The organism is Kribbella sp. NPDC048928 (assembly GCF_043197975.1).
Taxonomy (GTDB): domain Bacteria; phylum Actinomycetota; class Actinomycetes; order Propionibacteriales; family Kribbellaceae; genus Kribbella.
This window is the reverse complement of sequence record NZ_JBICUC010000003.1, coordinates 283,281-937,756: the sequence shown is the minus strand read 5'-3', so window position 1 is coordinate 937,756 and position 654,476 is coordinate 283,281. Positions and strand designations below refer to the sequence as shown.

Genomic DNA, 654,476 nt, shown 5'->3' with positions numbered 1-654,476 from the left:
GGACGATTGGCGCAGCGGTAGCGCGCTTCCCTGACACGGAAGAGGTCACTGGTTCGATCCCAGTATCGTCCACGAGAGTCGACAGGCGACGTGTGTCGCAAAGCGTTCCGCTTTGCAACCACGTCGCCTTCGTCATTTGTGCGGCTTCGCTTCGCTCGCCGCGAGCGGGGGCTCCGCCACCCGCACCCCCTTGCGCCTTCGCTCCGCTCGGCTCCTGGGTTGGGTTGGGCAGTCAGCTCACCTGCGTGGGCTGGGTTGGGCGGTCGGCTCACCTGCTGGGTTGGGTTGGTTGTCTCGCTGCCGACAGGGGCATCCCCGTTTGGGTGGTTCACCAGTCAAAGCCACCTGCCACACCGGGCAAGGGCCGGGCACCCCACGGCCCCACGCGGCTCCACAACCCCAGGTCCCACAACCCCACGGCTCGGCGGCTTGCTCGTATCGCCGTGCACCGCGGCGGCTAGCGGCGGAGGCTCGACAGTTGGACAGGTAGTGCACCGGTGAGACGGTGTACACGCTGGCGCGTTCACGCTCAACCGCACTACCCGACCACCACACACCTCCTGTCGAACTGCACACCGGACCCCGCCGCCGGCACCCCGACGACGACTCGCCACTGCTCGCAACGCTGCGAACTACACCCTCGATCGTGAAGAGCGGGTTTGGGTTGTTATGGCTGCTAGGAGGATTGCTGCGCCTGCTAGGGCTGTCTTGGTTAGGTGTTCTCGGAAGACGAGGAGGCCGATTGTGGTGGCTACTACTGGTTCCAGTAGGGCTATTAGGGCGGCTGTTGAGGCTTTGAGGGTTTTCAGGCCTGCGTAGTAGAGCGTGTAGGCGAGGGCTGTGGGGATCAGGCCGAAGTAGGCGATCAGGAGCCAGCCGGTGAGGGTGGTGGGGAGGGCTGCGAACGGCGCCAGGAAGATGGCGCCGGTGGTGAAGCCCAGGAGTGCTGTGGTGAGTGGGTCTGGTGTGTTGCGGCTGACCAGGGTGGTCAGGGAGTAGCCGGCTGCGGAGGTTATGGCGGCGGCCAGACCGGTGAGGTTGGTGGTGCCGGTGGTTGCGCTCAGGAGGATGAGGCCGGCCAGGGCGGCGAAGAGTGCGGGTGTGAAGCGTTCGCGGGCGAAGAGCGTGATCAGGATCGGGGCCGCGCCCAGGGCTACCACTGTGGCGATGCCGACGCCTACGCGTGGGATGGCGGTGAAGTACCCGAGTTGGCAGACGGCGAGACCCAGGCCGCAGAGGAGGTGGCGTAGTGGGTTCGCCGCCAGTTGAGGACGTACAGGGCTCCTGCGGAAGGCTACGGCGGGCGCTAGCCAGAGTGCGGCGGCGGCCAGCCGCCAGAAGGACGTGGCGAGCGGCGTGAGACCGCCGTACTGCGTCAGTAGTGCGCCGGTCGGGCCGCCGGTGCCCCAGGCGAGGGCGGCGAGTAGTACGAAGACGAGGGCACGCCTCGTCGATGCGCGGTGCTGCATCGGAAACTCCGGGAGGTGTTCGCAACGAGTGGTCGGAGCGTCTGCGAACAGCCCGAAGATGCCCAGGCCGGGACCGGCCTGAGCGCGTGGGGAACCGTCCGCCTAAGCGGCGGTCGGCGGAGTGATGATGCGATGCACGGGACAGACTGTAATCAGTCTCCCGGCCACCGCGCGAACGGGTTACATCCGCAGGTACGAGCCGCCGTTGAAGTCGAGCACCGTACCGGTCGCGAACTCGGCCTCGGCCGACGCCAGGTACAGGATCGCGGCCGCCACCTCGGACGGGTCCGCCACCCGCTCGAGCGGACTCTCCAGGCGCCGCCGGTCGTAGCCTTCGCCGGCCAGGTTGACCGCGGCCATGTCCGTCACGGTCCAGCCCGGTGCGATCGCCGTGACCGCGATCCCTTCCGGCCCGAGCGCCCGCGCCAACGACTGCGTGAACGACACGATCGCGGCCTTCGAGGCACCGTACGCGGGCTGGTTCGGCTCGCCGCGGAACGCTCCCCGCGACGACACGTTCACGATCCGGCCGCCGCGCGTCATGTGCTGGACAGCGCACCACGTGACGTTGGACGGGCCAACGAGATTGACCGCGAGTGTGTCCGTCCAGGCCTGCTGCCATTCGGCGTACGTCGTCTCCCGGATCCGGTGTGGGTGGTAGACGCCCGCGTTGTTAACCAGTACGTCGATACTGCCCAGCGCAGCCGCCGCATCCGACACCATCGCCTCGATCGCGACCGGATCCGCCAGGTCCGCCTGCACCGCGAGGTGCCCGGAGCCGGGCAGCTCCTTCACCACCTGGGCGGCGGCGTCGCCCGACGCGCTGTAATGCACCGCCACCCGATCCCCCGCGGCGGCGAACGCACGCGCCGTCGCCGCGCCGATCCCCCGTGAAGCCCCTGTCACCAGCACCGATCGGTTCATACGACCGATCCTTTCATCCCCGCCTCAGTGCCGCGGGTTCCAGTCGCGGCGGTACGACTTCGACGCCCGGGCCCACTCCTTCTTCGCCTCGTTCCGCAGCCGTACGTCCGCCCTCCGCGCCATGTACGCGGCCTCACGCTGCAGCTTCACCCAGCTCTCGTACCGCCGGTGCGGCAGCGTCCCGTCCTCGAGCCCGGCCCGGACAGCACAGCCAGGCTCCATCTCATGAGAGCAGTCCTTGAACTTGCACTGCTCCGCCAGCTCCGTGACGTCCGGGAACGCCGCGGCCAGCCCCTCGCCGCTCTCCTGCAGACCGATGCCCCGCAGCCCGGGCGTGTCGATGACGACACCACCTGCAGGCAGCACGATCAGCTCACGCCGTACTGACGTATGCCTTCCCTTGCCGTCCTCACGGATGTCCTGCACGTCCAGCAACTCCACGCCGGCCAGTGCGTTCACCAGTGACGACTTGCCGGCACCACTGGACCCCAGCAACGCCAGCGTCGCGTTCCCGTCCAGCAACGCGCGTACGCCGTCCAGCCCGGCACCTGTGGTCGCACTACACACCAGCACCTCAGCACCAGGTGCGGCCGCAGCCACGTCCTCGGCCAGCAGGTCGGCGTCACCGACCAGGTCGGCTTTGGTCAGTACGACGACCGGACGCGCACCGCTCTCCCAGGCCAGCGCCATGAACCGCTCGATACGCACGATGTTCGGCTCCGGCACCAGACCGACCACGATCGCGATCACATCGACGTTCGAAGCGAGCACCTGCCCGCGTGACGACCCGCCGACCTCCGCGCGGATGATCGACGTCCTTCTGGGCAGTACGGACTCGACCGTGATCCGGTCGTCGGGCCAGTACCGCAGGACGACCCAGTCTCCCGTGCACGGGCCGGCCTGGGCGTCCGCCGCGATCTCGGCGAGCAGCGCCCCGGACCAGCTGGCGCGAACCGGCCCGTCCTCGGTGAAAACCGTCGCCAGGCCTTTGTCGACCCGGGCGACTCGTCCCGGGACCAGGTCCTCGGGAACGGATTGCAAAGCTTCGGCCGTGGAACTGTCGAGTCCCAGGCCCTGGAGTGTGGCTGACATGCGGCGAACCTTTCGAAGGGCCCGGCCGCGGGATCAGCTCCGCGGACGGACGGTCTGAGAGACAACTGGCCGTTCGGCCTCTTGCGAGCTCATGGCGGGTTGCCTCCCTTCCTGTCCTTGCGGTCCAGCCAGGACCGTGTTGCGCATGCCGTCAGCCTAGGTCGTCGGTCTCCCCCGGCGCACCGGGTTTTCCGACCTTGGCCGTCTTCTGTACCGGCTTCTCGGGTGTGTCCGCCGCGGACTTCTCGGCAGGCTTCTCCACGGTCTTGTGGACTGCCTTCCGGACCGCCTTCTTGACCGCCGGCGCGACCTCCCCCGGCTGCTCCGAGAACTCCTCGAGCTTGCGTGCCACCTCGATCTCCGGGCGTTCCCCGGACGCGACCGGTGTCAGCGAGTGCTCGTGGTGCCGCTCCGGCTCCGCCTTCATCACCGGCTCGACCTCGTCGTCACTCGGGCTCGACTCGGGCTCCGCCTCCGAAGCCTCCGTCTTGACCTCGGCCACATGCGCCTTGTGCGGCCACAGCCGGTCGACGACGGCGTTCAGCGCCGCGCCGATCAGCACCGCGATCGCGGTCATGTAGAGCCACATCAGTACGGCGATGGGCGCCGCGAGCGGTCCGTAGATCGACGTACCACCCACCGTGCTCTGCAGGACCCAGCGCAGTACGAAGCTGCCCAGGATCCAGATCGACAACGCCAGGAACGACCCCGGAAGGTCCGAGACCCACGGCGTCCGGATCGGCACCGAGAGGTGGTACAGGGTGTTCAGGAAGCCCGCGGACAGGATCGTCACGACCGGCCAGTACAGCTGGTTCAGGAAGTCGAGGTTGTGCGGCAGCAGGGCATTCACCGCGTCCGGGCCGGCCAGCACCAGCGGCAGCACGATCACGCCGATGATCAGCGCCGCGCAGTAGAGGCTGAACGACAGTGCGCGGGTCCGGACGATGCCGCGTTTGCCGCCCATCCCGTACATGATCGTGATGGTGTCCACGAACACGTTCAGCGCCCGGCTGCCGGACCACAGCGCCAGCACGAAACCGATCGAGATGACGTCCGGCCGGCCGCCGTTCAGCACCTGGTCGAGCGTCGGCTCGATGACGTTGCGGATCGAGTCGTCGGTCAGCGCCCGGGCGGCCAGGTCGACGATCTGCTGCTTGACGTCGTTGATCGTCTCGACCTCGAACCAGCGGCTCGCGATGTAACCGAGCGATCCGGCCAGCCCGAAGATCAGCGGCGGCAGCGACAGGATGGCGTAGAACGCCCCCTCGGCCGCGAGACCGGTGACCCGGTAGCGCAGACAGACCCCGATGGTCTGCGTGAGCAGCTTCCAGGTCGTCGCGGGGACCCTGCGAACCCATGCCAATGAGAGGGAGCTCCCACCAGTGGGTCCTGCCCCAGAACGTGCCATACCGCTTACCGTACTGACATGGCGGACCCATTCGCGGTAACGAACCAGGCTCCCCCACTGCGGGGCGTGAACTTCTTCACCCAGGACACAGCGCTCGGTGACGCCTTGCGTCCGTACGCAGCCGCCGCTGAGGACCTCACCGACGACCCCGGTCTGCGCCGGATCGGGGAGCTGGCGGGCTCGGAGGAGGCCCTCGCGCACGCGCTCCCGGCGAACCAGAACCCGCCGGTTCTGCGCACCCACGACCGGTACGGCAACCGCATCGACGAGGTCGACTTCCACCCGTCCTGGCACTGGCTGATGGAGCAGGCCGTCGGCTTCGGGCTGCAGGCGGCACCGTGGACCAGCGACCGCCCCGCGCCGCATCTGAGGCGCGCGGCGGGTTTCTACGTGTGGTCCCAGGTCGAGCCCGGCCACGGCTGCCCGATCTCCATGTCGTACGCCGCCGTACCGGCGTTGAAGGCCGACGAGCGGCTCGCGAAGGAGTGGATCCCGCAGCTCGCGTCGACGCAGTACGACGGACGCCGGCTGCCGGCCGCGGAGAAGCTCGGCGCACTGGCCGGGATGGGGATGACAGAGAAGCAGGGCGGCTCGGACGTACGGGCGAACCTCACCACGGCGACCCCCGCGGGCGACATGTACCTGCTGGACGGGCACAAGTGGTTCTGCTCGGCGCCGCAGGTCGACGTGTTCCTGGTCCTGGCGCAGGCGCCGGACGGGCTGAGCTGCTTCGTCGTACCGCGGGTCTTTGCTGACGGCAACCGCAATCCGTTCGCACTGCAGCGGCTCAAGGACAAGCTCGGGAACCGGTCGAACGCGTCCAGCGAGGTCGAGTTCCACGGCACGGTCGGGTATCGGCTGGGCGAGGAAGGGGCCGGCGTCCGGACGATCATCGAGATGGTCGCCGCGACCCGGCTGGACTGCGTCCTGGGCTCGTCCGCACTTCAGCGCCGAGCGCTCGTGGAGGCTGTCTGGCACACGCGGCATCGGTCGGCGTTCGGCGGGCTGCTGGCCGACAAGCCCGCGATGCAGAACGTACTGGCGGATCTGGCCGTCGAATCCGAGGCGGCGACCGCCCTGGCGATGCGGTTGGGGGCGGCGGTCGATGCGGCCCTCACCGGCGACGCGCGGGAGGCAGCGTTCCGCAGGATCGCGCTGCCGCTGGCGAAGTTCTGGGTCTGCAAGCGGACGCCGTTCATGGTCGCGGAGGCGCTGGAGTGTCTCGGCGGGAACGGGTACGTCGAGGAGTCCGGGCTGCCGCTGCTCTACCGCGAGTCGCCGCTGAACTCGATCTGGGAAGGGTCCGGGAACGTCAACGCGCTCGACGTCCTGCGGGCGCTGCGCAAACCCGAGTCGCTCGACGCCTGGCTGACCGAGCTGGCCGCGGTCCAGGGCGCCGATGCGCGGCTCGACGCGGCCGTGAACGACGTACTGCAAGCGCTTGCTGACGCTGCGAACGCCGAGGCCGGCGCCCGCCGGCTGGCCGCGCGGATGGCCCTGTGCCTGCAGGCTTCCTTGCTGATCCGGCACTCGACCCCCGCGGTCGCGGACGCGTTCGTCGCGTCCCGGTTGGCGGGCGACTGGGGTGGCGTCTTCGGGACGTTGCCGCGGACCACTCCCTTCGAGCAGATCCTCGAGCGCACGATAGGGTGAGCGGGTCGCGACTGGCGCGCTGAAGGTGGAGAACCACCGGGGAGCGAAACCCGTCGGCACCGTGCGCCTGGGTGCCTTCGACCCACTGCAACCGCAGGAGAGACAACGATGCCTCAACCCATCGACAACGCCGCATCCTTCGACGCCGCCGCCGCGTCGGCCGCGTACAACAACGCGCTGCAGGTGATCGCCGCGGTGGAGCCCACCATCGCCGGCGCGATCAAGTCCGAGCTGGCCGACCAGCGCTCCTCGCTGAAGCTGATCGCCAGTGAGAACTACGCCTCCCCCGCCACGCTGCTCACGATGGGCAACTGGCTGTCGGACAAGTACGCCGAGGGCACCGTCGGGCACCGCTTCTACGCCGGCTGCCAGAACGTCGACATCGTCGAGCAGACCGCCGCCGACCACGCCCGCGCGCTGTTCGGCGCCCCGCACGCGTACGTCCAGCCGCACTCGGGCATCGACGCGAACCTGGTCGCCTTCTGGGCGATCCTCGCGCAGCGGATCGAGTCGCCGACGCTCGCCGAGGCCGGCGCGAAGCACGTCAACGACCTCTCCGAGGACGACTGGACCAAGCTCCGGAAGGCGCTCGGCGACCAGAAGATGCTCGGCATGTCGCTGGACGCCGGCGGCCACCTGACGCACGGTTTCCGGCCGAACATCTCCGGCAAGATGTTCAATCAGCACTCGTACGGCACGAACCCGGAGACCGGGCTGCTCGACTACGACGAGGTCGCCCGGAAGGCCCGCGAGTTCAAGCCGCTGATCCTGATCGCCGGCTACTCGGCGTACCCGCGCAAGGTCGACTTCGCGAAGATGCGTGAGATCGCCGACGAGGTCGGCGCCACGCTGATGGTCGACATGGCGCACTTCGCCGGCCTGGTCGCGGGCAAGGTCTTCACCGGCGACTTCGACCCGGTCCCGCACGCGCACGTCACCACGACCACGACGCACAAGTCGCTGCGTGGCCCGCGCGGCGGCATGGTGCTCTGCCAGCCGGAGTACGCAGAGTCCGTCGACCGCGGCTGCCCGATGGTTCTCGGCGGTCCACTGAGCCAGACCATGGCCGCGAAGGCGGTCGCCCTGGCCGAGGCGCGGCAGCCGTCGTTCCAGGTGTACGCCCAGAACGTCGCGGACAACGCGGTCACGCTGGCCGAGGGCCTGATGAAGCGCGGCGTCAAGCTCGTGACGGACGGTACCGAGAACCACCTCGTCCTGCTCGACGTCTCGTCGTACGGCATCACCGGGCGGCAGGCCGAGTCCGCGCTGCTCGACGCGGGCATCGTCACCAACCGCAACGCCGTTCCGCGCGACCCGAACGGCGCCTGGTACACCTCGGGCGTCCGGATCGGTACGCCGGCGCTGACGACGCGGGGCTTCGGCGGCGACGAGTTCGACCGGGTCGCCGGGCTGATCGTGGACGTACTGTCCGCGACGACGCCGACGACCACCGCCGCGGGCGCTCCGTCGAAGGCGAAGTACGTGCTTGCCGACGGCGTCGCCGACAAGACCAAGGCCGCCTCGGCCGAGATGCTCGACAAGTTCCCGCTGTACCCGGGCCTCGAGCTCAACTGAACACCAGGACGGCGCCCGCTCCCCCTCTGGAGCGGGCGCCGTCGCCTGTGGTCGGCCCGGGCGGCCTGCTAGTGATCAGCTGTCCTGCGGGATGCCCATCAGTGCGTCCTGCGACGCCTTCTCGGCGCGCTTCGGCATCAGGACCGCCGCGAGGACGGCGCCGACGACGGCGATCCCGGCCGACACCCACATCGTGGTGTTGAGGCTGCTCAGGAAGGCGTCCCGGACGTTCGCCAACAGCTCCGGCGAACCGGTCTTGGCGGCGACCGCGAGCCCGCCGCCGAGGCTCTTCTCGACCGCGTCGACGACCTGCGCCGGCAGTCCGCCGGTGTCGACGTTGTGCCGGTAGACCGAGTTCAGTACGGTGCCGAGCACGGCGACGCCGACCGTACCGCCGACCTGGCGGAACGCCTGCAGCAGACCGGATCCGGTCCCGGCCCGCTCCGGGTCGAGCACCCCGAGCGCCGCGTTCATTGCCTGCGGCATCGAGCAGCCGAGGCCGAATCCGACCACCACGAACCAGATCGCGGTGTATCCGTACCCGGTTCCGAGCTCGGTGAAGGCGCCGACACCGAACCCGACCGCCATCACCACGAACCCGGCCATCACCACGATCCGCGTACCCAGCTTCGCCTCCACCGGCTCGGCCAGCTTCGCGCCGATCGTCATGCCGCCGATGAACGGGAGCAGCTTCAGGCCGGTGTGCAGCGCATCGGAGTGGTTGATGCCCTGGAAGTACTGCGGCATCGTGAACAGCAACCCGAAGATCGCGAACACCGACACCGTCAGCAGCACGGCGCCGCCGGTGAAGACCCGCTCGCGGAACAGTCGCAGCTCGATCAGCGGCTCGCTGTTGCGGCGCTGCCAGATCAGGAAGCCGGCGATCAGGACGACGGCGAGCGCGAGGAAGGCGATCGTCGCGCCGTCGGTCCAGGACGCCTCGCCGGCCTTTGTCACACCGTACACGAGGGCGGCGAGTCCCGCGCTGGACAAGATGATGCCGAGCCAGTCGATGGCCGGGCGCCGCGAGCTGCGGGTCTCCGGTACGAGCAGCGTGACCGCCACTGCCGCGATCAGCGCGATCGGGACGTTCATGAAGAAGATCCACTGCCAGCCGGCGTGGTCGAGCAGCAGGCCGCCGACGATCGGGCCGAGCGGCATCCCGATGCTGTTGGCAACGACGAAGAAGCCGATCGCCTTCTTGCGCTCCACCTCGGTCCGGAACAGCACCGTGATCAGCGAGAGCGCGACCGGGACGATCATCGCCGCACCGATTCCGAGGAATGCCCGGGCGGCGATCAGCTGACCGGCCGTGTCGGCGAGCGCGCAGGCCAGCGACGCCAGCCCGAACAGGGTGAGCGCGATCGCGATGATCCGGCGCCGCCCGTAGCGGTCGCCGAGCAGGCCGGCCGGCAGCAGCAGCGCGGCGAGCACCAGGTTGTAGCTGTTCGCCATCCATTGCAGCTGGCTGGTGGACGCGTCCAGGTCCTGCGCGAGGGTCGGCAGCGCGACGTTGAGCACGGTGGTGTCCAGGCCGAGCACGAGCACGGCGAGACACAGCGCGATGAGCACACCGAAACGGCGAGCGCCGGTGAGCGTCGGCGTAGAGGTGTCGATGGTCGAGGTCATGGATTTAAAGTATCAGAAGTTTGTGATAGTTGCGATTAATCAAATCACTGTAAGCTTCAACCATGGCGGAGGAACCCAGCCGGGAGGCAGTCAGCCAGTACGTCGAGCGGTTCGCGGGCGTACTGGCCAACAGCGGCGTACCGACGATGTCGGCCCGCGTGATGGGCGCGATGCTGGTCAGCCCCGACGGCACGATGACCGCGGCTGAGCTGGCCGACCTGCTCAAGATCAGTCAGCCGGCGGTGTCCGGTGCGGTCCGGCAGTTGCTGCAGGTCTCGTTCATCTCGCGCGAGCGCCAGCCCGGGTCCCGCAAGGACCACTACCGGATCCGCGACGACGTCTTCGCCGCGATCCTGGAGCGCCGCAACCTCGCCCTCAGCGAATGGGAGTCCACCAGCCGCTCGGGCGCCTCGCTGTTCGGCGAGGACACCGCCGTAGGCCACCGCCTCACCGAAGCCGCCGACTTCTTCGCCTTCATCCACGCCGACATGGATCAGATGATCAAGAACTGGCGCGCCGAACAGTCCCACTAACGCATCAGCGGAGGTGTTGGGCGTGGTGGGTGTCGCGGTGGAGGGTGGGCAGTTCGACAGGAGGTGCCGGCCGGTGCGGGATTGGTGGGTAGTACACCTGAGCGTGAAAGTGCCGCGCGCGTACGGTGTATCCGGGTGTACTACCTGTCGACCTGGCCGCCGCCGGCAGGGTGGATGGAGGGTAGGGGCAGCGGTGCGTACAGGTGTCGGGCAACGGCCAGGGCAAGGTGGTCTTCGCCGTACGGGGCGACTACTTGCGCGCCCACCGGTAGGCCGTCGTGCAGTCCGGCGGGGACGCTGACTGCCGGGTGGCCGGTCACGTTGAAGATCCAGCACGGGTCGCCGGTGACGATGCTCTCCTCGTGCTGGTCGTAGCCGTGGGCAACGGTCAGCGTTGTCGGCGTCACCAGTACGTCCACCTCGTCGAACAGGTCGGCCAGCGCGGTGTTGTTGTGGTCCCGTACCGCCCGCGCCCGGCTCACCGCAACCGAGTCCACACCGCGCCCGTTGTCGAGCGCGGACAGCACCGGCCATGCCTCGTCGGTCGGCGCAAGCTCCAGCCGTACGTCAACCACGTCCACCCCGCACACCGCCAGCCGCTCGCGAATCACCCGATCCACCCCCGCATCCGCCGGCCACTCACCAAGCGTCGACCGATACCCAACCCGCAGCCGCCCCACCGCAGCGGTGGGGTCCCAGGCGGTGGGGCTCGAGGCGGTGGGGTTCGGGGCGGTTGGCCATGGGGGTAGGGATGTGGGGTCGAGGCGGTGGGGGCCGCTGGCGATGCTGGTGGCGAGGATGACGTCGTCAAGGTCGGCGCCGATGACGCCGGCGGTCGTCAAGCCGCCGAGACCACGTCCGCCGGGTCGTGGGACCCGCCCGTACGTCCCTTTGAAGCCGACGATGCCGCAGAACGACGCCGGGATCCGCAGCGAGCCGCCGCTGTCTCCACCGGTGGCGAGCGGTACGACTCCTGCCGCCACCGCGGCTGCTCCACCCGCGGTCGAACCACCTGGCGAGCGCGTGAGGTCCCATGGATTGCGGGTGTAGTCACGCCCGTTCCACCCGAACGTCAACGAAACGGCGCCTGGACGAGCCCGCGTCGCCCATCCGATCGGGACCGCACCGGCCGCGACCAACCGGTGCAGGATCGGCGATTCCGGCGGCGTTCGCGCCTTGATCAGGAACGGCACGCCCGCCAAGACCCCAGCGGGATCCACCTGTTGCGCCGCTCGACGGGCGCCCTCTGCATCCAGCTCCTCGACGAAGTGCAGCACCGGATCCAGCCGCCGCGCCGCGTCCAGCGCCTGCTCAACAACCTCCAGCGGGGTCACGGCTCCCGACCGCACCCGCTCGGCAATCAGCCGTGCAGACATCCGGCCGGGCTCGGTCATCGGATCACGAGGGCGTAGGCGAAGGCCAACCGACGATCCAGCCAGCTGGAGCTGACCGTGATCGACTCGACCCCTCGTGAGCGCATGACGACCCTGTCACCGGCCCGCCACTCGAGAACGCGCGGCTTGGTCGGCTGATCACCGCCCTCGGCGCCCAGGTCGCCGATCGACTGGAGGACGCCGCCGAGCACCGCTCCGAGCGCCTTCCCTGCCACCTCCGACGCACTGCCGCTCAGCCACTCGGTGCGCCCGATCACCTCCGGCCGGCCGGGCTGGTCGATCCGCCAGTTCGGCCGGGCCAAGGGCCGACCGGACCCGAGCCGGGCCAGAGCTCCCACGCTCGCACCGTGCGCGTCGACGACATCCCACGAGTACTCCCCCGTCGCGACCACCGAGCACAGGAGCCGCGTCAACCCGGCGTCCAGGTACAGGGTGCGCTCCGGACCGACGTACACGCAGGCCTCGAAGGAGCGGCGTTGCCTCCCGCCGCGCGGAGTCCGGATCGCTGCCGGGCCCCACTTCGCGGTCTTCCGCGTCTTGGTCCGGGGCTCCTCGATCGACCCGACCGTGAACTCCAGGACATCCTCCCAATGCGGCACGCGCCGGAGTCTACGTCGGCTCGTCGACAGTCTCCGGGGAGCCGATTCGCAGTGCCGACCACATCATCAGGGCCGCGAACACCACACCGAACAATGCGCAGGTAGCCGCCACGGTGGTCAGGGAGATCAGCGCGCCGAAAGCTGTCATGGCTACCGGCATGAGGGCCTCGTCGGACAGGCTCACGATGCTCGAGGTCCTGCCGAGGTAGGCCGGTTCGATGGTCTGCTGGAAGGCGCCGGACAGGTAGGCCGACGCGAGTCCGGCGGTGAAGCCGATCATCCCCATCGCGACGAAGACCGCGAGCCGCGGCACCGAGCCGACCATCACGCATCCGGCCGCCTGCAGGATGAGCGCGAGCAGACCGGTCCTGGCCGGCCGCCGCGGCTTCCAGCGCATTGCCGTGATTGCGCCGACGGCCGCGCAGATCCCGGAACACGCCTGGAACCAACCGAGCGCCGCCGATCCCCAGCCGTCCAGATGCGTGCGCTGGACCAGGCCGACGGCGAGGACCGGACCGACGCAGAGGTTCAGCCCGAAGAACGCGATGACGAGTGTGCGCGCGACCCGGTCGCGACGGAGGTAGCCGAAGCCGGCAACGAGGTCGCGGCGGATCGAGTGACCGCTCGGCGCCGGGCGCGGGAACCGCGGACGCACCACCAGCGCGAGGGCGAGCGCGATCGCGCCGAACGAGATCGCGTCGGCGATCATCACCGTACCGAGCCCGCCGTGCGCGACCAGCAGCCCGCCGAGTGGAGCGCCGGCGAAGACCGCGAGCCGGTTCGCCAACTGGCGACCCGCGGCCAGCGAGACGAGGTCGTCGGAGCGTACGAGGCGGCGAGGCAGCGTGCCTGCGGCTGGATTGTACAGGGCGTCGACCGCGCCGAAGAGGACGGCAACGGTCAGCAGCAGCGGCAGCGATACGCCACGGGAGGCGACGACGAGGGCAGCCGCGACCAGGACAACGATCCGGCCGAAGTTCGCCACGATCATCGTCCGGCGGGCGTCGAGGCGATCGGCGAGCGCGCCGCCGAACAGCAGGAAGAGCGCCCGCGGCAGGGCACCGATGCCCATCACGAGGCCGGCACCGGCCGGGGAGGCGATCTGCGCGGCGCTCCACGCGAGCCCGACGTACCAGGCGACGTCGCCGGCCTCGGACAGCGCGCCCGACAGGATCCACGCCTGGACGCGCCGATCGCGGCTGAGCGGCGGCAACTCGGGGACCTCTGCTGCGGCCGTCGCGGGCGGGCCGTCCGGGGCGGTCGTCATGGCCGCGCAGGCACGCCGTGGCTGAATACGTATACAGGCCGGGCCGACTCCTCGTCCGACGGGTTCTCGTAGTACTCCTGGACCAGATCGCGAACGCGTTCGGACAACTCCGTGAGCCGCTCCGGCGTCAGCACCAGCCAACTGTCCGTCGCGAAGGCAGCGCGTACCCAGTCCTCGCCGTACTCCTGGCGGAGCTCGAACCACTGCCGGACCTTGTCCGCGTGGTACGTGACGTTCCTCTCCTCGGACACGGTTGCAATCAGCTCACCGGCGGGTTCCCCGTCGGCGTCGGCGACCGACCAGGTGTACGAGGCGCGGGCGCTGCGCCACCAGCGTTCGCGCCGATTCCTGGCCAACTCGGGCGCCTCCTCGATCACCTCGGCGGCGGCGAGGACCTTCAGGTGATGGCTGATGTTGCCGACCAGTTCGCCGGTCCGTTCGGCGAGTTGTGAGGCGGTGGCGGGGCCGTCGACGCCCAGCAGGTCGATCAGCCGGCGGCGCAGCGGATGGTGGATCGCGGCGATCACCGACGGGCCCGCCGGGCGCCTGTTCGCAGGGCTCATACCCGGCACCGTACAACCCACAAGAATTCTTGTGCAAGAGCTCTTGTGGAATTCACACTCCTCCGGAATCAATCTCCAGCAGGCTGCTAGACATAGCCACATCGTGAGATCGGGTCTCACGATGTAGGAATGGGAGTTGATTTGTCAGCGGTTGGCGCTGACGCTTGTGGACATGCTCGCTGCCCGTTCCACCCACCTCGTAGGTCGCATTCATGTCGACCTCGGGCGGATGCGCAGCGCCATCTGTTGTCCTTCGATGTTCTGACAGCCACCCTGCCAGGGCCAATGACGGCCCCTGATCAGCCCCGATCACCGCTGGGTGCGCACCGCGCGGAACGCATCGAACCGACGACGCTTCGATCTCCCCCGCCTGCCGGTGAGCACCTGTCACGAGGACAAGGACACGCCTCCGATGACTGCCGGCGTCACCACTCCCGCTCGCAAGCCCGCCCGCCCCCGCAAGGGCAAGGGCGAAGGCCAGTGGGCACTCGGATACCGCGAGCCGCTGAACAAGAACGAAGAGAACAAGAAGAACGACGACGGCCTGAACGTCCGGGCCCGGATCGAGAACGTCTATGCACACGGCGGCTTCGACTCGATCGACCCGGCCGACCTGCGCGGCCGCTTCCGCTGGTGGGGGCTGTACACCCAGCGCAAGCCCGGGATCGACGGCGGCAAGACCGCGACGCTCGAGCCGGAGGAGCTCGACGACCGCTACTTCATGATGCGGGTACGGGTCGAGGGCGGTCAGCTGACCGCCGAGCAGCTGCGCGTGATCGCCGAGGTCTCGACGCAGTACGCCCGGAACACCGCGGACATCACCGACCGGCAGAACATCCAGCTGCACTGGATCGCGATCGAGGACGTACCGGCGATCTGGCAGAAGCTCGAGGCCGTCGGGCTGTACACCACGGAGGCCTGCGGCGACGTACCGCGCGTCGTGATCGCCAGCCCGGTCGCGGGCATCGCGGCCGACGAGATCATCGACCCGTCGCCGGCCATCGACGAGATCGTCACGAAGTACATCGGGTCGGACGAGTTCTCCAACCTGCCGCGGAAGTTCAAGACCGCGCTCACCGGGCACCCGTCGCACGACGTCGTACCGGAGGTCAACGACATCGCGTTCGTCGGTGTCGTGCACCCGGAGTACGGCCCCGGCTTCGACCTGTGGGTCGGCGGCGGACTGTCGACGAACCCGATGCTCGCGCAGCGGCTCGGCACCTGGATCCCGCGCGACGAGGTCGCCGAGGCGTGGTGGGGCGTGACGAGCATCTTCCGCGACTACGGCTACCGCCGGCTGCGGAACCGGGCCCGGCTGAAGTTCCTGGTAGCGGACTGGGGCGTCGAGAAGTTCCGCGAGATCCTCGAGACGAAGTACCTCAAGCGGAAGCTCGTCGACGGCCCGGCGCCCGAGGTCCCGGCGGTCCAGGGCGACCACGTCGGCGTCCACAAGCAGAACGACGGCCGGTACTTCGTCGGCGTCGCGCCGGTGGTCGGCCGGGTCTCCGGTACGTCGCTGGCGCAGGTCGCCGACGTCGTCGCGCGGCACGGCTCCAACCGGATCCGTACCACCGCACAACAGAAGCTGCTGGTCCTGGACGTCGAGGAGTCGCAGGTCGACTCGCTCGTCGCCGAGCTGGACGCGCTCGGGTACCAGGCGAACCCGTCGGCGTGGCGGCGGAACACGATGGCCTGCACGGGCATCGAGTTCTGCAAGCTCGCGATCGTCGAGACCAAGGCGAAGGCGGCCCGACTGATCGAGGAGCTCGAGGAGCGGATCCCGGAGCTCGACGTACCGATCACGGTGAACCTGAACGGCTGCCCGAACTCGTGCGCCCGGATCCAGACCGCCGACATCGGGCTCAAGGGCCAGCTGGTGATGGATGCCAGCGGCAACCAGGTGCCGGGATACCAGGTGCACCTGGGCGGCAGCCTCGGGCTGGACGCCGGCTTCGGCCGGAAGCTCCGCGGGCACAAGGTGATCGCGGACGACCTGACCGACTACGTGGAGCGGATCACGCAGACGTATCTGAAGGAGCGCAACCCAGGCGAGCGCTTCGCCCAGTGGGTCACCCGGGCCGACGAGGAGGCACTCCAGTGAGCGAACGCGCTGCGCCTCTCTACTGCCCGTACTGCGGGGACGAGGACTTGAGGCCCTCCGAAGAAGGCCATGGCGCGTGGGAGTGCCGGCCGTGTGCACGGGTGTTCCAGCTCAAGATGATCGGGTTGCGGGTGACGGTGGAATGAGTGACTTGAAGACGATCGCCTCGGAGGCGAACGAGCGGCTCGCGGACGCGTCGGCGGTCGAGGTGCTCGCGTGGGCCCGGGAGACGTTCGGCGACGAGCTCGTCGTGACCGCCTCGATGGCCGACGGTGCACTCCCCCATCTGGCCGCACAGGCCGCGCCTGGTGTCGACGTACTGTTCCTCGACACCGGCTACCACTTCGCCGAGACGATCGGGACCCGGGACGCGGTGGCGGCGACGCTGCCGATCCACCTGATCAACGCGCTGCCTCAGCAGACCGTGGCCGAGCAGGACGCGGAGTACGGCGAGAAGCTGCACGACCGCGACCCGAACAAGTGCTGCGCGATGCGCAAGGTCGAGCCGCTGAACCGGTACCTGTCCGGCTACAAGGCATGGGTCACCGGCATCCGCCGCGAGGAGGCGCCGACCCGCGCCAACACGCCGCTGGTCGAGTACGACGAGAAGCGCGACATGGTGAAGCTCAACCCGATCGCACCGTGGACGCAGGACGACCTGGACAGCTACATCCAGGACAACGGCGTACTGGTCAACCTCCTGCAGTACGACGGCTACCCGTCGATCGGCTGCGAGCCGTGCACCCAACGCGTCGCCCCGGGCGAAGACCCGCGCAGCGGCCGCTGGGCCGGCACCGGCAAGGTCGAATGCGGGTTGCACACATGAGCACGACGGCGACAGAGCTGGACGCTCTGGAGAGTGAATCGATCTTCGTGTTCCGTGAGGTGGCGGCGGAGTTCGAGCGGCCGGTGATCCTGTTCTCCGGTGGCAAGGACTCGATCGTGATGCTGCACCTGGCCCGGAAGGCGTTCGCGCCGGCGGGGGTGCCGTTCACGCTGCTGCACGTCGACACCGGACACAACTTCCCCGAGGTACTGGCGTACCGCGACCGGGTGGTCGAGCAGCTCGGGCTGCGCCTCGAGGTCGCGCGCGTCGAGGAGTACCTGGCCGACGGCCGCCTCCGCGAGCGCGCGGACGGCACCCGGAACCAGCTGCAGACGATTCCGTTGCTGGATGCAATCAACGCGCACCGCTTCGACGCGGTGTTCGGCGGCGGCCGGCGCGACGAGGAACGGGCCCGGGCGAAGGAGCGGATCTTCAGCCTCCGCGACGAGTTCGGCCAGTGGGACCCGCGCAACCAGCGGCCCGAGCTGTGGTCGCTGTACAACGGGCGGCACCGCCCGGGCGAGCACGTACGGGTGTTCCCGCTGTCCAACTGGACCGAGCTGGACGTCTGGAACTACATCGAGCGCGAAGGCATCGACCTGCCGAGCATCTACTACTCGCACGAGCGGGACGTGTACGAGCGCGACAACATGTTGCTTGCCGTCGGCCCCTACTCACCGCCGCGCGAAGGCGAGACGGTGAGCAAGCGTCTGGTGCGCTACCGCACGGTCGGCGACATGTCCTGCACCGGCGCGGTGGCCAGCGTCGCGGCGTCCGCGGCCGAGGTGGTCGTCGAGGTCGCAGCCAGCGAACTGACCGAGCGCGGCGCCACCCGCGCCGACGACCGGGCCAGCGAGGCCGCGATGGAAGACCGGAAGCGAGAGGGGTACTTCTGATGAGCACTCCGACCGAGAAGCTCGCCCAACGGGGTCTGCTGCGACTCGCGACGGCCGGCTCGGTGGACGACGGCAAGTCGACGCTGGTGGGACGCCTGCTGCACGACTGCAAGGCGATCCTCGCCGACCAGATCGCGCACGTGAAGACGGTCTCCGAGGCCCGTGGTGGTGACTTTGACTTCGCTCTGCTCACCGACGGCCTGCGCGCCGAGCGCGAGCAGGGCATCACGATCGACGTCGCCTACCGGTACTTCGCCACCGACAAGCGCTCGTTCATCCTGGCCGACTGCCCCGGGCACGTGCAGTACACCCGCAACACCGTGACCGGCGCATCGACGGCGGACGTGGTGATCATCCTGGTCGACGCGCGGCACGGCGTACTCGAGCAGACCCGCCGGCACCTCGCCGTCGCCGGCCTGCTCCGGGTCCCGCACGTGGTCCTCGCGGTGAACAAGATCGACCTGGTCGGCTACGACGAGGCCGTGTTCACCAAGATCGCGAAGGACGTCGGCGAGGTCGCCGACCAGCTCGGGATCGCCGACCTGCAGGCAATCCCGGTCTCCGCGCTCGTCGGGGACAACATCGTCGAACGGTCCGATCGGACCTCTTGGTACGACGGCCCGACCCTCCTCGAAGTACTGGAGAACGCCAACGGCCGTACGGACACCTCCGCGCGGCCGCTGCGGTTCCCGGTGCAGTACGTGATCCGGCCGCAGACCGACGAGTACCGCGACTACCGCGGCTACACCGGAACCGTTGCCTCCGGCACCGTTTCGGTCGGCGACCAGGTGATCGTGCTTCCCGCCGGCCGGCGGACGTCGGTCTCCGGGATCGACCGCGCCGTCATCACCGCGACCGGTACCGCAGTGGCCGAGCGGCCGTCCGCGGTCGCCGGCGAAGCGGTCACGGTCCGGCTCGCGGACGACCTCGACGTCGCCCGCGGCTCGGTGATCGTCGCCGCCGAGGCCTCCCCCGGCACCCGCCGGGAGCTGGCCGCCACCGTGAGCTGGTTGTCCGACCGGCCACTGACCGTCGGGGCCCGGGTGCTGATCAAGCACACCACCACCACCGCGCAGGCGATCGTCACCAAGATCACCGGCGCGCTGGACCTCGACACGCTCGGCGTCATCGATGCCGCCGAGCTCGACCTGAACGACATCGGCAAGGTGCAACTCAAGATCGCCGCACCGCTGGCTGCCGACCCGTACTCCAGCAACACCATCACCGGATCGTTCCTGCTGATCGACGCCCACGACGGGTGGACGCTGGCGGCCGGCATGATCGACGACGAAGAAGGGGAACTGCTGTGACTGCTCCAGCGCTCGTGATCCTCGCCCACGGCAGCCGCGATCCGCGCTCGGCCGCCACCGTCCACTCGCTCGTGACCTGCCTGCGCGAGACGCGTGACGACCTGCGGATCGAAGCCTCCTTCCTCGACCACTGCCCGCCGACGCCGTTCCAGGTGCTCGGGAAGCTCGCCGCCGAGGGCGTCGAGGAGGTCGTCGTCCTGCCGCTGCTGCTGTCGGCCGCGTACCACGCGCGCATCGACGTGCCGGCCGTCGTCGACGAGGCCCGGACGCGGTTCCCGCAGTTGCGGATCATCGCCTCCGATGTCCTCGGGTACGACGACACGCTGCTCGACGTCCTGGACCGGCGGATGCGCGCCGAGCTCAAGGACGGCCGCGTACGTGAGCTCGACGCGCTCGTTCTGGCGTGCGCCGGCTCGAGCGACTCGCACGCGAACGCGAGCGTCACCCGGCTCGCGCGGCTGTGGGGCCAGCGGCACAAGCTCCCGGTCACGGCCGCGTTCGTCTGCGCCGCGTCCCCGTCGCCCGCCGAGGCCGTACTCCAGTGGCGCCTGGAGGGTCGCCGGCACGTCGCGGTCGGCTCGCTCTTCCTGGCCCCCGGCGTCCTGCCGGACCGCGCCGAGTCCACGTCCCGCCGCGCCGGCGCAGTCGCCGTCTCGCGCCCCCTCGGCGTCAGCACCGAGGTAGCCCGGCTGGTCCTCCTCCGCTACGGCGTAGCCGGCCTGGACCTCCTGACCCTCGACCCCGCTCCCCGGCCGGTCATCGCCCGCCCCGAACTGGTCCGGACCGCGTAGGACGCCCACGCAGGCAGAACCCCTGTTTACGCGGCTCAGGCCGCCCATTCAGCGGGGTTCTGCCTGCCTGGCCGACCACATGTCAGCAGTGCGTGGGCAACCCAGCCCTCGTCCAGCACGACGTCCTCCCAGGAGAACCTCAGCAGGGTCCACCGAGGCGTCGATCGGCAGCGCGTACAAGCCCTTCGCGATCCGTTTGATGCGCCCCTCCACCAGAGCGCTGCGCAGGTCGCGTCCGTGGACATACGCCCGCAGTTGCGAGTAGGTCGCGCCTGTCTGGACGGCCAAGCTACCGTGATATCTTGATATCTATGGAGAAGACGAAGAACATCCTCTTGCGGTTGGAGCCCGAGTTGGCGGAGCGGTTGCAGACGGTGGCTTCGGTGGAGGGGCGGTCGGTGTCGGACGTGGCGCGGGAGGCGATTGCGGCGTTGGTGGATCAGCGGCGGCAGGACGCGGAGTTCAGCCGGCTGCTCGAGGAGAACCTGAGCCGCCACGAGCAGTCGTTGCGCCGGATGCGTGGAGACGGCTGATGCGTTACCTCGGGCGGTACGACGTGCTCGCCGTCGCCGCGCGGGTGCTGCGGTGCGCGTCGGACGACGTCGTGCGTAGGTCGGATCTGGACGCGATCGACCGCGTGCTCGCGGACGTCCGGCGGACGAGCGGGCTCGCGGAGTCGGCCGGCGTCCTGCTCGCCGGCCTGGTGCGGGAGCGCCCGTTCGACGGCGCCAACCGGGTGGTGGCGGTCGCCGTCGTCCTGCAGTACGTCTCGCTGAACCGGGCCGACCTGCAACTCGAGCCGGTCGCGGATGTGGACGACCTGCTGGACCGGATCAGCGCCGGTGACGCCGGCCCCGATGACGCGGCCAAGTTCGTCCGGAGCCGCCTCGAGCATCACCCGGTGACGGCCGACGACCTGCAGGAAGACCTGAAGATCGAACTGCTGCTCGATCTCGACGACGCAGTCCAGGAGTGGTGGAGGGGAGACCCCATGTACGAACAGTTCAGCGAACCGGCCAGGCAGGTCATCGTGCTGGCACAGGAGGAGGCCCGCGGCCTCGACCACGTGTACGTCGGCACCGAGCACCTACTGCTCGGCGTGATCGCCCTCGGGACGGGCGTCGCGTCGCGGGTGCTGGCGGACCTCGGCATCACCGGCCCGGCGGTGCGGGATCTCGTGGTGGAGATCATCGGGCGCGGGAAGAGCGGTGCGGGTACGGGTGCGATCCCGTTCACGCCGCGCGCGAAGAGTACGTTCGAGTTCGCGTGGGGCGAGGCGCGGGCGCGGGGTGCGGAGCAGGTCGCGCCGGAGCACATGCTCCTCGGCGTACTGCACGACGGCGACGGGGTCGGCGGTCAGATCATCACCAAACTCGCCGAGGACGTCGACAAGGTACGCCGCAAGCTCGAGAAGCGCATGAACTGGCGGCAGCGCTCCGAGGACCTGGTCACCGGGATGCTCGCCAGTGACCCGCCCGAGAAGTGGACGACGTACGGCCGCCGGCATCACCTGGTCGCCGAGCTGAACTCGGTCCTCGACGAGAACGAACGCCTCCACGAGCAGGTCGCCAACCTCCGCAACCTCCTCCGCCGGCACGGCATCAACCCCGACGACTGATCCTCACACCGCCCGCTGCCGCGCCTTGTGCCGTCGCCGCCACCACAGCAGCAGCTCGATCACCACGATCAGCACCGGACTCGCGACGAACGCGGCCGCGCCCCACACCAGCCCGCCCAGCGCCGCCAGGCATCCCTCTTCCTCGTCGCCGGTGCAGGTGCTCCCGTAGTAGGACGCCGTGACCGCCGCGACGGCGACGGCCAGAACGAACATGCCGATCAAGTAGGCCGGGATGCGCAACAGCCATCGCCGGCCACCCAACGCGACACCGGCCGTCGTGAGCAGCACGGAGGACAGCAGGAACAGGACGACCTCGAAGGTCCAGAACTCGCCCTCCCAGCTCCCCCAGACGAACCGGAAGTCTTCGTTGACCGCGCCCTGCCAGCCGATCAGCAGCATCAGCACGGCGAGTACGATCCCGAGCCACAACCGCGCCGGCGGATCCGGCCAGGCGACGATCAGCGACGCCACCGCGGGCAGCACCGCCAGCAGGCCGAGCGGAAACAGCCAGTCGAGTCCGTCGTCCGATTCGCCGAACGCCACGAACCGTCCGGCGAACAGCAAGGCGAGCGCCACGGCGACGAGCACCAGGGCGACAGTTCGTCGGCGTTCCTCGATCATCATCGGCCGGCCTCAGGTTGCCGCGAGGCGCTTCTTCTCTTTGGCGACGTCGTAGTCCGCGGCCGGCCACTCCGGGTTCAGCTCCTTGAGCGTCTCCAGCAGGATCGTGGTGACGGCCCAGTTGCGGTACCACTTGCGGTCGCTCGGGATCACGTACCAGGGCGCGTCCGGCGTGTTGCAGTGCTCGAGCGCCGCGTGGTACGCGTCCATGTAGTCCGGCCACAGCTGCCGCTCGTCGACGTCGCCCGGGTTGTACTTCCAGTGCTTGGTCGGGTCGTCGAGCCGCGCCTCGAGCCGGGCCCGCTGCTCGTCCGGCGAGATGTGCAGGTAGCACTTCACGATTGTCACGCCGCTCGCGGTCAGCTCGGCCTCGAACTCGTTGATCTGGTCGTAGCGCCGGGTCCACACGTTCGGCGTCACCAGTTCGCGCACCCGGGCGATCAGTACGTCCTCGTAGTGCGACCGGTCGAAGATGCCGATCATCCCGGCGCCGGGCACCGCCTGCCGGATCCGCCACAGGAACCCGCGGCGCTTCTCGGCCGGCGTCGGCGCCTTGAACGAGGTGATCTTCAGGCCCTGCGGGTCCATCAGCCCCGCGCCGTGCCGGATCACGCCGCCCTTGCCGGAGGTGTCCATCCCCTGCAGCACGAGCAGGATGCTCCGCTCGCCACCGGTGCGCCCCTCGGCGAACAGCCGTTCCTGCCAGTCCGGCACCTCGGCACCGAGGTCCTCCAGCGCGGCCTTGCCGTCGTCCTTGTTGCCGCTGAACCCGGCCGTCGACCGCGTGTCGTACGTCGTCAGGTCCACCTCACCGGCCGGCACCCGCAGCAACTCCCGCAGTCCCCCGCCGGCTGCCTTCTCGCCCTTCTTCTGCTTCGCCATCCACTCATCCTGCCTCATCCCCTCCCGACTTCGCTGGAGGTCAAGTGCGACGGGACGTCCCTATCGGCCCTCGAGTTCGGCGCGCCTGTTGATTCGCTTGCTCCAGAGGATCGACTCGATCGTCACGACCAGCACGACGCAGACGCCGACCGCCGCGGCGCCCCAGACCAGGCCGCCGAGGGCTGCGTCGCAGTCGGCGTCCAGGTCAGGATGCGGGCACTCGCGGGCGTCGTAGTAGCCGACTCCGATCGACGTGACGACGTAGGCCGCCACCAGCGTGACCACGAGGTAGCCGGCGAGGCGCAGTGGCCAGCGGCCGTAGGTTCCCATCCGTTCACGAAAGCACAGCACAGGATCGTTCGGGGCGAGCTTGCACCCGGTTCGAAATGTCGGCTCAGGATGCGCGAGCGAGCGCGATCAGGCGGGACAGGGCGCGGAGGTACTTCTTGCGGTAGCCGCCCTTGAGCATCTCGGGCGAGAAGAGTTGATCCAGCGGCACACCGCCGGCGAGCAGCGGGAGGCTGCGGTCGTACATGCGGTCGGCGAGAACGACCATCCGGAGCGCGATGTTCTCGTCGGTGAGGGGACGTACGTCGGTGATGCCGACCGTCTCTACTCCGTCGAGCAGGGCGCCGTACTTGCTCGGGTGCAACTCGGCGAGGTGGCGGTGGAGGTCGACGAAATGGTCGCAGGACGCGTTCGGGCGTACGGCCGCCTCCTGCTCGACTTTCTCGTCCGGCCACGGGTCGGGCGTGACCGGGAGTCCGCGATGGCGGTAGTCCGGTCCGTCCACCCGCCGTACGTCGAAGCGGGCCGCGAGGCTCTGGATCTCGCGGAGGAAGTCGACCGCCTGGAACCTGCCCTCGCCGAGCTTGTCCGGCAACGTGTTCGAGGTCGCGGCGAACTCGACCCCCGCGTCCACCAACTGGCCGAGCAGCCGCGAGATCAGCATGGTGTCGCCGGGATCGTCCAACTCGAACTCGTCGACGCAGATCAGCCGGTACGCCGACAGTTGGTCGACTGCGGTCCGCAACCCGAGCGCGCCGACCAGGTTGGTGAGCTCGACGAAGGTGCAGTACATCTTCGGCGCGGCCGCTTCGTGCCAGAGCGAGGCAAGCAGGTGGGTCTTGCCGACGCCGAATCCCCCGTCCAGGTAGATCCCCGGTTTACCGACGGTTGGGGGTGCAGGGCGGAGCCGGGACCAGAGCGACCGGGTTGGACGCTCGCCGGACAGGTGGGTGGCGCGCTGGGTCAGCGCGGTCAGTGCCTCGGACTGGGTGGGCTCATCGGGATCGGGGCGGTACGTACTGAACCGGACTGCTGCGAACCGTGGCGGCGGTACGCACTCGGACAGCAAGCGATCCGGGCTCACCTCGGGCCACCGCTCGCTCAACCGCACCACCATGAGCCCAACCCTAAGCCAGGAAAAGAATGGAAAGGCTGCTGTGGCCTTGACCACTTTCTTACTTTCAGTTAGGAAGTTGGGTGTGGGTTCGTGAGGCGATCGAACGAGGAGTCTCCGATGGGCGAACAGCACGTGCGGCGGCGGACAGTTCTCAAGTCGGCGGTGGGTGCGCTGGGCCTCGGGTCCGCGCTGGCCGCCTGCGGTGGCAGTGACAGCGGCGGCGGCACCACGAGCGGCGGGAAGGCCGTGGTCCGGATGTGGTCCTGGTACAACGACCAGGAGGACCAGTTCCCCAAGCTGATCAGCGCCTTCGAAGCGGCGCACAGCAACATCAAGATCGAGAACCGGATCTTCGGTACGCCCGACCAGTACCTGCCCGCGCTGCAGGCCGCGGTCGCGGGCGGCGACGTACCGGAGATCTTCGCGCCGCACACGCGGGCGCTGACGTACGGCACCGGCGGGATCTCGGCCGACCTGAAGAAGGACCTCGGCGACGATTTCCTGAAGGACTTCTTCGACTCGGCGAACCAGGAGTACACCCTGGACGGCAAGCAGTACGCCGTCGGCTGGATGGCGCAGACGTTCGGGATCTTCTACAACCCGGACATGCTCAAGAAGGCCGGCGTCGCGGAGGACGGCATCGAGACCTGGGACGACCTGATCGCGGCGGCCGCGAAGCTCAAGGCCACCGGCAAGTTCCCGGTCGCGCTCAGCTGCAACCCGACCACGAGCTCGCTGGACTTCTTCCTGCCGCTGATCACGCAGGTCGCCGACGACCCGACGTACTACCTGAAGCTCGACCAGCTCAAGGACGGTGCGACGTACGAGGATCCGAAGGTGATCCAGGCGATCGAGTTGCAGCAGAAGATCGTCAAGGCCGGCGTCTTCCAGCCGGGGACGACCGGTACCAGCGGCGATCAGGCGCCGCAGATCTTCTACACCGGCAAGTCCGCGATGCTGTTCAACGGCAGCTGGACGCCGCAGGGCCTGAGCAAGGACGCCTCACCGGCGTTCAACAAGCTCTACAAGGTGATGAAGACCCCCGCGATCGCGCCCGGCAAGCGGCACTGGACCGCGAACCAGGCGGGCGCCGGCTGGGCGGTCTCGGAGACCAGCAAGAACAAGGACGCCGCGCTGGAGTTCCTGAAGTTCATGTACTCCGCCGACCAGTACTCCCCCACGATGAACGGCTCGAACTCGATGCCGGCCACGAAGAGCGCGGCCGGCCGGATCGAGCTGCCGATCATGAAGCAGATGACGTCCTGGCTGCTCGACGGCGACGGGTGCCCGCACATCCCGTTCGGTCCCGGCTCGGTCGCGGCCGGCGATCCGCTGGCCAAGATCTTCGACGGCAGCGGCGAGCCGGCGGCGGTCGCGAAGGCGATGCAGCAAGCGGTCCAGAACGCCAAGGGCGGCTGATCGGATGGCGACTGCCCTGTCGAGGGAGGACGTCGTAAGCCGGTCGGGCCCGCGGACGTCCTCCCGCTTCGGTTCACCGCTGCGGAAGTCTCAGCGGGTCGCGGGCTACCTGTTCGTGCTGCCGACGTTCGCGCTGTTCCTGGCGTTCGTGCTCTGGCCGATCCTCTACACGGCGTACCTGAGCCTGACCTCGTGGGGCGGATTCGGGGCGCCGCGGTTCGTCCAGTTCGACAACTACAGCCGGATGCTGCACGACCCGATCGCGCGCCGGGCGCTGATCGTCACGCTCGTCCTGACCGGCGTGACGACCGCGATCCTGACGTTCCTCGGCCTGGTCACGGCGGTCCTGGTGAACGTCGTCTGGCGGAAGGTCGGCGTCCTCGTCCGGACCATCCTGTTCATCCCGGGCATCGTCTCGTTCGTCGTCTCCGCGGTGCTCTGGCGGCTGATCTACGACCCGAACATCGGCACCCTCAACCGGTTGCTCGGGGCAATCGGTCTGGACAGCCTGCAGCACCCGTGGCTGGCCGACCACAAGACCGTACTGCCGGCGATCGTCGTCGTGACCGTCTGGGGCGGCCTCGGCTTCAACATGCTGATCTACTTCGCCGGCCTGCAGGGCATCGACCCCAACCTGTACGAGGCGGCCGCGATGGACGGCGCGAACGTGGTGCAGCAGTTCCGGCACATCACCGTCCCGAGCCTGCGGGTCGTCACCGGCCTGATCGTGAGCCTCGGGCTGCTCAACGGGTTCAAGGCGTTCGACGTGATCTTCGTGATGACCGGCGGCGGCCCCAACCACGGCAGTGAGGTACTGGGGACGTACCTCTACTCACTCGCGTTCGGTTCGACGTCCGGCTCGATCCCGCAGCTCGGGTACGCCAGCGCGTTCAGCGTCGTGACGATGGTGCTCTGTACGCTCGCGGTGATCGCGCAGCTCTGGCTGACCCGGAGGGCCGACCAGTGAGCGGCCGGTGGCCCGGCAAGGCCTTCGCGACGTTCGTCCTGCTGCCGTTCTGCGTCCTGATGGCGTTCCCGTTCGCCTGGATGCTGCTCACCTCGTTGCGCGAGCAGAACACGATCTTCAACGGTCCGGTCATCCCGCGGAAGTTCACCGGTACGGCCTACAAGGACGCGTGGACCTCGATCGAGTTCCCGCTGCACTTCTGGAACAGCGTCTGGATCACGTCGGTGACGGTGATCGGGGTACTGATCTTCGCGACGCTCAGCGGGTACGCGTTCGCGAAGCTGGACTTCCCGTTCCGGAACACGTTGTTCGTGCTGCTGCTGACCACGCTGATGATGCCGTCGACCGCGCTGATCATCCCGCTGTACCTCGAGCTGAAGTCGTTCGGCCTGCTCGACAGCCAGGCCGGGCTGCTCGTGCTGTACATCTCCGGGTCGGCGCCGTTCGCGATGTTCCTGATGCGGGCGTTCTTCCAGACGTTGCCGGACGAGCTGATCGAGGCCGCGCGGGTGGACGGCGGCAGCGAGCTGACGATCTTCCGGCGGGTGATCCTGCCGCTGGCCCGGCCCGGGATCGCGACCGTGGTGATCTTCCAGTTCCTCTCCACCTGGAACGAGTTCCTGATCGCCAACACGGTGCTGCGCAACACCGACTCGCTCCCGCTGCAGCCGGTGCTGTTCACGCTGATGGGTCAGTACTCCACGAACTGGCCGGCGCTGACCGCCGGCCTCACGCTGTCCGTCGTGCCGGTCGTGATCGTGTACGTCCGGATGCAGCGCCAGTTCGTAGCCGGGATGATGCTCGGCGCCGTCAAAAACTGAAAGGGACTCATGCCGATCAAGAACGTCGTGGTCAACTGCACCGACGTGCAGCGCTCGGTCGAGTACTACACGAAGTTCCTCGAGCTCCGGGTGGTCGGTGAGCCGACGCCCGAGCGCGCCGTGCTCGACGCGGTCACCGCGACCGTCGAGTTACGGGCCGTGGGCAACGGCCGGGAGCAGAGCACCTGGTCGCCGGACGACCTGCAGAGGGGCTTCCGGCACATCGGCTTCAAGGTGGACCGGATCGACGAGCGGGCCGCGGTCCTCAAGGCCGGCGGGGTCGAGTTCAAACTCGACCCGCTGGACGCCGAGGGGCAGGTCCGGATCTGCTTCTTCTACGACCCGGACGGCACGCTGCTCGAGCTCATCCAGGGCGACCTGCAGTACGCCGAGATCCTGGACGCCGACGGCGTGGCGCGGGAGCGGGCACTCGGCGTACCCGAGCGGCCACGGTTCGACCACGTCGCGGTGACGATCCAGGACCGGGACGCGACCAGCGCGTTCTACTCCGAACACCACGGGTTCGAGTTCATCGGCACGATCGAGCAGCCGCACGACCAGCGCGGGTTCCACATCGGGTACCTCAAGGGCGGCGACACCGTGCTCGAGGTCTTCACGTACGACGTGCACACGACCGATCGCGAACCGCAACCGGACGTGGCCGGCTTCGCGTACGCCGAACTGGACGGCGACGTACCGGAACTGGCCACCGTTGCCTCACCTGATGGGACGAAGGTGTACGTCGACCCCGACGGGTTCACGTTCGCCGTAAGCTCCGGCGCATGACTGACGACATCGCCGGCAACTGGCTCCGCCCGCTCGGATCCACCGGTCTGACCGTCTCGGCCGTCTGTGCGGGCGGGAGCGGGATCGCGGGCATGCCCGCCGTCTTCGGGTACGACGTGACCGCGCAGGAGGCGGTCGACCTGGTGCTGCGGGTCTTCGACAGCCCGCTCAGCTGGATCGACACCTCCAACGGGTACGGCGACGGCGCCAGCGAGACGCGGATCGGGCAGGCGATCCGGGAGTACGGCGGCCTTCCGGACGGTTTCCTGGTGGCGACGAAGGTCGACGCCAAGGACGGCGACTACTCCGGTGCGCGGGTCCGCGCGAGTGTTGCCGAGAGCAAGGAACGGCTCGGCCTGGACAACCTGCCGCTGGTCTACCTGCACGATCCCGAGGCGCACGACTTCGAGACGATGCGGGACGCCGTCGACACCTTGATGCAACTGCGCGCGGACGGTGAGATCGGGCATGTCGGCCTCGCGGGCGGCGACACCCGTGAGCTGTCCCGGTACCTCGACCTCGGCGGCTTCGAAGTACTGCTCGTCCACAACCGCTGGAGCCTGGTCGACCACTCCGCCGGCGGCATCTTCGAGCGGGCGCGGTCCGAGGGCATCGCGGTGGTGAACGCTGCCATCTACGGCGGCGGCATCCTGGCGAACCCGGACGGTGTCACGAAGTACGCGTACCGCGAGGCGCCGCCGGCGCTGCTGTCGGCGATCAAGGAGATGGCCGCGGCCTGCCGCGAGTACGGCGTCGATCTCGCCACGGCTGCCCTGCGGCACTCGCTGGACGACCCCGGGATCGCCGGGACGGTCGTCGGCATCACCAAGCCGGCCCGCGTCGACGCACTCCTGGCCGCCCGCGATGCGGACCTCCCGGATGAGCTGCTTAACCGGTTAGGTAGCCTGCTTCCGGACAGGCAGTACTGGGTCGAGAAGGAGACGACGTGACGAACGGCTTCCCGAGCGGGTTCACCTGGGGCGCGGCGACCGCGTCGTACCAGGTCGAGGGCGCGGTCGCGACGGACGGGCGCGGCCCGAGTATCTGGGACACGTTCGCGCACACGCCGGGACGGATCGCGGACGGTACGAACGGTGACGTCGCCGACGACCACTACCACCGGTTCGCCGACGACGTCCGGCTGCTCGCGAACCTCGGGCTGAACTCGTACCGGTTCTCGATCGCCTGGCCGCGGATCGTGCCGACCGGCTCCGGCGCGGTGAACACGGCCGGCGTCGACTTCTACCGGCGGCTCGCCGAGACCTGCCTGGAGAACGGCGTCACGCCGTACGCCACGCTCTACCACTGGGACCTGCCGCAGCCGCTCGAGGACGCCGGCGGCTGGCTGGTCCGCGACACCGCCGAGCGGTTCCGCGACTACGCGGCCGTTGTCCACGAGGCGCTGATCGACGTCGTCAAGCACTGGATGACGCTGAACGAGCCGTGGTGCTCGGCCTTCCTGGGGTACGGGAACGGAGAGCACGCTCCGGGTCGTACCGAGGGCGCCGGCGCGTTGAAGGCGGTGCACCACCTGCTGCTCGGTCACGGTCTCGCGCTCGACGCGATCCGTACCGAGGGTTCGACGTACGGCATCGCGCTGAACCCGGCGCCGATCCACGCCGCGACCGACTCCCCCGCCGACCGCGACGCCGCGCGGCGGATCGACGGCCTGCGGAACCGGCTGTTCCTGGAGCCACTGCTGTCCGGGCAGTACCCGGCGGACGTCCTCGAGGACACCGGGATGACGTCCTGGTTCGCCGCGCAGGAGGCCGATCTGCCGCTGATCGGGGCGCCGCTCGACTTCATCGGCGTGAACTACTACTGCCCGACCACGGTCGCCGCCCCGGACGGCCCGATCTCGGCACCGGTCGCGTCCACACAGCCCGGCAGCGAGAACGTCGTTGCCGTCGACACCGGTCTGCCGAAGACGCAGATGGGCTGGCCGATCCAGGCCGCCGGGCTGCGCGACATCCTGGTCAGCATCAACAAGCTCGCGCCTGAACTGCCCTTGTACGTGACCGAGAACGGATCGGCGTACCCGGACGTGGTGACCGCGGACGGGACTGTCGAGGACGACGAGCGGCTCGACTACCTCCAGCAACACGTTGCCGTATGCAAGGACCTGGTCGCCGAGGGCTTCCCGCTCAAGGGGTACTTCGCCTGGTCGCTGATGGACAACTACGAGTGGGCGTGGGGTTACAGCCGGCGCTTCGGCATCGTGTACGTCGACTACACCACCCAGCAACGCATCCCGAAGAAGAGCGCCCGCTGGCTGCAGGACTTCCTGAGTTAGGCGCGGGCGTTGTGGTGGGGGGTGAGTTGGCTGTGGAGGACGAGTGAGGCGGCGCCCAGGGCCGCTGCGCTCGGGCCCAGCTTGGAGAGCTCGACGCGGGTCGGGTGCATGGCGCGGACGAACGACAGCCGGTTGAGCTCCTGGGATGCGACCCGTACGTAGATGTCGCCGGCCTCGCTGAAGCCGGGACCGGCCAGGATGATCTGGTCGAGGTCGAGCAGGTTGGTGATCGAGAGCAGCGCCTTGGCCAGGTACGTGGCGGACTGCTCGATCAGCGTCAGGCAGCGCTCGTCGCCGCCGGCCGCGAGCCGGGCGATCTTGGCGAAGTCGGAGCGGACCGCAGAACGCCGACCGCGGAGCGCGAGCTCTCCGGCCAGGGCGTCGTCCTGCTCGGCCCGCGCCACCACCGCCGCGGGCGCCGCCAGACCCTCCAGGCAGCCCTGCCCGCCGCACCAGCACATCGGGCCGTCCACGTCGAGCACCATGTGCCCGATCTCGCCGACGTTCGACGACGAACCGCGGTAGACGTCGCCGTTCGTGACCAGGCCGAGCCCGAAGCCGGCGGCCATGTACACAGTGGCGAAGTCGTTCGCCGACGGGATCTTCCCGGCCCAGAACTCACCGATCGCGGCGCAGGTCGAGTCGTTCTCCACGACGATCGGATGATCGATCGCGGCCTGCAGCGTGTCCCGGACCGCGAACGGCTCCCAGGCGTACTTCTCCGAGTCCGTGCGGAGCAGCCTGGTGCCGCCGCGCCCCTGCCGACCGGCCAGCGCAACCCCGACGCCGACCAGCGTCGAGGGCTCGATCCCCGCCTTGACGATCAGGGCCTCGAGCTCGGCGGTGATCCGGCGGACGGCCGTGGCCGGGGCGTCCTTCCCGATCCCGCGCGCCGACAGCTGTTCGATCACGCGTCCGCTCATGTCGGTGACGACGTACGTCGTGCTCGGGGTGTCGACCGCGATGCCGACGGCGTGCCGGGCGCGCGGGTTGAACTGGAGCAGCGTGGCGCGCTTGCCGCCGGTCGGATCGCCGTACCCGGTCTCGATGATCAGGCCGTCGGCGAGCAGCCGCTTCACCACCCGGGAGATCGACGCACCGGTCAGGCCGGAACGGTCGGCCAGGTCGACGCGCGTCACCGTCCCGCTGGAGCGGATCAGGTCAAGGATCGCGCTGTGGGTCTCCTGCGCGGTCGCGCCCCTCAGAATCTTCGCCACGTCACCCTCCCTCGAGGCGCACTTTAGTACACAACGTAAGGAAGTGGCAGTGGTTGACCTCAAGCATTATTGAGGTTCTAGCGTTGCGAAGGTGAAAGCGATCAGATTGCATGCCTTCGGTCCGGCCGAGAACCTCGTCCACGAGGAGGTCCCGGACCCTGTTCCGAGCGCCGGTACGGTGCTTGTCGACGTCGAGGCGGCCGGGGTGCACCTGGTCGACACGATGATCCGCGCGGGGTCGACGGGCGACAGCCCGATTCCGGTGCCGGACCTGCCGACGATCCCCGGTCGCGAGGTCGCGGGACGGGTCAGCGCCGTCGGACCCGACGTCTACCCGTCGTGGATCGGCAAGCGCGTCGTCGTCCATCTCGGCATGGTGCCAGGCGGGTACGCCGAACGCGCGGTGGCGAAGGTGGAGTCGCTGTACGAACTCCCCGACCACGTCGACGCCGCCCAGGCAGTCGCCGCGATCGGCACCGGGCGGACCACGGCCGGCATCCTGCAGCAGGCACGGTTGACGATGGAGGACGTCGTACTGATCACGGCCGCTGCTGGTGGAATCGGCAGCTACCTGGTCCAAGCCGCACGCAACGTCGGCGCGGTCACGATCGGCCTCGCCGGTGGCCCGAACAAGGTCGAGACCGTCCGCTCCCTCGGAGCCCAGTACGCGATCGACTACCGAGACCCCGACTGGGCCACCACCTTGAAGGGCGAGCTCGGCGACCAGGAGATCACCGTCCTGCTCGACGGCGTCGGCGGCACCAGTGGGCAGCAGGCGTTCAATCTCCTGGGCAACGGCGGCCGCGCGCTGCTGTTCGGCTGGTCCGGCGGCGGCGCCATCGAATTCACCCACGAAGACCTGATGGCGCGCGGCCTCACGGTCGGCTGGGCCCTCGGCGCGAAAATGGCGCGTCAACTCCGCGCCCTCGAATCAGCCGCCCTCACCGAGACCATCGAAGGCCGCTGGCACGCGCTCACGACAGCCTTCCCCCTCTCGGAAGCCGCAGCCGCCCACCGCGCCCTCGAGAATCGCGAGACAACCGGCAAGGTCGTCCTCACCACCTGAGCGAACGCCGGGAACCCCGGAGCCGCCCTGGTGGGTGCGGCCCCGAGGTCGGGGTACTGCGGTGTCAGCCGGCGAAGTCGCTGTAGAGATCGCGCACGGGACCGTTCCTCTCGTCGATGGGCGGGGCGACGGAGGAAGCGGGCACCTTGACTCCCGCGGTACTCCGTGCCAAGAACATTGACACCGGTACGTGATGGCTGTGATATCCCAGCAGGGCATAACGTTCCCGCTATGGAGCTCGAACTACGGCATCTGCGGACCGTCTGCCGGCTCGCCGACACCGGCAGCGTCTCCAAGGCCGCGGCGACGCTCGGCGTCTCCCAGCCGTCGCTGACCGCACAGCTGCGGCGGATCGAGAACGCCATCGGCGGTGCGCTGTTCGAGCGCGGGGTTCACGGTGTGGTGGCGACGGCGCTCGGGCGGCACGTACTCACCCGGGCGCGCGCGATGCTCGCCGACATGGACGAGCTGATCGGCTCGAGCCGGCGCTACACCTCCGGATCCGGGCCGCTCCGGCTCGGATCGGTGCGGACGGTGATGTTCGGGGACTGGTTGTCCCGGGTCGAGGAGGCTCTCCCGGCGCGGGAGATCAGCACGCAGGTCGATCCGTCGTGCGCGGTCCTCACGGACCTGCTGGCTGCCGACGTACTGGACATCGTGCTGCTCGGCCGCTGCGACGAAGCGCACGCACCGCCCTGCCCGCAGGGGGTTCGGGAGCAGACGATGGTGTTCCCGGAGCCGTTCGCGGTCGTACTCCCGGCCGATCACCGGCTGGCCGCCGCCGACGAGGTCTCACTCGCGGACCTCGCAGACGACGTCTGGATCTCGCCGCCCGCCGGGAAGGAGGACGGCGACCTCGCCTACCTCCGGGACGCGTGCGAGCAGGCCGGCTTCGTCCCGGACTTCCGGTACGCCAACCTCGACACCACCGAGATCGAGCAGCTGATCGGCGCCGGTCGCGGCGTGAGCCTGTGCGCGCCGACGGTCCGCGACCTCCCCCGTACGGTCGTGAAGCCGCTGACCGGTAGGCCCTTGCTGTGGCGCAGGGCCCTCCGCTACCGCTCCGACACCGTGGACCAGCAGACCGTCGACGCCGTCCACCAGGCCTTCGTCACCACATACCGCGAGACCATCAGCACCAACGCGGCCCCGCGTCCGTGGTGGTCGGCCCGGCCCGAAGCCCACCCCGCAGTCATTGACCCGGGCCTTCCGATGTCGAGCTGAGGCGGTCCCGTCAGGTACCACGCGGGGCGTACATGATGACGGCGACGCCGAGGAGGCAGAGCGCGGCGCCGGTCAGGTCGTACCGGTCGGGGCGGAACTTGTCGACGAGCACACCCCAGGCCAGAGAGCCGGCGACGAAGATTCCGCCGTAGGCGGCGAGGATCCGGCCGAAGTTGGGGTCGGGCTGGAAGGTGGCGACGAAGCCGTAGGCGCCGAGGGCAACTATCCCGCCGGCGATCCACAGCACGCCCCGGTGTTCGCGCCAGCCCTGCCAGACCAGCCACGCTCCCCCGATCTCCGCCAAGGCGGCGAGAACGAACAGCAGGACCGAACGCAGCGCCGTCACCGAACGATCTCCGCGAACGGGAGCGGACAGTCGGGATCGCCGGCGCAGGTCTCCAGGTCGTCGCAGCCGGCTGCGATGCCGGCGCGAAGGGTCTGGGCGATGACCGTGAGGTCGGCGATCTTGGCTTCCACGTCCGCCAGTTTGTCGCGAGCGCGGGCCTGGAGCCCGGATCCCTCGCCGCGGCGGTGCCGGTGTCTCGCGCTGTCGAGCAGATCAGAAACCTCGCCGAGCGTGAAGTCGCTGGGTCTCATCGGGGTAGGCGGGCGGTTAGGGCGTCCAGTACGGCGGTGTGCGCCGGCGGGACCGTGATGCGGAGCTGCAGGGCGCCCGTCAGTGTGAAGGTGAAGAACGAGCAGCACTCGGACTCCCGTGCGATCAGGTCGTCCGCCGTCGCGCGAGCGGCCGGGTCGAGGGTCAGTACGGCGGTCTGCGCATCCACCCGGTCGGTGGACCGCAGGTACTCGGCGAACAACTGGTCGAACTCCGCGACGCGGAACGGCTGCTCCGCGGTCGGCAGCGTGCAGGCTTCCGGCACCCAGCTGAGGTTCTCGGTCATGCCATCGACGGTAAACCCGTACCGAAGTACCGAATGCAACTACGGCTGGTGGGTGAGCGTGAAGCTGACCGCACCGAAGGTGACCCGGTCCCCCGGGCGGACGTGGACCGTGGTGGTGATCCGCTGGTCGTTGACGCAGGTGCCGTTCATCGAGCCGAGGTCGCGGAGCAGCCAGCCGTCCCCGACGTACCGGAGCTCGGCATGGAACCGCGAGACGGTGACGTCCGCGAGCCGCAGGGTCGCACCAGGTCCGCGTCCGACCCGTACGGTCGGCGAGCCCGGAGCCGGAAGGGCCAGGGCAGGGAGCGGGGCGACCGGCGCCCGGCGGATCAGGGCCAGGCGAGGCAGTAGGTCGCTCCAGGACCGTCGAGACGACGGGCGAGGGGACGAGCGAGCGGACGAGCGACGAGGCGTACGTGGCGACGGGTGGCCCACGGTGAGTTGCGGGAGTTTTGCGCGGACGTCCCGCGTCCACGCCACGAACCGCGATTCGCGGCGTGGGAGGTCGCGCAGTACGTCGTCGAGCTCGCCATGGGTGCGGGCGCCCAGAACCACGTTCATCCGGCGGACGAACGTGTCGTGGGACAACCGTCCAGAGCCGGCGCCCTCGCGCAGGACCGCGAGCGCACGGTCGCGCTCGGCGTCCGACGGACGCGTCCAGCCCACCCCGACCGTACTCATACCGACATTGTCCGTGGCGCCCCGGTTCACTGTCCACCACTGCCTACTACTGCCCTGTGACAGTACGTTCCTGGTGGGTGTCGGTGGGTTGGGTCAGAATGACGGGATGCGACTGCCTGTGATGCCTCCGGTCAAGCCGATGCTCGCCAAGCCGGTGAAGGAGATTCCGCGCGGGGAGATGTCCTACGAGCCGAAGTGGGACGGCTTCCGGTCGATCATCTTCCGCGACGGCGACGAGGTGGAGATCGGCAGCCGGAACGAGAAGCCGATGACGCGGTACTTCCCCGAGCTCGTCGAGGCGGTGAAGGCCAACCTCCCGGAGCGCTGCGCCGTGGACGGCGAGATCATCGTGATCGGCGACTCCGGCGACCGGCTCGACTTCGAGGTGCTGCAGCAGCGGATCCACCCGGCCGCGAGCCGGGTGAACATGCTGTCCGAGAAGACTCCGGCCCGGTTCGTCGCGTTCGACCTGCTCGCGCTCGGTGACGACGACTACACCGAACGCCCCTTCGCCGAGCGCCGCGCCGCGCTGCTCGACGCGCTGGCCGACGTCAAGGAGCCGATCCACGTCACGCCCGCGACCGCGGACCACGACACGGCCGCGCGGTGGTTCGAGCAGTTCGAGGGCGCCGGCCTGGACGGCCTGATCGCCAAGCCGCTGGACGGCCTGTACGTCCCGGACAAGCGGACGATGTTCAAGATCAAGCCGGAGCGGACGGCCGACTGCGTCGTCGCCGGGTACCGCCTGCACAAGAGCGGCCCGGACCGGATCGGCTCGCTGCTCCTCGGGCTGCACAACAGCGACGGCACGCTGGCGAGCGTCGGCGTGATCGGAGCGTTCCCGATGGAGCGCCGCAAGGAGCTGTTCCAGGAGCTGCAGCCGCTCGTCACGACGTTCGACGACCACCCGTGGGCGTGGGCGAAGCAAGAGGAGGGCGTCCGTACGCCGCGCAACGCCGAAGGCAGCCGCTGGCAGGCCGGCAAGGACCTGTCGTTCACACCGCTGCGGCCCGAGCTGGTCGTCGAGGTGCGCTACGACCACATGGAAGGCATCCGCTTCCGGCACACCGCGCAGTTCGTCCGCTGGCGCCCGGACCGGACGCCGGAGTCCTGCACCTACGAGCAGCTGGAGGAGCCGGTGAAGTTCGACCTCGCCGACGTCCTCTCCAGCGCCCAACGCTGATGCTCTACGGCCTGTACACGCGCCGCCTGCGCCATCAGCTCGCCGGTCTGCCGAAGCCGGACCATGTCGCGATCGTGATGGACGGCAACCGGCGCTGGGCCCGCGGCGCCGGCTACGACGACGTACGGATCGGGCATCGGTTCGGGGCGAAGCACCTCGAGCAGTTCCTGCAGTGGAGCGCGGACGCCGGGATCACCTGTGTCACCGCCTGGGTCGCGTCCGCCGACAACATGCGCAAGCGCGACTCGGCCGAGGTCGGGTACCTGATGGAGCTGACCGAGAGCGTGCTCGCGGAGCACGTACGCAGGGACCATCGCTGGCGGCTGCACGTCGCGGGCCGGCTGGATCTGTTGCCCGACTCAACGGCGCGCGCGCTGAAGGAGGCGGTCGAGCTGAGCCGCGATCGCGACGCCGGGGATCTGACGCTGGCGATCGGCTACTCCGGCCGGCTCGAGGTGCTGGACGCCGTCCGGTCGATGCTCGACGACGCGGCTGCCGACGGGCGCTCGCTGGACGACGTCGCCGACGCGCTGAGCGAGGACGAGATCGGCCGGCACCTGTACGTCCCCGGCCTCCCGGACCCGGATCTGGTCATCAGGACGAGCGGCGAGCTGCGGATGTCGGACTTCCTGCTCTGGCAGGCGACCGGCTCGGACATCGAATTCTGCGACCTGTACTGGCCCGCGTTCCGTGAGATCGACCTGCTCCGCGCACTCCGAACGTACGGAAGGCGAAGACTGCAACGATTCAGTTGAATACTCTGCTGAATGCCGTGCCTCCGGCACGGCGAGTCACGCGGCTGGAACTCCCGGTCTTCCCTCGTCGCTCTGGTCGCTTCGCTCCCGGCGCTCCTCAGTCCAGACCGGGAGGCCGCGTGACTAGACCCTCGTTCTGGGGGCACTATGGGGATACCGACTGGTAAGCACGGAGGTGGCACGATGTACGAGGTCGTACTACTTGTCGAACAGGAACTCTCCGAACCCGACGCGAAGCGCGTCGTCGAACTCCATCAGGACATGCCCGAGCCGGTCAGGTACCACGTGCTGGTGCCCTGCCACAACGCCGAGGCCGGCGTCGAGGCGTCGATCAGCGCGCTCGGTACGGCGGACCTCTACGGCCCGGGTCTCGCGGGTCAGCGGGAGGACCTCGCGGAGGCGCAGAAGGCGATCGACTCCGAGGCGAAGGGCTGCAGCGGCCGCAGTGTGCAGCGGCTCCGCGACCTGGGGCAGGCCGCCGAGGGCGGCATCTCCCACGACCGGCCGATCGACGCGCTGGTCGCGACCGTCCAGCACGCCCAGGGTCAGGAGGTCATCATCCTCACCCGGCCGCACATCGTGGCGGAGTTCTTCCACCTGGACTGGACCAACTCGGCCCGCCGGCACCTGGGCGTCCCCGTCCTGCACCTGCTGGAGCACGACGCGAAGCCTGCTAATGCTGGAGCAGAACCGCGTAAGTGACGCCGCCGGCGAGGCTCGCGATCAGCAGCGACAGCGTGGTCCTGATCGCGCGCTCGCCGGTGCGGCCGTAGTGCCGGCCGTCCTCGGAGTGGTACGCGACCTTGTAGCCGGCGTAGCCGGCCGCGAGAACGAGCCCAAGTTTGATCATCAGACACCCGCCGCCGTACCTGATTGCGCGAACTGCGTGCTGTACAGCTCAGCGTACTCGCCGCCGGCCGCGAGCAGTTGCTCGTGCGTACCGCGCTCGATGATGTTGCCGTGGTCAACGACCAGGATCTGGTCCGCGTTCCGTACCGTCGAGAGCCGGTGCGCGATCACCAGCGACGTCCGGCCTTCGAGCGCGGTGTCCAGCGCCCGCTGAACGGCGACCTCGGACTCCGAGTCCAGGTGCGCGGTCGCCTCGTCCAGGACGACGATCTTCGGCGCCTTCAGCAACAACCGGGCGATCGCGAGTCGTTGCCGCTCGCCACCGGAGAGCCGGTGCCCGCGGTCGCCGACAACCGTGTCGAGCCCGTCCGGCAACGCCGACACCAGCTCCCAGATCTGCGCGGCCCGGAGCGCGGCAACCATCTCGTCCTCGGTGGCATCAGGCTTCGCGTACAGCAGGTTCGCGCGGATCGTGTCGTGGAACATGTGCGCGTCCTGGGTGACGTACCCGATCGTGTCGTGCAGGGACTGCAGGGTCACCTCGCGGACGTCCTGCCCGCCGACCCGCACCGCTCCCCCGGTCACGTCGTACAGCCGGGCGACCAGGTTGGTGATGGTGGTCTTGCCGGCGCCGGACGGGCCGACCAGAGCGATCATCTGGCCGGGCCGTACCGCGAAACTCACGTCCTCGAGGACCTGCGCCGACACCCGCTTGTCGAGGACGGCAACAGATTCCAGGCTCGCGAGCGAGACCTGATCGGCCGTCGGGTACGCGAACGCGACGTGGTCGAACTCGACGGATGCCGCGTCGTCCGGCAGATCGCGCGCGTCCGCCGCGTCCTTGATCATCGGCTCCAGGTCGAGCACCTCGAAGACTCGCTCGAACGACACGAGTGCCGTCATCACGTCGACGCGCACGTTCGACAGTGCGGTCAGCGGGCCGTAGAGCCTGCCGAGCAGCGCGACGAGCGCGAGCAGCGTCCCGATGGACAGTGATTGACGTACGGCCAGGTTGCCGCCGACCCCGTACACCAAAGCGGTCGCGAGCGCCGCGACGAGCGTCAGCGCGGTGAAGAACACCCGGCCGAGCATCGCGATCCGGATGCCCAGGTCACGCACCCGCCCCGCACGCTCACCGAAGTCGCGCTCCTCCAGGGCCGGGTGCCCGAACAGCGTCACGAGCAGGGCGCCGCCGACGCTGAACCGCTCGGTCATCGCGGTCGACATCTCGGCGTTCAGGTTCATCTGCTCGCGGGTCATCGCGGCCAGGCGCCGGCCGAGGACGCGGGCCGGGATCAGGAAGATCGGCAGCATCAGGATCGCGACCAGGGTCAGCTGCCAGCTCAGCGCGAGCATCGCGGCGACCACCAGGATCAGGCTGATGATGTTCGAGACCACGCCGGACAGCGTGGTGGTGAAGGCCTGCTGGGCGCCGATGACGTCGTTGTTCAGCCGGGAGACGAGCGCGCCGGTCTGCGTACGGGTGAAGAACGCGACCGGCATCCGCTGCACGTGCCCGAACACCCTGGTACGCAGGTCGTAGATCAGGCCCTCGCCGATCCGGGCCGAGAACGAGCGCTGCACCAGGCCGAGCGCGGCCTCCACGAGCGCCAGCCCGGCGACCACCAGCGCGAGCCCGGTGACCAGGCCCGCGTTCCCCTTGGAGATCCCGTCGTCGACGATCTTCTTGAACAGCAGCGGCGACGCGATCACCAGGACCGCGGACACGATCACGAGGATCAGGAACGCCGTGATGTGCCACCGGAACGGCCGCGCGAACTTCAGGATCCGCCGCAGCGTGCCCTTGGTCAGCTTCCGATCGACCACGGACGCGTCCTGCCGGCGCCAGCCGAACGCACCCATCCCGCCGCCCATCATCGACATCCGGCACCCTCCCTTTCCACAGATCTTCTCAACATCCGGGGCCCGGGAACACTTCCCGCAACTCATGGTTGCGCATTGCGCCTCCATGCTCTAGATTGATGAGCAACCAAAGGTTGCGAAAGGATGAGCGGAATGAGCAGGAGCATCGAGCGGGAGATTCGGATCGAGGCCACGCCGGAAGTGGTGTACCAGGTGGTCAGCTCGCCCGAGCATCTGCGCGAGTGGTGGCCGGACGAGGTCGACCTGGAGGCCGTCCCCGGTGCGACCGGGACCGTCGGTTTCCAGCAGGCCGACGGGACGAAGTACGAGTCGGTCACCGTGATCGAGGCGGACCCGCCGCGCCGATTCTCGTTCCGCTGGACCCACGAAGGCAGCACGGCCACCGCGGAGAACTCGGTGCTGGCTACCTTCGACCTGGTCCCGCAGGACGGCGGCACGCTGCTGCGGTTCGCGGAGACCGGGTTCGACGAGGCGAACCGCTCCGACGCCCAGTTCCAGGACCACACCAACGGCTGGAACTACTTCCTCCCGCGGCTGGCGGCGTACGTCGAGCGGCTGGTCGCGCGGCCGTGATCGACGACGAGCTCTGGTCGGCCATCGGGGATCCCACCCGGCGCCGGATGCTCGACCTGCTGCTCGCCGCCGGGGGCGGTACGGCGACCAGTCTCAGCGAGCAACTGCCGGTCACCCGGCAGGCGGTCGCGAAACACCTCGGCGTCCTCGACCGGGCCGGCCTCGTGCACTCCACGCCGTCCGGACGCGAACGCCGCTACATCGTGGACGAGCTCCGGCTCGCCCGCGCCATCGACCAGCTGTCCGACGTCACCCGTTCCTGGGATCGGCGACTGCAGCGCATCAAGCGGATCGCCGAGGCGATCCAACAAGCAGAAGGGCCAGAGGCATGAACGAAATTTTGCACAGGGTCGGCGTGATCGCGCCGCAGAAGGACGTGTACGCAGCACTCACCACCATCGACGGCCTGGCCGGCTGGTGGACCGAGGACACCACCGGCGACCCGGACGGCGTGCTCGAGTTCCGCTTCGCCACCGCGGGCGGCGACGGGTTCGACATGAAGGTTCTGGAGACGAGCCCGGAGCTGGTCCGCTGGGAGGTCGTCGGCGGCCCGGAGGAGTGGATCGGTACCGAGGTCAGCTTCGAGCTCTCCCAGGTCGACGAGTTCACCATCGTGTTGTTCAAGCAGGCCGGCTGGCGGGAGCCGGTCGAGTTCATGTATCACTGCAGCACCAAGTGGGCGACGTTCCTGATGAGCCTCAAGCAGTACGTCGAAACCGGCAAGGGCGAGCCTGCCCCCAACGACGTACTGGTGAGCAACTGGCACTAGCCAAAAGCGGCGATGAGCTCCTTGAGGCGGCGTTGTTGCGCCTCGCGCTCGGCCTTGAGCTGGTCGTCGTACGAGCGGTCCGCGGCACCGAGGAGGAGTGCCTTGGTCTCGCGGATCGCTCCGGGCAGCGGGCCGAGTACCGCGTCGGTCAGATCCTTGACCGTCGCCTCCAGCTGATCGGCCGGTACGACGATGTTCGCCAGGCCGAGCTCCTTCGCCTCGACGGCCTCCACCCAGCGCGTCGTCGTACAGATCTCGAGCGCCCGGGAGTAGCCGATCAGCTCGACGAGCGGCTTCGTACCACCCAGGTCCGGGACCAGACCGAGGGACGGCTCGCGCATGCTGAAGCGGGCGTCGGGCGTGACGACCCTCAGGTCGCAGGCCAGCGCGAGCTGGAACCCGGCACCGACCGCGTGCCCCTGGACGGCGGCGATGCTGATGATCTCCGGGCGCCGCAGCCAGGAGAACCCGGACTGGAAGCGCGCGATCAGCTCCAGGACCTCGTCGGTCGGCTTGGCGCCGAGGTTCAGCAGCGGCTCCTCGCCCAGGTCGTTCTCGCCCATGATCAACCGCCGGTCGAGACCCGCCGAGAACGACGGCCCCTCCCCCGACACGACCACCACGCGGACGTCGGCCGGCAACGACGTACCGAAGTTCGCCAGCTCACTCCACATCGCAGGCGTCTGGGCGTTGCGCACCTCGGGCCGATCCAGCACCACCCGGGCCACAGGCCCGTCCACACTCAGTCGCAGACCAGTCATGGAACGGATATTACTCAGAAGTAATCAGGCGAGCGAGACCAGGTCGGCGTACTCGTTCGTCCAGAGGTCCTCGACGCCGTCCGGGAGCAGGACGACCCGCTCCGGCTCGAGCGCCTCGACGGCGCCCTCGTCGTGGGTGACCAGGACGATCGCGCCGGTGTACGAGCGGATCGCGTTCAGCACCTCGGCGCGAGAAGCCGGGTCGAGGTTGTTGGTGGGCTCGTCGAGGAGCAGGACGTTCGCCGCGGAGACCACCAGGGTCGCCAGCGCGAGGCGGGTCTTCTCGCCACCGGACAGCACCCGCGCGGGCTTGTCCGCGTCGTCGCCGGTGAACAGGAACGAGCCGAGCACGCTGCGGGCCTGGGTCTCGTTCAGGTCCGGGGCGGCAGACTTCATGTTCTCCAGGACGGTCCGGTTCACGTCGAGGGTCTCGTGCTCCTGCGCGTAGTACCCGAGCTTGAGGCCGTGGCCGTCGATCACCTGCCCGGTGTCGGCCTTCTCGATGCCGCCGAGGATCCGCAGCAGGGTCGTCTTGCCGGCGCCGTTCAGCCCGAGGACGACGACCCGCGAGCCCTTGTCGATCGCCAGGTCGACGTCGGTGAAGATCTCCAGCGAGCCGTACGACTTCGAGAGCTCGCGCGCCATCAGCGGGGTCTTGCCGCACGGCGCCGGCGTCGGGAACGCGATCTTCGCGACCCGGTCCGCCTGGCGGGTGTCCTCGAGCGACGACATCAACTGCTCGGCGCGGCGGAGCATCTGCTGGGCGGCGGTCGCCTTGGTCGCCTTGGCGCGCATCTTGTTCGCCTGGTCGACGAGCTGGGTGGCCTTCTTCTCCGCGTTCGCCCGCTCGCGCTTGCGGCGCCGCTCGTCGGTCTCCCGCTGGTTCAGGTACGCCTTCCAGCCGACGTTGTAGATGTCGATCTCCGCGCGGTTCGCGTCCAGGTGGAAGACCCGGGTGACGGTCTGCTCGAGCAGGTTCACGTCGTGACTGATCATGATGACGCCACCGGCGTACGACTTCAGGAAGTCGCGCAGCCAGATGATCGAGTCGGCGTCCAGGTGGTTGGTCGGCTCGTCCAGCAGCAGCGTCTCGGCCTGCGCGAACAGGATCCGGGCCAGCTCGACCCGGCGGCGCTGACCGCCGGACAGGGTCGCCAGCGGCTGGCCGAGGACACGGTCCGGGAGGCCGAGGTTGGCCGCGATCCGGGCCGCCTCGGACTCGGCCGCGTACCCGCCGGCGGCGTGCAGGTCCGCCTCGGCCCGCTCGTAGCGCCGCATGCCCTTGGCGCGGGTCTTCTCGTCCGCGCTGGCCATCGACTTCTCGGCGCTGCGCAGCCGGCGAACGACCTCGTCCAGGCCGCGGGCGGACAGGATCCGGTCCCGGGCGAGCACCTCGAGGTCGCCGGTGCGCGGGTCCTGCGGCAGATAGCCGATCTCGCCCGAGGACGTTGCGGAACCGGCGGCCGGCAGGCCCTCACCGGCGAGGATCTTGGTCAGCGTGGTCTTGCCGGCCCCGTTCCGGCCGACCAGCCCGACCTTGTCGCCCGGGCCGACCCGGAACGACGCGGGCGCGAGCAGCTGGCGGGCACCGACGCGAACCTCGAGATTGGAGACAGTGATCATCGGGGTTCGCAGGCGTCCTTAGAGTCGGTTCAAGCCGGGTTTGCTGCTCTAGTGTAGGTGGCGTGAAATTCAATCCGGACGCGGATCTCGACACCAGCGGTGTCGAGGACACCCGCGGTAGTGGCGGCGGTGGCCGCGGCGGTGGGCTGCCGGGCGGAATGATCCCGGTCGGTGGCGGCATCGGCGGCATCATCTTGCTGATCGTGATCCTGCTGCTGAACGGCGGCCTGCCAGGCGGAGGTGGCAGTGAACAGCCGGAGGCGCAGAACACGGCGGTGGGCAATCTCAGCTCCTGCAAGAAGGGCACCGACCTGCAGTCGAACTCGGACTGCCGGTTCGTCTTCTACCAGAACTCGATCGAGAGCTTCTGGGCCGCGGAGCTCCCCCGGCGCGGGAAGAAGTACACCCGCGCCCCGCTGCGGGTCTTCGACGGCTCGGTGAACACCGGCTGCGGCCCGGCGACCAGCGCGGTCGGCCCGTTCTACTGCCCGCCGGACCAGCGGGTGTACCTGGACATCGGGTTCTTCCAGACCCTGGAGCAGGACCTCGGCGCGCGGGGCGGCGAGTTCGCGGAGGCGTACGTCGTCGCGCACGAGTACGGCCACCACGTCCAGAACCTGTACGGCATCCTCGACCGGATCAAGAGCCGGAACGGTCCGACGTCGGACTCGGTCCGCTCCGAACTGCAGGCCGACTGCCTGGCCGGCGTCTGGACCAACCACGCGACGACCGTGCCCGGCAAGAGCGGCAAGCCGCTGATCACCGAGCTCAGCGAGGACGACATCTCCCGCGGCCTGGATGCCGCCGCGTCCGTCGGCGACGACCGCATCCAGCAGAAGACCCAGGGCCAGGTCACCCCGGAGAGCTTCAGCCACGGCACCGCCGAACAGCGCATGAAGTGGTTCAAGACCGGCATGGACTCCGGCGACCTGACAGCCTGCGACACCTGGTCCGCCCGCTCCCTCTGAGAGGTTGACCTCTCAGCTGGAGGGTTCGCCTACTGAGATTTCAGCAGGCAACCCTCCAGCTCGGAGGTTCTCCCCTGAGCTGGAGGGTTGTGCTACCAACGCGAGTGGTTGTCAGGCGACCTGGGCGGGGCGGTGGTAGCCCGGGAGGAGTTCGTCGACCAGGGCGTCGGTTTCGGCTTCGGCGCCGCGGGGGCCGCCGTGCTTGATGAGGGCCGCGTACATCTGGCCGGCCACGTTGGTGACGTCTCCGGTGGTGCCGAAGTGGGCTGCCAGGCGGAGCGTGGCGCGCCACAGCTCCTCCGAGGCCGGCGAGAAGCTGAGGCCGGTCTGCAGCGCGGTCCGGGCCAGGTTGCCGTCGTTGTGGCTGAGGGCCGACTCGGCCAGCCGCAGGGCGGCGTCCACCACGGCCTCGACCATCCGCCGCTCGATCCCGGACGCGGCGAGCCACGAGTAGCGGCCGCCGGGCAGGTTCGACCAGGCCGGGCCGTGCACCAGGCTCAGCGCCGTCGAGAGCGGGCCACGCGGGTCGTCCACCATCGTCGCCTGCTTCGCGAGCGTACGGAACACGTCCCAGTCGACGCGGACCACGCTGCGGTTCAGCATCCAGCGGCCCGACTCGTCGGCGTACATCGCGTCCACACCGACCCAGCGGCGGGTGTGGTCCAGCGCCGCGTCCCGGAGCTCCTGGCTGATGCCGCGCGGCCAGATCGCACCGGCGAGCACGTTCGGGTGTACGCCGTAGTCCTGGCTGGCCAGGAACGCGATGATCTCCGTCGACAGCGCGATCCGGCCGTCGTCGATCGCCCCGCGGGCGTCCACCTCGACCGGGCCGAGCAGGTCGACCTCGACCGGCGCCGCCTGGCTCAGGTCGGTGGTCGAGAACTCGTACGCCGGCATGTCCTGCTCGGAGCGGCGCTTGTCGCGGGCATCCGCCTCGGCCGCGTCGAAGAGCTGGACCAGGTCCGCGAACTGCTCCGGGCTGACGCTGTGCGCGTCGACCTCGAGACCGAGCAGCCGGCAGACGGCCTGGTTCTTCTCGTCCACGACGAACCGCCACGGCGAGTTCATCACGTCGCCGACCACGACCACCGCGATGCTGCGCTTGGTGTCCGCGGCCAGCCGGTTCAGCTGGTCCTGCTCCTCCGGTGACGGCGGCGCGGACACGAAGATGATCTCCGCGCCCCACAGGGCCGCGTCCGGATGCGTCATCCGGGCCTCGGCGACCGAGCCGGAGTCCCGCCGCTGGCAGGCCTGGACCTGCGCCTCGGTCCGGCGGACCACCTCCCCCATCGCGTCGTCCAGCCGGATCCAGTAGCTCAGCCGGCTCGGCGACAGCGAGGACAGGTCGTCACCGAATCCGACCATGCTGATGTGCGCGCCCTCGGACCACAGGTTGGTCGCGAGCTCCACTGCCAGCGAGCCGACCACGTCGCGGGACGCGTCGCCGACGCCGCCGAACGCGACGATCCCGTTCGCGGTGTCGAGGTCGATGAGGACCGTCGCACCGTCGGCGTTCTGACCGACCGTCACCAGCGTCGGGTACGGAGCGGGCGCGTTGACGTCGGCCGTGGGGCCGTACGCACGGCGCAGCGTCCAGCGGGTGCCCTCGGCAATGGCCTGCCACGGACCGGGCGGGTCGGGCTGCGACTCGTACGGGTCCAGGACCAGGGTCAGCGCCCGGTCGGTCACCAGCGCGGCAACGACCTTCGGCATCGGCCGGCTGAGCTGCGTCATGTCGGAGCCCAGCTTGCGCAGCGAGTTGTCCACGAACTGCGCGGTCGGCACGTCCGACGCCAGCCGCAGGCCGATCTCGGTCTGCCGGTGGCCGGCAGCCTTCGGTCCCGGGCCCTGCGCCCAACCACGGCGGCGCTTCAGCGCCAATGCCAGGCCGGCCGCGAGCACAGTCGCACCGAAGCCGAAGATGCCGGCCTCCTTCAGACCGATGCCGTTGCCGTCGGCCTCGACCGGTACCGCGACCGGCACCTGCGTACCGCCGCCGGCCGGCTCGCCCTGCTCGTTCGACCCGATGCCCGGAATGTGCGGCTCGGCGATCACGTTCGGACCGCCCGGCTTCACGTTCTTCGCGCCCGGGTCGGACTGCGAGGTGCCGATCGACAGCGACGAGCCGTGCTCGACGCCCTTCTCCGAGTAGCGCCCGGGACTGCTCGACTCGGTCGTGTGACCGACCGTCGTTTTCGTCGGCTTCGTCGCGTTCGTCTCGGTGGTCGTCTTGGTCGACGTGTTCGTGGTGGTGGCCGTCGTGGTGGTCGTGGTGGTGTGGTTGCCCACGGTCACCCGGACCGTGTGCACGCCCGGGCCCTTGGCATCGGCCGGCAGCCGCACCTGCCAGCCCGGCATGATCAGGTCCGGGTTGGTCAGCCGGCGGCCGTCCGGCTGCAGCTTGTTCTTGTTGAGGTCGTAGATCTCCTTGTAGCGGCGGCCGTCGCCCAGGTGCCGCTCGGCGATGTCCCACAGGCAGTCGTAGTTCCGGCCTTGCGGCGGACGGACCTCGGTGTACTTGACGACCTGACCCTTGTGGTCCTGGTTCGTCCGGACACCGGTGGTGGTCTTGTTCGTGTGCTGGGAGCTGCCGCTGAGGAGCGTGCTGGCCGCCTCGGTCTGGCGGTACTGCGACGTCGCGGACTGCTCGTTGCCGTGCCGCGCGCTGACCGAGGTCGGAGCGGCAGGGCCACTCGCTGTCACCGCACTGGCGACCGGCATGCCGACACCCGCGCCGGCGGCGATCAGGACCACGGCACCGATCAGCCGGCGGGCCAGCGCCTGCGAGCCGCCACCGAGCGGGACCCGTGGCGACAGGCCATGACCGCGGATCTCCGAGACCGCCTCGGCGATCAGGCAGACCACGAAGTGCAGCCAGGCGACCCAGATGAAGAACGCGATGATGCCGAGCACGGTCCGGATGCTCAGCTCGCTGAGCAGCATGCTCTTGGTGGGCATCTCGTCCGGCCACGGCGTACCGAAGAAGCGCAGCAGCACGTACGGCACGCCGACGACGATCGCCAGGATCGCGAGCAACGCGACGAAGCCCTTCAGCCGGTCCGCGCCCGGACTCCCCGCCCGCCGCTGCGGCAGCCGCGCCGCCCGCACCGGATCATTGGTCCTTACCATCGCTCCTCCATACCCCCGCCATGTGCCGTCCCGTCAGCCACCTTGTCAGCCGCTGTGTCAGCCACCGATGGCCTCCACTTCCTGCACCGGCAACCGCTGTACCGCGTTGACGTTCGCCTGACCGATCGGGTGCCAGCCACCCTGGTCCTTGCCGATCCAGTACGCGACTTCCCACGTGATCGTCAGCTTCACGGTGTACATGCCGTCCGGCTGCGTCGCGCTCGACCGCTTGTAGACGTGCTTGCACGGGTTGAGCTGGTGCTCCGGATCCTTGGTCTGGTCGTACCCGTCCGGGTCGTCCACAGGCGTCAGGCCGGCCTTGCAGTTGAACGGCGCCGTCCCGTCCCCCGGATCGACCTTCATGTTCACGACCATGCCGCGCATCGTCAGGTTGTGCCCCGGGCTGTAGTAGCTGCTCGTCGTACCGTCGAGCTCGTAGATCTCCGACGTCTCCGGGGTGAGCGTGAAGAAGGCCGGGATGTTCACCCGCGGGGTGAAGGTCGGCATGATCTGCAGGGCCGGCGACGGATAGTTGGTCTGGAAGCGGTACCAGAACTGCTCCATGTACGGCGGGAACGGGCACTGCGCCTCCTCCGCCGCGTCGACCGGCATGTAGGCGCGCTCGAGATGCGCCTTCGGGCCACCGTTGTAGGTGTCGAGGTTGTAGTCGGTGATCGTCACCCGGAGGACCCACTTCTTGCCGTCCGGGGCCTTCGGCAGCCGGATGCCCGTCGGGATCTCGAAGTTCCGGCAGGGCACGAACGGCTTGCCGTCGAGGCGGTCCCGCCAGGTCGGCGGCGGCGGCCCGTCGCCGACGTACGCCTTGCCGGAGCTGCAGTACGAGCCGAATCCGACCGAGTTCACGTACATGCTGCAGACCGAGTTGCCGGTCTGGATGGTGTCCGCTGCCGCCGTGGTGGCGGGGACGACCATGAGCAGGGCGAGTACGGCGCTCAGGACGAGCAGTCCTCGGCTCAGCCGGTTGTGCATCCTCACTCCCCAGACTCGTCTTCCCGCAGATTATCTTCGACCAGGGGCATCATGCCCGGTGCCCAGTGCCCCGTCACCTCTTCGCAACCTGAAATCCGGTGCCCAGGTCTAGGCCGGATAATGCACTCCCGCGCAGTTCACGCCCTTGCTCGTGGCCAGCCGGTACGGCATCCAGCCGACTCCTGTCTTGGCCATCTGGATCACCTCCGGCGAGCCGTGCGGGGTCACGACCGTCCACTTGCGGCCCTTCGGGTCCCAGTACTGGGTGGTCTGCGAACGGCAGGTCCGGACGGTGATCGTGCCGTCCGAGCCATCCTGCACACCGACCACGACGACGCTGCCCGGCGGCTTCATCACCCAGCCGTTGCGCTTCGCATCCTGGATGCCCTGCGCGACGTCGGCGTAGAAGAACGACGGGAACCGCTGCTTCAGGATCGTGTCGTCGCGGTCGACGAGCGCCTTGAAGTAGAGCGGGTAGCTGGTCACGAGGCCTTGGACGGCGGCGTTCGACCCGAAGCTCCCCGTTTGGACGATGACTTGCTTCGCCGCCGGAGCGGTCGGCTTCGCGGTGGCGGGCTTGCTCGGCGCGCTGCTGGTGGCCTTGGTCGGCTCCGCGGACGGCGTGCTCGAGGTCGCCGTACCGGAGTCGACGCCGGCCGGGACCGGACGACCGCCGTCGGTCGAGTCCTTGCCACAGGCACTCAAGAGCAGAACGCCGGCCAGTACCGCGGCCGGAACGGCATACCTACGCACGAAGACAGTCCTCCGGTCTCTATCGCCTGCTGGTCGGCGTGCTTGTGGGGCCCGACGGTGTGCCGGGCGGGGGCGTGCCGGTCGGTGGGGTGTCGGTCGGGTTGGGCGTCGGTGTCACGTTCGGCTTGCAGGTCGGCGGGAACGGGAACGGCGACAGCGTCCAGGTCGGGGTCGGTGAGCCGACAGTCCAGGTCGGGCACGGCAGGTCGATCGTCGGCGGGCGGGCGGTGGTGACAGGCGCGCCCGGGCCGTCGGTCGTCGGGTTCACGACGAGCGGCGGGATGCTCGGGCTGTCGTCGGCTTTTTCGACGCCTTGCTCGGCGTGGGCCTGGCCGGCGCCGATCGCCTTCAGGGACTGTTTGCCGATCAGGCCCAGGAAGGTGGTCTTGTTCGAGATGTCGACCTGGATGTCGACCTCTTTCTCGGTCAAAGTGGTCGGACCGCAGGCGGTCACGGTGGGGTCGTTCGCCCGCACCTGGCCGCAGAACCCGGAGATCGCGGTCGCCGCCTTGGTGGTGTCGATCTTCGCCTCGGCCGAGTTCAGGTCGATGGCCGCGGCGCCGACCCGGGCCGCCTCCTGCGCGTAGCCGACCGCGCGGGACCGCGCACCCAACTGCCGGCCGCCGTCGATCACCAGGCCGGCCAGCGTGAAGATCATCACCGCGAGGATCGCGACCGCGGGGCTCAGCGCGCCGCGGTGGAACAGCCGATGGTTGCGCGGCGCATCGATCCGGAAGAACTCGACCAGCCGGGACCTGTGGCGCTCAGGAGCCGTCACCGCGCACCCCCCGGTACGGGTCCAGAGAGGACGTGAAGCGTTTGGTGATCGTAGTGTCGCCCCCGAGGCCGAGCAGCCCCAGGTCGCGGTAGTTGATCGTGCAGGTGACCTCGACGGACAGCGGCTGACCGGCCACGAATCCGGTGGTGATCGAGCCGGCGCCGGATTCCTTGCAGGACTTGACCGCCTGGCTCAGCGTTCCGGTGACCGCCTCGTCGACCCGGCCCTGCGCTGCCTGCAGCGACCGCGACTGGCTGGCCCCGCGGGCGCCGTCGCGGGCCGCGCTCTCGAGCAGCGACGAGGTCTGGAAGTACCGGCCGCAGGCGAGCAGGAACATGAACAGCGCGAGCAGCACCGGCGCCAGGATCACCATCTCCAGCGCCATCGTGCCGCGCTCACGGCGCCGCCCGCGAACCACCGGCATCGTCCGCACCCTCACTTGTCTGCTTCGAACTGCTCGATAGGTCCGGTGGCGGTCCGGCTCACCTTCAGCTTCAGGCCGGGCACCAGCGACACGGTGTCACCGGTGACAGTGAACGAGACCATGCCTTCCGGGGTGTTGTACGACGGGAAGGGGACGTCGGTGTTCCGCAGCGTGGTCCCGCCGAGCTGCTGGGCGTACGACTGGATGTCCGACCGCACCTTCTCCCCCACCGCGTCGGTGTAGACCGGTGGCTGTACGAGCCGCAGCCGGGACACGCCCTCCTGCGCGGCGTTCAGCGCGACGGACCGTCCGTACAGCCAGAGCGCCGTCTGGATGGAGAGGAAGATCAGCGCGAGGATGGCCGGTGCCAGGATCGCCAGCTCCAGCGTGCTGACCCCCCGCTCCGACCGTCTCCGCCGTCTGCTCCGCCCCAGCCGCATGGATCTGGCCGTCAGCCCTGGTCGATCTCGGCGGTGCGCTTGCTGATCACGCGCTTCACGACCACGCCGATCGCCAGCGCGGCGGCGACCAGGATCGCCGAGATGATCGCCCATTCGAGTGCGGAGGCGCCCAGCTCGGTCTGTCCTGCCTTGGCGCGGGCGCGCTGCGCCTGGGCGCGCGCCACCGCGTAGCCGGCCATCGCCCGCCAGAACATCAACTCCGAGGTCATCGGTATGCCTTCCAGATCGTGAGGCCGAAGCAGGCCTCAGTATGACGTGTTCGACGGGCTACCCCGCCGAACGGATCCCGTGCCCGCATCACTGTTCTGCCTAACTTCCGAGGATGGCCACGCCGGCCGGGAAGGCCAGGAACAAGAAGAAGGCCGCGATCATCACCAACTGGGCGACGAGCATCGACTGCGACCGTTCACCGGCCTTGCCCTCGACGTCGGCCAGTTCCTTGCGCCGCAGGGACGCCGCCCGGGCCAGCAGCGACGAACGGATCTTCGCGCCCTCGTCACCGGCCAGCGCGAGCGCCGACGCCAGGTCCCGCAGTTCCTCGACGCCAAGGTCCTCGCCGAGCCGGGCCATCGCGTCCCACGGCGTGATGCCGATCAGCCGGGCGTTCGCCAGCGCCTGGCGGATCCGGGCCATCGCCCAGTGCTCGCCGATCGTGGACGCGGTCATCAGCGCCTCCGGCAGACCGCGGCCGCCGGCCAGGTTCATCGCGACCAGGTCCAGGAAGCTGCCGACGACGTGCCGGAAGTCCCGGCGCCGCTTCTCCGCCTCCTGGCGCAGCGCCAGGTCGGGCAGGAAGAACGCCAGCGCCATGAACGCGAGCGTGACGACCGCCGGCGTTGCGCCCGGGGCCGCGAGCCCGATCGCGGAGAACAGGAACAGCACGATCGGGATGAACAGCATCGCGCCGAGCGCGAAGAACACCTTGGTGGCAAGCATCGCCGCGAACGGCTGGTTCATCACCGCGAGGTCCCGGCGGAGCTTGCCGAACGCCCAGCCGCGTGAGTTCGCCTCCAGTTCGAGGCGCCGGCCCAGCGACTCGCGGGCCCGGTCCACGCCGCCCAGCACGCGCTCGCCGGCGGCGCTTGCGGTCGCGCCACCCGCGTAGCCGCCACGGCCCGCGTCGATCCGGGCGATCGTCGACAGCACGTTGGCGCGCGGCCTGATGAACATCCGTACCAGCACGTACACGCCGAGCCCGGCGATACCGCCGGCGATGAAGGCCCAGGTCATCCGTTCACGACCTCCATCCGCTCGTCACCCGGACGGTTCAGCCCGCGGTCCTTGGTGACGCCGATCAGGAACCGTTCCGGCACCTCGATCTTCGCCAGCCGGCGCAGCCAGAGCAGGCCGAGCGCGTACAGGCCGATGACCACGGCCAGCACGACCTGCCCGATGAAGCTCGTGTACGGCTTCATGTACGTCGGGTTGAACAGCACCAGCCCCGCGGCCATGATCAGCGTGATCGCGACGACCACCTGCACGCTGCGCCGGGTGGACCGCCGCTCGGCCGCGACCTTCCGCCGTACGTCGAGCTCCTCCCGCGCCGAGTCGGCGAGCGCACTGAGGACCTCGCGCAGACCGGGTCCGCGCAGCCGGGCGTTCAGCACCAGGGCCGCGACGATCAGGTCCGCGGACGGGTCGTCCAGGTCGTCGGCGAACCGCATCAGGGCCGACGGCAACGGTTCGCGGATCCGGAGCCGGTCGACGAGCAGGTTCAGGCCGGGCTTGATCGCCGGCGCCGCGTTCACGGCGGTGGCCGGGATCGCCTGCTCGAGGCCGACCGCGCCGGCGATCGTGTCGCGCAGCGCCTCGGTCCAGGTCGCCAGCGCCTCCAGGCGGTCGATCGCCCGGCGCTCCTCGCCGCTGCCGCCGAAGAACCGGTCGGCCATCGCTGCCAGCAGGCCCAGGGCGACCGCGAGCACCAGCCAGCGCGTCACCACCAGGACGAGCAGGCCGACCGCGACACCGACACCCAGTCGGATCAGGTTCCGGCGGTTCTCGGCGCTGCGGTTGCGGAACAGCGACGGCGTCTCGTCCTTCGGCTCCGTACCGCGGATCGCGACGATGAGCAGCAGTACCGCGCCACCGACCACCGCGCCGCACAGCAGCGCACCGAGAGTTCTGTCGTTCATCGACGTCCTCGCTTCGCTCCGGGCGCCGACGAAGTATGCGTCGTGCTGTGCTTGATGGTGACCTCGCTGCGCTCGCTCACGGCCTCACGCCCAGGTTCCGTGCACGAGCGGCTGGTACCCGAAGTGCTCGAGCTCATCCATGCAGGCGATCGGCGCGTGCGCCGCCGCCCGGCCGTCCGGACCGGGCGCGAACACCTCGCCGGACAGCACCCGGCCGTCCCAGCCGGTGACCTCACGGATGCTCTGGATGTACCGGCTGACGCCGCCGCCACGCTGGTAGTCGTTGTGCCGGCGGACGAACACCACGAAGTCGAGCGCGCCCGAGATCAGCATCTGGGTGGCGTCCATCGGCAGCCGTTCGCTGGCCTGGATCGCGTAGGTGCTGATCCGGTTGAACACCTCCATCGAGCTGTTCGAGTGGATCGTCGAGAGCGAGCCGTCGTTGCCCTGGCTCATCGCGTTCAGCATCGTGACGATCTCGTCGCCGAGCACCTCACCGACGATCACCCGGGACGGGTTCATCCGCAGCGACCGCCGGACCAGGTCGGCCATCGTCACCTCGCCGACGCCTTCGGAGTTCGGCAGCCGCTCCTCGAACGAGACCACGTTCGGGTGCAGGTCCTTGAACTCGCCGAGGCCGAGCTCCAGCGAGCGCTCGACCGTGATCAGCCGCTCGTGTGGCTGGATCTCGTTGGCGAGCGCGCGCAGCAGCGTGGTCTTCCCGGAGTTCGTCGCGCCCGCGATCATGATGTTCTTCCGCGCCGAGACCGCCGCCCGCAGGAACGAGCCGACGTCGTCGGACATGGTGCCGTTGGCCACCAGGTCGCGCAGGAACACCTTGCCGAGCCGGGCGCGCCGGATCGAGACCACGGGTCGTGCGGTCACACCCATTACCGCGGACAACCGGGAGCCGTCCGGCAGCCGCAGGTCCAGCTGCGGGTTCGCCGAGTCGAACGGCCGGCTGGTGAGACCGGCGTGTGCCGCGAGCACCTGGATCAGCTCGACCAGCTCGTCGTCGCTCTCGGCCACCGGGCCGGGCGTCTCCTCGCGACCGTCGCCGTACTGGACGAAGACCTGGTCGCACCCGTTGATGTCGATGTTCTCGACCTCGGGGTCGTCGATCAGCGGCTGCAGCCGGCCGACCCCGAACAGCGCGGAGTGGATCGCGCCGGCGATCTGCGCGTCGTCGTCCGGCGTCGGCGGCGTCCTGCCCTCGGCGAGCTCGTACCGGGCGTGGTCCTCGAGCACCTGCACGATCAGCGACCGCGCGTACTCCCGCTCGTCCTCCGCGCTCATCGGAGGCACGCCGTTCACCTGGTCACGGCGGCGCTGTTCGTTCAGTCGTTCCGCGACCTGCACCCGCAGCCGACGGACCAGCTCCTGGTCAGCGCTCATCGATAATCACCAGGCGGGAAGGCCGCGTTCGCCATGTCGAAGTCCTGCGGCGGCGGTGCGCCGACCAGCGAGGCCATCTCCGCGGTGATCGACGTCGCGGAGCGGATCAGCTGGGTCTTCTCCAGCCGGCCGTGGCCGCGGCCGTCGAAGAACGCCGCACCGACCGGGTCGTACGCGAGATGCCACCGGTGCCGTACCGGCAGCGACATCGCGTCGAGAACGCTCCAGACCTGCTTCACGCCGTCCCGCTGCTTGGGGTCGGCCACCACGACCACACCGAGCTGGGCGTCCACGTGGTGCACGAGCGTCGACAGCCGCTCGCGAAGGTGCGCCACCGACGAGCCGGTGGCCTCACACACCAGTACGACGAGTCGCGCGGACTGGACGATCGGCAGCTGCGGCGACGACGCGCCGATCCGCCCACAGTCCGCCAGTACGTCGCTGTGCTGCATCTGGTTGAACGTGATGCCGAGCGGGTGCCACAGCCCGCCCATGCCGCCCACCTGCTCCGGCGAGCGAACACCGAGCAGCACGTCGAGGCCGCCGTCGAGCTGCTGGCTGTGCGCGAGGATCACCTCGTCGCCGAGCCCCTTGCGGCTCGCGGCCGCGAGGCTGACCAGGCCGCGGTCGGAGTTGAGCGCTGTGCCGGCCGGTCCGGTCATCCGGATCGCCACGTCGCTGCCGGCCGCGTCGCACTCGGCCAGCAGCACCTGCCGCGGCCAGAGCGCGCCGAACACCAGGCTGGCTGTGGTCACCCCGGGCGAGCCCTTCGCGCTCGCCAATGCCACCAGCGCCATCAGTTGGCCCCGCCGAGCGAGACTTCCGGCGGGGTGCCCGGGGCCTGCTTCGCCACGGTGACGGTCTTGGCCACGGCGGCCGCCGAGACCTGGTTGACCTTGCCCACGGGAACCAGAACGGTCACGTTCAGCGAACTGTTCGCACTCGTCTTGCTGTCGGTGATCGCCCCCGCGGTCGCCGTCACCACCGCGGCGGAGACGAGCGTGGTCGGGGACCCGCCGTCGTTCGCGGCCGGCACGCGGGTCACCGAGACGATGTCACCGACGCTCAGCCCGTCGGACGGCGCGTGACCCGCGTCCAGGCTGAGGCCGACCAGGGCGCCGTCCTTCGGGATCGGCTGCTGGCCCTCCTTGGTGAAGTTGGCCGGCGTCACGAACTGGTCCTTGTACAGCCAGCTGGTGGTGTAGCGGCCGACGTACTTGCTCGCCTGGGACCACGGGATCAGGCTCCCGGTGGCACCGGCCAGGTCACCGCGGGAGAAGTCCTTTGGATCGATCCGGTGCCCCGGTGGCAGCGAGTCGGCGGAGATCGCCACGAAGTCGGAGCGGTTGCCGCTGTTCAGCGCGATCAGCGCGGACCCGGCGGCACCGAGCAGGATCAGGATGACCGCGAGCGCGGCCAGTGCCGGACGGCGTTCCCGGCCGCTCGGGAGGCGGGTCGAGCCGCCACCCGACGATCGGCCCGCTGCCCGGGTCCCTTGGGAAGAACTACGCGTGGAGGACGAGAGACTCACCCGCCTACCGTAATGGCAGCGAGGTACCACTCGCGCCAGCAGGCCAATGCCGTTACCGCGCCGCGACTCGCTGCCGCTCGCGCGGGGTGAGCAGCTGGTTGAAAGTGGCCGGACCGCCGTACAACTGGTCTAGATAGGCATAGAGCGCTCGCAGGCTCAGACCGAGCTGCCGTTCCCATCCGGAACGGGCTTCCAGCCAGTCGATCAGCTCCCGTCCCTCGGCCAGCGTGACGGCCGCGTTCACGGGTTGGTCGAGCCGGTAGGACTCCGGGTCCCACGCCGTGTCCGGTCCGCGCTCAGTCTGTACGGCGGCGGTCAGCTCCTCGAGCTGAGCACCGCTGTAGAAGCTGTCGAACCCGTACCGGCCGCGCGCCCGGTCGAATCCGTGCAGCTCCTCCACGTACTCGCTGAGTGCCAGGAACAGCTCGATGCCGTCGTACTCCCGGCCGCCCGCAACGACGCGCCGTAGCTCGTGGACCTGCGCACGGCCCTCGCTGACGGTCCAGTCCGAGTCACCGAGTCGCTCAGTCATGGAACGGATCCTAAAGGGACCTTCGGCGGTAAATTGTTAACAGCACGTGTGTTCTATGTGGCTGGCAAGTAACCGGATCTTTGCTACATTCCGGAACTAGAGGGTCCTGGTGACGACTGGTGAGCACCTGGGCACGGAACGAAGGGGGTGATCGGCCTGTCCACACCCACGGCGGCCGCGCAACCCGCTACGGACGCGAAGACCCGCGCCCGGACAGCGGTTGGAAGAGCTCTCGGAATCCTGCACCCGGGCGCAATGCCGCTCCGGGACGGCCGCGTCTGGCTGACCAGCAGGAAGGACGCGCTGGCAGCAGGTGTGCTGCGGTCGCTCGAGGACTACCTCGCCCGCCGCGCCGCCGGCCGGGTCGCTGACGCACGTCTGGTGGCCGAAGGCGTCGCAATGCTCGGCGCCGAGGTCGCCCGCGCCCGCGGTCAGTCGCCGTCCGGCGGGGCCACGCAGGCGCTCGACCGCTACCTGGGTGGACCCGGTCTCGACCAGCCGCACCGCGCCGAGGCCGAAGCGATGCTGCAGGTCGCGCTGCGCAGCGCCGCGGTCCACGACCCGGCCGCCGCCGAACGCCTCGAGCAACTGAATGCGCCGGTGCAGACTCCCCCGGCGTCCACCATCATCTCTGCTTCGGCTGCCATCGACCGCGAGGCGGAACTCCTCGACATCCGTACGGCCGCGGCACCACAGCCGCAGCAACAGCAGCCGCGGCAGCGCGGAACGGTCGGCAGCCGGCACCGGAAGGCCACCGGCCGCCGGCTCTGGACCTCGCAGATGCGCGGTACCGGACTCGCCCTCGGCGAACGCCCGAGCACGGAGCCCACCCTGACCGACGCGCACGCGCTGAGCGTGCTGCAGTCGATGGACCGGCGCGATCTCGAGGCCTCTCTCACCGGCCCGCCGGACGTGCAGTCCCAGCTCGCCGTACTGCAGTTGACGGGCGCCGATGACCCGCAGCACGTCCGCGTCGAGATCGGCAAGGTCCCGCTGGGCGCACTGGCCTGCGCGACGGTGGGCTCCGGCGAGCCGGACGACCCGCACGTACTGCGGATCGCCTCGGGCCTCAGTGACGCGCAGATCCGGCACGTCTGGACCCAGCAGCTGTCCCAGATCACGCAGGAGGTCGCCGCCGGACAGGCCGAGCAGCCGCGGGGCGTCCTGGGCAGGCTCAAGTCGGCCTTCGGGCACGAACGCCGTGACCGGCGGATGCAGGCCGACCAGGCCGCGTTCCAGGTCATGCTCCGCGACTGGCACGACGCGCAGGCATCCGAACAGCCCGGCGCCCAGCACCCCGGGCAGGCGCCCGGACAGGCGGCTGGGCGGCGCAGCGCTGCTGATCTTGAGCACGATCTGGAGATCCTGGCGCGGCGGATCCGGAGCCGTGGGGGTGCCGAGCCGGCCCTGCCCTGGACCGCGGGCGCCGTCGTCGACCCGCAGGCGGCCGGCTTCGGCGTCGCGGCCGAGAAGGCCGCCACCGCGAAGGTCGCCGCACCGAACACACCCGGCCATCTGCGGACCCAGGTCGCCGAACAGATCGCCGCCCTCGAGGCCGCCGTCACGGACCTGGACGCGAAGGCAACCACCAAGCGGAACAGCTCTCGCGGAGCGACCGACGAGGCCGAAGACAAGGAACGTGAGGCCGCGCTCGAGGACCAGCAACGCGACCACGGCGCGCCCGAGCGAGCCCGGAAGCTGCGCGTCACCGCCGAGTTCGCACAGAGCAAGGCCGCTCGCCACGCCGAGATCGCCGGCGCGTACGAACAGGCCGCCGGTACGGCGCGGAAAGCGCTGGCCGGCTACCAGAACCTGCTGACCGAGATCGACAACGGCGCCCCGCCGGCCCGGATCGCCCAGCTGGCCGGTACGGCGAAGCAGCAGGTGCAGGCGTACGAACGCAGCCTCGACCGCGCGATGCCGGTCAAGGACCTGCTGATGACCGGCGTACCGGAAGGCAAGCAGCTCGACCTTCCGGTCGACGACATCAAGCGGGTTCTGGCCGCCAACAACCTCGGCCGACTGTCGGAGCGCGGTTCGCTGCCGGTGCCCTCGGCGGAGTACCGCCGACTGCTGGCCGCCGACGGCATGGTGTTCAACGTCGGCAACGACCCGGACGACGAGCTGTCCGAGGCGGCCCAGGTCAGGTTGCGGTTGAAGCCGCGCGCCATCCCTGACCTCACCGAGATCGTCACGCGGGACTTCGAGCTGGCCGAGCAGATGTCCGGCAGCCTCGGCGAGGGCGGCATCAGCGTCGGCACCACCAACACGCACTCGACCAGCATCAACGTCGGCGTGAATCTGCAGCCGCTGCTGGCCCTGGCCGCGCCCGGTACGCCGCTGCACGCCGCCGCACAGCTCACGTCGCCACGCGTGGACGCCACCGTCGCCCGCTCCCTCGCCGACGAGGATGACGTGACGGCCAGCCACCAGCTCGGCTCGGTCGGGGACCACCGTGGCGAATCGCTGCTGTACGAGTGGTCCGGCGAATGGGAGATCGAGGTACGGAAGTCCCCGCTCGACCCTTGGTCGCCGATCGACACCGTGGACGCCGGGCGGCAGCAGACCTGGGTGTCGAGCCCGTACACGGTGCAGGCGCCGACCGACACCGTGACGCTGGACGAGCTCGGCCGCGGGCAGGACGTCACCGGCGAGTTCCCCCGGCACGCGGTGACCAGCTTCACCGGGGCGCACGACCTCACCGACCGCATGCTCCGGCAGGCCGCGCAGCAGAAGTTCAAACTCGACCGGGTCTCGTACGACCACATCGCCGGCCTGATGACGAACGACCCGCACCGCCTGCTCGGTGACCTGACCGCACCGGGCGGCATCACCCGGCGGATCCCCTCGCGCGGCGATACCGCGTACGAGCTCAAGTGGGAGCTCAAGCCGATCTGGGGCAACGCTCAGCTGGTCGGTGAGGCCGGCAGCATGGACACCCGCCGGGAACGGGTGATCGTGGACTTCGCCGGGATCAACGCGAGCCAGACCTACACCACCGCTGCCACCGCAACGGCGACGCTGGCCTTCCCGGGCAAGCCGGACGCCCTGAACCCGCTGGCCGCCGCGACCGTGCTCAACAACGTCGGCGGATCGGGTGTGAACGTCGGGCCGAACGCGGCGGCCGGACGCAACGTCTCGCGGTCCGGCGGCCAGTCGGTCAGCATGACCGCGATCTCGCCGGCCGTGCATCGCGAGAACGACCCGGAGCAGGGCGTCCTGCTCGGCTTCGAGGCCGTCGGGACCCTCCGCAACCTCCGCGATCCGAAGAGCAAGCCGGTCGTCGTCAAGGGCGAATGCCAGGCGCTGCTGCGGGCCCCTGAGAACGACCTGCTGCGGGCGGGCTGCCGCGCGCACCGGGACGCCGTGCCACTGGACGCCGACGGCAATCCCAAGCTGGACGCGCAGGGACGGGTGGTCCTCCGCGGCGACGCCCTCCCGTCGCCCGTTCCGCAGACGGTGCCGCCGATCATGGGCGTCGGCGAGAACCAGCTGCGCGGCGCCGGCAGCGGCCTGCCACAGAATCTCACGGGCGCCGAGCCGGCCCAGGAACAGGCGCTGGCTCGCCTGGCCAAGATCGGATTGGTCCCGCCGCCCGGTACACCGCTCGCGCCAGGGGGTCTGGACAGCGACGACCTGCGGAGCCGGAACTACTCGCGCATCGTCCAGGCCATCAGCGCACCACGGATGGAAGCGGGTTTCAACCAGGCCTGCCAGAGCGGCCTGATCGTGATGCTCGAGGATCGTGGGCCCCTCGGTACGCCGCGTTGGCGGCCGTTCCGGCTCTCGGTGGCGCAGGACCACGACGAGTCGACCGGCCGCTTCGAGGCCGAGGGCGCCGGCGTCAAGCCGAACGACAGCGGGATCGGCCTCGGCATCAGCTCCCGCGGCACCGGGCGGACGTCCGGCCGGTCCAAGGGCCTACCGCTGTCGGCCGGCGTCGACGGCAAACACAGCCCGGCTTCCGGCATCAGCGGCCTGATGGGCCGGCTGGGCCTGAAGGGGACCCGGACAGCGCTCGGCAAGACCTACAGCACGACCAGCGGGCAACGGATCAACCGGGTCACGCTAGCCGAGTCCACCGAGCCGATGGACCGGCTCAAGCAGGGCATCCGGATCACCTTCGCCGAGATCACCGATCACGGCGACGCGGAGCCGATCGCCGACGTTCGGGGCACCGTCGAGATCGCGTACGACAGCTCGATCTCGCGCGCTTCCGCTCCGGTGTTCGAGAAGTCCCCGAAGCCGCCGCACAACGACGCCGTCCAGCAGGCCTTCCCGGTCGCGGTCGACGCCGGCCGGGTGATCGGTGCCGACGGCAAACGTCATGACCCGGCCGATCTGATCTGCGCGGCGATCCCCGCGCTCCGCGCCGACTCGACGGCGCTGCCGGCGCTGCACGCGGCCCTGTCCCCCAGCAGCCTGGTCGCGAACCGCGAGTGGCTGAACGGTGAGTATCGGCTGCCGTTCACGGTGGTCAAGGCTCCCGGCAATCCGGTGCACATGCTCCAGGAGCGCACGGTGCTCCCGGAGGAGTACCAGATCGTGGTCCGGGGCAAGGCGGTCGCGCTCACGCATTTCGCGATGAGCCAGAAGAACAGCGTCGACATCAACTTCACCATGGGCAACGTCGGCTCGACCACGGGCACGTCGTCGTCCGGCGGGGTCAGCGGCAGCGCCGGCGGCGGCCACGTCGGCGCCGACGGAACCGGCACCAGCGGTGGCTTGTCGGTCGGCCGTACCGGCGGCAAGTCGCAGTCCACGACGATCAGCGAGACCGCCGGCGACGAGCGGCTGCTGATCAATCCCGGCACCCACCACGAGTTCATCGAGCGGTTCGAGATGACCGCCGACATCGTGCACAACGGCAAGGTGATCGGTTCCGTCCCGCTGCCGGACGCCAGGGCACACAAGACGATGGCCGAGCGGCGGGCGCTGGAGCTGTACGCCGCCAACAAGCTGGACCTGCCGCTGTGGGTGGTCGCCGATGCCGCCGAGCGGTACCTGAACGACAAGCTCCCGATCAGCCACGGGACCGCGTCCGGTGTCCTGGGGCGGTACCAGCGCGAAAGGCAGGGAGCCACCACCGGTCTCGCGGCGGAGCACACCACCGAGCAGCTGACCGCGAAGCTCCGGAAACGGACCAAGCAGCCCGCTGCCCCGGACGCACCCGCCCGGTCCGCGGAACAGGACCTCGCCGACGCCCGGCAGCGCACCGAGGCGCGCTCCCAGCGGCGCCGGGAGGCATATACCTCGGAGGTGTACGAGGACAGCCTCGGAGTCTCGGCGACGGAAGCTGTCGAGGTCCCGGTCCTGGTCGACGGCCAACCACTCCTCGAGGACGGCCAGCCGGTGATGCAGAAGCTCGACCTGCGTGAGCTGGTCGAGCCGCAGATCGACGAACTGGCACCGGGGCTCCGGACCGCGAGCCTCCAGCTCCAGAACGACGTCGACGTCAACCTGGACAAGGACAGTTTCCAGGTTCACCTCGAAGACATGCTCGGCGCGGGGGCGTTCGAGGTGCCGATCGAGGTTCCGATCCAGGGGCAGCAGCGCCCGGACGTCCTGTTCGTCCAGGTCGAGGCCGAGTTCGTCGGCCCGCGCACCATCGAGGACGGCCCCGACAAGCCTGACGGCACTCCGGACATCCCGGAGGAGGCCGCCGGCATTGTCGGTCAGAACTACAACTACCGGACCGTCGATCAGCAGACCGGGCACACCGTCGACGTGTCGGGCGGCCTCGACGGCAGGACCGGCGCAGGCCCCGGTGACCTCACCGGTGGAGTCGCGACCGATCTGACACACGCGAACACCGCCGGCGGCAGCAGGACCGGCGTCGGGATCTCCCGGGTGGGTCACTTCGACCCGGTCAAGACCCATCGGGACGTGGTGTTCACCACCCGGGTGGTCCGGGTCCGGAACGCCGGTGCGGCAGCTCAGGCGAGCGCTCGCTGGAAGCTCCGCCAGATCAACCCCGCCGACGTCACCAGCGTGTCCGAGCCACGCCAGATCCGGGCGCGGCTGGTCCAGTGGCTCCCCCGCGGCGACGTGCTGGACACGCCGCTGCCGACCGTGCCGCAGACTGCCGAACAGCGCTACGACCATCGTCCGATCGAGCTTCCGGACGGCGCGGTCCCGGTCCGGGTCGCGCTGCACGGCGCCGGTGACAAGCGGCAGCACGAACTGCTGGCGAACCTCACCCACTACCTGGAGCAGCCCGGCGTGCTGGGCGCGGGCGGTGCCGCCGAGTACCGGGGCCTCCTCCACGAGAATCTGACGCCGAGGTCGCTCAAGGCGAAGGCCGGGCTGCTCCTCGGCCCCGGCATCGACCTGCAACCGATGGCCAAGCCGGGCAACGGCCGGACGATGGTGCACGTCACGCTGAACGCGACCGCGGTCGGGTGGGAGCTGCACGGACCGGAGCTCGAAGGCCAGGAAGGCACCGTCTGGCGCGAGGAGAAGACGTACCGGTCGTCCAGTTCCAGCAACCGTCTGACCCCGCTGACGGCGACCGGCGGATTCGACGCCGGTGTGGTTGCCGTCAGCGGCACGATCGGTGAACAGGTCAAGGAGCAGTCGTCGGAGGCGCACGGCACGCGTCTGGAGACGAGCAGGTTCGTCGAGGGCTCCATGGTCACCGTCCGGATCCCCATCCAGTACGAGGCGACCGTCCGGACCACGACCGCCAAGGGCCACGGCGACCCGGTGACGCGCAACACGACCAAGCTGCCGAACGTGGCGCGTGGCGAGATGTACGTCCGGATGCTCAGGCACCAGTACCTCGACGTCATGCAGCAGATGGAGCAGGGCGTATCGCTCGACGCCGCGCTGGCCGATGCGCGACTGCAGTCGGCGCCGAAGGACTTCGGGCCGCCGGACGTCGTCGCCACCGAGTACCGGGCGGGAGATTCCGGTGCGGTCTTCATGCCGTACGAGCCGCTGCTGGACGTCATCAGGCAGGCCAAGGCCGAGGAACGGTCGCTGGTCCTGCTCGTGCGGCAGGGCGACGGTACCGAGGAGAAGTACCGGGCGACGAAGGACGGACTGCTCGAGTGCAACGGTGACGGCGGGTTCGCGGACGCGTTCCGGCGGCTGCATCCGACGGTGGTCCGGATGGCTCAGAGCCACGACGTCGATCTCCGTGACCTGTTCAACACGTCGCCGCCGGACGGTTTCAACAAGCATGTGGCTGATGCACTGGTGGACAAGGGCGTGGAGCTGGGCACGCTGAAGGGCCTCGACGCCACGACGACGGCGCAGGCGATGAGACCCGCACAACAGCACCGGGCCCAAACGCATCCCGTTAGTGCTGGACGAGGCATCGCACCGACTGGGCACGGGCCGTCGCTGAGTGGGCTGTGAGGCTGATGACGGATCCGTACGGGCCGCAGGAACGAGAGGGACTTGATGGCATTCGCGGTGGCGCGGACGCGGGACGAGGCGCAGCTGTACCTGGAGCTGCATCCGTGCCCGGACTGCGGGGCGGACGAGGCGCCCTGGGAGCAGGCGCTCGTCCAGGTCGACGGTGAGCTGGCCTCCAGCTACGCCGCGATCTGCCCGGGTTGTTCGGCCGAACGTGAATACCTGTTCGGGCTGCCGGAGCGTGAGACACCGGTGCGGGGCTGGCCGACGTTCGGCGGTCCGGAGCCGTCCGACATCATCGACGCGGGTCAGTGGCTGGACGTGGCCGAGCGCGCCGCGGCCGCCGTGCCCACGGATCCCGTCGAGGCCGGTAGGGTGCTCGCGATCGTGCAGGCCGCCGTCGCCGAGGTGATCAAGTTCGTCCCGGCCGGCGCCGACGCCGTACCGGAGGACGAGTTCTGGACGCCGGAAGGACAGGCGGCCCGGGCTGCCGAGCCCGGGCGGTTCCGGCTGGACAGACTGCTGGTGACGCGGGACACGTACTCCGACCTGGCCAGGGAAATGGGAGCGAGATAACCGATGTTGATGGCGAGAACCCTCTGGGAGGCCGACGTCTATGTCGCCCTGACACGCGCGGAGCGCGGACCGGAGCCGGGTCAGCGACTGACACCGGCCGCGCCGATCGCGCGCGGCGAGAACCTCACCGAGGGCCCGGACGCGTGGACGTACTCGTCGCCGGTCGGCGACATCACCATCCCGTACGTCTCCGAGAAGACCGCCAACCAGACCGGGATGCACTTCGGGCTCGGCCGGTCCCGGCTGGTCGACCCCGCGCAGTGGGTGATTGTCGCGCATCAGTACGCCGACGACGCGCTCGTGGACGCCATGAACTACGACGGCGAGCCGGGCGACAAGCGCGCCGGCATCGAGCTCTCCTGGGAACTTGCCGCCGAGGCGATCAACCAAGCCGTGCAGTTCCTGCCCGCGGATGCCGTCGAGGTCCCGGACTCGGAGATCTGGACCGAGTTCGGCGCGGCCTCCAAGGCCGCGCATCCCGGCATGCTGCACCGGGCCCGGCTGGAAGAGGACCTGGAGTACTTCACCGAGGCCCTGGCCAACTTCCGGGCCCTGCACGGCCCACACTTCCGCTGACCCGGGCGTCCAACCTGGCCCGAGATCCTACTGGGTCGGCGTGTCCTGGGTCAGCTCGATCCGGATGGCCAGGGCGTCGGCGCCGGCCTGCTCGAGGACCCGCTGCTTCGGATCCGGTACGCCGAGGAACGGCGGCCGCACCAGCCCGGCGACCTCCTTCAGGCGCGGATCGTCCAGCACGGTGTCAACGGCCCGCCGGTCTCCCCCGCAGACCAGTACGTCCAGCTTCGCCGCGGCCAGGATCCGCACCGCTACCTCGGTCGCGGCGGCGAACGCCTCCCGCGCCTGGTTGTCCCGGCGGCGCGCATACCGCTGCTGCGACCAGCCACCCGCCTTCGTCGTCCCCTGCACATGCCGCGACCCAACCTTCGAGTCCAGAAGCTTGCCCCCGGCAAACACCCCCGCGCCGTACCCACCCCGGCGAACCAGCAGAACCCCCAGCCGCCGCGCCTGCAGCACATGCGCAACAAGCCCCTCGCGAGACAATTCCACGAGGGGCCCGAAGGGCACGGCAACGACAGCACTGGAGCCGTCCTCAGCAGCCAACCTGACCACCGTCGACGTCACGTCGTACCGCACCGCGCCATGGCGCTCACCGAAGCCGTCCAGCCACCTGTCCAGTCGGCCCGGCGCCACCGAAACAGTTCGCGTCACACGTTGAAGCCGAGGGCGCGGAGTTGGTCGCGGCCGTCGTCGGTGATCTTTTCGGGGCCCCACGGCGGCATCCAGACCCAGTTGATCCGGAAGTCGTTGACGAGGCCGTCCAGCGCCATCCGGGTCTGGTCCTCGATCACGTCGGTCAGCGGGCAGGCCGCGGACGTCAGCGTCATGTCGATGATCGCCGTACTGGTGTCGTCGACCGTGATGCCGTAGATGAGGCCGAGGTCGACGACGTTGATGCCGAGCTCGGGGTCCACGACGTCCTTGAGCGCCTCGGTCACGTCCTCGACCTTGGCCGGCGTCGTGCCGGGTCCGCCGGCCTGAGCAGCCTGCGCGGCCTCCAGGTCGACCTCAGGCAGCTCGATCTTCTCGTCGGTCTGGTCAGGCATTGCTCACTCCTTGGTTGGCAGCCCCTTGCTCGGCCAGGGCCTGGGCGGTGGCGTCCCGCCAGGCGGACCAGCCGAGCAGTGCACACTTCACGCGGGCGGGGAACTGCGCGACGCCCGCGAACGCCACACCGTCCTCCAGAACCTCTTCGTCCGGTTCGACATTCCCGCGGCCCTGCATCAGTTCCAGGAACTTCTCGTACGTCGCCATGCCCTCGGACACCGGCTTGCCGATCACCAGGTCCGACATCACCGACGTCGCCGCCTGGCTGATCGAGCAGCCGACGCTGTCGTGCGTGACGCCCTTCACGGTGTCGCCGTCGAGCTCGACCCGGAGCGTGACCTCGTCCCCGCAGGACGGGTTCACGTGGTGCACCTCCACGTCGTACGGGTCCACGAGCCCCGCGTGGTGCGGGGTCCGGTAGTGGTCCAGGATGATCTCCTGGTACAGGCTGTCGAGCTGCATGATCAGTCCACCTTGAAGAAGCTACGGACGAACCCGAGACCGTCGACGAGCGCGTCGATCTCCTCGGGAGTTGTGTACAGGTAGAAAGACGCTCTGGTCGACGATTGCATTCCGAACCGCTCGTGCACCGGCCGCGCGCAGTGGTGCCCGGCCCGGACCGCGATCCCGCGGGTGTCCAGTACGGTCGACACGTCGTGCGGGTGCACGCCGTCCAGCGCGAAGCTGATCGCGCCGCCGTGGTCCTCGGCGTCGGTCGGCCCGAGCAGCGTCAGGCCCGGAACCGTCTTCAGTCCCTCCAGCGCGTACTCGACGATCGCGTGCTCGTGCGCCGCGATCTTGTCCATCCCGATCCCGGACAGGTAGTCGATCGCCGCACCGAGCCCGACCGCCTGCGCGATCGGCGGCGTACCGGCCTCGAACCTGGCCGGCGGCGGCGCGTACGTCGAACCGGTCATCCGGACGATCTCGATCATCTCGCCGCCACCGAGGAACGGCGGCAGCGACGCGAGCAGCTCGTACCGGCCCCAGAGGACGCCGATGCCGGTCGGTCCGACGACCTTGTGGCCGGTGAACGCGAGCAGGTCCGCGCCGAGCGTCGAGACGTCGACCGGGAACTGCGGGACCGCCTGCGACGCGTCGACCACCACGGTCGCGCCGACCGCGTGCGCCTTCGCAGCGATGTCGGTGATCGGGTTGATCGTGCCGAGCGCGTTCGAGACCCAGGTCAGCGCGACCACCTTGGTGCGCTCGGTCAGCAGCTCCTCGATGTTGCTCAGGTCGAGCCGGCCGTCCTCGGTGACGCCGAACCACTTCAGCGTCGCGCCGGTCCGCTCACAGGCCAGCTGCCACGGGACGATGTTGCTGTGGTGCTCCATCTCGGAGACCACGACGACATCGCCCGGCTTCAGCGACGCACCCAGGGTGTGCGCGGCCAGGTTGAGCGCCTCGGAGGCGTTCTTGGTGAACACGACCTCGTCCCGCGACGGGGCGCCGATGAACTCGGCAACCTTGTCCCGGCCACCCTCGTACGCCGCGGTCGCCTCGGCACCGAGCTGGTGCATCGCCCGGGCCACGTTCGCGTTGTGCTTGAGGTAGTGGTCCTCGAGCGCCTGGACGACCTGGCGCGGCTTCTGCGAGGAGTTCGCCGAGTCGAGGTACACCAGCGGGAACCCACCGGCCAGCTCGCGCGACAGGATGGGGAAGTCCGCCCGGACCGATTGCAGGTCCAAGGGACTGCTGAACGTCCGGGCGCTCGTCACTTCGCGACGGCCTTCACGAACCGCTCGTAGCCGTTGGCCTCGAGCTCCTCGGCCAGCTCCGGGCCGCCCTCTTCGGCGACGCGGCCGTCGACGAACACGTGCACGAAGTCCGGCTTGATGTAGCGCAGGATCCGCGTGTAATGGGTGATCAGCAGTACGCCCTTGTCGCCCTGCGCCGCGAACCGGTTGACGCCCTCGGAGACGATCCGGAGCGCGTCGATGTCGAGGCCGGAGTCGGTCTCGTCGAGGATCGCGACCTTCGGGTTCAGCAGCTCCAGCTGGACGATCTCGTGGCGCTTCTTCTCACCGCCGGAGAAGCCCTCGTTGACGTTGCGCTGCGCGAACTCGGCGTCCATCTCGAGCGCCGACAGCGCGCCGTTGACGTCCTTGACCCAGGTCCGCAGCTTCGGGGCCTCGCCGTCGATCGCGGTCTTCGCGGTCCGCAGGAAGTTCGCCACCGAGACGCCGGGCACCTCGACCGGGTACTGCATGGCCAGGAACAGGCCGGCCCGGGCGCGCTCGTCGACGGTCATGTCCAGCACGTTCTCGCCGTCCAGCGTCACCGAGCCACCGATGATGTTGTACTTAGGGTGGCCGGCGATCGAGTACGCCAGCGTCGACTTGCCGGAGCCGTTCGGGCCCATGATCGCGTGCGTCTGGCCGCTGCCGATGGTCAGGTCGACGCCGCGCAGGATCTGCTTCGGGCCGGCCTCGGTGTCCACCGACACCTGCAGGTCGCGAATCTCGAGTGTCGCCATGAGTATCTCTGATCTCCGTTGTTTTACAGGGATTGCTGGTTCAGGGGGTTCTTCACGTCGACGAGCACGTCGTCGCCGTCGAGGCGTACGGGGTAGATCGGCACCGGGTCGTAGGCCGGCAGGCTGGTCGGCTCGCCGGTCCGCAGGTCGAAGCGGGACCCGTGCAGCCAGCACTCGATCTCGCACTCGCCGACGTCGCCCTCGGACAGCTGGATCTGCGCGTGCGAGCATTCGTCCCGGACGGCGAAGTACTGTCCTTCGCTCTTCACCACCGCGACCTCCACGCCACCGACCTCGACCGGGATCACTCCCTCGTCGGGTACGTCGGTGGCGGCGCAGGCGCGCTCGAACGTGTCGCTCACTTGCCGACGACCGCCTTGGCGGACTCGCTCAGCTCGGCGGTGCGGGCGAGCTTCTCCTCGATCACCTCGTGCAGGTGCTCGCTGACCTCGGCGACGCCGATCTTGCCGATGATGTCGTTGAAGAAGCCCGACACGACCAGCCGGCGGGCCGCGTCCTCGGGGATGCCGCGAGCCTGCAGGTAGAACAGCTGCTCGTCGTCGAAGCGGCCGGTCGCGGACGCGTGCCCCGCGCCCTCGATCTCGCCGGTCTCGATCTCCAGGTTCGGCACCGAGTCGGCGCGGGCGCCGTCGGTGAGCACCAGGTTCCGGTTCAGTTCGAAGGTGTCGGTGCCCTCGGCCGCGGCCCGGATCAGCACGTCGCCGATCCATACCGAGCGGGCGTTGTCACCGGCCAGCGCACCCTTGTAGAGCACGTTGCTCTTGCAGTGGGTGGCCTCGTGGTCGACGAAGAGCCGGTTCTCGTGGTGCTGACCGGACTCGGCGAAGTACACCCCGAGGAGCTCGGCGTCGCCGCCGGGCCCGGCGTACCGGACGTTGGTCGCGATCCGCACGACCTTGCCGCCGAGCGTGACCACGACGTGGTGCAGCTTGGCGTCCCGGCCGACCAGCGCGTCGTGCTGGCCGAGGTGGATCGACTCGTGGTCGCCCTGCTGGATCGAGACGACCCGCAGCTCGGCGCCGTCACCGACGACGATCTCGACGTTGCTGCTCAGCTCGCCGGCGCCGCTGTGATCGATGATCACGGTCGCCCTGCTGTGCCGGCCGGACTCGACGATCAGGTGGCTGAAGCCGCGGGCACCGAGGCTCGCGACGTTCACGTGCACCGGGTCGGTCAGCTCGGCCTCGACCGGGATCCGGACCGCGAACGCGTCATCGGCGTGGTTCCAGGCGACGGCCGCGGAACGGTCCTGCGGCTTGCCGACCTTGAGCGAGTCGGCGGCGACGGTCTCGAAGACGACTCCCTCCGGGCCGGCGGCGTCGATCTTCGGGGTCTCGGTGCCGGCCGCGTCCTCGAACAAAGCCTTGAGCTGCTTGACCGGGGTGAAGCGCCACTCCTCCTCGCGGCCGTTCGGCACCGCGAAGTCGGCGACGTCGTACGACGTCGGCCGCTCGCTGCGGGCCTGCAGCGGGACCGGGGAGCCCGGCCCGTGGGAGTGCGCCTTGTTGCCGGTAGCAACAAGGGTTTCTGCGGACGACATCAGCCGACGGCCCCTTCCATCTGCAGCTCGATGAGCCGGTTCAGTTCCAGCGCGTACTCCATCGGGAGCTCGCGGGCGATCGGCTCGATGAAGCCGCGGACGATCATCGCCATCGCCTCGTCCTCGGCCATCCCGCGGCTCATCAGGTAGAAGAGCTGGTCGTCGCTGACCTTGGAGACGGTCGCCTCGTGCCCCATCGCCACGTCGTCCTCGCGGACGTCGACGTACGGGTAGGTGTCCGAACGGCTGATGGTGTCGACGAGCAGCGCGTCGCAGCGGACCGTGGACTTGCTGTGGTGCGAGCCCGGCGCGACCTCGACCAGACCGCGGTACGACGTCCGGCCGCCACCGCGGGCCACCGACTTCGAGACGATCGAGCTGGAGGTGTACGGCGCGTTGTGCACCATCTTCGAGCCGGCGTCCTGGTGCTGGCCCTCGCCCGCGAACGCGACCGACAGGGTCTCGCCCTTGGCGTGCTCACCCATCAGGTAGACCGCCGGGTACTTCATCGTCACCTTGGAGCCGATGTTGCCGTCGATCCACTCCATGGTCGCGCCCTCTTCACAGGTGGCGCGCTTGGTGACCAGGTTGTAGACGTTGTTCGACCAGTTCTGGATCGTCGTGTAGCGGCAGCGGGCGCCCTTCTTCACGATGATCTCGACGACCGCCGAGTGCAGCGAGTCCGACTTGTAGATCGGCGCGGTGCAGCCCTCGACGTAGTGCACGTAGGCACCCTCGTCGACGATGATCAGGGTCCGCTCGAACTGGCCCATGTTCTCGGTGTTGATCCGGAAGTACGCCTGCAGTGGGATGTCCACCTTGACGCCCTTGGGGACGTAGATGAACGAGCCGCCGGACCAGACCGCCGTGTTCAGCGAGGCGAACTTGTTGTCGCCGACCGGGATCACGGAGCCGAAGTACTCCTTGAAGAGCTCCGGGTGCTCCTTCAGGCCGGTGTCGGTGTCCAGGAAGATGACACCCTGCTCCTCCAGGTCCTCGCGGATCTGGTGGTAGACGACCTCGGACTCGTACTGCGCGGCGACGCCGGCGACCAGGCGCTGCTTCTCCGCCTCCGGGATGCCGAGCTTGTCGTAGGTGTTCTTGATGTCCGGCGGCAGCTCCTCCCACGAGGTGGCCTGCTTCTCGGTGGACCGGACGAAGTACTTGATGTTGTCGAAGTCGATCCCGGACAGGTCGGCGCCCCAGGAGGGCATCGGCTTGCGGCCGAAGAGCTTCAGGCCCTTCAGGCGCAGCTCGAGCATCCACTCCGGCTCGTTCTTGAGGGTGGAGATGCCTCTCACCACGTCCTCGCTCAAGCCGCGCTGAGCAACCGCGCCGGCGGCGTCGGAGTCGGACCAGCCGTACTGGTAGTTGCCGAGGCCTTCCAGTTCGGGGTGAGCGGTTTGCGTCATCGTGCAGTCCTCGCAGATTCGCCGTCGGATACAGGGGCAACCGGTTCCTTGACCGCAGGAGTGCCGGGGATGTGCGTCGTACAGACACCGTCGCCGTGGGCAATGGTGGCCAGGCGCTGTACGTGCTTGCCGAGGAGTCTCGAGAACACCTCGGTCTCGGCCTCGCACAGCTGGGGGAACTGCTCGGCCACGTGCGCGACCGGGCAGTGGTGCTGACAGAGCTGGGCGCCGTGGCCCGCCTCCGCCGTGGAGGCGGCGTACCCGTCGGCCGTCAGGGCCTGCGCGAGCACCTCCGCCTTCTTGCCCTCCGGAGCCTGCGCCAGCAGGTCCCGGTAGCGCTCCTCGACCTCGGCGACCCGGTGCCGCGCGAACTCCGTCACCGCGTCGTCGCCGCCGGCCTCGGCGATGAACCGCATCGCGGTCGTCGCAAGGTCGTCGTAGGCCGTGTGGAACGCGTGCCGTCCGTGGTCGGTCAGCACGAACACCTTCGCGGGGCGGCCGCGGCCACGCGGGCCGTAGACCCGCTCCTCGCGCGACTCCACCAGGCCCTCGTCGAGCAGGTGGTCCAGGTGCCGGCGGACCGCCGCCGGGGTCAGCTCGAGCCGCTCCGCCAGCACCGCGGCGCTGGACGGCCCGTTGGTCAGGATCGAGCGGGCGACCCGGTCCCGGGTGGACTCGTCCCGCGCGCCGGCGGTGCCCTGGGGCACAACTCGGTCGGTCGCAGGAGTTTTCACAACATCAGTGTCGCGTAATTCGCCGGGGCCTTCAAATAAGGCTCCCCTTACCGGTTCCCAGGCTCAGGCGGGGCCCAGGGGGAGGCGTGAGCGAGGTCACTTCGCCCCGTTCTCTATGCTGCGGTTTGTGCCAGTCGCGGTGGAGATCGACAACCTCGTCGTGCGGTACGGAGAGAAGACCGCGGTCGACGGCCTCAGTCTCACCGTAACCGCAGGCACGGTGACGGCCGTACTCGGCCCGAACGGTGCCGGCAAGACCACGACCGTGGAGACCTGTGAGGGCTTCCGGCGCCCGGACTCGGGCCGCGTCCGGGTCCTCGGCCTGGACCCGCTCGCCGACCACGACGAGCTGATGCCGAAGATCGGCGTCATGCTCCAGGAGGGCGGCGCCTGGTCGGGCGTCCGGGCGGTCGAGATGCTGCGGTACGTCGCGAAGCTGCACACGCATCCGCTCGACGTCCCCGCCCTGGTCGAGCGCCTGGACCTCGGCAGCTGTGGGCGGACGCCGTACCGCAGGCTCTCCGGCGGGCAGAAGCAGCGGCTCTCGTTCGCGCTGGCGATCATCGGGCGCCCGGAGCTCGCGTTCCTCGACGAGCCGACGACCGGGCTCGACCCGCACGGCCGGCGCGAGATCTGGCAGCTGATCCGCGATCTGCGCGGCGACGGCGTCACGGTCGTACTGACCACGCACGCGATGGACGAGGCCGAGCAGCTGTCCGACCAGGTGCACGTTGTGTCGGCCGGCAAGCTGATCGCCTCCGGCACCCCCGACGCCCTCACCGAACACCACACGAAGTCGCTCGAGGACGTGTTCCTCGAGCTCACCAAACCGGACCGCTGATGACTACCTATGCACCGCAGCCGGGGAGTGCGCCCTGGCCGCAGAAGGTGATCGCGCACACGCGGATGGAGTTCAGGCTGCTCGTCCGCAACGGCGAGCAGTTGCTGCTCGCACTGGTCATCCCGCTCGGGGTGCTCCTGTTGCTCGGCGGGACGGGTCTGGGCGACCGGCTGCCGCTGGGCAGTGGCCGGCCGATCGACGAGGCGGTCCCCCGCGTCCTCGCACTCGCGGTGCTGTCGTCGTCCTTCACCTCGCTGGCGATCGCGACCGGCTTCGAGCGCCGGTACGGAGTCATCAAACGGCTCGGTGCCTCTCCCCTGTCGCGCACCGGCCTGCTCGCCGGGAAGATCGGCGCGGTCCTGATCGTCCAGCTGATCCAGCTCGCCGTTCTGATCGGGACCGGCTTCGCACTCGGCTGGAAGCCCGTCGGTGGAGCCGACGCGGTGTTCGGTGTGATCCTCACCGTTCTCTGCGGTACGGCCGCCTTCGCGTCCCTGGGTCTGCTGATGGCCGGCGTACTGCGCGCGGAGGCAACCCTCGCCGCGGCCAACCTGCTGTACCTGTTGCTGCTTGTCGGCGGCGCGATCATGACGCCCGTCGACGAGTACCCGGCCGGCATGCAAGGTGTCGTACGGCTGCTGCCGAGCGCCGCGCTGGCGAGCGGAATCTCGAACTCGACCGTCGAGGGAGTGATCCCGTGGGCCGCCGCACTGTCGCTTGCGCTCTGGGCGGCTGTCCTCGGTTACCTGGTCTCACGGACCTTCAAATGGGACTGACCTTTAGAGTGTGCCGGTGATGACGACGGAGACCGCGCCCCGATCCAGCGAGCCAGTCAGCGGATTCTGGCGATTGGTGCCCGAGCCGAGCCTGGACGTCGTCCGGCGCTGGGGCTGGGCGTCGGTGGTGGTGAACATCGGCATCGTGGTGACCGGCGGCCTGGTCCGGCTGACCGGCTCCGGCCTCGGCTGCCCGACCTGGCCGTCCTGCACCGACGACTCGTACGTACCGCACGCGGCGCTCGGCTATCACGGCGCGATCGAGTTCACGAACCGGATGCTCGGGTTCGTGGTCGCGATCGTCGCGATCCTCACCTGGCTGGTCGTCATGCGGTACCGGCCGATCCGGCGGGACCTGCGCCGGCTCGCGACCGCGGCCGCCCTCGGCGTCCCGCTGCAGGGCGTGATCGGCGGCATCAGCGTGCTGACCGGGCTGAATCCGTGGATCGTCTCGGCACACTTCCTGGTCTCGCCGGTGATCATCACGCTGACGGTCTCGATGATGCGCCGCTCGCGCACCAGCCCGTACCCGCACACTCCCCCGGTGGTCCGCGCGCTCGCCACCGTCTGCGTGATAGCGGTCTGGCTGACCGTTGCCCTCGGCACCGTTGTCACCGGCGCCGGTCCGCACTCCGGCGACCCGGAGACCGGCCGCAACGGGTTCGACCCGGAGCTGGTCAGCCAGTTGCATGCCGACGTGGTGTTCGGCCTGCTCGGGATCTCGATCGCGCTGGTGATCGCGACCCGGGTGACCGCCACCTCGCGAACCCTGCGCAAGCTCGCCGCCTGGCTGCTCGCCGTCGAACTGCTGCAGGGCGCCGTCGGCTTCACCCAGTACTTCACCGGCCTGCCCTGGGGCGTCGTCCTGGTACACATGCTGCTGGCCGGCCTACTGATCGCCCTGGTCACCGCCGTCTACGGCGAACGCGGAACGCCCGCGACGTAGGTCCGGCAACTTTCGCCGGACCTACGTCGCGTCCGAGGTGGTGCGTCAGCGTCGCGTGAGCGCGATCGCGACCGGCGTGACGTCGTACGGCGTGTCAGTCGTGAACGCCAGACGGGCTTCGTACTTTCCGGCCGTGGACGTGGCCGCAGCGTCGAACCGCAGCTGCACCTTCACCGAACGTCCCGGCGGAACGGTGAGCTGCGTACGGTCGGCCGACAACCAGCCCACGTCCGCACCGAGAACGCACGCGTCCTGACCGGACAGGTACTCGGCGAACGGCGTCGCGGTGAACCCGCCGATGGAGCCACCGATCCTGCTCAGCCCGCAGGCCGCGCCGCCACGGAACATGCTGTACGCCGCGTTCGGAAGCGCCGACCAGGCACCGGTCGCCGGATCGAACTCGATCGCCTGGTTGGTGACTTCACCACCGGTGATACCGCCGGCCAACTGGAGCTTGCCACCGCTGCCGGAGTACGCCATGCCCCAGGCGGGGTACGGCATGTTGGCGATCGGCGTCCAGCTGTCCGAATCTGGCTTGTACTGGTACGCGCTCGCGACCGGGAACTCGTGCCACGGGTCGTCGAGCACCGGCACGAGCCCACCGGCACAGATCAGTCCGTCCCCCGACCCCGTACATCCCGGCATCACCACGTGCTCCGGGTAGGCCGCGATCCGCGCCCAGGTGTTGCTACCGACGTCGTACCGGTAGGTGGGAGTCGTCTCCGTGCAGGCATCCGACTCACAACCGGCGACCACGTAGAAAGCACCGCCGACGACCGCCCCGGCCGCCGTACTGCTCGGCATCGGGAGGTCGGCCACGCGAGACCACATGTTCTTCGCCGGATCGTAGACGTAGGTCGTCGAGGTCAGCTTGCCTTGCGCGTCCCAGCCGCCGGCCACGTACAACTTGCCGCCGACGAAGCCGCCGACCGCACTCTCCCGCGACTCGGGCAGGTCGGCGATCCGCCGCCACGACCCGACCGTCCGGTCGTAGGCGTACCCAGCACCGGTCAGGCCTTCGTCGGTCGCGCCGCTGACCGAATAGACCACCGAGTCGTTCGACGCGACGACATTGTCCATGATCGGCGTCGGGTAGTCCGGCAGGTTCGACCAGGCCGGGTTCGTCGATGCGTCGCGTGACGGTACGGGGTCGTGCCCGCCCGGCTTCCGCTTCGTGAACGACAACGCGGACGCATCCACCTTTGCCCGCCGCAGCGGCGCACCTGGTGCTGTCGTCCGGTGATGCCCGTCGGCCGCCGTGAACCCACGGTCCTGCTCGACGAGCGACACCTGAGCCGGCTTGGTGCCGTGGTTGGTGAGCGTGATCGACCGGGGGCCGATCGGACCCTTGCCGGCGTTGACCGAGATCGGCGCCGAGGTTGCGGTCACCTGGCCGGCCTCCAGCGACCAGTCGAGCCGGGTCGTTCGGTGCGCGAGCACCCGGGTCTTCTTCGTCGCCTCGGCGTACCGCCGTCCGGTGGCGCTGAGCGAAAGGTCGCCGGTGGGTGCGAACAGCCAGTAGTAGCCGTCGTCGACCTGCGCGTCGTCGGAGGTCGACCCGCTCACCGCCGGAGTCGTACCACCGGCGAGCTGCACACCGGTCAGCGCGGCACCGGTGTTGTGATCGCGGACGAGGCCTGCCACGAGCCCACCCGGTGTCGGCTCGCACGACCGGCTGCCGACGTACACCTCGTCGAGCTCCCAGAAGTTGTCGAACGCCCCGGTGAAGCGGAACCGCACCCGGACATCGGACTTGTTCGCGGCCTGCGGGATCGGTACCTCGACGTGTCCCTGGACGAAGGCGTCCGGCGCCCGCCAGACGTTCTGCCAGGTCGCTCCGCCGTCGAGGCTCAGGTCCACGACGCCGTCCTGCTCGCCGAATCCGTAGTCGTAGTAGTATGTGTCGAAGCCGACAACCGGCTCGGCGACGTCCGACAGGTCCGCAGCCGGGCCGACCAGGCTCGTGTCATGACGATTGACCGGCGATGCCCAGTTGTCGACGATGGCGAACTGCCCGCCGGCGCCGGTGAGGTTGCCCTTGGCACCGGGATCGTCGAACGTCCAGGTCTTGCCGCTGCCGTCGTCGTCGGTCACCTGCCAGCCGTTCTGCGCCGCCGACCAGCCCTCGAAGTCGGTGCCGGCGCCGTGATACGCGTTCCCGTACCCGGCGGCCGTGCAGGTCGACGCGTCCACGTTCAGCGCGACGTCGCGCTGCAACGAACCCTTTCCGTTGCCGACGACAACCTTTGTGTCGGCGGTCTGGTAGCCGGGCCGGCCGGCTGCCTCGACGTGCAGCTGATAGGTCGCGCCGACCGGGAGCTCCACGCTGTAACGGCCGGTGAACGGGTCCGTGTGCACAGCACCGTCCGGGTACCCGTCGATGGAGATCTTGGCGTACATCGGCCAGCCCTGACCGGAGCCGTCGGTGACGGCGCCACTGACCGTACGCCTGGCCAACGCTGTCAGCGTGAAGTTCCTGGACACCGACGCGCCTGCAGCCACGGTGACCCGGTCAAGCGTCACGTCGGCGTACCCGAACTTCGATGCGACGACCTGGTAGGTCCCCGCGGCCACCGCGACGCGGTACCGGCCGGACTTGTCGACGACCGCGCGGGTGCGATAGCCCGTCTGGTCGGTGAACGTGACGGTCGCACCGTCGAGCGCGTGGCTCCGGGTCTGCACCGAGCCCGAGGCCCAGCCGTGGGATCCGAGCGTCAAGGCCGACACACCGTTGGGCGTACCAACACCAGTCGGCCCGTCCCAGCCGGCGCCCGCCGTGCAGCGTACGTCGCCACACGAACCGTCGGTGCCTTCGCTGACGTCGTTCAGCGAGGCGCCCTTGCGATACAAATACGTGACCGGATCACTTCCCGGAACGGGAGTGCCGGCCAGCGCGTACATCGCGGCCACCAGCGGCGAGGACAGTGAGGTGCCGCCGTACTGCGCCCAGCCGTCCTGTCCGAGGGTGTTGTAGACCGCGAGCCCGGTGTCCGGGTCGGCGACCGCGGCCACATCGGCGGTCGCCCGCGTGTCGGGACAGCCGGTGTCGAGGCCGTCCTGGTAATCGGGGCGCGGCTCGTAGAGCGAGCAACCGCTGCCGCCGTCGACCCACGCCGCTTCGTGCCAGCCGCGCGCGGTGGAGTCGTCCCGGGTCAGCTTCGTACCTCCGACGGAGACCACGTTCGGCGAGGTGGCCGGGTAGCTCTGTACGTTGCCGAGGTCACCGGACGACACGGTGACGGCGATCCCTGGGTGGTCGTAGTAGTGGTCGTAGTACGTCTCGAACGGGAGTTCACCGTCGATGCCGTACGAGTTGGAGATCGCCACGGCGCCCAGGGACGCAGCGGTGTCGACAGCCTGGCCTAGATTCGGCGAACTGTTGCTGTCGGCCTGGACGAGCAGGATGTGGCAGTCCGGGCAGGCCGAGGACACTGCATCCAGGTCGAGGGCCGTCTCGATGGACCAGCCGGCATCTTCTTGCGGGTAGTCCGTTCCGCCGCGCTGGTCGACCTTCCGGAAGCAGCCGTTGTCCGTCGTGCACGGCGACAGGCCGTAGTGCGCCCGGAACACGGCCAGGTCGGATTCGGCGTTCTGGTAGCCGTACGCATCGACGATCGCCACCGTCCGCCCGTCGCCACCGTCGGGCAGGGCGTACGCCGACTTGATCTCGCTCGGCCCCAGCGATCCCGGGAGCGGCCCGGCCGTGCGCTGCGCCAGCCCGCCGTGATCGGCGGCCCGCCCGACCGCGTAGCAGCGCGCCAGCGGCGTGGAGCCGTCGGCGGCCGTCGCTGCAACGTTGCAACCGGCCGGTACCGTGCGACTTCCACGCGGACCGCCCGTCGTCGGGCTGCCGGTCGTTTGGTTGCTCGGCGTTGAACTGCCGGTCGTTGGGTTGCCGGCCGCGACTGCCTCGGGGGCCGCCACGGTCGATACCGCCACTGTGGACGTCACCAGGGCAGTGATCGTGGTCAGGGCCACCGCGATGGTCCGGACGGTTCGGCCACGTCTTGTCATCCCACCTCTAGGTCTTCTCGTGCGTTGCACGCCTCACCCCTCACTCAATCTCCGACGGGACAGTCCCGTCGGATCGTCCTGCTCACAACCAGCCCGCCCGCGCGGCGTGCAGACCGGCCTGGAAGCGCGTCTCAGCCCCCGAGGCCGCCATCAGCGCCGCGATCCGCCGCCGCGTGGTTCGGTGACTCCAGCCGAGGTGCCGCGCGATCGCCTGGTCCTTCATGCCGCTGGCGAGCAGCACCAGGACGCGCCGATCGTTCTCGGTCGGTTCGAACGTGCCGTCCTCCTGGGCGGCCCGCAGCGAGCCGGGCGCGGTCAGCGGCGTCGCCTGCTGCCACAGCTGATCGAAGACCAGCAGCAGGACATCGAGCAGGCTGCACGGGTGCACGACGATCGCACTCGCGATGTCGCCCTGGTCGATGGCCAGCGGCATGAACGCGGTCCGGCGATCGAAGGTCGCCAGTTTCAGCGGCAGTTCGGACGTGACGCGGGCCTGCTCGCCCGCGGCCACGTACCGCAGGATTGCGGTCACCGCGTTCGGCGCCTGTTCCAGTGCGGCCCGGTCGTAGATCGCCTTGCAGCTCACGCCCCTGGCCAGCACCTCGAACTCGAGGTCGTTGGTGTCCGGGCCCGTCGCTGCCACGTACGGCGGTGTGTCCAGGACCTGGACCTCTTCAGTGGCGGCGCGCTGGAGCTGGTCGAAGCGGCTCAGCACGGCGTCGGCGCCGCTGACGATCTCGATCAGCTCGGTCGGACCCGTACTGCGGCCCGAGCGGAAGTCGGCGACCCAGGCCGTCGCGAGTGCCCGGATCCGCTCGAGTTCGGACTCCTGGCGCCGTACCAGCGCCTCGATCGCCGCATCCGGTGCCACCGGCAACAACTGCGGCGTGGCCGTCGGTGGCCGTGTGATGAGCTCGGACTGCATCCGCTGCGAGGACACCGCGTCGCCTCCCTGATGGTGCGCCAGGACTCACCGCCCGGGCTCGGCCCGTAGCAGTCTCGTCAGCGCCGCATCAGGGTGTCCAGCACCTTGTCTGGCCTACGTAGGCCACGGCCAGAACTGGCCACTCGGTGCCCGCACGACATCGGGGCGCCACGGCGTGGCGCCCCGATGGTGACAACCTGCTGTTACCTCAGTACCGAACTCGATAGACCGCGCCCGGGCCGAAGACCGGGCCCGCTACGTACAGTTGGCCCCAGCGGTTGAAGGCTGCGCCGCCCGGCAGGTTCAGCTGGTTCTTGACCAGTTCGCGCTTGTACCCGGCGGTGTGGTGCTTGCCCGGGTACTGCAGGAACAGGCCGCCGATGGTCGAGCCACCGGACTCGAACGCGAGCCAGCTCGCCTTGGCCAGTTCCACCACCGCGAGGGTCCCGTGCGGTCCGCCGGCCAGGTCGACGATCGACGTGTAGCCGTCGGCGTACCGCTTGCAGTTGCCCTTGGTCGGCTTGACCGGGTCGCACACCGCGCCCACCGAGCCCGGCTTGATCCGCCAGATCTGCGAGGTGCCCGGTGTCGCGGGGAAGCCGCGGAGCTCCCCGACGTACCAGTAGCCGTCCGAACCGACCGTCACCGAGGTGGCGACCGCCTCGGCCACGAACGGCGTGCCGGCCGGCGGAGCCTCGTTACCGAGACCGGCCGGGACCTTGACCGTCCGCGGCTTGAGCCGGGCAACGGTCTTCACGTGACCGTTCGGCCAGACCCGCAACAGGTCGTTGTTGGCCGCGTCGGACACCAGCACCGTGCCGTCGCTCAGCGCCGCGACGCCGAACGGGTTGGACTCGGTCGGCGAATCGGCCTGGTTGTACGGGTCCGGATCGTGCGACTGGTACTTGCCGATGTCGGCGACCTTGACCGGCGCCTTGCCGTACCGCATCCGGTACAGCGTCGCGCCGCCCGGAACCGGTGGCTGTCCCGGCTCACCGCCCGCGCCGGTCAGCGCGTACGTCGTACCCCACTTGTTGGTGTCGATCGCGGGCGGGAAACCACCCGTGCCCGGTACGGTGCCGAGCTTCAGCGTCCGGCGCCCGTCGGTCACGTACACCGATCCGTCGGTGACGCTGTAGATGACCTTGTTCGCCCACGTCGAGACGCCGCGCGGACCGTTCAGTCCGGACGCTACCGGCTTCAGACTCGAATGGTTGCCACCGGCCTCTGCCTGTCCGGCGACGAGCACCGAGCCGGCCAGTGCGAGCGCCGCGAGTGCGGCAATGCGTGTTCGTACCCCCATGCGTAACTCCCCCTGCGGCTACGTCTCCCCAGCCGTGGATCCCCCTCCACAGACGACCCCATCGCAACACGAGGTCACGATTTGGTCAACGGGAACGCAGGAAATCAGCGCAGCAGCGGGTCGATCGCCGCGGCGATGAACAGCAACGCCAGGTAGATGTTGGAGAAGTGGAACAGCCGCATCGGGCGCAGCGCGGCACCGTCGGCACCGGTGTGGGCCCGGAGCAACAGCCGGCGCGCCTCGCGGAGGAACACGAAGCCGAGCACGATGGCGGCCAACGGGTACACGAAGCCGGTACCGGCGACCGGCCAGAGCGCGATCGAGGTCAGCACCATGATCACCGAGTACGCCATGATCTGCCGCGCGGTCTGCACCGGCGTCGCGACCACGGGCAGCATCGGGACGTCGACGGACGCGTAGTCCTCGCGGTACCGCATGGCCAGCGACCAGGTGTGCGGCGGCGTCCAGAAGAACACCACACCGAACAGCACGACCGGGGTCCAGGCGAGCTTGCCGGTGACCGAGGTCCAGCCGATCAGGGTCGGGAAGCAACCGGCGATACCGCCCCAGACGATGTTCTGCACGGTGCGGCGCTTGAGCACCATCGTGTAGCCGAAGACGTAGAACAGGTTCGCCGCGAGGGCCAGGCCGGACGACAGCCAGTTCACGAAGAAGCCGAGCTCCAGGGTGGCCAGCACGCCGAGCGCCACGCCGAAGATCGTCGCCGAGCGCGGGCTGACCGCGTGCCGCGGCAGCGGGCGGCGCCGGGTGCGGCGCATCTGCTCGTCGATGTCGCGGTCGAACACGCAGTTGATCGTGTTCGCGCTGCCGGAGGCGAGGATGCCGCCGATCAGCGTCGCCACCACGATCCGGAGGCCCGGCACGCCGTCGGCGGCCAGGAACATCACCGGCACCGTGGTGACCAGCAGCAGCTCGATGATGCGCGGCTTGGTCAGCCCGACGTACGCCTTCACCACGTCGCGCACCGACGGACGCACTGTTGCAGCTGACACAGCGGCAGCGTCCGGCAGCGGCGTCGGGTACGACGTCGTCGCGGCGGGACGCGGGTCGACGGCGGTCACGAACACCTCGAACAATCTGGGTTGACGCCGGATGACCGGCGCTGACGATTCAGCAGTCTACGACGACCCGTAGGAGGGCTTGATGCACCCCCCTCGCATGCGGCGTGTGCATCGGGGAACAGACACTGTGGCCCGAACGGTTGACAAACAGTAGAGCGGTACGCAACGGACCGAGTCGGCCACAGTAGGCTCATCCTGAGTGGTACCAGCAGACCATCGAGAGGAGCGCCGCCGGCGTGACGGAGAAGACCAGCACCAAGCTTGAATGGACAGACCTCGACCAGCGCGCGGTCGACACCGTGCGGGTGCTCGCGATGGATGCGGTCGAGAAGGTCGGCAACGGACACCCCGGTACGGCGATGAGCCTGGCGCCGGCGGCGTACCTGCTCTTCCAGAAGGTGATGCGGCACAACCCGGCGGACCCGCACTGGGCCGGCCGCGACCGCTTCGTGCTGTCCGCGGGACACTCGAGCCTGACCCTGTACATCCAGCTGTACCTGGCCGGCTTCGGCCTCGAGCTGGACGACCTGAAGGCGCTGCGCACCTGGGGCAGCAGGACCCCCGGCCACCCGGAGTACCGCCACACCCCCGGCGTCGAGACCACCACCGGTCCGCTCGGCCAGGGTGTCGGCAACGCGGTCGGCATGGCGATGGCGGCCCGCCGCGAGCGCGGCCTGCTGGACCCGGAGGCGCCGAAGGGCGAAAGCCTGTTCGACCACCACGTCTACGCGATCGCGTCCGACGGTGACCTGGAGGAAGGCGTCTCGGCCGAGTCCTCGTCGCTGGCCGGCCACCAGAAGCTCGGCAACCTGACGGTGATCTACGACGCGAACAAGATCTCCATCGAGGACGACACCGACATCGCGTTCTCCGAGGACGTCGCCGCCCGCTACGCGGCGTACGGCTGGCACGTCCAGGACGTCGACTGGACCAACGGCGGCACCGGGTACGAGGAGAACGTGCAGGCGCTGTACGACGCCATCGAGGCGGCGAACGCGGTGACCGACAAGCCGAGCTTCATCCGGCTGCACACGATCATCGGCTGGCCCGCCCCGAACAAGCAGAACACCGGCAAGATCCACGGCTCCGCACTCGGCGCCGACGAGGTCGCCGCCACCAAGAAGGTGCTCGGCTGGGACCCGGAGCAGAGCTTCCAGGTCGCCGACGACGTGATCGCGCACACCCGCAAGGCGCAGGAGCGCGGCAAGGCCCTCGAGGACGAGTGGAACACCGGTTTCGAGGGCTGGAAGGCGGCCAACGGCGAGCGCGCCGAGCTGCTCGCCCGGCTGTCGAAGCGGGAGCTGCCGGCCGGCTGGAAGGACGCGCTGCCGAGCTGGGACGCCGACGCGAAGGGCATCGCGACCCGCGCCGCCTCCGGCGAGGTGCTGACCAAGCTGGCGCCGGAACTGCCGGAGCTGTGGGGCGGCTCGGCCGACCTGGCCGGCTCGAACAACACCACCCCGAAGGGCCAGCCGTCCTTCATCCCGCCGGAGTACGCCACCAAGGAGTTCCAGGGCGACGAGTACGGCCGCGTCCTGCACTTCGGCATCCGCGAGCACGCGATGGGCGCGGTGCTGAACGGCATCACCCTGCACGGCCTGACCCGTCCGTACGGCGGCACGTTCCTGGTCTTCTCCGACTACATGCGCCCGTCGGTGCGGCTGGCCGCGCTGATGAAGCTGCCGGTCACGTACGTCTGGACGCACGACTCGATCGGCCTCGGCGAGGACGGCCCGACGCACCAGCCGATCGAGCACCTCTCGGCGCTCCGCGCGATCCCGGGCCTGGACGTCGTCCGCCCCGGTGACGCGAACGAGACGGCGGCCGCCTGGGCCACCGTTCTCGAGCACACCGACCGCCCGGCCGGTCTGGTGCTGACCCGGCAGAACGTGCCGACCTTCCCGCGGGGCACCGACGGCTTCGCGACCACGGAGAACGTGCACAAGGGCGGCTACGTGCTGCTCGACGCCGACGGCGGCACGCCGGACGTCGTCCTGATCGGCACTGGCTCCGAGGTCCAGCTCGCGGTCGAGGCGCGCACGAAGCTCGCCGAGGAAGGCATCAAGGCACGCGTGGTCTCGATGGTCTCCCGCGAGTGGTTCGACGAGCAGGACGACGCCTACCGCGAGTCCGTGATCCCGGCCGGGGTGCGGGCCCGGGTCTCGGTCGAGGCCGGGATCGCCCAGAGCTGGCACGACATCGTCGGCGACGCCGGCCGCTCGGTCAGCCTGGAGCACTACGGCGCCTCGGCGGCGTACCAGACGCTGTACGACGAGTTCGGCATCACCACCGACGCCGTCGTCCAGGCCGCGAAGGACAGCATCGCGGTCGCCGCGCAGATCAGTGGACCGGGCGTGCCGCCCGGCCGCGCCGCCGCCGGACCGGTCGGCCCGGCCGATGTCGACACGGCCAGCTGAAGACACCCACACCAACAGAACCTTCCGGAAGAAGGCATCGGAAAATGAACGATCGCTTGAAAGCACTCGCCGACGCGGGTGTCTCCATCTGGCTCGACGACCTGTCGCGGGAGCGGCTGACCAGCGGCAGCCTGCAGGCCCTGATCGAGGACAAGCACGTGGTCGGCGTGACCACGAACCCGACGATCTTCGCCAAGGCCATCTCGGACGCCGACGCGTACGCCGAGACCATCGGCCGGCTGGCCGCGCAGGGTGTCTCGACCGACGAGGCGATCCGGGTGATCACCACCAGCGACGTCCGGGACGCCGCCGACGTGTTCAAGCCCGCCTACGACGACTCCGAGGGCCAGGACGGCCGGGTGTCGATCGAGGTCGAGCCGACGCTCGCGCACGACACCGCGAAGACCGTCGAGCAGGCCAAGCAGCTGTGGGACATCGTCGGCCGCGAGAACATCTTCGTGAAGATCCCGGCGACCAAGGCAGGGTTGCCGGCGATCACCCAGACGCTGGCCGCCGGGGTCAGCGTGAACGTGACGCTGATCTTCTCCCTGGAGCGCTACAAGGCGGTCGCCGCCGCGTTCCTGGACGGCCTCGAGCAGGCCGCCGAGAACGGCCACGACGTGACCAAGATGGCCAGCGTCGCGTCGTTCTTCGTCAGCCGCGTCGACACCGAGGTGGACAAGCGGCTGGACGCGATCGGCACCGACGAGGCGAAGGCGCTGAAGGGCAAGGCAGGCATCGCCAACGCGCGGCTCGCCTTCCAGGCGTACGAGGAGATCTTCGACACCGACCGCTGGCGCGAGCTGGAGACCGGCGGCGCCAAGCCGCAGCGGCCGCTGTGGGCGTCGACCGGTACCAAGGACCCGTCGTACTCCCCCACCCTGTACGTCGACAACCTGGTCACCCGGGGTGTCGTCAACACGATGCCCGAGGCAACGATCAAGGCCGCCGAGGAGCACAGCGAGTTCTCCGGTGACACCGTTCGCGGCGACTACGCGGGCGACCGCAAGGTGATCGACGACCTGGAGAAGCTGGGCATCTCCTACGACGAGGTCGTCCAGCTGCTCGAGGACGAGGGCGTCGCGAAGTTCGAGGCCTCCTGGTCGGAGCTGCAGAACACGGTCACCGCGGCCCTGAAGGGTGCTGCCAAGTGAGCACTCCGAAGGTGAGCACGACCAACGGCGACTGGGCCGAGGTCGTCGACAAGCTGGTGGCCGAGAAGATCGCCTCCCGGATCGCCGCGAAGGACGCGACGATCTGGGGCCCGGAGGCCGAGCACGAGGCGTCCATCCGGCTCGGCTGGGTGGACCTGCACGAGACCTCGCGGCCGCTGCTGGCCGAGATCGAGGCGCTGCAGGCCGACCTGCGGTCCGAGGGTCTGGACCGGATCGTGCTGTCCGGCATGGGCGGCTCGTCGCTGGCACCCGAGGTCATCACCCGTACGGCGGGTGTCGAGCTCGTCGTACTGGACTCGACCGACCCGAGCGTCGTGAAGCGCGCGCTCGACGGCGACCTGTCGAAGACCGTGATCGTGGTGTCGAGCAAGTCCGGCGGCACGGTCGAGACCGACAGCCACCGGCGGACGTTCGCGAAGGCGTTCACCGACGCCGGCATCGACGCGGCCTCGCGGATCGTCGTGGTGACGGACCCGGGCTCGCCGTTCGAGAAGCTGTCGGCCGACGAGGGCTACCGCAAGACGTTCCTCGCCGACCCGAACATCGGCGGCCGATACAGCGCGCTGACCGCGTTCGGCCTGGTGCCGTCCGGTCTGGCCGGCGCCGACGTCGCCGAGCTGCTCGACCAGGCGGCCGAGGCCGCGCCGGCCGTGCAGGCCGACTCGACCGACAACCCGGCCCTGTGGCTGGGCGCCGTGCTCGCGGCGAGCGCCGGGCGGGACAAGGCGATCATCACGGCGGACGGTTCGAGCATCGTCGGCTTCCCGGACTGGGCCGAGCAGCTGATCGCGGAGAGCACCGGCAAGAACGGCACCGGTGTCCTGCCGGTGGCGGTCGAGGTCGGCGCGCCGGAGCTGTCCAGCGACGCGGCAGACCTGACCAACGCGCTCCTCGCCGAGAAGGCGACCAGTGGCGTACCGACCGCGCTGACGTCGGGTTCGCTCGGCGGACAGATGCTGCTGTGGGAGACGGCGACGGCGGTGGCGGGCTACCTGCTCGGCATCAACCCGTTCGACCAGCCCGACGTGGAGAGCGCGAAGAAGGCCGCTCGCGGTCTGCTGGACGCGCAGCCGGAGCCTGAGACGGCGGCGTTCACCGAGGGTGCTGTCGAGGTTCGTGGTTCCGAGGGTCTGCTCGACGGTGTCGACTCGCTGCAGGCTGCGGTGAACGCGTTGCTCGGCAAGCTCGACGACAAGGGTTACGTCGCAGTGATGGCGTACCTGGACTCCGAGCGCGACGCCGACCTGCTCGCGATCCGTCCGGCGGTGGCCACCAAGACCGGCCGCCCGACGACCTTCGGCTGGGGTCCGCGATTCCTGCATTCGACCGGTCAGTACCACAAGGGCGGCCATCCGGAGGGCGTGTACCTGCAGGTCACCGGCGCGCACCCGACCGACGTGGAGATCCCAGACCGTCCGTTCAGCTTCGGCACGCTGATCTCGGCGCAGGCGGCCGGTGACGCGAACGTACTGGCCGAGCGCGGGCGTCCGGTGCTGCGGTTGCACCTGACGGATGTCGCCGGCGGCGTGCAGCAACTGTTGTCCCTGTTCAAGTAAAGCCACCTGACACGGGAGGAAGGCGGCTCATGACCGCTGAGCTCGACGAAGAGCCGACAGGTCCGGTCAACCCCTTACGGGATCCGCAGGATCGGCGACTGCCGAGGATCGCCGGGCCGTGCGGCCTGGTGATCTTCGGGGTCACCGGCGACCTGGCCCGGAAGAAACTGATGCCGGCGGTCTACGATCTGGCGAACCGGGGGCTGCTGCCCCCGGGCTTCGCCCTGGTCGGGTTCGCCCGCCGGGACTACACCAACCAGGACTTCGCGCAGATCGTGCACGACTCGGTGAAGGAGCACGCGCGGACGCCGTTCCGCGAGGAGGTCTGGCAGCAGCTTGCCGAGGGCTTCCGGTTCGTACCGGGCGATCTCACCGACGACGAGGCGTTCGAGCGGCTGCGGGCGACCGTTGACGAGCTCGACGTCACCCGTGGTACGGGTGGCAACCACGCGTTCTACCTGTCGATCCCGCCGGGGCTGTTCCCGGAGGTGGTCCGGCAGCTGTCCGAGCACGGGCTGACCGACGAGAAGCCGGGCTCCTGGCGGCGGGTGGTGATCGAGAAGCCGTTCGGTCACGACCTGAAGAGCGCCCGCGAGCTGAACCACGTGGTCGAGTCGGTCTTCCCGCCGGAGGCGGTCTTCCGGATCGACCACTACCTGGGCAAGGAGACGGTCCAGAACATCCTCGCGCTGCGGTTCGCGAACGCGATGTTCGAACCGATCTGGAACAGCAACTACGTCGACCACGTCCAGATCACGATGGCCGAGGACATCGGCATCGGCGGCCGCGCCGGGTACTACGACGGCATCGGCGCCGCCCGGGACGTGATCCAGAACCACCTGCTCCAACTGCTCGCGCTGGTCGCGATGGAGGAGCCGGTCAGCTTCGACGCCTGGTCGTTGCGCCAGGAGAAGAAGAAGGTGCTGAACGCCGTCCAGCTGCCGGAGCGGCTGGACCTGCACACCGCCCGCGGTCAGTACGCGGCCGGCTGGGCCGGTGGCACGAAGGTGAAGGGCTACCTGCAGGAGGACGGCATCCCCGCGTCGTCCGCGACCGAGACGTTCGCGGCGTTGCGGGTCGACGTCGACACCCGGCGCTGGGCGGGCGTCCCGTTCTACCTGCGCACCGGTAAGCGGCTCGGCCGCCGTGTCACCGAGGTCGCGGTGATGTTCAAGCGCGCGCCGCACCTGCCGTTCACCAAGACGGAGACCGAGGAGCTCGGCCAGAACGCGCTGGTCCTGCGGATCCAGCCCGACGAGGGCATCACCATCCGGTTCGGCGCCAAGGTGCCCGGGACGACGATGGAGATCCGCGACGTGAACATGGACTTCCAGTACGGCGGTTCGTTCACGGAGTCCTCCCCGGAGGCGTACGAGCGGCTGATCCTCGACGTACTACTCGGTGATCCGCCGCTGTTCCCGCAGCACACCGAGGTGGAGCTGGGCTGGAAGATCCTCGACCCGGTGCTCGACTACTGGGCCCGGCACGGCAAGCCGGAGCAGTACGAGTCCGGCGACTGGGGCCCGGACTCGGCGCACGAGATGCTCGCCCGCGACGGACGTGCCTGGAGGCGGCCATGATCATCGACCTGACCGACACCACGTCGAGCGAGATCGCGTCGGCGCTGCTGAAGGCCCGCCGGAACGCCGGCTCGCCCGCGATGGGCATGGTCGGCACGATCGTGGTGGTCGTCGACGAGTCGTCCCACCACGACGCGATGAAGGCCGCGAACGAGGCCGGCCGGGAGCACCCGTCCCGGGTCCTGGTCGCCATCCTGCGGCCCGGCAAGGGCGCGCCCGGGCTGGACGCCGAGGTGCGTGTCGGCGAAGGCATTCCGGGCGAGGCGGTGCTGCTGCGGCTGCACGGCCCGCTGGCGAAGGTGCCCGAGTCCGTGATCACGCCGCTGCTGCTGCCGGACTCCCCCGTGATCGTGTGGTGGCCGGGTGGCGGGCCGCGCGTTCCGGCCGAGGACCCGCTGGGCAAGCTCGGCCGGCGCCGGGTGACCGACGCCGCGGCAACCCGGCGCGCGTCGATCGACTACTCGGCACGGGCCGAGGGGTACGCGCCCGGCGACACCGACTTCGCGTGGACGCGGTTGACGCCGTGGCGCGCGTTGATGGCGGCCGCCCTGGACCAGTACCCGACGAAGGTGACCGGGGCCGAGGTCGCGGCGGCGCGGGGTAACCCGAGCGCGGATCTGATGGCGGCGTGGCTGCAGTCCCGGCTGAAGGTGCCGGTGGAGCAGCGGAACACGCGCGGTCCGGGCGTGACCGCCGTACGGCTGTTCACGCCGTCGGGACCGATCGCGCTGACGCGGCCGGACGGCGCGGTCGCGACGTTCAGCGTGCCGGGTCAGCCGGATCGTCCGGTGGCGCTGAAGCGGCGGACGACGTCCGAACTGCTGAGCGAGGAGCTGCGGCGGCTCGACCCGGACGACGTGTACGCGAAGACGCTCGCGTGCATGGTCGAGCGGGACGCGATGCCGGACGACGCCAAGACCGTTGGCGCGACGGCTCGCAAGTCGACCGCCGCGAAGGTGACGGCGGCCGGCAAGAAGGTCGCCCAGCAGGCCGCCGGTCCCAAGAAGTCCGCAGCTGCTGCGAAGGCGACTGCTGCAAAGAAGGCCTCCGCCAAGAAGACCACGGCGAAGAAGTCTGCTGCGAAGAAATCCGCGGCGAAGAAGCCCTCGGTGAAGAAGGCGGCGGTGCGGCGATGACGACGGTCGATCCGGAGTTGCTGATTCACTCCGACGCCTCGGATCTCGCGTTCTCGGCCGCGTCCCGGTTGATCACGGCGATCGCCGACGCCCAGAGCACCGGGGGGATCGCGCAGGTCGTCCTCACCGGCGGCCGGGTGGCGTCGGCGGTGTACGGGGCGGTCGCGGAGTCGCCGGCGCGGGTCGAGGTCGACTGGCAGCGGGTCGAGTTCTGGTGGGGTGACGAGCGGTTCCTGCCGTCCGGCGACCCCGAGCGGAACGAGACCCAGGCGCGCGACGCGATGTTGTCCGCGCTCGACGTCGACCCGGCGCGGGTGCATCCGATGGCGGCCGACACCGGGCAGGGCGCGGAGGCGGCGGCAGCTGCGTACGCGGCCGAGCTCGAGGCGGCCGGTTCGCCGACGTTCGACGTACTGATGCTCGGCGTCGGTCCCGACGGGCATGTGGCCTCGCTGTTCCCGGGCTACCCGCAGCTCGCGGTGACGGATGCGGCCGCGGTCGCCGTCCACGACTCGCCGAAGCCGCCCCCGACCCGGCTGACGCTGACCTTGCCGACGCTCGCCCGGGCCCGTGAGATCTGGTTCGTGGTCTCCGGCGAGGACAAGGCCGACGCGGTCGCGAAGGCGCTGGCCGAGGACGACATCCCCGCAGCCCGCCCCAAGGGCGAGAACCGCACTCTCTGGCTCCTGGACGAGGCCTCCGCCTCCAAGGTGTCGTAGCTTCACCCGGGCTGACGGTTCGGTCTCCGGCGAACGGTCGGGGTGCCAGACTCGGGGTATGACGACGTTCCGCGAGTTGCACTCCGACCGCTTCGTGATGCCGAACGCCTGGGACGCCGGGAGCGCGGTGATCCTTGCCGCAGCAGGGTTTCCGGCGATCGCGACCACCAGCGCGGGCATTGCGTTCTCGCTGGCGAAGGGCGATCACACGCTGCCGGACGGCGCGCCGGCGGTGTCCCGGGAGGAGATGTTCGCGCGGGTCCGGGAGATCACGGCGGCCAGTGACGTACCGGTGAACGGCGATCTCGAGGACGGGTACGGCTCCGCGCCGGAGCGGGTCGCGGAGACGATCACGCTGTCCCGCGAGGCCGGGCTCGCGGGCGGGAACATCGAGGACTTCGACGGACGGGACCTGTACGACGCCGAGCTCGCCGTGGAGCGGATCGTCGCGGCGCGGGAGGCGGCCGGGTCCGGCTTCGTACTGACGGCGCGCACCGACGGGCAACTGCTCCGGACGCCGACGGCGCTGGCCGACTCGATCGAGCGCGCGAACCGCTTCCGCGCGGCCGGGGCGGACTGCCTGTACGTCCCTGGGGTGAACGACCTTGCGACGATCCGCACGCTCGTCGAGGAGATCGACGGGCCGCTGAACGTGGTGATCGGCCTCGGTACGTCGACGCTCACCGTGCCCGCCCTGCAGGACGTCGGTGTGACCCGGATCAGCCTCGGCGGCAGCATCGCGCGGGCCGCGCTCGGCTTCATCCGCCGCAGCGCCGAGGAACTCGCCACCCGAGGCACGATGACATTCGCCGAAGGCCAGATCCCACAGGCTGACCTGAACCAACTCTTCGCCCGATCATCCAAGGGAGACCACTAACCGCCATGCCATCTCAGGGGTTCACCCTTGAGATGGCCTGTTTGCCGTGTGTATGCCGGGTGCGAAGGGGCCATCTGAGAGGTTAACCGGCTCTCCTGCTGCTTCCATGGGTTGAGGGCGCACCGTGCCGAATGCGTCAGCTACGGCCGGAAACATCCCGCGCACATCTCCCCCACCGACCCAGATCCCGATCGCCAGCGCGGCGGTTGCCTCCAGCAACTTCGCCCGTACGAGACCGCCGGCCAGCACCGGCACGCATCCCAAGTCCCGTACCAGCTCGGACGCCACCGGCACCGCGACCGGGTCGCCGCAGAGTGGGACACCCAGCCCGCGTGGCGGGTTTCGCCAGACTGTGTCGGCCGCCAGGTTGAACGCCTTGACCACGCTCACCCCAGGACCAGCCGCCACGCTCACAGCCTCCGCGACTGAGTCCTGCGTCAGCGTGAAATCCCGATGATCCAGCGCGTTGGTGCAGTCGATCAGGATCCGCGCATCCGGCACCACACCGGCAACCGCCACTGCGACCTCCGCCGGCACCGCCAGCAGCACAACCTCGCCGTACGCCGCGGCCTCCTCCAACGACCCTGCGACCGCTCCGACCCGCTCAGCCACCTCGGCGGCGCGCTCCGCGGTACGACCGCCGATCATCACGTCGTGCCCTGCCTTGACCCATTGCCCGGCGAGCGCCTCGGCCATCAGACCGTTGCCCAGTGTTCCTATTTTCATGGCTTCGACGGTAGTCAGGTCGATGCGCACCTCCAGGTGCCCAACGGGCGACGCACAATGGACCGGTGGAGCCGCGATTCTTCTCAGACTGCCAGGCGCGGGTCGCCGCCGACCTGATCAGCGGCCGCTGGCCGATGGTCGTCCTGTACTCATTGGCGGGTGGTGCCGCGCGACCCGGCGAGCTCCGCCGTCAGATCGGCGGCATCAGCCAGAAGGTCCTGACCGAGACGCTGCGCCGCCTCGAACACAACGGCCTCGTCGAGCGCCACCGGTACGCGGAGGCACCACCACGCGTCGAGTACTCCCTGACGACCGCAGGCAAGGACCTCCTGGTCCCGATCCGCGCCCTCGGCGACTGGGCCGACGTCTACGCCAACCAACTCCCCACCGACAACGGACCCACACCACTCACCAACCCACGCGATGGGCAACCAGCCACACGCAACTGAGCGCGCGACCACCCGCCCGGCGTGACTTGGTGAGTGCCACAGGTCCACACCCACCAGCAGACGCGCCGTTGCAGACCCTGGCGCGTTGAGCGAGGCCACCCGCCAGCCGGTTAAGCCTTGTAAACGCCCGGCATTGGTCCGCCTCGCCTCGCAGGGCCTGGCGCTGCGCCTGGTGGAGCGATGCCTGGTGTGGCTGGCTCCCCGTGAGTGGTACCGGTGTCTTGGTGTTCGTCGGCGGTTGTTGCGCCGAGGAGGCGGCGGGTCAGGGCGTCGCGGGACGACAACAGGTCGGCGACCGCGGCCCGTAGATGATCCGCGCCCGGCGCCTGAGCCGCCTCGGCCGCCAGCAGCACGGTCCGCCGTACGAGCTCCTTCATGAACGACGCCGTCGTACCCTCCGTCTGCTCGACGACCTCGTCGACCAGTTCGTCGGACAGCTCCAGCCCAGGCCCGTACAGCCGCAGCAGCCGCGCCCGCCCGTCGTTGTCCGGCAGCGGCACCTCGACCGCCATGTCCACCCGCCCCGGCCGCTGCATCAGAGCGGGCTCCAGCAGGTCCGCCCGGTTCGTCGTCAGCAGGAACGCGACGTCGGCGTCCTGCGCCAGCCCGTCCATCTCGTTCAGCACCTGGAACAGCAGCGGATTCTCTGCGCCCAGCGAGAAGTCGCGCGCCTCCGCAACGAGATCACAGTCCTCGAGAACCACAAGTGCCGGCTGCAGCATCCGCGCCAGCGCACATGCCTGCGAGATGAAGTGAATGCTCGTACCGGCGAGCAGCACGACCGTGAAGTCCGGCAACTGGGACAGCAGGTACCGAATGGTGTGCGTCTTCCCCGTCCCCGGCGGCCCGTAGAGCAGAACACCACGCCGCAGGTGCTGGCCCGCCGCGAGCAGGGTCTCGCGGTGCGCGGCGATCCCGACAACCTCCCGCTCGACCCGCTCGAGAACGCCCTCAGGCAGTACGACGTCCGCACGCGCCAGCCCCGGCCGCGGATGCAACCGGAACGGTCCCACCCCCTGCCCGAACTCGTGCCCCTCGAACGACACCACCTTCCGGCGGAACACGTTGTGCTCCCGGATCAGCTCCGGCAGCGCGCTCAGGAACCGATCGCCCGCCTCCTTCGCCACCGCGAGGATCTCCAGATCGACGCTCGACCGCCCGTACTGCGGATTCGCCGCCCGCAGCAGCGCGACGTACGGATCCGCGCCCCGCATCCCGAGATAGAACCCGAAGGCGACGCAGTCCATCTCCTCGTCGACGTCGACCTGCAGCCGCTGGTAGTCGACCGCCCCGATCCCGAACCGGGCGTACTCCGCCACCTCCAGCAGCTCCCCCAGCGAGTGGTGGCTCCGGTTCGAGCCCGCGAGCCCGAGCACCTCGTACGAGTCGAACCACGCCTCGATCGCGCGCTGCACGTTCGGCAGGTCGTACGCCGGGTACGACGACGCGACCACCGGCACCTGCTCGGGCTCCACGCCCAGATGGTCGCGGAGCCGCTCCCGCAGACTCTCCCGCTCGGGCCGGGATCCACCGCTGCGCTGCATCCGCTCCAGGAAGCGCGTGAACAGCTGCGCGAACTCGTCGACCTCGCTGTCGTCCGGCATACCGTAAACCTTACGTAATGGCCGGATTCCGGCCTATCCGGAGGAGCCTCCGTAAGGCTGGTTAAGATTCAACCATGACAGCTTCCGAATCCACCGACCGGCCGTACGCGGCGTTCCCCGCGCGGATCGGTCTGCAGGTTCAGCCCCAGCACGCCCAGTACGCCGACATCCGGCGGACCGTCGCCGCCGCCGAGGAGATCGGCGTCGACGTGATCTTCAACTGGGACCACTTCTACCCGCTCAGCGGTGAGCCCGAGGGTCTGCACTTCGAGTGCTGGACCATGCTGGCGGCCTGGGCCGAGGCGACCGAGCGGGTCGAGTTCGGCGCCCTGGTCACCTGCAACTCGTACCGCAACCCCGAACTGCTCGCCGACATGGCGCGCACGGTCGACCACATCAGCGACGGCCGGCTGATCTTCGGCATCGGCTCCGGCTGGTTCCAGAAGGACTACGACGAGTACGGCTACGACTTCGGTACGGCAGGCGGCCGGCTGGACGCGCTGGCCGAGGCGCTGCCGCGGATCGAGCAGCGCTGGACCAAGCTCAACCCGAAGCCGACCCGGGACATCCCGGTGCTGATCGGCGGCGGCGGCGAGAAGAAGACGCTAAAGCTCGTCGCCAAGCACGCGAACATCTGGCACGGGTTCGGCGACGCGGAGACGCTCGCCCACAAGCACTCCGTACTGGACGAGCACTGCAAGACCCTCGGCCGCGACCCGGGCGAGATCGAGCGCTCCGCGGGCGTCGGCGACAAGTCGCCCGAGGACATCGGCAAGGCCCTGCTGGACGTCGGCACCCGGCTGTTCACGGTGTCGTCCTCCGGCCCTGACTACGACCTGGGCCTGCTCCGCGAATGGGTCTCCTGGCGCGACGAGGTCAACGCCAAGTAACTCCCCCACCCCTCGCTTGCGTCCGAAGATCCGAGGCCCAGAGGCCACCGTTCTTCGGACGCAGCGTGGGTGGATAGGATTTCCGGCATGTCTACGTTGCCTCAGGACGGTTCGGTGCGGCCTATCACCCGGTGGGGTGCGGACGTGATGCATCGGGTCAATCAGCCTGTCACCGACTTCGGGGACGAGCTCCAGACGCTGGTCGCCGACATGGTCGCGACGATGAACGCGGCCGAGGGCGTCGGCCTGGCCGCGAACCAGGTCGGGGTCGACCTGCAGCTGTTCGTGTTCGACTGTCCTGACAAAGAGGGAAAGCACGTCCAGGGCGTGGTCTGCAACCCGACGCTGGAACTGCCCGAGGGCAAGGACCGCAACCTCGACGAGGGCGACGAGGGCTGCCTGTCGCTGCCCGGCGCCTTCACCAAGTGCGCCCGGCCCGACTACGCGAAGGTCGTCGGCGTCGACCAGCACAACAAGCCGGTCAGCTACGAGGGCAACGGCCTGCTGGCCCGCTGCCTGCAGCACGAGACCGACCACACCCAGGGCATGGTCTTCGGCGATCGACTGTCCCGCAAGTACCGCAAGCGGCTGTTCGCCGAGGCCGAGGAGTTCGCTCCGGACTACCCGGGCGAGTGGCCGGTCGTCCCGATGATCGACCATGACCCCGACCACGACGAGGACCACGAGGACACCCCCGCGACCTGAGCTACCAGCGAGCCTTCTCCAGGTCGATCGCCGCGGCTGTCTCGGCCGGGGTCTGGTCGGTGGTGTCGATCCAGAGACCGCGGCGCGGGATCTTGTCCAGGTCGACCTGGAGGGCGCGGACGGCGTCGGCGAGCGAGCCGCCCGGTTCCTGCCAGTCGCGGTACGAGTTGCCGCCGCCGCGCCCGAGCTCGCGGGCCACGATCGACTCCACCGACGGCACAAGCACGACGAGGTACGTCTCGACGCCCCGCAGCCGCGCGAACCAGCGCTCGACATCCGCGGCCAGGATGATGTCGCTGCACACGAAGTCGAACCCGGCATCGGCGTAGTGCTGTGCGACCAGCGCGCTCGCCTCGTACCGCAACTCCAACTGCCGCAACGCCTCAGCCGACGGCTCCGGCGTCATCACCTCAGCCCCCGCAACCACCCCGCGATAGAACACGTCCCCATCAAGCGTCGCCGCCGGCGGCCCCATCCGCGCGGCCAGCAACGGCGCGATCGTGGACTTGCCGGCTGCTTGCATTCCGGTGACCAGGACGACCTTTGGCATGCCGCCATCAGATCATCGCCGTCCAGCGAGTTACGGGCGAGTGGTGTAGAAGGCGACTGCTGCTGAGGAGGCTACGTTCAGGGAGTCGACGGCGCCGGACATCGGGATGCGGACGGTGAGGTCGGTCTCGCGGAGGACGTTCGGTTTGAGGCCGTGGCCTTCGGTGCCGAAGATCAGGGCCAGCTTCTCGTCCTTGCGGGCCGCGAGTTCGTCGAGGGTGATCGAGTCGTCGGCGAGCGCCATCGCGGCGGCGACGTACCCGTGGTCCTGGAGCAGCTTCAGGTCGCCCGGCCAGCTCTGCAGGCGCGTCCACGGGACCTGGAAGACGGTGCCCATCGACACCTTGATCGACCGTCGGTACAGCGGATCCGCGCAGGTCGGCGTGATCAGGACGAGCCCGACACCGAGCGCGGCCGCGGCCCGGAACCCGGCACCGACGTTGGTGTGGTCAACGATGTCGTCGAAGATCGCGATTCGCCGTACGTCCGGGGTCAGCAGCTCCGGCAGCGGTACGGCAGGCTGCCGCTTGTACGACGCCAGAGCGCCACGGTGCACGTGGAACCCGGTGACCTGCTCGGCCAGCTCCTCGGAGACGACATACACGGGCTTGTCCGGCCACTTCTCCAGGACGTCCTGCAACGAGTCGAGCCAGCGCGGCGCGAGCAGGAACGACCGCGGCTCGTACCCGGCGTCGGCCGCCCGCCGGATCACCTTGTCGCCCTCCGCGATGAACAGCCCGTGCTCCTCCTCGAGCAACCGCCGCAGACTGACCTCCCGCAGCCGCACGTAATCAGCAAGCCGCGCATCCGAGGCGTCGTCGACGGCAACCAGAGTCACGCCGGCCACGCCCCGGCCGCGAGCTGTCCGGCTACTTCCACCACGTTGCCGATGACAATGATCGCGGGGGCGCCGACTCCTTCGGCCTGCATCGCGCCGGCGATCCCGGCAAGGTCGGACGTCACCATCCGCTGCCCGGGAAGGGTGCCGTCGGCAATCGCCGCCGCGGGCGTGTCCGCGGGCCGGCCGCGCTCGATCAGCCGGGTCGCGATCGCGGGCAGGTTCTCGACCGCCATCAGAAGCACCAGCGTCCCGCGCAGTTGCGCCAGGGCATCCCAGTTCACCAGGGAGTCCGGATGCGACGGCGGGATATGCCCGGACACCACCGTGAACTCGTGCGTCACCCCACGATGCGTGACCGGGATCCCCGACACCGCCGGCACCGAGATCGAGCTCGTGATCCCAGGCACCACGGTCCACGGCACCCCGGCCGCGGCGCACGCCAGCGCCTCCTCGAACCCGCGGCCGAAGACGTACGGATCGCCACCCTTCAGCCGTACGACGACCTTCCCCTGCTGCCCGCGTTCGACGAGGATCCGGTTGATCTCCTCCTGCTGCGCCGCCCGCCCGCGGGGCAGCTTCGCCGCGTCGTACAGCTCGACGTCGGGATGCAACTCGTCCAGCAACTGCTGCGGCGCGAGCCGGTCCGCGACCACCACATCGGCCTCGGCCAGCAGCCGCCGGCCGCGGACCGTGATCAGATCCGGATCGCCCGGTCCCCCGCCGACGAGGTACACCCCCGGCTGCCGATCGACCTCTCGTGCCGCCAGTTCGCCGGTCCGCAGACCCTCGAGGATCGAGTCCCGTACGGCAGCCGACCGCCGGTGATCGCCCCCACCGAGGACACCGATCGTCACGTTGTCGTGCTGCCCGGACGCCGGCGTCCATGCGGTCGCGCGGGACCGGTCGTCGGACCGTACGCAGAAGATCCGCCGTTCCTCCGCCTCCGCGGACACCTGGTCGTTGACCGCGGCGTCATCGGTAGCCACGACGACGTACCAGGCACCGTCCAGGTCACCCTCGACGTACCCGCGCTTGATCCAGGTCAGCGATTCGTTGCCGAGCAGGCCCTCGATCGTCGGCGTGACCGACGGCGAGATCAGGTCGATCCGCGCGCCGGACTCGAGCAGCCGCGGCAGCCGCCGTTGCGCGACCCCGCCACCGCCGACGACCACCACGCGGCGGCCGTCGAGCACGAGGCCGGACAGGTACTGATGCGTCACGAACTGATCCCCGCGTCCTCGAACGTGGCCATCTCGGCGAGCGCCCGGGCCGCGCAGGTCAGGATCGGGTAGGCGAGCACCGCGCCGGTGCCCTCACCGAGTCGCAGGTCCAGGTCGACGAGCGGCTGCAGGCCGAGCTGTTTGAGCGCGACCGCATGCCCCGGCTCGGCCGACCGGTGACCGGCGACGCAGTAGTCGATGACGGCCGGGTGGAACGCCTGTGCGACGAGCGCCGCCGCGCCCGCGATCACGCCGTCGAGGACGACCGGTACCTTGTTCGCCGCGGCGCCGAGGATGTAGCCGGCGAGTGCGGCGTGCTCCAGGCCGCCGTACGCCTGCAGGGCCTTGAGCGGCTCGGTCGCCGGTACTTCGTGCAGCGCGAGCGCCTCTCGTACGACGGAGGTCTTGTGGGCGAGCGCCGCGTCGTCGATCCCGGTGCCGCGTCCTGTGACCGCGTCGGCCGTGGCGCCCGTGAACGTGGCAATGAGGGCGGCGGAGGCGGTGGTGTTGGCGATGCCCATGTCACCGGTGAGCAGGCAGCGGTACCCGTCCTGCACCAGCTTGTCCGCGAGGTCGAAGCCGACCGCGAGCGCCTTGAGCGCCTCGTCTTCCGTCAGCGCAGCGGTTTGCGAGAGGTCGCAGGTGCCGGGGCGGACCTTGGCATGCACGATGTCGAGCTGCTCGACCGGGGTCGCGACGCCGACGTCTACCACCCGTACGTCGACGCCGTTGTTCTTGGCGAAGGCGTTCACGGCGGCACCGTGCGCGGCGAAGTTCGCCAGCATGGCGGCGGTCACCTCCTGCGGCCACGGCGAGACGTTCTGCGCGTGGACGCCGTGGTCGGCGGCGAAGACCGTGACGACCGCGGGCCCCGGTACCGCGGGGGCGCCGGTCATGCCGGCGAGCTTCACCGACAGTTCCTCGAGGACGCCGAGCGAGCCGGCCGGCTTGGTCAGCCGTGCCTGCCGCTCCGCGGCCGCCCGCATCGCCGCCTGATCAGCGGCAACGATCCGCTCCAGGTACTCCTCCACCAGATCCTCCGCTCGCCGATGCCGGCTCCAGCCGTACTTTCCCGTAGTTCTCCCCGTACTTTCACCGATCTTCGCATCCCGGACCGGATGCCCCCGGACGGACCGCCCGCCGTGGACAGTAATGTCGGGATCACCACACGTCGCTCGATGCTGGAGGTTCACAGATGTCGCTCGATCGTCCCGTCGCACCGGACCCGTACAAGCTGCTCCCCGAGGTCGGCTCGTTCACCGTCACCAGCACCGACGTCGCCGACGGCGAACCGCTCTCCGACGACCACGCGTTCGCCGGCGGCAACACGTCGCCGCAGCTCAGCTGGTCCGGGTTCCCGGCGGAGACCAAGGCCTTCGTCGTGACCTGCTTCGACCCCGACGCCCCGATCGTCTCCGGCTTCTGGCACTGGGTGCTCGTCAACCTCCCGGCCACCGTGACCGACCTCGAGACCGGGGCCGGCACCACGGAACGCCTCGACAACGGCGCCTTCCACGTCCGCAACGACTTCGGCACCAAGTCCTTCGGCGGCGCCGCCCCACCCGCGGGCGACCAGGTCCACCGCTACTACTTCGCCGTCCACGCCATCGACGTAGAAGCCCTCGACGTGGACGCCGACGCAACCCCCGCCGTAGTCAGCTTCAACCTCGCCTTCCACACCCTCGCCCGAGCCCTAATCACCCCCACCTACCAGGTCCCGGAGTAGCGCGGTCAGAGGGCGGCGGTGTAGACCCAGTGGCCGGCCTCGCGGGTGAAGGTGCTGTTTTCCTGTTGTACGCCGGGGCGGCCGTTGCGGGTGTAATGGGCGCGGAACTCGACGGTGCCTTCGGTGTGGAACGGACTGCCGCCGGTCGTGCCGACGATCTCCAGACCGGTCCACTCCTGCCCCGGAGTGAAGTCGATCGCCGCCGGCCGAGTCGCCAACGCCCACGTACGTCGCAGGTACGCCGCATCGTGCATGACGAACGCGGTGTACCTGGAACGCATCAACTCCTCCGCGGTTGCAGCCGACACCGTGGCGCGGTGCAGCCGGCCGCAACACGCGTCGTACGACAGACCAAGACCACAAGGACAGGCAGAAGGAGCTGGCATGCGGCCCAGTTAACCGCATCCGTCAGAAGTCGGCCTGGGCGGTGATCTTGTCGTAGGAGCCCTTCTTCAGCGGCTTCTGTACGTCAGACATGTTGAAGCATTCGATGTCCTCGGACTGATGCGGCTGCAGCTCGCTGCTGCTGGTGCACTGGAAGTTCGCGACCAAGTTGTTGCCCTTGAGGAACCGGACCGTGAAGAACGCCGTGCTCGGCTCGTCGGAGACGTTGCTGAGCTTGCCGATCAGCTTGGTCCCGACGTACTCCTCGGTCTTGAGCTTCCAGCCGCCCTCGAGCTTGTGCTTGCCGACCGTGAACCCGACGCCGAGCGTGACCGGGCACGGGTCGTTCCGCGAGCCCTCGCAGGCCGTGTTCGCGGGCGCCTGAGATGCCGCAGGCGCCTTGGTGGCCGGCTTGGCGTTGGCAGACGGCTTGGTGCTCGCCGGAGCCTTCGCGGAGGGGGCGGACGCAGCCGGTGCCGATGGCTTCGTGTCAGTCGTCGACGCCGCGTTGTTGCTGCCACCGCCGCCACCGGCGATCCCGATCACGACAAACAGCGCGATCACGCTGCCGGTCACGATCACCCAGACCCGCTTGAAGAACGGCTTCTTCGGCGGCTTGGCTGCACCCGGCTGATACCCGTGCTGTTGCCACCCCTGCTGCGGTCCGCCTGGTCCGCCGCCCGGGTACTGCGGCTGCTGGACGTCCTGCGGATACTGCTGAGACATGGGTCGTTCCCCCCTAGAAGTGATGGTGCGGGTGACTCGGTCCCTCCCCGGACCGATCCACTCGGCCCCCCTATCGCTTCAGGAACACGGAGCGTTACTTTTTCGGCATAACAAGTCGGTTACTGCACTGAGAGTCGTGGATTCCTGGTCGGGAGCGAGGCGACCTCTACTTCCAGGGCGGTGTGTTGTGCCGGGGTGAGGGGCTTGGCGAGGACGACCGTGACGTGGCCCGACTTCCGGCCCCAGGCGCCGACTAGGTCGCCGTCGATCAGGAGGCCGTGGGGGTGGAACCAGTCGGCGGTGGGGATGAGTTGGCGGAGGCCGGGGGCTATGAAGCGGGCGTCTCGGTCGCGGCCGAAGAGGCGTAGGTCGGACGACACGAGCAACCGCACTCCGCGGGGTGGGGGTGCGGTGTGCAGGTTGTGCTCGGCAGTCTGTAGTACCCAGGCCGGTACGCCGTCGAAGTCGACCTCGACCAGCTCGGACGCGAGCTGGTCCCACACCGCGCGGGCGTCGGCGGGCGAGAGGCCGGACCACCACGCGTACGTCTTCGGTGTGGTGGGTCCGAAGTACTCGATGTGGCGGCGGCAGAGCTCCAGACGAGCCTCGTGTACGTCGAGAGCGGGCCGCGGGACCTCCCGGGCGTAGAGCGAGGTCGTGTCCCACCGCACCGCGATCCGGCCAGTCGCACAAGCCGCCCGCAGCCCCTCAACCCCAGCACCCCGGACCCCACCACCACCGCCGTCACCACCGCCGCTGCTGCCGGCCGCGTTGCGGCTTTGGCGGTCGGCGAGGGTTTTGCATACGCGGTCTGCTAGTGCGTTGATCCGTCGCACGGCTGTCGGATCGAGCGGCAGCCGGCCGAGCGTGAATACGCCGAAGTCGCGGGCGGGCAGTACGTACACCGCGGCTCGCGGGCTGTACGTCTGGAGTAGCGCGGGATGCTCCCAGTCGCCCGGCGTACATCCAGCCATCCGCGCGTGCAGCCCGAGCAGCGCGTCCCGCGGGCCGGTGTCCTGCAAGCCGGCGTACGCCGCCTGCTCGTAGGACCCGGTCGGCAGCCGATCGACGAGGTTGTTGACCCGCAAGCGGTAGGCGATGGCCTGTTCCCGCGTCACAATCCGCATGGACCGAACGTACGCAGAAATCACGTCACCCGATGACCTGATTGGGAGGCCGGATGCTGTCCACCACACGAGTCGATCTGGAGCCGTTCGAGCTGGAACGGGACCTGGCGGCGCTGCACGCGATGTTCTCGGACCCGGACTGGGCGCGGGGCGGCAACATGTCGCCGACTGTCTCGGAAGCCGCAACGCGAGAGCGATTGGGGCAGGAGTTCGGGGACAACGGTGGCTGGACGTGGCATCGGTTGGTACCTGCGCCGTACGTCGTGGGGCAGCGGGCTGATGAGCGAGGTCGCGCGGGCGGCTGATCCGACGACGTTCGGGATCTCGCCGGTGCTGTACGTCCAGGACCTCGAGGGCACGGTCCGGCTGCTGTGCTCGCTGCTCGGTATGCAGGTTCGGTTCCAGCTCGGCGATCTGGCGCACCTCGGTTGCACGATCTGGAACGGCCAGGGTGGTCTCGAGGTAAAACGCACACCGGGGCCCGTCGCGCCCGCGACGATCAGCGTCGACGTGGGAGTACTGGTTGATCCGCTGTGCGAGGCTGCGCTCGCTGCCGGACTGAGTGAGTCGACGGCGCCGGAGGACATGCCGTGGGTGCGCCGTACGTTCACGCTGGTTCTGCCGGACGGGCACCGGTTGGCTGTGTCGGGTCCGGTCAGGGTTTGAGGTCGTAGTTGTAGACCATGATCGCGCCGACCGCGAGTGCGAGGAAGGCGATCATCATGCCGATCGCGGCGGCGGGCTTGCCGCGGCGGGGGGTTGCGAGGGTGAGGATCGCGAGGGCCAGGGCTGGTACGGCGAAGGGAAACGCGAGGTACTGGCGGACCGGGAAGCGGTCGATCAGGTTCGAGAACGGCAGGAACGGCGCGACCAGGCCGGCGATCGCGAGCAACAACGCGAGCACGCCCGTCGCGGCCGAGCCCTTCGGCCGCTGAGGCGCGACGGGCTGGACGGGAACCGGCGGCTGCGCATGCTCCGGCCAAAGGTGCTGCGGATAACCACCTGCAGGCGCCTGCGAATAACCCGAAGCGGGATGCGGCGGGTAGCCGGGCGCCGGGGGTTGGGGATATGCGGCGCTTTGCGGGTGGGGCGGGGATTGGGGGTAGCCCGGGTTGTTGGGGTCGGGCGGGTTCGTCATGGGGGCTCCACACTCGGGGCCAGGCGCGGGGGCGTCTGGTGGGAAGGGCGTCTTCTGCGCTGACGCACCGGCACCTACCCCGGTTCCCGCTATTCCTCACGCAATGGGAACGCCCGGATGATCACCGCGGTCGGCGTCCCCGAGTCCGCCGCCGGCTCCGAGTCCACGAAGTCGCGGAGGACCCGATGCAGCCGGGCGCGGAGCTCGGCCAGATCGCCGTCGGCCAGCATCACGACCTCGCTGAACGCGAAGTCTTCGTCGCCGGAGGTCTTCGCGGCCAGCCAGCTCGCGTACGCGGTGTCCTCGAGCTCGCGGTTCAGCGTCGCCTGCTCGGCGACCACCCGCCGCCACGGCTTCACCCGGCCGGCCGCGCCGCGCACCGGCTCGATGACCCCGAGCGCCTCCAGCCGGCGCAGGTGGAACGAGCACGAACCCGTACTCTCCCCCAACTCCCGCGCCGCGATGGTCGACGTCGTCGTGCCGTCCCGGTCGATCAGCGTCAGCAGCGCCTCGCGGAGCGGGTGTGCGCGTACGACGTCGCGGCGGTTCGGCGTACTGCGCTCGGCGTTCATGCACGCATCCTAGTCGCTTTGCAAAGCCTATAGTTTGCATAGTACGTTCTTTGTATGCCGACGTATGTTCAAGGCCGTCTGAGTCGCCGCCTGCCCGAGGTGCTGGACGAGGTGCGCCGGGGCAAGCCGTTGCGGATCACGGAGTACGGCGAGGAGATCCTGCACCGCCCGTGCCGAGCCGTCACCGAGTTCGGGGCGGCGCGCTGGGGACGGCTGATCGACGACATGTTCACGACGATGTGGATCGCCGAGGGCTGTGGTCTCGCGGCGAACCAGGTCGACGTGGACGCGCAACTGTTCGTCTACGACCTCACCGACGAGCACGGCGACCGCCACGTCGGCCATGCGTTCAACCCGCGGGTCGAGGCGAGCGTCGCACTCCTCGGTACGCAACCGGGCAGCGAGGGCTGCCTCTCCGTCCCCGGCGCGAACGCCGAGCTCGCCCGCCCGGCCCGCGCCGTCCTGCATGCGTACGACCTCGACGGCCACCCGTTCACGGTCGAGTCGTCGGGGTACTTCGCCCGCTGCCTCGTCCACGAAACCCAGCATCTGGCCGGCACCGTCTACGTCGACCACCTCTCCCCCGCATCACGCACCGACGCCCTCAACGACTCCGCCGACGAGCGCCCGTCGGTGTTCGCCCGGCGTACCTCCCGCGGAAATCTGCTCGCCGACGCCCACTGAAGGCGTTAGCGTCGCCGGTGTGGAGGATCCGAAGGAGGTCGTTCGGCGCGGGTACAACGTGCTCTCGCGCCGGTACGACGCCGCGACCGGCGCCGACTCGAAGTACGGGCCGTGGATCGACGAGCTGATCGCCCGGCTAACACCCGGCAGTCGTGTGCTCGACGTGGGCTGCGGCAGCGGGGTGCCCATGGCGCGCGTGTTGAGCGCCGCAGGACATCACGTCACCGGCGTGGACCTCAGCGACGTCCAGATCGCCCGTGCCCGCGAACTCGTCCCAGAGGCCGAATTCGTCAACGCCGACGCGATGTCACTCGACTTCGCACCCGGGTCCTTCGACGCGGTCGTCTCGCTCTACGCGCTGATCCATCTGCCCCTGGACGAGCAGCCGCAACTGCTCGCGCGCATCGCGACCTGGCTACGTCCCGGCGGGTGCTTCGTCTGTACGACAGGCCACCGGGCCTGGACCGGCACCGAGGACAACTGGCTCGAGGGCGGCGCGACGATGTGGTGGAGCCACAGCAACGTCGAGACGTACCGCAGCTGGCTCGCCGAGGCCGGCCTGACGATCGACACCGAATCCTTCGTCCCCGAAGGATCCGGCGGCCACGCACTGTTCTGGACACACTGCGAGGGCTGACGGCGGGGAGCCTGGTGGACTCCCCGCCAGATCGGGTCAGTCCTTGATGCCGGACTGCGTGACGCCCTGGATCAGGTAGCGCTGCAGGAACGCGAAGATCAGGACGAGTGGGAGGATCGACACCGCGACCGCCATGAACAGCTCGTGGATGTTGATGGTCTGCGCGGTGATGAACGTCGACATCGCGACCTGGATGGTCCACGACGACGAGTCCTGCCCGATCACCAGCGGCCACAGGAACGAGTTCCAGTTGCCGATGAACGTGATCGCCGCGATCGCCGCGAAGAACGGCAGCGAGTTCGGGACCACGATCCGCCAGAACACCCCGAAGTACCCGGCGCCGTCGACCCGGGCCGCCTCCTCCAGCTCCCGCGGGAACCCGAGGAAGTACTGCCGGAACAGGAACGCCGCGAACCCGCTGAACAGCGTCGGGATGATCAGACCGCGCAGCGTCGACACCCAGCCGAGCGACGAGACCACGATGAACGACGGGATGAAGGTGACCGCACCCGGGATCATCAGCGTCGCGACGATCGCGTAGAAGATCTTGTCCGCGTGCCGGTACGGGATCCGGGCCAGCCCGTACCCCGCCATCGATGCCAGCAGCAACTGTCCCCCGGTGCCCAGGATCCCGACGACCGCGGAGTTGTAGAGCGCCCGCGCCATCGGGACCTGGGTGTCCTTGAACAGCTCGCCGATGTTCCCCCACTGCAGATGCGACGGGAACAGCGTCCAGGTCTGCGCCGTGATGTCGTTCTCGGTGGACAGCGCGTTGCGCAGGATCAGGTAGAACGGCAGCAGGAACAGCACCACCGCGATGAACAGCGCGACCCAGCGCAGCACCATCCCGACCCGGCCCAGCGTGCTCCGCTGGAACCCGATCGGCTGCGGGGTTCCGGTCGTACGTTCGGCAACAGCCATCAGTCGCCCGCCTTTCCGAAGCCGAACAGCCGGCTCTGCAGCAGCGTCACGATCATGATGATGACCGCCAGGATCAGCGCGCCGGCCGAACCGTGCCCGAGGTCCTGGATCGATCCGAGCGAGATGCCGTACAGGTAGACCAGCGGCGGCCGTGCGTAGTTCACGTTGCCGATCAGGTTGTAGAACTCGTCGAACGCCTGGTACGCCGCGATCAGGTTCAGGATCAGTACGGCCACCGAGGTCGCCCGCAGCTGCGGCAGCGTGATGTAGCGGAACACCTGCCACCCGGGCTTGGCACCGTCCACGTACGCGGCCTCGTACAGGGTCGGCGAGATCCGTTGCAGGCCGGCGATGAACAGGATCATGTAGAACCCGAGCTGCAGCCACAACCGGACCGTGACCAGCGGCAGCCAGTACCACGGCGGTGAGACCGTCGAGAGCCATGCGATCGTGTCGTGGCCGAACCAGCCGAGCACCGTGTTCGCGAGGCCGAACCGGACGCCGTTGAAGATCGACAGCTTCCAGATCAGCGACGCGACGACGTACGAGCACGCGGTCGGCAGGAAGAACACCGACCGGAAGAACGCCCGCGCGATCTTCACCTGGTTGACCAGCAGCGCCAGCAGCAGCGAGAGCACGAACGTCAGCGGCACGATGAACACCGCGAAGATCGTGAACGTGCCCAGGCTGGACAAGAAGTTGTGGTCGGTGAGCATGTCGACGTAGTTGCGGAGCCCGACGAACTTCGACGGCGTCGCGGTGTTGTACGCCTCGAAGAAGCTGAGGACGAAGCTCCAGATGATCGGCAGGTAGGAGAAGATCAGCAGTCCGACCACGAACGGCCCGACGAACACCCAGAACCACAGGGTGGTCCCCTTGATCCCTTTCTGCCCCTTCTTGCTCGCCCGGGCGCCCCGCCGCTCACCAGCGGCAGCGGGGTCCACGGACGTTTTGGCGGTAGCGCTCATCCGAACAACCGCGAGAGCTCGTCGTTGACGGTCTTCTCGGCCTTGGCAATCTCGGCGGCTGGGTCGGCTCCCTTCTTGATGACATTGGTCAGCACGTCGGTGAGGGCCGAGGCCATCTTCGGCGTCCAGGCCGGGTCGTCGGTGAAGCCGTGCTCCTGGGTCAGCTTCACGGTGTCGGCGGCGACACCGCTCTGCAGCTTGGCCGCCTTCGCGGCGAGGCTCTTCCGCGGCGGGATGTGGAAGCCGTAGTTCAGCGACCAGTCCTCCTGGAAGTCTTCCTTGTCGATCCACAGCCACTTGACGAACTTCTTCGCGGCCTCGACGTTCGGGCTCTTCGCGGACACGAACTGCGTCCAGCCGCCCGAGTACACGGCGGGCTTGTTCGACGCGTCCAGCGCCGGGAACGGCATCACGCCGATGTCGTCGTTGAGCGCCTTCTGCATGCCGGGCACCGCCCACATCCCGATCCACTGCATGGCGGTGAGCCCCTGGTTGAGCGCGCCCGGATCGGTCCAGTCGGTCGGCGAACCGAGCAGCACGCTCTTGCTCGCGTACAGCTCGTGCAGCTTCCCGAGCGCCTTGGCGGGACCGTCACCCCCGAAGCCGAATTTGTGGTCGTCGGTCAGCAGCTTGCCGCCACCGGCACGGATCGCAGGCCCACCGAGCGCGTTGCCGCCGTCGTTGCCGACGAAGATGCCCTTCACCTTCTTGGTGGTGAGCTCCTTGGCGGCGGCGATCAGGTCGTCGATGGTCTCCGGCGGCTTGATGCCGGCCTTCTCCAGCAGGGACTTGCGGTAGTAGATGACCTGCGGGTCGACGATCATCCGGATGCCGTAGATCTTGCCGTCCACGGTGTTCGTGGCCAGGTCGCCCGGCAGGAAGTCGTCCTTGACGTCGGCCATGATGTCGTCGAGCGCGACCACCTGGTTGCTCTTCACCATGCCGATGTTCAGCTGGCTCTCGAAGACGTCGGGGCCCTTGTTCGACAGCAGGCCCGAGGAGAGCTTGGTGCCGTAGTCACCCGGTGTCCACTGGACGCTGACGTTCGCGTCGGTGTACGCCTTCGCGTACTTCTGGGCCGCCTGCTGCGTGCCGGTTTCACCGTACTGGTGGTACCACTGCGACAGGTTGACTTTCGAACCACCGCCTCCGCCTCCGGACGACGGGCGGCCGGTATTGCCGCCGCAGGCGGCGGTCAGCGCGGCGAGCGCAGCGAGTCCACCGGTCCGCTTGAGCAGATCGCGCCGGGACAGGCCGGCGATCGGAACATGAGCAGGCATGTATTCCACCTTCCCTACAGGGAACGTCGCAGGGGTACGACGCACGGTTCCGAGGTACTTAACGGCGTTAAGCATCTCCGAGTTCTGGCACACGGTACTGCAGGTCAATCGTTGTAGAAGTGCCAGCACAATGTCTCAAAAGCGCGCCCGGCGCAAGACCGGACGCGCTGTTCTTTGTTTGAACGTGTGTAGTTGGTACCGGCTCGTGATCAGCTGAACAGCTCGCCCGCGGCGGTCTTGCGGAGCAGCAACGCCGGCGGTTCGAAGCGTTCGCCGTAGTTCGTTGCCAGTTCGCGCGACCGTTCCACGAACGCATTCGGTCCGTACGCGTTGACGTACTGCAAGGCACCGCCGTGCAGCGGCGGGAAGCCGATGCCGAAGATCGAGCCGATGTTGGCGTCCGGCACCGAACGCAACACGCCTTCGTCCAGGCATTTCACGGTCTCGAGCGCCATCGCGAACAGCATCCGTTCCTGTACGTCGATCAGCGGAACCGTGCCGCCCTGCGGGAAGTGTTCCCACAATCCGGGCCAGAGCCGCTTCGGCCCGTCGCCCGGATAGTCGTAGAACCCTGCGCCTGCAGCCTTCCCGCGGCGGCCGAACTCGTTCACCATCCGATCGGCGACCGCCATGCCCGGGTGCTCGTCGAACGCCCCGGCGCTGTCGCCGACCGCCCGGGCGGCGTCCCGGATCTTCTGCGGCAGCGTCAACGTGATCTCGTCCAGCATCGCCAGCGGCGGTGCCGGGAACCCGGCCTGGGTCGCGGCGCGCTCGATCAGCACCGGATCGACGCCCTCGGCCACCATCGCCGCGGCCTCCATGATCAGCGTGCCGAACACCCGCGACGTGAAGAACCCACGACTGTCCCCGACCACGATCGGCGTCTTCTTGAGCTGCCGTACGACGTCGTACGCCTGCGCGACCGCGCGATCCGAGGTCTTGCCGCCGACGATCAGCTCGACCAGCGGCATCTTGTCGACCGGCGAGAAGAAGTGCATGCCGACGAAGTCATCCGGGCGGTCGATGCCGTCGGCGAGCGCCGTGATCGGCAGCGTGGAGGTGTTCGAGCAGAGCAGCGCGTCGGGCTCGACGACGCCGGCGATCTCGGCGAACACCTTCTGCTTCAGGCCACCGTCCTCGAAGACCGCCTCGATCACCAGATCGCAACCGGCAAGATCGTTCGGGTCGCCGGTCGGAGTGATCCGGGACAGGAATTGCTCGACGTCTCCGGCCGACAGCCGCCCCTTCGCGACCTGCTTGGCGAGCAGCTTCTCGGAGTACTCCTTACCGCGCGCAGCGGCCTCCAGCGAAACATCTTTGAGCACGACGTCGATCCCGGCCTTCGCACACACGTACGCGATCCCGGCGCCCATCATGCCCGCACCGAGCACGCCGGCCTTCCGGGCCTTGAACGCCGGTACGTCGGCAGGGCGCGACCCGCCCGCGTTGATCGACTGCAGGTCGAAGAAGAACGCCTGGATCATGTTCTTCGCGATCTGCCCGGTGGCGAGTGAGACGAAGTACCGGGACTCGATCCGGGACGCGGTCGCGAAGTCCACCTGACTGCCCTCGACCGCGGCGCTCATGATCGCCCGCGGCGCCGGGTACGGTGCGCCCTTGAGCTGCTTGCGCAGGTTCGCCGGGAAGGCCGGCAGGAACGCGGCCAGCTTCGGCGAGGCCGGCGTACCGCCCGGGATCTTGTAGCCGTCCCGGTCCCAGGGCTGCTTGGCGTCGCCGTCGTAGGTCGTGATCCACCGGCGCGCCGCATCCAGCAGTTCTTCCGCCGGGACCACCTCGTCCACGATCCCGACCGACAACGCGTGCGCGGGCTTCATCCGCTGGCCCTGCAGGAGCACCTTCATCAGCGCGTCCTGCAGACCGAGCATCCGCACCGTACGGGTCACTCCCCCGCCGCCGGGCAGCAGGCCGAGCGTCACCTCGGGCACACCGAGCTCGATACGGTGGTTGTCGGCAACGATCCGGTGATGGCAGGCGAGCGCGATCTCCAGCCCACCGCCGAGCGCCGACCCGTTGATCGCGGCAACGACCGGTACGCCGAGGGTCTCCAGCGTCCGCAGCTGACGCTTGACCTCCTCGACCGTCTCGAACACCTGCGCGGCGTCCGACGGCTGGATCTGCGACAGTTGCTGCAGGTTCCCGCCGGCGAAGAACGTGGACTTCGCGCTGGTCACGATGACGCCCTTGATCAGCGCCTTCTCGGCGGTCAGGCGCTCAACGGTCCGGCCCATCGCCTCGACGTACGCGTCGTTCATCGTGTTCGCCGACGCATCGGGATCGTTCAGCGTCAGCGTGACCACGCCCGCGTCGTTCTTCCACTCGATCATGCCGCAAGCCTCTCGATGATCGTCGCGACGCCCATCCCGCCGCCGACGCACAGGGTGGCCAGTCCGTACCGGAGCTCGCGCCGCTCCAGCTCGTCCAGCAGGGTTCCGATCAGCATCGCGCCGGTCGCGCCGAGCGGGTGCCCGAGCGCGATCGCGCCGCCGTTCACGTTCACCTTCTCGTGCGGTACGCCGAGATCGGACATGAAATGCAGAACCGCGGCCGCGAACGCCTCGTTCATCTCGAAGAGATCGATGTCCGAAGCATCCAGGCCGGCCCGCGCCAGCGCCTTCCGGGCGGCCGGTGCCGGACCGGTCAGCATGATCGTCGGATCGGCGCCGCTGACACCGACCGAGACCACCCGGCCGCGCGGCGCCCGGCCGAGCGCCTCGCCGGCCTTCTCGTTGCCGACAGCAACCAGCGCGGCGCCGTCCACGATCCCGGACGAGTTGCCGGCGTGGTGCACGTGCTCGATCCGCTCGACGGTCAGGTACTTCTCGAGGGCGACCGAGTCGAACCCGCCGTGCTCCCCGATCGCCGCGAAGGACAGCGGCAGACCGGCGAGCGTCTCCACCGACGTACCAGGACGGACCAGCTCGTCGTGGTCCAGGAGCTGCAGCCCGTTGCGATCCCGTACGGGGACGACGGAGCGTCCGAAGTACCCGTTCGCCCATGCCTTCGCGGCGCGGGCGTGCGACTCCGCGGCGTACGCGTCGACGTCGGTCCGGGAGAGTCCGTCGATGGTCGCGATCAGGTCCGCGCTGATGCCCTGCGGGATGAAGCCGGTGTCCAGCGCGGTCTCCGGGTCCATCGCCCAGGCGCCGCCGTCGGAGCCCATCTTGACCCGCGACATCGACTCGACGCCGCCGGCCAGGATGAAGTCCTCCCAGCCGGAACGGACCCGTTGCGCGGCCTGGTTCACGGCTTCCAGACCCGAGGCGCAGAACCGGTTCAGCTGCAGGCCGCCGGTGGTCTCGGGGTAGCCGGCCATCAGTACGGCGGTGCGCGCGATGTCCATGCCCTGGTCGCCGATCGGCGTCACCACCCCGAGCACGACGTCGTCGATGGCGGCCGGATCCAGTTCGGGGTGCCGGGCGCGCAGTTCGGTCAGCAGGCCGGTGATCAGCTGGATCGGCTTGACCTCGTGCAGCGCGCCGGTCGGTTTCCCCTTACCGCGCGGTGTCCGAATCGCGTCGTACAGAAAGGCTTCGGTCATACGGCGATTGTGACAGTTGTGGTGTCACGGTGGTCAAGGGGGACTCGTTATGATCTCCGCCATGTCGGAAGTGGCGGGGGACGCAACACCGGAAGGCGCGGCACTGACGGTCGACGAGCTGTCGGCGCGGGTCGGGATGTCGGTGCGCACGTTGCGCTTCTACGCGGGCCGGGGGCTGATCCCGCCGCCGACGCGGCGCGGGCGCGTCGGGTACTACGGGCCCGAGCACATCGCCCGGCTGGACCTGGTGCGGGAGCTGCAGGCGCACGGGTTCCGGCTGCAGGCGATCGAGGGGTACCTGGACCGGATCCCGACCGACGCGACGCCGCAGGACATCGCGCTGCACCGCACGCTGCTGACACCGTGGATGCGCGATCTGCCGGAGACGCTCGATCGGGCGGCTCTGGTACTGCGTACCGGGCGTGAGCTGAGCGACGACGACATCGAGATGCTCGTCGCGCTCGGAGTGGTCGAGCCGACCCCGGACGAGGACGTGTTCCAGGTGGCGACCGCGCATCTCAGCCTCGGCGTCGAGCTGCTCGACCTGGACCTCCCGGTCGAGGCCGTACAGGACGCGGGCCGGATCTTCACCGAGCACGGCCGCGCGATCGCCGAAGAGCTGACCGAGGTGTTCCGCACCAAGGTCTGGCCGCACTACCGCGACTCCGGCGGCCCGCCCGAGCACATCCAGCAACTCGTCGAACGCTTCAAGCCGGTCACGATCCAGGGCCTCGTGATCGCCTACGAACGAGCCGTCGGCGAAACCCAGCGCGACACCATCCGCCGCACCCAGAACAAGCCGCGTTAGCCGGTCGGGCCGAAGCGCTCCGTCTTCACGGTGGCTGGGTCGTGGCCGGCTGCGACCAGGAGGTCCGCGACCGCCTCGACGAACGGCGTCGGGCCGCATACGTACGTCGTTGCGCCGTCGGCGGGCTTGAACGCGTGCTGCTCGATCACGTCCGCGTCGATCCGGCCTACCCGTGGCTCCCCCGCCGGCGCCTCCCGCGTGTACACGAGTCGTACGTCGACGTCGTCCGACGCGGCGAGCTCCTTGAGGTCCCCGACGTAGATCACCGACTCCGGCCGGCGGACCGAGTACAGCAAGCGCATCGGCGTCGACGTCCCCGCGGACGCCTGCAGCATCGCACGCAGCGGCACGATGCCCGAGCCGCCACCGATCAACTGCACCGGCCCCTGCTGCTCGGGCTGCCACACGAACCAGCCGCCGACCGGCCCGCGGATCTCCAGCGGGTCACCGGCCTTGAGCACGTCGACCAGGTACGGCGAGACCTCGCCCTGCGGGACCTGCTCCACGGTCAGCTCGATCCCGTCACCGCCCCAGGCGGAGGCGACCGAGTACGACCGGGAGGCGCGGTACCCGTCGTCGGCCGTCAGCCGGACGTCGAGGTGCTGACCCGCCAGGTGCCCCGGCCAGTCAGGCACGTCGAGCACGATGGTGCGCGCCGTCTCGGTCTCCCGCCGTACGTCGACGACGGTCGCGACCTGCCAACTCAGTCGCCGGCGTAGCGCTGTTCTTTCCATGGGTCTCCGTACTCGTGGTAGCCGGCGGTCTCCCAGAAACCGAGGTCCTCGGTGTCGGACAGCACCAGGCCGCGGACCCACTTGGCGCTCTTCCAGAAGTAGAGATGCGGGACGAGCAGCCGGGCCGGGCCGCCGTGCTCAGGGTCCAGCGGCTCACCGTCGTACGAGTACGCGATCCAGGACTGCCCGTCGAGCAGGTCCTCGAGCGGCACGTTCGTGGTGTAGCCGCCGTAGCTGTGCGCCATCGCGAAGTCGGCGCCGGTCTCCACGTCGGCGAGCAGCGTGTCCAGCGAGACGCCCTTCCAGGTCGTCTCGAACTTGGACCACCGCGTGACACAGTGGATGTCCTTGGTGATCTCCTCGGCCGGCAACGCCATCAGCGCCGCCCAGTCCCACTTGTGCTTCTCGCCCGTCTCCGTGGTGACCGTGAACTCCCAGTGCTCGGGCAGCACCCGCGGCGTCGGACCCGCCGACAAGACCGGGAACTCGTGCGTCACGTACTGCCCCGGGGGCAGGTTCACGCCGCCCCCGCGCCGCCCGGTGAATCCCGGAGAAACGATACCCATGACGACCTCCCTCACTCCTCAGGGCAGTCAACCACGGAACGCTCAGATTCCCATCGTCCGGCCGATGATTTCCTTCATGATCTCGGTGGTGCCGCCGTAGATGGTCTGGATGCGGGTGTCGAGGTACGCCTTCGCGATCGGGTACTCGGTCATGAACCCGTAGCCGCCGTGCAACTGCAGGCAACGGTCGACGACCTTCTTCTGCAGTTCGGTCGTCCACCACTTCGCCATCGCGGCCTCGGCGACGCTCAGCGTGCCGGCGTTCAGCTCCGCGATGCACCGGTCCACGAACACCCGCGCGATCTGGGTCTCGGTGGCGAGCTCCGCGAGCACGAAGCGGCTGTTCTGGAACGAGCCGATCGGGCGGCCGAACGCCTTGCGGTCCTTCACGTAGCGCAGTGTCTCGTCGAGCATGTTCTCGCACGCGGCCGCGGCGACGACCGCGATCGTGAGCCGCTCCTGCGGGAGTTTCTCCATCAGATAGACGAAGCCCTTGCCTTCCTCGCCGAGCAGGTTCTCCGCAGGGACGCGGACGTCGTCGAAGAACAACTCCGCGGTGTCCTGCGCCTTCAGCCCGATCTTGTCCAGGTTCCGGCCGCGGTCGAAGCCGGGCATCCCGCGTTCGACGACGATCAGCGAGATCCCCTGGGCGCCTGCGTCCGGGTCGGTCTTGGCGACCACGATCACCAGGTCGGCGAGGATCCCGTTCGAGATGAACGTCTTCTGCCCGTTCAGTACGTAGTGGTCACCGTCGCGCCGCGCCGTGGTCTGGATGCCCTGCAGGTCACTGCCGGCGCCGGGCTCGGTCATCGCGATCGCGGTGATCGTCTCCCCCGAACAGAACGCGGGCAGCCAGCGCTTCTGCTGCTCGTCGCTCGCATAATCCAGCAGGTACGCCGAGTTGATGTCGGTGTGGATCGTGAACCCGACGCCGCTCGCCCGGACCTTGGTGAGTTCCTCGATCAGTACGGTGTTGAACCGGAAGTCCCGCGCCCCGCCACCGCCGTACTCCTCCGGCATCATGAACCCGAGCAGCCCCGCGGTACCGGCCGCCGTCCACAACGAGCGCGGGACGATGCCGGCCTCCTCCCAGCTGTCGTGGTGCGGGACGATCTCCTTCGCGCAGAACGCCCGGGCGGTCTCCCGGAAGGCGTCGTGATCGGCGTCGAAGAGCTGACGTTCCACGGGCGGTACCTCTCTCAGATCTGGATGGCGGCGCCGGACGCGAGCAAGGCGTCGAGGTCGGTGATGCCCCAGTCGGCGAGCGCCTCCCGGGTGTGTTCTCCCGGCCCCGCGGGCGGCCGGCCGAGGCTGGTCGGCGTCCGGCCGAAGCGCGGCGCTGGTGCCGCCTGCCGGACGCCGTGGTGCTCGACAAAGGTGCCGCGGGCAACGAGATGCGGATGGTCGCCGGCCAGCGGCAGCACCGGCTCGACGCAGGCGTCCGACCCGTCGAACAGCTCGGTCCACTCGGCCTGCGTACGCTGCCGGAACGTCTCGGTCAGCACCTTGCGCAGCTCCGGCCACTGCGCCGGGTCGTTGCGATCCGGTACGTCGACGCCGAGCTTCTCGACCAGTTCCGCGTAGAACTGCGGCTCGATCGCTCCGACCGCGACGTGTTTGCCGTCCGCGGTCTCGTACACGTCGTAGAACGGCGCTCCGGTGTCGAGGAGGTTCGTGCCGCGCTCCTGACGCCAGGAACCGGCCGCGAGCGCGCCGAGCAGCATCGTCGTCAGGTGCGCCGAGCCGTCCACGATCGCCGCGTCGACGACCTGGCCCTGACCGCTGCGCTGCGCCTCGTTGAGCGCCGCGAGGACGCCGATGACGAGGTACAGCGAGCCGCCCGCGAAGTCGCCGAGCAGATTCGCCGGCACCTGTGGCGGCCCACCCGCGCGTCCGATCAGGTGCAGCGCGCCCGACACTGCCAGGTAGTCGATGTCGTGCCCCGCCGCCTGCGCCAGCGGTCCGTCCTGCCCCCAGCCGGTCATCCGCCCGTACACGAGCCGCGGGTTGACCGCGTGGCAGTCCTCAGGCCCTAACCCGAGCCGCTCCGCCACCCCGGGCCGGAATCCTTCCACCAGTACGTCGGCCTGCTCAACGAGCCGGCGTACGACGTCAACGGCCGCGGGCTGCTTGAGGTCCAGCGCCGTACTCCGGCGGCCGCGGTTGACCAGGTCGAGTTCGGGCGGACCCATCGAGAGCCCGCCGCCGGGACGGTCGATCCGGAGCACGTCGGCGCCGAGCTCCGCGAGCAGCATGCAGGCGAACGGCGCCGGGCCGATCCCGGCCAGCTCGACCACCTTCACACCCTCGAGTGGACCCATGCCGCCCATTGTGACAGTTTCACTGTCACAATGGTCAACTTCGGCCTCAAGTGAGCTTGCGCACCCCAGCCAATGCGGTCAGCGGCAGCACCACCAGGAGCGCGAGCACCACGGCCAGGCCGGTCGAGAGCAGCGCCTCGTCACCCTCCAGGTGGCCGAGGTGGAAGAAGAAGTGCGGCCCGGCGTACGCGAGGAACGCCACCAGCGCGATCACCGTCAGGAACCGGTCCAGCCGGATCGCGGCCGCCGTCAGGACGATCCCGAGCCCGAGGCTCGCGCCGCCGAAGTCGTGGAACAGGTGGTCGCTGTACGGGGGCGTCCAGTTCACCGTCGGCACGTGGTCGTAGAACGTCTTCGGCACGATCGACAGCCACAACCCGAGCAGCACCTCGAATGCGGCGAGGATGATCAGCACGGTCCGTACGTACGTCCTCATCGCAGGTACTCCGCGAAGGTGCTCCGCCCGTACTCCGGCCCGTCGACCGTCAACGCACCGGCGGCCAAGGCACCGAACATCTTGCCCGGCAGGCGGACCGGCAGCACCGCGCGGTGCGTCGACCTGGCCTGCTTCCACAGCCGCGCCAGCTCGACAGCGGGCGTACGTTCCGGACCGCCGATGTCGTCGACGCGGCCGTTCACCGGCGGCCGGCCCACGAGCTCGGCGAGCCGGACCGCGACGTCCTCGACCGCGATCGGCTGCAGCATGATCGCCGGGGCGAGCAGCGCCGGCAGGAAGCGCTGCGCGCCGAAGACCTGGTCGACGAGATTGTGGAACTGGGTCGCGCGCAGGATCGTGTACGGCACGCCCGACTCGGCGACCAACTGTTCGCCCTCGAGCTTGGACCGGTAGTACGACAGCGAAATGCGGTCGATGCCCGCGATCGACATCACGATCAGGTGCCGTACGCCCGCGCCGGCCGCGAGCAGGTTGCGGGTCTGGGCGACGTCCCCGCGTCCGCCGCTGGTGGCCAGATGCACGACGACGTCGGACCCGTCGACGGCCGCGGCGAGCCCTTCGCCGGTGCTGAGGTCGGCGACGGCGCGGCCGGGGCCGGGCTTGCGGCTGAGTACCCGGACCTGATGGTCATCGGCCCGGAGCCGGGTCACGGTCGGTTTGCCGAGGGTGCCGGTTCCGCCGGTGACGAGGATGGAGGTCATTCGCTGGTTTCCTTTCGGTCACCAACTCAGATCGGACAGCCCGTCGATGTGTGACAACTGCTCGGTCGCGAACGCCAACTTGTCCGGGTTCATCACGAACTGGACGTCGGTCACGCCGTCCGGACCGATCCCCAGGAAGCAGATCGCGACCACCACACCGTCGGGTCCGGCCGCCACGAGCGCCGGGCCACCGTTCGCCTCCGCCGGGTACATGTCGAGGTCGCCGCCGAACCGTTCGAGCCCGCCGGACAGGTAGCGCGCGACCCGGTTCCGGCCGGTCAGTACGTTGCGCGCCGCCGACACCTTGCCGCCGCTGTCGGCGCGCGACACCACGTCCGCGGCGAGCAGTTGCTCCAGCTCCTCGATCTCCCCCAGTCGTGCGGCCGCGAGGAACCGTTCGACCAGCTTGCGCCAGCCTGCCCGGTCGACCGGCTGCTCACGATGCGGCCCGCTGTCCCGCTCGGGTGCCAGCTTCTTCCCGGCCCGCGACGACAGTTGCCGTGCGTTCGCCTCCGAGGTCCCGATCAGTTCGGCCACCTCGCGGTACCCGTACGCGAAGGCCTCGTGCAGCACGTACGCGGCCCGCTCGGCCGGGGTGAGCCGCTCGAGCATCAGCAGCAGCGCGAACGAGACCGACTCCCGCTCCGCGACCACGTCCAACGGGCCCAGCGCATCGAACTCGGAGCGCCCGGTCAGTACGGGCTCCGGCAGCCACTCCCCGACGTACGTCTCGCGCCGCGCCCGCGCCGAGGTGAGCTGCTTGATCGAGAGGTTCGTGACGATCTTCGCCAGATAGGCGTCCGGGTTCCGCACCGTCGTCTTGTCGGCCTCCTGCCAGCGCAGCCAGGTGTCCTGGAGGATCTCCTCGGCGTCGGTCGCGGTGCCCATCATCCGGTACGCGATCCCGAACAGCCGGCCGCGCAGCCGCTCGAAGTCCTCGAGATCAGCCGTGTCATTCATGCCGGAACGTCTCCGCCGCGCGCTGGATCTGCGTGAAGTACTCCGACCAGCCGGCATCGTCGAGCATGCCCGCGTCCTGGCCACCCTGCCCGTCGATCAACTCCCGGACGATGTCCGCGTGACCGGCGTGGTGCGCGGTCTCGTCGACGACGCGGACGAGCAGCGCGCCGAACGTCGTACTGCGCTTGCCCTCGGGCCAGTGCGGCACCTCGGCCGGGTGCTCCAGGTCCAGCTCGGCGATCGAGCGATCGCTGTGCGCGCAGGCCTCGCGATAGAGACCGGTGACGTACTCGGTCGACTCCTCCGGCTTCGCCCACATGTCGGCGCCTTCCCACACCGAACCGTCCGCCTCCCACGGCAGTACGTCGGCCGGCGGGCGACCCACGCTCGTCCCGAGGTAGACGTACTCGATGCCGGTCAGGTGCTTGACCAGCCCGAGCAGGTTCGTCCCGGACGGCACGAGCGGCCGGCGCCGGTCGTACTCGCCGAGGCCGTCGAGCTTCGCGAGCAGCAACGCCCGGGTCGCCTGGAGATACTCCTGCAGCACGGTCTTCACGGCGCTCCCGGTGGGACGAAGGGGACGGTCGGTGCGCCGTGCTCGATGATCTGCAGCAGCGCGGCGGTGTCGGCGTACTCGTCGATCATGTCGGCCAGCCGGTCCAGCCGGTCCTCGCGCAGCCCCGCGAACGACACCGACCCGTCCGGCGCCGGCTTCCCGGTCAGCCCGGCGACCTCACGCAGAAACGCATGCCGCGCAGCATCGTCATCCAGCAACCCGTGCCAGATCGTCCCCCACACATTTCGTACCTGGCAGCCGCCCGGAAACTCCCCGGCATCGCCGGTGACCGTGACGACGCCGTGGTGGATCTCGTACGCGGTCCGCGTGGGCCGCGCCAGCACCTTCTCCCTGGCGAAGGTCGTTGCGACGGGCAACAACCCGAGACCTGGGTGATCGCCCCCCGTCTCGACCCCGTCCGGATCGGAGACCAGCGATCCGAGCGCCTGGTATCCGCCACAAATTCCCAGTACCGGAAGGCCGTTGGCAACCCGAGCCTGCAGGGCGTCGGCCAGGCCGTTGGCGCGCAGCCAGGCGAGGTCGGCGACCGTGGCGCGTGAACCGGGAAGAACGACCAGGTCCGCGTCGCGCACTTCGGCCGGGCTGGTGGTGAAGAAGACGCTGTTCGTCGGTTCGGCCGCCAGCGCGTCCAGATCGGTGAAGTTGCTGATCCGCGGGAACCGCACCACCGCGATCGTCAGCACCTCGTCCGACGACGCCCGCCGTACGGGGATGTCGAGCGCGTCCTCGGAGTCCAGCCACAGCTCCGGAAGCCACGGCAGCACGCCGTACGTGGGCCGGCCGGTCACCTTGGCGAGCATGTCGATGCCGGGCTGCAGCAACGACACGTCACCGCGGAACTTGTTCACCAGGAACCCGCTGATCAGCGCCTGGTCCGCCGCGTCCAGCAGCGCGACCGTACCGAACATCGACGCGAACACTCCCCCGCGGTCGATGTCGCCGACCACGACCACCGGCGCCCTCGTGTGCTGCGCGAGGCCCATGTTCACGTAGTCGGACTGCCGCAGGTTGATCTCCGCGGGGCTGCCCGCACCCTCGCTGATCACCACGTCGTACCGGGACGCGAGATCGTCGTACGCCGCGAACGCCGCCTTCGCCAGCTCCACACGCTCGGTGAGGAAGCCGCGGGCCGACAGCTCGCCCCACGGCTCCCCCATCAGCACGACGTGGCTGCGCCGATCGCTGCCCGGCTTGAGCAGCACCGGATTCATCGCGGCCTCGGGTTCGGCGCCCGCGGCAACAGCCTGGATCCACTGCGCGCGGCCGATCTCGGTGCCGTCGCCGCAGACCATCGAGTTGTTCGACATGTTCTGCGCCTTGTACGGCGCGACCCTGACGCCCTGCCGCGCCAGCCAGCGGCACAGCCCGGTGACGACGGTCGTCTTGCCGGCGTCGGACGTCGTACCGGCGATCAGCAGAGAGCCCACGCAGTGATCTTAGGGTTCGTTCTGCTGATCGGGCTGCTCGCCCTGCTCCGCCTCCGGCTTGACCGGGGTGATCCGCCGCCCCTGCGCGTCGGTGCTCGGCAGTCGCGGCGCGGTCCCCTGGAAGCGGGTGCTGCCGATCTTGCCGGTCGCCGACAACGGCTTGGCGACGTTCTCCAGCGACTGTCCTTCCGCGTCCACGCCGAAGAACCACGCGATCACACCACCGGCCAGCATCACGGCAGCGCCGATGATGTAGCCGACCGTCAGCGGGCCGCGGGCCGGGTTGTCACCCTCACCGATCAGCGACGCGAACAGGTACGGCGCGATCACGCCACCGGTCAGCTGCGAGATCGCGAAGAAGAACGAGATCGCCTGGCCGCGGAGCTCGATCGGGAAGATCTCGCTCACCGTCAGGTACGCCGACGATGCGCCCGCCGAGGCGAAGAAGAACACCACGCACCACATCAGCGTCAGCGTCGCCGCGTTCAGCGAGCCGGCGTTGAACAGCAGCGCCGTGATGAACAGCACCACCGCCGAGACGGAGTACGTCGCGAGGATCATCCGGCGCCGGCCGATGGTGTCGAAGAAGTGCCCGAGCAGCAGCGGGCCGGCCAGGTTGCCGATCGCGAACGGGAAGAAGTAGATAGCGATGCTCGAGTCGTTCAGGCCGAAGTACGACTTCAGCACCAGTGCGTAGGTGAAGAAGATCGCGTTGTACAGGAACGCCTGGGTGACCATCATCGAGAAGCCGAGGAACGAGCGGCTGCGGTAGTCGCGGAGCATCACCCGGGCGATCTCGCGGTACGTCACCGGCGGGTAGTCGACCAGCTCGATCGCCTCGTCGTCGCGGACCTCGCGCAGTTCGCCGCCCTGCCGCCGGACGGTCTCCTCGATCTCGTCGACGGTCCGCTCGGCCTCCTCGACCCGGCCGTGGGTCATCAGCCAGCGCGGGCTCTCCGGGATGTGCCGACGCAGGTAGATGATGAACAGGCCCATCACCGGACCGATCAGGAAGCACAGCCGCCAGCCCCACTCGATCGGGACGATGTCCTTGTTCAGGAAGACCAGCGCGACGGCCGACCCGATCAGCGCGCCGCCCCAGTACGTGCCGTTCACGCCGATGTCGACGCGGCCGCGGTACTTCGACGGGATCAGCTCGTCGATCGCGGAGTTGATCGCGGCGTACTCACCGCCGATTCCCATCCCGGCGATGAACCGGAAGACGAGCAGCGAGCCGATGTCCCAGGACAGGCCGGCCGCGCCGGATGCGATCAGGTAGACGAGCAGCGTGACGATGAACAGGTTGCGCCGTCCGAGCCGGTCGGTCAGTCGGCCGAACACGAGCGCGCCGACGACCTCACCACCCAGGTAGATCGAGGCCATCAGCCCGACCTGCGCGGTCGTGAGATGCAGGGTCTCGGGTTCCTTCAGCACGTTCCCGACCAGCGAGACGAGCTGGATCTCCAGGCCGTCGAGGATCCAGGAGACCCCGAGGCCGACGACGATCATCCAATGGAACCTGGTCCACGGCAGCCGGTCCATCCTGGCCGGCACCAGACTCGGTATCGCCTTGCCGTGCTCCAGCGCGTGCTCGTTGCTCATCGGTGCTCCTCCCGGCCGGTGCTCTCGAAAGCCCCAACGCCGGTACCCCAGGAGTGAGGAAGTCAAAACCCTGCGTCACGCTCGCTAGAGTGGCGGGCATGGAGAATGAGATCACTGTCGTCGATGTCAAGGAGCGCAGCCGGTACGAGGCGCACGACGCGGACGGCACCTTGATGGGCTTCGTCGACTACCGCCTGCACCCGGACGTGATCACGTTCCTGCACGCCGAGACGCTGCCCGAGTTCCGCGGCCGTGGCGTGGCCGGGACGATCGCCACCAGGTCCCTGGACGACGCCCGCGACGCGGGTCTCCAGGTGCAGCCGGCCTGCCCGTTCTACCAGAGCTTCCTCGAGGAGCACACCGAGTACGCCGACCTGGTGAAGGCGGCGCGGCAGTGACCGCCCCGATCATGGGCAAGCTCGAGTGGAAGGCCGCGGCCGACGTACCGGAGCTGCTCGCCGCGCCGGTACGGGACGCCCTCGGCGACCTGGACGCGTACGCGGCCCCGATCGACGCGGAGCTCGCCGACACCGCAGCGTTCTGCGCGGAGTACGACGTACCGATGGCGGCCTCGGCGAACTGTGTGATCGTGCTCGGCAAGCGCGCGGGCGAGGAGTCGCACGCCGCCGTACTGGTGCTCGCCACCGACCGCGCCGACGTGAACGGCGTGATCCGCAAGCACCTCGGCGTCCGGAAGATCTCGTTCGCCGCCCAGGACGACGCGGTCGGCCGTACCGGCATGGAGTACGGCGGCATCACGCCGATCGGTCTGCCCGCCGACTGGCCGGTCCTCGTCGACGAGGCGGTCGTCCGCGCCGGCCAGGTGGTGATCGGCAGCGGCATCCGCGGCTCGAAGATCGTCGTCGACGCCGACGAGCTGGCCAAGTTGCCATCAGCAACGGTCCTGGACCTCGCCCAGCACTGAGCCGGGCCGGCGGTCACCGCCTTGTCAAGCATCTCGGCGCGCCGAGCGCCGAACGGGCGGTAATGGTGGACAAGCGGTAGGCTCACCCGCTGAAATGGGTGCGTGGTGGGTTGTGGGTCAAGGTGAGTGAGCAGGCAACGGTGAGCGGCGGCGAGGGCGGTCCGACCGCGCTCCGGATCATGCTCGGTGGGCAGCTGCGGCGGATGCGCGAGTCCGCCGGGTTCAGTCGTGCCGACGCGGGCTGGCGGATCCGCGCGTCGGAGTCCAAGGTCAGCCGGATGGAGCTCGGCCGGGTCGGGTTCAAGGAGCGCGACGTCAGCGACCTGCTCGAGCTGTACGGGATGGGCGACGAGGACGAGCGCGCCCGCCTGATGGAGCTGGCCACCGCCGCGAACAACCCCGGCTGGTGGTCCCGGTACGGCGATGTCCTGCCGTCCTGGTTCGCGAACTACGTCGGCCTCGAGCTCGCCGCCGCCCTGATCCGGACGTACGAGCTGATGTTCGTCCCCGGGCTGTTGCAGACCGAGGACTACGCGCGCGCCGTCGTCCAGCAGGGCAAGGCGTTCCTCCCCGAGGAGGAGGTCGAGCAGCGGGTCGCGATGCGGATGGACCGGCAGCAGATCCTCACCCGGCCGAATCCGGCCAAGCTCTGGGTGGTCATCGACGAGGCCGTGCTGCACCGGCCGCTCGGGGGCCCGGCCGTGATGCAGGCCCAGATCGAGCACCTGATCGAGTGGTCCCGGCGGCCGAACGTCACGCTCCAGGTGATGCCGTTCGCCGCCGCCGGCGGCTGCTCCGGCGCGAGCGGCGCGTTCACGCTGATGCGGTTCGCGGACAAGGACCTGCCGGACGTCGTCTACATCGAGCACGCGTCCAGCGCGCTGTACCTGGACAAGTCCGAAGAGGTCGACGAGTACGTCGCGATCATGGAGACCCTGACCATCTCGGCCGACCCGATCTCCACCACCGAGACCCTCCTCCGAGAGGCCCTCGCCCGCGTCTAGTCAGCCGTTCAGGCGACCTTGAGGTCGACCTTGATGTTGCCGCGGGTGGCGTTGGAGTACGGGCAGACCTCGTGCGCCTTCGCGACCAGGTCCTCGGCGGCGGCGCGGTCGTCGATGCCCGGCAGGGTGACGACCAGGGCGACCTCGAGGCCGAAGCCGGCGCCGCCGTTGATCGGGCCGATGCCGACCTCGGCGGTGACCGTCGAGCCGTCCGCGTCCTGACGGGTCTTGCGCGCCACGAGCTTCAGCGCGCTGTGGAAGCAGGCCGCGTACCCGGCCGCGAACAGCTGCTCCGGGTTGGTGCCGTTGCCGTCGCCGCCCATCTCGGCCGGCGGCGCGACGGTCACGTCGAGCCTGCCGTCGTCGGTGGCAACCTTGCCGTCCCGGCCGCCGTTCGCGGTGGCGCGGGCGGTGTAAACAACCTTCTCAACAGGAATCGTCATAGCTGGTATCTCCTCAGCGGGTGGGGTCGAGCAGGAGCTTGCCGACGGTGCGGCGGGCTCGCATGTCTTCATGGGCGGTCGCCACGCCGGACAGCGGGTACTCACCGCCGACGATCGGGCGGAGCTTTCCGCTCGCGGTCAGGTCGAACAGCTCGGCGAGCGGTCCGCCGAGCGACTGCGGGTCCGCGAAGCAGTCGGCGAGCCAGAACCCGGCGACCGTCTTCGAACCCTTCATCAGCCGGCTCGGGTCGAGCGGCGCGGCCGCCTGCCGGGACGCCGCACCGAACGTGACCAGCCGGCCGAAGCGGGCCAGGGCATCGAACGACTCGTCGAACGTCGGACCGCCGACCATCTCGAGCACGACGTCGACACGCTTGCCGCCGTTCGCCTCGAGGATCCGGTCCTTCAGGCCTTCCGGCGTACCGTCGATGGCCGCGTCCGCGCCGAGCTCGAGCACCTGCTGGCGCTTCTCCTCGGTGGAGGCGGTCGCGATCACCCGGCCGGCGCCCCAGAGCTTCGCGAGCTGCACGGCGAGCGATCCGACACCGCCGGCGCCGGCATGCACGAGCACCGACTCCCCCGGCTGCAGGTGCGTCGACGTCTTCAGCAGGTGCCACGCGGTGGTCCCCTGCAGTACGAGAGCGAGCGCCTGACCGTCGGTGACACCTTCCGGAACATCCCAGGCGTACGGCGCGTGGGCCACGGCCTGCTCGGCGTACCCACCGGAACCGACCAGGGCGACCACGCGGCGGCCGTCCGCGGTTCGTCCGACGACCTCACCGCCCGGAATCAGCGGCAGCTCGGTCTTCGACAGGTAGCTGTTCTCGACCTGGTGCGTGTCCGCGTAGTTGATACCCGCGCGGTCGACCGTGATCAGGACCTGGCCGTCGCCGGCGACCGGCTCCGCGACGTCGCTGACCTTGAGGACCTCGGGTCCGCCGAACTCGGTGATCTGAATGGCTCGCATACCTCGTACTATACCCCGTACTGTACGCTGTACGTTAGGAACATCGGAGGGAGGTGGGTCACAGATGGCGCGGACACCGCGGAACACCTTGAGCGCCGATCTGATCGTGCGGACCGCGCTCGACCTGATGGAGGCCAAGGGCACCGACGCGTTCAGCCTGCGCGGCGTCGCGGCCGAGCTGGGCGTCGGCCCGATGGCCCTCTACACCTACTTCCGGAACAAGGACGACCTGTACGACGCGGTCCGCGATCACCTGATGTCGCTGCTGCCCGTCGTACCGCCGGATGCGTCGTGGCAGGACCAGGTGCGGTCGGTATGCCGTTCGCTGCGGCTGCTGATGCTCCAGCACCCTTGCCTTGCGCAACTACTTGCCGGCCGCCCGTTGAGCGGGCACGAAACGGCGCGGGTCGCGGAGGGTCTGCTCGGCGTACTGCGATCGGCCGGGTTCGACGCGGAGACGGCGGCGCGGACCCACACGACGCTGTTCACGTACGCACTCGGGTCGACCTCGTGGGAGATCCAGATGGCGGCCGAGCGGCGCGATCCCGAGGCGTGGCGGCGGTTGCGGGCCTCGATGGAGTCGTTGTCGGCGCGCGAGTTCCCGTCGGTCGTGGAACTGGCGCCGGAGCTGGCCCGCACCACAGGCGGAGACGAGCAGTTCGACTACGGCCTGGACCTCTTGCTAGCCGGCCTGACCCAACGCTGACCCTTCGAACACCGACTTCGCCTCTATCTTCTTTTCTTTCCCTCAGAACACCATGGTGACGATGGCAACGACGCCTATGCAGACGATCAGCGCACGGAGAGCGATCGGGGGAAGCCGACGGCCGTAGCGGGCGCCGAGGAAGCCGCCGATCGTGGAGCCGACCGCGATCAGCACCGCGACCAGCCAGTCGATGTCGTGCACGATCACGAACAGGATCGCGGCGACCGTGTTCACGGCCGTCGCCAGCACGTTCTTCAGCCCGTTCATCCGCTGCAGGTTCGAGTCCATGCCGAGACCGAGGACCGCCATCAGCAGCACGCCTTGCGCGGCCCCGAAGTACCCGCCGTAGACACCGGTCGCGAAGACGGCCGGGATCACCCACCAGGCGCCCCGGTGCAGATGTGACGGCGCGCTGATCCACTTCGAAAGCCACGGCTGGAGTGCGACCAGCAGACAGCCGAGCAGGATCAGCACCGGCACCACGGCATGGAACGCGGAGTCCGGCGTGGTGAGCAGCAGTACTCCCCCGAGGATGCCGCCGATCACCGAGGCCGGTACCAGGCGCAGCATCCGGCCGCGCTGTCCTTCGAGCTCCCGGCGGTACCCGATCGCACCCGCCGCGGCCCCCGGCGCCAGGCCGACCGTGTTGCTGACGTTCGCCAGGACCGGCGGAACGCCGATGGCAAGCAGGGCGGGGAACGTGAGCAGCGTGCCCGACCCCACCACAGCGTTGATCGTTCCCGCGCCCATCCCCGCCAGCAGGACGAACACCGCCTCGAACCATGTCATCGCTAAGAGACTTTACGCATCGCTCCCAACGACCGCAGAACTGTCCGGCGGTTGAACATCCCGACCTTGTGCATGAGATCCGTACGCCGAGCGTTCGGCGGCCCGGATCTGGTGCACAAAGTGGCCTGCAAGCAAACAGCCCGCCCGGGTTCCCGGGCGGGCTGTGCATGGTGCTGGCCGCGTGGTGCTGGCCGCGTGGTGCTGGCCGCGTGGTGTGGGCCGCGTGGTGCGGTTACCGCTGCGGCGGTTCCGGCGCCGGCGGCTCGGCGGCCGGCGGCTGCTGCTGGCTCGTCGGTGCCGGCGGCGGGACCGACGGCATGCTCGGAGCGGCTTGACCGCGAGTGCTGACCGCGGCGGACTCGGCGGCAGCGATCGCCTCGCGGACCGCGTTGTCGGCCTCGGCGACGGCGGCCGGTGCGGCGGCGCTGTCGATCTCCGGGACCTGGCCGTTGTCGAGCTGCGGCGCCTCCCAGTTGCCCTCGGCCTGCTGCGCGATGCCGGCCACCTGGCCGACCGCGGAGCCGAGACCCTTGAGCGCGTCGCCGATCTCGCTCGGCACGATCCAGAGCTTGTTCGCGTCGCCCTGGGCGATCGACGGCAGCATCTGCAGGTACTGGTAGGCGAGCAGACCCTGGTCGGGCTTGCCGGCGTGGATCGCGTTGAAGACCGTGGTGATGGCCTGCGCCTCACCCTGTGCCTTCAGGATCCGGGCCTGCCGCTCGGCCTCGGCACGCAGGATGCGGGACTGCTTGTCACCCTCGGCGGTCAGGATCGCGGACTGCTTCTGGCCCTCGGCGGAAAGGACGGCCGACTGCCGCATACCTTCCGCGGTGAGGATCGCGGCGCGCTTGTCGCGGTCCGCGCGCATCTGCTTCTCCATCGAGTCCTGGATCGAGGGCGGCGGGTCGATCGAGCGGAGCTCGACCCGGTTGACCCGGATGCCCCACTTGCCGGTCGCCTCGTCCAGTACGTACCGGAGCTTCTCGTTGATCTCCTCGCGGGAGGTCAGCGTCTGCTCCAGGTCCATGCCACCGATGATGTTCCGCAGCGTGGTCATGGTCAGCTGCTCGATGGCCTGGATGTAGTTGGAGATCTCGTACGTCGCCCGCACCGGGTCGTTCACCTGGAAGTAGATGACGGAGTCGATCGACACCATCAGGTTGTCCTCGGTGATGACACCCTGCGGCGGGAACGCGACCACCTGCTCGCGCATGTCGATGGTGTAACGGACCTTGTCGACGAACGGGGTCAGCAGGTTCAGGCCCGGCTGCAGGCCGGTCTTGAACTTCCCGAACCGCTCGACGATGCCGACGGTCTGCTGCTGCACCACCCGGACGGACTTCACCAAGGTCACGATCACCACCAGGGCGACCAGTGCCAGGACTATGAGGAACGCGGTCACTCGACCCTCCACTCGAACGATCGGACGGACAATCTGCCGCCGTACTCCGACACTACTGCGAGTAGGGGACCACTCAACGCTCAGGACTGCGGCGGGTCCTGCGGTTTCGGCGGCTCGGAGCCCTCGAGCTCGTGGTGCAGCGGGTCGCTGACCGGATACACGACCGCGGTCGCGCCGTCGATCTTCATCACCTCGACGCGGGTCCCGGGCGCGATCGTCGACACCTCGTCGTACGGACTGGCGGTCCAGAGCTCACCGCCGAGCCGGATCGAGCCGCCGCCGTCGGGATGGATCTCCTTGACCACGACGCCGGTCCGGCCGATCACATGCGCCGAACCGGTCTTCAGCTCCTGGCCGTGATGGATCTTGCGGACGATCATCGGCCGGATCGCGCCGAGCATCGCGGCCGCGGTGATCAGCGCGACGACGATCTGCAGCCAGAGCAGTCCCGGCAAGAACGCCGCCACCCCGGCCGCGGTGAGCGCGCCGGCGGCCAGCATCAGCAACGTGAAGTCGAGGGAGGCCAACTCGGCCAGACCGAGGACGGCGGCGATCGTCAGCCACGCCGCCCACATGTTGTCCCGCAGCCAATCCATCATTTCCCAAGCCTATCCACCTTCGGAGGTCCCAGCAGATGTTCGACGCGTCACCACCCCCGCCGGATCCCCCACCCACCCATCTCCCACCCCCACCAACTCCCCCACCCGGCCACACTCCCCAACCACTCCCGCACTCCCCAACCAACCCCGCGCTCCCCGGCCACCGCCCCACTCCCCGGGCACCGCCGCGCCCCGCACCACCCGCGCCCCGCACCACCCGCGGCCCCGCACCACCCGCGGCCCCGCACCACCCCGCACTCCCCAGCCACCGCCCCACTCCCCGGCCGCCGCCGCGCCCGACCTCCCCGCTCCGGCCCCGCGGCCCCAACCCCATTTCCCTGGCAGACCCATCAAAACCGGGGTTCTACACCGTGGTTACGAGTGCAGAACCCCGCATTTGATGGGTCTGCCAGCCAAATTCCTGGGTCTGCCAGGCAAATGAGGGCGGCGCCGCGGAGCGGGCGAGCGCGGGGGTGGTGCGGGGCGCGGATGGTGCCGGGCACGGGCGGCGCGGGGCGCGGGGGTGTGGGGTGGGTTAGAGGGCTCGGGCTGTGTAGCGGGCGTCTTCGTGGGTGAGGGTCAGGGCCAGGTCGAAGGTTTCGCTGAGGGTTTCGGCGGTGAGGGCCTGGTCCATCGGGCCGGCGGCGACGACACGGCCCTGCTTGAGCAGCAGGGCGTGGGTGAAGCCGGGCGGGATCTCCTCGACATGGTGGGTGACGAGCACCATCGCGGGCGCTCCGGCGGCGGTCGCGATCGAGCTCAGCGAGCGGACCAACTGTTCGCGACCCGTAAGGTCCAGGCCTGCGGCGGGCTCGTCCATCAGCATCAGCTCGGGGTCGGTCATCAGCGCACGGGCGATCTGCACCCGCTTGCGCTCCCCCTCGGACAGGGTGCCGAACGTACGGTCCGCGAGGTGGGCGATACCGAGCTCGCTCAGCAGTGCGGCGGCCCGCTCGTGGTCGAGCTCGTCGTACTCCTCGATCCAGCGACCGAGGACCGCGTACGAGGCCGACACGACGACGTCGGAGACCCGCTCGCTCTTCGGTAGCCGGTCCGCGAGCGCGGCACTGGTCAGCCCGATCCGCGGCCGCAGCTCGAACACGTCGACCGCGCCGAGCACGTCACCGAGCAGCCCGGCAACGCCGGCCGTCGGATGCACCTGGGCGGCGAGGATCTGCAGCAGCGTGGTCTTGCCGGCACCGTTCGGCCCGATGACCACCCAGCGATCGGCCTCGTCGATCGTCCAGTCGATCCCGTCGAGCAGGCGCGCGTCTCCCCGGACGACCGTCACCCCGGCCAGCTCCACCACTGCAGTCATGGACAAAACCTAAGGGGTCGCCGTTCGCGACCGGCTGCCGGGTGGTGCGAGAATCACGGTCGTGCTGACGACCTCCGCCTCGGTCCGGTTCACGGTCTGGACCAACGCGATGCTGACCGGCGCCTGCGATCCCGACACCGCCGCGGAGAAGATCCTCGGCGACGACGTCGGTCACCACATCGCGGGCCTGGCCGGGCATCCCGAGCCGGCCACGCTGCCGGTCGCCCTCAACCTGCTCCGCGCCGCGGGCACCCGGCAGGCGCACCTCGCGCTGCCCGTCCCCGGCGACCCGATCGGTCTGGCCGGTCCACCCACGTTCAACGAGGCCGCGCTGGAGATCGGCGAGGCGGTCGTCCTGACCGGGCCTGAGCTCGGACTGGTTCCGTCGTACGTCGGTCCGTCGGTGCAATGGTCCGTACTGCCGGCGGCGAGCCCGCGGCCGGCCGACTTCGGAGAGGCGGATCGTGGTCTGCGGATGGCGCTGATCGATGCGGCCGAGTCGCTGGCCGCTCTCGAGGTGGCGAAGTGGAAGCCGGAGGTCGCGGATGCGCTGATCGACATCCGCAAGATCGGGCGCGGGTCCGGCGACGAGCTTGCCCCCGGCTACGAGCCGCGCGCGGTGAAGGCCGCCGCGACCGCGCGGCGCTGCCTGGCGATCGCCGACGCCGCGCTCGAGGACGACGGTGCCGCGGTCACCGGCGCCGAGGCCGACGCCCGCCGCCGAGCCCTCCTGGACCTGGCCACCGCCGCCCGCCGAGCCCTAGTCGCAGCCTGCGCCCCACCCATCCACGCCTGAGCAGCAGCGTCCTGCCCCACCCGACCACCCCTAAGTAGCAGCCCGCCCCACCGACCACGCTTAAGTGGCAGCCGGGCCCTGCCCGGCCGGGGCTCAGCGGTGCCGCCGGGGCGCGCCGTGCACGGTGGGTCAGGACATCGTCCGGGGGCGGTGCACACGAAATAACCTGTGCACACCCGCTGGAACCTGTGCACACCCGCCGGGCCCTGTGTTTGCCCTCAAGATCTGGACCGGCGCACCGGGCGGCGGGTGCTTTGGGTAGCGTTCGGTGCGAGATGACTGGACTCGGTGAGGTTGAGGCGGCCGAACGGCCGACGTTGCTCGTGACGCTGACCGGGACCGACCGTCCGGGGCTGACGTCCGCGGTGCTGTCCACGCTCGCGACCCGCGGGCTCGAGGTGATCGACGCCGAGCAGGTCGTGCTCCGGGGGCGCCTGGTGCTCGGCGTCCTGCTGTCCGCGCCCCGCGACCACAAGGACCTGAAGGAAGAGCTCAAGTCGCTCGCGAACGTTCTCGACGTCGACATCTCGGTCAAGAAGGGTGTCGGCGACAACGAGCCGCGGCGCAAGGGCCGCAGCCAGGTGACGATCATCGGCCACCCGCTGTCGGCCGCCGGTCTCGCCGCGGTCGCCGGGCGGATCGCGGACACCGGCGCGAACATCGACCGGATCAGCCGGATGGCGCGGTACCCGGTGACCGCGATGGAGATCGCCGTCTCCGGTGTGGAGCCGGAGTCCCTGCGGACCGTCCTCGCCCAGGAAGGCGTGCGGCAGGGGCTCGACATCGCCGTACAGGACGGTGGACTGTACCGGCGCGCGAAGCGGCTGATCGTGATGGACGTCGACTCGACGCTGATCCAGGGCGAGGTCATCGAGATGCTCGCCGCGCACGCCGGCCGGCTGGAAGAGGTGGCCGCGGTCACCGAGCAGGCGATGCGCGGCGAGCTGGACTTCGCGGAATCCCTGCGGCACCGGGTCGCCGCGCTCGAAGGGCTGCCGGTCTCGGCGCTCGACGAGGTGTACGCCGCGATCGAGCTGGCGCCGGGAGCGCGGACGCTGGTCCGGACGCTCAAGCGGCTCGGGTACCAGTTCGCGATCGTCAGCGGCGGCTTCAGCCAGATCACCGGCAAACTCGCGGCCGAGCTCGGCATCGACTACGCGAAGGCGAACGAGCTCGAGATCGCCGACGGCAAGCTCACCGGCCGGGTCGTCGGCGAGATCGTCGACCGGCCGGGCAAGGCAACAGCACTGCGCCAGTTCGCCGCGGAGTCCGGGACGCCGTTGACCCAGACCGTCGCGATCGGTGACGGCGCCAACGATCTCGACATGCTCGCCGCCGCGGGCCTCGGGGTCGCGTTCAACGCCAAGCCGGTGGTCCGCGCGGCCGCCGACACCCACCTGAGCGTGCCGTACCTGGACACCATCTTGTACCTGCTCGGCATCACCCGCGAGGAAGTCGAGAACGCGGACGCCGACAACCCGGCCTGACCACGGCCGGCGTCCGGCCGTACGGCAAGATCGGCGCATGGACTTCCGCACCCGCCCCGCCACCCTTGCCGACGCCCCGGCGATCCACGCCATCATCGCCGCCAACGAGCAGGCCTGGCACGCCCAGGTGCAGTCGGTCCCGGACGCGGTGGCCGCCGATCTGCAGCGTCCGCTGATCACGCTCGACCTCGACACCCGGGTGGTCACGACTCCGGACGGCGACATCGCTGCCTGGGCGTGGGTCCACGGTGGACGGCGTTCACAGGTCGACGTCCATCCGTCGTACGCCGGCCGTGGTCTCGGGACCGAGCTGGTCGGCTGGGTCGAGGACCGTTCCCGCGAGCACCACAGCGAACGGGTCGCGCAGACCGTCGACGACGCGGACGAGGCCGGTACGACGCTGCTCCGCTCCCGTGGGTACGAGGTGCTCGCCACCAACTGGTTGCTCGAGCGGCCGGTCGACGGGGATGCGCCGGTGCTGCCCCAGGGCGTGACGCTGCGGCCGTTCGCGGAGGACGACGCGCAGGCGGTGTACAAGGTCGTGCAGGACGCGTTCGACGACTGGCAGCCCCGGCGGCACCCGTACGAGGAATGGGCCGGGACGTCCATCGAACGCTCGAGCTTCAACGCAGCGCTGTCCCCGGTCGCGGTCGCGGGTGACGAGGTCGTCGGCGCCGTGATCAGTCTGGACCTCCCGGACTCCCCCGACGGGTACGTCGACCAGCTCGCCGTACGGAGTGACTTCCGCGGCCGCGGACTGGCCCGCGCGCTGCTGACCTACGCGGCGCTCGAAATGGGCCGGCAGGGCAGGCAGACGCTGACGCTCTGGACGCACTCCGGCACCGGCGCGCTCGCCATGTACGAACGCCTCGGCATGAAGGTCCGGCGCAGCTCGACCGTGTACCGAACGGAGCTGTGACTAGGTCCTGTCTGGACCACCAGACAGGGCCTGGCTGTTGACAGGGTGCGTGAGAGCGCTCACATTGGCCTCATCCACCGCCCCTGGAGGTCAGCATGCGTGTCCGCCCCATCGCAATCGCCCTGATCGCCCCACTCCTCGCCGTCGTCTCTCTCGGCGTCGCCGCGGAGGCGAACGTTCCCACCCCACCCGCCGACTGGACGACGGTGTGGAGCGACGACTTCAACGGAGCCAACGGCACCCTGCCGTCGGGTTCCAACTGGATCATCGACACCGGCCACGGCTACCCGGGCGGCCCCGGGAACTGGGGTACCGGCGAGATCCAGAACTACACCAACAGCACGAACAACCTGTCCCTCGACGGCGCCGGGAACCTCAAGATCACGCCCCGCCGGGACGCATCCGGCAACTGGACGTCGGGCCGGATCGAGTCCCAGCGCTCGAACTTCAAACCGCCGGCCGGAGGGGTGCTGGCGATCGAGAGCCGGATCCAGATGCCGAACGTCACCGGCGACGCCGCGCTCGGGTACTGGCCGGCGTTCTGGGCGCTCGGTGCGCCGTACCGCGGCAACTACTGGAACTGGCCGGGCATCGGCGAGTTCGACATCATGGAGAACGTCAACGGGATCAACTCGGTCTGGGGCGTGCTGCACTGCGGCGTGAACCCGGGCGGCCCGTGCAACGAGACCACCGGCCTCGGCGCGAACCGTGCCTGCCCCGGCTCGACCTGCCAGTCGGCGTTCCACACTTACCGGTTCGAGTGGGACACCTCCGTCGCACCGAATCAGCTCCGGTGGTACGTCGACGGGCAGCAGTTCCACTCGCTCAGCCAGAGCCAGTTCCCGGCCGACACGTGGGCGAACATGACCTCGCACGCGGGGTACTTCGTCCTGCTGAACCTCGCGATCGGCGGCGCGTTCCCGGACGCGCTGAACGGGCCGACCCCGCGCGCCTCGACGATCCCGGACAAGCCGATGGTCGTCGACTACGTGGCCGTGTCGACGAAGGGCGATGGCGGTACGACGACTCCCCCGCCCGGCGGCTCCTCCGCGTACGGAACGCTGCAGGCGGAGGCGTCCAGCCAGCAGTCCGGGATGGGCGTGGAGACCACGACCGACACCGGCGGCGGCCAGAACCTGATGCAGATCGGCAACGGCGACTGGGCGCTGTACCGCGGGATCGACTTCGGCAGCACGCCGGCGACGCAGTTCGTGGCCCGGGTCGCGTCCGGCGCCGCGGGCGGGGTCAGCGGCCTGGTCGAGGTACGCCTGGACAGTAGGTCGAACGCTCCGATCGGCAGCTTCGCGATCGGCAACACCGGCGGCTGGCAGTCCTGGCGAACCGTCCCCGCGAATATGTCCACCGTCACCGGCACCCACGATGTCTACATCACGTTCACGAGCGGCCAGCCGGCCGACTTCGTCAACCTGAACTGGTTCACGTTCGGTCACTGAGGTAGGTAGCACCTACCATTCCGCTTATGTCAGAACTGCAGGGTGGGCCGGGTGCCCTGTTCGCCATCGGCGGCGCCGAGGACAAGCTGAAGAAGCGCACGGTGCTGCAGGAGTTCGTCGCGGCCGCCGGTGGGTCGAAGGCGCGGATCGTCGTGGTGCCCACGGCGTCCGCGCTCGGCCCCGACGTCATCGACGTGTACCGGGCGCTGTTCGCGGCGCTCGGCGCCGAGAGTGTGGTCGGCGTCCGCCCGGAGACCCGGGAGGACGCCGACGACCCAGCCGTGATCGCCGCGCTGAACGACGCGACCGGGATCTTCATGACCGGAGGCAACCAGCTCAAGCTCGCGGGGGTCGTGACCGGTACTGCGTTCGGCCGTGCGGTGACGGCCGCGCACGCGCGCGGGGCAGCCGTCGGCGGTACGTCGGCCGGCGCCAGCATCCTCGCGGAGCACATGATCGCGTTCGGCCGCTCCGGTGCGACCCCGCGGCAGCGGATGAGCCAGCTGTCCGGCGGCCTCGGCCTGGTGCAGGGCGCGATCGTCGACCAGCACTTCGCCCAGCGGAACCGGTACGGCCGCCTGCTGTCGCTGGTCGCGCAGTCCCCCGGCCTGCTCGGCATCGGCGTCGACGAGGACACCGCGGCGGTTGTCCGCGGCACCCATCTCGAGGTCGTCGGCCGCGGCGCGGTGACGATCTTCGACGGCACCCACATCACGTCGAACGCCCACAACGCCAAGCGATCGGAGCCGATCCTCGCCTCCGGTGTCGTCCTGCACGTGCTGCCGGCCACCGCGACGTTCGATCTGCAGAACCGGGTGCTGCTGTCGTACGGTCCGCAGCCGCCGGCCGAGGAGATCGCCGAACTGGCGGCCGCCGAGGCCGACCTGCGCAAGCTGGCCAAGGAGATCGCCGCCGAGGGCGTGTCGCCGCGCTACTACGCGGAGCGCAAGCGGCGGGCGGGACGCCGGACGGCGAAGCGCCCCGCCGTATCGCCAATGGCCGAGGAGTCCAGACCGGAGGCGACCGAGCCCCTGAGCAGACCAGCACAGGCGGCCGGCGCCGGACCCGAACTCCCCGACCGCTTGCAACCAGAACAGTGACACTCCATGACCGACAGCACCACACCTTCGCCTGCCCCTGACCTGAAGATCATCGAGACCCGCGTCTATCGCGGGCCGAACGTCTGGAGCTACGAACCCGCGATCCATCTGGTCGTCGATCTCGGCTCGCTGGAGCAGTTCCCGTCGAACACCATCCCCGGCTTCACCGAGCGACTGCTCGCCGACCTCCCGCGCCTCGACCAGCACCACTGCTCGCGCGGCCGCCGCGGCGGCTTCATCGAGCGGCTCCACGAGGGCACCTGGCTCGGCCACATCGCCGAGCACGTCTCGCTGCAGCTCCAGCAGGAGGCCGGTCACGACATGCGCCGCGGCAAGACGCGGCAGGTGAAGGGCTCGCCGGGCATCTACAACATCACCTACGCGTACGCCGACGAAGCGGTCGGGCTGGCCGCGGGCGAGCTGGCCGTACGGTTCGTGAACAACCTCGTCGAGCCCCAAACGAAGAACGGACCGTCGGCGTTCGACTTCACGCAGGAGCTGGAGCGGTTCATCAAGCAGGCCGAGCGGACCGCGTTCGGCCCGTCGACGCAGGCGATCGTCGACGAGGCGGTCTCCCGGGACATCCCGTGGATCCGGCTGAACAAGGCGAGCCTGGTGCAGCTCGGGCAGGGCGTGCACGCGAAGCGGATCCGGGCCACGATGACGTCCGAGACCGGATCGATCGCGGTCGACGTCGCGAGCGACAAGGACCTGACCACGCGGCTGCTCGCCTCGGCCGGGCTGCCGGTGCCGCGGTCGGAGTCGATCCGTACGGTCGACGAGGCCGTCACCATCGCGAACAAGATCGGTTATCCCGTGGTGTGCAAGCCGCTCGACGGCAACCACGGGCGCGGCGTCTGCCTGAACCTGCTGGACGCCGACGCGGTCCGCGAGGCGTTCCCGATCGCGGCCGAGCAGTCCCGGCGCGGGTACGTGATCGTGGAGAACTTCGTCACCGGCAAGGACTACCGGTGCCTGATCATCAACGGCCGGATGGAGGCGATCGCCGAGCGCGTGCCCGCGCACGTGGTCGGCGACGGCGTCCACACCGTCGCCGAACTCGTTGACATCACCAACGCCGATCCGCGCCGCGGCGTCGGGCACGAGAAGATCCTGACCCGGATCACGATCAACAATGCGGCACGAGCTCTGGTTCGCGACCAGGGGTTCGAGCTGGACGACGTACCGCCCGAGGACGTGATGGTGAAGCTCACCCTCACCGGCAACATGTCCACCGGCGGCATCTCCATCGACCGGACCTGGGAGGCGCACCCGGAGAACGTCGAGATCGCCGAGGAAGCCGCCCGGATGATCGGGCTCGACATCGCCGGCATCGACTTCATCTGCCCCGACATCACCCAGCCGGTGCGTGAGACCGGCGGCGCGATCTGCGAGGTGAACGCGGCGCCCGGCTTCCGGATGCACACGAACCCGACGATCGGCGAACCGCAGTACATCGCGAAACCCGTGGTGGACATGCTGTTCCCGCCCGGCGCGACCAGCCGGATCCCGATCGTCGCGGTCACCGGGACCAACGGCAAGACCACCACGTCGCGGATGATCAGCCATGTCTTCAAGGGCATGGGCCGCAAGGTCGGGATGACGTCCACCGACGGCATCGTGATCGACGAACGGCTGGTGATCCGGCAGGATGCGTCCGGGCCGAAGTCCGCGCGGATGGTGCTGCAGAACCCGCGGGTCGACTTCGCGGTGTTCGAAGTGGCGCGCGGCGGGATCCTGCGCGAGGGGCTCGGGTACGAGCGCAACGACGTCGCGGTCGTCCTGAACGTCCAGCCGGACCACCTCGGGCTGCGCGGGATCGACACGCTCGAGCAGCTCGCTGACGTGAAGTCCGTGCTCGTCGAGGCGGTCCCGCGGACGGGGTACGCCGTACTCAACGCCGACGACCCGCTGGTCCGGAAGATGCGCCGGAAGTGCTCGGGGCAGGTCGTCTGGTTCAGCATGGCCGAACCGGGCAGCGAGGTCCGCGACTACATCGAGGGGCACTGCCGCCGCGGTGGCCGGGCTGTGGTGCTGGAGCGCTCGGACCTCGGCGACATGATCGTGGTAAAGCACGGCCGGCGGGCGATGCAGCTCGCCTGGACACACTTGCTCCCGGCAACGTTCGGCGGGCGGGCGATGATGAACGTACAGAACACGATGGCAGCGGCCGCGGCGGCGTTCGCGGCCGGCGCGCCGCTGCACGACATCCGGCAGGGGCTGCGGACGTTCAGCACGTCGTACTACCTGTCGCCCGGCCGGCTCAACGAGATCGACGTCGACGGCCGCAGCGTGATCGTCGACTACTGCCACAACGCACCCGCGATGCGGATGCTCGGCGACTTCGTCGACCGGCTCGGCGAGAGTCTGAACGCGTCCTCGGAGGCCGGTCGGCCGTCCCGGATCGGTGTGGTGGCGACCGCGGGCGACCGTCGCGACGACGACATCCGCGAGCTCGGTGAGGTCGCGGCGCAGCACTTCGACGTGGTGGTCGTCCGGGAGGACGCCCGGCTGCGTGGCCGCAAGCGCGGCGAGCTGGCCAAGCTCGTCGAGGTCGGAGTCCGCCAGGCGATGGCGGCCGGGGCGCGGTGCCGGCAGGTCGATCTCGTGCTCGACGAACTGGACGCCGTACGGCATGCGCTGAACCGCTCGAACCCGGGCGATCTCGTGGTCCTGTGCGTCGACCAGCACCAGTCGGTACTGGCCGAGCTCGAGTCGGTCTCGCACCTCGCCCAGGCCGGCGCGCGCTCCGGTGACGAGGGCGGCGACCCCGACTTCGTCCAGCCGGACGAGGAGGCCGAACCCACCGAACCCGCGCCGGCCTGACCGCTAGGCGACCAGCGCCTCGACCGGCGGGGTCCAGAGCGTGCGCACGGTGGTCGGCAGCGTGGCGAGGAACGCGAGGACAAAGGCCCCGGCGACCACGGTCAGGTAGATCCAGACCGAGCCGTGCGGCAGCAGTCCCCCGGTCCGCACCATGCTGTACGGCGCGATCGTGGCTGCGGCCGCGACCGTACCGAGGACCGTGGAGAGCCCGCCGGTCAGCAGCGTCTCGGCGATCACCATCCGGATCACCTGGCTCCGTGTCGCAGCGGTCAGTCGCAGCAGGCCGAATTCGCGGCGTCGGCGCCGGGTGGCCGCGATCAGCGTGTTCAGGACGAGGATCGAGCAGAACGCCACGATCATCGCGACGATCAGGTAGTTCACCGACGACAACGACGCCACGTCGCCAGGCTCGTGGACGCCTTGGTGCACGCTGTCCTCGGTGGTCTGCTGGTAAAGGGTTCCGGTCGCGATCCCGATCAGCAGCACCAGGGGCGCCACCACGACCGCCGCGCGACCTGGCTGCGTCAGCAGGGTGCGTCCGGCGAGCTGCAGCGGCGCGTCGAACAGTCGACCGGCGATCCGCCCGAGCGCGGGAATCATCGCAGGGCTCAGCAGCGCGAGGCCGACCGCGACCGCCACACCGGCCGGTCCCGCAGTGCTCGACAGCATCGGGCCGTTCGGCATGAAGAACGTCGTGATGCTCAGCGCGGCGCCGACGCCGGCCACCACCAGGCCTGCGCGCCGGCGGATCCGGCCGAGCGCAGGACCACGAGTCAGTGCGGCATCAGCCAGGGCACGGACCGGCGGTACGGCGCCCGCACGCCGGCTGGCGACGATCGCCGCAACGACCGCGGTCACAGCGGCAAGTGCCGACCCGCCGCCGAGGGTCAGGCCGCCGATCTGCGGGCCCAGTCCGTCCGGCGCGATGCCAACGGCAGTCAGCCGGGACAGCACCAGCGCGCCGAGCCCGAGACCCGGAACGATGCCGACGGCAATCATCGGTACCGCGACCACGAGGATCTCGGTGATGACGACGCCACGCACCTGACCGCTGGTCGCCGCGAGCGAACGCAGCAGGGCGAGTTCGCGCTCGCGTTGCTGGACCGTCAGAGCGATCGTCGACACCACGCCGAATCCGACGATCAGGACGGTCCAGCTGCCGAGGATCACCGGCAACAGCACGAGGGTGTCGGAGCCCTGCGCGGCCGGGGACAGACCCGTCTCGAGCAGCAACGCGAACGCGGTCAGCAGAGCGGTCCCTGCGAGCAGCACAGCACCGGAGGCGAGGTACGACGTCCAGCGCCGGCGCACCGTGCGTACAGCCAGGCGAATCATCGGTGCGCACCTCCAGCCACCCGCGCGCGGGCGCCGAGCTGGGTCATCCGGGTGGCGACTGCCTCGGCGACCGGTTCCTCCATCACGTCCGCGATCCGGCCGTCGGCGAAGAACACCACGCGGTCGGCGTACGACGCCGCGACCGGGTCGTGGGTGACCATCACGATCGTCTGGCGTGCCGCGGACTCCCGCAGCAGTGCGAGCACTTCGGCCGCGGCGTTGGTGTCCAGTGCGCCGGTCGGCTCGTCGGCGAAGATCACCGCCGGGCCGGCGAGCACCGCGCGGGCGATCGCGACGCGCTGTTGCTGACCACCGGACAGCTCGCTCGGGTAGTGCGTGGTCCGTTCCCCGAGCCCGAGCCGGGCCAGCAACTGATCCACGGCCGCGGAGTCGACGCGACGGCGGCCGAGTTCGAGCGGCAGGACGACGTTCTGCCGGACGGTCAGCGTCGGCAGCAGGTTGAACGCCTGGAACACGAAACCGAGACGCTCGCGGCGCAGCTTGGTGAGCGTGCGGTCGTCGAGTCCGGTCAGTTCGGTCCCGTCGACGGTGACGGTCCCGGAGGTCGGGCGGTCGAGGCCGGCGGCGCACTGCAGCAGGCTGCTCTTGCCGGAGCCGGACGGGCCCATCACGGCGGTGAAGCTCTGCGCGGGGAACGCGATCGAGACGTGGTCGAGTGCGGTCACCGCGCCGGCGCCCTCGCCGTACGTCTTGACGACATCGTCGAGCTCGACGGCGGGTGCGTATGGTGTACGAATCATGCTTACACCGTACGCAACAGAGCGTGACGAAACTGGTGTGGCACGCCTACTTTCACCGGTGGAGATAACTCCACCATCCGATGAGATGGCGGAACGAAATTAAGCTCGACTAGTATTTCGTCACGAAGGGTGGTGGGGTGTGGAGACGTGTCAGGTGTGCGCCAAGGTACTTCCGGTCAGGGCCTCCGGCCGCGGCCGGCCGCGCCGGTACTGCAGCCAGGCGTGCCGGTCGAAGGCGCACCGGCAGCGGTCCGCCGAGGTGCCCGCTCCCCAGACGTTCGGCCGCACCTCCGACTCCGGGCCCGACTCCGGGCCCGACTCGGGGTCCGGGCTTGCGACCGGTGCGATCGTCGACGCGGCGATCGCGCTGGGCGACCGCGGCGGCGCCGACGCGGTCTCGATGCGCGCCGTGGCGGTCGCACTGGATTCGAGCGTCATGTCGCTCTACCGGCATGTCCCCGGACGCGAGGCACTGATCAACCTGATGGTCGACAAAGTGTTCGGCGAACAGCCGTTGCCCGAGCCGGGACCGGACGGCTGGCGCGCGAAACTGGAGCTGTCGGTACGCATCGAGTGGTCGGTGTATCTGCGTCATCCATGGGTCGCCCGCCTGGTCGCCAACACCACCCGCCCGCCGCTCGCACCCAACCTGTTCCGCTACACCGACTGGCGGATTCGGGCACTCGACGGTCTCGGGCTGCCGTTCGAGGTGATGACCCAGACCGCGATCGTGCTGAGCACGCAACTGCAGGGCGCCGCGCTCGGCCTGCACGCGGAGCATGAGGCGATCCGGCGCAGCACCCGCGACGACTGGACGAAGGCCAGGCAGGAGGCGATCAACGACGTCCTGACCACGCAGGACCTCCCAATGATCGCCCGCTTCGGACCGGCCGAGTACGCGGCGTCCGCACCCGATCGGATCGTCGAGTTCGGTCTCGCCCGGCTCCTCGACGGGATCGAGGCGATGGTCAGCTGACCGGGTCGCGGCGCGGCAGCAGCCGGCGGCGGGGCTCCACCTGGTCGATCCAGTCGAGGTCGTCGGACAGTACGGCGTCGTTGGAGCGTTCGGCGTACGGGTCCGGAGCCGGCGGGGGTGGCGGCAGGGCGCGGAGCTTGAGCACAACCATCGGGATCGCCAGCAGCACGCCGACCACCATCCACGGCCAGTACTCGCGCAGCATCGGCGCGAACGACTGGAAGAACGCCTCGGTCGACGCGTCGCCAACCGCGTCCATCGGCTTGCCGGACGATTGGCTGACCAGCCGTACGGACTCGACCGCGGCGAAACACACCAGGTAGAACCCGGTCAGCGGGATCCACGACCCGGCCGAACGCCAGCCGCGCTTCCAGCACGCGATGTAGAGCAGCAACGCGAGCCCGGCGCCGACCAGCAGACCGTTCAGCTGCCACAACCAGCGCCAGTCCCCCAGCTGCTCGGCCGGACGCATCGCGGTCCAAGCGACCGGCAGCGCCAGGGCGAACGCCGCGAGCACCGAGCTTCTGGTGCCGAGGGCACCGAAGAACGCACCGAGAGCGCTTGCCACGAGCAACGTGATCAGCAGGTCCCGCTGGCCGAACGAGGTCCCGGTCGCCCACCACATGCCCGCGGCAACGACCAGAACCAGCGGTACAGCGATCCGGACGCGCCCGATCAGCAGCCCCGCGAGCACACCGCCGGCGAAGCCTCCGAGTACCAGCAGGTCGATCCGCGCCGGCACGAACGCCGTCGTACCCTCCGGGAGCCCCTTCAGGTACGTCGCGGAGAAGCCGCCCACGAACCAGGCGACCACCGCGGCCGGAATCGACCACAGGTAGCGCATCACAACCCCGTTCCACCCCAACCATCCCGGCCAAGGGGGCGGATGGAGCTAGTGCTGGGCTCTTTCGACCTTGCTCTTCAAGATCTCCGGTGTGTCGACAGTAGCTCCCTCGGACCGCAACCAGGCGTCAAGACTCGCCCGATCCTGCAGAGACATCACTGCCACCACATCGCCCGGCCGGGCCTCCGAGACCAGTGCCTGCGTCGCCTCCAGCTCGGTCGGGAACGCCGGTACGTCGTCCACGCCGACCGACGCGGCACCCTCCCGGAACACCGCCTCGAGCTCCGCCGGCGGCCGCCCGCGCAGGTAGTCGCTCTTGTGCCCGATCGTCACCCGATCGGCCGCCCGGGCGCCCATCGCGCCGAGCGTCGCGACCATGTCGTCGGACCGGTCGCCCGGCGAGCCCATCGCGAGCAGCAGCCGGCCGTCCGTGGGCCGGACGCCGTTCATGATCTCGAGCAGCGCCTCCAGCCCGGCCTCGTTGTGCGCGAGGTCGATGATCACCGTGAAGTCGCGCAGCGAGTACATGTTCATCCGGCCGGGGTTGTTCTCGTTCGGCGCGAACGTACTCAGCCCTTCGATCACCGCGGCCCGCGGCAACCCGAGCCCGAGCGCGGCCGAGGCCGCCGCCAGCGTGTTCTCGACGTTGTAGTGCGACAGCCCGGACAGCGTCATCGGCACGTCGACCACCTTGAGCAACGGCTCCGGGTCACGCGCGTTGTCCAGCACGGTGACGAAGCCGTCGAGCACGGCCGTCGCCCGGCCGCCCTCGTCGAGCACGCTCCGGATCGACGGCGAGTCGGGGTCCCGCGAGAACACCCAGCACTTGGCCGGCGAACCGAGCCGCATCGCGAAGGTCCGCGGGTCGTCGCCGTTCACGACGCACCAGCCGCGCGGCCGGGTGATCTGCGTGATCACCGCCTTCACCTCGGCGAGCTGGTCGACGGTGTCGATCCCGCCCAGGCCGAGGTGGTCCGCGGTGACGTTGGTGACCACCGACACGTCGTTGTACGCGATGCCGATGCCGCGGCGCAGGATCCCGCCGCGGGCGGTCTCGGTGACCGCGAGCTCGATGCCCGGCTGGGACAGCACCTGTCCGGCGCCGCTCGGCCCGGAGAAGTCGCCGTACTTCACCAGCTCGCCGTCGAAGTACACGCCGTCGGTGCTCGACCAGCCGACGTGCAGCCCGGCGGCCCGGCCGATGTGCGCGATCATCCGCGAGGTGGTGGTCTTGCCGTTCGTGCCGGTGACCGCGACGACCGGCACCTTCGGCCGCAGCGTCGGCGGCGGGTTGCCCGGCGGCTCGTCCCGCACTCGCTCGCCCACCGTCCCCATCAGGCCGGACAGCTCGTCGGCACCGAACGCATCCAGGACCTCGACGATCGCCGCGCCGAGCGCCCGCGCGCGTCCCTCGTGCGCCCACGGGAACGCGACCACGAGCCGCCGTACGTCGGACTCCGGGCGCACCCGGACACCGATCCGTCCGATGCCCGCCTCGCGCGCGATCCGCCGGACGACGTGACCGACGACCCGGATCGCGAACCGCTGCCGGAAACCGGACCCGATCCGGCCCGGACGGGTCGCACCGAGACCGATCGCCTGCGCGTACGCCTTCGCGGCCGGTGCCGGCGCGTCCACGAGCGCCGACAGGTCCAGCGTCAGCTTCACCGCGGCACGACTGAAGTACAGGTTGGCGCCGTCGAGAACGCGGAGCTCTACCAGGGACGTTGCCACTACGCTCCCATCGCGTGGTAGCCGCCGTCGACGTGCACGATCTCGCCGGTGGTCGCCGGGAAGAAGTCACTGAGCAGCGCCACGATGGTGCGGCCGGTCGGCTCCAGGTCGGACGGGTCCCAGCCCAGCGGGGCCTTGTCCAGCCACGGCTCCTCGAACTTCTCGAAGCCCGGAATCGCCTTCGCGGCCAGCGTCTTCAGCGGGCCGGCCGAGACCAGGTTGCACCGGATGCCCTGCGCGCCGAGATCGCGCGCCAGGTACCGGCTGGTGGACTCGAGCGCCGCCTTGGCGACCCCCATCCAGTCGTATCCGGGCCAGGCCACGGTCGCGTCGAACGTCATCCCGACCACGCTGCCGCCGCGGCTCATCAGCGGCGCGCAGGTCACCGCGAGCGACTTCAGGCTGTACGCCGACACGTGCACGGCCTGCGCCACGTCGTCCCACGGTCCGTCCAGGAACTTGCCGCCGAGGATCGTCTCCGGGTTCCCGTACGCGATCGAGTGCACGACGCCGTCCAGCCCGTCGACGTGCTCGCGGACCGCGTCCGGCAGCGCCGCCAGGTGCTCGGGATCGGTGACGTCCAGCTCGAGCACCGGCGGCTCGACGGGAAGGCGTTTCGCGATCCGCTTGGTGATGCTCAGCGCGCGGCCGAAGTTCGAGATGAGCACGGTCGCGCCCTGCTCCTGCGCCACTTTCGCGGTCGCGAAACCGATCGAGGTGTCGAGCGTGACGCCCGCGACCAGGATGCGCTTGCCGTCGAGGATGCCCACCGGCCTGTCCCTTTCCAGAAAAGTGCCAGATGAAGTTTCAGTTACCCATGCCGATGCCGCCGTCGACCGGAAGCACCGCGCCGGTGATGTAGCCGGCCTCCTCGGACGCCAGCCAGCGGACCGCGTTCGCGATCTCCTCGGTGAGCCCGAAGCGGCCGAGCGGGATCTGGCCGAGGTACTGCTTCTGGGTCTCCTCCGGCAGCACCGCGGTCATGTCGGTCTCGACGAAGCCCGGCGCGACCACGTTCGCGGTGATGCCACGGCTGCCCAGCTCGCGGGCGATCGAGCGCGCCATCCCGATCAGGCCGGACTTGCTGGCCGCGTAGTTCACCTGTCCCGGCGAGCCGAGCAGGCCGACCACCGAGGAGATGAACACGATCCGGCCCTTGCGCAGCCGCAGCATGCCCTTCGCCGCCCGGCGGGCGACCCGGAACGAACCGGTCAGGTTGGTCTGCAGGACCTGGTCCCAGTCGTCGTCGGACATCCGCAGCAGCAGCGTGTCGCGGGTGATGCCGGCGTTCGCCACCAGCACCTCGACCGGCCCGTGCTGCTCCGCGATCGTGTCGAACGCCGCGTCGACCTGCTCCTGGTCGGTGATGTCGCACTTCACCCCGAGGAAGCCGTCCGGCGGCGGGCTGGAGTTGTAGGTCACGGCGACCTCGTCACCGGCCTCCTTGAACGCGGTCGCGATCGCCAGCCCGATGCCCCGGTTGCCTCCGGTCACCAGCACAGACCTGCCCACAAGCCCTCCTCACGTCGTCGGTCGGAGGAACGCTATCCCACCAGGGCGTGGGTTTCCGACTTAGGAGTCTTCGAGGCGGAAGCCGACCTTCATCCCGACCTGGTAGTGGTCGACCTGGTTGTCGACGAGGTGCCCGCGGATCTCGGTGACCTCGAACCAGTCGAGGTGCCGCAGGGTCTCGCCGGCCCGCTCCAGCCCGTTGGTGATCGCCTGGTTCAAGCCCTCTTTGGAGGTGCCCACAATCTCGGTGACCCGATAGGTCCGATCGCTCATGACATTCCTCTCTTCTGCAGCCTGGATGCGCCGGGGCGGGCGGCGCGGCGTACCGTTGTTCTTGGTGAGGAGGATAGATGTCGAGACGCCATGAGCGGAGCGGCGCGGCGGTTATTTCGGTGACGAGTGCACAACGCGGCCACTCCGAGGATCTGGACAGCCGGATCGCGAAGTACGCCTGGACGATGTCGATCCGGGTGGTCTGCTTCATCCTTGCCGTCGTCACGCCGTCGCCGTGGCGCTGGGGGTTCGTGGTCGGGGCGATCGTGCTGCCGTACGTCGCCGTGGTGCTGGCGAACTCCCACGGGTCCACGAAACAGACCAACGACAACGCCTACATCGCCCCCGCACGACCGGCGATCGGGGACCGTCCGGCGGTCGTCGTACCGGCCGCCGACGAGCCGATTCAGGACCGTTCCACCGACACCGAAAAGTGATCTTGGCCGGGACTGGAAAATTTGGACTGATTCGTGTCAGAATCTCCCGCGTGCTCTGAAGTTCGTAGTGGAATTCAGGGACTTGATGCGGCGTCGGACGGCTCCCCCCGTGGCTGTCCGACGTCGCTTCATTTTGCCCCGGTTATTGATTGTTGAGACATCAGGAATGCAGAGGAATGGCAGCCGCGGATGACCGATGACAACGTTCCGGAGGCGCCGACCACCTGCTCAGCCAGGGGGTGTGGCAACGCTGCGACCTGGGCGTTGCGCTGGAACAACCCGAAGATCCACACCCCGGACCGGCGCAAGACCTGGCTGGCCTGTGACGAACACAAGGCGAGCTTGTCCGACTTCCTGGAGCGCCGGTCATTCCTGCGCGAGGTCGAACCATTCACTCGGTGAATGTCGAGCGCACACGCCCACCGGATTGCGAAAAACTATATTTCCGGATTAGGCCGGTGTGAGAGCGTCGCCGCCGATCAACCGCCGATGGCAGACATCGGCCGGGACGGTTGCAGGAAGCTCGGGTCGTTGATGCCGTGGCCCGGCAGTTTGCCGGCCATCGCGCGCCGCCAGCGGCCCGCCAGTTCGTCGTCGTCGGCGCCGGCCCGCAGGGCCGTCCGCAGGTCGGACTCGGTGCGCGCGAACAGGCAGTCCCGGACCTGACCGTCGGCGGTCAGCCGGACCCGGTCGCAGTCGCCGCAGAACGGCCGCGTGACCGAGGCGATGATGCCGACCGTCTGCGGACCGCCCGCGACCAGGAACGACTCCGCCGGGGCGCTCCCGCGCTTGGACGCGTCGTCCGGCGTCAGGTGGAACCGCTCGGTGAGCCGGTCGAGGATCTCCTCGGCGGTGATCATCGTCGCGCGGTCCCAGCCGTGCTGGGCGTCCAGCGGCATCTGCTCGATGAACCGCAGTTCGTAACCGCGTTCGAGGCAGAACTCCAGCAATTGCGGCGCTTGTGCGTCGTTCACGCCGCGCATGAGGACCGCATTCACCTTCACCGGGGTCAGACCCGCCTCGTGTGCGGCCTCGAGCCCCGCGATCACGTCCTTCAGCCGGTCCCGCCGGGTCAGCGTCTTGAACGTGTCCGCATCGACGGTGTCGAGGCTCACATTCACCCGGTCCAGACCGGCTTCCTTCAGCGCTTTCGCCTGCCGGGCAAGGCCGATCCCGTTCGTGGTCAGTGACACCTCGGGGCGGGGCGTGAGCCGCGTCGTCCGGCCGACGATGTCGACCAGGCCGCGGCGCAGCAGCGGTTCGCCGCCGGTGAAGCGGATCTCGTGCACGCCCAGCTGCGTCACGGCCACCGACACCAGGCGGACGACCTCGTCGTCGGTGAGCAGCTCCGGCTTCGCGAGCCAGTCCAGGCCTTCCTCGGGCATGCAGTACGTGCAGCGCAGGTTGCAGCGATCCGTGAGGGACACCCTGAGGTCGGTGGCAACCCGGCCGTACCGGTCCGCCAGGCCCGTCCGCGTCGCTTGCTGGATCGCCGTCATCCCCCCAGCGTACGTGCCGGGCGTCGGCGGTTTCAGGCGATGGCTTAAGTTCGAGACGTGGGTCGTCTGATGAACATCCGCTGGATCACCGCCGCGCTGGCGGTCCTGCTGCTCGCTGCCGCCTGTGTAGCCCTCGGCCGCTGGCAGCTGCACCGGCTCGACGAGCGCAAGGCGCGCAACGAGGTGACCCGGACGAACCTGGCCGCGCAGCCGGCGCCGATCGACCGGATCGTCGGCGCACCGGGCGTGGTCGGCGACCAGCACGCATGGCGGACCGCGATCGCCACCGGGCGGTACGACGCCTCGAAGCAGATCGTGCTGAAGTACCGCAACGTCGAGGACAAGCCGGGGTTCGAGATCGTCACGCCGCTGGTGCTCGCGGACGGGAAGGCGGTGCTCGTCGACCGCGGGTTCATCGCCCGTCAGGACTCCGAGCTGATGCCGCTGCACGTTCCTGCCGTACCGACAGGTGAGGTGACCGTGACCGGCCGCCTGCAGCGCAGCGAGCGCGGCGGCCACACGAACGGCGGTGTTCCCGACGGCGGTACGGCACGACTCATCAACGGACCCGACTACGCGAAGGTCCTCGGGCTCGACCTGTACGACGGCTACCTGCAGGTGACGAAGCAGGATCCCGCCAACGACCCGGCGTTCAGCGGGTTCCCGGGTCCGGAGATCGACGACGGTCCCCACTTCTTCTACGCGCTGCAGTGGTTCTTCTTCGCGCTGCTCGCGCTCGGTGGTCTCGTCTACTTCACCAAACAGGGAGGGCCGAATGGCAGCTCGGGAGACACGCCGGCCGACAGCGAACTCGTCGAGCGACCCGCGGCCCGTGCCGGAGCGCCGGATTGAGGACTATGCGCTGATCGGTGACCTGCAGACCGCCGCACTGGTGTCGAAGCAGGGATCGATCGACTGGCTGTGCTTCCCGCGGTTCGACTCCCCCGCGTGCTTCGCCGCGCTGCTCGGCACCGACGACAACGGACACTGGCGGATCGCGCCCCGGGACGCCGACGCGGTCAGCAGCCGGCACTACCGCGGCGACACGCTGGTCCTGGAGACCGAGTGGTCGACGCCGACCGGTTCGGTGCGGGTCATCGACTTCATGCCGCCGCGCGATGCCGCACCGGACGTCGTCCGGATCGTCGAAGGCATCAGCGGTTCCGTGGAGATGCGCTCCGAGTTGAAGCTGCGGTTCGACTACGGTCACGTCGTTCCGTGGGTACGCCGCTCCGACGGGCAGATCGACGCGATCGCCGGACCGGATGCGGTCTCGTTGCGGTCCGACGTCCACCAGTACGGGCGCGATCTCACGACGTACGGCGACTTCCGGGTCTCCACCGGCGACCGTGCCTGGTTCGTGCTGACCTGGCATCCGTCGCACCACCCGGTACCGAAGGCCACGGACGCGCTGGCCGCGCTCCAGCCGACGGAGACGTTCTGGACGGACTGGATCGGCCGCAGTACGAGCACCACCGAGCTCAGCGAGGAGGTCACGCGTTCGATCCTGACGCTGAAGGCGCTGACCTACGCACCGTCCGGCGGCATCGTCGCGGCGCCGACCACCTCGCTCCCGGAAGCACTGGGCGGCGCGCGGAACTGGGACTACCGGTACTGCTGGTTGCGCGATGCAACGATGACGCTGTCCGCGATGCTGCGCGCCGGCTACACCGACGAGGCGGAGGCCTGGCGGGACTGGCTGCTGCGCGCGATCGCGGGCTCCCCGCAGGACCTGCAGATCATGTACGGCGTGACCGGCGAACGGCGGCTCACCGAGTTCGAGGCGGGCTGGCTGCCCGGGTTCGCCGGGTCGGCCCCGGTACGGATCGGGAACGCGGCCGCCGAACAGCTGCAGATCGACGTGTTCGGCGAGGTGATGGACGTACTCGCGCTCGCCCGGGAGGCGCAGATCGGCGCGACCGACGAGGCGTGGCAGGTGCAGCGCGGTCTGATGCGGCACCTGGACGACGTGTGGGACCAGCCCGACGAAGGGATCTGGGAGGTTCGCGGCGGGCGCCAGCACTTCACGTACTCGAAGGTGATGGCGTGGGTCGCGTTCGACCGGGCCGCGCGGGCGGTCGAGCGGTTCGGGCTGAGCGGACCGGCCAAACAGTGGCGGGCCCGCGCGGACGAGATTCACCGGGCAGTCTGCGAGCAGGCGTACGACGCGGACCGGAACACGTTCACGCAGGCGTACGGGAGCAAGGCGCTGGACGCCGCGGTGCTGCTGATCCCGCAGGTGGGCTTCCTGCCTGCGGACGACCCGCGGGTGATCGGTACCGTCGACGCGGTGCAGCGCGAGCTGGCGTCGGACGGGTTCGTCCGGCGGTACCTGACCGAGCACACCGACGACGGGCTGAACGACGAGGAGGGCACGTTCCTGATCTGCTCGTTCTGGCTGGCCGACGCGCTCGCGATGACCGGGCGGGTCGGCGAGGCCCGCGACCTGTACGAGAAGCTCGTTGCCCTGCGCAACGACGTCGGGCTGCTCGCGGAGGAGTACGACGTGAAGTCCGGACGGATGCTCGGGAATTTCCCGCAGGCGTTCTCGCATCTGGGCCTGGTGAACACCGCATGGCACCTCACCACGGCCGAGTCCCCGGTCCGCAGGTCCGCCTACTGAGTCCTGCCGCCTGATTCTTGCCGTCGGCCACGGTCGAGGTGCGCGGCCGGGTGTGGTGCGGCAGGATGGTGGTGTGGACCTAGGACTTCGCGATCGCACCTACATCGTCACCGGCGCCAGCGCCGGGCTGGGCTTCGCCACCGCGAAGGCCCTCGCCGCCGAAGGCGCCCGGCTGGTGATCTCCAGCCGGAACGAGGAGTCGATCACGCGCGCCGCGGCCGAGCTGTCGGCCCTCGGCGGGAACGTGGTCGGGATCCCGGTCGACAACGCCGACCCGGACAGCGCGGAGCGGCTGGCCGCGACCGCGATCGCCAAGTGGGGCGAGCTGCACGGCGCCCTGATCAGCGTCGGCGGGCCGCGGGCCGGGACCGCGCTGGACACCGACGAGGAGCACTGGCGCGCGGCGTTCGACAGCGTCTTCCTGGGCGGGCTGCGGATCGCCCGCGCGGTCGCGCGGGCCGGCGCCGAGGACACCTCGATCGCCTTCGTGCTGTCGTCGTCGGTGAAGTCGCCGATCAGCGGCCTGGCGATCTCGAACGGTCTGCGTCCCGGGCTGGCGATGGTCGCGAAGACGCTCGCCGACGAGCTCGGCCCGAACGGCACCCGGGTGAACGGCCTGATGCCGGGCCGGATCTCCACAGACCGCCTGAAGGAGCTGGACGGCAAGTCCGGCGACCCCGAGGCCGTCCGGCGCGCCTCGGAGAAGACGATCCCGCTGCGCCGCTACGGCGACCCGGACGAGTTCGGCCGGGTCGCCGCCTTCGTACTCTCCCCCGCCGCCTCGTACCTGACCGGCGCAATCATCCCAATCGACGGCGGCGCCCTCCGCACCCTCTAACCCACCCCGCCCGACCCGCGCCGCGCCGCGCCACCCACCCCGCGCCGTCCGGCGCGCCCGAGGGCGCGCGCATTTGAGTGGTTAACCCCTGAAGTTGCCCCTTCACCCCACACATGCGGCAGGGGAACGGGCAACCTGCGAGGTGAACCACTCAAATGGTGCGAGCCGCGGGGGCGTGCCGGGGTGGTGGGGTTAGCCCCATTGGCCGGGGACGTAGTCGCCGGCTGGTTGCTGGGTGATGATGTTGATGCGGTTCCAGGTGTTGATGCCGCCGATCGCCGCGATCAGGCCGGCCAACTGCTCCTCGTTGTAGTGCTTGGCGGCGTTCAGCCACACCTCGTCGGAGACGCCACCGGCGGCGTCGGCGATCCGGGTGCTCTCCTCGGCGAGGGCGAGCGCGGCGCGTTCGGCGTCGGTGTAGACGGTCGCCTCGCGCCAGGTCGCGACCAGGTTGATCCGGACCGGCGTCTCGCCGTGGTGCGCGAGGTCCTTCGAGTGCATGTCGACGCAGACCGCGCAGCCGTTGATCTGGCTGACCCGCAGCTCGAGCAGCTCGAGCGTGCTCTTCGGGATCCCGACCGACGTGGCGACCATGGCCGCCGAGTTGAGGTGCTTGATGAACTTGCCGATCACCGGGTTGTTGAACAGATCCAGACGTGCGTCCATAACGGGTGTCTCTCCTTGCGAATGAACATGTTGACACCCATCCGACGAGACAGCCGCACCAAGTGTCAGACAACCTCAGTCGGGGATCCGGTTCCCGTCCTCGTCCCAGTGCTCGGCGACCTTCTTGCTCGGCTGCACGCGGGGCGGCTCGCCCGGCATCTTCGGGTAGTCGGGCGGGAAGTTCAGCTCGCCGCCGGGCAGCTCATCCCACAGCCGCAGCAGCGGATCGAGCGCGTACGCCGTATCGTCCATGTCGGCCCACGGGTCGCCGTCGGCGAGGTACTCCGGGACGGTGTGCAGGTTGAACGCGCGCGGGTCGTCGACCTCGGCGAGCCGCTCCCAGGTCATCGGAGTACTGACCGGGGCGCCCGGGCGCGGACGCAGCGACCAGGCTCCGGCGACGGTCCGGTCGCGGAGGTTCTGGTTGAAGTCCAGGAAGATCGAGGCGTCGCCGCGCTCCTCCTTCCACCAGGCGGTGGTGACGCCGTCGTCGCGGCGCTCGAGCTCGCGGCCGAGGCCGATGACGGCGTGCCGCACCTCGTCGAAGGACCACTCCGGGCGGATCCGGACGTAGATGTGGATGCCCCGGTTGCCGCTCGTCTTCGGGTAGCCGCGCAGGCCCAGCTCCTCGAGCAGCTCGCGGGCGACGGCGGCCACCCGGCGGGCGTCGGTGAAGGTCGCGCCGGGCTGCGGATCGAGGTCGAGGCGCAGCTCGTCGGGCCGGTCGAGATCGGTCTTGCGGACCGCCCACGGGTGGAACGTCAGCGTGCCCATCTGCGCCGCCCAGACCGCGGCGGCCGGCTCCGACAGGCAGAGCTCGTCGATCGGGCGCGCGTTCGGCGTCAGTACCCGGCAGGTCTCGAGCCAGTCGGGCGCGCCCTTCGGGAGGCGCTTGGAGTAGAACCCGTCACCGGTCTGACGCCCGACCGCGTCCACCGACAGCGTCATGCCCTCGCGCCAGCCGCCGGGCCAGCGCTCCAGGGCCACCGGGCGATCGCCGGACGCGTGCATGAACGCCGGTGCCACGGCGACGAAGTACTCACAGACCTGGAGCTTCGTGACCTCCGCAGCCCAGTCGGTCGCCTCGTACACAACACGTTCAGGAGTGGAGACCCGAACGTCCCGGTCCCCCACGGTGAGCATCACCGGTGTGCTCTTCGCCATGCCGAGACGCTATCGCCCCGGGCCGACCAAAACCCGTCACGCGCTGTGCGGATCGGGCGGAAAGGCAACTTTTCTCGACCCCTGGCCACCGAAGGTGACTGGGCGGTAACGTTCCAGCACCTCGTTCCTGGGGCGTGAGGCCCCGGGACACCTGACAAGGAGCGCGAGGATGAACAGATCCGCCCTGTTCGCCGCTGCGACTGCAGTGGCGACCACCACCGCCCTCGGACTGACCAGCGCATCTACCGCCACCGGCGCGCCGACGGCATCTCCTGTCCCCACACCCGCCGCGGCCGTCGCGAAGGCCAAGGCCGCCGTCTCCAGCCACCTGACCGCGTTGCGGGCCTCGACGGCCGACGCGTTCGTGGTCAAGGACGTCATCGTCGACAAGGACGGCTCCAGCCACGTCCGGATGGACCGCACGATCGGGGGTCTCCCGGTTCTCGGCGGTGACGTCGTCGTGCATCAGGCGAAGAACGGTGCCTTCAAGGGCGCCACCCTGACGCTGAGCAGGAGCGCGAACATCAGCCGTACGCCCAAGCTCGGGGCCGCGACCGCGACCGCCAAGGCGCTCGCCAAGGGCCTGAAGGCCGACGGCAAGCCGAGTCTGGTGATCGAGGCCCGCAAGGGCGCGCCGCGGCTGGCCTACCTGGTCACCACGGTCGGCACCCAGAAGGACGGCACGCCGAGCCGCATCACCACCACGGTCGACGCCCTGACCGGCGCGAAGCTGATCAGCGAGCAGCACATCGAGACCGCCACCGGTGACGGCAAGAGCCTGTACTCCGGGACCGTGCCGCTCGAGACCAGTACGGCGACGGGCGGCTTCACGCTGACCGACGCGACCCGCGGTGGCGGCTGGACCGGCGACGCGAAGAACCAGACCGACTCGATCCTGTGCCAGATCCTGCAGCTCGGGTGCCCGACGCCGACCAAGTTCACCGACGCGGACAACCACTGGGGCACCGGCACGAACGCGGACCGGGCGAGTGCGGCGGTCGACGCGCACTACGGTGCCGCGACGACGTACGACTACTACAAGAACGTGCACGGGCGGAACGGGATCTTCGGCGACGGCAAGGGCGTCCCGAGCCGCGTGCACTACGGCACCAATTACGTGAACGCGTTCTGGGACGGCAAGCAGATGACGTACGGGGACGGTGACAACGTCGCCGCCGGCCCGCTCGTGTCGATCGACGTGGCCGGCCACGAGATGTCCCACGGCGTCACCGAGCACACCGCGAACCTCACGTACTCCGGTGAGTCCGGCGGCCTGAACGAGGCCACCAGCGACATCCTGGGCACGATGGTGGAGTTCTACGCGAACAACCCCACCGACCCGGGCGACTACTACATCGGCGAGAAGATCATGAAGGACCGCCCGGCGCTGCGGTTCATGGACAAGCCGAGCAAGGACGGCACGTCGCCGGACTGCTACACCTCCGACGTCGGCAACCTGGACGTGCACTACTCGTCCGCGATCGCCAACCACTTCGCGTACCTGCTCGCCGAAGGCTCCGGCGCGAAGACGATCGGCGGCCTGCCGCACAACTCGCCGACCTGCAACGGGTCGACGCTGACGGGCATCGGCCATGACAAGCTCGGCAAGATCTGGTTCCGGGCGCTGACCACGTACATGACCAGCGGTACGACGTACGCACAGGCCCGGACCGCGACGCTGAACGCGGCCACCGACCTGTACGGCGCGGACAGCGCGGAGAAGGCTGCGGTCGCCGCGGCCTGGTCGGCCGTCAGCGTCGGCTGACAGTTGGAGTTTCACCGGTCCTGTCCCACTGGGGCGGGCAGGACCGGTGATCAAATAGGCCCATGGCACATTCCCGGGCGACCGGTACCGGACGGGGCTCGCTGGGCATCGACCTGCACCTCGCCGTCGACGCAGGCGGCGGTGTGGGTAGCGGTGTGGGCCGGTCGATCGAGTCCGCGCTGCGCGAGGCAGTTGCTTCCGGCCGGTTGCCAGCGGGCACTCGCCTCCCCGGCACCCGGAGTCTTGCCGACGATCTGGGCCTGGCGCGCGGCACGGTGGTCGAGGCGTACGCGCAACTGACCGCCGAGGGCTACCTCGTCACCGCGACCGGCGCCGGGACTTGGGTCGCCGAAACCCGGCGGCCGGCAGCGAACCTCGTCGCCGGCACACCGGCGACGGCCGGGACAGCCCGCCGGATCATCGATCTGCGACCCGGCCGTCCGGACCTCAGCCTGTTCCCCGTTGCCGTCTGGGCAGCGAGCGTCAAGCGTTCACTTGCTGCCGCGCCGCACGCGAGCCTGGATTACAGCGATCCGGCCGGGCTGCCCGAACTGCGGAAGGCGATCGCGGCGTACGTCTCCCGGACCCGCGGCGTCCGGGCGGACGCGTCCGCAGTGGTGATCACGAGCGGTTTCACCCACGGGCTGGCGATGGTGTCCCGCGCTCTGCACGGCGCCGGTGTCCGCATGATCGCCACGGAGGATCCAGGTCTGCCCCATCATCGGCGACTGATCCACGGAGCTGGGCTCGCAACCTCACCACTGACCGTCGGTCCGCAGGGCGCGGATCCGGCCGGCCTCGTCGCGGACGCGGGCGCCGTACTGCTGACACCGAGCCACCAGCATCCGCGCGGGGTCGTGCTCGATCCAGCGTTGCGCACCGTGTTCGTCGACTGGGCGAACGACCGCGACGGCTTCGTCATCGAGGACGACTACGACGGCGAGTTCCGGTACGACAAGCAGCCGGTCGGCGCTCTGCAGGCGCTGGCACCTGACCGCGTGGTCTTCGCGGGCAGCACCAGCAAGGCGCTGGCGCCCGGGCTGCGGATCGGCTGGCTCGTACTGCCCGAGCCGCTGCGCATCCCGGTACTGGACGCGATCGCGGACACCGGGGCGACCGTTGGTGCGCCCGATCAACTCGCCCTCGCCGACCTCGTGGATCGCGGCGACTACGACCGGCACGTGCGCCGTGCGCGGCAGAGCTACCAGAAGCGCCGCGCCGAGCTTGCCGAACGAGTCGCCACGTTGACCGATGTGCCGTTCGACGGCGTACCGGCAGGGCTGCACGCGCTGCTGCCACTGGCCTCGCCGCAGGAGGAGAAGCGCATCGTCGAGGACGCGCTAGCGGCCGGACTCCGCCTGATCGGTCTGCACGGCGCCGGCTACTGGCACTCCCCCACGCGCGGCGGCGGCGGGGTTGTCATCGGGTACGCGACGCCGCCGCCGCACTTGTGGCGTTCCGCGCTCGACACCTTGGCCGAAGTCCTGGACGGAGCCGACTTCGCCCGGTGGCGCTAGAAACCTTCGCGCCAGGAGAGGTGGTGGGGTGTCCAGCCGAGTTCCTTTCGGGCCTTGGTGTTGTCCGCGCCTCGCGCCCAGCCGGTCCGCTCGGTCTGCGACGGCTCCGGTTGCGGCGCGCCGACCGCCGCGCAGAACACCGGGACCCACACGTCGCCGGCGGCAGGCTCGTCGTCGCAGATGTTGACTGCGCCCGACGGCCACGACAGCGCCTCGACCGCAGCTGAGGCAGCGTCCTCGACGTGCAGGAAGCTCGACACGTCCGCGGTGGCCGGAAGCTTGCCTGCCTCAGCGGCCTGGGCCATCAGCCCGCCACGCTCGTACCAGGTGCCTGGCCCGTACAGCGTCCCGTACCGCAGGACGACCCACTCCGGCAGCTCGGCGACCGCGCTCTCCAGCGTCGCGACCGCCTCGACCGTCCCGTGCCGGCCGGGTGCGCTGTCGGGGTCGAGTGGTGTGTCCTCGGCGGCCGGATCGGTACCGGGCGCGTAGACCCACGAGATGCTCTGGGCAACCATTCGCCGGACGCCGGCCGCCTGCGCGGCGTCGACCAGGTTGCGGGTCCCGACCATGCGCAGCCGCGCGTTCGCGGTTCGGTCGCCGGCGCCGAGATCGGTCAACTGGTGCATCACGACGTCAGGTCGTGCGGCGCGGACGAGCTCGGCCAGGCCGTCGGCGTCGTACACGTCACCGATGACCGGTTCCGCGCCCAGGGCAGCGATCGTGTCGCAGGACTGCTGCCCGCGACCGAGGCCGACCACGTCGTGCCCGGCGGCGAGCAGGGCCGGAATCGCCTGCCTGCCGACCACCCCCGAGGCGCCTGCCAAGAAGATCCGCATCCCCATCCTCATTTCCCCGCCGGCCGCGGCGCCCGCCGGTCCGCGCGCTCAGTCAGCTCTTCGTCGCTCAGGTACGTCAGCATGTCCTGCCCGGGCGCGCAGATCATCACCACCACGAACCGGCTCCAGGAGTCGGCCAGGTTGTTCGCCGCCTGGTAGTGCACGACGTCGCCGCCCGGCTCCCAGAACGCCTCGCCGGCCTTGATCACGTACTCCGGCTCGCCCTCGAGCTCGAAGATCATCTCGCCTTCGACCATGTACCCGAACACCGGCCCGGAGTGCCGGTGCGGCGGCGACCCGGCGTCACCGGGCGGCAGCTCGACCGTCGCCGTCATCACGTGGGCACCGTCCGGAATCGACGGCGTCTGGGAACCCAGCATCGACAGTACGGAGTTGGTCTTCGGGGTCTCGGTCATGTCTTCACGCTAGGCAGCATCCGCACGGTCGGTGTAGTCCACTTGGCGGTCGCAACTCTGGACCGGTCAAACGCTTTGTCCATTGCGGGTCCGGACCCGCGGCCCTACCGTCACAATCATGGGTGGGGAACTCGGGGGTGGGCCCAGGCTGCGTACGGCCAGGCCGGTGCTGCTCGTCGTCGACGCTGACCCGGAGCGTCTGGAGCGGTGCGAGACGGAGCTGGATCGCGGCTTCGGAGCGGACTTCCGGGTCCGCGGCGAGCTGACGGCGGCGGCCGCGCTGGACTGCTTGCAGCGGGCACACGACTGGGAACAGCGGGTTGCCGTGGTGCTCGTCGACCACGCCCTCCCGGACGACGAACGGGCGCAGATCCTCGCCGCGTCGCGGACGTTGCACCCGGATGCCCGCCGGGCGCTGCTGATCGAGTGGGGCGCGTGGGCGGACCGGACCACGGCGTCCGCGATCCTGTCCGCGATGTCGGTCGGCGACATCAACTACTACGTACTGAAGCCGTGGATCCGGCACGACGAGCTGTTCCACCGGACGGTCGCGGAGTTCGTCCAGGAATGGTCGCGGTTCGAGGTCGCGAACCTGCGCGAGGTGGTGGTGATCGCGGGCGCCGCGTCGGTCCGCGGTCAGGCGATCCGCAGCCTGCTGGCCCGCAACGGCATCCCGAGTGCGTTCCGGGAGAGCGGTACGGCGCTGGCGAACGACGCGCTCGCGTACATCGGCGAACCGGATCCGGGTGCCGGCGTGCTCGTCTGGATGCCGGCCGTCGGCGGTGCGGTACTGCACGATCCGAGTGACGCGGCGATCGCCGAAGCGTGGGGCGTCCCAACGAATCTCGCCGACGACGCGGACCGTTCTTTCGACCTGCTTGTGATCGGCGCCGGCCCGGGTGGGCTGGCGGCGGCCGTCTACGGGTCGTCGGAGGGTCTGCGAACGCTGGTCGTGGAGCGCGAGTCGATCGGTGGACAGGCCGGGACCAGTTCGCTGATCCGGAACTACCTGGGCTTCTCGCGCGGCATCCGCGGGTCGGAGCTGGCGCAGCGCGGCTACCAGCAGGCGTGGGTGTTCGGGGCGCATTTCGTACTGATGCGCAGCGTCGAGCAGCTGGAGCGGCGCGGCGACCGGTTCGTCGCGAGGATCGGTGCGGTCGGTGAGGTGACGGCGCGTGCGGTCGTTCTCGCGACCGGCGTGGCGTACCGGCGGCTCGACGTAGCGTCGCTGGAGAAGCTCGTCGGAGCCGGGGTGTACTACGGCGCGAGCGTCTCGGAGGCGCACGGCTTGCAGGACCGGGACGCATGCGTGGTCGGCGGCGGCAACTCGGCCGGGCAGGCCGTCCTGCATCTGGCCCGGTACTGCCGGCACGTGCTGCTGGTGATCCGCGGCGAGGACCTCGCGGCGACCATGTCGCAGTACCTGATCGACGCGATCGATGCCGCGGACAACGTCACCGTGCGGGCGTCGAGCGAGGTGATCGGCGGCGGTGGCGACGGCCGGCTGCAGGAGGTCGTACTGCGTGATCGGCGGACCGGGGACGAGGAGACGGTTCCGGCCGACGGGCTGTTCGTGATGATCGGTGCAGTGCCGGGAACCGGGTGGCTGCCGGCGGAGCTGGGGCGGGACGCGCACGGGTTCGTACTGACCGGGTCGGACGCCGCCGCGGATCCGGAGTGGCACGAGGACCGGCCGCCACAGCCGTACGAGACAACCGTGCCCGGGCTGTTCGCGGTCGGAGACGTGCGCTGTGGATCGGTGAAACGGGTCGCCTCGGCGGTCGGTGAAGGCTCCGTCGTGGTCTCGCAGGTCCACACCCATCTCAAGGTCTCGGCGGATGCCTGAGAGGCGGTTCATCTACACGCCGGCCATGGTCGGTCTGACCGCCCTGGTGTTGCTGATACCGCTTGCCGGCCTGGTGCTGCTCCTGCGGGCTCCGCGCCTCGACGTGCACTGGGAGCATCACCCCGCGCACTTCTGGTTGGTACTTCTTACTGCGGCGCTGAGCGCAGTACTCGCCTACGCGACCGGAGCGGCAGCGGTACGGCGAGGTGACGCCCGGGTGCTGTTCGTGTCGCTGGCGTTCCTGTCCGCGGCGGGCTTCCTCGGACTGCATGCGCTCGCGACCCCGAAGGTCTTGCTGGACACGCCGAACGCCGGTTTCACCCTCGCGACACCGGTCGGCGTCGCGCTGGCGTCGGTGTTCGCGTTCCTGTCGAGTCTCACCCTGTCCGGCGTCAGGCTCGGCCGCCAACTGCGGGCTGCATTGCTGGCGCTGATGGCATTGTGGGCGGTTGCTTCCGTCCTCCGGCTGCCTCCGCTGCACGGCACCGCCGTACCAGAAGTTGCCGACGGCATCCTCACGACGCTCGCCGTACCGGCCGTGCTGCTGTACGCCGTCGCCGCGGGACGCTACCTGCGGACGTGGTGGGCGCGGCCGTCGCTGATGGTGCTGTCGATGGTCTCCGCGTTCGTCCTGCTCGCCGAGGCGATGGTCGCGCTGGTGTTCGCGCGGAACTGGGCGCTGTCGTGGTGGGAGTGGCATGTGCTGATGCTCGCCGCGTTCGTCCTGGTCGTCGCCGGGGTGCGGATCCAGTGGTACGAGGAGCGGTTCGCGGACCTGTACCAGGAGGACACCGTGTCCGGGCGGCGCGAGCTGAGCGTGCTGTTCGCGGACCTGCAGGGCTTCACCACGTTCTCCGAGCAGCACGACCCGGCCGAAGTCACCACCATGCTCAACACATACTTCGAGGTCGTGGTGCCACCCGTCGTCCGGCGGCACGGCGGGGATGTCGACCGGATCATCGGGGACGCACTGATGGTCACGTTCAACAAGCGTGGGGACCAGCCGGACCACGCCGCGCGGGCCGCCGCGGCCGGGCTCTCGCTGCAGGAGGCGGCGGCCGCCGTACGGGAGTCGCACCCCAACTGGCCGCAGTTCCGGGTCGGGATCAACAGCGGGATCGCATCGGTCAGCCTGCTCGGGACGGAGGGCGGGCGGACCCACACGGTGATCGGGGACACGGTCAACGTGGCGTCCCGGATCGAGGGGGCCGCGCCCGGCGGCGGGGTCGCGATCGGGCCGCGGACCAGGGAACTGCTGCCGCAGGCACGCACGGAGTCCCTCGGCCCGGTCAGCCTGAAGGGCAAGGCCGACCCCGTCGAGGTGTACCGGCTGCTCGAGCTGCGTGCATGATCACCCGTGCCTTTCGGGTGCGTACCTGGTGTTCACGTGTTGGACCTTGGACAGTCCGCGTGCTGGTGTGAGAATCCGGCCATGTCTGCCCTGATCCGATCACGGCGCCGCCTGGGCGCACTCGTGGTCACCTCCAGTCTCGCCATCGCCGGCGCCGCCGCCTTCGTGGCGCGACCCGCCGACGCCGCGTCCACCGATGTGGTCATCACCGAGGTGTACGGCGGTGGCGGCAACTCCGGCGCCCCGTACACGAACGACTTCGTGGAGCTGACCAACAACAGTTCGGCCCCGGTCGACGTGAGCGGCTGGTCGGTGCAGTACGCGTCGGCGGCCGGTACGTCGTGGCAGGTCACGAAGCTGTCCGGGAGCATCGCGCCGGGCGCGGCGTACCTGGTCCAGGAAGGCGCCGGCGCCGGGAACGGGCAGCCGATGCCGACGCCGGACGCGACCGGGTCGATCCCGATGTCCGCGTCCGCCGGCAAGGTCGCCCTGGTCACCAACCAGACCGCGCTGGCCTGTGGCTCCGCCTGCCACGCCGACCCCGCGGTCCGCGACTACGTCGGCTTCGGTACGGCGAACGACTCCGAGACCACGCCCGCGCCCGGCCTGTCGAACACGACCTCGGCCGCGCGGACGGATCCGAAGCAGGACACCGACAACAACAGCGCCGACTTCGTCGCGGGCAACCCGTCGCCGGGCGCGCTGACCGGCGGGCCGGCCGAGCCGCCGGTGGACGCGAAGATCCACGACGTCCAGGGCGCCGCGCACCGCTCACCGCTGGAGGGCAAGCGGGTCAGCAACGTCACCGGTGTGGTGACCGCGAAGAGCACCAACGGGTTCTGGTTCCAGGACACCCAGCCGGACAGCAACCCCGCGACCAGCGAGGGCCTGTTCGTCTTCACCAGCACCGCGCCGACCGTCGCCGTCGGGGACGCGGTCACCGTCGAAGGTTCGGTCGCGGAGTTCCGCCCTGGCGGTTCGGGCGGTACGACGAACCTCACCACCACCGAGCTGACCAACCCGAAGATCACCGTGACCGGCCCCGGTACGGTTCCGGCGCCGACGATCGTCGGAAAGGGCGGACGGGTGCCGCCGTCGACCGTGATCGACGACGACTCGAACGGTGACGTCGAGAAGACGAGCACCGCCTTCGACCCAGCGAACGACGGCCTGGACTTCTGGGAGTCGCTCGAGGGCATGTGGCTGGGCATCAACAAGCCCGAGGTCACCGGTCCGACCAGTTCCTTCCGCGAGCTGTCCGTCGTACCGGCCGGAGCCAGCGTCCGAACGGTGCGCGGCGGGATCCTGCTGCAGAAGACCGACAGCAACCCGGAGCGGGTGCTGCTCGACGACGTACTGACACCGATCCCGGACGCCAAGACCGGCGACAAGCTGGCGGGCACCGTCACCGGCGTCCTCGACTACTCGTTCGGGAACTTCAAGTTCCTGCCGACCACGACCCCGGCCGTGATCGACGGCGGCGTCAAGCGCGAGACGACCCGGGCGTCGTCGCCGGTGCAACTGTCGGTGGCGACGTTCAATGTGGAAAACCTTGACCCGTCCGACGGTGACGCCAAGTTCGACGGGCTCGCGCAGGCCGTCGTCCACAACCTCGCGGCGCCGGACATCCTCGGGCTCGAGGAGGTCCAGGACAACGACGGCGCGGTCAACTCCGGGACGACGGCCGCGGACAAGACGCTCAACCTGCTCGCCGCCGCGATCGTGAAGGCCGGCGGCCCGAAGTACGCGTGGCGGGAGATCGACCCGGTGAACAACGCCGAGGGCGGCGAGCCGGGCGGCAACATCCGGGTCGCGTTCCTGTACCGCACCGACAAGCCGCTGAAGTTCGTCGACACCCCCGGCGGTGGCTCGACGACCGCGACCACGATCGTCACCGACCACGCCGGCCGTCCGCACCTGAGCTCGTCGCCGGGCCGGGTCGATCCGGCGAACCCCGCGTGGGAGGCGACGCGGGTGCCGCTGGCGGGCGAGTTCAAGTGGCACGGGCAGAGCGTGTTCGTGGTCGTGAACCACTTCAGTTCCAAGGGCGGCGATGACCCGCTCTGGGGCCGGTTCCAGCCGCCGGTGCAGTCCAGCGCCCCGAAGCGGCACGAGCAGGCCGCCGCGGTCCGTGGGTTCGTGGACCAGATCCTCGCCAAGGACAAGGGCACGAACATCGTCGTACTGGGTGACCTGAACGACTTCGACTGGTCGCAGACCGCGGACATCCTGGTCGGATCGGGCCAGAGCGCGCTCGTCGACCTGCCGCGGACGCTGCCGCTGAAGGAGCGCTACAGCTACGTGTTCGAGGGAAACAGCCAGATCCTGGACCAGATCCTGGTCTCGCAGAACCTGCGCCCGACGGCGGCGTACGACGTCGTGCACATGAACGCGGAGTTCCCGGACCAGATCTCCGACCACGACCCGCAGGTGGTCAAGCTCATCCCGCTGCCCTCCTGGGTGCGCTAACCGCAGTGTTACGTCGGTCGCCTGGGCGGGGTTTTCGCGTCCGGGCGGCCGATACTGGTGTGGTGACAGATGACACCAAGCAGTACACGGTCCAGAAGTCCGACGCGGAGTGGAAGGCGCAGCTGTCCCCCGCGGAGTTCCACGTGCTGCGCAAGGCCGGGACCGAGCGGCCGTTCGTCGGTGAGTACACCGACACCAAGACGGTCGGGGTGTACAAGTGCCGGGCGTGTGACGCGGAACTGTTCCGCAGCGAGACCAAGTTCGACTCGCACTGCGGCTGGCCGTCGTTCTTCGCGCCGCTCGCCGAGGAGCGTGTCGAGTACATCGAGGACCACGACCTCGGCATGAAGCGGGTCGAGGTCCGTTGCGCCAACTGCGGCTCGCACCTCGGGCACGTGTTCGAGGGCGAGGGGTACGGCACCCCGACCGATCTGCGCTACTGCATCAACAGCATCAGCCTCACCCTGTCCCCGGCCTGACCTGCGCACCGGTCGCCCGCAGGAGAACTAGACTGGGGCGGCCGGTGAATGCTGGGGAAGGAAATTGGTGGCTGACGACGTCCGTAGACCGCGGGTCCTCGATGTGCTGGCGGCGTCGGAGCCCTGGGAGGTTCCGAGCGCCTGGATCGAACGGGTCCGCGCTCAACTGAGGATCTGGGCGGACGATCCGGAGGCACTGCGGCCGCTGCGCCCGGAGGCCTTCCCGGACTTCGTGAAAGGCACTCCGGCGGCGGTCTGGTTCACCCACCAGGTGGCACCGCAGCTGACCGGATGGATCCCGGTCCTGCACGGTGAGTACGCCGATCTGTCGACCGAGCTCACCCACGACTGCTACCGGCCGTCGTCGCGGCTCGGCGGGAACGGGCACGTGATCTACATCGCGCCCACCGACTGGCACCTGCAGGCGATCGCCGGCTCTCGCGGTTTCCGCGAGCACGGCCGCAAGCAGGCGCTGCAGCTGTCCCGCGACGTGGTCCGGCTGTTCCTCGACGCTCCCCCGATGGCCGCCCGCGCCGAGGCACTGACCGCCGCGTTCGACCGGGTGCTGGCCGACCGCGAGGCGACGCACCTGCACATCACCGGCGAGTACGACGAGATCGCCAAGTACTGGCGGACCGACGCGCTCAAGCCCGCCGAGCGGACCGCGCTTCCGGAGCTGGCCGGCCCGACCGCCGCCCTGCGGTTCTCGATCAACTCGATCCGCGACACGCACGCGCGGATGCTGATGGCGGTCCCGGACGAGTACGCCGGCGACTTCGCCCAGGTGCTGGCCGAGCTGATCCTGGCCGCCGGTCTGCGCGGCATCCCGCAGCCGGTGGCGACCATCCTCGGCGACGCCGCGATCGACGTCCACAAGGCGCTCGAGGACATCCACCAGACGTTCACCCTGCCGACCTGGCACGGCCACGTGAACCAGTGGATGTCGCGCGCGATCCGCGGCGGGCAGTCGACGCTCGCGCGGACCTGGGGCGCTTCGGCCGCCCGGGTCGGCGTCCACCTGTCCGGCGTACTCACGAAGGCACCGTGGCCGGAGCCCGAGATCCCCGACCTCACGACGTTGTTCCGGATGCTCGACCGGGAGCGCTGGAGCGCCCTCGAGACCGCCGCCGCGGCGGAGCAGGACAACTCGCTATCGGCCGCCTGGAGCGGGCTCAAGAAGGATGCGGCCGAGAAGGAGGACGCCGAGAGCAGTGGTGGTACTGGCGGCGTCGACGAGCCGCTGCCTCCGAAGCCGGTCGACCTGAGCGACAACCCGCTCGCCGAGCTGGACTCGCTGATCGGCCTGGACTCGGTGAAGGACGCGGTCCGCAAGATGGTCGCCGAGGTGAAGACGAACCTGCGCCGCACCGAGCTCGGGCTGCCCAGCCACGAGCGTGCGCGGCACATGGTGTTCGTCGGCAAGCCCGGTACGGCGAAGACGACGATCGCCCGGCTGCTGAGCCGGATCTACCACCAGCTCGGCGTCCTGGAGAAGGGCCACGTGGTCGAGGTCGACCGCTCGGACCTGGTCGGTGCCGGGCTCGGCTCGACGGCACCGATGACGGCGGGCAAGTTCCGCGAAGCACTCGGCGGCGTGCTGTTCATCGACGAGGCGTACAGCCTGACGCCGGAGAACACGCCGGGCGACTACGGCCTGGAAGCGGTCGCCACGATCCTGAAGCTGATGGAAGACCACCGCAACGACTGCATCGTGATCGTCGCCGGGTACCACCGCGAGATGCAGCGCTTCATGGAGTCGAACACCGGTCTGGCGTCACGTTTCCCGAAGCTGCTGTCGTTCAGCGAGTACGACACCGACCAGCTGGTCGCGATCTTCGAGCTGCAGGCCCGCCAGAAGGGCATGATCTACGGCGAGGAAGTGCTTGACAAGGTCCGCAGCGTGATCCCGCCGGCGCCGCGTGGGCACAGCTTCGGTAACGGTCGTTTCATCCGGAACGTCCTCGAGGAGGCCGTCTCCAACCAGGCCACCCGGCTGTCGGCCAGCGACCCGGACAAGCTCACCGAGCGCGACCTCCGCGAACTCATCCCCGCCGACGTCCGCCCCCCAACCTCCATGCGCGCCGAGGACTACCTCCTCCAAAAGCCCGGCACCTGACTCTTACGTCCGAAGATCCGAGGCCCCTGACCCTCGCTCCTTCGGACGCAACGGATCAGATCGGGGTTGCGAGCGCCACTGGGTTGCCTTCGGGGTCGGCTAGGTAGGCCTGGCGTTCGCCCCAGGGCATGGTGGCCGGCTCTTGCAGGATCGTGTGGCCGGCGGCGCGGAAGCGTTCCACCTCGGCCTCGACGTCGTCGACGTACACGAACAGCTCGAAGCGCGGCGCCGTACCGACCGTGATGCCGAGCTGGGCCTCCGGCCAGCCGGCGTCGGACAGGCCGAGCGACGACTCGCCGCGCTCGAGGCCGACGTAGTGCGGGTCGCCCTCGAGCGGGAACTGGTACGTCGGCTCGTACCCGAGGAGCGTGTAGAACTCGACACAGCGGCGGACGTCGGTGACGTAGACCACCGGGAACGCCTTGCCGGCCACGCCTTAGACCAGGTTCGCGATCAGGTCGGAGACCTCGGTCCGCTTGCCGGTGTAGAACGGGACCTCCTCGCGGGTGTGCCGCCGTGCGGTCGCGGCACGCAGCTCACGCATCAGGTCGACGATCCGGTGCAGCTCGTCGGCCTCGAACGCCAGCATCCACTCGTAGTCGCCGAGCGCGAACGCCGCCACGGTGTTCGCCCGTACGTCCGGGAAGGCCCGCGCCATCTTGCCGTGCTCCGCGAGCATGAACCGGCGCTCCTCGTCGGGCAGCAGGTACCACTCGTAGGACCGGACGAACGGGTACACGCAGACGTACGCCCGCGGCTCCTCGTCGGCCAGGAACGCCGGGATGTGGCTCTTGTTGAACTCCGCTGGCCGGTGCAGCGCGAACTGCGACCAGACCGGGACCAGGTGCCGGCCGAGCCGCGAGTGGCGCAGTGCGTGGTACGCCTGCTGGAGCGCGTCCGACGTCGGCGCGTGCCACCAGATCATGAAGTCCGCGTCCGCGCGGAAACCCTCGACGTCGTAGATCCCGCGGATCACCACGTCGTCGGCCGCGAGCTTGCCGACCAGCTCGTTCAGCTCGGCGGTCAACTCGTCGCGGTACGCCTGGGATTCTGGGCCGCCGAGCGGCGTCTCGACCTTGAACACCGACCAGAGGGTGTAGCGGATGACATCGTTCAGCTCACGGGCCTTCGGCTTACCAGTCACGACTTCATTGTCTCCAATGCGTTCAGGTGCTCCCGCACCCGGGTGGCCGCCTTGCCACCCGATGCCACACACGCGGCGATCCCGACACCCCGGTACGCCGCGCCGCAGACCGCCAGCCCCGGTACGCCGGCCACCGCCGCCTCGACCCGGTCCACCCGATCCAGATGCCCCACGGCGTACTGCGGAAGTCCTCCGCCCCAGCGGGTCACGAGCGATCCGACGATGCCGTCCAGCCCGATGGCCTGCCGCAGATCGGCCGCCGCGAGCTGGACCAGCTCCTCGTCGGAGCGCTGCAGCACGTACTCCTCGCCGAGCCGGCCGACCGAGGTCCGCAGCACAGCTAGCTCTCCCCCGGCCTCCGCGGACCAGGCCCACTTGGCGTGCGAGTACGTCGCCGCCTTGATCGTCCGGCCCTCCACGGACGGCACCAGGAATCCGGACCCGATCGCGGCCGCGGGCCAGTCCCGTTTGCGGACCGCGAGCGTGACGATCGCCATGCTCGCGTACTCGATCGAAGCCAGCTCGGTCGCGGCCGCGGGCACCACCTCGGCCAGCATCCGCGAGGCGGGGGTGGCCGGAACGGCGACCACGATCGCGTCCGCGGTGAGGTACGTCGGCGCGGGCACCGGTCCCGCTTCCAGCTCGAAGCCGTCGGCGGTGCGGGTGATCCGGCGTACGGCGAGCTTGGTCCGGATCTGGACCCCGCGGGCGATGAGATCCTGCTCGAGCGCGGCGATGACCCGGTTGATGCCTCCGCTGATGCCGGCGAAGACCGGTTGCCCGGCACGCTTCTGGCCGAGCTCGCGAAGCTCGGCGGTGGCGGCGAGCAGGCTGGGAGCGGTACGCAGCTTCGCGTACAGGTCCGGGACCGCCGCAGCGAGCGAGATCTCGTCGGCCTTCCCGGCATACACCCCGCCGAGCAGCGGGTCGACCAGCTTGTCGGTGACCGCGGACCCCATCCGCTCGGCAACGAACCGCCCGATCGCCACGTCCTCGGTCAACGCGGGCGCCGGCAGCGCGGACTCGTGCGCGACATGGTCGGCTGCGGCCTCCCCCAGTACGTCGGCGGTTGCGGACGGATCGACCGGTACGCCCATCACGGTCGGCGGGATCGCACGGATCCGGTCGCCGACCCACAGGCCGGCCGAGGCCGTCGCGGGGTGCACGATGTCGTCGCCGAGCCCGACCGCGCGGATCAGGTCCACGCCTTCGGGCCGGCGCGCAAGCACCGACTCGGCGCCCAGGTCCACCGGGACGCCTTCGATCGCGTCGCCGGCGAGCTTCCCGCCGAGGCGCGGCGACCCTTCGAGCACCGTGACCTCAGGTGGGTTCGGGCCGGTCATCAGCGCGTGCGCCGCCGCCAGTCCGCTGATCCCGCCGCCGACGACGACAACCCGGCTCACACGCCCTCCAGACTCAGCTCGTACTTCTTCCCCGGCCCGAGGTCGGTGCTCGACACACCGATCGGGCGGAAACCGGCGCGGGTCAGCACGGTCTGCGACGCCACATTGTGGTCCGACGCCCCGGCCCACAGCGCTGTCAGCCCGTAGTCGGCCGCGGCGATCTGGACGACCGCGCGTACGGCGGCGGTCGCGAGGCCCTTCCCTGCCCATTTCTCCGCGATCCGGTAGCCCAGCTCGGCGCGACCGTGCTCGAGGTCGACCAGGTTCACCCGGCCGGCCACCGCGCCGGCGTCATCGACCAGCACGTGGAAGCGGCAGATCCCGGCCTCCTGCTCGGCCAGCCGCGCATCCAGGCCGGCCGCGAAGTTCGCGAAGTACTCGTCACCGCGGTCCCAGATCCACGAGGCGAAGTACCTACGGTTCTCCAGCTCGAAGGTGCGGAGGGCGTCCGCGTGGTCCGCCCGGAGCGGCTCCAGCGTCAACTGGTGGTCAGGCAGGTACATGAGCCGCCTGCACGTACTTCGCGATCCGGTGCAGCACGTCCGGGTCCGCGTTCGGCGGGACACCGTGGCCGAGGTTGAAGATGTGCCCGGGGGCCGACGCGCCTTCGGCGAGGATCCGGTCCAGCTCGGGCTCGATCGCGTCCCAGCCGGCGAACAGCAGCGCGGGATCGAGGTTGCCCTGCACCGGCTTCGGCACGCCGCCGGCGGCAGTTACCCGGCGTACGGCCTCGTCCAGCGGGACGCGCCAGTCGACACCGATGACGTCCGCGCCGGCCGCACTCATCAGCCCGAGCAGCTCACCGGTGTTGACGCCGAAGTGCACCCGCGGGACGTCGTACGGCTTGATCGCGTCGAAGACCTTCGCCGAGTGCGGCAGCACGAACCGCTCGTAGTCCCGCGGCGACAGCCCGCCCGCCCAGGAGTCGAACAACTGGACCGCGGACGCGCCGGCCTCGACCTGGACCGCGAGGTACGCGATCGCGACGTCGGCCAGCCGGTCCGCCAGGGCGTGCCACAGTGACGGGTTGCCGTACATCAAGGCCTTGGTCCGGGCGAAGTCCTTGCTGGGCCCGCCCTCGATCAGGTACGACGCGAGGGTGAACGGGGCGCCGGCGAACCCGATCAGCGGCGTACCGCCCAGCTCCTTGACCAACTGCTGCACTGCCTCGATCGTGTACGGCACGTCCGCCGGGGTGACCGGCCGGACCCGTCCGATCCCCTCGGCGTCCCGGATCGGCTCGCCGACCACCGGCCCGACACCGGGCTTGATGTCGATGTCGAAACCGGCCGATTTGAGCGGGGCCACGATGTCGGAGTAGAAGACCGCCGCGTCGACGCCGTAACGGCGGACGGGCTGCAGCGTTATCTCGACGACGAGGTCGGGCCGGGTGAAGGACTCGAGCATCGGGATGCCTTCCCGCACCTTGCGGTACTCGGGCAGGGCGCGCCCGGCCTGGCGCTGGAACCACACCGGGGTGTGCGGCGGCCGCTCCCCCCGGGCAGCAAGCAGATACGCGGAACGGTCGGCGGGCGGTAGCGTCGATGGCACACAGCGATGATCCCACGCTGTGATCGGCGCCCGTGACCCGGTCGCATGCTGTCACCGGCGCGTCTTAACACGCGGCCGTGAGTAATCAGTCGTAGGCTGCCGATATGGGTGCCCGCAAGCAGGTCGACGCGCCACCCGCGGAGTTCGCCGAGGCAGTCTCGCAGTTACGGGGTGCCCGGTTCCGGCCCGAGGTTTTCGTCGAGGAGATGCCCGCACCGCAGCGGATCGCACCGCATGCGGCCGCGGTCAGCGCCGACGTGACGGTCGACGGTGACGATGTCGCCACCGGCCGTCTGGTCGTCCTCTACGACCCGGCCGGGAACGACGCCTGGCAGTCGACCTTCCGCTGTGTCGCGTACGTGCGTGCCGCCGTCGAACCGGAGATGGTGACCGACGCGCTGCTCGGCGGCGTGGGCTGGACCTGGCTGATGGAGGCGCTGGCGGACCGTGGCGCGGACTTCCTGGCACCGAGCGGTACCGTGACCAGGGTGGTATCGGAGAGCTTCGGCGGTATGGCCGACGACGAGGCGACGGCGGAGATCGAGATCCGCGCGTCGTGGAGTCCTGTGCCCGGCCCCGGAGGACTCGTGGATGTGACCCAGCACGCGGAGGCGTGGGGCGAGGTGCTGTGTACGGCGGCCGGACTGCCGCCCGTTCCGCCGGGAGTGGTCGCGATGCCGACCCGGCGCGGTCAGCGGGGCAGATGAGCCCAACCGACCAGCAGCCGTCCGCCCCCACGGACGACCCGACCACCAACCTGCCCCTGCTCGAGCTCAGGGACGGGCTGTCCGACGTCATCGACACCGATCCCGCGCTCGCCGAGGCCGTCGAGGCGTTCCGCGCCGGCTCCGGTCCGGTGGCCGTCGACGCCGAGCGCGCGTCCGGCTACCGCTACTCGCACCGTGCGTACCTGGTCCAGTTGCGGCGTGAAGGCTCCGGCTCCGCGCTCGTCGACCCCATCCCGTTCGGCGACCTCTCCGCGCTCGGCGACGCGATCGTCGACACCGAGTGGATCATCCACGCCGCGAACCAGGACCTGGCCTGCCTGGCCGAGGTCGGGATGGTGCCGCGGCAGGTCTTCGACACCGAGCTCGCCGGCCGCCTGCTCGGGTACCCGAAGGTCGGCCTCGCCTCGCTGGTGAGCGAGGTGCTCGGCTACCGGATGCGCAAGGAACACTCCGCGGCCGACTGGTCGACCCGGCCGCTGCCGGCTCCCTGGCTGGTGTACGCGGCGCTGGACGTCGAGATGCTGATCGAGCTGCGGAACGCGATCGAGCAGGAACTCCGGCACGCGGGCAAGTGGGAGTGGGCCGAGCAGGAGTTCGCCGCGATCCTGGAGGCTCCCCCGCGGGAGCCGAAGCCGGACCCCTGGCGCCGCACGTCGGGCATGCACCGCGTCCGGAACCGGCGCAGCCTGGCCGTCGTCCGCGCGCTGTGGGAGGCCCGTGATCAGATCGCGGAGTCCGCGGACATCTCCCCCGGCCGGGTGCTGCCGGACGCCGCGATCGTCGAGGCGGCGTCCGCGATGCCGGCCGACCGCGACACCCTGCAGAAGCTGACGGCCTTCAAGGGCCGCGGCGCGCACCGGCACATGCGGGTCTGGTGGGAGGCGATCGACCACGCCCGCCGGCTCCCCGACTCCGAGCTTCCCAAGCAGGGCCCGCGGTACGACGGTCCGCCGCCGGCCCGCGCCTGGGCCGACCGGGACCCGGACGCCGCCGCCCGGCTCTCCACCGCCCGAAGCGCGGTCGCCGAGATCGCGGAGGCGCACCGCCTCCCGACCGAGAACCTGCTCGCCCCGGACACGATCCGCCGCCTCGCCTGGGCCCCACCAAGCGACGTGAACCTCGACGTGGTCACCACCTTCCTCCGCGACCACCACGCCCGCCCCTGGCAGATCGCCCTCACCGCCGACGTCCTCACCGACGCCATGACCACCGAAGCTCCAGCCAAGCCCCTCGACTGATTGCGCTCCGGATTACTGCATTGCGTTGAGGAACTTTTCGTCGGTCAGTCGGTGAGTGATCTCCCCCTGGGTCACCTCTTCGACCCGGGACTGCAGCCAGTAGAGGTTGCAGTACGGTCGTGGACGCGGGCGACGATGTCGCCCCAGAACAGATGGGTGGGCTCAGTGACGTCCGAGCCGCCGATCCGCATCTCCGCGTGGCCGATCCGGCCGAGTTCGTCATCTGCTGCTTCTCGAGTTCGTCGCGGGCGCCGGCCTCCTGCGCATAACCGTCGGCGTCGAGGCCGGCTGACAGGTGGAGACAACGCACCTGGAGACGGGCGATCTCAGCGTGAGCCGCGTCGAGAGCGGACAGCTTCTCGCCGCCGCTCATCGACCAGACCGGCCGCTCGTCCAAGATCGCCATATCCCAGACCCTAGACACACCCACAGACAGGTCAGGGCAGGTCGGCTGCGGAGGTCGGGGCGTCGGCCGCGGGCGGTGGCTGGTCGACACCGTGGCTCGGCGCCTTGCGGAGTTGGTCGCGGAGGGTGAGGACGATTTGCAGGGCGCCGAGGAGGATCACGGTGGCGATGATGGTGAAGATCTGGCGGTAGTCCAGGAGACTGACGAGCAGGCTGCCGAGGGCCAGCGAGATCGCTTGTGGGGTCGAGAGCAGCACCTCGACCGCGGTTGAGACCCGGCCGATCAGGTGCCCCGGTGAGCGGCGCTGCATCAGGGTTGTGAAGGCCACGAAGGTCCACGGCAGGCCGAGACCGCAGATTGCCGCGCCGATCAGGACCACGACGATGGTGGGTGCGACGGCGCAGACGACGGTCGCCACGGCCAGCGTGACGAGGCCGAGCACACAGGTCGTCACCTCGCCGACGCGGCGCACGGCGCGGCTCGCGGTGAGGCCGCCGGTGATGGCGCCGACTCCTTGGGCAGTGACGAACACGCCGGCGTACGTCGCGGGCTTGTCGAAGGCGTCCAGCAGGGCGTAGATCGAGGACTCGAAGAAGCCGATCACGAGGATCGAGATCGCCAGACCGGCGAGGACGTGGCGCAGGACGCGGTCGCCGACCAGGAACCGGACGCCGGCCAGAACGTCCTCGCGAAAGGTGTTCCGTACCGACGCCGGGGTCTCGGTGACCTTGATCGTCGCGATCAGCAACCCGGCGATCGCGAACGTGGCCGCGTCGACGACCGCGACCAGCCAGCCGCCCGCGGTCGCGAAGATGGCCGCCCCGACGAGCGGCCCGAACAGCCGGTAGCCCTCCTTGATCGTGGCGAGGCTGGAGTTGGCGTCCACGAGCAGTTCGTCCGGCAGCAGCTCCTTGAGCAACCCGTTGAGGGCCGCCGGCAGTACGACGAACGAGACCCCGTACAGGAAGGCGACCAACCAGATCAGCCAGACGTCGCTCGCGTCGCGCACCAGTACGAGCGGGAGTACCGCGGCCGCGCTGGCGAAGTTGCCCCAGACAAGGATCGCCTTGCGTGGCAGCCGGTCCACCCAGACGCCGAGCAGCGGCGCACCGAGCGCGGGCAGCACCATGAAGAAGAACGTCAGCCCGGCGAGCGCGTTCGAGCCGGTGAGCGTCTTCACCCACATGCTCAGTACGAGCAGCATCACCGAGTCGCCGAGCATCGACGTACTCAGACCACCGAACAGCCAGGGGAATCCGGGCTGCCTGAACAGCTTCCTCATGCCGGATCAACGCCCGGGAAGTACGTCGGCACACCCCAGGACACGAACTCGCACAGCCGCGCGTCCGGCGGGCGCTGCGCAGGGTCGGTCAAGCGCTCGACGTGGCGGTCGAGCACCGCGTTGATCGCGGAGTTCATCTCCTCCAGCTCGGCCGCCGTCAGCCAGGCGACCATCTCGGTGTTGCTCCGCGCGGCCCGCCACTCCTCGGCGTCCTCCGGGGCGCGCTCCTGCGACTCCCGGAGCCGGTCGACCGCCCGGCCCATCATCACGTCCGAGAGTGCCTGCGCCGCGCGCCGCTCCTCGAGAGACGCCGCCCCGTGCTCCTCGTCCCAGCGGAAGCCGAGTCCCGGAACCTTCCACGGCCGTTGCCGGCCTGTGCCGCCCTCGGCCTCAACGACGAACCCGTGCTGGGCGAGCTTCCGCAGGTGCCACGAGCAGTTGGCCGGCGTCTCGTCGAGCCGGTCGGCCAGCTCGGTCGCGGTCAGCGGCCCACTCAGCGACAGCAGTTCGACGATCGCCATCCGGACCGGATGGGCCAGGGCGTTGAGCTCGCGCGGGTCACTGAGGCGGCGATGCGGCGTCGGCATGCATGGAAAGTACTCTTTCGAAAGAGTTGTTGCAATAGCTGGGTCTCACCACGGAACCGGCCCACTGTCGTCGAAGAAGCCGCCGCGCGGTCCGTCGTCCGGCAGGGTCGCGAGCCGGATCACGACCGCGGCTCCCTCCGCGGGCGTCCGCGGGCCGTCGAAGCCGTTGAAGTCGGTGGCGACGTAGCCGGGGCAGGCGGCGTTCACGATCACGTTGGTGTCCGCGAGCCGGCGCGCGTACTGCGCCGTGATGCTGTTCAGCATCGTCTTCGACGGTGCGTACGCCGCCAGGATCGGGCCAGCCTGCAAGGTCAGCGAGCCCATGGTGCTGGACAGGTTGACGATCCGGGGTGCCGCCGAGCGGCGGAGCAGGTAGAGCATCGTGTTCGTCACCCGGACGACGCCGAACACGTTCGTGTCCAGGACGGTCCGGACGACGTCGAGGTCGAGCGTCGTCGGGTCCTGGGCGCCGTCCTCGAACCGGCCGGCGACGCCCGCGTTGTTGATCAGTACGTCGAGGCGTCCGGACGTCTGATCGATGACAGCGGCCGCCGCGGTGACGCTCTCGTCGGACGTCACGTCGAGGGCGACCCCGTAGGCGTCGACGCCGGCGGCGAGCAGCCGTTCGACCGCCTCCTTCCGCCGGATGTCGTCCCGGGCGCCGACCACGATCGTGAAGCCGAGCGCCCCGAGGCCCTGGGCGATGGCGAAGCCGATTCCCTTGTTCGCGCCGGTGACCAGCGCAGTCTTCGATGCATTCACGCGTTCCATGCTGCGTGGACCCGCGCTCGGCGTCCAAGATCGATCAGGTGAGCTGTGATACCCAGCAGGTATCAGTCAGTAGGCTGTCGGTGTGGACGATCTCGAGACCCGCGAACTCCGGTACTTCGTCGCCGTCGCGCAGGAACTGCACTTCGGACGGGCCGCCGAGCGCCTCGGGATCGCTCAGCCACCGCTCTCCCGCGCGATCCGCCAACTCGAACACCGGCTCGGTGTCCAACTCCTCGACCGGGACCGCCGCGGTGTGGCACTCACCGACGCCGGCACCGTGCTGCTCCGTGAGGGCGCGACCGCACTCGACGCGGTCGCTGCGGCGGCTCGCCGGACCCGACGGGCCGCGGCCCCGGGACGGTCATTGATGCTCGCGACGAAGGCCGGGGCCTCGCACGAGCTGCTGCAGCGCCTGCTCGACGCGCAGGCAGCCGATCCGGACGCGGTGGCCCTGGAGGTCCTGTTCTGCGAGATCGGCGAACAGGCCGGGCTGCTCCGGGACGGGAGTGCCGACGTCGCGCTCATGCATCGTCCGTACGACGACCTGGCCGGCTTCGACACCGAGGATCTTCAGACCGAGGGCCAGGTCGCGATCCTGCCCGCGGCGCATCCGCTCGCGGCGCGGGATCGGCTCACGCTGGCAGAGGTGCGCAACGTACCGGGGCTGCCGATCGCCCGGTGGCCGCGGCTGGACGGGACCTATCCGGACGGCCCGGGACCAGAGGCACGCACGCAGTCGCAGCTCGCTCAGCTGGTCGCGCTCGGCAAGACCTTGCTCGTCATCCCGGCCTCCAGCCGCTCGTGGAAGTGGCCCGAGCACGTCGCGGTCCCGGTCGTCGACGCACCGGACGTCACCACGGTCATCGCCTGGCCGCCGAACAGCCGTTCCCAAGCGGTCGCCGGGCTGATCCGTACGGCGACCAGCCTGACGACCGCTACCTGATCGGCTACTTGACCGGCAGCTGGGCCTCGATCGCGGCGACGACCTCGTCCGACTCCGGCTCGGTGCGCGGACGGAAGCGGGCCGCGACCGTACCGTCGGTACCGATCAGGAACTTCTCGAAGTTCCACTGGATGTCCCCGGCCTCGCCGTCGGCGTCCGCCGTCGCGGTCAGCTCGGAGTACAGCGGGTGCCGCCCGTCGCCGTTCACCTCGAGCTTGCCGAGCATCGGGAACGTCACGCCGTACGTCGTGGAGCAGAAGGTCTCGATCTCCTCGGCGGACCCGGGCTCCTGGCCGCCGAACTGGTTGCACGGCGCGCCGAGCACGGTGAAGCCGCGCGACTCGTACTTGTTCTGCAGGTTCTCCAGGCCCTCGTACTGCGGCGTCAGACCACACTTCGACGCCACGTTCACGACCAGAACAGCCTTGCCCTTGTACTCACCGAGGGAGGTCGGTGCGCCGGACAGAGTGGTCAGCGGGATGTCGTACAGGCTCATGCTCATCCTTGCGTTGTCGGGAGATACCGGGCGAGAAAGTCTTCGGTACGTCGCCAGGCCAGCGCGGACGCGGCGGCGTTGTGGAACATCGGCAGCGGGTTGTCGAACGCGTGACCGGCGCCGTCGTACCGGTACACGTCCGCACCGTCGAGTGCCGGCGCGATCGCGTCGACGTCCAGGAACGCGTCGTCGTTGCCGAAGTGGTGCAGGCTGGGCGCCTGCGGCTTGAGGTCGAGGAGACGCGGCAGCGCGGACCCGTAGTAGCTCACCAGCAGGTCCGGCGGCGACACCGCGGCGACGTTGTAGCCCAGCCCGCCGCCGAAGCAGAAGCCGAGCACGCCGACGCCCTTACCGCGGGCGCGGAGCCGGTCGAGGCCGGCGCCCGCATCCGCCACGGCCTGGTCCCAGTCGAGGCGGTGCGCGATGCCCATCGCCCGCTCCATCAGGTCGGGCGCGGACTCGTCCAGCTCGGTGCCGTCCAGCCGCCAGTAGATCTCCGGCGCGAGCACGTAGTACCCGAGGGCGTGCAGGTCCGCCGCGCGCTGCTTGATGTACCCGGAGACCCCGAAGATCTCCTGCAGGAGCAGGACTCCGGGCGCATCACTGTCCGCGGATCCCCACTCGTGGGTCGGTATCTCCAAGGTCACACCGTGAAGCGTACGACCTCCGGCACAACGGGCTCCGGCGCGGGTGCGGGCTGCCACGACCTGGTCTCGGCGATCGCGTCCAGCAGCAGCTGGTACAGCCGGTCGTCCGGGTTCGGTACGCAGGCCTGCGAGATGCCCTCGACCGCACACGAGACCGCCCGTGGCGCCGTCCGGCGGGCGAAGTCCGGGCTCGCGCGGCGCGCCCGGGAGGTGAACGACCGCGCCCACTTGGTCGCCGACGGCACCGCCTCCAGTACGGCCAGCGAGTCGGGCTCGATGTCGTCCGGCGGCCGCCCGTCGAGTACGGCGAGCTGCCGCTCCCCCACCAGCAACGCGACGGCCAGGATGTACTGGCGCTCCTGCGAGACGACCGGCAGCGCGTGCTGGATGCAGCGCGCGGTGACCCGCGGTACGACGTGCAGGTCGTCCGGGATCAGCCCGATCACCGACGGGATCAGTGGCGCGAGCCGGGATCGCCCGGCATCGGTGGTGCAGTCGTTCACGTCGCGCGCGACGCCGGCCAGCAGCGGATGCGTACAGGCCGGATGATCCGACCACGGCTCGCCGGCCAGATACGACGCGAACTCCATGAAGCAGGCGCCCTTGCGCGGACTACGGTGTTTCCCCCGGCTGAGGACCGGTACGGCCAGTTCAAGATTGTTCATGGAACAACTCCAGTAACGCGGACCCTTGAGCACCAGCATGCGCTCATTCGCGCCGCATTGCCACGGCTCGACCTCCTGTGAGCGGCCCCACACGCGTGGCCACCTTGGCGGTTCTGTTACTCACGGGTAGCATCGGGGTAGATTTCCCCACCTTCAGAGGAGGGCCCCCGTGCCCCGTGAGATCCGCGATGTCGTGTACGTCGACGGCGTTCGCACCCCGTTCGGCAAGGCCAAGGGTCAGTACGCCGAGACCCGCGCCGACGACCTGGTGATCAAGTGCATCCGGGAGCTGCTGCGGCGGAACCCGGAGCTCCCGCCGGAGCGGGTGGACGAGGTCGCGATCGCGGCCACCACCCAGATCGGCGACCAGGGCCTGACCATCGGCCGGACCGCCGCCCTGCTGGCCGGCCTGCCGAACACCACGCCCGGCTACGCGATCGACCGGATGTGCGCCGGCGCGATGACCGCCGTCACCACCACCGCCGCGGGTGTCGCCTTCGGTGCGTACGACGTGGTGATCGCCGGCGGTGTCGAGCACATGGGCCGGCACCCGATGGGCGAGGGCGTCGACCCGAACCCGCGGATCATCTCGGAGAAGCTCGTCGACACGTCCGCACTCGTGATGGGCTCCACCGCCGAGAACCTGCACGACCGGTTCCCGGGCATCACCAAGGAGCGCTCGGACGCGTACGCCGTGGCGTCCCAGGAGAAGGCCGCGAAGGCGTACGCGAACGACCTGATCCAGCCGGACCTGGTGCCCGTCGCGACCCGCTCCGCGGAGCAGGGCTGGGGCTACGCCACCACCGACGAGCCGATGCGTCCAGGGACCACGGCCGAGGACCTCGCCGGGCTGAAGACCCCGTTCCGTCCGCACGGCCGGGTGACCGCGGGCAACTCCGCCGGCATCAACGACGGCGCGACCGCCTGCGTCCTGACCTCGGCGGAGACCGCCGAGGAGCTGGGCCTGACCCCGAAGATGAAGCTGGTCTCGTACGGCTTCGCCGGCGTCGAGCCCGAGGTGATGGGCGTCGGCCCGATCCCGGCGACCCAGAAAGCACTGCGCCTCGCCGGCCTGACCATCGACGACATCCAGGCGTTCGAGGTGAACGAGGCGTTCGCCGTCCAGGTGATCGCGTTCCTCGAGCACTACGGCATCGCCGACGACGACCCGCGGGTCAACCCGTACGGCGGCGCGATCGCGTACGGCCACCCGCTCGCCTCGTCCGGCGTCCGGCTGATGAACCAGCTGGCCAAGCAGTTCGAGCAGCGCCCCGAGGTCCGCTACGGCCTCACCACCATGTGCGTCGGCCTCGGCATGGGCGGGACCGTCATCTGGGAGAACCCGAACTGGGAAGGTGCGAAGTGACCAGCCTGCAGGAACTGATCGACTCCGCGTCGGCCCTGTCGACCGACGAGGTCGTCACGCTCGCCCACTCGCGGGACGTCAAACTCCCCGGGGACGCAGGCCTGATGGCGCTCATCACGCTGGACAACGGCCATGACCACACCAAGCCGAACACCTTCGGGCCGAAGGGCCTGGGCTCGCTGAACGCCGCGATCGACGCGGCGCTGGCCCGCGACGAGATCGTCGCGATCGGCGTCACCGGGAAGCCGTTCATCCTCGCCGCGGGCGCGGACCTGACCGGCGTGCCGAAGCTGACCGACCGGGAACAGGCACTGGCGCTCGGCAAGATCGGGCACGGCGTGATGCGCAAGCTCGTCGACGGCGGCAAGCCGTCGTTCGGGTTCGTGAACGGGGTCGCCCTCGGCGGCGGTCTCGAGGTCGCGCTGCACGCCACCTACCGGACCGTGTCGGTGGCCGCGGGCATGCTGTCGACGCCGGAGGTCTTCCTCGGGCTGCTCCCCGGCTGGGGCGGCAACTTCCTGCTGCCGAACCTGATCGGCGCGGACAACGCCGTCAAGGTCGTCGTCGAGAACGCCCTGAACCAGAACAAGATGCTCAGCGGGCCGGAGGCCGTCAAGCTCGGCATCGGCGACGTACTGCTGGAGTCGGCTGACTTCCTGGAGCAGTCGCTGCTGTGGGCGTCGAAGGTCCTCACCGGCGCCGTTGTCGTCGAGCGGCCTGCGATCGACCGTGGTGACGCGTGGGACGCGGCGGTTGCCCGGGGCAAGGCTTTCGCGGACGTCAAGGTCAGCGGTGCCGCTCCGGCGCCGTACCGGGCTCTCGAGCTGATCGCGGCCGCCAAGGACAGTGACAAGTGGGATCGCGACCGTGGGTTCGCCGCCGAGGACGAGGCGCTCGCCGACCTGATCATGAGCGAGGAGCTGCGCAGCGGGCTGTACGCGTTCGACCTCGTGAACAAGCGGGCCAAGCGCCCCGCCGGTGCGCCGGACAAGTCGCTGGCGCGTCCGGTGAACAAGGTCGGTGTCGTCGGTGCGGGCCTGATGGCGGGTCAGTTGGCGCTGCTGTTCGCGCGCCGGCTCGAGGTTCCGGTCGTACTGACCGACCTCGACCAGGAGCGGGTGGACCGCGGCGTCGGGTACGTGCACGGCGAGATCGACAAGCTGCTCGGCAAGAAGCGGATCCGGCCGGACAAGGCGAACCAGCTGAAGGCGCTCGTCACCGGCTCGGTGGACAAGGGTGCGTTCGCGGACGCGGACTTCGTGATCGAGGCCGTCTTCGAGGAGCTGCAACTGAAGAAGACGATCTTCGCCGACCTGGAGAAGATCGTCCGGCCGGACGCGATCCTGGCGACCAACACGTCGTCGTTGCCGGTGACCGAGATGGCCGCGGACCTGGCGCACCCGGAGCGGGTCGTCGGGTTCCACTTCTTCAACCCGGTCGCGGTGCTGCCGCTGCTCGAGATCATCCGGGCGGACCGGACCGACGACGCCTCGCTGGCGACCGCGTTCGCGGTCGGCAAGAAGCTCAAGAAGTCCTGCGTCCTGGTGAAGGACGCGCCGGCGTTCGTCGTGAACCGGCTGCTGACCCGCTTCCTCGGCGAGGTCAGCGCGGCGGTGGACGAGGGTACGCCGATCCTGGAGGCCGATCGTGCGCTGTCCGCGCTCGGGCTGCCGATGCCGCCGTTCGTACTCCTGCAGCTCGTCGGCCTGCCGGTCGCGCTGCACGTCGCGGAGACGATGCACCGGGCGTACCCGGAGCGGTACGCGGTCTCCGAGAACCTTGCGAAGGTCGTTGCCGCAGGCAAGCGCTCGTTCTATGTCTGGCCGGAGGGCAAGCCGGTCGTGGATCCGGAGGTCGAGGCGCTCGTCACGGTCGGCGACAAGCCGTCCACCCCCGACGAGCTCCGTACGCGGGTGCTGACGGCGCTCGCTGAAGAAATCAAGATCATGCTCGACGAGGGCGTGGTCGCCGAGGCGCAGGACATCGACCTGTGTCTGCTGCTCGGCGCCGGCTGGCCGTTCCACCTCGGCGGCATCACGCCGTATCTGGACCGCAGCGGCATCTCCGAGAAGGTCAACGGCACCCGCTTCCTCCCGGAGGGAACAGCCAGCCTCCCGAAGGGCGTCGCAAGCCCCGCCTGACAACCCGCTGGGGGCCGGCGCAACCCGCGCCGTCCCCCAGCCAGGTCAGCCTTTGAACTTTTTGGCCTGTGCGACGAGTTGGGCTGTGGTCAGGCCGGTGTCCTTCTTCAGGATCGACTCGCCGTTCTGGGAGAGGTCTGTGTAGAGCGTGGCCAGCTTCTTCTCACCCAGCTTGTCGGCCAGGTACTCCATGATCCACCAACTGCTGCCGTAGGCCAGGTCGGCGTTGGTGTCGAAGGTGGCCGAGCTGGGCAGTGCCTTCAGCTTCGGCAGGTACTTCGTCTTGACCTGCTTGCGGTACGGGTCGACCGTCCAGTGCGGATCGTCCTCGATCGAGCGGCAGCGCACGTACTCCGCCAGCCCCTCGACGGCCCAGATCGGCGCCTTCAGCCCGAGGGTCGCCGTCGCCACGTGCGTCATCTCGTGCACGAGCAGGTCCTTGTCGAGCCGCTTGCGCAGCGCCGGGTTCACCACGATCCGGCTGCCGATCGGCCGTCCGACCGGCCTGCCCAGCTGCTCGCCCTCGAACAGCGTCACGGCCTTCGCCGCGATCGTCCACCCGTCCCCCGTGCCGGTCGTCCAGAGCGTCGACATCACGTCGCCCTGCGGCATCGCGACGACCAGTACGGCGCCGTTCCACGGCCGGGCCCAGTGCTTGCGGACCGACTTGACCGCCTTCTCCGCGACCTGCGCCACCTTCGTCCCGAGGCCCGCCTCCTTCTTGTCCACCACCACGACCACAGCACCGCGCCGGACGACAGAGATCTCGGTGAAGTCCCACGGCTGGTGATGCCCGTCGCCGCTCAGGTACTCGTCGGCCGCCGTGTCGTCGATCAGCACCCAGCCGGCCGGGCGGTGCATGAACGTGTACCCGAGATCGGTGTGCACCGGCCGCGGGTCCAGCCCGCGGATCTGGTAGCTCATCATCACCCGGGTCGAGAACGTCGACGAGCCGAACTTCTCGGCCAGCGACGGCACCGGCCGGAAGGCGTCGGCGGTGGCGTACTTGAGCGACGTGAACCCGAACTTCCGCAGGTTCGTGAACAGCAGCCGCTGCCGGGCGACCAGAGCCGCCTGCTTCGGGTCGACCGCGGCCATGAAGCCCTTCAGATCGCCCTTGAGCAGCGCCGCGGACCGTTGCGCCAGCAGCCCGTCGATCGCCTTCTTGCGGGCCGCTTCCTGCGAAGTGCTGAGCTGACCCGGCGTGGTCGTCGGCGTCGCCTCCGCGGCGACCGCGCTGCTGCCGGGTGCCTCGCCGCCCGGCCAGACCCGGACGGCGAGAACCGCGCCGGACGCAACGAGCGCCAGCGCGGCAACGCCTGCGTACAGGCGTTTCGGGTGGTTCATTGGTGGCCCCCTCGGACAGTCGGCCGATCCTACCGCCGACCGGCCGCCCGAAGGACCACACCTCAGACCGTCAGGCCTTCTGGACCTCGCCGGTTGCCTGCTCGATCCCGACGCGGCTCTTGCGGTAGCCGTAGAGCGCGTAGATCACGAAGCCGAGCACCATCCAGATCGCGAACCGCAGCCAGGTCTCCAGCGACAGGTTCAGCATCAGGTAGATGCAGATGACCGCGGACACGATCGGGATCACCGGGCTCAGCGGCACCCGGAACGAGCGCTCGATGTCCGGGCGGCTCTTGCGCAGCAGCGGCACCGCGATCGAGACCAGCGTGAACGCCGCCAGCGTGCCGATGTTCACCATCTCCTCGAGCTTCCCGATCGGGGTGACCCCGGCGATGATCGCGACCGCGATGCCGATGCCGATCGTCAGCCGGTACGGCGTGCCCCACTTCGGGTGCGTCTTGCCCAGCTGCCGCGGCATCAGGTGGTCGCGGCTCATCGCGAACACGACCCGGGCCGCACCGATCATCAGGGTCAGGACGACGGTGGTCAGACCGGCGACCGCACCCGCGGAGATCAGCGTCGCGAAACCGCCCCGGCCGACCGACCGGAACGCCTCGGCGAGCGCGGCCTCACCGTTGATGTCGGGGTACTTGACCATGCCGGTGATCACGATGCAGACCAGCACGTACAGCACGGTGCAGATCGCCAGCGAACCGATGATGCCGCGCGGCAGGTCGCGCTGCGGGTTCTTGGCCTCTTCGGCCGTGGTCGCGACCACGTCGAACCCGATGAACGCGAAGAACACCAGCGACGCGCCGGACACCAGCCCCATGATCCCGAACGTCGACGGCGTGAAGCCGAAGACCGCCTGGAACAGCGGCGTGGTCAGCTCGACGCCACCTCCCGGCGACGGAACGCTCGGCGGCACGAACGGCGTCAGGTTCGAGCTCTTGATGTAGAACAGGCCCGCGATGATCACGAACAGCACGACGAACAGCTTGATCGCGACCAGCACCAGGTTGACCCGCAGCGACTCCTTGATGCCGATCGTCGCCAGCGTCGCCAGCACCAGGACGAGCACCATCGCGAGGACGTTCACATGACTGTCGGGCCCGATCGAGTCCGGCCAGCCGAGCCCTATCTGGTCCAGGAACAACTTCGCGTACGTCGACCAGCCCTGCGACACCACGCTTGCCCCGAGCATCAACTCCAGCAGCAGGTCCCAGCCGATGATCCACGCGAAGATCTCACCGAGGGAGAAGTACGAGAACGTGTACGCCGAACCCGACACCGGGACCGTGGACGAGAACTCGGCGTAGCAGAGTGCGGCCAGCGCACAGCAGATGGCCGCGAAGACGAACGACAGTGCGATACCCGGACCGGCGTACAGCTTGGCGGCGCGCCCGGTCAGGGTGAAGATGCCGGCACCGATGATGACACCGATGCCGAAGACGGTCAGGTCTATCGCGGTGAGGCGTTTCTTGAGCTGGTACTCCGGCTCGTCCGTGTCGGCGATCGACTGCTCGATCGTCTTCTTCCGCACAAGACTCATCTGCGCCTCCTCGACGGTGCCTACCAAAAGACAGGACGGAACCCTTCGAGACTGCCTCTCTGACTCGATGAGGTCAAACCGCCACTCAGCGTTGCGGCCGGTATGTTGCCAGTGACGTCCAGAGCGTCGCCTCGGTGAGGCCGGTACGGCTCAGCAGGATGCGGTCGCGGGCCGCCTGGTCGGTGCCGTTCATCGCCTCGTCGGTGTACAGCTGCTCGACCGCGGCGAGCCCGACCCGCTGCACGAGATACCGAACGGCGAGCCAGCTGACGCCGTACACGTCCGCGGAGTTCTCGTAGAAGCCGGCGTCGGTGGGCAACGCGGTCAGCTGCGGCAGGGCGTCGTCGATGACCTCCTGCTCCCACTTGCCGACCTCGCCCGGTCCGCTGATCGCCTCGATGCCGCTCCAGGACACGTACTCCGCGGCGCCCTCGGCCAGCCAGAGTGGTTCGTACCCGCCGAGGGCCGCGGTCGCGACGTGGGTGAGCTCGTGCGACAGCAGGATCTCGTCGACGCGGTCGCGCTCGTTCGGGTTGATGACGACGTACCCACCGGCGACCGTACCGTCGGCGGTGTCCTGGCCGGGCAGCGACGAGAACGTCGAGCCGGTACTGGCCGCGGACTCGATGTCCTCGTCGGCGAAGCGCGCGTCCCGGACCTCGGTCTCGTCGAGCGCAATCACCAGGACGGCACCGGCCCACTTCAGCGGCCAGTACCGGGTGACCTCGGCGAGGCCCTCGTTCGCCTCACGGACGATCGACCGGCCGCGTTTGGTGTCGCCCTTCTCGACGATCACCATCACCCGCGGCGCGCGCTGCACCTCGATCCGGCCGAGGTCCCAGGCCTCCCGGTGCGCGCCCGGCCCGAGGTCGCTGTCGAGCTCGTTGTCCGCGGTCAGCAGCCAGTGCCCGCCGCGGGCGACGAACGTGTAGCCGAGCTCGGTCGTCACCGGCGTGAAGTCGACCTTCGGAATCTGGTACCGCATCAGGACGCGGACCAGGTACGTCGTACTCCCGTGGGCCTTGAGCACCGCGGGGTTGAAGCGCTCCTCGGCCTGGCTGTAGCCGATCTCGCCGAAGCCGATCTCGACCAGATTCGCGAACAGGACCTTCTGCGCGGCCACGAGCTTCTTGTTGGCCGGATCGACGTCGGCCAGGAACAGCTGCTCGTTGCCGAGCTGCACGGCCTTGGCCCGGCGCAGCAGGATGGTGTCGACCGCGACCCGTCGAGCCGCCACGGCCGCGGCGACCCTGGACGGTCGCGTGGCCTTCGGAGGCGGCGGTGTGGTCCGCGACGCGGTGACCCGTTCGCGGGCGTCCTGCTCGCGTTGTTCAACGGTGTAGACGACGCCGCCCGACACCAGAGCCACCGCGAGCAGCAGCCCCAGCCAGCGGCGCGGGCCGGTGTTGGGCGTCGTTGCACTCACTTCGGGTCGTTCCCCTCCGAGTACCCGATGGGTCGCAGCTGGGTCACCCTACTCGACAGCCGCGGCCTTACGCTGCCGCGGCGGCCTTGAGCGCGCGGAAAAGTCCCGCCTCGGTCATGCCGACGTGCTCGAGCATGATCCGGTCGCGATCCTTCTGGGTCACACCGAGCGACGCCAGCTCGCGGTACAGCGTGCCGACCTCGGTGCCGCCGAACCGGTTGAACAGGTAGTCGAGCGCCAGCCAGGACAGCGGGTACGAGCTGTCAGCCTGGTCGAAGAACGTCGCGTCGGCCGGCAGAGCCTTCGCCTTCGCCAGGTACTTCGTCCGGACGTCCAGCCGGTACTGCGAGATCGCCAGGTCCTTCTGCCCGTCCATCGGCAGGAACTCCACGTACGTCGCGGCGCCCTCCACCAGCCAGCGTGGGGCATACGACCCGTACGGCGCAGTGGCGACGTGGGTGAACTCGTGGGCGAGCGTGCGGGCGTCGACCTTGGTGCGGTTGTGCGGGTTGATCACGACGTACGAGTCGGCCCGCTGCCCCTCCCCTGTCGCCTCACCGGGCAGCGTTCGGTACACGAAGGTCGCCATCGCGAGCGCGTCCTCGGCGTTCTTCGGCTGGCTGTAGTCGGCGCCGCGGACCACCTTGTCGTCGAGCGCGATCACCACGCCGGAGCCGTTCCAGCCGCCGGGCCAGCTCTTCGAGACGGCCTTCACCGCGCTCTGGGACATCGTGACCAGGCTGTCCGCCAGCGCGTCCTGCCCCTGCTCGACGACCACGAGGACCCGCGGCGCGCGCTTCACCAGCACCGGGCCGGTGTCCCACGCCTCCTGGTGCGAGCCGCGCGGCAGGCGCTTGTCGAGATCGGAGTCGGACACGAGCATCCAGGTCCCGTTGGGGCGGCGGCTGAACGTGTAGCCGAGCATCGCGCGCACCGGCACCAGGTCGATGCCGCTGATCTGGTACTGCATCGCGACCGCGACCAGGTACGTCGAGGGGCCGTACTTCTGCGCGATGGTGTCGTCGTACTGCTGGGCGAGCTGCTGATAGGCGAGCTTGGCGAACCCGAACTGGCGCAGGTTCGTGAACAGGGTCCGCTGGCGCGCGACCAGCCCGGTGTCGGCGGGGTCGACGTCGGCGACGAACTCCTGCTCGTTGCCGCTGAGGACGGCCTGCGCGCGCCGCTTCAGCACCTGGTCGACGGCCGCCGAGCGGGCCGCCAGATCGATCGCGGTCGTGCCGCCGTCACCGTCCGCGGCGTTCTGGTCGTCCTGGCTCGAACGGTGCAGCGCGAGACCGCCCGCGACCGCCGCCGCGACCAGCGCGAGCGACAGCAGGATCGGCCAGACCCGCGACCGCCGCCGGTCGGCCGCGTGCCGGCTGTGCCGACTGCGCCGGTCAGGCCGTCCCGCCTCAGTCACAGTGCCAGCTAGGCGTTACGGCCGCCGGCCGGATCCGGCTCGGTGAGCGCGGCGCCGTCGTGCCTGGTCAGCTGCTCCGTGATCTCCCGGGCCACTTCCTGGCCGGTCAGTCCGATCTCCTGCAGTACGGCGGCGCGCTTGGCGTGCTCCAGGAACCGCTGCGGCACACCGAAGTCGCGCAGCGGCGTCTGCACCCCGCCGTCCCGCAACGCCTGGGCGATCATTGAACCGCAGCCACCCGCGCGGCCGTTGTCCTCGATCGTGACGAGCAGCTTGAAGTCCGCGGCGAGCTCGACGAGCTTCGGGTCGACGGGCTTCACCCACCGGGGGTCGACGACAGTGACGCCGAAGCCGTGGGCCTCCAGGCGCTGCGCGACGTCGATCGCGGTCGCGGCCATCGCCCCGATCCCGACCAGGAGCACGTCGTTGCCGGAGCGATGCAGCACGTCGATCGGCCCGATGCGGTCGATCGCCTCGATGTCCGGGAACACCTCGCCCTTCGCGTATCGCAGGACGGTCGGGGCGTCGTCCACCTCGATCGCCTCGTTCAGCAGTTCCTGCACGCGTTTACCGTCCCGTGGCGCGGCGAGCCGCAGGCCCGGGACGATCTGCAGCAGGGACATGTCCCACATGCCGTTGTGGCTCGGGCCGTCGTCACCGGTCACACCGGCGCGGTCGAGCACGAACGTGACGCCGCACTTGTGCAGGGCGACGTCCAGCAGCAGCTGGTCGAAGGCGCGGTTCAGGAACGTGGAGTACAGCGCGATGACCGGGTGCATGCCGCCGAGCGCGAGACCGGCAGCGCTCGTCACCGCGTGCTGCTCCGCGATCCCGACGTCGAAGAACCGGTCCGGGAACTCCTCGGCGAACGCGGCCAGGCCGACCGGGTGCTCCATGGCGGCGGTGATCGCGACCACGTCCGGCCGGTGGTGGCCGATCTTCACCAGCTCGTCGGAGAACACGTCCGTCCAGCCACGCGGCTTGTTGGCCGGGCGGATCTGGTGGAGGTTGTCCTCCTCGTCCTCCTCCGCGGCCGCGTACCCATAGCCCTTCTTGGTGACCGCGTGCACGATCACCGGACCGCCGAACGCCTTCGCGTTGCGCAGCGCGTCCTCGAGCGCCTGCCGGTCGTGCCCGTCCACCGGGCCGACGTACTTCAGGCCGAGGTCCTCGAACATGCCCTGCGGGGCGAGCATGTCCTTGAGGCCCTTCTTCACCCCGTGCAGCACCTCGTACATCGGAGCGCCGACGTACGGCGTCCGGCCGAGGTTCTTCTTGATCAGGTCGAGGATCTTCTCGTACCGCGGGTTCGTGCGCAGGCTGGTCAGGTGGGTCGCGAGACCGCCGACGGTCGGGCTGTACGAACGGCCGTTGTCGTTCACGATGATGACCAGCTTCAGGTCCTGGGCGGCGGCGATGTTGTTCAGCGCCTCCCAGGCCATGCCGCCGGTCAGGCCGCCGTCACCGATCAGCGCGACCACGTACCGGTCCTCGTGCCGGATCCGGAACGCCTTCGCCAGGCCGTCGGCGTACGAGAGCGCGGTCGAGGCGTGGCTGTTCTCGACGATGTCGTGGTCGGACTCCGCCTGGCTCGGGTACCCCGACAGGCCGCCCTGCTGGCGGAGGGTGTCGAACTTCGGCGCGCGGCCGGTCAGCAGCTTGTGGACGTACGTCTGGTGGCCGGTGTCATAGACCAGGCGGTCGCGTGGCGAGTCGAACACGCGGTGCATCGCCAGCGTGATCTCGACCATGCCGAGGTTCGGTCCGAGGTGGCCGCCGGTCCGGGTCACGGTCTCGACCAGCACGTCGCGGATCTCCGACGCGAGTTCGGTCAGCTGTTGATCGGTCAGCTCCTTGAGGTCCTCCGGACCCCCCACCGTCTCCAGCACGCGCATCGAGCTCCTCCCGCGGGTCGTTCTCGAATGCTTGAGTCTATGCACACTCCAAGACGCTACCTGGGAGTGGCTGGTTCGAAGGTGTGTCAGGTCTCACTTAGGGTGATCAGGTGGAGATGGTGACGACGTTGTTCCGCAAGTACGACGGGCAGCCGCACCGCCTGCTCGAGGCGATCCGGCTGGGCGAGGACGAGCACGGCCTCTGGGTCGGATCGCTGCCCGGGAGCCAGGGTCAGCGCGCCGACGGGAACTGGCAGACGATCGACCACTACCGGGTCCGGCTGTTCCCCCGCGGGCAGTGGTGGAGCGCCCTGTTCAACGACACCCCGCACCAGACCGCGATCTACTGCGACATCACCATGCCGGCCGAGTTCGGCGTCGACTCGGTGACCGCGGTCGACCTGGACCTCGACATCCGCCTGCTCCGCGACGGCTCTGTGCACGTGGTGGACGAGGACGAGTTCCACGAGCACCAGATCCGCTACGGCTACCCGCCCCAGGTGATCGCCACCGCCCAGGCCGTCTGCAACCACCTGGCCACCACCATCACCACCGCAGAACCCTTCCTGACCGCCTACAAGCCCTACCTGGAGCAACTCCGCGCCCTCGGCAGCTGACTATGCTGCGCGGGTGGGGATCACTGTGCAGATCATTGACGTGTCGGGGACCGGGCGGGTGGGCACGACCACGGTCCTGGAGGGCATTCCTGACGAGATCACCCTGCGCGATCTCGTCCGGACCAGGGTGCGCGAGGAGGTCGCCCGGTCGAACGCGGCGCCGGAGCAGCGCCGGGTCGACTGGGAGCCGCAGGCCGACCGGGCGATCGAGGCGTTCGAACGCAACGGGTTCTTCGTGCTGATCGACGACCGGCAGGTCACCGAGCTCGACGAGGAGCTGACGCTGACCGCGGACTCCGACATCCGGTTCGTCCGCCTGGTCCAGCTGGCCGGGGGCTGAGCCGTGCAGGACACAGCCGCGTCGCTGGTGGCGGCGGCGCTCCGGTCGATCGGTGGCCGCTCGTGGACGACCGAGCCGGAAGCCCGGGCGCTGCCGCAGCTCCAGGCGATCCTGCAGGCGCCAGACGAGCTTCGGCGGGAGTGCATCCTCGCCGCCTCCGACCAGGTCGACAGTTACCACTACGCCAGGCTGCTCTCGGTGATCGCACGGAAGCGCCTCGCGCTGTCGGCGGAGCAGCTCGAGCGGTTGCTGACACCGCGGGCAGCGAAACTCGAGCGACCGCAGTCCTGGTACAGCAGTCAGGCGCTCAGCGCGGTCAGCCGCCAGGTCGAACATGCGTACGCCGCGCTGCCTGCCGCCGAGCAGGAACGGCTGCGGCCGTTGATCGGGCGGGCGATCGACGGCCTCCAGGACCCGCCGACGGCGACCCGGTTGCGGAAGCTGATCGGCCCCGAGGACGGGATCCGGTTCGACCTGATCGACGAGGGTGACGACATCGGCCCTCGGCTCCGCGCCGTCTTCGAGACGGCCGGCGAGTCGAGCGCGACCGCTGCCGCGGTGCTCGACCTGCTCGCGGCGTTCCCGGCCAAGGGCAAGCCGTCGAAGAAGTGGACGGCCGAGGCCGTGCGGGTGATCGGCCTGTTGTCCGCGCCCGGAGCTCTCGCCGGGGCGCTGCTCGATGCTCCACTCGACGCCGCCGACACGGAGAGGCAGTACGAGCGCCATACCTGGACGAGCTACGTCACCCCGGCCAACGAGTCCTTCCTGTGCGGCGCGGTCGCACTGGCGGGCATGGTGCGGGACCCGTCCACGCTGTCCCAGCTCCGTCGTCTCGCCGTGAAGACGGTGACCGTGATCGGCGGCCAGTTCGGCCAGCCGCGCAGTCTCCGGCTCGCGAACGCGTCGGCGCAGGCGATGGTCGAGATCGGCCACCCGCCGTCGATCACCGAACTGCTCGCGCTCGAACGCACCGTGCGGCACGGCACGCTCCTGAAGCAGATCCGCAAGGCGATCGACGTACTGGCCGCCGCGCAGGGCCTGACCCGGGACCAACTGCTGGAGCGAGCCGTCGAGACCCACGACCTGGACGACAACGGCACGCGGACGACACCACTGTCTCGCGGCTCGGCAGTGGTCGTCGTGGACGGCCGTACGGCGTCACTCGAGTACGTCGACGAGAACGGAAAAGCGCGCAAATCAGTCCCGCCGGACGTGAAGGCGGCCGACGCCGACGTACTCGCCGGCATCCGTGACCAGCTGAAGGCGATCCGCAAGACGATCGCCGGTGAGCGGCTGCGGCTCGACGGGCTGATGACCGTCGACCGCAACTGGCCGGTGGAGGATTGGCTCCGGTGGTACCTGAACCATCCGGTCACGGGCCGGCTGACCCGCACGCTCGTGTGGGTCTTCGGCAAAGACGTCGTCGGCATCCCGGTGGATGCACGGACCGCGGTCACGAGTTCGGGCGCCGAGGTCGAGATTCCGGCGGAGGCCGAGGTGCGGCTGTGGCACCCGATCCACGCGACCGCCGAGGAGGTCCGCGGCTGGCGGCAGTACCTTCTGGAGCAGCAGATCGTGCAGCCGTTCAAGCAGGCGTACCGCGAGCTCTACGTGCTGACACCCGCCGAGGAACAGACCCGTGCCTACTCGAACCGCTTCGCCGGGCACATCTTCGGGCAGGTCCAGGCGCGGGCGCTGATGAAGGGCCGTGGGTGGTCGCCGGTCGCGGTCGCGTGGTGGGACGACGGGATCGACAACGGCGTCGCCCGGCGTACCTTCGACGCGGCCGGGATCCGGGCCGAGTTCTACTTCGACCCCATCCACGACCAGGAGCCGACGGCGACCGATCTCTACCCGTACTGCACCAGCGACCAGGTGCGATTCGTCGACGTCCGGACCGACGAGGCGCTGGAACTCGCCCAGGTGCCGGCGCTCGTCCTGACCGAGGTGCTGCGCGACGTCGACCTGTTCGTGGGGGTCACCTCGATCGGGGCCGATCCGGAATGGCTCGACCGCGGCGCCGATCGCCGCTTCGACGGCTACTGGCAGTCGTACGGTTTCGGCGACCTGTCGGCGGCCGGGCAACTCCGTCGCGAGGTGCTCGAACAGCTCGTCCCGCGGCTGGCGATCGCCGACCGGTGCGAGCTCGGCGACCGGTTCCTGACCGTCCGCGGCGACCTCCGGACGTACCGGATCCATCTGGGCAGCGGCAACATCCTGATGTCGCCGAACGACCAGTACCTGTGTATCGTCGCGGCCCGCGACGGCCGGGCGCAGAAGCTGTTCCTGCCGTTCGACGACGACCCCGTCCTGAGCCTGGTCCTCAGCAAGGCGTTCCTGCTCGCGAACGACACCGCGATCAAGGACCCGACGATCACCGCCCAGATCAACCGCCGCTGACCCGCCGCCCGATAAGTTTGGCGTTATGCGTGATGTTCGGGTGGTTTACCGCAAGTACGACGAGAAGCTGCACTGGCATCAGTGGATGCGGCACCTCGGCGAGGACGAGTACGGGGTGTGGCTGGGGGCGCCGGCCGGGTCCGTGTCGCAGCGCGGGGACGAGCTGACGGTGACGCAGGAGCAGGCGCATGTGCAGTTGTTCCCGCGGGACAAGTGGTTCACGGCGATCTTCAACGACGCGCCGCGGTACACCGAGATCTACGCCGATATCACCACGCCGGTCGAGTTCTCCGACGACAAGGTCACGATGATCGACCTCGACCTGGACGTCATCAAGCGCCGCGACGGGACGGTGTTCGTGGACGACGAGGACGAGTTCGCGGAGCACCAGATCAAGTACTCGTACCCGCCGGACGTGATCGCGACCGCGCAGCAGACCTGCGACTGGCTGGTCCAGGCCGTGTCGACCGACGAGCCGTTCCTGACCGTCTACAAGACCCACCTGGACAAGATCCGCTAGCGCACCTGATGGACGCTGAGGGATCCGTTCTTGAGCATCATCACGCCCGGGAGCGGGCCGCGCTGGCCGGCGTACATGTCCGCGACCGGGGCGACCGTCAGGTAGAGGTTCTGCCCGGCCGGGACGTCGACCGCGATCGCGGGTAGCTCGAACGTTCGCCGTACGCCGCGTGCGGTGTGCTTCTCGCGCAGCGGCATGGTGTTGTTCTGTACGACCTTCGCGGTCAGTGGGTTCTTGCCGACGCTGAGTGCGAAGTACGCCGCCGACTGTGGGACGACCGTGTACACGTTCGCGGTCACCGTGGGCGTACCGGCGACCGTGATCGGGCCCTTCGCGATCGGCAGGCTGACGGGCAGGCCGACGCCGGTCGGTACGACGATCTTGCCCAGCGGGTAGCGCTTGTTCGGCGTCAGGCTCCGTTGCGTGAGGCAACGCCCGGCGGCGGTCGAGAGGTGGTACGCGCCGAAGCCGGACAGCCCGGTCGGCTTGTGCAGCAACTGCAGCTGCATGAACCGGATCGACAGGCTGGAGAAGTTCGGTGAGCCGAGGGCGATCGAGCACGGGTCGCCCGCGGTCGCGTAGCCGGGCGGTACGACGCTGGGCAACGTGTGGCCGCCGTTGTAGCCGACGAAGATCGAACGCGCCCGGGCCCGCGACGTCAGCGCGCGGTCGAAGTTCGCCAGGCCCTGGTTGAGGTTGAACAGGTTGTCGGAGATGCCCTGCCCGAACAGCACCGGGATGTCGAGCTTGCGGCCCTGCTGCACGTGCCATGCCGGGCCGTTGTGGGCGAAGAACGCGTCCAGCTCACGCCCTGCCTTCCCACTCGGCCAGGTACCGGTCGCGATCAGCGCGACGAACGCGGCCGAGACCGCCGGCGGCAGGTGCGTACCGCCGCCGGCGAACAGGATCGACAGCCACAGCGTCCGGGCCGCCTCCTGCGGCGCGAGGCTCTGCTTGAGATCCCACCAGGTGATCTCCGGCGCGAGTGCGTCGAACCGGGTCGCGCCGCGGTCGCGGAGCTCGGTGAAGGCGCCGGCGAACTGGTACCCGCCGCCGTACGAACCGCCGATCGCGCCGATCAGCGGGTCACCGGGTCGTTGCTTCGTCACCCAGTCCAGGCCGGCGACCAGGTCGACGAGCCTGACCACGTCGCGGCCCTCGTAGTCCGGGTTCATCACGTGCGCGACGCCGGTCGACTGCCCGAAGCTCCGCTGGTCGAAGCTCAGCACGCCGAACCCGGCATCCAGCCAGGCCTTGAACGCCGCCGGGTCCGTGGTCCGGCTGCCGCCCCACCCGTGGCTGTGGAAGATCAGCGGCACGGTGTGCTGGGCGGAGGCGGTCGCGGGCTTGAACAACGAGTAGCAGATCTTCACCGGTGTCGACGTGCCGGGCTCCGGCACCGACGCGACACATCCGTTGCTGACCGTACTCGACGCCGCCGTACTCGATGCTGCCGCCGGGACCACCGGCGACAGGAGCAGCGCGACCACAGCGGCCAGGGCAAGCACACGACGACGCATCAAGTCACTCCTGGTGATCGACGGATCCCGCTCCGCACACGCTAGAGGACGGCTCGGGTACTGACCAGACCCCGTACCGGATCCTGCACTGGATCCCGTACCAGACCCTGGGCTCAGCCGTCGGCGAACCGATGGGTGGAAACCGCGGCCGCGCTGCGACACTGTGCCCGTGCATATCGCGATCGAGGTCGTAGCCCTTGTCGCCGTCGTCGCGGCCGGGGCGGCGCTGGCCCGGCGGACCGGTATCTCGGCTCGGCTGCTGCTCGTGGTCGTCGGGATCGCCGCGTCGTACCTGCCGTTCATCCCGCGCGTCGAGCTTGCGCCCGAAGTGGTGCTCGTCGGTTTCCTGCCGCCGTTGCTGTACTCGGCCGCCATCAAGACCAGCCTGATCGACTTCACCAAGCACCGGCGGTCGATCGGGCTGCTGTCGGTCGGCCTGGTGGCGTTCACCGCACTCGGCGTCGGTGTGGTCGTGTGGTGGCTGCTCGGTGCGGTCGCGGACTCGATCGGTCAGAAGCCGGTACCGTTCTGGGCCGCGTTCGCGATCGGCGCCGTCGTCGCGCCGCCCGACGCGGTCGCCGCAACCGCGATCGCCAAGCGCGTCGGCCTGCCCCGCCGGATCGTCACGATCCTCGAGGGCGAGAGCCTGATGAACGACGCGACCGCCCTGGTCTGCCTGCGGACCGCGATCGGCGCGGCGCTGGTCGCCCCGACCTGGTGGCACGTCGGCCTGGACTTCCTGCGCGCGGCCGGTGGCGGCGTCGTGATCGGCATCATCGTCACGTTCGTGCTGGCGAAGATCCGCCGCCGGTTCACCGATCCGGTGCTCGACACCACGCTCAGCCTGACCGCGCCGTTCGTCGCCTACATCGCGGCGGAGAACCACTACATCCACGCGTCCGGCGTCCTCGCGGTCGTCGTCACCGGCTTGCTGCTCGGCCACAAGGCGCCGATCATCCAGTCGGCCAAGTCGCGGATGTCGGAGCGGACGAACTGGCGGACGTTCCAGTTCCTGCTGGAGAACACGGTCTTCCTGCTGATCGGCCTGCAGACCCGGTGGATCCTCGACGACCTGAGCGCGAGCCCCTTGCCTGCTTGGCTGATCGCCACCACCACGATCGCGGTCTTCGTCGCGGTCGTGCTGCTGCGCCCGATCTGGATCATCCCGACCACGCTGCTGTCGCGGCGCTTCCTCGGGCCGTCGCGCCCGGGTCCGGTGTCCCGGCGGGCGCTGATCGTGGTGTCGTGGGCCGGGATGCGCGGCGTCGTCACGCTCGCGGCGGTCTTCACGCTGCCCGAGAACACGCCGCATCGCGAAGTACTCGTGTTCATCGCGCTGGCCGTCACCGCGGGCACCCTGCTCGTCCAAGGCTCCACGCTCCCCTGGCTCGTACGCCGCCTGGGCCTGCCCGGCCCGGATCCGGCGGAGGACGCGCTGCAGGAGGCCGCCGTACTGCAGGGAGCCCATCGGGCCGCGATCGCGAAGCTCGACGAGCTCTCGGCGCCGACCGATCCGCCGGCGGTGCTCGACGTACTGCGGCAGCGGGGCGAGGCGCGCGCCCAAGCCGCCTGGGAGCGGCTCGGGCGGCCGGAGACCGAGTACGAGACGCCGAGCGAGGCGTACCGGCGGCTGCGGATCGCGATGCTCGACGCGGAACGTACGCACATCCTGAAGGTCCGCGATGCCGGGCTGGTCGCGGACGAGGTGCTGCAGCGGGCGCAGAACGCGCTCGACATCGAGGAGTCGATCCTGGACCGCGACGAGGACGACGACGTCGGCGGGCGCTCCGAGGACCTGCGGCCGAAGGTGCCGCCGGGCGGGGCCTGTGACCATCTCGAGCAGGCGCCGCTCGTGGTCACGCCGAACACGCCCGACGGTTGCGAGGAGTGCCTGGCCGACGGCGGCAGCTGGGTCCATCTGCGGCTGTGCCTCGGCTGCGGTCACGTCGGCTGCTGCGACTCGTCGGTGATGAAGCACGCCAGCAAGCACCACGACGCGACCCAGCACCCGGTGATGCGCAGCTTCGAGCCCGGCGAAACTTGGCGCTGGTGCTTCGTTGACGAGAAGCTGGGCTAATGGCGGATTGTCTGTTCTGTTCCATCATCGCGGGCACGACCCCGGCGCAGATCGTGCTGGACACACCGGACGTGGTCGGGTTCCTCGACGTCCGGCCGGTGTTCAAGGGTCATACGCTGATCGTGCCGCGCACCCACGTACCGACGCTCGTCGAACTGCCGGACGAGCTGACGGTGCCGCTGTTCGGCGCGGCGCGCTCGGTCGCGGACGCGGTCCGGACGGCGTTCGGCGCGCAGGGCTCGTTCGTTGCCGTGAACAACGTCGTGTCCCAGTCGGTGCCGCACCTCCACGTCCATGTCGTGCCGCGCACCAAGGGCGACGGCCTGCGCGGCTTCTTCTGGCCGCGCACCAAGTACACCGACACCGCAGAGGCCGAGGAGTACGCGGGCAAACTACGCGCAGCTCTGGACGCCTGACCGCAACCCCACCCACCCACCCCACCGACGGCCACCTGCCGGCGGCTTGAACAGGAACGCGGGGGGGGCGGTACAGAAAACAACGGCCCTTGTGTCCGATGCGTGGGTGCCGACCCTGGCCGGATATCCACTCGCGTAGAGGGTTCTGCGCTGGTGTAGGAGCAGAGAATCCACATCAGGAGTGGATAACCGGCTCTGCTGCCTTGTGTGCGGGTGGCAGGGTGGCGGGGTGGACAGTTCGACAGGACGTGTCGGTCGGTATCTGGCCGGTGGGTAGTGCACCTGAGCGTCGAAGTGTGCTGCGCGTACGGTGTCTCGGGGTGCACTACCTGTCGAAATGTCGCTGCCGGCCCGGTCGGTTACCTGTCCGAGCCTCCAGTTTCGTCCCGGAACCCCACGCCCGCCTGCGGTCGGTTCACCCACACATACGGCAGGAGAGCCGAAATAGCCTGTGCTGACCCCAGGTTCTGTGTAAGGCACCTGCTTGTGCCCGGTCGGCGCGGGCGTGGTCAGTGCGTGGGGCGTTCGTATTCGACCTGCGGGAGCGGGTTGCCGTCGCCGAAGTCGCGGGTCTGGGTCGCGCCGGTCTCGGTGAAGCCGCACTTGGTGTAGAACCGGCGGGACTGCGGGGTGTCGCGGAGCGTCCACAGGTGGACGCGGTCGTAGCTGTCCGCCTGCAACTGCTGGAGTGTGGCGTCCATCAGGGCCGCGGAGACGCCGCTCCCCCAGCCGTCGGGGTGGGTGTAGAAGCTGTGAATCTCCGCGAACCCCGTACGGCTCTCCGACGCGGACGACCATGACATCGCCAGCGGGCGGGCGCCGACGTACCCGATCATGACCAGCCCGTTGCCGTCGCGTAGCCGGTCGTGCCAGCGGGTCAGTCGGCTCGCGATCCCTTCCTGCGCGACGTCCTCGGAGAACAGTGGTGCGTACGCCGCGCCCCAGGACGCGGCGTGGATCTCCCCCACGGCGGCGCCGTCGGCCGGCGTTGCGAGGCGGGCGGAGATCTCAGTGAACGGATCGGTCAAGGCGGTTCTCCAGGTTCGTGAGAGCTCGATCCACGGCGGCGCGGACCGCCTGATCAGGATCGGCGGCCAGCGGTCCGATCGCGGCGGCGTGCTCGTACTCCCCTGCGGCGCCGACTGCGCGAACAGCCGCGGCGCGGACGCGTGGCAGCTCGTGGTCGAGCATCGGGAGCAGGGCGTCGACCAGCTGACCCAGCTCGCGTTGTGCGGTGATCTTCGCGACGTGCTCCCGCACCCGCCAGGCCGGATCGCTCGCAGCTTGGCGCAGTACGTCCACAAGGTCATCGCGCCATACGTACAGGAACACACGGGCCGCCCACACCCGGATCCAGTAGTAGTTGACCGGATCGACCGGCAACTTCCACCCACCCGGATTCGCCGACCCCGTAATCGCCACCAACCGCGGCAGCGCACCCCCGTACGCCTCCTCGCCGGCGACCTCCCCGGTCAGAAACGCGACGCACCAGTCGATCACCACATCCTCGCCATGCGCAGCACACGCAGCCCGCACAACCTCCCGAGGCGACTCCCGCAAGCTCATCCCCTCAGTAAACCCCGCCCCACCGACACCCCCCACCCACAACCCCGGCCGACTACCGCCCGCCGAGTCGTGGATCCCGGCTCCGAACACGCTGTTCTGAGCACTCAAATCCACGACTCGCAGTTCCGGGCCCGAGCCAATCGCTACGACTCGGCGGCCGGTGGCGGGTCAGCTCGTGATCAGGGAGCGGAGGACGTACTGGAGGATGCCGCCGTTGCGGTAGTAGTCGGCTTCGCCGGGGGTGTCGATGCGGACGACTGCGTCGAACTCCTGGACCGCACCGTCGGGCGCGGTTGCCTTGACGTGGACCGTGCGTGGGATCGAGCCGTCGTTCAGCGCGGTCACGCCGGTGATGTCGAAGGTCTCCTCGCCGGTCAGGCCGAGCGACTCCGCGGTCTCACCCTCCGGGTACTGCAGCGGCAGCACGCCCATGCCGATCAGGTTCGACCGGTGGATGCGCTCGAAGGACTCGGTGATGACGGCCTTCGCGCCGAGCAGCGCGGTGCCCTTGGCGGCCCAGTCCCGCGACGAGCCCGAGCCGTACTCCTTGCCGGCCAGGATCACCAGCGGCGTACCGGCCGCGGCGTACGCCTCGGACGCCTCGTAGATGCTCGTCACCGGCGCGTCGTCCTTGGTGAAGTCACGCGTGAAGCCACCCTCGGTGCCCGGTGCGATCTGGTTGCGCAGCCGGATGTTCGCGAACGTGCCGCGGATCATCACCTCGTGGTTGCCCCGGCGGGAGCCGTACGAGTTGAAGTCCTTGCGGTCCACGCCGTGCTCGGCCAGGTACGTACCGGCCGGGCTGTCGGCCTTGATCGAGCCGGCCGGCGAGATGTGGTCGGTGGTGACCGAGTCGCCCAGCTTGGCCAGGACGCGAGCGCCCGCGATGTCGGTGACCGGCGACGGGTCCTTCGCCATACCGTCGAAGTACGGAGGCTTCCGGACGTACGTCGACTCGCTGTCCCACGCGAACGTCTTGCCCTCGGGCGTCGGCAGCGACTGCCAGCGCTCGTCACCGGCGAACACGTCGGCGTAGTCCTTCGCGAACATCTCCTTGTTGATCGAGGTCGCGATCGTCGCCTCGACCTCGTCCGCGCTCGGCCAGATGTCGGACAGGAACACGTCGTTCCCGTCCGTGTCCTTGCCCAGGGCATCGCTGGAGAAGTCGAAGTCCATGGTGCCGGCGAGCGCGTACGCGATCACCAGCGGCGGCGAGGCGAGGTAGTTCATCTTCACGTCCGGGTTGATCCGGCCCTCGAAGTTCCGGTTGCCGGACAGCACACTCACGACCGCGAGGTCCGCCTCCTGCACGCCCGCCGAGACCGCCTCGGGCAGCGGGCCGGAGTTGCCGATGCAGGTGGTGCAGCCGTACCCGACGAGGTGGAAGCCGAGCTTCTCCAGGTACGGAGTGACGCCGGCCTTCTCGTAGTAGTCGGTGACGACCTTCGACCCCGGCGCGAGCGACGTCTTGACCCACGGCTTCGACGCGAGGCCCTTGTCGACCGCGTTCTTCGCGAGCAGCGCGGCGGCCATCATGACCGACGGGTTCGAGGTGTTGGTGCAGGAGGTGATGCTGGCGATCACGACGTGGCCGTGGTCGAGCTCGACCTCCTGGCCCTCCAGGCTGATCCGGGTCTTCTTCGACGGACGGTCCTTGCCACCGGCAACCTCGTGCGGGTTGTCGTCGGGGTGACCGTGACCGTTCGGCGCGTCGCTGGCCGGGAAGCTCCCGGTCTCCGACGGGTCGACCTCGGTCTCCTCGGTCGCGTAGTCCGGCAGCACGCCGCGGAACGACTCCTTGGCCTTGCTCAGCTCGATCCGGTCCTGCGGGCGCTTCGGGCCGGCGATCGACGGGACGACCGTCGACAGGTCGAGCTCGAGGTACTCGGAGAACCGCGGCTCGACGGCCGGGTTGTGCCAGAGGCCCTGCTCCTTCGCGTACGCCTCGACGAGCGCGACGTCGTCGTCGGAGCGGCCGGTCAGCCGCAGGTAGTCCAGCGTCACGTCGTCGATCGGGAAGATCGCGCAGGTGGAGCCGAACTCCGGGCTCATGTTGCCGATGGTGGCGCGGTTCGCCAGCGGGACCGCCGCGACGCCGTCGCCGTAGAACTCGACGAACTTGCCGACCACACCGTGCTTGCGCAGCATCTGGGTGATCGTCAGCACCACGTCGGTCGCGGTCGCGCCGGCCGGGACGGCGCCGGTCAGCTTGAAGCCGACGACCTTCGGGATCAGCATGCTGACCGGCTGGCCGAGCATCGCGGCCTCGGCCTCGATGCCGCCGACGCCCCAGCCGAGGACGCCGAGGCCGTTCACCATCGTGGTGTGGCTGTCGGTGCCGACGCAGGTGTCCGGGTACGCCTGGCCGTTGCGGACCATCACCGTCCGGGCCAGGTGCTCGATGTTCACCTGGTGCACGATGCCGGTGCCCGGGGGGACGACCTTGAACTCGTCGAACGCGGTCTGGCCCCAGCGCAGGAACTGGTACCGCTCCTTGTTCCGCCCGTACTCGAACTCGACGTTGCGCTCGAAGGCGTCCGGCGTGCCGAACACGTCGATGATGACGGAGTGGTCGATGACCAGCTCGGCCGGCGCCAGCGGGTTGATCTTGGTCGGGTCGCCGCCGAGCTCACCGACCGCCTCGCGCATCGTGGCCAGGTCGACCACGCACGGCACGCCGGTGAAGTCCTGCATGATCACCCGCGCCGGGGTGAACTGGATCTCGGTGTCCGGGGCCGCGTTCTGGTCCCAGTTGCCGAGCTTGCCGATGTGCTCGGCGGTGATGTTCGCGCCGTCCTCGGTGCGCAGCAGGTTCTCCAGCAGGACCTTCAGCGAGTACGGCAGCGTGTCCGCACCCTCGATGCCCGCCAACCTGAAGATCTCGTACGACTGTCCGTTGACCTCGAGTGCCCCCTTGGCACCGAAGCTGTCGACGCTCGCCATCAACCTGCTCCTCTGTCCAGTCCGTGTCCGCTACGGCCCATCCTGCCGACCGCGTTGCCTGCCCACGAGGTCAGGTTCACCTAACCTCGGAGCAGCAAACTCTCTCGACATCAAGATACACGACATCGAGCCAACTTCGAGAGGCCTCAGGAAACCTGTGGAAGGACCTCGGCGGCGATCAGGTCGAGGTGGTCGAGGTCTTGCAGGTCCATGATCTGCACGTACTGACGCTGCGATCCGACCGCCGCGAACTGGCCGAGCCGGTCGACGACCTCGGCCGGCGTACCGGCGATCGCGTTCGCCTTGAGGTCCTCGACGTCGCGACCGATGGCCTCGGCGCGCTGCTTCACCTCGGCGTCGTCCTTGCCGACGACGACGGTGTGGGCCGTCGACAGGGCGAGCGTCTTCGGGTCGCGGCCGGCTGCGGTGCAGGCCGCCTGGACGCGCTTGAACAGGGTCTCCGTGAGCTCGACGCCGCGGAAGCCGGCGTTGAACTCGGCGGCGTACTTCGCGGCGAGCTCCGGCGTCCGCTTCTTGCCCGCACCACCGACGACGATCGGCGGATGCGGCTGCTGGACCGGCTTCGGCAGCGCGGGCGAGTCCGAGATTTGGTAGTGCTTGCCCTGGAAGTCGTACTTCTCGCCCAGCGGCGTGTCCCACAGCCCGGTGATCAGCTCGAGCTGCTCGGTCAGCAGGTCGAAGCGGCCCGGGGTGTCGGGGAAGTCCAGCCCGTACGCCTTGTGCTCCGCCTCGTACCAGCCGGCACCCAGCCCGAGCTCGGCGCGGCCGCCGCTCATCTGGTCGACCTGCGCGACCGAGATCGCGAGCACACCCGGGCTGCGGAACGTGGCCGAGCTGACCAGCGTGCCGAGCTTGATCCGCTTGGTCTCGCGGGCCAGCCCGGCGAGCGTGATCCACGAGTCGGACGGGCCCGGAAGCCCGTCGCCGTCGCCCATCACGAGATAGTGGTCGGACCGGAAGAACGCGTCGAACCCGTTCTCCTCGGTCTTGCGCGCGACGGCGAGAAGGTCGTCGTACGAGGCGCCCTGCTGAGGTTCGGTGAAGATCCTGAGAAGCATGGCGCCAACGCTATCTCGCGCTGGTGTACAGCTTCTCCAGGTACGTCGGTTGCCATTGCGGACCGCGGCTGTACAACCGGCGTACCAGACCGTTGACGTCGAGGCGCTCCTCGACCGGGTTGTCCCACCAGTCCGGGACCTGGTCGTACCAGCGGTCGATCCGTACGGTCCGGCCCGCGGCGTCGATCCGTGCGAACAACCAGCCGCCCGGGTCGCTCTGTGCCTCGGTCAGCCAGAGATCGCCGAGCAGTTCGCTGAGCTTGCCGGTCGCATACTCCGGATCGTCCACCTCCGGCGGCTCGAGATCGAAGCGGTAGGAGGGCGCGTTCGGATCCAGGACCTGCACCTGGATGGTGAATCCGGACGGCACGATCTTCGTCCGCGCCCGGCACCAGTCCCGCAGTGCCTGCTCGGCATCGGACTCCTCGGGCCGAGGCCGCGGCCGCTCCACCTCGGACCGCATAGCTTCCTCGATCGACCCCGCCTCCGGAACCACCCGTGGCTCCCCAGCCCCGACCAGCCCCAACCCCACCATCCCCGCAACCGCACCCACCCCAGCCCCACCAAACACCTCGTGGGCAGGGAACTCCTCGCCCGCACCGAGCTCCGCGTCGTCCGGCAGGTGCGGCGCGTCCTCCGGTGCGACGTCGTACCCGACCGCCTCGATCACACCGGTCGGCTCGTCATCCTCCACCACCGGCACGAACCCAGTGGGCACCTCGTCGTCCGGGTCACCATCAAAGCCGTCAGCGTCACCGCCTCGCACCCCAAGCAACGCGTCGGACCGGCCAGGCAGCCCAGGAACCATCTCCCAGCCACCCTCAAGTTGCTCCCCCTCACCCACGTACTCCGACCGGGACTCAGCCGCATACCCGTAGTGGGGGGCGGCTGTGGGGGTTGTGGGTTCGGGGGTGGGGAGCTGGTCGGGGTCCGGGGCCGGTTGCGGCTCGGGAGCCGGGAGCGGTTCCGGTTCGGGCTCTGGGTGTGGCTGGGGTTCGGGGTCTGGGAGCGGCTCGGGGGCGGGGGCCGGTTCGGGGTCCGGTACTGGGTGAGGTGTTGGTTCTGGGAACGGCTCGGGACTCGGTACCGGGTCGGGTGTTGGCTCCGGGAACGGGTCGGGAAGTGGGCTTGGGGCAGGAGTGGGCTCTGGGGTGGGAACAGGGCCGGGTGTCGGCTCCGGGCGGCCTGGGAACGGGCTGGGGTCCGGTTCGGGGGTTGGCGGCGTGGGCTGGGGCCACGGGGCCGGGTGGGGCTCCGGCTGGGGCCATGGTTCCGGTTGCGGTTGGGGCCATGGCTGGGGTTCGGGGTGAGGCTCAACTTGAGCCTCAGCCTCGTAGTCGTCTCGTACGCCCGATGGCTGGGCCTCGCTCAGATCGTCGACGACCGCCGGGATCTCAGCGGTCTGGTCGTCCTCGTCAACCACCGCATACCCGAGACCACCCGCCTGCTGATCAACTTCCTGCGGCGCGGCCCAGAACTCCTCCACCCCAGGACCCGCCTGCTCGCTCCGCGCCCACTGATACCGAACCTGCTCACCCTGCGCCGGCTCGTAGCCAACCTGCTCACCCTGCGCCGCGTCCTCGTGGCGGGTCGGGTTGGGGTGTGCCAATTCCGGCTGCGCGGCCTCGAGGCCAGTCGGGTCGGGGTGTACCGGCTCCGGCTGCGTCACCTCGGAGCGAGTTGGGTCTGGGTGTGCCTGGTCGGGGTGTGCTGGGTGGGGCTGGTGCGGTTCGGGGGCGGTTACGGGGGCGAAGGGGGATGGGCCGGTGAAGGAGGCTGGTTCTTCTTCGTCGGGTGGGGTGGGGTCTAGTACGGCGGCGATCTCTGCGGTGGGGGCGTCGTCGTCTTCGAGGTCTGCATCCGCGACGTACTGCGAGTCCGCTCCAGCTTCCCGAGCCGACGGGGGCGGTGCGAACGGGGAGCTAGCTGACGGGGGCGGTGCGAACGGGGAGTCAGCGGGCGCTGCGTCGGCGGGTGATGCGGGCGACTGGTTCGAGGGGGTGGCGGGCGGGTGTTCTACCCATTCGCCGTTGATCCAGGCTGGGCCGTTCCAGTCTTCTTCGGCGGCCGGCGCCGGGGCGCCGGCGGTGTCGGCGGTGTCGGTGCTTCCGGGGGCGGTGCTTCCGGGGGCGGTGGTGCCGGTGGCGAAGGGGTTGTACTCGCTGGTGGCTTCCTGGTCGGCCCAGGACTGCTGTTCTGCGGTTTCCCAGTCCTGGTCAGGAGTTGTGGCGGCCGGGGCGGGGGCGTCGGCGAACAGGCTGTTGTAGAAGTCGTCCCCCTCGTAGACACCGCCTCCGACGCGCGGGGGTTCGGCGGAGGGCAGCCTCGGGTCGTACGCCGGATGCTGGAAGCCGGCCGAGTACGCACCGGCCGACGACTGCTGCGCCGCCGAGCCGGGATGCGCCTGGTCGGGGTGTGCCGAGCCGGAGTTCGCCTGGTGGAGGTTCGCCCGGTCGAGGTGCGGCTCGTCCTGGGTTGAAGGGTTGGGGGCCGCGGCGGGGTGTGGGTCTGGGGCTCGGGTTGGGAGCCATGCGCTGGGGGTGTCGTCGGGGAGGTATGTGCCGGGGGCTGCGAGGTCCCTGCTCGGTGGAGTGGGCTCGGGGTCGGGGTCGGGGGCTGCGTCGTGTTTGCGGCGGCGCAGCCAGCCCTGCTTCCGTGGGGTGTCGGCGTGGTCGGAGGGGCGCTCGAACGGGAGACCCATGATCTCCGCGTGACCAGCACCACCATCGGCATCCGCACCAGCACCCACACCACCGCCGGCAGCAGCACCCACACCGCCGGCTCCAGCACCGGCGCCCGCTCCCGCACCGCCCGGTCCCACACCCGCACCGGCACCAGCGCCTGGGCCGGCGGTGGGGGCAGTTGTTGGGGTGGTGGGGTGGGGAGCGGTGATGGGTTGGCCGGTGAAGGGGCTGATGCCGGGTGGGACTACGTACGAGGCCTCGTCCTCCGGCGGGGGGTTGTCTCCGATCACGGGAGCTTCAACGACCGAGACCTCGGCTGTGTCAGGGTCTGTGACAAAACTTGCCGGTTCTGCAAAGTTCCGGGTGAAATCCTCGGCGGCGGCGACGCCCTCGGTGATGTCGGGCTGCAGCGGTGACCGCGGGTCGATGCCGAACGGCGCGAAGAACGCCCCGAGCGCCTCGGCCGTGATCCCCGGCCCGGCCGCGGATCGGATCAGCTGGATGCCGTACGGCCGGAGCTCGTCGAGCCCGCCGAGATAGTCCGCCCACTCCGCGACCCACTCGACCATCTCGTCCGCGGTGGCCTCGTCCGAGGTGATCCACTGCCCGATCGGGGCGAATCCGTCGTCGACCGGCTGCCACGGGTCCCCTGGGTACGACGCGCGCGCCCACGTCGAGTTGAACGCGCCGTACACGAAGCCGAGCTCGCCCGCGGACTGCCGCTGCCGTACCTCCGGCTGCCCGATCCAGTCCGGCGATCCGGCCAGCAGGTCCTCACCGGCGGTCTGGCTGTGCTGGGTGTGGAAACCCCACAGCACCGCCCGCCCGTCCTCGAGCCGGGCCATCCGCAGGATCGACGCGCTCTCGTCCTGGTGGTGGTACCCGTCGGCGTCGGCGTACCACCGGCGGTCGAAGCCCGTGGCATGGGCGACCGCGGCGAGTGCGGACCAGCGGGCGCGCAACTCCTCCGGGTCGTCCAGGTCAACGAGCGGCATCAGGTCTCCAAGCGCATTTGGAATCCAGCCCCAGACGCTACCCGAGCCCTCCCAGACTCACCAGTTAACTGTCCACAGGCTCCAGTACGGCGACGCATTCGATGTGGTGGGTCATGCCGAACAGGTCGAAGGCTCGCAGCGACGCGATGCCGTAGCCGAGGCGTCCGAACGTCTTCAGGTCCCGCGCCAGCGCTGCCGGATCGCAGGCGACGTACGCGACCCGCCGCGGCCGGAGCGCCGCGATCCGCCGGACAACGTCCTTGCCGGCGCCCGTACGGGGTGGGTCCAGGACCACGAGGTCCACATGCTCCAGCCCCTGCCCGGCCGCCGCGTTCAGGACGCGGTCGACGTCGCCGTTCTCCAGCGTCACGCCGTTCAGGTCGCGGAGGTTGCGCCGGGCGTTCCGGACCGCGTCCTTGTCACCCTCGATCGCCAGCACCGCACAGCCGGCCTCGGCGAGGAACGCCGCGAACAGCCCGACCCCCGAGTACAGATCAAGCGCGGTCTCACCCTCAGCAGGCTCCAGCCCACTCAGTACGGCGTCCACCAGCGTCTCCGGCGCCGCCGGGTGCACCTGCCAGAACCCACCGGCCTCCACCAGGAACCGCCGGTCCCGCACCACCTCGACCAGCCGCTCCCCCGGATCCTTACCGGTCTGTACGGCGGTCTTGCCCTCCGACGACACCACGGCCAGCACCGACGACGAGTCGGGCCAGCGCTCGCCCAGTACGGCCGGGGCGTCGGGATGTGCGATCAGGCACCGGTCGATCTGCACCAGGTCGTGCGAGCGGTGCGCGTACATCCCGGGCCGCCCGTCCACGACGGCGTACCGCATCCGGGTCCGCCAGCCGAGGCCGTCGTCGCCCGGCGACTCCATCACGATGGTCCGCTCGATGCCGCCGATCCGCCGCAGCGTGTCCGACACGACGGTCGCCTTCAGCCGCCGCTGCTCGACGATGTTCGCGTGCTGGAAGTCACAGCCGCCGCACAACCCCGGCCCGGCGTACGGGCAGGGCGGCTCGATCCGCTGCGGCGACGGTGTCAGTACGGAAACCGCGTCGGCCCTCAGGTACTTCGCGGTCTGTTCGGTGATCCTGGCGTGCACCAGCTCGCCCGGCAGCGCGTGCCGGACGAACACCACCTGCCCCTCGTACCGGGCGACGCAGTGTCCCCCGTGCGCGACGGGCCCCACCTCCAGCTCGACTACGGCCCCGACCAAGCTGTCTGCCTCTGTCACCGATCTCCTGACGTCTTGCGGGCGCCGCGCCGTACCTGGCCGGCCACCCGTTCCACCCGGTCCTGCCGTTCCTCGGCCCCCTGCGACGAGAGCAGTTGGTAAGGAACCGACGTAACCATGACACCAGGTGTGAACAAGAGCCGCCCCTTGAGCCGCAGTGCACTCTGGTTGTGCAGGATGTGCTCCCACCAGTGACCGACGACATATTCAGGGATGTAGACCATCACCACGTCCCGCGGCGACTGCCTCCTGATGTCGCGGACGTACTGCAGGATCGGCCGGGTGATCTCGCGGTACGGCGACGCGAGCCGCTTGAGCGGGATCGGGATGCCGCGGTTGTCCCAATCGGTCTGCAACGCGTCCGACTCGTCCCGGTCGACGTCGACGGTGACCGCCTCGAGCGTGTACGGGCGGGCCGCCTTGGCGAACGCCAGCGCCCGCAGCGTCGGCTTGTGCAGCTTGGACACCAGCACGATCGAGTGCACCCGGGACGGCAGCATCAGCGGCTCGGCGTCCTCGGCGGACATCTGCCGGCGGACCGTCTCGTAGTGCCGGTGGATGCCCTTCATCAGCAGGAACAGCGCGGCCATCGCGATGATCGCGATGTAGGCGCCGTGGGTGAACTTGGTCAGCAGCACGATCACCAGCACCACACCGGTCAGCGTCAGGCCGATCGTGTTGATCACCCGGGAGCGGAACATGTGCCGCCGCTTGGCCGCCTCGGTCTCGGTCTTCAGCAATCGCGTCCAGTGCCGGATCATCCCGAACTGACTGAGCGTGAAGCTGACGAACACCCCGATGATGTACAGCTGGATCAGCTTGGTCACCTGGGCGTCGAACGCGATGATCAGCGCCGCCGCACAGAGCGCCAGCAGGACGATGCCGTTGCTGTACGCGAGCCGGTCGCCGCGGGTGTGCAACTGCCGCGGCAGGTACCCGTCCCGCGCCAGGATCGACGCCAGTACGGGGAATCCGTTGAACGCGGTGTTCGCGGCCAGCACCAGGATCAGCATGGTCGCGCCGATCACCAGGTAGAAGGCCGGCTCGAAGTTCGAGAACACCGAGTCGCCGATCTGGCCGATCACGGTCTTCTGGGTGTAGCTGTCCCCGACCGGGTGGCCGTTCTGGTACAGCTGGGTCGCGGGATCCTCCGCGTACCGGAGCTTGATCTTGCTGGCCAGGAACAGGATGCTCATCAGCATCGTGATCGCGATCGTGCCGAGCAGCAGCAGCGTGGTCGCCGCGTTCCGGCTCTTCGGCTTCCGGAACGCCGGTACGCCGTTGCTGATCGCCTCCACACCGGTCAGCGCCGCGCAGCCCGACGAGAACGCCCGGGCCAGCAGGAAGACCGCCGCGACCCCCGAGAACAGCTCGCTGCCGGGCTCGGGCCGGACCTCGAAGCCCGAGCTCTCCGCCATCGGAAGGTTGCCGGCGCTGAGCCGGATCAGCCCCCAGATCGCCATCCCGATGATCGAGAACATGAAGATGTACGTCGGGACCGCGAACACCGCCCCGGACTCGCGGACGCCGCGCAGGTTCATCGCGGTCAGCACGATCACCAGGCCGACCGCCAGCGGGACCTCGTGGCCCTCGAGGAACGGCAGCGCGGACTTCGCGTTCTGGACGCCGGACGAGATCGACACCGCGACCGTCAGCACGTAGTCGACCATCAGCGCGCTGGCCACGGTCAGGCCTGCGGTCGGGCCGATGTTGACCGTCGCGACCTCGTAGTCACCGCCGCCCGACGGGTACGCGTGCACGTTCTGCCGGTACGACGCGACCACGACCAGCATCACGAACGCGACCAGCAGGCCGATCTTCCACGAGTAGCCGTACGCCGCCAGCCCGGCGATCGACAGCGTGAGGAAGACCTCGTCAGGGGCGTACGCGACCGACGACAGCGCGTCGCTCGCGAACACCGGGAGGGCGATGCGCTTCGGCAGCAGGGTCTCACCCAGCTGGGTGCTGCGCAGTTTGCGCCCGAGCAGCAGCCGTTTGCCGATATCGCCTAGAGCGGGAGTCACACCGGTGATGTTAGAGGGAGGCCGGGACCGTGTAGCGTCTACCTCTGCCGAAACCGACCCGAAACTCGGATAGGCCCCACCGGGCAGGGAGTGATCACGGAGTGCACGTCGTCATCATGGGCTGCGGCCGCGTCGGGTCGATGCTCGCACGTGGCCTGGAGAAACGCGGCCACACAGTAGCGATCATCGACCAGTCCGCCGACGCGTTCCGCCGGCTGAGCCCCGCGTTCACCGGCCGGACCATCGTCGGGATGGGCTTCGACCGCGAGATCCTGATCGAGGCCGGGATCGAGGACGCCGAGGCGTTCGCCGCGGTCTCGAACGGTGACAACTCGAACATCCTCGCCGCCCGGGTGGCGCGCGAGACGTTCGGGATCGGCAACGTGGTCGCCCGGATCTACGACCCGGGCCGCGCCGAGGTGTACCAGCGGCTCGGTATCCCCACGGTCGGCACCGTCCGCTGGACCGTCGACCAGATGATGCGCCGGCTGCTCCCGGAGGGCTCCGAGCCGGAGTGGCGGGATCCGTCCGGCACCGTCCGGCTGGCCGAGGTGCACGTGCACGCCGGCTGGATCGGGCGGCTGGCGTTCGACATCGAGACGGCCACCGGTGCCCGGGTCGCGTTCCTGACCCGGCTCGGCGAGGGCATCCTGCCGAAGGCCGACACGGTCATCCAAGAGGGTGACCTGGTGCACGTCGTGATGCTGGAGCGGGACGCCGCCGCGATCGAGTCCCAGCTCGGCGCGAAGCCTGAGGAGCTGTGATGCGGGTCGCCATCGCCGGAGCCGGAAACGTCGGTCGTTCGATCGCCGGCGAACTGCTCGAGAACGGCCACGAGGTGCTGCTGATCGACAAGGACCCGCGGGCGATCAAGGCCGAGTCGGTGCCGCGCGCCGAGTGGCTGCTCGCGGACGCGTGCGAGCTGTCCTCGCTCGAGGAGGCGGCGCTGCAGCGGTGCCAGGTCGCGATCGCCAGTACGGGTGACGACAAGGTGAACCTGGTCGTCTCGCTGCTCGCCAAGACCGAGTTCGGCGTCCCGCGGACCGTTGCCCGGGTCAACCATCCGCGCAACGAGTGGATGTTCAACGAGGCCTGGGGTGTGGACGTGTCGGTGTCCACGCCGCGGATCATGTCCGCGCTCGTCGAGGAGGCGGTGTCGGTCGGCGACCTGGTCCGGCTGTTCACCTTCCGGCAGGGCGACGCGAACCTGGTCGAGCTGACCCTGCCCGAGGACTCCCCGATGATCGGTCAGCGGGTCGGCGACGTCGACTGGCCGCTGGACACCGCCCTGGTCGTCATCCTCCGCGAGGGCCGCGTGCTGCGCCCGGACCCCGAGGGGACCCTCGAGCTCAACGACGAACTGCTGTTCGTCGCTGCGGACGAGACCGAGGAGCAGCTCGAGGTCATGCTGTCTCCGCACCACAACCGCGCCGAGTAACCCCGGCGGCTTCAGGCAGGCAGCGGTCAGGCGCGGTTCTCGGGCTGCTGCTCCGGCTGCTTGTCCGGGTCGGGCTTGGTGCCGCGGAGCATGTGGGCGAAGTTGTCCTTGACCTCGTCCCACTTCTCCGGCGGCATCGAGTTCCGCAACACGGCGTACGCGGCCCACAGGGTGACGGCGTAGAACGGCAGGCCGAGGCCGATCTTGGCGATGCCGAGCGCGTCGACGTTGTGCGCGAGGTACAGCGGGACCATCACGATCAGCCGGATCGCGACCTGGCTGGCGAACACGATGGTCACCCGGTTCAGGCCGCGGAACAGGTCCGGGTCGCTCCGCCAGGAGAGCCAGGTCTGGGTGATCACGCCGTACAGCAGGCCGAACAGCGGGTACCGGGTCACGATCGTCACCAGGTACACCAGCCCGTACCCGGCGTTCAGCAGGATGCCGGGCAGGAACGCGTCCTGCGCCTGGCCGGTGTGGTGCGCGGTCCACGCGGAGATCAGGACGCCGATGAAGCCGGCGATCACGCTCGCGATCGGCTTGCGCCGGACCAGCCGGAACACCGCCACCACGGCCGCGGCCGAGATCGCGACGATCAGCGCGAGCTTCAGGTTGTGGTCACTGAACCCGTACACCAGCGTGAACGCGATCCAGGGCAGGCCGACGTCGACCATCATGCCGACCCAGCTGCCGATTCCTTGCGGGGTGCCCGCCTTGGCGGCGGGCTTGGCCTCCGGCTCAGCCATGAGCTGCCTGGGGACGCAGTTCGTACCGCGGGTTGAACATCACCCGGTCGCCGTCGACGACGCCGATCCGCCCGGAGGCGATCAGCTCCGAGCCGGCGTGGATGCCGCCGATCTTGCGGCGGCCGAGCCAGATCAGCTTGACCGTGCCGGTTCCGTCGTACAACTCACCCTCCAGTGCCGGTACGCCGCCGCGCGGGCTGAACGTGATGGTGCGCAGCGTGCCGTACAGCGTGACGAGCTCCCGGTCGTGGCAGCCGGTGATGGAGCGCGCTCCACAGTCCTGCGCGAAGTCCTGGAGGACCTCCGCGTCCTGCTGATCGCGGTCCCCGGCCAGACCGCGGAAGGCACGCTTCCACAGCCCCGCGGGTTTGTTGCTACCCATGATGTCGAGTGTAGTCCGGTCGTGGGGCCTCCCGGTCTGGACTGAGGAGCGCAGGGAGCGGAGCGACTGGAGCGACGAGGGAAGACCGGGAGTCACAGCCCCACGACCCGCCGCGCCGGAGGCGTGGCATCAGCACCGCTCAGGCTTCTTCGGTTTCGTTCGGCTGGGCGCCCGGCGGGAGCTGCAGCGGCAGGCCCTCGCGGACCGCCATCGGCTCGTTCCCGCGGACGACGACCACGTTGCGCAGCGTCTCCTCCATCGGCACCGCGGCGTCCGGCTCGACCGCGGCGCGGCCCAGGACGGTCGCGCGGAGCAGCCAGCGCGGTCCGTCGACACCGATCACCCGCGACGTCTGGCTGAAGACCTGTCCCTCCGGGTCCTCGACCGGGACGACGAGCACCAGCTCGGTGCCGAACGGGCCGTCGGTCTCGGTCGCCGTGCCACCCATCCGGGCGGCCTCGTCCATGATCTCCTGCCGTACCTCGTCCCAGATGCCGCTGGTCTTCGGCGCCGCGAACGCGCGCAGTTCGAGCGCGGAGTCGTCGAGCATCAGCAGCACCGCCTGCACGACACCGCTGCCCTCGTCGACCTGCAGCCCCAGCTCCATGCCCGGCATCCCGGCCACCTTCAGCGCGCCGAGGTCGATCCGGTCGTCCGCCTCCAGGTCGAGGTCCTCGACCTCGCTCGCGTCGAACGGACCCGCGGCCCGGGCGTCCGGCGCGGCCTCTTCGACGCTTTCGCTCGTCTCGGGCTCGTCGTTCTTGCCCTTGCGGCGGAAGATCACAGCTGTTGCCTACTTCCTTGGTGTTGATACGGCGGCGGTAGTCTCGCGCATCCGGCAGGTCAAGCGGTGTACCTGCTCAGCGTGTCACATCGCCGAAACCCCCGGTCGACCCATGCCCGCCGTCGCCACGCGCGGAACCGGGCAGTGAACCGACCTCGACGAACCGCACCTTCTCGACCTGCTGGATCACCAGCTGCGCGATCCGGTCGCCGCGCCGCACCGTCACCTCGGTGCTCGGGTCGAGGTTGATCAGACAGACCTTGATCTCACCGCGATACCCGGCGTCGACGGTTCCGGGCGCGTTGACGATCGAGACGCCGTGCTTGGCGGCCAGCCCGGAGCGCGGGTGTACGAACGCCGCGTACCCGTCCTGCAGGGCGATCGCGATCCCGGTGCCGACCAGGCCGCGCTCCCCCGGCTTCAGCGTCAGGTCGGCGGCCGCCACCAGGTCGGCGCCGGCGTCGCCGGGATGCGCGTACGACGGGATCGGCAGGTCGGGGTCGAGTCGCTGGATCAGTACCTCGGTCACGAGAGGTGACCCTATCGAGCCGTCCGGGCGGACCACGTGCCAGGCTGGTGCTGTGGTCCTGAAGGAAAGCATGTACCGGGAGAGTCTGCGGGTGCCGGTGTCGTGGTGGCTGATCGCCGTCGCATCGGTCGTCACGCTGTTCGTCATCGTCGCCGTCCCGGTCGGGGTGATCGCGGGTGCGATCGTCGCCGGGGTCGCCGCGCTGCTGCTCGTGTCGACGTTCGTCCGGTACGGCGGTGCGCGCGTCGAGGTCGACGAGCAGCGGCTGACGGCCGGCCGTGCGCAGATCGACCGGGCGCATCTCGGCGCGGTCGAGGCGCTCACCGGCGACGCGGCGCGGAACGCGTTCGGGCGCGACTGCGACGCGAAGGCGTACCTCGTGCTGCGCAGCTACCTGCCGGGCGCGGTCCGGGTACAGATCACGGACCCGGGCGACCCGGCGCCGTACTGGCTGATCGCCACGCGGCACCCCGATCGGCTGGCTGCGGCACTGAGCGGGCACACCGTGGGAAGATCCTAGAGAGCAGCAGTCGTTCGAGGAGGTTTGCAGTGGTGGGAGCGAAGATCGGCTGGAAGCTGGTGCAGGCCGCGTTCACGATCGTGGTGGGTCTGGCCGCGAGCAAGGCGGTCAGCACGGCCTGGAAGCTCGGCTCCGGCGGGAAGCCGCCGAAACACGGCCAGGGCAGCGGGTATGCCGAGGTCGCCACCTGGGCCGCCGTCAGCGCCGGTGCGGCCGCCGCCGCGCGGCTCTTCGCCGAGCGCCGCGCCGCCGCGTACTGGCTGAAGTCCACCGGCTACGCCCCGCCCGGCTACGAGACCGACGCCACCCAGGGGCTCATCAAGGGCACCGACACCGGGCTGGCCAAGAAAGAGGACTAGCAACAAACGGCAACAGCGGGGCCGACCCACGTGGTGTGGGTCGGTCCCGCTGTTGTTCGTACGGCGAAGAAGGGCGCTGGTGTCAGGCTGCGCAGTCGCGGCAGATCAGCTGCCCGTTCTTCGTATCGGCGAGCTGGCTGCGGTGGTGAACCAGGAAGCAGCTCGAACAGGTGAACTCGTCGGCCTGGCGCGGGAGCACCCGGACCGCCAGCTCCTCGTGACTCAGGTCCGCGCCGGGCAGCTCGAAGCTCTCCGCGGCCTCGGCCTCGTCCTCGTCGACCTTGCCGGAGTTCTTGTCGTGACGCCGAGTCTTCAGCTCCTCGATCGACTCTTCGGAAGCGTCCTCGTCCGTCTTGCGCGGGGCGTCGTAATCAGTCGCCATGGTGTTTCCCTGCCCTCTTCGTACCCGTGGTGTTGCCTGCTGAGCCCTGAACGGGTGGAGCGGCCGAGAAATTCCGCGTCGGAGCCACCGCGCTGAATCTTCGTCCCCCGAAACCCTTGACAGCCAGGCCGGGATCGGCAATCACCGTTCCCGAGGACGGGATTGTGCCCTATAACGCCCCGCAATGCACGACTGGGTCCATGGTGTGGCCCGCGTGTCGCAACAAATGTCAGTACCGAACACGCGAATGCTCGTTACTGCTCGGTACTGCGCAGAAACGAGCACTCAGAAGACTCTAAGCGCGCAACGGGTCGGCTGCGGCCAACAAGTCGTGGAACGGCTGGAACAGTGCCGGGGCCGCCGCGATGGACATCTCAGGCGACACCGGGGCACCGTTCAGCCCGCCCACGGTGGCTCCCGCCTCGGACGCGATCAGCGCGCCGGCGCCGTAGTCCCACGGGTTCAGCCCGCGCTCGAACACCACGTCCAGCCGGCCGCACGCGACATAGCACAGGTCGATCGCGCCGACCCCGATCCGGCGGATGTCGCGGACCTTGGTGATCAGGTGCTGGACGACCTCGCCCTGCACCTGACGGCGCGCGGGGTCGTACCCGAAGCCGGTCCCGACCAGCGCCTTGGCCAGCTCGGTCTCCCCGGACACCTGGATCGGCTTGCCGTCGGCGAACGCGCCGCCACCGAGCGTCGCGGTGAACAGCTCGCCCTTCGGGGCGTCGACGACAACGCCGGCGACCGTCTGCCCGTCCACCTCGACGGCGATCGAGACGGCGTACGTCGGGATGTCGTAGAGGTAGTTGACCGTGCCGTCGATCGGGTCCACGACCCAGCGCACACCGCTGGTGCCGACCACGTCGTCGCCCTCCTCGCCGAGGAACGAGTCGTCCGGCCGGGCCTGCAGCACCCGGGCGCGGATCAGCTCCTCGGACTCGCGGTCGACGGCGGTCACCACGTCGGTGACGGTGCTCTTGGTGTCGGCGACGGTGATCGTGCCGCGGCGCCGTTCGACGATCAGCCGCGCCGCCTCCTCCGCCACGCTCACCGCAAGCTTCAGCAACTCTTCAGGAGAGGTCATACGGCTTCCTTAGCTCGGGTTGGTCGGCGCAGGGGTGGGCAGCAGTCGTGGCGGCAGTCGTCCCAGGCCGGGCCGAGCCTGCCGACACACGGCCGGTCCGGCTGCTCGCCGCGCTCGGCCGCGGCCCGCTCGACGACCAGGTCGCGGAGCATGGTGACGAACCTCTCGTCGGTTCCGGGCGTAGCGGCCCGCGCCATCGGCAGGCCGAGCTTCTCGGCGGTCTTCGCGGCCTCGGTGTCGAGGTCGTAGATGACCTCCATGTGGTCGCTCACGAACCCGATCGGTACGACGGCCACGCCGGGCTGTCCCTCGGCGGCAAGCGCCTCGAGGTGGTCGTTGACGTCCGGCTCCAGCCACGGCACCTGTGGCGGCCCGGACCGCGAGCAGTAGACCAGGTCGGTCCGCCGCTGCTGTCCCGTACGGCGCTCCAGCTCCGCCGTGATCGAGGCGGCGACGTCGTTGTGCCAGTCGACGTACCCGTTGCCATCCGGGCCGCTGGTGGCGTTCATCGCGGTCGGGATCGAGTGCGTCACGTACGCGATCGCGGAGCCCTCCGGCAGCGCGCTCAGCGCCGCGGCGGTCGACTCGACGAACGACGAGACGAAGCCCGGATGGTTCGCGTAGTGCCGGAGCTTGTCGATCCGCGGCGCGTCCGGGACCTCGCGGGCAGCGTCCTCCAGGTTCTCCCGGTACTGGCGGCAGCCGGAGTACGACGGGTAGGCGGACGTGACGATCACCACGGCCCGGCGGATCCCGTCGGCGGCCATCTCGCGCATCGTGTCGGTCAGGTACGGCGCCCAGTTGCGGTTGCCCCAGTAGATCGGCAGGTCCAGCCCGATCTCGTCGAACGACGCCCGCAGCGCCTTCAGCAGCGCCCGGTTCTGGTCGTTGATCGGGCTCTTGCCGCCGAACGAGTAGTAGTGCTCGCCGACCTCCTTCAACCGCTCGTCCGGGATACCGCGGCCGCGGGTCACGTTCTGCAGGAAGGGGAGCACGTCGTCGGGTTTCTCCGGGCCTCCGAAGGAGAGCAGCAGGACGGCGTCGTACGGGGTGGTGTCGATCGGAGTCGGAGCAGGCGACATATTCCAAGCTTCTCAGACGGCGATGTCCTAAGCTTCTCCCGGTCTCTCATGCTCAAGCCCTACTTCCATCTCATCCGCCGTCCCGGCGCCGGCGCGTTCTTCGCGGCCGGCATTCTCGGACGGATGCCGATCTCGATGATCGGCCTCGGGATCGTCATCCTGATCGCCCAGGAGAGCGGCTCGTACGGTCTGGCCGGCGCAGTCTCCGGTGTGGCCGTGATCGCGGGCGCACTGACCGGCCCGATCCAGGGCCGGCTGGTCGACCGGTTCGGGCAGCGCGGGCTGATCCTGATCGGCTCGGTCGCCTGCACGGTCGGTCTGGCCGGGTTGCTGGTCGCCGTGCGTGGCGGCGCGGCTACCTGGGTGCTGTACGTCCTGTCGTTCGTTGCCGGCGGCACCCGTCCGCAGGTCGGTTCGTTCGTCCGGGCGCGCTGGACGTACCTGCTCGGCCGCGGCCGGGCGCTGCAGACCGCGTTCGCGCTGGAGGCCGTCGGCGACGAGGTGGTCTTCATCGTCGGCCCGGTCCTGGTCACCACCCTCGCGACCCAGGCCAGCCCGTACGCCGCCTTGACCGCGGCCGGCGTACTGGGACTGATCGGCGGCATCTGGCTGGCCTCGTTGCGCGCCTCCGACCCGCCCGGGCGCGGCAAGCCGGACGGGAGCGAACAGGCACCTCTCCCCTGGTTGTCGATCCTTCTGCTCAGCCTGATCGGTCTCGGGCTCGGCGCGACGCTCGGTGGCGCCGAGGTGATCACGGTCGCCTTCACGACCTCGAAGGGCAAGGCCGGGCTGGCCGGCGTCGTCCTGGCGATCTGGGCGTTCGGCAGCCTGCTGGCCGGGCTCTGGTACGGCTCGGTGCACTGGCGCGCTCCGGTCGAGCGCCGGCTGCTGTTCGGCACGATCGCGCTCGCGATCACGTTGGCGCCACTCCCCTGGGTGAACAGCATCCCGCTGCTCGGTGTGGTGCTGTTCTGCTGCGGGATGACCATCGCGCCGACGATGGTCGCGGTCACCGCCTGCGTCGAGGAGTGGGTGCCGCCGGAACGCCTGACCGAGGCGATCACCTGGACGGTCACCGGCATCCTGCTCGGCGTCGCCCCCGGCAACGCAGCCGCCGGTCACGCCGTCGACGTCTGGGGCCCGTCGGACGCGTACTGGGTCCCCTTCGGCGTCGGCATCGCCTGCGCAATCGTCGCCGCCATCTCCATCACCTTCGCCCGCCCCAAAGAACGCTTCGCCCACAACTGACCCACCCCATAAGCGGCGATTAGGCTTGCATCTCCTGTTACGGGAGGTGTGAGGGTCGTGGCCATGGACCACTCGATCGGTGCGGCGGCGCGACTTGCCGGTGTCTCGGTGAAGACCGTTCGGCACTACTCCGATCTTGGGCTGCTGACGGCTGTGCGTACGTCGGCCGGGCATCGGCGGTACGACGACGCTGCGGTGGCGCGGTTGCGGCTGATCCGTACGTTGCGAGCCCTGGATCTGGATCTGCCGACGATCCGGGCCGTGCTGCTGGAGGAGCGTTCGCTCGCGGAGGTGGCGGCGACGCATGCGGATGCGGTCGCGATTCAGCTGCGTACGTTGCAACGGCAGCATGCCCTGCTCGTGGTCCTGGCCACGCATCCCGACCTGGAGGAGCTTCATCTCATGACCGAACAGTCCGAGCAGGAACGCCGCGCGCTGATCGCGGACTTCCTCGACGCAACGCTGCCCGACGTCCCCCCTGCGGTCCACCAGAACCTCACGCCCGTACTCTCCGAGGACGCCGGGCCCGCACAACTCGAGGCCTGGCTGGAGCTGACCGAGCTGATGGCCTCCGAGGATTTCCGTACGGCGATACGCCGCCTCGCCGCCGGCTTCCACGCGCTCGCCGGCGGGGACCCACTCCGCGCCGACCCGAAGTACCGCGCTCAGCTGATCGCGCTGCGCCGGACGGCGGACCCGCGCTGGGAGCGCTACAACGAACTGGTTGCCGTGGTCAACGGCTGGGCACCGCCGGTACAGGTGGCCTAGGGCCGTACGAAACGGTCAGGATCCACGCCGAGCAGCCGGCGGTACGCCGCCTCGGTGCCGTCGTACGGTGCGCCGAGCGCGATCGCGGATGCCTGATCGAGGCGGGCGAACTGTGCGTCGTCGAGCTCGACGTCCAACGAGCCGAGTTGTTCGTCGAGCTGGCCAACGGTCCGCGGCCCGATGATCGGGATCGACGGCGTACCCGACCTCCGGCCGAGCGTTCTGAGCCACGCCAACGCCACCTGGCCGGGAGCGGCACCGATCTCCACTGCGACCCCGATCAGAGCGTCCAGCGTGGCGACCTTGGTCGGCGTGTCCTCGCGATGAATCCGTCGCGGCTGCCCCATCCGGCCGGTCTCGCCGCGCCGGTACTTGCCGGTCAGCAGGCCGCCGCCGAGCGGCGACCACATCGTCAGACCGAGACCGAGCGCGTTCGCCATTGGCAGCAGTTCGCGATCGCCGGAGCGCTCGACCAGGCTGTACTCGAGCTGGATGCCGGCCAGCGGCGCCCAGCCCCGGAGCTCGGCGAGGGTCGCGGACCGCGCGACCTGCCAGGCCGGGAAGTTCGACAGGCCGACGTGCAACACCTTGCCCGCGGCAACCAGGTGGTCGAAGGCGAGCATCATCTCGTCGAGCGGCGTGATCGAGTCGGGATGGTGCGCCCAGTAGAGGTCGAGGTAGTCGGTCCGCAGCCGGCGCAAGCTGTCCTCGACCGAGCGGATCATGTTCTTCCGGCCGTTGCCCAGTCGCTGCATGTCCGGATCGGCCGACGCACCGTTGGTGTACTTGCTGGAGATGACGAAGTGGTCGCGGTCCCCGGCCACGAGATCGCCGACGAACCTCTCGGACTGGCCGTGGTTGTAACCGTCGGCGGTATCGATCAGCGTGCCACCGGCGTCCGCGAACGCCTTCAGGATCAACGGCGCCTCGTCGAGGTCCGCGGCCGCGGCGAAGACGGTCCCGAAGTTGCCGGTACCGAGCGCGAACTCGGACACCCGCAGCCCGGTCCGCCGGCCGAACGTGCTGTAGCGCATCGGCATGGAAGTACGTCCTAGGTTCCGGTGACTGCTGCGCGATGGGACGACAGCGCCGCGGTCGCCGCGCTGCGGATCAGGCCGGTGTCGTTGCCGACCATCAGGAATCCGCAGCCTTGTTCGGCCCGTCGACGCGCGTCCTCCGGGCTCGACACCACCGTGCCGACCGGTACGCCCGCAGCAACAGCGGCCGTGATGACGGTGTCCACGGCTGCGCCGAGAGCAGGATCGCCCGCCGCAACCCCAAGGCTGAGCGACAGATCGCCCGGCCCGACGAAGGCCGCGTCCAGTCCGTCGGTCGTGAGGATCTCCGCGATGTTCTCGACGGCCTGGGCGTCCTCGATCATCGCCATCCGAACCGCGTCCTGCTGCCCGTACCTGACGTACTCGGAACGCCCGCCCGGCAGACCGCCCCAACGGCCGGCACGACCGGCGAACCCCATCCCCCGGGTGCCCGCCGGCGGGAAGAGCAGTTGCCGGGTGACCTGCTGTGCCTGATCGACGTTCGAGACGTGCGGCACCAGGATGCCGGCCGCTCCGGCGTCGAGATAGCGCTGCGCGTCGCCGTAGCCGTGGTCGCTCACCCGAACGAGCGGGAGTACGCCCAGACCGCTGTAGACGACGATCATCGAGTACACGTCGCGGACCGACAGCAACGCGTGTTCGGTGTCGATGACGACGAAGTCGAATCCGCTCCGGGCGATGATCTCGCTGACCTCCGGCGCCGGAACCTTCACGAACGTACCGAGCGCGGGGCCGTTCGCGGCCTCGATCGCGGCCCGCAACGACGCGGCCATCAGCTCACCCGCTCGAAGACCGCGGCCATGCCCTGACCGCCGCCGATGCACATCGTCACGAGTCCGTACCGGCCTTGCCGACGGGTGAGTTCCCGCGCCAGCGAGCCGACCATGCGCGCACCGGTCGCGCCGACGGGGTGCCCGAGTGAGATGCCCGAGCCGTGGATGTTCGTCCGCTCGAGGTCGGTGGTGGTGAACTTCCATTCCCGCAGTACGGCGAGCGTCTGCGCGGCGAACGCCTCGTTCAGCTCGATGACATCCAGGTCCGCGAGGTCGAGATCCGCCCGTTGCAGGGCCGCTCGGGTGGCCGGCACCGGGCCGATCCCCATCACCTTCGGCGGTACGCCGGCGACCGCCCAGCTGACCAGTCGCACCAGCGGCCGCAGCCCGAGCCCGTCGGCGCGCTCCGGAGAGGTGACCAGACACAGCGCGGCCGCATCGTTCTGACCGCTGGCGTTTCCGGCCGTGACCGTCGCCTCCGGATCGGTGGCGCCCAGGATCGGCTTGAGCGCGGCCAGCGACTCCAGCGAGGTCTCCGGGCGCGGGTGTTCGTCCGTACTGACCTGCTGATCACCGCGCTTCGACGGCACGGTGACCGGGACGATCTCCTCGTCGAACACTCCGGAACGCTGCGCCGCCACAGCCCGCTGATGCGAGACGAGGGCGAGCTGGTCCTGTTCCTCGCGACTGATCGAGTACTCCCGGCGCAGGTTCTCCGCGGTCTCGATCATTCCGCCGGGGACCGGATGCGATCGCCCGCCGGCGGTGATCCTGGCCCGCACCAGGCTGTCCCACATCCGTACGCCGGTGGCGCCCGCACCCCACCGCATGTCGGTCGAGTAGAACGGCGCGTTGCTCATACTTTCGGTGCCCCCGGCAACAATCACCTGGTGGACGCCGGTCTGCACCTGCATCGCCGCGTTGACGACGGCCTGCAGACCGGAGCCGCACCGACGGTCGACATGCTGACCAGGAACGGTGACCGGCAGCCCGGCGTCGAGTGCAACCACGCGGCCGATCGCTGGTGCGTCGCTGGTCGCGGTCGCGTGCCCGAGGATGACGTCGTCGACGATCTCCGGATCGATGCCGGTGCGTTCGATCAGGCCGGTCAGGGCCGCGACCCCGAGCTCGACGGCGGTCCGGCTCCGCAACGTACCGCCGTACCGGCCGATCGGCGTCCGGACCGGCTCACAGACAACTGCTTCACGCACGAGAACAGCCTTTCCTCAAGGGGTTCAGATGGCGCGGGCGTCGGCGTTCTGCGCCGGTGACCAGAAGACCAGCCGGCGGTTGACCAGCACGACGACCGCGTGGAAGGTCATGCCGATCACCGACAGCATCACGACGATGGCGAACGTGGTCGCGGTGTCCAGGTTGAAGTTCGTGGCCTGGATCGCGTACCCGAGTCCTTCGGAGCTGCCGACGAACTCGGCGACGATCGCCCCGGTGACCGAGAGGATCACCGCGACGTCCAGCCCGGCGAAGATGTGCGGCAACGCGGACGGCAACTGCAGCCGGCGCAGGATCTGGAACTTGCCCGCGCCGAACGACTTCAGCATGTCGATCTGCTCGGGCTCGGCCGACCGCAGGCCGAGGATCGCGTTGATCAGCAACGGGAAGTACGCGATCAGCGCGATCGTCCACACCTTCGACTGCAGGCCGATGCCGAACCACATCACCAGCAGCGGCGCCATCGCCACCTTGGGAATCGTCTGCACGATCACCAGGATCGGGAAGAACGCCTTGTCCATCGTGCGGAACTGGGTGACCAGCGCCGCGGAGACCAGCGCCAGGCAGACCGCGAGACCGAAGCCCAGCAGGACCTCCTTCAGCGTGATCCAGGTCTGCTTCGGCAGGTAGCCGCTCTGGAACCCGTCCACCAGCGCGCGGGCCACGGCGGTCGGTCCGGGAACGAGCACGCTCGACACGTGGAAGACGCTGACCGCGAGCTGCCAGAGCCCGATCAGGACGATCAGCAGCGCCCAGCTCAGTACGAAACCCGGGACCGGACGGCGGGGCCGCGCGGACCTTCGGAAGATGTCGCCCTTGGCATTCGTCGTAACCGTCATAGCCGTCCTCACAGGGTGCTGGTCAGTGCGCGCTGTTCTCGGAGTTGAGGAGTCCGCGGATCCGGCCGGCGATCGCACCGAACTCCGGGGTGTTGATCTGCTCGAGCCGTCGTGGGCGTTCCAGCGGGACCTCGATGACATCGGCGACCCGGCCCGGTCGCGGCGTCATCACGACCACCAGGTCGGACAGCAGGACCGCCTCGGGGATCGAGTGCGTGACGAACAGGACCGTCTTGCGGTCGCGCTCCCAGATGTCCAGCAGGTCCAGGCCCATCTGGTCGCGGGTCATCGCGTCGAGGGCGCCGAACGGCTCGTCCATCAGCAGGATCTGCGGATCGTGCAGGAGCGCGCGGCCGATCCCGACCCGCTGCTGCATCCCGCCGGACAGTTCGTTCGGGTACTGCTGGGCGAAGTCGGTCAGCCCGAGCATCGCGAGCAGCTCCGCAACCCGGTCCTTGACTTCGCCGGCGTCTCGCCCGCCGCGCGGCTGCAGGTCGTGGGAGATCATCAGGTTCTGCTCGACGGTGCGCCACGGGAGCAGCAACGCCTGCTGGAACACCATGCCGAGCTTGTTCTTCCGGGTCGTCGGGCCGGCGCCGAAGTGGATCTCACCGGCGGACTGCCGGACGAGCCCCATGATGATCTTCAGCAGCGTGCTCTTGCCGCAGCCGCTCGGTCCGACGATCGAGACGAACTCCCCCTGCGGGATCCGCAGGCTGACGTCCTCGACGGCTCTGACGGTGCGACCCCGCTTCGCGTTGTAGAGCATCGTGATCTCGTGCAACTCGACCGCCGCATCGGTGGCGGCCGGGTTGCCGGCGCTGCCGGCAGGGTGGTGGTGCGTGCGGGTTGGCATCTGTGCGGTCCTGACTGTCGGTACGGGTCGCTCAGGGCTCGGGCCAGAGACCGGCCATCTCGGCCGTCAGTGCGACGGCGATCTCCTTGACTGCGACGGCGGCGGTCGAGTCCGCCGCCGAGGACGGGAGCATCCGGTCGGTGCCGACGGCGGCCACCGTCGCGCAGATCCCGGACTCGTCGAAGACCGGCGCCGAGATCACGCTGATCCCGCGCGGGTTCGCGACATAGATGCTCACGCCGGTACGGCGGGTCTCGGCGATCCGCTCGTTCAGGTCGTCACGCTGCGGCTTGGGCAGTGAACCGAGCAGCCGGTCGGCCTGGAGCTGGTCGGGCAGGTGGGCCAGGAACGCGATCGCCTGCGAGGTGTCCAGCGACAGCTGCGATCCGACCCGGACGGTGACGATCGCGTTGTGCGCCGGGTCCTCCTCGACCATCGAGACGACCGGGCCCGACTGCGCCCAGAGCGACAGCACCGCGGTCACGCCGACCTGCTGGGACAGCTCCCGCAGGAACGCCGGCGCGATCTGGATGATGCGCCGCTGACCGATCGCGAACGCGCCGAGCTGCAGCATCAGCCCGCCCGGTGCGTACGCGGCCGGCCGGCTGCCGTGCGTGAGCAGCCCGGCCGCGGCCATCGAGCTCAGGTACCGATGGACGGTGGTGCGGTTGAGACCGAGCCGCTCGGTCGCGTCCGACACGGTGATCTCCGGTGTCTCCAGCCCGAACAGGGCAACGATCTGCGCCACCCGGCTGACGGCCTGGATGTCGGGCTGGCTCTCGGTCGGCATCTGATCTGTCCCCTTGCTCAGTTCGTGAACTTGTCGTTCACATCATGCACATATCGGCACCGTAACCGAGGGATCAACACCCTGCAAGACCTTGATTCGGAGCTATTGACGACCGATATGTGAACTCCTAATCTGCATCGTGAACATCAAGGAGATGGATGCGCATGCCGAGTCCTGACGCGATGACAAAAATCCTCCGTGGCTCCGTCGACCTGCACTGTCATTCGGGTCCGAGCCCTTTCCCCCGCCGGTTCAACCACGTGGAAGCGGCCCTCGACGCCGAGCGGCTGCAGATGCGGGGAATCCTGGTCAAGTCACATCACCACAACACCGTGATGGATCTGCTCGCGATGGCAGATCGCCTGGCCGGCAGCAAGACCGCCGTGTTCGGCGGCATCGCACTGAACAGCCAGGTGGGCGGGATCAACCCGTACGCCGTGGCGATGTGCCTGCGGATGGGCGGCCGGGCCGTGTGGTTCCCGACCTTCTCGTCCGGCCGGCACATCGAGTGCCACCCCGAGGGCGGCGGCTTCCCGAGCGCGACCGTCGACGTACCGTCCGACCGCGTCGACGTCCGGACGCCGAGCGGTGACCTGGTACCGGAGGCGCTCGAGGTGCTCGACCTGATCAGCGAGAGCGGGGCGATGCTCAGCGGCGGCCACCTCGAGGCCGGCACGATCGCCCAGCTGTTCGCCGAGGGCAAGGCCCGCGGTGTCACCCGGATGGTGATCAACCATCCGAACTTCGTGATCGGTGCCGAGCCCGAGCAGTGCCTGGAGCTGGTCGGCTTCGGCGCGTACGTCGAGCACGAGGTCGGGATGTACGACCCCGAAGGCCACCGCAAGTGGGACCCCAAGGACCTGTTGACCTGGATCGAGCGGATCGGGCCGGAGCACACCGTGCTCGCCTCCGACCTCGGCCAGCAGAACCGGCCGCTGCCGGTCGACGCCTTCATCCGGGTCGGCGCGGCGCTGCTGGACCTCGGGCTGCCCGAAAAGGCGCTCCGGCAGATCACCTGCGACAACCCCGCGTTCCTCCTCGGTCTCGACGACTGACCCGCGGACGCCCAGCAGACAGGAGCTTCCATGCCTACTTCGACAACTGATTCGCGCGCCGATGCGCGCCCCGATGCGCGCACTGACAGCAGACGCGCCGAGTTCATCGAGTTCGCGGGCACCGAGCCGGACGAACGTACCGGCGCCGGTACCCGGACCTGGTTCGCCCGCGGGCAGAACTTCGTGGTTGCGTACTCGACCGCTGTCACCGGCGACGTACTGACCCGGACCGGACAGCCCGACGAGTACGTCGTGATCCTGCCCGACGAGGCGTGCGCCGCAACCGTACGGACGGCCGACGGCGAGCAGACTGTCAGCGGTCAGGCGGTGATCGTGATGCCGCCCGGCGAGTCGTCCATCGTCGCCGGCGCTGACTGCGATCTGGTCCGGCTGTTCACGGTGCGCTCCGAGGATGTCGCCGGGGCCAGCGTGAACCGGGACAGCTACGCGACGGCGAACCCGAAGGTGCCGGCGTTCACGCCCTGGCCGGATCCGCCGGCCGGGCACCGGATCCGGGTCTACCCGCTCGCCGAGGTCCCCGAGGACCCGAAGCGGTTCGGGCGGATCTTCCGGTGCAGCACGTTCATGGTGAACTTCCTGAACCCGCGGATCGGTCCCCGGGACCCGGACGCGCTCTCACCACACGCCCACGACGACTTCGAGCAGTGCTCGCTGGCGGTGAACGGCGACTTCGTGCACCACATCCGGACGCCGTGGACCACCCGCAAGCGTGACTGGCTCGACGACGACCACCGCACCTGCGGAAGCCCATCGGTGACCGTCATCCCGCCCCAGGCAGTGCACACGACCGAGGCCATCGGCTCCGGCCGCAACCAGTTGATCGACATCTTCTGCCCGCCCCGCGCCGACTTCTCGGCCCGGCCCGGCGCGGTGCTGAATGCCGACGACTACCCGACACCATGATGCGAAGAGGGGCCCACCCATGAAGCACCCACCGAGAAGGCGCGCCCTTGCCGCGCTGGTCCTGCTCGTCGCCGCAGCACCTGGCCTGGTGGGCTGCGGCGGTTCGGGGGACGACGCAAGCTCCGGCGACAGCGCAGAGATCCGGCTGGCGATCGGGACACCGAGCTGGAACGCGGGGTTCGCCCCGCTCGCGGTCGCGGAGGCCGAGAAGTACTTCGAGCAGGAGAACCTGAAGGTCACGGTCCAGCTCTTCCCGTCCGGTACGCAGATCGCTCAGCAGGTCGTTTCCGGGCAGGCAGACATCGGTCTGGTCACCCCGGAGCCGGTCGCGATCGGCCAGTCCAAGAACGCCGGCCTGGTGTACTTCGCGCAGTACTGGACGCACTGGATCTACAGCCTCGCGGTGCCGGACGGATCGAGCGTCGCGGCGCTCGGCGACCTGCAGGGCAAGCGGGTCGGTGTGACCGCGGTCGCGAGTTCGGGGTCGACGTTCATGAACACCGCGATGAAGTCGCAGGGGCTGGACCCGTCGGCGGTGAAGCTGGTCCCGATCGGTGGTGGTCCGCAGCAGATCAGCGCGGTCAAGGACGGCCAGGTGGATGCGCTCGCGATGTGGGACACCCAGTACCAGATCATCGAGAACGCCGGCGTCAAGCTGAAGCCGCTCGCCGCACCGGGCACCGAGAACCTGTTCGGCGGCGGCTTCGCGGTGAAGGCCTCGACGCTGAAGGACAAGAAGGACGTGCTGGTCCGGTTCGGACGGGCGCTGGCCAAGTCGATGGTGTTCACGCAGGCCAGTCCGGAGGGCGCGGTGAAGGACCTGTGGAAGGTCCGCCCGGAGACGAAGGGCAACGCGTCGACACCGGAGAAGCAGGCGCTCGCCGAGCAGGTCAGTGTGCTGAAGGTCCGGATGGACGGGCAGCAGGTCGGTCCGGCGGACGGCACCCGCTGGGGGTACATGGAGCCGGACTCGGTCGCGCGCACCGTGCAGTTCATGGTCAAGTCGGGGCTGATCGCGAAGGAGTTCCCGCCGACGGCGATCTACACCGACGATCTGATCGAGCCGATGAACAAGTTCTCGTACGACGACATCCGGACCGCGGCCGGGAAAGCTTCCTGACGTGCGACTCGGGGTTGCGCTCGATCTGGGGTCGACGGCAGCGGTGCGGCCTCAGCTGGATGCCGCCGCGCGACTGCTGGAAGTGGCCGAGGGCAACGGGTTGTCCTCGGCCTGGATCGGTGAGAGCTACCACCAGCGGCCCGAGGTGTTCCATCTCCCGGGCTCGCTGCTGGTGCTCTCGCACCTGGCGGGACGCACCGACCTTCGGCTCGGTACGGCGGTGTTGCTGGCGCGGGCGTACCACCCGCGCCGGCTCGCGTACGAGACCGCTCTGCTGGACCAGCTGTGCCGCGGCCGGCTGAGCGTCGGAATCGCACTGGGTGCGCCGGAGCTCGCCGAACGGCTCGGTGTAGCAGGTCCGACCTCGTCGGCTGCGGCGTGGTTCGAGTCGTTCGTCGACTCGTTGCGGACTGCCTGGACGGATGGTTCGATCGCGCCGTCTCCTGTGCAGGCGAGCGGTCCGGCGCTGCTGCTCGGTGGGCGGACTCCGGCCGCGGCGACACGTGCCGCACGGCTGGGCGACGGCTACTACGCCGCCACCAACTACGGCGACAGCTTGCTCGCCGAAAGGGCAGCCGGCTACTGGGCGGCTCGTGGCGAGCGGCCTGGCCAGGTCGCCGTCACGCGGTTCTGCCTCATCGCCCCCGACACGCGGACAGCTCGAGAGCAGGCCGCGGCGTATTTCTCGCCCGCGATCGCGTACTACACCGAGCGACAGGTCTGGCAGGGCGATGCGCTGGTGGGCTCGCCGGCCGACGTCGTCGCTGAGCTCAGGCAGTACGCCAATGCGGGAGTGACCGCGGTGCAGCTGCGTGTGGCGCCGTACGGGACACCGCCCGAGGTCGCGCGACGAACCCTGGACCTCGTCGGCTCCGAGGTCTTGCCGTCCCTCGTCAACGAAGGAGCAGCATGAGCTACCCCACGTACCAGGAACTGCTCGACCGTGATGACGCGCCACCGGGATCGTCGTGGGGCGTGTTCGGCAGCGGCAACCAACTCGGGACGCTGAACTTCATCGGGCCCGAACAGATCCTCGATGCCGTCGGACTGGTTCGGCGTGGTGCCGTGTTCAACCTGGACTACCCGGTGAACGCGTTCGTGCCCGCTCCGTCCGGGACCCGGCCCGCCGCGGTCCACCACGTGTTCTCGAACAACCCGAACCACCGCGACGACTGGCTCGACTCGTTCTACCTGCAGTCGACGTCCCAGATCGACTCGCTGCGCCACATCCGGCACCCGACGCACGGCTTCTACGCGGGCGTACCCGACGACGCGATCGACACGAACACACCGGACCTGGGCATCCAACTCGTCGCCGAGCGCGGGATCCTGACCCGCGGCGTGCTGCTCGACGTGGCCCGGTACTTCGACGGCATCGGCCGGCCGATCGACCTCGACAGCAACCAGATGATCACGCCCGAGGACCTCGACGCGGTGGCGCGGGCGCAGGGCGTGGAGTTCCGGCAGGGTGACGTCCTGCTGATCCGGACCGGCTGGGCGCCGTACTTCCTGTCGCTCAGCGCCGAGGACCGGAAGAACTTCCCGTCCCGGTTGCGGCATCCGGGGCTCATCCAGTCCGCGGAGATGATCGAGTGGCTCTGGGACCACCGGTTCGCGATGGTCGCGTCCGACGACTCCGGCGTCGAGGCGCATCCGGTCCGCGCCGAGTCCGGTCTCGTCGATCCGGACGAACCGCCGGCCGAGCGTGGCGTCCAGCACAACGGGATGCTGCACCGGCCGCTGATCGCGCTGCTCGGGCTGTTCCTAGGTGAGCTGTGGAACCTGGATGCGTTGGCCGCCGACTGCGCCGCGGACGGGACGTACGAGTTCCTGCTCAGCGCGAAACCGTTGAACGTGGTTGGTGGCGTCGGATCGCCACCGAACGCGATGGCCGTCAAGTAGGTCACCGAAGTCAGGGAGCGTGAGTGGATGGCAGCGACGAGGGTGACGGCCGAGCAGGCGGTGCACGATGTCGCCGACGGCTCGACCGTCCTGATCGGCGGGTTCGGCGCGGTCGGAGTTCCGCTGACATTGATCGACGCGTTGCGCCGTACGGGCGTCCGGGAGCTGACGCTGGTGGGAAACAACGCCGGCAACGGTACGGACGGGGTGGCGTCGTTGCTCGCAGCCGGCATGGTGCGCAAGGTGATCTGCTCGTTCCCGCGGCAGAGCGACTCGTTCGTCTTCGACAAGCTGTACCGGGCCGGCTCGGTCGAGCTTGAACTCGTACCGCAAGGCAGCCTCGCCGAACGGATCCGCGCCGCCGGGGCCGGCATCGGCGCGTTCTACACGCCGACCGGCGCCGGTACGCGGCTCGCGGACGGCAAGGAGACGCGGACCATCGACGGCCGCGACTACCTGCTCGAGTATCCGATCCGCGCCGACGTCGCACTGCTGCGGGCCCACTGCGCCGACGAGCTCGGCAACCTGGTGTACCGCAAGACCGCTCGCAACTTCGGCCCGATCATGGCGACCGCCGCGACGCTGACCATCGCGGAGGTGGACGACGTGGTTCCGGTCGGTGGTCTGGATCCGGAGGCGATCGTCACGCCGTCGATCTACGTGGACCGGCTCGTCTGCACGGGAGGGACGGCATGATCGTCGAGCATCAGCACCCGTTGGACGCCGGCGAGGTCGCCGCCCGGATCGCGGCCGACATCCCGGACGGCGCGTACGTCAATCTCGGGATCGGCCGGCCGACCCTGGTCGCGGACTTCCTCCGCCCGGAGCAGCAGGTCGTGCTGCACACCGAGAACGGGATGCTCGGCATGGGCCCGGCCGCGTCCGGCGACGCCATCGATCCGGACCTGATCAACGCCGGCAAGGTACCGATCACGGAGCTGCCCGGCGCCGCGTACTTCGGGCACGCCGAGTCGTTCGCGATGATCCGCGGCGGTCACCTGGACGTCTGCGTACTGGGCGCGTTCCAGGTCTCGGCCGACGGCGATCTCGCCAACTGGCACACCGACCTGCCGGATGCCGTGCCGGCCGTCGGCGGTGCGATGGATCTCGCCGTCGGGGCCGAGGCCGTGTACGTCACGATGACGTTGTTCGACAAGTTGGGCCGCCCCAAGCTGGTGCCGTCGTGCAGCTATCCGGTCACCGCTCGCGGGTGTGTGCGCCGCGTCTACACCGACCACGCGATCTTCGCGATCGGGCCGGGCGGTCCGGAGATCCTGGAGACCTTCGGTCTCTCGGCGGCGGAGCTCGCCCACCATCTAGGGTCAGGGATTGCGGGCTAGTGGGGCGTTCCAACCGCGGCGGATCGCGATCAGGCGGATCACGAAGCAGACCGCCGCGGCGGTGATCGGGACCCACACCGCGTGGTACTCGAGCGCCGCCGCGACGACCACGATGCCGGCGCCGAGCAGCGCCGGAATGGCGTAGATCTCGGACCGCAGGACGACCGGTACGCGGCCGCTCAGCACGTCCCGCAGCACGCCCCCGCCGATGCCGGAGAGCGTGCCGAGCAGTGCGGCCGAGATCGGCGACAGGCCGAAGTCGATCGCCTTCAGTGCACCGGTCACGCAGAACAGGGCCAGACCGGCGGCGTCGAAGATGTTCACCAGGCGTTCGACGCGGCCGATCCCGGGATGCAGGAAGAACGTCAGTAGGCCGGCCACGACCGGCACCACCAGATACCGCCAGTCCCGGAGCGCGGCGGGCGGCGTCTGCCCGATCAGGACATCCCGGATGAACCCGCCGCCGAGGCCGGTGACGAGCGCCAGCACCTGGATCCCGAACACGTCCAGCTTCTTCCGTACGCCGACCAGCGCGCCGGTGATCCCGAACACGAAGATCCCGACGAGGTCGAGCACCTGCAACACCATGTCCTGAACGCTAGGGCATGTCGGCCTTGTGCCTTCTATCGTGGGTGGGCATGAGCAGCGCTCCGGATGTCGACTACTCCGCCACCTCGCTACGCCCGGACTGGAACTCCCTCGCGCCCGAGCTGCACGAGGCCCTCGCCGTTGCCCTCGGCACGCGGATCGCCGACGTCTCGCGGCCGGTGTCCTCAGGCTTCACCGGTGGTTTCGCTGCCCGCGCGCAGTTGGCGGACGGACGGTGGGTCTTCATCAAGGCAGCGCCGGAAGGCGAGCACGCGTACGAGGCGTACCAGCGCGAGGCCGAGGTCGTCCCACAACTGCCTGGCACAGTTCGGGCCCCGGCGATCGTTGCCACCGCAGCCGTCGATGGGTGGTTCGCGGTCGCCTCCGAGTGGGTCGACGGTCGAATGCCTGGAAGTCCGTGGACCGCGCAGGACTTCGAACGGGTGACGGCCGCGTGCGAGGGAATGGCCGACGCGCTGCAGCCGAGTCCGTTGGACGGGCTCAGTCCGTTCGCGGAGCTGTTCGAGGACGACCTCCGCATACCGTCCGAGATCATGGCCGGTGAACGGCCGATGCCGCCGGGGCTGCAGCCGTGGGTGCCGCGGATCCTGCCCGAGCTCGCGGAGCTGGTCGCATTGGCACCCGAGGCGCTGGCCGGCGACACCGCGCTGCACTCCGACCTCCGCCCCGACAACATCGTCATCGACGGCCAGGGCACCTGCTGGACGGTCGACTGGAACTGGCTGACCCTCGGCGCCCGCTGGGTGGACTGGGTCTGCCTGCTGCCGGTCGCGCAGCATCAGGGGATCGACACGTTCACCGCGATCACCCACAACCCGCTCACGGCCGACATACCGAAGGAGCACCTCGACTGCCTCGCCGGCCTGATCGCGGCGTACATGATGAAGAACACCGAGGCTCCCCCGCCGCCCGGCTGCACACCGGCGCTGCGCGCGCACCAGCGGCTCTATGCGTGGACATTCCTGGACTGGCTGGCCGTACGGCGAAACTGGCCTACCGTGGAGGTATGACGAAGGCGCCCACCAGCAGGTTCAAGGTCGAGGTCCTCGACGGGGACCACACGTCGCGGCGCGAGGACGTGGTCAGCACCGAGGAGCCGCTCGAGCTGCGGCTGGAGTGGCCGGGGCGTCCGCCCGAGCCGCTCGTGGTCACGATGCGCACGCCCGGCTCCGACTTCGAGCTGGCCGCCGGGTTCTGCCTCGGTGAGGGGTTCGCGGTGCGGCCGGACGCGATCCGGACCGTTGCCTACTGCACCGATGTGACGCTGACCCGCGAGCAGCAGTTCAACACGGTCACGGTCACCTTCGACGGCCCCCCGGATCGCGAGCCTCCCCAGCGGTACGGGGTCACGTCCGCGGCCTGCGGGGTGTGCGGGCAGCAGAGCCTGGACGAGCTCGCCGAGCGCGAGTACGACCCAGTGGATCCGGTCGAGGCACCAGTGGATGTCGTACGGCGGCTGCCCGACCTGCTGCGCGAGGCCCAGCCGATGTTCGGCCGTACCGGCGGACTGCACGCGGCCGGGCTGTTCACCACCGACGGCCGCAAGGTCGTGGTGAAGGAGGACATCGGCCGGCACAACGCCGTCGACAAGGTTGTCGGCTGGACCGTCCTCAACCAGCACAGTCGCAAAGGCCTCGTACTGGCGGTCAGCGGCCGCGCCGGGTACGAGATCGTACAGAAAGCCGTCGCCGCCGGGATCGGCATGATCGTCGCGGTCGGCGCGCCGACCAGCCTCGCGGTCGACCTGGCCCGGCGCTTCAACATCACGCTGGCCGGCTTCGCCCGCGGCGAGCGATGCGTCGTCTACTCGGCGGCGGAGCGCATCATCCGTCCAGCTTGATGAACGTCGCCTTCGGGACGTACTCGTAGCGGTCCGGCATGCAGGTCAGGATGATCACCTGACCGTGGTCGCCGGCCCGGCCGAGCAGCGCGCCCATGTCGCGCAGGCGGGCCTTGTCGGACCAGCCGAGCGCGTCGTCGAAGATCACCGGCACGCTGCCCTCACCGGTGCTGACCAGGTGGCTGATCGCCAGCCGGGTGATGATCGCGAGCTGTTCCTGGGCACCCGTCGACAACGCCTCCACCTGCAGCCGCACGCCGTCCAACTCACGCTCGGCGACCGCGAGATCGTCGTCGAGCCAGATCCGGAACGACGGCCCGTACACACTGCGCCCGAGCGCCTCGATCCGGCTCTGCAGCGGCTCCGAGTACTTCGTCTGCGCCTCGGCCCGGTGCCGGCTCAACGTCTCGTACACGCGTCGCGCAGCGGCCGCCCGCCGCTCCAGGCTGTCGTGTTCGGTCCGTACGGCGGCCAGCTCCAGCTCCGCCACATCACGCCGCGTCGCGAGCCCGTCCCGCCCGGACTGCTCCAGCCGGCCTTCCGTCGTACGCAACGCATCGCGCAACGTGTCCCGCTCGCCTTGCAGCCGGGTCGCCACGGCCAGCGCGTGCGTCAACTCGCCCGCCACCTCGTCCGCCCCGGCCGCGTCGGCCTGCTCCTGAACGGCGGTCAGCTCGTCGACGATCGACTCGACCTCGGCCATCGCCTCGGACTCCGCCCCCGACACCGCGTCATCGTCGAGGACGGCCCGCACGGCCTCCAGCGACTCGACCGCGGACGCCAGCCGCTCTCCCGCGAGCTCAGACCGCGCCCGAGCGTTCTGCGCCTCGGACCGGTCCTCGTCGGCGGCCTTGCGGGCTTGCGCCGCGGCGAACTCCGCGTCCGCCAGCAGCCGCTCCGCCTCGGCCAGTCCGTGCCGCGCGCCCTCCAAGGCACGCTGCGCGCCGGACAGGTCGTCCGGCTCCGGCTCGTCGACCTCGAACAGGGTGTCGTGCGGCGACACGAACTCCTCGAACAGCGACATCTGCCCCGGCACGCCCTCGACGGCAGCCTTGCCATCGGACTCCTCGGCGTCATCAGCAGGACCGAGGCGCGCCGTGAGGACGGCGATCCGCTCGCCCGGATCGCCTCCGGTGGTCAGCGACTTCTCGGTCCGGCGGGCCTCGTTCAGCTCGGCATTCGCCGTGTCCGCCTTGCGCAGCAGCTCGCGCGCCGCGGCGACGTCCCGCACGCCGGCCTTCTTCAGCAGGTCCTTCTCACGCCGTACGGCATCGTCGACCCGCGACCGCAGGGTCGCCGCCTCGCCACCGGCGCGGACGATCACCTCGACCTGGCCCGGTACGCCGACGACCAGCTCGCCGGACACCAGCACCTCGGCCGACTCGTCGAAGCCCAGCTCGGCCGGTACGTCGCCTTCCAGACCGGTGCCGGACAGCTCGACCGCTTCCGCGCCGAGCCGTCGTACGGTCACCTCGGGCACACCGGCCGCGAGCGCCGCACGAGCCTCGACCACCGCCGCGCGAGCGTCCTCGAGGGCCGCGACCAGCGCGTCGTCGACCTTGATCCGGTCCAGGATCGTACCGGCGGCGGCGATCCGGGCCCGGACGTCGATCAGCTCGGTCTGCTGACCGATCAGCCGGTCCAGCTCCGCGCGATCCATCAGGTCCGAGACCTTGCGCTCGGCCGCCTGTACGTCCGTACGCCGCAGGTCCTTGAGCTCCACGACCTCCGCGAGCGCCGCCTCCGCCGCCTGCACCATCTCGGCGGCCGTCTTCGCGACCAGCTCCGCATCGGACCGGCGTGCGGCCAGCTCGGCCTCGGCCTTGGTGAACCGCTCCACCTCGTCGAGCAGGCGTTCGCGCTCGAGCCGCGTACGGGTGTGGTTCTCCAGCCGGGCCCGCGCGGTCTCGGCGCGCGAACGGACCGAATCGCGCCGGAGCAGGATCTCGTCGGTCGCCTGCTTGCGTTCGCGGAGCGCCTCGACAACGGTCAGGTGCTCGGCCAGGCGAACGGTCACGTCGTCGAGGTCGAGGTTGAGCCGCTCGGCGCGGCGGATGTCGGACCGGACCTCCTCCATCGCCTGCAACGCCTGCCGGGAGCCGAGCTCGGCGGCAGCGACCGCCTTCGCGGAGCGGGCGAAGTCGCCGGTCGGCTTGCCGCGCGGCGTCCAGTACCGCAGGTACTCGTGCTCGACCGCTGTCACCAGCGGCATCGACGCACCGTCGACCGGCGTCCCCGACTCCGCGGTCACCGCGGTGATCAACGGCTCCGCATCGGCCGGCGTTGGCAGCACCAACGACTGGCCCTGGCTGACCATCAACGTCTGCCAGAGCACGGGGTCGACGTTCTCGTCGAACAGCCGCTTCGCCTCGTCGTGCGCCTCACGGCCGGTCCAGGACTGCCGGCGGCCGTCGGACTCGACGATGGTGAGCTCGGTGGACCGGTTCTTCAACCAGGTCTTGGAGTACGTCAGCTCGCGCCCGCCGAGGCTCAACTCGGCCGTCACCTGCGGGCCGACGTCCTGGCCGACCGGCTGGATGTCGCGGATCCGCGTCGACTTCGAGTCGTCCGGGAGATCGAAGACCAGCCCGAACGCCTCCACCAGGCTGGACTTGCCGACCTCGTTGTCGCCGACCACGACCGTCGTGCCGAGCGCGCGGAACCGGACAATGCGGTCCTTGACGCCACGGAAGTCCCGTAGCGTCAAGCTGTGTAATCTCATCCCGCGTCCCGCGCCAATCGGTGCATCAGCGAGAGCGCGGCGCCGGCACCCTCGTCCCCACCGGCCAGGGCCTGCCGCAGTTCCTCCATCGCGGCCCGGGCGGGACCGCTCAGTTGCAGCGACTCCAGGTCGGCGGCATCGGGGGCGGGCCGTACGGTCCAGAACTTCGCCCAGCGCTCGACGCTCGCGAACACCTCGCCCTGCGCGTCGATGATGGTGTCCAGCCGGGCCAGCAGCGGCAGCGCCAACGAGCCGTCGCCGGCCAGCCGTACGTACGTCCGCTCCTTGTCCGGGAGCTCCGCGAACCATTCCTCGAGCGCGTCGATCGACTCCTCGTCGAACAACTCGACGCGATGGTCGACCATGTGCCAGGCGCCGACCCGCACCGGCTCCACGTCGATGCCGTCGCCGCCCTGAGCAATGGTCACCTTCAGCACGTTGCCCGGCTGGTCCTCCTCCGGAGACGTGACCTCCTGCGTCCCGGAGAACCAGATCCGGTCCGTGACGCGGGTGGTCGAGTGCCGGTCGCCGAGGCCGACGTACTGCAGGCGGCCGTCCGAGACCGCGGCCTCGAGCGCGGCCTGGTCGATCGTCGGCACGTCGGACATGCCGCCGGACAGGCTCGTCAGTTGCCCGTGCGCGAGCAGGATCCGGATCGTGTCCGGCGACGCTTCGAGGTCGGCGTAGCCGGGCGCTGCCGGGTCGGACAGCGGGCGCCGCGAGCGCCACGGTGCGCCGACGATCTCGACACCGGGCAGAATCCGGAACGGCGTCGTTTCGGTCAGCACCGTCACGTGCTCCGGCGCGTGCGCGAGCCACTGGCTCGACGTCCACAGCGAGCCCGGCTCCAGCGCGTCGTGGTTGCCCGGCAGCAGCACCACCGGCACCGGGATCCGTTTGAGCGCTTCACAAGCGCGCAAGATGGTCTGCCGTTCGACCTGGTTGTGCTCGAAGACGTCGCCGGTGACGACCACGAACGCCGCCCCGGTGCGCTCCGCGACCTCGCCGATCCGTGCGACAGCATCCAGCCGCGCCTGACCCCACCGGGCCTGACCGTCCGGCCCCAGGAACCGGCGCATCATCCCCAGCTGCCAGTCCGAGCTGTGCAGAAACGTGATCGCGTCCATTGCGTTGAGAACGCTAACCCGAGCCACCGACAGTCGCACACTCAACACACAGAATCGCCGCACACCGCCCACACTCCGGACACCTCTTGCCGGGCATTTGATCCGGATGAGTCCTACGATCCCGGGATGACGGCGTACCTCGAAACCGAACGTTTGACGCTGCGGCGGTTCACGCCGGGGGACGTCGAGTTGCTTGTCGAGCTGGACTCTGACCCCGAGGTGATGCGGTTCCTTACCGGGCAGCCGACGACGCGGGACGAGGTCGAGCGGGAGATCCTGCCGGGGTTCCTGAAGGTGTACGCGGCACATGAGCAGCTGGGGACCTTCGCGGCGTACGAGAAGGCCGGCGGTGCGTTCGCCGGCTGGTTCGGGATGCAGCCGACCGCGGATCCGGCGGCTGTCGGCGTCGGGTACCGGCTGCTGCGCCCGGTCTGGGGCAAGGGGTACGCGACCGAAGGAACCAAGGCGCTGATCGCGCGGGCGTTCACCGAGCTCGGCATGGAACGGGTCGAGGCCGACACGATGGCGGTCAACCACCGTTCGCGCGCCGTCATGCGCCGCTCGGGCCTGCGCTTCGTGAAAATCTGGCACGAACACTTCGACGACCCGCTCCCCGGCACCGAGTTCGGCGAGGTCCTGTACGCCGTCGACCGCACAACCTGGGAAGCTGGTTCGCATGAGTGACGCCCAGGACCCGGTGATGCCGTACGCCGTGCTCGACATCGACGCGACGCTGTCCGACACCAGCAAGCGGATCCACTTCATCGAGAAGAAGCCGAAGGACTGGGACTCGTTCTTCGCGCACGCCAAGGACGACGCGGTTCTCGAGGAGGGCCTCGCGGTCGCGACGACGCTGGCGGCCGACCACATGATCGTCTACCTGACCGGCCGCCCGGAGCGGATCCGGCGGGAGACCGAGAAGTGGCTGAAGGACAACGGCTTCCCGGACGGCAAGGTGTACATGCGCGGCAACACCGACCGCCGCCCGTCGATGCTGATGAAGCTCGGCCGGCTCGAACGCCTCGCCGAGCAACGCCCCGTCGCCGTCCTGGTCGACGACGACGCCAAGGTCATCACCGCCGCCCGCAAAGCCGGCTACACGGTGCTGAGGGCCGACTGGGGACTCGATCCCGAGTCCCAGCCGACCCTCTTCGAAGCCCAAGAATCCGAAGGCCGAACCTGAGCTACTTGCCCGTGCCTACTTGCTCAGCCCGACGATCAGTTGGTTCGGGTACGGCGGGTAGGACGACAGGTAGAAGTTCTGGACCTTCGAGCCGTGCAGGAAGGCGTTGCGCGCGTAGACGAGCGGGACGATCGGAGCGTCCTGCATGATCTGCTTGTCGACGGCGCCCCACAGACCGGCCGCCTTGGTGCGGTCGGACTCGGCGGTTGCGGCGGCGATCGCCGAATCCACGGCCGGGTTCGAGTAGCGGGAAATGTTGTACCCGCCGTTGCCGATCTCCGACGATGCGAACAGCGGCTGGATGTTGCCGATCGCGCTCGGGAAGTCCGGCAGCCAGCTGGACACCGTCAGGTCGAAGTCCGGCTTGTTCCCGGTGATCAGATCGGTCAGCGGCTCGGAGTCGAGCGGCTTGATCGTGACCGTGATGCCGGCCCGCTTCAGACCCTGCTGGATCGCCTGCGCGACACCGAGACCGGTCGTGTTGTCGGCGGCCAGCACCAGGTTCAGGTTGCTGACGCCGGCGGCCGCGAGCATCTGCTTGGCCTTGTCGGGGTCACCGGCCGGCGGCGCCTGGTACAGGTCGTACTTGTTGTAGCCGTCGATGCCCGGCGTGATCAGCGTCGACGCGATCTCACCGCCGTACTCCGGTCCGCCTTCGGCCACCTGGACGGCCTGCTTGTCGACGGCGTACTCGATCGCCTTACGGACCGCCGGGTTGGCGAGCGCCGGGCGCTTGGTGTTCATCGCGAGGTACTCGAGGGCGCCGGACGGTGACGTGGCCACGCGGGCCTTCACCGCCGGGTTCCCGGTGATCGTCGGGATCAGCGCGGCCGGGACCGACGTACCGGTGGTGGCGGCGAACTTGTCGTCACCGGCATCCGCGATCAGCCGCTGGTTCACGACGTCGGGCTGCAGGCCCATGTCCATCACGATCGCGTCCGGCAGGCCGGTACGGGCCTCGTCGGTCGACTTGTCCCAGTTCGGGTTGCGCTCCAGCTCGAGCTTCGAGCCGGGCGTGTAGCTCTTCACCTGGTACGGGCCGCTGGCGGCCGGCTTCTCACCGTAGTGCGCCGGGTCGGTGTCGGCCTTCTTCGGGACCGGCGAGAACGCCGGCATGCTGACGATCCACGGCCAGTCGCCGTACGGCTTGTTCAGCTTGAAGATCACCGTGGTGTCGTCCGGCGTCTCGATCGACGCCAGCTCGCCGCCCTTGTACGGGCCCTGGTACTTGTCGCCGCCGACGAGCAGCGACTTGTGGTACCCGAGGCCGCCGGACAGCTCCGGTGCGAACGAGCGCTCCACGCCGTACTTGATGTCGGCGGCAACGATCGGCGAACCGTCGGCGTACTTCAGGCCGGACTTCAGCTTGTACGTCCAGGTCTTGCCGTCGTCGCTCACCTTGCCGGTGTCGGTGGCCAGGTCAGGGACCACCTCGGCGGCCTTGTCCGGCGAGGTCTTCCACGACGTCAGGCCGCGCAGCACCAGGTGGATCGAGCTGATCCCCAGGTTCTGGCTCTTGGCCGGGTCGAGGCTGATCTCCTTGCTGGTGGTGAGGATGTGCCAGGTGCCACCCTGCTCGGCGGCCGCGGTGCTCGCACCGCCGGGGGTGGCGGACTTGTCGTTGGCGTTGCAAGCGGCCGCCGCCAGCGCCAGCACGGCCGCTACCGCGACCGCTCGGGTGATGCGTTTCATGATGTCCTCTCAAGGGGTGGGGGCTCAGGGAAGTAGCAGGCGGCCCGGTGTTCGGTCGAACCCTGGACAGATTCGAGCACCGGTCGTACGGTCGCGCACACGTCCTGGACCTTGTAGCACCGGGTCCGGAAGGGGCATCCGGACGGCGGCGAGATGGGGGTCGGTACGTCGCCGGTGAGCACGATCCGCTCCCGGACCACGCCCGGCTCGGGCACCGGTACGGCGGACAGCAGCGCCTTCGTGTACGGATGCGCGGGCGCCTCGTACACCTGTGCGGCAGGGCCTTCCTCGACGATCGTGCCGAGATACATGACCGCGATCCGGTCCGCGACCTGCCGTACGACGGCCAGGTCGTGCGCCACCAGTACGTACGACAGGCCGAGCTCGTCGCGGAGGTCGGCGAGCAGGTTCAGCACCTGGGCCTGCACGGAGACGTCCAGCGCGGACACCGGCTCGTCGCAGACGAGCAGCTCAGGCTTCACCGAGAGCGCCCGGGCGATCCCGATCCGCTGCCGCTGACCGCCGGAGAACTCGTGCGGGTACCGCTCCAGGTGCTGCTCGGCCAGGCCGACCTGCTCCAGCAGCTCGACCAGCTGGCCGCGCGTCGGGCGCAGGCCTTGGGCGCGGAACGGCGTACTGAGAATGGTGCCGACCGACTGCCGTGGATTCAGTGACGCCTGCGGGTCCTGGAAGACCATCTGGATCTGCCGGCGGATCGGGCGCAGCCGGCGGCCCTTGATCGTGGTGACGTCCTTGCCGCCGATCTCGACCCGGCCCTCGGTCGGGTCGAGCAGCCGGGTCGCGACGCGCGCCAGGGTGGACTTGCCGGACCCGGATTCGCCCACGAGGCCGAGCGTTTCGCCCTTGCGTACGACGATGTTGACGCCGTCGACCGCGCGGACAGCCTGGGCCTTCTTCCACGGAGTGCCGCGCAGGCCGAAGTACTTCTTGACGTCCTTGAGGTGCAGCAGCTCGGTCATTTCAGCACCTCCGGGCGCCGACCGAGATGGCACGCGGCCTCGTGGTCGCCCTCGCCGGGCCGCGGGGTGAGCTCGGGGCGCTCGGTGACGCACCGCTCCCCCACCAGATGCGCGTACGCACAGCGCGGCTGGAAGGCGCACCCGGTCGTGATGGATCCCGGAGTGGGCGGGCTGCCCGGGATCGTCGTCAGCCGCCCCGTCGGCGGTACGTCGACCCGCGGCATCGCGCCCAGCAGCCCTAGGCTGTACGGGTGGGCCGCCCGCGCGAACAGGTCGCGCACGCTACCGCGCTCGGCCGCGCGCCCCGCGTACATCACCAGGACGTCGTCCGCGACCTCCGCAACCACGCCCAGGTCGTGCGAGATCAGCACCAGGGCCGTACCGAACTCCTCCTGGACGTCGTCGAGCAGGCGCATGATCTGTGCCTGCACGGTTACGTCGAGTGCGGTCGTCGGCTCGTCCGCGATCAGCACTCTGGGGTCGTTCACGAGAGCCATAGCAATCACGACCCGCTGCCGCATTCCCCCGGAGAACTCGTGCGGGAAGCTCTCGGCGCGGCGGGCCGCGTCCGGGATGCCGACCTTGTCGAGCATCTCGATCGCCCGGGTGCGGGCGACCTTCTTCGAGACGTCGTGGTGCAGCCGGTACGCCTCGGCGACCTGCCAGCCGACGGAGTAGTACGGATTCAGCGCCGACAGGGCGTCCTGGAACACCATCGCGATGTCGTTGCCGCGGATCTTGCGGAGCTCGTCGTTCGGCAGGCCGTTCAGCTCGCGGCCGTCCAGCAGCACCTCGCCGGTGACCGCAGCGTTCGACGGCAGCAGACCCATCACCGCGGCCGAACTGACGCTCTTGCCGGACCCGGACTCGCCGACGATCGCCAGCGTCTGCCCGGGCGCGACCGCGAAGTCGATGCCGTCGACGGCCGGCACCGGACCGCCCTCGGTGCTGAAGGTCACGTGCAGGTCATGGACTTCGAGAACTGGGTCAGCCATGGCTCACCCTCGGGTCGAGCACACCGTGCACTATGTCCACCACCAGGTTCGCGAGGATGATCAGGAACGCCGAGAACAGCGTCACGCCGACGACCACGGCCACGTCGAGCGTCCCGACCGCGCTGATCAGGAGATCGCCGAGGCCCTGCATGCTGAAGACCTTCTCGGTCAGGATCGCACCGCCGAGCAGACCGCCGAGGTCGAGGCCGAACAGCGTCACCACCGGCACCAGCACGCCGCGCAGACCGTGGGTGACGACCACACGGGCCTCGCTGGCGCCCTTTGCACGGGCCGTGGTGATGTAGTCGAGGTTCAGCTCCTCGAGCATCTGGGAGCGGGTCAGCCGGATGTACGAGGCCGCCTGCAGGATCGCGAGCACGATCCACGGCGTGACCAGGTGCCAGGCCCAGTCGACCGGGCTGTCGGTGAGCGGGATGTAGCCGCTGACCGGGACCATGTTCAGCCAGAACCCGAAGACCAGGATCGCCAGCAGACCGAGCAGGAACGACGGTGTCGAGACCCCGATCAGCGCGACGCCGACAGACAGCCTGTCGAGGAGGCGGCCACGGTTCAGCGCTGCGATCACGCCGAGCGAGACACCGAGCAGCAGCCACAGTACGGCCGCGCCGAGCGCGATCGAGGCGGTGATCGGCAGCCGGTTCATGATCAGCGTGGTGACCGGGCGGGCCAGGGGGAACGAGTACCCGAAGCAGGGCGCGTTGCAGTGCACCGCGGCCGCACCGTCACCGAACGTACGGCCGGCGAAGATCCCCTTGAGGAAGCTCAGGTACTGCTGGATGGTGCTCTGGTCGAGCTGCATGAAATGCCGCGCCTGCTCCAGGCGGTCCGGCGTACAGGGCTTGCCGCACGCGAGGTGCGCCGGGTCGGCCGGGATCGCGTAGAAGACCAGGTAGACGGCCAGGCTCAGCGCGAGCATGACGAGGAACGCTGCGAACAGCCGGCGAATGATGAACCAGACGAGATCGGGCATCAGTTCGTCCTCCGCAGCCGCACGTCGAACGCGTCCCGGACGCCGTCACCGAGCAGCGTGAACCCCAGTACGGCGATGAACAGCATCGCGCCCGGGAACAGCAGGAACCACGGGTCCGCGCCGGTGTAGACCCACGCGATCGAGTCCGAGATCGAACGGCCGAGGCTCGGTGTCGGCGGTGGTACACCGACGCCCAGGAAGGACAGCGCCGCCTCCGCACCGACGTACCCGGGAATAGCCAGCGTGGCGATCACCAGGACCGGGCCGAGCAGGTTCGGCAGGAGCTCGCGGGTGATCACCATCCAGCCGGTCGAGCCGACGCTGCGGGCCGCCTCGACGAACTCGCGGGTGACCAGCGAACGGGCCTGGTTGCGGATCAGCCGGGCCAGGCCGGCCCAGCCGAAGACGCTCAGCACGCCGACCAGCAGCAGGGTCCGGGACACCTTCGCCGGGACAATGATGCCGAGGGCAATCATGAAGACGAGCTGCGGGAACCCGAACAGGAAGTCCAGCAGCCGGGACACGATCGCGTCGTACCAGCCGCCGAAGTACGCCGCGCTGATGCCGAGCAACGTGCCGATCACCGTGGTGATGGCCGTCACCGTGATCGCGATCACCAGCGACGTCCGCAGGCCGAGCACGACGATCGAGAACATGTCCCGGCCGGTCAGCGGCTCGACACCGAACCAGTGGTCGCCGCTGATCCCGCCGAGCGCACCGCGCGGCGCATTGCCGCGGGCCGGATCGAGCAGATCGATGTGGTAGGTCGTCGCGTCCTGACCGGCCAGGCGCACCAGCAGCGGCGCCACGGCGGCGATCAGGATCAGCAGCGCGACCAGGAACACCCCGATGCGCGCACTGCGGTCCCGCCGGACCCGGCGCAGAGCTTGCCGGGTGGGCGATACGGTCCCGGCGACCGAGGAACTCACAAGCACTCCCGACTGGTCAGATTCTTACCGCCAACAAAAGCTAGGCCGCATCCTTCCACCACCCGCGTTGCATCTCGAATCCCGAGAATCTCGGGTTGGTAACTGCGGATTGGGTTAGCTGGGGCCGGATGGTTACGCTCCGCTGCGTGGAAGGTTCTGTGCGGGTCGACGAGCGGGTCGTTTTCTACAACATGTACGGCACCGAGGACGGCGTACCCGTGATCTCGTTCGGCGGTTCGCCGAGCACGCGGTGGAAGCGGCCGGACGCGGTCGCAGGAATCGTCGAGTCGGGCGTGTGGATGGCTCAGACGGACCGGCCCGGGTACGGCGGGTCGACGCGACTGCCCGGGCGTACGGTCGCGTCCGTCGTACCGGATGTGGTGGCGCTGGCCGACGCGCTCGGGTGGGAACGGTTCACGGTCTCGGGCGGCTCCGGGGGCGGACCACATGCGCTGGCGTGTGCTGCGCTGCTGCCGGATCGCGTCACTCGCTGTGCGGTCACCGGGAGTATCGCGCCGCCGATCGTCGACGGGCCCGAGCCGACCGAGGAGGAGGAAGCGGCGGATCCGCGGCGCAACCGCACCTCGTGGCTGGCTGTGCACGGCGACCTGCGGCCGGGGCTCGAGGAGACCGCGCAGACGATCATGAACTTGGTCGGGGAAGGTGGGCCCGAGATCCCGCCGGACCCAGGTACGGAGCCCGGACCGCCGGCCCGCGAGGATCCGGCGGCAATGGCCCGGCTGACCGCCACCTTCGTCACCAGCCACGACGGCTGGCTGGATGACCTCGTCGCGTTCGCGAACCCGTGGGGCTTCGACCTCGGAGACATCCACATCCCGGTCAGCCTCTGGCACGGCTCGGCCGACGAACGGTCCGGCAAGTACGCCGACCACCTGGCCGCGGCGATCCCGCATGCCGAACGCAAGTACTACATCGGTGGCCACATCCCGCCGGCAAATGCCTATCGCGAACAGTTGCACTGGCTGACACTGTCCTGATGGATCTCGCACGCCCGATCGATCTCGCTCGGCAATTGGTGTCGGAGTTGTACCCGGACGCGCGCGCCGCCTGGCTCGGCGGCAGCGTGGCACGTGGCGATGCGACTCCGACGTCCGACCTGGACATCACGGTTTTGCAGGACGGGCCGGCGCTGCGGAAGTCGATCGAGTACGGCGGCTGGCCGGTCGAACTGTTCGTCCACACCGAGAAGTCGCTGCGGTACTTCGCCGACAAGGACCAGGCGCGGCGGCAGCCGACGATGATGCGGCTCGTCGGTGAGTCCGTCGTACTGCTCGACACCGACGGGTCAGGCGCCCGGCTGCAGCAGGACTTCCTGGCCGAGGTCGCGGCCGGCCCCCGCCCGCTGACTGCCGATGAGCTGAGCCTGCTGCGCTACACGATCACCGACCTCCTGGAAGACCTGGCCAGCGCTGTCGGCGACGTACAGCTGGCAATCAAGTCGGTGCTGTGGCAGGAGGCGGCCCGGTTGTTGCTGACCGGCTCAGGCCACTGGTCCGGCACCGGCAAGGGCCTCCTCCGCGAGCTGACCACCTACGACGTTGCCCACGGCACCAACCACGCTGGAGCGCTCCTGGACGGCGTACGGGCGTCGGACGCCCGCCTGGTCACCGCAGTTGACAACATCCTCGCCTCCCACGGCGGCCGCCTGTTCGCCGGCTTCGAACTCACCGCAGACATCTAACCGAGCAGTTCCCAGCGGCGTTTGGGATAGAGGCGTAGGGCCAGGGCTGTGGCTGCGGCGCCTAGGAGGATGCCGGGGAGGATCCAGCGCCAGCCGGTGAAGGCGTTGGGGGTTGTGGAGACCTGTGTTTGGGCTGGAGGGGCGGGGGTTGGTTCTGCGGTTTGCAGCGGCTGTGTGGATTGTGGGAGTGCGAAGCCGTCTTGCAGGGCGGGGCCTCCCTGGAACTCGCCGCTGAGCAGTTTGAGGTCTTTGAGGAGTTGGATGAGCTTGGCGGGGTTGGAAGATCGGTGCCAGGTGGCTTTGGCTGGGCCTGCTTCGGCCAGGGTGTTTGCGGTGAGGATCCAGGGGCCACCTGGTGCGTTGGGGTAGATCATGTCGATGCGCCACACCGACATGTCGTGGATGAGCCAGGTGGCGCGGACGAACCGGCCGATGTCGTGGGGCCCGGGTGTGGCGGCTCCCGCCGGTTCGGTGAGGGCTTGGAACTCGGCGTACCGCGGGTCGTCGTAGCCGAACGCGGCGATCGACGGGGGTGCGCTGAGTAGGACGCTGGTTGGGCCGCCTGCTTGAGCAGGGACGGCGGTTGTTAAGAGTGCGATGACAGTTGCCGCTGCGAGTGCTGCGACCAGTGCGAGAGTGCGGCGGACCATGGCTGCTCCTTTCGCGACTGGTACACCGCTCGTGGTCAGGGGGTTCCCTTCGCCAGCTGGATGGCGCGGGCGCGGTCCACGCCCTCCAGACGGAACGTGACACCGGCGCGCTCCCAGACCAGTGTGGGTCCGGCGATCCGTACGACCCGCTTGTCGACCAGCACCAGCTCGTGCGGCGTGCTGAACCAGAACGCGTTGATCTCGGGCACGTACTCCAACTCGTTGTAGTACTGCTTGATGTACATCGGCTCGATACCGGAGCGGAATTGCTCGAGCCGTACGCCGACCCAGCTGGTTGCCACGAAGCCAGGTGAAGCCTCAACGCCTGTTGGTGTGCCGAGAGTCTTGGGGAGCTGCGGTGTGAAGCCGGCGACGCGTGCGGCGTCCGCCAGCGATAGGTGGGTCGTGACTGACGGTGGAGGCGGCGCGGTACTCGGGCCGGTGCCGACTGGTTGCGCCTGCACTCCCCCGATCCGCAGCCACTCCGCGACGGTTGCGCGGACAGGTGGCGTCAGTACGGCACCGGCCAGCAACACGAGGAAGCCGGCAAGGAACGCCCGCCACCTGTCCCGCAGGCGCTTCCGGGGCTTCACACCTGCCACACGGGTCAGTACGGCGGCGGTCAGGTCGTCAGGTGGCGGAGGTACGGCGGCTGAGCGCCCGACTGCTCGCAGTTCGTCGTCGAGGTTCATCGCTGCACCTCCTTGTCGGGTAGTGCGTCACGGAGACGGCCCAGTGCACGGTGCAGGCGGGACTTGACCGTGCCACGCGGACAGCCGAGTACTACTGCGGTCTCCTGCTCGTCCAGGTCCAGCAGGTACCGGCAGGTGACCACCCGGCGCAGCTGGTCTGGCAATGCGCGTACGGCGGCCAGCAACTCCGTACGGCGCTCTAGCGACACCGCTTGGTCAGCCGGGTCGAGTACTACGTCCAGGGGTACAGCCAGGTGCTCACGGCGCTCGCGGCGACCACGTGCTCTTACGGCGTTCTTGGTCTCGTTGGCAACGATCCGCAACAGCCACGGCCGGAACGCTGCGCCCTCCCGGAAGCCGCCCAGCGCCTTGTACGCCTTGACGAACGCCTCCTGCACTACGTCGTCCGCGTCGGCCCCTGCCCCGAGGAAGACAGCGGTCCGTTTGGCCACCGGGGCGTGCGTCTCCAACAGCTCGCCGTACGCAGCCGAATCTCCACTGCGCGCCCGAGCCGCCAGCTCACCGTCGTCAGCCCCGCCGATCACGCCTCCCTCGACTTCCCGTCATTGTGCCTACACCGCGGCCGCCGCCCGGGTTCCCCTGAAATTGTCCGGCTCGCTGTATAGGGTCTGTTTCGTGCCTGATATCGACGCAGCGTTTCTCGCCCTCCCCCGGCAGGATCTGGCCACGGCCGCCCTGCAGCGGGCCAGTGACCTCGGAGCCACCTTCGCCGAGTTCCGGCTGGAGCGGATCCGGTCCGAGTCCATCTCCTTGCGCGACAGCGTGCTGGAGAGTGCGAAGGACGACGAGGATCTCGGCCTCGCCGTCCGCGTCATCCACGACGGCACGTGGGGTTTCGCGGCCGGCGTCGCGCTCACGGTCGACGAGGCGGTCCTGGTCGCGGAGCAGGCGGTGAACATGGCGCAGGTCTCGCGGCCGATCAACGCCGAGACGATCGAGCTCGCCGACGAGCCGACCTACGACGACGTCACCTGGACCTCGTCGTACGAGATCGACCCGTTCAGCGTGCCGCGCGCCGAGAAGGTCGCCCTGCTCACCGACTACAGCGACCGGCTGCTCAAGGCCGAGGGCGTCGCGCACGTCAGCGTCCACGTCGCGACGGTCCACGAGTGCAAGTACTACGCGAACACGGCCGGCACGTCGTACACCCAGCAACGTGTCCGGATCGGTCCCGACATCACCGCGCACGCGGTCGCCGGCGACCGCATCGACTCGATGTCGTCCACCGCGCCGCCCGCCGGCCGCGGCTGGGAGTACCTGACCGGCACCGGGTGGGACTGGGACACCGAGCTCGCGCAGATCCCCGGCTGGCTGGCCGAGAAGCTCGCCGCCCCGACCGTCGAGCCGGGCACGTACGACGTCGTCGTCGACCCGTCCAACCTGTGGCTCACGATCCACGAGTCGATCGGCCACGCGACCGAGCTCGACCGCGCGCTCGGCTACGAGGCGAACTACGCGGGCACCAGCTTCGCGACCCTCGACCAGCTCGGCACGCTGAAGTACGGCTCCCCGGTCATGCACGTCACCGGCGACCGCACCGCGGAGAACGGCCTGTCCACCGTCGGGTACGACGACGAGGGCGTGGCCGGCCAGCAGTGGGACCTGGTCAAGGACGGCATCCTGGTCGGGTACCAGGTGGACCGCCGGATGGCGAAGAAGAACGAGGACGTGCTCGGCACCGCACGCTCCAACGGATGCGCGTACGCCGACTCCTCCGGCCACATCCCGATCCAGCGGATGGCGAACGTCTCGCTGCAGCCGGCCGCCGACGGCCCCTCCACCGAGGAGCTGATCAGCCGGGTGCAGAACGGGATCTACATCGTCGGCGACAAGTCCTGGTCGATCGACATGCAGCGGTACAACTTCCAGTTCACCGGCCAGCGGTTCTACAAGATCACCGACGGCAAGCTCGACGGCCAGCTCCGCGACGTCGCGTACCAGGCCACCACCACGGACTTCTGGGGCTCGATGGAGGCGGTCGGCGGCCCCCAGACGTACGTCCTCGGCGGCGCGCTGAACTGCGGCAAGGCCGAGCCGGCGCAGTCCGGCGCGGTCAGCCACGGTTGCCCGTCCGCCCTGTTCCGCGGAGTCCGCATTCTCAACACCACCCAGGAGGCCGGCCGGTGACCGCCGTACAGCTCACCCCGCAGGACACCGTCGAGCGGGGCCTGGCCCTGGCCGCGGCCGAAGGCGCCGACGGCTGCGTCGTGCTCGTCGCGGAGACGTCCAGCGCCAACCTCCGCTGGGCGAACAACACTCTGACCACGAACGGCGCGATGCGCGGCTCGAGCGTCACCGTCATCGCGACCGTCGGCTCCGGCGAGGGGACCGCGGCGGGCGTCATCGGCCGCTCGTCGGTCACCGAGGACGCACTCCGCGAGGTCGTCTCCGCCGCGATCGCGACCGCTCGCGCCGCGGGTCCGGCCGAGGACGCGCGGCCGCTCGTCGACGGTGCGGCCGACGCGGACTGGGATCTCGAGCCGGAGGAGACCACGGTCGGCGTCTACGAGAAGTTCGCGCCGTCGCTCGGCGAGTCGCTACGCCGGGCCACCAACGAGAAGCGCCGGCTGTACGGCTTCGCGAACCACGAGGTCACCACGCTGTACGCGGGCTCGTCGACCGGGCTCCGCCTCCGCCAGGCGCTCCCCCGCGGGTACGTGTCCTCCACCGGCAAGAACACCGACCTGAGCCACTCGGCCTGGGTCGGCACGGCCACCCGCGACTTCACCGACGTCGACGCGCACGCGCTCGACAGCGAGCTGACCCGGCGCCTCGGCTGGGCGAACCGTACGGTCTCCGTCGACGCCGGCCGGCACCCGACGATCCTGCCGCCGACCGCCGTCGCAGACCTGATGACGTACCTGTACTGGCAGCTCGACGGCCGGGACGCGTTCGAGGGCCAGACCGTGTTCTCGCGGACCGGCGGCGGCACCCGGATCGGCGATACGCTGTCGTCACAGCCGGTCAACCTGAGCTCGGACCCGGCCCTCGCGGGGCTCGAGGCGTTCACGTTCGCCGTGGCCCGGTCGTCCGGCGGCTCGTCGAGCGTGTTCGACAACGGTCTCGCGCTCGCGGCGACCGATTGGATCCGCGGCGGCAAGCTCGAGCACCTGATGACGAGCCGGTACACCGCGGACCTCATCGACGTACCGAAAGCCACGCCCGGCATCGAGAACTACGCCCTCTCGGTCGACGGCGGCTCCGGAGCGACGGATGACCTGGTGGCTGGTCTCGACAACGGTCTGCTGGTGACCTGCCTGTGGTACATCCGGATGGTCGACCCGCAGACCCTGCTGCTCACGGGCCTGACCCGCGACGGCGTCTACCTGGTCGAGAACGGCGAGGTCACCGGTGCGGTGAACAACTTCCGGTTCAACGAGAGCCCGGTCGACCTGCTGGCCCGCTTCACCGCGGCCGGGGCGACCGTGCCGTCGTTCTCCCGCGAGTGGGGCGACTTCTTCTCGCGTACCGCGACGCCGCCGCTACTCATCCCCGACTACAACATGTCAAGCGTCAGCCAGGCGAACTGATCACTGTTTGGTGAGCGCGACCTGCCAGAGGAGGCGTTGGCCCTCCTGATACGGAGTGAGCTCGTCGAGCTGCCACTGCTCGGCGAGCTCACTGATCAGGTCCTCGCCGAAGAACCGGCCGACGAACCCGTCGTGGACGGACAACCCGTCACTCAGCCGCTGCCAGTTCTGCGAGCACGGGTCGTCCGTGGACCACACCGCGTACACGAAGAGGCCGCCCGGGCGCAGCACCCGGTGGACCTCGCCGACCAGTGACCGCAGCTCGGACGGCGAGAATGCCATGTTGAGCAGGAGGTTCGCGAACACGGCGTTCACGGTCGCGTCGGCCGGCGGCAGCGGATCCCGTACGTCGTGCAGCGCGGCCGTGACGCGATCGTCGAGCCCCTCGCGCTGTGCCGCGTGCCGCAGCTGGTCGAGCGCCGTCTCGCTGAAGTCGGTCGCGTGCACGCTGAATCCCTGCCCGGCCAGGAAAAGCGCGTCCCGCCCGTGGCCGGAGCCGAGCTCCAGTACGTCATCGATGCCTGCGGCACCGAACAGCTCGGCCGCCCGGCGCACCGCGGCCGACGGCTCCGCACTGTGCAGCTGCGGCCGGCCCGCGTACGCGGAATCCCAACGTTCTTGCTGAGCTCTGGCAAGCTCTACATGTCCAGTGTTCCGTGTGTGCATTGTGGTGCTCCCCGTGTTCGTCACGCCGGTCTGGACGATCGGCAGACCGCAGCAGCCTACGTCAGAACTTTGAGTAGACGTACTCAAGCGGCCAACCGTTCCTCCTCGCAACAGTGGTACCAACCCGAGGAGGCTCCGATGCAAACCGCCGCCATCACCTGCCCCACCTGCCGCACCCACCTGGTACTGACCGTTGTCCCAGCCCCTTATCCACACCCTTACCCACAACCCCAACCCCCCACCAACTACTCCCCTCCCACCCCACCCCAACCCGCCGCCCCACCGCCTGCTCCCATGGCCGCCCCGCCGCCTGTTGCTGGAGCGTCTGTTGCCGTGCCGCCCCTTGCCCCGCCGCCGCTCATGCCGCCGCCGCTTGGGCCGTCTGGGGGTCTCCCGCGGTACCCGGCGCACTTCGGTGCCCCGCGCCCGCTTCCTCCGCCGCCCAGACAGCCCGCGCCCCCGAAGGTCCACCGGCTCAGCCCGCAGAACACCCTCCTGGCCCTCGGCGTACTCCTGATCCTGGCCGCAGGCGCAACCTTCCTCGCCGTCAACTGGCGCAGCCTCCCGGTCACCGCCCAGGCCGGCATCATCGCCACTCTCGCCGCCCTCGCGTTCACCGCCTCCATCCCCGCGAGCCGACGCACCCTCACCGGCACCGCCGAAGCCCTCGCCCTCCTCGGCACCGGCCTGCTCACGGTCGACCTGTACGGCGCCCGCGCCCTCGGCCTGATCTCACCGACCGCGATCAACACCCCGACCTACAGCGCGATCATCGCCGCCACCATCGCCGTACTCACCCTCCTGATGACCCGCGCCGCCCCCAAGGTCGTCACGTACGGTGTCATCACCGTCATCGCCGGCCAACTCGCCCTGCCGCTGCTCCTCCTCCATCGAACAACTCTCCCGATCATCCTCGCCGCCCTCCTCGCGCAGGTGCTCCTCACGCTCTTCCTGTCCGCAAAGGGCACCCCGGCCATCCGCCGTACGGGCTCCATCACCGCAGCCACCGTCCTGGTCTGCATCCTCCTCACCGGCACCGCGAACACACTCTGGGGCCTGCTGACCGAGAGCACCACCTACCAGACCGCGGCCGTGACCTGCCTGGCCGCCGCCACCGGCATCGCGATCCTCCACAAGCGCCCCCTACCAACCACGATCCCGTCCGGCATCGGTGAGGCCGTCTGCGCCGCCGCGGCCGCCTTCGCGATCGCCACAACCCTTCCCCAGTACGCCGACTGGCTCACCACAGCCTTCGCCACCGCCCTCGCCATCACAGGACTCCTCGCACCCCGCCGTACCGGGAAATTCGCCGTCGTCCTGCACACCGCAACCATCACCGCCGCAGCCGTCGACATCGTGTACTGCATGGCACGCGAGGACCTCCGCCAACTCGGCTACCTCGCCGCAATCGCCGCCGTACTCGCCGTCTACGCCGCACTCCGCCGCGTGTTCGACCCGGTCCCCACCACAGCCGTCGCCAGCCTGAGCGCCCAGCTCGCCATCGTCCTGTTCGCCTCCGACGGCTACATCAACGCCTGGCCCGCAGCCATAGCCCTCGCCGCCCTCGCCACGACCGGCATAGCCATCGCCTGTGCATACGCCCCACCCCGTGCCGATCTCAACGCCGTCGTCGGCGGCGTCGGCATCAGTGGCGGTGGTGTCGGCGTCGGTGGCGGCGGTGCGCCGGGGCCTGCGCCGGTCCGCCTCGGTTCGTACCGGCCGCTCGAACTCGTACTGCTCATCACAGCCGCCTGCGCCGCCGTACTCGCCGAGGTCGCCGCCGCAACCACCGCCACCTTCACCGCAACCGGCGTGGTCCTGACCCTCACAGCCGCCCCATTAGTTGCCTACGGCATGAACCCGCGCCGCCGCCCCGCCCTGCCGATCGCGGCACTCCTGTTCACCGGCGCCAACACCGCCTTCATGCTGGCCGCAAACGCCCACAAGCTCGAGTGGTACACACTCCCACCCGCCATCCTCCTGCTCACCCTAGGAATCCTTGCCTGGCGCAACCGTTCCAGCTGGATCTCCCTAGGCCCCGGCCTCCTCGTCGGCCTCGCCCCCTCCACCTTCGCCGCCAGCACCCTCACCGCCGACCCCCTCACCACCGGCACCGCCGACTGGCTCCGCGCCACCCTCGTAGTAGCCGCCGCCGTCGCCCTCATCCTCCTAGGCGTCCGCCGATCCCTCCAAGCCCCCTTCCTCATCGGCGCCGCCGCCACAGCCAAGATCGCCATCGCCCAACTCCTCGACCTAACCCCCCTCCTCCCCCGCTGGATCACCCTCGCCACCGCCGGCCTCATCCTCCTCACCACCGGCGCCACCTACGAACGCCGCCTAACCCAAACCAAACAAGCCACCCGCTGGATATCAAACCTCCGCTAAGTCAATCGCTTGGACGGCGTTCGCTCGGCAATCCATTGCATAATGGGGATATCAGCTCACTGCGTTGGGGGACGCATGACCGATCGCCTGGTCCAAGGACCGCTTGACGGCTCGTACCTCGTACCTGTCCTCGGCTCGCTCCGGCGACACGACGGGCTCACCGTCAAGCGCCTCACCACGGTGCCGGGAGGCCAGGTTCTGCTCCGCCTCCCGGTCATCCAGAACCACGCTGTTCAGACTGGCCTCAAGCCGGCCGAGGCCGCGGTCGAGGTGATCGTTCAGCAGGTCGCGGCACTCGAGTCACCGACCGACCGCATCATCGCCGACGCAGTCCTAAGGCTCGGCCTCTATGTGGAGCGATACCGGGCGCACCGCATCTCCCGCCGCGCGTTGCACCAGCTCACCGCCGGCGGTCTGGGCGACCGGCGGACCGCCCTCCTGGAGAACTGGAGCGAACTGCACGCAGCGCTGGACGAGCGACCACCTACAGGCCAACTCGCGGGCGAACACACACTCCGCGCGCGCCTGGAACGGGAAGTCTTCGAGCGTCTCGGCGCAGCACTGGTCAATCCGGAACCAGCCGCGCCGTCTGCCGCGGCGAGCCGGCCGGTCCCGTCGTCGAGAGCTCAGACCGTCGATGCCACAGCGGCCGGAACAGTCATCGTGGTCGGCGGCGCCGCGATGGACCACACTTGGCGGATCGGCACGCTGCCGGCCGCAGGACGTTCCACGGTAGCGATGGAATTCACCCGCGCCCCTGGCGGCAAGGGCGTCAGCCAGGCCGTCGCGGCCGCTCACCTCGACCTCGACGTGGCACTGATCGCCGCGGTCGCGACCGACGACGACGGCCGTGAGATCGAGGATCATCTCGCCCGCGAAGGTGTCGACATCTCGTTGCTCCATCGCGTCGACCGGCGCGGCGCCAGGACTCCAGCCACGGGAATCTTCGAACTGCCGTACGGCAACAGTTCCGCCGCGGTCTGGCGTGACGACGTCGAGCTGGACACCGCAGCGATCGAGCAACACGCGGACGTACTCGCGACCTGCGATGTTCTGCTCCTCACATTCGAGCTACCGCAGTCGGTGCTGCGACGCGTCCTCGATCTGGTGGCGAGCGCGTCGGACCCACCCGTCGTCATCGTGACTCCCGGCCAGCCCTACCCCAACCCGCACCAGGTCAGTCCCCTCCTCAAACAGATCGACTACCTGGTCGCGCACTCGTGGGAACTCGAAGGATTCGCGTTCTCCGACGAGGCGAAGTACGACCCGGAGTTGCTCAGCGACGACCTTCTGAGCCGCGGTCTGCGGTCCCTCTGCCTTCTCAGCGTGCCCGACGGCGGCAGCATCTACGAACGCGGCAAGGCAACGGCTCAGATCCCCAGACTCCCCGGGCGGGTCCGGGAAGGGTCGATCACGCGAGACGCGTTCTGCGCCGCGCTGGCGGCCCGCCTGATCGAGGACCGCTCCCGTACCGAGGACACCTTCCTGTGGGCAGCTGCAGCGATGGCGAGCTTCGCCGCCAGCTACCACGAGACGCCGACCGCCCGGCCATCACGGGCAACCGTGGACAAGCAATTCGACGAGATGCCGCGGCATGCGGCCGGCTGATTGCCAACTGGCAGCCGCCGACTCCGTATGTCATGACAAAACTGGCACTGGTGGCAGCAACTGTTCTTGCCACGATCGAAGAAGGGCAGCACCAGCGCCCAGAAGGATCGAGGGATGCCATGTCCGCCAACCAGGTTCTCGCATTGCTGATGATCTTCGGCTTCTGTTACGCGATCGCCAAGAACTGGAGAAAGGTCGCCGTCTTCCTCGGCGCGCTGGCGATGACGGCCGTCTGTTTCGGTGTCTACTCCATCGTCGAGACGGTCCGGAGCGACCTCGGGCCGGCAGGCGTGCACGGCGACCGGACCGGAGCACCTGCACGGTCCGCCGGGCCCCTGTCAGAATGACAAGGACGCATCGTGATCGTCCGACTACAACAGCCGTGAAGGAGGTGGCAGGACCTGATGTCCGACAACGGCGACAACGGCGGTGAACGGCACTCGGAGCACGTGCGAGTACTGGCCAACGCACTCGAGAAGCTCCGCACCCATGGTGGCCTCACCGCCGACCGCCTCCGAGCCGACCGGACCGGCGTCTCCGAGCCGCTGCTGGAGCTCGCCGTAACGCGCCGGTACGCGGACGTCCACGAGCTGGACCTGCCCGAGGCTGCAGTCGCGTTGGTGCATGACTGCGTTCGCGAGGATCTCGCCGAATCCGCGCAGCTCGTCGCGGATGCAGTCCTGGCACTGCGCGTCCTTGAAGACGCTCTGAGCGTCGCCGGTATCGACGCCCATCTGACACGGGCTCTGTACAGCTTGGCGCTCGGCCGTCGCCGGGAGACGCTCCTGGACCACTGGCACCCGCTGCATGCGGCCCTCTCCGTGCGTCCGCTCGCCGCGCCGAGTGACCGTTACCTGCGCGGTACGACGGAACTCGCCGTACTGCGCGAGCTCGCGTATCAACTGACGCGGCGCAACACGTACTCCGTCGGGGTGAAGAACGTGGTGGGCGCCAGCGGGCCGGCGCCGTCGGACGAGCCGTCGCCAGGCCGAGTCGTCGTGATCGGCGGCGCCGTCATGGACGCGACGTTCCGGACCAAACACATGCCCGCGCCGGAGACGTCGACCGAGGCTTTCGGCTTCAGCCTGTCGCCTGGCGGGAAGGGCCTCACTCAGGCCGTGGCGGCAGCCCGCCTCGGCCTGCGAACCTCTCTGCTCGCCGCGGTTGCCACCGACCACTTCGGTGACGAGATCATCGAGTACCTCGAGGCGGAGCACGTGGACACGTCGCTGATCCGGCGCGTTCCGAACGCCACGACACCGTTCACCGGGATCTTCGAGCACCAACTCGGCGACAGCATCGCAGTCAACTGGCGCAACGAGAAGCAGATCCATCTCGAATCCAGCGACGTCCTCGAGCATCGCGACACACTGCTGGCCTGCGACGCGCTCCTGGTGACATTCGAGGTCCCGCGGGACACCGTCGAGGATTCGCTCGCCCTGGTCCACGACAGCACCGGCGAACGTCCGGTCGTGATCGTCACGCCGGGTCAGCCGTACAGCGACGACCACGTCTCGGCAGACACCCTTGCGCAGATCGACTACCTGGTCGCGCATGCCTGGGAGCTGGAGCCGTTCGCGCGCCAGAACGCCCCGTTCGATCCCGATGCCGTCGCCCGTACTCTGCTCGCGCACGGGGTCAGAACGCTGTGCTTGCTCGTCAGAGGCGGCTGCAACGCGTACTCCCGGCAGATAGGCGACGTCCTGCAAGTCGCGGCACCACCGGCGATCTACAAAGAGTCCTCGGTCGCACGCGACGCCTTCTGCGCGGCCCTCGCCGCACAGCTCATCGTCCCCAACCAGAAATTCTCCGAAGACGTCGCCCGCTGGGCTGCGGCCGCGATGTCCTGTGCGGCCTCCGACTTCCCACGCCGAAACTCGCTGCCGACGCGCCGGCGCATCGACGACCTGCTGGAAGGCATCCAGCAGTAGGGCTCAGCGCAGGATGCGGTACTGGTCCTCCGGCAGCACCCTTTCGGTCGCCCCGCGGACGCGGCAGCAGAAGATCAACGAGTCCTTGAGCTCGGCGGTGCTCTTGGTCGCATGCCGATTCGCCGCGCAGAACTCGTCGATACTGCGCACCGCCGGGAAGCTCGCCCACATCTCACGCAGGCTCATGTGCCGACCACGGTAGTACAGGTACGGGCGGGCCCGGACGGTCATCCAGCGTTGCCAGTTCGACGCCAGATAGCTCGAACCGGTGAACCCCAGGTTCGGATCGACGACGGTCGTCAGCAGTTCGGCGTCGCCCTGCTTCTGGAAGTGTTTGCGCACCTGAGCCAGCAGAACGGACACCGCGTTGGCCGGTGCACCGTCGAACGAGTAGACCCGCGAGAGGTCCCAGACTGCTTCCCGCCGGATCCCGAACTGCGCGTCCAACTGGTCGGCGACCCGTCTCCACTCGAGCGGGGACGCGCTGCACAGCGTGAGCGGCGTGCCTGTGACCTTGTCGACCAGCGCGAAGTTGAGTGAACCACGGCGGGCGTTGCGCAGGTAGTGCAGGCTTCCGAAGACCCGATCGGCCGCGTCACCGATCTGCTGGAACTCCAGGTCCGACAGCGCATACTCCCGCCGCGGGATCAGATCGCGCACAGCTCGCTGGTCCTTGCGCAGGCGTGCCGCGTTGCTGATGACGACCGAGACCGCCGCCGGATAGCTCACCCGGCCGGAGTCGTCCTTGTAACGCTGCAGGTGGAGGCGTGTCCGCACGGCGAGTGCGCGTCGGTCCACCCCCCACAGGCGAGCCAGCCCCAGCAGCCGTTCGTCAGCAATCGTCTGCACGCCTGGATGCTAGCGGATGGTTGCTCCGGCGTAGCAACTTCACAAACGTACATCTTTTGGCACGCCGGCACCGGGCTTCGTGCCATTTGGCACGAAGCCCGGCGGCAAATGGCGCATCGCGCATTCGTCAACGCGCCACAAAGCATCTGGCCAATGCTCTGGTCCGCCTTTTGGCAGGACCAGGAACACCAATATCCGCATTGCCGCCCGATTGTCGTGCGGTGAAATAGAGATAAGACAGGCGCACCGCGGAAGGAGAACTCCGATGCAAATCCTTGCGATGTTGGTCGCGCTGGCTGGGACGATTCTGGTGACGTCGTTCTGGCGGCAACTGCTCACCTTGATGCTGGTCAGCGTGGTGCTGGTCTTCTGCTTCGGGCTCTACAGCCTCGTCAGCGTAATGGCGCGCTGACGCCACCAGGTCAGTCGCCGGTGAACCACCGCGACATCCCTTCGGCCAGGACCTGGGCGCGGGCCCAGACCGGGTCGGAGCGGAGTTGCCGGGTGGAGTGCCGGCGCACCGAGCGGTACTCGATCGAGCGTTCGGACAGGCTGCTGTGCCGATCACAGACGAAGGCGTGGTCGGCCAGCAGCTCGAACTGATCGCAGGTCACGTCGATGATCCAGCGGCCGGGCGCGGTCGCGCGGCCGATCTCGATCCAGCAATGGAACTCCAGCGCCTCGCCGTCGACGACGATGTCCCCGACGCAGTACCGGGCGCGCAGGCGCAGCATCCAGGGCAGTTCCTGGAGCAGCCACGCCGAGCTCACCCCGCACTGGCCGGCCGAGGGCGGCAGGTCCGGACGTTCGCTGAAGTCGGGATGCACGGTGGAGTCGGACCACTCCAGCGACAGCGCCGCCCGGTACGCGTGCAGGCGGCGCCGGAAGCGGCTGGAGAAGAACGGCCCGGTCTCCGGACGGGCCGGCGCCAAGGCGAGATGCGGCACGATGGTCCCCCAATTCTGCTCGGCCGCCGCACCCCCGTGCGACGGTCACAGGTTCATTGGGCATTGTCCAAGCGCGCGGAATCACTTGGCAAGATCATTTCGGAATACACCGGAGTGACACTGTTCAGGGGATTAGGGATGGTGCCTGTTACTGGGATTGGTGGGCGGGTGTCGAGGTCGGTGTAGCCGAGCGTTAGGCGGTATCCGTTGAGGGGGTAGCGGAGGAAGGTGGGGGCGGTCAATGCGGTTGCTTTTAGGCGGTCGGTGTATTCGGGGTGTTGTTCGGTGTAGTGGTGTACTTCGCCGGCGGTGAGGGACCAGAAGGTTGGTTCGGGGATCAGGTTCTGGGCGGACAGTGGATTGAGGACGCCGAGGAGGAGGGCGTCGACCACGTACTGGCGGAGGATCGGCCAGGGTTTTCTGGGGAGGACTCTGGTGTGCGAGTCGGGTTCGGGGCCGCGGGCAACGATGGGGGTGGTGGAGAGGTTGATGTCGTCGACGAGGTCCTTGATGACCAGGCGGGCGGGGAGGCCCTCGGGGGTGCAGATGACGGCGAGGTTCTCGCCGTGCGGATTGACCGTGATGCCGTAGTGGTGCAGGAGATGCAGGAGCGGGCGGAGCAGGGTGGCGAGCAGGGCGCTGAGCCACGTCTGTGGGTCGCTGCCGCCGCGCGCGATCGCCGCCTCGGTGAAGCCGGGATGCAGTACTGCGGCCAGCGGCCAGACCGTCTCGCCGTCTCGGAGGCGGGGGTCGAGTGGGTCGCGCCAGATGCAGCCGAGGGTCTCGGTCCACTGGTAGGGGATGCCGGGGTGGGTGGAGAGTTGCGGATGCGGGACGGTGACCGAGGCGACTTCACCGAGGAGTTCGGTGCCGAGGCGGGAGAAGACTTCGTCTCGGGACCAGAGACCGCGGAGCCATTGGGTGATCATCGGGGCGGCGAGCGTGCAGTGCTCCGGGATGCCGCGGTAGACCGAGGTGTTGAGGATCTTCAGCGGTAGTTTGACCTGGTACCGGTCCGTACGGCTGACGTTGACCATGGTCCGGATCGACTGCGTCGGCAGGTACTCGTCGGGGCTCTCCCCCAGGACGACGATCTCGCCACGAGCCAGTTCCCGCGCCCATTCCGTACGGATCACGTGGTCCAACTGCCACGGATGACACGGCAGCCACACGTACGCGTCCGGATCGTCCAGCAACGCACGGAACTCCTGTACGGTCGCCGGATCCAACTCCCGCTCGATGACAGCGTGCTCCGAGAGGTCCGGCGTACCGCGGAACTCGGCGAGACCGCGCCGTACGGCCAGCCAGACCAGGTGCAGCGGCGTACGGGCCTCTGGTGCATAGCGCTCGCTGTCAGCGGCGGAGAAGCCCAGACGGCCCTTGTTGGCGACCAGGAGCGGGTGCCCGGTCAGGTGCCCTTCGAGGCGGCTGTGGTGCAGCTCGAGCAGGTCAGTGGCAGGCAGTGCGCTCGATGCCATCCGTACGTCAGCAACCAGCGTGCTCGTCAGCTCGGCAACGTACCCGGCCGCCGTGGAGCCGTCCACGCCCAGTACGTCGGCGGCGTCGACGAAGAACTGGATCGGGTCGGTGGCGACCTCGCTCTCGTCGTTGCCGAGGATGCCTGCGGTGGTACGGCGAACCGATGCCGGATCGACCTGCCAGGTACCGAACCCTCCGCGCTCCGCCTCGAACACGTACGACACCGCTCCGAGGTCCAGGCGGTTCTCGTCCGGTACCAGCAACCCCTCCGCGCAGAACTGGGAGATGAGCTTCGCCAGCAGCTCCGACGAGCAGCGTTCCCAGGCGTTCATCCGGGGATCGCAAACGTCGTGTACGCCGTGGACTTGGGCAGCCGGTACACCTCTCGACCGACCACACTGTTCAAGATCGTGGCGTTGCGGATCGCCCCGATCCCGAGGTCCGGCGCGGCGACGCCGTGGCTGTGCAGGTCGGCGTTGGCGACGAAGATGCGTCCCTCCAGGGCGCCCCGGACACTGTGGTCGCGGTTGATGACCCAGCGACCGGACGCGTCGTGCTCGAGCTGATCCTGCACCGACTCCAGGAACGGCAACGGGCGGTTCCGGTACCCGGTCGCGGCCACGACCGCATCCGTCGTGTGCTGAAACGTCTGCCCGCTGTCGGCATGCAGCATGGTCAGCTCCACCCCGTCGGCGCGCGCCACCGCCGACACCACCGCGACGCCACACATGAGCTCTGCGCCTAGATCCCTTCTGTACAAGGCGTCATGGATGTCGTCCAGCGTCTCCGAGGAGATGCCCTTGTAGTGCCGCCACTGCTCATTCACGAGCCGATCACGGACCGGCTCGTCCAGGCTGTGGAAGTAGTCGACGTACGACGGCGTGGTCATCTCCAGCACGAGCTTGGAGTAGTCCAGCGGCGCGAACGACGGCGTACGGGTCAGCCACGACACAGCGGGGCCGTCAGCGCGCAGCAGGTCCAGTGCGCACTCGGCACCTGATTGACCGGAGCCAACGACAGTCACCCGACCTGTACGCAACAGGTCGTCCCGACGGAACAAGTAGTCCGCTGAGTGCAGGAAGCGCTCAGCAGGGAGACCAGCCAACGCGGCAGGTACGGACTGCTCCGTACCAACGCCAACCACGAGGTGCCGCGCCTCGTAGTGCTCGACGGCCTCGCCGCGCTCAACAGTCAGCTCGAACGCGGACCCGTTCCAGACAGCCGACCGGACGTGGTGCCCGAAGTGCAGTGAGTCCAGCTGCGCGGCACACCATCGCAGGTACGACTCGTACTCCCGGCGGGTCGGGTGGAACTTCTCCCGTACGTAGAACTGGTAGAGCCGGTCGCTGTCGCGCAGGTACGACAGGAACGACAGGCGGTGCGCCGGCTCGACCAACGACACCAGGTCCGCCAGGAACGACACTTGCAGCATCGCGTCCTCGAACATCAGCCCGCGGTGCCAGGTGAACTCGGGCCGACTGTCGAACACCGCCAGCCGTACGTCGTCCACACCGTCAGCCAGAGCGGCGAGCCCCAGGTTGAAGGGCCCGCAGCCGATGGCGATCACGTCGTACATCTCATGCCTCCTGCACGGTCCGGGTACGGACCATCAGTACTGCTGTCTTCTCGGGCAGCTGTAGCTCCCCGTGCTGGACGAAACCCGCTGCCGCGAACGCACGGACGGACGGGGTGTTCTCGATGTCCGGCTCGGCCACGACCCGCGTACAGGCCGGCTCGGACCGCAGCACCGTGTCGGCGACTGTGCGCAGCAGCCGGCGTCCCAGCCCCCTGCCGACGCGGGTGCTGTCACCGATCGCTACGTGGACGCCCCAGTCCTCGTCGTCGTACGCGTAGTACTCAGCCAGCCGGTCTTGCCGTACGCGGTACAGCTCGACGTACGCGAACTCCTCCGCGTCCAGCGTGATGACACAGGGCCTGGAGTGCTCCCCCGCGGCCTGCTGCTCGATCTCCTGCGCCCAGCGCTCCACAGACCAGCCCTGATGCCACCAACGGCGCACGTGCGGCTGAGCCATCCACAACGCGATCAGCGGGGCGTCGGGGGGAGCTGCCCGCCGCAGTTGGAACGACGTCACCGCAGCGGGTTCGGGATGTCGAGGTAGACCGACTGTGCGTCCAGTGGGGCCACTACCTCGTCGATACCGCGCAGCCGGGTCAGCATGTTCGCCTTGCACGGCAGTGTGTCCGCCTCGAGCCACCTGCGCGCCAGGCGATCGCCGTCGGGACCAGCTGACTTCAGCAGCGGCAGGGCGAGGGTCAGGCGATCCCGCACCACACTCAGCAGGTCGCTCTCGTCCGCGATCCCGTCCGCGGCCAGACAGCCCACCACCGCCAGCGCCTGGTTGTGCAGCAGGTAGTAGGTCAGTCGATCGTCGACAATCGGATCGTCCACGACCGCGAGCGTCGAGTCGTGCAGTCCGGTGACGGCCAGCAGGCCGCGCAGGTACGACGACGCGAGGTAGTACCCCTGGTTGTCGCGGTACGCACCGCCCCTGATCCGGCCCGCGCCGTCCAGCCGTACGAGCGTGTTCTGCTGATGCGCCTCGAGCCCGATGCCCGTCTCGGCGTACAGGTGCAGCATCGGAACCAGGACGTGGTCGATGTACGACGCCGTCCAGCCGAGCGGATCCTCGGCGGCGTACGTACTCAACCGGCTGACGCCACCGGGTCGTGGCGCGACCAGACCGGCGAGGCAGGCATAACTGTTGACGTCCGCCGGCACCTCCCGGACCGCGACGTCGAGACCGGTCAACGTCGGTCCACCTTCGTCAAGAGCAACCCACGCCGGGTCCCGGACGATCGTGAACCGCGGATGCGCGGTCGCCGTCCCAGCGTTGTACGCCGCATCGAGCAATCGATTGATCTCGAGGCCGCGGCGCAGCTCGGTCGGCGTCGACTCGCGCCGCGAGTTCGTGATCCGCAGCCCGAGCGACAGCTTCAGCATCACCGGCAGATCGGGATGGAACACGGTCCGCAGACTCGACGTCGGGTACCACTGCGCGCCGTGCGGGCCCAACGACTTCACCCGCCCCGCATCGACCAGCTCGGCGACCCGGGGCCGCTGCAGCACCGACGCGGCCTGCCACGGATGGGCTGGGATCAGCACCCGGCCGGCGGACGGGGTGATACCGGCCAGCGCGCCCATCAGCTGCACAACGTCCAGTCCCTGCAGCGAGGGCGCGCCGGCCACCTGGTCCGACGACACCAGCTCGGCATCGGCTTCGAACCAGTGCACAGCGAAACGGCCGCCGAGTTCCGGCGAGTACGCCGCCAGCTCGTCGCCGCTCAGTCCGTCCCGGCTCTTGGGGGCCGGGTGGTTCAGGTGCCCGAACAGCAACGCCTGCTCGAGCTCGAGGAAGCGCCCAGGACCGCGCTGCCCCTCGGCCTGGTCCACAAAGAGCGCGACGTTCCGTACCGACTCCGCCGTCCGGGCGGCAAGGTCCTCGACCTCCGCAGGATCGGCGTCCGCAGACAGCGCCCGCACCAACGCCTCAGGCGCCGGCGACACACCGTCCAGCAGTACGTCGGTGAACTGGTGCAACCCGGTCCGTGACGCATGCTCGGCCCGCGCCGTGACCGTCGAACCGCCGATGTCGAATGTCAACAATCCGGCAATGACCGGCACGGCCGCCTCCCGCGTGTAACACCGCAGGATCGCGTTCAGATGCGCCTCGACTGCAATGCTCACGCTGCTCCTTCGCCGGTCAGGACGTCGAGGCCGGTGGCCACGACCTGGTCGAGCAGGTCCTCGATGTCCGTCGCGGTGGCGTTCGGGTTCAGCAGCGTCAGCTTCAACGCGACCGCGGCCTGGTGCCCCGGAGCGTCGCCGCGGGCCGGCAGCTTGGTCCGGCCGATCAGCACCCTCCCGGACGTCAGCAACCGGCGCCGGACCTCGCCCTGGAGCGCATCCCTCGCGGCCGCGTCCAGGCCCTGCCCCGCGACCCGGAACAGCACCGTGGTCAGGGTCACCGGCGCCAGCAACTCGAGGTTGCTGTCGGCAACGACCCGGGCCGCGGCGGCGTGCGCGAGCTCGTGGCAGGTGTCGAGCATCCTGCCCAGCCCGGCCCGGCCGTATGCCGTCAGCGTGGTGGCAACCTTGACCGCATCCGGACGGCGCGTGGTCTGCAGGCTGCGTCCGAGCAGCCCGTCCAGGCCGGAGTCGATGTCGTCCGCCGGATTCAGGTAGTCGACCGACCGGTCGAAGGCCGCGAACCGGCTCCGGTCCGCCACCAGCAGCACGCTGGTCGCGGCCGGCTGCCAGCCGATCTTGTGCAGGTCCAGCGTCACCGAGTCCGCCAGCGACACGTCCGCGAGCAACGGCGCCAGCCGCTCGGAGAACAGCGCCCCGAACCCGTACGCCGCGTCGACGTGCAGCCAGGCCCCGTACTCCCGGGCCAGATCCGCGATCGGCGCAATCGGGTCGATCGATCCGAAGTCGGTCGTACCGGCAGTGGCGACCACAGCGACCGGCGTCCGACCCGGCTTGGCGAACTCGTCGGCGAGTACGTCCGTACGCATCCGGAAGTTCTCGTCCGAGGCGATCGTGATCGCGGCCTCCTCACCGAGCCCGAGCGCGGCGCAGGCCCGCTGGACCGAGAAGTGCGCAAGCTCGGAGCAGAACACCACGGGCCGTTCGAGCCCCTGCAGCCCGTTGCGCCGTACGTCGATGCCGGCCGCGGCCGCCGCGCTGTCGCGGGCGATCAGGACTGCGAGCAGGTTCGAGATCGAGCCGCCAGGCGTCAGTACGCCGTCCGCCTGCGGGCCGAAACCGGCCAGCGTCGCCAGTGCGCGCACCACCCACTGCTCGATCGCCAGCGTCGCGGGACCGGAGTCGTACGTGTCCATCGAGGCATTCGAAGCCGACGCCAGTGCGTCCGCGTCGACCGCGACCTGGAGCACCGGCGGCTGCAGGTGCGCCGCGGCGTGCGGGTGGCTCAGATCGATCCCCTGCTCGTCGAGCAGGCCGGCGATCAGGTCGAGCGCTGCAGACTCCCCCACACCGGTCGACGGCACCCGCGGCTCACCGAGCGCGTCGGCGGCGCGGCGCAGTACTGCTCCCGGAGAACCGTGCGGCAACGGTCCACGCTCCCGGTTCGACACCGTCGAGGCCAACGGCCACCGCGCGGCGAAGGGATCGTGGATGGGGACGGGCGAAGCGGTCACGGCGGTCAGACGCACGGGCTGCGACATCCAGTTTCTCCCGGAGATGTTGTTGAGTAAGGCAACCCTTACTAAGGCAGCCCTAACTTTTACCCGGCTCACTCACCGTGTCAACTCGGCCACGTCCGAAGTGGCCATCCTCACGATCGACGCGCAGCGGTCAGGTGAGGGACGGTAGGCACCAGTGCGGGCCGGCGCTCCAGCCGAGGAGCCGGCGGCCGCCGTTCGAAGTGTGGCCGCGGGAGTCGAAGCGCTCCCCTGCCGCGACGTCCAGCAGGCCCCGGACGGCCGGCTTGAAGCGAGGGCTGAGCACCCGTGCGCGCTCCTCCACCCGCGTGAGGACCTCGGTCGGGTCGCAGTAGCTGAGAAAGAAGATCCCCTGGCGCCAGGCGTACGCGGTGTTCTTCACGCCCTGGTACGACGGTGTCTGGGTCTGGCGCTGGATCGCCCACCCGAACGCACGGTCGGCGAGATCGGGAGCGGCCTCGCGGAGCCAGTCGGTCAGGTCGAGCGCATCGATCAGTACGGCGAGGTTGTGGGTGGTGAGGATCTGGCTCTGCTCGAGCACGGTCCCGTTCTCGGCGACATACGGGGGGTTCTCCGATGTCCGCGCCTCCGCCGCCCGGCGGCCGCACGCCTCGGCGAAGTCGTCGGCCGTCACCTTGCGCCAGTGCAGCAGCGAACGATGCTCGGCTGCGGGCCACGCCGCGGGCAGGTCGTAGTACCGCGCGTACAACGTTCCGGACAGCACCCGGCCGGCGATCGCCGCCGCTTCGCGCCACTTCGCCGTGAAGGTCCCCATGAAGATGTCGGCGGCAACCTCCTCGACGAACGGCAACCGGTGGCCCGCCTGTGCGGCCAGCGCGCCGAACTCGCGGACCAGCGGATTCGGCAGGATCGTCTGCGGGAACGCGCCGAGCGCGACGGTCGTCGTCTCGCGCAACGTCTGGTTCGCGGCGCGCGTCGCCTGCTCGCTCTGGTCGCGGTAGAGCGCGACGGCGGCGATCCACGGCAGCTCCTCGAACCGCACCTGATGCTCGAGGTTGAGCAGCAGCAGGCTCCGCCGGCGCCGGAACGCCGCGTAGGTCTGCGCGTACGCCGAGGCCAATGCCTGATCCGCGAACCTCGCAGCGAGCAGCTGCGAGGTGACCTGCGGCAGTACTTCGGCGAGCACCTCGCCGGATCCGATGACGCCACGCTCCACCAGCTCACCGATGGGCGCCTCGAGTGCGCGGGCCGCCTTCGCCATCAGGTGCGCCGGCATCTCCGCACCGGCCGCCGCAGGCGCCTCCGTACAGTCGACGGGCCCCGCGACCGGACCGAGCTCGGGCAGGCCGCCCTCGCGCGGAAAGACGTCGAGCCGGGTGCTCAGTACGTGCGCCAACGTCGCGTACGTCGGCTGCGCGACCACCTCGCCCTGCATGGCCCGCAACGTCGCGCGCGCCTCCGATCCAGGTGCGCCGTGGGCGTTGATCGTGTTCGCGAGTGCGCGCCGGATCCAGCCGACATCACGTCCGGTCAGCGCCGAACTGCCGTCAGGGCAGTCCTCCAGCAGCGCCTGCAGCCGCGCGAAGTTGCTCCGCGGATGCCGCGCGCGGTTGAGCTCGGCGGCGCTCTTGAAATCGTCCATCCACAGCCGGCGCCGCTCGGCCCAGTCGTCAGGCCAAATGCGACACGGCCATCCGCCGCTGACCGTCCCGTCGATGAGGTACGGGAGGTCGCCGTCGACCGTGTCGCACCAGAGCGCCACCAGCCGGTCGTACAGCGGATTCCAAACCTCGAGGGTCTCGCGCATCGCGGCGATCTGCGGGCGGACCTTCGCCTGCCGAAGCTGGGCACGGATCTCGCCCACCGCGTTTCGCCGGACCACCGCCCCGGAAGGCGCCGCCGAGACCGTCGGCGTGAACCGCAGCCGATGCATCAACGGACGCAGCTCCGCGACCAGATCGAGCGCCGCGGCGAAATGCCCGTGCTCGAGCAGCCAGGCGACCACCAGCATCGCCGACTCCTCGGGTACGTCGACGCGATAGCAACCGGTCCGCAACGCCTGTCCGAGCTCCGCGAGACCCTCGTCGCCGAGATACCACAGGTTGAGCCGCTCCCGATCGGTCTCCCCCGGCGCATCGGCGGGCAGCCGCGCGAGCTCGTCGTCCCGCAGCGGGGCCTCTGCCAGGTACCGCCCGGTCGCGAACCCGCCGGTCACCACCTCGAGCGTGACCCACACCGGCGTGTCGGCGACCGGCGTCCGCGAACCCACCGCGAGCCGGCCGGAAGCCATCCCGTCCAGGACGTTCCGCCAGGCGTCGACCCGGACCGCCGCACGCCGGCGTACCGCCGGATCGTCCGCAACCAGCGCCCGCTCGAGCGCGTGCCGCAGCCGGCCCGTCGCGTACCCCTCCGACATCCGGAACCCCCGTTCGCTGGACCGTCGCAGACATGGAGGCAGGACTCGAACCTGCGCCCTCCCGGTAACGAGCCGGGTGATCTACCCCTGATCTACTCCATGCAGTTTCGCTACAGCCTAACGACCGTACGGTGTTCTGGTAAGGACAAATGTGGCTACGGTGAGTTGCTTGATGGTTCCGTTGGCGCGGATCACGTGGAGTTTTTCGCCCGCGAGGTAGCCGTCGCGGCCCTCGTACAGGTCCGGTCCGAGCGGCGTGAGGCGGGTCGTGAGGCCACCGGTCAGTTGGAGGATCCCGGCGCAGACCGAGATGGTGAGCGGCGTGTTGCCCCAGTACCAGTGGCCGAGCAGGTCGGTGCCCTGGGCAAGCGGTGGCTCCGGCACCCACTCCTGCGTGATCGGCGGTTCGTACGTGTTCACGATCCGGATCAGGTCCGGCGCCAGCGACGCCACCCGCCCGTACGTCGCGTTACCGAGCGTCACCGCGCCGACCCGGCGGACCCGGTCGACGAACAGCCCGGCGAGGAAGCCCGGCATCGACCCGGTGTGACCGATCAGCAGCTGCGGATCGTCCGCGATCAGCCGCAGCCCGAGGCCGTACGACGCGTTCAGCCCCTCGCGCGGATCGGACGCGACCGGCGTCGCCATCTCCTCGACGGTGTCCCGGCACAGCACCTCGTGCACCGGGTCGATCCAGAACGCCGCGTACCGCGCCAGGTCCTCGATCGTGCTCCACAGCTGTCCCGCCGGCGCCATCGCCCGCGAGTCGTACGCCGGCTCCGGGTCAAGTTGCCGACTGAACGGGTGCACCGAGAACCCCTGCGCGGCCGGCGCCTCCGGGAAGTACGTCGTACGCCGCAGCTCCAACGGACCGAGAATGCGATCCTGAACCAGCTCCAGCCAGGACGCCGCACGCAGCCGCGCGACGATCTCGCCGAGCAGCCCGAACCCTAGGTTCGAGTAGTGGTGCCTGCGATCCGCCGGACCGGCTGCCTGCGACTCGCTCATCGCCGCGGTCAGCTCGTCGAACGACACGCCCGGGTTCCGCTCCCACCACGGCCCCTCGGGCTCCGCGTTCATCCCGCCGCTGTGCGCGAGCAGGTGCCGGATCGTCAGGTCCCCGAACGCGACCCCCGGCAGATGCTTGCCGACGGCATCGTTCAGCGACAGCAGCCCGTCGTCCCGGCACTGCAGCACCAGGATCGCCGTCATCGTCTTGGTGATCGACCCGATCCGGTACTGCACGTCCGGCCCCGGCAACCCGCCGTCCGCGGTCGCGAACCGGCCCCGCGCCCCGGTCCACGCCAGGGCGCCGTCCTGCAGCACACCGGCGTTGACCGAAGGCAACCGCGAATCCCCCTGCGCCGCCGCGATCTCCGTGAACAGAGCAGCAGCGGTATCAGAGCGCAGCGACATTACTCGAAGGCCTCCGGGGACGGGCAGGAGCAGATCAGGTTGCGGTCGCCGTACGCGCCGTCGATGCGGCGGACGGGCGGCCAGTACTTCGACGCGCGGTCCACCGAGCGCGGGAACGCGGCGTCCTCGCGGGTGTAGGCGTGCTCCCACTTGTCGTTGATCACCGACTCCGCGGTGTGCGGCGCGTTCACCAGCGGGTTGTCGGCGGCCGGCCACTCCCCGGCCGCGACCCGGTCGATCTCGTGCCGGATCGCGATCATCGCGTCGCAGAACCGGTCCAGCTCGCCCAGGTCCTCGGACTCGGTCGGCTCGACCATCAACGTGCCGGCCACCGGGAACGACATCGTCGGCGCGTGGAAGCCGTAGTCGATCAGCCGCTTCGCGACGTCGTCGACGGTGATCCCGGTCTCCTTGGTCATCGGCCGCAGGTCGAGGATGCACTCGTGCGCGACCAGGCCGTTCTCACCGGTGTACAGCACCGGGAAGGCGCCCTCGAGCCGCTTCGCGACATAGTTCGCGGTCAGTACGGCGGCCTTCGTCGCCTCGGTCAGCCCGGACGCACCCATCATCCGGATGTACGCCCACGAGATCGCGAGCACGCCCGCGGATCCGAACGGGGCCGCGCTGATCGGGCCGACGCCGGACTCGGGACCGGCCTGGTCGAGCAGCGGGTGGCTCGGAAGGTACGGAGCGAGGTGCTCAGCGACCGCGACCGGGCCGACGCCCGGACCGCCACCGCCGTGCGGGATGCAGAACGTCTTGTGCAGGTTCAGGTGGCTGACGTCGCCGCCGAACTCGCCCGGCTTCGCCAGCCCGAGCAGAGCGTTCAGGTTCGCGCCGTCGACGTACACCTGGCCGCCGTGGTCGTGGACGAGCCGGCAGACCTCGCGGACGCTCTCCTCGTACACCCCGTGCGTGGACGGGTACGTGATCATGATCGCGGCCAGCCGGTCGGCGTGCTCGGCCGCCTTCGCCCGCAGGTCGTCCAGGTTGATCGTGCCGTCGTCGTTGCCCTTGACAACGACAACCTTCATCCCGGCCATCACCGCCGACGCAGCGTTCGTACCGTGTGCCGATGCCGGGATCAGGCAGACGTTGCGGTCCAGGTTGCCCTGCGCGCGGTGGTAGCCACGGATCGCGAGCAGGCCGGCCAGCTCACCCTGCGAGCCCGCGTTCGGCTGGATCGACACCTTCGCGTACCCGGTCACCTCGGCCAGCCAGCGCTCCAGCTGGCCGATCAGCTTCACGTACCCGGCCGCGTCCTCGACGGGCGCGAACGGATGCAGGTCCGCGAACTCCGGCCAGGTCACCGGCTCCATCTCGGTGGTCGCGTTCAGCTTCATCGTGCAGGACCCGAGCGGGATCATCCCGCGGTCGAGCGCGTAGTCCTTGTCGGACAGCTTCCGCAGGTACCGCAGCATCGCGGTCTCGGACCGGTGCGTGTTGAAGACCGGGTGCGTCAGGTACTCCGTCGTCCGCGACACTGCGATGGCCGCCGCGCCGAGCGTGTCGTCGTACTGCCCGCCGAAGGACTGGCAGACCCGGGTCAGCGTCGCGACGTCGGTCTTCTCGTCACAGGAGATGCCGACGTGGTCCGCGTCGACGAGGCGCAGCCAGATGCCGTTCTGCCGGGCGGCGTCCACGACGTCGGCGGCGCGGCCCGGCACCCGGGCGAGCACGGTGTCGAAGAAGTCGTCGTGCACCACCTCGACGTCGCTGGCCCGCAGCGAGGCGGCGAGCTTGCCGGCGTACGCGTGCACGCGCTCCGCGATCGCGCGCAGACCCGCCGGCCCGTGGTAGACCGCGTACATCGAGGCGACCACCGCGAGCAGGACCTGCGCCGTACAGATGTTCGACGTCGCCTTCTCGCGACGGATGTGCTGCTCGCGCGTCTGCAGCGCCAGCCGGTACGCCGGGGCGCCGTCCGCGTCGACGGAGACGCCGACCAGTCGACCGGGCAAGGACCGCTCGAGGCCGGTCCGGACCGACATGAAGCCGGCGTGCGGACCGCCGTAGAACAGCGGTACGCCGAAGCGCTGCGAGGACCCGATGACGATGTCGGCGCCCGCCTCACCCGGCGCCTCGAGCACCGTCAGCGCAAGCAGATCGGAGGCGACGGCGACGAGCGTGTCGCGGTCGTGGGCCGCCGAGATCAGCGGCTTCAGGTCGCGGACGGCGCCGTTCGAGCCCGGGTACTGCACCAGGACGCCGAAGAAGTCGCCCTCGGGCAGCCCCTCGGTGGTGTCGTCGACGACAACCTCGATCCCGAGCGCCTGGGCGCGGGTCTGCACGACCGCGATCGTCTGCGCGAAGCAGTCGGCATCGACCAGGAAGCGGTCGGACTTACTCTTCCTGTTCGAGCGGTGCGCCAGCGTCATCGCCTCGGCGGCCGCGGTGCCCTCGTCGAGCAGCGACGCGTTCGCGGTCGGCAGACCGGTCAGGTCGGAGACGACGGTCTGGAAGTTCAGCAGGGCCTCGAGGCGGCCCTGGGAGATCTCCGGCTGGTACGGCGTGTAGGCGGTGTACCAGGCGGGACTCTCGACCACGCGGCGGACGATGACGGACGGCGTGAAGGTGCCGTAGTACCCCTGGCCGATCATCGAGGTGGCGATCGTGTTGCGGCCGGCGAGCTGGCGCAGCTCGGTCAGCGCGTCCACCTCGGAGGCCGGTTCGGGCAGCCGCAACGCCTCCGCGGAACGGATCGAGGCCGGGACCGCGGCGTCGACGAGCGCGTCCACGTCGTCGTACCCGAGGAGCTCGACCATCCGGGCGATCTCGTCCGGGCGCGGTCCGATGTGCCGGTCGGCGAAGGTCGCCGAAAGCTGCGGGGTGTCGTTCACTAGAGGCTCCGATGCTGACTGGATGCTGACTGTCGCTGCCGGGGGCCTCCCCCTCTGTCACGCGTCTGCGCTCCAGAGTCGCCTGCGACACTCGGTCCATGGGCCTGAGAGGTTCCGGGGAGGAATTGCCCCTTCGGCGCCCGATGACACGGGTCTCTCCCGAGTGCTGTGAACGGCTGCCTTGAGGCTACCAGGAATGTCAGGACAGTTCAGAACAGGTCAGAACAGCTCGGGCAGCAGGCTCCGGGCCGCGGGACGCGCCGCCGCGACCTGCTCGGCCGTTGCCGCCTGCATCGGCCAGCGCACCCGGGTGCCGACGTCGGCCCAGTCACCCACCGCGGCGAGGAACTTGTCCAGCGCCGGGTTCGAGAGGCCGGCCTTCTGCAGCGGTGCGACGTGCGCGGCGAAGAACTCCGCGATCCGGCGCTCGACGTCGAGGTCCTGAGCGGTGGCGACCGCGCCGTCGGGTGACAGCGCCGCCACGTTGGAGTAGCTGCCGTGTGCGCCGAGCAACGACATACTCGCCAGGAAATGCCCGGGCACGAAGATCGCCAGACCGGAGCGCACGGTCTCGTCGAACCAGGTCTTGTCGCCGCCTGCAGTCTTCAGCCCGATCAGACTCGGCACGGCCGCGGCGAGCTCGGCCAACTGCCGCGGCGCAACCGTCGTCTTCGCATGCGGCGGGTTGTACAACACGAGGGGCACATCTCCCGCCATCTCAGCCACCCGTCGCAGGAAGTCGAGCAGCTCGCCCGGGTTCAAAGGCAGCCAGTCCGGGACGATCAACTGGATCGCTCCGGGCGCCAGCTTCGCGGCCCGCTCGACACGGGACAGCTGCACCTGGGCGGACGGATGGCTGGCCCCGATCTGGAACGGCTTACCGGTCGCGGCCAGTACGTCGTTGATCCGATCGAACTCGTCCTCGGTCAGCGTCTGGAACTCCCCCGCCGTCCCGTGGGCGTACAGGCCGGCGACCTCGGACCGGCTCAGGACGTCCGCCTGAGCGGACAACCGGGCGAAGTCGATCGAGTCGTCGGCGTCCAGGGGTAACAACAAAGTCGCCCACACACCGCGGAGCGAGTCAGCAGTGAGTGGGCGCACAGGAAGAAACTAGATCACACCTGGCTCAGCCCGTCATGCGGGCACGACGGCGGGCGGCGAGTTCGTCCGTAGCGTGGTCGTCGGCCTCGTCCTCGCCGTGGCCGTCCGCACGCTCGGTCGGCAGCTCGGACAGCGAGCCCTCAACCTCCCGCCAGACACCGCCGAGCGCGATGCCGAACACGCCCTGGCCGCCGGCCAGCAGGTCGATGACCTCGTCCGGCGAGGTGCACATGTACACCGAGGCGCCGTCGCTCATCAGGGTGATCTGGGTCAGGTCGTCGAAGCCGCGCTTGCTCAGGTGCGCAATCGCGGTCCGGATCTGCTGCAGCGAGATCCCGGCGTCCAGCAGCCGCTTGATCACCTTCAGCAACAGTACGTCGCGGAACCCGTACAGCCGCTGCGTCCCGGAGCCGGTCGCCGGCCGGACCGACGGGGAGACCAGGCCGGTACGGGCCCAGTAGTCGAGCTGCCGGTACGTGATCCCGGCCGCGGCGCAGGCCGTCGGACCCCGGAACCCGACGTCCTCCGGCATCGGCCGCAGGTCGTCGTCGAACAGCAGACCCTGAACGCCGGCGGTTGCCGTGGCCTCGGCCATGGCTTCGGCGTGCGCGTCGGAAGCCGACTGCGCCGTCAGATCCGTGTCCCCGGTGCGTGTCACGCCTGAGCCTCCCTGGATACCGACTGGAACGAGTCATCTCCGTGGAGTGACAGCACTCCACGACTTCTTCACGGTAAGCCGCCGCCCGAGGCGGGTCAACGACAACCGCACCGAGCCGGGAGCGTGTCGCGACCGCCGTACGAATCGTTACCTGGTCGAACTTGTGGCAGAACGTGTGGCCGGCCCGGGGCAGGTTCTGTCAGCGCGGGTCGGCTCGGTCAGCTTTTGTCGAAGTCCTCGGGGGTGACCTGGTCCAGGAACTCCCGGAACCGCTCGACCTCTTCTTCCTCCTGCACCTCGTCGGTGCCGGTCTCACTCTCCGGAACCGGCACGCCGGCCTCGGCGAGGATCTCCTCGGTGCAGAACACCGGTGTCCCGGTCCGCAGCGCCAGCGCGATCGAGTCCGACGGCCGCGCGGAGATCTCGGTCTGGTCGTCGAAGACCAGGATCGCCTCGAACACGCCGTCGGTCAGGTTCACGATCCGGACCTGGCTGAGGGTGTGGCCGAGCACACGGATGGTCTCCGCGAACAGGTCGTGGGTCAGCGGCCGGGGCGGCTCCATGCCCTGCTGGGCGAAGGCGATCGCACTCGCCTCGGCCGCACCGATCCAGATCGGCAGGTACCGCTCACCGCCGACCTCCCGGAGCAGCACGATCGGCTGACTCGAGGGCATCTCCACCCGGACTCCGACCACGTCGACTTCGCGCACACCTTCAGCCTACTCCGAGGGGTGCGGCAGGCGGGAGCGGACCAGCGCGGTGTGCAGCCGTACGGTGAGCGCGGCCAGCTCCGCGGTCTGCTCGGTACGCCGCGGGCCGGTGACCTGTTCGATCAGGCCGACCTCCCGGTCCGCCGCCGTCCGGAACGCCCGCAGGTGCCGGGGTTCCAGGCCGTACGCCGCCAGTTCGGCCGCGACCTTCGCGATCACGATCGCGTCCCCGCTGTAGTGGTTGCCACCGGCCACCACCAGGCCGTGGCTCTCCAGCTCGGCGAGCAGCTCGGCCGGGACACCGGCGGCCGCCCGCAGCTCGTCCCGGGTCAGGCGCAGTTCGGTGCCCGCGGCATCGAAGTCGTCCGCGACCGGTTGCCCGGGAGTCTGCGGCAACGAGCTCGGCGCGACCGGCGGACCGGCGGCGGCCGGCTGCAGCCCGCGGTCGATGGCTCCGAGGTGTTGTTTGATCACCTTCAGCGGCAGGTACTGGTCGCGTTGCACGGTCAGCACGTAGCGCAGCCGCTCGACGTCGGCCGGGCTGAACTTCCGGTAGCCGGACGCGGTCCGCGACGGCGTCACCAGCCCCTCGGCCTCCAGGAACCGGATCTTGGAGATCGTGACGTCGGCGAACTCGTCCTGGAGCAGCTGCAGCACCTCCCCGATGCCACGACCTGCACCGGGGTTGTCGGCAGCCGGCTCAGGCCTGGCCACTGGCGTAGTACACCAGCCGGTACTTGCCGATCTGGACCTCGTCGCCGCTGTTCAGCTGGACCTCGTCGATCCGGTCGCGGTTCACGTACGTCCCGTTCAGGCTGCCGACGTCGCGGACCTTCACGCCCTGCGGGTCCCGGCGGAACTCGGCGTGCCGGCGGGACACCGTCACGTCGTCCAGGAAGATGTCGCTGTCCGGGTGCCGGCCCCCGGTGACCACGTCGACGTCGAGCAGGAACCTACTGCCCGCGTTCGGCCCGCGCTGGACGATCAGCAGGGCGGATCCGGCCGGCAGCGCGCCGACCGCGGCCGCGTCGTCGGCGCCCAGCGGCTCACCGGTCTGCTCCGGTTCCGGCTCGGCGCCGATCGGGGTCAGCATCGCGGTGTCGGTGACGCCCGGTGTCTGCTGCGGCTGGACCGGTGGCTGGGGCGCCGCCGCCGGGCGGTCCGCGCCAGGCAGCATCGCTCCGCACTGCGAGCAGAACCGGCTGCCCTCGGAGTTCTCGTGCCCGCACTGGTTGCAGAACGGCATGCTGTGATCCTCCCGATCGCCGGTGGTCCGGCGACGTTTTCGATAGACCCCGTATTGACAGTGTGACGCGCTCGAAAAACCCGAGGGGGCCTCAACCCTCGAGCAACGGTTGAGGCCGGTAACGCTATCAGTCTGTGGTCAGCCCTGGTCGAGCTGGCCCTGGTACGCCTCGGCGTCCATCAGGGCGGCCACCTCGGCGGCGTCCTCGACGTCGATGTCGAGCAGCCAGCCCTCGCCGTACGGGTCGCTGTTGACCAGGTCCGGCTGGTCGGCCAGTGCCTCGTTGACGGCGGTCACGGTGCCGTTCACCGGGGCGAACAGGTCGCTGACGCTCTTGGTCGACTCGAGCTCGCCGCAGGCGTCGCCCGCGCGCACTTTGGTGCCGACGTCCGGCAACTGCACGTACACGATGTCACCGAGCTGGTCCTGCGCGAAGTCGGTGATACCGACCCGCACGGGTCCTTCCTCGCCGGCCTTCAGCCACTCGTGCTCGGCCGTGTACTTCAGGTCTTCGGGGTACACCTTCGTTCCTCTTTCGCTCAAGTACAGCAACAGGTACAGCTACTGGCACAGGTACAGGTACTGATCAGCTACTTGGTCGGGCTGGGCGCCGGGTGAGCGTAACGATGCTCCTCCGGCGCGTGCAAGGCGGTGACGGAGACGCTCTCCAACTCGTTGACCTCGGCCGTTCCGCCGACCTGCGGACCGGTCACCTCACTCACCAGACCGCCCGGGAAGTTGGCCGCCTCGGCCAGGTTGTGGGACTCCCCGATCGCCTCGATCGTGTACGGCGAGACCAGCTTCTTGCCGTCGACCCGGATCCCCGGCGCGTCGTCGACGAAGTCCGTACTGGCCACCACACGCACCTCCCCGTTGATCTGGACCGCTTCGGCACCGGCGTCGCGCAGCTCCTCGATCGCGTCCAGCAGGTTGCTCGAGGTCATCTTGCCCTGCGGGTCGTTCAGCGTGATCCGGACCCCCGGGCCGACCGCGGGCATGGTGCCGGCCAGGATGCCGAGGGTACGGATCTGGGCCTCGGCCTGTTCGCGGGCGGTCTGGGCCTTGTCGGCGCTGGAGGACAGCGAGTTCTTCCGCTCCTCGAGGTCGGCGATCTCGCTCTCCAGCCGGCGGGTGTTCTGCCCGAGGCCGTCGAGGATCGCGATCAGGTCCTCGCGGCGGGCGTTCTGGTACCCGTCGTCGGCGCGGTTCACCCGGACCTGGACGACCGCGACGCCGCCGACCAGCGCGAGCACGACCGCGACGATCGCCTGCCCACGGGACGGCTTGAACCCGGCCTTCAGCCGCCGCAGCGCCAGGTTCGGCGTCCGCTTCTTCGGCATCGGCGTCGGGACCTCGGGCTGCCCCGGATCAAGTGCCGAATCAGGTCCCGGATCAGGCTTGACGTCCGGCTTGGGGTCTGGGGTGTCTTCGCTCATGATCAGGCCCGGAAGATGTGCCGCCGGATCGCGGCCATGTTGGTGAAGATCCGGATCCCGAGCACCACCACGACGCCGGTGGACAGCTGCGAGCCGACGCCGAGCTGGTCGCCGAGGTAGACGATCAGGGCCGCGATCAGCACGTTGGACACGAACGAGACCACGAACACCTTGTCGTCGAAGATCCCGTCCAGGAACGCGCGCAGCGCCCCGAACACCGCGTCCAGTGCGGCCACCACCGCGATCGGCAGGTACGGCTGGGCCCAGTCCGGTACGTCGGGTGCGACCAGCAGGCCGACGACGACACCGATCACCAGACCGAGGACGGCGATCATCTCGGCCTCACCTTCGCGTAGCGCAACGCGATCGTCGCATCGGCCGGCACCAGCAAGGAATCCTCCGTCGTGATCGTCATCCGGACATCGAAGTTGCTCACCAGGTACTGCACCCACTGCCCGCCCGAGCTCTGCGCGAACCGGGCCGGGATGGTTGCGGTGTCACCGATCGCGAGCACCGTGTACGGCGGGGTCAGCGAACTGTAGTCGACGGTGATGGCACTGCCCGCGCCGCGGATCGCGGTCAGCGAGGTGAGCCGGTGACCGTTCACCGAGATCGCCTCCGCGCCGGCGGTCCAGAGACCGTTGACCAGTTGCTGCAGGTCGACGTCGAGCAGCCGGCCTTCCTTGTCGTCGGCGTTCTTGGCGTCGTCGATGACCGCCTTGATCCCGGGACCGGTGACCGAGATCGCGCCGGTCTGCAGCTCGAGGTCGTCGAGCTTCTGCTGCAGGGCGGTGCCCGCGCTGTCGTTGCTCAGTCCACTGGCCTGCAGGCGGCGGACCTCGTCGGCCAGCTGGGACTGGTGGTTGCGCAGGTCGGTCAGCCGGCCGTCGGCCTGGTTGACGCGGTCGATCAGCTCGTTGCGCTGCTTCTCCGCGGCCGGGGCGCTGCGATAGTTCTGTGCGGCGGCGACTGCGAGGAGGAAACCGAGCACCGCCGCCGCGACCACCAGCATCACCCGGTGCCGGGACCGGACCTGCTTACCGCCCTGGCCGGAGCGGGTCTTGGCGGCGACGGCGTACCCCTCGTCGATGGGGTGCGCCATCAGGTTGTTCAGCAGGGACATCGACGCGTCGACGCGCCGAGGGGTCGTCTGCTGAGGCGTTTGCTCTGGGGCTTGCTGGGTCACCCGGCCGAGTCCTTGATCGGTTTGACGGTCTGGACCAGGTGCCGCAGTTGCGCGAAGTACAGCGCGCCGGCCCAGTAGTACAGACCGGTACCCCAGATCGCGAACGCCCAGCCGAACACGCGGGCGAGCAGGTTCAGAGTGCTGTCACCGTCGCCGAGCAGGAGCAGCGGGAACGCGTACAGCAGGCAGAAGGTGGCGGACTTGCCGAGGAAGTGCACCGGCAGCGCGTTGAAGCCGCGGCGGTGCAGGGCGGGCAGCGTGAGGGTGAGCAGCACGTCCCGCAGCGGCAGCGCGATCGCCAGCCACCACGGGATGATGTCGCGCAGCGCCAGGCCGATCACGGTCGCGAAGATGTACAGCCGGTCGGCGACCGGGTCGAGCATCTGGCCGAGGCGGCTGGTCTGGTTCATCCGACGGGCGATCTGGCCGTCGGCCCAGTCGGTGAAGCCCGAGACGGCGAGCACGAGCAGCGCCCAGCCGTCGGCCTGCGGGCCGAGGACCAGCCACAAGAAGAGTGGCACCCCCAGCAACCGCAGGAAGCTGAGCGCGTTCGGGATCGTCCACACCCGGTCGGACACTTCCAAGTCCGGCACGCGACCCCTCCCTCTGTCCACCCTGCTGTCCACCCTGGATACCCGTCGTAACTGTACTGGGGCATGCCGACAGGTTTGCGTCCGGCGTACCGGGGGCAGGCACGGATCGATACCCAAGGGTGACTCTTACGCTGGGAGCATGAAGTTCCTGGTGCTGATCTACGGCAACCCCGAGTCCCGTGCGGTCTGGGACTCGCTGACCGACGAGCAGAAGAAGGAAGGCATGGCGGGGTACGCCGCCCTGCACGAGGCCCTCGCCAAGGACGACGAACTGGTCGCGTCCGAATCGCTCGACGACCCGGCGCTCACCAAGCAGGTGCTGGTCCGCGACGGCAGGCCGCTGACGACCGACGGCCCGTTCGCCGAGGTGAAGGAGCAGCTGGCCGGCTTCTATCTGCTGGACTGCGACTCGATGGACCGCGCGGCCGAGATCGTCGCGCTGATCCCGGAGGCACCGTTCAGCGTTGTGGAGATCCGTCCGGTCCGCGACCTCGGTGCGTACATGTGATGCTCGAGGAGCTGCTCCGCGAGCAGGCGCCTCAGGTGCTGGCGGCGCTGGCCCGCCGGTACGGCGACTTCGACGCGTGCGAGGACGCCGTACAAGAGGCCCTGCTGGCCGCGTCGTTGCAGTGGCCGAGCGAGGGCGTACCGGCGAATCCGCGGAGCTGGCTGATCACGGTCGCTTCCCGGCGCCGGATCGAGGTACTGCGGAACGAGGCGGCCCGTACGCGGCGGGAGGAGACCGTCGCGTCCTGGTCTCCCCCGGATCCCGCGTCGTCGGAGGACGACTCGCTGACGCTGCTGATGCTGTGCTGCCATCCGGCGCTCACGCCACAGTCCCAGGTGGCGCTCACGCTGCGTGCTGTCGGCGGGTTGACGACTGGTGAGATCGCCCGGGCGTTTCTGGTGCCGGAGGCAACGATCGGGCAACGGATCAGCCGGGCGAAGGCAAAGCTGCAGGATGCGCGGTTCGCGCTGCCGCCGGCGTCCGAGCAGCCCGAGCGGCTGGCTGCCGTACTGCATGTGCTGTATCTGATCTTCAACGAGGGCTACACCGCGTCATCCGGTCCGTCGCTGCACCGCGTCGAGCTGTCCGCGGAGGCGATCCGGCTGACCCGCCAGTTGCGCGCTTTGTTGCCGGCCGAGGGTGAGGTGGCCGGCTTGCTGGCGCTGATGCTGCTGACCGACGCACGGCGACCGGCACGGACAACTGCGGACGGTGCGCTGGTGCCGTTGCCGGAGCAGGACCGGTCGGCGTGGGATACGGCGGCGATCGCGGAGGGCACCGAGCTGATCGAGGCGACGTTGCGGTCTGCACCGGTCGGGCCGTACCAGTTGCAGGCCGCGATCGCCGCGGTGCACGACTCCGCCGCGGAAGCCGGCGAGACCGATTGGCGCGAGATCCTGATGCTGTACGAACTCCTCGAGTCGACCGCGCCCGGGCCGATGGTGACGCTGAACCGGATCGTCGCGGTCGCGATGGTGCACGGTCCGCAGGCCGGGCTGGCGCTGCTCGACGACGTGGATGCCGCGCTCCAAGGTCACCATCGGCTCGCGGCCGTACGGGCACATCTGCTCGAGCTGGCCGGCGACGGAGCAGCTGCCCGGGAGGCGTACGAGCTCGCCGCGCGGCTCACGCAGAGCACTCCCGAGCAGGTGTACCTGCTGGCCCGTGCCGCTAGTGCGACGCGGGGCACTAGTACGGGAGCGTCGGGCGGCCCCAGCTGATCTCGGCCTGGACCTTCAGCTCCAGTACGTCGTCCGTCGCGTACGGGCGGACCGCCTCCTCGACCATCGCGTCGAAGTCGGCCGCCTCCTCCGGCGACATCAGGTCGCGCGCCAGGCTCGACGTTGAATGGAACTGCTCGACATAGTCCTGCACCTGCTGGTGATAGAGGACGGGCTCGGTGCGCGCCGTACCGGTGAGGTTGAGCAGTCCACGGTCCCGGATGGCGTCGACGACGCTGTACTTCGGGTCGTGGTCCTTCTTGCGCGAATGCTTCCGGATGGCCTGCACCACACCGTCCCACCAGGGCATGTCCACCGGCCCGTGCTCGATGACCGCCAACTGACCGTTCGGCGTCAGGTGCGGAACGATCCGCGCGAACGTCTCCTCCCACGGCATCCAGTGGATGCTGGCGCCGGCCGTCACCAGTGCGTACTGGCCGTCGAGATCGGCGGACTCGATCGGGTTGACCTGCCAGCGCAGGTTCGGGTGGTCGCCACCCGGCCGCCGCCTGCCCACCTCGACCATCGGCGCCGAGAAGTCGATCGCGTCGACCTGCTCGACCCGCGGCGCCAGCGGACGCGCGATCGCGCCGTCACCGGCACCGATGTCGAGCACCCGGCGCGGCTCGTCGGTGATCAGCGCGACCAGCCGGTCGAACACCTCGTCCGGGTACGGCGGCCGATGCTGGTACGCCTCCGCAACAGCCTCCTGCTTGAACGTCACCGCAAGCTCAGTCATGCCTCGGAGAGTAGCCCGCGCACGGGACGCTCAGCGGCGCCTTCTGCTGTCGGCCAACCGTTCTGCTGCGAGCGAATCAGGCTCCCCCGGCCCCGGCCCCGGGACCGTGCGGCTGCGGTTCGCGGTCAGGGGCGGCGGGTGGTGGTCTCCCAGACGGTGGCGTGCTGTTCGAAGTACTGCGGATCGGAATGGACCGGGATGACGCAGAGCAGGTGACCGCCCGGCGCGCGAAGGGTGTGACAACCCTGCCAGTCCGCGATCTCCACCGCACCCAGCGCGGTCAGGCGGGCAACCTCGGCCGGTACGTCGTCGGTCTCGATGTCCAGGTGGTAGCGCGGCTCGTCGTCGACGGACTGGATCGCGGTCACGTACCCGGGAACCGCGTCGTGCAGGCTGATGAACTGCGGCTCCCCCTCGGGCGACGACGTACGAACGCCGAGCGCCTTCGACCAGAACGCCGCGGCGGCGTCCACTTCACTGCGCTCGACGTCGATCAAGAACGTGGAAACTCGGCTCCGATGCATGCCGACCAACGTAGTTCCGGACGGTGGTCGTCCGGAACTGGGTTTACCGTGCTTGTCATGCAGGTGATCGAGGAGACGCAGGTGCGCGTCATACCGGCCAACGAGGCGTCCTGGGAGGACCTACAGCTGGTCTTCGGTACGGCCGATGCCGGGCAGTGCCAATGTCAGCGGTTCAAGATCCGCGGCTGGATCTGGCGGGACTCCACCCTGGACGAGCGGATGACCCGCCTCCAGGACCAGACCGCCTGCGGCACGCCGGACGCACCGTCGACGACCGGGCTGGTCGCGTACGTCGACGATGAGCCGGCCGGTTGGGTCGCCGTCGAGCCGCGCACCTCGTACCCGAAGCTCCGGACCTCCCGGATCCCGTGGACGGACCGGAACGAAGACAAGGACGACGAGAGCGTCTGGGCCGTCACCTGCATGGTCGTCCGCAAAGGCTTCCGTGGGCGCGGACTCACCTACCATCTGGCCCGCGCCACGATCGAGCACGCCCGCAGCCGCGGCGCCCGCGCACTGGAGGCGTACCCAATGCTCACCCAGCCCGGCAGAACCATCACCTGGGGCGAACTCCACGTCGGCCCCCACCAAGCCTTCGAAGAAGCCGGCTTCCACCAACAAACCCATCCCACCCTCCGCCGCACAGTAATGCGCATCAACTTCCCCTAACCACCAGCAGCCCCCGCCCACCCCGACACCACCCGCACACCGCACCACCAGCGAGCCAGCCGCCAGCCGCCAGCCGCCAGCCGCCAGCCGCCAGCCAAAGCCTCACCGCCCCACCCGCACCCCGCACCCCGCACCCCCAGAGAGGTAACCGCCCCCAGGCACCTCCCTCCACCCCGACAAACACAGACACCCGCCAGGACAAGCCTTCACGCCAGAGGGATGCAGACAGCTCCCGCAACGTGCCCCAACGCCAGACGAACACGCACGACCACCGCGACACTCTCCACACCAGACGAACACGCACCACTCCAGGACGCGCCTCGACGCCAGAGCAACGCAGACGACTGCCAGGACGCACCCGACCCAGACGAATGCGGACGCGCCTCCGCACCAGCGGGATGCGGGCGGCTGGTCTGCCGGTGGTCAGATCGTCGCGAAGGACGGGGGTCCGATGTCGGGCTCGGCCGCAGCGTTTCCGTCCCAAACCGCGAAGCGTGCAGCCTCCGCGTAGGTAGCGGCATCCGCCCGCCAGCGGCTGGCTCGCCCACCCGCCACCGCAACCAATCCCATCCCGCCGGTCATACCCATCCCGCCGGTCCCGCCGGTCGCTCCGATCACATCAGTCGCCTCCGCTGCGCCCATCACATCGGTCGCCTCCGTCACGCCGGTCATATCGGTCGCCTCCGCCGCCTCCGTCACGCCGGTCATATCGGTCGCCTCCGCCGCCTCCGTCACGCCGGTCATATCGGTCGCCTCCGCCGCGCCGGTCACATCGGTCGCCTCCGCCCGGCCGGTCATGTTGGTCGCCACCGCTGCGCCGGTCATGTTGGTCGCCACCGCTGCGCCGGTCATGTTGGTCGCCTCCGTCGCGCCGGTCACGTCCGCCACCGGTAGGTGGTTCGTCTGCCCACCCGGTACACCGCCCGCATCCGCCGTGGCCAACCGGTTCGCCACGCTCGCCACTCCGGCTGCGCCCGCGGCACCCGTGGCACCTGTCGCGCCCGCGGCACCCGTCGCACCGCCGGCGCCCGCTGAGGCAGCGGCGGCAGCCGGGGTTGGGGGCTTGGCTGTGGCGGGTGGTTGGAATGGGGCGGGTCTTGGTGGGCTTGGACGACTCAGGGGTGACGGGTCGGCCCAGGTCGGGCGGACAACGTGTACTACGCCGTGCGTGATGGTGATGATCCAGCGGCCGTTGTGCAGGTCGGTGTGATGCCGTCGGCACAGCAGCGCAAGATTGTCGATCGTGGTACTTCCGCCGTCCAGCCAGGAGATCAGGTGGTGTGCGTCGCACATGATCGGCGGCGCTCCACAGACAACGCAGCCGCGGTCGCGGACGTTCAGAGCACGTCGGATGGATCGCGTGACGAGTCGTTCGCTGCGACCGACGTCCAGTGGTTCGGAGTTCGAGCCCAGCACCAGTGGAATGATGTTCGCGTCGCACGCCAGCCGACGGATCGCGGCAGCGGACAGCCCATCACCGTAGACGGTGTGACCGACCGCATCCGCAGTCGCTGCTTTCAGATCCTCCAAGTCAATCGTGACGGTGATGTTCGCCTTCGCTCCATACCCCGCTACCGGCTGCCCCCGCCCACCAGCACGACTCGCCACACCACCCATCCCAGCCCCGACAACTCCCACAGCCGCCCCTGCTGGATCGTCCGGTCGCGTGTCGGCCGGCCCTGCAGTCGGTGGTGCTATATCAGCCGGTCGTATGCCGGTTGGTGCGATGTGGGCCGATGCTCCTGGACCGGCCGGCGCCACGTCGGCCGGTCGTGCGTCGGCTGGTTGTGCTGCAGCGGCCGGCGCCGTGTCGGCTGGCCGTGCATCGGTCGGCGCCGCGTCAGCCGGTCGCGTGTCGGTTGGTGAAGTACCTGCCGATGCCGCGTCGACCGTTGGTGCGGACCGCGCCGTGTAGGCCGGCACTCTGTCAGCTGGCCGTGCATCGGTCGGCGCTGCGTCGGCTGGTTGCGTATCTGTTGGTGAGGTGGCAGCCGGTGCTGTATCGGGCCAGGCTGTGTCGGCTGGTGCTGTGTTGGCTGGTTGTGGGGTGGCTGGTTGTGGGGTGGCTGGTGGGGTGGCTGGTGGGGTGCAGGGCTTGGTGTTGGTGTGGGTGTCCCAGGCGGTGGCGGCGATGGTTAGGGCGGTTGAGAGAGCGTCTGCCTGGCGCTTGTCGCGGGAGCGGGGGTCTGGTTCGCCGTCGACAGTCTTGTGGGGGCGGGCGCCGGCGTGCACTACTGCGCGGAGGAGTTCGGCGTTCTCGTTGGCGAGGTATCCCTTGAACTTCACGCCGCGGTCCGCCGACATCAACGTCAGCGACTCACGTGCGGCGGCCTTCTGCTCCTCGGGCTCGGGGCCGTCGGAATCGAGCAGGTCACAGACCTCCCTGATCGCGGACCGCAACTCTCCCGGCGTCAGATGAGCTGCCAAGGCGACGAACTGTTCCTCGACAACATCCAGATCCTCGACCGGAACCCGCGAACGTACCCGCTCGAGCTCGGACACGATCACCGCAGCCTGCGCAGTCCGCATCGGCCGCACCCGCCGAACACCAGCCCCTGCAGCCCCGACAGCCCCTGCAGCCCCTGCAGCCCCTGCAGCTCCCGCAGCTCCCGCAGCTCCACCGTCACCAGCCTCGTTGGCGTCGTCGTTGCTGTTGGCGTCGGTGCTGTCGTTGGTGCCTGGTTCGTTGGTGTCTGGGTTGATGGTGTCTGGGTTGATGGTGTCTGGGTTGATGGTGTCTGGGTTGATGGTGTCTGGGTTGGTGGGGAGGTCGATGCCTTCGGTGAGTGCGGTGCCTATGGCGGCGTATTTGGGGAGGGCTCTGGCCAGACGGACGTCGCGCCAGACTTCGGCGCGGTCTCGCCGGTATCGCTTGGACACCAGGTCGACGGCGTCGCGGGCGCCGAGCTCCTGGGCGTAGCCGGTGTCCTCGATGCGGGCAATCAGCTGCAGGCGGAGCTCTTCGAGCCGGTTGATCTCGGCGTCGACCGAGTCGAAGGCAGGCATGACCTCGCCGTCGCTCAGCGACACCACCGATCGCCCGTCAAGAACATCCATGCCCACAACAGTACCCGCGCCGTCCGACAGTTTCCAAGCCAGATCCCCTTATTTACAAGGGAATTCGGGAAGATTTAGTTATCCACAGATTTGACGGTTGGGAAGTAGGGTTGTGGATATTGCCTGAGGCAACTATGTGCGCTCAGTCGTAGGTTGCTTGGGCTTGCCAGGTGTTGTGGTGGAGGGTGAAGAGCCAGGCGCGGGTGTCGGCGGTCTGGAACTGGAAGTGGGCCTGGCGGGACTCGGTGGCGGGGTCCCACCAGCGTTCGGCGGTCAGCCAGGGGCCGGCCCAGGAGGTGATCGGGTGGATCTTGTTGCTGTCAGCAACTTGAACACCGCTGCCGGCTCCCACTCCGGGACCGCGGTTGGCTCCGGCCCTGCGTCCGCGGCCGCGGGCGGGGGCGTGGCCGGGACCGGGAGCCGGGACGGGGCCGGTGCCGGTGCCGGTGCCGGTGCCGGTGCCGGTGCCGGTGCCGGTGCCGGTGCCGGGGACAGGGACGCCGGTTGGCTGCGGGGTGAAGGCGGTGGAGGCGCCGGTTGGCTGCGGCGTGAAGGCGGTGGGGGCGCCGGTTGGTTGCAGTATGAAGGCGGTGGGGGCGCCGGACAGTTCGCCGCGGGCGGTGACCGAGACCTGGGTGCCGTCGGCGGCGAACACCTGCGCGGGGACCGGCTCCGGGAAGATCGTGGTCGGCGCCAGGGCCGGCCAGCGCCTCGGGTCCGCACCGGTGATCGCTCCGGGCCACGGCTGGTCCGCCGGCCGGGCCGGCACCGGCGGGTCGCCCCACGGAACCAGCGTCTGTCGTTCCGCGAATCCACGGCCGCCACCGATCACCACCGACACCACCGCACCGTGCCCGAGCATGCTCTGCACCCGCGACAGCGCCCGGTGGATCCGCTCGTCCGGCCCGCCGCCCCACAGCCCGTCGGCATGCGCGCCGACCGGGTCCGCCTGGTCCGGGACCAGCCGCACCCGGACCACCGGTGACGTCAGCTCGCTGGTGGCCGTCCCGCTGCCCTGCAACTGCCAGCGCACCCGGTCCACCACGTCCGCCGCGGTGAACCAGCGCGGATGCAGCCACTCCCGCTCGTGGATCCGGCCGGACTCGGTACCGACCTCGACCCGCAGCGTCGTACACACCAGCCCGAGCTCGGTCAGCCGGACGATCAACTCGTCGGCGATCGACCGGACCGCGAACGCGACCTGGTCGACGCGGTCCACGGACGGTTCGAAGTCGAGCGTCCGGATCAGCTCCGGCGGGATCTCCCGACCGGTCACCGGCCGGTCGTCGTCCCCGCGGGCCAGCCGGTACGCGAACGCGCCGTCCGGACCGAACCGGGTCAGCACCTCGGTCCCCGGCAGTTGCGCGAACGCCCCCAGCGACCGCAGGCCGAGCCGGCGCAGCAGGTCCGTGAGCGTCGGCTGCTCAAGTGTGTCGACCGACAGCGGCGCAAGGAACTCCGGCGACCCGCCCGGCGGCACCACCTGCACCCGGGTCCGCGCGGAACTCACCCGGGCCGCCTGCTCCGCGGCGAACGGGCCGTCGGCGATCCCGATCCGGCTGCCGTGGACGTCGTATGTCTCCAGCCGGTCGAGCAGCTTCTCCGCGGCCGCCTCCTCGCTGCCGTAGAACCGTGCCGGGCCGCGCGCCTTCAACGCGCACATCCCCGGGCGGATCACCTGCACGCCCGGGGTGATCGCCTCCAGGCAGGAGATCACCGGGTCGAACGCGCGTGCGTCGACGACCGGGTCGTACTTCAGTACGACCAACTCCGGGCACCGGGACTGCGCGTCCCGGGCTCGCTGCCCGCGGCGGACTCCCTCGGCGCGGGCGGCGGCGGAGGTGGCGAGCACCTTGCCCTTCTCCAGCACGGCGATCGGCTCCTCCGGTGATCGCCCCGTCGCCACCGCAGCCGCCGCCACCGGCCAGTCCGGCACCCAGATCACCATCGTCCGAGTAAGCCCCCGCCCATTCATCAACCCACCACCTCAGCACTCGCCCCACTCATCAGCCCACCACCTCGACACTCGCTCCGCCCATCAACCCGCTCATCACCTCACCGCCTCGACACTGCTCTGCACATCAATCCACCGCCCAACACTCGCCCGCCCATCAACCCACCGCCTCGACACTCACTCCGCTCAGCAGCCGTTTCATCAGCCCGCTCAGCAGCTCGATCATCAGCCCACCGCCTCGATTTGGTCGGGCCACTCACCTGCGAGGAGCGGCTCCTCCCGCAGCGCGCGGCGGGACTCCGCCCGCTGCCTCGTGCGGGCTGCTTCCACCCGCCCGTCCACAGCGGCTGCCCTGGGCGGGCGTCCGCCCTACCGCTCCGCCCTCGACGCGTCACGGGATGCCACCGTCGACGGCGGGTGCGCACGTCCCGCAGCATGATCCGGGATCCTCCGCGGCAGGGGCGGGGGCCATTAGCGTCCACTCGGCTCACCGGCCTTTGGCGTTGTTCTGTTCATTAGCCGACGGCCTCGATTTGGTCGGGGTATTCGTCTGTGAGAAGTGGCTTCTCTCGTAGCGTGTGGCGAGGGGCCGGTCGTGGGGTCGGGCGGGCTGCTCCCAGCAGTCCGCCGGCAGTGGTTGGGCCGGTGCGGACGTCCGCCGCATTCCCCGCAGCATGATCCGGGGAGCGGGTCTCCCGGGCGGGGGCGGGGGCCATTAGCGTCCACTCGGCTCACCGGCCTTTGGCGTTGTTCTGTTCATTAGCCGACGGCCTCGATTTGGTCGGGGTATTCGTCTGTGAGGAGCGGCTCCTCTCGCAGTGTGTGGCGGGGGGTCGGGCGGGCTGTTTCCAGCAGTCCGTCGGCAGTGGTTGGGCCGGAGTTGTCGTCTGCTGCATTTTCGGCAGCCTGATCTGTGGGGCGGATTTCGCCGTTGGGGGCGGGGAGCCAGAGCTCGCGCTTGCGGGCATGTACGGCGGCGCGGCGGCCGGACACCGCGACGGTAGCGCGGCGGGCGGCGAGCAGTCCTTCGCCGTCACCGAGGCCGGTCCAGGTGCTGCTCTCGATCTCGAAACGGGCCTCACTGCCCGGCCAGGACCCGTACGCGATCAGCATCGCGCTGCGGGTCCGCAGTCGCGCGGCGAGCCGGGATGCCTCCCCCGGTGTCACCTCGCCCGGCGGCCGCACCACCACGACGGTCAGCGCGTCGACCAGCGCGGCGACGACACTGAGCCACTCCCGGCCCGGATCAGGAACGAGCACGAGCCGCTCCAGGTCCACCCCGAGCCCACGTGCCGCCTCGGCCCCGAACGACGGCACGCCGACGACACCGCACCAGGCTCCCTCCGCGGACGGCCCGGCCATCAATGCCATCACCAGCGCGGCACTCCCCCGCACCGAGTACGCCGAGCCGCCCCGCAGCCCCGCCCCCGCCAGCAACTCCCGCACCGCCGGATGCGTCGGCAGCTCCCGCTCCACCTCCGCCGTGTCCAGCGCCTGCTGCACCCGAGCCATCGAAGGCACCCGGCTCTTCCCGACCGCAACCAGGCGGCCAGTACCGGAATCCGCGCCGGAATCTGCACCGGAATCTGCACCGGAACCTCTGCTGGAATCCCTGCCGAAAGCTGCACCGGAATCCGCAGACCTGGCGGCCTTCTGAGCCTTGGCCTGTTCGAGGAGCAGGCGCGCCTGGTCGAGTGCTGTAACTCGACTCACCGGCGCCGCGCTCCCCGTCATATCTCCATGTTCGAACACCTGTTCGAACATGTCAATCCGGTCGTCCACAGCCCCGAACCCGGCTACAGTCCGAAGGCATGCGACGCGTCGATCACCCTCGGTTCACCGCCGCCGTACGGCAGGTCGAGGACAGTATCGATGCCGCCTGGGACAGTTTCTGCGCCGACTCCGGAGTGCCCACAGGGACGCCGGAGGCGCGCGACCTGGCCGAGGTGGTGCTGCAGGACACCTCGGAGTTCGACTGGCGCGTCGTGGACGGAGCGCTGAACCAACTCACCTGTCCGGACTGCGGCTCCCGCCTCGGCGCCGGTACGAAGGGCTGCGCGAGCTGCGACCGGGCAAACGGCTTCCGCTTCGCGGCACGGGAGACCGACCGCCCCGGCGTACCGCCCGGGAACGAGCATGCGATCCGGGTGTCCTCCGCGGTCGCCCGCACCCGCCACCGCTACACCCCACGCGCCCGGGCCGGCTACGAACTGCTGCTCCCCGATCTGCTGGACGGCATGCTCCCCACGACGCCGCAGGCCCAGCGCGCCAAGCACCTCATCAACCAGCTCACCGACGACCAACTGGAGCACCTCATCGCCCCGTCGGACATAGGGTAAGAGCCATGCCAAGATCAATCGCCACCAACACCAAGGTCGGGCTCGACGAGCTGCTGGAGTTCGTACGGCCGCGGCACCACATGTTGCTGATGACCACCAGGGCGGACGGGACGGTGCAGGCGTCGCCGGTGTCGGGCGGTGTGGACACCGAGGGACGGCTCGTCATCTCCTCGTACCCGGAGCGCGCCAAGAGTACGAACGTGAAGCGCTCTGGCAAGGCCGCCGTGGTCGTGCTGTCGGACGACTGGAACGGCGCCTGGGTGCAGGTGGACGGCAGCGGTGAGGTGATCGAACTGCCGGACGCGGTGGAGCCGCTGGTCGACTACTACCGGGCGATCTCCGGCGAGCACCCTGACTGGGACGAGTACCGCGAGGCGATGGTGAAGCAGGGCAAGTGCCTCATCCGGATCACCCCGGAGCGCTGGAGCCCGATCGCCACGGGCGGGTTCCCGGCACGACTGGCTGACTGATGCGTACCGCGCTTGTCGTCCACGCGCATCCCGACGATGAGGTGTTCGCGACCGGCGCCGCAACCTCCGTACTGAGCGAGCAGGGCTGGCATGTCGTACTGCGGGTCGCTACCGCCGGCATGCACGGAGCGTCCGACCACCTGTCCGCGTCCTGCGCACTATTAGGCATCGCGGAGTGGGACTGGCTCGGCGCACCGGACCAGTGGATCGACGACGGCGGCCGCAACGGACCACGCACTCCCGCGGCCGCAGATCCAAGCGCCCTGACCGCAGCAGTCGAGGCAGCAGTCAAAACGCTCCATCCGGAGCTCATCCTCACCGTAGGCAGTGACGGCCTGACCGGTCACCCGGACCACATCGCCATCTCACAGGCCGTCCAGCGAGCACGTGTCCAGCAAGCACATGTCCAGTGCCGCGTCCTCGGCGCCCGCGTAAGAACGGACGACGTACGCGCAGGTGAGCACCTGGTCCAACAGCTCGCACCTGGCCAGCAGGTCGGCTCAGGCCTCGTCAAAGGATGCGACGTACCGCTGGAGACGATCGGTGGTGCGTCCGAGCAGCGCCGTCGGCAGGCACTGGACGCGTACTACGACGGCCTGGGCAGCAAGCCACTCGAAGAGCTCATGACGACGCACCGTGCCAGCAGTGACGGGCTACTGCTGCGTGCGGTCTTCGACGCGACCGGCTGGGATCACGACCGGTTCGAGGAGCTCACTTCTTCGAGCGCCGCTCCATCGTCTGGGTGATGCGCTCCATGGCACCCTCGAGGTGCTGGCGCAGTGCGGCCTCCGCGCCGTCCTCGTCGTGCGCGGTGCACGCGTCGAGGATGGCCTGGTGCTCGCGACGGGTCTGCTCGATCCGGGCCTTCGTCCGCCGGGAACCGAACCGATAGCGCTCGCTGTTCTGCCAGACCGGCTCGATCGCGCGCGGCAGCCACCGCGAGCCGCCGGCCCGGTAGATCGCGAAGTGGAACTCGGTGTGCGCCTGCCGGGAGGCGATGTTGTCGCCCAGCTTCGCCAGCCGGACGTGCTCTGCGAGCGCCGTCCGCGCGGTCGACGCGTCCGAGTCGGAGAACCGCGTCGCGGCCGCCCGGACCGCCAGCGACTCCAGCGCCAGCCGGGTCGCGTGGGTGTCGCGCAGGTCCTCCATCGACAGCTCCCGCACCCAGGCGCCCTTGTGCGGGACGATCTCGACCAGTCCGAGCGCGGCCATCCGCCGCAGCCCTTCCCGGATCGGCATCTGGCTCATGTCCAGCCGCTTGGCGAGCTCCTCGAGCCGGAGCGCCGTACCACTGGGGAGTTCGCCGGACAGGATGAGCTCGTGCAGCTCGGCGGCGGCTTCCTCGGCGAGCGTCCGTCGGCCCGTCGGCCCCCCAGGCGTCAGCTCGAGTCGTCGGATCATCAGTAGCGGGCTGCCTCTCTCCTCTTTGGAGGTACCGTAGCCGCCGACCGGGCTTCTGACGCCCTTCACGGTCAGATTGCTCAGCAAATACCAATGGTCTAGGCCACCGGCAGGGTGGTGAGGTCCAGCAGCACCCGTCCCGACTGCCGCTCCAGCACCTCACCGATCCGGTCCGCCGGTACGACGTCGTACTGCGCTCGCCAGCTCGTCGGAGCGCCGGCAAGATCAGCCAGTGCCTGGCCGACCGCATCGGATGCCAGCGTGGTCCGCTGCAGGTTCACGGGCAGCACTCGCAGGCCGCGGCCGACCAGCTGATGCAGGTTGATCGTGGTGAACTCTCCGGCCTTGTAGCCGAGTACGGCGATCCGCCCGCCCGGGGACACATGCCCGAGCACTCCACCGGTCACTGGTCCGCCCATGGTGTCGACAACCGCGTCACACCAAGGCAGCTCCCGCCCTACCTGTCCGAGGCCATCCACACGGACGATCTTGTCGACCAGCCCGGCCGCATTGTCCTCAGCGTCGTCCAGAGACACCAGCCCGATCACCCTGGCGGCTCCAGCTGCCCGTGCGATCGCAGCACACATCTGTCCGAGCAGGCCGTTCACACCGGTGACCACGACGGTCTCCCCGGGCAGTACGTCGGCCACCTGACGTACTGCGGTGTGTGCGGTCAACGCCGGTGTCAGCAACGCCAGCGCCACAGCCGGCTCCAGCGACGCCGGCAGCAGGTGCACGGCAGCGTCCGGTACGACGGCGTACCGCCCCCAGACGCCGTGGCGTGTCACACCGACACCCTCACCGCGGATGACGACCGCCGCGCCGGCCGGTGCCACGTCCGAGCTCAGCACCACACCGGCGCCCTCGGATCCCGGCACGAACGGCACGCACGGCTGCTTGCCGGTCAGCGTCGAACGGTCAAGTGGAGTCACCGCCGCAAGCCGCATCTCCACCAACGTCTCACCGGGCCCGGCGCTCAGCTCGACCTCGTCGGCCTTGAGCTGCTCACCTGGCCCATGACTCTGCAAAACAGTCCCCCGTGTACTCACACCATTACCCCGTTCCCCACGATTTGATATCTGATCACACCCTCGACCAGACGAAGCACCTGTCTCACTCCGCGGAGACCTCCCGCGCGAGCGGCCGGGTCAGCACCTCGACCGCCGCGGACTGCCCCGCGGCCCGCTCGGTGGACACCTCGTCGCTGCCCATCGGGAACGGCCAGTCGCTCCCGGCCAGCACCCGCTCGGCCCCGAACGTCGAAGCCAGCAGTTCCAGTACGGCGTCGTCGTGCGCCAGATCGTCCACGTAGAACCGGCGCAGCGCCTCGGCGACCGGCAGGGACACCGGGGCGATCCCCGGCCGGGCCTGGTCGATCCCACGCTGCCACCGTCCGGCGACGGCCGCCGTCACACCACCCCCATGACACAGGCAGAACCGGATCCCCGGAAACCGCCCCGGCACGTCCGCGAAGACGAGCGAAGCCGCCGCCACTCCGGTCTCGTACGGATTCCCCAACAGGTTCGACAGATAAAACGAATCAAGCCGCTTGTCGTCACTGGCACCCGGATGAATCAGCGTGAACGCCTCGGCCGCGTCCAGCACCCGCCAGAGCGGGTCCAGCCCCGCATAGCTCGGCGTACCGATGGCGAAGCCGCTGAAGACGCCCTCCCCAGCCAGTCCGGCCGCAACCGACGCTGCGGACGGATCCAGCAACGGCAGCTGCGCCAGGACGCGCAGCTGCGGTGTGGCGAGCTCCCGAAGGCCCTGGTTCACCAACTCGGCCCACTCGACTCCCGCCTCGTACCGGAACAGGGCCGGCGGCACCGACACCACAGCACCGTCCAGGTCCTGTGACGCCACCCAGTGCAGCAGCGCGGCGGGGTCAGCCAGCCGGCCCAGCGGCAGCCGTTCCCCGTCGACGAGCAGCGAGCCGTTGTCGACGGACAGCGCGAACTCACCCCGGTGCGCCGCCGCCAGGACGGTCGGCGGGATCAGGTGCGTGTGGATGTCCCAGCCGGCCATGTCAGCGGGCGTCCTCGTCGTTGTCGTAGAACTCGGGCCGCTCCGGGTAGTGCGGACCGTCGTACACCTCCAGCAGTACGGAAGTCTCCTCCGCCCGCGTCGGCCCGTGCACCACGCCCTTCGGGTTCCAGTAGAAGCTGCCCTTGGTCAGCGTCGTGCCGGTCGGCAGGTACACGTACCGGCCGGACAGGCAGAACATGAACTGGTTCGAGGCGTGCTTGTGCTCGGACGGGATGCCGGATCCCTTCTCGAACCGCACCAGCGCGATCGAGGCCTGGGTCACCGGGTCCCGCCACAGCATCTTGTGGGACAGCCCGGCCAGCGACTTCTGCACCCACTCCAGGTCGTCCGTCTGCAGCAGGATCTCCTGCAACGGCTCGTTGAAACTCACGGCGCCTCCCGACCAGTGACACGCTCGTACAGCTCCGCAGCCACACCAGGACCCATCGGAGCCACCGCGGCGACGTGACCGTCAGGGCGGATCAGTACGACGCTCTCCGCCGGCACGCCGTACCGGTTCGTGGCGACGCTGCCCGGGTCGAACAGGGCCCGGTCGCGCAGGCCAGAGTCGTGCGGCGCGTCCCAGCGGGACACCGCATAGTGCTGCAACGCGGGCGAGCCGTTCACGGGGATCTCCGGGCGTCGGCGTACGTCGGTGAAGTACAGCGCCACGAACGAGTGCCGGCACAGGTCATGGATCGCCGTACGACCGGTCGGGCTCTGCAGGACCAGGTCCGGGGCTCGATCACCCGCCCGCACCGCAGGTGGTGCGGCAGACGTCGCCACCATCGACCAGTCCCCCACACCCTCGACGTCCAGCCGCACACTGAGCAGCGTCCGGTTGTACGCCGTTGCCCACGGCCCCGTGTCCTCGGTGACAGCACCACGCTGGAAGGACATGTACTTCCGCGCCGCCTCAGCCATCTCTCCCGAGCCCTCGATCGCCACCGGTCGCTGCTCGCGCTCGTAGCCGTCCAGCAACTCTGGAGAGGCCCAGCCACGCAGCACCCAGGCCAGCCGCCACGGGAGGTTCGACGCGTCGAGCGCACCGGTGTTCAGCCCGAGCGCCCACATCGGGGTGATCAGGTGCGCCGCGTCGCCCATCAGGAACACCCTGCGGTCCTTGGTCCACTGCTCCGCGACCCGGTGGTGCACGTTGTAGACGACCGAACCCATCAGCTCGATCTTGTCCACCTCGCCGATGAACTGCTTCACCTTCACAAGCATGTCCTCTTCGCCCGGCGCGTCGGCCCCGGCCGCCAGCGGGAACAGGAACCGCCAGTTGTCGGGCTGCCGGATCAGCACCATCCACTCGGACTTGTCCGCGAAGTAGGCGAGGTACGGGTAGTCCCGGGCGTTGTCGACGTCCAGGTCCACCACGACGTCGATCAGCATGTACCGCTCGGCCAGGGTCTCCCCCACCACCTTCACGCCGAGCGCATCGCGGATCCGCGAACGCCCACCGTCACAGGCCAGCAAGTACGACGCCTCCAGCTCCTGCGGACCGTCCGGTGTCTCCAATTGCAGTACGACGCGGTCGTCACGGACCTCGAACGACGTCATCCGGTGCTGCGTCCGTACCGGCTCCGGCAGTGCTGCGGCGAGCAGCGGCTCCATCTTCTGCTGCGGCAGGTTGATCACGAACGGGAACCGGGTGTCGTTGACCAGTTCCGCCAGCTGCACCGAGGCGCGAGGCGTGTTGGTGGCGCGGTCGATGTCGCCGATCTCGTCGATCCGCAGCGCCGCGCCGAGGATGCGGTCCACGGCGCCGTACCGGTTCCAGATCTCCAGCGTCCGGCTGAGCGTCGTACCGGCCTTGGTGTCGGAGGACAGTACGGCGTCCTCCTCCAGCAGTACGTACGGGATGCCGTAATGCGCCAGACCGAGCGCTGTCGTCAGCCCGATCGGGCCTGCACCCACTACGGCAACAGGAAGCTGTTCAGTCACAGATTCACTCCACAAAGCTCGTGAGCTTGGTAAAAGCACGTTCCCTGGTCAGCACCGACCCGGTCATCGCGGCCGCGTCGGACAGCAGGAAGAGCAACGGACCGACCACGTCTTCGGGGTCGCCGACACCTATGGTGTCCTGCCAGTGCTCGCGGTCCGCACCCGCGTTCGCACCGCGGAACTGCTCGGTGTCGATCACCCCTGGTGCGACCACGTTCACCCGTACCCGGTCCGCGACCACCTCAGCAGCAAGGGTCTTGGCGAAGGCCACCAGCGCCGCCTTGCTCGCCGCATACGCCGCAGCGCCCGGGTAACCGGTCGACGCCATCCCGGATGTGAACACCACCACCGAGCCGGACTGCCGCGCCACCATGTGCGGTACGACGGCCTGACACAGCCAGACCACACCGTCCAGGTTCACCTGCAAAGTCCGGGACCACTCGGCCGGCTCCAGCTCGAGCACCGTGGACCGTGGCTGCACCGCGGCGCCGGCGACCAGGCCGTCGATCCGCCCGTACTGCGCCAGCACACCAGCGACAGCCTCCGTGACAGCGGACCGGTCCGCTACGTCCACCTGGACGTGCTCAACACCGGCCGGCGGTGCCACGACGTCCAGGACCACCGCAGTACCGCCCGCAGCGTTCACCCCGGCTGCCAGCGCGGCACCGATTCCGCGTGCACCACCCGAGATCACCACGACCTCACCGGTCGCGTCGAAGCGCGCCTTCACGACAGGTCCTTGTGCTTCGACGTCATGGTGTCGGTGATCCGCTGGAACGCACCGGCCAGGTGGCTGCGCAGTGCCTGCTCGGCCGCATCCGGGTCGCGTGCCACGCAGGCATCCAGGATCGCCTGGTGCTCCTGCCGGCTCCGCTCGATCAGGAACGCGGTCTGACGACCGCCGAACCGGTACCGCTCGCTGTTCTGCCACACCGGCTCGATTGCTCGCGGCAACCACTGGGAGCCGCTCGCGCGGTAGATCGTGAAGTGGAACTCCGCATGCGCGTCCCGGGCGCCCGCGGACTCCTCGGCGCGCGACAACCGCAGGTGCTCGGCCAGCGCGGCAGCTGCTTTCTTCAGGTCCTCGTCGGTGAAGCGGGCCGCCGCCGCCCGGACAGCGAGACTCTCCAGCGCGAGCCGCGTCTCATGCGTGTCGCGCAGGTCCGTCAACGACAGGTCACGGACCCAGGCACCACGGTGCGGGATGATCTCGACCAGCCCCAGCGCCTCCAGCCTGCGCAGGCCTTCGCGGACCGGCATCTGGCTCATCTCGAGGCGGCTCGCCAGCTCGACCAGGCGCAACGGCGTACCGCTCGGAAGCTCGCCGGACAGGATCAGCTGATGCAGCTCGGCGGCGGCGTGCTCGGCGAGCGTACGGCGACCGCCCTTGCCACCACCAGGCAGCAGCTCCAACGGGCCGCTCATGCGCGAGTCACCCGGTTGCGCAGCTCTCCGAGCTTGTCGGCTCGGGTGACGACCACGTCACCGTCCTGCAGGAACACCTGCGGTTCGCGGGCGTTCCCGATACCCGCCGGCGTACCGGTGAGCAGTAGGTCGCCGGGGCGCAACGTCATCCCGAAGGACAGCTCACTGATCAGTGTGGCCACGTCGAACGCCATCTGCCGCGTCGACGCGTCCTGCCGGACCTCACCGTTCACCAGGCACTGCAGGTGGATGTCCTGCGGGTCCCCGAGCTCGTCGGCCGTGACGATCCACGGGCCGAGCGGCATCGTGTCGTCGATGCTCTTGCCCTTCAGCCACTGGCCGCCGTGCGCACGCTGCAGGTCCCGCTGCGACACGTCGTTCGCGAGCGTGTAGCCCCAGACGTGGTCGAGGGCGTCCTCGACAGCGATGTTCTTACCGGTACGGCCGATCACCAGAGCGACCTCGGCCTCGTAGTCCCACTTGGCGGAGATCGCCGGGTCCCAGGCGATGTCGTCGTACGGCCCGATCACCACGTCGGGGCCCTTGGTGAAGAACGTCGGGTGCAACGGCCGGTCGACGTCCTGACCCTCGCGCTTGCCCTTGCTCTCCTCGAAGTGGTCCCAGTAGTTCCACCCCGTACAGAGGATGTCCCGCCGGAACCGCCGCAGCGGAGCCCGCAGATCCCCTTCCCGATAAGGGATCTCGTCCACTACCTGAGCATCGGCAGTGATCACCTCGGTCAGGTCTGTTGCATCAAGCAACTGTACCGATTCTCCGGAGAGCACGCCGGGCACCACGTCCCCGGCGTGCTCCACCATCACGTATCTCATCTCAAGTCCACTCGACGCCACGCAAGACAATCACCCCCGGTCAGGAGACCACTGCGATCGCAGAGATCTCGATCAGATAGTCAGGATTGGCGAGCTTGCTGACCTCGACCATCGTCGAGGCCGGCAAGGGTTCGGTGAAGTACTGCGCGCGGACCTCGTGGATCTTGGCGAAGTCCTCCATGTTCCGGACGTACACGTCGACCCGGCAGACGTCCGCCAGCGTGCCGCCGGCCGCCTCGACTGCGGCCTTCACGTTCTCCAGTACCTGACGGGTCTGCTCCCGGACATCCCCGACACCGGCGATGCTGCCGTCCGGGCGACGCGCGGTCATCCCGGAGACGAACACCAGCCGCCCGGTCGCCTCGATCGTGGTGGCCTGTGAGAACACCCCGTTCGGGCTCCGCAGCGCATCGGTGGAAACCTGTGTCTTCGGCATCAGCTCAGCACCCCTCCGGCCGGTACGACGGCACCGACCGCACGCGCGGCCGCCAGCAGCCCGTCGAGCCCCGACCTCTCGATCCGTACGCCGTTGCGCCGCTGCTGCGCCGCGCGCTCGGCCTCGATCTCACCCGGCAGGTACAGCCGGTTCACGCCCGGCGCGGTCGCACTCCCGCGCACCCGCGCCGCCAGTCCGGACGAGCGCCGCCGGAAGTCCTCCACGCCGCCCATCAGCTCCGGGTCGATCGCCAGGAACAGGTGGGCGCAGTCGTTCGGCCGGTCCGGCTCCCGGTACAGCGGGCGGACCTGGTCGCCCCAGCCGCCACCGCTCAGTACGCCGGTGAGTACGTCGATCATCAGCGCCAGCCCGAATCCCTTGTGGCCCGCCGCCGGCAGCAGCATGCCCAGGACGGCCTCGTCCGGGTCCGTGGTCGGCGTACCGGAGGCGTCGGTCGCCCAGGTGTCCGGAATCGTCCGGCCGGCCGACGAGGCGAGCCGGATCTTGCCCAGGGCAACGGCCGACAAGGCCATGTCGAGCACGATCTCCACGCCGGCTGTGGTCGGTACGGCGATGGCCAGCGGGTTGTTCCCGACCAGCCGCTCGGCACCGCCCGGTGCGGGCATCAGCGGCGTGGTGTTGGACATTGCGATACCGATACACCCGGCGACGCCCGCCTGCATCGCCCAGCGGCTCGCGGCCCCGAAATGGTGTGCGTTGCGGACCGAGACGATGCCGATCCCGTAGCGGCCGGCACGCTCGATCGCGTACCCCATCGCCTGCGGGCTGGACAGTTGCCCCATGCCGCCGCGGGCGTCCACCACCATCGCGGCCCCGGCGTCGAACAGGATGTCGAGCTCACGTTCCCGGGTCACGCCGCCCGCGTTCAGGCGTTCCACGTACATCGGGACGAGCATCACGCCGTGCGAGCTGACGCCGCGCAGGTCCGCCTCGACGAGCGCGGCCGCGATCTCGGTCGCGTCCGCAGACTCGAACCCGAGCGCGCCGAACACCGCCGAGATCGTCGCCTCCAACCACTCGGGCCGTACCAGCACCCGCCGATCCGCATCTGATGCTTGAGCGGTCATCGGGCCTCCCGTCCTGGACTGAGGAGCGCAGCGACGAGGGAAGGACGGGAGCCACAGCCCGCTGACCCGCCGCGCCGGAGGCGTGGCATTGACACGGTCATCGCTTCTCCTGCGCCCATGGGAGGAGCAGATGTTCCAGGAGGGTGAGGCCGTAGAAGAGGACCAGACTCATCACGCTCAGCAGGGAGACCGCGGCGAACGCCAGGGTGGTGTCGGCGCTCGCGCCGGACTGCTGGATGACGTAACCGAGTCCCTTGGTGGCGCCAACGAACTCGGAGATCACCGAACCGATCACCGCCAGCGAGATCGCCACCTTGAACCCGGTGAAGATCTGCGGCATCGCGTACCGCAGCCGGAGCTTGAAGAACTCCTGCGCCCGGCTCGCGTTCAGCGACCGCATCAGCTCGACCAGCTCGGTCGGCGTCGACTTCATCCCCTGCGCGGTCGAGATCACGATCGGGAAGAAGCTCATCAGCAGCACCATCACGACCTTCGGCCACTGCCCGAAACCCATCCAGATCACCAGCAGCGGCGCGATCGCCACCTTCGGGATCGAGTTCACCATCAGCAGCAGCGGGTACACCAGCCGCTCCAGGACCACGGAGCGGACGATCACCAGCGCGATCGGTACGCCGATCGCGATCGCCAGCAGGAAGCCCTCGACGGTCTCGAGCAGCGACGTCCCGGTGTGCGCGAGCAGCGGGCCGGGTTCGTCGAAGAACTTGACCACGACGTCCCACGGGCTCGGCAGCAGGAACGGCTCGATCGCGAACACGATCGTCGCACCCCACCACAGCCCGATCGCCGCGAGCAGGCCGACGACCGGCAGCAGCACGGCCGCGATCGGGGACGTCGTCAGCCAGGAACGCTTGCCCGTCACGGCCGCACATCCTGTACCGACCGCGCGTCCTGCCCAGCGCCGTCTGCCTCGGTCCCACCCTTTTCGCTGCCGCTTTTTTCGGAAAGCAGCGCGTGCAGCCGACCGCTGATCTCCGCGACCTGCGTGAGGTGCGCGTTCTGGCCGAGGCTGCGCGGCCGCGGGATGCCGATGTCGACGACCTCCCGCATCCGGCCCGGCCGCGGAGTCAGTACGACCACGCGATCCGCGAGCACGACGGCCTCCTCGATCGAGTGCGTGACGAACACGATCGTCGTGGACAGTTCCATCTTGATCCGCTGCAGCTCCTCGGACAGCTCGGTCCGGGTGAGCGCGTCGAGCGCGGAGAACGGTTCGTCCATCAACATGACTTGCGGGTCGCGGATCAGCGACCGGCACAACGACACCCGCTGCTGCATCCCGCCGGACAGCTCGTGCGGCAGCCGGCGCTCGAATCCCTGCAGCCCGACCAGCTCGAGCAGCTCGTGGGCCCGGTCCCGGTACGCCGCCCTGGCCCGGGCACCGCGGTCGATCTCGACCGGCAGCATCACGTTCGACAGCACGCTGCGCCACGGCAGCAGCGCCGGCCGCTGGAACATGAACGCGACGTCCCGGCGTGGTCCGGTGACGGGCTCCCCCGCCACCTGGACCGTGCCGGACGTCGGCGGCAGCAGTCCCGCGATCAGCCGGAGCAGCGTGGACTTGCCACAGCCAGACCGGCCGATCAGCGTGACGAACTCACCGCCGCGAACGTGCAGGTCGATCTTCTCGAGGGCGGTCACCCGGCCCTCGCGTCCATCGAAGACCTGCCCCACACCGTCCAGGCGAATCATCCGGTTTTCGTACTCCTGACTTCAGCTCTTCGGGGCCAGGTCCAGCGTCGCGATGTCCTCGGGCTTGATCGAGCCCTGCGGGATCGCGTGCGACTGCTCGAGCAGGGAGATGACCTTCTTCACCCGGTCCGCCGTGAGCTCGCCGAGCGGGCCCTTGAAGTTCTCGGGCTTGATGTAGGCCTGCATGATCTTGAGCTCCGCCGTGGCGACGTCGACGTCCAGCTCAGGCACGTACTTCTTCATGATCGTGGCCGCCGCGGCCGGGTCGTCGTAGGTGTCCTGCAGACCCTTGAGCAGCGCGTTCATGAACTTCTTGACCTGGTCCGGGTGCTCCTTGGCCAGGTCGGACCGGGTGATGATTGCGTTCCCGTACAGGTCCGGCACATGATCGCCGTACGGCAGCGTGATCACCTTGCGGTGCTTGCTGTCGGCCTTCGCGACCAGCGGCTCACCGACCACGAACTGCCCGATGCCCGGCACCTTGCCCGACGCCAGCAGCTTCGGCAGTCCCGGCGGCGGCGACGGCAGGAACGTGACCGACTTCGGATCGATGCCGACCGCCGCGGCGTAGACCGGGAACATCACCGTGTTGGTGGAGCCCGGCTGGTCGCCGATGGTCTTGCCGACCAGGTCCTGCGGCTTGTTGATGCCCAGGCCCTCCAGCGACATGATCGCGGCCATCGACCGCTGGTGGATCGCGCCGACCGTCGTGACCGGCAGCTTCTGGTTGGCGAGAGTGATCGCGAACCCGGTGAAGTCTCCGATGCCGTAGTCGGCCTGACCGCCGGCCACCAGTTTCATGACGTCCACGGTCCCGCTGCCGGGCGTGATCTTGACGTCGAAACCGGCGTCCTTGAAGTAACCCTTCTCGAGCGCGACGTACGCGTACGCCTCGCGACCGAAGGCACCGAACGACGTCAGGTAGTTGACCTTCTGCAGACCGTCGCCGTCGGCCGCCTTGTCGTCACCACCGTTGCAAGCACTCACCATGGCGAGCCCCAGGACCGCCATCAGGGCGATGACGGAACGCCTCAACCTCATATCGACCTCTCTCGTCCCGATATTTGATCAAACATCAAATCCGGAAAGGTGGTCAATCCAGCTGCGGGGACTTCACGGGGACTTAACGTCCGCCGTACCGGGCCCTCGCAGTCCTGCCTGCCACCCGTCCTGGAGCTGTTCCCCATACCTGTCCGTAGACACAACCTCACGGACGGACACCCGCCCCGACCACAGACCGTACCTGCCTGCGCAGCAGATCGCGACGCCCGCAGGGACCGAACCTGCCGGCATTGCGTCAAATTTACGTAAACCCTCAACCTTCTCGTGATACTGCCCACGTCACGCGGCCGGTTTCCCGCGATCACTCCGGGGAGGGAGGTGACGCTCCCCCGGCTTTGACAGGATGGAGGCGTGCGAACGGTGGCGCGACGGGTGTGGCAGGCAATCAGTTGCCTGCTGCGTACGTCGACGTACCTGCGCTGGGTGTACCTGCTGCTGGGCGCCGCGCTGGTGCTCGCGTTCATCCTCGTGGACAGTGCACTCGGCGCGGTCCTGAACGGCCTCGACCTGCCGAAGGTTGCCACCGGCATCCTCTGGGTGCTGATCGCTCTGATCCCGCCGTTGGTGCTCGGGCTGCTGCCCGCGGTCCGTGAGGTCGAGGGCATTGCAGTCGAGTCGCTGCTCGCGGTGCGCTTCGAGGAGCGGCCGCTCGGCCCGGCGCGAACCTGGCCACAACGGCGGCGTACGGCACTGTGGTTCTGCCTGCACCTGATTGCGGGCGGTGCGATCGGCATCCTGAGCACGATCGTCTTCGGCCTCGGCGCGATCTGGCTGGCCGCACCGTTCCGCTCCGCCGGAACCCGCGACATCGTGCCCGGCTGGTCGTACGACATCCACGGCAACTGGACCGACCTGTGGATGCCGGCGGCAGCGATCGGCGGACTCGTCGGCCTGTTCCTGCTGTCCGCGGCCGTCGGCGCACTGCTGGCCTACCTGGCGCCGCAGGTCCTCGGCCCGACCGCCGCCGAGCGGATCGAGCTGCTCGAGAAGCAGACCGCGACGCTTGCCGAGCGCAACCGTCTGGCGCGCGAGCTGCACGACAGCGTCGGGCACGCACTCAGTCTGGTCACCATCCAGGCCGCCGCCGCCCGGCGCGTACTGGCCAGCGATCCGGAGTTCGCGGAGAACGCGCTGGCCGCGATGGAGACCTCGGCCCGCGCCGCGCTGGCCGATCTCGACCACGTACTGGGCCTGCTCCGCGACGACCGCCGTCCGGGCGACCGGACGACGCCACAGGCCACCCTCGGCGGCCTGGACCGGCTCGTCGACGCCACTCGCGCCGGCGGCATCACGATCGAGGTCGAACGCACGGGCGACCTGGACCAACTGCCCGCGGCGGTCTCCCGCGAGGCGTACCGGATCGTCCAGGAAGGCCTGACCAACGCCATCCGGCACGCCGGGCGCCCGGCCGGCGAACTCGTCGTCCGGCTCTCGATCTGCCTCGACGCGTCCGGGCTGCAGTTGACGGTGCGCAATCCGGTCAGCGGCCGGTCCGACCACTCGGGCGGCGGCCGCGGTGTGGCCGGGATCCGTGAAAGGGTCGCCGTACTGCGCGGAACCGTCGAGGCCGGCCCGATCGGCCTTCCGGACGGCCCGGGCTGGCAACTGGCCGTACGCCTGCCGGTCAGCGTGACGAAGGGGACGACATGAACCTGTCCGTGGTCGTGGTCGACGACGAACCGCTGATCCGCAGCGGGCTGCGCGCGATCATCAACGCCGAGGAGGACCTCACGGTCGTCGGCGAGGCCGGTGACGGCGCCGAGGTGCTCCCGCTGGTCCGCCGTACCGGGGCGGACGTCGTGCTGATGGACGTCCGGATGCCCGCGGTGGACGGCATCCAGGCGACCCGGCTGCTGCTCGACAGCCTCGATCCGGCGCCGCGCGTCCTGGTCGTCACGACGTTCGAGAACGACGACTACGTGTACGACGCGCTGCGCGCAGGCGCGTCCGGGTTCCTGCTCAAGCGGACGCCGCCGGACGACATCATCGCGGCGATCCGGACCGTCGCGCACAGCGAGTCGCTGCTGTTCCCGGAAGCGATCCGCGCGCTCGCGCTGGCGCATCTGGGTACGCCGGCACCGAGCGGCCTCACCGAGTACCAGCTGACCGAACGCGAGCAGGAGGTGCTGCGGCTGATGGCCCGCGGGCTGTCGAACGCCGAGATCGCGGCGGAGCTGATCCTCGGGCTGCAGACGGTCAAGACCCACGTCGCGAACGTGCTCGCGAAGCTGAACGCCCGCGACCGCACCCAGGCCGTGATCCGCGCCTACGAGTCAGGCTTCGTCCCGCTGCACTGAGACACGGCCTAGGTACTGGCTGGGTCCTCGGCTTCGGCCAGGACGCACGCGTTGTGCAGCGGGTCGACCGCGTTGGCCTTCATCGCGAGGCGCTGCAGGAGCATCCGGAAGCTCGATCGCTCCGACTCGTCGAGAATCCCCAGGACCTCGTCCTCGGTCCGGCGCAGCCGCCGCTCCAGGTCGCACAGCGCCTCGACGCCGGCGTCGGTCGGCGCGATCAGCCGCGCGCGGCGGTCGGCCGGGTCCGGCCTGCGCTGCACGAGGCCGGCCTTCTCCAGGTCGTCCAGGAGATACGTCATGACGGTCCGGTCGACGCCCAGCTGCGCAGCCAGATCGAGCTGCCGCTTGGGCCCCTCCGAGTTGGTCGTCGCGAGCACCTGGTAGCCGCGCGGCCCACCGGGCAGACCCTCCAGGGCCGCCGCCGACGCCTTCGCGTACTGCCGGAAGACGACGCCCAGCGCCCAGCCGAGATCGGCCTCGACAGGCGCACCGCTGGCGACCTGAGGCTCCATCCCGTGAGCACCCCGGGCCGCGACCTCGGGAGAAGTACTGGACATGCCCCCATCCTACGTGGCGTACGCCACCCGGAATACGATCTGACTTGAATATGTTCTGCTTCACAGATTATCTTCAGTACAGCTCAAACCGAGCTCGCCCCCTCAACCGATGGAGACCCAAGACATGAGCACCCTGCTACGCGTCGACGCCAGCATCCGGCTGGACGGTTCGGTGTCCCGCGCCCTGGCGGACAGCGCGGAGGCCGCCTGGAAGGCGGAGCACCCGGACGGTGTCGTGGTACGGCGTGACCTCGGGCAGCACCCGCTGCCCGCGACGGTGTGGCCGACGCTGGCCGCGGCCCAGGTGGGCCAGGAGCCGGTGGCCGACTCCGACCGGATGCCGCTCGACGAGGCCAAGGCGATCGCCGCGGACGTCGCGGCGGAACTCCGCGCCGCCGACGCCGTGCTGCTCGCCGTCCCGCTGTACAACTACGGCATCGCCCAGAACGTGAAGACCTGGATCGACCTGCTGCTGATCGACAAGGAACTGGTCCACGGCCCGAGCCCGATCGCCGGCCGTCCGGCGATCTTCGCGCTGGCCCGCGGCGGCGGCTACGCCCCGGGGACCCCGAAGCACGGCTGGGACCACGCAACGCCGTACCTGGAGCGGATCTTCGGCGAGGTGTTCGGCATGAACATCCGGACCGCCGCCGCCGAGCTCACCCTGGCCCCGGTCACCCCGGGCATGGAGCAGCTCATCGACGCCTCCAAGGTCTCGGAGTCCGAGGCCCACGTGGACGCCGAGAAGCACGGCACCGTCGTGGCCCGCGAGGTCATCGGTACCGCGGCCTGAGCCCCGGGAGGCGGATCCCCAGCACTCCACAACTGCCTTCGGCGGACCGCGCTGAGCGTGCGCCCACCGGCCTCAGGGCGATTGATGAGTGCTGGAGGTCCGCCTCCACACCGAGAGCGTGACCGACAAGGTGACCATGGCCGGTTCCGGCAGTACGGCGATCCGCTGCAGGAGTTCGCGGTAGTTCAGGTGCCGGGCGCTCGGTGTCATCAGTACCAACTGCTCGACAGCCGTCCGGTCGAGGAACATGGTCTCCTCGACCGGCTCGCTGCCGACCCGTTCGAACTCCCCCGCCAGCGAGTCCCGCAGCCGGCGCTCCTTGTCCTCGTCGACGCTGACCATCCCGAGTACGTCGACCAACTCGGCGAGGTGCTGCTGGTTCGGCGTCACCACCAGCAGGCGGCCGTCCGGCGCGAGCACCCGCGCCATCTCTGCCGCATTGCGCGGCGCGAAGACGTTCAGCATCACCTGCGCTGCCCCGTCGACGAGCGGCAGCTCGCGCCAGGCGTCGCAGACCACGGACGCGATCCGTGGATCCACCTTCGCGGCCCGGCGCGCGGCGTACTTCGACACGTCGAGCGCGATGCCGCGGCGGCGTTGCGACGTACCGAGGACGCCGGACAGGTAGTACGCGGTGCCGGCGCCGACCTCGACCACCACGTCGTCCTCGCCGAGCCCGGCCGCCAAGATCAGCGCGTCACGGATCGGGGCGTAGTGCCCGGTGCCGAGGAAGACCGTGCGGGCGCCGACCATCGCGGCCGAGTCGCCCTCGATGCCGTTCGAGGCCGAGGGCAACAGGTTCAGGTAGCCCTGCTTGGCCAGGTCGTACGCGTGCCCGCGCGAACACCGCGCTGTACGGTCGTCCAGCGCGAGCCCGTCCGTACAGACCGGACAGCGCAGCACGGCAACGAGATCGGATTCCACCGGACCTAGGTTATGTCGCGGCTCGTGATGCGGGCCCAGGCGGCGGAGTAGAAGACTGCGACGTAGCCGGCCTGGAGAAGCAGGTTGCGGACGATCTCGTGGTAGTACGGCGGATCGCGCAGCAGGTCGGCAAACGACTGCCAGCGGAAGATCAGCAGCCACGGGTGGATCGCGTGCAGCTGCGGGATCGCGGTCAGGATCCCGAGCACGACGAAGGTGCCGAACGTCGCCGCCATCGCGGCCAGCGGCGTCGACGTCAGGGACGAGACGAACAGGCCGATCGCCGCCAGCCCGAGCAGCGACAACGCGATCAGGATCGCGATCCCGAACGCCCGCAGCAGGCCCTCGCCGAGCGAGACGGTCGAGCCGGACAGCAGCAGGACGTCGCCGACCGGGAACAGAATGAAACCGACGATCAGGCCGGAGAGCCAGATCGTCATCGTCGCGGCGAAACAGAAGATCGACAGCGCCACCATCTTCGCGGCGAGCAGCCGGGACCGGCCGGCCGGTGCGGTGAGCAGGTTGCGGAGCGTACCGAGACTGGATTCGCCGGCCAGCGACTCACCGGACACCACGGTCACCGCGGTCGGCAGGAAGAACGGCATCGACAGGCCGAGGGCGCCGACGATCAGGAACAGGCCGTTCCCGGCGATCTGCCCGAGGAACCCGTCGCCGGTGCCGCCGTTGGAGTCGGCGATCTTGATCGCGACCCCGATCAGCAACGGCACCGCGGCCAGGACCCCGAGCCCGACCTGGGTCCGGGCCCGGCCGAACACCAGCCGCAGCTCGGAGCCGAACAACGCCAGCGTGTGCCGGCCCGCGCTCGGCCGCTGCACCACGACCGCAGCCGGCGTCTCGGCAGGGGTCTCGGCCGGCGTCTCGGCGGTGGCCTCACTCTGCGACATCGAAGCCCTCCCCGGTGAGTGCCACGAACGCGTCCTCGAGGCTCGGGCGTTCCAGACCGAACCCGTGGATGCGGACGTCGGCGGCGACCAGTGCGGCCGCGAACTTCTCGATCGGGAGCTCGCCGGGATCACCCTCGACGGTCTCCGGAGTCGTCTTCAGGTCGAGGACGCCCAGGCTCTGCAGCGTGTCGGCCGCCTGGGTGAGGTCCGGCGTCCGGACGACCAGCTTCGGACGCAGCTCGGCGCGCAGGTCCGCCATCGTGGACTGGCGCAAGAGCTTCCCGCGGCTCATCACCGCCGCATGCGTACAGACCTGCTCGACCTCGGCCAGCAGGTGGGTGGACGTGAAGACCGTCGTACCGTCGTTGGCCAGGTCGCGGATCAGGTGCCGGACCTCGCGGGTGCCCTGCGGGTCCAGGCCGTTCGTCGGCTCGTCCAGGACGAGCAGCTCCCGGCGCTGCATCAGCGCGACCGCGATCGCGAGCCGCTGGCGCATACCGAGCGAGTACGCCCGGACCTTCTTGCCGGCGGCGTTCGACAGGCCGACCCGCTCCAGCGCCTCCCCGGCGCGCGCCTTGCGGGTCTTCGGATCGGCGGTGCGGTCGGCGGCATCGAAGCGCAACAGGTTCGCCTGGCCGGTCCAGAACGGGTAGAACGCCGGACCCTCGACCAGCGCGCCGACCCGCGGCAGCACCCGCAGGTGCGCCTTCGGCATCGGCTCACCGAGCAGCTCGACGGCGCCGGACGTCGGCGCGATCAGGCCGAGCAGCATCCGGATGGTGGTGGTCTTCCCCGAGCCGTTCGGCCCGAGGAAGCCGAACACACTGCCGGCCGGCACCTCCAGATCGACCGAGTCCACCGCCACCTGCCCGCTGCGGAACCGTTTGGTCAATCCGTGGGTGACGACCGGCGCGCTCGTCATCTCGGTGCTCAGCGCGGGGCCTTCGCCGCTGCAGCCTGCAGAGTGCCGGGCGTGACCAGGCCGGCGAACACCCGGCCGTCGTCGGTGATCAGCGCGCTGACCATCTTGCTGGTCACGATCTTCCCCTCGCCCCACGAGCCCTGCACGGTCGGTGCCTTCGCCAGCAGCTGCGCGAGCGGACCGTTCGCGGTTGCGCCGGCGGTCGGCATGGCGCCCTTCAGCAGCACGACGCTGTCCCAGCCCTGACCGATCACGGTCGGCTTGGACGCCGCCGCAGCGGGCGACTTCGGGTCGATGCGCTTCGGTGCGACGTTGCTGCGCGGCAGCTCACGCTTCGCCGGGACCTTCTGGTCGGTGACCTTCACGCCCTTCGGCGGCGTGAAGCTGAAGGTGCTCGCGGACGGTACGTCGAACGTGACCGACGTGAAGCCGACCTCGAGCGCGGGGTCGTTGCCGGTCCGCGGCATCACGGTCACGTCCAGCGGGACCCAGGTCTTGGAGTCGATCGCCAGCGTCACCGAGCCGACCGTGGTCTTGTCGGTCTTCGGCACCAGACGGAGCTTGTACGCGTCCCGGCCGGCGACCTTCTCGGTCCCGCTGACCTGGACGTTCGTGGTCGGGTCGATCGCGTCGAGGAACTGCTTGGCGACCGACTGCGGGTCGTACGACTTCGGCGTCGCCCTCTCGGGCTTGGCGTTCTTGTGCGCGGGCAGCGTCAGCTTGGTCGCCTCACGCTTGGCGGAGTCGTACGCCCAGGCGGAGGTGCCGTCCGTGGTCCAGACCCGCTCGGCCTGGTTGTCGAGCACCGAGACGCGGGCCTTGTCCGGGGTCGCGAACGCGATCCGCGCGGTGTGCGTGCCGCTCAGCATCTCGGTCAGCTGGCTGCTGCCGGCCCCCGCCATGCCGGGGATGGCCGGCAGGCCGAGGTCCGCGTCCGATCTGACCGTGCCGCTCAGACCGTCCACCTTCGCGGTCTGGACCTTCGCGAGCAGATCCTGTGCGGAGATCCCGGGGAGCTTCGGCGAGGCATCCGCGACCACCGGTCCGAGTGCCCCCACCCCCGCCACTACCGCGACCGTCGTGACCGGAACCAACCACCGTCGACTGCGCTGTGCTACGCCCATGTGTACAGCCTCGCACCGGGCACCGACGGAACCAAGTGCCCTCGGGGTAGGTTCACCCGAAAGAGTGAGTCCGGCATACGACCGTGGTAGTACACCGGAACCCGAAAACAACTCAGCGTGACTGCAGGGCGTCCAGCGCGACCGTCATCGCCGCCGCAACCCGGAAGTCGAGCCGCTGGTCCTGCACGGTGATCCGGTAGCGGTCCCGGATCGACATCTTCCGCTCCACCGACAGCACCGGCTGCTGCGTGTCCCGTGCGGTGAAGTCGAAATGGAAGATGAACGGCAACGGGATCTCCCCGATGAACGGCACGAACTCCCAGACCCGGCGGACGATCGCGATGGTCGGGTTCCGCTCCGTACCGTCCGCGTCGATGCCGGGCGCGCTGAGCTGCCAGCTGGACCGCAGCAGGCTCTTGCCGAACTCCTTCTTGAACCACCCGATCGACTGCCCGTCGGCGTCGAACACGTCGTATCCGGAGCCGAGGTCGATCGTCTTACGGGCCTTGAAAGAGAACACCGGCTGCGTCTTGGTGTCGTCGGTGTAGAAGGTCACCTGCTCCTTGAACGCCATCCGCTTCTGCTGCGCGAACGCGAGCAGCTGCCCGTCGCTCCCGTCCGGGTTGGTGGTGATCAGCTCGTACTTGTTCGCCATCATCGTGACGCGCTGCTTCATCGAGAAGGCGGGGACGTACATCGGCTCACTCATGCGGAGGAGTGTGACAGACCACAGGCCGACGCACCGGTCCGCAAACCAGCGGCCAGGGCCTCCGCGACCACTGACCCGGCGGCGACCTGTACGTCGAGTTGGCCTACACCCTGCAGCGCCAGATCGCGGGCGATCTCCACCCCGTACTCCTCGGCCTCGGCGGGTGTCCGCGCCGGCCGCCACAGTACGCCGAAGTCCTGCTCCGGCCGTTCCTCGCGGAGATCGACCACGAGGACATCGGGCCGACCGAGGTCGGACGCGGCGCCGCCGACGATCACATGCACCCGTTGACCGGTCGCCGGTACGGCCTCCTGCGCCGCGTGCAGCGCGTCCTCGACGATCGAACTGTCCCGCCGCCCCCATTCCTCCTGGTGGACCGCCCAGGACAGTGGACGGCGCTTCGCCCAGCCGGATCGCACGAGTTCGGGCGCCGCGGCGAACTCGTCGACGTACCCGACGCACAGGTAGCCGACCAGCTCGACGTGCGCGGGCAGGCCGAGGACGTCGGCGACCTCCTGCGGGCCGAAGAACGAGACCCAGCCGACGCCGAGTCCTTCGGCGCGGGCGGCGAGCCAGAGGTTCTGGATCGCGATCGCGGCCGAGAACCAGGTGGTGCGCGGATCCGCATGCCGGCCGAGGACGTGCCGGCCGCCGCGGCCCGGGTCGCAGGTGACCGCGATGTTCAACGGGGTGTCGAGGATCGCCTCGATCTTCAGCCCGTCGAACGCCGTCCGGCGATCCGCCGGCAGTGAGGCCGCGAACGCGTCCCGCTGCTGCATCGCCAGCGCATGCACCTTCTGCCGGGTCGTACGCTCCCGGATCAGCAGGAAGTCCCACGGCTGGCTCAGCCCCACGCTCGGGGCGCGATGGGCTGCCTCTAGTACCCGAGTCAGCAGCTCGTCGTCGATCGGGACGTCCAGGAACCCGCGTCGTACGTCGCGTCGCTCGGCGATCACGCGATGCACCACCGCGCGCTCCACCTCTTCATAGCCGGGGGCGGGCAGGTGGCCGGTGGCAACGGTGGCGTTGGCGGTGCGTTGTTTGGGGGTGACAAGGTGCGCGCCGGTGGCGAGGACGGCTGCTTCGGCGACGCTGGGGATCCCGCTGAGTTGGTCCACCTGCTCGCTCGGCGTCGGCGCGGGCTGCTCGGCCAGCTCGGCTTTGCTGAACGTGCGCAGTTCGGCGCCGAGTTCGTCGGCCAGTTGCTGTACGGCGGGCTCGGTCTCGCGGCCCTCGATCGTGACGACGAGGTGGACCTCGCCGGTGACGACCCGATGGACCAGGTCGCGCAGCTCGGCGTACGACGTACCGGCTCGGAGTCCGACTCCGACGACGAGGCTCATCGCGCGTACTTACGGGCAGCGGCGACCACGCGGGCCGGGACGTCCGGGGTCGCGGTCCAATGCAGGTGCAGGTACGACGCGTGCACGTGCGGGAGCGTGATGCCCTCGACGCCGGCGGGCAGATGCCAGGCGGGCTGTACGTCGTGATCGAGGTCGACCGTGGTGCGGTGGAACTCGTGCCCGCGGACGCGGCGTCCTTCGTCGAAGAACTCGGTCGTCGCCGCGGCGACTGCCGTCCGGTAGCCGAGCGTGAGCCGGCCGGTCATGCGCGCGCCGGCGGGCAGTACGCCGGTCATCGGGTGGCCGTCCAGCTCGCGGCAGAGGTAGAGCAGGCCGGCGCACTCCGCGACCACTGGAAGGCCGTCGGCGACTGCCTTCGCGACCTGGGTACGGAGCTCGACGTTGGCGGAGAGCGCTTCGGCATGCAGCTCGGGGAAGCCGCCGCCGAGGTACAGCGCTGCGGTTGCCTCGGGCAACCTGTCGGTCAGCGGATCGAACGTGACCACGTCGGCGCCCGCTGCGGTCAGCAGCTCGCTTGTCTCGGTGTAATGGAACGAGAACACCGGCCCACCCGCCAAAGCAACCACTGGCCGCCGGCCTGCCGGTTCCGTGGCCTCGCTGTGTGGTGTGCAGGGAGTTGTCTCGACGGCCGGCGCGACCTTGGCTGCTGTTATTACAGCTTCGAGGTCCACGCCTTGGCGGACCAGTTCTGCGGCGGCTTCTACCGCTGCTTCGGCCTGGGTGCGTTGTTCGTTGGCCGGTACGAGGCCGAGGTGCCGGCTGGGGACCGTCAGCCGCGTGTCGCGGCGCAGGACGCCCAGCACCGGTACGCCGGTGGGCGCGACGCCGGCGCGTACCTCGGCCTCGTGCCGGTCCGAGCCGACCTTGTTCAGGATCACGCCGACGATCCGTACTTCGGTGTCAAAGGCAACGAACCCCTGCACAACGGCGCCGACGCTCCGGCCCGCCGCCGACGCGTCGACCACCAGGATCACCGGCGCCTTCAACAGCTTCGCCACATGCGCCGTCGACGAGAACCCTTCCGTCCCGAGCGCTCCGTCGTACAGCCCCATGACGCCCTCGACGACGGCCAGGTCCGTGCCCGCGGAGCCGTGAGCGAACAGCGGCGCGATCAGTTCCTCCCCCGACAGCATCGGGTCGAGGTTCCGCCCCGGCCGTCCGGTCGCGACCGCGTGGAACCCGGGGTCGATGTAGTCCGGCCCGACCTTGAACCCGGCCACCGCGTGCCCCGCCTGCCGCAACGCCGCCATCAGCCCGACCGCGACCGTGGTCTTTCCCGCACCCGAGGCCGGTGCGGCGATCACCACCCGCGGGATCACCACTCGATGCCCTTCTGGCCCTTCTGCCCGGCGTCCATCGGGTGTTTGAGCTTGGTCATCTCGGTGGCCAGGTCCGCGGCCTCGAGGAGCTTCGGGTGCGCGGCGCGGCCGGTGATCACGACGTACTGGTGACCGGGCCGGCCGGCCAGCGTCTCGACGACCTCGTCGACGTCGATCCAGCCCCATTTCATCGGATACGTGAACTCGTCCAGGACGTACAGGTCGTGCGTCTCCGCGGCCAGCCGACGCTGGATCTCCCGCCAGCCCTCGAGTGCGTCGGCAGCGTGGTCCGCTTCGGTGCCGGCCTTGCGGGACCAGCTCCAGCCCTCGCCCATCTTGTGCCACTCGACCGGTCCGCCCTGCCCCGTCGTCACGTGGAGTTCGCCGAGCGCCTTGAATGCGCTCTCCTCGCCGACCTTCCACTTGGCGCTCTTCACGAACTGGAAGACCCCGAGGTTCCAGCCCTGGTTCCAGGCGCGCAGCGCCATCCCGAACGCGGCGGTCGACTTCCCCTTCATCTCGCCGGTGTGCACCATCAGCAGCGGCCGGTTGCGGCGCTGGCGGGTGGTCAGGCCGTCGTCCGGCACCGCGGCCGGCTGCCCCTTCGGCATCTCAGGCCGCCTTCCGCTCGGTGACCGTCCGGATCAGGTTGCCGGCGGCAACGTCTCCGAGGTCGAGGTACTCCGCGCCGAGGTCGGCGGCGAGCTCCGCGGCCAGACCGAGGCGGACGCCGCGGCGCGGTTCGCAGTCGACCACGACGGTGGCGGTGCCGCGCTGGGCCAGCCGGCCGGCGGTCTGCCGGGCGCGGGCGAACGCCTGGTCGCCGTGCGTGGCGCGGCCGTCGGTGACGAGCACCAGGAGCGGACGCCGGCGCGGGTCGCGGATCGCGGCGATCCGCAGTACGTCGTCGGCCTGCAGGAGTCCTTCGGCGAGCGGCGTCCGGCCGCCGGTGGGGAGGGATTCCAGGCGACGTACGGCGGTCTCGACGCTGCCGGTCGGCGGGAGTGCGATCGTCGCGGACGAGCCGGCGAAGGTGACGAGTCCGACGGTGTCGCGGCGTTGGTACGCGTCGAGCAGGAGCGAGACGATCGCTGTCTTCACCGCGCCCATTCGCTTCTTCGTACCCATCGAACCGGACGCGTCGACGCAGAACAGCACGAGGTTGCCTTCGCGGCCTTCGCGGACCGCCATCCGTACGTCATCCGCACGCACCACCAGCCCAGGGCCGTTCCGCCCCCGCAGCTTCTGGTACGGCGCCGCGCTCCGAACCGTACCGAGCACATGCGGCCGCCCCGCCTCCCGCCCGACCCGGGCCCGCTCCCCCACAACCCGCCCCACCTCCGTCAAAGCCCGAGACCGCCGCCCCGCAACCCCAACCCCAGCCGCCCCCACCCGCAACAACCGAGCCTTGTAGGGCTCCGAACTCCCAACAACCTCCCCGTCCCGCTCGCCATCGCCCTCGCTCTCGGCACGCCCAGCCTCTCCTCCGCGCCGTGAGGCGCCTCCCGCACGCGGCCCGGCCTCGCCTTCACCCCGCCGGTCGTCCCCGCGGCCGCCGTCCCCGCGCTCGCCGTCAGCCCGCTCGCCGTCCCCGCGCTCGTCGTCGCCCCGCCACCCATCGCCTGCGCGCCGAGCGCAGTCCGCCGCACCGCCGGGCTCGCGGGCCCTGCCCGCCGCATCGGCGGCGTCTGCCCCACCGCTGCCCGGCTGGCCAGCGGGTCCGTCTGCTCCTCCGCCACCCGGCCCGTCCGGGTCGTTCGGGTCGTTTGGGTCGTTTGGGGTTGGGTCGTCGTCTGGGTTTTCGGGTGGGGTGCTGTTGTTGATGGCTTGTTCTAGTTGGTCGGCGTCCAGGCCCGGGGCGTCGAAGGGGTTGCGGCGTTTGCGGTGCGGGAGGGCCAGTTTGGCGGCAGCGCGGACGTCTTCGACCTCGACGACGGTGCGCCCTGACCAGGCGGCGTGGGCGACCGCCGTACGGGCCGTGACCAGGTCGGCGCGCATCCCGTCGACGTCGAACGCCGCGCAGATCTCCGCGATCTGCCGCAGCGCCGCGTCGGTCAGGATCACCTCGGACAGCAGGTCCTGCGCCTTCACGATCCGTTCGGCTAGCTCGCGCTGCGGCCCCTCGTACCGAGCGACGAACGCCACCGGATCCGCCTCGTACGCAAGCCGCGCGCGCATCACCTCGACCCGAACAGCAGGATCACGGCTCGCGACCACGTCGACGGTCAACCCGAACCGGTCGAGGAGCTGCGGCCGGAGCTCGCCCTCCTCCGGGTTCATCGTGCCGACGAGCACGAACCGCGCCGGATGCACCACCGACACCCCGTCACGCTCCACAGTCGCCCGCCCCATCGCGGCAGCATCGAGCAGTACGTCAACCAGATGATCGTGCAGCAGGTTGACCTCGTCGACGTACAGCAAGCCGCGATGCGCAGCAGCCAGCAACCCCGGCTCGTACGCCGTCACACCCTCCGCGAGCGCCTTCTCCAGGTGCAGAGACCCCAGCACCCGATCCTCGGTCGCCCCGACCGGCAACTCGACCAACCGCGCCGGCCTCGACACAGAGCCGACCGCACCGCCGCCGATCTCCGCACCGGACCCCACATGCGGTCCATCAGGACAGGTCGGATCAGGACGCCCCGGATCACACGAGAAGCGGCAGTCCGCGACCACGTCGACCGGCGGCAGGATCTCGGTCAGCGCGCGGACGGCAGTCGACTTCGCCGTCCCCTTCTCGCCGCGGATCAGTACGCCACCGATCGCCGGCGAGATCGCCGCCAGGATCAGGGCCAGCTGGAGGTCGTCCATCCCGACGACCGCGGTGAACGGAAAGCTGAACGGAAGACTGGTCGGCGTAGCAGCCCGCATCGGCGGTGGTCCCTTTCGTCGAGCGGGTGTCCACGCCCGCTACGGCACTGGTACGCAGGCCCGCGCGACCGCGGACCCACGGACGGCCGCAGATGTCCTGGCTTCCGGGAACCACTCCCCGGTCACAGTGGCGGGACCGCCCCGGACTCTCGGCCACAGCCGATCACCGGTGTTCCTCCACAACCGTCCGCCCGATCATGGCACACCCAACCCCACCAGCCAGCGACCAGCCTCACATCCCCTGCCCAGCCGCGATCTGCAATTGGACAGTACGTATATGCCCACTGAGCAGGCATTGCCTGGTGCGGCCCGCCTGCGGGGCCAGGCAGTGGGCGTATACGTACTGTCCAACTGCAGACGTCAGCGGGTGAGGCGTTTGGCGAGGGCGGTGGCGGCGGTGTCGTCGGGGACCTCGCGGATGCCGATGATGGGGGTGACTGTGACGAAGCCTTCGGCCAGGAGGGCCTCGTCGGTGCCGGGGACGGGTGGGATGCCGGGGCGCTCGACGATGACCATCGGCTCACCGGTCGGGGCCTGGGTGCCGACCAGGCGAGTACGTCGTGGCACCGCCAGCGACGCGTGCCGGACGCCGGCCAGCTGGTCCAGCGGGCGGTCGGGCACGTTCAGGCTGAGGACCGTACCGGCGGGCTCGTCCCGGATCCAGTCGAGCGCCTCCACAGCGACCGTCGCCGCGGTCGGCCAGTGCTGTGGGTCGTCGGCATCCATGCTGACGGCAACCGCCGACAGCCCCAGCTCCGCGGCGGTCAGTGCCGCCGCAACGGTGCCGGAGTGGAAGATCGAGATGCCGATGTTCAGCCCGCGGTTGATCCCGGACAGCACCAGGTCCGGCGGCGGGCCGAACGCGCCGACACAGGCCATCGTCACCGCGAGCGCGGGCGTCCCCTCGATGCCGGTGTACGTGACGCCGTGCTCCTCGTCGACGGCCGTCCGGACCGGCCGACCGACCATCCCGGCGCGGGCCGAGCCGACCCCGCTCTCGTCGAGCAGCGGCGCGACCACGCGGACCTCGTGCCCGAGCTCGGCGATCGCCGGTGCGAGGGCCCGAATCCCGGGCGCCAGATAACCGTCGTCGTTGGTGATCAGGACCCGGAGCATCGGTTGGGGCATGCGTCCACCCAATCAGCCGCGGTCCTCGATGTCACCCTCCGTCTCAAGGACTGCGTTCCGCAGTGTCTCCAGCGCCGCGTCGGACGGTTCCGCCCAGAGACCGCGCTGGGCGGCCTCGAGCAGCCGTTCCGCGATCCCGTGCCGCGCCCACGGGTTCGACGTGCGGAAGAACTCGGCCATCTCCGGGTCGGCGACGTATTCCTTGGTCAGCGACTCGTACATCCAGTCGTCCACGACGCCCGCGGTCGCGTCGTATCCGAACAGGTAGTCGACGGTCGCCGCCATCTCGAACGCGCCCTTGTACCCGTGCCGCCGCATCGCCGCCATCCACCGCGGGTTCACCACCCGGGCACGAAAGATTCGCTTCGCCTCTTCGTCCAGGGTCCGCGTCTTCACCTGCGCGGGCACGGCGGAGTCGCCGACGTACGCCTTCGGGTTCGCGCCCGTCAGGTGCCGCACCATCGCGATCATGCCGCCGTGGTACTGGAAGTAGTCGTCGGAGTCCATGATGTCGTGCTCGCGGGTGTCGGCGTTCTTCGCGGCCACCTGGATCCGGGCGTACGCGCGTTCCATCGACCCACGCGCCTCGGCCCCGTCGAGATCCTTGCCGTACGCATACCCGCCCCACACCGCGTACACCTCGGCGAGCTCCGCGTCGGTACGCCAGTTGCGCGCGTCGACGAGCGGCAGCAGCCCGGCGCCGTACGAGCCGGGCTTGGAGCCGAAGACCCGGGCCGTGGACCGCCGTACGTCGTTGCCGGCAGCAACGTCGGCGTCGACGTGGGCCTTCAGGTAGTTGCCGTCGGGCGACTCGTCGAGGGCGGCGACCGTCCGGACGGCCTCGTCGAGCAGCGCGACCACGTGCGGGAACGCGTCCCGGAAGAACCCGGAGATCCGGATCGTCACGTCGATCCGCGGCCGGCCGACCTCATCCAGGTCGACCACCTCGAAGCTCGTCACGCGGCGCGACGCCTCGTCCCAGACCGGGCGGCAGCCGAGCAGCCACAGCACCTCGGCCAGGTCGTCGCCCTGGGTACGCATCGCCGACGTGCCCCAGACGGTCAGGCCGACGGACCGCGGGTACTCGCCGGTCTCGGTCCGGTGCCGGGCGATCAGCGAGTCGGCGAGGGCGACGCCCACGTCCCAGGCGTTCCGGCTGGGGATCGCCTTCGGGTCGACGGCGTAGAAGTTCCGCCCGGTCGGCAGCACGTTGACGAGGCCGCGGGTCGGGGATCCGGACGGTCCGGCTTCCACGAACCGTCCGTCCAGGGCCCGGAGCACGTTCGCGAGCTCGTCGCCGGTACGTTCAAGACGCGGGACGACCTCGGTGGCGGCGAAGGTGAGCGACGCTGCGACCTCGTCGGAGTCGCGGCCGAGCACCTCGGCGATCACGACCGGAACCTTCGTCGCGTCCCAGCTCATCGTCTCCATCCCGACGACGAGCTTCCGCGCGACCGACTCCAGCAGATCGACCCCGTCCGCGGCGCTCACGGCCGGCAGATCGGCCAGCGTCGCGAGGTCCGCGAGCTCCGGCACGGCACGGCCCGGGTCCGCCAGCAGCGCGGCTTCGTCGACACCGAACGTGTTCCCGAGCGCCGCGCGCAGCCCGGAGATCGAGTACGAACCACCCCACAGTTGCCGCGCCCGCAGTACGGCGAGCACCAGATTCACCCGCGCCTCACCGATCGGCGCACCGCCGAGTATGTGCAGCCCGTCGCGGATCTGTACGTCCTTGATCTCGCACAGATACCCGTCCAGGTGCAGTACGAACTCGTCGAACTCGTCGTCCGACGGCTTGTCCGACGTGTGCAGGTCGTGGTGCAACTGCGCCGCCTGGATCAGCGTCCAGATCTGCGCGCGCAGCGTCGGCACCTTCTCCGGGTCCAGCGCGGAGACGGTCGCGTACTCGTCGAGCAGGTACTCCAGCTTCGCCATGTCGCCGTACGTCTCGGCGCGCGCCATCGGCGGCACCAGGTGGTCGACGACCGTCGCGTGCGCGCGCCGTTTGGCCTGCGTCCCCTCGCCCGGATCGTTCACGATGAACGGGTAGATCATCGGCAGGTTCCCGAGTACGGCGTCCGGTGCACAGTCGGCGGCCAGGCCGATCCCCTTGCCCGGCAGCCATTCCAGCGTCCCGTGCTTGCCGAGATGAACGACGGCCTGGGCGCCGAAGCCGCCCTCCTCGACGCTCGCCTCCAGCCACCGGTACGCCGCGAGGTAGTGGTGCGACGGCGCCAGGGCCGGATCGTGGTAGATCGCGACCGGGTTCTCACCGAAGCCCCGCGGCGGCTGGATCATCAGCACGACGTTCCCGAACCGCAGCGCCGCGAGCGCGATCGCCGGCTCGTCGCCGGAGGTGTCGACGTACAACGAGCCGGGCGCCTCGCCCCATGCCTCGATCATTGCCTCCTGCAACGATTCCGGCGTACGGGAGAACCAGGTGGCGTACGTGGAGAGCGGCACCTTGGCGACCGCGTTCTCGAGCTGCTCGTCGGTGAGCCAGTCGACGTCGTGCCCGCCGGCCGCGATCAGCTGGTGGATCAGCCCGTCACCCTCCAGCTCGTCCGGATCCAGGTCGCCGACGTCGTAGCCCGCGTCCTTCAGTTGCCCGAGCAGCACGACCGCCGACGCGGGCGTGTCGAGACCGACCGCGTTCCCGATCCGCGCGTGCTTCGTCGGGTACGAGGACAGCACCAGCGCGATCCGCTTCTCGGCGACCGGTACGTGGCGCAACCGTGCGTGCGCGACCGCGATCCCGGCGAGCCGCGCGCACCGTTCCGGGTCCGGCGCGTACCGGGCCAGCCCGTCGGCGTCGTACGACTTGAAGGAGAACGGCACCGAGATCAGCCGCCCGTCGAACTCCGGGATCGCGACCTGCGTCGCCGCGTCCAGCGGGCTGACGGCCGCATCGCTGTCCACCCACTGCTCGCGCGTCGAGGTCAGCGCGAGCCCCTGGATCAACGGGATGTCCAACGAGGCCAGCGCACCGGCGTCCCACGCGTCGTCCGCACCGCCGGCGCTCGCGTTCGCCGCAACGGATCCGCCCGCGGCGAGCAGGGTCGTCACCAGCACGTCGCACTTGCGGAGCAGCTCGAACAGCCCCGCATTGTCGGGTGAGGTCGGGTCGAGCCCGCGGAGCGTCCCGCAGTACACCGGCAACGGCTGCGCACCAGCGTCGGCAACGGCGGCAGCCAGTACGTCGACGAAGGCAGTGTTCCCGGAGATCTCGTGGGCGCGGTAGTAGACGATCCCGACCACCGGCCGTTCGTCCTCGACGAACTCGCCACGGACGCCGTACGCCGGCAGCGCACGCGGCGGCTCGAACTCGTCGCCGGTGAGCAGCAGCGTGTCGCGCAGGAACCCGGCCAGGTTGCGCAGGTTGTCCGCTCCACCCTCGCGGAGATACGCGAGGGCCTCGGTCACCGCGCCAGCAGGAACGGTCGACAGCGACATCAGCTCGGCGTCCGGCGCCGCCTCACCGCTGACGACCACGGCCGGCTTGCCCGAGGCGAGGACCGCGTCGAGGCCTTCCTCCCAGGCTCGCTTGCCGCCGAGCAGGCGGACGACGACCACATCCGCGTCGTCGAGCAGCGGACCGAGCTCGGCGACGTCCAGCCGCGCCGGGTTCGCCACCTTCCACCCGGCAGCGGCCTGTGCGGCAGCCAGCAGGTCCGTGTCGGCGGTGGACAGCAACAGCAGCTTCGCAGGCATACGCACGCGTTCCTTCCCGGGGTATCCACGCCCCAGCTACAGGTACGACGGCGGCAGTTCCTGACTCCCCCTCGCGGGGTCACAGTGGCGGGACCGTCCCGGATTCACACCGGGTTCCTGCGAATGCCGTCGATTGACGTCGCTGACTCTATCGGTGCATTGCGTAGTGCGCCGCGAGCAGGTCCGTACCCCAGTCGTTGCGCAGGTCACGCCAGACCGAGTGGATGTGGTTCGCGTTGTCCTGGGTGTTGTCGTACTCCGCAAGGAACGTCGGGCCGGCCACGGAGTAGTAGTGGCGGTGCCCGACACCCGGCTGGGTCTCACCGGCCCAGGCGAACGTCAGCTGCTCAATGCCCTGAGCGGTGATGTCCTGCCAGGTCTGCAGACCGATCGGACCGGCCGCACGTCCGACGTACTGGCCGATGAGGAGGCTCAGGATCTGACGCTGGTCCTCGTTCATGTCGCCGTACGGCAGGCCGCGGTGCAGGAGCGACGCGTCGGCGACCGGGTCGTGGCGGGTCAGGAGGTCGTCGGGGGCGTCCTGCGAGACGTGTGCGACCTCGAGCTGTCCGGGCTCCAGCGCATGCAGCAGCTGGAAGCCCAGGTCCTGCTCAGCGGCCAGGAACCGGCGGCCGGTCTCGGGGCCGGTCAGTACTTCGGCCGGGTTCGACCCGATGAACTGCGGTGTGAACGCAATCGCCCCGTCCACGACCATCACATGCAGCGCCAGGTGGTGACCGTTCAGCCGCCAGGCCCACGGCCCGGTACCGGACGGGTCGCCGAGCACGCGCAGGAAGAACCGCTCGCCGAGGACGGAGCCCTCCCAGTGCCCCGACTCCGGCAGCGCGGGGATGCCGCGCAGGATGACCTCCGCGTCCAGCACCGCCCACGAGTCGGCCGCGCCGCGCTCGCTGCAGCCGAGCTCGACGATCCGTTTCGCCAGCAACTGCTGCGCCGGTGTCAGCTCCGACAGCTGCAGCCCGGGCCGGTCCCCCGGCAGGTACGTCCACTCCTTGTGGTCCGGGGTGTCGAACGGCGCCCTGATCTTGGCGAGCTGTGCGGGCGACAGGCTCGCCAGCAGGTCCAGTACGGCGTCCCGCGTCTGCTCTACAACCATGCCGATCGCTCCCGTTCCGTCGTCTCACCCATTGCTACCCAACCAAGCCTGACGCTCTTGGTCCGTCGGTTCGTAGGCTGTCCACTGCTCGAACGGCCGGTCCAGCTTGTACCGGAAATCCGGTTGCCGCAGCAGGACGCGTGTTTCCGCGTTCCCCGGGTTCCGCAGCGACTCGAAGAACCGTACCGACCAGTGGAACCAGCGCATGCAGAACAGCCGCATCGTGAGCCCGTGCGACACCAGCAGCACGTTCCGCGGCGCGTCCGGGCTCTCGAAGTCGCGGTGCATCGTCTCCAGGAACGTCGACACCCGGTCGTACACGTCCGAACCCGACTCACCGTGGGTGAACCGGTAGTAGAAGTGCCCGAACGAGTCCCGCAGCTTCTCCTGCCGCTCGATGTCTTCGGTGACCTGCAGATTGGCCCAGTCCTGTTCGCGCAGCCGCGGCTCCTCGCGCGGCAACTGGAGAAGGTCGTCCAGCCCGAGCGAGTCGAGCGTCTGCCGGGCCCGCAGGTACGGCGACACGTACACGCGGACCGGCTCGTTCTCGAACAGCTCCCGCAGCCCCCGTCCGGCCTTGGCAGCCTGCTGGTGCCCCAGGGCGGTCAGCGGCACCGCGTGGTCCGGGATGCGTTCGTAGATCGTCTTGTCCAGATTCGCCTCGGACTCCCCGTGCCGGATCATCGCGATCCGCAACGGCCGATGACTCAACCCCATCGCTTCCCCTTCCCCAGTCCGACCGCTTGAGTCCGACGATTCGAGGCCCGGGACCCACGGATTCTCGGACGCAACGAGATGATGGTGGCGAGGGCGGCCACCGCGACGCCGACGCACCGGGCGAGTTCGGCCGTACGGCGGACGTCGGGGACTGTTGGCGCCGGGCCGTCGCCCAGGGTGCCGCGATCCTCGACGTAGCTGCCGTAGTCGTTGGTCCCGCCCAGCGTCACGCCGAGCGCACCCGCGAACGCTGCCTCGACCGGGCCGGCGTTCGGGCTCGGATGCTTCCGCGCGTCGCGCTGCCAGACCGCGACGGTCTCCGCCGGCCGCCCCGACACGAGCGCCGTCAGCACTGCGCACACCCGCGCCGGCAGCAGATTCAGTACGTCGTCCAGTCGCGCTGACGCCCATCCGAAGTTCCGGTACTTGGGCGACCGGTAGCCGACCATGGCATCCAGCGTGTTCGCCGCCCGGTACGCAAGCAGCCCGGGGATACCGAACGCTCCGCCCCACACCAGCGGCGCGACGCACGCGTCCGAGGTGTTCTCGGCGAGGGACTCGACCGTCGCCCTGGCCAGCTCGTCGGACTCCAGCGCGGTCGCGTCGCGGGCGCACAGGTGGCTCAACCGATCGCGGGCGGCGGGGATGTCCTTCTCTTCCAGCAGGGTGGCCATGGTCTGCGCCTCACGCTCCAGGCTGCGGGCGCCGAGGACCGCCCACGTAGCGGTCGCGGTTGCGGCGACGTACAGGACTGGATGCTTGCGGGTGAGTCGCTCGATCGCGACGCCGAGGACTGCTGAGGTGCCGACCAGGGTCGCCGTGTAGCTGACGCCGGCTGGGCGCGAGTCGGCGTACAAGTGCTTCTCCAGGCTGGCTGCTGCCTGGCCGAAGCCGGCGACCGGGTGCAGACGGCGCGGATCGCCCAGGACGCGGTCGGCGGCGAAGCCGAGGAGGATGCCGAGAGCCCTGCCGACCGGAGGCTGGATCAGGGCCTCGAGTGGATCCTGTCGCCTACCGGTTGCACGGGACACCCTCGGCAGTCTGCCAGGTCCGCCGTTGTGATTGGGTGACCGCATGGGAATCGCGGAGCTGCTCCAGCGGGTGGACGGGAGCGGGGAGTTCGGGGTCTGGCTGGGCCGGCTGGACGGCGTACCGGTGTTCGTGCACGAGGCGGAGCGGACGCACTACTCCGCGAGCACGATGAAGCTGCCGGTCGCGATGGCGATGATGCGCAAGGTCGAGGCCGGTGAGCTGGCGCTGGACCGGCCGGTGACGGTGCACAACGACTTCGAGTCCGCGGCCGGCGGCCGGTTCGGCGTGGACCCGGACGAAGACGAGGCGCCTGCGACCTGGACGAAGCTCGGCACCCAGGTGCCGCTCGGCTGGCTGGCGACCGAGATGATCACCCGCTCCAGCAACCTCGCGACCGACCTCGTGCTCGAACAGGTCGGGATCCCCGCAGCGCATGCGGCGCTGACCGAGGCGACCCTGCCCGGCTCCCCCGCCGAATCGCGGATCCAGCGCGGCATCGACGACATGCCCGCCGCACGGTCCGGGATCAGCAACCTGATGAGCCCGGCCGGGATGGCCGGCGTCCTCGTTGCGGTGGGCAACCAGGAAGGTGCCTCCGGCGACTACCTGCGCGACCTGCTGGCAGGCAACCAGTGGAACGGCGAGATCCCCGCACAGCTGCCGGCCGGGACCAGGGTCGAGCACAAGAACGGCTGGGACACCCGGATCCGGCACGACGGCGGCATCGTCCGTCCCACCGACGCGGACCCGTTCGTACTGGTCGCATGCACGACGTCCGAGCTGCCGGACGCGGAGGCGCAAGAGCTGATCGCCTCGATCGCGTTGGAGGCCTGGAACCACCGCCACGACCTGGGGTCCGTGCGGTGAAGCTCAGAACGCATTTGGTGTCGGCCCCGCTGCACACGCCGTTCATCACCGCTTTGCGTACGGCGACGCACGCCGAGTCGCTGCTCGTCGAGCTGACCGACGGCGAGCTCAGCGGCTGGGGCGAGGCACCGCAGGTCTGGAAGGTGACCGGTGACTCGCTCGCCGGTTCGCAGGCGTGCATCGAGGGACCGATCAGCACCGCACTCGAGGGGCTCGGCCCGGACGACCTGACCGAGGCGTTGCGCCGCGTCCAGTCCGCGGCGGTCGGCAACTTCGCGGCCAAGGACGCGGTTGACGTCGCGCTGCACGACCTCGCGGCCCGGCGCCGTGGGCAGACGCTGCACGCGTTCCTCGGCTCGACGGTCGACGTGGTGCAGACCGACATGACGTTGTCGGTCGGCGACGCGGACGCGCTGGCCGAGGCCGGCACGGCGCGGATTGCGGACGGCTTCGACGTACTGAAGATCAAGGTCGGCACCGACGCCGCCGGCGACGTCGAGCGGGTCCGCCGGGTGCGGTCGGCGATCGGCCCGGAGCCGCGGCTCCGGCTGGACGCCAACCAGGGCTGGACCCGCCGCGACGCGGTCACCGTGATCCGCGCGCTCGAGGACTCCGGCTGTGCGATCGAGTTCGTCGAGCAGCCGGTCGCCGCCGCCGACCTGGACGGCATGGCGTGGGTGACCGACCGGGTCAGTACGCCGATCCTCGCCGACGAGTCGGTGTTCAGCGTCCGCGACCTCGTGAACGTGATCCGGTCCGGCGCAGCCGATCTGGTGAACGTGAAGCTCGCCAAGTGCGGCGGCCTGGCGACGGCGCGCACACTCCTCGAGCTGGCCCGCGAGCACGGCCTCGGCGCGATCGTCGGCTGCATGATGGAGGGCCACGTCGGCGTCGGCGCGGCGGCCGCCTTGGTCGCGGCGTACCCGACGACGGCGGTGAACGATCTCGACGCCGCCTGGTGGCTGCGGGAGCCCGCGGTCACCGGCGGCATCCGGTACGAGGGCTCGAAGATCCACCTGCCTTCTGCTCCGGGGCTGGGCGTGACAGGCTTGAGCTCATGAGGTTAGCCGCCACCAAGGTCCCGGTCAGCACTGTCTGGACGTCTCCGGACGCGCCGCGTGACATCGACGCGCCCGCGACCGCCGCACAACCCGACGTAGCCGGCTGGGCGAAGTCGATGGACACCGAGACCCGGCTCGGCCTGCACGGCCGGACCCTGACCCAACTGCTGTTCGCCGAGCCGGTGCTGGTGCGCTCCGAACGCGACGGCTGGGCCGAGATCGCCGCGCCCTGGCAGCCGTCGTCCCAGGACGAGCTCGGGTATCCGGGCTGGATCCCGTCGAGCCATCTGGGCGAGCTGCCGCAGAGCGCGGCCGACCCGGTCGCGATCGCGGTACCGTCAGCCACACTGCTGGCCGAGCCCGGTGGCCGCCCGGTGGCGGAGCTGTCGTTCGGCACCGTGCTGGCGTCCGACGAGCGTGCTGACGGTCACACGCGGGTGGCGACTCCGGATGGCGGGTCGGGCTGGCTGCAGGACGCCGCGCTGCGGCTCGCCTCGGAGCCGGCCGCGGTCGAGGAGCGTCTGCGTCTGGGCGAGCAGTTCCTGGGGCTCGAGTACCTGTGGGGCGGTACGTCGGCGTACGGGCTGGACTGCTCTGGGCTGATCCATGCCGTCGCGCGGGTGCTCGGGCTGCGGACGCCGCGGGACGCGCACGACCAGGCCGACACCCTGCCGAACATCCCGATCGACGACGTCAGTCCCGGCGACCTGTACTTCTTCGGGCGCGCCGGGAAGCCGGTGCACCACGTCGGGTTCGTGTCCGCGGCCGGCATGCTGCACGCGTCGGAGACCGGTAAACGCCTCGAAAACGGACCGCTGACCGACGACCGCCGCGCCACGCTGGTGACGGCCGCGCGCTTCTAGACCGCTGCTTGCTGGGCGTGTCGCCGTACCCGGCGCGCCAGGAGCATCAGCAGCACGATCTCCAGCACGATGGTGATCGCGCCCGCGACAACCGAAACGGGTGCAGCAGGCGCCATGAACGCGGTGTGCGAAACCAGGATTCCTCCGGCCATCCAGAGCTGATGCTCCGGACCCCACTCCACAGAACCGCTCCACCGCACCGTAGTGCGATCACGGTGAGTGCCGCGATGGCGATCAGGAATGCTGCGATCCATGGTGTTGGTGCGTGGTAGCCGGGGTCTTGGGGTGGCTGCGATTGTGAAGCGGAGGCCGACGACGCCCAGTACTGCCAGGATGCCGAAGGCGATGAGGCCGCCGCGGCGCAGGAACGGGCCGGCGCGGTGGTCGGGGAAGATCAGGCCGATCAGCATGATCGGCAGGAGCACGCTGAACACCACGTGCACCCCGAGCAGCACCAGACTCGGCCAGCCGCCACCGACCCGGACCACCGCCTCGCGGATCAGGAGCACACCCGCGCCGTACATCACCAGCAACAACGGCAGCAGCACCCACGTGACCGGCACCGCGACCGCGGTGAACGACAGCTCGGCGCCGCACACCGCCAGCAGTACGAGCGTCCAGGCGGCACGCAACCGACCGCGGTCCGGTGCGGCACTGTTCGAATTCATTGTGTCTGCCACCTCCGTTCGGGACCCGGGCGATCCAGGGCGCGACCGACGGAGGCGCGGGCGCCGGCGTCGATCAGGCCTTGGATGCTGATCTTGTTCATCAGGTGGAGGGCGGAGAGGATGCGTTCGGCGACGTCCGGTTCGGCGTCGGCCAGGATCGTGTGCAGCGTGCGCGGGACGATCTGCCAGGTCACCCCGTACCGGTCGGTCAGCGAGCCACCGGGGCCTTCTTTGCCACCGGCAACGAGTCCGGCCCAGGCGGTGTCGATGTCCTGCTGGGTGTCACATTCGACGTACAACGAGATCGCCGGAGTGAAGTCACGACGGAGGCCGCCGTTGTAGGCGACCATCCGCTGCCCGGCGACCTCGAAGGTGACCGTCGTGACCCGCCCGTCCGCACCGCGTTGCCGGTGCAGGACCCTCGAGGCGGGAAACACCTTCGTGTAGCGCTCGACGGCCTCCTCAGCCTGGCTGTCGAACCACAAGAACGTCTTCAGCCGCATGCGCGGTGTCCCTTCGCAGGGTGTCTCGGTCGACGACCAGTTGGCGGAGCTCACGCAGTCGTCGCGGTGGGCAGTTCCAGCCGAGTACGCCGACCACCGTCCCGTTCTCGACGTAGGCGGTCGCGAACGTGCGGTCGGCGACCGCGCCGTACACCACGGTCGTCTCGGCGCCGGTCGAAAAGATCCCGTACGCCTGCAGGCGGGCGTCGTACTGATGGCTCCAGAAGTACGGGACGGAGGCGAACGGCCGGTCCGCGCCGAGCAGGTTCGCGGCCGCGGCCGCCCCTTGCTCGGTCGCGTTGAGCCGGTGCTCGACCCGCATCTGCCTGTCGAACAAGGGGTTGTACCAGGAGGCGACATCGCCCGCGGCATAGATCCCGGGTGCTGCACGGCAGCCGGCATCGCACTCGACGCCGTCGCCGATCCGCAGACCGGAGTCTGCGAGCCAGGTCGTCGCCGGCGTCGCACCGACAGCCACAACGACCACGTCCGCGTTGATCACTCGGTGGTCGGACAGCTCGACGCCGGTTACCCGACGGCCGGCCGAGATGAACCGCAGTACGCCGGTGTTCATCAGCAGCCGTACGCCGTGGTCGCTGTGCGTCTGCGCAACCAACTCGCCGACCTGCGCGCCGAACTGACGCTCCAGCGGCGAGGACTGGCGGCCCACCAGCGTGACGTCGAGGTTCAGGTCGCGGGAGGCCGCGGCAACCTCGGTACCGAGAAAACCGGTGCCGACGACAACCACCTTCTGCCCGGCCTGCAACGCCGCACGCAAGGCGAGCGCGTCGTCGAGGCTCCGGATGGAACAGACGCCGGCCACGTCGTCGCCGGACAACCGCCACGGCCGGACGCCGGTCGCGATCACCAGCCCGTCGAACGTCAGGCCCCCGCCGTCGAGGACGAGCTCGCGCCGGGCCACGTCCAGCCCGATCGCGGTCTCCCCCAGCCGGAGCTCGGCGTCCAGCCGGCCGATCGCCGCCTCGTCGCGGAGCTGCAAGCGCTCCGGCTGCCACTGCCCGGAGAGGATCTGTTTCGACAGCGGCGGCCTGTCGTACGGCAGCCGCCGCTCCTCCCCGACCAGCGTGAGCCGCCCGTCGTACCCCTTGGCACGCAATGCTTCGGCTGCGGACAGACCCGCGGCCGAAGCACCCACGATCACGACCTGACCGAGCACGGTGCTCAGCCTTCGACCGTGATCGCCAGCGCCGGGCAACCGGCCGCCGCGTCCTCGACGTCGGGCATCCGGTCGTCGGCCGGGTTGCCGTCGAGCACGGTCGCGATGCCGTCCTCGGGGCGCTGGTCGAACACGTCGTCGGCGATCAGTACGCACTGACCGGACGCCATGCACCTGTCCTGGTCCACGAAGACCTTCATCAGTTCGCTCCTCGGTTGGCGCGGGCAGGGGTGGGCTTGCGGCGTTCGAGCAGATAGTCGGTCAGTACGAGCAGCAGCAGCGGGCTGATCCAGACGCCGATGCTCGCGGCGGTGAAGTGCATCATTCGCTCGTCGCCGCCGAAGGTGGTGTCCACGCGCGGCGTCAGGATGATCGTGGCCGCGATGTTGAACACCCGGCTCAGTGCGATCGACATCGCCAGCGCGAAGCTGCGCGACATCCAGCGGCGGTGCGCGTCGAAACGCTTCTGCCGGGCCGCACGGAAGGCGGCGTAGGTGAAGATCAGCCAGAGCGCCGATCCGACCAGGTTCGCGACCCGCACCGACGGGCCGGCGTCGGTGTACCAGCCGATGTAGAACCCGAGCAGGCCGGCGGGAAGCACTCCGGCGAAGACGTAGATGCGGCCGGTGATGCGGTGGCCGCGCCGGTACCGGGCGCGGAACGCGGGCCAGATCTGGAAACAGCCGGTCGTCATGGCGATGGTGCCGAACATGACGTGCGCGGTCAGCAGCCAGAAGTAGACGGGGTTGCCCTCGGGGATCGGCAGCCGGGAGTTCTCCGGGTTGCCGGTCACGTAGGGCGGGACGGAGAAGGCCAGGAAGGCTGCGCACACAAACATCAGCGGGGCGATCCAGGGGCGGCGCCACCAGACCGGCCGCTGCCGCGGCGCAGTACTGCCTGTACTGCTTGGTGGGTTCAGGGTCGTTGTCATGACTGTCCGTTCGTATGGAGTCGGGCAGTAACTATGTATAGCATACGTTTTACGTACGACGTACATAGATTTAGGATGTCCTAGGAACCGCAACTGAACCGGGATGGTGGATGACAACGACCGAGGGGACCAACCCAGAACTCGAGCGCAGCCTGACGCTGCTGTGGTCGGGGCGAGCCAAGGGCCGGCGTGGGCCGCGGGCGCAGCTCAGCGTCGAGCGGATCGCGCAGGCGGCGGTCGACATCGCCGACGCCGACGGGCTCGAGGCGCTGTCCATGCAGCGGATCGCCAAGGAGCTCGGCTTCTCGCCGATGTCGCTCTACAACCACGTCCCGAACAAGGAGATGCTGCTCGAGGTCGCGGCGGACATCGGGGCCGGCGCGCCGCCCGACCTGACCGGCATCACGGACTTCCGGCAGGCGGTCCGCCAATGGGTCGAGAAGCTCTGGACGGGCCTGCAACTGCGGCCGTGGATGATGCGGGTGCCGCTCGACCACGCCTCATTGGGCCCGCACCAGATGGCCTGGCTGGAGCAGCTGATGCGGCACCTGGTCGCGGCCGGTCTGGCCGGGCGGCAGGCGAGTGTCGCGGCGCTGCACCTGACCGCCGTCGTCCGCGGCACGGCGCAGATCAGCGTGAACCTGACGACCAACCGCAAGACCGACGCCGGTATCCCGCGGCCGGTCGCCGACGTGGCGCATCTGGTCGCCGGCTACCTCGACCCGGAGCAGTTCCCGGCGCTGTCCGGCGTACTGGCGGCCGAGACCGGCGCAGACGATGCAGAGCTCGAGCAGACCGCTGGTGACGGTCTGCCGTTCGAGCTGAGCTTCGGGGTCGACCGGTTCCTGGACGGCGTCGAGGCCTGGGTGGCGCGCGGCAACCGCCGCGACTGAGCCGAAAGGCCCCGGACCACTAGGGTCCGGGGCCTGGCTTTCAGGACTTCTTCGGGTCCAGCTCGGGGGACGTCTCGTCGGACTTGATGCTTCGCGACTTCATCAGGCTGGCCACGGTGGTGATGCCGAGCGTGACGATGATGAAGCCGAGCGAGAACCAGATCGGGATCTCCGGCGCCCAGGTGATGTGGTGACCGCCGTTGATGAACGGCAGCTCGTTCACGTGCATCGCGTGCAGGACCAGCTTGACGCCGATGAACGCCAGCACCACCGACAGCCCCAGCGACAGGTAGATCAGCCGCTTCAGCAGGTCGCCGAGCAGGAAGTACAGCTGGCGGAGGCCCATCAGCGCGAACACGTTGGCCGCGAACACCAGGAACGGCTCCTGGGTCAGGCCGTAGATCGCGGGGATCGAGTCGAGCGCGAACAGCAGGTCCGTCGTACCGAGAGCGATGATCACGATCGCCATCGGGGTGACGAACCGCTTGCCGCCGCGCTTCAGCGTGAGCTTCACGCCGTTGTACTCGTCGGTCGCGTTCAGCCGCTTCTTCGCGAACCGGATGACCGCGTTCTCCTTGAAGTCGTCGTCGTCGTTCTCGCCCTGCTTCGCGAGATGGATCGCGGTGTAGACCAGGAACGCGCCGAAGATGTAGAAGACCCAGGAGAACTGATTGATCGCGGCCGCGCCGACCGCGATGAAGATGCCGCGGAACACCAGCGCCAAGATGATGCCGACGAGCAGCGCGGTCTGCTGGTACTGCCGTGGCACGGCGAACCTGGACATGATGATCAAGAAGATGAACAGGTTGTCGACGCTCAGGCTGTACTCGGTCAGCCAGCCGGCGAAGAACTCCCCGGCGTACTCGCCGCCGGAGAACCACCAGACGCCGAGGCCGAACACGACCGCGAGACCGACGTAGAACGCGATCGCTCTCGCGGACTCGCGGGTGGTGGGCTCGTGCGGCCTGCGGCCGATGATGAAGACGTCGAACGCCAGCAGCGCGAGCAGCAGGCCGACGGTGATGTACCAGACATACGGGGCAACGTGCACAGAATCCTCCGGAGCTCAGTCGATGACAACTACTCCGAAGGTCTCTTCCGCCTCGTCCGCCGGAGCGGATCTGGCCGGAGGCACCGGGCGCGGAACAGAGTCCGTGACCGTGATGACGATGCCACCGCGAAGGAATACTCCCCTTCTCCACCTCCATTCTGACGGGTCGATGCCCATGGCTCCAAATCCACCGGCGCGTGTCCGCCCGCCAACCTCATCACAACCTGACCAGCAAACTGTCACAGCCGGCAATCAGCCGATGGTGACCATACGTTCACCCCTGGCCGCGTGGCTCAGCGGAAGTCGGCGGCGTGGTCGTGGGCCCAGGTGGCGAACGGGACCGGTGGCCGGCCGAGGATCCGCACGGCGACATCGGTCCGGTACCAGCCGTCGGCCGCCGTGCCGCGGCGGACGAAGTGCAGGATCGCCTCGACGATCTCCGGCTCCCCCACGCCGAACATCTCCCGGGCGCGGGCCTCGTCGATCTCCTCGACCGTGATCGGCGCACCGATCGCCGCCGCGATCAGCCCGACCTGATCGCGCAGCGTCAGCGGCTCGGCGCCGGTCAGCAACGCGGACACCTCGTGCGGGTCGGCGCCGGAGAGTGCCTCGACAGCGACCGCCGCGATGTCGAGTTCGTGGATCGGGGCCGAGACCGAGTCGGGATGGACGAGGCGTACGGTCCGCTCGGACCTGATCGCCGACGCCCAGCTGCGGGCGTTGTTCGCAAGCACCAGCGGCCGGATCGGAACCAGCTCGGGTCCGCTGCCTGCCAGGAGTTCCTCGGTCATGCGGTGCTCGACGGTGATCGGGTTGGACGCCGCCCAAGGGACCAGGACACTGCCCGAGGACAGCAGAACGACTCGTTCGACGCCCGCGACCAGCGCAGCCTTGCCGAAGTCGGCCGCGCCGCTGGGCTCGGCGTACAGGAAGACCTGCCTGACCCCGTCGAGAGCCGCCGGCAACGTCTCCGGCCGAGTCAGATCAGCCTGCACAACCTCAACTCCACCCCCGAACCCGTCTTTACCTTTGGTAGATTGCGGACTGAAGCGCGGACAGGTTTGCGGACGCCGTAGTGGGTGCGGCCTTCACCGTGCGCAGGACCGGGGTCAGATTGACCTGGGTGACACCGGCCTGGCCGGCGATGTCGGTCGTCAGGTACCGGTACAGGCCGTCAGGTGAATGGCTGCCGATGGCAGCGAACAGCGAGGTTGATCCGGTCGTGGCCGCCACGAACGCGACCTCCGTGTGCTCAGCCAGAGCCCGGCCAACCGCGTCCAGACGGTTCGGCGTCACAGCCAGTCGCAACATGGCGCGGGCCGGCACCCCCATCAACCGCGGATCCGCGTCGATGTCGAAACTGATCACACCACCCGAGACGAGGGCGCGCAGACGACGCCGGACGGTAGGCCCGGACACCCCACAGGTCTTGGCCAACTGCTCGATCGACGCACGCCCATCACCCGCAACTCCTCGAACAACCGTCGATCAACCCCCTCCAGCAACTCACCCCCGTCAACCAAGGTGTCTGGGATGGCGGGTTCAGGGAACGGGTTGTGGAGGATGGCAATCTGGTCGGAAGTTAGAGGGCCGGGTTTGGCGTACGGGGAGCCTGCGCCGCCGTAGAAGACCTGGATGACTCAACGCCGTGACACGCAGCGCACCACTCTCCCGGAGGCGCGCATACCGCCGCGCGACCGTCTGGTCGGAGACGCCGAGCACCTCCCCCAGCCGCCGGAACGGCGCCCGCGCGTCGAGGTGCCGCGCATGCAGCAACCCCCGGTCGAGCTCGTCGAACGGATCCCCAGTCACCCGAGCAACGGTAAAGCAGATCGCTCTAGGCGGGTCGCAGCCGACGCGGCAGCTTGGACACGACCGTCGCGTACGAGCTGTCGATCAGCTCAAGGATCTCGTCGTCCGGCACCGCGCCGCCGAGCTGCACCGTGTTCCACCCGGAGCGGCCGATGTACGGCATCTTGCCGACGTCGTCCGGGTAGGTGCTGACCAGCTCGTCCGCCTCGTCGCGGTTGGCGCCGCACTTCAGGCCGACGCCGGTGCCGCCGAGGAACGCGAAGATCTTGTCGCCGACCTTCGCCACCGTGTCGCCCTCCCACGGCTCGTCCGGCCAGGCGCCCGGCTTCCCCAAGCAGTAGGCCAGCACCTCGTCGCCACTCAGCCGCGCCATCGTCGGCTACTTGGCGCCGGCGTTGGTCATCTGACGGAGCTCCTTCTTCAGCTCGGAGATCTCGTCGCGGTAGCGGGCGGCCACCTCGAACTGGAGCTCGGCGGCGGCGTTGTGCATCTGGTCGGTGAGTGCCTGGATCAGCTCGGCCAGGTCCGACGACGGCAAGCCGCCGGCCAGCTCCTTCGCCTTCTCCCCCGCCTTCTGCTTGCCGCCGCCCGGCACCGGCGCCTTGCCGCGGGACTGGGTCCGGCCGGAGCCGAGCAGCTCGGCGGTGTCCGCGTCCTCCCGGGCCAGCATGTCGGTGATGTCGGCGATCTTCTTCCGCAGCGGCTGCGGGTCGACCCCGTGCTCGGTGTTGTACGCGATCTGCTTCGCGCGCCGCCGGTTGGTCTCGTCGATCGCCTGCTCCATCGACGGCGTGATCTTGTCCGCGTACATGAACACCTGGCCGGACACGTTCCGGGCCGCACGGCCGATCGTCTGGATCAGCGAACGCCCGGACCGCAGGAAGCCCTCCTTGTCCGCGTCCAGGATCGCGACCAGCGACACCTCGGGCAGGTCCAGGCCCTCACGGAGCAGGTTGATGCCGACGAGGACGTCGTACTCCCCCATCCGGAGCTCGCGGAGCAGCTCGACCCGCCGCAGCGTGTCGACCTCGCTGTGCAGGTACCTGGTGCGCAGGCCCATCTCCAGCAGGTAGTCGGTGAGGTCCTCGGACATCTTCTTGGTCAGCGTGGTGACCAGCACCCGCTCGTTGCGCTCGACCCGCAGCCGGATCTCGTGGATCAGGTCGTCGATCTGTCCCTTGGTCGGCTTCACGATCACCTCGGGGTCGACCAGACCGGTCGGCCGGATGAGCTGCTCGACGTACCCGTCGGACTTGTCCTGCTCGTACTGCCCCGGGGTGGCGGACAGGTACACGGTCTGGCCGATCCGCTCCAGGAACTCCTCCCAGCGCAGCGGCCGGTTGTCCATCGCGGACGGCAGCCGGAACCCGTGCTCGACCAGGGTCCGCTTCCGGGACATGTCGCCCTCGTACATCCCGCCGATCTGCGGGACGGTGACGTGCGACTCGTCGATGACGAGCACGAAGTCCTCGGGGAAGTAGTCCAGCAGGCAGTGCGGCGCCGACCCCGGCTCCCGGCCGTCGGTGTGCCGCGAGTAGTTCTCGATGCCGGAACAGGTGCCGATCTGGCGCATCATCTCGATGTCGTACGTCGTACGCATCCGCAGCCGCTGCGCCTCCAGCAGCTGACCGTTGCGCTCGAGCTCGGTGAGCCGCTCCTCCAGCTCGGCCTCGATCGAGGTGATCGCGCGCTCCATCTTCTCCGGGGCGGTCACGTAGTGCGTGGCGGCGCCGATGTAGAGCTCGTCCTCCTCGCTCAGCACCTCGCCGGTGACCGGGTGCAGCGTCATCAGCCGCTCGATCTCGTCACCGAAGAACTCCACCCGGACGGCCAGCTCCTGGTAGACCGGGAACACCTCGAGCGTGTCGCCGCGAACCCGGAACGTGCCGCGGGTGCCGGCCAGGTCGTTGCGCGCGTACTGCACGCCGACGAGCTTGCGGAGCAGGCCGTCGCGGTCCATCTCGGTGCCGACCTTCACATGAATCATGCGGTTCATGTACTCGTCGGCGGAGCCCAGGCCGTAGATGCAGGACACGGTCGCGACCACGACCACGTCGCGGCGGGTCAGCAGCGACCAGGTCGCCGAGTGCCGCAGCCGCTCGACCTCCTCGTTGATCGAGGAGTCCTTCTCGATGTAGGTGTCCGTCTGCGGGACATACGCCTCGGGCTGGTAGTAGTCGTAGTACGAGACGAAGTACTCGACGGCGTTGGCGGGGAAGAACTGGCGCAGCTCGTTCGCGAACTGGGCGGCGAGGGTCTTGTTCGGCTGCAGGATCAGCATCGGGCGCTGCACCCGCTCGGCCAGCCAGGCGACGGTCGCGGTCTTACCCGTACCGGTCGCGCCGAGCAGCACGACGTCCTGCTCGCCGGCGTTGATCCGCCGCTCGAGGTCCGCGATCGCGGCCGGCTGGTCACCTGCCGGCTCGAAGTCCGACACCACCTTCAGCGGGGCGACCATCCGCTGCAGATCCGACACCTGTCTCATGCCCACCACCGTACGGCCGCCCGCCGACAATTTCCCGTCCGCGCCCCTCCAGCCCGGCCGGACAGTCCTGAAACCGCAGGTCAGGGCCGGGTCAGAAGCTCTTGATCAGGGTGCCGTTCATGTACTGGAGCTCGTTCACCCGGCGCTTGTAGACCCGGGTCTCGAGGGCGGCGTCGGTGGCCGTCACCCGGTCGAACTTGTCCTGGTACGCGGTCACGAAGCCCTGCATCGCGACCTTCCTGCCGTTCTTCGCGACCCAGTCCCCGGTGTAGATGAGCGCGTAGCAGGCCTTGATGTTCGCGTTGTTCGGCTTGCACTCCGCACCCTTGCCGATCCGGACGCCCTGCATCCCGTTCGACTCGATGTCGACCAGGTGCTCCGCGAAGCCCTTCGCGTCGTACAGATCGGTCTGGCGGACCCAGTAGTACCCGTCGATCAGGCCGCGGGCGCTGAACTGCTGCAGGATGTAGTTCTTGCCGGACCTGGATTTGTCCGGGTCCGGGAGCCAGCCCTTGGACGGCGTGAACCAGACCCCGTACCCGACCTCGATGCCGACGTCGTTCGGCCCCTTGGAGTCGTCCGGGGTCGGTGTCGGCGACGGTGTGTACATGGTGCCGAGCGGCTGCGGCGAGTTCTGCGCGGTGCTGCCGCTGTCGTCGCCGTTGCCCTTGACGAGCAGTACGACGCCGATCGCCACCAGCAGCACGGCGACGATCGCGCCGGCCATGATCATCCAGGGCGTCCGGTTCGGCTTCTGCGGGTGGTTCGGCCGCGTCGGCCCGGGACCCCAGCCGCCCCCACCACCAGTGCCGCCCACGCCGGGTCGGCCCTGCGGCGCCTGCTGCCCGGTGCCCCAGCCACCAGGCGCCGGAGCGGATGCCGGCGGCGGGCCCGGCGGTGGACCGTACTGCTGACTCATAGTTCGTCCTCGCGGTAGTTCAGGGAACTGTCGTTCCGGGGTCCGTCACAGGCTGTCGATCACGGACTTCTTCATGACCGCGGCGTCCGCCTCGGCCTTCGCGGCGAAGTCGTCCCTGGTCCGGAAGTCCAGCGCGGTGGCGACACCGTCCTTGCGCCGGTACACCTCGACGGAGCCCTTGATCTTCGTGTCGACGCCGTTCACCTTCGCGGTGGAGGTGTAGTCGATCGCAACGCACTCCACCAAGACGTCCTTGGGGCACGGCAGGTTCCGTACGTTGCCGAGCTGCGCCACGTCCTTCTCGGTCTCGCCTTCGACGATCCCCAGCAGGTACGCGTTCGCGGTGACGTCCTGCTTCTGCCGCACCCAGAGGAACGCCCGCGCGTTGACGTTGTCGTTCGGCGGGTACGTGGCGACCTGCTTGCCGGCCTTCTCCTTGGTGTAGAGGGTCCAGCCCTGCACCGGAACCAGCGAGACACCGAAGCCGACCGGGATCGCGTTCGGCGGCGGCTGGTACGACGACTTCGCCGCGGTCGGCGTACTGGCCGGCGGGCTCGGCGGGTTCTCGGCCTTCTTGTCGCCGCCGGACAGCGCCACCAGCACGACGGCCACGATCGCGACCACGAGCACGCCGGCGCCGATCGGGATCATCAGCGGCGGGATGCGCGGCAGCTGGAAGCGCTTCTTCTCCGGCGGCGGCCGGCGCAGCGATGGCGGACCGACCTTGTCGCCCCAGGACGACGACGTCTGCGTCGCCGGACCCTGGCCCGGCCCAGCAGGACCACCAGGACCACCAGGACCACCAGGACCAGGGGGACCACTCGGGCCACCTGCTCCGGGTCCGGACGTCCCCTGGCCACCCCACGGTGACGGGGGTGGCTGCACCTCGAGGTCCCAGGGCGACGGCGGGAGGGTTTCCTCCTGTTCGCCGCCCTGGTCCTCCGGCGCGGGCTCGTTGACCCAGGGGTTACCTGCGGCCCGCTTGTCTCGCTTTCCGCTCACTGACTCGCGACTACCGACCGCAGCATCGCCGTGGAGTCCGGGTCGAGCGTCGACAGCTTGTCCTTACGCCCGTACACCTCGACCAGCGTCAGGACGCCGTCGTTGCGCTCGATCACCGCGTTGAACCCGACGGCCGCGTAGCTGCCGCTCTGCGAGGTGCTCGTACCGGAGTAGGTCTGAGTCATCAGGACCTTGATCGGCAGCTTCTCGTTCGGGCCCGCCTTGGTCGTCTTGACCGGCTGCTTCTGCACGCCGGTCAGGCCCTTGGTGTCGGCCGTGATCGACTTGCTCAGGATGTCGGCGGCCGAAGCGCCCCCGGACTTCCCGGCAAAGGCCATGAAGAGGCCCTCGCCCTGCTTGACCAGGAAGACGCCCTTGTAGCCCTCGAGGCTCTTCCGGACGTAGCCCGGCTGCGGCTTGACGTAGATGCCCTCGGCAATCGCGATGCCCTCGTCGCCGCCACCCTGCGTCGGCTGGGTCGTCGGCTCACCGGTCGGCTCACTGGTCGGCGAGGACGTCGGTTCGCTGGTCGGCTCCTCGGTGGGCCCGCCAGTGGGCTCACCGGTCGGCTGCGAGGTCGGCTCGGACGTCGGAACCGGCGACGGGTCGGCCTGATCGTCGCCACCCTTGAAGACCAGGGCGAGCACGACACCGATGATCGCGACCACTGCGAAGGCACCACCGGCGATCAGCAGGGTCTTGCCGCTGCCGCCACCCTTGCGCGGCGGCTGGCCACCGTACTGCGGCTGGCCCGGGAAGCCCGGCTGGTACTGCTGCTGGCCGGGCTGCTGACCGGGGTAACCCTGCTGGGGCTGCTGGTACTGCTGCTGTCCCGGGTAGGACTGCTGCCCAGGCTGACCCGGCTGCGGGTACTGACCCGGCTGCTGACCTTGCTGCTGACCGTACCCAGGCTGCTGCTGGTACGGCCCCTGCTGCCCAGGCCCCTGCTGACCGGGCTGTTGCCCCGGCTGACCCGGCTGCTGGCCGTAGCCAGGCTGCTGACCGGGCTGCTGGCCGTACCCAGGCTGCTGACCGGGCTGCTGACCCGGCTGACCACCGAACGGCGGCTGCTGGTTGCTCATACCTGCGTCTCTCCAGTCGTCGCAGCGGTCGATGCTGACGCTCCACGCGCGGACTTCGGCACCGAACGCACCGAGTTGCCGCAGGCGGAACAGAAGTCGGAATGCGGAAGCAGCGGCATCTCACAGCGCGAACAGAACGCCAGGTCGCCGGACGCGTGGTTGGAACCACCGCGCGCCGCCGACTCCAGCGACGCCTCCAGGAGACCCTTGTGGAGCACGGTCCGGACCCGGATGATCAGTGCGCCGAGCAGGAGCAGTCCCCAGACCACACCGAGGATCGCGCCGATCGTCGAGCCGCGGCCACCGACGAAGCCGAGCAGGTAGACACCGCCCTGGAAGAGCGCGTTCACCGCCATCGCCTGGATCAGGGCGGCCACCCAGCGCGGCGTGAAGCCGTCGTAGCCCTCGCCGAGGCCGGAGAACTCCGCACCCGCGAGACCGGTCGCCGAGCCGTAGATGAGCGGCTTGATGAAGCCGTGCAGTACGACGATCGAGATCCACGTACCGGCGCTGCTGCCCGGACCGGCGAAGCCGCCGCTGATCCAGCCCCAGTGCAGGACGAGGGTCTCGAAGCACGCGTACCCGACACCGGCGACGACACCGAAGGTGAAGCCGTCCATCAGGTCGTCGTAGCGCGGCCGCGAGGCCAGGTAGAGCGGGCCGATCTGGCGGATCAGCTCCGACACCACCGGCACCAGCAGCAGGAGGAGCAGCAGGTCCCGTCCCGACGGGCCGGCACTGTTGTCGCCGATCGCGCCGAGCGAGAGCCCGATCTTGTCCGACCAGATCCAGGTGAACAGCCAGGCGAGCAGACCGGTCAGCACGAAGGCCGCCGCGACCACCGGGATCGGCTCGTCCTCCCAGAGGTTCACGTCGTACAAGTAGATGATGTAGACGATCGGGATGGCGAAGGCCGCGATCATGATCGCCACCGGCAGTGCGCCGAGCGCGGCCGTCACCACGGTCAGCAGCAGGGCGATGCCCAGCGCGACCTTGTAGGTGTACGGCTGCTTGCCGGATCCCTGCGGCATGATCGTCGAGACCAGTTTGAACGACGCCACCGTCTCATCCGGCCTGGCGGCGTATGCGTTCTTCCGCTCGGAGTCCCCGGTACGCAGGTCGTTGCCACAGTGGTGGCAGAAATGCGAAACCTCGGGGACGTCAGAGCTGCAGCGCGGACAAACCACGCCATCCTCCCAACCTCGGACGTCCGGTACGGCGCGGGGCGCGCCGACCGTGCCCGGCCCCGGTTACCTCGGGCCGGACCGGGACAGATTCTCGTACAGGGGGTCCCAAGTGCATCATTTCCCGCGCAGGGGTCACCTTTTCGTGTCCGGACCGTGGCTTAGGCGCTGCTCGAATGTTGCCCACACCTCGTCCAGGCGCCGATCCAGCTCCGCGAGGGTGCCGGAGTTGTCCACCACTACGTCCGCGGCTGCCAGCCGGTCCTCCCGGGACGCCTGGCTGGCAATCCGCTGATTCGCTTCCGCAGCAGCCATCCCGCGCTGTCCGGTGAGCCGTTCGACCTGGATCTCGACCGGTACGTCGACCACGAGCACCAGGTCGAAGTGACCCGCCTGTCCGGTCTCGACCAGCAGTGGGATGTCGTGCACGACGATCGCGTCCGCGGCTGCGGCCCGCTCGATCTCGGTAGCACGGTGGCGGACCCGCGGATGGATGATCCCCTCGAGCCGGCGCCGCGCCGCCTCGTCGCCGAAGACGATCTTCCCGAGCGCCGGTCGGTCCAGGTCGCCGTCGGCCGTCAGTACGCCGGGCCCGAACGCCTCGACCACCTCGGCCAGCCCGTCGGTGCCGCGCGCAACGACCTCGCGCGCGAGCACGTCGGAGTCGATCAGCACCGCGCCGCGCGCGGCCAGCCGCGACGACACCGCACTCTTGCCGGCACCGATGCCACCGGTCAGTCCCACTCTCAGCACGCCAGCACCCTACTGATCACGGACCGCCGGACGCACGAGACCCCCACACCCGAGTGGGTGCGGGGGTCTCGAAAGGTCGATCCGAAGATCAGCCCTGACCGGTCAGCTTCTCGCGAAGTGCCTGCAGCGCCTCGTCGGAAGCGAGCGCACCCTCGACGGGAGCGTCGTCCTTCGGGGCCGCCGCGGAGGAGTACGTCGAGGCCTCGCCGGCCTCCACCTCCGCCGAACGGGACTCCTCGATCTGCTTCTTGTGGGCCTCCCAGCGCGTGTGGGCCTCGGCGTACTGCCGCTCCCACTCCTCGCGCTGCGAGTCGAAGCCCTCGAGCCACTCGCCCGTCTCCGGGTCGAAGCCCTCCGGGTAGATGTAGTTGCCCTGGTCGTCGTACGTCGCCGTCATGCCGTAGAGCGTCGGGTCGAAGTCGTCCGAGACCGGGTCCACACCCTCGTTCGCCTGCTTGAGCGACAGCGAGATCCGGCGCCGCTCGAGGTCGATGTCGATGATCTTGACCAGCACGTCGTCGTTGACCTGGACGACCTGCTCGGGGATCTCGACGTGCCGCTCGGCCAGCTCGGAGATGTGCACCAGACCCTCGATGCCCTCCTCCACGCGGACGAACGCACCGAACGGAACCAGCTTGGTGACCTTGCCGGGCACGATCTGGCCCATCTGGTGGGTCCGGGCGAACTGCTGCCACGGGTCTTCCTGGGTCGCCTTCAGCGACAGCGAGACGCGCTCGCGGTCCATGTCGACGTCCAGCACCTCGACGGTGACCTCCTGGCCGACCTCCACGACCTCGGTCGGGTGGTCGATGTGCTTCCAGGACAGCTCGGAGACGTGCACCAGACCGTCGACGCCGCCGAGGTCCACGAACGCACCGAAGTTGACGATCGAGGACACGACACCCTTGCGGATCTGGCCCTTCTGCAGCTGGGTGAGGAAGTTCATCCGCACCTCGGACTGCGTCTGCTCCAGCCACGCGCGACGCGACAGAACCACGTTGTTGCGGTTCTTGTCGAGCTCGATGATCTTGGCCTCGATCTCCTGGCCGACGTACGGCTGGAGGTCGCGGACGCGACGCATCTCGACGAGCGAGGCGGGCAGGAAGCCACGGAGGCCGATGTCCAGGATGAGTCCACCCTTGACGACCTCGATGACGGTGCCGGTGACGACGCCGTCCTCTTCCTTGATCTTCTCGATCGTGCCCCAGGCCTTCTCGTACTGGGCGCGCTTCTTCGAGAGGATCAGGCGACCTTCCTTGTCCTCCTTCTGGAGAACCAGGGCCTCGACGTGGTCGCCGACGTTGACGACCTCGTTCGGGTCGACGTCGTGCTTGATCGACAGCTCGCGGGACGGGATCACGCCTTCGGTCTTGTAACCGATGTCGAGGAGAACCTCGTCCCGGTCGACCTTGACGATGGTGCCTTCAACGATGTCGCCGTCGTTGAAGTACTTGATGGTCAGATCGATCGCCGCGAGGAAGTCTTCCTCCGACCCGATGTCATTGACCGCTACCTGCGGGGTGCTGCGTACTGCGGGGTCGAGAGGTGCCTCGATGCTGGCCGTCATGTGGTGGGTTGCTCCGTGGACTGGTGGTGTTGTGCGGTCGCGTCATGAACCGTTGGATCGCACCAAACCGCGGGATTGCCAGAAGACGACAGATTCACCACCGAGCTGCTGCGAGTCACGAGCCTGCTCCGTCCGAGGTCGCGCGGGCCCATAGCGCATCTCACAGAATACCGGTCTTGACGGAGACAGCACAACCTGGGGCAGCCGACGTCACCGGCCGCCCGCCGAGGTGTCCCGACGCGCCATTGATCTCAATGTACGACGGCCAGGGCCGGGCGGCCTGCTGCGAGTGTGGCTGTGTCCGCCATTCGGGCGACCAGGCGGTGCGCGGCGGCCGCGACCTCGTGCTCCGCGGCCCGCTCGGCGAGGTCCAGCAGCGCCCAGATGTCCGCGGCGCGGCCGAGGTCGACGAGCCGCTCCCCCAGCGCCATCGGCGCCAGCGAGTCCAGTACGGCGCCGGCCAGCACCTGGTCCTCGCAGAAGCGGAGCAGGTTGCCCAGGTCTGCGTACGGCGAACCGGCGTGCGCGAACTCCCAGTCGATCAGGCCGGTGATCCGCGCCGTCTCCGGGTCGACGAGCAGGTTCTTCGGGTTGAAGTCGCTGTGCACCAGGCAGACCCGATCGACCCCGTCGACAAGCAGCTCGTCCACCTCGTCGATCACAGTCGCGAACCCGTCACGCTGCGCATCGGTCAGCCCGAGGCGGAGCCCGGCGACGTACTCGGCGAGGTCGCCCAGCCCGAACGGTTCCACCCCGAGGTCGTCGTCGCGGAACATCCCCGGCCGCAGGAACGGCATCCCGCTCAGCCGCGCCAGCAGCTCCCCCAGCTGGGTCCCGACTGTACGGCGCTGTTCGTCGGTCGCCGTCTCCAGATACACCTGCAGGTTGACGCCGGGCAGCCGCTCGGTGAGCAGGTACGGCGGCTCCTCGTAGGACCCCTCACGCTTCAACTCCAGCACCCGCGGCACCGGCAGCAGTCCACGCACCAGCTGGAGCAGTGCGGCGTCCACGGCGGCACGTCCAGGGTCCTTCGCGTAGAACTTGATGACCGCGTCCTCACCACCCGCACTCACCGCGAACGTCTGCCCGCCGTACCCACCCGTCAGCGGAACAGCACTGGATGCGAAGTCGGTCATGTCGTCGACACTAGAGTGTCCGGCGTGAATGAGCCGGTGCGGGTTGAGCTGACTGAGGCGGAGACGTCTCAGGCCAGTCGTACGTACTGGGACCAGGTGGCTGACGAGTACCTGGCGGAGCACGGTGAGTTCTTGGGCGAGGACCGGTTCATCTGGTCGCCTGAGGGCGTTGACGAGGCGGATGCGCAGTTGCTGGGACCGGTGCGCGGCCGGCGGATCCTCGAGGTCGGCTGCGGCGCCGCACAGTGCGCCCGCTGGCTCGTGACTCAGGGCGCCGACGTGGTGGCCTTCGACATCTCGGTCGAGCAGCTGCGGATCGCTAAGACGCTTGACGAACGTACCGGGACCGCCGTGCGTACAGTCGCCGCGGACGCGGTCGCGCTGCCGTACCGTGACGCCGCCTTCGACACGGTCTGCTCGGCGTTCGGGGCGCTCCCGTTCGTGGCCGATGTCGGTACCGCGCTCGGTGAGATCGCACGCGTACTGCGGCCAGGTGGTCTGCTGGTGTTCTCGGTGACCCACCCGATCCGCTGGGCGATGCCCGACGACCCGTCGACAGTCGGCCTGCGGATCACCCACTCGTACTTCGACCGCACGCCGTACGTCGAGATCGACGCCTCCGGTACGCCCGTGTACGCCGAGCACCACCGCACCATCGGCGACTGGATCCGTGAGCTGACCGGCGCCGGACTCGTCGTCGACGACCTGCTCGAACCGGAGTGGCCGGCCGGTCACGACCTGATCTGGGGCGGCTGGGGCCCCGAACGCGGGCCGTACGTGCCCGGAACCGCGATCTGGACGGCACACAAACCATGAGAGACACCCGCTTCCCGGCAGTGGACGGACTGCGCCTGATCGCCGCACTCGCGGTGCTGATCGCGCAGGTCGGCCTGCAATCCCACGCGCCGTTCGCAGGCGTGGTGTCCCGGCTGGACGTCGGCTGGGCGATCTTCTGTGCGCTGTCCGGCTTCCTCCTGTACCGGCCGCACGTACTGGCGTGGTTCTCCGGCACCGTGCCGCCGCTGACCCTGCCGTACCTGCGCAACCGTGCCCTGCGGATCCTCCCGGCGCTCCTGGTCGCGGTACTGCTGTCCATCGCATTCGTACCGCACCCAGCAACCACGTACCTGCGCTGGGCCGCCCTGACGCCCCTCCTGTTCTACCTGCTCCTACCTGGCCTCGGGCGATTGCTGACCGGGTACGAGCGCCCAACCCGCCGCAGCGTCCGCTGGCGACTCCTTGTGCTGGTCGCGCTGACGCTGCTGGGACCTGTGTGGATGGCAACCATCACGGCAACCGGCCACCCCGACGCGGGTCTGTGGCTGCCCGGCTACCTCGGCTGGTACGCCGTCGGCATGGGTATGGCGCTCTGGCAGGTCGCCCGTGCCACCGGACGGCTGGGACCGTCGACACTCGACATGCTGACCAGGGTCCCCGCCACGCTCTGGGGAATCGCGGCAGCGCTGCTGCTGATCGCAGCGACCCCCATTGCCGGGCCGTACGACCACTCGACGCCCACAACCGCACAGGCGCTGATCAAGAGCCTGCTCTACACGGTCGCCGTAGCCTGCGCGCTCTTCCCAGTACTGACTCCTACAGCCCGCACTGTCCGCGTACTGGGTAGCCGGCCGGCACAGGTGGGCGCACAGCTCTCGTACGGCATTGTCGTGTACCAATTCGTCGTACTGGGCCTCCTGCACGGCTCCTTCGCCGTACAGCTCCCCGTGACGCTGCTGGCCGCCGTCACACTGGCAGCCCTCAGCTACAGCCTGGTCGAGCGCCCGCTCGCTCGTCTCGGCAAGAACACCGCGACTGCTAAGACCGCGAGCAACGCGACGAGTCCGAGCAGCAGCCCAGCCCTGTAGGTCCTGTCCGGCATGAAGCGGGCCGTGACCACCTGCTCCGGTCCGGCCGGTAGCACCCAGCCCTGCTGCCAGCCCCCGACCCGGATCGACGTCAGCTTCCGGCCGGTGCTGTCGTACGCCTCCCAGCCCTCTTCGTAGTTCTGCGCCACGGTCAGCACTGACTGCTGATCTGCTCCGGGTACCTCGACGGTGAGCTCAGTGGGGTTGGGACGCCATACGTCCACGCCCTGCACCGGCGTCACCGACACGTCACCGAACCCGGCCTTCGCCAGCGTGGTCTCGATCGGTACGAGCCCACCGTTCGCCTGTACGTCCACCTGGTGCCGGCCCGAGCGCAGCGGCACGACTGTCAGCGGGCCACACAGACTGAACGCCACTGGCCGCCGTTGCAGCAACTGCTGCATGGTCGCGGCCACCTGCGTGTGCAGCGGTACACCGTCCACCATGACCGTGGGGCCGTTCCCGCAGTACGCCGAGACGCGGCTCACTGGATCTACCGCCTTGCGCAGGTCGTCAGCACCGAGCACCTGAACCTCGGCCACCCCGACCGGGCTGGTCCGCGCGTCCTGCAGCGGCTTCGTTCCGGTGAAGTCGATCTTGACGCTCTTCACGTGCCGCGCCGGGAACCGGACGTATCCGCCGGCATCGACGGTCGCGTCAACCGGTGCCCCGCTGTCGAAGTGCAGCGTGACCTCGGCCGGTCGCGAACCGGTCAGGTACGGATCCGCCTGGAACCGCAGGCCCTGTACGTCCCGCGCAGCCGGCAACGTCAAGGTCAGGCTCGGCCGCGGGTCGTCCGAGGCAGCCAGCCAACCGGTGCCGAGCTGGCGATCGACGGCGGCGCCCGGACGTCCTTCCGGCGCAGCAACGGCCCGCGACGACGCAGTCGCGGTGATCGACCCCGGTACGGCGAGCAACTGCTCGAGCGTCTCACCGTCCTGCGGCAGCGCGGTCCCCCGCAGCTGGTACGACGCGGCCTGCGGCAGCCGCACAGTCCGGGACAGACCATTGGGCTCCGCGGAATCCTTCGCCTGATCGGTACTGCACAGCGCGCGCGTGCCCACGTGCAGGCAACCGGACCGCCCGATCTGCGTATTCCGCATCACGACGGCGCTCGGCTGCCGGTCGACCTGCTGGCTCTCGGTCTCCACCAGCGGCAAGCCGTCGAGCTTCCCCTGCGCATCCGACCGCAGTACGGCAGCGCCGCCACCGCCCAACGCGGTTACCACCGTCGGTACGTCGTCTGCGCTGCCGCCGACCGCGACGAGCCGGGACTGCGGGACGAGCCTCCCCGGTGTGGTCGCGCCGACGTCGTAGATCTCCACACTCGGGTACGGCAGCCGCGTCTGCCCGGCGGGACCGAAGTACGCCACCCGCCCGATGCCCGCGTCGGCCAGGCTCTCGTGGATCGCGAGCGCCGGCGTACCGTCCGGCAGGTCGTTGCGCACGACCACGTACCGGATGCCGTCGCGGGTCAGCTCCTGCCGCAGCGTCTGGTCGCCGACACCGGAGTCCACCCGGTCCGACATGTCGTCGGTGAGCGCAGCCAGCGGCCGCTTGACCAGTGCAGCGAGCGGTTCGGTGGAGTTCGACAGCACAAGCACACTGCCAGGAGCGGACTGGTTGTCCAGCCAGTCCGCCGTCTGCTCCCAGTGCGTCGGGATCGCAGAGAGGGCACCTGCCGGCCGTATGAGGACCAGTGGTAGCGCTGCGGCCACGGCGAGGCTCGTGATGAGGACAGGTACGACGCGGCGGTGTATGCCGTGGGACACGGTCAGGTTGGTCAGCCGCCGCAGGTAGTGCGCTGCAGCGAGTGCGAGCGGCAGCCCGACGACAGCACCTGCCACGGGGAACCAGCGCGGGCTCGGCGGCGGAGCGCCGTACCGGATCAGCATCAGTAGCGGGACGAGCCACCAGATCGACACGGCAACAACGAACGCGAGCCAGGCAAGCGTGAGCTTCACCCGGGCACGCGCTACGAGCCAGATGGCCGGTGCCACGAGGATTGCGGCGCTTCCTAGCGGGTTGGCGCCACCGATCAGTGCGAAGGCCACCGCCGACCAGCTGCCTCGCCACCAACCGGAGCGGACACGTGGCGAGACCAGAGGCAACACGACCCACGGGGCCATGGCCATCGGCCATACCTCGATGGGGAGCTCTCCGAACGCTCTTGGCACCAGGGCGTACAGCAACGCCACGGCGAGACGTGTCCAAGGCACGCCATACTGCAGGACGTTGCAGAGCTTCCAGATGCCGAGGAAGGCGACGCACAGGACCAGCGACCACCAGAGACGTTGCGTGATCCAGTCCGGCACCGAGAGCGTGTCCAGCAGCCAGTGGAACGGCCCCATCGGCAGCAGGTACCCGTACGCGTCACTCTGCAGCCGGCCGAACCCGGTGTGCGGATCCCAGAGGTGCAGTGCGCGGGACAGGAAGCCGCCCGGCCCGGCAGTGAGCTCGAGCCTGCGGTCCGGGACGATCTGCCCGGGAGCGTGCTGGAAGCAGAGGGCGATCAGCGCCAGGCACCCCAGAACGAGCCGTGCTCGCCACACGACCTGCTCCGAACTGCCTGCCTTCAGCCTCCCCACCGGCGGGACATTAACGGATCCGGGCGCTCCGCAGGGGCATCGTTGCCGTACCGTGAGGTCCGGCAAATCTCACATGACCGAAGCGGGACCGAGGCAGGACAGCAATGACATCTGGCACCACCCCGGCGCCGCAGCCGCAGGCCCCACGCAAGAGCTTCCTGCGAAGCGCCACGGTCGTCGCCGTCGCGATGGCGATCATGAACGTCGCAGCGTACGGATTCACGCTGATCGGCTCCCGCCGACTGATGCCGGAGCAGTTCGGAGCGGTCACCGCTCTGCTCGGCCTGCTGCTGATCGGCAACGTGGCATCCCTCGGCCTGCAGGCCACTGCCGCGCGGCAGATCGCCACCCACAGCGGGGACGGCGCCGCCACCCTCGGCGACGCGGTACTGAAGGCCGGTCGCCGCTCCGCTCTCGGTCTGACCGTCCTGTGTCTTGTCCTGACGCCGGTCTTCATGTGGCTGCTGCACGTCGACTCGGTCGTCGCCATCCTGCTGCTCGCACCGACGCTCGGCAGCCTGACGCTGATGGGCTCGCAGCTCGGCGTCCTCCAGGGCAGCCACCGGTGGACCGAGCTCGCCGCCGTCTACACCGCCAGCGGCATCGGCCGGCTGGTGCTCGGCGGTGGCGCGCTGCTCCTGCACCCGTCGCTCGACTGGGCCATGGCGGGTCTCGCGATCGGCGCCGCCGTACCGGCCCTGCTCGGACAGTTCTTCCTCCGCAGTTCGACCGGCGCCACCAGCGAGCACGTGAAGGAGGTCCTGCGGGAGACGGTGCACGGTACGCACACGCTGCTCGCGTTCTTCGCGCTCGCCAACGCGGACGTGCTGTTCGCACGGGCGCTGCTCGACGAGAAGGACAGCGGGTACTACGCGGCCGGCCTGATCATCGCCAAGGCCTGCCTGTTCCTTCCGCAGTTCGTGATCGTGCTGGTGTTCCCGTCGCTGGCCAACTCCCCCGGCGACACGGTCCGGCTGCGGCGAGCCATCCTCGCCGTCGGCGGTCTCGGCGTCTGCGCGGTCGCCGGGACGCTGATCCTCCCCGGGATCGTGGTCGAGGTGATCGGCGGCAAGGAGAAGTACGCGCCGCTCGGCCCGTACACGTGGCTGTTCGCGGTCGCCGGCTCCACGTACGCCGTCCTCCAGATGGTCGTGTACGCCGCGATCGCTCAGCAGGAGAAGCGCGCCGCGCTGGCGATCTGGCTCGGCCTGGTCGTGCTCGCGGTCGCCGCCGGCATCGTGCTCGGCACCGACACCGCGACCGGTCTCACCGGTGTCAAGGTCCTCGCCGGCATGACCAGCGCCTGCGCCCTGCTCCTGTCCGGCGCCCTCGCCACAGGCCTCCACCGCCAGTCCAGTTAGCGCCAAGGGACCGTCCGACGCAGGACGCTAGGGTCGGGGTATGCCGACTCCGAAGTTCGTCCTGGACCTGCGCGCGAAGATCGGGCACGACCTGCTCTGGATGACCGGGCTGACCGGAGTCGTGCTGAACGACTCCTCCGAAGTACTGCTGGTGAAGCGTGCCGACAACGGCCGTTGGAGCCTGATCGGCGGCATCCTGGAGCCGGGCGAGCAGCCCGCGGTCGGGCTGGTCCGCGAGATCCAGGAGGAGACCGCGGTCGAGGCCGAGGTCGTCCGGCTGCTCAGCATCGAGTCGATGGAGCCGACCGCCTACCCGAACGGCGACCGGGTCCAGTTCCTCGACCTCAGCTTCAGCTGCCGCGCGGTCGGCGGCGAGGCGCGGGTGAACGACGACGAGTCCGTCGACGTCCGCTGGTGGTCACTCGACAACCTCCCGGACCTGACCCCGCACGAACAACGCACCCTCCACCGAGCCCTCACCCCCGCCGAAACCGAGCAGCCGTTCTACCTCACCTCCGCAGACTGACACCCCTCACCTCCGCGGACTGATCGTGCTCAGTTCCGCAGACTGACCTGCAGCTCGCGCAGCCAGCGCTCGCTCATCGCCGGCTGCTTCGCGAGCTCGGTCGCGAGCGCCCGCCGTACCTCAGGAGTCTTCGCCGCCGCTACCAAGGCAACGGCCTCCGCGAGCGCCTTCCGCGCCTCCTCGCCGCGCGGCGGCTCGGCGACATCCGCGTCCTTCCAACGGGTTCGCCGGAACGACTGTGCCGTCTTCGGCTGATAGTTCCCGAAGTACGACCACAGCCACCCGTCCAGCGGGACGTTCCGGATCGCGGACGCGGGCAGCTCGCCGGCGAAGTCCGCATGCTGCTGCCAGCGCCAGGTGTTCGGGCTGGTCTTGGTCCGCCAGGTGATCCCGACGAACCGCAACTGCCGCCGGATCACATCCCACTGCGCGCGCTCGTCCTCGATCCAGTCGCGCAGCACGGCGTAGAGATTCTCGAACGTGGAACCCTGATAGACGAGATCCACGAAGACCGTCGGCCTGCCGCGCATCAGTTCGGCCGGCGCGAGGCCCTCGGCGGTCAGATTGATCCGGAGCTGACGGAGCTCCTCGGCGTTGAACCCCTGCCCGGCCAGCCCGTACAGACTTAGCGGCAGTGGATGCAGCCGATCAGCCCAGCCGGTGTCCGCGAGCGCTCCACTCAGCAGGTCGTACAAGCTGTCGACCGACCGGCCCACGAAGTACAGCTCGCCGTCGCCGCACTGCGCGAGCACACGGGCGGCGCACTCGATCAACTCGTCCAGGAACGAGAGTGACGGCGCCTCGACGCCGTCCAGCATCGAGCCGAGCTGATCCGGCCGGATCAGATCCCACCTGAACGGCCGGTTCGGCTCCATCGCGTCGGTGGGCAGGTCAGTGGGCGGCTTCGTGCCAGGTCCGGCCGACGCCGACCGAGACGTCCAGCGGGACGGCCATGTCGACGGCGTGACCCATGTCGTGGCGGACCAGCTTCTCGAGGGCGTCGCGCTCACCGGGCGCGATCTCGAAGACCAGTTCGTCGTGCACCTGGAGCAGCATCCGGGACTTCAGGCCGGACTCGCGCAGGGACCGCTCGACCTTCAGCATCGCCATCTTGATCACGTCCGCGGCCGATCCCTGGATCGGCGCGTTCAGCGCCATCCGCTCGGCCATCTCGCGCCGCTGCCGGTTGTCGCTGGTCAGGTCCGGCAGGTAGCGCCGGCGGCCCAGGATGGTCTCGGTGTACCCGGTCTTGCCGGCGTCGATCACGATCGACCGCAGGTAGTCCCGGACGCCGCCGAAGCCCTCGAAGTACTCGTCCATCAGGCCCTTGGCCTCGTCGACGCCGATCTTCAGCTGCTGACTCAGCCCGTACGCCGACAGGCCGTACGCGAGGCCGTAGTTCATCGCCTTGATCTTCGCGCGCTGCTCCTGCGTGACCTCGCCGGGCTCGACCGAGAACACCCGCGACGCGGTCACCGAGTGGAAGTCCATCCCGGAGTTGAACGCGTCGATCAGGCCCGCGTCCTGCGACACGTGCGCCATGATCCGCATCTCGATCTGGCTGTAGTCCGCCGACATCAGCGACTCGTTGCCCTCGCCGACCACGAACGCCTGCCGGATCCGGCGGCCCTCCTCGGTCCGGATCGGGATGTTCTGCAGGTTCGGCTCGGTGGAGCTGAGCCGGCCGGTGGCCGCGATCGTCTGGTTGAACGTGGTGTGGATCCGGCCGTCGCGCGGGCTGATCGTCTTCAGCAGGCCCTCGACCGTCTGCCGCAGCCGGGTCGCGTCGCGGTGCGCCAGCAGGTACGCCAGGAAGGGGTGCTCGGTCTTCTCGAACAGGGCCTGCAGCGAGTCCGCGTCCGTGGTGTAGCCGGTCTTGGTGCGCTTGGTCTTCGGCATCTGCAGCTCGTCGAACAGCACCACCTGCAGCTGCTTCGGCGAGCCGAGGTTGATCTCCTTACCGATCACCTCGTACGCCGCCGTGGCCGCCTCCCGCACTCCGGTGGCGAACCGCTCCTCGAGCTCCTCCAGGTACGTCCGGTCGACCGCGATGCCGTCCCGCTCCATCGACGCGATCACGTGGATCAGCGGCAGCTCGACGTCCGCGAGCAGCGCCGTACCGGCCTGCTTCTCGAGCTCGGCGTCCAGCGTGTCGGCCAGGTCGGCGATCGCCCGCGCCCGCAGCATCGTGTGATCCGCGGCCGGGCCGCCCTCGACGTCGTCGAAGCTGAGCTGACCGTTCTCCGCCTCCTCGTTGCGCAGCTCGCGCTTCAGGTAGCGCACGGTCAGGTCGGCGAGGTCGTACGCCCGCTGGTCCGGACGCACCAGGTACGCACTCAGCTGGGTGTCCGAGACCAGGCCGCCGAGCGTCCAGCCGCGCTCGAGGAACCCGAGCAGCGGGCCGTTCGCATCGTGCAGCGCCTTCGGCTGCTTCTCGTCGGCGAGCCAGGCCTGCCACGCGGACTCGTCGTCCGGAGTCATCATGGTCGGGTCGAACCAGGATGCCGCGCCCGAGGTGTTCGCCAGCGCCAGCCCGGTGATCTGACCGGTCCCGCCGCCCCAGCTGCCCTGGACCGCGACACCAACGCGCTCGCCGCCGCTCACATGCTCCTTCAGCCAGGCCCCGACCTCGCCGGGCTTCAGTTGCACGCCGTTCAGCTCGAAGCCGTGGTCGACCGTGGCGTCGACCTCCTCGTGCTCCGCAACCAGCCGCTCGCGCAGCACCCGGAACTCCAGGCTGTCGAAGAGTGTGTGCACCTTCTCCCGGTCCCAGGCGATCCGGGCCAGGTCGTCGACCGAGACCTCCAGGGTCAGGTCGCGGACCAGCTCGTTGAGCTGCCGGTTCCGGATCACGTCGGCGAGGTGGTCCCGCAGCGACTCACCGGCCTTGCCCTTGATCTCGTTCACCCGGTCGACCACGTCGTTCAGCGAACCGAACTGGTTCAGCCACTTCGCCGCGGTCTTCGGGCCGACACCCGGTACGCCGGGCAGGTTGTCGCTCTGCTCCCCCACCAGCGCGGCCAGATCCGAATACATCCGCGGGCCGACACCGTACTTCTCCTCGATCGCGGCCGGGTCCATCCGGGCGATCTCGGAGACGCCGCGCTTCGGGTACAGGACCGTGACGTTCTCGTTGATCAGCTGGAAGGAGTCCCGGTCGCCGCTGCTGATCAGCACCTCGAAGCCCTGCTCGTCGGCCTGGGTCGCGAGCGTCGCGATGATGTCGTCGGCCTCCCAGCCGTCGATCTCCGTGGTCGGGATCCGGAGCGCCTCGAGCACCTCCTTGACCAGCGAGATCTGGCCCTTGAACTCGTCCGGAGACTTCGACCGGCCGGCCTTGTACTCCGTGTACTGCTCGGAGCGGAAGGTCTTGCGGGAGACGTCGAACGCGACGCAGATGTGGGTGGGCTGCTCGTCGCGGAGCATGTTGATCAGCATCGAGGTGAAGCCGTACACCGCGTTGGTGTGCTGGCCCGTGGTGGTGGAGAAGTTCTCCACCGGGAGCGCGTAGAACGCCCGGTAGGCCAGCGAGTGCCCGTCCAGCAGCAGGAGCCGCGGCCGGCCGGTGCCGGTCGTCGCGGTGTCCTTGGTCATCGTCGTCGTATCCGTTTCTGGAGCCACACACCGACTCTAGTGGGTACCAAGGACAGTTCTGACACACTGCTGCGGTGACAGACAAGACAGATGGATCGAACCTCGGACCGGGCATGAACCTGGAGGGCACCCTCCTGCAGACGATGGGAATCGTTGTCAGCGAGGCGTCCCCGGAGCGGGTCGTCGCGACGATGCCGGTCAAGGGCAACACCCAGCCGTACGGGCTGCTGCACGGCGGCGCGTCCTGTGTCCTGGCCGAGAGCCTCGGCTCGATCGGTTCCGCGCTGCACGCGTCGGCGTACGGCAAGGTCGCGGTCGGCGTCGACATCAACGCGACCCATCACCGCGCGGTCCGCGACGGGGTGGTGACCGGTGTCGCGACGCCCGTCTACCTCGGGCGGACCACCACGTCGTACGAGGTCGTCATCACCGACGACCGCGACAAGCGGGTCTGCACCGCGCGGATCACTTGCCAGCTGATTCAGGCTCCGCCGGGGAGCTCACCGACCGGGAGCTGACCGCGCGGCGGGCGAAGGCGGAGCGGCGCGAGGAGAGCAGGGCCAGCAGGTTCGGCGCGTGCTCGGCGGCGAGCCGTCGACGGACGGTCAACGTGTTCGCGAACCGCAGCACGCCGGCCTGGCCGAGCCCGAGCCGGGCGAGGAACCGATTGGCCTCACGGGCGATCGCGGGCGCGACCACGGCCAGGTGCGCGCAGCTCTCGTGTTCGGCCCAGGCGACGGCCTCGGCGATCAGGGCCTTGCCCAGGCCGTGCCGGCGGGCGGCGTCGCTGACGTGCAGGTACTCGACAGCGATGGTGCTGTCGTCGTGCAGCGGGCTGACCGCGGTCCGGCGCAGGTACGCCATGCCGTGCACGTCGCCGTCCAGCTCGACCACCAGCAGCCGGCCGAACGGGTCGTCCTGATGTTTGCTGACGGCAACTTCCGCGGCGGCGACCGACGGCGGCGCGGGCAACCGGGACGGCAGACCGGCGGCGGTGCTGAGCTCACGCCAGAGCGTGACCAGGGCGTCGGCGTCCTCCGGCCGGGCGTCCCTCACCTCGATGGCTGCCACCACAGCGACCTCCCGGTCCGGTCCACCCCCGAGGTGAACAGACGGGCAGATACGCTCGTCCTCGCGCAACAGTAGGCCCTCGGGGGGCACCTGCAAAGTCGAGTTGGAGACCAGGTTGTTCATCGGAATCGGGACCGTCGTGAACGTGGCGACGGTGCTCGTCGGTTCAGTACTCGGCGTGCTCGTCGGGCACCGCCTCAGTCACCGGACGAGAGAGTTGGTCACCGACGCGATCGGCCTGGTCACGCTGCTGATCGCGATCTCCTCGGCCCTCACCGTCGGTGACAAGGCCCTCAGCGACGCGGTCGGCGACAGCGCCCCGGTGCTGATCGTGCTCGGCGCGATGCTGATCGGCGGGATCATCGGCTCGCTGCTCAAGATCGAGGAACGCCTGGAGGGTTTCGGTGCCTGGATGCAGCGCCGGTTCGACCGCGGCGAGGGCCGGGGCAGCTTCGTCGAGGGGTTCGTGTCCGCCTCGATGGTGTTCTGCGTCGGGCCGCTGACCTTCCTCGGGTCACTGTCCGACGGGCTCGGCCGCGGCGCCGACCAGTTGCTCCTGAAGGCGGTCCTGGACGGCTTCACCAGCATCGCGTTCGCAGCCTCGTTCGGCTGGGGCGTGGCCGCATCTGCCCTGGTCGTCCTGGTGGTTCAGGGCTCGATGACAGCTGTCGGAGCGGTTCTCGGCGACGTACTGCCGGATGCTCACGTGACCGCGCTCGGCGCCACCGGAGGCGTGATGCTCATCGGCGTGGCGCTCAGACTGCTGAAAATCAAGCAGGTTGCGGTCGCGGACCTGCTGCCCGCGCTGATCGTCGCGCCGTTGCTGGTCCAGTTGCTCGTTGTCATCCGCAACTGAACCAGCAACGCGACGTACTAGTCCTCGCCGAGGTAGGCCTTGCGGACCGAGTCGTTCACGAGCAGGTCCCGGCCGGTGCCGGACAGGACGATCTGCCCGACCTCGAGTACGTACCCGTAGTCGGCCCGCTTCAGCGCGGCCTGGGCGTTCTGCTCGACGAGCAGGACCGTGGTGCCCTGCTTCTGCAGCTCGGTCACCGTGGACATGATCCGCTTCATCATCAGCGGCGACAGACCCATCGACGGCTCGTCGAGCATCATCAGCTTCGGCCGGCTCATCATCGCGCGGCCCATCGCCAGCATCTGCTGCTCGCCGCCGGAGAACGTACCGGCCGGCTGCCGGCGGCGCTCCCCGAGGATCGGGAACAGGTCGTACGCCGCCTGCAGATCGGAGCGCACTCCCGCGGGATCCTTGCGCGCGAACGCGCCGAGCATCAGGTTCTCCTCGACCGACAGCCGCGGGAAGATCCGCCGCCCCTCGGGCGAGTGCGCCAGCCCGCGGGTGACGATGTCGTGCGCGGCCACGTGGTCGATCCGCTCGCCCTGGAACCAGATCTCCCCGGCGGTCGGCCGGAGCAGCCCGGAGATCGTCTTCAGCGTGGTGGTCTTGCCGGCGCCGTTGGTGCCGATCAGCGACACCACCTGCCCCTGCTCCACGCTGAAGCTGATCTTCTTCACCGCAAGGATCTTGCCGTAGGCAACTTCCAGGTCCTTGACCTCGAGCATCGCGCTCATGGCTTCTCCTCTGCTGGTACGTCGTCCTGCGGCTGCTCGTCCTCGTCGTCGTCCTCGCCGGTGCCGATGTAGGCCTCGATCACCCGCGGGTCGGACTGCACCTGTTCTGGCGTGCCCTCGATCAGGGCCTCGCCCTGGACCAGGCAGAGCACCCGGTCGCAGAGGTTGAAGATGAACCGCATGTCGTGCTCGATCACCACCACCGACAGGCCGGAGTCCCGGATCTTGAAGATCAGGTCCATCGCCTGCCGGGTCTCCTGCGGGTTCATACCGGCCGTCGGCTCGTCGAGCAGGATGAGCTTCGGGTCGGTGGCCAGCGCCCGGGCGATCTCGAGCCGGCGCTGGTCGCCGTACGGCAGGTTCCGCGCCAGGTGCTCGGCCGACCGGCCGAGGCCGACGAAGTCGAGCAGCTCCTGCGCCCGGACCCGGGTGGCCTCCTCCTCGCGGCGGAACTTCGGCCCGCGCAGCACCGAGGTGAGCGCGCCCGCGCTGGTCCGGCAGTAGCGCCCGACCATCACGTTCTCCAGGGCGGTCATGTTCGCGAACAGGCGGATGTTCTGGAACGTCCGCGCCATCCCTGCCCGGACCACGGCCCGCGGCTTTGGCGGGAGCGGTGTCAGCGCGGCGAGCTGCTGCACCGGCACCGCCTCGAGATCGAGCGCCTCACCCTTGCGGACCTTCGGCGGCTTCGGTGCCCGCCGCGGCACGCCGGCGAACCGGACCTGACCGCTGGTCGGTTTGTAGAGGCCGGTCAGGCAGTTGAAGAACGTCGTCTTGCCGGCCCCGTTCGGGCCGATCAGACCGACGATCTCCCCGCTGCGAACGGTCAGGTTGACGTCGTTGACCGCCAGCAGACCGCCGAACCGCATGGTCACGCCGGAGGCTTCCAGGACCGGCTCGCCGATCGTGCGTTCGGTCCGGGGCTCGGTGATGGTCATTTCGCCTCCCCGACGGCCAAGCGTTCCTCTTCGACTTCGACGGCCAGCTCCTCGTTCTCGTCGTGGAACTCGAGCTGCCTTCGTCTGCTCGCGACCAGACCCTCCGGCCGGAACCGCATCATCAGCACCAGCAGCAGACCGAACATCAGCAGCCGGTACTCCTGGAAGAACCGCAGCTTCTCCGGCAGCAGCTTCAGGATCGTTGCACCGAGCAACACACCGGCGATGGTGCCCATACCGCCGAGCACGATCGCGGCGAGCAGGAACGCCGACTCCAGGAACTGGTACTGGTCCGGGCTGACGGCCGCGTCCTGGTGAGCCTTGATGGTGCCGGCCAGACCGGCCAGGAACGCACCGACCGCGAACGCGAGCAGCTTCAGGCCGAACACGTTCACGCCCATCGCCTCGGCGGCCTTCTCGTCCTCCCGGATCGCGACCCAGCCGCGGCCGATCCGGCTGTTGTTCAGCCGGGCGAAGATCAGGATGACGACGCCGATCAGCAGCAGCAGGACGAAGTAGTAGTTCGAGAACCGGCCGATCTCGAACCCGCCGAACGTATGGTCCTTGCCGAAGTCGAAGCCGAACGGTTTCCAGTCCGGGATGCCCGGCACACCGTTCGGTCCGTTGGTCAGGTTCGGGCCGTTGTTGCCGTCCAGGTTGCCCATCGAGAACCGGAAGATCTCACCGAAGCCGAGCGTCACGATCGCCAGGTAGTCGCCGGAGACGCGCAAGGTCGGCGTACCGATGATCAGACCCAGGATCGCGGACACACACCCACCGATCAGCACCACGATCAGGAAGTTCGGCTTCCAGCCGATGGTCGCGAAGGCCGACGTCGAGAGCACCGCGGCCGTGTACGACCCGGCGCCCAGGAACGCGATGTACCCCAGGTCCAGCAGGCCGGCCAGGCCGACCACGATGTTCAGGCCCATCGCGGTGGCACCGAAGATCAGCACCTGGTTCGCGATCGACATGTTCGCGTCCGAACCGTTCTGCGTGAACGGGAACAGGAACGCGACCACGAAGGCGGCCAGCGTCAGCACCTTCTTGCGGCGTTGCGCGACGTGACCGATCCACGACATCGCACCGGACCTGAACAGCGCCACCGCAACGACCGCGACGAACACCAGGCAGAGGATGAACGACCAGGCGTCCTGCAGGCCGAGCGCGTACGCCGCGGCGTACAGGATCGCGCCCATCAGTACCGCGATCGCCAGGATCTCGAACCAGCCCGGCAGCCGCGCCTCGCTCATGTCCCGCAGTTGCCGCAACGGCAGCATCCAGGCCGCGACCGCAAGCAGCAGGGCACCGACGAGCGACACGTAGCCGCCCGGGTTCACGTTGATCAGCCCGTCGGACTCGGTGGTGATCGCAACCAGGATCAGCACCATGTAGATCGCCAGACCGGTACCGAGCATCCGCAGGCCGAGCGTGGCGTCCAGCCACGCGCCGAGCTTGGCCAGCGGGCCCTTCTCGGCGAGCAGCAGTACCAGCGACAGCACCGCGCCGATGATCGCCAGGATCTGCAGGCCACCGGGATAGAAGTTGATCGACAGGTCGTTCAGGATCGTCTTGTCGTAGCTCCAGGACAGGAACGACCCGATGATCAGCAGCGCCGCACCCGCCAGGCCGAGCGGCCAGGCGATCGGCTTGCCCGGCTTCGCCACCGGGGCCCCGATCTCGTCGTCCACAGGCGTCTTCACGTCCGTCATGCCCGGTCCACCACCCTCGCGCCGAGCAGGCCCTGCGGCCTGAACACCAGAACCAGAATCAGGATCACGAACGCCCAGACGTCCTTCCAGGTACTACCGCCGAACTGGCCGGGGATGTACTGCGTGGCCATCGCCTCGACCAGGCCGAGGACCAGACCACCGACGACCGCGCCGTAGACGTTGCCGATACCACCGAGCACCGCGGCGGTGAACGCCTTCAGACCGGCCAGGAAGCCCATCCGGAACTCGATGTTGTTGTTCTGCAGACCCTGCGAGACACCCGCGATCGCCGCCAGGACGGCACCGAGCGCGAACGCGACCACGATGATCCGGTCGACGTTGATGCCCATCAGCCGGGCGGTGTCCGGATCCTGCGAGACGGCCTGCATACCGCGGCCGAGGCGGGTCCGGTTGATGAAGAACCACAGCAGTACGGAGCAGGCCACGAGCGCCGCGACCGTGAAGATCGCGGACCGCTGGATGGTCACGCCGCCGACCTGCAGCGCCGAACCGGTCACCACGTCGAGCTGCGGGAACGGGATGCGCTGCTTGGCACTCGGCCACTCGACCTTGTTGATCAGGTCCTTGAAGAGGATCCAGCCGACCTCGGCGATCAGCACCGCCGCGACCGCCGCGGCAGCCACCGGGCGGACGTCGATGTGTACCTGGGCGCGCTTCTTCGCGACCCGGCCGGCAAGGACACCCAGGCCCGTACCGACGAGAGCACCGCCGACGACCGCCGCCACGATGTACAGCGCCGACACGTCGCCGTTGATCAGCCGTACGACGATCCACAGCACCACCGCACCACCGGCACCGCCGAGCAGCGGTGCGCGGTCGTACCACTTGCTGACCGGGTGGTCGAGGTGCGCCTTGGCCTGCCGGCCGCCGACGGCGTAACCGGCCGCGATCGCCAGGCCCGCGAGCACCAGGACGGTCCAGCCCGGACGCTCGTAGAAGAGCCGGACGAACTCCTGCAGGAACACGGAGATACCGATCGCGGTGATCAGCGGTGCGAGTCGTGGCGCGTTCCGCAGGGGACGGTACGCGACACGCTCCATCAGCACCGCGGTACTGACCGACGCGATCATCGCGCCGACGATCATCACCGGGAGGATCCACACGCTGGTGTGACCGTTGAAGAACAACAGGTACGTCGTCAGCGCGCCGAACGCGCCGATCATGAACACCTCGCCGTGGGCGAAGTTGATCAGCTGCACGATGCCGTACACGACCGTGTAGCCGACCGCGATCAGGGCGTACAGCGAGCCCAAGGTCAGTCCGTTGACGAGCTGCTGGAAGAACTGGTCCACGTCGACCTCCCATCTGCCTCGGTTGTGACACGTCTCGGGGGTGGGAGGATCACTCCCACCCCCGAGACATGAGGTCGACCCTGCTTACTTGCTTTCGAATTCCTTGGTCACGACGGTGGCCCACTTGCCGCCGGTCACCTTGTAGACGGTGAGGACCTTCGAGGTGGTGTCGCCGTACTGGTCGAAGGCCACCTTCCCGGTCACGCCGTCGAAGGAAACCTTGCTCATGGCATCGACCGTGGCCTGCCGCGCGGACTCGACGTCCTTGGCGTCCTTCAGCGAGGTCTTCAGGGCGTTGATGATCGCGTTCGCCGCGTCGTAGGAGTAACCGCCGTACGCCGCGTACGGCTCCTTGAAGCCGGCCGCGTTGTAGTCCTCGACGAACTTCTTCGCCGACGGCAGCGAGTCGACCGGGGCGCCGACCGAGGTGGCGAGGTCGTTGTCGCTGGTCTTACCGGCCAGGGTGATGTACTTCGGGTCGTAGATGCCGTCGCCACCCATCAGCGGGACGTTCAGGCCGGCGGCCTTCATCTGCTGCGAGAGCGGACCGGCCTGCGGGTACTCACCGCCGTAGTAGACCGCCTGCGGGCCCGAGGGCTTCACGGCGGAGATGACGGCCTGGAAGTTCGAGTCGTCCGGGTTGATGGTCTGGGCCGCGACGACCTGACCACCGAGCTTCTTGAACTCCTCGGTGAAGGTGCCGACCAGACCCTGGCCGTACGCCTTCTTGTCGTGGATCGTGGCGACCTTGGTGATCTTGGCGGTCTCGTACAGGTACCGGGCCGCGAACGGGCCCTGGACCGCGTCCGTGGTGCAGGTCCGGAAGTACGTGGGGTACGGCCGCTTCGGGTCGGTCTGCCAGTTCGCGCCCTGGGTCAGGCCCGGGCCGGTGTTGGCCGGCGAGACCTGGACGATGTTCTTCGGCGCGAGCACCGGCTGCACCTGCTGGCTGGTGCTGGTGTTCAGGGTGCCGACGACGCCGATCACGTCCGGGTCACCGGCGAGCGCGGTCGCGGCGTTCTTGCCGGTGTCCGGCTTCGCCTCGTCGTCCTTGGCGCTCACCTCGAGCTTCCAGCCCGGGATCGCGTTGGTGTCGTTGGCCTGCTTCACGGCCAGCTCGACGGAGTGCTGGATACCCAGACCCAGAGCCGACAAGTCTCCGGACAGCGGCGCGATGACGCCGATCTTCGCGGTCTTGGTCGAGTCTCCGGAACCCCCGCCAGAGTCGTTGCCACTGCGTGAACCGCAGGCAGTCAGGGCCAACGACGCAACGATCAGCGACGCGCCGACCCGTACTACGGAACGCTGGTGCACTGTTCCTCCAATGTCTGGATAGTCCCAGCGAACCCGGGACTCTCGCGCATTTGCCACGAGCACCGGCAGGTTAGACCCCGTGAAGCTTCCAAGCGAACAGCGCACTGGCTGTGTTGTGAGGTCGTTACCCCGGTAAGTATCGTCCGATCACCTGGTTACTGACCCCGCGACTGTGTCAGTAACGTTCGGTCAGCGAACGGGTCTGCAGGGTGAGATTCGACGGTGGTCAAGCGGGCAGACCGCCACGGTTCGTCACGATTGCGCCGCCAGGTTCACCTCACGGTCACGACACGCCGGTACGGCCTGATGACCACGCAGCGTCGTGCCTCAGGCGTCACCGGCCTCGTTGACCACCAGCTCGGCGACCTGGCGCATCGAGACCCGCTTGTCCATCGCGGTCTTCTGGATCCACCGGAACGAGTCCGGCTCGGACAGCCCGAACTTGGTCTGCAGGATCGACTTCGCCCGGTCGACCAGCTTGCGGGTCTCCAGCCGCTCCGACAGGTCCGCGACCTCACGCTCCAACTCGGCGAGCTCGACGTACCGGGAGGCGGCGATCTCGATCGCGGGCAGCAGATCGGTCTTGGAGAACGGCTTCACCAGGTACGCCATCGCGCCGGCGTCCCGGGCCCGCTCGACCAGCTCCCGCTGCGAGAACGCGGTCAGCATCAGCACCGGGGCGATCCGCTCCCCCGCGATCTTCTCCGCCGCACTCAGGCCGTCCAGCTTGGGCATCTTCACGTCGAGGATCACCAGGTCCGGCTTGTGCTCGATCGCCAGCCGGATCGCCTCCTCGCCGTCCCCGGCCTGCCCGACGACGTCGTACCCCTCTTCCGCGAGCATCTCCGCCAGATCCATCCGGATCAAAGCCTCGTCCTCAGCGATCACCACACGCTTAGCAGTCACACCCGACACCCTATCGACACCCACTCAGCCCTTGGCCCCCACAAACCCGTCCAACGCCGCAACCCCCTCCCGCCGACTCACCGCGATCGCGTTCCGCCGCGGCTGCCGCCAAGCAATCCCCAACAGATCCAGCGCATCGGTCAATATCTTCCGGATGTCCGCCGACTCGTTCGAGAACATGTACCGCACGTAGTAGTACCGCCGGCCGTCCGGCTTGCTGGCCCAGTTCACGAACCGGCACCCGTCCGAGTGGAACAACCCCCGCAACAACTGTTCGGGGTACTTGGCAACAATCTCCCGCTGCCACTCCGCCAACTCGATCTTCCGCAAATGCTTCCGCCCAGACCCATGCTGCGGAAACAAGCAAGGCCAGTGCTTCCACCGAGCCTCGGTCCGCACGACGCCGACCCCTCGGCGCGGACAGGGGCTCGCCGTCGGCTTCACCAGCTTGATCGTCTCGAAGATCTCGCGGTTGAGGTCCGGGTAGCGCTCGTCGTTGGCGATCTGCAGCGTGAAGACACCACGCCGCGCCTGCGCGATGTGACCGTCGCCGAGATACCACCCCAACAACAACGCGTACGCCGCCTCATCCAACTCCACACCATCACACCGTGGACACGGCGTCCCTTGAAACCCGGTCCCCCGAGGCAGACCCCGCCGCTGATAAAGCCGCCGCCACCGCCGAATCGTCTTGACGGCAACCCCGTGGATCTCTGCGTTCGTCTTGTCACTGACGCCGTTGTCCGACATCCGCAACGCCGAGTCGACCGTCTCCTGCGACCTGATGTGCCCCATGCCTCATCGTCGGACAGCCCACCGACAGTTTCTGGTCACGCCGGATTCACGCCCCATCGCCTGTGTGCGCTACGATTTCGGAGCCAACTCTCGGAGTCGGCCCTGGTACCCCAATTGGCAGAGGGAGCGGATTCAAAACCCGCACAGTGTGGGTTCGAGTCCCACCCAGGGCACAGAAAACTGTAGGCGGCGCCCGCCAAACTCTTGTCATGTACGACGAGCGGACGCGGGCCATCGCACTCAACGCGATCGTCCATAGCAGATGCGCGAGTGCCGCCAGTGCACCCCGCACCACTCGACAGGCCGTCGCACGCGGTACACCCGAGCTGCCCGGTGTACCGCGTACAGGCTGTTGGCTGCACATCGTCTCGTACTGGAAGCGCTGGCCGTGGAACTGGAGGACTGGCAGCAACAACTCGTTGCCCAGCACCCCGAACTCTTCCTCCGCGGCCTCTTCAACTCCGACAGCTGCGGGACGAGCTGATGTGGGGAGTATTTCGTCCCGAATCGGGTGGGGAATCCTCCCCAAGCCGGCTGTCGTGCTTGGACGCGGCCCAGGCCGAACATGGGTGAGGCGGTCGGTCTGTTGACCGACCGCCTCGTTCACAACTGCTTGTTACGGGTTGGGGCTTCGGTAGGCGGGGGCTATGCCTTCTATGGCGTCGCCCATGCGGTGGACTCGGAGGGCGTTGGTGGAGCCGGGGATGCTGGGCGGGGAGCCGGCGACGATGACTACCAGGTCGCCCTTCTGGACGATGCCGAGCTCGAGGAGGCGCTGGTCGACCTGGCGGACCATCTCGTCGGTGTGTTCGACCGTGGGGACGATGTGGGTGGAGATGCCCCACACCACGCTCAGCCAGGAGCTGACCGACGGCACCGGGGTGAACGCGAGCAGCGGCACCTCGGTGCGGTAGCGGGCCAGCCGCAGCGCGGTGTCACCGGACTGCGTGAACGCGATCAGGTACTTCGCGTCCAGCCGCTCCGCGACGTCCGCAGCCGCGCGGGCGATCACGCCGCCCTTGGTCTTCGGCTCCCACTCGATCTCCTGGACGCGGCTGAGGCCGTGGTCCTCGGTCGACTCCACGATCCGGGCCATCGTCTTGACGGTCTCGATCGGGAAGCGACCGACGCTGGTCTCGCCGGACAGCATCACCGCGTCGGCACCGTCGAGGACGGCGTTCGCGACGTCGGAGGCCTCGGCGCGGGTCGGCCGCGGCGCGGAGATCATCGACTCGAGCATCTGGGTGGCGACGATCACCGGCTTCGCGTTCAGCCGGGCCTGGTCGATGATCAGCTTCTGGACCAGCGGGACCTCCTCGAGCGGAAGCTCCACGCCGAGGTCACCGCGGGCCACCATGAACCCGTCGAAGGCCTCGATGATCTCGTCCAGGTTGGCGACCGCCTGCGGCTTCTCGATCTTCGCGACGACCGGGAGCCGCAGCCCCTCCTCGTCCATGATCTTGTGCACGAGCTGGATGTCCGAGGCGTCCCGGACGAACGACAGCGCGATCATGTCGGCCGGCAGGTGCAGCGCCCAGCGCAGGTCCTCGGCGTCCTTCTCGGACATGGCCGGCACGCTGACCGCGACACCCGGCAGGTTGATGCCCTTGTGGTTCGAGACCGGCCCGCCGACGGTGACGCGGCAGATCACGTCGGTGTCGGTGACCTCCTCGGCGACCAGGGCGATCCGGCCGTCGTCGATCAGCAGCTGGTCGCCCGGGCTCACATCACCCGCCAGCCCGTCGTACGTCGTTCCGCAGATGGTCTGGTCACCCGGCACCTCCCGGGTGGTGATCGTGAAGCGCTCGCCGTAGGTCAGTGTGGCCTTGCCCTCGGCGAACTCGGCCAGCCGGATCTTCGGGCCCTGGAGGTCCACGAGGATGCCGACGTTGTTCCCGGTCTCCGCCGCGGCCGTTCTGATCCGCTGGTAGATGCGCTCGTGCTCGGCATGGGCACCGTGACTCAGATTGAGCCTTGCGACATCCATACCGGCTTGGACGAGTTCCGTGATGCGCTCCGGGGCGGCCGTAGCCGGGCCGAGCGTACAAACGATCTTTGCGCGACGCACGTCACAAAACCCTACTCCTGCAAACCACTGGGCCTGCTGGTCCGCCCCCGTTACCGGCCAGTTAACAGTTGACGACAACTGGCGACAACGGCTGAATCGTCAAGAACCCAAGGGGGTGTAGGCCCCGACGACGACATCGCCACTGGGTTGTGCGGTGACTGTCTGCAGGCCCACCGGGAGCCCTTCCTGGTACGTGACGAGGGTGACCTCACCCGGCTTCCGGAGGGTGTAGCCCAGCGCGAACGCGTACGCCGCTCCCCCGGTCGTCCCGTTCGTGTACGTCGTGACCGCGCGATCGTCGACGACCCGGTGCTCCGGCCCGACCTGGCGGTGCAGATGGCCGGACAGCAGCAGGGTCGCGCAGCCGCGGGCCGCGGTGTCGGCGAACGACGACGGATCGTGCACGACCATCGTCGAGATCCGCTTGTCGTCGGACTGGCCGCACGCGACGTCGGCGAGCCGTTGCGACTGGTGCTCGATCGTCTCATCACCTGGACTGTCGGCGCTGCCGAGCCCGGTCTTGGTCGGGTCGCTGTCGCCGAGGAAGCGGATCCCTTCGACCTCGACCGGCTTGCTGTCCAGCACCGTGAACCCGGCCTTGCGCATGAACTCCTCGACATGCCCGCCGGCGTCGTGGTTGCCGGCCACCGCGACGACTTTGAAGCCCTTGAAGTGCTGTCGCAGCGAGTTGATGCTGAACGCTTCCCAGGGCTGTCCCGACGAGGTGTCGTCGCCGGCGTCGATCAGCAGCTTGGCGCCGCCCGCCTTCGCCACCGCGGAGGCGAAGCCGTCGATGCCGATGTTGTCGTGCCGGTCCGACACGAGCAGCGCGACCTTCTCCTTCTCGCTCGGCTGGTGGATCTGCGGCGCGACATCGGCGACCCGGTCCTTGAGCCGCCCGTACAGCTCGGTGGACTTCCGGTACGTCTCGACCAGCGTCCGGATCACGCCGACCCCACCGGTGGTGGAGAACCCCGACGCGACCTCGACCGTCTTCAGGCGGTCGTCGAACCCGAGCTCGGGCAGCAGCTTGAACAGCGGCTGCCACTGCGTCGGCGGTACCTCGGCCTGCCGCATCCGCCCCGGGCCGTAGATCGAGGCGATCGTGATCAGCATCGCGACCAGGACGACGATCGCCCGGTGCTCCACGCGCCGCTCGTGCCGGTGGACCAGGTGCCACAGCTCGCGCCGCCGGCGTACGCCGATCGTCCTCCACAGGGTCGCGACCACCACGACGACGAGCAGCCCGGATCCGGCGCCGGCGACCGCGTTGTCGACCGCCATCTGCTGGATGACCTGCTTGATCCGCCCGATCTCACCGTCGGGCTGGGAGGCGATCAGGGTGTCGCGGGTGAGCAGCTCGGTGAGGTTGCCGGCGTCGGTCTCCTGGACGTCGATGTTGATGCCGATCCCGCCCGGCGTACCGGTGGGGATCCGCAGCCGCGGCAGCACCGCGCCGAGGTCCAGCGTGGCATGACCGTCGAACGTCGGCGAGACGGTCGCGGCGTGGGCGCCGATCGTGACCCGCTCGGAGTCGTTCAGGAACCCGAACAACCCGACCACGACCGAGGTCGCCACGAAGAGCACGCTCAACGCGGCCCAGGGCGCAATCACCCGGAGCCGAGCCTTCGTCACCAGCCGCGCTGCCACGCTTCCAACCTATCGAGCCGGACCACCTTGGGCACCGACCAACCGTCGCGAGGCGCGCATTTCGGTTGGTGGGTGCCCAAGGATCCCTGGTTCAGACCGCCAGCGGGCGCGCGGTGGGTGGGATCGGCGTGGGGAGGGTGGAGGAGCCGGTGAGGTGCGCGTCGACACCGCCCGCGCAAGATCGGCCCTCGGCGATCGCCCAGACGATCAGGGACTGCCCGCGGCCCGCGTCGCCGCACGCGAAGACGCCCTCGACCGAGGTCTGGTACTGCTTGTCGCGCTTCACGTTGCCGCGCTCGTCGAGCTCGACGCCGAGCTGCTCGAGGAAACCCTCGCGCTCCGGACCGAGGAAGCCCATCGCGAGCAGCACCAGCTGCGCGGGGATGGTCCGCTCCGAGCCCTCCACCGGGTTGAAACGGCCCTCGGAGAACTCGACCTCGACCAGGTTCAGCCCCGAGACGTTGCCGTCGGCATCGGCCTCGAAGTTCACCGTGGAGACCGCGTACACCCGGTCGCCGCCCTCCTCGTGGGCGGACGCGACCCGGTAGGTCATCGGGTACGTCGGCCACGGCTGGTGCCCCGGGCGCTCGTCGGACGGCCGCGGCATGATCTCCAGCTGGGTCACCGAGCGCGCGCCCTGCCGGTGCGCCGTACCGAGGCAGTCGGCCCCGGTGTCGCCGCCGCCGATGATCACCACGTCCTTGCCGGTCGCAACGATCTGGTCCTCGACGGTCTGCCCGAGCGAGGCCCGGTTGGACTGCGGCAGGTACTCCATCGCCTGGTGGATGCCGCCGTACTCACGGCCCGGCACCGGCAGGTCCCGTGCGGCCGTCGATCCGGTCGCGATCACCACCGCGTCGTACCGCTGCTTGAGCTGCGTACCGGTGACGTCGGCGCCGACGTTGACGCCGGAACGGAAGACCGTGCCCTCGTCCTTCATCTGCTGGATCCGGCGGTCGACCTGTTCCTTCTCCATCTTGAACTCGGGGATCCCGTACCGCAGCAGGCCGCCGGGCTTGTCGGCCCGTTCGTACACCGCGACGGTGTGGCCGGCCCGGGTCAGCTGCTGGGCGGCGGCCAGGCCGGCCGGGCCGGACCCGACGACCGCGATCGTCTTGCCGGTCAGCCACTCCGGCGGCTGCGGCTGCACGTCACCGGTCTCCCAGGCCTTGTCGATGATCGCGACCTCGACGTTCTTGATCGTCACCGGGTCCTGGTTGATGCCCAGTACGCAGGCGGTCTCGCACGGCGCCGGGCAGAGCCGCCCGGTGAACTCCGGGAAGTTGTTGGTCGCGTGCAGCCGCTCGATCGCACTCGACCAGTCGTCGCGCCAGACCAGGTCGTTCCACTCCGGGATCAGGTTCCCGAGCGGGCAGCCGTTGTGGCAGAACGGGATGCCGCAGTCCATGCAGCGCCCGGCCTGCTTGCCGATGATCGGCAGCAGCGCCTTGCCCGGACCGCCGGGGTACACCTCTTTCCAGTCCTGCACCCGTTCGCCGACCGGCCGCCGGTCGGCGACCTCGCGTCCGGTGGTCAGGAACCCCTTGGGATCAGCCATCAGATGGCCTCCATCATCGCTCGCGTGGTGGCGTCCTCGTCGAGGCCGTCGCGCTCGGCGGCCGCCTTGGCCGCCAGCACCCGGGCGTAGTCGCGGGGCATCACGGTGGTGAACCGCGAACCGGCCGCTTCCCAGTCGGCGAGCAGCTTGGCCGCCAGCTCCGAACCGGTCTCCTCGAGGTGCCGCTGCACCAGGTCCTGCAACAGATCGGACTCGGCCTCGGTGAGCGGGAGCAGGTCCACCAGCTCCGGGTTCACCAGGGCGCGGTCCAGGTCGAGCACGTGGGCCACGCCGCCCGACATGCCCGCTGCGAAGTTCCGGCCGACGGCGCCCAGTACGACGACGCGCCCACCCGTCATGTACTCGCAGGCGTGGTCGCCGACCGACTCGACGACCGCGGTGGCGCCGGAGTTCCGGACGCAGAACCGCTGGCCGACCCCGCCGCTGATGAACAGCTCACCCGCCGTCGCGCCGTACGCGATGACGTTGCCGGCGATGATCTGCCCGGCCGCGTCGAACCGCGCGCGGCGGTCCGGCCGGATCACGATCCGGCCGCCGGACAGGCCCTTGCCGACGTAGTCGTTGGCGTCACCCTCAAGTCGCAGGGTGACTCCGCGCGGTACGAACGCGGCGAAGGAGTTGCCCGCCGAACCGGTGAAGGTGAGGTCGATCGTGCCGTCGGCGAGGCCGGCGGCCTTGTACCGCTTGGTGATCTCGTGGCCGAGCATCGTGCCGACGGTCCGGTTCACGTTCCGGATCGCGAGCTGCGCGCGGACCGGTTCGCCGTTGTCGAGCGCCGGCTGACAGATCCGGATCAGCTCGTTGTCGAGCGCCTTGTCCAGGCCGTGGTTCTGCTCGACGGTCTGGTGCAGCGACGCGCCCTCGGGCAGCGCCGGTACGTGCAGGATCGGCGACAGGTCGAGCCCGTCGGCCTTCCAGTGGTCGACCGCGCGCTGGATGTCCAGTACTTCCGCGTGCCCGATGGCCTCGTCGAGGGTCCGGAAACCGAGCTGCGCCAGGTACTCGCGGACCTCCTCGGCGATGAACTCGAAGAAGTTCACGACGAACTCGGGCTTGCCGGAGAACCGCTCCCGCAGCACCGGGTTCTGGGTGGCGACGCCGACCGGGCAGGTGTCCAGGTGGCAGACCCGCATCATGATGCAGCCCGACACCACCAGCGGCGCGGTCGCGAAGCCGTACTCCTCCGCGCCGAGCAGGGCCGCGATGATCACGTCGCGGCCGGTCTTCAGCTGGCCGTCGGTCTGGACGACGATGCGGTCCCGCAACCCGTTCAGCAGCAGGGTCTGCTGGGTCTCGGCGAGGCCGAGCTCCCAGGGACCGCCCGCGTGCTTCAGCGAGGTCAGCGGCGCCGCGCCGGTGCCGCCGTCGTGCCCGGAGATCAGGACGACGTCCGCGTGCGCCTTCGAGACGCCGGCGGCGATCGTGCCGACGCCGACCTCGGAGACCAGCTTCACGTGGATCCGGGCCGCCGGGTTCGCGTTCTTCAGGTCGTGGATCAGCTGCGCCAGATCCTCGATCGAGTAGATGTCGTGGTGCGGCGGCGGGGAGATCAGGCCGACGCCCGGCGTCGAGTGCCGGGTGCCTGCCACCCACGGGTACACCTTCGGGCCGGGCAGCTGCCCGCCCTCGCCGGGCTTCGCGCCCTGCGCCATCTTGATCTGGATGTCGTCGGAGTTCGTCAGGTACTCCGCGGTGACGCCGAAGCGGCCGGACGCGACCTGCTTGATCGAGCTCCGCCGGGCCGGGTCGTACAGCCGCTCGGCGTCCTCGCCGCCCTCACCGGTGTTCGACTTGCCGCCGAGCTGGTTCATCGCGATCGCCAGCGTCTGGTGCGCCTCCATGCTGATCGAGCCGTAGCTCATCGCGCCGGTGGAGAACCGCTTGACGATCGAGCTCACCGGCTCGACCTCGTCGATCGGGATCGGCTGCCTGTCGCTGCCGAACCCGAACAGCCCGCGCAGCGTCATCAGCCGCTCGGACTGCTCGTCGATCTTCGAGGTGTACTGCTTGAAGATGTCGTAGCGCCCGGTCCGGGTGCTGTGCTGCAGCCGGAACACCGTGTCCGGGTCGAACAGGTGCGGCTCGCCCTCACGGCGCCACTGGTACTCGCCGCCGATCTCGAGCTTGCGGTGTGCCGGCAGGATGCCGTCGGCCGGGTACGCGCGCAGGTGCCGGCGGCGAACCTCCTCGGCGATGGTGTCCAGGCCGATGCCGCCGAGCTTGGACGCGGTCCCGGTGAAGTACTGGTCGACGAGCTCCGGCGCCAGGCCGTTCGCCTCGAAGATCTGGGCACCCGTGTACGACGCCACGGTCGAGACGCCCATCTTCGACATCACCTTGAGGACGCCCTTGCCGAGCGACTTCACCACGCTGCGGATCGCCTGCTCGGGCTCGATGCCCGGCAGGTACGTGCCCTGGCGGCACAGGTCCTCGACGGACTCCAGCGCCAGGTACGGGTTGATGGCAGCCGCGCCGTACCCCATCAGGAGCGCGACGTGGTGGACCTCACGGACGTCACCGGCCTCGATCACCAGGCCGACCTGGGTGCGGGTCTTCTCCCGGACCAGGTGGTGGTGCACCGCGGCGGTGAGCAGCAGCGACGGGATCGGCGCGTGGTCGGCGTTCGAGTGCCGGTCGGACAGCACCAGGATCCGGGCGCCGTCGTTGATCGCGGCGCTCGCCTCGGCGCACAGCTCGTCGAGCCGCGCCTTCAGCGCCTCGCCGCCGCCCTCGACGTCGTACACACCGCGGAGCACCGTGGTGGCCAGACCGGGCATGTCGCCGTCGAGGTTGATGTGCCGGAGCTTGGCCAGCTCGTCGTTGGTGATCACCGGGAACGGGATCACCACCTGGCGGCAGGACGCCGGGCTCGGGTTGAGCAGGTTCGACTCCGGGCCGAGGCTGGACGACAGCGAGGTCACCAGCTCCTCGCGGATCGCGTCCAGCGGCGGGTTCGTGACCTGCGCGAACAGCTGCGCGAAGTAGTCGAACAGCAGCCGCGGCCGGTCGCTGAGCACCGCGATCGGGGTGTCGGTGCCCATCGAGCCGATCGGCTCCGCGGCCGACTTCGCCATCGGGGTGAGGATGACGCGCAGCTCCTCCTCGGTGTACCCGAAGACCTGCTGGCGCCGGGTCACCGACGCGTGGCTGTGGACGACGTGCTCGCGCTCGTGGAGGTCCTCGAAGCGGATCAGGCCGGCGTGCAGCCATTCGTCGTACGGGTTCTCGGCCGCGAGCGCGTTCTTCACCTCGGTGTCGGTGATGATCCGGTGCGCGTCGACGTCGACCAGGAAGATCCGGCCGGGCTCGAGCCGGCCCTTCTCGGTGACGGTCGCCGGGTCGATGTCGAGGACGCCGGCCTCGGAGGCCAGTACGACCAGACCGTCGTCGGTCACCCAGTACCGCGAGGGACGCAGACCGTTGCGGTCCAGGACCGCGCCGACCTTCGTACCGTCGGAGAAGACCACCGACGCCGGGCCGTCCCACGGCTCCATCAGCGTCGAGTGGAACTCGTAGAACGCGCGCCGCTTCGGATCCATCGTGGCGGCGTTCTCCCACGCCTCCGGGATCATCATCAGCATCGCGTGTGGCAGCGAACGGCCGCCCAGGTGCAGCAGCTCGAGGACCTCGTCGAACGACGCCGAGTCGGAAGCGCCCGGCGTACAGATCGGGTACAGCTGCTCCAGGTCGCCGGGGATCAGGTCGCTGGACAGCAGCGCCTCGCGGGCGCGCATCCAGTTCCGGTTGCCCTGGACGGTGTTGATCTCGCCGTTGTGGGCGATGTACCGGTACGGGTGCGCCAGCGGCCAGGACGGGAACGTGTTCGTCGAGAACCGCGAGTGCACGACGCCGATCGCGGACGCGAGGTCGGGGTCGGTCAGCTCCGGGAAGAACTTGTCCAGCTGGTCGGTGGTCAGCATCCCCTTGTAGGTGATGGTCCGGCCGGACAGCGACGGGAAGTACGTCACGGTCTCCTTCTCGGCGCGCTTGCGCAGCCGGAAGGCCATCCGCTCCAGCGCCAGGCCGAGCACCCGGCCGGCCTTCGCGGTCACGAACAGCTGCTTGAACGTCGGCATCACCGAACGGGCGGTCGAGCCGAGCAGCTCGGGCGTGGTCGGGACGTCCCGCCAGCCGACGACCGCGAGCTGTTCCTCGGCGGCCAGCTCCTCGATCCGGGCGACCGCCTTCGCGGCGTCGTCCGGATCGGCCGGCAGGAACGCGATACCGGTCGCGTAGCTGTGCGGCGCCGGCAGCTCGAACTCGCACACCTTGCGGTAGAAGGCGTCCGGCACCTGGATCAGGATGCCGGCACCGTCGCCGGAGTCGGGCTCGGCGCCGGACGCGCCACGATGCTCGAGGTTCCGCAGGGCGGTCAATGCCTTCGCCACGATGTCGTGGCTGGGTTCACCGGTCAGGGTCGCGACGAAGGCAACACCACACGCGTCGTGCTCGTGCCGTCCGTCGTACAGACCCTCGCTCGGGAATGGGGGGCGACCAAACATTCAGGGGCTCCCGTCGTCCTACGGTCAAATACAACTGGCCGCGGGACAACACTGGCCCAAGCCGGGTGTCCCGAGACTACCTCATGACGCCCGCCAACTGGACTTCCTGTCCACCGCGCAACGCCTTGATGACCCACAGTAAGCAAGCGCTCACTACTAGCCTCTCATCTTCCCAGCCCACCGTTCTCCCGGCCACCCACGGCACCTGGAATTCACCTGCTGGAATCGGTCCGGCGAACCGTGATAGTCCTGCTCGATGCAATGGCGACCTAAGGACAGCTGGACCCCACTCACGGTGGGGACCGGCGTATCGAACGGTGGGGTCTGGCGGACCACCGACGGGTTCGTGGTGAAGCGGCTCCGGCCGGGCGTCGAGCGGCCGGATCACTACGCGTACTGGCGCCGGCAGGCCGAGGTCGCGTCCAGTGGGCGGTTCGAGCTGAGTGCCGGCCTGCGGGCGCCGCGGTGCGTCAAGCTCGACACCGATCCCGACGGGATCACGCTCTGGACAGAGGCCGTCGAACCGGCCGAGGTCGGGCCTGCCGAACTGGCCGATGCGCTCGGCCGGTTCGCGCTGAACGAGCTCGAGCCGGCCGACTGGTTCGCCCGCGCCATTCTGCGCGACCGGCTGGCCAACGACGAGCCGCGCGGCGGGTGGGCCCCGCTGGCGACCGCGCCCGGACTGTCAGCCGAGCTGCGGACGCTCTGCGACCTGCTGTGGGCGCGGCGGTCGGAGGTGATGGCGGAGTTCGACAGACTGCCGCACCGGGCGGTCCACGGCGACGCGCACCCGCTCAATCTGCTGCGCCGCGACGGGGACCACGTGGTCGCCGTCGACTGGGAGCAGTTCGGGATCGGGCCGCTGGGGTTCGATCTGGGCTATCTGTTCCTGTCGACCGGTCACGATCTCGAGGAGCTCGTGATCGCTTACCAGGAAGGCAGCGCGGCCCGTTGGCCCGCCATTCTCGTACGTCGCGGCGCAGTTCTGACCGCTGCCGTGACAGCTGTCGCCCGAGCCGCCTGGTCGCTCAGCCAGCCCGATCCTGGCGATCACGTCGAGCGGTTGGTCCGGCTCTCCTCGATCGTCGACGAGGCCGTCAGCCACGCGTCGTAGAAGGCCCGATAGTTCGGGAAGCGCGCCGTGGTCGCCTCGACGATCACCTCGTCGAGCGCCGGCGGCGGTTCAGGCAGCAGTACCCGCGCAGTACGAGCCATCACGTACGCCGTCGTACGCGTGTCGATAGGTGCGCCCAGCACGTGCTCCTCAGGCGCCATGAACTGGCTGGAGCCGAACATCTGCCCCATCGTGTTGCGGTACGCCCCACGGTGATACAAGTCCAGGTCGAAGACGGTCAGCGCACGCGATCCGAAGTCGTACAGCATGGACGAGTCGTAGAAGTCGCCCGGGATCCATCCGGCCGCGTCCAGCGCCGCATGGAGTTCGTAGAGCGTGTCGAGCGCGGTACGGATCTCGTCGGTCGGCAACGCCTTGAAGCGCTCGTAGGCAGGGTGGCGCCGGCCGAGAAGGTCGCCGGCGCGCCAGGCGTAGACGAGCAACGGCCCGTCCGGCGACTCGATGACAGCGTGCAGCGCGGGCAGGGTCGGGTGACTGACGGAGTGCGCGAGCTCGGCGGCGTTGCGGAGCAGTCCCACGCGGTCGTCGAAGCCGAGGTACGCCTCGGTGTTGTCGCGGTCGCCGGCCGTCTTCACGAAGTACTGGGTGGTCGCGGTCCGTACCCCGTACGAGACGTTGCCGGAGTCCTGCGTACCGTCACCGAAGCGAGCGAAGATCGTCCCGACCTGCTCCAGGTACGTCGCGGGCGGGACGTCGATCCGGGCGGGAAGCATTCGCCGACCCTAGTGGAGAGGCCCGTCCGGTCACCAAGCGTTTACCCCGTCGATCGGTAGGCTGCCCGCAGGCACAACGACCGGGGGTGATCGGTGACTGGGGGCTCGCCCGAGGTGCAGGTCCGTCTGTTCGGGCCGGTCCAGGTGACCGTCGGCGGTACGCCGGTTGCGCTCAACGGCACCCGCTTGCGGACCCTGGTCGCCGTACTCGCGGTCTCGGCCGGCGAGTCCGTCTCGATCGAGACGCTGGCCGACCGGGTCTGGGGCGAGAACCTGCCCGAACAGATCCGGCAGAGCCTGCACGCGATGGTCTTCCGCCTGCGCAAGGCGATCGGTGCCGACGTCCTCGAAACGGTCGGCACCAGCTACCGCCTGACCGTCCCGGCGGCCGGCATCGACGTACTGAGGTTCGAGAACGGCCTGCGCGACGCCGAGGACGCGAACGCGATCACGGCCGCGCTGTCCGCCTGGACCGAGCGGCCCTTCGTCGGCACCGACTCGGACTGGCTGACCGGCACGGTCCTCCCCGGCCTCGAGGAACTGCGCCTCGGCGCGATCGAACGCTCCGCGGATCTCCTCGGCCCGCGACCGTCCACCGAACTGATCGCCGAGCTACGGCGCCTGACCGCCGACCACCCCCTCCGCGAGTCCCTCTGGATCCGCCTGCTCAGGGCCCTGGTCCACACCGGCCGCTCCGCCGAAGCCCTCGGCCTGTACGACGTCATCCGCAGCCGCCTGGCCGACGAACTAGGCATCGGCCCCGGCCCCGAACTCCAGTCCCTACACACCGACCTACTCGCAACCGACACCGTCCTGCACGTCACCTCCGACGCGCAGGAACCGGAGCGGAACGAGGTACAGATCCCGCGATCGCTGCCGGCCGCGGTGCCCGACTTCCTCGGTCGCGAGCGCGAACTGGAGATCCTCAGCGCCGCCGACGGTCCGCTGCTCGCCGCCATCGACGGCATGGCGGGGGCCGGTAAGACTGCCCTGGCGCTGCGCGTCGCGCATCGGCTGGCGGACCGGTATCCCGACGGGCAGGTGTTCATCGACCTGCACGGATATTCGGAGGACGCGCATCCGGTGACGGCCGAGGACGCGCTCGGACGGTTGCTGCTGGCGTTCGGCGTACCGCAGCGCCGGATTCCGCAAGAGCTCGAGGACCGGTCCGGCCTGCTACGGAGTCTGCTGGCCCAGCGACGGGTCCTGATCGTGCTCGACAACGCCGCCACGGAAGCGCAGGTGCGCCCGCTGCTGCCCGGGATGCCCGGCAACGGCGTCATCGTCACCAGCCGGCTCCGGCTGACAGGCCTCGATCCGACCGCCACGGTGTCGGTCGGCACGCTCCCGCCGGCGACCGCGGTCGAGCTTTTCACCCGTATCGCCGGCGGGAGTGCGTCCGACTCACCACCCGCGGTCCTGGAAGCGATCGCCGAACAGTGCGGCCACCTGCCGCTCGCCCTCCGGATCTCGGCCGCCCGGTTGCGAACGCATCGGTCCTGGCGGCCCGAGGATCTGCTGGATCGTCTGCAGCACCACGAACGCCTCGCCGAGCTCACGTCCGGCCCGCGCAGCGTCGCCGCCGCGCTCGACCTGTCGTACCGCGAACTCGACGACGATCTCCGCCGTACCTACCGGCTGCTCGGCCTGCACCCCGGTGCAGAGTTCCGCACGTGGTCGGCCGCGCCGCTCCTCGACCTCGACCTCGCAACGACCACAAGCGTGCTCGAACGTCTCCTGGACGTTCACCTGCTGGAGGAGCCTGTCCCCGGCTGGTACCGCTTCCACGACCTCGTCAAGCAGCACGCCGTCCGGGCTGCCGCCGAGTCGCCCGACGAACGCCGTACGGCGACGACGCGGATCATCGAGCACTACTGCCAGTCCGCCGCCGAAGCCTCCCCACTGCACGCACCCGACCACAACCTCGCCACCCACGGCCTGCCCACGATCCTCCGCACCGCGGAGTCCGCGCGCGACTGGCTGGACAACGAACTCCCGACCGCGCTCCTCATCCCGTCCCTGGCGGTCGACCGCCCGGACTGCATCCTGCACCTGTCGACCTCGCTGTACTGGTGCCTGCGCGATCTCGGCCAGTACGACGTCAAGGCCGAGCTGCAGCAGCGGGCGCTGACCGTCGTACGCGCGACCGGCGATGTCGCGGCGGAGGTCGACATCCTCAATCGGCTCGGCGAGGTGTACCGGCTGGGTGGCGCTTATCGGGACGCTCACGACGTGTTCGGCCGGGCTCGAGCCACGGCGCGAACGGCCGGCTACCGCCTCGGTGAGCTGCGCGCCATCGAGGGCATCGGCAATGCGCACGGCTTGCAGGACCACCGGGAGGCTGCCCTGGCCGAGCTCGGCTGTGCGCTCGGCATCGCCGAGGAGATCGGCGACGAGTACGCGCAACTCGACCTGCTGAACTCGATCGGCTGGATGCATGCCCGCTGCGGCGACAACTCGCTGTCGCTGGAGTACAGGGAGCAGGCCCTGGCCATCGCGCGGCGGGTCCGGCCGCGGAGCATCGGCAAGATCCTCGCCGCGATCGGTCACATCCAGCTGCAGTGCGGCGATCCCGACCGCGCCCTGGACTACTACGAGCGCGGGCTGGCGCACGCGCAGTCAACCGGAAACCGGCACAACGAACTGCGCGTCCTGGACGGACTCGCGCACGTGCACCTGGAACTGCGGCAGCTGGAACAGGCCACCCGCTGTCGCGAGCGAACGATGGTGCTGGCGCGCGAACTCGGCTCCCGGAACTGGGAGTTCGAGGCGAACCAAGGTTTTGGCCGGCTCCGGCTCGCGCTCGAGGAGCCGGTGGAAGCACTGGCCGCTCACCAACGTGCGCTCGAGCTGGCGACCGCGCTCCAGCAGCCAGTCGACCAGGCGCGTGCACATGACGGTCTCGGTGACGCGTTGGCGGCGCTCGGTCGTCTGGAGGAGGCGCGGCGGCGCTGGCAACACGCGCTGTCGATCCTCCAGGCTGTCGGCGCGCAGACCACGGAAGAACTCGATACCTCTATACCGCGCCTGTTGAGCAAGCTGGCCGGCGCGGACGTCTCCAAGCCTCAGCCGAGTCCGGGCCCTACCAGGGTGCCTACGAAGTAGGTGAGGGCGGCGGCTGCTGCTCCGAGGAGTAGCTGGCGGAGGCCGGAGTACCACCAGGAGCGGCTGGTGACGCGGGAGACTACGGCGCCGCAGGCGAAGAGGGCGGTCAGGGAGAGGATCAGGGACGGGAGTACGTTGCCGGCGCCGAGCAGGTAGGGCGCGAGCGGGATCAGGGCGCCGACCGCGAAGCAGATGAACGACGACGCGGCCGCGACCACCGGGTTCGGGAGGTCGGTGGGGTCGATGCCGAGTTCCTCGCGGACATGCTCCTCGAGCGCCTGGTCCGGATTGGCGTGGAGCTGGTTGGCGACCTTGGCGGCCAGGTCCGGGTCGAGACCCTTGGCGCGGTACGTCTCGGCGAGCTCGATCTCCTCGTCGAGCGGGTGCTTCTTGATCTCGGAGCGTTCGACCTCGATCTCGGCGTGGGCGAGTTCGCGCTGGGAGGCGACCGACGTGTACTCCCCCGCCGCCATCGAGAACGCGCCCGCGGCCAGCCCGGCGAGACCGGCCAGCACGATGAAGCGCGAGCCCGAGCTCGTACCGCCGTCCATGCCGGCGATCAGCGCGAAGTTCGAGACCAGGGCCTGCCTGGCAATCCGGCGCCGTAGCGAGGAGGTGCTCGGTGCGGTAGCTCGGCGCGCGGGGGCGAAGGTCTCGATGCGGAGCATCGTGGCCTTTGCACCCGTGCGGCGAGGTGCCGCACCGAGTGCCCCGCAGTAGGCGCTGGATTGCCAGGCAGGCCCTCAGCCGTCCATCGCGCCGAAGACTGCCGGACGGAGCCAGCCGCCGTTCACATCACGGTGCGTGTGGTCCCCGTGGTGTTCGGCCGAGACCTCCGGGGTCTCAGTCACTTGACCCGTCGGGTGGGTCGGCCTTGGCGGCCCCGTTGGTCGTCCCCGCTTCCACCTTCTCGTCGGCGTCTTCGCCGTCCTGCGAGGAGTCGTCGGAGTCCTGGGCGGAGTCCTCGCCCTGCGGCTCGGCCGGCTTCTCGTCGGCAGCGGGGCCGGTGGCCGGTCCGGTGCTGATGTCCTCCTGGCCGGGGCGCTTGCGGGCGCTCACGACGAAGGCGACGACGCCGACCACGAACAGGATGATCGCGGTCCACACGTTCAGCCGCAGGCCGAAGATGTGGTTGACCGTGTCGATGCGCATCGTTTCGATCCAGGCGCGGCCGGCGGTGTATGCGGCGACGTACAGGAAGAACGCGCGTCCGTGACCGAGCTTGTACCGGCGGTCGACGAGCAGCAGCAGGGCGACCACGCCGAGGTTCCAGACGGCTTCGTAGAGGAACGTCGGGTGGAACGTCGCGAAGTCGGCGTACCCGGCCGGGCGGTGCTCGGTCGAGATCTCCAGGCCCCACGGCTTCGTGGTCGGGCGGCCGAACAGTTCCTGGTTGAAGTAGTTGCCGAACCGGCCGAACACCTGCGCGAGCGCGATCCCCGGCGCCATCGCGTCCGCGACTGCCAGGAACGGCACCTTCGCGCGCCGGCAGGCGATCCAGGCGCCGAGCGCCCCGAACGCGACCGCACCCCAGATCCCGAGGCCGCCGTGCCAGATCTTCAGCGCGTCGATCGGATGCTTGCCCTCGCCGAAGTACAGCTCGGCGTCGGTGATCACGTGGTAGATCCGCGCACCGACCAGCCCGAACGGGATCGCCCAGAACATGATGTCGGCGAGCACCGGCGCCGAGCCGCCGCGCGCCACCCAGCGCCGGCGGCCGAGCCAGTACCCGACGAAGATGCCCGCCAGGATGCACAGCGCGTACGCGCGGATCGGCACGCCGAGGACGTGCCAGACGCCCTGGCTCGGGCTGGGGATGAACGCCGGAACCGTCACGGCAAGACTCAAACTAGACATGGCAAGTCCGAACGCTACTCGACCCGCCAGAACACGGCCAGGAACCCTCGGTCACGATGCAGCCTCAGACTCTCAGCCGGCCAGCTCGCCGACGGCCTTTTGCAGGCCTTCGGCGCTCAGTTGGTCGCCCTGGAGCTGTTTGCCGTTGACGAAGACGGTCGGCGTGCCGGTCACACCCCGGTCGTCGGCGGCCTTGCCGACCGACTCCAGCCAGCCGGCGTAGGTGTTGTCCTGCAGCGCCTGCTGGTACTTCGCGTCGCCGACGTCGAGCTGCTTGCCGAGCTCGATCAGCTGGTCCGTGTTCCAGGACTTCGAGAAGTCGCCGTACAGCTCGTCGGCGAAGCTCAGCGCCTTCCCGTTCGCGGCCGCGGCGGCGAAGGCGTTCGCCAGCCGCGGCGAGGAGTCCGGGTTCACGAACTGCAACGGCCAGTACGTGAGCGTCGCCGTACCGTCCTCGACGAGCTTGTCGACGGTCGCGCCGCTGTCCTTCTCGAACTCCGCGCAGTGCGGGCAGCGGAAGTCCAGGTACAGGTCGATGTTGATCTTCGCGCCGGCCTTGCCGACCGTGACGCCCTTGCCTGACGTCCCCGGACCGGTGATCACCGTCGGCTCCGGGCGGCCGCTCGAGGTCACCTCGACCTTGGAGTGGCCGCGGTAGTACTGCACGCCGACACCGGCGCCGAGGGCAAGCACCAGGACGATCACCACGATGATGCCTGGTGGGACGCGGCGCTTCGGCTGCTGCAGCAGCGGATTGGTGTTGCTCACGACGCGGTGGCTCCTTGCGGTCCTTGTGATTCGGCTACGACAGCGAACTTACTGGCCGGGTACAACCACAGCCAGCCGGCCAGCACCAGCAGGCCGGCATCGCGCAGGATCTCCTGCAGGTACTTCGTCTGGCCGGGGGCGACCTCGCCGCCGCCGCCGAAACAGCCGCAGTCGATCGACAACCCGCGCGCCCAGGCCGACGACACCGCGACGATGAACACGATCATGAAGACGCCCGCGGCCGCCGCGGACGCGCGGACACCGAAGCCGACGACGAGCAGCAACCCGATCGCGATCTCCAGGAACGGCAGGCCCCAGCCGACCGGCTGCACCAGCGCCGCCGGCAGCAGCTCGTACGCACGGACCGCCTGGGCCGCCGTCTCCGGATCGGAGACCTTCAGCGCGCCGGCGACCAGCATCACGCCACCGAGCAGCAGCCGCGCGCCCAGCGAGACCCACCCGAACCAGCCTCGCCGCTTCACTGGTTGTCCGCCACCAGCTTCCCGAAGTCGTGGGCCAGGTCACCGATGGCGGCGTTAGACAACCAGATCACGGTCGCCTTGTCGTCCTTGCCGAAGCCGATCACCTGCGCTCCGTGACCGACCTCGTACCCACCGGAGGGAAGCTTCTGCATACCTTCCACCGGTACGCCGACGGCCTTCGCGATGTCCTTGACCGACGTCAGCGAACCGGTCAGCCCGACGAACGCCGGGTCGAACCGGTCCAGGTACTTGCGGATCACCGGGCCGGTGTCGCGCGCCGGGTCCGTGGTGATGAACAGCAACTGGATCTGGTCCTGGACCGACTTGTCCAGCTTGGTCAGCGCGGACGCCACATCGGCCATCACCGTCGGGCACACGTCCGGGCAGTTCGTGTACCCGAAGAAGACCAGCGTGACGGGCTTCTTCGTCGACGTGACCAGGTTGAACGGGTTCCCGTCGGTGTCGGTGAGGACCGAGGCAGGCATCGAGTACGGCCGGTCGAGCGTGGCGCCGCGCAAGCCGTTCGGGTCCTGGCTGCTGCGGATGATCGCTCCGCCGGGGTTGTCCGCCTGTGGTTGCTTGCTGCTGCAGCCCGCGAGGGCCAACAGAGCCACCACCCCCAGGAGCAGGGCAGCGTTCCTGTATCGACTCACGGCTTGTCTAACGAGCGGCGGTCGCGCGGGGTTCCCGGCGAACGCCTTCGGAGAGGTCCTCGCCGAGCGTGCGGACCGCGGCCGGACCGCCGTCCTCGAGCGCCTTGACGAAGGCCGAGCCGACGATCACCGCGTCCGCGAACCGCGCCACACCGGCCGCCTGGTCGCCGTTCGACACCCCCAGACCGACGCCGACCGGAACGCCGGTCGCCGTCTTGACCCGGGAGACCAGCGGGGCCGCCAGGTCCGACGGCTTCTCGCGCGCACCGGTGACACCCATCACGGCGGTCGCGTACACGAACCCGCGGCAGTGCGAAGTGGTCATCGCGATCCGCTCGTCGGTCGACGACGGCGAGACCAGGAACACCTTGTCCAGGTCGTACTTGTCCGCGGCCGCGAGCCACTCCGCGCCCTCGTCCGGGATCAGGTCGGGCGTGATCAGCCCCGCTCCTCCGATCCCGGCGAAGTCCGCGGCGAACCGGTCCACGCCGTAGCGCTCGATCGGGTTCCAGTACGTCATCACGAGCACCGGCACGTCGGAGTACGCGGCGGCCTTCTCGACCGTACTGAGAACGTCCTTGGTCCGCAGGCCGCCGGCCAGTGCGGTCTCGGCGGCGCGCTGGATCGTGACGCCGTCCATCACCGGGTCGCTGTACGGCAGGCCGATCTCGAGGACGTCGCAGCCGCCGTCCACCAGCGCCTTGATCGCGTCCACACCGCCGTCGTACGTCGGGAAGCCGGCCGGCAGGTACCCGACCAGGGCCGCCCGGCCCTCGTCGTTCGCCTTCCGGATCGCCGCGCCGGCCTTGCCCAGGGCAACGAGCTCACTCATGAGCGGATCCCTTCTCGCTCAGGCCGAACCAGCTCGCGGCGGTGTCCATGTCCTTGTCGCCGCGGCCCGAGAGGTTCACCAGAATGGTTGCCTCCGGCCCCAGTTCCTTCGCGATGTCGAGCGCGCCCGCGACCGCGTGCGCGGACTCGATCGCCGGGATGATGCCCTCGGTCCTCGACAGCAGCCGGAACGCGTCCATCGCCTCGGCGTCGGTCTTCGGCCGGTACGTCGCCCGCTTGGTCTCGGCGAGCCACGCGTGCTCGGGGCCGACGCCCGGGTAGTCCAGGCCCGCGGAGATCGAGTGCGACTCGATCGTCTGCCCGTCCTCGTCCTGCAGCAGAAACGACCGGGCGCCGTGCAGCACGCCGACCTGGCCGGCGGTGATCGTTGCCGCGTGCCGGCCGGTCTCGAACCCGTCGCCGCCCGGCTCGATGCCGTACAGCTTCACGTCCTCGTCCGGGATGAATGCCGTGAACAGGCCGATCGCGTTGGATCCGCCGCCGACCGCGGCGACCGCGGCGTCCGGCAGTTTGCCGGTCTGCTCGAGGATCTGTGCCCGGGCCTCGTCGCCGATGCCGCGGACGAAGTCCCGCACCATCGCCGGGAACGGGTGCGAACCGGCCGCCGTACCGAGGATGTAGTGCGTCTTGTCGACGCTGGCCACCCAGTCGCGGAGCGCGTCGTTGATCGCGTCCTTCAGCGTCCGGCTGCCGGTCTTCACCGAGATCACCTCGGCGCCGAGCAGCCGCATCCGAGCCACGTTCAGCGCCTGGCGCTCGGTGTCGACCTCGCCCATGTACACCACGCACTCGAGGCCGAGGTACGCGCAGGCGGTCGCGGTCGCGACGCCGTGCTGGCCGGCGCCGGTCTCCGCGATCACCCGCGGCTTGCCCATCCGCTTGGTCAGCAGCGCCTGGCCGATGGCGTTGCGGATCTTGTGCGCGCCGGTGTGGTTCAGGTCCTCGCGCTTCAGCAGGATCCGCGCCCCGGCCACATCCGACAGCCGGGTCGCGTCGTACAGCAGGCTCGGGGCGCCGATGTACTCGCGCAGCATCCGCTCGAACTCATCGGTGAACTCGCGGTCGGCCATCGCCTCGCGCCACGCGGTGGTGAGCTCGTCGAGCGGCGCGATCAGCGCCTCCGGCATGAACCTGCCGCCGAAACGGCCGAAGTGCCCGAACTGGTCGGGCAGCACAGTACTCATCCGACAAACCTTCCAAGCCCGGCCCGTACGGCGCGGGAGAGTTTCTGTCCCGGCGCCGTTTGGACCGGCCCGGATGTACTAGTGCCGCTGCTGGATGGCGGGGTGCGATCCGGCGGCGACGAGGTCGGCGACCGAGGCGCGGGGATCGCGGCCGGTCACCAGAGTTTCACCGACGAGGACGACATCGGCCCCGGCGCGCGCAAACTCGATTACATCATGCGGGCCGCGGACGCCGGACTCGGCCACCCGGACCAGCTCGGTCGGGATCGTCGGCGCCACCCGCGCGAAGGTGTCCCGGTCGACCTCGAGGGTCTTCAGGTTCCGGTTGTTCACGCCGATGAGCTGGGCGCCGGCGTCCACCGCACGCCGCGTCTCCTCCTCGTCGTGCACCTCGACCAGCGGGCACAGGCCGATCGAATGGGCCCGCTCGATCAGCGAGACCAGCGCCTCCTGCTCGAGCGCGGCGGCGATCAGCAGCACCATGTCGGCACCGGCCGCGCGCGCCTCCCAGAGCTGGTACGACGAGACCACGAAGTCCTTGCGCAGCACGGGCACGTCGACCCGGCCGCGGACCGCCCGCAGGTCGTCAAGGCTGCCGTTGAAACGGCGCTCCTCGGTGAGCACCGAGATCGCCGAGGCACCACCCAGCTCGTACTCCCCGGCCAGCGCGGCCGGGTCGGTGATCTCGGCCAGCTCGCCCCTGGACGGGCTGGACCGCTTCACCTCGGCGATCACCGCGATCCCGTCGCCACGGAACACCGGCATCGGGTCCTTGGCGTCCGGCTTGCGCTGGGCCTCCTGCTTCAGGTCGTCCAGGCTGACCCGCGCCTGGCGCTCCGCGAGGTCCGTACGGACCCCGGCGAGAATGTCGTCAAGCACAGTCATGTCCGTCCGCCCTTCAGTGGTCGCCGTCGGCCGGGACCCCGAAGCCGAGCAGCTGCAGCACCTTGCCGGCCAGTGCACCGAGCACTGCGATGCCGACAGAGATCCAGAACAGCACCCAGTTCGGCCCGAGCACCATCGCGATGGCCCCGATCGTGAACGCGACCAGCACGATCGCCACCGCGGTCCACGCCGCCGGGCTGTTGCCGTGCAGATCGTGCGGAGCTTCCTCCTCGATCCGGGCTGCCCCTTGATCCGCCACCGTATTGTCCATAGTTGGCGCCACTCCTCCTCGGGTCGTCCTGTCCTATTGTGGCGGTAGCCCGCCGCGATCAGAGAGTCGGGTCCTCCCCCGCGTCGATCGCCTTCCACTGATCGGCCGGTGTCGCGGCCGGATCACGCTCGTAACGCTGGGTCGCGCGACGCCATCGCTGCGCCGTCACCACGGTCAGCAAACCGGCCGCGACCAGCGCGATTCCACCCGCCAGCGCGAACCACGGCGCCGGCCCGGTCGACTGCGTCACCTGATCTGCCAGTACGTCGCTGAGCTCCGGCCGCAGCCTGCTCAGCTCTGCACCGTCGGGGCGCACGCCCAGGGCAACCACAATCGCCCCCACTCCGAGCAGTACCACCAAACCGCCCAGAACCCGCCGCAGGAACGTGCCGGCGAGCTTGGTGACCACGACGGCGATGACCGCCGCCAGCGCGAGCGTGACCGGCGCCTTGGTGATGGTGTAGCCGTTCAGGTGCACGTCCTGGCGCCCGTTGCCGGGGTCGGCCGAGATCCACGTCAGGTACCCCGACAGCCCCAGCAGCACGAGTGCCACAACGGCGAGCAGGTCGACCAGTCGTTGGGGCCTCATACTTCGCTGAACGTTCCCGCGACCGCGATCGCGTTCAGTACGGCAGCCGCCTTCGTCCGGCACTCTGCGTCCTCTGCCGCCGGGTCCGAGTCGGCGACGATGCCGGCACCGGCCTGTACGTACGCCGTTCCGCCCCGGAGCACCGCCGTCCGGATCGCGATCGCCGTGTCGGCGTCGCCGGCGAAGTCCAGGTAGCCGACCACGCCGCCGTACACCCCGCGCCGGGTGATCTCGAGCTTGTCGATGATCTCCATCGCGCGCGGCTTCGGTGCCCCGGACAACGTACCGGCCGGGAACGCGGCGGTCAGCGCGTCGAACGCGGTCCGGCCGGCCGCGAGCTGGCCGGTGACCGTCGACTCGAGGTGCATCACGTGGCTGTAGCGGCGGACGTCCATGAAGTCGACCACTTCGACCGTGCCGGGCGCGCACACCTTGCCGACGTCGTTGCGGCCGAGGTCGACGAGCATCAGGTGCTCAGCGCGTTCCTTGGCGTCCGCGCGCAGCTCCTCCTCCAGCGCGTGGTCCTCCTCGGGCGTCACGCCGCGGCGGCGGGTGCCGGCGATCGGGTGCAGGATCACCTTGTTCTCGGTGACCTTGACCAGGGCCTCCGGGCTCGAGCCGACGATGTCGAAACCGTCCAGGCGGACCAGGTACATGTACGGGCTCGGGTTCGACCGCCGGAGCACCCGGTAGATGTCCAGTGCCGAGGCGCTGCTCTGCAGCTCGAACCGCTGCGAGACGACGATCTGGAACGCCTCGCCCGCGCGGATCTCCTCCTTCGCGTGCTCGACCGCCTCGCGGTACTCCACACTCGAGCGCTGCCGGTGCGGGTCCGGCTCGGCCTGCCGGTCGGCGCGCACGACGTACGACGGGGTGGGCCGCGCGAGATCGCGCTCCATCGCGTCCAGCCGGCGGACCGCGTCCGCGTACGCCTCGTCGACGCGCTCGTCGGAGTCGTCCCAGTTGACCGCGTTCGCGATCAGCCAGATCTCGCCGGTCTCGTGGTCGAGGGCGGCCAGGTCGGTCGCGAACAGGAACGTCAGCTCGGGCAGGCCGAGGTCGTCGGTCGTTGTGTCCGGCAACCGCTCGATCCGGCGGACGGCGTCGTACCCGAGGAAACCGACCATGCCGCCGGTCAGCGGCGGCAGGTCCGGCAGCCGCGGGGTGTGCAGGATCTCGAGCGTCTCGCGGAGCGCCCGCAGCGGGTCGCCGGTCTGCGGCAGGCCGACCGGCGGGTTGCCCGTCCAGACGGCCTCGCCGTTGCGCTCGGTCAGTGTCGCGGCGGAACGGACGCCGATGAACGAGTACCGCGACCAGACGCCACCGTTCTCCGCCGATTCCAGCAGGAACGTGCCCTCGCGCTCGGCGGCAAGCTTCCCGTACACCCCGATCGGCGTCTCCGCATCGGCCAGCAGCCGCCGGGTGACAGGGATGACGCGGCGGTCCTTCGCGTAGTCGCGGAACGTCTCGAGATCCGGGCTGTTCATGCCTTGATCTCCCCGTGCTCGAAGCAGCTGCGGGTGCCGGTGTGGCAGGCCGGGCCTTCCTGGTCGACGAGGACCAGCAGGGTGTCCGCGTCGCAGTCGACGAGGATCTGCTTCACGTGCTGACGATGGCCGCTGGTCTCGCCCTTCACCCAGTACTCCTGGCGGCTGCGGGACCAGAACGTACTGCGCCCGGTGTCCGCGGTCCGGCGGACTGCCTCGGCGTTCATCCAGCCCACCATCAGGACCTCGCGCGTGTCGTACTGCTGCACCACTGCCGGGATCAGCCCGGCCGCGTCGTAGGTCAACTCGTCGATAGTCACCCGTCCATTGTCGCTGATCACAAATCGGGCCCCGACCACGGTGTACACCGACGAAGCCCGGCGGGGCGATTGCTGACAGGATGACTACATGACGAGTGCGGCGCGGGTTCAGACGGTGCTGGCGGACCATCCGGTGATCGACGGGCACAACGACCTGCCGATCGCGTTCTACGAGTTGTGCGGGTACGACCTGGACGCGTACGACCTGGCCGGGCCGGTGCCGGCGCTGAACACGGACCTCCCGCGGCTGCGTGCGGGGCAGGTCGGCGCCCAGTTCTGGTCGCTGTGGGTGCCGCAGGACGAGCATGCCGTCCGGCGGACGTTCGAGCAGCTCGACTTCGTTCGCCGGCTCGTCGAGCGCTTCCCGGACGACCTCCAGCTCACGGACACCGCCGACGAGGTGGAGGCGGCGATCAAGGCCGGGCGGATCGCGTCGCTGATGGGCATGGAGGGCGGCCACTCGATCGGTGAGTCGCTCGGCGTACTGCGGGTGATGCGCGCCCTCGGCGTCCGGTACATGACGCTCACCCACAACCACAACGTGTCCTGGGCGGACTCGGCCACCGACGAGCCGGTGCTCGGCGGGCTGAACGAGTTCGGCGAGGAGGTCGTCCGGGAGATGAACCGGATCGGCATGCTCGTCGACCTCTCGCACGTCTCCGCGGACACCATGCGGCACGCGCTCCGGGTGACCAGCGCGCCGGTGATCTTCAGCCACTCCTCGTCCCGCGCGGTCTGCGACGTACCGCGGAACGCACCGGACGACGTCCTCGAGACGCTGGCCGGCAACGACGGCGTCTGCATGGTGACGTTCGTACCGGCGTTCGTCTCCCAGCCGTACGTCGACTGGCTCGGCGGGCTGCATGCACTGGCCAAGGAGCACGACCTCGAAGCGCCTGAGCACCTCGAGAAGGTCCTGGCGATGTACGACGTACCGCGGCCCGACGTCACGCTCGCCGACGTGGTCGGGCACGTCGAACACGTACGGGAAGTGGCCGGTATCGACCACATCGGCGTCGGCGGCGACTACGACGGCTGCCCCGAGTTCCCGGTCGAACTGCCGGACGTCGCCTCGTACCCGGTCCTCTTCGAAGCCCTCGCCGACCGCGGGTGGAGCGACCAGGACCTCGGAAAACTTGCCGGCGGCAACATCCTTCGAGTCCTCCGAGCCGCGGACGACGCCGCTGACTCGGCTAACGACAGGAGGTAGTGCCTCGATCGCCCGGTCGGCGCGCAGCGCTGAGCGTGGCGCCGGCCGAGCGGGCGCACTACCTCCTGTCGTTAGGAGGTAGTGCGCCCGCTCGGGTTCAGGCGGTTCGGTACTGGGCGCGGATCTCGTCGAGTGGTGTGAGACCGGCTGCCTGGTACGTCGCGATTGCGCCTACGTTGGTGCCGGGCGTGACCGTGTAGACGCTCGACGAGCCGAGCTCCCGCAGCGTTCGCGCGCAGGCGAGCACCATCGCGGTGCCGTACCCACGACCGCGGTGCAACCGGTGCACGCCCATCGGCTCGATGTACCCCGGGCGCCCCTCGCCGGCCGACCAGACGGTCGCCGCAGCCACCGATTCACCGAGCTGGTTGCGCAACACCAGACAGCGTGCATCGGCGTACGCCGGCCCGTCCGACATCGCGAACCACCGCTCATTGGTGAACGTCGACCCGTCGAACGAGGCGCGCTGTACGGACGTACGCTCATGCGCCTCCTCCGCACCGATCACGTCGACCCGCGCGCCCGGGTCCGGCACCGGGTCAGCCAGATCGCGCCGGATCGGGACCCACGGCACGTCCGCGTTCCAGCCCTCCTTGAACAGCAGGTCCTGCACCAGCGCGCCCATCGGCGCGTCGACGTACACCTTGCCCTCGATCAGCACCCCACCGGCCGGCGTCGCCACGTCGTCGGCGATCCGCTGCGCCAACTCCTCGTCCCGCTGCAACTCCGGCGCAATCGCCAGCCGCAACCAGTCCGGCTCATCGAGCAACCCGACCGCGACAATCTCCCCACCCCGCCGCCACACCCGCGTAGCCGCAGCCGTCCGCTCCTCCCCGAACCGCCAGAACCACCCCAAGTCCCCCGGATGCAACTGCAACCCCACCCCCTCGCGAGCCCACCCCCGCAGGACCCCCAGCACATCCGCCAACTCCCCAACCCCCACCAACCCCAACCGAATACCCATCCCCCCATCCCACACCACCACCCCCACCCCGCCACAACCCACCACCCGGACCGGCCAGGCAACCCCACGCCGCACCAAACCGGAGTGGGTGGGGTTTGGGTTTTTGGGGGGCGGGCACGGGGCGGGGGCTAGTGACAACCGACGGATGGAGTGGGCTGTGCTGACCCTGACAGAGAACGCGACGCTGGTGATCAAGAGCATCACCGGGGTCGAGGGCGCGCCGGACGGGGCCGGGGTGCGGATCTCGCAGGAGAACCCGGCGGATCCGGCGCTCGCGGTGACTACGACCGAGGCTCCGCAACCGGGCGACCAGGTCGTCGAGGAGGCGGGTGCCCGGGTCTTCCTCGAGCAGAACGCCGCGAACGCCCTCGACGACAAGATCCTGGACGCGGCGGTCGACGACAAGGGTGGTGTCGAGTTCCTGCTGGTCCCGCAGCCGGGGCCGAGCAACGGGGCCGCGCCGACCCCCTGATCAACACGTTTTGACTGGTCGGCCAGCGAAATGCGGGGTTCCGGACCCTGAGAACGGGTCAGGAACCCCCATTTTGGCTGGTCTGCCAGGCAAATTGGCTGGCAGGCCAGGCAAATTCGTGGGTCTGCCAGGGAAATGGGGTCAGGGGGTGCTGCGTTGGGCTATCCAGCTGTTGTGGAGGCGGGTGTAGACGCCGTCTGCGGTGACGAGTTGGGCGTGCGGGCCGCGTTCGACGATGACGCCTTCGTCGAAGACCAGGATCTCGTCCGCGGCCTCGGCGGTCGACAGTCGGTGAGCGATCGTGACCGACGTACGTCCCGCCATCAGCCGCTCCAGCGCCGCGTTGACGCGGACCTCGGTGCCGGGGTCGACGGCTGACGTCGCCTCGTCGAGGACGAGCAGGTCCGGGTCGGCGATGTTCGCGCGGACCAGTGCGACCAGCTGCCGCTCCCCCGCGGACAACGACTCACCGCGCTGCCCGACCGGCGAATCCAGGCCGTCCGGCAACGACTCCAGCCACTCGGTCAGCCCGAGCGCCTCGAACGCCGCCAGCAGCTCGGCGTCGGTCACCTCCGGCCGGCCGAACCGTACGTTGTCGGCGAGCGACGCGTCGAACAGGTACCCGTCCTGGGGCACCATGACGACCCGCTCGCGCAGCGAGTCGAACGAGATCTCGCGCGCGTCGGCGCCGTCCAGCCGCACCGCGCCGGACGTCGGGTCCATCAGCCGGGTGAGCAGTTTCGCGAACGTCGTCTTGCCCGACCCGGTCTCGCCGACGACCGCGACCCGCCGGTGCGGCTCGATCGTGACGTCGACGTCACGGAGGACCAGTTCGCCTTCCGGATAAGCGAAATCGACGTCGTCGAACTCGACGGTGATCGGCCCGCGGGCCTGCTTCACGCCCTGCTCGCCGGGGTCCGCAACGTCGGCCGGCGTCGCGATCACGCCGAGCACCCGGCGCCAACCGGCGAACGCGCTCTGCGCGTCGGTGAGCACCTGCGTCGCGATCTGCACCGGGTCCGAGAACAGCGCGACCAGGAACATGAACGCGAGCAGCTCGCCGAGCGTGGCCTGCTTGTCGACTCCGAGCAGTACGCCGACCGTCAGGACGCCGGCGTTCGCGAGCCCGGCCGCCAGGCCGCCGATCGAGAACGTCAGGCCGGTGATCGCCTGGGCCTTGGTCGCGGTCTTTCGGTAGTCCTCGATCGAGGCGTCGATGCGGCCCTGGGTGCGGCCTTCGATCGCGTACGAGCGGACCACCTGCGCCCCGACCACCGGCTCCGAGATCGCGGACAGCATCTCGCCGACCTTCGCGCGGACGATGCCGTACGCGGCCGACATCGCGCGCTGCAGGTACTTGAGGCTGCCGAACAGCGGGACGAAGCAGAGCAGGACGACCAGCGCGAGCTGCCACGAGTAGAAGAACATCACGATCGACGCGAGCAGCATCTGCCCGAGGCTGACCAGGAAGATGAACCCGCCGAACTGCAGGAACTGCGACACCGTGTCCACGTCCGACGTGACCCGGCTGACCAGCGCGCCGCGCCGCTCGGTGCTCTGGGTCAGCACCGGCAGGTCGTGCACGTGCCGGAACGCCTTGATCCGCATGGTCGCCAGCCCGGACTCCGAGTTCACCGCGAGCCGTACGGTCGTGAGGTACGACGCGCCCGCGGTCAGGATCACGCCGACCGCGCAGATCAGGCACATCCAGGCGACGTAGGACATGTTCGGCCCGTTCGGACCGGACAGGCCCTTGTCGATGGTCTGCTGGACCGCGATCGGGACGACGATCCGTCCGGCCGTCATCGTCAGCGCGAGAATCCCGGTCAGCCACCACCCGCGCGCCAGCTCGGGCGAGACCTTCAGACCGTCCTTCAGGGTCTGAAGTCCACCCGCGTTGTCGCCGTGGTCAAGCCGCGAAGCCTCCGCCGCGCTCACGCTGAAACCTCCTCTTCCTCGGCCCGCCGCTCGGCGTCCTTCTCGTACGCGTCCACAAGGTCGCGGTACGCCGCGGTCGACTGCTGCAGCTCGGTGTGGGTGCCGTGCGCCTGGATCCGGCCCTCGTCCAGGAACAGCACCTCGTCGGCGAGCGAGATCGTCGCCTTCCGGTACGCGATCACGAGAACCGTGGTGGCCGCGCCGGAGTCCTCCTGTACGGCGGTCCGCAGCCCGGCCAGGATCCGTGCCTCGACCTGGGGGTCCACCGCACTGGTCGCGTCGTCGAGGATCAGCAGCCGCGGCCGCCGAACCAGCGCCCGGGCGAGCGCGATCCGCTGCCGCTGCCCACCGGACAGGGTCGCGCCGCGCTCGCCGACCTTCGTGTCCAAACCGTCGGCCATCGCCTTCACGAAGCCGTCGCCCTGGGCGATCCGCAGCGCGTCCCAGACGTCGTCGTCGGTGTACTGGCCGCCGAGCGTGATGTTGCCGCGGATCGTGTCGTCGAACAGGAACGCGGTCTGCGCGACCAGCGCCACCGATCCGGCCAGCTCGTCGCGGGCCAGCTCTCGCAGGTCGATCCCGTCGATCTTGACCGCGCCCCGCTCCGGGTCGACGAGCCGCGTGAGCAGCGTCGTCATCGTGGACTTCCCGGACCCTGTTGGCCCGACGACCGCGACGGTCCGGCCGGGTTCGACCATGAAGTCCACACCGGCCAGTACGTCGCGCTCGGGCAGGTACCCGAACCGGACGCCGGCGACCTGGACCCGCGCCGCCTTCGTCGACGTGAGCCGCGCATCGCCGTACTCCATCCCGCCCTCCGCGGTCAGGACCCGCTGCACGCGGTCCCAGCCGACGACCGACCGCGGGAGCTCACCGAGCACCCAGCCGAGCGCCCGGATCGGGAAGCCGATCAGCGTGAACAGGAACGCCACCTGCACCACGTCACCGGCGTCGGCACCGCCTGAGCGCACCCGCCCGACGCCGACGAGCAGCACTGCCAGTACGCCGAGCCGGGGCAGACCGTCGATGACCGGGTCGAACATGCCGCGCGCCTTGTTCACCGCGATGTTCGCGTCCCGGAGCGCGTACGTCGGGCCGCGGAAGCGCTCGGTCTCGGCCGCCTCGCGGCCCAGCGTCTTCACCACCAGGGCACCGTCGAAGGACTCGTGCGCCACCTCGGACACGTCGGCGCGGAGCTGCTGCGCGCGGGTCGCGAGCGGCTGCAGGTACCGCTGGAAGATCACGTTCGCGACGAACACCAGCGGGAACACCAGGCAGCCGACCAGCGCCAGCCAGACGTCGGCCGCGAACATCGCCACGGTCGCGAACGCCAGCATCGCGATCACACCGATCGCCATCGGCAGCGGCGCGATCACGAACCAGGTCGACTCCACGTCGGCGTTCGCGTTCGAGAGCAACATGCCGGTCGAGTGCTGGTGGTGCCACTCGAGCGGCAGCTTCAGGTACTGCCGGGTGACGCGGCGGCGGTACGTCGCCTGCAGCCGGAACTGCATCACGCCCGCACCGAGCCGGCGCCCGACGACGCCGATCGCGTTCAGGATCGCGATCCCGAGGAACAGCGAGATCAGCGCCGCGATCGTGCCGCCCTGGACGTCACCGCGCTCGAACGACGGGCGGATCAGGTGGTCGGTGGACCAGCCGAGCGCCCAGCCGCCGGCCACGGTCATCGCGCCGTACAGCATGCTGGCGAGCACGGACAGCGCGAAGATGCCCGGCTCCTCCCAGATCGCAACCCGCAGCACCCCGAACCCCCGCCGGGTGACGCTGCCCTGGTCTGGGACTTTCGGGACAGGCAAAACAGGCTCCAGGGCAGTCAGGTGCATACGCGGGACACAAACATGACAACGAATGACATTCTGCCATTCGCACCCGACAACTACGATCGAGAATGTGACTGACTACAGCCGGGTAGAGCGACTTGCTCTGTGTGATCTGTTCGACGAGGTGGGGCCTGCGGCGCCGACGCTGTGTGAGGGCTGGGACGCGTACGACCTCGCAGTGCACCTGTACGTCCGGGAGGCGGATCCGAAGGCCGGGCCGGGCCTGATGATCTCCGCGCTGGCCGAGACGACCGAGCGGCGGATGCAGCGGGCGAAGGATCGCTACGGGTTCACGGAGGTGGTCGGCAAGGTCCGCAACGGCCCGCCGCGCGCGTCGCTGTTCTCGGTGCCGAAGGTCGGTCCACAGCTGAACACCACGGAGTACTTCGTGCACCACGAGGACGTACGGCGCGCCCAACCGTCGTTCGACGTCCGTGAACTGCCGGCCGAGCAGCAGGACGGCCTGTGGAAGGCGGTCAAGCTCGGCGGCCGGGCGATGACACGTAAGGCGCCGAGCGGTGTCGTGCTCAGCCGTCCGGACGGTACGACGGCGGTTGCGAAGCGTCCGAACGAGCACGGGTCGGTGACCGTCACGGGCGAGCCGAGCGAGCTGGTGCTGTTCTGTTTCGGGCGGCAGCAGGTGGCCGACGTTCAGCTGGACGGCGACGCGGAGACGGTCGAGCGGCTCAAGAACGCCTCATTCGGCATGTGAGAGGGTTCTCAGACACCCGATGAGTGCTTGCGCCGGGCGCGCTGGATGAGGGTGCTCACGACGGTCGTCAGGATGACCAGCACGATCGCCGCGACGACGCCCTCCCATGGCTCGTCGAACAGCGCGTAGCCGAGCAGGCCGATCGCCATGTAGACCGCCGCCCACAGCGACGACGCGGCCAGGTCGACGATGGCGAACCGCTCCCACTTGTATCCGGCGAGCCCCGCGGCGAGCAGCACCGGCACCCGCCCGCCCGGTACGAGCCGGGAGGTGAGCAGTACGCCGATCTCGTGCTCGGCCAATCGCTCCCGGAGCGCGTCGAGCGAGGCGTTGTTGCGCAACCACCCGATCCGCTTGGCCAGTCGCTCACCGCCGAACCGGCACCCGGCGTACACGATCAGGTCGCCGACGTACGCACCGGCAGCGCCCGCGATCAGCACGCCGACCAGCCCGATCGGGTGACTGTGCGACGCCAGCACCGCGCCGGCCGACACCGCAGCACCGGTCGGCAGCACGGGCAGCACCGCACCGATCAGCACCGCGCCGGCCAAGGCGAACAAGTACCAAAGGTCGAACTTGGCGTCACCGCTCATGCCAGCACCTCGAGTGCGTCGCCCGGTGTGAGGACCTCGACCTTCACCGCGGGATCCACCTCGGTCATCGCGGTCTTGAACCTCTCCCCCGGCGGCAGGAACAGCTCCGGCTTGATCCAGTCGCAGCCGATCGGCCAGAACGTCCCGAAATGTACCGGCACCGCCGTCCCCGCGCCGACCCGCCGCACCGCCTCCGCGGCCCGCACCGGATCCAGGTGTCCCGGACCGAGCGACGGCCCCCAGCCCCCGACCGGCACCAGCGCCAGGTCGACCTGACCGGCCTCGGCCGCGAGCCCGTCGTACAGATCGGTGTCGCCCGCGAACCAGACGCTCGGACTGCTGTCGACCCGGTAGCCGACAGCCTGCGCCGAGTACGACGACCAGGGCAGCCGGCGCCCGTCGTGATGAGCGGTGACGGCCGTGATCTCCAGCGACCCGACCTTGACCTGGTTGCCTGGGGCAACCTCGATGCAGCGGTCCGAGTACGCGGAACCGCTGTCGGCGTGGATGAGCTTCGCCGCGCCGAGCGGAACGATCAGAGCAGCGTCCGGAGAGATGAACGGCAACGACGACAGATGCAGGTGATCGGCGTGCAGGTGCGACACCAGAACCGCGTCGCACTCCCCCGCCTCGGGCAGTGGAGCCGGACCGCGGCGGCGACGGAGATGTGCGATCCGTGAGGTCAATACGGGGTCGGTCAGGAGCCGAGTGCCGTTCGCCTCGATCGTGGTGGTGGCGTGACCCCACCACGTCACTCGCATGTCACTCGCATGTGACTCGCACGCCTCAGGCCTCCACCTTCGACTCGATCGGTTCCTGCTGGTCCTTGCGCTGGCCGAGCTTCTCCAGCCAGCCGATCAGCACCTCGTGCATCGCGTCGGAGCCTACGGGAGCCTCGTGGAGCACCCAGCGACTCGGGTGCACCAGGACCGCCTCGGTCTGCCAGCCGCCGATCCCACCGTGGCACCCGACCAGCTCCTCGAACGCCGCCACCTCGTGCGTGTAGTCGTCCAGCCGGCTGACCACGACGAGGTCGCCGTTGTGCGGCATCTCTGCCTGTCGCAGCATCGACGCGGCCGCGAGTTCGCCGTACGGCGCCAACGGGTCCTCGCCCTCGACCCGGCCGGAGCGCAGCACCCGGACCCCCGCCCGCCCGATCACGACCGGTCCCTCGGCGAGCGAGTCGACGACCACGAACCCGATGCCGGGATGGGTCGCGAGCCCGGGGATCAGCTTCGGATGCAGCAGCTCGATCTCCTCCAGCGGCACCCGGCCGGGGGTGGTCGCCAGGTAGATCAGGGCGAGGTTGCCGGACGCGGTGACGACCATCTGCTCGTCCGCGGCGACCGGCGGCTCGCAGTCCTTCGGACCGAGCTCAACCTCGCCACTGCGCGCCTTCGCGTGCAGGGCCTTCCGGGTGACGGATCCGGCCACGCTGCGGCGCATCGTCAGCTCGGTGAGGAACGCGTTCACCGGGCCCCAGCCCTCGGACTTGCCGACCGCCTGGACCGGCTCCTTGGTGGTGTCGACCAGGTCGTCGACCACCTCGGCGAGCGTGCGCCCGTACCGCTGGAGGAAGGTCGAGCCCTGGCTCTGCCCGTGATCGGAGAGCACGACGATCTCGTACGAGTGCGGGAGGATGTCGATGATCCGCTGCAGCGCGCCGAGCACCCGGTCCAGGCCCTCGAGGGTCTGCAGCGACTCGGGCCGGGTCGGGCCGGCGTGGTGCGCGACCTCGTCGTAGTCGACGAAGTCGCAGTAGATCGCGGGCGTGCCCTTGACCAGTTCGTCGGTGATCAGCGAGACGTTCAGGTCGCGGAGCAGGACGTTGGTGATCGCGCGCAGGAAGATGTAGCCGCCGCCACGCTTCACCCGCGGAACCAGGTGCCGGACCCGCTGCCGGCGCGCCTGGTGGAGCTCCTTGATCATCTCCGCGACGCACAGGATGAGCCCGCGGGCGGCGCCCTGCGGGCTGGAGAAGAACCGGACGTACCCGCGGCTGCGGCTGTTCGGCAGGCCGGCCCGGCTGAAGACCAGCTCGCAGCTGTCCGCGTCGCCGGACCAGTTGTTGCTGATGCTGACGCCGCCGTCCGCGAGCAGGCCGCGGCCGGTCGACATCCGGGCCTCGATCTCGGCCGCGTCCCGGCTCCGGTTCGTCACCATCACCCGGCCGGTCTCCTTCTCGTACCACCGGAAGGCCGGGATGTGCTTCGAGCCGCCGTGCAGGATCCCGGCCTGGCTCGCGGGCGTGGTCGCCGGGACGCCGGTGTGCCAGGAGAGCATCGAGTGGTTGCCGTCCCGGATCCAGCCGCCGAGGTTCGGCAGGTTGCCGGCCAGGACCATCCAGTTCAGCAGTGGGGCGGACAGGCCGTCGATCTGGATGATCAGCAGGCCGGTCTTCGGCGCGGGCTGGATCCGCCGGGCCCGGCGGTGCACGACCCGCATCACCTCGGCGACGTACGCGTCGTCACTTCCCGCGTACGCGATCCAGCCGACGAAGGCGCTCACCGACGACATCACGATCGAGACCAGCACCGGCGCCTCGACCCCGCCGTGCAGATTCACGCCGGGGTCGACCGTGATGCCGAGGTACACCACCGCGAACTGCGACAGCAGGCCGCCGACCAGGACGCCGATCGACCCGATCAGGACCGCGATGCCGGCCAGGATCCAGCGCATCAGCACCGAGAACACCGCCAGCAGGACGACCAGCCGGAAGATCGGCAGCCGGCCCTCGCTGCTGATCTGCGGCAGCAGCCAGAACGTGATCACCAGCGTCACCAGCGAGGCGAGTCCGCCGTAGAGCATCGCCTGCAGGCCACGTCCGGTACGGCGGAGATCCAGCCATACCGGACGTCGTCGCCGGTCCTTGGACACCTGTTCGGGTGGTTTCGCCATCGCCTGCTTCGTGCTCCCCGTCGTACTCGTGTGCAGTACGAGACTACGGGGTCGTGCCGACGGTTCTACTGCACCTCGAGGTAGTCGACCTCCGTGTAGAGGGTGCCCTTGGTCAGCCGGATGGTGTTCCAGCCGGCGTTGAGCGTGACGGACACGGCGCTCTGCTGCCAGTTGTCCCAGCCGGTGACCGGGTAGCTGACCGAGCCCGCGTTGTTGCCGTTGACAACGAGACCGTGGCTCGCGGCGGACGCGGAACCGTTGGCGTACCCGACGTGCAGCGTGTAACTGCCCGCTACCGGCGCGAACACGGTGTTCTCCACCCAGGAATCCGCGTAGTCGATCTTCGCGACCACCTTGCCGTCCGACGCGCCGGCCGCGTTCGACCGGACCACGCAGTGGTTGAGCGTGCCGCGCTCACCTTCGTACCGGACGCGGCTGCCGCGGACCACCGGGTAGTCGTTCGCGTACCCGACGTCCGCGACGTACAGATGCCGGCCGCCGTTCACCCAGCCATGCAGGAACACCTTGCCGCCGACGAAGTCCGCTCCGCCCGGCCCACAGACGTGACTGTCGAACGTCGCGGTCGTCATCAACGGCCGGTACGCCGTCGTCCACGGGCCGCCGAGGCTCGTCGAGGTCGCGTACGACGTCAGGTAGTTGCAGTCGCTGTACCCGCCACCGGAGAAGTAGAGGACGTACTGCGAGCCGCGCTGCACCAGGTCCGGCGCCTCGATGATGCCGCTCGAGGTGAGCATCGCGGTGTTGCCGCCGACGAGCGTCCGGCCGTTGTTCGAGGTCTTGGTCAGCCAGAGCGTCGACGGCTTGCTGACCGCGTTGCCGTCGTTCTTCCAGACCAGGTAGCGGGTGCCGTCGTTCGCGACGAACGTGTTCGGGTCGATCGCGCCACCAATGTCGAGCGGGCAGATCAACGGCGCCGTACCGACCGGCTGGAACGGGCCGAGCGGACTCGTGGCAGTCGCGACTCCGATGCACTGCCTGCCGGATGCTTTGTGCCAGGCTGTGTAGGTGAGCGTGTAGGTGCCGTCCGGGTTCGGGTAGACGTCGGGCGCCCAGGTACGGCCGGGCTGGGCCCAGTCGCTCGACGGGCCGCCGGGCATCGCGTCGCCGCGGATCGTCCACGGGCCGTTCGCGCTCGGGGCGCTCGCGACCGGGAGGGTGCCGCGGCTGCCGTTGGTCGCGTACGCGTACCAGGTGCCGTTCTGCTCGAAGATGTCCGGGTCGGGGAAGTTCTCGCCGATGATCTCGCTCGGGAAAACAGCCCCAGCGGCTGCATGCGCTGGTACGGACAGGAACGTGGTAAGGCTCAGGGCGGCTACCAAGGCCGCCAGAAGTCGTCTCATCGGTGACTCCTCAGGTGGGGCGGATACCTGTGAGGACCAACTTTTACATCGATTCACCTGGAACACACCCCCCAACTTTCTTTTCTTTCCTTCCGTCATTCCCTGGACCCTGACGAACGGGGGGTGTTGACTCCCGCTAGTTGATTTCCGCCTGGATCAAGGGAGTGTCTCGTGAGTCTTTTACCGAGAGTGTCGGGGCGCGGGATGGTGGCCTCCGTGGCCGCGGTCGCCGCGGTCGCCGGCGGCTTCGTCGGACAGTCCGTGGCGACGCCGACCGCTGTCCAAGCAACGCCTCTGCAGCAGCGGCTGGACGGTCTGCTGAACGACAGCCGGTACGACGGTTCGCAGGTCGCGCTCGTGGTTCGGGACGCGACCACCGGCGAGACGTTGTACGACAAGAACGGCGCCGAGCGGCTGCTGCCCGCGTCGAACACCAAGCTGTTCACCTCGACGGCGGCGATGCACACGCTCGGCCCGTCGTTCCGCTTCCACACCGACGTACTCGCCACCGCACCCGTCCGCGGTGGGAAGCTGCGCGGTGACCTCTACCTGAAGGGGTACGGCGACCCGACCGCGCTCGAGTCCGACTACGCCGGGCTGGCCAAGCAGCTCAAGGCCGCGGGCGTCCGGCGCGTCGACGGCAACCTGATCGCCGACGACACGTACTTCGACCACGTCCGGCTCGGCGACAGCTGGGCCTGGGACGACGAGCCGTTCTACTACAACGCGCAGATCTCCGCGCTGACGCTCGCGCCGAACACCGACTACGACTCCGGTACGGCCATCGTCGAGACCCGGCCCGGGGCCGCGGCCGGCGCGCCGGCGAAGCTGAACCTGGTCCCGGCGAACGGCGTCCTCAAGATCGTCAACACCGCCAAGACCGGCGCTGCGGGGACCTCGAACACGATCAGCGTCGATCGTGATCACGGCACCAACGTCGTCCGGGTGAGCGGCTCGATGCCGCTCGGGTCGTCGGTCGAGCAGGACTGGGTGACCGTCTGGGAGCCCGAGCTCTACGCGGCCGACGTGTTCCGCCGGGCGCTGGCCACGCAGGGCATCTCGGTCAGCGGCCACATCAAGAACTCGGCCACCCCGTCCGGTGCGACCCGGCTCGCCCGGGACGAGTCGATGACCGTCGGCGAGTTGCTGACGCCGTTCCTGAAGCTCTCCAACAACATGCACGCGGAGACGCTCGTCAAGACGATGGGCGCGGTCGCCGAGGCCGACGGCAGCTGGCCGGCCGGGCTCGACGTGGTGACGAACTACGCGAAGACCCTCGGCGTCGACACCAGCCGTATCCGCCTCTCGGACGGCTCCGGCCTGTCCCGGAAGGTCAACGTCACAGCGGACTCGGTCACCGACGTACTGATCGGCGCGCAGCAGGAGTCCTGGTGGAAGCAGTGGTACGACGCGCTGCCGATCGCGGGCAACCCCGAGCGGTTCGTCGGCGGAACGCTGCGCAGCCGGATGCTGAACACGCCGGCCGCCAACAACCTGCACGGCAAGACCGGCTCGCTCACCGGGGTCACCGCGTTGTCCGGGTACGTCTCGAACGCGGACGGCCGCAAGCTGGTGTTCTCGATGATCAGCAACAACTATCTCGACAGCCCGCGGTCGATCGAGGACGCGGTCGGCGTCACGCTCGCCTCCTGGTCGGACCAGGCACCGCCTCCGGCCGCCGTGGCTCCCCAGAAGGTCGCACAGACCACTTGTGAGCTGGAGTGGGACAAGGCTTGCTGACGGCTGGTTAATGATTTGGACAGTACGGCGGTCGTCTACCACGATGCGTTCATGACCGCCGTACTGCCTGACGACCACACCGTCCGCCCGCCGGTACTCGAGGATGCGCAGGTGATCCTTGAGCTGGCATCCGCGTACAACACCTCGGTGATCGGCACCGCGGACTGGACCCTCGACGACGTGCAGGACACGCTGCGGACGCGGGAGTTCGACGCCGCCCGCGACGGGTGGCTCGTCTTCGTCGGCGATCGGCTGGTCGGGTTCGGTTGGGTGTTCGGGAAGGGCGATCATCGGCAGCTCGACCTGGACGTGATGGCGGACGAGCTGGAGGTGGAGCAGTGGTTGCTCGATCGGGTCACGGAGCGGGCGGCTGAGTTCGGGCGGGAGTTCGGGCATGCTTCGGTGCAGCTGCACACGGTCGTATACCAGGCTGACGAGGCGCGGCGGGATCGCTTGGGCGGGTACGGGTACGAGCGCGGCACGGTCTTCTACCGGATGCGGATCGACCACTCGGGTGTGGTCCCGGCGCCTGAGGTTCCGGCCGGTGTCGTCGTACGGCGGGGCACGCCGGACGAGGCTGGTCAGCGGGCTGCGCATGACGTACTGAATGCTTCCTTCGACGGGCAGTTCGGGTTCACGCCACGGTCGTTCGACGAGTGGAGGGCGTCGCAGGAGAACTTCTCGGTGTTCGACTGGTCGCAGCTGACGGTGCTCGAGCTGGACGGTGAGGCCGTCGCGATGCGGTCGAGCAACGACCAGTTCGTCGAGGACGAGAACTGCGGCTACATCGGGCGGCTCGGCGTCCTCGAGAAGGCTCGCGGGAAGGGGCTCGCGAAGTTCCTGCTGCGGGACCAGTTCGCGATCGATGCGGCGGACGGGCGGAGCGGGACGATCCTGCACGTCGACACGAACAACCCGACGGCGGCACTCGGCGTGTATCAGTCGGTTGGCATGCAGGCCACGCTGGTGCTGGAAGTCTGGCAGCGCGAGGTGAGCGCATGAGTCTGCCTGCCGGTTACACGTCCCGGGCGATGCGGCTGGAGGATGCGACGCTGATCGCCGAGCAGTCGGCGGGGTACACGTCCGCGCTGCTCGGCTTCGCGAAGCACAGCCCCGAGGATGTCGCGAACTACCTGCGCGACCCCGGCTGCAACCTGGCAACCGACGGCTGGGTCGTTTCCGACCCCGAAGGCCACTTCGCCGGCTCGGCGACCGCAGTCCCCATCACCAACGGAACCCACGTCACCGTAGACATCCTCAGCCCCAACCCCAGTGTCCTGGATTTTCTGCTACAGAGAGCGGAACACAGGGCTGAAGAAGTTGGTCGGAGTGCCGCCGGGGCGCAGGCGGTTGTGTTGCGGGTTGGGGTTGTTCGGGAGGATGAGCGGTTGGCCGGCGTGCTCGCGGAGCGTGGGTATGTGATCGGTACGGCTGTGCACCGGATGCGCATCATGTTCGACGGTCCGGTGGTCGAGCCTGTGCTGCCGGAGGGGGTGGTTGTGCGGCGTGGCGCTCTGGATGAGGCGAGCCGCCGGGCTGCGCACGCCGTACTGATGGAAGCGTTCGCGGAGCAGCCCGGGACCTTGCCGCGGCCGTTCGACGAGTGGGTGGCGTCCCGCGAAACCCGGTCGACCTTCGACTGGTCGCAGGTGACGATCCTCGAACTCGACGGGCAGCCGGTCGGGACGACCGAGTGCAACGACAACTTCGTCAGCACCGACAACTGCGGCTACGTCGGCCGGCTCGCCGTCGTACCGGCCGCCCGCGGCCGCGGCCTCGCAAAGTACCTGCTGCGCAACGCCTTCGCCACCGACTCGAAGGCTGGTCGCACCGGCACGATCCTGCACGTCGACACCGGCAACCCGACCCCCGCCGTCGCTCTCTACACCTCCGTCGGCATGCGGCCGGACCTGATCAGCGACATCTGGCAGCGAACGATCCAGCCTGCTTGAGACAGCCGCGTCCTTTGAGTACGACGCGCTCACCGGTCGTACCGGCGTACACCGTGCGATTCCCGAGCGGGCGCTTGAGGTCCACCTGGATCGTCGCAGGCGCGGGACCACCGTTCGTGCACTGGTGGCCTTCGTTCTGATCCGGGCCGATGCCGTACCGGTACGCCGCGATCCGGACCGAACCCCCGTCCTGGGACAGGATCCGCACCACGGTGTTCGGCAGGCACGGCTCGACCGGGACCTCGTCCCGAGCGACCCCGACCGTCAGCACCGACAGGTGATCCGGATCCAGTACTGCCGACGTCACCGCGATCTCGCCGCGGAGCAGGATGACCGTCGTACCGAGCTTGTACCGCTGGGGAGCCGGGCCGTCGACTACGTACCGAGGCTGTTCCAGACCAATCGTCGGCTCCGGCTCACTGTGCCGCTGAGCGGAACCGAACGCGACCCCGCCCGCGATCACGAGCACGACGGCGGTGACCGCGGCCGACACGATGGAGCGTCGCCGACGGCGCTCCCGCAGAGCCCGTTCGAGCTCCTCGAACGGCGGCGCCTCGTCCGGCGTCAGCTCGTCGACGTACTCGGCAAGCGGGTCACGCATTCTCGGCCACCTCACGCACCACCGCGAGCGACTGCCGCGCCCGCGCCAGCCGAGACCGCGCCGCGCCAACGCCGACCTGCAGTTCCTCCGCGATCTCCTCGATCGACAGCTCCAGCACGTCGTGCAGCACAACCACCGCCCGCTGCCCCGCCGACATCAACCCCAACACCTCCTCCACGCCCCCACCCGGCACCCCAGCGCCTGGCATGTCCTCGCCAGCCACGCCGGCAGGTGCTACGTCGTCGTTCCGCGTGCGGTGCAACCGGCGGGCGAGCCTGGCTAGCGTCTCGTGGCGCTGTAGGCGGCTGACCATCGTTCGTACGGCGAGGCCGCGTACCCACAGCTCTGGGTCGTCGTAGCGGCGGATGGCGTCCCAGCGCCCGAGCAGCTTGACGTACGCGTCCTCCGCCACCGCCTCCGCCTCCGCGCGCGATCCGCCGATCGACGTCAGTACGCCGATCAGCCCCGGCCAGGTCCGCCGGTACAGGGCCGCTGGGTCCGCGCCCGGATCGCTCTCGTCCCACACACCGTCCAGTGTCCAGCCGTACCCGGACCTGCGACAGGTCTTGCCCATCGGAGATCTGAGAGATTACTCTCGAAATATGTCTCTCAGGAATCCGTACGGCGACTTCGAGATCACCGACCCGCAGGCGATGCGGGCGCTCGCCCACCCGGTCCGGCTCGCGGCGCTCAGCTACCTGCAGAAGAACGGGCCGGCGACCGCGACCCAGTTGTCCGAGCACGTCGGCGCCTCTCCCTCGGTGACGAGCTGGCACCTGCGGCACCTGGCCGAGTTCGGGCTGGTCAAGGACGGCCCGCCGCCGAGCGGCTCTGACAAGCGGCAACGCTGGTGGTACGCCGTCGCCGCCGGATTCCGCTTCGAGATGCCAGAGACGCCGGAAGGCGCCCAGGCGGGCCGGCTGCTGCGGACCGAGATCATGAACCAGGCCCTGGAGGCCGCACAGACCTGGCTGGCCGAGACCGAGCCGAACCTCGAGCCCGAGTGGAGCCGGCGGGCCGGGTCGGCGAACACGATGCTGGTCATCACCCCCGACGAGGCGGACGCGATCGAGTCCGCGATCGAGCAACTGCTGGCACCGTACGTCCAGCGCCGGGGGGCCGGCGAGGTACCGCCGGACGCGCGGCCGGTCCGGCACCTGCGGATCTCCTTGCCTGAAGCAATGGATTCCTGATGAGCACGCTCGCCGCCACGAGCCTGTGGCGGGACCCCCGGTTCCGCAGATTCTGGTCCGCGCAGGGCGTCTCCGAGTTCGGCGACCGGATCACCGAGCTCGCGCTGCCGCTGATCGCCGTCACCATGCTCGACGCCTCCCCCAGCCAGGTCGGGTTCCTGACCGCGGCGGTCTGGCTGCCGAACATCGCCTCACTGTTCATCGGCGCCTGGGTCGACCACCGGCGCGACAAACGCCCGCTGATGATCGCCGCCGACCTGATCCGGACAGTCGTGCTGCTCACGCTGCCGGTCGCGTACTGGCTCGATCTGCTCACGCTGACCCACTTGTATGTGATCGCGATCCTGGCCGGTACGGCGCATGTCCTGTTCAACACCGCGTACGCCTCGTTCTTCGTCCGGCTCGTCGACCGCGACCACTTCCTGGAGGCGAACAGCAAACTGTCCGCGACTCGCTCGATCTCCTTCATGGGCGGCCCGGCGCTGGGCGGTCTGCTGATCCAGTGGCTGTCCGCCCCGGTGGCGCTCGTCGTCGACTCGCTGACGTTCCTGTTCTCGGCGACCCAACTGCGCCGGATCGAGTCGGACCCGGCGCCGTCCGACGAGAGCGCGGAGCCGTTGTGGCAGCGCGCTCGCGCAGGCATGCGGTACGTGCTGCAACACCCGTACCTGCGTCGCAGCCTCGGCTGCTCGACCACCGTGAACTTCTTCAACCTGATCGGGACCGCACTGCTCGTCCTGTTCGCGAGCCGCGAACTGGAGCTGTCGGCCGGCACGATCGGCGTCGCGCTCGGCATCGGCGCCGCCGGCGGCCTGCTCGGCGCGGTTGCCGCCACACCGCTCAGCCGGCTGATCGGCGTCGGTCCGCTGATCGCCGTCGGAACGGTCGTCTTCCCGGGCTCGATGGCGATCGCGGCCGTCGCGTCCGGGCCGTCGTGGATCAAGGTGGCCGCGCTGGCGACCGCCGAGTTCGTCGGGTCGTTCGCGGTGATGTGTTACGACATACCGAACAATTCGCTGCAGGCGACGGTCACCGACGAACACATGCGCAGCCGGGTATCCGGCGCCTACAGCACGATCAACTACGGGATCAGACCGCTGGGCGCGGTGGTCGGAGGGTTCCTCGGGACCTGGATCGGGGTACGGGAGACGCTCCTGGTGTCCGCGGCCGGTGGGCTGCTCTCGGTTCTCTGGCTGGTCGGTTCGCCGAACCTCCGGGCCCGCGACCTCACCGGCCTCGAACCGCCGACCTCCCCGACCCCCTGAGGATTCCCTTACCGATGAAGATCGCCGGCATCGAACTGATCCGCGCCGACCTGCCGCTCGATCCGCCGTTCGACGCGGCCTGGGACCCGGTGCCGCGGACGCGGTTCGCGGCCACCGTCGTCAAGGTCACCACCGACGAGGGGATCGTCGGCTACGGGTCGGGCGACACGATGGACGGGTTCGAGCCGTACGCCGGCCTGTTCCTGGGCAAGGATCCGCTGCAGATCGGCCGGCATGTCCGTTCGCTGGAGACCATCTCGTTCCACGGGGGCCGGTACTGGCCGCTCGAGACCGCGTTGTGGGACATCATCGGCAAGGCGCTCAACACGCCGGTCGCGACTCTCTTCGGCGGATGCGAGACTGCGATCCCCGCGTACGCCTCGACCGGCCGCCTGCTCGGCCGTGAGGCCAGAGTGGAGAGCATCCTGGCGCTCCGCGAGCGCGGCTTCCAGGCAGCGAAGCTCCGGGTCGCGCCCGATGATCTCGCGAACGGGATCGGTACCGTGCTCGCGGTCCGCGAGGCGGTCGGCCCGGACTTCCGGCTGATGGTCGACCTGAACCAGGCCTGGCGGATGGCCGGCGACATCCGGCGCGCGATGGATCCACCCCAGGTCCGGCGGGTCGCCCAACAACTCGCCGAGGCAGACATCTTCTGGCTCGAGGAACCGCTACCGCTCGACGACCTCCCCGGGCTCTGGACCGTACGCGAGCAGACCGGCGTCCGCGTCGCCGGTGGAGAAATGGTGCGAACGTTCGAGGAACTGCTGGATCTGGTGGAACAGGACGCGCTCGACGTCTACCAGCCCGACGTAGTACTTGCCGCAGGCATGCATCGGGTCCGCACGATCGCCGAGCTGGTACGCCGGAAGAACCGGTTCTTCACACCACACACCTGGTCGAACGGGATCGGCCTGCTCGCCAACCTGCACGTGGTCGCGGGCGTCGGCGGCGGACCGTACGTCGAGTACCCGATCGACCCGCCGACGTGGACCGAGCAGCGACGCGACTTCATGCTCACCGAGCCGGTACGGGTCGGGCCGGACGGGATGCTGCGGATCCCCGACGCGCCCGGTCTCGGCTTCGAGGTCGACGAGGAACGACTCCGCACACTGGCCGGCTGAACGAAACCGGCGAGGCGCTCCGACAGAATCTCGGAGCACCTCGCCGGTTTGATGTACGTCGCGGGATCAGTCCTCGACGAGGGCCTCGACCGGGTCGACCTTGTTGACGGTCTTGCGGAGCGGGACCTCCTTGATGAACACGACCGCGATCAGGCTGACCACCGCGCACGCGGCGGCGATCAGGAAGATCCGCCCGGTCGCGTCACCGTACGAGTGCCGGACCAGTTCCGCGAGCTGCGGCGGCAGGTTCTTCACGTCCAGCAGGCTCGTACCGCCGCCTTCCTGCAGCTTGCGGGCAGCCTCGGGACCGTTCGGGCCGGCGAGCACGCCCGCCACGATCAGGTCCTTGACCCGCGCGGCGAGCACCGCGCCGAGCGCCGAGACGCCGACCGCACCGCCCAGGCTGCGGAAGAACGCGACGGTCGCGGAGGACGCGCCGATCTGCGTGACGTCGACGGTGTTCTGAACGGCGAGCACCAGGTTCTGCATCGTCATGCCCATGCCGAGCCCCATCGCCAGCATGCCGAGGCCGGTGTACCAGTACGGGGTGCTGTGGTCGATCGTGCCGAGGATCAGCAGACCGACGAGCAGCAGGACGCCGCCGGAGACCAGGTAGCGCTTCCACTTGCCGTACCGGGTGATCAGCTGACCCGAACCCGCCGAGCCGACGAACGAACCGAGCATCATCGGGATCGTCAGCAGGCCGGCCTGGGTCGGGCTGTATCCGCGGGCGATCTGGAAGTACTGACCGAGGAACAGCGCGCTGCCGAACATCGCGACGCCGACCGACAGGCTGGCCACGATCGCCAGCGCGGTGGTGCGCTCCCGCACGACCTTCAGCGGGACGAGCGGCTCGGCGACCCGGTTCTCGACCAGGACTGCGACGAAGCCGACGAGCAGCGTGCCGCCGACGAACAGTGCGGACTGCCAGGACATCCAGGCGAACCTGGTGCCGGCGAAGGTGACCCAGAGCAGCGGCAGGCTGGCCGCGATGCTGATCAGCACGGCGCCCACGTAGTCGATCTGCACCTTGCGCTTCAGCGTCGGCAGGTGCAGGTACTTCTGCAGGATGACCAGGCTGATCACGGCCAGCGGGACGCAGACGTAGAAGCACCAGCGCCAGCCGAGCCAGGAGGTGTCGACGATGACGCCACCGATGAGCGGACCGCTGACGGTTGCGACCGCCATCACGGCGCCCATGTAACCGGAGTACCGGCCCCGCGACCGGGGTGGGATCGCGGCACCGATGATGGCCTGGGCGAGCGCCATCAGACCGCCCATCGCGAGGCCCTGGAGAACGCGGGCACCGATCAGGAACGTTACGTTGTGGGACAGACCGGCCAGCGCGGACCCGATCACGAAGACCGAGATCGCCAGCTGGACCAGCAGCTTCTTGCTCACCAGGTCCGAGAGCTTGCCCCAGATCGGCGTGGACACCGTGGTGGCCAGCAGGCTCGCGGTGAGGACCCACGTGTACTGCGTCTGGGTGCCTTCGAGGTCGGCGATGATCGTCGGCAGGGCGTTGCTGACGATCGTCGAGCTCAGCATCGCCGTGAACAGCGCGGCGAGCAGGCCGATCAGGATCTCGAGGATCTCGCGGTGGGTGAGTTCCGGCGCAGCGGGCACCTGCTGCCGGGTCTCGGTGACAGTCATTACTCTCCAGTCTTGGGGGGTTGCCTCACGAGCTTCGTCGCCCCGGTGATCGCCACCGCGACCCGCTGCATGGTGGCAGCGGCCGCGATCAGGGCGTCGTCGTCGAGGTCCGACAAAGCGGTTCTGAGTTGCTGGATGTACGACGAGTACATGGCCTCCAGCTGAGCCTTGCCCCGGGGTGACAGGCTGACCAGCCCGACCCGGGCATCGGCCGGATCCGGACGACGGCTCACCAGTCCGTCGGCCTCCAGCGCGGTCAGCTGCCGGCTCACCACCGACGCGTCGACGCCGAGCCTGGCCGCGATCTCGCCGCCACGCTGCTCGCCGTCCTTCATCAGCACCTTGAGCACGCTCGCGTCGGAGCGGCGCAGTCCGCCCTCCATGCCGAGGTGCCGGTGCTCGATGCAGCGGACGGCCCGTACCAGGGAGCTGACTCCTTCGAGCAGCTCCTGGGCCGCCGCATCCCGCTCTACCCCCGGGACGAGGGGTTGCTGAGCTAGTTGCATAACCCAACTATATACATCGATAGTTGGTTTCCACAACCATATGCGCGTCTTGTGGACGGCTGGTCACCGTTCGTGATTGACCGGCCGGTTTCACCCGCGCGAGGGAGGTGTTCCCCTCGCAAGAGGGGCGTGCCGGGGCCGGCCTGGTCGACAGGATCGATGCTCGGAGCGGGCGGCATCGGGCCGTCCGCCGAGATCCGAACCGGAGTGTTCTCGATGATCACCGTACGACGGTCCCTGCGCGCGGCGTCCCTGATCGGCCTGACGGCCCTGGCCGCGACCGCACTGCCCGCCACCGCCCACGCGAGCATCGACTCGCACACATCGGTCGTGCTGTACAACGACTGCCCCGGTCCGGACAAGCAGTCGGCCAGCGCCTTCTTCACGGCGTACGGCGACGAGTTCACCCTCCGCGACGACTGCGCCGACGGACACTCGTCGCAGCTCCAGGTCGACGCCGCACCGTTCGGAGCCGGCGAGCACTACGACTGGAAGTACACCGATTCCCGTGGCTGGGGGAGCCGGTCGGACATCACGCACAACTATCCGGAGGACACGCAGATCGCCGTCCGTGCCTGCGTCTCGGAAGGCACCACAACGCTCGCCTGCGGGCCGTGGAGGATCGGCGAGGCCTGATCCTCCGGCGCGGCCTCGTCGAGCCGGCCCGGTGTGAGCGTCAGCCGAGGTCTTCGTTGAGGCGGGCGAGGAGGCGGCCCAGGTCGGCCAGGTCAGTGGGGTTCCAGCGGTCCAGGATGGCGCGGAACTCGGTCTGGCGCTGGGTGCGCATCGCCTCGTAGCGTTCGGCGCCGACGGCGGTCAGGCGGAGCAGTCGCGCCCGGCCGTCGTCGGGGTCGCCGACGCGCTCGATCAGGCCGAGGTTCTCCAGCTGGGTGATGCCGCGGCTGACCGTCGACTTGTCGAGCCCGAGCATCTGCGCGACGTCCGACGCCCGCACCCCGGCGCCCGCGGCCGGCTCGATCTGTGAGATCAGCGCGTACCCGGCCGCGTCCATGTCGGGATGCACCCGTCGTGCCAGCCGCAACGACGCCGACCGCGACCGGCGAAAGAGCGCCGACATCTCCTGCTCGACCGCCGCGACCAGTACCTCAGAACGTTCCACCTGCATGCTCATCGACGTCCTCGCTTCGCTCCGGGCGCCGATGAGGCACGAGCGCGCAGTACTGTCTTGATGCCCTCGCTCCGCTCGGTCATCGGACCACGATCCCGGCGTCGCGGAGGGCCTTCTTCACGTCGGCGATGCGGAAGTCGCCGAAGTGGAAGACGCTGGCGGCGAGCACGGCATCGGCGCCGGCCTCGACCGCGGGCGGGAAGTGCTCCGGTGCCCCCGCTCCCCCGCTGGCGATCAGCGGTACGTCGACCACCGCGCGGACCGCCTTGATCAGCTCGAGGTCGAACCCCTGCTTCGTACCGTCGGCGTCCATCGAGTTCAGCAGGATCTCCCCCGCGCCCAGCTCGCAGCCGCGCTGCGCCCACTCGATCGCGTCGAGCCCGGCCGAGCGCCGTCCACCGTGGGTCGTCACCTCGAAACCGCTCGGCTGCTCCGCTGATCGCCGTACGTCGAGGGACAGCACCAGGACCTGGTTGCCGAACCGGTGCGCGATCTCGCCGATCACCTCGGGCCGCGCGATCGCGCCGGTGTTGATCCCGACCTTGTCCGCGCCCGCCCGCAGCAGCCGGTCCACGTCGGACGCCTCACGCACGCCGCCACCGACGGTCAACGGGATGAACACCTGCTCCGCGGTCCGGCGAACCACGTCGTACGTCGTCTCCCGCGACCCCGACGAGGCGGTGATGTCCAGGAACGTCAGCTCGTCGGCGCTCTCCGCGTCGTACACCTGAGCCATCTCCACCGGATCGCCCGCGTCCCGCAGATCGGCAAAGTTGACGCCCTTCACCACCCGCCCGGCATCAACGTCCAAACAAGGAATCACCCGCACGGCAAGACTCACGCCGCAAGCCTATCCCCCACCCCGAACCGCCCCGCGCCCCCAACCCGCGCACCCAGTGCGGGGCGTGAACAGGAACCGGGGGCCGACGACAGGCAATAGCCTGTTCCAGGCCCCCGGCGCGCCGGCCGAGCCCCAGCACCTGCGCCGCGTGCTACTTCCAGGCGCGGCGGCGGCCGTCGGTGGACTTCATGGGGCGGGTGGATTCCCAGACGCGGCGCCAGCGGGCGGCGTCGGGGCCGGTCTGGGCGGGTGAGGCGCCGATGGCGGCGCGCCGCCGCGACTCGTACCAAGTGGTGCTTTCCTCGTCGAGCAACGCCGACACCGCGGCGGCGATGCGCGGCGCGAAGTCGCGGGCGCTCTCGCCTTCAGCGGGACGCAGCGGATCGCCGTACCGGACGTGCACCGCCGGGCGACCCGGCACCGGCCAGCCGCGGCCGCGCGGCATCGCGGCGAACGAACCCTTGATGCCGACCGGGATGATCGGTACGTCGTGCTCGACGGCGAGGTACGCGGCGCCCATCCGGAACCGCTGCACCCAGCCGTCCGGCGAGCGCGTCCCCTCCGGGAACACGACGACGTTCCACCCGTCCGCGAGCAGATCGCCCGGCGTCGAGCTCATCTTGCCGCCACGACGCTCGATCGGGAACGTGTTGAACACGATCGCCGACCCGGCCGCCCGCCACCAGGTGTCGAAGAAGTAGTCCGCCGCGGCCGCGAACGCCGTCCGGCGACGCATCGCGTCCGGCAGCGACAGCAGCAGCAACGGGGTGTCGAGGTGCGAGGAGTGGTTCGCGACGATGATCGCCGGCCCGTCGAGCTTGAGCAGCGAGTCCAGGCCGCTGACCTGCGGGCTGACCTCGAAGTTCAGGACGGCGTTCAGCGGACCCTTCTGGAGCATGTCGCGGACGGCGATCGCGGCCGGCGTCCGCGCCCACCGGGTCGGGAAGACCGCGGACTCCTTCGGGATCACGTACGGCTCGGCCGACCGCGGCACCTGCGGCCGCCGGCCCCACCGCCACCCGCGCGCGACCTGCTTCACGTCCCGCGCGGTGTCGCGGCCGAACTTCACCAGGCTGGTCCCCATCAGCGCACGTCCGCGAGCAGGTGCGGCGGGTTGTGCAGGTACGTGATCGAGGGCGACCGGCCGACCGAGTGGCTGACCATCTCGAGCGCGTCCTGCAGCGTCGACGCGGACCGGAAGCCCATCCGCTCGACGGTCTTGCGGTTGCCGCCGACCCAGACGATGTCGCCGCAGTGGTCGAGCGCGTGCGAGATCCAGTACCACATGTAGAACGGGTGCACGCCGTGGTACGCGTACGACGTCCGGTACAGGTGGATGTACCACGGGTCCTCGGCGTACTGCTTCTCGAACTTCGCCTCGATCGTCGCCGGGTCGGTGCTCTCCGAGAGCACCTCCTCGAAGAAGTCCACGTACGACGGGTGGTGCAGCTGACTGAACTCGTAGTCCACCGGGTGGTACAGGATCACCGCACCGTCCTTCCGGACGACCGGGTTCCCGCGGTAGGAGTTGAAGTAGTACCCGAGCCCCATGCAGGCGGCCAGGATCGGGTTCATCACCGAGTTCACGTTGTACGGGCCGATGAACGGCACGCCCATGATCGCGACGTCGGACTGGCCCTGGACCTCGACCAGGTGCTGGCGGTGCACCGCCTCGATGGTCTTCTCGTGCACCGGCTCGATCGACCCGGCGTTGATCCCGGTCAGGCCGTAGTTCGACCGGGTGTCGGTGAAGATCTTGTGCCGCAGCTTGCCCGGCGCGACGTCCAGCCCGCGCTTGGCCGCCAGGAACGACGCCTGGTCCTTGATCGACCACTCCCACTCGCGCTTCTGCAGGAACTCCAGCGGCCCGCCGAAGATGTCGTTGTTCAGCGTGGTCTCGATCTGGAAGACCTTGACGTGCTGGGTCAGCACCTCACCCATCCGCCAGGCGGAGTGGTGCATCTTCGAGGCCTTGTGGTCCATGAACGACCGCGAGTGGATCATCGTGTGGCTGTTGTGGTGGTGCTTCAGCGACTTGTACGACGCCAGGCCGATCGAGGTGGACTTGTGGCCACCGTCCATCGCCACCAGGTTCACGTTCACGTACACGAGCAGGTCGGACTCGGCCGCCCGCTTGGAGATCTCCACGTCCTCGCCGTGCCGGGTCTGGCCCAGGTGGGTGAGGTTGTCGCGGTCCTCGGCGTCGAAGTTGTAGAGCTTCCCCTCCGGGAAGAACGACCGGAAGACCCGCTCGCCGACGATCTCGCGCAGCTCGTTCGGGGTCAGGCGGCGGTGCAGCGCGTTCGCCGAGATCAGCTCGACGTCGTCGACACCGGCCTGCGCGGCGAGCTCGAGGACCGCCTCGATCACGCGCTGCCGGATGTCCGGCTTCTTCATCGGGGGCAGCGGCAGCGAGATGTCGTCGAACGCGATCGTCAGCCGCATGCCCGGGCGCAGCAGCTCGGGCAGCGGCTCGGACTCGATCGGGTTCAGCAGCGCGTTCTGGATCGCCTCGTCGACGTCGCGGACCGCGGGCAGCGCCTCCGGCGGGTACACGACGCGGGTGCCGTGCGGGAACCGCTCCAGCAGGAAGCCCTCACCGTTGTGTACGAGCAGCGGCGGCGTCCGGTCGTCCACCTCGAGCACGAAACCTGGACGGGACATGTCAGAACCTCTCTCGTCGTACGTGCTGCGTTGTCAAACTTGTCGTTGCTTTCATGAGGCCCTCACATCGAATGCGACCTTGACTGTTCCCAGTCGGCCGGCGGAGTGCGCATGGTCGAGCGCCTCACGCCAGCGGTAGAGCGGATAGCGGGCTCCGACGATCCCGTCCAGCGGGGCGCGGCCGGCCAGCTCCAGCGCGGTCTCGAACGCCGGGCGGCCGTTCGGCTCCTCGCGCGCGGAGGCGTACGTACCGGTGACCTCGAGCTCGCGGAACCACACCGGCGACAGGTCGGCGCCACTGGCCGGCATCCCGGACAGGACGACCCGGCCGCCGGCCTTGGTGACCCGCAGGACGGTGTCGATCGAGTCCTTGCTGCCGACCGCGTCGACCGCGACGTCGACACCGCCGAGCAGGAACTCGGGCGCCCCGAACTCTGGCTTCAGCCGGAACGCACCGGTTGCCCGCCGGACGCCGCGGAACACCTCGTCCGGCGCGACCACGTCGCTGGCCCCGAACGCCCGGGCAAGCTCACGCTGCTTCGGGTGCTTGGCGACCACGGTGATCCGGCCGGCCTGGGTCAGCTCGCGCAGCGCCAGCGTCGCGAACAGGCCGACCGCGCCGGCTCCGCTCACGAGCACCGACTGCCCCGGCTCCACCTTGGCCCGCAGCGCGGAGTGCACCGCGCCCGCCAACGGCTCCACCAGTACGGCGCGCTCGTCCGACATCCCGTCCGGTACGGCGTAGAGCTGACTGCGGTGCGCGACGAGCAGATTGCCCCAGCCGCCACCGGTGTCCTGGCAGAACCCGGTCTGCAGACCCGGCGCGACATGGCCGACCGTGATCCGGTCGCACCGGTTGGTGTTGCCGGACACGCAGCCCGCGCACGGTTCGACGCCGCGCGCCGCGCAGGTCAGGACGCTGTCCATCACCACGCGGGTGCCCTTCGGCAGGTCCTCGCAGTCGTCGAGCAGTTCGCCGACGATCTCGTGCCCGGGTACGAACGGCATCGACACCACGGCGGAGAAGTACAGCTTGGTCGAACCGGTCACCATGCCGAGGTCGGAGCCGCAGATCCCGGACAGGATCGGCCGGATCCGCGCCCAGCCGTCCCGGTCGGCCTTCGGCTCGTTGATCGTGACGAGGCGCAGCGGCGCGGCCGGTCCGGTCAGCATGCCGGGGATCCGGCCGCCGACCGCCTTGGCCGCCAGGAACTTGGCCGGCGACCGGTACATCTCGAGAGCGAGCATCATCGTGCGTTCACCCCAGGGAGCTCCAGACGGGACGGCGTGGACGAGGTCTTCCAGTCGACGATCTGCCAGCGCGCGGCCCGGGCGGCCCGGAACAGCGACACGTCCGGCGAGACCGCGACCGGGTTACCGACCGTCGCCAGCATCGGGAGATCCGAGTGGCTGTCGGCGTAGGCGTACGACTTGGACAGGTCGATGCCGGTCTGCCGCGCGTGGTGCTTGATCCACGCGGCCCGCGACTCACCGACCAGCGGCGGACCGGACAGGAAGCCGGTGCAGCGACCGCGGTCGTCGACCGCCAGCTCGGCCGCGACGATCTCGTCGAACAGCGGCTCCAGCGGACGCGTCAACGGCCGTACGGCGCCGGTGATCAGGATCGTCTTGTGCCCGGCCGCGCGGTGCTCGCGGATCCGCCGCACGGCGGCACCGCTCAATCGTTCGAGCACGTGCTCGGCGAGGATCTCGTCGACGATCTGGTTCAGCTCCTCCAGCTCCGCGCCGGCGTAGCGGCGGTAGATCGTCCGGAGGAACGTGCCGCGGTCCTTGCGTTCGGCGGCGATCAGCTTCGGCAGCTTGCGGAGCATCGCCCCGACCTCACCGAAGCGCTGCGGACCGTCCAGCTCCGGCAGCCGCATCCACAGGTAGGTCTCGATCACGTTCGAGGACAGCAGCGTGCCGTCCATGTCGAACGCCGCGATCACCTTGGACTCCGACGACGGCTCGACCTTCTTCAGGACGCCGGCGGCCTCGGCGAGCGCCTTGTTCCGCTTCTTCCGGACGACGTCCAGGCGGCGCATCGACTCGGTGACGCTCGGGCAGTGCACTTCCTGCACGTAGTGCTGCCAGTCGACGACCGAGGTGTCGCAGGCGAACTTCTCCCGGTCGTCGCCTTCGAGCGCGTTGTGCAACGCGAGCACGTTGTCGTCGATGAACTGCAGTTCGGCCTGCGCGTACTCGGAGTACAGGTCCATGTAACGGCGCAGGAAGTCGATGCGGCGCTTCTGTACGTCCAGTTCGCGGGCGTACTTACGAACGCGCTCGCTGCGCGGGACCGTGGTGATGATCCGGTCCGCGATCTTGTGCGCCTTCTCGCCGTACCGCAGCATCGTCTCGACCGAGTCGCCGCCGGGGAACTTCCACACCGGCAGCCGGACCGCGCCGCGCTCACCCAGGTCGAACGGGTGCTTGGAGAAGTACTCGCGGATCCCGGTGTACAGCTGCTCGAAGGTCAACGGGTTCCGGGCGCCGGAGCCGATGTGGTAGTACTCCGGCTTGCTCAGCTCGGGCTCGGTCGCCATCACCGCGCAGATCGCGCCGACGACGTGGTCGACGGCGACGATTTCGATCACCGAGTCCGGACTGGCGGGGAACTCGGGCAGCTCGCCGCGGCCGTAGGCGAGGATCAACGGCTCGGCCATCTTGAAGCCCTCGATCCAGCCCGGGTGCGGGCTCTGCACCGCGGACTCGATGATGGCCGGCCTGACGATCGAGGTCGGCAGCGTCGACGCGAACTCCTCGACGACGCGTTCGCCGAGCGCCTTCGTGAACGTGTAGCAGTCGGTCCAGCCGAGGCTGCGGGCGCGCTCGGTGCCGGTCTCGACGAGCCGCTTCGCGACCCATTCGGTCCGGCGCCGTTCGGTGTCGGCCGCGGCGGTCAGGTGACCGGCACGGCGGTGCAGCTTCTCGGCCTCCTTGCGGAACTTCGCCAGCATCGGCGCCGACCGGGACTGCTCCTCGACGCGGGCCTTCATCGCCATCCCGGCCTCGGCCTCGGCGCGCCAGTCGACGAAGTGGTCGACCGGCGCCTCCGGGATCGCGCCGCGCCTACGGCCGGCCGTGTACGCGGTGGAGATGTGCACGTAATGAACCGGTCGCTGTGTTTCTACGATGCGCTCGAGCAGGCTCTTGGTGCCGAGCACGTTGGTCGTGAACGCCTCGTGGATCGGCGGGTCGAAGCTCACGTCGCCGGCGCAGTGCACGACGATGTCGAGATCCTTCGGCAGTTCCGGTACGTCGGACAGGTCGCCGTTGATCACGTGGATCCGGGCCGCGCTGAGCGCCTCGGCGTCCGCGTACGGAGTGCCCTCGCCGTAGAACGGCTTGAAGATGTCCTTCTTCAGCAGCTGCGCCATCCGGTCGGTACCGGACAGCGAACCCTTCGGGCGGATGATCGCGGCCACGGTCGTACCGGGCAGGTCGCCGATGATCCGGTGCAGCAGGGCCTCACCGACGAATCCGGTGACGCCGGTGACCAGGACCTTCTTGTCCTTGAGCTTGTCGGCCAGACTCACTTGTCGCCTCCACGCGTGAGCTCGAGTGCCTCGGTCAGGGTGAACGCACCGGCGTACAGCGCCTTGCCGACGATGACGCCCTCGACGCCTTGGTCCACCAACGTGCTGAGTGCCTTGAGGTCGTCCAGGCTGGAGACACCACCGGACGCGACGATCGGCTTGTCCGTCCGCGCGCACAAGTCGCGGTACAGGTCCAGGTTCGGGCCCTGGAGCATGCCGTCCTTGGTGACGTCGGTGACCACGTACCGCTCGCAGCCGGCCGCCTCGAGCCGGGCGAGCACCTCGTACAGGTCGCCGCCTTCCTTGGTCCAGCCGCGGGCCGCCAGCGTCCGGCCGCGGACGTCCAGACCGATCGCCACCCGGTCGCCGTACTGCTGGATGATCCGGTCGCACCACTCCGGGTCCTCGAGCGCGGCGGTGCCGATGTTCACCCGGCGGGCGCCGGTCGCGAGCGCGGCGGCCAGCGAGTCGTCGTCGCGGATACCGCCGGACAGCTCGACCTGGACGTCGAGCTTGCCGGTCACCTCGGCGAGCAGTTCGCGGTTGCTGCCGCGGCCGAACGCGGCGTCCAGATCGACCAGGTGGATCCAGTCCGCCCCGGCCTCCTGCCACGCCATCGCCGCCGCCAGCGGATCGCCGTACGACGTCTCGCTGCCGGCCTCGCCCTGCACCAGCCGAACCGCCTGCCCGTCCGCCACATCGACGGCAGGCAGCAGCACCAGGTTGTCTGACATGGGCCACACCCTAGAGGGCTTAGCTGAGAGATCCGTAACCTGGATGGCTCCTGAGTCGTTTGAAATCGATCTGTCTCAGCAATACCAGTAGCGTCAATGGTATTACGCTTAGGCTAGCCCCGTGGTGACCCTCGAAGAGCTCGCGAACGACCCCCATCCGGCACTCGCGGAGATCCGCCCGATCGGCTGGATCGAGGCCCTGAACTCGTGGGTCGTCACCGGTCGCGCTCTTGCGGTGCAGGTGTTGCGTGACCCGGCGACCTTCACCGTCGACGACCCGCGGTTCTCGACCGCACAGGTCGTCGGGCCGTCGATGCTGTCCCTGGACGGCAACCCACACAAGGCACACCGCGACCCCTTCGAGTCCCCCTTCGGCCTGGCCGAAACCCGTCGCCGCTTCACCGAGCCGGTCCGCCGGACGGTGCAGGACCTGATGTCCGCCACCTCGCAAGGCTCGGCCGATCTTCGAACGGCGTTGGCGGGTCCGTTGTCGGTTGCTGTGGTGGCGTACTCGCTGGGTCTTCCACCCGCGTCTGCACCCACCGTCCTGGGTTGGTACTCCGCGATCTCCGACTCGGTGTCCGGTGTCTCGGCGGGCCGACCCGTCACGGACGCCGGCTCCGCGGCCTTCGCCGAACTGCACCGGCATGTTGCCTCGGGCATCGGCTCGGGCGACTCGCTGCTTGCCACCGCCGCGCACGCCGGCCTCGGTGTGGATGAAGTGGTCGCGAACGCCGCGGTACTGATGTTCGGCGGCATCGAGACCACCGAGGGCATGATCACCAACGCGCTCTGGCACCTGCTCACGCACCGCGACCAGCTCGACCTGGTCCTCGCCGACCCGTCCCTGCTCGCGAACGCGATGGAGGAGTCGCTCCGCCTCGAACCGGCCGCTGCGGTCGTCGACCGCTACGCCACCCGCGACGTCGAGCTCGCCGGCCGGCAGCTCCGCCGCGGCGACATGGTGACGGTCTCGCTGGCCGGCGCGGGCCGCGATCCGGAGGTGTTCGAGTCCCCGGACGACTTCGACGTACGACGCGCGAACGCCCGCCGCCATCTCGCGTTCGCGAGCGGCCCGCACATCTGCCTCGGCATGCACCTCACCCGCCTCGAAACGCTGACCGCACTCGAAGCGGCCCTCGCGCTGCCCGGCCTGCGCCTGGCGCCCGACTCGCCGCCGCCGTACGGCCTCGTCTTCCGCAAGAAGACCGCGCTCGACGTCACCTGGGACGGGTAAGCACCAGCGTCGACGCAGAGTACACCGGCATCGCCCGATCCGGATCCCGCTCCGCGTCCGCGGCGAACCGCGCGAACCCGGCCTCCAGCTCGTCGGCCGGCAGGTGCTCGAACGTCGACAACGCCCGCACACTGAGCCGCTCGTACCGCTGCCGCAGCGTCCGCGGCTCCTCGGCCGTGAGCTGCACGACGTCCGCGCCCGGCTCCAGGCCCGCCTCGACGGCGAGCGCCTTCGTCTCCTCCACCGGCAGGTACATCGCGGCGTCGACCGCGCGCGCCGACGGGAAGTACTCGTACCAGAACAGGTCCGGCATCAGGTCCGAGAACTGGGTCCGGAGCAACGCCACGCCCCCGAGCCGCAGCACCCGGCGCACCTCGCGAAGCCCCTGCACCGGATCCATCCAGTGGTGGAACGTCAGGAACATCAGCACCACGTCAACCGAGGCCTCAGGCAACGGAATCTCTTCGGCACTGCCCTTCAGGTACGTCACGCCAGGATGCGGCACCTGCTCGGCTGCCGCGCGCATCCGGTCCGCCGGCTCGACGCCGTACACCTGCCCCTGGAACTCGACCGCCAGTCCGGGAGTGAGCCGCCCGGTGCCGCAGCCGAGATCCAGTACGTCGAGCGGCCGCCGCTCCGGCACGTACGCCGCGAACGCCCCGGTCCACCGCGCGACCTCCGCGGACGAGATCCCCCGGCCCTCGACGTAAACACTGCCCATCCGACCGTCGTAGTCGACCATGACACCCACCCTAGGTGAGTCAGGCGAAGAACACGTCGTACGCGAGCCGCAGGATCAAGGCGGACACCACAACCAGGAAGATCGCCCGGACGAACCGGCTGCCGCGGGCGACCGCCGTCCGGGCGCCGAGCAGACCACCGAGCATGTTGGCCGCACCCATGATCAGGCCGAGACCCCACAGCGGTGCGCCGCTCAGCGCGAACACCGCGATCGCGGCCAGGTTGGTGGCCACGTTGGCGATCTTGGCCTTCGCGCTCGCCTGCAGGAAGTTGTAGCCGAGCAGTCCGACGAGCGCGAAGATCAGGAACGAACCGGTCCCGGGGCCGACCGCGCCGTCGTAGAAGCCGATCAGTACGCCGACACCGCCGGCCGCGAGGTAGTGGTTCCGGCCGTCGAAGCGGAGTGCCGTCCGGGCGCCCAGCGACGGCTTCATCGCGGTGTAGATCGCGACCAGTACGAGCAGCACCAGCACGATCGGCTTGAACCAGGACATCGGGATCCGGGTCGCCACCACTGCACCGGCCGCGGCGCCGACCCCGGCGAGGACCGCCAGCGGCAGTACGGTTCGCCGGTCCGGACGCACCTTGACACCGAACGTGATCGCGCTGGTCGACGTACCGAACAACGACGAGATCTTGTTCGTGGACAGGATCTGCGCCGGTGACGCGTTCGGCAGGCCGAGCAGCATCGCGGGCAGTTGCAGCAGACCGCCACCGCCGACGACCGCGTCGATCCACCCGGCCGCGAAGGCCGCGATCACCAGGAACAGCAAGGTCAGCAACGAAACGTCAGGCACAGGCTCCGATGATCAGGTAAGGGCGTAGTACAGCTCAACCCTTACGCCGCCTGATGAGAGCTATGACACCTGATCCGGGAGAATGGCGGGGTGAAGTTCCTACTGCTGATCCACAACAACGTCGAAGCACTCAAGGGTTTCACCGAGCAGCAGCTCGTGGAGCTGTCCGGCGGCCGCGAAAACATCGCCGAGCTGGCCCGCAACCTGCTGGCGACCGGCGAACTGGTGTCGGTCCTGGGTCTCGAAGAGCCCGGCCGGCCGACGGAGAACGTCCAGCTCGTCGGTGGTACGCCGGTCGTGTCGGACCGGCCGTTGCTGGAGACCAAGGAGTACCTCGCCGGCGCGATGGTGCTGAACTGCGCGTCGCCGGAGCGGGCGCTGGAGATCGCGGCGATGATCCCGCTCGTACAGTTCCGGCGCGTCGAGTTCCGGGAGATCCGGCTCGACCAGGACGACTTCCTCGCGGAACTCGATGGTGCGTGACCGGGTGCTGACCGGGTGCTGACCGACCGATGACTGACCGATGACTGACACCGAGGCCGCGATCCGGGCCGCCGCGCCGCGCGCGCTCGCGGCGCTCGTCCGGCGGTACGACGCGTTCGACCAGTGCGAGGACGCGGTCCAGGAGGCGCTGCTGGAGGCGTTCGTACGCTGGCGCGAGAACGGCGTACCGGAGCAGCCGATCGGCTGGCTGATCAGCGTGGCGTCGCGCCGGATGATGGACGGCTGGCGGCGGGACAACGCTCGGCGGCAGCGCGAGGTGAACGACTTCCTGCGCGCGGCCGACCCGGATCCTGAGGACTACCACGAGGACTCCGACGACACCGTACGGCTGCTTGTGCTGTGCTGCCATCCGGCGCTGACTGCCGCGTCGCAGATCGCGCTCACGCTGCGATCGGTCGGCGGCCTCACGACCGCGGAGGTCGCTGCCGCGCTGCTCGTCAGCGAGTCGACCGTGGCGCAGCGCATCAGTCGGGCGAAGCGGTTGATCGCGGGCGCCCGCTTCGAGCTGCCGACAGCCGAGGAGTACGACCTACGTCTGCGCGCGGTACTGCAGGTGCTCTACCTGATCTTCAACGAGGGTCACACGGCCAGCGCCGGGGACGAGCTGCAGCGGGTGGACCTCGTCGCCGAGGCTCTACGGATCACGCGGCTGCTGCAGCAGGCCGTCGGCGGAGCGGGCGAGGTCGCCGGGCTGCTCGCGCTGATGATCCTCACGCACGCCCGGCGCGATGCCCGGACCGGGCCTGGCGGAGACCTGATCCCCGCAGATCGGCAGGACCGCACCCGCTGGTACGCCGACGAGATCGCCGAAGGCACTCGCCTGGTCGAGGAGGCACTGCGTTCGGGCGCTGTCGGCCCGTACCAGCTGGAGGCGGCGATCGCGGCCGTCCACAGCGAGGCCGACTCGGTCGAGACCACCGACTGGGAACAGATCGCCGGCCTCTACCGGATCCTCGAACGCGTCGACCCGAGCCCGATGGTGACGCTCGGCAAGGCCGTCGCGGTCGCGATGACCGACGGCCCCGACGCCGGGATCGCGATCGTCGAACGTCTGGCCGACGACCGCTACCTCGGGGACCACCACCGCCGGCTGTCGGTGCTCGCCCACCTCCACGAGCTCGCCGGCCGCCCGGACCAGGCCCGCTCGAACTACCTCGCGGCGCTCGAACGGACCCGGAACGCGGCCGAGCAGAACTATCTCCGCGACCGCATCGCCCACCTCATCAAGTGACGCCGGCCGCCGGTCCACTCGGGCCGCGGCGGGACCGTCAGCGCGCTTCGGAACACATGACCCGGGTCGACCGACTGCTTAAGAGCGGCCAGCCGCTTGCGGTGGGCTTCCGGGTAACAGGCGTCCAGGTCGGCGTCGGTCGGGTCGGACAGGAAGTTCAGGTAGGCACCGTCCGGCCGCAACGACCGCCACATCGCATCGAACGCCTTGGGCTGCGTGCCTTGCTGCTCGGGCGAGCCCATCAGCACCGAGTTGACCATGAAGCGCGCGTCACGGTGCGCGAACGCGGTGGCGTCCGCGGGCATCGCGCCGTACGCACCACCGAGCGCGCGGATCTCGATCGCCAGTCCGGGGATCTCCGGGCGGGCCTCGAGCAGCCGGCGGCCGACGTCCGGCGACCACGTGTTGAAGAAGCCGTTACGGATCCGCGGACGCCACTCCGACGGCATCGACATGTCGCTGAACACCTCGGCGTACGGGACCTCTACGACCTTCTCGGTCAGCAGCGAGCCGAGGTGCCGCAGCGGCTCAAGAGCAGCATCCACGTCCCCGGTCACACACACCATCACGGCGACCGGGACCTGCCGGTCGGCCATCATCGTCGGCGCCAACTGCAGCGAGGACGTGAGCTCCTCGGGCGCGTCGGCCATGTACTCCGCCCAGCCCGCCAGCACCTGCTCCGCCTGCGTGCACGGGTAGAGGAGCGTGCCGAAGTGCACGGTTGGCTGGCGTACGGCCCTGATGTCGTACGACGTGACGACACCGAGCCCGCCTGCTGCGCCACGCAGGCCCCAGAACAATTCCGGCTCGGTGACGGCGTCGACTCGGCGTACTGCACCGTCTGCGGTCACCACCTCGGCGCCGACGACGTTGTCGATCGCCAGCCCGTGCTTGCGAACCATCCAGCCGATCCCGCCGCCGGCCATCAACCCCCCGACGCCGACGCTCGCGGTGTCGCCGGACGAGATCGCCAGACCGGTCTTGCCCAGCCGCTCGGCGACCCGTCCCCAGGTCGCACCGGTGCCGACCCGAACCACGTCGTCGGGCAGCAGCCGGACCTGGTCCATCGGGCGTACGTCGATCATCACGCCACCGTCGTTCGTGCCGAATCCGGCCGCCTGATGGCCGCCGCTCCGGACCGCGATCGGGAGATCGTGCGCCTCGGCGTACCGCAACGCCTCGACCACGTCCTTCGCGCCCGCGCACCGAACCACCAGCCGCGGACTGCCCTCGGACATCATCACCCGGGCCGCCTCCGGGTATCCGGGATCCCCGTCGACGAGCACCTCCCCCAGCACCGCCGCGCGCAACACGTCGATCCCGCGGCCTGTCACCACAGATTCCGCCATCGCCAACTCCTCGCATCCCGACGCCCCCTCAGGCGCCACACCCAGGGATCGAAGCGAGCAAGCATTCCTCGACACCACCCACCGAACTAATTTCGGCGGGTGCTGTCGAGCGGGCTGGTTCAGCCGCGGACGGCGGTGACCAGGTGGTCTACGACGTCGGCGACCGGGACGTCCGTACGGTCGCCCGACCGACGGTCCTTGACCTCGATGGTGCCGTCGGCAAGACCCTTGCCGACCACGGCGATGGTCGGGACGCCGATCAGCTCGGCATCCTTGAACTTCACGCCCGGCGACACCTTCTCGCGGTCGTCGTAGATCACGCTGAGGCCGCGGGCCTCCAGCTCTGCGGCGAGCTCGGCGGCCTTCTCGAACACCGCGGAGTCCTTGCCGGTGGCAACCAGGTGGACGTCGGCCGGCGCGATCTCGCGCGGCCAGACCAGGCCGAACTCGTCGTGGTTGCCTTCCGCGACGGCCGCGACCGCGCGGGTCACACCGACGCCGTACGACCCCATGGTGACCGTGACGAGCTTGCCGTTCTGGTCCAGGACCTTGAGGTCGAGCGCGTCGGCGTACTTGCGGCCGAGCTGGAAGATGTGGCCCATCTCGATGCCGCGCGCGCTCTCCAGCGCGCCCGAACCGTCCGGCGCCTGGTCGCCGTCGCGCACCTCGGCGGCCTGGATCGTGCCGTCCGCGGTGAAGTCCCGGCCGTGCACCAGGTTGACGACGTGGAACCCGGCCTTGTCCGCACCGGTCACCCACGCCGACCCCTCGGCCACCCGCGGGTCCAGCAGGTACCGGATGCCGGACGCCTTGTCCTTGCCGAGCACGCCGGGGCCGATGTAGCCCTTGGCCAGCGACGGGTGCTTCTCGAAGTCGGCCTCCTCGAACGCCGCCACCTCGGCGGGCTCGACCTGTGCGCCGAGCCGCTTCTCGTCGATCGCGCGGTCGCCGGGAACGCCGATCGCCAGCGGCTCGCGGGTGCCGTCCGGGTGCACCAGCATCACGAGCACGTTCTTCAGCGTGTCAGCGGCGGTCCACTCGCGGTCGTCGGTGCGCGCGTGCTTCGCGTTCAGCGATTCGACCACGGAGTCGATGGTCGGCGTGTCCGGGGTGTCCACGACCTCGGCGGCCCGTACGCCGGACGCGTCGACCGGCGCCGCCTGCGGCACCACGACCGCCTCGACGTTCGCCGCGTACCCGCCCGGGGAGCGGACGAAGGTGTCCTCGCCGTTCTCCGCGATCGCCAGGAACTCCTCGGACCGGGACCCACCCATCGCACCGGCCATGGCCTGCACGATCACGTAGTCGAAGCCGAGCCGGTCGAAGATCTTGATGTACGCCTTGCGGTGCAGCTCGTACGACGCCGCGAGGCCGTCGTCGTCGACATCGAAGGAGTACGAGTCCTTCATCACGAACTCGCGCCCGCGCAGCACACCGGCCCGCGGCCGCGCCTCGTCGCGGTACTTGTTCTGGATCTGGTAGATCGACAGCGGGAGGTCCTTGTACGACGAGTACAGGTCCTTCACCACCAGGGTGAACATCTCCTCGTGCGTCGGCCCGAGCAGCATGTCGGCGCCCTTGCGGTCCTTCATCCGGAAGATGTTCGGCCCGTACTCGGTCCAGCGGCCGGTGGCCTCGTACGGCTCGCGGGGCAGCAGCGCCGGGAACGCCAGCTCCTGCGCGCCGATCGCGTCCATCTCCTCACGGACGATCGTCTCGATGTTCCGCAGGACGCGCAGGCCGAGCGGCAGCCAGGTGTAGATGCCGGGCGCGGCACGGCGGATGTAGCCGGCGCGGACGAGCAGCTTGTGGCTCGGGACCTCCGCGTCCGCCGGGTCCTCGCGAAGGGTGCGGAGGAACAACGACGACATACGCAAAATCACGGGAGTCTCCCAGCGTGCAAGATCGGAATCAGGGACGTCACAGAGAATATCGGTCCGGTGGTGATGCTCTCACCACTCACCCAGCAGTCACCGACAGGTCACTCGCGGGCGGCCTTGAGCGCCCAGCGGATGAGCGGGAGCTGCAGCGGCAGCCGCGCGTAGGCGATCGCCCGGGCCCTCGGCGGCGCGTGCCGCAGGTCGGCCGCCATCTGCACGTTGGCCGGGAGCAGCGCCACCAGCAGCCCGGCGCTCGCCAGTCCGGCCAGCCGGCGTGTCCGCGGGTGCAGCAGTCCCGCCGCGCAGGCCAGTTCCGCCACGCCGGACGCGTACACGAGCTCCTTCTTCCGCGGCAGCATCTTCGGCACGATCGCCTCGAACGGCTCGGGCCTCACGAAATGCAACGTGCCGAGCACGCCGAACAGGACCGATAGACCCTTGGTAGTCGCAGAAGGCATGCGTCGGAGCTTAGAACAGGATGGTGGCGAAAGTTTCGACGGTACGGAAGCCGACCCGTTCGTAGGCCGCCCGCGCCGGGAGGTTGAAGGCGTTCACGTAGAGCGTGACGACCGGCGCGATCTGCCGGGCCAGCTCGACCACGGCGGCCATGCCCGGCGCGGCCAGGCCCCGGCCGCGGTACTCCGGGTCGACCCAGACGCCCTGGATCTGGCAGACGCCGGTACCGACCGAGCCGACCTCGGCCTTGAACACGACCCGCCCGTCCTCGATCCGCGCGAACGCCCGCCCGGCGCGGATCAGCTCCGCGACCCGGGATCGGTAGAACGTCCCGTCCGGTCCGGTCTGCGGCGGTACGCCGACCTCCTCGGTGTACATCGCCACGCAGGCCGGGTACAGGATCGGCAGCTCGACCGGCTCCACCGCGCGGACCAGCGGATCCGGCGCGATCGACGGCGAACCCTCGATCACCATGAACGGCTGGTCGTCGCGTATCTCCCGGGCCGGGCCCCAGTGCGGTTCGAGGATCGTCCAGAGCTGATCGACCGCGCGGGCCTGACCGAGGATCTGGAAGCAGTTCCGCCCGCGGCGCATCGCGTACGCCGCGAACGCGCGCAACGCCGACTCGTCCGCACCGACCGGCACCATGTTCCCGCCGGCGTGGCAGAGGGCCTCCAGCGCGCCCTTCTCGACGTACCCCCAGACCTCGGCACCGCGCCGCGGATCGAGTCCGGACGCCTGCACGAGGCTGTCCACGAACACGTTCACCACCGGATCGCGGGCGATGACCGCGCGCGCCGCCGCGAGGTCACGAGGACCGAGAACCCGTACGCCCACGCGCAGAACCTAGCGGATGATCGCACCAGAGGCATGCAACGGGCTGGATTCCGGACCTCCGACACTCACCAACCCGGCTCCTCGGGCGCCGGCCGACGCCCCCTGAGCGGGTCGTCTACGAGAGGTCGACGGTTGCTGAGTGGCGTGGTTCCGCGGCGATCCGGCGCAGTGGCGAGGTCCAGGCGACGATGACGCCGGCGCCGCCGCACAGGCCCATCACGACCATGCCGGTCCGCGGGCCGTAAGCGTTGCCGAGCAGTCCGCCGGCCACCGATCCGAGCGTCCAGCCGACGCCCCAGGACAGCATCCGGCCGGCCGTGTTCACCCGACCGAGGAGGTTCTCGGGCGTCACCTGCTGCCGGTACGACACCGCGTTGACGATCACCAGTACGTACGCCGAACCCCACACGAGCAGGCCCAGCGCAGCCACGATCCAGTGCGGCGACAGCGGTGTCAGCACGCCGAGGAGCGCAGACACCGGCAGCGCGTAGAGCGTGATGGCGGCCGGCGACGTCCGCTTCAGCAACCGCGGCAGGCTGAGCGCGGCGATCAGCCCGCCGATCCCCCACACGCCCCAGACCAGTCCGAACCGGAGTCCCGACGTACCGATGTGCAGGACGCGGTCGCACCAGACCACGATCAGCGCCATGAAGCCGCCGCCCGCGAAGGACTGGATGCTGCCGACGATCGTCATCGTCCGGACGCCGGCATGCCGGATCAGGTACCGCAACCCGTCCCGGATGTCGTTCAGCACCACCCGCGGACGCAGCGGCGGACGCCCTTCCCGGGACTCCGACATCGCCCTGACGATCCCGCGGACGGCGAACGCGGACGCCGCGAAGCTCAGCGCGTCGAGCGTCAGCAGACTGGCCGGATCGAGCACGCCGAGCAGCAGGCCGGCCGCCGGCGGAACGAACAGCTCGATCAGGCTCGACGCCGTCCAGACCGCCGAGTTCGCCTGCGCGACGCGGGCGCGGCCGACGAGGACCGGCAGCGCGCCGAAGTTGGCGCCGTCGAAGAACGTGAAGACCGCTTGCACAGTGAACGCGACGGCCAGCACTTGGACGACGGTCAGCACACCGAGCAGATGCGCAACCGGGACCGATCCGACCAGTACTGCGTTCACGCAGTCCGCCGTCACCATCACGCGCCGCCGGTTCCAGCGATCAGCCAGCGCACCGGCGAACAGGCCGGCCAGCAGGTACGGCGCGGACTCGAGCGCGGTCACCACCGCGGTCAGGACAGTCGATCCACTGAGCCGGTAAACCAGCACAGGCAGCGCGATCGCCGTGACCATCGACCCCGTGACGGACAGCGCCCGCGCCAGCCAGTACCGCCGGAAATCCGCATCGTCGCGCAGCCGCGCGGGCGCCCCCATCGTCATGACCGGCATCGTGCAACTTCAGGCCCGGTTGAGGTCAAGCTCACCTGTGCACCACGACGAGTTGGCCGTCCGGGTCCACGATCTCCAGGCCGGACTCGTTACGCGTCACCTGCGCGTCGGCCAGGCGGCTCTGCACGTCGTCGAGGTCCTCGGCCGTGGTCAGGTCGAGCCGGACCGCGAACTTCCCGTCGGCCGGCCCGAAGCGCACCGAGCTGTCCACACCGAGCCCGTCGAGAAAGCGTCGCCAGCTCGGCTCCTCGGCACCGCTCAGGTACGGCGTGACGGTCCAGCGTTCGTCCGCCTCCGGGTTGTGCAGCTTGTACCCGTACAGGTCGTCGGTCCGTTCGTCGACCCAGATCACCACGCCGTCGGGCCCCGTGACCGACAGGACCCGTCCGTACGCCTCGTCGAAGACCGTCGCGTCGACGAACCCGACCTGCTCGAGCCGGTCCTTCAACTCGTCGATCTTGTCCGCCTCGAACGACAGCGTCGTCTGTCCGGGCCGGCCTCCGGTCGAACTGGAGGCCGCGTCGTGCAGCGCGACCATCCCGCGGCCCGCGAGCATGTCCACCCAGCCGCCGCGCTCGGACTCGATCCGCGATCGCAGCCCGAGTCGCTCCAGGAACGCCCGCATCGCCTCGACGTCGGCCGTGAACCGCAGCGGCCTGATCACCACGTCGTTCATCCTCGTGCCTCCCCATGGTTGTCCAGGTACTCCGCCAGCGCCTGCTCGACGAGCGCGGACAGACTCGCCGCGTCGTCGATCGCCTTGTGCTTCACCCGCCGCACCAGCTCCGGCGGCAGATACACGTTGAACTGCACCTTCTTGCCAGCACCATCCGCCATGGCTATATTGCTAGCATCCTAGATGGGAACCGGTCAACCGAGGAGACTCTGCAATGAACATCCGCTTCGACCACCTGGGTCTGCTGACCGACAGCCGCGCCAAGAACCAGGAGATCGCCGACTTCTTCTCCGGCATCCTCGGTCTCGAGGTGTCGGGCAGCGCGGGCGAGGGGTACGCCGAGGTACGGGCCGGCGCGACGACGATCGCGCTGCACACGGGCGCGATGGTGGACGACTTCGGGGCGCTCGGCGGGACGCTGCTGCAGTTCAGCAGCGACGACGTCCGCGCCGACGTCGAGGAGATCCGCAGCCGCGGCGGCAAGATCGCCCTCGAGCCGGTCGACACGGACTGGGGCACCACGTCGGCGTACGTCGCGGGGCCCCACGGCGTACTGGTCGAGCTTTCCCAGAACCGCCCGCAGTAGATCCGGTCAAACAGCAGTCAGCAGGGCGTCGTCCAGTTCCTTGAGGAGTTTGGCCTTCGGGCGGGCGCCGACGACGGACCAGATCAGCTCGCCGCGGTGGAACAGGGCGAGGGTGGGGAGCGCCATCACCCGGTAGTTCGCGGCGATCGAGGGGTTCTCGTCGGAGTTGAGTTTCACCACGGTCAGCTGCTCGTTGCGCTCGGCACCGATCTGGGCGAGCACCGGGGCGATCTGGTGGCACGGCGGGCACCACTGCGCCCAGAAGTCCACCAGCACAGGCTTCTCGGACCGCAGGACCTCCTCGTCGAAGGTGGCCTCGTCGACACTGCGTAGCTCGGTCATGATTGCTTCATCCTCCAGCTCTCGGCATCGGTCAGGAGGTCGGTCAGCCGGGCCCGCAGATCGGTCAGCTCGGTGATCCGCCGGTCCACCTCGGCGATCCGGGTCCGGTACGCCGTCAGCGACGCCGGGCAGACGTCCGCCCGCGCATTGCCGGCCCGCAGGCACTCGATGAACGGGTACGTCTGCTCCGCGGTCAGCCCGAGGCTCAGCAGCGCCTTCACCTCACGCACCACATCCACGTCGTCCACGTCGTACGACCGGTAGCCGTTGGCCTCCCGGCGCGGCTTGAGCAGGCCTTGCGACTCGTAGTACCGCACCGCCTTGACCGTCACACCGGCCTCGGCCGCCAGATCGCTGATCCGCATCCCGCCTCCTTCACCCCGACGCTAAACCTTGCCCTCAGGGTCAAGGTCAAGCCAGCATAGAACGATGCACCTCGGCACCTTCCGGAATCCCGCTCTACGAGCCGGCGGCCGCACGATCACCCGTACCGCCGTCCGCGGTGTGCTCTTCCGGGACTCCGAGCTCCTGCTGCTCGCGTCGCGGCACGGCGACTACAAGTTCCCGGGCGGCGGGGTGGAGCCTGGGGAGTCGTTCGAGCAGGCGCTGCGGCGCGAGTTCCGCGAGGAGTGCGGGTACGACGGGGTGCTCGTGGGGCCGGAGCTGGTGTCGATCCGCGAGGAGGTGCCCGCCGTCGATGTGGACTACGACGTGTTCGCGATGACGTCGTACTACTTCAGCTGTTCAGGCGGCGTACCGAGCAGCGATCAGGAGCTAGAGGCGTACGAGGCCGACCTGGAGCTCACGCCGGTGTGGGTCACAGTCGCTCATGCCCTGGCCGTGAACCGGCAGGTGCTCGCGAGCGGTGTCGGCGTGATGCGGTGGCTGGAGCGCGAGATCGCCGTACTGGAGTGGCTCAGCGAGCGTTCTCGCTGACCCACTCCCCCAGCACCTTGGCGCTCGCGTCGACGAGCGCCGGCCAATCGAGTGCAGCCTCGTCCGCCGAGTCCGACACGTGCTTCACGACGCGGACGGGTACGCCGTGCGCCTGGCATGCGTACACCACGCCGTACGCCTCCATGTCCACCAAGTGCGCGCGTTCGGCCAGCCGCACCCGCACCACCGGGTCGGTCACGAAAACATCCCCGGAAGCCAGCACCGTTCCGTCGCCGCCCTCGACGGGCAACTCGTCCCGCGGATCCAGCCCGATCGCTCGCACCGCCTCTGCGTTCACGTCGTGATTGATCACGGTGCTCGGGAGAAACAAGCCCGACAACCCGTCCCGCAACGCCCCGGTCGTCCCGACGTTCAGCACCACCAGGTCAGACGTGTCCCGCTCGGCCAAGGCCCGGCTCACCGCTACAGCAGCCGCCGTCTTCCCGACGCCGGTCACCACGACCGGCAGGTCCTCGGGGACATACCGAGCCTCCCCCGCGACCGCGGCGACAATCAGGTACCGAGACATCGAGCTCCTCTGTAGCGCTCCGTGGTGAGGTCAGCCGGCCTGTGATTCGCGTTCGGCCGCGAGGAGCTTACCCATCAGGGCGATGAACTGGCGCCGTTGCGCGGCGGTCAGCGGTTCCAGGACCCGCTCCTGGACGTCGTCGATCACCTGGTCGAGCTCCACGAGCTGCGCGATCCCCGCGGGCGTGATGGTGACGATGTTGCGCCGCTTGTGCCTGGGATCGACGGACCGCTCGACGAGCCCGCGCGACTCGAGCTCGGACAGCGCTGCCGTGACATCACTGCGATCGATGCCGGTGCCACGACCCAGGTCCGCCTGGCTCGCGGGGCCCCACTCCTCGAGCGCCGCCAGGAGCCGGTAGTGGTAGCTGCGCAGACCGTGGCCGGACGACTCGAACCCGGCGGCGAGCAGACCTGACGAACGAGCGAAGGTCCGGCTGATCAGCCAGGTCGGACGGTCCTTGACGCGATCAGGAGTACGGCTCGGCGCGTGGTCCATGGACATGGGGAGACGATATCAGTTGTTGGCGTGGCCAACACTTGCTATGTTGGCGGTACCAACACTCAAACTCTGGGAGACCGGCTCATGGACGCAGCAGGCACGCGCAGACCCGAACGCATTCTGGTCATCGGGAGGAGCCCGGGCGTGCTCCTCGACGCAGTCGGCCTGCTGCGGGCCAAGGGCTTCCAAGCGGACGCGACGAACCAGTTCGACGAGGTGCTGACGGCGTACGACACCACCGGTCTCGATGTCGTGGTGTTCGGTGGAATGGTTCCGGCGAACGCCAAGCAGCACCTCCGCGAGGCGATCTCGGCGGGCAACGACCACGTCACGTTCGTCCAGGGGCTCGCCGGAATCGCAGGCCTGATCGCCGCCCAGGTCGAGAGCGTCACCTCGGCTGCCCCTGACGACAACGCAGACGGCGTGGCCTACGACACGAAGCAGCGAGCTGTGCGACTCACCTTGCGAGAGCCGGCCCGGGTGGTCGTCGAGGCCTGGTGGGCCACGTCCTTCACACCTCCCGAACCCGCGAGCACCTCACTGCGCCTGGTCGATTCCCACTTCGGCCCCGGCGAGCACGTGGTTCCGCTCCCCGCCGACGTACCGACCGTCGCGTCATTCGTCACCGCATCCGTGGGCGCGGCCGTCCACGCGTTCACGGTCGGTGCGATGCCGGCCGCAGTACGACGCATGGCCCCGACCGGCGCCCCCGGCGAACCGCCCGCACTCCCACCGGTCAAACCAGTAGCAACCCACACCGAGCGCTGACGGGCCCTGGCTTCAGCTGACGGAGACGGTGGGTTCGCCTGGTTCTGTGGTTTCCATCTGCTCGGCGATGCGCATGGCTTCTTCGATCAGGGTCTCGACGATGGCGGCCTCGGGGACGGTCTTGATGACCTCGCCCTTGACGAAGATCTGGCCCTTGCCGTTGCCGGAGGCGACGCCGAGGTCGGCCTCGCGGGCCTCACCCGGACCGTTCACGACGCAGCCCATGACGGCGACCCGGAGCGGGACCTCCATGCCCTCGAGACCGGCGGTCACCTGCTCGGCGAGCGTGTAGACGTCCACCTGGGCGCGACCGCAGGACGGGCACGAGACGATCTCGAGCTTGCGCTCGCGCAGGTTCAGCGACTGCAGGATCTGCAGGCCGACCTTGACCTCCTCGACCGGCGGCGCGGACAGCGAGACCCGGATCGTGTCACCGATCCCCTTCGACAGCAGCGCACCGAAGGCCACCGACGACTTGATTGTGCCCTGGAAGGCCGGCCCGGCTTCGGTCACGCCGAGGTGCAGCGGCCAGTCGCCCTGCTCGGCCAGGAGCTCGTACGCGCGGACCATCACGACCGGGTCGTTGTGCTTCACGGAGATCTTGAAGTCGTGGAAGTCGTGCTCCTCGAACAGCGACGCCTCCCAGACGGCCGACTCGGCCAGCGCCTCGGGTGTCGCCTTGCCGTACTTCTGCAGCAGCCGCGGGTCGAGCGAGCCCGCGTTCACGCCGATCCGCAGCGACGTCCCGTGGTCCTTCGCGGCCTGCGCGATCTCCTTCACCTGGTCGTCGAACTTGCGGATGTTGCCCGGGTTCACCCGGACCGCCGCACAGCCCGCCTCGATCGCGGCGAAGACGTAGCTCGGCTGGAAGTGGATGTCGGCGATCACCGGGATCTGCGAGTGCCGCGCGATCTCGGGCAGCGCGTCCGCGTCCTCCTGCCGCGGGCAGGCGACCCGGACGATGTCGCAGCCGGCCGCGGTCAGCTCCGCGATCTGCTGCAGCGTCGTGTTGACCTCGTGCGTCTTCGTCGTCGTCATCGACTGCACCGAGACCGGTGCGTCCCCACCGACCAGCACCTTGCCCACCTTGATCTGGCGGGTCTTGCGGCGCGGAGCGAGGGTCGGTGGCGGCAGCGCGGGCATGCCCAGGTTGATGCTCATCTGTCCTTATCCGTTGAACAACTTGATGGGATTCACGATGTCGGCGATGACCAGCAGGACGCCCATCACCACGATCACACTCGCCGCGACGTACGCGATCGGCAGCAGCTTGGCCACGTCGACGTACCCGGGATCCGGCCGGCCGAACAGCTTGGCCAGGCCGCGCCGGATGCCTTCCCAGATGGCGCCGATCATGTGGCCGCCGTCCAGCGGCAGCAGCGGGATGAAGTTGAACAGGGCGAGGAACAGGTTCAGCGAGGCGAGCAGCAGGATCAGCGTCGCGGCCTTCGCACCGACGTCGAGGTCACTGGCCGCGATCTCGCCCGCGACCCGGCTGGCGCCGACGACGCTCATCGGGCTGTCCTGGTCGCGCTTGCCGCCGACGATCGACTTCGCGACGCCGACGAGCTTCTCCGGGAACCGGCCGAGGGCCTGCACAGTGGCCGTCGTGGTGGTGCCCATCTTGCCGAGCGCGTAGCCGACGCTCTGGCGTTCGAGCTTGTTCTCCGGGGAGACGCCGAGGAAGCCGACCGAGACGTACTTGTCCGAGGTCGGGGTGTCCAGCACCTGGTTGACGATCGTGTTCGTGTGCAGGGTGACCTGCTGACCGTTGCGCTCGACAACGATCGTGGCGGGCTTGTCGGTGTTCGCCCGGATCAGCGGGGTGAGCTGGTCCCAGCTGCTGATCTGGGTGCCGTTGAACGCGAGGATCTTGTCGCCGACCTGGAACCCGGCCTGCTTCGCGGGCGACTCCTTGTCACCGGTCTCGCACTTGCGGTCCGGCTTCGCCTGGTTCGCCGGGATCACACAGTCGGTGACGGTGGAGATGGTGGTCTGCGGCACCCGGTCGCCGTACAGCGTGAACAGCCCGGTGAACAGCATCGCCGCGATCAGTACGTTGACCAGCGGCCCGGACGCCATCACGATCAGCTTCTTCCACCAGACCTTCTGGTAGAAGAGCCGGCCGTCGTCCTCGGGCGCGATCGTCTCGTACTCCGCGGTGCGCGCGTTCTCGACCATCGACTGGATCGGGCCGGTGTTCGCCTTCCGGACCTTGGTGGGGTCCTGGCCCTTGGCGGGCGGCATCATGCCGATGATCCGGACGAAACCGCCGGCCGGGATCGCCTTGATGCCGTACTCGGTCTCGCCGCGCTTCACCGACCACAGGGTCCGCCCGAAGCCGACGAAGAACTGCGTGACCTTCATCCCGAACGCCTTCGCCGGGATCATGTGGCCCATCTCGTGCAGCGCTACGGAGATCAGCACCCCGAGCACGAACAGCACGATGCCGAGGATCGTCAGAAGCGCGCTCATCCCTGCTTGGTCTCCTGTACTCCAGTGATCTCACGAGCCCGGGTCCGGGCCCACGCGTCCGCGGCCAGTACGTCGTCGACGGACAGTTCCTCGTACGAGGGTACGTCGTGATCGGTCAGTACCCGGGCCACTGTGTCGACGATCGCCACGAACGGCAGCCGGCCCTCCCGGAACGCCTGTACGCAGACCTCGTTCGCCGCGTTGAACACGGCCGGCGCCGTACCGCCCCGGGAGCCTGCCTCGCGGGCCAGACCGACCGCCGGGAACTCGGCGTCGTCGACCGGCTGGAACGTCCAGGTGCTCGCCTCGGTGAAGTCCCACGGCCGGGTGGCGTCCGGTATCCGGTCGGGCCAGCCGAGGGCGAGCGCGATCGGCACCGTCATCGTCGGGATCCCGACCTGGGCGATCGTCGCGCCGTCGGTGAACTCGACCATCGAATGAATCGCCTGCTGCCGATGGATCACCACATCGATCCGGTCCATCGGGATGCCGAACAGCAAGTGCGCCTCGATCAGCTCCAGGCCCTTGTTCACCAGCGTCGCGGAGTTGATCGTGACGACCGGGCCCATCGCGAAGTTCGGGTGCTCGAGGGCCTGCTCGACGGTCACGTTCGCGAGCTCGCTGCGCGGCTTGCCGAGGAACGGACCGCCGCTCGCGGTCAGCAGCAGCCTGCGAACCTCGTCCGGCGAACCGCCGCGCAGGCACTGCGCGATCGCGCTGTGCTCGGAGTCGACCGCGACGATCTGGCCGGGCTTGGCGCGCCGGGTGACGATCGGGCCGCCGATCACCAGCGACTCCTTGTTGGCGAGCGCGAGCGTGTTCCCCGCGTCCAGCGCCGCCAGTGTTGCGTGCAGGCCGATGGATCCGTTGATGCCGTTGAGTACTACGTCACACTCCGTCGCGGCGAGCTCGCTGGCGGCGTCCGGCCCGGTGACGATCTTCGGGATCCGGAACTCGCCCTGCGCGTACCCCTTCCGCTGCGCCTCCGCGTAGAACGCCAGCTGCAGGTCCTGCGCGACCGTGGCCTTCGCCACCGCCACGACCTCCACACCGAACTCGAGCGCCTGTTCCGCCAGCAGCGCGACGTTGTCACCGCCCGCGGACAGCGCGAGCACGCGGAAGCGGTCCCGGTTCCGCCCGATCAGCTCGAGTGCCGTGGTACCGATCGAGCCGGTCGAGCCCAGGATGACGACGCTGCGCGGGTTCACGACGCCATTGTTCCAGGTCAGGACAGCAACAGCCGGAACGGGAGTCCGCCGAGCCGGATCTCGTCGCCGTGGACCACCATGGCGGTCTGGATCGGTACGCCGTTCAGCTGCGTGCCGTTGGTCGACCCCAGGTCGCGTAGCTCGTAGCTGGCCGCGTCGATGCGCAGCAGCTCCGCGTGGTGCCGGCTGACCTCCTGCCGATCCAGGATCAGGTCACAGTCCGGGGCACGACCGATACGGACCAGGTCCAGGAGCGGTACGACATCACCTTCCGCCCCGACCAGTGCGGGCTGCGGACCCGTCTCCAGCGCGGCAGCGATCTCTGCGACACCAGCGGTCCGGATGGACAGCGAGACGATCACGTCGTCGCCCTTGTCCACATGCAGGTTGTGCTGGGCGCCGTACCCCTGCAGCAGATCCCCGTGCTCGTCTACGACCACAGCGGACACGTGGTAGTACCCCGGAGGCAGCTGTGCGTACGCGGCTGAGCCGAGCGAGGTGGTGAGCACCACGGCGTCGTACTCACGGTGACTCACATCGGTGATCGTGATGAGCACCGGGTTGTTGGCTGTGAGATGCGCCTCGGCGCCGGTGTCCCCCGGTGTGAACTCGACGGTGATCATCGGGGCCGGACGGACCTCGTCCAGCCCGACCAGCCGGTCGACCGCGGGGACTGTGCCGGTGGGGATGACGAGCGGCACGTACTGACCGTGGGACCGGATCAGCACGTCCAACTGCGGCCGCGACCACCCGTTGCGGCGGGCAAGCAGGTACGCGTTGACCACACCCTTGCCGAAGATGAACGCCACATCTCCGACAACGGCGCGCACGAATCCACTCACAGGCTCCATCGGCACCCCCAGTGCATCAGTATCCCGGAATCACGACGCCGGTACGGCAGTGCGCAGCGTGTCACCGGTGCCGCCGTACCGTTGTCCAGTGACCACCGTCTTAGTGATCGAGAACGACCGTGAGAGCGGACCGGGACGGCTGCTCGGCTGGCTGGCCGCCCGGGGCATCTCCCCGGTCCTGGTCCGCGCCTGGGACGGTGAACCCGTACCCGCGAGTGTGGACGGGCATGCGGCCCTGATCATGCTCGGCGGCGGGATGCTGCCGGACGAGGACGAGCGGTCGCCGTGGCTGCCTGCGGAGCGCGCGCTGCTTCGTGATGCGCACGGGAAGGTGCCTGTGCTCGGGATCTGTCTCGGGGCGCAGTTGCTGGCGCACACGTTCGGTGGCGAGGTCTTGGGGAAGCACGGGCTGCCAGAGAAGGGCGTGACTGCGTTGACGGTGCTCCCGGGCGCTGAGGACGACGTACTGCTGGCCGGGCTCCCGTCGTCTGTGCTGGCGGTTGAGAGTCACCAGGACCAGATCACTCGGCTGCCGGAGGACGCGGTGCTGCTGATGTCCAGTGAGCGCTGTCCGAACCAGATGCTGCGGATGGGGCAGAGCTGGGGTGTGCAGTTCCACCCCGAGGTCGAGGCAGAGCGGGTACGGCGGTGGAGTCCGGAGCGGCTGGTGACGCTCGGGTTCGACCCGGTTCAGGTGGTGGCGGACGCGGACCGGTACGCCGCCGACCTGGACAAGACGTGGTCCCTGGTTGTCGGCCGCTTCCTGGACCTGGCGAGCCGCGCCGAATGAGGTTCTGCTCCGACCTGTAGCGGCGCTACCTTTGGGTTCATGAGTCTGGAGCAGCCGCCGCCCGGTCACCGGGCATCCGACAACGACCGCGAGCGTGCCGCCGCCGTGGTCCAGGAAGCGCACACCGACGGGCGGCTGGACTTCGAAGAGCTGGACGAGCGGCTGACCCAGATCTACACGGCCAAGACCCAGCTCGAGCTCCGCAACGCGACCGCCGACCTGGTGCCGGTCGCGCACGGCAGCGCGCAGGAGCTGACCCTCCGCGCGAAGCACAGCGCCCAGAAGCGTGAGGGCGCCTGGACCGTCCCGGAGCGGCTCACCGCGATCGCCGAACACTCCTCGGTGAAGCTCGACTTCACCGACGCCCTGGTGCACTGGGCCGAGATCCACGTCGACGCACACGCCAAGCACAGCTCGGTCGTGATGGTGATCCCCGAAGGCTGGAGCGTCGACATCGACCAGGTGGACATGGTCCACAGCACCGCCAAGAACAAGGCCGTCCCACCCCGAGCCGGCGGCGTCCGCCTCCGAGTCACCGGCCAAGCCCGCCACGGCACCATCACCGTCCGCCACCCCCGCAAACACCACTGGTGGTGGCCCTGGTACCGCAAATGAGCGCGGTCCCGTTCGAGGAGACGTACGTAGGCAACCTCCGCCAGTCCGTCGGCACCCAGCGACTGATCACCCCCGGCCCACGCGCCGTCATCATCGACAGCGCGGGCGACGTACTCCTGGTCCGCCGGTCCGACGACGACACCTGGGTGATGCCCGCGGGCGGGCTCGAGCTGGGCGAGTCGATCTGGGACGCCCTGGTGCGTGAGGTGCAGGAGGAGACCGGCCTCGTCGTCGAAGCAGCAACGCCGATCGCGCTGTACACAGGTCCGCAGTACTGGTTCACCAACGCCTACGGCGGTGAGCACCAGATGTTCGCGGTGGTGTTCCGGGTGGATCGCTGGAGCGGCTCCTTGCTCGCCGAGACCGACGAGACGCGAGATGCGCGGTTCTTCGCCCGCGACGAACTGCCGCCGCTCCGGCCGGTCTACCAGGAGACCCTCGCCGACCTCGATGCTTTCGACGGGGTGCTGATCGTGAAGTAGGTGTGGCCTTCCACACCACGTCGCCGCCGCTCGCAGCCGCTAGCGTGAGCGTATGGGTGCTTCTTTGGATTTGGTGGATGTCGACTCGTTACTGACGTCGGAAGAGGTCGACGTGCGGGGGGCTGCGCGGCGGTTTGCTGATGAGCGGTTGCGGCCGTCGTTGCCGGAGTGGTTCGAGTCGGGTTCGATCCCGGCGCGGGAGCTGGCGAAGGAGCTTGGGGCGCTCGGGTTCCTCGGGATGCACCTGACCGGGTACGGATGCGCCGGCCTCGGCCCGGTCGCGTACGGGCTCGCCTGCCTGGAGATCGAGGCGGCCGATTCGGGCATGCGATCCCTGGTGTCCGTGCAGGGATCCCTGGCGATGTACGCGATCTGGAAGTACGGCAGCGACGAGCAGAAGAACGAGTGGCTCCCACAGATGTCCGCCGGCGAGGCGATCGGCTGCTTCGGGCTGACCGAGCCCGACTTCGGCTCGAACCCGGCCGGCATGCGCACCAACGCCCGCCGCGACGGTTCCAGTGACACCGACGACTGGATCCTGAACGGATCGAAGATGTGGATCACCAACGGCTCGGTCGCCGACGTCGCCGTGGTCTGGGCCCGTACCGAAGACGGCGTCCGCGGCTTCGTCGTCCCGACGTCGACCCCCGGCTTCTCCGCACCCGAGATCAAGCAGAAGATGTCGCTCCGCGCATCCGTCACCTCGGAGCTGGTCCTCACCGACGTCCGGCTCCCGGCCAGTGCGATGCTGCCCGAGGCCCGTGGTCTGTCCGGCCCGCTCGGCTGCCTGAACGAGGCCCGGTTCGGCATCATCTTCGGCGCGATGGGCGCCGCGCGGGACTGCCTGGAGACCGCGATCGCGTACGCCGGTGAGCGGATCGTGTTCGACAAGCCGCTCACGTCGTACCAGCTGACCCAGGCGAAGATCGCCGACATGGCCGTCGAACTGAACAAGGGCATCCTGCTCGCCGTGCACCTCGGCCGGCTGAAGGAGAAGGGCACGCTCCGCCCCGAGCAGGTGTCGGTCGGCAAGCTGAACAACGTCCGCGAGGCGATCGCGATCGCCCGCGAGTGCCGCACCATCTTGGCCGCGAACGGTATCAGCGGTGAGTACCCGATCATGCGGCACGCCAACAACCTCGAGTCGGTCCTCACCTACGAAGGCACGTCCGAGGTCCACCAGCTCGTCATCGGCCAGGCGCTCACCGGGCAGTCGGCGTTCCGCTGACGATTACCGTCCGCCCATCCTGGGCACGGGGAGTGAACAGGTACACCCCGTCCTCGGAAGGAGCAGGTATGCGGATCGGCCCCGGACTCACACTTGTCGTGGTGGGCGCCGTCCTTGCCTTCGCCGTACGTGACACGTTCCACGCAGTGGACCTGACCGCCCTCGGGATCATCATCATGCTCGGCGGCGCGGCAGGAATCTGGCTGACCTACCGGCTCTCCAACCGGACCCGGCACGGTGACGAGGAAGTCCTCGAACCCGACGTCGAGCGGCAGTACAGCATCAAGCCGCCGCAGCAGCGGATCGCCGACGAGCCGATCGACGTCACGCCGCGGACTCGTTCGAGAAGGTAGTGGCTCCTCGGTGCGAACCGGGTGCACCATCAATTCATGGACCGCAACCGCGAACTGCTCGAACGCCTCTGGCGATCCGACGGTGAACTCGTGCTCTCGGCGGAGGCCGAGCACGAGATGCGTACGGAGGACTACATCCTGGAGATGCCGCAGTCCGGCGAACGCATCGTCGGGCGCGACCCCATGCGTGCGATGCAGCAGGAGTATCCGGACCCGCCGTCGATCCAGATCCTCCGCATCAGCGGCTCCGGCGACAACTTCGTCGTCCTCGGCCGGTCGGACTACAGCGGCGACGTGTACTACGTGGCGAACGTCGTCGAGTTCCGCGACGGCCGGATCGCCCGCGAGACCCGGATCTACGGGGCTCCCTTCGACCCGCCCGCGTGGCGGGCGAAGTACGCTACTTCGCCACCTCAGTAGCGCGGGACTCACGCACGACGGTGACCCGGATCTGGCCCGGATAGGTCAGCTCTTCCTCGACCTGCTTCGCGATGTCGCGCGCCATCACCTGCGCCGCGATGTCGTCGACCGCGTCCGGCAGCACCATCACCCGGATCTCGCGGCCGGCCTGCATCGCGAACACCTTCTCGACGCCGTCGTGGTGCATCGCGATCTCCTCGAGCCGTTCGAGCCGCTGCACGTACGCCTCCAGCGACTCCCGCCGCGCGCCCGGCCGGCCACCGCTCACGGCGTCCGCCGCCTGGGTCAGCACGGCCTCGACGGTCCGTACCTCGACCTCGTTGTGGTGCGCCTCGATGCAGTGCACGACGTCGTCGTTCTCGCCGTACTTCTTGGCGAGTTCCGCGCCGACGATCGCGTGACTGCCCTCGGACTCGTGCGTGAGCGCCTTGCCGATGTCGTGCAGGAACGCGCCACGCTTGCACAGCTTCGGATCGAGCCCGAGCTCGGCGGCCATCATCCCGGCGAGGTGGGCGGACTCGACGAGATGCTTCAGGACGTTCTGCCCGTACGAGGTCCGGTACCGCAGCAGGCCCATGGTCCGGATCAGCTCCGGGTGCAGATCGGTGATCCCGACGTCCGCCATCGCGTCCTCGGCGGCCCGCTCGCACAGCTCGGCGACCTCGCCCTTGCTGCGCTCGTAGATCTCCTCGATCCGGCTCGGGTGGATGCGCCCGTCGAGCACCAGCGAGTCCAGCGTCAGCCGGGCCGTCTCGCGCCGGACCGGATCGAAGCATGAGAGCAGTACGGCTTCCGGGGTGTCGTCGATGATCAGGTTCACGCCGGTGGTCTGCTCGAACGACCGGATGTTGCGGCCCTCGCGGCCGATGATCCGGCCCTTCATGTCGTCGCTCGGCAGGTGCACGACCGACACCACGGACTCGCTCGTCTGCTCCGACGCGAGCCGCTGCACCGCACCGGTGATGATCTTGCGCGCCTTCGTCTCGCCCTCGTCCAGCGCCTGCCGCTCGATGTCGCGGACCGTCGCGTGCGCGTACCGCTTCGCCTCGTCCTCGATCGAGGCGACCAGTTCGGTCCGCGCCTGCTCGGTGGTCAGGTTCGCGACGCCTTCCAGGATCCGGCGGCGTTCGTCCTCGAGGTCCTTGATCTCCTGCTTGCGCTGCGCCAGTTCGTCCAGCTGCGCGGTCAGGTCGGTCTGCCGCTCCTCGATCGCGCGGTGCTGCTCGTCGAGCCGCTCCTCGCGTTCGGTCAGGCGGTGGTCGCGGCGCTCCATCTCCAGCCGCTGCTCGCGCAGGTCGTCCCGGATCGACTGCGCCTCCGTCTCCGCCTCGCGCCGTACGTCCGACGCCCGCTGCTCCGCGTCCCGCCGCACCTCGGACGCCCGGTCCTCCGCATTGCCGCGGATCTCCTCTGCGCGCCGCTCAGCCGCCTCGGCGCGAGACCGCAGTACGGCGGCGTCCTCCTCGGCCTGCCGGCGTACCTGCTCGGCGGCGGCCTCGACCTCATGCTGAGCGGTCGACGCCTCGGCGGCCTTCCGGCGGGAGAGAGTGAGGCCGATCCAGGCCAGCAGGCCCGCGATCAGCAGTCCGATCAGGGCCAGGCCAACAGACATCGCTGTCATCGCCGTCTCCCCTCTCCGTCGAGTCCCAGGCGGGACTGTGGCCATCGGTCGAAGGGACTCGCCACCGGATCGCTGATATCGAGGTACGGCGGTGCCGGCACCACCTCAAAAGCGGGGGTGCCAGGTTCAGCCGTTGACGACGGTATCGCCATGCTCGCGCTGCTTGCGCCAACTACGTGGTGGCCGCAGGTGCGGCTGTCCAGCGTTGCCTGCCTCGCTTGCTCACCGTGGTCGCCGCCGACAACGCAGAGACCACGGTGACGCCGCTCGCACCCTGTCGGCCAGTGCAGCCCAGATTTACGTGCGGTGCCGTCTATCCGACCGCGCTACACGGCGCCGTCGTCCTTCCTTCAGCTCGCTTGAGCGTAATTGCGTCTCTCCCGGCCGGTCGCCTGGTTCACCGACCCGCCGGTGCTTGTTCGTGGTGGTTACATCCCTTCCTGATCCCGAGGCTAAGCGCGCCCCACCACCCGGTCAAGACGGACACTCACTCGCCACCAACCGATCACACCCACCGCACACCAGGAGACCACCTCACGGACTGGTCTGCCCCAAGCCAGGTCACCCCGCAGCAAAGTCCCGGATCACCCCCACTAGCGCCACCAGGAACCCACCCACAGTCAACGCCATCGTCAGCCGCTCGTACCCAGCCCCAGCAGCCTTCGCAGTCACCGCGCGCCCAGGCAACGGTTGCGACTCGACCCGCACCCCCACCAAACCCTCAAAGTCATCCCGCGGCCACATGAACGTCGGCAGGCCGCCAAACCTGCTCCCCCGCACCAGTCGAGGCAGACCCCGCTTGTACCCGACGTGATAGTCACAGGTGCCCGTTACTCCTCGCACGATCCACAGGCACGGCCGATGCTTGGTGGTCTCCACTCGGCACCGGGTCAGGCGCAGCGCCGCGATATAGAAGAGGAGGATCGCAGTGAACGTCGCGGTCGCTGTCCAGTCGTTCGCGTACGCAGACAACGCAGTGAGCCCGAAGAGCAGCAAGCCCCAGGACTTGAATCGGGTGCGTGTACGCCGTCGCGATCTACCCACCGTCCCCCTCCCCGAGGGTGACAGTTTATAGTCGACCGTTTACACAGTGCGATTATTACGGCGCGTCGGCTTGACATGCGCCCCGCATCTGCTCGCAATGCTCGGCTGTTTGCTGTCCCCTCGGATCCAGGAGGCGGGCGGTCAGCTACTGCTGGCTGGTGGCTGTGCTGCCGGGAGACGTTCCCTCGGTCGTTGAGCCGGCGGAACTACTGGGCGTCGCGGCCGGGTCGGGTGCAGGCCCACCGGCGACCACAGGTCCAGCCGCCGTACTCCCAGCATCCGACTGACCTGCCGCCGGACTGTCGGTCTGGTCTGGCGCGCTCGCGGTGCCTGTTTGGTCGGCTGCCTCGGCCGGACCATCGGACTGGGCGCTCTCCGCCGTACCGGCGGTGCTGGTGTCGGAGGTGGTGTCCGCAGGCTGCGCCGGCGTCTCTTCGGAGGTCTGGTTGTCGACGAAGCTGCCGACCTTCTGCTGCACCGCGTCGACCTTCTCCGCGTACTTCCCGCCGGTCTGCTTGTCGATCAGGTCGCCGGCCTTCTCGACGCCGGCCTTGATCTTGTCCGGGTTCTGCTTGACGACATTCCGGAGCCAGTTCTTCGCCTGTTCCTGGAAATCGTTCATTGCACCCTCCGCGGTGTCTGGGGCGGATCGACGGAAAATCCCAGCCTACGGACCGGCCCAAGTACCGGTCCTACTTCGGATAACACACCGTCACGCCGCACCCGTCAACGCCCCTCGCCGCACCCCACGCCCCGAACCCACCTGACGCTGCGTGACAGGCCTGCGCGCCAACGGCTACTTGCTCGCCAGATGAGCCTTCGCGACGTCCGCCGGCGCATGCACCAACCACGCGTCCAGCAACGCCTCCTCCAGGACGCCGTCGGGCACCACATCCAGCTCAACAAGCACTGCCGCGTACCCGTTGAAATGCGGAATGGTGAAGAACCCGTCCCCCGCCCGCGCCGCGAGCACGGCCTCCTTCTCGGCAAGATCCTCGACCGACAAGGCCAGGATCGGCCCCTGCGGCGGCGTCTCGTCGCCGAACCGCTTCAGATCAGCCTTGCTGAACGGCCGCTCCCACGCGTACCCCTTGCCCCCGACCGCCCACGTCCGCCGCCCGTACTTCGTCGTCTCCTCGGTCTCCGGCAGCCCACCCACGACCCGCTCAACGTCCTCGAAGCTCGCCATACCGCAGACGCTACTCCCGACAACGGACAACAGCCGAGCAGTCAGCAAGGCTGCCCAGCCGTCCAGACTTCCGGGCGCTCCCGGATGCGGCACGCCGTACGGAGAGGTCGGGACCGTCAGCCCGCGACCAGCTGATGTTCGTCTCCTCCGCGCACAACCACCTCCGCGCCCAATCCTCTGAGCCACGCGCGACACTCCTCCAGCAGCGACGTCCCCGTCCCGGTACCGCGCCGCTCCGGAGAGACGACGAGTTCCTCGACCATCCCGTACGGCTCCAGCCCGTAGTCCACGAACGTCGCGACGACCAGTCCGACCACGTCGTCTCCGTCAGCCGCAATGAACGTTCGGGATTCCTGCCGTACGACCGGCAACGACGCCGCCGCGGCATTGTCGCCGTGAAGGTGCCGAAGCAACTGCACAATCGCAGCGGCGTCGCCGGGGTTGGCCTCTCGCACGGCGATTCGCTCGCGCGGCGGCGTACCCGTCATTCGGGTTCCAGGCCGGAGGAGTCCAGGAGGGGGAACTCGTCGTGTGATGCGTCGAGTTCCTGTTTGACGATGGTCATCGCGAGACCGCCCGGGTAGCCCTTCCGGGCCAGCATGCCGATCAGTCGGCGCATTGCCACCTGCCGTTCGAGCGAACGCATCGAACGCAACTTCCGCCGGACCAACTCGCGGGCCGTCTGTTCTTCCTGCTCAGGGTCGAGTTCCTCGAGCGCGTCGCGCGTGAGTTGGTCGTCGACGCCGCGACGGCGAAGCTCCTGCGCCAGCGCGCGCTTTCCCAGCCCTCGCCCACGATGGCGCGACTCCACCCATGCGTTCGCGAACGCCGCGTCGTCGATCAGCCCGACCTCGGTGAACCGATCCAGCACCGCATCGGCCACCTCGTCCGGAACCTCCCTATCCGCCAGCACATCAGCCAACTCGGCCCGCGTCCGCGGCTGCCCCGTCAACTTGTCGAGCAGGATCGTCCGCGCTACCGAATACGGATCCGCATCCCCATCAAGCCCCGAATCCATCTCACCCGGTTCATCGCCCGTACGCCGTCGCCCCCGCCCACCAAACCCACCCCGCCGAGCCCCTCCAGTCCGCCGCCGCCCACCACCGGTACCAGCCCCCACCACACCACCACGCGCCGCACCACCACTCCCGGCAGCCCCACCCGCAGCAAAACCGCTCGCCGCACCACCACTTGCCGCACCATCGCTTGCCACAGCACCACCCAGTGCAGCATCGCCTGGTGCACTACCGCTTGACGCAGCGCCCGTCCCGGCTGCAGCACCGGTCGTTGCTGCAGTGCTTGGTGCAACGGCGCCCGGTGCGCCCGTCGCCGCCTCGTCCGAAGTGCTCGAAGCAGTCGGTGCACGCCGGATGGCCGGAGCAGTCCGACCGGTCCGAGCGGTTGAGGTCGAGGCGGATGGGGTCCGCGGGGTGGAGGGATTGGTTGGTGGTGTGGGAGATGGTTCGGTGGGAGGTTGGCGTGGGTGAGGTGTGCTGGATGCCGACTCGTCGCGTTGGTGATCGGCCTGTTCCGCACGGCCCGCGGTATCGACGACCGGATCCGGCTCTGCCCACGGATCGGCTGCCGGACTCGTCGCACCGCTCTGCGCTCCAGCAGACCAGTCGTCAACCGCCGCGCCATCCTCGTCCGCAGGTGATCGCAGACTGGCAGCACGACGGACTCGTGAGGTCGCAGACGTTTCTGGCGAGTTGTCGGACTCGGTCAACCAGTTGCTATCCGGCGTGACTACCTCGTTCGACGAGAACGGGATGTCGTCGGCAAAGGCACGCGCTTCGGCGAGACGGTCGGCTGCCTGCGCCTTGAACGCCCGCGCAGCCGGCTCGTCCTCATCACCCCACGGATCTATCGGATCCAAGTTCGGTCGCGGCACCGACGGCCGAGCATCCTGCGCATCGCGAGTCGTAGGTTCGTCCGGCGGCCGGACAGAAGCGGGCTCGTCATCCGATCGGGCAACTGCGGACTGCACCGGAGCCGACTTGGTACGAGCAGACTTCCCCGACGACTGACGCGCAGACTCCGTGGAGGGCTGACGTCGCGACGTCCGTACGGCAGGCTCGTCGTGCTCCGCGGCAGCAACGGACGAAGGTTCATCCCACGGGTCGATGGTGCCGGTCGTCCGCCGGATCGAGCCCGGCCGACGTCGCGCCGTACCCCACCCTGCATCCTCCTGAGCACCGAAGTCCTCGGATTCCGCCTGATCCGTCCCAGCAGTACGCGCACGCCGCCCACGCCCACGCCCACCAGCACGCACCTCACTCGCCCGGCCAGCCGCGCTAGTCGAGCCCGCCGGCCCTGACGATCCGGACGGCTTGGACGACCCAGCCGAGGTCGACGACCCCGGCGTACTCCGGCTCGACCCACTCTCCGGCGACGCCCCGGCAGTGGACGCTGCTACGCCTTCGGCCAGGAGCTTGCGAGCCAGGGCCAGGCGTTCGTCGTGGGGCAGGGACTGCGCCGCGAGGGCAGCGTCATCGGCAACCTGGGGCTGCCGGGAGACGCTGCCACCCGCGGAGGGGCGATCAGAAGTCGACATCGACCTCGGCCGCGGCCGCGTCGGCCGGCTGGTCCAGGGTCGGGCCGATGCCCATCTTCTCCATGATCTTCTTCTCCAGCTCGTTCGCCAGGTCGGGGTTGTCGCGCAGGAAGTTCCGCGCGTTCTCCCGGCCTTGGCCGAGCTGGTCGCTCTCGTACGTGAACCAGGCGCCGGCCTTACGGACGAAGCCCTGATCCACACCGAGGTCGAGCAGGCTGCCCTCACGGCTGATGCCCTGGCCGTAGAGGATGTCGAACTCGGCCTGCTTGAACGGCGGGGCGACCTTGTTCTTCACGACCTTGACGCGCGTCCGGTTGCCGACCACGTCGGTGCCGTCCTTCAGCGACTCGATCCGGCGAATGTCCAGCCGCACCGACGCGTAGAACTTCAGCGCCTTACCACCGGTGGTCGTCTCCGGGGAGCCGAACATGACGCCGATCTTCTCGCGCAGCTGGTTGATGAAGATCGCGGTCGTGTTCGTCCCGCTGACCGCACCGGTCATCTTCCGCAGCGCCTGGCTCATCAGCCGGGCCTGCAGACCGACGTGGCTGTCGCCCATCTCGCCCTCGATCTCGGCCCGGGGCACCAGCGCGGCCACCGAGTCGATCACGACGATGTCGATCGCGCCGGACCGGATCAGCATGTCGGCGATCTCCAGCGCCTGCTCACCGGAGTCCGGCTGCGAGACCAGCAGCGCGTCGGTGTCGACGCCCAGCTTCCGCGCATACTCCGGGTCGAGCGCGTGCTCGGCGTCGATGAAGGCCGCGATCCCGCCGTTGCGCTGGGCGTTCGCGATCGCGTGCAGGGTCACCGTCGTCTTACCGGAGGATTCCGGACCGTAGATCTCGACCACACGACCGCGCGGGTAACCGCCGATCCCGAGCGCGATGTCGAGCGCGATCGAGCCGGTCGGGATGACCGCGATCGGCGCCTTGCCCTGCTCACCCAGGCGCATCACCGATCCCTTGCCGCACTGCCGCTCGATCTGCGTCAGCGCGGTCGCAAGCGCCTTCTCGCGATCGGACGCCGCGCGCTCCGCACTCGCCGTACTCGATGCACCCGCCATGTGACTGCCACCTGACCCATCTGATAATCCGGGGCCGCCTCCCGGCCGCCCGAAAGAAGTTCGTTGTCGCCAGAGAAGGTATTCGTTGCCTCGGACAGTTTTCGCCGCCACTTCGAATCTGTGGACAACTCGGCCGTCCGAGCACCTTCCGGAGACAAAAGTATCCCGAACACGTGTTCGAATCACAACTGACACGCCGAAGCTTGCCCCGGCAGCCATTCTGACCCGCCGGGTCCCTACCCTTTCGGGGTGACCGACCGTCCCGACGTCCCCGATTCGGCCGTCGTCCTCGCGATCAGCCGCGTCGAACTCGGCATCGACCACGTCCTCGACGCGCTCCGTACCCAGGACCCGTTCGGCATCCGCAGCTACCTGACCGAGTACTCCGAGCAGGAGAAGCCCAACCTCGCGGAGAAGGGCCTGATCCTCGCCATCGACCGGCTGCTGCAGATGAAGGTCCCCGGTCACGAGGAGTGGCCGACGCTCCCTCTCGCGAAGCGCTGCGACTGGTGGGTCGAGCGCCTCGGAGGATTCGCTGCGGTCGTGGCGGGACTCCCCCGGTTCAGCGGCGCCGCCGCGGACCGGCTGCCGATGAAGGACACTCTCGGGGCCGCCGTGCAGGCGATGGTGATCGGCGCGGTCTGTCGCGAGTACGGCGTCGAGGCGCATGCGGACCGTACGGCGATCATCACCCGCGTCCTGACCGATCGTCCGATCACACCGGACGAGGTCCTCAAGTACGACGACCCGGAGCTCGCGGGCAGGGACGTCTCCACGCAACTGGGGATCGACGAGATCTCCTCGGACATGGGCCTGCGCAAGGGCGTCCGGCTGGTCTGGCGGCTGAGCAAGCTGTTCGGTGGGCTCAGTGAGGTGTTCGAGGAGCGTCCGCGAGGCAGCCTCGGCGCCCGGTTCGTCGGGAAGCTCCCCGGCGTCGGAGTGGTCGGCGGGTTCTTCGACGAGCGCAAGGGCATCAAGAAGGCGGCGTACGAGGCAGCGGAGCTGCTCACCAACAGCGCGTTCCGGGTCAAACCGGTCTGATCCCTGGGCCGCTCACCGCTGTCCTGAGATGATCTCCGCATGACTGGGATCGTCATTGTGCGGCCGGACGAGACCTGGCCGGCGCAGTACCAGAAGACGGCGTACTCGATCGGCGGGGTGCTCGGCGACCTGGCCCAGCGGATCGACCACATCGGATCCACCTCGGTGCCGGGCCTGCCCGCCAAGGACATCCTCGACATCCAGGTCACCGTCGCCGCCGAGCCGCAACTGGACGACGTGGCGGAGCGGATGGTCGCCGCGGACTGGGAGCTCCGCCCACCCCGGCGCGATCACCCGGTGCCCGGTCTGTCCACCGACGAGGTCCAGTGGGTGAAGCGGATGCTGGTCGAGCCGATGTACCGGCGGCGCGTCAACCTGCACGTCCGGGTCGCCGGCCGGGCCAACCAGCGCTACGCGCTGCTGTTCCGCGACTATCTGCGCAGCCATCCGGAGACAGCGAAGGCGTACGGCACGTTCAAGCAGCACGCCGCGACACTCCGACTCGAGATCGGCGACTACAGCGATCTCAAGGACCCGGTCTGCGATCTGGTGTACCTGCCGGCCGAGGAATGGGCCGCCCGCACCGGATGGACCGGCTGACGGGCGGCGCGCTCAGCGTTCGCCTTACTGCAAATTCGTTGCCCTGGGCATCAGCGTTCGCTGGCCGGAAGGTTGAGGTGCGCCCACACGGCGCGCCACACCACCTTCGCGGCCTCACCGTCGGCCAGGGCCTCGACGACCGTCCGGCCGTCGAGCTCCTGGACCACCTGGGTCTCTGCCCAGGTCCGTGCGTACGCCGGTCCGAGATGGTGATCCATCCGGGACCAGAATTCCGTCAGTCTCATGCCTGCCCGTCGTCATCCTTCGGCGGCGGCCGCCACCCGCCCTGCTGACCCGGCTGAGGCGCCGACGGACCACCCTGCTGCTGTCCCCAGCCACCCTGCTGCGGCGGCTGCTGACCGTACTGCGGACCCTGCTGCTGGCCCGGCTGTTGTCCCTGCCCAGGCTGCTGTCCCCAGCCCCCCTGCCCCTGCTGCGGCGGCTGCTGACCCTGCTGCGGCGGTTGCTGCGGGCCCCACTGCCCCTGACCCTGCTGAGGCTGCCCAGGGTACTGCGGCTGACCCTGCTGACCGCCGTACGGCGGCTGACCAGGCTGCGGCTGCCCCGGGTACTGACCGCCAGGACCCTGCTGACCACCGTACTGACCCGGCTGGCCCTGCTGGCCTCCGTACGGACCCTGCGGCCCGGGCTGACCCGGGTACTGACCGCCGGGGCCTTGCTGCCCGTAGCCCTGCTGTCCCTGGTACTGCCCAGGTCCGCCGTACTGACCAGGCTGACCCGGCTGACCCGGGTACTGCCCCGGGAACGGCTGACCATAGCCCTGCGGTCCCTTGCCCTTGCGGCTGCGCAGGAGGAAGAACACGACCGCGCCGATCGCCAGCAGCACGACCACGATGATCAGGATCAGCGCCCAGGCCGGGAACCCACCGCCGGCCTCGGAGGTCAGCGAGATCTTGCTGAGCTTGTCGAGGCTGTCGTACGTCGCCGTCCGGCCGCTGACCTTGGCGCCCGCGTCGTGCTCGAGGATCTTGCCCGGCATGGTGATCTTGAAGTTGACCTGCGGCTGGCCGCTGTTCGCCGGCAGATTGCCCAGGTTGCCGCCGCCGACGGACACCTTGACCTTGTCGCCGTCCTTGCGGAAGCCGACGCCGTCCTCGCTCGCACCGCCCATCTTGTCGAAGGGGACGCTGTCGAACGTGCAGTCCGAGCCGACGTACTTGTCGTCCTCGTAGGACTTGCAGGTGACGCCCTGGGTCGCAGACGACTTCAGGCTGCCCTCGATCTCCTGGCGGATCTTGTCCAGGGACTGGCCGCTCGATTGCAGCAGCTGCTTGTCGACGCCGATCTTCATGGAGCCCGAAACCGTCTCGTTCGACCCGACCTTCAGGTCGCCGTCGATCTTGACGCACCCGGTCAATCCGATCAGGCAGGCCGCGATGACGAGGGCTGCGCGTACGCGGTTCATCATGCGGCCGATCATTGCAGACGACGGGGACAATCGGAGCACCGGACGGAAAGCGCGTGCTCACAGCCCGCGACAGACCCGCGCCGGACCCGCCAGGCCACCGGTCCGATCCGGCGGCGTGAAAACTGTCGGTGGCACCCGGCAAGATGGACGGCGTGAAGAAGACCAGCGCGTTGAGCCGGTTCTCGCCCGCGACCCGGGCGTGGTTCGGCGACGTTTTCGAGGCGGCCACCCCGGCCCAGCTCGAGGCGTGGGACGCGATCACGGCGGGCCGGGACGCGCTGGTGGTCGCCCCGACCGGTTCGGGCAAGACGCTGGCCGCGTTCTTGTGGGCTCTGGACCGGCTGGCGACCACTCCGCCGCCCGACGACCCCAAGCTGCGCTGCCGGGTGCTGTACGTGTCGCCGCTCAAGGCGCTCGCCGTCGACGTCGAGCGCAACCTGCGCGCGCCGCTGATCGGCATCCGCGAGACCGCGCGCCGGCTCGGCGAGGCGCCGGTCGAGGTCGATGTCGCGGTGCGGTCTGGTGACACGCCTGCCAACGAGCGGCGGCGGTTCGCCTCGCGGCCTTCCGACGTACTGATCACGACACCGGAGTCGTTGTTCCTGCTGCTGACCTCGCAGGGCCGCGAGTCGTTGCGTGGTGTCGAAACGGTCATCGTCGACGAGGTGCACGCGGTGGCCGGTACGAAGCGCGGCGCCCATCTCGCCCTGACCCTCGAGCGTCTCGACGAGCTGCTGCCGAAGCCCGCACAGCGGATCGGCCTGTCCGCGACCGTGCGTCCGGTGGAGGAGGTCGCGCGGTTCCTTGGCGGCGAGCGGCCGGTCACGGTCGTGCAGCCCAAGTTCACGAAGCAATGGGATCTGAGCGTCGTCGTCCCTGTCGAGGACATGGCCGAGCTCGCGGCGACCGAGGTGGAGACGTCCGGGTCGGCGGCCGGCCCGCAGCAGCACGCCTCCATCTGGCCGCATGTGGAGGAGCAGGTCTTCGACCTGATCAGTCAGCACAATTCGACGATCGTCTTCTCGAACTCGCGCCGTCTGGCCGAGCGCCTGACCGCCCGGCTGAACGAGATCGCCGCCGAGCGCGCCGAGCAGGAGCTTCCCGAGCTCGGCTCGCCGGCCCAGGTGATGGCGCAGTCCGGTGGATCGCTCGCGGCGCCACCGGTGATCGCGCGCGCCCATCACGGCTCGGTCAGCAAGGAGCAACGAGCACTGATCGAGGCGGATCTGAAGTCCGGCCGCCTGCCGTGCGTGGTGGCGACCAGCAGCCTGGAGCTCGGCATCGACATGGGCGCGGTCGATCTGGTGATCCAGGTCGAGGCGCCGCCGTCGGTCGCCAGCGGGCTGCAGCGCGTCGGTCGTGCCGGGCACCAGGTGGGCGCGGTGTCGCGGGGCGTGCTGTTTCCCAAGTTCCGCGGCGACCTGATCGACACGGCCGTCGTCGTGCAGCGGATGCGCGAGGGGCTGATCGAGAGCCTGCACATCCCGGCGAACCCGCTCGACGTGCTGGCCCAGCAGATCGTGTCGATCGTGTCCCTCGACTCGGTCAACGTCGACGACCTCTTTTCTCTGGTGCGCCGCTGCGCCCCGTTCGCGACGCTGCCGAGATCGGCGTACGACGGGGTGCTCGACATGCTGTCCGGCCGCTACCCGTCCGACGAGTTCGCTGAGCTGCGGCCGCGGATCGTGTTCGACCGGGTCAGCGGTGAGATCTCTGGCCGGCCGGGCGCGCAGCGGCTCGCGGTGACGAGCGGCGGGACGATCCCGGACCGCGGCCTGTTCGGAGTGTTCCTGGTCGGCGAGACGACCAACCATCGGGTCGGCGAGCTCGACGAAGAGATGGTGTACGAGTCGCGTGTCGGCGACGTGTTCACGCTCGGAGCGTCCAGTTGGCGGATCGAGGACATCACGCACGACCGGGTCCTCGTCTCCCCCGCTCCCGGCCAGCCCGGGCGGCTGCCGTTCTGGAAGGGCGACGCGGTCGGGCGACCGGCGGAGCTCGGCGCGGCGACCGGCGCCTTCGTCCGCAAGATGGCGTCGATGGCGCCCGGCAAGGCGGTCGAGCGTGCGCGTACGGCGGGCCTGGACGAGTACGCCGCCAACAACCTCGTCTCGTACCTCGCCGAGCAGCGCGACGCGACCAGCCGGGTGCCGGACGATGTGACGATCGTCGTGGAGCGGTTCCGCGACGAGCTCGGCGACTGGCGGGTCTGCGTGCACTCGCCGTACGGCGGTCAGGTCCACGGGCCCTGGGCGTTGGCGATCGCCGCACGACTCCGCGATCGGTACGGGATGGATGCGCAATCGGTCTCGGGTGACGACGGGATCGTGCTTCGGCTGCCGGAGACGGACGAGGCGCCGCCGGGCGCCGACCTGATCGTGTTCGATCCGGCCGACATCGAGGATCTGGTGACCACCGAGGTCGGCGGGTCGGCGTTGTTCGCGGCGCGGTTCCGCGAGTGTGCCGCGCGGGCGTTGTTGCTGCCGCGGCGCAATCCGGGGCGGCGATCACCGTTGTGGCAGCAGCGGCAGCGGGCGTCGCAGCTGCTGAGTGTGGCCAGCAAGTTCGGGTCGTTCCCGATCGTGCTCGAAACGCTCCGCGAGGTTCTGCAGGACGTCTACGACCTGCCTGCGTTGAAGGACCTCCTCACCGGCATCAGCGAGCGGCGGATCTCGGTCGTCGAGGTCGAGACCTCCGAGGCCTCGCCGTTCGCGAAGTCGTTGCTGTTCGGCTATGTGGGCGCCTTTATGTACGAGGGCGACAGCCCGCTCGCCGAGAAGCGTGCAGCGGCGCTCGCCCTGGATCAGAGTCTGCTCGCCGAGCTGCTCGGGCGGACCGAGCTGCGCGAACTGCTCGACGCCGAGGTCGTTCTGCGGACCGAGGCAGAGCTACAGCGACTGGCCGAGGATCGTCGGGCGCGGGACGCCGAGGGCTTGTTCGACGTGCTGCGGATCATCGGGCCGTTGTCGGTGCCCGAGGCGAACCAGCGCTGCGTCGACGGATCGGACGCGGAGTCCTGGCTGACTTCGCTCGCGGCCGCCCGGCGCGTCGTACGGGTGCGCATCGCCGGTGAGCATCGGTGGGCGGTTGTCGAGGACGTGGCCCGATTGCGCGATGCGCTGGGCGTGCCGGTGCCGCCCGGCGTCGCGGAGGCGCACGCGGAGCCGGTTGCCGACCCGCTCGGTGATCTGGTGTCGCGCTATGCCCGGACGCACGGTCCGTTCCGGGCGATCGATCTTGCGACTCATCTCGGGATCGGTGTCGCGGTTGTCACCGACGCCCTACGTCGCCTGGGCGCGGCCGGGCGGGTCGTCGAGGGTGAGTTCCTGCCAGGTGGGCTTGCGCTCGAATGGTGCGACAACGAGGTGCTCCGGCTCTTGCGCCGGCGCTCGCTGGCCGCGCTCCGGAAGGAGGTCGAGCCGGTTGATCCGTCGGCGCTGGCGCGGTTCCTGCCGGCGTGGCAAGGGATCACGAGCGGTCGCGGTCGTGGCTACGACGTGCTTCTCGCAGCGGTCGAGCAACTCGCCGGCTGCGCCGTGCCCGCGTCGGCACTCGAGTCGATCGTGCTGCCTTCGCGAGTTCCCGGGTACCAGCCGTCGATGTTGGATGAGCTGACTGCGACCGGTGAGGTGGTGTGGGCCGGCTCGGGTTCGCTGCCCGGGACGGATGGGTGGGTGTCGCTGCATCTCGCGGACAACTGCGATCTGACACTGCCTGATCCGGATCCGGCGTTCGAGCTCGGCGATACCCACCAGGCCGTTCTGGACGCGCTGGCGGGCGGTGGTGCGTTCTTCTTCCGGCAGTTGAGTGACGTGGTCGGAGCCAATTCCGGCACTGTCGACGACGAGGCGTTGGTCAGCGTTCTCTGGGATCTCGTCTGGGCCGGCTACCTGACGAACGACACGCTGACCCCGGTTCGATCCCTTGTCGGCGGCGGCCGCGGCAGTCATCGAACACGTCGTGCGACGCCGCGCGCGCGGCCCGGGCGTCCGGTGCGACCGGGCCGCCCGGCGATGCCGTCGCGGAGCGGTCCGCCGACCGCGGGCGGGCGATGGTCGTTGCTTCCGGCCCGCAGTTCGGACGCGACCCGGCGGGCGCATGCGGCGGCCGAGACCCTGCTCGACCGCTACGGGATCGTGACGCGGGGATCGGTGATCACGGAGCGGACGCCGGGCGGGTTCGCGGCCGTCTACAAGGTGCTGAGCGCGTTCGAGGAGTCCGGGCGGTGCCGGCGCGGGTACTTTGTCGCCGGTCTCGGAGCGGCGCAGTTCGCGTTGCCAGGCGCGGTCGATCGGCTACGTGCCCTCGCCGAACTGCCGACCCCCGAGCCGGCCGGGCCGTTCGGTCCCCCGGGACGGTTCGGGCCGGGTGGTGCACCGACAGGTGGTGCAGGACCTGGCGGGCGCGCACGCGGCAGGAAAGACGAGGAGCTCACGGCGCGCGCCGTCGTGCTGGCCGCGTCAGACCCTGCGAACCCGTACGGCGCCGCGCTCCCGTGGCCCGAGCGGGACAATGCGAGCGGACACCGTCCTGGGCGGAAGGCCGGCGCACTGGTCGTGATGGTCGACGGACAGTTGATCGTGTACGTCGAACGCGGCGGACGGACCGTGCTGAGTTTCACCGAGGACCCCGACCTGCTTCAGCCTGCTGTGGATGCGCTGGCTTTGGCGATCCGGGACGGCCAGCTCGGCAAGCTGAGTGTGGAGACGGCCGATGGTGAACAGGTGCGGCACACGGCGTTCGGGGATGCGCTGGCCAAGGCCGGCTTCCACGCGACGCCACGCGGCCTGCGGCTCCGGGCGTGAGTAGATGCCTGAAGGGGACACCGTCTGGCGGGCGTGCAAGCGGCTGAACCAGGCGCTCGCGGGACAGGAGCTCGTCCGGACGGACTTCCGGATACCGTCGCTGGCCACGACCGATCTGAGCGGCCGGACGATGCTGGAGGTCGTTGCGCGGGGCAAGCACATTCTGATGCGGCTGTCCGGCGGGCTGACCCTGCACAGCCACTTCCGGATGGATGGCAGTTGGCACCTGTACCGGCCCGGCGAGCGATGGCGCGGCGGGCCGTCACACGAGATCCGCGCAGTTCTCGAGACGGCGCCCTGGACGGCTGTGGGCTACCGATTACCCGTCCTTGATCTCGTTGCGACCGAGGACGAAGGCAGCGTGGTCGGGCATCTCGGACCGGACCTGTTGTCGCCGTCGTTCGACCGCGCGGTGGCGATCACAAATGTCGAGTCGGATCCGGGGCGAACCATCAGCGAGGCGCTCCTCGACCAACGCAACCTTGCCGGTATCGGCAACTTCTACCGGATCGAGGTTTGCTTCCTCCTCGGTCTGCATCCGTGGCGCCCGGTCTCGTCCGTCGACGTACCGGCCGCGGTCGATCTCAGCCGGAAGCTGATGAAGGCCAACGTGCACCACGGCGCGCAGGTCAGCACCGGGGTCGATCGACCGGGTCAACGCACCTGGGTCTTCGAGCGCGCCGGCAAGCCCTGCCGGCGCTGCGGCACGACGATCCTGACCGCCTTGCTCGGCGAACCGACCCGCGAACGGGTCACCTACTGGTGCCCGGCCTGCCAGCCCGAAGCCTGATCCACCGACATTGCCCTGTGGACAACGTCTCCGCAGCTTCGAAACGCAGATACCTTCTCTGGCGCATCGAACAAATGTTCGAGCGAGAGGAGATGGTGGCGATGTGCGACAGGTGCGGCGGCCTGACCGACGAGCAGTACTCGCGGCAGATCGAGCAGAACATCCAGACCTACGGCTGGACGATGCAGTACGTCGCGGGCGACCGCGGCCGGAATCCGGGATTCGGGTACACCCTCGGTCTGAGCCTGTACCAGCATCCCGAGATCATCATCTTCGAGGCCGAGCCCTGCTACGCCTATCTGAGCCTGAAGCCGCTCGCCTGGGCGGTGATGGAAGGCGCCGAATTCGACGAAGGGGACGACCTGTCCAGGTTCTTCCCGGCGCCGCACACGGCCGAACTGCTCCGGTTCCCCGATTCGGCCCTGCACCTCTACACGGCGAACACGATGTTCCGCGCGGCCGGCCGGCCACCGCTGCCGGCGCTGCAACTCATCTGGCCAGGCCGGACCGCATTGATCCAGCCATCCAGCAGCACGGACGCTCCGGACGAAGGTGTCCGATGAAGTGCGTCTCAGGCGGCCGAGGCCACGACCTCGGGCTCGATGGCCGGGTGCGCCAGCACCAGAGCCTCTTCGCGGGCCAGATCCTCGCTCACCTCGGCGAAGACCATCGACAACGGCACCTCGAGCGCCATGCAGATCGCCGCCAGCAGCTCGCTGGAGGCCTCCTTCTGGCCGCGCTCGACCTCCGACAGGTAGCCGAGGCTGACGCGGGCGTCGGCGGATACCTCGCGCAGAGTGCGCCCCTGGCGCAGCCGCTTACGCCGCAGCACGTCGCCCAGCAGGCCACGAACCAGCACCATGAGGTTTCTCCCTTCCGCCTGTCCGGCCGTGTCTACTCGCACGGTAGCTCGGCCGTAGGAACCAACGGTACCTGTTGCTGGGTCACTACCCCTCGCAATGTCCACCTTCGGTGCGCCGTGCCAGTCTTCCTTACCTGTCACCATGCTGGTCCCAACACCTCGTTCAGTCGAGTTCTTCCGCCACAACTTCGGCGCCGAGTTTCAGGACGGCCTCCACACTCCCGTGGCGGACGGCTGCCCGATCCCCCGACAGCTGGAGCTTCCGCACCTGCACGGAGCGCGGTCCGGCCGCGGCGACGTACACCGTCCCGGCCCCGACCCCCGCCTGAGGGTCCGGTCCGGCCACACCGGTCGTCGCAAGGCCGTAGTCAGCCCCCAGACGCTCCCGCACGCCGGTTGCCAAGGCCGCGGCCGTGTCCGGGTGCACCGGGCCCACAGCGGCCAACAGGTCCTCGGGAACTCCCGCGAGCGTGGCCTTGAGATCCGTCGCGTAGACGATCACGCCACCCCGATACACAGCCGACACCCCCGGAACCTCCGTCAGAACCGCCCCGACCATCCCACCTGTCAACGACTCAGCCGTCACCAGCGTCACGCGACGCTCCAGCAACAACTCCACCAGCCGCCTGCAGGCCTCATCGATCCTGTCCCCAGCCACCCGCCACCTCCACCTCGCAACCAGTACCTGTACTCAACACCAGCGGCCCGCCGCGACGCACAACAACCCGCAACCTGACGGCAGGAGGTTGCAAGGAGACGTCCGGCGAGCGCCGAGTCGCGTCGCTAGACTCGCGAGAATGCCGAGGTCTAGTGGTGGGCAGCCGGAGGCCGATGGTCGCGACAAGGCGGATGTTCGCGCGAAGACCGGTGGTCGGGTTAAGGCCGGTGGCCGGGCCCGGACGCTCGCCGAGGTGTATCGGCGGTTCGCGGAGGTCGACGCTGCGAAGATCTCGCCGCTGTACGGGCAGATCGCGATGGCGCTCAGCGAGTCCGGCGACGCACTCCGGGTGATCGAGTCGGCGCCGCCGCGCAGACGGCACCCCACCGTGATCCTCGCAGCCCTGCACGACCTAGCCCTCTCCGGCCAAGCCCCAACCCTCGCCAAGGCGTTCCCGCCGATCATCCCCACCACCAGCAAGACCACCGCGAATGACGGAGATGACGCGTCCGGCGGGACGCGCGGGCGTGGCACGTCTGACGCGGGTGACGTGGATGCCGCGGCTGGAGCATCCGGCCGCAGTGGTGCGGCTGGGCGGAGTGGTGCGGCTGGGCGAGGTGGCGCGGCTGGGCAGGGTGACGCGGCTGGGCGGGTTGGCGCGGACGGTGGAGGTGGGTCGGACTCGCGGGTTGGGGAGTTGGCGGTGGGGGTTTTGGTTGGGGCTCCTGAGTTGGTGGTGGAGCGGGCTGCGGGGCGGGTTGTGCGCGGGGATGAGGGTGGGCGGCACGCGGTGCTGTATCCGGCGGTGGCCGAGGTGGCTCGGCGGGTCGGGGCCGGGGTCGTTGGGTTGATCGACGTCGGGCGGTCGGCCGGGCTCAATCTGGTGGTTGATCGGGTTGGGATCTCGTACGGCAATGGGCAGTCGTTGGGTGATGGTGCTTCGGGTGTGCAGGTGTCGGCTTCGGTGGTGCGCGGTGGGGTTGTGCCTTCCACGGCGATGCCGGAGGTGGTGGCTCGGGTTGCGGTTGGGCCCGATCTGGTGGACGTGCGCGACGTGAACGAGGCGCGATGGTTGCGCGCGTGTGTGCCGCCGGATCGGGTGGAGCGATTGGCGCGGCTGGAGCGTGAGTTGGAGTTGGCTGCGGCGGCACCGCCGGCGCTGGTACGAGGTGAGGTTGTCGACGTACTGCCGGAGGCGATTGCTGCGGTGCCGGAGGGCGTGCTGCCGGTCGTGGTTACGACGTGGGCGTTGTCAGGGCTGGAGCTCGAGGGGCGGTTGCGGTTCCTGCAGCGGCTCGACGAGGCGGCGACGCGGCGACCTGTGGCGTGGGTGTCGGTGGAGGGGGTCGGGGTGGCGCCCGGGGTTCCGACGTTCGGCGATCGGCGGGCTTCGGGGCACAGCATCATCGGGGTGAGTGTGTTCGAGCATTCGGCGCTGCACGCCGAAGCGGTCGGACGTTGCTGGCTACGCGGCGAGATGCTCGCCTGGCTCGCACACCACCCGCCAGAACCCAACCACTGACCCGACGCGCCCACGCAGCCCGTCAAGCGTGAGGCCTTGGGCGGCCCATCCAGCCGTGGGGCGGCAGTGGTGGGCGGGGGTTACGGGAGGGGGCGTTTCGCGGCGGCTCGGAGGTGTAGGGCTCTGGAGAGGTAGTCGATGCCGGTGGCGATGGTTACGAGGACGGCGGCGGCCATGATGGCGAGGGCCGGCCAGTGGACTATCGCGAGGTGTTGCCACGGGAGGAGGTAGAGGCCGAGGGCGATCGCCTGGAGGACGGTTTTGAGTTTGCCTCCTCGGCTGGCGGGCATCACGCCGTGGCGGATGACCCAGAAGCGGAGGGCGGTGACGCCCCACTCGCGGACCATGACGACGATGGTGACCCACCACGGGAGTTCGCCGAGATAGGACAGGCCGAGGAAGGCGGCGCCGGTGAGGGCCTTGTCGGCGATCGGGTCGGCGATCTTGCCGAAGTTCGTGACCAGGTTCCAGCGCCGCGCGATGTCGCCGTCGAAGCGGTCGGTGACGATCGCGACCACGAACGCCGCGGTGGCGAGCAGGCGGTCGCCGGTCATGTGGCCGCCGTCGCGGAGCAGGAGCCAGACGAACAGCGGTACCAGGACCAACCGGAGCACGGTGAGCGCGTTCGGCAGGTTCCAGGCGCTGGGCGCGTGGAGTTGTCCGCCGGCCGCGTGCGGCGCCGGGTTGGTCGGGTCGGTCACGCGGTCAGGTTAACTGCCGGGCGGGTGTCTGGCGTGTTCACGAGTGCCGCGAACTCCGCAATCAGGTCGACGCCGTCGCTCGCGACCACCTTCGCGGACACCAGATCCCCCACCCGGATTCCCTCCGGAAGACCCGTCAACGTCGTCGTACCGTCCACTTCCGGACCCTGGTGGGCGGCGCGGCCCTCGGCGTCGACGCTGTCCTCGTCATCCGCGTCGCCGAGCGATTCGACCAGGACCTCGAGCAGTTCGCCGATGCGGGACTCCGCGCGGGCGGAGGTGAGGTCCTCGGCGAGGCGGGTGACGCGGTCGAGGCGGGCGGCGATGGTGTCCTCGTCGAGCTTGCCGTCGTACGTCTCGGCCTCGGTGCCGTCCTCGTCGGAGTACCCGAACACGCCGATCGCGTCCAGGCCGGCCCGGGAGAGGAAGTCGCAGAGGATGTCGACGTCCTCCTCGGTCTCCCCCGGGAAGCCGACGATGACGTTGCTGCGGATGCCTGCGGTCGGTGCGGCGGCGCGGACCTGGGCGATCAGTTCGAGGAAGCGTTCCGAGTCGCCGAAGCGGCGCATCCGGCGCAGGAGCGGGCCGGATGCGTGCTGGAAGGACAGGTCGAAGTACGGGACGACGCCGGGGGTGGCGGTCATCGCGCTGATCAGGGTCGGGCGCATCTCGGCCGGTTGCAGGTACGAGACGCGGACGCGGGTGATGCCGGAGACCTGGGCGATCTCGCCGACCAGGGTCTCGAGCAGCCGGAGGTCGCCGAGGTCCTTGCCGTAGGAGGTCGAGTTCTCGGAGACGAGGAAGAGCTCGCGGACGCCGTTCTCGGCCAGCCACTCGGCCTCGCGCAGGACCTCCGCGGGCCGGCGGGACATGAAGGCGCCGCGGAACATCGGGATCGCGCAGAACGCGCAGCGGCGGTCGCAGCCGGACGCCAGCTTGAGCGGGGCCATCGGGCCGCCGTCGAGGCGGCGACGCATGACGCGCGGGCCGCTCGCGGGTGCGGTTACCAGGTCGGGGGCGTCGATCTTGAGCTCTTCCGGGGCGCCGGTGACGAAGCGGCCCTTGAGCTCGGTCGGCGCAGGCGAGCTGTCTGAAGCCGGTCGGAGCGCCTCCGGGATGTGGTCACCAACCACAACACCGGCTCCCTCGGCGACAGCTGCAGTGTCGCCGTGGCCGGGGATGGCGATGGTGGGGGCCTCGTGGCGGTCGGCGGGGGCCAGCGGGAGGAGTTTGCGGCGGTCGCGCGGCACGTGGGCCTGGTGCTTGGTGCCGGACAGGATGCTGCGCAGGCGGTCCGAGATGTCGGCGTAGTCGTCGAAGCTCAGGACGGCGTCCGTCTCCGGCAGCGCCTCGGCCAGCTGGTCGCCGTACCGCTCGGCCAGGCAGCCGACCGCGACGACTGCCTGCGTCCGGCCGGACTCTTTGTAGTCGGACGCGGCGAGCAGCGTGTCGACGGAGTCCTTCTTCGCGGCCTCGACGAAGCCGCAGGTGTTCACCACCACCGTGTCCGCCTCGGCGGCGTCGTCAACCAATCGGAAACCGCCGGCTTCGAGCCGGCCGGCCAGTTCCTCGGAGTCCACATCGTTGCGGGCACAGCCCAGCGTGACCAGGGCGACGGTGGTGGGTGGCGTAGTCATCCCCCCGAGTATGACGCGCCGTACAGGCCCCGGCCTAACTGCCGTACAAGATCCGGGCCTGACTCAGGAGCCCGACGCGGTCTTGCTGAGAGTGCCGTTCGGGTGCGCGGTGAACTTGTAGAGCTTGGTGGGCAGCCGCTTGCCGTTCAGTACGACGACCAGGTTGCCGGGATTGCCGACGGTCACGCGGATGTCGCCGGCGCTCGTGACGGACTGGGCGATGCCGGGGCTGAGACGACCCTGGAAGAGCTTGCGGTTCGTCCGGTCGCGGACCGTCAGGTAGGTGCCGTCGCCCTTCGCGGTCATCGTCAGCCTGGTCAGCAGCACCGGAGGCTTGGTGCTCGACGGGTGCTTGCTGGGCTTGACGGTGGGCTTCGGCTTCGGGGTGGGAGTCGGTGTCGTGACGGTGGCGCTGGTGGTCGCGGTCTTGGACGCGTTCGCCTCGATGTCGCTGGGCAGCGTGAACAGCCGCACCATCCCCCAGCCCATCAGGCTGACCAGGATCGCGCCGACCACGACCGCCCAGCGCGGGCGGGCCGGGTTCAGCTTCGGCTTCTTGACCGCGGCACGTTCCTCGCGGCGGGACTTCTCCTCCTCGACGCCGTGTTCGGCGTCGAAGCTGGCGAGCAGCGGTGCGGGGTCGGCCTTGACCACCCGCGCGATCGACCGGATGTGGCCGCGCGCGTAGAAGTTCCCGCCACAGCGGGAGAAATCGTCGGCCTCCATGGCGACCAGCAGCCCGGTTCTGATCCGGGTCGCCGCACTCAGCTGCTCGATCGTCATGTCGGCCCGCTCGCGGGCCGCCGTGAGCTCGCTGCCGATGCTCACGTCCCCACCGTCCTCTCCTTCGTCCGAGCTGCAGGTCATCGGCCACCGGACCGCCGACACCATGTCAACGTGTCAACGGTCTTGGCACCACGGGGTCACGGACGCGTCAGAGTTGTTCTCTGACCGGACATCTGGCATCGGCCAGCATGTGCAGCGCCTGCACCACTTCCCCGTTCGACGGCCGGGCCGTCAACCCGAACGGTATCGCGAGTGACGACCCCGTCAGTCGACGGTTCGCATCGGTTGTCTTGCGGGTCGAACTCGGCAACGCGGCGATGATCGGCCCAGGATCCTGCAGGTGCACGGCGATCCGCCCGTCGTCGAGCGGATGCCGGCGCTGCAGCACCGTCACCTCTTCGATGTCCTCCCACCGGGTACCCACCCATTCGCTCCCGATGCGCAACCGGATGCCGACGTCGTCGGCCACCAGCATGTCCCCCACTGTCAGCGCACGGGCGCAGACCACGGCAAGGACGGCGAACGCAGCCGCCACGATCCAGCGCAGCACCCCGGTGGGACTGGTTGAGCCGGACGCCGCGAAGCCGATCGCGACCAGCGCCGCGCCCACGGCCAGGCCGCCGTGCACCCGCTGCGAGGCGCGCACGGTGAAAGGCGTGTGCTCGGGGTCGGCGTCGAATCGTTCCTGCCTGGGCAGTGCGCTCGCGGCGGTCACGTCTCACTCTCCTCGGAGGGTGCTGATGAAGTCCTCTAGATCGTCGGGTTTGACCAGGACGTCCCTGGCCTTCGAACCTTCGCTGGGACCGACCACTCCGCGGCTCTCCAGGATGTCCATCAGCCGGCCGGCCTTGGCGAAACCGACGCGGAGCTTACGCTGCAGCATTGACGTGGAGCCGAACTGGGTGGAAACGATCAGCTCTGCCGCCTGCACCACCAGGTCGAGGTCGTCGCCGATCTCGTCGTCCAGGTCCTTGCTCGGGCCCGGCGCCACCGTCACGTCCTCGCGGTACGTCGGCTGCAACTGCTCCTTGCAGTGCTCGACGACGCCGCGGATCTCGTTCTCGGTGACCCAGGCGCCCTGGATCCGCATCGGCTTGCTCGCGCCCATCGGCAGGAACAGCCCGTCACCCTGACCGACGAGCTTCTCCGCGCCCGGCTGATCGAGGATGACCCGGCTGTCGGCCAGCGACGAGGTCGCGAACGCGAGCCGGGACGGTACGTTCGCCTTGATCAGACCGGTGACGACGTCCACCGACGGCCGCTGTGTGGCGAGCACCAGGTGGATGCCGGCCGCGCGGGCCAGCTGGGTGATGCGGACGATCGAGTCCTCGACGTCGCGCGGTGCGACCATCATCAGGTCGGCGAGCTCGTCGACGATCACCAGCAGGTACGGGTACGGGGTCAGCACCCGCTCCGAACCGGGCGGCGGCTTCACCTTGCCGCCGCGGACCGCCTTGTTGAAGTCGTCGACGTGCCGGAACCCGAACGCCGCGAGGTCGTCGTAGCGCATGTCCATCTCGCGGACCACCCACTGCAACGCCTCGGCAGCCTTCTTGGCGTTGGTGATGATCGGCGTGATCAGGTGCGGGATGCCCTCGTAGTTGTTCAGCTCGACGCGCTTCGGGTCGACCAGGATCATCCGCACCTCGTCGGGCGTCGAGCGCATCAGCACCGACGTGATCAGCGAGTTGACGAACGACGACTTGCCCGAACCGGTCGCACCGGCGACCAGCAGGTGCGGCATCTTCGCCATGTTCGCGACCACGAAGCCGCCCTCGACGTCCTTGCCGAGGCCGGCCACCATCGGGTGGTGGTCGTTGCGGGCGGACGCGCTGCGGATCACGTCGCCGAGGCTGACGATCTCCTTGTCGGTGTTCGGGATCTCGATGCCGATCGCGGACTTGCCGGGGATCGGCGACAGGATCCGGACGTCGGCCGAGGCGACCGCGTAGGCGATGTTCTTCGACAGTGCGGTGACCTTCTCGACCTTCACCGCCGAGCCGAGCTCGACCTCGTAGCGCGTGACCGTCGGACCGCGCGTGTAGCCGGTGACCTGGGCGTCGATGCCGAACTGGTCGAACACCTCGGTGAGCCGGTCGACGACCTGGTCGGACGCCTTCGTGCGTGCCTTGTGCACCGAACCGGGCTTGAGCATCTGACCGTCGGGCAGCGTGTACGTGATGTCGCCGGAGAGGCTGAGCTGCTCGACGCGCTGCGGCAGCGGCGTGTGCGGCGGCGGCTCGGGAGCCGGCGCGGGCTTGCTCGGCGCGGAGCCGGGAGACTCGAAGGACGGCTCTGAGGCGGCTGCAGCGGCCCGGTCGAATTCGTCGGCCGTGTCGCCGCTGTCGACGTCGTACGCGTCCTCGTCCACCGGCGGCTTGGTCTTCGCCTTGCGACCGCGCTTCGGGGTCTCCTCGAGCACGGGCGAGTCGTACGGCTTGACCGTCGGCTCGCCGTCCTCGTCCGGCTCGGCCTTCGCACGTCGCTGCTTGCGAGTCAGCCGGACCGTGTCGTCGGTCGGTGCGCCCTGGACGGAAGGAGCGTCCTCGGGCAGCTCGGTGCGTCCCATCAGTACGTCGAAGGCGGCGCGGAAGCGCAGCGGGATCGCGTACACCGGGGTCCCCGTGATGACCAGGGCGCCGAAGATCGCCAGCAGCACGAGCAGCGGCGCGGCGACGTACTGGGTCAGAAGGTCGGAGAGGAACGAGGAGATGAAGTACCCGATCGCGCCGCCGGCGTCACGCAGCGGGCCGTCGGCCGGGTTGTTCGGCCGGGGCAGACCGTTGGCGATGTGGATCAGGCCGAGCACGCCGAGGCAGACCGCGGTCCAGCCGATCACCTGACGGCCGGCCGGGCCGTTGCGGTCCGGGTGCCGCAGCGTACGGACCGCGATCACCACGAGCAACAGCGGCAACGCCCAGCCGAGCATGCCGATGCTGCCGCCGACGACCGTCCGCACGCCGTTGCCGACCGAACCCGGGAGGTCCCACCAGATCGCGGCGGCCACGACGACCGCCAGGCCGATCAGGAACAGGCCGGCGCCGTCACGGCGGTGCTCCGGCTCCAGGTCGCGGGCACTGTGACCGATCCCCCGCACCATGCTGCCGAGCAGGTGCGCGATGCCGATCCAGACCTTCACCACTCCGCGACCGAGCGCGAGCATGGCGGCCGCGAACGGGCCTGGTCCGGTGTTTTTGGGCGTACTGGTCCGCGCGGCGGTGGATCCAGTGCCGCGCTTCGCGCCATTTCTGCTCTGGGTGCTCTGCCCACGCTTCTGGGCGCCTGAAGGACGGGAGCGTCCACCAGCAGCGGAACGGGCCGTGCTCGGCCGTTTGGCTGCCGACTTCTGCGCCCGCGCCGGGGAAGACGTGCGGGTCGCCATATTGCTCAGGCTACCCCGACTACCCCACGAGTCCCATGTGTCACACGCCGATCACAGTGATCACGCCGCCCCATCCGTAGCATCACGGCGGCGGCGCAAGCGCTCCAGGTGCCAGAGGACCACGTACCACGCGAGTGCGGCCAGTCCGCCGGACACGAGTCCGGACAGCACCAGCCGTACGGCGGTCTCACCGGCCAGGCCACCGTCGGCCCGATTCAGCTCCACCACCGCCCCGACGACTGCGAAGAGTACGAGTGCACCCAGTACGAGGTACCGCACCCAGGCCGGCATCTTGTCACGCGGTGTAGCCGCAGCCGGGGTACGCCGATACCAGCGGTACAGCCAGACAGCCAGGATCAGGCAGCCGCCGACCGTGCTGGCGTACTGGAGGATGCGGTTCACGTCCCAAGCTCCCGTGACCTGTGCGCCGAAGAACCCCGGGAAGCGGCGGACGAAGTAGCCGTCGCCATGGGTGAACGAGTCCCAGATCACGTGGGTCAACGCGCCGACAACAACCGAGACGACGACCCACAGGATGTTGGGCCTGGAGGACGTGGGTAGGCGCGCAGCGAGCGCAGGTGGTGCGAGAGCGACGAGCGGCCGTTTCAGGACAAGGTGGAAGCCAGCGAGCAGCAGCAACGCCAGCAACGGGTCCAGCCAGAACGCCGAGGTGAACCGGTGCGTGAGGGTCAGCGTGAGATTGCCGTTGATGTGCTGCGTCGCGATCCGATAGAGCACGCCCACGTACAGCAGGTCCGGTGCGGCCGCACCCGCCACCAGAGCCGACGCCACGAACGGCCGACGGACCAGCGGAAGGACAGCCGCGGGGTGGGCCAGCGTGAAAGGCACACCCCGCAGCCTATTAGAACGTCGGCCAACTCCCGGCCGGTTTCTGCTGTCCCACGCCGGACGTGGACCAGTCGCACACCCCGTCCGGGAACATCTGCCGCAACGCCTTCCACTGCACGGTTGTCAGCGGCACCTTGTAGTCGGAGCGCTCCAGCGGCTGGAGGCGACACTTGATGATGTCGTTGGCAACGGATGCGCCCGCCACCTGCCGTGGCGCCGGCCACACCGGGTAGAACGTGTTGCACGTCGTCGTACCGATGCCGTCCACCTGTTCCTCGACGACCTTCTGGTTCGTCGGGCTCCAGCACGCGTCGGTCAGCGCAGCCGGCTTGTTGCGGATCAGCCGCGCGTGTGACGAGCCAGGGCCGTGGTCGGCGTCCACCGCATCCATCCACCGGTCCAGCGCGGACAGCGCGTCGGTCAGTACGGGGTTCGTCGTACTGAAACCGCCCGGTGCGTCGCCCGCTTGTACGAGCATGATCTGGTTGTCCGCGTCACCGTTCGCCTTCCGCAGCCGTTCGCGGAGCGAGAACGAGTGGAAGATCAGGTGGATGTCGCCGTTCGGCAACTCGTCCCAGTACTGCCGGTAGTCGATGATCGGCGTACTGGCGAGCCCACCACCACCGTTGATCAACTGCCCGGTCCGGTACGCCGTCTTGATCGCCTGCGGATCCGCGACCGTACGGGCGGGGACGAAGTTGGCATCCTGGTCGAAGCCGCCGATCGACCGGTTCAGGTCGAGGAACTCCGCGGCCGTGATCTTGCCCGCGTTCAACGCGTCCAGGCCGTACTGGATGCCGACGTTGTCGAGCGGCCTGCGCGCCGCGCCGGTGCTCGGGTCCTTGCCCCAGACGTTGACCTGGTGGTCGTAGACGTCGCAGCGCGCACCGTCCGGATTGCTCACCGGGTCGTAGCGCTCCGCGACAGGTAGTTGCGCTGGGCAATAAACGCGCGGGTCGATGCGGCGTCCGGCGCCGGCCAGGTTGGCGATCGTACCGACCTTGCCGAAGCCCGCCGCGGCCCGCTTCTGCTCGTCCGTCCACCCGGTCGCCGACTTGAAGTAGTGGTCGAGCAGCAGCGCGTCGGTGATCGTGTGCAGGGTCGCGAACCCGACCTCCGGGAACACGCACGACGCCACGATCCCGTCCAGCAGTCCTGGGTAGTCGTCGGCGATCTGGAACACCTGGTACGAACCACCGGAGCAACCCCAGCCGATCGTCTGTCGAGGTACGCCGATGGTCTCGAGGATGTGCTCGCGCGTCATCGACATGGTCTCGGCGGCCAGGACGCCGTTGCAGTTCACCCCGAACACGTTGAGGCTCGACGACGCGACGGCGTACCCACGGCCGAGCAGCACGTCGTCGTTCACGCCACCGGTGCCACTCCCCTGCTGGTACCACCCGCCGGGACAGCCGCCGCCGAACGTGTAGACCAGGCGGCCGTTCCATCCGCTCGGGACCTTGAGTACGTTCGGCTCACCGCCCGCGGGATCGTTCAGCACGGCGTACTCGTAGATCGACCGGTTGATCACCCCGGTCTCGACGCGGATGATGTACGGCACCGTGCGGCCGTCGGACGTCGTGGTGGTGGCAAGGTCGGCCGGCTTCGTCGCCGGGAGGACCTTGAGCGAGCGGTCGACCGTGGAGCGGTACAGGTAGTCGACGCGGGTCGGCACCGAGCAGTTCGCGTCGGACGGCGGGCCGAGCTTGGCCTTGGCGAGCGTGACGAAGTCCGCCGTACCGCAGACGTACGGAGCCTCGTGCGGTCCAGCGAGCAGCGGGCCAGAGCGTGGGTGGTTGGTGACCTCGAGCCGCGCCCGCGCGGCGGTCACCGTGTTGCGGCCGTCCTTGAGACCCCGGACGACACCGATGAGCTTGCCTGACTGCTGGGAGAAGGCGTCGGTGACGTCCTTCCCGTTGAGCCGGACCTTGAGGTCGTCCAGGTGCCGCCCGGTGATTCCGAGCAGCACGTCGCCGGCGCTGACCATATCGGCGCGCGGCGTGGACAAGACCTCGATCCGGACATCGGAGGCCGCGTTGGCAGGTGTCACCAGCACGGCGGCGAGCATCGTTGCCAGCAGGGCAACGAGGGCGGCTGGTCGCTTCATGTAACGAGTCGAACACAGTACGTCGATGACCGGAAGAGTCTGCGGCAATCGGTTTCCAGTCCGGGTGGACCACTTTCAGGCGCCGGTGGTGCCGTCCAGCTGCTCGCGAACCAGGTCGGCGTGCCCGCAGTGCCGCGCGTACTCACCGATCAGGTGGATGTAGATCATCCGCAGCGTCGACTCGGTGCCGCCGAAGCTGAACCGGTCGTCCAGCGAGCGCCCGGCGGCCGCCTCGTCGGAGAGCTTCCACTCCGCGACCAGCCCATCGTACGCGGCCTGCGCGTCGGCCGGATCGATCAGCTCGAAGTCGGCGTCCTTGCCGAGCTCCGGGGCGAACAGCGGCTCGGCCGGCTCGTCGGCGAAGTGGATCCGGAACCAGATCCGCTCGACCTTCGTGAGGTGCCGGATCAGACCGAGCAGCGACAGGTTCGACGGCGGCGACGGCCGCTCCGCCAGCTGGTCCGGGGTCAGCCCCGCACACTTGACGAGCAGGGTGCTGCGATAGAAATCCAGGTAACCCTGCAGCAGGTCGCGCTCGGGTGCGGTCAGCGAGCCGTCCGGCCGCTCGACGTCGGGTGCGCTCCAGGTCATCGGCATTCCTCAGGGTTGTCCACGATGTGTGCAGACATCTCATCACATGAGATAGGCACTGGCGGCAGGCGTGTCCCGTTCGTTACCGTTCTCGGCAGGTCATGAGTGTCAGCGACAAGCCCCGGCTAGCTGGCCGGCAACCCTCCTCCGCGGTGGGGTGCCCCGGGTGAAGACCAGGCCGTGCGGATACCCCGTTCGGCAAGTGCGGACTTCCCTGGGAGCAGCGTCATGTCGATCCTCTCCATTCTCGAGCCGGCCAGTACGACGACCTCGCGGCCGGCCGTCACCCGGCAGCCCACCGGCACCATCCCGGCCACCGTCGGCGCGGACCTGCTGGTCCCGCTCGCCGACGGCCGGGTCACCGACTATGCGAACTTCGACCACGGTGCGAGCGCCCCGTGTCTGGAGTCCGTGCGGGCCAGCGTCGAGGCGGCGCTGCCGTCGTACGCCTCTGTGCACCGCGGCAACGGCTACGCCTCCCGGATCACCACCCAGTGGTACGAGCGGGCCCGCACCGAGGTGCATGCCTTCGTCGGTGCCCGCCAGGACGACCAGGTGATCTTCACCCGGCAGACCACCGACTCACTCAACCTGCTGGCGCACGCGGTGCCGGCCGACGCGACGGTGATCGTGTTTGAGTCCGAGCACCACGCCGCCCTGCTGCCCTGGCCCGCCGAGCGGACCGTGCGGCTGGCGGCACCGGCCGGGCAGACCGAGGCCGTGTCGGCCGTCGCCGACGCTCTCCGCGAGGCGCCCGAGGGTCCGCGGCTGGTCGTCATCACCGGCGCGTCGAACGTGACCGGCGAGATCTTCCCGATCGCCGAGATCGCCAAGGTGGCGAAGGCGCACGGCGCGCGGGTCTGCCTGGACGCGGCGCAGCTGGCCCCGCACCGCCCGGTCGACATCGCCGGCCTGGACGTCGACTGGGTCGCGCTGTCCGGTCACAAGCTCTACGCGCCGTACGGTGCCGGCGCGCTGATCGGCCGCTCCGACTGGCTCGACGCCGCCGACCCGTACCTGTACGGCGGTGGCGCGACGCACGCCGTCACCAACGACACCGTCGTCTGGTCGACCGGCCCGGCGCGGCACGAGGGCGGCTCCCCCAACGTCATCGGCGCCATCGCGCTGGCGAGCGCGTGTGCCGCGATCACGAAGCACCGCGACGCCATCGAACAGCACGAGCGCAGCCTGCTGGCCCGTCTCCGGACCGGGCTCGCACAGCTCGACGGCGTCACGACGTACTCGATCTTCGGCGAGGAGGCGGACCGCGTCGGCACCGTCTGCTTCACGGTGGCCGGACTGACCTCGACCCTGGTGTCCGCGGCGCTCAGCGCCGAGTACGGCATCGGCGTCCGCGACGGCAAGTTCTGCGCGCACCCGCTGGTCGGTCACCTGCTCGCCGGCTCCCCGGAGCACGGCACGGCGGTACGCGCCAGCCTCGGCCTCGGGACGACCCGCGAGCACGTCGACCGGCTCGTCAACGCAGTACGCACGCTGGCCACCACCGGCCCGCGGACGGAGTACGCGGAGAGCGCCCACGGCTGTCAGCCGTCCGACGACCCCCGCGACCTCCACGCACCGCGGATCTGGTGACTTAATCCCACGCAGGCCCTCCTACTGCTCAGGCGGTACGAGACCTACATGGTGAGCAGCGAACGCCAGTAGATCGGCCCACTCCGACGCCACCATCGCGGCAGGTTTGCCGAAGCCATGGCCGGTGTTGACTTCCACTCGGGTCAAGACCGGCTGCGGACCGGCCTGCGCGTGCTGGAGCGCCGCCATGAACTTGTGACTGTGCAGCGGGACCACCCGGTCGTCGTGGTCACCTGTGACCACGAGAGTCGCCGGGTACGCCGTACCGTCGCTCACGCGGTGCAGAGGCGAGTACGCCAGCAGGTCCGCGAACTGGTCCGGGTCGTCGGGCAGACCGTAGTCGGACGCCCACGCCGCTCCCACTGTGAACAGGTGGAATCGCAGCATGTCCAGTACGCCTACACCGGGCAGGGCGACCGCGAACAGGTCGGGCCGTTGCGTCATGACTGCACCGACGAGCAGGCCACCGTTGCTACGACCGTGCATCGCCAGCTGCTCCGGTGTGGTCACTCCGGTGTCCCGCAGGTGCTCAGCGACCGCGATGAAGTCGTCGAACACGTTCTGCTTGTTCTTCAGCCGCCCGGCGTCGTGCCAGTCGGTCCCGTACTCGCCGCCACCACGCAGGTTCGCGATGACCAGTACGCCCCCGGCAGCCAGCCACGCCGGCCAACCGGGGCGGTAGTCGGCCTGGATCGGGATGCGGAATCCGCCGTACCCCCACATGAGCGTCGGGCGTGGCGCTGAGAAGTCCAGGTCCGAGCGGGTGATCAGGAAGTACGGGACGTCGCGTCCTGGCGCCACGTGGCGCGTCACGGTGACCTGTGGCGGCGTGAAGCCCCCTGCACCGCGCACCAACTCCGGCAGCGCGCGTACGTTGCCTGAACCGGTGGAGACGACGTACGACAGTGTGGGATCGGTCGTCGTCGACAGGCCGATGAAGAGCTCCTCGTGCTTCGGTGCCGCGTTGAAGCCGACCACTCCCCCGCCCGGCACCTCGACCACGCGACCACCGGAGCCGTCCAGCGCGTAGAGCGTCAGCACCGACTGCGCGTCGACAAGAGTCAACGTGGCCAGGCCGTTTGCCGTACCGCGGACTGCCTGCAGGGTGGAGTCGCTCTCCGGGATGAGGTCCGTGAACTGGCCGGCCAGGTCCGACAACACCAGGCGTCCGCGGGAGGCGTCGCGGTCGGTCCGCAGCACCAGCTGGTCGCCGGACATCCGCACGAACGCGATCTCGTCGGCGAACTCGTCCACCACCTTCACCGGCTCGCCCAGACCCTCACTGGTGATCGGGTAGACCCAGAGGCGCGTCGCAGGGTCAGTGCCCTCGGTGATGTGCACGACGACGTACCGGTCGTCATCGGACACCTCCGGCGTGAAGAAGTACCGGTCCTTGCCAGGGACGCTCAGCACCAGCTCGTCCTCGGACTGCGGTGTGCCGACCCGGTGCAGCGTCAGCCGCCCGCCGGACAACGAGGCGGTCTCAGTGCCCTCACTGCGTCCACTGGCCGGGTAGTGCAGGTAAAGGTACGCGGAGCTGTCCGGGAGCCAGGTCGCCTCGCTGAACTTGGCCTCCGTCACCACGTCGTCCACCGGAGTACCCGTGGCCATGTCGAGCAACCGGAACGTCGTCCAGTCGCTGCCGCTCTCGTTGATGCCGTAGGCGAAGTACTTGCCGTCGGGACTGACGGTGAACGACCCGAGTGAGTCGGTGCCGTCCTCGGACAGCGTGTTCGGGTCGATCAGCACCCGCCCGCCGGACAGCAGCTCCTCGAGCGACTCGGCGACGTAAATCACGTCCTGTGCCTGCGTACCGTCGTTGCGGCCGACGAGGTACCAGCCGGCCTTCTTCTCGGGGACGCCGGCGCGGGGGCGCGCGAGGATCGCGGACATCGTGCTCTGGAACCAGCCGCGCTCGGGGTAGCCCGCCAACTCCGCCTGGGTGTAGGCGTTCTGCCGGTTGACCCAGTCCTGGGTGTCAGGCGAGTCAGGGTCTTCCAGCCAGCGGTACGGATCAGCGATCTGGCGCCCGTGCAACGTCTCGACGACATCGTCGCGGCGGCTCTCCGGATAGGTCATACAGACAACCTAAATGGTGGCCTGGCGTACGCGCGCCGCGGACGGTCACACTGCGAGCGTGAGCAACCCCCGGCCGGGCATGGACCAGCTGCTGGCCGCTGCCGCGGTCGCCGGCGAGCGGGTGCGCCTCGACGTACTGCAGCAGGTCGTGGACCTGCCGCGTGGCGACTTCCTGGCCGCAGTCGACGCCCTGGTGCGTTCGGGCGCACTGGTCGTACCGTCCGACTCCCGCGACGCCTGGTTCCCGGACCAGTCGGTACGGCGTGACGCCGAAGCGCACCTGCCCCTCAGCACCCGCGCCGACCTCCACCGTCGTACTGCGGAGGCACTGGATCCCACCACCGACCAGGCAGAGATCCTGCGGCACTGGTCAGCAGCAGTTGCGACGACGCCGGACGCGCTGGACAGAGCACCGCTGCAGCTCCAGCTCGCTCAGGCGGCCGTACGCGCCGGGGACCTCTCGGCCGCGCACGCTGCCGTGCAGGCAGCAGTCACTACCGCCCGCAGGTCACAGACGACCGGCCTGCTCGCCCAAGCGGCAGTAAGCCTGGAGCCGATCGGGCAGTCGGAGTGGGACGGCGACATCCACCAGTGGTGCACCGAGGCCTTGGCGGCACGCGACCGCACCCCGAACTTCACGGTCCACCTCCGCGCCCGGCAGGCCCAAGCGGCCGTGTACCTCGCCCGCTGGCCGGAAGCCGTGGCAGCGAGCAGCGACGCCCTCGCGCAGGCCGAGGCTCTCGGCGACACCGATCTGCTCGTCGAAGCACTCACCGCCCGCCAGTTCGCCACCAGCGGACCCGACGACGTCGACGACCTGGCCGCCGCCGCTGCGCGGATGATCGAGCTCGGTACGGCGACCGGCCGCGCCGAGGTCGAACTCCGCGGCCGCCTGTGGCGGATCGACACGCTCTGGTACCGCGGTGACCTGGCCGCCATCGCAGCAGAGACCGGACGCCTGGCGAGCTGCGCCGACCGGGCCGGCGGCCCGCACGGACGCTGGCACGTCCTCGTCACCCGTGCCTCGCTCGCGCTGGCACGTGCTGAGTTCGACGAGGCCGAGGCCGTGCTCGACGACGCGTTGGACGGGTTCCGCCGGATCGGTCATCCCGCCGTGCACGGCGCCGAGGTGATGTTCCAGGTCCTTCGCGGCCATCACCTGGGGTACACCGAGGCCGTGCTCGGGCCGGCCACGTGGCAGTTCGGGACGGACTCTCGCTGGGATCTCTTCGCGCGCCTCTGCCGTGCCTTCGTGCTCGTCGAGGCGGGTCGCCTCGACGAGGCCTCCGCGCTTTACTACCGCTGCGGCCGCCCGGAGTCCTGGCAGACACCTCAGGCCGGCGAACTCCTCCTGCACCCGGTCGCGGCCCGGGTCGCCGCCGACCTCCGTCGAGCGATCGTGCTGTGCCGGACCGTCGGTGCGCCAGGGTTCGCCGTGGAGGCCGCCTGCCTGCTGGCCGAGGTGTACGGCAGATCGGGGCAGCCGGCGAGAGCCCGAGCGACAGCGACCGAAACGCTCCCGCTGGCGAAGGCCTTGAAGATGACGCCCTGGCTCGCCTGGCTCGGCAAACCAGACGACCCGCTGAGCCCCCGCGAACGCGAGGTCGCCCGGCTCGTCGCCGACGGCCTGACGAATCGCGAGATCGCCGCCGTGCTCGTCATCTCCGAGCGCACCGCCCAGAACCACGTCCAGCACATCCTCGCCAAGCTCGGCTTCGTGAACCGTGCCCAGGTGGCCGCGTGGGCAGCCCAACGCCGTACTCAGCACCCCGAATGAGCAATTCGCACGATGCGGCGCCACGGAACCGCGGCGCACGCTGAGAGGCATGACGGACGCGAGGCGTTCCGGACCTGGCACCAGGCGTTCGGGGATCAGATCTTCGACCACTTTCGGCCCGGTCCTGAACGCGGTCCCGCTCGGCGACGACGCGCTGCGCCTGTTCGACGGCGTCCGGCTGCTCGGGCGGTCCCGCGACTTCTTCGAACTCAAACGCACCCGCTCCACACCGCCCGATGTGCGCTACCGTCCGACCAAGGGAGGGACAAGCTCATGAACGACGACGAGCTCTGGACCGCGATCGACGCGCAGCGGCTGCGCACGGCCGACTGGCTGGAAACCCTGCGGCCGGACGACTGGGGACACCGTTCGCTCTGTGATGGCTGGACCGTCCGCGACGTCGCCGGGCATCTCACGCTGCAGCAGATGGGCCTCGGCGACGTGTTCCGGCTCGCTGTGAAGCACCCCGGTGTCCACAGCCTCAACTGGATGATCCTGACCTCCGCCCGCGACCAGGCGGCGCTGCCGATCGAGCAACTCGTCGGCGGGATCCGCGGCATGGCCGGATCGCGCCGGCACAACCTCGGCGTCACGCCGTTCGAGACGTTGCTCGACATCGTCGTCCAGGGACAGGACATGGCGATCCCGCTGGGCCGATCGCTGCCGGTCCCGCCCGAGGCGGCGGCGACGGCCGCGGATCGCGCCTGGGGCTACCAGGCATCGCGGAGCGGCCGGCGGAAGTCGAAGGTCTTCAAACCACTCTCGTACGCCGGACTTCGCCTGGTCGCCACCGACATCGACTGGAGCGTCGGCGCCGGGCCGGAGCTCCGCGGACCGGTGCTCTCGCTGCTCCTCCTGCTCACCGGACGGCGCGTCGTGCTGCCGCAGCTCGAAGGCCCGGGAGCGCTGACCCTCCAGCAGGTGTGACAGCGTACCCACCGGCTCCGGTGGGCGGCATCCCGCACAGGCGCCGGAGCTCGGTGGGTACGACGGGCCCCACTAGTGGTGGGCCGGGGGGATGTCCTTGGTCCAGAGCACGTCGCCGAACAGGTTCCGCAGCGACACCGTGAAGACGCCGGTCCGCGGATCGATCCGGGTGTGCCCGAAGAACTGGTTGCCGCTCGCGGGCGACTGGCTGGGGAAGTCGGCCACCTTGGTCCAGACGACCTTCGGGCCGAAGGTGCTGTCCAGCGGGTTCGGGCCGAACGCACCGGCGTTGATCGGGCCGGCCACGATCTCCCAGAACGGGTCGAAGTCGGTGTACGCCGCCCGCGCCGGGTCATAGTGGTGCGCGGCGGCGTAGTGCACGTCGGCCGTCAGCCAGATCGCGTTCCGCACCTTGCGCTTCTTGAACTGGCTCAGCACCCACGCGATCTCGTGCTCGCGACCCCCCGGCGCGCCCGGCAGGCCGTTGCCGACCGCCTCGACCAGGTCGCCGTCCGGGACCAGCAGACCGAGCGGCATGTCACTCGCGATCACCTTCCAGGTCGCGCGTGACGCCGCGACCTCACGGACCAGCCAGGCCGCCTGTTCGGCGCCGAGCATCGCCACCGGACCGGCCTCCGACGGCAGCGGGTTCGCACCGCGGTACGTACGCATGTCCAGGCAGAACACGTCGAGCAACGGACCGTAGCTGACCTTGCGGTAGATGCGGTCGCGGCCGCCGATGTGCTCCATCGGCAAGTACTCGAGGAATGCCTTCTTCGCCCGCGTTGCCAGTACGTCGACACGCCGCTCGACGTACCGCGAGTCGTCGAGGATCTCCCCCGGGTACCAGTTGTTGAGCGTCTCGTGGTCGTCCCACTGCGCGATCAGCGGTACGTCGGCGTACAGGTTGCGGACGTTCTCGTCGAGCAGGTTGTACTTGTACCGGCCGCGGTACTCGGCCAGCGTCTCCGCGACCTTCGAGACCTCCTCGGTCACCACGTTCTTCCAGACGGTGCCGTCGGCAACCTTCAGCTCGGCCTCGATCGGGCCGTCGGCGTAGATGTTGTCGCCCGAGTGCAGGAAGAAGTCCGGCCGGGTCTCGTGCATGGCCTTGTACGCGATCATCCCGCCCAGCTCCGGGTTGATGCCGTACCCCTGCCCCGCGGTGTCGCCGGTGAACACGAACGACACGCCGCGGCTGCGGCCCGGAGTGGTGAACGAGCCGTCGAGGGTCTGGCCGATCCGCCCGTACGCGTCCTCGAAACCGAGCCGGTAGTCGTAGCGCTGCCCCGGCCGCAGACCGCGCAGCGGCAGCCGTGCGGTGAAGTCGTCGCCGGCGTCGGTCCTCGGCCCGCGCAGCGAGATCGCCCGGTCGAAGCGGCCGTGGCCGGTCAGCTGGACGACCAGGCGGCCCGGACGGTCGGTGCGTGACCAGACGACCGCCGAGTTCGGCGTGACGTCGGCGCTGGCGACGCCGGACGGCAGCGCGGCGCGGTCCCGGCGGACGAGGTTCGGTGCGGCCGAGGCGGTGGCCGCGAAAGTACCGGGTACGGCGACCGAAGCACCGGCTGCGGTGGTGGCGGCAAGGAGTTGACGACGGCTCAGTTTCATGTCCCGAAGGTGCGCTCCAGGAATGACAGTGAGGTGACACCGAGGAAAACTGGGCGCCAAATCACGCTCCCCGGTGCTGTGCCTGGGAGCTTCTGACCCCCATGATGAGGGCGTGCGCACCCAGCAGCGGTACGTCAGCCTCTACACCGACCTCCTGCAAACCGTGCAAGACCTCGGTCTGATGCGGCGCCGTCAGGGCTACTACTACACGCGGATCAGCCTTGTCGGCCTCGCTCTGCTCGCCGTGGCGGTCGGTGTCGTGCTGCTCGGCGACTCTTGGCTCCAGCTGTTGCTGGCCGGTGCGCTGGCGCTCGTCCTGGTGCAGGTGGCGTTCCTCAGCCACGACAGCGCGCACCGGCAGATCTTCCATTCCAACGCGCGCAACGACTGGACCGCCCGGATCTTGGCCGGCGGTGTCCTCGGGATGAGCGTCAGTTGGTGGCGCAACAAGCACAACCGGCACCACGGCGCCCCGAACCAGGTCGACAAGGACCCCGACGTTCAGCTCGACGCCGTCGCGTTCACCCCGGACGCGGTCGCGAAGCGCGGGCCGTTCGGCCGCTGGATCGCCGCGCGCCAGGGCTGGCTGTTCTTCCCGCTCCTCACGCTCGAGGGCATCGGGCTGCACGCCTCGAGCCTGCGGCACCTGCTCCGCCGGAACGCCAGCCGGAGCGACCGCATCGAGGCGGCGGTGGTCGTCGCCCGGATCACGCTGTATGTCGCCGCGCTCTACCTCCTGCTGCCGCCCGGCAAGGCGAGCGCGTTCCTCGGGCTGCAACTGGCCGTCTTCGGGGTGTGCCTGGGCGCCGCGTTCGCCCCGAACCACAAGGGCATGCCACTCGTACCGGCCGGGATGAAGCTCGACTTCCTGCGCCGTCAGGTGCTCACCTCACGCAACATCCGCGGTGGACTGTTCACCGATCTGGCGATGGGCGGGCTCAACTACCAGATCGAGCACCACCTCTTCCCGAGCATGCCGCGGCCGACGCTGCGCAAGGTGCGCCCGATCGTCCGGGAGTACTGCGAGCTGCACGGCATCGCGTACGCCGAGGTCGGCCTGTTCACCTCGTACCGGATCGTCGTCGACTACCTGAACAACGTGGGGCTGCAGGCCCGCGACCCCTTCGACTGCCCACTCGCCGCGGAGCTGAGGTCCGCCGGCGCGCGGAATCTGGCCTGAGTCAGAACGCGCCGCCACGGCTGCTGATCTAGTCTGGCGGTCATGTGGTGGGGTCTGGCAGGCGCGTTGGCGGCAGCTGTCGCGTACGGCCTGGCCTCGATCCTGCAGGCGTCGGCCGCCGCCGGAGCCGCCGACGCGAGCGCGCACGACGTCGTCATCAAGCCACGCTTCGTGCTCGGTATGGGGCTGGACGTCGTGGGGTTCTGTCTGCAGGTTGCGGCGCTCCAGGTGCTGCCACTGTTCGTGGTGCAGTCCGCGCTGGCCGCCAGCCTGGCCGTCACCGCAGTCGCCGCACGCACCCTCGGCGTCCGGCTCGGGCGGCGTGAATGGACCGCGGTCGGCGTCGTCTGCCTCGGACTGGGCCTGCTGGGCGTGTCGGCCGGCAGTGAGGGCAACCCAGCCGTCGGGCACGGCTTCCGATGGGCGCTGGGTGGTGCTGTCGCGGTGCTCGGTCTGGCACGGGTGTTGATCCCGCTGATGCCGAAGAGGCTGCACGGCCCGTCGCTGGGCCTGATCGCGGGACTCGGCTTCGGCGTGGTCGCCGTCTCGGGCCGGATCATCCCGAGCCTGCGGCCCGCGGACCTGATCACCGAGCCGGCCACCTACACCGCGATCGCCGGCGGCGCACTCGCGATGCTCTGCTACGCCGCGGCACTGCAGCGCGGCGGCGTCACGACCGCCACCGCCATGCTCGTCGTCGGTGAGACCGTCTTTCCCGCGCTGGTCGGGCTTGTCCTGCTGGGCGACCACGCGCGGCCGGGCTACACCGCGCCGGCGGTCGCCGGGTTCGTCCTCGCGGTTCTTGGCGCCGTCGCGCTCGCCCGGTTCGGCGAGCCGGGGCAGGCGGTCAGCGTGCCGGCGGAATCTCCCCCGAGCCGCGAATCGTCAGCTTGACCGGGACCCGGACCGTCCGGCCGGGGCGGTGCGGCTCCGGGAGGCGTTCGGTCATCAGCTGGATCGCCGTCCGGGCCATCACGTCGGCGGACTGGGCGACCGCGGTCAGCCCGGGGCTGAGCAGGTCGCCGAGCTGGAGGTCGTCGAACGACACCAGCGCCACCTGATCGCGGCGGCCGGCCAGGCCGCGCAGCACCTCGGCGGTGGTCATGTTGTTCGCCGAGAGCAGCGCGGTGGCCGGCTCGGCGCGGTCGAGGACCGCCGAGAGCGTGATGCCGATGCCCTCGGTGGTCGGCTCGGACAGGTGCACCAGGTCCTCGTCGACGTCGATCCGGTGCCGGGCCATCGCCGCCCGGTACGCGACCACACGCTCCCGGGCGGTGAAGATCCGCTCGTCGTCGCCGAGGTACGCGATCCGGTGGTGGCCCTGCCGGACCAGGTGGTCGATCGCCTGGTCGATGCCGCCCGCGTTGTCCGCGAGCACGGCATCCGCCTCGATCCCGTGCGCAGGCCGGTCGATCGTGACGACCGCCATCCCGGCGTCCACGTGCGGGGCGAGATAGTCCTGGGTCTCCCCGATCGGCGCCATGATCAGCGCATCGGGGCGGCGGGCAACGAACTCCAGGCAGACGTCCTTCTCCCGCTCCGGATCCTCGTCGGTCAGCCCGATCATCACCACGGAGCCGGACGACCGGGCCCACAGCTCGACGGCCCGGCCGAGCGACGCGAAGAACGGGTCGCCGATGTCGCGGATCACCACCGCGATCGTCCCGGTCTTGCCGCGGCGCAGCATCCGGGCCGACTCGTTCGGCGTGTAGTTCAGGTCCTTGATCGCCGCCTGGACCTTGGCGGTCAGCTCCGGGCTGACGTTCGGCTCCTCGTTCACCACCCGGGACACGGTCTTCAGTGCGACCCCGGCCCGGGCGGCGACCTCCTTCATCGTGGGCCGGCGCTGCCCCGTCCCGTTCACCCCGCTGACGCTCATCGCCGACCCACCCTTTCCGTAGCTCGCGCCGAGGGTACTAGCTTTCGACGACCACGGGAATGATCATCGGGCGGCGGCGGTGGGTGTCGCTGACCCACTTGCCGACCACCCGGCGGATCACCTGCTGCAACTGGTACATGTCGTCGACGCCGCCGCCGATGGCCTTCTCGATCTCGGCCTCGATCCGCGGCTTCAGGTCGTCGAAGACCGTGTCGTCCTCGGCGAACCCACGGGCCTGGATCTCCGGGCCGGCGGTCAGCTTGCCGGTCACCGAGTCCATCACCGCGATCACCGAGATGAAGCCCTCGTCGCCGAGGATCCGGCGGTCCTTGAGCGAGGTCTCGGTGATGTCGCCGACCGTGGAGCCGTCCACGAAGACGTACCCGCAGTCGACCTTGCCGGCCACGACGGCCTTCTTGTCGATGAGGTCGACCACCACGCCGTCCTCGACGACGACCACGTTCTCCCGCGGTACGCCGGTCTGGACCGCGAGGTCCGCGTTCGCGTGCAGGTGCCGGATCTCGCCGTGCACCGGCATCACGTTGCGCGGCTTCACGATGTTGTAGCAGTACAGCAGCTCGCCCGCGCTCGCGTGCCCGGAGACGTGCACCAGCGCGTTGCCCTTGTGGATGACGTTCGCGCCGTGCCGGATCAGGCCGTTGATCACCCGGTAGACCGAGTTCTCGTTGCCGGGGATCAGGGACGATGCCAGTACGACGGTGTCACCCGGCTGCAGGTGGACGACGTTGTGGTCGTTCGCCGCGATCCGGGACAGCGCCGACATCGGCTCGCCCTGCGAACCGGTCGACACCAGCACCACCTGCTCCGGCGGGTAGTTGTCGAGGTCGCGCATGTCGATCAGCGTGTCGCCAGGCACGTTCAGGAAGCCGAGGTCGCGGGCGACGCCCATGTTGCGGACCATCGAGCGGCCGACGTACGCGACCTTGCGCCGGTGCTTCACGGCGGCGTCCATCACCTGCTGGACGCGATGCACGTGCGAGGCGAAGCAGGCGACGATGATGCGCTGGTTCTTGGCCTTGGTGAAGACCCGGTCCAGGACCGGCGCGATGTCGCGCTCGTGGGTGGTGAAGCCGGGGACCTCGGAGTTCGTGGAGTCGACCATGAACAGGTCGACGCCCTCCTCGCCGAGCCGGGCGAACGCGCGCAGGTCGGTGATCCGGTTGTCCAGCGGCAGCTGGTCCATCTTGAAGTCACCGGTGTGCAGGACGACGCCGGCCGGGGTCTTGATCGCGACCGCGAGCGCGTCCGGGATCGAGTGGTTGACCGCCACGAACTCGCAGACGAACGGGCCGATCTGGAGCTTCTCGCCCTCGACCACGGTCTGCTGCGGCACGTTGCGGTGCCGGTGCTCCTTCAGCTTGCCCTCGAGCAGCGCGAGCGTGAGCTGGGACCCGATCACCGGGATGTCGCCCCGCTCACGCAGCAGGTAGGGCAACCCGCCGATGTGGTCCTCGTGGCCGTGCGTCAGGACGACCGCGACGACGTCGTCGAGACGGTCCCGGATCGGCTCGAAGTCCGGCAGGATCAGGTCCACACCGGGCTGGTTCTCGTCCGGGAACAGTACGCCGCAGTCGACGATCAGCAGCTTGCCGTCGTACTCGAACACGGTCATATTGCGGCCGACCTCGCCGAGGCCGCCGAGCGGGATCACCCGCAAAGCGCCCGGAGCGAGACGTCCGGGCGCGTCGAGATCTGGATGGGGATGGCTCATGCAATCAGTCCTGCCTGTTTCAAGTCGGTGGTGAGCCGGTCGGTCTGCCCGGGCGTCGCCTCGACCAGCGGCGAACGAAGCGTCGCATGCTCGATGACACCGGCCAGCTTGAGCGCGGCCTTCACCATGATGGCGCCCTGGGTCATGGTCATGATCGTCTCGACGGCGGGCACCAGCCGTCGATCAATATCCTGTGCTGCTGCGAGGTCTCCGGCCACCACGGCGTCGATCAGCTTCCGGTACTCCCGGCTGGCGACGTGCGCCACGACGCTCGCAATACCGACCGCACCGATCGCCAGGGAGGCGAGGTTCAACTCGTCGGCACCGCAGTAGTAGAACAGATCGGTGTTCGCCAGCACCTTGGTGGTCCCGGCCAGGTCGCCCTTGGCGTCCTTCACCGCGACGATCCGCGGGTGCTCGGCGAGCGCGATCAGGGTCTCGGTCTTGATCTCCACCCCGGACCGGGCCGGGATGTCGTACAGCATGTTCGGCAGGCCGGTGGCGTCGGCGACCGCGGTGAAGTGCGCCCTCAGCCCGTCCTGCGGAGGCTTGTTGTAGTACGGCGTGACGACGAGCAGACCGTCCGCGCCGGCGGCCTCGGCCTGCCTGGCGCACTCGACGGTGTGGGCGGTGTCGTTGGTGCCGACGCCCGCGACGATCCGGACGCCGTCGCCGACGGCCTCGCGGACCGCCTGGATGATCTGGACCTTCTCCTGGTCCGAGGTGGTCGGCGCCTCGCCGGTGGTCCCGTTCAGCACCAGGGCGTCGTTGCCGCCGTCGACGAGATACGTCGCGACCTTCTGGGTGGCGTCCAGATCGAGGGAACCGTCGGCCCGGAACGGGGTGATCATCGCGGTCGTCAGGCGGCCGAACGGCGGCGCCGGCGTCGGGGCCGAAGCCTGGGCCGACGAGGGCGTGGATGCTGGCGAGGACATGGGCCTCAGATTACCGCTCCCGACCCCTGAAGAAATGGGTAGGCCTGGTGGCTGTCCGCTCGGGGGTCCGGGCAGCCACCAGGCTCACTCGTCCTATCGGGGGCCGCCCGGTAGGCGTTACAGCTTCTGCCAAAAAAGTCCGGAAAAACTTCTGTAAATACTCTCCGTCACTCAAAGACCACATTGTGTCGACATTCCGATGCTTTAGTCTCTTGCGCGTGTCGACACCTTCAGCCTCCTCAGCCGGCTCAGCCGTGCCCGCCGCCCGCCAGAGCCTGACGATGGTCTGCGCGACGATGGCCGCCGCGATCCCGCTCATGACGCTCGTACTGTGGTTCGTTCTCGGTACCGACGGGATCGGCGCGTTCCCGAAGAGCTGGCCGCCACTGGTGGTACTCGCCGCCGCGGTCGGCGCGTACTCGATCTGCGAACTGGTCGGCTTCCGGACGCCGCCGCTCGCGTACTCCAACCGGCCTGCCGCCGAGGTTCAGGCAGACTCGTGGCGGCGCTTCACGGCGTCGACGTTCACGCGGTTCGCGGTCTGTGAGGCGGTGTTCCTGATCTCGATCCCGCTGGCCTTCGTCGCCGACAGCTACTGGCTGGTGCTGATCGGTGCGGTGCTCGCGCTGCCGCTGTTCTTCTGGGAGGCGTGGCCGGGTGAGCGTAATCAGCGCCGGTTCGCGGCGGCGCTGGAATCCGGTGGGGTCGCGTCGTACTTGACCGGCCGGCTTCAGGACTGACCGGCGAGCCAGACGCTCGTCGCGTCGAAGAGCCGCTCGACGACCTGGAGCGCGCCCGGAAGTAGCAGTACGCCGCCGATGGTCAGCACCGGGACGATCACCGCGTGCTCGAACCAGTGGCCGGTGCTGAACCGCAGCGGCCTCGGGAGGCGGATCTCGTACCAGGTCTCGCCGCGGATCGGCAGCGGCCACAGCCACGGGCAGCCGGAGCGCGTGAGGCTGTCGCCCAGGCAGTGGACGAACATGCCGAGTGCCACGGCGGCACCGATCCAGCCGCCGATCTGTGTCAGGCCCGCTTGGAGCGCGTCCGCTGCCGCGGTGCCCGGCAGTGCGGTGCCGGCGCCGGTGGTGCTGACGACCGACCAGCCGGCGGCTCCGAGTACGGCGAGGACGATCCAGTCGCCCAGCACGTCGGCCGCGAGTACCAGTCCGGTGACGGCTACGCCTAGTACGGCCCATTTGCCGCGGTCGCCGAGGCTCGCGGCGAGCATGCCCAGCAGGACGGCGGCGACCAGCGTGTGCGTCGCATGCCGGTGCTTCCCGGTGCTGTCCTCGTCGCGCGGGCCTTTGGTCAGCTTGTACAGGACGCCGGAGAAGGCGCGTACGGCTCCGGACACCAGCCGCGTCACGGGGCCCAGCAGCCGGGACGCACTGGCGCCCGGGTGATCCAGGTCGGGCAGCAACGCGTACCCGGCTGTGGCTGCCGCGAACGGCACCACCTCCGCCACCGAGGTCAGCCCGACCAGCGGCGCCACCGCCAGCCCGGCACACCACCCCGACAACGCATGCGACCGCCCCATCATCCGGAGCCTCACTCCCCTCACAGTCCCGCACATCCTCCCCCACCAGCCCCACCACCCCCACCAGCCACGCGGGTTATCGGGTAGGCGGATCGCCACCAGACAGGCTTTGCATAATCATGCAGGAGGGTGCATACTTTTCCTGTGTCCAAGGTGCTGAATTCTTTGCCAGTCGGTGAGCGGGTCGGGATTGCCTTCTCAGGTGGTCTCGACACGTCGGTTGCGGTCGCGTGGATGCGGGACAAGGGAGCGATCCCCTGCACGTACACCGCCGATCTCGGGCAGTACGACGAGCCCGACATCGCGTCCGTCCCGGGTCGTGCGACGGCGTACGGCGCGGAGCTCGCGCGACTGGTGGACTGCCGCGCGGCGCTCGTCGAGGAAGGCCTGGCGGCGCTCGCCTGCGGTGCGTTCCACATCCGCTCGGGCGGCCGGACGTACTTCAACACCACCCCGATCGGCCGGGCAGTGACCGGCACGATGCTCGTCAAGGCGATGCTCGACGACGACGTCCAGATCTGGGGCGACGGGTCGACGTTCAAGGGCAACGACATCGAGCGGTTCTACCGCTACGGCCTGCTGGCGAACCCGCAGCTGCGGGTCTACAAGCCGTGGCTGGACGCGCAGTTCGTGCACGAACTCGGCGGCCGGAAGGAGATGTCCGAGTGGCTGGTCGCGCACGGCCTGCCGTACCGGGACAGCACCGAGAAGGCGTACTCGACCGACGCGAACATCTGGGGCGCCACCCACGAGGCGAAGACCCTCGAGCACCTCGACACCGGGCTGGAGACGGTCGACCCGATCATGGGGGTCGCGCACTGGGATCCGGCGATCGAGATCCCGGCCGAGGACGTCACGATCGGGTTCGTGCAGGGCCGGCCGGTGACGATCAACGGCAAGGAGTTCGGGTCGGCGGTCGACCTGGTGCTGGAGGCGAACGCGATCGGCGGCCGGCACGGTCTCGGCATGTCGGACCAGATCGAGAACCGGGTCATCGAGGCGAAGAGCCGGGGCATCTACGAGGCACCGGGGATGGCGCTGCTGCACGCGGCGTACGAGCGGCTGGTGAACGCGATCCACAACGAGGACACGCTTGCCAGCTACCACACCGAGGGCCGCAAGCTCGGCCGGCTGATGTACGAAGGTCGTTGGCTCGACCCACAGTCCCTGATGATCCGGGAGGCGCTGCAGCGCTGGGTCGGCACGGCGGTCACCGGTGACGTGACGCTCCGGCTGCGGCGCGGCGAGGACTACTCGATCCTCGACACCACCGGCCCGGCGCTCAGCTACCACCCGGACAAGCTGTCGATGGAGCGGGTCGTGGACTCCGCGTTCGGCCCGGTCGACCGGATCGGTCAGCTGACCATGCGGAACCTGGACATCGCGGACTCCCGCGCGAAGCTCGAGCAGTACGCGGGCCTCGGCATGTTCGGCTCGTCGAACCCGGCGCTCGCGTCGTCGACCGAGCTGATCGGCGAGCTCCCGAAGGGCGGCGCCGAAGCCATCGCCTCCCGCGGCGAGACCGACGAGGAGGACGCCCTCCTCGACCGCGCCGCCATGGAGTCCGGCACCGACTGAAGCTGACGGCCACGCAGGCAGAACCCCCGAAAACCATCCGAACGGGGTGCAGATCGGGGGTTTTGCCTGCGTGGCGGTCCAGCACCGCGATCAGGCGTCGTAGTCGAGGGTTACCGATGGCGTGGTGGGGTGGGACTGGCAGGTGAGGACGTAGCCGGCGCGGATCTCGTCGGGTTCGAGGGCCCAGTTGGTGTCCATCCGCACGCTGCCCTCGAGGACCTTGGCGCGGCAGGTGCCGCAGACGCCGCCCTTGCAGGCGAACGGCGCGTCGGACCGGACCGCGAGGGTCGCGTCCAGCACCGCCTTGGAGTGCTCCCCGAGCGCGAACGTCGACCGGCGCCCGTCGAGGATGACGGTCACCTGGGCGGCGTTCTCGTCGACGGCCGCTTCCTCGACCGGCGCCTTCGGAGCCTCGTCGCCGACGTGGAACAGCTCGGCGTGGACGTGCTCGCGCGCCACCTTCTCCGAGAGCAGCAGGTCCTGCGCGCCGACGACCATCGCGTACGGCCCGCAGAGGAACCACTCGTCGACGGAGTCCAGTGGCAGGATCGTCGCGAACATCCGCCGCAGCCGGTCGTTGTCGATGCGGCCGCTGAACAACTCCACCTCGGTCGTCTCGCGCGACAGCACGTGGACGAGGTGGAACCGCGAGGCGTACTGGTCCTTCAGGTCGGCGAGCTCGTCGGCGAACATCACCGAGCCCGCGCTGCGGTTCCCGTACAGCAAGGTGACGCGGCTCGACGGTTCGACCGCGAGGATCGTGGCGACCAGCGACAGCACCGGCGTGATCCCGCTGCCGGCGGCAACGAACGCGTAGTGCTTGGCGTTCGCGGGGTCGAGCGTCGTACCGAAGCGGCCGAGCGGGGTCATCACCTCGAGCTCGTCGCCGACCTTCAGGTCCCGGGCCGCGTACGCCGAGAACTCGCCGCCCGGGATCCGCTTCACGCCGATCTTGAGCACGCCGGAGCCCGCGGGTGAGCAGATCGAGTAGCTGCGGCGGACCTCTTCGCCGGTACGCCGGATGGTCAGGTGCTGGCCCGCGCTGAACTCGTACTCGCCGGACAGCTCAGGTGGTACGGCGAACGTGATCGCGACCGCGTCATCGGTGATCGCGTCGACGGCGGCGACCTTCAGGCTGTGGAAGGTGGCGCGGCGTCTCGGGGCGACGGTTGTCATCAGATCGCCTTGCTGTGTCGGTTGTTCACAGGGATTTGAAGTGGTCGAAGGGCTCTTTGCAGGCGTTGCAGCGCCACAGGCTCTTGCAGGACGTGGAGCCGAAGCGGCTGAGCTCGGAGGTGTTAGGCGATCCGCACAGAGGGCAGCGAATGCTCAACTGCAGCAGGACTTTCGAGGCGTCGCGGGTCGACGGTGGAGCGATGCCGTAGTCCGTGAGTTTGGCCTTGCCTGCTTGGGTCATCCAGTCGGTGGTCCAGGGTGGGGAGAGCGTGGTCTCGACTCTGCCCGGGACGTTCAGGGACTGGAGAGTGAGCTCTACCTCGTGGCGGATCAGATCCATCGCCGGGCAGCCGGAGTAGGTGGGGGTGATCGTCACGACCACCTGTTCGGCTTCGTGGTGGAGGCCGCGGAGGATGCCGAGGTCGGCGATCGTCAGGACCGGGATCTCGGGGTCGGCGACCTCTCCCACTGCTTCGAGAATGGCTTCGTCGGTCACCATGTCGCACCTGGGTGGGATCGCGCGACGTGCTGGAGCTCGGCGAGCAGATAGCCGAGGTGTTCGGTGTGCTGCCCGTTGCGGCCGCCGGTGTGCTGGTAGGACGACGAAGGCCGCTCGCAGGTGGACTCGTCGATGACAGCAAGGACTCGATGGTTCCACTCGTCCTGCAGCGTCAAAGGGTCAACGGCTACCTGCAGCCGCTGCACCAGCGAATCAGACTCGAACATCTCCCCCGTGTAAGGCCACAGTGCCTCCAGCGCAGCCTGCATACGGCGGTGGCTCTCGTCGGTGCCGTCGCCCAAGCGCAGCACCCACTGGGTCGCATGGTCGACGTGGTACGCGACCTCCTTCACGGCCTTCCCCGCCACCCCCGCCAGCGTCTCGTCGGCGCAGGAACGCAGCTCGTCGTACAGGAGGTGCTGGTACGTCGCGAAGTACAGCAGGCGGGCCATCGCGAACGCGAAGTCGCCGTTCGGGAGCTCGCACAGCTGCAGGTTCAGGAACTCGCGCTCGTCGCGGAAGTACGCCAGGTCGTCCTCGGTACGACCGTCGAACGAACCGGCGTACTGCAGCAAGGCGCGGGCCTGCCCGAGCTGGTCCAGCCCGATGTTGCCGAGGGCAACGTCCTCCTCGAGCTGTGGCGCGGACGCGATCCACTCACCGGTGCGCTGCGCCGCGATCAGCGCGTCGTCACCGAGCCGGAGCGTGTACGAGAGCAGGTCGTTCACAGGTGCTCGACGCCTTCCGGGACCTGGTAGAACGTCGGATGCCGGTAGACCTTGTCGCCGGCCGGGTCGAAGAACTCGTCCTTCTCGTCCGGCGACGACGCGGTGAGGTCGGACGCCTTCACCACCCAGATCGACACGCCTTCCTGGCGCCGGGTGTACACGTCCCGCGCGTTCCGCAGCGCCATTGTCGCGTCGGGCGCGTGCAGACTGCCGACATGTGTGTGCGACAGCCCCCGGCGCGACCGTACGAAGACCTCCCACAGCGGCTCGATCATGCGGCACCTGCCTTCACGGTCTGCTTCGCGGCATAGGCGGCCGCGGCCTCGCGGACCCACGCGCCGTCCTCGTGCGCCTGGACGCGCCGCGACAACCGCTGCTGGTTGCACGGACCGTTGCCCTTCACGACGTCGTACAGCTCGGTGTAGTCCGGCTCGCTGAACCGGTAGTGCCCGGCCTCTTCGTCGTACGAGAGGTCGTCGTCAGGTACCCGCAGGCCAAGGACGTCGGCCTGCGGGACGGTCATGTCGACGAACCGCTGCCGCAGCTCGTCGTTGCTGTGCCGCTTGATCCCCCAGGCCATCGACTGCTCCGAATGCGTCGACGCGGCGTCCGGCGGACCGAACATCATCAGCGACGGCCACCACCAGCGGTCGAGCGCGTCCTGCGCCATCGCCTGCTGCCCGGGCGTCCCGTTGCACAGCGTGTGCAGGATCTCGAACCCCTGCCGCTGGTGGAACGACTCCTCCTTGCAGACCCGCACCATCGCGCGAGCGTACGGACCGTACGAGCAGCGGCACAGCGGTACCTGGTTGACGATCGCGGCGCCGTCCACGAGCCAGCCGATCGCGCCGATGTCGGCCCAGGTCAGCGTCGGGTAGTTGAAGATGCTGGAGTACTTCTGCTTCCCGCTGTGCAGCAGGTCGAGCAGGTCGGCGCGGTCGACGCCGAGGGTCTCGGCGGCGGCGTACAGGTACAGCCCGTGGCCGGCCTCGTCCTGGACCTTGGCCATCAGGATCGCCTTGCGGCGCAGCGACGGCGCCCGGCTGATCCAGTTGCCCTCCGGCTGCATGCCGATGATCTCGGAGTGCGCGTGCTGGGCGATCTGCCGGATCAGGGTCTTGCGGTACCCGTCCGGCATCGCGTCCCGCGGCTCGATCCGGCCGTCGGCGTCGATCGTCGCCTGGAAGCTGTCCATGCCGCCAGCATATGTGACACTTTTTCTCAGAATCAACAACACGTGTCACAAAGGTGGTTGTAGGTCCACCCCAGAGGTGGTTTCAGGACGCTGGGTCCGGCGATCCGCGACCGGGAGGATCGAGGTAACAGTTCAAGACCTAAACAGTTTTGGAGATGGCCTCGTGACTACTCAGACCCTTCCGGCCGTGGACCACCGCGGCCCCGTGACCGGACGCGAGCGCGCGCTGGCACCCGACCTGATCCGCGGCGCGATGCTCTTGATGATCGCCCTCGCCAACAGCGCGAACTTCGCGTTCGCCGGCCAGCCCGGCGTGGAGAGCGCGCCGCACGGCTTCGAGCGGATCCTGAACTTCCTCAAACTCACCTTCGTCGATGCCCGCGCGTACCCGGTGTTCGCGGTGATGTTCGGGTACGGACTGGTCCAGCTGGCCCGCCGCCAGCGGGCGGCCGGCGCCACCACCGGCGCCGTCCGGCGAATCCTGCTGAAGCGGAACGCGTGGCTGATCGGCTTCGGCGTCCTGCACGCGACGCTGCTGTACTTCGGCGACTTCCTCGGCGCGTACGGCGTCGTGGGCATCGTCTGCGCGGTGTTCCTGATCAACCGCGGCGACAAGTTCCACCGGATCGTGCTGGCGATCTGGGCCTTCATGGGTCTCGAGACGCTGTTCCTCGGCGCCAGGGCCGCGCTCGCGATCGTGAACAGCTCGGGCCCCGCGCACGCGCTGACCAACTCGCCGAACCCGTCGCTGGCCGCGACGTCCTACTTCGCGAGCATCGTCGACCGGCTCCACGAGTATCCGATGCACGCGGCCAGCGTGATGGGCTTCATCGTCATCGTCTGGCTCGGTATCTGGGCCGCTCGCAAGCAGATCCTGGAGAACCCGGCCGCCCACAAGACGCTGCTCACCCGGGTCGCCGTCGGTTGTCTCGGCCTCACCTTCCTGGGCGGTCTGCCGCTCGCACTGGTCGGCGCCGGCTGGGTGCACCTCGACAAGGACGCCGTGAGCTCGCTGGAGTTGCTGTCTCACGTGTCCGGCATGTTCGGCGGCCCCGGTTACGTCGCGCTGTTCGGCCTGCTGGTGCTGCGGATCCGCAAGCAGTCCCTGCCGGTTCTGGCGATTGCCGCGCTCGGTCAGCGGTCGCTGTCGGGGTACCTGTTCCAGTCCGTGTCGTGGATGATCCTGCTGGCCCCGTTCACGCTGGACCTGCGGTTCGGCAGCACGGCGTACACCGCGGCGCTGGCTGCGATCGGCGTCTGGATCGTCTCGGTGATCGGTGCTTACACGATGAGCAGGCGCTCGTACCGCGGGCCGGCCGAGACCCTGCTGCGCAAGCTCGTCTACTGACTTGGGAAGATTGGGTCCATGAGCGACTTCGGGGTTCCGGAACCCGCCAACCTCTCGGATCTGTCGGCCGAAACGCCCGTGGCCGAGACCAGTGTCCGGCTCGCGTTGCCGGCGGAGGCAGGAGAGATCGGCGAGATCCAGGTGGCAGCCTGGCGGGCGTCGTACGCCGGGCTGCTGCCGGTCGACGTCCTCGCCGATCTCAACCCGGCGCAGTTCGCGGCCCAGTGGCGGGCCGCACTCGTCGCCCCGGGCGAGGCGCGGAACCGGGTGATGGTCGCGCTGGCCGGCCGCACGCTCGTCGGGTTCGCGGCCATCACGCCGTCCGACGACCCGGACGCCGACCAGCAGCGCGACGCGCTGATCGCCGAGCTGGCCGTCAGCCCGGAGGCGACCCGCGCGGGCCACGGCTCCCGGCTGCTGAACGCCGTCGTCGACACGATCCGCGCCGACGGCTTCCGCCGGGTGACCGTCTGGGTGAACTCCACCGACGACGTGCTCCGCGCCTTCTACACCGAGGCCGGCTGGGCCCCCGACGGCGCGCACCGCGAGCTCGACCTCTACGGCGACGAGTCCGTCCGGATCAAGCAGATCCGGCTGCACACCGACCCCGGCCCGGAGTAGCGGCAGCGGATCGGCGACCTGCCGGGGGTGGTGCTCGACCGGCTCCGGCGTGCGTGACAGATTGTCACGGTCCGATCACGCAAGGCCATCCGCTGGAGTCTGCATGAAGTACCTCACCCTGGCCGCCGGCCTGGGCCTGTCCGCTGCCGTCGTCCTCGTCGTCCCCGGTTCGGGGGCCACCGCTTCGATGCAGGCGGCGACCGTCGTCGACAAGCCGCATCCGGTGGCGACCAAGTACCTGAAGCAGAGACCCAAGTGGACCAGGTGCGGCGAGGAAGAGCTTCGTACGTACTGCACGAAGATCACCGTCCCGCGTGACTGGGCGAACCAGTACGCCGGCAACGATCTGCAGATCGCGGTCAGCAAGGTCGCTCCGGCAAAGGGCAAACCGAGCCGCGTCGTGTTCGGCAACCCGGGCGGCCCGGGCGCCGCCGGTCTCGGGATGGCGCCGTACCTCGCGAGTCAGGCGCCGATCGCCAAGGATCACCTCTCCGTCGGGTTCGATCCGCGCGGCACCGGAGGCAGCACGACTGTCAGTTGCGCCGGCGCCCCGGGCTACACGATGGACGCGCGGGACCGCGATCCCGCGACCCGCAACCTGGCGGCGGCCGCATCCGAGCTGACCCAGCCGTACTGCGCCCGCCAGTCCCGCGGCCTGCTCCCGTACGTCACCACCGCGCAGACCGTGCAGGACATGGATCTGATCCGCCAACTGCTCGGCTTCGACAAGATGGACTACCTCGGGTACTCCGGCGGCACCTGGCTCGGGGCGTACTACCAGACGTATTTCCCCGAGCACGTCGGCCGTTTCGTCCTGGACTCGAACACCGACTTCACCGGAACCTGGCTGGACACGTTCGCCGGCCAGCCGCAGGCGTTCGAGCGCCGGTTCCGCGAGGACTTCGCGACCTGGGCCGCCAGGTACGACGACCAACTGAAGCTCGGCTCGTCACCCGGCGCAGTCATCCGGTTGTACGAACGGTTACGACGCGACCTGAAAGCGCACCCCGCGACCGAGGAATTCCTGGACGCCGGAGTGCGGATCACGTACGACGAGAACGCACTCGACGAGATGATCACCGGGGATCTGTACTCGAAACTCGACTTTCATCCACTGGCCGCCGATCTGCTCTTTCTGCGCGACCTTTCCGCGGCCCAGGCAAAAGGCGGTCCACAGGCCGCGCAACGACGCGCTGACGCGCTACCGGTCGCGCGTCAGCGGCAGCTCGTCCAGCGCGCGCACCGCGCACCGACCGGCCTGCGGATGCTCGGCGACGACCCAGACGCCGACTCAGAGGACGCCACCTTCACCGCCATCACCTGCAACGACACGGCCTGGCCGCAGGGGCGCGAGTACGGCGAACAGCTCGCCGCACGTCTCGGCCCGCACTTCCCGCTGGTCGGCTGGACGATGTCCGAGATCCCGTGCTTCCACTGGAACCGCCCGAACCTGACGATGCCGACGCCGACCGGCAAAGGCCTGCCCACAACGCTGATGGTGCAGTCGGTGCACGACCCGGCCACCAACTACGGCCTCGCCGCCACGGCTCACAAACAGTACGCCGGTTCGCGGCTGCTGACCGTCACCGGCGAGGGCGACCACGGTGTGTACGGCGGCGTGAACCGGTGTGCGGACCGGGTCGTCAACACGTTCCTCACCATCGGCGTCGCACCGGCCAAGGACGCCAGTTGCGCGGGCGAAGGCATTCCCGCACCGGTACCGATGGAGCCGCTGCCCGACGACCTCGCCGGTGCTCCTTTGCAAAAGGTCGCTGGATTCACGAAAGCCGTTTCCGGCTATCTGCCGTAACAAACGTTCGACAGCCACCGGAATTCACCTACCGAGGGGATGATCGCGGTCACCGTCGGCGAAATCCGGGCGAGGCTTTCGTTGTCAGGACATAGTTGTCAGGGCGATGTCAGGGTTCCGTCCCTGTGCGACACAGCGTGATCACGGCAGCCTGGAGTCAGCGCGGAGGATCAGGGCGTCGACCGGGGAGGGCTCGACGAACGGCCACCGCCGATGACGTGGCTTCGGCCGGCTGTGCGGGTGGGGGGACTGCCTGGGGGGTCAGACAGAACACAGCCGGTCGAGTCACGCATTGTGGTCCGCGCCTCCAGATCCCTCGCGGGGTACCGTCGATCCCCCAGGTCGTGGTGCTCCGCGAGGCACCCTTCGGGTCAGCTCGCGACCGTACGATCCCGGATCGACCTCGTGCTCAGAGCGGATCCCGGGTCCGTCGCGCGGGTGCGACCGGGTAACCGTCCGCGACAGCGGCGAGCGGTGCCGCGCGACCGGCCGACCAGGCGTGGCGGAACGCGCGCCGCTCCAGCGATTCCTCGACCGCTGCCCGGGTGCTGTCGTAGTCGGCCTTCTCGATCCGCGGCACCGGCGCCCCGATGACGTCCCGGAGCTCGCCCGCGGCGCCGAGCAGGAAGGCGGCGTACTCGCTCCGCCCGCGGTGCTGCGCGACCGCGGCCAGCTCCTCGAGGACACTGGCCGATCGCCACCGGTCGCCGAGGTCGCGATGCTCCGCCAGGCTCTCGTCCAGCAGATGCACGGCGCGTTCGGTCAGGCCGCGGCGGCGTTCGACAATGCCCAGCTGGTTCAGGGACCAGGCGACCCCTTCGCGGTACCCGAGCCGCTGCGACAGCGCGAGACTCTCCTGCAGCAGGTCCTCCGCCTCGACCAGCTCACCGTCGTACTGCGCGATCGTGCCGAGGCTGATCAGCGACCAGGCCAGCCCTTCCCGGTCGCCGACCACCCGGAAGCTGTCGCGGGCCCGCCGGCAGCGACGGGCACCGATCTCCAGGTCTCCGCGCAGCCAGGCCACGAAGCCGAGGTGGTTGTGCGCCCAGGCCATCCCGGCGCGATCGCCCAGGCTCTCGTACAGGTCGTAGCTCTCGCAGTGCAGGTCCTCGGCCGCGCCGTAGTCGCCGCGTTCGCGGGCCACTCCCCCGAGCCGCTGCAGCACCATCGCCGTACCGGCCTTGTCATCGAGTGCCTGGTACTGCGTGCGGGCGGTCTCCAGACGTTCGGTCGCGGCGTCGTACTCGCACTGGAGGAAGGCCAGCGTGCCGGCGCCGAGGTTGGCCTTCGCGTACGCCGGCGCGCGTTCCGACGGTGTCGCGCCGCCGAGTTGCAGCGCGCGCTCGAGCCACTGGCTGCCCTCGGCGTAGTGGCCGCGCAGATAGCAGAACAGCCACAGCCCACCGGCCAGCCGCAGCGCCTCGGCGGCCGAGTCCGTCCGCAGCGACCAGGCCATCGCGACCCGGAGGTTCGAAAGCTCTGCCTCCAACCGGTCCAGCCACTCCGCCTGCTCCGGGCCGCGCAGCTTTGCCTCGGCCTCCTCGGCGAAGCTCAGGTAGTACTGCGCGTGCCGCCCGGCAGCCGCTTCGGCCCCGCCCGCGGCCTGCAGGTGCTCGGCGGCGAACTCCTTGATCACGGCGAGCATGTAGTACCGCGCGACGCCGCCGCGCCGGACCACCTTGATCAGCGACTTGTCCGCCAGCCGGCCGATCAGGTCGAGGCCCTCGACCCGCGTCGTCACCCCGCTCAGAACACTCGCGGCCGCGCCGAGCGTCCATCCGCCCGCGAACACCGACAGCTGCGCGAACATCTCCTGCTCGGCCGGCGTGAGCAGTGCGTGACTCCACTCGATCGCGCCGTACATCGACTGCTGGCGCGGCGACGCGGTCCGCGATCCACCGGCCAGAATGCCGAAGGACGTCTCGAGCTCGTCGGCCAGCTCCTCGATCGTCATCACGTTCGTCCGCGCCGCGGCCAGCTCGATCGCGAGCGGCATCCCCTCCAGGCGGCGGACGACGCGGGCGACCTGGTCGAGCTGTCCGGCCGGGTCGTAGCCGCGCGCGGTCGCGCGTTCGACGAACAGCCGCACCGCCTCCGAGGTCTCCAGGTGGTCCTGGTCGTGCGGCAGGCTCAGCGACGGTACGACGTACACGCTCTCGCCGGTCAGCCGCAGCAGCTCCCGGCTCGACGCGACGATCGACAAGTTCGGGCAGTGTTCGAGCAAGGTGGCGCAGACCTGCTCGACCGGTACGAGCACGTGTGAGCAGTTGTCGAGCGCCAGCAGCATCGCGCTGCGGCCGATCTGCTCGGCGATGTCCTCGACGCGCCCGGTCTGCAGGCCGAGGGCCGCGGCGACCGCCGGGACCACCGTCTCCGGATCGGTCAGCGGCGCCAGCGGGACCCAGCAGATGCCGTCCTGGAAGTTGTCCGCGACCTCGCCGGTGACGGCCTGCATCAGCCGCGTCTTGCCGACCCCGCCCGGTCCGGTCAAGGTGAGCAAACGGGTGATTCGCTGCGCCAGCAGGCGGGTCGTCGCGGTCAGCTCGGTGGTACGACCAACCAGTTCACTGGTCGGCGCGGGCGGCGGGCGGAGCGAGAGCCGCGCGGTGTCGGCCTCCGTGCGAGCCGCCGCGGTAAGCAGCAGCCGGTCCGGATCGCCCAGCCGCAACGCGTCGGCGAGCAGGCGCAGCGTCTGCGCTCGCGGCGCACGCCGGCGTCCGCGCTCCAGCGCCGCGATCGCGTCGACGCTCAGACCGGCGAGCTCGGCCAACCCTTCCTGCGACAGCCCCGCCTCCCGTCGGTGCTTCCGCAGCAGTCCGCCGAATCCAGCCCCCTGCACGTCGTCCGAGCCGCGGCGAGACCCGTCTGACACCACAGGACGGCCCACCCAGTCTCCGGCCTTCTACGCGGCGGCTGCCACGTACTGTCCTGAAAATAGCCCGAATCACACGCTGTTGTCAGGCTTCGGAGTGAACTCACGGCGTCGAGTCGTGCTGCCCGATCGCCTTCCGCATCGCTGCCCGGGCCCGTTTCCGGTCCCCCGCCGCGTCGTACGCGGTCGACAACCGGAACCACACCCGCCAGTCGTCCGGTGCCGCCTCGGCCTCCGCCCGGTACCGTCCGAAGGCCTCGTCGGCGGCGGCCCGGTCGATCCGCCCGGACGGACGCCGGGGCAGATCGTCGACCGGAAGACCGCCGGCCGCCTCCAGCTCCCGGGCCAGTCCCTCGGTCTGCCGGCCGAACTGGATCTCCCGCCAGACCAGGTACGCGCCGATCAGCGGGAGGACCAGGACCGCGAGCCCGAGGACGACGGAGACCGCTGTCCCGACCTTGATCAGCAGCACACCGCGCCAGCCGATCAGTCCGGCGTACGCGACGAACACGAGCGCCAGGACGAACGCGGTCGGCTTGGCCTTCATCCGCCGAGATCCAGCATCTAGCCGAGATCCAGGAAGTGCTCGAGGCCGACCGTCAGCCCGGGGGCGCCGCCGACCCTCCGGACACCGAGCAGGACACCGGCCATGAACGAGACGCGGGCCATCGAGTCGTGCCGGATGGTCAGCGTCTCGCCCTCGTCGCCGAACAGCACCTCCTGGTGCGCGATCAGCCCGCGCAGCCGGACGCCGTGCACCCGGATCCCGTCGACGTCCGCGCCGCGGGCCCCGTCGAGCGCGGTCGTGGTCGCGTCCGGGATCGGTCCGGAGCCGGCCTCGCGGCGGGCCTCGGCGATCAGCTCGGCCGTCCGGCGGGCGGTGCCGGACGGGGCATCCACCTTGTCGGGGTGGTGCAGCTCGATGATCTCGACGGACTCGTAGTACCGGGCGGCCTGGGTGGCGAACTGCATCATCAGCACCGCGCCGATCGAGAAGTTCGGCGCGATCAGGACGCCCGTCGACGGCGACTTCTCCAGCTGCGAGCGGAGCGTCGCGAGCCGCACGTCGTCGAAGCCGGTGGTGCCGACGACCGCGTGGATCCCGTGCTCGATGCACCAGGCCAGGTTGTCCATCACGACCTCGGGACGGGTGAAGTCGACGACGACCTCGGCACCGGCCGCGGTCAGCGCGTCGAGCGCGTCGTCCTGGTCGAGCTGCGCGACGAGCTCACAGTCACCGGCCTCCTCGATCGCGAGGCACGTCTGAGCGCCCATCCTGCCCTTGGCCCCCAGCACACCGACCTTGATCATCCGCACCCGTCCTCCGGTCCAGTAGAAGATCCAAGGATCTCATCCGGTCGCGACGGCGGCCCGCTCGGCCTTCGGAACCCACACCTGCAGGCCGATCGTCTGCCGCGCCGGCGCCAGCAGCTCGTAGTCGGCGTGGAAGTCCAGCCCGCAGGCGTGCAACGCGGTGATCTCGGCGTCGCTGATCGCCCGGTTGAGAATCAGCACCGGCGGCGGTGCGGGCCGCTGTTTCCGGCAGACCTCCTCGATCCCGGCGGCGGTCCGCCCACGTTCCTTGGGCGCGATCCACGCCTCCCCCACCGGTCGGCCGCCGAGCATCAGTACCAGGCCGGCCATCTTGTCGAAGGCAAGCATCGGGCGCCCGGGCGTCTCGGCGTACGGGTGGAGATCGTTCGCCAGCAGGTGGTAGTTCTGTTCGGCGGCCGGCGCCAGGTACAGGCCTTTCAGCGCTGGGAGCGTCGAGGCCGCAGTCAGCTGTGCGTGGCCGACCGAACGGTACGGGTAGCGGAGCAGGCCCGTGTACGCGATCGTCGCGGTGGCAACGAGCGACCCCACCAGCACGAGCCCGACAGTCGCCTTGGCCACGATCGGTGTCGCCCAGATTCCGGTCAGTACGGCGATGAGCACCGCGGCCCAGGCGGCGAACGCGTTGAAGCCGATCGTGTAGAGCCCGGTGTTCGTCCCGAACGCCTGCACGAACGGGAGCACGACGAGCAGCGCCAGGATCACCCAGGTACGCCGGTTCTCGCGGCTCAACCGCGAGCAGTCCGTCACGCCGACGCGGCCCGCGATGAGCGCACCGGCCGCGGCCACCACGGCGACGAGTACGGCGGCCAGCAGCGTCTCGGCGTACAGCGGGATGTGTTGCGAACCGCCCAGCGCACCGTCGTCGACGACCACGCGGCGTACCGACAGGATCAGGGCGATGAGGGCGATGACCGCGGCGGCGATCCGGAGCCGGCGCCAGCGGGCGATGACGGTGACCGCGGTCGCGATCAGGAGCAGCCCGTGCGCGACGAGTGTCCGGCCGAACAGGTCGATGGTGCTCGACCAGTAGAGCTGCAGCAGCTCAGCCGGCGAGTACGACGTACCGGCGATGAACTTGTTGACCTTCACGATCCCCGGCACCGCGACGTTCAGCCGCACCACGAACAGCTGCACGACCAGCGCGGTCAGCACGATGCCGCCGAGGGCGTAAAGGATGCCGCGGGCAACGGATCGCCACGTCTGGCCGGCCAGCACCACGACCGCGGTGATCACGATCAGGCCGATCACCACGACCGAGGTCCACTTGGCGAGCAGCATCACGCCGATCACCAGGCCGAAGACCACGAAGATCCAGAACGGCACCGGTGTACCGCGATCAACCGCGGCCGCCATCCACAGCACACACGACGTCAGCGTCAGTACGCCCAGCAGCACCACATCGTTGTAGCCGGGCGTCTGCGGCAGCCAGCTGTAACACATCCCGCCCGCGGCAAGGATCACCGCCGTACCGGCGATCTCCCACAACCTGGTCGGCGGCATCCCCGGCCGCCGGCCGCGCAGCCAGCGCATGAAGCTGTATCCGAACAGGAGATGGACGACGACCACGGTGAAGAGCCGGAAGAGCCGGAGCCGGACGATGTCGTACCCGAACCACTCGAAGACCGGGCCGTACAGGTACTGCACGCCGGTCAGCGCCAGCGGATTGCTGTCCCACCACCGGTACGAGAGCAGATAGTAGCCCTCGTCGGTGATGTCGAACCCCTCGTTGGCGGCCCGGCCCGCGGTCAGGATCCACCACGCGGCCAGCCCACCGGCCACCATGATCACCCCGGCAAGCAGCGCGACCCGACTGCGTGCCGAGGGAACCGTACTCACGGCCGCCACCCTAGGGCATGTGCTGACTCAGACTGTGGAGTATGCCGCTTGCGCGTCCTCCGCGAAGTGGCACGAGACGATCTGGCCGGACTTCAGCTTGCGGAGCTCGGGGACGTCGGTGCTGCACTTGGCCTCTGCGCGCCCGCAGCGGGTGTGGAAGCGGCAGCCGGACGGCGGCGCCACCGGCGACGGCGGGTCACCGGCCAGCACGATCCGCTCCCGGCCCTGCCGCGCGAGGCCGGGCTCCGCGGACAGCAGCGCCTGCGTGTACGGGTGTGCGGGCTCGCCGTACACCTGCTGATGCTCGCCCAGCTCGGCGACCTTGCCGAGGTACATCACCGCGACCCGGTCGGAGACGTGCCGGACGACCGACAGGTCGTGCGCGACAAACACGATGCTCAGCCCGAGCTCGCGCTGCAGCCGCATCAACAGGTTCACCACCTGCGCCTGCACGGACAGGTCGAGCGCCGAGACCGGCTCGTCGCAGAGCAGTACGTCCGGATTGAGCGCGATCGCCCGCGCGATCCCGATCCGCTGCCGCTGACCGCCGGAGAACTGGTGCGGGAACTTCGTCTCGTCCTCGGACCGCAGGCCGACGAGCTCGAGCAGCTCGCGGACCCGCGACCGGATGTCGACGCCCTTGGACACGTCCGGGTGCACCTGCAGCGGCTCGGCCACGATCTCGCCGACCCGCATCCGCGGATTCAGGCTGGAGTACGGGTCCTGGAACACCACCTGGACATTGCGCCGCCAGCGACGCAGCTCGCGGCCACGCAGCTTGCTGACGTCGACGCCGCTGTACTCGATCTGGCCCTCGGTCGGCTTCTCCAGCGCCGCGAGCAGCCGGACCAGCGTCGACTTCCCGCAGCCGGACTCGCCGACGATGCCGAGCGACTCGCCCTTGCGCAGCGTCAGGTCGACACCGTCGACCGCGCGTACGACGGTCTTGGTCCCGAAGCTCAGCGCCTGGCTGATGTCGTAGTGCTTCACGACGTTCGTTGCCACCAGCAACTCGTCGGCCATTACACGGCCTCCCTCTCGGCAAGCGTCGTCCGCCGGATGCACGCGGCGTCACGTCCCGGCGCAACGGTCAGCAACGGCGGTAGGTCGCGGGCGCAGTCGTCGATCGCGATCGGGCAGCGGGGCCGGAACGCGCACCCGGACGGGATCGCGTGCAGCGAGGGCGGCGTACCGGGAATGGTCGGCAGCTCGCGGCCCTTGAGGTCGGCCGACGGCATCGAGCCGAGCAGCCCTTCGGTGTACGGGTGGACAGGGTGCTCCAGCGCGTCCGCGGTCGCGGCACGCTCCACGACGTGACCGGCGTACATCACGACGACGTTGTCGGCGACGTCCGAGACCACGCCGAGGTCGTGGGTGATCAGTACGACACCCATGTCCCGCTCGGCCTGCAGTTCCGCGATCAGCTCGAGGATCTGCGCCTGCACGGTCACGTCGAGCGCGGTGGTCGGCTCGTCGGCGATCAGTACGTCGGGGTCGAGGGCGAGCGCCATCGCGAGCATCACGCGCTGCCGCATGCCGCCGGAGAACTCGTGCGGGTAGTCGCCGACGCGCTTGGCCGCGGCCGGGATCCGTACCCGGTCGAGCATCTCCGCGGCCTTCGCCATCGCGTCCCGCTTCGACAGCCCGCGGTGCACCCGGTAGCACTCGGCGATCTGCGTCCCGACCGACTGCACCGGGTTGAGCGCGGACAGCGAGTCCTGGAACACCATCGTGATCCGGTCGCCGACGATCTTGCGGCGTTCCTTCACGGTCATCGAGATCAGGTCGGCGCCGCGGTACTCGGCCGTACCGGACAGGATCCGGCCGGGCGGCATGTCGAGGATCCCGGTCAGCGCCTGGGTCGACACGCTCTTGCCCGACCCGGACTCGCCCAGGATCGCCAGCGTCTCCCCGGCCCGTACCTGCCAGGACACCCCGTCCACGGCCCGCACCGGCCCCCGCGGCGTATCGAACTCCACCGTCAGGTCGTCAACCTTCAGCAGTACTTCACCAGTCGCAGTCATCGGGCCTCCCGGTCTGGACTGAGGAGCGCAGGGAGCGTAGCGACCGGAGCGACGAGGGAAGACCGGGAGGTAAAGCCCGATGACTCACCGAGCCGGAGGCGAGGAATTTGGACTGTCATCGCATCAGTTTCGGGTCGAGGGCGTCTCTGATCGAGTCGCCGATGATCATGAAGGAGATCGTCATCGTGGAGATGAAGATCGCCGGCCAGATGAACAGGTGCGGGGTGTCGCGGTACGACGCCGCGACGCCGAACTGCGAGCCCCACGAGATCGACGGGGGTTGCAGGCCGACGCCGAGGAAGGTCAGCGCGGCCTCCAGCCCGACCATGCCGCCGATGCCCAGGGTGGTCATCGCGAGCAGCGGGGCCATCGAGTTCGGGAAGACGTGTTTACGCAGGATCCGTAACGGTGGCACCCCGATCGAGCGGGCCGCCAGCACGTACTCACGGTTTCGTACCGAGAACACCGTGGCCCGCATCAGCCGCATGCCGCCCGGCCAGCCGATCAGGAAGATGACGCCGACGATGATCCAGATGCTCCGGTTCTGCACCGAGTTCAGGATCACGATCAGCACCACGATGCCGGGGATCGAGAACAGTACGTCGGCGGTCCGCGAGATCAGCGCGTCGACGAAACCCGGAAAGTACCCGGCTAACAGGCCGAGCGAACCGGCCAGGACGAACACACCGAAACTCGCGCAGATGCTGACCAGGACCGACGGTCGCGCACCGTAGATCACGTTGGCGAAGTAGTCGCAGCCCTGGATGTCGAACCCGAACGGGTGCCCCGGGCCGTGACCCTGCCGGCTCTTGGTCAGCTCGCAGAACCGCGGATCGGCGGAGGTGAAGAGCTTCGGCACCGCCGCCATCGTGAAGAACGCGAGCAGCAGCAGACTGCACAGCACGAACTGCGGCTTGCGCAGCAGCGCCCGCAGCAGCTCGCGGTTGGACAGCGTGCGGCCGTCGCCGATTTCCTGTGCCTCGGCACCGACCGCGGCAGAGATCTGTTCAGACATTGCGCACCCTCGGGTCCAGGACGCCGTACAGCACGTCGACCAGCAGGTTGATCAGGATGAACGAGATGAAGGCGAGCGTCGACAGCAGCACCACCACCCCGCCCTCCTTCAGCTTGATCGCCTGGAACAGGAACTGACCGAGCCCGGGCAGGTTGAAGATGCTCTCGGTGATGATCGCGCCGCCGAACAGGCCGGCCAGGTCGAGACCGATGAACGTGACCACCGGGAGCAGCGCGTTCGGCAGGATGTGCCGCCACAGCACCCGCTGCTCGCCGAGGCCCTTGGCCCGGGCGGTCTTCACGTAGTCGGCGTTCACCGTCTCCACGATCGACGTCCGCATCAGCCGGCCGAGCCCGGCGAAGCCGAGCACACCGATCACCAGCGCGGGCAGTAGGTACGAGCGTGGATAACCTTCCAGGATGCCCGAGACCGGGAACCATTTCAGCTCGACGGCGAACACGTACTGGGCGGCGAAGTAGGCCACCAGCCCGGGGATCGCGAGCAGCACGAGCGTTGCCAGCAGCAACGACCGGTCGATCCAGCCGTTCCGCTTGAAGCCCGCGTAGATCCCGAAGAACAGCCCGAGCACCCACTGGAACACCAGGCTCATGGTGGCCAGCTTCAGGGTGACCGGGATCCGCAGCCGGAGCTGGTCGGCGATGTCGGCGCCGGCGAACGTGGTGCCGAAGTGCCCGGTGAGGATGTCCTTCATGCTCAGCAGGTACTGCACCAGGAACGGATCGTCGAGGTGGAACTGGGCCCGCTTGGCGGCCAGCACCGCGGCAGGGATGGGTTTGTCACCGGCCAGTTCCCGCAGGGGGTCCCCGGGCATCGCGAACACGAGCGCGAAGACCCCCAGCGTGACGATCAGGCCGATCGGAATCGCCGCGAGGATGCGGCGGAGGACGAAACGAATCACTTGAAGGTCGCCCAGAGTGCCGAGACGCCGACGTACTTCGAGACCCGCGGCTCGATCTTCGCCGAGTGCAGGTACGCGTTCGACTTGGTGTACAGCGGGATCAGCGGCATGTCCTCGAGCGCGATGTCCTCGGCCTGCTGGTAGAGCTTGATCGCCTTGTCCGGGTCCGGCTCGGCGTCGCCCTTGGCCAGCACGGCGTCCAGCGCCGGGTTCGAGTAGCCGGCGAAGTTCGCGTCACCGTTGGACTTGAACATCGGCGTCAGGTAGTCCTCGATCGACGGGTAGTCGTGGCCCCAGCCGCCGAACCGCAGACCGTCGAGCTTGCGGGAGTCGGCCAGCTCGGTGATCTCCGAACCCTGCTTGCCGGTGTACTTCACCTGCAGGCCGAGGTTCTGCCGGAGCATGTTGCCGATCGCCTCGGCGAAGATCTGGCCGGTCGCGGACGTGGTGCTGTAGCTGATGTTCACGACACCGGAGAACCCGCCGGCCTCGGCGAGCAGCTGCTTGGCCTTGGTCGCGTCGAAGTTACAGGTCTTGCACGCGTCGGCGCGGTAGCCGTTGATGTCCGGCGCGATCAGGCCGGTGGCCGGCTCGGACAGCCCGACCAGGTCGGCGAAGGCCTTCCGGTCGATCGCCTCGGAGAAGGCGTGCCGCAGTTTCGGGTTCTTGTACCGAGCGTCCCAGGCCGGGAACACCAGGTAGTTCGCGCCGGAGCTGACACTGGTCACCCACTGGTCCGGGGCGTCGGTCTTGAAGGTCTTCACCTTCGTCGACGGCACATCGGTGAAGTCGACGTTGCCGGCCAGGAACTCGTTGTACGCGGTGTCCGCGTTCGGGATGAACCGGTACGTGATCGAGTCGGCCTGCGGCACCTGCGCGCCCTTGTAGCCGTCCCACTTGGCCAGCTTGATGTCGTCACCGGCGTTCCAGTCGGCGGCCAGCTTGTACGGGCCGTTGCCGATCGGCTTGCGCTTGTAGGCGTCCGGATTCTTCCGCACCTCTTCGGGTAGCGGCGCGAGGCCCAGGTACTGCAGGGTCAGGCCGAACTGCGAGAACGGGACCTTGAGCTTGACCGTGAAGGTCAGGTCGTCGACCTGCTTCAGGCCGCTGAGGGCCTTCACCGACGTCGGCTTCGGCGTGGCGCCGTCCGGGGTCGGCGGGTTCATCGCGTCGTAGCCCTCGACCTTGGAGAAGAAGCCGTTGTTCTTCCAGCCGTTCGACCCCTCGGCGGTCATGTTCCAGCTGTCCACGTAGTCCTTCGCGGTCAGCGGCTGCCCGTTCTGGAACGTGTTCCCGGGCTTCAGCTTGATCGTCCAGGTCTGGCTGGTCTTGTCCGGCGTGACCGAGTCGGCCATCACGTTCTGCAGCTTGCCGGTTTCGGGGTCCGTGGTCACCAGCGGGGCGAACATCGCCATCGCGATCTGGATCCCCGGACTGCCGTTCTCGTTCAGCGGGTTGATGTACTCGAGCGGATCGGCAGCGATCGCGATGACTTCGCTCTTGCTGCCGGAGCCGCTGCCACCGCTGCTGCTCTTGCCATCTCCACAGGAGGCGAGCACCAGCGAGAGGCCGAGTGCCACCCCAACTACCCCAGTCAGACGTCGCACGGTCAAACCAACTTCCTCGGCGGGAGGGCCGCTTAGGCGGATCAAGCGTCATGGTGGCTGGTCGAAACTGCGCATGTCAACGTTGTCAGACGCAAAGCGGCGGCGCGTAACGCAGGCGTTACTTTGCCAAGACCTCAGACGACCGGCCCCTGGTTGTGAAGCGAGCCCCCACTTAATCAGATCAGTGCGCCAGAGTCATCAGATGACACCGCAGTTTGTGTCAAACCTCGCGTCTGCGCACAGTTGCGCACTCCGGGCCTGTTCGAACAACTCCAGTACGTGTCGACGACACTGCCCGGGGTTACCGGTAACCGGCTGCTTGCAGGCTGTACAGCTCCGCATACGTTCCGCCGTACGCCATCAGCTCGTCGTGCGTCCCGCGTTCGGTCACGCGACCCTTGTCGAGGACCACGATCAGGTCCGCTGAACGGACGGTCGAGAAGCGGTGTGAGATCAGCAACGTGATCCGCCCGTCGGCGCGACCCGCCCGGGCTTCGGCAGCCAGCTGGTCGAAGAGCGCGGCCTCCGTCTGCGGGTCCAGCGAGGCGCTCGGCTCGTCCATGACCATCAGCAACGGCGCCGGACGGACGAACGCGCGCGCGATCGCGAGCTTCTGCCACTGGCCGCCGGACAGCTCGACACCGTCCGCCCACGACGTACCGAGCGGGGTGTCGATGCCGTGCGGGAGTTCGTCGACGAAGGTCGCGTCCGCCTTGCCGAGCGCGGCGCGGATCCGCGTGGGCGGCTCCGAGAGTCCGCCGACGGCAACCGCCTCTCCGACCGTGAGCTGATAGCGCACGAAGTCCTGGAAGCCGGCGCTCAACCGCTGCCGGTAGGCGTCGACGTCCATCGCGGCCAGCTCGACGCCGTCAACGAGCACCGCACCGTCGAGCGGGCGGTACAGGCCCGTGAGAAGTTTCACCACGGTCGTCTTGCCGGCGCCGTTCTCGCCGACCAGCGCAACCGTTTGCCCAGCGGGCAGGAACAGATCGGTTCCGGACAGCGCAAGCCGTTCGCCGTTGCCGTACGAGAAGGTCACGTTCTTCAGTTCGATGCCGTGCACGAGCCGCTCCGGCACCGGCTCGGTACCTGGGTTGTGGTGCGCCTGCTCGGCGAGCCAGAAGTAGTGCCCGGCGGACGTACGAACGCGTAGTACGGAGCCGGCCAGGTCGAGGATCCGGGACGCCGCACTGACCACGGCACCTGCCAGTGCGATCGCCAGCGCGACATCGCCCGGAGTCACCTGGCCGGCTTTGGCTTCGTGGAGGACGATCAGCAGCGCGCCGCCGTACGCGATCGGGAAGACCGACCAGCCGATGGATCCGATCGCGACCGACCTGAACAGCGCCGCATGGGCGATCCGGTTGGCATTGTCGGCGGCGCCTTCGTGCTGCGCGAGTAGCTCGCCGCTCAGGGACGCGACGTGGATCTCCTGCGCCGACGACGGCGCGACGGACAGCATGAACAGCTGCTGCGCGAGCCGCCGTTGCGGAGCTGCGTCCAGCTCGGAGCGTCGGCGGAGCTGCTCGGCGCGCCGACTCAGCCACAACGCCGGGATCGCGACGAGCGGCAGCACCGCCAGTACTGGCTCGAGCTTCGCGAGCAGGACCGTGCTGATCACCAGTTGGGCCACGACCAGCGGGCCGATGAACGGCAGCGTCACGCTGTCGCCGAGTTCGGACGCCTCGCGGCGCAGCGACTGCAGGCGATCGAGGAACTCGGGGCGTTCGAAGTGCTGGATCTGCGGGGCGCCGGCGGCCAGCCGCAGGACTCGGCGCTCCGAGACGAAGCTGGACCGCTCGCGCATCCGGATCGTCGCCCAGCGGTAGCCGATCGGAGCCACCAGTACGAGGGTCAGTGCGATCGCGACACCGATGCCGCCGGCAACCATTTGTGAGTGGTCGCCGGACACCACGCCGTCGACCAGCGGCCGGATCGCGAGCGCGAACAGCAGCGGGCTGACGAAGCTCGACATCGTGACGACGGTGTAGAGGATGAACAACCCCGGCCCGATCTCCCAGCCGAGCCCGACCAGCAGCCTGGCGGTCGCAATCCACGACTTCACGCCGGACCTCCTTCGAACCGCGCCGCCTGCAGGCGGAACATCCGGGCGTAGGTGCCGTCGAGAGCGAGCAGTTCGTCGTGCGAACCCTGCTCGATCACCCGTCCCTCGTCGAGTACGGCGATCGAATGCGCTTGCCGCACGGTGGAGAAGCGGTGCGAGATCAGAATCGTGGTCAGCCCGGCAGTCAGGTCCAAGAACCGCCGGTACAGGTCGGCCTCGGACCGGGCGTCCAGATGCGCGGCCGGCTCGTCGAGCACCAGTACGGACGCGCCCTGCTCGACCGCGTACAGGGCTCGTGCCAGCCCAAGCCGTTGCCACTCTCCCCCGGACAGCTCGACACCGCCGTCGAACTCGGACGAGAGGACCGTCTGCCAACCGTTCGGCAACGCGTCGACCACGCTCGTCGCACCGGCTCGTTCGGCGGCCGCGTCGGGCGAACCATCCGCGCGACCGAACCGTACGTTGCTGTAGGCCGACATCGGCAGGCGCAGCGGCTGCTGGAACACCACGGCGAGCCGGCGCCGCCAGTCGTCGATGTCGAACTCCGCCAACTCGGTGCCGTCGATCAGGATCGAGCCGTGCGTTGGCTCGTACAGACCGCACAGCAGCTTCACCAGGCTGGTCTTTCCTGCGCCGTTCGCGCCGACGACCGCGAGCGACTGTCCGGCCGGGAGCGTCAGGTCGAGGCTGCGCAGGACCTGTCGATCTGCGGTCGGGTAGGCGAACGACACATCGCGGAAGGCGATCTCGTACTGGGGCCTCGCTTCCGCCGGCCGGGTCCCGGGTTGGCGCGCGTCTGACGCCGGCGCGACCGCACGCAGCGCGGCGTCGTACCGCTCGAGGGTCGCCAGTGCGAGCTCGGTCTGCAGGCCGGTCCACGACGACTGCTGGATCCCGCCGAGCGCGACCAGGAACGTCTGTACGTACGTCGCCGTCGCACCCGCCTGGATCCGCCCGGCCATCGCCTCGCGGACCACCAGCACGACGCTGCCCAGGACGACGACGCCCAGGAACGCGGTCGCGAGCAGCGGACGGCGGCCGGGGCGGCGCAGGACCCGCTGCATGGTCTCCGCCCAGGTCTCGCCGTGGCGCGCGACAACGTACTCGGCCAGACCGAACAGGCGGATCTCCTTGGCCGCGGGCGGCGTGGTGCCGAGCTCGTCGAAGTACCGCATCCGGCGGGCGGATTCCGTTGCACCGTAGTGGTGACCGGCCTCGGTACGGGAGGCGACCTTGTCCTCGTACGCAGCCCAGACGCCGGCCACGAGCAGACCCGCGCCGAGCCACCAATGGAACCCGCCGAGAATGACGCTCGACGCCACCAGCACGAACCGTCCGGTGGCGAGCCCGCCGACCGTGTTCGCGAGCCGGCCGGGCCGCGCCCAGTCGGCTCGAAGCGTGTCCCGCCCGACCTCCACCAGCGATGCCGTCGCCGGGTCCTCCAGATGCCGTACGCCGCTGGGCGCCGACACCGCCCGCATCAAGTCGTGCTGCAGCACCGCGTCGATCCGCTCCCCGAGCGCGGTCGCCGACGCCAGTTGCAGCGTGCCCGCCAACCACTGCAACAACAAACAACCGGCAGCAACCAGGGCCCAAGGCACCGCGCTGCCACCACCGACGACCCGCGCGACCACCCGCCCCAGCGCGACTACAGTCCCAACCGGCGCCGCAGCCGACAACGCCACCGTCACCGCCGTCAGCACGACCAACTTCCGATCCGCCCGCCAAGCCACAGCCACGAATCCCCGAAGTCCGGTCACCCGCCACAGTTAACCGGACTCCCCCGCCCCCGGCCACGCCATTGTCGCCGGTCAGTGGGTGGTGGCCTGGGCGGTGAAGAGGCGGGCGAAGCGGGATGCCGGTTGGGACATCAGCTCGTCGTAGGTTCCTTGCTGCACTACCGTGCCGTCGTCGATGACGTAGATGCGGTCCATTTCGCGGAGGGTCCACGCGCGGTGCGACACCACGATCGTGATGCGGGCGGCGCTGGTCCGGCGGAGTTCGGCGAAGATCTCGTCCTCCGCCTCGGCGTCGATCGCCGACGTCGGCTCGTCGAGGATCCAGACGCCGGCGTCCCGCAGCCGGATCCGCGCGAGCGCCAGCCGCTGCCACTGTCCACCGGAGATGCCGGTCCCACCCCACTGCTGCCCGAGCTGTGTGTCCAACGGCAAGCCGGCCGCGAACGAGCCCGACAGCGCGTCCCGGACGTCCGCGTCGGTGGCGACGTCCGGCGCTCCGAGTGCGACCGCATCGCGCAACGTGAACTCGAACCGCCCGAACTCCTGCACCAGCAGACCGAAGTGCGCGAGCCGCTCGTCCTCCGTCAGCGCGGACGCATCCACGCCGTCGATCAGCACTCGCCCACTTCCCGGACGCAACGAGCCCACGAGTAGGTTGATCGCCGTCGACTTCCCCGCACCGTTCACGCCGACGAGCGCCACCAACTCGCCGCGCCGCGCTTCGAGACACACGTCCTCAAGCGCCGGCCGGTCCGCGCCCGGGTAGCGATAACTAACGTTGTCCAAAGCAACAGAATCGACTCGGCGCACCACGGCTCGACGCGGCGTCGTCGCGACACTCCGGACGAATCGCCGGTAGATCGCAGCCTGCGGTGCAGCGGTCACGATGCTGCCGAAGGCGTACCCGCACTGGCGAATCGCGTTCAGCCCGGAGATCGTTCCGGCAACCGCGGCGACCGCTCCGCCGGTCGAGCCGGCGAGCGCCATCAGCGCACCGCCGAACAGCAGCACGGTGACGAGCGCCGCGCCCAGCTCGTACAACATCGCCGTACGAACCATCCCGTCCAGGACCCACGTCGCCGCCGACCGGCTGTCCGCGACCCGCTCGGCCACCTTCCAGCCGGAACCGAGCACGGCCAGCTCGGTGCCTGGACGCTGCTGGATCAGCTGTTCGGTGGCGTACGCCGCTCGACGCTCGTGCTGCGCAACCCGCGGCCAACCGCTCGCCTCCATCCGCGAGATCAATGTGAACGCGAGGACAGTCGGCACCAACGCAGTGAGTACGAGCAGCCCGGACAGAAGATTGATCGACGCGATGGCCAGGCACAGTACGACCGATGTGACGGCCGCGCTGAACAGCTGCACCGGCTTGCCCGCCACGTCGCTCATCGGGTGCGTCGCGGTCTGACTCGCTTCCAGGTCCCGGACCACCTCAGGGTCGGCCAGCCGGCTCGGGCTGAGCCGCGACGCGACACGGGCAAGGTCTACTCGGAGCGCGAGACGGAGCCGGAGCATCATCCGCTGCCCCACAACATTCGCCACCTGGGTCAGCGGATACATCGACCCGACCACTACGGTCAGTCCCAGCAACGGCACCCACGAATGTCCCGGCTCGACGAGGTCGCGGATCAGGACGACCTGCGCACCGGGCAGGATCGCGATCAGCAGTTGGAGCACGGCGTACGTCGTCAACCAGCCCGGGGTGATCCGGACGGCATCGACCAGGGAGTCGCGGGCAGTTTCATAGGCAGTACGGAACGCATCGAGCACGATGATCCTCTTTCACGCAAGGGCAGGCCGGACCGCACCGGTGTGTTCCGGCGCGGATCGCATCGGCCGCAAAATGCGTGTCATCCCAGCAAGCGGACACCGCCCGTGCGTTGAGGGATCCAGTGGCAGATCACGTGATGACTCACGTCTTCAGGTCGAACCTATCGTGGCGGGAGGAGCTGCGTCACCAGTGCGTCCGCGGTCCAGCGCTCCCAGCGTTCGGCGTCCCAGCCACGGCGCGCGGTCAGCAGGTGGTACACCTCCGGGCCCAGCAGCGCGAGCGTGATGTCGGTGGCCATCGTTGCGTCGAGCCCTTCGCGCAGGGCGGTCTTGGTGACCAGTGCGGTGACCATCCGCTCCATCATCACGACACGCTGGGCGTTGTTGGCCTCCCACAGCTCGTGGATCTCAGGGTCGGCGGTCGCCGCGTGCGCGATGACCTGCAGCACCGGCGCAACCCGTTCGTAGATCTCACGGGCCTGCCGGGCCTGCTCGCGCAGCTGCGCGACCGGATCGGGGTCGTCGAGCAGCGCTTGCACCTGCGGACGATCCAGCGACGGTACCGGTTCGTCGTCACCCGCCACCGCCACGTCGAGCAGCTCGGCGAGCAGGGCGCGCTTGGTCCCGAACGTGAAGTACAGCGTCTGCACGGCCATCCCTGCCTCGTCGGCGATCGCCTGCATCGAGGTCGCGGCGTACCCGCGGGCCGTGAACAGGGTCTGTGCCGCCGCCCGCATCCGCTGCCGGTTCGCCTGGGTCCTGTCCGCTCGCCGCATCATGCCGGACAGCGTACCAATTGACTAGAGCGCATCACTAGTGGTTCGCTAGTGAGACGCTCTAGTGAACTGAGGTGGACGATGACCGAGACCGGTACGCCGCAGCTGAACGCGGCCGAGCTCCTCCAGGAGCTGCTGTCACCCGCGGGCCGCGCCGACCCGTTCCCGCTGTACGCCGCTGCGCATCGACTCGGGCCGGTGCTGCCGATGAGCGACGACATCTTCCTGGTCGTCGGGTACGGCGCCGCGAACGACGTACTGCGCAGTCCGTCGTTCGAGATCCCGACCGAGCCGTCGAGCCGGCCGTCGCTGGACCTGATGCAGCGCTCGATCCTGCGGACGAACCCGCCGGACCACGGGCGGATGCGATCGCTGATCGGGCAGGTCTTCACGCCCCGGCGGGTCGCCGGACTACAGCCCACGGTCGAGGCCGCCGTTGACGAGCTGTTGGATGCCCTTCCGGCCGAGGTCGACTTCATGGACCGCTTCGCGTTCCAGCTCCCGGTCACGGTCATCTGCGAGCTCCTCGGCGTGCCGACCGCCGACCGGCACCGTTTCCGCCCGCTCGCCTCGGACCTCACGGCCGCCCTGGAGCTGACCGATACTGCGGACGAGGCCGCCGATGCCGCAGCCGCGGAGCTCGGCGAGTACTTCACACACCTGATCCGGAACCCACCGGCAGGCGGCCTGGTGTCAGCGCTGGTTGCCGCACGGGACGCGGACGACGATCGTCTGTCCGACGAGGAGCTCCTCGCCAACCTCATTCTGCTGCTGGTGGCCGGCTTCGAGACCACCACGGATCTGCTCGGCAATGGCCTCGCGATCCTGCTCGACCAGCCGGACCAGCTCACCGATCCGGCGGCGTTCGTCGAGGAGGTACTGCGCTACGACTCCCCCGTCCAGGTCACGACCCGCGTCGCCCGGGACACCGTGGACGTCGCCGGTACGTCGATCCCGGCCGGCAGCAACCTCGTCCTCCTGCTCGGTGCCGCGAATCGCGACCCAGCACGCTTCACCGACCCCGATCGCTTCGATCCGCTGCGTACGGGCAACAAGCCGCTGAGCTTCGGCGCCGGCGCGCACATCTGCCTCGGCAACAGCCTCGCGCGGCTGGAAGCCACCGTCGCCTTCACGCACCTGCGCGCCGCGACCATCACGCGGACCGGCGAACCGACCCGCCGCAACCGCCTGGTCCTGCGCGGCTACCAAACCCTCCCGGTCACGATTCGACCCGGTCGACTGGCGGGCTATTTCACCACTGACCCGCTACAACAGGCCAGCGACAACACAACCCGGTAGCCAGCTGCCGTGGCCGCAGGTGGCGGGCCTTAGAGGGTGAAGGCGGTGGTGTCTTCTTTGAAGGGGCCCATGACGGTCAGCGCGGGCGCGCCGGCGTACAGCTCGGCGGCCAGTTGGGTGACGTCGTCCAGGGTGACCGAGTCGATCCGGTGCAGGATCTCGTCGACGGTCGGGAGCTCACCGTAGACGAGCTCGGCCTTCGCGATCCGGGTCATCTTGGCGCCGGTGTCCTCCAGGCCCATCACCACCGAGCCGCGCATCTGCCCCTTGCCGCGGAGCAGCTCGTCGGGCGTGATGTTGCCCTGGGCAATCGCCTCGAGCTCGCCGCGGATCACGTCGAGCACCTCGGGGGCCTTCTTCGGCAGACAGCCCGCGTACACCCCGACCATGCCGGCGTCGGCGTACGCCGAACCGAACGTGAACACGGAGTACGCCAGGCCGCGCTTCTCCCGCACCTCCTGGAAGAGCCGCGACGACATCCCGCCGCCGACGATCCCGTGCAGGACGCCGGCGATGTACCGGCGGTCGTCGCTGCGGACCAGCCCGGGCATCCCGAGCACCAGATGGGCCTGCTCGACGTCGCGGTGGTGCACCTGCACGCCGCCGTACGTCGGAACGCGCTTCTTCGCAGCACGCCGGACGGCAGCGGGCTCCTCCTCGGCCGTGACCCAGTGCCGCTCGAACGCCTTGCGGACCAGGCGGACGACGTCGGCGTGATCGACGTTGCCGGCCACCGAGACGACGATGTTCGACGGCTTGTACCGGCGGCGGTACCAGCCCACGACCTGTTGGCGGGACAGGCCCTCGACCGACTCCGGCGTACCGGTGATCGAGCGGCCCAGCGGGGACTTGCCCCAGAGCTGCTCGGCGAACAGGTCGTGGATGTGGTCCGACGTCTCGTCGGCGTGCATCGCGATCTCTTCGTCGATGACGTCGCGCTCACTCTCGACGTCGGTGTCGGTGAGCGTCGCGGAGGTGATCATGTCGCAGATGACATCGACCGCGAGCGGCAGGTCGGTGTCCAGCACCCGCGCGTAGTAGCAGGTGTACTCCTTGCCGGTGAACGCGTTCATCTCGCCGCCGACCGCGTCGATCGCGGCGGAGATCTCCAGCGCGTCGCGGCGCTCGGTGCCCTTGAACAGCAGGTGCTCGAGGAAGTGTGTGGCGCCGGCCAGCTGCTCCGGTTCGTCCCGGGAGCCGACGCCGACCCAGAGCCCGAACGTGACCGAACGGAAGCCTGGGACGGACTGGGAGAGAACCCGAAGCCCGGAGGGCAGGACGGTCCGTTTCACCGGACCGCCCGCCTCCGGGCTCAGGAGGGTGCTCGTGATTGCGCGAGTCACTCGGCGGCTGCAGCCCCCTCAGAAGCGGACTCGGCCTTCTTCTCTTCGCCCTCGATGACCGGGATCAGCGAGAGCTTGCCGCGGTCGTCGATCTCGGCGATCTCGACCTGCAGCTTCTGGCCGACCGACAACACGTCCTCGACGGCCTCGACGCGCTTGCCACCGGCGAGCGGACGGAGCTTGCTGATGTGCAGCAGGCCGTCCTTGCCCGGCAGCAGGCTGATGAACGCACCGAAGTTGGTCGTCTTCACGACCGTGCCCAGGTAGCGCTCGCCCTTCTCCGGCATGGTCGGGTTCGCGATCGCGTTGATCGCGGCCCGGGCGGCCTCGGCCGACGGACCGTCGGTCGCGCCGATGTACACCGTGCCGTCGTCCTCGATGGAGATGTCGGCGCCGGTGTCCTCGGTGATCTGGTTGATCATCTTGCCCTTCGGGCCGATGACCTCTCCGATCTTGTCCACCGGGACCTTCACCGAGATGACCCGCGGCGCGAACTCGCTCATCTCACCCGGCGCGTCGATGGCCTTGGCCATCACGTCCAGGATCGTCAGCCGAGCGGCCTTGGCCTGGGTCAGCGCGCCGGCCAGCACGCTGGCCGGAATACCGTCCAGCTTGGTGTCCAGCTGCAGGGCGGTGACGAAGTCCTTCGTACCGGCGACCTTGAAGTCCATGTCGCCGAAGGCATCCTCGGCGCCGAGGATGTCGGTCAGTGCGACGAACTCCTGCTTGCCGTCGACCTCACCGGAGATCAGACCCATCGCGATACCGGCGACCGGGGCCTTCAACGGGACACCGGCGTTCAGCAGCGACAGGGTCGAGGCGCAGACCGAGCCCATCGAGGTGGACCCGTTCGAGCCGAGCGCCTCGGAGACCTGGCGCAGCGCGTACGGGAAGTCCTCGCGGGACGGCAGCACGGGCACCAGAGCCCGCTCGGCCAGCGCGCCGTGACCGATCTCGCGGCGCTTCGGCGAACCGACCCGGCCGGTCTCACCGGTCGAGTACGGCGGGAAGTTGTAGTTGTGCATGTAGCGCTTGCGCGTCTCCGGGGAGAGCGTGTCGAGCTGCTGCTCCATCCGCAGCATGTTCAGCGTGGTGACACCCATGATCTGGGTCTCGCCGCGCTCGAACAGCGCCGAACCGTGCACCCGCGGGAGCACGCCGATCTGCGCCTTCAGCGGCCGGATGTCGGCCAGCCCACGGCCGTCGATGCGGACCTTGTCCTTGAGCACGCGCTGCCGGACGAGCTTCTTGGTCAGCGAGCGGAAGGCTGCGGACAGCTCCTTCTCGCGGCCCTCGAAGTCGGCGGACAGCTTCTCCACCGTGGCGGCCTTGACCGCGTCGGTGGCGTCGTCGCGCTCGTGCTTGCCGGCGATGGTCAGCGCCTGCGCCAGCTCCTCGCTCGCGGCGGCCTCGACCGCGGCGAACGCGTCGTCCTGATAGTCCGGGAAGAGCGGGAACTCGCCGGTCGGCTTGGACGCCTTGGCGGCCAGCTCGGCCTGTGCCTCGACCAGGATCTTGATGAACGCCTTCGAGGCTTCGAGGCCCTCGGCCACGATCTCCTCGGTCGGCGCCTGGACGCCGGAGGCGACCTTCTCGAAGGTGCCCGGGGTGGACTCGGCCTCGACCATCATGATCGCGACGTCGCCGGTCTCGGTGACCCGGCCCGCGACCACCATGTCGAAGACGGCGTCCTCGAGCTCGGTGTGGGTCGGGAACGCCACCCACTGGCCCTCGATCAGCGCGACGCGCACGCCGCCGATCGGGCCCGAGAACGGCAGCCCGGCGATCTGGGTGGACATCGACGCGGCGTTGATCGCGAGCACGTCGTACAACTTGTCCGGGTTCAGCGCCAGGACCGTGATGACGACCTGGATCTCGTTGCGCAGACCGGACACGAACGACGGCCGCAGCGGGCGGTCGATCAGCCGGCAGGTCAGGATGGCCTCCTCGGACGGACGGCCCTCCCGACGGAAGAACGAGCCCGGGATGCGACCGACGGAGTACATCCGCTCCTCGCAGTCGACCGTCAACGGGAAGAAGTCGAACTGGTCCTTGGGCTTCTTGCTGGCCGTGGTGGCCGAGAGCACCATCGTGTCGCCGTCGAGGTAGGCGGCGGCGGAGCCGGCGGCCTGCTGGGCCAGACGGCCCGTCTCGAAGCGGATGGTGCGAGTGCCGAAGCTGCCGTTGTCCAGCACGGCTTCAGCGAATTCTGCGCCCTCCATGGGCGCGTTGGTGGATCCCGACACGGGATACCCCTCTCTCACAGTGTGACGACTGCGAGGCGCGAGCTTCCGGGGTGCCGGTCTTCGATCGAGGCCCGCGGATGACCCTGCATCCGAAAGCCACTACCGAGGACCGGTCGTCCTCCCGCCACGCGCATCGCGTCGCCTCGTACGTCTTGCTTCTGTATTCAGTTTGATCCGCGTCAGTACGCGGATACGCCAGGAGCGGCCACCCCGGTCCGGGGGGCCGCTCCTCGCGACGTCATCGGCGAAGGCCGAGCCGCTCGATCAGGGACCGGTAGCGGCTGATGTCCTTCTTCGCCAGGTAGTTCAGCAGCCGGCGGCGCTGACCGACGAGCAGCAGCAGGCCACGACGGCTGTGGTGGTCGTGCTTGTGCTCCTTGAGGTGCTCGGTCAGGTGGCTGATCCGGTGGGTCAGCAGCGCGACCTGGACCTCGGGGGAACCGGTGTCACCCTCGGTCAGGGCGTACTCACCCATGATCTTCTTCTTCGTAGCAGCGTCAACAGCTGACACAGGTATCCTCTCGATTTCCGTTGCGCGGCGCACCGGGGCATTCGCCACCCGAGCACTCTGGATCCGCGGCCGTTCAGACGGCAGCAGCCAGCGTATCAGTCCGTGGACAGCGTCCCTAATCAGCCCTGATCAAGGCTGGTCAGGGCTCAGCAGCCGCCGGGCGCCGTCGACGTCGGCCTTCATCTGGACGAGCAGTTCGTCGATCGTGGCGAACCGGATCTGGGTCCCGCGCAGCCGGGCGACGAAGTCGATCGCGACCTCCGCGCCGTACAGCTCGAGGTCGTCGCGGTCCAGGACGTACGACTCCACGCGCCGGTCGATGCCGTCGAACGTCGGGTTGCTGCCGACGCTGATCGCGGCCGGCAGCGGGTCCGGGTACGCCGGGGCGCCGGGCGCGGGCGTAAGGACCGTGAGCCGGCCGGCGTAGACACCGTCCTGCGGCACCGCGGCGCCCGGGTCGGCCGGGATGTTCGCCGTCGGGTACCCGAGCTCGCGGCCGCGCTTGTCACCCTCGACGACCACGCCGGTCACCCGCAGCGGCCGGCCGAGCGCCTCGGCCGCCGCCTCGACGTCACCGTCGGCGAGCCGCTCCCGGATGTACGTCGACGACCAGGGCTGCTTGTCCCCCGCCAGGCTCAGGCCCTCGACCTGGAAGCCGTACTGCGTGCCCGCCTCGACGAGGGTGTCGACGTGCCCGGCGGCCTTGTGCCCGAAGCGGAAGTTCTCGCCGACGACGACGGCGCTCGCGTGCAGGGCGTTCACGAGCACCCGCTCGATGAACTCCTCCGGCGGCCAGGCCGACACCTCTTTGGTGAACGGGAGGATCAGGACCGCGTCGGCGCCGTGCTCGCCGAGCAATCCGGCACGCTGCTCGGGCTCGCTGAGCATCAGCGGCGCGTGGTCCGGCCGCAGGACCCGCATCGGATGCGGGTCGAAGGTCAGCGCGACCACCGGCAGCCCACCCAGCTCGGCCGCCCGCGCCCGGGCGTGCGCGAGCACCTCCTGGTGACCCCGGTGCACGCCGTCGAAGTTGCCGATGGTGACGACGGTCGGCCCGAAGTCCGGGCTCACCTCGTCCAATCCGTGCCAGACACGCATGGCAGCAGGATTCCATGCCGGTCCCGGCGTGCGCGCACCAGGTCGGAAATCACCCCTTGTAATCGGGTCGTGACTCAACTTAAGGTGGGCCGCGCACTGGTGAGCCTGGGGAGGTCTTGTGAAGCTACGCCGTCTGGTTGCTGCCTGCGCAGCACTCGCGTTGCTCGGCAGCGTGCCGGTCACGCAGGCGTCGGCGACGCCGCAGTTCGGCAAGTACGTCGCGCTCGGCGACTCGTACACCTCGGCGCCGTTCGTGCCGCTGGCCGACCTGTTGTCGCTCGGCTGCGCGCGCTCGTACAGCAACTACCCGAAGCAGCTCGCCGCGGCGCTCGGCGTGCACCGGTTCACCGACGTGAGCTGTGGCGGTGCCGACACCACGAACATGACCCAGCCGCAGAGCACCGCGCTCGGCACGGCGGCACCGCAGTTCGACGCGCTGACGCCGGACACGGATCTCGTGACGCTCGGGATCGGCGGCAACGACTTCGGGGTGTTCGGTGACATCATCGGCACCTGCCCCGGGCTGCGCGCCTCCGACCCGGCCGGCGCGCCGTGCAAGGCGCACTTCACGGTCAACGGCGTGGACACCCTGCAGCAGAAGATCGAGCAGACGCAGACCCGGATCGCGATCGTCGTCCAGGGCATCCGCGCCCGCTCACCGCAGGCGAAGATCGTGCTCGTCGGCTACCCGAAGATCGCACCGGAGCACGGCACCTGCCCGTCGGTGCTGCCGTTCGCCGACGGCGACTACTCCTACCTGTACTCGATCGAGCAGGCGCTGAACGCCGCCGTGTCGAACGCGGCCGCCGCCGGCGGAGCGACGTACGTCGACACCTTCGGTCCGTCGACCGGGCACGATGCTTGTGCCCCGGACGGCCAGGCCTGGATCCAGGGCAAGGACATCAACTTGTTGCGGGCGATCAGCTACCACCCGCGCTACGAGGGCGAGGCAGGCATGGCTTCGCTCACCTACAAGACGCTGACCGGTCAGCCGGCCGTCGTCACCGCGGCCGAGCAGTCCGCCTGGGCCACCAAGGCCCACGCGCTGGCGAAGCAGGCCGCTGCGTCACCCCAGGCCCTCGCGGCCTCCAAGAACCGCGTACGGACCAGCGCGCAACGCTGACCCTTTCCAATCCGTACTGCGGACTCCGGGCCGGGCCACCTCACGCGTGGCTCGGCCCGGTGGTTTCTGCCACCAGTTCCGTCAGTGCTCGGCCGAGCGGGAGGTTCACCCGGTACGTCGCGTACGGGTCGCCGCGGGTCAGACCCTGGTTGACGATCAGGACCGGCGTACCGGCCTTGGCCGCGTGCCGGACGAAGCGGAAGCCGGACATGACGGTCAGGGACGAGCCGAGGACGAGCACGGCCTTCGCCGCGTCGACGAGGTCGTAGCAGCGCTGGACGCGAGCCCTCGGCACGTTCTCGCCGAAGAACACCACATCGGGCTTGAGCACGCCGCCGCAGACCGTGCACGGGACGACCGTGAACGTACGGACCACGTCGTCGGGCAGCTCCACGTCGCCGTCGGGGTTGATCCGGGTCGCCTCGGCGGTGAACGCCTGGTTGGCCGCGCGCAGCCGACGGTCCAGCACCTCACGCGCGGACGTCGTACCGCAGTCGAGGCAGATGATGCGGTCGAGGTTGCCGTGCAGCTCGATCACGTCGCGGGCGCCGGCCGCCTGGTGCAGGCCGTCGACGTTCTGGGTGACGATGCCGCTCAGGTAGCCGCGCGCCTGGAGGGTGGCGACAGCGCGGTGGCCGTCGTTCGGGGCGGCGCGGGCGATGGTCCGCCAGCCGAGGTGGCTGCGCGCCCAGTACCGCTGCCGGGCGGCCTCGCTCGCGGTGAAGTCGCCGAACGTCATCGGGGTGTGCGTCCGCAGGCTGCCGGTCTCGCCGCGATAGTCCGGGATCCCGGACTCGGTGGAGATGCCGGCGCCGCTCAGTACGACGACCTGCCCGCCGGCCACCGCATCCGCGACCGGACCGATGTCGGTCGCCCCCGGCTCCAACGCGAGCACCTCGGGGCCAGGGGCCCATTGCAAGGTCGGACGAGAACGCACATCTCAAGAGTAGCCAGCGCCGTCAGTCGACGCGGGGTGGTCCTGCCATCAGGCGGCGTTCGGCGGCCTGGCGGACGGCGATGGGGTCCATCGAGGACCAGTCGGCGTCGATCCACCAGTTGGCGCCGGCCTCCACCCACGGACGGACGATGTCCGCAGCCTTGCTGTCGCCGGCCTGCGTCACACCCTCGACCGGTACGTCGTAGCCGTCCATGGTCAGGCCGTGTTCCGCGCGCTCCTTGCGGATCCACTCGACGCCTTGCGCGACGACCTCGGGCGTCACCTCACCGTCGCCGACGTACGCCGGCAGCCAGCCGTCCTGCAGCGCCGCCCGGCGCATCGACTTCGGCCGCGGCCAGCCGCCGACCACCCACGTCCGGACCCGCGGCTGCTGCACCGGTGGCGGCGGCGCCGGCGGCGTCAGGTCCGGGATCTTGCGGGCGGTGTAGTGCTTCCCCGAGAACTCGAACGGTTCGTCGCGCCACAGGTACGGCAGCATCTCGAGCGACTCGTCCAGCAGCTCGGCGCGCACCTTCCGCCCCGGGTCCTCCTCGAACAGCCAGAACCGGTCCTCCCCCGTCACCCCGAGGCCGACGGACAGGATCACCCGCCCGTTGCTGAGGTTGTCGACGGTCGACACCTGCCCCGCGACGTCCCACGGTTTGCGGCGCGGCAGCGGCGTGAGCATCGTGCCCAGCCGGATCCGCTCGGTCGTCATCGCGGCCGCCCCGAGCATCACCCAGGCGTCGATCCCCCAGATCGACTCCCAGACGAAGAACCCGTCCCAGCCGTGCTCCTCCGCGATCGCAGCCAGCTCGGCCGCGTCGCGCGCATCGCCCAGTGCCATCACGAACCCGTATTTCATGCCACTGCACGCTACGCGGGCCCGCCGACAGTTTCAGCTGACGAAGACCGCCGTGGGCTTGGCGAGCGGGCCGTGCGGTTCGTACAGGGCCAGGAACGTGCCGTCGGGAGCGAACATCGCGGTCTGGCCGGGCGTCAGGTTCAGGCCCGGGAGGGGGCGGCCGGTACGGATCGCGGTGGCCTGAGCGTCATCGGCGTCGTACCGCGGGAAGGTGTCGGCGGCCACGTCCGCGATCGGCAACCAGTCGAACGACTTGGCCAGCGCCTCCAGCGAGTGCGCCACCGGCAGGTCGAACGAGCCGACCCGCGTCCGCCGGAGCGCCGTCAGGTGACCGCCGACGCCGAGCTCGGCGCCGAGATCCCGGGCCAGGGCACGGATGTACGTACCGCTCGAGCAGTCCACCGAGACGTCGACCGAGATCCCGTCGGCGTCCGGCCGGATGTCGAGGATGTCGTAGCGCGACACGGTGACCGCGCGCGCCTTCAGCGCGACCTCCTCGCCGGCCCGGACCCGCTCGTACGCCCGCCGGCCGTCGACCTTGATCGCGGACACCTTCGAAGGCACCTGTGCGATCTCGCCGCGGAACCCCTCGACCGCCGCCGAGATCGCCTCCGCGGTGATCCCGTCGACCGGCGCGGTGGACACGATCTCGCCCTCCGCGTCGTCGGTGCTCGTGGCGGCGCCGAGCCGGATCGTGGCGTCGTACGACTTGTCGGCCAGCTGCAGATGACCGAGCAGCCGGGTCGCGCGGTTCAGGCCGACGACCAGGACACCGGTCGCCATCGGATCCAGCGTCCCGGCGTGCCCGACCTTGCGGGTGCCCGCCAGCTTGCGGATCCGGGCGACGACGGTGTGTGAGGTCATCCCACCCGGCTTGTCGACGACCACGATCCCGTCGGACGTCGCTGTGAAGTCGAGGCTCAACTCGGCACTCAGTCCTGCTCGTCCTCGTCGGCATCGGCATCGTCATGCGGCCGCTTGTACGGGTCCGCGTCACCGGCAGGCTTGGCGCCCGCGGCGGCCTTGGCCACCTCGGCGTCGGCCATCCGGGCCTTCTCCAGCAGCTCCTCGATCTGGCCCGCGTTCTCCGGTACGGCGTCCAGGAAGAACGCCACGCTCGGGGTGTGACGCAGCCCGAGCGCCTTGCCGACCTCGCTGCGGATCAGGCCACGCGCCGACTCCAGCGCGGCGGCCGTGTCCGTCCGGGCCTGCTCGTCGCCGTACACCGTGTAGAAGACGCTCGCCTCGCGCAGGTCGCCGGTCAGCCGGGCGTCGGTGACTGTAACGAACCCGAGCCGCGGGTCCTTCACCCGGCGCTCCAGCAACTCCGCGACGAGCACCTGGATCCGGTCGGCCAGCTGCTTCGCCCTTGCTTCACCCATCAGGGCCAACTCCTTCATTCATGAACAACGTCCGGAGAGGCGACCAGCGCCTCTCCGGACGTTACTCCGGCGCCCCATGGTCAGGGGCACCACCTGCCTGTCAGCTGCGCGGCTTCTCGCGGAGCTCGAACGCCTCGACGACGTCGCCGATCTTGATGTCGTTGAAGTTGTTGACGGTCAGACCACACTCGAAGCCCTCGCGGACCTCGGCTGCGTCGTCCTTGAACCTCTTCAGCGACGACAGCTCGCCGTTCTCGACGATCACCGCACCGTCGCGGATCAACCGGACCTTGGCGTTGCGCTTGATCAGGCCGCTGGTCACCCAGCAACCGGCGATGTTGCCCACCTTCGAGGAGCGGAAGATCTCCCGGATCTCCGCCTGGCCGAGGGTGACCTCCTCGTAGATCGGCTTCAGCATGCCCTTCAGGGCCGCCTCGATGTCGTCGATCGCCGAGTAGATGACCGAGTAGTACCGGACATCCACGCCCTCGCGCTCGGCCAGGTCACCGGCCTTGCCCGCCGGCCGCACGTTGAAGCCGATGATGACGGCGTTCGACGCGATGGCCAGGTTGACGTCGTTCTCGTTGATCGCACCGACACCACGGTCGATGATCCGCAGGTTGACCTCGTCGCCGACCTCGATCCGGACCAGGGCGTCTTCCAGGGCCTCGACCGAACCGGACACGTCGCCCTTGAGGATCAGCAGCAGCTCCTGGGCCTCGCCCTTCTCCATCGAGGCCATGAAGTCCTCGAGGGTACGACGGACGCGACGCTTGGCGTTGGCCGCCGCCCGGGCACGGGCTTCCCGCTTCTCGGCGATCTGCCGGGCCTGACGGTCGTCGTCGACGACCAGGAACTTGTCACCGGCACCCGGAACCGCGGTCAGACCGAGGACCAGGACCGGACGCGACGGCGTAGCCTCCTCGACCGGGTCGCCGTGCTCGTCGAGCATGGCGCGGACCCGGCCGTACGCCGGACCGACCACCATCGAGTCGCCGACCCGGAGCGTGCCGCGCTGCACCAGCACGGTCGCCACCGGACCACGGCCCTTGTCGAGGTTCGCCTCGATCGCGATGCCCTCGGCGTGCATCTTCGGGTTCGCCCGCAGATCCAGCGCCGCGTCCGCGGTCAGTACGACACCCTCGAGCAGGCCCTCGATGTTGATCCGGGACTTGGCCGAGACGTCGACGAACATCGTGTCGCCGCCGTACTCCTCGGGAACCAGGCCATACTCGGTCAGCTGACCGCGCACCTTGGTCGGGTCCGCCGCGGGGACGTCGATCTTGTTCACCGCGACCACGATCGGGACACCTGCGGCCCGGGCGTGGTTCAGCGCCTCGATCGTCTGCGGCATCACGCCGTCGTCGGCCGCGACCACCAGGATGACGATGTCGGTGGCCTGCGCACCACGGGCACGCATGGCGGTGAACGCCTCGTGACCCGGGGTGTCGACGAAGGTGATCGCCCGCTCCTGGCCGTCGACCTCGGTGGTCACCTGGTACGCACCGATGTGCTGGGTGATACCGCCGGCTTCCTTGGCCTGGACGTTCGCCATCCGGATCGCGTCCAGCAGCTTCGTCTTACCGTGGTCGACGTGACCCATCACGGTCACCACCGGCGGCCGCGGAGCCAGGTCGCTCTCGTCGCCCTCGTCGTTGCCGAAGTCGATGTCGAACGACTGCAGCAGCTCGCGGTCCTCGTCCTCCGGCGAGACGATCTGGACGTCGTAGTTCAGCTCGGTACCGAGCAGCTCGAGCGTCTCCTCGTTCACCGACTGGGTCGCGGTCACCATCTCACCGAGGTGGAACAGCACCTGGACCAGCGACGCCGGGTCGACTCCGACCTTCTCGGCGAAGTCCGTCAGCGACGCACCGCGCGGCAACTTCACAACCTCGCCGTCACCGTGCTTGACGCGGACGCCACCGACCGCCGGGGCCTGCATGTTGTCGAATTCCTGGCGCTTGGCGCGCTTCGACTTCCGGCCACGGCGGGCCGGACCACCCGGACGCCCGAAGGCACCCTGTGTCCCGCCACGACCCCGGTTGCCCGGGCCCGGACGGCCACCGCCACCACCGGGAGGGCCGCTCGGGCCGCCACCGGGACGGAAGCCGCCGCCACCGCCACCACCGCGCGGACCGGCACCCGGGCCACCGCCCGGACGGCCACCGCCGCCGCCACCACGGCCGCCACCCGGGCCGCCGGAGCCGCCACCTGGGCGACCGGTGAACGTACCGGCCGAGGACTTCGGCATCATCGCCGGGTTCGGGCGCGGTGCGCCCGGAACGCCGCCGGACGGACGCGGACGGTCGCTACCGCCGCGGTTGTCGCCGCCACGACCCTGCGGCGGGCGCGGAGCCATGCCGGCCGGGCTCGGAGCGCCGCCCTGCCGGTCGGAACCGCCACCACCCTGGCCGGGGCGAGCGCCACCGCGCTGCATGCCCTGGGTCGAGCTGAACGGGTTGTTGCCCGGACGCGGCGCACCCGGACGCGGGCCGCCGCCCTGGCCGCCCTGTCGCGGCGCACCGGGACGCGGGGCACCCGGACGGGGCGCACCCGGACGCGGACCGTTGCCCGGGCCACCCGGACGCGGACCAGAGCCCTGGCCACCCGGACGCGGGGACGCACCCGGCGTGGCCGGACGCGGACCCGGACGGGCCGAGCTGTCGCCACCACCGGTACGGCGCGGCGCGGGGGCCGGTGCCGACGGTGCAGCCGACTCGGCCGGAGCCTCGGGGGCCGCCTTGGCCGCCGGAGCCTCGAACGCCGGCGTCGACGGAGCCGGTGCCTCGGCAGCCGGAGCCGCCGGGGCCGCTGTCTCGGCGACCGGCTGGGCCGGTGCCGGGGCCTGGGCCGCCGGAGCGGACTCGGCCGGAGCGGGCTCCTGGCGCGGACCCGGCTTCGGGCCCGGACGCGGACCCGGACGGGCGCCCGGAGCCGGAGCGGCCTTCACCGGTGCCGGCTCGGAGACCTTCGCCGCCGGCGCTTCCGCGACCGGGGTCGCCTCAGCGGCCGGCGCGGGGCGCTCGGCCGGAGCCTTCGGGGTGGCCGGCTGGGCCGGCCTCGGGGCCGCGGGCGCGACCGGTGCGGTCGCCTGCGGCGCGGCAGACGTGCTGGCAGCGGCCTTCTTGGCCGTGCGCTTCTTCGGCGGGTTCTTCTCGAACTCCTCCGCCAACCGCCGGACGACAGGTGCCTCGATCGTCGAGGATGCCGACCGGACGAACTCGCCCATGTCGTTCAGTCTGGTCAGAACGACCTTGCTGGTAACTCCGAGCTCCTTCGCGAGCTCGTAGACCCGGACCTTTGCCACTACTCTCCCTCTGGTCCGAGCCTGGGCGCGGACCGTTAGTTGACGTACATGCTCATCGCATTGCACTCATCGGTAGACACTCATCGAGTGGTCATGAGTCGATGACCCGCCTTCATGTCGGTCACACGGTCCGTTCAGACCGTGCGTACATCTTGATTATCACGCTGCGCGAGGTAGTCACGCAGCCCGGTCGCCTCCAGCGGCCCTGGGACCTTGAAGGCCCGCGGGAACGCCTTGCGCCGGACGGCGAGTTCGAAGCACTCGGTCGTGGGGTGCAGATGCGCCCCTCGGCCTGGTGCCCGACGCTCGGGATCCGGGAGGACCGTGAGATTTCCTGGTCCTCCGGACACCGTCATCCGCAGCAGATCTGTCGGACCGGACCGCTTCCGGCACCCGATACAGGTACGCTCCCGAACCTTGCCAGGACGCGCGTCTGTCACTTCTTCCTCGGGGTGTGGTTGCGACTCAGTCGACGGACCGAGAGATCAGTCTACCTTTTCCTCATCACGAGTCACATCGGTATCCGGCCGGATGTCGATCCGCCACCCGGTGAGCCGGGCCGCGAGGCGGGCGTTCTGCCCTTCCTTGCCGATCGCGAGCGACAGCTGGTAGTCGGGTACGACGACGCGCGCCGCACGGGCCGCGGCGTCCACCACCTCTACCGACGTAACCTGCGCCGGGGACAACGCATTCCCGACGAAGGTCGCCGGGTCGTCGCTGTGGTCGATGATGTCGATCTTCTCACCGTGCAGCTCGTGCATGATGTTCCGCACCCGCTGCCCCATCGGCCCGATGCAGGCGCCCTTGCCGTTCACCGACGGGTTCAGGGTGCGGACGGCGATCTTCGTCCGGTGCCCGGCCTCGCGGGCGATCGCGGTGATCTCGACGGTGCCGTCGGCGATCTCCGGGACCTCAAGCGCGAACAGCTTCTTCACCAGGTTCGGGTGCGTACGGCTGACGGTGATCTGCGGGCCCTTGAAGCCCTTCCGGACACCGACGACGTACACGCGCAGCCGCGAGCCGTGGGTGTACTGCTCCCCCGGGACCTGTTCGGGCGCGGGCAGCACGGCCTCGATCTTGCCGAGGTCGACCATCACCGAGCGCGGGTCGCGGCCCTGCTGGACGACGCCGGACACGATGTCGCCCTCCTTGCCGGCGAACTCGCCGTAGCGCACGTCGTCCTCGGCGTCACGCAGCCGCTGCAGGATGATCTGCTTGGCGGTGGTTGCGGCGATCCGGCCGAAGTCCGCCGGGGTGTCGTCGTACTCGCGCTCGAGGGTGCCGTCCTCGGCCAGCTCGCGCGCATAGACCGTCACGTGCCCGGTCTTGCGGTCCAGCTCGGCGCGCGCCTGCGGCTGCGCGCCCTCGGTGCGGTGGTACGCGACCAGCAGCGCCTGCTCGATCGCCTCGACGACCACGTCGAGGGCGATGTCCTTCTCGCGTTCCAGCGACCGCAGCACGGCCATGTCGATGTCCATGTCAGTTCTCCTCCACCGTGCCGTCGGCAGGTGTTTCTCCACCCAAAGAAGGTGGTTCAGTGTCGTTGCCGGCAGCCCGGTTGAACTCGATCTGGATCTTGGCCTTGACCATGGCGTCGTACGCGATCGTCCGCCGCTTGCCCTGGACATCCAGTTCGGCCGCCTCGTCGGAGACGGACTTGATCCGGCCGGACACCTTCCCGCCGGCGGTCAGCGTGACCGTGACCAGCCGGTTCAGGTTGCGGTGCCAGTGCCGGGGCAGGGTGAGCGGCCGGTCCACGCCGGGGCTGGAGACCTCCAGCGTGTACGCGCCGTCACCCATGATGTCGTCGGCGTCGAGCGCCTTGGAGATCCCCCGGGTGACGTCGGCGACGTCGTCCAGGCTGATGCCGCCGTCGCGGTCGACCATCACGCGCAACAGCCTGCGGCGACCGGCCGGCGTGATCTCCGCGCCCTCCAGGTCGCAGCCGAACTGCTCGACGACCGGCCGCAGGAAGCTCTCGAGGCTCGTGGTGTCCGTGTGGCCCTTGGGGTCCGGCTTTCGGCTCACAGGTTGACCTGCCTCTCTGTCCAGTTGTGCACCCGTTGTGCCCCGGCGGTGCCGCCGAGAGCAGTAGCCCACCTTATCCGGCCGGTACCCGGATCTTTGCCATCGGCTCGGCCCCGGCTTGTCATCCGGGCCGCCGATGGCCGGGCCCGGACGGGTCACCGGGTATCGTTCCGCCGTGCCCGAACGCCGCCTGACCCGACGTACGGTCGTCGCGACCGCAGCCCTCGTTCCGGGCGCCGCCGCGCTGGCCGGCTGCAAGGACGATCCCGCCGCCGGATCCGGTACCGCGGGCACGAAGGGTGCCGTGAACGGTACGACGACGTCACCCGGCCCGGCCGCGGAGACGCCGACGACCGACCCGGCTGTCGTCGCCGCGCTCAGTGCCGCGGCGACCCAGGTGACTCAATTGTCCCAGCTCTACACAAGCGTCAGCCGGAAGTTCCCCGCGCTGCGCGCCCAGCTCGCCGCCGGCGCGAAGTACCACGCGAGCCATCTTGTGAAGCTGAAGGAGACGTCCGGCGTGACCGCCCGGGCGACCCAGGCCGGCGCGCCGTCGAGCTCTCAGGCCGCGCTGGCCGCGATCTCGAAGCTGGAGAAGGCCTGCGCCGTCGCGCACGTGGCGGCCGCGGGCAAGCTGTCCGGCGCCCCGGCCCGGCTGCTCGCCGAGATCGCCGCCTCCGAAACCCAGCTCGGCTCAACCCTGGCCCCGCCCAAGAAGAAGGCAGCCTCGTGAACCAGTTGGAAGCACTCCAGGCCGCGCTCGCCGGTGAGCATGCCGCGATGTACGGGGTCGGTGTGGCGGGCGGGAAGCTGAGCGGCGCCCGGTTCCGTGAGGCGACCGACCTGTTCGAGGACCACCGCGACAACCGCGACCACCTGAGCGCGCTGATCGTTGCTGCCGGTGAGACGCCGGTTGCGGCCGAGGCGGCGTACGACCTCCCCCAGGCAGTCATCAACGCGGCCACCGCGACGGCGCTGATCCTGGTCATCGAACGCCGGATCGCCGCGGTGTACGGCGACCTCGTCGAGGCCGCCGAACAACCCGCCGTCCGTACGTTCGGCATCCAGACACTGCTCGCCGCCGCCACCAGCCAGCTCAAGTGGGGCGGAGTGCCGGTCGCGTTCCCCGGCGCGACGTCCTAACGCCGGCGGCGCCAGGGCCCAGTGATCGCGTAGGTGATCCCGGGGTTGTAGACGTTGAAGAACATGGTCCGGCCGTCGGCGGAGAAGCCGACGCCGGAGAGTTCGCCGTACGACGGCTCCTCCGGCGTCCCGAGATTGACCCGGTTGCGGGCGAACTTGAACACCTCGCCGTCCTCCGTGGTCCCGAGGATGTGCTGCTCGCCGAGGCCGTCCTCGCACATCATCAGCCCGCCGTACGGCGACATCGTGATGTTGTCCGGGGCATCGAACTCGGGATCGTCCGACCCGGGCTTCGGGCGGGTGAAGATCACCTCGAGGCGGAGTGTCCGCTTCCGCGGGTCGAGCCGCCACACCTGGCCGTCGTGGTCGACCTTCGGCCCGAGCTCGGTCCGCGCGAACGAAGAGACGAAGTACACACAGCGGTCCAGGTCGCCCCACCAGCAGCCCTCGAGCTTGTACCCGCCGGTGATCGGCTTCGCGTAGTCCTGCGCGCGGACCGACTCGGTCTTCGCCAGCGGATCCGGCACCTTCACCCACTGCACGTCGTGGAACTCGGTGCCGGCCTCCTGCACGACGGACAGGTCGGGCAGCCCCGGAATGTGCATCGCCTGCAGTTCGCCGCCCGCGCGCAGCGCCCCCCAGCCGCCCCGAGGACGGTTCGGCAGGAAGCGGTAGAGGCCACCGAGCGGCGCCACGAACGCGTCCTCGGTCTCGTAGACGACACCGGTCCGCGGGTCGATCGCGACCGCCTCGTGCTGGAACCGGCCCATCGCGGTCAACGGGAACGGGTCGACGTTGCGGCGGTCGTCGTACGGGTCGACCTCGAAGATGAAGCCGTGGTCCTTGGTATGGCCGGCGTCGCCAGCCTTGTTCTCGGTCTCCTCGCAGGTCAGCCAGGTGCGCCACGGCGTGTGGCCGCCGGAGCAGTTGATGGCCGTACCGCCGAGGCTGACGAACTCCTGGGTGGCCGTGTTGTCGCGGTCGACCACCAGCGTGCTGGTGCCGCCCCCGCCGGCCGGGTCGTACGTCCGCTCGGCGGGTGCCACGACCTTGATCTTCGAGGTCGGGCTGCACTCGTGGTTGCGGACCAGGCGGTTCCCGCCGTTGCGGTCCGGGAACACGCCCATGCCGTCGAAGCGGCTCGGCGTCGGCAACCCGTCCGGCCGTACGTCGCCCTCCCGGGACAGGACCTGGTAACGGAACCCGCGGGGCAGGTCGAGCATCCCGTCCGGGTCCTCGATCAGCGGGCCGTACCCGATCTTCGGGCCGGACGAACCGAGCGCCGGCTGCGCCGTGTACAGCGCATCGACCGAGCCGGCCAGACTGACCGCGACTCCCGCAGCGGTCGCACGACCGACGAACTGACGCCTGGACAAGGAACTGGACATGCGCGGCCTCCGAGCTCGATGACAAGCAGTGGTGGCCAGTGAACGTACGGTAAACAACAACCGAACGGCAAGAGAACGGGTGTCAGTCGTTCACAGCGAGCGGAGCCAGTTCTCCAGCAGTGCAGCGCCGGCGTCGCCGGACTTCTCGGGGTGGAACTGGGTCGCTGTCAGCGGGCCGTTCTCGACCGCGGCGACGAACTTGTCGTCGCCGTACGTCGTCCAGGTGACCAGCGGCGCGACCGACGCGCGGGCGTCGTCGAGCTCCCAGCTGCGCACGCCGTACGAGTGCACGAAGTAGAAGCGTTCCTTCTCGAGGCCGTCGAACAGCGTGGTGCCGGACGGTACGTCGACGGTGTTCCAGCCCATGTGCGGCACCGGCTGGGCGTCCGCGGGCTGCAGGCGCTCGACCGTGCCCGGCCACTGCTCGCAACCCTCGGTCTCGACGCCGTGCTCGATGCCGCGCGCGAACAGGATCTGCATGCCGACGCAGATCCCGAGCACCGGACGGCCGCCGGTGAGCCGACGGTCGACCGCCACGTCACCACGGACCGCCTTGAGCCCGGTCATGCAGGCCTCGAAGGCGCCCACGCCCGGCACGAGCAGACCGTCGGCGTTGCAGGCCTCGTCGAAGTCCGCCGTCACCGTGACGTCGGCACCGACGCGCTGCAGCGCACGCTCGCCGGACCGGATGTTGCCCGAGCCGTAGTCGAGCAGCACAACCTTCTTGCTCACAGGGCGCCCTTGGTGGAGGGAATGCCTGGCTGCCGCGGGTCCTGCTCGGCGGCCGCCCGCAGCGCCCGCGCGAACGCCTTGAACTGCGCCTCGACGATGTGGTGCGGGTCGCGGCCGGACAGCACCCGGATGTGGATGCAGATCGCGGCGTTGAACGCGAGCGTCTCGAACACGTGCTGGGTCAGCGATCCGGCGTAGTCGCCGCCGATGATCGCGTACACCTGGCCGTCGGGCTCGCCGGTGTGCACGCAGTACGGCCGGCCGGACAGGTCGACCGTGCAGTGCACGAGCGCCTCGTCGAGCGGTACGGTCGCGTCGCCGAACCGGCGGATCCCGCGCTTGTCGCCCAACGCCTCGCGAAGCGCCTGCCCGATGCCGATCGCGGTGTCCTCGACCGTGTGGTGTGCGTCGATCTCCAGGTCGCCGACCGTGTTCACGTGCAGGTCGAGCAGCGCGTGCTTGGCGAGCGCGTTGAGCATGTGGTCGTAGAACCCAACGCCTGTTGAGATGTCGGCACGACCGGTGCCGTCCAGGTCGAGCTCGACCAGAACCTTCGACTCGCTGGTCTCCCGGTCGATCCGCGCCGTACGCGTCATGACAGCCTTCCCGTGTCGGTCTTGAGGATGCGCTCCAGCGAGGCGCGGAACGCGGCCATCTCCTCGCTGGTGCCGATCGAGACCCGCAGCCAGCCGTCCGGCCCGGTCTCGCGGATCAGTACGCCGTCGTCGAGCAACGCCTGCCAGACCGCATGCCGATCCGCGAACGTACCGAACAGCACGAAGTTCGCGTCCGAGTCGACCGCGCGCAGCCCCAAGGATCGCAGCCAGTCGACGGTCTCGTCGCGCTCGACGCGCAACCGCTCGACCCGGCCGAGCAGCTCACCGGAGTGCCGCAGGGCCGCGCGGGCGGCCGCCTGCGTGATCGCGGACAGGTGGTACGGCAGCCGGACGATCCGCAGCGCGTCCACGAACTGCTTGCTCGCGGCAAGGTATCCGACCCGGCCGCCGGCCATCGCGAACGCCTTCGACATCGTCCGGGAGACGGCCAGGTTCGGGTACGCGGGCAGCAAGGACATCGCGCTCGGCGTACCGGCCCGGCGGAACTCGGCGTACGCCTCGTCCACCACCACGACCGAACCGAGCGCGGCGGCCTGCGCCACGATCGCCTCGGTGACATCGATCGGCAGGGCCGTCCCGGTCGGGTTGTTCGGCGAGGCGAGCAGCACGACCGACGGGCGGTGCCGGGAGATCGCGGCGATCGCCTTGCTCCGGTCCAGCGTGAAGTCCTCGGCGCGGCGGCCGGCGACCCAGGCGGTGTTCGTGTCCCGGGCATACTCCGGATACATCGAGTACGTCGGGGCGAACGAGAGCGCCGTACGACCAGGGCCGCCGAACGCCTGCAGGATGTGCAGCATCACCTCGTTGGACCCGTTGGCCGCCCAGAGCTGCTCGGGCTCCAGTTGCGCCCCGGACTCGCGGGCCAGGTACGCCGCAAGGTCCGCGCGGAGGCCGAGGAACTCGCGGTCCGGGTAGCGGTTCATCCCGCGCGCCGCCTCGGCAACCGAGCCGGCGATGTCGGCGACCGTCTCCTCGCTCGGCGGGTACGGGTTCTCGTTGACGTTCAGGAGCACCGGGACGTCGAGCTGCGGGGCGCCGTACGGCTCGAAGCTCTTCAGCTCCTCGCGGATCGGCAGCCCGTCGAAGCGGCCCATTCAGTTCTCCTCAGGGAAGCGCGCCGACACCGCGGCGCCGTGGGCGGGCAGGTCCTCGGCGTGCGCCAGCGTCAGCACGTGGCCGGCGACCTCGTGGAGCGCGTCGCGGGTGTAGTTCACGACGTGCATGGCCTTGAGGAAGCTGCGCACGGACAGACCGGACGAGTGGCAGGCGCAGCCGGCCGTCGGGAGGACGTGGTTGGACCCGGCGCAGTAGTCGCCGAGCGATACCGGTGACCAGCTACCGATGAAGATCGCGCCGGCGTTGCTGATCAGCCCGGCGCGCTCCTCGGCATCCACGGTCTGGATCTCCAGGTGCTCGGCGGCGTACGCATCCACGACGGCCGTGCCCTGATCGAGGTCGTCGACGAGCACAACCGCAGACTGCTGCCCCTGCAACGCTTCCGTCACGCGGTCCTGGTGCTTGGTCTGCGCGACCTGCCCCGGCAACTCGGCCTCGACCGCCCGGGCGAGGCTCTCGCTGGGCGTGACGAGAACGCCGGCGGCCATCGGGTCGTGCTCGGCCTGGCTGATCAGGTCGGCGGCGACGTGCTTCGGGTCCGCGGTGTCGTCGGCGAGGACCGCGATCTCGGTCGGACCGGCCTCGGAGTCGATGCCGACCTCACCGAGCAGGGCCCGCTTCGCGGCCACCACGTAGATGTTGCCCGGGCCGGTGACCAGGTTGACCTTCCGGCAGCCGTCGAAGCCGTACGCGAAGCCGGCGATCGCCTGCGCACCGCCCATCGCGTACACCTCCTCGATCCCGAGGAGCGCGCAGACCGCCAGCACCGTCGGGTGCGGCAGACCGCCGAACTCCTTCTGTGGCGGGGATGCAACGGCGAGCGACGGTACGCCGGCCACCTGCGCCGGGACGACGTTCATCACCACGGACGACGCGAGCGGCGCGCGGCCGCCCGGAACGTACAGACCGACGCGCTGGACCGGGACGAATCGTTGGGTCACCCGACCACCCGGGGCGGGCTCGGAGGCGATGTCGGCGGTCAACTCGTCCTGGCTGACCTCGCGGACCCGGCGGATCGACTCCTCGAAGGCACTGCGCACCTCCGGGTCGAGCTCCTCGAGGGCGGTCTTCAGCGCCGCCGCCGGGACCCGGATGTCCTCGACGTGCACATGGTCGAACTTCTCGCCGTACTCCCGAATCGCCTCGAGGCCGCGATGGCGGACGTCCAGGCAGATCGGTCGGACGACGTCGAGAGCCTTCTCGACGTCGAACACGGCTCGGGGAACGAGGGCACGCACTTCGGCTTGGAGGTCAGAAACCTCTCCGGCCGCCACTCGGCCCCGCAGGTCGACGCGGCGAATCATGCCGCCAGTCTAGTGGTCACCCCCCGCGTCCCCGACGGCCCATCCACAGACCGGCCGGTCACGACGCGTGATCGCCGTCGGCCTGCACTAGGCTCGTTGACATGGACTCCCGCCTGCCGTTGCTCACTGTCGACACGGTGATCTTTCCCGGGCTGGTGCTCCCGATTCCGGTAACCGACGTCCAGGGCCGCGCGGTGGTCCGCGACCTGGTCGAGAACGGCGGCGAACTGGTCTGCGGCGCCCTCGCGGTCCGGGACGGGTACGAGCTCGGTGAGCGGGTGTTCCGGTCGCTGTACGGGACCGGCTGCGCGGCGACGATCTCCGAGGTCACCGTGGACGCGGACGACGAGGGACCGATCGAGGTCACGCTGACCGGGAACCGCCGGTTCAAGGTGTCCGAGCTGGACGGCAGCGGCGATTATCTGGTCGCGGACGTCGAGTGGCTCGACGACGAGCTCGGCGACGATCCGCTCGGGACGGCAGGCCTCGCGGTGAAGCGGTTCCGCAAGTACGCCGAAGCCGTCAGCGAGATCAGCCGCCCGGGCCTGCACCTCGGCGACCTGCCCGACGACCCCGGCACGCTGTCGTACCTGATGTCGGCCGCGATGAAGCTGATGACCCCGGACCGCCAGAAGCTCCTCGAGGCCCCCGACGCCACCACGCGCCTGGCCCAGCTGGTCGGCCTCCTGGACAGCGAGATGGCCGCCATCGCCGCCCTCCCTTCGCTGCCGGCGACCGACCTGATCGCCTGGTCTTCGCTCTCCCCCAACTGATCCCCGACTGGCACACTTCGACGAGCGTCCAAATGACTGCACGCGATCTGGCCCGTCCCTACACTGCGGGCGGGTCGGTCTGGGGAGGAGTCGGGCGATGTACGTGTTGATGACCGGTGGGACGAACGGTATCGGGCTTGCGGGCGCGCGCGGTCTGGCCGACCGCGGCGCGCAACTGGGGCTGGTGGCGCGGGACAAGGCGAAGGCCGATCGGGTCGCGCGGGAGCTCGGGGGCGCCGACGTGTTCGAGGCGGACCTGACCTCGCAGGCCTCGATCCGGCAGATGGTCGTGGACGTCGCGGCGCGGGCGCCGGCCATCGACGTACTGGTCAACAACGCCGGCGCGATCTTCGGAAGCCACCAGGTGTCGGCGGACGGCATCGAGCTGACCTGGGCGCTGAACGTGGTCGCGCCGTACCTGATCACCACCCAACTCGCGACCCACCTCGCCCCCGGTGCCCGGGTGATCGGGACCGCGTCGGACGAGCACGAGAAGGCGAAGCAGATCGACTTCGGCGACCTCGGCGGCGAGCGGTTCTTCTCCTCCTCGGCACGGATCGCGGGCGGCTCACTGCGCCGGTACGGCGAGACGAAGCTGGCCCTGATCCTGCTCAGCGGGGAGCTGGCCCGGCGGATGCCGACGATCCACACGTACACGTTCGAGCCGGGGCTGGTCGCGACCGGCTTCAACACGAACAACGGCCGGCTGATGAAGCTGATGATGGCGATGACGAAGCCGTTCGCGCGGACGCCGGAGCAGGGGGCCGCGACGCTCGTCTGGCTGGCCACCTCGCCGGAGGTCGCGGACGACTCCGGCTTGTACTACTCGCGCGAGCACCGTGCCGATCCGTCCCTCGCCGCCCAGGACCGGCAGGCCGCCGAGCAGCTCTGGTCGACGCTCGTGGAGCAGACGCTACCGAAGTGAATCCCACAACGGTATGCTCATGGTATTCTCGCAGTATGAGTAAACAGATCACCGTTCGGTTGCCCGACGACCTGGTCGACTTCATGGACGAGCTGGTCGCCACCGACAAGGCGACCAGCCGGGCTTCCGTGGTCGCCCGGGCGATGGAGCGTGAACGCCGCCGCGAGCTGGCCGCCCGCGACCTCGCCATCCTGAGCACCACCGCCGGCGACTACCCCGATCTCGAAGGTCTCGCTCCGGCGGCAGCCGGCACGGTGCTGAGCGACCTCGACTGATGCGCCCACTGCACATCGCCCGGCTCGACAAACCGCGCCCGGTGGTGGTGCTGACCCGTGAGCTGATCCGCCCACGGCTCACCAACGTCACGGTCGCGCCGATCACGAGCACGATCCGCGGCCTGTCCACGGAGGTCCTGGTCGGCCCCGGCAACGGCCTCGACCACGCCAGCGCGATCTCCTGCGACAACATCCAGACGATCCCGAAGAGCCAGCTCGGCCGACTCATCGGCTACCTCCAGCCCGACCAGGAACCGGCCCTGGCCGAGGCGATCAACCTGGCGCTCGACCTCGAGCTCTGACCGAGGCCGTCGAGTTCTAGCCGAGCTTGCTGACGTCGCGGACCGCGCCCTTGTCGGCACTGGTGGCCATTGCGGCGTACGCCTTGAGGGCGGTGGAGACCTTGCGCTCCCGGTTCTTCGGGGCGTAGACGCCGTTCAGCGCCGCCTCCCGCGCGGCCAGCTCCTCGTCGCCGACGAGCAGCTCGATCGAACGGTTCGGGATGTCGATCCGGATCCGGTCGCCGTCCTGCACGAGCGCGATCGTCCCGCCGGACGCCGCCTCGGGCGAGACGTGGCCGATCGAGAGGCCCGACGTACCGCCGGAGAACCGTCCGTCGGTGACCAGTGCGCAGACCTTGCCCAGACCGCGCCCCTTCAGGAACGACGTCGGGTACAGCATCTCCTGCATGCCCGGGCCGCCCTTCGGACCCTCGTACCGGATCACGACGACGTCGCCGGGGGTGACCTGCTTGGCGAGGATCTTCTCGACGGCCTCCTCCTGCGACTCGCACACCACCGCAGGGCCCTCGAACGTCCAGATCGACTCGTCGACGCCGGCCGTCTTCACGACGCAGCCGTCGACGGCCAGGTTGCCCTTCAGTACGCCCAGACCGCCGTCCTTGGAGTACGCGTGCTCGCGGTCGCGGATGCAGCCGCCGGCCGCGTCGGTGTCGAGGGTCTCCCAGCGCTCGGACTGCGAGAACGCGGTCGCGGACCGCTTGCAGCCCGGTGCCGCGTGCCACAGCTCGACGGCCTCCGGCGACGGCGAGCCGCCGCGGACGTCCCAGGTCTTCAGCCAGTCGTCGATCGAGTCGCTGTGCACGGTGTGGATGTTCTCGTTCAGCAGGCCGGCGCGGTGCAGCTCGCCGAGGATCGCGGGGATGCCGCCGGCCCGGTGCACGTCCTCCATGTAGTACGTACCGCCGGGGGCGACGTTCGGCGCGACCTTGGCCAGGCACGGGACCCGGCGGGACACCGCGTTGATGTCGTCCAGGTCGAAGCTGACCTCGGCCTCCTGCGCGGCGGCCAGCAGGTGCAGGATCGTGTTGGTCGATCCGCCCATCGCGATGTCCAGCGCCATCGCGTTCCCGAACGCTTCCTTGGAGGCGATGTTCCGCGGCAGCACCGTGGCGTCGTCGTTGTCGTAGTACCGCTTGGTGATCTGGACGACGGTCTCGCCGGCCTTCTCGTACAGCGCCTTGCGGGCGGTGTGGGTGGCCAGCACCGAACCGTTGCCGGGCAGCGACAGGCCGATCGCCTCGGTCAGGCAGTTCATCGAGTTCGCGGTGAACATGCCCGAACAGGAGCCACAGGTCGGGCAGGCGTTCTCCTCGATCCGCAGGATGTCGGCGTCGGAGACGTTCTCGTTGACGGCCTCGGACATCGCGTCGATCAGGTCGAGCTTGCGGACCGTGCCGTCGACGAGCGTCGCGCGGCCGGCCTCCATCGGTCCGCCGGAGACGAACACGGTCGGGATGTTCAGCCGGAGCGCGGCGTTCAGCATGCCGGGGGTGATCTTGTCGCAGTTCGAGATGCAGACCAGCGCGTCCGCGCAGTGCGCCTCGACCATGTACTCGACCGAGTCGGCGATCAGGTCCCGGGACGGGAGGCTGTAGAGCATGCCGCCGTGGCCCATCGCGATCCCGTCGTCGACGGCGATCGTGTTGAACTCGCGCGCGATGCCGCCGGCCGCGTGGATCGCCTCCGAGACGATCCGGCCGACCGGGGCCAGGTGCGTGTGGCCGGGGACGAACTCGGTGAAGCTGTTCGCCACGGCGATGATCGGCTTCCCGAAGTCCTCCCGGGCTACACCGGAGGCCTGCATGAGCGCGCGGGCGCCCGCCATGTTGCGGCCGTGGGTGACAGTACGGGACCTCAGAGCAGGCACGACGATCTCTCCTTACGTGTACGTACTGATCGATACTGCCACGCTCGTCCGGATGGCGGTACGCCGGTCCCGGATCCTGGAGCGACTGTTCGCGTACTGATTTTGTCGGAGGACCGTTCTAGCCTCAGATCATGGCTGAAATGGAGTACTGCACGCGTTCCGTGTGCAGTGCTCTGCGGCCGTACGTCGCCGATCTGATGGGGTACGCGTACGGTGACGATCCGCCGGCGTTGCACCGTGGCCTCTCGTCCCGGTTCCTGACCCTGGTGATCACGCTCGACGAGCCGCTGGGTGTCGCCTGGCCGGGGCAACCGGTCGAGAAGTACGACGCGCTCGCGAGCGGATTGCACTCGACCGCTGTCCACATCGGACAGACGCCCAGCCGCGCCGGCGTCCAACTGTCCCTCACTCCCCCGGCGGCGCGCGTGCTCTTCGGCCTGCCACCGGGCGAGCTCGCCTCGATCGTGATCGGTCTGGACGAGGTGCTCGGGCGCCCCGCACGTGAACTGACAGAGCAGTTGCGCGAGGCGCCGGGGTGGGACGACCGGTTCGATCTGCTCGAGGCTGCGCTGCTCCAGCGGTTCGATCAGCGACGCGTCGGGACCACCAGTCCGGAGGTCGGCTGGGCGTGGCAGCGACTGAGCAGGTCGGGTGGAGCGATCGGGGTGCAGGACCTGGCGAGCGAGGTCGGGTGGAGCCGGCGGCATCTGACCGAGCGGTTCACGTCGGAGTACGGTCTGCCGCCGAAGGTCGCGGCGCGGGTGCTGCGCTTCGAGCGCACGACCGGCCTCTTGCGCCGACGACCAGGCATCAGGCTGGCCGACCTCTCGGCCACCGTCGGGTACGCCGACCAGGCGCACCTGAGCCGTGAGTTCCGGGCCATCGCCGGCTGCACACCGCGGCAGTGGATGACCGAGGAACTCCCGAGCCTGCAGCATGTCGCACCACCCGGATCCGGTGCTGCAGATGAGTAATCCACAGGCTGCGGTGGTCGGTCGAGCATCGCGGGAGGGATCTCATTAGACTCGCCGGGGTGAGTGAGACAACCGAACTTCCCGACTCCGAAGCCCTTCAGGTCCTCCGGCGGGTGTTCGGCTACGAAGCCTTCCGCGGCGAGCAGGCCGACATCATCGAGACCGTGGTCGCGGGCGGCGACGCGCTGGTACTGATGCCGACCGGCGGCGGCAAGTCGCTGTGCTACCAGATCCCCTCGCTGGTGCGGTCCGGTGTCGGTGTGGTCATCTCGCCGCTGATCGCGCTGATGCAGGATCAGGTCGACGCGCTGACCGCGCTCGGCGTCCGGGCCGGGTTCCTCAACTCCACCCAGGACTACGAGCAGCGACGCGAGGTGGAGCAGGCCTTCCTGACCGGCGAGCTCGACCTGTTGTACCTGGCGCCCGAGCGGCTGCGGGTCGAGGCCACCGTGCGGCTGCTCGACCAGGGCAAGATCGCGCTGTTCGCGATCGACGAGGCGCACTGTGTGTCGCAGTGGGGCCACGACTTCCGGCCGGACTACCTGATGCTGTCCGAGCTGCACGAGCGCTGGCCGGACGTACCGCGGATCGCGTTGACCGCGACCGCGACCGAGGCGACCCACCAGGAGATCGCGACCCGGCTGAAGCTGGCCGACGCGAAGCATTTCGTGGCGAGCTTCGACCGGCCCAACATCCAGTACCGGATCGTCCCGAAGGACAAGCCGCAGCAGCAACTGCTCGAACTGCTCCGCACCGAGCACTCCGGCGACGCCGGCATCGTGTACTGCCTGTCCCGCAACAGCGTCGAGAAGACCGCGGCCTTCCTCACCCAGAACGGGATCGAGGCGGTGCCGTACCACGCCGGCCTGGACAGCCGGACCCGCGCGACGAACCAGGCGCGGTTCCTCCGTGAGGACGGGCTGGTTGTGGTCGCGACGATCGCGTTCGGGATGGGGATCGACAAGCCGGACGTCCGGTTCGTCGCGCATCTCGACCTGCCGAAGTCCGTCGAGGGCTACTACCAGGAGACCGGGCGTGCGGGGCGGGACGGGCAGCCCTCAACAGCCTGGCTCACGTACGGGCTGCAGGATGTTGTGCAGCAGCGGAAGATGATCGACACCTCCGAGGGCGACCTCGCGCACCGGCGGCGGTTGAGCTCGCACCTCGACTCGATGCTCGCGCTGTGCGAGACCGTCGAGTGCCGCCGTTCGCAACTCCTGGCGTACTTCGGTCAGCACGGCGACTCCTGCGGGAACTGCGACACCTGCCTGACGCCGCCGGAGTCCTGGGACGGGACCATCGCGGCGCAGAAGCTGTTGTCCACGGTGTATCGCCTGCAGCACGAGCGCGGGCAGAAGTTCGGCGCCGGGCAGCTGATCGACATCCTGCTCGGCAAGGAGACCGAGAAGGTCAAACAGTTCCGGCACGAGGAGCTGACCGTCTTCGGCATCGGCACCGAGCTGAAGGACCCCGAGTGGCGCGGCGTCGTCCGGCAACTGCTCGCGCTACGGCTGCTGGCGGTCGAGGGCGACTACGGCACGCTCGTGCTGACCGAGGAGAGCGCCGAGGTGCTCGGCCGGCGGCGCGAGGTGATGATGCGCCGCGAGCCCGAGCGGATCCGGTCGTCGTCCAGGTCCTCCGGCGGCTCGAAGAAGAAGGCGGCAGCCGACCTCCCGGCCGAGGCGGCACCGGTGTTCGAGCGGCTGCGCGCGTGGCGCGGCGCAGTCGCGAAGGAGCAGGGCGTGCCGGCGTACGTCATCTTCCACGACGCAACGCTCCGCCAGATCGCCACCGATCTCCCGACCTCGCTGGCCGAGCTCGGCCAGATCAGTGGGATCGGCGACAACAAACTCACCAAGTACGGCGACGGCGTTCTGGAGACCCTCGCGGCCGATTGATGTCGAATCGGGCGCCCGGTCTTTGACGCGTAGTGTCCTGAGTCGGAGGTCCGGCGAGTGACATCGGTGGTCAGGTGCGTGCATCGGGGTGCTTGGTCAGTGGCCTCGATGCGGCGCATCGTGGGCGCTGGGCAAGTGCCGCGAGGTGCGTGCCTGGGCGCCGAGGGCACCGTCGGCCCTCCGACTCAGGACACTAGGCAGCGGGTGCGGGTCCACCGCACCCACCGAGGACCAGGAGAACGCTCATGGGTGCAGCGGTGCTGTTGATGTCGATGTCCGCCGACGGTTACATCGCCGGACCGAACGACCGGCCGGGCAATCCCGGTGGTGACGACTTCATGCGGTTGCACGAGTGGTACGTCGGTGCGCAGGGCGAGTTCGGGCGGCCGGAGGGCGAGGCCGCGATGATCTGGGACGAGCTGAACGCCACCGGGGCGGTCGTCGTCGGCCGGCGTACGGGCGAGCAGGTCGACTACTACGGCGGCGACCATCACGGCGTACCGATCTTCGTACTCAGCCACAGCCCGGCGACGGTGGACTACCCGAACGTGCGCTTCGTCGCCGACCTCGAGAGCGCGATCGCGCAGGCGAAGGCCGCGGCGGGCGACAAGGACGTACTGGTCCACGGTGCCGTCACCGCTCAGCAGGCGCTCGCGGCCGGATTGCTCGACGAGCTGCAGCTCAGCCAGGTGCCCGTCCTGTTCGGCGCCGGCCTGCGCCTGTTCGACGTACTGCCCCGCCGCATCGAGCTCGACATCGTCCGCGTGATCGACACCCCGCAAGCAACCCACATCCGCTACCGCGTACGACGTTGAGCCTCACGGCGTCCAGGAGACCTGTTGGGCGAGATCGGCGAAGGCCTGGATCAGGCGGGACCGGCGGGTAGCGATCCAGGCGAGGCAGACCGTGTTCGCGGCCAGGTTCTCGACGGGCACGGTGACGACGTCGTGGCGTTGGTAGAAGTTCGCGACGGACAGCGGGACGATCGAGACACCGTGGCCGGCGGCAACGTGTTCGAGCTTCTCCTCGACGCTGCGCAGAACCGGGATCGGCTTTGCAGTCCCGGTACGCAGCTCGACGGCGATGTCCCGCCACTCCGGAACGGCATCCGGATCCTGCAGGAGATGTTCGTCGGCGAGGTCGCTGATGTCGATGACGGGCTTGCCGGCCAGGCGATGACCGGCCGGCAGCGTCGCGACCCGCGACTCCTCGAACAGCGGGCGAACGGTCAGCCCGGCCTGGTCGATCGGCAGCCGGACGATGCTCACGTCGACCCGGCCGTCGCGCAGTACGTCGACCTGGTCGTCCCAGGTGGTGCGGACCAGCTCCACCTCGACACCAGGGTGGACCGCGCCGAAGGCCCGTACCGCCTCGGTCACGGTCAGCCCCGGCATGAACCCGACCGTGAACGTCTTCGAGCCCCGTGCAGCCTGCGCGACCCGGCGGCGGGTGGCCTCCGCAGACGCGAGCAGTGGACGGGCGTCGTCGAGCAGCTGGCGGCCCGCCGCGGTCAGCTCGGTCGCGCGCTTCGTACGGACGAACAGCTGCGCCCGGACCTCGTCCTCGAGCGCGCGGATCTGCCGCGACAGCACCGGCTGCGCGATGTGCAGCCGCTCCGCCGCACGGCCGAAGTGCAGCTCCTCGGCGACGGCGACGAAGTACCGCAGCTTGCGGAGATCGAGGTCCATAATACCTTCAGGGTATTACAGCCGCGGTAACAGGTCTTGGACGCCCTGGCCGCCGGGGCCGCATCGTGGAAGCCGATACCCCTTCCACGAAAGGCAGTACCGTGACTCTGCAGGACCAGCGCGTCGTCGTCCTCGGCGGTACGTCGGGCATCGGCCTGGCCACCGCCCACCTCGCGTCCGCCGAAGGCGCGACCGTGATCGTTGCCTCGAGCAACCCCGAGTCGGTGCGGCGCGCCCTCACCACCCTTCCCGATTCGGCGTCCGGCGAGGCGGTCGATCTCACCGACGCCGCGGCCGTCGGCGCATTCTTCGCCGGCCTCGACCCGTTCGATCATCTGGTGTTCACCGCGGGCGAGGCGCTGACGCTGCTCGAGGTCGCCTCGATGGATCTCGCCCAGGCCCGGCGCGCGTTCGACCTGCGGTACTTCGGTGCGCTGGGCGCGGTGAGTGCCGCCATACCGAAGCTCCGACCGGGTGGTTCGATCGTCCTCACCACCGGCGCCGCCGCGGATCGTCCCGGCCCCGGTTGGTCCGTCGCCGCCAGCGTCTGCGGCGCTACCGACGCGCTGGTCCGCGGGCTCGCGGTGGAGTTGGCACCGCTACGCGTCAACGCCGTCAAGCCCGGCGTCGTCCGTACGCCGTTGTGGCGCGGCGGCCTCGACTACGACGCGACCGCCGAAGCGCTCCCGGTCGGGCGGGTCGGCGAGCCCGAGGACCTCGCCGCCGCCTACGTGTACCTGATGAACCAGCCGTTCGCCACCGGTTCCATCCTGCTCGCCGACGGCGGCCACGTCCTCGTCTGATGTCGATGGTCAGACACCAGAGACGTACAGGCGGTTTCCGTCGGGGTCGCGGAGGCTGAACATCGGTGGGATGCCGGGCCACTCCAGCAGTTCGTCGGTCTCGACCCCGGCTGCCATGAAGTGCTGGTGCGCGGCCTTGGCGTCCGGGCTGGCCATCCGGATGCCGGTGTCGACGCCGACCGGGTTGCCCTCGCCTGCCGGGACCAGCGCGATCCCCACCCGGCCCGGGTCGCCGCCGGACGGCACGACGACGAGCCACCGGCCGCCGAACTGCGGCAGCGGAACATCCAACTGGACCTCGAAGCCGAGCGTCCCGGTGTAGAACGCGAGCGCGCGGTCCTGATCGCTCACCGGGACCCCGACGGTCCGGATCTCGCCGATGTGATTCATGGTGACTCCTTCGTGAAGAGGTGCTGTCACCAAGAGGTAGAACCCAACCCACCGCTTTCGACATCCCCCGCCAAGAGGGCTCTCCGGTCGAACTGTCCGCCCCAGCCGCCCCGCCGCGGCCAACCCGCCGAGAAGGTAGGAGGGACGGTTATCTACTCGCGTTGTGGGTTCTCTGCTCGTACACCGGTGGAGAACCCACAACGCGAGTGGATATCCGGCTGTCCTGTCGGATGTGTGGGTGGACCGATGGTGGGCGGGCGTGGGGATTTCGGGACGAACTGCTGGAGGGGCAGAACAAGTAGCGGGGACCGCGGACAGGCCACGACCTGTCCGAACCCACCGCTGCCTGTCCCAACCCTCCGCTGCCTGTCCCAACCCTCCGCTGCCTGTGCGGGCTCTCCGCTGTCGCCATCGCACGCCGCCCAGCTCACCAAACCGACCGACCGGGCCGGGCGACGGGCATTTCAACAGGTAGAGCACCTCGAGACACCGTACGCACATGGCACTTTCACGCTCAGGTGCACCACCCACCGACCCCGCGCCGACCGACATGTCCTGTCGAACTGCCCACCCCGCCGCCCTTCCCTCGCCCACACGCCGCCAGAGCAACCACACCAACCACAGCAACCAAAGCAACCGCAGCCGCCGCAGCCGCCAGGGCAGCCGGAATCGCTCCCGCCGGCGCCTGCACCTTCGAGGAGAGCTGGTTCTCCACTTCTGTGGTGGGTTCTCTGCTCCTACACCAGTGGAGAACCCTCAACGCGAGTGGATATCCGGCCGTGTGGTGCAGGAGTGGACGGCCACGTGGCGACGGGCCGTGCGGCAGTCGACTGGTTCGTCAAGTCGTGGATCTTGGTCGTGAAATACAGGGCAAACGCAGCCTCGATCCACGACTCGGCGGCCCGGGGGCCAGCCAAACACCACGACTCGACGCGACCCCGGCACAGAGGGCAGGACAAGGGTGTCGCGGCTCGCGTACTGCACCACCGAACCGTGCCTGTTCCTTGCTCCATCCCGCCGCACGGCTCGGAAGCGGAGTGGTCGGCACCCACATCGGACACAAGAGCCGGATAACCGGCCGCGTGATGCAGGCGCGGACAGCCGGGCGGAGGCCAGGACGAGCGTGTCGCGGGTCAACGTGTCGCGGCTCAAAGGGTTGATTGGCCGGTGGGGGTTATGTCGCCGCTGGCCTGGTGTACGACGCCAGCGGTCGAACGACCCGCCAGTGCGAGAAGCCCCGGACGCCGACAGTGCGGCGGTCCGGGGCTTCGGGGCGTACTGGTTACTTTGCGACGACCCGCATGGTGAACTCGGCCTCGCCGTCACCCGTTGAGCGGGTCACGAAGCCGGCCGACTTGAGCGCGGCGAGGTCCTTGCTGTCGCCGATCTTGTCGGAGAACGCACTGGCGGCGGCGAAGTCCACGTACCCGATCATCATCGCGCCCTTGGTGTCCGGCAGGGCCTGCTTGAAGCCGTCGGTCGAGCCGAGGTTGCCGCCCTTCAGCACCTCGTCGGCGTAGCCCTGGTCGGTCGCGGCGACCAGTGTGTCACCGCTCTTGGCGGTCTTGACAGGGATCCGGCCGGACTCCTCGCCGTGGTTCATCAACTGGACCAGCTTCTGCAGTACGGGCTCGGCCTTCGCCGGGTCGGTCTGCATCCGGATCGCGACCTTCGGACCGTTCTCGGTGTCCTTGTCGATCGCGGCCGCGATGTTCTTGCCGGCCAGCGTCTTCAGGTCGTCCGGCAGCTTCAGGCCGGTCTGCTCGGCGATCCGGTCGATCATCGGCTGGATGTTCTCGCCGCCGGCCTTCTGCACCTGCTTCCAGGCGGTGTCGATGATCGTGTCGCCACCGGAGATCGCCAGCGCACCGGCCGTGCTGTCCGGCAGCTTCGAGACCAGGTCGGCCGCGTCGGCCGAGTTCACCTTGACGCTCGAGTCGCCGTGCCCGACGGCCTTCAGCTCGACGTACGACGGGTCGAACCGCAGCGCCACCGCCGCGGTCGCGTCGCCGAGACCGGCCAGCTGGTTCGAGTCGACCTTGCCGCTCATCGACGCGATCGCCTTGACGTCGGCCCAGCCGGACACGAAGCCCTGCTCACCGAGCTTGTCCATGTCCGCCTTGAACTTGGCGTTCTTGGTCAGCGGGTTGTCCTTCGCGGTGGCAACCGCCGCGTCGACGGTCGCCTGGTCGTCGCCGAGGATCATGTACCCGTTGCTGAACGCGCGCCCGGGCTTCTTGTCCTCCTTGGCGAGCAGCTTGTCCATGCCCTTGTTCGCGGCGTCCTCGTCCTTGATCTGGACGGCGACCACCGGGACCGGCTGCTCCTTGCCCTCGGCCGGCGGCAGCGCGGCGAACCCGGCGCGGTCACCCAGCCACGGCTTGACGTCCTTCTCGAAGTCGACGTCCGCGAGGTCGTCGCCGGCGGACTTCTTGATCTGGTCGAACAGCTTCTGCCGCAGGTCGTCCTGCTCGCCGGTCAGACCGAGGTTGTCCTTCACCGACGGGAACTTCATCAGGAACCGGACCGCGTTGACCTTCTGGCCGGCCGACGGGTTCAGGTCGACGCGGGCGTACCCGACCGCGGTGCCCGGCAGCACGTCCGACGGCTGCTTGCCGCCGCCGCCGAGCTTGCCGTAGGCAAAGATCCCGCCGCCGGCGACCACGATCACCATCGCGAGCGCCGCGACGATCGGGATCAGCTTGCCGCGCTTCTTCTTCGGCTCCGGCTGCCACTGCTGCGGTTGCCCGTACCCAGGCCCCTGCGGCGGCTGCCCGCCGACATGCATCTGCTCGTACGACCCCTGCGCCGGCTGCCCGTACTGCTGCCCCGGCGGGCCGTACTGCCCCTGCTGGCCCGGCTGCCCGTACTGGCCCGGCTGCTGTCCCGCCTGGCCCGGCTGCCCGTACTGCTGGCCACCCTGCTGGGGAGCGCCGTACTGGGGCCCACCCTGCTGCTGGCCGCCGTACTGCTGGCCACCCTGCTGCTGGCCGCCGCCGTACTGCTGGCCACCCTGCTGGCCGCCACCGTGCTGCGGACCGCCGTACTGCGGACCCTGCTGCGGGCCACCCTGCTGCGGGCCACCCTGCTGGGGGCCACCGTACGGGCCGCCCTGCTGGGGATGTGGCTGCTGTGGGTAGCCCTGCCGGCCAGGACCTTGCTGGGGCGGGAAGTTCTGTCCCTGCCCGTGGCTGTTCTGCGGCTGACCGTTCTGCGGGCCGCCGGCACCTGGATACGTCGGTGGTTGGTTCTGGTCGGACATAAGCTCCCTCGCTGGCTCCGGTGGCCTCACCGCCGGACCTGCAAAGATTAGTGGACCGGCGGTCCAGGTTCCGACGCAGCAGGTTGCGGTGTGGTTGCAACCGGCTCGGCCCGCCAGGTCGCGGCCGCGATGATCGCGCACGCGAGCGCCGCGCCGATCAGCCAGGAGACCGCCGGCGTCCAGGTGTGCAGCTCCAGCGGCGCGGCAACCAGATCACCCGGGTGCGCGGCCCGCAGCCGCGCGTCGAGCGGGTCGTGACCGAGCAGCATGCCGACACCCCACGCCACCCCTGAGCCGAGGCACGCACCGAGCGTCACGATCGCCACCGACCACGGGCCGTGGTTACGCAACCACCAGAACAATGCCCCGCCGAGCACGACGGCGGCAACGAACCCGATCGCGGTGAACGTCCCGTCCGGCCCGAAGATCTGCGTCATCTGCTCCTCGCCCAGCGACCCACCGCGCTCGTCCACGGTGTACTTCGCCAACGGCGAGAACTGCTGCCAGGCCCACCCGGCCACCACGCCGGCCACCAGGAACACCACCACCGTCACCAGCACAGCCTTGGCCACAGGCAGCCGCGGCTCCTCGTCCACCGGCACCCCGAACGGGTTCACCGACGGCGAAGGCACAGCCCCAAAAGACCCAGAAGACTCCCCATAACTCACGACGCCAGTGTGTCTCATGCCCGGTTGCTTGGGCTCACCACCCCGCTCCTGCGAGTCCAACGCTGGTGCCGCTCGTCAGCCGAGCGAGTACTGTGCTCGCTCCCGGAGGATCTGCGGCACTCGGCCTACCGCCTGAATCCGAGCATCAACTCGGCGACGACCTTGCCCTCCAGTTCGGGCTGACCGCCGCGGGTCGCGTTGTTGCAAGCACTCGCAATCTTGATCCGCGTCGGCGGGGTCAACGGCACCCGCGAGTCGCGGAACCACGGCGATTGCGCCCCCAGCGCACGGGACCACGCTGTCAGCTGCCGATCCATGGCATTACGAAGACCCACTTCGACGTAGTGCAACTCCTCATGGAAGGCGGAACTGATCCGCGCGTTCCAGTCATACAGCCGTAGCGCGGCCGTTAGGCTGCCGTCCGTCGCCGCCAGGTACGGCCCGAGCCGTGCCTCGGAGAGCAAATTCTCAAGCGTCCAGGGCTGACTCCGAGGTTGCATTGGCACGTTGGTTCGATTGTTCATCGGACGCCTATCTGTCGTGGTGCGCCGATGGCCTGGTATTCTGAGCACGCAAGAGAGCCCCGGGATTCACGGTGTACCGGCTTCGGCCAGGGAAACCCCCCGGGGCCTTTGCATGTCCGGGGGCGCTTCCCTGGCTCGGCATGTCAGCTGGCTAGGCAGGAGGGGCCTAGGAGGGCTTTCAGGTCGGCCATGAGGGAGGAGGTGGGGGTTACGCGGAAGCGGTCGCCGATGCGCATGACGGTGGTTTTCTGGCGGGCTTGGAGGCGGAGGTGGACCTCGGTCATGCCGGGGTGTGAGGTCAGGATGTCCCGCAACTGGTCGACGACCGGTGGCGTGCAGCGGTTGACCGGCATGGTGAGGACGACCGGGCCGGTCGGGCCCTCGGTGAGGTCCGGGACGACGACCTCGTCGCCGCTCAGCTCGAGACGGTCCTCGCGGCGCCGGACGCGACCCTTCATCAAGATGATCGCGTCGTTGGTGAGCAGGTGCGCGTGCAGCTGGTACGCCGAGGAGAACATCATCACCTCGAGCGAACCTTCGAGGTCCTCGATGGTGACGATCGCGTAGATGTCGCCGCGCTTGTTGACCTTCCGCTGCACGGCGGTGACCAGGCCACCGATCGTCACCCGGCTGCCGTCCGGACGGTCCTCGTCCGCGAGCAGCTGGCCGATCGTGCAGTCCGAGCCGTTGGTGAGCACGTGCTCGACGCCGAACAGCGGGTGGTCGGACACGTACAGCCCGAGCATGTCGCGCTCGTGCGCCAGCTTGGTCGCCTTGTCCCACTCCTCGATCTCCGGCACGGTCACGGTGAGCCGGCTGTTGCCCTCACCCTCCTCCGCGTCGTCGTCGCCCATCGAGAACAGGTCGAACTGTCCGTGCGCCTCGTTCCGCTTGAGGTCGATGGCCTCGTCGACGGCCTGTTCGTGCACCGCGACGATCGCGCGCCGGGCGTGGTTCATCGAGTCGAACGAACCGGCCTTGCCCAGCGACTCGATCACCCGCTTGTTGCAGACCGGCAGCGACACCTTGTCGATGAAGTCGACGAAGTCGGTGAACCGGCCCTTCTCCTCGCGGGCGGCGACGATCTCGGCGACCACGTTCACGCCGACGTTGCGGATCGCGGACAGGCCGAAGCGGATGTCGGTGCCGACCGGGGTGAAGTTCGAGTCGGACTCGTTGACGTCCGGCGGCAGCACCTTGATGCCCATCCGGCGGCACTCGTTCAGGTAGATGGCCATCTTGTCCTTGTCGTCCTTCACGGACGTCAGGACGGCGGCCATGTACTCCGCCGGGTAGTTGGCCTTCATGTACGCGGTCCAGTACGAGACCAGACCGTACGCGGCGGAGTGCGCCTTGTTGAACGCGTAGTCGGAGAACGGCAGCAGGATGTCCCAGAGCGCCTTGATCGACGCCTCGGAGTACCCGTTCGCCTTCATGCCCTCGGAGAAGCCGACGTACTCGGCGTCCAGGACCTCGCGCTTCTTCTTGCCCATCGCGCGGCGGAGCAGGTCCGCCTTGCCGAGCGAGTAGCCGGCCAGGCGCTGGGCGATCTCCATCACCTGCTCCTGATAGACGATCAGGCCGTAGGTGATACCGAGGACCGGCTCGAGTGCCTCAGCGAGCTCGGGGTGCGGGTAGCTGATCTCCTGCTGGCCGTTCTTGCGCAGGGCGTAGTTGGTGTGGCTGTTCGCGCCCATCGGGCCCGGGCGGTACAGGGCCGTACTCGCAGAGATGTCCTCGAAGTTGTCCGGCTTCATCAGCCGCAGCAGCGCCCGCATCGGCCCGCCGTCGAACTGGAACACCCCGAGCGTGTCGCCGCGGGCGAGCAGGTCGTACGTCGGCTTGTCGTCGAGGTCCTTGCTGAGCTTGTCCAGGTCGATCTGGATCCCGTGGGCGGCCTCGATGTTCTTGACCGCGTCGTCCATGATCGTCAGGTTGCGCAGGCCGAGGAAGTCCATCTTGACCAGGCCGAGCGTCTCGCAGCTCGGGTAGTCGAACTGGGTGATGACCTGGCCGTCCTGCTCGCGGCGCATGATCGGGATCATCTCGATCAGGGGCTCGCTGGACATGATCACGCCGGCCGCGTGCACACCCCACTGGCGCTTCAGGTTCTCCAGGCCGCGGGCGGTGTCGACGATCTTGCGGACGTCCTGGTCGCCCTCGTACAGCTGGCGGAACTCGCCGGCCTCGGAGTACCGCTTGTGCTGCGGGTCGAAGATCCCGGACAGCGGGACGTCCTTGCCCATCACCGCGGGCGGCATCGCCTTGGTGATCCGGTCGCCCATCGCGAACGGGTAGTCCAGCACCCGGCCGGCGTCCTTGATCGCCTGCTTGGCCTTGATCGTGCCGTACGTGACGATCATCGCGACCCGGTCGTCGCCGTACTTCTCGGTGACGTACCGGATCACCTCGGGGCGCCGGCGGTCGTCGAAGTCGATGTCGAAGTCGGGCATCGACATCCGCTCCGGATTCAGGAAGCGCTCGAAGAACAGACCGTGCAGCAGCGGATCCAGGTCGGTGATCTTCATCGCGTACGCGCACATCGAGCCGGCGCCGGAACCACGGCCCGGGCCGACCCGGATGCCGTTCGCCTTGGCCCAGTTGATGAAGTCGGCGACCACCAGGAAGTAGCCCGCGTACCCCTTCGAGACGATGATCTCGATCTCGTAGTCGGTGCGCTTACGGACGTCGTCCGGGATGCCTTCGGGGTAGCGGTGGTGCAGACCGGTCTCGACCTCGGCGACGAACCAGGACTCCTCGTTGTGGCCCTCGGGGCAGCCGAACCGGGGCATGAACCGGCCCTCGCCCTCGGTGAAGCCGACGTCGCACTGCTCGGCGATCAGCAGCGTGTTGTCGCAGGCCTCCGGGAAGTCCTTCCAGACCTCGCGCATCTCGGCGGCGGTCTTCACGTAGAACTCGTTGGCGTCGAACTTGAACCGGTTCGGGTCGGTCATCGTCGAGCCGGACTGGACACACAGCAGCGCCGCGTGCGCCTGCGAGTCCTCGGGCTTGGTGTAGTGCAGGTCGTTGGTCGCGACCAGCGGCAGGCCGAGCTCCTTGGCCAGCTTCAGCAGGTCCTGCTGGATGTTCCGCTCGATGCCGAGGCCGTGGTCCATCAGCTCGCAGTAGTAGTTCTCCTTGCCGAAGATGTCGCGGAACTCCGCGGCGGCGTCGATCGCCTCCTTGTACTGACCGAGGCGGAGCCGGGTCTGCACCTCGCCGGACGGGCAGCCGGTGGTGGCGATCAGGCCCTGGCCGTAGGTGTTCAGCAGCTCGCGGTCCATCCGGGGCTTGAAGTAGTAGCCCTCGAGGCTGGCCAGCGAGCTCATCTTGAACAGGTTGTGCATGCCGGAGGTGTTCTTCGCCAGCAGCGTCATGTGCGTGTACGCACCCGAGCCGGAGACGTCGTCGCGGCCCGCGTTCGCGTCGCCCCACTTGACCCGCTTGCGCTCGCTGCGGTGGGTGTGCGGCGTCAGGTACGCCTCGACGCCGATGATCGGCTTGACGTCGTACTTCTTCGCGGTCTTCCAGAACTCGTAGGCGCCGAACACGTACCCGTGGTCGGTGGTCGCGATCGCCGGCTGGCCCATCTCCTGGGCGGTTTTGAACAACTCGTCGATCCGCGCGGCGCCGTCCAGCATGGAGTACTCGGTGTGCACATGCAGGTGCACAAAACTATCGCTGGACGACATATCGACGCAGACCTCCCAGGGCGTAAGTGAGCGGGACTGAGACAGCTTAGGCAGGCCCCGTGGACAGTTCTGAATCGGCTCACCGAGCGGACCCGCGACCGCCCGCTATCCGGTCGTGGAGCAGACCAGGATCACACCAGTTCGCGCCGCTCGCCGTCGATCACGAGGGCCTGCCCGTCCCGCAGCCCGACGTACGGTACGCCGCTCCGGTCGTACCGCTCGGCGACCACCGCGAGCAGTTCCGTCTCCGGGTGGCCGGGTGAATCCAGGTGCGGCACGATCGCGTGGTCCAGGACGCCGAGGCCGTCCCAGATCACGTCGTCGAGGCCGTCGACCGGGTCGCAGTACTCGACGCCGCGAAGGCTTGGCGCGAGCACGCAGCCACCGGCGCTGTAGCCGGCGTACACGAACCGCTCCGAGCGGATCAGGTCCGGGAGGACGGCGTCCACGCCGGAGCGGGCCATCGCGATGCGCAGGACGAAGACGTTGCCACCGCGGACCCACAGGCCGTCGTACGACGGGAGCCGGTCAAGCGCGTCGTCGTCACGGAGGTCCAGCTCCTCCGGCCGCAGACCGAGGTCGGTGATCCTGGCGAGTTCCTCGTCGACCTTCGCGCGGCGGGTCGTGGGCTTGACGAAGTCCATCGCGTTGCAGATCACCCCGACCCGGGCGGCCGCCGGAAGCATCGCGGTCAGACGCTCGGGGTGGTCGCCGAGACGGAAGGACGAGAGATAGAGCTTCACTGCGTGTCGACGAGGAGGTTGAGGGCCTGGTCGAGGTCTTCGGGGTACTGCGAGGTGAACTCGACGTACTCCCCCGTGCCCGGATGCGCGAAGCCGAGCCGCATGGCGTGCAGCCACTGGCGGCTCAGGCCGAGACGTTCGGCAAGGACCGGATCGGCGCCGTACGTCAGGTCGCCGCAGCACGGGTGTCCGATCGCGGACATGTGCACGCGGATCTGGTGCGTACGGCCGGTCTCCAGCGTGATCTCGAGCAGCGTCGCGTACCGGAACGCCTCGAGCGTCTCGTAGTGCGTGACGCTCGGCTTCCCGCCGGCCACCACGCCGAACTTGTAGTCGTGGTGCGGGTGCCGGTCGATCGGCGCGTCCACGGTCCCCGTGAACGGGTCCGGGTGCCCCTGCACCAGCGCGTGATAGATCTTGCGCACCGTACGTTCCTTGAAGGCGCGTTTGAGGACGGTGTACGCGTACTCCGTCTTCGCGACCACCATCAGCCCGGACGTGCCGACGTCGAGGCGGTGCACGATGCCCTTGCGCTCGGCCGCGCCGCTCGTGGAGATGGTGAACCCGGCGCCGGCGAGATGGCCGATCACGGTCGGGCCGGTCCACCCCGGCGACGGGTGTGCGGCGACGCCGACCGGTTTGTCGACCACGACGATCTCGTCGTCGTCGTACACGATCCGCAGGGTGTCCACGGTCTCCGGTACGACGGTCACGTCGGACGGCGGCGGGGGCAGCTCGACGTCGAGCAGCACGCCGGCCGCGACCCGGGACGACTTCGGCGCCGGGATCCCGTCGACCTGGACCAGGCCGGACTCGATCAGCTCGGCGGCCTTGGTACGGGAGACGCCGAACAAGCGGGACAGCGCCGCGTCGAGCCGCTCCCCCGCGAGACCGTCAGGCACCATCACGGTCCGTGATGTCCCAGATGTCACTTCCGGTGCTCCCGGGTGCCGTCGAGCTTGATGCCGCGCAGGGTCTGGATCACCAGCAGTACGGCGGCCGACGTGACGGCCATGTCCGCGACGTTGAAGATCGCCCAGTGCGGCGTCTGCAGGAAGTCGACGACGTGCCCGTGGAACGGGGACGGGTCGCGGAAGATCCGGTCCAGGATGTTGCCGACCGCGCCGCCGAACAGCAGCCCGAAGGCGACCGCCCAGCCGGCCGAGCCGAGCTTCCGGGACAGGTAGATCACGCCGATCGCGACGATGATCTGGATCGCGCTGATGTACGGCGTGTAACCGGCACCGAGGCTGAACGCGGCGCCCGAGTTCCGGATCAGGTTGAACTTCAGCAGGCTGCCGACCACGTTCACCGGCTCTCCCGGCGTCAGATGCGCCAGCACGAGTGCCTTGGTCACCTGATCGAGCAGCAGGACGACGAGCCCCACGCCGCCGAACATCAGCGTCCATTTCCAGGACCTGCCGCGCGGGGACGACGGAGAACCGGCCGACGATTCGTCGGCCGGCTCCGGGGTGGCTGTCTCGTCGTCCGCCTCAGGAGGTGGGGCGGGGTCGTTCAGCGGCGTTCCTGGCGTTCTTTGCATGAGACACACAGTGTCGCACGCGGGAACGCCTGCAGCCGACCCTTGCCGATCGCATTGCCGCAGTTGTCGCAGACGCCGTACGTGCCGTCGTCGATCCGGCTCAGCGCGAACTCGATCTGGTTCAGCATGTCGCGGGCGTTGTTCGCCAGCGTCAGCTCGTGGTACCGCTCGAGGGTGGTGGAGCCGACGTCCGCCTGGTCGTTGCCGGCACCGTCGCTGCCGTCCCGGAACAGGCCCTGGATCTCCTGCTCGGCGTCCTTGATCTCGTCCTTGAGGTGCTGGACCTCACCCTCCAGCTCGGCGCGCAGCTCGGCCAGCTCGGCCGCGGTCCACGGATCCTCGCCCGGCTTCACCTTGAAACTCTCGGCCGTGTGTGCAGCGGACTTCCCCGGCGCCGTCGCCGGAGTCCTGTTCTCGTTGGTCTTCATGGCCACCCTCTTCGTTGTCGCTGTCTTGGCAGGGGACTTCTTGGCCGGAGCCTTTTTGGCCGCGGAACCGGCGGACGTGGTCGCCGGCTTCTTCGCGGAAGTCTTCTTGACCGGCGAGGTCTTCGCCGGTGCTTTACGAGCCGTCTGCTTCTTCGGCTCGCCGGACGCCGAGGCACTCTTCTTGGCCGCGGCAGTGCGTTGGGGGGCGGACTTCTTGGGTGCCGATGTAGCCATGGTCAGCTACCCCCTGCCTTCGTCGGAGACTGGAGCGGACTGGTCGCAAGACAGTAGGCCACGTGTTCACCACGAGCCAGCCTGACGCGCAGACCGTGCAGATAAGGTAGTCGGTTCTTCAAGTCCGCTCGATGTTCCGCGCGTCACAACCGTGTTGCGGACATCACCGTCCGTAACAGTCCCGGGTCAGTCGAGCAGTTGCTCGAGCCGCGCCCGGATGTCGTTCTCCTCCCCCTCGACCTCGACCAGCTTGTCCCTGCTGGTCGCGCCACGCACCAGACTCACCGCGGAACGCCGGACCCCGAAGGCCGCCGCCACCGCCGTCAGGACAGCCTTCGTTGCCTGTCCCTGCACCGCACGGGCTGCCACCGCAACCACCAGCGCCGGCCCGGACGGACCGTCGTACCGGCCGCCGACCGCTGTCCTGGAGGCCCCCGGCTTCACCCGCAGGAGAATTCTCATGGCCGAATTCTTACTGCACCACTGATTAACGATTCGTAGTCGCCTGGTACGACGCCGTACACTGACAATCGCGAACCGCAAGGCAATGATGGGGCCATCACCCTGGAGCCGCCGGAAGAACAGTCCGTCAGGGACCTATTAGAACCGGCCGCGTCTCGTTAAGGAAGTGGGTGACCGCACTCTGGGTCACCAAGGAGGGTGGTACCGCGCGGTAACCCGGCACAACACCGGGTGCTTCGTCCCTCGTCCAGTACGCAGGACGCGACGAAGGACGCACAACATGGCGGCAGCAAGCGAGCCCGGCACCCCCTGGCGGCAGGTCCCCGCACAGGTCGACTTCCCGGCGATGGAGCGCGAGGTGCTCATCCACTGGGACGAGCACGACACCTTCGCGAAGAGCCTCGAGCAGTCCGCCGGCGGTCAGCCGTGGACGTTCTACGAGGGTCCGCCGACGGCGAACGGCATGCCTGGCACCCACCACATCGAGGCCCGCGTCTTCAAGGACGTGTTCCCGCGCTACCGGACCATGAAGGGGTTCTGGGTCGAGCGCAAGGCCGGCTGGGACTGCCACGGCCTGCCGGTCGAGGTCGCGGTCGAGAAGGAGCTCGGCTTCAGCGGCAAGAACGACATCGAGGCGTACGGCATCTCCGAGTTCAACGCCAAGTGCCGCGAGTCGGTGCTGCGGAACGTGGACGCGTTCAACGAGCTGACCGTCCGGATGGGCTACTGGGTCGACCTCGAGCACCCGTACAAGACGATGGACCCGCAGTACGTCCAGTCGGTCTGGTGGTCGCTCAAGCAGATCCACGACAAGGGTCTGCTCGTCGAGGACTACCGGATCACGCCGTACTGCCCGCGCTGCGGCACCGGCCTGTCCGACCACGAGCTCGCCCAGGGGTACGAGACGGTCGTCGACCCGTCGGTCTACGTGCGCTTCCCGCTCACCTCGGGGCCGCTGGCCGGTCAGGCGTCGCTGCTCGTCTGGACGACGACCCCGTGGACGCTGGTCTCCAACACCGCCGTCGCTGTGCACCCCGACGTCACGTACGTCACCGCCACGGACGGTAACGAGACCCTGGTCGTGGCGAAGCCGCTGCTGGACCGGCTCGGTGAGGGCTGGACGGTCACCAACGAGTACGTCGGCCGCGAGATGGAGCTGTGGACGTACCAGCGGCCGTTCGAGCTGGTGCCGTTCGACGAGCCGGCGCACTACGTCGTGCTCGCGGACTACGTCACCACAGAGGACGGCACCGGCCTGGTGCACCAGTCCCCCGCGTTCGGTGCGGACGACCTCGCGGTCGGTCGCGCGTACAACCTCCCGGTCGTGAACCCGGTGGACTCCAGCGGTCACTTCAACGCCGACGTGCCGCTGGTCGGTGGTCAGTTCTTCAAGAAGGCCGACGAGGGCCTGGTCAAGGACCTGTCCGAGCGCGGCGTCCTGTTCAAGCACGTGCCGTACGAGCACCCCTACCCGCACTGCTGGCGCTGCCACACCCCCGTCATGTACTACGCGCTCCCGTCCTGGTACATCCGCACCACGCAGGTGAAGGACGCGCTGCTCCGCGAGAACGAGAAGACCAACTGGTACCCGGACTCGGTGAAGTGGGGCCGGTACGGCGACTGGCTGCGCAACAACATCGACTGGGCCGTGTCCCGCTCGCGCTACTGGGGTACGCCGCTGCCGATCTGGCGCTGTACCGAGGATCACCAGGTCTGCGTCGGCTCGCTGGCCGAGCTCGGTGAGCTGGCCGGCCGGGACCTGAGTGCCACCGACCCGCACCGGCCGTACGTCGACGACATCACCTTCGACTGCCCGGCCTGCGGCGCCGAGTCGCACCGGGTACCCGAGGTGATCGACGCCTGGTACGACTCGGGCTCGATGCCGTTCGCGCAGTGGGGCTACCCGTGGGTGGACGGCTCGAAGGAGAAGTTCGAGCAGAGCTACCCGGCGGACTTCATCTCCGAGGCGATCGACCAGACCCGCGGCTGGTTCTACACGCTGATGGCGATCGGCACGCTGGTCTTCGACGAGTCGTCGTACCGCAACGTGGTCTGCCTCGGGCACATCCTGGCCGAGGACGGCCGGAAGATGTCCAAGCACCTCGGCAACATCCTGGAACCGATCCCGCTGATGGACGACCACAGCGCGGACGCGGTGCGCTGGTTCATGGCCGCGTCCGGTTCGCCGTGGAAGGCTCGCGGCGTCGGGCCGAACGTGCTGAACGAGATCGTCCGGAAGGTGCTGCTCACCTACTGGAACACGGCCGCGTTCCACGCGCTGTACGCACGGCTCGCGGACTGGTCACCAGCCAACGCCCCGGCTGTTGCGGACCGTTCGGTGCTGGATCGCTGGCTGGTCAGCGAGACGCACCGGCTGGTGCGCGACACCGACGAGGCGTACGCGGCGTACGACACGCAGCGGCTCGGCCAGCTGATCAACTCGTTCGTCGACGTGCTCTCGAACTGGTATGTCCGCCGCTCCCGCCGCCGGTTCTGGTCCGGCGACCCGGGCGCGCTGGCGACCCTGCACGAGACGCTCGACGTGCTCACCCGGGTGATGGCACCGTTGACGCCGTTCGTCACCGAGCGTGTCTGGCAGGACGTGTTCCGCCCGGTCACGCCGGGCCTGCCCGAATCCGTCCACCTGGCGAGCTTCCCGGAGTACGACGAGACGCTGATCGACGACGTACTGGCCCAGCACGTGTCGATGGCCAAGCGGGTCGTCGAGCTCGGCCGGTCGGCGCGCGCCGAGGCGAAGGTGAAGACGCGGCAGCCGCTCGCCCGGGCACTGGTCGGGTCGGCCGCGATCGCGGACCTGTCGCCGGAGTTGCTGCAGGAGATCGCCGACGAGCTGAACGTCGGCGTGGTCGAGCCGCTGTCCGCGGCGGGCGCCGACCTGGTCGAGTTCTCTGCCAAGGGCAACTTCCGCGAGCTCGGCAAGCGGTTCGCGAAGCAGACGCCGGTGGTCGCGGCCGCGATCGCCGCCGCCGACGCGGGCGGACTCGCGGTCGAGCTGAAGGAGACCGGGTCGGCGACGGTCGTCGTCGACGGCGAGGACGTCCGGGTCAGCGAGGCCGAGGTACTGCTGTCCGAGCGGCCGAAGGAAGGCTGGTCGGTGGTCAACGAGCAGGGCGAGACCGTTGCCCTCGACCTCGAGGTCACCCCCGAACTCCGGCAGGCGGGGCTCGCCCGCGAGGTGGTCCGGACGCTGCAGGAGGCCCGTAAGAACACCGGCCTCGAGGTGTCGGACCGGATCAAGGTCTGGGTGACCTCGACCGACGCCGAGCTGGCCGATGCCCTCGGCAAGCACGCGGACGAGATCGCCCGCGAGGTGCTCGCCGTCGAGCTGCACCAGTCGGCCCCGTCGGAGGCGGACGTTGCCACCGGCACCGAAGAGGCCCTGCAACTCACCTACTGGCTGACCAAGGCCTGACCCCGGGGCGATCTGGTGGGTTCACCCGCCAGATCGCCCTTCTGCCGGCACCGACTTCCGGGACTGACGCCCTGTCACCAGGACGGAACCCTCAGTCAGAAGTGTCCAGACATGCCGAAGAGGCGGTGCCGCCGGAAAGCACCGCCCCTTCGTCAGGGATTCAACGCCGTGTCAGGGTTTTTACACGCCGTGACCGTGCGCCTGCGCACGCGCTTCCGGCCGGAAGCCGTTGCGCGGGCTGAGCGTGTCGTCGCCGTTGCCGAGCGCCTTGAGCTGCTCGGTGAAGTAGGTCTTCAGGCGGCTGCGGTACTCGCGCTCGTACGCGTGCAGGTCGTCGATCGTGCGCTCGAGCTGGCCCTTCTGCTTCTCCAGGGTGCCCAGCATCTGCGCGCGGCGCTCGGCGATCTCGCCGTCGAGCTTCTCGGCGCGGGCGCGGGCCTCACCGGTCATCCGGTCGGCCTTGCCACGCGCCTCGTTCTCCAGGCGCTCGGCCTTGGCGCGGGCCTCGCCGATGATCTTGTCGGCGGTGTCCTTCGCCTCCTGGACCAGGTCGTCGGAGTGCTTGGTGGCCATCTCCAGCAGCCGCACCGCGGAGCTGGAGGCGTCACCGACCGTGCCGGCCGCTGCGGCCGCACCCGGAACCGCCACCGGCGGCTTGGGCTCTTCGGGCTTCTCGACCACGACCGGGGGCTTGGGCTGCTGCACGACCGGCGGCAGCGCGGCGGTCTGGTCGACCGGCCGCTGCTGGTCCGCCCCCGCGCGCTGGGCCGCGGCGAGCTTGGCCCGCAGCTCCTCGTTCTCGGCGAGAAGTCGCTCGAGCTCGGCCTCCACCTCGTCAAGGAAGGAGTCGACCTCTGTGACGTCGTAGCCCTCCCGTAGTCGGACGGGCGTGAACTGCTTCGAGCGGACGTCATCCGGCGTCAGCGGCATCTTTCACCTCGTTTGTCTGTGTCTTGGCGGAGTCCCCGCGGCTTCGCCTTGGCGACTCAGTAGATCACGTTATCGCTTCGTTGTCTTAGAACGGAATCCGGGCTCTATCTACCCACTCCTCGTGATCCTCACCCTTACAACGATCGAAGGGCCGTGGAGTTGACAGCCATCGCCACGGAGACGATCACGAAGAGCATCAACGCGGACAGATCGATGCGTACCCCACCCGCCCCGATCGGGGGCAGAATCCGCCGCAACGGCTTGAGGAACGGGTCGGTGATCGAGTAGATCAGCTCGAACAGCAGCAGCAGCACGCCTTTCGGGTGCCACTGCGGCGCGAACATCACGATCAGACCGAGCACGAACCGCGCCACCAGCACCAGGAAGAAGGCGAGCAGCACGTAGTAGAGCACGATGAGGACGAGCGCTAGAGCATCCATGTCGACAACGAGTGTAGAAGACGCCGGAAGCGGGGCCGCGAACCAGAGCGTCAGCTCTGGTTGTAGAACCCGTCCGCGGCGATCTTCTCCTTCTCTTCGGCGGCCACGGTGACGTTCGGCGGGCAGACCAGGAACACCTTGGTGGTGATCCGCTCGATCGAGCCGCGGCAGCAGAAGATCAGGCCGGCGGCGAAGTCGACGAGCCGCTTCGCGTCGGAGTGATCCATCTCGGTCAGGTTCATGATGACGGGCGTGCCGTCGCGGAAGTGCTCACCGATGACGCGCGCCTCGTTGTAGCTGCGCGGGTGCACGGTGGTGATGCGGGCCAACTCGGTTACCTCCGGGGACGGCGCGACCCCGCGCCGGTCTGGGAACTTGCTGACCGTGGCGCCGCCTGCCTGGTCCGGACGGTCGGTCCGGTCCGGGCGCTCCTCGCGGCCGTGCGCGTGCGGCTCGGTGCGAGATTCGCGGCTCTCCCGGCCGGCAGGTACCGGCTCGGTCTCCTGGGAGTCCCCGTCGACGGCTTCGTCGTACTCTTCGTCGTACTCGTCGTCGTAGGTGTCGTCATAGCGGGCGTTGTAGCGCTCACCGTCCTCGACCAAGCCGAGGTACACACCCATCTTGCGCAGTGCGCCGCTCATGGCCCTTCAGCACCTCGATCCGGTTCTACGACGACAACAGTGAGCCGGAAGGAATCCTGCTCGATGTCGACACTAACCCAGCAGGGTGCGCGTACCGAGTAATGCGCGCCCGAGCCGAACGTGTGTCGCACCGTGCTTGATCGCGGCCTCCAGATCACCGGTCATCCCGGCCGAGATCCAGTTCGCGGCGGGGTGTTCGGAGCGTAGCCGGGACGCTACGTCGCGGAGTCCGGCGAAGGCTTGCTCCGGATCCGATCCGAGCGGTGCGACGGCCATCACGCCGCCGAGTTCGAGCCCGTCCGCCGTCGCGATCTCCGCGGCCAGTGCCGGTACGTCGGCCGGCGCCACCCCGCCGCGGCTCGCACCCGTTGCCGCGTCTGCGGATCCGTACGTGGCGAGACTCACCTGGATCAGGCAGCGCAGCGACTTCTCCTCGGCGACCGCGGCCTTCGACAACGCCTCGACGAGGGCCGAACGGTCGACGGAGTGGACGGCCGATGCGTACCGCACGACCGAACGGGACTTCTTCGACTGCAACTGCCCGACGAAGTGCCAGCTGAGATCGGGGCAGTCCGGCGCCTTCGTCTTCAGCTCCTGCTCGCGGTTCTCCCCCACGTCGGTGATCCCGAGGTCCGCCAGCGCCCGTACGTCGCTGACTGGGAAGGTTTTGGTGATCGCGACGAGGGTGACCTCGTCGCGGGCCCTCCCGGCCGCCTGACAGGCCTTCTCGATCCGCTCCTGCGCCTGCTCCAGATTCGCCCGGAGCTCTTCGCGGCGAAAGCTCATCCACGTCCTCGCTTCGCTCCGGGCGCGGATGAGGCACGAAACGGGCTGTGCTTGTCGATGCCCTCGCTGCGCTCGGTCATGACGCGACCAGCTTGATCAGTCCGGCCATCCGGCCGCTCTCCGGCCCTTCGCGACGGTACGAGTACAGGTCCTGGGACTCGATCGTGCAGGCGGACCGGTCGATCACCTCGACACCGAGATCGGCCAGCTGCGCCTGCACGCCGGCCGCCACGTCGATCGCCGGCGTACCCCAACTGGTCTCCGAGTACGACGCCGGAACCCGCTCGGCGACCTCGGCCCGCATCTCGTCGGGAACCTCGTAGCACCGGCCGCACGCGTACGGCCCGAGGACGGCCGTGATCCGCGTCGCACCGAGCTCCTTCATCGCGTCGACGGTCGCCGGGACGATGCCGACGTACATCCCCTTGCGTCCGGAGTGCGCCGCGCCGATCACGCCGCCGCCGTACAGCAGCACAGGCAGGCAATCGGCCGCACGGACGGCGAGCACCACGTCGGACCGGGTCGTGACCAGACCGTCGGCCTTCGGCGCGGGCGTTATCGGCAGTTCGTCCCCGGCGCGTACGACATGCACGTCCCGCCCGTGCACCTGGTGCAGCAGAGCAACCCGCTCGGCAGGGACGTCGAACTCGGTTGCGAGGAGTTGGAAGTTCGCCCGGACGCCGTCGGCATCCGGGCCGGCCGCAGTGCCGAGGTTGAACTCGCCGTACGGCGGTTTGCTGGCGCCGCCGTACCGGTTGGTGAAGGCGAGCCGGGCGCCGGAAAGTACGTCGTCATAGCCGAACACGACCAAAGGCTACCCAGCCACAGCGCCCACACCCAGCACCGCGCCCAGCACCGTCCGCGCCTCGTCGGTCACACCGTTCCGGTCCGGATCCGGCGGCAGCCCGAGGACATGCTCGGCCGCCCGGCGGTACGCCTCGGCGAAGGCTTGTGCTGCCGGCACCTCCACATCGGGAGCGACCCCGGTCCCCTCCCAGTTGGTCTTGGAGACCGAGTTCACCGAACGCGCCACCGGCACCGATGCCTCCAACTGCTCGTGCAGCTTGAACCCACGGCGCGGATGCGCACCGCCGGCGGTCCGCTCGCCCACGACGGTCCCCCGCTCGAACTGCTGCAGGTTGTACGTCAGCTCCTCGCCACCGGAGAACGTCGCCGAACTGGTCAGCACCCAGATCGGCTTGCTGGTGCCGTACCGCGGACCCGGCACGTGCGCCAGGGTCCAGTACTGCCGCGTCGTCCCCTCGGACGGCGAGATCAGATCCTGTAGATGAACCGGCTCGCCGGAGCCGATCAGGTAACTGCAGATCAGCGCGACCTGGTCCGGCGATCCCCCGAGGCAGCGGCGCAGGTCGATGAGCAAGGCATCGGTCGAGGCCAGCAGCGAGAACGCCGCGGTGACGGCCGCGCCGGCGTGCTCGGGTGGGTACAGCAGCGGCCGGATCTCCAGCAGTCCGATGTTGCCGTCGAGCCGCTCGACCCGCGCCATCCCGCCGGCGTCGAGCGCGGCCCGGCGGCGCCAGTACGCCTCCTCGGCCGCGGGGTCCTTCTCGTCGGGCAGTCCGTCGCGGCGGAACTTCAGGCTCAGGTGCTTGTCACGGTTGCCGACCTGCAGGTCCTCCGTGACGTGCTCGGCCAGTTGCTCCGGCTCCTGAAACTCGTCGTACCTGCCGTCGGCGACCGCTGCTGCGAGCCGGTTCGCGATCTCGGCACCGACCTCCGGAAAGACGTAGTTGCCGGCGACCAGCGCGCCGAGGCGTCCGAGGACGGCTCTGATCTCATCGGTGTGCATGGCGAGGAGTAGATCAGGTCGTTTGACAAAGTGTCAAGAATTCTAGACGCTTGATTCATGGACGAGATCGTCGAGCACCTCGAGGTGTCGAGCGCCGCGCAGTTCAAGGCGCTCGGGCATCCACTGCGGCACCGCCTGCTGTTCGCGCTCGGGCAGGAGCCGGCCACGATCAGCCAGCTGGCCACCGCGCTCGGCACGGCGAAAGGCAACGTCGCCCACCACCTGGGCGTGCTCCGCGACGCCGGGATGGTGCACGTCGCGGAGACGCGGCAGGTGCGCGGCGGCACCGAGCAGTACTACCGGCGCTCGGTCCGCCGGTTCGGCTTCACCGGCGAAGGCGCGCGGGCGAACAACACCGTCGCGCTCCAGGCGATCGCGGCCGATCTGGAGACCGCCGACGCCGACCCGTTCTTCACCGTACGGAACGTTCGGCTGACCGCTGATCAGGCCGCCGAGCTCTCCGCCGTACTGAGCCGGATGGTCGACGACCTCACCGACGCGGGCCCGGCCGAGTCGCGGTACGGCATCGCGGTCTCCGTCTACCGTCCCCGCCAGCCCGAGCCGCGCGCCGGCACCTGACGGCCGGCCCAACGTTGAACACCCACCAACCATTCTCCGGAGCCGGAGACGGTTGGTGGGTGCTCAGGGCACTAGGTGCGTCTGGTTACTTGAGGAAGTCGGGGATGTCGAGGTCTTCCTCGGGCTCCTGCTTCTTCGGCTTCGTCGGCTGCGCGCCCTGCGGGTTGTTGCTCGGGCCGTGCGTCGGCCAGGAGTGCTGGGTCGACGGGGAGGCCGGGGTGTGCGGAGCCGGCTGGGCCGACTGCTGACCGGACTGGACCGTGCGGACACCGTCGCCTGCCGGTGGGCGGGCGGAGTTCGTCGTGCCGGCGCGGGGCTCGGTCGGTGCGGGCACCGGGATGGTGTCGTCCGTCGGCGTGGGCGAAGGTGCGCCCTGCTGGCCCGGGACCGAGGTCGGGGCGGAGCCCGACTGGCCCTGCGACGGCTGGCCAGTACTGCCCTGACCTGCACCCTGGCCCGTGGAGGCCTGACCGGCACCGCCTTGACCGCCGCCTTGCCCTGGGGCCGACTGGCCGGCGCCGCCCTGGCCTGCACCGAACTGGCCGCCGCCCTGACCTGCGCCGCCGTGGCCCGACTGACCTGCGCCGAACTGGCCGCCACCCTGGCCCGTACCCGGCTGGCCGGTGTCCGGGTCGGTTGGGTTGTTGTACGTGGGTTGCTGCGGCGGCTGCCCGGCTTGCTGGTTGGTCCCTGTCATCGGCTGCGAGAAGCCCTGGTTCGGCCGGGTCGACGGGGACTGCGGCCGGGCCTGGTTCATCGCCTGCTCGCGGCGCTTCGGCATCCCGCCGTCGAAGCCGGCCGCGATCACGGTGACCCGGACCTCGTCCCCGAGCGCGTCGTCGATGACCGCGCCGAAGATGATGTTCGCGTCCGAGTGCGCGGACTCCGAGACCAGCTGGGCCGCCTCGTTGATCTCGAACAGGCCGAGGTCGGAGCCGCCGGCGATCGAGAGCAGGACGCCGTGCGCGCCCTCGATACTTGCCTCCAGCAACGGAGACGAGATGGCCGCCTCGGCGGCCGCCACCGCGCGGTCCTCGCCGCGGGACGAGCCGATGCCCATCAGCGCCGAGCCGGCGTTGGACATGACCGCCTTGACATCGGCGAAGTCCACGTTGATCAGGCCGGGCGTGGTGATCAGGTCGGTGATGCCGGAGACACCCTGCAGCAGCACGGTGTCGGCCTGCTTGAAGGCGTCCAGCACCGAGACCGCACGGTCGGAGATGGTCAGCAGCCGGTCGTTCGGGATGACGATCAGCGTGTCCACCTCCTCGCGGAGGGTGGCGATGCCGTCCTCGGCCTGGGTGGCGCGGCGCTTGCCCTCGAACGAGAACGGCCGGGTCACGACACCGATGGTCAGCGCGCCGAGCGAGCGGGCGATCCGGGCCACGACGGGTGCGCCGCCGGTACCGGTGCCGCCGCCCTCGCCGGCGGTGACGAAGACCATGTCGGCGCCCTTCAGCGCCTCCTCGATCTCCTCGGCGTGGTCCTCCGCGGCCTTCTGCCCGATCGCCGGGTTCGCCCCGGCGCCGAGGCCGCGGGTCTCCTCCCGGCCGATGTCGAGCTTGACGTCCGCGTCGCTCATCAGCAACGCCTGGGCGTCAGTGTTGATGGCGATGAACTCAACGCCCTTCAGACCGTGCTCGATCATCCGGTTGACGGCGTTCACGCCGCCTCCGCCGATGCCGACGACCTTGATGAGTGCCAGGTAGTTCTGCGGTGCCGCCACGTCCGCGCCTCTCGCCTCGTTGCTTTCCCGTTGTCCAGCGAAAAGACTGAACCTCAAGTGGATGCTTAGACTTATGTCAACTTTAGATTACGCCGCACGGTACGGGACGCTTCGCGCCAAAGTCCACGCGCCTCGCCGCCGTCCCGTGATGTGGTCCGCGATGTGTCCGGTCACCGCTTTTCCCCTTTGGTGACAGGGAGATCGGGCGCCGAGACGTCGTACACCTTCGCCCGCCGCTTCATCAGCACGCTGAGTACCTCGGCCTTGCGCTCGCTGTCATCGGAACTGCCCCAAACGACCTTCACACCGGAGCTCAGGTTCAGCGTGATCGAGTCCGGCGACGTTGCCGAGATCGTGCTCACCTGCTTGCGCAACGCCTCCGGAAGCGCTGCCGACACGGTCACCACCGAATGCACGGTGACGTCGTGCCGGACACCGGTCACCTTCGCCTCCGGCAGTCCGGCCGGCCGGTCCTGCACCGTGCGGTACGACGTACCGGTGGCGTCCACCAACTCGTACCGCGAGCCGTCGGTCACCACGACCACCGGAACCCGTTCGGTGACAACAATCACGATCTTCCGCGGCCACGCCCGGGTGACCTGTGCGTCCGCGACCGCCGGGATCGTCCGCACCCGGTCCGCGATCGAACGCAGGTCGACCTTGACCAGTGGTGTGCCCGTCGGTGCCGCCGCGGTCTGCTCGATCGTTGCCACCGGCACCGTGTCCGCACCACTGATCCGGACACCGGAGACCGCGAACGCGGAGGAGAAGTAGAACAGCCAGACGACCAGACCGGCCAGCACGACCAGCCCGCCGCCGATTGCCCAGGGCAGCCAGCTACGCAGGAGCACCAGCCGTTGCCGGCGGGCGAACCGCTGCTGTGCCCGAGCCAGATCGACGCCCTGGCTCATTCAACAAACCCCACCCATTTACTCCACCACAGGTACAGGCGTTGCCTCGGAAGGCTCGCGGGTACGGGCGCGTTCGGCCAGCAGACCAACGACTTCCGGGCCGATCAGGGTCACGTCGCCGGCCCCGAGGGTGACGACCAGATCGCCCGGCTCGGCCAGGTCCGCGACCAGCTGCGGTACGGCGGACCAGGACGGCTCGAACCGCACCTGGTCCGGCTTCAGCGGGACGTGGTTCGCGATCAGGGCACCGGTGACGCCGGGCTCCGGGTCCTCGCGGGCCGCGAAGATGTCCATCACCACGACCTCGTCGGCCAGCGCGAGCGCCTCGGAGAACTCGGTCGCGAAGATCCGCGTACGACTGAACAGGTGCGGCTGGAAGCACGCGATCACGCGCCCCTCCCCCGCCACCTGCCGCGCCGCGGTGAGGTCGACGGCCAGCTCGGTCGGGTGGTGCGCGTACGAATCGAAGACCCGCACGCCGTCCTCGAGGCCCTTGAACTCGAACCGCCGCCCGGTACCCGTGAACGCAGCCAGCCCCTCGGCCAGGTCGGCCGCGGAGAACCCGAGCCCGAGCCCGACGGTGAGCGCCGCCGACGCGTTCAGCGCGTTGTGCTTGCCGGCCTGCTGCAGGCTCACCATCGGCAGCTTGCGACCCCGGTACACGGGTACGAACGACTGCGTCGCGCCGGTCGCGGTGATCTCGGTGACGTGCAGGTCGGCGTCCTCGGACTCGCCGTACGTCCGGACGTCGATCCCGCGCTCGATCGCATACGCCGCGAGCTTCCGGGCGCCGGCGTCGTCGGCGCAGATCACCATGAACCCGTCGGCGAGCACTCGCGTGGTGAATTCCTCGAACGCCTTGCGGTAGCTGGCCTCGTCGCCGTAGTTGTCCAGGTGGTCCGGCTCGACGGACGTGACGATCGACACCTCGGGCGTGTAGGTCAGGAACGACCTGTCCGACTCGTCCGCCTCGGCGACGAACAGGTCGCCGTTGCCGTCGTGGGCGTTCGAGCCCGATTCGTTGAGGTTCCCACCGATCGCGTACGACGGGTCCGCACCGCAGTGCTGCAACGCGACCGTGAGCATCGACGTGGTGGTCGTCTTGCCGTGCGTACCGGCGACCGCGATGGTACGGCGGCCGACCATCACCGACGCGAGTGCGGCGGCCCGCGGCAGGATCGGGATCCCGGCCTCGCGGGCGGCGACCACCTCGGGGTTGGTCTCGCGGATCGCGGTCGACACCACGACGGTGTCGACGTCCTGCACGTGCTCGGCGGCGTGCCCGACCCAGCAGGTCGCACCGAGCGCACGCAGCGCGGCGAGCACCTTGCCGTCCTTGGCGTCGGAGCCGGAGACCTCGATCCCGCGGGACGCCATGATCCGGGCGATGCCGGACATGCCGGCGCCGCCGATACCTACGAAGTGCACGCGGCCGAGCTTCTCGGCCGGAAGCAGAGTGTCAGGAGCGGTGACGATCACGAAGCAGACCTCACCACATCGAGGATGATCCGCGCCAATCGCTCGTCGGCGTCGGTCCGGATCACTCCGGTCGCAGCTGTGGACATGGCTGTCAGACGCTCGCGGTCGAGCAGAAGTTGCGGCACGTTCGCGCGCACCCAGTCGACGGTCAGCTCGGCGTTGTCGATCAGCACGCCGCCGCCTGCGTCGATGACCGGCTTCGCGTTCAGTCGCTGCTCACCGTTACCGATCGGCAGCGGGACGTAGATCGCCGGCAGGCCGACACCCGACACCTCGGTCACCGTGTTCGCGCCGGAGCGGCACACCACCAGATCGGCGGCGGCGTACGCGAGGTCCATCCGGTCGACGTAGTTCAGCACGACGTACGGGAGCGGGCCGGTCTCTGCAATTTCACGGGGCACCTCGAGGGTGTTCTTCGGGCCGATCGCGTGCAGGACCTGGATGCCGGCTGCCTGCAGGTCCGCGGCGGCCCCCGAGACGGACTCGTTGATCCGCTGCGCACCCTGCGAGCCACCGGTCACGAACAGCGTCGGCGCGTCCGGGTCGAGACCGAAGAACTGCCGGGCCTCGGCGCGCAGAGCCGCCCGGTCCAGCGTCGAGATCGCCCGCCGGATCGGCAGCCCGACGTACTCGGCGTGCGGCAGCTCGGATCCCGGGAACGAGGTCAACACATGCTCGGTGCAGTACCGGGCGGCGAACTTGTTCGCGATTCCTGGCACCGCGTTGCCCTCGTGCACCACGATCGGGGTCTTGCGCCGCCAGGCGGCGACGTAGGCCGGGGTGGATACGTACCCACCGAAGCCGACCAGGACGTCGGCCTTGGCCTCGTCGAGGATCCGCCGCGCCGCGGAGACCGAGGACAGCATCTTCCCGGGGACGGCGAACAGCGCGGGCGTGGGCTTGCGGGGCAACGGCACCGGCGGGATCAGCTCCAGCCGGTACCCGGCCTCGGGGATCACGCGGGTCTCGAGCCCGCGCTCGGTCCCGAGGGCGAGGATCTGGATGGTGGGGTCGATCCGGCGCAGAGCGTCCGCCGTGGCGATCAGGGGTGAGGTGTGGCCGGCGCTACCGCCACCGGCCAGGACGATGCTGGGCAAGGCTTCCAACGCTCCCGCGGGTTCACTTGTACGACATACGCCGCGAAGGCAACCAGCCGAAGCGAGGACGCCGGGTTTCTTTCAGGGCGGCCTGCGCGCCGGGCTCGGCCTTCGCGAAGGACAGCAGCATGCCGATCGCGATCAGCGTCGGCAGCAGTGCGGAACCACCGTACGACAAAAGCGGGAGCGGGATACCCACGATGGGTAGCAGCCCGATCACCGCGCCGAGGTTGACCAGCGCCTGGGACATGATCCAGACCGTGATCCCGGCGGCCGCATAACGGACGAACGGCTGTGTGTTCCGGGTCGCGATCCGCATCCCGGCGTACGCCAGCGTGAGGAACAGGGCGAGCACGGTGAGCGAGCCGACCAGGCCGAGCTCCTCGCCGATCACCGAGAAGATGAAGTCGGTGTGCGCCTCCGGCAGATTGCTCCACTTCTGCCGGCTGTTGCCGATGCCGACGCCCCACCAGCCGCCCGTGGAGAGCGCGTAGAACGAGTGGTACGCCTGCCAGCCGACCGTGGTCGGGGACGCGAACGGATCCAGGAACGAGGTCACCCGCTCGAGGCGGTACTTCTCGGCCTGCACGAAGTAGACCGCCACCGAACCGACCACCGCGATCGTGCCGAGGAACAGCCGGGTCGGCGCACCGACGATCCAGATCATGCCGATCATCACGGCCATCAGGACCAGTGCGGTCCCGAGGTCGTGCTGGCCGACCACGAGCGCGATCACCAGACCGCAGACCGGCACCATCGGCACCAGCAGGTGCTTCCACTGGGTGAGCAGCTTCTCCTTGCGGGCGTACAGGTCCGCGCACCACATCACCATCGCGAGCTTCGCGAACTCGCTCGGCTGGATCTGCAGCGGGCCGCCGAGGTTCAGCCAGTTGGTGTTGCCGTTCACGCCGACGCCGAGGCCCGGGATGTACGTCAGCACGAGCAGGAACACCGACCCGAGCAGCGCGACGTACGCGAGCATCCGGAAGTGCCGCGGCGTCATCCGCGAGGCGACGTACGCCATCGGGAGGCCGACCGCGACCCAGATCATCTGCCGGACGAAGATCGTGTAGCTGTTCCCGTTCACCCGCAGCGACAGCACGCTGGATGCCGACAGCACCATCATCAGCCCGAGCACGAGCAGCAGGCCGGTCGCGCCGAGCACGATGTGGTACGACGTCAGCGGCCGGTCGAGCACATCCTTGACGGCCGCGATCCACGGGCGATCGGTACTGGTCTGCTTCTTCTGGTCCGGCTGATCGGCGATCGACGTCACGCGATCACCCCAGTCGGCGTACGGCTTCGGCGAAGGCGTCGCCGCGGGCTCCGTAGTTGGCGAACATGTCCCAGGATGCGCAGCCAGGGGCGAGCAGCACGGTGTCACCCACCTGTGCGAGCTTCGCCGCCTCCCCCACCACGATCTGCATGGCTCCAGTGTCGGTTGACTCGACGACGATCCTCGGGACATCCGGTGCGTGTCGCTCGAGAGCTTCCGCGATCACGGCCTTGTCCTGGCCGAGCAGCACGACGCCGCGCAAGCGTTCGCGGGCGGCGATCACCAGGTCGTCGAACGTCGCGCCTTTGGCCTGCCCACCGGCGATCCAGACCACGTGTTCGTACGCGAGCAAGGACGCCTGCGCCGCGTGCGGATTGGTCGCCTTCGAGTCGTCGACATAGTTGACCCCGGCAACCTCCGCGACGTGCGCGATCCGGTGCTTGTCCGGCCGGAAGCCCCGCAGCGCGTCGCGGACGGCAGTCACCGGTACGCCGAACGAGCGCGCCAGCGCGGCGGCGGCCAGCGCGTTCGCGACGTTGTGCGGTGCCGGCGGCGTGACGTCGGCCAGGCTCGCGAGCTCCAGCGCAGAGGTCGCGCGCTGCTCCACGAACGCCCGGTCGACGAGCAGGTCGTCGACCAGTCCGAGCATCGAGAGTACCGGCGTACCGAGGGTGAAGCCGATCGCGCGGCAGCCCTCGATCACGTCGGCCTCCTCGACCAGGCGCTCGGTGGCGGCGTCGGCGACGTTGTAGACGCACGCGACCTGGCAGTTCTCGAAGATCCGGCCCTTGTCCGCGGCGTACGCCTCCAGCGAACCGTGCCAGTCGACGTGGTCCGGCGCGATGTTCAGCACGGCGGCCGAGTGCGCGGACATCGAGTGCGTGAAGTGCAGCTGGTACGACGACAGCTCGACCGCGATCACGTCGTACGGCTCCGGGTCCATCACGGCCTCGAGCAGCGGCAGCCCGACGTTGCCCGCGGCAACGGCCCGGTGACCGGCCGCCTGCAGCATCGCGGTCAGCATCTGCACGGTCGTGGTCTTGCCGTTGGTCCCGGTGATGCACAGCCACGGCGCCGCGTGCGCCGGGTCGCGGAGCCGCCAGGCGAGCTCGATCTCGCTCCAGATCGGTACGTCGAGCTCGGCCGCCTGTGCGAGCAGCGGCGCGTGCGGCGGTACGCCCGGACTCGTCACCACGACGTCGACGTTCTTCGGGAGTTCGGCCGTACTGCCCGGGCCGAGCGTGATCACCGCACCGAACGTCTCCAGGATCTGCGCCTTCTCACGCAGCGCCTCGGTGTCGCGGTCGTCGAGCACGACGACGTGCTGCGCCCCGGCCTGGATCAGCGAGTCGGCGCAGGCATAGCCCGCCGTACCGAACCCGAGCACCACGAACCGAGTGGTGTCCCAGCCCTCGTCGGTGCGTGTGGAGAGAGTCACCCTGTCACCCATTCCGCGTAGAAGATGCCGAGGCCGATCACCACGCACAGACCCTGGATGATCCAGAACCGGATCACCACGTTCACCTGTTCCCAGCCGAGCATCTCGAAGTGGTGATGCAAGGGTGCGATCAGGAACAGCCGTTTCCCGACGCCGGTGGCCTGTTTGGTGATCTTGAAGTAGCCGACCTGCAGGATGACCGACGCGGTGATGACGACGAACAGGCCGCCGAGCAGCAGCACGAGCAGCTCGGTCCGGGTCATCACGGCGAACCCGGCGAGCGCACCACCGAGCGACAGCGAACCGGTGTCACCCATGAAGATCTTCGCCGGTGACGCGTTCCACCACAGGAACCCGAACAGCGCGCCGGTCAGACAGGCCGCGACGACCGCCAGATCCCGCGGATCGCGGACCTCGTAACACTTGGCGCCGACGCCGCGCTCGGTCGCGCAGCTCTGGTTGAACTGCCAGATGCAGATCAGCGTGTACGCACCGAACACCATCATCGAGGCGCCGGTGGCCAGGCCGTCCAGGCCGTCGGCGAGGTTCACGCCGTTCGACATGCCGGCGATCAGCAGCAGGATCCAGATGATCACCAGGACGGCCGGCAGCTCGAGCCAGCCGATGTCGCGGATGAACGAGATGAACGGCGACGCCGGCCGCTGCCCGCGGTCGTCGGGGAACTGCAGCGCGAGCACCGCGAAGACCACCGCGACGAGCGTCTGGCCGGCCAGTTTCGCCTTGCTGCGCAGGCCGAGGCTGCGCTGCCGGAAGATCTTGATGAAGTCATCGAGGAAGCCGACTGCGCCCATTCCGGCGAACAGGAACAGCACCAGGACCGCCGAGGCGGTCGGCCCGCCTCCGTTGCTGGCAATCATCGCGAACAGCTTCGCAGCGAAGTACCCGACGATCGTGGCGGCGATGAAGACGGTGCCGCCCATGGTCGGCGTACCGCGCTTGATCTGGTGCGACGCCAGTCCGTCGTCGCGGATCTCCTGGCCGTAGCCGTGCTTGGCCAGCCACTTGATCGCGTACCGGGTGCCGAGCAGGGTCAGCACCATCGAGACGGCGCCGCCGAACAGGATCGAGATCACTGCTTTGCCTCCACCAGGGCGTCGGCGAGGCTGCGGAGTTTCGCCGCCTTCGAGGACTTCACCAGGACGACGTCACCTGCGCGCAGCTCGCCGCGCAGCAGCTCCAGTGCGTCCGCGATGGTCTCGACGAACGTGGACTCGTTGCCCCAGGAGCCTTCCAGCGAGGCGCCGAGATGGATCGGTTTCGCGCCCGCGCCGACCACGACCAGCCGGTTCACGTCCAGCCGGACGGCCAGCCGTCCGATCGCGTCGTGCTCGTCGGTGGAGGTGTCGCCGAGCTCGAGCATCTCGCCGAGCACCGCCCAGGTCCGGGCACCGCGGGAGCGGCCGATCGCGACCAGCGACTTCAGCGCCGCGCGGGTCGAGTCCGGGTTCGCGTTGAAGGCGTCGTTGATGATCGTGACGCCGTCGGCGCGCTCGGTCATCTCCATCCGCGCCGCGGACACCCGCTGGGCCGCGTTCAGGCCGTCGGCGATCTGCTCCGGCGTCAGGCCGACCGCGGCGGCGACCGCCGCCGCGGCGAGCGCGTTCGAGACGTGGTGCTCGCCGATCAGGTGGAGCTGTACGGCACCGCTCCAGGCCGGGGTGCCGGATCCGGGGCTGCCGCCGATATGCAGCGTGAACGCCGCTTGTCCCTCGCCGTCGACCTTCACGTCCGAGGCCCGTACGTCGGCCTCGGACGCCTCGCCGAAGGTCAGCACCCGCTCGTGCGTGCGGCCGCGCATCGCTGCGACCCGGTGGTCGTCGGCGTTCAGGACCGCCGTACCGCCGGGCTTGACGGCCTCGATCAGCTCGCCCTTGGCGATCGCGATGTTGTCTTGGGAGCCGAACTCGCCGATGTGCGAGGTGCCGACGTTCAGCACCAGGCCGACCGCCGGCGGCGTGATCCCGCTCAGGTACGTGATGTCGCCGGTGTGCCGGGCTCCCATCTCCGCGACCAGGTACTTCGTCGAGGCGGTGGCCTGCAGCGCGGTCAGCGGGTGGCCGAGCTCGTTGTTGAACGAGCCCTCCGGGCAGACCGTTTCGCCGTACGGGCGGATCAGCTGGCCGATCAGGTCCTTCGTACTGGTCTTGCCGGTCGACCCGGTCAGGCCGATCACGGTCAGGCCGGGCAACCGGCCGATCACCAGCCGGGCAAGGTCGCCGAGGGCGCGCTCGGCGTCGTCGACGACGATGCACGGGCTGCCGTCGACCGGGCGGGTGGTGAGCGCGGCGGTGACTCCGGCCGCGGCCGCCGTACCGACGAAGTCGTGACCGTCGACGCGTTCACCGGGCAGGGCGACGAACAGCCCTCCCGGCCCGGCCTCCCGCGAGTCGATCGTGACCGCGCCGTCGACGACGGCCGTGGGCTCGACACCCACGAGCTCGCCGCGGACGGCGTCGGCGATCTCGCCGCAACTGACTCCGATCACCGGTCTGCCTCCAACAGCTCACGCACGGTTTCGCGGTCGTCGAACGGGTGGATCACGCCACCGACGTCCTGGCCTGTCTCATGACCCTTCCCGAGGACGACGACGGTGTCGCCGGGACCGGCCAGCTCGATCGCGGACGCGATCGCCTGCCGGCGGTCACCGATCTCGTGCAGGTCCACGTCCGGTACGGCCTCGCGGGCGCCGGCCAGTGCGGCGGCGCGGATCGCGGCCGGGTCCTCGCTGCGCGGGTTGTCGTCGGTGACGATCACCACGTCCGCGGCCTTCGCCGCCTCGGCGCCCATCGCGGGCCGCTTCCACGGGTCCCGGTCGCCGCCGCAGCCGACGACCGCGAACAGCCGGCCCTTGGTCGCGCCGCGGGCCGCGTTCAGCGCAAGCGCGACCGCGTCCGGCGTGTGTGCGTAGTCCACGACCACCGCCGGCCCGTCCTCGCGGGTGAACAGCTCCATCCGCCCGGGCACCGACGCGTTCCGGAGGCCGGTCGCGATCGCCTCGGCGGGGACGTCCAGCTGCCGCAGCATCGCGGTCGCGAGCAGCGCGTTCGCGACGTTGAACTCCCCCGGCAGCGAGATCTCCAGGGTCAGGGTCTCGCCCGGACCCACCGCGTCGAACACCGTCGTACCGTGTTCGGACCGGTGCCGGTTCGCGACCGTCCAGTCCGCGTCGCCCTTGGCCGACACGGTGATCAGCGGCACGACGGTCTGCGCGGCCAGGCGGCGCCCGTACTCGTCGTCGATCGTCACCACCGCGACATCACACCGCTCCGGGGTGAACAGCGAGGCCTTCGCCTGGAAGTACTCCTCGAACGTCTTGTGGAAGTCCAGGTGGTCCTGCGTCAGGTTCGTGAACCCGGCGACCGCGAAACGCGCGCCGTCGACGCGGCCCATCGCGAGCGCGTGGCTGGACACCTCCATCGAGCACCACGCGACCGCGTGCTCGCGCATCACCGCGAACAGGGCCTGCAGGTCGGTCGCCTCCGGCGTGGTCCGGACGCTCTTCACGACCTCGTCGCCGACGCGGGTTTGAATCGTCCCGATCAGCGCGGCCGGCCCGAGATCCCGCAGGACCGCGTCCAGCAGGAAGCTCGTCGTGGTCTTGCCGTTGGTGCCGGTGATCCCGAGCAGCCGCAGGTCGCTCGTCGGCTCGCCGTAGATCCGGGACGCCACCGCGCCGAGCACGCTGCGCGGCTTGTCGACGACGAGCACCGGGAGACCGGTTGCCGCGGCGCGGTCCGCGCCGGCCGGGTCGGTCAGTACGGCGACGGCGCCGGCCTGCTGGGCCTTCGCAACGAACTCCGCGCCGTGCGTGACCGCACCGGGCAGCGCGGCGTACAGGTCACCGGGGAGGACAGAACGCGAGTCGAGGGTTACGCCGGTCACAGCGGCCGGCGACGTTGCCGGGAGCTGCATGTGGGCGACGTTCGCGAGGTCGGCGAGGCTGACCGGCACGACGTGCCGGGGCCTGATCGCTGCGACCGCGCCGCCGGCGGCGGTAGGGGTGGACACGGGCCCTGAGGCTACCGCCACGAACCCTGTGACTCCTACCTGGCCCTGCGTCACCAGGAGCCGGTTCAACGGTCCGATGCTGACCAGGTCAGCGGAATGTTCGGCTGTGCCGCCCCGGTCGGCGGGACGACGTACTTCTGCAGCGCGTAACTCATCACGTCTCGGAACACCGGTCCTCCTTGGAGACCACCACCCCGGGCACCCTGGGGATCGTGCAGTACGACGTACGTGACGAACCGTGGGTTGTCGGCCGGGGCAAATCCGGCGAAAGAAGTCGCCCAGTTGCCGTACTTCCCGGTGCCGGGAACCACCTGCTGCGCGGTACCGGTCTTGCCGGCCACCAGGTAGCCGTCGATCGAGGCCTGCGGGGCGGTGCCCTTCTTGGCGGTCACCGACTCCATCATCGTGGTGACCTCCTTGGCGGCCTTCTCGCTCACCACCCGGCGCGGCGGGGCGGTCTTGTTCGGCGTCACGCTGCCGTCGGCGTTGAGGTAGTTGCGGACCAGCTTCGGTGGCACGTAGACACCGCCGTTGGCGACCGCGTTCACGGCGGCGGTCTCCTGGACCGCGTTCACCGACAGGCCCTGGCCGAACGCGACGTTCGACCGGGTGATCTCGGGCCACTCGTCGCCCGGTGCCAGCCGGCCGTTGGTCTCACCGGGGAAGTTCAGCCCGGTCGGCTCCCCGAAGCCGAAGTCGTGCAGGTACTTCACGAACTGCGGGATCGGCATCCGGTGCGAGAGCAGGATCGTGCCGACGTTCGACGACTTCGCGATGATCCCGGAGACGGTCAGGTTCATCAGCCCGTGCGACCAGTGGTCCTTGATGGTCCGGCGCTGCACGTCGATGGTTCCCGGGACCTGGATCTTGGTGCTCAGGTCGATCTTGCCGGCGTCGGCGAGGGCGGCCATCGTCACCACCTTCTGAACGCTGCCCGGCTCGAAGCTGCGCTCCAGGCCCGGGTTCTTCAGGTCCTTCGAGGTGTACGGCTTGTTCGGGTCGAACGACGGGTAGTTGGCCAGCGCCACCAGTTCACCGGACCGGACGTCCATCACGACCACGGTGCCGGCGCTCGCGTGATACTGCTGCACCGCCTGCTGGATCCGCTTCTCGGCGAAGTACTGCAGGTCGTTGTCCAGCGTCAGCTGCAGCCCGACGCCGGGCTTCGGCTCGGTGACGGTGTGCTTGGCGTTCGGGATCTGGTTGCCCTTGGCATCGACCTCGTAGACCGCCTTGCCGTCGGTGCCGGACAGCTTGTCGTTCAGGCCGTACTCGAGCCCGGACTGGCCCTTGCCGTCGGAGCCTGTGACACCGACCAGGGAGGCGGCGATGCTGCCGTTCGGGTGGCTGCGGATCGGGTCCGACTCGGTGTACAGGCCGGCCAGCAGCGGCGCCTGCTGCTCCTTGACCTTGCCCTTGTTCTGCTCGGCGATCGGCACGTTCGCGGCCTTCAGCTCGGCCTGGATCGAGCTCCACACCGTCGGGCTCACGTGCCGCGCGAGGCGGACGTACCGGCCGGGGCCGGACATCGCCTTGACCAGGTCGGCGGTCTTCGTGCCGGGCACCTTCGCAGCCAGGATCGCGGCCAGTTGCTGCGCCACCGGCTTGGTCTGCTGCGGGTCCGCGGTGATCGCCACCGCGTCCTCGGTCACGGCGAGCTGGACGCCGTTGCGGTCCTCGATGGTGCCGCGGTCGGCCTGCAGGATGAACGAGCGGGCGTTCTCCTTGGTCGCCGCCTGCGCGTAGCTGTCCGGGTCGACGCCCTGGAGCAGCACGAGCCGGCCGGCGAACAGCGACAGTACGAACGCCATCACGCCGAACGTCAGGCGCAGCCGCAGCGCGGGACGTCCGAGCCGCAACATCCGCGGGGGCTTCTTCACCTTGCGCTTCTTCGGCCGCGGCTGCGGACGGTTCTGCGGCGGGCGCTTCTTCACCGCGGTCTTCTTGACCGGACGCTTGGCCGCCGCCTTCTTCACGGGCCTGCCCGTAGCCGCGGCCTGCCTGCGCGGCGCTGCCGCCTTCTTTGCCGCGGCCTTCTTCGCGGCCGTCTTCCTCGCAGGGGACTTCTTCGCGGGGGCCTTCTTCGCGGGGGCCTTCTTCACGGGGCGCGGTGCGGCCGCCTCCGCCGAACGCTGCTGCTCTTCACGAGCCTTGCGGAGCAAGCGCTCGCGGGTGGACTCCGGGCGCTGCGGGGCGGCGCGCGTACTGTCCGTAGCGGACGGACGACGGGGCTGAGCCTTGCGGGGCGGGTTCTCCCGGCCCGGTGCAGTGCCACGCTTGCGCGGCGGCGGCTCGTTTCCCCGTCGGTCCGTCATCCGATCATCCCCGTGTGGTCGTGATGGGCTTCTTCGTCGTGGCCGGCGGCTTGGTCGTGCCGGTCGGCGGCTTGGTGGTTCCAGTGGGCGGCTTGGTCGTGCCGGCCGGCGGCTTGGTGGTGCCCGCGGACGGCTTGACCGGGGTCACGGGCTTCACCGGAGTGACCGGCTTGACCGGAGTCACCGGTGGCTTCGTCGCCGTCCCGGTCGGAGCGGCGGGACCGAACATCTCCGTCGCGGACCCGGCCTTGCCCTCCGCCGGTACGCCGAGCACGCGACCGTCGGACAGCCGCAGGAACACCGGGTTCGGGTTCGGCACCATGCCCATCCGCAGTGCGCGGCCGGACAGGTTCTGCGGCGACTCCAGCGTCCGCACCTGCTTCTCCAGTGCCTCCTGCTGGTCGCGCAGTTCGTTCGCCTGGCTGCTCAGCTTGGTGATGCCGAACGTCCCGCTCTGCAGCTGAGTGTTCAGCAGCAACAGGCCGACCAGGCCCGCGGCCAGCAACGACACCACGAAGATGACGAACGGCATCCGCGGCGGCCGGAACGGCGCCCCATACACCACCCGCAGCCGCGGCTGGTCCGGCTTCTTCTTCGCGGCCGGGGCCGGCGTCACCCGCGCCTTCTGCGGGCTGAAGACAGTACTCATCAGGCCACCAGTCCCTTCTCCCGGATCCTCATCGCCGCCCGCACGCGAGCGGAGGCGGCCCGCGGGTTCACCGCGACCTCCTCTTCGGTCGGCCGTTCGGCGCCCCGGGTCAGCAGCTTCAGGTACGGTTCGTGCCCGGCCGGGATCACCGGCAGGTCGTCCGGTACGTCGGACTTCGTGCCCGGCGCGAACGCCTGCTTGGTGATCCGGTCCTCGAGCGAGTGGTAACTCATCACCACGATCCGGCCGTGCAGCGCGAGCGCCCCGAGCGCGGCGGGCAGCGCGCGACGCAGTACGTCGAGCTCGCCGTTCACCTCGATCCGCAGCGCCTGGAACGTCCGCTTCGCAGGGTGTCCCCCGGTCCGCTTGCCGGCCTGCGGGATGGCATCCCGGACCAGTTCCGACAGTCGCGCGGTGTTCGTGAACGGCTCGATCGCACGCTCGCGGACGATCCGGTCCGCGATCCGCCGCGAGAACTTCTCCTCGCCGTACTGGAACAGGATCCGGGCCAGGTCGGCCGCGCTGTAGGTGTTCACGATGTCGGCCGCGGTGGTTCCACGGGTCGGGTCCATCCGCATGTCCAGCGGCGCGTCCTGCGAGTAGGCGAACCCGCGGTCGGCCTCGTCCAGCTGCATCGACGAGACGCCCAGGTCGAACAGGATACCGTCGATCGCCGGTACGCCGAGGTCCGCAAGCGCCCGCGGCAGCTCGTCGTACACCGCGTGCACGAAAGAGATCCGCTCTTCGTACGGCGCCAGGCGCTCGCCGGCCAGACGCAGCGCATTCGGGTCCCGGTCGAAGGCGATCAGCCGGACCTCGGGGAACTGCTGCAGGAACGCCTCGGAGTGCCCGCCGAGGCCGAGCGTCGCGTCGACGAGGACAGCGTCCGGACGCGCGAGGGCCGGCGCCAGCAGCGCGACCACGCGCTCCAGCATCACCGGCACATGCCGCTCCGCAGCATCCATCTCGACCCTTCCCGTCACTGCCCTGCCACTGCGGGAGCGACCCTGCCCCCGCAGGTCATGTGTGTGCGTAGGTAGACAGCACCGTCCGGTCAGATCGCGGGTACGCCTTCCGGGGAAGTACCTGCTGGTCTTGGCGCCGGGGAAGTGACGCCAACACTCCAGGTCGGAAGTCGGACCCGTGATCTCACCGGACGGCCGATGTGTCGTGAAGTCCCACGCTGTTCTGCTCTAGAAGATGCCCGGCAGTACTTCCTCGGACAGGTCGGCGAACGCCTGCTCCTGCTCCGCGGAGTACCGGTTCCAGTTCTCCGTGTTCCAGATCTCCACCCGGTTCATCGCCCCGATGACGACACAGTCGCGATCCAGCGTTGCGTAATCGCGCAGCATCGGTGGGATGGTGACCCGGCCCTGCTTGTCCGGCATCTCGTTGGAGGCACCGGCGAACAACATCCGTAGGTAGTCCCGCGCACCCTTGTTGGTGATCGGAGCCTGCTTCAACTGCTCGGTCAGCTGGACGAACTCGCGCTCCGGCCACACGGACAGCGATCGCTCCTGTCCACGGGTGATCACCAGACCGTCGGCCAGCTCGTCCCGGAACTTCGCCGGCAGGAACAGCCGGCCCTTGTCGTCGAGCTTGGGGAAGTGAGTTCCGAGGAACACGCTCCACCTCCCCGTTGCGGACTCTCCGACTCAGGCGAGTGCTTCCACCACTTCAGTTCCACTGCGCTCCACCTTACTCCACTTTCCCCCACCGTCAACCAACTTCCGCCCCGTTCCGCCCCTATGCCGCCTGAATCCAGACTCAGCGTCCGCGTGTCGCTGCCGGCTCAACCGCTTGCCTCCGTACGCCTGCGGAGCGCCGTGGACGCGCCTGGTGGAGCGTGGTGGAGGACGGTGGTGGAGCAAAGTGGAGGAAGGTGCGTGCGGAGGGGATGAACTCTTTGTGGCTCCGAGCCGTGAACCAGATACGGATTCGCGGCGTCGTACGCCCCGCATGCTGCTTTTCCCGCCCGTACGCTTGGGGGAACACATTCCGACCCGCCGTGAGGGCGTGCGCCGATGGACACCGAGCTGAACAGCGAAACGCCAGGTAACGAAAACCCTCCGGGTCTAGGCCCGACCCCTACAGCGGGTGAGAATGTGTCGGCAGTCAACGAATGGGGAGGACTCAGAGTGAGCACCACCGCGACCAGCTCGCCGCTGGCAGGAGCCGGGGACTTCGACGAGCTGTCCGAGGTGGCGGGTCGCGTCCGCCGGGCCATGGAGCAGGTGATCGAGGGCAAGCCCGACGTCATCGAGGTCGCCGTCACGGTCCTGCTGGCCGAGGGGCACCTGCTGATCGAGGACGTACCGGGCGTCGGCAAGACGATGCTGGCCAAGGCGCTGGCGAAGTCGATCGACTGCAGCGTGCGACGGATCCAGTTCACACCGGATCTGCTGCCGTCGGACATCACCGGTGTCTCGGTCTTCAACCAGGAGATCCGCGACTTCGAGTTCAAGCCCGGCGCGGTGTTCGCGAACATCGTCGTCGGTGACGAGATCAACCGCGCCTCGCCGAAGACGCAGGCCGCGCTGCTGGAGTCGATGGAGGAGCGCCAGGTCACCGTCGACACGACGACGTACACCCTGGACGCACCGTTCATGGTGATCGCGACCCAGAACCCGATCGAGATGGAAGGCACGTACCCGCTGCCGGAGGCACAGCGCGACCGCTTCATGGCGCGGGTGTCGATGGGCTATCCCGAGCCGGCCGCCGAGCTGCGGATGCTGGACGGGCACGCGGCCGACGACCCCCTGGCGAACCTGCAGCCGGTCACCGACGGCCAGCAGATCCTCCGGCTGGTCAAGACGGTTCAGTCGGTGCACGTCTCGGAGTCGGTGAAGGAGTACGCCGTCGCGCTGGTCGGCGCGACCCGTCGCTCGCAGGAGCTGCGTCTGGGCGCCAGCCCGCGGTCAACCCTGCACCTGATCCGGGCGGCCCGTGCGGCCGCCGCTCTCGACTCCCGCGAGTTCGTGCTGCCGGACGACATCCAGGAGCTCGCCGTACCGGTGCTCGCGCACCGGGTGCTCCCGGCCGCCGAAGCGCATCTCGGTGGGCGCGGCGCGACCGACATCATCGCCGGGCTGGTGGCCAGCGTGCCGCTCCCCCGTACTCGTCGGGACTGAGACATGCGGCAGGCACTGCGCGGACTCACCACCAGGGGGCGGGCGTTCGTCGCAGCCGGGATCACTGCTTCGCTCTGTGCGCTCCTGCTCGGTCAGAAGGACCTGCTGCGCGTCGGCATCCTGCTGGCCGCCCTGCCGGTGGTCGCGGCGCTGGTCGTCGGCCGGACGCGACTGCGCCTGCAGGTGCGTCGCAGCCTCGCCCCGGACCAGGTGCCGGTCGGGACGCAGTCGACCGTCGAGCTGACGCTCAGCAACCAGGGCCGGATGCCGGCGGGGCTGCTGCTGCTCGAGGACCGCATTCCTTACGTACTGGGGCATCGGCCGCGGTTCGTCGTCGACCGGGTCAGCCCGAACTGGCGTCGTACCGTCACCTATCCGGTCAAGTCCGACGTCCGTGGGCTGTTCCAGGTCGGGCCGTTGATGCTGACGGTTGCCGACCCGTTCGGGCTGGTGGAGACCAGCCGGACGTTCACGCGCAGCCAGCACCTGCTGGTCACGCCGCGGGTCTTCCGGCTTCCGGAGGTACGGCTGGGTGCCGATCGCGCCGGTTCCGGCGAGAACCGGCCGCGGGCGATCGCGGCCGCCGGCGAGGAGGACGCGACGGTCCGCGAGTACCGCGACGGCGACGACCTGCGCCGGGTGCACTGGCGGTCGACGGCGCGCCGCGGCGAACTGATGGTCCGCCGCGAGGAGCAGCCGTGGCAGAGCCGGTGCTCGCTGTTCCTGGACGCGCGGACGATCTCGCACCATGGCCACGGGCCATCGTCGAGTCTGGAGTGGGCGGTCAGCGCGGCCGCGTCGGTCGGCATCGACCGGATCCGCCGCGGGTACGTCACCACGCTGCTCGGTGGCCCGACCACCCTGGCCGCGATCACGCACCGGACGTCCGCTGCGGTGCACCAGCCGCTGTCACAGCAGCAGTTGCTGACCGAGTGCGCGACGGTCGAGGAGCACAAGTACGCCGAGGTCGGCCCGCTGCTCACCGTCGACCGGCACGCGCAGGAACCGAGCCTGGTGATCGCGATCCTGGGAGCCTGCAGTACCGATGACGTCATCGCCCTGAACCGGTGGCGGACCAGCCAGGCGACCGGCGTCGCCTTGCTGCTGGACGCGGCCAGCTGGGCGGTCGGCGCCGAGTCGACCGAGAAGGCGGCCCGCCTGACCGCCGCCACGGATGCCACCGAGAACGAGCTGCGCCGCAACGGCTGGCGAGTAGCCAGAGCCCGCCGCGGCGACCACCTTCCCACAGTCTGGTCCAGCCTCGGACTGAGAAGCGGAAGAATCGCATGACGGTGCAGATGCCACGCCTCCGGCGCGGCGGGTCACCGGGCTGTGACTCCCGCCCTTCCCTCGTCGCTGCGCTCCTCAGTCCAGGGCGGGAGGCCCGATGACCGGTCACGCGAGAATCTCAATAGCTGCTTGGGGTGCGACTGCGCTTGGGTCGCTGGTACTGACTCCGGTGTTCTCGGGGCCGTTCCTGTTCATCAGCGCGTTCCTGTGTGCACTGATCACCGGAGTCGGCGTCGGCCTGCAGAACCTGCGCATCCCGCGCGTTGTCGTACCGATCGTCCAACTGCTCGTACTGATCGAGCTGCTGTCACTGTTCTTCCTGCACGGCACGATGAAGTTCGGACTGATCCCGTGGAAGGCGACGGCGATCGAGTTCAACTCGCAGATGGTCGACGCGATGGACTCGATCAACCGGTTCAGCGCACCGCTCCCCCAGGATCCGCATCTGACGCTGTTCGCGGTGTCGGTGATCTCGGCGACCGGCTTCCTGATCCACGTCATCGCCGTCCAGTTGCGGCAGGCGGCGTGGTCCGGTCTGCTGCTGCTGATCATGTACACGGTGCCGGCCGCGACCGTACACGGCGGCCTGCCGTGGCTGCTGTTCATCCCGCCGGCGATCGGTTACATCGTCCTGCTGTCCGCGGAAGGCCGCAGCCGGCTCAGCCGCTGGGGCCGCCGGATCTCGGGTGTCTCGCACCTCGACGCCGCTGAGCCCGTCGAGGCGTCGGCCCTCGGCCAGGCCGGCCGCCGGATCGGGCTCACCGTGGTCGCCATCGCCGCGCTGCTGCCCGCCCTGCTGCCGACCCTGCCGGAAGGCGTCATCGGCAACGGTCTGGCCGGCGGCACCGGCGGTACCGGACTCGGGGCGTCGATCTCGTCGACCAACCCGATGCTCGACATGGGCCGCAACCTCAAGCGCGGCGACAACGTCGTCGCACTCACGTACAAGGGCGGCCCGGCCGGCGGCACGTACCTGCGGCTGACCGCGCTCGACCGGTTCGACGGCAACACCTGGCAGATCGGGCCGCGGCCCGAGGAGACCAAGATCGACGGCAACCTCGCCGCCCCGCCCGGCTACACCGGCGACCCGGCGAAGCTCCCGCAGACCTCGATGGAGATCAACGTCACCCGCGACCTGCGGTCCCAGCTCGTCCCGGTCCCGTACCCGCTGCACTCGATCTCGCTGAAGCGCGACTGGAAGTACGACCCGGGCGCCCTCGACGTGATGTCCAGCAACGGTGGGATCGTCGCGGGCAAGAAGTACAAGCTGACCGCGTACGACCTGAAGCCGACGCCGGAGCAGCTGCACGACTCGATCACCACCGGCGCCCCGGACCAGTACACGCTGAACGTCCCGGAGAAGACCCCCGACGTCATCCGCCGGCTCGCGAACGACATCACCGCAGGGGCCCAGGGCAACAAGTTCGAGGCCGCGGTGGAGATCCAGGACTGGTTCCGCAACGGCCAGTTCACGTACAGCACGCAGAACGTCAAGGGCAGCGGGATGGCCGCGCTCGAGGACTTCCTGACCACGAACAAGGAAGGCTACTGCGAGCAGTTCGCGACCGGGATGGCGCTGATGGCGAGGATCCTCGGGATCCCGGCCCGGGTCGGGATCGGGTTCCTGCCCGGGACGTCCGGCAAGGACGGCGAGTACACGGTCCGGATGCACGACATGCACGCCTGGCCGGAGCTGTACTTCCAGGGCGTCGGCTGGGTCCGGTTCGAGCCGACCCCGTCCGCGCGGGTCGCGACCACGCCGGGCTGGACGGTGCCCGCGAACGAGACCCCGACCGCCCCGACGACGGCGCCGACCAACCAGGCGACCACACCGGGCGGCAAGGAGTCCCCTTCGGTCGACAAGCCGCAGCACGACCCGAGCCTGACGGACCAGGGTGGCGCCGCGGTCGTTGGCACCGGCAACTGGTTCTCCAACGGCGGCGGTCAGGCGATCGCGGCGGGGGCAGGCATCATCCTGCTGCTGTGCATCCCCTGGCTGATCCGGGCGCTGACCCGGCGGCGACGGTTCCTGCGGCCACCGGGGCGCGTCGGCGCCGAGGGCCTGTGGGCCGAGATCCGGGACACGGCGCGGGACCTGGGCCTCGACTGGTCCGACATCTCGACGCCGCGCCAGGCCGGTCAGTGGCTGGTGTCGAAGGTCCCCGACGAGGTGCATCCGGCCGCACGCCGGCTGGCCCGCGGGATCGAGGCCCTCCGGTACGCCGGCGACGCGAACCCCGAGCTGGACCTGCGCGCCGACGCCTCCGAGGTGCAGAAGGCGCTCTGGTCGCAGGCACCGGGCCGGCGGCGCTGGCGGGCGCGGCTGCTACCACCGTCCTGGCGCTGGTACCTGAGCCGCGGCACCACCGAGGCGTCCGACCTGCTGGACGAGTTCGACCTGCTGCTGGCGAAGCTCCGCTCGCTGGTGCTGCCGAAGGGCGCTCGGGTCACAACGGGATCTGATAGAGGATGAAGCCGCGGTTCTCAGCGACCTGATCGTAGAGGCGCCGGGCAGTCGCGTTGGACTCGTGCGTCGACCAGTACACCCGCCCGCACCTACGGTCGCGCGCCCACTCGGTGACCGCCTCGATGAGCGCCCGCGCGACACCACGTCCACGGGCGACCGGCGCACACGACCGGCGTGGGTGGCTGGAAAATGGACCACACCCGTGCCGCTGGGGCACGGGTGTGGTCGAGGACTGGGGTTGCTCAGGTCGTCGGCGCGGAGACCGTCAGAGGTCTTCCTCGCGGCGGCGGCGCCAGCGGTCTTCCATGCGCTCCATGAAGCTGCCGGACGAGTCGTGCTTGGTCCGGTGCCGTTTGGTCGGCGGCGGCGGCGGGATGTCGTCGGCCTCCCCCGCGTTGCTGATCCGCTTCATACTCAGCGCCGCGATGTACAGACACGCCACCATCATCACGAAGCCGATGACTCCGATGATGGTGTTGGGAATGATCGCACCGGTCATCAGCACCGCGATGCCCAGCACAAATCCAACGCCGGCGAGCACTGCCCGTCGCCTGTAGTACAAGCGCACATTGGTCCCACGCATGGCGGAAACGAACTTCGGGTCTTCCGCAGCAAGGGCACGTTCGAGCTGCTCGAACTGGCGCTGCTCTTCTTCCGAGAGGGGCACCGTCGATCCCTCCATGATGAGCGCGATCTCGATAGGCCGCCTCCAGTCTAGGCCGCGCCCGCGTCACACGAAACCCTGGCCGCCTGTCCAGCGCGTCACGGTCCCGCAACTGCCCCCGCGATCGACGTCCCAAACCCGCGTCGTACGGCGTGTCGCTCACACCCAGTTCGCAACAAGCCGCACCCCACCGCGCCGGCAGTAGCCCGCCGGTCACCCTCCGTCGCAACCAACCCCGACTGCTTCAGCGGGTGGCAAGGATGTGAAGTTGGGTCGCGAGCGCGCGGAACGCCGGGTGCTGGCTGGCGGCGCGCTCGAGCTCGGCGAGCGAGTCGGCAGCACCGGGCTCGGAGTCGACGAACGCGGACGGCACCAGATCGGCGAACGTACGGACGCCGTGCACCGTGTGCACCATGAACCCGGAGTCGGCCAGCTGCGCCACGATCCCGGCCTCGTCGAACCGCCGCGGCATCGGATCGGTCGCACCCCAGCGCCCGTCCGGATCCTGCAGCGCGATGCGTGCCTCCGCCAGATGCCCGGCGAGCGCCCGCGCCAGGACGACCGCGTTGCGCTGGGCAACGAGCAGACTCAGTACGCCACCCTCGCGCAGCACCGACGCCATCGCCTGCAGCGCCTGCACCGGGTCGTCGACGACCTCGAGAACCCCATGGCACAGTACCGCGTCCGCGCTCGACTCCCCCGCCAGCCCGGGAAGCTCCGCCGCGTCACCCTGAACACCACGGACCAGCTCGCTCACGCCCTCGTCGCGGGCTCGGCGTTCGAGCGAGGCAAGCGCATCCGGACTCGGGTCGACCACTGTCACCCGATGCCCCTCGACCGCCAGCGGCACCGCGAATCCACCGGTCCCACCGCCGAGGTCGACGATGTCCAGCCCAGCGCCCGGATCGGTCCGCTCACGCCCTGCCAACGCAACGCGCAACGCCTCACCTACCAACGCCGTCCGCACACCACGCCGCCGCCGCTCCACCATCAACCCTCCAGCCACTTCCCCCAACCCCACCGCGCCACACCCTACTTCCACCTGGCCCCCGCGGCGTCAGGACGGGGTGCGGGCCAGGAGGTAGAGGCGGTTGGTGGTTTCGGCGTGGGACGTGAGGGGGCCGCGGAGGTACCACTCGATGCTGGTCAGGCCCGCGGACTCCAGGAGCTGGACGAGCTGCGCCGGGTTGTGCAGTACGTAGTCGAGGCTGACCTCGTGCCCGAGGAACTCGTCGACGTGCCGGATCTCGTCGCCGGCGTGCAGTGCGAGCACGAGCCAGCCGCCCGGGTCGAGCGGGCGGGTCATTGCGGCGATCGCGTCGGGCAGTTCGGATGCGGCGAGGTGGATGAGTGAGTACCACGCAAGCACCGCCGCCCACCCCGAGCTGAACGGCGGGCGACCGAGCCGCCGCAGATCACCGACCTCGAACCTCAAGCGCGGGAAGCGCCGGCGCGCCTCGGCCACCATCTCCGGCGACAGGTCGATCCCGGTCGCGTCCGCGTCGCGATCAGCGAGGTACGCCGTGACATGGCCCGGCCCGGATCCGGCCTCGACGATCGGACGACCGTTGGCGTCGGCAATCACCCGGTCGAGCAGCCAGCGTTCGAACGGCAGCCCCTCGAGCTCGTCCAGCAACTCGTCCGCGTACGCCGTCGCCACCGTGTCGTACGCCGAACGCACCCGAGCGTCACGAGCCTCGGCGCCGTCGGCTATCACCGTGTCGCGATCGACGGACTCCGCCGCGACCGGCGCAGCGTCCGTCTCCGGCACCGGGCCGAGGAGATGGACCCACCGGCGATCGTGCTGGCCGACGCGGCGTTCGAGCTCCCGGACGAGCGGCTCCGGGCGCGCGGCCATCCGCTGCAGACACGCCTCGACATCGGACCGGTCGCCGAACTTGTGCATCCGCTCGGTCCGCGTCCGCAGCTCGCCCGGCGCCTGAGCGCCGCGCAGGAGCAGCACGGTGACGAGCGCCCGCTCGTCCTCCGCCAGCTCGAGCTTCTCGTCGAGGATCTGGTGGTACTTCAACGTACGTCGCCCGGTGTCGGCCCAGACGATCCGCAGCAGCTCGCGATCCCGCAGTCCACGAGCGACCCGCTCGACGGTGCCTTGGTCGTAGTCCGCGACCGGCTCGCGATTACTGGTCTGGTTGCACGCCGTTCGCAACGCGTTCGCCGTCAACGGGTACGACCCGGGCACCGTCGACTGCTTCTCCAGCAAGCTCCCAAGAACCCGCTGCTCCTCGACATCCAAAACCGGAAGTCCACTCACTCCGCCGACCCTAAACGCTCCCAGGCCCATCCAGAACCCTCGCCACCATCCACCACCGCCCAACGTGCATGGGGTGCGCCCGCGTGGCGGGGGCCGGGGGCGGGTTTAGCCGGGTTGGTGGGACTCGGGGAGGATCAGCGGTTCGAAGGCCGTGCCGTTGCAGGTGGGACAGAGGGCATCCGAGACAAGGCCGGAGCCGGCGCAGTGGGTGCACAGGCCGTCGTGCCAGGAGTCGCCGGAGAGGGCCTGGTGTGGGCGGGGGTAGTGGGTGTCCGGGAGATAGCACTCCGCGCCGGTGACGGCGTGGATGCGAGCGCACAGGTCTTTGCCCAGGCCCCTGAAGGGTTCGCTCACGGTCGGGATCTCCTCAAAGCAGGTGGTGCGGGGTGATTCAGCGTGGTTCGGCTTGAGGTAGGTGGGTCAGCTGGCTTGCATCCAGGATTGGGTGAGGACGGACTGGGGGTCGGTGGTTGCGGTCAGGACCGGGCTGGTGGAGAGGCGCAGGCTGGCTTCTACCTGGGTGTAGAAGGTGTCGACGGCGCGGATCAGGTCGTCTGCCTCGCGGGTGCTGACGGCACGCTCGAGGCCGGCCTCGGCGGCGGCGCGTTGAGCGGCACCGGCGGCGAAGAAGGTTGCCCACTCGCCGAACTCCGGCGCGACCTGGGCGAGCAGCACCCAGGCGTTGCGCTGGACCTTGCGGCGGCTGCCCGACACCGGGCGGGCGCGGACGGCGAGGACTGCGGCCGCGACCCGGAGCGCCGCGATGTGCGCGCTCGAGTAGCGGATCAGGTGGTCGGTGGTCTCGGTTGCCTCGGCCAAGGCCGCGCGGGCACGGAACAGCTCGCGGCTGGCCGCGCCGGCCGCGGCCGGCGATACCGGTGAAACTGTCATCGGTCGGTCACCCTCTCCAGTTGCCAACGGCCCGAGTGCGGGTCGTGAGCCAGATCGAACATCTCTTGCCGTCCGGATCGCCCGCATCCGGCTTCCACCCGAAACACCGAGCGCTCCGGTCCCCATTCCGCGTCCAGCACTCCGACCGCGGCCGGCGTCCGGGACGACGGCAGCGAGGAGAGCGTGGCAGCGGCGCGTGCACGGGGGGTCTGCGCCACTGCCACGCCGGCCGGGTGGATCCGGGTGGGACGGGTGCGCGCCGCGGAGCAGACCTCGGCGACGGTGGCCGCGTCGATCCGGGCGAGCGAGTCGTCGGTTGCTGTCCGGCGGGCGTCGGAGGCGAGTGCGGAACGGGTCCCGGCTGCTGCCTCGGCGAACGGGTCGCGTGTCTGGCCGGTGCCGATCACACCGCGCTCCCACCAGGCGGCCGTCTCGGTCCACTGCGACCTGATGGTGCGGACCCGCCACAGGCGGCCGCGCCAGAGGAACTGGTCGGGGGTCTGCACACCGTCCACAGACACCGAGTGCACCTCGACGGCGTCGTCGAACTCCCACATGCTCCATCGCCTCCTGTGAACCAACTGCTTCCCCGGGCCGGTGGCCCGGCGGGTGTGCACGGGGTGGGGGTCGAGGACCACCCCGGTGCCCGGCCCGCCGGGGCCACCGGATTCCGATGCGGCCGCAACTCCGCACCGGAGTCGTCCAGCTGCCCGGCTCGCCTCGGACCGGTCTCCCGACGAAACCGGGATCGAGGCAATCGAACATCTGTTCGAACAATGGAAGCGTATCGCCGCCCGCCGACAGTCGTCAACGGCCCCAGGGCGTGTCCGTCGCCGGAGGGGTCCGGCAGCCGCCAGACTGGGAGGCCGAGGACGGAGGGACGAATGCGGAAACGAACAGCCGGAATCGCCGCGGCGGCGGTTGCCGTCGTGGTGGCAGCGGTCGCGCTGCCGCTCTTCCAGCCGTGGCGGCTGCTCACCGACAAGGTCGTCGACGAGGCGCTGCCCGGCACTGCTCCGATCTCCACGACTTCATCGTCGACGACGCCACCGACAATTTCCGTCGAGCCGCCGGAACGGACGCCGATTGTCAAGACCGGGCCGAAGACTCTCCTGACCGGGAAGCTGATCACTCACGAACACCGGACCTCCGGGACGGTCTCGGTCGTCGCACTCCCCGACGGTCGCCGGATCCTCCGGATCGAGAATCTCGACACCTCCGACGGTCCCGACCTCAAGGTGTGGCTGAGTGACGCCCGGGTCGCGCCCGGGCGCGCGGGCTGGCATGTCTTCGACGACGGCCGGTACCGCAGCCTGGGCAGCCTCAAGGGCAATCACGGCAACCAGAACTACGCGATCCCCCAGGACGTGCGGCTGGAGAGCTTCCGCAGCGTCGCGATCTGGTGCGATCGGTTCAACGTCTCGTTCGGAGCGGCCGCGCTCGCCTGAGCTGTCCGGACACCACCTAAGCTCAGCGGGGTGAGTAGTCATCCCAATGTGCAGAAAGTGGCGGCCGCGCTGCAGGCCGCCGGAGCCACCGGTGAGATCGTGATCCTGGACGAGGCGGTGCCGACTGCGGCCGCCGCTGCGGCGGAGCTCGGGTGCGAGGTCGGCGCGATCGCCAACAGCCTGATCTTCGACGGCGACGGCGCCCCGGTGCTGATCCTGACCTCGGGCGCGCACCGCGTGGACACCAAGAAGGTGGCCGCCGAGCTCGGGATCACGAAGCTGAAGCGGGCCACGCCGGAGTTCGTGAAGGAGCACACCGGTCAGTCGATCGGCGGTGTCGCCCCGGTCGGGCACCCAGGCCGCGTTCCGACGTACGTCGACAACGCGCTCGAGCAGTACGCCGTGATCTGGGCCGCGGCGGGCATCCCGCACTCGGTGTTCCCGACGACGTACGGCGAGCTGCTCAAGCTCACCGACGGCCAGGAGATCGTCGTCAACTGAGGACGGCCGGAATCGCCGTCCGCGCGAACCGGCGAGCAAGCATGGCGCGAGTGTGCCGCCACCACGGCCCGGTACGGTGCCCTGGGCCGTAACGGCGGCGCCGGATGTCCTCGACGACGTCGGCCGGCGCGCCGAGCCTGGGCAGGATGTCGAAGGCGGCCCGCTTCGTGATCAGGTCGCCCGTTGCCAGCGTCACGTGGGCACGGGCGATCGTCAGCAGGCACAGGTCGACCCAGACGTCGTTGTACCAATGGCCGCGCTTGCGCGTGACCGGTAGCCAGAACTCCCGCAGGTCACGACGGACGAAGTCGAACAGCTCCTCGTCGCTGACAGCGGGCAGCAGCTCGGCCGGCGCCGGCCCGAAGAGCGTTCGGTTGCCGATGGCAAGCTCTCGCCGGGTCACCGGCGTCACGGGCCGGTCGAAGTGCTTCTGGTGGGCGAACGTCGGATGCCGTACGGACAGGTCGCCGAGATCCGTCATGTAGGAGCAGTGCAGCTTCGTGGCCAGCGGATTCGCCTGGATGAGCTCGCGATGCACGTCCTCGACGGCGGGCGGTGGCGGGGACGAGACCACCACGATCACGTCCAGATCGCTACGTCCCAGCTGGTAGTCCCCCAGCGCCAGTGAGCCGTGCAGCCAGACCGCCCGCACATCGGCAACCGAGCGTACAGACGCAACGAAGCCGTCCAGCAGTGGCTGGACGGCTTCGTCGATCACGCGGACAGACTAGATGGCAGGACGGACGTCCACGTCGGCAGCCCGTACGTAGGCCATCCGGTGGCCGAACCAGATCTGGTAATACCGGTCCTTGCCCTGCACCTGCACGTGGTCGGTCGGCGGCTGCCCGTCGAACGTCACGGCCCGGTAGTAGTCGGTCTCGATGTTCAGGTCACCGACCGGGTACGCCTGACCCGCCGCGATCGTGTACTGCAACGGAGTCACCGTCTGGTACGGAATACCCGCCGGGTACGCCGACTGCTCCGGGTACGCGCGCCCGTACACCGGCACGGACAGCTTCCCGGCCTTGGGCTTCACGACCAGGCCGGGCTTGGCGAACGCGTCCGGCGCCGACTTCGGGCTCTTGAACCAGCCCTTCGCGCCCAGGTACCAGACCGCGACCCAGTCGCCCTGACGCTCGGCCACGACGTACTGCGAACCTGCTGCCGCGCGCGAGCCCATGTCGGACACGTCCGTGGTGCCGTCGGACCCGTTCGGGTGCAGACCGACGTCCTTGACCAGCGGGGCGTTGTCGTCCGGCGACTGACGCAGGTACACGAAGTTGGTGGCCTGCGGCGTGCACGGCGTGGCGGGCGCGTCGCAGTTGGAGACGACCTGGACGTTGCCCTCGAAGCCCGGCTTGATGGTGACGACCGAACCGGCCTTCACCGGCAGTACGGACTTGCCCCAGATCGGCGCACCGAGCAGGTCCATGTAGTGCTCCCAGTCCCAGTACGGTCCCGGGTCCCAGTGCATGCCCGCGACCGTGGACGGCACCGTGCCCGGCACCTGGTCGTGGCCGATGATGTGCGCGCGGTCGAGCGGGATGTTGTTCTTCGCGGCCAGGTAGCGCACCAGCTTGGCCGAGTTGCGGTACATCGACTCGGTGAACCAGGTGGCACCCTGCGGCGCGAAGCCCTCGTGCTCGATGCCGATGCTGTGCATGTTCACGTACCAGTTGCCGGCGTGCCACGCGACGTCGTTGGCCTTCACGTGCTGCCAGACGTGCCCGTCCGACGAGCGCATCGTGTACTGCCAGCTCACGTACGTCGGGTCCTGCACCAGGTTCAGCACGCCCTGCCAGGTGCCTTCGGTGTCGTGGATGACGATGTAGTCGATCTTGCCGGTCTTCGGCCGGTTGGCGAGGTCGTGGTTGCCGTAGTCACCAGTGGTCCCGAACTCGGAGTACGGCGCCGGCAGCCACTCGCAGCCGAGCGACGGCGGGCACTCCACGTCGGACTTCGACGGCTGCACACCGGCCGGGAGCGACAGCTTGGACAGCTGTGCCTTGTCCGGCTTCACGGCGAGCGCCGGCATCACGATCTGGCGGCCGGTGTTCGTGGTCCGGGCCGCGCCCTTGGCCATGATCGAGTAGACGTCGTCGGCGAACCCGGCCGCGCCGGCCTTGTCCCCGGCCTCGGCGTACGACGCGATCGCGCCGTACCAGTCGGCGGCCGACGTGTTCGCGCCGACCGGCAGGCCGAGCGCCTTCTGGTACGACGCCAGCACCGCGGCGCCACCGTTGATGTTCGCGGTGGTGTCGGTGCGCAGTGCGGACTGGTCGAGGCCGGTCAGCTCGGACGCCTTCTTGAGCGTCTGCAGCGACTCGGCCGTGGCGACCTTCTGTTTGCCGGACAGGTCGGCGACCTCGGACGCACCCAGTGCGGTGAGGTGCATGGGGCCGTAACCACCTGTGGTGCTCGGCGTGCCACCGTGGTCGTCCCAGCGCGACTCGGCGTACGACACGGCCAGCAGGACCGGCTCCGGCACGCCGTACTTCGCAGCGGCTGCACTGAACGCCGACATACCGTCGGCACTCGCGGCAGCAGGCTGTGAAGCCTCGGCTGGTGGACCTCCCAACGACACGCCGACCAGGGCGGCCGGCAGCGCTACCGCAGCGAGTGCGGCAAGAATCTTCGGACGACGCAGCATGATGATCTCCTGAACCCGTGGGCGGGGTGGTGCCGGTCACGCAGACTGGCAGCCTAGTCACTGTGGGTCGGGGCGACGCGGATGTCAACGGTTAACCAAAACTCACGTCGCCGGGTTCGATACTGACGAAATGACGCCGAACACCTTGGGTTACGGAGTACCGCGATGGAAGCACTCCCGCTGGCGGTGACGACAGGCTGGGCGAGTGGCGTGAATGCCTATGCCTGCGTGCTGATTCTCGGTCTGCTCGGCCGGTTCGCCGGCGCCGAGGACGTACCCCACTCGTTGACCACGACGCCCGTACTGATCGCCGCGGGCGCACTCTTCGCGTTCGAGTTCGTCGCCGACAAGATCCCGTACATCGACTCCGCGTGGGACGCGATCTCGACGGTGATCCGGCCGACCATCGGGGCGATCCTGGCCGCGCTGCTGTCCGGCGAGGCGAGCACGCTGCACCAGGCCGTGATCGCGACCACCGGCGGCCTGGTGGCGCTGTTGTCGCACGCGGTCAAGGCCAGTCTGCGGCTCGCGATCAACACCTCGCCGGAGCCGGTCAGCAACATCGCCGCGTCGTCGGGAGAAGATGTCGCGGTCGCCGGCGTGGTGTCGCTCGCCGCGTTCCATCCGGAGGCCGCGCTGATCATCGCGGGCGTCCTGCTGGTCATCGGCCTGATCGCGGTGTACTTCGCGTTCAGGTTCATCCGGCGCGGGTATCTGAGGTTCAAGGCGTGGCGAGAGAAACGTGGGAACAGTAGTGGCTGACGTGATTGTCGTAGGAGCCGGTCTGGCCGGTCTCGCGAGTGCTGTACGGCTGGCGAAGCTGGGGCACCAGGTGACCATCTGCGAACGCAATGAGCACCTGGGCGGCGTGCTGGGTCGCGTCGAGGCCGACGGGTTCACCTGGGATGCAGGAGCAGCCAGTACGACGCTCCCGGCCGCCCTGCGCGACCTGTTCCGCAAGAGCGGCCGTCCGATCGAGAGCCTGGTGCAACTGGACCCGGTGACCGAGCCACGCCGCCACATGTTCACGGACGGCTCCGTACTCGACCTGCCGATCAGCGACCGTGGTGCACAGGAGGCGGCCTGGACCGACCTGGCCGGTGCACCTGTGGCCGCGCAGTGGACCACGCTGGTCGATGCGTACGGCGAAACGTGGCAACTGCTCCGTAAGACCTCCCTCGAACCGCCGCTCGAGGACAAGCTGCCCATCAAGGTCATCCGCGCCCTCAAGCCCTGGCAGTCGCTGGAGAAGGTCGCCCAGCGCGAGCTGACCGACGAGCGCGCCCGTGCAGTGCTACGGCACTTCGCAGCACAGGGTGGGTCGGACGCATCCCTCACACCGGGTTACGTCGGCGTCTGGTCGTACCTGGAACGCACGTTCGGCCGCTGGACGATCGCAGGTGGTTTCGGCGCGCTGGCCGACGCCCTGGTGCAGCGCGCGAGCGAACGAAAGATCACCGTCCGCACCAGCGCAGAGGTCGTCGCCGTCACCACCACGGACGGCAGGGTGACCGGCGTACGGCTGACGGACGGCGAGGCGATCCCTGCCGACATCGTGGTGAGCGATGTCGACCCACGGCTGCTGTACGAGTCGTTCGTCGACGACCCGGTCGCCAAGAAGGTGCGCAAGCGGATCCTGTCGACGCACCAGGCCCAGGCTGCGTACGTGGTCCACCTGGGGCTGAAGGACCCGGTGCCGGAGCTGCCGTTCGAGACCGTGCTGCACGGCACACCAACCGTCGTCGTACGGACAGGTGGTACAGCACCGGCCGGCCACGCGGCGTGGTCCGTACTGGTCCACGGCTACCCGACTGATGACGTACTGGACCTCCTGGTCGCCCGCGGCCTGCCCATCCGGGAGAACGTGGTGTCGCGGCAGACGTCACCGTCCTGGTGGGCCGGTGTGGCCTGGGAGGGTTACCGGACCGCCCGGCGCCGGGCGTCGAACGTGTCGCCGGTGAAGGGCCTGTACTGCGTCGGCGCGGGCGCCCACCCGGGCTCCGGTGTGCCCGCGACCACGCTCGGCGCGGCGATCGTGGCGGACGCGATCGGGAAGGCCTGACACCGCTGTGGGGTTGGACAGCAGGGACAACTAAGATTGGTTGTTCCTGTGTTCTGAGTCGGGCAGAGTCGGAACTGACCCGGCGGTAGAGAGGACCTCGGTGGATCAAACCCCCACATCGGCCGATCACGAAAACCACGACCTGGTCGAGCGGGCTGAGCTGACGGCTGAGCAAAACCACGTCGACCGGGTGTACGGCCGGGTCGAGGAGGCTGCCCGGTCCGCGTCCCGGATCGCGGTCGAAGGGCACCAGCGCGGCCAGGCGCAGAACGTCGGCCGCGTCCGTGAAGAGGAGCAGACCGGTCTGTACGAGCGGGATGTGCTCGTCTTCGCGGCGGCTCGCCGGATCGCGGAGCTGGACGCCGAGCACGAAGGCCTGGTCTTCGGCCGCCTGGACTCCGACGGCGGCGACGACCAGCCGGCGGCAGCGACCGCGGCCGACCTCGAGAAGCTGTACGTCGGCCGTATCGGCGTCCGCGACGCGGAATATGAGCCGCTGGTGATCGACTGGCGCGCTCCGGCGGCCGAGCCGTTCTATCGGGCCACCCCGACCGACCGGCAGAAGGTGGTCCGGCGGCGCGTCCTGCGGAACAAGGGCGCCCGGATCGCCGGTCTCGAGGACGACCTGCTGGCGCCCGAGCGCGCACCGGAGGACCTGCCGGTGATGGGCGAGGGCGCGCTGATGGCGTCGCTGTCGCGGGCCCGTGGGCACACGATGCGCGACATCGTCGCCACCATCCAGGCCGAGCAGGACGAGGCGATCCGGGCACCAGCCCGGGGCGTCACGGTCATCGGTGGCGGACCGGGTACCGGCAAGACGGTCGTCGCCCTGCACCGTGCGGCGTACCTGCTGTACAGCGACCGCAGGCGCTTCGAGCGCGGCGGCGTACTGGTGGTCGGACCGTCCGCGGCATTCATGGCGTACATCGAGCGGGTGCTACCGAGCCTCGGCGAGAACACGGTCTCGCTGCGCGCTGTCGGCGAGCTTGTCGACGGCGTGAAGGCGACCTCGGTCGATGTCGCCGACGTAGCCGCCGTCAAGGGTTCGCTCCGGATGCGCGGCGTGCTCTCCCGGGCCGCCCGCGACCGCGTACCGAACGCGCCGACGACTCTGCGCGTGTTCCTTGGCGGCGCGACGATCGAGCTGGACGCCAACCAGCTCGACAACGTACGCCGGAACGCGCTTCGACGTACTGCCCGCAACCGGGCGGCCGCAGAGGCTCGGAAGGGTCTGATCGCGGCCCTCTGGCAGCGGTTCCCGGAGGATCTGCGCAACGGGCCGCTCGGCGACCGCGAGGCGTTCGGCGACCGAGTGACCGACACGCCGGCGTTCCGGACGTTCTTCAGCCAGTGGTGGCCGACGCTCACGCCCGAGTCGGTCCTGCGGTGGCTCGGCGACCCGCGGCGGCTGCAGCGCTGGGCTCGCAACGACCTGACCCCTGCCGAGGTCGACGCGCTCGCCGAGGCGATCCGGACGACGGACGAGTTCACCATCGCGGACGTCGCGTTGCTGGACGAGCTGGGTACGTTCCTGGGGCGTCCGCCGGTCGTGGAGAACACCGACGAGGAGTTCGACTGGCTGGAGGGCCTGTCGGACGGCGTCAACGAAGTACTGACCACCTCCGAACGGCGCGCGCGAGCCGCGGCCGCCCGCGAAGCCGACGAGCCGGAGGAGTACGCGCACGTCCTGGTCGACGAGGCGCAGGACCTCTCCCCCATGCAGTGGCGGATGGTGACGCGGCGCGGGCCGCAGGCGAGCTGGACGATCGTCGGCGACCTGGCGCAGAGCTCCTGGCGGGACCCGGCCGAGGCCCAGGCCGCGATGGACTCGATGCTGTCGCACCTGCAACGGCACACGTTCCGGCTGTCCACCAACTACCGGAACTCGGCCGAGATCTACGCGTTCGCCGGTGAGGTGATCCGGCGCTCGATCCCGGACGCCGACCTGCCGAACGCGGTCCGCAGTACCGGGGTGGATCCGGAACACCGGATCTTCGACGCCGGCAAGGTCGCGGAGGCCGCGGCCGACGCGGCCACGGAGCTGCTGCAGCTGGTCGAGGGCACCGTCGGCGTGATCGTGCCGCCCGCGCTCCGGCGCGCCGTCGACCCGGTGCTCGCCGAGATCGGCGACCCGCGCGTGGTCGCGGTCGGCCCGCTGGACTCGAAGGGCCTCGAGTACGACGCCGTGGTGGTCGTCGAGCCGGACCGGATCGTCAGCGACACGCTAGGCGGCGTCCGCGCCCTCTACGTGGTCCTGACCCGAGCCACCCAACGCCTCGTCACGGTGAACAGCTCGACGCACTGGCTCCCCTGACATCACTTGCGTCCGAAGATCCGAGCGGTGGACGCCTCGGATCTTCGGACGTAACGGTCAGCCGCGAGGGACGACGTACTCGACCAGGTCGGCTTCGTTGGCGGCCAGGGCTGCCCAGTGGCAGGTGAGGTGCAGGATCGTGAGGCCGGTGGTCGGGTACTTCTGGGTGAGTTCGACGCGCTCCGGGCTGGTGCCGTCCAGGGCGAGCTCGTCCGCGAGCCACGGGATGCCTGGGGCGTGGCCGACGACGAGCACCGTACGGGCCTCGGCCGGTGCCTCGTGGACGACGTCGAGCAGTGCGTCGGTGTCGGCGTTGTAGACACGCTTGTCGTACCAGACGTCCTTGGCGACGACGCCTGCGTCGGCGACGCACTTCCAGGTCTCACGGGTGCGCTTCGACGGCGAGCACAGGACCAGGTCCGGTTCGATGCCTTGGGCAACGAGGTGCCGGCCGGCGGCGCCCGCGTCGGCGCGGCCGCGGTCGGCGAGCGGCCGCTCGAGGTCGGACAGATCCGGTCTGGTCTCCGGCGGCACCGCCTTCGCGTGCCGGAGCAGGACGAGCGTACGGTCGATCAACAGGTCCGACGGGTCAGCCATTGGCTCAGGATACGACGGCGCTCTGAAGGTTGCGGAAGACCTGTCGGGTTGCGGTCGATCTGTTCAAGGTAATGAAATGGATGCCGGGCGCGCCGCCGGCCAGCAGCCGTTCGGACAGCTCGGTGGCGATCTCGATTCCGACCTCCCGGACCGCGGCCGGCTCGTCCTCGACGGCGTGCAGCCGGGCGGTGACGGCAGTCGGCAACGCCATGCCGGTCAGGTCCGCCATCCGCTGGATCTGCTTGATGTTCGTCACCGGCATGACGCCCGGCAGCACCGGGATGTCGCAGCCCAGCTCGGCGGCCCGGTCGACCAGCCGGAAGTAGTCGTCGGCGCCGAAGAACATCTGGGTGATCGCGTAGTCCGCGCCGGCCTGCGCCTTCGCGGCGAGCACCTGCGCGTCCGCCTCCAGCGAGACCGCCTCCGGGTGCTTGTCCGGGAAGGCCGCGACGCCGACGCAGAAGTCACCGAGCGACCGGATCAGCTCGACCAGCTCGATCGCGTGGTTGAGCCCCTCGGGGTGCGCGACCCACGGCTGGTTCGGGCCACCCGGCGGGTCGCCGCGCAGCGCGAGCATGTTCCGTACTCCGGAGCCTGCGTACGCGCCGATCACCGAGCGGAGCTCGTCGCGGGAGTGCGCGACACAGGTCAGGTGCCCGAGCGGCGTCAGCGAGGTGTCCTGCGCGACCCGCTCGGTGACCCGGATGGTGCCGTCCCGGGTGGTGCCGCCGGCGCCGTACGTGATCGAGACGAACGTCGGCCGCAGCTGCTCGATCTCACGGATCGAACGCCACAGCACCTCCTCGGCCTCGGGCGTCTTCGGCGGGAAGAACTCGAACGAGAACGAGCGCTCCCCGGACGCGAGCAGCTCGCGGATCGTCGGCGCACCGCCGGGCAGCGTCGAGGGAAGTCCGTTCGCCATGCCGTTCAGGTTACCCGCGGTGAGCTCCGGCGTCTGCCTACCGACTACGCTCCGAGACGTGGACGATGTGGACATCCCGGCGGGGATCCAGCAGGCCTTGAGTGGGTTCCTCGACCGGCAGGAGGAGCGGCTGGCGGCGATCGGGCCGGAGCTGGCCGAGCAGGTGCAGGCCGCTCGGGACGCGACCAGCGGGGGCAAGCGGCTGCGCCCGTCCTTCTGTTATTGGGGTTTCCGGGCTGCGGGCGGCGATCCGGCCCATGATCTGACCGGGCCGATCTTGCCCGCCGCGGCGAGTCTGGAGATGCTGCACGTCAGCGCGCTCGTGCACGACGACGTGATGGATTCCTCGGACGTACGCCGGGGTGCGCCGGCCGCGCATCGCCGGTTCGAGGCGCTGCAGCGCGAGCGGGCCGCGAAGAGCGGGCACGGCGGCGACCCGGTCGGGTTCGGCGTCGGCGCCGCGATCCTGCTCGGCGACCTCTGCCTGATCTGGGCGGACGAGCTGCTGCATACGTCCGGCTTCGACGCGGCGGCCCTCGCGCGTGCCGAGCAGTACTTCGACGCGGTCCGGGTCGAGGTGACGGCCGGGCAGTACCTCGACCTGCTCGCGCAGGCCAGCGGCGAGTCCGACATGGACCTCGCGCTACGCGTCCTGCGGTACAAGTCGGCGACGTACACGATCGAACGTCCGCTGCACATCGGTGCCGCGCTCGGCGGCGGGGACGAGCGGCTGATCGCGTCGCTGTCCGGGTACGGGCTGCCGCTCGGCGAGGCGTTCCAGTTGCGCGACGACCTGCTCGGCGTGTTCGGCGACCCGGCGCTGACCGGGAAGCCGGCCGGCGACGACCTCCGCGAAGGCAAGCGGACGGTGCTGATCGCGTACGCGGTGGATCATGCGTCGGAGGCCCAGCTGACCGAGTTCGACCGGCTGTTCGGGCGTCCGGATCTCGACGACGACGAGATCCAGCTGCTCCGCGAGATCCTCACCGACTCCCGCGCGGTCCAGGCCTGCGAGGACCTGATCACGGATCGCACCGAGGACGCACTCGACGCCCTCGACCGCGCCCCGCTCGCCGACGACACTGCCCGCAAGGCCCTGACCGACCTCGCGATCGCGGCCACCTCACGGGTCGTGTAGCTACTGCTCCGCGAGCAGGTTGATGAGGCGGAGCAGGTCGGCGGTGGCCGGCAGTGGGCCGAGGACGATGACCTTCAGGACGGCGCGTTCCTCGTCGTAGATGGTCTCGGCCTTGAGGTTGACGGCCTCGGGCTGGTTCAGCGCGCCGTGGACGTGGGTGGTCAGCCGGTCGGCGGTGGCACGGTCCACGGCGTCGATGTGGACGATGCTCGACGCCTCGACGTGCCGCGCGGAGCCGTCGACGTCGGCCGCGGCGGTCGGCGTGCCGGTGAACTCCTCGAGGTCCTCGCGGGTGATCCGGTACTGCTTCCCGATCCGGACCGCCTTCAGACGGCCGTCGCGGACGTAGTTCCGGATCGTCCGCACGTGCAGGCCCAGGCGGTTCGCCACCTGCTCCACCGAGTACAGCTCCTGCGCCATAACGGCCAGCGTAAGGCAGTTCCTTAGAATTCCCTATAAATAGCCGGATCGGGATACTTAGGGTAATTTGAGGCACATGGCCCAGGTGTATGTCAGTGAAGTACCGCTCGCCGACGAGGCTGCCGCGGTGCAGCTCATCGTCGATGCGTACTACGGGCATCAGGCCGAGTGGATCGCGTTCACACCGGATCAGCTGGGCGATGAGTTCTTCGAGCTGCGGACCGGACGCGCCGGTGCGATCACGCAGAAGTTCGTCTCGTACCGGATGGGGCTGGCCGTGGTCGGTGACATCGCGGAGCGGGTCGCCGCGAGCAAGCCGCTGGCGGACTGGGTGCGGGAGAGCAACCGCGGCCGCAACCTGCTGTTCGCCGCCGACCTGGACGAGTTGCAGGAGTTGTTACAACACCGGCAGTGAGCTCAGCAGGTCAGGTGTGGTCGCCTCGTCGACGAGGACCCGGAGCTGGCCGGAGTTCGTGGTGTCCTCGGCGAAGATCTGCAGGGCGACGTCGACCGTGTCGTGGTCGTGCTCGAGCAGGTTGCGCAGCCCGGTCCACAGCACCACCTCGGGCGAGCCCGTCCCCCGGTCGCTCAGCGAGTCGGCCAGCGCGTCCCAGTTCCGCCCGAACCAGCGCGGCAGGTCGAACGCGGTCGCGCACAGGTCCAGGAACCCTGTCTTGTCGTGGATCTCGGCGGTGTCCAGCAGTACGAACCCGAAACCGGCCGCGGCAGCGTCCCGCCGTACGTGGTCAGCAGCCGGAGCAGCCGGCCACCGATAGACCCCCGGCCGCAGCCCCTCCTCCAGCAGCACCCGCAGCCTGGTCATGGGGCCTCCCGGTCTGGACTGAGGAGCGAAGCGACGAGGGAAGATCGGGAGCAACAGCCCCATGACCCAGCGCGCCGGAGGCGCGCAATATGCACATTCATGAGGTTCCCCCGTCTTCCGCGATGCGGCGGAAGGACTTGTAGTGGTCGTCGGTGTAGTAACGCTCATCGCCGTTCCCGGTCACGATCCGGCGGGCACCACGGTCCTTCTCCCCCGGCGTCTTCACCGTGTACTCGTGGTAGTAGCCGCGGTCGTGCTTGGGGAGGATCTTCTCCAGATTGCCGAACACCACACCGTCGCGGCTGTACGGGTACGGGCCACCCTGGTCGATCAGCTTCAGCGTGCCCTGCGCTTCCTTCGGCAGGTCGGCCACGGCGACGTACTTGAGCCCGCTGGTCGGATCGACCGCGGTCGACCCGGTCTTGGTGTCCGCGGAGCAGCCGAACAACGAGGCCGCCAGCGTGATCACCAGCATCGCGATCACGACGACCGCGACGATCCGCGCGGTCTTCGGGTTGTTGATCACCGCAGCCTCCGGCTGAATGCGGCGGCCGCCTCCCCCGGATCGTCCGCCTCGGTGATGGCCCGGACGACGACGACGCGGGTCGCCCCCGCCTCCAGCACCTCGTCCAGGCGCTCGAGGTCGATGCCACCGATCGCGAACCAGGGCTTCGACTGGCGACGGCCGGCGGCGTACGACACCAGGTCGAGGCCGGCGGCCTGACGTCCCGGCTTGGTCGGCGTCGCCCACGTCGGCCCGACGCAGAAGTAGTCCGACCCGACCTCGTCGACCGCGGCGTTCACCTGGCTGAAGCTGTGCGTCGACCGGCCGATGATCGGCGCCGGTCCGGTGATCGCCCGGGCGGCGTGCACCGGCAGGTCGCGCTGCCCCAGGTGCAGTACGTCGGCACCCGCGGCGAACGCGATGTCGGCGCGGTCGTTGACCGCCAGCAGCTTGCCGTGCCGCTTGCAGGCGTCCGCGAAGACCTCCAGGGCGGCCAACTCGTCGGCGGCCTCCATCTCCTTCTGCCGGAGCTGCACGATGTCGACGCCACCGGCCAGCGCGGCGTCCAGGAACTGCGCGAGGTCACCCTGCTTCTCACGCGCGTCCGTGCACAGGTAGAGCCGGGCATCCGCGAGGCGTGCCGTGTGATCAGCAGTGTGGTCAGCGGTGTGGTCAGTCACACCGCAAAGCCTGCCATGCCTGCCGACGCCTAGGGTTGAGGCATGGCTGATGCAGTGGTTGTGGGCGGCGGTCTGATCGGTCTGGCGACTGCTTGGCGGCTGGCTACGGACGGTGCTCAGGTGACGATTTGCGACCCCACCCCGGGTGCGCAGACGTCGAACGTCGCCGCCGGCATGCTCGCCCCGGTCACCGAGGTCGAGTTCGGCGAGGACGACCTGCTGGCGCTCAACCTGGCCTCCGTCAACGCCTGGCCCGCGTTCGCCGCCGAGCTGGAGCAGCTGACCGGTCAGCCGGCCGGACTGCACCAGACCGGCACGTTGTCGGTCGCGTACGACGTGGACGACGTGGCGGTGCTCCGCAGGGTCGCCGAGTACCAGCGCCGCCTCGGGCTCGAGGTGGAGGAGCTGTCCGGTCGTGACGCTCGTCGTCGCGAGCCACTGCTCGCCACAGGTGTCTCTGGTGGCGTCTGGGTCCCGGGTGACCACTCCGTCGACAACAGGCAGGCTGTCGCGACGCTCCTGCGAGCAGCTGAGCTGTCCGGCGTACAGATCGTCCGGCAGCACGTGACTCGGATTACTACGTCCGGTACGACTGCCACCGGCGTACTGCTCGACAACGGGGACACCGTGCACGCGGACTACGTCATCGCGGCGACCGGGCCATGGTCGTCGCAGCTGGCCGGACTACCCGAGGAGCTGCGGCCGCCGGTACGTCCGGTGAAGGGCGAGGTACTACGGCTGCGCGTCCCGGAGGCGTACCGCCCGGCGCTGCAGCACACAGTGCGCGCGACAGCCCGTGGCTTCTCGGTCTATCTGGTGCCGCGGGCCGGTGGTGAGCTCGTGGTCGGAGCGACGAGCAGCGAGCTCGGGTACGACACGAGGGTGCTCGCGGGCGGGGTGTTCAACCTGCTCCGCGACGCCCGGACCGTACTGCCGATCACCGACGAGCTCGAATTCGTCGAGTCGATCGCCGGCCTCCGCCCGGCCACTCCGGACAACGCCCCGATCCTCGGGCCGTCCGGCCTCGATCGGTTGCTGTGGGCAACCGGTCACTACCGGAACGGGGTGCTGCTGACGCCGGTCACCGCGCAGGTGCTGGCCGAGACCGTCCGTACCGGCACCCTCCCGGACCTCGCAAAACCCTTCCTCGTCAGCCGATTCGGTCACTGACTCACCGTTGCCACGGGCAACCGGAAAGATTGTGAACGACAACAATGTAGTTCAGCCTTGAATTGTAACCTTTGCGTTACAGGCGTAACACCACCCCCATGCGCCCCTGTTGTCACATCAGCATCAGCACATACGGTCAAGTGACGTTCACAACGGGGAGTTGGTTGCGATGCGCAACGTTGTTCGGATCCTTGGCGGCCTGGCAGTACCCGTGCTGACCGCCGCCGTGATCACCGCCGGCTCACCGGGCTTCGGCGCGTACCAGGTCAAGCAGGGCGACACCCTGAGCCAGATCGCCGGGCGCTACGGCACCACCGTCAGCAACCTGGTCGCGCTGAACAAGCTCGGCGGCAACGGCAACGCGATCTACGCCGGCGAGACGCTCAAGGTCCCGTCCAAGGGATCGGCCGCCACGGCACCCACGAAGCGCTCACAGCTCGGGCGGGTCGCATACGTCGTGAAGTCCGGCGACACGATCTCCGGGATCGCGAAGCGCTTCAAGTGTTCGCAGGCCAACCTGCTGGCCGCGAACGGGCTGAAGGCGAGCGACCCGATCTACAGCGGCAAGACGTTGCAGGTCCCGGTGAAGCTGCGCCCGAAGCCGCGGACCGACAACACGTTCGCCGGCCGCACGTACGCCGACCACATCGTCGCCCAGGCGAACCGGAACCGCGCCATCCTGAAGAAGCGCAAGCAGCCGACCCGGTCGCAGATGCGCTCACTCATTGTGAGCACCTCGAAACGCTACGGCGTCGACCCGCAGTTGGCGCTTGCGGTCGCCTGGCAGGAATCGGGCTGGAAGCAGCGCGTGGTCTCCCCCGCGAACGCGATCGGCGCGATGCAGGTGATCCCGTCGACCGGCCGGTTCGCGTCCCGGATCATCGGCCGCGAACTGGACCTGCTCAAGGCGCAGGACAATGTCACCGCCGGTGTCGTCCTGCTCAGCCGCCTGACCGGCGCCGCCAAACTCGACATCGCGGTGGCCGGCTACTACCAGGGCCTCGGCGGTGTGAAGAAGAACGGCATGTACGCCGACACGAAGGCGTACGTGACCAATGTCCTCAGGATCAAGGCGCAACTCACCCGCGGCTGGGACCCCCTGCGGTGAGCCTGGCTCAGTAACGCTGAGCGGTTATCTACACTCTCTCCAGAATGGTTTGGGGAGAGGCGGCTCACCGCAAGTGACGGACGACGTGGACACGCAGGTCAGCGACCGCCTCGTCGGGCGCGTGCTCGACGGTCGGTACCGCGTGGGCGCGCGTGTCGCGAAGGGCGGGATGGCGACCGTCTACCAGGCCCTCGACATGCGTCTGGACCGGACCGTCGCACTCAAGGTGATGCACGACGGGCTCGGCGACGACGCTGCGTTCACCCGCCGATTCGTGGCCGAGGCCCGCGCCGCCGCCCGGCTGTCGAACCAGCACGTGGTGGCCGTGTTCGACCAGGGCGACGACGACGGCACGCTGTTCCTCGCGATGGAGTACGTGCCCGGCCGTACGCTGCGGGACGTCATCCGCGAGGAGGCGCCGCTCTCGCCGGCCCGGGCGCTCGACCTGCTCACACCGGTCCTGTCCGCGCTGTCGGCCGCCCACGACGCGGGCATCGTGCACCGCGACATCAAGCCCGAGAACGTGCTGATCTCCGACAAGGGCGCTGTGAAGGTCGCCGACTTCGGCCTCGCCCGTGCAGTGAGCGCCAGCGGCAACACCGCCACCCAGGGCCTCCTGATGGGCACGGTGTCGTACCTGGCGCCGGAGCTCGTCACCGACGGCAGCGCGGACGCCCGCTCGGACGTGTACTCCGCGGGCATCCTCCTGTACGAGCTGCTCACCGGCAACAAGCCACACTCCGGTGACACCCCGATCCAGGTCGCGTACGCCCACGTGCACAACGACGTACCGCCCCCGTCGCTCGAGCAGCCCGGCATCCCGCCGTACGTCGACGCGCTCGTGCAGCGCGCCACCGCCCGGGACCGGGACCTGCGGCCGACCGACGCGCGGGTTTTCAGCCGGCAGGTGCACCGGGTGCGCAGCGCGCTCGACGAGGGCCTGCCGGACGATCCGGAGCTGACCGGCGACCTGACGGTGCCGATCCAGCAGATCAGGCAGGACAGCGGGTACGACGACGGCTACACGCGCGGAGACCACGGCACTGTCGTCGACGGTCAGCCGGTCAAGCACGACACCATCGTCGTACCGGTGGAGCACGGCCGCCCGACAGGTGCTCCGGCGAAGGCGAACGCGAACGCGACCCCGCCGCCGGCCAGGACGCCCGCACCGCAACGCCGGTCGCGCGGGCCGATCGCGCTGCTCGTGATCCTGGTCGCGGCGATCGGCATCGGTACGGCCGCCTGGTACTACGGGATCCACCGCTACACCACCACACCGGACCTGGTGAACAAGACCACGGCGGTGGCGATCACCGAGGCCGAGCAGGAAGGGTTGCACGCGACCCTGGCCAACCAGGACTACTCCGAGGACGTCAAGCAGGGCGAGGTCATCCGCACCGACCCGGCCGCGGGCGACCGGATCCGGAAGGACGGTGACATCGATCTCACGGTCTCGAAGGGTCCCGAGCGGTACCGGGTGCCGCAGCTCGTCGGCCTGGACCTGGAGGCGGCGCAGCAGGCGCTGTCGCCGATCAAGCTGATCACCGGGAAGGTCAACGAGCAGTACGACGAGAAGGTCCCGAAGGGCCGCGTGATCGCGATCAGCCCGCGGTTCAACACGGTCGTGAAGCCGGGCACCGCGGTGAACTTCGCGGTCAGCAAGGGGCCGCAGCCGATCAACGTGCCGGATCTGACCGGCAAGTCGTACCGGGACGCGAGCAAGGCGCTGAAGAAGCTCGGCCTGGTCGTCGCGCGGAGCACGAAGTACGACGAGAAGGTTCCCGAGGGCAACGTGATCAGCCAGGATCCGAACACCGGCATCCTGTTCGCCAAGGACCAGGTCACGCTGGTCGTCTCCCTCGGCCCGCCGCTGCGCGAGGTCCCGAACGTGAAGAAGAAGACCACCGCCGAGGCGCAGCAGATCCTCACCGGCGCCGGCTTCAAGGTCACCGTGCAGAAGGCCCCGTTCAACCTCGGCCTGAACATCGTCGCCGCCCAGAACCCGGGCGCCGGCCAGAAGGTGAAGCCAGGCACCACGATCGTGATCACCGTCCTCTGATTTGTTCCGCCGGTCCGCGCTCTGATCTGATGTAAGGCGTGAATCGCCCTCGTGTTGCTGTCCTGGCGCTGCTCGCGGTTGCGGCGGCCTGGGGGTCGACGTTCTTCCTGACCAAGGACCTGCTCACCAGGATGGACGTCGCCGACTACCTGGCGTTGCGGTTCCTGATCGCGTCGGTCGCGCTGATCCTGGTACATCCGCCCGCGATCGCCCGGCTGAGCCGTCTGGACCGCGGCCGGGCCGTTGCCCTCGGCATCACCTACGGCATCGCACAGCTCGTCCAGACCGAGGGCCTGCGGCATACGTCGGCCAGCGTGTCCGGCTTCGTCACCGGCATGTACGTCGTGTTCACGCCGCTGCTCGGCGCGGTGATCCTGCGGCATCGGATCGGGCGCTGGGCCTGGGTCGCAGTGATTCTCGCCACGGTGGGCCTCGGCGTACTGTCGCTGCGCGGCTTCACGCTCGGCACCGGCGAGTTGCTCACGCTCGCGTCGGCCGGTCTGTACGCGCTGCACATCATCGGTCTCGGCGCCTGGTCCACCTCGAAGAACGCGTTCGGCCTGTCGTCGCTGCAGATGATCGTGATCACGTGTGTCTGCGCGATCGGTGCCGTACCGGGCGGCTTCTCGGTGCCGTCGAACGGCCACGACTGGATCAGCGTGGTCTACATGGCGCTGATCGCCGGCGCGCTCGCGCTGATCGTGCAGACCTGGGCCCAGGCGCACCTGACTCCCACCCGCGCGGCGATCGCCATGACAATGGAGCCGGTGTTCGCCTCGGCGTTCGCGGTGCTGTTCGGTTCGGACAGTCTGACCTGGCGGATGCTCGTCGGCGGCGCCCTGGTGGTCTCGGCCATGTACCTGGTCGAGCTGGCGCCACGACGTAAGTTCGAGGCGGAAGTGCAGCACCTGGCGCAGTAGGAGGAGGGACGATGCGGGAGAACCGGCCACGCGACCGGTGGTTCCCGTACGTCGTCATCGCCCTACTGCTGGCAGTACTGGCCGCCGGGACCGTCAGCAACCTGGTCCGCAACCCGCAGCCGCGTCTGGTCTCCGAGGGCATCCCGCATGCACCGGGCCACGCCGCCTCGGCGCTCGTGAGCCCGCAGTACGACGACCTGGTCCGGCACGCCCTCGCCGACCTCGACGCCCTCACCCTCCCGAACGGCGCCACCCTGGCCGGGCAGAACGGCCCCTGGCGGTACGTGTGGCCACGAGACGCGTCGTTCGTCGCTGTCGCGCGTTGCGCGACCGGGCAGTACGACGACGCGCTCGAGGTGCTGTCGTTCCTCAACAGCGTCCGTCCGTCGACCGGTCGCTGGGAGGCCCGGTACACCGGCACTGGGCAGCATGTCGACGACGGCCGCGAGCCGCAGTTGGACGCGTCCGGGTGGGTGTTGTGGGCGACCTGGTTCTGCCGTGCCGGCCAGCCGTACTGGGATCTCGTCCAGGAGTCGGCTGACCAGATCCTGCACGAGCTGGGGCCGGACGGGCTGCCGGCGCCCTCCCCTGACTACTGGGAGCGGTCCGAGAAGGAGTTGACGCTCGGCACAGTCGCCCCGCTGCTGACAGGACTCCGCTCGGCCGTCCGGATCGCCACCGACCAGAAACACCCGGCCGAGGCGGCCCGGTGGCAGGCGGCGCTCGACAAGTTGTCGACGGCAACCGACCACGTCTTCGGGCCCAACTACGCGCGGACGCCTGCTCGCGCCACCAGCTTCGTCGAACCAGGTGTCGAGCCGATCAGCCTCGGCGGCGGCGCGGACGCGTTCGTGACCGTCCTCGGCCCGCCGTTCACGCCGGCCCGCCCGGTCGTCAGTACGGCGATCAACAGCGCACACGCCGTACTGACGCAACCCAACGGCGGCGTGACGCCTGGCGAGGACTGGAGAGTGGACGGGGTGTCGTGGACACCTGAGACCGCGCTGTTCGCTCTGAGCGCTGCTGCACGTGGCGATCAGGCTGTAGCGCGCACCCTGCTCACCTGGCTCGACCAGCACCGCACCAAGACCGGTGCGCTACCGGAGAAGGTCAACCGGGACCTGGAGCCGGCCGGTGAGGCCCCACTCGCCTGGACCGCAGCCCTGGTGGTCCTCACCGACACAGCACTCCAGAACCCGCTGCCTGTTCCCTAACAGATCTCCATACCGTCGTGAGTCGGTGCGCTCGGGCGGCCGGTGCTCGTCTTGCCCGAATAGAAGAAGGCCGTCGACGCGATGTCGTCCTGGAGCGGGAGGTAACGGCCACCGGACCGCCAGCCCAGGGCCTGTACGTCGACGCGCAGCCGCTCCTTGAAGCGCACCGGGTCAGGCAGGTGGAACCGGTACATCCCGAAGCGCTGCTGGCTCTGGTACTGCCCGTCCGGGCGGATCACCTGGGGCATCCCGAGGTAAGGCGTACTGAACTCCGTGTAGCCGCCCAGGTGTGGCACGTCGAAGTTCCACGCGCCACCGAAGTAGTCCTCGGTTCCCGTACCGCAGATAGTCGGGAACTCGTCGTCCCCGTCGATGTAGAACTTCACCTCGCCCTCACCCCACCAGCCGGTGCTGTTGACGCCCCACGCGAGGTACGTGCCCACGTAGTGCCCGGGGCCCTCCACACCGTCCAGCAGGGTGTGCACGGTCTCGGCCGCCAGCGGGTTGCTGCGGCGCCACTGTGCGTGCAGGTACGCCGACTTGTCCGGTACGGCGCCCAGCCAGTAGTCCACCTGGAAGTACACGACCACGGGCTCGTCGTGGGTGTTCTCGATGGTCAACTCGGCCTGCTGGGTGAACGGCATCTCCCAGTAGCAGTTGAAGCCACCGTTCGGGTTCACGGCCACCGGCAGCGAGTTGACCTGGGCGAACTTGCCCCAGCCCGAGCAGAAGAAGTCACCGACCGGCGTCTCGATCGCCGGCGCGTCGTCGCCGTCCCAGAACGCCCGCAGGATCAGCCGGCGCCAGTGGTCGACGTGCGTAGTCAGCCAGATGTGCGTGATGCAGCCCGAACCGGCGATGTCGGCCAGTGTCACGGTCTCCCCCGGGCCGATCTCGATGGACGGCGAGACCTTCCAGCCCTGGCCGAGGTCGCGGGCCGCGTGCGCCCCGGTGCCCTCGGTCCGCCGTCCACCCTGACCGGGCTCGCCGGTGGGGTTCTCCGCACTGATGGAGCGCGTCTCGACGTCGGCGAGCGCGCTGATGCCGGTGAGATTCCCAAGTGTCATAGCGAGACCTTAGGCCCGCCGGAGTCCGCCGAGAAATCGATTGCCCAGGAAGTGGACTCAGCAGTGGACTCAGCAGATCGGCCCCGGGCATCGTCTGTACTGGTGTAGGCCACCACCGAGGGAGGGATGCTCGTGACGTTCGACGACTGGCTGCAGACCGGGCTCGCGCCGCTGCTGCGGTTCGCGACCGTCCTGTGCGGTACGCCGCATCTGGCCGAGGACGTCGTCCAGGACGTGGCGATCAAGGCCCAGCGCAAGTGGGACCGGATCGGCGGGCTGGAACACCCGGACGCGTACCTGCGCCGGATGGTGGTCAACGAGTACCTGTCCTGGCGGCGCAAGTGGTCGCGGTACGTACCGAGCGCCGAGATCGAGTCCGGTACCAGCCCGGACCACGCCGACCGTACGGCGGACCGCGACGAACTGCTCGGCGAGCTCGCCAAGCTGCCGCGCCGGCAACGTGCCGTACTGGTCCTGCGCTACTACGGCGGACTCAAGGACGCCGAGATCGCCGAGACCCTCGGCTGTTCCGCCGGCACCGTCCGCGCCCACGCCTCCCGAGCCCTGGCCACCCTGCGCATCGAACTCGTGCGCGCACCTCTGACCGAGGAAGTCCACCATGCGTACTGAACAAGATCTTCACGAGGCGTTCCGTGAGTTGGCCGAGAACGCTCCGCACCCCGGCGACGTCCGCGCCACCGTCCAGGACGGTTCCCGGCGCTCTGCGTACCGCCGTACTGCCCTGGTCATCGGCACCGCTCTGGCCACCGCCGCGGCTGCAACCGCCGCGGTCGTCGTACCGCACGTCATCTCCACGGGGGCCCCGGTCGCGGGTCCGGACAAGCAGCCGTCGGCCTGGTCGAACTGGGTCGGCTTCCAGACCCCGAAGACGATGTACGAGGTCACGCAGGTCCAGACCGCGAACCGTCAGATCTATGCGCTGGCCGGGAACGACAATCCGGGTGCCAGCCTGTGCAACTTCCAACTGCATCGCAACGGTGACTTCGACCCGGCGACCATCCCCGCCGGCAGCCAGACTGTCAAGATCGGCGGCCGGAGCGGACAGCTGGTCACGTGGCAGAAGGGACACAACCCGTTCGTGCCGACGCCGCAAGGACCGCCCGTCGCGGACCTCACTCCCGCGATCGCGAAGACGCTCGTCTGGCAGCCTGCCGAGGGTACTTGGGCACTGCTCTCGTGCTTCTCGCAGGAGCACCTCGGGACGACTTCCGTACCGACGGTCGACGCGCCGTACCTCGCCGACCTCAAGCTGATCATGACGATCGCGCGGACGGTGTCGCCCGGACCGCAGCTCCTGCACTCGCCGTTCGAGGTCGGCGACGGCCTCGCGGGCCTGACGCCCCGGCACATCTCTTACCGGCCGACGGAGTCCGGTGCCTCCGGCAACGGACGGATGTTCGTTGCGACCTGGCAGGACGGCAACACCGCCACCGGCTACCGCCCGGAGAAGATGCCGAAGGCACAGATCGACAAGAACACCGGGCAGCCGATTCCGTTCGCGGAGACCAAGCTCGGCAATCCGACGACCGCTCCGGGGCTCGGCGACGACCTGCAGATCGCCTACGACACCACGTCGACGTGGAACCTGCTGGGCCGCCTCGGCTCGGTCCAGCCGGACGGAACGATTCAGGGCATGCACGCGTACTTCACGAACGACCAGTCCATGCTCCGCACCGGGGACACCAAGGCCGAAGCCGAGGCACTGAGGCAGGCCAAGAACGTCCTGCGCCTCGAGGGGAACGGCGTCGCGGTCGAGATCAAGAGCCTCGGCAACCAACTGACCCACGACCAGCTCCGCCGGATCGCGGAGACGCTGAAGCTGACCAGCTCGCCGAGTGACATCGGCTCCTGGTTCGACGCCGCCACCGCGATCAGGTAGCTGCTCAGCAGGGGCGGACCTTGGCATCGAGGCCGTTGACGAACGACAGGCAGGCCCAGGGGCGACCCTGGGCCCGCTTGGCGCGGACGATCAGCGGGTACGCCTCCGCGCCACGCACCTGCGGGCTCTTCTCGGTCGGGAACGACCCGACCGCTCCGCCACGCGCCTCCGCGGCCGACTTCACGTCCGCGACAGTGACCGCGCTGCGGGCAGCCTTCTGCGCCGCGGCCTTCGCGTCCGTCGCGACCTGCAGGGCGAAATCGACCTCGGGCGGCTTCGACCAGGTCGTCTGCGAGACCGGGATGACGAGCCCGAACATTGCCAGCCCGACCGCCGTGATGATCTGCCGCAGCCGCCGGCTCTGGTCCGTCAGCAGCAACGTCGCGCAACACAGCGCGAGGAACACCGTGAGCCCGCGCAGCACCCAATGCCGGTCGAGCCGACTGTCCACCGCGAGCCCGGCCGCCACCGCGATCACCAGACAGACAACAGCCGCGCCCAGAGTCCGTACCCGCGGAGACACCGATTCCATGCCGCAGACGATAACCCGCCGCACCACCAACGCCGTTCGCGGTCGCCGCGAGCGCTTCCGGAGGCGCTCGGCGCGAGCGTATCTTCAAAGCGTGGCGTCGAGATCACTGCCGCAACGCGTACTCAGCGCAGTCGGCGAAAGCCCTGTCTCCGAGCGGCTTGCCCGTGTTCAGGAGTGGGCGTACGGGCCGCTGATCGGTTGGGTCCGGCGCAGCCCGCTGCACAGCGACGTACTGGGGCATTCGTTGCATCCGTCGCTGACCGATGTGACTGCTGGTTGCTGGCTCGGTACGTCCGTTCTCGATGTCGCGGGTGGATACGAGTCGCGCCGTGGGGCAACGCTTCTTGCGGGCTTGGGGTTGTTGGCGTCGCTGCCGACGGCTGTCGCGGGTGCCGGCGACTGGGCGGGACTGTCGGGTGTCGAACGCAGGATCGGGGCGGTTCACGCGCTGGGCATGGACACCGCGACGGTTCTCTTCACCGGCTCGCTGATCGCGCGGCTGCGCGGAGACCACCGCCGCGCTACCAGGCTGGCTGCGGCTGGGAACCTGGTGGTGGCAGGTGCGGGCTTCCTCGGCGGGCACCTGGCCCTCCACCGCGGAACCGCCCGCCGAGACCTCACCAGTGACGACTAGCGCGCGGCCCGGCCCGACGCGAGGGATGCGGCGCTCGGCGCGGCTAGCGGGGTTCGTGCGGTGGGGGCTTGGTCGGATAGGTTTCGGCGACATGAGTGTTGTCGAGCATGTCGTCCTCATCCATGGGACCTGGGGTCGCGGGAGCCACTTCCGGGAGGCGCGGGCCGCGTTCGAGGCCCGTGGATTCGTCGTGCACACGCCGACGCTGCGCCACCACGAGTTGCCACTGGAGGAAGGAGCGGCGCAGATCGCGACGCTCAGCCTGACGGACTACGTCGACGATCTGGTCGCGGTGTGCGAGTCGCTCGATTCGCCGCCGCTGATCCTCGGGCACTCGCTGGGCGGACTGCTCGCCCAGCTCGTCGCCGCCCGGACCGCGCACGCCGGTCTGATCGGGGTCTGCCCGGCGCCGGCGGCCGGGATCTTCGCCATGTACCCGTCGATGACGCGCCTGTTCCTGAGCCACTACCTCCAGCGCCGGCCGTGGACCAAGCCGCTGCGTCCGACCTGGGAGAAGTTCCACGTCGGCGGACGGATCACGCAGACGGACGAGGACTCCCGGGCGCTGTTCGCGGACCTGGTCTGCGAATCGGGCCGTGCGTACTGCGAGATGGCCTTCCCACAACTCGATCGCCGCAAGGCGTCGCGCGTCGACTACACCGCGATCCCCGGGCCGGTGCTGATCTTCGGCGGCGGCCAGGATCGTACGGTGGCCTCGGCCGTCTGCCGCACCACCGCATCGAAGTACCGGAACGCCACGTACCAAGAGATCCTCGACGCCGACCACATGCTCCTGTTCGGCGAGATTCTCGAAACGACGATGAGCCACATCGACAACTGGCTCACCGCGAGCAACCTCGCCCTCCCCAAACGCTGAGCTGGGCTGGTCTCAGCTGGTGCGTTGGGCCGTGACCCGGGTGAAGCCAAGGGTGCTGCCGGCGTCGATCCGGAGCATTTCGGCTTCCTGTCCCGGCGTACCGCTGTCCTGGTCGCAGGCCTCGTTCCACTGCAGCCAGTCACGCCATCCGTCCGGCAGCCGATCCGCATGGTCGACCGTGACAAGGCCGGTCTTTTCCCAGTGGCGTCGCCACCATTCTGCGCTGTGCCAGGCGCAGAAGTCCCAGCTCCAGTACGGCTCGAGGTGCGGCGGCGGCAGCGTCTCGTACTCCTCCGCAAGGCCCGGCTGCACAATGCCGATCCGCCCGCCGCGCTTCACGAAGCGCGAGAAGTAGCCGAGGTAAAGGTCGTCGGTGCCGAAGTAGTGGTACGCCCCGATGCTCACGGCCGCGTCGAAGAAGTCGTCCGCGAACGGCAGTGCATGGGCCTCGGCGTAGATCGGGTGCACCTTGTCCTCGACCTGCGCCTCGACCACGCGCCGCAGGTTCTCGTCGGGCTTCACCCACAGGTCGGTCGCCCAGACCTCGACGCCGTACTCCTTCGCCAGGAAGATCGAACTCAGCGCCGTACCGCAGCCCAGATCGAGGACGCGCATACCGGGCTCGAGCGGTAGAACCGCGGCCAGTGCCTCCGCCTGCCAGACCGGGTTCGGCCCCATCGCGCCGTCGATCATCCAGCGCGCGGAGTACCTGGCCGACCGCGGGTACCGCTCGTTCCTCAGCAGCACATCAAGCTCATCCACGCGACCGGAGTCTGCGCGACCATCCGTACCCGAGCAACCCGTTTACGGCGTGACCGTCAGCTCCAACGACGCCCGCAGCACGTCGCCGGACTCGGTGGCGAGCACAACGACGAGAGTCCACTGCCCCGGCGGCACGGCGTACTCCAGATCCGGAACCACCACAGCCGTACCAATCAGAACAGGCACCAGCCGACTCCCGTACGGCCCCACCTCGAACCCGACCCGCGGCAGCGGATGCGGCCCGACGAACCGGCCAACCACACGTCCCGAGCCGTCAATGATCACGGAGGACACCTCACCGTTGGTGATGAACACCTGCGTCTCCGGCGACCGATTCGTCACCCGCACCTCGCGCCGCGCATCCCGGCCGGACCGTACCGACAGCGGCGCCGGTGCCTCGACCTCGAGCCCGGCAGCGTCGGCCGGCTCGCCACGCAACTCGTTCAGGCGGTCGTGGACGAGCTCGCCACGGGGAAACAGCTTTGCCCCGACCCGCAGATCCAGGTAGTCGCCGTACGTCGCGTGCAAATCGCCGGCGATGTCCGTAGCCCACGCGGCCAGCTCGATCCGCACCCGCTTTTCGTACCGCCGCTCGCTGCCAGGATCCGGCAACACCACGAGCGCCCCCGGCGCCTCCTCCAGAAGCCGCCGCAGTTCCACCCGCAGCCCTTCCCACCCCTCCACCTCTCGACGATAGCCCCACCCCGCCGAGTCGTGGTGGATGGTTCTCGGCGCGCTCGCGCGACTCCTCCGCAACGGCGTCGAAGAGCCAGCCGCCCGGCCGGCAGCATCGAGAAATTCCACTGCGGCATCGTCGGCCGCGGCGGTCGGTCAGAACGGGAGTTTGGGTTGGGGTGGGGCGTGGGTGGGGTCTACGCCGTCGAAGAGGCTGCTGACCGATTCGCCGTCGTGAATGCGCTTGATCGCTTCGGCGAAGAGGCCGGCGACCGAGGTGACCTCGAGCTCGGGGAAGCCGGCCGGGCGCGGAACGGTGTCGGTGCTGATGACCTCGGTGATCGAGGGGTGCGAACGCAACCGCTCGACGGCCGGGCCGGCGAACAGCCCGTGCGTGCAGGCGACGGCGGCCTGGGTGCAGCCGTGGTCCTTCAGCCGGTCGAGCAGCTCGATGATGGACCCGCCGGTGGCGATCTCGTCGTCCAGGATGATCGCGCGCCGCCCCGCGACCTCGCCGACGATCGCGTCGATGACCACCCGGTCGTCGGCCAGCCGCTGCTTGCTGCCGGCCGCCACCGGTACGCCGAGCAGCCGGGCGAACTGGGTCGCGGTCTTCGCGTTGCCGAGGTCGGGGCTGACGACGACGGTGTCCGAGAGATCGCGGCCACGGAAGTGGTCCGCGAGGACGCCGATGGCGGTCAGGTGGTCGACCGGCACCGAGAAGAATCCGTGCACCTGCGGCGCGTGCAGCGCCATCGTCAGCACCCGGTTCGCGCCGGCCGTGGTCAGCATGTCCGCGACCAGCCGGCCGCCGATCGAGATCCGGGACGCGTCTTTCTTGTCCGACCGGGCGTACGCGTAGTGCGGGATGACGGCGGTGATCTGCTGGGCCGACGCACCGCGGGCGGCGTCGATCATCAGCAACAACTCCATCAGGTGCTCCTGCGTGGGCGGCACCAGTGGTTGCACGATGTAGACGTCTCGTTGCCGGCAGTTCGTCTGCAGTTGTACCTGCAGGCAATCGTTGCTGAAACGATGGATCTCGACCGGAGACAGCGGGACGCCGAGATCACTACAGATCTGCTCCGCCAACTCGGTGTGGGCACTTCCGCTGAACACGACGATCTCTCGCACGGCTCTCCCCGAATGCTGCGACCCAATACAGCGGAAGCCTACCTGGCGCCGCCGTCCGCCTCCGCAGCAGTCCACACGCGCCACAGCATCAGCATCGTCACAGCAGCACCGGCGGATCGGCCCCCTCGGGTCAGCCGATGATGCGGGCGAGGGCAGCAGCGGCCGTACGGCAGTCCTCGGCGGACGCGTCCAGGTGGGTGACGATCCGGAGCTGGGTCGCGCCGACACCGCCGACCAGGACGCCTTCGGCCTTGGCGGCCGCGACGACCTCGGCGACGGTCTTGCCGGTCGCGGCCAGGTCCGCGACGACGATGTTCGTCTCGACCTGGTCCGGCTTGACCGATCCGGGCGCCGCGTCCGCGAGCACCTCGGCGATCGCGCGGGCGTTCGCGTGGTCCTCGGCCAGCCGCTCGACGTTGTGCTCGACCGCGTACAGCCCGGCTGCCGCCAGGACGCCGGCCTGCCGCCAGCCCGCGCCGAGACGCTTCCGCCAGATGCGTGCCTCACGGATCAGCTCGGCCGACCCGACGAGCACCGAACCGACCGGCGCGCCCAGGCCCTTCGACAGGCACACACTCGCCGCAGCCGCCCGCGAGGCGAACGACTCGACCGTACGGCCGGTCGCGACGGCGGCGTTCCAGAGCCGGGCCCCGTCGAGGTGCAGCGGCATCCCGCGCACGTCGAGCTCGTCGGCCAGCGCGTCGAATCCGTGCTGGATCGACCCGCCGCCGAAGTTGTGCGTGTTCTCGACCGAGACCGCCGACGTGACCACGAAGTACGGACCGAGGTCGGGAGCGATCAGCGTACGGATCTGCTCGAGGTCGATCTGCCCGGCCGGCGCGCTCCAGGTCCGAGTCGTCACGCCGCTGACGGCCGCGTGCGACCCGAGCTCGGCCCGGACGATGTGGGCGCTCGCCTCGCACAGCACCTCGCCGCCGCGCGGCACCAGCGCCCGGACGCCGAGCATGTTGGCGAGCGAGCCCGTGACCGTGAACAGCCCGGCCTCGTGCCCGAGCAACCCGGCGACCCGCTCCTCGAGCGCATTGATCGTCGGGTCCTCGCCGTACACGTCGTCGCCGACCGGAGCCGACGTCATCGCCGCCAGCATCTCCGCCGACGGCCGCGTCACGGTGTCGGACCGGAGGTCGATCATGCCCGCAGTCATCGGGCCTCCGCTCCTGGACCGAGCGGAGGGAGCCCGGTCCTGGGGCCTCCCGTTCTGGACTGAGGAGCGCAGGGAGCGAAGCGACCGGAGCGACGAGGGAAGAACGGGCGTAACAGCCCCGGGACCCGCCGCGACGGAGTCGCGGCATCCGACACAGTCATGCCTTGGCTCCGCGCAGCCGCTCGGCGACCAGGAAGGCGAGCTCGAGCGACTGGTGCCGGTTCAACCGCGGATCGCAGGCGGTCTCGTACCGGTTGACGAGGTCCTCCGCGACCAGCTCCTCGCCGCCGCCGAGGCACTCGGTGACGTCGTCGCCGGTCAGTTCCATGTGGACGCCGCCCGGCCAGGTCCCGACCTGCTCGTGCGCGTCGAAGAAGCCCTGCACCTCGTCCATCACGTCGTCGAAGTTGCGGGTCTTGTACCCGTTCGGCGTCTCGAAGGTGTTCCCGTGCATCGGGTCGCAGACCCACGCGATCGGCGAACCGTGGTCGCGGACCGCCTCGAGCAGCGGCGGCAGTGCGGAACGGATCTTGCCCGCGCCCATCCGGGTGATGAACGTCAGCCGCCCCTCGATGCCCTTCGGGTTCAGCTTGTCGATCAGGGTCCGGATGTACTCGGGCGTGGTGGTCGGCCCGATCTTCACGCCGAGCGGGTTCGACAGCGAGGCGAGGAACTCGACGTGCGCGCCGTCCAGCTGCCGGGTCCGCTCGCCCACCCACAGCAGGTGGCCTGACACGTCGTACGGCTGCTCGGTGCGCGAGTCGATCCGGGTCAGCGCGTGCTCGTACTCGAGGATCAGCGCTTCGTGCGACGCGTAGAAGTCCACGGTCCGGAACTCGTCCGCGGTCGCGCCGCAGGCCCGCATGAAGGCGAGCGCGCGCTCGATCTCGGACGCCAGCTGCTCGTAGCGGCGGCCGACCGGCGACGACTTCACGAAGTCCGTGTTCCAGGCGTGCACCTGGTGCAGGTCGGCGTACCCACCGGTGGTGAACGCGCGGGTCAGGTTCAGCGTCGCGGCCGCCGCGTTGTAGACACCGCGCAAGCGCTGCGGGTCCGGGATCCGGGACTCGGGCGTGAAGTCGAACCCGTTGACCGCGTCACCACGGTACGACGGCAGCGTCACGCCGTCCCGGGTCTCCTCGCCCGACGAGCGAGGTTTCGCGTACTGCCCCGCGATCCGGCCGATCTTCACGACCGGCACGCTGGCCGCGTACTGCAGGACGACGGACATCTGCAGCAGCACCCGCAGCTTGGCCCGGATGTTCTCCGCGGTCACGCCCGCGAACGTCTCCGCGCAGTCGCCACCCTGCAGGATGAACGCCTCGCCGCGCGCGACCGCACCGATCTTCGCGGTCAGGTCGTCGCACTCACCGGCGAACACCAGCGGCGGCAGCGTCCGGAGCTCGGCGATCACCTGCTCGAGCACCGCCTGGTCCGGCCACTCGGGCTGCTGCAACGGCTTCAGCCCGCGCAGCTCGTCCAGCGTCGGAACCCCCGGTACCCGCCCCATCGTCAACGTCGCGAATTGCATGCCCTCAGCCTAGTAGAGCCCTCCGCAACCCCCAGTGTCCGTCTCACCACACTCCTCCGGGTCAGGCCAGGGAACTCGGGTCGGTGGGCACGTCCACGGCGTGTTCCCGGAGCGCGGTCAGCGGGATCGTGTCGAGGGTGCGGGCGTGGGTGGACGCCAGTACGACGGGCGCCGCGGCGCCGGCGTGGTACGCCTGGAGCCAGCGCGCCGCGACCACGCACCAGCGGTCGCCCGGCTGGAGGCCCGTGAAGCTGTACTCCGGGCGCGGGGTGACGAGGTCGTTCCCGACCGAGGTCTGGTGGGCGAGGAACTCGGCGGTCATCACCGCGCAGACGGTGTGGCTGCCGAGATCCTCCGGGCCGCTCGTGCAGCAGCCGTCCCGGTAGAAGCCGGTGACCGGGTCGGTCCCGCACTCCTCCAGCGGCTCGCCCAAGACGTTCAGGTCGCTGTCCATGGCGTCCATCTTCGCGGGACGGCGGGCCGGGAGGGGTCAGCTGGCCTTCGTGTCGCCGAGGCGGACGTGGTCGTCGACGGACTCGCCCGCCTTGATCAGCTCCTTGGCCTTGTCGGCGTACATGTCGACGTACTCCTGGCCGGACAGGTCCATCAGCGCGTACATGATCTCGTCGGTGACCGAGCGCAGTACGAAGCGGTCGCGCTCCATGCCCTCGTACCGGGAGAAGTCCAGCGGCTCGCCGAACGCGACGCCCGGGCGGACCAGGCGCGGCAGCAGCCGGCCCTTCTCGCGGTAGAACATCTTCGGCTTCATCTGGCCGCCGGGCTGCAGCTTCTCGGTGTCGATCATCGCCACCGGGATCACCGGTACGCCGGCCACGATCGCCATCCGGGCGACGCCGGTCTTGCCCTTGTACAGCCGGCCGTCGGGCGAGCGGGTGCCCTCGGGGTAGATCCCGAACAGGCCGCCCTTCTCGAGGATCCCCAGACCGGTGTTCAGCGCCGCCAGCGAGGCCCGCCCGCCGGAGCGGTCGATCGGGATCTGGCCGACCGAGCGGAAGAAGGTGGCGACCAGCTTGCCCTTCAGGCCGGGGCCGGTGAAGTACTCCGACTTGGCCGGGAAGACGATCTGCCGCGGCACCGAGACCGGCAGGAAGATCGAGTCACAGAACGCCAGGTGGTTGCTGACCAGCAGCGCCGGCCCGTCGCTCGGCACGTGCTCGACGCCGGTCACCCGGGGCCGGAACAGCAGCTTGACCAGTGGAGCGACAAAGAACCGTCTCAGGAACAGGTACAGCATCCGCCTCGACCTCCGTCAACTCGCCCGACACATTCACCCGACACAAGACCCGACCCAGCTCACCAGACCATCGTCGGCCCGTACCCACGTCCGGCACCAGTGCCCGCCGGTGACGGTCGCACGACACCCGCGGCGCCGACCGTTCCGGTGCGGACACTACGTTCCAGCTTCCCTCTCAGGCAATGTCACCGCCAGGAATGCGAGTGTTGCTCACCGTGTTGTCACCTGGATGCAGACTGGATGCAGACTGATTGGTGCCCGGATGCGACGATTGTCACGCGCACTTGTGGCGCGTCTGTGAGGACCGTGAACGGCGAGGAGTCGAGCGTGCCAGTGCAAGCCCACGCGGAGGAGTTTCGCAGTCCCGGTACCGGGCAGAACGCCGCCGTCGGCGTGCTGCTGAGCCACGGTTTCACCGGCTCGCCGGCCTCGATGCGGCCGTTCGCCGAGCATCTGGCCGCGCAGGGGTACGGCGTGGCGGTGCCGCGGCTGCCCGGGCACGGCACCAGCTGGCAGGAGATGAACCGGACCGGCTGGCCGGAGTGGTACGCCGTCCTCGGCAACGAGCTGGAGCGCCTCCGCAAGGAGCACGACAAGGTGTTCCTCGTCGGCCTGTCGATGGGTGGCTGCCTGGTCCTGCGGCTCGCCGAGGAGCACGGCGCCGGTATTTCCGGTCTGGTCCTGATCAACCCGTCCGTACGGACCGACGACAAGCGGCTGGCGCTGCTCCCGGTGCTCGCCCGGGTGGTCCCGTCGTTCCCGGGCATCTCCAACGACATCAAGAAGCCGGGCACCGTGGAGTACGCGTACGACCGGATGCCGCTGCGCGCGCTGCTCTCGCTGTCCCGGCTCTGGAAGCTCACCCGCGCCGATCTGGCGAAGATCACGCAGCCGGTGCTGCTGTTCCGCAGTACTGTCGATCATGTGGTGGAGCCGAGCTCGGGGCGGGCGGTACTGTCCTCGATCTCGTCCCGCGACGTGACCGAGACCCTGCTCGAGGACAGCTATCACGTGGCAACTCTGGACAACGACGCACCGCGCATCTTCGCCGACTCCGCAGCGTTCATCAGCCGGCTGAGTGGTCGCGACGATGCGTGACAACGGACTGACCGCGACGGCGTACACGTCGCTCGGCCGGATCGACCCCTTGGTCTCCGAGGCGGTACTGGACGCACTGAAGGCGGCCGGCATCGCGGCCTACTGCGAGAACCAGAGCGAGGCCCTGAGCGAGGTCGCGACCGAGGTGGCGACACCGGAGGAGGCCGAGGAGCCGGCCCGGATCCCGGTCGGGTACGACGAGATCTTCGTCGACGCCGAGGCGGTGGAACGGGCCCGCCCGGTGATCGATCGCAGCACTGAGGACGCCGAGTGGAAGGGTCTGGTCGAGCAGTTCAACAAGCCGTCCGCGCCCGGCCACGACGGCGGTGCGGACCCGGTGCCGCGGTGGCCGGTCAGCGAGGACGTCGACGAGAAGTACGAGCCGCTGATCGACGTACCGACCGGTCTGACGATCAAGGACGACACCCCGGACGAGGACGAGGCCAAACCGGCGAAGAAGACCGACGACCCGCACGAGCACTTCGTCCCGCCCGAGCCGCCGCGTGGTCCCCGTCTGGACTGGGTCAGCCGGCTCGCCTGGCTGGGTCTGCTCGGCGGTCCGCTGCTGCTGATCGCGGCCGCCGTTCTGGGCTTCGGCACCGGCCGGATCACCACGCTCGCGGTGGCCGGGTTCATCGGCGGATTCCTCACGCTGGTGCTCAGGATGAAGGACCGGCTGCCGCCGGGCGACGGCGGCGACGACGGGGCGGTCGTCTGAGCTAGCATGCAGATCGTCGGACAATCCGACGAGACTGCTTTTGGGAGGCTGTCGTGCCACTGGTCACCGAGACCGTCGAGATCACCGGCCACCTGATGGACTCCGGGTTGCTGTCCCGCGTCCTCGACGACATCCGTGGGTACGGCGGCGAGTACACGCTGGACAAGTTCGACCTCGGGTACGACAAGGACGACCCGTCGACGGTCCGGATGACGGTCGGCGCGGAGGACGAGGAGTCGCTGCAGCGGCTGCTGATGCGGATCCAGACCAAGGGCGCGAACCTGGTCGACCCCGGCACGCCGGAGATCACCGAGGTGACCCGGGACGGCGTGTTCCCGGACGGGTTCTACTCGACCACGAACCTGCCGACGCGGGTCCGGCTCGGCGGCCACTGGGTCGACGTGCAGAACCCCGAGATGGACTGCGGCCTGCTGGTCGAAGGTTCGACGGTGCGCACCATCCCGATGTCCGACGTCCGCGCCGGGATGCAGATCATCACCAGTGCGCAGGGCGTCCGGGTGACTCCCCCGATCGTGGTCAACACCGAGGAGGGCTTCGGCTTCATGGAGTCCGACGTCTCGTCGGAGAAGCCGCAGCGGGTGCTCGTCAAGCAGGTCGCGGACGGCATGCGCGAGGCCAAGGCGAACGGGCAGAAGGTGCTCTGGGTCGGCGGCCCCGGCATCGTGCACACCGGCGCGGCCCCGGCGATGGTCGCGATCGTCGAGGCCGGGTACGTCGACGTACTGTTCGCCGGCAACGCGCTCGCGACGCACGACATCGAGTCGTCGCTGTACGGGACGTCGCTCGGCGTCGACCTGGCGCGCGGACGGGGCGTCGAGCACGGGCACGAGCACCACATCCGCGCGATCAACACGATCCGCAAGGCCGGGTCGATCGCGGACGCGGTCGAGCAGGGCGTACTGACGTCCGGCGTGATGCACGCGCTGGTCCGGCAGGGGAAGAAGTTCGTCCTGGTCGGCTCGGTGCGCGACGACGGCCCGCTGCCGGACGTCTACACCGACGTACTCGAAGGTCAGCGGGCGATGCGCGCCGAGCTCGACGGTGTCGGGTACTGCCTGATGGCCGCGACCATGCTGCACTCGGTTGCCACCGGCAACATTCTGCCGGCGTCGATCCCGCTGACCTGCGTGGACATCAACCCGGCCACCGTGACCAAGCTCGCGGACCGCGGTTCGTCGCAGGCCCGCGGGATCGTCACCGACGTCGGCCTGTTCGTCGAGCACCTCGCGCGTGAGCTGTCTCCCACCTACGCCGGGAGCGAGTGACCCCCCTCCGGGGTCAGGCTGGGGGCATGGCGAGTGAAGACTTCGAATCGTTCCTGAGCCGCTTCGAGGAGGCCAACAGCGCGTTCGTGAACGGCGATCCGTCGCTGTGGCTGCCGCTGGTGTCGCACAGCGAGCAGAGCTCGATCTTCGGCGGCTTCGGCGGCCAGGAGGTCGGCTGGTCGGAGATCGGCCCGCGCTACGAGTGGGCGGCGTCGCAGTTCCACGACACCGGGCACCCGGTCGAGTTCGAGTACCTCGACAAGTACGTCGGCGCCGACACCGCGTACACGGTCGCCATCGAGCGCTGCACGGTCCACCACATCACCCAGCCGGCCCCGGTCCCGCACGTCCTGCGCGCCACGATGATCTTCCGCGCCGAGAACGGCCACTGGAAGATCACCCACCGCCACGCCGACCCCCTGAACCCGAAGTCAGCACCACCGGACGCGGGATGAGCTACCAGTTGCGGGCTGAGTCCTGGCGGCGATTGGCTCCGGCCCCCTGGTGGTCCTGGGTCCGGTCCCTGGCACCGTCCGTCCCGGACCCTGCCTGGAGTGGGCTGCCGGTTTCCATCTGCTGGCGGTAGTACTCGGACGCCTGGAACTCGTTGATGTCCTTGTCGAAGGCACGCGACAGTTGTCCGGCGAGCTCGGAGGCAGCCTTGCCACGACCCTCGGGATACACCCGGACCGCGGCGATCGTCCCGCGCTCGGCCTGCTCGTGGGCGACCACAGTCAGATGGGTGTACTCCTGGTCCGGAGCGAACGACAGCCGGCCGGCCTCGCGCCCTGGTGCCACGAACAGGTTCTGAGCAGGCATGTACGCCTGCTGCGCGAGCACCGGGAAGTCCTGTCCGCCGACGGTCTCCGTCGTCTCGTAGAACTGCGTGTGCGTCGTCTGGTTGCAGACCGCGCGCACCATGTCGCGGATCTGGTCGTAGGAGAACGAGCCGCCCAGATCGACCCGCACGGTGGCGTCCGCGGTGTCGAGGTCGAACTTTTCCATGGCGCTCCTCAGGCAGAAGTGGAAAGCATCATGCTAGGGACCGGTGGGGGCCATGTAGTGCGGAACACAGCGGCTGACGGGTTCGGGGTGTTGGATGGGGTTATGAGTGAACTGGTGCAGCTGGCGGTGTCCGGTGGGGTGGCGGCGATTACGTTGGATTCGCCGCACAACAAGAACGCGTTGTCGCAGCAGTTGACCGGTGAGTTGCTGGCTCAGCTGGAGACGGCAGGCGCGGACGATGCCGTACGGGTGATTGTGATCCGGTCTGCGCTCGACGTGTTCTGTTCGGGGGCGGACCTGTCCGAGGCGACGACCGTCGGGATGGGGGTCGGCGCGCAGCGGATGGTCGACGTCCAGCGCGCGATCGTCGCGAACCCGAAGCCGGTGGTCGCGCGGGTGGCCGGGCCGGTGCGGGCCGGCGGGATCGGCATCGTGGCGGCGGCCGACATCAGCGTGGCGGGTGAGAGTGCGACGTTCGCGCTGACCGAGGTACGGCTGGGCCTCGCGGCGGCGACGATCTCGCTGACCGTCCTCCCCCGTCTCACCGACCGCGCCGCGGCGTACACGTTCCTGACCGGCAACAGCTTCGACGCCCTGGAGGCCTCCCGGCTCGGCCTGCTCACCCTGACGGTTCCCGACGCCGGCCTCGACGAAGCGCTGGACACGGTCGTCGCCTCCGTGCTGAAGGGCGTGCCGCAGGGTCTGAGCGAGACCAAGAAGCTGCTCAACCGCGAGTTGCTTGCCGACATCGATGCCCGCGGCAACGATCTGGCCGAGCTGTCCGCCTCGCTCTTCGCCTCCCCCGCCGCCCAGGAAGCAATGCTCATCTTCCTGAACCGCTCGAAGAGCTGACGACCCGGACCTCCAGGCCCGGCCACCCGGGCTGCCGTCGCATGCGGATCGCCAGGCCATCACAATTGCGGACCTTCGGGGCGGTCGCGCGGGGACGCGCTGGGTGAGCCCGATTGTGATGGGCTCGGGATCCGCGAGTCGTTTCAGGGCTTGAGCTCGATCAGCATCGGGAGGTGGTCGGAGGCGGCGGCCAGGTCTTCGGGCGTCGCAGGAGTCGGGACGATGCGGCCCTGCAGGGGTGGGGTGAGGTGGGCGCCGTCGATGCGTTTGTGCGGGTTGGTGGAGCTGAAGGTCGGTCCGGCGTCGGCGCCCAGGTCGGTCAGGCCTTCCTCGGCGAGGCGTTTCCAGACCGGGCCGTCGGGCTCCTCGTTCAGATCACCGGCCAGCAGATAGGGCGTACCGAACGAACGGCATCGTTGCAGGATCTGCTCGAGTTCCCGCCCGCGACCCAGGATGTGCAGCCCGAGATGGCACACGACGAGCGCGATCCGGGTCGTGCCGAGCAGCACCTGACCGCCGACCGCGCCACCGGGCAGCTGGGTGGCGACGAAGTTCAGCCGGCGGCGGACGAACGGCCGCCAGACCCGCCAGTGCAGCGACTCGGTCAGGTCGATGCCCTCGGCAACCAGGATCGCGTTCCGGGCGGACGCGGCCACGTACCGCATCCCGAACGTCGCGGCCATCGCCCGCCGCTTCCGCCGGGTCCCCCACCAGGTCGGCGCCTCCTGCACGAGCATCACGTCCGGCGCGCACGCCTTCACCACCCGCGCGAGCGCCGTACGGTCGTCACCCCACCGGTGCACGTTGTACGAGAGCACCCGCAGGTGATCGTGCGTCATACGTCAGGGTCGCCGTTCACATCCGCAGGGTGCAGGTCGGGGTCGGTGCGCATGCCCGTACGCCGGGCAGCGGACTTGCGGGCGGCACGCTCCAGCCGGGTCGAGCGCCCACGCGCCGCAGCCGTCTTCGCAGTCACGGCGGTGGTCTTCACCCGGACGCGACGCAGCCAGGTGGCCTCTTCACGCGCGAGGTCGGCCGCGCCGACCAGGCCCGCCTCCGGCCCGAGCACCGCACGGACGATCCGCGCCTCCGGCCGGAAACCACGGCCGGTCAGCGTCCGCTTGAACGCCTCGCGGGCCGGTGCCAGCAGCAGCTCGCCCGCGTCGGACACGCCACCACCGATCACGAACGTGCCCGGGTCCAGCGCGGCGGCCAGGTTCGCGAGGCCGATTCCGAGCCAGCGGCCGACGTCCTCGAGCAGCTCGACCGCGACCGGGTCGCCGTCCTTGGCGAGCTCGGTCACCATCGGGCCGTTGATCTTGCGCGGGTCCCCGCCCGCCGCGCGGAGCAGGTTGTGCGCGACCGGGGATCCGGACAGCGCCAGCTCGCGGGCCTCGCGGGTCAGGGCGTTGCCGGACGCGTACTGCTCCCAGCAGCCGCGGTTGCCGCACTCGCAGCGGTGACCGCCCGGCACCACCTGCATGTGCCCGAACTCGCCGGCGATACCGAACTTCCCGCGCTGCAGCGAGCCGTCGTTGAGGATCGCGCCGCCGATCCCGGTACCGAGCGTGACGCAGACCAGGTGGCTCTCGCCCTGGCCGCCGCCGAACCGCCACTCCGACCAGGCGGCCGCGTTGGCGTCGTTCTCCACGACGACCGGCAGGCCGAGCCGGCGCTCGACCGCGTCCCGCAGCGGCTCGTGCCGCCAGGCGAGGTGCGGCGCGAACAGCACCGACGAACGGGTCACGTCGACGAACCCGGCGGCACCGATGCCGACGGCAATCACATCGTGCCGCGACTCCAGGTCGTGTACGATCTCCGCGATCGCGTCCTCGGTCTCCCGCGGGTCGGTCGTCGGCGTGTCCCGGCGGACCCGGTCCAGGATGTTGGCCTCCGGATCGACCACCCCGGCCGCCACCTTCGTGCCGCCGATGTCGATCCCGATCGTCAGAGCCTGTGTCAGAGCCAACGTTCGACCTTCCTCGCGACCCCCGCTGTCCCTCCAGTATCCCTGGTCAGGACAATCATCGGGATTTTTCGGGTGCCGGGGCCGGCTTGCGGGCCAGGTCGGCGGCGCCGATCAGGCCGGCGTCGTTGCCGAGCTCGGCGAGGCTGAAGGCGGCGTGCGGGCGGTTCGACTTGGCGGGCAGGTTCTTCTCGAACGCTTGCTGCGCGGACTTCATCAGCAGGTCCTTCGCCGCGCTCACGCCGCCGCCGATCACGATCAGCGTCGGGTCGAACATGGTCGCCAGGCTCGCCAGCCCCTCGCCCAGCCAGCGGCCGAGGTCCTCGAGCAGCTCGACCGCGCACGGGTCGCCCTGCATCGCCGCGTCGGTGATCATCGGCCCGGTCAGCTCGGCCGGATCCTTGATCCCGCACACACTGAGCATCTGCACGGCGCCGAGCGACCCGGACTCGGCCCGGGCCTTGCCCTCGCGCACCAGCGCCCGCCCGGACGCGTACTGCTCCAAGCAGCCGCGCGCACCGCAACCACACCGATGACCACCCGGTACGACGCGCATGTGCCCGAGCTCCGCGGCAACACCGTGCGCACCGCGCAGCAGCTCACCGTCGCTGACGACCGCGCCGCCGATGCCGGTACCGACCGTGATGCAGACCATGTGCTCGACGTGCTTGGCCGCGCCGAACGCGAACTCGCCCCAGGCGGCCGCGTTGGCGTCGTTCTCGACCACGACCGGGACCTTGAGCTGCTCCGCGACCCGGGCGCCCAGCGGCTCGTTGCGCCAGGCCAGGTTCGGCGCGAACAGTACGGTCGAGCGGTCCGACGACACGAACCCGGCGGCGCCGATGCCGACCGCCTCCACGTCGTGGTCCGCGATGAGTTCGGCCGCGGCGTCACAGATCGCCGCCGCGGTCGCGTCGACGGAGTCCGCCGGGGTGTCGCGGTGCGTGCGGGTACCGATCACGCCGTCCTCGCCGACCACGCCGGCGGCGATCTTCGTACCGCCGACATCGATGCCGATCGTCAGTCCCATGGTTCGGGGTCCTCACTCACGTCGATCCGGTCCACCCGGGACCGAGTTGATTCCGGGGCCGGTTCTTGGGCCGTTTGGTCCGGTTCCTGGCCGGGTGCCGAGGTCCGCGTCGCTGCGTCCTCGCGCGCCTGCCGGGCCGCATCCGCGGCGGCTTCCAGCAGAGATCTGAGCGAGCCGAGGACGTGCGCGGCCGCGGTCGACAGTTGCTCGATCGTCTCGGGGCTGGTGGTGCGCACCCGGTGGATCAGCTGACAGACCGGGCACCAGACACAGTCCGGCCCGAGCTTGTGATCGTGCTCATGCTCCGCGTCGACAGCCTCCGGCTCCGCAACGGGTGGCTCCGCAGACCGGGACTCCGCGGCGCGGGGTTCTGCGGCCGGCGCCGCCTCGGCCGCCGCGTTCTGCAGTACGGCGAACAGCTTGGCGGCCTCCTCCGCGACGGATCCGACGGATTCCTTCACCGGCCGTCCCCGATCGCGGCTTCGCGTCGGGCCAGCTGCTCGTGGTACTCGGCCGTGAGCCCCTGCGCCAGCTCCTGCGCGGACTCCAGCGGACCCGCACCGCTCGGCACCTCCGGTGACGCCACCGGCCGCGAGGTCTCCTTCGGCGCGAACCGCACCTGCAGCCGCCCCTCGTCCAGCCGGGCACCGGCGACCACGCCACGTGCCAGCGCGGCCGGCAGCGGCAGCACCCGCCGATACGACCCGACGGTGATGATCAGCTCGTCCCCGTGCCGCGCGAGCTCCAGCTCGTCGGCGGATGCCAACGGCAACGGCATTGTCAGCGTGTACGTCCGGCCGTCGGTGTCGATGTGCCGGTCCACCCACAGCGATGTCTCGTCGGTGGCGCGCGCGAACGGGTCGTCCCCGCCATACATCTCGACGGCGAACGCGGCCAACTCCTCGACGCCGACCGGCTCGCACACGCGGTACGGCGACTCCCAGATCGGCAGCGGGCGGAACGAGTCCGCCACCTCCTCGAGGATCCCGCGCTGCGCGGCGACCCACTGCCGGCGCCACGTGTCCGCACCGGCGGCCGGGAACACCCGGTTCGCGACGACGCCGTCCACGCGGTAGCCGTACAGCGAGAGCCTGGTCAGCGACCGCCGCGCCTCCGCGACCACGACCGCCTCCGGCGTCAGCACCAGCCGCACCGAGGCGTCCGGGCCGGCCAGCAGCGTACGGATGTCGGCCAGGTCGCTCTGCAGCCGGCGCAGCGCGTCGAAGACGTTGTCGTCCGGCATCGGGATGCTCGACCCGCGGCTCAGACCGACGCCCCGGTTGATGAACGGCCGGAACGTCCGCATCATCTTCCGCTCGGCGTTGAAGATCCGGTCGAGGTACCAGTTCAGGGCCTCGGGCAGGCCGAGCAGCCGGAGCGTCTCGGCGGTCGGCGCGCAGTCCACGACGATCACGTCCCAGCGCCCGGACCGCACGTGGTCCCGCACCTCGAGCAGCGCGAGCACCTCCGCGGCGCCCGGCAGCACGGTCAGCTCCTCGGCCTCGATCGGATCCACGCCGACCATGTGCAGCACCGAGCGCAGGTAGTTCTGGATGTCGCCCCAGGAGCGCTCGAACTTGCGCTGCGCGTCGATCTGCTGGACGAACAGCAGGTCGTCGATCTCGGTCGGCTCCTGACCCACCTCGGAGTCGAACGCGTCCGAGAGCGAGTGCGCGGCGTCGGTCGACAGCACCAGCGTGCGCAGCCCGCGGAGCGCCGCGAGCGTGGCCGTACCGGCAGCGGAGGTCGTCTTGCCCACGCCGCCCTTACCTGTGTAAAGCAGTACCCGAGTCACTTGCCGGAACCCACAACACTCACGACTCGACGCGCTTCTTGAGGCCCTTGAGGGCTGTGTCGATGATGACCTTCTCCGCCTTGCGTTTGAGCATCCCGATCATCGGGATCGCCACGTCCACGGCCAGCCGGTAGGTCACCTCGGTGCCTTCCGCGCCGAGATCACGCAAGACATAAGCACCGTCCATCCCCTTGACCATCTTCGCCTCGACCAGCGTCCAGGTCACCTCGTTGCGGGACCAGACGTAGGCCAGCGTGTACTCGTCGGAGATGGCGCCCGCATCGACCTTGAACCGCACCTTGTTCGGCCGGCCGGCCTCGTCGGTGGACAGCACCTCGGTCTCCCGCATCGAGTCGGCCCACTCCGGATAGGCCGCGAAGTCCGCGATCACCGCCATGATTTCCTTGGGGGACGCGTTCACCTGGATGGTCGAGGTGGTCTGTTCCGCCATCGATTCACCTCTTAGCTGGCCTGGGACGAGTGGTGCTGGAGACTGCCGGACCCCCCGATGGATCCGCGTCCTCCCCGGAGACTATCGCGGGATCGGATCCGGTACGGCGTTCGCCTGCCGCACGGCCTGCCTCGACCTCGTCCTTGAAGCGCCACAACCGCTCCCGGTACGCCGCGACGTACCGCTCCTTGAGCCGCTCGGCGGCCCGGCCCCGCAGCGGCTTCGGTGGGTCGACCCGCAGATACCAATGCACGACGACACCGTCCCGGACCGCCTCCAGCCACCACTCGGCCGTACCGGTCACAGCTCCGGTGACGGCCCAGCGGACTCCTTCCGGACCGCGTCGCTCGGACGGTGTCAGGGTGAGGTCCGGCCACCACTCGCGCCAGAGGGTGTCCGAGCCGAGCCGCTCGGCGACGTAGGCTGGATCAGCAACGACCAGGTCGTCGCAACTGATGTCGAGCAATGGCATGGCTTGAACCTAGTTCCGTGGGTCACATAAAGGTGGCTACTTGTGGGTAGGTGACTGTAGCGTGCGCCGGAAGTCGACAATTCGTGACCGACTGAGGAGACGACGCGGATGCGTGAGTACACCGTTCCTGCCGTGACAGAACCCGCCACGGGCAGCCTGAGCGATCCCGTGTGGGCGAACGCGTCCTCTCATCCTGACACCGCGGTCTTCAGCCGCCGTACGGGGTCGAGCTGGACCGATGTCACCGCAGCGGAGTTCGCGCAGCAGGTGATCGGCGTCGCCAAGGGCCTGATCGGGGCCGGCGTGAAGCACGGCGACCGGGTCGCCCTGCTCAGCCCGACGCGGTACGAGTGGACGCTGATCGACTACGCGATCTGGAGCATCGGCGCGGTCACCGTACCGATCTACGAGACCTCCTCGGCCTCGCAGATCCAGTGGATCCTGACCGACTCCGAAGCGGTCGTCGCCGTCGTCGAGAACGCGACCCACGGCGCCGTCGTGGAGTCCGCGCGCGCCGAGGCCCCGGAACTGCAGGAGGTCTGGCAGATCGAGGCCGGTGCCGTCGACCAGCTGACCGCGCTCGGCCAGGACGTCACCGACGCCGAGTTCGACAAGCGCCGCTCGGCGGTCACCGCGTCCGACCTGGCCACGCTGATCTACACCTCCGGGACGACCGGTCGCCCGAAGGGCTGCAAGATCAGCCACGCGAACTTCCTGGACGAGCTCGGCCCGGCGGTGAAGATCCTCGACGACCTGTTCGACTCCACCGGCGCAAGCACGCTGCTGTTCCTGCCGCTGGCCCACGTGTTCGCCCGGATCATCCAGGTCGGCTGCGTGATGAAGCGGGTCAAGGTCGGCCACAGCGCCGACGTGAAGAACCTCGTCGAGGACCTCGGCGCGTTCCGGCCGACGTTCATCCTGAGCGTGCCGCGGGTCTTCGAGAAGGTGTTCAACTCGGCCAGCCAGAAGGCGCACGCCGACGGCAAGGGCAAGATCTTCGACGCCGCCGCCGAGACCGCGATCGCGTACTCGCGGGCGCAGGACAAGGGCGGCGCGTCGTTCGGGCTGAAGGCCAAGCACCTGCTGTTCGACCGGCTGGTGTTCGGCAAGCTGCGGGCGGTGCTCGGCGGCCAGGTGCAGTACGCGGTCTCCGGCGGCGCCCCGCTCGGTGACCGGCTGGGGCACTTCTTCCGCGGCATCGGCGTACCGGTCCTGGAGGGCTACGGCCTGACCGAGACCACCGCCGCGGTCGCGGTGAACCTGCCCGACGACCTCCGGATCGGCACCGTCGGCCGGCCGCTGCCGGGCGTCTCCGTCGGCGTCGCGGACGACGGCGAGCTGTGCTTCAAGGGCGGCCAGGTGATGCTCGGGTACTGGAAGAACGACGAGGCGACCGCCGCCGCGATCGACGACGACGGCTGGTTCCACACCGGCGACCTCGGCGAGTTCGACGTCGACGGGTTCATCAAGATCACCGGCCGGAAGAAGGAGATCCTGGTGACGGCCGGCGGCAAGAACGTCGCGCCGAGCATGCTCGAGGACCAGATCCGCCTGCACCCGCTGGTCAGCCAGTGCATGGTGGTCGGCGACGGCAAGCCGTTCATCGCCGCCCTGATCACGATCGACCCGGAAACCATTGTCGGTTGGGCGACCGAGCGCGGGAAGCCGACCGACGTCACATTGCTGACCCGCGACGCCGACCTGATCGCCGAGGTCCAGAAGGCGGTCGACGAGGCGAACGCGTCGGTCTCGCACGCCGAGGCGATCAAGAAGTTCTCCATCCTGCCGATCGACTGGACCCAGGAGTCCGGCGAGCTGTCCCTGAAGCTCTCCCTCCGCCGCCACATCGTGATGAAGAACCACACCACCGACGTCGAGGCCCTGTACGCCAAGTAGTACGCGAAGCAGGTTGTAGTCCGGCATCAGCCGAATGGCTGATGGCGGGTCGAGCCCGTCGGGCGATGTGGCGGGACCGCGTTGTCGGCGAAGCTCGATGCATGATCACGAGCAGCACGACGACACCGATCGTCGAAGTCACCAATCTGCGCAAGGCGTACGGCAGCCGGACCGTCGTCGACGACGTGTCGTTCAGCGTCAACGAGGGCGAGATCTTCGGGATCCTCGGCCCGAACGGCGCCGGTAAGACCACCAGCGTCGAGTGCGTCGAGGGCCTCCGGGTGCCCGACAGCGGGAAGGTCCGGGTCGCCGGGCTCGACCCGATCGCGGACCACGCGGCCGTCACGCAGGTGCTCGGCGCGCAGCTCCAGGAGAGCGAACTGCAGCCCAAGCTGACGGTCCGCGAGGCCCTCGAGCTGTACTCCGCGTTCTACCCGAACCCGGCCGACTACCGCTCGCTCGCCAAGCGACTCGGCCTGGACGACCAGCTGGACAAGCGCTTCGGCGTCCTCAGCGGCGGCCAGAAGCAGCGGCTGTTCATCGCGCTCGCGCTGGTCGGCAACCCGCGGGTCGTCGTCCTCGACGAGCTGACCACCGGCCTCGACCCGCGCGCCCGTCGCGACACCTGGGAGGTCGTCGAGGACATCCGCGCCCGCGGCGTCACGGTCCTCCTGGTCACGCACTTCATGGAGGAGGCGCAGCGGCTCTGCGACCGGATCGCGCTGATCGACCAGGGCCGGATCACCGCCCTGGACACCCCGCAGGGCCTGATCAGCCGGACCGCGGGCTCCACGGTCATCTCGTTCAACCCGTCGGCGCCGCTCGACGACGAGTACCTGGCGGCACTGCCGGCGCTGGCGTCGGTCGAGCACAAGGACGGCCGGATCACGCTCGGCGGAACCGACGAGACCGTCACCGCGCTGCTGACGCTGCTCGCGCGGCAGCAGATCACCGCCCACCAGCTGCGCGTCACCGACGCCACCCTCGACGACGCTTTCCTCGACCTCACAGGAGCCACGAAATGACCGCGATCGACGCCTCCACCCCGGTCCGCCGGACCTCGCCGCAGGCCGCCGTGCTGCGGTCCGAGGCGCGGCTGTTCCTCCGCGAGCCGGGCATGCTGTTCTGGACCATGGGCTTCCCGCCCGTACTGCTCATCATCCTCGGGTCGATCCCGAGCTTCCGGAAGATCGACGACGGCCTCGGCGTGCGGCTGATCGACGTGTACGTGCCGGTGCTGGTGATGGTCGCGCTGATCGTCACCGGTCTGCAGGCGATGCCGCCGCTGATCACCGGCTACCGCGAGCGCGGCATCCTGCGCCGGATGTCGACGACGCCGGTCCGCCCGTCCGCGCTGCTGACCGCGCAGATGGCGTTGTTCGGCGCCACCGGCCTCGGCTCGGCGTTGCTCTGCATGGCGATCGGCCGGATCGCCTTCGACGTCAAGCTGCCGGGGCAGATCGGCGGCTACGTGCTCGCTCTGCTGCTGACCGCGATTGCCGCACTGGCGCTCGGCGCGCTGGTCTCGGCGCGGGCACGCACGGCCCGGATCGCAACCGCGTTCGGGATGGCCGCGTTCTTCCCGAGCCTGTTCTCGGCCGGTCTCTGGCTGCCCGTCCAGACGATGCCGCACACGCTGCAGAAGATCGTCGTCGTGCTGCCGTTCGGTGCCGCGGTGCGGGCGCTCGACCAGGCTGCGGCCGGCCACTGGCCGTCGTGGTCCCACTTGGGAGTGCTGGCTGCGTGGGCGGTCGTGCTGTCCGCCGCGGCGGCGCGCTGGTTCCGCTGGGAGTAGGTTCGTGCAAACTGGGCAGGTGACGACGGCCGACAGTGATCTCGATCGGCGCCAGGCGGCTTTCCAGCGCTGGGCGCCGTACTTCCTGCTCGGCCTCGGCACTCTGCTCGCGGCCGCGACGGCGGGCAGGCTGATCCCGCTCAGCAACGAGCGGCAGGCACAGGCCCTCGGCCTGGTCGGTACGGCGCTGGTGACGCAGCTGTGGTGGACCTGGAGCGGCCGCGTCCACCGTGGGCCGAACGCCATCTCGGTGACGTACTACATCCTGCGCTGGGCGATCGGGTTCGCGCTGACGATCCTGAACGGCTTCTTCGCCTTCTACGTCGTTGCCGGGTACTACGACGCCGACGAGCTGATCCCGGGCCGGAAGCGGCAGCGACTCGCCCTGTTCGCGTGCACGCTCCCGATCGCCGGGGCGCAGACCGGCGGTTTCCCGCTGCACGGCATGACGTGGGTGGTGTTCGGCGGCCTCGTGGTCGCGAACAACGTACTGCTGACCGTCGTCAAGCATTTCGCCGAGCAGCAGGAGGCCCGGTCGCAGGCGCGGGCCGACACCATCACCGAGCTCGAGCAGGCCCACAAGGAGAACGCGGCGTTGCAGGCGCAGCTGCTCGTCCAGGCGCGCGAGGCCGGCATCTCCGACGAGCGCCGCCGGCTGGCCGCGGAGATCCACGACACGATCGCCCAGGGCCTGACCGGCATCATCGCCCAGCTCCAGGTGGTCGCGAACACCTCCGACCCGAAGGTGATCTCCGAACGCGTCGGCCAGGCCAGCGAGCTGGCCCGGCACAGCCTCGGCGAGGCCCGCCGCTCGGTGCAGAACCTCGCCCCGGCCGGTCTGTCGGACGACGGCCTGCCCGAGGCCCTGCGCAAGACCGTCCGCCAATGGTCGGAGCGGACCGGTGTCTCCGCCGAGTTCACCCTGACCGGTACGGCGCAGCATCTGCACGGCGAGTTCGCGGCGACCCTTCTGCGGATCACGCAGGAAGCGCTCGCGAACGTCGCGAAACACGCCGCCGCGACCCGCGTCGGCGTGACCCTCAGCTTCATGGACGACGAGGTGACGGTGGACATCCGCGACGACGGCAAGGGCTTCGATCCGCTGGCGGTGCCGGCCCGGTCAGGCACCGGCGGGTTCGGCCTGGACGGGATGCGAGCACGCGCCGAACGCATCGCCGGTTCGCTGACCGTGGAGGCCGAGCCAGGTTTCGGTACGGCGATCTCCGCTCACGTACCGCTGGTGCTCCATGCTTGACCCTGTGCGCGACATCTCGCTCCTCCTCGTCGACGACCATCCGGTGGTCCGCAACGGCCTGCGCGGCATGTTCGAGTCCGCGCCCGGCTTCACGGTTCTTGCCGAAGCGTCGGACGGCGTCCAGGCGGTCGCGCTCGCGGCGGAGCTCACGCCGGACGTGATCCTGATGGACCTGCGGATGCCGGGCGGCGGCGGGCTGGACGCGATCACCGAGCTGAACCGGCGCAAGATCCGCTCCCAGGTGCTGGTCCTGACCACCTGGGACACCGACACCGACACACTGCGCGCGATCGAGGCCGGCGCCACCGGCTACCTGCTCAAGGACGCGCCGCAGGAGGAGTTGTTCAACGCGGTCCGCCTGGCCGCCGACGGCAAGACCGTGCTCTCCCCTACCGTCGCGTCCCGCCTGGTGTCCGCCGTACGGACGCCCGCACCGACACCGCTCGCCGCACGCGAGCGCCAGGTCCTCGAGCTGGTCGCGAAGGGTACGTCGAACCGCGACATCGCCCGCGAACTGTTCATCAGCGAAGCGACCGTGAAGACGCACCTCAGCCACGTCTTCACCAAGCTCGGCGTCACCGACCGCGCGGCCGCCGTCGCCAAGGGATACGAGCAGGGCATCCTCGGCCGGCCCTAATATGACTGGCGGCTGCGATGCGGCCGGATAGAATCGTTCTCGATGGACGGCCGGTGTTTGCGGGCCGTACCGGGAATCTTCGTTGGAGAGGCTGCGCAATGGCTGAAGGCGTCTGGGGTCGGGTGCATCGCGACCTGCCCGGTCGGCAGGGCACGCGCTGACACGGTAGGTACGAACGTGTCGTCGCGTGCTGCACAGGAATGCAGCACTGCGATGTTGCCGGCTCCGGCCGGGCATCTTTGATCCCGCCGTGTCGCAGATGGCCATTGCCAGCTTCGGCACCACAGCGCAGACAACCTCTGGGTAGTCGAGCCTGGCACCGCTGCAATCCTGCGAAGGTGTCATGTACCCCCACGAAACGCAACGCCGCATCGTCGTCACCGGCATGGCCGGCGCCGGGAAATCCACGTTCTCCCGGGCCCTTGCCGCCAAGTCCGGCCTGCCGCTCATTCATTTGGACCTCCAGTTCTGGAAGCCGGGCTGGAGCGAACCGTCGGACGCCGAATGGCGCGAGAAACAACGTGTCCTGCTCGCCGGCGACGCGTGGATTGCCGATGGCAACTACGCCGACACGCTCGACCTCCGGCTCGAACGCGCCGACACCGTCGTGGTGCTGGCCACGCCGTGGTGGCGGTGCGCGGGACGCGCGTTCCTGCGCGGCTGCCGCATGCCGGACACATTGCCTGAAGGATGTGAGTACTCGGCCTGGCAACGGCTGCGCGACGAATGGCGCCTGATCCCGATCATCTGGCGGAACCGGCGTACGGAACTCGAACGCGAGCGAGCAATCATTGCCCGGCACGGACAACACGCGACCCGGCACGTACTCAAGTCCAAACGCGCCGTCCGAGAATTCCTCGACCTCCTGGGAAGGGGGCAGGGCGATGGAGGCAACTGAGAGGCGGCGTGCGGTGGCTGCAGCAATGGCGACCGCCTCCGAACTCAACCTGGCCGTCGACGACGCGGTGGTTCTCAGCGACTCCAACCGACTCGTCGTCCGCCTGATGCCCTGCGACACCGTCGCCCGCGTCACGCCCGCGACGCATTTCGCCAGCGCAGAGCAAGAAGTGGAACTCGTACGACGGCTGGCGCAGACGGACAGCCCGGTCGCTCCGCTCGAGCCTCGGGTCGAACCACGCGTGTTCGTTCGGGACGGATTCAAGATCGCGCTGTGGGTCTACTTCGAGCCTGTGGAGTCTCGAACGCTGCCGTCGGCCGAGTACGCGCAGAAGCTCGCACTTCTTCATGCCGGCCTGCGGCAGATCGAGGTCACGACGCCACACTTCCTGGATCGAGTGGCTGATACTCGACGGGACGTCGCCAACCGTGCCGTCACTCCCGATCTCGCGGATCCGGACCGGGCGTTGCTCGCCGGCACGCTGCGCGATCTGGGGCGATCGATCGGCAGCCGGCGCGGCGTCGAGCAGCTGCTGCACGGGGAGCCGCACCCGTTCAACATCCTCAACACGAAGACCGGGCCGCTGTTCATCGACTTCGAGAACACCGCGCGCGGGCCGGTCGAGTACGACCTGGCTTGGGTGCCCAGCGAGGTCAGCCGGCACTATCCCGACGCTGACCAGGATCTGGTCGGCGAGTGCAGGGGTGTCGTCCTCGCGATCGTCGCGGCGCATCGCTGGAGTCTCGGCGACCGGCATCCGAGCGGCAGAGCATCGGGAGTGGCGTTCCTTCGCGTTCTGCGCGCGGGACCGCCGTGGCCGGCGCTCGACGACATCGTCTGGTAACGCGAGCTGATCCCGTCAGGATTAGCTCCGGGTACCGGTTGGGGCATGAAGGCCCACCGCAAACCCCAGGTGGCCCGCTCCGTCCGCCCATCGGCGGACGCCAGCGGGCCTTTCGTCTCCAGCTGGAGTGCTGTCGGCGAGTGTGCTGTCTTCCGCGTCGCCGGCGCGATCGACACTGGCACGCTGCCCACGTTCGACGCCGAGCTGCGGCATGTGATCACCACGAAGCTGCCGCGCGTCGTCGTCGACCTGCGCCGGATCACCGCGATGGAGTCGGCCGGTCTCGACGTACTCGCCGACGCCCACGACCTCGCCCTCGAACACGGCGGCTGGCTACGCGCCTCCGGCGCCGGACAGTGGCTGGCCGACCTGATCCGCAGCACCCGAACCGCCCGGCCACTGGACCACTACGAGACCCTCCCCGACGCCCTCCCCGCCTACCGCCGCTCCGACGCAGGCCTCACTTCCCGCTCCTGAACGCAATGCCACCGGCGGGTGTATTAGCGATAAAACCAGAGCTGTTTGATCAAATCCTTGAATAGCTTCTGAGAGCCTGGTTTTACCGTTACAGTCTCGGCGTGACGACATTTGAGATCCGCTCGCCCGGGGGTCACACCACCCGCACCGGAACGCTCACCGGCGGCATCGTCGCCGAAAAACCAGCCACCGAACCGGGCCTCCTGCACTACGTCATAACCCCCACCCCGAACCCAACCGAAGCAGCCGGCTCAAGCACCGGCGAGGCCGCTGACCCGGGCGCAGGCGAGGCCGGTGACCCGAGCGTAGGTAGGGCGGGTGACCCGCGCACAGGTAGTAGGGCGGGTGACCCGAGCGCGGGTGGGGCCGGGAACGCTCTGGCGGCGACCTTGCGGTGGAGGTGGCCGGTGGAGGGTGCGGTGACGTTGTGGCGGGCGACGCAGGGGTCGCGGCGTGAGCTGCCGACCGACTGGGGGTCGCGCCGGGAGATTCGTTCGGTCCGCTCCGCCCCGGTCGCGGCGCTGGTCGACAATCAGAACCGGAGTTTGTTGACAATCTCCTTGTCTGCCAACGTCCGCGGCTGCGACTTCGCGATCGGCGTGAACGAGGAGACCGCCGAACAGCTGATCGACCTGACCGTCACGGACATCGAGGGCGATGACTTCACCCTGCGCATCGACCTGCGTCCTCAGCATTTCGCCGACGCGCTCCGCGGAGTGACCGCCGAGTGGGCAGCAGAGCTGGGTGAGCGGATCGCAGCGGTCCCGCCGATCGCCCGCGACGCGATGTACTCGACCTGGTACAGCGACCACCAGCACGTCTCGGCCGCATCGGTGGAGCAGCACGCCCGCGCAGGAGCGGCATACGGGCTGCAGGCGGTGATTGTCGACGACGGCTGGCAGACCAACGACACTCGGCGCGGGTACGCGTACTGCGGCGACTGGGAGCCGACCAGCAGCACCTTCCCGGACATGGCCGCGCACGTGCGGCGCGTGCACGAGCTCGGGCAGCGGTACGTGCTGTGGCTCGCACCGCCGTTGATGGGAAGGCATTCGAAGGCGTGGGCGCGGTTGAAGGACCGCACTCTCGGCCTCGCCGACACCGACGTCGCCGTGCTGGACCCGCGGTACCGCGAGGTTCGTGACCACCTGGTGGAGTGCGCGATCCGGCCGGTCCGCGACTGGGGTGTCGACGGTCTGAAGATCGACTTCATCGACTCCTGGGCGCGCGACGACGTCCCGTCGGCGCCGGACGCCGACTGCGCGTCGGTCGACGAGGGCGTCGAGCGGTTCCTCCAGGCCGTCACCGACGAGCTGCAACGGCTCCGTCCGGACGTGCTGATCGAGTTCCGGCAGGACTACGTGCATCCGCGACTGTGGCAGTTCGGCACGTTCCTGCGGGCCGGCGACTGCGCACAGGACCCGGTCGAGAACCGCGTGCGGACGGTAGATTGTCGACTGTTGGCCGGCGACCGCGCGGTGCACTCGGACATGCTGATGTGGAACCCGTCGGCGTCCGCCGAGAACGTCGCGCAGCAATTCATCGGCGCTCTGTTCAGTACGGCGCAGGTGTCGATGGACCTGGACGCACTGTCGCCCGACCACGAGCAGGTCGTCAGGTACTGGCTCGGCTTCATGCACGACCACGCCGACGCCTTGCTGCACGGCGTACTGATGCCATCGCGACCTGACGCGCGCTACACACAGGTGCGTGCGGTCGGAGCCTCGGAAACCGTGATTGCCGTGTTCAGCGACCCCGTGGTGCGGGTAGATGAGTCCTGCACGGTCGTGGTCAACGGCGGCGCCGGTCAACAGCTGTACGTCGAAGGTGCGGGCGGCGGGCCGGTCGATCTCGTAGTGTCTGACTGCTCGGGCCACGAGGTGCAGCACACGACGACAACGCCGACCGAGGTGTGGCCGATCGACGTACCTGTCGGCGGAACGGCCCGGATCGTGCGGACCTGAGGGGAAACGACTTGGTGGCACAGAAACCGCGCCGTACGACGGTCGCCGACGTCGCGCGGCTGGCCGGGGTGTCGGCGATGACGGTGTCGAACGTACTGAACGCACCGCACCGCGTCGCGCCGCCGACCGTGCAGACAGTGCGCGCGGCGATCGACGAGCTCGGGTACATCCCGAACCACGCCGCCCGCGCGTTGTCGTCGGGCCGCAGCCAGGTGATCGGCCTGCCGCTGTACTTCGAGGACGCGGACAGCACCGGCCTGGGTGGATTCCTGCACGGCGTGCTCGACGGCCTGGTGACGGCGGCGGCCGTGTCCGGGTACGGCGTTCACGTGACGACGCCGACCGAGGGCGCAACCGAGATCGCCCTGTACGAGAAGCTGATCGCTGCGCGCCAGGTGGACGCGATCGTCGTATTGGAGACAATGCCGCACGATCCGCGGATCGAGTTCCTCAGCCGGCGGCGGTTCCCGTTCGTCGCGTTCGGGCGGACGGCGCCGGACCAGCGGCAGTGCTGGGTCGATGTGGACAACGAGTCGTCGATGGCCGGCATCGCTGAGCATCTGCGAGCGACCGGCCGCGAGCGGGCCGTGTATCTGGCGACGGACAGTGCGCTGCCCTGGGTGCATCAGCGGCGCGACGGGTTCGTCCGCGAGTTCTCGTCGACAATTGTACGATCGTTCGCGTCGCTCGACGCGGTCGCGGCGTACGTCGCGGAGGCCGCGCCGACGGAGCTGCCGGACGCCTTCGTCGCGGACAACGACGCGTACGCCGTGGTCGCGATGCGGACCCTGCAACGGCGCGGGATCGCCGTTGGTCAGGAGGTTGCGGTGACCGGGTTCAACGATTTCCCGTTCGCAAGCATGCTGGACACGCCGCTGACCACAGCCCGGATCCCGTTGCGCGACATCGCCCGTTGCCTCTTCGACCGAGCGTTGAAAGAGATCGCCGGGCAACCCGCCGAGCCCGGCCAACTCGTCACTGCACCGCTGGTGGTCCGCTCGAGTGCCTGACCGCCGCCTCGACGAACTTCGCCAGATCGGCGGAGCGACTCCCGGCGGGCCACACCACCAGCATCACGTACGGCTCGGCGTCGGTCACCGGCCGGTAGACGACGTCCGGCCGGATGTTGCGCTCGGCCATCGACCGCGGGACCAGCGCGATCGCCTGCCCGAACGCGACCACCTCGAGCAGCTGTGACGAGTCCTGCACGATCGGCCCGTCGACCGGCTCGTCCGGCCGCGCCGCCCAGTAGTTGCGCTCGGCAACGTTCGCCCGATTCCACCGCGGCGCTGGGATCCCGGCCAGATCCTCGGCACACAGTAGGTCCCGTGCGGCGAGCTCGTGCCCGATCGGCAAGGCCGCGACCCGCGGCTCCTCGTACAGCCTCTCGGTCTGCAGTCCGCGGTCGTCGAACGGCCGACTGACCAGCGCGACGTCCGCCCGCCCGTCGCGCAGCATGTCGGCCTGTTCGCCGAACCCGCTCACCACCACCTGCAGCCCGGGCACGTCGTCCTTGAGGACCGCCACCAGGCCGTGCAGCAACTCGGTAGCGACACCCGGCTTCGCCGTGACGATCAGGCCGCGGGCCGACAGCCCCGCTCGCTGCGTACGACGGACCGCCGAGTCGAGCGCGTCGATCACCGGACCGGACTCCTTGAAGAGCGTCTCCCCCGCTGTCGTCAGCGCGAGCCGTTGCCCGGACCGGTCGAACAGTTCGAAGCCGAGGCGGTGCTCGAGCTGCCGCATCGCCCGCGAAAGCGGCGGCTGCGCGATCCCGAGCCGCTCGGCGGCGCGGGTGATGTTCAGCTCCTCGGCGACCGCACGGAAGTACCGCAGCTCGCGGATCTCGGGTTCGGGCATACCTCCAGGGTATGGCGAGCCACCTGATCGGTGTTGGTCTGCGGCGGTTGCGGCGCGGTGGACTGGTGACATGACACAGACAGACATCGCCCTGGTGACGGGCGGCAACAAAGGCATCGGCAAGGAGATCGTCCGGCAGCTCGCCCAGCGTGGGCTCACCGTGTATCTGGCGGCACGCAACGCGGCGCTGGGTGCCGCGGCCGCGGCGGAACTGGCCGCCGACGGACTCGACGTACGGTTCGTGGCGCTCGACGTGACCGACGCGGACTCGGTCGCGGCCGCGGCGAAGCAGGTCGAGGCGGACTCCGGGCGGCTGGACGTCCTGGTGAACAACGCCGGCATCGTCGCCGAGTGGGGTACGGCGGTCGCGGACATCACGGCCGAGCAGGTCCGGACGGCGTACGACGTGAACGTGTTCGGGGTCGTCTCCGCGATCAACGCGTTCGTACCGCTGCTGCGGCGATCGTCCAATGCGCGGATTGTCAACATGTCCAGCGGACTCGGCTCGGTCAACCTGCTGTCGGAGCTCGACGGACGCTTGGCGACGCAGGGACTGCTCGCGTACAGCTCGTCGAAGGCAGCGCTCAACGCGCTCACACTGGTCTACGCGAGTGCACTGCGCGCGGACGGCATCAAGGTGAACGCTGCCACACCGGGGCTCGTCCCCACGGACCTGAACAGCCAGGCCGCCGTACCGCGCGGAACCCGCACCGTCGCGGACGGCGCCGCCGTACCCGTCGCGCTGGCAACCCTCCCGGCGGACGGCCCGACCGGCGTCTTCCGAGGACCTCAGTCACTGGACGACGTAGCCCCGTGGTGAGACTGCACGACCTGGCCCTCCCCGTGGTGAGACTGCACGCCGTGGCCCTCCCCGTGGTGAGACTGCACCACATGGCCCTGTGTTGAGACTGGGCCGGGGTTGAGTGCCTGACGGGCGATCAGGAGCGTTGTCGCGGTGCCGAGTACGCCGGCCAGCGCGATCGTCAGGTTGGGCGCGATGAACGAGCCGACGACACCGCCGAGGGCGATGCTGACGCCCTGGATCGCCATCAGACCGCTCGTCTGGATTGTGAACAATTGACCGCGCTGCGCCGGATCGACGGCGCCGAGGATCAGCGGATCGATGCCCTGGTTGAACGCGAAGCCGGCACCCGAGATCGCCAGCAGCACGGCTGCCACCGGGATCGGGGGCACGGTCAGGAAACCGATCGCGGGTAGCTGGCTGGCGAGCAGGAACGGGACGACGAGCCGTCGCCGCACGGAAGGGGTGAACCGTGAGACGACGAGCTCGCCGGCCACGCCGCCGACCGCGTAGCCGGTGAACAACGCACCGGCGGCCGCGGCGACGGTGCCGACCTGGGCGGTGTATGCGACAGCAAGACCGTCCGGCAACGACGAGAATGCCGCCGCAACCCAAGTCAGCAAGATCAGATTCCGCAACCTCACATTCACAAACAACAACCGCATCCCACCCCAACACCGCCCAAGCGAGCGATCCCGCTCGCCTTCACCCACAGCGGCGTCACCGGTCAAGCACGCAGCCGGCTCGCCGGGATCGCCAACTGGGGATGTGAGCCGCGGGTCGCGGACGTCTTTGTGCTGTGGGCTGGTGGTGCGATGGCCGGTGGTGCGATGGCCGGTGGTGCGATGGCCGGTGGTGCGATGGCCGGTGGTGCGATGGCCGGTGGTGCGATGGCCGGTGGTGCGATGGCTGGTGGTGCGATGGCTGGTGGGTGTGGGCTGCTTTCGGTTGGCCGGGGGTGTGTATGGCGTGCCGGCGGCGAGGAGGATTGCTGACAATCCGAAGGTTGCCACGTCGACAATCAACAACCACCGCGCGCCGATCGCCGCCACCGCGATCCCGCCGAGTGCGAAGCCCGCCAGCATTGCCGTCTGACCGATTGCCCGCAGCAACGACCTCCCGACCGGGAACAGATCCTGCGGCAGCAGGTTCGCGAGGCTCGCCGCCCGCGCACCGGAGAAGACCGGCGCGATCATCCCGAGCCCGACGAGCAGACCGAGCAGCCCGGCAACCGGCATCCCCGGCAGCAACATCGCGCCCACACACACCGCGCTGAGCAGGTCGCACGTGACGAGCACCCGCCGCGCCGGGAAGCGGTCCGTGAGTGAAGAGAACAGCACCCCACTCACGGCGTACGGCACGAAGGAACACACCAGTACCAGCGCGGACAGCAGCGGCGACCCGGTGCGTTCGAACACCAGGATCGACAGCGCCACCTCGGCGGCGATCGTTCCGAGCATCGAGACGGTGTGGGCCGCGTACACCGCGCGCATGCCGGGAAGGCGCAGTACAGCTCCGTAGGACGTCACGGTGCGAGCCTGCGGCACCGCGACCCCGACGGCGTAGAGTTTTGGTTGTGACCGAAAGTTCAGTCCGATGACCGTGCTGCGTTTCACGCAGGCGGACGCGCTGCGCTGCCGGTTCGGGGTGTCGCCGCTCTGGGAGACCATGTCGGCGGTGCGAGTGCTGCACGGCTCGAAGCACCGGCAGTTGTACGCGGACTGGATCGCCGCGAAGCAGGACACCGCGGCGAAGCTCGACCTGCGCATGCTGAAGGCCGTCCAGCCGCGTGTCGGCTTCACCCCGGACTTCCTCACCCCGCCGCCGAAGGCGTCCCGGGCGAAGTTCGCGACCGAGGTCGCGCGCGTCCGCGCCACGCCGCTGGAGAAGGTACGCGCAGAGCTGATCCAGTCCCGCGACGAGCTGAACAACCCAGCCGCGCCCGAGATCAACGCGATGCTCGAGGACCTGCCCGGCACCCGTGAACGGCTCGCGGACGAGATCGAGAGCGCATGGGACGCGCTCATCAGGCCGGACTGGCCACTGATCAGCCGGGTGCTCGAGGACGACATCGCGCACCGCGGGCGGCAACTCACCGACGGCGGTCTTGCCGGGCTGTTCGACGACCTGCATCCCACGCTGACCTGGGAGGACGACCGGCTGATCGCAACCCGGTACCGCTCGGACGACCGCGACCTCTCCGGCCAGGGCCTGTTGCTCGTCCCCGGGGTCTTCGAGTGGCCGTACCTCGTGATGGTGGTCGATCCGGCGTACCACCCGACCCTCGTCTACCCGGCCCGCGGCGCCGCCCGCCTGTGGTCCGACGCCCCACCTCCCCCGGATCCACTGGCCCGCCTGCTCGGTCGTACTCGCGCGACGCTTCTGGTCGCGCTCGACCCGCCTGCCACCACCAGCGCGCTCGCCGCACAGTACGATCTCGCTCTCGCCACCGTCGCGGAGCATCTCTCGGCGTTGTACGACGCGGGTCTCGCGACTCGTCGCCGTACGGGCCACCAGGTGCACTACCGCCGTACCGAGGTGGGACAGGCCGTCATCGACGCCTCCGTCGGATAACCCAGATCCGGCGCGAGAATGCTTTGGTGAGCAAGCCGACGAAGGTTCGACCACCGAGCACCCGCCACACCCGGCGCTGGCCGGCGTCGCTGGCGGTGTTCGCCGTCCTCGTACTGCAGTTGCTGGTGCCGACGCAGATCAACACGCTCCCGCGATGGCTGATGCCGGCGCTCGGGTTCCTCCTGCTGGTACCGCTGGTGTGGATGAACCCGTTCCACCTGCGCCGCGACGAGCCCTGGCTGCGCTCGGTCGAGGTAGTGCTCGTCGGCGTACTGGTAGCGGTGAACGCCTTCTACCTGGCCGGGATGATCTTCTTCCTCAACAACGGCGACGCGAACGAGGGCCGCGTGCTGGTGAAGAGCGCACTGCTGATCTGGGTGACGAACGTCGTCGCGTTCGCGGTCTGGTACTGGGAGGTCGACCGCGGCGGACCGTTCGCGCGGGCACCGGAACACGAACGCGAGGCCGAGCGCGCCGACCTGCTGTTCCCGCAGATGACCGTCGACCTGCCGGGCTGGAAGGACTGGCTGCCCGGCTTCACCGACTACCTGTACGTCGCGTTCACCAACGCGACCGCGTTCAGCCCGACCGACACGATGCCGCTGACGTCCCGGACCAAGGTGCTGATGGGCGTCCAGTCGGCAATCTCATTGTTGACAATCGCCATCATCGCGGCCCGCGCGGTGAACGTCCTCTGAGATCCCACTCGACAGGCTTGTAATGGGCGTGAGACCGTTTGCTCATGTACAGCACGAAGTCGGTGGGGTTGGGGTTCGCGGTCTTCTCCGCGGTCACCTTCGGCGGTTCGGGGCCGTTCGCCAAGGCGCTGATCGGGGCCGGTCTCACCCCGCAACAGGCGGCCTGGGTACGGATCCTCGGCGCCGCGGCGCTGCTCGTCCCGCTCGTGCTGGCGTTCCGCGGCCGCGCCGGTCTGCGCGCCGCGCGGGCGTCCTGGAAGGCGCTGGTTGTCTACGGGCTGACCGGGATTGCCGGCTGCCAGACACTGTTCTTTGTCGCCGCCAGCCGACTGCCGGTCGGCGTGGCCCTGATGCTCGAGTTCTCCGGGCCGGTGCTGGTGGTCGCGTGGCTCAAGTTCGGGCAGAAGGTCGCCGTACCGCGGTCGGCCGCGATCGGGGTCAGCATCGCGGTCGTCGGTCTCGCGACGGTGGCCGAGATCTGGTCCGGGTTGCGGATCGATCCGATCGGCCTGCTCGCCGGGCTCGGCGCGGCCGCCTGTCAGGCGACGTACTTCATCCTCATCGACCGGCTGACCGGTGCCGCGGATCCACTGGTGATGACAGCAGCGGGCAGTGTCGTCGGCGCTGTCGTACTGACGTTGATCGCCGCACCGTGGCGGACACCGTGGCACGTGCTCGTCGACACGGTCGCGATCGGCCACCGGCACGCACCGGGATGGGTGATGGCCGCCTGGCTGATCGTTGTGAGCACGGTCGTCGCGTACCTCGCGGGCGCGGCCGCCGTCCAGCGGCTGTCGGCGCCGATCGCGGGTGCCGTCGCGTACGTCGAGGTGGTCGCGGCCTGCGTCTTCGCGCTGGTGCTGCTCGGTGAAACGCTGCGCACCAACCAGATCATCGGCGGCGTGATCGTCCTGGCCGGTGCGTTCGTCGCCCAGTCGTCGGTCGGAAAGGTCGCCTCCCCCGAAATCCCGCCCTCCGAGACCCCGGACGCTCCAAACGCCGACGTCCTGGATCCGGCCGGCATCTGAGCCGTACCGAACAACGGGTAGCGGCCGGCGCGTACCGAGCGACGGGTAGTGGTCGGCTCGCCACCGGACGACGAGTAGCGGTTGGGCCGTCAGCCTGCTCCGCCGGGCTTTCGGTTGAGCGTCGCGGCCTACCACTACCCGTTCGCCGGTACGCAACTCACCGCAGCGAGTCGACGAGTTCACGGGGCAGCCCGTGCGTCTCGTGCAGGTACTCGTAGTCGGTGTCGTCGAGCGACTTGTGGAACCGCTCGTGGCTGAGCACCTTCCGCCCGCGGTCGAGCAGGTTGCTGAACCGGATCTCCTCGTCGATCAGGATCCGCCGGATCAGCGTCACCGTCTCGCCCTGGTGGAAGTGGTTCTGCGTGTGCTCGAACAGCTCGACCGGCACATCCGACAGCGAGCGCGAGTCGTCGTTCTGCCAGAGGATTGTCAACATTCTGCGGATCAGCCGGCGCAGCACGTACCCGCGGCCGGTGTTCGACGGGTGCACGCCGTCGCCGACAATCACGATGCTGGACCGCAGGTGGTCGATCACGATCCGCTGCGACTGCTCGTCCAGCGTCCAGAGCTTCGGAACGATCCGCATCCACGGCTCGAACAGCGAGGTCTCGTACACCGACTTCTTGCCCTCGAGCAGCATCGTCAGCCGCTCCAGCCCGAGCCCGGTGTCGATGTTCTGCTGCTTGAGGTCCTCGAGCGAGCCGTCGTCGAGGCGGCGGTACCGCATCATCACGTGGTTCCACACCTCGACCCAGCGGTCGTCGGTGGTCGGCGTCCCCTCCGGATCGCCGTCGCCGGTCCAGACGAAGATCTCCGAGTCCGGGCCGCACGGGCCGGTCGGGCCGTTCGACCACCAGTTGTCGTCGGTGGTCAGCTCGATCGGCAGGCCGAGCTCCTGCCACGTACGCAGTGACTCCTGGTCGAGCGGCACCTGTCCGTCACCGCCGAACACGGTCACGTACAGGCGCTTCGGGTCCAGGCCGAGGCGGGTGGTGAGCAGCTCGTACCCCCACTGCAGGGTCTGGCGGCTCCCGTAGTCCCCCAGCGACCACGAGCCGAGCATCTCGAACACGGTCAGGTGGGTCGGATCCCCCACCTCGTCGAGATCGGTGGTGCGCAAGCATCGCTGCACGCCGGTGAGTCGGCGCCCCAGTGGATGTGGTTCGCCTTCCAGATAGGGCGTGAGCGGATGCATTCCGGAGGTCGTGAAGAGCACCGGATCACCGAGCCGCGGGATGAGCGTGGACCCCGTCGTCGGGACGTGGCCGTGGTCGATGAAGAAGTCGATGAAGGTCCTGGTGAGGTTCATGGTTCGTGTCCTTGTCGGTACAGGACCGGAACCAGACCACCGGCTACAGAAACGACAAAACCGGCGAACCGTTTCCGGTCGCCGGTGGGAGAAGCAGAGAAAGTCAGGCCGCGGCAGCCGGAGAGCATGAAGCTCGTACGGCTGCGGCAAGTCGGAACATTCGGTGCATGTCAGCAACAGTACACGACCATCGCCGCCACCTGTCCACCAGTACTCCCACGGTCACACGTCGAGCAGCTCTCTCAGCACCTCGCCCGAGCGACTCCAGCCCCACTCGGCCTCGACCCATTGACGGCCCGCTGCACCCAGCGCTTCACGGTCCTGGCGGTTTGTCAGCAATCCGACAACGCGCGCGCCGACGGCCGCCGGGTTGTACGGGTCGACCAGGTAACCCGTCGTACCGTGCCGCACCGTGTCGGCCGCGCCCCCGGAATCACCGACGACCACCGCCTTACCCGCAGCCGACGCCTCCAGCGTGACGATCCCGAGCGCCTCCGGCTCCAGCCCGAACCGCCGGGTCCGGCACGGCATCGCGAACACATCGGCCGCATCGACGTACGGCGGGATCTCGGCCCACGGCACCGGCCCGGTGAACTCCACTGCGTCCGCGACCCCGTACCGAACCGCCAACTCCTCGAGGTACCCGCGATCCGGACCACCGCCGACCAGCAGCAACCGCGCATCCGGCACGGCCTGGAGAACCCGCGGCCACGCGCGGATCAGCGTGTCCTGCCCCTTCCGCCGGATCAACCGGGACACGCAGACCACCACCGGAACTCCTTCCAGCCCGAGCCCCTGACGAATCTGTTGCCCACCGCAACCAGGATGGAAGCGACCACTGTCGACCCCCGGCGTGAGCCGCCGCATCCGCTGCACGGCCCCCGGCGACAGCGCCGGGGCGATCTGCTCCGCACACCAGGACGACACCGTGGTGACTGTGTCCGCCGCATCCCCGATCCGCCGCAGCGCCTGCCGGGCACCCGGTACGCCGGCCCACCAGGTCTCGTGCCCGTGCGTCA

At 69.3% G+C, this 654,476-nt stretch carries 621 protein-coding genes, 3 tRNA genes, 4 pseudogenes and 5 riboswitches (1 of these 633 only partly in view); of the genes and pseudogenes, 223 read left to right on the top strand and 405 right to left on the bottom strand.

What is annotated here, in order from left to right; genetic code table 11:
• Positions 1-72 (top strand) — tRNA-Val (locus ACGFI6_RS17900).
• Positions 73-632: 560 nt separating this feature from the next.
• Here the strand turns inward: ACGFI6_RS17900 and ACGFI6_RS17895 are convergent.
• The 4 genes from ACGFI6_RS17895 to ACGFI6_RS17880 form a co-directional block, all read right to left on the bottom strand.
• Positions 633-1,469 carry a DMT family transporter gene (locus tag ACGFI6_RS17895; protein ID WP_393119723.1) on the bottom strand — a complete coding sequence of 279 codons (837 nt, stop codon included), beginning with the start codon at positions 1,467-1,469 and terminating at the stop codon, positions 633-635.
• A gap of 180 nt (positions 1,470-1,649) precedes the next feature.
• Positions 1,650-2,393, bottom strand: a complete 744-nt coding sequence (locus tag ACGFI6_RS17890) for an SDR family NAD(P)-dependent oxidoreductase (protein WP_393119721.1) — start codon at positions 2,391-2,393, stop codon at positions 1,650-1,652.
• A gap of 24 nt (positions 2,394-2,417) precedes the next feature.
• The gene (gene rsgA, locus ACGFI6_RS17885) at positions 2,418-3,485 is read right to left on the bottom strand and encodes a ribosome small subunit-dependent GTPase A (RefSeq protein ID WP_393119719.1); all 1,068 of its coding nucleotides are present in this window, start codon (positions 3,483-3,485) and stop codon (positions 2,418-2,420) included.
• A 151-nt stretch (positions 3,486-3,636) separates the two neighbouring features.
• Positions 3,637-4,848 (bottom strand): YhjD/YihY/BrkB family envelope integrity protein, encoded by a 1,212-nt coding sequence (locus tag ACGFI6_RS17880; protein WP_393119718.1) that lies wholly within the window; start codon positions 4,846-4,848, stop codon positions 3,637-3,639.
• 63 nt (positions 4,849-4,911) lie between these two features.
• Here ACGFI6_RS17880 and ACGFI6_RS17875 point away from each other — a divergent pair, with 63 nt between their 5' ends.
• A complete protein-coding gene (locus tag ACGFI6_RS17875; protein WP_393119716.1) occupies positions 4,912-6,546 on the top strand; it encodes an acyl-CoA dehydrogenase family protein in 1,635 nt (544 codons plus the stop codon).
• Positions 6,546-6,626, top strand: a riboswitch (ZMP/ZTP riboswitch). It overlaps the preceding gene by 1 nt.
• 28 nt (positions 6,627-6,654) lie before the next feature.
• Positions 6,655-8,121: a glycine hydroxymethyltransferase gene (locus ACGFI6_RS17870; RefSeq protein WP_393119715.1), complete on the top strand. Its 1,467-nt coding sequence runs from the start codon at positions 6,655-6,657 to the stop codon at positions 8,119-8,121.
• Positions 8,122-8,196: 75 nt separating this feature from the next.
• On the opposite strand, the gene ACGFI6_RS17865 is transcribed toward ACGFI6_RS17870, so the two are convergent.
• A complete protein-coding gene (locus ACGFI6_RS17865) occupies positions 8,197-9,750 on the bottom strand; it encodes a DHA2 family efflux MFS transporter permease subunit (protein ID WP_393119713.1) in 1,554 nt (517 codons plus the stop codon).
• Positions 9,751-9,812: 62 nt separating this feature from the next.
• Between ACGFI6_RS17865 and ACGFI6_RS17860 the strand changes: the two genes are divergently transcribed.
• Positions 9,813-10,283, top strand: a complete 471-nt coding sequence (locus tag ACGFI6_RS17860; RefSeq protein WP_393119712.1) for a GbsR/MarR family transcriptional regulator — start codon at positions 9,813-9,815, stop codon at positions 10,281-10,283.
• Positions 10,284-10,423: 140 nt separating this feature from the next.
• On the opposite strand, the gene ACGFI6_RS17855 is transcribed toward ACGFI6_RS17860, so the two are convergent.
• Genes ACGFI6_RS17855 through ACGFI6_RS17840 form a run of 4 tightly spaced genes read right to left on the bottom strand, consistent with a single transcriptional unit; the run spans position 10,424 to position 14,106 of the window.
• The gene (locus ACGFI6_RS17855; protein WP_393119710.1) at positions 10,424-11,677 is read right to left on the bottom strand and encodes an amidase; all 1,254 of its coding nucleotides are present in this window, start codon (positions 11,675-11,677) and stop codon (positions 10,424-10,426) included.
• Positions 11,674-12,276: a hypothetical protein gene (locus tag ACGFI6_RS17850; protein WP_393119708.1), complete on the bottom strand. Its 603-nt coding sequence runs from the start codon at positions 12,274-12,276 to the stop codon at positions 11,674-11,676. Before ACGFI6_RS17850 ends, ACGFI6_RS17855 begins: the two co-directional genes overlap by 4 nt.
• 10 nt (positions 12,277-12,286) lie before the next feature.
• Entirely contained in the window at positions 12,287-13,543 is a 1,257-nt protein-coding gene (locus ACGFI6_RS17845; protein WP_393119706.1) for an MFS transporter, read from the bottom strand.
• The gene (locus ACGFI6_RS17840; protein WP_393119704.1) at positions 13,540-14,106 is read right to left on the bottom strand and encodes an ArsR/SmtB family transcription factor; all 567 of its coding nucleotides are present in this window, start codon (positions 14,104-14,106) and stop codon (positions 13,540-13,542) included. Before ACGFI6_RS17840 ends, ACGFI6_RS17845 begins: the two co-directional genes overlap by 4 nt.
• 412 nt (positions 14,107-14,518) lie before the next feature.
• Here ACGFI6_RS17840 and ACGFI6_RS17835 point away from each other — a divergent pair, with 412 nt between their 5' ends.
• The 7 genes from ACGFI6_RS17835 to ACGFI6_RS17805 all read left to right on the top strand — a co-directional run bounded on the left by ACGFI6_RS17835 (position 14,519) and on the right by ACGFI6_RS17805 (position 21,648).
• Entirely contained in the window at positions 14,519-16,207 is a 1,689-nt protein-coding gene (locus ACGFI6_RS17835) for a nitrite/sulfite reductase (RefSeq protein ID WP_393119702.1), read from the top strand.
• Between the two features lie 142 nt (positions 16,208-16,349).
• The gene (locus ACGFI6_RS17830) at positions 16,350-17,033 is read left to right on the top strand and encodes a phosphoadenylyl-sulfate reductase (protein WP_393119700.1); all 684 of its coding nucleotides are present in this window, start codon (positions 16,350-16,352) and stop codon (positions 17,031-17,033) included.
• Positions 17,030-17,929 (top strand): sulfate adenylyltransferase subunit CysD, encoded by a 900-nt coding sequence (cysD, locus tag ACGFI6_RS17825; RefSeq protein ID WP_393119698.1) that lies wholly within the window; start codon positions 17,030-17,032, stop codon positions 17,927-17,929. Before ACGFI6_RS17830 ends, cysD begins: the two co-directional genes overlap by 4 nt.
• Positions 17,929-19,239, top strand: a complete 1,311-nt coding sequence (locus ACGFI6_RS17820) for a sulfate adenylyltransferase subunit 1 (protein WP_393119696.1) — start codon at positions 17,929-17,931, stop codon at positions 19,237-19,239. Before cysD ends, ACGFI6_RS17820 begins: the two co-directional genes overlap by 1 nt.
• A complete protein-coding gene (locus tag ACGFI6_RS17815; RefSeq protein ID WP_393119694.1) occupies positions 19,236-20,030 on the top strand; it encodes a sirohydrochlorin chelatase in 795 nt (264 codons plus the stop codon). Before ACGFI6_RS17820 ends, ACGFI6_RS17815 begins: the two co-directional genes overlap by 4 nt.
• Before the next feature lie 311 nt (positions 20,031-20,341).
• A complete protein-coding gene (locus ACGFI6_RS17810) occupies positions 20,342-20,563 on the top strand; it encodes a ribbon-helix-helix protein, CopG family (protein WP_393119693.1) in 222 nt (73 codons plus the stop codon).
• The gene (locus ACGFI6_RS17805) at positions 20,563-21,648 is read left to right on the top strand and encodes a Clp protease N-terminal domain-containing protein (RefSeq protein WP_393119691.1); all 1,086 of its coding nucleotides are present in this window, start codon (positions 20,563-20,565) and stop codon (positions 21,646-21,648) included. Before ACGFI6_RS17810 ends, ACGFI6_RS17805 begins: the two co-directional genes overlap by 1 nt.
• A gap of 3 nt (positions 21,649-21,651) precedes the next feature.
• Here ACGFI6_RS17805 and ACGFI6_RS17800 read toward each other — a convergent pair whose 3' ends face one another.
• From ACGFI6_RS17800 to zapE, 4 genes are all read right to left on the bottom strand, one after another.
• Complete coding sequence (locus ACGFI6_RS17800; RefSeq protein WP_393119689.1) at positions 21,652-22,272, bottom strand: hypothetical protein; 621 nt, start codon at positions 22,270-22,272, stop codon at positions 21,652-21,654.
• Positions 22,273-22,281: 9 nt separating this feature from the next.
• Complete coding sequence (locus ACGFI6_RS17795; protein WP_393119687.1) at positions 22,282-23,151, bottom strand: polyphosphate kinase 2 family protein; 870 nt, start codon at positions 23,149-23,151, stop codon at positions 22,282-22,284.
• 60 nt (positions 23,152-23,211) lie between these two features.
• A complete protein-coding gene (locus ACGFI6_RS17790; RefSeq protein WP_393119686.1) occupies positions 23,212-23,481 on the bottom strand; it encodes a hypothetical protein in 270 nt (89 codons plus the stop codon).
• Positions 23,482-23,545: 64 nt separating this feature from the next.
• Positions 23,546-24,556 (bottom strand): cell division protein ZapE, encoded by a 1,011-nt coding sequence (gene zapE, locus ACGFI6_RS17785; RefSeq protein WP_393119684.1) that lies wholly within the window; start codon positions 24,554-24,556, stop codon positions 23,546-23,548.
• 117 nt (positions 24,557-24,673) lie between these two features.
• Between zapE and ACGFI6_RS17780 the strand changes: the two genes are divergently transcribed.
• Genes ACGFI6_RS17780 through ACGFI6_RS17755 form a run of 6 tightly spaced genes read left to right on the top strand, consistent with a single transcriptional unit; the run spans position 24,674 to position 30,842 of the window.
• Entirely contained in the window at positions 24,674-25,975 is a 1,302-nt protein-coding gene (locus ACGFI6_RS17780; protein ID WP_393119682.1) for an ABC transporter substrate-binding protein, read from the top strand.
• 4 nt (positions 25,976-25,979) lie between these two features.
• Positions 25,980-26,942, top strand: a complete 963-nt coding sequence (locus ACGFI6_RS17775) for a carbohydrate ABC transporter permease (protein ID WP_393119680.1) — start codon at positions 25,980-25,982, stop codon at positions 26,940-26,942.
• On the top strand, positions 26,939-27,763 hold the full coding sequence (locus tag ACGFI6_RS17770; RefSeq protein WP_393119678.1) for a carbohydrate ABC transporter permease: 825 nt from the start codon (positions 26,939-26,941) through the stop codon (positions 27,761-27,763). The genes ACGFI6_RS17775 and ACGFI6_RS17770 overlap by 4 nt, the downstream gene beginning before the upstream one ends.
• 9 nt (positions 27,764-27,772) lie before the next feature.
• The gene (locus ACGFI6_RS17765) at positions 27,773-28,549 is read left to right on the top strand and encodes a VOC family protein (RefSeq protein WP_393119677.1); all 777 of its coding nucleotides are present in this window, start codon (positions 27,773-27,775) and stop codon (positions 28,547-28,549) included.
• Complete coding sequence (locus ACGFI6_RS17760; RefSeq protein ID WP_393119675.1) at positions 28,546-29,499, top strand: aldo/keto reductase; 954 nt, start codon at positions 28,546-28,548, stop codon at positions 29,497-29,499. The genes ACGFI6_RS17765 and ACGFI6_RS17760 overlap by 4 nt, the downstream gene beginning before the upstream one ends.
• Positions 29,496-30,842: a GH1 family beta-glucosidase gene (locus ACGFI6_RS17755; protein ID WP_393119673.1), complete on the top strand. Its 1,347-nt coding sequence runs from the start codon at positions 29,496-29,498 to the stop codon at positions 30,840-30,842. The genes ACGFI6_RS17760 and ACGFI6_RS17755 overlap by 4 nt, the downstream gene beginning before the upstream one ends.
• Here ACGFI6_RS17755 and ACGFI6_RS17750 read toward each other — a convergent pair.
• Entirely contained in the window at positions 30,839-32,059 is a 1,221-nt protein-coding gene (locus ACGFI6_RS17750; RefSeq protein ID WP_393119672.1) for an ROK family protein, read from the bottom strand. The two genes, ACGFI6_RS17755 and ACGFI6_RS17750, sit on opposite strands and share 4 nt — an antisense overlap.
• A gap of 91 nt (positions 32,060-32,150) precedes the next feature.
• Here ACGFI6_RS17750 and ACGFI6_RS17745 point away from each other — a divergent pair, with 91 nt between their 5' ends.
• Positions 32,151-33,125 carry a zinc-binding dehydrogenase gene (locus ACGFI6_RS17745; protein ID WP_393119670.1) on the top strand — a complete coding sequence of 325 codons (975 nt, stop codon included), beginning with the start codon at positions 32,151-32,153 and terminating at the stop codon, positions 33,123-33,125.
• A gap of 231 nt (positions 33,126-33,356) precedes the next feature.
• A complete protein-coding gene (locus ACGFI6_RS17740) occupies positions 33,357-34,349 on the top strand; it encodes a LysR family transcriptional regulator (protein ID WP_393119669.1) in 993 nt (330 codons plus the stop codon).
• A 10-nt stretch (positions 34,350-34,359) separates the two neighbouring features.
• On the opposite strand, the gene ACGFI6_RS17735 is transcribed toward ACGFI6_RS17740, so the two are convergent.
• Genes ACGFI6_RS17735 through ACGFI6_RS17720 form a run of 4 tightly spaced genes read right to left on the bottom strand, consistent with a single transcriptional unit; the run spans position 34,360 to position 35,932 of the window.
• Positions 34,360-34,695, bottom strand: a complete 336-nt coding sequence (locus ACGFI6_RS17735; protein WP_393119667.1) for a YnfA family protein — start codon at positions 34,693-34,695, stop codon at positions 34,360-34,362.
• The gene (locus ACGFI6_RS17730) at positions 34,692-34,946 is read right to left on the bottom strand and encodes a MerR family DNA-binding protein (RefSeq protein WP_393119665.1); all 255 of its coding nucleotides are present in this window, start codon (positions 34,944-34,946) and stop codon (positions 34,692-34,694) included. The genes ACGFI6_RS17735 and ACGFI6_RS17730 overlap by 4 nt, the downstream gene beginning before the upstream one ends.
• Entirely contained in the window at positions 34,943-35,251 is a 309-nt protein-coding gene (locus tag ACGFI6_RS17725; protein ID WP_393119663.1) for a hypothetical protein, read from the bottom strand. Before ACGFI6_RS17725 ends, ACGFI6_RS17730 begins: the two co-directional genes overlap by 4 nt.
• A gap of 39 nt (positions 35,252-35,290) precedes the next feature.
• Positions 35,291-35,932 (bottom strand): FHA domain-containing protein, encoded by a 642-nt coding sequence (locus tag ACGFI6_RS17720; protein ID WP_393119661.1) that lies wholly within the window; start codon positions 35,930-35,932, stop codon positions 35,291-35,293.
• 106 nt (positions 35,933-36,038) lie between these two features.
• On the opposite strand from ACGFI6_RS17720, the gene ACGFI6_RS17715 reads away from it, so the two are divergent.
• The 3 genes from ACGFI6_RS17715 to ACGFI6_RS17705 all read left to right on the top strand — a co-directional run bounded on the left by ACGFI6_RS17715 (position 36,039) and on the right by ACGFI6_RS17705 (position 38,572).
• On the top strand, positions 36,039-37,115 hold the full coding sequence (locus tag ACGFI6_RS17715) for an ATP-dependent DNA ligase (protein ID WP_393119659.1): 1,077 nt from the start codon (positions 36,039-36,041) through the stop codon (positions 37,113-37,115).
• A complete protein-coding gene (uppS, locus tag ACGFI6_RS17710; protein WP_393119657.1) occupies positions 37,115-37,870 on the top strand; it encodes a polyprenyl diphosphate synthase in 756 nt (251 codons plus the stop codon). Before ACGFI6_RS17715 ends, uppS begins: the two co-directional genes overlap by 1 nt.
• A 183-nt stretch (positions 37,871-38,053) precedes the next feature.
• Entirely contained in the window at positions 38,054-38,572 is a 519-nt protein-coding gene (locus tag ACGFI6_RS17705) for a hypothetical protein (RefSeq protein ID WP_393119655.1), read from the top strand.
• Here ACGFI6_RS17705 and ACGFI6_RS17700 read toward each other — a convergent pair.
• Positions 38,544-38,720, bottom strand: coding sequence for a hypothetical protein (locus ACGFI6_RS17700; protein ID WP_393119653.1), 177 nt, complete (start codon positions 38,718-38,720; stop codon positions 38,544-38,546). The two genes, ACGFI6_RS17705 and ACGFI6_RS17700, sit on opposite strands and share 29 nt — an antisense overlap.
• Positions 38,720-40,594 (bottom strand): ABC transporter ATP-binding protein, encoded by a 1,875-nt coding sequence (locus ACGFI6_RS17695; protein ID WP_393119762.1) that lies wholly within the window; start codon positions 40,592-40,594, stop codon positions 38,720-38,722. Before ACGFI6_RS17695 ends, ACGFI6_RS17700 begins: the two co-directional genes overlap by 1 nt.
• Positions 40,595-40,735: 141 nt before the next feature.
• On the opposite strand from ACGFI6_RS17695, the gene ACGFI6_RS17690 reads away from it, so the two are divergent.
• From ACGFI6_RS17690 to ACGFI6_RS17680, 3 genes are read left to right on the top strand one after another with little or no spacing between them, the layout of a single operon-like run.
• Positions 40,736-41,176 carry an SRPBCC domain-containing protein gene (locus tag ACGFI6_RS17690; protein WP_393119651.1) on the top strand — a complete coding sequence of 147 codons (441 nt, stop codon included), beginning with the start codon at positions 40,736-40,738 and terminating at the stop codon, positions 41,174-41,176.
• Positions 41,173-41,508: an ArsR/SmtB family transcription factor gene (locus ACGFI6_RS17685; RefSeq protein ID WP_393119649.1), complete on the top strand. Its 336-nt coding sequence runs from the start codon at positions 41,173-41,175 to the stop codon at positions 41,506-41,508. The genes ACGFI6_RS17690 and ACGFI6_RS17685 overlap by 4 nt, the downstream gene beginning before the upstream one ends.
• Entirely contained in the window at positions 41,505-41,945 is a 441-nt protein-coding gene (locus tag ACGFI6_RS17680) for an SRPBCC domain-containing protein (protein ID WP_393119647.1), read from the top strand. The genes ACGFI6_RS17685 and ACGFI6_RS17680 overlap by 4 nt, the downstream gene beginning before the upstream one ends.
• Here ACGFI6_RS17680 and ACGFI6_RS17675 read toward each other — a convergent pair.
• Together ACGFI6_RS17675 and ACGFI6_RS17670 are read right to left on the bottom strand one after the other, a co-directional pair.
• Complete coding sequence (locus tag ACGFI6_RS17675) at positions 41,942-42,706, bottom strand: enoyl-CoA hydratase/isomerase family protein (protein WP_393119646.1); 765 nt, start codon at positions 42,704-42,706, stop codon at positions 41,942-41,944. The genes ACGFI6_RS17680 and ACGFI6_RS17675 overlap by 4 nt on opposite strands.
• Before the next feature lie 24 nt (positions 42,707-42,730).
• Entirely contained in the window at positions 42,731-44,329 is a 1,599-nt protein-coding gene (locus ACGFI6_RS17670) for an ABC-F family ATP-binding cassette domain-containing protein (protein WP_393119644.1), read from the bottom strand.
• 62 nt (positions 44,330-44,391) lie between these two features.
• On the opposite strand from ACGFI6_RS17670, the gene ACGFI6_RS17665 reads away from it, so the two are divergent.
• Positions 44,392-45,297, top strand: a complete 906-nt coding sequence (locus tag ACGFI6_RS17665) for a neutral zinc metallopeptidase (RefSeq protein ID WP_393119642.1) — start codon at positions 44,392-44,394, stop codon at positions 45,295-45,297.
• Positions 45,298-45,408: 111 nt separating this feature from the next.
• Here the strand turns inward: ACGFI6_RS17665 and ACGFI6_RS17660 are convergent, their stop codons facing one another.
• The 13 genes from ACGFI6_RS17660 to ACGFI6_RS17600 all read right to left on the bottom strand — a co-directional run bounded on the left by ACGFI6_RS17660 (position 45,409) and on the right by ACGFI6_RS17600 (position 57,422).
• The gene (locus ACGFI6_RS17660; protein ID WP_393119640.1) at positions 45,409-48,426 is read right to left on the bottom strand and encodes a hypothetical protein; all 3,018 of its coding nucleotides are present in this window, start codon (positions 48,424-48,426) and stop codon (positions 45,409-45,411) included.
• 57 nt (positions 48,427-48,483) lie between these two features.
• A complete protein-coding gene (locus ACGFI6_RS17655) occupies positions 48,484-49,416 on the bottom strand; it encodes a hypothetical protein (protein ID WP_393119638.1) in 933 nt (310 codons plus the stop codon).
• A 108-nt stretch (positions 49,417-49,524) separates the two neighbouring features.
• Positions 49,525-50,169: a hypothetical protein gene (locus ACGFI6_RS17650; RefSeq protein WP_393119636.1), complete on the bottom strand. Its 645-nt coding sequence runs from the start codon at positions 50,167-50,169 to the stop codon at positions 49,525-49,527.
• A gap of 19 nt (positions 50,170-50,188) precedes the next feature.
• On the bottom strand, positions 50,189-50,947 hold the full coding sequence (locus ACGFI6_RS17645) for a TadE/TadG family type IV pilus assembly protein (protein ID WP_393119635.1): 759 nt from the start codon (positions 50,945-50,947) through the stop codon (positions 50,189-50,191).
• Positions 50,934-51,371, bottom strand: a complete 438-nt coding sequence (locus tag ACGFI6_RS17640) for a TadE/TadG family type IV pilus assembly protein (protein ID WP_393119633.1) — start codon at positions 51,369-51,371, stop codon at positions 50,934-50,936. Before ACGFI6_RS17640 ends, ACGFI6_RS17645 begins: the two co-directional genes overlap by 14 nt.
• Before the next feature lie 11 nt (positions 51,372-51,382).
• Positions 51,383-51,811, bottom strand: a complete 429-nt coding sequence (locus tag ACGFI6_RS17635; protein ID WP_393119631.1) for a TadE/TadG family type IV pilus assembly protein — start codon at positions 51,809-51,811, stop codon at positions 51,383-51,385.
• An 11-nt stretch (positions 51,812-51,822) separates the two neighbouring features.
• Positions 51,823-52,041 carry a hypothetical protein gene (locus ACGFI6_RS17630; protein WP_393119629.1) on the bottom strand — a complete coding sequence of 73 codons (219 nt, stop codon included), beginning with the start codon at positions 52,039-52,041 and terminating at the stop codon, positions 51,823-51,825.
• Between the two features lie 100 nt (positions 52,042-52,141).
• On the bottom strand, positions 52,142-53,062 hold the full coding sequence (locus ACGFI6_RS17625; RefSeq protein WP_393119627.1) for a type II secretion system F family protein: 921 nt from the start codon (positions 53,060-53,062) through the stop codon (positions 52,142-52,144).
• The gene (locus tag ACGFI6_RS17620) at positions 53,059-53,964 is read right to left on the bottom strand and encodes a type II secretion system F family protein (protein ID WP_393119625.1); all 906 of its coding nucleotides are present in this window, start codon (positions 53,962-53,964) and stop codon (positions 53,059-53,061) included. The genes ACGFI6_RS17625 and ACGFI6_RS17620 overlap by 4 nt, the downstream gene beginning before the upstream one ends.
• Positions 53,965-54,048: 84 nt before the next feature.
• Positions 54,049-55,359 (bottom strand): CpaF family protein, encoded by a 1,311-nt coding sequence (locus tag ACGFI6_RS17615; protein WP_393119623.1) that lies wholly within the window; start codon positions 55,357-55,359, stop codon positions 54,049-54,051.
• Complete coding sequence (locus ACGFI6_RS17610) at positions 55,356-56,156, bottom strand: hypothetical protein (protein WP_393119621.1); 801 nt, start codon at positions 56,154-56,156, stop codon at positions 55,356-55,358. Before ACGFI6_RS17610 ends, ACGFI6_RS17615 begins: the two co-directional genes overlap by 4 nt.
• Positions 56,156-56,890, bottom strand: coding sequence for a hypothetical protein (locus ACGFI6_RS17605; RefSeq protein ID WP_393119619.1), 735 nt, complete (start codon positions 56,888-56,890; stop codon positions 56,156-56,158). Before ACGFI6_RS17605 ends, ACGFI6_RS17610 begins: the two co-directional genes overlap by 1 nt.
• Positions 56,891-56,942: 52 nt before the next feature.
• Positions 56,943-57,422, bottom strand: a complete 480-nt coding sequence (locus tag ACGFI6_RS17600) for a hypothetical protein (protein WP_393119617.1) — start codon at positions 57,420-57,422, stop codon at positions 56,943-56,945.
• Positions 57,423-57,677: 255 nt separating this feature from the next.
• Here ACGFI6_RS17600 and ACGFI6_RS17595 point away from each other — a divergent pair, with 255 nt between their 5' ends.
• The 3 genes from ACGFI6_RS17595 to ACGFI6_RS17585 are packed head-to-tail and all read left to right on the top strand — an operon-like array spanning position 57,678 to position 65,936.
• A complete protein-coding gene (locus ACGFI6_RS17595) occupies positions 57,678-64,784 on the top strand; it encodes a hypothetical protein (RefSeq protein WP_393119615.1) in 7,107 nt (2,368 codons plus the stop codon).
• A gap of 45 nt (positions 64,785-64,829) precedes the next feature.
• Positions 64,830-65,360, top strand: a complete 531-nt coding sequence (locus ACGFI6_RS17590) for a hypothetical protein (RefSeq protein WP_393119613.1) — start codon at positions 64,830-64,832, stop codon at positions 65,358-65,360.
• A 9-nt stretch (positions 65,361-65,369) separates the two neighbouring features.
• Entirely contained in the window at positions 65,370-65,936 is a 567-nt protein-coding gene (locus tag ACGFI6_RS17585) for a hypothetical protein (RefSeq protein WP_393119611.1), read from the top strand.
• Between the two features lie 27 nt (positions 65,937-65,963).
• On the opposite strand, the gene ACGFI6_RS17580 is transcribed toward ACGFI6_RS17585, so the two are convergent.
• The 9 genes from ACGFI6_RS17580 to ACGFI6_RS17540 are packed head-to-tail and all read right to left on the bottom strand — an operon-like array spanning position 65,964 to position 73,145.
• Complete coding sequence (locus ACGFI6_RS17580) at positions 65,964-66,590, bottom strand: acVLRF1 family peptidyl-tRNA hydrolase (protein WP_393119609.1); 627 nt, start codon at positions 66,588-66,590, stop codon at positions 65,964-65,966.
• Positions 66,587-66,985 carry a metal-sulfur cluster assembly factor gene (locus tag ACGFI6_RS17575; RefSeq protein WP_393119607.1) on the bottom strand — a complete coding sequence of 133 codons (399 nt, stop codon included), beginning with the start codon at positions 66,983-66,985 and terminating at the stop codon, positions 66,587-66,589. The genes ACGFI6_RS17580 and ACGFI6_RS17575 overlap by 4 nt, the downstream gene beginning before the upstream one ends.
• Positions 66,978-67,448, bottom strand: a complete 471-nt coding sequence (gene sufU, locus ACGFI6_RS17570) for a Fe-S cluster assembly sulfur transfer protein SufU (protein WP_393119605.1) — start codon at positions 67,446-67,448, stop codon at positions 66,978-66,980. Before sufU ends, ACGFI6_RS17575 begins: the two co-directional genes overlap by 8 nt.
• 2 nt (positions 67,449-67,450) lie before the next feature.
• On the bottom strand, positions 67,451-68,707 hold the full coding sequence (locus ACGFI6_RS17565; RefSeq protein WP_393119603.1) for a cysteine desulfurase: 1,257 nt from the start codon (positions 68,705-68,707) through the stop codon (positions 67,451-67,453).
• Entirely contained in the window at positions 68,704-69,465 is a 762-nt protein-coding gene (gene sufC, locus ACGFI6_RS17560; protein WP_393119601.1) for a Fe-S cluster assembly ATPase SufC, read from the bottom strand. The genes ACGFI6_RS17565 and sufC overlap by 4 nt, the downstream gene beginning before the upstream one ends.
• A 23-nt stretch (positions 69,466-69,488) precedes the next feature.
• Positions 69,489-69,827: a non-heme iron oxygenase ferredoxin subunit gene (locus ACGFI6_RS17555; protein WP_393119599.1), complete on the bottom strand. Its 339-nt coding sequence runs from the start codon at positions 69,825-69,827 to the stop codon at positions 69,489-69,491.
• Positions 69,824-71,026, bottom strand: coding sequence for a Fe-S cluster assembly protein SufD (gene sufD, locus ACGFI6_RS17550; RefSeq protein ID WP_393119597.1), 1,203 nt, complete (start codon positions 71,024-71,026; stop codon positions 69,824-69,826). The genes ACGFI6_RS17555 and sufD overlap by 4 nt, the downstream gene beginning before the upstream one ends.
• Positions 71,026-72,438 (bottom strand): Fe-S cluster assembly protein SufB, encoded by a 1,413-nt coding sequence (sufB, locus tag ACGFI6_RS17545; RefSeq protein ID WP_387662125.1) that lies wholly within the window; start codon positions 72,436-72,438, stop codon positions 71,026-71,028. Before sufB ends, sufD begins: the two co-directional genes overlap by 1 nt.
• Positions 72,435-73,145 carry a helix-turn-helix transcriptional regulator gene (locus tag ACGFI6_RS17540; RefSeq protein ID WP_393119760.1) on the bottom strand — a complete coding sequence of 237 codons (711 nt, stop codon included), beginning with the start codon at positions 73,143-73,145 and terminating at the stop codon, positions 72,435-72,437. The genes sufB and ACGFI6_RS17540 overlap by 4 nt, the downstream gene beginning before the upstream one ends.
• Positions 73,146-73,299: 154 nt before the next feature.
• Here ACGFI6_RS17540 and ACGFI6_RS17535 point away from each other — a divergent pair, with 154 nt between their 5' ends.
• The 3 genes from ACGFI6_RS17535 to ACGFI6_RS17525 are packed head-to-tail and all read left to right on the top strand — an operon-like array spanning position 73,300 to position 75,735.
• Positions 73,300-74,013, top strand: coding sequence for an ABC transporter ATP-binding protein (locus tag ACGFI6_RS17535; protein WP_393119595.1), 714 nt, complete (start codon positions 73,300-73,302; stop codon positions 74,011-74,013).
• The gene (locus ACGFI6_RS17530) at positions 74,013-74,789 is read left to right on the top strand and encodes an ABC transporter permease (RefSeq protein ID WP_393119593.1); all 777 of its coding nucleotides are present in this window, start codon (positions 74,013-74,015) and stop codon (positions 74,787-74,789) included. Before ACGFI6_RS17535 ends, ACGFI6_RS17530 begins: the two co-directional genes overlap by 1 nt.
• A 19-nt stretch (positions 74,790-74,808) precedes the next feature.
• The gene (locus ACGFI6_RS17525; protein WP_393119759.1) at positions 74,809-75,735 is read left to right on the top strand and encodes a heme A synthase; all 927 of its coding nucleotides are present in this window, start codon (positions 74,809-74,811) and stop codon (positions 75,733-75,735) included.
• Between the two features lie 45 nt (positions 75,736-75,780).
• Here ACGFI6_RS17525 and ACGFI6_RS17520 read toward each other — a convergent pair whose 3' ends face one another.
• From ACGFI6_RS17520 to ACGFI6_RS17505, 4 genes are all read right to left on the bottom strand, one after another.
• Positions 75,781-79,749, bottom strand: coding sequence for a carboxypeptidase regulatory-like domain-containing protein (locus ACGFI6_RS17520; RefSeq protein WP_393119591.1), 3,969 nt, complete (start codon positions 79,747-79,749; stop codon positions 75,781-75,783).
• Between the two features lie 82 nt (positions 79,750-79,831).
• Complete coding sequence (locus ACGFI6_RS17515; protein WP_393119589.1) at positions 79,832-80,689, bottom strand: helix-turn-helix domain-containing protein; 858 nt, start codon at positions 80,687-80,689, stop codon at positions 79,832-79,834.
• 193 nt (positions 80,690-80,882) lie between these two features.
• Positions 80,883-81,977 carry a ScyD/ScyE family protein gene (locus ACGFI6_RS17510; RefSeq protein WP_393119587.1) on the bottom strand — a complete coding sequence of 365 codons (1,095 nt, stop codon included), beginning with the start codon at positions 81,975-81,977 and terminating at the stop codon, positions 80,883-80,885.
• A gap of 104 nt (positions 81,978-82,081) precedes the next feature.
• A complete protein-coding gene (locus ACGFI6_RS17505; RefSeq protein WP_393119757.1) occupies positions 82,082-83,059 on the bottom strand; it encodes a heme o synthase in 978 nt (325 codons plus the stop codon).
• 314 nt (positions 83,060-83,373) lie between these two features.
• Between ACGFI6_RS17505 and tkt the strand changes: the two genes are divergently transcribed.
• The 7 genes from tkt to ACGFI6_RS17470 are packed head-to-tail and all read left to right on the top strand — an operon-like array spanning position 83,374 to position 92,519.
• Positions 83,374-85,476: a transketolase gene (gene tkt / locus ACGFI6_RS17500; RefSeq protein WP_393119755.1), complete on the top strand. Its 2,103-nt coding sequence runs from the start codon at positions 83,374-83,376 to the stop codon at positions 85,474-85,476.
• 44 nt (positions 85,477-85,520) lie between these two features.
• A complete protein-coding gene (tal, locus tag ACGFI6_RS17495) occupies positions 85,521-86,630 on the top strand; it encodes a transaldolase (protein WP_393119585.1) in 1,110 nt (369 codons plus the stop codon).
• The gene (locus ACGFI6_RS17490) at positions 86,627-88,207 is read left to right on the top strand and encodes a glucose-6-phosphate isomerase (RefSeq protein ID WP_393119583.1); all 1,581 of its coding nucleotides are present in this window, start codon (positions 86,627-86,629) and stop codon (positions 88,205-88,207) included. The genes tal and ACGFI6_RS17490 overlap by 4 nt, the downstream gene beginning before the upstream one ends.
• 29 nt (positions 88,208-88,236) lie before the next feature.
• Positions 88,237-89,787 (top strand): glucose-6-phosphate dehydrogenase, encoded by a 1,551-nt coding sequence (gene zwf, locus ACGFI6_RS17485; RefSeq protein ID WP_393119581.1) that lies wholly within the window; start codon positions 88,237-88,239, stop codon positions 89,785-89,787.
• The gene (locus tag ACGFI6_RS17480; protein ID WP_393119579.1) at positions 89,784-90,923 is read left to right on the top strand and encodes a glucose-6-phosphate dehydrogenase assembly protein OpcA; all 1,140 of its coding nucleotides are present in this window, start codon (positions 89,784-89,786) and stop codon (positions 90,921-90,923) included. The genes zwf and ACGFI6_RS17480 overlap by 4 nt, the downstream gene beginning before the upstream one ends.
• Positions 90,920-91,642 (top strand): 6-phosphogluconolactonase, encoded by a 723-nt coding sequence (gene pgl / locus ACGFI6_RS17475; protein ID WP_393119577.1) that lies wholly within the window; start codon positions 90,920-90,922, stop codon positions 91,640-91,642. The genes ACGFI6_RS17480 and pgl overlap by 4 nt, the downstream gene beginning before the upstream one ends.
• A gap of 58 nt (positions 91,643-91,700) precedes the next feature.
• Entirely contained in the window at positions 91,701-92,519 is an 819-nt protein-coding gene (locus ACGFI6_RS17470; RefSeq protein ID WP_393119575.1) for an isocitrate lyase/phosphoenolpyruvate mutase family protein, read from the top strand.
• Positions 92,520-92,540: 21 nt separating this feature from the next.
• Here the strand turns inward: ACGFI6_RS17470 and ACGFI6_RS17465 are convergent, their stop codons facing one another.
• Positions 92,541-93,245, bottom strand: coding sequence for an NADPH-dependent F420 reductase (locus tag ACGFI6_RS17465; protein ID WP_393119573.1), 705 nt, complete (start codon positions 93,243-93,245; stop codon positions 92,541-92,543).
• A gap of 65 nt (positions 93,246-93,310) precedes the next feature.
• Between ACGFI6_RS17465 and ACGFI6_RS17460 the strand changes: the two genes are divergently transcribed.
• On the top strand, positions 93,311-93,694 hold the full coding sequence (locus ACGFI6_RS17460; RefSeq protein ID WP_393119571.1) for a winged helix-turn-helix transcriptional regulator: 384 nt from the start codon (positions 93,311-93,313) through the stop codon (positions 93,692-93,694).
• 110 nt (positions 93,695-93,804) lie between these two features.
• Here the strand turns inward: ACGFI6_RS17460 and ACGFI6_RS17455 are convergent, their stop codons facing one another.
• On the bottom strand, positions 93,805-95,298 hold the full coding sequence (locus ACGFI6_RS17455; protein ID WP_393119569.1) for an AAA family ATPase: 1,494 nt from the start codon (positions 95,296-95,298) through the stop codon (positions 93,805-93,807).
• A gap of 74 nt (positions 95,299-95,372) precedes the next feature.
• On the opposite strand from ACGFI6_RS17455, the gene ACGFI6_RS17450 reads away from it, so the two are divergent.
• Together ACGFI6_RS17450 and def (ACGFI6_RS17445) are read left to right on the top strand one after the other, a co-directional pair.
• A complete protein-coding gene (locus tag ACGFI6_RS17450; protein WP_393119567.1) occupies positions 95,373-96,188 on the top strand; it encodes an LLM class F420-dependent oxidoreductase in 816 nt (271 codons plus the stop codon).
• Positions 96,189-96,275: 87 nt separating this feature from the next.
• On the top strand, positions 96,276-96,893 hold the full coding sequence (def, locus tag ACGFI6_RS17445) for a peptide deformylase (RefSeq protein WP_393119565.1): 618 nt from the start codon (positions 96,276-96,278) through the stop codon (positions 96,891-96,893).
• 1 nt (position 96,894) lies between these two features.
• Here def (ACGFI6_RS17445) and ACGFI6_RS17440 read toward each other — a convergent pair whose 3' ends face one another.
• The 4 genes from ACGFI6_RS17440 to cobT are packed head-to-tail and all read right to left on the bottom strand — an operon-like array spanning position 96,895 to position 100,534.
• Positions 96,895-97,443: an AAA family ATPase gene (locus tag ACGFI6_RS17440; protein ID WP_393119563.1), complete on the bottom strand. Its 549-nt coding sequence runs from the start codon at positions 97,441-97,443 to the stop codon at positions 96,895-96,897.
• Between the two features lie 30 nt (positions 97,444-97,473).
• A complete protein-coding gene (locus ACGFI6_RS17435; protein ID WP_393119561.1) occupies positions 97,474-98,280 on the bottom strand; it encodes a TrmH family RNA methyltransferase in 807 nt (268 codons plus the stop codon).
• Complete coding sequence (cobA, locus tag ACGFI6_RS17430; RefSeq protein ID WP_393119559.1) at positions 98,277-99,503, bottom strand: uroporphyrinogen-III C-methyltransferase; 1,227 nt, start codon at positions 99,501-99,503, stop codon at positions 98,277-98,279. The genes ACGFI6_RS17435 and cobA overlap by 4 nt, the downstream gene beginning before the upstream one ends.
• Positions 99,500-100,534: a nicotinate-nucleotide--dimethylbenzimidazole phosphoribosyltransferase gene (gene cobT / locus ACGFI6_RS17425; protein ID WP_393119557.1), complete on the bottom strand. Its 1,035-nt coding sequence runs from the start codon at positions 100,532-100,534 to the stop codon at positions 99,500-99,502. Before cobT ends, cobA begins: the two co-directional genes overlap by 4 nt.
• 164 nt (positions 100,535-100,698) lie before the next feature.
• Here cobT and ACGFI6_RS17420 point away from each other — a divergent pair, with 164 nt between their 5' ends.
• Complete coding sequence (locus ACGFI6_RS17420; RefSeq protein WP_393119555.1) at positions 100,699-101,229, top strand: YbhB/YbcL family Raf kinase inhibitor-like protein; 531 nt, start codon at positions 100,699-100,701, stop codon at positions 101,227-101,229.
• Between the two features lie 5 nt (positions 101,230-101,234).
• On the opposite strand, the gene ACGFI6_RS17415 is transcribed toward ACGFI6_RS17420, so the two are convergent.
• The 3 genes from ACGFI6_RS17415 to ACGFI6_RS17405 form a co-directional block, all read right to left on the bottom strand.
• A complete protein-coding gene (locus tag ACGFI6_RS17415; protein ID WP_393119553.1) occupies positions 101,235-101,615 on the bottom strand; it encodes a YchJ family protein in 381 nt (126 codons plus the stop codon).
• 22 nt (positions 101,616-101,637) lie between these two features.
• Positions 101,638-102,339 (bottom strand): hypothetical protein, encoded by a 702-nt coding sequence (locus ACGFI6_RS17410; RefSeq protein ID WP_393119551.1) that lies wholly within the window; start codon positions 102,337-102,339, stop codon positions 101,638-101,640.
• 119 nt (positions 102,340-102,458) lie between these two features.
• The gene (locus ACGFI6_RS17405; RefSeq protein WP_393119549.1) at positions 102,459-103,466 is read right to left on the bottom strand and encodes a DNA glycosylase AlkZ-like family protein; all 1,008 of its coding nucleotides are present in this window, start codon (positions 103,464-103,466) and stop codon (positions 102,459-102,461) included.
• 53 nt (positions 103,467-103,519) lie between these two features.
• On the opposite strand from ACGFI6_RS17405, the gene ACGFI6_RS17400 reads away from it, so the two are divergent.
• Both ACGFI6_RS17400 and ACGFI6_RS17395 read left to right on the top strand, forming a co-directional pair.
• The gene (locus tag ACGFI6_RS17400; protein WP_393119547.1) at positions 103,520-103,771 is read left to right on the top strand and encodes a hypothetical protein; all 252 of its coding nucleotides are present in this window, start codon (positions 103,520-103,522) and stop codon (positions 103,769-103,771) included.
• Entirely contained in the window at positions 103,746-104,132 is a 387-nt protein-coding gene (locus ACGFI6_RS17395; RefSeq protein ID WP_393119545.1) for a hypothetical protein, read from the top strand. Before ACGFI6_RS17400 ends, ACGFI6_RS17395 begins: the two co-directional genes overlap by 26 nt.
• On the opposite strand, the gene ACGFI6_RS17390 is transcribed toward ACGFI6_RS17395, so the two are convergent.
• A complete protein-coding gene (locus ACGFI6_RS17390; protein WP_393119543.1) occupies positions 104,122-104,604 on the bottom strand; it encodes a hypothetical protein in 483 nt (160 codons plus the stop codon). The genes ACGFI6_RS17395 and ACGFI6_RS17390 overlap by 11 nt on opposite strands.
• An 89-nt stretch (positions 104,605-104,693) precedes the next feature.
• Positions 104,694-105,176, bottom strand: coding sequence for a winged helix-turn-helix transcriptional regulator (locus ACGFI6_RS17385; RefSeq protein ID WP_393119541.1), 483 nt, complete (start codon positions 105,174-105,176; stop codon positions 104,694-104,696).
• A 54-nt stretch (positions 105,177-105,230) separates the two neighbouring features.
• Here ACGFI6_RS17385 and def (ACGFI6_RS17380) point away from each other — a divergent pair, with 54 nt between their 5' ends.
• Together def (ACGFI6_RS17380) and ACGFI6_RS17375 are read left to right on the top strand one after the other, a co-directional pair.
• Positions 105,231-105,860, top strand: a complete 630-nt coding sequence (gene def / locus ACGFI6_RS17380) for a peptide deformylase (protein WP_393119539.1) — start codon at positions 105,231-105,233, stop codon at positions 105,858-105,860.
• Between the two features lie 19 nt (positions 105,861-105,879).
• Positions 105,880-106,497: a class I SAM-dependent methyltransferase gene (locus ACGFI6_RS17375; protein WP_393119537.1), complete on the top strand. Its 618-nt coding sequence runs from the start codon at positions 105,880-105,882 to the stop codon at positions 106,495-106,497.
• 36 nt (positions 106,498-106,533) lie between these two features.
• Here ACGFI6_RS17375 and ACGFI6_RS17370 read toward each other — a convergent pair whose 3' ends face one another.
• From ACGFI6_RS17370 to ACGFI6_RS17350, 5 genes are all read right to left on the bottom strand, one after another.
• Positions 106,534-107,418 (bottom strand): carbohydrate ABC transporter permease, encoded by an 885-nt coding sequence (locus tag ACGFI6_RS17370; RefSeq protein ID WP_393119535.1) that lies wholly within the window; start codon positions 107,416-107,418, stop codon positions 106,534-106,536.
• Positions 107,418-108,386 (bottom strand): carbohydrate ABC transporter permease, encoded by a 969-nt coding sequence (locus ACGFI6_RS17365; protein WP_393119533.1) that lies wholly within the window; start codon positions 108,384-108,386, stop codon positions 107,418-107,420. Before ACGFI6_RS17365 ends, ACGFI6_RS17370 begins: the two co-directional genes overlap by 1 nt.
• Positions 108,383-109,666: an ABC transporter substrate-binding protein gene (locus tag ACGFI6_RS17360; RefSeq protein WP_393119531.1), complete on the bottom strand. Its 1,284-nt coding sequence runs from the start codon at positions 109,664-109,666 to the stop codon at positions 108,383-108,385. The genes ACGFI6_RS17365 and ACGFI6_RS17360 overlap by 4 nt, the downstream gene beginning before the upstream one ends.
• 209 nt (positions 109,667-109,875) lie before the next feature.
• The gene (locus tag ACGFI6_RS17355) at positions 109,876-112,011 is read right to left on the bottom strand and encodes a 3-hydroxyacyl-CoA dehydrogenase NAD-binding domain-containing protein (protein ID WP_393119529.1); all 2,136 of its coding nucleotides are present in this window, start codon (positions 112,009-112,011) and stop codon (positions 109,876-109,878) included.
• A complete protein-coding gene (locus tag ACGFI6_RS17350) occupies positions 112,008-113,225 on the bottom strand; it encodes an acetyl-CoA C-acetyltransferase (protein ID WP_393119527.1) in 1,218 nt (405 codons plus the stop codon). Before ACGFI6_RS17350 ends, ACGFI6_RS17355 begins: the two co-directional genes overlap by 4 nt.
• 61 nt (positions 113,226-113,286) lie before the next feature.
• On the opposite strand from ACGFI6_RS17350, the gene ACGFI6_RS17345 reads away from it, so the two are divergent.
• Complete coding sequence (locus ACGFI6_RS17345) at positions 113,287-114,033, top strand: MerR family transcriptional regulator (protein WP_393119525.1); 747 nt, start codon at positions 113,287-113,289, stop codon at positions 114,031-114,033.
• Here the strand turns inward: ACGFI6_RS17345 and ACGFI6_RS17340 are convergent.
• From ACGFI6_RS17340 to ACGFI6_RS17295, 10 genes are read right to left on the bottom strand one after another with little or no spacing between them, the layout of a single operon-like run.
• A complete protein-coding gene (locus tag ACGFI6_RS17340; RefSeq protein ID WP_393119523.1) occupies positions 114,030-114,767 on the bottom strand; it encodes a ferredoxin reductase in 738 nt (245 codons plus the stop codon). The genes ACGFI6_RS17345 and ACGFI6_RS17340 overlap by 4 nt on opposite strands.
• A complete protein-coding gene (locus ACGFI6_RS17335) occupies positions 114,737-115,333 on the bottom strand; it encodes a sulfite oxidase-like oxidoreductase (protein ID WP_393119521.1) in 597 nt (198 codons plus the stop codon). The genes ACGFI6_RS17340 and ACGFI6_RS17335 overlap by 31 nt, the downstream gene beginning before the upstream one ends.
• Before the next feature lie 42 nt (positions 115,334-115,375).
• Positions 115,376-116,518, bottom strand: coding sequence for an acyl-CoA dehydrogenase family protein (locus ACGFI6_RS17330; protein WP_393119519.1), 1,143 nt, complete (start codon positions 116,516-116,518; stop codon positions 115,376-115,378).
• A gap of 14 nt (positions 116,519-116,532) precedes the next feature.
• Complete coding sequence (locus ACGFI6_RS17325) at positions 116,533-117,654, bottom strand: CaiB/BaiF CoA transferase family protein (RefSeq protein WP_393119517.1); 1,122 nt, start codon at positions 117,652-117,654, stop codon at positions 116,533-116,535.
• Between the two features lie 46 nt (positions 117,655-117,700).
• On the bottom strand, positions 117,701-118,090 hold the full coding sequence (locus ACGFI6_RS17320) for a hypothetical protein (protein WP_393119515.1): 390 nt from the start codon (positions 118,088-118,090) through the stop codon (positions 117,701-117,703).
• The gene (locus tag ACGFI6_RS17315; RefSeq protein ID WP_393119513.1) at positions 118,087-118,812 is read right to left on the bottom strand and encodes an SDR family oxidoreductase; all 726 of its coding nucleotides are present in this window, start codon (positions 118,810-118,812) and stop codon (positions 118,087-118,089) included. The genes ACGFI6_RS17320 and ACGFI6_RS17315 overlap by 4 nt, the downstream gene beginning before the upstream one ends.
• An 18-nt stretch (positions 118,813-118,830) precedes the next feature.
• Complete coding sequence (sigJ, locus tag ACGFI6_RS17310) at positions 118,831-119,772, bottom strand: RNA polymerase sigma factor SigJ (RefSeq protein WP_393119511.1); 942 nt, start codon at positions 119,770-119,772, stop codon at positions 118,831-118,833.
• Positions 119,765-120,328, bottom strand: coding sequence for a DinB family protein (locus ACGFI6_RS17305; protein WP_393119509.1), 564 nt, complete (start codon positions 120,326-120,328; stop codon positions 119,765-119,767). The genes sigJ and ACGFI6_RS17305 overlap by 8 nt, the downstream gene beginning before the upstream one ends.
• Positions 120,325-121,776 carry a cobyric acid synthase gene (locus tag ACGFI6_RS17300; RefSeq protein ID WP_393119507.1) on the bottom strand — a complete coding sequence of 484 codons (1,452 nt, stop codon included), beginning with the start codon at positions 121,774-121,776 and terminating at the stop codon, positions 120,325-120,327. The genes ACGFI6_RS17305 and ACGFI6_RS17300 overlap by 4 nt, the downstream gene beginning before the upstream one ends.
• Before the next feature lie 9 nt (positions 121,777-121,785).
• Positions 121,786-123,378 (bottom strand): MFS transporter, encoded by a 1,593-nt coding sequence (locus ACGFI6_RS17295; RefSeq protein ID WP_393119505.1) that lies wholly within the window; start codon positions 123,376-123,378, stop codon positions 121,786-121,788.
• 98 nt (positions 123,379-123,476) lie between these two features.
• Between ACGFI6_RS17295 and ACGFI6_RS17290 the strand changes: the two genes are divergently transcribed.
• From ACGFI6_RS17290 to ACGFI6_RS17280, 3 genes are all read left to right on the top strand, one after another.
• Positions 123,477-123,776, top strand: a complete 300-nt coding sequence (locus ACGFI6_RS17290; RefSeq protein ID WP_393119504.1) for a GNAT family N-acetyltransferase — start codon at positions 123,477-123,479, stop codon at positions 123,774-123,776.
• Entirely contained in the window at positions 123,773-124,303 is a 531-nt protein-coding gene (locus ACGFI6_RS17285) for a YbaK/EbsC family protein (RefSeq protein WP_393119502.1), read from the top strand. The genes ACGFI6_RS17290 and ACGFI6_RS17285 overlap by 4 nt, the downstream gene beginning before the upstream one ends.
• A gap of 179 nt (positions 124,304-124,482) precedes the next feature.
• Entirely contained in the window at positions 124,483-125,307 is an 825-nt protein-coding gene (locus ACGFI6_RS17280) for a helix-turn-helix domain-containing protein (RefSeq protein WP_393119754.1), read from the top strand.
• A gap of 8 nt (positions 125,308-125,315) precedes the next feature.
• Here the strand turns inward: ACGFI6_RS17280 and ACGFI6_RS17275 are convergent, their stop codons facing one another.
• Entirely contained in the window at positions 125,316-125,750 is a 435-nt protein-coding gene (locus tag ACGFI6_RS17275) for an organic hydroperoxide resistance protein (RefSeq protein WP_393119500.1), read from the bottom strand.
• 13 nt (positions 125,751-125,763) lie between these two features.
• Positions 125,764-126,717 carry a zinc-binding alcohol dehydrogenase family protein gene (locus ACGFI6_RS17270; RefSeq protein WP_393119498.1) on the bottom strand — a complete coding sequence of 318 codons (954 nt, stop codon included), beginning with the start codon at positions 126,715-126,717 and terminating at the stop codon, positions 125,764-125,766.
• Positions 126,718-126,781: 64 nt separating this feature from the next.
• On the opposite strand from ACGFI6_RS17270, the gene ACGFI6_RS17265 reads away from it, so the two are divergent.
• A complete protein-coding gene (locus tag ACGFI6_RS17265) occupies positions 126,782-127,423 on the top strand; it encodes a TetR/AcrR family transcriptional regulator (protein ID WP_393119496.1) in 642 nt (213 codons plus the stop codon).
• 42 nt (positions 127,424-127,465) lie between these two features.
• Here the strand turns inward: ACGFI6_RS17265 and ACGFI6_RS17260 are convergent, their stop codons facing one another.
• The 4 genes from ACGFI6_RS17260 to ACGFI6_RS17245 form a co-directional block, all read right to left on the bottom strand.
• A complete protein-coding gene (locus ACGFI6_RS17260) occupies positions 127,466-128,212 on the bottom strand; it encodes a sulfite exporter TauE/SafE family protein (protein ID WP_393119494.1) in 747 nt (248 codons plus the stop codon).
• A gap of 232 nt (positions 128,213-128,444) precedes the next feature.
• Complete coding sequence (locus tag ACGFI6_RS17255) at positions 128,445-129,614, bottom strand: SPFH domain-containing protein (protein ID WP_393119493.1); 1,170 nt, start codon at positions 129,612-129,614, stop codon at positions 128,445-128,447.
• 80 nt (positions 129,615-129,694) lie between these two features.
• The gene (locus ACGFI6_RS17250) at positions 129,695-130,213 is read right to left on the bottom strand and encodes an NfeD family protein (protein WP_393119491.1); all 519 of its coding nucleotides are present in this window, start codon (positions 130,211-130,213) and stop codon (positions 129,695-129,697) included.
• 535 nt (positions 130,214-130,748) lie between these two features.
• Positions 130,749-131,531, bottom strand: a complete 783-nt coding sequence (locus ACGFI6_RS17245; protein WP_393119489.1) for an ABC transporter ATP-binding protein — start codon at positions 131,529-131,531, stop codon at positions 130,749-130,751.
• A 61-nt stretch (positions 131,532-131,592) separates the two neighbouring features.
• Between ACGFI6_RS17245 and ACGFI6_RS17240 the strand changes: the two genes are divergently transcribed.
• The 6 genes from ACGFI6_RS17240 to cphA all read left to right on the top strand — a co-directional run bounded on the left by ACGFI6_RS17240 (position 131,593) and on the right by cphA (position 140,113).
• Positions 131,593-132,327: a hypothetical protein gene (locus ACGFI6_RS17240; protein WP_393119487.1), complete on the top strand. Its 735-nt coding sequence runs from the start codon at positions 131,593-131,595 to the stop codon at positions 132,325-132,327.
• Between the two features lie 275 nt (positions 132,328-132,602).
• Positions 132,603-133,814 (top strand): phosphoserine phosphatase SerB, encoded by a 1,212-nt coding sequence (gene serB / locus ACGFI6_RS17235; RefSeq protein ID WP_393119485.1) that lies wholly within the window; start codon positions 132,603-132,605, stop codon positions 133,812-133,814.
• 37 nt (positions 133,815-133,851) lie between these two features.
• The gene (locus ACGFI6_RS17230) at positions 133,852-134,733 is read left to right on the top strand and encodes a GNAT family N-acetyltransferase (RefSeq protein ID WP_393119484.1); all 882 of its coding nucleotides are present in this window, start codon (positions 133,852-133,854) and stop codon (positions 134,731-134,733) included.
• A 95-nt stretch (positions 134,734-134,828) separates the two neighbouring features.
• On the top strand, positions 134,829-136,187 hold the full coding sequence (locus ACGFI6_RS17225; RefSeq protein ID WP_393119482.1) for a carbohydrate-binding protein: 1,359 nt from the start codon (positions 134,829-134,831) through the stop codon (positions 136,185-136,187).
• 26 nt (positions 136,188-136,213) lie between these two features.
• Positions 136,214-137,287, top strand: coding sequence for a cyanophycinase (locus tag ACGFI6_RS17220; RefSeq protein ID WP_393119480.1), 1,074 nt, complete (start codon positions 136,214-136,216; stop codon positions 137,285-137,287).
• Between the two features lie 6 nt (positions 137,288-137,293).
• Complete coding sequence (gene cphA, locus ACGFI6_RS17215; protein WP_393119478.1) at positions 137,294-140,113, top strand: cyanophycin synthetase; 2,820 nt, start codon at positions 137,294-137,296, stop codon at positions 140,111-140,113.
• A gap of 3 nt (positions 140,114-140,116) precedes the next feature.
• Here the strand turns inward: cphA and ACGFI6_RS17210 are convergent, their stop codons facing one another.
• Positions 140,117-141,448: an FtsX-like permease family protein gene (locus ACGFI6_RS17210; RefSeq protein ID WP_393119476.1), complete on the bottom strand. Its 1,332-nt coding sequence runs from the start codon at positions 141,446-141,448 to the stop codon at positions 140,117-140,119.
• Positions 141,445-142,209, bottom strand: a complete 765-nt coding sequence (locus ACGFI6_RS17205; RefSeq protein WP_393119474.1) for an ABC transporter ATP-binding protein — start codon at positions 142,207-142,209, stop codon at positions 141,445-141,447. Before ACGFI6_RS17205 ends, ACGFI6_RS17210 begins: the two co-directional genes overlap by 4 nt.
• 139 nt (positions 142,210-142,348) lie before the next feature.
• Here ACGFI6_RS17205 and ACGFI6_RS17200 point away from each other — a divergent pair, with 139 nt between their 5' ends.
• The gene (locus ACGFI6_RS17200) at positions 142,349-143,185 is read left to right on the top strand and encodes a TetR/AcrR family transcriptional regulator (RefSeq protein WP_393119472.1); all 837 of its coding nucleotides are present in this window, start codon (positions 142,349-142,351) and stop codon (positions 143,183-143,185) included.
• Here the strand turns inward: ACGFI6_RS17200 and ACGFI6_RS17195 are convergent.
• Genes ACGFI6_RS17195 through ACGFI6_RS17175 form a run of 5 tightly spaced genes read right to left on the bottom strand, consistent with a single transcriptional unit; the run spans position 143,178 to position 147,548 of the window.
• Positions 143,178-144,029: a hypothetical protein gene (locus ACGFI6_RS17195; protein ID WP_393119752.1), complete on the bottom strand. Its 852-nt coding sequence runs from the start codon at positions 144,027-144,029 to the stop codon at positions 143,178-143,180. The two genes, ACGFI6_RS17200 and ACGFI6_RS17195, sit on opposite strands and share 8 nt — an antisense overlap.
• 48 nt (positions 144,030-144,077) lie before the next feature.
• Positions 144,078-145,763 carry a Mur ligase family protein gene (locus ACGFI6_RS17190; protein WP_393119471.1) on the bottom strand — a complete coding sequence of 562 codons (1,686 nt, stop codon included), beginning with the start codon at positions 145,761-145,763 and terminating at the stop codon, positions 144,078-144,080.
• Complete coding sequence (gene fabI, locus ACGFI6_RS17185; protein ID WP_393119470.1) at positions 145,763-146,533, bottom strand: enoyl-ACP reductase FabI; 771 nt, start codon at positions 146,531-146,533, stop codon at positions 145,763-145,765. Before fabI ends, ACGFI6_RS17190 begins: the two co-directional genes overlap by 1 nt.
• A gap of 37 nt (positions 146,534-146,570) precedes the next feature.
• On the bottom strand, positions 146,571-147,275 hold the full coding sequence (gene fabG, locus ACGFI6_RS17180) for a 3-oxoacyl-[acyl-carrier-protein] reductase (protein ID WP_393119468.1): 705 nt from the start codon (positions 147,273-147,275) through the stop codon (positions 146,571-146,573).
• A 60-nt stretch (positions 147,276-147,335) separates the two neighbouring features.
• Entirely contained in the window at positions 147,336-147,548 is a 213-nt protein-coding gene (locus ACGFI6_RS17175; protein ID WP_393119466.1) for a dodecin, read from the bottom strand.
• Between the two features lie 77 nt (positions 147,549-147,625).
• Between ACGFI6_RS17175 and ACGFI6_RS17170 the strand changes: the two genes are divergently transcribed.
• Entirely contained in the window at positions 147,626-147,985 is a 360-nt protein-coding gene (locus ACGFI6_RS17170) for a DUF3099 domain-containing protein (RefSeq protein ID WP_393119464.1), read from the top strand.
• A gap of 189 nt (positions 147,986-148,174) precedes the next feature.
• Entirely contained in the window at positions 148,175-148,387 is a 213-nt protein-coding gene (locus ACGFI6_RS17165; protein ID WP_393119462.1) for a hypothetical protein, read from the top strand.
• Positions 148,388-148,464: 77 nt separating this feature from the next.
• On the opposite strand, the gene moaA is transcribed toward ACGFI6_RS17165, so the two are convergent.
• Entirely contained in the window at positions 148,465-149,484 is a 1,020-nt protein-coding gene (moaA, locus tag ACGFI6_RS17160) for a GTP 3',8-cyclase MoaA (RefSeq protein ID WP_393119461.1), read from the bottom strand.
• Between the two features lie 57 nt (positions 149,485-149,541).
• Here moaA and ACGFI6_RS17155 point away from each other — a divergent pair, with 57 nt between their 5' ends.
• From ACGFI6_RS17155 to ACGFI6_RS17145, 3 genes are all read left to right on the top strand, one after another.
• A complete protein-coding gene (locus ACGFI6_RS17155) occupies positions 149,542-150,336 on the top strand; it encodes an SURF1 family protein (protein ID WP_393119459.1) in 795 nt (264 codons plus the stop codon).
• Positions 150,260-152,107 carry a glycoside hydrolase family 15 protein gene (locus ACGFI6_RS17150; protein ID WP_393119457.1) on the top strand — a complete coding sequence of 616 codons (1,848 nt, stop codon included), beginning with the start codon at positions 150,260-150,262 and terminating at the stop codon, positions 152,105-152,107. The genes ACGFI6_RS17155 and ACGFI6_RS17150 overlap by 77 nt, the downstream gene beginning before the upstream one ends.
• A 73-nt stretch (positions 152,108-152,180) precedes the next feature.
• Positions 152,181-152,945, top strand: coding sequence for an SDR family oxidoreductase (locus ACGFI6_RS17145; RefSeq protein WP_393119455.1), 765 nt, complete (start codon positions 152,181-152,183; stop codon positions 152,943-152,945).
• Between the two features lie 192 nt (positions 152,946-153,137).
• On the opposite strand, the gene ACGFI6_RS17140 is transcribed toward ACGFI6_RS17145, so the two are convergent.
• Together ACGFI6_RS17140 and ACGFI6_RS17135 are read right to left on the bottom strand one after the other, a co-directional pair.
• Positions 153,138-153,611: a carboxymuconolactone decarboxylase family protein gene (locus ACGFI6_RS17140; RefSeq protein ID WP_393119453.1), complete on the bottom strand. Its 474-nt coding sequence runs from the start codon at positions 153,609-153,611 to the stop codon at positions 153,138-153,140.
• Between the two features lie 75 nt (positions 153,612-153,686).
• The gene (locus tag ACGFI6_RS17135) at positions 153,687-154,775 is read right to left on the bottom strand and encodes a DNA polymerase domain-containing protein (protein ID WP_393119451.1); all 1,089 of its coding nucleotides are present in this window, start codon (positions 154,773-154,775) and stop codon (positions 153,687-153,689) included.
• 169 nt (positions 154,776-154,944) lie between these two features.
• Between ACGFI6_RS17135 and ACGFI6_RS17130 the strand changes: the two genes are divergently transcribed.
• Together ACGFI6_RS17130 and ACGFI6_RS17125 are read left to right on the top strand one after the other, a co-directional pair.
• Positions 154,945-156,540, top strand: a complete 1,596-nt coding sequence (locus ACGFI6_RS17130) for a M4 family metallopeptidase (RefSeq protein ID WP_393119449.1) — start codon at positions 154,945-154,947, stop codon at positions 156,538-156,540.
• Positions 156,541-156,602: 62 nt separating this feature from the next.
• On the top strand, positions 156,603-158,057 hold the full coding sequence (locus ACGFI6_RS17125; RefSeq protein WP_393119447.1) for a PLP-dependent aminotransferase family protein: 1,455 nt from the start codon (positions 156,603-156,605) through the stop codon (positions 158,055-158,057).
• On the opposite strand, the gene ACGFI6_RS17120 is transcribed toward ACGFI6_RS17125, so the two are convergent.
• Both ACGFI6_RS17120 and ACGFI6_RS17115 read right to left on the bottom strand, forming a co-directional pair.
• Positions 158,054-158,896: an NAD-dependent epimerase/dehydratase family protein gene (locus ACGFI6_RS17120; RefSeq protein ID WP_393119445.1), complete on the bottom strand. Its 843-nt coding sequence runs from the start codon at positions 158,894-158,896 to the stop codon at positions 158,054-158,056. The two genes, ACGFI6_RS17125 and ACGFI6_RS17120, sit on opposite strands and share 4 nt — an antisense overlap.
• An 8-nt stretch (positions 158,897-158,904) precedes the next feature.
• On the bottom strand, positions 158,905-159,312 hold the full coding sequence (locus tag ACGFI6_RS17115) for a cupin domain-containing protein (protein WP_393119443.1): 408 nt from the start codon (positions 159,310-159,312) through the stop codon (positions 158,905-158,907).
• A 118-nt stretch (positions 159,313-159,430) separates the two neighbouring features.
• On the opposite strand from ACGFI6_RS17115, the gene ACGFI6_RS17110 reads away from it, so the two are divergent.
• The 5 genes from ACGFI6_RS17110 to ACGFI6_RS17090 all read left to right on the top strand — a co-directional run bounded on the left by ACGFI6_RS17110 (position 159,431) and on the right by ACGFI6_RS17090 (position 167,573).
• Positions 159,431-161,158, top strand: a complete 1,728-nt coding sequence (locus ACGFI6_RS17110) for an FAD-dependent oxidoreductase (RefSeq protein ID WP_393119441.1) — start codon at positions 159,431-159,433, stop codon at positions 161,156-161,158.
• On the top strand, positions 161,151-162,509 hold the full coding sequence (locus ACGFI6_RS17105; RefSeq protein WP_393119439.1) for an adenylate/guanylate cyclase domain-containing protein: 1,359 nt from the start codon (positions 161,151-161,153) through the stop codon (positions 162,507-162,509). Before ACGFI6_RS17110 ends, ACGFI6_RS17105 begins: the two co-directional genes overlap by 8 nt.
• Positions 162,510-162,590: 81 nt before the next feature.
• Entirely contained in the window at positions 162,591-164,978 is a 2,388-nt protein-coding gene (locus tag ACGFI6_RS17100) for a lamin tail domain-containing protein (RefSeq protein WP_393119437.1), read from the top strand.
• 62 nt (positions 164,979-165,040) lie between these two features.
• Positions 165,041-165,457, top strand: coding sequence for a peptide-methionine (R)-S-oxide reductase MsrB (gene msrB / locus ACGFI6_RS17095; RefSeq protein ID WP_393119435.1), 417 nt, complete (start codon positions 165,041-165,043; stop codon positions 165,455-165,457).
• A 67-nt stretch (positions 165,458-165,524) separates the two neighbouring features.
• A complete protein-coding gene (locus ACGFI6_RS17090) occupies positions 165,525-167,573 on the top strand; it encodes an AAA family ATPase (protein WP_393119433.1) in 2,049 nt (682 codons plus the stop codon).
• 55 nt (positions 167,574-167,628) lie between these two features.
• On the opposite strand, the gene ACGFI6_RS17085 is transcribed toward ACGFI6_RS17090, so the two are convergent.
• From ACGFI6_RS17085 to hemE, 5 genes are read right to left on the bottom strand one after another with little or no spacing between them, the layout of a single operon-like run.
• Positions 167,629-168,006 carry a VOC family protein gene (locus ACGFI6_RS17085; protein ID WP_393119431.1) on the bottom strand — a complete coding sequence of 126 codons (378 nt, stop codon included), beginning with the start codon at positions 168,004-168,006 and terminating at the stop codon, positions 167,629-167,631.
• Positions 168,007-168,009: 3 nt separating this feature from the next.
• A complete protein-coding gene (gene hemQ / locus ACGFI6_RS17080; RefSeq protein ID WP_393119429.1) occupies positions 168,010-168,717 on the bottom strand; it encodes a hydrogen peroxide-dependent heme synthase in 708 nt (235 codons plus the stop codon).
• The gene (hemG, locus tag ACGFI6_RS17075) at positions 168,714-170,120 is read right to left on the bottom strand and encodes a protoporphyrinogen oxidase (RefSeq protein WP_393119427.1); all 1,407 of its coding nucleotides are present in this window, start codon (positions 170,118-170,120) and stop codon (positions 168,714-168,716) included. The genes hemQ and hemG overlap by 4 nt, the downstream gene beginning before the upstream one ends.
• Positions 170,117-170,623 carry a GNAT family N-acetyltransferase gene (locus ACGFI6_RS17070; protein WP_393119425.1) on the bottom strand — a complete coding sequence of 169 codons (507 nt, stop codon included), beginning with the start codon at positions 170,621-170,623 and terminating at the stop codon, positions 170,117-170,119. Before ACGFI6_RS17070 ends, hemG begins: the two co-directional genes overlap by 4 nt.
• Positions 170,610-171,671, bottom strand: a complete 1,062-nt coding sequence (gene hemE, locus ACGFI6_RS17065) for a uroporphyrinogen decarboxylase (RefSeq protein WP_393119423.1) — start codon at positions 171,669-171,671, stop codon at positions 170,610-170,612. Before hemE ends, ACGFI6_RS17070 begins: the two co-directional genes overlap by 14 nt.
• Before the next feature lie 104 nt (positions 171,672-171,775).
• Here hemE and ACGFI6_RS17060 point away from each other — a divergent pair, with 104 nt between their 5' ends.
• Positions 171,776-172,378 (top strand): DUF3000 domain-containing protein, encoded by a 603-nt coding sequence (locus ACGFI6_RS17060; protein WP_393119421.1) that lies wholly within the window; start codon positions 171,776-171,778, stop codon positions 172,376-172,378.
• Complete coding sequence (locus tag ACGFI6_RS17055; protein WP_393119419.1) at positions 172,375-173,637, top strand: ribonuclease D; 1,263 nt, start codon at positions 172,375-172,377, stop codon at positions 173,635-173,637. Before ACGFI6_RS17060 ends, ACGFI6_RS17055 begins: the two co-directional genes overlap by 4 nt.
• Before the next feature lie 437 nt (positions 173,638-174,074).
• Here ACGFI6_RS17055 and ACGFI6_RS17050 read toward each other — a convergent pair whose 3' ends face one another.
• Genes ACGFI6_RS17050 through ACGFI6_RS17040 form a run of 3 tightly spaced genes read right to left on the bottom strand, consistent with a single transcriptional unit; the run spans position 174,075 to position 176,683 of the window.
• Positions 174,075-175,325 (bottom strand): MFS transporter, encoded by a 1,251-nt coding sequence (locus ACGFI6_RS17050; RefSeq protein WP_393119417.1) that lies wholly within the window; start codon positions 175,323-175,325, stop codon positions 174,075-174,077.
• Positions 175,322-175,912, bottom strand: a complete 591-nt coding sequence (locus ACGFI6_RS17045) for a winged helix-turn-helix domain-containing protein (protein WP_393119415.1) — start codon at positions 175,910-175,912, stop codon at positions 175,322-175,324. The genes ACGFI6_RS17050 and ACGFI6_RS17045 overlap by 4 nt, the downstream gene beginning before the upstream one ends.
• A 45-nt stretch (positions 175,913-175,957) precedes the next feature.
• Positions 175,958-176,683: an SDR family oxidoreductase gene (locus tag ACGFI6_RS17040; RefSeq protein WP_393119413.1), complete on the bottom strand. Its 726-nt coding sequence runs from the start codon at positions 176,681-176,683 to the stop codon at positions 175,958-175,960.
• A gap of 82 nt (positions 176,684-176,765) precedes the next feature.
• Between ACGFI6_RS17040 and ACGFI6_RS17035 the strand changes: the two genes are divergently transcribed.
• Positions 176,766-177,626: a LysR family transcriptional regulator gene (locus tag ACGFI6_RS17035; RefSeq protein ID WP_393119411.1), complete on the top strand. Its 861-nt coding sequence runs from the start codon at positions 176,766-176,768 to the stop codon at positions 177,624-177,626.
• Positions 177,627-177,630: 4 nt separating this feature from the next.
• Here ACGFI6_RS17035 and ACGFI6_RS17030 read toward each other — a convergent pair whose 3' ends face one another.
• From ACGFI6_RS17030 to ACGFI6_RS17020, 3 genes are read right to left on the bottom strand one after another with little or no spacing between them, the layout of a single operon-like run.
• Positions 177,631-178,122, bottom strand: a complete 492-nt coding sequence (locus ACGFI6_RS17030) for a glutathione peroxidase (RefSeq protein ID WP_393119409.1) — start codon at positions 178,120-178,122, stop codon at positions 177,631-177,633.
• A gap of 2 nt (positions 178,123-178,124) precedes the next feature.
• Positions 178,125-178,769 carry a dienelactone hydrolase family protein gene (locus ACGFI6_RS17025; protein WP_393119407.1) on the bottom strand — a complete coding sequence of 215 codons (645 nt, stop codon included), beginning with the start codon at positions 178,767-178,769 and terminating at the stop codon, positions 178,125-178,127.
• Complete coding sequence (locus tag ACGFI6_RS17020) at positions 178,766-179,434, bottom strand: hypothetical protein (RefSeq protein WP_393119405.1); 669 nt, start codon at positions 179,432-179,434, stop codon at positions 178,766-178,768. Before ACGFI6_RS17020 ends, ACGFI6_RS17025 begins: the two co-directional genes overlap by 4 nt.
• A gap of 169 nt (positions 179,435-179,603) precedes the next feature.
• Between ACGFI6_RS17020 and ACGFI6_RS17015 the strand changes: the two genes are divergently transcribed.
• Positions 179,604-180,800 carry a thiolase family protein gene (locus ACGFI6_RS17015; RefSeq protein WP_393119404.1) on the top strand — a complete coding sequence of 399 codons (1,197 nt, stop codon included), beginning with the start codon at positions 179,604-179,606 and terminating at the stop codon, positions 180,798-180,800.
• Complete coding sequence (locus ACGFI6_RS17010) at positions 180,797-182,941, top strand: 3-hydroxyacyl-CoA dehydrogenase NAD-binding domain-containing protein (RefSeq protein WP_393119402.1); 2,145 nt, start codon at positions 180,797-180,799, stop codon at positions 182,939-182,941. The genes ACGFI6_RS17015 and ACGFI6_RS17010 overlap by 4 nt, the downstream gene beginning before the upstream one ends.
• A gap of 45 nt (positions 182,942-182,986) precedes the next feature.
• Here the strand turns inward: ACGFI6_RS17010 and ACGFI6_RS17005 are convergent, their stop codons facing one another.
• The 5 genes from ACGFI6_RS17005 to dxs form a co-directional block, all read right to left on the bottom strand.
• Positions 182,987-184,288 carry a hypothetical protein gene (locus ACGFI6_RS17005; protein ID WP_393119400.1) on the bottom strand — a complete coding sequence of 434 codons (1,302 nt, stop codon included), beginning with the start codon at positions 184,286-184,288 and terminating at the stop codon, positions 182,987-182,989.
• 70 nt (positions 184,289-184,358) lie between these two features.
• Positions 184,359-185,840, bottom strand: a complete 1,482-nt coding sequence (locus ACGFI6_RS17000) for an APC family permease (protein WP_393119398.1) — start codon at positions 185,838-185,840, stop codon at positions 184,359-184,361.
• Positions 185,841-185,925: 85 nt separating this feature from the next.
• Entirely contained in the window at positions 185,926-187,266 is a 1,341-nt protein-coding gene (locus ACGFI6_RS16995; RefSeq protein WP_393119397.1) for a hypothetical protein, read from the bottom strand.
• 67 nt (positions 187,267-187,333) lie between these two features.
• Positions 187,334-188,686 (bottom strand): hypothetical protein, encoded by a 1,353-nt coding sequence (locus tag ACGFI6_RS16990; protein ID WP_393119395.1) that lies wholly within the window; start codon positions 188,684-188,686, stop codon positions 187,334-187,336.
• 8 nt (positions 188,687-188,694) lie between these two features.
• Positions 188,695-190,581 (bottom strand): 1-deoxy-D-xylulose-5-phosphate synthase, encoded by a 1,887-nt coding sequence (gene dxs / locus ACGFI6_RS16985; RefSeq protein ID WP_393119394.1) that lies wholly within the window; start codon positions 190,579-190,581, stop codon positions 188,695-188,697.
• Positions 190,582-190,697: 116 nt separating this feature from the next.
• On the opposite strand from dxs, the gene ACGFI6_RS16980 reads away from it, so the two are divergent.
• From ACGFI6_RS16980 to ACGFI6_RS16965, 4 genes are read left to right on the top strand one after another with little or no spacing between them, the layout of a single operon-like run.
• On the top strand, positions 190,698-191,198 hold the full coding sequence (locus ACGFI6_RS16980; protein ID WP_393119751.1) for a DUF402 domain-containing protein: 501 nt from the start codon (positions 190,698-190,700) through the stop codon (positions 191,196-191,198).
• 13 nt (positions 191,199-191,211) lie between these two features.
• Positions 191,212-191,538, top strand: coding sequence for a hypothetical protein (locus tag ACGFI6_RS16975; RefSeq protein WP_393119392.1), 327 nt, complete (start codon positions 191,212-191,214; stop codon positions 191,536-191,538).
• Positions 191,539-191,541: 3 nt separating this feature from the next.
• A complete protein-coding gene (locus ACGFI6_RS16970) occupies positions 191,542-193,938 on the top strand; it encodes a DUF4132 domain-containing protein (RefSeq protein ID WP_393119391.1) in 2,397 nt (798 codons plus the stop codon).
• A 25-nt stretch (positions 193,939-193,963) separates the two neighbouring features.
• Complete coding sequence (locus ACGFI6_RS16965; protein WP_393119389.1) at positions 193,964-194,458, top strand: DUF402 domain-containing protein; 495 nt, start codon at positions 193,964-193,966, stop codon at positions 194,456-194,458.
• Here ACGFI6_RS16965 and ACGFI6_RS16960 read toward each other — a convergent pair.
• The gene (locus ACGFI6_RS16960) at positions 194,455-195,978 is read right to left on the bottom strand and encodes a CocE/NonD family hydrolase (RefSeq protein WP_393119387.1); all 1,524 of its coding nucleotides are present in this window, start codon (positions 195,976-195,978) and stop codon (positions 194,455-194,457) included. The genes ACGFI6_RS16965 and ACGFI6_RS16960 overlap by 4 nt on opposite strands.
• 169 nt (positions 195,979-196,147) lie before the next feature.
• On the opposite strand from ACGFI6_RS16960, the gene ACGFI6_RS16955 reads away from it, so the two are divergent.
• A complete protein-coding gene (locus tag ACGFI6_RS16955) occupies positions 196,148-198,055 on the top strand; it encodes a Na+/H+ antiporter (RefSeq protein WP_393119386.1) in 1,908 nt (635 codons plus the stop codon).
• On the top strand, positions 198,055-198,471 hold the full coding sequence (locus ACGFI6_RS16950; RefSeq protein ID WP_393119384.1) for an HIT family protein: 417 nt from the start codon (positions 198,055-198,057) through the stop codon (positions 198,469-198,471). The genes ACGFI6_RS16955 and ACGFI6_RS16950 overlap by 1 nt, the downstream gene beginning before the upstream one ends.
• Before the next feature lie 509 nt (positions 198,472-198,980).
• On the opposite strand, the gene ACGFI6_RS16945 is transcribed toward ACGFI6_RS16950, so the two are convergent.
• From ACGFI6_RS16945 to ACGFI6_RS16915, 7 genes are all read right to left on the bottom strand, one after another.
• Positions 198,981-199,499, bottom strand: coding sequence for a GNAT family N-acetyltransferase (locus tag ACGFI6_RS16945; protein ID WP_393119382.1), 519 nt, complete (start codon positions 199,497-199,499; stop codon positions 198,981-198,983).
• Positions 199,480-200,037 carry a HEAT repeat domain-containing protein gene (locus tag ACGFI6_RS16940; protein ID WP_393119380.1) on the bottom strand — a complete coding sequence of 186 codons (558 nt, stop codon included), beginning with the start codon at positions 200,035-200,037 and terminating at the stop codon, positions 199,480-199,482. Before ACGFI6_RS16940 ends, ACGFI6_RS16945 begins: the two co-directional genes overlap by 20 nt.
• 168 nt (positions 200,038-200,205) lie before the next feature.
• Positions 200,206-202,980, bottom strand: coding sequence for an aconitate hydratase AcnA (acnA, locus tag ACGFI6_RS16935; RefSeq protein WP_393119378.1), 2,775 nt, complete (start codon positions 202,978-202,980; stop codon positions 200,206-200,208).
• A 146-nt stretch (positions 202,981-203,126) separates the two neighbouring features.
• Positions 203,127-204,059, bottom strand: a complete 933-nt coding sequence (locus tag ACGFI6_RS16930; protein ID WP_393119376.1) for an LLM class F420-dependent oxidoreductase — start codon at positions 204,057-204,059, stop codon at positions 203,127-203,129.
• Between the two features lie 10 nt (positions 204,060-204,069).
• Positions 204,070-207,738, bottom strand: coding sequence for a hypothetical protein (locus tag ACGFI6_RS16925; protein ID WP_393119374.1), 3,669 nt, complete (start codon positions 207,736-207,738; stop codon positions 204,070-204,072).
• Between the two features lie 64 nt (positions 207,739-207,802).
• Positions 207,803-208,975, bottom strand: a complete 1,173-nt coding sequence (locus ACGFI6_RS16920) for a class I SAM-dependent RNA methyltransferase (protein WP_393119372.1) — start codon at positions 208,973-208,975, stop codon at positions 207,803-207,805.
• Positions 208,972-210,999 (bottom strand): APC family permease, encoded by a 2,028-nt coding sequence (locus ACGFI6_RS16915; RefSeq protein WP_393119370.1) that lies wholly within the window; start codon positions 210,997-210,999, stop codon positions 208,972-208,974. Before ACGFI6_RS16915 ends, ACGFI6_RS16920 begins: the two co-directional genes overlap by 4 nt.
• 101 nt (positions 211,000-211,100) lie before the next feature.
• Between ACGFI6_RS16915 and ACGFI6_RS16910 the strand changes: the two genes are divergently transcribed.
• Entirely contained in the window at positions 211,101-211,763 is a 663-nt protein-coding gene (locus ACGFI6_RS16910) for a potassium channel family protein (RefSeq protein WP_393119368.1), read from the top strand.
• Positions 211,763-212,437: a potassium channel family protein gene (locus ACGFI6_RS16905; protein ID WP_393119366.1), complete on the top strand. Its 675-nt coding sequence runs from the start codon at positions 211,763-211,765 to the stop codon at positions 212,435-212,437. The genes ACGFI6_RS16910 and ACGFI6_RS16905 overlap by 1 nt, the downstream gene beginning before the upstream one ends.
• Before the next feature lie 26 nt (positions 212,438-212,463).
• Here the strand turns inward: ACGFI6_RS16905 and ACGFI6_RS16900 are convergent, their stop codons facing one another.
• The 4 genes from ACGFI6_RS16900 to dut form a co-directional block, all read right to left on the bottom strand.
• On the bottom strand, positions 212,464-213,183 hold the full coding sequence (locus tag ACGFI6_RS16900; protein WP_393119364.1) for a DUF3159 domain-containing protein: 720 nt from the start codon (positions 213,181-213,183) through the stop codon (positions 212,464-212,466).
• Positions 213,176-213,565 (bottom strand): OB-fold nucleic acid binding domain-containing protein, encoded by a 390-nt coding sequence (locus ACGFI6_RS16895; RefSeq protein WP_355690469.1) that lies wholly within the window; start codon positions 213,563-213,565, stop codon positions 213,176-213,178. Before ACGFI6_RS16895 ends, ACGFI6_RS16900 begins: the two co-directional genes overlap by 8 nt.
• A gap of 139 nt (positions 213,566-213,704) precedes the next feature.
• Positions 213,705-214,349: a DUF3710 domain-containing protein gene (locus tag ACGFI6_RS16890; RefSeq protein WP_393119362.1), complete on the bottom strand. Its 645-nt coding sequence runs from the start codon at positions 214,347-214,349 to the stop codon at positions 213,705-213,707.
• Positions 214,350-214,425: 76 nt separating this feature from the next.
• Positions 214,426-214,878 (bottom strand): dUTP diphosphatase, encoded by a 453-nt coding sequence (gene dut, locus ACGFI6_RS16885; RefSeq protein WP_393119360.1) that lies wholly within the window; start codon positions 214,876-214,878, stop codon positions 214,426-214,428.
• A 52-nt stretch (positions 214,879-214,930) separates the two neighbouring features.
• On the opposite strand from dut, the gene ACGFI6_RS16880 reads away from it, so the two are divergent.
• Together ACGFI6_RS16880 and ACGFI6_RS16875 are read left to right on the top strand one after the other, a co-directional pair.
• Positions 214,931-215,398: a DUF3093 domain-containing protein gene (locus tag ACGFI6_RS16880; RefSeq protein WP_393119358.1), complete on the top strand. Its 468-nt coding sequence runs from the start codon at positions 214,931-214,933 to the stop codon at positions 215,396-215,398.
• Between the two features lie 32 nt (positions 215,399-215,430).
• The gene (locus ACGFI6_RS16875; protein WP_393119356.1) at positions 215,431-215,757 is read left to right on the top strand and encodes a DUF4235 domain-containing protein; all 327 of its coding nucleotides are present in this window, start codon (positions 215,431-215,433) and stop codon (positions 215,755-215,757) included.
• A gap of 82 nt (positions 215,758-215,839) precedes the next feature.
• On the opposite strand, the gene ACGFI6_RS16870 is transcribed toward ACGFI6_RS16875, so the two are convergent.
• From ACGFI6_RS16870 to ACGFI6_RS16860, 3 genes are all read right to left on the bottom strand, one after another.
• Positions 215,840-216,139 (bottom strand): DUF4193 domain-containing protein, encoded by a 300-nt coding sequence (locus ACGFI6_RS16870; protein ID WP_131352267.1) that lies wholly within the window; start codon positions 216,137-216,139, stop codon positions 215,840-215,842.
• 295 nt (positions 216,140-216,434) lie between these two features.
• Positions 216,435-217,229 (bottom strand): inositol monophosphatase family protein, encoded by a 795-nt coding sequence (locus tag ACGFI6_RS16865; RefSeq protein WP_393119354.1) that lies wholly within the window; start codon positions 217,227-217,229, stop codon positions 216,435-216,437.
• Entirely contained in the window at positions 217,226-218,311 is a 1,086-nt protein-coding gene (locus ACGFI6_RS16860) for a ferrochelatase (RefSeq protein WP_393119352.1), read from the bottom strand. The genes ACGFI6_RS16865 and ACGFI6_RS16860 overlap by 4 nt, the downstream gene beginning before the upstream one ends.
• 48 nt (positions 218,312-218,359) lie before the next feature.
• Here ACGFI6_RS16860 and ACGFI6_RS16855 point away from each other — a divergent pair, with 48 nt between their 5' ends.
• Positions 218,360-219,559 (top strand): MFS transporter, encoded by a 1,200-nt coding sequence (locus ACGFI6_RS16855; RefSeq protein WP_393119350.1) that lies wholly within the window; start codon positions 218,360-218,362, stop codon positions 219,557-219,559.
• A 63-nt stretch (positions 219,560-219,622) separates the two neighbouring features.
• On the top strand, positions 219,623-220,327 hold the full coding sequence (locus ACGFI6_RS16850; RefSeq protein ID WP_393119349.1) for a MerR family transcriptional regulator: 705 nt from the start codon (positions 219,623-219,625) through the stop codon (positions 220,325-220,327).
• Here the strand turns inward: ACGFI6_RS16850 and ACGFI6_RS16845 are convergent.
• The 6 genes from ACGFI6_RS16845 to ACGFI6_RS16820 are packed head-to-tail and all read right to left on the bottom strand — an operon-like array spanning position 220,324 to position 225,873.
• Entirely contained in the window at positions 220,324-221,367 is a 1,044-nt protein-coding gene (locus ACGFI6_RS16845) for an aldo/keto reductase (protein ID WP_393119347.1), read from the bottom strand. The two genes, ACGFI6_RS16850 and ACGFI6_RS16845, sit on opposite strands and share 4 nt — an antisense overlap.
• Before the next feature lie 11 nt (positions 221,368-221,378).
• Positions 221,379-222,158 carry an HpcH/HpaI aldolase/citrate lyase family protein gene (locus tag ACGFI6_RS16840; protein WP_393119346.1) on the bottom strand — a complete coding sequence of 260 codons (780 nt, stop codon included), beginning with the start codon at positions 222,156-222,158 and terminating at the stop codon, positions 221,379-221,381.
• Positions 222,158-223,369, bottom strand: a complete 1,212-nt coding sequence (locus ACGFI6_RS16835; RefSeq protein WP_393119344.1) for an acetyl-CoA C-acetyltransferase — start codon at positions 223,367-223,369, stop codon at positions 222,158-222,160. The genes ACGFI6_RS16840 and ACGFI6_RS16835 overlap by 1 nt, the downstream gene beginning before the upstream one ends.
• 24 nt (positions 223,370-223,393) lie before the next feature.
• The gene (locus ACGFI6_RS16830) at positions 223,394-224,227 is read right to left on the bottom strand and encodes an ABC transporter permease (protein ID WP_393119342.1); all 834 of its coding nucleotides are present in this window, start codon (positions 224,225-224,227) and stop codon (positions 223,394-223,396) included.
• Between the two features lie 22 nt (positions 224,228-224,249).
• Positions 224,250-225,083, bottom strand: a complete 834-nt coding sequence (locus ACGFI6_RS16825; RefSeq protein WP_393119341.1) for an ABC transporter ATP-binding protein — start codon at positions 225,081-225,083, stop codon at positions 224,250-224,252.
• Between the two features lie 31 nt (positions 225,084-225,114).
• Complete coding sequence (locus ACGFI6_RS16820) at positions 225,115-225,873, bottom strand: IclR family transcriptional regulator (protein WP_393119339.1); 759 nt, start codon at positions 225,871-225,873, stop codon at positions 225,115-225,117.
• A 158-nt stretch (positions 225,874-226,031) separates the two neighbouring features.
• Between ACGFI6_RS16820 and ACGFI6_RS16815 the strand changes: the two genes are divergently transcribed.
• Genes ACGFI6_RS16815 through ACGFI6_RS16785 form a run of 7 tightly spaced genes read left to right on the top strand, consistent with a single transcriptional unit; the run spans position 226,032 to position 232,214 of the window.
• Positions 226,032-226,928 carry a DUF6282 family protein gene (locus ACGFI6_RS16815; protein WP_393119337.1) on the top strand — a complete coding sequence of 299 codons (897 nt, stop codon included), beginning with the start codon at positions 226,032-226,034 and terminating at the stop codon, positions 226,926-226,928.
• A 30-nt stretch (positions 226,929-226,958) separates the two neighbouring features.
• Positions 226,959-227,852, top strand: coding sequence for a hypothetical protein (locus ACGFI6_RS16810; RefSeq protein WP_393119335.1), 894 nt, complete (start codon positions 226,959-226,961; stop codon positions 227,850-227,852).
• 19 nt (positions 227,853-227,871) lie between these two features.
• The gene (locus ACGFI6_RS16805; protein ID WP_393119332.1) at positions 227,872-228,972 is read left to right on the top strand and encodes an ABC transporter substrate-binding protein; all 1,101 of its coding nucleotides are present in this window, start codon (positions 227,872-227,874) and stop codon (positions 228,970-228,972) included.
• A 1-nt stretch (position 228,973) separates the two neighbouring features.
• A complete protein-coding gene (locus ACGFI6_RS16800; protein WP_393119330.1) occupies positions 228,974-229,885 on the top strand; it encodes an LLM class flavin-dependent oxidoreductase in 912 nt (303 codons plus the stop codon).
• Positions 229,882-230,874, top strand: coding sequence for a cyclase family protein (locus ACGFI6_RS16795; RefSeq protein ID WP_393119327.1), 993 nt, complete (start codon positions 229,882-229,884; stop codon positions 230,872-230,874). The genes ACGFI6_RS16800 and ACGFI6_RS16795 overlap by 4 nt, the downstream gene beginning before the upstream one ends.
• Positions 230,875-230,901: 27 nt before the next feature.
• Positions 230,902-231,570, top strand: a complete 669-nt coding sequence (locus ACGFI6_RS16790; RefSeq protein WP_393119326.1) for a 3-oxoacid CoA-transferase subunit A — start codon at positions 230,902-230,904, stop codon at positions 231,568-231,570.
• Positions 231,567-232,214, top strand: a complete 648-nt coding sequence (locus tag ACGFI6_RS16785) for a 3-oxoacid CoA-transferase subunit B (RefSeq protein ID WP_393119325.1) — start codon at positions 231,567-231,569, stop codon at positions 232,212-232,214. The genes ACGFI6_RS16790 and ACGFI6_RS16785 overlap by 4 nt, the downstream gene beginning before the upstream one ends.
• On the opposite strand, the gene ACGFI6_RS16780 is transcribed toward ACGFI6_RS16785, so the two are convergent.
• On the bottom strand, positions 232,197-232,802 hold the full coding sequence (locus tag ACGFI6_RS16780) for a trimeric intracellular cation channel family protein (protein WP_393119323.1): 606 nt from the start codon (positions 232,800-232,802) through the stop codon (positions 232,197-232,199). The two genes, ACGFI6_RS16785 and ACGFI6_RS16780, sit on opposite strands and share 18 nt — an antisense overlap.
• Positions 232,803-232,852: 50 nt before the next feature.
• On the opposite strand from ACGFI6_RS16780, the gene ACGFI6_RS16775 reads away from it, so the two are divergent.
• Together ACGFI6_RS16775 and fdhD are read left to right on the top strand one after the other, a co-directional pair.
• On the top strand, positions 232,853-233,833 hold the full coding sequence (locus ACGFI6_RS16775; protein WP_393119321.1) for a phosphotransferase family protein: 981 nt from the start codon (positions 232,853-232,855) through the stop codon (positions 233,831-233,833).
• Positions 233,830-234,663 (top strand): formate dehydrogenase accessory sulfurtransferase FdhD, encoded by an 834-nt coding sequence (gene fdhD / locus ACGFI6_RS16770; RefSeq protein WP_393119319.1) that lies wholly within the window; start codon positions 233,830-233,832, stop codon positions 234,661-234,663. Before ACGFI6_RS16775 ends, fdhD begins: the two co-directional genes overlap by 4 nt.
• On the opposite strand, the gene ACGFI6_RS16765 is transcribed toward fdhD, so the two are convergent.
• Together ACGFI6_RS16765 and ACGFI6_RS16760 are read right to left on the bottom strand one after the other, a co-directional pair.
• Positions 234,647-237,370 (bottom strand): DNA repair ATPase, encoded by a 2,724-nt coding sequence (locus tag ACGFI6_RS16765; protein ID WP_393119317.1) that lies wholly within the window; start codon positions 237,368-237,370, stop codon positions 234,647-234,649. The two genes, fdhD and ACGFI6_RS16765, sit on opposite strands and share 17 nt — an antisense overlap.
• An 11-nt stretch (positions 237,371-237,381) precedes the next feature.
• Entirely contained in the window at positions 237,382-238,512 is a 1,131-nt protein-coding gene (locus ACGFI6_RS16760; RefSeq protein ID WP_393119315.1) for an exonuclease SbcCD subunit D, read from the bottom strand.
• Positions 238,513-238,638: 126 nt separating this feature from the next.
• Between ACGFI6_RS16760 and ACGFI6_RS16755 the strand changes: the two genes are divergently transcribed.
• Together ACGFI6_RS16755 and ACGFI6_RS16750 are read left to right on the top strand one after the other, a co-directional pair.
• Complete coding sequence (locus ACGFI6_RS16755; protein ID WP_393119313.1) at positions 238,639-239,196, top strand: GNAT family N-acetyltransferase; 558 nt, start codon at positions 238,639-238,641, stop codon at positions 239,194-239,196.
• Positions 239,189-239,695: an HAD family acid phosphatase gene (locus ACGFI6_RS16750; RefSeq protein WP_393119312.1), complete on the top strand. Its 507-nt coding sequence runs from the start codon at positions 239,189-239,191 to the stop codon at positions 239,693-239,695. Before ACGFI6_RS16755 ends, ACGFI6_RS16750 begins: the two co-directional genes overlap by 8 nt.
• Positions 239,696-239,710: 15 nt before the next feature.
• Here ACGFI6_RS16750 and ACGFI6_RS16745 read toward each other — a convergent pair whose 3' ends face one another.
• From ACGFI6_RS16745 to ACGFI6_RS16725, 5 genes are read right to left on the bottom strand one after another with little or no spacing between them, the layout of a single operon-like run.
• Positions 239,711-241,387, bottom strand: coding sequence for an ABC transporter substrate-binding protein (locus tag ACGFI6_RS16745; protein WP_393119310.1), 1,677 nt, complete (start codon positions 241,385-241,387; stop codon positions 239,711-239,713).
• Positions 241,384-242,367, bottom strand: a complete 984-nt coding sequence (locus tag ACGFI6_RS16740; RefSeq protein WP_393119308.1) for an ABC transporter ATP-binding protein — start codon at positions 242,365-242,367, stop codon at positions 241,384-241,386. The genes ACGFI6_RS16745 and ACGFI6_RS16740 overlap by 4 nt, the downstream gene beginning before the upstream one ends.
• Positions 242,364-243,362, bottom strand: a complete 999-nt coding sequence (locus ACGFI6_RS16735) for an ABC transporter ATP-binding protein (protein WP_393119306.1) — start codon at positions 243,360-243,362, stop codon at positions 242,364-242,366. The genes ACGFI6_RS16740 and ACGFI6_RS16735 overlap by 4 nt, the downstream gene beginning before the upstream one ends.
• On the bottom strand, positions 243,355-244,353 hold the full coding sequence (locus ACGFI6_RS16730; RefSeq protein WP_393119304.1) for an ABC transporter permease: 999 nt from the start codon (positions 244,351-244,353) through the stop codon (positions 243,355-243,357). The genes ACGFI6_RS16735 and ACGFI6_RS16730 overlap by 8 nt, the downstream gene beginning before the upstream one ends.
• Entirely contained in the window at positions 244,353-245,282 is a 930-nt protein-coding gene (locus tag ACGFI6_RS16725) for an ABC transporter permease (RefSeq protein ID WP_393119302.1), read from the bottom strand. The genes ACGFI6_RS16730 and ACGFI6_RS16725 overlap by 1 nt, the downstream gene beginning before the upstream one ends.
• A gap of 146 nt (positions 245,283-245,428) precedes the next feature.
• On the opposite strand from ACGFI6_RS16725, the gene ACGFI6_RS16720 reads away from it, so the two are divergent.
• On the top strand, positions 245,429-246,280 hold the full coding sequence (locus tag ACGFI6_RS16720) for an alpha/beta fold hydrolase (protein ID WP_393119301.1): 852 nt from the start codon (positions 245,429-245,431) through the stop codon (positions 246,278-246,280).
• Entirely contained in the window at positions 246,280-246,984 is a 705-nt protein-coding gene (locus ACGFI6_RS16715) for a nucleotidyltransferase domain-containing protein (RefSeq protein WP_393119299.1), read from the top strand. Before ACGFI6_RS16720 ends, ACGFI6_RS16715 begins: the two co-directional genes overlap by 1 nt.
• Here the strand turns inward: ACGFI6_RS16715 and ACGFI6_RS16710 are convergent.
• The 3 genes from ACGFI6_RS16710 to ACGFI6_RS16700 are packed head-to-tail and all read right to left on the bottom strand — an operon-like array spanning position 246,981 to position 248,871.
• Positions 246,981-247,634, bottom strand: a complete 654-nt coding sequence (locus ACGFI6_RS16710; protein WP_393119297.1) for a hypothetical protein — start codon at positions 247,632-247,634, stop codon at positions 246,981-246,983. The genes ACGFI6_RS16715 and ACGFI6_RS16710 overlap by 4 nt on opposite strands.
• Before the next feature lie 35 nt (positions 247,635-247,669).
• Positions 247,670-248,326: a hypothetical protein gene (locus tag ACGFI6_RS16705; RefSeq protein ID WP_393119295.1), complete on the bottom strand. Its 657-nt coding sequence runs from the start codon at positions 248,324-248,326 to the stop codon at positions 247,670-247,672.
• The gene (locus ACGFI6_RS16700; RefSeq protein WP_393119294.1) at positions 248,323-248,871 is read right to left on the bottom strand and encodes an RNA polymerase sigma factor; all 549 of its coding nucleotides are present in this window, start codon (positions 248,869-248,871) and stop codon (positions 248,323-248,325) included. Before ACGFI6_RS16700 ends, ACGFI6_RS16705 begins: the two co-directional genes overlap by 4 nt.
• A 91-nt stretch (positions 248,872-248,962) precedes the next feature.
• On the opposite strand from ACGFI6_RS16700, the gene ACGFI6_RS16695 reads away from it, so the two are divergent.
• Complete coding sequence (locus ACGFI6_RS16695) at positions 248,963-250,474, top strand: TldD/PmbA family protein (RefSeq protein ID WP_393119292.1); 1,512 nt, start codon at positions 248,963-248,965, stop codon at positions 250,472-250,474.
• The gene (locus ACGFI6_RS16690; protein WP_393119290.1) at positions 250,471-251,877 is read left to right on the top strand and encodes a metallopeptidase TldD-related protein; all 1,407 of its coding nucleotides are present in this window, start codon (positions 250,471-250,473) and stop codon (positions 251,875-251,877) included. The genes ACGFI6_RS16695 and ACGFI6_RS16690 overlap by 4 nt, the downstream gene beginning before the upstream one ends.
• On the opposite strand, the gene ACGFI6_RS16685 is transcribed toward ACGFI6_RS16690, so the two are convergent.
• On the bottom strand, positions 251,878-252,543 hold the full coding sequence (locus tag ACGFI6_RS16685) for a class I SAM-dependent methyltransferase (RefSeq protein ID WP_393119288.1): 666 nt from the start codon (positions 252,541-252,543) through the stop codon (positions 251,878-251,880).
• A gap of 333 nt (positions 252,544-252,876) precedes the next feature.
• On the opposite strand from ACGFI6_RS16685, the gene ACGFI6_RS16680 reads away from it, so the two are divergent.
• From ACGFI6_RS16680 to ACGFI6_RS16665, 4 genes are all read left to right on the top strand, one after another.
• The gene (locus tag ACGFI6_RS16680; protein WP_393119286.1) at positions 252,877-254,928 is read left to right on the top strand and encodes an SCO7613 C-terminal domain-containing membrane protein; all 2,052 of its coding nucleotides are present in this window, start codon (positions 252,877-252,879) and stop codon (positions 254,926-254,928) included.
• Positions 254,929-255,003: 75 nt separating this feature from the next.
• Complete coding sequence (locus ACGFI6_RS16675; protein ID WP_393119284.1) at positions 255,004-256,536, top strand: PfkB family carbohydrate kinase; 1,533 nt, start codon at positions 255,004-255,006, stop codon at positions 256,534-256,536.
• Between the two features lie 119 nt (positions 256,537-256,655).
• Positions 256,656-256,883: a hypothetical protein gene (locus tag ACGFI6_RS16670; RefSeq protein WP_393119283.1), complete on the top strand. Its 228-nt coding sequence runs from the start codon at positions 256,656-256,658 to the stop codon at positions 256,881-256,883.
• A 57-nt stretch (positions 256,884-256,940) separates the two neighbouring features.
• Positions 256,941-258,467: a PfkB family carbohydrate kinase gene (locus ACGFI6_RS16665; RefSeq protein ID WP_393119281.1), complete on the top strand. Its 1,527-nt coding sequence runs from the start codon at positions 256,941-256,943 to the stop codon at positions 258,465-258,467.
• Positions 258,468-258,470: 3 nt separating this feature from the next.
• Here ACGFI6_RS16665 and ACGFI6_RS16660 read toward each other — a convergent pair whose 3' ends face one another.
• Positions 258,471-259,316, bottom strand: a complete 846-nt coding sequence (locus tag ACGFI6_RS16660; protein ID WP_393119279.1) for a hypothetical protein — start codon at positions 259,314-259,316, stop codon at positions 258,471-258,473.
• 265 nt (positions 259,317-259,581) lie between these two features.
• Between ACGFI6_RS16660 and ACGFI6_RS16655 the strand changes: the two genes are divergently transcribed.
• Positions 259,582-259,728 (top strand): hypothetical protein, encoded by a 147-nt coding sequence (locus ACGFI6_RS16655; protein ID WP_393119277.1) that lies wholly within the window; start codon positions 259,582-259,584, stop codon positions 259,726-259,728.
• A 10-nt stretch (positions 259,729-259,738) separates the two neighbouring features.
• On the opposite strand, the gene ACGFI6_RS16650 is transcribed toward ACGFI6_RS16655, so the two are convergent.
• From ACGFI6_RS16650 to ACGFI6_RS16555, 20 genes are all read right to left on the bottom strand, one after another.
• On the bottom strand, positions 259,739-260,263 hold the full coding sequence (locus ACGFI6_RS16650) for a hypothetical protein (RefSeq protein ID WP_393119275.1): 525 nt from the start codon (positions 260,261-260,263) through the stop codon (positions 259,739-259,741).
• Between the two features lie 53 nt (positions 260,264-260,316).
• Positions 260,317-262,074, bottom strand: a complete 1,758-nt coding sequence (locus ACGFI6_RS16645; RefSeq protein ID WP_393119273.1) for an IucA/IucC family protein — start codon at positions 262,072-262,074, stop codon at positions 260,317-260,319.
• Complete coding sequence (locus ACGFI6_RS16640) at positions 262,071-263,318, bottom strand: lysine N(6)-hydroxylase/L-ornithine N(5)-oxygenase family protein (RefSeq protein WP_393119271.1); 1,248 nt, start codon at positions 263,316-263,318, stop codon at positions 262,071-262,073. Before ACGFI6_RS16640 ends, ACGFI6_RS16645 begins: the two co-directional genes overlap by 4 nt.
• A gap of 1 nt (position 263,319) precedes the next feature.
• A complete protein-coding gene (locus ACGFI6_RS16635) occupies positions 263,320-263,835 on the bottom strand; it encodes a GNAT family N-acetyltransferase (RefSeq protein WP_393119270.1) in 516 nt (171 codons plus the stop codon).
• Positions 263,832-265,448 (bottom strand): IucA/IucC family protein, encoded by a 1,617-nt coding sequence (locus ACGFI6_RS16630; protein ID WP_393119268.1) that lies wholly within the window; start codon positions 265,446-265,448, stop codon positions 263,832-263,834. The genes ACGFI6_RS16635 and ACGFI6_RS16630 overlap by 4 nt, the downstream gene beginning before the upstream one ends.
• Entirely contained in the window at positions 265,445-266,950 is a 1,506-nt protein-coding gene (locus tag ACGFI6_RS16625) for a pyridoxal phosphate-dependent decarboxylase family protein (protein ID WP_393119266.1), read from the bottom strand. The genes ACGFI6_RS16630 and ACGFI6_RS16625 overlap by 4 nt, the downstream gene beginning before the upstream one ends.
• 130 nt (positions 266,951-267,080) lie before the next feature.
• Entirely contained in the window at positions 267,081-269,324 is a 2,244-nt protein-coding gene (locus tag ACGFI6_RS16620) for a hypothetical protein (RefSeq protein ID WP_393119264.1), read from the bottom strand.
• Between the two features lie 30 nt (positions 269,325-269,354).
• A tRNA-Thr gene (locus tag ACGFI6_RS16615) sits at positions 269,355-269,426 on the bottom strand.
• 15 nt (positions 269,427-269,441) lie between these two features.
• Positions 269,442-270,740 (bottom strand): serine hydrolase domain-containing protein, encoded by a 1,299-nt coding sequence (locus ACGFI6_RS16610; protein WP_393119263.1) that lies wholly within the window; start codon positions 270,738-270,740, stop codon positions 269,442-269,444.
• Positions 270,740-273,580, bottom strand: coding sequence for an aminomethyl-transferring glycine dehydrogenase (gene gcvP, locus ACGFI6_RS16605; RefSeq protein WP_393119261.1), 2,841 nt, complete (start codon positions 273,578-273,580; stop codon positions 270,740-270,742). Before gcvP ends, ACGFI6_RS16610 begins: the two co-directional genes overlap by 1 nt.
• An 82-nt stretch (positions 273,581-273,662) precedes the next feature.
• Positions 273,663-273,752, bottom strand: a riboswitch (glycine riboswitch).
• A 47-nt stretch (positions 273,753-273,799) separates the two neighbouring features.
• Positions 273,800-274,681 (bottom strand): dihydrodipicolinate synthase family protein, encoded by an 882-nt coding sequence (locus ACGFI6_RS16600; protein WP_393119259.1) that lies wholly within the window; start codon positions 274,679-274,681, stop codon positions 273,800-273,802.
• A gap of 25 nt (positions 274,682-274,706) precedes the next feature.
• A complete protein-coding gene (locus ACGFI6_RS16595; protein ID WP_393119749.1) occupies positions 274,707-275,276 on the bottom strand; it encodes a MerR family transcriptional regulator in 570 nt (189 codons plus the stop codon).
• Between the two features lie 281 nt (positions 275,277-275,557).
• Positions 275,558-276,049: a bifunctional nuclease family protein gene (locus tag ACGFI6_RS16590; RefSeq protein ID WP_393119258.1), complete on the bottom strand. Its 492-nt coding sequence runs from the start codon at positions 276,047-276,049 to the stop codon at positions 275,558-275,560.
• A 9-nt stretch (positions 276,050-276,058) separates the two neighbouring features.
• On the bottom strand, positions 276,059-276,763 hold the full coding sequence (locus ACGFI6_RS16585; protein WP_393119256.1) for a MerR family transcriptional regulator: 705 nt from the start codon (positions 276,761-276,763) through the stop codon (positions 276,059-276,061).
• The gene (locus ACGFI6_RS16580; protein WP_393119254.1) at positions 276,750-277,295 is read right to left on the bottom strand and encodes an FHA domain-containing protein; all 546 of its coding nucleotides are present in this window, start codon (positions 277,293-277,295) and stop codon (positions 276,750-276,752) included. Before ACGFI6_RS16580 ends, ACGFI6_RS16585 begins: the two co-directional genes overlap by 14 nt.
• Before the next feature lie 138 nt (positions 277,296-277,433).
• Positions 277,434-277,817: a glycine cleavage system protein GcvH gene (gcvH, locus tag ACGFI6_RS16575; protein ID WP_393119253.1), complete on the bottom strand. Its 384-nt coding sequence runs from the start codon at positions 277,815-277,817 to the stop codon at positions 277,434-277,436.
• A 68-nt stretch (positions 277,818-277,885) separates the two neighbouring features.
• On the bottom strand, positions 277,886-278,731 hold the full coding sequence (locus ACGFI6_RS16570) for a DUF881 domain-containing protein (protein WP_393119252.1): 846 nt from the start codon (positions 278,729-278,731) through the stop codon (positions 277,886-277,888).
• A 2-nt stretch (positions 278,732-278,733) separates the two neighbouring features.
• Positions 278,734-279,066, bottom strand: a complete 333-nt coding sequence (locus ACGFI6_RS16565) for a small basic family protein (protein WP_130379362.1) — start codon at positions 279,064-279,066, stop codon at positions 278,734-278,736.
• Positions 279,063-279,917 (bottom strand): DUF881 domain-containing protein, encoded by an 855-nt coding sequence (locus ACGFI6_RS16560; RefSeq protein ID WP_393119250.1) that lies wholly within the window; start codon positions 279,915-279,917, stop codon positions 279,063-279,065. The genes ACGFI6_RS16565 and ACGFI6_RS16560 overlap by 4 nt, the downstream gene beginning before the upstream one ends.
• A complete protein-coding gene (locus tag ACGFI6_RS16555) occupies positions 279,914-280,510 on the bottom strand; it encodes a CDP-alcohol phosphatidyltransferase family protein (RefSeq protein ID WP_393119248.1) in 597 nt (198 codons plus the stop codon). The genes ACGFI6_RS16560 and ACGFI6_RS16555 overlap by 4 nt, the downstream gene beginning before the upstream one ends.
• A 139-nt stretch (positions 280,511-280,649) precedes the next feature.
• On the opposite strand from ACGFI6_RS16555, the gene ACGFI6_RS16550 reads away from it, so the two are divergent.
• Positions 280,650-281,018, top strand: a complete 369-nt coding sequence (locus ACGFI6_RS16550) for a YciI family protein (protein ID WP_393119246.1) — start codon at positions 280,650-280,652, stop codon at positions 281,016-281,018.
• Entirely contained in the window at positions 281,018-282,238 is a 1,221-nt protein-coding gene (locus ACGFI6_RS16545; RefSeq protein ID WP_393119748.1) for an RNA polymerase sigma factor, read from the top strand. Before ACGFI6_RS16550 ends, ACGFI6_RS16545 begins: the two co-directional genes overlap by 1 nt.
• Here ACGFI6_RS16545 and ACGFI6_RS16540 read toward each other — a convergent pair.
• Positions 282,207-282,977, bottom strand: a complete 771-nt coding sequence (locus ACGFI6_RS16540) for a class I SAM-dependent methyltransferase (protein WP_393119245.1) — start codon at positions 282,975-282,977, stop codon at positions 282,207-282,209. The genes ACGFI6_RS16545 and ACGFI6_RS16540 overlap by 32 nt on opposite strands.
• A gap of 125 nt (positions 282,978-283,102) precedes the next feature.
• A complete protein-coding gene (locus ACGFI6_RS16535; protein ID WP_393119243.1) occupies positions 283,103-283,501 on the bottom strand; it encodes a VOC family protein in 399 nt (132 codons plus the stop codon).
• 57 nt (positions 283,502-283,558) lie between these two features.
• Between ACGFI6_RS16535 and ACGFI6_RS16530 the strand changes: the two genes are divergently transcribed.
• Complete coding sequence (locus ACGFI6_RS16530) at positions 283,559-284,170, top strand: GNAT family N-acetyltransferase (protein WP_393119241.1); 612 nt, start codon at positions 283,559-283,561, stop codon at positions 284,168-284,170.
• A gap of 423 nt (positions 284,171-284,593) precedes the next feature.
• On the opposite strand, the gene ACGFI6_RS16525 is transcribed toward ACGFI6_RS16530, so the two are convergent.
• The 3 genes from ACGFI6_RS16525 to ACGFI6_RS16515 all read right to left on the bottom strand — a co-directional run bounded on the left by ACGFI6_RS16525 (position 284,594) and on the right by ACGFI6_RS16515 (position 290,693).
• Complete coding sequence (locus ACGFI6_RS16525) at positions 284,594-287,227, bottom strand: DUF222 domain-containing protein (RefSeq protein WP_393119239.1); 2,634 nt, start codon at positions 287,225-287,227, stop codon at positions 284,594-284,596.
• Positions 287,228-287,369: 142 nt separating this feature from the next.
• On the bottom strand, positions 287,370-289,175 hold the full coding sequence (locus tag ACGFI6_RS16520) for a DNA polymerase Y family protein (protein WP_393119237.1): 1,806 nt from the start codon (positions 289,173-289,175) through the stop codon (positions 287,370-287,372).
• A gap of 765 nt (positions 289,176-289,940) precedes the next feature.
• Positions 289,941-290,693, bottom strand: a complete 753-nt coding sequence (locus ACGFI6_RS16515; RefSeq protein ID WP_393119236.1) for a hypothetical protein — start codon at positions 290,691-290,693, stop codon at positions 289,941-289,943.
• A gap of 299 nt (positions 290,694-290,992) precedes the next feature.
• On the opposite strand from ACGFI6_RS16515, the gene ACGFI6_RS16510 reads away from it, so the two are divergent.
• The 3 genes from ACGFI6_RS16510 to ACGFI6_RS16500 are packed head-to-tail and all read left to right on the top strand — an operon-like array spanning position 290,993 to position 292,736.
• On the top strand, positions 290,993-291,520 hold the full coding sequence (locus tag ACGFI6_RS16510) for a hypothetical protein (protein WP_393119234.1): 528 nt from the start codon (positions 290,993-290,995) through the stop codon (positions 291,518-291,520).
• A gap of 5 nt (positions 291,521-291,525) precedes the next feature.
• Positions 291,526-291,990 carry a PPOX class F420-dependent oxidoreductase gene (locus tag ACGFI6_RS16505; RefSeq protein WP_393119232.1) on the top strand — a complete coding sequence of 155 codons (465 nt, stop codon included), beginning with the start codon at positions 291,526-291,528 and terminating at the stop codon, positions 291,988-291,990.
• Positions 291,990-292,736 (top strand): PIG-L deacetylase family protein, encoded by a 747-nt coding sequence (locus ACGFI6_RS16500; protein ID WP_393119230.1) that lies wholly within the window; start codon positions 291,990-291,992, stop codon positions 292,734-292,736. Before ACGFI6_RS16505 ends, ACGFI6_RS16500 begins: the two co-directional genes overlap by 1 nt.
• On the opposite strand, the gene ACGFI6_RS16495 is transcribed toward ACGFI6_RS16500, so the two are convergent.
• From ACGFI6_RS16495 to ACGFI6_RS16435, 13 genes are all read right to left on the bottom strand, one after another.
• On the bottom strand, positions 292,702-293,391 hold the full coding sequence (locus ACGFI6_RS16495) for a GntR family transcriptional regulator (RefSeq protein ID WP_393119228.1): 690 nt from the start codon (positions 293,389-293,391) through the stop codon (positions 292,702-292,704). The genes ACGFI6_RS16500 and ACGFI6_RS16495 overlap by 35 nt on opposite strands.
• Positions 293,392-293,489: 98 nt before the next feature.
• On the bottom strand, positions 293,490-294,440 hold the full coding sequence (locus ACGFI6_RS16490; RefSeq protein ID WP_393119226.1) for an alcohol dehydrogenase catalytic domain-containing protein: 951 nt from the start codon (positions 294,438-294,440) through the stop codon (positions 293,490-293,492).
• Between the two features lie 64 nt (positions 294,441-294,504).
• The gene (locus ACGFI6_RS16485) at positions 294,505-295,416 is read right to left on the bottom strand and encodes an amidohydrolase family protein (protein WP_393119224.1); all 912 of its coding nucleotides are present in this window, start codon (positions 295,414-295,416) and stop codon (positions 294,505-294,507) included.
• Between the two features lies 1 nt (position 295,417).
• Positions 295,418-295,807, bottom strand: coding sequence for a cupin domain-containing protein (locus ACGFI6_RS16480; RefSeq protein ID WP_393119223.1), 390 nt, complete (start codon positions 295,805-295,807; stop codon positions 295,418-295,420).
• Positions 295,804-297,363 (bottom strand): FAD-dependent monooxygenase, encoded by a 1,560-nt coding sequence (locus tag ACGFI6_RS16475; RefSeq protein WP_393119221.1) that lies wholly within the window; start codon positions 297,361-297,363, stop codon positions 295,804-295,806. The genes ACGFI6_RS16480 and ACGFI6_RS16475 overlap by 4 nt, the downstream gene beginning before the upstream one ends.
• 4 nt (positions 297,364-297,367) lie before the next feature.
• Complete coding sequence (locus tag ACGFI6_RS16470) at positions 297,368-298,093, bottom strand: SDR family NAD(P)-dependent oxidoreductase (protein WP_393119219.1); 726 nt, start codon at positions 298,091-298,093, stop codon at positions 297,368-297,370.
• A complete protein-coding gene (locus ACGFI6_RS16465) occupies positions 298,090-298,788 on the bottom strand; it encodes a GntR family transcriptional regulator (RefSeq protein ID WP_393119217.1) in 699 nt (232 codons plus the stop codon). The genes ACGFI6_RS16470 and ACGFI6_RS16465 overlap by 4 nt, the downstream gene beginning before the upstream one ends.
• Entirely contained in the window at positions 298,785-299,618 is an 834-nt protein-coding gene (locus tag ACGFI6_RS16460; RefSeq protein ID WP_393119216.1) for a fumarylacetoacetate hydrolase family protein, read from the bottom strand. The genes ACGFI6_RS16465 and ACGFI6_RS16460 overlap by 4 nt, the downstream gene beginning before the upstream one ends.
• A gap of 40 nt (positions 299,619-299,658) precedes the next feature.
• The gene (locus ACGFI6_RS16455; protein ID WP_393119214.1) at positions 299,659-300,054 is read right to left on the bottom strand and encodes a RidA family protein; all 396 of its coding nucleotides are present in this window, start codon (positions 300,052-300,054) and stop codon (positions 299,659-299,661) included.
• The gene (locus ACGFI6_RS16450; RefSeq protein ID WP_393119212.1) at positions 300,054-301,142 is read right to left on the bottom strand and encodes an Ldh family oxidoreductase; all 1,089 of its coding nucleotides are present in this window, start codon (positions 301,140-301,142) and stop codon (positions 300,054-300,056) included. Before ACGFI6_RS16450 ends, ACGFI6_RS16455 begins: the two co-directional genes overlap by 1 nt.
• 97 nt (positions 301,143-301,239) lie before the next feature.
• Complete coding sequence (locus ACGFI6_RS16445; RefSeq protein ID WP_393119210.1) at positions 301,240-302,022, bottom strand: ABC transporter permease; 783 nt, start codon at positions 302,020-302,022, stop codon at positions 301,240-301,242.
• Complete coding sequence (locus ACGFI6_RS16440) at positions 302,019-302,852, bottom strand: ABC transporter ATP-binding protein (protein WP_393119208.1); 834 nt, start codon at positions 302,850-302,852, stop codon at positions 302,019-302,021. Before ACGFI6_RS16440 ends, ACGFI6_RS16445 begins: the two co-directional genes overlap by 4 nt.
• 21 nt (positions 302,853-302,873) lie before the next feature.
• Entirely contained in the window at positions 302,874-303,893 is a 1,020-nt protein-coding gene (locus ACGFI6_RS16435) for an ABC transporter substrate-binding protein (protein WP_393119206.1), read from the bottom strand.
• A 372-nt stretch (positions 303,894-304,265) separates the two neighbouring features.
• Here ACGFI6_RS16435 and ACGFI6_RS16430 point away from each other — a divergent pair, with 372 nt between their 5' ends.
• A complete protein-coding gene (locus ACGFI6_RS16430) occupies positions 304,266-305,564 on the top strand; it encodes a sensor histidine kinase (RefSeq protein WP_393119204.1) in 1,299 nt (432 codons plus the stop codon).
• Complete coding sequence (locus tag ACGFI6_RS16425; protein ID WP_393119202.1) at positions 305,561-306,211, top strand: response regulator; 651 nt, start codon at positions 305,561-305,563, stop codon at positions 306,209-306,211. Before ACGFI6_RS16430 ends, ACGFI6_RS16425 begins: the two co-directional genes overlap by 4 nt.
• A gap of 8 nt (positions 306,212-306,219) precedes the next feature.
• Here the strand turns inward: ACGFI6_RS16425 and ACGFI6_RS16420 are convergent, their stop codons facing one another.
• Positions 306,220-306,768, bottom strand: a complete 549-nt coding sequence (locus ACGFI6_RS16420) for a MarR family winged helix-turn-helix transcriptional regulator (RefSeq protein ID WP_393119201.1) — start codon at positions 306,766-306,768, stop codon at positions 306,220-306,222.
• Positions 306,769-306,892: 124 nt separating this feature from the next.
• On the opposite strand from ACGFI6_RS16420, the gene ACGFI6_RS16415 reads away from it, so the two are divergent.
• Positions 306,893-307,561, top strand: a complete 669-nt coding sequence (locus tag ACGFI6_RS16415; RefSeq protein ID WP_393119200.1) for an FMN-dependent NADH-azoreductase — start codon at positions 306,893-306,895, stop codon at positions 307,559-307,561.
• Between the two features lie 72 nt (positions 307,562-307,633).
• Here ACGFI6_RS16415 and ACGFI6_RS16410 read toward each other — a convergent pair whose 3' ends face one another.
• The 14 genes from ACGFI6_RS16410 to ACGFI6_RS16345 all read right to left on the bottom strand — a co-directional run bounded on the left by ACGFI6_RS16410 (position 307,634) and on the right by ACGFI6_RS16345 (position 325,400).
• Complete coding sequence (locus ACGFI6_RS16410; RefSeq protein ID WP_393119198.1) at positions 307,634-308,485, bottom strand: putative RNA methyltransferase; 852 nt, start codon at positions 308,483-308,485, stop codon at positions 307,634-307,636.
• Positions 308,486-308,490: 5 nt separating this feature from the next.
• Complete coding sequence (locus ACGFI6_RS16405) at positions 308,491-309,390, bottom strand: ABC transporter permease (RefSeq protein WP_393119196.1); 900 nt, start codon at positions 309,388-309,390, stop codon at positions 308,491-308,493.
• Positions 309,377-310,312: an ABC transporter ATP-binding protein gene (locus tag ACGFI6_RS16400; RefSeq protein ID WP_393119195.1), complete on the bottom strand. Its 936-nt coding sequence runs from the start codon at positions 310,310-310,312 to the stop codon at positions 309,377-309,379. Before ACGFI6_RS16400 ends, ACGFI6_RS16405 begins: the two co-directional genes overlap by 14 nt.
• Before the next feature lie 8 nt (positions 310,313-310,320).
• A complete protein-coding gene (locus tag ACGFI6_RS16395; protein WP_393119193.1) occupies positions 310,321-311,379 on the bottom strand; it encodes an outer membrane lipoprotein carrier protein LolA in 1,059 nt (352 codons plus the stop codon).
• Between the two features lie 169 nt (positions 311,380-311,548).
• Positions 311,549-312,145, bottom strand: coding sequence for a hypothetical protein (locus ACGFI6_RS16390; RefSeq protein ID WP_393119191.1), 597 nt, complete (start codon positions 312,143-312,145; stop codon positions 311,549-311,551).
• Positions 312,142-313,488 carry a 5,6-dimethylbenzimidazole synthase gene (gene bluB / locus ACGFI6_RS16385; protein ID WP_393119189.1) on the bottom strand — a complete coding sequence of 449 codons (1,347 nt, stop codon included), beginning with the start codon at positions 313,486-313,488 and terminating at the stop codon, positions 312,142-312,144. Before bluB ends, ACGFI6_RS16390 begins: the two co-directional genes overlap by 4 nt.
• Positions 313,485-314,831, bottom strand: a complete 1,347-nt coding sequence (locus tag ACGFI6_RS16380; RefSeq protein WP_393119187.1) for a cobyrinate a,c-diamide synthase — start codon at positions 314,829-314,831, stop codon at positions 313,485-313,487. Before ACGFI6_RS16380 ends, bluB begins: the two co-directional genes overlap by 4 nt.
• Positions 314,825-315,439: a cob(I)yrinic acid a,c-diamide adenosyltransferase gene (gene cobO, locus ACGFI6_RS16375; protein WP_393119185.1), complete on the bottom strand. Its 615-nt coding sequence runs from the start codon at positions 315,437-315,439 to the stop codon at positions 314,825-314,827. Before cobO ends, ACGFI6_RS16380 begins: the two co-directional genes overlap by 7 nt.
• Before the next feature lies 1 nt (position 315,440).
• Entirely contained in the window at positions 315,441-317,696 is a 2,256-nt protein-coding gene (locus ACGFI6_RS16370) for a magnesium chelatase subunit D family protein (protein ID WP_393119183.1), read from the bottom strand.
• Between the two features lie 93 nt (positions 317,697-317,789).
• Positions 317,790-317,871: riboswitch (cobalamin riboswitch) on the bottom strand.
• Positions 317,872-318,056: 185 nt separating this feature from the next.
• On the bottom strand, positions 318,057-318,824 hold the full coding sequence (gene surE / locus ACGFI6_RS16365) for a 5'/3'-nucleotidase SurE (protein ID WP_393119181.1): 768 nt from the start codon (positions 318,822-318,824) through the stop codon (positions 318,057-318,059).
• A gap of 12 nt (positions 318,825-318,836) precedes the next feature.
• Positions 318,837-322,535, bottom strand: coding sequence for a cobaltochelatase subunit CobN (gene cobN / locus ACGFI6_RS16360; protein ID WP_393119179.1), 3,699 nt, complete (start codon positions 322,533-322,535; stop codon positions 318,837-318,839).
• Positions 322,536-322,568: 33 nt separating this feature from the next.
• Positions 322,569-322,695: riboswitch (cobalamin riboswitch) on the bottom strand.
• Entirely contained in the window at positions 322,684-323,652 is a 969-nt protein-coding gene (locus ACGFI6_RS16355) for a DUF3500 domain-containing protein (RefSeq protein ID WP_393119178.1), read from the bottom strand. It overlaps the preceding riboswitch by 12 nt.
• 24 nt (positions 323,653-323,676) lie before the next feature.
• Positions 323,677-324,369, bottom strand: coding sequence for a phosphoglycerate mutase family protein (locus ACGFI6_RS16350; RefSeq protein ID WP_393119176.1), 693 nt, complete (start codon positions 324,367-324,369; stop codon positions 323,677-323,679).
• Complete coding sequence (locus ACGFI6_RS16345) at positions 324,360-325,400, bottom strand: cobalamin biosynthesis protein (protein WP_393119175.1); 1,041 nt, start codon at positions 325,398-325,400, stop codon at positions 324,360-324,362. The genes ACGFI6_RS16350 and ACGFI6_RS16345 overlap by 10 nt, the downstream gene beginning before the upstream one ends.
• Positions 325,401-325,443: 43 nt before the next feature.
• Between ACGFI6_RS16345 and ACGFI6_RS16340 the strand changes: the two genes are divergently transcribed.
• Genes ACGFI6_RS16340 through ACGFI6_RS16330 form a run of 3 tightly spaced genes read left to right on the top strand, consistent with a single transcriptional unit; the run spans position 325,444 to position 328,192 of the window.
• Positions 325,444-326,268, top strand: a complete 825-nt coding sequence (locus ACGFI6_RS16340) for a serine hydrolase (protein ID WP_393119173.1) — start codon at positions 325,444-325,446, stop codon at positions 326,266-326,268.
• Positions 326,265-327,329, top strand: coding sequence for a mandelate racemase/muconate lactonizing enzyme family protein (locus ACGFI6_RS16335; RefSeq protein WP_393119171.1), 1,065 nt, complete (start codon positions 326,265-326,267; stop codon positions 327,327-327,329). Before ACGFI6_RS16340 ends, ACGFI6_RS16335 begins: the two co-directional genes overlap by 4 nt.
• Entirely contained in the window at positions 327,326-328,192 is an 867-nt protein-coding gene (locus ACGFI6_RS16330) for an NlpC/P60 family protein (RefSeq protein WP_393119170.1), read from the top strand. Before ACGFI6_RS16335 ends, ACGFI6_RS16330 begins: the two co-directional genes overlap by 4 nt.
• Here the strand turns inward: ACGFI6_RS16330 and ACGFI6_RS16325 are convergent.
• The 5 genes from ACGFI6_RS16325 to ACGFI6_RS16305 are packed head-to-tail and all read right to left on the bottom strand — an operon-like array spanning position 328,189 to position 331,471.
• Positions 328,189-328,860 carry a hypothetical protein gene (locus ACGFI6_RS16325; protein WP_393119168.1) on the bottom strand — a complete coding sequence of 224 codons (672 nt, stop codon included), beginning with the start codon at positions 328,858-328,860 and terminating at the stop codon, positions 328,189-328,191. The genes ACGFI6_RS16330 and ACGFI6_RS16325 overlap by 4 nt on opposite strands.
• The gene (locus ACGFI6_RS16320) at positions 328,857-329,363 is read right to left on the bottom strand and encodes a VOC family protein (protein ID WP_393119166.1); all 507 of its coding nucleotides are present in this window, start codon (positions 329,361-329,363) and stop codon (positions 328,857-328,859) included. Before ACGFI6_RS16320 ends, ACGFI6_RS16325 begins: the two co-directional genes overlap by 4 nt.
• Positions 329,323-330,540, bottom strand: a complete 1,218-nt coding sequence (locus ACGFI6_RS16315; protein WP_393119164.1) for an NAD(P)/FAD-dependent oxidoreductase — start codon at positions 330,538-330,540, stop codon at positions 329,323-329,325. Before ACGFI6_RS16315 ends, ACGFI6_RS16320 begins: the two co-directional genes overlap by 41 nt.
• Positions 330,541-330,545: 5 nt before the next feature.
• Positions 330,546-330,740: a ferredoxin gene (locus tag ACGFI6_RS16310; protein ID WP_393119161.1), complete on the bottom strand. Its 195-nt coding sequence runs from the start codon at positions 330,738-330,740 to the stop codon at positions 330,546-330,548.
• Positions 330,740-331,471 carry a DUF2306 domain-containing protein gene (locus ACGFI6_RS16305; protein ID WP_393119159.1) on the bottom strand — a complete coding sequence of 244 codons (732 nt, stop codon included), beginning with the start codon at positions 331,469-331,471 and terminating at the stop codon, positions 330,740-330,742. The genes ACGFI6_RS16310 and ACGFI6_RS16305 overlap by 1 nt, the downstream gene beginning before the upstream one ends.
• Positions 331,472-331,581: 110 nt before the next feature.
• Here ACGFI6_RS16305 and ACGFI6_RS16300 point away from each other — a divergent pair, with 110 nt between their 5' ends.
• Entirely contained in the window at positions 331,582-332,364 is a 783-nt protein-coding gene (locus ACGFI6_RS16300; RefSeq protein ID WP_393119157.1) for a TetR/AcrR family transcriptional regulator, read from the top strand.
• 40 nt (positions 332,365-332,404) lie between these two features.
• On the opposite strand, the gene ACGFI6_RS16295 is transcribed toward ACGFI6_RS16300, so the two are convergent.
• From ACGFI6_RS16295 to ACGFI6_RS16230, 14 genes and pseudogenes are all read right to left on the bottom strand, one after another.
• Positions 332,405-333,415: a TerC family protein gene (locus ACGFI6_RS16295; RefSeq protein ID WP_393119155.1), complete on the bottom strand. Its 1,011-nt coding sequence runs from the start codon at positions 333,413-333,415 to the stop codon at positions 332,405-332,407.
• Positions 333,416-333,708: 293 nt separating this feature from the next.
• A pseudogene (locus tag ACGFI6_RS16290) lies at positions 333,709-334,413 on the bottom strand (SDR family oxidoreductase); the annotation flags it as partial.
• A 25-nt stretch (positions 334,414-334,438) separates the two neighbouring features.
• Positions 334,439-334,783, bottom strand: a complete 345-nt coding sequence (locus tag ACGFI6_RS16285) for an Lrp/AsnC family transcriptional regulator (protein ID WP_393119153.1) — start codon at positions 334,781-334,783, stop codon at positions 334,439-334,441.
• Positions 334,784-334,789: 6 nt separating this feature from the next.
• Positions 334,790-334,864, bottom strand: a pseudogene (locus ACGFI6_RS16280) (winged helix-turn-helix transcriptional regulator); the annotation flags it as partial.
• 93 nt (positions 334,865-334,957) lie between these two features.
• Complete coding sequence (locus ACGFI6_RS16275; protein WP_393119151.1) at positions 334,958-335,227, bottom strand: Lrp/AsnC family transcriptional regulator; 270 nt, start codon at positions 335,225-335,227, stop codon at positions 334,958-334,960.
• Positions 335,228-335,252: 25 nt separating this feature from the next.
• Entirely contained in the window at positions 335,253-335,600 is a 348-nt protein-coding gene (locus ACGFI6_RS16270) for an MmcQ/YjbR family DNA-binding protein (RefSeq protein ID WP_393119149.1), read from the bottom strand.
• A gap of 6 nt (positions 335,601-335,606) precedes the next feature.
• Positions 335,607-337,712: an excinuclease ABC subunit UvrB gene (gene uvrB, locus ACGFI6_RS16265; protein ID WP_393119147.1), complete on the bottom strand. Its 2,106-nt coding sequence runs from the start codon at positions 337,710-337,712 to the stop codon at positions 335,607-335,609.
• A 91-nt stretch (positions 337,713-337,803) separates the two neighbouring features.
• Positions 337,804-338,631 carry a hypothetical protein gene (locus ACGFI6_RS16260; RefSeq protein WP_393119145.1) on the bottom strand — a complete coding sequence of 276 codons (828 nt, stop codon included), beginning with the start codon at positions 338,629-338,631 and terminating at the stop codon, positions 337,804-337,806.
• A gap of 45 nt (positions 338,632-338,676) precedes the next feature.
• Positions 338,677-339,633, bottom strand: a complete 957-nt coding sequence (locus tag ACGFI6_RS16255) for a hypothetical protein (protein WP_393119143.1) — start codon at positions 339,631-339,633, stop codon at positions 338,677-338,679.
• Entirely contained in the window at positions 339,630-340,715 is a 1,086-nt protein-coding gene (locus ACGFI6_RS16250; RefSeq protein WP_393119141.1) for a PT domain-containing protein, read from the bottom strand. Before ACGFI6_RS16250 ends, ACGFI6_RS16255 begins: the two co-directional genes overlap by 4 nt.
• Positions 340,712-341,776, bottom strand: a complete 1,065-nt coding sequence (locus ACGFI6_RS16245) for a PrsW family glutamic-type intramembrane protease (protein WP_393119139.1) — start codon at positions 341,774-341,776, stop codon at positions 340,712-340,714. The genes ACGFI6_RS16250 and ACGFI6_RS16245 overlap by 4 nt, the downstream gene beginning before the upstream one ends.
• Before the next feature lie 258 nt (positions 341,777-342,034).
• Positions 342,035-342,652, bottom strand: a complete 618-nt coding sequence (gene coaE / locus ACGFI6_RS16240; protein ID WP_393119137.1) for a dephospho-CoA kinase — start codon at positions 342,650-342,652, stop codon at positions 342,035-342,037.
• Between the two features lie 88 nt (positions 342,653-342,740).
• A complete protein-coding gene (gene rpsA, locus ACGFI6_RS16235; RefSeq protein ID WP_393119135.1) occupies positions 342,741-344,219 on the bottom strand; it encodes a 30S ribosomal protein S1 in 1,479 nt (492 codons plus the stop codon).
• Positions 344,220-344,470: 251 nt separating this feature from the next.
• A complete protein-coding gene (locus ACGFI6_RS16230; protein ID WP_393119134.1) occupies positions 344,471-345,355 on the bottom strand; it encodes a phosphotransferase family protein in 885 nt (294 codons plus the stop codon).
• A 24-nt stretch (positions 345,356-345,379) separates the two neighbouring features.
• Here ACGFI6_RS16230 and ACGFI6_RS16225 point away from each other — a divergent pair, with 24 nt between their 5' ends.
• Together ACGFI6_RS16225 and ACGFI6_RS16220 are read left to right on the top strand one after the other, a co-directional pair.
• Complete coding sequence (locus ACGFI6_RS16225; RefSeq protein WP_393119132.1) at positions 345,380-346,171, top strand: class I SAM-dependent methyltransferase; 792 nt, start codon at positions 345,380-345,382, stop codon at positions 346,169-346,171.
• Complete coding sequence (locus tag ACGFI6_RS16220; protein ID WP_393119130.1) at positions 346,168-347,220, top strand: acyltransferase family protein; 1,053 nt, start codon at positions 346,168-346,170, stop codon at positions 347,218-347,220. The genes ACGFI6_RS16225 and ACGFI6_RS16220 overlap by 4 nt, the downstream gene beginning before the upstream one ends.
• Here ACGFI6_RS16220 and ACGFI6_RS16215 read toward each other — a convergent pair.
• Complete coding sequence (locus tag ACGFI6_RS16215; protein WP_393119128.1) at positions 347,118-349,808, bottom strand: alpha-(1->3)-arabinofuranosyltransferase family protein; 2,691 nt, start codon at positions 349,806-349,808, stop codon at positions 347,118-347,120. The two genes, ACGFI6_RS16220 and ACGFI6_RS16215, sit on opposite strands and share 103 nt — an antisense overlap.
• Positions 349,809-349,912: 104 nt before the next feature.
• Between ACGFI6_RS16215 and ACGFI6_RS16210 the strand changes: the two genes are divergently transcribed.
• Positions 349,913-351,169 carry an oligosaccharide flippase family protein gene (locus tag ACGFI6_RS16210; RefSeq protein WP_393119127.1) on the top strand — a complete coding sequence of 419 codons (1,257 nt, stop codon included), beginning with the start codon at positions 349,913-349,915 and terminating at the stop codon, positions 351,167-351,169.
• 40 nt (positions 351,170-351,209) lie between these two features.
• Positions 351,210-351,695, top strand: coding sequence for an NUDIX domain-containing protein (locus tag ACGFI6_RS16205; RefSeq protein WP_393119125.1), 486 nt, complete (start codon positions 351,210-351,212; stop codon positions 351,693-351,695).
• A gap of 29 nt (positions 351,696-351,724) precedes the next feature.
• Here ACGFI6_RS16205 and ACGFI6_RS16200 read toward each other — a convergent pair whose 3' ends face one another.
• On the bottom strand, positions 351,725-352,570 hold the full coding sequence (locus tag ACGFI6_RS16200) for a hypothetical protein (protein ID WP_393119124.1): 846 nt from the start codon (positions 352,568-352,570) through the stop codon (positions 351,725-351,727).
• 16 nt (positions 352,571-352,586) lie between these two features.
• Positions 352,587-355,289, bottom strand: coding sequence for a DNA polymerase I (gene polA, locus ACGFI6_RS16195; RefSeq protein ID WP_393119746.1), 2,703 nt, complete (start codon positions 355,287-355,289; stop codon positions 352,587-352,589).
• Between the two features lie 113 nt (positions 355,290-355,402).
• On the opposite strand from polA, the gene ACGFI6_RS16190 reads away from it, so the two are divergent.
• Positions 355,403-355,807 carry a hotdog fold thioesterase gene (locus ACGFI6_RS16190; RefSeq protein ID WP_393119744.1) on the top strand — a complete coding sequence of 135 codons (405 nt, stop codon included), beginning with the start codon at positions 355,403-355,405 and terminating at the stop codon, positions 355,805-355,807.
• Here ACGFI6_RS16190 and ACGFI6_RS16185 read toward each other — a convergent pair.
• Positions 355,755-356,360: a GNAT family N-acetyltransferase gene (locus ACGFI6_RS16185; RefSeq protein WP_393119122.1), complete on the bottom strand. Its 606-nt coding sequence runs from the start codon at positions 356,358-356,360 to the stop codon at positions 355,755-355,757. The two genes, ACGFI6_RS16190 and ACGFI6_RS16185, sit on opposite strands and share 53 nt — an antisense overlap.
• Positions 356,361-356,475: 115 nt before the next feature.
• Here ACGFI6_RS16185 and ACGFI6_RS16180 point away from each other — a divergent pair, with 115 nt between their 5' ends.
• Positions 356,476-357,216, top strand: coding sequence for a DUF554 domain-containing protein (locus ACGFI6_RS16180; RefSeq protein WP_393119120.1), 741 nt, complete (start codon positions 356,476-356,478; stop codon positions 357,214-357,216).
• A gap of 17 nt (positions 357,217-357,233) precedes the next feature.
• On the opposite strand, the gene ACGFI6_RS16175 is transcribed toward ACGFI6_RS16180, so the two are convergent.
• The 8 genes and pseudogenes from ACGFI6_RS16175 to ACGFI6_RS16140 form a co-directional block, all read right to left on the bottom strand.
• A complete protein-coding gene (locus tag ACGFI6_RS16175; protein ID WP_393119118.1) occupies positions 357,234-357,950 on the bottom strand; it encodes an ABC transporter ATP-binding protein in 717 nt (238 codons plus the stop codon).
• Complete coding sequence (locus ACGFI6_RS16170) at positions 357,947-358,888, bottom strand: ABC transporter ATP-binding protein (protein WP_393119117.1); 942 nt, start codon at positions 358,886-358,888, stop codon at positions 357,947-357,949. Before ACGFI6_RS16170 ends, ACGFI6_RS16175 begins: the two co-directional genes overlap by 4 nt.
• On the bottom strand, positions 358,885-360,600 hold the full coding sequence (locus ACGFI6_RS16165) for a branched-chain amino acid ABC transporter permease (RefSeq protein ID WP_393119115.1): 1,716 nt from the start codon (positions 360,598-360,600) through the stop codon (positions 358,885-358,887). Before ACGFI6_RS16165 ends, ACGFI6_RS16170 begins: the two co-directional genes overlap by 4 nt.
• Positions 360,597-361,529 carry a branched-chain amino acid ABC transporter permease gene (locus tag ACGFI6_RS16160; RefSeq protein WP_393119742.1) on the bottom strand — a complete coding sequence of 311 codons (933 nt, stop codon included), beginning with the start codon at positions 361,527-361,529 and terminating at the stop codon, positions 360,597-360,599. The genes ACGFI6_RS16165 and ACGFI6_RS16160 overlap by 4 nt, the downstream gene beginning before the upstream one ends.
• A gap of 30 nt (positions 361,530-361,559) precedes the next feature.
• A pseudogene (locus tag ACGFI6_RS16155) lies at positions 361,560-361,880 on the bottom strand (branched-chain amino acid ABC transporter permease); the annotation flags it as partial.
• Positions 361,881-361,997: 117 nt separating this feature from the next.
• On the bottom strand, positions 361,998-363,227 hold the full coding sequence (locus ACGFI6_RS16150; RefSeq protein WP_393119113.1) for a branched-chain amino acid ABC transporter substrate-binding protein: 1,230 nt from the start codon (positions 363,225-363,227) through the stop codon (positions 361,998-362,000).
• 327 nt (positions 363,228-363,554) lie between these two features.
• Positions 363,555-364,142, bottom strand: coding sequence for an ANTAR domain-containing response regulator (locus tag ACGFI6_RS16145; RefSeq protein ID WP_393119111.1), 588 nt, complete (start codon positions 364,140-364,142; stop codon positions 363,555-363,557).
• 15 nt (positions 364,143-364,157) lie between these two features.
• Positions 364,158-364,733: a transcriptional regulator gene (locus ACGFI6_RS16140; protein ID WP_393119109.1), complete on the bottom strand. Its 576-nt coding sequence runs from the start codon at positions 364,731-364,733 to the stop codon at positions 364,158-364,160.
• Positions 364,734-365,027: 294 nt separating this feature from the next.
• Here ACGFI6_RS16140 and ACGFI6_RS16135 point away from each other — a divergent pair.
• Both ACGFI6_RS16135 and ACGFI6_RS16130 read left to right on the top strand, forming a co-directional pair.
• Positions 365,028-365,101 (top strand) — tRNA-Leu (locus ACGFI6_RS16135).
• 179 nt (positions 365,102-365,280) lie between these two features.
• On the top strand, positions 365,281-365,412 hold the full coding sequence (locus tag ACGFI6_RS16130) for a hypothetical protein (RefSeq protein WP_393119107.1): 132 nt from the start codon (positions 365,281-365,283) through the stop codon (positions 365,410-365,412).
• Positions 365,413-365,544: 132 nt separating this feature from the next.
• On the opposite strand, the gene pyk is transcribed toward ACGFI6_RS16130, so the two are convergent.
• From pyk to gltB, 4 genes are all read right to left on the bottom strand, one after another.
• Positions 365,545-366,996 (bottom strand): pyruvate kinase, encoded by a 1,452-nt coding sequence (gene pyk, locus ACGFI6_RS16125; RefSeq protein ID WP_393119105.1) that lies wholly within the window; start codon positions 366,994-366,996, stop codon positions 365,545-365,547.
• Between the two features lie 99 nt (positions 366,997-367,095).
• Positions 367,096-368,646: a metallophosphoesterase gene (locus ACGFI6_RS16120; RefSeq protein WP_393119104.1), complete on the bottom strand. Its 1,551-nt coding sequence runs from the start codon at positions 368,644-368,646 to the stop codon at positions 367,096-367,098.
• A 91-nt stretch (positions 368,647-368,737) separates the two neighbouring features.
• Positions 368,738-370,204 (bottom strand): glutamate synthase subunit beta, encoded by a 1,467-nt coding sequence (locus tag ACGFI6_RS16115; protein ID WP_393119103.1) that lies wholly within the window; start codon positions 370,202-370,204, stop codon positions 368,738-368,740.
• A complete protein-coding gene (gene gltB / locus ACGFI6_RS16110; RefSeq protein ID WP_393119102.1) occupies positions 370,204-374,727 on the bottom strand; it encodes a glutamate synthase large subunit in 4,524 nt (1,507 codons plus the stop codon). The genes ACGFI6_RS16115 and gltB overlap by 1 nt, the downstream gene beginning before the upstream one ends.
• A 256-nt stretch (positions 374,728-374,983) precedes the next feature.
• Here gltB and ACGFI6_RS16105 point away from each other — a divergent pair, with 256 nt between their 5' ends.
• Positions 374,984-375,841: an aminoglycoside phosphotransferase family protein gene (locus ACGFI6_RS16105; RefSeq protein WP_393119101.1), complete on the top strand. Its 858-nt coding sequence runs from the start codon at positions 374,984-374,986 to the stop codon at positions 375,839-375,841.
• Here the strand turns inward: ACGFI6_RS16105 and ACGFI6_RS16100 are convergent.
• Positions 375,778-376,575, bottom strand: coding sequence for a hypothetical protein (locus tag ACGFI6_RS16100; RefSeq protein ID WP_393119099.1), 798 nt, complete (start codon positions 376,573-376,575; stop codon positions 375,778-375,780). The two genes, ACGFI6_RS16105 and ACGFI6_RS16100, sit on opposite strands and share 64 nt — an antisense overlap.
• 93 nt (positions 376,576-376,668) lie before the next feature.
• On the opposite strand from ACGFI6_RS16100, the gene ACGFI6_RS16095 reads away from it, so the two are divergent.
• Positions 376,669-379,680: a BTAD domain-containing putative transcriptional regulator gene (locus ACGFI6_RS16095; protein WP_393119097.1), complete on the top strand. Its 3,012-nt coding sequence runs from the start codon at positions 376,669-376,671 to the stop codon at positions 379,678-379,680.
• On the opposite strand, the gene ACGFI6_RS16090 is transcribed toward ACGFI6_RS16095, so the two are convergent.
• The 12 genes from ACGFI6_RS16090 to hisI all read right to left on the bottom strand — a co-directional run bounded on the left by ACGFI6_RS16090 (position 379,641) and on the right by hisI (position 389,028).
• Positions 379,641-380,348, bottom strand: a complete 708-nt coding sequence (locus ACGFI6_RS16090; RefSeq protein WP_393119095.1) for a VIT1/CCC1 transporter family protein — start codon at positions 380,346-380,348, stop codon at positions 379,641-379,643. The genes ACGFI6_RS16095 and ACGFI6_RS16090 overlap by 40 nt on opposite strands.
• Before the next feature lie 175 nt (positions 380,349-380,523).
• Positions 380,524-381,537 carry a prolipoprotein diacylglyceryl transferase gene (gene lgt, locus ACGFI6_RS16085; protein ID WP_393119093.1) on the bottom strand — a complete coding sequence of 338 codons (1,014 nt, stop codon included), beginning with the start codon at positions 381,535-381,537 and terminating at the stop codon, positions 380,524-380,526.
• 72 nt (positions 381,538-381,609) lie between these two features.
• Positions 381,610-382,305, bottom strand: coding sequence for a DsbA family protein (locus ACGFI6_RS16080; protein ID WP_393119091.1), 696 nt, complete (start codon positions 382,303-382,305; stop codon positions 381,610-381,612).
• Entirely contained in the window at positions 382,302-382,787 is a 486-nt protein-coding gene (locus tag ACGFI6_RS16075) for a MauE/DoxX family redox-associated membrane protein (RefSeq protein ID WP_393119089.1), read from the bottom strand. Before ACGFI6_RS16075 ends, ACGFI6_RS16080 begins: the two co-directional genes overlap by 4 nt.
• On the bottom strand, positions 382,784-383,401 hold the full coding sequence (locus tag ACGFI6_RS16070) for an SCO family protein (protein WP_393119087.1): 618 nt from the start codon (positions 383,399-383,401) through the stop codon (positions 382,784-382,786). Before ACGFI6_RS16070 ends, ACGFI6_RS16075 begins: the two co-directional genes overlap by 4 nt.
• A 46-nt stretch (positions 383,402-383,447) precedes the next feature.
• A complete protein-coding gene (trpA, locus tag ACGFI6_RS16065) occupies positions 383,448-384,272 on the bottom strand; it encodes a tryptophan synthase subunit alpha (RefSeq protein ID WP_393119085.1) in 825 nt (274 codons plus the stop codon).
• Positions 384,265-385,476 (bottom strand): tryptophan synthase subunit beta, encoded by a 1,212-nt coding sequence (gene trpB, locus ACGFI6_RS16060; RefSeq protein ID WP_393119084.1) that lies wholly within the window; start codon positions 385,474-385,476, stop codon positions 384,265-384,267. The genes trpA and trpB overlap by 8 nt, the downstream gene beginning before the upstream one ends.
• 78 nt (positions 385,477-385,554) lie before the next feature.
• Entirely contained in the window at positions 385,555-386,361 is an 807-nt protein-coding gene (gene trpC / locus ACGFI6_RS16055; RefSeq protein ID WP_393119082.1) for an indole-3-glycerol phosphate synthase TrpC, read from the bottom strand.
• 13 nt (positions 386,362-386,374) lie between these two features.
• Positions 386,375-386,632 (bottom strand): HGxxPAAW family protein, encoded by a 258-nt coding sequence (locus ACGFI6_RS16050; protein WP_393119080.1) that lies wholly within the window; start codon positions 386,630-386,632, stop codon positions 386,375-386,377.
• A gap of 58 nt (positions 386,633-386,690) precedes the next feature.
• Positions 386,691-387,221 carry a Trp biosynthesis-associated membrane protein gene (locus ACGFI6_RS16045; RefSeq protein ID WP_393119077.1) on the bottom strand — a complete coding sequence of 177 codons (531 nt, stop codon included), beginning with the start codon at positions 387,219-387,221 and terminating at the stop codon, positions 386,691-386,693.
• Positions 387,218-388,708, bottom strand: a complete 1,491-nt coding sequence (locus tag ACGFI6_RS16040; RefSeq protein ID WP_393119075.1) for an anthranilate synthase component I — start codon at positions 388,706-388,708, stop codon at positions 387,218-387,220. Before ACGFI6_RS16040 ends, ACGFI6_RS16045 begins: the two co-directional genes overlap by 4 nt.
• Positions 388,705-389,028, bottom strand: coding sequence for a phosphoribosyl-AMP cyclohydrolase (gene hisI / locus ACGFI6_RS16035; protein WP_393119073.1), 324 nt, complete (start codon positions 389,026-389,028; stop codon positions 388,705-388,707). Before hisI ends, ACGFI6_RS16040 begins: the two co-directional genes overlap by 4 nt.
• An 88-nt stretch (positions 389,029-389,116) precedes the next feature.
• Between hisI and ACGFI6_RS16030 the strand changes: the two genes are divergently transcribed.
• Positions 389,117-390,238: a dipeptidase gene (locus ACGFI6_RS16030; protein ID WP_393119071.1), complete on the top strand. Its 1,122-nt coding sequence runs from the start codon at positions 389,117-389,119 to the stop codon at positions 390,236-390,238.
• 97 nt (positions 390,239-390,335) lie between these two features.
• Here the strand turns inward: ACGFI6_RS16030 and ACGFI6_RS16025 are convergent, their stop codons facing one another.
• A complete protein-coding gene (locus tag ACGFI6_RS16025; RefSeq protein ID WP_393119069.1) occupies positions 390,336-391,121 on the bottom strand; it encodes a GNAT family N-acetyltransferase in 786 nt (261 codons plus the stop codon).
• A gap of 238 nt (positions 391,122-391,359) precedes the next feature.
• On the opposite strand from ACGFI6_RS16025, the gene ACGFI6_RS16020 reads away from it, so the two are divergent.
• The gene (locus tag ACGFI6_RS16020) at positions 391,360-391,674 is read left to right on the top strand and encodes a Fe-S cluster assembly protein HesB (protein ID WP_130379542.1); all 315 of its coding nucleotides are present in this window, start codon (positions 391,360-391,362) and stop codon (positions 391,672-391,674) included.
• Positions 391,675-391,815: 141 nt separating this feature from the next.
• Here ACGFI6_RS16020 and ACGFI6_RS16015 read toward each other — a convergent pair whose 3' ends face one another.
• Positions 391,816-393,612 carry an ABC transporter ATP-binding protein gene (locus ACGFI6_RS16015; protein ID WP_393119067.1) on the bottom strand — a complete coding sequence of 599 codons (1,797 nt, stop codon included), beginning with the start codon at positions 393,610-393,612 and terminating at the stop codon, positions 391,816-391,818.
• Complete coding sequence (locus ACGFI6_RS16010) at positions 393,609-395,429, bottom strand: ABC transporter ATP-binding protein (protein ID WP_393119065.1); 1,821 nt, start codon at positions 395,427-395,429, stop codon at positions 393,609-393,611. Before ACGFI6_RS16010 ends, ACGFI6_RS16015 begins: the two co-directional genes overlap by 4 nt.
• Positions 395,430-395,523: 94 nt before the next feature.
• Here ACGFI6_RS16010 and ACGFI6_RS16005 point away from each other — a divergent pair, with 94 nt between their 5' ends.
• Positions 395,524-396,165, top strand: coding sequence for a TIGR03085 family metal-binding protein (locus ACGFI6_RS16005; RefSeq protein ID WP_393119063.1), 642 nt, complete (start codon positions 395,524-395,526; stop codon positions 396,163-396,165).
• Positions 396,166-396,173: 8 nt separating this feature from the next.
• Here ACGFI6_RS16005 and ACGFI6_RS16000 read toward each other — a convergent pair whose 3' ends face one another.
• The 4 genes from ACGFI6_RS16000 to ACGFI6_RS15985 form a co-directional block, all read right to left on the bottom strand.
• Entirely contained in the window at positions 396,174-396,758 is a 585-nt protein-coding gene (locus tag ACGFI6_RS16000) for a DedA family protein (RefSeq protein WP_393119062.1), read from the bottom strand.
• Entirely contained in the window at positions 396,755-397,519 is a 765-nt protein-coding gene (locus tag ACGFI6_RS15995; RefSeq protein ID WP_393119060.1) for an MBL fold metallo-hydrolase, read from the bottom strand. The genes ACGFI6_RS16000 and ACGFI6_RS15995 overlap by 4 nt, the downstream gene beginning before the upstream one ends.
• A 25-nt stretch (positions 397,520-397,544) precedes the next feature.
• Entirely contained in the window at positions 397,545-399,656 is a 2,112-nt protein-coding gene (locus ACGFI6_RS15990) for an alkaline phosphatase family protein (RefSeq protein ID WP_393119058.1), read from the bottom strand.
• Between the two features lie 65 nt (positions 399,657-399,721).
• Positions 399,722-401,017: a family 43 glycosylhydrolase gene (locus ACGFI6_RS15985; RefSeq protein WP_393119056.1), complete on the bottom strand. Its 1,296-nt coding sequence runs from the start codon at positions 401,015-401,017 to the stop codon at positions 399,722-399,724.
• Between the two features lie 171 nt (positions 401,018-401,188).
• Here ACGFI6_RS15985 and dacB point away from each other — a divergent pair, with 171 nt between their 5' ends.
• The 3 genes from dacB to ACGFI6_RS15970 are packed head-to-tail and all read left to right on the top strand — an operon-like array spanning position 401,189 to position 404,709.
• A complete protein-coding gene (gene dacB, locus ACGFI6_RS15980; protein ID WP_393119054.1) occupies positions 401,189-402,757 on the top strand; it encodes a D-alanyl-D-alanine carboxypeptidase/D-alanyl-D-alanine-endopeptidase in 1,569 nt (522 codons plus the stop codon).
• A gap of 51 nt (positions 402,758-402,808) precedes the next feature.
• Entirely contained in the window at positions 402,809-403,759 is a 951-nt protein-coding gene (locus ACGFI6_RS15975; protein WP_393119052.1) for a GNAT family N-acetyltransferase, read from the top strand.
• On the top strand, positions 403,756-404,709 hold the full coding sequence (locus ACGFI6_RS15970; protein WP_393119050.1) for a GNAT family N-acetyltransferase: 954 nt from the start codon (positions 403,756-403,758) through the stop codon (positions 404,707-404,709). Before ACGFI6_RS15975 ends, ACGFI6_RS15970 begins: the two co-directional genes overlap by 4 nt.
• On the opposite strand, the gene ACGFI6_RS15965 is transcribed toward ACGFI6_RS15970, so the two are convergent.
• Together ACGFI6_RS15965 and ACGFI6_RS15960 are read right to left on the bottom strand one after the other, a co-directional pair.
• Entirely contained in the window at positions 404,672-405,310 is a 639-nt protein-coding gene (locus ACGFI6_RS15965; protein ID WP_393119048.1) for a hypothetical protein, read from the bottom strand. The two genes, ACGFI6_RS15970 and ACGFI6_RS15965, sit on opposite strands and share 38 nt — an antisense overlap.
• On the bottom strand, positions 405,303-405,884 hold the full coding sequence (locus ACGFI6_RS15960) for a sigma factor-like helix-turn-helix DNA-binding protein (protein ID WP_393119046.1): 582 nt from the start codon (positions 405,882-405,884) through the stop codon (positions 405,303-405,305). The genes ACGFI6_RS15965 and ACGFI6_RS15960 overlap by 8 nt, the downstream gene beginning before the upstream one ends.
• A 28-nt stretch (positions 405,885-405,912) precedes the next feature.
• On the opposite strand from ACGFI6_RS15960, the gene ACGFI6_RS15955 reads away from it, so the two are divergent.
• From ACGFI6_RS15955 to ACGFI6_RS15945, 3 genes are read left to right on the top strand one after another with little or no spacing between them, the layout of a single operon-like run.
• A complete protein-coding gene (locus tag ACGFI6_RS15955) occupies positions 405,913-406,503 on the top strand; it encodes an ArsR/SmtB family transcription factor (RefSeq protein WP_393119045.1) in 591 nt (196 codons plus the stop codon).
• A complete protein-coding gene (locus ACGFI6_RS15950) occupies positions 406,503-407,768 on the top strand; it encodes an MFS transporter (RefSeq protein ID WP_393119043.1) in 1,266 nt (421 codons plus the stop codon). Before ACGFI6_RS15955 ends, ACGFI6_RS15950 begins: the two co-directional genes overlap by 1 nt.
• Positions 407,769-407,782: 14 nt before the next feature.
• Positions 407,783-408,889, top strand: a complete 1,107-nt coding sequence (locus tag ACGFI6_RS15945; RefSeq protein WP_393119041.1) for a mandelate racemase/muconate lactonizing enzyme family protein — start codon at positions 407,783-407,785, stop codon at positions 408,887-408,889.
• Positions 408,890-408,955: 66 nt separating this feature from the next.
• On the opposite strand, the gene ACGFI6_RS15940 is transcribed toward ACGFI6_RS15945, so the two are convergent.
• Positions 408,956-410,542, bottom strand: a complete 1,587-nt coding sequence (locus tag ACGFI6_RS15940; RefSeq protein WP_393119039.1) for an MDR family MFS transporter — start codon at positions 410,540-410,542, stop codon at positions 408,956-408,958.
• Entirely contained in the window at positions 410,542-411,048 is a 507-nt protein-coding gene (locus ACGFI6_RS15935) for a MarR family winged helix-turn-helix transcriptional regulator (RefSeq protein ID WP_393119038.1), read from the bottom strand. Before ACGFI6_RS15935 ends, ACGFI6_RS15940 begins: the two co-directional genes overlap by 1 nt.
• 159 nt (positions 411,049-411,207) lie before the next feature.
• On the opposite strand from ACGFI6_RS15935, the gene ACGFI6_RS15930 reads away from it, so the two are divergent.
• A complete protein-coding gene (locus ACGFI6_RS15930; protein WP_393119036.1) occupies positions 411,208-411,684 on the top strand; it encodes a hypothetical protein in 477 nt (158 codons plus the stop codon).
• Positions 411,685-411,724: 40 nt separating this feature from the next.
• On the opposite strand, the gene ACGFI6_RS15925 is transcribed toward ACGFI6_RS15930, so the two are convergent.
• From ACGFI6_RS15925 to priA, 7 genes are all read right to left on the bottom strand, one after another.
• The gene (locus tag ACGFI6_RS15925) at positions 411,725-412,180 is read right to left on the bottom strand and encodes a MarR family winged helix-turn-helix transcriptional regulator (protein ID WP_393119034.1); all 456 of its coding nucleotides are present in this window, start codon (positions 412,178-412,180) and stop codon (positions 411,725-411,727) included.
• 76 nt (positions 412,181-412,256) lie between these two features.
• Entirely contained in the window at positions 412,257-413,018 is a 762-nt protein-coding gene (gene hisF / locus ACGFI6_RS15920) for an imidazole glycerol phosphate synthase subunit HisF (RefSeq protein ID WP_393119032.1), read from the bottom strand.
• A gap of 151 nt (positions 413,019-413,169) precedes the next feature.
• The gene (locus ACGFI6_RS15915; RefSeq protein ID WP_393119030.1) at positions 413,170-414,102 is read right to left on the bottom strand and encodes a lysophospholipid acyltransferase family protein; all 933 of its coding nucleotides are present in this window, start codon (positions 414,100-414,102) and stop codon (positions 413,170-413,172) included.
• Positions 414,102-415,682, bottom strand: a complete 1,581-nt coding sequence (locus ACGFI6_RS15910) for a lactate racemase domain-containing protein (RefSeq protein WP_393119028.1) — start codon at positions 415,680-415,682, stop codon at positions 414,102-414,104. The genes ACGFI6_RS15915 and ACGFI6_RS15910 overlap by 1 nt, the downstream gene beginning before the upstream one ends.
• Before the next feature lie 51 nt (positions 415,683-415,733).
• Positions 415,734-416,933: a zinc-binding dehydrogenase gene (locus tag ACGFI6_RS15905; RefSeq protein ID WP_393119026.1), complete on the bottom strand. Its 1,200-nt coding sequence runs from the start codon at positions 416,931-416,933 to the stop codon at positions 415,734-415,736.
• A complete protein-coding gene (locus ACGFI6_RS15900) occupies positions 416,930-419,221 on the bottom strand; it encodes an HAD-IB family hydrolase (protein WP_393119024.1) in 2,292 nt (763 codons plus the stop codon). Before ACGFI6_RS15900 ends, ACGFI6_RS15905 begins: the two co-directional genes overlap by 4 nt.
• Positions 419,218-419,955, bottom strand: coding sequence for a bifunctional 1-(5-phosphoribosyl)-5-((5-phosphoribosylamino)methylideneamino)imidazole-4-carboxamide isomerase/phosphoribosylanthranilate isomerase PriA (priA, locus tag ACGFI6_RS15895; RefSeq protein ID WP_393119023.1), 738 nt, complete (start codon positions 419,953-419,955; stop codon positions 419,218-419,220). Before priA ends, ACGFI6_RS15900 begins: the two co-directional genes overlap by 4 nt.
• A gap of 121 nt (positions 419,956-420,076) precedes the next feature.
• Between priA and ACGFI6_RS15890 the strand changes: the two genes are divergently transcribed.
• Positions 420,077-421,192, top strand: a complete 1,116-nt coding sequence (locus ACGFI6_RS15890; RefSeq protein ID WP_393119021.1) for a cytochrome P450 — start codon at positions 420,077-420,079, stop codon at positions 421,190-421,192.
• Here ACGFI6_RS15890 and ACGFI6_RS15885 read toward each other — a convergent pair.
• Positions 421,176-421,934, bottom strand: coding sequence for a class I SAM-dependent methyltransferase (locus ACGFI6_RS15885; protein WP_393119019.1), 759 nt, complete (start codon positions 421,932-421,934; stop codon positions 421,176-421,178). The two genes, ACGFI6_RS15890 and ACGFI6_RS15885, sit on opposite strands and share 17 nt — an antisense overlap.
• A 19-nt stretch (positions 421,935-421,953) precedes the next feature.
• The gene (locus ACGFI6_RS15880; protein ID WP_393119017.1) at positions 421,954-422,730 is read right to left on the bottom strand and encodes a sulfite exporter TauE/SafE family protein; all 777 of its coding nucleotides are present in this window, start codon (positions 422,728-422,730) and stop codon (positions 421,954-421,956) included.
• Positions 422,731-422,820: 90 nt separating this feature from the next.
• On the opposite strand from ACGFI6_RS15880, the gene ACGFI6_RS15875 reads away from it, so the two are divergent.
• On the top strand, positions 422,821-423,213 hold the full coding sequence (locus ACGFI6_RS15875) for a YciI family protein (RefSeq protein ID WP_393119015.1): 393 nt from the start codon (positions 422,821-422,823) through the stop codon (positions 423,211-423,213).
• A 40-nt stretch (positions 423,214-423,253) separates the two neighbouring features.
• Positions 423,254-424,465 carry an RNA polymerase sigma factor gene (locus tag ACGFI6_RS15870; protein ID WP_393119013.1) on the top strand — a complete coding sequence of 404 codons (1,212 nt, stop codon included), beginning with the start codon at positions 423,254-423,256 and terminating at the stop codon, positions 424,463-424,465.
• Here the strand turns inward: ACGFI6_RS15870 and ACGFI6_RS15865 are convergent.
• The 7 genes from ACGFI6_RS15865 to ACGFI6_RS15835 all read right to left on the bottom strand — a co-directional run bounded on the left by ACGFI6_RS15865 (position 424,429) and on the right by ACGFI6_RS15835 (position 431,217).
• The gene (locus tag ACGFI6_RS15865; RefSeq protein WP_393119011.1) at positions 424,429-425,814 is read right to left on the bottom strand and encodes an FAD-binding oxidoreductase; all 1,386 of its coding nucleotides are present in this window, start codon (positions 425,812-425,814) and stop codon (positions 424,429-424,431) included. The genes ACGFI6_RS15870 and ACGFI6_RS15865 overlap by 37 nt on opposite strands.
• 119 nt (positions 425,815-425,933) lie before the next feature.
• The gene (locus ACGFI6_RS15860; RefSeq protein WP_393119009.1) at positions 425,934-427,697 is read right to left on the bottom strand and encodes a proline--tRNA ligase; all 1,764 of its coding nucleotides are present in this window, start codon (positions 427,695-427,697) and stop codon (positions 425,934-425,936) included.
• Between the two features lie 98 nt (positions 427,698-427,795).
• On the bottom strand, positions 427,796-428,152 hold the full coding sequence (locus ACGFI6_RS15855) for a DoxX family protein (RefSeq protein ID WP_393119007.1): 357 nt from the start codon (positions 428,150-428,152) through the stop codon (positions 427,796-427,798).
• Between the two features lie 10 nt (positions 428,153-428,162).
• Positions 428,163-428,987: a GNAT family N-acetyltransferase gene (locus ACGFI6_RS15850; protein ID WP_393119005.1), complete on the bottom strand. Its 825-nt coding sequence runs from the start codon at positions 428,985-428,987 to the stop codon at positions 428,163-428,165.
• A 115-nt stretch (positions 428,988-429,102) separates the two neighbouring features.
• The gene (locus tag ACGFI6_RS15845) at positions 429,103-430,371 is read right to left on the bottom strand and encodes an MFS transporter (RefSeq protein ID WP_393119003.1); all 1,269 of its coding nucleotides are present in this window, start codon (positions 430,369-430,371) and stop codon (positions 429,103-429,105) included.
• Between the two features lie 40 nt (positions 430,372-430,411).
• Entirely contained in the window at positions 430,412-431,056 is a 645-nt protein-coding gene (locus tag ACGFI6_RS15840; RefSeq protein WP_393119002.1) for a VOC family protein, read from the bottom strand.
• Positions 431,053-431,217 (bottom strand): CopG family transcriptional regulator, encoded by a 165-nt coding sequence (locus ACGFI6_RS15835; RefSeq protein ID WP_393119000.1) that lies wholly within the window; start codon positions 431,215-431,217, stop codon positions 431,053-431,055. Before ACGFI6_RS15835 ends, ACGFI6_RS15840 begins: the two co-directional genes overlap by 4 nt.
• A 53-nt stretch (positions 431,218-431,270) precedes the next feature.
• Between ACGFI6_RS15835 and ACGFI6_RS15830 the strand changes: the two genes are divergently transcribed.
• Positions 431,271-431,642, top strand: a complete 372-nt coding sequence (locus tag ACGFI6_RS15830) for a VOC family protein (protein WP_393118998.1) — start codon at positions 431,271-431,273, stop codon at positions 431,640-431,642.
• Positions 431,643-431,648: 6 nt separating this feature from the next.
• Here ACGFI6_RS15830 and trxA read toward each other — a convergent pair whose 3' ends face one another.
• Entirely contained in the window at positions 431,649-431,984 is a 336-nt protein-coding gene (trxA, locus tag ACGFI6_RS15825; RefSeq protein ID WP_393118996.1) for a thioredoxin, read from the bottom strand.
• A complete protein-coding gene (locus tag ACGFI6_RS15820) occupies positions 431,981-432,349 on the bottom strand; it encodes a MerR family transcriptional regulator (protein ID WP_393118995.1) in 369 nt (122 codons plus the stop codon). The genes trxA and ACGFI6_RS15820 overlap by 4 nt, the downstream gene beginning before the upstream one ends.
• A 64-nt stretch (positions 432,350-432,413) precedes the next feature.
• On the opposite strand from ACGFI6_RS15820, the gene ACGFI6_RS15815 reads away from it, so the two are divergent.
• Complete coding sequence (locus ACGFI6_RS15815; RefSeq protein WP_393118993.1) at positions 432,414-432,920, top strand: NUDIX domain-containing protein; 507 nt, start codon at positions 432,414-432,416, stop codon at positions 432,918-432,920.
• Here ACGFI6_RS15815 and ACGFI6_RS15810 read toward each other — a convergent pair.
• Positions 432,901-433,449 carry a nucleosidase gene (locus ACGFI6_RS15810; protein WP_393118991.1) on the bottom strand — a complete coding sequence of 183 codons (549 nt, stop codon included), beginning with the start codon at positions 433,447-433,449 and terminating at the stop codon, positions 432,901-432,903. The genes ACGFI6_RS15815 and ACGFI6_RS15810 overlap by 20 nt on opposite strands.
• Positions 433,450-433,479: 30 nt before the next feature.
• A complete protein-coding gene (locus tag ACGFI6_RS15805) occupies positions 433,480-433,953 on the bottom strand; it encodes a MarR family winged helix-turn-helix transcriptional regulator (RefSeq protein ID WP_393118989.1) in 474 nt (157 codons plus the stop codon).
• 141 nt (positions 433,954-434,094) lie between these two features.
• Between ACGFI6_RS15805 and ACGFI6_RS15800 the strand changes: the two genes are divergently transcribed.
• Entirely contained in the window at positions 434,095-434,718 is a 624-nt protein-coding gene (locus tag ACGFI6_RS15800; RefSeq protein WP_393118987.1) for a hypothetical protein, read from the top strand.
• Between the two features lie 12 nt (positions 434,719-434,730).
• Here the strand turns inward: ACGFI6_RS15800 and ispG are convergent, their stop codons facing one another.
• Genes ispG through ACGFI6_RS15780 form a run of 4 tightly spaced genes read right to left on the bottom strand, consistent with a single transcriptional unit; the run spans position 434,731 to position 439,243 of the window.
• Positions 434,731-435,879, bottom strand: coding sequence for a flavodoxin-dependent (E)-4-hydroxy-3-methylbut-2-enyl-diphosphate synthase (ispG, locus tag ACGFI6_RS15795; RefSeq protein ID WP_393118985.1), 1,149 nt, complete (start codon positions 435,877-435,879; stop codon positions 434,731-434,733).
• A 6-nt stretch (positions 435,880-435,885) separates the two neighbouring features.
• Positions 435,886-437,193 (bottom strand): M50 family metallopeptidase, encoded by a 1,308-nt coding sequence (locus tag ACGFI6_RS15790; protein WP_393118983.1) that lies wholly within the window; start codon positions 437,191-437,193, stop codon positions 435,886-435,888.
• On the bottom strand, positions 437,190-438,401 hold the full coding sequence (gene dxr / locus ACGFI6_RS15785; protein ID WP_393118981.1) for a 1-deoxy-D-xylulose-5-phosphate reductoisomerase: 1,212 nt from the start codon (positions 438,399-438,401) through the stop codon (positions 437,190-437,192). The genes ACGFI6_RS15790 and dxr overlap by 4 nt, the downstream gene beginning before the upstream one ends.
• Before the next feature lie 17 nt (positions 438,402-438,418).
• The gene (locus ACGFI6_RS15780) at positions 438,419-439,243 is read right to left on the bottom strand and encodes an FHA domain-containing protein (protein ID WP_393118980.1); all 825 of its coding nucleotides are present in this window, start codon (positions 439,241-439,243) and stop codon (positions 438,419-438,421) included.
• A gap of 97 nt (positions 439,244-439,340) precedes the next feature.
• Here ACGFI6_RS15780 and ACGFI6_RS15775 point away from each other — a divergent pair, with 97 nt between their 5' ends.
• From ACGFI6_RS15775 to ACGFI6_RS15750, 6 genes are all read left to right on the top strand, one after another.
• Positions 439,341-440,042, top strand: a complete 702-nt coding sequence (locus tag ACGFI6_RS15775) for a type 1 glutamine amidotransferase (protein WP_393118978.1) — start codon at positions 439,341-439,343, stop codon at positions 440,040-440,042.
• A gap of 39 nt (positions 440,043-440,081) precedes the next feature.
• Positions 440,082-440,657 (top strand): DUF1707 domain-containing protein, encoded by a 576-nt coding sequence (locus ACGFI6_RS15770; protein ID WP_393118976.1) that lies wholly within the window; start codon positions 440,082-440,084, stop codon positions 440,655-440,657.
• Positions 440,654-441,139, top strand: a complete 486-nt coding sequence (locus tag ACGFI6_RS15765) for an NUDIX domain-containing protein (RefSeq protein ID WP_393118974.1) — start codon at positions 440,654-440,656, stop codon at positions 441,137-441,139. Before ACGFI6_RS15770 ends, ACGFI6_RS15765 begins: the two co-directional genes overlap by 4 nt.
• A 52-nt stretch (positions 441,140-441,191) precedes the next feature.
• Positions 441,192-442,367: an acyl-CoA dehydrogenase family protein gene (locus ACGFI6_RS15760; RefSeq protein WP_393118972.1), complete on the top strand. Its 1,176-nt coding sequence runs from the start codon at positions 441,192-441,194 to the stop codon at positions 442,365-442,367.
• A 68-nt stretch (positions 442,368-442,435) separates the two neighbouring features.
• Positions 442,436-442,720 carry a DUF6458 family protein gene (locus ACGFI6_RS15755; protein ID WP_393118970.1) on the top strand — a complete coding sequence of 95 codons (285 nt, stop codon included), beginning with the start codon at positions 442,436-442,438 and terminating at the stop codon, positions 442,718-442,720.
• A gap of 36 nt (positions 442,721-442,756) precedes the next feature.
• Positions 442,757-443,140, top strand: coding sequence for a nuclear transport factor 2 family protein (locus ACGFI6_RS15750; RefSeq protein WP_393118969.1), 384 nt, complete (start codon positions 442,757-442,759; stop codon positions 443,138-443,140).
• Here the strand turns inward: ACGFI6_RS15750 and rny are convergent.
• The 7 genes from rny to recA all read right to left on the bottom strand — a co-directional run bounded on the left by rny (position 443,121) and on the right by recA (position 450,614).
• Positions 443,121-444,761 (bottom strand): ribonuclease Y, encoded by a 1,641-nt coding sequence (gene rny / locus ACGFI6_RS15745; RefSeq protein ID WP_393118967.1) that lies wholly within the window; start codon positions 444,759-444,761, stop codon positions 443,121-443,123. The two genes, ACGFI6_RS15750 and rny, sit on opposite strands and share 20 nt — an antisense overlap.
• Before the next feature lie 1,189 nt (positions 444,762-445,950).
• On the bottom strand, positions 445,951-446,427 hold the full coding sequence (locus tag ACGFI6_RS15740) for an Rv0909 family putative TA system antitoxin (protein WP_393118965.1): 477 nt from the start codon (positions 446,425-446,427) through the stop codon (positions 445,951-445,953).
• Positions 446,428-446,601: 174 nt separating this feature from the next.
• The gene (locus ACGFI6_RS15735; RefSeq protein WP_393118963.1) at positions 446,602-446,994 is read right to left on the bottom strand and encodes an MmcQ/YjbR family DNA-binding protein; all 393 of its coding nucleotides are present in this window, start codon (positions 446,992-446,994) and stop codon (positions 446,602-446,604) included.
• Between the two features lie 116 nt (positions 446,995-447,110).
• Positions 447,111-447,482, bottom strand: coding sequence for a GNAT family N-acetyltransferase (locus ACGFI6_RS15730; RefSeq protein ID WP_393118961.1), 372 nt, complete (start codon positions 447,480-447,482; stop codon positions 447,111-447,113).
• Entirely contained in the window at positions 447,479-448,012 is a 534-nt protein-coding gene (locus ACGFI6_RS15725) for a regulatory protein RecX (RefSeq protein ID WP_393118959.1), read from the bottom strand. The genes ACGFI6_RS15730 and ACGFI6_RS15725 overlap by 4 nt, the downstream gene beginning before the upstream one ends.
• Complete coding sequence (locus ACGFI6_RS15720; protein ID WP_393118957.1) at positions 447,970-448,275, bottom strand: hypothetical protein; 306 nt, start codon at positions 448,273-448,275, stop codon at positions 447,970-447,972. Before ACGFI6_RS15720 ends, ACGFI6_RS15725 begins: the two co-directional genes overlap by 43 nt.
• 1,259 nt (positions 448,276-449,534) lie before the next feature.
• Positions 449,535-450,614, bottom strand: coding sequence for a recombinase RecA (gene recA, locus ACGFI6_RS15715; protein WP_393118955.1), 1,080 nt, complete (start codon positions 450,612-450,614; stop codon positions 449,535-449,537).
• Between the two features lie 249 nt (positions 450,615-450,863).
• Between recA and ACGFI6_RS15710 the strand changes: the two genes are divergently transcribed.
• Entirely contained in the window at positions 450,864-451,655 is a 792-nt protein-coding gene (locus ACGFI6_RS15710) for a hypothetical protein (protein WP_393118953.1), read from the top strand.
• A gap of 39 nt (positions 451,656-451,694) precedes the next feature.
• Positions 451,695-452,255: a GrpB family protein gene (locus ACGFI6_RS15705; RefSeq protein ID WP_393118951.1), complete on the top strand. Its 561-nt coding sequence runs from the start codon at positions 451,695-451,697 to the stop codon at positions 452,253-452,255.
• A 50-nt stretch (positions 452,256-452,305) separates the two neighbouring features.
• Here ACGFI6_RS15705 and ACGFI6_RS15700 read toward each other — a convergent pair whose 3' ends face one another.
• Together ACGFI6_RS15700 and ACGFI6_RS15695 are read right to left on the bottom strand one after the other, a co-directional pair.
• Positions 452,306-452,500: a DUF3046 domain-containing protein gene (locus ACGFI6_RS15700; protein ID WP_393118949.1), complete on the bottom strand. Its 195-nt coding sequence runs from the start codon at positions 452,498-452,500 to the stop codon at positions 452,306-452,308.
• Complete coding sequence (locus ACGFI6_RS15695) at positions 452,497-453,684, bottom strand: LppM family (lipo)protein (protein ID WP_393118948.1); 1,188 nt, start codon at positions 453,682-453,684, stop codon at positions 452,497-452,499. Before ACGFI6_RS15695 ends, ACGFI6_RS15700 begins: the two co-directional genes overlap by 4 nt.
• 143 nt (positions 453,685-453,827) lie before the next feature.
• Between ACGFI6_RS15695 and ACGFI6_RS15690 the strand changes: the two genes are divergently transcribed.
• From ACGFI6_RS15690 to ACGFI6_RS15680, 3 genes are all read left to right on the top strand, one after another.
• A complete protein-coding gene (locus ACGFI6_RS15690; protein ID WP_393119740.1) occupies positions 453,828-458,489 on the top strand; it encodes an ATP-dependent helicase in 4,662 nt (1,553 codons plus the stop codon).
• Between the two features lie 4 nt (positions 458,490-458,493).
• Entirely contained in the window at positions 458,494-459,279 is a 786-nt protein-coding gene (locus ACGFI6_RS15685; protein ID WP_393118946.1) for an Fpg/Nei family DNA glycosylase, read from the top strand.
• A gap of 74 nt (positions 459,280-459,353) precedes the next feature.
• Positions 459,354-459,842 carry a DUF4262 domain-containing protein gene (locus ACGFI6_RS15680; RefSeq protein ID WP_393118944.1) on the top strand — a complete coding sequence of 163 codons (489 nt, stop codon included), beginning with the start codon at positions 459,354-459,356 and terminating at the stop codon, positions 459,840-459,842.
• Between the two features lie 8 nt (positions 459,843-459,850).
• Here ACGFI6_RS15680 and ACGFI6_RS15675 read toward each other — a convergent pair whose 3' ends face one another.
• Together ACGFI6_RS15675 and ACGFI6_RS15670 are read right to left on the bottom strand one after the other, a co-directional pair.
• Positions 459,851-460,141, bottom strand: a complete 291-nt coding sequence (locus ACGFI6_RS15675) for a helix-turn-helix domain-containing protein (protein ID WP_393118943.1) — start codon at positions 460,139-460,141, stop codon at positions 459,851-459,853.
• 163 nt (positions 460,142-460,304) lie between these two features.
• Positions 460,305-460,799 (bottom strand): CinA family protein, encoded by a 495-nt coding sequence (locus ACGFI6_RS15670; RefSeq protein WP_393118941.1) that lies wholly within the window; start codon positions 460,797-460,799, stop codon positions 460,305-460,307.
• Between the two features lie 139 nt (positions 460,800-460,938).
• Between ACGFI6_RS15670 and ACGFI6_RS15665 the strand changes: the two genes are divergently transcribed.
• Positions 460,939-462,321, top strand: coding sequence for a DUF2332 domain-containing protein (locus tag ACGFI6_RS15665; RefSeq protein WP_393118939.1), 1,383 nt, complete (start codon positions 460,939-460,941; stop codon positions 462,319-462,321).
• A gap of 80 nt (positions 462,322-462,401) precedes the next feature.
• Here ACGFI6_RS15665 and pgsA read toward each other — a convergent pair whose 3' ends face one another.
• The 8 genes from pgsA to ACGFI6_RS15625 all read right to left on the bottom strand — a co-directional run bounded on the left by pgsA (position 462,402) and on the right by ACGFI6_RS15625 (position 472,374).
• On the bottom strand, positions 462,402-463,022 hold the full coding sequence (gene pgsA, locus ACGFI6_RS15660; protein ID WP_393118937.1) for a CDP-diacylglycerol--glycerol-3-phosphate 3-phosphatidyltransferase: 621 nt from the start codon (positions 463,020-463,022) through the stop codon (positions 462,402-462,404).
• Entirely contained in the window at positions 463,019-464,659 is a 1,641-nt protein-coding gene (gene rimO, locus ACGFI6_RS15655) for a 30S ribosomal protein S12 methylthiotransferase RimO (protein ID WP_393118936.1), read from the bottom strand. The genes pgsA and rimO overlap by 4 nt, the downstream gene beginning before the upstream one ends.
• A 63-nt stretch (positions 464,660-464,722) precedes the next feature.
• The gene (locus ACGFI6_RS15650) at positions 464,723-465,487 is read right to left on the bottom strand and encodes a helix-turn-helix domain-containing protein (RefSeq protein ID WP_393118934.1); all 765 of its coding nucleotides are present in this window, start codon (positions 465,485-465,487) and stop codon (positions 464,723-464,725) included.
• Between the two features lie 106 nt (positions 465,488-465,593).
• On the bottom strand, positions 465,594-466,160 hold the full coding sequence (locus ACGFI6_RS15645) for a hypothetical protein (protein ID WP_393118932.1): 567 nt from the start codon (positions 466,158-466,160) through the stop codon (positions 465,594-465,596).
• A gap of 3 nt (positions 466,161-466,163) precedes the next feature.
• Entirely contained in the window at positions 466,164-468,827 is a 2,664-nt protein-coding gene (locus tag ACGFI6_RS15640; protein WP_393118930.1) for a DNA translocase FtsK 4TM domain-containing protein, read from the bottom strand.
• A 60-nt stretch (positions 468,828-468,887) separates the two neighbouring features.
• The gene (locus tag ACGFI6_RS15635) at positions 468,888-469,676 is read right to left on the bottom strand and encodes a DUF4184 family protein (RefSeq protein WP_393118928.1); all 789 of its coding nucleotides are present in this window, start codon (positions 469,674-469,676) and stop codon (positions 468,888-468,890) included.
• A 13-nt stretch (positions 469,677-469,689) separates the two neighbouring features.
• Positions 469,690-471,783, bottom strand: a complete 2,094-nt coding sequence (locus tag ACGFI6_RS15630; protein ID WP_393118926.1) for a DUF6351 family protein — start codon at positions 471,781-471,783, stop codon at positions 469,690-469,692.
• Positions 471,784-471,858: 75 nt separating this feature from the next.
• Positions 471,859-472,374 carry a DinB family protein gene (locus ACGFI6_RS15625; protein ID WP_393118924.1) on the bottom strand — a complete coding sequence of 172 codons (516 nt, stop codon included), beginning with the start codon at positions 472,372-472,374 and terminating at the stop codon, positions 471,859-471,861.
• A 97-nt stretch (positions 472,375-472,471) separates the two neighbouring features.
• Positions 472,472-472,585: riboswitch (SAM riboswitch) on the top strand.
• A 17-nt stretch (positions 472,586-472,602) separates the two neighbouring features.
• Here ACGFI6_RS15625 and ACGFI6_RS15620 point away from each other — a divergent pair.
• Positions 472,603-473,967, top strand: a complete 1,365-nt coding sequence (locus tag ACGFI6_RS15620) for an aminotransferase class V-fold PLP-dependent enzyme (RefSeq protein ID WP_393118923.1) — start codon at positions 472,603-472,605, stop codon at positions 473,965-473,967.
• A gap of 21 nt (positions 473,968-473,988) precedes the next feature.
• Here ACGFI6_RS15620 and ACGFI6_RS15615 read toward each other — a convergent pair whose 3' ends face one another.
• Complete coding sequence (locus tag ACGFI6_RS15615; protein WP_393118921.1) at positions 473,989-476,046, bottom strand: prolyl oligopeptidase family protein; 2,058 nt, start codon at positions 476,044-476,046, stop codon at positions 473,989-473,991.
• Between the two features lie 58 nt (positions 476,047-476,104).
• Between ACGFI6_RS15615 and ACGFI6_RS15610 the strand changes: the two genes are divergently transcribed.
• The 3 genes from ACGFI6_RS15610 to ACGFI6_RS15600 are packed head-to-tail and all read left to right on the top strand — an operon-like array spanning position 476,105 to position 478,750.
• A complete protein-coding gene (locus tag ACGFI6_RS15610; protein WP_393118919.1) occupies positions 476,105-477,823 on the top strand; it encodes a LuxR C-terminal-related transcriptional regulator in 1,719 nt (572 codons plus the stop codon).
• Between the two features lie 49 nt (positions 477,824-477,872).
• A complete protein-coding gene (locus tag ACGFI6_RS15605; protein ID WP_393118918.1) occupies positions 477,873-478,100 on the top strand; it encodes a hypothetical protein in 228 nt (75 codons plus the stop codon).
• Positions 478,097-478,750, top strand: a complete 654-nt coding sequence (locus tag ACGFI6_RS15600) for a maleylpyruvate isomerase family mycothiol-dependent enzyme (protein ID WP_393118916.1) — start codon at positions 478,097-478,099, stop codon at positions 478,748-478,750. The genes ACGFI6_RS15605 and ACGFI6_RS15600 overlap by 4 nt, the downstream gene beginning before the upstream one ends.
• Positions 478,751-478,822: 72 nt before the next feature.
• On the opposite strand, the gene ACGFI6_RS15595 is transcribed toward ACGFI6_RS15600, so the two are convergent.
• On the bottom strand, positions 478,823-480,361 hold the full coding sequence (locus ACGFI6_RS15595) for an alkaline phosphatase D family protein (RefSeq protein ID WP_393118914.1): 1,539 nt from the start codon (positions 480,359-480,361) through the stop codon (positions 478,823-478,825).
• A gap of 112 nt (positions 480,362-480,473) precedes the next feature.
• On the opposite strand from ACGFI6_RS15595, the gene ACGFI6_RS15590 reads away from it, so the two are divergent.
• Both ACGFI6_RS15590 and ACGFI6_RS15585 read left to right on the top strand, forming a co-directional pair.
• The gene (locus ACGFI6_RS15590) at positions 480,474-481,541 is read left to right on the top strand and encodes an acyl-CoA desaturase (protein ID WP_393118912.1); all 1,068 of its coding nucleotides are present in this window, start codon (positions 480,474-480,476) and stop codon (positions 481,539-481,541) included.
• Between the two features lie 42 nt (positions 481,542-481,583).
• Complete coding sequence (locus tag ACGFI6_RS15585) at positions 481,584-482,435, top strand: hypothetical protein (RefSeq protein WP_393118911.1); 852 nt, start codon at positions 481,584-481,586, stop codon at positions 482,433-482,435.
• On the opposite strand, the gene ACGFI6_RS15580 is transcribed toward ACGFI6_RS15585, so the two are convergent.
• From ACGFI6_RS15580 to dapA, 3 genes are read right to left on the bottom strand one after another with little or no spacing between them, the layout of a single operon-like run.
• Positions 482,389-483,420 carry a LacI family DNA-binding transcriptional regulator gene (locus ACGFI6_RS15580; protein WP_393118909.1) on the bottom strand — a complete coding sequence of 344 codons (1,032 nt, stop codon included), beginning with the start codon at positions 483,418-483,420 and terminating at the stop codon, positions 482,389-482,391. The genes ACGFI6_RS15585 and ACGFI6_RS15580 overlap by 47 nt on opposite strands.
• 37 nt (positions 483,421-483,457) lie before the next feature.
• Positions 483,458-485,152 (bottom strand): ribonuclease J, encoded by a 1,695-nt coding sequence (locus ACGFI6_RS15575; protein ID WP_393118907.1) that lies wholly within the window; start codon positions 485,150-485,152, stop codon positions 483,458-483,460.
• Positions 485,149-486,087, bottom strand: coding sequence for a 4-hydroxy-tetrahydrodipicolinate synthase (dapA, locus tag ACGFI6_RS15570; RefSeq protein WP_393118905.1), 939 nt, complete (start codon positions 486,085-486,087; stop codon positions 485,149-485,151). Before dapA ends, ACGFI6_RS15575 begins: the two co-directional genes overlap by 4 nt.
• 218 nt (positions 486,088-486,305) lie before the next feature.
• Between dapA and ACGFI6_RS15565 the strand changes: the two genes are divergently transcribed.
• A complete protein-coding gene (locus tag ACGFI6_RS15565; protein WP_393118903.1) occupies positions 486,306-486,827 on the top strand; it encodes a hypothetical protein in 522 nt (173 codons plus the stop codon).
• On the opposite strand, the gene ACGFI6_RS15560 is transcribed toward ACGFI6_RS15565, so the two are convergent.
• The gene (locus tag ACGFI6_RS15560) at positions 486,818-487,630 is read right to left on the bottom strand and encodes a metal-dependent hydrolase (RefSeq protein ID WP_393118901.1); all 813 of its coding nucleotides are present in this window, start codon (positions 487,628-487,630) and stop codon (positions 486,818-486,820) included. The two genes, ACGFI6_RS15565 and ACGFI6_RS15560, sit on opposite strands and share 10 nt — an antisense overlap.
• A 141-nt stretch (positions 487,631-487,771) precedes the next feature.
• Here ACGFI6_RS15560 and argG point away from each other — a divergent pair, with 141 nt between their 5' ends.
• A complete protein-coding gene (argG, locus tag ACGFI6_RS15555; protein WP_393118899.1) occupies positions 487,772-489,205 on the top strand; it encodes an argininosuccinate synthase in 1,434 nt (477 codons plus the stop codon).
• Between the two features lie 90 nt (positions 489,206-489,295).
• Here argG and paaE read toward each other — a convergent pair whose 3' ends face one another.
• Genes paaE through paaA form a run of 5 tightly spaced genes read right to left on the bottom strand, consistent with a single transcriptional unit; the run spans position 489,296 to position 492,803 of the window.
• On the bottom strand, positions 489,296-490,381 hold the full coding sequence (gene paaE / locus ACGFI6_RS15550) for a 1,2-phenylacetyl-CoA epoxidase subunit PaaE (RefSeq protein ID WP_393118897.1): 1,086 nt from the start codon (positions 490,379-490,381) through the stop codon (positions 489,296-489,298).
• A gap of 25 nt (positions 490,382-490,406) precedes the next feature.
• Positions 490,407-490,880 (bottom strand): 1,2-phenylacetyl-CoA epoxidase subunit PaaD, encoded by a 474-nt coding sequence (gene paaD, locus ACGFI6_RS15545; RefSeq protein WP_393118895.1) that lies wholly within the window; start codon positions 490,878-490,880, stop codon positions 490,407-490,409.
• A complete protein-coding gene (paaC, locus tag ACGFI6_RS15540) occupies positions 490,874-491,608 on the bottom strand; it encodes a 1,2-phenylacetyl-CoA epoxidase subunit PaaC (RefSeq protein ID WP_393118893.1) in 735 nt (244 codons plus the stop codon). The genes paaD and paaC overlap by 7 nt, the downstream gene beginning before the upstream one ends.
• The gene (gene paaB, locus ACGFI6_RS15535) at positions 491,605-491,883 is read right to left on the bottom strand and encodes a 1,2-phenylacetyl-CoA epoxidase subunit PaaB (protein WP_393118891.1); all 279 of its coding nucleotides are present in this window, start codon (positions 491,881-491,883) and stop codon (positions 491,605-491,607) included. Before paaB ends, paaC begins: the two co-directional genes overlap by 4 nt.
• Positions 491,880-492,803: a 1,2-phenylacetyl-CoA epoxidase subunit PaaA gene (gene paaA / locus ACGFI6_RS15530; protein ID WP_393118889.1), complete on the bottom strand. Its 924-nt coding sequence runs from the start codon at positions 492,801-492,803 to the stop codon at positions 491,880-491,882. The genes paaB and paaA overlap by 4 nt, the downstream gene beginning before the upstream one ends.
• Positions 492,804-492,966: 163 nt before the next feature.
• Between paaA and ACGFI6_RS15525 the strand changes: the two genes are divergently transcribed.
• From ACGFI6_RS15525 to ACGFI6_RS15515, 3 genes are all read left to right on the top strand, one after another.
• Complete coding sequence (locus tag ACGFI6_RS15525; RefSeq protein WP_393118887.1) at positions 492,967-494,151, top strand: DUF418 domain-containing protein; 1,185 nt, start codon at positions 492,967-492,969, stop codon at positions 494,149-494,151.
• 18 nt (positions 494,152-494,169) lie between these two features.
• Positions 494,170-494,772: a GNAT family N-acetyltransferase gene (locus ACGFI6_RS15520; RefSeq protein ID WP_393118885.1), complete on the top strand. Its 603-nt coding sequence runs from the start codon at positions 494,170-494,172 to the stop codon at positions 494,770-494,772.
• A 103-nt stretch (positions 494,773-494,875) separates the two neighbouring features.
• Positions 494,876-496,582 (top strand): alpha/beta hydrolase, encoded by a 1,707-nt coding sequence (locus ACGFI6_RS15515; RefSeq protein WP_393118883.1) that lies wholly within the window; start codon positions 494,876-494,878, stop codon positions 496,580-496,582.
• Between the two features lie 409 nt (positions 496,583-496,991).
• On the opposite strand, the gene ACGFI6_RS15510 is transcribed toward ACGFI6_RS15515, so the two are convergent.
• The 13 genes from ACGFI6_RS15510 to ACGFI6_RS15450 form a co-directional block, all read right to left on the bottom strand.
• Positions 496,992-499,454: an ATP-binding protein gene (locus ACGFI6_RS15510; RefSeq protein WP_393118882.1), complete on the bottom strand. Its 2,463-nt coding sequence runs from the start codon at positions 499,452-499,454 to the stop codon at positions 496,992-496,994.
• Positions 499,455-499,557: 103 nt separating this feature from the next.
• Positions 499,558-500,001, bottom strand: coding sequence for a hypothetical protein (locus tag ACGFI6_RS15505; protein ID WP_393118880.1), 444 nt, complete (start codon positions 499,999-500,001; stop codon positions 499,558-499,560).
• Between the two features lie 17 nt (positions 500,002-500,018).
• Positions 500,019-500,765, bottom strand: coding sequence for a 4-hydroxy-tetrahydrodipicolinate reductase (gene dapB / locus ACGFI6_RS15500; protein WP_393118878.1), 747 nt, complete (start codon positions 500,763-500,765; stop codon positions 500,019-500,021).
• 39 nt (positions 500,766-500,804) lie between these two features.
• Positions 500,805-502,625 carry a hypothetical protein gene (locus ACGFI6_RS15495; RefSeq protein ID WP_393118876.1) on the bottom strand — a complete coding sequence of 607 codons (1,821 nt, stop codon included), beginning with the start codon at positions 502,623-502,625 and terminating at the stop codon, positions 500,805-500,807.
• A gap of 27 nt (positions 502,626-502,652) precedes the next feature.
• The gene (locus tag ACGFI6_RS15490) at positions 502,653-503,648 is read right to left on the bottom strand and encodes an ABC transporter ATP-binding protein (protein WP_393118874.1); all 996 of its coding nucleotides are present in this window, start codon (positions 503,646-503,648) and stop codon (positions 502,653-502,655) included.
• On the bottom strand, positions 503,648-504,649 hold the full coding sequence (locus ACGFI6_RS15485; protein ID WP_393118872.1) for an ABC transporter ATP-binding protein: 1,002 nt from the start codon (positions 504,647-504,649) through the stop codon (positions 503,648-503,650). The genes ACGFI6_RS15490 and ACGFI6_RS15485 overlap by 1 nt, the downstream gene beginning before the upstream one ends.
• A gap of 115 nt (positions 504,650-504,764) precedes the next feature.
• Entirely contained in the window at positions 504,765-505,664 is a 900-nt protein-coding gene (locus tag ACGFI6_RS15480) for an ABC transporter permease (protein WP_393118870.1), read from the bottom strand.
• Positions 505,657-506,583: an ABC transporter permease gene (locus ACGFI6_RS15475; RefSeq protein ID WP_393118868.1), complete on the bottom strand. Its 927-nt coding sequence runs from the start codon at positions 506,581-506,583 to the stop codon at positions 505,657-505,659. Before ACGFI6_RS15475 ends, ACGFI6_RS15480 begins: the two co-directional genes overlap by 8 nt.
• A complete protein-coding gene (locus ACGFI6_RS15470) occupies positions 506,580-508,163 on the bottom strand; it encodes an ABC transporter substrate-binding protein (RefSeq protein WP_393118866.1) in 1,584 nt (527 codons plus the stop codon). The genes ACGFI6_RS15475 and ACGFI6_RS15470 overlap by 4 nt, the downstream gene beginning before the upstream one ends.
• A gap of 328 nt (positions 508,164-508,491) precedes the next feature.
• A complete protein-coding gene (locus tag ACGFI6_RS15465) occupies positions 508,492-510,255 on the bottom strand; it encodes an ABC transporter ATP-binding protein (RefSeq protein WP_393118865.1) in 1,764 nt (587 codons plus the stop codon).
• Positions 510,252-512,015, bottom strand: a complete 1,764-nt coding sequence (locus ACGFI6_RS15460) for an ABC transporter ATP-binding protein (protein ID WP_393118863.1) — start codon at positions 512,013-512,015, stop codon at positions 510,252-510,254. The genes ACGFI6_RS15465 and ACGFI6_RS15460 overlap by 4 nt, the downstream gene beginning before the upstream one ends.
• Positions 512,016-512,066: 51 nt before the next feature.
• Complete coding sequence (locus ACGFI6_RS15455) at positions 512,067-513,764, bottom strand: ATP-binding cassette domain-containing protein (RefSeq protein WP_393118861.1); 1,698 nt, start codon at positions 513,762-513,764, stop codon at positions 512,067-512,069.
• A gap of 161 nt (positions 513,765-513,925) precedes the next feature.
• Positions 513,926-514,543, bottom strand: a complete 618-nt coding sequence (locus ACGFI6_RS15450) for a TetR/AcrR family transcriptional regulator (RefSeq protein ID WP_393118859.1) — start codon at positions 514,541-514,543, stop codon at positions 513,926-513,928.
• 78 nt (positions 514,544-514,621) lie between these two features.
• On the opposite strand from ACGFI6_RS15450, the gene ACGFI6_RS15445 reads away from it, so the two are divergent.
• Positions 514,622-515,839: a cytochrome P450 gene (locus ACGFI6_RS15445; RefSeq protein ID WP_393118858.1), complete on the top strand. Its 1,218-nt coding sequence runs from the start codon at positions 514,622-514,624 to the stop codon at positions 515,837-515,839.
• 29 nt (positions 515,840-515,868) lie between these two features.
• Here the strand turns inward: ACGFI6_RS15445 and ACGFI6_RS15440 are convergent, their stop codons facing one another.
• The 4 genes from ACGFI6_RS15440 to ACGFI6_RS15425 form a co-directional block, all read right to left on the bottom strand.
• Positions 515,869-517,131 carry a M16 family metallopeptidase gene (locus tag ACGFI6_RS15440; RefSeq protein WP_393118857.1) on the bottom strand — a complete coding sequence of 421 codons (1,263 nt, stop codon included), beginning with the start codon at positions 517,129-517,131 and terminating at the stop codon, positions 515,869-515,871.
• A 47-nt stretch (positions 517,132-517,178) separates the two neighbouring features.
• Entirely contained in the window at positions 517,179-519,404 is a 2,226-nt protein-coding gene (locus ACGFI6_RS15435) for a polyribonucleotide nucleotidyltransferase (RefSeq protein WP_393118855.1), read from the bottom strand.
• A gap of 262 nt (positions 519,405-519,666) precedes the next feature.
• On the bottom strand, positions 519,667-519,939 hold the full coding sequence (gene rpsO / locus ACGFI6_RS15430) for a 30S ribosomal protein S15 (RefSeq protein ID WP_132412526.1): 273 nt from the start codon (positions 519,937-519,939) through the stop codon (positions 519,667-519,669).
• A gap of 129 nt (positions 519,940-520,068) precedes the next feature.
• Positions 520,069-521,037, bottom strand: coding sequence for a bifunctional riboflavin kinase/FAD synthetase (locus ACGFI6_RS15425; RefSeq protein ID WP_393118853.1), 969 nt, complete (start codon positions 521,035-521,037; stop codon positions 520,069-520,071).
• A gap of 118 nt (positions 521,038-521,155) precedes the next feature.
• On the opposite strand from ACGFI6_RS15425, the gene ACGFI6_RS15420 reads away from it, so the two are divergent.
• A complete protein-coding gene (locus ACGFI6_RS15420) occupies positions 521,156-522,160 on the top strand; it encodes an SGNH/GDSL hydrolase family protein (RefSeq protein WP_393118851.1) in 1,005 nt (334 codons plus the stop codon).
• 40 nt (positions 522,161-522,200) lie between these two features.
• Here the strand turns inward: ACGFI6_RS15420 and ACGFI6_RS15415 are convergent, their stop codons facing one another.
• The 8 genes from ACGFI6_RS15415 to rimP form a co-directional block, all read right to left on the bottom strand.
• Entirely contained in the window at positions 522,201-523,097 is an 897-nt protein-coding gene (locus ACGFI6_RS15415; protein ID WP_393118849.1) for an NAD-dependent protein deacetylase, read from the bottom strand.
• A 22-nt stretch (positions 523,098-523,119) separates the two neighbouring features.
• A complete protein-coding gene (locus tag ACGFI6_RS15410; protein ID WP_393118847.1) occupies positions 523,120-523,962 on the bottom strand; it encodes an LLM class flavin-dependent oxidoreductase in 843 nt (280 codons plus the stop codon).
• 33 nt (positions 523,963-523,995) lie between these two features.
• Complete coding sequence (gene truB / locus ACGFI6_RS15405; RefSeq protein WP_393118845.1) at positions 523,996-524,886, bottom strand: tRNA pseudouridine(55) synthase TruB; 891 nt, start codon at positions 524,884-524,886, stop codon at positions 523,996-523,998.
• Positions 524,887-524,894: 8 nt separating this feature from the next.
• Positions 524,895-525,344, bottom strand: a complete 450-nt coding sequence (rbfA, locus tag ACGFI6_RS15400) for a 30S ribosome-binding factor RbfA (RefSeq protein ID WP_393118843.1) — start codon at positions 525,342-525,344, stop codon at positions 524,895-524,897.
• A gap of 100 nt (positions 525,345-525,444) precedes the next feature.
• Positions 525,445-528,651, bottom strand: a complete 3,207-nt coding sequence (gene infB / locus ACGFI6_RS15395; protein WP_393118842.1) for a translation initiation factor IF-2 — start codon at positions 528,649-528,651, stop codon at positions 525,445-525,447.
• Between the two features lie 134 nt (positions 528,652-528,785).
• Positions 528,786-529,091 (bottom strand): YlxR family protein, encoded by a 306-nt coding sequence (locus tag ACGFI6_RS15390; protein ID WP_393118840.1) that lies wholly within the window; start codon positions 529,089-529,091, stop codon positions 528,786-528,788.
• A gap of 45 nt (positions 529,092-529,136) precedes the next feature.
• Positions 529,137-530,129 carry a transcription termination factor NusA gene (gene nusA / locus ACGFI6_RS15385; RefSeq protein WP_393118839.1) on the bottom strand — a complete coding sequence of 331 codons (993 nt, stop codon included), beginning with the start codon at positions 530,127-530,129 and terminating at the stop codon, positions 529,137-529,139.
• A 1-nt stretch (position 530,130) separates the two neighbouring features.
• Positions 530,131-530,679: a ribosome maturation factor RimP gene (gene rimP / locus ACGFI6_RS15380; protein ID WP_393118837.1), complete on the bottom strand. Its 549-nt coding sequence runs from the start codon at positions 530,677-530,679 to the stop codon at positions 530,131-530,133.
• 175 nt (positions 530,680-530,854) lie between these two features.
• On the opposite strand from rimP, the gene ACGFI6_RS15375 reads away from it, so the two are divergent.
• Together ACGFI6_RS15375 and ACGFI6_RS15370 are read left to right on the top strand one after the other, a co-directional pair.
• The gene (locus tag ACGFI6_RS15375) at positions 530,855-531,412 is read left to right on the top strand and encodes a cell division protein FtsK (RefSeq protein ID WP_393118835.1); all 558 of its coding nucleotides are present in this window, start codon (positions 530,855-530,857) and stop codon (positions 531,410-531,412) included.
• Positions 531,409-531,822 carry a ferritin-like domain-containing protein gene (locus ACGFI6_RS15370; protein ID WP_393118833.1) on the top strand — a complete coding sequence of 138 codons (414 nt, stop codon included), beginning with the start codon at positions 531,409-531,411 and terminating at the stop codon, positions 531,820-531,822. The genes ACGFI6_RS15375 and ACGFI6_RS15370 overlap by 4 nt, the downstream gene beginning before the upstream one ends.
• Here the strand turns inward: ACGFI6_RS15370 and ACGFI6_RS15365 are convergent.
• The 5 genes from ACGFI6_RS15365 to hisD form a co-directional block, all read right to left on the bottom strand.
• Complete coding sequence (locus tag ACGFI6_RS15365; protein ID WP_393118832.1) at positions 531,819-533,210, bottom strand: alkaline phosphatase PhoX; 1,392 nt, start codon at positions 533,208-533,210, stop codon at positions 531,819-531,821. The genes ACGFI6_RS15370 and ACGFI6_RS15365 overlap by 4 nt on opposite strands.
• A gap of 90 nt (positions 533,211-533,300) precedes the next feature.
• Entirely contained in the window at positions 533,301-533,942 is a 642-nt protein-coding gene (gene hisH / locus ACGFI6_RS15360; RefSeq protein ID WP_393118830.1) for an imidazole glycerol phosphate synthase subunit HisH, read from the bottom strand.
• Positions 533,939-534,538, bottom strand: coding sequence for an imidazoleglycerol-phosphate dehydratase HisB (hisB, locus tag ACGFI6_RS15355; RefSeq protein ID WP_393118828.1), 600 nt, complete (start codon positions 534,536-534,538; stop codon positions 533,939-533,941). Before hisB ends, hisH begins: the two co-directional genes overlap by 4 nt.
• Positions 534,535-535,653 (bottom strand): histidinol-phosphate transaminase, encoded by a 1,119-nt coding sequence (locus ACGFI6_RS15350; RefSeq protein ID WP_393118826.1) that lies wholly within the window; start codon positions 535,651-535,653, stop codon positions 534,535-534,537. Before ACGFI6_RS15350 ends, hisB begins: the two co-directional genes overlap by 4 nt.
• Entirely contained in the window at positions 535,654-536,979 is a 1,326-nt protein-coding gene (gene hisD / locus ACGFI6_RS15345; protein ID WP_393118824.1) for a histidinol dehydrogenase, read from the bottom strand.
• Between the two features lie 101 nt (positions 536,980-537,080).
• Here hisD and ACGFI6_RS15340 point away from each other — a divergent pair, with 101 nt between their 5' ends.
• The 4 genes from ACGFI6_RS15340 to ACGFI6_RS15325 all read left to right on the top strand — a co-directional run bounded on the left by ACGFI6_RS15340 (position 537,081) and on the right by ACGFI6_RS15325 (position 539,254).
• A complete protein-coding gene (locus tag ACGFI6_RS15340; protein ID WP_393118822.1) occupies positions 537,081-537,752 on the top strand; it encodes an LON peptidase substrate-binding domain-containing protein in 672 nt (223 codons plus the stop codon).
• 97 nt (positions 537,753-537,849) lie between these two features.
• The gene (locus ACGFI6_RS15335) at positions 537,850-538,677 is read left to right on the top strand and encodes an SDR family NAD(P)-dependent oxidoreductase (RefSeq protein WP_393118821.1); all 828 of its coding nucleotides are present in this window, start codon (positions 537,850-537,852) and stop codon (positions 538,675-538,677) included.
• Between the two features lie 35 nt (positions 538,678-538,712).
• The gene (locus tag ACGFI6_RS15330) at positions 538,713-538,952 is read left to right on the top strand and encodes a ribbon-helix-helix domain-containing protein (RefSeq protein WP_393118819.1); all 240 of its coding nucleotides are present in this window, start codon (positions 538,713-538,715) and stop codon (positions 538,950-538,952) included.
• The gene (locus tag ACGFI6_RS15325) at positions 538,952-539,254 is read left to right on the top strand and encodes a type II toxin-antitoxin system PemK/MazF family toxin (RefSeq protein WP_393118818.1); all 303 of its coding nucleotides are present in this window, start codon (positions 538,952-538,954) and stop codon (positions 539,252-539,254) included. Before ACGFI6_RS15330 ends, ACGFI6_RS15325 begins: the two co-directional genes overlap by 1 nt.
• A 16-nt stretch (positions 539,255-539,270) precedes the next feature.
• Here ACGFI6_RS15325 and ilvD read toward each other — a convergent pair whose 3' ends face one another.
• Positions 539,271-541,121, bottom strand: coding sequence for a dihydroxy-acid dehydratase (gene ilvD / locus ACGFI6_RS15320; protein WP_393118816.1), 1,851 nt, complete (start codon positions 541,119-541,121; stop codon positions 539,271-539,273).
• A 131-nt stretch (positions 541,122-541,252) separates the two neighbouring features.
• On the opposite strand from ilvD, the gene ACGFI6_RS15315 reads away from it, so the two are divergent.
• The 3 genes from ACGFI6_RS15315 to ACGFI6_RS15305 all read left to right on the top strand — a co-directional run bounded on the left by ACGFI6_RS15315 (position 541,253) and on the right by ACGFI6_RS15305 (position 544,808).
• Positions 541,253-542,095 carry a helix-turn-helix domain-containing protein gene (locus ACGFI6_RS15315; protein ID WP_393118814.1) on the top strand — a complete coding sequence of 281 codons (843 nt, stop codon included), beginning with the start codon at positions 541,253-541,255 and terminating at the stop codon, positions 542,093-542,095.
• Positions 542,096-542,154: 59 nt separating this feature from the next.
• On the top strand, positions 542,155-543,993 hold the full coding sequence (gene recQ / locus ACGFI6_RS15310) for a DNA helicase RecQ (protein ID WP_393118813.1): 1,839 nt from the start codon (positions 542,155-542,157) through the stop codon (positions 543,991-543,993).
• 245 nt (positions 543,994-544,238) lie between these two features.
• Positions 544,239-544,808, top strand: coding sequence for a dihydrofolate reductase family protein (locus ACGFI6_RS15305; RefSeq protein WP_393118811.1), 570 nt, complete (start codon positions 544,239-544,241; stop codon positions 544,806-544,808).
• Positions 544,809-544,811: 3 nt separating this feature from the next.
• Here the strand turns inward: ACGFI6_RS15305 and ACGFI6_RS15300 are convergent, their stop codons facing one another.
• Entirely contained in the window at positions 544,812-545,681 is an 870-nt protein-coding gene (locus ACGFI6_RS15300) for a LysR family transcriptional regulator (protein WP_393118809.1), read from the bottom strand.
• A 101-nt stretch (positions 545,682-545,782) separates the two neighbouring features.
• Between ACGFI6_RS15300 and ACGFI6_RS15295 the strand changes: the two genes are divergently transcribed.
• Positions 545,783-546,484, top strand: a complete 702-nt coding sequence (locus ACGFI6_RS15295) for an SDR family oxidoreductase (protein ID WP_393118807.1) — start codon at positions 545,783-545,785, stop codon at positions 546,482-546,484.
• Positions 546,485-546,493: 9 nt separating this feature from the next.
• Here the strand turns inward: ACGFI6_RS15295 and ACGFI6_RS15290 are convergent, their stop codons facing one another.
• Both ACGFI6_RS15290 and ACGFI6_RS15285 read right to left on the bottom strand, forming a co-directional pair.
• The gene (locus tag ACGFI6_RS15290; protein WP_393118805.1) at positions 546,494-546,874 is read right to left on the bottom strand and encodes a VOC family protein; all 381 of its coding nucleotides are present in this window, start codon (positions 546,872-546,874) and stop codon (positions 546,494-546,496) included.
• 1,282 nt (positions 546,875-548,156) lie between these two features.
• Complete coding sequence (locus tag ACGFI6_RS15285) at positions 548,157-549,662, bottom strand: DUF3352 domain-containing protein (protein WP_393118803.1); 1,506 nt, start codon at positions 549,660-549,662, stop codon at positions 548,157-548,159.
• Here ACGFI6_RS15285 and ACGFI6_RS15280 point away from each other — a divergent pair.
• On the top strand, positions 549,657-550,187 hold the full coding sequence (locus ACGFI6_RS15280) for a hypothetical protein (protein ID WP_393118802.1): 531 nt from the start codon (positions 549,657-549,659) through the stop codon (positions 550,185-550,187). The genes ACGFI6_RS15285 and ACGFI6_RS15280 overlap by 6 nt on opposite strands.
• Here the strand turns inward: ACGFI6_RS15280 and ACGFI6_RS15275 are convergent.
• The 8 genes from ACGFI6_RS15275 to ACGFI6_RS15240 all read right to left on the bottom strand — a co-directional run bounded on the left by ACGFI6_RS15275 (position 550,184) and on the right by ACGFI6_RS15240 (position 558,430).
• Complete coding sequence (locus ACGFI6_RS15275) at positions 550,184-550,768, bottom strand: hypothetical protein (RefSeq protein WP_393118800.1); 585 nt, start codon at positions 550,766-550,768, stop codon at positions 550,184-550,186. The genes ACGFI6_RS15280 and ACGFI6_RS15275 overlap by 4 nt on opposite strands.
• Positions 550,769-550,929: 161 nt before the next feature.
• Positions 550,930-551,328 carry a hypothetical protein gene (locus tag ACGFI6_RS15270; RefSeq protein WP_393118798.1) on the bottom strand — a complete coding sequence of 133 codons (399 nt, stop codon included), beginning with the start codon at positions 551,326-551,328 and terminating at the stop codon, positions 550,930-550,932.
• Between the two features lie 143 nt (positions 551,329-551,471).
• Positions 551,472-555,020, bottom strand: a complete 3,549-nt coding sequence (gene dnaE, locus ACGFI6_RS15265) for a DNA polymerase III subunit alpha (protein WP_393118796.1) — start codon at positions 555,018-555,020, stop codon at positions 551,472-551,474.
• Positions 555,021-555,151: 131 nt separating this feature from the next.
• Positions 555,152-555,763 carry a Type 1 glutamine amidotransferase-like domain-containing protein gene (locus ACGFI6_RS15260; RefSeq protein ID WP_393118794.1) on the bottom strand — a complete coding sequence of 204 codons (612 nt, stop codon included), beginning with the start codon at positions 555,761-555,763 and terminating at the stop codon, positions 555,152-555,154.
• Positions 555,760-556,668 (bottom strand): RluA family pseudouridine synthase, encoded by a 909-nt coding sequence (locus tag ACGFI6_RS15255; protein ID WP_393119738.1) that lies wholly within the window; start codon positions 556,666-556,668, stop codon positions 555,760-555,762. Before ACGFI6_RS15255 ends, ACGFI6_RS15260 begins: the two co-directional genes overlap by 4 nt.
• Positions 556,669-556,691: 23 nt before the next feature.
• Positions 556,692-557,306 carry a signal peptidase II gene (lspA, locus tag ACGFI6_RS15250; protein WP_393118792.1) on the bottom strand — a complete coding sequence of 205 codons (615 nt, stop codon included), beginning with the start codon at positions 557,304-557,306 and terminating at the stop codon, positions 556,692-556,694.
• Positions 557,279-557,968: a TraR/DksA C4-type zinc finger protein gene (locus ACGFI6_RS15245; RefSeq protein ID WP_393118790.1), complete on the bottom strand. Its 690-nt coding sequence runs from the start codon at positions 557,966-557,968 to the stop codon at positions 557,279-557,281. Before ACGFI6_RS15245 ends, lspA begins: the two co-directional genes overlap by 28 nt.
• A 186-nt stretch (positions 557,969-558,154) precedes the next feature.
• Positions 558,155-558,430: a DUF167 domain-containing protein gene (locus tag ACGFI6_RS15240; protein ID WP_393118788.1), complete on the bottom strand. Its 276-nt coding sequence runs from the start codon at positions 558,428-558,430 to the stop codon at positions 558,155-558,157.
• A gap of 280 nt (positions 558,431-558,710) precedes the next feature.
• On the opposite strand from ACGFI6_RS15240, the gene ileS reads away from it, so the two are divergent.
• Positions 558,711-561,863: an isoleucine--tRNA ligase gene (ileS, locus tag ACGFI6_RS15235; protein ID WP_393118786.1), complete on the top strand. Its 3,153-nt coding sequence runs from the start codon at positions 558,711-558,713 to the stop codon at positions 561,861-561,863.
• A gap of 180 nt (positions 561,864-562,043) precedes the next feature.
• Here ileS and ACGFI6_RS15230 read toward each other — a convergent pair whose 3' ends face one another.
• The 6 genes from ACGFI6_RS15230 to ACGFI6_RS15205 all read right to left on the bottom strand — a co-directional run bounded on the left by ACGFI6_RS15230 (position 562,044) and on the right by ACGFI6_RS15205 (position 566,470).
• The gene (locus ACGFI6_RS15230) at positions 562,044-562,793 is read right to left on the bottom strand and encodes a DivIVA domain-containing protein (protein WP_355480080.1); all 750 of its coding nucleotides are present in this window, start codon (positions 562,791-562,793) and stop codon (positions 562,044-562,046) included.
• 134 nt (positions 562,794-562,927) lie between these two features.
• Positions 562,928-563,233, bottom strand: a complete 306-nt coding sequence (locus ACGFI6_RS15225) for a YggT family protein (RefSeq protein ID WP_393118784.1) — start codon at positions 563,231-563,233, stop codon at positions 562,928-562,930.
• A 50-nt stretch (positions 563,234-563,283) separates the two neighbouring features.
• On the bottom strand, positions 563,284-563,874 hold the full coding sequence (locus ACGFI6_RS15220) for a cell division protein SepF (RefSeq protein WP_393118782.1): 591 nt from the start codon (positions 563,872-563,874) through the stop codon (positions 563,284-563,286).
• A gap of 72 nt (positions 563,875-563,946) precedes the next feature.
• Positions 563,947-564,660, bottom strand: a complete 714-nt coding sequence (locus ACGFI6_RS15215; RefSeq protein ID WP_393118780.1) for a YggS family pyridoxal phosphate-dependent enzyme — start codon at positions 564,658-564,660, stop codon at positions 563,947-563,949.
• Positions 564,661-564,736: 76 nt separating this feature from the next.
• Positions 564,737-565,465: a peptidoglycan editing factor PgeF gene (gene pgeF, locus ACGFI6_RS15210; protein ID WP_393118778.1), complete on the bottom strand. Its 729-nt coding sequence runs from the start codon at positions 565,463-565,465 to the stop codon at positions 564,737-564,739.
• Between the two features lie 9 nt (positions 565,466-565,474).
• Complete coding sequence (locus ACGFI6_RS15205) at positions 565,475-566,470, bottom strand: S41 family peptidase (protein WP_393118776.1); 996 nt, start codon at positions 566,468-566,470, stop codon at positions 565,475-565,477.
• Between the two features lie 57 nt (positions 566,471-566,527).
• Between ACGFI6_RS15205 and ACGFI6_RS15200 the strand changes: the two genes are divergently transcribed.
• A complete protein-coding gene (locus tag ACGFI6_RS15200) occupies positions 566,528-567,049 on the top strand; it encodes an ArsR/SmtB family transcription factor (protein ID WP_393118774.1) in 522 nt (173 codons plus the stop codon).
• Between the two features lie 780 nt (positions 567,050-567,829).
• Here ACGFI6_RS15200 and ftsZ read toward each other — a convergent pair.
• From ftsZ to mraZ, 13 genes and pseudogenes are all read right to left on the bottom strand, one after another.
• Positions 567,830-568,775 (bottom strand): annotated as a pseudogene (gene ftsZ / locus ACGFI6_RS15195) (cell division protein FtsZ); the annotation flags it as partial.
• Between the two features lie 170 nt (positions 568,776-568,945).
• Positions 568,946-569,686 (bottom strand): cell division protein FtsQ/DivIB, encoded by a 741-nt coding sequence (locus ACGFI6_RS15190; protein ID WP_393118772.1) that lies wholly within the window; start codon positions 569,684-569,686, stop codon positions 568,946-568,948.
• Positions 569,687-569,704: 18 nt separating this feature from the next.
• Positions 569,705-571,165 carry a UDP-N-acetylmuramate--L-alanine ligase gene (murC, locus tag ACGFI6_RS15185; protein ID WP_393118770.1) on the bottom strand — a complete coding sequence of 487 codons (1,461 nt, stop codon included), beginning with the start codon at positions 571,163-571,165 and terminating at the stop codon, positions 569,705-569,707.
• Positions 571,162-572,262 carry an undecaprenyldiphospho-muramoylpentapeptide beta-N-acetylglucosaminyltransferase gene (gene murG, locus ACGFI6_RS15180; protein WP_393118768.1) on the bottom strand — a complete coding sequence of 367 codons (1,101 nt, stop codon included), beginning with the start codon at positions 572,260-572,262 and terminating at the stop codon, positions 571,162-571,164. Before murG ends, murC begins: the two co-directional genes overlap by 4 nt.
• A 22-nt stretch (positions 572,263-572,284) precedes the next feature.
• Positions 572,285-573,538 carry a putative lipid II flippase FtsW gene (gene ftsW / locus ACGFI6_RS15175; RefSeq protein ID WP_393118766.1) on the bottom strand — a complete coding sequence of 418 codons (1,254 nt, stop codon included), beginning with the start codon at positions 573,536-573,538 and terminating at the stop codon, positions 572,285-572,287.
• A gap of 4 nt (positions 573,539-573,542) precedes the next feature.
• The gene (murD, locus tag ACGFI6_RS15170; RefSeq protein WP_393118764.1) at positions 573,543-574,976 is read right to left on the bottom strand and encodes a UDP-N-acetylmuramoyl-L-alanine--D-glutamate ligase; all 1,434 of its coding nucleotides are present in this window, start codon (positions 574,974-574,976) and stop codon (positions 573,543-573,545) included.
• Positions 574,973-576,070 carry a phospho-N-acetylmuramoyl-pentapeptide-transferase gene (gene mraY, locus ACGFI6_RS15165; protein WP_393118763.1) on the bottom strand — a complete coding sequence of 366 codons (1,098 nt, stop codon included), beginning with the start codon at positions 576,068-576,070 and terminating at the stop codon, positions 574,973-574,975. The genes murD and mraY overlap by 4 nt, the downstream gene beginning before the upstream one ends.
• Positions 576,067-577,482, bottom strand: coding sequence for a UDP-N-acetylmuramoyl-tripeptide--D-alanyl-D-alanine ligase (gene murF / locus ACGFI6_RS15160; protein ID WP_393118761.1), 1,416 nt, complete (start codon positions 577,480-577,482; stop codon positions 576,067-576,069). Before murF ends, mraY begins: the two co-directional genes overlap by 4 nt.
• Positions 577,479-579,005, bottom strand: coding sequence for a UDP-N-acetylmuramoyl-L-alanyl-D-glutamate--2,6-diaminopimelate ligase (locus ACGFI6_RS15155; RefSeq protein ID WP_393118759.1), 1,527 nt, complete (start codon positions 579,003-579,005; stop codon positions 577,479-577,481). The genes murF and ACGFI6_RS15155 overlap by 4 nt, the downstream gene beginning before the upstream one ends.
• A gap of 65 nt (positions 579,006-579,070) precedes the next feature.
• Positions 579,071-581,320, bottom strand: a complete 2,250-nt coding sequence (locus ACGFI6_RS15150) for a peptidoglycan D,D-transpeptidase FtsI family protein (RefSeq protein WP_393118757.1) — start codon at positions 581,318-581,320, stop codon at positions 579,071-579,073.
• Between the two features lie 4 nt (positions 581,321-581,324).
• A complete protein-coding gene (locus ACGFI6_RS15145; RefSeq protein WP_393118756.1) occupies positions 581,325-581,969 on the bottom strand; it encodes a hypothetical protein in 645 nt (214 codons plus the stop codon).
• Entirely contained in the window at positions 581,969-582,934 is a 966-nt protein-coding gene (gene rsmH / locus ACGFI6_RS15140; protein ID WP_393118754.1) for a 16S rRNA (cytosine(1402)-N(4))-methyltransferase RsmH, read from the bottom strand. The genes ACGFI6_RS15145 and rsmH overlap by 1 nt, the downstream gene beginning before the upstream one ends.
• 228 nt (positions 582,935-583,162) lie before the next feature.
• Entirely contained in the window at positions 583,163-583,594 is a 432-nt protein-coding gene (mraZ, locus tag ACGFI6_RS15135; RefSeq protein WP_184833762.1) for a division/cell wall cluster transcriptional repressor MraZ, read from the bottom strand.
• A 567-nt stretch (positions 583,595-584,161) separates the two neighbouring features.
• On the opposite strand from mraZ, the gene ACGFI6_RS15130 reads away from it, so the two are divergent.
• The 3 genes from ACGFI6_RS15130 to ACGFI6_RS15120 all read left to right on the top strand — a co-directional run bounded on the left by ACGFI6_RS15130 (position 584,162) and on the right by ACGFI6_RS15120 (position 588,863).
• Positions 584,162-585,100 (top strand): AAA family ATPase, encoded by a 939-nt coding sequence (locus ACGFI6_RS15130; protein WP_393119736.1) that lies wholly within the window; start codon positions 584,162-584,164, stop codon positions 585,098-585,100.
• 3 nt (positions 585,101-585,103) lie between these two features.
• Positions 585,104-586,390, top strand: coding sequence for a DUF58 domain-containing protein (locus ACGFI6_RS15125; protein WP_393118752.1), 1,287 nt, complete (start codon positions 585,104-585,106; stop codon positions 586,388-586,390).
• 97 nt (positions 586,391-586,487) lie between these two features.
• Positions 586,488-588,863, top strand: a complete 2,376-nt coding sequence (locus tag ACGFI6_RS15120; protein WP_393118751.1) for a transglutaminaseTgpA domain-containing protein — start codon at positions 586,488-586,490, stop codon at positions 588,861-588,863.
• Here the strand turns inward: ACGFI6_RS15120 and ACGFI6_RS15115 are convergent.
• The 7 genes from ACGFI6_RS15115 to ACGFI6_RS15085 all read right to left on the bottom strand — a co-directional run bounded on the left by ACGFI6_RS15115 (position 588,838) and on the right by ACGFI6_RS15085 (position 593,241).
• Positions 588,838-589,074, bottom strand: a complete 237-nt coding sequence (locus tag ACGFI6_RS15115; protein ID WP_393118749.1) for a GNAT family N-acetyltransferase — start codon at positions 589,072-589,074, stop codon at positions 588,838-588,840. The genes ACGFI6_RS15120 and ACGFI6_RS15115 overlap by 26 nt on opposite strands.
• Before the next feature lie 48 nt (positions 589,075-589,122).
• Positions 589,123-589,524 (bottom strand): DUF3040 domain-containing protein, encoded by a 402-nt coding sequence (locus ACGFI6_RS15110; RefSeq protein ID WP_393118747.1) that lies wholly within the window; start codon positions 589,522-589,524, stop codon positions 589,123-589,125.
• 241 nt (positions 589,525-589,765) lie between these two features.
• On the bottom strand, positions 589,766-590,512 hold the full coding sequence (locus ACGFI6_RS15105; protein ID WP_393118745.1) for a class I SAM-dependent methyltransferase: 747 nt from the start codon (positions 590,510-590,512) through the stop codon (positions 589,766-589,768).
• A gap of 66 nt (positions 590,513-590,578) precedes the next feature.
• A complete protein-coding gene (locus tag ACGFI6_RS15100) occupies positions 590,579-591,793 on the bottom strand; it encodes a DUF480 domain-containing protein (protein WP_393118744.1) in 1,215 nt (404 codons plus the stop codon).
• A gap of 105 nt (positions 591,794-591,898) precedes the next feature.
• Positions 591,899-592,147 carry a hypothetical protein gene (locus tag ACGFI6_RS15095; protein ID WP_393118742.1) on the bottom strand — a complete coding sequence of 83 codons (249 nt, stop codon included), beginning with the start codon at positions 592,145-592,147 and terminating at the stop codon, positions 591,899-591,901.
• Positions 592,148-592,213: 66 nt separating this feature from the next.
• On the bottom strand, positions 592,214-592,684 hold the full coding sequence (locus tag ACGFI6_RS15090) for an SAV_6107 family HEPN domain-containing protein (RefSeq protein WP_393118740.1): 471 nt from the start codon (positions 592,682-592,684) through the stop codon (positions 592,214-592,216).
• Positions 592,681-593,241, bottom strand: coding sequence for a DUF6504 family protein (locus ACGFI6_RS15085; protein WP_393118738.1), 561 nt, complete (start codon positions 593,239-593,241; stop codon positions 592,681-592,683). The genes ACGFI6_RS15090 and ACGFI6_RS15085 overlap by 4 nt, the downstream gene beginning before the upstream one ends.
• Positions 593,242-593,568: 327 nt before the next feature.
• Between ACGFI6_RS15085 and ACGFI6_RS15080 the strand changes: the two genes are divergently transcribed.
• Positions 593,569-594,132 carry a DM13 domain-containing protein gene (locus tag ACGFI6_RS15080; protein WP_393118737.1) on the top strand — a complete coding sequence of 188 codons (564 nt, stop codon included), beginning with the start codon at positions 593,569-593,571 and terminating at the stop codon, positions 594,130-594,132.
• 30 nt (positions 594,133-594,162) lie between these two features.
• A complete protein-coding gene (locus ACGFI6_RS15075; protein WP_393118735.1) occupies positions 594,163-594,633 on the top strand; it encodes a YbaK/EbsC family protein in 471 nt (156 codons plus the stop codon).
• Here the strand turns inward: ACGFI6_RS15075 and ACGFI6_RS15070 are convergent.
• Both ACGFI6_RS15070 and ACGFI6_RS15065 read right to left on the bottom strand, forming a co-directional pair.
• Positions 594,626-595,351 carry a nucleotidyltransferase domain-containing protein gene (locus ACGFI6_RS15070; protein ID WP_393118733.1) on the bottom strand — a complete coding sequence of 242 codons (726 nt, stop codon included), beginning with the start codon at positions 595,349-595,351 and terminating at the stop codon, positions 594,626-594,628. The genes ACGFI6_RS15075 and ACGFI6_RS15070 overlap by 8 nt on opposite strands.
• 9 nt (positions 595,352-595,360) lie before the next feature.
• Positions 595,361-597,283, bottom strand: coding sequence for an N-acetylmuramoyl-L-alanine amidase (locus ACGFI6_RS15065; protein ID WP_393118731.1), 1,923 nt, complete (start codon positions 597,281-597,283; stop codon positions 595,361-595,363).
• 165 nt (positions 597,284-597,448) lie between these two features.
• Between ACGFI6_RS15065 and ACGFI6_RS15060 the strand changes: the two genes are divergently transcribed.
• The 3 genes from ACGFI6_RS15060 (at position 597,449) to ACGFI6_RS15050 (ending at position 601,659) form a co-directional block, all read left to right on the top strand.
• On the top strand, positions 597,449-598,045 hold the full coding sequence (locus ACGFI6_RS15060) for a DUF4126 domain-containing protein (RefSeq protein WP_393118729.1): 597 nt from the start codon (positions 597,449-597,451) through the stop codon (positions 598,043-598,045).
• Positions 598,038-599,345, top strand: a complete 1,308-nt coding sequence (locus ACGFI6_RS15055) for a phytoene desaturase family protein (RefSeq protein ID WP_393118727.1) — start codon at positions 598,038-598,040, stop codon at positions 599,343-599,345. Before ACGFI6_RS15060 ends, ACGFI6_RS15055 begins: the two co-directional genes overlap by 8 nt.
• A gap of 100 nt (positions 599,346-599,445) precedes the next feature.
• The gene (locus ACGFI6_RS15050) at positions 599,446-601,659 is read left to right on the top strand and encodes a HelD family protein (RefSeq protein ID WP_393118725.1); all 2,214 of its coding nucleotides are present in this window, start codon (positions 599,446-599,448) and stop codon (positions 601,657-601,659) included.
• 57 nt (positions 601,660-601,716) lie between these two features.
• Here the strand turns inward: ACGFI6_RS15050 and ACGFI6_RS15045 are convergent, their stop codons facing one another.
• Complete coding sequence (locus tag ACGFI6_RS15045) at positions 601,717-602,256, bottom strand: SixA phosphatase family protein (protein WP_393118723.1); 540 nt, start codon at positions 602,254-602,256, stop codon at positions 601,717-601,719.
• 4 nt (positions 602,257-602,260) lie between these two features.
• Positions 602,261-603,178, bottom strand: a complete 918-nt coding sequence (metF, locus tag ACGFI6_RS15040; RefSeq protein ID WP_393118721.1) for a methylenetetrahydrofolate reductase [NAD(P)H] — start codon at positions 603,176-603,178, stop codon at positions 602,261-602,263.
• Positions 603,179-603,236: 58 nt separating this feature from the next.
• Between metF and ACGFI6_RS15035 the strand changes: the two genes are divergently transcribed.
• Complete coding sequence (locus tag ACGFI6_RS15035) at positions 603,237-604,316, top strand: polyprenyl synthetase family protein (RefSeq protein WP_393118719.1); 1,080 nt, start codon at positions 603,237-603,239, stop codon at positions 604,314-604,316.
• Here ACGFI6_RS15035 and ACGFI6_RS15030 read toward each other — a convergent pair whose 3' ends face one another.
• On the bottom strand, positions 604,317-604,736 hold the full coding sequence (locus ACGFI6_RS15030; RefSeq protein ID WP_393118717.1) for a helix-turn-helix domain-containing protein: 420 nt from the start codon (positions 604,734-604,736) through the stop codon (positions 604,317-604,319).
• A gap of 76 nt (positions 604,737-604,812) precedes the next feature.
• On the opposite strand from ACGFI6_RS15030, the gene ACGFI6_RS15025 reads away from it, so the two are divergent.
• Positions 604,813-605,151, top strand: a complete 339-nt coding sequence (locus tag ACGFI6_RS15025) for a DUF4180 domain-containing protein (protein WP_393118715.1) — start codon at positions 604,813-604,815, stop codon at positions 605,149-605,151.
• On the opposite strand, the gene ACGFI6_RS15020 is transcribed toward ACGFI6_RS15025, so the two are convergent.
• From ACGFI6_RS15020 to thiE, 3 genes are all read right to left on the bottom strand, one after another.
• Positions 605,134-605,559 (bottom strand): barstar family protein, encoded by a 426-nt coding sequence (locus ACGFI6_RS15020; protein WP_393118713.1) that lies wholly within the window; start codon positions 605,557-605,559, stop codon positions 605,134-605,136. The genes ACGFI6_RS15025 and ACGFI6_RS15020 overlap by 18 nt on opposite strands.
• A 97-nt stretch (positions 605,560-605,656) precedes the next feature.
• Positions 605,657-606,085, bottom strand: coding sequence for a ribonuclease domain-containing protein (locus ACGFI6_RS15015; protein WP_393118711.1), 429 nt, complete (start codon positions 606,083-606,085; stop codon positions 605,657-605,659).
• A complete protein-coding gene (gene thiE / locus ACGFI6_RS15010; RefSeq protein WP_393118709.1) occupies positions 606,082-606,744 on the bottom strand; it encodes a thiamine phosphate synthase in 663 nt (220 codons plus the stop codon). Before thiE ends, ACGFI6_RS15015 begins: the two co-directional genes overlap by 4 nt.
• Positions 606,745-606,786: 42 nt before the next feature.
• Here thiE and thiO point away from each other — a divergent pair, with 42 nt between their 5' ends.
• From thiO to ACGFI6_RS14985, 5 genes are all read left to right on the top strand, one after another.
• Entirely contained in the window at positions 606,787-607,914 is a 1,128-nt protein-coding gene (thiO, locus tag ACGFI6_RS15005; protein ID WP_393118707.1) for a glycine oxidase ThiO, read from the top strand.
• A 169-nt stretch (positions 607,915-608,083) separates the two neighbouring features.
• The gene (locus ACGFI6_RS15000; protein ID WP_393118705.1) at positions 608,084-609,022 is read left to right on the top strand and encodes a LysM peptidoglycan-binding domain-containing protein; all 939 of its coding nucleotides are present in this window, start codon (positions 608,084-608,086) and stop codon (positions 609,020-609,022) included.
• A gap of 73 nt (positions 609,023-609,095) precedes the next feature.
• The gene (gene pknB, locus ACGFI6_RS14995) at positions 609,096-611,081 is read left to right on the top strand and encodes a Stk1 family PASTA domain-containing Ser/Thr kinase (RefSeq protein WP_393118703.1); all 1,986 of its coding nucleotides are present in this window, start codon (positions 609,096-609,098) and stop codon (positions 611,079-611,081) included.
• Positions 611,082-611,119: 38 nt separating this feature from the next.
• Positions 611,120-612,001: a DMT family transporter gene (locus ACGFI6_RS14990; RefSeq protein ID WP_393118701.1), complete on the top strand. Its 882-nt coding sequence runs from the start codon at positions 611,120-611,122 to the stop codon at positions 611,999-612,001.
• 11 nt (positions 612,002-612,012) lie between these two features.
• Positions 612,013-613,215 carry a glucoamylase gene (locus ACGFI6_RS14985; protein ID WP_393118699.1) on the top strand — a complete coding sequence of 401 codons (1,203 nt, stop codon included), beginning with the start codon at positions 612,013-612,015 and terminating at the stop codon, positions 613,213-613,215.
• Here ACGFI6_RS14985 and ACGFI6_RS14980 read toward each other — a convergent pair.
• The gene (locus ACGFI6_RS14980; RefSeq protein WP_393118697.1) at positions 613,212-614,282 is read right to left on the bottom strand and encodes a glycoside hydrolase family 172 protein; all 1,071 of its coding nucleotides are present in this window, start codon (positions 614,280-614,282) and stop codon (positions 613,212-613,214) included. The genes ACGFI6_RS14985 and ACGFI6_RS14980 overlap by 4 nt on opposite strands.
• A gap of 132 nt (positions 614,283-614,414) precedes the next feature.
• On the opposite strand from ACGFI6_RS14980, the gene ACGFI6_RS14975 reads away from it, so the two are divergent.
• Together ACGFI6_RS14975 and ACGFI6_RS14970 are read left to right on the top strand one after the other, a co-directional pair.
• Positions 614,415-614,912, top strand: coding sequence for a SigE family RNA polymerase sigma factor (locus ACGFI6_RS14975; protein WP_393118695.1), 498 nt, complete (start codon positions 614,415-614,417; stop codon positions 614,910-614,912).
• Complete coding sequence (locus ACGFI6_RS14970; protein ID WP_393118693.1) at positions 614,902-616,182, top strand: hypothetical protein; 1,281 nt, start codon at positions 614,902-614,904, stop codon at positions 616,180-616,182. The genes ACGFI6_RS14975 and ACGFI6_RS14970 overlap by 11 nt, the downstream gene beginning before the upstream one ends.
• Before the next feature lie 4 nt (positions 616,183-616,186).
• Here the strand turns inward: ACGFI6_RS14970 and ACGFI6_RS14965 are convergent, their stop codons facing one another.
• Complete coding sequence (locus ACGFI6_RS14965; RefSeq protein WP_393118691.1) at positions 616,187-616,714, bottom strand: hypothetical protein; 528 nt, start codon at positions 616,712-616,714, stop codon at positions 616,187-616,189.
• A gap of 91 nt (positions 616,715-616,805) precedes the next feature.
• Here ACGFI6_RS14965 and ACGFI6_RS14960 point away from each other — a divergent pair, with 91 nt between their 5' ends.
• Both ACGFI6_RS14960 and ACGFI6_RS14955 read left to right on the top strand, forming a co-directional pair.
• The gene (locus tag ACGFI6_RS14960; RefSeq protein WP_393118689.1) at positions 616,806-617,348 is read left to right on the top strand and encodes a DUF2231 domain-containing protein; all 543 of its coding nucleotides are present in this window, start codon (positions 616,806-616,808) and stop codon (positions 617,346-617,348) included.
• A gap of 91 nt (positions 617,349-617,439) precedes the next feature.
• Positions 617,440-618,225 (top strand): alpha/beta hydrolase, encoded by a 786-nt coding sequence (locus tag ACGFI6_RS14955; protein ID WP_393118687.1) that lies wholly within the window; start codon positions 617,440-617,442, stop codon positions 618,223-618,225.
• Between the two features lie 12 nt (positions 618,226-618,237).
• On the opposite strand, the gene ACGFI6_RS14950 is transcribed toward ACGFI6_RS14955, so the two are convergent.
• The 7 genes from ACGFI6_RS14950 to ACGFI6_RS14920 form a co-directional block, all read right to left on the bottom strand.
• On the bottom strand, positions 618,238-618,987 hold the full coding sequence (locus ACGFI6_RS14950; RefSeq protein ID WP_393118685.1) for an SAM-dependent methyltransferase: 750 nt from the start codon (positions 618,985-618,987) through the stop codon (positions 618,238-618,240).
• A 42-nt stretch (positions 618,988-619,029) separates the two neighbouring features.
• Entirely contained in the window at positions 619,030-619,671 is a 642-nt protein-coding gene (locus ACGFI6_RS14945; protein WP_393118683.1) for a hypothetical protein, read from the bottom strand.
• A gap of 147 nt (positions 619,672-619,818) precedes the next feature.
• Positions 619,819-620,796, bottom strand: a complete 978-nt coding sequence (locus tag ACGFI6_RS14940) for a ribose-phosphate diphosphokinase (RefSeq protein ID WP_393118681.1) — start codon at positions 620,794-620,796, stop codon at positions 619,819-619,821.
• Positions 620,797-620,926: 130 nt separating this feature from the next.
• Positions 620,927-621,961, bottom strand: coding sequence for a threonine aldolase family protein (locus ACGFI6_RS14935; RefSeq protein WP_393118679.1), 1,035 nt, complete (start codon positions 621,959-621,961; stop codon positions 620,927-620,929).
• Between the two features lie 157 nt (positions 621,962-622,118).
• Positions 622,119-623,492: a class II 3-deoxy-7-phosphoheptulonate synthase gene (locus ACGFI6_RS14930; protein WP_393118677.1), complete on the bottom strand. Its 1,374-nt coding sequence runs from the start codon at positions 623,490-623,492 to the stop codon at positions 622,119-622,121.
• A gap of 61 nt (positions 623,493-623,553) precedes the next feature.
• A complete protein-coding gene (locus ACGFI6_RS14925; RefSeq protein ID WP_393118675.1) occupies positions 623,554-623,946 on the bottom strand; it encodes a DUF2237 family protein in 393 nt (130 codons plus the stop codon).
• Positions 623,947-623,982: 36 nt separating this feature from the next.
• Positions 623,983-624,747 carry a lysophospholipid acyltransferase family protein gene (locus ACGFI6_RS14920; RefSeq protein WP_393118673.1) on the bottom strand — a complete coding sequence of 255 codons (765 nt, stop codon included), beginning with the start codon at positions 624,745-624,747 and terminating at the stop codon, positions 623,983-623,985.
• A 327-nt stretch (positions 624,748-625,074) separates the two neighbouring features.
• On the opposite strand from ACGFI6_RS14920, the gene ACGFI6_RS14915 reads away from it, so the two are divergent.
• Genes ACGFI6_RS14915 through ACGFI6_RS14900 form a run of 4 tightly spaced genes read left to right on the top strand, consistent with a single transcriptional unit; the run spans position 625,075 to position 628,304 of the window.
• Complete coding sequence (locus ACGFI6_RS14915; protein WP_393118671.1) at positions 625,075-625,845, top strand: alpha/beta hydrolase; 771 nt, start codon at positions 625,075-625,077, stop codon at positions 625,843-625,845.
• Positions 625,838-626,563: a hypothetical protein gene (locus ACGFI6_RS14910; RefSeq protein WP_393118669.1), complete on the top strand. Its 726-nt coding sequence runs from the start codon at positions 625,838-625,840 to the stop codon at positions 626,561-626,563. Before ACGFI6_RS14915 ends, ACGFI6_RS14910 begins: the two co-directional genes overlap by 8 nt.
• 53 nt (positions 626,564-626,616) lie before the next feature.
• Positions 626,617-627,849 carry a TIGR00300 family protein gene (locus ACGFI6_RS14905; protein WP_393118667.1) on the top strand — a complete coding sequence of 411 codons (1,233 nt, stop codon included), beginning with the start codon at positions 626,617-626,619 and terminating at the stop codon, positions 627,847-627,849.
• A gap of 26 nt (positions 627,850-627,875) precedes the next feature.
• Entirely contained in the window at positions 627,876-628,304 is a 429-nt protein-coding gene (locus ACGFI6_RS14900) for a YybH family protein (RefSeq protein ID WP_393118665.1), read from the top strand.
• Position 628,305: 1 nt separating this feature from the next.
• Here ACGFI6_RS14900 and ACGFI6_RS14895 read toward each other — a convergent pair whose 3' ends face one another.
• Positions 628,306-628,854, bottom strand: coding sequence for a hypothetical protein (locus ACGFI6_RS14895; protein WP_393118663.1), 549 nt, complete (start codon positions 628,852-628,854; stop codon positions 628,306-628,308).
• Between the two features lie 102 nt (positions 628,855-628,956).
• Between ACGFI6_RS14895 and ACGFI6_RS14890 the strand changes: the two genes are divergently transcribed.
• A complete protein-coding gene (locus ACGFI6_RS14890) occupies positions 628,957-629,706 on the top strand; it encodes an enoyl-CoA hydratase-related protein (protein WP_393118661.1) in 750 nt (249 codons plus the stop codon).
• 143 nt (positions 629,707-629,849) lie between these two features.
• Here ACGFI6_RS14890 and ACGFI6_RS14885 read toward each other — a convergent pair whose 3' ends face one another.
• The 7 genes from ACGFI6_RS14885 to ACGFI6_RS14855 are packed head-to-tail and all read right to left on the bottom strand — an operon-like array spanning position 629,850 to position 635,420.
• Positions 629,850-630,545 (bottom strand): endonuclease/exonuclease/phosphatase family protein, encoded by a 696-nt coding sequence (locus ACGFI6_RS14885; RefSeq protein WP_393118659.1) that lies wholly within the window; start codon positions 630,543-630,545, stop codon positions 629,850-629,852.
• Positions 630,542-631,675 (bottom strand): ROK family glucokinase, encoded by a 1,134-nt coding sequence (locus tag ACGFI6_RS14880; RefSeq protein WP_393118658.1) that lies wholly within the window; start codon positions 631,673-631,675, stop codon positions 630,542-630,544. Before ACGFI6_RS14880 ends, ACGFI6_RS14885 begins: the two co-directional genes overlap by 4 nt.
• A 55-nt stretch (positions 631,676-631,730) precedes the next feature.
• Positions 631,731-632,702, bottom strand: a complete 972-nt coding sequence (locus ACGFI6_RS14875; RefSeq protein ID WP_393118656.1) for an ROK family glucokinase — start codon at positions 632,700-632,702, stop codon at positions 631,731-631,733.
• Positions 632,693-633,163, bottom strand: a complete 471-nt coding sequence (locus ACGFI6_RS14870; protein WP_393118654.1) for a hypothetical protein — start codon at positions 633,161-633,163, stop codon at positions 632,693-632,695. Before ACGFI6_RS14870 ends, ACGFI6_RS14875 begins: the two co-directional genes overlap by 10 nt.
• A complete protein-coding gene (locus tag ACGFI6_RS14865; RefSeq protein WP_393118652.1) occupies positions 633,160-634,497 on the bottom strand; it encodes an ArsA family ATPase in 1,338 nt (445 codons plus the stop codon). Before ACGFI6_RS14865 ends, ACGFI6_RS14870 begins: the two co-directional genes overlap by 4 nt.
• A gap of 19 nt (positions 634,498-634,516) precedes the next feature.
• Complete coding sequence (locus ACGFI6_RS14860; protein WP_166679286.1) at positions 634,517-634,948, bottom strand: SRPBCC family protein; 432 nt, start codon at positions 634,946-634,948, stop codon at positions 634,517-634,519.
• Positions 634,949-634,952: 4 nt separating this feature from the next.
• Positions 634,953-635,420: a hypothetical protein gene (locus tag ACGFI6_RS14855; RefSeq protein WP_393118650.1), complete on the bottom strand. Its 468-nt coding sequence runs from the start codon at positions 635,418-635,420 to the stop codon at positions 634,953-634,955.
• 108 nt (positions 635,421-635,528) lie between these two features.
• Here ACGFI6_RS14855 and ACGFI6_RS14850 point away from each other — a divergent pair, with 108 nt between their 5' ends.
• The 10 genes from ACGFI6_RS14850 to ACGFI6_RS14805 all read left to right on the top strand — a co-directional run bounded on the left by ACGFI6_RS14850 (position 635,529) and on the right by ACGFI6_RS14805 (position 646,196).
• Positions 635,529-637,316, top strand: a complete 1,788-nt coding sequence (locus ACGFI6_RS14850) for an AMP-dependent synthetase/ligase (RefSeq protein WP_393118648.1) — start codon at positions 635,529-635,531, stop codon at positions 637,314-637,316.
• A 101-nt stretch (positions 637,317-637,417) separates the two neighbouring features.
• Positions 637,418-638,341 (top strand): ABC transporter ATP-binding protein, encoded by a 924-nt coding sequence (locus ACGFI6_RS14845; protein ID WP_393118646.1) that lies wholly within the window; start codon positions 637,418-637,420, stop codon positions 638,339-638,341.
• The gene (locus tag ACGFI6_RS14840; protein ID WP_393118644.1) at positions 638,338-639,111 is read left to right on the top strand and encodes an ABC transporter permease; all 774 of its coding nucleotides are present in this window, start codon (positions 638,338-638,340) and stop codon (positions 639,109-639,111) included. The genes ACGFI6_RS14845 and ACGFI6_RS14840 overlap by 4 nt, the downstream gene beginning before the upstream one ends.
• A 19-nt stretch (positions 639,112-639,130) precedes the next feature.
• Positions 639,131-640,366 carry a sensor histidine kinase gene (locus ACGFI6_RS14835; RefSeq protein WP_393118642.1) on the top strand — a complete coding sequence of 412 codons (1,236 nt, stop codon included), beginning with the start codon at positions 639,131-639,133 and terminating at the stop codon, positions 640,364-640,366.
• A complete protein-coding gene (locus ACGFI6_RS14830) occupies positions 640,359-641,003 on the top strand; it encodes a response regulator (RefSeq protein ID WP_393118640.1) in 645 nt (214 codons plus the stop codon). Before ACGFI6_RS14835 ends, ACGFI6_RS14830 begins: the two co-directional genes overlap by 8 nt.
• A 343-nt stretch (positions 641,004-641,346) precedes the next feature.
• Complete coding sequence (locus ACGFI6_RS14825; RefSeq protein ID WP_393118638.1) at positions 641,347-641,901, top strand: hypothetical protein; 555 nt, start codon at positions 641,347-641,349, stop codon at positions 641,899-641,901.
• Complete coding sequence (locus ACGFI6_RS14820) at positions 641,888-642,745, top strand: aminoglycoside phosphotransferase family protein (RefSeq protein ID WP_393118636.1); 858 nt, start codon at positions 641,888-641,890, stop codon at positions 642,743-642,745. The genes ACGFI6_RS14825 and ACGFI6_RS14820 overlap by 14 nt, the downstream gene beginning before the upstream one ends.
• Positions 642,746-642,790: 45 nt before the next feature.
• Positions 642,791-643,222, top strand: coding sequence for an STAS domain-containing protein (locus tag ACGFI6_RS14815; RefSeq protein ID WP_393118634.1), 432 nt, complete (start codon positions 642,791-642,793; stop codon positions 643,220-643,222).
• Between the two features lie 419 nt (positions 643,223-643,641).
• Entirely contained in the window at positions 643,642-645,186 is a 1,545-nt protein-coding gene (locus ACGFI6_RS14810; RefSeq protein WP_393118632.1) for a glycoside hydrolase family 36 protein, read from the top strand.
• Positions 645,187-645,200: 14 nt separating this feature from the next.
• Positions 645,201-646,196: a LacI family DNA-binding transcriptional regulator gene (locus ACGFI6_RS14805; protein WP_393118630.1), complete on the top strand. Its 996-nt coding sequence runs from the start codon at positions 645,201-645,203 to the stop codon at positions 646,194-646,196.
• On the opposite strand, the gene ACGFI6_RS14800 is transcribed toward ACGFI6_RS14805, so the two are convergent.
• Positions 646,162-647,046 carry a LysR family transcriptional regulator gene (locus ACGFI6_RS14800; protein ID WP_393118628.1) on the bottom strand — a complete coding sequence of 295 codons (885 nt, stop codon included), beginning with the start codon at positions 647,044-647,046 and terminating at the stop codon, positions 646,162-646,164. The two genes, ACGFI6_RS14805 and ACGFI6_RS14800, sit on opposite strands and share 35 nt — an antisense overlap.
• Before the next feature lie 70 nt (positions 647,047-647,116).
• Here ACGFI6_RS14800 and ACGFI6_RS14795 point away from each other — a divergent pair, with 70 nt between their 5' ends.
• On the top strand, positions 647,117-647,866 hold the full coding sequence (locus ACGFI6_RS14795; RefSeq protein ID WP_393118627.1) for an SDR family NAD(P)-dependent oxidoreductase: 750 nt from the start codon (positions 647,117-647,119) through the stop codon (positions 647,864-647,866).
• Here the strand turns inward: ACGFI6_RS14795 and ACGFI6_RS14790 are convergent.
• Entirely contained in the window at positions 647,836-649,377 is a 1,542-nt protein-coding gene (locus ACGFI6_RS14790; RefSeq protein WP_393118625.1) for an MFS transporter, read from the bottom strand. The genes ACGFI6_RS14795 and ACGFI6_RS14790 overlap by 31 nt on opposite strands.
• A gap of 67 nt (positions 649,378-649,444) precedes the next feature.
• Here ACGFI6_RS14790 and ACGFI6_RS14785 point away from each other — a divergent pair, with 67 nt between their 5' ends.
• The 3 genes from ACGFI6_RS14785 to ACGFI6_RS14775 are packed head-to-tail and all read left to right on the top strand — an operon-like array spanning position 649,445 to position 652,148.
• A complete protein-coding gene (locus ACGFI6_RS14785; RefSeq protein WP_393118623.1) occupies positions 649,445-650,422 on the top strand; it encodes a DUF5937 family protein in 978 nt (325 codons plus the stop codon).
• Positions 650,423-650,448: 26 nt separating this feature from the next.
• Entirely contained in the window at positions 650,449-651,120 is a 672-nt protein-coding gene (locus ACGFI6_RS14780; RefSeq protein WP_393118621.1) for a hypothetical protein, read from the top strand.
• 44 nt (positions 651,121-651,164) lie between these two features.
• Positions 651,165-652,148, top strand: coding sequence for a DMT family transporter (locus ACGFI6_RS14775; protein ID WP_393118619.1), 984 nt, complete (start codon positions 651,165-651,167; stop codon positions 652,146-652,148).
• Between the two features lie 157 nt (positions 652,149-652,305).
• Here ACGFI6_RS14775 and ACGFI6_RS14770 read toward each other — a convergent pair whose 3' ends face one another.
• Positions 652,306-653,457 (bottom strand): alanine--tRNA ligase-related protein, encoded by a 1,152-nt coding sequence (locus ACGFI6_RS14770; protein ID WP_393118617.1) that lies wholly within the window; start codon positions 653,455-653,457, stop codon positions 652,306-652,308.
• A gap of 222 nt (positions 653,458-653,679) precedes the next feature.
• Positions 653,680-654,476, bottom strand: partial view of a glycosyltransferase family 4 protein gene (locus ACGFI6_RS14765; protein ID WP_393118615.1) — the 3' portion only. 322 nt of this gene lie beyond the right edge of the window; the window shows 797 of its 1,119 coding nt (coding positions 323-1,119); its start codon lies off the right edge, out of view; its stop codon occupies positions 653,680-653,682.

What these genes read in the sequence shown, in the direction of transcription:
- ACGFI6_RS17895 (WP_393119723.1), bottom strand. Translation starts at nt 1,469, where the DNA reads ATGCAGCACCGCGCATCGACGAGGCGTGCCCTCGTCTTCGTACTACTC.
- ACGFI6_RS17890 (WP_393119721.1), bottom strand. Translation starts at nt 2,393, where the DNA reads ATGAACCGATCGGTGCTGGTGACAGGGGCTTCACGGGGGATCGGCGCG.
- rsgA (WP_393119719.1), bottom strand. Translation starts at nt 3,485, where the DNA reads ATGTCAGCCACACTCCAGGGCCTGGGACTCGACAGTTCCACGGCCGAA.
- ACGFI6_RS17875 (WP_393119716.1), top strand. Translation starts at nt 4,912, where the DNA reads ATGGCGGACCCATTCGCGGTAACGAACCAGGCTCCCCCACTGCGGGGC.
- ACGFI6_RS17870 (WP_393119715.1), top strand. Translation starts at nt 6,655, where the DNA reads ATGCCTCAACCCATCGACAACGCCGCATCCTTCGACGCCGCCGCCGCG.
- ACGFI6_RS17865 (WP_393119713.1), bottom strand. Translation starts at nt 9,750, where the DNA reads ATGACCTCGACCATCGACACCTCTACGCCGACGCTCACCGGCGCTCGC.
- ACGFI6_RS17860 (WP_393119712.1), top strand. Translation starts at nt 9,813, where the DNA reads ATGGCGGAGGAACCCAGCCGGGAGGCAGTCAGCCAGTACGTCGAGCGG.
- ACGFI6_RS17855 (WP_393119710.1), bottom strand. Translation starts at nt 11,677, where the DNA reads ATGACCGAGCCCGGCCGGATGTCTGCACGGCTGATTGCCGAGCGGGTG.
- ACGFI6_RS17845 (WP_393119706.1), bottom strand. Translation starts at nt 13,543, where the DNA reads ATGACGACCGCCCCGGACGGCCCGCCCGCGACGGCCGCAGCAGAGGTC.
- ACGFI6_RS17840 (WP_393119704.1), bottom strand. Translation starts at nt 14,106, where the DNA reads ATGAGCCCTGCGAACAGGCGCCCGGCGGGCCCGTCGGTGATCGCCGCG.
- ACGFI6_RS17835 (WP_393119702.1), top strand. Translation starts at nt 14,519, where the DNA reads ATGACTGCCGGCGTCACCACTCCCGCTCGCAAGCCCGCCCGCCCCCGC.
- ACGFI6_RS17830 (WP_393119700.1), top strand. Translation starts at nt 16,350, where the DNA reads ATGAGTGACTTGAAGACGATCGCCTCGGAGGCGAACGAGCGGCTCGCG.
- cysD (WP_393119698.1), top strand. Translation starts at nt 17,030, where the DNA reads ATGAGCACGACGGCGACAGAGCTGGACGCTCTGGAGAGTGAATCGATC.
- ACGFI6_RS17820 (WP_393119696.1), top strand. Translation starts at nt 17,929, where the DNA reads ATGAGCACTCCGACCGAGAAGCTCGCCCAACGGGGTCTGCTGCGACTC.
- ACGFI6_RS17810 (WP_393119693.1), top strand. Translation starts at nt 20,342, where the DNA reads ATGGAGAAGACGAAGAACATCCTCTTGCGGTTGGAGCCCGAGTTGGCG.
- ACGFI6_RS17805 (WP_393119691.1), top strand. Translation starts at nt 20,563, where the DNA reads ATGCGTTACCTCGGGCGGTACGACGTGCTCGCCGTCGCCGCGCGGGTG.
- ACGFI6_RS17800 (WP_393119689.1), bottom strand. Translation starts at nt 22,272, where the DNA reads ATGATGATCGAGGAACGCCGACGAACTGTCGCCCTGGTGCTCGTCGCC.
- ACGFI6_RS17795 (WP_393119687.1), bottom strand. Translation starts at nt 23,151, where the DNA reads ATGGCGAAGCAGAAGAAGGGCGAGAAGGCAGCCGGCGGGGGACTGCGG.
- ACGFI6_RS17790 (WP_393119686.1), bottom strand. Translation starts at nt 23,481, where the DNA reads ATGGGAACCTACGGCCGCTGGCCACTGCGCCTCGCCGGCTACCTCGTG.
- zapE (WP_393119684.1), bottom strand. Translation starts at nt 24,556, where the DNA reads ATGGTGGTGCGGTTGAGCGAGCGGTGGCCCGAGGTGAGCCCGGATCGC.
- ACGFI6_RS17780 (WP_393119682.1), top strand. Translation starts at nt 24,674, where the DNA reads ATGGGCGAACAGCACGTGCGGCGGCGGACAGTTCTCAAGTCGGCGGTG.
- ACGFI6_RS17775 (WP_393119680.1), top strand. Translation starts at nt 25,980, where the DNA reads ATGGCGACTGCCCTGTCGAGGGAGGACGTCGTAAGCCGGTCGGGCCCG.
- ACGFI6_RS17765 (WP_393119677.1), top strand. Translation starts at nt 27,773, where the DNA reads ATGCCGATCAAGAACGTCGTGGTCAACTGCACCGACGTGCAGCGCTCG.
- ACGFI6_RS17760 (WP_393119675.1), top strand. Translation starts at nt 28,546, where the DNA reads ATGACTGACGACATCGCCGGCAACTGGCTCCGCCCGCTCGGATCCACC.
- ACGFI6_RS17740 (WP_393119669.1), top strand. Translation starts at nt 33,357, where the DNA reads ATGGAGCTCGAACTACGGCATCTGCGGACCGTCTGCCGGCTCGCCGAC.
- ACGFI6_RS17730 (WP_393119665.1), bottom strand. Translation starts at nt 34,946, where the DNA reads ATGAGACCCAGCGACTTCACGCTCGGCGAGGTTTCTGATCTGCTCGAC.
- ACGFI6_RS17725 (WP_393119663.1), bottom strand. Translation starts at nt 35,251, where the DNA reads ATGACCGAGAACCTCAGCTGGGTGCCGGAAGCCTGCACGCTGCCGACC.
- ACGFI6_RS17720 (WP_393119661.1), bottom strand. Translation starts at nt 35,932, where the DNA reads ATGAGTACGGTCGGGGTGGGCTGGACGCGTCCGTCGGACGCCGAGCGC.
- ACGFI6_RS17715 (WP_393119659.1), top strand. Translation starts at nt 36,039, where the DNA reads ATGCGACTGCCTGTGATGCCTCCGGTCAAGCCGATGCTCGCCAAGCCG.
- uppS (WP_393119657.1), top strand. Translation starts at nt 37,115, where the DNA reads ATGCTCTACGGCCTGTACACGCGCCGCCTGCGCCATCAGCTCGCCGGT.
- ACGFI6_RS17705 (WP_393119655.1), top strand. Translation starts at nt 38,054, where the DNA reads ATGTACGAGGTCGTACTACTTGTCGAACAGGAACTCTCCGAACCCGAC.
- ACGFI6_RS17700 (WP_393119653.1), bottom strand. Translation starts at nt 38,720, where the DNA reads ATGATCAAACTTGGGCTCGTTCTCGCGGCCGGCTACGCCGGCTACAAG.
- ACGFI6_RS17695 (WP_393119762.1), bottom strand. Translation starts at nt 40,594, where the DNA reads ATGGGCGGCGGGATGGGTGCGTTCGGCTGGCGCCGGCAGGACGCGTCC.
- ACGFI6_RS17690 (WP_393119651.1), top strand. Translation starts at nt 40,736, where the DNA reads ATGAGCAGGAGCATCGAGCGGGAGATTCGGATCGAGGCCACGCCGGAA.
- ACGFI6_RS17680 (WP_393119647.1), top strand. Translation starts at nt 41,505, where the DNA reads ATGAACGAAATTTTGCACAGGGTCGGCGTGATCGCGCCGCAGAAGGAC.
- ACGFI6_RS17675 (WP_393119646.1), bottom strand. Translation starts at nt 42,706, where the DNA reads ATGACTGGTCTGCGACTGAGTGTGGACGGGCCTGTGGCCCGGGTGGTG.
- ACGFI6_RS17670 (WP_393119644.1), bottom strand. Translation starts at nt 44,329, where the DNA reads ATGATCACTGTCTCCAATCTCGAGGTTCGCGTCGGTGCCCGCCAGCTG.
- ACGFI6_RS17660 (WP_393119640.1), bottom strand. Translation starts at nt 48,426, where the DNA reads ATGGTAAGGACCAATGATCCGGTGCGGGCGGCGCGGCTGCCGCAGCGG.
- ACGFI6_RS17655 (WP_393119638.1), bottom strand. Translation starts at nt 49,416, where the DNA reads ATGCACAACCGGCTGAGCCGAGGACTGCTCGTCCTGAGCGCCGTACTC.
- ACGFI6_RS17640 (WP_393119633.1), bottom strand. Translation starts at nt 51,371, where the DNA reads ATGCCGGTGGTTCGCGGGCGGCGCCGTGAGCGCGGCACGATGGCGCTG.
- ACGFI6_RS17635 (WP_393119631.1), bottom strand. Translation starts at nt 51,811, where the DNA reads ATGCGGCTGGGGCGGAGCAGACGGCGGAGACGGTCGGAGCGGGGGGTC.
- ACGFI6_RS17630 (WP_393119629.1), bottom strand. Translation starts at nt 52,041, where the DNA reads ATGACCTCGGAGTTGATGTTCTGGCGGGCGATGGCCGGCTACGCGGTG.
- ACGFI6_RS17625 (WP_393119627.1), bottom strand. Translation starts at nt 53,062, where the DNA reads ATGACCTGGGCCTTCATCGCCGGCGGTATCGCCGGGCTCGGCGTGTAC.
- ACGFI6_RS17620 (WP_393119625.1), bottom strand. Translation starts at nt 53,964, where the DNA reads ATGAACGACAGAACTCTCGGTGCGCTGCTGTGCGGCGCGGTGGTCGGT.
- ACGFI6_RS17615 (WP_393119623.1), bottom strand. Translation starts at nt 55,359, where the DNA reads ATGAGCGCTGACCAGGAGCTGGTCCGTCGGCTGCGGGTGCAGGTCGCG.
- ACGFI6_RS17610 (WP_393119621.1), bottom strand. Translation starts at nt 56,156, where the DNA reads ATGGCGCTGGTGGCATTGGCGAGCGCGAAGGGCTCGCCCGGGGTGACC.
- ACGFI6_RS17600 (WP_393119617.1), bottom strand. Translation starts at nt 57,422, where the DNA reads ATGACTGAGCGACTCGGTGACTCGGACTGGACCGTCAGCGAGGGCCGT.
- ACGFI6_RS17595 (WP_393119615.1), top strand. Translation starts at nt 57,678, where the DNA reads ATGCCGCTCCGGGACGGCCGCGTCTGGCTGACCAGCAGGAAGGACGCG.
- ACGFI6_RS17590 (WP_393119613.1), top strand. Translation starts at nt 64,830, where the DNA reads ATGGCATTCGCGGTGGCGCGGACGCGGGACGAGGCGCAGCTGTACCTG.
- ACGFI6_RS17585 (WP_393119611.1), top strand. Translation starts at nt 65,370, where the DNA reads ATGGCGAGAACCCTCTGGGAGGCCGACGTCTATGTCGCCCTGACACGC.
- ACGFI6_RS17575 (WP_393119607.1), bottom strand. Translation starts at nt 66,985, where the DNA reads ATGCCTGACCAGACCGACGAGAAGATCGAGCTGCCTGAGGTCGACCTG.
- sufU (WP_393119605.1), bottom strand. Translation starts at nt 67,448, where the DNA reads ATGCAGCTCGACAGCCTGTACCAGGAGATCATCCTGGACCACTACCGG.
- sufC (WP_393119601.1), bottom strand. Translation starts at nt 69,465, where the DNA reads ATGGCGACACTCGAGATTCGCGACCTGCAGGTGTCGGTGGACACCGAG.
- sufD (WP_393119597.1), bottom strand. Translation starts at nt 71,026, where the DNA reads ATGTCGTCCGCAGAAACCCTTGTTGCTACCGGCAACAAGGCGCACTCC.
- sufB (WP_387662125.1), bottom strand. Translation starts at nt 72,438, where the DNA reads ATGACGCAAACCGCTCACCCCGAACTGGAAGGCCTCGGCAACTACCAG.
- ACGFI6_RS17530 (WP_393119593.1), top strand. Translation starts at nt 74,013, where the DNA reads ATGACTACCTATGCACCGCAGCCGGGGAGTGCGCCCTGGCCGCAGAAG.
- ACGFI6_RS17525 (WP_393119759.1), top strand. Translation starts at nt 74,809, where the DNA reads ATGACGACGGAGACCGCGCCCCGATCCAGCGAGCCAGTCAGCGGATTC.
- ACGFI6_RS17520 (WP_393119591.1), bottom strand. Translation starts at nt 79,749, where the DNA reads ATGACAAGACGTGGCCGAACCGTCCGGACCATCGCGGTGGCCCTGACC.
- ACGFI6_RS17510 (WP_393119587.1), bottom strand. Translation starts at nt 81,977, where the DNA reads ATGGGGGTACGAACACGCATTGCCGCACTCGCGGCGCTCGCACTGGCC.
- tkt (WP_393119755.1), top strand. Translation starts at nt 83,374, where the DNA reads ATGGATGCGGTCGAGAAGGTCGGCAACGGACACCCCGGTACGGCGATG.
- tal (WP_393119585.1), top strand. Translation starts at nt 85,521, where the DNA reads ATGAACGATCGCTTGAAAGCACTCGCCGACGCGGGTGTCTCCATCTGG.
- zwf (WP_393119581.1), top strand. Translation starts at nt 88,237, where the DNA reads ATGACCGCTGAGCTCGACGAAGAGCCGACAGGTCCGGTCAACCCCTTA.
- ACGFI6_RS17480 (WP_393119579.1), top strand. Translation starts at nt 89,784, where the DNA reads ATGATCATCGACCTGACCGACACCACGTCGAGCGAGATCGCGTCGGCG.
- pgl (WP_393119577.1), top strand. Translation starts at nt 90,920, where the DNA reads ATGACGACGGTCGATCCGGAGTTGCTGATTCACTCCGACGCCTCGGAT.
- ACGFI6_RS17470 (WP_393119575.1), top strand. Translation starts at nt 91,701, where the DNA reads ATGACGACGTTCCGCGAGTTGCACTCCGACCGCTTCGTGATGCCGAAC.
- ACGFI6_RS17465 (WP_393119573.1), bottom strand. Translation starts at nt 93,245, where the DNA reads ATGAAAATAGGAACACTGGGCAACGGTCTGATGGCCGAGGCGCTCGCC.
- ACGFI6_RS17455 (WP_393119569.1), bottom strand. Translation starts at nt 95,298, where the DNA reads ATGCCGGACGACAGCGAGGTCGACGAGTTCGCGCAGCTGTTCACGCGC.
- ACGFI6_RS17450 (WP_393119567.1), top strand. Translation starts at nt 95,373, where the DNA reads ATGACAGCTTCCGAATCCACCGACCGGCCGTACGCGGCGTTCCCCGCG.
- def (WP_393119565.1), top strand. Translation starts at nt 96,276, where the DNA reads ATGTCTACGTTGCCTCAGGACGGTTCGGTGCGGCCTATCACCCGGTGG.
- ACGFI6_RS17440 (WP_393119563.1), bottom strand. Translation starts at nt 97,443, where the DNA reads ATGCCAAAGGTCGTCCTGGTCACCGGAATGCAAGCAGCCGGCAAGTCC.
- ACGFI6_RS17420 (WP_393119555.1), top strand. Translation starts at nt 100,699, where the DNA reads ATGTCGCTCGATCGTCCCGTCGCACCGGACCCGTACAAGCTGCTCCCC.
- ACGFI6_RS17415 (WP_393119553.1), bottom strand. Translation starts at nt 101,615, where the DNA reads ATGCCAGCTCCTTCTGCCTGTCCTTGTGGTCTTGGTCTGTCGTACGAC.
- ACGFI6_RS17410 (WP_393119551.1), bottom strand. Translation starts at nt 102,339, where the DNA reads ATGTCTCAGCAGTATCCGCAGGACGTCCAGCAGCCGCAGTACCCGGGC.
- ACGFI6_RS17405 (WP_393119549.1), bottom strand. Translation starts at nt 103,466, where the DNA reads ATGCGGATTGTGACGCGGGAACAGGCCATCGCCTACCGCTTGCGGGTC.
- ACGFI6_RS17400 (WP_393119547.1), top strand. Translation starts at nt 103,520, where the DNA reads ATGCTGTCCACCACACGAGTCGATCTGGAGCCGTTCGAGCTGGAACGG.
- ACGFI6_RS17395 (WP_393119545.1), top strand. Translation starts at nt 103,746, where the DNA reads ATGAGCGAGGTCGCGCGGGCGGCTGATCCGACGACGTTCGGGATCTCG.
- ACGFI6_RS17390 (WP_393119543.1), bottom strand. Translation starts at nt 104,604, where the DNA reads ATGACGAACCCGCCCGACCCCAACAACCCGGGCTACCCCCAATCCCCG.
- ACGFI6_RS17385 (WP_393119541.1), bottom strand. Translation starts at nt 105,176, where the DNA reads ATGAACGCCGAGCGCAGTACGCCGAACCGCCGCGACGTCGTACGCGCA.
- def (WP_393119539.1), top strand. Translation starts at nt 105,231, where the DNA reads ATGCCGACGTATGTTCAAGGCCGTCTGAGTCGCCGCCTGCCCGAGGTG.
- ACGFI6_RS17370 (WP_393119535.1), bottom strand. Translation starts at nt 107,418, where the DNA reads ATGGCTGTTGCCGAACGTACGACCGGAACCCCGCAGCCGATCGGGTTC.
- ACGFI6_RS17365 (WP_393119533.1), bottom strand. Translation starts at nt 108,386, where the DNA reads ATGAGCGCTACCGCCAAAACGTCCGTGGACCCCGCTGCCGCTGGTGAG.
- ACGFI6_RS17360 (WP_393119531.1), bottom strand. Translation starts at nt 109,666, where the DNA reads ATGCCTGCTCATGTTCCGATCGCCGGCCTGTCCCGGCGCGATCTGCTC.
- ACGFI6_RS17355 (WP_393119529.1), bottom strand. Translation starts at nt 112,011, where the DNA reads ATGATCGAGTGGAAGAACGACGCGGGCGTGGTCACGCTGACGCTGAAC.
- ACGFI6_RS17350 (WP_393119527.1), bottom strand. Translation starts at nt 113,225, where the DNA reads ATGACCGAAGCCTTTCTGTACGACGCGATTCGGACACCGCGCGGTAAG.
- ACGFI6_RS17345 (WP_393119525.1), top strand. Translation starts at nt 113,287, where the DNA reads ATGTCGGAAGTGGCGGGGGACGCAACACCGGAAGGCGCGGCACTGACG.
- ACGFI6_RS17340 (WP_393119523.1), bottom strand. Translation starts at nt 114,767, where the DNA reads ATGGAAAGAACAGCGCTACGCCGGCGACTGAGTTGGCAGGTCGCGACC.
- ACGFI6_RS17335 (WP_393119521.1), bottom strand. Translation starts at nt 115,333, where the DNA reads ATGGGTATCGTTTCTCCGGGATTCACCGGGCGGCGCGGGGGCGGCGTG.
- ACGFI6_RS17325 (WP_393119517.1), bottom strand. Translation starts at nt 117,654, where the DNA reads ATGGGTCCACTCGAGGGTGTGAAGGTGGTCGAGCTGGCCGGGATCGGC.
- ACGFI6_RS17320 (WP_393119515.1), bottom strand. Translation starts at nt 118,090, where the DNA reads ATGAGGACGTACGTACGGACCGTGCTGATCATCCTCGCCGCATTCGAG.
- ACGFI6_RS17315 (WP_393119513.1), bottom strand. Translation starts at nt 118,812, where the DNA reads ATGACCTCCATCCTCGTCACCGGCGGAACCGGCACCCTCGGCAAACCG.
- sigJ (WP_393119511.1), bottom strand. Translation starts at nt 119,772, where the DNA reads ATGAATGACACGGCTGATCTCGAGGACTTCGAGCGGCTGCGCGGCCGG.
- ACGFI6_RS17295 (WP_393119505.1), bottom strand. Translation starts at nt 123,378, where the DNA reads ATGAGCAACGAGCACGCGCTGGAGCACGGCAAGGCGATACCGAGTCTG.
- ACGFI6_RS17290 (WP_393119504.1), top strand. Translation starts at nt 123,477, where the DNA reads ATGGAGAATGAGATCACTGTCGTCGATGTCAAGGAGCGCAGCCGGTAC.
- ACGFI6_RS17280 (WP_393119754.1), top strand. Translation starts at nt 124,483, where the DNA reads ATGCTCGGTGGGCAGCTGCGGCGGATGCGCGAGTCCGCCGGGTTCAGT.
- ACGFI6_RS17275 (WP_393119500.1), bottom strand. Translation starts at nt 125,750, where the DNA reads ATGACGATTCCTGTTGAGAAGGTTGTTTACACCGCCCGCGCCACCGCG.
- ACGFI6_RS17270 (WP_393119498.1), bottom strand. Translation starts at nt 126,717, where the DNA reads ATGCGAGCCATTCAGATCACCGAGTTCGGCGGACCCGAGGTCCTCAAG.
- ACGFI6_RS17265 (WP_393119496.1), top strand. Translation starts at nt 126,782, where the DNA reads ATGGCGCGGACACCGCGGAACACCTTGAGCGCCGATCTGATCGTGCGG.
- ACGFI6_RS17260 (WP_393119494.1), bottom strand. Translation starts at nt 128,212, where the DNA reads ATGACATGGTTCGAGGCGGTGTTCGTCCTGCTGGCGGGGATGGGCGCG.
- ACGFI6_RS17250 (WP_393119491.1), bottom strand. Translation starts at nt 130,213, where the DNA reads ATGATGGATTGGCTGCGGGACAACATGTGGGCGGCGTGGCTGACGATC.
- ACGFI6_RS17245 (WP_393119489.1), bottom strand. Translation starts at nt 131,531, where the DNA reads ATGACTGCAGTGGTGGAGCTGGCCGGGGTGACGGTCGTCCGGGGAGAC.
- serB (WP_393119485.1), top strand. Translation starts at nt 132,603, where the DNA reads ATGACTGGACTCGGTGAGGTTGAGGCGGCCGAACGGCCGACGTTGCTC.
- ACGFI6_RS17230 (WP_393119484.1), top strand. Translation starts at nt 133,852, where the DNA reads ATGGACTTCCGCACCCGCCCCGCCACCCTTGCCGACGCCCCGGCGATC.
- ACGFI6_RS17225 (WP_393119482.1), top strand. Translation starts at nt 134,829, where the DNA reads ATGCGTGTCCGCCCCATCGCAATCGCCCTGATCGCCCCACTCCTCGCC.
- ACGFI6_RS17220 (WP_393119480.1), top strand. Translation starts at nt 136,214, where the DNA reads ATGTCAGAACTGCAGGGTGGGCCGGGTGCCCTGTTCGCCATCGGCGGC.
- cphA (WP_393119478.1), top strand. Translation starts at nt 137,294, where the DNA reads ATGACCGACAGCACCACACCTTCGCCTGCCCCTGACCTGAAGATCATC.
- ACGFI6_RS17210 (WP_393119476.1), bottom strand. Translation starts at nt 141,448, where the DNA reads ATGATTCGCCTGGCTGTACGCACGGTGCGCCGGCGCTGGACGTCGTAC.
- ACGFI6_RS17205 (WP_393119474.1), bottom strand. Translation starts at nt 142,209, where the DNA reads ATGATTCGTACACCATACGCACCCGCCGTCGAGCTCGACGATGTCGTC.
- ACGFI6_RS17195 (WP_393119752.1), bottom strand. Translation starts at nt 144,029, where the DNA reads ATGCGCTACCTGTGGTCGATTCCGGCCGCGGTGGTCGCCTGGTTCGTG.
- ACGFI6_RS17175 (WP_393119466.1), bottom strand. Translation starts at nt 147,548, where the DNA reads ATGAGCGATCGGACCTATCGGGTCACCGAGATTGTGGGCACCTCCAAA.
- ACGFI6_RS17170 (WP_393119464.1), top strand. Translation starts at nt 147,626, where the DNA reads ATGTCGAGACGCCATGAGCGGAGCGGCGCGGCGGTTATTTCGGTGACG.
- ACGFI6_RS17165 (WP_393119462.1), top strand. Translation starts at nt 148,175, where the DNA reads ATGACCGATGACAACGTTCCGGAGGCGCCGACCACCTGCTCAGCCAGG.
- moaA (WP_393119461.1), bottom strand. Translation starts at nt 149,484, where the DNA reads ATGACGGCGATCCAGCAAGCGACGCGGACGGGCCTGGCGGACCGGTAC.
- ACGFI6_RS17150 (WP_393119457.1), top strand. Translation starts at nt 150,260, where the DNA reads ATGGCAGCTCGGGAGACACGCCGGCCGACAGCGAACTCGTCGAGCGAC.
- ACGFI6_RS17140 (WP_393119453.1), bottom strand. Translation starts at nt 153,611, where the DNA reads ATGGACGCACGTCTGGATCTGTTCAACAACCCGGTGATCGGCAAGTTC.
- ACGFI6_RS17135 (WP_393119451.1), bottom strand. Translation starts at nt 154,775, where the DNA reads ATGGCGAAGAGCACACCGGTGATGCTCACCGTGGGGGACCGGGACGTT.
- ACGFI6_RS17130 (WP_393119449.1), top strand. Translation starts at nt 154,945, where the DNA reads ATGAACAGATCCGCCCTGTTCGCCGCTGCGACTGCAGTGGCGACCACC.
- ACGFI6_RS17125 (WP_393119447.1), top strand. Translation starts at nt 156,603, where the DNA reads ATGGCACATTCCCGGGCGACCGGTACCGGACGGGGCTCGCTGGGCATC.
- ACGFI6_RS17120 (WP_393119445.1), bottom strand. Translation starts at nt 158,896, where the DNA reads ATGCGGATCTTCTTGGCAGGCGCCTCGGGGGTGGTCGGCAGGCAGGCG.
- ACGFI6_RS17115 (WP_393119443.1), bottom strand. Translation starts at nt 159,312, where the DNA reads ATGACCGAGACCCCGAAGACCAACTCCGTACTGTCGATGCTGGGTTCC.
- ACGFI6_RS17110 (WP_393119441.1), top strand. Translation starts at nt 159,431, where the DNA reads ATGGGTGGGGAACTCGGGGGTGGGCCCAGGCTGCGTACGGCCAGGCCG.
- ACGFI6_RS17105 (WP_393119439.1), top strand. Translation starts at nt 161,151, where the DNA reads ATGCCTGAGAGGCGGTTCATCTACACGCCGGCCATGGTCGGTCTGACC.
- ACGFI6_RS17100 (WP_393119437.1), top strand. Translation starts at nt 162,591, where the DNA reads ATGTCTGCCCTGATCCGATCACGGCGCCGCCTGGGCGCACTCGTGGTC.
- ACGFI6_RS17070 (WP_393119425.1), bottom strand. Translation starts at nt 170,623, where the DNA reads ATGTACCTGCCTGACCACCAGTTGACGCTGGAGCCGCTCCGGGCGGAC.
- ACGFI6_RS17060 (WP_393119421.1), top strand. Translation starts at nt 171,776, where the DNA reads ATGGGTGCCCGCAAGCAGGTCGACGCGCCACCCGCGGAGTTCGCCGAG.
- ACGFI6_RS17055 (WP_393119419.1), top strand. Translation starts at nt 172,375, where the DNA reads ATGAGCCCAACCGACCAGCAGCCGTCCGCCCCCACGGACGACCCGACC.
- ACGFI6_RS17050 (WP_393119417.1), bottom strand. Translation starts at nt 175,325, where the DNA reads ATGAGGAAGCTGTTCAGGCAGCCCGGATTCCCCTGGCTGTTCGGTGGT.
- ACGFI6_RS17045 (WP_393119415.1), bottom strand. Translation starts at nt 175,912, where the DNA reads ATGCCGACGCCGCATCGCCGCCTCAGTGACCCGCGCGAGCTCAACGCC.
- ACGFI6_RS17040 (WP_393119413.1), bottom strand. Translation starts at nt 176,683, where the DNA reads ATGGAACGCGTGAATGCATCGAAGACTGCGCTGGTCACCGGCGCGAAC.
- ACGFI6_RS17030 (WP_393119409.1), bottom strand. Translation starts at nt 178,122, where the DNA reads ATGAGCCTGTACGACATCCCGCTGACCACTCTGTCCGGCGCACCGACC.
- ACGFI6_RS17020 (WP_393119405.1), bottom strand. Translation starts at nt 179,434, where the DNA reads ATGAACAATCTTGAACTGGCCGTACCGGTCCTCAGCCGGGGGAAACAC.
- ACGFI6_RS17005 (WP_393119400.1), bottom strand. Translation starts at nt 184,288, where the DNA reads ATGAACCACCCGAAACGCCTGTACGCAGGCGTTGCCGCGCTGGCGCTC.
- ACGFI6_RS17000 (WP_393119398.1), bottom strand. Translation starts at nt 185,840, where the DNA reads ATGAGTCTTGTGCGGAAGAAGACGATCGAGCAGTCGATCGCCGACACG.
- dxs (WP_393119394.1), bottom strand. Translation starts at nt 190,581, where the DNA reads ATGCGCGTGCTGGAGACGGTGGGGGGTCCGGAGGACCTCAAGGAGCTG.
- ACGFI6_RS16980 (WP_393119751.1), top strand. Translation starts at nt 190,698, where the DNA reads ATGGTGACGACGTTGTTCCGCAAGTACGACGGGCAGCCGCACCGCCTG.
- ACGFI6_RS16965 (WP_393119389.1), top strand. Translation starts at nt 193,964, where the DNA reads ATGCGTGATGTTCGGGTGGTTTACCGCAAGTACGACGAGAAGCTGCAC.
- ACGFI6_RS16960 (WP_393119387.1), bottom strand. Translation starts at nt 195,978, where the DNA reads ATGCGTCGTCGTGTGCTTGCCCTGGCCGCTGTGGTCGCGCTGCTCCTG.
- ACGFI6_RS16950 (WP_393119384.1), top strand. Translation starts at nt 198,055, where the DNA reads ATGGCGGATTGTCTGTTCTGTTCCATCATCGCGGGCACGACCCCGGCG.
- ACGFI6_RS16940 (WP_393119380.1), bottom strand. Translation starts at nt 200,037, where the DNA reads ATGAGCTTGCGGGAGTCGCCTCGGGAGGTTGTGCGGGCTGCGTGTGCT.
- acnA (WP_393119378.1), bottom strand. Translation starts at nt 202,980, where the DNA reads ATGGCGAGCGTCGACAGCTTCGGTGCCAAGGGGGCACTCGAGGTCAAC.
- ACGFI6_RS16930 (WP_393119376.1), bottom strand. Translation starts at nt 204,059, where the DNA reads ATGCTTCTCAGGATCTTCACCGAACCTCAGCAGGGCGCCTCGTACGAC.
- ACGFI6_RS16925 (WP_393119374.1), bottom strand. Translation starts at nt 207,738, where the DNA reads ATGCCGCTCGTTGACCTGGACGACCCGGAGGAGTTGCGCGCCCGCTGG.
- ACGFI6_RS16905 (WP_393119366.1), top strand. Translation starts at nt 211,763, where the DNA reads ATGCGGGTCGCCATCGCCGGAGCCGGAAACGTCGGTCGTTCGATCGCC.
- ACGFI6_RS16900 (WP_393119364.1), bottom strand. Translation starts at nt 213,183, where the DNA reads ATGGCTGAGCCGGAGGCCAAGCCCGCCGCCAAGGCGGGCACCCCGCAA.
- ACGFI6_RS16895 (WP_355690469.1), bottom strand. Translation starts at nt 213,565, where the DNA reads ATGGGTAGCAACAAACCCGCGGGGCTGTGGAAGCGTGCCTTCCGCGGT.
- ACGFI6_RS16870 (WP_131352267.1), bottom strand. Translation starts at nt 216,139, where the DNA reads ATGGCGACTGATTACGACGCCCCGCGCAAGACGGACGAGGACGCTTCC.
- ACGFI6_RS16865 (WP_393119354.1), bottom strand. Translation starts at nt 217,229, where the DNA reads ATGACCTCTCCTGAAGAGTTGCTGAAGCTTGCGGTGAGCGTGGCGGAG.
- ACGFI6_RS16860 (WP_393119352.1), bottom strand. Translation starts at nt 218,311, where the DNA reads ATGTCGCCTGCTCCGACTCCGATCGACACCACCCCGTACGACGCCGTC.
- ACGFI6_RS16855 (WP_393119350.1), top strand. Translation starts at nt 218,360, where the DNA reads ATGCTCAAGCCCTACTTCCATCTCATCCGCCGTCCCGGCGCCGGCGCG.
- ACGFI6_RS16850 (WP_393119349.1), top strand. Translation starts at nt 219,623, where the DNA reads ATGGACCACTCGATCGGTGCGGCGGCGCGACTTGCCGGTGTCTCGGTG.
- ACGFI6_RS16845 (WP_393119347.1), bottom strand. Translation starts at nt 221,367, where the DNA reads ATGCCGATGCGCTACAGCACGTTCGGCCGGCGGACCGGGCTGCGGGTG.
- ACGFI6_RS16840 (WP_393119346.1), bottom strand. Translation starts at nt 222,158, where the DNA reads ATGGCCGCGTCGTTGCGGGCCGCGATCGAGGCCGCGAACGGCCCCGCG.
- ACGFI6_RS16830 (WP_393119342.1), bottom strand. Translation starts at nt 224,227, where the DNA reads ATGACGGTTACGACGAATGCCAAGGGCGACATCTTCCGAAGGTCCGCG.
- ACGFI6_RS16825 (WP_393119341.1), bottom strand. Translation starts at nt 225,083, where the DNA reads ATGCCAACCCGCACGCACCACCACCCTGCCGGCAGCGCCGGCAACCCG.
- ACGFI6_RS16820 (WP_393119339.1), bottom strand. Translation starts at nt 225,873, where the DNA reads ATGCCGACCGAGAGCCAGCCCGACATCCAGGCCGTCAGCCGGGTGGCG.
- ACGFI6_RS16815 (WP_393119337.1), top strand. Translation starts at nt 226,032, where the DNA reads ATGCGCATGCCGAGTCCTGACGCGATGACAAAAATCCTCCGTGGCTCC.
- ACGFI6_RS16810 (WP_393119335.1), top strand. Translation starts at nt 226,959, where the DNA reads ATGCCTACTTCGACAACTGATTCGCGCGCCGATGCGCGCCCCGATGCG.
- ACGFI6_RS16805 (WP_393119332.1), top strand. Translation starts at nt 227,872, where the DNA reads ATGAAGCACCCACCGAGAAGGCGCGCCCTTGCCGCGCTGGTCCTGCTC.
- ACGFI6_RS16795 (WP_393119327.1), top strand. Translation starts at nt 229,882, where the DNA reads ATGAGCTACCCCACGTACCAGGAACTGCTCGACCGTGATGACGCGCCA.
- ACGFI6_RS16790 (WP_393119326.1), top strand. Translation starts at nt 230,902, where the DNA reads ATGGCAGCGACGAGGGTGACGGCCGAGCAGGCGGTGCACGATGTCGCC.
- ACGFI6_RS16785 (WP_393119325.1), top strand. Translation starts at nt 231,567, where the DNA reads ATGATCGTCGAGCATCAGCACCCGTTGGACGCCGGCGAGGTCGCCGCC.
- ACGFI6_RS16780 (WP_393119323.1), bottom strand. Translation starts at nt 232,802, where the DNA reads ATGGTGTTGCAGGTGCTCGACCTCGTCGGGATCTTCGTGTTCGGGATC.
- ACGFI6_RS16775 (WP_393119321.1), top strand. Translation starts at nt 232,853, where the DNA reads ATGAGCAGCGCTCCGGATGTCGACTACTCCGCCACCTCGCTACGCCCG.
- fdhD (WP_393119319.1), top strand. Translation starts at nt 233,830, where the DNA reads ATGACGAAGGCGCCCACCAGCAGGTTCAAGGTCGAGGTCCTCGACGGG.
- ACGFI6_RS16760 (WP_393119315.1), bottom strand. Translation starts at nt 238,512, where the DNA reads ATGGACGCGATCACGTTTCTGCACAGCTCGGACTGGCAGCTGGGGATG.
- ACGFI6_RS16755 (WP_393119313.1), top strand. Translation starts at nt 238,639, where the DNA reads ATGACGGCGTACCTCGAAACCGAACGTTTGACGCTGCGGCGGTTCACG.
- ACGFI6_RS16750 (WP_393119312.1), top strand. Translation starts at nt 239,189, where the DNA reads ATGAGTGACGCCCAGGACCCGGTGATGCCGTACGCCGTGCTCGACATC.
- ACGFI6_RS16745 (WP_393119310.1), bottom strand. Translation starts at nt 241,387, where the DNA reads ATGAAACGCATCACCCGAGCGGTCGCGGTAGCGGCCGTGCTGGCGCTG.
- ACGFI6_RS16740 (WP_393119308.1), bottom strand. Translation starts at nt 242,367, where the DNA reads ATGACCGAGCTGCTGCACCTCAAGGACGTCAAGAAGTACTTCGGCCTG.
- ACGFI6_RS16735 (WP_393119306.1), bottom strand. Translation starts at nt 243,362, where the DNA reads ATGGCTGACCCAGTTCTCGAAGTCCATGACCTGCACGTGACCTTCAGC.
- ACGFI6_RS16730 (WP_393119304.1), bottom strand. Translation starts at nt 244,353, where the DNA reads ATGCCCGATCTCGTCTGGTTCATCATTCGCCGGCTGTTCGCAGCGTTC.
- ACGFI6_RS16715 (WP_393119299.1), top strand. Translation starts at nt 246,280, where the DNA reads ATGGATCTCGCACGCCCGATCGATCTCGCTCGGCAATTGGTGTCGGAG.
- ACGFI6_RS16710 (WP_393119297.1), bottom strand. Translation starts at nt 247,634, where the DNA reads ATGGTCCGCCGCACTCTCGCACTGGTCGCAGCACTCGCAGCGGCAACT.
- ACGFI6_RS16705 (WP_393119295.1), bottom strand. Translation starts at nt 248,326, where the DNA reads ATGAACCTCGACGACGAACTGCGAGCAGTCGGGCGCTCAGCCGCCGTA.
- ACGFI6_RS16685 (WP_393119288.1), bottom strand. Translation starts at nt 252,543, where the DNA reads ATGCACACACGGAACACTGGACATGTAGAGCTTGCCAGAGCTCAGCAA.
- ACGFI6_RS16675 (WP_393119284.1), top strand. Translation starts at nt 255,004, where the DNA reads ATGACCGATCGCCTGGTCCAAGGACCGCTTGACGGCTCGTACCTCGTA.
- ACGFI6_RS16670 (WP_393119283.1), top strand. Translation starts at nt 256,656, where the DNA reads ATGTCCGCCAACCAGGTTCTCGCATTGCTGATGATCTTCGGCTTCTGT.
- ACGFI6_RS16665 (WP_393119281.1), top strand. Translation starts at nt 256,941, where the DNA reads ATGTCCGACAACGGCGACAACGGCGGTGAACGGCACTCGGAGCACGTG.
- ACGFI6_RS16655 (WP_393119277.1), top strand. Translation starts at nt 259,582, where the DNA reads ATGCAAATCCTTGCGATGTTGGTCGCGCTGGCTGGGACGATTCTGGTG.
- ACGFI6_RS16645 (WP_393119273.1), bottom strand. Translation starts at nt 262,074, where the DNA reads ATGAACGCCTGGGAACGCTGCTCGTCGGAGCTGCTGGCGAAGCTCATC.
- ACGFI6_RS16640 (WP_393119271.1), bottom strand. Translation starts at nt 263,318, where the DNA reads ATGTACGACGTGATCGCCATCGGCTGCGGGCCCTTCAACCTGGGGCTC.
- ACGFI6_RS16625 (WP_393119266.1), bottom strand. Translation starts at nt 266,950, where the DNA reads ATGTCGCAGCCCGTGCGTCTGACCGCCGTGACCGCTTCGCCCGTCCCC.
- ACGFI6_RS16620 (WP_393119264.1), bottom strand. Translation starts at nt 269,324, where the DNA reads ATGTCGGAGGGGTACGCGACGGGCCGGCTGCGGCACGCGCTCGAGCGG.
- ACGFI6_RS16610 (WP_393119263.1), bottom strand. Translation starts at nt 270,740, where the DNA reads ATGTCGCTGCGCTCTGATACCGCTGCTGCTCTGTTCACGGAGATCGCG.
- ACGFI6_RS16595 (WP_393119749.1), bottom strand. Translation starts at nt 275,276, where the DNA reads ATGGCCGAGGCCACGGCAACCGCCGGCGTTCAGGGTCTGCTGTTCGAC.
- ACGFI6_RS16580 (WP_393119254.1), bottom strand. Translation starts at nt 277,295, where the DNA reads ATGCCGTTCTGCAACCAGTGCGGGCACGAGAACTCCGAGGGCAGCCGG.
- ACGFI6_RS16570 (WP_393119252.1), bottom strand. Translation starts at nt 278,731, where the DNA reads ATGAGCGAAGACACCCCAGACCCCAAGCCGGACGTCAAGCCTGATCCG.
- ACGFI6_RS16565 (WP_130379362.1), bottom strand. Translation starts at nt 279,066, where the DNA reads ATGATCGCCGTCCTCGGTCTGGTGATCGGTGTCGTCGTCGGCCTGCTG.
- ACGFI6_RS16550 (WP_393119246.1), top strand. Translation starts at nt 280,650, where the DNA reads ATGAAGTTCCTGGTGCTGATCTACGGCAACCCCGAGTCCCGTGCGGTC.
- ACGFI6_RS16545 (WP_393119748.1), top strand. Translation starts at nt 281,018, where the DNA reads ATGCTCGAGGAGCTGCTCCGCGAGCAGGCGCCTCAGGTGCTGGCGGCG.
- ACGFI6_RS16540 (WP_393119245.1), bottom strand. Translation starts at nt 282,977, where the DNA reads ATGACTGAGCTTGCGGTGACGTTCAAGCAGGAGGCTGTTGCGGAGGCG.
- ACGFI6_RS16535 (WP_393119243.1), bottom strand. Translation starts at nt 283,501, where the DNA reads ATGCATCGGAGCCGAGTTTCCACGTTCTTGATCGACGTCGAGCGCAGT.
- ACGFI6_RS16530 (WP_393119241.1), top strand. Translation starts at nt 283,559, where the DNA reads ATGCAGGTGATCGAGGAGACGCAGGTGCGCGTCATACCGGCCAACGAG.
- ACGFI6_RS16525 (WP_393119239.1), bottom strand. Translation starts at nt 287,227, where the DNA reads ATGGATGTTCTTGACGGGCGATCGGTGGTGTCGCTGAGCGACGGCGAG.
- ACGFI6_RS16520 (WP_393119237.1), bottom strand. Translation starts at nt 289,175, where the DNA reads ATGGTGATCTGGGTGCCGGACTGGCCGGTGGCGGCGGCTGCGGTGGCG.
- ACGFI6_RS16515 (WP_393119236.1), bottom strand. Translation starts at nt 290,693, where the DNA reads ATGGCTCGGGTGCAGCAGGCGCTGGACACGGCGGAGGTGGAGCGGGAG.
- ACGFI6_RS16510 (WP_393119234.1), top strand. Translation starts at nt 290,993, where the DNA reads ATGCGACGCGTCGATCACCCTCGGTTCACCGCCGCCGTACGGCAGGTC.
- ACGFI6_RS16505 (WP_393119232.1), top strand. Translation starts at nt 291,526, where the DNA reads ATGCCAAGATCAATCGCCACCAACACCAAGGTCGGGCTCGACGAGCTG.
- ACGFI6_RS16500 (WP_393119230.1), top strand. Translation starts at nt 291,990, where the DNA reads ATGCGTACCGCGCTTGTCGTCCACGCGCATCCCGACGATGAGGTGTTC.
- ACGFI6_RS16495 (WP_393119228.1), bottom strand. Translation starts at nt 293,391, where the DNA reads ATGATCCGACGACTCGAGCTGACGCCTGGGGGGCCGACGGGCCGACGG.
- ACGFI6_RS16485 (WP_393119224.1), bottom strand. Translation starts at nt 295,416, where the DNA reads ATGGCCGGCTGGGACATCCACACGCACCTGATCCCGCCGACCGTCCTG.
- ACGFI6_RS16465 (WP_393119217.1), bottom strand. Translation starts at nt 298,788, where the DNA reads ATGAGCGGCCCGTTGGAGCTGCTGCCTGGTGGTGGCAAGGGCGGTCGC.
- ACGFI6_RS16460 (WP_393119216.1), bottom strand. Translation starts at nt 299,618, where the DNA reads ATGAGATACGTGATGGTGGAGCACGCCGGGGACGTGGTGCCCGGCGTG.
- ACGFI6_RS16455 (WP_393119214.1), bottom strand. Translation starts at nt 300,054, where the DNA reads ATGCCGAAGACACAGGTTTCCACCGATGCGCTGCGGAGCCCGAACGGG.
- ACGFI6_RS16450 (WP_393119212.1), bottom strand. Translation starts at nt 301,142, where the DNA reads ATGACCGCTCAAGCATCAGATGCGGATCGGCGGGTGCTGGTACGGCCC.
- ACGFI6_RS16440 (WP_393119208.1), bottom strand. Translation starts at nt 302,852, where the DNA reads ATGATTCGCCTGGACGGTGTGGGGCAGGTCTTCGATGGACGCGAGGGC.
- ACGFI6_RS16435 (WP_393119206.1), bottom strand. Translation starts at nt 303,893, where the DNA reads ATGAGGTTGAGGCGTTCCGTCATCGCCCTGATGGCGGTCCTGGGGCTC.
- ACGFI6_RS16425 (WP_393119202.1), top strand. Translation starts at nt 305,561, where the DNA reads ATGAACCTGTCCGTGGTCGTGGTCGACGACGAACCGCTGATCCGCAGC.
- ACGFI6_RS16420 (WP_393119201.1), bottom strand. Translation starts at nt 306,768, where the DNA reads ATGTCCAGTACTTCTCCCGAGGTCGCGGCCCGGGGTGCTCACGGGATG.
- ACGFI6_RS16415 (WP_393119200.1), top strand. Translation starts at nt 306,893, where the DNA reads ATGAGCACCCTGCTACGCGTCGACGCCAGCATCCGGCTGGACGGTTCG.
- ACGFI6_RS16405 (WP_393119196.1), bottom strand. Translation starts at nt 309,390, where the DNA reads ATGTCGCAGAGTGAGGCCACCGCCGAGACGCCGGCCGAGACCCCTGCC.
- ACGFI6_RS16400 (WP_393119195.1), bottom strand. Translation starts at nt 310,312, where the DNA reads ATGACGAGCGCGCCGGTCGTCACCCACGGATTGACCAAACGGTTCCGC.
- ACGFI6_RS16390 (WP_393119191.1), bottom strand. Translation starts at nt 312,145, where the DNA reads ATGAGTGAGCCGATGTACGTCCCCGCCTTCTCGATGAAGCAGCGCGTC.
- bluB (WP_393119189.1), bottom strand. Translation starts at nt 313,488, where the DNA reads ATGAGCCTCGTCGTCGGAGTCGGACTCCGAGCCGGTACGTCGTACGCC.
- cobO (WP_393119185.1), bottom strand. Translation starts at nt 315,439, where the DNA reads ATGCCGAAGGGGCAGCCGGCCGCGGTGCCGGACGACGGCCTGACCACC.
- ACGFI6_RS16370 (WP_393119183.1), bottom strand. Translation starts at nt 317,696, where the DNA reads ATGCGGGCTGCTACGCCGACCAGTCTTCCGTTCAGCTTTCCGTTCACC.
- surE (WP_393119181.1), bottom strand. Translation starts at nt 318,824, where the DNA reads ATGCCCCAACCGATGCTCCGGGTCCTGATCACCAACGACGACGGTTAT.
- cobN (WP_393119179.1), bottom strand. Translation starts at nt 322,535, where the DNA reads ATGCCTGCGAAGCTGCTGTTGCTGTCCACCGCCGACACGGACCTGCTG.
- ACGFI6_RS16355 (WP_393119178.1), bottom strand. Translation starts at nt 323,652, where the DNA reads ATGGTTGTAGAGCAGACGCGGGACGCCGTACTGGACCTGCTGGCGAGC.
- ACGFI6_RS16350 (WP_393119176.1), bottom strand. Translation starts at nt 324,369, where the DNA reads ATGGGGTTGAGTCATCGGCCGTTGCGGATCGCGATGATCCGGCACGGG.
- ACGFI6_RS16340 (WP_393119173.1), top strand. Translation starts at nt 325,444, where the DNA reads ATGGGAATCGCGGAGCTGCTCCAGCGGGTGGACGGGAGCGGGGAGTTC.
- ACGFI6_RS16330 (WP_393119170.1), top strand. Translation starts at nt 327,326, where the DNA reads ATGAGGTTAGCCGCCACCAAGGTCCCGGTCAGCACTGTCTGGACGTCT.
- ACGFI6_RS16325 (WP_393119168.1), bottom strand. Translation starts at nt 328,860, where the DNA reads ATGAATTCGAACAGTGCCGCACCGGACCGCGGTCGGTTGCGTGCCGCC.
- ACGFI6_RS16320 (WP_393119166.1), bottom strand. Translation starts at nt 329,363, where the DNA reads ATGCGGCTGAAGACGTTCTTGTGGTTCGACAGCCAGGCTGAGGAGGCC.
- ACGFI6_RS16310 (WP_393119161.1), bottom strand. Translation starts at nt 330,740, where the DNA reads ATGAAGGTCTTCGTGGACCAGGACAGGTGCATGGCGTCCGGTCAGTGC.
- ACGFI6_RS16305 (WP_393119159.1), bottom strand. Translation starts at nt 331,471, where the DNA reads ATGACAACGACCCTGAACCCACCAAGCAGTACAGGCAGTACTGCGCCG.
- ACGFI6_RS16300 (WP_393119157.1), top strand. Translation starts at nt 331,582, where the DNA reads ATGACAACGACCGAGGGGACCAACCCAGAACTCGAGCGCAGCCTGACG.
- ACGFI6_RS16270 (WP_393119149.1), bottom strand. Translation starts at nt 335,600, where the DNA reads ATGGCGCGGCTGAGTGGCGACGAGGTGCTGGCCTACTGCTTGGGGAAG.
- uvrB (WP_393119147.1), bottom strand. Translation starts at nt 337,712, where the DNA reads ATGAGACAGGTGTCGGATCTGCAGCGGATGGTCGCCCCGCTGAAGGTG.
- ACGFI6_RS16260 (WP_393119145.1), bottom strand. Translation starts at nt 338,631, where the DNA reads ATGAGTCAGCAGTACGGTCCACCGCCGGGCCCGCCGCCGGCATCCGCT.
- ACGFI6_RS16250 (WP_393119141.1), bottom strand. Translation starts at nt 340,715, where the DNA reads ATGAGCAACCAGCAGCCGCCGTTCGGTGGTCAGCCGGGTCAGCAGCCC.
- rpsA (WP_393119135.1), bottom strand. Translation starts at nt 344,219, where the DNA reads ATGACGGCCAGCATCGAGGCACCTCTCGACCCCGCAGTACGCAGCACC.
- ACGFI6_RS16230 (WP_393119134.1), bottom strand. Translation starts at nt 345,355, where the DNA reads ATGACCGACTTCGCATCCAGTGCTGTTCCGCTGACGGGTGGGTACGGC.
- ACGFI6_RS16220 (WP_393119130.1), top strand. Translation starts at nt 346,168, where the DNA reads ATGAGAGACACCCGCTTCCCGGCAGTGGACGGACTGCGCCTGATCGCC.
- ACGFI6_RS16210 (WP_393119127.1), top strand. Translation starts at nt 349,913, where the DNA reads ATGACATCTGGCACCACCCCGGCGCCGCAGCCGCAGGCCCCACGCAAG.
- ACGFI6_RS16205 (WP_393119125.1), top strand. Translation starts at nt 351,210, where the DNA reads ATGCCGACTCCGAAGTTCGTCCTGGACCTGCGCGCGAAGATCGGGCAC.
- ACGFI6_RS16200 (WP_393119124.1), bottom strand. Translation starts at nt 352,570, where the DNA reads ATGGAGCCGAACCGGCCGTTCAGGTGGGATCTGATCCGGCCGGATCAG.
- polA (WP_393119746.1), bottom strand. Translation starts at nt 355,289, where the DNA reads ATGACCAAGGACACCGCGACGACCGGCACCGGCCGGCCGCGGCTCCTG.
- ACGFI6_RS16190 (WP_393119744.1), top strand. Translation starts at nt 355,403, where the DNA reads ATGAACCTGGAGGGCACCCTCCTGCAGACGATGGGAATCGTTGTCAGC.
- ACGFI6_RS16175 (WP_393119118.1), bottom strand. Translation starts at nt 357,950, where the DNA reads ATGAGCGCGATGCTCGAGGTCAAGGACCTGGAAGTTGCCTACGGCAAG.
- ACGFI6_RS16170 (WP_393119117.1), bottom strand. Translation starts at nt 358,888, where the DNA reads ATGACCATCACCGAGCCCCGGACCGAACGCACGATCGGCGAGCCGGTC.
- ACGFI6_RS16165 (WP_393119115.1), bottom strand. Translation starts at nt 360,600, where the DNA reads ATGACGGACGTGAAGACGCCTGTGGACGACGAGATCGGGGCCCCGGTG.
- ACGFI6_RS16115 (WP_393119103.1), bottom strand. Translation starts at nt 370,204, where the DNA reads ATGGCTGATCCCAAGGGGTTCCTGACCACCGGACGCGAGGTCGCCGAC.
- gltB (WP_393119102.1), bottom strand. Translation starts at nt 374,727, where the DNA reads ATGTTTGGTCGCCCCCCATTCCCGAGCGAGGGTCTGTACGACGGACGG.
- ACGFI6_RS16105 (WP_393119101.1), top strand. Translation starts at nt 374,984, where the DNA reads ATGCAATGGCGACCTAAGGACAGCTGGACCCCACTCACGGTGGGGACC.
- ACGFI6_RS16100 (WP_393119099.1), bottom strand. Translation starts at nt 376,575, where the DNA reads ATGCTTCCCGCCCGGATCGACGTCCCGCCCGCGACGTACCTGGAGCAG.
- ACGFI6_RS16090 (WP_393119095.1), bottom strand. Translation starts at nt 380,348, where the DNA reads ATGCTCCGCATCGAGACCTTCGCCCCCGCGCGCCGAGCTACCGCACCG.
- lgt (WP_393119093.1), bottom strand. Translation starts at nt 381,537, where the DNA reads ATGTCTAGTTTGAGTCTTGCCGTGACGGTTCCGGCGTTCATCCCCAGC.
- trpA (WP_393119085.1), bottom strand. Translation starts at nt 384,272, where the DNA reads ATGAGTGAGCTCGTTGCCCTGGGCAAGGCCGGCGCGGCGATCCGGAAG.
- trpB (WP_393119084.1), bottom strand. Translation starts at nt 385,476, where the DNA reads ATGAGTACTGTGCTGCCCGACCAGTTCGGGCACTTCGGCCGTTTCGGC.
- trpC (WP_393119082.1), bottom strand. Translation starts at nt 386,361, where the DNA reads ATGACTGTGCTTGACGACATTCTCGCCGGGGTCCGTACGGACCTCGCG.
- ACGFI6_RS16050 (WP_393119080.1), bottom strand. Translation starts at nt 386,632, where the DNA reads ATGGACAATACGGTGGCGGATCAAGGGGCAGCCCGGATCGAGGAGGAA.
- ACGFI6_RS16045 (WP_393119077.1), bottom strand. Translation starts at nt 387,221, where the DNA reads ATGAGGCCCCAACGACTGGTCGACCTGCTCGCCGTTGTGGCACTCGTG.
- ACGFI6_RS16040 (WP_393119075.1), bottom strand. Translation starts at nt 388,708, where the DNA reads ATGAACAGCCCGGATCTCGAGACGTTCCGCGACTACGCGAAGGACCGC.
- ACGFI6_RS16030 (WP_393119071.1), top strand. Translation starts at nt 389,117, where the DNA reads ATGACGAGTGCGGCGCGGGTTCAGACGGTGCTGGCGGACCATCCGGTG.
- ACGFI6_RS16000 (WP_393119062.1), bottom strand. Translation starts at nt 396,758, where the DNA reads ATGAGCGGTGACGCCAAGTTCGACCTTTGGTACTTGTTCGCCTTGGCC.
- ACGFI6_RS15995 (WP_393119060.1), bottom strand. Translation starts at nt 397,519, where the DNA reads ATGCGAGTGACGTGGTGGGGTCACGCCACCACCACGATCGAGGCGAAC.
- ACGFI6_RS15990 (WP_393119058.1), bottom strand. Translation starts at nt 399,656, where the DNA reads ATGGCGAAACCACCCGAACAGGTGTCCAAGGACCGGCGACGACGTCCG.
- ACGFI6_RS15985 (WP_393119056.1), bottom strand. Translation starts at nt 401,017, where the DNA reads ATGAGACGACTTCTGGCGGCCTTGGTAGCCGCCCTGAGCCTTACCACG.
- ACGFI6_RS15975 (WP_393119052.1), top strand. Translation starts at nt 402,809, where the DNA reads ATGACCGCCGTACTGCCTGACGACCACACCGTCCGCCCGCCGGTACTC.
- ACGFI6_RS15970 (WP_393119050.1), top strand. Translation starts at nt 403,756, where the DNA reads ATGAGTCTGCCTGCCGGTTACACGTCCCGGGCGATGCGGCTGGAGGAT.
- ACGFI6_RS15965 (WP_393119048.1), bottom strand. Translation starts at nt 405,310, where the DNA reads ATGCGTGACCCGCTTGCCGAGTACGTCGACGAGCTGACGCCGGACGAG.
- ACGFI6_RS15960 (WP_393119046.1), bottom strand. Translation starts at nt 405,884, where the DNA reads ATGGGCAAGACCTGTCGCAGGTCCGGGTACGGCTGGACACTGGACGGT.
- ACGFI6_RS15955 (WP_393119045.1), top strand. Translation starts at nt 405,913, where the DNA reads ATGTCTCTCAGGAATCCGTACGGCGACTTCGAGATCACCGACCCGCAG.
- ACGFI6_RS15950 (WP_393119043.1), top strand. Translation starts at nt 406,503, where the DNA reads ATGAGCACGCTCGCCGCCACGAGCCTGTGGCGGGACCCCCGGTTCCGC.
- ACGFI6_RS15945 (WP_393119041.1), top strand. Translation starts at nt 407,783, where the DNA reads ATGAAGATCGCCGGCATCGAACTGATCCGCGCCGACCTGCCGCTCGAT.
- ACGFI6_RS15940 (WP_393119039.1), bottom strand. Translation starts at nt 410,542, where the DNA reads ATGACTGTCACCGAGACCCGGCAGCAGGTGCCCGCTGCGCCGGAACTC.
- ACGFI6_RS15935 (WP_393119038.1), bottom strand. Translation starts at nt 411,048, where the DNA reads ATGCAACTAGCTCAGCAACCCCTCGTCCCGGGGGTAGAGCGGGATGCG.
- ACGFI6_RS15930 (WP_393119036.1), top strand. Translation starts at nt 411,208, where the DNA reads ATGCTCGGAGCGGGCGGCATCGGGCCGTCCGCCGAGATCCGAACCGGA.
- ACGFI6_RS15925 (WP_393119034.1), bottom strand. Translation starts at nt 412,180, where the DNA reads ATGAGCATGCAGGTGGAACGTTCTGAGGTACTGGTCGCGGCGGTCGAG.
- ACGFI6_RS15915 (WP_393119030.1), bottom strand. Translation starts at nt 414,102, where the DNA reads ATGGGGACCAGCCTGGTGAAGTTCGGCCGCGACACCGCGCGGGACGTG.
- ACGFI6_RS15910 (WP_393119028.1), bottom strand. Translation starts at nt 415,682, where the DNA reads ATGTCCCGTCCAGGTTTCGTGCTCGAGGTGGACGACCGGACGCCGCCG.
- ACGFI6_RS15905 (WP_393119026.1), bottom strand. Translation starts at nt 416,933, where the DNA reads ATGATGCTCGCTCTCGAGATGTACCGGTCGCCGGCCAAGTTCCTGGCG.
- priA (WP_393119023.1), bottom strand. Translation starts at nt 419,955, where the DNA reads ATGTCAGACAACCTGGTGCTGCTGCCTGCCGTCGATGTGGCGGACGGG.
- ACGFI6_RS15885 (WP_393119019.1), bottom strand. Translation starts at nt 421,934, where the DNA reads ATGGTCGACTACGACGGTCGGATGGGCAGTGTTTACGTCGAGGGCCGG.
- ACGFI6_RS15870 (WP_393119013.1), top strand. Translation starts at nt 423,254, where the DNA reads ATGACTGACACCGAGGCCGCGATCCGGGCCGCCGCGCCGCGCGCGCTC.
- ACGFI6_RS15865 (WP_393119011.1), bottom strand. Translation starts at nt 425,814, where the DNA reads ATGGCGGAATCTGTGGTGACAGGCCGCGGGATCGACGTGTTGCGCGCG.
- ACGFI6_RS15855 (WP_393119007.1), bottom strand. Translation starts at nt 428,152, where the DNA reads ATGCCTTCTGCGACTACCAAGGGTCTATCGGTCCTGTTCGGCGTGCTC.
- ACGFI6_RS15845 (WP_393119003.1), bottom strand. Translation starts at nt 430,371, where the DNA reads ATGACGATGGGGGCGCCCGCGCGGCTGCGCGACGATGCGGATTTCCGG.
- ACGFI6_RS15840 (WP_393119002.1), bottom strand. Translation starts at nt 431,056, where the DNA reads ATGAACGACGTGGTGATCAGGCCGCTGCGGTTCACGGCCGACGTCGAG.
- ACGFI6_RS15835 (WP_393119000.1), bottom strand. Translation starts at nt 431,217, where the DNA reads ATGGCGGATGGTGCTGGCAAGAAGGTGCAGTTCAACGTGTATCTGCCG.
- ACGFI6_RS15830 (WP_393118998.1), top strand. Translation starts at nt 431,271, where the DNA reads ATGAACATCCGCTTCGACCACCTGGGTCTGCTGACCGACAGCCGCGCC.
- trxA (WP_393118996.1), bottom strand. Translation starts at nt 431,984, where the DNA reads ATGACCGAGCTACGCAGTGTCGACGAGGCCACCTTCGACGAGGAGGTC.
- ACGFI6_RS15820 (WP_393118995.1), bottom strand. Translation starts at nt 432,349, where the DNA reads ATGCGGATCAGCGATCTGGCGGCCGAGGCCGGTGTGACGGTCAAGGCG.
- ACGFI6_RS15815 (WP_393118993.1), top strand. Translation starts at nt 432,414, where the DNA reads ATGCACCTCGGCACCTTCCGGAATCCCGCTCTACGAGCCGGCGGCCGC.
- ACGFI6_RS15810 (WP_393118991.1), bottom strand. Translation starts at nt 433,449, where the DNA reads ATGTCTCGGTACCTGATTGTCGCCGCGGTCGCGGGGGAGGCTCGGTAT.
- ACGFI6_RS15805 (WP_393118989.1), bottom strand. Translation starts at nt 433,953, where the DNA reads ATGTCCATGGACCACGCGCCGAGCCGTACTCCTGATCGCGTCAAGGAC.
- ispG (WP_393118985.1), bottom strand. Translation starts at nt 435,879, where the DNA reads ATGAGCATCAACCTGGGCATGCCCGCGCTGCCGCCACCGACCCTCGCT.
- ACGFI6_RS15790 (WP_393118983.1), bottom strand. Translation starts at nt 437,193, where the DNA reads ATGAGCGCGCTTCTGACGATCCTCGGCATCGTGCTGTTCGTGCTCGGG.
- ACGFI6_RS15770 (WP_393118976.1), top strand. Translation starts at nt 440,082, where the DNA reads ATGAGTCTGGAGCAGCCGCCGCCCGGTCACCGGGCATCCGACAACGAC.
- ACGFI6_RS15765 (WP_393118974.1), top strand. Translation starts at nt 440,654, where the DNA reads ATGAGCGCGGTCCCGTTCGAGGAGACGTACGTAGGCAACCTCCGCCAG.
- ACGFI6_RS15760 (WP_393118972.1), top strand. Translation starts at nt 441,192, where the DNA reads ATGGGTGCTTCTTTGGATTTGGTGGATGTCGACTCGTTACTGACGTCG.
- ACGFI6_RS15755 (WP_393118970.1), top strand. Translation starts at nt 442,436, where the DNA reads ATGCGGATCGGCCCCGGACTCACACTTGTCGTGGTGGGCGCCGTCCTT.
- ACGFI6_RS15750 (WP_393118969.1), top strand. Translation starts at nt 442,757, where the DNA reads ATGGACCGCAACCGCGAACTGCTCGAACGCCTCTGGCGATCCGACGGT.
- rny (WP_393118967.1), bottom strand. Translation starts at nt 444,761, where the DNA reads ATGACAGCGATGTCTGTTGGCCTGGCCCTGATCGGACTGCTGATCGCG.
- ACGFI6_RS15740 (WP_393118965.1), bottom strand. Translation starts at nt 446,427, where the DNA reads ATGAACGATTTCCAGGAACAGGCGAAGAACTGGCTCCGGAATGTCGTC.
- ACGFI6_RS15735 (WP_393118963.1), bottom strand. Translation starts at nt 446,994, where the DNA reads ATGGCGAGCTTCGAGGACGTTGAGCGGGTCGTGGGTGGGCTGCCGGAG.
- ACGFI6_RS15730 (WP_393118961.1), bottom strand. Translation starts at nt 447,482, where the DNA reads ATGACGGGTACGCCGCCGCGCGAGCGAATCGCCGTGCGAGAGGCCAAC.
- ACGFI6_RS15725 (WP_393118959.1), bottom strand. Translation starts at nt 448,012, where the DNA reads ATGGATTCGGGGCTTGATGGGGATGCGGATCCGTATTCGGTAGCGCGG.
- recA (WP_393118955.1), bottom strand. Translation starts at nt 450,614, where the DNA reads ATGGCGGGTGCATCGAGTACGGCGAGTGCGGAGCGCGCGGCGTCCGAT.
- ACGFI6_RS15705 (WP_393118951.1), top strand. Translation starts at nt 451,695, where the DNA reads ATGACTGGGATCGTCATTGTGCGGCCGGACGAGACCTGGCCGGCGCAG.
- ACGFI6_RS15700 (WP_393118949.1), bottom strand. Translation starts at nt 452,500, where the DNA reads ATGAGACTGACGGAATTCTGGTCCCGGATGGATCACCATCTCGGACCG.
- ACGFI6_RS15695 (WP_393118948.1), bottom strand. Translation starts at nt 453,684, where the DNA reads ATGATGAACCGCGTACGCGCAGCCCTCGTCATCGCGGCCTGCCTGATC.
- ACGFI6_RS15690 (WP_393119740.1), top strand. Translation starts at nt 453,828, where the DNA reads ATGGACGGCGTGAAGAAGACCAGCGCGTTGAGCCGGTTCTCGCCCGCG.
- ACGFI6_RS15685 (WP_393118946.1), top strand. Translation starts at nt 458,494, where the DNA reads ATGCCTGAAGGGGACACCGTCTGGCGGGCGTGCAAGCGGCTGAACCAG.
- ACGFI6_RS15680 (WP_393118944.1), top strand. Translation starts at nt 459,354, where the DNA reads ATGTTCGAGCGAGAGGAGATGGTGGCGATGTGCGACAGGTGCGGCGGC.
- ACGFI6_RS15675 (WP_393118943.1), bottom strand. Translation starts at nt 460,141, where the DNA reads ATGGTGCTGGTTCGTGGCCTGCTGGGCGACGTGCTGCGGCGTAAGCGG.
- ACGFI6_RS15665 (WP_393118939.1), top strand. Translation starts at nt 460,939, where the DNA reads ATGCCGAGGTCTAGTGGTGGGCAGCCGGAGGCCGATGGTCGCGACAAG.
- rimO (WP_393118936.1), bottom strand. Translation starts at nt 464,659, where the DNA reads ATGACTACGCCACCCACCACCGTCGCCCTGGTCACGCTGGGCTGTGCC.
- ACGFI6_RS15640 (WP_393118930.1), bottom strand. Translation starts at nt 468,827, where the DNA reads ATGGCGACCCGCACGTCTTCCCCGGCGCGGGCGCAGAAGTCGGCAGCC.
- ACGFI6_RS15630 (WP_393118926.1), bottom strand. Translation starts at nt 471,783, where the DNA reads ATGAAGCGACCAGCCGCCCTCGTTGCCCTGCTGGCAACGATGCTCGCC.
- ACGFI6_RS15625 (WP_393118924.1), bottom strand. Translation starts at nt 472,374, where the DNA reads ATGACCTGGAGCGCACCCGACGTCGAGCGGCCGGACGGCTCGCTGACC.
- ACGFI6_RS15620 (WP_393118923.1), top strand. Translation starts at nt 472,603, where the DNA reads ATGTCGATCCTCTCCATTCTCGAGCCGGCCAGTACGACGACCTCGCGG.
- ACGFI6_RS15615 (WP_393118921.1), bottom strand. Translation starts at nt 476,046, where the DNA reads ATGACCTATCCGGAGAGCCGCCGCGACGATGTCGTCGAGACGTTGCAC.
- ACGFI6_RS15605 (WP_393118918.1), top strand. Translation starts at nt 477,873, where the DNA reads ATGACGGACGCGAGGCGTTCCGGACCTGGCACCAGGCGTTCGGGGATC.
- ACGFI6_RS15600 (WP_393118916.1), top strand. Translation starts at nt 478,097, where the DNA reads ATGAACGACGACGAGCTCTGGACCGCGATCGACGCGCAGCGGCTGCGC.
- ACGFI6_RS15595 (WP_393118914.1), bottom strand. Translation starts at nt 480,361, where the DNA reads ATGAAACTGAGCCGTCGTCAACTCCTTGCCGCCACCACCGCAGCCGGT.
- ACGFI6_RS15585 (WP_393118911.1), top strand. Translation starts at nt 481,584, where the DNA reads ATGTGGTGGGGTCTGGCAGGCGCGTTGGCGGCAGCTGTCGCGTACGGC.
- ACGFI6_RS15580 (WP_393118909.1), bottom strand. Translation starts at nt 483,420, where the DNA reads ATGAGCGTCAGCGGGGTGAACGGGACGGGGCAGCGCCGGCCCACGATG.
- ACGFI6_RS15575 (WP_393118907.1), bottom strand. Translation starts at nt 485,152, where the DNA reads ATGAGCCATCCCCATCCAGATCTCGACGCGCCCGGACGTCTCGCTCCG.
- dapA (WP_393118905.1), bottom strand. Translation starts at nt 486,087, where the DNA reads ATGTCCTCGCCAGCATCCACGCCCTCGTCGGCCCAGGCTTCGGCCCCG.
- ACGFI6_RS15560 (WP_393118901.1), bottom strand. Translation starts at nt 487,630, where the DNA reads ATGATGGGGCGGTCGCATGCGTTGTCGGGGTGGTGTGCCGGGCTGGCG.
- paaE (WP_393118897.1), bottom strand. Translation starts at nt 490,381, where the DNA reads ATGACAACCGTCGCCCCGAGACGCCGCGCCACCTTCCACAGCCTGAAG.
- paaD (WP_393118895.1), bottom strand. Translation starts at nt 490,880, where the DNA reads ATGGTGACCGACGAAGCCATTCTCGAAGCAGTGGGAGAGGTCGCCGAC.
- paaB (WP_393118891.1), bottom strand. Translation starts at nt 491,883, where the DNA reads ATGATCGAGCCGCTGTGGGAGGTCTTCGTACGGTCGCGCCGGGGGCTG.
- paaA (WP_393118889.1), bottom strand. Translation starts at nt 492,803, where the DNA reads ATGGACAGCTTCCAGGCGACGATCGACGCCGACGGCCGGATCGAGCCG.
- ACGFI6_RS15520 (WP_393118885.1), top strand. Translation starts at nt 494,170, where the DNA reads ATGAGCGACTTCGGGGTTCCGGAACCCGCCAACCTCTCGGATCTGTCG.
- ACGFI6_RS15515 (WP_393118883.1), top strand. Translation starts at nt 494,876, where the DNA reads ATGAAGTACCTCACCCTGGCCGCCGGCCTGGGCCTGTCCGCTGCCGTC.
- ACGFI6_RS15505 (WP_393118880.1), bottom strand. Translation starts at nt 500,001, where the DNA reads ATGAAGGCCAAGCCGACCGCGTTCGTCCTGGCGCTCGTGTTCGTCGCG.
- dapB (WP_393118878.1), bottom strand. Translation starts at nt 500,765, where the DNA reads ATGATCAAGGTCGGTGTGCTGGGGGCCAAGGGCAGGATGGGCGCTCAG.
- ACGFI6_RS15490 (WP_393118874.1), bottom strand. Translation starts at nt 503,648, where the DNA reads ATGGCCGACGAGTTGCTGGTGGCAACGAACGTCGTGAAGCACTACGAC.
- ACGFI6_RS15485 (WP_393118872.1), bottom strand. Translation starts at nt 504,649, where the DNA reads ATGACTGCGACTGGTGAAGTACTGCTGAAGGTTGACGACCTGACGGTG.
- ACGFI6_RS15480 (WP_393118870.1), bottom strand. Translation starts at nt 505,664, where the DNA reads ATGTCTGAACAGATCTCTGCCGCGGTCGGTGCCGAGGCACAGGAAATC.
- ACGFI6_RS15450 (WP_393118859.1), bottom strand. Translation starts at nt 514,543, where the DNA reads ATGATGCGGCGAGCGGACAGGACCCAGGCGAACCGGCAGCGGATGCGG.
- ACGFI6_RS15445 (WP_393118858.1), top strand. Translation starts at nt 514,622, where the DNA reads ATGACCGAGACCGGTACGCCGCAGCTGAACGCGGCCGAGCTCCTCCAG.
- ACGFI6_RS15435 (WP_393118855.1), bottom strand. Translation starts at nt 519,404, where the DNA reads ATGGAGGGCGCAGAATTCGCTGAAGCCGTGCTGGACAACGGCAGCTTC.
- ACGFI6_RS15425 (WP_393118853.1), bottom strand. Translation starts at nt 521,037, where the DNA reads ATGCGTGTCTGGCACGGATTGGACGAGGTGAGCCCGGACTTCGGGCCG.
- ACGFI6_RS15410 (WP_393118847.1), bottom strand. Translation starts at nt 523,962, where the DNA reads ATGAAATACGGGTTCGTGATGGCACTGGGCGATGCGCGCGACGCGGCC.
- rbfA (WP_393118843.1), bottom strand. Translation starts at nt 525,344, where the DNA reads ATGGGTGAAGCAAGGGCGAAGCAGCTGGCCGACCGGATCCAGGTGCTC.
- nusA (WP_393118839.1), bottom strand. Translation starts at nt 530,129, where the DNA reads ATGGACATCGACATGGCCGTGCTGCGGTCGCTGGAACGCGAGAAGGAC.
- ACGFI6_RS15365 (WP_393118832.1), bottom strand. Translation starts at nt 533,210, where the DNA reads ATGTCCAGTTCCTTGTCCAGGCGTCAGTTCGTCGGTCGTGCGACCGCT.
- hisB (WP_393118828.1), bottom strand. Translation starts at nt 534,538, where the DNA reads ATGACGCGTACGGCGCGGATCGACCGGGAGACCAGCGAGTCGAAGGTT.
- ACGFI6_RS15350 (WP_393118826.1), bottom strand. Translation starts at nt 535,653, where the DNA reads ATGGGCCGCTTCGACGGGCTGCCGATCCGCGAGGAGCTGAAGAGCTTC.
- hisD (WP_393118824.1), bottom strand. Translation starts at nt 536,979, where the DNA reads ATGATTCGCCGCGTCGACCTGCGGGGCCGAGTGGCGGCCGGAGAGGTT.
- ACGFI6_RS15340 (WP_393118822.1), top strand. Translation starts at nt 537,081, where the DNA reads ATGGACTCCCGCCTGCCGTTGCTCACTGTCGACACGGTGATCTTTCCC.
- ACGFI6_RS15335 (WP_393118821.1), top strand. Translation starts at nt 537,850, where the DNA reads ATGTACGTGTTGATGACCGGTGGGACGAACGGTATCGGGCTTGCGGGC.
- ACGFI6_RS15330 (WP_393118819.1), top strand. Translation starts at nt 538,713, where the DNA reads ATGAGTAAACAGATCACCGTTCGGTTGCCCGACGACCTGGTCGACTTC.
- ACGFI6_RS15325 (WP_393118818.1), top strand. Translation starts at nt 538,952, where the DNA reads ATGCGCCCACTGCACATCGCCCGGCTCGACAAACCGCGCCCGGTGGTG.
- ACGFI6_RS15315 (WP_393118814.1), top strand. Translation starts at nt 541,253, where the DNA reads ATGGCTGAAATGGAGTACTGCACGCGTTCCGTGTGCAGTGCTCTGCGG.
- ACGFI6_RS15305 (WP_393118811.1), top strand. Translation starts at nt 544,239, where the DNA reads ATGGGTGCAGCGGTGCTGTTGATGTCGATGTCCGCCGACGGTTACATC.
- ACGFI6_RS15300 (WP_393118809.1), bottom strand. Translation starts at nt 545,681, where the DNA reads ATGGACCTCGATCTCCGCAAGCTGCGGTACTTCGTCGCCGTCGCCGAG.
- ACGFI6_RS15290 (WP_393118805.1), bottom strand. Translation starts at nt 546,874, where the DNA reads ATGAATCACATCGGCGAGATCCGGACCGTCGGGGTCCCGGTGAGCGAT.
- ACGFI6_RS15280 (WP_393118802.1), top strand. Translation starts at nt 549,657, where the DNA reads ATGCATCTGCTCGTACGACCCCTGCGCCGGCTGCCCGTACTGCTGCCC.
- ACGFI6_RS15285 (WP_393118803.1), bottom strand. Translation starts at nt 549,662, where the DNA reads ATGCATGTCGGCGGGCAGCCGCCGCAGGGGCCTGGGTACGGGCAACCG.
- ACGFI6_RS15270 (WP_393118798.1), bottom strand. Translation starts at nt 551,328, where the DNA reads ATGAACAATCGAACCAACGTGCCAATGCAACCTCGGAGTCAGCCCTGG.
- dnaE (WP_393118796.1), bottom strand. Translation starts at nt 555,020, where the DNA reads ATGTCGTCCAGCGATAGTTTTGTGCACCTGCATGTGCACACCGAGTAC.
- ACGFI6_RS15255 (WP_393119738.1), bottom strand. Translation starts at nt 556,668, where the DNA reads ATGGTGCCTGACGGTCTCGCGGGGGAGCGGCTCGACGCGGCGCTGTCC.
- lspA (WP_393118792.1), bottom strand. Translation starts at nt 557,306, where the DNA reads ATGCAAAGAACGCCAGGAACGCCGCTGAACGACCCCGCCCCACCTCCT.
- ACGFI6_RS15245 (WP_393118790.1), bottom strand. Translation starts at nt 557,968, where the DNA reads ATGGCTACATCGGCACCCAAGAAGTCCGCCCCCCAACGCACTGCCGCG.
- ACGFI6_RS15240 (WP_393118788.1), bottom strand. Translation starts at nt 558,430, where the DNA reads ATGAGAATTCTCCTGCGGGTGAAGCCGGGGGCCTCCAGGACAGCGGTC.
- ileS (WP_393118786.1), top strand. Translation starts at nt 558,711, where the DNA reads ATGGCGGCAGCAAGCGAGCCCGGCACCCCCTGGCGGCAGGTCCCCGCA.
- ACGFI6_RS15230 (WP_355480080.1), bottom strand. Translation starts at nt 562,793, where the DNA reads ATGCCGCTGACGCCGGATGACGTCCGCTCGAAGCAGTTCACGCCCGTC.
- ACGFI6_RS15225 (WP_393118784.1), bottom strand. Translation starts at nt 563,233, where the DNA reads ATGGATGCTCTAGCGCTCGTCCTCATCGTGCTCTACTACGTGCTGCTC.
- ACGFI6_RS15220 (WP_393118782.1), bottom strand. Translation starts at nt 563,874, where the DNA reads ATGAGCGGCGCACTGCGCAAGATGGGTGTGTACCTCGGCTTGGTCGAG.
- ACGFI6_RS15215 (WP_393118780.1), bottom strand. Translation starts at nt 564,660, where the DNA reads ATGAGCTTTCGCCGCGAAGAGCTCCGGGCGAATCTGGAGCAGGCGCAG.
- ACGFI6_RS15205 (WP_393118776.1), bottom strand. Translation starts at nt 566,470, where the DNA reads ATGCACACCGATGAGATCAGAGCCGTCCTCGGACGCCTCGGCGCGCTG.
- ACGFI6_RS15200 (WP_393118774.1), top strand. Translation starts at nt 566,528, where the DNA reads ATGGACGAGATCGTCGAGCACCTCGAGGTGTCGAGCGCCGCGCAGTTC.
- ACGFI6_RS15190 (WP_393118772.1), bottom strand. Translation starts at nt 569,686, where the DNA reads ATGAGCCAGGGCGTCGATCTGGCTCGGGCACAGCAGCGGTTCGCCCGC.
- ACGFI6_RS15150 (WP_393118757.1), bottom strand. Translation starts at nt 581,320, where the DNA reads ATGACGGACCGACGGGGAAACGAGCCGCCGCCGCGCAAGCGTGGCACT.
- ACGFI6_RS15145 (WP_393118756.1), bottom strand. Translation starts at nt 581,969, where the DNA reads ATGAGTACTGTCTTCAGCCCGCAGAAGGCGCGGGTGACGCCGGCCCCG.
- rsmH (WP_393118754.1), bottom strand. Translation starts at nt 582,934, where the DNA reads ATGGATGCTGCGGAGCGGCATGTGCCGGTGATGCTGGAGCGCGTGGTC.
- ACGFI6_RS15125 (WP_393118752.1), top strand. Translation starts at nt 585,104, where the DNA reads ATGCGGCAGGCACTGCGCGGACTCACCACCAGGGGGCGGGCGTTCGTC.
- ACGFI6_RS15120 (WP_393118751.1), top strand. Translation starts at nt 586,488, where the DNA reads ATGACCGGTCACGCGAGAATCTCAATAGCTGCTTGGGGTGCGACTGCG.
- ACGFI6_RS15105 (WP_393118745.1), bottom strand. Translation starts at nt 590,512, where the DNA reads ATGGTGGAGCGGCGGCGGCGTGGTGTGCGGACGGCGTTGGTAGGTGAG.
- ACGFI6_RS15090 (WP_393118740.1), bottom strand. Translation starts at nt 592,684, where the DNA reads ATGACAGTTTCACCGGTATCGCCGGCCGCGGCCGGCGCGGCCAGCCGC.
- ACGFI6_RS15085 (WP_393118738.1), bottom strand. Translation starts at nt 593,241, where the DNA reads ATGTGGGAGTTCGACGACGCCGTCGAGGTGCACTCGGTGTCTGTGGAC.
- ACGFI6_RS15080 (WP_393118737.1), top strand. Translation starts at nt 593,569, where the DNA reads ATGCGGAAACGAACAGCCGGAATCGCCGCGGCGGCGGTTGCCGTCGTG.
- ACGFI6_RS15065 (WP_393118731.1), bottom strand. Translation starts at nt 597,283, where the DNA reads ATGCTGCGTCGTCCGAAGATTCTTGCCGCACTCGCTGCGGTAGCGCTG.
- ACGFI6_RS15060 (WP_393118729.1), top strand. Translation starts at nt 597,449, where the DNA reads ATGGAAGCACTCCCGCTGGCGGTGACGACAGGCTGGGCGAGTGGCGTG.
- ACGFI6_RS15045 (WP_393118723.1), bottom strand. Translation starts at nt 602,256, where the DNA reads ATGGCTGACCCGTCGGACCTGTTGATCGACCGTACGCTCGTCCTGCTC.
- metF (WP_393118721.1), bottom strand. Translation starts at nt 603,178, where the DNA reads ATGGCGAACGGACTTCCCTCGACGCTGCCCGGCGGTGCGCCGACGATC.
- ACGFI6_RS15030 (WP_393118717.1), bottom strand. Translation starts at nt 604,736, where the DNA reads ATGGCGCAGGAGCTGTACTCGGTGGAGCAGGTGGCGAACCGCCTGGGC.
- ACGFI6_RS15025 (WP_393118715.1), top strand. Translation starts at nt 604,813, where the DNA reads ATGGCCCAGGTGTATGTCAGTGAAGTACCGCTCGCCGACGAGGCTGCC.
- ACGFI6_RS15020 (WP_393118713.1), bottom strand. Translation starts at nt 605,559, where the DNA reads ATGACCAGGCTGCGGGTGCTGCTGGAGGAGGGGCTGCGGCCGGGGGTC.
- thiO (WP_393118707.1), top strand. Translation starts at nt 606,787, where the DNA reads ATGGCTGATGCAGTGGTTGTGGGCGGCGGTCTGATCGGTCTGGCGACT.
- ACGFI6_RS15000 (WP_393118705.1), top strand. Translation starts at nt 608,084, where the DNA reads ATGCGCAACGTTGTTCGGATCCTTGGCGGCCTGGCAGTACCCGTGCTG.
- ACGFI6_RS14985 (WP_393118699.1), top strand. Translation starts at nt 612,013, where the DNA reads ATGCGGGAGAACCGGCCACGCGACCGGTGGTTCCCGTACGTCGTCATC.
- ACGFI6_RS14980 (WP_393118697.1), bottom strand. Translation starts at nt 614,282, where the DNA reads ATGACACTTGGGAATCTCACCGGCATCAGCGCGCTCGCCGACGTCGAG.
- ACGFI6_RS14970 (WP_393118693.1), top strand. Translation starts at nt 614,902, where the DNA reads ATGCGTACTGAACAAGATCTTCACGAGGCGTTCCGTGAGTTGGCCGAG.
- ACGFI6_RS14965 (WP_393118691.1), bottom strand. Translation starts at nt 616,714, where the DNA reads ATGGAATCGGTGTCTCCGCGGGTACGGACTCTGGGCGCGGCTGTTGTC.
- ACGFI6_RS14955 (WP_393118687.1), top strand. Translation starts at nt 617,440, where the DNA reads ATGAGTGTTGTCGAGCATGTCGTCCTCATCCATGGGACCTGGGGTCGC.
- ACGFI6_RS14935 (WP_393118679.1), bottom strand. Translation starts at nt 621,961, where the DNA reads ATGACTGCGGGCATGATCGACCTCCGGTCCGACACCGTGACGCGGCCG.
- ACGFI6_RS14930 (WP_393118677.1), bottom strand. Translation starts at nt 623,492, where the DNA reads ATGCAATTCGCGACGTTGACGATGGGGCGGGTACCGGGGGTTCCGACG.
- ACGFI6_RS14925 (WP_393118675.1), bottom strand. Translation starts at nt 623,946, where the DNA reads ATGGACAGCGACCTGAACGTCTTGGGCGAGCCGCTGGAGGAGTGCGGG.
- ACGFI6_RS14920 (WP_393118673.1), bottom strand. Translation starts at nt 624,747, where the DNA reads ATGCTGTACCTGTTCCTGAGACGGTTCTTTGTCGCTCCACTGGTCAAG.
- ACGFI6_RS14910 (WP_393118669.1), top strand. Translation starts at nt 625,838, where the DNA reads ATGCGTGACAACGGACTGACCGCGACGGCGTACACGTCGCTCGGCCGG.
- ACGFI6_RS14900 (WP_393118665.1), top strand. Translation starts at nt 627,876, where the DNA reads ATGGCGAGTGAAGACTTCGAATCGTTCCTGAGCCGCTTCGAGGAGGCC.
- ACGFI6_RS14895 (WP_393118663.1), bottom strand. Translation starts at nt 628,854, where the DNA reads ATGGAAAAGTTCGACCTCGACACCGCGGACGCCACCGTGCGGGTCGAT.
- ACGFI6_RS14890 (WP_393118661.1), top strand. Translation starts at nt 628,957, where the DNA reads ATGAGTGAACTGGTGCAGCTGGCGGTGTCCGGTGGGGTGGCGGCGATT.
- ACGFI6_RS14885 (WP_393118659.1), bottom strand. Translation starts at nt 630,545, where the DNA reads ATGACGCACGATCACCTGCGGGTGCTCTCGTACAACGTGCACCGGTGG.
- ACGFI6_RS14875 (WP_393118656.1), bottom strand. Translation starts at nt 632,702, where the DNA reads ATGGGACTGACGATCGGCATCGATGTCGGCGGTACGAAGATCGCCGCC.
- ACGFI6_RS14860 (WP_166679286.1), bottom strand. Translation starts at nt 634,948, where the DNA reads ATGGCGGAACAGACCACCTCGACCATCCAGGTGAACGCGTCCCCCAAG.
- ACGFI6_RS14855 (WP_393118650.1), bottom strand. Translation starts at nt 635,420, where the DNA reads ATGCCATTGCTCGACATCAGTTGCGACGACCTGGTCGTTGCTGATCCA.
- ACGFI6_RS14850 (WP_393118648.1), top strand. Translation starts at nt 635,529, where the DNA reads ATGCGTGAGTACACCGTTCCTGCCGTGACAGAACCCGCCACGGGCAGC.
- ACGFI6_RS14845 (WP_393118646.1), top strand. Translation starts at nt 637,418, where the DNA reads ATGATCACGAGCAGCACGACGACACCGATCGTCGAAGTCACCAATCTG.
- ACGFI6_RS14840 (WP_393118644.1), top strand. Translation starts at nt 638,338, where the DNA reads ATGACCGCGATCGACGCCTCCACCCCGGTCCGCCGGACCTCGCCGCAG.
- ACGFI6_RS14830 (WP_393118640.1), top strand. Translation starts at nt 640,359, where the DNA reads ATGCTTGACCCTGTGCGCGACATCTCGCTCCTCCTCGTCGACGACCAT.
- ACGFI6_RS14825 (WP_393118638.1), top strand. Translation starts at nt 641,347, where the DNA reads ATGTACCCCCACGAAACGCAACGCCGCATCGTCGTCACCGGCATGGCC.
- ACGFI6_RS14820 (WP_393118636.1), top strand. Translation starts at nt 641,888, where the DNA reads ATGGAGGCAACTGAGAGGCGGCGTGCGGTGGCTGCAGCAATGGCGACC.
- ACGFI6_RS14815 (WP_393118634.1), top strand. Translation starts at nt 642,791, where the DNA reads ATGAAGGCCCACCGCAAACCCCAGGTGGCCCGCTCCGTCCGCCCATCG.
- ACGFI6_RS14800 (WP_393118628.1), bottom strand. Translation starts at nt 647,046, where the DNA reads ATGCCCGAACCCGAGATCCGCGAGCTGCGGTACTTCCGTGCGGTCGCC.
- ACGFI6_RS14795 (WP_393118627.1), top strand. Translation starts at nt 647,117, where the DNA reads ATGACACAGACAGACATCGCCCTGGTGACGGGCGGCAACAAAGGCATC.
- ACGFI6_RS14785 (WP_393118623.1), top strand. Translation starts at nt 649,445, where the DNA reads ATGACCGTGCTGCGTTTCACGCAGGCGGACGCGCTGCGCTGCCGGTTC.
- ACGFI6_RS14775 (WP_393118619.1), top strand. Translation starts at nt 651,165, where the DNA reads ATGTACAGCACGAAGTCGGTGGGGTTGGGGTTCGCGGTCTTCTCCGCG.
- ACGFI6_RS14770 (WP_393118617.1), bottom strand. Translation starts at nt 653,457, where the DNA reads ATGAACCTCACCAGGACCTTCATCGACTTCTTCATCGACCACGGCCAC.